At 42.0% G+C, this 922,746-nt stretch carries 764 protein-coding genes, 1 tRNA gene, 29 pseudogenes and 2 riboswitches (2 of these 796 running past the window's edge); of the genes and pseudogenes, 394 read left to right on the top strand and 400 right to left on the bottom strand.

The window, feature by feature from the left end; translation table 11 throughout:
- The 11 genes from FIV01_RS20035 to FIV01_RS19985 form a co-directional block, all read right to left on the bottom strand.
- Positions 1-749, bottom strand: the 5' portion of a protein-coding gene (locus tag FIV01_RS20035; RefSeq protein WP_152432701.1) for a cell division protein ZapB. Its footprint begins 673 nt before the window's first position; 749 of the gene's 1,422 nt are visible here — the first part of the coding sequence; it begins with the start codon at positions 747-749; its stop codon lies off the left edge, out of view.
- Between the two features lie 84 nt (positions 750-833).
- Entirely contained in the window at positions 834-2,450 is a 1,617-nt protein-coding gene (locus FIV01_RS20030) for a pyridoxal phosphate-dependent decarboxylase family protein (protein ID WP_152432700.1), read from the bottom strand.
- A 403-nt stretch (positions 2,451-2,853) separates the two neighbouring features.
- Positions 2,854-4,635, bottom strand: a complete 1,782-nt coding sequence (gene phaC, locus FIV01_RS20025) for a class I poly(R)-hydroxyalkanoic acid synthase (protein ID WP_152432699.1) — start codon at positions 4,633-4,635, stop codon at positions 2,854-2,856.
- Positions 4,636-4,709: 74 nt separating this feature from the next.
- On the bottom strand, positions 4,710-5,057 hold the full coding sequence (locus FIV01_RS20020) for a phasin family protein (RefSeq protein ID WP_114783670.1): 348 nt from the start codon (positions 5,055-5,057) through the stop codon (positions 4,710-4,712).
- Positions 5,058-5,112: 55 nt separating this feature from the next.
- Positions 5,113-6,321 carry an acetyl-CoA C-acetyltransferase gene (locus tag FIV01_RS20015; protein WP_152432698.1) on the bottom strand — a complete coding sequence of 403 codons (1,209 nt, stop codon included), beginning with the start codon at positions 6,319-6,321 and terminating at the stop codon, positions 5,113-5,115.
- 13 nt (positions 6,322-6,334) lie between these two features.
- The gene (locus FIV01_RS20010) at positions 6,335-7,075 is read right to left on the bottom strand and encodes an SDR family oxidoreductase (RefSeq protein WP_152432697.1); all 741 of its coding nucleotides are present in this window, start codon (positions 7,073-7,075) and stop codon (positions 6,335-6,337) included.
- Between the two features lie 714 nt (positions 7,076-7,789).
- Positions 7,790-8,581: a type IVB secretion system protein IcmH/DotU gene (gene icmH, locus FIV01_RS20005; RefSeq protein ID WP_160928258.1), complete on the bottom strand. Its 792-nt coding sequence runs from the start codon at positions 8,579-8,581 to the stop codon at positions 7,790-7,792.
- Positions 8,578-9,903 carry a type VI secretion system baseplate subunit TssK gene (gene tssK, locus FIV01_RS20000; protein ID WP_152432695.1) on the bottom strand — a complete coding sequence of 442 codons (1,326 nt, stop codon included), beginning with the start codon at positions 9,901-9,903 and terminating at the stop codon, positions 8,578-8,580. The genes icmH and tssK overlap by 4 nt, the downstream gene beginning before the upstream one ends.
- 10 nt (positions 9,904-9,913) lie before the next feature.
- The gene (gene tssJ / locus FIV01_RS19995; protein WP_152432694.1) at positions 9,914-10,414 is read right to left on the bottom strand and encodes a type VI secretion system lipoprotein TssJ; all 501 of its coding nucleotides are present in this window, start codon (positions 10,412-10,414) and stop codon (positions 9,914-9,916) included.
- On the bottom strand, positions 10,407-11,738 hold the full coding sequence (gene tagH, locus FIV01_RS19990) for a type VI secretion system-associated FHA domain protein TagH (protein WP_152432693.1): 1,332 nt from the start codon (positions 11,736-11,738) through the stop codon (positions 10,407-10,409). Before tagH ends, tssJ begins: the two co-directional genes overlap by 8 nt.
- A 12-nt stretch (positions 11,739-11,750) precedes the next feature.
- Positions 11,751-12,353: a hypothetical protein gene (locus tag FIV01_RS19985; protein ID WP_152432692.1), complete on the bottom strand. Its 603-nt coding sequence runs from the start codon at positions 12,351-12,353 to the stop codon at positions 11,751-11,753.
- Positions 12,354-12,837: 484 nt separating this feature from the next.
- Between FIV01_RS19985 and FIV01_RS19980 the strand changes: the two genes are divergently transcribed.
- Genes FIV01_RS19980 through FIV01_RS19970 form a run of 3 tightly spaced genes read left to right on the top strand, consistent with a single transcriptional unit; the run spans position 12,838 to position 18,056 of the window.
- Positions 12,838-14,172, top strand: a complete 1,335-nt coding sequence (locus tag FIV01_RS19980) for a type VI secretion system ImpA family N-terminal domain-containing protein (RefSeq protein WP_152432691.1) — start codon at positions 12,838-12,840, stop codon at positions 14,170-14,172.
- Positions 14,173-14,174: 2 nt separating this feature from the next.
- On the top strand, positions 14,175-17,570 hold the full coding sequence (tssM, locus tag FIV01_RS19975; RefSeq protein ID WP_152432690.1) for a type VI secretion system membrane subunit TssM: 3,396 nt from the start codon (positions 14,175-14,177) through the stop codon (positions 17,568-17,570).
- A gap of 36 nt (positions 17,571-17,606) precedes the next feature.
- Complete coding sequence (locus tag FIV01_RS19970) at positions 17,607-18,056, top strand: Lrp/AsnC family transcriptional regulator (RefSeq protein WP_202408543.1); 450 nt, start codon at positions 17,607-17,609, stop codon at positions 18,054-18,056.
- A gap of 103 nt (positions 18,057-18,159) precedes the next feature.
- On the opposite strand, the gene FIV01_RS19965 is transcribed toward FIV01_RS19970, so the two are convergent.
- The gene (locus tag FIV01_RS19965; RefSeq protein WP_152432689.1) at positions 18,160-18,672 is read right to left on the bottom strand and encodes a GNAT family N-acetyltransferase; all 513 of its coding nucleotides are present in this window, start codon (positions 18,670-18,672) and stop codon (positions 18,160-18,162) included.
- 153 nt (positions 18,673-18,825) lie between these two features.
- Between FIV01_RS19965 and FIV01_RS19960 the strand changes: the two genes are divergently transcribed.
- Complete coding sequence (locus FIV01_RS19960; RefSeq protein ID WP_152432688.1) at positions 18,826-19,308, top strand: GNAT family N-acetyltransferase; 483 nt, start codon at positions 18,826-18,828, stop codon at positions 19,306-19,308.
- 8 nt (positions 19,309-19,316) lie between these two features.
- On the opposite strand, the gene tssG is transcribed toward FIV01_RS19960, so the two are convergent.
- From tssG to FIV01_RS19895, 13 genes are all read right to left on the bottom strand, one after another.
- A complete protein-coding gene (gene tssG / locus FIV01_RS19955; RefSeq protein ID WP_152432687.1) occupies positions 19,317-20,315 on the bottom strand; it encodes a type VI secretion system baseplate subunit TssG in 999 nt (332 codons plus the stop codon).
- Positions 20,312-22,060, bottom strand: coding sequence for a type VI secretion system baseplate subunit TssF (gene tssF, locus FIV01_RS19950; protein WP_152432686.1), 1,749 nt, complete (start codon positions 22,058-22,060; stop codon positions 20,312-20,314). Before tssF ends, tssG begins: the two co-directional genes overlap by 4 nt.
- 18 nt (positions 22,061-22,078) lie before the next feature.
- Positions 22,079-22,489, bottom strand: coding sequence for a type VI secretion system baseplate subunit TssE (tssE, locus tag FIV01_RS19945; RefSeq protein WP_152432685.1), 411 nt, complete (start codon positions 22,487-22,489; stop codon positions 22,079-22,081).
- Between the two features lie 61 nt (positions 22,490-22,550).
- Complete coding sequence (gene tssC, locus FIV01_RS19940) at positions 22,551-24,026, bottom strand: type VI secretion system contractile sheath large subunit (RefSeq protein ID WP_152432684.1); 1,476 nt, start codon at positions 24,024-24,026, stop codon at positions 22,551-22,553.
- A gap of 9 nt (positions 24,027-24,035) precedes the next feature.
- A complete protein-coding gene (gene tssB / locus FIV01_RS19935; protein WP_152432683.1) occupies positions 24,036-24,545 on the bottom strand; it encodes a type VI secretion system contractile sheath small subunit in 510 nt (169 codons plus the stop codon).
- Positions 24,546-24,571: 26 nt separating this feature from the next.
- Positions 24,572-26,137: a type VI secretion system protein TssA gene (gene tssA, locus FIV01_RS19930; RefSeq protein WP_152432682.1), complete on the bottom strand. Its 1,566-nt coding sequence runs from the start codon at positions 26,135-26,137 to the stop codon at positions 24,572-24,574.
- Between the two features lie 2 nt (positions 26,138-26,139).
- Complete coding sequence (locus tag FIV01_RS19925; RefSeq protein ID WP_152432681.1) at positions 26,140-28,134, bottom strand: serine/threonine protein kinase; 1,995 nt, start codon at positions 28,132-28,134, stop codon at positions 26,140-26,142.
- A gap of 176 nt (positions 28,135-28,310) precedes the next feature.
- Entirely contained in the window at positions 28,311-29,285 is a 975-nt protein-coding gene (locus FIV01_RS19920; protein ID WP_152432680.1) for a hypothetical protein, read from the bottom strand.
- Positions 29,282-30,265 (bottom strand): DUF2169 family type VI secretion system accessory protein, encoded by a 984-nt coding sequence (locus FIV01_RS19915; protein WP_152432679.1) that lies wholly within the window; start codon positions 30,263-30,265, stop codon positions 29,282-29,284. The genes FIV01_RS19920 and FIV01_RS19915 overlap by 4 nt, the downstream gene beginning before the upstream one ends.
- Positions 30,246-31,568 carry a hypothetical protein gene (locus FIV01_RS19910; protein WP_152432678.1) on the bottom strand — a complete coding sequence of 441 codons (1,323 nt, stop codon included), beginning with the start codon at positions 31,566-31,568 and terminating at the stop codon, positions 30,246-30,248. The genes FIV01_RS19915 and FIV01_RS19910 overlap by 20 nt, the downstream gene beginning before the upstream one ends.
- A 19-nt stretch (positions 31,569-31,587) precedes the next feature.
- The gene (locus FIV01_RS19905) at positions 31,588-32,073 is read right to left on the bottom strand and encodes a hypothetical protein (protein WP_152432677.1); all 486 of its coding nucleotides are present in this window, start codon (positions 32,071-32,073) and stop codon (positions 31,588-31,590) included.
- A gap of 58 nt (positions 32,074-32,131) precedes the next feature.
- A complete protein-coding gene (locus FIV01_RS19900) occupies positions 32,132-34,210 on the bottom strand; it encodes a type VI secretion system Vgr family protein (RefSeq protein WP_152432676.1) in 2,079 nt (692 codons plus the stop codon).
- Positions 34,211-34,281: 71 nt separating this feature from the next.
- A complete protein-coding gene (locus FIV01_RS19895; RefSeq protein WP_152432675.1) occupies positions 34,282-34,800 on the bottom strand; it encodes an Hcp family type VI secretion system effector in 519 nt (172 codons plus the stop codon).
- A gap of 457 nt (positions 34,801-35,257) precedes the next feature.
- Here FIV01_RS19895 and tssH point away from each other — a divergent pair, with 457 nt between their 5' ends.
- The 3 genes from tssH (at position 35,258) to FIV01_RS19880 (ending at position 40,509) form a co-directional block, all read left to right on the top strand.
- Positions 35,258-37,912, top strand: a complete 2,655-nt coding sequence (gene tssH / locus FIV01_RS19890) for a type VI secretion system ATPase TssH (RefSeq protein ID WP_152432674.1) — start codon at positions 35,258-35,260, stop codon at positions 37,910-37,912.
- A complete protein-coding gene (locus tag FIV01_RS19885) occupies positions 37,899-39,557 on the top strand; it encodes a sigma-54-dependent Fis family transcriptional regulator (RefSeq protein ID WP_152432673.1) in 1,659 nt (552 codons plus the stop codon). Before tssH ends, FIV01_RS19885 begins: the two co-directional genes overlap by 14 nt.
- A gap of 190 nt (positions 39,558-39,747) precedes the next feature.
- Positions 39,748-40,509: a rhodanese-like domain-containing protein gene (locus FIV01_RS19880; RefSeq protein ID WP_152432672.1), complete on the top strand. Its 762-nt coding sequence runs from the start codon at positions 39,748-39,750 to the stop codon at positions 40,507-40,509.
- Between the two features lie 65 nt (positions 40,510-40,574).
- Here FIV01_RS19880 and FIV01_RS19875 read toward each other — a convergent pair whose 3' ends face one another.
- The 4 genes from FIV01_RS19875 to FIV01_RS19860 all read right to left on the bottom strand — a co-directional run bounded on the left by FIV01_RS19875 (position 40,575) and on the right by FIV01_RS19860 (position 49,953).
- The gene (locus FIV01_RS19875) at positions 40,575-41,795 is read right to left on the bottom strand and encodes a methyltransferase domain-containing protein (RefSeq protein ID WP_152432671.1); all 1,221 of its coding nucleotides are present in this window, start codon (positions 41,793-41,795) and stop codon (positions 40,575-40,577) included.
- A 443-nt stretch (positions 41,796-42,238) separates the two neighbouring features.
- Positions 42,239-46,999 (bottom strand): OmpA family protein, encoded by a 4,761-nt coding sequence (locus FIV01_RS19870; protein ID WP_152432670.1) that lies wholly within the window; start codon positions 46,997-46,999, stop codon positions 42,239-42,241.
- A complete protein-coding gene (locus FIV01_RS19865) occupies positions 46,996-48,135 on the bottom strand; it encodes a beta-propeller domain-containing protein (protein WP_152432669.1) in 1,140 nt (379 codons plus the stop codon). The genes FIV01_RS19870 and FIV01_RS19865 overlap by 4 nt, the downstream gene beginning before the upstream one ends.
- A gap of 69 nt (positions 48,136-48,204) precedes the next feature.
- Entirely contained in the window at positions 48,205-49,953 is a 1,749-nt protein-coding gene (locus FIV01_RS19860) for a hypothetical protein (RefSeq protein ID WP_152432668.1), read from the bottom strand.
- Positions 49,954-50,803: 850 nt separating this feature from the next.
- Here FIV01_RS19860 and FIV01_RS19855 point away from each other — a divergent pair.
- Both FIV01_RS19855 and FIV01_RS19850 read left to right on the top strand, forming a co-directional pair.
- Positions 50,804-51,769 carry a peptidoglycan DD-metalloendopeptidase family protein gene (locus tag FIV01_RS19855; RefSeq protein ID WP_152432667.1) on the top strand — a complete coding sequence of 322 codons (966 nt, stop codon included), beginning with the start codon at positions 50,804-50,806 and terminating at the stop codon, positions 51,767-51,769.
- 287 nt (positions 51,770-52,056) lie between these two features.
- On the top strand, positions 52,057-53,874 hold the full coding sequence (locus FIV01_RS19850) for an immunoglobulin-like domain-containing protein (RefSeq protein ID WP_152432666.1): 1,818 nt from the start codon (positions 52,057-52,059) through the stop codon (positions 53,872-53,874).
- A 140-nt stretch (positions 53,875-54,014) separates the two neighbouring features.
- Here the strand turns inward: FIV01_RS19850 and FIV01_RS19845 are convergent, their stop codons facing one another.
- Positions 54,015-54,365: a hypothetical protein gene (locus FIV01_RS19845; RefSeq protein ID WP_152432665.1), complete on the bottom strand. Its 351-nt coding sequence runs from the start codon at positions 54,363-54,365 to the stop codon at positions 54,015-54,017.
- 487 nt (positions 54,366-54,852) lie between these two features.
- Between FIV01_RS19845 and FIV01_RS20655 the strand changes: the two genes are divergently transcribed.
- On the top strand, positions 54,853-54,999 hold the full coding sequence (locus FIV01_RS20655) for a hypothetical protein (protein WP_172971885.1): 147 nt from the start codon (positions 54,853-54,855) through the stop codon (positions 54,997-54,999).
- A gap of 8 nt (positions 55,000-55,007) precedes the next feature.
- On the opposite strand, the gene FIV01_RS19840 is transcribed toward FIV01_RS20655, so the two are convergent.
- Positions 55,008-56,003: a sigma-54-dependent Fis family transcriptional regulator gene (locus FIV01_RS19840; protein ID WP_246210499.1), complete on the bottom strand. Its 996-nt coding sequence runs from the start codon at positions 56,001-56,003 to the stop codon at positions 55,008-55,010.
- A gap of 229 nt (positions 56,004-56,232) precedes the next feature.
- Here FIV01_RS19840 and exaC point away from each other — a divergent pair, with 229 nt between their 5' ends.
- Complete coding sequence (gene exaC / locus FIV01_RS19835; RefSeq protein ID WP_152432663.1) at positions 56,233-57,753, top strand: acetaldehyde dehydrogenase ExaC; 1,521 nt, start codon at positions 56,233-56,235, stop codon at positions 57,751-57,753.
- A gap of 28 nt (positions 57,754-57,781) precedes the next feature.
- On the opposite strand, the gene FIV01_RS19830 is transcribed toward exaC, so the two are convergent.
- From FIV01_RS19830 to FIV01_RS19795, 8 genes are all read right to left on the bottom strand, one after another.
- Entirely contained in the window at positions 57,782-58,612 is an 831-nt protein-coding gene (locus FIV01_RS19830) for a DUF6279 family lipoprotein (RefSeq protein ID WP_152432662.1), read from the bottom strand.
- Between the two features lie 81 nt (positions 58,613-58,693).
- On the bottom strand, positions 58,694-59,908 hold the full coding sequence (gene lhgO, locus FIV01_RS19825; RefSeq protein ID WP_152432661.1) for an L-2-hydroxyglutarate oxidase: 1,215 nt from the start codon (positions 59,906-59,908) through the stop codon (positions 58,694-58,696).
- A 209-nt stretch (positions 59,909-60,117) separates the two neighbouring features.
- Positions 60,118-60,471: a 50S ribosomal protein L20 gene (gene rplT / locus FIV01_RS19820; RefSeq protein WP_114783752.1), complete on the bottom strand. Its 354-nt coding sequence runs from the start codon at positions 60,469-60,471 to the stop codon at positions 60,118-60,120.
- A 41-nt stretch (positions 60,472-60,512) separates the two neighbouring features.
- Entirely contained in the window at positions 60,513-60,707 is a 195-nt protein-coding gene (rpmI, locus tag FIV01_RS19815; RefSeq protein WP_004401085.1) for a 50S ribosomal protein L35, read from the bottom strand.
- A 115-nt stretch (positions 60,708-60,822) separates the two neighbouring features.
- Positions 60,823-61,374 carry a translation initiation factor IF-3 gene (gene infC, locus FIV01_RS19810; RefSeq protein WP_114783754.1) on the bottom strand — a complete coding sequence of 184 codons (552 nt, stop codon included), beginning with the start codon at positions 61,372-61,374 and terminating at the stop codon, positions 60,823-60,825.
- Between the two features lie 3 nt (positions 61,375-61,377).
- A complete protein-coding gene (thrS, locus tag FIV01_RS19805; RefSeq protein ID WP_114783756.1) occupies positions 61,378-63,306 on the bottom strand; it encodes a threonine--tRNA ligase in 1,929 nt (642 codons plus the stop codon).
- 276 nt (positions 63,307-63,582) lie between these two features.
- Entirely contained in the window at positions 63,583-67,461 is a 3,879-nt protein-coding gene (locus FIV01_RS19800) for a hypothetical protein (RefSeq protein ID WP_152432660.1), read from the bottom strand.
- A gap of 311 nt (positions 67,462-67,772) precedes the next feature.
- Positions 67,773-68,897 carry a DUF481 domain-containing protein gene (locus FIV01_RS19795; protein ID WP_152432659.1) on the bottom strand — a complete coding sequence of 375 codons (1,125 nt, stop codon included), beginning with the start codon at positions 68,895-68,897 and terminating at the stop codon, positions 67,773-67,775.
- Positions 68,898-69,279: 382 nt separating this feature from the next.
- Between FIV01_RS19795 and FIV01_RS19790 the strand changes: the two genes are divergently transcribed.
- The 9 genes from FIV01_RS19790 to FIV01_RS19750 all read left to right on the top strand — a co-directional run bounded on the left by FIV01_RS19790 (position 69,280) and on the right by FIV01_RS19750 (position 78,524).
- On the top strand, positions 69,280-71,118 hold the full coding sequence (locus tag FIV01_RS19790) for an MFS transporter (protein WP_152432658.1): 1,839 nt from the start codon (positions 69,280-69,282) through the stop codon (positions 71,116-71,118).
- A gap of 155 nt (positions 71,119-71,273) precedes the next feature.
- Complete coding sequence (locus tag FIV01_RS19785) at positions 71,274-72,422, top strand: S-(hydroxymethyl)glutathione dehydrogenase/class III alcohol dehydrogenase (protein WP_152432657.1); 1,149 nt, start codon at positions 71,274-71,276, stop codon at positions 72,420-72,422.
- A 65-nt stretch (positions 72,423-72,487) separates the two neighbouring features.
- Entirely contained in the window at positions 72,488-73,327 is an 840-nt protein-coding gene (fghA, locus tag FIV01_RS19780; RefSeq protein ID WP_152432656.1) for an S-formylglutathione hydrolase, read from the top strand.
- Between the two features lie 14 nt (positions 73,328-73,341).
- On the top strand, positions 73,342-73,875 hold the full coding sequence (locus FIV01_RS19775; RefSeq protein WP_152432655.1) for a GNAT family N-acetyltransferase: 534 nt from the start codon (positions 73,342-73,344) through the stop codon (positions 73,873-73,875).
- The gene (locus FIV01_RS19770; protein WP_152432654.1) at positions 73,866-74,324 is read left to right on the top strand and encodes a GNAT family N-acetyltransferase; all 459 of its coding nucleotides are present in this window, start codon (positions 73,866-73,868) and stop codon (positions 74,322-74,324) included. Before FIV01_RS19775 ends, FIV01_RS19770 begins: the two co-directional genes overlap by 10 nt.
- A gap of 295 nt (positions 74,325-74,619) precedes the next feature.
- Entirely contained in the window at positions 74,620-75,843 is a 1,224-nt protein-coding gene (locus tag FIV01_RS19765) for a multidrug effflux MFS transporter (protein ID WP_152432653.1), read from the top strand.
- A 110-nt stretch (positions 75,844-75,953) separates the two neighbouring features.
- Positions 75,954-77,624, top strand: a complete 1,671-nt coding sequence (locus FIV01_RS19760; RefSeq protein ID WP_152432652.1) for an RluA family pseudouridine synthase — start codon at positions 75,954-75,956, stop codon at positions 77,622-77,624.
- A gap of 80 nt (positions 77,625-77,704) precedes the next feature.
- The gene (locus FIV01_RS19755) at positions 77,705-77,917 is read left to right on the top strand and encodes a DUF3955 domain-containing protein (RefSeq protein ID WP_152432651.1); all 213 of its coding nucleotides are present in this window, start codon (positions 77,705-77,707) and stop codon (positions 77,915-77,917) included.
- 73 nt (positions 77,918-77,990) lie between these two features.
- Positions 77,991-78,524, top strand: coding sequence for a lipocalin family protein (locus tag FIV01_RS19750; protein WP_152432650.1), 534 nt, complete (start codon positions 77,991-77,993; stop codon positions 78,522-78,524).
- Positions 78,525-78,558: 34 nt separating this feature from the next.
- Here the strand turns inward: FIV01_RS19750 and FIV01_RS19745 are convergent, their stop codons facing one another.
- A complete protein-coding gene (locus FIV01_RS19745) occupies positions 78,559-79,245 on the bottom strand; it encodes a type 2 periplasmic-binding domain-containing protein (RefSeq protein WP_152432649.1) in 687 nt (228 codons plus the stop codon).
- Between the two features lie 355 nt (positions 79,246-79,600).
- Between FIV01_RS19745 and FIV01_RS19740 the strand changes: the two genes are divergently transcribed.
- From FIV01_RS19740 to FIV01_RS19710, 7 genes and pseudogenes are all read left to right on the top strand, one after another.
- Positions 79,601-80,077 (top strand): hypothetical protein, encoded by a 477-nt coding sequence (locus FIV01_RS19740; protein WP_152432648.1) that lies wholly within the window; start codon positions 79,601-79,603, stop codon positions 80,075-80,077.
- Positions 80,078-80,097: 20 nt separating this feature from the next.
- Positions 80,098-80,847 (top strand): hypothetical protein, encoded by a 750-nt coding sequence (locus FIV01_RS19735; RefSeq protein ID WP_152432647.1) that lies wholly within the window; start codon positions 80,098-80,100, stop codon positions 80,845-80,847.
- 295 nt (positions 80,848-81,142) lie between these two features.
- A complete protein-coding gene (locus tag FIV01_RS19730; RefSeq protein WP_152432646.1) occupies positions 81,143-82,051 on the top strand; it encodes an aldo/keto reductase in 909 nt (302 codons plus the stop codon).
- A 248-nt stretch (positions 82,052-82,299) separates the two neighbouring features.
- Positions 82,300-82,644, top strand: a pseudogene (locus tag FIV01_RS19725) (lipocalin family protein); the annotation flags it as partial.
- 88 nt (positions 82,645-82,732) lie between these two features.
- A complete protein-coding gene (locus tag FIV01_RS19720) occupies positions 82,733-84,550 on the top strand; it encodes an FG-GAP repeat protein (RefSeq protein WP_152432645.1) in 1,818 nt (605 codons plus the stop codon).
- Positions 84,551-84,736: 186 nt separating this feature from the next.
- Positions 84,737-85,645 (top strand): annotated as a pseudogene (locus FIV01_RS19715) (aldo/keto reductase).
- Between the two features lie 247 nt (positions 85,646-85,892).
- Entirely contained in the window at positions 85,893-87,920 is a 2,028-nt protein-coding gene (locus tag FIV01_RS19710; protein ID WP_152432644.1) for a methyl-accepting chemotaxis protein, read from the top strand.
- Between the two features lie 41 nt (positions 87,921-87,961).
- On the opposite strand, the gene FIV01_RS19705 is transcribed toward FIV01_RS19710, so the two are convergent.
- Positions 87,962-88,162 (bottom strand): restriction endonuclease subunit S, encoded by a 201-nt coding sequence (locus FIV01_RS19705; protein ID WP_152432643.1) that lies wholly within the window; start codon positions 88,160-88,162, stop codon positions 87,962-87,964.
- 314 nt (positions 88,163-88,476) lie between these two features.
- Here FIV01_RS19705 and FIV01_RS19700 point away from each other — a divergent pair, with 314 nt between their 5' ends.
- From FIV01_RS19700 to FIV01_RS19670, 8 genes are all read left to right on the top strand, one after another.
- Complete coding sequence (locus tag FIV01_RS19700) at positions 88,477-89,433, top strand: AAA family ATPase (protein ID WP_152432642.1); 957 nt, start codon at positions 88,477-88,479, stop codon at positions 89,431-89,433.
- 9 nt (positions 89,434-89,442) lie between these two features.
- Positions 89,443-90,369, top strand: coding sequence for a DUF58 domain-containing protein (locus tag FIV01_RS19695; RefSeq protein WP_152432641.1), 927 nt, complete (start codon positions 89,443-89,445; stop codon positions 90,367-90,369).
- Complete coding sequence (locus FIV01_RS19690; RefSeq protein WP_152432640.1) at positions 90,366-90,839, top strand: DUF4381 domain-containing protein; 474 nt, start codon at positions 90,366-90,368, stop codon at positions 90,837-90,839. The genes FIV01_RS19695 and FIV01_RS19690 overlap by 4 nt, the downstream gene beginning before the upstream one ends.
- A complete protein-coding gene (locus tag FIV01_RS19685) occupies positions 90,832-91,800 on the top strand; it encodes a vWA domain-containing protein (protein ID WP_152432639.1) in 969 nt (322 codons plus the stop codon). Before FIV01_RS19690 ends, FIV01_RS19685 begins: the two co-directional genes overlap by 8 nt.
- A complete protein-coding gene (locus FIV01_RS19680) occupies positions 91,793-93,565 on the top strand; it encodes a VWA domain-containing protein (protein WP_152432638.1) in 1,773 nt (590 codons plus the stop codon). The genes FIV01_RS19685 and FIV01_RS19680 overlap by 8 nt, the downstream gene beginning before the upstream one ends.
- A gap of 2 nt (positions 93,566-93,567) precedes the next feature.
- Positions 93,568-95,202 (top strand): BatD family protein, encoded by a 1,635-nt coding sequence (locus FIV01_RS19675; protein WP_152432637.1) that lies wholly within the window; start codon positions 93,568-93,570, stop codon positions 95,200-95,202.
- A gap of 69 nt (positions 95,203-95,271) precedes the next feature.
- Complete coding sequence (locus tag FIV01_RS20650; RefSeq protein WP_172971884.1) at positions 95,272-95,442, top strand: RuvA C-terminal domain-containing protein; 171 nt, start codon at positions 95,272-95,274, stop codon at positions 95,440-95,442.
- A 61-nt stretch (positions 95,443-95,503) separates the two neighbouring features.
- The gene (locus FIV01_RS19670; RefSeq protein WP_152432636.1) at positions 95,504-95,995 is read left to right on the top strand and encodes a L,D-transpeptidase family protein; all 492 of its coding nucleotides are present in this window, start codon (positions 95,504-95,506) and stop codon (positions 95,993-95,995) included.
- A 1-nt stretch (position 95,996) separates the two neighbouring features.
- On the opposite strand, the gene yddG is transcribed toward FIV01_RS19670, so the two are convergent.
- The 7 genes from yddG to pdxR (FIV01_RS19635) form a co-directional block, all read right to left on the bottom strand.
- Positions 95,997-96,923 carry an aromatic amino acid DMT transporter YddG gene (gene yddG / locus FIV01_RS19665; RefSeq protein WP_415846759.1) on the bottom strand — a complete coding sequence of 309 codons (927 nt, stop codon included), beginning with the start codon at positions 96,921-96,923 and terminating at the stop codon, positions 95,997-95,999.
- A 60-nt stretch (positions 96,924-96,983) separates the two neighbouring features.
- The gene (locus FIV01_RS19660; protein ID WP_152432634.1) at positions 96,984-97,382 is read right to left on the bottom strand and encodes an OsmC family protein; all 399 of its coding nucleotides are present in this window, start codon (positions 97,380-97,382) and stop codon (positions 96,984-96,986) included.
- A gap of 4 nt (positions 97,383-97,386) precedes the next feature.
- Positions 97,387-98,367 (bottom strand): Gfo/Idh/MocA family protein, encoded by a 981-nt coding sequence (locus FIV01_RS19655; RefSeq protein WP_152432633.1) that lies wholly within the window; start codon positions 98,365-98,367, stop codon positions 97,387-97,389.
- 69 nt (positions 98,368-98,436) lie between these two features.
- Positions 98,437-99,051, bottom strand: a complete 615-nt coding sequence (locus tag FIV01_RS19650) for a LysE family translocator (RefSeq protein ID WP_152432632.1) — start codon at positions 99,049-99,051, stop codon at positions 98,437-98,439.
- Between the two features lie 86 nt (positions 99,052-99,137).
- Positions 99,138-100,061, bottom strand: coding sequence for a LysR family transcriptional regulator (locus tag FIV01_RS19645; RefSeq protein WP_152432631.1), 924 nt, complete (start codon positions 100,059-100,061; stop codon positions 99,138-99,140).
- Between the two features lie 15 nt (positions 100,062-100,076).
- The gene (locus FIV01_RS19640; RefSeq protein WP_152432630.1) at positions 100,077-100,835 is read right to left on the bottom strand and encodes a class II glutamine amidotransferase; all 759 of its coding nucleotides are present in this window, start codon (positions 100,833-100,835) and stop codon (positions 100,077-100,079) included.
- A gap of 39 nt (positions 100,836-100,874) precedes the next feature.
- The gene (gene pdxR, locus FIV01_RS19635) at positions 100,875-102,308 is read right to left on the bottom strand and encodes a MocR-like pyridoxine biosynthesis transcription factor PdxR (RefSeq protein WP_172971883.1); all 1,434 of its coding nucleotides are present in this window, start codon (positions 102,306-102,308) and stop codon (positions 100,875-100,877) included.
- An 81-nt stretch (positions 102,309-102,389) separates the two neighbouring features.
- On the opposite strand from pdxR (FIV01_RS19635), the gene FIV01_RS19630 reads away from it, so the two are divergent.
- The gene (locus FIV01_RS19630) at positions 102,390-103,049 is read left to right on the top strand and encodes a pyridoxamine 5'-phosphate oxidase family protein (RefSeq protein WP_152432628.1); all 660 of its coding nucleotides are present in this window, start codon (positions 102,390-102,392) and stop codon (positions 103,047-103,049) included.
- Between the two features lie 25 nt (positions 103,050-103,074).
- On the opposite strand, the gene FIV01_RS19625 is transcribed toward FIV01_RS19630, so the two are convergent.
- Positions 103,075-104,076 (bottom strand): AraC family transcriptional regulator, encoded by a 1,002-nt coding sequence (locus FIV01_RS19625; protein ID WP_246210498.1) that lies wholly within the window; start codon positions 104,074-104,076, stop codon positions 103,075-103,077.
- A 106-nt stretch (positions 104,077-104,182) separates the two neighbouring features.
- Between FIV01_RS19625 and FIV01_RS19620 the strand changes: the two genes are divergently transcribed.
- The 3 genes from FIV01_RS19620 (at position 104,183) to FIV01_RS19610 (ending at position 107,371) form a co-directional block, all read left to right on the top strand.
- Positions 104,183-104,506, top strand: coding sequence for an MFS transporter (locus FIV01_RS19620; RefSeq protein WP_152432627.1), 324 nt, complete (start codon positions 104,183-104,185; stop codon positions 104,504-104,506).
- A complete protein-coding gene (locus tag FIV01_RS19615) occupies positions 104,506-105,729 on the top strand; it encodes an HlyD family secretion protein (protein WP_152432626.1) in 1,224 nt (407 codons plus the stop codon). Before FIV01_RS19620 ends, FIV01_RS19615 begins: the two co-directional genes overlap by 1 nt.
- Before the next feature lie 1,189 nt (positions 105,730-106,918).
- Positions 106,919-107,371: a dCMP deaminase family protein gene (locus FIV01_RS19610; RefSeq protein WP_114783812.1), complete on the top strand. Its 453-nt coding sequence runs from the start codon at positions 106,919-106,921 to the stop codon at positions 107,369-107,371.
- Here the strand turns inward: FIV01_RS19610 and FIV01_RS19605 are convergent.
- The gene (locus tag FIV01_RS19605; RefSeq protein WP_152432625.1) at positions 107,354-110,008 is read right to left on the bottom strand and encodes a hybrid sensor histidine kinase/response regulator; all 2,655 of its coding nucleotides are present in this window, start codon (positions 110,006-110,008) and stop codon (positions 107,354-107,356) included. The two genes, FIV01_RS19610 and FIV01_RS19605, sit on opposite strands and share 18 nt — an antisense overlap.
- Positions 110,009-110,561: 553 nt before the next feature.
- On the opposite strand from FIV01_RS19605, the gene FIV01_RS19600 reads away from it, so the two are divergent.
- The 3 genes from FIV01_RS19600 (at position 110,562) to FIV01_RS19585 (ending at position 113,512) form a co-directional block, all read left to right on the top strand.
- On the top strand, positions 110,562-111,998 hold the full coding sequence (locus FIV01_RS19600) for a glyceraldehyde-3-phosphate dehydrogenase (RefSeq protein WP_152432624.1): 1,437 nt from the start codon (positions 110,562-110,564) through the stop codon (positions 111,996-111,998).
- A 684-nt stretch (positions 111,999-112,682) separates the two neighbouring features.
- Entirely contained in the window at positions 112,683-113,168 is a 486-nt protein-coding gene (locus FIV01_RS19590; RefSeq protein ID WP_152432622.1) for an acyl-CoA thioesterase, read from the top strand.
- 98 nt (positions 113,169-113,266) lie between these two features.
- Positions 113,267-113,512, top strand: coding sequence for a hypothetical protein (locus FIV01_RS19585; RefSeq protein ID WP_152432621.1), 246 nt, complete (start codon positions 113,267-113,269; stop codon positions 113,510-113,512).
- Positions 113,513-113,762: 250 nt separating this feature from the next.
- Here the strand turns inward: FIV01_RS19585 and malG are convergent, their stop codons facing one another.
- The 3 genes from malG to malE form a co-directional block, all read right to left on the bottom strand.
- On the bottom strand, positions 113,763-114,653 hold the full coding sequence (gene malG / locus FIV01_RS19580; RefSeq protein WP_152432620.1) for a maltose ABC transporter permease MalG: 891 nt from the start codon (positions 114,651-114,653) through the stop codon (positions 113,763-113,765).
- A gap of 11 nt (positions 114,654-114,664) precedes the next feature.
- The gene (gene malF, locus FIV01_RS19575; RefSeq protein ID WP_152432619.1) at positions 114,665-116,236 is read right to left on the bottom strand and encodes a maltose ABC transporter permease MalF; all 1,572 of its coding nucleotides are present in this window, start codon (positions 116,234-116,236) and stop codon (positions 114,665-114,667) included.
- A 68-nt stretch (positions 116,237-116,304) separates the two neighbouring features.
- A complete protein-coding gene (gene malE / locus FIV01_RS19570; protein ID WP_152432618.1) occupies positions 116,305-117,489 on the bottom strand; it encodes a maltose/maltodextrin ABC transporter substrate-binding protein MalE in 1,185 nt (394 codons plus the stop codon).
- A gap of 592 nt (positions 117,490-118,081) precedes the next feature.
- Between malE and malK the strand changes: the two genes are divergently transcribed.
- Positions 118,082-119,203: a maltose/maltodextrin ABC transporter ATP-binding protein MalK gene (gene malK / locus FIV01_RS19565; RefSeq protein ID WP_152432617.1), complete on the top strand. Its 1,122-nt coding sequence runs from the start codon at positions 118,082-118,084 to the stop codon at positions 119,201-119,203.
- Between the two features lie 77 nt (positions 119,204-119,280).
- On the opposite strand, the gene hutZ is transcribed toward malK, so the two are convergent.
- Together hutZ and hutX are read right to left on the bottom strand one after the other, a co-directional pair.
- The gene (gene hutZ / locus FIV01_RS19560; protein WP_152432616.1) at positions 119,281-119,811 is read right to left on the bottom strand and encodes a heme utilization protein HutZ; all 531 of its coding nucleotides are present in this window, start codon (positions 119,809-119,811) and stop codon (positions 119,281-119,283) included.
- Between the two features lie 62 nt (positions 119,812-119,873).
- Entirely contained in the window at positions 119,874-120,374 is a 501-nt protein-coding gene (gene hutX / locus FIV01_RS19555) for a heme utilization cystosolic carrier protein HutX (protein WP_152432615.1), read from the bottom strand.
- A 131-nt stretch (positions 120,375-120,505) separates the two neighbouring features.
- On the opposite strand from hutX, the gene FIV01_RS19550 reads away from it, so the two are divergent.
- The 7 genes from FIV01_RS19550 (at position 120,506) to FIV01_RS19520 (ending at position 126,177) form a co-directional block, all read left to right on the top strand.
- Complete coding sequence (locus FIV01_RS19550) at positions 120,506-121,282, top strand: energy transducer TonB (RefSeq protein WP_246210497.1); 777 nt, start codon at positions 120,506-120,508, stop codon at positions 121,280-121,282.
- 2 nt (positions 121,283-121,284) lie between these two features.
- A complete protein-coding gene (locus FIV01_RS19545) occupies positions 121,285-121,962 on the top strand; it encodes a MotA/TolQ/ExbB proton channel family protein (protein WP_152432614.1) in 678 nt (225 codons plus the stop codon).
- On the top strand, positions 121,959-122,375 hold the full coding sequence (locus FIV01_RS19540; protein ID WP_152432613.1) for an ExbD/TolR family protein: 417 nt from the start codon (positions 121,959-121,961) through the stop codon (positions 122,373-122,375). The genes FIV01_RS19545 and FIV01_RS19540 overlap by 4 nt, the downstream gene beginning before the upstream one ends.
- 9 nt (positions 122,376-122,384) lie before the next feature.
- Positions 122,385-123,239 (top strand): heme/hemin ABC transporter substrate-binding protein, encoded by an 855-nt coding sequence (locus FIV01_RS19535; RefSeq protein WP_152432612.1) that lies wholly within the window; start codon positions 122,385-122,387, stop codon positions 123,237-123,239.
- Positions 123,240-123,250: 11 nt separating this feature from the next.
- Complete coding sequence (locus FIV01_RS19530) at positions 123,251-124,285, top strand: FecCD family ABC transporter permease (protein WP_152432611.1); 1,035 nt, start codon at positions 123,251-123,253, stop codon at positions 124,283-124,285.
- Positions 124,285-125,067: a heme ABC transporter ATP-binding protein gene (locus FIV01_RS19525; protein ID WP_152432610.1), complete on the top strand. Its 783-nt coding sequence runs from the start codon at positions 124,285-124,287 to the stop codon at positions 125,065-125,067. The genes FIV01_RS19530 and FIV01_RS19525 overlap by 1 nt, the downstream gene beginning before the upstream one ends.
- Positions 125,068-125,481: 414 nt before the next feature.
- Entirely contained in the window at positions 125,482-126,177 is a 696-nt protein-coding gene (locus FIV01_RS19520) for a MaoC family dehydratase (protein ID WP_152432609.1), read from the top strand.
- 33 nt (positions 126,178-126,210) lie between these two features.
- Here FIV01_RS19520 and FIV01_RS19515 read toward each other — a convergent pair whose 3' ends face one another.
- Positions 126,211-127,029 carry a phosphate ABC transporter substrate-binding protein gene (locus FIV01_RS19515; protein WP_152432608.1) on the bottom strand — a complete coding sequence of 273 codons (819 nt, stop codon included), beginning with the start codon at positions 127,027-127,029 and terminating at the stop codon, positions 126,211-126,213.
- Positions 127,030-127,223: 194 nt separating this feature from the next.
- Complete coding sequence (gene rnb, locus FIV01_RS19510) at positions 127,224-129,209, bottom strand: exoribonuclease II (RefSeq protein WP_152432607.1); 1,986 nt, start codon at positions 129,207-129,209, stop codon at positions 127,224-127,226.
- 497 nt (positions 129,210-129,706) lie between these two features.
- Here rnb and FIV01_RS19505 point away from each other — a divergent pair, with 497 nt between their 5' ends.
- On the top strand, positions 129,707-131,602 hold the full coding sequence (locus FIV01_RS19505) for a DEAD/DEAH box helicase (protein ID WP_152432606.1): 1,896 nt from the start codon (positions 129,707-129,709) through the stop codon (positions 131,600-131,602).
- A gap of 168 nt (positions 131,603-131,770) precedes the next feature.
- On the opposite strand, the gene FIV01_RS19500 is transcribed toward FIV01_RS19505, so the two are convergent.
- Positions 131,771-133,243 carry an aerolysin family beta-barrel pore-forming toxin gene (locus FIV01_RS19500; protein WP_152432605.1) on the bottom strand — a complete coding sequence of 491 codons (1,473 nt, stop codon included), beginning with the start codon at positions 133,241-133,243 and terminating at the stop codon, positions 131,771-131,773.
- Between the two features lie 460 nt (positions 133,244-133,703).
- On the opposite strand from FIV01_RS19500, the gene FIV01_RS19495 reads away from it, so the two are divergent.
- Positions 133,704-134,648 (top strand): hypothetical protein, encoded by a 945-nt coding sequence (locus tag FIV01_RS19495; RefSeq protein WP_152432604.1) that lies wholly within the window; start codon positions 133,704-133,706, stop codon positions 134,646-134,648.
- 149 nt (positions 134,649-134,797) lie between these two features.
- Positions 134,798-135,814 (top strand): alpha/beta hydrolase family protein, encoded by a 1,017-nt coding sequence (locus FIV01_RS19490; RefSeq protein WP_152432603.1) that lies wholly within the window; start codon positions 134,798-134,800, stop codon positions 135,812-135,814.
- Positions 135,815-135,832: 18 nt separating this feature from the next.
- Here FIV01_RS19490 and FIV01_RS19485 read toward each other — a convergent pair whose 3' ends face one another.
- From FIV01_RS19485 to FIV01_RS19410, 17 genes and pseudogenes are all read right to left on the bottom strand, one after another.
- Positions 135,833-136,906, bottom strand: coding sequence for a helix-turn-helix domain-containing protein (locus FIV01_RS19485; protein WP_152432602.1), 1,074 nt, complete (start codon positions 136,904-136,906; stop codon positions 135,833-135,835).
- A 95-nt stretch (positions 136,907-137,001) separates the two neighbouring features.
- Positions 137,002-137,436: a pyridoxamine 5'-phosphate oxidase family protein gene (locus tag FIV01_RS19480; protein ID WP_152432601.1), complete on the bottom strand. Its 435-nt coding sequence runs from the start codon at positions 137,434-137,436 to the stop codon at positions 137,002-137,004.
- A 144-nt stretch (positions 137,437-137,580) separates the two neighbouring features.
- Positions 137,581-138,312, bottom strand: a pseudogene (locus FIV01_RS20850) (GNAT family N-acetyltransferase).
- A gap of 26 nt (positions 138,313-138,338) precedes the next feature.
- Complete coding sequence (yegD, locus tag FIV01_RS19470; protein ID WP_152432600.1) at positions 138,339-139,691, bottom strand: molecular chaperone; 1,353 nt, start codon at positions 139,689-139,691, stop codon at positions 138,339-138,341.
- A gap of 128 nt (positions 139,692-139,819) precedes the next feature.
- Complete coding sequence (locus FIV01_RS19465; RefSeq protein WP_152432599.1) at positions 139,820-141,283, bottom strand: ATP-binding protein; 1,464 nt, start codon at positions 141,281-141,283, stop codon at positions 139,820-139,822.
- A 4-nt stretch (positions 141,284-141,287) separates the two neighbouring features.
- Positions 141,288-141,941, bottom strand: coding sequence for a response regulator (locus tag FIV01_RS19460; protein WP_152432598.1), 654 nt, complete (start codon positions 141,939-141,941; stop codon positions 141,288-141,290).
- Between the two features lie 94 nt (positions 141,942-142,035).
- On the bottom strand, positions 142,036-142,650 hold the full coding sequence (locus FIV01_RS19455; RefSeq protein ID WP_152432597.1) for a class I SAM-dependent methyltransferase: 615 nt from the start codon (positions 142,648-142,650) through the stop codon (positions 142,036-142,038).
- A gap of 134 nt (positions 142,651-142,784) precedes the next feature.
- The gene (locus tag FIV01_RS19450) at positions 142,785-143,786 is read right to left on the bottom strand and encodes an HlyD family secretion protein (protein ID WP_152432596.1); all 1,002 of its coding nucleotides are present in this window, start codon (positions 143,784-143,786) and stop codon (positions 142,785-142,787) included.
- Positions 143,787-143,819: 33 nt separating this feature from the next.
- A complete protein-coding gene (locus FIV01_RS19445; RefSeq protein ID WP_152432595.1) occupies positions 143,820-144,836 on the bottom strand; it encodes an NADP-dependent oxidoreductase in 1,017 nt (338 codons plus the stop codon).
- A gap of 64 nt (positions 144,837-144,900) precedes the next feature.
- Positions 144,901-145,545, bottom strand: coding sequence for a hypothetical protein (locus FIV01_RS19440; RefSeq protein WP_152432594.1), 645 nt, complete (start codon positions 145,543-145,545; stop codon positions 144,901-144,903).
- Entirely contained in the window at positions 145,542-147,131 is a 1,590-nt protein-coding gene (locus FIV01_RS19435; RefSeq protein ID WP_152432593.1) for an MDR family MFS transporter, read from the bottom strand. The genes FIV01_RS19440 and FIV01_RS19435 overlap by 4 nt, the downstream gene beginning before the upstream one ends.
- The gene (locus tag FIV01_RS20845) at positions 147,128-149,680 is read right to left on the bottom strand and encodes an amino acid adenylation domain-containing protein (protein ID WP_246210546.1); all 2,553 of its coding nucleotides are present in this window, start codon (positions 149,678-149,680) and stop codon (positions 147,128-147,130) included. Before FIV01_RS20845 ends, FIV01_RS19435 begins: the two co-directional genes overlap by 4 nt.
- Positions 149,641-151,224, bottom strand: coding sequence for a condensation domain-containing protein (locus FIV01_RS20840; RefSeq protein WP_246210495.1), 1,584 nt, complete (start codon positions 151,222-151,224; stop codon positions 149,641-149,643). Before FIV01_RS20840 ends, FIV01_RS20845 begins: the two co-directional genes overlap by 40 nt.
- A gap of 91 nt (positions 151,225-151,315) precedes the next feature.
- The gene (locus FIV01_RS19425) at positions 151,316-156,841 is read right to left on the bottom strand and encodes a type I polyketide synthase (protein WP_152432592.1); all 5,526 of its coding nucleotides are present in this window, start codon (positions 156,839-156,841) and stop codon (positions 151,316-151,318) included.
- Positions 156,842-156,978: 137 nt separating this feature from the next.
- Positions 156,979-157,254: a phosphopantetheine-binding protein gene (locus FIV01_RS19420; RefSeq protein WP_152432591.1), complete on the bottom strand. Its 276-nt coding sequence runs from the start codon at positions 157,252-157,254 to the stop codon at positions 156,979-156,981.
- 16 nt (positions 157,255-157,270) lie between these two features.
- On the bottom strand, positions 157,271-158,767 hold the full coding sequence (locus tag FIV01_RS19415) for a non-ribosomal peptide synthetase (RefSeq protein ID WP_152432590.1): 1,497 nt from the start codon (positions 158,765-158,767) through the stop codon (positions 157,271-157,273).
- 53 nt (positions 158,768-158,820) lie between these two features.
- Entirely contained in the window at positions 158,821-161,874 is a 3,054-nt protein-coding gene (locus tag FIV01_RS19410; protein ID WP_152432589.1) for a non-ribosomal peptide synthetase, read from the bottom strand.
- Between the two features lie 356 nt (positions 161,875-162,230).
- Between FIV01_RS19410 and FIV01_RS19405 the strand changes: the two genes are divergently transcribed.
- The 10 genes from FIV01_RS19405 (at position 162,231) to FIV01_RS19360 (ending at position 170,412) form a co-directional block, all read left to right on the top strand.
- A complete protein-coding gene (locus FIV01_RS19405; RefSeq protein WP_152432588.1) occupies positions 162,231-163,244 on the top strand; it encodes a methyltransferase in 1,014 nt (337 codons plus the stop codon).
- Between the two features lie 304 nt (positions 163,245-163,548).
- Positions 163,549-165,336, top strand: coding sequence for a M28 family peptidase (locus FIV01_RS19400; RefSeq protein ID WP_152432587.1), 1,788 nt, complete (start codon positions 163,549-163,551; stop codon positions 165,334-165,336).
- 103 nt (positions 165,337-165,439) lie between these two features.
- Positions 165,440-165,616, top strand: a complete 177-nt coding sequence (locus tag FIV01_RS19395) for a DUF6435 family protein (RefSeq protein WP_114783897.1) — start codon at positions 165,440-165,442, stop codon at positions 165,614-165,616.
- Positions 165,617-165,721: 105 nt separating this feature from the next.
- A complete protein-coding gene (locus FIV01_RS19390) occupies positions 165,722-166,174 on the top strand; it encodes a hypothetical protein (RefSeq protein ID WP_152432586.1) in 453 nt (150 codons plus the stop codon).
- Between the two features lie 49 nt (positions 166,175-166,223).
- Positions 166,224-166,556 (top strand): DUF4286 family protein, encoded by a 333-nt coding sequence (locus tag FIV01_RS19385; protein WP_152432585.1) that lies wholly within the window; start codon positions 166,224-166,226, stop codon positions 166,554-166,556.
- Between the two features lie 97 nt (positions 166,557-166,653).
- A complete protein-coding gene (locus FIV01_RS19380; protein WP_152432584.1) occupies positions 166,654-167,391 on the top strand; it encodes a transporter substrate-binding domain-containing protein in 738 nt (245 codons plus the stop codon).
- A gap of 373 nt (positions 167,392-167,764) precedes the next feature.
- Positions 167,765-168,394 carry a hypothetical protein gene (locus tag FIV01_RS19375; RefSeq protein ID WP_152432583.1) on the top strand — a complete coding sequence of 210 codons (630 nt, stop codon included), beginning with the start codon at positions 167,765-167,767 and terminating at the stop codon, positions 168,392-168,394.
- A gap of 312 nt (positions 168,395-168,706) precedes the next feature.
- Positions 168,707-169,015: a hypothetical protein gene (locus FIV01_RS19370; RefSeq protein WP_152432582.1), complete on the top strand. Its 309-nt coding sequence runs from the start codon at positions 168,707-168,709 to the stop codon at positions 169,013-169,015.
- Positions 169,016-169,324: 309 nt separating this feature from the next.
- Entirely contained in the window at positions 169,325-169,777 is a 453-nt protein-coding gene (locus FIV01_RS20835; RefSeq protein WP_246210493.1) for a RebB family R body protein, read from the top strand.
- Positions 169,778-170,055: 278 nt separating this feature from the next.
- The gene (locus FIV01_RS19360) at positions 170,056-170,412 is read left to right on the top strand and encodes a hypothetical protein (RefSeq protein WP_152432581.1); all 357 of its coding nucleotides are present in this window, start codon (positions 170,056-170,058) and stop codon (positions 170,410-170,412) included.
- A 116-nt stretch (positions 170,413-170,528) separates the two neighbouring features.
- On the opposite strand, the pseudogene FIV01_RS19355 reads toward FIV01_RS19360, so the two are convergent.
- A pseudogene (locus tag FIV01_RS19355) lies at positions 170,529-170,913 on the bottom strand (DoxX family protein); the annotation flags it as partial.
- A gap of 253 nt (positions 170,914-171,166) precedes the next feature.
- Between FIV01_RS19355 and FIV01_RS19350 the strand changes: the two are divergent.
- Entirely contained in the window at positions 171,167-172,078 is a 912-nt protein-coding gene (locus FIV01_RS19350) for a substrate-binding domain-containing protein (protein ID WP_172971882.1), read from the top strand.
- Between the two features lie 72 nt (positions 172,079-172,150).
- Here the strand turns inward: FIV01_RS19350 and FIV01_RS19345 are convergent, their stop codons facing one another.
- The 3 genes from FIV01_RS19345 to FIV01_RS19335 all read right to left on the bottom strand — a co-directional run bounded on the left by FIV01_RS19345 (position 172,151) and on the right by FIV01_RS19335 (position 174,058).
- On the bottom strand, positions 172,151-172,642 hold the full coding sequence (locus FIV01_RS19345) for a GNAT family N-acetyltransferase (protein ID WP_152432579.1): 492 nt from the start codon (positions 172,640-172,642) through the stop codon (positions 172,151-172,153).
- A 386-nt stretch (positions 172,643-173,028) separates the two neighbouring features.
- Entirely contained in the window at positions 173,029-173,361 is a 333-nt protein-coding gene (locus tag FIV01_RS19340; RefSeq protein WP_152432578.1) for an AzlD domain-containing protein, read from the bottom strand.
- On the bottom strand, positions 173,351-174,058 hold the full coding sequence (locus FIV01_RS19335) for an AzlC family ABC transporter permease (protein WP_246210491.1): 708 nt from the start codon (positions 174,056-174,058) through the stop codon (positions 173,351-173,353). The genes FIV01_RS19340 and FIV01_RS19335 overlap by 11 nt, the downstream gene beginning before the upstream one ends.
- Positions 174,059-174,370: 312 nt before the next feature.
- Between FIV01_RS19335 and FIV01_RS19330 the strand changes: the two are divergent.
- The 3 genes and pseudogenes from FIV01_RS19330 to FIV01_RS19320 form a co-directional block, all read left to right on the top strand.
- Positions 174,371-174,740: pseudogene (locus FIV01_RS19330) on the top strand (transposase); the annotation flags it as partial.
- Positions 174,741-174,913: 173 nt separating this feature from the next.
- On the top strand, positions 174,914-175,156 hold the full coding sequence (locus FIV01_RS19325) for a type II toxin-antitoxin system Phd/YefM family antitoxin (RefSeq protein ID WP_000557295.1): 243 nt from the start codon (positions 174,914-174,916) through the stop codon (positions 175,154-175,156).
- 6 nt (positions 175,157-175,162) lie between these two features.
- Positions 175,163-175,459 (top strand): type II toxin-antitoxin system RelE/ParE family toxin, encoded by a 297-nt coding sequence (locus FIV01_RS19320; protein WP_152432577.1) that lies wholly within the window; start codon positions 175,163-175,165, stop codon positions 175,457-175,459.
- Positions 175,460-176,182: 723 nt separating this feature from the next.
- Here the strand turns inward: FIV01_RS19320 and FIV01_RS19315 are convergent.
- The 5 genes from FIV01_RS19315 to FIV01_RS19295 all read right to left on the bottom strand — a co-directional run bounded on the left by FIV01_RS19315 (position 176,183) and on the right by FIV01_RS19295 (position 179,147).
- Positions 176,183-176,443 carry a DUF5062 family protein gene (locus tag FIV01_RS19315; RefSeq protein WP_152432576.1) on the bottom strand — a complete coding sequence of 87 codons (261 nt, stop codon included), beginning with the start codon at positions 176,441-176,443 and terminating at the stop codon, positions 176,183-176,185.
- Between the two features lie 637 nt (positions 176,444-177,080).
- Positions 177,081-177,347, bottom strand: a complete 267-nt coding sequence (locus tag FIV01_RS19310) for a 2Fe-2S iron-sulfur cluster-binding protein (RefSeq protein ID WP_246210489.1) — start codon at positions 177,345-177,347, stop codon at positions 177,081-177,083.
- Positions 177,340-178,017 (bottom strand): iron-containing redox enzyme family protein, encoded by a 678-nt coding sequence (locus tag FIV01_RS19305; RefSeq protein ID WP_152432574.1) that lies wholly within the window; start codon positions 178,015-178,017, stop codon positions 177,340-177,342. Before FIV01_RS19305 ends, FIV01_RS19310 begins: the two co-directional genes overlap by 8 nt.
- A 10-nt stretch (positions 178,018-178,027) precedes the next feature.
- A complete protein-coding gene (locus tag FIV01_RS19300) occupies positions 178,028-178,420 on the bottom strand; it encodes a nuclear transport factor 2 family protein (protein WP_172971881.1) in 393 nt (130 codons plus the stop codon).
- A 4-nt stretch (positions 178,421-178,424) separates the two neighbouring features.
- A complete protein-coding gene (locus FIV01_RS19295; protein WP_152432572.1) occupies positions 178,425-179,147 on the bottom strand; it encodes a hypothetical protein in 723 nt (240 codons plus the stop codon).
- Positions 179,148-179,609: 462 nt separating this feature from the next.
- Here FIV01_RS19295 and FIV01_RS19290 point away from each other — a divergent pair, with 462 nt between their 5' ends.
- Positions 179,610-182,000 (top strand): hypothetical protein, encoded by a 2,391-nt coding sequence (locus FIV01_RS19290; protein WP_152432571.1) that lies wholly within the window; start codon positions 179,610-179,612, stop codon positions 181,998-182,000.
- Positions 182,001-182,085: 85 nt separating this feature from the next.
- Here FIV01_RS19290 and FIV01_RS19285 read toward each other — a convergent pair whose 3' ends face one another.
- Together FIV01_RS19285 and FIV01_RS19280 are read right to left on the bottom strand one after the other, a co-directional pair.
- Positions 182,086-184,203 (bottom strand): hypothetical protein, encoded by a 2,118-nt coding sequence (locus FIV01_RS19285; protein ID WP_152432570.1) that lies wholly within the window; start codon positions 184,201-184,203, stop codon positions 182,086-182,088.
- On the bottom strand, positions 184,203-185,798 hold the full coding sequence (locus tag FIV01_RS19280; protein WP_152432569.1) for a M91 family zinc metallopeptidase: 1,596 nt from the start codon (positions 185,796-185,798) through the stop codon (positions 184,203-184,205). Before FIV01_RS19280 ends, FIV01_RS19285 begins: the two co-directional genes overlap by 1 nt.
- A 432-nt stretch (positions 185,799-186,230) precedes the next feature.
- Between FIV01_RS19280 and FIV01_RS19275 the strand changes: the two genes are divergently transcribed.
- Entirely contained in the window at positions 186,231-186,992 is a 762-nt protein-coding gene (locus FIV01_RS19275) for a YdcF family protein (protein ID WP_152432568.1), read from the top strand.
- Positions 186,993-187,051: 59 nt separating this feature from the next.
- On the opposite strand, the gene FIV01_RS19270 is transcribed toward FIV01_RS19275, so the two are convergent.
- The 4 genes from FIV01_RS19270 to FIV01_RS19255 all read right to left on the bottom strand — a co-directional run bounded on the left by FIV01_RS19270 (position 187,052) and on the right by FIV01_RS19255 (position 191,144).
- Positions 187,052-188,815 carry an ABC transporter transmembrane domain-containing protein gene (locus tag FIV01_RS19270; protein WP_246210545.1) on the bottom strand — a complete coding sequence of 588 codons (1,764 nt, stop codon included), beginning with the start codon at positions 188,813-188,815 and terminating at the stop codon, positions 187,052-187,054.
- 209 nt (positions 188,816-189,024) lie between these two features.
- A complete protein-coding gene (locus FIV01_RS19265) occupies positions 189,025-189,918 on the bottom strand; it encodes a hypothetical protein (protein WP_152432566.1) in 894 nt (297 codons plus the stop codon).
- The gene (locus FIV01_RS19260; RefSeq protein ID WP_152432565.1) at positions 189,860-190,051 is read right to left on the bottom strand and encodes a hypothetical protein; all 192 of its coding nucleotides are present in this window, start codon (positions 190,049-190,051) and stop codon (positions 189,860-189,862) included. Before FIV01_RS19260 ends, FIV01_RS19265 begins: the two co-directional genes overlap by 59 nt.
- A gap of 43 nt (positions 190,052-190,094) precedes the next feature.
- Entirely contained in the window at positions 190,095-191,144 is a 1,050-nt protein-coding gene (locus FIV01_RS19255; RefSeq protein WP_152432564.1) for a hypothetical protein, read from the bottom strand.
- Positions 191,145-191,571: 427 nt separating this feature from the next.
- Between FIV01_RS19255 and FIV01_RS19250 the strand changes: the two genes are divergently transcribed.
- Entirely contained in the window at positions 191,572-192,576 is a 1,005-nt protein-coding gene (locus FIV01_RS19250; protein WP_152432563.1) for a Gfo/Idh/MocA family protein, read from the top strand.
- Positions 192,577-192,631: 55 nt separating this feature from the next.
- On the opposite strand, the gene FIV01_RS19245 is transcribed toward FIV01_RS19250, so the two are convergent.
- The 3 genes from FIV01_RS19245 to FIV01_RS19235 all read right to left on the bottom strand — a co-directional run bounded on the left by FIV01_RS19245 (position 192,632) and on the right by FIV01_RS19235 (position 195,157).
- Positions 192,632-193,207: a cysteine dioxygenase gene (locus FIV01_RS19245; protein WP_152432788.1), complete on the bottom strand. Its 576-nt coding sequence runs from the start codon at positions 193,205-193,207 to the stop codon at positions 192,632-192,634.
- Positions 193,208-193,412: 205 nt separating this feature from the next.
- Positions 193,413-194,363: a LysR family transcriptional regulator gene (locus FIV01_RS19240; RefSeq protein ID WP_343040076.1), complete on the bottom strand. Its 951-nt coding sequence runs from the start codon at positions 194,361-194,363 to the stop codon at positions 193,413-193,415.
- Positions 194,364-194,554: 191 nt separating this feature from the next.
- Complete coding sequence (locus FIV01_RS19235; protein ID WP_152432562.1) at positions 194,555-195,157, bottom strand: nitroreductase family protein; 603 nt, start codon at positions 195,155-195,157, stop codon at positions 194,555-194,557.
- A gap of 910 nt (positions 195,158-196,067) precedes the next feature.
- On the opposite strand from FIV01_RS19235, the gene FIV01_RS19230 reads away from it, so the two are divergent.
- Positions 196,068-196,778 (top strand): SDR family NAD(P)-dependent oxidoreductase, encoded by a 711-nt coding sequence (locus tag FIV01_RS19230; protein ID WP_152432561.1) that lies wholly within the window; start codon positions 196,068-196,070, stop codon positions 196,776-196,778.
- A 50-nt stretch (positions 196,779-196,828) separates the two neighbouring features.
- On the opposite strand, the gene FIV01_RS19225 is transcribed toward FIV01_RS19230, so the two are convergent.
- The gene (locus tag FIV01_RS19225) at positions 196,829-198,526 is read right to left on the bottom strand and encodes a S8 family peptidase (protein WP_152432560.1); all 1,698 of its coding nucleotides are present in this window, start codon (positions 198,524-198,526) and stop codon (positions 196,829-196,831) included.
- A gap of 374 nt (positions 198,527-198,900) precedes the next feature.
- Here FIV01_RS19225 and FIV01_RS19220 point away from each other — a divergent pair, with 374 nt between their 5' ends.
- Positions 198,901-199,380, top strand: a complete 480-nt coding sequence (locus tag FIV01_RS19220; protein WP_152432559.1) for a PaaI family thioesterase — start codon at positions 198,901-198,903, stop codon at positions 199,378-199,380.
- Between the two features lie 83 nt (positions 199,381-199,463).
- On the opposite strand, the gene ompW is transcribed toward FIV01_RS19220, so the two are convergent.
- From ompW to FIV01_RS20970, 16 genes and pseudogenes are all read right to left on the bottom strand, one after another.
- Complete coding sequence (ompW, locus tag FIV01_RS19215) at positions 199,464-200,111, bottom strand: outer membrane protein OmpW (protein WP_152432558.1); 648 nt, start codon at positions 200,109-200,111, stop codon at positions 199,464-199,466.
- 151 nt (positions 200,112-200,262) lie between these two features.
- Entirely contained in the window at positions 200,263-201,891 is a 1,629-nt protein-coding gene (locus FIV01_RS19210; protein WP_152432557.1) for a methyl-accepting chemotaxis protein, read from the bottom strand.
- Between the two features lie 290 nt (positions 201,892-202,181).
- Positions 202,182-203,492 carry a peptidoglycan DD-endopeptidase ShyA gene (shyA, locus tag FIV01_RS19205; RefSeq protein WP_484600473.1) on the bottom strand — a complete coding sequence of 437 codons (1,311 nt, stop codon included), beginning with the start codon at positions 203,490-203,492 and terminating at the stop codon, positions 202,182-202,184.
- Between the two features lie 145 nt (positions 203,493-203,637).
- Positions 203,638-203,952 (bottom strand): isoamylase early set domain-containing protein, encoded by a 315-nt coding sequence (locus FIV01_RS19200; RefSeq protein WP_152432555.1) that lies wholly within the window; start codon positions 203,950-203,952, stop codon positions 203,638-203,640.
- Positions 203,953-204,234: 282 nt separating this feature from the next.
- Positions 204,235-205,335, bottom strand: a complete 1,101-nt coding sequence (locus FIV01_RS19195; RefSeq protein ID WP_152432554.1) for an NAD(P)/FAD-dependent oxidoreductase — start codon at positions 205,333-205,335, stop codon at positions 204,235-204,237.
- Positions 205,314-205,763: an FAD-dependent oxidoreductase gene (locus FIV01_RS19190; protein WP_152432553.1), complete on the bottom strand. Its 450-nt coding sequence runs from the start codon at positions 205,761-205,763 to the stop codon at positions 205,314-205,316. Before FIV01_RS19190 ends, FIV01_RS19195 begins: the two co-directional genes overlap by 22 nt.
- Positions 205,756-206,079: pseudogene (locus FIV01_RS19185) on the bottom strand ((2Fe-2S)-binding protein). The gene FIV01_RS19190 and the pseudogene FIV01_RS19185 overlap by 8 nt, the downstream one beginning before the upstream one ends.
- Before the next feature lie 214 nt (positions 206,080-206,293).
- Positions 206,294-206,473, bottom strand: a complete 180-nt coding sequence (locus tag FIV01_RS19180) for a DUF1289 domain-containing protein (RefSeq protein ID WP_152432552.1) — start codon at positions 206,471-206,473, stop codon at positions 206,294-206,296.
- A gap of 36 nt (positions 206,474-206,509) precedes the next feature.
- Complete coding sequence (locus FIV01_RS19175; RefSeq protein WP_152432551.1) at positions 206,510-206,947, bottom strand: hypothetical protein; 438 nt, start codon at positions 206,945-206,947, stop codon at positions 206,510-206,512.
- Between the two features lie 20 nt (positions 206,948-206,967).
- Entirely contained in the window at positions 206,968-207,921 is a 954-nt protein-coding gene (locus FIV01_RS19170; RefSeq protein ID WP_246210544.1) for a FecCD family ABC transporter permease, read from the bottom strand.
- Positions 207,922-207,981: 60 nt separating this feature from the next.
- Positions 207,982-208,956 (bottom strand): ABC transporter substrate-binding protein, encoded by a 975-nt coding sequence (locus FIV01_RS19165; protein ID WP_152432550.1) that lies wholly within the window; start codon positions 208,954-208,956, stop codon positions 207,982-207,984.
- Positions 208,953-209,771: an ABC transporter ATP-binding protein gene (locus tag FIV01_RS19160; RefSeq protein ID WP_152432549.1), complete on the bottom strand. Its 819-nt coding sequence runs from the start codon at positions 209,769-209,771 to the stop codon at positions 208,953-208,955. The genes FIV01_RS19165 and FIV01_RS19160 overlap by 4 nt, the downstream gene beginning before the upstream one ends.
- Before the next feature lie 140 nt (positions 209,772-209,911).
- Complete coding sequence (locus FIV01_RS19155) at positions 209,912-210,229, bottom strand: DUF4144 family protein (RefSeq protein ID WP_152432548.1); 318 nt, start codon at positions 210,227-210,229, stop codon at positions 209,912-209,914.
- Positions 210,230-210,287: 58 nt separating this feature from the next.
- Positions 210,288-210,503: a TIGR02450 family Trp-rich protein gene (locus tag FIV01_RS19150; protein WP_152432785.1), complete on the bottom strand. Its 216-nt coding sequence runs from the start codon at positions 210,501-210,503 to the stop codon at positions 210,288-210,290.
- A 69-nt stretch (positions 210,504-210,572) separates the two neighbouring features.
- Complete coding sequence (locus FIV01_RS20975) at positions 210,573-210,893, bottom strand: CZB domain-containing protein (RefSeq protein WP_246210543.1); 321 nt, start codon at positions 210,891-210,893, stop codon at positions 210,573-210,575.
- Between the two features lie 102 nt (positions 210,894-210,995).
- Positions 210,996-211,664: pseudogene (locus FIV01_RS20970) on the bottom strand (methyl-accepting chemotaxis protein); the annotation flags it as partial.
- Positions 211,665-212,038: 374 nt separating this feature from the next.
- On the opposite strand from FIV01_RS20970, the gene FIV01_RS19140 reads away from it, so the two are divergent.
- Positions 212,039-213,682, top strand: a complete 1,644-nt coding sequence (locus FIV01_RS19140; RefSeq protein ID WP_246210488.1) for a protein adenylyltransferase SelO — start codon at positions 212,039-212,041, stop codon at positions 213,680-213,682.
- Between the two features lie 72 nt (positions 213,683-213,754).
- Here the strand turns inward: FIV01_RS19140 and FIV01_RS19135 are convergent, their stop codons facing one another.
- From FIV01_RS19135 to FIV01_RS19080, 12 genes are all read right to left on the bottom strand, one after another.
- Entirely contained in the window at positions 213,755-215,095 is a 1,341-nt protein-coding gene (locus FIV01_RS19135) for a TldD/PmbA family protein (protein ID WP_152432546.1), read from the bottom strand.
- Positions 215,095-216,480, bottom strand: coding sequence for a TldD/PmbA family protein (locus FIV01_RS19130; RefSeq protein ID WP_152432545.1), 1,386 nt, complete (start codon positions 216,478-216,480; stop codon positions 215,095-215,097). The genes FIV01_RS19135 and FIV01_RS19130 overlap by 1 nt, the downstream gene beginning before the upstream one ends.
- 96 nt (positions 216,481-216,576) lie before the next feature.
- Complete coding sequence (locus FIV01_RS19125; RefSeq protein WP_152432783.1) at positions 216,577-218,112, bottom strand: BCCT family transporter; 1,536 nt, start codon at positions 218,110-218,112, stop codon at positions 216,577-216,579.
- Positions 218,099-219,001 carry a homocysteine S-methyltransferase family protein gene (locus FIV01_RS19120; RefSeq protein WP_152432544.1) on the bottom strand — a complete coding sequence of 301 codons (903 nt, stop codon included), beginning with the start codon at positions 218,999-219,001 and terminating at the stop codon, positions 218,099-218,101. The genes FIV01_RS19125 and FIV01_RS19120 overlap by 14 nt, the downstream gene beginning before the upstream one ends.
- Before the next feature lie 112 nt (positions 219,002-219,113).
- On the bottom strand, positions 219,114-220,832 hold the full coding sequence (locus tag FIV01_RS19115; RefSeq protein ID WP_152432543.1) for an LVIVD repeat-containing protein: 1,719 nt from the start codon (positions 220,830-220,832) through the stop codon (positions 219,114-219,116).
- 104 nt (positions 220,833-220,936) lie between these two features.
- Complete coding sequence (locus tag FIV01_RS19110; protein ID WP_152432542.1) at positions 220,937-221,824, bottom strand: hypothetical protein; 888 nt, start codon at positions 221,822-221,824, stop codon at positions 220,937-220,939.
- Between the two features lie 56 nt (positions 221,825-221,880).
- The gene (locus tag FIV01_RS19105) at positions 221,881-222,090 is read right to left on the bottom strand and encodes a helix-turn-helix domain-containing protein (RefSeq protein ID WP_114784013.1); all 210 of its coding nucleotides are present in this window, start codon (positions 222,088-222,090) and stop codon (positions 221,881-221,883) included.
- 9 nt (positions 222,091-222,099) lie between these two features.
- Positions 222,100-222,648: a DUF2975 domain-containing protein gene (locus FIV01_RS19100; RefSeq protein ID WP_152432541.1), complete on the bottom strand. Its 549-nt coding sequence runs from the start codon at positions 222,646-222,648 to the stop codon at positions 222,100-222,102.
- 171 nt (positions 222,649-222,819) lie between these two features.
- Complete coding sequence (locus FIV01_RS19095) at positions 222,820-223,914, bottom strand: putative adhesin (RefSeq protein ID WP_152432540.1); 1,095 nt, start codon at positions 223,912-223,914, stop codon at positions 222,820-222,822.
- Positions 223,915-224,109: 195 nt separating this feature from the next.
- Positions 224,110-225,291: a kynureninase/PvdN C-terminal domain-containing protein gene (locus FIV01_RS19090; protein WP_152432539.1), complete on the bottom strand. Its 1,182-nt coding sequence runs from the start codon at positions 225,289-225,291 to the stop codon at positions 224,110-224,112.
- A gap of 17 nt (positions 225,292-225,308) precedes the next feature.
- Positions 225,309-226,154 (bottom strand): tryptophan 2,3-dioxygenase, encoded by an 846-nt coding sequence (gene kynA / locus FIV01_RS19085; RefSeq protein WP_152432538.1) that lies wholly within the window; start codon positions 226,152-226,154, stop codon positions 225,309-225,311.
- 176 nt (positions 226,155-226,330) lie between these two features.
- Positions 226,331-228,250: a leukocidin family pore-forming toxin gene (locus tag FIV01_RS19080; protein ID WP_152432537.1), complete on the bottom strand. Its 1,920-nt coding sequence runs from the start codon at positions 228,248-228,250 to the stop codon at positions 226,331-226,333.
- Positions 228,251-228,944: 694 nt separating this feature from the next.
- On the opposite strand from FIV01_RS19080, the gene FIV01_RS19075 reads away from it, so the two are divergent.
- Positions 228,945-229,772 carry a 5'-nucleotidase, lipoprotein e(P4) family gene (locus FIV01_RS19075; RefSeq protein ID WP_246210486.1) on the top strand — a complete coding sequence of 276 codons (828 nt, stop codon included), beginning with the start codon at positions 228,945-228,947 and terminating at the stop codon, positions 229,770-229,772.
- 72 nt (positions 229,773-229,844) lie between these two features.
- Here the strand turns inward: FIV01_RS19075 and FIV01_RS19070 are convergent, their stop codons facing one another.
- From FIV01_RS19070 to FIV01_RS19035, 8 genes are all read right to left on the bottom strand, one after another.
- Positions 229,845-231,395: a M28 family metallopeptidase gene (locus FIV01_RS19070; protein WP_152432536.1), complete on the bottom strand. Its 1,551-nt coding sequence runs from the start codon at positions 231,393-231,395 to the stop codon at positions 229,845-229,847.
- Between the two features lie 81 nt (positions 231,396-231,476).
- The gene (locus tag FIV01_RS19065; protein WP_152432535.1) at positions 231,477-233,816 is read right to left on the bottom strand and encodes a M4 family metallopeptidase; all 2,340 of its coding nucleotides are present in this window, start codon (positions 233,814-233,816) and stop codon (positions 231,477-231,479) included.
- Between the two features lie 663 nt (positions 233,817-234,479).
- Positions 234,480-234,908 carry a YccF domain-containing protein gene (locus tag FIV01_RS19060; RefSeq protein ID WP_152432534.1) on the bottom strand — a complete coding sequence of 143 codons (429 nt, stop codon included), beginning with the start codon at positions 234,906-234,908 and terminating at the stop codon, positions 234,480-234,482.
- A gap of 84 nt (positions 234,909-234,992) precedes the next feature.
- Positions 234,993-235,721: a sulfite exporter TauE/SafE family protein gene (locus tag FIV01_RS19055; protein WP_152432533.1), complete on the bottom strand. Its 729-nt coding sequence runs from the start codon at positions 235,719-235,721 to the stop codon at positions 234,993-234,995.
- 104 nt (positions 235,722-235,825) lie between these two features.
- On the bottom strand, positions 235,826-237,370 hold the full coding sequence (locus FIV01_RS19050) for a cryptochrome/photolyase family protein (protein WP_152432532.1): 1,545 nt from the start codon (positions 237,368-237,370) through the stop codon (positions 235,826-235,828).
- Position 237,371: 1 nt separating this feature from the next.
- A complete protein-coding gene (locus FIV01_RS19045) occupies positions 237,372-238,694 on the bottom strand; it encodes a DASH family cryptochrome (protein WP_152432531.1) in 1,323 nt (440 codons plus the stop codon).
- Between the two features lie 50 nt (positions 238,695-238,744).
- Complete coding sequence (locus FIV01_RS19040; RefSeq protein WP_152432530.1) at positions 238,745-239,251, bottom strand: chorismate--pyruvate lyase family protein; 507 nt, start codon at positions 239,249-239,251, stop codon at positions 238,745-238,747.
- Positions 239,248-240,414, bottom strand: a complete 1,167-nt coding sequence (locus FIV01_RS19035; protein WP_152432529.1) for an MFS transporter — start codon at positions 240,412-240,414, stop codon at positions 239,248-239,250. Before FIV01_RS19035 ends, FIV01_RS19040 begins: the two co-directional genes overlap by 4 nt.
- Before the next feature lie 149 nt (positions 240,415-240,563).
- On the opposite strand from FIV01_RS19035, the gene FIV01_RS19030 reads away from it, so the two are divergent.
- The gene (locus FIV01_RS19030) at positions 240,564-241,466 is read left to right on the top strand and encodes a LysR family transcriptional regulator (protein ID WP_152432528.1); all 903 of its coding nucleotides are present in this window, start codon (positions 240,564-240,566) and stop codon (positions 241,464-241,466) included.
- A gap of 15 nt (positions 241,467-241,481) precedes the next feature.
- Here FIV01_RS19030 and FIV01_RS19025 read toward each other — a convergent pair whose 3' ends face one another.
- The 3 genes from FIV01_RS19025 to FIV01_RS19015 form a co-directional block, all read right to left on the bottom strand.
- Positions 241,482-242,480, bottom strand: a complete 999-nt coding sequence (locus tag FIV01_RS19025; RefSeq protein WP_152432527.1) for a succinylglutamate desuccinylase/aspartoacylase family protein — start codon at positions 242,478-242,480, stop codon at positions 241,482-241,484.
- A 29-nt stretch (positions 242,481-242,509) separates the two neighbouring features.
- A complete protein-coding gene (locus FIV01_RS19020) occupies positions 242,510-243,256 on the bottom strand; it encodes an RNA methyltransferase (protein WP_152432526.1) in 747 nt (248 codons plus the stop codon).
- A gap of 98 nt (positions 243,257-243,354) precedes the next feature.
- Complete coding sequence (locus FIV01_RS19015) at positions 243,355-244,533, bottom strand: MFS transporter (protein WP_152432525.1); 1,179 nt, start codon at positions 244,531-244,533, stop codon at positions 243,355-243,357.
- Between the two features lie 256 nt (positions 244,534-244,789).
- On the opposite strand from FIV01_RS19015, the gene FIV01_RS19010 reads away from it, so the two are divergent.
- Positions 244,790-245,524 (top strand): PilZ domain-containing protein, encoded by a 735-nt coding sequence (locus FIV01_RS19010; RefSeq protein ID WP_152432524.1) that lies wholly within the window; start codon positions 244,790-244,792, stop codon positions 245,522-245,524.
- Positions 245,525-245,550: 26 nt separating this feature from the next.
- Here the strand turns inward: FIV01_RS19010 and FIV01_RS20965 are convergent, their stop codons facing one another.
- Both FIV01_RS20965 and FIV01_RS20960 read right to left on the bottom strand, forming a co-directional pair.
- Positions 245,551-246,255 (bottom strand): methyl-accepting chemotaxis protein, encoded by a 705-nt coding sequence (locus FIV01_RS20965; RefSeq protein ID WP_425510246.1) that lies wholly within the window; start codon positions 246,253-246,255, stop codon positions 245,551-245,553.
- Between the two features lie 153 nt (positions 246,256-246,408).
- Positions 246,409-246,936, bottom strand: a pseudogene (locus FIV01_RS20960) (HAMP domain-containing protein); the annotation flags it as partial.
- 324 nt (positions 246,937-247,260) lie between these two features.
- Between FIV01_RS20960 and FIV01_RS19000 the strand changes: the two are divergent.
- Positions 247,261-247,722: a GNAT family N-acetyltransferase gene (locus FIV01_RS19000; protein WP_152432522.1), complete on the top strand. Its 462-nt coding sequence runs from the start codon at positions 247,261-247,263 to the stop codon at positions 247,720-247,722.
- A 22-nt stretch (positions 247,723-247,744) separates the two neighbouring features.
- Here FIV01_RS19000 and FIV01_RS18995 read toward each other — a convergent pair whose 3' ends face one another.
- Together FIV01_RS18995 and FIV01_RS18990 are read right to left on the bottom strand one after the other, a co-directional pair.
- On the bottom strand, positions 247,745-248,641 hold the full coding sequence (locus tag FIV01_RS18995) for a DMT family transporter (protein WP_152432521.1): 897 nt from the start codon (positions 248,639-248,641) through the stop codon (positions 247,745-247,747).
- Between the two features lie 156 nt (positions 248,642-248,797).
- Complete coding sequence (locus tag FIV01_RS18990) at positions 248,798-249,952, bottom strand: tetratricopeptide repeat protein (RefSeq protein WP_152432520.1); 1,155 nt, start codon at positions 249,950-249,952, stop codon at positions 248,798-248,800.
- A gap of 334 nt (positions 249,953-250,286) precedes the next feature.
- Here FIV01_RS18990 and nagB point away from each other — a divergent pair, with 334 nt between their 5' ends.
- Positions 250,287-251,087: a glucosamine-6-phosphate deaminase gene (gene nagB / locus FIV01_RS18985; protein ID WP_152432519.1), complete on the top strand. Its 801-nt coding sequence runs from the start codon at positions 250,287-250,289 to the stop codon at positions 251,085-251,087.
- Between the two features lie 92 nt (positions 251,088-251,179).
- Here nagB and FIV01_RS18980 read toward each other — a convergent pair whose 3' ends face one another.
- Positions 251,180-251,983: a PilZ domain-containing protein gene (locus FIV01_RS18980; RefSeq protein WP_246210485.1), complete on the bottom strand. Its 804-nt coding sequence runs from the start codon at positions 251,981-251,983 to the stop codon at positions 251,180-251,182.
- 174 nt (positions 251,984-252,157) lie between these two features.
- Between FIV01_RS18980 and FIV01_RS18975 the strand changes: the two genes are divergently transcribed.
- Together FIV01_RS18975 and FIV01_RS18970 are read left to right on the top strand one after the other, a co-directional pair.
- Positions 252,158-253,042, top strand: a complete 885-nt coding sequence (locus FIV01_RS18975; protein ID WP_152432517.1) for an N-acetylmuramidase family protein — start codon at positions 252,158-252,160, stop codon at positions 253,040-253,042.
- An 11-nt stretch (positions 253,043-253,053) separates the two neighbouring features.
- Entirely contained in the window at positions 253,054-254,163 is a 1,110-nt protein-coding gene (locus FIV01_RS18970) for a hypothetical protein (protein ID WP_152432516.1), read from the top strand.
- 76 nt (positions 254,164-254,239) lie between these two features.
- On the opposite strand, the gene FIV01_RS18965 is transcribed toward FIV01_RS18970, so the two are convergent.
- Complete coding sequence (locus FIV01_RS18965) at positions 254,240-255,568, bottom strand: ATP-binding protein (protein ID WP_152432515.1); 1,329 nt, start codon at positions 255,566-255,568, stop codon at positions 254,240-254,242.
- 127 nt (positions 255,569-255,695) lie between these two features.
- Positions 255,696-256,037 (bottom strand): eCIS core domain-containing protein, encoded by a 342-nt coding sequence (locus FIV01_RS18960; RefSeq protein WP_152432514.1) that lies wholly within the window; start codon positions 256,035-256,037, stop codon positions 255,696-255,698.
- A 217-nt stretch (positions 256,038-256,254) separates the two neighbouring features.
- Here FIV01_RS18960 and FIV01_RS18955 point away from each other — a divergent pair, with 217 nt between their 5' ends.
- Positions 256,255-257,265 carry a cyanobactin maturation protease PatG family protein gene (locus tag FIV01_RS18955; protein WP_152432513.1) on the top strand — a complete coding sequence of 337 codons (1,011 nt, stop codon included), beginning with the start codon at positions 256,255-256,257 and terminating at the stop codon, positions 257,263-257,265.
- A 10-nt stretch (positions 257,266-257,275) separates the two neighbouring features.
- Positions 257,276-258,205, top strand: a complete 930-nt coding sequence (locus tag FIV01_RS18950) for a cyanobactin maturation protease PatG family protein (protein ID WP_152432512.1) — start codon at positions 257,276-257,278, stop codon at positions 258,203-258,205.
- A 62-nt stretch (positions 258,206-258,267) separates the two neighbouring features.
- On the opposite strand, the gene FIV01_RS18945 is transcribed toward FIV01_RS18950, so the two are convergent.
- Positions 258,268-258,879 (bottom strand): RebB family R body protein, encoded by a 612-nt coding sequence (locus FIV01_RS18945; protein WP_152432511.1) that lies wholly within the window; start codon positions 258,877-258,879, stop codon positions 258,268-258,270.
- Between the two features lie 167 nt (positions 258,880-259,046).
- On the opposite strand from FIV01_RS18945, the gene FIV01_RS18940 reads away from it, so the two are divergent.
- From FIV01_RS18940 to FIV01_RS18930, 3 genes are read left to right on the top strand one after another with little or no spacing between them, the layout of a single operon-like run.
- Positions 259,047-259,529, top strand: a complete 483-nt coding sequence (locus FIV01_RS18940) for a DUF2589 domain-containing protein (protein ID WP_152432510.1) — start codon at positions 259,047-259,049, stop codon at positions 259,527-259,529.
- 11 nt (positions 259,530-259,540) lie between these two features.
- On the top strand, positions 259,541-260,122 hold the full coding sequence (locus FIV01_RS18935) for a DUF2589 domain-containing protein (RefSeq protein ID WP_152432509.1): 582 nt from the start codon (positions 259,541-259,543) through the stop codon (positions 260,120-260,122).
- A gap of 54 nt (positions 260,123-260,176) precedes the next feature.
- Complete coding sequence (locus FIV01_RS18930; protein WP_246210481.1) at positions 260,177-260,533, top strand: hypothetical protein; 357 nt, start codon at positions 260,177-260,179, stop codon at positions 260,531-260,533.
- Between the two features lie 97 nt (positions 260,534-260,630).
- Here FIV01_RS18930 and FIV01_RS18925 read toward each other — a convergent pair whose 3' ends face one another.
- From FIV01_RS18925 to FIV01_RS18895, 7 genes are all read right to left on the bottom strand, one after another.
- On the bottom strand, positions 260,631-260,885 hold the full coding sequence (locus FIV01_RS18925; RefSeq protein ID WP_152432508.1) for a hypothetical protein: 255 nt from the start codon (positions 260,883-260,885) through the stop codon (positions 260,631-260,633).
- 10 nt (positions 260,886-260,895) lie between these two features.
- Positions 260,896-261,279, bottom strand: a complete 384-nt coding sequence (locus FIV01_RS18920; RefSeq protein ID WP_172971880.1) for a RebB family R body protein — start codon at positions 261,277-261,279, stop codon at positions 260,896-260,898.
- Positions 261,280-261,294: 15 nt separating this feature from the next.
- Positions 261,295-261,567, bottom strand: coding sequence for a hypothetical protein (locus FIV01_RS18915; protein WP_152432506.1), 273 nt, complete (start codon positions 261,565-261,567; stop codon positions 261,295-261,297).
- A 54-nt stretch (positions 261,568-261,621) separates the two neighbouring features.
- Positions 261,622-261,900: a RebB family R body protein gene (locus FIV01_RS18910; RefSeq protein ID WP_152432505.1), complete on the bottom strand. Its 279-nt coding sequence runs from the start codon at positions 261,898-261,900 to the stop codon at positions 261,622-261,624.
- A gap of 44 nt (positions 261,901-261,944) precedes the next feature.
- Positions 261,945-262,211: a RebB family R body protein gene (locus FIV01_RS18905; RefSeq protein ID WP_152432504.1), complete on the bottom strand. Its 267-nt coding sequence runs from the start codon at positions 262,209-262,211 to the stop codon at positions 261,945-261,947.
- A gap of 67 nt (positions 262,212-262,278) precedes the next feature.
- Positions 262,279-262,524 (bottom strand): RebB family R body protein, encoded by a 246-nt coding sequence (locus FIV01_RS18900; protein WP_152432503.1) that lies wholly within the window; start codon positions 262,522-262,524, stop codon positions 262,279-262,281.
- Positions 262,525-262,719: 195 nt separating this feature from the next.
- Entirely contained in the window at positions 262,720-263,901 is a 1,182-nt protein-coding gene (locus tag FIV01_RS18895) for an AraC family transcriptional regulator (RefSeq protein WP_152432502.1), read from the bottom strand.
- A gap of 539 nt (positions 263,902-264,440) precedes the next feature.
- On the opposite strand from FIV01_RS18895, the gene sstT reads away from it, so the two are divergent.
- Together sstT and FIV01_RS18885 are read left to right on the top strand one after the other, a co-directional pair.
- Entirely contained in the window at positions 264,441-265,658 is a 1,218-nt protein-coding gene (sstT, locus tag FIV01_RS18890) for a serine/threonine transporter SstT (RefSeq protein WP_114784059.1), read from the top strand.
- Between the two features lie 209 nt (positions 265,659-265,867).
- Positions 265,868-267,016 carry an anthrax toxin-like adenylyl cyclase domain-containing protein gene (locus FIV01_RS18885; RefSeq protein ID WP_152432501.1) on the top strand — a complete coding sequence of 383 codons (1,149 nt, stop codon included), beginning with the start codon at positions 265,868-265,870 and terminating at the stop codon, positions 267,014-267,016.
- Between the two features lie 56 nt (positions 267,017-267,072).
- Here the strand turns inward: FIV01_RS18885 and pstB are convergent, their stop codons facing one another.
- From pstB to FIV01_RS18770, 23 genes are all read right to left on the bottom strand, one after another.
- Positions 267,073-267,822, bottom strand: coding sequence for a phosphate ABC transporter ATP-binding protein PstB (gene pstB / locus FIV01_RS18880; protein WP_152432500.1), 750 nt, complete (start codon positions 267,820-267,822; stop codon positions 267,073-267,075).
- 46 nt (positions 267,823-267,868) lie between these two features.
- Entirely contained in the window at positions 267,869-268,732 is an 864-nt protein-coding gene (gene pstA / locus FIV01_RS18875; protein ID WP_152432499.1) for a phosphate ABC transporter permease PstA, read from the bottom strand.
- A gap of 21 nt (positions 268,733-268,753) precedes the next feature.
- Positions 268,754-269,686, bottom strand: coding sequence for a phosphate ABC transporter permease subunit PstC (gene pstC / locus FIV01_RS18870; RefSeq protein ID WP_152432498.1), 933 nt, complete (start codon positions 269,684-269,686; stop codon positions 268,754-268,756).
- 91 nt (positions 269,687-269,777) lie between these two features.
- Complete coding sequence (locus FIV01_RS18865; RefSeq protein WP_152432497.1) at positions 269,778-270,599, bottom strand: phosphate ABC transporter substrate-binding protein; 822 nt, start codon at positions 270,597-270,599, stop codon at positions 269,778-269,780.
- A gap of 196 nt (positions 270,600-270,795) precedes the next feature.
- Positions 270,796-272,232, bottom strand: a complete 1,437-nt coding sequence (locus tag FIV01_RS18860; protein ID WP_152432496.1) for a coniferyl aldehyde dehydrogenase — start codon at positions 272,230-272,232, stop codon at positions 270,796-270,798.
- A 120-nt stretch (positions 272,233-272,352) separates the two neighbouring features.
- Complete coding sequence (dsbD, locus tag FIV01_RS18855) at positions 272,353-274,095, bottom strand: protein-disulfide reductase DsbD (protein ID WP_152432495.1); 1,743 nt, start codon at positions 274,093-274,095, stop codon at positions 272,353-272,355.
- Positions 274,089-274,973 (bottom strand): FAD:protein FMN transferase, encoded by an 885-nt coding sequence (locus tag FIV01_RS18850; RefSeq protein ID WP_152432494.1) that lies wholly within the window; start codon positions 274,971-274,973, stop codon positions 274,089-274,091. The genes dsbD and FIV01_RS18850 overlap by 7 nt, the downstream gene beginning before the upstream one ends.
- Positions 274,963-276,186 carry a DUF3570 domain-containing protein gene (locus FIV01_RS18845; RefSeq protein ID WP_152432493.1) on the bottom strand — a complete coding sequence of 408 codons (1,224 nt, stop codon included), beginning with the start codon at positions 276,184-276,186 and terminating at the stop codon, positions 274,963-274,965. Before FIV01_RS18845 ends, FIV01_RS18850 begins: the two co-directional genes overlap by 11 nt.
- A gap of 19 nt (positions 276,187-276,205) precedes the next feature.
- Positions 276,206-276,679: a DUF4266 domain-containing protein gene (locus tag FIV01_RS18840; protein WP_152432492.1), complete on the bottom strand. Its 474-nt coding sequence runs from the start codon at positions 276,677-276,679 to the stop codon at positions 276,206-276,208.
- Positions 276,676-277,140 carry a TlpA family protein disulfide reductase gene (locus FIV01_RS18835; RefSeq protein ID WP_152432491.1) on the bottom strand — a complete coding sequence of 155 codons (465 nt, stop codon included), beginning with the start codon at positions 277,138-277,140 and terminating at the stop codon, positions 276,676-276,678. Before FIV01_RS18835 ends, FIV01_RS18840 begins: the two co-directional genes overlap by 4 nt.
- Positions 277,141-277,165: 25 nt before the next feature.
- Positions 277,166-278,359: a vWA domain-containing protein gene (locus FIV01_RS18830; protein ID WP_152432490.1), complete on the bottom strand. Its 1,194-nt coding sequence runs from the start codon at positions 278,357-278,359 to the stop codon at positions 277,166-277,168.
- Positions 278,352-278,921 carry a tight adherence pilus pseudopilin TadF gene (tadF, locus tag FIV01_RS18825; protein WP_152432489.1) on the bottom strand — a complete coding sequence of 190 codons (570 nt, stop codon included), beginning with the start codon at positions 278,919-278,921 and terminating at the stop codon, positions 278,352-278,354. The genes FIV01_RS18830 and tadF overlap by 8 nt, the downstream gene beginning before the upstream one ends.
- Positions 278,908-279,345 (bottom strand): TadE/TadG family type IV pilus assembly protein, encoded by a 438-nt coding sequence (locus tag FIV01_RS18820; protein ID WP_152432488.1) that lies wholly within the window; start codon positions 279,343-279,345, stop codon positions 278,908-278,910. The genes tadF and FIV01_RS18820 overlap by 14 nt, the downstream gene beginning before the upstream one ends.
- The gene (locus tag FIV01_RS18815) at positions 279,345-280,073 is read right to left on the bottom strand and encodes a tetratricopeptide repeat protein (protein WP_152432487.1); all 729 of its coding nucleotides are present in this window, start codon (positions 280,071-280,073) and stop codon (positions 279,345-279,347) included. Before FIV01_RS18815 ends, FIV01_RS18820 begins: the two co-directional genes overlap by 1 nt.
- Positions 280,070-280,924: a type II secretion system F family protein gene (locus FIV01_RS18810; RefSeq protein WP_152432486.1), complete on the bottom strand. Its 855-nt coding sequence runs from the start codon at positions 280,922-280,924 to the stop codon at positions 280,070-280,072. Before FIV01_RS18810 ends, FIV01_RS18815 begins: the two co-directional genes overlap by 4 nt.
- Positions 280,921-281,826 (bottom strand): type II secretion system F family protein, encoded by a 906-nt coding sequence (locus tag FIV01_RS18805; protein WP_152432781.1) that lies wholly within the window; start codon positions 281,824-281,826, stop codon positions 280,921-280,923. The genes FIV01_RS18810 and FIV01_RS18805 overlap by 4 nt, the downstream gene beginning before the upstream one ends.
- Complete coding sequence (locus tag FIV01_RS18800; RefSeq protein ID WP_152432485.1) at positions 281,826-283,151, bottom strand: TadA family conjugal transfer-associated ATPase; 1,326 nt, start codon at positions 283,149-283,151, stop codon at positions 281,826-281,828. Before FIV01_RS18800 ends, FIV01_RS18805 begins: the two co-directional genes overlap by 1 nt.
- Positions 283,151-284,314, bottom strand: a complete 1,164-nt coding sequence (locus tag FIV01_RS18795; protein WP_152432484.1) for a CpaE/TadZ family protein — start codon at positions 284,312-284,314, stop codon at positions 283,151-283,153. Before FIV01_RS18795 ends, FIV01_RS18800 begins: the two co-directional genes overlap by 1 nt.
- A complete protein-coding gene (locus tag FIV01_RS18790) occupies positions 284,314-284,940 on the bottom strand; it encodes a CpaD family pilus assembly lipoprotein (protein ID WP_152432483.1) in 627 nt (208 codons plus the stop codon). The genes FIV01_RS18795 and FIV01_RS18790 overlap by 1 nt, the downstream gene beginning before the upstream one ends.
- A gap of 7 nt (positions 284,941-284,947) precedes the next feature.
- A complete protein-coding gene (locus FIV01_RS18785) occupies positions 284,948-286,342 on the bottom strand; it encodes a type II and III secretion system protein family protein (protein ID WP_152432482.1) in 1,395 nt (464 codons plus the stop codon).
- Between the two features lie 18 nt (positions 286,343-286,360).
- Positions 286,361-287,200 (bottom strand): Flp pilus assembly protein CpaB, encoded by an 840-nt coding sequence (gene cpaB, locus FIV01_RS18780; RefSeq protein ID WP_152432481.1) that lies wholly within the window; start codon positions 287,198-287,200, stop codon positions 286,361-286,363.
- 21 nt (positions 287,201-287,221) lie between these two features.
- Positions 287,222-287,404 carry a Flp family type IVb pilin gene (locus FIV01_RS18775; RefSeq protein WP_114784101.1) on the bottom strand — a complete coding sequence of 61 codons (183 nt, stop codon included), beginning with the start codon at positions 287,402-287,404 and terminating at the stop codon, positions 287,222-287,224.
- 39 nt (positions 287,405-287,443) lie between these two features.
- Positions 287,444-290,026, bottom strand: a complete 2,583-nt coding sequence (locus FIV01_RS18770; protein WP_152432480.1) for an Lcl C-terminal domain-containing protein — start codon at positions 290,024-290,026, stop codon at positions 287,444-287,446.
- A gap of 162 nt (positions 290,027-290,188) precedes the next feature.
- Here FIV01_RS18770 and FIV01_RS18765 point away from each other — a divergent pair, with 162 nt between their 5' ends.
- The 4 genes from FIV01_RS18765 to FIV01_RS18750 all read left to right on the top strand — a co-directional run bounded on the left by FIV01_RS18765 (position 290,189) and on the right by FIV01_RS18750 (position 296,492).
- On the top strand, positions 290,189-292,297 hold the full coding sequence (locus FIV01_RS18765; RefSeq protein ID WP_152432479.1) for a hypothetical protein: 2,109 nt from the start codon (positions 290,189-290,191) through the stop codon (positions 292,295-292,297).
- A 165-nt stretch (positions 292,298-292,462) separates the two neighbouring features.
- Entirely contained in the window at positions 292,463-293,185 is a 723-nt protein-coding gene (gene nfsA / locus FIV01_RS18760) for an oxygen-insensitive NADPH nitroreductase (protein WP_152432478.1), read from the top strand.
- A gap of 431 nt (positions 293,186-293,616) precedes the next feature.
- A complete protein-coding gene (locus FIV01_RS18755) occupies positions 293,617-295,368 on the top strand; it encodes an SgrR family transcriptional regulator (protein WP_152432477.1) in 1,752 nt (583 codons plus the stop codon).
- Between the two features lie 176 nt (positions 295,369-295,544).
- Positions 295,545-296,492 carry a hypothetical protein gene (locus FIV01_RS18750; RefSeq protein ID WP_152432476.1) on the top strand — a complete coding sequence of 316 codons (948 nt, stop codon included), beginning with the start codon at positions 295,545-295,547 and terminating at the stop codon, positions 296,490-296,492.
- Between the two features lie 12 nt (positions 296,493-296,504).
- On the opposite strand, the gene FIV01_RS18745 is transcribed toward FIV01_RS18750, so the two are convergent.
- The 7 genes from FIV01_RS18745 to FIV01_RS18715 all read right to left on the bottom strand — a co-directional run bounded on the left by FIV01_RS18745 (position 296,505) and on the right by FIV01_RS18715 (position 303,785).
- On the bottom strand, positions 296,505-296,882 hold the full coding sequence (locus FIV01_RS18745) for a VOC family protein (RefSeq protein ID WP_152432475.1): 378 nt from the start codon (positions 296,880-296,882) through the stop codon (positions 296,505-296,507).
- A gap of 171 nt (positions 296,883-297,053) precedes the next feature.
- On the bottom strand, positions 297,054-298,055 hold the full coding sequence (locus FIV01_RS18740; RefSeq protein ID WP_152432474.1) for a response regulator: 1,002 nt from the start codon (positions 298,053-298,055) through the stop codon (positions 297,054-297,056).
- A gap of 21 nt (positions 298,056-298,076) precedes the next feature.
- Entirely contained in the window at positions 298,077-300,797 is a 2,721-nt protein-coding gene (locus FIV01_RS18735; protein ID WP_152432473.1) for a response regulator, read from the bottom strand.
- Between the two features lie 17 nt (positions 300,798-300,814).
- The gene (locus FIV01_RS18730; protein WP_172971879.1) at positions 300,815-301,393 is read right to left on the bottom strand and encodes a SpoIIE family protein phosphatase; all 579 of its coding nucleotides are present in this window, start codon (positions 301,391-301,393) and stop codon (positions 300,815-300,817) included.
- Positions 301,393-301,794 carry an anti-sigma regulatory factor gene (locus FIV01_RS18725; RefSeq protein ID WP_152432471.1) on the bottom strand — a complete coding sequence of 134 codons (402 nt, stop codon included), beginning with the start codon at positions 301,792-301,794 and terminating at the stop codon, positions 301,393-301,395. Before FIV01_RS18725 ends, FIV01_RS18730 begins: the two co-directional genes overlap by 1 nt.
- Before the next feature lie 55 nt (positions 301,795-301,849).
- Complete coding sequence (locus FIV01_RS18720) at positions 301,850-302,221, bottom strand: STAS domain-containing protein (RefSeq protein ID WP_172971878.1); 372 nt, start codon at positions 302,219-302,221, stop codon at positions 301,850-301,852.
- On the bottom strand, positions 302,214-303,785 hold the full coding sequence (locus tag FIV01_RS18715) for a PAS domain S-box protein (RefSeq protein ID WP_152432469.1): 1,572 nt from the start codon (positions 303,783-303,785) through the stop codon (positions 302,214-302,216). Before FIV01_RS18715 ends, FIV01_RS18720 begins: the two co-directional genes overlap by 8 nt.
- Positions 303,786-304,060: 275 nt before the next feature.
- Here FIV01_RS18715 and FIV01_RS18710 point away from each other — a divergent pair, with 275 nt between their 5' ends.
- Genes FIV01_RS18710 through FIV01_RS18695 form a run of 4 tightly spaced genes read left to right on the top strand, consistent with a single transcriptional unit; the run spans position 304,061 to position 310,208 of the window.
- On the top strand, positions 304,061-305,452 hold the full coding sequence (locus FIV01_RS18710) for an HlyD family type I secretion periplasmic adaptor subunit (protein WP_152432468.1): 1,392 nt from the start codon (positions 304,061-304,063) through the stop codon (positions 305,450-305,452).
- Between the two features lie 45 nt (positions 305,453-305,497).
- Positions 305,498-306,160 (top strand): transglutaminase-like cysteine peptidase, encoded by a 663-nt coding sequence (locus tag FIV01_RS18705; protein ID WP_152432467.1) that lies wholly within the window; start codon positions 305,498-305,500, stop codon positions 306,158-306,160.
- A gap of 5 nt (positions 306,161-306,165) precedes the next feature.
- Positions 306,166-308,076, top strand: coding sequence for a bifunctional diguanylate cyclase/phosphodiesterase (locus FIV01_RS18700; protein WP_152432466.1), 1,911 nt, complete (start codon positions 306,166-306,168; stop codon positions 308,074-308,076).
- Positions 308,077-308,093: 17 nt separating this feature from the next.
- Positions 308,094-310,208 carry a type I secretion system permease/ATPase gene (locus FIV01_RS18695; protein WP_152432465.1) on the top strand — a complete coding sequence of 705 codons (2,115 nt, stop codon included), beginning with the start codon at positions 308,094-308,096 and terminating at the stop codon, positions 310,206-310,208.
- A 68-nt stretch (positions 310,209-310,276) separates the two neighbouring features.
- Here FIV01_RS18695 and ribA read toward each other — a convergent pair whose 3' ends face one another.
- Positions 310,277-310,873, bottom strand: coding sequence for a GTP cyclohydrolase II (gene ribA, locus FIV01_RS18690; RefSeq protein ID WP_152432464.1), 597 nt, complete (start codon positions 310,871-310,873; stop codon positions 310,277-310,279).
- 517 nt (positions 310,874-311,390) lie between these two features.
- On the opposite strand from ribA, the gene FIV01_RS18685 reads away from it, so the two are divergent.
- The gene (locus tag FIV01_RS18685) at positions 311,391-311,594 is read left to right on the top strand and encodes a hypothetical protein (protein ID WP_152432463.1); all 204 of its coding nucleotides are present in this window, start codon (positions 311,391-311,393) and stop codon (positions 311,592-311,594) included.
- 50 nt (positions 311,595-311,644) lie between these two features.
- Here the strand turns inward: FIV01_RS18685 and FIV01_RS18680 are convergent, their stop codons facing one another.
- Positions 311,645-314,182: a glycosyl hydrolase family 18 protein gene (locus FIV01_RS18680; protein ID WP_152432462.1), complete on the bottom strand. Its 2,538-nt coding sequence runs from the start codon at positions 314,180-314,182 to the stop codon at positions 311,645-311,647.
- 398 nt (positions 314,183-314,580) lie between these two features.
- On the opposite strand from FIV01_RS18680, the gene FIV01_RS18675 reads away from it, so the two are divergent.
- The gene (locus tag FIV01_RS18675) at positions 314,581-315,231 is read left to right on the top strand and encodes a DUF2057 family protein (RefSeq protein ID WP_152432461.1); all 651 of its coding nucleotides are present in this window, start codon (positions 314,581-314,583) and stop codon (positions 315,229-315,231) included.
- A gap of 19 nt (positions 315,232-315,250) precedes the next feature.
- On the opposite strand, the pseudogene FIV01_RS18670 reads toward FIV01_RS18675, so the two are convergent.
- Positions 315,251-316,116, bottom strand: a pseudogene (locus tag FIV01_RS18670) (HD-GYP domain-containing protein).
- 421 nt (positions 316,117-316,537) lie between these two features.
- Here FIV01_RS18670 and FIV01_RS18665 point away from each other — a divergent pair.
- From FIV01_RS18665 to FIV01_RS18655, 3 genes are read left to right on the top strand one after another with little or no spacing between them, the layout of a single operon-like run.
- Complete coding sequence (locus tag FIV01_RS18665; protein ID WP_152432460.1) at positions 316,538-316,966, top strand: hypothetical protein; 429 nt, start codon at positions 316,538-316,540, stop codon at positions 316,964-316,966.
- Positions 316,963-317,562: an SCO family protein gene (locus tag FIV01_RS18660; protein WP_152432459.1), complete on the top strand. Its 600-nt coding sequence runs from the start codon at positions 316,963-316,965 to the stop codon at positions 317,560-317,562. Before FIV01_RS18665 ends, FIV01_RS18660 begins: the two co-directional genes overlap by 4 nt.
- A complete protein-coding gene (locus FIV01_RS18655) occupies positions 317,562-318,008 on the top strand; it encodes a copper chaperone PCu(A)C (RefSeq protein WP_152432458.1) in 447 nt (148 codons plus the stop codon). Before FIV01_RS18660 ends, FIV01_RS18655 begins: the two co-directional genes overlap by 1 nt.
- A gap of 442 nt (positions 318,009-318,450) precedes the next feature.
- On the opposite strand, the gene FIV01_RS18650 is transcribed toward FIV01_RS18655, so the two are convergent.
- On the bottom strand, positions 318,451-318,702 hold the full coding sequence (locus FIV01_RS18650) for a hypothetical protein (protein WP_152432457.1): 252 nt from the start codon (positions 318,700-318,702) through the stop codon (positions 318,451-318,453).
- A gap of 241 nt (positions 318,703-318,943) precedes the next feature.
- Here FIV01_RS18650 and FIV01_RS18645 point away from each other — a divergent pair, with 241 nt between their 5' ends.
- Positions 318,944-319,489 (top strand): GNAT family N-acetyltransferase, encoded by a 546-nt coding sequence (locus FIV01_RS18645; RefSeq protein WP_152432456.1) that lies wholly within the window; start codon positions 318,944-318,946, stop codon positions 319,487-319,489.
- A 227-nt stretch (positions 319,490-319,716) separates the two neighbouring features.
- On the top strand, positions 319,717-320,277 hold the full coding sequence (locus FIV01_RS18640) for an OspG family effector kinase (protein ID WP_152432455.1): 561 nt from the start codon (positions 319,717-319,719) through the stop codon (positions 320,275-320,277).
- A gap of 134 nt (positions 320,278-320,411) precedes the next feature.
- Here the strand turns inward: FIV01_RS18640 and FIV01_RS18635 are convergent, their stop codons facing one another.
- Complete coding sequence (locus tag FIV01_RS18635) at positions 320,412-320,879, bottom strand: YaiI/YqxD family protein (RefSeq protein WP_152432454.1); 468 nt, start codon at positions 320,877-320,879, stop codon at positions 320,412-320,414.
- A gap of 670 nt (positions 320,880-321,549) precedes the next feature.
- Here FIV01_RS18635 and FIV01_RS18630 point away from each other — a divergent pair.
- Both FIV01_RS18630 and FIV01_RS18625 read left to right on the top strand, forming a co-directional pair.
- Entirely contained in the window at positions 321,550-322,854 is a 1,305-nt protein-coding gene (locus FIV01_RS18630) for a dicarboxylate/amino acid:cation symporter (protein ID WP_152432453.1), read from the top strand.
- Between the two features lie 338 nt (positions 322,855-323,192).
- The gene (locus FIV01_RS18625) at positions 323,193-326,303 is read left to right on the top strand and encodes an HD domain-containing phosphohydrolase (protein ID WP_152432452.1); all 3,111 of its coding nucleotides are present in this window, start codon (positions 323,193-323,195) and stop codon (positions 326,301-326,303) included.
- Between the two features lie 41 nt (positions 326,304-326,344).
- Here the strand turns inward: FIV01_RS18625 and FIV01_RS18620 are convergent, their stop codons facing one another.
- Positions 326,345-326,995: a tail fiber domain-containing protein gene (locus FIV01_RS18620; protein ID WP_152432451.1), complete on the bottom strand. Its 651-nt coding sequence runs from the start codon at positions 326,993-326,995 to the stop codon at positions 326,345-326,347.
- A 273-nt stretch (positions 326,996-327,268) separates the two neighbouring features.
- Between FIV01_RS18620 and nhaD the strand changes: the two genes are divergently transcribed.
- The gene (nhaD, locus tag FIV01_RS18615) at positions 327,269-328,702 is read left to right on the top strand and encodes a sodium:proton antiporter NhaD (RefSeq protein WP_152432450.1); all 1,434 of its coding nucleotides are present in this window, start codon (positions 327,269-327,271) and stop codon (positions 328,700-328,702) included.
- A gap of 57 nt (positions 328,703-328,759) precedes the next feature.
- On the opposite strand, the gene FIV01_RS18610 is transcribed toward nhaD, so the two are convergent.
- From FIV01_RS18610 to FIV01_RS18600, 3 genes are read right to left on the bottom strand one after another with little or no spacing between them, the layout of a single operon-like run.
- On the bottom strand, positions 328,760-329,125 hold the full coding sequence (locus FIV01_RS18610) for a hypothetical protein (protein WP_152432449.1): 366 nt from the start codon (positions 329,123-329,125) through the stop codon (positions 328,760-328,762).
- Positions 329,125-329,607: a methylated-DNA--[protein]-cysteine S-methyltransferase gene (locus FIV01_RS18605; RefSeq protein WP_152432448.1), complete on the bottom strand. Its 483-nt coding sequence runs from the start codon at positions 329,605-329,607 to the stop codon at positions 329,125-329,127. Before FIV01_RS18605 ends, FIV01_RS18610 begins: the two co-directional genes overlap by 1 nt.
- Positions 329,604-330,968: a DNA-3-methyladenine glycosylase 2 family protein gene (locus FIV01_RS18600; RefSeq protein ID WP_152432447.1), complete on the bottom strand. Its 1,365-nt coding sequence runs from the start codon at positions 330,966-330,968 to the stop codon at positions 329,604-329,606. Before FIV01_RS18600 ends, FIV01_RS18605 begins: the two co-directional genes overlap by 4 nt.
- 150 nt (positions 330,969-331,118) lie before the next feature.
- On the opposite strand from FIV01_RS18600, the gene FIV01_RS18595 reads away from it, so the two are divergent.
- Entirely contained in the window at positions 331,119-331,322 is a 204-nt protein-coding gene (locus FIV01_RS18595; protein WP_114784175.1) for a hypothetical protein, read from the top strand.
- A gap of 78 nt (positions 331,323-331,400) precedes the next feature.
- On the opposite strand, the gene FIV01_RS18590 is transcribed toward FIV01_RS18595, so the two are convergent.
- Positions 331,401-331,892 carry a GNAT family N-acetyltransferase gene (locus FIV01_RS18590; RefSeq protein ID WP_152432446.1) on the bottom strand — a complete coding sequence of 164 codons (492 nt, stop codon included), beginning with the start codon at positions 331,890-331,892 and terminating at the stop codon, positions 331,401-331,403.
- Between the two features lie 148 nt (positions 331,893-332,040).
- Entirely contained in the window at positions 332,041-332,397 is a 357-nt protein-coding gene (locus tag FIV01_RS18585; RefSeq protein ID WP_152432445.1) for a YibL family ribosome-associated protein, read from the bottom strand.
- Positions 332,398-332,871: 474 nt separating this feature from the next.
- Here FIV01_RS18585 and FIV01_RS18580 point away from each other — a divergent pair, with 474 nt between their 5' ends.
- The 7 genes from FIV01_RS18580 to FIV01_RS18550 all read left to right on the top strand — a co-directional run bounded on the left by FIV01_RS18580 (position 332,872) and on the right by FIV01_RS18550 (position 343,300).
- On the top strand, positions 332,872-334,533 hold the full coding sequence (locus FIV01_RS18580) for a methyl-accepting chemotaxis protein (RefSeq protein ID WP_152432444.1): 1,662 nt from the start codon (positions 332,872-332,874) through the stop codon (positions 334,531-334,533).
- Positions 334,534-334,869: 336 nt separating this feature from the next.
- Positions 334,870-336,456 carry a S8 family peptidase gene (locus FIV01_RS18575; RefSeq protein ID WP_152432443.1) on the top strand — a complete coding sequence of 529 codons (1,587 nt, stop codon included), beginning with the start codon at positions 334,870-334,872 and terminating at the stop codon, positions 336,454-336,456.
- A gap of 287 nt (positions 336,457-336,743) precedes the next feature.
- A complete protein-coding gene (gene xdhA / locus FIV01_RS18570) occupies positions 336,744-338,177 on the top strand; it encodes a xanthine dehydrogenase small subunit (RefSeq protein WP_172971893.1) in 1,434 nt (477 codons plus the stop codon).
- Positions 338,170-340,491: a xanthine dehydrogenase molybdopterin binding subunit gene (gene xdhB / locus FIV01_RS18565; RefSeq protein WP_152432441.1), complete on the top strand. Its 2,322-nt coding sequence runs from the start codon at positions 338,170-338,172 to the stop codon at positions 340,489-340,491. Before xdhA ends, xdhB begins: the two co-directional genes overlap by 8 nt.
- A gap of 34 nt (positions 340,492-340,525) precedes the next feature.
- A complete protein-coding gene (gene xdhC, locus FIV01_RS18560) occupies positions 340,526-341,365 on the top strand; it encodes a xanthine dehydrogenase accessory protein XdhC (RefSeq protein WP_152432440.1) in 840 nt (279 codons plus the stop codon).
- Between the two features lie 31 nt (positions 341,366-341,396).
- Positions 341,397-342,716: a guanine deaminase gene (gene guaD, locus FIV01_RS18555; RefSeq protein WP_152432439.1), complete on the top strand. Its 1,320-nt coding sequence runs from the start codon at positions 341,397-341,399 to the stop codon at positions 342,714-342,716.
- Between the two features lie 143 nt (positions 342,717-342,859).
- Complete coding sequence (locus FIV01_RS18550) at positions 342,860-343,300, top strand: hypothetical protein (protein WP_152432438.1); 441 nt, start codon at positions 342,860-342,862, stop codon at positions 343,298-343,300.
- Positions 343,301-343,402: 102 nt separating this feature from the next.
- Here the strand turns inward: FIV01_RS18550 and FIV01_RS18545 are convergent, their stop codons facing one another.
- The 7 genes from FIV01_RS18545 to puuE form a co-directional block, all read right to left on the bottom strand.
- The gene (locus tag FIV01_RS18545; protein WP_152432437.1) at positions 343,403-345,541 is read right to left on the bottom strand and encodes an ATP-binding protein; all 2,139 of its coding nucleotides are present in this window, start codon (positions 345,539-345,541) and stop codon (positions 343,403-343,405) included.
- A gap of 5 nt (positions 345,542-345,546) precedes the next feature.
- Positions 345,547-346,047: a putative pterin-binding protein gene (locus tag FIV01_RS18540; RefSeq protein WP_152432436.1), complete on the bottom strand. Its 501-nt coding sequence runs from the start codon at positions 346,045-346,047 to the stop codon at positions 345,547-345,549.
- A 159-nt stretch (positions 346,048-346,206) separates the two neighbouring features.
- Positions 346,207-347,436 (bottom strand): urate hydroxylase PuuD, encoded by a 1,230-nt coding sequence (locus FIV01_RS18535; RefSeq protein WP_152432435.1) that lies wholly within the window; start codon positions 347,434-347,436, stop codon positions 346,207-346,209.
- A 13-nt stretch (positions 347,437-347,449) separates the two neighbouring features.
- Positions 347,450-347,998 carry an ureidoglycolate lyase gene (locus FIV01_RS18530; protein WP_152432434.1) on the bottom strand — a complete coding sequence of 183 codons (549 nt, stop codon included), beginning with the start codon at positions 347,996-347,998 and terminating at the stop codon, positions 347,450-347,452.
- 13 nt (positions 347,999-348,011) lie between these two features.
- The gene (gene alc, locus FIV01_RS18525) at positions 348,012-348,995 is read right to left on the bottom strand and encodes an allantoicase (protein ID WP_152432433.1); all 984 of its coding nucleotides are present in this window, start codon (positions 348,993-348,995) and stop codon (positions 348,012-348,014) included.
- 66 nt (positions 348,996-349,061) lie between these two features.
- Positions 349,062-349,577 (bottom strand): 2-oxo-4-hydroxy-4-carboxy-5-ureidoimidazoline decarboxylase, encoded by a 516-nt coding sequence (uraD, locus tag FIV01_RS18520; RefSeq protein WP_152432432.1) that lies wholly within the window; start codon positions 349,575-349,577, stop codon positions 349,062-349,064.
- Position 349,578: 1 nt separating this feature from the next.
- Positions 349,579-350,499: an allantoinase PuuE gene (puuE, locus tag FIV01_RS18515; RefSeq protein ID WP_152432431.1), complete on the bottom strand. Its 921-nt coding sequence runs from the start codon at positions 350,497-350,499 to the stop codon at positions 349,579-349,581.
- A 267-nt stretch (positions 350,500-350,766) separates the two neighbouring features.
- Between puuE and FIV01_RS18510 the strand changes: the two genes are divergently transcribed.
- Positions 350,767-351,447 carry an N-acetylmuramoyl-L-alanine amidase-like domain-containing protein gene (locus tag FIV01_RS18510; protein WP_152432430.1) on the top strand — a complete coding sequence of 227 codons (681 nt, stop codon included), beginning with the start codon at positions 350,767-350,769 and terminating at the stop codon, positions 351,445-351,447.
- Positions 351,448-351,464: 17 nt separating this feature from the next.
- Here the strand turns inward: FIV01_RS18510 and FIV01_RS18505 are convergent, their stop codons facing one another.
- From FIV01_RS18505 to FIV01_RS18480, 6 genes are all read right to left on the bottom strand, one after another.
- Positions 351,465-352,853: an amino acid kinase family protein gene (locus tag FIV01_RS18505; RefSeq protein WP_152432429.1), complete on the bottom strand. Its 1,389-nt coding sequence runs from the start codon at positions 352,851-352,853 to the stop codon at positions 351,465-351,467.
- A 312-nt stretch (positions 352,854-353,165) separates the two neighbouring features.
- Positions 353,166-353,561, bottom strand: a complete 396-nt coding sequence (locus FIV01_RS18500; RefSeq protein WP_152432428.1) for a DUF2391 family protein — start codon at positions 353,559-353,561, stop codon at positions 353,166-353,168.
- Between the two features lie 255 nt (positions 353,562-353,816).
- The gene (locus FIV01_RS18495; RefSeq protein WP_152432427.1) at positions 353,817-354,017 is read right to left on the bottom strand and encodes a hypothetical protein; all 201 of its coding nucleotides are present in this window, start codon (positions 354,015-354,017) and stop codon (positions 353,817-353,819) included.
- 7 nt (positions 354,018-354,024) lie between these two features.
- The gene (locus FIV01_RS20645; protein WP_172971877.1) at positions 354,025-354,171 is read right to left on the bottom strand and encodes a hypothetical protein; all 147 of its coding nucleotides are present in this window, start codon (positions 354,169-354,171) and stop codon (positions 354,025-354,027) included.
- A 370-nt stretch (positions 354,172-354,541) separates the two neighbouring features.
- Positions 354,542-354,754: a transcription antiterminator/RNA stability regulator CspE gene (gene cspE / locus FIV01_RS18485; RefSeq protein WP_114784217.1), complete on the bottom strand. Its 213-nt coding sequence runs from the start codon at positions 354,752-354,754 to the stop codon at positions 354,542-354,544.
- Between the two features lie 408 nt (positions 354,755-355,162).
- A complete protein-coding gene (locus FIV01_RS18480) occupies positions 355,163-356,077 on the bottom strand; it encodes a protein-glutamine glutaminase family protein (RefSeq protein WP_152432426.1) in 915 nt (304 codons plus the stop codon).
- Between the two features lie 322 nt (positions 356,078-356,399).
- Here FIV01_RS18480 and FIV01_RS18475 point away from each other — a divergent pair, with 322 nt between their 5' ends.
- Positions 356,400-356,795: a hypothetical protein gene (locus FIV01_RS18475; protein WP_152432425.1), complete on the top strand. Its 396-nt coding sequence runs from the start codon at positions 356,400-356,402 to the stop codon at positions 356,793-356,795.
- 118 nt (positions 356,796-356,913) lie between these two features.
- Here FIV01_RS18475 and FIV01_RS18470 read toward each other — a convergent pair whose 3' ends face one another.
- From FIV01_RS18470 to FIV01_RS18450, 5 genes are all read right to left on the bottom strand, one after another.
- Positions 356,914-357,939 carry a hypothetical protein gene (locus tag FIV01_RS18470; RefSeq protein WP_152432424.1) on the bottom strand — a complete coding sequence of 342 codons (1,026 nt, stop codon included), beginning with the start codon at positions 357,937-357,939 and terminating at the stop codon, positions 356,914-356,916.
- A gap of 349 nt (positions 357,940-358,288) precedes the next feature.
- A complete protein-coding gene (locus FIV01_RS18465; RefSeq protein ID WP_152432423.1) occupies positions 358,289-358,819 on the bottom strand; it encodes a hypothetical protein in 531 nt (176 codons plus the stop codon).
- 196 nt (positions 358,820-359,015) lie between these two features.
- Positions 359,016-359,471: a hypothetical protein gene (locus tag FIV01_RS18460; protein WP_152432422.1), complete on the bottom strand. Its 456-nt coding sequence runs from the start codon at positions 359,469-359,471 to the stop codon at positions 359,016-359,018.
- Complete coding sequence (locus FIV01_RS18455; RefSeq protein WP_152432421.1) at positions 359,452-359,790, bottom strand: hypothetical protein; 339 nt, start codon at positions 359,788-359,790, stop codon at positions 359,452-359,454. The genes FIV01_RS18460 and FIV01_RS18455 overlap by 20 nt, the downstream gene beginning before the upstream one ends.
- A gap of 116 nt (positions 359,791-359,906) precedes the next feature.
- Positions 359,907-360,836, bottom strand: coding sequence for a LysR family transcriptional regulator (locus FIV01_RS18450; RefSeq protein WP_152432420.1), 930 nt, complete (start codon positions 360,834-360,836; stop codon positions 359,907-359,909).
- 60 nt (positions 360,837-360,896) lie between these two features.
- On the opposite strand from FIV01_RS18450, the gene FIV01_RS18445 reads away from it, so the two are divergent.
- Complete coding sequence (locus FIV01_RS18445; protein ID WP_152432419.1) at positions 360,897-361,880, top strand: aldo/keto reductase; 984 nt, start codon at positions 360,897-360,899, stop codon at positions 361,878-361,880.
- A gap of 103 nt (positions 361,881-361,983) precedes the next feature.
- Here the strand turns inward: FIV01_RS18445 and FIV01_RS18440 are convergent, their stop codons facing one another.
- The 4 genes from FIV01_RS18440 to FIV01_RS18430 form a co-directional block, all read right to left on the bottom strand.
- Positions 361,984-363,456 carry a hypothetical protein gene (locus FIV01_RS18440; RefSeq protein ID WP_152432418.1) on the bottom strand — a complete coding sequence of 491 codons (1,473 nt, stop codon included), beginning with the start codon at positions 363,454-363,456 and terminating at the stop codon, positions 361,984-361,986.
- Between the two features lie 262 nt (positions 363,457-363,718).
- A complete protein-coding gene (locus FIV01_RS20905) occupies positions 363,719-363,850 on the bottom strand; it encodes a hypothetical protein (RefSeq protein WP_281361417.1) in 132 nt (43 codons plus the stop codon).
- Positions 363,851-364,077: 227 nt separating this feature from the next.
- Positions 364,078-364,764, bottom strand: a complete 687-nt coding sequence (locus FIV01_RS18435; RefSeq protein ID WP_152432417.1) for a flavin reductase family protein — start codon at positions 364,762-364,764, stop codon at positions 364,078-364,080.
- Between the two features lie 12 nt (positions 364,765-364,776).
- A complete protein-coding gene (locus tag FIV01_RS18430; RefSeq protein WP_152432416.1) occupies positions 364,777-365,184 on the bottom strand; it encodes a thiol-disulfide oxidoreductase DCC family protein in 408 nt (135 codons plus the stop codon).
- A gap of 166 nt (positions 365,185-365,350) precedes the next feature.
- On the opposite strand from FIV01_RS18430, the gene uraH reads away from it, so the two are divergent.
- Both uraH and FIV01_RS18420 read left to right on the top strand, forming a co-directional pair.
- A complete protein-coding gene (gene uraH, locus FIV01_RS18425) occupies positions 365,351-365,692 on the top strand; it encodes a hydroxyisourate hydrolase (protein ID WP_152432415.1) in 342 nt (113 codons plus the stop codon).
- A 280-nt stretch (positions 365,693-365,972) separates the two neighbouring features.
- Positions 365,973-366,236, top strand: a complete 264-nt coding sequence (locus FIV01_RS18420; RefSeq protein ID WP_152432414.1) for an alpha/beta fold hydrolase — start codon at positions 365,973-365,975, stop codon at positions 366,234-366,236.
- A 127-nt stretch (positions 366,237-366,363) separates the two neighbouring features.
- Here the strand turns inward: FIV01_RS18420 and FIV01_RS18415 are convergent, their stop codons facing one another.
- The 5 genes from FIV01_RS18415 to FIV01_RS18390 all read right to left on the bottom strand — a co-directional run bounded on the left by FIV01_RS18415 (position 366,364) and on the right by FIV01_RS18390 (position 371,467).
- Positions 366,364-367,605 (bottom strand): ATP-grasp domain-containing protein, encoded by a 1,242-nt coding sequence (locus FIV01_RS18415; protein ID WP_152432413.1) that lies wholly within the window; start codon positions 367,603-367,605, stop codon positions 366,364-366,366.
- Between the two features lie 935 nt (positions 367,606-368,540).
- Positions 368,541-369,191: a YggS family pyridoxal phosphate-dependent enzyme gene (locus tag FIV01_RS18405; protein ID WP_152432412.1), complete on the bottom strand. Its 651-nt coding sequence runs from the start codon at positions 369,189-369,191 to the stop codon at positions 368,541-368,543.
- On the bottom strand, positions 369,191-369,754 hold the full coding sequence (locus FIV01_RS18400; RefSeq protein WP_152432411.1) for a phosphoribosyltransferase family protein: 564 nt from the start codon (positions 369,752-369,754) through the stop codon (positions 369,191-369,193). The genes FIV01_RS18405 and FIV01_RS18400 overlap by 1 nt, the downstream gene beginning before the upstream one ends.
- A gap of 47 nt (positions 369,755-369,801) precedes the next feature.
- On the bottom strand, positions 369,802-370,740 hold the full coding sequence (locus tag FIV01_RS18395) for a cysteine synthase family protein (protein ID WP_152432410.1): 939 nt from the start codon (positions 370,738-370,740) through the stop codon (positions 369,802-369,804).
- 430 nt (positions 370,741-371,170) lie between these two features.
- Complete coding sequence (locus FIV01_RS18390; RefSeq protein ID WP_152432409.1) at positions 371,171-371,467, bottom strand: hypothetical protein; 297 nt, start codon at positions 371,465-371,467, stop codon at positions 371,171-371,173.
- A gap of 59 nt (positions 371,468-371,526) precedes the next feature.
- Between FIV01_RS18390 and tnpA the strand changes: the two genes are divergently transcribed.
- Both tnpA and tnpC read left to right on the top strand, forming a co-directional pair.
- Entirely contained in the window at positions 371,527-371,871 is a 345-nt protein-coding gene (gene tnpA / locus FIV01_RS18385) for an IS66 family insertion sequence element accessory protein TnpA (protein ID WP_152432408.1), read from the top strand.
- Positions 371,872-371,942: 71 nt separating this feature from the next.
- Complete coding sequence (gene tnpC / locus FIV01_RS18380; RefSeq protein WP_415846763.1) at positions 371,943-373,493, top strand: IS66 family transposase; 1,551 nt, start codon at positions 371,943-371,945, stop codon at positions 373,491-373,493.
- Between the two features lie 246 nt (positions 373,494-373,739).
- Here the strand turns inward: tnpC and FIV01_RS18375 are convergent, their stop codons facing one another.
- The 15 genes from FIV01_RS18375 to FIV01_RS18305 form a co-directional block, all read right to left on the bottom strand.
- Entirely contained in the window at positions 373,740-374,465 is a 726-nt protein-coding gene (locus FIV01_RS18375) for a substrate-binding periplasmic protein (protein WP_152432406.1), read from the bottom strand.
- A gap of 97 nt (positions 374,466-374,562) precedes the next feature.
- Complete coding sequence (locus FIV01_RS18370; protein ID WP_246210480.1) at positions 374,563-375,045, bottom strand: MBL fold metallo-hydrolase; 483 nt, start codon at positions 375,043-375,045, stop codon at positions 374,563-374,565.
- Between the two features lie 167 nt (positions 375,046-375,212).
- Positions 375,213-375,674, bottom strand: a complete 462-nt coding sequence (locus FIV01_RS18365) for a GNAT family N-acetyltransferase (protein WP_152432404.1) — start codon at positions 375,672-375,674, stop codon at positions 375,213-375,215.
- A 67-nt stretch (positions 375,675-375,741) separates the two neighbouring features.
- Complete coding sequence (locus FIV01_RS18360) at positions 375,742-376,149, bottom strand: GNAT family N-acetyltransferase (RefSeq protein WP_152432403.1); 408 nt, start codon at positions 376,147-376,149, stop codon at positions 375,742-375,744.
- Positions 376,150-376,297: 148 nt separating this feature from the next.
- The gene (locus tag FIV01_RS18355; protein WP_152432402.1) at positions 376,298-378,229 is read right to left on the bottom strand and encodes a HAMP domain-containing methyl-accepting chemotaxis protein; all 1,932 of its coding nucleotides are present in this window, start codon (positions 378,227-378,229) and stop codon (positions 376,298-376,300) included.
- Positions 378,230-378,448: 219 nt separating this feature from the next.
- Positions 378,449-379,114, bottom strand: a complete 666-nt coding sequence (locus FIV01_RS18350) for a DJ-1/PfpI family protein (protein WP_152432401.1) — start codon at positions 379,112-379,114, stop codon at positions 378,449-378,451.
- A gap of 137 nt (positions 379,115-379,251) precedes the next feature.
- Entirely contained in the window at positions 379,252-380,118 is an 867-nt protein-coding gene (gene cyoE, locus FIV01_RS18345; RefSeq protein ID WP_152432400.1) for a heme o synthase, read from the bottom strand.
- A gap of 8 nt (positions 380,119-380,126) precedes the next feature.
- Positions 380,127-380,438 carry a cytochrome o ubiquinol oxidase subunit IV gene (gene cyoD / locus FIV01_RS18340; protein ID WP_114785271.1) on the bottom strand — a complete coding sequence of 104 codons (312 nt, stop codon included), beginning with the start codon at positions 380,436-380,438 and terminating at the stop codon, positions 380,127-380,129.
- Entirely contained in the window at positions 380,438-381,040 is a 603-nt protein-coding gene (gene cyoC, locus FIV01_RS18335; RefSeq protein ID WP_152432399.1) for a cytochrome o ubiquinol oxidase subunit III, read from the bottom strand. The genes cyoD and cyoC overlap by 1 nt, the downstream gene beginning before the upstream one ends.
- Positions 381,030-383,063, bottom strand: coding sequence for a cytochrome o ubiquinol oxidase subunit I (cyoB, locus tag FIV01_RS18330; protein WP_152432398.1), 2,034 nt, complete (start codon positions 383,061-383,063; stop codon positions 381,030-381,032). Before cyoB ends, cyoC begins: the two co-directional genes overlap by 11 nt.
- Before the next feature lie 5 nt (positions 383,064-383,068).
- Positions 383,069-383,950 carry a ubiquinol oxidase subunit II gene (gene cyoA / locus FIV01_RS18325; protein ID WP_152432397.1) on the bottom strand — a complete coding sequence of 294 codons (882 nt, stop codon included), beginning with the start codon at positions 383,948-383,950 and terminating at the stop codon, positions 383,069-383,071.
- Positions 383,951-384,564: 614 nt separating this feature from the next.
- Positions 384,565-385,293: a transporter substrate-binding domain-containing protein gene (locus FIV01_RS18320; protein ID WP_152432396.1), complete on the bottom strand. Its 729-nt coding sequence runs from the start codon at positions 385,291-385,293 to the stop codon at positions 384,565-384,567.
- A gap of 25 nt (positions 385,294-385,318) precedes the next feature.
- Positions 385,319-386,854 (bottom strand): methyl-accepting chemotaxis protein, encoded by a 1,536-nt coding sequence (locus FIV01_RS18315; protein WP_152432395.1) that lies wholly within the window; start codon positions 386,852-386,854, stop codon positions 385,319-385,321.
- A gap of 255 nt (positions 386,855-387,109) precedes the next feature.
- On the bottom strand, positions 387,110-387,628 hold the full coding sequence (locus tag FIV01_RS18310) for a GNAT family N-acetyltransferase (RefSeq protein WP_152432394.1): 519 nt from the start codon (positions 387,626-387,628) through the stop codon (positions 387,110-387,112).
- A gap of 116 nt (positions 387,629-387,744) precedes the next feature.
- Positions 387,745-388,233: a MarR family winged helix-turn-helix transcriptional regulator gene (locus FIV01_RS18305; protein ID WP_152432393.1), complete on the bottom strand. Its 489-nt coding sequence runs from the start codon at positions 388,231-388,233 to the stop codon at positions 387,745-387,747.
- Positions 388,234-388,345: 112 nt separating this feature from the next.
- On the opposite strand from FIV01_RS18305, the gene FIV01_RS18300 reads away from it, so the two are divergent.
- Positions 388,346-389,236: a DMT family transporter gene (locus FIV01_RS18300; protein ID WP_152432392.1), complete on the top strand. Its 891-nt coding sequence runs from the start codon at positions 388,346-388,348 to the stop codon at positions 389,234-389,236.
- A 133-nt stretch (positions 389,237-389,369) separates the two neighbouring features.
- Here the strand turns inward: FIV01_RS18300 and FIV01_RS18295 are convergent, their stop codons facing one another.
- From FIV01_RS18295 to FIV01_RS18285, 3 genes are all read right to left on the bottom strand, one after another.
- Complete coding sequence (locus FIV01_RS18295; protein ID WP_152432391.1) at positions 389,370-390,086, bottom strand: YebC/PmpR family DNA-binding transcriptional regulator; 717 nt, start codon at positions 390,084-390,086, stop codon at positions 389,370-389,372.
- A gap of 88 nt (positions 390,087-390,174) precedes the next feature.
- Positions 390,175-390,384, bottom strand: coding sequence for a DUF3283 family protein (locus FIV01_RS18290; protein ID WP_152432390.1), 210 nt, complete (start codon positions 390,382-390,384; stop codon positions 390,175-390,177).
- A gap of 120 nt (positions 390,385-390,504) precedes the next feature.
- Positions 390,505-390,702: a PA3496 family putative envelope integrity protein gene (locus FIV01_RS18285; RefSeq protein WP_152432389.1), complete on the bottom strand. Its 198-nt coding sequence runs from the start codon at positions 390,700-390,702 to the stop codon at positions 390,505-390,507.
- Between the two features lie 403 nt (positions 390,703-391,105).
- Between FIV01_RS18285 and FIV01_RS18280 the strand changes: the two genes are divergently transcribed.
- Positions 391,106-395,029 (top strand): hypothetical protein, encoded by a 3,924-nt coding sequence (locus tag FIV01_RS18280; RefSeq protein WP_152432388.1) that lies wholly within the window; start codon positions 391,106-391,108, stop codon positions 395,027-395,029.
- A 366-nt stretch (positions 395,030-395,395) separates the two neighbouring features.
- Here FIV01_RS18280 and FIV01_RS18275 read toward each other — a convergent pair whose 3' ends face one another.
- A complete protein-coding gene (locus FIV01_RS18275; protein ID WP_152432387.1) occupies positions 395,396-397,369 on the bottom strand; it encodes a replication initiator protein RctB domain-containing protein in 1,974 nt (657 codons plus the stop codon).
- A gap of 1,310 nt (positions 397,370-398,679) precedes the next feature.
- Between FIV01_RS18275 and FIV01_RS18270 the strand changes: the two genes are divergently transcribed.
- The 16 genes from FIV01_RS18270 to FIV01_RS18195 all read left to right on the top strand — a co-directional run bounded on the left by FIV01_RS18270 (position 398,680) and on the right by FIV01_RS18195 (position 417,179).
- On the top strand, positions 398,680-399,897 hold the full coding sequence (locus FIV01_RS18270) for an AAA family ATPase (RefSeq protein ID WP_152432386.1): 1,218 nt from the start codon (positions 398,680-398,682) through the stop codon (positions 399,895-399,897).
- Between the two features lie 7 nt (positions 399,898-399,904).
- Positions 399,905-400,879, top strand: coding sequence for a ParB/RepB/Spo0J family partition protein (locus tag FIV01_RS18265; RefSeq protein ID WP_152432385.1), 975 nt, complete (start codon positions 399,905-399,907; stop codon positions 400,877-400,879).
- Between the two features lie 143 nt (positions 400,880-401,022).
- Complete coding sequence (locus FIV01_RS18260; protein WP_172971874.1) at positions 401,023-403,017, top strand: tRNA(Met) cytidine acetyltransferase TmcA; 1,995 nt, start codon at positions 401,023-401,025, stop codon at positions 403,015-403,017.
- A gap of 338 nt (positions 403,018-403,355) precedes the next feature.
- Complete coding sequence (locus FIV01_RS18255; protein WP_152432383.1) at positions 403,356-403,637, top strand: STAS domain-containing protein; 282 nt, start codon at positions 403,356-403,358, stop codon at positions 403,635-403,637.
- Positions 403,638-403,642: 5 nt separating this feature from the next.
- Positions 403,643-404,002 (top strand): response regulator, encoded by a 360-nt coding sequence (locus FIV01_RS18250; protein ID WP_114785288.1) that lies wholly within the window; start codon positions 403,643-403,645, stop codon positions 404,000-404,002.
- Between the two features lie 46 nt (positions 404,003-404,048).
- Positions 404,049-406,121 carry a chemotaxis protein CheA gene (locus tag FIV01_RS18245; protein ID WP_152432382.1) on the top strand — a complete coding sequence of 691 codons (2,073 nt, stop codon included), beginning with the start codon at positions 404,049-404,051 and terminating at the stop codon, positions 406,119-406,121.
- 60 nt (positions 406,122-406,181) lie between these two features.
- Positions 406,182-406,679 (top strand): chemotaxis protein CheW, encoded by a 498-nt coding sequence (locus tag FIV01_RS18240; RefSeq protein ID WP_239171786.1) that lies wholly within the window; start codon positions 406,182-406,184, stop codon positions 406,677-406,679.
- The gene (locus FIV01_RS18235) at positions 406,676-407,146 is read left to right on the top strand and encodes a chemotaxis protein CheW (protein WP_152432380.1); all 471 of its coding nucleotides are present in this window, start codon (positions 406,676-406,678) and stop codon (positions 407,144-407,146) included. The genes FIV01_RS18240 and FIV01_RS18235 overlap by 4 nt, the downstream gene beginning before the upstream one ends.
- 34 nt (positions 407,147-407,180) lie before the next feature.
- On the top strand, positions 407,181-409,586 hold the full coding sequence (gene aer2 / locus FIV01_RS18230) for an aerotaxis transducer Aer2 (protein ID WP_152432379.1): 2,406 nt from the start codon (positions 407,181-407,183) through the stop codon (positions 409,584-409,586).
- Positions 409,571-410,425: a CheR family methyltransferase gene (locus FIV01_RS18225; RefSeq protein ID WP_152432378.1), complete on the top strand. Its 855-nt coding sequence runs from the start codon at positions 409,571-409,573 to the stop codon at positions 410,423-410,425. The genes aer2 and FIV01_RS18225 overlap by 16 nt, the downstream gene beginning before the upstream one ends.
- 8 nt (positions 410,426-410,433) lie before the next feature.
- Positions 410,434-411,084 (top strand): chemotaxis protein CheD, encoded by a 651-nt coding sequence (locus tag FIV01_RS18220; protein ID WP_152432377.1) that lies wholly within the window; start codon positions 410,434-410,436, stop codon positions 411,082-411,084.
- Positions 411,081-412,121 carry a protein-glutamate methylesterase/protein-glutamine glutaminase gene (locus FIV01_RS18215; RefSeq protein WP_152432376.1) on the top strand — a complete coding sequence of 347 codons (1,041 nt, stop codon included), beginning with the start codon at positions 411,081-411,083 and terminating at the stop codon, positions 412,119-412,121. Before FIV01_RS18220 ends, FIV01_RS18215 begins: the two co-directional genes overlap by 4 nt.
- A gap of 27 nt (positions 412,122-412,148) precedes the next feature.
- Positions 412,149-413,309: a methyl-accepting chemotaxis protein gene (locus FIV01_RS18210; protein ID WP_152432375.1), complete on the top strand. Its 1,161-nt coding sequence runs from the start codon at positions 412,149-412,151 to the stop codon at positions 413,307-413,309.
- A 60-nt stretch (positions 413,310-413,369) separates the two neighbouring features.
- Positions 413,370-413,669: an STAS domain-containing protein gene (locus tag FIV01_RS18205; protein ID WP_152432374.1), complete on the top strand. Its 300-nt coding sequence runs from the start codon at positions 413,370-413,372 to the stop codon at positions 413,667-413,669.
- 17 nt (positions 413,670-413,686) lie between these two features.
- The gene (locus FIV01_RS18200) at positions 413,687-415,381 is read left to right on the top strand and encodes an ATP-binding SpoIIE family protein phosphatase (RefSeq protein WP_152432373.1); all 1,695 of its coding nucleotides are present in this window, start codon (positions 413,687-413,689) and stop codon (positions 415,379-415,381) included.
- A gap of 124 nt (positions 415,382-415,505) precedes the next feature.
- Positions 415,506-417,179, top strand: coding sequence for a flagellar assembly protein A (locus FIV01_RS18195; protein WP_152432372.1), 1,674 nt, complete (start codon positions 415,506-415,508; stop codon positions 417,177-417,179).
- A gap of 71 nt (positions 417,180-417,250) precedes the next feature.
- On the opposite strand, the gene FIV01_RS18190 is transcribed toward FIV01_RS18195, so the two are convergent.
- On the bottom strand, positions 417,251-417,685 hold the full coding sequence (locus FIV01_RS18190; protein WP_152432371.1) for a universal stress protein: 435 nt from the start codon (positions 417,683-417,685) through the stop codon (positions 417,251-417,253).
- 254 nt (positions 417,686-417,939) lie between these two features.
- Between FIV01_RS18190 and mrdA the strand changes: the two genes are divergently transcribed.
- The 3 genes from mrdA (at position 417,940) to FIV01_RS18175 (ending at position 423,906) form a co-directional block, all read left to right on the top strand.
- Entirely contained in the window at positions 417,940-419,820 is a 1,881-nt protein-coding gene (mrdA, locus tag FIV01_RS18185) for a penicillin-binding protein 2 (RefSeq protein ID WP_152432370.1), read from the top strand.
- Positions 419,821-419,904: 84 nt separating this feature from the next.
- Positions 419,905-421,542: a methyl-accepting chemotaxis protein gene (locus FIV01_RS18180; protein ID WP_152432369.1), complete on the top strand. Its 1,638-nt coding sequence runs from the start codon at positions 419,905-419,907 to the stop codon at positions 421,540-421,542.
- 486 nt (positions 421,543-422,028) lie between these two features.
- Positions 422,029-423,906 carry a PhoX family protein gene (locus FIV01_RS18175; RefSeq protein WP_152432368.1) on the top strand — a complete coding sequence of 626 codons (1,878 nt, stop codon included), beginning with the start codon at positions 422,029-422,031 and terminating at the stop codon, positions 423,904-423,906.
- Positions 423,907-424,000: 94 nt separating this feature from the next.
- Here FIV01_RS18175 and FIV01_RS18170 read toward each other — a convergent pair whose 3' ends face one another.
- Complete coding sequence (locus FIV01_RS18170; RefSeq protein ID WP_152432367.1) at positions 424,001-425,104, bottom strand: DSD1 family PLP-dependent enzyme; 1,104 nt, start codon at positions 425,102-425,104, stop codon at positions 424,001-424,003.
- A 280-nt stretch (positions 425,105-425,384) separates the two neighbouring features.
- Between FIV01_RS18170 and FIV01_RS18165 the strand changes: the two genes are divergently transcribed.
- Positions 425,385-425,846, top strand: a complete 462-nt coding sequence (locus tag FIV01_RS18165; protein WP_172971873.1) for a VCBS domain-containing protein — start codon at positions 425,385-425,387, stop codon at positions 425,844-425,846.
- 7 nt (positions 425,847-425,853) lie between these two features.
- Here FIV01_RS18165 and FIV01_RS18160 read toward each other — a convergent pair whose 3' ends face one another.
- Positions 425,854-426,684 (bottom strand): HDOD domain-containing protein, encoded by an 831-nt coding sequence (locus tag FIV01_RS18160; RefSeq protein ID WP_152432365.1) that lies wholly within the window; start codon positions 426,682-426,684, stop codon positions 425,854-425,856.
- A 125-nt stretch (positions 426,685-426,809) separates the two neighbouring features.
- Positions 426,810-426,924, top strand: a riboswitch (TPP riboswitch).
- 94 nt (positions 426,925-427,018) lie between these two features.
- Between FIV01_RS18160 and thiD the strand changes: the two genes are divergently transcribed.
- Positions 427,019-427,849, top strand: coding sequence for a bifunctional hydroxymethylpyrimidine kinase/phosphomethylpyrimidine kinase (gene thiD / locus FIV01_RS18155; RefSeq protein WP_152432364.1), 831 nt, complete (start codon positions 427,019-427,021; stop codon positions 427,847-427,849).
- Between the two features lie 207 nt (positions 427,850-428,056).
- Positions 428,057-428,803: a phosphatase PAP2 family protein gene (locus FIV01_RS18150; RefSeq protein WP_152432363.1), complete on the top strand. Its 747-nt coding sequence runs from the start codon at positions 428,057-428,059 to the stop codon at positions 428,801-428,803.
- 61 nt (positions 428,804-428,864) lie between these two features.
- On the opposite strand, the gene FIV01_RS18145 is transcribed toward FIV01_RS18150, so the two are convergent.
- A complete protein-coding gene (locus tag FIV01_RS18145) occupies positions 428,865-429,155 on the bottom strand; it encodes a hypothetical protein (RefSeq protein ID WP_152432362.1) in 291 nt (96 codons plus the stop codon).
- A gap of 437 nt (positions 429,156-429,592) precedes the next feature.
- On the opposite strand from FIV01_RS18145, the gene FIV01_RS18140 reads away from it, so the two are divergent.
- A complete protein-coding gene (locus FIV01_RS18140; RefSeq protein WP_152432361.1) occupies positions 429,593-430,333 on the top strand; it encodes a substrate-binding periplasmic protein in 741 nt (246 codons plus the stop codon).
- 211 nt (positions 430,334-430,544) lie between these two features.
- Here FIV01_RS18140 and FIV01_RS18135 read toward each other — a convergent pair.
- Positions 430,545-432,138 (bottom strand): annotated as a pseudogene (locus FIV01_RS18135) (IS1634 family transposase).
- Positions 432,139-432,533: 395 nt separating this feature from the next.
- Positions 432,534-432,665, bottom strand: coding sequence for an entericidin EcnAB (locus FIV01_RS18130; protein ID WP_114785310.1), 132 nt, complete (start codon positions 432,663-432,665; stop codon positions 432,534-432,536).
- A 187-nt stretch (positions 432,666-432,852) separates the two neighbouring features.
- On the opposite strand from FIV01_RS18130, the gene FIV01_RS18125 reads away from it, so the two are divergent.
- The 4 genes and pseudogenes from FIV01_RS18125 to FIV01_RS18110 all read left to right on the top strand — a co-directional run bounded on the left by FIV01_RS18125 (position 432,853) and on the right by FIV01_RS18110 (position 436,112).
- The gene (locus FIV01_RS18125; RefSeq protein ID WP_114785311.1) at positions 432,853-433,146 is read left to right on the top strand and encodes an ArsR/SmtB family transcription factor; all 294 of its coding nucleotides are present in this window, start codon (positions 432,853-432,855) and stop codon (positions 433,144-433,146) included.
- 27 nt (positions 433,147-433,173) lie between these two features.
- Positions 433,174-433,560: an MAPEG family protein gene (locus FIV01_RS18120; RefSeq protein WP_152432360.1), complete on the top strand. Its 387-nt coding sequence runs from the start codon at positions 433,174-433,176 to the stop codon at positions 433,558-433,560.
- Positions 433,561-433,737: 177 nt separating this feature from the next.
- On the top strand, positions 433,738-435,126 hold the full coding sequence (locus FIV01_RS18115) for an SLC13 family permease (RefSeq protein WP_152432359.1): 1,389 nt from the start codon (positions 433,738-433,740) through the stop codon (positions 435,124-435,126).
- 137 nt (positions 435,127-435,263) lie between these two features.
- Positions 435,264-436,112, top strand: a pseudogene (locus tag FIV01_RS18110) (helix-turn-helix domain-containing protein).
- Positions 436,113-436,174: 62 nt separating this feature from the next.
- On the opposite strand, the gene FIV01_RS20640 reads toward FIV01_RS18110, so the two are convergent.
- From FIV01_RS20640 to FIV01_RS18085, 6 genes are all read right to left on the bottom strand, one after another.
- The gene (locus FIV01_RS20640) at positions 436,175-436,312 is read right to left on the bottom strand and encodes a hypothetical protein (RefSeq protein ID WP_172971852.1); all 138 of its coding nucleotides are present in this window, start codon (positions 436,310-436,312) and stop codon (positions 436,175-436,177) included.
- 103 nt (positions 436,313-436,415) lie between these two features.
- The gene (locus FIV01_RS18105; RefSeq protein WP_152432358.1) at positions 436,416-437,006 is read right to left on the bottom strand and encodes a hypothetical protein; all 591 of its coding nucleotides are present in this window, start codon (positions 437,004-437,006) and stop codon (positions 436,416-436,418) included.
- 1 nt (position 437,007) lies between these two features.
- Positions 437,008-438,261, bottom strand: a complete 1,254-nt coding sequence (locus FIV01_RS18100; RefSeq protein ID WP_152432357.1) for a molybdopterin-dependent oxidoreductase — start codon at positions 438,259-438,261, stop codon at positions 437,008-437,010.
- A gap of 32 nt (positions 438,262-438,293) precedes the next feature.
- Positions 438,294-439,760, bottom strand: a complete 1,467-nt coding sequence (locus FIV01_RS18095) for a c-type cytochrome (protein WP_152432356.1) — start codon at positions 439,758-439,760, stop codon at positions 438,294-438,296.
- Positions 439,760-440,377, bottom strand: a complete 618-nt coding sequence (locus FIV01_RS18090; RefSeq protein WP_152432355.1) for a cbb3-type cytochrome c oxidase subunit II — start codon at positions 440,375-440,377, stop codon at positions 439,760-439,762. Before FIV01_RS18090 ends, FIV01_RS18095 begins: the two co-directional genes overlap by 1 nt.
- Before the next feature lie 4 nt (positions 440,378-440,381).
- Positions 440,382-441,779 carry a cbb3-type cytochrome c oxidase subunit I gene (locus FIV01_RS18085; RefSeq protein ID WP_152432354.1) on the bottom strand — a complete coding sequence of 466 codons (1,398 nt, stop codon included), beginning with the start codon at positions 441,777-441,779 and terminating at the stop codon, positions 440,382-440,384.
- 432 nt (positions 441,780-442,211) lie between these two features.
- On the opposite strand from FIV01_RS18085, the gene FIV01_RS18080 reads away from it, so the two are divergent.
- The 4 genes and pseudogenes from FIV01_RS18080 to FIV01_RS18070 all read left to right on the top strand — a co-directional run.
- Positions 442,212-444,170 (top strand): PAS domain-containing sensor histidine kinase, encoded by a 1,959-nt coding sequence (locus tag FIV01_RS18080; RefSeq protein WP_152432353.1) that lies wholly within the window; start codon positions 442,212-442,214, stop codon positions 444,168-444,170.
- Positions 444,171-444,297: 127 nt separating this feature from the next.
- Positions 444,298-444,411 (top strand): annotated as a pseudogene (locus tag FIV01_RS20810) (IS6 family transposase); the annotation flags it as partial.
- A 13-nt stretch (positions 444,412-444,424) separates the two neighbouring features.
- Positions 444,425-444,649: pseudogene (locus FIV01_RS20805) on the top strand (DDE-type integrase/transposase/recombinase); the annotation flags it as partial.
- A 60-nt stretch (positions 444,650-444,709) separates the two neighbouring features.
- A pseudogene (locus tag FIV01_RS18070) lies at positions 444,710-444,802 on the top strand (DUF3081 family protein); the annotation flags it as partial.
- Positions 444,803-444,840: 38 nt separating this feature from the next.
- Here FIV01_RS18070 and FIV01_RS18065 read toward each other — a convergent pair.
- Positions 444,841-445,197, bottom strand: a complete 357-nt coding sequence (locus FIV01_RS18065) for a MaoP family protein (protein ID WP_152432352.1) — start codon at positions 445,195-445,197, stop codon at positions 444,841-444,843.
- A gap of 184 nt (positions 445,198-445,381) precedes the next feature.
- Between FIV01_RS18065 and FIV01_RS18060 the strand changes: the two genes are divergently transcribed.
- Positions 445,382-446,275: a LysR family transcriptional regulator gene (locus FIV01_RS18060; protein ID WP_152432351.1), complete on the top strand. Its 894-nt coding sequence runs from the start codon at positions 445,382-445,384 to the stop codon at positions 446,273-446,275.
- Positions 446,276-446,357: 82 nt separating this feature from the next.
- On the opposite strand, the gene malT is transcribed toward FIV01_RS18060, so the two are convergent.
- Complete coding sequence (gene malT, locus FIV01_RS18055) at positions 446,358-449,066, bottom strand: HTH-type transcriptional regulator MalT (RefSeq protein WP_152432350.1); 2,709 nt, start codon at positions 449,064-449,066, stop codon at positions 446,358-446,360.
- 534 nt (positions 449,067-449,600) lie between these two features.
- Between malT and FIV01_RS18050 the strand changes: the two genes are divergently transcribed.
- From FIV01_RS18050 to glgB, 3 genes are all read left to right on the top strand, one after another.
- Positions 449,601-452,054, top strand: a complete 2,454-nt coding sequence (locus FIV01_RS18050; RefSeq protein WP_152432349.1) for a glycogen/starch/alpha-glucan phosphorylase — start codon at positions 449,601-449,603, stop codon at positions 452,052-452,054.
- 90 nt (positions 452,055-452,144) lie between these two features.
- Complete coding sequence (malQ, locus tag FIV01_RS18045) at positions 452,145-454,322, top strand: 4-alpha-glucanotransferase (protein WP_152432348.1); 2,178 nt, start codon at positions 452,145-452,147, stop codon at positions 454,320-454,322.
- Between the two features lie 213 nt (positions 454,323-454,535).
- Positions 454,536-456,680: a 1,4-alpha-glucan branching protein GlgB gene (glgB, locus tag FIV01_RS18040; protein ID WP_152432779.1), complete on the top strand. Its 2,145-nt coding sequence runs from the start codon at positions 454,536-454,538 to the stop codon at positions 456,678-456,680.
- A gap of 76 nt (positions 456,681-456,756) precedes the next feature.
- Here glgB and FIV01_RS18035 read toward each other — a convergent pair whose 3' ends face one another.
- The gene (locus FIV01_RS18035) at positions 456,757-458,031 is read right to left on the bottom strand and encodes a dicarboxylate/amino acid:cation symporter (protein WP_152432347.1); all 1,275 of its coding nucleotides are present in this window, start codon (positions 458,029-458,031) and stop codon (positions 456,757-456,759) included.
- Between the two features lie 557 nt (positions 458,032-458,588).
- On the opposite strand from FIV01_RS18035, the gene FIV01_RS20635 reads away from it, so the two are divergent.
- The 8 genes from FIV01_RS20635 (at position 458,589) to FIV01_RS17995 (ending at position 466,341) form a co-directional block, all read left to right on the top strand.
- Positions 458,589-460,442, top strand: coding sequence for a carbohydrate-binding protein (locus tag FIV01_RS20635; RefSeq protein ID WP_172971872.1), 1,854 nt, complete (start codon positions 458,589-458,591; stop codon positions 460,440-460,442).
- 206 nt (positions 460,443-460,648) lie between these two features.
- Positions 460,649-461,248 (top strand): DedA family protein, encoded by a 600-nt coding sequence (locus FIV01_RS18025; RefSeq protein WP_152432346.1) that lies wholly within the window; start codon positions 460,649-460,651, stop codon positions 461,246-461,248.
- A complete protein-coding gene (locus FIV01_RS18020) occupies positions 461,232-462,362 on the top strand; it encodes an ATP-grasp domain-containing protein (RefSeq protein WP_152432345.1) in 1,131 nt (376 codons plus the stop codon). The genes FIV01_RS18025 and FIV01_RS18020 overlap by 17 nt, the downstream gene beginning before the upstream one ends.
- 23 nt (positions 462,363-462,385) lie before the next feature.
- Positions 462,386-462,934 (top strand): DinB family protein, encoded by a 549-nt coding sequence (locus tag FIV01_RS18015; protein WP_152432344.1) that lies wholly within the window; start codon positions 462,386-462,388, stop codon positions 462,932-462,934.
- Between the two features lie 3 nt (positions 462,935-462,937).
- Positions 462,938-463,681 (top strand): NRDE family protein, encoded by a 744-nt coding sequence (locus FIV01_RS18010; protein WP_152432343.1) that lies wholly within the window; start codon positions 462,938-462,940, stop codon positions 463,679-463,681.
- On the top strand, positions 463,678-464,115 hold the full coding sequence (locus tag FIV01_RS18005) for a YHS domain-containing (seleno)protein (protein WP_152432342.1): 438 nt from the start codon (positions 463,678-463,680) through the stop codon (positions 464,113-464,115). Before FIV01_RS18010 ends, FIV01_RS18005 begins: the two co-directional genes overlap by 4 nt.
- Positions 464,116-464,129: 14 nt before the next feature.
- Positions 464,130-464,582 (top strand): hypothetical protein, encoded by a 453-nt coding sequence (locus tag FIV01_RS18000; protein WP_152432777.1) that lies wholly within the window; start codon positions 464,130-464,132, stop codon positions 464,580-464,582.
- Between the two features lies 1 nt (position 464,583).
- Positions 464,584-466,341 (top strand): bifunctional lysophospholipid acyltransferase family protein/GNAT family N-acetyltransferase, encoded by a 1,758-nt coding sequence (locus FIV01_RS17995; RefSeq protein ID WP_152432341.1) that lies wholly within the window; start codon positions 464,584-464,586, stop codon positions 466,339-466,341.
- Between the two features lie 21 nt (positions 466,342-466,362).
- On the opposite strand, the gene FIV01_RS17990 is transcribed toward FIV01_RS17995, so the two are convergent.
- The 10 genes from FIV01_RS17990 to FIV01_RS17945 all read right to left on the bottom strand — a co-directional run bounded on the left by FIV01_RS17990 (position 466,363) and on the right by FIV01_RS17945 (position 471,678).
- Positions 466,363-467,157: a Cof-type HAD-IIB family hydrolase gene (locus tag FIV01_RS17990; RefSeq protein WP_152432340.1), complete on the bottom strand. Its 795-nt coding sequence runs from the start codon at positions 467,155-467,157 to the stop codon at positions 466,363-466,365.
- Positions 467,158-467,341: 184 nt separating this feature from the next.
- The gene (fos, locus tag FIV01_RS17985) at positions 467,342-467,740 is read right to left on the bottom strand and encodes a fosfomycin resistance glutathione transferase (RefSeq protein ID WP_152432339.1); all 399 of its coding nucleotides are present in this window, start codon (positions 467,738-467,740) and stop codon (positions 467,342-467,344) included.
- Positions 467,741-467,762: 22 nt separating this feature from the next.
- The gene (locus FIV01_RS17980; RefSeq protein WP_152432338.1) at positions 467,763-468,464 is read right to left on the bottom strand and encodes a class I SAM-dependent DNA methyltransferase; all 702 of its coding nucleotides are present in this window, start codon (positions 468,462-468,464) and stop codon (positions 467,763-467,765) included.
- A gap of 124 nt (positions 468,465-468,588) precedes the next feature.
- Positions 468,589-468,864 carry a RebB family R body protein gene (locus tag FIV01_RS17975; protein WP_114785332.1) on the bottom strand — a complete coding sequence of 92 codons (276 nt, stop codon included), beginning with the start codon at positions 468,862-468,864 and terminating at the stop codon, positions 468,589-468,591.
- 89 nt (positions 468,865-468,953) lie between these two features.
- Complete coding sequence (locus tag FIV01_RS17970) at positions 468,954-469,229, bottom strand: RebB family R body protein (protein ID WP_114785333.1); 276 nt, start codon at positions 469,227-469,229, stop codon at positions 468,954-468,956.
- 87 nt (positions 469,230-469,316) lie between these two features.
- A complete protein-coding gene (locus tag FIV01_RS17965) occupies positions 469,317-469,595 on the bottom strand; it encodes a RebB family R body protein (RefSeq protein ID WP_152432337.1) in 279 nt (92 codons plus the stop codon).
- Between the two features lie 47 nt (positions 469,596-469,642).
- Complete coding sequence (locus FIV01_RS17960) at positions 469,643-469,915, bottom strand: hypothetical protein (RefSeq protein WP_152432336.1); 273 nt, start codon at positions 469,913-469,915, stop codon at positions 469,643-469,645.
- Positions 469,916-469,941: 26 nt separating this feature from the next.
- Positions 469,942-470,205 carry a RebB family R body protein gene (locus FIV01_RS17955; protein ID WP_114785336.1) on the bottom strand — a complete coding sequence of 88 codons (264 nt, stop codon included), beginning with the start codon at positions 470,203-470,205 and terminating at the stop codon, positions 469,942-469,944.
- 27 nt (positions 470,206-470,232) lie between these two features.
- Positions 470,233-470,787: a GNAT family N-acetyltransferase gene (locus FIV01_RS17950; protein ID WP_152432335.1), complete on the bottom strand. Its 555-nt coding sequence runs from the start codon at positions 470,785-470,787 to the stop codon at positions 470,233-470,235.
- Positions 470,788-470,796: 9 nt separating this feature from the next.
- Positions 470,797-471,678 (bottom strand): helix-turn-helix domain-containing protein, encoded by an 882-nt coding sequence (locus tag FIV01_RS17945; protein WP_152432334.1) that lies wholly within the window; start codon positions 471,676-471,678, stop codon positions 470,797-470,799.
- A 787-nt stretch (positions 471,679-472,465) separates the two neighbouring features.
- On the opposite strand from FIV01_RS17945, the gene FIV01_RS17940 reads away from it, so the two are divergent.
- The 10 genes from FIV01_RS17940 (at position 472,466) to FIV01_RS17895 (ending at position 477,419) form a co-directional block, all read left to right on the top strand.
- Positions 472,466-473,176 carry a hypothetical protein gene (locus tag FIV01_RS17940; RefSeq protein WP_152432333.1) on the top strand — a complete coding sequence of 237 codons (711 nt, stop codon included), beginning with the start codon at positions 472,466-472,468 and terminating at the stop codon, positions 473,174-473,176.
- A 398-nt stretch (positions 473,177-473,574) separates the two neighbouring features.
- Positions 473,575-474,144 carry a structural protein P5 gene (locus tag FIV01_RS17935; RefSeq protein ID WP_246210478.1) on the top strand — a complete coding sequence of 190 codons (570 nt, stop codon included), beginning with the start codon at positions 473,575-473,577 and terminating at the stop codon, positions 474,142-474,144.
- Positions 474,145-474,217: 73 nt separating this feature from the next.
- Entirely contained in the window at positions 474,218-474,493 is a 276-nt protein-coding gene (locus FIV01_RS17930; protein ID WP_152432332.1) for a RebB family R body protein, read from the top strand.
- Positions 474,494-474,541: 48 nt separating this feature from the next.
- Positions 474,542-474,814, top strand: a complete 273-nt coding sequence (locus tag FIV01_RS17925; protein WP_152432331.1) for a RebB family R body protein — start codon at positions 474,542-474,544, stop codon at positions 474,812-474,814.
- A 54-nt stretch (positions 474,815-474,868) separates the two neighbouring features.
- Positions 474,869-475,144, top strand: coding sequence for a RebB family R body protein (locus tag FIV01_RS17920; protein WP_114785344.1), 276 nt, complete (start codon positions 474,869-474,871; stop codon positions 475,142-475,144).
- Between the two features lie 57 nt (positions 475,145-475,201).
- Positions 475,202-475,477 carry a RebB family R body protein gene (locus tag FIV01_RS17915; protein ID WP_114785345.1) on the top strand — a complete coding sequence of 92 codons (276 nt, stop codon included), beginning with the start codon at positions 475,202-475,204 and terminating at the stop codon, positions 475,475-475,477.
- Positions 475,478-475,526: 49 nt separating this feature from the next.
- Positions 475,527-475,802: a RebB family R body protein gene (locus FIV01_RS17910; RefSeq protein ID WP_114785346.1), complete on the top strand. Its 276-nt coding sequence runs from the start codon at positions 475,527-475,529 to the stop codon at positions 475,800-475,802.
- A gap of 88 nt (positions 475,803-475,890) precedes the next feature.
- Entirely contained in the window at positions 475,891-476,166 is a 276-nt protein-coding gene (locus FIV01_RS17905; RefSeq protein WP_152432330.1) for a RebB family R body protein, read from the top strand.
- A 49-nt stretch (positions 476,167-476,215) separates the two neighbouring features.
- Positions 476,216-476,491, top strand: coding sequence for a RebB family R body protein (locus FIV01_RS17900; RefSeq protein WP_114785348.1), 276 nt, complete (start codon positions 476,216-476,218; stop codon positions 476,489-476,491).
- A gap of 199 nt (positions 476,492-476,690) precedes the next feature.
- The gene (locus tag FIV01_RS17895) at positions 476,691-477,419 is read left to right on the top strand and encodes a hypothetical protein (RefSeq protein WP_172971871.1); all 729 of its coding nucleotides are present in this window, start codon (positions 476,691-476,693) and stop codon (positions 477,417-477,419) included.
- A 191-nt stretch (positions 477,420-477,610) separates the two neighbouring features.
- Here FIV01_RS17895 and rimJ read toward each other — a convergent pair whose 3' ends face one another.
- The 3 genes from rimJ to FIV01_RS17880 all read right to left on the bottom strand — a co-directional run bounded on the left by rimJ (position 477,611) and on the right by FIV01_RS17880 (position 479,986).
- Positions 477,611-478,198, bottom strand: a complete 588-nt coding sequence (gene rimJ, locus FIV01_RS17890) for a ribosomal protein S5-alanine N-acetyltransferase (protein WP_152432328.1) — start codon at positions 478,196-478,198, stop codon at positions 477,611-477,613.
- Between the two features lie 1,160 nt (positions 478,199-479,358).
- The gene (locus FIV01_RS17885) at positions 479,359-479,658 is read right to left on the bottom strand and encodes a hypothetical protein (protein ID WP_152432327.1); all 300 of its coding nucleotides are present in this window, start codon (positions 479,656-479,658) and stop codon (positions 479,359-479,361) included.
- Positions 479,659-479,692: 34 nt separating this feature from the next.
- The gene (locus FIV01_RS17880) at positions 479,693-479,986 is read right to left on the bottom strand and encodes a RebB family R body protein (RefSeq protein WP_114785353.1); all 294 of its coding nucleotides are present in this window, start codon (positions 479,984-479,986) and stop codon (positions 479,693-479,695) included.
- 394 nt (positions 479,987-480,380) lie between these two features.
- Here FIV01_RS17880 and FIV01_RS17875 point away from each other — a divergent pair, with 394 nt between their 5' ends.
- The 5 genes from FIV01_RS17875 (at position 480,381) to pdxH (ending at position 488,828) form a co-directional block, all read left to right on the top strand.
- Positions 480,381-480,569, top strand: a complete 189-nt coding sequence (locus tag FIV01_RS17875; RefSeq protein ID WP_152432326.1) for a hypothetical protein — start codon at positions 480,381-480,383, stop codon at positions 480,567-480,569.
- A 263-nt stretch (positions 480,570-480,832) separates the two neighbouring features.
- Positions 480,833-482,254: a glycosyl transferase family protein gene (locus FIV01_RS17870; protein WP_152432325.1), complete on the top strand. Its 1,422-nt coding sequence runs from the start codon at positions 480,833-480,835 to the stop codon at positions 482,252-482,254.
- Positions 482,255-482,273: 19 nt separating this feature from the next.
- Positions 482,274-485,309 (top strand): CDC27 family protein, encoded by a 3,036-nt coding sequence (locus tag FIV01_RS17865; RefSeq protein ID WP_152432324.1) that lies wholly within the window; start codon positions 482,274-482,276, stop codon positions 485,307-485,309.
- 682 nt (positions 485,310-485,991) lie between these two features.
- A complete protein-coding gene (locus tag FIV01_RS17860; RefSeq protein WP_246210477.1) occupies positions 485,992-487,974 on the top strand; it encodes a hypothetical protein in 1,983 nt (660 codons plus the stop codon).
- A 218-nt stretch (positions 487,975-488,192) separates the two neighbouring features.
- The gene (gene pdxH / locus FIV01_RS17855; protein ID WP_152432323.1) at positions 488,193-488,828 is read left to right on the top strand and encodes a pyridoxamine 5'-phosphate oxidase; all 636 of its coding nucleotides are present in this window, start codon (positions 488,193-488,195) and stop codon (positions 488,826-488,828) included.
- A 59-nt stretch (positions 488,829-488,887) separates the two neighbouring features.
- Here pdxH and FIV01_RS17850 read toward each other — a convergent pair whose 3' ends face one another.
- The gene (locus FIV01_RS17850) at positions 488,888-490,717 is read right to left on the bottom strand and encodes an SUMF1/EgtB/PvdO family nonheme iron enzyme (protein WP_152432322.1); all 1,830 of its coding nucleotides are present in this window, start codon (positions 490,715-490,717) and stop codon (positions 488,888-488,890) included.
- Positions 490,718-490,864: 147 nt separating this feature from the next.
- Entirely contained in the window at positions 490,865-491,974 is a 1,110-nt protein-coding gene (locus tag FIV01_RS17845) for a PEGA domain-containing protein (protein ID WP_152432321.1), read from the bottom strand.
- Positions 491,975-492,403: 429 nt separating this feature from the next.
- On the opposite strand from FIV01_RS17845, the gene FIV01_RS17840 reads away from it, so the two are divergent.
- From FIV01_RS17840 to putP, 4 genes are all read left to right on the top strand, one after another.
- A complete protein-coding gene (locus FIV01_RS17840) occupies positions 492,404-493,219 on the top strand; it encodes an AraC family transcriptional regulator (protein ID WP_152432320.1) in 816 nt (271 codons plus the stop codon).
- 187 nt (positions 493,220-493,406) lie between these two features.
- Entirely contained in the window at positions 493,407-496,526 is a 3,120-nt protein-coding gene (putA, locus tag FIV01_RS17835; RefSeq protein ID WP_152432319.1) for a bifunctional proline dehydrogenase/L-glutamate gamma-semialdehyde dehydrogenase PutA, read from the top strand.
- Positions 496,527-496,548: 22 nt separating this feature from the next.
- Entirely contained in the window at positions 496,549-497,247 is a 699-nt protein-coding gene (locus FIV01_RS17830) for a 1-pyrroline-5-carboxylate dehydrogenase (RefSeq protein ID WP_152432318.1), read from the top strand.
- A gap of 75 nt (positions 497,248-497,322) precedes the next feature.
- The gene (gene putP, locus FIV01_RS17825; RefSeq protein ID WP_152432317.1) at positions 497,323-498,810 is read left to right on the top strand and encodes a sodium/proline symporter PutP; all 1,488 of its coding nucleotides are present in this window, start codon (positions 497,323-497,325) and stop codon (positions 498,808-498,810) included.
- Between the two features lie 76 nt (positions 498,811-498,886).
- Here putP and FIV01_RS17820 read toward each other — a convergent pair whose 3' ends face one another.
- Both FIV01_RS17820 and bla read right to left on the bottom strand, forming a co-directional pair.
- Complete coding sequence (locus FIV01_RS17820; RefSeq protein WP_152432316.1) at positions 498,887-499,729, bottom strand: MBL fold metallo-hydrolase; 843 nt, start codon at positions 499,727-499,729, stop codon at positions 498,887-498,889.
- A gap of 35 nt (positions 499,730-499,764) precedes the next feature.
- Complete coding sequence (gene bla, locus FIV01_RS17815) at positions 499,765-500,781, bottom strand: class A beta-lactamase (protein ID WP_343040071.1); 1,017 nt, start codon at positions 500,779-500,781, stop codon at positions 499,765-499,767.
- A 15-nt stretch (positions 500,782-500,796) separates the two neighbouring features.
- Between bla and FIV01_RS17810 the strand changes: the two genes are divergently transcribed.
- A complete protein-coding gene (locus FIV01_RS17810) occupies positions 500,797-501,684 on the top strand; it encodes a LysR family transcriptional regulator (protein WP_152432315.1) in 888 nt (295 codons plus the stop codon).
- Positions 501,685-501,792: 108 nt separating this feature from the next.
- Positions 501,793-501,975 (top strand): annotated as a pseudogene (locus tag FIV01_RS17805) (VOC family protein); the annotation flags it as partial.
- On the opposite strand, the gene FIV01_RS20800 reads toward FIV01_RS17805, so the two are convergent.
- Together FIV01_RS20800 and FIV01_RS20795 are read right to left on the bottom strand one after the other, a co-directional pair.
- Positions 501,965-502,309 (bottom strand): substrate-binding domain-containing protein, encoded by a 345-nt coding sequence (locus FIV01_RS20800; protein WP_246210474.1) that lies wholly within the window; start codon positions 502,307-502,309, stop codon positions 501,965-501,967. The pseudogene FIV01_RS17805 and the gene FIV01_RS20800 sit on opposite strands and share 11 nt — an antisense overlap.
- A gap of 125 nt (positions 502,310-502,434) precedes the next feature.
- Entirely contained in the window at positions 502,435-502,557 is a 123-nt protein-coding gene (locus FIV01_RS20795) for a LysR family transcriptional regulator (protein ID WP_246210472.1), read from the bottom strand.
- A 556-nt stretch (positions 502,558-503,113) separates the two neighbouring features.
- Here FIV01_RS20795 and proV point away from each other — a divergent pair.
- The 4 genes from proV to FIV01_RS17780 all read left to right on the top strand — a co-directional run bounded on the left by proV (position 503,114) and on the right by FIV01_RS17780 (position 507,053).
- The gene (gene proV, locus FIV01_RS17795) at positions 503,114-504,301 is read left to right on the top strand and encodes a glycine betaine/L-proline ABC transporter ATP-binding protein ProV (RefSeq protein ID WP_152432314.1); all 1,188 of its coding nucleotides are present in this window, start codon (positions 503,114-503,116) and stop codon (positions 504,299-504,301) included.
- Positions 504,302-504,305: 4 nt separating this feature from the next.
- Positions 504,306-505,352, top strand: coding sequence for a glycine betaine/L-proline ABC transporter permease ProW (gene proW, locus FIV01_RS17790; protein ID WP_152432313.1), 1,047 nt, complete (start codon positions 504,306-504,308; stop codon positions 505,350-505,352).
- Positions 505,349-506,356: a glycine betaine/L-proline ABC transporter substrate-binding protein ProX gene (gene proX, locus FIV01_RS17785; RefSeq protein WP_152432312.1), complete on the top strand. Its 1,008-nt coding sequence runs from the start codon at positions 505,349-505,351 to the stop codon at positions 506,354-506,356. The genes proW and proX overlap by 4 nt, the downstream gene beginning before the upstream one ends.
- Before the next feature lie 220 nt (positions 506,357-506,576).
- Positions 506,577-507,053, top strand: a complete 477-nt coding sequence (locus tag FIV01_RS17780) for an Lrp/AsnC family transcriptional regulator (protein ID WP_114785371.1) — start codon at positions 506,577-506,579, stop codon at positions 507,051-507,053.
- Between the two features lie 37 nt (positions 507,054-507,090).
- Here FIV01_RS17780 and FIV01_RS17775 read toward each other — a convergent pair whose 3' ends face one another.
- Positions 507,091-507,795, bottom strand: coding sequence for a DUF445 domain-containing protein (locus tag FIV01_RS17775; RefSeq protein WP_152432311.1), 705 nt, complete (start codon positions 507,793-507,795; stop codon positions 507,091-507,093).
- A gap of 335 nt (positions 507,796-508,130) precedes the next feature.
- Between FIV01_RS17775 and FIV01_RS17770 the strand changes: the two genes are divergently transcribed.
- Both FIV01_RS17770 and FIV01_RS17765 read left to right on the top strand, forming a co-directional pair.
- Positions 508,131-508,874, top strand: coding sequence for a tRNA-dependent cyclodipeptide synthase (locus FIV01_RS17770; protein WP_152432310.1), 744 nt, complete (start codon positions 508,131-508,133; stop codon positions 508,872-508,874).
- Between the two features lie 157 nt (positions 508,875-509,031).
- Positions 509,032-513,060 (top strand): hypothetical protein, encoded by a 4,029-nt coding sequence (locus FIV01_RS17765; RefSeq protein WP_152432309.1) that lies wholly within the window; start codon positions 509,032-509,034, stop codon positions 513,058-513,060.
- An 80-nt stretch (positions 513,061-513,140) separates the two neighbouring features.
- On the opposite strand, the gene FIV01_RS17760 is transcribed toward FIV01_RS17765, so the two are convergent.
- The 6 genes from FIV01_RS17760 to FIV01_RS17735 form a co-directional block, all read right to left on the bottom strand.
- Positions 513,141-514,277: a glycerate kinase gene (locus FIV01_RS17760; protein ID WP_152432308.1), complete on the bottom strand. Its 1,137-nt coding sequence runs from the start codon at positions 514,275-514,277 to the stop codon at positions 513,141-513,143.
- 48 nt (positions 514,278-514,325) lie between these two features.
- Positions 514,326-515,591: a GntP family permease gene (locus FIV01_RS17755; RefSeq protein ID WP_152432307.1), complete on the bottom strand. Its 1,266-nt coding sequence runs from the start codon at positions 515,589-515,591 to the stop codon at positions 514,326-514,328.
- Between the two features lie 137 nt (positions 515,592-515,728).
- Positions 515,729-516,868, bottom strand: coding sequence for a sugar diacid recognition domain-containing protein (locus FIV01_RS17750; RefSeq protein WP_152432306.1), 1,140 nt, complete (start codon positions 516,866-516,868; stop codon positions 515,729-515,731).
- Positions 516,869-516,954: 86 nt separating this feature from the next.
- Positions 516,955-517,836, bottom strand: coding sequence for a 2OG-Fe dioxygenase family protein (locus FIV01_RS17745; protein WP_152432305.1), 882 nt, complete (start codon positions 517,834-517,836; stop codon positions 516,955-516,957).
- A 221-nt stretch (positions 517,837-518,057) separates the two neighbouring features.
- On the bottom strand, positions 518,058-518,783 hold the full coding sequence (locus FIV01_RS17740; protein WP_152432304.1) for a substrate-binding periplasmic protein: 726 nt from the start codon (positions 518,781-518,783) through the stop codon (positions 518,058-518,060).
- A gap of 328 nt (positions 518,784-519,111) precedes the next feature.
- A complete protein-coding gene (locus FIV01_RS17735) occupies positions 519,112-521,169 on the bottom strand; it encodes an amidohydrolase (protein ID WP_246210471.1) in 2,058 nt (685 codons plus the stop codon).
- A gap of 200 nt (positions 521,170-521,369) precedes the next feature.
- Between FIV01_RS17735 and FIV01_RS17730 the strand changes: the two genes are divergently transcribed.
- From FIV01_RS17730 to FIV01_RS17720, 3 genes are all read left to right on the top strand, one after another.
- Positions 521,370-522,077, top strand: coding sequence for a substrate-binding periplasmic protein (locus FIV01_RS17730; protein ID WP_152432303.1), 708 nt, complete (start codon positions 521,370-521,372; stop codon positions 522,075-522,077).
- 59 nt (positions 522,078-522,136) lie between these two features.
- Positions 522,137-522,535: an ACT domain-containing protein gene (locus FIV01_RS17725; protein ID WP_152432302.1), complete on the top strand. Its 399-nt coding sequence runs from the start codon at positions 522,137-522,139 to the stop codon at positions 522,533-522,535.
- Positions 522,536-522,727: 192 nt separating this feature from the next.
- Positions 522,728-523,018, top strand: coding sequence for a hypothetical protein (locus FIV01_RS17720; RefSeq protein ID WP_152432301.1), 291 nt, complete (start codon positions 522,728-522,730; stop codon positions 523,016-523,018).
- Positions 523,019-523,085: 67 nt separating this feature from the next.
- Here the strand turns inward: FIV01_RS17720 and FIV01_RS17715 are convergent, their stop codons facing one another.
- The 3 genes from FIV01_RS17715 to FIV01_RS17705 all read right to left on the bottom strand — a co-directional run bounded on the left by FIV01_RS17715 (position 523,086) and on the right by FIV01_RS17705 (position 524,311).
- A complete protein-coding gene (locus tag FIV01_RS17715) occupies positions 523,086-523,403 on the bottom strand; it encodes a heavy metal-binding domain-containing protein (RefSeq protein ID WP_152432300.1) in 318 nt (105 codons plus the stop codon).
- Between the two features lie 63 nt (positions 523,404-523,466).
- Positions 523,467-523,802, bottom strand: a complete 336-nt coding sequence (locus FIV01_RS17710; RefSeq protein WP_152432299.1) for a DUF5992 family protein — start codon at positions 523,800-523,802, stop codon at positions 523,467-523,469.
- A gap of 194 nt (positions 523,803-523,996) precedes the next feature.
- Positions 523,997-524,311 (bottom strand): DUF535 family protein, encoded by a 315-nt coding sequence (locus FIV01_RS17705; protein WP_281361456.1) that lies wholly within the window; start codon positions 524,309-524,311, stop codon positions 523,997-523,999.
- A 255-nt stretch (positions 524,312-524,566) separates the two neighbouring features.
- On the opposite strand from FIV01_RS17705, the gene FIV01_RS17700 reads away from it, so the two are divergent.
- The 10 genes from FIV01_RS17700 (at position 524,567) to FIV01_RS17655 (ending at position 536,145) form a co-directional block, all read left to right on the top strand.
- Entirely contained in the window at positions 524,567-525,610 is a 1,044-nt protein-coding gene (locus FIV01_RS17700) for an ABC transporter substrate-binding protein (RefSeq protein WP_343040094.1), read from the top strand.
- Positions 525,611-525,652: 42 nt separating this feature from the next.
- Positions 525,653-526,690, top strand: coding sequence for a FecCD family ABC transporter permease (locus FIV01_RS17695; RefSeq protein WP_152432772.1), 1,038 nt, complete (start codon positions 525,653-525,655; stop codon positions 526,688-526,690).
- A complete protein-coding gene (locus FIV01_RS17690; protein WP_152432296.1) occupies positions 526,687-527,442 on the top strand; it encodes an ABC transporter ATP-binding protein in 756 nt (251 codons plus the stop codon). The genes FIV01_RS17695 and FIV01_RS17690 overlap by 4 nt, the downstream gene beginning before the upstream one ends.
- A 37-nt stretch (positions 527,443-527,479) precedes the next feature.
- The gene (locus FIV01_RS17685) at positions 527,480-528,265 is read left to right on the top strand and encodes a nicotianamine synthase family protein (protein WP_152432295.1); all 786 of its coding nucleotides are present in this window, start codon (positions 527,480-527,482) and stop codon (positions 528,263-528,265) included.
- Position 528,266: 1 nt separating this feature from the next.
- On the top strand, positions 528,267-529,544 hold the full coding sequence (locus FIV01_RS17680) for an opine metallophore biosynthesis dehydrogenase (RefSeq protein WP_152432294.1): 1,278 nt from the start codon (positions 528,267-528,269) through the stop codon (positions 529,542-529,544).
- Entirely contained in the window at positions 529,537-530,424 is an 888-nt protein-coding gene (locus tag FIV01_RS17675; RefSeq protein ID WP_152432293.1) for a DMT family transporter, read from the top strand. Before FIV01_RS17680 ends, FIV01_RS17675 begins: the two co-directional genes overlap by 8 nt.
- A 67-nt stretch (positions 530,425-530,491) precedes the next feature.
- Positions 530,492-531,214, top strand: coding sequence for a DUF1007 family protein (locus FIV01_RS17670; protein ID WP_415846757.1), 723 nt, complete (start codon positions 530,492-530,494; stop codon positions 531,212-531,214).
- Between the two features lie 68 nt (positions 531,215-531,282).
- Positions 531,283-532,323: a nickel/cobalt transporter gene (locus FIV01_RS17665; protein ID WP_152432292.1), complete on the top strand. Its 1,041-nt coding sequence runs from the start codon at positions 531,283-531,285 to the stop codon at positions 532,321-532,323.
- 432 nt (positions 532,324-532,755) lie between these two features.
- Entirely contained in the window at positions 532,756-533,517 is a 762-nt protein-coding gene (locus FIV01_RS17660) for an ADP-ribosyltransferase (protein ID WP_246210470.1), read from the top strand.
- 60 nt (positions 533,518-533,577) lie between these two features.
- Positions 533,578-536,145, top strand: a complete 2,568-nt coding sequence (locus FIV01_RS17655) for a hypothetical protein (protein WP_152432291.1) — start codon at positions 533,578-533,580, stop codon at positions 536,143-536,145.
- A 156-nt stretch (positions 536,146-536,301) separates the two neighbouring features.
- Here FIV01_RS17655 and pdxR (FIV01_RS17650) read toward each other — a convergent pair whose 3' ends face one another.
- Positions 536,302-537,774: a MocR-like pyridoxine biosynthesis transcription factor PdxR gene (gene pdxR / locus FIV01_RS17650; RefSeq protein WP_152432290.1), complete on the bottom strand. Its 1,473-nt coding sequence runs from the start codon at positions 537,772-537,774 to the stop codon at positions 536,302-536,304.
- A gap of 115 nt (positions 537,775-537,889) precedes the next feature.
- On the opposite strand from pdxR (FIV01_RS17650), the gene FIV01_RS17645 reads away from it, so the two are divergent.
- The 3 genes from FIV01_RS17645 to FIV01_RS17635 all read left to right on the top strand — a co-directional run bounded on the left by FIV01_RS17645 (position 537,890) and on the right by FIV01_RS17635 (position 541,013).
- Positions 537,890-538,666, top strand: coding sequence for an aldolase (locus FIV01_RS17645; protein ID WP_152432289.1), 777 nt, complete (start codon positions 537,890-537,892; stop codon positions 538,664-538,666).
- A gap of 10 nt (positions 538,667-538,676) precedes the next feature.
- Positions 538,677-539,597: a dihydrodipicolinate synthase family protein gene (locus tag FIV01_RS17640; protein WP_152432288.1), complete on the top strand. Its 921-nt coding sequence runs from the start codon at positions 538,677-538,679 to the stop codon at positions 539,595-539,597.
- A gap of 237 nt (positions 539,598-539,834) precedes the next feature.
- Positions 539,835-541,013: a MerR family transcriptional regulator gene (locus FIV01_RS17635; protein ID WP_152432287.1), complete on the top strand. Its 1,179-nt coding sequence runs from the start codon at positions 539,835-539,837 to the stop codon at positions 541,011-541,013.
- Between the two features lie 300 nt (positions 541,014-541,313).
- Here FIV01_RS17635 and FIV01_RS17630 read toward each other — a convergent pair whose 3' ends face one another.
- Both FIV01_RS17630 and FIV01_RS17625 read right to left on the bottom strand, forming a co-directional pair.
- The gene (locus FIV01_RS17630) at positions 541,314-543,029 is read right to left on the bottom strand and encodes a DUF262 domain-containing protein (protein ID WP_152432286.1); all 1,716 of its coding nucleotides are present in this window, start codon (positions 543,027-543,029) and stop codon (positions 541,314-541,316) included.
- Between the two features lie 469 nt (positions 543,030-543,498).
- A complete protein-coding gene (locus FIV01_RS17625; RefSeq protein ID WP_152432285.1) occupies positions 543,499-544,392 on the bottom strand; it encodes a LysR family transcriptional regulator in 894 nt (297 codons plus the stop codon).
- A gap of 111 nt (positions 544,393-544,503) precedes the next feature.
- Between FIV01_RS17625 and FIV01_RS17620 the strand changes: the two genes are divergently transcribed.
- Positions 544,504-544,905, top strand: a complete 402-nt coding sequence (locus FIV01_RS17620) for a nuclear transport factor 2 family protein (RefSeq protein ID WP_152432284.1) — start codon at positions 544,504-544,506, stop codon at positions 544,903-544,905.
- A gap of 22 nt (positions 544,906-544,927) precedes the next feature.
- A pseudogene (locus FIV01_RS17615) lies at positions 544,928-545,041 on the top strand (SDR family NAD(P)-dependent oxidoreductase); the annotation flags it as partial.
- Between the two features lie 352 nt (positions 545,042-545,393).
- On the opposite strand, the gene FIV01_RS17610 reads toward FIV01_RS17615, so the two are convergent.
- Together FIV01_RS17610 and FIV01_RS20900 are read right to left on the bottom strand one after the other, a co-directional pair.
- Complete coding sequence (locus tag FIV01_RS17610) at positions 545,394-545,762, bottom strand: MotA/TolQ/ExbB proton channel family protein (protein WP_152432282.1); 369 nt, start codon at positions 545,760-545,762, stop codon at positions 545,394-545,396.
- A 2-nt stretch (positions 545,763-545,764) separates the two neighbouring features.
- Entirely contained in the window at positions 545,765-545,899 is a 135-nt protein-coding gene (locus FIV01_RS20900) for a hypothetical protein (RefSeq protein WP_281361403.1), read from the bottom strand.
- 696 nt (positions 545,900-546,595) lie between these two features.
- Between FIV01_RS20900 and FIV01_RS17605 the strand changes: the two genes are divergently transcribed.
- Complete coding sequence (locus FIV01_RS17605; protein ID WP_152432281.1) at positions 546,596-548,941, top strand: metallophosphoesterase family protein; 2,346 nt, start codon at positions 546,596-546,598, stop codon at positions 548,939-548,941.
- 222 nt (positions 548,942-549,163) lie between these two features.
- Here FIV01_RS17605 and FIV01_RS17600 read toward each other — a convergent pair whose 3' ends face one another.
- Both FIV01_RS17600 and FIV01_RS17595 read right to left on the bottom strand, forming a co-directional pair.
- Positions 549,164-549,301, bottom strand: coding sequence for a transposase (locus FIV01_RS17600; RefSeq protein WP_172971869.1), 138 nt, complete (start codon positions 549,299-549,301; stop codon positions 549,164-549,166).
- Positions 549,302-550,103: 802 nt separating this feature from the next.
- The gene (locus tag FIV01_RS17595) at positions 550,104-551,957 is read right to left on the bottom strand and encodes an ABC transporter ATP-binding protein (protein WP_152432279.1); all 1,854 of its coding nucleotides are present in this window, start codon (positions 551,955-551,957) and stop codon (positions 550,104-550,106) included.
- A gap of 300 nt (positions 551,958-552,257) precedes the next feature.
- Here FIV01_RS17595 and FIV01_RS17590 point away from each other — a divergent pair, with 300 nt between their 5' ends.
- Positions 552,258-553,223, top strand: coding sequence for an arginine deiminase-related protein (locus FIV01_RS17590; protein WP_152432278.1), 966 nt, complete (start codon positions 552,258-552,260; stop codon positions 553,221-553,223).
- Positions 553,224-553,378: 155 nt separating this feature from the next.
- On the opposite strand, the gene FIV01_RS17585 is transcribed toward FIV01_RS17590, so the two are convergent.
- The 4 genes from FIV01_RS17585 to FIV01_RS17570 form a co-directional block, all read right to left on the bottom strand.
- On the bottom strand, positions 553,379-554,353 hold the full coding sequence (locus tag FIV01_RS17585; protein WP_152432277.1) for a TAXI family TRAP transporter solute-binding subunit: 975 nt from the start codon (positions 554,351-554,353) through the stop codon (positions 553,379-553,381).
- Between the two features lie 40 nt (positions 554,354-554,393).
- Positions 554,394-555,245: a beta-keto acid cleavage family enzyme gene (locus tag FIV01_RS17580; protein ID WP_415846755.1), complete on the bottom strand. Its 852-nt coding sequence runs from the start codon at positions 555,243-555,245 to the stop codon at positions 554,394-554,396.
- Complete coding sequence (locus tag FIV01_RS17575) at positions 555,236-556,567, bottom strand: aspartate aminotransferase family protein (RefSeq protein ID WP_152432275.1); 1,332 nt, start codon at positions 556,565-556,567, stop codon at positions 555,236-555,238. Before FIV01_RS17575 ends, FIV01_RS17580 begins: the two co-directional genes overlap by 10 nt.
- 160 nt (positions 556,568-556,727) lie before the next feature.
- Entirely contained in the window at positions 556,728-557,651 is a 924-nt protein-coding gene (locus FIV01_RS17570; RefSeq protein ID WP_152432274.1) for a polyprenyl-phosphate transporter, read from the bottom strand.
- A gap of 621 nt (positions 557,652-558,272) precedes the next feature.
- Between FIV01_RS17570 and gltS the strand changes: the two genes are divergently transcribed.
- Positions 558,273-559,499, top strand: a complete 1,227-nt coding sequence (gene gltS / locus FIV01_RS17565; RefSeq protein ID WP_152432273.1) for a sodium/glutamate symporter — start codon at positions 558,273-558,275, stop codon at positions 559,497-559,499.
- A 53-nt stretch (positions 559,500-559,552) separates the two neighbouring features.
- On the opposite strand, the gene FIV01_RS17560 is transcribed toward gltS, so the two are convergent.
- From FIV01_RS17560 to deoD, 4 genes are all read right to left on the bottom strand, one after another.
- Positions 559,553-560,683 carry an HlyD family secretion protein gene (locus FIV01_RS17560; RefSeq protein ID WP_152432272.1) on the bottom strand — a complete coding sequence of 377 codons (1,131 nt, stop codon included), beginning with the start codon at positions 560,681-560,683 and terminating at the stop codon, positions 559,553-559,555.
- Positions 560,683-561,066, bottom strand: a complete 384-nt coding sequence (locus tag FIV01_RS17555) for a DUF3302 domain-containing protein (RefSeq protein WP_152432271.1) — start codon at positions 561,064-561,066, stop codon at positions 560,683-560,685. Before FIV01_RS17555 ends, FIV01_RS17560 begins: the two co-directional genes overlap by 1 nt.
- Positions 561,067-561,457: 391 nt before the next feature.
- Positions 561,458-562,927 (bottom strand): lactate dehydrogenase, encoded by a 1,470-nt coding sequence (locus tag FIV01_RS17550; RefSeq protein WP_152432270.1) that lies wholly within the window; start codon positions 562,925-562,927, stop codon positions 561,458-561,460.
- Positions 562,928-562,988: 61 nt separating this feature from the next.
- A complete protein-coding gene (gene deoD / locus FIV01_RS17545; RefSeq protein WP_152432269.1) occupies positions 562,989-563,699 on the bottom strand; it encodes a purine-nucleoside phosphorylase in 711 nt (236 codons plus the stop codon).
- 341 nt (positions 563,700-564,040) lie between these two features.
- On the opposite strand from deoD, the gene FIV01_RS17540 reads away from it, so the two are divergent.
- The 4 genes from FIV01_RS17540 to FIV01_RS17525 are packed head-to-tail and all read left to right on the top strand — an operon-like array spanning position 564,041 to position 568,103.
- On the top strand, positions 564,041-564,991 hold the full coding sequence (locus tag FIV01_RS17540; protein ID WP_152432268.1) for a YbgA family protein: 951 nt from the start codon (positions 564,041-564,043) through the stop codon (positions 564,989-564,991).
- A gap of 1 nt (position 564,992) precedes the next feature.
- A complete protein-coding gene (locus FIV01_RS17535) occupies positions 564,993-565,784 on the top strand; it encodes a MerR family transcriptional regulator (protein WP_152432267.1) in 792 nt (263 codons plus the stop codon).
- Positions 565,781-567,196 (top strand): deoxyribodipyrimidine photo-lyase, encoded by a 1,416-nt coding sequence (phrB, locus tag FIV01_RS17530; RefSeq protein ID WP_152432266.1) that lies wholly within the window; start codon positions 565,781-565,783, stop codon positions 567,194-567,196. Before FIV01_RS17535 ends, phrB begins: the two co-directional genes overlap by 4 nt.
- Position 567,197: 1 nt before the next feature.
- Positions 567,198-568,103, top strand: coding sequence for a L,D-transpeptidase family protein (locus FIV01_RS17525; RefSeq protein ID WP_152432265.1), 906 nt, complete (start codon positions 567,198-567,200; stop codon positions 568,101-568,103).
- A 184-nt stretch (positions 568,104-568,287) separates the two neighbouring features.
- On the opposite strand, the gene FIV01_RS17520 is transcribed toward FIV01_RS17525, so the two are convergent.
- On the bottom strand, positions 568,288-571,404 hold the full coding sequence (locus tag FIV01_RS17520) for a P-loop NTPase (RefSeq protein ID WP_152432264.1): 3,117 nt from the start codon (positions 571,402-571,404) through the stop codon (positions 568,288-568,290).
- A gap of 358 nt (positions 571,405-571,762) precedes the next feature.
- A complete protein-coding gene (locus tag FIV01_RS17515) occupies positions 571,763-571,990 on the bottom strand; it encodes an Lpp/OprI family alanine-zipper lipoprotein (protein WP_152432263.1) in 228 nt (75 codons plus the stop codon).
- 341 nt (positions 571,991-572,331) lie between these two features.
- Between FIV01_RS17515 and FIV01_RS17510 the strand changes: the two genes are divergently transcribed.
- Positions 572,332-573,672 (top strand): DEAD/DEAH box helicase, encoded by a 1,341-nt coding sequence (locus tag FIV01_RS17510; protein ID WP_152432262.1) that lies wholly within the window; start codon positions 572,332-572,334, stop codon positions 573,670-573,672.
- 85 nt (positions 573,673-573,757) lie between these two features.
- Here FIV01_RS17510 and FIV01_RS17505 read toward each other — a convergent pair whose 3' ends face one another.
- Positions 573,758-574,609, bottom strand: coding sequence for a TPR end-of-group domain-containing protein (locus FIV01_RS17505; RefSeq protein ID WP_152432261.1), 852 nt, complete (start codon positions 574,607-574,609; stop codon positions 573,758-573,760).
- Between the two features lie 443 nt (positions 574,610-575,052).
- Here FIV01_RS17505 and FIV01_RS17500 point away from each other — a divergent pair, with 443 nt between their 5' ends.
- The 5 genes from FIV01_RS17500 to FIV01_RS17480 all read left to right on the top strand — a co-directional run bounded on the left by FIV01_RS17500 (position 575,053) and on the right by FIV01_RS17480 (position 592,523).
- Positions 575,053-576,378: a sphingomyelin phosphodiesterase gene (locus tag FIV01_RS17500; protein WP_152432260.1), complete on the top strand. Its 1,326-nt coding sequence runs from the start codon at positions 575,053-575,055 to the stop codon at positions 576,376-576,378.
- Positions 576,378-577,316, top strand: a complete 939-nt coding sequence (locus FIV01_RS17495; protein ID WP_152432259.1) for a hypothetical protein — start codon at positions 576,378-576,380, stop codon at positions 577,314-577,316. Before FIV01_RS17500 ends, FIV01_RS17495 begins: the two co-directional genes overlap by 1 nt.
- A gap of 398 nt (positions 577,317-577,714) precedes the next feature.
- Positions 577,715-578,899 (top strand): DUF3103 domain-containing protein, encoded by a 1,185-nt coding sequence (locus FIV01_RS17490; protein ID WP_152432258.1) that lies wholly within the window; start codon positions 577,715-577,717, stop codon positions 578,897-578,899.
- Positions 578,900-579,413: 514 nt separating this feature from the next.
- Positions 579,414-591,179, top strand: a complete 11,766-nt coding sequence (locus FIV01_RS17485; protein ID WP_152432257.1) for a tandem large repeat — start codon at positions 579,414-579,416, stop codon at positions 591,177-591,179.
- Positions 591,180-591,425: 246 nt separating this feature from the next.
- Positions 591,426-592,523 (top strand): YdcF family protein, encoded by a 1,098-nt coding sequence (locus FIV01_RS17480; RefSeq protein ID WP_152432256.1) that lies wholly within the window; start codon positions 591,426-591,428, stop codon positions 592,521-592,523.
- 19 nt (positions 592,524-592,542) lie between these two features.
- Here FIV01_RS17480 and arfB read toward each other — a convergent pair.
- The 4 genes and pseudogenes from arfB to FIV01_RS17460 form a co-directional block, all read right to left on the bottom strand.
- Positions 592,543-592,863: pseudogene (gene arfB, locus FIV01_RS17475) on the bottom strand (alternative ribosome rescue aminoacyl-tRNA hydrolase ArfB); the annotation flags it as partial.
- A 156-nt stretch (positions 592,864-593,019) separates the two neighbouring features.
- Positions 593,020-594,234 (bottom strand): annotated as a pseudogene (locus FIV01_RS17470) (IS91 family transposase).
- 304 nt (positions 594,235-594,538) lie between these two features.
- Positions 594,539-595,912, bottom strand: coding sequence for an Ig-like domain-containing protein (locus tag FIV01_RS17465; RefSeq protein WP_152432254.1), 1,374 nt, complete (start codon positions 595,910-595,912; stop codon positions 594,539-594,541).
- A gap of 6 nt (positions 595,913-595,918) precedes the next feature.
- The gene (locus tag FIV01_RS17460) at positions 595,919-596,947 is read right to left on the bottom strand and encodes an OmpA family protein (RefSeq protein ID WP_152432253.1); all 1,029 of its coding nucleotides are present in this window, start codon (positions 596,945-596,947) and stop codon (positions 595,919-595,921) included.
- A 303-nt stretch (positions 596,948-597,250) separates the two neighbouring features.
- On the opposite strand from FIV01_RS17460, the pseudogene FIV01_RS20790 reads away from it, so the two are divergent.
- The 4 genes and pseudogenes from FIV01_RS20790 to FIV01_RS17430 form a co-directional block, all read left to right on the top strand.
- Positions 597,251-597,385: pseudogene (locus FIV01_RS20790) on the top strand (recombinase family protein); the annotation flags it as partial.
- 240 nt (positions 597,386-597,625) lie between these two features.
- Positions 597,626-598,516 (top strand): acyltransferase family protein, encoded by an 891-nt coding sequence (locus FIV01_RS17440; protein ID WP_415846773.1) that lies wholly within the window; start codon positions 597,626-597,628, stop codon positions 598,514-598,516.
- A 205-nt stretch (positions 598,517-598,721) separates the two neighbouring features.
- Positions 598,722-599,705, top strand: coding sequence for a hypothetical protein (locus FIV01_RS17435; protein ID WP_152432250.1), 984 nt, complete (start codon positions 598,722-598,724; stop codon positions 599,703-599,705).
- A gap of 337 nt (positions 599,706-600,042) precedes the next feature.
- Positions 600,043-601,212 carry a histidine decarboxylase gene (locus FIV01_RS17430; RefSeq protein ID WP_152432249.1) on the top strand — a complete coding sequence of 390 codons (1,170 nt, stop codon included), beginning with the start codon at positions 600,043-600,045 and terminating at the stop codon, positions 601,210-601,212.
- 32 nt (positions 601,213-601,244) lie between these two features.
- Here the strand turns inward: FIV01_RS17430 and FIV01_RS17425 are convergent, their stop codons facing one another.
- From FIV01_RS17425 to FIV01_RS17415, 3 genes are read right to left on the bottom strand one after another with little or no spacing between them, the layout of a single operon-like run.
- On the bottom strand, positions 601,245-601,913 hold the full coding sequence (locus FIV01_RS17425; RefSeq protein ID WP_152432248.1) for a hypothetical protein: 669 nt from the start codon (positions 601,911-601,913) through the stop codon (positions 601,245-601,247).
- Complete coding sequence (locus FIV01_RS17420) at positions 601,900-602,823, bottom strand: hypothetical protein (protein ID WP_152432247.1); 924 nt, start codon at positions 602,821-602,823, stop codon at positions 601,900-601,902. The genes FIV01_RS17425 and FIV01_RS17420 overlap by 14 nt, the downstream gene beginning before the upstream one ends.
- A gap of 7 nt (positions 602,824-602,830) precedes the next feature.
- Positions 602,831-603,655 (bottom strand): hypothetical protein, encoded by an 825-nt coding sequence (locus FIV01_RS17415; protein WP_246210468.1) that lies wholly within the window; start codon positions 603,653-603,655, stop codon positions 602,831-602,833.
- A gap of 99 nt (positions 603,656-603,754) precedes the next feature.
- Here FIV01_RS17415 and FIV01_RS17410 point away from each other — a divergent pair, with 99 nt between their 5' ends.
- On the top strand, positions 603,755-604,603 hold the full coding sequence (locus FIV01_RS17410; RefSeq protein ID WP_152432246.1) for a pirin family protein: 849 nt from the start codon (positions 603,755-603,757) through the stop codon (positions 604,601-604,603).
- Between the two features lie 171 nt (positions 604,604-604,774).
- Here FIV01_RS17410 and FIV01_RS17405 read toward each other — a convergent pair whose 3' ends face one another.
- On the bottom strand, positions 604,775-605,521 hold the full coding sequence (locus FIV01_RS17405) for a substrate-binding periplasmic protein (RefSeq protein WP_172971868.1): 747 nt from the start codon (positions 605,519-605,521) through the stop codon (positions 604,775-604,777).
- 263 nt (positions 605,522-605,784) lie between these two features.
- Between FIV01_RS17405 and FIV01_RS17400 the strand changes: the two genes are divergently transcribed.
- From FIV01_RS17400 to FIV01_RS17245, 32 genes are all read left to right on the top strand, one after another.
- Positions 605,785-606,033, top strand: a complete 249-nt coding sequence (locus FIV01_RS17400) for an EscI/YscI/HrpB family type III secretion system inner rod protein (RefSeq protein ID WP_152432244.1) — start codon at positions 605,785-605,787, stop codon at positions 606,031-606,033.
- The gene (locus tag FIV01_RS17395) at positions 606,033-606,578 is read left to right on the top strand and encodes a type III secretion protein (protein ID WP_152432243.1); all 546 of its coding nucleotides are present in this window, start codon (positions 606,033-606,035) and stop codon (positions 606,576-606,578) included. Before FIV01_RS17400 ends, FIV01_RS17395 begins: the two co-directional genes overlap by 1 nt.
- Positions 606,565-607,047 (top strand): hypothetical protein, encoded by a 483-nt coding sequence (locus FIV01_RS17390; protein WP_152432242.1) that lies wholly within the window; start codon positions 606,565-606,567, stop codon positions 607,045-607,047. Before FIV01_RS17395 ends, FIV01_RS17390 begins: the two co-directional genes overlap by 14 nt.
- Positions 607,048-607,072: 25 nt before the next feature.
- On the top strand, positions 607,073-607,561 hold the full coding sequence (locus tag FIV01_RS17385) for a tetratricopeptide repeat protein (RefSeq protein WP_152432241.1): 489 nt from the start codon (positions 607,073-607,075) through the stop codon (positions 607,559-607,561).
- A 29-nt stretch (positions 607,562-607,590) separates the two neighbouring features.
- Positions 607,591-608,778 (top strand): hypothetical protein, encoded by a 1,188-nt coding sequence (locus FIV01_RS17380; RefSeq protein ID WP_216649464.1) that lies wholly within the window; start codon positions 607,591-607,593, stop codon positions 608,776-608,778.
- 121 nt (positions 608,779-608,899) lie between these two features.
- Positions 608,900-610,069 (top strand): type III secretion system translocon subunit SseC family protein, encoded by a 1,170-nt coding sequence (gene sctE, locus FIV01_RS17375; protein ID WP_152432240.1) that lies wholly within the window; start codon positions 608,900-608,902, stop codon positions 610,067-610,069.
- A 16-nt stretch (positions 610,070-610,085) separates the two neighbouring features.
- Positions 610,086-611,078, top strand: coding sequence for a hypothetical protein (locus FIV01_RS17370; protein WP_152432239.1), 993 nt, complete (start codon positions 610,086-610,088; stop codon positions 611,076-611,078).
- 35 nt (positions 611,079-611,113) lie between these two features.
- Positions 611,114-611,704 carry a hypothetical protein gene (locus FIV01_RS17365; RefSeq protein ID WP_152432238.1) on the top strand — a complete coding sequence of 197 codons (591 nt, stop codon included), beginning with the start codon at positions 611,114-611,116 and terminating at the stop codon, positions 611,702-611,704.
- Complete coding sequence (locus tag FIV01_RS17360; protein ID WP_152432237.1) at positions 611,673-612,083, top strand: hypothetical protein; 411 nt, start codon at positions 611,673-611,675, stop codon at positions 612,081-612,083. Before FIV01_RS17365 ends, FIV01_RS17360 begins: the two co-directional genes overlap by 32 nt.
- Before the next feature lie 5 nt (positions 612,084-612,088).
- Positions 612,089-612,661, top strand: coding sequence for a hypothetical protein (locus FIV01_RS17355; protein ID WP_152432236.1), 573 nt, complete (start codon positions 612,089-612,091; stop codon positions 612,659-612,661).
- A gap of 1 nt (position 612,662) precedes the next feature.
- A complete protein-coding gene (locus FIV01_RS17350; protein WP_152432235.1) occupies positions 612,663-612,959 on the top strand; it encodes a hypothetical protein in 297 nt (98 codons plus the stop codon).
- 2 nt (positions 612,960-612,961) lie between these two features.
- A complete protein-coding gene (locus FIV01_RS17345) occupies positions 612,962-618,649 on the top strand; it encodes a hypothetical protein (RefSeq protein ID WP_152432234.1) in 5,688 nt (1,895 codons plus the stop codon).
- A gap of 123 nt (positions 618,650-618,772) precedes the next feature.
- The gene (locus FIV01_RS17340; RefSeq protein WP_152432233.1) at positions 618,773-619,369 is read left to right on the top strand and encodes a hypothetical protein; all 597 of its coding nucleotides are present in this window, start codon (positions 618,773-618,775) and stop codon (positions 619,367-619,369) included.
- Positions 619,366-621,255: an FHIPEP family type III secretion protein gene (locus FIV01_RS17335; RefSeq protein WP_152432232.1), complete on the top strand. Its 1,890-nt coding sequence runs from the start codon at positions 619,366-619,368 to the stop codon at positions 621,253-621,255. The genes FIV01_RS17340 and FIV01_RS17335 overlap by 4 nt, the downstream gene beginning before the upstream one ends.
- Positions 621,256-621,266: 11 nt before the next feature.
- A complete protein-coding gene (locus FIV01_RS17330) occupies positions 621,267-622,298 on the top strand; it encodes an EscU/YscU/HrcU family type III secretion system export apparatus switch protein (protein WP_152432231.1) in 1,032 nt (343 codons plus the stop codon).
- A complete protein-coding gene (locus FIV01_RS17325) occupies positions 622,295-623,053 on the top strand; it encodes an OmpA family protein (RefSeq protein WP_415846772.1) in 759 nt (252 codons plus the stop codon). The genes FIV01_RS17330 and FIV01_RS17325 overlap by 4 nt, the downstream gene beginning before the upstream one ends.
- Entirely contained in the window at positions 623,043-623,435 is a 393-nt protein-coding gene (locus tag FIV01_RS17320) for a hypothetical protein (protein WP_152432229.1), read from the top strand. The genes FIV01_RS17325 and FIV01_RS17320 overlap by 11 nt, the downstream gene beginning before the upstream one ends.
- Positions 623,422-624,426 (top strand): hypothetical protein, encoded by a 1,005-nt coding sequence (locus FIV01_RS17315; protein ID WP_152432228.1) that lies wholly within the window; start codon positions 623,422-623,424, stop codon positions 624,424-624,426. Before FIV01_RS17320 ends, FIV01_RS17315 begins: the two co-directional genes overlap by 14 nt.
- Positions 624,427-624,439: 13 nt before the next feature.
- A complete protein-coding gene (locus FIV01_RS17310) occupies positions 624,440-625,156 on the top strand; it encodes a hypothetical protein (protein ID WP_152432227.1) in 717 nt (238 codons plus the stop codon).
- A gap of 5 nt (positions 625,157-625,161) precedes the next feature.
- Entirely contained in the window at positions 625,162-625,377 is a 216-nt protein-coding gene (locus tag FIV01_RS17305; protein ID WP_114783444.1) for a FliM/FliN family flagellar motor switch protein, read from the top strand.
- 312 nt (positions 625,378-625,689) lie between these two features.
- Entirely contained in the window at positions 625,690-626,217 is a 528-nt protein-coding gene (locus FIV01_RS17300) for a winged helix-turn-helix domain-containing protein (RefSeq protein ID WP_152432226.1), read from the top strand.
- 233 nt (positions 626,218-626,450) lie between these two features.
- Positions 626,451-629,927, top strand: coding sequence for a hypothetical protein (locus tag FIV01_RS17295; protein ID WP_152432225.1), 3,477 nt, complete (start codon positions 626,451-626,453; stop codon positions 629,925-629,927).
- 144 nt (positions 629,928-630,071) lie between these two features.
- Positions 630,072-630,347 (top strand): hypothetical protein, encoded by a 276-nt coding sequence (locus FIV01_RS17290; protein WP_152432224.1) that lies wholly within the window; start codon positions 630,072-630,074, stop codon positions 630,345-630,347.
- A gap of 50 nt (positions 630,348-630,397) precedes the next feature.
- Complete coding sequence (locus tag FIV01_RS17285) at positions 630,398-631,087, top strand: flagellar type III secretion system pore protein FliP (RefSeq protein WP_152432223.1); 690 nt, start codon at positions 630,398-630,400, stop codon at positions 631,085-631,087.
- Position 631,088: 1 nt separating this feature from the next.
- Entirely contained in the window at positions 631,089-631,772 is a 684-nt protein-coding gene (locus tag FIV01_RS17280; RefSeq protein ID WP_152432222.1) for a type III secretion system apparatus protein VscT2, read from the top strand.
- Positions 631,765-632,022 carry a hypothetical protein gene (locus tag FIV01_RS17275; RefSeq protein ID WP_152432221.1) on the top strand — a complete coding sequence of 86 codons (258 nt, stop codon included), beginning with the start codon at positions 631,765-631,767 and terminating at the stop codon, positions 632,020-632,022. Before FIV01_RS17280 ends, FIV01_RS17275 begins: the two co-directional genes overlap by 8 nt.
- Entirely contained in the window at positions 632,009-633,475 is a 1,467-nt protein-coding gene (locus FIV01_RS17270) for a secretin N-terminal domain-containing protein (protein ID WP_152432220.1), read from the top strand. The genes FIV01_RS17275 and FIV01_RS17270 overlap by 14 nt, the downstream gene beginning before the upstream one ends.
- Entirely contained in the window at positions 633,475-634,737 is a 1,263-nt protein-coding gene (gene vscN2, locus FIV01_RS17265; protein ID WP_152432219.1) for a type III secretion system ATPase VscN2, read from the top strand. Before FIV01_RS17270 ends, vscN2 begins: the two co-directional genes overlap by 1 nt.
- Entirely contained in the window at positions 634,691-635,092 is a 402-nt protein-coding gene (locus tag FIV01_RS17260) for a hypothetical protein (RefSeq protein ID WP_152432218.1), read from the top strand. Before vscN2 ends, FIV01_RS17260 begins: the two co-directional genes overlap by 47 nt.
- On the top strand, positions 635,089-636,075 hold the full coding sequence (locus FIV01_RS17255) for a hypothetical protein (protein WP_152432217.1): 987 nt from the start codon (positions 635,089-635,091) through the stop codon (positions 636,073-636,075). Before FIV01_RS17260 ends, FIV01_RS17255 begins: the two co-directional genes overlap by 4 nt.
- Positions 636,062-636,295 carry a flagellar biosynthetic protein FliQ gene (locus FIV01_RS17250; RefSeq protein ID WP_114783466.1) on the top strand — a complete coding sequence of 78 codons (234 nt, stop codon included), beginning with the start codon at positions 636,062-636,064 and terminating at the stop codon, positions 636,293-636,295. Before FIV01_RS17255 ends, FIV01_RS17250 begins: the two co-directional genes overlap by 14 nt.
- A 36-nt stretch (positions 636,296-636,331) precedes the next feature.
- Positions 636,332-636,706, top strand: a complete 375-nt coding sequence (locus tag FIV01_RS17245) for a hypothetical protein (protein ID WP_152432216.1) — start codon at positions 636,332-636,334, stop codon at positions 636,704-636,706.
- A gap of 48 nt (positions 636,707-636,754) precedes the next feature.
- Here FIV01_RS17245 and FIV01_RS17240 read toward each other — a convergent pair whose 3' ends face one another.
- Together FIV01_RS17240 and FIV01_RS17235 are read right to left on the bottom strand one after the other, a co-directional pair.
- Complete coding sequence (locus FIV01_RS17240; protein ID WP_152432215.1) at positions 636,755-637,231, bottom strand: hypothetical protein; 477 nt, start codon at positions 637,229-637,231, stop codon at positions 636,755-636,757.
- On the bottom strand, positions 637,218-637,922 hold the full coding sequence (locus tag FIV01_RS17235) for a winged helix-turn-helix domain-containing protein (RefSeq protein WP_246210522.1): 705 nt from the start codon (positions 637,920-637,922) through the stop codon (positions 637,218-637,220). The genes FIV01_RS17240 and FIV01_RS17235 overlap by 14 nt, the downstream gene beginning before the upstream one ends.
- Positions 637,923-639,396: 1,474 nt before the next feature.
- Between FIV01_RS17235 and FIV01_RS17230 the strand changes: the two genes are divergently transcribed.
- The 6 genes from FIV01_RS17230 to FIV01_RS17205 all read left to right on the top strand — a co-directional run bounded on the left by FIV01_RS17230 (position 639,397) and on the right by FIV01_RS17205 (position 646,682).
- Positions 639,397-639,933, top strand: coding sequence for a fimbrial protein (locus FIV01_RS17230; RefSeq protein WP_152432214.1), 537 nt, complete (start codon positions 639,397-639,399; stop codon positions 639,931-639,933).
- A gap of 64 nt (positions 639,934-639,997) precedes the next feature.
- Positions 639,998-642,463 (top strand): fimbria/pilus outer membrane usher protein, encoded by a 2,466-nt coding sequence (locus tag FIV01_RS17225; RefSeq protein WP_152432213.1) that lies wholly within the window; start codon positions 639,998-640,000, stop codon positions 642,461-642,463.
- 18 nt (positions 642,464-642,481) lie between these two features.
- Positions 642,482-643,231 (top strand): fimbrial biogenesis chaperone, encoded by a 750-nt coding sequence (locus FIV01_RS17220; RefSeq protein WP_152432212.1) that lies wholly within the window; start codon positions 642,482-642,484, stop codon positions 643,229-643,231.
- An 8-nt stretch (positions 643,232-643,239) separates the two neighbouring features.
- A complete protein-coding gene (locus FIV01_RS17215) occupies positions 643,240-644,277 on the top strand; it encodes an adhesin (protein WP_152432211.1) in 1,038 nt (345 codons plus the stop codon).
- Between the two features lie 10 nt (positions 644,278-644,287).
- Positions 644,288-645,280 (top strand): OmpA family protein, encoded by a 993-nt coding sequence (locus FIV01_RS17210; protein ID WP_152432210.1) that lies wholly within the window; start codon positions 644,288-644,290, stop codon positions 645,278-645,280.
- A 505-nt stretch (positions 645,281-645,785) separates the two neighbouring features.
- On the top strand, positions 645,786-646,682 hold the full coding sequence (locus FIV01_RS17205; protein WP_152432209.1) for a LysR family transcriptional regulator: 897 nt from the start codon (positions 645,786-645,788) through the stop codon (positions 646,680-646,682).
- A gap of 114 nt (positions 646,683-646,796) precedes the next feature.
- Here FIV01_RS17205 and FIV01_RS17200 read toward each other — a convergent pair whose 3' ends face one another.
- The gene (locus tag FIV01_RS17200) at positions 646,797-647,225 is read right to left on the bottom strand and encodes an acyl-CoA thioesterase (RefSeq protein ID WP_152432208.1); all 429 of its coding nucleotides are present in this window, start codon (positions 647,223-647,225) and stop codon (positions 646,797-646,799) included.
- Between the two features lie 168 nt (positions 647,226-647,393).
- Between FIV01_RS17200 and FIV01_RS17195 the strand changes: the two genes are divergently transcribed.
- Positions 647,394-648,158, top strand: coding sequence for a ferredoxin--NADP reductase (locus FIV01_RS17195; protein ID WP_152432207.1), 765 nt, complete (start codon positions 647,394-647,396; stop codon positions 648,156-648,158).
- Positions 648,159-648,222: 64 nt separating this feature from the next.
- On the opposite strand, the gene FIV01_RS17190 is transcribed toward FIV01_RS17195, so the two are convergent.
- Together FIV01_RS17190 and ppsA are read right to left on the bottom strand one after the other, a co-directional pair.
- Positions 648,223-649,593 (bottom strand): YjiH family protein, encoded by a 1,371-nt coding sequence (locus FIV01_RS17190; protein ID WP_152432206.1) that lies wholly within the window; start codon positions 649,591-649,593, stop codon positions 648,223-648,225.
- Positions 649,594-649,939: 346 nt separating this feature from the next.
- Positions 649,940-652,312, bottom strand: a complete 2,373-nt coding sequence (ppsA, locus tag FIV01_RS17185; protein ID WP_172971867.1) for a phosphoenolpyruvate synthase — start codon at positions 652,310-652,312, stop codon at positions 649,940-649,942.
- Positions 652,313-652,487: 175 nt separating this feature from the next.
- On the opposite strand from ppsA, the gene ppsR reads away from it, so the two are divergent.
- Positions 652,488-653,321, top strand: a complete 834-nt coding sequence (ppsR, locus tag FIV01_RS17180; RefSeq protein WP_152432204.1) for a posphoenolpyruvate synthetase regulatory kinase/phosphorylase PpsR — start codon at positions 652,488-652,490, stop codon at positions 653,319-653,321.
- A 1-nt stretch (position 653,322) separates the two neighbouring features.
- On the opposite strand, the gene FIV01_RS17175 is transcribed toward ppsR, so the two are convergent.
- Both FIV01_RS17175 and FIV01_RS17170 read right to left on the bottom strand, forming a co-directional pair.
- Positions 653,323-654,108 (bottom strand): substrate-binding periplasmic protein, encoded by a 786-nt coding sequence (locus FIV01_RS17175; protein WP_246210520.1) that lies wholly within the window; start codon positions 654,106-654,108, stop codon positions 653,323-653,325.
- Positions 654,109-654,212: 104 nt separating this feature from the next.
- Positions 654,213-655,922: a phospho-sugar mutase gene (locus FIV01_RS17170; protein ID WP_152432203.1), complete on the bottom strand. Its 1,710-nt coding sequence runs from the start codon at positions 655,920-655,922 to the stop codon at positions 654,213-654,215.
- A gap of 354 nt (positions 655,923-656,276) precedes the next feature.
- Here FIV01_RS17170 and coxB point away from each other — a divergent pair, with 354 nt between their 5' ends.
- From coxB to FIV01_RS17150, 4 genes are read left to right on the top strand one after another with little or no spacing between them, the layout of a single operon-like run.
- Entirely contained in the window at positions 656,277-657,431 is a 1,155-nt protein-coding gene (coxB, locus tag FIV01_RS17165) for a cytochrome c oxidase subunit II (RefSeq protein WP_152432202.1), read from the top strand.
- Positions 657,428-659,074: a cytochrome c oxidase subunit I gene (ctaD, locus tag FIV01_RS17160; protein ID WP_152432201.1), complete on the top strand. Its 1,647-nt coding sequence runs from the start codon at positions 657,428-657,430 to the stop codon at positions 659,072-659,074. Before coxB ends, ctaD begins: the two co-directional genes overlap by 4 nt.
- A gap of 8 nt (positions 659,075-659,082) precedes the next feature.
- Complete coding sequence (locus tag FIV01_RS17155) at positions 659,083-659,685, top strand: cytochrome c oxidase assembly protein (protein WP_152432200.1); 603 nt, start codon at positions 659,083-659,085, stop codon at positions 659,683-659,685.
- Entirely contained in the window at positions 659,682-660,566 is an 885-nt protein-coding gene (locus FIV01_RS17150; protein WP_152432199.1) for a cytochrome c oxidase subunit 3, read from the top strand. The genes FIV01_RS17155 and FIV01_RS17150 overlap by 4 nt, the downstream gene beginning before the upstream one ends.
- A 5-nt stretch (positions 660,567-660,571) precedes the next feature.
- On the opposite strand, the gene FIV01_RS17145 is transcribed toward FIV01_RS17150, so the two are convergent.
- Positions 660,572-660,811, bottom strand: coding sequence for a DUF2909 domain-containing protein (locus tag FIV01_RS17145; RefSeq protein WP_152432198.1), 240 nt, complete (start codon positions 660,809-660,811; stop codon positions 660,572-660,574).
- Between FIV01_RS17145 and FIV01_RS17140 the strand changes: the two genes are divergently transcribed.
- From FIV01_RS17140 to cyoE (FIV01_RS17125), 4 genes are all read left to right on the top strand, one after another.
- Complete coding sequence (locus FIV01_RS17140; RefSeq protein ID WP_172971866.1) at positions 660,810-661,556, top strand: SURF1 family protein; 747 nt, start codon at positions 660,810-660,812, stop codon at positions 661,554-661,556. The two genes, FIV01_RS17145 and FIV01_RS17140, sit on opposite strands and share 2 nt — an antisense overlap.
- Complete coding sequence (locus tag FIV01_RS17135; protein ID WP_152432197.1) at positions 661,546-662,094, top strand: hypothetical protein; 549 nt, start codon at positions 661,546-661,548, stop codon at positions 662,092-662,094. Before FIV01_RS17140 ends, FIV01_RS17135 begins: the two co-directional genes overlap by 11 nt.
- 79 nt (positions 662,095-662,173) lie before the next feature.
- The gene (locus FIV01_RS17130; protein ID WP_152432196.1) at positions 662,174-663,214 is read left to right on the top strand and encodes a COX15/CtaA family protein; all 1,041 of its coding nucleotides are present in this window, start codon (positions 662,174-662,176) and stop codon (positions 663,212-663,214) included.
- A complete protein-coding gene (cyoE, locus tag FIV01_RS17125; protein ID WP_152432195.1) occupies positions 663,211-664,107 on the top strand; it encodes a heme o synthase in 897 nt (298 codons plus the stop codon). Before FIV01_RS17130 ends, cyoE (FIV01_RS17125) begins: the two co-directional genes overlap by 4 nt.
- Before the next feature lie 19 nt (positions 664,108-664,126).
- Here the strand turns inward: cyoE (FIV01_RS17125) and FIV01_RS17120 are convergent, their stop codons facing one another.
- From FIV01_RS17120 to FIV01_RS17105, 4 genes and pseudogenes are all read right to left on the bottom strand, one after another.
- Positions 664,127-665,038, bottom strand: coding sequence for an amino acid ABC transporter permease (locus FIV01_RS17120; protein WP_415846744.1), 912 nt, complete (start codon positions 665,036-665,038; stop codon positions 664,127-664,129).
- 74 nt (positions 665,039-665,112) lie between these two features.
- Positions 665,113-665,847 (bottom strand): annotated as a pseudogene (locus FIV01_RS17115) (transporter substrate-binding domain-containing protein); the annotation flags it as partial.
- 95 nt (positions 665,848-665,942) lie between these two features.
- Complete coding sequence (locus FIV01_RS17110; protein ID WP_152432192.1) at positions 665,943-666,743, bottom strand: amino acid ABC transporter permease; 801 nt, start codon at positions 666,741-666,743, stop codon at positions 665,943-665,945.
- A complete protein-coding gene (locus FIV01_RS17105) occupies positions 666,740-667,459 on the bottom strand; it encodes an amino acid ABC transporter ATP-binding protein (RefSeq protein WP_152432191.1) in 720 nt (239 codons plus the stop codon). Before FIV01_RS17105 ends, FIV01_RS17110 begins: the two co-directional genes overlap by 4 nt.
- Before the next feature lie 307 nt (positions 667,460-667,766).
- Here FIV01_RS17105 and aroG point away from each other — a divergent pair, with 307 nt between their 5' ends.
- The 3 genes from aroG to FIV01_RS17090 all read left to right on the top strand — a co-directional run bounded on the left by aroG (position 667,767) and on the right by FIV01_RS17090 (position 671,296).
- Complete coding sequence (gene aroG / locus FIV01_RS17100) at positions 667,767-668,819, top strand: 3-deoxy-7-phosphoheptulonate synthase AroG (protein WP_152432190.1); 1,053 nt, start codon at positions 667,767-667,769, stop codon at positions 668,817-668,819.
- A gap of 688 nt (positions 668,820-669,507) precedes the next feature.
- On the top strand, positions 669,508-670,512 hold the full coding sequence (locus FIV01_RS17095; protein ID WP_152432189.1) for a porin: 1,005 nt from the start codon (positions 669,508-669,510) through the stop codon (positions 670,510-670,512).
- Between the two features lie 169 nt (positions 670,513-670,681).
- A complete protein-coding gene (locus tag FIV01_RS17090) occupies positions 670,682-671,296 on the top strand; it encodes a fumarylacetoacetate hydrolase family protein (protein ID WP_152432188.1) in 615 nt (204 codons plus the stop codon).
- A 66-nt stretch (positions 671,297-671,362) separates the two neighbouring features.
- Here FIV01_RS17090 and FIV01_RS17085 read toward each other — a convergent pair whose 3' ends face one another.
- Positions 671,363-672,454, bottom strand: coding sequence for a mechanosensitive ion channel family protein (locus FIV01_RS17085; RefSeq protein WP_152432187.1), 1,092 nt, complete (start codon positions 672,452-672,454; stop codon positions 671,363-671,365).
- 171 nt (positions 672,455-672,625) lie between these two features.
- Positions 672,626-672,837 (bottom strand): annotated as a pseudogene (locus tag FIV01_RS17080) (transposase); the annotation flags it as partial.
- 110 nt (positions 672,838-672,947) lie between these two features.
- Here FIV01_RS17080 and FIV01_RS20955 point away from each other — a divergent pair.
- From FIV01_RS20955 to FIV01_RS17070, 3 genes and pseudogenes are all read left to right on the top strand, one after another.
- Positions 672,948-673,715 (top strand): annotated as a pseudogene (locus FIV01_RS20955) (PAS domain-containing protein); the annotation flags it as partial.
- 123 nt (positions 673,716-673,838) lie between these two features.
- Positions 673,839-674,258, top strand: a complete 420-nt coding sequence (locus FIV01_RS20950; RefSeq protein WP_425510245.1) for a methyl-accepting chemotaxis protein — start codon at positions 673,839-673,841, stop codon at positions 674,256-674,258.
- A 160-nt stretch (positions 674,259-674,418) separates the two neighbouring features.
- Positions 674,419-674,670, top strand: a complete 252-nt coding sequence (locus FIV01_RS17070; RefSeq protein ID WP_152432185.1) for a DUF2999 family protein — start codon at positions 674,419-674,421, stop codon at positions 674,668-674,670.
- Positions 674,671-674,716: 46 nt separating this feature from the next.
- Here the strand turns inward: FIV01_RS17070 and FIV01_RS17065 are convergent, their stop codons facing one another.
- Positions 674,717-676,540 carry a M4 family metallopeptidase gene (locus FIV01_RS17065; RefSeq protein ID WP_152432184.1) on the bottom strand — a complete coding sequence of 608 codons (1,824 nt, stop codon included), beginning with the start codon at positions 676,538-676,540 and terminating at the stop codon, positions 674,717-674,719.
- 382 nt (positions 676,541-676,922) lie between these two features.
- The gene (locus tag FIV01_RS17060; RefSeq protein WP_152432183.1) at positions 676,923-677,504 is read right to left on the bottom strand and encodes an aldolase/citrate lyase/malate synthase family protein; all 582 of its coding nucleotides are present in this window, start codon (positions 677,502-677,504) and stop codon (positions 676,923-676,925) included.
- Between the two features lie 159 nt (positions 677,505-677,663).
- Here FIV01_RS17060 and FIV01_RS17055 point away from each other — a divergent pair, with 159 nt between their 5' ends.
- Positions 677,664-679,175: a DUF3612 domain-containing protein gene (locus FIV01_RS17055; protein WP_152432182.1), complete on the top strand. Its 1,512-nt coding sequence runs from the start codon at positions 677,664-677,666 to the stop codon at positions 679,173-679,175.
- A gap of 342 nt (positions 679,176-679,517) precedes the next feature.
- Here FIV01_RS17055 and FIV01_RS17050 read toward each other — a convergent pair whose 3' ends face one another.
- The 3 genes from FIV01_RS17050 to FIV01_RS17040 form a co-directional block, all read right to left on the bottom strand.
- Positions 679,518-679,952, bottom strand: coding sequence for an Mpo1 family 2-hydroxy fatty acid dioxygenase (locus FIV01_RS17050; protein WP_152432181.1), 435 nt, complete (start codon positions 679,950-679,952; stop codon positions 679,518-679,520).
- Between the two features lie 79 nt (positions 679,953-680,031).
- Positions 680,032-681,390, bottom strand: coding sequence for a diguanylate cyclase (locus FIV01_RS17045; RefSeq protein ID WP_152432180.1), 1,359 nt, complete (start codon positions 681,388-681,390; stop codon positions 680,032-680,034).
- Between the two features lie 306 nt (positions 681,391-681,696).
- Complete coding sequence (locus FIV01_RS17040) at positions 681,697-682,611, bottom strand: DMT family transporter (protein ID WP_152432179.1); 915 nt, start codon at positions 682,609-682,611, stop codon at positions 681,697-681,699.
- Positions 682,612-682,702: 91 nt separating this feature from the next.
- Here FIV01_RS17040 and FIV01_RS17035 point away from each other — a divergent pair, with 91 nt between their 5' ends.
- Both FIV01_RS17035 and FIV01_RS17030 read left to right on the top strand, forming a co-directional pair.
- Entirely contained in the window at positions 682,703-683,590 is an 888-nt protein-coding gene (locus tag FIV01_RS17035; RefSeq protein WP_152432178.1) for a LysR substrate-binding domain-containing protein, read from the top strand.
- Positions 683,591-683,900: 310 nt separating this feature from the next.
- On the top strand, positions 683,901-685,073 hold the full coding sequence (locus tag FIV01_RS17030) for a GGDEF domain-containing protein (RefSeq protein WP_152432177.1): 1,173 nt from the start codon (positions 683,901-683,903) through the stop codon (positions 685,071-685,073).
- On the opposite strand, the gene FIV01_RS17025 is transcribed toward FIV01_RS17030, so the two are convergent.
- Positions 685,060-685,347, bottom strand: a complete 288-nt coding sequence (locus FIV01_RS17025) for a hypothetical protein (RefSeq protein WP_152432176.1) — start codon at positions 685,345-685,347, stop codon at positions 685,060-685,062. The genes FIV01_RS17030 and FIV01_RS17025 overlap by 14 nt on opposite strands.
- Positions 685,348-685,769: 422 nt before the next feature.
- Here FIV01_RS17025 and FIV01_RS17020 point away from each other — a divergent pair, with 422 nt between their 5' ends.
- From FIV01_RS17020 to FIV01_RS17010, 3 genes and pseudogenes are all read left to right on the top strand, one after another.
- On the top strand, positions 685,770-686,177 hold the full coding sequence (locus tag FIV01_RS17020; RefSeq protein WP_415846745.1) for a DUF2850 domain-containing protein: 408 nt from the start codon (positions 685,770-685,772) through the stop codon (positions 686,175-686,177).
- Positions 686,178-686,299: 122 nt separating this feature from the next.
- Positions 686,300-686,557, top strand: a pseudogene (locus FIV01_RS17015) (transposase); the annotation flags it as partial.
- Positions 686,558-686,789: 232 nt separating this feature from the next.
- Entirely contained in the window at positions 686,790-687,572 is a 783-nt protein-coding gene (locus tag FIV01_RS17010; RefSeq protein WP_152432175.1) for a substrate-binding periplasmic protein, read from the top strand.
- A gap of 29 nt (positions 687,573-687,601) precedes the next feature.
- Here FIV01_RS17010 and FIV01_RS17005 read toward each other — a convergent pair whose 3' ends face one another.
- Positions 687,602-688,150 (bottom strand): MSHA operon transcriptional regulator, encoded by a 549-nt coding sequence (locus tag FIV01_RS17005; RefSeq protein ID WP_152432174.1) that lies wholly within the window; start codon positions 688,148-688,150, stop codon positions 687,602-687,604.
- Between the two features lie 277 nt (positions 688,151-688,427).
- Positions 688,428-688,892, bottom strand: coding sequence for an RDD family protein (locus FIV01_RS17000; RefSeq protein WP_152432173.1), 465 nt, complete (start codon positions 688,890-688,892; stop codon positions 688,428-688,430).
- A 449-nt stretch (positions 688,893-689,341) separates the two neighbouring features.
- On the opposite strand from FIV01_RS17000, the gene FIV01_RS16995 reads away from it, so the two are divergent.
- A complete protein-coding gene (locus tag FIV01_RS16995; protein ID WP_152432172.1) occupies positions 689,342-690,892 on the top strand; it encodes a DUF3369 domain-containing protein in 1,551 nt (516 codons plus the stop codon).
- A 307-nt stretch (positions 690,893-691,199) separates the two neighbouring features.
- On the opposite strand, the gene FIV01_RS16985 is transcribed toward FIV01_RS16995, so the two are convergent.
- On the bottom strand, positions 691,200-693,134 hold the full coding sequence (locus tag FIV01_RS16985) for a sensor histidine kinase (RefSeq protein ID WP_152432171.1): 1,935 nt from the start codon (positions 693,132-693,134) through the stop codon (positions 691,200-691,202).
- A 128-nt stretch (positions 693,135-693,262) separates the two neighbouring features.
- On the opposite strand from FIV01_RS16985, the gene FIV01_RS16980 reads away from it, so the two are divergent.
- The gene (locus tag FIV01_RS16980; RefSeq protein WP_152432170.1) at positions 693,263-694,231 is read left to right on the top strand and encodes an ABC transporter substrate-binding protein; all 969 of its coding nucleotides are present in this window, start codon (positions 693,263-693,265) and stop codon (positions 694,229-694,231) included.
- 106 nt (positions 694,232-694,337) lie between these two features.
- On the opposite strand, the gene gcvP is transcribed toward FIV01_RS16980, so the two are convergent.
- From gcvP to FIV01_RS16965, 3 genes are all read right to left on the bottom strand, one after another.
- A complete protein-coding gene (gcvP, locus tag FIV01_RS16975; RefSeq protein WP_152432169.1) occupies positions 694,338-697,202 on the bottom strand; it encodes an aminomethyl-transferring glycine dehydrogenase in 2,865 nt (954 codons plus the stop codon).
- A 119-nt stretch (positions 697,203-697,321) separates the two neighbouring features.
- Positions 697,322-697,702, bottom strand: a complete 381-nt coding sequence (gene gcvH / locus FIV01_RS16970; protein WP_152432168.1) for a glycine cleavage system protein GcvH — start codon at positions 697,700-697,702, stop codon at positions 697,322-697,324.
- Between the two features lie 37 nt (positions 697,703-697,739).
- Complete coding sequence (locus FIV01_RS16965) at positions 697,740-699,035, bottom strand: serine hydroxymethyltransferase (protein WP_152432167.1); 1,296 nt, start codon at positions 699,033-699,035, stop codon at positions 697,740-697,742.
- Positions 699,036-699,413: 378 nt separating this feature from the next.
- Between FIV01_RS16965 and FIV01_RS16960 the strand changes: the two genes are divergently transcribed.
- The 4 genes from FIV01_RS16960 (at position 699,414) to FIV01_RS16945 (ending at position 703,468) form a co-directional block, all read left to right on the top strand.
- Positions 699,414-700,034, top strand: coding sequence for a helix-turn-helix domain-containing protein (locus FIV01_RS16960; protein WP_152432166.1), 621 nt, complete (start codon positions 699,414-699,416; stop codon positions 700,032-700,034).
- 247 nt (positions 700,035-700,281) lie between these two features.
- A complete protein-coding gene (gcvT, locus tag FIV01_RS16955) occupies positions 700,282-701,400 on the top strand; it encodes a glycine cleavage system aminomethyltransferase GcvT (RefSeq protein WP_152432165.1) in 1,119 nt (372 codons plus the stop codon).
- 172 nt (positions 701,401-701,572) lie between these two features.
- Positions 701,573-702,601, top strand: coding sequence for a S1 family peptidase (locus FIV01_RS16950; protein ID WP_152432164.1), 1,029 nt, complete (start codon positions 701,573-701,575; stop codon positions 702,599-702,601).
- 198 nt (positions 702,602-702,799) lie between these two features.
- On the top strand, positions 702,800-703,468 hold the full coding sequence (locus tag FIV01_RS16945; protein WP_152432163.1) for a LuxR C-terminal-related transcriptional regulator: 669 nt from the start codon (positions 702,800-702,802) through the stop codon (positions 703,466-703,468).
- Between the two features lie 290 nt (positions 703,469-703,758).
- Here FIV01_RS16945 and nadE read toward each other — a convergent pair whose 3' ends face one another.
- Positions 703,759-704,586, bottom strand: coding sequence for an ammonia-dependent NAD(+) synthetase (gene nadE, locus FIV01_RS16940; RefSeq protein ID WP_152432162.1), 828 nt, complete (start codon positions 704,584-704,586; stop codon positions 703,759-703,761).
- Between the two features lie 107 nt (positions 704,587-704,693).
- Here nadE and FIV01_RS16935 point away from each other — a divergent pair, with 107 nt between their 5' ends.
- Positions 704,694-705,206, top strand: coding sequence for a nicotinate-nicotinamide nucleotide adenylyltransferase (locus tag FIV01_RS16935; protein ID WP_152432161.1), 513 nt, complete (start codon positions 704,694-704,696; stop codon positions 705,204-705,206).
- A 33-nt stretch (positions 705,207-705,239) separates the two neighbouring features.
- Here the strand turns inward: FIV01_RS16935 and FIV01_RS16930 are convergent, their stop codons facing one another.
- A complete protein-coding gene (locus FIV01_RS16930) occupies positions 705,240-707,090 on the bottom strand; it encodes a putative bifunctional diguanylate cyclase/phosphodiesterase (protein ID WP_152432160.1) in 1,851 nt (616 codons plus the stop codon).
- Positions 707,091-707,213: 123 nt separating this feature from the next.
- Positions 707,214-708,092, bottom strand: coding sequence for a LysR family transcriptional regulator (locus FIV01_RS16925; RefSeq protein WP_152432159.1), 879 nt, complete (start codon positions 708,090-708,092; stop codon positions 707,214-707,216).
- A 112-nt stretch (positions 708,093-708,204) separates the two neighbouring features.
- Between FIV01_RS16925 and FIV01_RS16920 the strand changes: the two genes are divergently transcribed.
- Positions 708,205-709,383: a multidrug effflux MFS transporter gene (locus FIV01_RS16920; RefSeq protein ID WP_152432158.1), complete on the top strand. Its 1,179-nt coding sequence runs from the start codon at positions 708,205-708,207 to the stop codon at positions 709,381-709,383.
- Between the two features lie 58 nt (positions 709,384-709,441).
- On the top strand, positions 709,442-709,789 hold the full coding sequence (locus FIV01_RS16915; RefSeq protein ID WP_152432157.1) for a hypothetical protein: 348 nt from the start codon (positions 709,442-709,444) through the stop codon (positions 709,787-709,789).
- A gap of 42 nt (positions 709,790-709,831) precedes the next feature.
- Here FIV01_RS16915 and FIV01_RS16910 read toward each other — a convergent pair whose 3' ends face one another.
- From FIV01_RS16910 to norR, 5 genes are all read right to left on the bottom strand, one after another.
- A complete protein-coding gene (locus tag FIV01_RS16910) occupies positions 709,832-710,455 on the bottom strand; it encodes a glutaredoxin domain-containing protein (RefSeq protein ID WP_152432156.1) in 624 nt (207 codons plus the stop codon).
- Positions 710,456-710,512: 57 nt separating this feature from the next.
- A complete protein-coding gene (locus FIV01_RS16905) occupies positions 710,513-711,397 on the bottom strand; it encodes a DMT family transporter (protein ID WP_152432155.1) in 885 nt (294 codons plus the stop codon).
- 92 nt (positions 711,398-711,489) lie between these two features.
- The gene (locus FIV01_RS16900; protein ID WP_152432154.1) at positions 711,490-712,119 is read right to left on the bottom strand and encodes an HAD family hydrolase; all 630 of its coding nucleotides are present in this window, start codon (positions 712,117-712,119) and stop codon (positions 711,490-711,492) included.
- A gap of 18 nt (positions 712,120-712,137) precedes the next feature.
- Positions 712,138-712,497, bottom strand: a complete 360-nt coding sequence (locus tag FIV01_RS16895; RefSeq protein WP_152432153.1) for a glutaredoxin family protein — start codon at positions 712,495-712,497, stop codon at positions 712,138-712,140.
- Between the two features lie 51 nt (positions 712,498-712,548).
- Positions 712,549-714,138, bottom strand: coding sequence for a nitric oxide reductase transcriptional regulator NorR (norR, locus tag FIV01_RS16890; protein WP_152432152.1), 1,590 nt, complete (start codon positions 714,136-714,138; stop codon positions 712,549-712,551).
- Positions 714,139-714,362: 224 nt separating this feature from the next.
- Between norR and hmpA the strand changes: the two genes are divergently transcribed.
- Positions 714,363-715,535: an NO-inducible flavohemoprotein gene (gene hmpA / locus FIV01_RS16885; protein WP_152432151.1), complete on the top strand. Its 1,173-nt coding sequence runs from the start codon at positions 714,363-714,365 to the stop codon at positions 715,533-715,535.
- A 35-nt stretch (positions 715,536-715,570) separates the two neighbouring features.
- Here the strand turns inward: hmpA and FIV01_RS16880 are convergent, their stop codons facing one another.
- The 3 genes from FIV01_RS16880 to FIV01_RS16870 form a co-directional block, all read right to left on the bottom strand.
- Positions 715,571-716,107 (bottom strand): hypothetical protein, encoded by a 537-nt coding sequence (locus FIV01_RS16880; protein WP_246210516.1) that lies wholly within the window; start codon positions 716,105-716,107, stop codon positions 715,571-715,573.
- Positions 716,100-716,639, bottom strand: coding sequence for a YaeQ family protein (locus tag FIV01_RS16875; RefSeq protein ID WP_152432150.1), 540 nt, complete (start codon positions 716,637-716,639; stop codon positions 716,100-716,102). The genes FIV01_RS16880 and FIV01_RS16875 overlap by 8 nt, the downstream gene beginning before the upstream one ends.
- 69 nt (positions 716,640-716,708) lie before the next feature.
- The gene (locus FIV01_RS16870) at positions 716,709-716,918 is read right to left on the bottom strand and encodes a cold-shock protein (protein WP_038204438.1); all 210 of its coding nucleotides are present in this window, start codon (positions 716,916-716,918) and stop codon (positions 716,709-716,711) included.
- A 381-nt stretch (positions 716,919-717,299) separates the two neighbouring features.
- Between FIV01_RS16870 and arfA the strand changes: the two genes are divergently transcribed.
- The 10 genes from arfA (at position 717,300) to folM (ending at position 724,822) form a co-directional block, all read left to right on the top strand.
- Positions 717,300-717,539: a ribosome alternative rescue factor ArfA gene (gene arfA, locus FIV01_RS16865; RefSeq protein WP_152432149.1), complete on the top strand. Its 240-nt coding sequence runs from the start codon at positions 717,300-717,302 to the stop codon at positions 717,537-717,539.
- A 322-nt stretch (positions 717,540-717,861) separates the two neighbouring features.
- Positions 717,862-718,218 carry an NADH:ubiquinone oxidoreductase gene (locus FIV01_RS16860; RefSeq protein WP_152432148.1) on the top strand — a complete coding sequence of 119 codons (357 nt, stop codon included), beginning with the start codon at positions 717,862-717,864 and terminating at the stop codon, positions 718,216-718,218.
- 242 nt (positions 718,219-718,460) lie between these two features.
- Positions 718,461-719,627: a D-alanyl-D-alanine carboxypeptidase family protein gene (locus tag FIV01_RS16855; RefSeq protein ID WP_152432147.1), complete on the top strand. Its 1,167-nt coding sequence runs from the start codon at positions 718,461-718,463 to the stop codon at positions 719,625-719,627.
- A 109-nt stretch (positions 719,628-719,736) separates the two neighbouring features.
- On the top strand, positions 719,737-720,090 hold the full coding sequence (locus FIV01_RS16850; RefSeq protein WP_152432146.1) for a helix-turn-helix domain-containing protein: 354 nt from the start codon (positions 719,737-719,739) through the stop codon (positions 720,088-720,090).
- Positions 720,091-720,172: 82 nt separating this feature from the next.
- The gene (locus FIV01_RS16845) at positions 720,173-720,391 is read left to right on the top strand and encodes a DUF3820 family protein (RefSeq protein ID WP_152432145.1); all 219 of its coding nucleotides are present in this window, start codon (positions 720,173-720,175) and stop codon (positions 720,389-720,391) included.
- Between the two features lie 348 nt (positions 720,392-720,739).
- Positions 720,740-722,584 (top strand): hypothetical protein, encoded by a 1,845-nt coding sequence (locus FIV01_RS16840; RefSeq protein ID WP_152432144.1) that lies wholly within the window; start codon positions 720,740-720,742, stop codon positions 722,582-722,584.
- Complete coding sequence (locus FIV01_RS16835; RefSeq protein WP_152432143.1) at positions 722,562-722,744, top strand: hypothetical protein; 183 nt, start codon at positions 722,562-722,564, stop codon at positions 722,742-722,744. Before FIV01_RS16840 ends, FIV01_RS16835 begins: the two co-directional genes overlap by 23 nt.
- 357 nt (positions 722,745-723,101) lie before the next feature.
- Positions 723,102-723,479, top strand: a complete 378-nt coding sequence (gene folX / locus FIV01_RS16830) for a dihydroneopterin triphosphate 2'-epimerase (protein ID WP_152432142.1) — start codon at positions 723,102-723,104, stop codon at positions 723,477-723,479.
- Complete coding sequence (gene folE, locus FIV01_RS16825) at positions 723,480-724,118, top strand: GTP cyclohydrolase I FolE (RefSeq protein ID WP_152432141.1); 639 nt, start codon at positions 723,480-723,482, stop codon at positions 724,116-724,118.
- Positions 724,115-724,822 carry a dihydromonapterin reductase gene (gene folM, locus FIV01_RS16820; protein ID WP_152432140.1) on the top strand — a complete coding sequence of 236 codons (708 nt, stop codon included), beginning with the start codon at positions 724,115-724,117 and terminating at the stop codon, positions 724,820-724,822. The genes folE and folM overlap by 4 nt, the downstream gene beginning before the upstream one ends.
- 155 nt (positions 724,823-724,977) lie before the next feature.
- Here the strand turns inward: folM and FIV01_RS16815 are convergent, their stop codons facing one another.
- Positions 724,978-725,226 carry a hypothetical protein gene (locus tag FIV01_RS16815; RefSeq protein WP_152432762.1) on the bottom strand — a complete coding sequence of 83 codons (249 nt, stop codon included), beginning with the start codon at positions 725,224-725,226 and terminating at the stop codon, positions 724,978-724,980.
- Between the two features lie 210 nt (positions 725,227-725,436).
- A complete protein-coding gene (gene glgX, locus FIV01_RS16810) occupies positions 725,437-727,386 on the bottom strand; it encodes a glycogen debranching protein GlgX (protein WP_152432139.1) in 1,950 nt (649 codons plus the stop codon).
- A 444-nt stretch (positions 727,387-727,830) separates the two neighbouring features.
- Here glgX and lamB point away from each other — a divergent pair, with 444 nt between their 5' ends.
- Both lamB and FIV01_RS16800 read left to right on the top strand, forming a co-directional pair.
- Positions 727,831-729,057, top strand: a complete 1,227-nt coding sequence (lamB, locus tag FIV01_RS16805; protein ID WP_152432138.1) for a maltoporin LamB — start codon at positions 727,831-727,833, stop codon at positions 729,055-729,057.
- 116 nt (positions 729,058-729,173) lie between these two features.
- The gene (locus FIV01_RS16800) at positions 729,174-730,022 is read left to right on the top strand and encodes a MalM family protein (RefSeq protein ID WP_152432137.1); all 849 of its coding nucleotides are present in this window, start codon (positions 729,174-729,176) and stop codon (positions 730,020-730,022) included.
- Positions 730,023-730,278: 256 nt separating this feature from the next.
- Here FIV01_RS16800 and FIV01_RS20895 read toward each other — a convergent pair whose 3' ends face one another.
- The gene (locus FIV01_RS20895; RefSeq protein ID WP_152432136.1) at positions 730,279-731,937 is read right to left on the bottom strand and encodes a methyl-accepting chemotaxis protein; all 1,659 of its coding nucleotides are present in this window, start codon (positions 731,935-731,937) and stop codon (positions 730,279-730,281) included.
- Between the two features lie 269 nt (positions 731,938-732,206).
- Between FIV01_RS20895 and FIV01_RS16790 the strand changes: the two genes are divergently transcribed.
- Positions 732,207-734,117, top strand: coding sequence for a methyl-accepting chemotaxis protein (locus FIV01_RS16790; protein ID WP_152432135.1), 1,911 nt, complete (start codon positions 732,207-732,209; stop codon positions 734,115-734,117).
- A 17-nt stretch (positions 734,118-734,134) separates the two neighbouring features.
- Here FIV01_RS16790 and FIV01_RS16785 read toward each other — a convergent pair whose 3' ends face one another.
- Positions 734,135-734,860 (bottom strand): UTRA domain-containing protein, encoded by a 726-nt coding sequence (locus FIV01_RS16785; RefSeq protein ID WP_152432134.1) that lies wholly within the window; start codon positions 734,858-734,860, stop codon positions 734,135-734,137.
- Between the two features lie 214 nt (positions 734,861-735,074).
- Here FIV01_RS16785 and FIV01_RS16780 point away from each other — a divergent pair, with 214 nt between their 5' ends.
- The 6 genes from FIV01_RS16780 to FIV01_RS16755 are packed head-to-tail and all read left to right on the top strand — an operon-like array spanning position 735,075 to position 740,333.
- Complete coding sequence (locus FIV01_RS16780) at positions 735,075-736,142, top strand: ABC transporter substrate-binding protein (protein WP_152432133.1); 1,068 nt, start codon at positions 735,075-735,077, stop codon at positions 736,140-736,142.
- Positions 736,143-736,153: 11 nt separating this feature from the next.
- Positions 736,154-736,960 carry an alkaline phosphatase family protein gene (locus FIV01_RS16775; protein ID WP_152432132.1) on the top strand — a complete coding sequence of 269 codons (807 nt, stop codon included), beginning with the start codon at positions 736,154-736,156 and terminating at the stop codon, positions 736,958-736,960.
- 50 nt (positions 736,961-737,010) lie between these two features.
- Entirely contained in the window at positions 737,011-737,862 is an 852-nt protein-coding gene (locus FIV01_RS16770) for an ABC transporter permease (protein WP_246210528.1), read from the top strand.
- Between the two features lie 4 nt (positions 737,863-737,866).
- Positions 737,867-738,652: an ABC transporter permease gene (locus FIV01_RS16765; RefSeq protein WP_152432130.1), complete on the top strand. Its 786-nt coding sequence runs from the start codon at positions 737,867-737,869 to the stop codon at positions 738,650-738,652.
- A complete protein-coding gene (locus FIV01_RS16760; RefSeq protein ID WP_152432129.1) occupies positions 738,652-739,671 on the top strand; it encodes an ABC transporter ATP-binding protein in 1,020 nt (339 codons plus the stop codon). The genes FIV01_RS16765 and FIV01_RS16760 overlap by 1 nt, the downstream gene beginning before the upstream one ends.
- Before the next feature lie 2 nt (positions 739,672-739,673).
- Entirely contained in the window at positions 739,674-740,333 is a 660-nt protein-coding gene (locus tag FIV01_RS16755) for an HAD family hydrolase (RefSeq protein WP_152432128.1), read from the top strand.
- Between the two features lie 83 nt (positions 740,334-740,416).
- Here the strand turns inward: FIV01_RS16755 and FIV01_RS16750 are convergent, their stop codons facing one another.
- Positions 740,417-742,009 (bottom strand): bacteriohemerythrin, encoded by a 1,593-nt coding sequence (locus FIV01_RS16750; protein ID WP_152432127.1) that lies wholly within the window; start codon positions 742,007-742,009, stop codon positions 740,417-740,419.
- A 204-nt stretch (positions 742,010-742,213) separates the two neighbouring features.
- On the opposite strand from FIV01_RS16750, the gene soxR reads away from it, so the two are divergent.
- The 4 genes from soxR to FIV01_RS16730 all read left to right on the top strand — a co-directional run bounded on the left by soxR (position 742,214) and on the right by FIV01_RS16730 (position 750,161).
- A complete protein-coding gene (soxR, locus tag FIV01_RS16745) occupies positions 742,214-742,663 on the top strand; it encodes a redox-sensitive transcriptional activator SoxR (protein WP_152432126.1) in 450 nt (149 codons plus the stop codon).
- A 348-nt stretch (positions 742,664-743,011) separates the two neighbouring features.
- Entirely contained in the window at positions 743,012-747,667 is a 4,656-nt protein-coding gene (pulA, locus tag FIV01_RS16740; protein WP_152432125.1) for a pullulanase-type alpha-1,6-glucosidase, read from the top strand.
- Between the two features lie 366 nt (positions 747,668-748,033).
- The gene (locus FIV01_RS16735) at positions 748,034-748,459 is read left to right on the top strand and encodes a BLUF domain-containing protein (protein WP_152432124.1); all 426 of its coding nucleotides are present in this window, start codon (positions 748,034-748,036) and stop codon (positions 748,457-748,459) included.
- Between the two features lie 10 nt (positions 748,460-748,469).
- Positions 748,470-750,161, top strand: coding sequence for a methyl-accepting chemotaxis protein (locus FIV01_RS16730; RefSeq protein ID WP_152432123.1), 1,692 nt, complete (start codon positions 748,470-748,472; stop codon positions 750,159-750,161).
- A gap of 20 nt (positions 750,162-750,181) precedes the next feature.
- Here FIV01_RS16730 and FIV01_RS16725 read toward each other — a convergent pair whose 3' ends face one another.
- Entirely contained in the window at positions 750,182-750,676 is a 495-nt protein-coding gene (locus FIV01_RS16725) for a peptide-methionine (S)-S-oxide reductase (protein WP_152432122.1), read from the bottom strand.
- A 256-nt stretch (positions 750,677-750,932) separates the two neighbouring features.
- Here FIV01_RS16725 and FIV01_RS16720 point away from each other — a divergent pair, with 256 nt between their 5' ends.
- Positions 750,933-751,586 (top strand): Qnr family pentapeptide repeat protein, encoded by a 654-nt coding sequence (locus FIV01_RS16720; RefSeq protein ID WP_152432121.1) that lies wholly within the window; start codon positions 750,933-750,935, stop codon positions 751,584-751,586.
- Positions 751,587-751,835: 249 nt separating this feature from the next.
- The gene (locus FIV01_RS16715; RefSeq protein ID WP_152432120.1) at positions 751,836-753,083 is read left to right on the top strand and encodes an NADH:ubiquinone reductase (Na(+)-transporting) subunit B; all 1,248 of its coding nucleotides are present in this window, start codon (positions 751,836-751,838) and stop codon (positions 753,081-753,083) included.
- Positions 753,084-753,095: 12 nt separating this feature from the next.
- Here the strand turns inward: FIV01_RS16715 and FIV01_RS16710 are convergent, their stop codons facing one another.
- Positions 753,096-753,803 (bottom strand): SDR family oxidoreductase, encoded by a 708-nt coding sequence (locus FIV01_RS16710; RefSeq protein WP_152432119.1) that lies wholly within the window; start codon positions 753,801-753,803, stop codon positions 753,096-753,098.
- A 231-nt stretch (positions 753,804-754,034) separates the two neighbouring features.
- Between FIV01_RS16710 and FIV01_RS16705 the strand changes: the two genes are divergently transcribed.
- Both FIV01_RS16705 and FIV01_RS16700 read left to right on the top strand, forming a co-directional pair.
- Positions 754,035-755,006, top strand: coding sequence for an ABC transporter substrate-binding protein (locus FIV01_RS16705; protein WP_246210515.1), 972 nt, complete (start codon positions 754,035-754,037; stop codon positions 755,004-755,006).
- Positions 755,007-755,009: 3 nt separating this feature from the next.
- Positions 755,010-756,353 carry a diguanylate cyclase domain-containing protein gene (locus FIV01_RS16700; protein WP_152432117.1) on the top strand — a complete coding sequence of 448 codons (1,344 nt, stop codon included), beginning with the start codon at positions 755,010-755,012 and terminating at the stop codon, positions 756,351-756,353.
- On the opposite strand, the gene FIV01_RS16695 is transcribed toward FIV01_RS16700, so the two are convergent.
- A complete protein-coding gene (locus FIV01_RS16695) occupies positions 756,350-756,877 on the bottom strand; it encodes a flavodoxin family protein (RefSeq protein ID WP_152432116.1) in 528 nt (175 codons plus the stop codon). The genes FIV01_RS16700 and FIV01_RS16695 overlap by 4 nt on opposite strands.
- 295 nt (positions 756,878-757,172) lie before the next feature.
- Between FIV01_RS16695 and FIV01_RS16690 the strand changes: the two genes are divergently transcribed.
- The 7 genes from FIV01_RS16690 to FIV01_RS16660 all read left to right on the top strand — a co-directional run bounded on the left by FIV01_RS16690 (position 757,173) and on the right by FIV01_RS16660 (position 765,959).
- On the top strand, positions 757,173-758,318 hold the full coding sequence (locus FIV01_RS16690) for an efflux RND transporter periplasmic adaptor subunit (protein ID WP_152432115.1): 1,146 nt from the start codon (positions 757,173-757,175) through the stop codon (positions 758,316-758,318).
- Positions 758,319-758,329: 11 nt separating this feature from the next.
- On the top strand, positions 758,330-761,452 hold the full coding sequence (locus FIV01_RS16685; protein WP_152432114.1) for an efflux RND transporter permease subunit: 3,123 nt from the start codon (positions 758,330-758,332) through the stop codon (positions 761,450-761,452).
- A 663-nt stretch (positions 761,453-762,115) separates the two neighbouring features.
- Positions 762,116-762,916: a winged helix-turn-helix domain-containing protein gene (locus FIV01_RS16680; protein ID WP_152432113.1), complete on the top strand. Its 801-nt coding sequence runs from the start codon at positions 762,116-762,118 to the stop codon at positions 762,914-762,916.
- Entirely contained in the window at positions 762,903-763,385 is a 483-nt protein-coding gene (locus tag FIV01_RS16675) for a hypothetical protein (protein WP_152432112.1), read from the top strand. Before FIV01_RS16680 ends, FIV01_RS16675 begins: the two co-directional genes overlap by 14 nt.
- A gap of 489 nt (positions 763,386-763,874) precedes the next feature.
- Positions 763,875-764,384 (top strand): thiol peroxidase, encoded by a 510-nt coding sequence (gene tpx / locus FIV01_RS16670; protein WP_152432111.1) that lies wholly within the window; start codon positions 763,875-763,877, stop codon positions 764,382-764,384.
- Positions 764,381-764,989: a redoxin family protein gene (locus FIV01_RS16665; protein WP_246210514.1), complete on the top strand. Its 609-nt coding sequence runs from the start codon at positions 764,381-764,383 to the stop codon at positions 764,987-764,989. The genes tpx and FIV01_RS16665 overlap by 4 nt, the downstream gene beginning before the upstream one ends.
- Positions 764,990-765,584: 595 nt before the next feature.
- Positions 765,585-765,959: an SgrR family transcriptional regulator gene (locus FIV01_RS16660; protein ID WP_152432110.1), complete on the top strand. Its 375-nt coding sequence runs from the start codon at positions 765,585-765,587 to the stop codon at positions 765,957-765,959.
- A gap of 134 nt (positions 765,960-766,093) precedes the next feature.
- Here FIV01_RS16660 and FIV01_RS16655 read toward each other — a convergent pair whose 3' ends face one another.
- Together FIV01_RS16655 and FIV01_RS16650 are read right to left on the bottom strand one after the other, a co-directional pair.
- On the bottom strand, positions 766,094-766,369 hold the full coding sequence (locus tag FIV01_RS16655; protein ID WP_246210513.1) for a hypothetical protein: 276 nt from the start codon (positions 766,367-766,369) through the stop codon (positions 766,094-766,096).
- A gap of 252 nt (positions 766,370-766,621) precedes the next feature.
- Positions 766,622-767,515, bottom strand: a complete 894-nt coding sequence (locus FIV01_RS16650; protein WP_152432109.1) for a LysR family transcriptional regulator — start codon at positions 767,513-767,515, stop codon at positions 766,622-766,624.
- Positions 767,516-767,656: 141 nt separating this feature from the next.
- Here FIV01_RS16650 and FIV01_RS16645 point away from each other — a divergent pair, with 141 nt between their 5' ends.
- Entirely contained in the window at positions 767,657-768,139 is a 483-nt protein-coding gene (locus tag FIV01_RS16645) for a GNAT family N-acetyltransferase (RefSeq protein WP_152432108.1), read from the top strand.
- A 31-nt stretch (positions 768,140-768,170) separates the two neighbouring features.
- Here FIV01_RS16645 and FIV01_RS16640 read toward each other — a convergent pair whose 3' ends face one another.
- Positions 768,171-769,103, bottom strand: a complete 933-nt coding sequence (locus tag FIV01_RS16640; RefSeq protein ID WP_152432107.1) for a LysR substrate-binding domain-containing protein — start codon at positions 769,101-769,103, stop codon at positions 768,171-768,173.
- 114 nt (positions 769,104-769,217) lie between these two features.
- On the opposite strand from FIV01_RS16640, the gene FIV01_RS16635 reads away from it, so the two are divergent.
- Positions 769,218-770,531, top strand: coding sequence for a 6-phospho-beta-glucosidase (locus FIV01_RS16635; RefSeq protein WP_152432106.1), 1,314 nt, complete (start codon positions 769,218-769,220; stop codon positions 770,529-770,531).
- 82 nt (positions 770,532-770,613) lie between these two features.
- Here the strand turns inward: FIV01_RS16635 and FIV01_RS16630 are convergent, their stop codons facing one another.
- Entirely contained in the window at positions 770,614-770,841 is a 228-nt protein-coding gene (locus FIV01_RS16630) for a hypothetical protein (protein ID WP_152432105.1), read from the bottom strand.
- Positions 770,842-771,021: 180 nt separating this feature from the next.
- Entirely contained in the window at positions 771,022-772,062 is a 1,041-nt protein-coding gene (locus tag FIV01_RS16625) for a protein-tyrosine phosphatase family protein (RefSeq protein ID WP_246210512.1), read from the bottom strand.
- A 315-nt stretch (positions 772,063-772,377) separates the two neighbouring features.
- Here FIV01_RS16625 and FIV01_RS16620 point away from each other — a divergent pair, with 315 nt between their 5' ends.
- Positions 772,378-772,902, top strand: a complete 525-nt coding sequence (locus FIV01_RS16620) for a cupin domain-containing protein (RefSeq protein WP_152432104.1) — start codon at positions 772,378-772,380, stop codon at positions 772,900-772,902.
- Between the two features lie 257 nt (positions 772,903-773,159).
- Here FIV01_RS16620 and FIV01_RS16615 read toward each other — a convergent pair whose 3' ends face one another.
- The 5 genes from FIV01_RS16615 to FIV01_RS16595 form a co-directional block, all read right to left on the bottom strand.
- Positions 773,160-775,433, bottom strand: a complete 2,274-nt coding sequence (locus FIV01_RS16615) for a glycoside hydrolase (RefSeq protein WP_152432103.1) — start codon at positions 775,431-775,433, stop codon at positions 773,160-773,162.
- Positions 775,434-775,528: 95 nt separating this feature from the next.
- The gene (locus tag FIV01_RS16610; RefSeq protein WP_152432102.1) at positions 775,529-776,341 is read right to left on the bottom strand and encodes a DUF2861 family protein; all 813 of its coding nucleotides are present in this window, start codon (positions 776,339-776,341) and stop codon (positions 775,529-775,531) included.
- A complete protein-coding gene (locus FIV01_RS16605; RefSeq protein WP_152432101.1) occupies positions 776,338-776,985 on the bottom strand; it encodes a response regulator transcription factor in 648 nt (215 codons plus the stop codon). The genes FIV01_RS16610 and FIV01_RS16605 overlap by 4 nt, the downstream gene beginning before the upstream one ends.
- Positions 776,982-778,370 carry an ATP-binding protein gene (locus FIV01_RS16600; RefSeq protein ID WP_152432100.1) on the bottom strand — a complete coding sequence of 463 codons (1,389 nt, stop codon included), beginning with the start codon at positions 778,368-778,370 and terminating at the stop codon, positions 776,982-776,984. Before FIV01_RS16600 ends, FIV01_RS16605 begins: the two co-directional genes overlap by 4 nt.
- A gap of 240 nt (positions 778,371-778,610) precedes the next feature.
- Entirely contained in the window at positions 778,611-779,339 is a 729-nt protein-coding gene (locus tag FIV01_RS16595) for a substrate-binding periplasmic protein (RefSeq protein WP_152432099.1), read from the bottom strand.
- A gap of 315 nt (positions 779,340-779,654) precedes the next feature.
- Between FIV01_RS16595 and FIV01_RS16590 the strand changes: the two genes are divergently transcribed.
- A complete protein-coding gene (locus tag FIV01_RS16590) occupies positions 779,655-780,587 on the top strand; it encodes an endonuclease/exonuclease/phosphatase family protein (RefSeq protein ID WP_152432098.1) in 933 nt (310 codons plus the stop codon).
- Positions 780,588-780,699: 112 nt separating this feature from the next.
- On the opposite strand, the gene FIV01_RS16585 is transcribed toward FIV01_RS16590, so the two are convergent.
- Positions 780,700-782,100 (bottom strand): class II fumarate hydratase, encoded by a 1,401-nt coding sequence (locus FIV01_RS16585; protein WP_152432097.1) that lies wholly within the window; start codon positions 782,098-782,100, stop codon positions 780,700-780,702.
- 16 nt (positions 782,101-782,116) lie between these two features.
- Positions 782,117-782,497: a hypothetical protein gene (locus FIV01_RS16580; RefSeq protein ID WP_152432096.1), complete on the bottom strand. Its 381-nt coding sequence runs from the start codon at positions 782,495-782,497 to the stop codon at positions 782,117-782,119.
- A 398-nt stretch (positions 782,498-782,895) separates the two neighbouring features.
- Between FIV01_RS16580 and FIV01_RS16575 the strand changes: the two genes are divergently transcribed.
- Positions 782,896-783,846 (top strand): endonuclease/exonuclease/phosphatase family protein, encoded by a 951-nt coding sequence (locus FIV01_RS16575; RefSeq protein ID WP_152432095.1) that lies wholly within the window; start codon positions 782,896-782,898, stop codon positions 783,844-783,846.
- 55 nt (positions 783,847-783,901) lie between these two features.
- Here FIV01_RS16575 and eat read toward each other — a convergent pair whose 3' ends face one another.
- The 4 genes from eat to FIV01_RS16555 form a co-directional block, all read right to left on the bottom strand.
- Positions 783,902-785,308, bottom strand: coding sequence for an ethanolamine permease (eat, locus tag FIV01_RS16570; RefSeq protein WP_152432094.1), 1,407 nt, complete (start codon positions 785,306-785,308; stop codon positions 783,902-783,904).
- Positions 785,309-785,322: 14 nt separating this feature from the next.
- Entirely contained in the window at positions 785,323-786,198 is an 876-nt protein-coding gene (gene eutC / locus FIV01_RS16565) for an ethanolamine ammonia-lyase subunit EutC (protein ID WP_152432093.1), read from the bottom strand.
- Positions 786,191-787,603, bottom strand: coding sequence for an ethanolamine ammonia-lyase subunit EutB (locus tag FIV01_RS16560; RefSeq protein WP_152432092.1), 1,413 nt, complete (start codon positions 787,601-787,603; stop codon positions 786,191-786,193). Before FIV01_RS16560 ends, eutC begins: the two co-directional genes overlap by 8 nt.
- A gap of 302 nt (positions 787,604-787,905) precedes the next feature.
- Positions 787,906-788,502 carry a hypothetical protein gene (locus FIV01_RS16555; protein WP_152432091.1) on the bottom strand — a complete coding sequence of 199 codons (597 nt, stop codon included), beginning with the start codon at positions 788,500-788,502 and terminating at the stop codon, positions 787,906-787,908.
- A 532-nt stretch (positions 788,503-789,034) separates the two neighbouring features.
- Between FIV01_RS16555 and FIV01_RS16550 the strand changes: the two genes are divergently transcribed.
- The 5 genes from FIV01_RS16550 to FIV01_RS16530 all read left to right on the top strand — a co-directional run bounded on the left by FIV01_RS16550 (position 789,035) and on the right by FIV01_RS16530 (position 792,605).
- Positions 789,035-789,631, top strand: a complete 597-nt coding sequence (locus tag FIV01_RS16550) for a helix-turn-helix domain-containing protein (RefSeq protein WP_152432090.1) — start codon at positions 789,035-789,037, stop codon at positions 789,629-789,631.
- On the top strand, positions 789,624-790,487 hold the full coding sequence (locus FIV01_RS16545; RefSeq protein ID WP_152432089.1) for a queuosine precursor transporter: 864 nt from the start codon (positions 789,624-789,626) through the stop codon (positions 790,485-790,487). The genes FIV01_RS16550 and FIV01_RS16545 overlap by 8 nt, the downstream gene beginning before the upstream one ends.
- A gap of 3 nt (positions 790,488-790,490) precedes the next feature.
- Positions 790,491-791,309: an NADPH-dependent 7-cyano-7-deazaguanine reductase QueF gene (queF, locus tag FIV01_RS16540; RefSeq protein WP_152432088.1), complete on the top strand. Its 819-nt coding sequence runs from the start codon at positions 790,491-790,493 to the stop codon at positions 791,307-791,309.
- Positions 791,310-791,511: 202 nt separating this feature from the next.
- Positions 791,512-791,589, top strand: a riboswitch (cyclic di-GMP riboswitch).
- Between the two features lie 19 nt (positions 791,590-791,608).
- Positions 791,609-791,905, top strand: coding sequence for a hypothetical protein (locus FIV01_RS16535; protein ID WP_114786035.1), 297 nt, complete (start codon positions 791,609-791,611; stop codon positions 791,903-791,905).
- 328 nt (positions 791,906-792,233) lie between these two features.
- The gene (locus tag FIV01_RS16530) at positions 792,234-792,605 is read left to right on the top strand and encodes a hypothetical protein (RefSeq protein ID WP_152432087.1); all 372 of its coding nucleotides are present in this window, start codon (positions 792,234-792,236) and stop codon (positions 792,603-792,605) included.
- Between the two features lie 268 nt (positions 792,606-792,873).
- Here FIV01_RS16530 and trhO read toward each other — a convergent pair whose 3' ends face one another.
- From trhO to katG, 4 genes are all read right to left on the bottom strand, one after another.
- Entirely contained in the window at positions 792,874-793,854 is a 981-nt protein-coding gene (gene trhO / locus FIV01_RS16525) for an oxygen-dependent tRNA uridine(34) hydroxylase TrhO (RefSeq protein ID WP_152432086.1), read from the bottom strand.
- Positions 793,855-794,022: 168 nt separating this feature from the next.
- The gene (gene yghU, locus FIV01_RS16520) at positions 794,023-794,880 is read right to left on the bottom strand and encodes a glutathione-dependent disulfide-bond oxidoreductase (protein WP_152432085.1); all 858 of its coding nucleotides are present in this window, start codon (positions 794,878-794,880) and stop codon (positions 794,023-794,025) included.
- Between the two features lie 145 nt (positions 794,881-795,025).
- On the bottom strand, positions 795,026-795,676 hold the full coding sequence (locus FIV01_RS16515; RefSeq protein ID WP_152432084.1) for an HAD family hydrolase: 651 nt from the start codon (positions 795,674-795,676) through the stop codon (positions 795,026-795,028).
- A gap of 552 nt (positions 795,677-796,228) precedes the next feature.
- Complete coding sequence (katG, locus tag FIV01_RS16510) at positions 796,229-798,406, bottom strand: catalase/peroxidase HPI (RefSeq protein WP_152432083.1); 2,178 nt, start codon at positions 798,404-798,406, stop codon at positions 796,229-796,231.
- A gap of 406 nt (positions 798,407-798,812) precedes the next feature.
- Between katG and FIV01_RS16505 the strand changes: the two genes are divergently transcribed.
- Positions 798,813-799,595, top strand: coding sequence for a substrate-binding periplasmic protein (locus FIV01_RS16505; RefSeq protein WP_152432082.1), 783 nt, complete (start codon positions 798,813-798,815; stop codon positions 799,593-799,595).
- A 34-nt stretch (positions 799,596-799,629) separates the two neighbouring features.
- Here FIV01_RS16505 and yqfB read toward each other — a convergent pair whose 3' ends face one another.
- Complete coding sequence (yqfB, locus tag FIV01_RS16500) at positions 799,630-799,935, bottom strand: N(4)-acetylcytidine aminohydrolase (protein WP_152432758.1); 306 nt, start codon at positions 799,933-799,935, stop codon at positions 799,630-799,632.
- A gap of 17 nt (positions 799,936-799,952) precedes the next feature.
- Positions 799,953-801,149, bottom strand: coding sequence for a DEAD/DEAH box helicase (locus FIV01_RS16495; RefSeq protein ID WP_152432081.1), 1,197 nt, complete (start codon positions 801,147-801,149; stop codon positions 799,953-799,955).
- 207 nt (positions 801,150-801,356) lie between these two features.
- On the opposite strand from FIV01_RS16495, the pseudogene FIV01_RS16490 reads away from it, so the two are divergent.
- From FIV01_RS16490 to FIV01_RS16460, 7 genes and pseudogenes are all read left to right on the top strand, one after another.
- Positions 801,357-801,923: pseudogene (locus tag FIV01_RS16490) on the top strand (amidohydrolase family protein); the annotation flags it as partial.
- Between the two features lie 239 nt (positions 801,924-802,162).
- Positions 802,163-802,924 carry a PhzF family phenazine biosynthesis protein gene (locus FIV01_RS16485; protein ID WP_152432079.1) on the top strand — a complete coding sequence of 254 codons (762 nt, stop codon included), beginning with the start codon at positions 802,163-802,165 and terminating at the stop codon, positions 802,922-802,924.
- 447 nt (positions 802,925-803,371) lie between these two features.
- Positions 803,372-831,061: a non-ribosomal peptide synthase/polyketide synthase gene (locus FIV01_RS16480; RefSeq protein ID WP_172971865.1), complete on the top strand. Its 27,690-nt coding sequence runs from the start codon at positions 803,372-803,374 to the stop codon at positions 831,059-831,061.
- Positions 831,062-831,171: 110 nt separating this feature from the next.
- On the top strand, positions 831,172-841,671 hold the full coding sequence (locus FIV01_RS16475) for a non-ribosomal peptide synthetase (RefSeq protein ID WP_152432077.1): 10,500 nt from the start codon (positions 831,172-831,174) through the stop codon (positions 841,669-841,671).
- A gap of 61 nt (positions 841,672-841,732) precedes the next feature.
- Positions 841,733-843,052 (top strand): MFS transporter, encoded by a 1,320-nt coding sequence (locus FIV01_RS16470; RefSeq protein ID WP_152432076.1) that lies wholly within the window; start codon positions 841,733-841,735, stop codon positions 843,050-843,052.
- A gap of 146 nt (positions 843,053-843,198) precedes the next feature.
- Complete coding sequence (locus tag FIV01_RS16465; RefSeq protein WP_172971864.1) at positions 843,199-843,864, top strand: aminotransferase class III-fold pyridoxal phosphate-dependent enzyme; 666 nt, start codon at positions 843,199-843,201, stop codon at positions 843,862-843,864.
- 84 nt (positions 843,865-843,948) lie between these two features.
- Entirely contained in the window at positions 843,949-844,650 is a 702-nt protein-coding gene (locus FIV01_RS16460; RefSeq protein WP_152432074.1) for a 4'-phosphopantetheinyl transferase family protein, read from the top strand.
- 13 nt (positions 844,651-844,663) lie between these two features.
- Here the strand turns inward: FIV01_RS16460 and FIV01_RS16455 are convergent, their stop codons facing one another.
- Complete coding sequence (locus FIV01_RS16455; RefSeq protein WP_152432073.1) at positions 844,664-846,004, bottom strand: magnesium transporter; 1,341 nt, start codon at positions 846,002-846,004, stop codon at positions 844,664-844,666.
- A gap of 146 nt (positions 846,005-846,150) precedes the next feature.
- The gene (locus tag FIV01_RS16450; RefSeq protein WP_152432072.1) at positions 846,151-847,587 is read right to left on the bottom strand and encodes a GGDEF domain-containing protein; all 1,437 of its coding nucleotides are present in this window, start codon (positions 847,585-847,587) and stop codon (positions 846,151-846,153) included.
- Positions 847,588-847,855: 268 nt separating this feature from the next.
- Here FIV01_RS16450 and FIV01_RS16445 point away from each other — a divergent pair, with 268 nt between their 5' ends.
- From FIV01_RS16445 to FIV01_RS16430, 4 genes and pseudogenes are all read left to right on the top strand, one after another.
- A complete protein-coding gene (locus tag FIV01_RS16445; RefSeq protein ID WP_152432071.1) occupies positions 847,856-848,269 on the top strand; it encodes a GNAT family N-acetyltransferase in 414 nt (137 codons plus the stop codon).
- A 1-nt stretch (position 848,270) separates the two neighbouring features.
- Positions 848,271-848,660 (top strand): RidA family protein, encoded by a 390-nt coding sequence (locus FIV01_RS16440; protein ID WP_152432070.1) that lies wholly within the window; start codon positions 848,271-848,273, stop codon positions 848,658-848,660.
- A 39-nt stretch (positions 848,661-848,699) separates the two neighbouring features.
- Complete coding sequence (locus FIV01_RS16435) at positions 848,700-849,620, top strand: hypothetical protein (protein ID WP_152432069.1); 921 nt, start codon at positions 848,700-848,702, stop codon at positions 849,618-849,620.
- A gap of 272 nt (positions 849,621-849,892) precedes the next feature.
- Positions 849,893-851,026 (top strand): annotated as a pseudogene (locus FIV01_RS16430) (HNH endonuclease signature motif containing protein); the annotation flags it as partial.
- Positions 851,027-851,095: 69 nt separating this feature from the next.
- Here FIV01_RS16430 and FIV01_RS16425 read toward each other — a convergent pair.
- From FIV01_RS16425 to FIV01_RS20890, 3 genes are read right to left on the bottom strand one after another with little or no spacing between them, the layout of a single operon-like run.
- Positions 851,096-851,524, bottom strand: coding sequence for a hypothetical protein (locus tag FIV01_RS16425; RefSeq protein ID WP_152432068.1), 429 nt, complete (start codon positions 851,522-851,524; stop codon positions 851,096-851,098).
- Complete coding sequence (locus FIV01_RS16420; protein ID WP_152432067.1) at positions 851,517-852,491, bottom strand: leucyl aminopeptidase; 975 nt, start codon at positions 852,489-852,491, stop codon at positions 851,517-851,519. Before FIV01_RS16420 ends, FIV01_RS16425 begins: the two co-directional genes overlap by 8 nt.
- A gap of 31 nt (positions 852,492-852,522) precedes the next feature.
- Positions 852,523-852,645 carry a hypothetical protein gene (locus tag FIV01_RS20890; protein ID WP_281361450.1) on the bottom strand — a complete coding sequence of 41 codons (123 nt, stop codon included), beginning with the start codon at positions 852,643-852,645 and terminating at the stop codon, positions 852,523-852,525.
- A 728-nt stretch (positions 852,646-853,373) separates the two neighbouring features.
- Here FIV01_RS20890 and betI point away from each other — a divergent pair.
- Genes betI through choV form a run of 6 tightly spaced genes read left to right on the top strand, consistent with a single transcriptional unit; the run spans position 853,374 to position 860,225 of the window.
- Positions 853,374-853,973, top strand: a complete 600-nt coding sequence (gene betI / locus FIV01_RS16415; protein WP_152432066.1) for a transcriptional regulator BetI — start codon at positions 853,374-853,376, stop codon at positions 853,971-853,973.
- Positions 853,974-853,988: 15 nt separating this feature from the next.
- On the top strand, positions 853,989-855,449 hold the full coding sequence (betB, locus tag FIV01_RS16410) for a betaine-aldehyde dehydrogenase (RefSeq protein WP_152432065.1): 1,461 nt from the start codon (positions 853,989-853,991) through the stop codon (positions 855,447-855,449).
- Between the two features lie 39 nt (positions 855,450-855,488).
- Positions 855,489-857,189, top strand: coding sequence for a choline dehydrogenase (gene betA / locus FIV01_RS16405; RefSeq protein WP_152432064.1), 1,701 nt, complete (start codon positions 855,489-855,491; stop codon positions 857,187-857,189).
- Between the two features lie 28 nt (positions 857,190-857,217).
- A complete protein-coding gene (locus FIV01_RS16400; RefSeq protein WP_152432063.1) occupies positions 857,218-858,156 on the top strand; it encodes a choline ABC transporter substrate-binding protein in 939 nt (312 codons plus the stop codon).
- 45 nt (positions 858,157-858,201) lie between these two features.
- Complete coding sequence (gene choW, locus FIV01_RS16395; protein WP_152432062.1) at positions 858,202-859,044, top strand: choline ABC transporter permease subunit; 843 nt, start codon at positions 858,202-858,204, stop codon at positions 859,042-859,044.
- 2 nt (positions 859,045-859,046) lie between these two features.
- Positions 859,047-860,225, top strand: coding sequence for a choline ABC transporter ATP-binding protein (gene choV / locus FIV01_RS16390; RefSeq protein WP_152432061.1), 1,179 nt, complete (start codon positions 859,047-859,049; stop codon positions 860,223-860,225).
- A gap of 50 nt (positions 860,226-860,275) precedes the next feature.
- Here the strand turns inward: choV and FIV01_RS16385 are convergent, their stop codons facing one another.
- The 3 genes from FIV01_RS16385 to FIV01_RS16375 form a co-directional block, all read right to left on the bottom strand.
- Positions 860,276-860,902, bottom strand: a complete 627-nt coding sequence (locus FIV01_RS16385; protein WP_152432060.1) for an esterase/lipase family protein — start codon at positions 860,900-860,902, stop codon at positions 860,276-860,278.
- A gap of 79 nt (positions 860,903-860,981) precedes the next feature.
- Positions 860,982-861,740, bottom strand: a complete 759-nt coding sequence (locus FIV01_RS16380; protein WP_152432059.1) for an isocitrate lyase/PEP mutase family protein — start codon at positions 861,738-861,740, stop codon at positions 860,982-860,984.
- 145 nt (positions 861,741-861,885) lie between these two features.
- Positions 861,886-862,740, bottom strand: a complete 855-nt coding sequence (locus tag FIV01_RS16375) for a DMT family transporter (RefSeq protein WP_152432058.1) — start codon at positions 862,738-862,740, stop codon at positions 861,886-861,888.
- A gap of 106 nt (positions 862,741-862,846) precedes the next feature.
- On the opposite strand from FIV01_RS16375, the gene FIV01_RS16370 reads away from it, so the two are divergent.
- Positions 862,847-863,761, top strand: coding sequence for a LysR family transcriptional regulator (locus FIV01_RS16370; RefSeq protein WP_152432057.1), 915 nt, complete (start codon positions 862,847-862,849; stop codon positions 863,759-863,761).
- 77 nt (positions 863,762-863,838) lie between these two features.
- On the opposite strand, the pseudogene FIV01_RS16365 reads toward FIV01_RS16370, so the two are convergent.
- The 4 genes and pseudogenes from FIV01_RS16365 to FIV01_RS16350 all read right to left on the bottom strand — a co-directional run.
- Positions 863,839-864,485 (bottom strand): annotated as a pseudogene (locus tag FIV01_RS16365) (isocitrate lyase/PEP mutase family protein); the annotation flags it as partial.
- A 349-nt stretch (positions 864,486-864,834) separates the two neighbouring features.
- Complete coding sequence (locus tag FIV01_RS16360; RefSeq protein WP_152432056.1) at positions 864,835-865,791, bottom strand: hypothetical protein; 957 nt, start codon at positions 865,789-865,791, stop codon at positions 864,835-864,837.
- 269 nt (positions 865,792-866,060) lie between these two features.
- Positions 866,061-866,624, bottom strand: coding sequence for a hypothetical protein (locus FIV01_RS16355; RefSeq protein WP_152432055.1), 564 nt, complete (start codon positions 866,622-866,624; stop codon positions 866,061-866,063).
- Positions 866,625-866,665: 41 nt separating this feature from the next.
- Complete coding sequence (locus FIV01_RS16350; protein WP_152432054.1) at positions 866,666-867,151, bottom strand: GNAT family N-acetyltransferase; 486 nt, start codon at positions 867,149-867,151, stop codon at positions 866,666-866,668.
- Positions 867,152-867,503: 352 nt separating this feature from the next.
- Between FIV01_RS16350 and FIV01_RS16340 the strand changes: the two are divergent.
- Positions 867,504-868,004, top strand: a pseudogene (locus FIV01_RS16340) (IS110 family transposase); the annotation flags it as partial.
- A 179-nt stretch (positions 868,005-868,183) separates the two neighbouring features.
- On the opposite strand, the gene FIV01_RS16335 reads toward FIV01_RS16340, so the two are convergent.
- The gene (locus FIV01_RS16335; RefSeq protein ID WP_152432053.1) at positions 868,184-869,101 is read right to left on the bottom strand and encodes a hypothetical protein; all 918 of its coding nucleotides are present in this window, start codon (positions 869,099-869,101) and stop codon (positions 868,184-868,186) included.
- A gap of 383 nt (positions 869,102-869,484) precedes the next feature.
- Here FIV01_RS16335 and FIV01_RS16330 point away from each other — a divergent pair.
- Positions 869,485-869,634: pseudogene (locus tag FIV01_RS16330) on the top strand (tyrosine-type recombinase/integrase); the annotation flags it as partial.
- 376 nt (positions 869,635-870,010) lie between these two features.
- A complete protein-coding gene (locus FIV01_RS16325) occupies positions 870,011-871,111 on the top strand; it encodes a hypothetical protein (RefSeq protein WP_152432052.1) in 1,101 nt (366 codons plus the stop codon).
- 410 nt (positions 871,112-871,521) lie between these two features.
- On the opposite strand, the gene FIV01_RS16320 is transcribed toward FIV01_RS16325, so the two are convergent.
- Positions 871,522-873,930: a hypothetical protein gene (locus FIV01_RS16320; protein WP_152432051.1), complete on the bottom strand. Its 2,409-nt coding sequence runs from the start codon at positions 873,928-873,930 to the stop codon at positions 871,522-871,524.
- A 591-nt stretch (positions 873,931-874,521) separates the two neighbouring features.
- Here FIV01_RS16320 and FIV01_RS16315 point away from each other — a divergent pair.
- Positions 874,522-874,713, top strand: a complete 192-nt coding sequence (locus FIV01_RS16315) for a hypothetical protein (protein ID WP_152432050.1) — start codon at positions 874,522-874,524, stop codon at positions 874,711-874,713.
- A 92-nt stretch (positions 874,714-874,805) separates the two neighbouring features.
- Here the strand turns inward: FIV01_RS16315 and FIV01_RS16310 are convergent, their stop codons facing one another.
- From FIV01_RS16310 to FIV01_RS16300, 3 genes are all read right to left on the bottom strand, one after another.
- Positions 874,806-875,594, bottom strand: coding sequence for a PhzF family phenazine biosynthesis protein (locus FIV01_RS16310; RefSeq protein ID WP_152432049.1), 789 nt, complete (start codon positions 875,592-875,594; stop codon positions 874,806-874,808).
- A gap of 185 nt (positions 875,595-875,779) precedes the next feature.
- Complete coding sequence (lldD, locus tag FIV01_RS16305) at positions 875,780-876,916, bottom strand: FMN-dependent L-lactate dehydrogenase LldD (RefSeq protein WP_152432048.1); 1,137 nt, start codon at positions 876,914-876,916, stop codon at positions 875,780-875,782.
- A gap of 56 nt (positions 876,917-876,972) precedes the next feature.
- The gene (locus FIV01_RS16300) at positions 876,973-878,664 is read right to left on the bottom strand and encodes an L-lactate permease (RefSeq protein ID WP_152432047.1); all 1,692 of its coding nucleotides are present in this window, start codon (positions 878,662-878,664) and stop codon (positions 876,973-876,975) included.
- A gap of 157 nt (positions 878,665-878,821) precedes the next feature.
- On the opposite strand from FIV01_RS16300, the gene FIV01_RS16295 reads away from it, so the two are divergent.
- Positions 878,822-879,724, top strand: a complete 903-nt coding sequence (locus FIV01_RS16295) for a LysR family transcriptional regulator (protein ID WP_152432046.1) — start codon at positions 878,822-878,824, stop codon at positions 879,722-879,724.
- 54 nt (positions 879,725-879,778) lie between these two features.
- Here the strand turns inward: FIV01_RS16295 and FIV01_RS16290 are convergent, their stop codons facing one another.
- The gene (locus FIV01_RS16290; RefSeq protein WP_152432045.1) at positions 879,779-881,404 is read right to left on the bottom strand and encodes an ABC transporter ATP-binding protein; all 1,626 of its coding nucleotides are present in this window, start codon (positions 881,402-881,404) and stop codon (positions 879,779-879,781) included.
- 24 nt (positions 881,405-881,428) lie between these two features.
- Positions 881,429-881,914 carry a hypothetical protein gene (locus tag FIV01_RS16285; protein WP_152432044.1) on the bottom strand — a complete coding sequence of 162 codons (486 nt, stop codon included), beginning with the start codon at positions 881,912-881,914 and terminating at the stop codon, positions 881,429-881,431.
- Between the two features lie 212 nt (positions 881,915-882,126).
- Between FIV01_RS16285 and FIV01_RS16280 the strand changes: the two genes are divergently transcribed.
- Positions 882,127-884,487 (top strand): Lon protease family protein, encoded by a 2,361-nt coding sequence (locus tag FIV01_RS16280; protein ID WP_152432043.1) that lies wholly within the window; start codon positions 882,127-882,129, stop codon positions 884,485-884,487.
- A gap of 47 nt (positions 884,488-884,534) precedes the next feature.
- On the opposite strand, the gene FIV01_RS16275 is transcribed toward FIV01_RS16280, so the two are convergent.
- A complete protein-coding gene (locus tag FIV01_RS16275; protein ID WP_152432042.1) occupies positions 884,535-885,530 on the bottom strand; it encodes a 2-hydroxyacid dehydrogenase in 996 nt (331 codons plus the stop codon).
- Between the two features lie 317 nt (positions 885,531-885,847).
- On the opposite strand from FIV01_RS16275, the gene FIV01_RS16270 reads away from it, so the two are divergent.
- From FIV01_RS16270 to FIV01_RS16245, 6 genes and pseudogenes are all read left to right on the top strand, one after another.
- On the top strand, positions 885,848-887,485 hold the full coding sequence (locus FIV01_RS16270; protein ID WP_152432041.1) for a methyl-accepting chemotaxis protein: 1,638 nt from the start codon (positions 885,848-885,850) through the stop codon (positions 887,483-887,485).
- Positions 887,486-887,545: 60 nt separating this feature from the next.
- Positions 887,546-888,028 (top strand): annotated as a pseudogene (locus FIV01_RS16265) (NUDIX hydrolase).
- Between the two features lie 147 nt (positions 888,029-888,175).
- Positions 888,176-889,993 (top strand): extracellular solute-binding protein, encoded by a 1,818-nt coding sequence (locus FIV01_RS16260; protein ID WP_152432040.1) that lies wholly within the window; start codon positions 888,176-888,178, stop codon positions 889,991-889,993.
- Positions 889,994-890,008: 15 nt separating this feature from the next.
- On the top strand, positions 890,009-891,097 hold the full coding sequence (locus tag FIV01_RS16255) for a microcin C ABC transporter permease YejB (protein WP_152432039.1): 1,089 nt from the start codon (positions 890,009-890,011) through the stop codon (positions 891,095-891,097).
- The gene (locus tag FIV01_RS16250) at positions 891,098-892,135 is read left to right on the top strand and encodes an ABC transporter permease (protein WP_152432038.1); all 1,038 of its coding nucleotides are present in this window, start codon (positions 891,098-891,100) and stop codon (positions 892,133-892,135) included. It abuts the gene before it with no gap.
- A gap of 2 nt (positions 892,136-892,137) precedes the next feature.
- Positions 892,138-893,730, top strand: coding sequence for an ABC transporter ATP-binding protein (locus FIV01_RS16245; protein WP_152432037.1), 1,593 nt, complete (start codon positions 892,138-892,140; stop codon positions 893,728-893,730).
- A gap of 39 nt (positions 893,731-893,769) precedes the next feature.
- Here FIV01_RS16245 and FIV01_RS16240 read toward each other — a convergent pair whose 3' ends face one another.
- Entirely contained in the window at positions 893,770-894,567 is a 798-nt protein-coding gene (locus FIV01_RS16240; protein ID WP_152432036.1) for a substrate-binding periplasmic protein, read from the bottom strand.
- A 101-nt stretch (positions 894,568-894,668) separates the two neighbouring features.
- Here FIV01_RS16240 and FIV01_RS16235 point away from each other — a divergent pair, with 101 nt between their 5' ends.
- Complete coding sequence (locus FIV01_RS16235) at positions 894,669-895,085, top strand: RNA-binding S4 domain-containing protein (protein ID WP_152432035.1); 417 nt, start codon at positions 894,669-894,671, stop codon at positions 895,083-895,085.
- An 81-nt stretch (positions 895,086-895,166) separates the two neighbouring features.
- On the opposite strand, the gene FIV01_RS16230 is transcribed toward FIV01_RS16235, so the two are convergent.
- The 3 genes from FIV01_RS16230 to FIV01_RS16220 all read right to left on the bottom strand — a co-directional run bounded on the left by FIV01_RS16230 (position 895,167) and on the right by FIV01_RS16220 (position 899,172).
- Positions 895,167-895,355, bottom strand: a complete 189-nt coding sequence (locus tag FIV01_RS16230) for a hypothetical protein (RefSeq protein WP_114786331.1) — start codon at positions 895,353-895,355, stop codon at positions 895,167-895,169.
- Positions 895,356-895,394: 39 nt separating this feature from the next.
- Positions 895,395-897,752 (bottom strand): fatty acid cis/trans isomerase, encoded by a 2,358-nt coding sequence (locus FIV01_RS16225; protein WP_152432756.1) that lies wholly within the window; start codon positions 897,750-897,752, stop codon positions 895,395-895,397.
- A 187-nt stretch (positions 897,753-897,939) separates the two neighbouring features.
- The gene (locus FIV01_RS16220) at positions 897,940-899,172 is read right to left on the bottom strand and encodes an L-lactate MFS transporter (protein WP_152432034.1); all 1,233 of its coding nucleotides are present in this window, start codon (positions 899,170-899,172) and stop codon (positions 897,940-897,942) included.
- A 283-nt stretch (positions 899,173-899,455) separates the two neighbouring features.
- On the opposite strand from FIV01_RS16220, the gene FIV01_RS16215 reads away from it, so the two are divergent.
- Positions 899,456-900,901, top strand: coding sequence for a transporter substrate-binding domain-containing diguanylate cyclase (locus FIV01_RS16215; RefSeq protein WP_246210511.1), 1,446 nt, complete (start codon positions 899,456-899,458; stop codon positions 900,899-900,901).
- 122 nt (positions 900,902-901,023) lie between these two features.
- Positions 901,024-901,098, top strand: a tRNA-Gly gene (locus tag FIV01_RS16210).
- Positions 901,099-901,302: 204 nt separating this feature from the next.
- Here the strand turns inward: FIV01_RS16210 and FIV01_RS16205 are convergent.
- Positions 901,303-902,142, bottom strand: a complete 840-nt coding sequence (locus tag FIV01_RS16205; protein ID WP_152432033.1) for a hypothetical protein — start codon at positions 902,140-902,142, stop codon at positions 901,303-901,305.
- A 101-nt stretch (positions 902,143-902,243) separates the two neighbouring features.
- On the opposite strand from FIV01_RS16205, the gene FIV01_RS16200 reads away from it, so the two are divergent.
- The 10 genes from FIV01_RS16200 (at position 902,244) to FIV01_RS16155 (ending at position 914,106) form a co-directional block, all read left to right on the top strand.
- A complete protein-coding gene (locus FIV01_RS16200; protein ID WP_152432032.1) occupies positions 902,244-904,139 on the top strand; it encodes a PAS domain-containing sensor histidine kinase in 1,896 nt (631 codons plus the stop codon).
- A 67-nt stretch (positions 904,140-904,206) separates the two neighbouring features.
- Complete coding sequence (locus tag FIV01_RS16195; protein ID WP_152432031.1) at positions 904,207-905,061, top strand: hypothetical protein; 855 nt, start codon at positions 904,207-904,209, stop codon at positions 905,059-905,061.
- Between the two features lie 710 nt (positions 905,062-905,771).
- On the top strand, positions 905,772-906,791 hold the full coding sequence (locus tag FIV01_RS16190) for a BspA family leucine-rich repeat surface protein (RefSeq protein WP_152432030.1): 1,020 nt from the start codon (positions 905,772-905,774) through the stop codon (positions 906,789-906,791).
- A 246-nt stretch (positions 906,792-907,037) separates the two neighbouring features.
- Positions 907,038-908,156, top strand: a complete 1,119-nt coding sequence (locus tag FIV01_RS16185; RefSeq protein ID WP_152432029.1) for a BspA family leucine-rich repeat surface protein — start codon at positions 907,038-907,040, stop codon at positions 908,154-908,156.
- Positions 908,157-908,457: 301 nt separating this feature from the next.
- Complete coding sequence (locus FIV01_RS16180) at positions 908,458-909,573, top strand: BspA family leucine-rich repeat surface protein (protein WP_152432028.1); 1,116 nt, start codon at positions 908,458-908,460, stop codon at positions 909,571-909,573.
- Between the two features lie 288 nt (positions 909,574-909,861).
- Positions 909,862-910,299, top strand: a complete 438-nt coding sequence (locus FIV01_RS16175) for a BspA family leucine-rich repeat surface protein (protein WP_152432027.1) — start codon at positions 909,862-909,864, stop codon at positions 910,297-910,299.
- 38 nt (positions 910,300-910,337) lie between these two features.
- Positions 910,338-911,378 (top strand): BspA family leucine-rich repeat surface protein, encoded by a 1,041-nt coding sequence (locus tag FIV01_RS16170; RefSeq protein WP_152432026.1) that lies wholly within the window; start codon positions 910,338-910,340, stop codon positions 911,376-911,378.
- Between the two features lie 222 nt (positions 911,379-911,600).
- A complete protein-coding gene (locus FIV01_RS16165; RefSeq protein WP_152432025.1) occupies positions 911,601-912,782 on the top strand; it encodes an amino acid aminotransferase in 1,182 nt (393 codons plus the stop codon).
- 71 nt (positions 912,783-912,853) lie between these two features.
- Complete coding sequence (locus FIV01_RS16160) at positions 912,854-913,474, top strand: ATP-dependent zinc protease family protein (protein ID WP_152432024.1); 621 nt, start codon at positions 912,854-912,856, stop codon at positions 913,472-913,474.
- Between the two features lie 221 nt (positions 913,475-913,695).
- Positions 913,696-914,106, top strand: a complete 411-nt coding sequence (locus FIV01_RS16155; RefSeq protein ID WP_152432023.1) for an NUDIX hydrolase — start codon at positions 913,696-913,698, stop codon at positions 914,104-914,106.
- Positions 914,107-914,168: 62 nt separating this feature from the next.
- Here the strand turns inward: FIV01_RS16155 and bamJ are convergent, their stop codons facing one another.
- Positions 914,169-914,642, bottom strand: a complete 474-nt coding sequence (gene bamJ / locus FIV01_RS16150) for a BamJ family beta-barrel-assembly machinery protein (RefSeq protein WP_152432022.1) — start codon at positions 914,640-914,642, stop codon at positions 914,169-914,171.
- Positions 914,643-914,660: 18 nt separating this feature from the next.
- Positions 914,661-915,278 (bottom strand): thiol:disulfide interchange protein DsbA/DsbL, encoded by a 618-nt coding sequence (locus FIV01_RS16145; protein WP_152432021.1) that lies wholly within the window; start codon positions 915,276-915,278, stop codon positions 914,661-914,663.
- A gap of 184 nt (positions 915,279-915,462) precedes the next feature.
- On the opposite strand from FIV01_RS16145, the gene FIV01_RS16140 reads away from it, so the two are divergent.
- The 3 genes from FIV01_RS16140 to glpK all read left to right on the top strand — a co-directional run bounded on the left by FIV01_RS16140 (position 915,463) and on the right by glpK (position 919,055).
- Positions 915,463-916,080 carry an OmpA family protein gene (locus tag FIV01_RS16140; protein ID WP_114786344.1) on the top strand — a complete coding sequence of 206 codons (618 nt, stop codon included), beginning with the start codon at positions 915,463-915,465 and terminating at the stop codon, positions 916,078-916,080.
- Positions 916,081-916,641: 561 nt separating this feature from the next.
- Entirely contained in the window at positions 916,642-917,493 is an 852-nt protein-coding gene (locus tag FIV01_RS16135) for an MIP/aquaporin family protein (RefSeq protein WP_152432020.1), read from the top strand.
- 44 nt (positions 917,494-917,537) lie between these two features.
- Positions 917,538-919,055: a glycerol kinase GlpK gene (gene glpK, locus FIV01_RS16130; RefSeq protein ID WP_152432019.1), complete on the top strand. Its 1,518-nt coding sequence runs from the start codon at positions 917,538-917,540 to the stop codon at positions 919,053-919,055.
- A gap of 67 nt (positions 919,056-919,122) precedes the next feature.
- Here the strand turns inward: glpK and FIV01_RS16125 are convergent, their stop codons facing one another.
- A complete protein-coding gene (locus FIV01_RS16125; RefSeq protein WP_114786348.1) occupies positions 919,123-919,443 on the bottom strand; it encodes a DUF496 family protein in 321 nt (106 codons plus the stop codon).
- Positions 919,444-919,634: 191 nt separating this feature from the next.
- Here FIV01_RS16125 and FIV01_RS16120 point away from each other — a divergent pair, with 191 nt between their 5' ends.
- The 5 genes from FIV01_RS16120 to FIV01_RS16100 form a co-directional block, all read left to right on the top strand.
- Positions 919,635-919,829, top strand: coding sequence for a hypothetical protein (locus FIV01_RS16120; RefSeq protein ID WP_152432018.1), 195 nt, complete (start codon positions 919,635-919,637; stop codon positions 919,827-919,829).
- Between the two features lie 30 nt (positions 919,830-919,859).
- Positions 919,860-920,516 (top strand): YceH family protein, encoded by a 657-nt coding sequence (locus FIV01_RS16115; RefSeq protein WP_152432017.1) that lies wholly within the window; start codon positions 919,860-919,862, stop codon positions 920,514-920,516.
- Complete coding sequence (locus FIV01_RS16110) at positions 920,517-920,831, top strand: GIY-YIG nuclease family protein (protein WP_152432016.1); 315 nt, start codon at positions 920,517-920,519, stop codon at positions 920,829-920,831. It begins immediately after the preceding gene.
- A gap of 173 nt (positions 920,832-921,004) precedes the next feature.
- Positions 921,005-922,144, top strand: coding sequence for a conjugal transfer protein TraF (locus tag FIV01_RS16105; RefSeq protein WP_152432015.1), 1,140 nt, complete (start codon positions 921,005-921,007; stop codon positions 922,142-922,144).
- Positions 922,145-922,330: 186 nt separating this feature from the next.
- A protein-coding gene (locus tag FIV01_RS16100; RefSeq protein WP_152432014.1) for a substrate-binding domain-containing protein crosses the window boundary here: on the top strand, positions 922,331-922,746 show its 5' portion. It continues 682 nt past the right edge of the window; the window shows 416 of its 1,098 coding nt (coding positions 1-416); its start codon is at positions 922,331-922,333; the stop codon falls past the right edge of the window.

Raw genomic sequence — 922,746 nt, 5'->3', positions numbered from 1 at the left:
AATATTGACATCCAAGTTCCCCCATAAGTACCTGCTAACAAATTGGTAAACTTTGCTATTTCTTCTTTAACTTCGATAGGATGAGTGCCCGAATCAAGATTGGTGATAAATTTATCTATTTCAATAGGGTCAAGCTTTCTACCAATTAGTGCTGGAGATTCTGGAAAATCAAAATACTCAGATGCTAGTGGACGTCCTCTTTTATCTGGATTGTGATAGGCTGGGTCATCATCAACACCTATCCTTTCCCTTCCTTCATTAACGAAAGCATCTTCTCGAACATACCAAGACTCTTTTGACGGTTCATCATTTATGGTTTTAACAGGATACCAGTTGTACATAGGAGACTTTCTAAGATCAATTTGTTCAAACACTTCTTGGTTAGGACCTCTGCGCGAAGTGACTGCGGTTGAGACATCAATTGTTAAAGAATCTTTCTCACTAATTTCTTGTTTTTCCGTCCCTTTAATCAGTGAATTTTTCTCCAATTGAACAAGATGGGTCTTACCTATCACTTGTACATTTAAAAATTGTCCCTTCGGGCTAACCAAAGGTTTATCGCTACTATTCTGGCGTTGAACCTTCACCCTTCGCACGGGTTCTGAAGGTTTATCGGCGATAAAACTTTTTTCTCTCTTCAGCGTATGTCCTACCTTCTCTACCGGTAAGATATTGCTAGATTCATCAGTTTTATTCTCCGATCTAGAGGACTCAGTAATAGATGCAGGGCTTGCTGAAACCTTTACCATTGTTTTCTCCTGTGGTATCAAAACCCACTCAACGGGCGGGTTACTGGGTTGAAGTGTTATGTTATGGAAAGAAGTGGTTAGAAATTAGCGAATAGGTTCATTAATCTTTAACCGATTGAGATCAGTAATACCGCGACTAATACTTTGTGAATAATCACTCCAGCATTGAAGAATATCGTTTTTCATCACTTCACACTGCCCCTCAGAAAGGTAGGGGTTCATGTTATATATGATCAATCCATGGGAAGCACTGGTCTCTTGGTTCTGCCGAAACGACTTGATAATGCTGACATTAGGAACGTTTTTACCAGAAAGCACCAACTGTTGCATATAGTCATAAAAACCCTCAAGTAATAAATTAGTGCTGTAATCTTTATTTAGTAAAGCCGTAGGCTTAATACTAAATATGACCTCCCAACCACACGAGGAATCATTCAAAACTGAAATCTGCTCATCAGCCAATACCAACTTTAACCTCTCGGCTGAAGACAGCAAACTACCCAAGTAAGTTCTCAGCCCAGTAATACCAAAGCGTTGCAACGAAACCCAAGCACTCGCTATTCCTGATGAAGAGCGAGAGTTTTCAAAAGTTTCAGTAAAGGCTGACAAATCGCCGTAGACTAATGGGTTATAACTATGTCGTTCTTCTTCCAAAGCCTTTTTACGAACAAAGAAACTACTCGAGTATGGACATAAGGCATTTTTATGAAAGTCGACACCGAATGAATCAAACTTTTCAAGGGCAGAAAACCGACTAGTCACTGATTTAATTTTTTCGACCACTGTTTGTGAAAGCTCTAACTGGAGCAACTCGAACTCTGAAGCAGAAACGAAACTAAACCAAAGCCAGCCGATAACGCTATCAAGATGTAAATATGGCTCGTAACTCAGATGCATACGCTGACATACTTTTTGACTCGCTTTAAAAATAGTCGCTGTATCGTCGCACAAAAAATCCAATGTTGTACCACCACAAGCTATAATTCCAGCAACACGTTTACCTAGTCTGACCTGTTGTTCAAATACTTTTTCAAGTGCCTCGGAGTCGATACCATGTGATGATGAAACAGGAATACGGATACAAGCATCTTGCCCAAGCCCTGCAAGCTCACACACATGTTCAATTGAATAGTGCGCTCCTTCTGCGGTAAGGATTACAAGATCATCAGGAACACCTTGATACTTAGCTTCCGGAGCCACTCTATCAATAGCCGATTTGATGGCATAAAGGAGGGTCTGCTTTCCACCGCTACAAGAAATACCAGATGCATTATCCCAGCCAACTAGACGCCCAACAGAGCGAGAGACTTGCTGTTCAAAGAGAAGAGATTTTCCCCCGTAACTATCCATAATTGCATTAATATTATACAGTTGCATAAGCGATGCAGCGGCGACGGTTTCTGGGATAGGCTGGGGCACCATATTATATACTTCATTTGTTGATTGGGGCCTAAGCCCTCCTTCAACAATTTCACTGAGTGCAATAATAGCTTCTTCAGCAGAACAACCCCGTTTGGGAATTTCACATCTAGTCAGTTCGTCGCAATAGACAAAAGGTTCTACAGAAAACTTAGGGCCGGTTGACTGCTTTGCCTCTATTTTTTCAATACCCAAATTGAGTAAATGAAATAACTCTTGAACTTGGTTTTCAAACTTTATATTTCCCGTATTTTTGGTCGCGCCTTTTACAATTTCCAACATTGTTTTTTACCTAATTTAAGGGGTAACGACATGCGATTCATCAACGTAAAAAAGAGAGTCGAAATGTCATTCACAAGAACTTGTGTTGATATATTTTCTTCTTGTGTAAGGGGAAACAAACAACTGATTGAAGAATCACTCGAATAGTCAATATTGCATATTGTCAGTTACTAATTCAGTGAAAAAACATGAATGGAAATAAATTTTATGAAATAATCAACACGTTTAATTTTATTATAAAAAAAATAACATATATGTAATTAATATGCATTTTAAATTTGATATGAATCACAATTTTATATTATAACGATAAGCTAAACACTCTAATTAAAAATTGTTGCCCAGTGCTAAAAAAAAAGCCCCAAGTTATTAACTCAGGGCTTAGAGACAAGCATATTCGCTTCTAGTCGGAATTTTCTTCGATTGGAAGAACTTGCTTCACATAATTTCCTGGAGCAGAACCTATGACAGGGAACTGTTCACTGCCAACATCAAACGGTTTACGCTGTTCTCCGGAGCTAACGTTCAAGAGCCATTGATGCCAATGTGTCCACCAAGAGCCCTCAGTATGGTTTGCATTCGCTAGCCATTCATCTGCATTCTCATCTAAGCTCTCATTAGTCCAAAAGCCATATTTGTTTTTATCGGGATGGTTGATGATACCGGCAATATGCCCAGATTCACCTAAAACAAAGGTCTTATTCCCACCCACATTAAGCGCACCACGATAAGTACCTTGCCACAAAGCAATATGATCTTCTTTTGTAGACACAAAGTAGCTCGGTATTTTAATTTTATTAAGATCTATCCACACTCCGCCTACTTTTACGCCCTTTTGCTTGACCAATTTATTGTTAAGGTACAACTCACGCAGCATAAAATTGTGACATGAAGCGCTCACATTTGTACTGTCACTATTCCAGTAGAGTAAATCAAAGTCGACCGGACTTTGTCCCTTGAGATAGTTGTCTACATAATAGTTCCAGTAAAGACTATTCTCTCTGAGCAAGCTAAAAGTTACACTTAATGAGCGTCCATCCATATAGCCTTTTGCATTGTTCTGCGCTTCAATAGCATTAATGATGGTATCATTAATGTAAGCCCCAACTTCTCCTGGTTGAGAGAAATCAAGTAACGTAGTGAAAAAGGTCGCGCTCTTAATGCGTTTTTTCATTCTCTTGGCTGCATAATAGGCAATGGTACTTGCGAGTACCGTCCCACCGATACAATATCCAGCAGCGTTTATTTGCTCTTGACCCGTAATATCTTCAATCGCCGCTACCGCTTTAGCAACGCCTTCTGTAACATAATCACCAAATTCAACTTCACGTTGCTTCTCACCTGGATTGCGCCAAGACATCATAAATACTGAGTGCCCTTGTTCAAGTAGCCAGCGAACGAGTGAGTTCTTCTCACGCAAGTCTAGAATGTAGTATTTATTGATAAAAGGAGGCACAAATAGCAAAGGTGTAGAGTGAACATTTTCAGTCAATGGTCGATACTGAATAAGCTCAAATAACTCATTACGATAAACGATATCACCAGCTGTATTCGCAACATCATCACCAAGTCTAAATGAGTTGTTGTTCGTCATTCTGATCTTTAGGATGTCAGCACTTGATTCTGCATCTTCTTTCAATTGCTCAAGTCCTGACAACAAGTTTTGACCATTTTTCTCTAGTGTCAATTTTAGCAATTCTGGGTTCGTTGCAATAAAGTTACTCGGCGAAACCGCATTGATGGCTTGGCGAGAGAAAAAGCTGATACGCTCCTTTGCCTTCTCATCTAGACCTTCGATACTATCTATTGTCTTCAAATAAGTCTGGCTAAACAGCAAATAGGATTGCTTAATAAAGTTATAGAAAACATCATTTTTCCATTCTTCATCAGAGAATCTTTTATCGCCCTTTTCTGCCTCAACTACAGTTTCACCATTTTGTGCTAACGCAACGTTTTGCCATATTTGTAATTGTTGTTGCCACCATTCAGCTTGGATCTGTAGTAACACTGCTGGTTGATTGGCCGCGCTTTCAAAAAGTTTAGAGGTATCTTCAAAGTTAACTTCTTGCATTGCTTTGTTGAGAGGGGAGTTAACGGCTGCCCTGCTTAGTTCCAGATCTTCCCACCATTTTTGATTGGTTTCTTGAAGCTTCACAAGGTAGTCCGAGAAGAAGTGTTGATACATGTTGCTACTCCTATGATCGGAAAAAGTGCCGCGAGTCAGGCGGCACCATAGTCAATATTATACTGGAGTCAGTGTTATGCTGGAGTCACTGTCTTGAGGTTTTCCGTTGTCAAATGGTCAACATCATCTTTGAATTCTTTCGCAATGGATTGTAGCTTGTTGCTATCATCCATCATTTGTTGAGACAGCTTAGAAAGAACCGATAATTGTTGGCTATTGAAGGCTGTAAGTGAAGTCACATCTTTAATTTCACTGGCCGCTTTCATTTGGGTTAGGCCCATTTCACTGTAGGTACGAATTGCGTTTAATTGAAGTTCAGTTAACACTTCAACATTTTTAGTCACAAGCTTATTGAACTTTAGGTATGGTTCTAAGCTTTTCTCTGTTTGGTCTGTAAAAGATTTGAAAAAATCGGTATACATAATAATGCTCCTAGGTTAATTCCATTATTTTCGGCTTATTTTCACTACGTTGAATTTAAGCAATTGACTTGATGACTACTGCCGTTCCCATACCACCACCAACACACAAGGAAGCGACACCATAGCTTCCAGTTCGTCTGTTAAGTTCATGAACTAGAGAAACGAGAATTCGGTTGCCTGACGCGCCAAGTGGATGGCCAAGTGCTATCGCACCACCATTTACGTTCGCTTTTTCCAATATGGAGCCAACGGGAACATTATGGACATCAGCAAGTTGGTGTATTACTCCAAGAGCCTGAGCGGCAAAAGCTTCATTAAGCTCATAGAGATCAACTTCGTTTGCTGAAATATCGGCTTTACTTAAAGCCTGTGTCACAGCTTCTACAGGCCCTAGCCCCATGACTTCAGGTTCTAAGCCTGACTGTGCATAGCTGATAATTTCCGCTATCGGCTCAAGACCATATTCTTTGACCGCTCTTTGGCTAGCAACCACAATCGCACTTGCACCATCATTAATACCCGATGCGTTACCGGCCGTAACTGTGCCACCTTTTTCAAACGCAGGGCGAAGTTTCGATAGCCCATCGATAGAGGCATCCACTTTAGGATATTCATCTGTGACGAAATTGATGATTTGTTTGCGTTGCTTAACCTCAACTGGAGTTATTTCATTTTCAAAGCGACCCGCTTCAATGGCAGCAGCGGCTTTCATTTGACTTGAAAGAGCATACTCGTCCTGCTGCTCTCTGGTGATGTCTAACTTTCTTGCAATATTTTCTGCAGTTGTACCCATGTGGTATTGATTAAATACATCGGTCAAACCGTCACTGATGAGCAAATCCATCACACTCATATGGCCCATTTTATGGCCATCACGAACTTGACTAGGAACAACAAATGGAATTTGCGACATAACTTCAACACCTGCAGCCACAACCACTGAAGCATCACCGCTACGGATATGGCTCACTGCATCCATCACAGTTTTCATACCACTTCCACAAACCATATTCACAGTGTAGGCTGGCACATTCACTGGTATGCCAGCATGAACAGCCGCCTGACGGCCAACCCCCATACCTTGACCAGCACCAACCACATTGCCAACGATAACTTCATCAACAAGATTGGGCTTTATATTCCCAGACACCAGAGCCGCTTTGATTGCTGTAGCTCCTAAATCCCCTGCTGATATATCTTTGAGAGTGCCTCCAAAGCTACCAATAGGTGTGCGCTTTGCTGCAACAATATACACTTTTTCCATAAACAACCTCAGATTAATGCATGTATAAGCCGCCATTTACAGATAAAGTTTCACCTGTAATGTAAGCGCCAGCATCACTAATTAAAAACGATACAGACTGAGCAACTTCTTCTGGTGTTGCTAAGCGTTTCATCGGAATTTGAGCTTTAATCGACTCCAGCACTTCTGGCTTCATTTGCTCGACCATAGGCGTACCAGTGTAGCCTGGTGCAACAACATTCACCGTAACACCGCTGCGAGCACCTTCAGCAGCAAGCGCTTTTGAAAAGCCAATCATTCCTGCTTTAGCCGCTGAGTAGTTGGCTTGACCAAATTGGCCCTTCAAGCCATTTACTGATGATATGTTAATGATTCGGCCATTACCCTTCTCACACATGGCATCAAATAAAGGCTGAGTGACATTGAATACACTGTTGAGATTGGTATCGATAACTTCCTTCCAAGCAGAAGCGCTCATCTTTTTAAACATTGAATCTCGAGTAATACCCGCGTTGTTCACCACGACATCCAATGTTCCCTCTTCTTGCATTAGCTGTATAAGGCGCTCAGCGCACTGCTCAGTATTAGTGACATCAAGCTCAAATAAGCGGACCTGATCCTGACTAAACTCTTTGTCATTAAACCAATCCAGAGCACTCTGATGATTGCCCGTAGAGTATGTTGCGATAACACGGTAACCTTCCTTAACTAGCTGCGAAGAGATTGCAGAACCTATTCCACCTTTTGATCCTGTGACCAAAGCAAGTTTTTTCATTGATGAGACTCCATTAGTAATAACTCGATAATTTGTTTATCTGCTATTAACCGATGCTACAAATAAAAGCCAAGTGACGTTATTAGTTATATATAAATCAGGAAACAGCTGTACCCGTTCTATTATTTTAAAGTAAAGACTTAATATTTCAGTTCAAATACTTTTTGATTTTAGTTGCATAATGTTGAAGGAGATCCCATATAGTATGAAATGTTACTCTAGTGTTAAATCACTTCATCTTTCTGTTTTAAAAGGAATTTATTTAAATGATAGGAATAATTTTAATTTATAAATCTATGTTTTTTATGCGGTTTTTATTTTTATTCGTTATTACATAGATCTTATCTTTGAACTCACTCTGTTATATCTAATAGTAAGATGTTTTAATTTTATCATTAAACTTCATATCAAAAATGAAATCGATTTCAAATTATAATTATATAATTAGAAAGTAATTAACATTGTGGCTTAAGTGCATTTATAATTAATAATATATTTCAATCAAAATGCTGAGAGAAAAGATAAAGCGGATTTTTTGATGTACTTAATATCGAAAAAATACGAAAATGTTAGTCTGTGACTGGCATTTAAATAATACCTAACTAAATAGATAGTCACCCTGATTAGGGATCATGACAAGCTGTTAAACCTAAGAATCGGTAATATCGATGTCAATGAAAAGACTTAAAAGGAAAAGTCTGCACTTTGCAGACTTTATTGAAAGCTGTTCAGAAGACTCTGATAGTTAGTGTCAATAATCACATAGGTAATAAGATACATTATTGAAAACAGTAATGCAGATATGCCTAGTGTCACTTTAGGTGGAATAACCCGTTTTAAAGGCTGTTTGAGGTACTTTGCTTTCAAATTAACTAGAGAAACTTTCTCGTTTTCCACCATTCGCTCGTCTTTTATTAAACGATAGATGGTATTAGCGATGTCAGAAAGCTTTTCCTGTCCACGTTCTTCTATACCATACTTACCTTGAAAGCCTAACTGTATTAGCAAATAGAGCAATTCAATCACATACCGATAGCGTCTAGGATCAGCCTTAAGCCGTTCTAGAATGGTAAAAAACTTATCGCCACCTGAGGTCTCGTTATGGAACTCAGCAAGCAAACTATTTTGGCTCCAATTGCTGTTAGCTCCCCATTCTTGGCGACAAACTGCTTCGTCAATAGCTGCACAGAGACAATACCGAATAACCAATACCGATGCTCGGTCAACCTCCATCTCATTCAACTTTCGTTCCCCCTTGCGAATCTCGCGAGCAATCTGTTCCCTAAATGGCTGAGGGTCCTCGAGCCAAGGAATAGAAGACATGCAAGACAGGCTAGCAATTAGCCATGAAAATTGATCCACCAGTGGATTGACGCCCATTTTTTCTATACTGGGATCTTTAAGTGCTATATTGCGGGATAAATCAGGAGCGGGCATGACCTCCATAGGCTTGCCCAAATCGGGTTGGAATAAAACAACCGTTACATCATTATCTACGTAACTCATACTCTTACAGCCCATAATTGTAGAGATAAATTAGCAAAATCACCGGAAACATGAACCGCAATGGCCGACGCCTGCTCCAATGCTGCCCACTCTTCACTGGCTCTCTCCAATTCAAAATAGGTATAACCTGCGTGATAAGGCAATGCTCTTGGTACGACAGGCATAGGTTTAATTCCTATTCCAGGTAGCTGAAGATTAATAAGATCTCGTATGTTATCAATTGAACCGATTTTGGTTTGGCTGACAAACTGAGTATGAAGTATATCCAGCGTAACATCGGCTTTAACTGCAAGAATAAAGGTGGCGGACTCAACCACTTTCTTGTCAGGAATGACCGCAGTACGAATACCAAAGTTTTGTTCCTGCAGTGTCAATGGTATTGCTCTTTGCTCAGACATTACGCTCAAAGTACGTTTGGTATGCTCTAATATTTTTGACATGCAAACCGTTAAATCGCTGTGATTGTATTCAACAAATTCTGGTGGTCGGCGTGAAGTGGAGCATAGAGTCGAGAGTTCACCTTCTACTTGCAGAAGGATCCGATATAAGGACTCTGGGTGCACACCCTCGACACTGGAAAAGTGCCAAAATAAAGGTTCGTAACGATTAAGTGCTTGTAAAAGCATAAAATCAGACACCGTAGAGACTCCCTGCTGATCGACCGTACCAAGGCGCTCAACAATAGAGTCTGCTCTGTGTTTTAACATAGAAGCAAATTCATTGGTAAACTTGGATAGTAGATCTGATGCCTTAATATCGATACAAGTAGGAATGTAGCGATCATCGAGAACAATACTGCCATCCGTCTTCACTTCTGATATTTTCAAAATAGGGATACCAGTGTAGGCACTACGGTCCTCATCTTCATACATCAGACAAAACTTTAGCTTACCTATGGCAATATTTGCGGTATCTTCACTATCGTAACATGAGTCAACTGCGTCTTGGTAACTCACTATATAACGTGCATCATTTCTATCGGAACCGAACAGCTCTTCGCGTTCCGAGGGAAGTGGGCAACACAAGTAAATCACTTTATCTGTTATCGATGGGTCAACTTCTTTAACATCGGGCACATCGGCGAGAGCTGGCAAATCAAAAGGCGTTTTATCTTGAAGTACGCCCGCCGCACTTGTTACCGCAATCTTTCCTTGAGTCAAAAGCTCAGTATTAATCTTGATTCGATTAACTCCCCACATTAGTGGAGAACTATTCGAGAACAGCATACTACTCCGCTTAGACTGAGAGCGGTCTAGCTGTTGGAAGTGTTGTGGCTTCATGAACATGCCATCTTGCCACACAACTGGATTATATAGCGACATCTCGTGCCCCTTAAAAATAGGTTTGCTCAATTCCACGCGTCGAATCGAACGATAACTCGTTTTCATCTAGCTTCAGTTTTAGGAAATACTCTGATTTTTCTTCAATTAGCTCGATTTTTCTCCATGATGAACCATTGATGTCACGAAAAGCTGCCGAAAAACCTAGCGCTCTTGTTGCAGGGTCAAGTTCCAATACTTGATGAATTTGCTCACCAGGTTTTAGTTGGTACTCATAGCGCTTAATATATTCATCGCCAAGGGATGCTTTATCGTTGTCAAATAATGCAAAAAAATCTAAGTTACGAAACAATACAGGAGATGAAAGCTCGTGAATGCGCAAAATAACAGGTGAAGGCTGACCCATTTTACGTACATTAAGCTGGGGAGATGCCTCAATAACGAGTTCAATGGAAGAGGTTTCTGGTGTAATACCACTTGATTCTTTAAATTGCTCCCACATTGAGCAACCTGACAAGAATAGTAGGATTAGCAGGTAGGTAAGTTTACGCATGCTTTTCTTTTAACAACCTATTGTAGTTTTCTTGTACGAGTTTCTTTGTGCCAACACCATGTACACCCTTTAAGCTCTCTAGATAGTGTAACTTGTATGAATCCCACAACTTCTGTTTGATCAAAAAACCCTTATTATCATTTTTTTGTTCGAACACTATGGGATCATATTGACTAATACTTTGCTGAACATAACTATTGAGAGCTTGTTCATAGAGTGATTTATGTTCACTGATTTCATCAAGCATTTGTTCCACTAGTTCATTCGGCGAAAGCATGCTCTGTTTGTTGAGATCCAACATTAAACTTATTAAGTCAGTATCTGTCGCTGCGTGGGATTGTTTCAACTCTTCAATTTCAACTAACTCATGCTGCAATTTAGTCATACACAAACGTAGACACATGCCCATTTGCTCGAAAAGACGCGGATCCTCTTTCAACAGTGAATCATCTGATATGCCCAACCCTTTTCTAAAAGCATCGATAATATTTACTGTATCTGAAGGAGCTGCGGCTTCTATTTCTGTTGTTTGTTGGCTAGGAGCGACTTCTTCCCATTCTTGAGCCGACAGCTTAGTGGAAGCGGACTGAGCAATCGTGCGGTCGTTTGACTCTTTTAAAATCGTCTCTCTGGCTATTGATTTCTCAACAGTCCTAGTTTCATCACCTGACATCCAATCTTCTGGAATTAAACTAGGTGCATCAAATTCTGAATACACATTTAAGCTATCATCTACAAGCTGGCGCGCAGACTTTCCGATTGAAGGGGCTTTTTCAATCTCACCTGTTTCAGACCTAATTAGATGATCATCATCTTTGTCTAACGAGAATTCAAGATGTGCCATAGGATCAGACATGTCAGAGTCTTCTAACTGAGTTTCTAGGAAAATTTCCTCTAAAGGCCCCTCTTGCTCCAACTCAAACTCTATCTCATCTAAATTGGCTAATGGATCTTTATTATCCCTATCTGGAGTAATATCGCAGGCAATATCTAAACGGCTTGATTCTCGTTCCACACTTACCGATAGTTCATACTGACCAAGCGAAATACAATCCCCTTCGTGAATGGGAACAGGCTGGTTTTTTAGTAGCTTATTACCATTTACAATTAGTCCATTAGTACTAACATCGCTAATATAGTACGCATCGCCATAAATACTAACAAGGCAATGTGTACTCGATATATAACGATTGTGATCAATCAAAGGTACTGAGCAGCCTGGATTACGGCCAATGGAGCCGCCATTTTCTGGCAGCTCAATAAATTTAGCCCCCGTGTACTCTTCAGGGTGCTTTGATATAACTATTACTAATCGCTCCAACAAAGCTACTACCCTCTAAAACAGAAGTGACACGGTAAGTTCAAGCCCACCTAAACCATCGTTGTAGACAGGTAAAATATATGAAGCTTGAGGGATGATCTGAATATGCGCATCTGGGTCACTTCCTAACTTAATGACCGTACCTATAGTCGCCACAGCTCCTGCTTCAAACTGATCAATATCATCAAGCTGTGAACCATACTTAACCCCTTCACCATCGACAGGCCAACGATTCGAATATTGACTATAAGCAGCAGAAATGCCAGCACCAATATAAGGGGTGAAGATAGACCAGTTTCCTAATGCATATTGCGGAACAACCCTTATTTCATAGTTGGTCACTTCCTGATATATACCGCTTGACGGAGCATCAACAGCCTCACTTAAATAGTTAAAACCTAACCACCATCGCCAACGATTATTGTCTTCATCGATCGGCCGAGTATGCACTAAGCCATAACGGATAGCATCTGCGGTACCACTCTCTCCCTGCTCATATTCTATGTTATCGATACTCAACATACTGACAGAGCCACCGTAGCGCTCTCCTTTCGCATTGGCCACTGCGGATACGGTAAATGCTAGAGCCAATAAGCTCCACTGACTTAACTTACTCATCCTTTTATCCTCAAAAGGTCTAAAGTAAAAATACAAATGAAAGAGAGAGCAAAATAACAGGGTAGGTAACAAATTCAATAGCGAAAAAAAAAAACCACATAAATATTTCCTTTTTCCTAGTACTACCTTCTTTTTCCCTATGAAAATGAACATTTCGACTGGTCGATTAAATTTCAAACAGGATGTTTAGATAGCACACTATCATGTGTAAATATTTTTATAATCAACCAGATTTATAATATGGTGTATATTTAACCATATTACCTATGTCACTCGCTTTTTAATTTATAGTTATATCAATTAAACCATAGTTGCAGCTGGCAGCGCTCACATTTAATAACTTTTAATCAAGTTTAATTAATATTCTATCTACAAATTACTTTTCTCCCACGTAAAATCCTCCCTTGATAATGAAACGTCTTAATTAAGAATTTTTATAAAATTGATTGAGTCTTTATAACTAGCGTCACTTGGGTAGGATTTCATGTACTTTTCAGACTTTGCTCGACGACCAATAAGCGAGCAGACTCCTTGCGGTGTCAACCCGAATAACCTCGAAGATTTTGAGGAGATAAAGCGACAGATAAACAATATCAATAAGGTAACAGGGCGCGTCTCATGGAAAAAAGTACAACAACTCTCTAAAGACATACTAAAAAATGAAAGTAAAGACTTACGCTGTGGCTGCTACTATGCTGTAGCGTCTGCTCATAACGATGGTCTTAGCGGGTTTGTAGACGCATTAAATGTTATTTTAGATTTATGTGTGGTTTATTGGTCATCATGTTACCCAGAAGTGTCCAAATCCAGTGCTCGCATGGGCGCGTTAGAGTGGCTAGTCGAACATGGCGAAAAGAGAGTCAAGCTATTCAATGTCACCGTCGATGACATGGCTGTTCTAGAAGCAGGACACAGAGTGTGTCTAAGAATAGAGGAAGAACTGAGACTCCACTATGGACATAAAGCACCCTCTCTTGGAGGGATAAGACGTATCTTGAGTCAGTTCATTGACGATGTAAAAGAGTTAGAAGATAAGCGAGAACAAGCACACAAAAGGGCCCTACAGCAAAAAGAAAAGGCCAAAGCAAATAATGAGAAAGTGGCAGGGGCAATCACAGTAAAAGTAAATCCCCCAACCAAACAAACGCAACCTGCAGCCGATGTTGAACCTGAAAAAAGTCACTCTGCCGTATGGGCTGTTTCTATTGCTGTAAGCGTATTTATCTTAGCTTTAAGTGCTTTTTATCTGAAGAAAAGCCTACTACTTACAGAGTACGAACAAAAAATAGCATCAAACAACGTCTCCATATTGTTGCAAGTCACTCATGATCTTAGTACTGAAAATAGGGATACTATCGAGAGGTTAAAACAACCTCTCATTGGGGTGATTGATACCATGGTATTCGATTTGAATAAATCCCCAGAAAAAGTAACCAATCTTAAAACATTAAAAGAAATCATTGAAAATCTTGCAACAATTTATTCAGATTCCTCTTCAGTGCAAGTTTTATCAGCAGAACTGGAACGCTATGACGAGCAAATGCAAAGGGATTTTAGAGAAATAAGTCGTCGCTTTGCACGTGCTCGTACCGCGATAGCGAACTTAAAGCTTGATACCAACGATTCCAATACCGAACTCGCATATCAATATAGCAACTCTTTATTCCCTTTATTGGGCAGAATTGAATATGCAGAAAAAACCAATGATCCAGAAGAACTCGATCGCTCGTTGAATTTAATCAACGTCTATTTACATAAAATCGCTCAACTCAAAGCGACACAAACCCAAACATCACTCGATAAAGTCGTGGCTGAATAATCATGTTAAAAAATATAATACGTCATCCTATATTTCTATCCACTGTACTCGCTATAGTGTTTATTGGTGGACTCTCAGCAGCACACTTTTGGGCGCCCGATACTGTAACAAAGACTATTTGGTTTATCGGCATTGGTCTTATAGCACTCATTTTTCTAGCCTATCAAGCCGTTCTTTTTGTTAGAAAAAGAAAGCAGAATAAAGACCAACAGCTTGAAACAGAAGAGGAGGCATTAAGCCTAGTCATTAGACCTCTGCTTAATAACTCTAAAGCTAAACCGATATATTTGATGTTGGGCAACCGAGCGGCTGGCAAAAAGCAATTCCTGTTTAGTTCAAATGCTATCAAAGCCTTGGACAATTCAAAGACGAAGAAAAATGACTTCTTTGAGTGGTATGAATCTGATGATGCTATCTATTTAAAACCTGATCAACGTTTAGTCTTTCAAGAAGTGTCCGCTTCCGACTCGTCACTATGGACAACACTGATTACAGAAATACTAAAAAGTCGACCACGTAAACCATTTGCTGGTTGCCTGTTTTTCACCGATCTCGAGTTTTTGATTATTTCTGAAGAAGAGCAGATCGATTATACTCTTACCGCGCTTATCGAACGTATTTCATCTATTTGTGATAGAACAAGTACAGCGCTTCCCATTTATATGGTGATCTCTAAATTAGACAAGCTTCAAGGCTTTAAAGAATATGTTCAGCAGAGTCCTCTTAAACACAACATCGAGTACCTATCAATTGCTCTAAAAGACTCTAAAGGTGTTCTTGTCGATTACTATCGCGATAGTTTTAAAAACCTTATAAGGGTGATCGAAAGTAATGCACTAGACTCTACCTCTGCCTCAAACGACACAAAAGAAAAACAAGCTATTCTAGCTTTTCCTAAACAGCTAGAGATATGCCAAAAGGAAATAGAGTATGTCGTACAACGTTTATGCGACGTCAATCGTGGAGCCTATTATCTCGACCTTCGAGAACTATTTTTCGCTTCATGCCTGCAGGGTGGACGCAAGTACAACTTACTTGCTAAAAGTTGCAGCAGTTACTTTAATTTACCGATCATTGCTTCGGAGCATACTCAACTCTCTGAAACATCGTATTTTACTCGTTTCTTAGTCGAATCTCAGATACTGCCTGAGGCCGATTTTGCAGGCGAAAACAAGAATTACCTTAAGCGTATACTTAGGCAAAGCCGATTAGCCATGGCTGCCTCTATTCTGTTTCTTTCCGGAGGTGCTTACCTTTTAGGAACAACTCTTGATAGCAACTTAAAGGTGATATACCAATTACTAGATATTGAAACAGAAACTGTTCAGCTGAGCTCAAGTCGACAATTAGACGAAAGCTTGGCAAATGCAATTAAGAAGATTAACCCCATCTATGATGCTTGGTTAGAAGGCAGTAAGGCCATGGACGAAGAGATGCTTTCTCTTCATATAAGCCGATTAGAGCCGACCACTAAGATGGCTTATCAGGCCCTCATTGACTCAATACAAAAAGAGTTAGTACCGGTTATCGAGCAAACATATCGTGTGCAGTTAACCAAATATCAGGATCAACCGCTTAAAGCCCTACCCGTTTTGAAAGGCTACCTGATGTTAAAAGAGCCAAATAAGCGTGATTTGGCTTATATGACTGCACAAACCAACTCAACCTTATCTAAGGTAATTGGCGAGTCAGAGCAAGTCAGCACAACCATGAAATACCTGAATGCATATTTCAGAACTGACTTCCCTCCCGTCGATATTAATATGGGAATTGTACGAGCTACACGCCGAACATTGCTCGCACAATCGAATATCGATCTTGTCTATGCTCAGTTAATTCATCAGGCTGAAGCTATTGATCTTGGGACTCTTAATTTAGAGCGTGCCGTGGGCTTTGACTTCAATAATGTCTTCAACGACAAAGTTGATCAGCAATTAATTGATATCAGTAAAGTCTACACTGCGACTGGGTTCAGCACTTTTTATCGTCCACGAGTTGATCTTATGTCTAAAGATGTAATCGCCAATAACTGGGTGTTAGGACTGTCTAAGAATGTGATTCCAAGTAAAAAGGAGCTCTCTGTCTTTAAAGACAAAATCCGCAAGCGATACGCTGATGATTATGTTACTTATTGGCGCAACGCACTGAGTGAGTTAAAAGTTAAAAAGTATGACTCCATTGGTGACCTTACTAACGCGATTGATCTGGTATCAGGACCATCATCACCCCTTACTACTGTGTTGAAGCAGGTCTACTCGAACACGCATTTCTCACCAACAGGTAATAAAGAGCTTTTCGCTAATAAACTGCCTAAACTGGCAACAGAAGCCATCGATAAGGCTGCCAATTCAGCGGAAGAATTTGTACAACCAGACTACTTACTCATGCGGCGAGTAGAACAAGCTTTCTATCAACTGAATCAATTGCAAATTAATGAAACGCCAAACTCCCCTACTCCATGGGATGAAATCGTCACAGCATTGAGTCAGCTACGCACATATATGAAGGACATTGCCGACTCACCAGACCCGAAAATGGCCTCATTGCTTGCTGCGCGAAAACGTATGCAAAGCTCTGAAGCCGATCCCATCATACGCCTCAAGCAAATTGCTCAGAAGTCACCTGAACCTGTACGCAGTTGGCTATCAGGCTTGGTTCAACAGAGTTGGTCTGTCATGATCGCAGAGTCAGCAAAAGGTATTCAAGACCAATGGTATAGCGAGGTATATACCAAATATACAGAGTTAGCGCTTAACAAGTATCCATTCGACTTAAACGCTGAGGAAGAAATCACGTTAGAAGACTTTGAGCTACTGTTTGCAAAAGGTGGGATCATAGATACTTTTGTCCAACAAAATCTAGCTTCGTTTTACGATACTAACCTTTGGTCTCCAAAGCGTGTTGAAGGTGAAACTATGCCTCTTACACCGCAGCTTTTGGTACAACTTAAAAATTATAATGTAATACGAGACACCTTAATTAATAAGAGTACCAACCGTGTGTCTATCCCATTTACGACCAAAGTGCTTGACTTAGACTCAAGTGCAATACGCGCGACCGTGTCAGTCGCAGATTCACAAATGAGCTATTACCATGGGCCGAGTCGAATTCAAGAATTGGAATGGCCACCCAAAAGTGGTGAGTTCAACGTAAGTATAACAATTCAAGACGTTACCGATGAAGGTAAACAATATGTATTGAGCAAGGATGGTCAGTGGGCAATCTACCGACTGTTGGGCCAATCAACACTAACAAATCAGCATGATGGTAGCTTTGTTAGTGATATAACTGTTTCAGGTCGAGACTTGAAACTGAGAATAAAGCCGCTCGCGCAAAAGAACCCGTTTACTTTAGCTGAGCTGTATAACTTCTCACTACCCGAAACCATCAATTTATAAAAGCAGACTAATAAAAACAACGTAAGGCAGGATATAATGTCAACTACTAACCTTCAAGGATTAGACAAATTAGATAGGAAAATACTTTCAAGTCTTTTGTCAAATGGCCGAGAGTCAATAGCGAATCTTTCGCGAAATATTGGCTTATCACGTACCGCCGTCGCTGAGCGAATCAGTCGACTGGAAAAAACCGGTATCATAAAAGGCTATACCGCTCAAATCCGAGTAGAGAAAGATGATAGGCCGGCGTCTAGCTACCTACTGATTTCTTGTGAAAAAGGTAAGAAGAATAATGTCACGGAAGCGCTAAAAGAGCTTCCAGAGGTAAGAGTAACCAGTATTGTCGGTGGCGCGTACGATATTATTGTTCTCATTGAAGCACCCGATCTTCAGTCGATACATACCCTGTGCAATGAAATAGAGTCATTTAATGGTATTGAGTCCTTAAATAACACTGTGGTATTGCACGAACCGATTCGACGATAAGGCCCATACACACAATTACGACACTTTCTAACCTTGGGCCTAGATATAAATTTAAAGCCACATATCTTTATGTGGCTTTTTGCTTTTTTCAAGCGAATATTGTTTAGGTATTACAAATACCATACCAATGGTCGGCATACACACGATCGCCAATTTGATATGCATTAGGTATTATTTTTTGAAGAGTAAAACCACACTTTTCTAACACACGCTCCGAGCCTATGTTGCCCTCAGTGACGACAGCACTAAACTCGGTAATACCGCAGTTCATTCTGGCCCAATTGAGCAATGCTTTTAATGATTCAGTGCCAAAACCCACACCATGAAAACTCGGTAGCAACAAATACCCAACCTCTGCCACACTATTTTTTATTTTGAATCCTGTAATACCAACCTTTTCATTCGTCTCCAAAATTGAGATTGTCAAGCAAAGCCAGTGTCCAGACTCTCTATTCCAAGCAGGTAAGCAAGATTCAAATTTTGCATCTAGCTCGTCACTTGATGGCTCATCAAAACATAATGCGATAATCTCAGGATCGGAATGTAAACCATAATACAGATCACGATCACACACTTTCAACTGCGTCATAACCAGACGCTCGGTTCTAATTTCCATTGTTTCTCCATGCTCAAACAGATGTTATAGGGCTTGACCTCACGGCAATAGCAATGCGATTAACTGTATAAATCCACGAAGTTTTTCTTTATTTAAATGCTATGATTGCTTATATTTTCTGTCTATGCAATCCGTAACACAATCCAATAAATCATGAAGTTTATCAGCGAAAAACATGGCGAAGTTTCTGCGATTAATTTAATCCATTATCCAGAATATTTCTCTCTTTTTGCTCAATGGGCAGAGAGCGAATGGGGCTATGTAAGAAATAAAGGCGTCGAGTTTCGCACAGAGTTATTTAAGCAATACATAGAGTCTGATGGTATCCCTGAAATGTACGGTTTATTCATACAGGACTCCCCTGTTGGTATGTTTGCAATTGAACATTGTGAGTCGCAAGACAATACGCTATTTTTGAATTATCTGTATATTACACCCAAATATCGCTCAGCAAACATAGGCACCAAAACAGTAGAACTAGCGAAACAAATTTGCCGCACCTATCAGGCTGATTTTATGCAGTTGACAACGTTAGAAACCTCAATGAATGCATACTACGAAAATCTTGGTGGACATATAATTGGCAAGGAGTATTTTTACACTTATCCAGCAACCAGAATGGAAATCCAGTTATAACTACATCATCACAACTGACCAATTTGTTTTATCGACACATCTTTTCTCGCGGGAGCGCCCAGCCACAATGTTTGACCAAGTAAATTCCCCTCTCCCTTCCCTAAGGTATTTTTCGGAATAGTTTCAAGCCTTACTTTCATGATCATGTCCCAAGCTAAAGGGTCACGTAAAATAAACTGCATTAAGCCCACCAGCGTTTTATAGTTGCTTCTGCCAGGTAAGAATGTTTGATAGGTTGAAAAGTCTATATCTTCTATACGTAAATTAAACTTGCCCACTAAATCTGGCAGGGATTTACCCAAATGAAGATCATGACCTAGTACACAGTTACTATGGTTCAACTGATTTCTCTGGGAGTGATGTATTTCAACTCGCCGATAAACCCACTCATCGACAAACACACTTTCTAAATTGAAATAATGCGCAACAATGCCAGATATCAGTTTAGGGGAGCGTGTCCTTGTGGAAAGTTGACTCACATAAGATAGCAGTTTAGCTCTATCTAGTTCGCTGACTTTCGCATCTTGCATAACTGACGACAAACCAAGAAGATGCAGCATACGAGCAGAAAATGGGTCTTTCGCTTCACTTTGATATTGAATATGGTATCGGTACTTTTTCCAAACACGATAAATTAAAGACAAATATCGATTGTGGAAAAAGTCAAAGAACTGTTTTACTGGGTTGTCTTCATCTTCACGACCGGTCAGCTTCTCTGTATACGATGATGGAAGAGGAGAACTTGAACCATGTAACCCAAGAAAGCTAACCTCCACTCGAGTATAAGTGTTTCCCTCCATCTCAAAATGAGCAACGTAATCAATATCACTTTTCGGAAACGCGAGACTTGGCGAAACACTAAAACGTATATGTTCATCAGAAATATATTTATTCTGGCCAATCCCTTGATAACTAAAGTCCGTTTCAGCCTGATAATATTTCTCCAGCAGTGACACTGCTTGGAAAAATCCAAACTCATGCGTCCGTTTCTCAATCTGCTCAATCATAATACTGTCTGCTGCCCTATAAGACTTGGCCAGTGATAGTTTTCACCCGTTTTTTCATCAAAAACTTCAAGCTCGGTGAAAGAGTTCAAACTCGAATATAAACGTATAAACTCATTCAACACACTAACTAATAAAAACATATCACCCTCATTAACAAAGTAGGAGGAGTCTACGGTGAGATTAAACTGAGTACCCCTGACCGCTGTACCACGAAATACTCTATCGGCGGGCTGCATTTCACTTTTCTTGATCCCATCTAACCTATGTATCGAAGCTCGATGGGCTTGGCGATCAACGCGGGAATGGAAGTCATAAGTCGAGAGGAGTACTTTAAGCACATCAATGTTTGCCAGCGATAAATAGTTCAGTGACATGTTGGCAATCAATTGCCATTGCAATTCACCATTAACTTGCGGGCTAACAGACTGGGTTGGCTTGGTAATATTAGTAAAATTAGCGTACGTCGGTGAATTACTCGATGTGTATGCAATGTCGCCTACTGATAACCTTTCAGCCAAGTCACCATTGCTGCAGGTGAGCTTCATTAATACCGTTTCAGAACCAAGTTCAGCAATGTCACTGTTGTGGGTATGAAACGAAATGTAGCGCTCAAGGCCTCTCCCGCTGATACGACTTGACACTTTTGTTTTAAAAAATTCTCGTTTATCACGCTGGTTAATTTGATGCTCGAAAGACTCAAACTCAATCAGCCTCTTTCGGCTACGCTCATTTTTGCTCCACGTTTCTACTTTGCCGATCGAATACACTTCATAGTGAGCTTGGTTACTACTCTGGGGCCTCACTTTGTATTCACTTCGACGATGCTCTAAACGAATAGGGTCTGAGTCTTTACTAAACAAATTAACGGCTGGTGTACAGTGTAATCTCAAGTGTTTATCTTTAAGGATAACTTCCGAAGGCAGAGCACGCTTAAACACAAAAGATATTTTCATTGTTGAGCGCTGCGACACCCCAGACAACCAACCTAGCTCTGTGACATCAAAAAACATAAACTTCTCTGGCAGAGAGAAATATTCCTGTAATAAACGGTAGCCAGCAAAAGAGTTACTGCTGTATGGAAGGATGGCCTCGTCGTCACTAAAACCAACAGGTTTAATACAAGAAGCGGGTAGCCTATGTGTAAAACCGCCTCCAAGATCAAGTTCGACGTAGTCTAGATAGCGAAACAACCACAGATAAACACTACGAGTAATATGCAGTTCTCCATGAAGGTGGAAACGTAGTGAATCCATCTTCAACCTTGATAAATCTTGACCAAACTCAGCCGCAATCGATACATCGACACTAGAGCTGGTTCGGCTATTAGACTGTTCAACTTTAGTAATATTGATAGGATATAAAGCGACATCATAACAACTTCTAAATAGGCATTGGGTCCCTTCTACCTGTTCACTCGCCATTTCAATGCCACGTTCGACTATGGTTTTTTCTGTCAGGCTTCCTATATGTGGCGTGAGCTCAGAGATGCACATAGAAGGTATCGAACGCATATAATGAGGCCAAAGCAAGGTCATGAGTGACTGAGTCAGCTCTGGCAATTCGTCATCGATTTTCTCTCGAATTCTACCTGTTAGAAATGCAAACCCTTCAAGCAAGCGCTCTACGTCAGGATCATGAACCCCTTCACCTAGGAAGTTTGTCAATTTAGGATGATATTTAGCAAACTCACTTCCGGCTTCTCGAAGGTAAGAAAGTTCATCTTGAAAATATTTACTGCAGCTCACTAAGTATTACTCCTGACTTTAGACGTTGAATTGACCATCAACGCCCATAAACACATTGATAGACATTGGAACCTGACCACCGTTATGGTTTACTTCACCTGTAATACCAAAACTCAGTTGTAAGGGATTATGAAAGTCCTGACGATAAGTCACTTCAATATTGCCAAGCCTAGGTTCAAACTTGTTTATTGTCGTGCGTATATTCTGCTGAATATGGCGTATCAAGTTTGATTGACTGGCCAGTACATCATTAAAATCAGGAAGGCCATAATCATTGTCTATCATTGCATTCCCCGCATGGGTATTGAGCAGATCTGCAAGATGAATATGAATTGAGTCGACCAAGTGTTTATGAGATATCACTTTTTCATAACAACTCTTGGGTTCACCTAGTTCGATACGTTCAAGTAAGCGATAACCTTTTTCCATGTTTTACCTCAAAAAGAACGGCCAGAAAAACTGGCCGTTCGCTATTAGTAACCTACTTAGATTACTGGTCTAGTTTACCAACCAAAGAAAGATCGAAGCTCGCACCCATATACTTGAAGTGAGGACGCACAGACATTGATACTTTATACCAGCCTGGATCACCCTCAACATCCGATACTTCAACCTTAGCAGCACGTAGAGGACGACGACCACGTACTTCTGCTGGTGGATTCTCTTGATCAGAAACATATTGACGAATCCATTTGTTCAGCTCAATTTCAAGGTCGGTGCGCTCTTTCCATGAACCAATTTGCTCACGTTGCAACACCTTGATGTAGTGGGCTAAACGGTTGATGATGAACATATAAGGCAGTTGAGTCCCTAACTTGTAGTTCATCTCCGCGTTCTTCCCTTCCGGCGTGTTCGGGAAAACCTTAGGCTTTTGGATTGAGTTTGCGGAAAAGAAGGCCGCATTGTCAGACCCTTTACGCATGGTTAGAGCAATGAAGCCCTCTTCAGCAAGTTCAAACTCGCGACGGTCAGAAACCAAAATTTCAGTTGGAATTTTAGTTTCGATCTGTCCCATAGACTCAAAGTTGTAGACAGGTAGATCGAAAACTGCACCACCACTTTGAGGACCTATAATGTTTGGACACCAACGATACTTAGCGAACGACTCACTGATCTTTGACGCCATTGCATACGCTGAGTTACCCCACAAAAAGTTGTTGTGGTCATCAGCAACTGACTCATCATAATCAAAGGCCTTGATCGGATTATCTTCAACAGAATAAGGATTGCGAAGCATAAAACGAGAGGTACATAAGCCAAGGTAGCGAGAATCTTCATGTTCACGCAAACTACGCCACTTAGTATATTGAGGACCTTCAAATACAGACTTAAGGTCTTTCATGTTAGGTAGCTCTTCGTAGCTATCTAAGCCAAAGAACTGAGAAGATGCTGAGGTAATAAATGGCGCATGAGACATAGCACCAACATTAGCCATATATTCCATCAGTTTGATGTCTGGGCTAGAAGACGTTAGCTGATAGTCACACACTACAGCGGCAACAGGTTTACCACCGAATTGACCGTATTCACGAGTGTAAATCTGCTTGTAAAGACCAGACTTGACCACTTCAGGCGCGTCTTCAAAGTCGTCGAGAACCTCATCTTTTTTCGCCGAAATCAATTCAATCAGAATATTTTCACGGAAATCAGTATGATCAACAAGATATTTCAATCCACGCCATGTTGATTCAATCGCTTGAACTTCTTCGTTATGAAGGATGGCATCAACTTGTTTGGAAAGCTTTTGATCAATCTCACTGATCATAAGATCGACTAATGACTGATCAACTTTTTCAGTCGTGCTGCTGCTCAGTAGCTCACCGATAAATGCTTCAACGCCACGTTTGGCAACGTCAAAACCTTCATCGCTTGGCTTTAATCTTGTCTCAGTTAGAATACTGTCCAGAAGGGAGCCAGAGTCAGCTAAGGCCGCTTCTTGTTCCGGAGCTTGTGCTTCTGCTGTCATATTATCCTCTTATTCAGCCTTTTCAGCGTCTTGATCTTCACCAATGCTGAGTTCTTCGAGTAGTTTCTTACGAGCTTCTTCGTCCTGAAGAACCGCAGCGATCTTCTTGCGGAAAGCAGGTACATTGCCTAACGGACCTTTTAACGCAACCAGAGCTTCTCTCAGTTCAAGAAGGCTGTTTAATTCAGGGACACTTTTAGCGATGGACTCTGGTGAAAAGTCCTTCATGTCCTTGAACGTTAGGTCAACGGCAAGCTGTGCGCCTTCTTCATCAGTCAGACGGTTTTCAACGTTAACTTTAAGGTTAGGAGCATAACCTTCGAGAACTTCGTTAAAATTGTCTTTATCAATGTTGATCGGCGTACGTTCTTCAATTGGCGTGTCGTCAGAGCGAGCGGTGAAATCACCGACAACCATCATATTCAGCGGCAGTTCAACGTCTTCTTGCGCATCACCTGTCGCTGGAACATAACGGATATTAATTCGCTCTTTAGGAGCTACCGAGCCATCGCGTGACATAATTAGTTCCTTATCTAATTGTATTGTTAGTTGTAGATTGACTCCCACGCCTCAAACTTTTCTGGCAGCTGCTCCCTGGATGGATAAAGCTGCTTAAGAATCTTTTGGGAAAAATCATCTAATTGCAAAGAGAGGTGTGGTTCCCAGCTGAACAGGTTCATTTCATCTCTAACTGACCATAACTTTTCAAGATAAGGTAAACATAGAGCGTAAAGACCAACAGCTTGGTAAGCTTTTACGATTTGTAAATGCAGCATAAATTGCCCTCTCCCAGAGCTATCTAGCGCTAGGTTTTGAGCCACTTCTGCTACGCGCTCTCCCAAATTTTCGAGAGTTACATCGTCCATCGATACGAGGTCATCTTCAGCAATCACAACCTGAGGCATGGTTTGCTGATCTGAACCTTTATTGGAGCGACCAAATTTACTGAGCCACTCCACCGTCGCTTCATTAGCAAACGGTATCGAATTTTTAAATGAAAGCTGTTCTATACCCGGCAGCGCCTGAACAAACTGATTCACTTCTTCATGAACCGCTTGCGCTGCCTCTTCTAAGTTGAGGTTTTTCAACATTTGATAAACATAGAAATGCCCAGTAAGCCAAAAAGGGGCATCGGTTAAGGTACGCTCAAGGCGCTTTATTGTGTCTATATCACTTTCTTGCTTGGCCTTATCACTATATTCAGCCTGTTTATCTTGCGATACAGCAAGAATTAACGGTGTTTCTTGATTCTGATGACTTGGCAATTCTGTAATATCAGACCAAGTAAGGTGGCGATGAATACGATATGACAAAGGCAGCTCTGGTTCGGCACTAAGAATAGCTTCAGCGACTTTTTTCAACGTCCTTTTCGATGCTGTCGGGGACGAAAAATCGGTGTCAATATCAAGTTCTTTCTTCTGAGTGACAATTGCTTCAGACACTTCTAGATCCAACGGTTCTACTTTCGTCATTGCAGAGGCATTAGTAACCTGATTTTTATCCTCTGCCTGAGAGCTTTGATTGTCGCTTGGCGGCTCATGCCCACCAGAGTTTACCGAATGTTTTTCGTCCGAAGAAAAAGTTTGTGATAAACGAGTTAATTCATTTTTGAGTTCGAAAAAGTCAGCCTCTGAATCTTGAAATATTTCGTCGAAATGACGTTGTATATTCTCAACACTATCGATGCAACCGGAAATACTTTCCCATGTTAACTGTTTGGCTTCTAACTTGGGCAGCACAAGTTTCATTTGGTGATTTAGCCACTCAACAGCACCATCTCTGCCTCGTTTACGACGTGGGTATAAATCAGAGCCAAAACAAATAAGCGATTGACCAATTAGGTTAAGCCCTTTGTCTAACCCCTCTAGACCACAGGCTTCAACCATAGCGCGAGTCAGGTAACACATGGCTTTGAAATCTTTACTATGCCCAGTTAAAACTTGAGTCGCATGATCTTCCACAACTTTCCAATCGACAGTTTCGCCAAACAATGAACCGAACTTTTTCACTTCAGATTCCATCATTTCATAGCTAAACTCATAGCGCGCATCTTCTCCAACAGGAGACGTGGCGTTGATAGGCTTGAGAAGTACTTGAATATCTTGGACCAAAGTTAGCTCCTTACATCAGGATGATAATCACTGATTGCCCTCTGAACAGCCAGCGCACCTCGGGCAGGTTTGGATTGTTGATGACTTTTACGAATGGCATCCTTGGCCATACTGTTGAGCAACTCTGTGACTTCACCGAACTTTTTCGGTGCGTTCTTTTCGAGTTCCAGCAGCGAAGCATTCAACTTTGCATTGCCAAATATGGATTGTTCCGTCACTGTACTAAATAGGATGTATTCACTTCTCGCGACTTTAAGCGCTCTAATTTTAGCGGCCAGTTCAGGCGTATTTCCGTAAAACTGCTTCGCCACTTGCGCTTGTTCAATAGCACGCGAATAGTAATGTTGCTCAGCATTGGTATCGATCGCCGCATACACTTTGTCCAGTAAAGCACCGGGAAGAACTTGGCTATAGTAGTAAGACTCAGCCTGATGATTAGCCCATGCTGCTTTCATGTAGTCATCAACAGCTCTCGCTTGCCCGCTCAGGATCAGATCCACTAATTCGTTGTCCTGACGCCCCATAAAATTAGCCATTTGTTGCGCTTGAACGTTAAGACGGTTGAGGTTCGCCATCACTTTATTCAGTGAACGCTGAGCTTTCGCAAATAAAACGCCGTCATTATTTAAATTGGCTTGTAAGGTAACCAAGTCGGAACGAATTTCCTGTAAGTTTTGAGGCAAGGCAGAAGCAACATTTCTTCTTTCAATCAGATTGTCTTGGTTATCTTGGTATACATCGAGCAACTTACCCTGCTGAACCTGATAGGCTTCTTGATATGGTGCCATCAACACAAGATCATCTGACATATCGTCTAACGCATATTCAATTTTCCATGGTGGCTGAGCAAGAAACGAGGCCGTTTGAGCGGGTTTAATCGTCTTCGCTACTGTCACTGATTCGGTAAAGCCCGATTTGGGAGAAGGTTTCCACTCGGGCTGCAAATAATCATAGGTATAGGTTCCGCTCACCAAAAGCACCGACGCGACTAGTGCCGCCTCTAAATATTTAAAACGGCCAAGTGAAAACTTGTCGGCAGCACTATGCTTTGTAAGAACAAGATCAGCATTCCTCAGGTTAGAAAACAAAGGAGCACTATTGTCTGTTTTGAGCGCTTGTGTATCGATTCTCGCCAGTGCCTGAGCAAATGAAATTGCGGTATAGCCATGCGAGCGAGGCTTGTTAAGTACACTTTTGATTAACAGCCAGACATGCTTGGGAATCAAACGACAGCGCTTTTTCTGCCCCAAAAGGTGACGCCAAACGTCGCCAAAAGTAGAACCTAAAAATAAGTGTCCCGTTAGCAATGCTAAAGAGTAAACGTCATCTTGAGGTTTGGCGATGCCGCTTTCTACATACATTGGAGACGCATAATTCATGCTAACTTCAGTAGGGCTCTGCTCCTCATCTGAATAGCGAGCAGCACCAAAATCGATCAACTTTATACTATCGTCTTCGGCCACCAGAATATTTGCAGGCTTAATATCAAGGTGGCAAACTCCGCGAGTATGCATATATTCAAGCGCGCCAGCTAATTGGTAGATGAGCCAAGCAATGTGATCGTGTCGAAAACCCTTTTTATTGTGTCTTTCAATTTTTTCCGCTAGCGATTCGCCATCTATCCACTCATACATGATATATGGACGATCAAATTCATTACCGACTTTAATAAAGTCGGCAACGCTAGGGTGCTGAGATATCTCCAGTTTACTTGCTTCACCAATCAAGAGTGACTGTTCGTGACTAGACGTCCCTTCATTCGCCACCTTACAGCAAACCTGCTTCTCCGGTTCACCCTGTTTTGCTAGATGATAAAGCGTTGTATTGCCGTTCTTTGATGGAAATGATTCCAGAACATCAAACTGGGAGAATAAAACATACTCTAACTTAGGCTTATTCCGCTGTGCTTCCTGATGCTCTAAGTGTTTTTTTCTCTCAATCGCTTTGTGCACTAGTTGATTGATATAGCTATCACTTGACCCATTTTGATCAGACACGTTCTACTCTTTAGCCAGCTGATAATATTTACTAGATAGGCATATTAATTATTTTGAATATTACTTTTCAACTAGGTAAAAATAAAAAGCCCACTATATCTAGTAATTTAGTCAGAATGACGGTGAACTAGGTAAAATACATGATTCTTTTGACGCTTTTTTTATAGATATAGTTATTATTTAAAGTTTAAAGAATCAACTTTATTGTCTGTACACAGGGAGAGTGTTAATAGACCTCGGTCACCATTATTACCAAACATCAGCAAAGAAGCGCTGTCAGCACTTGAATGGACCTGAGTGAAAGCAGCAAGTAAGGCCAAAGATGATGCTTGTCCCAAAGTACCCCAGAGGTCATTAATTAAAAACGGTTGCTGAGGGTTATCAAATTTCTCTGCTTTTGCGCCCAGAGCAAAACCATAATCTTCAGTGTGGTCTCGAGAGTTCTGCATATCCGTATAAACACGGCCTAAATGTTGGTAGGTGCGCGCTGCATTTCGCACTAACTTCATCATACCTCGCCTATCATTGCAGTCCTTTTCAGAAATAAAGTATTCGAGCATAGCGAGAGGTTGGAGTTTAAGTGTCTCAATGATGTTTTTTCTAGTTAAAATGACACCCGCACCACCTTCGCTGGGAATCATTCCCCAAGGGCTTTTATCTCCCATTACTTTAGATTGAGAAATAAAGGCTTCAAGCTGGTCAAACAATGAATCGGCAGCAATGCTAATGATAGCGTCATGGTGCTCGAGCAGTTGTAAAGATTGCTCAATAAACCTAGGTCCACTAGAGTGTACTATTTCAAATTTTGACAACCACTTAGAGTGTTCACATTCTTCTAGCCAAACCATCACTTTCTTGCCGTCGACCGATTCGGGTACCGACACTATGACAGGGATAGGTTTGAGCATTTTTGGAAGTTTGTTCAGCAGTGAATTGATCAATAAATCAATCATTTCTATGAAGCGCTCAAATCTATCGTCTGCATCCAGAAAATCTATCTTAGAAAAGATATATTTCTCTCCAGTATCAGTTTGATGCTGATTGAATCGTGACAAATCGGCCTTAGCGATAGCCAATGACAGCTCAAGATTCATTCCCATGGGAGTGACTACTTCTGTATCTAGTACATACCGACCAAACAACTGACTCATGCTTTCTCCTTTGACTGGGACACCTTGGAAGAGACTAGTAAGTGCTCTTTCCCTTGGCATGGAAACGAAGCGCCGTAGCTCACTGTCAGTGTCATTTGCTCAGTATCAACATACAAAGTGTATATATGCATTGGAGCTATGAGGCTATCCTCTCCTATAAGCACTTGCGCGACATATTTTTCTGTCGGTAGACGAAATGTAATCACATCATCGTGATTGAAACCACTCATCATTAGTCGTTCAGAGCCTTCTAGGAAGCCACAACACTGCTGATCAGAAGGGGCAGATTGATAAAACTTCTGGTCAAAATCTTCGGGTAATAGAGGACGGCGATGCTCAAGCCAATGCTCATCAAACGTGCCTGCATACTGAGCCCTTTCAGCAAAAAAAGGCGCGATCGGCCCAAGTCCTGCCACTCGAACATTTTTGCTGTTTGGTGCCCAATTTTCCCTCGGAAAAAATACGCTAGGAACCGGTTTTTCCAATAACTGTTCGGTGCTTGAAGCAATGCCGCATCCAACACGGTTGCGTTTATCCCCTCCTAACGCATGACCATAGTGGATATCTGCTTCAATAAAAGGCTTAGGGTTTGAAACGGTTATCGCACCACCGTGGCGAATCCATTGGCGCTCTCCGTGAACTGAGATAGTTTTATCAATGTGACCATCAATAAGAACACGGCATTCATGATAGATCACTGGACGTTTCGCGTAGCTTCGCGCTTTACCGTAGACCAGCACATCGGTATTTTGTTTAGTAACGGCAAACTCATGATCTATTTTCATTACTGAAGAATTAGGCTCGGCAAGCTGTACAGGATCGTCATAAATTTCCTCCGCCTCTACTTCTTGCCATTGGTTGTCAACAAAGTTCCATTGACGCTTTGCCGTTAGGACCCATACCTCATGTCCATTTTCATCTCGTTGAAATCGCCCTTTGACAAGCACACCTTCAGTCTGCTCAATATCCCACAGTTGCATTCTGATCCCTTAAGTCAAATCTTTCTGAAGCAGCCGTCTGCTGCTGCATTTTGTCAAACACCCAATCTTGCTGGTAACAAGGCATAATCCAATGCCAAGGCATATAGACTCGACCATTAATGCAAAGCTGACGCCATATCCACTCTCGATAGTCTTTGGGAACTAAGGGATCTTGCATCGCTCGTATGCTCGTTTGATAACTCATGACCTCACCACATCGTAATTGCTTGTTCGGTAGGTGACTTTGCGTTTCATACCAATCTTGTATGATTCTTTTTGCCTCTTCCAAGTCATACTCGATGTCCAGTTCGTTCGGTTTTAAAGGAAAAGCATCACCATAGATGGTGTAGAGTGAAAACAACCACTCTGTCGCTTCATCTTCATCGTCTAAACAAATTAAATGGTTGATCGTGATATCTATCCATTTAGGATGAGCTGACAAAAACAATTGAATTGGCGCCTTATGGCTGGTGGGGTCGAACTGATCGAACTCCTTAAGATCGAGTAATTTTGCGTAAATGATCAGCTTACTGCTGGAGAGAGCAGATTCTTGCGTGCCAAAACGTTTTCTAAACCAAGAACCTCTATTATGCTTGGCTAGTAACAACTCAAACAGATAATCTTCATCTCTGTTTTGTTGGCTCAACCACTCCGTACTTTCCGAAACATCAAATCTAGTCAAGGTTTCGTGTAACGTCGATTCATTGAGGGTATTGTTTTTTAGCCAATACTTGGTAAGACCAATGCTCAATGTTTGGCGCCATTTTAGTAGCTCAAAGCACCATTGCTTATTATCCACTCCGCCTTCTATGTACTGAGCGACCACTTTATCTAAATTGGCTACTTTTGCTTGCACAAACATTAGCATGGCGATATCTGAGTGCATATCTTGCACTGAAGATAAAGCCGCATCAAGGTGAAACGGATCATCGGAAAACTCAGGCTCAAGCATCAGCCATACAAAAAGCTCTGGTGAAGCGTCTCTTTGCTCGTAAATCAATCCTGGATGGAGGTTAAACAAAGCAATATAGACTTGCTTTAGCTCCATCATTTGACGTTCAACTAATCTCAAGTAGTCTTGTTTAACGCTTGGATAACCGTTACGGTGCAGGCGCACCCATTGCTTAAATAGAAATGAAAAAGAGTCGCTAGCAAGCTGTGATTTTTCGCGACAAAATGACAGCCAACTAGGTTTGATATGCTCTAAATCTGCAATACTTTTACTTAAGGATTCAATCGTTTTATCAACATCTTTTTGACTGAACTCCTGTTCGAGTTGTTCTGGGGTTATTCTTTGTCTCATGGTTAAACATCTACCATCACTAATTTATCGCGATCGTGCCACCCAAAATTTTCTGAGCCACACTGGCTTTTGAAGTTACATGCTCAGCATCGGTCGTGACACTCCCTTCCTTGCCCCGATAATGAGTCTCAGCATTGCCACTGATAATGGCTAGTTCATTCGACGTTTCTACCGTCAACTTATCAACACTGAGTATCAATTCTTTACCGTCACCAGATACTCCAAAATAGATTTCTGTAACAACGGGCAAGGTTAGGTCTTGGTTAACAAACTCTACCCAGCAGCGTGCTTGATTGTCGACGGACAATTTAAGTTCCGAAGCTTCAAAGTGACGTTCTAATCTTGCCCAGATAGGTTGTTCAAGCGGATTGTCGGCAAAGTTAATTCTTACACTATTGGTTGCTTTGTTAAAATCCACCACTCGACCAAAACGGGAAAAGCAAGCCGGTTGGTCGACTTGCTGTGTTTCATGCTCAAATAACTCTATATAAGTTTGTTGCTTCATAGGGCCTGCGAACTATGGTTATACATTAATTGCGTTTGGGGTAATAGGTAAACAGGCCTTAGTTAATCGCCACATTACCACCTTTGATAATGACTTTGTCACTCCCTTCAACCGTAATCGAGGTCCCTGAGAGTTTAATCGTCCCATCGCTGTTCATGACTAAAGATGAGCCTCCAGTCTTCAACACTATTTTATCCCCGCTGATGACCTGAGTTGCCGCATCGGCTTTGTAGGAAGTGTTCCCCTTAACCGCGACGGTTAAATTACCGCCAACACTGAGGTTATCATCAGCACCAACATCGGCCGAGCGAGAAGCGCCTACTGTAAGGTTGCTATTTTCACCCACATCGAGATCGTCATTTAAACCAATTTTAGTGGTACGATTATCATTGATCGAAAGCGTAGAATCGTTCTTAACCGTTTGAGTTTCATTGGCATTGTATGTCACGGTTACATCTTGCTCGACGGTTTCCGTGAAGGTACTATTGACCTGCGTGGTTTTGTGACCGTCAATCGTTTCTTGATGATCGCCGTGAACTTCATTGGTTTGATGACGACCTACTTTCAAAAATTCGTCTTGGCCAATATCTCGGAAACGATCATTGAGAACTTTGGTCGACATATCCTTCTGCGCATGGATATAAATTTCTTCCTGATTGGCTTCATCTTCAAAACTAAGCTCGTTGTACCCAGTGCCTTTGTGGGTTTGAGTACGAAAAGTGGTTCGAGTTTTATTCTCCGGTAAAGCATAAGGAGGGTAATGCAAGCCATTATATACAGCGCCGGTAACCAGTGGACGATCAGGGTCTCCTTCTAAAAAGGTCACCACAACTTCATGCCCGATACGAGGCAGATACACTGCTCCCCATGTGGGTGCTGCCATCGATTGGCTAACTCGGATCCAACAGCTCGCATGCTCGTCATTATTACCGTAGCGGTCCCAATGAAACTGAACCTTAATTCTACCTAACGCATCCGTGTATATTTCTTCCCCATCAGGACCGACAACAACCGCGGTTTGTGGGCCATCAACCATGGGTGCAGACAGCTTAGGCGCCTTATAAGTCACATCACGTGGAATACAAACAAACTGATTCTCATAGGTCGTAGGCAGACCATTGGTTTCATCTTCATGGACTTGAGGATTATGGCCACTATGAACCACAGATAGCATGGTATAGTCACGATTGATCGCTCTGCGTGGGTGTTCACTAATACTAAAGCTATAACCAGGGATGATGCGCATAATGCTTGAGCTGGCTTCTATCTGCTGGTTATCAACCTGATGGTCAGCTATCCACTCAGACGCTCTGATTTGTCCCATAGCAGGGTCAACATAGCGTCCTGGGTAGTCGAACTGTTTAAGATCTTGGTCAAGTGGGCCATCGCTTCCCATCTCTTGCGGAATTTTCGGCTGCTCGTAATTGTAATCACTGTATGTGGTGCTGCCTGTTCTCACCCGATTAATCGCCGCGAGATCGAAGATATGTTCACGATCAGCAACACCACCCGCTTCCGAGTGGTACACAAGAGGCCCAAGATGAGAGGAATTGAGCGGTGTACTCAGCAGTTCAGGTATCGCATCATTACTGTCTACTATCACCATGGTATGGCTTGCGTCAGTATGTTCAAAGTAATACCACATACCATGCTCAGCAAGCATACGTTGGACAAAGTTACTGTCACTTTCTCGGTACTGAAGTACATACTCTTTTTCTGGGTAATTACCGGTAATATCGAGTCTATAATCGGTAACAGAAGCGTCATCTAGTACTTGAGAAATAATGTCAGGAGCCGAAAGGTTCTGAAATATTCGACAATCTTGCCTTTGAGTCATAAACCAAGTTTGCGGCACCAACACTAATTGATATCGAGCAAAACGTCGTCCCTGACCAGCAAAGCGTACTTCATTCACCATGCCATGAAACACACGCGCCGATCCCATTCCCTGTCCATAAAGGGTGAGCAAGGCTGGTTTGCGAATCAGTTCATCAAATGTAATATCAGCATCAAGTGAAAGTAATGAAAGGCTAACTTGGAATGGTTTAGACAGTTCTTCTGTTACTTGAAAGCTTTCAACGCGAAACTCATGACCAGTGCCCTGAATTTCAAATTTAAATTCTACGTCAGTTGTCATACCTTTTACCTGATACAAATAATAAAGTTAGGGCCAACATAAGCTGGCCCATAACGCTAACGTGTTGACGATTACGCTTCGCGTGGAGCACGCCAGTCGTCGTTACCGCCTTTGCCCATAACTTCGTGAGTCACTTCGATTGCACGGTAAGTGAAGCTAAGAACTTCTTCAGTTACACGGTCAGATGTGTGTGCATCTTGGCAGTGAGCCATACGAGTTTGTATATCAACTAATAGAGCATCAATAAGCTTGATTGTGTAGTAGTGCTCTTGCTTGCCTTGAACGGAAGTACGGTAAAAGTTGATTTTACACTCAGGTAGTTTCTCGCCTGAAACAAGAGCGTTAAACAGTAGTGGTGAACAACAATCTTGCGCTTTAGTTACCACAACTGGCTTGTGTACACGTTGACCTGTTGGCTGACCACTTTGTGGATCACGTGGAATAGTCAATACGTGATCAAGTTCCTGTACTAGAAACTCATCTTCATGACCTTCTTGCCATGTGTTACCTACTGATTCAGCTGTGAACGCGCTTTCTGTGATATTGCCTTGTGTTTCACCTGTGATAGACATATACGCTGGAGTTGGCATCTTATATTCCTTCTAAACTTTTTTATTTAAATTCACCAAATCGCTTATTACCGCGACCCAAACTACTAATACAAACACCATGCCAACTTTTAAAAGCCAATAATAACAATAACTTAATTGAATGCTACCTGTTATTTACAATTAAGACATTTCAATAAATTGAAAAATTAAACAAGTTTTTGTTGAGCAACTACAATTAATTGTTACTCATATTAATTGATAAAACAATGGCTCACATATATGCAAAAAAAGCGTTATTAACGGGCATTGAAGTCAAATTAACTAAAATAATAATCATACTGTCTAACAAGCACAGTAAATATGGTTTCAATACAGTCATTATCACCATCAAAATAACTACAAAAGACCAATAAAAATAGCTGGTAAAAAAAACGTCTCGATAATATTTAGTATAATTCTGGCCAATTCAAAACAACTGATAAGCTCGATAAAGACAATGATAAACATCAATCTATCTTCCTTAATTCAGCGTCTGCATCCTATCGCCAAGGTCGCGCTAGAAGACGCAGCAGCTCTGGCTGTTTCCGAAAAGGCCAATGAAGTACAAATTGAGCACTATTTGCTTAGCTTACTTGAAAGACCAAATAGTGACTTTGATGTTCTTCTCGCACATTTTGACTGCTCGGAAAACATTCTACGCCAATCAATTCGCTCAACATTAGACACCAGCCCCAAAGGCAATGGTGGGAAGCCTGTTTTCTCTGCACTGCTAATCGAATGGCTACAGGAAAGTTGGTTAGTCTCATCACTGGATCTTTCCCAATCTCAAATTCGCTCAGGAGCTCTATTATTGACGCTTGTGAGTAATCCCCTGAGATATGGTCAGCACGCTTACGCTGCGTTACTAGAGAGTGTCAATCAAGATAGCCTAAAACGAAATTTTGCCGACCTCACCAGTCAGTCTCTTGAAGCTCAAGTGGCAAACTCTGAAAAGACGCAGGCGCGTGAAGAAGGTTCAGCCCTGAGTAAATTCACCACTGACTTTACGGGGAAAGCGCGTAAAGGAGAGATTGATCCTGTATTTTGCCGCGATCAAGAAATCCGTCAGATTGTTGATATTTTAGCAAGAAGGCGTAAAAACAACCCTATCGCAGTCGGTGAGCCAGGTGTAGGTAAAACTGCTGTTGTTGAAGGACTTGCGCTTAAAATCGTTCAAGGTGAAGTGCCCGATAACTTAAAAGGTGTCGAGCTGTATGGTTTAGATATGGGACTGCTTCAAGCCGGAGCAAGTGTCAAAGGAGAATTTGAAAAACGCCTTAATGCGGTATTGGACGAAGTAAAGAACTCTCCTACCCCTATCATTTTATTTATTGATGAAGCACATACGCTCGTTGGAGGAGGTAATCAAGCTGGTGGTAGTGATGCGGCAAACTTGCTCAAGCCAGCGCTTGCTCGCGGCGAAGTGAAAACCATTGCCGCAACCACATGGTCAGAGTACAAAAAGTACTTTGAGAAAGATCCAGCGCTTGCGCGTCGCTTCCAACTCGTCAAACTTGATGAGCCTTCTCCAGAGCAAGCTGCACTTATTATTCGTGGTCTTCGTCCAGCTTATGAGAAGTCTCATAATGTTTACGTGCGCGATGATGCCATTACCGCCGCAGCGGCGCTTTCCGCTCGCTATATTTCAGGCCGACAACTGCCCGACAAAGCCATTGATGTGCTCGACACCGCTTGTGCACGAGTTAACATTAGCTTGAACGCCATTCCTGCATCGGTTGAAACACTTCAGCAGCAACTTGCCGCGCAGACCCGCGAGCTTGAAGCACTTGAGCGCGATGCACTGCAACAAACTGGCGATAAACACAGCCTTGCATCCATTCCTGATCTCAAGTTGCGAATGGAGCAAACCCAAGCAGAACTTGAAGTGCAAGAAGGTCAATGGCAACAAGAGCAGCAGCAAATTGAAGAAATGATCGCCCTTCGTAGCAGGCTGCATCAATTAGTCAGTCATGAAGAAGAGGAGCAAGAGGACGAACAAGCCGAATCACCTTATTTTGAAATGGATGAACAAGCGGTACGTATCGCCATTTCTGCCTGTCAGGAGCAATTAGAGGCTATTCGCGATAATAACCCATTGGTTCATTTTGAAGTAGGCCCTGATGAAATAAGCCATGTCATTTCCGATTGGACAGGCATTCCCATGGGTAAAATGCTACAAGATGAAGCAGAAACAACACTTAACCTAAAAGACAGCTTAACCAGCAACATCAAAGGTCAAGAGTATGCCATTGACGCACTGGCAGAAGGTATTCAAACCGCCAAAGCAGGTTTAGGTAATCCAGATGCTCCAACGGGGGTTTTCCTGCTCGTTGGGCCAAGCGGTGTCGGTAAAACCGAGACGGCGCGTGCTATTGCTGATCAGCTGTTTGGCGGCGAACGCTTTATGACCACAATAAACATGTCAGAGTTTCAAGAGAAACATACCGTGTCTCGGCTTATCGGTTCGCCTCCGGGTTATGTTGGTTATGGTGAAGGCGGAATGCTCACAGAGGCCGTTCGCCAACGTCCTTACTCTGTCGTCTTACTTGATGAAGTCGAAAAAGCTGACCCTGAAGTACTCAACCTCTTCTATCAAGTTTTTGATAAAGGGACACTCAATGATGGGGAAGGTCGTGCCATCGACTTTAAGAACACACTCATCATTATGACCAGCAACTTAGCGACACACGAAATTGAGTCTTTGGTACAACAATCTAAAGATATTGATGCCAGCACCATTGCTGAGGCCATTCGTCCGACATTAAATCAGCATTTCAAACCTGCCCTACTGGCGCGGATGTCGGTGCTGCCCTTTATTCCGCTGTCTGATGAAGCAATGACAGAGATCATTCATCATAAACTTGGCAAAGTGTCAGAGCGCCTACAAAGTCATCATAAACTGACATTAAGCTACGATGACAATCTGGTCGAATTTGTTCTAGGTAACTGCCGCTTAGCCGAAACCGGCGCACGTAACATTGATGCGGTGATTAACCGTCAATTACTGCCGCAGCTTTCGACTCAGCTATTGGTTCATGACAAGGATGAGTCGCATAGCCAAATCACTGTTTGCGTCGATGAGCAAGGAACGCTGTCTTATGCGTTCAGCTAGCTCCAGTGATTTGAGTAATGCTTTGCTTGCGATCAGCCAGTCTTTGGCTGATCGCTCTCAAATGGCACAAACTCTCGACGCGGTGCTCACAGCAGCGCGTCAAATGACCTTCTCTAAACACGGCATTATCTATGTGCTAGACCAAACAGGGCAAGCGCTGATACCCAGTATCGTGCATCACAATGAGAAGCCACTTTCGTCACATCCATGGTCTGCATTAGCCTTTGATCACACCAGTCCGACCGACCCATTTAACTATGCCATCCAAAATGGCGAGGTCGTACTACTGAATGAGCTATATCAATACAACGGTTACGATTGTGAAGCCATTTATGAAACAGAGCTTGTGCTGGGCAGTAAAAGTGCAAACCTTCTCGCTTGGCCTTTAGTTGACGACAGCAGTAAAACCATTGGCTTGCTCGCGCTGTTCGACCTCAGTGTGATCGACAATGAATCTGCCCTGACCGCTTTTTGCCAAATGGCAGCAAACAGCATTCGTCAAGCCGTATGGCTAGAAGAATATGGTCATATGATCAAAGACCTCAGCGCAGATAATGCGGCGTTGGTTCGAGAAAACCAGCACCTTAAACGGCGCAAGCAAAGCCACTATCAAGGCCCCATTGCAGAAAGTGAACAAATGCTTGAGGTACTGAGGCGTTTAGACAAAGTGTTGGCTCTGCCAGTCGATGTGCTATTGCGAGGCGAAACTGGCGCAGGTAAAGAGGTGATCGCCAAGTACATTCACCAAAATTCAAACCGTGCAGACCAGCCCCTGATAGTACAAAACTGTGCCGCTATTCCCGAGCAGCTGTTAGAGTCTGAGTTGTTTGGTCATAAAAAAGGCGCTTTCACTGGTGCAGATAAAGACAAAATCGGCCTTTTTGAAGCGGCTCACGGCGGTACTTTGTTTCTTGACGAAATCGGCGATATGCCACTTTTGCTTCAAGCTAAATTACTGCGCGTTTTGCAAGAGCGTAAAGTACGCCCAGTCGGAGCCAGTAAAGAGATAGAAGTCGATGTGCGCGTCGTCGCCGCTACGCATTGCCATTTGATGGAGAAGATCAAAAACGGTGAATTTCGTGCCGATTTGTACTATCGCCTGAATGTGTTCCCCATCACCCTACCACCGCTTAGAGAACGACAAGCGGATATTCTTCCGCTGGCTGAGCACTTCGTCAAACACAGCGCTGCAAACCTCGGGCTTGCTCAAGCACCAGGACTAAGTGCGAATGTACAAAAACAATTAAGCTTATATTCCTACCCAGGTAATGTACGCGAGCTAAAAAATATCGTGGAACGCGCCTTATTGCTGTCAGATTTTGAAACCATCACTCACATTGAACTTGGTGAAACCAGTCTGCTCAATGAACCAGTACTATCAGAATCAAAGCCCGTGCAGATGGCACAACCCAACGTACACAATCAGCAGCCCAGCCAAGAAACGACTGACTATTCAAAAGGGCTGAAAGAGGCGGTGAGTGAGTATGAAAAGACCGTTATTCTCGATTGCCTGTACGCCGCCAATTGGCAAATTAAACGTGTCGCAGAGCAGCTTTCTCTGCCTGTGAGTACGCTCAGCCACAAAATGAAAAAATACGATATTTCCGCCGCAGGTGAATCAAGTAAGCTCAGTCAAAATGCTTAATGAGTTTAACCCTTTATCAAGCAAGTTATTTAAAGCAAAGACTACCAACTATCGGCAAATAAACAGTTTGTCTTTGCTTTAAATCATTATATAAGAATTCAATAATATTCTTATATAACAAATACTATAAGCAATATTACCAATAGGAGCTAGACTTCTATTTACATGAGAATGAACAAGGATAAGTACCATGTTACCTAGACTCTCTGCATTATTGCTTTTTTGCGTCTCTTTTTCGGCTTTCAGTATCGATTTCCCCTATCGAGGCGACTATTCCGATGTGAAGACCATAGAACTCGCTGACTTAAAACAATCGATGGACACACTCAACATTGTTGATGTCCGCTCAAAACTTGAATTTGATGTACTGCATATAGATGGTGCCAAACATATTACCCTTGCCAACAAAGGCTTTGAGAATAAAGTTAAAGATTTGTCTAAAGATGGCAAAACCATCGCGTTTTACTGTAACGGCATCACATGCAAAAAGTCGTACAAAGCGGCACAGCGAGCAATGAAAGCAGGCGTCAGTAATGTCGTTGCCTATGATGCCGGTATTTTTCTTTGGGCATCAGACTACCCCGCAAACAGTGTGTTGTTGGGTAAGGTTATGCAAGACAGCTCACAGTTGATCAGTAAAGAAGACTTCAACGCGCGCGTTTTGGCTCCAAAAGAGTTTGAAGCCATGTTAGGCGATGCCAATGTGGTGATTGTCGATGTGCGAGACCCAAACCAGAGGGAAAAACAACTTTTCAAAGGTAAGCCTGTGCGTAACGTTCCCGTCGAGCGGTTTGAGACCTTTTTAAAACAGCAGAAACCTTCCACCAAGATCATGGTATTTGATGCGGTGGGAAAACAAGTACAGTGGCTTCAATATATCCTCGATGGACAAAATTACACCAACTATCAGTTTTTGAAAGGCGGTGTCGAAGGGTACATGAAGAGTCAGTAACTGTGATTAATTCAAATCAATAAGGGACCACTGCCTTAGCGGTCCCTTCTCACTCTGTGTAAGTATTAAACGTTATTTGAGCTGAGCGTTCTTTTCAGCACCATTGCCCTAGAGTCAGTCTCAAATTTATCCCTACTTGGCATTAGCGTCTTTCTATCCGTCAGGCTATCTACCACGGATTGATGACCAAGGCTCTTCTCCCCTTTAGTTAAAGTAATAGAGTACACATGATCAGGCGTGGCACTTGCTTTTGTTACGCTCGCAGCTTCAAAACCAGCTTTTGTAGCCATGTCGAGCAGTTTTTCTTTTGAGAAGTACTCAGACGGAGTTTGCTCGTTCATATAGGTGTTGTAACAATCAAGTAGCTTCTCTTTGGATATATTTGGATCGTTATCCATTTCCGAATAGAGTTCAGTGACCGCATGCATTAGATCAATCTCATGTTCGCTGAGCGCGCTATTGTGCTCTGAAATCGTAACCACACCACTGTTATCAAGCATATCAGATAACTGTTTTAAGCTGTTTTGCTGGGCAACCGAATTAGGAAAATGATGCAAGGAATGCTGATACATAGCGACATCAAAAGAGGTGCCATCCGTTAGAGGGTTTTTAGATTTTTCTCCCGAGACCGAACCCGTATTTATGTCTGTACCATTGTAATAAATCGTTTTAACGGGCGCGTTTTTCCCGGCATCGGGAAGCGCTACAGATCGACTGTTTTGATCCCAAGATGTCTCCGTTTGAACTTCTAGAACATAAGGTTCAACTGACTTGCCCGTTAAATCACCTAAGTGCTTAGCAACAAAATGGGTCAGCTTACCGTCATTGCCACCAATATCGACCATTCTAAGCGATGCTTTGTCACCACCAAGATTAGGATTGGCTGCGATTATCATCTTGGCGATATCCATCCCTTTATTACTCAGGTGTTGATTTGGATCGCCACCAGATGATACCCGTGACTCATTCGGAATCCTTAGATACCAATCATGAATGCAGTCAATAAATTTTTTATTTGTTATCTTTCCCTGATGATTAGAGCAAATGTTCTCTAGTCGCGTCATTAAGTCGGCCTTATCGGCTTGGCGAATCGCCCCGAACTCATTATCTGAGTGATAAGTCATCGCATACATAAAGTCCTTATTCCGACCTATATTAGTGACATGCTGTTTTAACAGGTCGCCGATAAAAGTAGGGCTTCTTGTCTCAATTTTGGTTGAAGAAGAGTTAACAGATGATTGAGCCTGAGCAGACGAGTGTGCAGTATTTAAATTTACAGTATTCATATCCAAACCATATGGGGTAAACGGGATATACAGAAGAGCATCTATCAAAATTAATTTCTATTGCAAAACGGCTTAACTATATAAATTTCAAAAGGATTCCAAAAAGAGCGCAGTGACGAAAATACGCGAAGTAGCCTGAGAAAAAATAGTATGGCTTATCACGGTATTATTATGCTCCAGATTAAGAAACTCACTTCTTTTCAACAAATTACAAGTTAATTAATAATTTGATATAAAAGGGTTTCGGTCATAAAGTGAGGAGTTAAACAAATAGAGAAGAAACAACTTAAAGGAGATTAATCATATGAATCATATCGTCAATAACTGCCATTTATTGGATGATTTTTCGACATTAGTGCTGTACTTCGACGCGTAGTAAAAAGGTCAACGAACCTAAAATGGGGTTAGAAAAGGGGCCGAAGCCCCTAAAATTAGTTGGATGGTTAGTTTGGATTATCGAGCGATTTTTCCAGTGGATAAGGCGCGAGTACTTTAGTTGGCTGGTTCTCAATCCAATCTTTGAGCCATTTTTTGCGTTTGGCTTTGTCGTACTTCTTCCATGTTTCAGCCGCCGATTTATCTACACCTTCCTCAGATGACTCTTTTTCAACCAGCCAAGGCATGTTCTCAAAGTAGTTACCAGCCAAGGCTGTATCGCCACGTAAAGAAGGAATAGATATCACCAAATCTCGGTTTTTATCGTAGTCTTCTCCGCCTGCTAACCCTACTTGTTTAAGGTGCGCTACCGACAGCTCAAGATTGTATTTTCCACCAATCACTTTACCAAAAGGTCTAAGGCCTTTGAGGTTAACCCCCGTTGGGGAGATATAGCCAAGCTCAAAGCGCATACAATACACCGCATACTCCTTAGCGCGAGATAGGTCATTGTCTGTCTTGAGGTTTTTCACCGCTTGGTCCAAAAATCCTCGCATTAGGCTCATATCGCTGAGTGTATCGGCGCGCTCTGCCTCATTAAAGGCCCAATGACCAGCATCCCGTTTGAACTCACCAACATGATGCATTTGGGTATAATAAATTGGCCCTTTAGCCATATCGCCTTCATTACCATCTAGCCCTAACTGCATACACATATTGACCGATTGCCAATCCAGCTTTGGAATGTCTTTGGCTATGTTTTCACCCAACAACAGCATATAAATCGCCGCTGGGTCTTGTTTACCCCTATTTCCCCAGCTAAACCCATCGCGATGAATATTATCAGCCGAGTCATACCATTTACGTTGATTAAAAAAGTTCAATCCAGAGGCTTTGGTCTCAATCGCCACTACCTGCTGCTTAATACCACTCAGAACAGGAACGGTATTCTTATTGCCTTCTTCGCTGCGCAAGGTAAAGCTCTCTATTAAGACGTCTTTTTCACGCAGTTGTAAATAGTGCTCACCCACACTGGTTTTGAGCAGCACTGATTTGGTCTCGGTTAGCACACCGACCTGAAGTTCATCTTCATCACGGCTCTCTTGGCCTTCGACAAACTCAATAGGGAGATGAAACCCACTCTTGCCATCTTTTTGCCTGACTGCCAGAGAATAACGCATATTTCTAAAACCACCGGACTCAACATAACGGGTAAAAGAATCGGTTTGACCATAATTATAGTTGGCGTTGTAGCCACGAGCATCAGCAGAAGCTACCATACCAATTAGCGTATCGGTTAAGAGCAATCTCGCTTTTGAGGTAATGGGTTTTAACCCGTCGATCATCACTTCACCAAAGCGATACGAAGGAATATGTTCGATGGCAATCAGTGTGCCATCATCATCCAACCCCTGCTTGGCATAATAGGCTTTGATGTCACCATTTAGGTCATGCTTAAACTCACTGACTTTCATCGGTAGCATCCAATCGCTAAACGCTGGGCCTTGGATATTGTACCCATCCACTCTGTCACAACCAATTGTCACTGTGCGCGGCGAGTCATACTGTTTTTTCAGTATTATCTGCACTTTGACTTTATCATATGGGCCAACATATTCGTTGTCAGCTTGGCTAATCCAGTCTTGGTAAGCCAGCCACTTGGGTTTATCTTGTGGCGTTTTGCGCGCCGATTGAATCAAAATCCGGCAGAAACCAATCGCTTCTTGTTTAAGCTCATACACCTGCGGGTTAAACGACTTAGCAAAGTTATCAAACATGGATTCTTGCGGATGATCGTAAAGCGAGGTTTGCACAGGAAACACGCGGTTAAAGGCGCCTGTTGCTTCGGGCACGGTTTGCTTGGGGATATAACTGTAAGGGTAATAACCGACTGCCGACTCTCTTCGCCTTGGCAGTGGCGCATACATGCTGCCTTCGGGCATATTCTTTTCTATGTCCGCGTAGTATTCATCATCACAGCGGTTTTTCCAGTCCGCGGCTAAGGTCGTGCCTTTAATGGTGTTTACAGACCAGTGGTCACTGAGTATGTATTGCTCAATGTACTGCTTGACTTTGTATCGCTCGACCAAGTGTTTAAAATTGCCATCTGAGCGATGTTTGGCCCGCATACCTAAATCTGCTAGTAATAAGATCAAACCGTTCATGGCGAGCGCTCGAAGCTGGTAACGCTTGAGCAACTCTTTTTGCGCCTCTTCGCTGTCTAAAAAGTCGACGAGGTCTTTATAGCTGTGGAAGGTTTGCTCTAGTTTTGTATTGGTGTTACGAAGCTCCGCCAACAGCTCAAGATGAATCTTAGATAAGCGCTCTAACTCACGCACCAGATCATGCTTTTGGTTGAGTTCGGTTAAAAAAGAGTCCAGAAAGGCATTATCAATACATTTAACCGCCGAAATAAGCGCTTTACCGCTCTCCTTGGCAAGTAATACCCCGCGCGCGACTGGAGCAATCACAGGAATGTACGACGCCACATCGACAATGCCTTCGAAAATAGCCATTCGCAGCTCCACTTCGGCTTTGTCTTCATTGGTCATGGTTGTTTCAAGAGCTAGACGCGAGCGTTCCATAGCCTGCGAGCCATAACGACTGGGGTGAAATAACACATCCAGCGACGGCAAATACATTCGTATCTCCACTCGGCGGTTTTGGCGCAGATTGGGGTTATTACGATCGACAGTTTCGCCTTTTTTCGGTATGTAGAGGGGTTTACTTTCACCAAATACCGCCAAAGAAATCTTGTCTTTAAATACCTCTGAACATTCGAGGAGCAATTGCTTGGCGTAGTTAGCCCGCTCCGCTGCGACCTTCATATTGATTTCTTCGGTATCCACCTGACAGGCATGGCCTTCAATTTCGACTCGTAAGTTGGTTTCGCTTTTTAGCACCTCAGCCAGCGCAGTGGCTAACTGGCGAAAGACCGGTTCGTTCTGCTCAAGCTCACTCTCACGTGAATTAAAGCTAAACTCAATTTTAATCCCTGCACCGCGCTCGTTATTGACCATGGTCGCGGTGATCTCATCGCCCGCGTCGGCTCTGGCTTTTTCTAGCGCTTGTTCAATACCTTGTTGCTGACTTTCTCGGCTGGTGTTCCAAACTGGAATTTTGTCCAGATAGTCATAAGCAACCTCACCTATGCTCTGTTTGGCTTTTTGCGCTTTTTTGGCCATTGCCAAAACGGCTTTCCCTTTGGTGTACAGATCGATGCCGCTACTGATGGTGCCTACCCCAGTTAAACCCAGCGTTGCTCCGCCGCTAAACCAAGCTTGTGCCACGCGCCCTGCCACTACCCTATGATTACCAAGCCTTGCTTCCATGGCGGTCGATACAGCGGTGGCGAGCGCGGTTTGGCGATCAAACACCTTAGCGGTAAACAGCGCTTTCCAGCCAAGATTCGCCAGCGTTGGGTTATGCAAATTCTTCAATTGCTGATACGCGTCTGCCGTGCTGTATAGTCCATAATACAGCTCACCAGCCGCTTTCATTACTTCTGGCATATCCGATTTCACCGCGTCCCAATACAGTTTGGAAATATTATTAAATACCGCTTGTCTGCCGTCTGTGTTTAGGGTTTGTTGCAAACTGCCACTCATTAGCCCTGCACCAAGCTGCGCTGAGGCGTCGCGAATGTTTTTCAGTAGTACTAAGCTTCTGGCCGCTGGGGTGGTGGCCGCGTTACCTTCAGGGTTGCCGGTCAGGTAGTGCTTCATCTCACTAAAGTACTGCGGGTATTGATACATCAGCGACTCTTCGAGCGAAATCATATCCCCGCTGACAATAGCAAACTGGCCCAATGGCGTTTGTGGCGAAAAGGTGATTTTTTCACGCAGTTCGTAGGTGAAGATGGTATCGGCACCATCTTCATAACTTTCAATATTTGCTTGTTGAATAAAATCCGGTACTTCAGCTTTCATATTGCTAGGAATAAACTCTACACGAATACTGTATAAGCCTTGTTCAAATTCAGCCGGATCAAGATGAAATAACGCACATGGGTATTGCTGGGCATCCTCTTGATCTATATTTTTAGGCAGAGCGGCTTGTACGCTATCACCAACTTGTACATAGTCGCCGACCTCAGTGCCGTCTTGCTCTGTGACCTGAAACTTATATAAACTCACTGTTGCATCTACATACCCTTTGTCAGAAAACACTACAGCACAGCTGGCCACCACAGGTACAACAAAGCCTTGAATCGGCTTTTTGGCCTCGCTGACCTTTTGATGCCAGTCATTATAGGTTTGCTGGTCCGGCGTTAGTTGGCCGCTGGCATCAGGCTGATAAGGCGGGGCAAGCTGAGCGGGACTAATGTCCGTTAAGGTCAGCTCAGCTTGGCTATTTTCCAGTTTGCCACTAAGCTGAGCAATTTTATCACTGAGTTCTTTTTCGCTTAAATCGGCCAATGACGCCATCAGTGGCAAAGGCGGAAAGCGAAAGGTGTATTTTTGGATGTGACTTTTATCATCGTGAGAAAGGGCAATGCTCGAACCAAGGGTATGAATTGGGGATTCTGGCTTTAGCGCCTCAAACACGCCGCCTTCAGCGGGCTGACCACTGTTGAGTTTGCTCAGAGTAAAATCCTGTCCAGCCGCCCAAAGCTGAGGCTTATCACTATCGGTAATATTAATCAATGGCACCCGAGCCAAAGGGCGCACATTGGTAATCTCTTGATTATCGATTAAGCTCGTTTGCGCGTGCCAGTTTGGAAAAGTCTTTTCATTGGTTTCACTATCTACTTCTGCTGTGAAGTAAACGCCAAATAAATAATACTCAGCATCTAGTGGAATAGCATTGGTTAAGGAAGCTTGACTCATAACGTTTCTCCCTTAACAAAGTCGCCATTATTGGCAAAGGCATTATAAAGCGATGATCCCGTCGCACTATGCCCTGTACCAATTTGCTTCCATTTCTGATAGGTAATCAGTTCCTTATCTTGTGATAGCTTACTCATCAGCGCCCTAGCCGCACCTTCACGGATGTAGTTAGCATCTTTACCGAGAATCTCAAAATAGCGTAGCTTACCCATAGCTCGCGGAATAATTTCTTCTGATTGAAACGTTTTATTTTCTACATCAATTAAATAACGGCGTTTACGGGTTTCAGCCCATACATATCGACCTGCAGGGCTAATGCTTCTTTTACGAAATTCGTAATCTTGAAGATTATCTTTATCAGGATCAACTCCAACCCCAAATAGAAACTTATCTTTGGCTTCATCATATACCGCCACACCAAACTCATTGGCCACCACACGCTTGCCATTATAGATGGTTGAATATTCATTAAACTTGGTCTCGACTTGCTGCTTTTCGCCGCTGCTTAGGGTGTATTTCCAGTCTTTAAATTTATCCACATAGTAGAGATAGCTGCTGTCTTCGGCCCATAAAAACTCGGGGTAACCACGCGAGCGGCCAAGCTCGATATACTCACCAGTTTTAAGATCTTTTATTACCTTAAACATGCCTTCTTCGGCGGAATAGGCCAGCGCTAAATAGCGATTATTGGGTGACATACGCATTAAAGTCACTCGACCAACAAACTCATCGGCCACCAAGCGAAGGTCGGTGCCATCGGTTTTAATGCTCCACACTTTATCGCGCTGGTCATAGTGATCTTCTGCTTCATTACGGGCATTATCCCAGCGAAACACCACACGCGGCAAATCGTACGAGTCTTTATTATTGAGATCTTCTCGCGGCCATTCTTTGGCTTTAAACACAAAATGGCGCGGCTTACCTGTGTCTTTATCGTAAATCACATAGTTATGCTCTGTGATGTACACGCGGCCATCTTCCCATTGCTGGGCATTTTTTGCCGCAGTCTTCTCTTCAACCGTAAGCGGCTTTTGCTCTTTGACCACTTCGGCCTGCTCGCTAGGCTCTGTGTCTTGACCATTGCACCCTGCCAGCAAAGCCAACGCAAGCAAGGTTAAGATTGAATGCTTTTTCATAGTCTTCTCTTTATTGTTTTTCACGCGCGCAGCTCGCTGCCCACAGGTAATTTATCGACAAGTCGCCGCTTATTGGGGTTGATAGGCCAATAACTCACGCAACTTTTTATCGCGGAAAATAACGGTTTGATTGTCGCGTTGATGACGGCTATGACCGAGATAGCCTCTAACTAAGTCGACATTTTTCACCTCAGCAGGCCAGCCGGAAAACTGAATATATCGAACCGCTTGTTCATTGCGTGGGCAGTCTCTTAAATAGGTACGCTGACACCAATCCCCTTCGGTCTCTCGCAGCTCAAAATAATCGTCCGACTCATCCAACGTAGGATGACTAGGATAGGCAAAGTTTAATGCGCTCACTGGTCCATTGATATACACGCCAGCGATATTTTTCTCTAGCTGGCTAGCGATCACAGCATAGTCAAGTACTTGATCTTGTGAGATATCGGGCAGCGCTAATGCACGCGCAACGCCTTGCTTGGTTTTAAAGCTTTGCGCATTAGAATAGTTATCCCAGTCTGTAATTTCTGTCGCTTGACTTGGGTCTGATTCCAATGCGGAGAGTTGCTGATTACTAAGCTGGCTGGCGCTGTAATAAACAAAAACACTTTGCACCTCACCCAAGATTTTATAAGGTAGCCAAATATGCGGCATAGGCCTTCCTGAAGCCTCACGAAGTGTTGAATTCGCGCCTTTAAAGGGACTGAGTTTTGTTGCAACTGTCACCACCACCTGTGGGTCAAAATCAGTTATAATAACGTCAACTTCTTCTTCAATGAGGTTAAAGACCCGAGCTTCACCAACATCGTTTAACATCCCCTCACATACCACTTTTCCATTTTGAACAATCTGATAAGGCTCATAGGAATATAGGCTGCCTGTTTCTGGATCGGTGATGCAAATATCGGCGTGACGTGTAGGCTTAGTACTTTGCGGCTCTGTGGCACGGTAGTACTCAACATCGATATCAGCATAATAACCTTTCTCTGTTATCTGCAATTCTCGCCATACTTTTTGCTGCCAAAGCACATAAATATAACCGTGCATATGTCTTGCTGCGGCCTGCTCGGATTTTTCGGCATTGTTAAAATACATTGGCACCACGGGTACTAATACATTGTCCCACTCTGGCATCTCTTGCTTTTCGTCCACCGGCATCAGGTTTTCTGCCAGCAAGAGATTCATCGGCTGCGATTGGTTTAACAGCGGAATCGACAAATACAGATTTTTCGCTTCATCTTCCAGCCCCTTAAAAGTGACAAGGCCACGGTGTTTGGCATTAACATCTGGCTTTGGATAACTAATTTTTTCTTTCTGGGCTTCTGTTTTCGTCAGTAGCAAGCTGGCCGAATTTCTGGGCCATTGGCCAGCAAACTCGACCACGATTTTTTTGTCTGGCGCAGGTTCAACTGGGTTAAAAACCAGATTTCGTGCCAAGGGTACATCGTCGGTTACCATGGAATAATTGGCTTTCACCACTTTCTTTTCTGGCTGAGCGGAAAGTTTATCCATTCGCGCCTTTAACGCAGGGTAGGCCTGAAGCTGGGTAGTTGAAAGTGGACTCTTGCGAGGAAACGACGACACGGCAACCCAATCAGCACGAACAAGACGCTGTTTAATGGCTGCAAGTAATCGGTGGATGTCTTTTTTCGCCGACTGAGGAAGACTTTCAGACAGAGGCTTGGGAAGCTGTCTGACCACGTCTTGAAGATTGCGCGTACGCGAAAGTTGCCCGATGCATTCATCCGGCGACAGGATATAGTCTAACACGTCCCTAGAAAGTGTATTTCCCGGAACAAATTTGCAAGTTAATTGCATTTTAGTTCTCCGCAACCATTAATGTTTTTTGATTACGGTAACAAGTTACCCCAAAGGGGTTAATTACGATTTGGCGACAGCTATTGTACGTATAATTGAGATATTTGCAACCTAATCAAGCTAACATAATTACCACTAAACTCTGAAAAATATACCGTACAGCGAGATAAAAAAAGACGCGATGAAATATCGCGTCAAAGTATCAACTACATTTTCAGATACTAAAAACAGATAGTCATGACCACCTGTGCAGGATAGCACCCTCGGGTGCAGCGCTACTATACAAACTGGCGCCAATAATGCAACGTGGCGAAATTTATGCTTCAGACTTCACTTTGACAGGTATATTTCACTGTCTTACTAGGTATTTGATCTTGTTGGTAAGTAAACAGCACGTTTTAATATTCATTTCGCTCATTAATCAATATCGGTATAAAGAAAATATCAATAAGTTTTGTTGTCTTAGTTCAAATAATTGAATGCAAGAAAAGACAAAACAAACATTATCTTGAGGTTCTTACTGTAATGCTTGAAAGTAGCACCCGCGCATTCACTTCATAGTCACTGTTTCACAGATGCAACAAGATACGCTTTTATATATGTGCATTCATTGGAGGCTCACCACAAAATACAGTTTTCATCGCCAGGCACTTTCACTATAAGAAAATACTTTTTTACTATGAAGTTATTCATTTTGAAACATGACTGAATAAAAAGTTAGAGTTTTAATCGGAAAACCAATCAAAACTCACTAATCTAGATAACCCTACCTAATACACCAAGCCTAAATTTTCTCTAGATTTCCCAATTTAAAGCTCTATGATTGACAAAAAATTAAAATAGCATTCCTATGTATCCAACGTCTATTCAGCAAAAAAGCTATAAAGACTTTCTGTCTTTTTGGCATTTAACCCTTATTCCTTTGGCACTATGTGCCATCATCGAAGTCATACCATTTGGAGAAAACGATACCGATCATTTTGAATCTAAGGAAATGGCAGTAGAAACCGTTCCGTCTCCTAAGGAAGCTTTAGCTCCTTTACCTGCACCTATAAAACCTGACATCTTTAGCGGCTCTGTTGAATATTCTTTTTATGGTTCTGCTCTGGCATCCGGCGCCTCACCGGATACCATAGGTTATTTAACTTCTTTGGCATCAGGTAAGTTTGATTTTATCCGTTCAGTTTCTCGCTCAGGTAAGTTTGCATTTAAGATCGACGATCAAAATCAGTTAGAAGCTTTTTTGTATCAAGACAATCAGCATATGTTTTATGTTTACAGCGACGACAAAGGGGCTCTTTTTAGCTCTGATGGAGAGCACTTTTATAAAGACAAGCTGCTGCTTTCCCCCGTGTCACGTCGGTTTAGAGTAAGTTCGCCGTTTAACCCTGCTCGTCGACATCCCATTACTCATAAGGTCACGTCTCATCTGGGTACGGATTATGCCGTCCCTGTTGGCACGCCTGTAGTCAGTATTTCATCTGGACGCGTGGTGGTTTCACGCTACCATCCACTAGCCGGTAACTATGTTGTCATACTCCACCCAGATGGTTTAAGAACTCGCTACCTTCATTTATCCAAACGTTTCGTTCAGCGAGGAGACAATGTGAATCAAGGACAAAAGATAGGAACTAGCGGTAATACAGGACGCACCACAGGTGCACATCTGCATTTTGAGCTTTGGAAAGACGGTCGGCCGATAGATTTTGAGAAAAAAAGGACCTTCGCAGAAAAAATAGCCGTAGAACAGATATCCGCTCAAACTGCCGACGCAAAAATGGCCTTACAGCGACTGGCTCTTCAGATCGCGAAATAATCACCTAACCTCATAAATTCATACTTTAGTGGCAAGACTGAACTTTTTGAACATTCTTGCCTCTTTAATATGTAGACAACAAAAATAAACATTCATAAAATGCCTAATTAAAGGCTTTTAAATTGAATTAAACTATATACTTAAGCATATAATTTGCATTTGTATCAAATTACTTGGAGCGGTACCAAATATTCTGTCATCTAATTTTACTCTCCTCTCAAGATTATGTAGCGTCAACCCGAGCACTTAATTAGCTTTGAAAAATAAGCATATTGGAGGTTAAAGGAATGAACAGGAAAACAGCTTTAGCGTTAAGTATTCTCTCTGCATTTTCATTAGGCAGTAGTCAAGCCATCGCTAGTGATGGTCAACAGCTGGTCGATCAAGATGGCAATGTGTTAGTTGGATATTGGCATAACTGGTGTGAGGGTGATGGTTATAAAGGTGGTAACGCACCTTGTGTAGAACTCGCCGACGTAGATCCGCAATACAATGTGGTTAATGTATCTTTTATGAAGGTCTATGATACGGCCGCAGGTCACATTCCAACTTTTCATCTAGACCCCGATATAGGTTTGTCTGAGGAAGAGTTCAAGGCTCAGATTGCCGAGCTCAATGCTCAAGGAAGAAGTGTTCAGCTTGCGCTTGGCGGCGCCGACGCACATATTGAGCTTCACAGCGGAGACGAGCAGGCGCTTGCTGATGAAATAATTCGCCTAGTGGATACCTACGGATTTGATGGGCTGGACATTGACCTAGAGCAAGCTGCAATTAGCGCAGCGGATAACCAAACTGTCATTCCAGCAGCCCTTCGCCAGGTGAAAGATCACTACAGGGACCAAGGACATAACTTTATGATCACCATGGCTCCTGAGTTTCCATATTTACAACTGGCAAGGGGAGATTACATCCCTTATTTGAACGGTTTGGATGGTTATTATGATTTTATTAACCCTCAATTCTATAACCAAGCTGGTGATGGCGTTTGGGTCCCTGAAGTAGGCGATTCAGGCACTTGGGTGCCACAAAATTATAAAGATCAAGACGTATTCATCTACTACATTGCCGATAGTATTATTAATGGTACTCGTGGCTATACCAAGATCCCACATGAAAAGCTGGTATTTGGCATTCCAGCCAACCCAGATGCGGCCGGAAGTGGCTTCGTTAGTAACCCTAATGATATATACAAGTCCTTAGACAGTTTAAGAGAGCAAGGGCAACCATTGCGCGGCATTATGACTTGGTCAATCAACTGGGATATGGGAACCAATAGCGGCGGCCAGCAATACGATGAGCAGTTTGTCAAAGACTATGGTCCTTATGTTCATGGTCAAACCCCTCCTCCAACGGATGGCAAACCTTCTATCAGTGGTATTGGTGATGATCGTACTCCATTTGGTAGTAGCTACGACAAAATGGCAGGCGTGAGCGCAACAGATGCAGAAGATGGTGATTTAACCGGAGATATTGTCGTCAGTGGCGAGGTAAATACTAACAGAGTCGGTGCGTATCCTCTCACCTACTCGGTGACTGATTCAGACAGCAACACCACGGAAGAGGTCAGACAAGTTACGGTATACAACACTGCTCCAGTGATAAACGGCATAAACAATGAAACCATCTTGGTCAACTCAGACTTTGACCCAATGGAAGGCGTGAGTGCGACAGATGCAGAAGATGGCGACATCAGTAATTCTGCCATTCAGGTATCAGGACAGGTTAACACTGAGATTGTTGGGCAATACACCCTCACTTATCAGGTCACCGATGCGGCGGGAGAAACGACAACCAATGATCGCATCATCACTGTCACTGATGAAGAAACTGGAAGTGGGACATGGGATCCAGAAGCCATTTATAATACTGGGGATCAAGTGTTATACAATGGCGTAAATTACACCGCCCAATGGTGGACACAAGGCGACGAGCCAGGAACGAGTGCGGTATGGCAAGCTGAAGATGATGGTCAAATTCACGAATGGAGCTCAACACAGACCTACACGACCGACGATCTTGTAACTTATCATGGGCAGACTTATCGTGCTAAATGGTGGTCACAAGGCAATGTGCCTACTGATGGCGATCCTTGGACACTAAACTAATTAGGGTTGGACGCTAAACCAGTCTAGTAACTGAAATAAAAGAAGCGATATTTTACGGGGAATAAAATCATCGCTTCTTTGATTAATTACGATTAATTACTTCTCATTAAAATGGAAGATAAGGGTTAAAAAATAGAAGACTACTCTTGTTCAAAAGTAATTTTGTTTACGACGCTTAGCTCGCTTTGGTGATAACCATACTGTTGAAGTAGTGGTTTAAGGTCGATGCTAAACTCTTGAACCCAAGGGATCATGTGGCAATCAATAAGCATATCTTTAATCGCTAATTGAACACTATTATCAGCGCTCATAGAAAACTCAACATCCGTTGGTGCGGCACAGGCAAAGCTCGCTTTAGAAGTCAATACACCGTCGGCACTAATACTAACACCACCATAAAGAAGCTCATTTGGGCTATATCTATCTTCTGCTAATGCGCTATTAGACGCGAATAATGTTAAAGCTAACGTTGATAATATTAATTTTTTCATACTACTACCTATAATTATGTTGTTTAAAAAGCCATCAGGCATATTCAAAGTATTTAATTAGGCAATACATTACAAGCGCAAATAATTAAGTAGTTGACATTTCCTCCAAAAATAAACACCACTAAAAATATATATAACATTAAATAAATTAATCATTTAAAAACAATTACTTAGATTAAACATTTTAATAAATATAACCATTTATTAAAATACATATCATTTTCAATGAACCAATATCTAATTTTTATATAAAAAGTATAAATAATGGATAATAAATAGTTTTGCTAATTAAATTTATAATGTACTAATGTTAGTTATTGACTAATAATAGATATAATTATTTATTAGCAATATTATTAAAAAATGAAAATAGACTAAGCTTTGATTATTGGAACAGTTATCCACTCATCATAGCAAATTATCTAAAGCAGCAAACTAAAGATAATAGGTAGCTTCCAACATAAAATGATGGTTAGAGGGACAGGATATGATGACAAACAAGTACTTTGCGTTAGTCACCCACCCAAAGAAAGACAAAAATATAGATACACTAAGAGCATCAAAGCGCGAAGAAAAGCGTCAAGCTCTAGTAAAAGAAGCACAGCAAAGAGGGGGCTTTCAAACACCATTTTGATAGTGAAGTTATAACACTTTCTGAGCTTTTAATCTTCGATATACCGTATTACGGCTTACTCCTAATTCACGAGCCACCTTGCTGATGTTACCTTCATTAGCAACGTACACATCTTCGATCGTTTTATTGAGGGTTGCTTTCAACTGCGTACTAATACGTTCCCTATCATTCGTTTTGCTAAAACGGCGTTTCCACTGCATCGGCAAATGAGTGATATCAACAACATGGTTTCCATCTGCCATAACGGTTACCACTCTAATAAAATTATCCAGCTCACGTAAGTTACCCGGCCAAGAGTAATGGATTAGATGCTTAAATAAATCTGGCGAGATGGTTTGAGAGTGATTGCGATACTTTTCATGAATAGATTTTATTAACTCGGCTTTGTCTTTACGGTTTCTAAGCACCGGAAGCTCAACGGCCATGCCATTGAGGCGATAATAGAGATCTTGGCGAAAACGCCCTTTAGCTACTAACCGCTCTAAGTCTTGATGAGTGGCCGCTATCACTTCAATGTCCACTTTGTACGAGCGTACAGAGCCAAGTGGAGTGATGGTTTTATCCTGCAGTACTGAAAGTAATCGGCACTGAGCCTGCATGGACATCTCACCGATTTCATCAAGGAATAATATACCCTTCTCAGCGAGTCTTATCCGGCCACAATACCCTCTTGGATGCGCACCTGTAAACGAGCCTGGTGCATAACCAAATAATTCAGATTCGATTAAATCATTGGGTAATGCCGCGCAATTGACTGCCACTAAAGGTTTATGACGACGAGAACTATACTGATGAAGCGCTTTGACAAACTCTCCCTTACCGACTCCCGTCTCTCCCAACACCAGTAAATGAATACCAGAATCCATGACTTTAGACGCATGCTGCCAGGCTAGCTCAACCTCAGGATCGCCATAGTGAAGGACAAGTGAAGCGTTTAGAATATCGAGTTTTTTAGCTGGCGGTGAGGCTAGCCAAGAGTCCATCTGTAATATTTGTTGTTCCATAACTGTTCCATAATTGAACATTGTACCTGCTCCAAATTGGCACAGTTAACAATGAAATCATCCTTGCTTACACTCAGGTTTTTCTTTGTCTAGATTCCTGAGAGCCCAGCTACTCTAGCTTCACACGAGATTGACAACAAGCTTGCAGCATTTGGCCTGTGATTTGCGTTGTGTTGCATCGCAAATAATGAGTTAACACTCCATTTGAATAATAAATAAGGACATTTTTATGATTTATTCACAACCCAGTAGCGCTGATTCTGTTGTTAAATTCAAAACTCACTATGATAATTTTATCGGTGGTGAGTGGGTTAGCCCCCAATCCGGAGAGTACTTCGACAATATCTCCCCTGTTAATGGTCAAACATATTGTCAGGTCGCCCGTTCAAATGAGCTTGATGTTGAGCTAGCACTAGACGCCGCTCATAAAGCTAAAGCACCTTGGGCAGCGACCAGTGTCAGTGAACGTGCCAATGTGCTACTCAAGATTGCTGATCGAATAGAAAACAATTTAGAAATGCTTGCAGTGGCTGAAACATGGGAAAATGGTAAGCCCATCCGCGAGACCTTAGCTGCAGACCTACCACTGGTTGTTGATCATTTTCGTTATTTTGCCGGCTGCATCCGCGCTCAGGAAGGTAGCGCAGCTGAACTTGACGTTAATACCGCAAGCTACCACTTCCCTGAGCCAGTTGGCGTGGTAGGGCAAATCATTCCGTGGAATTTTCCTATGCTGATGGCCGCTTGGAAACTGGCGCCGGCTCTAGCCGCTGGTTGCTGCGTGGTTCTCAAACCTGCCGAACAGACCCCAACATCAATTCTAGTTTTAATGGAAGTGATAGGCGATCTTATTCCAGCAGGTGTAGTCAACGTAGTAAACGGATACGGTAGAGAAGCAGGCCAAGCATTAGCAACCAGTCATCGTATCGCTAAACTCGCCTTTACTGGTTCAACTGATGTCGGACAACACATCCTAAAATGTGCGGCAGACAGCTTGATCCCTTCAACCGTGGAACTCGGTGGTAAATCACCCAATATCTATTTCCCTGATATCTTTGACCATGAAGATGAATACTTGGAAAAGTGTATTGAGGGAACATTGCTGGCCTTCTTCAACCAAGGTGAAGTCTGTACTTGCCCCTCTCGTGTGCTAGTGCATGAGTCTATATACGACCGGTTTGTTGAAAAAGTGGCTGAGCGAGCGAAGAGCATAGTTCAAGGTAATCCTCTAGATACTAACACCCAAGTTGGCGCTCAAGCTTCCCAAGAGCAATTCGACAAAATATTGAGCTATCTCGATATTGGTCGCCAAGAAGGCGCTGAGGTTGTGTTTGGCGGTGAAGTCGCTCAACAATCAGGTGACATTGGTTCAGGCTACTACATCCAGCCGACTTTGCTTGCAGGCCACAACAAAATGCGTGTCTTCCAAGAAGAGATTTTTGGTCCAGTCATTGCTATCACCAAATTTAAAGATGAAGAAGATGCCTTAGCGATTGCCAACGATACTGAATATGGACTCGGCGCGGGTGTGTGGACTCGTGATACCAATCTTGCTTATCGCATGGGCAGAAAAATTGAGGCTGGTCGTATCTGGATCAATTGCTATCACGCCTACCCTGCGCATGCCGCATTTGGCGGGTACAAAAAGTCAGGCATTGGTCGCGAAACTCACAAGATGATGCTTGATCATTATCAGAACACTAAGAATCTGCTAGTAAGTTATGATGTAAGTCCCATGGGCTTTTTCTAAACTCTTCTAAGCGCCTGCGGGCGCTTTTTTACTTTTGTATTTCAAGCGCGATATCTCGCCAATCCTTCAGCTCTTCGCGATAATGAGCCGTTTGCTTGTCTGAAATTGAATTGATGATTTTTACCAAATATTGATGAGCAGTAGCCCTATTATGAGCTATTTTCTGCTGCAGCTCTTTGCTGTAGAAACTGGTTGGATTAAACATCAATTGCTCAAAATGAGGATCAAAATAACTATCGTCTGAGCGGTTGCTTAGTAACTGGTTTATCTCGATACGCATTTTGGTCTGGTGGTCTATCCAATCATAAGAGGTGACATAAAGCTCAGAGGTCCAGTCTGCTATCCATTGTTTTTGCTCTGAAGTTAATGGCCCTAACCAGTCCTGTATGTTATCGGTGAGCCTTTCTTGATAGTTTCCTCTAATTTCCGATTCTGACAGCTTCTGATATTTGCGTTTGTAGCGAGTGTGGCGGACTCTGATACTGTCCATGAGTTCTTCTACTTGTTGATCTGAAAGCTTTTTAGCCAATATGGAAATATCTGGTGCAATGTGACGAAGTAACCTTTGTGTATGTGCCTTAAGTTCGGTTTCTTGCCGCTGTATGTTAGCCAAGGTTACTTTTTTGGGGTCAAGTGCTATCAGCTGATTTAAATGTTGGATATAGCGCGGAAGCTCTTGCTGTTTATGCCACTCGGTCACGCTGTCGAGTTTATCACTGATCAAAGCTTCTTGTTCTGTGGTTAACCCAACAAAATCATCAAGATATTCTATCAATAGCCAGTCGAGATTGTTGTAAACAAACTTAGTACCACAGCCTGTTAGAAGTAAGCTCAGTACAACTAATCCCCACTTTTTCATCGCCCATCCCTCTCTCTACGTCATACGGTATTATAGCCGCCTCGTTGCCGCTATTAATGTCCTCTTTCAGATACGAGCAAATTAAGTGCCAGGCTCAAACTTATCAGCAACTTTTTGACAGATATAGCTTCCAATAGGGATTGAGGAAGTTGCCGCTGGACTGGGCGCATTGCACACGTGTAAGCTGCGAATACTCTCAGCAAACAAAAAGTCATGGACTAAGGTGCCATCTGTCAACACAGCTTGAGCGCGAATTCCTACTGGATACGGTTTTAAATCCTTAAGCGATAATGAGGGGCAATATTTCTGGACTTGTTTAAGGTAAGCAGGCTTCCACCAAGAGTTATAGAGTTCGACTAAGCCAGTTTTATAGTGTTTACGGGACACTCGCCAGAAGCCCTTGTAACTAAGCATTTGCATCGTGTCACGCACACTAAAGTTCACTCTAGAGTAACCTTCTCGTTTCCAACCTTGAACCGCATTAGGTCCGACAGTGACGCTGCCATTAATCATCTTGGTCAAGTGAACGCCTAAAAAGGGTAAGTCTGGATCAGGCACCGGATAGATAAGGTGATTGACAATCTGGTTATGCGCTGCATCCAGTTGATAGTATTCACCACGATAAGGGATGATCTGAAAATTGGTTTCTATGCCAAGCATGGCTGTCAATCTGTCCGCCATTAGGCCAGAGCAAGTAATCAAATACCGAGTATTCAATTGCATGCTCTGACCTTGGCGCATGCAAGTCAGCTGGATCTCATGCTCAAACTCCTGCCCAGATAATACTTCAGTCAATAAGCTAATTTCCCCGCCTAGGTCAGTAAAGTCTTTAACCATGGCGCGAGTCACCTTAGTGTAATCAACAATACTGGTTTGCTTAACATGAAGAGCGCCAAGGCCTGTGATATTAGGTTCTGCGAGTTTAAGTTGGTACTGATCAAGCCGCTCAACATCAATGCCATTTTGTTGGCAGCGTTCAAAAAGTGCCTGCATTCTTTCAAGCTCGATCTGGGAGGTCGCGACAATCAACTTGCCGCAATTTTCGACAGGAATATTGTGTTGATCACAAAACGCGATAGTGTCTGCTGCACCTTGCTTACAAAACTTTGCCTTTAGGCTATTTGGTGGATAATAAACTCCTGCATGTATAACACCACTATTGTGCCCCGTCTGATGCTGTGCAAAGTCTTGTTCTTTTTCGAGCAACAAAATGCGTTTATTGGGGTATTTCTTTTTGAGTTGCCACGCTGTTGATGCACCGATAATACCGCCACCAACGATAATGTAATCATGCATGATGCCCGTTTCCCACTACCACTATCAGAGTAGTTATTTTATGAGGAAACTGTATTCAATTCGTGTATCGGGAACACACTCAGTGCAAGGTTTTATGACAAGCTGATATTAAATGATGGAATTGTGACTTAAAGCATTACAAAAAATGACAAAAACAAAAAAGAGGAGCGAATGCTCCTCTTTCTCTTAATCCTAATCACTGTCTCTGATTAAAGAGCAGCTTTCGCTTTTTCAACAAGTACTGTGAAAGCAGATTTGTCGAATACCGCGATATCAGCAAGGATCTTACGGTCGATCTCGATAGATGCTTTCTTAAGGCCGTTGATGAAACGGCTGTAAGATAGACCATTTTGACGAGATGCCGCATTGATACGTGCAATCCATAGTTGACGGAATTGACGCTTCTTGTTGCGACGGTCACGGTATGCGTATTGACCAGCTTTAGTAACTGCTTGGAAAGCTACGCGGTAAACACGTGAACGTGCACCGTAGTAACCTTTAGCTTGTTTTAGAACTTTCTTATGACGTGCACGAGCTTGTACACCACGTTTTACGCGAGGCATTATGCTTCTCCTAAACTAAACGATAAATAAACTAAAAAGAATTAAGCGTATGGCATCATACGAACAACTGCAGCCACTTCACATTTAGGAAGGATTGCGTTTGGACGTAGTTGACGCTTGTTCTTAGTAGTACGCTTAGTCAGGATGTGACGTTTAGTAGCGTGCTTGTACTTAATACCACCAGCAGTTTTCTTGAAACGCTTAGCAGCACCTTTGTTGGTTTTCATCTTAGGCATGATGAATAACTCCGCATTGTAGTAGTTTAAACAACATGTAATCAGGGCGAATAAAACCCTGTCACTAAAATCTAATCAGAGAAAGTGACAGGGTTTATTACTTGTAAGCCGCTAATTACTTCTTCTTAGGGGCAAGCACCATGATCATCTGACGGCCTTCAATCTTCTTAGGGAAAGATTCAACAACAGCCAATTCGACTGTATCTTCCTTAAGACGATTTAGAACATCAACACCGATGTCTTGGTGTGCCATTTCTCGGCCACGGAAGCGAATAGTTACTTTCACTTTGTTGCCTTCTTCAAGGAAACGCGTCAGGTTGCGTAGTTTTACCTGATAGTCTCCAATATCAGTTCCAGGACGGAATTTCACTTCCTTAATCTGGATCTGCTTTTGCTTCTTCTTCTGCTCTTTTGCAGCTTTGCTCTTCTCAAAGAGGAATTTACCATAGTCCATCACACGACAGACAGGTGGCTCAGCATTTGGACTGATTTCTACAAGGTCCATACCAGCTTCTTCAGCTGCAGCAACCGCTTCTTGGATCGATACGATACCAACTGATTCGCCGTCAGCGCCTGTGAGTCGAACCTCACGTACGCCTCGGATTTCACCGTTTAAACGATGAGCATTTTGTTTGGCCGGTTGTTGGCCGCGTCTTCCGCCTTTAATAGCTTATTCCTCCAGATTGAGCTTACGGCTTGAGATCTCTTCTTGGATGTAGGAAACAAAGTCATCCACTTTAAATTTACCGAGATCTTTACCTTTACGAGTACGTACTGCGATTTCTCCGGCTTCCATTTCTTGGTCACCACAAACCAGCATATACGGCACACGCTTCAAAGTATGTTCGCGGATTTTAAAGCCAATCTTCTCATTTCTCAAGTCTGCTTTGGCTCTAATTCCACATTTTTGTAGTTTTTGGGCAACTTCCTGAGCATAATTCGACTGTTTGTCCGTAATATTCATAATTACGGCTTGCTCTGGAGATAGCCAAGTTGGGAAGAATCCGAAGTATTCTTCAATCAAAATTCCGATGAATCTTTCCAATGAGCCCAATATCGCACGGTGAATCATCACTGGCACTTGTCGCTCATTATTCTCATCGACATAAGTGGCACCTAAACGACTTGGAAGATTGAAATCAAGTTGAACCGTACCACATTGCCAAGCACGATCTAGGCAATCATGCAAAGTAAATTCAATTTTAGGTCCGTAGAATGCGCCTTCACCTTCTTGAATTTCATATGGAATGTCCATAGCTTCAAGCGATTTTTGCAGCGCTCTCTCAGATTCATCCCAAATTTCATCTGAACCTACTCGTTTTTCTGGTCGAGTCGATAGTTTAACTACAATATTATCAAATCCAAACGTTTGATAAGTATCGTATACCATTTTAATACAAGACGTGACTTCTTCTTGAATCTGACTTTCAGTACAGAAGATGTGTGCATCGTCCTGAGTAAAGCCTCGTACACGCATGATGCCATGTAGAGCACCAGATGGTTCGTTACGATGACAAGAGCCAAACTCGGCCATTCTTAATGGCAGATCGCGGTATGACTTAAGGCCTTGATTAAAGATTTGTACATGACCTGGGCAGTTCATTGGCTTAAGCGCATAATCACGGTTCTCTGACGCAGTCGTGAACATAGCTTCAGCATACTTGTCCCAGTGACCAGAGCGTTCCCAAAGCACGCGGTCCATAATAAGAGGACCTTTTACTTCTTGGTAACCGTATTCTGTTAATTTTTCACGTACAAATACTTCCAAGTCACGGAAAATAGACCAGCCGTTGTGATGCCAGAACACCATTCCAGGTGCTTCTTGCTGCATGTGGAACAAATCGAGCTGCTTGCCAATTTTACGGTGATCACGTTTCGCCGCTTCTTCAAGGCGAGTTAAGTGCGCTTTTAATGCTTTTTTGTCGTGGAAGGCCGTGCCATAAATACGCTGTAACATCTTGTTGTCACTGTTACCACGCCAGTATGCACCGGCAACATTCAAGAGCGTAAAGTGTTGGCAAAAACCCATATGGGGTACGTGAGGACCACGACACATATCGATGTATTCTTCGTGATGGTATAATCCAGGACGATCGTCACGCGCGACGTTTTCATCCAAAATTTCCATCTTATAAGTTTCGCGGCGCGTTTCAAACGCATCGCGAGCTTCCTGCCAGCTGACTTTTTTCTTGATAACTTGATACTTAGTTTTGGCTAGCTCTTTCATTCGCTTTTCGATCTTCTCTAGATCTTCTTGCGTCAAAGAGTGTTCCAAATCAATGTCATAGTAGAAACCATTATCAATAGTTGGTCCAATCGCCATTTTCGCTTCAGGGTAAAGCTGCTTGATCGCGTGTCCCAAAAGGTGCGCACACGAGTGACGAACGATTTCAAGACCATCAACTTCGTCTTTTACCGTAATAATTTCAAGGCTTGCATCTTGCTCAATAAGATCACAAGCATCGACGCGATTGCCATCGACACGACCAGCAATGGTTGCTTTCGCAAGACCTGGACCGATAGATTGAGCAACATCGAGAGTAGAGACTGGGTTGTCAAATTGACGCTGACTGCCGTCAGGAAGAGTAATAATAGGCATTTAACTGTCCTTACAGTGGTGTTGCACACCAAGCAACACTTGATTGATTTATTTTTCTTTATATAACAGTTAGTTAATTTAAGAAAAGTAAGATTAAAAAACGTTGGAGCACTTTTAGGAACAAATACCGATGAACCTCTCAATGATCCAAGCTCGAATTCTAATGGATTCCGGCTCAAAAATACACTGATAAAAAACCTACATTTGAGTAAAATATAGCGATAGAGAATGTTTATGAATTAAAGGCCAATATTAACTACCATGAGTTAGCGGGGTTTACTCGGTGATAGCTGGCTTAGCACCAGATACTGATCTTCGATTGATATATTTTGACAGCCTCAAGTACAAGGGGTCAAAGCTTATTCGACGCGACATCTTCGAAAACCTATCAAGCTTGAGGAGCCGCCGTGATTTCATTTCTTTTGGTGAAGCACCTGCTGGCATATCATCAAACTTATCCAAAGCCTGCACAAAGTCTGTTTCATTGGTTATGTCTTTATCAAAAAAACCACGCCGCGCGCTAGCTTGGTTGAAAAGTAGTATGTTTTCTTCCGACACACCCATTTTTTCCAAACACACTTTAGTTTCTATTTCGAGCATTTCTGAGCTTCTTTGCATGCTGGATACCGTCGTTGCTCCTGCTGCGATACCATAGAGTAAAATTAATTTTAAGACTTGGTAAAACTCATTGTCTTTCACCGTATCTGATAGACACTCTTCAATTAAAACAATTATTTCTCCAGTCAAAGTTAAAATCAGAATCCCTTCTACAGTTTCCATCACCGTTGTGGTTTTATCATGGCTGTTGTAGAAGTTCTTAAGCCGTTTAAATAGATTAATCTCGTTATCCACCGCTACGCCGTTTCGGTTCAAAACATACTGCATATCGACACTTTGGCGGTTAATACTTGGTAACCCGTCTCCTTTTTTAGCCAAAAGCTTAGTCAGAGCTGGCATCTCTGGACGAGTTCTCATAGATTGCGCCATCTCTTCAATAGCATCATCAGAGTAATCCTCTATCGTTTGCCTCGCCTTAATTAACTCTCCACCTCTGAGTTGCATCGAAGCACGTTTGAGGAGCAAGCGCTTGACTGCTTTTGCCGTTAGCTGAGCTCCTGCTCCCCCCAAGGCTTCACCACCAATTGAGATGAAAGTCTTAACAATAATCCCATCCATAATTTTTTGTTTTTGAGGAGGATTATCTTCAACTCCCAATAACCCAATATCGAGTGCAGTGTCGGTGATAAATGTCGTTGCTATTCCCGCTATAATTCCTGCCGACAAACCTGGGAACATAACCGCTAATACAGAAGCAATGGTGTAACCTGCAATTCTTAGAGGCGTACGCCACCACTCGATGGTATCTTTCCACCACTCCTCACTATAAGAAACCACTTCATCGTCCCACTGAGTGAGGTAATAAGATTTAATGTCATCAAAGATCTTATTTGCAAAAGCATTATCGCCATCTGGTCGAAAATGCCTTTCTTCAGACTCTTCGCTTGAACTTCTCCAAGTAAAACCTTTGTGTAGCCTAAGAAGAGAGACAAAGTCATTCATTCCTGCCTTGAAGTTCACCGCACGTATGTACTGGTTCACCAGAGAGTCATCCAAGACATGAGTATTGAAAAAGGCACTATATGACTCATGCAAGTTTCTCAGGAGAAATATCTCATTAAGTTTTACCATTTCCGCTTCGGTCGGACTTTCAAAACCAAACGCTGTTCTCATACAATATTGAGATACTCGTCGAAGTGCCTCATCCAGCTCAGGCATTGAAATATTGCTACCGCGAGATGCTAACCGCTGCGCATAACCCTCTATGTCTCTCATCGCGGCCACCCACCCTGAATCTGTAATGGGGATATTTCTTATTTCCTCACGATTTTTCGAATAAAAACCCAGAGAGAAAGCAAGCCTAAAATCATTAGAAGTGTATAGTTTTAATTTGTCGATAAAGTGTCTAGGAATGGGGATGACGATAGATAACCTCAAATTAACTAACAGCCCCTCCGTCACAGTCGATTCATCTTGTGTGACAGGAATATATATGAGGTCTGGATTTGATACTGCCTCTTTTCCTATATAATTGGCCGCTCCAAAGCTGGCCTTTCTTTCACCACGAGAAAACTCATCCAGCCACCCTCTAATCTCGCTCTTTTGACCTTCATCAACCTCACCTCCGCCAGTTGAGATATTCATTAATGCTAATAATTTCAGGTGAGCATTGGTTTTATCAAGAATAAAATCTTTATTATCAGTGAGTTCTTTCTCTATTTTTTCAGTATACTTATCATCCAGACCTAAACTCAAAATTTGGTCAATCCTAGCCTGTTGCTCATGCCTATATGGAAAAAACACTCCGTTATAATGCCTACGCGCCAGATCGCCTGCTGACAGGCGCTTCTTTTTCGGTAAAATCACACCTGTCGTTGCTTGCTCAGAGTACACTCTCATCACTTGCTGTCCGTCGGGACAAACAAATAGGCTTTGCAGCAGAGCATCAACTTCTGGAGAGTCCCCTTTTTGAAGAGTGACTGTGTCTGCCGAGAATTGGTATATTCGCTCACCTTGTCTGGTGTAAACAATGACTTTATCTTCTATACCACGATAACAGTATGCCCTGATGACTCTGGTTGTATCATCTGTGTTAACCGAGGTTCCGACGATATACATAAATAGCTCATCAAAATCACGCTCAGCCGTTGAAGCCTCTGGATAGAGAGAAATCAGCATAGTTCTAAAATGGCCTATATCTTCTGACCAAGTGGAGTTCCTGTTGAGTGATGCTGCCATATCTGCTGTTCTGTGAAAGTATGGTGTGATTTCTTGGTAGCCTTCAAAGCTCACGTCAGGTTTCACTGGGGGAGTCAACTTCGATAAAGCGGAAGTAATAAAATGAGACCGACTCAGTCCTTTACCTAAATACCTTGGGCTTGAGTGTTCAACAATAGTCGCGAGAGGCACGGTCGGATAATCTATTTGTGAGTACAGTTTTTCAAAAGGCCCTCGCTCAAACGCTCCCGCACGAATAAGAACGGCGTAGGCACTTTTTAAATCATAACAGGCTTCTATCTGATTGTTGTTCATGGACACGATATCTTGGGTCCATATATCGCCACTGCTCAATCGAGTCATAGTATCCAAGACATCATCAAACATATTACCCACCTTTGTGAGTCTGTCTTTTGCTGTAGAACTTTGCCTACCGAGTTCTTGATCAAGTTCAGTAAAAAACCGAACCATCACATCCTCTTCTCCAGAATTGATACTGGGTATAGAAACAGTGGGTAAAAGCGATGAATGCAAAATCGCATAGTCAACAAATGTTGCCCACTTACTGTGTTGAATTTTTGCTTTTTCGCTGAAAAGCCTATCAGAACCCCAAGATAACCTACTATCAATCGATGCGATAACACTTTGCGTAAATGAAGCAATATCTTGATCTTTAGGCATCTTATATAGTTGCCTGAACCTACCTCTTAACGCCAATTCTTCCGCATTATCAAGCTTGAATTCTTCCTTTTCTGTAAGCATTATCGCTTTTCTTTCTTCCAATTTAGCTAACGCTGCTTGGTACCGATCTGGCTCACGCGAGGTAAGCGTTAACAATCTAGTCTGGATTGCCGTTATTTTTTTGTTTGTTACTTCTATTTGAGAGTCGAGTAAATCTTCGATGGCATCAAGAAATATCTTTCTCTTAAACTGCTCTTCTACTTCAATTTCCGACGTATTGAGCGATAAATACCCAAGCTCTTGTTTAAGTTGGTTAGCTGAGAAATTTAAGCTTGGCGAAGCGTTAATAATCTCATTATTGATTTTTTCTTCCTGAAGTAAAATAAGCTCACTCCTTAATATATTGCGAGCTTGGATGGCCTCTTGCCGTTTTTTCCATTCATTATTTTGTGCTTCTGTATCTCCGAGGCTCTCATAACGTTCAAAGTCATCATCTTTATCCGCGATTCTGAGATTTAGTTGATGGATTAATACCTGTTTTTCTAAAATCCTCTCGTCTAATAATTGGGCTTGCGGCGAAGAACTTGAAGATATTGCCTGCTCACGGCCTTTATTAACAGAGTTAATATTAATTGATTGCGTTTTTTGTTCAACTTCATCAATAAGGCCATCCCAAGATGAAACAAGCGGTGTTGGCATGCTTATTTCATTGGATTCTAACGGAAACGAAACACTTTGAGGATCTGTAAAAGGATTTGGACTTTGTAAGGGAGTGGAGATTATTTCCTTCGCCATAAATTTGAAATTATTATAATTTACATTTAGTAGCATTCTACCGTAAAGGAAAAAGGATTATATTGCAATTTTATATGAAATTATTTCTATATTTTAAAAATAGAAGCGACTATCTAAGGTAAAAATTACCTGACTGTAAAATAAGCGCTATGAGTAAAAATAACGCATACCAACAATAAGCTTATATGCGTTATTTTACCTAAAACTTCATTACTCTAGATTTCGTAACTTAGGCCGACAAACATTTTATAGTCATCTTTTTCAGGTACCTTGCCATCTGAGTCAGCGGCTGGATCAGAGACATGCTCCCATATACCGTCAATGCTAAGATCGAGATCACCTACAAGATCAATATCAAACCCTATCTCATTGATATGTTGAACGCCTCCTGATTCTTCACTTTCCCAAGTCATACTGTAGTCATAGTTAAAATCGATATTTTTGGTCAGTTCATACTCAAAACTTGAATCAAGTTTGAATGCACCACTGTTTGCTGTTGATGAACTGCCTTCTTCTACCGTAATGAATTTCGTATGAGTGTATGCAGGACCAATAGTTACATCCCATTCTGTCGTTTCATTGGCGATAAAGAAGTAACCCACACCCATTGACGCTGTCACTTTGTAATCTAAGTTTTTGAATTCATCGCTTTCAGCCTCAAGATCTAATGGCCTAAAGAAAAGTTTGTTATCAATATAAATATCATAAGAACCTTTGACTTTAGAATTATTGGCGGTCTTTTCATCATTGGATTCTTTGTTTTCATGGCTGGCATTAAGTTTGGTCCTTGACTCTACAGTATTACGTTCTGCGTCAATACCTCCCTTTAAGGTAAGCTCATCAGTGTTACCACTGCTCATATCCATGCTAAACGTAAATTCTGCATCCCACTGTTCAGAGTCTTTCTCTTTCCCACGATATATGGACACAACCTCTGTGACAGGAAAAGATATCTCGTTATCCGCACTGGTTAAGTAGAGCTGATCATCACGAATAGAAAGATAGCCATCGTAGATAGCGCCATCAGATACGCGAATAGTGAAATACCCCGCAGTCTGAAGTTCTTGGATATCTCCTAGCTCGATTTCTTGATCACCAAGATCATCACTGTCAAACTCAATTTCCTGCTTGTAGGAATTAGAATCTTTTTTAATCGTGCCGTTGAGTTCTCCTTTGATCACTTCTCCTGATTTGAGTTTTACCCAATCATCATTTTTCTCAAAGTAAACGGTTTGGCTGTTAGGTTCATCTAATACTTGTTCCTCAACTTGCTTTTTGGCAAAAGCACTGGACGGAACAGAACAGATAGCAATAAATAATGCTGTAGCGTGTAATTTCATATCAACTCAATCTGTATAGTTTTGCACCATCAAACCCGCTTAAGATAAAGATGTCGTCATTTCCCATTGTCATAAGTAAGAAAAACCAATGTCAATCTTATCCGGCGACTTTTGTGAAACTGGCTACCAGAGCAAAGTAAAAACCTAACGACTCACTACTCATATCAAACGATTAAACCGATGAGGTAATACGAACGAAATATTTTCCATCTCACAAAATTTGCCCCTATGATGAGATAATAATCTATAAATTATTTTATCTTTAAGGTTTGGCGAAAAATTTTAAGAGTTCTAGACCACTAAGGCACAAAAGCTATTTATTGTTAATGTCTTAAGCCGCGGTGCTCAAGTAAATGCATCCACATTGTAGAAGGGATTAATCATGCCGATTTATCCAGCAGCGCTTTTGTTGATCAGTTCGTTTCTTTTGATGGGCAGTCACGGATTGAGCGGACTCTTATTGCCAGTGTCGCTTGCAGAAACCAACAGTAGTGTCGAAACTATCGGCTTTATCCTTTCCATGTATTCCGTCGGCTTTTTATTGGGTGCCATTCTGGGTAAGCGAATTTTACGCCGAATTGGATTAGTACGAACCTTTGCCATGTGCGGGAGCTTGGGAGCCACCGCTATCCTGACCATGGGACTCAATGCGGATATGTGGATTTGGGTATTAATGCGCACTGTCATGGGCTTTTGCATCGCGTGTGCCACGGCAACCTTAGATGTGTGGTTTAACAGCGTATCAACCCAGTCTACCAGAGGAAAGCTCCTAGCCATCAATCAGATCATTATACTGGGTGCCATTACAATTGGTCAGTTCGGTCTTGTCATAGCACCGCCGAGTGAAATCACCCTGTTTTTGATCTGCGGCGTACTATTTAGTATCTCCATCACACCTATCATATTTATCGCACACTCTGAGCCAAGCATTGAATCGACACCGACCATACCACTTAAGACTATCTTCACGATTTCTCCACTAGGTTTCGTCGCATGCTTTGTTTGCGGTGTTTTGTATTCCACATTGGTAAACCTGCTACCAATCTATGCCGGCGGTATGGGGTTTCGTGGGCTCGAACTGTCCCTATTTATGGGGGCGGCAGCCGCAGGAGGCATTTTTCTCCAAATACCAATTGGATATCTGTCTGATCGTTTCGAGCGCCGTAAGGTTATTTTAGGCAGCAGCTTTGTGCTTGCCATTGTCTGCTTCGCATTACCCGTTTCAATCCACTGGCAGTCGCCGTTTGCCCCCTTTTTCTTGGCAGCGGTAACCATGGGGTTAATTGCTTGTCTCTACCCCCTTAGTATCGCAGAAGCCTTTGACCATACATCAAGCATGCAGCTTGTCCCCGTCGTGTCAGGGTTACTATGTATTTATGCTATTGGCGCAATCATTGGACCCTACACCGCTTCAGTATTAATGGGCAGCCTTGACCAAAACGCTCTTTTTACTTTCGTGATCATGGTGGATCTTGGTTTGATGATTTACACCATTTATCGCATGTCTGAACGTGAGGCGCTGCCAGTAGAAGCGCAAGAAACCTTTGTTATGCACACTCCAAACTCGATACATGGAGAACTCGACCCTAGAGCCGAACATCAAAATGAGCAAAATGAGCAAAATGAGCAAAATGAGCAAAATGAGCAAAATGAGCAAAATGAGCAGAATGATTTTGCAGTAACCTTGTCTCAAGTCGAACAACTTGCCAAATCAAGCCCGATAAATTCAATCACTTTTATTAGAAATGTAATTAACAAGCAATCACCATGGGCAATCACTTTAATTGAGCGGTTTGCTGAAATAGATAATATTGATACTATTTTCTTATTCCGTTCACTCGCACACACTCATCCGGAGTTATCAATAGATATCGTCAAACGACTTTCCACATCGGATAATCACCAAATTGAGGAACTGGTCACTTGGCTTGCTGAGCAACAGCCTGAAAATATTGCCGCCATTTTGACAGCAATGACAGAGTCGATACATCCACCACACCCTGCCAATCTTGAGTCTGTGACTCACCAAGATATTGAAACATTCACTGATGATCAGACTATCCTTCATGATAACACTCTCTTTGAAAAACAAAGTCTTCATCAATCCATCGAACAACTAGAGCTCTTTTTACCCGACGCTTCCCAACACGATGCAACCTTCAGCGACATTGCTGAAGCGCCCAGATTACAGCAAAACGACCTAAGTTCTGGTCCTCGTTAACCACAACTAACTTACAACCAGTTCTCAAAATAGTGAGACACCAAACAAAGCGAACATAAGTGTTGATTTAAAGCTGGGAACAGGCTGTGATTCGTGATTAAATCAGAGAAGAAAGTTTATAAAACACATATACTTAAAGCTAAAAGGAAGTTTGAATGGCACTCGATATCAAACCAGGTCAAGAGTTTATTAAGTCTAAGGCAGCAGTCGCATGGGCGGCAGGCGAGCCACTTAAGATGGAAGAAGTTGAGGTCCAGTTGCCCAAAAAAGGCGAGGTGCTAGTCCGCATTGTTGCAACAGGTGTGTGCCACACTGATGCCTTTACTCTATCTGGCGAAGATCCAGAAGGTATTTTCCCCGCCATTCTTGGTCATGAAGGGGGTGGAATTGTTGAAATGGTCGGCGAAGGTGTCACCAGTGTACAAGTTGGTGATCATGTCATCCCTTTGTATACCGCTGAATGTCGTGAGTGTAAGTTTTGTACTTCAGGAAAAACAAACCTTTGCCAAGCGGTTCGTGAAACACAAGGTAAAGGCTTAATGCCTGATGGAACAACGCGTTTCTCAATCAACGGACAACCTATTTTTCACTATATGGGTTGCTCAACATTCTCGGAATACACAGTACTTCCTGAAATTTCATTAGCCAAAGTCAATCCAGAAGCTCCTCTAGAGGAAGTGTGTTTATTGGGTTGTGGCGTTACCACTGGCATGGGCGCTGTACTCAATACCGCCAAAGTGGAAAAAGGTGACACTGTCGCTATATTTGGCCTCGGTGGAATCGGCCTTTCAGCTATTATTGGCGCTAGAATGGCAGGCGCTAGTCGTATCATAGGTATCGATATTAACGAAAGTAAGTTTGATCTCGCCAAACAACTCGGCGCAACAGACGTTATCAACCCTCAGTCTATTGATGCTCCTATCCAAGAGTTTATTGTCGAAATGACTGATGGTGGTGTCGACTACTCGTTTGAGTGCATCGGCAACGTTAATGTTATGCGCCAAGCTCTTGAGTGTTGTCACAAAGGATGGGGAGAGTCAGTCATTATTGGGGTGGCAGGCGCTGGACAAGAAATTTCCACCAGACCTTTCCAATTAGTGACAGGTCGCGTATGGCGCGGAAGTGCTTTTGGCGGCGTGAAGGGCCGCTCTGAATTGCCTGACATTGTAGAACGATACATGGCAGGGGAATTTGGCCTTGAGGAATTTATTACCCATACAATGAGTCTAGATGAAGTGAACCACGCCTTCGACCTCATGCATGAAGGAAAAAGCATTCGCTCTGTTATCCATATGGACAGATAAGCCCTCCTTTTTGAATACTCATAGCCATCATAAAAACGTTATGGTGGCTGTTTAGAGATGGCACTATGAATTTAACCAATATCAGTCAAAACAAAGTTGCTGGCGGCTGGCACAAACAAGTCACTCACGAGTCAACTGCCTTAAACTGCACAATGCGCTTTGCCTTATTTCTTCCACCAAATGCAAGCAAGGAATCTCCTGTTCCTGTCATGTATTGGCTTTCTGGATTAACCTGCACCGATGAAAACTTTATGCAAAAAGCTGGGGCATTTAATACCGCAGCCAAGCTTGGTATCGCGATTGTCGCCCCTGATACTAGCCCGCGCGGTGATGAGGTAGCGGACGATGATGCATACGATTTAGGCAAAGGCGCTGGATTCTACCTAAATGCGACCCAAGAGCCTTGGTCTAAGCATTACCGCATGTACGACTACATAGTAAAAGAGCTACCCTTGTTAATAGAAGCTAACTTTCCCGTATCAAACATCAACGCGATTTCAGGTCACAGTATGGGAGGACACGGAGCCTTGACCATTGGATTGAGCAACCCCAATAGCTTCACATCCATCTCAGCCTTTAGCCCGATTTGTAACCCAACACACTGCCCATGGGGACAAAAAGCGTTTGGCGCTTACCTAGGACAGGATCAGGAGTCCTGGAAAGCTTACGACGCTACAGAGCTACTCAAACAAAATCCATCACCTCTGCCTATTTTGGTCGACCAAGGTGATGCCGATAATTTTTTACACGAACAATTGAAGCCAGAGTCTTTGGTCAATGCTGCAAAAACACACAACTCAAACCTTGAGCTGCGTATTCAAGAAGGTTACGACCATAGCTACTATTTCATCTCAAGCTTTATTGAAGATCACCTGGTGTTCCACGCGAAACATATGTTTAAATAAATGCGAGGAAGGAAATGAGACTGGTATCACCATCACTTGAGTATCGAGCTGCGTTTTTCGCTCTTTATCAAGATCTTGAGACCAATGACAGTATCAATGCTGAATACTATCGTGAAGGCATCGATGACTTTGATGCCTATATTCAGCGATTAGCTGACGAAGCGAATGGTATAAATCTGCGTAAAGACTATGTCCCTTGCAGTCATTTTTGGATGGTAGACACAAAGGAAAATATCCTTGGCGTGATCAGAATTCGTCACACCATTGATAACCCATTTCTTTGCTTTGAGGGTGGCCATATCGGATACGATGTCGCACCTTCTTACCGCGCACTAGGGCACGGAAAGACCATGCTAAAGCTCGCTCTACCGATTGCAAAATCGCTCGGTATATCGAAGGCTTTGATCACTGCCGATGAGAAGAATCACGCCTCCCGTGGGGTGATTGAAGCAAACGGGGGAGAGTTTATTGATATCGTGATGGGGAAAGTTTTCCCCTACCCAGTTGCACGCTATTGGGTTATTTGCGAGGCAGACACATGCAGTTAAGAAAAGCCAGAGCCAGTGAAATCGATACTATTTACGAAATGGGGTTTGACGCATGGGGAAGTGGTCTATTTTATGAGGAATATCTGTCCTTGTGTCGTCAAAGCAAAAAATATCAATCAGGTATTTGGTATGTGCTGATAGATAAAGAAACCCTTGTTTCATCTGCAATTGTTTACCGAGATGGATTCGGGCTTAAAACTGGTTGTTTTGGAATCGGCTCTTTGTCTACCCCTCCCAAACATAGGCAAAAAGGTTATGCGTCAAAACTAGTAACATTACTAAAGGATGAGCTATTCGAGCAGCAAAGCTGCCAAGCTTTGTATTTGCATAGCGATATTAACCATCAGTTCTACACGAAATTGGGCTTTAAGCGCATTCTGGATACTGATTGCTTATTGTACTCAAAAAACGAGCAGCCATTGCCAACCGCTCCCCCCAGCTATTTTTAGTTAATACCTAATTATTGCAGTGGATGAGTAACAACTCTCGGTTACTCATCTCAAAATTGTGACATTATGCAATTGTTTTTTTATTTGCTTACAATGTTACTTGTCAAATAAAAATAAAATGTTAAATTAGGTCATCACTTATTCACAACTGAGTGATGGGTATGCACTACCTTATGGCACACATCCTCTCTAGCCAGCCGCATCCCTAAAATAACAATGTCTCTCAAGCATATAGCTTTACTTTTTAGTACAGCCAGCTTGTAGTATCTAAAAATATGATTCAGTTGGATTAACTATGTTCCCTATATCTCATCAAGGAAAGTGGTTTCGTTTTTTAATGGTGTTTATCTTTCTAGCGGCATCCATGGAGACCGATATCTACCTACCTACTTTTCCAGACATACTAAAAGATTTAAATACTAACGCTGTTATGGTTCAGCGCATCCTAAGTTATAATTTTATCGGCATCTGTATTGGTTCGCTTATCTATGGGCCTCTGTCAGACCATTTTGGACGTCGTCCGATCATGATGTTCGGTTTTTCTGTATTCCTTGGGGCGAGTATTGGTTGTGTGTTTGCACAGACCATAGAGCAATTGCTTGCTTTTCGTTTGCTACAAGGGTTTGGCAGTTCGGCCTGTTTAATCGTCGGCACAACCATGATCTTTGATTTTTTCGAGGAAGACTCCGCGGCTAAATTGGTTGCTGACCTCAACACGTTGACCGTAAGCATCATGGCTTTTGCGCCTCTTATTGGCGGTTGGATCAGTATTCACATGGGATACCATGCAAACTTTGAGTTTATTGCCATCTTGGTGTTTATCTCAGCAGTTAAATGCTTTTTGTTTGTTCCTGAGTCTTTACCAAGCAAAAAACGTAAAAAGTTGATTCCCAAGCGAGTAATGGCTGATTATAAATGCGTACTTTCATCCTACTCATTCTGGCATAGCACGCTGATAACCAGTTTAATTCTCGCAGGCTACATGGTATTTGTCTCAAATATGTCGCTTTTGTATGTTGATAACCTTGAGGTCCCGCCTGAGTATTTTCCGTTTCACCAAATGGCCACACTAGGCACCTTTGCTCTGTTTAGCTTGAGTAATGGGCGCCTTATTGACCGCTTCGGTGTAGAAAAGTTAAAAGGCTCTGGGCTCTGCCTGATGTTTCTTTCCATCGCCTCGTTTTGGCTGGTACCTAATAAGATGCTAAGTTCGCCGGACTTTCTGACCTTTATTGTGTGCGTATTTTCAGTGGGAGCCGCACTTTCTATCGGACTTTTCTTTGCAGACTCCATGCAGGTATTTCCAGAGATGACAGGCATTGCTGCATCTTTGGTAACCTCTATTAGACTTGTTTTGGTGGCGATTGCTATTGATGTAGCTAGCGGATTTTACGATGGCTCTTCGCAGTCTGTAGTCAATGCAATGACAACCATTGTTATGGGTATTGCGGTCTTGGTGTTGTTTCGTAATATCAAACGATTCAAGCAGCTAAAGTTAGGGAGCAATCTAGGAGCCTAAGATAAGGTTTAACCCCAAAGAAGCTTGAGACTAATCCAAGTAGGAGCCACTGGAAATTCATCGATAAATGAGTAAAATCTGGCTCCTATTTGGTCACTTTGGCAAATCATATGCATCACAGCCTCTCTCTTTTTACCCTTTTCAATGCTTGTATTGATGAATATAGCTTGCCTGAGAAATTCACTTTCCCGTTTTTCTATGAGCCACATCCATTGTGTAAGCTTGCTGCCAGAGAGCTTCAGCAATACCTGCTCACCCAAAACGAATGGGTTCACAATTTTGGGCTGGATAATCACTCTGATGGAGTGGGAAAAATGTTCGGCGTGCTTATCGTCAAGTCCCCACAAGGCGAAATTGGTTATCTATCGGCTTTTTCAGGAAAATTGGCTGGGCAAAGCAAACTAACAGGTTTTGTCCCTCCTGTGTTTGATATATTTGCTAAGCAAAGCTTTTTCCATACTGAGAATGAAGAGATCATGTCAATCAACGACCAGATAGATACTCTTAATAGCGGTACTCAACTAACAGAGCTTGCCAGTCAGGTTGAAAAACTCGAATCAAACTATAAAAAAGAAGAAAGCACTCATCGAGCAAAAATGATCGCCAATCGGGCTGAAAGAAAATTGCAGCGCCAAGATGCTCAATCGCACCTCAACGGAGCCGAGCTTGAGCGTGTACTGGACAGCCTCGCAAAGCAAAGTGTCGATGATAAAAACACGCTTAAATACCTAAAATTAGAGTGGCAAGACAAGATTGATCAAGTGAAAAACGAGTGGCAGAAGCTTAATCATGAGCTAAACCAGCTAAAAGATAAGCGCAAAACGCTATCGAATGCACTGCAGCACAAATTGTTTGAGCAGTACCGCTTTTTAAATATTCTCGCGGAAGAAAAATCACTAAACTCGATATTTGAAGGTATCACTCCCCCAGCGGGCGCAGGGGAATGCGCGGCGCCAAAACTTCTTCACTACGCATTTAAACATGGCTTTAAACCTCTGGCTATGGCTGAGTTTTGGTGGGGTAAGTCCCCTACATCAGAAATCCGCCAGCATAAAACGTTCTACCCTTCTTGTCACAGTAAATGTCAGCCTATACTCGGCCACATGCTCCAAGGTATGGATGTGGATGACAACCCTCTTGAGAAAGCGTGGGCAGAACATAATCCGATGGGCATTGTATTTGAAGATGAAGCGCTCGTTGTCATTAATAAACCTACCGGCCTTCTCTCTATTCCTGGTAAAACCATACAAGACTCAGCCATTACTCGACTGCAAAAACTCTACCCTAACGCGGAAGGTCCATTTGTTATACACAGGCTGGATATGGCGACATCAGGCCTACTGGTGTTCGCCTTAACCAAACGGGCGAACAAAAGTTTACAAAAACAGTTTATTACTAGAACCGTAGAAAAACGCTACGTAGCCATTGTACAAGGAGAAGTGCAGGACCAAAGCGGCCAAATTAATTTACCCATGCGAGGCGATCCCGATGACAGGCCCCGTCAACTTGTCTGTTTTGAACATGGTAAACCGGCCGAGACCTACTGGGAGCGCGTCGAAGTCAAAGAAGGACAAAGCAGGTTATACCTCTACCCCAAAACTGGCAGAACCCATCAACTAAGGGTTCATTGTGCTCATCATCTTGGGCTCAACATGCCCATGCATGGAGATGGCCTCTATGGACAAAGATCAAAGCGATTACACCTTCACGCACAACGCCTTGTGATAGAACACCCATACACCAAAGAGCGCATGACATTCGAGGCTGAAAGTCCATTCTAAAAAGCTTGCACGAAGAAGCATTCATTCATAGATTGACCCAACGGCTAAGTGCGTTGCTAAAACAACCTCAAAGGTGCAATATGAAAAAACTTATTCCTAACCGAACTAGCATGACACTGTGTATTATCGGCTTACTGTGCTTGTTAACGTATGCTTCAATTGGGTCTCACATCGATGAAGACGGGATTTTAATTGAGCCGTTTGGTCTAATCCCTCTGTTTTGGGTATTTGAAATACTTGCCATCACTGCTTATGTAGTACAACTTATTAAGGGGTTTAACGAGCGATACTAAGTAACACTTTATCCCTTGCAGTGATCCTCTCGAGATACATGACGCATCATCTAGCTTGACTGCGGAGATACCAATGAAAAATATACTACTTGCGACCATGCTATTTGCTTTATCCGGCTGCTTAGGCATGCCTAAATCCGTTGAGCCTGTTGATAACTTCGAGCTATCCAAATACCTTGGTACTTGGTACGAGATAGCGCGACTAGATCATTCCTTTGAACGTGGGTTATCCGACGTCACTGCGCAATACTCACTAAGAGATGATGGCGGAGTGTCCGTTCTCAATCGAGGATACGATACAAAGAACGATAAATGGAGAGAAGCACAAGGCAAAGCCTTTTTTGTTAACAGTGCTGATGAGGGGTATCTGAAAGTCTCCTTTTTCGGGCCTTTTTACGGCTCTTATATCGTATTTGAACTAGACAAAGATAATTACAGCTATGCCTTCATTTCTGGGCCAAATCACGACTATTTATGGCTACTTTCTCGAACTCCAACCGTCAGTCATGAGGTCATAGAGAAGTTTAAACAAATGTCTACAGAACGTGGTTTTAATACTGATGGACTGATTTACGTCGATTTTACTCACTCTACAGGGATACAGTGATCTAGGTGGCTGTAATAAATCAGGTCAACTACCTCTAATAAATAAGTTTGTCCTTCATCACAACCTCAGCCGAAGCCTCTAAAGGCTTTAATAAATGCTGATGACTTTTGTGCAAATAATGATATAGGTACTCTCTTGAGACTGGCGAACTTGAAAAATGAATAGCAGGATACTTTTCTTTTACTGGCTCATACGACTGCGTCGCTGCAACCCAAACATCAGCTTCTCCATTACTTAACATTAACGCCGCTTCCTCTGCTGTGACCAAGCTAAGCGTTTTGTAATGTTTAATTATGTTCGTATAAACCGCTCCTCGCACGGAAACAACGTTTTTGTCATGAAGATCTTTTAGGCTCAATTCTGATTTTTCACCAACTGATAAAATGTATATATCAATATTGCCCAAAGGCACATTAACTTTAACAAGTGACTGACTATAATCGTATTCTAACTCACCAATCCTCATATCCAATGCATCATATTGTCCTGTTACAACAGCTTGGATAGCATGCTTATCCGTCATATAAGTTGTCGTGTAATTGATTCTTGCTTCATCATAGACAGCGTCAAGTATTTCTATTGCTGTCATGCCGTAACCTAAATCGACACTGCCTTTGTAGAGTTCCCCTATTGCCACTTTCACTAAAGTGCTTTGCGCTACCAAAACCGAGGAAAAAGTCATCATCATTGCTATCAGAGATACAGCTATAAATTTCTTCATTCATTTATCTCCTTTGCCCATTTTTATAATGTTGTTAACTGAAATTGGAGTCATAAAACATTATAGACAAAAATATCAGTACCAATGCCGTTTAACTCAATAAGATCAGTTTTTAAGTGCCTTCATTACAGTGGCTGCGCTCCATAATCTCTGATTTTGAGACCCTCATTACTCTGTTTTCGCAGATCTCTATCTATCATTGAGACTAACTTCAAGAATATTGACAAATAAACCACTTATATCTAGTTTTTAAATGGACTGTATTGATTTTTTAAAAAAACAGCGCACTCCAGAATAGAAATAAATTTATTTTTCAGTGATTTATATTCCAAACATACTCACTTAAGGAACTGAAATGGATAATATAAAGGTCGTCGCGACTTCACTTTTATACATCGCTATTCTAGCTGGTTGCGGGGGGGGATCTGATGGAGGTGGAACCAGTAGTCAAAATTCAGGCTCAGGCTCAGGCTCAGGCTCAGGCACAACAGATGGTAGCGGACCACAAGAAGGAACTGATCCAACCGCAATTAAGATTGTAGACAGCGCAACTCAGCAAGAAGTTTCCGTTATATACAGTGGAGACAGTCTTTCAGCTTTAGTCATGCAGCGGAGTAGCCCAGATGTCGAGTGGCGGGTGGATTCTCAAGCTGTAAGTACTGCCTCATCTTACACTGTTACCAATAGAGATTGGTTGAAAAGCATTCAGGTCTGCGCGAATAGCGAAGGAAATGAAGAGGTTTGCTCTAATACATACCCAGTATTAGCGAGAATGCCTTTAACAATTGAAGACCCAGATAATTACATCGTATTGCCTTACGATACACCTTAGAACATAGAAGGGACTGTATAATGAAATCATTAAGCGTATGTCTTGGCACACTATTAATATTAGTTTCCACCCACATAAATGCTGCCGGATGGCAAACTTTTTATAACCCCGACGGAACTAAGTGGACACAAGCTCAATATCAAGGGATCAATGGGACGACTTTCCCCGTTGTGGGACAAGAATTAACCGCAACAGCCAGAGTAAATTCAACACGTGATGCGGTGTGGTTTGATATCCCCCTTTCCTCCAATACAGACCCCTCTAAAGTCGAAATAACCATCAATGACATCGCCGTGACCACTTGGACAGGGGTGATGCCAACGTTTGACAGTAGTGCTGATGGAAACGTGACCAAAGCGGTTAACACTAAGACGGGAATGATTTTAAGCTTCGATAGTGGGTACATGAGTTTAATAAATATACCGGGGAGTTTGGGGGACGAAGCAAAATTCTACCCTTGGTTATTGGCCGGTGTAAACCAAGTACCCTCCCTTAATGAGTCAACGTATGAAAATTCACCAATCGGTGGCGCCAACCCACCTTTTACTATTACAGCTGGGCGAATAAACGCCAACTTCTACAACCGCCTAGTTGTCGGCTACAGCAACGATGCAACCAATCGTACTACCTTTGTCATGAGCAACACTTTAATCGCTAATAATGGCGAACTTATTGCCTTTGCTCCAGCTACAACTATAGATAGTTCAGCAATCACTCGCATCAACCCAGCCGATTTTGAAATCGATAATGTATGGGCTGTCGTTTATTAGTAGATCAGGGCCCTGCATTTGGTGTAGGGTCCAAAGTTACAGGGAGATAGGAGACATCAACTCAATAACCTATTGATTTAATATCATTGAACTCTCTAAATTATCTCGCCAGACTATCTAAAAATCAGCATTTAAATCCGCATTGCAACCCACTGAAAAAATTTATTCTCCTGAAAAAACCACGCTTTGCATGGCTAAAAAATCGCTATCAGCACATAACTCAATTTGATGACTTGAGGCATTAGACAAAAAATCATACTGTAAAACCAAATCTAGTCAAAAGAGAAACAAAATTATGGTATCGAAGATGACAATTGCCCCCCAAGGGCCAGAACTCTCTGAGCTGGTCCAAGGTTATTGGCGCCTTGCTGAATGGGGCATGACAGCGAAAAATAGATTATCTTTTCTTAAGCAGCACATAGATTTGGGCATCACAACGGTCGATCATGCTGATATTTATGGGGGTTATCAGTGTGAATCCTTATTTGGAGAAGCACTCAAACTAGAGCCTTCGATCAGAGAACAGATTGAGATAGTGACTAAGTGCGACATTATGCTGTGTGACGCACAATATCCTACACGTAGAATTAACTATTACGATACAAGTGCCAAGCATATTCATCAGTCCGTCGACAACTCACTGAAAAGGCTCAGCATAGAACAGATTGATCTTTTGCTTATCCATAGACCAGACTTGTTAATGGATGCTGATGAAGTTGCTGATGCGTTCAGTGAGCTCTACAAAGTAGGAAAAGTTAAACACTTCGGCGTTTCAAACTTTACCCCAAGTCAGTTCAACTTACTCCAATCTCGATTATCCAAGCCTCTGGTCACTAACCAAGTTGAAATAAACCCTATCAATTTTGATGTTGCCCATGATGGAACTTTGGATTTACTCCAGATGAATCGCATCAAACCAATGGCTTGGTCATGCTTAGGTGGAGGCAGTATTTTTACTGGTTCAAGCGAGCAAGCCAAAAGGGTTAGAGACGAACTAGAAGCGATTCGATGTGAAGTGGGGGCAGAGAGTATAGAGCAAGTTATATACGCTTGGGTAAGAATGCTCCCATCGAAGCCAATACCAATCATAGGTTCAGGCAAAATAGAGAGAGTTAAAATAGCCGCAGACTCCCTCAAATTAGAGTTAACTCGTGAGCAATGGTATCGAGTATGGGTAGCATCTAAAGGTCATAATGTGCCTTAAGTCCCACACTATTTTACAAGTTATAAGCGCTCATTCAGGGCGCTTTTTTATTTTATAATTTCTTACTAGCAACACTCTTTGGGCTTTACGTACGGCTAAGGCAAAGCGAGTCAATACCCAAAACATCCCCCCCACTTTTAGACCATAGATTGAAAAATGATCAGCCTTCCCAACTTGATGATAGTAAAGTATGGATATAACTTTTAAGTTGTGATTAAAAATCAACTCGAGAAAGGTTTAAGGAAAACGTTCTCAATCGAGGATACGATGCGAAGAAAGATGAATGGAGCGAGGCCCAAGGCAAAGCCTTTTTTGTTAACAGTGCCGATGAGGGGTATCTGAAAGTCTCCTTTTTCGGGCCTTTTTACGGCTCTTATGTCGTATTTGAACTAGACAAAGATAATTACAGCTATGCCTTCATTTCTGGGCCAAATCACGACTATTTATGGCTACTTTCTCGAACTTCAACCGTCAGCCCTGAAATCATAGAGAAATTTGAAAAAATGTCTAAACAGCGTGGTTTTAATACTGACAATCTGATTTACGTTGAACAATCCAAGAGCTCCCAACAATCATCTACTCACAACATATGAGCTAAATTAAGTAGTTCAGCCCGATTTTGTATATTTTACACTAGTAGCTAATATTAATGTTATCATTAACACTAATGAGCTTGATACAATGTCTTTACACAAAAATAGCATTTTAATAATTCTATCGGCTGCTCTCACTTTACACGGATGCGGTGATAGCGGAGGCGGTAATGGAGCTACTAGTAATGGAGCTACTAGCAATGCTACCACGTATCCAGGGGCTAAAGGTTCAATACCAGAAGATTTCAATCTAAGTGACATTGTTGTCACAAAAGATGAAACTACTTTCAATTGGAGCCAATCTAACGGTGCAACTAATTATGTTTTGTGTAGAAAGGATACTGAAAAAGATAATAATTGTGACGAAATAGGTACAACATCAACACTACAGATTGCACTAACGAGTACTGGCGTATTAGAATTATTGTTAGATCAATTTTTTGTGATTGCCCAGAATGATTACGGGCAACGCCTTTCAAATGAAAAATCTACTGCACCACAAGACCTTTCTGTTTTAATTCAGTATATAAAGGCTTTTAACTCTGGCTATCATGATGAGTTTGGTTTTAGTGTATCGCTATCCAGAAATGGAGAGCTACTAGTAGTAGGAGCTCCTTTCGAACAATCAAATGCTACGGGTATTAATAGCTCAGGATCAAGTGACAATTCACTAGTCCAACCTGGAGCCGCATATATTTTTCGCTTTGAAAATAACAGGTGGAACCAAGAGGCGTATGTTAAAGCCTCTAACACAGGCGAGGGCCATTATTTTGGAATGAACGTTTCTATGTCGTCTGACGGCAATACTCTTGCTGTGGCGGCACCCGGTGAACGTACTAACGGCATTAACGCAGGTGCTGTATATGTTTATCGTTTTAATGCGGGGGCTTGGGGCGAAGAAGCCATTTTGAGAGGCTCTAATACCGAAACTAGTGATTTCTTTGGTAATTCTTTAGCTCTATCTGGCGATGGCAATACCCTAGTTGTAGGCGCCACCGAGGAAGCCTCACTCTCAACGGGTATTAATGGCGACCAAGGGAATGACCCTATGCTAACAGAGGATGCTGGTGCCGCTTATCTGTTCCGTTTTCAAGGAGGAAGTTGGATTCAAGAAGCCTATATTAAAGCTTCTAATACCAATGCAGGTGACCGTTTTGGGTCCTCGGTAGCGTTATCAAACGATGGCAACGTCTTAGCAGTAGGTGCTACTAATGAACAGTCCGACTCAACTGAGGTTAACATCGGGCAACTCAACAACGATTTGACAGAAGCTGGAGCTGTGTATATTTATAAGTTCACGACTAGCTGGGCGCAAGAGGCATATCTTAAACCACTAAATACTGGATCTGGTGATTTATTTGGTAGCTCTGTTTCTTTATCATCAGATGGCAACATTTTAGCAGTAGGCGCAAGTGGAGAAAGCTCAAATTCCAAGGAAATAAATATTGGCTCAGGCGATAACAGCGCCTCACAATCTGGCGCTGCGTATATCTTTCGTTTCAGCGATACCGCGTGGTCTCAACGAGCTTATATTAAGGCTTCTAACAGCGGAACAGAAGATTATTTCGGTGTATCAGTATCTCTGTCAGAGGATGGCAATACCCTCGCAGTGGGAGCATCATCGGAGGACTCTAACTCACAAGGTGTTAATGGTGAAGATAATAACAACACCGCCAACTCTGGAGCAGCTTATACATTCTTCTTTGACGGTTCAAGTTGGATCGAACAAACATACATAAAAGCATCTAACACAGGGGCAGACGACTTATTTGGCATCAGTGTATCTCTATCTGGCGATGGAAACAGGTTAGCGATTGGAGCCAGAGAAGAAGACTCTAGTTCAACAGGAGTTAATAGCCAAGAAAACAATAGTAATGAGGACTCTGGAGCGGCATACATTTTCTAGTCATAGATACCTGTGAATGCATAGAGTATCTAGTGTTACAACGCTAAAGTGTTGACCAGAATAAAAACCCTTCGGCACTGACATGTTTTTTTATCATCGAACTCTAATTTGTTGCCTGAATAAGTTGATGATAATCACAGAAAATCATACTGTAACGCCAAATTTAGGCGAGAGAGAAACAAAGTTATGGTATCGAAGATGACAATTGCTCCCCAAGGGCCAGAACTCTCTGAGCTGGTCCAAGGTTATTGGCGCCTTGCTGAATGGGGAATGACAGCGAAAAATAGATTATCTTTTCTTAAGCAGCACATAGATTTGGGCATCACAACGGTCGATCATGCTGATATTTATGGGGGTTATCAGTGTGAATCCTTATTTGGAGAAGCACTCAAACTAGAGCCTTCGATCAGAGAACAGATTGAGATAGTGACTAAGTGCAACATTATGCGGTGTGACGCACAATATCCTACACGTAGAATTAACCATTAGGATACAAGTGCCAAGCATATTCATCAGTCCGTCGACAACTCACTGAAAAAGCTCAGCATAGAACAGATTGATCTTTTGCTTATCCATAGACCAGACTTGTTAATGGATGCTGATGAAGTTGCTGATGCGTTCAGTGAGCTCTACAAAGTAGGAAAAGTTAAACACTTCGGCGTTTCAAACTTTACCCCAAGTCAGTTCAACTTACTCCAATCTCGACTATCTAAGCCTCTGGTCACTAACCAAGTTGAAATAAACCCTATCAATTTTGATGTTGCCCATGATGGAACTTTGGATTTACTCCAGATGAATCGCATCAAACCAATGGCTTGGTCATGCTTAGGTGGAGGCAGTATTTTTACTGGTTCAAGCGAGCAAGCCAAAAGGGTTAGAGACGAACTAGAAGCGATTCGATGTGAAGTGGGGGCAGAGAGTATAGAGCAAGTTATATACGCTTGGGTAAGAATGCTCCCATCGAAGCCAATACCAATCATAGGTTCAGGCAAAATAGAGAGAGTTAAAATAGCCGCAGACTCCCTCAAATTAGAGTTAACTCGTGAGCAATGGTATCGAGTATGGGTAGCATCTAAAGGTCATAATGTGCCTTAAGTCCCACACTATTTTACAAGTTATAAGCGCTCATTCAGGGCGCTTTTTTATTTTATAATTTCTTACTAGCAACACTCTTTGGGCTTAATTTACTGCTTGGAAAGAGCGAGGCAATACCAAAAACATCCCCCCTTTACACCACAGATTGAAAAATGATCAGCCTTCCCAACTTGATGATTGTGAAGTATGGATATAACTTTTAAGTTGTGATTAAAAAATCAACTCGAGAAAGGTTTAAGGAAAATCGATGTCAATGCAAAAACATGTTTTGCTCAACTTTGCCAGTTTAAGCCTCAAGGCAAAACTCAGACTCCTAACCGTACTTTTTACTTTGATTCTAACCACTATCATTGGCTATACCATCACCTCTCTCGATAAACAAAAAAGTGACGGCTTGGTTATTAATATTGCGGGTAGGCAGCGAATGCTGACTCAGAAATTCACCAAGGAATTTTTGCTTGCAATGGATATTGCTCACCAAAAGAAGAGTAAGCCTGATATCTCTGCCAGCCGAAAAACACAGCAGTTGTTTGACATTTCTCTCGAAGCGCTCACCCGTGGAGGAAAAACCTACAAGGACTTAGGCATGACCAAGCCTGTCGATATTCCGCCCGCGCCTCCCCACATCCAGAAGCAGCTAAAGATAGTCAAACAAATGTGGGAGCAACAAAAGAAAAATGTCGCCAGCATCTTAGAAGATGGTGATAACCCTGAAAACCTCGCAGCACTCAGTGAATACAGTGTTAAAGTGCTGGCAAATATGAATAAAGCTGTACTCATGTTTAATGATGAATCCTTCGAGAAGATTCTTAAAATGGAGCGCAATCAGATCATCATCGCAGTTTTCTCGGTGTTACTAACATTCATTCTCGCCGAACTAACATTGCGAAATGTACTCGGGCCTATTAGCCGAGCAATAAAAACCACCCAGCGCATAACCACAGGTGATCTTAAAGATTACAACGAGAAAGAGCACTTTAATAATGAGATGGGCAACCTAACCCAAAACATTGAGCAGATGCGTGTGTCTCTGCATGACGTGATTAATGTCGTCCAACAAAATAGCCGCCAAATGGCGCATTCTGCACACCAAGTTTCAGCGGTTTCTTCTGAAATATCATCAAGCAGTCAGTTAGAGCAAGAAAACTCATCTCAGGTGCTCGAAGCCATTACATCGCTACTGGAGATTTCAGATGTGGTCAGCGAGCACATCAAAAGCACCGAGAGCACATCTAAAACGACTATGGAAACCGCACAATCAGGCATTGTTGTTGTCAATAACAGTATTCAAGAGCTTAACACGGCCGTGGACTCTGTTAATCATACCGCCGAACAAATCGAGGAGTTGAAAAACTTCACCCTTCAAATCAACGAAATTACAGAGTCTATTCACAATATTGCCGAGCAAACAAACTTACTCGCACTTAACGCTGCAATAGAAGCGGCGCGCGCTGGCGATCAAGGCAGAGGCTTTGCCGTTGTGGCAGATGAGGTAAGAAATCTAGCTGCAAGAACATCTAGTTCAAGCCAAGAAATATCAGATCTTATCACTCAACTAATGGAAAAAGTCGAAAACTCGGTCAACTCAATGCAAGCCGTGGTTGGCGCTGTACACCAAACTCAAAAAACTTCTGCTGACACGGTCGAGTCTTTTACCACCATGTCTGATGGAATTAGTCAAACCACAGAGAGTGCTGAAGTGATTGCTAATTTCAACCGAGAGCAAGCTGATAACCTGCAATATCTAGACACCAAGTTGAAAGAGCTGTTTAAAGTGCTCTCAGAAAGTAGCAGTAAAGCCAAGACAACCTCGCTGGTTGCCAGTGACCTACATGAAATATCCGAGACACTCGACAGACAGTTAAGAGGCTTTGAGACTAACATCAACGAGTCGATGGCAATGCCAGAAGATGAGCAACGTGCCGAGCCAAGAGCAGATAACAAAATTCGAGTTAAAATGTCACAGGGAAGTACCCGCGCTGAAGGTCTAACAAGTGACATTAGTATGGAAGGCGCCAAAGTCCGCTCCAATACCGAATTTAAGGGTGATAGTCTTGTCGATATAGAAGTTAAACTACCACAAGAAGTCGCAACACATGGTAGAACGAGCATAACGATTAAAGCCACCATTATGCACGTCGTCCCTGTCGAAGATTATTTTAGTTATGGCTTAAAATTTGATGGCGCATCCGTCACAGATAAAACCATATTGAAGGCGCTGTTCAACTACTTTAAAAAGTCTCACCGTTACGATCCACCATCTTCGATAAGCTAAATCTTGGCTGTCATCGGTAGAAGTGACGAGAAACGTTACGCTTAGTGAACTGGCTTGTCCGTTTTCGAGTAGAACTTGCCAAAGTAACGTTCCAATACTTCAAGGGTTAACTCCCCTGCTTCCTCAAGCTTTTTCAGCTCGGCTGCGATCGCTTTTTGCTCTTCAAGTGACGGCAGAGAAACTTCTGGCTCATCGTTAATCTCGTTGGCCATCTGCTCTAATTCATGTTCAATGTTACTCATATTTGGGTCTCAATTAAATTCATCACAATGACTTATTTTAACCTAACTGCTTAAGCTGAGCTAACCATGTATTATCTCTCGAATACTGTCATGAATAAACCTTGGTGTTTGCAAGTTTGTAAAACCCATTTTTCAATATTGATGACTTGTAAGATGAGTATTAATCCCCATATTGTAAGCAATTGAAATAATGATATTTATATCTGGTATCTGATTTGATTAACAATCATTCAATCACTAGATCATAGAAGCAGACTAGATGAACTTTTTCGTCAATAAAACCACTAAGAGAAAAAGTTAGGAGATAAGTATTGATGAATTCTCAACCATTTAACGAGTTACAGCAGTATTTAAGCACACAAATCATTGGTCAGACTGAGTTAGTCAAACAGCTTTTAGTCGCACTGCTTGCTGATGGGCACATATTAGTCGAAGGGCCGCCAGGCCTTGCGAAAACCCGAGCGGTTAAGTCACTTGCCGATTGTATAGAAGGCGACTTTCACCGCATACAATTTACTCCTGACTTATTACCCGCGGATCTGACAGGAACCGATATTTTCCGCCCAGAAACGGGGGAGTTTACCTTTCAAGCTGGACCTATATTTAACTCTTTAATCCTAGCCGATGAAATCAACCGAGCGCCAGCAAAAGTACAAGCTGCAATGCTAGAAGCTATGGCTGAGAAGCAAATTACCGCCGGCAGAAAAACCTATCCTTTGCCTGAGTTGTTCCTAGTCATGGCAACACAGAATCCTATTGAGCAAGAAGGGACGTATCCTCTGCCCGAAGCGCAGCTCGACCGGTTTCTTCTGCACCTTAATGTTGACTACCCCGATGCACACAGCGAACTCGAGATACTACGCCTCAATAGAGGAGAGGCCAAAGGTGAGCAAAACATTACGGCTCCTAAGATTAGTCAGCAAGACATATTTTCCGCACGACAAGAAGTATTGAACATTCACATGGCGGAAACTGTCGAGAGCTATATTATCCGACTTGTCATGGCGACCCGCCATCCGACTCAATACGACGATACACTGAATAATTGGATAGAAATGGGAGTCAGCCCACGTGCAACGATTGCACTCGATAGATGCGCACGCGCGCACGCTTGGTTATCAGGGCGTGACTATGTTACCGCCGAAGATGTTCAAGTGATGGCTTTCCCTGTCCTTAGACATCGTATCCTACTTAGCTATCAAGCTCAGGCAGAAGGGATTAGCGCCAACCAAGTCGTCAATCGACTGCTGTCGCTCGTAGGCAGCGCGTAGGGTTTACCAATGGATAAACAGCTATCTCCATATTCTGATGGCGTAAATCTTTGTCTTGATGAACTGTTGTATTTTAAACAACACGCTATTCACTGGTTACCACCAGCAAAGAGTTTATGGTCTCAGGTACTTGGTCAACACCAAAGTAAGCGGCTAGGCAGAGGGATGGACTTTGCAGAAGTCAGGCAATACCAAGCCGGCGATGACGTGCGCAGCATAGACTGGCGAGTTACAGCTCGCACCGGCAAGCCTCATACAAAGTTATTCACGGAAGAGCGCGAAAAGCCGATTGTTCTTTACATTGACTTGAGTGCCAGCATGCGCTTTGGCTCAAAACTCATGTTTAAGTCAGTCCTCGCAGCCCATATGGCGAGCTTAATTGCTTGGCTCTCTGTGGCACAAAAAGACCGTGTGGGCGCCATTATCGATACTGGAAACCAGCTTACCGAGCTTAAGCCAAGCAGCCGTAACCAAGGTCCGTTGGCGATGATCCAAAATTTGGTAAAGCTGCATCAAAGCATATTGGTTGATCCCGCTGATATCCATTCAAACGATATGGATGAGGGGTTTCATGCATTAAACCGTCTTTGCCCTAAAGGCAGCGAAGTTGTGATAATCAGCGACTTTTTACGCTTTTCCGAGCAAAATCAGTTGTTAATTTCTCGCCTGCGATCCCACAATCAAGTGAGATTAGTTCAAATATCCGACCCATTGGAGTCTGGTATTACGGACTATCGGGGAGTTGAGCAGGTGTCTGATAAGCGCAGTACCATGTGGGTAGACTTTTCTTCTCGCAAAGTACGTAATCAGATTGCTGCAGCGTTTGAAAGAAAGCAGCATCAGCTAAAAAGCTTATCTCACAGTCATGGTTTGAGCTTTACTTGTCTCTCGACTCAAAAATCACTACTACAACAATTATCAGGACGTGATCAATGAGCACATTAAACAAGGATTCTCTGTTACCACTCAATCCGATGCATTTGCCTGAGCTCCCCTCTTGGTTTCCTATCGCTTGGGGTTGGTGGGCAAGCGCTGGTGCCACTCTTCTATCTATTTTGGCCATATGGCTCATTTATCGCTGGAATAAGAAAAGGCTGGCGCCAAAGAAAACCGCTTTAAGGTTGATTCAAGCCGGTGAAAAGCCAGCAGAAGCGTTTGAATTGCTTCGCCAAGCCGCGTTGTGTTACTACCCAAGAGAAGAAGTCGCCAAGCTAACGGGAAAAGAATGGTATGCTTTTCTCGATACGCAAGTAAAAGCCCCCTTATTTTTAGATAATTACGACGTCTGGCAAGTTGCTCTTTATTCAAAAGAACCCCTAGGCAATGCGTCAGAACTCGTCTCTCATTGTTCACAATGGGTCAATGAAGCACTTCCCCCCAAACGAAGGAGGACAAAAGTTGGCTAATATAGAGTTTGTATGGTGGTGGAACTTCCTTCTGCTGCCTTTGCCACTACTAATTTATTTTTTATTGCCCCCAGCTCAAACATCATCTCCTGTTTATATGCCCTACCTGCCCGAATCGCCGGCGGGTAACTCATCGTGGAGTTTAATGGCTAAAGGTTTAACCGCAGTGATCTGGATTACTCTGGTTACTGCATCTGCAAGACCAGTTTGGTACGGCGATCCTGTCATCACACAACCTAAGCACAGAGATATGATGCTAGTGGTCGATCTCTCGTACTCAATGAGCCAAGAAGACATGCAGTTAAATGGCGATTACATTGATCGCCTAACGGCGGTAAAACAAGTATTAGGCGACTTTATTAGTCAGCGTCAAGGGGATCGTTTGGGCTTAGTTCTATTCGCCGATCATGCTTATTTGCAAACCCCACTAACGCTAGACAGGAAAACAGTCAGCCAGCAACTCAACCAGACTGTTCTTCGCTTGATTGGCGATAAGACGGCCATAGGTGAAGGGATAGGTTTAGCGACCAAAACTTTCGTCGACGGAGACGCCCCACAGCGCGTGATGATATTACTCAGTGATGGCACCAATACAGCGGGAGTTATTGACCCGATTGAGGCTGCCAATATTGCTAAGAAATACAATGTCACTATTTACACTGTCGGTATCGGAGCGGGTGAGATGCTGGTAAAAGAGTTCTTTATGACTCGAAAGGTCAATACAGCAAAAGATTTAGATGAGAAATCCCTAAAGGAAATTGCCTCAATGACTGGCGGTAAATACTTCAGGGCCAGAGATAGCCAAGAGCTCTCCAACATCTACGATACCATCAATGATCTTGAGCCGATTAGTCAAACAACGCAAACTTGGCGACCCCAACAAGATTGGTTCACTATCCCCTTAGCTATCGCACTTGTCAGCTTCTTTTCATTGTTGATTATCAGGAGAAACCATGTCTGATTTTCGCTTTCTTTACCCAGAGTGGTTAGCAATGATGCTACCACTTGCTATCATGGTTATTTGGCTGATTAAGCGCAGTCGAAGTAAAACCTTGATTGCTCCTCACTTAGCAAAGGCAATGGGCTTTAGTCACAACTCCTCTCGTAACTTGAGCATCAGCATAGCAGCTGTCACAGGGTTTATTGCCATTGTTGCTTTAGCTGGTCCAAGCTTCACTGCATCAGAAAGACCAAGCTTTTCCAACCAAAGTGGTCGAGTGCTTATCATGGATATGTCTATGTCCATGTATGCAACTGATATTAAACCCAATCGACTAACTCAAGCTAAGTATAAAGCTCGTGACTTACTAAAGCAGTGGAATGAAGGGAGTACAGGTCTTATCGTCTATGCCGGAGATGCTTATACCGTCAGTCCAATGACGTCCGATACCCACACCATTTTAAACTTAATCCCAAATCTCAGCCCAGATCTCATGCCATTTCAAGGTGCTAATGCTGCAATTGCTGTAGAGCAAGCTATTAGTATGATGAGAAATATTGGCTTGTCTCAAGGTGACTTAGTGCTCTTTACAGACGACATCGATAACCAAGAAGCGGATAACATTGAAACTCTGCTCAAGGGCACAAAGTGGCGACTGACGATTTTAGGAGTGGGCAGCCAAGCAGGGGCTCCTATCCAGCTCTTAGATGGCACATTACTTAAATCTGAGTCTGGACACACTGTGGTGGCAAAATCAAATTTCGCCAACATGGCTAAACTTGCTCGCACATCTAAAAGCTTATTCACTCCTATCCAGCTTAACAACAGTGATATTGAAGCAATTAGTCGATTAACCAATAACGTAGAAGCAACCAGTAAGCTCAATCAAGCCAAACAAATCATGGACCGAGTAAACAACGGCATCTGGTTAGTACCATTATTACTCATACCGGCACTAATGATGTTTCGTCGTGGTGTGGTCTTCGCTCTATTAGTTGTCACTCTACCTGCCATGAACATCAATAGTGTCGAGGCTTCACCTTGGCTTAATGACGATCAGCAAGCAAAAAGGCTGTTTGATTCTAAGGAATATAAACAAGCAGCAGAGCTATTTAAAAATAAAGAATGGCAAGGCATGGCACAATATGAAGCAGGTGATTTTGCCGCTGCTATTGAGTCATTAAAGGGCGTACAAACACCGAGAGGAAAGTATAACCTTGCCAATGCGTATGCTCAAAACAAAGATTTTGACCAAGCGATTAGCCTTTATGAACAAGTACTAGAGCAGCAGCCTGATAACTCAGATGCCAAACATAACCTAGAAATTGTTCGACGACAGCAACAGCAACAGCAACAGCAACAGCAACAGCAACAGCAACAAGAGTCTGATGAGAATTCTTCATCAGAGCAACAACAAGGCTCTCAATCAGAGGAAAATTCTTCAGCAGAGGAAAAGTCCCAAGAGCAAGAGTCCAAGCAGAACCAGTCTAACGAACAAAAAATGGCAAACGATGAACAAAAGCCACAATCAAAAGACAAAGATGAAACGGGCCAAGCCTCTTCTGAGCAGGAATCAACGCCAAAGGAAATAAAGAAGCCCGATAAACCCTTAGAACAAGAATCACAGCAACTCTCTCAACAGGAAAGGGCTGAACCTATCGATCCAGCGCTGCGAAAACTTGAACAAGTAGAAAGCGCTCGAGATCCCAGTCGCCTTCTCAAAGCACAACTGATATTACAAGCAAAATCAAAGCAACCACCAGAGAACACAGGTAAGAAGTGGTAATTATGAATCAAAGAGCATTTAAATTGATGAGCTTAGTCGCTCTAACAATGGCCTTTTTTAGCCCTGTTTCTATCGCTGCTAATATATGGGCAACCGTAAGCAAGAATAAAGTCGTCAAAAATGAAGTTTTCCAATTGCGTGTTGTGGTCGACGAAAAAGCGTCCTCTGATGACCTAGATTTCAGTGCACTTGAAAAAGATTTCTACGTCAGCAGGCCGAGCTTTGGCTCATCAATAAATATTGTCAATGGCAATCGGACCGTCAGAAGTGAATGGAATATCACCTTGGCAGCACAAAAGCTGGGGCTTGCCAAAATCCCTGCTTTTACCATTGACGGCAATAGCTCTAAACCCATAGCGATACAAGTAACACAAGACTCTGACGAGCCAAAAGTATCGGATTTGGTCGAGCTTAGGACTTCTTTAGATAAAACCCAACTCTACCCAAATGAAAGTGCTTCGCTAAAAACGCGATTGATCATTAAAGCGGATCCAAGACGCTTACAAAATCCCCAAGTTGTGCCACCAAAAGTCAAGGGGCTTACCCTCACACAAATTGGTGAGCCTAATCAGTATCAAAGTGTACTTGATGGCGTTGAAGTCACCGTACTTGACCAAAATTATCGAGTGACAGCCGACAACTCTGGAGACTATACCTTGCACAGCGCTGCATTCAAAGGTTCAGTGATTTACGGGAACGATAGAGTGGGAACAACAAAGCTTGTCTCGGTCGATATCCCCGCGGAAGTCTTTAATATCAATGTTGAGCCAAAGCCTGAGGGATATTCTGGCGTATGGTTACCCACTTCGATGCTGTCTCTGAAACAGACATGGACAGCAGCCAATGGAGAGAAAATCACACCGAGCACCGAGCTTGCGACCAAAGTGGGCGATTCGATTACTCGTGAGATAACCTTGGATGTAGAAGGACTACCTCAAGAGCGCCTTCCTAAGCTCAATATCAACTACCCAGAAAATATTCGCGTTTATGCAGAAAAGCCCCAGTTTTCGCAGCTTGAAAGTGGCGTTACGCGTATGACGCTTAAACAAGTATTGATCCCTAAACAGGCTGGCAGTATCGAGCTACCAAGCCTTGACCTCAACTGGTGGGATAGTCAAAACAAAAGACAAAATACAGCACACATTGAAGGGTTATCTCTCGCTGTTGAGCCAGGAGAGAATCTCAATAATTCAGTTCCAGCGCCGCAGTATTCCGCGCCTGTTGAGACTAAAACCATTACCGTGCATGACGCGGGGTTTTGGCCATATCTCACCGCCCTATTTGCACTACTTTGGCTCATCACCAGTGGACTGTTAGTGCGAAGTAAAGCTAAGAGCTCAGAGCCAAAAATCAACCGAGAATTGGAGCCAAATTCAAGTTCAGCTCTTATCGATGCTCTCGAGTCCGAAGACTATTTTAAGGCTCAGCACTGCGCCTCACAGTGGCTAAATCAGGTGAGTATTGACGACAAAAACTTGATTGAGGAAGTAAAAAACGAGTTAGATCTGATGCAGAAATCCTATTTTTCTTCGCAAGAAACTGGCTGGAATGCAACAAACCTGCTTAAACTTATTGGAAAGGTGGACAAGATGCCTCGTTCAAATAATAGGCCTGAGGAGGAACTGGCTCAGCTGTAACCGAGATGAAGGCAAGAAAAAAGAGGCATTATTCAAGTCCTAGTACATTGAGAAATGGTAACTGGAGGAATGATGTCGGCAATTGAAAAGCCAGATCCCAGTACTCATTATGTCATCGTTTATTTTGACGGTTCCCATATGACTTCCCTTGAAGTTGATGCCAAGAGTCGCGCGGAAGCAATTGAAGCATTAAAGAATCTGGGATTTACAGAGCGTGATATGTTTTCTATTTCGCCCTGATGAAATAATTTGTCACGAAAGGTAGCTCAAGCGCTACCTTTTTATTTTAAGTGGGAGGGAAATGAAGCTTAAGATCGCTCAAATTGCTATCACAGCGTGCTGTCTTATTTTTACGTCTATCTCGGTGGCACAAGTTGATTTAGTCAAAGTCGATAAGTCTAAACGCCGAATGTATTTGATTGATGACCATCAGATCATACGTGAGTTTCGCATTGCGTTAGGGAAGTCACCAAGAGGCCACAAAAGACAAGAAGGTGATCAACGCACGCCAGAAGGGCGTTACTACTTAGACTTTATTATCGATGAATCAGAGTTTTATCGTTCAATCCACATCAGCTACCCTAACCAAAGTGATATCAATTATGCAACCACACGGAGAATAAAGCCTGGCGGAAATATTAAAATCCATGGCCTACGAAATGGCGAAACTCGCCCAGCTAACTTTGTTCAAAGCTTTGACTGGACCAATGGCTGTATTGCTATCACCAATGAAGAGATGGATGAGTTACTCACTCTAGTCCAACCAGGCACCCCGATTGACATTCGATGGTAAATCAGTTGTCAAACATTTTCCCTTCCTCATTCTCAGTCCCAACCTTTTTCGACTCGCGTGTAGCCCACCAGCAAAGCAAAGAACCTAGTGTCACTAAAACGACACCCTGTAAAAACGTATCGGTAAGTACTAACCCCAATATGAAAGATGAGATAACCGTCGAGAGTACAGGAGTAAAGTATGATAAGGTCGCTAGAAACACCATGTTGCCACCTATGATTGCATAATTCCACAGCGCATAACCGCTTCCCATCGCCACCCCAGCTAGAATAAGCCAGATAGCGGATTCGAGATCCAAACTCATGTCTTGGTCTGCAGTAATCGCATAGTTGGCCCATAACGCGATAGCCGTCATGATAAAAAATAGGGTAATTGCATTTTGCCCACCAGCCAAGCGTTTCGTCAGGTTACAGTAAATTGCCCACAAAAATGCTCCAACGAATGCCATGGAATAAGTAATTGGGTTCGTCTTCACATTAGCAACTATCTGATTGATAGATAAGCCTTGTTCACCAGAAATGCTCCACGCGACTCCAAAAAACGCTAGTGCAATGGCAGGATAAATGAGTAAATTGGTCTTTCTAGGGCTTGCCAGTACTGCCAATAAAACGGTGAGCGCTGGCCAGAGATAATTGATCACCAACATTTCAATAGCTTGCTGGCGTGAGTGTGCTAATCCTATAGAAAGGACCAAACAAACTTCGTAAGCAACGAACAACCCACCCCCTACTAAAACATACCTTAGAGGGTAGCGTTTTAGTTTAGGAAGCCCCATCACAAGTACCAGAAAACAAGCAGCGACTGTATAAATTGCTGCAGCGCCGCCCTCAGGCCCTAGTAATTCTGTGACCGCTCGCGCCATCCCAGTTACACTGCTCCAAAGCAAAATGGCTAAAATGCCACAGCAAGTAAATCTATGCCTATTCAAATCCAACCCTTAATAACAACTTTATAGGACGCGTAAAACAGCGATAGGTTCATTGGAGGACTAAATCACTTCCCAACTGTGGGTCATTTCGACACCAGCCCCCAGCATTAAGCACACTGAGCAATATTTTTGTAGTGAGTCTGCCGTGACCTTGTCAACAATGTCAGTGTCCAAGCCGTCTCCGGATATTTCAAAGTGAATATTTACCTTAGTGAATAGTCGAGGGGCAGTATCACGACGCTCAGTGTTCAACTTGGCTCTGCACGCCGAAACTCGTTGACCATGCCGCGTCAACCCATCAACGACATCAACAGAGCTGCAGCCACCTGCTGCCATAAGTACCATCTCCATTGGGCTGGGTGCCGACTCACCACCGCTACCGTCCATAACCATCGAGTGTCCAGATTCAGAAAGACCTAAAAATTTGAGTCCTTCCACCCATTTCACTTCTGCTTTCATACTTTTACTCTCCATCAGTTGGAAACTTCACACCCGTTTGCCTGCGAATTTCTGTCAATAATTTAGCCACTATCAATGAGCGCTTCATGCACGCTTCATCAATTTGATTCTGAGCATATTGGTCAGCAAACGCCAGTGCTTCATAATACATGGGGTTAGGGTCTTGTTTGACCGTTAAATCAATGCCTACACTGCCCTGGGTAATCTTGGTTAACTTTTTTCCGGTAGCAATCATTTCCATTAGCAGAGCGCCTTCTTCACCTTGAATCTCGCTCGGTAGATAAGAATCACTGGTTTTTGAGTGCTGAAGAACCACTTCAAATCCGTCATAACCCAAAATAATGCTACCGCTACCATCGACCCCTGAATCTAAAAGCTGGGCATGTGCTTTAACAGACAGCGGCTCGCCAAATAGTTCCACCGCCGAGCCTACACAATAGTAGCCAATATCCATCACTGAGCCATTGGCAAATTTGGGGTTAAAAGTATTAGGCATCTCCCCAGCAAGATATCTAGGATAACGAGAAGAGTACTGGCAATAAGTGATAAAAGCTTTGCGAAGCTTACCAAGCTTGCTGCTATGCTGTTTAAGCAGCTTAAAGTTTGGAGTGTGAGGGGACATAAAAGCTTCAAATAAGACAACTTCATTATCCAAGGCCGTTCGATACATTTTTTTTGCTAACGTATCGTTGGCTGCCAAGGGCTTTTCACAGATGACATGTTTACCCGATTCGAGTAATTTTGTTGCTTGAGGTGCATGAAGTGAGTTAGGACTGGCAATATAAACAGCGTCAATCGACGAGCACTTTGCAAACGCATCAAAATCATCGTACAAAGCCAAAGAACCATACTTCTCAGCAAACTCTCTCGCTTTGTCAAGTGAACGAGAATACACACCAACGAGTTGGTACTTTTGGGTTTTCAACGCCGCTTCAATAAACTGGTCAGTAATCCAGTTAGTCCCCACTATGGCAAGTCTTATCATCACTTTTCTCCAACCATAACAAAAGGAGCAAACTGCTCCTTTTGTTAACTTACGCAAAAATTTGTTGTGCTATACAGTCATAACAACCCTTAATGCTAAAAGTATCAAAACAATACCTGACAAGCGATCAATTAATTGCGCTTTGGAACGAATTTTATCTAACAGGCGCGGGCTTGATAGTAAAAAAGTAATGGTGGTGTACCACAAACCGTCTATTACTAGAGGAGTCAAAACAATCACTAACTTTGCAGTTAGGCTGTCTCCAACCGCAACGAATTGACTAAACAAAGCAATAAAGAATAACGCGATCTTAGGGCTGAGAATCGAAATTAGAAAACCTTCCTTTGCGGATTGCCACAGCGAGGTCTCTTCACCAGATTCCAGCTTTGCTGCCACGCCTCCTTTAGAGCGCAATGCATTATAACCAAGATAGGCTAGATACCCCGCACCACAATAGCTAATCGCTTTGAAGATCAGAGGTGACTGCTGAAGGACCACAGCCAAACCAATCAAAGTCACGAACGCATAAACACCAATACCCAAAGCATGGGCCCAAGCTGTCGCTAACCCATTTCCACGACCACCAGTTAAACTATGCTTCGCGACCATAGCAAGGCTAGGCCCAGGAGACATGGCTCCTAAAATACAGATTGTAAAAAGTGATAACCAAATTGTGATTGTCATACTATTTCTCTAACAGATCCCATGCTTTTAGATTATCGAATCAGAGAGATGATTTGAAATCAAAGCTAGCGATAGCCGATATGATTTTAAATCATAGCAACTGAGTGTTTGGATGTACGAATGCAACCAAGTATCAAGTCACGTATCCAAGAATGTGCCTTGTCTTGATCGTATTTTGGATGCCACATCAGCCAATATCGGTGAGGTTCAGGATCAAATGGCAGAGAAGAAAACATCAGTGGATGCTCTTGAGACAGATTTGCCGCTATATGCTCAGGAACTATCATAAGATAGTCACTTGAGAGTAGTGCATTCACTGCTGCCGAGAAAAATGGAATTTGTAATGCGATACGACGATCCACGCCCATGACTCGCAATGCTTCGTCTGCTATTGAGTCTTTGTCTCCCCCACCCGTTACTTTAACGTGCGGGTAATAAGCTAAATCATTAACCCTTATGTCTTCATTTTTTGATGCAGGGTGCCCTCTGCGCATTAGGCACACAGACGTATCTTCGCCAATCTTTATACTGATCATATTTTTGGGCTTGTGAGGCTGCATAGTAGAAGCCAAATGTATACCCATTTCAGAAAAATTCTGCATATAGCCTGGCCTCCATAAGCGATAAGCGAGATTCACATTAGGCGCCTGTTTTACCATCTCAGAAACCACATCAGGGACGATATACTGAGCCACATAGTCGCTGGAAGAAAACACGAACTCCTGTTGCCACGTTTTAGGGTCAAATGGCTTGTCTTGCAGCAGTTGTTCAAACTCTTCCAAAAGATACGTGAGCTGCTCTTGCATACCCACGGCTTTTGAAGTCGGCACTAAAGCGTTTCCCTGCCTTACTAGCAAGGGATCACTGCACAATTCTCTCAATTGAGCAAGTTGACGACTCATTGCTGATTGCGTGATATTAAGTCTAAATGCAGCTCTGCTTACATGACATTCTTCGAGTAATACTTGTAACGAGCGCAGCAAGTTAAGATTGATGTGGTTTAACGACATTGAATTGCCAAACTTCTAAATGGTATGCGAGGTTACAGTATCACCTTCAATGACTAGGATACTCTGCGCAGTAATTTTCTTCCAATCACGATTTCGCTCCAAAGGCTCAGATGCCAACGAAATATTAGATCCTTTCTTACGTATGAATACGGTCGGCGCCTCATTGACAGAGCTGTAGCGAGCCGCCCAAAGCTTCACACCATCGGAAATACATATTGATGCTTTTAGGGGTTCTTTGATGTTGCGGTTCTCCATTAACTGAGTAATATCCAGAAGGGTTTGTCTTATCGCGTCAACGGGCTGTTCTCGTAAGCCATTTTTGAGCATAAGCAGAAAGATAAGCTCACTGTCTGTGGTTCCCATTCTCTTTAAGAACAGATCTTCAGGTAACTGCTGATGCAAGTCATATTTCACCTGCTCAAACTCACCTATCTGCCCATTGTGAAGAAACATCCAATTATCAATAATAAATGGGTGGCAGTTGGAGCGAGACACTTGAGTTCCTGTAGAAGAGCGCACATGCGCCATAAATCGGTGAGAGCGGATATGATGGGTGAGAGAGCGAAGGTTTTCATCCCCCCACGCTGGCAATACTTCGTGAAATTGACCTGGAGTCTCTCTTTCTGTATACCAACCAAGGCCAAAACCATCTGCATTTACTCGCGTAACCGCTTTTCTGGCATCGATACTCTGCTGCACTAATGAGTGCTCAGGCTCGTATACCAACTCATCGAGATAAATTGATTCACCCTGATAAGCTAACCAACGGCACATAAAAACTCCTTAAAACTATTGATAAGATTAGGCATAGAATCATGATTTAAACAACCTAGCAAGTAATTCTATGTTAGGCCTTATCTCTTCTAGCGGCATGTTGCCAAAACCCAGCACTACCGCTTGCCATGAGCGATTTACTGCCCTGCTATGTTCATAGTAGCTCAATGACTGTATGTTAATATGGTAACTCGCTGCCCTTTCTACCCATTCTTGCTCGCTTATCCCACCTTCCCACTTGACGGTGACATGCAGACCAGCCGCTTGACTAATAACCGTCACGTCTTTTCCTAAATGGAGTTCAAAACTATCAATAAGGATTTGATACTTGAGTTTATACAGACGGCGCATCTTTCGAATGTGGCGTAACAAGTGCCCCTCAGAGATAAAGTCTGCCAGCGCCGCCTGCGTATGGGAGGGAGAATCGCCGCTCAATGCATCTTTTATCTCAAGGCACCGTTGAACATGAAACGGCGGAACAACTAGGTAACCTAACCTTAAGCCGTTAAACATCACTTTGCTCATTGAACCAGTGTACATGACATGCTTTGATAGGCCTATTTGAGCAGCTAACCCCTGTAAACATGAATAAGGCCGATGGGCAAACTGAAATTCGCTGTCATAGTCATCCTCAATTATCCAGCTTTGCCGTTTTTGGGCCCACTTAACAAGCTGCAGGCGGGCTTCCGTATCGAGTGTAGTCCCCATGGGGTACTGATTACTGGGTGTTATGTATAATGCGTGCGCATGACTTTTAAATACATCTTGTAAGTCAAACCCTATTGACTCTTTCACTTGCAAGGGTTCCAATTGGTAGTGATTGAGTTCGATAATCTTAGCCATTTGCGTGTAACCAGGTTGCTCCATAAGGATAGTGTCATGGCTAGATAGAACACTCATGGTTGCGATCATTAGTGCTTGCTGAGCGCCAGCAGTGATAATGATATTTTCGGCAGAACAACTCACAGAGCGGCTTGCTGAAAGATATTCGGATAACGCCAATCTAAGTGCCATGCAACCTTGAATATCTTGACTCCCCAGTAAACTAACGCGCAAAGCATGCCTTTGTATTAGCCGATGCCAAGTTTTCATGGGAAATTGCTTTAATTCTGGAACGCCGCGATCAAATGAAGTATTGCGGCTGACCGAAACTAAGGGTTGAACAATCGGGCAATCTGTATCCATTTCTGGTAAAAAGTTACCCGGTAGCTCCAACGAAACATAAAACCCTGAACCGGGCTTGCTTTCCACATAACCTTCCGCCACAAGCTGCTCATAGGCACCATTAACCGTATTGCGACTGATACCCAGTTCAATCGAAAGTTTTCGACTGGAAGGCAGCCTCCCTTGCAACGGCCATAAACCGCCAACAATTTTAGCTTTCACTGCATTAAATAGCTGCTGCTGAAGTGTTTCCTTACCACCGGTGAGAGTCAAGTCTCCGACATCAATCAAAGCCAAAATTGGTTCCATGAATATAATAAAACTGGTGCTTAATAGAATACCAGTTCGAGTCTAGATTAGTAATGCAAAGTCAAGTTTTAAGGAAAACCTATGCTATCTAGCACACCACGTACTCAAATTAAAAAAGGCGCTCATAAAGCCGTGTTCGATAGAAACCAATTGGACAAAATCATTGATGAGAGCCTTATCGCTCACATCGCAATCGATGATGGACAAGGTCCGATTGTCATACCCATGCTTGCATGGAGGGTAGACAATTACGTCTATATTCATGGAGCAAACAACAGCCGCTTGATGCGCTACTTGGGTAAGTCATATCAAACCTGTTTAACCTTTACTCTATTTGATGGCTGGGTGCTAGCAAAGTCTGCATTTCATCATAGTGCTCATTACCGTTCAGCAGCCGTGCTAGGAAAATTTGAACTTGTCGGAGATAACGTTGAGAAAGACCGACTACTTAATCACTTCTTAGAACAGATAGCACCCGGTAGAAGCCATGATGTGCGACCCAGCAGTCAGCGAGAGCTTGCTGCAACCACGTTACTTAAAATGCCTTTAACAGAAGCGTCCGTTAAAATCAGTTGTCATGGAGTAAGAGATGATGAGTATGACTTGGACCGGCCAGTATGGGCTGGAGTACTGCCTTATAAAACGGTTGTCGGGCCTCTGCAATCCGCAGACTCTTCGAGCAATATAACAGAGCCAGATTACAGCGCTGCGTATAGAGAGCGTTGGTTCAGTAATCAATAACAACCAAGGTAAGGTTTAAACAGCGTTAAGTGAAATAACGCTGTTTATATTGACTTGGTGTTAAGCCTCTCTGTTTCTTAAACATGCGTGCAAAACTACCTTGGTTTTGATACCCCAATTTAAAGCAAATATCCTCAGGAGGTAGTCCACGGCGCATCATTTCTACTGCAATATTACTCATGACATAACCACTAACAGTAGTGAAATTCATTCCTAAGCTTCTCAAACGGCGCTGAAATTGCTGTATGGATAGCCCGAGTAAGCTAGAAACCCGTCCTATTGTTGGCAAGCCATGATGCCGACTGTAGCTTAGGATTTCATAAATCACTTTTATTTCATCTTCTGCATCTGGCATGTTCAATAGCTCATCAAGATCAGAATAATTCATTGCTAGCGGACCAATTTGTACTCTTGTTTTTTGCATCGTTGCCAAGCGCAGATCAGCATGAAACCATACTTGAGTCGTCGAGTGATTCCACTCAATGTCACAACCAAAGTAATTTTGATAACTCGCACTGTTCTTGCGGCTACCCTGCAGCTGTACCCGTAAGGGCGAAAAATCACTGCCAAGATATAAACGCAATACCTTGGTCAACACCAATGCAATACGAATACTATCATGAACTTTAGATTGAGAAGCGACAAACGGGTTTTGATAGGTCCATTTAATCAGTGGACCACTAATAGACGCAGATAGAAACGCTCCGTTTTGAAGGCTTGTGAAACCATAATTGACCCTTCTAATCGTAGAAGCCAAATCACTACCAGAGAGTAACCAACGGGACATTGCCCCAATATGGCTCAGATCAGCATCAAAGCTAATATCAAGGATCACATCTGGGTTCCTCGTCTCTTGCTCTAGTCTGTCGTACCAAACGTTGATTTCTGACATGGGGATTAATGTCATGGAGTTTTGAAAGACAGACTCTGGAATACCCAAACCATTATCTGGAATGCCGTATCTAAGCTTTGCTACTCGGTGGATATGTTCAATACCCAAAGCTCGCATAAATCTAATCCCATTCATGTACAAATTACGTCATTTAAATACCTACTTTAAATTAATCTGTCACATTATAACTAGAATTTCAAATCTCGATCACAATGCTTTTTCTATTTATTTGGGAGTGATTATGAGTTTATTCAGTGTTCCTTTTGTCGACACAGGTGTAGATACTGTTTTGCATGTCATCGCAACGCTTCTCTTGGTTGTTACCATTAGCGCGACTTTGTACGGTATATGGAGATTTCACGAGCTACCAATCAACAAAGCACATAGCAAAGAGCATCATCAGATTGGGCTGATAACGGCATTAACATGGATAGGCTTTATCTGGCATTGGGTTTGGGTTGTTGCTGTGATGTTTGCATTTATTGACATGGAAAAAGCGATTGTGCACTTGAGAGATACATGGAAGCATGCCCCGCAATCACATGATAAACGTGAGGAAGCATAATGTTAGAAGGTCTTGCTGTCTGGTCACTACTCATTTATCTTCTCAGACTGATCGGAATGCCGTGGAATAAGTTTACCCAGTCATTTTCCTATTTAGGCGGTGTCTCTTGGTTACTGTTTGTTTGGGTTGGACTACTCAATTATGCTCCGATGGACTTATCCGGCGGCTCACTTGTTCAATCACCACATATCCAACTTAGACCAGATTCACCAAATGTCGCGGGAAAAGTCGAACAAATCCATATTTCCCCCAATCAGAAAATTCACAAAGGGCAATTAGTATACCAAATAGACCCAACTCAATATGAAATTACCTATACTCAAGCAAAGGAAAAGCAAGCTTCAACAAAGGCAGAATTAGATGTCGCTTATCAAGATATTGCCATTTCTAAGAGCGCCTACCAGTCTGTTCTGCAAGAGTTAGATACCATCAAAAGTCAATTGAGCGCTGCAAAAGCAGACTATCGCTTGCAGCTTAAAATGCTACGCCGTTATAAGAAACAAAATCAGCTCGTGAGTAATACGATAACCGCAAGTGATATCGACAAACAGCAAACATCGACAACGTTAGCCAAACAAAACATGACAACTCTTGAATCACAGCTAAAGACTAAGCAAGTAGACGTTGAAAAAGCACAACTGGCCATCGAAAAAGCGCAATTAAACACTCAAACGAAAAAGGCTCAGCTAAAAACAGCGGAGCAACAACTCGCCAAGGCTAAATGGGACCTAGACAGTACCGATGTTTATGCTCCAGCTGATGGGTTTGTGACCAACTTTATACTTCGACAGGGTCAACTTGTATCTCGGCTACCCAGATTGCAGATGTACACCAATGAAAAGTATGTGTTAATGCGTGTGAATCACCAAGCAATACGTAATGTAAAACCAGGACAAGTTGCGGAGTTCTCTTCATCCGTTTATCCGGGAAAAATATTTTCCGCACATGTTGAAGGTATAGTTGAAGCCACAGGCGAATCACAAGGAAATTTACTTGGTTGGGATGACTCTGTTCGAATGACTACTGGTAACAATCTTCAAAATAAGCATCATTTTGTGCGCTTAAAAATCGACGAGCCTGAGGGGTACGATATTCCTGTTGGCTCTGTCGGTCTAGCATGGATTAGTGGCGAAAAACCAATCAGTTTCATGGCTTTTCTTGATGTGCTCAGAGGAATAATTATCCGGATGAAATCACAGCTTTACTACTTTTATTCCATTTAGAGGCGCTGAGTAACCACGATTGGTTCAAATGCTTGGTAGACAGTTACCTTACAAAACGAGCTAACGACACAAGTAGGATAGTGATTTTCAAGTGACACTAAAGCATTACACTTACCATTAGCAATATGAACACATGTGCATTTTGCAATTGCAAAATGCACATAAAACCCGAAATTCAGCATTTAATGGGCGAAAACAATGCATTTACACGATATAAAACATGGCACATAAAATGCTTATCTAAGTATGACCCTCTAGAATCAGAGAGTCACCTAGCCAACTGACGTTGTTAGTGAATGATGAATTGTTCACAGTTTCATAGCCAATCTCACCTATTGAGATTGGTTTTTTTCATTTCTCGTAATCCTTCTTAGAGGATTAAAAAATTATCTAAACATAAAAGAAAACCCCACTAAGCTTTCGCTTAGTGGGGTTTATTCTTACTCGCAGCATTCCGGCTACTTGCAGTGCTCCATGCATCTAATCCGTGATAGTACGCTGATTCCTTCAGCACTTTCCTTAACGTCGCCTTCCTAGCGGTGTCCTCGGCAATCCAGCCCGTTAACTATCCTAGTTAACTCTCTTCGCTTCGTCCTAAAGCGGTGTCCTTTGTGCTGTCTTCCTAACAGCTAATCCTCTGTCCCTTGAGTGTCCATTAACTTTCCTTGTTGTAACCATCCTAGTTACCAGCGTCCAGCTAATGTCCTAATGCTATCCATGCTAATTATTCATCCTAAATAATCAAATCTTCTTCCTGAAGATGACCTTTCCTTGGGTCTTTCCTGTTCCATGTCTGCTTCCTGCTGACAACTTAAGATTAAGATAACCAAGAAATTTAGCAATAGTGGTTTCGATCGCGTTTTCAGCCTAAGCTTAAAGAAATATCAAAAAAAGCCTTATATACAGAGGTTTGAAAACAAAAATCAGTGATAATGATATCCATAATTGTCACTAAACTCACGACCCTGTAAGACATATCTTACAAACAAAAGGGCAAATCACTTGTTTTCCATATTGTTTGGCAAATATTAGAATGTGGCACAAGTCACAAAAATCATACTATGGGGCCATAGTCATAATTGCTGAATGAATTTTTCTAGACTAAATCAGAACGAAACAGGATATTATCTTTGATATTTGCCACTCCACTTTCCCTGTTTAGGGTTTTCTTTCATAGAGGAATAACAACATGATATCTAAATGGGCACAGCGATTTTATCAGATGGCAGTCCTAGTAGGCTCTTGGAGCAAAGATCCTTCAACTCAAGTCGGCGCTGTTATTACGAAACAAAATCGTATCGTCTCAGTAGGATTTAATGGTTATCCGCACGGAATTTCTGATAGTGCAATGACAGACGACAGAGAAATGAAATACCTTAAAACCCTCCACGCAGAAGAAAATGCTATTCTCTTCGCTAAACGCGATCTCGATGGTTGCGAGATATGGGTTACCCATTTCCCCTGCCCTAACTGCGCTGCAAAAATCATCCAAACGGGAATTTCTTCGGTACACTGCCCTGAACAAACTCAAGATTTTTTATCTCGCTGGGGAGAGAAGATTAAAATTAGCCAAGAAATGTTTCTTCAAGCCGGTGTTAAAGTCAATTGGCTGCCAATTGACGACCTAGACAGCGACATTTAGTTGTTCGAGTGCATCAAAGAGCTGCTGAGATTTGTAGGGTTTGGATAAGTAAGCGTCCATTCCAGCATCAAAGCAGCGATCTATTTCTTCAGGCAAAACACTTGCTGTCAATGCCACGATCGGTGTTCGCTCTTTGCCTAGTTCTGCTTCCCAAGCTCTAATATTTTTGGTAGCCGTAAGTCCATCCATCACAGGCATCATACAATCCATAAGAATGGCCATGAATGATTGACCAGATTGAACCATAGCCACTGCTTCTGCACCATTGCTAGCAATCTGGTGCTCAATACCTATTTTATCAAGAAAGAAACTAGCGATTTTCTGGTTCATTAAGTTGTCTTCAACAATCAAAATACACCCTATGTCACCACCAGCAACACTTGGAACTCTTTCTTTACTTGTATCAATCACATCAAGCTTAGTTGCACTTATTGCTTTTGAAATCGCAGACTCAAATCGGCGACCGAGAAATGGTAATGTCAGATTAGAAGACACGAATGCGGCATAGTCAGGCAACATATATAAATGATGCTGAAGCCCTATAATTTCAGAAAAGTTAAAGTGCGCCTTTAACGCTGCAATATCTTTTCGCGAACTGCATTGGGGATGATAGTTGTAGAGTATTACATTAAATTGGTCATTTATAAGTACAGCCTGATGGGTATTAAGCACTGTAGTAAGCTCTAGCCCAAAACGTTTGGCTTCACTTTGAATTAAAGCTCGATAATGACTGTCATTGGCAACCAGAAGTGCCTGACCTTTTATTTGGTTGTGACTTGATGTACCTATATGTTTTTCTTGTACTAGTACTTTAAAACTAAAGCAGCTGCCAACGCCGAGAGTAGAGCTTACTGACACTTCCCCGCCCATAAGTTCAGCAATTTGGCGGCAAATAGTTAAGCCTAATCCCGTACCACCATATCGGCGGGTGATGCTATCATCTTGTTGAATAAAAGGTAGGAAAATTTCCTCTAACTTTTCACCTTGTATGCCAACTCCTGTATCTAAAATTCGGCAATTCAAAACCGTGTTTTCGCCATCCTCACAAAGCTCAACAACCACGGAAACGCTACCATCCTGTGTAAATTTAACCGCATTACTGAGGAAGTTCATGAGAATTTGCTTAAAACGAAACTCATCCAAATACAGGCTATCGGGTATATTTGAAGAAAAATGTGCGTTCAATTCTACTTGCTGTTTTAGTGCTTTGGTACTGACCATACTCATAGCCTCGAACGTCGCTTCACGAATATCGGTATGAATGGGTGACAATTCGAAGCTTCCAGACTCAATTTTAGACAAATCGAGAATATCGTTAATCAGTACAAGTAAAGCTTGGGAAGACACATCGATATCAGATAACAACTCTCTCTGAGATGAATTGAGGTGACTTTCGGATAAAATCTCCGTCATCCCTATAATGCCATTCAAGGGTGTTCTTATTTCATGAGACATGTTAGCCAAAAATACACTTTTAGCCTGATTTGCAGATTCCGCCTTGTCTTTGGCTAGCAGCAAAGCTTTTTCATAGTCTTTTTGTATTTGGATAACGTAGTTCACTCCTTGAGCAAACTTAGTAAACTCATCCTTACCATCAACCTGGATCAGGTCAATTTTTTTGCTGCCGCGCAGACTGCCAAGAGCAGACAGAATACTGGCCAGTTTAGAATTAATTCGATACAAAGTACTGGCTCCCCAGAAAAACATCATTGCCAAAACAACTATGCCGATTACGGCAAAGGCATCGAGTACGCGTTTATGGTATTTAATGTTTGCCAATAACTCGCTGCGTAGTCCTTCCGCTAATACTTCTAAATGGCTCGCCACCAACTGATTACGGTTTTCAACCCACAAAGAAAACTTTTTAGAGTCATAGGTTTCTATCTGGCTTAACGAAATGATTTGCTCTGAATATTGGCTTCGCTGCAAGTTTATTTCTGACAACATTTCTATTAAAGGTTTAAATTGATGGAGGTGATGGCCTCTAGTGATAATTCTATCTAGATAGATTTGTTGTCGTCCATTTATCTTAAAGTACTCTTCCACAAACTGAATATAAGATAATTGATTGGCTTCTACTTCCTGAGCAAGCCATACTTCTTGTTCCATCCAAAAATACATCCATTTGAGGTCGGTCAGTGCTACATCAAGTTGCTGAGTCCTCATATCTAAACCTTGCACGTCCATTGAAAGTACCACGTTATAAAGAGTTAACAACGCACTGTATATCTCTCTACCTTTATCTAGTCTTTCTCTACCATCAAGTTCAACGATTCCTGATATAAGTTCATCAAGATTCTTAATATGCGAAAGTGTGTCATTAGAATACGAAATGCCTTGGTGTGTGTGTGCTTGCGTATGGGCGGCTTCATAGATAGTGTTAATGGAATTTTTCGCAAGAAGTTCCCCGTTAGCTCTAGTATGCATGTCATTACTTTGATCAAGAGCTTGATGCAAATGACTGGTCAACTGGGTTAAGTATTTCAGTGATTCAACTTTTTCACTAACCACTAAATTACTGTAAAGCTTCACTTGCACCTGCCTGACCAGATGCACAGAGAGCGCGACAATCACTAACGTAGGGATTAGGCACAAGATCAATAATCTACTTTTAATCGAGATATTGGAGAGTAGCATCGAGACTCGTTCCTTCGAATCATTTCACAACCACTAGAGACTTTATATTAGACCATAACTCAACAAAATCTTGTCTAAAACACGGAATTTATGAGATTTTTGACAACGCCATAGGGCTTTTCACTAAGATTTCGCTTTAGTATTTATGGACTCATGTAATATCCATAAATTTCTTCCATATTGACGTCATGCGTGTCCAGAATTCTTCCTCAATCTACAGATACTAATTTATTTTTAGATAACACCACAAAAATGTGATTTAAAACACAATAAAAACATATTTACACCTTTATTTATGAGAATAATGTGATCATGGTATTTTTCGTCAAAAAATAAGTTCTAGTAACTTCAAACATCAACAAGCGTAATATGTTGAAAAATGTGTTTTTAGCCAATAAGAAATCATCCAAACCACGAATTATTTTTTCTAGCAGAAAAAGACACTAGGTATTACAATCCGCGCCGTAAAAATAAAATAATATTTCCTCTACACCAGCTACCCTACATAGTAGTGTAGAGCCAGTCCAAAAAACGTGAAAGGTCCAAAAACACCATGAGTCCAGAGAAACATCTCTTAGAGTGGCAAATAAGCCAAACGATTGCGGAAACAATCTCTCCCCTACTTGGTCAACTTTACCGTGATAAAGGCGTTGAAGTTCTCCTGTTTGGTAAAACTTTGGTCAATGCCGCTACTATCGATATTATCAAGGCACATAAGCTTGCTCGAAGATACACTGGAACGCCATTATCTACCGAACAAACGCTCCCGCTTATTAAAGCCTTATCTGAGATGGAACTATCACCATGTCGAGTCGATATTGGGCAACTCGCTCATCAGTTTTGGAAAGGCAGAGATGATGACCATGGGGTGAAAGATTTTCTGCATACTTCTTTGCTTGGCGCAATGAATGGAGAGACAGTTACTGAGCCTCGTGATGTCGTTTTGTATGGATTTGGCCGTATTGGTCGACTTCTCACTCGCCTTCTCGTAGAGAAAAGTGGGCCGGGTTACCCTCTGCGTTTACGCGCTGTCGTCGTACGTGGCGGCAAAGAAGGTGATTTGGAAAAACGCGCAAGTTTACTGCGAAGAGACTCTGTCCACGGTCAATTCAACGGCAGCATCATAGTTGATGAGGAACGCAAGGCCATCATTGCCAATGGTAACTATATCCAATTCATTTATGCCAATAAGCCTCAAGACGTCAATTACACCGCTTATGGAATCAATAATGCTCTAGTGGTTGATAACACTGGGGTATGGAGAGATAGCGAAGGTCTCGCTCAACACCTTGACTGTGAAGGCGCAGAAAAAGTGCTTCTGACCGCACCTGGAAAAGGTGATATCAAAAACATAGTCTTTGGCGTCAATGATAATACGATCCTTCCTCAAGACACCATAATCTCTGCGGCCAGTTGTACAACGAATGCCATTACACCTGTTCTGAAAGCGGTCAATGATAAGTATGGTGTCACTTCTGGTCATATAGAAACGGTTCATTCATTTACCAATGACCAAAACCTCATTGACAACTTCCATTCAGGAGAGCGAAGAGGCCGTAGCGCTTCCCTGAATATGGTCTTAACATCAACAGGCGCAGCAAAAGCAGTCGCAAAAGCACTGCCAGAACTCGCAGGTAAACTAACAGGCAACGCGATCAGAGTTCCGACTCCAAACGTTTCTATGGCTGTGGCCAACCTTAACCTTGGTGCAGAAACAAATAAAGATGAACTCAATGCCTACCTGCGTGAAATGGCCCTTAAATCGGATCTCTCTACTCAGATTGATTACACAGAGTCCACCGAAGTGGTATCAACTGACTTAGTAGGATCGCGTTTTGCGGGTGTTGTAGACGGAGCAGCAACCATTGCACAAGACAGCCGATGTGTTCTTTACATTTGGTATGACAATGAGTTTGGATATAGCTGCCAAGTTGTGCACTGCATGGAACAAATGATGGGGGTTCGTTACAAAACCTACCCCTGTGTATAAACGTACAACCTTCTCTTAATGCAAATTAGGAGCATACTCCACAACTACAATAACAATATCCCATATATTTGCCGCTTTCCTAGAAAGCGGCTTTTTTATTTCTTACTTTCTATTCATCTTTGGTTCATTTATGGCGCGTTATTATGTAAACATCAAACAAGAGGTTTAATTGATATGAATAAAATAGTAGCCAGTATATTAGCCCTGATTATAGGTTTATTTACCTTACTTTTCAGTATCATAATGTTGGTTCCACTAGCCATTTTCGCTCTTCTAACAGGAAGAAAAATAGAAAAATCTTTACGCCAGAACAGAATGCGCTTTCAACAGTCATCTCGTGGCTCTGTCTTGGAGGGGGAATATGAAGACATCTCAAAGTAGCATCGAAGACATTAAATACCATACTCAAAAAACTACTGCGTTTACTTTCTATCTGGCCGCTGTCGCCACTGCGGCTATTGTAAGTTCTATTCCATACTAATTCAGTTACCAATCCGCTCTCTTATACTAATACTCATTGAACAAAACCTTACACTTAGCCCCACTGTTTTAAATACACCCTATCAATGTCTCATCCCTCAATTCTGGGGCATATTGTGTTTTTAGACTAAGCTGGAATTAATGATTGCATTTAATTAACATTATTATTAAATAAGATAATGGGAATGATTAAGGAATTGACGAATGAGTAATGGCCAACGAGAAATAACACTCCGTTTTTTAGCCGAACCTGCAGATGTGAATTTTGGTGGGAAAGTCCATGGCGGAGCCGTAATGAAGTGGATTGATTTGGCTGCGTACGCGAATGCGGCTGCTTGGAGTGGTAAATATTGCATTACAGCTTACGCTGGCGGTATTCGCTTCGTTGCTCCGATACATGTCGGCAACCTTGTTGAAGTAAGCGCAAAAGTTATTTATACAGGGAGAACATCCATGCATATTGCTATTGATGTACAAGCCAGTGACCCTAAAGTACTGGAAAACCGGCTTACAACTCACTGTATTGTAATCATGGTGGCTGTAGATGAAGAAGGAAAACCCTCTAGCGTCCCAGAGTGGGTACCAGAAACAGAGGATGATATACAGTTAAGAGATTCCGCCATAAGATTGATGAACATGCGGACACAAATTGGGGAAGAGATGGAGGCCCATGTTAAATATCTCAAATAGTGACGCGATATAAACTAGTGAAAGTCACTGCCTTGTCATTTTTTCTTCACCTTAGTCTGGTTTAATTAGCAAAGATTAATTTAGGCTAAGGAATCAGGTTGAAGTTGAACCAGATCACTCTCAGTGAAACAACCTTACTCAACAAGCAAGCTCTCGAATATCAGTGGGTAAGATGCTTATACGCAGAGGGATATACCAGTAACGACATTAATCATTATATCCAAACTTGTTTCGGCGGAGACGATATCTTTGCCGATTTGTTTCGCAAAGTTGCTTTATCGCAAGAAAGTATTTACGTTCTGCTGAAATATCTAGGCTGCGCCCCTTCTAATCGAGAGTTGTAAAGCTTCTCTTCATCCAGCAAGAGTGACAAAGAGCCCATGCGCTTACCACCTAAATAAAAACCCGATTTTACTCGGGTTATGGTTACAAAAACTGTTAGTAGTAACATCGTAAGGAATCTAAGCTAACAGCCAGCTATGCGTAACGCCAGAGCTGCTCTCTCCTCAACTGATCGGCGGCCAAACCAAAGTAGGTAGAGTCGAGAAGCAATGGGATAACCTCGCAGGCACCCTAGTTATTAGAATATTAGAATTAGCCCTTCACACCGCCAGCAGTAAGTCCTCCTACCAACCAACGCTGCGCCAATAAAAATACCACCGTTATTGGTAGTGCGGATAAAACCGCTGCTGCTGCAAAGTCTCCCCACAAATAATTTTGTGGGTATAAATACTGCTGCATTCCAACAGCCAACGTATATGAGTCTACATCAGAAAGCAACACCGACGCCACTGGAACTTCACCAATCACCATGATAAATGATAAAATGAACACAACCGCTAGAATCGGTACCGACAAAGGCAAAAGAACTAATCTAAACGCTTGCCACGGTGTAGCACCGTCAAGAGCTGCTGCTTCTTCAAGTGAGTTATCTATGGTTTCGAAATACCCTTTAATCGTCCATACATGTAAAGCTATCCCGCCAAGATAAGCGAAAATTAGGCCGCCATGAGTGTTTAAACCCAAAAATGGAATGTACTGACCGAGCTTATCAAACAAGGCATAAATAGCCACCAATGCAAGTACCGGCGGAAACATTTGAAAGATCATCATCGCCTTAAGAATGGTATTTTTCCCCTTAAACTTCATTCGAGCGAAAGCATACGCAGATGTTGTTGAAAGTACGACAATCATAATTGATGAGATACTGGCAACTTTAATCGAGTTCCACAGCCAAGTCAGAACTGGAAACGGTGGAGAAGTGATAGAACCGTCGTCATTTGTCACCGAAAATCCCAACGCCAATTTCCAGTGTTCCAGAGAAGGGTTGTCAGGAATAATATTCCCAATCGCAAAATTACCTTCACGCAAGGAAATTGCAATAACCATCAATAAAGGAAATAGAATCAAAGCGAGAAAACACCATAACAAAATGTGTGTCGCCCAAACTCGGTATTTCAGTGACTGACCTTGTACCATTGCCATTACAACTCTCCTTATTCCTGGGCGACTTTGGTTACACGAAGGTTAAGCAATGCTAATGCCCCAACGAGAAGAAATATCAAAGTCGCGATTGCACTTGCCAAGCCAAAGTTTTGTCCACCTGCACCTTCAAACGCAATTCGATAGGTATAATTTACCAATAAATCCGTATGACCGGCTCGCTCTGTCGTGCCTATCATGTTAGGGCCACCTTGAGTAAGAAGTTGAATCAATACGAAATTATTGAAGTTAAATGCGAAGCTGGCAATAAGAAGAGGTGTTAACGGCTTAATCATTAACGGCAAAGTAATTCGACGAAAGTTATCAATGAAATTTGCTCCGTCAATCGCTGATGCTTCATAGAGGTCATCAGGAATGGCTTTTAAGAGCCCCATACATAAGATCATGATGTAAGGAAAACCAAGCCAAGTATTAACGATAATGATCATGACCTTAGCCATCAAAGGATCGGAAAACCAGCTAGGGCTAATTCCAAAAAGAGCCTCTAATACCATATTGATCTCGCCAAAACTTTGGTTAAATAAGCCCTTAAAGATCAATATTGAAATAAATGCAGGGACGGCATAAGGCAGAATCAAAAGGACTCGATAAATGGCGCGACCTTTTAACGCTTCCCACTGAACGATATTCGCTAGAACCAAGCCTAGGATGAGAGTGAGCCCAACACTCAAAGCGGAAAAAACTACAGTCCAGACGAAAATATTGACAAATGGCTGTTTAATACCATCTTCTTTCCAAACGCGTTCAAAGTTGTATGTCCCAACCGTCACTATGTAGCCAGGTGAGACCGGAGAACCTATAAACTGTCCCTCGTCATTGATTGGTTGGTAGAAGCCAATTTTATTATTGGGACGCAGATACTGCTGGGTCTCATTGTTATATAAAGTTTCACCATCAGCTTGCAGTGTATAAAGTGGTCCCACGGAAGCAAACTTACGCAGTCCGCTCATTCTTACCACTTCACCTGACGGTAAGTGAAGTGCAAGACCACCGAGCAAAGACTTGTTTTTTATGATGGTTTTTATTGCTTCTTTTTTCCCCTCAACTTGTCTTGCAGACGATAAATACAGCTCGGAGTTCAAAGCCTCCAAATCTAACTCATCGGTTACAAACAAACTGTCCGCTTTAGTGATTGCAATACGATACCCTGTCGATGTACGAAATAGCGAGAACGGATAGCTTTCACCACTTTGGTAGGTGCGTTCCAGTAAAACAGATTGAGCACGCTCAAAAGACAGTTGATTTTTAGCACTGTAGTTAGTGAAAGAAAGGCTTACCGTATAGGCTAGAGGAAAAATAATAAATAGTATCATTCCGGCGATACCCGGATAGATATAACGATGTGCATAGGTTTTAGCACTGCCAAAAATGAACAAGGCTAGTGCAGTGAGGGTAAGGGTAAGTAGCGCAAACGCGAACTCACCTCTTGAGTACATCAATATACTAGCGTAGCCGTTGATAATGCCTAACACGCCCAAGAAGGCCCATTTGAACAACACTTTTTTGTTAGAAAGCGAGCTGACTCTTGACGATGGCATGGTAACCGTGCCTTGAACTGACTGCATATAATATCCTGCTCACGATGATAGAAAAACGAAGGAGGGCTCATCCCCCCTTCTCGATACCAAGTTAGTTATTGCGTCATTCTTTTTTCAGCTGTTTTCAATGCTTCAGTTACGCTTTGACGTCCATCAACCACATTATCTAATGCATCTTTCATGCTATACCAAAAGGTCGTAAACTGGGGGATGTTTGGCATTATCTCTCCATTCATCGCATTATCCATTGTTGCGGCAATACGAGAATCAGTGTCAACCAACTTCTGGAATGATTTTAAAGCCACTGCCCCCAGTGGTTTATCATCATTAAGACTCTTAAGCCCCTGATCAGTGAGCAAATAGTTCTCAAGAAACTCAACGGCCAGCTCTTTATTTGGAGAAACCGAGCTTATTCCTCCAACCCAAACTCCGACAAACGGCTTTGAAGCATGCCCATTGAATTTAGGCAGTGTCGTTACTCCATAGTCAATTCCTGCTTTATCTATATTCGCCCAACCCCAAGGGCCATTGATGGTCATAGCGACCTTGCCAGCCGCAAACTCTGACTCAGAAACGGAGTAGTTCATATCAGCAGAAATTACCTTATTTTTAATCATATCATTGATAAAGGTCAAAGAGGCTTGGACTCCATCTTTAGCCACTCCTACATCGTTAATATCGTAGCCATCTTTGACTTGCTTAAACGCATACCCACCATCGGCTGATAAAAGCGGCCAAGTGAAATAAGCACCATCTCGCAGTGGCCACATAATGGCTTTTTTACCTGACTTTTGAAGTTTTGCATTTAAGGCTGGGATCTCTTCCCACGTTTTTGGTGGTGTCGGTAATAGCGCTTTGTTATAGATTAAAGAGACCGATTCAATAGCAACAGGATAGGCTATTTTTTTACCTTTATACGTAGCGGCATCCCACGCAAAATCAACAATTCCTTGCTCGATTTCTTTCGAGGGTTTGACTTCGGCAAGTAATCCACCTTCTGCATAACCACCAAAGCGATCATGAGCAAAAAATATAATATCAGGTCCTTCTCCCGAAGCGGCAACTTTAGGGAATTTTTCCTCTAATTTTTCAGGGAAAGCCACCGTGACTTTAATACCTGTATCTTCTTCGAAACGCTGACCTATTTGAGCCATTCCTTCATAAGCTTTATCCCCTCCTACCCAGATGGTCAATTGCCCCTCTTCGATAGCCGCATTCACACTTATGGAAGTAAACACCGACAGTGCGGCTAGGGTTACTTTAGTCAGGGAATTTCTCATCTTCACATCCTTTTTTGTCTTTGAATTATGAGCTCAAGCTGTTTCAGGGGTTATTGCCCACTGGGACAACTCATTCTCGCCAAATTATCAATTAGCTCATCATCCCATCTTCTACGCCTCGCCTATTATGGCGTATTTTCGTGATATGCATCGATGAACAAAAACGACATAAATCACATAAAATACGCATGCCGTGATCAAATTCACCAATAAGCTCTGTGTTTCTTTGAATTTGATCTAGACACACCATCAAACAATAGATGCATCTACTCCCTCACTGCTCCCCCCAGATAGATAAGGACTAGGAGGATGTATAACAATCGTCAAAAAAGCAAACTAGCTTGGTCCCAGAGCGGATAAGTAGGAACCTTTCCAGTTTTTATCAGACTTTTCTAGCTAAGTTTAAAAACTGGATTACATGGCCAAGAGTCGCCGCAATAGGCAATAATCGTGTAACATCCAGACACAAAATTGCGATTTCGTTAGCGGGTCTGATGTGGTGATTTCCATCGCTGCAGCTTAATATAACCACACACAGATAATTGATATGCAACCCAATAAAAAGATAGAATTTTGATCAAGGACAAGCGAGATGGCAAGTGTCACATTAAAGAATGTATCAAAGGCTTATGGCGACGTATTAATCTCAAAGAATGTTGACCTAGACATAAAAGAAGGCGAGTTTGTTGTTTTTGTTGGTCCTTCAGGATGCGGTAAGTCAACGTTACTGCGCTGTATTGCTGGCCTCGAAGACATTACATCAGGAGAGCTTTATATTGACTCTAAACTGATGAATCATATTGAGCCATCTAAACGTGGCGTCGGTATGGTTTTTCAATCCTATGCTCTATATCCGCATTTAAATCTGTATGAAAATATGTCATTTGGTCTCAAGCTCAGTAAAGCAGATAAGAGTGAAATTGATAAACGTGTAGAACACGCAGCCGATGTACTCCAACTCAGTCATCTGCTCGACCGACAACCCAAAGCTTTATCTGGCGGGCAAAGGCAAAGAGTTGCTATCGGGCGAACTCTGGTGTCACAACCTAAAGTATTTCTACTCGATGAACCTTTATCCAACTTAGATGCTGCCTTGCGGGTACAAATGCGTTCAGAAATCACCAAGCTGCAACGAAAGCTAAGGTGTACCATGATCTATGTAACACATGATCAAGTGGAAGCGATGACAATGGCGGATAAAATTGTCGTTCTTGATGCCGGTTATGTTGCCCAAGTTGGCAAGCCATTAGAGCTTTATCATTATCCAAGTAATCGTTTCGTGGCTGGTTTTATTGGTTCACCTAAGATGAACTTTATTAGTGTTTTCATTGAAGCAGTAGAAGACAATAGAGTCATGGTTCAGCTTGCCAATGGCACCGCATTTTGGATCCCAGTTGACGGAACAAGCATCACACGAGGTTCACGTATGTCACTGGGAGTTAGACCCGAGCATTTGCTGCCATGTGGTCAAGGCGATGCTTCAATTGAGGGACAAGTTAACATCGTCGAAAAACTCGGAAATGAAACTCAAGTTTACCTACATATTGGCGCAGCCGACGCAGATGTTATATATCGCGAACCAGATACATTAGCCATAGAGGTAGGTAATAATTTCATTGTTGATATACCCGCCAATCGCTGTCATCTATTCCACAGTGATGGAAAAGCGTGCCAGAGACTGTTTAGGGAAGCTGGTGTCAACTTTCCAGAGTAATCTCGATCATTGAAAACGAGAACATATCGATATAAAACGCAGAAGCAAAAAAAAGGAGCCTCATGTGCTCCTTTGGGCTAAGACTGCTGAACTTTTTTATGCCCCTGTTCCAAATGAACAAAGTCAACAAGATCATCACAAGACACTTGATAAGCCTGACCAAAGCCCTTCACAAACAATCCCTTTTCAGGTTGCATTTTAAATAGAATAAAGTCCTGTAATTGACTTAAGTTATCAATAATGTCGCCAAATCGCTCGTTCATTTGCGTAATAACATCATTCCATAAAGGTGTGTCTCTTTCTACTACCACTGCAGTAGCATCAAACGTCAGGCGTTTACGAGCAAAAAGTTGCTTGGAATGTCCTTCATCTTCGATCATCATAATCGAAACATTAGGGCTCACAAGAAGGTTACGAGCGTGACGGGCAATGTCAGATATCAATACAAAATACCCATATTCATTTTGTACAAACGGCGCATAACTGGCATTAGGCCGACCTTGTTCGTCAACAGTAGCAAGTTGAAGAGTAAGACAATTTTGACGAAACTCTTGGATCTCAGGCCCTAAGCGTCCTTGTAAACGCTCTTGCTTAACATGATCATCCATATATTATCTCCTTGTTATTATGATGATTAATTTGTCGGATTTTTATTTTTCTACGATCGATACTACTTTAAGTCTTGTTGCCACTGCCTAAACGCGATTACCTGTTCAGGAATTAACTCTCTTTGATCATTTCTACCTAGATACACTTTGAATATGTTGTTCCCCTTTTCACAGAAGAAACCAAAGTAGTGACTCTCGCGACCTCTGAAAGGTTTGCTAACCAAAGCTATATTAACTACATTACTTAGCTTTAAGTGGCCATGTAACTCTCCACTTTTTCCCATCAAGTTATAATAACCTCTTGCGATTTTACCTTTTGGGAAAGGTGCCTTTACTTCAAAAATTGAACCAAAGGAATGCACAATAGTCGTCACAGGGCCAAATCCAACCAGTTTTTCAAGATAGAATTGGGCTTGCTCCCCACCAGCAAGACCAACCATGTCATCCGGTAAAGCGCTCACAACCTCAAATTCAGAAACATTTAATACATCAGCAATTTCTGCGGGTAATAACGCTGGCTCTTCAAAGACCAATTCGGCCACTTTTTCCTTCAATGTCTGCATATATTCCTCATAGCACCAAGCCGCTAACAACAGTAAAACACATTCCTCGAACATCGATGAGAAAGCCTTTTTACCGCAGTAACAGACTAGCGTGACAAAATTCACGCAATCATAGAATTACAGAAATGATAATGCAATTGATAATTGATATTATTTGCATCTTGTTAGATAATTTACCTCTTGATGATTTTTGTCATAACACTGATATGCATTTAAACAGGTATGTGATTGCGGGTAGTCTATCCATTGCTATCCATAGTATGATTTTTGGAGTGGAATTTGAGCCTAAAGCCTATGTCATACCTGTAGGCAATACACCTTCTTCAGTCTCTATTCATTTCACATCTCCTTCTGTTGACAGCCAAAAGAGCGAGAAGGCTAGGCCCAAAACAGAGCAAAACTCATCATCAACCTCACAAGTCACTGATGATGTCAAAAGTCAGTTAGCTGCGGTCACTTCTGTTAATAAAAAAGAGAGCGCTATGCTTGCAGCTAAAAAAAAGGTCAGCGAACAATCAGACAAACCGCAAAAACAACAAGAGCCAGACAAGACAGTTCATAAGCCTATCGAAGAAAAAATGACCCAACCTCAACTTGCAAGTTCTCATCAGGGCGCGACCACAAAACCCGTGTTGGTGAACAAACCAAGTTTTATATCCAAGCCAGTCCAACCCATATACCCTAGGTTAGCGAGAAAGAGAGGATTAACAGGCGTGGTCACTTATGAAGTTTGGTTAGACGAAGATGGCCAACAAGTGTCTCAACAACTCATATCCTCTTCAGGCCAAACTATTTTAGACAAATCCGCACTAAAGGCGATAAAGAAGTGGAAGTTTTCTCCACACAGTATCAACGGCCAGAAAATCGCTCATAGAGTAAGAATTCCCGTACGTTTCAATATGGATTAACAATGGAACACATAAATTACCTCCAGCAACAACTGGGCCTAATGACATGGCCACTGATCTTATGCTCATTCGCAACAGTAATGATTGTACTCGAACGCCTCATGCAGCTTTGTATCTGCTCTGGTAGAGGAAGAAAAGGCATTCATGCCGAGCTTAAGCAAATCTCCCCTTCAAATGTTCAACAGATTACTGGCCTTGCTGAAAAGTTTTCTCACCGCCGACCACCTCTCTATCAGGGCGTTTCCATCTTGCTCCAACATCATTGTTATCCGAAAATTTTACGCGAAGATACCGCTGGTATGTGGTTGGAAGAAAAACGTCTGCAACTCAACTCAGGCCTTCGTCTTCTTGGCTTAATTGGCGTGATAAGCCCTCTAATTGGGCTGCTCGGAACTGTACTTGGTCTGATAGAGATGTTTAAAGGTGTTGCAACATCATCAGGTAACATTACTCCAAATGACTTAGCCGATGGCCTAGGTATCGCAATGCGAACAACGGCGGCAGGCCTATTCATTGCCTTGCCAGCGATCGCGAGTGCTCAGCTACTTGGTCTTTGGGCAGACAAGGTCATGGCTAAGCTAGAGCATACTCTCAATTTTACTAACCTCTGGCTAGAGGGGGTCGAATTTCAACAAGCAAAAACTCAACCATCCCCAGTCTCTCATGAGGCGATACCATGATCAAAGTGAATCGACAATCGAATCCCGTGAGCTTAACACCGGATTTAACACCTTTATTAGACATTATTTTTATTGTTATGGTTTTTTTGATGCTAACCGCAGCGGTCAAGCTTGACTCTCTGGAGGTCAGCTTACCAACTACAGACTCACCAATGACATCGAGTATAGAAAACCAAGTAATCACACTGAACATTTTACCAACAGAGCCTTACTGGGCACTAAATAGTCAAGAGTATTCAGACTGGGAGTCCTTCTCTCATGCAGTGAAGCAGGCATATCAATCTAATCAAAAGTCTATCGTTATAGGAGCGGAAAAAACGGCAGATGTGCAGCATCTAGTAAAGTTACTTGCCTTTCTGCAAGAAAATAATATTCAAGCCACCCAGTTACTTACCCAAGAAACAAAACACTAAGGTCAAGCTATGCTAAAATCTATCATTGCTAAAGGCGTCACTACGCTTTCCCTATTTCTTATTACAGCATCAACATCAGCAAGTGACAGAATAATTAGTACCGGTAGTGCTGTCACCGAATTACTGATCGCACTTGATAAACAAGACCAAATCGTAGCAGTAGATATCACTAGCGAAGTGCCATCAGAAAATCAACTGCCCAAAATCGGCTATCACAGAAACCTTTCCGCAGAGGGCCTACTTGCTCTTAATCCAACCCTTGTTATTGGCTCTAATGAAATGGGTCCCCAAAATGTGTTAGACCAAATATCCAATGCAGGAGTCAGTGTTGATGTGATCAATTCATCGCCCACACCTGAAGGCTTATTAGAACGCATCGATGACATTGCCTCGATCACTCACAGTGAAAAGAAAGCACAAGCCCTAAAAACCAACATACAAAAAACCATTCAAGCGCTAGAGACAAATCGCTCAACATTGCAACGAAAGCAAAAAGTGTTGTTTCTTCTCGTACATGAGGGTCGGCCTGCAAATGTTGCAGGCGCAAACACGGTGCCAGACGCAATCATTCAATTAGCTGGTGGTTTAAACCCAGCAGCGCAAAAAATTGATTCGTATAAGCCGCTCTCTACAGAATCAATGTTAGAGATGCAGCCTGACATCATATTAGTCAGTGGCCGAAGCCTGGATAAGATCGGCGGGATAGAGACAATTTTTGACAAAATGCCTCTCCTTGCTGCGACACCAGCCGGAAAAGCCAAAAACATTATTCCAATCGATGGACACGCAATCGTTGGTGGTTTGGGTTTAAAAAGCCTTTCAGAGGCCGAGCGCTTAAACAAAATACTTAATACAATGAAGTAGAGCTCTTTACTATGCTACGTCATACCTCCCTTTCTTCAATACTCATTGTTTTAAGCTCATTTATTTTACTTACCGCTGTCGGGTCGATTAGTGTCGGTCCCATGAATATCAGCTTCATGGATAGTCTAATGAGTGTCGCAACACATTCAAATCAGCTTCCAGATCATATTCATATGGTCATCCATGAAATTCGTCTACCACGAACCTTGCTGTGTATTCTTGTCGGCGCGATATTGGCAATTTGTGGCACAATAACCCAAGGGTTGTTTCGCAACCCTCTCGCTGAACCAGGCATTATAGGGGTTTCTGCAGGCGCATCTCTGGGCGGGGCCATCGCGATCGTCCTGTTTTCTGAATACAACACTGACTACCCGAATGTTATTAATATCATTGCTGTACCCTTATTCGCATTTTTGGGGGCCATAGTGGCCACTGGTTTTGTATATCGATTAGGGACTAACAAATTAGGTACGTCTGTGACCATCATGCTATTAGCGGGTGTAGCAATAACTACTCTATCTTTTGCGGGCCTTGGGTACATGAATTTTATTGCCAACGACCAGATGCTGCGAGACATTTCATTGTGGCAGATGGGCTCGCTAGCCGGTGCCAGTTGGACCAGTGTTTTACTTTGCGCCGCCACTCTTTTCCTATTGCTAGTCTGCTTCACACGCAATGCAATGCCTTTAAACGCTTTACTCTTGGGTGAAGCGGAAGCTGCTCATCTGGGGATCCCAGTACAAAAGCTCAAGCGTTTGTTGATGTTATTAACTGCGATCGGGGTTGGCGTGGCCGTTAGTGTGTCTGGCATGATAGGTTTTATCGGTTTAATCATTCCTCATTTAGGCCGCATGTTATGTGGCCCCGATCATCGCTCCTTGGTACCAATATCAGCCTGCCTAGGCGCGTTGCTTCTTACGGTAACCGATATGATTTCACGTACAGTGCTTGCGCCGGCCGAACTTCCGGTTGGAATCGTCACCGCAATGATTGGCGCTCCATTTTTTATTTACCTCCTATTCCAGCAAAGAGGAAAGATTTTTTAATGAATAGTCATGCACTTTGCGCAAACAATGTCTCCATACGCGTAGACTCACGTCTGATCCTCAACAATGTAAGTCTCGAAATACGTTCTGGCGAAGTTACCGCCCTGTTAGGGCCAAATGGTGCAGGTAAAAGCACGCTACTAAAAGTACTTTGTGGTGAGAGACAATCCAACGCCGACATAGCCTATTTTGGTAAAGAAAAAAATCTCTGGAATGCTAAGGAATTAGCCAAACATTTAGGTATGTTACCACAGCATAATACGCTCACTTTTCCTTTCTCTGTGCAAGAGGTCGTCGAGCTAGGCGCAATTCCCTTAACATTAGTCAGTAGTGAAGTGCGAGATCTTGCCCAACACTATATGAGGGTGACTGACGTCCTCCATCTTGCCGAACGGCTCTACCCATCTTTGTCAGGAGGAGAGAAACAGCGAGTGCACTTAGCTCGCGTTCTCGTGCAATTGGCGCAATCGGGGGAGCGTAAAATATTAATGCTTGATGAACCGACTTCAGCCCTGGATCTCACACATCAGCACAATACGTTGTCCAAAATGAAACAACTGGCAGATGAGCAAAATACGGCAGTAGTGGTGGTGTTACACGACTTAAATCTCGCGGCACAATATTCTGATCGTCTTGTCATACTCAACGAAGGTATCATAGCCTGCGATGCGTCCCCCGAAGACGCTTTATCCGCAGAGATGATTATGTCGGTGTATGGTTATCGCTGCATGATAGGAAAACACCCTATGCTAGACTTCCCTATGGTTTATCCAGCTCCTTAACATTGCGTTAGCCTACGGGGAACAAATATTGCCGCCTTAGCCAAACCATTCCTTTCCGCATTGACAATGCAATGAAAAAGGAAAAGAGCTTAAGGTATGATAAATAAAGCGAATAGCTTGGTTCAACCTATCTTGGCACGAGTTTTGTTTGGTAGTCTAGGCCATGGATTGTCGAAGTACTCAGCGGGCGACGGAGCAATGAGTAGCTTTCGCTCTCACACAAGATGATTATATAGGGTATATACTCTAGTGATAATTATCTAATAAAATAATGTATTATTGCTAAGCGACTGATAAGTAAACACAATTCAACAGTGAGAAAACATGTGTACGCCCGAAAGTCGTTGCGCACAATTGTGAAGTGATTCAAACTTAACAAGTTGACGTATATTAATATCAGATTTCTGAGGTTTTATGAAAGTCGCAGACCTATTCAAACATCGTGGTGAAAAGTCGCAATCCGAATTTATGCAGTGGATGTCTCCTGCCGTGCGTGAATATTGGGATGAGTTTATACAAAAGACGAATAACCACCGCTATTTATTTGCACGCTTTTGGGATATGCAAAAACCAGCGGTCAATGATGAGGTCCAGACACCCAACGCATCAAATGATGTTGAGAATAAGCCCGTTGAATTAAAACCTGAAGCACAGGTACTTTTCGATCAGCTTAAAGAGAAACTTGGCCAAGTGATTCATACAGGCGAGTGGCTGGAGATCTCGCAGCAACGTATTAATCAATTTGGTGAAGTCACTGAAGATATGCAGTGGATACATACCAATCCAGAGCGTGCCGAACTTGAGTCACCTTTCAAGACAACGATTGCACATGGCTTTTTAACTCTGGCTATGCTTCCAAAGCTCACAGACAGTGTCAACCCAGATCATTCCCTTTTCCCAACAGCCAAAATGGTGGTCAACATTGGTCTGAACCAAGTACGTTTTCCATATCCAGTCAAAGCCAATAGCCGCGTTCGCGCTGTCAGCAAGCTATCTAAAGTGACACCTATCAAAAAAGGTTTGGAGATAGAACGTGAAATCAAGGTTGAGATCGAAGGGGTCAGACGCCCTGGAGCCGTTGTTGTCTCAGTAATACAGCTTCATTTTTAAAGACGGACCAGCGTTCCCTCTCCCGTAACTTATCTACTTGCTAATGGGTGTATATCCGTATTCGCGGATTAGGCCCTTAGCTTGCTTTCCTTGCAAATATTCAACAAACGATTTCGCTTGTTCGCCTAATTCAGAGCGTTTATACAGCACCAAAAAAGGTCGAGATAGGCCATATTTATTTGTCGCTATAGTTTGAGTACTCGCTTCTATTCCATCGAACTTAATCGCTTTTACCGAGCTATCTACAGAACCAGTTGAGATAAAGCCTATCGCTTGTTTGTTATGGCTAACTAAGGTTTTCACCATACTATTACTGTTAACGACCAAATTATTTTGACTGATTGAGGAAACTTGTCGACCATTGACTATCTTAGTTAGCCCAAGAAGATTCTCGAAGCTGTACCTAGAACCAGATGAAGCCTCACGAGTCACCACTGCAATTTTTTGATCAAGACCACCGACTGAGCTCCAATTGACTATCTTGCCCTTATATATGTCAAAAAGCTGCTCTCGGCTGATATTACTGATCGGATTGGATTTATTCACAACAACAGCAAGGCCGTCATAAGCCAAAGGAGTGACAGTGAGAGATTCATCTTGTTCGCTCTCTGTCAAGTAACGAGAGCTCATACCTATGTCGGCGACTCCTTTTTTCAATAAGGTAATACCTGCTGTTGAACCAATCCCCTGCACTGCGATATAGGTTTCAGGGTGGCTTTGATGAAAGTCTTCAGCCAACACATCCATTACGCGCGCTACTGAGGTCGATCCTGACACATTGACCTCACTGGCTACCGCTAGGTTAAAACTAAAACATGCGCTTAATAAAACAGTGAAAATGGTGCGAATCATAACTATCTCCGATTCAAATAAAGGATATACACTGGTGGCATAATATGTAGGTAAGGTTACATTTTTGTGAAAAGCATTGATTTAACGGTGATTAAGCGAGAAATTGGTAAAGGTCCGAAACCAGTGTTTGGGTAGACTCAGTGATGCGGAGAAGTGGATAAGTAAGTCATGAACCCTTACTTATCCGTCTCTTTTTAATCGGCTTCTTTTGCCTCAGCAAATACTTCGACAGGTTTAGCAACAATGCTACGAGTTTCTTGATTTACCTCATTTAGCACAAGCTTAATGACATCACCCGCTCGGTAAACAATCTCATCGTCAATAGACACTAATCCAAGCTCTGAATTACATTTTAAACGCTCTTTATTGGCCAATATTAGAGCACCAGGTATAAATGCAACCGCACCATTTTCGAGTAAACGAACGCGTAACCCTGCTCGAGAGACATCAAAAATTTCACCATAAAATTGGGTACCTTCTGCTGGTTCTTCCGCTAAAGTGCGCACATATAGCCAATCAGCGACATTACGCTCCGCCGTTTTATGGTGTTTACGGTGCTGGGCTAATTCATCGCCAAGATCACCATCAGCAGTTTGAACCGGTGCTTTGCCCATAATATGAGCTTTCAGCATTCTATGGTTGACCATGTCACCATATTTACGAATCGGTGAGGTCCAAGTCGCATACAATTCAAGCCCCATTGCATAATGAGGTAGAGCTTGATTACCAATTTCACTATACGCTTGATACTTGCGAATACGGTGTTCGAGATAACTGGTATCTTGCTTAGCTAACCAACGGCGAAGCTCAGAGAAGCCAGACAATGTAGAAATACTCTCAATGGTAAAGGTCTGCTCGCTGTTTTCGCTGTTGATAAGATCGATAACATCACTCAGCTTATCCTGTTTAAAACCAGAATGGGTATTGAACACGCCTGAATCGAAACTAGACTGAAGAACTTTACCTGCGCAAATATTTGCAGTAATCATGCATTCTTCTACTATTTTGTTTGCACTACGACGAATGTCTGCGTGAATAGCAAGAACGTCGTTATCTTCGCTAAGTTCAAAACGGTAGTCTGGGCGATCTGGGAAAACAACGGCATTTTTCTCGCGCCACTGAATTCGAGCCTGCGAACACTCATAAAGGGCGTTTATCACTGAAGCTGTGCTGCTATCAGGTTGCCATGACTGTGACTCGCTGTTTTCCAGCCAATCTGAAACATGATCATAAACTAGACGCGCGTGGGATTTCACAGTGGCTGCAAAAAACTTAACGTCATCGCCTAGTTCACCGTCAGCTCCAATGTGAACAGAACAGCAAAGCGCAGGTCTTAACTCGTTTTCTACCAAAGAGCATAGGTCATCAGCTAACTCTCTTGGCAGCATAGGAATATTGCGCCCTGGCAAATAGATAGTAAATCCACGTTGACGTGCAGTTCTATCCATTTCAGAGCTTGGCGTAATATAGGCAGTAGGATCGGCAATCGCGATCGTTAGCTCATAGCTTCCATCATCTAACTTCTGAGCATACAGAGCATCGTCCATATCCCGAGTCGACGCACCATCAATAGTGACAAAAGGCAAGTGCGTCATGTCTAGACGCTCTAGATCAGCGTCATCCTCAATCTGCCAGTTTTCTATGCCCGGAGGCTCGGTATTGGGTAATTCATTTTGTGCTAGTGTCACCCACCAAGGCGCTATTTTGTCATCGGCATCCGTAATCTTTTCTGATATTTCGACCAAAAAACCATTATCGTCAGCCAATGGGTGTTGGATTAGATGGGCAACAACCCAGTCCCCTTCCTTCAAATCGTCCCGCTTTAAGCCCTTTGTGACCTTAGCTTTAAGCGATAATTTTTTAAGTTGTGGATGATCAGGATTAACGTTTAACTTGCCTTTAAACCACTTAACTCGACCGATAAAACGGTTAATGCCCTGTTCCAATAGGGCTTCTGGCTCTGCAACTTCGCGCTCTTTTTCGGTACGAATAATGGCTCTTACCTTATCTCCATGCATACATTTTTTCATGTATGGTGGCGGAATAAAGACACTCGTTTTGTTATCGACCTCCAAAAAGCCATAGCCTTTCTCGGTCGCTTTAATCGTACCTTCTTTCTTGGGAAGGTTTTCTTGTATCTGCTGCTTAAGTTGAGCCAGTAGGGGATTATCTTGGAACATGCAAACTTCTTAACTAATTCGTTTTATTTTCTGGATGTATGGCATCAACCAGTACATTTACAGCTGATTAAACCAATTGCAGGGATCAACCCATCACAACCACATCCAGTCGAGCCAATTTGTGTATAGCATTTTACTAGGTAATGCCCTTAATGTATATCGCAGAAATTGACCACCTAATTCATATGAACTTTATTAAATTATTATGTATATCAATAACAAACACCAAGTAGCCCGGTATCTATCTATTGAACAAAGCGCTGGAGTCTTCTGTTCTTAATCACTTAAAGCTAGGAAAAAATTGTGATGTATTTCAATTTTTTCTGGATTTTTTTGTGGTTTTAAGGAATAATTCGCCCCCCTTAGATATGTCCCTAGCGGCTTGATGCGATTTACGACTTATCCGCATCTGAACGGATTCAGCACTCACTGGATTGGTAATGGAATTGGTAGAGCTCGTGGGACCTTTTGTTGACATTTATTTTAGTAGGATCCCAATGACAGATTCTGTAATTCAGTTTAGCGATTTAGCGCTAAATGACGCTATTCTTTCTTCTCTAGACGGAATGGGCTTTGTATCACCAACCCCAATTCAAGCTGCTGCTATCCCTCACCTAATGGAAGGCACCGATGCACTAGGTAAAGCTCAGACTGGTACTGGCAAAACCGCAGCATTTTCACTTCCACTATTGAACAAGCTAGATCTGGCTCAACGTAAACCTCAGGCGATTGTTCTTGCACCAACTCGCGAACTAGCGATTCAAGTTGCTGCAGAAATGAAAAACCTAGGCCAAAATATATCCGGTCTAAAAGTTCTTGAGATCTACGGTGGCGCATCCATCGTTGATCAAATGCGAGCGCTTAAGAATGGTGCTCACATTGTTGTTGGTACTCCAGGTCGTGTTCAAGACTTGATCAACCGCGAACGCTTGCATCTAGACGAAGTACATACATTTGTTCTCGACGAAGCAGACGAAATGCTAAACATGGGCTTCGTCGACGACGTTACAGAAATCATGGAGCATGCTCCTGAGTCTGCTCAGCGTGTTTTGTTCTCTGCAACTATGCCTCCAATGCTAAAAAACATTGTTGAGCGCTTTTTGCGTGAGCCAGTGACAATTGATGTCGCAGGTAAAAATCACACTGTAGATAAAGTTGAGCAGCAATTCTGGGTTGTAAAAGGTGTCGAGAAAGATGAAGCAATGTCTCGCCTTTTAGAAACTGAAGAAACTGACGCGTCTATTGTATTCGTTCGCACTCGTCAAGATACAGAGCGCCTAGCAGACTGGCTATGTGCTCGCGGCTTTAAAGCTTCAGCGCTGCATGGTGATATTCCACAGTCTCTACGTGAGCGTACTGTTGATCATATCAAACAGGGTGTGATCGATATTCTTGTTGCAACAGATGTTGTTGCTCGTGGCCTAGACGTTCCAAGAATCACTCACGTATTTAACTACGATATTCCTTTTGATGTAGAGTCTTACATTCACAGGATTGGCCGTACAGGTCGTGCAGGACGTAAAGGTAAAGCGATCCTTTTAGTTCGCACCAATCAGATCCGCATGCTTCGTACTATCGAACGTGTGACTAAATCATCGATGGAAGAGATCCAACTTCCACTGCGCGATAAAGTAGCAGAAGCTCGCTTAGTTAAGCTAGGTGCTGAACTTGAGCAAGATAAAGAGCATAAATCTCTAGAAAAATTCACTGAGCTAGTAGAAAAGCTTCAAGAGACGTTAGAGCTAGACGCAACCACACTGGCTTCAATCTTACTTAAACGTCAACAAGGTAAGCGTCCATTGTTTTACATTGGCGAAGATCCTATGATCCAAGCAATCGAACGCGACAAACAGCGCCGTAAAGAGCGTCGCGAAGGCGGTAGAGATGGTCGTGGTAGAGACCGTAGCTCTAGCAATCAAGATTGGGATACCTACCAACTTCAAGTTGGCCGTGAGCAAGGCGTTCAGGTTAAAGATATTGTTGGTGCATTAGCCAATGAGCTTGGTCTGACCAAAGGCTCAATCGGCGCTATCAAACTTGCACAAGGTGAAACTTACGTCCAGCTACCTAAAGCAATGCCTTCTGAAACTGCAGGTAAACTGCGTAAACTACGTATCCGCCAAAAGCAGGTCGATGCTGTGGTGTGTGACTTTGACGATTTCCGTGAGCCTCGTGGACGTCGTGACTCAGGTCGCGGTCGTGATGGCGGACGTCGCGATGGTGGTTTCCGTGGTAATCGCGAAGGTGGCCGTCGTGAAGGCAACTTCCGTGGTAACCGTGAAGGTGGACGCCGTGACGGAGAACGCCGATTCGATCGCAACCGTGGTGGCGATAATCGCGGAAACTATCGCGGTGAGCGTGGTCATAATCGCGACCGCCGTGCAGAAGCATAAGATATTCAATATATCGCAATCTATAGTTGCTTAAATCTAAGGTGAACCAATTGGTTCACCTTTTTGCTTTTATTAAGCCCAAATCAAATAAACAGAGCAGCTAAGCTGCTCTGTTAGTACTGACATCTGCCAATGAAGCTGGAGTTCAGGTTTAGTGCGGTAGCCAGATTATTCGGCAGGTGTAATGCTTAGATGAGCGTCACTAAAGCCAAGTTCTTCTAGTTCTTGTGCATCAAAGTTAGTTGTGATTTCGACATCACCAACTTGCTCACTGACCAGAGGTTCCGCTGAGCGCTTAACGCGATTACTTATCGGTGTGGCTTGACCAATTTCTATCGTGCCAGCAAATTGTGATTCCGCATTAAAGTCACCAGAAACACGAGAGTAAAATGGACGTAGGCTTTCTCCTACCACAGTTTGCATATTTTCTAAGCCATTTTCAGTGATAGCCCAGCTCCAATCCCACCATTTGACTTCACCCGGAATATAACGGTGGTCCCATTGATAACGAATATCTGCTGATTTGTCGCTACCACGTCCCATAGTAAAAGTGTGTTTTACGTTAGGACGGTCATCTGGGCGAGAATGCCAAGCATTACCACTCCAACGTAAAAATCCATCAAATTCAACATCATAGCTTATATTTGCGCCAAAACTGTATGGATAAGAGATGCTCGACCGATAAAGTTCGACACGAATTGGGATCTCAGAATTAGCAGGCACAGTTGGTCTTGCTTGAAGCGTCACTTGTTCGCTAGTCGAGCCGCCATTAGTTTTGGCGAAACTCTGATTAGCTTCAATTGAAATCGACAGCTTAGTCTTTCCAACCAAAGGCCAGTCAAATTCATTTTCTGTCGATACCGACTGAGCAAACCCATAAGTGTCAGTTTTAGACCAATTGGTTGACTCGTTCAATGACAGATCCACCACCACCTGCTGTTCAATGTCACTTCTATTGCGAGCAATCGCCGTCACCGTTTTTACTAGCTCGCGATCAGATTCGGTTATGTCACCGTGGGAGAAGTCGCTATCGTTGAGAGTGTACGCAAAGTTATTGATTGTGATTTTGCTTTTCTCATCACAGCGGTAGCCGTCGCATGAGCCATCCTTATTGCCTTGAATCACCCAACCGTCGCCTTCACGTCTGACATCCATATCTTCGCCGACAAATTGGCTATGGTTGCCACTAACCCAAGCATAACCAAGGTAATGAGCGAGATAACTCAATGGACGCACAAAGTTAGCGTGATCAGTTACCAACGCATACTGAATATCTACCTCATCACCCTCAGGAATGGAGGCCTTTGGCATAGTAGTAATTTCAGACACCGCATCAATAGGGTAACACCAAGTGGTACTATTGGGAGTATCCTGCTTGATTCGACCGTGATAGCCAGGCCCCATAATTACCCAGTTATCTTTTAAGCCAGTGATTTGCCACTGACCCATGCGAGAAACAATGTAGCCTTTTTGTGCATTTGCTTCGAAGCGATCTATCGGGCGGTAACCAGTACGACAGACATCTTCACCTAGTTGGTCAGTGACCAACTGGTCAGGATAAATCTTAGCTTGCGCACCGGCAGACAGAACGGAAATAAGCACGGATGGAATCAAAACTTTAAAAGTATTGGATGTTCTCATAGCTCACACTCCTACTGTTAATTCAGTCAATAGTGATCACATAAGTCAAATCTATAGTAAACAAATAAATTAACAATTTTAACAATAGTGTGGCATGGGCATCAGTTTTGTCTATATATTCACTATAAATAGATAAATAGTCATTTATCTTGTGTCAAGTGGTGAAGTTAAAGCAGTGTTCTATGGCTTTTTTGAAGTGCTCAAGCCTTTTACAGCCTGAAATACATAGTCCTAGAAGAGGTGTTTTGCGGATAATGTTAGGAGATTGTTTCAAGATAAAACATGAACATACATCCCATATAGAGTTTTACTCCATACCAATACATGCTAAATTTTTATTGATTATTAACTCAATTAATGTAGTTTGGAATATTGTCAATAAATCGTTATTGAGTGTTTCGCAAAGCATTGAACATTAGTTTAGTGGCAAAAAGTCGGCGAATTAGGTAGGTGGTAAACTATGAAAATCAGTCAATTTCTTACTTTGCTATGGGCACCTTTGATGCTCGCCCCGTCTATCGCAATTGCCAGTGAAAATGAATCACAGAGCCCTGAAGAACAAGCATCGGAAGCTTTTCAACCGTCTACACGTCTTTCGTGCAATTCATGGAGTACGCCGGGCAATTTTACCTGTGACTTCTTGGATAAAAAGCCAGAAATTGGCTGCGACGATTGCTATATGGGCACTTTCTCTAAAGGCTGGACGATTAAAGGAAGTTGGAGCGGTGATTTTAATTGGTTTGGAAAATGCTCTGGCGTAGATAACTCGACAACTACGCATATCAAACAGATCAGTGTCGCTGGATTACCCATGCCACATGTCGAAGTTACCCATACTGTTAACAAAGCCTGTACCGACGAAACCGGCAAGTCATGGGCTCAAGGTGACAAAATTGGCTCCATGATAGATTATGATGCCTATATCCCGCCATCGGATTACTTTTCGGAAACATGGTCCACTAACTCATATTCTAATGTGAAGAAGAAGCAATGCTCGCAAATCAATTCTCATGGTTCTTTAGTATGGGTATGTAGCGAGTACTTTCTCCTAAATGGAGCCTACGAGTATTACGTAGATTGGGAGGATTTTTCTAAAGCATCTGGGCGCTGTGCCAATAGCGGTTGGGAGCTTCCACCCTATCAAATAATCATTGATTATCTTAATGACAAAAACACCAAGCCTTCAAATCAAGAGCCCATGCATGAACGATATGTATGGAGCGCAGAAAGCAACGAGCCTGGAAGTCGATATGCTGTATACAATAATTGGTCTTATGATTGGGTAAAAGGCACTCGTGCAGAAACAGATGGCGCTTATACCTTCTGCGTACCTCATGATCCTTATATGGAATCTTGTCCTATTGAGAATACCGCGAATTCGGAAAGTTGTTTTTATAAAGATTAATAGAAAAGTCTGGGAGACAAACAACCAAAACTTAGACGATAAATTCGGTAGTCAAACACGATCTAGGGCGTCCTCGATCGTGTTTTAGGTCTCGTGATACCTAGCTTTAGTCCATATTAGCTCCAATCAATTCAATTGGAGCTAAAGTTATGAAATGGACATATTTACTGCTTGCATCCTTATATTTTCTTTGTGCTTCCGTCAGCGCTTCTGGTGTTGGATTCAAGCAAATCACCTTAACCGATGACTCTGAGCGGCCGCTAAACATCGCCATTTGGTATCCTACACAAGATGTTTCAGCGACAACCTTAATTGGTGACAACCCAGCTTTCGTTGGAACACAAGTTATAAAGGGTGCCCATATCCAATCAGGCATATTTCCTGTGGTGTTGTTATCACACGGCTACCGAGGAAACTGGCGAAACCAAAACTGGTTGGCAACCAAGCTTGCTCAGCGCGGCTACATAGTAGCAGCCGCTGATCATCCGGGCACTACCTCTTTTGACCAATCATCCATCCAAGCGGCGAAATGGTGGGAAAGGCCACGAGATGTGTCACGCGTTCTGGATTACTTATTAACCTCAACCAAATGGAAACCCTCTACTAACCCTAGCGATGTTACTGCGATCGGACATTCATTGGGCGGCTGGACAGTGATGCTATTAGCTGGAGCGAAATTAGATAAGGCAAGGTTTGAGGCTGATTGCCTACTATACCCTAACCCAAGAACCTGTGGACTGTCTCAAGAGCTTGGGTTATTAAAGCTCCAAACTTCAGAACCACACAATAAAGCGCTGCGAGATCCACGAATCAAGCGTATCGTGAGTCTGGATTTAGGTCTCGCTCGAAGCTTTTCTATTAAGAGTCTAAGAGACATCAATGTACCAAGCTTAATACTGGCGGCTGGCGTCGATATCGGCGATCTGCCTCAGGCATTAGAGTCTGGCTATATTGCTGAGCACATGCCTCTGAATTCAAGACGCTATAAAGTCTATGAAAAAGCGGCCCATTTCAGTTTTATGCAAGACTGTAAACTCGGAGCAGAGGCTATGCTCGAAAACGAGGTATCAGGCGATGGCATTATTTGCAAAGATGGCTTGGGTGCATCGCGCAGCGAGCTACATCAATTGATATTAAATGACATCCTTAACTTTCTAAACCGATAAACAGCAAGCAAACCCTAATCAATCTAATCCTTGTGGCGAGCTTCGATACTCACTCGGAGTTTGCCCAGTTATCCTTGAAAATTCCCGATTAAAATTGGATTTGGTTTGAAAGCCCGAGCTAAGAAAGATATCCGTTATTGACTCATCACTTTGCTTAAGCAGAGTCTTCGCATGTTCAATTCGATAAGCATTGATGACCTTCGAGATGTTTTGCTTGTGAGTTTGATTAACCGCTGCCGATATTTTTCGGGCCGGAATACCTAACTTTCGCGCTAACCGATTAAGAGACAGATCTGGGTCTTTAAATACTTGTTGCTCTCTCATCAATGCATCAAACCTAGTCATGATCTGCGTAGTTTCTTCAGCTTTGTCTTCATCCAAGCCTTTCACTGAATTGGCTGGCATATCCGCTTGCTCAGGAAAACCGTATAACATGGAAGGCTCAGCTTGAGGCTGCTTGTATTCGCTCGTGGAGGTTGTACTTAGACTAACAACCACCACTGCCGCAACAATAGCTGGAATAAGCACAAGATAACCAGCCGAGAGTATCCAACTCGTGTGCTGCGCATTTAGTAGCAAGATATCATAAGAGAGCACGCCATCAACCAAAGCAGAAAACAGCAGAAGTCCACCCGCAACCCACTGGGCAACGACCACTTTCGATATGTCAGTTAGCCGAACATTTTCCGGCACACTAAACGACGACTTTAGCAACACACTACCATAGCCGAGATAGAGTAAGATCAGCAAAACATCGACGGTACCAACCCAGATATGGTGATAAAAAAATGAGCCAATAAAAACCGCAAACGGACCTAACCAATGTAACTGAGTATTAGATATACTCCGATGAGCTCCTGCAAAACAGAGCCAAGCCGCGACTGGCACATTTGCGCTAAGAACAGGTTGTAGGAAGCGAACCAAGGTAATATCTAGCGTCCATCTCAGCCCTACTACCATCATCATTAATACACACAGCATGATAAACCGGAATGGTTTTTGACTCGTTTGTGGGTAACGGCATCGAAGCACCACACCGGCTATAAATAACAGCAAGGATGCGACAAATGGTAAGGGAATAGCGAGCATCAATAGTCCGTTTAAATTCGAGAAAAGATCATTGAAATGTTTTTAACACTCATACCAAGTCCAAAGGCGCAGCTTAGGGGTGTTTACAAGGCTTTACTTTAATAAGATTGGTCACGCAATACGACTTTTTCAGGTTCAAAGCATACAAAGACATTCTCAGAATTAGACTGAAAGTCGATAAAACGTGCATTCCATTTTGATTTGTCGTTACCAAGATACTTATTCAACAAACGTTCAGCACGCGAAGAGTCAAACTCGTGAACATTTGCAATGCCTCTCAAACCCGCATGGATAGATTTACCCGATGCCCTATCCCAATCAACAATACTGATGGCGCTTTTGGGCTGCTGCGCCACTCTTTTAGAGAAGGAGTCACCTTTTACAGAGATGATCCAAATTTTCCCATCTTCCCACAAGAACCAGACCGGTGAACAACAAGGTCCATCCTGTGACTCACTTGCTAAAAAAGCATATAAGGGCTGAGATAAAAACTCATCCAAATCTAGGTTTCTACTTTTCTCGATAATTTGCATTTAGTATCCATTAATACACTGGCGCTCTGTTCATAGCAGAATATAATTGGCTAGACTAAACAGCGAAGGAGAAAGGCCCAACTGTATTTTGTCTGTTCTTGAGCCCTACACTAACCTTGTAGCTCTAACCAATCTTGTTCTGCTTTAATCTTTACACCAAACACTTCGTGTGCCAGAGCTGGTAAAGCCCACAGATTTACAATTTTTGCTACTAATACTGTTTGGCATAACATCGGTCAGAATTACCTTAACACCGAAACCTATTGCCTCTTCAATTCGAGCTCTCAATAAAGCGGTTTGACAGCCATTCGAGCGATAAGCCTCTTGCGTATAGGCATTGGCTAATATTGCATACTCGTTGTCAATAAAGCTTGTTGCCCAAGCACAAGGCTTACCGTTTATTGTTGCTACATATCAACGAAACGTCTCCGTACAATACAGCGAGCGTTTCTTTGCCCATATGTCATCGCTACACTCTAAACCTGACGTTTTAAGCAAAGCTAAGAATTCATCGACATGATTATGGTCCCAGCGCTCAACGGATACATGCTCTGACATCACAGCAGGCTTGGTATATTTGGATACCTCTAATTCGAGAAATTCATGTTCATAATCGAGTTAAAATTCATGACTGGACAACCATGTTTTCAGATCGTGTGTCATTGCCTGCGGCTCAACAGAAATCTCCGGCGAAAAACCACCTTCAAACAGATTGAGTTGGGCGTCTAAACTTTCATGACTGCAAATATCATGAATAATTATTTGATTGTCATACTTGCGCGTTATATCTACAAAAACAGAGTATCCTTGCGTCTTAGAAGTAAATAATTCACTCGCCAAATCGGTTGAAAGAGAGTGCGCATTTATCTTGTTGATTCAGTCAAAACGCGCAAAACTCTTCACTATTTAAAAATTAACGCAGCCCAGCGAGCTAGCCCTGCTGTCACAGAACCAAAATAGTCTTTTCCAACCACTGGAGTATTCGGAACCATGGATTCGATCGCTTTGGTAATAATTGGCGAGCGCGCCGAGCCTCCGGTCAAATATATAACATCCGGATTTGTGCTGCCTTGTTTAATCGCTTCGGTAACTAAAGCCGTCATCTTTTCGATTGGGGTTGATAAAGCTTGCTCGACTTGTCCGCGTGTAATATCACAACAAAGCATTTCTTTAATTAACTGTATTTCGGCGCGGCAGGACGTCTGATTCGATAAAGATATCTTTGCTTGCTCAGCTTCACGCACAATGGCGTAGCCAAGTGTTCCTTGATGAACCTCTAACAAACGTAGCAAGTTGTGATTCTCAGATACTTGCTTTGACAGCAACTTAAGCTGTTTGTAATTCTCTTGAGAATAAAACTGCCTTTGAGCTTGAACGTCATTAATGGCGATAGGGTTCCAAAATTGGGTGATAGGCACATCCAAACCCATAGTATTGGGCGATCCCATACCAAATTCATGCATAAAACATTTAAACGCAGTGTAGATGTCAAGATCATTGCCCCCTACTCTCTGCCCTGTGTGAGCAATGAGTGAGTCACTTCTGTCATGTTTGTCACGCCAACTCGGCCCCATTTGAACAAAAGAGCAGTCTGTTGTCCCGCCCCCAATATCGACTACCAGTACGTTCTTGTCACTGGTTAAGTTTGCTTCGTAATCAATTCCCGCCGCAAGTGGCTCAAATTGAAATTCAACCTCTTTAAACCCAGCACGACCAGCGGCTCTACGCAAAATACCTTCAGCTTGCTTGTTGGAATCCTGCCCACCTCGGCCAAGGAAGTTCACAGGTCGGCCAATGACCGCTTGAGTGACACTTTTTTGCAAGTAATTCTCTGTCTGAATTTTGATGTTAACCATCATGGCGCACACCAAGTCTTCAAAAAAAGTCAGCTGGCCATCACGCAGGCCCATGACGCCTAGAAAGGATTTGGGTGATTTTACAAAGTAGGTATCTCTTGGATCGGCAAGATATGAATCGAAGGCTTGATCTCCAAATTGAACATCCTCTGGATGAATAACTAAACCCTCTTCTTTATTGTGCTTAATTGCTCTTCTGAGCAGCGCTTCTCCTACTTCACCTTCGGGCTTAATGCCTTTGCATTTAAAAAGGTATTCAGATACCGACTCAGTATTGGGTGCCGATAAGGTTGAAGGAAGATAGCACCCTTCCTTTGTGAGAGGGACTTGAATAATTTCTGTATTGATAAACTCTGACACTGAGCAGTTTGCTGTTCCATAATCAAATCCTACCGCCATACACAAGCTCCAAAGCATCAAATAAAATGGGGCACGTATTAAACACTATGCGTAGTGGATGTTCAAGCTAAGTGAAGCGCTATTTGTATTAATGACTCAGGAGTAAAACATTAACTTATTGGGCTTTTCTAGGTTTCGGTTGTTAATGTTTGAGTTTCACTGCGCTGAAAGGGCAAAGTAATGATAAAAGCCAGACCCGGGTGCTGCGCTTGTATTATGATAGTGCCATTGTGCAAGGTAATAACCCGCTCTACAATCGCCATACCTAATCCGGCGCCTTGTACCTTATTTTGCGTTTCTCTGGCTCGGTAAAAACGATCAAAAATACGTTCTATATCTTGTTCACTCATCCCGCGGCCGCTATCAGATATGATGATTTGCACGCTATCATGGCTTGGAACAATTTCTGCCCATATGCTAGTGCCATCTCCTGAATAGCGAATCGCGTTATCAATCAAGTTTCGAAAAAGGCAATTTAAAAAGATATCATTTCCTTGTATGACACAAGATTCGAACTCAGCATCCAGCATCATCTCCTGATTTTGTTTAAGTGCCAGCGGCACCAGCTCGGCGATAACACTGCGTAACAAAGCGACCACATCAACGGGCTTGTCGAGATCTACCGTCAACCCACTTTCTACCTTGGCTAAAGTGAGAAGCTGTTCAATTGTCCTTTCTGAACGAACAATACTTTCTTCTATTTGGGCGAGATCGTGGTTTTTTTCTACTGCATTGTCTGTTTTAAGGGCATTCTGGGCGTTGAGTTTTATTACTGCCAGTGGCGTGCGAAGTTCATGCGCAGCATCTTGATTGAAACGTTTTTCTCTTTGCCAAGCCGCATCGACCTGATCAAATAAGAAATTTAAACGCTTTACTAAGCCGTCAATCTCGGTAGGGACATCAGAGATGTTGACGTGAGACAGATTGTCTATCGACTTCTCAGATATTTCCTTTTCAAGACGACTGATAGGAGCAAACAAATGGTAGGTAAACAGCACTAATAGCACACATAAAAGTGGAGTGGTCACCAGCAAGGGAACAATGGCTGGCATTGCGATTTTGTTTTCAATCTTACCGCGTAGCTGTTTGTCCTCTCCGAGCCATAACCAGAGTAATTCGCCGCTTTTGGGTTGGGTTAACACCATAGTAACCCCGCGCCATGTATTGCCCTTTTGATGGTCTTTTATGTCGTTGAGACCGGGTCGACGCATCAAGTCTAAATCGACAGGTGGCGCGTTAGCCGAATTAGCCAATACGCTACCCTGTCGGTTTAGCAACAAATATGCAAAATCATCTTTAAGCAGCTTTTCTGATGACCACTGCTCAAGCTTGTCCTCTGGTGACGTTTTACTTGTGATTTGAGCTAACATGTCTTCTGGCGCCATGTCTTGATTCTCGCCCAAAACCGAAGGGTCAGTCATGACCAGCACCTTCAAAAAACTCTCGCTCAAATCTTCAAGGCGCGCGTCATTAACATCATTGATTGCTTTTGAGGTGTCAAAGTAAACCCAGATGATGGAGACAGTGATCACCGCCAAGCACAGCTCAACACTAACGGTTGCAACGCGGCGCTTTATTGATTTTAACTTCATGCTTTTACTGAACAATATAACCAACGCCACGAATATTTTTTATCGTATCTTTAGGCATTTTTTTTCTTAAATTGTGAATATGAACTTCGATAGAATTGAGCCCTGCACTTTCGTCCCAGCCATGCATGTTCTGTAATATTTGGGTTTTACTCAGCACCCGACCTGCATTAGTGATGAGATACAGCAGTATTTTAAACTCATTAGGTGTTAGATTGATCCCCTTCCCCGCCACCGCAACCTTGTGAGAATTGACAGACACAGATACGTCTCCCACCACAATAGTATCATCTGCAATCCCTGCGGAACGTCTGATCAGAGCGCCCATTCTTGCCAGTAACTCTTCAAGCTGAAAGGGTTTGACCAAATAGTCATCTGCACCATGATTGAGTCCATAAACACGATCATTTAACTCATCTCGGGCACTGAGAATCAAAACCGGCGTCTTATCCCCTTTGTCTCTGAGCTCTTTTAGTACCTGTAATCCACTGATACCTGGTAGACCAATATCAAGAATGATCAGAAGAAAATCATCGGCTTTGAGTGCATGCAAAGCACTTTCTCCAGAAGTGACCCAATCGGCGGTGTAATGATGCCTAGCAAGGGAGGCCGTAATTGCGTTACCCAGCATAGGATCATCTTCAACAAGTAATATACGCATTTCATCTCCCTACTTATCTAGAATCACAGTCAACACAAAAGGCCGACACATGCCACCAACTTAATCTACCAGACTTAAAAAAGGTTTAAATTTTCTATGATTGTTTTTGTTTCGTTGCAACCACAGAAAACAGGTGCCAATTATGTGGTTCACCCTCGGAGGTTTGTCCTGAAACCCTGTGTTCTTGCCACTTTTCAACGTTAAAGCCTGCAAATATTGCTTTTAGCTTTTCTTCAGTAAAAACATTAACTTCTGGCCAAAATGCCTCTTTGTCGTATTGTGCGCTCGCCATAGTATCCTCAGGCCCCAAGAAGGAACCACAAAATACGCCTTGATTTGGATTGAGCGAGCAACAAATATCAGACCACACTTTTTCAAACTGGCTAGGAGGACAAAAAAACAAACTTGCATCGGCAACCACCAAAGAAGCTTCAGGGTAAATGTAAGAGCTAAAGTCACTACATGATAAAAAGACTTTATCATCACTGCCATAACGCTTTGCACAGCGTTTTATGGACTCTTCTTCTACATCAAAGCCATAAACAGTGAAGCCTTTTGACCGCAGAAACGCAATATCTGAACCCGCACCACAGCCGCAATCGATAGCGATGCGCTCTCCATGTACAAGGTCAACAGCATAGCGTAGATCTTCTCTGACCTTACTGTTTTCTGTGGCATCATAATATGCTGATATTTCTTTACTGCTCACGGCCTACTCCCTACAAATCAAAGCTATAGCATTTCTTACCTTGTTTGTGAGAAATTAGTCAAGACATGAATTATCTTCCACCTATTGTCATAAGTAGTAGAAAACGAGAAGCCAACTAAAGCGATTGATTAGGTTCAGCGAGTATCAACGGTCACAACCGCCGATAAACCGTTATCGATCTCAACTGGATGGTCAAAGATTATCTTAACAGGCACTCGTTGAACCACCTTGGTGAAGTTGCCTGTGGCATTATCTGGTGGCAACAGAGCAAAGGTCGCACCTGTAGCCGGAGCAAGACTATCAATGGTTGCTGCAAATGTCTTTCCGGGGTAGGCATCAATAGTGACATTGACTGGTTGCCCTTTATGCATGCGCGCTTTCTGAGTTTCTTTGAAATTGGCTAACACCCATGGAATGCGATCAGACACTATGCTGACCATGGACTGCCCTTGTTGAACCATCATACCGACTTGTAAATTTCGATTGCTAATGACGCCATCAATGGGGGCAAGGATACGTGTATAGCCAAGCTCTAACTTGGCTTGAGATAGACTCGCTTCAGCTTGAATCACCATCGCATTGGCTTGTTCAATTTCACTTTTTAGCACAGAAAGTTTGTCTTGCTGCGTTTTTAAACTGGCTTGCGCTTCATAGTAAGCCGCTTCGTCCACTTTGTAAGCAGAAGCGCTATTATCTCGCTCCCCTTTAGAGATGTAATTTTGTTTTTCTAACGCTTGGAAACGTTTATATTGTTCCAGTGAGTATTGGTATTTCGCTTTGGCAGAAATGACCTTGCTCTGATATTCTTCAATGGTACTTTTCTGCATTTGGAAAGCGGCATCCGCATTAGATTGCTCTGCCCGACTTTGAGCTAAATTGGCCTCTGCTAACTGTTTTTTTATGATTAATTCTCTGTCGTCAAGGAGTGCCAATACGTCGCCTTTTTTAACTCGTTGGTTATCATGAATAAAGATTTTTACTACCTCAGCATCAATCCGCGAGCTAACGTGAGTAATATCGGTTTGTACATAGGCGTTATCTGTGGTTTGAAAAAAACGCCCATAGTAATACCAATAAGCGCTACCAATCATCACTAACGTCATTAGCGGAATAACTATCTTGAGTATTTTTTTCATAACATGACCAACTCATTAAAAAAGGCGAAAGAATTAAATCCTAACTAATGGTTTGCCGAAATGATTCCCTTCCAGCAAATCAACAAAGGCTTGGGGCGTATTTTCCAGTCCATCGGTTATGGTTTCACGAAACTTAATTTGACCAGCTTCAGCCGCATCGGTTAACCAACGAACCGCGCTAGCAGCGTCATTCATCCACTCTGTCACAAGGAAAAAACGATTTTCTGGGGCTGTGGGTAACGACGAATAAAAACGCGATAATGTGTTTGAGTCCACATCTTTACCTTTGTTGTATAAAGCAGCACTTCCACAAATAGGAACACGTGACCCTTCATTGAGGTGCCTAGCGACAATTGAAGACGTTCGGCCGCCCACATTTTCAAAATAAACATCCACCCCATCAGGGCAAGCCTTGGCAATCGCGTCACTAAAGTTGTCATCTTTGTAGTTTACGCACTCATCAAATCCAAGCTCATCGACAACATAACGACACTTTTCTTCACTCCCCGCAATGCCAACCACTCGACAGCCAAGCATTTTTCCTATTTGCCCAGCAACAGAACCGACCGCGCCTGATGCCGCAGAGACGACCATGGTTTCACCTGCTTTTGGTTTGCCGATTTTAAACAGACCAAAATAGGCCGCGCGGCCAGGTGTGCCCGATACGCCAAGAAAGAGAGTGGGTGATAAGTGTGTATCAGGAAGGCGGTTAACCATGAGCTCGTCTTCGTGAGCGATATAATATTTCTGCCAACCTGAAAAAGTCCCTACTAGGTCTCCTACCAGATACTCTGAACTTTTGCTTTCAACTACCTTACCAATCGTCTCACCCTGAATGACATTGCCTAAACCAATGGGTTCAACATAAGCCGTGGTTTTATTCAGACGAGGACGAGTGTATGGATCCAAGGATAACCATAAATTTTCAACCAAAAATTCACCTTCCTGTAGCTCTCCGAGTGGATTGTTTGATAAACGAAAGTTATCCGTAGCAATAGCACCTTGTGGATAGCTATCAAGAACAATTGCCGGATTGACTAATTTATTCATATTGTTTCCCTTTGAGTTTTTGGTTAGCAATGATGTGTAAAGTCTGCCCATAACGATCAATCTTCTACGGTGATGAGTCGCCTGTTGAAGATTTGATTGACTTTTCTGACGCCAAGCGAAAGCTAGGCCAATAAAAACTAAAACAAATCATGGCGATGGTCAGAGGCCACGCGCCAACAAAAACAAAATAGTCCGCATAATTTGGTAGATCACTTGCAAACATAACCACAAGCAGTGCTTTAACTGCGTAAGCAAACATCCAAGCAAGAGACACCTCTTGCCATACCCGAGCGTATTTAGGCGTGCCGTATACAGACATCTGAGTCAAACGAGGAAGCGCATTTTCCGCTTGCGTTCGCACCACAGGGCGGCCAATAAAGGAGTAGAAACCAAACACAAGAATAACCGAGAGAGAACCACCCACAGACAGTAAAACGCTCTCTTCGCCAATTCCCAAAAACCGGTAGCCATGCAAATATAAATAGTGAACGCAACCTGACGTTAAAATAAGCGCAATAATAGCCAAGGAGCCAGTGCGTCGACTAAACATCTCTAGCGCCGCTGAATAGCATGCCGTGATGATTAAAGCTAAACCAGCACCCAACACCCAAAAAGCAATATTGTATATAAGGATAGGGATAATAATCGTCATGCGAGCTTCACGAGATAACAAATAGCTGCTGATCCCCATGGACTTTTTATCACTCATATTGCTTCCTCCTGCTTAAGTTGAAGCCGAAAATCACGGTTTGAACACAACACCATAATTGCCGTTGCCAGCATCATGACACCCATGATCATAAATAGATCGTTAAATGCCATGATTTGTGACTGCACAGCCATTCTTTCTCCAAGAATGTTGACGGCCGTTTGCTGCAGGTGTTCGTTATCTGTCGGTAGCCCCTGATTTAAAAGAACATTTTTTACATCGCCCAGATAGTGGTAAAACTCTTGGCTACCAATTGAGACTCTGGATTTAACCGCATCGAGGTGAAAATCAATCCGAGTGATGAAATACGTCGACAATATTGCGGTGCCCATCGAGCCGCCAATACTGCGAAATACGTTAATCAAAACCGCAGAGGATGCAGCATCTTCTGCTTTGATGTTTTGCGTCGCGAGCATAGAAAGAGGCACCATGATAAAGGGTTGACCCAATGCTCTTACCAACATGGAAGCAATCATCTGCGGCCCTGCAAAATCGGCGCTCATGAAACAATCCATAAATGAGCTGATGGCTAATCCCATAAAGCCGATGAAGATAAGATACTTAGGATTGTATCGACGAATCAGATAGGGAATGAATGGTAAAATCACCAGCTGCGGTAGCCCCATCCAAATCACCACATGACCTATTTCTGTTGCGTTGTAATCATGAATCATGGTGAGGTAATAAGGCACCAGAAATAAGGTGCCGTAAATCGCCGACCCCAACATGGCAAAAATCAATAAGGCATGAGTATATTGCTGATCCCTAAACAAACGAATATTGATTAGTGGATGACGACATACTATCTGATCGTACACAAAGACAATAAAACTGATGGCCGAAATAAAGGTTAAAATGCAAATCATCCTTGAATCGAACCAGTTTTCATCTCCACCTTTTTCCAAGATAACTTCTAAGGTGCCAAGAAAAACCATCACAGTCACGACGCCCAAATAGTCACCTTGGCGAATAATTTTCCAATCAATGATGGGGTGTTTCATAGAGCGCTGAATCAACACCCAAGCCAATACTGAGGGGAAGACATTGACGTAAAAAATCGCATGCCATGAGAAGTGCTCGGTAAGCCAGCCACCGACGGCAGGTCCAATCGCTGGCGCAAACGTCGCAATAATACTAAATAGCGACATCCCCATCGGCCTTTTCTCTTGTGGCAGAATTTCAATAATGAGCCGAAACGATAAAGGAATAAGCGCCCCGCCGCAAAAACCTTGCATAGCCCGAAATACAATCATGGATTCAAGATTCCACGCCATAGAGCAAAGTAGCGAGGAGAAAAGAAACCCACCAATACACCATAGAGAGTATCGCCCTGTCCCCAAAGCTTGAGATAACCACCCACACAGTGGAATCGCTACGATTTCGGCCGTAAAGTATGAAGTCATCAACCAAGAAGCATCATCCAAGGAGGCAGACAACGCCCCTTGTATGACTTTCATCGATGAGTTGGTGATCTGAATATCCAATATGGCCATAAAGCCACCGATAAGACCGCCAACTATCGCCCACCATTCCTTGTTTGAAACAACGACTTCATTCTCCTGCGTCGCCGTAGCAATACTGGTCAAATTTGGGTCTCCTGCAGGCCATGTGCCAATTGAGTCACGAATGGAGCATTCATCATAGAGATATGATCGCCCAATGCTGGAATGACACTCACAGGCTGCTGGCTAAAGGCTTGCCAGCCCAGTCCCTTTTCACTCAAGCGGATACGGCCGGGTAATATCTCTTGCGCCTCTGCAACAATCACTTGTCCACCATACACACGTCCTTGATATTGATCGGTTGCTGTCATGTGCGCTTGTAAGATAGTCAGAAAATATTGAAAGTCTTCCGCGCTGATATTGTCTGGTACCATTTGGGCACGGCGAAAGCCATCGAGAAACACATGGCTTCTCGCAATATCGGACATGGCAGCCAATTGGGGACCTGAAGTATTAAATGATACTCCAGTAAACCGCTCTACTTTGTGCGCAAAATAGGCCAGCCTTTCATGCTCTTGCATTATTGCACTATCATCAACAGTCACTTGAGGCGCTGGCTGATCAAACACCAAAACTTTGGGTTGATTACCCGTAAGCTGCTCAATCTGACAAGCCATTTCAAACGCTATCGTTGCACCTAAAGACCATCCACCAATAATAAGATCAGAATGCTGAGACAGCGTGCCCAATTGCTCTACGTAATGTTCAGCCAAACGAGACAATTCATGATTGTATTCAGCCACAGTGCTAAAGTCTGACACTTGAATACCATAAACAGGATAACGCTCATCTAAGCCGCGAGTAAACTCGTCATAGCACAGTACATTTCCACCAGCCGGATGGACTAAAACCAAGCTCGGATGGGTCTCTGAACTGCCTTTGTTTAAAAGCACTAAAGATTGACGCCCGCCAGTACTTTCCGAATATTGCTCGATGTACATGGCTAGCTCGACTATGCTGCTGTGTGCAAAAAACTCGCCTAAGGTCATTGCCATGGAAAATGCTTTATTCACTTCAATCAGAAGTTTCAAAGCACTGATCGAGTTGCCGCCAAGATCAAGAAACTTGGTTTCCGTGCTCACAATATCGCGGCTTAACACCCTGTGGTAAATGGCCCGTAAACGCACCTCCATATCATTTTTGGGCTCTACTGCATTGTTACCTTTATTATTTATCGACTCTTCAGGCAACTGTCGGTAGTTTATCTTTCCACTGGCTGTCATGGGCATAGACTCAAGCCAAACCCAGCTCTCAGGATGCATATAAGCAGGCAAACTTTTTTCAACTTGCTGCTTAATGATTGATTGAGTTTCGCTATTGGTTTGCTGTGGAGAACAGCTCACATAGGCGATCAATTGACTTAGCTGATCTTGATGCTTTTGAATCACGGCCGCACTCTCAACACAATCTTGCTCACTAATGGTTTTTTCAATTTCGCCGAGTTCGACCCTAAAGCCTCTGACCTTTACTTGCCTATCCAACCGGCCAAGATACTCAAGATCGCCATGGCTGTTGAATCGACCTTTATCTCCTGTGCGGTACAAGCGCTCTCCCGCTAGATATGGGTGGTCGATAAACTGACGTTGACTGATGTTAGATTCACCTATGTACCCGCTTGCAATTTGTCGGCCCCCAATACAAATTTCACCCACCAAACCCGAGGGCACAAGCTGCTGGTTCGCATCCAAAATCAATACATGATTGCCGTTTAAAGGCTGACCGATTGGAACAAACTTAGCGTCTAATTGGGTTAACTCATTTGGTAATAAATATGTGGTCACCCCAACAGTACATTCTGTTGGCCCGTAGTGGTTCACAAGGCGGCAGTCCGGCCTTAAGGTTTTGACTTTTTTCACCAAGGAAGCAGGTAAGGCTTCTCCTCCAAGAACTAGAGTGCTTTTGGGTAACAGATCCCTTGCATTGGCAACATTCAACAAGGCAGAAAGATGCGTAGGGGTTATTTTAGCGCAATCAATCGGATGGTCTTTTAGGTGAGCTACCAGTGTTTCAGGGCTTTCTAACATCTCTTTGGTGATAATAACCAGCTCTCCTCGCCCAACAAGAGCAGGAAATAGCATGGTATGAGCGAGATCAGTTGAGAATGAAGAAAACATTCCATAGCGAGCTTGTTCAGATTGCGCCAATACTGGTGCAACCGATTGACAATAGGCACTGATCTGCGAGTGGTAAACGCACACACCTTTTGGCTTGCCCGTGCTGCCTGATGTGTAAATAATATAAGCTGGACGCTCACTGTTAGGGTTGGTAAACAGGTTTTCCTTTGATAATTCATCGCCTTCTCGTACATCCAGTAGATCGATCCAGCTTACTGATGTTCGCTGCGCAAGGTCTTGTAAGTGTTGTGGGATCTTTCCTGCGTATACAAGGTTGTTAACTTTTGCATCGTTTAAGATGTACTCAACTTTTGACTCCGGCAAATTGATATCGATAGGAAGATAACAGCCACCCGCTTTGAGAATTGCCAAAATAGCAACCACGCTGAGTTCACTTTTATCCATCGCGATAGCAACAGGTTCACCTAGGCTGACCCCCTCTAACAGTAGCCTTTGCGCTAGCTGGTTAGCTGAATGATTTAATTCTTGGTAACTAAGCGTGCGATTAGCGCAGCGCAGCGCAGCGCAATATCATCGGGGAAATTTTCTGCATTATGCTCAAAGTTAAGGTGGATCGGCTGTAGTGACGTCTGCTCTTTAGCAGCGCAGTTTTCAAGTAGTTGCTGCTCTTCACTCTGAGTCAGCAAAGACAAATCAGCAATTGTCTTATCTGGCGTTTCTACAATAGCAGCAAGAATTGTATTTAGACCATCGAGCATTTTTTCTATTGTCGCGCGTTCAAATAGAGCCGTATCATAATTAATGGTGCAAACTAAACCTTCTCCGTCTTCCTCTAACCATAGATTTAGATCCAATTTGGCGACACCATAATCGACCTTTAATGGCGTATAGCTAAATCCTTTTTGTCCACGTGAATGTGGGTAGACTTGGTAACTTAACACGGCTTGATACAGTGGGTTGATTGCTAATTCACGTGGATGATCAATAGCCTCAAGGATACGATTAAAGGGCACATCCTGATGTGTCATTGCCTGCGAGCTTTCTTTTTTCGCAGCTTCAACAACAGATGCTAAGCTCGTGTGACTATCTAATTGAAAACGCAGTGGCAGGGTATTCATGAAAAGCCCCAACATATCTTGCGTTTTAGCATCCAGACGATTAGCGAAAGGAACACCAACAATGATGTCTTGTTGACCACTGTATTTGTGTAAGAGCAGTTGGTAGGCTGCCAGCATTACATGAAAAGTGGTCGCACCTTGCTTGGCAGCAACCGATTGAAGCTTTTGGCAAACGTCTCCACTAAGAAACTTGCTGACATAACTGCCTGCAAAGCTCATGATATCGGGGCGAGGATGATCCGTGGCAATATCAAGAATCCCTTCTGCTCCGCTTAGCTTATCACTCCAGTATTCAATACCCTTTTGGTATTTTCCTTGCTCAAAATAGAGGCTTTGGTCTAGCGCATATTCCGTAAATTGAGGCGCTTGTTCATTACCATGCCCAAAATAGGTTTTCATGAACTCCAAAAAGCATAAACTGACCGTCCAGCCATCGGAAATAATGTGATGAAAGGTCAGCATGACGACGTATTCACCAGGCTGTGTCTTCACCATTCTCCAGCGAAATAATGGCCCATTTTCTAGGTCAAAAGATTTACATCCTTCTTCTTTTGCCACCTGCATGATCCAATAGTGTTTTTCCTCTTCAGGCATAGACGAAATATCATCAAAGCCAGCATCCATCGTCACTTTGTCATCAATATATTGGCACGGCTCGTTGTCAACAATTCGGATCTTAGTTCGAAATATATTATGGCGATCGGCCATTTTGTTTAATGTGTCTTGAAGACGATCGGGGCTAAATTCATGGTCAATGTGACAAGTAACCGCAAGCGGATTGTTGTAAGCTTTGTTACCTTTTTGGTACTGCTCTAACGCCCAAATACTCTTTTGTGCATCAGTCAAAGGAAAGATCTTTCGATTGTTATCCGATGTTGGATTCGCTTTTGTGAGCTGTGCTTTGCTATTTTTTTTCTCTCTAGCAAGTCTTTTGAGCTCTTCAATCCCCATTGATTGCAAAATTTTATGTGTTTTAGTCGTCACAGCCATGCCCCTATCGTATTTGGTCGATTAGGCTGCTCACGAAAGCAGCCAAAAATTCATGTGATGCCCAAGCTTTGCTCGGGCATCATTTTTACTCACTTTCTAATAGTGACTCGAAAGCTTGAATGACTAATCCAGCAAGCCCTCTTACGGTTTGGTCTTGATAGAAAAGATCCACTCGGATATCGACTTCGAACTTGGCCGATACTTTGGAGACAATTTGCACCGCAAGCAGAGAGTTGCCTCCAAGTTCAACAAAGTTGTCATCGATTCCTATCCCTGAAATTCCCAAAACAGACTGCCACACAGCAATGACTTCTTTCTCAATGTCATTTTCCGGCGCTACATACTCAACGGAAAGTTCAGGGCGAGCATGACCTTGGTTTGCCTCTGAGTCGGTCGCGATGGTTTCTACCTCTTCTCGCTCTGGAATCGCTTCGTGAATAAGCTGGCCCAAGTCGCTCGTCACTACCACCATTTGCTCAAACTCTAAGTGAGCTAACTGACGCTTGAGTGCATCCAGTCCTTCGTAGAACATGATGTCTTTGTCAGACACATTGACATCAAACCTTGCCTTACTTGACGTTGAGACTGAGTCTTGCACTTGGTTATCTGCTTTCATGCGAACCAAGGTGTAATTCTCTATCACCATTAATGGCTGACTCTCTGCGCCCAAGAAAGTGATATCCATGATGATGGTGTTATCTTCTTCTTTGTAGGCTTGCTTTAGCTTGATATGGGCATAGCAATCCCCGTCAAGCGGCGCTAAGTAGCTGACCTTACCGTAACTAATCGGCAAGAAGTTTTCTTTTGAGATCAGGTTGATACAACGAATCGACACAGAATCTATTACCGCTGGGTGATAGGGGTACTGCTCGAAATCACCCTGATACTGAGCATCAAGTTCTTTGTGAATCAGCCACTCATTATCCCCTTGCCATGCTGTCTTAGTGGTACTCCAGCGGTCACTAAGAGAGAGGAAAACCTCGCCAGTTATCGCATTGATGTACTCTTTGCCAACATCCTCTTCGTCTAAACGCTCACTGCAACGCGTTTGAATGGCTTCGAGTGGCTCAATATAAGCGGCAAGACTTTCTGTAGTCTCAACTCCAGAACCAAGATTACCGATGGCATGCTCTTCCCAATCAATCTCTCGAATACCTCGGCTACGCAGGCTAAAGCTATAGCCAGTGCCTTCTGCGCGAACAAATAAGCGCATTTCACGTGGCCAAGCGTTGTGATAAATAGCCGGTTTGGTCAACAGCAGATTTTTCACCTGCAGCGGCTCTTGCGGTTTGAAGTAATTGACGAAGTTATGCAGCATAGACAGTATGGTGGTTCCGACCATGGTTGGCTGCTCAGACAAACAATGCTCGTTCAATACCCAGTCTTTTTGGACATCGAGATTCACTCGATACACTTCTTCTAGACCTTTACGATCAACCAGTGTCAATAGCTCCGAATCTTCAGGTTGAGCCAGCTGCGCTTTTTTCTCATCCAATTCACGGCCATATTGAACCGCCATGCCGACATCGCCCCATTTACCCCAGTTTATTGAAATAGTGCGGCCATTACGGTTCTGGTTACGATAGCTGGCGTAGGTATCTAAAAAGGCATTACCCGCGCAGTAATCAATACGTGCTTCATCTGCTTGTATCGATGTGATGGAAGAGAACAGCACCATAAAATCAGGTTGATTGTCTTTGGTTAATTCATCGAGGATAAGGCTTCCCGTCAATTTGGGATCAATAACGCTCGCGCAATCTTGATCAGATTTTAGTGGAATAATTCCTCCACCCGCAATACCCGCAGTATGGAAAATGCCGTCAAATCTTGGGTAGCGCTGACACATTTTCTCCATTTCGGCGTAGTCACAAACATCGACTTGAACCAAGTCTATGGTGTTACCCATTTCCTCAAGACGAAGAATGCTCACCAGCTTCTCACTCATGGCATCATCGACAGGATGTTGCTCGATCCAAGCTTGCCACTCTTCCCTTGCAGGTAAACTACTGCGGTAAGTTAATACCAGTGTCGCATTACACAATTCACTGATATGGCCTGCGACTAACATACCAAGGCCACCGAGCCCTCCGGTAATGAGATACACGCCCTCATCTTTGAACTCTGCGCTAATACCTGACACTTGCTCGTGCAAACGAACCGCTTGATATTCCTCTTCCCAGCGGCAACCGCTTCGATACGCCACTAGTTTACCGTCTGTCGCAAGGTCAGTTTCAGCAATTAAGTAATTGGCTACTTGCTGGTTGTATTGGTCAATCTCACCCTGTTCATTAAGTGGGAGATCGATATCAACCAAATGACACTGTACATCTGGATATTCGTGATAGAAGACTCTAGCAGGACCAACAAGCAAGGCTTTCTCTGGGCAAATAACCTTTTCACCTGACACACTAAATGTGTTGTTGGTAACGAATAATAAGCGCACCCTATCTAACACATTTTCACTCACCAAGGCTTGCTGTAGATACAATGGCGCATAGAAAGAAGCGTATTGACCATTCTGGCACTGCTCTAGATCCAACCCTTTATGCTGAGGTGACAAGTTCCACATATCGGCAATACGCACTGGCGCCATACCCTGTGCTTTGATTGCCTGAAGTAACTGAATGTAATCTTCACGCTCACGAGGGTTAATGATGAAGTTGAAGGTATGATCTTCAGGTACTGAATTATCAACATAACTGTCCCCTTGAAGCACGCTCACAATACGTGCACCAGTCTCACGTAGCTGAGTTTGCATTTGGGCAGCAACACCGTATTCATCGGCAAATAGGACCCAGCAGTCCGTCTCGTTTTCAGCCTTCTCGTTTGGCATAAAAGCCGCGGGAACAGTACGTTTCCATGCTGGCATGTAAAACCAATCTGCAATATCTTGTTTTTTGCGTTTTAGAGAAGATTCATCAACCGCTAGGGATGGACTATCCGCATTACCGCCTTGAATGCTCGGCAGCTTAAACTCGTTTCGCTCGAACGGATAACCAGGTAAAGATACACGGCAACGACGCTCACCTGTGTACAATAGCGACCAATCCACTTTCAGGCCGTGCGCCCACATAGAGCCGAGTGCTGAGACGAGATATTGACCTGATAGCGCCACTTCTTTTGCCGTGGGGAGCGAAGAGAATATATCCGCTTCAACGTCTGTTTCTTCTTTAAAGTGCTGTTTTGCTGCTGATTCTAATGAGCGACCTGGCCCCACTTCCAAAGCAATAAAGCCGTCTTGGTGCTCTTCCATCAAGGTCTTAAACGCATGCGAGAATAAAACCGGATTTCTTACATGGCGCACCCAATAATCACTGTCTTTGGCTAATGCCTCAGAGATCCACTCACCTGTCACCGAAGAGACAAATGGAATTTGCGGAGTGTGAAGCTCGATACCATCTATCACCTGTTTAAACTCAGGCAACATAGGATCCATCATGCTGGAATGGAAACCATGTGAGGTATCTAAGTGTTTGCAGAATATACCTTCTTCTTCCAACTCATATTGGAAGGCTTTCACCGCTTCTAACTCACCTGCAACGACAGACAGCTCTGGGTAGTTAACAGCAGCGATGTCCAAATCCAGATTAGCGATTCTTTCACTTAATTCCGCTTCTTCCATCAATACCGCTAACATAGCGCCTGGCGGCAGAGCTTGAACCAACTTGCCACGAATTGCGACTGCTTTTAACGCCTCTTCTAGAGAGAAAACACCCGATAAACAAGCAGCCACATATTCACCGACACTGTGGCCGATCATCACATCTGGCTGAATGCCCCACGACATCCACAATTTGGCCAAGCTGTATTCGACGACAAACAGTGCCGGCTGAGTGAATTTTGTTTGGTTAATAAGTGCCGCAACTTCTTCGTCCTGTGGAAAGATAATCTCTCTCAGATCTTGTTCAAGGATCGCAGTGAGATAGTCGCAGCACTGATCCATTGCTTGCTTGAAGACGGGATATGTCTGGTAAAGGTCCAACGACATGTTTGCGTATTGGTTGCCTTGCCCTGGAAACATAAAGACCACAGGACGCTTAGACTTGTTTTTAACCGCGACTGGGGATGCCTTGCCCAAAGATTCCAGAAGGGATTCACGGTCTTGGCCAACGACACTGGTTGAAAACTCAAACTGCTTGCGTCCAGTTTGCAGAGTGTACGCAACGTCAGCAAGATTTGCATCTGGGTTCGTTTCTAGATGCGCCGCCATTCGACGTTTCATTTCGCCAAGCGCATTGCGGCTTCTGGCTGAAAATGTCATCAATACCGGGGCTTGGTGCTCATAGCCAGAGGAAAGTTCCGGCGCCGCTTCCAAAATAACGCAGGCGTTAGTACCGCCTACCCCAAACGAATTGACGAGCGCATTATTAGGCTTATCTGACTGCTTAAACGAGGTAAGCTCAGTATTCATCACAAACGGACTGCTTTCAAAGTCGATGTTTGGATTCGGCTTAGAATAATGTAAAGACGCTGGAAGCTGACCAGATTTGAGTGCTAACGAGGCTTTGATTAAACTCGCGACCCCAGATGCTGCATCTGTGTGACCAATATTGGTCTTAACCGAACCTAAACGGCAGAACTGCTTTTTGTCTGTGTACTGCTGAAAGGTCTGCGACAGAGAAGAAAACTCAATCGGATCGCCAAGCGCTGTCGCCGTGCCGTGCGCTTCAACAAAGCGAATATTCTCTACATCAATATCGGCATTCGCAATAGCTTGCTTGGCAACTTCTACCTGCCCTTCAATGCCCGGAGCGGTAAAGCCTGCTTTTAAGCCGCCGTCATTGTTGATTGCACCGCCCTTAATAATTGCGTAGATATGATCGCCATCTTTTATGGCATCTTTGGCTCGTTTCAGTAATACCGAACCCACTCCGCGGCTAAAGACAGTACCATTGGCTCGAGAGTCAAACGCATAGCAACGCCCATCTGCTGAATCCATGCCACCTTGCATATACGGATAGCCACGACGCTCAGGAGTATCTATGGACACACCGCCCGCCACCACAAGATCACTCTCACCGCTTAACAGGCTGTTAATGCCCATTACGACCGCCACCATAGCAGTAGAACAGGCAGTTTGTACGTTGACGCTTGGCCCTTTTAGGTCCAACTTATAGGACACTCGAGTGGTGACATAGTCTTTATCATTGTTGGTAACAATCGATGCACCACTAGCAAACTGAGTCACGCTTGGATGCGAGTGGACTTTGTTCAAATGCCATGCTGCGCCGGTTCCGCCAAAGACCCCAACCTTGCCTGGATAACTTGCCGGAACATAGCCCGCATCTTCAAACGCATGCCAGCTACATTCTAGAAACGCACGGTGTTGAGGATCCATAATTTCCGCATCACGAGGCGTGATATCAAAGAAATGCGCATCAAAATGCTCGGCATTGCCTAAAATACCTCGACGAGGGATATAGTGAGGTGAAGCAATCAGTTCTTCATCAACGCCCGACTCCCTCAGCTCTTGCTCACTGAAAGTGGTAATGGTTTCTAGCCCCTCAGCAAGATTACTCCAAAACGTTGAGAGATCTTCGGCTCCAGGGAATCGGCCTGACATGCCAATAATAGCTATGTCTTTATCGCGCAATGTTGCTTGGTCTTTCATATGCTACCTCATGGTTCTATATCGTGATTTGGTAATAGGGTTTATTGGGTTTCTAAAATCAGGGCAAACGCGTCCCTGCCTCAAGACGAGGGATCGGTATTTCCTAATGACTAAGGTTTAACTAAAGGTATTGATGTTTAAACTTCATCTGATGTTTCACGTAAAACATTCGGATACTTTTTCAATATATTTTTGCTTAGAGACTCAACAGTAGGACATTGAAATAAATCAATAATATTAATCGGAATATCAAGTTGTTTTTTGATTTGGCGATGTACTTTACTCATCAGTAATGAGTTTCCACCGGCATCAAAAAAGTTTTCATCTACCGCTATTTTCTTAACGTTTAATACTGATTTCCAAATAGCAATGATCTGCTTTTCGACTTCAGAGTCCTGTCTGTTGTTTAGCATGTTGTCGCGCCTTCTCTTACTTAGCACTAAGTGCTGATTTACTGATTTTTCCATTGGGGAGTGTGGGTAAACTGTCTACGGCATAGTAGCGCGAGGGTTGCATGTAATAAGGCAGCACTTGTGCCATTTCTCGCTTAATCGCCTGTATATCGGTATCCGTGTCTTGATAAGGGACATAAAACGCCGTTAGGTATTGGTTTTTTCCATCATCACTGTCATCGACTATAACTGCAGCATTTGATATCCATGGCAATGCTTGCAACTGCGCTTCGATCTCCGCCAGCTCAATCCGATGGCCTCTTAGCTTTATTTGTGAGTCGATTCGACCATGAAAAAGCAGTACGCCATCATCTCTAACACTGACAAGATCGCCAGTACGATACATTTTCGATGTCTTGCTGGATGCATAAGGATTTATTAAGAAACGTTCATCGGTAAGGTCTTCACGCTTTAAATACCCCAAAGCCAATATATCTCCGGCCAAGTAAAGTTCACCATTGTGATTGGGCGGCACCAGCTCTAAATTCTCATCCAATACCAGAACTTTCGCATGTGGAATGGGGCGGCCTATCGGCACTATGGTGTCGGCTGAATCAGGCTGACATAACCAATGGCAAGCAAAGATAGTCGCTTCTGTTGGGCCATATAAATTGTGAATTTGACCCTCAAATTGCTTCGATAAATCATTTACCAAGCACTGAGGTAGCGCTTCTCCACCAGAAAAAATGTGTTCAAGTGACTGGCATTGATCTAGGACTCTTTCATCGACAATGATTCTAAGCGCGGTTGGGACAAATTGTGCAACCGTTACTTGATGATGCTTGATAAACTCCGCCAACAATGCCGGATCGTACTTAACTTCTTCACAGATGAGCGCAGTACTCGCGCCCGTGATCAGTGGCCAAAACATCTCCCAAACTGAGATATCAAAACTAAAAGTGGTTTGGCTTAAAACACAGCTATCTTGCTCAAGCTTAAAAGCGTTTTGCATCCAATTGAGATAGTTGATAACGGTATCGTGTTTGACCATGACGCCTTTCGGTGTGCCGGTCGACCCCGAAGTGTACATAATGTAGCAAAGCTGACTATCATCATTGCTAGGCTCAACTGGTAATACTGGTTGAGAGAAATCAGCGGCTGCAATATCTATGATCTGGCAATCTTCTGGCAACCATTCCAATTCGTCCACTCGGTCAGTAACAACCAGCTTGGTTTCAGAGTGCTCAACCATATAAGTTAATCGATTGTGCGGGTAATAAGGATCTAGCGGAAGATAACAAGCTCCAACTTTCATGATACCCAATAGTGTTGAAACAAGATTTTGGCTGCGCTCCATATAAACGCCTACAACATCACCAGAGCTAATCCCCCGCGAGAGCAATTGCTGTGCGATAACATCTGAGCAATGTTCAAGTTGACGGTAAGTGAGATTTCCACCACGACTGCGCAGAGCAATATTATCTGGTGTTAACTGGCATTGTTTAGCAAACTGAAGATGAACTAATGTCGACATATTTCCAAACTCCCACAATTGGATGATCTTTCATTGGTCAAACAAACTCAGAATCACAAAGATAGTGTCTCGGATATCATGGCTAAATATTGCTCAGCAAAGAGCATGATTTGCTGCTTGGTGAAGGCAGAGGCTTCAAAGTCAAAGCTCAAACGTAATCTCTCACCATCATCGACAGTCAGTGCTAAATCGCATCGTGCAGATGGTTCTACTATGTGCTGGACCGTCATTTGACATTGCGCCACATTTTGTGTCGTAGGCATTGAAGATAAATAGTTAAATGTAATTGGAAAACGCAGCTTATCTAACCAAGCGTGACGTCGCATTTCATCCACAAGCAATTGATAAGAAACAGATTGATTGTCCAAAAGCGAATACACTGCCTTGCTGCTTGACTGTATTAGCGCCAGCCTGTTGTCAGCATCAGAGACGGGCTGAAAATAAGTCACCATATTAACGAAGCAGCCAATTTGATCATCATTTTGAAGTAATGACCGACTCGATGTAGGCAGGCCTATCGTCACATTCCTATATCTAGTTTCTCGGTTTAACGTAAGATTAAACAGCGTGAGAAGTAACACATATGTGGTGGTGTTATGTTTGCGGGCAAACGCTTTAATTTGCTGAGTAAATATGTCAGACAATTCTATCTGGTAACCATCTGGAGTCGGGTAATCTTTCACTGCGTGTAAAGAAGCGTCCGCGCCCTGATGTAAATATCGCTGCAAAGTTGAAAGCCAAAAGTGAATCTGACTTTCTTGCTCAACCACAGCGCCTTTATGGCGAGCCAAGTTGAGATTGTGAGCACTCTTACTTGAGAAGCTCAGATCGCCAACCGAATAAGCTTGATAGGCTTGTTTGAACTGGTTAAAAAACAGCGCAATTGACTCATGATCAAACACAGCATGATGGACCCGAACCAGCACCACATATTGACTATCTTGGTGACTAAGCAAGGTCACATTGATAGCAGGAGTGGTATCAATATCAATCACAGACATATCGGCCATTGCCAACCATTCTTGCTGAGAATAATCCACCAAAGGTTTATCTATGTTCGCTAGCTTGTGATGTTGAATATTAAATTTTTCAAGCGCATAGCCACCTTGCTTAGCAGTAAAATCATCAAGATTGAAACGAGATCGCAGTACTGGGTTGTTATCCAAAACCTTATTTATTGACCATAGGATAGCGTCTTCATTGACTTGACCTTCAAGCAAAACACTAAATGCAGGCTGATAAGCGACAGGGTTAGCACTGGTTTGCTCCAAAGTAACAAAGTACGCTTGTGATGGAGAAAGTACGCTAAATGTATCTTGTGAATCCTCCGCTTTGGGTTGAGAAATCGAGTCTGATTCTATGCCGTCTGTGAGGTAATAGGGAATAATTGCAGCAAGCTGACTTGGCGTGGCATTGTGCATCACAAGATCAAAATCAAGGTCACTGTACAAACGACGGCGGATCATGTTTCTGGCTCTCATCGCCTGCAATGAATTCCCCCCTAAGGCGAAAAAGTCATCATCCACACCAAGTCCCTTGAGACCTAATACCTCTTGCCAGATATCGACCAAATCTTGTTCTAGATCGTTTGAGGGAGCACGGTAGTCACGCTTAAGATCAGGCCGAGACGAGGCAGGCTTTGGCAATCGCGCATTATCAAGCTTTCCATTCGGTAGCTTTGGAAAACTGTCTAGGTAGACAAATTGGGCTGGAGTCATCACTGGCGAAAAATAGTCACTAACATAAGCTCTGAGATCCCAAGCAGTAGGCTTAGCACTGGTAACCAAATAGGCGATAAGCTCTTCGTCTACCATTTTAACCATCGCATCTTGAACACTGGGATGAGAACGTAAACAGACCTCAATATCACCTAGCTCAATTCTTACGCCGCACAACTTGACCTGACGGTCCTTTCGGCCAAGGTAGACCATGTTACCCTCGGCATCGAATTGACCTAAGTCACCGGTTTTATGGGCCGACAAGCCCTGATGGATAAAGAATCGATCTTCGCTTAGCTGTGGAAGGTTCGCATAGCAACGAGCAACGCCAGGTCCTGCAATACAAATCTCTCCAATTGCCTCACCCTCAATTTGCATACCATTGTCATCGAGTAGAATAAATTCACTGCCCGACATCGCCTTACCTATTGTGATGGGCGACTCTGGCTGTAATTCAATAAAGGAGCAATTGGCGACGGTTTCGGTTGGTCCATAGAGGTTGAATACTCTGATATTGTCTATTTCAGCAAAAGTGCGCTGCTTGAGATCTTCTGCCACTGCTTCACCTGATAAAAAGACCGTATCAGGAAAGCTCACCGTAGGATCGATCAAGTGTTTGTAGTTAAGTAACTCCTTCCAAAGAGTCGGTACACAGTAAATCGCCGTGTTTGCATGAGCTGCAAACCACTCAAATAGGAATTTTGGGTTATTCAGTGAACCTTCTGGCAAGATATGCAGCGTATCACCACGCGCGAGTGGCGAGAATAATTGGGTCACAGCGGCAGCGAAGCTTAGTGATGACGTCAAAGGCAGTTGCGCCTTAGTCTGTGACCATACATGGGTGTTAAACCAGTCAATGTAATAAGCTAAATGGCGATGCTCAACTTCTACGCCTTTGGGCCTGCCCGTCGAGCCTGAAGTATACAAGGTGTAAGCAAGCTGTGACCCATCTATCTCTGGATACTCAGTATTGACAGCGTGTGCACTCCAATCGATATCGTCCATATCAAGAACTATCGATTGGTTTAACTGAAGTTTGGATTTTTGATAAGAGGTTTTATTGGTTAGAACAAGAAAGGATTGCGAGTCATCAATTATCTGCGCGATCCTCTGAACTGGCTGAAACGAGGAAAGTGGCACATAGCTATGGCCCGCTTTCATAATACCTAATATCGCAATAGGTAAATCAAGACTGGGCTCTATATAAAGCGCAATTTTACCTGCTTTTTGATGGTGATATCGTTCACGTAAATAGCCAGCTAATTGATCCGATTTTTCTTCTAGCTCAGCAAAAGTTAAATAGCTGTCTTTATATATAACGGCAACCTTATCAGGAATAAGTGATGAATAATCTGAGATGGTTTTAAATATTGAATTTAGATTTATCATGCTACTCACCTCTCATAAAATACAGTTATAACTTTATACAAGCCACAATATTTGCATTGGGAATACTTAGAAAGATAATCTTTGAAACTTAGGATTTATTTAAGGAAATCAATTGATGTTTGTTTAATAATTGGAGTTGGTTATTTATAGAAAATAAATATCATTGCTTTCATGATATTGAATTAACATAAAAAACATTAAGACATTTCTCTGATAGTAATTTTACTGTTTTCTTACAAAGAAAATAATTGAGTTATCTATATATCGATTATCGACAAGAGATTACACATCTTAATTAAATATTAAGAAAGGTTAACTAGCTTGCTGCATAACAACTGACAAATAATGGTGGTGTTATGAATAATGCAGAATCAGCAAAAAAGTTATCAGAAATAATGATGATGCCTCTCGCAGCCAAGACGCTCTCTACTCTCGCTGAGTTAGGTGTCGCCGACTTGCTTAAAGAGGTACCTTTAGAAATCGATGCACTGGCACAAGCCTGCAATGCTGACCAAACCATCTTGCTCAATATGTTTAAAGTGGTTGAGCTATTGGGTTTTTTCTCGATAGACCAAGGAAACATTGTCAAAAATAGTCCAAGCTCAGAGCTACTCATATCCGATCATCCTCAATCAATGCGCCATTTTTGCATGCTATTTGGTGACGAATATTATCGCGGCTATGAAGGTTTGCATCACACATGCAAAACTGGTCAGTCTGGGTTTAAGCATGTTTTTGATAAAACCTTGTACCAATATTTGGATGAAACGCCAACCAGAGCTTCAGTATATGATTTAGCAATGCGCGACTTCTCAAGACCCGTTGGCACTTTGTTAGCAAATGTCTGCGCCGAACTATTTGACCAAGCGAAACGTGTTATTGATATCGGTGGAGGAAGTGGCGTCATCTCAATGGAGCTGGTTAAACACCATCAACACCTGACCGCATGCATCTTTGACAGACAAGATGTCTGCCAGCGAAGCTCTGAGTCTCTGCCAGAGAACATCAAAGATCGCATCCAAACTTGCACAGGTGATTTCTTTGCTGATATTCCAGAAGACTATGATGTGTATGTATTGAAAAACGTATTGCACAATTGGAACCCACGGTCGTGTCAAAAAATTCTTAATAACATTAGTCAATCGCTAAAAAACAGCAGGCTATTAGTAATAGAACCTCTGGTTGAGCCAGAAGAAAACTCACCTCGATTGCTTTTTAATGCCTTGTTTCAATCTGTCATCTGCGAAGATGGTACCTATCAAAGATGCTTTACCGATCTTGAAGAGTTATTTAGCGAAAGTAAATTAAAAGTGGTTAAGACTCAAAAGCTACCAACAGGTCATACCGTTATAGAATTAATAAAGACTTAGTAATTAAATATTTCATAGGGGGTACATCCCCCTTGATAAATTAATATCAAATCACATTTAAATGTAATAAATAGATTTATCCCTTTCTTAATATTATTATTCCTGCCATCCTTAAAAACATAAACATCAAGATAAATATGTGACGTAAAGCGCATAAAAATATTAGTCTTCGTCTCTCTTTTCATTTTTATGACCATTATTTATTGATACGCATTCACATTCATAAATATTTACAAGTATTAGTCTTCTTACTATCTGAATTTTTGATTAAAGATAAAACGGATTGTTTAAAAAGGAGTCAAAAATGCAGGTAAGCATAACAAGCAAAAGATCCATTCTCGCAACAGTGATCAGTACAAGCATGCTGACAGGGTGTTTCTGGGATGATCCTCGTCGCGGCGCGAATTACGTCAGTGATAGTGTGGATAAAGAGCAGTTAATTGGCCACCTAGTCACTCTTGAAGGCTTGGCATCCAAAACCACTGACGGAAAATCCATTACCAGAGCGGCTGGTACTATGGGGTATCAGAACTCGACTGAGTTTATCGTCGCAACAATGAAAGAGCGTGGCTTTATTGTCACCATCCAAGAATTCGATTTCAGGGCATGGGAAGAGCTTGCTGGAACCACAGCCACAGTAGACGGTAAAGACTTAATCAGCAAAAAAGAAGCGCCCGATGACGTGGAACCTGACTTTGCTTTGATGTCATATTCAGGAAAAACGGACGGTGAGCTTAATGGCGAGCTTGCCTTTGTCACCCCTGACTTTAGGTTCAATGAACCCGATTATGACAGCACAGACGGTTGTGAGGCTTCTGACTTTGAAGGTAAAGATCTCAACGGAAAAATCGCGGTTATTCAACGTGGTGGATGTGCCTTTGATACCAAAGCCTTTAATGCCCAAAACGCAGGCGCAAAGGCGCTAATCGTGTTTAACCAAGGCAATAATGAAGGACGAAAATCCGTGGTGAGCGGCACCTTGGGCAGCACAACCCAAGTTGTTATTCCAGCCATAGGTGCACGCTTTGAACTTGGATACGACTGGTACGTTAAGAGCCAATCTGAGACAGTATTGGCAAACCTAACGGTCAATACTCAAGATGAAGATGTGGTCACACAAAACATTTTGGCCGAAACCCCGATTGGTAACCCAGAGCAGGTCGTTATGCTCGGCGCCCACCTTGATTCGGTTCCTGAAGGCCCGGGGATCAACGACAACGGCTCAGGCAGCGCGGGATTACTTGAATATGCGGTTACTTTATCTGAGCTAGAAGTGCCTGTGAAAAACAAGGTTCGCTTTGCTTGGTGGGCCGCTGAAGAAGCGGGGCTTGTGGGGTCTGAATATTACACAGAAAACTTGTTTGCACCGATTTATGACAAGGCCCAGCAGCAAATCCTTGATGAACTTGGCCTAAAAGATCCAAGCGAGTTAACCCCAGAACAAGTGGATTTAGTCGAAGCCAGATACACGCAAATCAACCGGGTTAAAATGTACCTAAACTTCGATATGATAGGCTCGCCTAACTATATCTATGGAGTGATGGATGGCGACTTATCCGATACCAAAGACAGCCCAGATAACGCCTATAAGGGAGATTTTAAACCTCCTTATGGCACCTCAGATATCGAGTCTATCTTCAATGAATTTTTCACTGAAAGGGAAGAATCAACCATACCTCAAGCTTTGTCAAAGCGTTCAGACTATGCTGGTTTTGCCGATTGGGGGATTGCATTTGGCGGCCTATTTACCGGCGCTGAAAAAGTAAAAACCGCTGAAGAAGTCGAAAAGTATGGTGGTGAAGCGGGTGTTTCTTACGATAAATGCTATCACCAAGCCTGTGATGATGTTAATAACATCAACCAATCGGCGATTTACAAAAATACTCAAGCCATGGCTTATGCCACCACCTATTACGCGTTAAGCGAGCAGCTGTTCCCTGATAAAGAGAATCAAACTCAGCCACAAGCAATGGTAAGCTCACTCACATCGCAACCTACGGAAAAACTGCGCATTGGCGAGAAGCTCAAAGCGGCCGAAAGCGTGTCTGATCATGATCACTTCCATGGTGATTTTGATCAAGACAGCCAATAGCGCGGATATAAAACCGACAAAAAGCTCCCGATTGGGAGCTTTTCTTTGAGCTCTTTTCCCTCCTTGAACGTACACATAAGTTCATACCTCAAAGGAGCTATCCATGTTTTCTTTTTTTAAGAACAGACCCGCGCAAAAACTCAAAAAACGTCACTCAATGTTGCTAGAGCAAGCGATGCACGCGCAAAGAAATGGTGACATAAGAACCTACTCTAGACTTACCGCCGAGGCTGAAGAAGTGTTCAATCAAATTCAGGAATTAAGTACCTCAAAAACATAGCCTTTCCAACTCATAGAGAAACGTTTCTGGACAACCGTCTTTTATTGACTCGAAGGCGGCCAACCATTATTTTCTTCTTGTAAGAGACTGAATATCGGATGATTTATGAGTATCACTACAGAAATTAACCATAGGATAAAGTTGGATGAAGTATACCTTTCTTTGAAACTCACCAGTGGAGAACAAAGTCAGATCATCTCCAATATGCCTTGCGCTTACAAAGACATCTATTACCAAAATCAGTATCATAAAATCGATGATACTTTTGATTTTACGGAGCAAAACGCTGGCCGAGTGTGTTATCCAAATCAATTAGGGGAATATAACTCAAACTACATTCAAATAATGGCAAACCACGGTTACTACAACCTATTTTCATTTTCGTTGAGTCATGAAAACCAATCTATATCATGTATCGTCACCGCTCCATGGAAACCATACGACAATCCACTTCACTTTAATCAACTGAAAGACAAGGTGATGAACTCAGCGAAAACGATAATTCGAGAATTTAGCGATTATCCAGAGTTAGCTGATATAGATTTAACCCTTACTTAAGGTCACCAATACATAACCTTTATTAACCGTAAACGAAAAGGAATTCAACATGATTTTATACGAGGTTAACCTTTCTATTTCTAATGAGATTGCCGATGACTATATGGCATGGCTCAAACCACATATCCAAGCGATGTTAAAATTCGAAGGGTTTATCAAGGCCGAACTATACCAAAATACCGAGCAGGAAGACGACAAGACAAATATCGTTGCTTCCTACTATGTCGACAATGAAGATAACCTTCAAGCCTACATCAATGAGATGTCTGCCGATATGAGAGCAGACGGAATAAAAAGGTTTGGCGATAAATGCGTTGCCACAAGGCGAATATTAAAACTCACTAACACTTATACCAGTGGCGATAACTCTGCCCATATCTAGTCGGTACTCAAATGCTAACCCAGCAGATATAAGCTATCCTCCAAAGAGAAGGTGAATAACTATTGTAAGATGAAAACGTGGTGAGAGGACTGTGGTAATGAGGATAACGCTATCTTATTTAGGCTCTGTGCTATTGCTTATCTGGAGCCAGTTTACTTGGTCAGCCACCTTAAAACTCTCACAAGATTTATGGCCCCCTTACATTATGAATTCAGTGCAAGGCAGCGGTATTGCCCATGATATTGTTGCCGATGCTCTTATCTCTGCTGGTTACGATCTCAAATACTCAGTCAAACCATGGACACGAGTACTAAAAGAAACCAAATCTGGCCAAAGTGACGTGATTATTTCACTGTGGAAAACCGAAGAAAGACAGCAATTTCTCTTATACACCGAACCTTTTATGCGCAATAACATGGTGTTTATTTCACTTAGCGGGAGCAAATTTGAATACGAATCACTCGATAGCTTAAAGGGGAAGAAGGTAGCACTAATTAACGATTACGCCTACGCCAACAACTTGCGCGATTACCCAGACATGACAATCGTCAAAACCTTAGATTTACCCAACAGCTTTCGCTATTTGCTGGCCAAAAAAGCCGATGTGCTTGTCGCCGATGAAGCCGTGGCAAAGTGGACCGCCTATGGGATGAAAATCCCCAAAGGCACCCTTCACTACAGTAAAACCTATTTTGACTCCACTCCATTACATTCTGCCGTGCGCAAAGACCACCCAGAGGCCGAAAAAATCGTCTCGATTCTCAACAACTATTTTAAAAACCACGCTAAGGGCAAATTAGAAGCGCTGCATGTGCTTTATGGGTTAAAGGAATAGCTAAAAATAATAGTTCTGGAGTTTATAGACTTTATTGCTGTAGATAAAATATTGGCAGTGCATGAGTATCTGAGTCTATAACCAACGACATTCATTCGCGAGTTGCTTGATACCTCTTCGTTATTTTGCCTCAATTATGTCTAATTTAAACGGAGTAAGGTTAGTCAGCACAGGTAGAACCAATTTTTTGAAAAAAAAATAGTTATCTAGCCCGCTACTGCCAGATTTTCTCTCAATGTAAAATACCTAAAACCTCACATATTCTCTTATATCAAGATCTTATTCTCTACCAATTCACCTTGATTTCATCTCAGCTTAACCGTAAATTCAATCACTTAGACTCATATGGCCAAGTAACGTAGCGACTAAAATAATGAACCTCTTTCTAGACGCCATTTCCGAAGGCAAATACTGGATAGCGATGACGATTGCCTTCATCTCTATTTTGCTCAACATCCAGAAAGTGACTGAGTATTACTTTTATTTGCGTAAAAATAGGCAGGCCCAAATTTTAGCCGCGCTGCAAGAGCCTTTAGTGTCATCCGAGTTAAAGACTCACTTAAGAAATGAGCTCGATATTGAATATTTTAAGAGCGTGCATGGTGTGCGTTTAAGTACACCTAGGCTAAACGCGCTCTTTGTGCTCAACCAGAGACTAGGCGATAGTGTCGCCTTTCGGCATGTTTTGCGGGCATTTAAGAATACACCCGATATCTCGGGGATAGAGCAATACTCATTTCGTATCAAGGTTAGCTTGTTTGAAACCCTAATGAAGTTGTACAACCTTATCGCTGGCATTGTTATTACTGCTTTAGGCTTTTTGGGCTTTATGTTGTCTATCCATATACTAATAACTGGTGGCGAGCTAAGCACTTATATGACGGGTATCCTACTTATTCCAATAGGCGCTTTTATATTTGATGATGGTGTGGCTTTTGTCTCGGTTCGCCACATTAACCAAGCACTAGAGGATTACGAGCAACAACGCCTTCAGGTTGATTGAATAATGGTTTGAATACGCATATAAGCGTATGAAATAGTGACTAATTTCTCCTTTACATCGCCAAAGTTTTTGATGATATAAATCCAAGTAAATCCCCTTCATCGCTGGGCGTATCACAAATCACGCCGCTTACAATCTTGATGGTTGCTTCTCACCGCATCATCACTCACAGCTTTCGCATAATTTCTCATCCTTTGTTTGTCGAAGATTCTGATTTGTAGCTATGCTGAATTCGAATTTAAATTCATACAAATCAACAATTTATTTGTTGTTTTATCAACTCTACCTAACAAAATAACAAGGTTTAACACTATGAAAATGACAACAACGCTGCTGGCTACACTTCTTTTCGCTTCAACTGGTGCGGTTGCTAACACAGCCCCATTAACAGAAAAAGAAAACCAGTTGATCGAAGCAGCAGCGACTTTGGATATGCGTGGTTGTGCGGTGGCTTCACTTGAAGAGCTGCGTAATCCAGAAAGAAGAGGCGCACTAAATGCGTTATTCCAAAGCATGAATATGGAACTTCAAGGCATCGGCTATGAGTCAATGGGCGCAGACCTACCTAGCTCAGAGCAAATGGCTACGGCTATTTTAGCAATGTGCAAAGCTAAGTATTAATCGCTTAGCCGAATACTTTTCACCAAAAGAGTGGGAATTCTCCCACTCTTTTTTGTTTAGGTATATTTTCCCTGTTTATATGATCAGCTTTTCACCAACCATGAATCACCTAACGTGTCTAAAATTACTCTTCACCCACGAACATACACAGACTCAATTTAATATAACCCTATGGGTTATAAGACACATTGTAATAATGCTCATTTCTTACCGAGCTTTAATAGTTTGTTCCCTCTTGTTTCAATTAACTTTTCTTTACTATGAATAAATCATTACGTAAGTTCTGCACATTACGGATATAGAAAGACTATGAATTGGTTCCTAAAACAAGCAGCGAAGCGCGCAGCCAAACAGGCAGCAAAGAAAGCCGCAAATCAGGTGGCGAAGCAAGCCGCTATGCAAGCAGAGCAAGCAGCGAAAAGGGCAGGACAAGCCGCGCAAGAAGCTGCCATGCAAGCCATTGAGGCCCCAAACATGAATGAATTTACCGAACAGGCTTCGAATGAGTCTTCTTCACCATTTTCTAAACAAGGCACCAAACTCACAGACAGTACCTTTGCCGATACCATTGGCTTGGCAATGCACAATGCGATAAATAATCAGCAGCAATCTCAAGTGACGACGGCCGCCACTGTCGCTAGCACCTGCGCAAGAATTCTCGCCACATCGGTGGGATCAAGCGTTCCGGCACCCAAGGCTAATTCGATGATGGGCAAAGTAAAACCCGATGGACTTGTTCTTCATAATCCCAAAACGCAGTAAGGGTATCTAAACCAATTAATTCGTGCCAGTTATAAACATTCAATAGAGTGATATGTTTATTATCTTGTTGTTAATTTATAAAAAAAAAGTGATGGCAGTTAAACATTAAGGTATTTCATTTATCAGTAATGAAATAGACCTTTTCAGTATAATAATCAAACACTATCATCCGCCTTGCTCCTCAATCAAAAATCTTATTAATCAAAGATTTATTGACCATGCGCGAGCTGAACTTCAAACAAGAAATAACGAATTGAATAATATAAGGTTGGCTGATTATGCAGTTAAAATCTCTATCCCTTGCATCAATATTACTTGTTGCATCAACAAGTGCATCCGCTTCTTTCATTAAATTGCTTAATGATGATGAACAATCTACATACCATCTTTCTAAATATTGTGTGAACGAGCTGTATGAGCTAAAAACAGAATCGCAAGACGCATGGATTGGCCAGTCAGAATATGTTGAATACCACGATGGACTCTATGGATTCAACTACCGTGTATACCACGCGCCAAACTACTTTGAAACAGAAGAGCTTGCTGTTATCAGACTAAACGCTATCCCTGTGCCACCACCAGTACCAGCAGATGCTCCGAGCCACAACTTCACCTGTAGTATCGATAGACGATAGAAACCGATATTCACCTTATCTGACGCACTGGGTATAGACTAAGCGCGTCGGCTGAGTTTAAAAAATCCGCGCAGGATATGGCGCGGATACTTTATTATCCATAAACTAGACGGCTGGCTTAGACGCCTTACGATAGGGTTATCTAACGCCATGTTACCTGCGCCACTGACGGCTAATGAAGCCGAGGCAGCAAGTAACACCAAACCAAACTCGTAGCCATTGTTAGACATAAATAATCCATTTTCGATATGAACACTAAAGATGGCCACCACCATAGTAAAAGCGGTCAGTATTGCCGCTGGACGGGATAAAAGCCCAAGCAGAATAAAAAGCCCATCAAAAAATTCAGCACTGCCCTGTGCCTGCTAAGCCATAACCACCAAACCAACCAAATAATTTCTGTGCTCCGTGCGCCATAAAAATAATGCCGACTGGAATACGCAAAATAAGTGTTTCAAATCCCGAATTTGAAACTGATAACGACTGAAACAGTACTTTCAAAGTTCATTCCTCAACATTTTCAAATAACAACAAACTTATCATTATGACCACTATTGTTGACTTTACTTCAACACTAGTCGCCCATCAGTAAGAATTTAACTCTATATCGATGACTATATTGTTCGAAAAAGCTGAATAAATAACATATACCAACAATAGAAATCATGATGGTGAAGCGTAACTTTTAAAAATTGTTATATAAGACAACTCGACTAATCTTAGAAAGTGTATGTTTTTCAGTTCTAGGACAATAATGATGATGAAGCTATTAACAGTTCTCCCCGTTATACTGGCATTGGCAAGCTTTAGTGTAAAAGCAGAAACTATTGTCGTTGCTGGCTCAACAACAATCAAGCCTATTTTTGATCACCTTAATTACGTACTAAGGCAAGGAAAAATCAGCTTACCCGCTGAAGAAGTGAAATCCATTGATGCAATTAACCAAACTCTGGGGCCAGATCAAATCGCTCAAATCAAGCAACACTTTAATAGCTATGTGTTCAATGTTCGCCCAGGAGGATCTTCAAAAGGGGTAAAAAGTGCCTTCGACAATCAAGTTGACATAGGTATGGCTTCAAGAGCACTAAAAGAGAAAGAGTCCCCCCTAAAGAGCTCGCTCGATGTAGTTAGTATTGGTTCTGACGCACTAGTATTTATGGTTTCTACTACAAATTCCGTTGATAATATTCCTCTTAACTCATTATCCCAAGCCTTCTCTGGGCAGATAAAAACATGTGAAGAATTAGGTACAACAGGTGGAAAAATAAGGCTACTAGGCAAAGGCTCACACCATGGTACTCATGATGTTTTTCTTGCCAAGCTCAACTTGAAAGGAAAAAAACTTGCGCCTATTACCTATTTCGAAGATGAACTAACCATTACAAAATCGATTGCTCAACGTTTTAAAAATGGACTCGCGTTTGGTTCTTTAGGGGCCATACCAAACAACGCACTTGGACAGACTGTCAAACTGGTCTCCGTAGATGGGGTTGCGCCTATGGTTGATGGACAATTTAACTCTCAATACGGTTATGTCAGACCGCTAAACCTAGTGGTCAACAAGTCATCGTCAAACAAGCCGGGGGTTAAAGTTGTTTTGGAGTTTTTCAAGACTGAATCTGGTAAAGCGCTGGTCAAAGCTTATGGTTTTGTCCCCACACCTTAAGTGAGTAAACAATTAGTTTAGCGTGCAATAAGGCATAAGCACAGTGTCTGCTAGAGCAGACACTCCCTGCGTTCAGCTCTTAAATCTCGCCATATGATAAGCAGACGCATATTCGCCATTTCTGTATGCATAAGCGGCAGATTCACCTTCAATAACAAAGCCAAACTTTTTATACAAGCCAATCGCGGCTTGGTTGTCTGTGTATACGGTAAGTTCGATGCGAGATAGGTTTAGCCAGTTGTCTGCCAGATCTATGATGGTTGAGAGCAACTTACTACCCACCCCAAGGCCAGAATAGTCATGTTTGACGCTCATTCCAAATAAGGCAACATGCCTTCGGCGAGGATTGGCGCTGACATGCAGCACTATATGACCAATGATTTCACCGTCTATTAGAGCAACAAATGGATAACAGTTATCGTCAACATTAGTGACTCTCTTTTGCCAAAAATCAGCCGATGGAAAAGGCAGTTGTAGCGTATTACTGTATACATTGGTACATGCGTAAACATCTCTAATTTGCATAGCATCTGAGGCTTGTGAGCGCCTTATTTCAATATCCATACTTCTCCTCAATAAAGATAGGGTCGATTTGGCATCCTTATGAGAAAAATCTAATCTTGATTATTGAGTACTCAGTATCACGCCTAGTTTCTTTAACTCGCTTGAGGCTTCTGCCATTGCTTGACGAAACTCTGGCTTAGCATGCATACCGCAGAGCCCATTAGTCTGCCCGCATCAACATCACTTTGCCAGTGTACAGGAATGGGTATCAAAATAAACAAATGGGCGAGTTCGCATATATTCGAGTTTAGCGGAACGCACAGCCAGCCACAGCCTACCCTAATGAAATAACACATGACATCAGGTGAAAACCTGAGGTGATCGACAGATATATATTCTCTAAACGACCTTATTTATAAAAGTAGAAGTCATCGCTTTTTATCTATCTACAGTGAAGCAAACAACCAGTTGAGAACAGAAAATACCACCATACCACCTGCAACAATCAGTAATGTATTTTTGTATTTTAAGCTCAACAAAACGGTAATAGCGCCAGCATAAAAAAATGGGCTGGTATGCAATGTATCAAGAGAATAACCATGACCTAAAAATACGATTGGTACCCACATGGCAGTCAGTACAGAAGGCGCCGTATACCTAAGAAGCTGCTTGGTTTTACTACCAAGAGAAATCGGCATTGATTTCATAAAAAACAGATATCGACATGAAAATGTGATCAGAGCCATTAAGAAAATAACCCACTCGGTATTAAGCGTCATTTTTTTCTCCATTCGATGTGTAAAAGCCAGTAATCATCCCAAGTATCGTTGCGCCAATAAGAGAATACTCAAATCCTACCATGTCAAAAGCCAGTACAGAAAAGCCACTGACAAGCACCGCAAAAAGAGTCGAACGATCTTTTATGGATGGGATAACAATAGCAATGAATGTGGCAGCGATTGCAAATTCAAGTCCGAGTTCCTCGATATTATCAATACTTGAACCTGCGATTATTCCGCCGAGCGTCGCAAGGTTCCAAACCAAATAAAAGCCCACTCCTGCTGTCATCGCATACACGTAACTGAACGAGCGCGTTTTATCGATATGACTTGTTGAAACAGCAAACATTTCATCGGTAAGAAAAAAAGCGAAAGCCATACGTTTAAACCAAGATAGCTTCATGATATCTGTTTGAAAAACAGCTGAATAAAGTAGATGACGAGAGCCGATAACAAAAGTTGAAGATAGTATGGGCAATGTAGGGCTCATTACACCAAATAGAGAAATACCCGCCAACTGAGCGGCGCCAGCAAACACAAACAGTGACATTGCCTGTGCCTGTATCGGAGAAAGGCCTGCTTGAATCGCCAACGAACCACAAAGTATTCCCCAAGGGATTACTGCTAAACACAATGGGAAAATTGCAACACTGGCTTGATAAATTAACCTAGCTTCACTAGGTAGTTTAAAGTTCAAAATCGATGGCCTCTTTTCTACAAATTATTATGAGAACATATTTATCATACTTATCATTAATATATCTAGGCCAGATAATATAATTAACTACAATATTTCTTATAGACTAAGAGTTAAGACAAAATATCCTTTTCATATTGAACTCAGAGATTGATAGTTTTTTATTTATTCATTCTGGCGTTGTTGCCTAAATCAGTTGAACCTTTTTCGAGTCCTGCGATCTGACCCTTTATGATGGTTCGAGCGGTGACAACATGGGTAAGGCGAAAAAGAAGATAACTAACTGGGCGGAGTACAATAAGGCTTTGTGCAAAAGGGGCTATTCGTCATATAGCCATTGACTCGACTGGCCTCAAAGTCTTTGGTGAGGGTGAGTGGAAGGTGAAGAAACACGGTACCGACAAACGTAGAACATGGCGCAAGTTGCACTTAGCCGTTGATGTAGATACCCATGAAGCCATTAGTGCCGAGGTCAGTCTGGTAAATATTGGTGATAGCGGAGTGGAAATCCGAGACTGGTTATCACTATCGCTCAATATCTGAGACCGCAATGTCTCGATATAAAGGACTAACTAGCGGTAAATTGAGCTTGAGATGTTATAATGCTCAACTGGGTGAAATCATGGCGAATGTCAAAGCGATAAACAAAGTCATAGGGCTAGGCATGCCTGTTCGACGCTAACGATTAACCACATATGGCGTCGTTGACCTTCAAGCTGATTTGATCAACAACGCCATCACTCTTAAATTGTTTAGTTTAGTTTACACTTCACACAAATCGCACGATTTAATCATATTGACCATTTCATGCGAATGACTATAATCTTACTGTGATTCCAGATTTGGAGAGTAATCATGCACACATTAACAGCAAATGATGCCAAACGTAATTTTGGTGAGTTACTTCTGAGCGCTCAACGTGAGCCAGTGAAAATTAGCAAAAATAGCAAAGATGCCGTAGTTGTTATGTCGATTAAGGACTATGAAGAGCTGGAGGCAATGAAAACTGATTACCTGAGACATTGTTTCGAGTCAGCTAAGCAAGACTTAGCTCAAGGCAATGTGGTTGATGGTGAAGACTTTTTAAACGCCTTATAACCCATTATGCAAAAGAATAAATATAAGCTAAGTAAATTAGCACAGACTCATTTACAAAAAATCAAAAACTATACCGTCAACAATTTCTCTGAGATGCAATGGAGAAGCTACAAAGATACCTTACTAACAGGGTTTCAAATGCTTGCTGATAACCCAGCTGTTGGTCGCAATTGCGATGAGATATACCCAAGTGGTTTTTATTTCCCAGTGGGCAAGCATACCGCTTACTTTACAAAAGAAGATGGCTTCATTTTAGTTGTTGCTGTACTCGGTCAATCACAGCTTCCGCAGAACCACCTGTAATTAAGATTTCACCCTAGGATTGGATTTAGGGTGATAATCTTCACTGATAAACTAACGCTTATTAGACGACAAATTGTCGTTTTTCATCCTTCGGTAATGCAGCCGTTTTTATATCAACTCAACTAATAATCAATAATTTATAACACATGAAGGGAAATTAGACTGCAAGATGTCCCCTAATGACGGGAGTGAACAGTTATCAAATTAATCGAATAAGTTTTAGTAGGGTAAATACACGTCCTCTGAATTGAGTAGAGTATTTAATAGTGGACACTTCAAGGTTGTGTCTCACCTTTGTCTATCAACAAAAAGCGGACGCAAGGCATTACGTTTTCCTGTGGTTGTTGAATGTAAAACCCTCAGTAACGCCTTGCTGAATATGAAGTAAGGCTTATTTTAGCTTGGACGAAAATAGTTCTGGGAGTTTTCAAGCACAACCCATTACTGCCAACCATCAGTAAAAGTAATGCGACTTCAGTGGTACGCTCTGCCACTGAAGTAACTAGCTAAATGGTTTTGGGACACATACGTATTTGCCGAGATCGTCGCTAGGACTTCCTTGAACAAAATTGAGCCAGTGACTTTGCGAATTTATTAGATTCAGGAATTGCTGCAGCTATTGAAACATGTCTTACAACTTTTAACGGCCCTCGGTAGCGGGAGCAAGTATTCAAACTCCATCTCCCCTTACTCAATTTATCTTGTATGCAAGTGCTAACGCCTCTATTTTAAAGGATCATCGTCCGGTAAGGCGTTATGAATCCAGAGTGCTAATCTATGTTTGATACTGGCGCCATCAAGTTTGCTCTCTGGCAAGGGGGTAATTTGCTTCGCATCAACCAAAAACAGATAGATGGCTTTTACTTTCAAAGGCTGAGGAGACTGAGGTAAGTCAAAACCTTGCATTTTGGCCATTTTACCACCAATTTCTAACGCTTTTTTGACTAGTTTGTCTTCGTTATGAAGTTTTGATTTTTTTGACATGAAGAAAACCTTTTTTAACAATTGGACTTAGATTACACCAAACCAACAAAAGTGCCTGTTAACAGACTCTCAGATCAAGCGCCAACCCAGCAAGATTTTCCACCGTGAGCCAAATAATAGGTGGATTAACCACATAAATACGTGCACCATCTCATATGCGAAGCAGCTATAGTGATAAAATACATAAAATTTATTGTAACCTTATGTTTAACATAAAAATACGACCCGCTATCATCGAGTCGTATTCATAAAGACAACATCAACCATTAAGAGAGAATACATTGAGAGAAATCGTATTAAAAAATATCCGACAACGGTTTACTCGTCCACTTACTTGAGCATGAAACCATGCATGAAGGCCGTTAATTAGGCACATGTATGCACTAAAACAACAACTACCCGATTCTATAAAGTGGGCGTAAATGCTCACAAGCCGAGCCTCAAATTCCATTTAGCAATCTCAATCAAGCAACTATAAATCATCTTAATTACTATTACTGCGACTTCTGAATTGGGAATAAGCAAAGAATGACAACGGGGTGATGAAATGCTGGGGGAGACAGCGTTCTCGGGCAGTTAGGCATTGGCAACAACATGTCAACCACGTTACCACAAACGGTATATTAATAGATGGCGGCTAGACAAGAATCTCTATATCCTCGGTAGGATAAGAGCAGCAGGGCAATATATAGCCCTGCTCAATATCTTGGTCTGATATGCCACCTTTGTGATCCATAACCACTTGACCTTTGCTAAGTCTGAGCTTGCACACGCCACAACAACCAATACCACAACCTCTTGGTATACGATAGCCAACCTGCTCTAATTGGCCTAGCAAAGAAAGGTCTTGGTTATAAGCACAATCAATCAACTCACCATTCACTTTAATGGTATGTTTAGGCATTATCATTCGACTGCCGTTCAAGATACTGCTCGGCAACATCCTCAAGTATTTTACCCGTAAGATTTAATGTCACTCTCGCCACCTGCTTAATGTTTTCCCTATCGATATCTGATGTCACCCACTTAGTGATCGCCATCTCCACCTCTTTGGCATGTTGGGCATCAATTTCCGCATGGGCAATAAAGAAGGTCATTTGGTCATCTCTCAAGCCCAGCCTGCTTTTGCATACTTCTAACAGCGGCTGCAGATGTTCATAACTATCTTCAGCCCAAAAACTATAGCCAAGGCGAGCTGCGACACCCAATTTCATTGCAACACTATCTAGATATCCACTGAGTGCTGCCGTTGCAGGCAATGGCGGCGACTTGAGAACATCTTCATTGATCCCAAGTGATTTCAAGTCATGAGCCGCCATATTTTCGTGACCTAGTTCCTCCATTGCATGTTTCAAGGCAAAATGGATCAAGCCAATATTCTTATAGCTTTCTGGAAATACCGCCGAAGCTTGATTTAGCGAATTATACTTGGTGTAGTGATACACTTGTACCATAGCAAGAACATAGAGATCTGGACTATCCATTTCCATTGCTAGCTTAAAGAATTGCCCTCGCTTTATTTTACTCCATTCATAATCACATATTTCTTTCAACTCATTTATTAAGTTAGACATTATTCAACCCTTATAGCCCAAATATACGTTTAATCATAAATATGAATATCGATATTCCATTTATTCCTTCAACAGAGTCCCAATGCTCTTTTATTTTATTATTTTTTATTTCATAAATATCTATCGCTTTGTACTTTAGTGTTATACCTAATATTTTAGTCCAATGATTTGCATAGACAAATACATGATCATCGCTTGAAAGTATCTTTTCTATAGAAGCTGAACCATTAGGAAACTTCTTACTATAATTACTAAAGTAATCTATAAATCCATCTCTTCCATTATCAACAAAGTTGCTATTGTTAATATAATTTTCATCCATATATTCTTCACATCTAGAAAAATCTCTATTTATAAAAACATCGGTGTAAAAGTCTTGTACCAAAGCAATATTTTCTTTCATAAAATTAGATACTCTGCTTGTTTTTAACTCTTTCATCCAGAATGTAGATCGCTTCTTCTTCGCTATCAACATCCAAATTCAGACGTTTTATCATGTCTTGAAACATATCTACTTTAAATAGTAAGTAGTTATGATCTCTTTCCTTGATATAGAACTCTAACGTGTCGTTACTAAAGCTAATATTCTTACGGGACATTCTAGGCTTAGTGTACGTAATAGCATTTCGAATACCTGTCGAGAGTATGATGGACGTCGAGGAAACAAGCGCCAAGCAATGCGCGACCATACGACTTCTTATCCCAGGAGTGTTATCAACGACTAATCTAGAATACTCAATATAATCATTTTCCAAACCTTCGCCTAAAAAGGCTGTTATATCATTGTTATTAACATAGTGACCTACTTCAAAAGGATAAAAACGTACTCTTTGACTTGCTGTCATTTTTCCTTCTGAGAAGAAAGAAAATATATACGAGTCTATATCATATTCATCCAAAAATAATTTTTCTTTATATCCATGAAAAACAGATTCATTTTTCTCTGAATAAACTTTCTTTCTTAAATCTGATAATTCCTCCAGATCTAGATTATTCTTTAACAATCTTATTTCTACATCCTTATCTTCAAAAGTACTTTTGACAAAGTAATCTAATCTTTGACACTGATTATTAATTTCATTAAACATAGAATTTTTTAATGAAAAGTCTAACTCAATTTCTGCTCCCATTTAAAATCCTCGTTTCATAGTACTTAATAAATTAATACTAGTTCTTGTTACTTTCATGTCAAACTATAGATCTTAATATTATTTACATTTATTTTTATTTATGATCTTCGCCAAATAAAACAACATATAAAATAATAGATTTATAATGTAATGGTAGATTAATAGCCTGTTTAATTAAATATTTCAAACAATAGCACCAATGAATACTGGTGATCAGAAATAGAGATAGGCAGTACTTTTAAAGCTAAAGGCAATAACAAGCACAGATACTCATATTTTTCATAAGTTATGATATAGAGACGGCAATTATAAATTTTATTAATGAGAGTCTTGTGATCTTCTGCCAACATTTGAATGACTAATGTTTGCACTAAGTAAATCTATAACGTACAAAAAATAAACATACTATAATGTATTCATAAAAACGAAATATTCGGGGTTTAGATTACATGCAAACAACTTATGACAACAGTTTTACAAATGCAGAACATTGATACTCATCTTCCTACTCTTCGCTCGATTAGCGAACATGTGCAATCATACAAGCTGCCAAGCCTAGCCCAGTGTATTGCTCATATCAAAAATAGAAAAATTGACGCTAACAATGTCAAGCTGGCACGGCTGAAGAAAGATATATCGCATCAAGTGAAGACGTTAAAGCTTCATCAAGTTGGCAAAGATAGCGTTATAAGCGATAACATCGATTTAAAAGAGGCTCGATTATTAAATAAAGAGCTCGGGCGATTAAGTACAATTGATAAGTTAGTAGAAGATCAAAAATCACGAGCTGAAAAGTACGGTAAAGAAACGGCGTTTTTAGGCAAAGTGGGCGCTAGGCAGCAAACCTCCACGGGTATTAATATCACTGGTAGTGTTGATGCAAGCGGCGCGAAAGTATTGAGTAAAACATTAGGCTTCGAGTCTGGCTGTCGCCTAGATAATAATGATGAAGGCTCAGTGAGAGTCAACAAAGTTCAACGTGTTATGGCTAAGCTGTGGACTGGCCTCTCTTTTAAAATAGGTGATAATGTTGAGCTAGGTGCAGGCGCTCAAACTCAGTTCTCAACAACTCAAACTAAATACAAAAAATTTACCAATCACACAGAGCTTGCTCAGTATCTAGCAAAAAAATCCTCATCTAAACTGATACAGCAGCAGCAAAAAGCCCTGAACGCTAAAGACACTGTGGCCCCTCTACTCTCTGAACATCTGACCAACTTAGATGACAAGAAGTTTGACCACCTATATCAGTCAATTCGACCAGAGCAGAAGAAAACATATAAGCATGGTATCAAAAATAGGCGCACCTCAGAGGGCGAGGTAAATGCAACAGCAAAGTTTGCTATTAGTCCTCGCTATACACTAGGAGCTCAAGCTGCAGTGCAAGCTTCGAAAAGCAAAGAAAGCACCGTTGAGACAGTGTATGAAGACCTTACCCAGCATCTAACAAAGCCAGAAAAAATCACTCAAGTTGCGCCTTTTCTGAACGCCTTTTTGCCCGATACCAAACAGCCTAAGGAATGGATCGCCTTTTCAGAGCAATTAGAAAAAGACATCATCGATTACTCCAGTAGCGTCAAGAAACATGATTATCTCAAGTCATCTACTCGATGGAATGCATCGCATGAATGCAATAAGCACAGATTAGAAGATAAATATGGCAATATTGGTCGCCATCAACAATTGCAATTTTTCCATTTGTGCCATGCATGGCTGAATGCTTCTGCTCGCGAGTTATCCCCGTCTTCAACACATTCAGAAAACGATTTTTCTCGCCTTGCAGACCGCGTAAAACAAGCGCTACAAAACGTTGACTTTAACTACTCTCAAACTCGACTTAATCGACTTACCAAAGTCAGACAACATGTTATGGAGACCAAAAAAGACATCAACCAAACCGCAAAAATACAAGTTGGTCCAATTGCTCTTACCATTCATGAACGCGAGCGACACTTTATCCATCCAAGTCGAGTTCGATGCGGAGATTACAGAGATGTCAACATTACACTGTCAGCAAACACTAATTTAACAGAGCTACTGCAGGTTCCTAAGCTGCAACAGCAGCTTTCTGAAGCACTGGCCAGTCATCAGCTTGACTCTATTATTAGCATGAAAACCATACTACAACTCGACCTGACAGGGTTAGTTACCATACAGAAGCGTTGGTTTAAGCCTGATGCTAAACAGCTCGCGTTTAATGACCAAGTGCAGCGTCAGTTCACTCGCTACTATGTGGGGAGCGATATAGTAACAAGTACAACCGGTAGCCTTCAAACAGGCGCTGGCTATTCACTCGATGGCAACTTACGCTATCAACAAAGGCAGCAAAAAGTGGTCGGGGAAGATATCGATCCTAACGATCTTATATACAGCCTAGTCAGATTTAATAAACTGTATAAAGATGCGGGCAAAGATCTTACCTCAAAAGAAAACCCTTGGAATGAATTTGTACAATTACACAAAGCCAGTTTCCAACAAATGTTTGTTAAAATGAGCGATACCGATAGTGCCGTGAACCATCAAGCACATACGCTACTGCAGGAGGCGCAAAAAGAAGGCCGCCCTCTAATAACAGAAACCGAATTTTTTGACCATATGCGGGCCTATAAGAAAGCGTTAGAAGAAGCGGAAGACAGACAATATGAAGACATTTTCGCTAACACTCTTGAGGCTTTGAACCTATTGCTGATTAGCCAATTTGTAAAAACAGAAAAGCTACATAAAGCGACCTGGACGAAAAAGCCATTCAAAGCTGAGCGTTCAAAAGCGCTCAGCAACAAAAGCAAAATTGCTAAGGCATTACATTTACAGAGAAAAGTGCCTCAAAACAAGCAAACAGACTCTTCAAAATAGTAGTAAACATAGGTTCACATTCAGTTTCAGTAATCTATTAACAAGCTCCGCTTATGATCACGGAGCTTTAAAGCTTAAAACAAGGTTAACTTTGACTCGCCGCAATCAGTGCCTCATTCTCTATCACTTGAGACCATATATCCATCAAGACTAAATGCTCAAAAGGTCTCCAGCGCATTGCTGGAATATTTAACACCGCATAAAGCTGAGCGCTAACATCATGCCAATACTTGTCGCTAAGATAGGTTTCTCTATTAACCGATTCAGTGAGATAGGTTCGATGCCCTTGCCCCATTTGTAAAAACCAGTCTACGGGGAAACGTTCGTTGAAGTGAGGCAAAGACTGCGCCCAAGGCTGAGAAGATAGGTACCAGTATGGCTTACTTAGATAGGCGTTAAACATGGGGCCATAAAGACTACTGGGCCAAATGCGTTGCTGCCATGATACAGGTAGGAAGTGTAGCTTTTGTTGTTGCCGCAGTTCATACTGAAAGCGAAAAACAAAATCCCCAAGCATAACCCAAGCTTTATGCGTATCCATACTAGAAATAATTTCTCTTATAGAGCGGTACATATAAGGTAATGCTTGCTGAGCAGTCAAGTTCTCAGGGATCCCTTCAAGCACATCAATGAGCAATGGCATATCCTTTTCAATGATCTGTAGAGATGGGTTGCCTAAATAGGGTAACGCATAATAGCGATCTTCATTTCTATGCTTCCATTGTGTCCATAAGTTTATGTAAGGTTCATCCAGTTCATCCTCCGACCAAGCATGCCTGTTATGCTGAGAGAGGTAAGCTTGAGTATCAACTGTCACTAAAGGTTGATTTAATCTTTTTAGCAGAGGGTCTTTAGTTTCATCAAATAACACTTCTCGACCTTGGTAAACATTGCAGCTATAAAGACCACACACTAACTCCCCCTCATCCACCATAAAGCGACCTGTAGTCAATTCCTGACCTGTTGCAGGGCACTGCATGATTTGTAGTGAAAAGTTGTTGATTGCTATGCTTCTTGCTCTTTGATAAAGGCTCTGCTGATAAAGGATAAGATCATCACTGGCGATAACTGACTGAATAGCTTCATCAATTGCGGTTTTCTGCTGCTCCAGTATAATCCTCCGCCAGCTTGAGATATGAGCCATAGCCTGATCGACCATTTTTGTTTTATAAGCAAAAAAATCGCTTCTCGCTTGCTCATTTAAGCGGCTTCTTCCTACACCAATAACCATTAGATTCTCAATCAAAGATTGGTAAGTGCATTCTCTTAGTTGTTGTGTTTCGGTTAAGCTCGCAATCTCGTCTGATTGTAAGTTGTTTTCGAGCAATTGGCGTTCATTGATACACGCTCGCTCTCCAAAATCATGAGTTAAGTGCTCAGTCGAGTTATAGCGATTGAGCATAAGATGCATGTACTCGGAATCCATTTGGGCGAAGGTGTCATCTAACACTTTTTCAATTTCAAGTACCTTTGCACTGAAAGTCGCATCGTAATGCAGCATATGTACACTGATAATCCTTTTCGCAAGCTCGTTAGTATGGTTCTTCAGCTGCTGATACTGCTGGTATACATGAGTTGCTGTCGCTCTATTAGTAAGGGTTTCAGGGCTATCGTTAGCATACGTATAGTGGCCTAGGTTGGCGAACTGCTCAAGACGCTTTTGAGGGCTGTCCATATGAGAGAGAGTATCGTAATAGCTAACAGCAAAGCCAATAAAAGGGATCGGCTCTAAGGTCACCGCCAGCCTGTCTAGTGCTGTTGCTGAATCATCCCACATAGTTCTGACTAATCTGTCATACCAAGGGATCAAAGTAATTACATCAAAACCTGCAGATAAACCTTCCGCCACGCCGTGTAACAATTGTCGACTCAAAGTACGCTGAGCAAGACGTTGAAACTGACTCTTCCTTGTATTGGATGCAGTGCCGACTGCTTGAGTATTCTCACTAATAGCAGCAGCTAAACCTGACCATGCCCGATTTCCTGACAGAGTGTTGCCCTCTGGAAAAACCAAACTCGGGATTTGTTCAATCGCAGAAAGCGACTGAGCATTTTGTAAACTCGATGAAAACTCGGTATCAAGTCTAGACAGCCAAGTTTCCTCCTGCTCTATTTGGCTACTCAATAGATCACATCTTTGGGCAGCTTGAACCTGAAATAACAAAAATGATAATAGAGCCGTTAAGTAGTATTGGTATCTCATCACAAACTCCAGCATTTTTTCAACTGAGGAAGCGGCTTTTCTGATAAAAGAGTCACATCCTGCTGCAAAGCAAGATCTGCCCATGCTTGTTTTAATTGAAAAGGATGTATTCTGGCATGTGACGCAAGCTCACCGGTATGATTAACCATAAGTGAAGTGCCTTGCTTTGAAATATGCTCAGCCAGCCTAATCGCATTAATTTCGTTATTCGGAGCAAATAAGGCAATATTGCTCGCTTGACTGAGCTTTGTGAGCCCTTCTCCTATAACTTCACTTGTACCAATCGATACAAACTTTACCTCAATATTAGGGTTGTTCGCCGCACTGGCAATCGCCTTTTCCTGAAGTTCGCGCACAAATCTTTTTTTACCGTAGGAGAGACTTCTAAACTCATCACCTTCAAGAATTACAATATCACTGTCTGTCGCTTGGGCGATATCAAGGACATTCTTTGCGTCTCGGTTGAGCCTAGGGCTAGTGTTGTGGTCTCCAAACACACTCGAGCTCATTACCACTAACGGGTTATCAGAGTTATCTAAATATGATGTGGTTGTATGAGTACGTTCGGCCAACGCACTGACTTTTCCGGGGCGTCGACTAAGTATAGACGTACTGCGACTACCTAGGCTAGGCGAATCAACATGCTGGTAAGGAAGCATACTACTCGGCCAGTACATATCTCGAGTAGGCACTCCTAATTCCTTGGCCAAATGATATTCTGTTACAGGTTTTTCCTTTTTCAGTAGAGCAAGGTTCGTTTTTACCTCTTTGTAATCAGCTTGTGAGACTTGTCCTTGCTTCTTGGCTTGATACCAAAGGTCACCATAACTTTCTCGGCGCTCTATTGAACGTTGACGTGTAATAGTAGGCTTTTTTATTTCTGCGGCTGCTTCCTTATTTCGATAAGCAATGCCTGTCGCTTCAAATTCTTTACGTGCGAGCTGAAATTCAACACGTTCACCCTGCCTAAAACTCACCCCTTGTTCATCTACACCATCGATAGGCGCAACATGTGACACAGCACGTACTCCAGTGGGTAAACCGCCGGAAAGGTAATCTCGAGCATGTACCAGCTCATGGCCTAACGCGACAGAAGGCCTGATTGTTTCTGTCGAACCAGGAATAACAACTTCTACATTAGGATTAAAGTAAATACGCGCTGGCACTCCAAGCCCATTTGATTGATTAGCCATATAAGAAGCATCCGCGATAAGAGGCTCAGTAACAAAGCTTTTACTTTCGGTTCCCTCCGTTATCACGACATGGATATTCTTCAGCACACTTTCAGGAGCCGCTTCCCTAGAGTATGGCAGGGCTCTTAGCTGGTTTGGTAAAGGTAACGGATGGTAATGTGAGACCTGGTTTAGTAAAGACCTGCCCGTGGAAGTGCTTTTAATCTGCTCAAGCAAGCTTGCTATATTAGCAATATAGTCCTGTGATGAACTTTGTACATAGATACCCTTTTCAATTTTAAATAGATAGCCATTAGAGTCACCAATATCGATTATATTTTTCCCATCTGGCGGACCGTAGTATAATGTAGCTAATGAATTAAGCGAATAAAAAAATAATAACGCGGTAAGTAACACTCGCATCTTACATGCCTCTTTGTTTTATTATCTATAGAGATTACAAGGTTGTTAGTAATTATAAAGTTACAATTTATTCAGACAGACAATAGAATATCTATAGTATAAATAACCATATTTCAGACAATGATTTTGATTTTATATAATCCTCTTTTTGACCTGTCTAATAGACATAGTAAACATTGTATTTATTTTGCTTTAAAAATAGTCATAAAAATTTGACCGTGATCATTTAAAAAGCAAAAAACGTAATAAACACTCAAAAATCAAGGCTTTTAGCACACTATTTGCTCTAATAAAACACTGATATTTAAAGATACAAATATCAATAATAAATTATAGTACTATTAGAATTTATACATACACCAAAGGCTAATTTCAGATATACTTATGAGTATTAGCTTCATTGGGTAGGCAATTTTTAACTAAAGGGCATGTATGAGTTTTTTTATTCTTTCTTTACTGCTAATATTTGCGTTTACAGCCAAAGCGTTAAAATGGAGAAAAATATTTTTTGTTTCATTACTGATGTTTTCTTCTCTATTTTTACTTACGGGAATAGGTATTATTCCTAGCTATTTACTGTCCACATTACAAGAACAGTATCAAGTAAAACATAAAGTGAAATGGTCAGACAATAATGCCATTGTTTTACTCGGTGCTGGTACACAATTTATTGATAGAAGCAATAACTTTGAGCCAACCTTCTTTTCCTTTGGACGAATACATGAAACGGTAGCACAATACTACGACTGCGCCGAACAAGATTCGATATGTAAGATCATCATTAGTGGTGGGGATGCACAAGGAAACGGTGTTACCGAAGCTGATATCTATAAAAAGGAACTATTAAGACTCGACATCCCTGTACAAGACATCATTTTGGAAGCGGACAGCGTCAACACTTGGAAAAATGCTCAGTTCACTTCAGTACTTCTTAACCAACAACAAACAGAAACTGTGGTGTTAGTCTCTTCTGGCTTACACATTAAACGAAGTCAGCTCTACTTTAAGCACTTCGGGATTAATACGTTGCCTATGAGGGCTGATTATATGGACGCAAGGGTTTCCACCATACCACTGTGGTACAACTTCGCGGTTACTGATTTTGCGCTACATGAATATACCGGTATAGCTCGTTACCATTGGTACAATTTCACGGGATGGAACGTCACTCAAGAGCAGCCAGGTGATGTATAGCGTATGTCCGTCACTTGCCTATAATACGCTAGCAAATGAAGCTCGCTTTTTTAAACACTCTACGCCGACTCATTGACTGAATTAAACTGTAGGGCGACCAGCCGCTGATACAACTCACAGCGATTTAGTAGTTGCTTATGGTCGGCAATATCGACTAATTTACCCTGCTCTAAAACCGCTATCTGGTCAGCATGTTGAATAGTCGATAGTCGATGAGCAATAATGACCGTTGTTCTATTTTGCATCAAAGCATCAAGCGCCTGTTGAATATGGTGTTCACTCTCACTATCTAGTGCACTTGTTGCTTCATCAAGTAGTAGTATCTCTGGATCCTTAAGAATAGCTCGTGCTATTGCGAGACGCTGACGTTGCCCACCAGAAAGACGAACGCCTCGCTCACCAAGGAAGCTGTTATAGCCATCAGGTAATTTAAGGATAAAATTATGCGCATGCGCTTTTTTCGCTGCATTAATCACTTCTTCATCCGAAGCATCCGGCTTACCATACCGAATGTTATAAAATACATCTTGACTAAACAAAGCGGGCTGTTGAGGAACAATCGCCATTTTTTGACGTAAAGCGTTAAGATCCAAATCACGAATATCGGTACCGCCAAGTGTTATTGAACCATACTGCGGATCATAGAACCTCTGTAATAATTCAAATAATGTTGTCTTTCCTGCCCCTGAATGCCCTACTAGCGCAACTACTTGACCTTTTTTTACCGTTAGCGTCAGCTTTTCAATAGCAGGTTGTTCCGGTCTCGATGGATAAGAAAAAGTCACATCATCAAATCTAAGCTCGGTAGATAAGCAAGCTACATCCGTTGAAGGTTTACTCGGGAAGGTAATTTGGCTCTCAACTTGAAGAAGTTCAATCAATCTCTCCGTTGCTCCGACGGCTCTTTGCAGCTCGCCCATCACTTCAGATATATTTGCCAACGATGATGCGACCATAACCGAATAGAAAACAAACGCTGCTAGGTCTCCACCTGAAATAGTTCCATTGATCACATCATTGCCACCCACCCATAACATACCTGCAATAGCACTGAATACAATTAAGATAACACCTGAGATAAGAATGGCCCTTTGTTTCACTCTGCGGCGACCGATATCATAGGCTTGTTCTACTTCGATAGCGAAAGCATGACTTTCTAAATTCTGCCTTCCATAACTTTGAACTGTTTTAATCTGCTCTATTGCTTCACCTGCATAGCTTCCGACATCAGCAATAGAATCCTGACTTTGTCGAGAAAGTTTTCTAACTCGCTTACCGTACACAAGAATAGGTAGAATGATAACTGGGACAGAAATCAGAACAATCAGAGTTAACTTAATATTGGTCGCAAACAACATAATAATGGCACCTAAGCACATCAGAGCACTACGCATAGCCATTGAAAGTGATGACCCAATGATACTTTGCAGCAATGTGGTATCTGTTGTTATTCTGGCCATTATGTCGCCGCTTCCGTGAGTTTCAAAGTAACTAGGATGCAGTGTTATAACATGATTAAATACCGCGAGACGTATGTCTGCACTCACTCTCTCCCCTACACTAGACACTAGGTAAAAACGAAAGAATGTGCCGAGTGAAATCAATGATGTGACCAATAGAATAAAACCGATGGCCACATTGAGTGCTTCTCCAGATTGCTGGGCAAAACCTTGATCGATAAGTAGTCGAATTCCTTGGCCAACAGATAATGTTAGGCATGCGGTCATGACTAAAGCCAGCAACGCAGCCGAAACTTTCCAGCGGTATGGACGAATAAATTGTATTAACTCGACCAATATATGCAGAGATCGCCGTTCAGTCATGGTTGAACGGCTTGATGAAAGATGAGAAGTTGACTGATTAAAGTCTGGCTGATGAGCGCCACGCATAATACCGCCTAATAAATTGGGAGTTTGGTTAAAAGCTCAGATTTGTCTTTTGCTCGGCTTGTAGCAAAAGATTAACACTGCTCAGTACCGCCAGCCAATCAATTTGAAGCAAAGGTTTGTACAGTTAGCACAACAGAATAGAGTTAGTTGCCAGCCAATTGATTTAAGAACCTGAGCTGCTGGCGCTCATGGTCTGTCATTTGATAAGCTTCATCGGTAAGGGAGTCCGTGTCAAAGCTCCCTAGTAGGAAACGTTCAGGGCTAGCATTACCATACATAGCCTTCTCTCCTGGGAAGCCCGACATACGTTCTATGATGATATCGCCCAATTCAAAACTGGATCTTCCACTTGGCAACACCCGTTTATATGCTTTAAGCTCTATTGCCCGTAACCCTTCCAACAAGTGCTCTTTTTCAACTAAGGACGCCAAAGCAGTACCATCCGTTTTATACAAGGTAGCCCTAAGACGAAATATGCCTGCTTTCTTGATGTACAAAGCCACGGGGATCACTAAATCTGGACCTTTTGCGAAACTCGGAGATACCGAATCGATACTCGCCACAGAATGATACAAACGCACATCAGCACTAATAACATCATAGCCTCTACTAAAATCGATTCTGGCCACCAACCTCAACTCTTGGGGCCAAGTTTTAGAGGGTGTAATGTGCCACTTTCCATCATCAATATCAAAAGAGGCCAAGGACATCTGAGTATTTGTATCAACTACATCTAGTGTGGCTGTTTGAACCACTTCATTGCTCACTAACTCCACCTGAATCGCTTCAGGATAAAAGTAGCGAAACTTCTCAGCCACTAGCGCTGCCGTCGTTTGTCCATTCAAAACAGGAACCTCAACGGGTATAAACTGATTCCAGTTTTGATAGGCACTATTTTTAATCGGTTGGGAATAGGACGGAAAACTGAGTTCACCTTCATGACGCAATGCGACATTGTGCCAGTTGGGTTGCACATTTTTAACTGCTATAGCTGGATAAGGTAGCTGAGCCAATATCTGATGGTAGCTGACTAACATCAGTCTTAGCCGTCACTCTACTAGATTGAGCGATATCGGCTTCATCAACCAAGTCAATGTCAAGCCACAGCAATACACCGCCCAAAGTAACAACAGCAGAGAGCACACCAATTTTTCTTACCAAAGCAGTCATGTCATATGTCCAACAAATAGGTACACGTTTTCCACCCTAAAAATCAGTGAAGGTTGGAAACGATTTCAGACATAGTTCTGCTATCTGAACCCTCAACGTAGAGATACTTACTTCGCCACCATTTGCTTTCTTGATAGGTTTCGACTCCCACAGTTTGTCCATTAGCAAGAGAGATATCATTGATACTCGACGTCAATTTACCCTTGTACTCAGCTTCAACCACATCGCTATGGCTATAACCATCTCCCATCAGCACAGGATAATGAGCTGGCATAAACTCTGAGACTCCATTGGACTGTCGTTCGACTTTGCCATTCATCGCTAAACTGGACGAACAACTGTTAAAACTACCGACCCTGAGAGCTCCACATGCAGAATGTGCAGCAACAACTCCATCATCATTACCCGGCAAAAATACTGACGTTGCTTTGTAGTATTCTGTACCATTACCTATAAAGCGAATCCTAGGAATCCGATTGTCTGACAAGCTCGCTATACTTCGTGCATTAGACACCCTCAAATCATTGAGCACGCCAGTATTAGTTCGATTGGGCATCTCACCAAGCCATAACGAAATAGCGTAACGCATAGCACGATTGGCTAGGCCACCTCCTTCGACAACATTCATAATAATATCGGCAAGCTCGGAGCCTCCTCCCGCACCAGCAAAATCATAGGTTGCAACAATATTAATAGGCTCAAGCCCCGCATTTAACAGCCAGTTCTCTTGATTGTCGAGTATGTAGCGCGCAATAAGGTCGCCTGCAGAGTGGGTGACTAAGATACATCCAGACTGGCAAATTCCATTACGCGACAGCTCTTGTAACTTGGGCCATACATATTGACTGGAAATTTTTCCTTCAATGCGCTCATGAGAAGGCCAATCTATACGAGCATCGGCATATTGAAGCCAATATTCTTTCCAAGAATCTTCTCCATCTCTCTCGACCTGAGCTCTATCGGGTTTTGACTGTAATTGATCTGACTGAAAACCATGAATGAGTATTACAGGGTAATTTCCTATCGCTGCATACCCAATAGTAGAAAATACTACTGATAATACCAATATGATGATACTTGCCGCTATCTTCATAATAAAGCGCACCTTTTATGTCCTGAATATGATGTAGATTGCTATTTAGTTACGAGCAAAATTCACAACATCGAAACGCCTTTGCTGTTCTTTTAGTGTTAGTTGTCAGTTGGTTTTTATGCAACAGATTCGATATTCGCTTTTGTACTGAGTTAAAAAAACAGTATTAATATTTCCTCTTTATTCATTTAAGACCACAAAATACACGCCATTAAAATTTACTATTATCAGCTAAGGTCGAAATGTCATGTTTTAATGCTAAGAGAATCGACTTTTTATCAACTAACTATCCCCATAAAGTGCACCATTATGTGTTATTCGCACCTAACTCAGTCTTGTTATCGGTTTGAAACTTTCACTATTGACTCAAAACCCATTAGAACCCTAGTATTGTCCATAACCGAAATAGGCGATTTAAGGAATAAATATGTCAGGACATAGAGTTAGCTGGGCGATTGCTGGACTGGGTAAAATAGCCCACAGATTTGCCGAGGATCTAACCAAGCATGTTGCAAATGGGTACTTATACGCGGTTGCTTCTCGATCAGAAAAACGATCGCAAATGTTTGCTGAACACTACGACGCAAAAAAAGCCTACGCCTCTTATCAAGATCTGGCAAACGATCCGAATGTTGACGCCGTTTACATAGCAACCATCCATCCATTTCATTATGACATGGCCAAGTTATTTTTAAGTGCTGGCAAACACGTCTTGGTGGAAAAGCCCGCTTTTACAACAGTAAAAGATTGGGATGAAATGCAGAGCCTAGCCTCTGAAAAGGAAGTGCTCTTAATAGAAGCTATGAAGTCAGTTACTTTCCCTGCGTATCAGAGTCTGCGTCAGTTTATCAAGCAAAACCACGTTGAAATCGCGTCGATTGAGGCAGCTTTCGGCAACTGGCACGAGTTTGATACCAAGCAACAAATATTCAATCCCGACTTGTGCGGCGGAGCCACTCTAGATGTAGGAGTATACCCATTGTGGTTATATGTTGACATATGTCACCTGACTGGTTCAGATGTTTTCCCTCCCAAAGTCAACTATTGGCAGGACAACACAGAATCTGAAGTCGATGAAACTATCGAGTTCAACTTTACACAAGGCATAAAGGGTAATATTAAAGCTTCAATTACTCGAAATTTAGAGCGCCGTGCCATTATACTAGGCCCAGACATAAAGATTATCATCCACGAAAAGTGGTGGAATCCAACCAAAATTGATGTGTTCTACAAAGAGGAGCACACAGTGATATCCCCTGCCATCACGGGAGGAGGTTTTGAACATGAAGCAACTCATATCTCAGAATTAATTATCAACAATGAAACTAGCTCGCCACTAATTACAGCTAAGACAAGCCGAAAAGTTATCGATATTATGGAACAAACTCTAAGAAGCCAAGGATTGGGAAAACTCTTAGCAAGAGCAGATTAAAAACTTTAGAGAGGCTATAACGCCTCTCTGTATTAGAGATAAGCGAACTTGCAAGTTAGATCTCGTAAAACCACGTGTCTTGCTGCAATTCAAGTAGCTCAGGTTGGCCTTTTTCAAGTTGATATAAATGAAACTGACTTAGCGGAGGTGAATAAACATGTAGTGTGACCAAAGGTTTATCATCTGCCTGTAAGTTGGAAATTTGATGAATGTCATTATCCATACTCACTGTCACACTTCCCTCTCGGTGATGTGTTGATTGAGCCGCATAAATGTAACCATTCTCAGCCGTTTCAAATAGGGTTTCTGTAGCCTCCCCCTTGAGCACACGAACACCACAAGCTGTATTGAGATGATCATGAATCTTACTTCTTTGACCATTGAGCCAGCTCAAGATCAACACTTCACAGTGCTGATTCTTAAATAAACGCTTGCGACAATAATTATCTTCATCAAAACTTGCTAATGATTTTACTTCATCATCTTGCAAATCGACATTCTCTAATATGAAACGAATTGTTGCTAGCGACAACGGTTTGTTCACTAACTGAATCTGTTCGATAAAAGACGCAAAACTGAGCCTAAAGTCACTATCAAGCAATGCAGCCAGTGCTAGAGCTGGTAAGGTCATTGTTTGTGGATTTAGCAAGATTCCCTCCCCATCGAAGTCTTAATCTTGTTTTATTGTTACTAAATGATGACATTATAGACATATCGATGTATCAAAAGTGCAAAAAATAGTCCAATTTAGTGATTTTAATCGGAAAATTATAGTAATAAACAGAAAAAACATTTACCTAAAAAGTTCATAGGAATATTGGCCGAAAATAATACCTTCACACACACACTGAATTAGGCGTAACCTTTACCGTCAGCGAATGATAAATCATTTTTCTAAGCCAAATATGACTCGGGTCCGTTGCCTTTCTTTTGTGCCAAATCGCATCAAAATTAAACGAATCAATGTGAAATGGCGGCCTAAACAGAGTCAATTCAGATTGCTTTTCCAGTGTTCCTAATGTCCTCTTAGCTGCCGTTAGTATCAAGTCCGTACCTCTCACTAACTCGCCGGCGATACTAGAATGAGGAAGGATCACACTTATATTGCGTTTATGCCCTATTTTATTTAGGGAATTATCAATTTCATTATCAACACCCTCTTTAAGAGCGATAAGAAGGTGAAAACGAGACAACCAAGCTGATAAGCTTAAATAGCCACAATCAGGAAGTGTTGACTTATCAGCAACACAAACAAACTCATCTTCAAACAGTGTTTCTTTTTGAAGTTCCTTATCTATATCTGGAAAGACCCCAAAGGCGATATCGCACTCACCGTCCACAACACTGGCTATCATCGCCTCTCTACTGCCCTGCTTTATTATAAATTTGATGTTGGGAGCAATTGCCCGTATTTGAGACAATAAGTTGGGTAAAAGCACCCTAACACCATAGTCTGACATCGCAATACGGAAAGTTCGATTGGCTAGCATTGGCGAAAACTCTGGTGGTTCAAACAAAGTGGTCAATTGAGCCAGAGCTTCTTCTAAAGGCTGGAGAAGCTCTTCGGCTTTCGACGTTAATTCCAGTTTCCCCGCTCGACGGATTAAAAGAGGGTCATCAAAGGTTTTTCTTAAATAGGCCAAAGAGTGACTAACCGCAGGCTGACTTTTGCTGAGCCGAATTGCAGCACGAGAAATATGCTTTTCAGACAGCAGTGCCTGTAAGGTTACTAAGTGATTGAGGTCAACTCGTCTTAGGTAATTCATATTTGGGCTTGTAAACGGCATTATTACTTAACTCATTGTACAGTATAAAAAAACAGACTTACTTTCAATTCACCTATCGCCATATGATCTGTAGTTTGGGCGCACTCCAAGTTTTTATAGCGTGGGTATGCTTGTCTCCGTTATCCTCCAAAATTAGGCTAGACACCGGGCATAAGCAGGTGCTTAAAACGCACTGTCGGCGTCGTTCCAAACTACTCATAAATAATGCAACGCTCTTCGTCACTGATAATGGATTTCGCTTCAGGGCACTTTTCTATGGTGCCAAAAGGCAGTTGAGCTATCATTTTCCAAGTACTAGGAATGTTCCACTCTTGTGCTACACCCTGATCAATAATTGGGTTGTAATGTTGGATAGAAGCTCCTATATTCTCGGCGGCTAAAGCTGCCCAAACGGATAGCTGCGCCATACCATTAGCCTGTTCAGACCAACTTTCCATGCTATCAGAGTCGTCAGGGTAGCTTTGCTGTAGCTGGTTAATCACTTCAATATCTTCAAAAAAGAGAACCGTACCAAAGCCAGACGCAAAACATGCATCAATTTTTGACAGGCTTATATCTAATGCGTCAGACGTCTGGACCTTACTTAACTCATGTTTAACCAGAGCCCAAAGTTTGCAGTGGTGATTACCGAATAGAACGACAACACGTGTACTTTGAGAATTAAATGCCGACGGCGACAACTTAATCGCTCTATCAACCAGATCGGAGATATAATGCTTAGGGAGAGTGACGCAGTTGCCCAAGTAGTATACAGAGCGTCTCCTTTCGAGCTGGAGCAGAAATGAATTTTTCATTAGCATTCCCATGTTAATATTCTTTTAATGATAATTGTTCTTCTTTCTCTATCAGGGAGCAATATTGCCTTTATTCATCTAACCTAGGAAAGTCATTCTTATCACAATAGCCATAGCTAAATCATGGAGTTTGATTCAACTCACCAGCAAGCTTACATAATAAATGAATCTGAATTTTTAATACAAACAGTATGCATCAACTTCAAGCAACTAAGTATCACAATAGAAATTCTCGGCTTTAATAAAGATTCTTCATTTACTAACTCATGCCATATGACCATAACCATCAGCATAAGAATTGAAGTGCTTAAAGAATTTTGATGCATATTATTTACTGTAATCATTTCTCCATGATCATTCTCACACAATTCTTCGCTCAATTGAAATTCGTATGACGAATGAAATTAAGAAAAAACTTCTTCCTTATTCACATAATGAATATTTATCCAAAAAAATCAACAAGTTTTGTACAGGCTAACTCCTTTGCCCGTAGTAAGTCAACTTATTGGATACCATAACAATTGCATATTTTAATCCATCATAAGTCAATTAAAACATTATAATTAAGACTTAATTACAAGGTATTAAAGAGTAATAATAATTAAACACAAGCATGTGAGTAATTTTAATATTAAATAAAGATTAATATTAAAATTAATTAACAAATATTATATTCTTTATATGAAATAAATATTATAATTTATCTATTCTATGTGTATTATAGGTGATCATTGTCATATAAATATCGTAAGTCAGATTATACATTGAGATATATCATATAATTTTCACAAGTTAGACTTAGTGAAAACGTGCAAATAAGGAAAAGAATAAACTAACTATTACTTTATGTAGAAATATTTAGTAGTCTATCCATAGATATTAAAGACATATGATCCAAAGAGTACAGACTATGACCAAAACAGCAGTCATCACAGGTGCTAGCCGTGGTATTGGGAACGCCATATCTCACTACCTTGCTGAGCAAGGCCATAATTTAGTGCTGCTCGCCCATAACACTGACAACCTGAAGAAACTCAGTTCTGAGCTCAGTATAAAGTTTCCCGTTCTCTCTATACGAACATTTAGCATAGATTTTTCTCAACCAGAAAAAGTAGACGCATCAATTCAAGCCATTTTAGCCAACCTGAATTCCATCGACATACTTGTCAGTAGTGCTGGTGTATTAGAAGCGGGTCACATTGATATTTCTACGTCTCAACTCATCAATCTAGTTAATGTTAATCTCACTTCGACCATGATTGTTTGTAATGCAGTGGCACAAAAAATGTGCAATCAAAAATATGGAGAAATATACAATCTTGGCTCAACAGCAGGTTTATCACCTGTATCGAAAATTGCGGCTTACTCAGCCACTAAGTCTGCAATAGTAAGCTATAGCCAATCTCTATATCAGGAACTTTTGCCCTATAATATAAAGGTATGTTGCTTGTGTCCGAGTGTCGTCGATACAGACATGACTAATGATGGGCGCATTGATAATGCGCTTAAAGTTGAAACAGAAGATATTACCAAAGCAATGGACTTTATTCGTCAGCTGTCTTCAGGAGCCGCAATGTCAGTTTTGCCTATACGGTGTAAAGTGATTGATTTGGAGAGATAGAGACAAAAAAGGGCTACTCAAAGTAGCCCTTTAAAATGGGATATGTAAAATTAGCGACTTTGAAGCTCATCAAAAATCGCTTCTGCGTCAACAACCCCCCCAGAGATAGACAAAGTGCTAAATGGCACTAAATCTTCAGGGGTTGTTGGGTTTTTAACTAAAAGTTCCGGATAAGTACGAGCCTTGCTCATCAATAGCTCTTTCAGCTCAACTGCAGATAAATCAGGGTAATGGGACCATACCATAGCAGCAACTCCTGAGACCACAGGCGTTGCCATACTAGTACCACTATATGTGGAATAAGTATTGTCAGGCGTTGATGAAAGCACTCGATGACCAGGAGCAAATACATCTACCGTTTCCTGACCATAGTTACTGAAGCTCGCTACAAGAGCGTCATCGGCATATTTTGCTGAAGCTCCGATATCCATCCAGGTTGAGATAGGTTTAGACCACTGGTGTTTTGCAAACCGATTTGGAAATCTTGGTTTGGCATCGTTGTCATTGCGGCTGTTACCGGCAGCATGAACAATTAGAACCCCTTTGCGTGCAGCATAGCGGAACGCGTGATCAACAACAAACTTACGCGGAGAGTAGCTCTTACCAAAGCTCATATTGATGATCTTTGCACCGTTATCGACCGCATAACGAACAGCATTAGCTATGTCTTTATCCCTTTCATCACCATTTGGCACCATACGAACTGCCATTATCTGAGCATGTTGGGCTATACCATCAATACCGGTTCCATTTCGACGTTCAGCAGCAATAATTCCAGCGACATGCGTACCATGCGAGCCTACTGGCCCTTTAACATCATTGTTGCCGTAGCCTTTTTCCCACACATTATCGATATCATCCAAAACAATATCTTTTCGTGTATCGAACTCTAAATTGTAGTGATAATCAAGCGCTGTCTGGTAGCGTGTTTTACGCGAGTCTAAATAGTCAAATGAATACCATGATTCAAAAACAGCCAACAAGCCTTTTGCCGCTTCTACCACTTCTGGGTTTGAATTCGTAAGTAGTATTTGCAAACCATCGACAGTGAAATCTTTATGTTCAACTAACTCGAGAATAGCGGCTTTAAAACCATTAGCCTCATCAGTGGCTTTAATCACTTTCTCAAGTAAATTTTGGTTATTAGATACAGAGCTTTGATAGTCCGCTTCTACACCCTTGTAATATTCGAGCGCCTTAGGTGGAATCCACTCTTGTTCTGCGACCATTTCAAGATACTTCTTGTATTCTCTTGTAACTTCCAAAGTATCTTGGTCAACGTTTACACCTAGAGAGTTACCCAAAAAGTTCCAGCCATGGATATCATCAATGTAACCATTACCATCATCATCGATACCATTACCTGGTATCTCATCTTTGTTTGTCCACAGCTTGTTTTTTAAATCCTCATGCTCAATATCAACACCAGAATCAAGTACCGCAACAATCACCGGTTGCGGTTGAAGTGGTGGAAGCATGGATTCATACACGTAGTCAGCACCCACACCCTGAAGGTTTGAGTAATTCGCTGACATATTGAACCAGTCGCCTCGTTGCTCTGAAGGCGGAATCATCATACTCATCGGTGAGAAAGCAGCAGGCTTTATCGATTTCTGAGAATGATCTTCAACAATATTTCCCTTCACATCTGTGACAAAAGGACTGGGTTCAACAGTGATACCCGCAGAGACCGACGCCGACGCCATGATAGCGATGGCAAGCGTAGAAAGTTTATATCCATTTTTCATTTTAATTACATCCTATTTAATTAAACGCTTAAAAAGCGAACAAAACGATAAGATGCAAAGCGCATAAAATCATTCATATCATCAATTAAATGATATTAAGATCTCACTATTATCGGCATTTATCTCTTAAAGTTTGAGATAAATTCTATTGATATATATGTTTTTACAATTACTGATAGAAATCCATAAAGAGACTATTCCATAATACTGTATAACATATGGATAAATATCCTTTGTTTCTAACTCTATGCAGTTCGAAATAATCGTAAAGCATCACATAATTGTATTATTAACTTGAAGAATGTATGGAACGTGCTTAACTAAGGTCGACTTAAATGATTGAATTTTATAATACTGAAATCTGAGGAGCAGGCATGGAGCTTAGACGATCGTTTCAAGAACAAATCCCAAATAACCATTGTTTTGGTTGTGGACCTCAGAATCACCAAGGATTGAAAATTCAAAGCTACTGGAATGGTGAAAATCAATCTGTATGTGATTTTACTCCATTACCACACCATAGTGCTGGACCTTTACATTTTCTCAATGGTGGCATCATTTCAACCATAATCGATTGCCACTGCGTGTGTACAGCGATTGCCAAAGGTTACTTGATGCGTGATAGAGAGATAGGACAAGGTGAGTTAGTATGGTTTGCAACTGGGAACCTAGAGGTCAAATTCGCAAAACCCGTTCCGATTGACAGCCACGTTCAATTAGTTGCTTCAATTTCGGAAGCGAAAGAGAGCAAAATTGTACTCTCCTGCGATTTACTTGCCGATGACACGCTGTGCTGCCTAAGTACCATTGTTGCTGTAAAAGTCCCAAACCAATGGTTTGAGCCTAAACAGTAATTCAAAGCAGAAGCCAGAACTTCAGAAGTTACTGGCTTTTTCTTTTAGTAAAAACTCTTATCTTGTATGAGCGTTAGCCATAGTTAAAATTTGTAGCCGCCGCCAATCATAAATACCCATGGATCTATCTCTACGTCAGTAGAGTATTCGGTTGCACCTGCTTTATACTTCGCTGTTGTATCAATATCAGCGTACCAAACCGAAGCGTTAAGAAACCACTCTTCGTTTATCATGTAGTCGACACCGACATTGGCTGCTAGTCCCCATGAATCATCAAGAGACAAATCACTTAAGCTCGCGTCTTTACCCCTGCCGTTTAACTCTTCATCAAAAAACACAGTGTAGTTTATACCAGCACCTATATAAGGACGGATCTCACTGTCTGCATTACCAAAATAGTATTCAAGCATAAAAGTGGGTGGTAAATGTTTGGTTTCGGCGATTTCACCAAGATTACCGTAATTAGTCGAAATTTTATGAGAAAATGGTGTCGCTGCAAGTACTTCAAAACTGATATTGTCGGTAAACATATACCCAAAAGTTAAACCAAGCTGAGTGTTGGAGTCCACGGAAAAATGGCTACCCGACGAGTTGAGTACATCACCACTGCTATCATTAGGTGAAACTGTAGCAATCCCCGCGCGAACGATAAAGTCTCCTTCTTGATGAGCCATGACATTACCAGATACGAGAGCTGTGAGAACAGCAAGACCACATAGTGCTTTTTTCATTATGATATCCCTTAAGGCTTCTTTTGTTGAACCAGAAATTCATACCTTTGGGGACAAGCTACCATAGATAAAATTAACCACTTTGATAAAAATCAAAAGACGCCGACTAAAGGCTTAGGCAGCGTCTTTTTTTAGAGCTTGAACGCCAGCTTTACTCAATCTTAAAGAAGGATAACTCATTATTTTGTTTGTCTGCTAATAGCGCTAAGTCTGACGAAGAACTCTTCGCTTGTTCAACAGCACCAACGTTCTCATTAACCAAATCAAACATGGTTACTGTGCTCTGAGATATCTCTTCAGTCACACTGTATTGTTCCTGAGAAGCGGTAGCAACAAGGGTATTGATACCTGAAATGGCTTCGACAGAATTTGCTATGTCATCAAACGACGACTTCACGTCATCAGATAAGTCCACAGACTCCTGTATCGAGGCTACGTTCGCGATCATATTGTTATTGGCTTTCTCCGATTGCTCTTGGAGCTTGGTAATAATCTCTTGAATATTCTGCGTAGACTCTTGTGTCTTACCCGCTAGCTGCCTAACTTCATCGGCCACCACAGCGAAACCGCGTCCCTGCTCACCAGCACGCGCAGCTTCGATCGCGGCGTTTAATGCCAGCAAATTGGTTTGCTCTGAAATAGAACTTATAACATTGGTCACTTCACCGATATTGACCGCGCTATTTTTCAGCTCCTCAATCATACTGGCTGTTTCTTGGACGGATTTGTTGATGTTTTGGGTCAACACAATTGATTTATCTAACGCTGTGTTACCATTCTTCACATTGCTAATCGCTTTCTTGGTTTCATCTTCAGCTTGTACCGCGTTAGATGACACCTCTTTTGAGGTGCTCGATAGCTCATTTATCGCCGTGGAGATACTCTCGACTCGATTAAGCACATCCTGAGTATTATCCGCTGTATTTTGCATCAGCTGAGTTAGGTGACTAGACGCGGAATTGGTATTATTCGACGATTCTGTTAGCTCTCTAATCAGCTGAGAAAGCTGATCAATTGACTGATTATAAGTCTGCTTGATTTTGAAAAACTCATTTTTTGATGGGACAAGCTGCAGAGGTTTCAACACCCCTTGGGCAAGCTGCTTTATCGCGTGTGACATTTCGTCGATATTTTTTGTTAACGAGTGGTTGATAAACATCAGGAACAAACCTGATACAAGGCAGGAGATTACCGACAATAAAATAACATTGAACACCGAAGAGGACAGAGAAGATTTAAGGGCCTTGTAACGAGTTTGCAAAAACGCTTCTTCCGCACCATCAATCTGCTGGAAAATAACTCGCATATCATCTACATACTTGCGACGACCTTGCTGAATAAAATCAAGTATCTCAGCATCACTGGCCGAACCTCTTAGCTGAATTCCCTTATCAATCTCAACGCTTCTCCATTCTTCATACAATCGTCTGATCTCATTCAAGCGCTTGGTTTGATCATCAGTAGGATTGTTTATGAAGATATCCGCTAAATACTTCATATCTTTCTCAATATTTTCAACACCTAGATTGTATGGCATGAGAGAACCTTGAGACTTCGTCAGCATATAACCGCGAAACCCAGTTTCGATATTGAGGATTTGTTCCAGCAAACTGTCTAGCTTGCCCTTTATTGTATAAGTCTTGGAAACCTGACTTTGGCTCAGCATTACATTCTGATTTGACTGACTGGCCAACATAGCAACAGACACAAACCCGATAATGACAACAATGAGAGCACTGTATATGAGTACTTTCGTCGGCAGTTTTTGCAACATTTTCATAAAACAAATCCTAATTGACGATTCAATCAATAATTCTAGTCGATAAATAGCTACCTGTAATACTGAGACTACAAAATGAACATCATTTATATCAAATTATGAACAATTTACGCTCACTATCAGACTATAAATAGCGGCACTACCTTTTAGTTTATTAAAGACAACAAAAAACGCACACATTGCTTGGCATTGTGTGCGCTTCTATTTAAACTACTGAAACAGTCATCCACTGATTGTTTCAGTTATTCTTACTCAATGGCAATCTTAGCGTAACAACTACATTTCGAGTGTTAACCTGCCGTCGGTTCAGATGCAGCATGGCCAGCAAGCTGAATTTCTTGCTGCCTCAACATAATGTCTAACTCATCACGGCGTGCTTTAAATGCTAACATTTCACTTTTCGGAACCGAGCTTGCCATAGGTATATTAGCCGTCATAGCATTAACAGCACGGCCTCGGTCAATCAACTCATAATGAATATGCGGACCGGTTACACGACCTGTAGAACCTGACAAACCAATCCGCTGACCGCGAGACACTTTTTGACCTTTGCTGACCAAAATTTTGCTTAAATGCAGGTAGCGAGTTTTATAACGGCTTCCATGTTGAATCACTACATAATTCCCCGCATAAGGGTGTTTGCGAGTCATGATAACTACGCCATCTCCCGTAGCTTGAATCGGCGTTCCAGTCGGAGTCGCCCAGTCAGTGCCATTGTGAGGGGCAATTCGACCCGTTACAGGGTGCTTTCTGGTTGGATTAAAGCCTGAACTAAGGCGATAGTTTCCACTAACAGGCATGCGCTGAAAAGCTCTTTGTAAACTGTTGCCATTTTTATCGTAATACTGGCCATCTGAGTGCAAATAGGCAGTAATTTCACGGCCACGGTTATAAATTTTTATCGCTTGCAGTTCTTTATTTCCTGTATCTATATCTCCAACATACTGCTTCGATAGAACAACTTCAAACACGTCTCCAGCACGGAGGTCTCTGGAAAAATTTAGTTTATCTTTCAACAAAGTAACGATTTGCTCATTTTCGCTACTGCCTAAGCCGACACGATGTAAGGACTGAGAAAAGCTGCCCGCAATTTCTCCTACTAATGCATGCTCTTTCCATACCCCTGGAATCTTCACTTCGTTAAATGCGTAGCTACCATCATCGAGTAATTTATAGACGGCTCTGTCAACAATACTGAATTCCAATTCCATTTTAGCAAGACGCTTTGTATCAGCATCGCGCCAAAACCTCAGAGTGTTACCGGGCCTCAAGGTATCTAATGCCAAGTAGTTTAGGTCCGTTTCCATGATTTTCATCAGTTCACTATAACCAAAGCCGAGCTGATCAAAAATAGCACTAAGGTTATCTCCTCTCTTTATGATGTACTCATAATCTGGTACGTCACGAACTATCTCTGCCTGATTATTTTGGTCACTTACAAGGCTCGATTCTTGTACAGAAAGGTGAATTGTACGCCTACTTTGACTGGTATTATTTGTTGCAGACATAACCAATGCAGCAACAATAGGAAGACTCAAAAGTATCATCTTTCTCGATTTAGAAAGCTCTCTAAAACGGGATCTCAAACTATTGGGTTGCACACTTTGACCTATACATGGTTAAAACAAAAGACTAAGATTACGTATTTATGGAAGGCTTGTCACCTTCTGATTGTCATTATTAAATCAAAAAGAGACGAGCCAACCTATGTTCCTAATACCTATTTTTGATAAAAATGTCATTTTGTCAATTTAATTCAAGGTTATGAAAAGTTGAAACTAAACCGTTATCGGACCCAAACCCATTAGATTGGTATTTATCTGCATTCGGGTCATTCACCCAAAGGTGGCCATCAATTAAGTAACGAAATTCAAAATGATTGTCCTTAGGTAACCGCGTTTTAAACTTATAGGAATTTGATTTATTGACTTTTTTCATCGCCATAGGCTGCCAACCTGAGAAGTCAGCCACAATCGAAACAGACTCACGCACTTGAGTAGTCGAGAGCTCGAAAGTCACTTCTACCTCATCTTTAGTCTTAAAAAAACGCTTATTAATCATGATCTACTCCATTATGGGGACTGTTGTTTCCTCGACAAACTCGAAAAGTATAGTGCCTGACACTTTCGCTGCTTGTCTCATTGCTTGACCAGATTCACGTTGTTTGAATGTTTGTGGATTAATAACGCCCATAATGATCAATAGCATAGGCTGTGTGTCACGCTGTTTGAGGTAATCAGAAAAAGACTGGATACGATAAAATTAACACTCTAAGTTTAACGTTTTCATTCGATTGGCGTAAGAGCCAGACTTAACTGACTCTTGAGCCAAAGCTGAGAATAGCTATAGAGCATGGTCTAGGTGATACTTGCCCACCATTTCTCCCTTTTTGTTGAGAAAACGCTGGTACGAGAATGCCGATATGTCGACACACGTTGGCCGCTCTCTGACAAGTTCATTCAAAATTTTCCCTGTAATTGCTGAAGTCAACATACCGGTGCGAAAGTGTCCGCAAGCATTAAAATACCCTTCAGTACCCAGTACAGAGCCAATAATTGGTAGTTCATCGGGTGAGCCGGGCCTAAGCCCTGCCCAGCAACGCTTGATGTTCATGTCTTTGAGAGCAGGTATCGACTTCATAGCGCCCAACCCAAGTTGCTTGATGTATTTTATATCATTGGTTGTATCAAAACCCCGCTCCTCGGTTGTCGAACCAATCAATATCTCACCATTGTTTTTTTGAGCAATATAACAATCGCTGGTAGTCAAACAACCATTAAGCAATTTGGGAAGTTTTTCAGTGATGATAACTTGGCCTTTGACAGGAAAAACCGGCAGATCGTAACCGGTTGCCCAGCGGCTGATATTCTCAGCCCAAGCTCCAGCGGCGTTAATCATGACTTTGCAGGGCAATTTTCCGTGCTCCGTTTCAACCGCTGTTATACAACTTTGATGCTTTTCAATTCCTGTAACTTTGGTGTTTAGATAAAGTTCAACGCCATTTTGTCTTGCAGCTTCAAGATACGCTTCATTAAGGCGGTAAGGATTTATTTGATGGTCGCAATCAAACTCCATCGCGCCAATTGCCTGTGTAGATACATTAGGCTCTTCTGAGTGCAGCTCACTTTGACTCAACCATCGAACATGCTGATGTCTATCTGGAACTGCGGCGGCTATTTGTTCAGCATACATACGATCATACTGGTCAAACATAAGAAACTTAAGCCCGGTTTGCTCAAACTTAAAGTCAACACCATGATTCTCTATCAGCTCGTTATATAATTTGGGATACATAGTATTTGACATCATTGCCATATCAAAAAATGATTTAGGCAGGATATGAGGCTGCATTTTAGGCGCGATATCAGATCCCGATTCTTGCATCTGTTTAGATAAGGTTTTGAATAAAATCACCCCGCAACCTAGCCCAGTTGCTTCGCCCATTGCCCATAAACCACTAGCTGACGCTCGTGAAGCATTACCCCGGGTAGTTGCCACCCAGGAAAAGGAATACTGCGTTCTTGACAACCTGTAGCCAACAACAAATAGTCATAATCAACCTGTGATAACTTACCATCGTGGCTAACGAGTAAGGTTCTATCAGCTAAAGGCCCCAAGACTTTCGTTTGAGTTTTAAGGTCAATATATGAAGCGTTACTACGATAATCCTCCTGCAATTTATCCATAGCTTTTTTGAGCTTAGTGTCTAAGTGGGGCAAATCATGGGTTTTTCGCAAAGGACCACGATAGATTACACCACCTACTTTTGGCGCTTCATCAATCACAGTGGTGTGCACACCAAATTTTGCAAGTTCAGTGGCCGCTGATATTCCAGCAGGTCCAGCTCCAACAATAACGACTTTCTTACCCATGGTTCTTCCCCTTCTCTAATACCTGATTGCGGTTGGTTTCTATCTCCATATCAGGTTTCACTAGAGTTTGGCAGGCTCGTTGCTTAAAACGGCCATTAACATGCAATAGGCAACAATGGCACACGCCCATTCCACAATAGGGGCCAGAGCTAGTGCCATAATCGTTAGTCATAAACTAACGTATATTTGATGCAAGTAAAGCACTGAGGACACTTTCGCCTTCAACGGCTGGGATAGGTTTCCCATCCACCCGAATGGTGAATGGCTTATCGAGCACTTCGGTAATGTCTTGATGTCGTTTCGTAGTCGGTTTCATCAATGTCTCCAAAGCAAAAGGCAACAAAGCTTGTACTATAATACCCATGCAAAATGTAAGTTAAATACTCAAATACCATTGAGTTTTGATTAGCAAAATTTCATTACAAATCGAATGGTTATTTGTTGTGTGAAAAATCAACATAGGGAGAAATAAAGGCGTGAGAAAGGTGGGATAGCAGGTGCAGACGATGGGGAAATCTCTGCACTCCAATCTAATTTTGCTTTATTTGTGCCATTCTCCTATCGAGTTCCTTGCATAAAATATTCAAAGCATAGGGTTTGAGTGTTTTCCATTTTTGACATTCATCTCTGGTGCGACCGCAACCGATACACCATCCTTTAGGTCCAGAAAACTCACAAATATCAATACATGGACTTTTATTCTTTTTCATCATTACACCTATGTTTATATGTTCATCACTCTGAGGCTACACATTTGAGAGTACCTGATCGATACTCGCTTCTAGTGTGCGCAGTCGGTTAAACTCCTCAAAGATACGTTGTTCCAAATTTTTAAAATTAAGTGGTAAAGTGCGCTGACAGATTCCATAACTGCTTGTCAAAACTTTATATCCTTTCCAACTGACAATACGCTCTTGTTCAAACTCTAGAAATTGACGGATAAATTCAGACTGAGATGGGCAGTCTTCCTCTGCGTGCATACAAACAGGAAAAGATTTCTGCTTAATTTGTGGTCCTTCAATAAAAGTTTCAAAATGAATACCACCTTGGTTGTGGTTACACCAATTCTCTTTGTAGAGCTGGAGGTAGCTTCCACGATTATAGATCTCCCAACCATGATCAAACCAACTGGCTTGTTCCAGCATTTTCTCTAAGTTTCTAAATACGCCTTTTACATCTTTCATAATATTCATCCATAACACATTTATGATTTTTGGTACCCCACACGGTAAAGTACGAACAAACCACCTAAAGCCGCGGTAACTATACCAACAGGTAATTCTTGTGGTGCGAGAACAGTTCTACTGATCAAATCACCAAAAAGTAAAATGACCGCCCCCCATAGCGCGATCAAAGGAATGGACTGCTTATGTGTCACACTTGAAAACGGGCGCACAAGATGAGGAACCATAAGCCCGATAAAGCCAATCACACCAGTCAGTGACACAATTGAAGCAGTGCAAAGTGCGCAACAGAAAAAAATTTCGCTCTTAAGACGATGTACGTTAATACCTAAAGAACGAGTGGTTTGTTCACTGACCAACAAGGTATCAAGTTGTCGACAACGTTTAAAAACTAATACCAAGATCACAAGTACACCACAAGCTGCAAAGCCGATATTCTCCCAACGGGCAAGGCCTAATCCCCCCATAGTCCAAAATAGAATCGAGCTGGCTGCACGTTGGTCACCTGAATAAATTAAAAAGCTCGTCAAAGCGCCAAATAAGAAAGAGATGGCCAAACCGCACAATATGAGGTCATTTCCCCCTTTCCTCTTTTGTATCGTAAAAAGAGAAATAACAGCAGCAGCCGATACTATCCCACCTGTGAAAGCAGCAATCGGCAGTGACCATATACCCAATGCATCGCCAAACTGAGTAAGGATTAAGACGGCGCCAACTGATGCACCTGACGACAACCCAAACAAGAAAGGATCAGCTAAGTCATTTTGAGTCGATGTTTGGAGTAAACCACCAACCATAGCTAGACCAGCTCCAGCGATAACTGCGAGTATCGCTCTTGGCAATCGAATGTCGACCAAAATACGACTGGTAATACTCAGTTCATCTCGGCTAAGCTCAGCCAACGCCGATGCTAAGTCTGAGAATGATAACGTTACTGAGCCAAACTTAATGCTGAGCATAAAAGCGGTCACCAGTGCAAAAACTCCAACAAGCCATGCGAGTAGATATTTAACCACGACTAAAACCAAACAGACTTAGAAATATTTAGGACGGATAGCTTCTGCAATTTTTTCAATAGCTTCAATATTGGCAGGGCCAGGGGTAAGCTGCTCATATCTCAGTCGAACATAGCGAGCTGACTTAACCGCGTTGGTATACTTCATTAATGGATGAGCTTCCAAAAAACGTTGCAGTGAATCGGCTCCATTCGCACCTTGATAATCAAGTAATATGATCACATCTGGATTCATTTGAGCAACACTTTCCCATGACGTTGTCGCCCAGCCAGCAGACATCTTACTTGTCACGTTGATACCACCAGCAGCTTCAATAAGAGCATTTGGCATAGCATATTTGCCAGCCGTAAAAGGTTTATCCTGTCCGGAATCATATAAGAATACTTTTACGGGAGAATCGCTTTTCAACGGGTTACTCTCACTGACTTTCTCAATACGTGCTTTCCAGGACGCAATCAAATGATCGGCTTTGTCTTGTGCATCAAATATGACACCTAGTTTTTTAACATCATCATACAAAAGGTCCATGCTCGCAGCTTGCTGAGAACTTATCGTATGGCTACAGCTTTCACTAAGAATCAGTGTATCTATCTTGTATGGCTTGAGCGTTTCTGGAGTAACATCGCCGCCAACTTTCATCCCATAATTCCATCCGGCAAAAAAGAAATCCGCTTTTGAAGCGATAAGGGTTTCAAGTGATGGGTATTTGGGAGCAAGCTCTGGAATCTTTCCTAACCGCTGTTTAAAAGAAGGTGACATTTTATACCAGCCAGTGATGCCTGTGACACCAACTATATCCTTTTGCAGACCAAGGGAGAACGCCATTTCTGACATATTGATATCGTGGATGACAGCGCGTGAGGGGCGCTGTTCAATGATCAATGGGTTTCCGCAATTATCGATTGTGACAGGGTAAACGGTGCTTTTCGCAAACGCGACAGACAATGGCAGAAAAAGTAGCAAAGAGAGGGCAAAACCGAAAAGCCGCTTCATAGCTGAGCTCCTATTGAGGGTGAACAATGGTTAGATGACGCGGCTTCAAAATGATGAATGGTGCAATCGATGTTGGGGTGCTTAAATGGAATCACACGTAAACCAAAAACAGGCGTCATAAACTCATCTTGTAATAAGATATCTGGCGCCCCATATGCCGACATTTTTTGCTCTGACATAAGTAGCACTTTGTCAGCAAAAGGAGTGACCAAAGGCAAATCATGCAACACCGCAACTGACGCGACGTTTTTTTTCTTTATAAGCGCTAACAATTCAAGGCGGGCCAATGGATCAAGATGATTAGTAGGCTCATCAAGAAGTAGAATTCTAGGTTCTTGAGCGAAAGCACGAGCAATGCTGGCTTTTTGCTGCTCTCCTCCGGACAGCTGTCCAAAATACATTTGACTTTTATGAGCGAGGCCAACATCTTCTATGGCTTGTGTTATGGCCCTATCATGCTCTTTATTCGTGCAACAAAAGCGATGTGGTAACCGCCCCAAACCCACGTACTCAGTCACTCTCATTCGTGGATCAACATGTTCATGCTGAGCAACCAAAGCAATACGTTTGGCCATATCTTGCCGATGCAAGCACTCAATACGCTGACCTGAGACTTCAATAGAGCCAGAAACACTTCGATATTCTTGCATAATAGCTTTAAGCAGACTTGACTTTCCGCTACCATTCGGACCAATAATAGCCACACATTCACCTGAATAAACATCGAAGGTAACATCTGAAACAGCTCGCCAGTGATCAGGACCGTCAACGCAAAGATGCTTGATTGATAGAATGGGTGAATTCAGGTTTTCCATTACATCACAACTTCAACCACTTTGGATATGTTATAACATAACACAAATTAGTTAAGTGATTCTATTATTAGTTACAAATAAAGCCAAACCATCCTATCGAAGTGTGGGCGTAAGGTGAGACCAGCATTGGCAACTTCTCGCTACAACACCACTATAGAGTTGATAGCCTCAGCAATCGAAGTGAACTGGATTTTCGTCAGACACACTTCGGCGTGAGCAAACTGGTGCTCCTGAATAAGCTCAGTAACACAGTCAAGTGAGAGCATTCGATCCCGTGATTCAAGCGTATAGCCAGGTCGGCAGGATTTGACTTGATAGGTTTGACCAAGGCCGTCAATCAGACAATCGGACGAGCTAAAAATCAGACCGTCGAGTTCGCTGGATAAAGCTTGTTCGCTGGCGAGAAAAATCAGCTCAGAGTCTCCTTCAAGTTTAAGTATACAGGGCCATTGCACCATAATAATGTCTTGCTTGCTGTTGTTAGAGATTGAATCTATTACTTAACGGCTATCAAGACTACTTCCACCCATATTGCCACTGGCTTGCGTCTTTTAAATCATGCCAATCGATAAGATAGTCATTTTTTGAAAGAATGGCTTGCAGGGTGCAAGAAACAACCCTTCCTTCCACATCATATTCGGCGTCAGTCACTAAAAAGTGCTTTTCTCGTTTTAAAGGGGAAACAGCTGTCCATTTACTATTCGCAAGCTTAGCGGGGTTAATTTTATTCATTGTATAGTTATCAATATTTAATTCGACCAGCTGTTTATACTTTTTGAGTGTGACCATAGATCAAAACACTTACCTTTTACTCTCATTAATATCATCAATCAACCGTTCTAATAGAGCGACAACTTCTTCACTCGCCGCTTCCATAGTGTTTAGATGTTTGAACATAGCTTGTGTATCACCTGCTTTTCCTGACTCAAGTGCTAATCTGCCTGACTCATGAACTTGCTTATGGGGAGCGTCAAGTGACTTGAAATTATTCAGATGGCTATACAACTGCTTTCCCTTACCTTCAAAATACCACTTTCCAAGACGGCATTCAGTATGCTTGTTAACTTGAGTATTAAAATCTTCATTTACAACGTGTTTGTATACCGCATTTTTCCACACCATATGGTCCATTTTTACAGTATCCAAAAATGCTCTCGAAGCCTTATCATAAATAACTCGCTTCATATTTTCTGAGCTTTCAAGAACGTCATTGAGCGATGAACGTATTGCATCAGAAGATATTACGACTTGTTCTACACTCCGAGCATCATTCTGAATTGATTGCTTAATTTCAGAAGACTGTGCCAAAATAGCTTTTACCAGTGCTTCAATTTCTTCACTTGATTTGTTTGCCTTTTCCGCTAGGGTTCTTACTTCATCAGCAACAACTGCAAACCCACGTCCTGCTTCTCCTGCCCTCGCTGCCTCAATGGCGGCATTTAGTGCTAAAAGGTTCGTTTGTTCGGATATTTCTTGGATTGCTCCTACAAGGTGACTAATATTAGAAGCTGTATCAGAGAGTGTTTCTGCAGATGTCATACTATTTGATGACTGTTCTCGAATATGAAGGGCACTCTCAGACAATTTGGCCAATGCTCTTTCTGCTTCAGTAAATGTATCACCAATGTCTTCCAATACCCTTGTTTCGTGCTCAAGTTCAGTTGCAGAATCTGCCAAACCGTTTCTTATTCTATCTATTAGAGTATTGCTCCCAACTATTAGGGGCAGTACTTGAGACGATAAACCTCTTTGTTGCTGTGATGTGCTTTTCTCTTCCAAATCAGCTTTTAATGCCTGAATATCTTCCAAAGACGCTTGATATTTCAACTCAAGTTCGTCGATTTTATCTTGAAGTTCTTGATTTTTTTGCTTTAGTTTTGATGTCCAAATCATAGTGTTTAAATCCGTGGCTTTAAAAATAAAAGAAAGTGTTGTCGCATAACCGAAGCGATAAATGACCAATGTACACAATTAATGATAGTTAAGTAATTAGCGTATGCAGTAAAACCAGAGTATCTTTATCTGATTATGGCATTCCCTACAATTTCATTCAGATGTACAGCAAATCTTAAGGTGCTGACAGAATAGAAAAAGAAGGTCGCCAATCACACAACCTGCACCAATTTTGATATCAATCATTGATGCGTTTTTTTTTAAAGAACGTATTATGACTCATCAATAAGACTATTGACTGGAGCATAAAAGTTGTGACTAAACCAAATGGCACTGAAGCACCGCATTTCATAAAAAATATGGAGGACTTTGCTATGAACGCAGACTACTCTTTGCTCAACACTCTACACTCAGATCCAGATGCAACAAGCAGTGGTGAGGATCATCTGCCAAGACAAGTGCTCTCTGGGCACTATGTTCCAGTCAAACCTTCTCCAATTGCTGATCCTGTTTACATCAGTCACAGTGAGACGTTTTTTAAAGAATTAGGCCTCTGTGGCAAACTAGCAAGATCAGAAGAGTTCCAACGCCTTTTTTCCGGCGACATGAACCATGTGCCAGAGGAGATGAAAAATATAGGCTGGGCAACGGGTTATGCACTCTCAATCTTTGGTACCGAATACATACAACAGTGCCCATTTGGAACCGGTAATGGTTACGGTGACGGGCGAGCCATTTCAGTATTTGAAGGTGTGCTGAATAATAAACGCTGGGAAATGCAACTGAAAGGCGGTGGTCCAACGCCTTATTGCCGAGGAGCCGATGGCAGAGCGGTGCTTCGCTCAAGCGTGCGAGAATATCTTGCTCAAGAATACATGCATGCTTTAGGGATCCCCTCATCTCGATCACTATGCCTTTTTGTATCTCAATCAGAGACTGTCGACAGGCCATGGTATAGTGAAGGTACTCGCTCAGAGAACCCCGACATCATGGTGTCTAACCCCGTTGCGATTACCACACGAGTCGCACCTTCTTTCTTACGAGTCGGTCAGCTTGAGCTCTTTAGTCGTCGTGCTCGCAGCCTTACTGATGCTGATGCCATGAAAGAACTCGAGATGATAGTGCTGCATATCATAGAGCGAGAATATCGAGACGAGATTGAGCACTCACTGCCACTCACACAGAAAGTCGTTATTCTTGCCGATAAATTTCGAGAGAGATTAACCTCTCTTGTCACTAATTGGATTCGTGTCGGCTACTGCCAAGGTAACTTCAACAGTGACAACTGCGCTGCAGGAGGCTTCACGCTAGATTACGGACCATTCGGTTTTTGTGAATACTTTGAGCCTTATTTCCAACCATGGACAGGCGGTGGAAACCATTTCGCCTTTCTAAATCAGCCCTTGGCTGCAGAAAAAAATTTTGAAACCTTCTGCGCCGCACTCAAGCCACTGTTGCACTCTTCACCAGAGCATAAAGAACAATTGGAGGATATTTGTCAAGGCTTTTCGCCTATGATACAGAGTAAAGTCAGTCAGATGTGGGCAGACAAACTTGGCTGGGAAACATTCGACAATGCTCTTTTCAATCAACTTATTACTCTGATGATGAAAACCCATGTCGACTACACCATCTTGTTCCGCGAGCTTTGTCATATTCCAGATGACCTGTCAGGTATTGAGACGAGCTTCTACGCCAAGCCAAGTGAAGAAATCCTTAATGATTGGCAGCAATGGTTGTCTTCATGGCGAAACAAGGTTCTTTCCACTTCAAGTCCTGAATCTGCGTCGAATCAGATGAAAAAAGTGAATCCCAAGTATACATGGCGAGAATGGCTGGTTGTGCCTGCCTATCAGCAAGCAGAGCAAGGGGATTATTCACTTATTCATGAGTTAGAAGAAGTACTTCAAGATCCTTATGGTGAACAATCATCACAAGTAGAGGAAAAATACTATCGTTTAAGACCGCTAGAGTTTTTTGCCTCTGGCGGCGTTTCTCACTACAGTTGCTCATCTTAAAACTTGGTATAGTTTTCCAATTTATAGGCAAACAAAAGAGGACTCAACGAGTCCTCTCTTAGACTTTTGGGTTTATTTACCGCCGATACTTAATCGAGCAAATCGAATGTCTGGTGCAAAGAAGGTATGACTGTCATTGACTATTTGTGTGTCCCCTACAGCATCCACTTCAGCTAACATCTTGTAGAAATTACCAGCCACGGTTATTCCGCGCACCGGTTGAATACGCAGCCCATCACGACACAAAAAACCACTAGCACCAAACGAAAAATCGCCACTGACAACATCAGCGCCAGAATGAACACCTTGCAGCTCTACAAGTTCAAGATATTCACCAGACTGGACTTCAGCAAGGCTACTACTACCAAGTGCAATCACTTTGTGGTTAGCCGAAACATCCAAGCTAGATTTTGCCCCTCGCGCAGCGCTTGCTGTCGATTTAACCCCCGAATAACTTGCGCTATGGCTATTATGCAGTAAGGTTTTCAGCTCTCCATTTGCAATCAAGATGTTGTCTTGGGTAGCAAAACCTTCACTATCAAAGCCCGAAATCGCCATACCGCTCGGCATATAGGCCACATCTGACAGAGAAATCAGTTCGCTGGCAACCTTATGTCCAACTTTGTCGGCAAGCGGCGTCACTCCTTTCATTGCACTCACACCAGAAAAAGCACTACCAAAAACGCCAAATAAACTGCTGAGGGCATTAATAGTGAACACAACAGAGTAATTTCCGGTTGCCACTGGAGCACCATCCAGTAGCTCTTGAGCTAGATGATAACCTTCGTCAACACATAAGTTCGGATTTAAATCAGTGAAACGTCGACCGACCGACATTTTACCCGCCATGGCTTGTTTACCATTTTGCTCAAGTAAGGCGTACACATAACAGCTAAACGAGCGTTCAAAGTGCTGACACAAGCTGCCTTTAGTATTCGCTACAATAAGCTCGACTTCACCATCGCTATAGCCATTGTAAGGTGAACTGACGCCTTCCGACTTATCGACAAGGTTTTGCTCTAACCCAAGGGCTAGTTCAATTTTCTCATCGACTGATGCTGTGTCTTGCTGTGCCAGCTCAGCTACGTCAGTTTCAATCTGACTATCGATACAAGCGATAGTTTGATGCTCATCTTGCTTGGCAAATCGTGCGCTTTCTAACGCATTAGCCAACATCGAATCTAAACTGGATGGCTCCAATGACTCGGAATAACTGGTCGCTACACGTGCTTGTTTGATAACGCGGACACCCATAACTTGACTTGAGCTTACCTTATATTCATCAAGCTGGCCTTGGTTCGCTTTTAGAGAAAAACTGCTGTTGCGACTGACAATCACATCCGCTTCAACGCCATGTTGTTTGGCTTTAGATAACACGTAATCCACGGATTTTAAAAGTTGTTCTTGGCTCATCAGTTGCCACCTCCAACCAAAATATTGTCTACTTTAAGCGAAGGCTGACCAACTGTGGTAGGAACAGAGCCACTGACCGAACCGCACATTCCCGGTGCCAAAGCCATATCTTGGCCAACCATACTGATTTCTTTAAGCACTTTCGGTCCCGTACTGATTAGGGTCGCCGTTTTGAGTGGTTTGGTCACTTTGCCATTTTCAATCAAGTAAGCTTCTCTCACCGCAAAGTTGAACTCTCCAGTACCGGGTTGAACTGAGCCTCCTCCCATTTTTTTGGCGTAAATACCTCGCTCTATACCAGCAAACATATCATCAAGAGAATGACTGCCCGCTTCGATAAAGGTATTTCTCATCCGTGAAGCTGGGGCAAACTTGTAGTTTTGACGACGACCAGAACCCGTTGGTTGATAACCTGTTTTTAGACTTCCCATTTTATCAACCATAAAACTGGTCAATCGACCATCTTTAATTAGTTGAGTACGCTGCGTCGGCATGCCTTCGTCATCAATATGAATTGATCCCCATTCGTTGGTCATAGTGCCATCGTCTACCGCGCTTACCGTAGAGTGTGCAATCATCTCACCCATTTTGTCATGAAATACAGAAGCTTTCTTAGCAACGGCTGTCGTTTCAAGCAAGTGACCACAGGCCTCATGGAAAATCACACCACCGAAACCATTACCGATCACGACTGGCATTTCACCTGACGGGCACGCATCTGCACCTAATTTCACCAAAGCTTGCCTTGCAATAGTTTGCCCAAGATCTTTCGCATCCAAGTGCTGACTTAACTCCCAACCTGACAGAGCGCCGGGACCTTCAGAGCCAGATGTTTGCTCGCAACCTTTTTGCGCAACAGTATTACCTGCAACGCGAATATAATGACGAGTATCATCCACTTGTAATCCATCGGAATTGAAGATAGCGACTTTCTGCTCACGTTGAAGGACGCTGCCGATAAACTGACTAATACATTCACTTTCTTCACGCGCTGCTCGATCTGCATCCAGCAAAAAGGCAATTTTCGCATCGAGATTTGCATCTTGGCTAAGAGGCATTGTGCAGCCGTGTTGAACTGAGTAAGGGTTTAAATTCAACTCTCCTGCTGAGGCAATTTGCTCACGTTTATCTTTGGCTGCAAGCAAAGACGTAACGCGTTTTAATTCAGTTTCATCCGTACTATTGGTGTAGCCATACAGGACTTTTGGGCCATAAAAAAGCCGGATACCGATACCAAAATCGATACCCGAATTAACTTTATCTACCTCACTTGAAGCAATTTGAACCGTATTCGTCTGGTGATGTTCAACGAATAGTTCGGCAAAATCAGCACCTAAGAATAGGGCATGATCAATGACGGCTTTGGCTGTGACAGAGTTAAGCATGAAATCTCCTAGGCGACTGCACTGATACATTTCATCTTAACAAGAACCGCCCGTCACTGCCTCTACTCTTGGTCTGCTTTTTGATATTTCTTACCGCTAGGCGATCAACTTTTTAGATACTAATGGCTGCGTGAGAGGCTCCCTTAGCTCGCTTTTACCCTTAAGCTCCATCATGATTTGTTTTATCAAAATGCCATAAATAAACATCATAGGAAGCCCAGCGACCACACAAAGCGATTTTATGGTATTGATGCCTCCTCCGGTTAGAAACACGCTAAAGCTAATCAAGGCAATGGCTGCTGCCCAAAGAAGCTTAACCTTAATATCTGGGTCTCCATTTAAGGACAACTGGTTAGTCGTCAGCATAGAGGTAGCAACACTCGCACTCGACATCGTCGTCAGCATTAAAAAGAATTGGATAATCAAAAACAGAGCAAGAACCAAGTTCTTAGCGGGTAGTGTTTGAATTAAAGATACTACAGCAAAAGTAAGTCCGCCTTCACTCATCCAATCTTGGATTGGATACCCCCCCAATAACTGAGCCCAAACCGCATAACCACCAAAAATAGAGATAAAGAACGCACAACCCAAAGAGCCCATCGAAATGGAATAAAGAATAACTTCGCGTATCGTACGACCTCGGGATATACGGGTAATGAATAAACCCATCATGATCAGATAAGCGTAATACCAGAACCAATAATACTGGGTCCAAGCTTGCGGAAAACCACTTTGCTGCACCGGATCTGTCCAAAGTGACATGCGGAAAAAACTATCAAGCATGACCCCAACAGAGTCGGTGAAGTTATTCAAAATAAATTGTACATTGGACGAGAACAGAACAAAGAGAGCGAAAATAATCGCCGATATCACAGTATAGTCAGATACCTTATTGATTCCTTTGTTAAAGCCCACCAAGGTGACAGCAAAAAGAACCAGCACGAACAGCAATATGATACTGCCTTGCAAAACGAGGTTATTCTCGACGCCTAATAACTGAGCAGTGCCCGCGCTAAGAAGAGTAACCGTCAATGCCAATGAGCTAGCGAAAGCCGATAAGGTGCCAAAAATCGCCAGCAAGTCGATACATTTCGCAATGAATTTATTGCGACCTAGTACTGGCTCACACAAGGTAGAAAGCTTCAAAGTTCGTTGCTTTTTGACGTAAAAGGCATAAGCAAACGGAATCGCAGGGAAACAATAAATCGCCCAGCCAGTGATCCCCCAGTGAAAAATAGAATAAGTAACAGACCAGGCTGCGGCGCTGTAACTATTAGCTTCTGCGAAAAGAGGAGGCGATTGCAGATAATACATGGGTTCGCCAATTCCCCAATAAATTAAAGAGGCCCCAACACCTGCAGTAAAGATCATTCCTCCATAAGAGAAATTGGAGTATTCAGGCTTATCGTCACCCAAACGAATATTTCCGTATTTTGAAAACGCCAACCACAGCAAAAAACCAACCAGCGCAAGGCTGCTCAGTTGTACCAACCAGCCAAACCAATCAGTAACAAAAGTCATCGCATTACCCGCTAAGCCTTGAGCTTGCTCTGGGTAAAGCGATGAAACCAACAATATAAATAAAACCGTTACAATCGCAGGGATAGCCAGTCCTAAGTTAAGATTTTTCAAGGCTATCTCTCCAGTTCGATAATGCTTGGATGTGGCTTGGCTCGATACCACAACAACCCCCAATGACACTCGTGCCCAGTTGATACCATTTTTGCGCATATTCAAGGTATTCCGAAGGTGAGAAGTGTCTCATCTCTTGTAAAGATTCGTTGGCTTGATGATCAGATTTAATCGGCGCAAAGCTGTTGGCATACACGCCAATAATAAGCGCCTTACCGGTTTGCTCTGTTACTTGATTCACTTCTTGGATCGCATGTTCGATCACTTCAGGTATTGAGCAGTTAAAGAAGATACCTGCCACATTTTTCTCCAGCAGCTCGGAAACTGCGTCAGAAACTGGCTCTCCAGAACGAAGGCATGGTGACTGGCCAGTCTCATCTTGCAGGGTAAAAGAGATATATACTGGCTTATCAGTATCAGACAAAACCTGCGTAATCACCCTCATTTCGCCAAGGCTTGCAACCGTTTCTGCCAACCAGACATCCACATATTGCTGCTGAGCATCGACTAAATGGGATGTGATTTCCTGTGCTCTTTGCGCATCAAATAAGTCTGGACGATAAGACCCAAAAGCCGGAGGGATCGAACCAGCAACTAGCACTTCTTTATCTGTCTCTTGTTCCACTTCTCGGGCAAGCTGCGCGGCTTGCTGAGCCAACGCATATCCTTTTTCCGCATAAAGAGTTTCACCTAAATGGAAAGGTACACAAGCATAACTATTGACGGTTATGATTTGTGCGCCTGCATCGATAAAGCCGTGATGAGCTTGTTTGACATGCTTTGGTGATTCGATCAGTGCTTGCGCACTCCACAAAGGCTGAGAAAAGGGCGCGCCAATGCGTTGTAACTCGCGCCCCATTCCACCATCTAATATTGTAAGCCCAACCATTTAGACATCCATACGTCTTAACATCCAAGTAGTCATTAAACCACAATAGCAAGCAAGTTAAAGTTAGTATTCTTCATACTCAACATGAAGAATTTTCATGTTGAGTATGCCGTTATTCTCCTTTAATAGGCCATGATTTCTTCGGTGCTTGGAAGCTAGGCTCTCCTAGCACTGGGCTCGACAAGACATAGAAACCATGGTTAGTGAAAAGCCAAAATAAGTTTCGGTCGTACTCAACATAGACAGAATGAGATAAGTTACCCATGGCATAGTCAACCACTTTGTCTGGTGAAAAAGGTGGAACAAAATAAGCTACGACAGACGGTTCATTTGGCTTGGAAACATCAAACACTTGTAGACCAGCATTGTAGAAGTTGTAGGGCAGCAAACCTGATTTGGACGTGCCTGGCTGATGGTAGGCTCCTGTTCGTTTGGGACCAAAGCTACCTCGGCGCTGACAATAGTCTTTAAAGTCTGCCTGTTTTGGCGGCATAGGACGAGGCAAGACTCCTTTTACTGCCGGGCTACTGAGCTCTGACACATCGATGATATAAACGTCCTTATAGGGTTCATAACAGTCTTCATTGAGTGGATAGCCGCTGTAGTAAACTAGACCCGTCTCTTGGACTTGAGACACATCAATAAAATCCCCCTCTGTGCCTGCTACGCTCGGTGGAAAGTTCAGATGTCCTACAACCTTCATCTGACTAGGATCACGGATATCGACCACATAAAAACCTAATCCACCCATCGCTGCATAGGCATAGTCCGCATCTTTATCACTCAAAAATAATGACATACGAGCGCCCATCCAAGACGTGCGATTACCTGCTCTCGGATTATCTTGATACACCTTTTCATGCTCAGCGTCACCGACAATTTGGCCCGGAACCGACAGCATATCAAGCAAACGAGGGTTGCGAGGGTCCGACATATCCCACGCCTGATAGCCCGCGCTATAAAGATCGTTGGCATATTCAGTTAGGGCATATCGTTTATCTGGGGCAGCAGCAAGATACATAACGCCGTCACCATAATACACTGGGATATCGCGTACACCGGAGCCTTGCTGTTGACCAACTGGCGCATCTGGGTGAAGAATATCTGTGGTGCGCTCAGCAAGCAAAGTCCAATCTTCTGGCATGGGCCCTTTCATGCTGTAAACTTTAAAGCCTTTTAAGTGCTGACTTTGCCGAATGGCTTTAACTTGCTCTGGACTACGATATTTATCCTTAAGTAAGCCAAAGCGCCTAACTTCATAGGCTTGCACCATCACATAACTTTGCTCAGACTCACTCCATTGAATCGAGGCTGCACCCATCATTTCTCCGTCTTTGAAAGGTGATTGCGGCTCTCCAGGGCCAGACTTTCCCCAAGTATGACCTTTAGTTAATAGCAAGCGCACATCTTTTGGATTAGTCACATCAAAGATTTTTAAGTCACCTCTGACGTACTGATATAAGTAGCGCTTGCCATCAAAATCCACCATATTTTGCCAAGTATGAAAAGGCTCAACCGTAATCGGATAATAGGCTTCAACCGTCATATTATGCTGATAGCTTTGTGTATCCCAATAGTCCAACTGGCCTTCAAACGGCTGTGCCTGATGCGAGCTTGGCGCTTCCTTTGGGTGATAAAAACGCCCATCCGGACCAAACCCATAATCAGATGGACTGGGAGCTTTAGGCTCCTTATTGGGAGATAAAGCCACTTGCCTTTTTACCATCTCATCATCAATCACATATGGCGTGTCAGCACTCGCTGCACACGCCATATTACTGGCGATTAATGAAACCAAAACAAGTGAACGTATCGGAATCGAATCAAACATAAACAGCCTTATTATCAATCAAGTAGACGAAAACAAGACTATATCCTAGCCAGAATTCAGAAAACTGAACCTTGTTTGCTTTATCTCAATAGGATACCAGGAGTTTAGTCAGTAGCATTGGTGAGAGAGACTGCCCTACTTTTCCTTGATTGAAAGTACCCAGCAGCAACACTGACCGCCACGCCAATAAACACCCACTCGAGGGTAAATTGACTGATACTCAGCAAACGGTCCATCAAATCATCGATCGTTGAAATCCACATATAAAATACAAATTTTGCGCCGCTTTTAGTCAGTATTAATAGAGCAGCGATGGTTTTTAGCAGAACGTATAAGTTTCTAGTACCATTTTGACCAATCAAGTAACACACAAAATAGGCGGCAATCATAGGTTCAATAAAGGTCACCGATGCGATAATGTCGACTATCTTAGGATATGGGAATGACAGCACACCCGAATCGGATGGCGGAGTAAGATACTGAGCCAGTGGGTCCACCATTTCTTGTAAAAATGGGGTTAGCCAGAGATGTACCCCAACGCTATAAAAAGTGACTACTATTGCTGTGACAAGGAGATTATAACGCCTTGTTAAGTATCGATGAAAGCTAATAACGCCAAGCGTTGTCGCAAAGGTGACTAAAAGTTCGGGAAGATAACTTAAAACCCAGACAAATAGATACTTCTGGTCCACCGTATAGCCAGCAGTAAGTGGTAAACGGATAAAAAGCTCTTGGATTGCAGCCATAGTGACAAAAGCGATGCCAAATTGTTGAGCAAAGCTGATTGATGACTTCCAACGCACCAATTGCAAACTCAGCCATAATACCCCTAAGCTTTGAATAACAAACATAACGGTATTTATCCATTGTGTCGGTTTCCATTGAGGGTACAACACCCCCAAATGCATCATTTGTATATGGATATTCACAGCAATAATACCCATGACAAACAAATACAGCCCAAGCCATAGTCTTGATGGTTTAGTGGACATAGATTTCTCCTCAGTCACTGGCGGCGAATAACAGCGCCTAGTTAACATTGTCTTGATTAAGCACTTGGCTGATATTCCAAAATATCACCGGGTTGGCACTCTAAAACCTGACAGATTTTTTCTAATGTACTGAAGCGAATGGCTTTAGCCTTACCATTTTTTAAGATTGACAGGTTTTGCTCACTGACACCCACTCGCTCAGATAACTCCTTTAAGCGCATCTTGCGTTTGGCCATCATCACATCCAGATTGATTATAATATCCACCGCAAACTCCTAAATTGTGTGTTTTTGCTCATCGGCAATTTGCTGGGCTTGGTGCATAACATGTGAGATAACCAATACAATACAACCGCAGAATATGGCCATCACATCCAAACCTGAAAAACTTAGCGACAAAACACGCTCACCTGGCGGATTATTAAAGCTTAACGCCACTGAAATAAGACCTGAGTATATGAAACCACCAATCGCCCAGTAAAAAAATACCAAACCAAGCTGTCGATAATACTTAACCGTCTGAAGAGTAAATATTTCAGCATTTTCGTAACTTCTAAATAATTTCTTTAATAAAAAAAGGGCATAAAACAAAATCCCACAAGGCAGAGCGCTAGCCAGCAAGGCCCAGAGGCGAGTTTGAAGTGTTAAAGGCTGCTGTATAAAAGCGTCAATATCATAAGATAGCTGGATGATGCCAGTCTCGTTTAAAACATCACTCGAAGTTTGCACCGTGAGCCAAAAATAAACCGTCGCCAAAGGTAATAACACCAACAAAATGTTAAGAATGAATCCAATTTTTCGGCTGTACGTTTGAATCTGTTGCATAAAAGTCTCCTATTAATTTATGGAGGCATCATAGCATCAAAAACCAACAAAACAACAAAAATTTATCGAAAGTCATTAATTTTTTATCATTAAAAAACCACGACTTTTAGAAAAAGCAGTGGCTTGACATCTTGATAATAATTGGAAGGAATTTAAAAACCAATCCTTCTACTAATTCTTGTAGTTTTTCTTCACGTCAAACTTACCTGCGCTCTCATCTTTTGGTCGACAAAAATGGCAAACCAGCTGATTTGGCGCCTGAGGGCCACTTGAATCTTTAAGAGCTTGTATCAAATCAGAAAAATGGATACCTTTTGCTTCTCTATTTAATAAGACAAAGTCAAAGCTTTGCTCTTTTTTAAAATGAATAGTCTTATCAATAAACCTAGCGACATCTTCTGGCTTAGTTGCGATTCCACCAGTTAAACGATAATCAGTAGCCTCACAATGAGAGGAATTATAGATTTGGGAGTCTTCTTCAAATGCAACCTTTCCCTGATTTAATTTTTTTGCAAAAGCTAAGGTGTTGGAAACCAAAATATTGTTCGTTGTAGAAGCAAAGTCTAGTTCCAGATTATCAGGCTTCTCAAATATTATTTGCTCTCCTCTAGCGCTTCCATGAGCTGAAATCAATACCTTTTGATTCGGTTTAGTTTGATGATCTGCGGTGCGAAATAGGTACGCAATTTCCTTTCCTTTAATACGTATAGGTAACACACTCACCTTATATAAAGTCTCTAACCTTTTGATTTCTTTTGGCGGAAGGTTAGTACCATTCACCCTAATACCATCACCATTGGAAATGCGACTATCGATACCATATTTGGCAAATACAGTGCGAACATCTTGAAGGCTGGAAGCACGATATTTTCCTTTGTTTGGTATGTGGACACCAAACGTATCCTTTTGTTTACTACTCTCCCATATCGCGGCTTTACCGGCAATGCACTCTGTGCTTGAATTCACAACTTGCACTTCTCCTCCCCAATACTTATATACAAATGAGTTAATTTTTTGCCTTTTATTTTCCGCTATTTCTGCATTTTTTTTCTTGGTTAATGTTGTTTCGATGCGCTGCAATTTCTGCTTATTATTCCCTTTATAGGCAGACATGGCTTCAAAAATATTTTCGTACTCCTTAGCCTCTTTGGGCAAAAGGTTGCGTGCTCGTTTTATATCGCTGAGACGGTCAAATTTATCAATTTGAGCACTAGTCACTTTCATATTAAACTTGGTTCTAATAGTGGTTGAATTTATGAGTGTCATAAAGGTAAGACTCCTTAACAAGTAACGATACGAGTACTCAATATCCCAACTACTTAATCTAAAAGCACAATACTACTCCTGAAAAATATTGAAAATAGATATAATAATCACCTTAAAAATCATTTATGCAACATATCATGTGCAACAGAATAAGATACACAACCTATATACATCCTAAACCACTCTGTTTGATTGTTACGAAAACTGCTTAGCCACAAGCTCTATCTCATTAAGCGCATTATCGATTTGCTCATTGGATACATAGGGCGCAGGGCCGAGTCTCAATTGATTACCTCGACTGTCGGCTTGTACGCCTCTGCTTTTAAGCTTTTGTACCCACTCCTCGGCTTGTGGTGTGGTTAAGGACAAAAAGCCAGCGTTATCTGCAATATCATGACAAGGCAGTGCTAACACCTCATGCGCAAGATGCAAGTTTTCTATGCCTCGCCAAAGTCTAGATACCTGCTGCCGATTTATTTGGCTAAGTAGCGCGACAGACAGGTTCAGCCGATCAAAGAAATCAAATACCGCTGCTGCACGATAATGGCTAGTAGGATCATAAGTTGAGCCAGCAAATGCAGCTTGCCCTTGTCCATAGCTCACTTGATCAGGCGCTTGACTGAGCGTCTCAAACTCAGCAAACCAGCCTGTAATAATGGGGGAGCCATGGTAGTTAGGAGGAATACGCATAAAACAATTGCCCTCGCCTGCTTGGCAATATTTATACCCACCACCAATAACAAAAGCACCTTGTAACTGCCACTTGGCAAGATCAAACTCAAGCACGTTAATCGTATGATAGGCATCAACAACACATGGAATGTTGAGTGATTTTGCAGCCTGTGCAACTTCACCGACTTGCTTAAATATTTGGCTGGTTGCGAAGAAGACCGCTGACAACATGACTGCGTCTGTCGATCGATCCAATTTTTCGATAATCCGATTGGATAAGGTCTCAAGTGGTAGAGTTGGGACGACCTCGACATTAATGCCCAGTGTTTTTAGCCTATTTAACTGACGGCGCATTGAATGAAACTCGCCATCCGTCGTGACTATTTTTATCTGTGTGCTTTTCTTAGCTTTGAAGCAATTGAGATCTGATAAAAACATCAAGATAAGCTCGTGTGTTGATTCTCCAAGTGCCATTTGTCCACTAGGGTCGCACATAGCACGTCGATAAAAATTCCTGACTTTTTCTGCTTTTTCAAACGCAAGCTCCCACTTGTCATCAATGTGCTTGGCTGCATCATTAAAACAATCTACCATGCCCTGTTTGGCCACATCAGGCCATGCTTGATGAGAATGCCCAGATAATAAAATGCGCTCACTCACATCAAAGCCCTGATAATGCGTTTGCAGGTCTTTGGTCATATCCATATTAAATCTCACCTCGTCTAAAGTTGTGTACGTACTTCAAACAGCTCTGGAAAAAAGCTTATATCAAGCGCTTTTTTTAAAAATGCCACACCCGATGAACCACCAGTCCCTTTTTTGTGGCCTATGATACGCTGCACTGTATACATATGTTTAAATCGCCATTGCTGGAAACTGTCCTCTATATCCACCAGTTTTTCTGCTAACTCATACAGCTCAAAATATCGGTCAGCATCTCGATAAACCTTCAGCCACGCGTTGAGCACGGACGCATTTCTCTCATAAGGTAAGCTCACATCTCTCGACAAGTGCTTTTGATCTAGCTCCAGCCCTTGGTCAACAAGCAGAGATAGTGTTACGTCATATAAACTAGGCGCTTCTAATGCTTCTTTAAGCTCGTGATAAACTTTAGCATCGTTTTCATGCACTTTAAGAAATGCTTTATTTTTATTGCCAAGCAAAAATTCAAGCTTTCGATAGCCATAAGATTGAAAACCTGAAGAATGGCCCAAAGCATCTCGAAATTTTAAGTAATCGACAGGTGTTAACGTCGAAAGAATGGTCCAAGAATGAGTAAGTTGATTAAAGATTTGTTTGACACGAGAAATTACTTTAAATGCGTGGCCAAAGTCTCTTTGTTTAAGGTTTTCTATTGCCTCAGACAACTCGTGGCCAGCAAGCTTTAACCATAACTCACTGGATTGATGAATAACGATAAACAACATTTCATCATGTTGTGCAGATAAAGGGGTTTGAGCGGAAAGAATTTTATCCAATTTAAGGTAATCACCATAAGACATATCATCTTTAAAATCAGTATGAATGTCTTTTTCCATCTCTCGAAAGCTGTTATGCGGACAACTCATCAGCAAAATTCCTTCTTATTTTACAAATAAGACATCATGCGCACATGATAGTGCGAAATTCAAGCTGATAACAAAAATAAAAAAGACACACTTAATGTAAGTGTGTCCTTGAGATAAAGATAAAAAATATAATGGTCTTAGCTTATACGCTGTCGACGTCCAATACACTAAGTAAACTACTGAGCGTCAGCAGTAAAGACATCGGCATAAGTCGTGATTGTGCGCAGGCTGACTTCAGCACTGTCTGTTTCTTGCGAATACAAGCCTAACTGACCCGTTGACTTATCATGGCCTAAATTCTGGTTATTAAGACCATTGACCAAGTGATTGCTGTTATCTTTCCAGCTCCAACGCTGGCTCAGGTTTTGGTTGCATGTTTGAAGCTTGTCTAATGACTCGCCATCTAGGCACATGCTCACATCGTTTGCACTCATGTATCGCCCTGATTTATCAAAGATGAAAGATTGCGTATCTTTGGTAGAATCGCATGTCTCAGGCACAATAGTTCCATCCTTGCTCACACCAATACAGCGGTTGTTGAACCCACCTAGTTGCAGGTTAACAGGCCTGCCACCAGTAAATACAGGGTGATTCCAATCCACTTCAAACGAGACACTCTTATTAACTCGGCGACGGCCATCGTTTTCAAAGCCATGATATGAATGGTTTGTTATAATATGTTTATAGGTCCCATTATAGATAGGACGGATGTTAACTGAAGAATCAATAGTAAATTCAGTTTTACCCGTCACACTCGGGTCAGCCGTATAAATGACTTCCATTTTCGGAACAAAACCTGTGTAGCTGATCGGACTTATCTTGCTAATGTCCAATGGATACACATTGGCCCAGAGAGCGTCTGTCGAACGGTTCATCATTGACTCAGCGGTATCATATTGCTCACGCGCCCATTTAAACCGAATATTCTGAGCATCGGTGCCTATTCTTTCAACACGGTAATCCTGTGTGTCGAACGTGAATCTAAGCTGCTGACTATAACTAGCACTTGCACCCAAAGATGCTTTAGGACCATCAGGGCCAAGGTCTCCCCCTGCGCTCACCCCAAGCTCAAACCCAGATACCTCTGTAGAACTATATTTGGCATTAAGATTTGTTCTTGGGAGGGTTCTCAAAATCGCCGCTTTATCATTTGAAGCACTAAAAGCAAATTCATAATCTTGGGCTATGGCATCCGTTGCCCAATCGGTTACATACCCGTCATAACTATTGTAGTCGGTACCTGATGCACTAAGAGCACCAACAGAACTGGCACCGATAAGCGGGCTAAAGATACTCGATGCAACCGCTCCTATAAATGCAGCATTATCGGCTTCGAGATCGATATGGGAAAACACATGATCAAGATTTTCATTAAGATGGATACCAACGCCTGATGTATCGTCATCTAAACTAATACGAACAATTTTTGCATCAGGAGTTGCAGATCCAGACTTACCATAGGGTAGAGAACGCTCCAAAATAACACGGTAAATAAGAGAAATATTGGCGTTATCACAAAAAACTCTTTGCCCCTTATTTTCAAAGTTGAGTGACTTATCAAAGGTACATTCTTGGTCAGTAATCGGACGATTTACCCTTAAATAGAATGCTACATGAGGAATAGTGCTTGCATCAGAGTTAACACTTTCACTGCCGTCTCGAAGTTCGGAGATTAGAGGGGTCTCTAGTTCAAACTTGTTGGGATCGTTTTCATCGACTAGCGGAGTATAGAGTAACTCTCCTTTGTGTGGTGTAATAACCAAAAAATCGCTAGTAAATGATAGTCCAGTTTTATTACTGAGAAGCTTTTTTGCTTCTTCTTTTTGAGATGGGTCCTCAATTGCAGTGAAGTCAATTAGATAACGTCGTTCTAACTTTAAAACATTATCTCTGATGGTGGTCATCGATGGTGGTTCAACTTCTCCATTCAGCCAATAGCTCGCATTAATATAGGCTACTTTACTACTATTCTGTAAGCTACTTAATATTTCAACTGATACACCTTGGGGCTCATTTATCGTCGCAGTTGCTGTATTCCATGCCATACATGATGCAATAGCAATAGCGATAAGTGTCCTTTTTTTGTTTAATACCATAAAAACCTCTACAAATTTATCATTTAGGTCCTACCTTTTAATAGATCTCATTCGCTTTCATATAAAAATATATTATTATATTCAGAAATGACTGTAATTGAGCGTTATATCAAACTAGAAATCAACTGCATAAGCAATTGTTTTATAAGCATAATATTGCCCTTTCATCCATGGATGTCTAGAACGAACTTTAATTAAACAAGTAGTCTCGACACAAATATAAATATAATTATCAATATAAGTTGAGAAGTGGAATTATTTTCATTTTAACCATGGATCGCAAAAACAAAAATAAGCCTAAATACATATTGATGTTAGTGGTAATTAAATGATAGAGTAAAAACGTTAATGTGGCATTAAATTATAAAAATAATTAATATTTAAATTATTATTTTTAATTTGTTAAGAAATTAAAATGAAAAATAATAGTATAATTAAATTTTATATGAATTTAATTATAGATCAACCCGCTACTATTTAAAAATTATTAAATAATTTATTTTCTGTTTTTAATGTGAAGTTAAATGCATATTTAATTAACTAAGTATCAAACTAATTAATGAAACAAATTTGAGTAAATTTTGGATCAATAACCTGCATTATTGCTTAAAAAGCATTTTTGAAGTGACTATCGGAAGGTTTTACGCTATACATCAAAATCCTAAAAGGATTGACTAACGGATTGGACCGAACATTGAAAAACAGCAAAATAAAAATGGTAGCTTGGGGCTTGGCGACGCTGGCATCTATCCTCCCTCATACGAGCTCTGCCTCTGATAACAACCACAATTTACTCGGTTACTCCGTTGCTTGGAAACAGACCGCAGCAGAGTATAGAGCACTCTATTATCAGGGCTTTAATCTTGCCAAAATGCATCTTGATAACGCCCTAGCGAAACATAAAAAGGGAGATAAGCCTCTCGCTATAGTGACAGATCTTGATGATACTTTAGTGCTGCCACTTGAATACTGGGGAAAATTGATACAAAACAACAAGGATTTCTTTGAAGATCCATTATGGGATGAATGGATCCCAACAAACGGTATGGTTGCAAGCCCTGGTTCTAATGATTTTCTTGAATACGCAACTCGCAATAATGTAGACATCTTCTACGTCACCTCTCGTGATCAAGGAGAGCCAACATGGAAGTTAGCCAAGCAAAATATCTTAGCTATGGGCTTCCCGCTAAAAGACGATGCTCACCTCACAGTGTTGACAGACACATCTAACAAAGAAACACGCCAAAATGAAATATTGAGGGATTATAACGTGGTTGTCTTTCTTGGTGACAACCTCAATGACTTCAGGCGTAAGTATTACATCAAAGATGATGTGGAAGGGCGCATAGCTAAAATGGAAGAAGATAAAGATCTTTTTGGCAGTAAGTATATCCTTTTCCCGAACCCAACAGATGGCCACTGGCTAGCCGCTATATTTGGTCAATCAGAACCCGAAGCTACACCAGAAAATCGAGAAAAACTCATTCAAGCCGCAACGAAATCAGCTTGGTTGGGTAAGTAACCCCTGTATCACAACATCACACATAAATAGCCGTTCATATTCAATGAACGGCATTATTTTACACTCTAGGCGTTAATTAATAGAGCTATCTAACTTGAAGCTTGCCACAATACTGACATCGTCAAAATTCCGATAACCACGGACCATAACATTGAACCTTCCTGCTGGCTTATTGAACACACACTGCTCGTTGCTACCATTTTGGAATGGACGACAATCAAACTCAGTCTTCGATACTGGGCCTTCGTAGGTCACATATAAGTCCGCATCACCACCTTGTGGGCCAGAAATCGAAATGGTCACTTCTCCAGCTTCAGAAGTATTGAAGGTAAAGAATTGCTCATCGAAGTACCCTGAAGAGAGGCCTTCAACAGGCACACCATCTTCTAGTTCTTTGATCGGAGATTCGACATCATCAAGGCTTGTTTCAACCAAATAAGCAATGGCCAATTTGGCAAACTTCATTGCATGGCTGCCGGTAGGATCAGAATTTTCTAACGTATCTTCCGCAGTATGAATATTGGAGTTATATTCATGGAACATGGTTTCAAAAGGCATTGCAGCTGGATAGCCGGCATTGTGCCAAGAAGCATGGTCTGAACACGCATAACCACAGCGATCAAAGCCGTAAGTGATTTCGCTGGTGTAAGTATCGATAAGCTCTTTCAGAAAAGCGGTTAGATTTGAATCTGTGTAATCAGTGATAAAGGTAATATCATGCGCAGAACCGTTATAGTTGGTCATATCAAGTTGCAGCGCTGATACCACATTAGCGCCATCCGCCTTCATGGTTTCAGCAATATCTTGTGACCCACGCAGACCCACCTCTTCAGCAGCATAGCCATAAAACTTGATCGTACGATCAGGCTGAATACCACTGGCTATCATAAGGCGAAGCGCTTCAGTGACCGTGGCAATTCCCGAAGCATCATCATCGGCTCCCGGAGAAATTGTACCTTCCGTTGTCCATGACCCAACAGTCGAATCTAAGTGACCACCGACAACCACGATTTCCTCAGGATGTTTGGCACCCAATAGTGTCACCTCAACTGATTTTTGAGGGTAATCGCTGTGAGATATTTGACGTGCCGATGCAAAAGGAACATCCTTAATTTCCTCACTCCATCGTTCAAGCAACCAATCTGACGCCGCTATACCCGTAGAGGTAGTATAAAAACGGTTGGTAAAGCTCATCAGATTTTCAATTGTTTCAACCAAATTATTCGGTTCTACCTGAGCAATCAGAGACTCCACAGTATCATTATGGCTAATGACTGGTTTTTCGAAATCGCTCATAGAAAGAGGCATAGATGCCGCTTTTATTGCACTTTCTTTATCAGCATGCACCATGTAACCACCGCATCTATGTTTATCTTTGTGCATGTGGCTTGATACCGCAGCAAGCTGACTTTCTTTAACTTTCGCGACAACCGCATTTGGATAAGCCGCAAAGCCTTTATGGGCAAAACTTTTCAATACAGTAGCCCCGTGCTGAGTGACCAGCTCCTTTGCATCTGCATCTGTAGTAATCCAAACTTCACCCTCTTTTAATATGCTATTATCGATTGAGGCAAAAGCAGATGTGCTGCTTATTAAAGCAATAGCTAATAGTGTTTTTTTCATGATGAGACTCAATTCCTTGTAACTTCTTTAGACGAATTGCAAATTAGGGCTCCAAATGGAGCCCTGAAGGTTTAGGGTTGGTTATTGAACTTTAATAAAGCGATAGCGCTTAGTTTCAGAACAGATACCACCGGAAGTACAGACTTGGTATTCAACATTGATGCTGCCGTTATGGCGGAACTTATCAACGTAAGAGGTGAACTCAGTCGCCCCTACCACTTTACCGTCACGCTTCACTACGTAGTAATCATCCGTCGCGTATTCCCATGCTAACTTAACGCGCGCTTTACCATTTGGCTGCTTATCGCCAAATTGTAGTCTTAGTGGGAATGCATCGGTTTGACCACCTTCAATAGTGACCGTCTTATTGGTCGAAGTCGCTAAACCAGCGTCGTCAGTTACTGTTAGTGTTACCACGTAATCACCTGCTGCTGCATAAGTATGGCTAACAACAGCACCAGACTTCGAGGTGCCGTCACCAAGATCCCATTGGTAAGACACAATTTGGCCGTCGCTATCAGTACTTGTGCTGGTCAAGTCGACTTTTTCACCTGTGACAACATAGTCAAACGACGCTACTGGTGGCACATTAGTACTATCAGAACCATACGAAGCCGTTAGACTTGCATCTGCATATTCTGAGTAACCGAATACATTGATTGTGTAACGCCCAGCTTCAGGATTTTCAATCACACAAATTTCATCAGATACAGAATCACTCTTACAGATGTTCTGTTGCTGATTCGGTGCATAATCCAAACCAATATAGATATCTGGGTCACCACTTGGACCAGTCAGCTCTACAGTGAATTTGTCTTGGCCTTCAGGTACCTCTATATCAAAGTAGGTCTTAGATCCTGTTTCGCCTGCAACCCTAACTGATTCGCCATTCTCTAGGCGTTGGTATTCTGGCTCTGGTGGTAGTGGTGGCTCAGCACAAGGTTCAACACCAACGATATCGAATGCTGCAACGACATCATCTGTACTGTAACCTAGGTCATTAGCTGCGTTTTTAACACCACAAGCGCCTTGCCAATAGTTGCTGTCTTCCGCCCAGTAGATCTGGTTTGCTAGTACAAACAATTCAAAGGCTTTTTTGGTATCCCAACCTTCTGTCGTAGCAATATGGTAGAAGGCTTTATTGAATACCCCAGAGCTGTAGTGAACATTCAGCCCATCGTAGTATTCAGATGCATGATTAATAGACACGCCATCACGAGATGGATCGTCCATGTAGCGCAGTGCACCTTCCTCTTTGAAAATGTCACGCCCTACCATCCAGTCATTGGTTCCTTTCATGAAGTACTCAGCAGCCTCACCAGCAATATCCGAGAAAGCTTCGTTCATGCCACCTGACTGATTAGCATAAATTAGACCCGAGTTTTGCTCTGTAAATCCATGGCTGACTTCATGAGCTGATACATCCAGACTGACAAGAGGATAGAAACGGCTTCCACCATCTCCAAATGTCATCGCTTGACCATCCCAGAAAGCGTTTTCATAACTGCTTCCGTAGTGAACGCGCATCATCAACTTAAATGTCAAAGGCGCAGTGTCAAACCAGTTTTTGTACATATCGAACACAACATTACCAAAGTAATGTGCGTCGTTTAGCGGTGAGTGTGCGCCGTTAATTGATTTGTGCTCGTTACGTGGACACTCATATTTGTATGGTGTTGTGCCGTCAGTTGCCCCATCTAAATCAACGGTAACAACGTTTTCCGACTCCATGATGCAGTCAGTACCATCTTCTTGAACATCAAGATAGTGGTAGTCCGTGCCATACTCATACATACCCGTTTTTTCATTACCACCTGGGCCTGTACCAATCTCTGCGTGCGCGATACCTTCCCAACGTTTAATGATTTCACCACTATGAGCATCAAGCATAGTGAAAGGTCGGGATGGGTGTCCTTGACCTTCAACTAAGTAAGAAACCACATAAATCAAGCGAGTTTTGTCGCCATCTTGGTAAACATAAAGCTTATCTTGCGTGTTGGATAACGACTTATCACCTGTTAGGCCAGTTTTAATGTCCTTACTTGCTAGCTCTAAGGCTCGAGCGCGATTGAAAGAAGGCTTGACAAACTTACGATCAACGCCTGTCATCTTGATATAGTTACCCTGAACCGACTTAAGCGCACCACCTCGGAAACTTTGCGTTGCATTCAGGTAGTGCCCCCAAACAGGTACACCCCAAATGTTTTGTTGAACCTTAACTTTGTGAATACCACGCTTCTCTATGTTGACCTGCTTTACCATTTTGAAGCTAGAGGAATTATCCACACCAAGCTGAGAATTCAGCCCAGAAAAAGAAGTAAAGTTGATGGGTTTGCTCAGATAGACTGACTCACCGGCATGTGCTGACATAGAAAGAGCACTGGCTACGGCTACAGCCAATAGACGGTTGTCTAATTTCATTATGATTCTCCTTATCATGGCATTGATAAATGCCACTAGAACCATAACACTAATGATTAAAAAAAATACTACCCTATTTTAACATCAATTTAATAAATCAAACACGTGTACAATAAATTTAACTTATAATTTATAAAATCATACAGTAAAAATACAAATATCTTGTTGTATCAATTTAATTACACAAAACGCAAAGGGATATTTGTATATAATATTAACTTATACAAATAAATGCTTCACCATAAGAGCAAAAAAACACCAAACACAGAATAATCAACTAGTTATATGGACATTCAGATAGATTATATTGGGATATAAACAAATAATATAGTGACTCATTAACGATGATAAACTCCCTTTTAATAATATAATAAAAATTATATTAACTTAATTTTATGACATAAAGCATAAATAAAACTGGATGAGTGAATGATATTATTCCATTTTTTTAAAATAAAAGAATTTAAATAAAACATGCCTCTTTATCGTCTGTGTCTCTATAAAGAATAAATGACTTTTCGAAGTTTGAATTAGGTCATGCTAAACAAAAAGTAGTTCTAAAGTGCCAGGGCGAGAATTATCGTGTTCGTATCAAGAGGTAAGCCTCAGCAGAGTTTAAATGCTGCTGAGGTAGAGTATAAATTAGTTGAGAGCAATGACTAATTAGCGCCCATATTTTGCCATTGCCGCTTGTTCTTTGGGTACAATGGTTTTTCCGATCGGGGCTAAAGAGATATAGGCTAATTTCAAGTGTTGGAGAGCAAATGGAATCCCTATTATGGTTATAAAACAAGCGACCGCAGACATGATATGCCCAATGGCTAGCCACACTCCTGCAAATATAAACCAAATAACATTACCAATGAGCCCTAAAGTTCCAGTACCTATATCTTTTTGCTTGGTCAGTTCATCACGAGCAACAGCCTCGTGACCAAAAGGGAAAAAGGAAAATTTTCCTATAACAAAGCAGGCTCGCCCCCAAGGTATTCCCACTATACTGATAAACGCAAGTAGACCAAAGAACCACCACATTAGTCCCATCATGACTCCGCCCAGTATAAACCACAGAATATTACCTATCGTTCTTAACACCTAACCTTTCTCCTCATCAAAAACCTAGCATCGATTCTATTATTATTATTTATTCTGAATACAGAATGAACATCAGCACAAAAATTATGATAACCCCTGCCATACCGCTGTCACACCACTAATAGTGCAAAGTAGTAGGGCTGCGAGACGAATTTTTTCCTTGGGTAAACTCTGAGTGGTTGCCAGTGCTAACTTGTATCCAAGCCAGCTTGCAGGAAGTAAGGGCACAGTTATCCATAAATGATGGAATGTCAAAAAGCCAACTGGAACCTGAACAATTAAAGACATCATTGAGCTAAAGACAAAAAACGCCGAGAGGTTTCCTCTCAGTTGATTCGCTTCTTGGTGTTGTAGTAATAATGCCATTGGGGGACCACCAATCCCTGAACTGGTGCCAAAAAAACCAGAGAAAAAACCCGCGATGCCCATCCTCGGTGAAGTAGGTTCGATACGAAATGGCAGTAGACTCACTCCGACAGCTAACAATACCAATAAGCCCAACCATAAAGCTAAAATGTCAGTCGATACCATCACAAGTAGTAAACCACCAGCAACCGAACCCGGGACACGGCCGATTAACGCCATTTTAAGCCCTCCTATTTCGACACTCTCTCTATGTTTGAGGGCATTGAGAATCGAAATATATAAGGCAACTAAACATATAGGTGCTGGCACGTAATCTGGTGATATCAAAAAAAGCAAAGGGGCAGCAACGATAGCCAAACCAAAGCCTATTGCTGTTTGAACGAATGAGCCCAAAAAAATCAAAAACGCCGCAATTAATGCTTCGCTGGTTATCCATTCACTGTACATATCGGTTAAGACTTTGTTAAATAGGAGTCTTTATCATACTCTAATTTTGCCGTTTAGCTCCCTCTCAAAAGTGAGTTTCTGACATTTATTTGACTTAATCATGATTAGAGTTCATCCAAATGTTGCAGATAGTATTCCGCTTTTTGCAAAATTTTTCCTTGAGCATCATCGTCAAGATTGTCCCACGAGCGATAAATCATGCCCACGCGAGGGTTTTGGGTGAGAAGCTCCCTGTGTTTATGCATAAAACGCCAGTACAAACTATTCAGTGGACAAGCATTAGGCTCTGACTTGCCTTTCACATCGTAGTGGCAGCTTTTACAGTAGTCACTCATTCTATTGATGTAAGATCCACTCGCTGCGTAAGGTTTTGTTCCAACGATTCCACCATCGGCAAATAAAGCCATACCCCGTGTATTCGGCATTTCAACCCACTCGATTGCATCGACATAGATCCCTAAATACCAGTCATCGACTTGATCTGGTTCTATCTCAGTGAGAAGGCAGAAGTTTCCAGTTACCATTAAACGTTGGATGTGATGGGCATAAGCAAACTCTAGAGACTGACCAATCGCCTCTTTTACGCATAACATTTTGGTGTCACCTGACCAAAAATAGTCTGGTAGATCGCGACGAAACTTAAAGTAATTACGCTCAGCATAATCGGGCATATTGGCCCAATACACACCTCGAATGTACTCTCTCCAACCCAAAATTTGGCGAATAAACCCCTCTACCTGAGCAATATCCACCTCAGAGTTCGCTTCATAGGCTGATAGTGCACTATCTATCACCTCTAATGGGTCTAACATCTTAGTGTTTAGCGCAAAAGAAAGTCGGCTGTGATACAGCGACCATTTCGCTTTGTGTTCTTTGGTCATTGCATCTTGAAAGCGGCCAAAGTTTGGCAAACATATTGAGCAGAAGTGAGCTAAAAGCGTCAGGCTTTGATTGCGATTTATCGGCCATAAAAGCGGCCCAGACATGTGCCCTATGGTTTGAATTTTGTGTTCATCTATAGATTTCAATACCTCAGAAACATCGGTGCTAAAAAGTAAAGGCGAAGGTAAGGTCACTATATCTGACGTTTTGAGCTTACTTCTGTTACTGGCGTCGTAATTCCATTTCCCACCAACAGGTTTGTTCCCATCCATCAAAATGCCAAATTTCTTGCGCATCTTACGATAGAAGTGTTCCATCATGATGTGTTTCCCTGTAGGAAAATACTCTTCAATCTCATCATATGGCAACAGAAAGTGCTCAGTCTCGACACATTCGATGTGACATTCCAAGAGAGTAAGTCCCTTCAGAGTACTCAATAGACGATACTCATCAGGCCTTTGATACTCAAATCTTGTCGCATTGGCTTTTTGCACGACAAATTGTATAAGATCAGTGATATCCTCAAAGTCTCTGGTTTGGTTAAGCCTTAAGTGCTCGACTTGATGTCCCATCTCTCGTAGTTCATTGGCAAAGGCCTCCATAGCGCAAAAAAATGCACAAACTTTTTGGACATGATGCTTAACATAGGTTGCTTCTGTATGAAGCTCAGCAATCACATACAAAACAGAGCTATCTGCTTTTTTAAACCATGAATGACGAGCGTTAAGTTGATCTCCCAGAATGAGACGAACGGTATGATACGTCATATTAGTTGTCTCCTTTAGCGGGTTCTATCGGCCAGTCCACCATATCTACTTGATCTAATTGTCTCGTCACCGCTTTACCTTGCCATTTATTGATAAAGGTTTCATCTGGGTCGTACATCTGGGTTTGCTTATCTAAATTAAACTGGCGAGATCCCCGAGGGTCAGCCCCAACACCTGCCAGATATTGCCAGTTTCCCCAGTTTGAAGCGACATCATAATCAATGAGCTGAGTTTCAAAATACGCCGCGCCATAACGCCAGTCGAGCTCAAGTTCGTGAATCAAACAACTCGCTACCAACTGCCTACCACGATTGGACATATATCCGGTCGCCTTCATCTGCTTCATACAGGCGTTAACAATAGGAAACTGTGTTTCGCCTTGTTTCCATTGCTGAAACCGATAACTGTAAAAGCTCGTTAACGGCGTCTGTCGATTTATACCAGAGAAATGAAACAAGCGCGCTCGCCACTTCCTCGCGTACCATCGAAAATACTCTCTCCAGAGTAGTTCAAAAAAAATCCAATAGGTTGAATCATTGGCACCCTGCTTACTCTCAAATTCTTTGAGTAAAGTAAAAATTCTCTTCGGGCTCACACATCCCAAAGCCAACCATGGGGAGAATTTTGTCGAAAATTCAACACCATCTAGCCCATTACGAGTCTGCTTATATTGCTTGGCCAAGTGACCTGAAAAATAATATTCGCAGTGAGTGAGTCCTTCTTGTTCTCCACCAGGAAATTGCTCGCAAGGTATTGATTCAAATGCGTTTGAATCCATGTAGCCTGCCACGATTGGTGGTAAGTCCGAAAGCTTCGGCGTCAATCCGATGGGAAGATGCTCAACTTTCTTTCTGAATTGAGTGAAAGTATTGGGCAGCTCTTCCAATGGAAAAGGTAATAATGCTTCACTAAATAAGTTATTTACCGGTAGCTGAGTACAAATGAGTCGAGAGTATAGGCGGGATAATGATTCAACCGTACTCTGTTCGTTAGACCCAGAGAACAAATCACAGTAGAAGTGGGTAACCCTATATTGTTTGATAAAATCCGAGAGTATATCGAAAGCTTCACCATGTTGAACAATGAGCTTCTGACCCAAACTGCCAAGTGTTTGGGATAAGGATGCGACACTCTGAGACAAGAACGCTTGTCTCTGTTCACCCAATTGTCGCTCTTGTGAATATTGGCATAGATACTGGTCCACACTAGGAAAACAATAAAAACAAATCAACCGATCCACTTCCCGAGAAGCTTTGAAAAGTAGATCATTGTCCTGAACTCTTAAATCACAATGAAACCAATATAGTCCAATCTTTTCACTCACTCTTGACTCTCCCATTTTGTCTTTAATGAGTATTACGAAAAAATTCGTATTCAGGACTTATAGGTGGTGAAATTTCTATGAATTTCTTCTTCTCTCGATTCAAGTAATGCTAGCGCATTCTCGTTAAAGATCTCCGATAACAATAATGTAGTCGAATGATTATGCCATGAGAACTTGGACAGACGTGCTATACCTTTTTCAAACTTATACCCTAAATCGAACTGTTCAATTCCTCGGCTACACACTCCAAATTGATAGGGTCCTCGACTCACTGAGTCGCCAGTAAATAGTAGTTGTTCACCAAGAGACCGCCCATCTAAGTCCAAAAACGCATTGACTGTCGACCTATCCGCAGAAAACAGATAGGACTTAGCCCACACCAGTGGAGTATCCCCATCACACAACAATACTTCACGCCTATAGAGTGGGCTCTGCTTACTTTGACTGAGGGGCTGAATATTAAAATTACTACATACGGACTTCAGCGTACGGGTCAACGACCCCCTATACTTCAATACCTCAGGAACCAAAGCTTCATTAATACTACTCATTTTCATACTACTACCTTTGAAGCCGTTTCGCGTAAATCAGGGACAAATTTCAGGGATAAAATACTCGCAAGACACAGCAATACCGCAATGACGTGGTAAAAATATTCTCCCCCCAAAATATTGCGAAAATCGAGCACAAACGAGCTCATCGCTTGACCTAAAAAATAAAACATCACAAAGCCACTGAGCATCTGAGTTCTGTGTCTGGCAGTACTTATGCAAATGACAAGGTGCGTAAGTACTGGCAGTAGACAACCAAATCCTATCCCAGTAAAAACGATAGCAGGATAGGCTCGCCAGTCGACCTGATTTTGGGATAAACACAGAAAGGCGAAAGCAAAGGAGACCAAACACAGCATCATTATATTTCGCTCGCCGTAGAGATGAACTCCAAACCTAGTGTAGTAGGCAACAATTGCAGACAATATGCTCATCACTCCCATAGCAATACCTACCTCAGTAGTCGTTAAACCTTGCGATTGAGTCAGTAAATAAGGCAAACAAAGTAGGATTAAGTAGTAGCAAAGCATACCGAGCCAACCGATCAAGTAAAAAGCTAAGACCGGCTTGATATCAGAAAAACGAATTGAATGAGTCGATGAATCGGCTGATTTATCCGTCGATACGATGCCTTTTATTGATATTGCCAGTGTAAACAAAGCAATTAAGTAGATCGCGAAAGGCAAACGCCAGTGTATAGACGACAACCATCCACTGAACATAACGAAGACAATTCCCCCAAGGTTAACCGCGATAGCTTGTTGGGAGATGAAATGGAGCCGTTCTTTCCCAGTGAAATAGTGAGCAATCAGATGATTAATCACCGTCATACACATAACAATACTTATGCCGAAAACAAATCTGCCAATCAATAAGGCTTGCAAAGAGTCTACCCATAAACCCGTGCTACCCAATAAGCCATATATAGCTAGCCCCAATAGTAAGCTCGTTTTATCTCCTAAAAGATGGATTAAACGGGAAACAAAAGGAGCACATACAATCACCGCAATAGCTGGCAAAGTCATAATTAGTGACACCCCAAATGGATCATCAAAAACTCGATTTAACTCAGTGAGTGATGGTGCTATGGCAGCATTGGCCATCACTAATAAGCTACTCCCCAGCAGCAAACACATTCGACACAAGTAGGATATTGAAGAATTACTCATCAGTAGTTTCCTAAGTAACAGTAGTTGCAGAAGAGAATAGGGATTTATGCCTATGTAAAACAGAGCAAAATAAGCAACACAACGTTGCTTGAATTGAAACCGAAAGTATATTATTGGTTGGATATATTATTTAAGGAAAATGGCAAACAATGGATTGGAACTTAAATGATCTTCCGATATTTATTACCGTTGCAGACACAAGGGGAATGTCAAAAGCAGCGAGAAGACTTGGTATACAGAAATCTAGTGTCAGTCGCGCGATGTCTCGCCTGGAAGATTCGTTAAACATGAAATTAATGGAGAGAAACAGTCGTCACCTTAAACTGACCTCAGATGGTGAGAAATTGTACCAGCAGGTACAACCGTTGGTGCAAAGCTTGTTACATGTAAAACAGCAAATGCCCTCACAAAGCCTAAAAGGCTCTCTAAATTTAGCAACCACCTTAGCCTTTTCACGAGAGATATTGTCGCCTAATCTAACAACCTTTACTGAGCGTTATCCGGAGATAAGACTATCTATCCGAAGTATGTCAAACAAAGCGAGTCTGCTTGAAGATAGCTTTGATCTGGTTATTCAACTCGGAGATTTGGCACCTTCAGGCTTTTACGCTAAGACTCTAGCCGTAGTCACTCCACTCTGGTTCTGTGCGCCCTACTATCTGCGCGCTCACCCAGAGCTCAAGCAAGCAACACCAGACACAATTATACCTCATGTTAACTTCTACCATGATCAAGAAAATAATCAATCTGAGCTGTATATGAATGGTCTAGATGGCATCAAACAGAAAGTTGTGTTTCCACACGCAAATCAACTTGACGATGTACTGATGGTAAGAGATATGGTCGCTTCTGGACATGGGGTCTCTCTATTACCTGATATCTATTGTCGTCAGATGTGCCGTGAGGGCAAGCTAATACAAATTGCGCCAGAAATTAATGTTTTCCCTAAAGTGGCAATCTCAGCAGTTTATGCCAGTAAAATGACTCAATCCCCGCGCTTAAAGGTCATGATTCAATTTATGGAGGAAATCAGCCAAGAATATATAAGGTAATAGCCTAAAATAGAATTAGTCAATCAAGCGCACCACAAGAGAGCCCGGCGCCCGCACAGATTCAACATTATGACTAATCACCGTGCCTTTAGTCGGAGCACGGTAGGTATGAATTTCATCACCAAAACTGTTGTATTGTGTGGCTAACACCTGCCCTGTTTCGACAGCCTCAAGCAAAGAAACATGACAAATAACAAAGCCTCCTTGCTCTGCTCTTATACTTGTTATACAACTACCTTCAACACATGGTTTTGCCTGTATATCAACTTGACCATCAATAATTTTATAGTGCTTACAAATGTTTAAGATGCCATGAGCAGCACGCTCTATCATATTAATATCCGTATATCGACCAATGCCCACTTCAATCGTGATCGAGGGAATGCCCGCTTGGTTATACACGGTTTCCAAAATGCCCGGATCCCCGGGATCATTTAAGATAACATCTGGGCAAACGAGCCTTGCCATCTTAATCGCATCATCCAGTCTGTAGTCTGCAAAGGCGTACAGAGGATACGCTGAACCACTGGTTTGTGAATGAAGATCGATAGCCAGATCCGCATTGGGCTGAAGTAGGTTTTGCCAAAGGCTGTTGGCGTAACGATTAGCATCATCTCCGTCAGGACTGCCAGGGAAGATACGATTGAGGTTTGCCGATGAACTATCAGGAGCGGCAGAATGAAAGTCTCGACTGTGCCGCGCTATACCTGACAGGTTCACGGTCGGCACTATGGTAATACAACCTGTGATCGTTTGGTTTTCCAGCACTCTTGCCAATTTCTGAGCGGTCAAAATCCCGTTTTGTTCATCACCATGAATACCTGCGGTAATGACGATACGTTTACCAAGTTTACTACCTTTAAAAACTCTCACAGGCAAAGTTTGAGGGTGACCAATTGCATCAGTTGCAACAGCGAACCAAAACTTGTGTTCTCCCGGCTCTAAAGTATCAACATCTAATGCCTGTATAGTCGGATACATAGGCACTATGCATTCATTCAATGTTCTACTCATTCGATCACTACCTCATACATCCTGAGTACTCAAGCTTCACTATATGCTTGCTGGCGACGCATATTATCCAAAATAATCCCTGTAGCCATAGCCACATTAAGTGATTCAGCCCCACCAAATAAGGGAATAGTAATTTTGTCAGTCACAAACTGCGCTGCGGCTTCACGAATACCGTGAGATTCACTCCCCATCAGTAAAATACCCTGGCCTGAAAAGCTTGTTTTGTGCACGCTAGCACCTTGCAGAAATGCTCCATAAATAGGAAGCTCAGACTGCTCAAGATATTCAGGCAAATCAAGCTGCGTCACTGTCACTCGGCCAAAACTGCCCATAGTAGCGCTAATGGTTTTCGGGTTGTACGGATCCGCGCAATCTCTACTCGCAACGATGTGCTTTATACCATACCAATCGGCAACACGGATTATGGTCCCCAAATTTCCTGGATCACAAACACCATCTAATCCAATAATAACTCCCTCAGCTTTAGGGACCTTGGTATCCGGTATCTCAACAACTGCAATCGCAGCATTATTGCTCACGAGAGTACTGACTTTGGTAAGTTCATCTTCCGTAGCTTGCAAACACTCAAAACGATTAAGCTCATCGTGATAAGCGGCCAGAAAATCTGCTGTTGCAAAAATATGCTTGGTTTTTAAGTCACTGTTTGCTAATTCGAGTACGTTTTTTTCTCCTTGGACTAAAAACAGTCCCTGAGCTTTACGCTGTTTTTTCTGGCCTAAAGCACGCAAAAGTTTGAGCTGATTTTTCGAAATCATAATAAATCCAAGGTAAAAGGGTACAAACGCCCTTATTAAAAACGTGCGAGATTATAGAGTAAAGCTCTAGTTAGCTAAAGTGCTTAGCAAATATTCGCTCAGTTCCAGCGAAGAATCCGCACTTCATTCCCCTCTTTTGGTTTAGCTGGAATATTCAAAGATAGAATCAGAGATACGCCTGCCATTATTGCCCCAATGTAGAAAACAGCCGCAGGAGACACAAGCCAAATAAAACCAAAAGATACGGGAATGAATACCGCGGCTATATGATTAATAGTAAAAGAGACACCTGCGGTAGAGGCCATGTCCGCGGGATCGGCTATTTTTTGCAAGTACGTTTTTATAGCCAATGCCAAGGCAAAAAACAAATGATCGATTACATACAAAGCAGCTGCCCACTGCGCGCTCTGCACTAGGGCATAACCCATAAAGACACCAATGAGACCAATGTATTCAAACATCAAGGCCTTGCGCTCACCTACTTTTCCAATATAGCGACCAATCTTTTTAGCAAATAAGAAGTTAAACAAATAATTAATTAAAAACAGTAGGGTAATATCTGCAGCCGTATAACCAAATCGTTCAACCATCAAAAATCCCGCAAATACAGTAAATATTTGTCTACGGGCGCCACTCATAAAGGTTAAGGCGTAATACAACCAATATCGTTTTCTCAATACTAGTTTTTTGTTTTGCTGAACTTCGGTTTGAAACTGGGGAAATGCCAAGGCCATCCACGCCACAAGTGCAAAACCTATCCCCCCGAAAATAAGATAAACCCATTGGTAATCCAGACTGAAAACTTCCAAACAGACCCAAAGCGCGCCATAGGTAAATAAAGATGCAAGGGCACCAATTGAAATAAACTTACCCAGCATTTCTGGCGCTTCATCTTTTGACAACCATTGCAGAGACAAAGACTGCTTCAGCGTTTCAAGGTAATGAAAACCTGTCGACATGAGAAGTGTGGTGAAAAGTAACCCAAATAGAGACGGAAAGAACCCGGTAATTGCAGTTCCTAGGGTCAAGGCGCCAAGTGCAAGCAAAATGAACTTCTGCTCTCGAATGAACACCAGAACAAAGACAGCAGTGAACGCCAAAAAGCCAGGAATCTCACGCACACTTTGCAGCAATCCAATATCTGAACCATCAAAATTCGCACGCTCAATAACAAAGTTGTTGAGCAGCGCCATCCAACTAGAAAACGCAATCGGCACAACAATAGAGATAATAATTAAAAAATTCTGAGGGGTTTTCCAGCTAGAGTGATGAGTCATGATTAAGTCCTTTTACACCTGTAGGCTTAGCTTAAATCCGTCCAAATCAATAGACAAATTTATTTACAATTAATTCACCAAGAAAAATTAAATTGCATAACCCTCAGTTGCATAAACTCACAAAAACATTAAGGTCTCCCAATCCTTAGGTAAAATTCAGCACATGTCTGTACGATAAATGAGCATTCTAAACTTTGACTAGGTCGATTTATAATTATAATATCATCAATAAGAGCATCATTTTGTTGGAGGCTAGATGGAACTAAAGGAAGAGGATCATTCAGAGCGTCTCTCGAATCCTTCTTCGGAGAAAGGCTTTACATCGATCAACAGTACTGATGCCCTTGCGATGCTCGAACATGGCGGCGAGCTAACCGTCACTATAACGACACCTGTTGGCCGCGCGTTTAGTTGTAAAACACTATTCATTGGCGCTCACTCACACAACCTGATCCTAGCCGAACTGCCAAATTTGTCTCTCGAAGATACAGGGTTTTTCTTCCAGTCAGGGTTTTGGGCAACAATCAGGGCGATTTCACCACGTGGTGAAGGCGCCTTAGTGTCATTCAAAACACAACTAGAATATGTTTTACACAGCCCCATCCCAATCGTGGCATTTAACATTCCAAATATTATGCAGGTAAATCAACTGCGTAGGGAGCCAAGATATAACCTCGACCTTCCCGCAAGTGTGAAATGTCAGGGAATAAAAATGGAATGTCAAATGCGAGACTTGTCTGTCCACGGCTGTCGTTTTGTCACATCACCTTTAAGCAAAGCTTTTCAAGCCAGCGATGAAATTACAGTCTGCATTCACGAAGCATTGGCGAAAAAACATAAATTCCAATCAATGACAGGTCATGTTCGTAATTCACAAAGTTCAATTCACTATGCTAGTTATGGCGTAGAATTTGATGAAAAAGGCATTGAAGGCTCCAAGCTTCTGCTATCCAAGCTCAAATTTAGCGGCAACAAGCTTATCCTCAGATAGGCTTGTCGCTCTGTACTAAACATTAACTAGGTGCGATATTGAATAAGTGTGTCTGACAGGGACTCTGACGCCTTAGTTAGATTACTGATACCAATTGATGATTGTTCAGCCACTTCACGGATCGTATTCGCCGTAGAGCGGATATCACTTAACTCGGACGCAATATCATTCACTACCGTGCTTTGCTGATCAGCAGACGTTGAGATTTGAATGTTCATATCCATGAGTGATTGTGCAGAATTAAAAATCGAGCGTATATCATCACCAACCTCTTGGGTCATTTGACTGCTTGTCCATGCTTGTTCAACCGTTTTCTGAGTGATATGAGCAATATTACCGCTTTCAGATTGTAGCTTTTCGATCATTGATTGAATTTCAATGGTTGCTGATTGTGTACTGCCAGCAAGTGCACGGACCTCATCTGCGACTACAGCAAAGCCACGACCTTGCTCTCCCGCTCTTGCCGCTTCAATCGCTGCGTTTAACGCCAATAAATTGGTCTGCTCAGACACCCTATTAATCGTAGTAATGACTTCATGAATCTCGGCTGTCTTTTTATTCAGAGCTTCTACCGATTGAGAGGATTGCTCAATATAACCCAAAAGCTGGTCTATCTGATCAATGGTAAGTTGAACACGCTTTTGGCTTTGGTCAATGTGCTGCATGTCACTTTCCGTTCTATGCATTGCTTGCTGGGCTATGCTAGAGACTTCTTTCGCAGACGCCGACATTTCTTCCATCGCCGTAGCAACCGAATCTAAAGAAGTATATTGATAATGAATCTGATCCTCACTGAGCTTGGCTTCTTGCTCAAAACATGCTGACGTTTCACTTAAAGTATCGGTATTGGCCTTAACCTTGTTCACGAGATCAGTTAGCGTATCCATAGCATCATCTAACGCACAACCAATAGTTCCAAACTCATCGCGCCCAGGGTGGAAACCCAAACGTGAGGTTAGATCTCCAGCCGCTATTTTTTGTGTTGTAGTATGCAAAACCCATAGCGCACCGCCAATAAAAGTCGCGGTCCAATAGGAAAAAAGAGCAAAAGGTACCAGCCAAATACTCGCCCAAACTAAATCATATATAGCTCGCGAGCGCGCTTGACGATCCTGTGCTTGATTATCAAATGTGAGTTGGTAAATCGAACCATCAGAGGTTTTTTTAGATACGGTTGCGACGCCATTTTTATATCTAGGCTCACTAACACGTTCAACCTTACTAATATCGACTTGGTTCTCTATCGAATTGACAGGTACTGCATGAATGAGGGCATCCAATCGCTGATGTGCAATCTCAATCGCCCGAGATTCTATTTGCTGCAATTGCGAATAAAACCCTTTCCCTGCAATGCTTCCTATGGCAACTAAAAAAAGAACGAACAGTATCCATACTTTGTCGTTGATAGACATTTTTATGAACAATTTATCTATCGTTCTAAATTTGACTTCTTTCATCTTAATTCACTCGTCCTATTATTGGTCATTTCAATATGAGATATCGATTTTTTGAGCTACCGATCTATAAGATTGATTTATGAGATTAGAATCAAGCATCAATTGAAAGATGAACCTATTTAATTGTTATTTATGAGATCTAAGGCTTTGTTATACAAATCATCGTACTGCAATCAGTAGTTTGATGTAACTCACACATACAACTAGAAGAGTATTTGTCTTCAAAAAGAGTATGATGCAGAATGAGTGACGTTTTTTAACCGTCTACAAGGGCAAGGAATGCAAATTAAAGTAGATAAATTAAATCACCCCAAAGTGATAAAACTCCTTGAAGAGCACATGGAAGATATGAATGCCACATCACCACCAGAGAGCGTTCATGCATTAGATCAAAAAGAATTGCAGCAGCAAGACATCATATTATGGACAAGTTGGAAAGAAGATGAGTTACTAGGGTGTGCCGCGATCAGTCCCATCTCTGACTCACATGTCGAATTAAAATCAATGCGCACTGCTGAAAAGGCGCGTAATCAGGGGGTCGCATCCGCATTATTGTCACATATCATCGATCAAATGAAGAATGATGGATACCAGCGTATTAGCCTAGAAACTGGATCCATGTCATTTTTCAAACCAGCAAGAGAGCTGTACAAAAAATTCGGCTTTAAGTACTGCTCTCCCTTTGCAAACTATCAACCCGACCCTAACAGTAACTTTATGACCTTAGAGCTAAACTGTTAACCGTAAAGCTAAGTGATGATAACTATACCTGCTCAATCTTTTGTCTTTTCCGAATAAGTTGAGCAGGTGAAAACCCAGTCACTAACACAGTCCCCGATAGAACTAGAAATGTACCGACAAAAGTATTCAATCCTATAGGTTCATCAAGAATAAGCGCACCCCACAGAATACCGAATACAGGGACCAAAAATGTCACTGACAGCGCGGAAGAGGCCCCTTCATCAACAACTAATCTGAAGTAAAGTAAATAGGCGACACCTGTACACAGAACTCCTAACACCAATACTGACCACATTTCTTTGATGGAGGGCTCTCCTTGCATAGGTACAAAAGGAAGCAAAGGCAAAATCCAAAGCACCGCAGCCCACATGTTGCCATGCGCATTTTCAAAGGAATCAATACTTGGCGCTGTTTTGGTATAGTTGGTTGCTAAACCATAACTGCAAGCAGCCATCACACCTGCAGCAATTGGCAAAGTCGCATCTATACCTATATTTACCGCATCTAGCCCAACCAGTACAGCGACACCAATGACTCCAAAACCCATACCAATGAAGGCTTTTAGTGTCAAAATAGTCTTGTGCCAAAACACACCTATTAAAGCTCCCCAGATCGCCGCCGTAGAGTTAAGCACTGCAAGAGTTGAGGCGTTAAGAGTTTGAGCTGCATAGGCGAACAATAAAAATGGTAGCGCTGAATTAAATAAGCCTATTATCATGAAATGCTTAAAGTTATCCAAAAACGCTAGCTTTTTACGCAAATAAATAGAAACCAGAAACAAACTAAGCCCGGCAAAACCAACTCTAAACTCAATAAGAAATGCTGGGCCAAAGGTAAAAGTCGAAATCTTCATGAAGAGAAAAGAACTGCCCCAAATGGCAGCAAGACAAATTAAGCGTACAAAGCTCGCTGTAGACATTGGTTACCTCGCTATTGTTTTCGCCTAATGTGAGCGAATTAGCGATAATAATCAATCAAAAGTTACCATTTATTAATAAATGTAAATCAAGAAGGTAGGTTTGTAATACTGTAAATGTTTGGTCATAAAAAACACCAATGTCGGAGTAATAAACCGCTAAGCTTTATCTATATTTGACTGAGTAAAATCAAGGTTCTGATCAGAAGACGGCGCATTAGCTGAAGCTTCATCACTCGCCGGTTCTGTAGATACAGTATCTTGAAGCGCTTCAGTATCGGTATCAAGATCTAGTTCCTGCAAAGCTTCTTGATCTTCTAGGATAATACCCCGCTTATAGAGCTTATTTAAGGCTTTAATTACCGAGTGCTTACCCACCTTATTCTCACGAATTTTCTTCAAGATCGGCTTAGCAAGAGATTGCAAACCCACAACGGTATCAACACCAATAGTCAGAGCGATTTGATCACGAAGCCCTGCCGCTTGTTTATGGCCAAGATGAGCAGCAACAAACAACCAGATATAAGCCACACATTCTCCATCAGGTGGCCTTTTCATCCATGCCTCAGCGACTTGATACATGGATTCAGTATGCCCTTTTTCAGCAGCCCGCTCCATCCAGTAACAGCCTTTGAGGAAATTAGGTGCAACACCAATCCCATTCAGATAGTTTTGACCAAGCTTTAAACGCCCTTCATTGCTTCTCATCGCAGCTGCTTTTTGGTAGTACTGAGTCGACAGGCTTGGATTAGGCTCTGGGTTTCTGGGTGATACGAACCATTCACCTAAAAATAGCTGAGCTTCGACATAGTTACTATCTGCAGCATTTCGCATGACCTGAACGGCCTTCTCCACATTTTGCTCTGTACCCAAACCATTAAAGAGTGCAGTCGCCATCTCAAATTTATGAGGCATACTACCTTCTTGAGCTTGGATACACACTTGCCAAAATTTTGCTTGTTCTTTTAAAACTACATCGTTGAGTTTCTCACTAAGACGAACAATTCCGAACATACCTGTGGTGTTATCAAGTTGAGCCGCTTTAGTATACCAGTAAACTGCATCTTTCTGGTTCATCCGCTCAGCTTCTTTAGCGAGGAACAAAATCGTTGGTATATCTCCACCTTCGGCTTTTTTGACGCGATCTTTCTCTTCTTGCTGGCGATTTTTTTCCAGTGCTTTGCGCTTGGCAATGCCACGCTCTACGCGCTCTTGCTCTATTCTCTTTTTACGCATTTGTAATACAAGCATCCATATGAAGGTGCCCAGTAATAACAAACCCGTTGCGCCAATCGCGATCCCTATCAAATTCATCAGCTTACTTTCTTCACATATAATTCAAAACGGTTTTATTTGTATAAGCCCAGATTATCCTGAGGCTTGGTGCATTTACCTTTGTTATCTAAGTGTACAGTACTCTTAGGATTAGTTGATGAATAAAGTGAAAAATCGCCCTCAAGATCAAATATTAGCTCTTATTTCTCGATGGAAAGTTTTACCAGTAAAACCGTTCATAAAGATGTATTTAAAATTCAATAAAATCAAAATATGAGCAATATTGATGGAAAACGATAGCCTAGAACTAGATCTTATTTTATAATGAAAAATAACAAATCAAAGTGCTAGTATTTTTCATCAGAGGTTATCAATGAGACTCATCCCATTACGCAATGCAGCTCAAGTCGGTCAGTGGGCTGCAGCACATATTGCCAAGCGCATTCATCAATTTAACCCATCAGAAACACGCCCTTTTGTGCTTGGACTTCCAACGGGCGGTACGCCGCTAGCAACTTATAATGCATTGATAGATCTGTATAAAGCAGGAAAGATAAGTTTCAAAAACGTAGTTACCTTTAACATGGATGAGTACATAGGTATACCCGCCGATCATCCAGAGTCATACCGCTCATTTATGTACAACAACTTTTTTAAACATATTGATATTCAAGAGAAAAATATCAACCTCTTGGATGGAAACGCCGTCAATCACGAAGAGGAATGTCAGCGCTACGAAGATAAAATAAAATCTTATGGCCACATCAACTTATTCATGGGTGGCGTCGGCAATGACGGACATATCGCCTTTAATGAGCCTGCTTCCTCGTTATCTTCTAGAACCCGAATAAAAACGCTGACTGAAGATACTCGTCTTGCTAACTCTCGTTTCTTTGGCGGTGATATCAATCAGGTTCCGAAATACGCGCTAACCATAGGTGTAGGCACACTACTCGACGCTGAAGAAATCATGATATTAGTGACTGGGCATAACAAAGCACTTGCACTAGAAGCCGCTGTTGAAGGATGCGTTAATCATCTTTGGACAGTGTCTGCGCTGCAGCTTCACCCTAAATCTGTGATTGTGTGTGACGAGCCTTCGACTCAAGAATTGAAAGTCAAAACCGTGAAATATTTTGCTGAATTAGAGGCGGAAAATATTAAGGGTTTTTAGTAAAATAGTACTATAGTTCGCTATCGGCTAGCCGTCATCAAGCTTGATTCATCTTGAGTCGGGCTTGATAGCTATGCTTTAACAATCCATGGCTATAATGTGAACTTTTGGCTCATTCGACAAAAGTGTAAGTTATCAATCAAGTTTGCCACCGGCTCAAGGCTAGTTTCCTCAAACTTTACCCCAATCTTATTATAACGACCTGTTGTTTTAACATTACGAACCACAGCTTCAAGTACTTCTGAAGACACCAATTCTTCACCGCTTTTATCTTCAATACGCAAAGAAATAACGTCACCGACTCTGTGTTTAGCTAAATCACGTTCCAAAACCACAAGACAGCCATGGCTCGAAATATCTCGTACCTGACAGCTAAAGTTATGGCTGGTAGGAGCCAGTATACCATCTAGAGCTAGCTCCAGACGGGCACTTTCTCTCAAACCAGAAGTAACTTGAGTTGCCAAAGGAAGAGAGATCAGAAAAAGGCTGTTTTCTCCGGCAGCAATAACATCTTCAACCTTACTTTTGAAATAAATTCGAGCACCACCTCCTGATTCAGAAATCACACAGGCTTTGATAGGAAATCCACGCTGGAAATACACAGCGAGTTCTTTTGGCGACGCATTAGGAGTTTCAAGCAACATAAAATTATTGGAATGAAGGCCCACATATTTGGTTTTACCTTTAAATATTTTCCCTGTTGGGGTCATGATAAAGAAGACAACTTCGCTCAGTGGTTTAACATCACTGAAAACGTCTTCACCATATTGAACACTTTCCGGAGTGGGTGATTGTACCTCTTGCTCCTCTTGAGCGGGTTTAAGATCCGCTATATCTTCCGGTTCTTGGGGCTGTTGTTTTGCCATAACATCAATCCAAGCCGTAAATTTAGTCATGTTTTAAGTGTATACCCAATTCGCTCATACCCACAAAATTAAGCGCTCGCAATTGGTAATTTCATCCAATAACACGTCCACTCAAAACCACCAATTAAACATAGATAAGCCCAAGGTTCACAACAGTCGACTAAGTACAATCTTACTGAAAGTAAATAATAAAGGGACATACCTATGACATCTGTATCTATTCAAAACTCGGTTGGAAACAAAGCTTACAACAGTCCTGAGGACGTCAAAAAGATCCAAACTATGCTTAATAGCCTCGCGAATAAAATTCACCTAAAACCACTTCTTGCCATTGACGGCAAGATTAAGGACAACCTTGAACTTTCCCCCACTTGCCAGGCTATCGGACTTTTTCAAACATCCGTACTTTGCTTTAAAAAACCGGACTATCGTGTCGATGTAAATGGAAAGACTCATAAGCAACTCAACTGCATGTGTACGGACAAAGTTTCCAGTCTATTTCTGCCTTCCATTGAGCCAGCTTTAGGCTTGAGCCAGCAAGATTATCTGCTTGCTTCTAAAGCGCTTGACTGCGATATCGCAGCCATCAAAGCCGTCTCCGAAGTCGAATCAAACGGTAGTGGCTTTTTGAGATCACTCAGACCTAAAATTTTATTTGAAGCTCATCAGTTTTCAAAATACACCCAGCGAGTATTTGATGATTCGTATCCAAACTTGTCTAGCAAAGCTTGGAATCCATCTTTATACAATGGGGGGGAGAGTGAATATCTGCGATTGCAACAAGCCATGGAGCTAGATAGATACGCTGCACTGATGTCGACCTCTTTTGGCCGCTACCAAATCATGGGGTTTAACCATCAAGCGGCAGGCTATGATAATATCGAGGCTTATGTTCGTGACGTATTCTTGTCCGAAGCAAATCACCTCAGAGCCTTCACGAATTTTATTAAGTCAAATGTGACACTACTTGATGCAATACAAACCCACAACTGGTCTCAATTCGCTCTACACTACAATGGCTCAGGCTTTGCTCAGAATCACTACGATGAAAAGCTCGCTGCCGCTTACAATAAGTATTGTGCTGAATAGGATTCAAACATATGAGTCTTGAAAACATCAAACAAAGACTGCGCTCCCATATCAAACCGATTGGTGTCGCGGTCATCGGCTTTTTGTCCGCAGCAGCCATTCCAATCTGGCAAATTTATTTCGTAGAAACTTCGGACATTGAGATTGAAATAGGTGAAATTCGCCGTATTCATTCAGATGATTACCGCGTAGCACTATCGACAGAAGAGCTCCAGCTACTCAAACCCTACATTGATGAAGCACTTTTTTACGAAGTTGAAGCCAATGGCGAACGCGGCGATAAAATTCGTTACCCAACATTCGATGTAGATACGCTCATCCAAGCGTACAAAAAAGCAAAAATTGATCTTAAAAATATCGCAGAAACAAAACGTCAACTTTCACATTATATTGAAACTATTGACGCCTATCTGACCACCGATAACCTTGAGTTTCAATTAATAGAGTTTCGTGTGGGTGAGATGAAAAGCTGGGGGCTGAGCTCCTACATCGATGATGACGAAGCTGCCTACTATGAACATGAGGTGCTTTCTATCACTAGAAATTACTCCGATATGACGTTCAAATCAGGTAAAGCACCTAAACTTAATGTCCCTGCGTTGGAGTTTCTGCTGTCCGATTTGAAAGAAGATCTGTTAGAGGTTATCGCAGCCAATGATGTTAGGCTTGATAAGCTGCGTGATAACATGCGTGGCATTGATGTTCAGCTCAACAAAATCCAGAGTGAACAGCGAGATCTTTATAGTTATTTTGAAGTTGACGCTGTCGCGACCAATAATGGTCGGGTGGGAGCAGCACTTCGCCCTATTGGTTTGATACGCGCTACAATTAATGGCAATAACTATGTTGATATAAAACTTGAGATGCTTGATTTTCAAACATCCTCAGAGCTTCCCCCTTCGTCTACACGCTTGGTTCGTTATCGCTCTTTTGAACTGCATCAAATGCCTGTAGAAGATCGCAACTTAGTCAATGCCTTTTGGGGAACGACCGGTCAAGCAAGGCTGCTTAACCTTGACACCAAGCGTCAAGTCTATACATCAAAAGCTACTGCCTTTGCCGATAAAAGTAATCGGAAGATACTGTATGACCAACTCAAAAAATCCGCTGCATCACTATAACCATCATCAATTCATTATCAACACAGCGCGGCCTAAACCTGATATCTCAGGTTTAGGCGCTTTAGCATAGTCCAGTTCAGAAAAATGAGTGACGAGCGAGGTTACTGTCTAAACCATTTTGCAAACGCTTAACACGCGCTATACCCGCTTCAATATCACTCTTTAGCAACCATCTAGAGCCTTTACTGCATGCCTTAAGCGCTGCATAACGGACCACATTAATGATCTCTGCTCCGGTTAACTCATAATCACGAGCCAAGTTCAAAAGTGATATCTCAGGATCGACACGATCACTGTCAGGTAGCGCATTTTCCCAGAGTGCTAGACGCACTTTTTCGTCTGGTTTAACAAAATAAACTGTAGTTTCAAAACGACGAAAAAAAGCATCATCAAGATTATCCTGTAAGTTGGTAGCCAAAATAATAATGCCAGAAAAGGATTCAATTCGTTGCAGTAGGTAGGCAACGTTCTGGTTAGCAAACTGGTCGTTCGCACCGCTGGTTTGTACCCGCTTACCATATAATGCATCCGCTTCATCAAAAAAAAGCAACCAGTTGTGCTTCTCTGCCATGGAAAAAACCTGCTCGAGATTCTTTTCAGTTTCACCAATATATTTGGATGTTACAGCGCCAATATCAACCCGATATACTGGCCGTTCAGTACGTTTACCTAGTAAGGTCGCCGTCAACGTTTTTCCTGTGCCTGGGGGGCCATAAAACAAGGCTCGAAATCCAGGCCTTAACTTCCCTTCCAATTGCCACTCTTTTCCCAAGTTAGAACCGTGTTCTAACCAAAGGTCAATTTCATCCAGCTCTGCATAGACAGACTCTGGCAATATCAAAGCATTCCACTCTAGTGGTGTAGTCAATAAACTGGCAAGGTTGTTGACCACTATCGGTGGCTTTGCATTGTCTCCCAACAAATATCGGTTTAGCACGTCAGGTCTTAAGATCAGTGCTTGCCACATCAGTGGGCAAGCTTCTGAAATCAAGTCCAAATCGAACAGATCGTGTGCTTGAGATTCGTTGATACCTGACAGCCATTGAAACACTTGCTGCCGATGCTCAACTCTATTCTCACCAAGCAAAAATGCTAACGTTTGACCTGTTGCCCACACTATGCCTTCAATTTCCACTAGCCCAAATTCCATATATAAACGATGGGTATGTTCATTTGGCTGCATCAGAATTTCAAAAGCATCAGGTTGAAGATAGGGAATAAGCGCCAAGCAAGTGGCGATTTTACGAACACTAAGATATTGGCTAGAACAAGGCCGATCTTGGCAAAGCTCCGAAAACTCATCAAAAGAAAAATTTCTATTATCTTGATCGTCATATTGGAAACCTTGTTCCAATCTAAGATGAATTAAAGAACAGCATTGCATTAATGCAATATGGATATTCATATTCTCACTCCAAATATACTAAATATAATAAAATGTTGAATGGTATAAATATTATTAGTTTAAAGTAATATGAAATCCTGTTATTTTATAAATGAACGTCATATAAAAGATTAGAAAAGTTAATAAGTTAGAATCTATTGGATGCTATATTCCCTAATTCAGTTGCATGTTCCTCCAGCCAGGGGTCATCATTAATTTCCAAACCATTAATATTGACTGTCGGTTTTACCATTCCCTTAGCTTGTTGCACTATATGGCCGAGTTCATGTGGTAAGTGCTGTTCTTGACCTGGTGCAATATAAATACTTTGCCCTTGGGCATAAGCATGAGCTTGAACTTGCTCCGGTTTATCAGAGTTATAATACACTCTGACATTTTTTAAGTTTACTCCCGTTAGCTTTTCCATATTTCGCCTTAGTTTACTTGGTAATGGTTTAATACTCTCTATATAAGTTTTTTTTCTTTCCATAGCAAAAGCATTTTTATTAAGTCAATATGTTAACTATATAAAAGGAGTCTATGATTACTCAGGGTAAAAAACCAAAAAACAAGGATATATTATTACTTAGTAAGAATTGAACATGGTTAATTTATTTCCATGAATACTTCATTTATTAACCCGAATAAAGTTTACCAATTGTCTTTATTCTTATCCGATGATGCAACTCATAAATAAGGAAGGACTTATGTCATCATCACCACAAAACTCTAGCAGTCATTCAGACCAAATCAGCACTACGCTGATTGAACCAGCCCCTGACAATACGGTTGTTCAGCGTGAAGCCACGCCAAGTGAAACTGTCGCTCCTGATGAAGAAATGCCGTTAGCGCCCATTGCTATATATGTGGCAGGTAAACTGCGGGTGGAATTTGCTAACAAAGGTCTCGAAAAAGAGTGTGAAGCGGCAGCACAAGAGCTATCAGCCATAACCAATCAATCTATCTCACCCCACGACTACGGTACTATTTTTGGTTATGAAGCTGGCAAAGAAAGTGACGATAGCGCTTATTTAAGCCGTAAGACTCGTCCATATCGCTACTTAGCAGAAAATGCTAAATGGGTACTATCAGTTGATGAACAAGACACCTATGTCATTGAACCACATAGTGTGGTGGAGCTTAATGAGTTCATTCACTTTTTGAAGCAAAATGAAAGTCAAAGCAATAGTCACAACTTGTGTGTGATTATTGGTGAACAATTCGGTTATACCGAAAGCGGCAATGAAGAAGCGTCTGTACTGCCCAAGGTTCACTGCAAACATATGTTTTCTTTCAATGCGGACAACGAGGCGGTTGAGAAAAAACTGACAGGAGCGGGAATTAACACCACAAGCAGAGCGATCAACGATTTATTGCGTCTACTTAATGTGAAACAAAATCGTGGTAATACTGAATCAGAAAGGGCGAAGAACTTTTTGGCCTTTCGCTACCCAGATATTTACGCGATACGCAATAGTGAAGTCACAGAAAAGTCTTCTGAACGCACAACAGCCGGTCAGACGGAACATGAGTTTTTGCGTCGCATTGACACCCGGATCGCCCAAAGTGCACCTGAACACACCTTAGTTGATGTTATCTTTCACTACCAACGCAGTGTCAGTGGCAGACAATTTAGCTATTACGCCACTGTCGACGTGAGTCAGCTTTTTCCTTACCTACACTCACCATTGAGTGATTATATTCCCCACAGCCAATAGGAGCGAGAGCATGATCATTCCCTACCATTTATCCAATTCAAATCATGTTATTCAAAAACACGCTACTACTTCTACCTTTGGTTTACAGGATTTGGCTGGTGATGTATACGTCCTTGGTTGTGTGGGCACAGATTGGCCCGACAAAAGCGTCGAAAATGAGTTTCGAGCCAACGCCAAATGGATCGATGCCTACGGTGTTGGTATTAGCCAAAGTGACTATTGCCAAAAAGTTGAGCCTTGCGCGACCACTCTTCTCAAAGCAGGCTGCGCTACTCGCAATAAAGACAAAGACCAAGCTTTAATCCGACAAGTTCTAAAAACACGTCGATGCCGATACCTCGCTAGAGAGTTGGATTGGTATTTAGAAGATATTTACCACAACCGACTTTATAAATTGTTGCCAAGTGAGTATAACATGCAGCAGCTTATCAATACGTTAATCGATACCAAATCGACTCAGCAAAGAGCCATCAATGCGTTGGTTGTCGGGAAATCAAACGGACATATTAGTGGTTTAGATAATCTGACTATCACAAAATTTCGTTCAATGACGGCTCATGACATCGCGAAACATATTCCCAAGCTACACAATCCCCAATCATGTCGAGATCTGACCCATGTGATCGAGCTTTATTTATCGCTGGCAAACAATAATGGAGCAACGGATGAAGAACGAGCACTCAATTACTTACTTAGTTACGGATATGACTTTTATGAGAAAATGTATCGACAGCGCAGTGAAGGCAATCAAAAGTCAATTCATCTGGTAAGCATTGATGCTCGTGTCCATTATGCAGGTGAGAGAACGCTGGTCTATGTGGTGTTTAATTTCCAAGACAGCAAAACCAGTGCATTAGAATCTTGGTATTCAACCGTGGATGTCACGAATCGTTTTCCGTTCCTAGTTAGTACGTTTGAGCCATACATCAATGTACTCTAGTACTATCAGTTGGCCTCGTTAATCACGCCACCATGAAAAGGTGGCGTTTATTTCAATGAACTCTAAGCGCTACCACCAACAAGTCCTCCAGCAACCGTCCCACCAACACCAGTTCCAATTGACATTATGGTTTGAACACCCAAGGTATTGGATGAAAACTGAAGGCTCATGGTTTGCTGTTGACTCAAACTGGCAGTTTGAGCACAAGTCGACAGTGCATGACCTATCGACACCATCTGATTGGCACTCGCCGCCGCTGGAGTGAGCATTTCTACTAGCTCTCCTCCATCGATTGAAACTTCAAAACCACTTAACGATAAGGTGATATTTGCAGCCCATGCATAGCTCCAAAGTTTATTCACATAGCGCGTGGGCATAAATTCCAATGTGATCGCTCTAGAATTCAACACCCATTGTGAAATATCGCATTTAAATACAGTTTGATAGGTTTTGTCATGATTATGAGTGGTTAAGCTTTCTGCTTTATTACCATTGACATAAAGATCGATGAACTCATTGTTGTGACCCAAGTCTCCCTTCATCTCAATCGTCAAAATCGCAGAATCAAACCGGCGGGTGGGGATAAAGGTCACAACCGCAGGCTCTTGCTCTCCTGCGATAACTTCAATCCTCTTAGTTTCATTTTCAAGATAAGTGCTTCCTCGAACTGTCATAAGCTCCTCCTTTGGTTAGCTCAAATAGAGTAAAGAGCAATACTGCAAGGGACTTGGGGAAACATGCGCCATAATCCTACCATTGCCGCAAAATGCCATTGCTTCCCCCAATCAACAGACTCTCTAAGGCTTGACAATAATGATGCATGCAATAATAGGAGGAACTTATGCACATGAAAAAGCAAGTCACACTTCAAGCTCTAGTAGAAGCCATTCTAGGCTCAGCATCCGAAGCCCAAAAGCAAATAGATAATGCCCAAGTCGCTTCTTTTCAGCAGTGGTTTAATCCTGATGGGACACCAAAGCAAATCGAAGCCAAAATCCCTGATATGGATAACCCCTCGACCTCTGAAGGCATCACGTACAAAACCATCTCCATTCCAACCATTACTTTATTCCAACCTTCGCCACTCAAAATCAAACAAATGAACACTAAGTTTGAAATAGGATTAGATGACTTGGTTGAAGTTACGCCAGTAGAGACAAGAACCAAAACTGACAACATGGTGATAGAAGCGGAAAAGCACATTCTGGCGAGCCTATACAACGACAACAGTTCGCGCATGGCCAGTATTGAAGTCGAGTTCGAAAATGGAGAACCCTCTGAAGGGTATCTGCGTTTGATGAACGAGCTATATAAACTCATCTAAGGAGACAAACTATGCCAGACTCAAAACTACTTAACATCGCCGATCAATTCCGCGGTCTACCAATGGAAGACCTTATTGGGGCGCCCCTGACTGCGGCCTGTAACGCTCAGGAAATGTTGGCAAGTACTACTATCAACTTTATTGAACGTGTTTGTTTTCAACAGAACGGTAATAGTACCCCAAAGTATGAAATACGTACCGTTCCCTTTTCATTTAAACAACAAGAAGGAAACGAGCAAAAAACTTATAAGGTTGAAGTGCCTTTAATGTCGATCATTAATATTCCCTCTCTACAGATCACTGATGTTGATATCAATTTCTCAATGGAAGTAAAGTCATCATTTTCTGAGTCGAGTAAAGACGAAATGGAAGCCAGCACCCAGGTTGAAACTGAGCTAAATGCTGGATTGTTTAAAATGAAAGCCAAGATGAGCGGTTCAATTTCATCGAGCAAAGAGTCAACCCGAAAAAGTGATAACTCAGCCAAATATGATGTCAATGTGATGGCTAAACAGCTCCCTCCACCTGAAGGCTTGTCACGCGTTTTGGATATGCTTGATCAATGCATAATGCCGATTCCTGCGGAAACCTAATCTCAGGCCTAAATTTATGGCACAACTAGGTTGTGCCTTCTAAAGGAGACAAATATGTTTAAGTCAGATCGAGTCACCTCCTGTTATGATATTACTGATATTGGTCACGTTGAACGGATAATTGTCGGTTCAACGCAACCAGACGCTATTCCAACTCCAGAAGAAAACCAACTGAAAATTGATAAGCTCAACACCTATTTGCAAACCTCACCACGAGGAAGAATTATAGGCACAGAGCGTAGTTTTTCACTGGTCAGAATCGGTGAACATCAAGTGGTATTGGAGGCCGTTGCCTATCATATTGGCTTTAAAAGAAAGCCTTCTTGGATTAAACCAAGTGCTCAAGAAAAAGAATTCAAGCCAGAGGTTGACCTGTGCGAAGTTGAAAAAATCATAGAACAAAACAGATAAGGCATGGAGCCAGTCGGCTCCATATTTTAAGATTGAAATTGCGAACCATAAAAAGCCTGACAGACATTTATGCTCTGCCAGGAAGGCTAGTGGATACTCACACGTTATGATTTGATTCTTGGCTCATCTTTTCTGTAAGAAACGTCATATTGTCACTCAGTGCTTGTGCCAAATCTTTATGCATGGTTTCTAGCTGTGTACTCAATTGCTCAAAGTTTTGGTTAAGCTGAGTATTTAAACGTACAAAATCGAACTGCGGCGCCTCAAATTGATCTGTAGGCCTTGGTGTATAGCGGCCTTTTTCAGTGTTTAAATCATCTTTGGCGATGTTTTCATTTTGCTTTTCTGTCATATTCTTCACCTTATATCACTATGTATTGCCATACTGTGCCTGCAATAAACAAAGATAAAAGAATCACACCAACGACAGGCAGTACAAGTTTAGAACTTGGTCTAGCCTTTTTTGTTAGATCAGATTGAACATCAATACTTTGTTCCAGCATAGGCTGCTTCTTTTCTCCCGAGTTTATTTCGATTGCTGCTTCAGGTTTTGATTGAGCCTGCAAAATTCTTGCACAAGCATGAGTGACGGAGCTCGATGATGCCATTTGAGCATTTTGCTGCGACACTATCGCGTTTTGCATACCACGCGATAAGGTATCAGCAAATATGGTATCGACCACATCAAGTGAATAGTTATCTTGTGCATTCTCATCAACAGAATTTGTGTTAGTTTTTTCATCCATTATCATGCTCTCTAGTCAGATGTTCTTTCGTGCCTGATTGACATGCGAGTAGAGTTCAACAAAGTTCTCTTTAGACGCTTTTGCTTGTTCGTTAATTTTATCTAGCGCCTGCAAATAGGAAGCATCACCAGATTCAATAAAATTAGCCAATGCAACACCACTTGCAGTTGTCAGTAGCGTACTCATATCTCTAAAAGAGTTTGCTGCATCTTGTACGGCTAACGCCCCTGACTGAGCTAGTGATTTATCTGTGATATGGAAAGTTTGCTTAGTTTCATCTTTAAGCATGATACGCCCTCCTCAATAGAAACAATGTAGGGGGCGTCCCCCCTACTGCTTGAATTAGCGTCGAGTGTCACCACGATCAATAATCTGACCGGAAACGGTACCTGTCACTGCATTACCCGTGTTCATTAATGCATTGATCCCTTGTACAGTTGCAGCTTGCCACATTACATTAGCTTGCTGCTGACCAGTGGTTAAGTTTTGCGCCGCAATCCCTAAAGCCTGGCTTGTGGTCATCATTAAGTTGCCCATCGCGGTAGCGGGCACATCCCCAATAACTTTGGTATTCACTTGAGTCACTGAGTCTGTAATAGCTTCATTTACGTAGTTTGGCATTGGTTTTTCCTTTCTATCTGTGGGTTAAAATGTAGTTATCGAGATTATCCTCGGTCGATAATGTTGCCAGTAACCGTACCGGTTACTGCATTACCTGTGTTCATCAGCGCGTTGATTCCTTGTACAGTCGCGGCTTGGTGCATCACATTCGCTTGCTGCTGACCTGTGGCCGCATTCTGACCAGACACACTCAAGCTTTGGCTAGTTGTCAACATCAAATTTCCCATTGCTGATGCTGGCGTATCACCCAAAACTTTAGTGTTCACTTGCGTGACAGAGTCGGTCACTGAACTATCGACAGTGTTTGGCATAGTTGTCTCCTTTGCTTTGTAGAGGTAGTTCACGGTGTGCCACACCGCATGTAATAGGCTTTGGCATTTATAAAATCTTTTCCACGACGGCACTTTGAACCGCACTGCCAGTGCTCATAATTCCCGTATTTGCCTGAATCGCCGAGGTTTGACGAGTCATATTTCCTGCTTGCTGATTCGCGACAGCATTCATTAGCGAGAGACAAAGCGCAGTGTTGGCCGTGTTAATTAAATTGGCAGCAGCGTTCGCTGATGACATACCAACCGTGAGCAAAGTAGCTTCTGATACAGATTGTGATACTGGGTCTGACATAGTGGTTTCCTTTGATTGTGACAATCCTGAACGCGGTCACCTCGCTGCTTTTATAAATCCAGTATGTAACAGCCAAAATAAATAAACTCAGGTGAATCAACCCACTATTCGGCGTGAATTAGGCAAAGTGTTTCTCAGTGATTAATCATAAAAAACGGCCCTATAAAGGACCGTTTTGGTGATTGTTTAAGGGAATTAAGAAATCATTTTTGCATGAGCTTGTCGCTGAGACTCACGGAATTTCCTCGGCGTAGAGCCAAAATGACGTTTGAACATTTTTTCAAAGTGACTCAGATCGCCAAAACCAGATTGCAGACAGACATCGGTAATTTTGATGGTCGGACAATTCGCAATTAATTCTTTCGCATGCTGCATTCTCAATTGAACCAATATGCTTTTAAATGGGCGATTTAAATGCTCTCTAAATAAAAATGACAGATGCGATGGGCTGGTATAGCAGGCATTAGAAAGATCATGCAAAGAAACATCATCCAAAAAATGCCTACTCAAATATTCTAAGGCCTTATACAAACCAATGTGAATATGGCGATAGACTTCCAGATCTTTGGTAAGGAGAGCGTCAATTAGGTCAGGACATGCTTTTATCGACTCAGGTATACCTAAGTTTACAATATCTTCCTCACTAATTTGATAGGTACAAGAAGAAACCAGAAATACCATAACCCTCTGCAACTGATAAACATTTTGAGGCCAAGAAAGTTGGCAGAGTCTCTCTTTGGCTGGGGGTGTGATTTTAGCAGGGTTCCCACAGCCAAATTTTTCCATGAAGTAATCGATGTATTGAGAGATGTCTTGTGCTCGCTCGCGAAGTGGATCTAAGCTGAGTTCTAAAAATGGTGCATGACTGGAGAAAGTTTTAGAAAGGAAATGCTTTTGTTCTGTCAATAGATGTTCACTGGAAATAATCAACTGAGTATTAGCTTTGGCAAGCTGATTGTATATCTCTCGATTGGAAAAAATGTAAGTTAAATAGTCTTTATTTTTATCACTTAGCTTGTCAACCTCTGCAAGAAATAGGGTTCCGTTCTCCGCTTTCTTGATACTCTCACTAAAAAGGAATTGAAACTCATCAAACCCTGCAATTTGCTCAGGCACGCACACAAATCGACCAAATGTCAAACACCTATTTTTGTGAATTGCTTGTGCCACTGCACGTTTTTCTGTTCCAGTTTCTCCATATATGAAAATCGGAAGGCTAGCCTGTGAAGCATATAGTATTTGCTGCTTTGTCCTCACTATATTCTCACTATTTCCCATGATAGGTGGACAATCAATTAAGGTCTCAAGTTGTTTAGGGTCGTATTTCTCACGGGCCTGATTCCTTTGGGGTGACGAAATGATAGCTGTCTTATGCATAGAACTGTCCTTATATCTCGCTAATGGTGACGTTGCGTCTTTATGCTATTCGGGACAATTCAATATGAATCGGAGTGAATAATTAATTTTACAGATTAAACCTTTAACATTCATGAGTTTAATAAAATAGAGATACAAAAAAAGGTAAACAGCCCTAGCCATATCAAAAGTTTCAGCATATTTGGAGCTATTAAAAATACATCAGGCTTGTGTCTATTGGGAGGCTATCTAGGTAATCAAGGTGTATACGTCAATGAAGGAAAATATAGAGATATAAGAGGAAGAAATGTGTGCTAGAAGCTAGCCTAACATAATAAATCTAATCGGAAACTTTGATTTATCTATTAAAATAAATTTAACGAATTATCAATACATTAAACGATAAACCTAGGGTAACCAAGTATGCATATGCCCAAATTTTCATTCTAATCGCCAATTAACCCTAGACACATTATTTCAAATCGCTAGTATTAGCGCTGTCAGTTAGCGAAAACTGAAATCACGTGAAATTTATATAACAATTCATTGCAGGGAAAACTATGCAACACAACTCAATTTTTGCCCGTTTTGCGCGTGGAAATTTGGTGTTACAGATCTTAGCCGGTATTGTTCTCGGTGTGGGTCTTGCCACCATATCTCCTGAATACGCACAAAGTGTTGGCTTACTTGGAAGTCTATTTGTCGGTGCTTTAAAAGCTGTCGCCCCCATTCTTGTTTTTATCCTTGTTGCCGCTTCAATCGCCAACCAGAAGAAGAACCAACACACTTACATGCGCCCAATTGTCGTATTGTACCTATTTGGTACCTTTACCGCAGCACTGACAGCTGTCGCATTAAGCTTTATGTTCCCAACGACGTTAACTCTCGTGTCTGGTGCTGAGGGAGCGACGCCGCCTCAAGGTATTGGCGAAGTCATGAATACGCTGCTATTTAAGATCGTAGATAACCCAGTTAATGCGCTAATGGATGCAAACTACATTGGCATTTTGGCTTGGGCGATTGGTTTAGGTTTGGCTTTGCACCACGCGTCTTCAACAACCAAAGCCGTGTTTGAAGATCTTAGCCATGGCGTTTCCCAAATCGTACGCTTTATCATTCGTCTCGCGCCATTTGGTATCTTCGGTCTCGTGTCATCGACTTTAGCCACAACAGGCTTTGATGCATTAGCAGGCTATGCACAACTATTGGCTGTTTTACTTGGCGCTATGCTTATCATCGCTTTAGTTGTGAACCCAATTATTGTGTTGGTTAAAACTGGCGAAAACCCATACCCACTAGTGTTCCAATGTCTGCGCGAAAGTGGCGTTACGGCTTTCTTCACTCGCTCAAGCGCGGCAAATATTCCAGTGAATATGGCCTTATGTGAGAAACTACAGCTTGATGAAGATACCTATTCTGTCTCTATCCCGCTTGGTGCAACGATAAACATGGCGGGTGCTGCAATCACCATTACCACATTAACGCTAGCTGCTGTACACACTATGGGTATCGAAATCGACATCCTTACCGCTTTGCTTCTTAGCATTGTTGCTGCAGTATCAGCATGCGGAGCATCTGGCGTTGCGGGTGGCTCACTACTATTGATTCCACTGGCATGTGGTTTATTTGGTATTCCAAATGAGATCGCAATGCAGGTTGTCGCGGTAGGCTTCATTATTGGTGTTGTACAAGACTCTGCTGAAACAGCACTAAACAGCTCAACAGACGTAGTATTTACTGCCGCTGTGTGTAAAGCCAAGCACAAACAAAACGCCTAATCCCCTCTCAATTGAGTACTTAGCCCCGAATATCGGGGCTTTTTTGTATCTGCAGAAACAAAGGCAGCATTGACCTGCTTCACTCGAGTGACAAAACCTAATTTTTCTTCATTGGTTTAAAATTACATGAGTATTGGGCGAAATTGCCAAGCTCATAGCCATCTCGTTGGATACATTAACCTGTATCATCCATCACTATTTTAACGATTATGTATTTCGGTGACTCTGCGGTTCAACTATCGGGAATCGTTCCTGCCCACAAAAATATTATTATAAACACAGCAACGCGACACGACTGTATTATCATGATTCGCCCTGTGAACTCGCTCTCTACCGCTCTTATTGAAGAAGGTTACGCAACCAAAGATTTGCATGTAAAAGGCAAGTCCTCGGATTGGGGCCCACAAGCTGGCTTTATATGCTGCGATCAATCCTACAGTAAGTTAGTTCACAAAGGCCAAGAAGAAATAGAGAAATTCAACCTTAAAGTTACTGAGTCTATACGTGACAGCTATGCAAAAGCAGTACCTTTACTGATCTCTGGTGAAAGATTGCAGTCCCTCATCAAACAACAAATGCTGCATGTGATATCGAAAAGTGAGGGGGTCATTGAGGTCACCAGTCATGGAAAGCCTCACCAAGATTTTATTCTTTATCCGGATGAACGTATGCCTGTTAGCGAGTATGCACGTTTCTATCGTCGGTATCACGCAGATATTCTACCCATGTTTAAAGTGATGCCACACCTTAAAAAAGGCTATTGGGTAATGACTAAAGGACAAAAAATAGAACCACTCTTGGTATTGGCAGAGCCGTCAAATAGTGTCCCCTTAACTGCAGACTATGATCTCTTTTGTGTTGCACCACACCTAAGCCAATTTAGTTCTGACAAACCAACGCGGCTTAAGCCCATGGTAAAAATAGTACAAAACGCACTTGCCCAAAAAGAGCGTAGGATCATCGATGCTGACCTAGGCAAAATTTCACATCTTACTCAAGAGGTGAAACAGGAAATCAATCAGAAGGCCGGCGCTAGTCATGTGATTCATCATGGCTGTGAAGTTGATAATCCTGTGACCGAGCTGGATTATCCCATTACCGCTTTTACCCCGTGGGAACAAGTGGTTGGCGCGAACAACCAGCAAGAGTTACAAACGCTAGCCAAGGACATGCTCAAACTTGGCTATGTCTTCTATCCCAATCGACTCTGGAGCCAAACTGGTCAAGTTAATAGCAGCAGTGCCTCACCACTAAGAAATTATCAGTGGGACACCAATATTCAAGAAACTGAGTTATCTAAGCCAGAAGTACTCTCTCCTCCTAAAAACTATAGTCACCCACAAAAAAGCCCCTCGTAATGAGGGGCAAGAGACCATCGCTTTTTTGTTATAGTGATAATCTTATTACTCTGCACTTAGCCAAAGTCACCATTCACGTAGCCCTTAGTGCGATCATCTTTAGGCTGGCTGAAAATAACCTGAGTCGAGTCATGCTCCACCAGCTCACCCATCAAGAAGAAAGCCGTGCGATCTGAAATTCGGCGCGCCTGCTGCATTGAATGGGTCACAATCACTATGGTGTAGTTCTTTTTCAACTCTTCCATCAGCTCTTCGATCTTGTGGGTCGCAATAGGGTCAAGCGCCGAAGTTGGCTCGTCCATCAAAATAACATCTGGCTCCATTGCAATGGTACGAGCAATACATAAGCGCTGCTGCTGGCCACCGGATAAACCAAACGCATGCGACTTTAGCCGACCTTTTACCTCATCCCACAAAGCGGCGCCGCGCAATGAGCGCTCAACTACCTGATCAATGTGTTTTTTGTCCTTGATACCCTGCGCTCTAAGGCCATAAGCCACATTCTCATAGATACTCATTGGGAATGGGTTTGGCTTTTGGAATACCATGCCGACTTTTATCCTCAGATCTGCCACATCGATATTGCCGTAAATATCATCGCCATCCATATCCAGCTTACCTGTGATTTTCACACCTTCGATCAGGTCGTTCATGCGGTTGAGACAACGAAGTAAGGTTGACTTCCCACAGCCAGATGGTCCAATTAATGCGGTTACTTGGCGAACAGGAATCGGTAAATTAATCGACTTGAGTGCCTGATTGTCACCATAAAACAGGTCTAAATTTTCGATATCAAATTTGTTCATGATCTTTATCTCTTAAATCTAAAATGGGTCTTTAACGCTCTGTTGCCTAATAGTTCGCCGTGTTAAATCGGCGCGCAATGAGCTTAGTGATCATGTTGATCACAAGAACCACCACAATCAGCACTGTCGCTGTACCGTATGCTTGATTCCACTCTTCAATAGTAAATAATTCCGTAGTGAGCTTATATAAGTGAACAGTAAGCGTTCGACCTGAATCAAGAAGCGAGTCAGGTATGCGAGCTACCATGCCTGCGGTCAAAAATACCGGTGCAGATTCACCAATCACTCGGCCAATACTCAAAATAACAGAAGTAATGATCCCCGGCATAGCGCTTGGCAGAATAAGTCGCCAAATGGTATAAATCTTGGAAGCGCCTAGGCCGTACGAGCCTTCTCGATAAGTCTGAGGCACCGCCATCAAGGCTTCTTCTGTAGTACGAATAATCACCGGCAATATCAAAATGCTTAAGGTCAAAGCACCGGAAAGAATTGAAAAGCCCAGTCCGAGAATAGCGACAAAGAAAGTCATACCAAACAAACCAAAGATAATAGAAGGTATGCCTGCGAGAGACTCGGTACAAAAACGAATCACTTTAACGAGCTTACTACCTACCTTGGCGTATTCGGTAAGGTAAATCGCCGTCATGATCCCAATGGGAGCGGCAACCGCAATCGAAGCGATAACCATATAAAGCGTGGAGACAATCATAGGGAAGATGCCATGCTCTTCACCTGTACGAGTGTAGTTGTCGGTAATAAAGTTCCAATCTACGTGTTGGAGTCCGTTGGATAATATGTACCAGATGATCCAGAATAAAAATCCAACGGTCAATGCCGCAGCAGTCCAGATTAAAGCGTTTAGAATATTATCTTTAAACTGGCGATGTTGTTTTAATGCGATGCGATCCATAATGATTACTTCCTCGTCCGCTTATTTGGCTTTTTCACGATTGAGATAAAGCAGTGCAGCATTTAGCATCATGATAAATACCAGAAGCACTACGCCAGTCGCATATAAAGCGTTGGCATGCACACCGCTCGCATATGACATTTCAATCGCGATATTTGCGGTTAAAGTACGCGCTGAATCTAAAATACCTTGCGGCATAGCAGGCGCATTACCCATCACCATAATGATGGCCATTGTCTCGCCAAGCGCACGGCCAATTCCTAAAATAACACCCGTCATGATCCCTGAACGCGCTGCGGGAACAAGCAATTTAAAAATCGTGAATATTTTGGAAGCGCCAAGTGCCAACGAGCCTTCTTTATAGGTGTGAGGCACAGCGCGAATTGATGTTTCAGAAACAGTAATAACGGTCGGAAGAATCATCACGCCAAGAACAATTATCCCTGCCAAAATGGTATTCCCAGCTGGCACCTCAAAAATATCTTGAATTAAAGGTACTATGATGACAAGGCCAAAGAATCCGTACACAACCGATGGGATCCCTGCCAATAGTTCTACCGCAGGACGGATAACATCTGCAAGGCGTTTTGGGGCAATTTCAGCGATAAAAATAGCGGTCAAAACACCCACAGGGACGCCGACTAAAACAGCGCCAAACGTTGAAACTACAGAGGCGACAATCATAGTCGCCACACCATAAAGTGCTGGGGGCAACCAGTTTTGTCCAAGAACAATGCCAGAGACACCAGCTTCCTCAAAGGCAGGAATGGATTCTTGAACAATGAAGTAGGCAATAACCGCCAGAGATACAATGCCAATCACGGCACTAGTGAGAAATAAGCCATGAAAGATACGCTCTTTCACATCAACGCGACGTTTAGTGCGCAAACGTGGCTTGGGTAACTGAGTCGCTTGAGTATTCATAAGCTCGTCACTATTTGTTGCAATGGTCATAATCGTCATACCCTTCTTACAAACTAAGTTTGCTCGAAGTAAAGCAAAAGCTCAGCCCAAAGCAGGCTGAGCAATAAAAGTATCAATATAATTAGTGAACTGAGATGTAGCCATTACTCTCAACCAGAGATTGAGCTTCAGGAGAGTGCATCCAGTCTAGGAATTGCTGAGTTTCAGCTGAAGGCTTACCATCTTTGTACAATACCAAGAATGGACGAGCTACTTTGTAAGAGCCATTTTTCACATTATCGACATTAGCTTCTACACCATCAATTGGCAAAGCATGGACTGAGTTGTCAACAGTGCCCAGAGAGATGTAACCAATAGCGTAAGGGTTTGAAGCAACCATAGTTTTCAGTGCGCCATTGCCATTCGCCACTTGCGCGCGCTGTGAAATGGCCGACACCTTGGTACCAGAGATTTTTTTGGTAAGCTTCATGATGTCTTCAAACGCGCCGCGTGTACCAGAAGCCGTGTCTCGAGTAATAGTAACGATAGGCTTGTCTTCACCACCAACCTGTTTCCAGTTAGTTACTTCGCCTTTGTAAATAGCGCTAACTTGATCAGCAGTTAAAGCTTGCAGCTTGTTTTTAGGGTTAACTACAACCGCTATCCCATCAATGGCAACTTTCATCTCTTTAAGCTCAGGTTCCTTTTCTGATGCTTTTAAGTTGCGAGATGACATGCCAAGATCTGCCGAGCCATTTTTTGCTGCTTTGACACCAGCGGATGAACCTGGGCCTTGCACTTCAATAAACACGTTCGAGTGTGTTTTCATGTATGTTTCTGAGAAAACTTCCATCAGTGGCGTTACGCTACTAGAGCCTACCGCAGAGATCGTTTCCTTAGCAGAAACGGAAGTCACTGCCATTGCACCTAGAAGTGCTATTGCACCGATAACTGTCTTTTTCATCACAATTTCCTTAGTTGGCATCATTGCCACTTTGTTTCACATGATCGATGCTAACTTTAGGACTCAATTGTGACATTTGTGTTTCACTTCGTTGAAGCCTCTATGACAAGATAAGTTTATTTTGAGTTTTATATTGATAGTCAAAAACACTATGCAACAGATGAAAATCATTGAAATATATATAAATTATAAATTTCTAGCGAATAAACAGCCAACTGAGGAGCTTTTCAGCCGTGTTTCTAAACCGAAGAAATGTGGCGCTTCTTGGCAACCAAGCTGGTGTATACAGAACCGTTTTTGCTTTGGAAAAGGTCAAAAAGCCCTCTTTCCCATGGTATTGACCAATACCTGATGCTCCAATGCCACCAAAAGGAGCATCTTCAATGGCAACCTGCAGCAAGGAATCATTGATTGCAACACCGCCACTGTGTGTTTGCTCTATGACTTGGCGCTGCAAAACTCTATCAGTTGACATCAAATACAGAGCGAGAGGTCTGGGGTTGAAATTAATGTAGCTCAATGCTTCATAGAGGTGGTTATAGCCAATCACAGGTAAAATAGGGCCGAAGATCTCTTGCTGCATTACCTGCATATGTTCTGTGACACCCGTAACAAGGTGAGGTAGCATCTGGCCCTCTTGCAAGGCAACATTTTCAATTGTGTGTACATCAGCGCCTCGATCGCGAGCATCCTCTAACATGCGGCTAAGCCGCTGATATTGAGCTGAGTTGATGATATGTGTGATCTGAGTCGTATCCTTGTTTTGCAAATACAGCTCGTGGTAGCGTTTAAGATACAGATCAACAAATGTCTGTTCTTTTCCTTTAGGCAGGAGTACGTAATCTGGTGAGACGCAAATTTGCCCTGAATTAATCGATTTACCAAGTAATACCGCATCCACGGCAGATCTTAGATCGATGTCATTATCTATGATGACTGGTGACTTTCCCCCCAGCTCTAAGGTAACCGGAGTCAGGTTATGCGCCGCAGCTTGAGCAACCAATTTCCCGACCTGAGTTGAGCCAGTGAAAATAAGATGATCGAAAGGCAGCTTAGAAAAATAGCTTGAGATATCAGCTTCACCCTCAACTGGATAAATATGCCCCTCCACACTGGTAAAGATATTACTTAATACAAGGTTGGTGTGAGGAGTATGCTCGCTTAACTTAACCATGACGCGATTACCCGCTGCAATGGCGGTAACAATTGGGGCAATGCTCAAAACAATTGGAAAATTCCATGGGACGATCACCCCCACCACACCAAGAGGCTGATACTCGACTCTTACCGAAGATGGAAATAGCAACAAACCAGACTTTCTCCGACTCGATCTCATCCACTTTTTGAGATGTTTAATGGTGTAATTGATGTGCATTATTGCTGGGAGTAAATCACAAACTAGGCTGTCGAAACGAGTTCTTGAACCATAATCTAGATTTAATGCATCGATAAGAGCATCTTGGTTTTCAACCAACGCCCGTTTAAGAGACTTGAGTCTATCTATACGGGCACTATGGGTCGAAAAAGGCTCGTTTTGATAATATGTTTTTACTTCCGCATAGAGTTGGTAAAGCTCTTCTTGAGTGCGGACATGCTCTTTTTGCCAGCGACTAAAATCAACAACGCCTTCCATCTGGTTATATTACCCAATTGCCCCTTATGTCCGATAACTATAGTATGCCCACATTGCATGGCGCAGTGACCAAAAACACAATTCTAATCAAGCCATCGGAATCTATGTACTTTAACGGCATTACAGCTTAGCCATGACCGACTTAAAATGCTCAAGTCCAATAGTGCCGACCACTCTCTGCGGAGCGATTTCTGATCCACTGGCATCATAAAAGAAGACTGCCGGAGGGCCAAATACGTTTCGATCTGCTAACCAAGCTATCTGTTCAGGAGTACTCTCAGTGACGTCAAACTTTATTGTCTTCCAGTCAGAAAACTTAGAAAGTACCATTCGATCAGTAAACACTTCGCTTTCAATGACCTTACACGACACGCACCAGTCCGCGTACAGATCCAACATTACTCGCTGGTTTTGCTGCTTCGCTAAAGCTAGGCTTTGATCTAATGCGCGTACAGAATCCACTTTTACAAAAGGCAATAAAGACGTTTGTCCTTGTTTGGTTGGTGCAGAGACAAGGCTCAAAGGTTTAAGAGGATCGTGTGAGCCAAGTAACATACCCACAAAAACTATCAGGCCGTAAAACAAAGACATAAATGCGGCTAGCTTTCTCGTTCTCGCCCAACCAGGCTTGGCAGAGTCCAAAGCCCCAAAATGAATACCACTACCAATGGCAAGTAGTGCCCATAACAGCATAACAAGCCATGACGGCGCAAATCGACTGACCAAAACAATCGCCACAGCAAGTAACAAAATACCAAATAGTTGTTTGATGGCGACCATCCAAGGCCCGGATTTAGGCAACAACTTACCCCCACTCATCCCAATTAAAATCAGTGGTACCCCCATGCCTAATGCCATAACAAATAAGGTCACACCACCTAGCACCCAGTCTTGTGTGGTCGACACGTACAACAAAGCGCCTGCTAGTGGCGCACTGACACAAGGTGACACGACCAAAGCAGATAAAGCGCCCATGGCAAAAACACCAGCAATTTTTCCTCCACCTATGTTACCTGAGCGAGACGTCAGTTTTTGCTGCAATGTCGATGGCAGCTGTAGCTCATAAAAACCAAACATGGCTAATGCGAGGAGAACAAATACGATAGCGAACAGAGACAATAACCATGGCTGCTGCATGGCCACTTGAAGGTTGACCCCTTTGGCTAAGGTGGTCACCAAAATACCTGTCAACGCATAGCTTGAAGCCATACCAAACACATAGGAAGTTGACAGCAACAGCCCTTTCTTGCCAGTCATCTTAGCATCACCGCCGATAATACTCGAAAGGATTGGCACCATAGGTAAAACGCAGGGGGTAAGGGAAAGGCCAAGACCGAGTAAAAAGAAAATCAGCAAGGCTTGTGCTTTGGGCATGTGGACCAACAGCTCAGATAATCCTGTGGTATTTTCTGCTAAACCACTGATATTTTTCCAACTCAAATCAGGTGGAGAACTAGACAAGCGAGACGGCAAATCCAAGGTTATTGTTTGGGGTAAATAACATAAACCTTGTTCAGAGCAACCTTGATAGCGGACTTTAATTTGCCCTTCACCACTGTATGGAATAAGTACCGTAACAGGTTGATTGAAGACAACCACATCACCAAAATACTTATCTTGCTTAGGTTTGCCCGCATACGAAAACTGAGGTTCGCTGAGCAACACTTTGCTATTGGAAGAGAACTTAAATCTACCTTTATAGAGATAATATTGCGGCTGGATAGCAAAATGGATCTGTACCCCTTGCTCTGTCACAGACCATTGATAAGGAAAGGCTTCATCAACAGGAAGAAACTCTTGTTCCTGCGCCAAAGAGATCCAAGGAAAGTAGATGAAAAGAGCAAGAATAAACGTCCTTAGCATGCGACAAACCCCGTGTCCTGATGGATGGATAATTGATCGTCAATAAATACGACCCCAACGTCGCTTGGTACTTCTAGTTTGGGATCGATAGTGAGTGCAGTACTCAATGCCCCGGCCTCAAGGGCTGTCGGAGCCAATACACTGACTGAGAGTACGTTAGGGTGTGTTCCGTATCGAGATAAAATATGCGAGCTTTGCTGATCGGCAAATTGGAAGCTCCGCTCATAATGAGCCGAAGTGGTTAGCGCCGCATTGACTAATGGCAAAGAGAACCACGGCTCACTTTTATTGTTTGGGTTTCTCACCGCCACATTAAACGCAGAGCCATCTGGCTTTTGACCCAAGGCTCTAATGTCTCCGCCAAAATTAACCAATGCTGATGATACACCCAGTGACTGAGCGATATTAATTGCTTGATCAACGGCAAATTCCTTAATCACCCCACCAAGATCAAACTGAGTCTCGAATGCTGGGGCAGTGAGCGTATGTTCTGCTAAAGACCAAGCTTGAGGCCCCATAAAGTGTTTAACACTTTCATAAGCCGTAGATTTATCCAGTTCGGGAGTTTTATTGATTAGCGACTTAACTGTCCCAACCGTTGGATCAAAGATCCCTTTGGTTCCATCGACTAAACGTCTAACGACTTCAAACACTGTGTAGCTTTCATCATCCAAGGTTACGGTAGAGGTTTTACGCTGATTAACAACTTGGTTAAGCCATGATGACTGTGAATAAAAGTTATATTTTTCCTCTAATCGTCGGGTATTGGATTCGATCATCGCCGCGACACTTTTCGCATCAGCAGTGCCATATATCTGGACTTCACACACCACTGTCATGGCTTGAAACCTATGTATAAAAGGAAGATTAGAATTCATAAGTTGCTCCAACCGCCCACCACTCGGCTTCAAAGCCATTGGATTGCTCATAATAAGCACCCAAAAGATTCAAGCGTAGCGTTTTATGCAGCTTTACGCTCGCACCAAGTTCATACGAGTTAGCGGTAAAATCTCCCAAACGCAAATCCGATGTCGCATATCCTGTTGATGCAAAAGTTGGATCACTTCCATCAGTGTCACGGTAAAAGTCAGCCGCCGATTGTGTGTACCAAAAATATCCAGGTGCTAATGTTAACCAACTATTTAGCTGCCAAGAAAATTTACCCCCAAGCTGGTGCGAGCTAACGCCCCAGTCGTCGTTGAAAAACTTGTAACGCGGACGCAGCACAATCGACTCAGACAGGGACCAGAAAGCTTGAATATTTACACCACCAGACACGCGTTTATCTGGACGCGAGTCTTGCCCCAGAAAGACTTCATCAGAGCCTATACTACCATTGCCATCAATATCTACTTCCCTTAGGACGGTCAAGTAATGGTTACTCAAATATCCGGAGCGATATCCCGCATAAGCCGTTAAAATCATATAGTAATTAGGCGTAAAAGTTTGTGATAATCCAGCTTCTAAGTTGGCAGTAAATATATCTTCCCAAGCTTGCGAGTTTCCCGTAGTTTCATACTTACCAAATGCCATGGTCTCATCGAACAAAGCTGACATACCCAAACTGTATGAGCGGTTCTTTTGGGAGTCAGCATATATTAACCCTTTGGCATTCACACCAAGACTTCGATAGTCTTCTTCGGTGGAATAGTTACCACCAAAAGTCCATTCATTGCGCAGCTCATCTCGATAAGTGACGATACCATTTATTGATTGACGAGTGTCTTCTAGTTCGTACTTTTGCACTTTGTAGTTACTGCTGTTTGGATCATAACCTGCACGTATAACTTGGTCTGTCATCCCCTGTGCTTGCTGAGTTTTGAGTGCTCGATTATTTGCATCCGCCACACTCGCAATCGGTGTTGTTGGCCCCCATGATGGCGATGCCCCAGAGACAGTGTCATAACCCAGTTCAAGGTTCATTGTCCAATCCAAACCAATGCTTTTTTCAATCGAAACAATACTGTCACCGGCTTTCACTTTGTCATCGTATTCTTGGTAATTCAGGTAGTGTACTGAAATATGATCTTCAGCCATTACATTATTGGCCACAGCCGCTGCACCAAGCAGAGTAATAGGTAATTTCTTCATTGTTATTTAGTTTGATAATCTAGTTACAACCGCAACCGCCGCCACCGACGCCACTGCCACCCACTGAGCCTTGTTTGTACGAAAAGACTTTTTCAGAAAACAAGTCGAATTCAGGTACCGGCCCACCGGGCTTCATTTCTTTTTTAGCAAGTGTCCCTTTTTGCCAGGGTTTGACCGCCTCAATACCAAGCGCTTCATCGACAAAAGCCAAGGCGGAGGTGTCATTGGTCTCTGCCTTGGGTGTCAATTTGGGTAAATTTAAATTCTCTGCCTTTGGTTTCACCAATTCAATATTGCGCCGAACCCCAACTTCAGAACGGCCACTGGTATATACCTGACTTGAGATAATCTCTTCTTCAACCGTCTTTTGCTGCACTGAAGGCTCATTCTCCACAGCGCTTTTTTTACCCAAATGACTCAAATCGAGTTTGGGCGCTGCGCCAAACACAGCTGGAGTAAGCAAAAGAGTTGAGATCACTATGCTTAGCCTCATAACTTGACTCCCATTTGGGCCAAGTCATCTAAAATAACGCTACGAATATCCGTGATCGCGCCAAAACGAACTTTCACCACTTGTCCTTGGTATACGTAATACAGAGCGGGCATCCCTACAGGTTTAAATAGTGCGATTAGCTGCTGCTTTGGATCGTTGACCACAGGAAAATTAAGCCCTAGAGACTTTTGAAATTCGAGTCCGACTTCAATATCCTCATCAACGTCGACGCCCACAAAAGTAACGCCTGTCCCAGATAGCTCTCCATATAACTGATTAACGACTGGTAATTCATGGCGACAAGACACACACCATTCGGCAAAGAAATCGACAATAGTCAGTCGATTAGGATCCAGCTTTAATTCATTCGAAGCACTCTCTGTCAGTGTCTCCCCTTCTTGAAATGCAAATGTGGTAAAAGGTGTGCATATAACGAGCACCATAGCCAATAGCTTAACCATTTTTATTTCCTTATGTTTTCTGAACTTATTTCTGCCCAAAGTTAAGAGTCGTGTCATAGTCGACATACAAGACTTTTGAAAAATACTCATCCAGTTCCTGAGTATTGGTTGCCGACAAAACTTGACCTTTCAATTCGATGTTGAGTGCAGCATCAACGCAGCGACTAAACTGCTCCAGTCGATAATCAGGAATATTAAAGCCTATAAAGTTCAACTGAATACCGAACTCATTTGCCAAGCGATCACAAATTCCTGCGGAGATGAGCTCATCCAACGCTGAACTGCCGTCGACACCATCTGTCATCAAAATTAACCTTTGTGTTGGATGAGTAGAGTACGGACGATAATTCCACTCTTGACGCCACTTGGGTATCAGCTGTCTAGCCCCCCAAATCAATCCTTGAAATGAACTTGTTCCACCTGTAGTTTGCAAATTTTCAATGGCATGTTTAACCTCCCTCATATTGTCAGTCAGTGGCATTACGGGTGAAGAGCCGCTGCAATCAAGAAGAAAATCATTTTGTTCCTTCAGCTCCACTGTCTTTTCTGAGTGAATTTTATCTAAGTTAGATACTGTCTTTTCGGCAGAAAACCTATCGTTTTCATCCTTGCTTATCCCATTGGCACATTGCACTCCCGTGACATTTGCCCATGCGGGATTAACAATCGACACACCGTCAGAAAAAGGGACAATTGAGATACTCACCGCTCTGCGCCCAGCAAGCTCAACATTGTTATTTTCAATGCGATTAACCGCTCGGCTAAGGATGTTTTTCAGGGTTTGAATGGAGTCGACCATGGAACTAGAAATATCCAGTACTAGCGCCATTTCTGTAGGCGTCACTTTTGCTACATGATGAATGTAGGTATGCTCCATTGCCCGAGACTCGGCGGCGCTAGAGCCCTGACCTATGCCCAATAGAGAAAAGGGACTATCAAGATGATAATTGATGCTGATTTCGCAGTCTGTACCAGACAGATACTCACCACTCACCCCAGATATTTTAGGTTGGTAATAGTCTAAGTAAGCCTGGGAAAGACCTGCTTCAGAGGTAGCACCAAATGTACAAGCTAATGCCAGAGTATCGGCTGCTTGCATTGCACGATGGCGGAGCTGAATATTAAACCCAACCATAATGGTAGTCAGTGCTAATGCTAACAAAGGTACTAGCAAAGCAAGAAAAGACAAAGAAACAGAACCAAACACCCGATTACGCACTGTACTTTCTCCCAATCATCACGGCTTGACTTTGAAGCTTTGTAGGCAACGGCAAATCTAACCACTCAAAAATCGAGTTCACAGACTCTAAAGGTTGCGACACACACAAAGTGACTTGGTAAAGGTCAGCCGTCTTTCCTTGAAGAGACGCAATCATTCTCTGACTTTTGGGAGCAAGAGCGGCAAGTGATTCAATCTGCTTTTCACCCTGACAATCGTTGCCTGAGCGTTGGGTGATGATTTGGGTCTCATTCCCTGAAGAAAAGCGCATTTCCAATATCAAACCTACATGGCTTAAATCCAAATCAGCCGGTAAGGAGGGTTTCGCCAAAACCATTAAGTGCTCTGCACTCTCTGGGCTGTAAGGTGTGAGCTGCCCATTTGGCACTAGCGCTCGCGATGCAGCGCTGACCAGAGAATACACCGTGCTGTCTATACGAGTTTGTAGATACAAGATTTTGTATACTCCAAACAAGCCCAGTACGATCACCAGAAACCCCACAACCATTGCAGGAAACTCGATAACAGCTGAGCCGCGTTGCCTGTATTCATTGCGCGTCATAACTCACCAAGACTGTGCGGCTTAAGCTGGTCACCGATGGCAAAGACTCTGAAAATTTGGGAGCCAATAAATACTGGAATTGATAGTTAATACGATATTGGGCAAGCATAGCCTGAGGCGAGCTGACCAACTGACCTGACGCTAAAGACGCCACACTATCGGCATAGCTAGGAGCATCAACTTGGATATTATCCAAACTCAATAAAGGAAACTGAGCAATATGCTCGCGCATTTTTTCTGCGACGGTAGGCGAAGGTATCATGGTTCGGGCATCACGAATCGCTGACGATACCGCAGATTCGAAAACCATAGTCACCCACATAAGCCGAATCAGCTCAAAGCCGACTAACACAAGCATCATCAGCGGCAATATTATCAACGCAAACTCTATTGTCTGACTACCTTTGTCGCGACGAAACATCATTAACGAATTCCTTGTTTCGCAAGAGTCTGGTAATAAAAGAGCGTACTCTCGAGTTCAGACCGGCTGAGCTCAGCGGAGGCAATAGTTTTGGCCGCGTCAAGCTTACCGTTAGACGCATAAGATAAAGCGAGATTCAGCCTCATCTTACTTGTTGCTTCCCCTCGGCTGTAAATAGGATATAAGATTTGAATACTTTGTTCTGGGCGACCATCTAAGAGCCAGCCTAACGCTAGGTTGTTTCGATACTCCATGCTATCGGGCCGGATGTTTATCGCGCTTTTAAACGCATCACGGGCCTTGGAATAGTCTTTTTGTAGTGAGTACGCCACGCCCAAACTATTTAACGCTACGTCGTCCATTTTATTCACCTCAACAGCATCAAACAGTTTACTTTCAGCGAGTTGGACATTACCAATAGCAAGATGCGCTCGACCTAATTCCCGATCAAATTCTGATGATGGTGTCAGTGCACTGCCTTTTGTCAGATAATGCAGCGCTTCATCGTATCGAGCAGCTTGATTACAAGCATTACCAGCCCAAAAGAGCAGCTGAGCATCATTGGGGTTTTGCTTAAGCTTTTGCTTATATATTTCTAAAGCATTATCTGGATGGCCATTAGTTAATGCGGTTTGTGCAAGCTGTAAATCTTGGTCGCTAGGTTGATTTTTTGTCGACTGACAACCCATAACAAAGATTCCAGCCCATAAGAGGATCAACAACCGGCTCATAATCTCTCCAAGGTATCAAATAGGCTTAGGACAACTGGGGCAACGATCATGACTACCACAGGAAGCATGATCAAAACGACAAGAGGGAAGGACATTTTTGCTGGGATCTTACCTGCCCATTCTTCGAGTTCAAGCAACTGATAATGGCGGCTATCTGCTGCTATTAAGCTCAAAGCCTGCGAAAGTGGTGTACCAAACTTCAGTGCTTGACACATGGTTAACACCATATTGTTGATATCGGAAAGTTCCAGCCTTTGATCTAGATTAGTGAGTGCCTGTATGGGCGAATCAAGTACAGCCATTTCTGTCGCCGTCTGACACCATTGACGAGAAAGCGCCGAAGAAACGTCTGTCATTTCTTCGCCTACAACTCGAAATGCTCTCTCAAGCGTCAAGCCAGACGCAACACACACAACCATAAGATCGAGTGCATCTGGAACCACCTTGGCTACTTGGCAACGAATCCTGTCCACCCATAGTGTTAATAAGCGATCGACCAGAATGCCGAGTAATATAGAAATGGCGACACACTGAGCAATATCTACCACAGACGCTGTTAGATCTCTCAGAGCAAACCACAGCAATGCGCCCACGACCATGATAGAAAGCCGAAATAATACAAACAGTGTTTCAGCTAAGTCGTGATTAAACCCGATTAACGCCAACGCTTTACGACGCTCAGGATTGGACTTCCAACGCCATTTAATCCTTTGTGAACTAGCGGCAAGAGACACACAGCTCACCTGATTAAGGCGGCGTTGTACCAAGTCTTGCTGACGCGCGAGCCTAAAACACACCAAGGAACTAAAGACACCCGTAATAATCAAAACAGTCGCTATCATGGTGATCATGAGAACTTCCTATTTTTTGTGAGCGAATGCAGCGTCAAACCGCCTAGCGCTATGCTGAGGCCACAATAAATGAGCACCCACTGGCCACTTTCGCTGTAGATGAGCAATTCGAACAAAGATGGATCAATCCAAGCAACCGCCAAAATGAGAAAAACTGGAAGAAACGACAAAAACTTCGCCGTCATCCTAGGCTCTGAGGTCATGCTGGCAACCTTCTTTCGCATCGCACGATTGTCATGCAGCGTTCTGCTCAGATTGTGCAAGATATCCCTCAATTGTCCGCCATTACTTTGATTGAGTACTAACGCGACAGTAAAGTATCGAAAAGTGTTATAGGGCAAACAAGTACATGCCTCATCCAAAGCTTGGCGCAGCGGAATACCAAGAGATAAGTTATCGTTAATGCGAGAAAACTCTCTGCCTAATATCCCCTCTTGAGTTTTCGCTACCTGCTCTAACGCCTGCTGAACAGACAACCCAGCAGAAACCGCTCGGCTCACTAAACCCAAGACCTGTACAATAGCTTTCTCAAACTCTTCGACCTGCTGCCTGCGGCGCAAGGCAAACAAAACGCCAAACAGCCCAATCACACAAGATATAACTAGCAAAGCTTGCCAGTACCAATGTTGCGGTGGTAGCCACCAAGAAACCAAAAACGGCAATATGCAAGAAGCTAAAGCCAGAAAAAGCTTATCTTGACGTCGCAATAGTGCTTGCGTTCGGCGCCAAAAGCCTCCAACTTGCCCTGCTGAGTATCGCGGCTTAACAATAGCTTTTTCTATAGGCTTGGGCTGAGTAATATATCGGACTAACCGCAGTTTGACGTACCGACGACGCTGCCAATAGTGTTTCAAAGCCAGTAGACTGCCTAAGCACCAAATCGTGAACAAGATTATGCTCATCATGCAAGCCTCATTGCAGCGCGCAGCTGAGAATCAAGTTGATAGTGCTGTGCTTTAGCAACAAAGGAAGGAAGGCGCCGAGCACTGACATATTCACCTAGAACTTTACCTTGGTGATCTTCACCATGAGTATCAAAATGGTACAAATCTTGAGTGATATATTGATCGCTTTCGATGCCAACCACTTCGGTTATTGCAACAATGCGCCGCTTTCCATCACGCATCCTATCAACCTGTATAACGATGTCTATCGTATCGGCAATTTGACGACGCAGGGCAGATAAGGGTAAGGTCGATTGCGCCATCATAAGCATATTTTCAACTCTAACTAGTGCATCGGCAGGTGAATTGGCGTGCAAAGTAGACAAAGAGCCGTCATGACCCGTATTCATCGCCTGCATCATTTCAAAGGCTTCTTCACCCCTGACTTCTCCAAGTATGATGCGGTCAGGACGCATTCTTAATGCATTCCTAACCAGTTCTCTTTGAGTGATAGCAGCCAATCCTTCGGCATTTTCAGAGCGCGTTTCTGCACGCACCACATGAGGTTGCTGGAGTTTAAGCTCCGCCGCATCTTCAATAGTAATAATACGTTCATGAGGAGGTATGCTAAATGACATCGCATTAAGCAATGTAGTTTTACCCGCACCCGTCCCTCCAGCAATGAGCACATTCAATCGGCAACGAACAATGACATCAAGCAAATGCATCATCCCTTCATTCAAAGCATCATTTTGTACCATTTGGCTTAAGGACAATTTTTCATGATTAAACTTACGAATAGAAATGCACGTGCCATCGAGTGCTAGCGGAGGGATCATCACATTGACACGGCTACCATCTTCCAAGCGAGCATCAACCAAAGGAGAACTTTCATCAATGCGACGTCCAACTTTACTGACAATTCTCCTCGCCATATTAAGCAATTGTTCTTCAGAGCGAAATTCAATAGCGGTTTTATGCAATCTGCCCAGCTTCTCAATATACACCTCATTGGGTCCATTAACCATGATGTCACTTACGCTGGGATCGTCGATCAAAGGTTGAAGAGGTCCTAAACCCAGTAACTCATCGACCAATTGCTGAACAACCTTAATAACTTCACGATGACCGAGCGGCAGTTGGTGAGTGGCCACCACATCGGTAACCAATGCAAGAATTCTTGCCTCCAACTCATTCGAGCTCAGTTTTACAACCGCACTCGCTTCTATCGTATTCACCACCTTAGAGTGGATAAGCTGGTAATGATCACGAATGGGATCGGAGTGAGACGTACCTAGCTGAGTATGACTAGGGGTGTCAATGAGTCGAGAAGACTTAAACATTAAGCGCCCCTCTTCCAAAACTGAAATGATCTCGGGCTTTCAACGCTCATCACTTTATCAGCTAACAAACAAAACGCTCGGCTGACTTTCCGGTGGCCTTTTACAGCAGACTGACCAAGCGCGCTTTTGTTTAAAAAATGTAAAGGAGCAAAAGGGATCGAGACATCAATTTCAGCGCCCAAAGCACGATGAATATCGTTTAATGTTAATAATGACGCTTTATCAGATTTAGTATGATTGAGGACCAATAAGTTCTTTCTGTTGAAAGCCGCTTGCTCCCCGGAAGATAAAATACTTAATATCTGTCCAGCATTACGAATCGCTGCCAAACTTGGTTCTATGACTAAAATACGCACATCAGAGCTCTTTAATGCGCTCATGCCTACTTGATCTCTGAGAGAAAATGCTGGTATGTCAAAAATTAGACTGTCTGTGTGCTGTAAACAAAACTTATTAAAATGCTCAAGCGCTTGTTTTTCAGGCCAAAATGGATCGCTATCTAACGGCAGGTAACCTGTTAGGAGCGAGAGATTTGTATCTACATTTATGCTGCTTCGCTCAAATACCACGGGTTCGAGACGTTCGGGATATTGCAGCATTTCAACCAATGCCGCATTGCCTTTTACGTCAAAATGTAAATCCAGATCGCCTGCTGAAAAATCAAGGTCAGCGACCATCACTGACTGCCGCCTCTCGCTCAAGATTCGAGCTAAATTGGCGACAATTGTCGAAGTCCCGACCCCACCTTTGCAACCAACCACAGAAATACGACTGCCCATTGACTGAGTTTGCTGCTGGTCATGAAAATCTACTGCCACTAAGCCATGCTCAAGCACAGGGTTAACCAGATATTCAATCGCCCCTGCTTCACAAATAGCTCGATAGTAAGGGATAGTCTGATCATCACCGATGGCAATCACTTTGCAGCCCGTACGACGATTCATATCACTCACCCAAACACGCGCCCCTTCTATGGGCATACCCATTACATCTAGGGCTATCACATCATGGCTGTCCAATAAAGCTTGCTTGATGATGTGCTCTCTGTCCAAAGCAACTTGAGTTAGTTGGGTTATCCCACGCTCAGCAAACGCCAAACTTAAGTGATAAGTATCAAGGGAGGGAGAGGCGGCGACTAATACGGAAAAGTTATCGACTTTCATTATTGGTCACCTGCTGTAATACTCACACTAGAATCTGAGTTTTGGCTGCTACTATTGTTCGCCGAAGGGCTGACATAAGCATCGATAGCGGCAACTGCTTTTTCGCCATTGGCTGGCCCCAAACGCTCTCCCACAATCAATTCTTTCGGATTGGCAACCATTTGAGCAAGAGCAGCCGCATTAGTGCAGCCATAAGCCTGATGTGATTGATATTGGTTAAATACTACTGGCTGCATTTTGCTGGCTCCGCAATTTGCCACCTTGGCGCGAAATGATTCAACAATAAGCTGAATATCACCTTGCTGAGATGGGCTTGCATCCTCGCTAATTATTTTGCTTTTACTAATGCCTCGATTAAGTAAAACTTGGTGTAGTTTTTCTAATTGATCACGTCCCTGAGCTGAACCACTAACCAATTTGACTCGCAAACCATAGGGATTACCGCGTTTAGCGATAAAGTCTTCAACTTTCAGGATCTGCTCGGTAGATAGCTCATTGTTATCAAGCGTAAGAGTCAGCTTATTGGTTACAGCCACAACATCAATGTCAGGTTGCTTAGCAATACGGTCATGCACGCAGCCACCCAATACCAATAAAACCAGCAAAACAAACAGATTTAGTCTCATCTTCACCTCAGTAGTAAAATCCATTATCACCTAACAAACGCGGTTTGCGGTTGTCGGTATAAGTTGCATCACCGCCGGCTGCGGCATTCTTTTTACTCGGCAGTGCTAATAACCTTTCTAAGTCACTCTGGGGGATCAAAGTATCCGTCGGTAAAGCAAAGTTATTAGAGCGGGTAGGCTCAACCAGATAAGCCGTCGCAATGATGATCAGCTCTGTCTCTCGACGCTGATATTGGTTAGAGCGAAACAGCGCACCCAAAATTGGAATATCCCCTATTCCTGGTATTTTTTGTAACTGTTCGATTTCACTGCTTTGCAACAGACCACCAAGAGCAAAGCTCTGTCCGCTCGCCAGCTCTATCGTGGTTGAAGCCCTACGTGAAGTGAAAGAAGGCAGCACATTGCCATTAAATACGGCTTGGTTGTCCACAGAAACGCTGCTCACTTCCGGCTCAACTTTTAGACTGATTCGGTCAGGGCCAAGTACTATAGGTTTGAAGTTAAGATTAACGCCAAAAGGACGGTATTCAACCTTTGCAGTATCGCCTTGAATCAAAGGAATTGGCACTTCTCCTCCGACAAGAAAACTCGCTTCTTCACCCGAAATCGCCGATAGGTTGGGCTCTGCTAGAATCGACATATCACCAGTCGATGCCAAGGCATCAACTAAGGCACTAAAGTCAGGTTTAGTCCAACTGCTGGCTCCAGATGGCTTGTTGTACATAAAACTGCCAATCACATTCTCCCCTGCCATCAGTGATCCCCATTTAATGCCTAATGTATTTGAGACATTACGAGAAACCTCTGCAATTCGAACACGTATATTGACTTGGGTCGGCATGGTGACAAGTAGCTGATTGATCAGTTCATCATTGTTCTCTGAGCTTGGCTCGGCTTGTTGCCTTGATGAGCTATCAGATTGAGAAGAATCATTATCATTTGTGTCTTGAGACGCGATGATCGGAGAAAGATAACCTTTCGCCACATTCACTATGCTGTGTGCCATGGCCGGACTTGGTACTGAGCCTTTAAGCCATAACTTTCCACCCAAAGATTCAGTCATGACTGAAGCTTCAGGAAACTGAGTTTTAATCAGGCTATCTAACTCTTGAGTATCATGAACAACACGAATCTTATTGCTGTATATTACCTGCTCTTTATCGTTCAAAATGGTCATTGTCGCCGTGCCAGCCTGCTTACCAAACACCATTAATTTGGTATTTGTCATTGGCTGATAGTCAGCGATATGCGTGTTAGAGATAAAAATCGATTTTGCCTTTTGGGGCAAACGCACCATTTGCGCTTCATTGATGTTTACTTCAAGCACCGACGCCCAAGAAGTGCATGTGAAAAACAAGCTAGGAAGCAATAACAAGCCCCACCAGCGCAGTAATGTAGTCATTGGTTGTTCCTGAAATTGTTAGTTATTTTTGTTATTTGGACGAAGCTCAATCAAATCCACATCTGGCGCGATTATTTTGCTTTGTGGGTTAAGCTGCGTCGAAGTAATCATGGAATTAACCGGTTTGGTCAAGTTCGGCTCTCCAGCACCGCGCAAAGACAAAGTAAGCCGACCAAGTTGATTGGCTAGAACAATTTGTGTTGCTTGCTCTGGCGTAACTTCAAGTGAGACTGAACTGTTATCGGGTATTTTGGCGCCGTAGTCTCGGCGCTGCTCTTGAAACCCTTCTGATGATGACAGGTTGTTAAAAGCAAGGATACGCACATTATGCGCAATAGTGCTGACATATAAGCCTTCAACTTGATTATCATACTTTTTCAGCTCACTAAGCTTTGATGCCAAGAGTAAAACATCTACTTTATCACCCGGTTGAACAAAGCCTGAGTTAGCCGTGACTTGGTCAACAGGCACAGATATAGCTCGATAACCTGACCTGACTTTTAGTGCCAGTGATACACCGCCTCTAGGTGGCGTTAAATCCGCAGAACTTATCACCTGGCCTTTCTCAATCGCAATATGCGCAATCCCAGCAGAAAGGTGAGCAGACTCAAGCTCATCTTCTGTAATGTAATCTAAATAATCATCCAACTCATTTTGGGGCACTGCCTGCCAACGAAACATGGTGGTGCTATACACATCGCCTGCTTCAATATTTTGATTTGAAATCAGAACTCGCTTAAACACCGCTGCAGCTTGGTTAGCCTCAGGTGACTGTGGCTTGGGTGAGTTTAAAAGCAGCAATCCTATCCCTATCCCTGACAATAAGATAGACACCAACATCAATCGCTTCGCTGTCATGACTTGTCCTTGTTTGTCTTTTTAATTGCCTGAGTCTTGAGTCTGTTCGAGTGACTCAATCACAGTGTCATAGGCGCCTACAATTGCTCTTGTTAGCTTGCCATCACTGCCACCCACAAATGAGAGTAGAACCACAGACATGGCCGCGGCTAAAATAGCGTATTCAATCGCTGCTGCCCCACGTTGCTTTGTATTACGTAACATTAATAAACTCCTGAAAATGCTGTTCAGTCTCATTTAGACTTAAGGTGTTGCGATAAAACGGTATAGGTATTTATCATGGGCTAAAATTTCTGACTGACGCTCATAAAAAGTATTTTCATCAATAAAATCGAGGTAGGTATACTCATTTTCCGATGTGAAAGCAGTGAAATATTGTTCGCGGATAGGAGAGCCAAATGGATATTTTACATCGTTGTAAATCAATACATTCCGCTCAACAGGAATTAGATTACCTAACTCACTAACGCTGGGAAGACGCCAATTCGACAAGCCACAAACTTGCTCTGATGTTTGAGCGTCTAGATTTTCTGTGAGGTCCTCATAATCAACCCATCGTGTGTCTCCGCGCTTATCAAACAGTTGCCAAACATGGCCAGTCATTAGATTTTTTGCGCAGCTTGCCTCTGCGCGGTTTTCCACCACCCCACCACTTACATCCAAATATTGCCATTGATTAGGTAAAGTGTTTTCACTCACAAGACGCACTAGAGCCGCCATGTTGTTAGCAGGAAAGGACTTAGATTCCTCGCTGTTACTTGTTGATGCATAAACATACGCTGTTTGTTTACCCTCTTTGCCTGGCTTAGCAGACCAATAATAAACTGGCTGATTGTGCGGATGATTAACAAATACATCAGTGTCGATGCTAAGACCTTTATCACTAGAATATTCTGAGTATTTAACATAGCTAGAGGCCAAGCTTTGTAACTGAAGTATCGTGGGCACTCTCCAATCACTGACTCCGCAAAGTGCCTCTTGGTTGACATTTGAAATATACCCTTGGGCGCCTAACACATTTTTGCTTTCATCACTGCTGCCTTGATACGCGAAATACTCAAGTTCGTTTGCTTCAACCTTGGGCAGTAACATCCAAATTCGTCTTCTATCGCCCGAACCAAGCTCTAATACGCAGCGCCAACCTTGCTCGTAGGTGGCACCTTTGGCCAAATACAGCCCTGCTTTGTCCAACTTGGCATACTTTTTACCAGCTGCATCAACAATCATGGCTTGAGATTGCGAGACAAGTTCCCCTGAGTTTTGTGCTCTTTCTCGTGCCGCTACAATAAGTTGCTCTATATTTTCCTTGTCGTAGTGACTTAACAAATCGTATTTATCTATCAGCGCCAAGGCACCACTACTTTTTAGGTTTGGTAAACTCTCCAGCCAAGCGTCTAACTCAACCTGAATTTGTTGGTAGGTAACAAAGTCCTTGTGAAGACGATTAGCGCCAATCTGCTGTTTTTTACCGTCCTGTGTCGCATCCAGTGCAGCTATGCTACTGGCAATAATAGAGTTTTGCTGATGGAGCTTAGCTAGACTATCAACCGCTTGTAGCTCTTTGAGTAAAGCTGTTGCGACTAAAAAATTCTTCTCATATTCACGCCAGTCACTAACATAGTTGTTCACCTTTAACACAAACTCTTGGTTTTCGCTGTCGAGACGATTTTTAGCTAAAACCGCTTGCTGAACAAAAAAAGTGCTCGCGGGTTGGTGCCCAGAATAGATATCTTGCCATGATGCCAAGGCGCTGCTTAATAGAGTTTGATACTGGGCGTTGTCAGCACTGAGTCTGGTGTAATCAACTTCGGTATCATCTAACAAGCTTAGAAGGTTCACCACGGCATCACGAGCTTGTTGTAAACGATCAGCTTGCTCACTTAATCGAACTTTCTGAGTAATCTGGGCACCATCAATCTCATCGACTAACTGAGCACCAGCAGGCAAAGACCATACAGCAAACCATTGGTGAGAGAGATCGGGACTAATATCGCCTTCACCTGATTCTTTGATAGAAACAAGAGTACCATTTCGCTTGGCGACTAGAGGGCCTGAAAAGCTATTGATTACAAAGCTTCTGACTTTTTCATCAACCGTGCGACTGCGTAACCTTTTCGCTGCATCAGCCTCGATAAGTCGCGACCCCTCAATATTACAAGCATTCATTGCAGACACTTTATCACTCAGCTCATCGAACGTTTGCCGGTTGTAACTTTGGCTCTTGGCCCAAAAAATAGGCTCACCAGATCCATCTGGATTATATTCTGCAACGCAGTTCGCTCGCGTGTAGTCCCAGCCCTTATCTCCAAAGGTCATCACTTTGTTTATATTGTCCATAGGAACAAATTGCAGTGCTACAAACTCACCTCGACTGGTGTTAGTGGCAAAAAGAGTCTCGCTAGCCGGAGCTGGCATGCCTTCAAGAGCATTTTGTTTTACGCGTATACCAACCTTATTTTTTGCGTATGCTTGTGGGCCAATAAACTGAGGTTTGGAAATCACTGTCTGCCAAGTACTTCCACCATCAGTGGTATATTCATAGTGCTCAGGTTGATCGAATGTTACTTGAGAGTTCCAAATACTCACACTGAGGTCATCCCACGAAATCATATTCCCGTAGATGGGGTTATCATCTGACGTCGATAGAATATCCATTTTCTCTGGTGCTGGGAATTTTGGGTTATTGTTAGAAGAGACATTATCTGTCGTCGTGTTAGTGGCAAGGTTAGTGGCGTCGAGCTTAGGATCCGACTCATTGCCTCCTCCACATCCAGCAATAAAAGCCGCACAGGCCATAATACCAAAGGTTTGAGCGACTATTTTCACGACCAATTACTCCTAAAACTTTGTGTTCCCTACAAAATCAGGCCGAAATAGTAATGCAAATGATACTTGCTATCAATATCATTTGATCTTTTATTTGCATAAGTGATTAAATAAGCGCACACGATAACACTTTAAACCAAAATTGGTAAACAATTGATCAAAATGAATAAACTACCATCACCTCGCGCAGTTGCCATCGCTGTTTCAGCAGCAATCTCGCTTTATGGATGTGGCGGCAGTGATAGCTCAGACAGTACTTCGCCAACAGCGAGCTATGCTCACTACAATCAAAAAACATGCGCTGATACAAACTTTGATGGCCAATGCAGTCAATATGAACAAAAATTATTACTGGCCAGTGGTTACCCTAAGATGCTCAATGTTGGTGGCGCTATTCTGACCGCTCCCGGCGAACTTGATATTATTTCTCCCTTTACAACCTTAATACACAGCGAAATGCTTTATAATCCCTTGGTTCAAGGTCAAGTCGTCGATGCCAAAGCTTACTTACAAGCCAAATTAGGCAATTATGTTGGTGTTAATTTCGACACACTCGATATCAATTACGGGCCTAAAAATGAGAGCCAAGTCTTGACTGAATCGCTTATTCAAGCACAACAAAGCGGTCCAAGTGGCGCTTCTCCTTTGGTCAAAATCGCTCACGCCCTCGATATGATGATAAAGTACAAAACGCTGGATCTGAGCTCAATAAACTTAGACAAAGAGAGTTCACAGCAGCTAAACCTTGATGGAGCGGTTCTTATACATGGGTCTCAGGAGGAAAAGGGACTCAAGTCACTTAAATCGATTGCACTAAACCCAGCCAATAATAAACTCCTCTACCTCGACGACTTAGATACGGTTAAAGAACTGAGTACTTCAGTCAAAAGAGCCGCTGGCTTAGCGACTTACCAGCAAGCAGCCTCAGAACGAACGAGAAACCCAAGTCCAATAACAAGAGTAAGTTTAAGAAGTGATGACCATCACGAATCAGACCATGATAAGGAACACGACGATTTTGGTGGTAACGCAAATGACCTGCCATATTTTGAAAAGGATGCTTCTCGAGAGTTAAAGCAAGTATTACCGACATTAAATGGCGTACAATCCTATAAGCTTTATAACCCTCAAAGCCACGCTATCCAAGTCGATGCATGTGAAGCAAGCGGCGGCAATGGTATTTTACTGACCAGTCTGCAAGATAACACTGGCCACGACAGCTCTTCAGTCGCTCCTGACATAATCACAATTCAACCTTCTGCAGCTATTGATACTCTCGGCGGGGCATCTGGCAGCGAGTTACCGACCTTACCACCAGCGCCAGTGGCGATTGAGCCCTCTTCTGCCGCCTGTTATAACGATAACTTTGAATGGATGAAGCCTCTATATAGTCAGAGTAGTATTCTAGCCCGATGGGATAATGGTTTAGATACAACAAAGGACCAACTCTGGCTTTTAGATGAAATAAACCTAAATAGACTATCACTACTGGATCAAGTTTCTGAAAAAAATATCCTTGTATCTAAAGATGAGCAAGACATCCTGCTCATTACGGATAGTGACAGCCAAACAATTGGCACATTAGAAGCTAAGTTGATTCCACTGACTAATCGAAGTTTTGGCTCTCCATCAATGATCAAACTTCAAAAAGACGACAGTTACCCCATTATTACTACCGCCAGTTTCGCTGCTAACCAACAGATTGTATTTGCCTTACAGGACGAAAATACAACAAAGCACAAAATCATTTGGATAAATAAAAGCGCACCGAGTAAACCCTTATCTGATATCCAAGGCCAAGGGGTTATAAAGTATTTAGAATCATCACCCGATGGTAAGTTTACCGTTGCAGTTACGAAAAAAAATATCTACTTGCTTGATAATCAAACGCAGCGGATTTCCAAAACAATCGACTTTGATGCAAGCAGCATGACAAACTTATTTGTCCAGAATGATAAAGCGATTGCAATAGGAGCAGGCAAAATTGATTATTTCCAGTTTGCTAATATTTCGGGGCCAATTTTAATCGTCGCGACTCACCTTGTTACCAAAGAGTTAGTTCAAGACTGGGGCAAAGCACAACAAGGCCCTGTAACTTTATATGATCTGCTAGCTCAGACTCCCCAATACACCAATTTGTCCACCCACCATACCCTCACTCCCTTCGAAAACATCGACTTGGAATGGAATATATTAGATGGTCGGATAAGGAGCGTGAACATCAGTGGCAATTACCGAGGAGAAAATATCACGATTACTAAGCCATTGTAAGCCAACTGTGCATTGGCCTACTTTAGCGTGGTAGGCCAACACCATTTGATTCATCGCTGACTCATCTCTTTCTTAACAGTCTCAAACTTTCTGTCATCCATAACTCGACATTCAGACTCTGTGTCGATATGTTTTTCAATCTTATTATCGCAAAAGGACCCGCCCATGACCCCAACTATAGAGACCATTTTATCTCATCGTTCTATTCGTAAGTTTACTGAACAAGCCATTGAGCCCCCGCATCTCGATACCATCATTCAAGCTGGGCTTGCTGCTTCTTCATCGAGTATGCTTCAAGTCGTGTCTATTATTCGAGTGACAAACCAAGATAAACGAGAACGTTTAGCAGAACTGGCTGGAAACCAATCCTATGTAGCAAGTGCAGCGGAGTTTTTGGTATTTTGCGTCGATTATCACAGGCATTTTACTATCAACCCTAAGGTCAATACTGAGTATACAGAACTCACTATCATTGGAGCGGTAGACTGTGGAATCATGGCTCAAAACTGCCTTTTGTCTGCTGAATCACTAGGATTAGGAGGCGTTTATATTGGGGGACTCAGAAATTCAGCATCTGAGGTCGATGAACTTCTCGAATTACCGCATCATTGCGCCGTTTTATTTGGATTGTGCCTTGGCCACCCTGCTCAAGATCCACAAATCAAGCCTCGATTACCAGCGAAAGTGCTCATGCATGAAAACAGCTATCAAGCTTTAAATTTATCCGACATTGATAGCTACGATAGAAAGATGCAACACTACTACGCAAGTCGTAGCGCCAATCAAAAACAAAGTATTTGGTCTCAAGAAGTGACTAACAAGCTTGCTGGTGAGTCCCGCCCACACATCAAAGGTTACCTAAATAATAAAGGGTTAACAAAACGCTGAGTTTATGATGAGAAAAAGCAGCACTAACCGCACGTTCTTGGGGGTATTAGGAGCATGTTTCTATGGTAGTGCTGCATAAGTTATTTATGTTTTGCTTTCAGGTTGTCTTAAAGCCGTACAACCAAATCAGGATGACCATTGACATAGGTTAATTAAGTTCAAAATCGCACGCCGCTCCCATTTAGACTGAGCAAGCTCTAGCCTGGCATAATAATAGGTGGCCATTTGGTTATGCTTGTTCGTATTCATCATTTTGTCCTCTCTGATTACCTCAGCCATTATTGCGCTATATAGGGAAACTTAAAACTGAGACATTTTAAAAATACCTTTCCTAATTTTGATAAAAACAACCATAATCCCACTAAAACCTACGGTATTCTGATAAAATAGGGAAAATAATACGTCAATAAAATGCTTATTTTGGAGCCCAAATGTCAGATCTCAATTTGCTGCGCTATTACGCACGCCTTGAACCATTAGGTGTTGGGGAGGACATTAAAACAGCGCTACCGGATATCGCTGAACGGCTATTTACTAGCCATCGCCATGCAAGAAACTTACTCAATCAAATGCAACAACTAGAGTGGCTATCATGGACTCCCAAAGTAGGAAGGCATCAAAGGTCAACGCTTGTGCTCAACTTAACACTGACAGACCTCAAATCTCAGTTGGCAAGCAAACGTATACGACAAGGTCAATACGAACAGGCCTTAAGCATTCTCGATGATGATCAAAAAGCGTTTGGGCGTCTGCTACAAAGCACGTCAGGGGCCACAATACGTGAGGGACTACTGCATATACAGCTGACTTATAAACGCTCTTTTGAACGCATAGTGCCACACCAATTACAGCGCTCGAGCGAACGTTATCTACTCAGGCAAATATACTGCTGCCTAGTGAGTAGTGACCTAGAAGGCCACTTGAAGCCTCAACTTGCTCACCACTGGCAATGCGAAAAAAATGGTCATCAATGGACTTTCTACCTTAGGCCTGCACTGACATTCCATAATGGCGCCGCTATTGATGCCGATAGTATTGTGAGTCTTTTCGCTAAACTATCGACATTGCCAAACTACCGAGACGAGCTGGCTCATTTAGAAAGCGTCACTTCACCACAGCCTAATAAGGTCATATTCGAATTTTCAAAACCCGATCTTGGGTTTGGCGGTTTGGTTTCAGGGGTAAAGTACGCCATCCAACCTACCAGCCAAGTCAACAATGCAAACCATTATGGTGTCATCGGCTCTGGACCATTTGAAGTACGAGAACACAGAGAAGATCGGCTTTGTCTGCAAGCATTCGAGCGCTATTACGGCTGCCGTGCTTTAACTGACCAAGTCACTATCTGGAAATTGGACGAAAAAGAACTGACGAATAGACAAATTCAAACCAACCAACCTGGGGTACAAGACAATAACGAGTGTGAATACCACCTTTCTCATACAGATGACGCACAACTTCACAACAATAGCCACAAATCACGACTCGAAGATGGGTGCATGCTGGTTTTATTCAATCAATCGTCTCCTTCTGCGCTTGATGACAACCAAAAACGCTATTTATCATGCATATTCAATCCACAGCGTGTTTATGACCAACTCAAACTTAACCAAACACTGTTTGGTTGCAGCAAAGCATACAACATACTTCCTGCATGGCCACCAGTGCTAAGGCCACAAGAGCCAGAGGCTGACCTTCCCCCTCACATAGACATTGCAGTCTATGACTACAGAGCGCTGATAGACTGTGCTCTCGCCATTAAAAGCATATTAAATAAGCTGGGTATTGAAGCTAAGGTCAGCACCTACTCTTACCGTAAGCTCTATGAAATGTCGCAAACTGACCAATTAACAGAAACGCTAGTCGTGACCAATATCAATTTGGATGATAATCGACATTCTTCAACCTTTTATAACTTATACACTAATCCAGTCCTTCATACCTGTATTGGTCACAAGGCCAAACAGTGGCTCATACACTCGCTAGAACAAATTCGTGAAACGACACCTCTCGAACGGTATCTCGATGCAATAGAGCCCATTGCTTCAACCTTTATTCATCAGTACTGGGTAACACCTTTATTTCACCACCGACAGACACTGCGCTTTCATGGCGTACTTAAAAATGTTGAGCTAACCAACTGGGGTTGGCCCGATATCAAAAATGTCTGGTCAACAGACTAAGCCGTTGGAGAATAGAACAAATATTGTTATAGAGCTCATCACTTAAACGGCGATTCGAGTCATTTATCACGTAACGAAGACCAACTCTTTATCCTAGATTTGAAATTTGAGCCCTGTCACAAGGCATCCCTTGAATTTCATACTTGATTACCTATCATTTCACACAAAGACACTGTATGGATAAACAGTTGAAAGAGAGAAAGCTTCAGTTTCACTATTATTTTAATAATGAATCTCATTCTATGGATGCCTTAGTTCGCAACCAATGTGAGACAGAGATCATTTCAATACTGTATGAAATAGCCAATATTCTTGATGTGTCAGTTACAATAGAGAGCGAAGCTCGCCAAGAAGGTGGACTGCGTGATATTTGGAGGTTAGCCAATTCAAATGCCGGCATTCTATCTGTCATCGTTGGTATTGCTTCGATCGCGATACCTTTGCTTCCCAAATCAGATTCAGAGTTAGAACGGCTCCAAAAAGAAGAATTACGCCTAAGTATTGAAGAGAAGAGTCTTAGAATACAAGCATTAAAACAGCAGGCGAACAAGGATAAAATCGAACCTAAAACCATCAAACAAGTGGCAGAAGTTGTCAACGAAAGTCATAAAGTGATCACTCGCCGCTCAAACCTATTTAAACATCTTTGTGCCTATTCAAAAGTCACCCAGGTTGGAGTCAGCGAACTAGATTGTCATGGTAAGCCATTAGTCCCAGAGTCATTGATCAAACGATCTAAATTCAAAAAATTTGTATTGCCCTCCCATCGATTACCAATACAAACCTTTGATGATGCCACTATTGAAATCATTGCACCTGTACTTGGAGAGGGTAAATATAAATGGAAAGGAATATGGCAAGGTCAACATATCAACTTTGCCATGTGTGATAAAGACTTTAAACAAAGCGTTCTAAGTCAGAAAATGAGCTTTCAAAGCGGCTCTACTATACGCTGCATACTAAAGCTGAATTCGAAGTTAGATCAGCTAGGAGATATTGTTATTACTGGTTACTCAGTCACTAGCGTACTCTCATTCGGAGTCGATGAAACGCCGAAAGGCAAAATGTACCACCAGCAGAAAAAATTCGAGCAAGCGCAGCTCGAGTTGTTTGAAAGCGCATAGACCAAGTCCAATTTAGGCAGATAAACCCATGGCAATGGTGACACGAATACGATGCTCATCTGGGTCAAGCGCAACAAAGCTAACCCCGTACGACAGTTCTTTAGGCTCTTGAGCAAAATCAACCGATTGATTTTTCCAGTTTTGGTACAGAGACTCAAGCTTTGTTTGGTCTTCAACCAATATGGACAACTCGGTTCCACCACCTGTTATACAACTTGTTGGTACTAAATTTGAGTTCTGTTTTAGTAACAATGTTGTATCGTTTGCAAACTTAATTTCCATACAGGTCGGTGAGAGAGTTCTCGACTCACAACCAAGCACCTTGGTATAAAAACCTTGACTAACTTGAATGTCCTCTACATAAAGAACATAGGTATCAATAGTGAACATATTATTTCCTCAACGGATAAAGTAAGTGAACAGTGGAATAACTATAATCCACCTCACTGTCAGAACCTGTCAGGAGACTTGAGTAACGTTGGAGATATAATCGACACTAGAAGTCTGTTGGACATCTATTCAGAAGTAGAAATGGTGCTAGCGCTTGATTAGGCAATAACGCTACTCAATCGAATTTTCGTCTTTAAGACTCCATTTAGAATAAATTTCTTTAATCTCACTTTCTAAGCCTAGAAAGGTATCCACCAAATGTGGGTCAAAATGTGAGCCTGCATTATTTTTTATTTCACTTAACGCATCTTCAATTGACCACGCCTCTTTATAAGGACGTTCCATAGTCAAAGCATCGAATACATCGCAGATAGCGACGATCCTAGCGCATTGTGGTATGTCCTCCCCAGCTAAGCCTTCTGGGTATCCTGTTCCATCCCAGCGCTCATGATGAGATTTGGCCACCTCAGCACCCAACTGAAATACAGGGTTAGAAGACATAGATAATATTTCATGACCAATTTCAGAGTGTTTTTTCATCACTACCCATTCGTCCTCAGCTAAAGGTCTGGGCGCTTTAAGTACCGCATCAGGTATGCCAATTTTCCCCGTGTCATGCAAAGGGGCTGCAAGTTCTAATAAGTTGTAATTCTCATACTCCCAGCCCACTGCTTTGGCTAATAACTTGCAGTACTCGGCCATACGCCAAATGTGGCTGCCTGTATCAGTATCATTATAATGGCCCGCAACACCCAGCATTCGAATCGCCGATAGAGCCAAAGAATCAACTTCAGCTAAACGAGTTAGAGACAGGTGAGTGGCAACACGACGAAGAACAATAGCCGGTGAGAAAGGTTTGGTAATATAATCAACGGCGCCTAGATCAAACCCCTTGGATTGATCATCTGTGTCGTCTTTAGCTGAGATAAAAATAACCGGAATATGAGCCGTTTCTGGCTCACACTTAAGCCTTCGACAGACTTCAAATCCATCCATCTCTGGCATCATGATGTCGAGTAAAATAATATTAGGCTGAGGCGATGTGTTTGCGAGCTTTAGCGCTTTTTCACCACTTGTTGCTGCCCTTACTGAGTAATTGCCTTTCTCCAATACACTTTTCAGAATTCGGATATTGTCTGGAACATCGTCAACCACTAAGATTGTTTTATCCATTCTAGCCTCTAACCTCAACTCTTATATGCTAGATAGTATTTTATCTAGACATTCTAGCGCTTCGTCACTGTCGTATATTTCAATCGCTTCATTCAAGCGCTCTATCTCACCAGCTGCAACTTGTCCTTGTAACATGGCAACTAAGCTTGCAATGCTTTCCTCTTCAAATTCGCCTAGCTCTAACTGCTCCCTGATTTCCTCGCTCAGAGCTTTCACTTGTTCAAGGTCAAATTCCTGAGACACAATGGGCGAAGCATCAGTTTGAGTGTCAATAAGCGCAATAGATTCGAGGACCTGCTGCAAGGCGGATGAAAGTTCATTCCATTCTTCTGGCAGAATGTCTTTAGCTTGCTGTTTAAACGCTTGCTCAAAGGTAAAAGCAACCTGTGATAAGCGGTGTGCCCCTAGCGATGCTGAGGCCCCTTTCAAGGTATGTGCAGTAATCTCACCCTGTGCACAATCTTTGTCTTGCCACGATGTTTTTAAATCAGAGAAAGTCGTTTGATTATTTTTCGAAAAGCTAATGAGGAGTTTGGTGTACAAAGCTCTATCTTCATTGACTCTAGATAAACCTTCTTCAGTATTAATACCGTGTAGTTCTGGTAGTGCTGACTCTTTGTCAACCTCATCACTCTGTTGAGTCGGTGAACATTCAAAATTATCGTCTTTAAAGCTAGGATCAATCCACTTGAGCAACTTACTATACAACTCACTGGTATCTATCGGTTTAGCGATATGGTCATTCATGCCCGCTTCGGCACACCGTTCTCTGTCCTGCTGCATTGCATTAGCTGTCATTGCAATAATGGGGATGTCTTGGTGAGTCGGTTGTTCTCTCAGCACCCTTGCAGCTTCTAAACCATCCATCACCGGCATCTGTAAGTCCATTAGAATCAGCGCATACTCACCATCAAGAGCCTTGTCTACCCCTTCTTTACCATTGTTCGCCACTTCCACATTCAGGCCAACACTTTCCAGTAACTCTACGGCAATAATTTGGTTGACTTCATTATCTTCAACCAAAAGTACCGGTGCCCCACGAACCAACGCAAAGCTTTCGAATAAGAGTTCAGTTTCATTTTTTTGCCCTGCACTATCAACAACCACTGCTTTACCCATGACTTCCATAACAGTGTCCAACAAAGCCGATGCGCCAACAGGCTTAACCAGAAAACCATCGATTTTAGCCTCTGCAGCTTGAACAACCACTTCCTCTCTTCCGTACGCTGTCATTAAAATAATTTTTGGAGAACAGTCGAGCGTTTTAATGATTTCCGATGCCTTAATACCGTTCATTTCAGGCATTTGCCAATCCATTAAAACAAGTTCGTAGGGTCGATCCTCAGCTATGGCTTTTTTAACTTTATCAATCGCATCAAAGCCATCTATCGCAGTGGATATATCAAGAGTATAAGAGTGGAGAAGTTCCTTGTTGATATCACGAGCGCTCTTGTTATCATCCACAATCAGAGCTTTCATACCTTTGAGCTTTTTCCAGTTGTAAATACGCTCTTGCTGATTCTCTATCTCATTATCAAGTACTCCAAATTCAGCGGTAAAGATAAAGCTACTTCCTTGCTGATACACACTCTCTACCCAGATATCACCATTCATTAAGTGCACCAGATTTTGACAAATACTAAGCCCTAACCCCGTTCCGCCATATTTTCGAGTGGTTGAGGTGTCTGCCTGACTAAATGCACTGAACAGCTTCTGTATTTGATCGGGTTTCAAACCAATACCTGTATCTTTAACCTCAAACTTTAACTTAACTTTGTCATTTAATTGTTCACAGTGAGTGATCTTAACGATAATTTCGCCTTGTTCAGTGAATTTAATCGCGTTGTTACATAGATTGGTCAGTATCTGGCCAAGGCGTAAGGGATCTCCAACGAGTGACTTAGGCAATTCAGGTGGGGTTGAAAAAATCACCTCGATACCTTTTTCCTGTGCTTTTAGCGTAATGATGGTGCACAGATCATCAAAAACTCTATCAAGCTGGAACGGAATATTTTCCATTTCCATTTTTCCAGCCTCTATCTTTGAGATATCGAGAATATCGTTGATGATACCCAGTAGGGCACGCCCCGCTGAGTTAATCTTACCGATATAATCATGCTGCTTTGACGTTAATTGCGTTTTGAGAACCAGCTCACTCAAGCCAATAATAGCATTCATCGGGGTACGTATCTCGTGACTCATGTTGGCCAGAAAATCCCCTTTTGCCACATCGGCCTCTTTGGTTCTCTCCAGCGATAGTTGTAGCTCACGCATCAACTCTTGTTGCGAAAGCTGATTGAGTTTATTGCGTTGAAACTCTGTATTATCTTGTGGATTAAAAGAAAGATCAGGAAAGTGCTTAAAGGCCATCACGGTGTGAGAATGATTACTCGCAGTCTCGATACTGAAAGAATCAAAGATGTAGTCGTAATTCATTGATGGAAGCGCCCCAACAGCGCTATGAAACTCAAGTTTTATCCCCCAATTTTCAGTAATCCGTGAAAAAGAAAGTGACGCATTGAAGCTATCGCATGTCGATATCATTTTGTGACAAATTTCAGAGGCAGCAGTGGCCACACGAACAGCGTTGACCCTAGAAAAATGGCAATCAAGAGCAAGCCTTTTCACTTTATTTCTGAAGTCAACAACCGATGGGCTGTCTTTTATGCTATGGTCGGCAAGCTTGATATTGTCTTCGTTAGACGCTTGCTCCATTTCTTTTAGTACAGTATCGAGATTCATAATGCATTTCCAACCTCTCAATTAACTCGGATTACTAGACACGTGGCATCATCAGACGCTTTCGCGAACTTCCGAGTAATATTCTGGGCAATAGTTTCAGCATTATCAGTATAGATGTTTGGGTAATCTTTTGGATCAAAATTACTCATGATTCCATCAGAATAAAGTATTAATATTTCTCCGGGTACCATCTGCACCCTGTTTTTTTTCGGAGTACGAATCTGATAGCCGAGTACACCCTGTTGACAGATAAATCTTTGTACTTCTTTACCGACCTTACACATGAAGATGTTACCAATACCAACATACTCTAGGCACAGCGACTCCATATCCAGATTGGCAATAATGGCAACGCCACCATTTGTACTTCGTAAGTTGTTATGTAACTGCTCCATTAATTCTGCCAGATCTGTCTGATAAAACTGTTTCAAAAAGCGCCGAGTCGTACTAGCGATGCTGTGCGCGCTTCTACCGTGTCCAGCCCCATCAAATAAACTAATAAAATAACCACTACCATTTTGCTGATAAAAAGCATCGTCGCCATTCACGTCTTCGAGCGGCTTTTCACCAATCGCGATCTCGATTCTTTCTGTCATTACTTTAGCCATTTCCTTACCGTGACAGCAGTGCCAACACCTAGTTCTGTCTCTATATGAAACGAATCCATCAGTCGTTTAGTGCCAGGTAAACCCACCCCCATGGTCCCGCCTGTACTGTAGTTATCACTCAGAGCTTTTTCGAGGTCTCGTATACCTCCACCGTTGTCTTTAGCGATGATTTCAACCCCTATTTTTTCTCCTTCTTGGACAGACTTAAGATACAAAAACCCACGCCCTGCATGATTAAGGATGTTTCGGGTTAACTCACTGACCGCAATTGAAATCATATATTGGTCCACAGTAGAAAAGCCGAGCTGCTGCGCAAAAAGTTTCGCATCTAAACTGGCATAGCCGACATCTGAGTCAGTCACAATGTCTAGTTTGGCGTTTTCTTTCACCCAGCCCCCCCAAGAATAGTAGGTTCAAGCACTTGGACTTTTTCCATCATGTTCTTTAATGAGAGCGTAAATATTCCAGTGCTTCTTCCATATTTCGTTTGGTCGTCAAACCTCCAATGTCCATATTGGAATCAATCATCGATGCTATGATTCCGGGGCTTAATCCCGTTATCGCAGCACGAGAGCCCATAACTTTGACCATATTGACTAGCTTAATAAATACATTCCACAGTGAACTATCGACAATATCAACACCCGAAAAGTCAATGACAACACCTTTAACATGTCGTGCTCCTAGCTTGTCCAGCAGCACCTCTTGTACTCGCTTTGCATCATCAACCGACAGCTCTTCTTGTATTGGTACAATCAAGCAGCGACTCATATCATGAACCACCACTTTAATCATATCTGCTGGAGTATTACTCATGCCATTTGTCCTGATCATCTTGGCTTTCGCTTAGTGTGTACCCTGCGATTTTAAAGGAATTATTCACACCTTCTTTGAGCGTAGACTGAGTCACTATATCGTTAAGTTCGATACCAAGATTGACGATAGCTTGAGCAACCACGGGAGAGATACCTGTCACAATACATACACACCCCATCAGCCTTGTAGCCTTAGCAACCTTCAAAAGATGGTTAGCAACAGCGCTGTCTACAGTCGGAACTCCCTGAATATCAATAACAATCACGCGCGCTTCATAATCGATCACTTTTTGCAGCACCGCTTCCATGATCATCTGGATTCGATTTGAATCAATCAGGCCGATCACTGGTAACATAAGTACTTTATCCCAAAGCTGCATCACGGGCGTCGACATTTCCATAATCATCGAGGCTTGTTTTGCTCGTTCCTCAGACATTTTCTTACGATCAGTGATATCCGAGGCAACCTTAAGTACTTTGTATGGTTCACCTTTGAGGTCTAAAACTGGGTTATAGGTTGCTTGGATATAAACTTCTCGACCATTTTTGGCAATGCGCTTAAATTCTCCCGAACTAAACTGTCCAGTACCGAGCTCACGCCAAAACTCTCTGTACTGCTCAGTTTCACTATATTCTTTTTCACAGAACAACCTGTGATGCTTACCTTGAACCTCTGCCAAGCTATAACCCATAAGATCCAAAAAATTCTTGTTAGCGGTAATGACTGTTCCATCAAGATTAAACTCTATTGTTCCCAATGATTTATCAATCGCATCGGCTTTGGCCTGAGCTTCATTACTGATCGTTTTGAATTCGGTAATATCTGAGGCAACTTTTAGCACCTTGACCAATTTACCTTGCTCATTGAACACAGGATTATAGGTCGCTTGTATGAAAACGGTTTGTCCATCCTTAGTCACACGAACAAACTCACCCGAACTGTATTCCCCTTTACCCAAATTATCCCAAAACTGGCTGTATTCCACGCTTTGGCGAAATTCATCTTCGCAAAATATTCTGTGGTGCTTACCTTTAATTTCGTTGAGAGAGTAATGCATAAGGTCAAGAAAATTCTGATTCGCTGTAATGATGGTGCCATCTAGCTCGAATTCTATTGTCGCTAGTGATCGGTCAATAGCTTGTGTATGTGCTTTTGCCCTGATGCTGGCACGTTTGCTATCTGTAATATCACTCGCAACTTTAACAACTCGTATAGCCTTACCATTACTATCAAATACCGGGTTATAGGTTGCCTGAAGGTAGATTTCTTTCCCTCCTTTCGCAACACGGTTATATTCACCAGAATCGTACTCACCCTTGCCTAACTTAGCCCAAAAATCCTTATAAGCTTTGCTTCTAGCGTGTGCAGGCTTGACAAACATTCGATGATGTTTGCCCTTAATTTCATCCAGCGAATACCCAACAACATCGAGAAAGTTTTGATTCGCATTATAAATAGTACCGTCAAGCTCAAACTCTATTACACCTTGAGAACGGTTAATCGCGTTGTACATACTTTCATATAATGCTGCTTCTGTTTCAAAACCTTTGTTTGTTTTTTTCATTGCCACTCCTTGAAATTATTGCGCCCAATAAAAACTTCGATTAACCCGATAAACTTAGTCACTAAACTATAGATTAATGCGAGAAAAACAGCCTAGATCAAACCCCGACAAAAACACGCTATTTTTCGTATCAGTTCATACCACTCAGCGCACAAATTATCACTTTCCTACCATTTAAGTGCTTGATACTGCTGTAACTTACTACTGTATCTTAATAAAATTGGCTATTCTTAATACATAACTAAACGACATGTAAAATCAACAGGAATCAACTCATGACTCAGGGTACCTACAACAAGCTTTCTGACAGCGAACTTGAGTACGTGGATGATAAAACCGCCGCCTTGTTACTCAACACCCCCAGTAGTGCCCGTATTATGCTGTGGGTAATGTTGCTATTTTTAATTTTAGCGGGAATTTGGGCGTCTTGGGCGCAGATTGACAAGGTAACCGTAGGAGAAGGAAAAGTAGTCCCCTCTTCTCAAGTTCAAATCGTTCAAAACCTTGAAGGTGGACTTGTTAAAGAAATTTTAGTACGCGAGGGGCAAACGGTTCAAAAAGGCCAGCAGCTGCTGCTAATAGATGACACACGTTTTCGGTCCGACTTTCGCGAACGTGAGCAGCAAATTGCCAATCTAACAGCGAGTGTACTGCAATTGTCTGCCTCAATTACGAGCGTAACCGTCAATGAAAAATTCACCCCGAGCTCTTGGCAAAAAAGCGTCGAGATTAATTTTAATAAGCTCGCTTTTCCTCCTTCTCTGGTTGAACGACAACCACGTCTTGTTGCAAGACAGAGAGCTGAATATCAGCAAGACCTCAACAACCTGAATAACCAAATTTCACTCATCGACCAACAAGTGAAACAAAAACAACAAGATCTAGTAGAAATACAAGCTAGAGTAAAAAATTTACGTGAAAGTTATAATTTTGCTCTAAAAGAGCTAGAAATCACCAAGCCATTGGCTGATGAGGGTGTGGTACCACAAATAGAACTATTGAAGCTGCAACGGCAAGTCAATGATACGCGCAGAGAAATGACTTCCAGCGAGCTTAAAGTGCCAGTGCTCCGATCTGCTATTCAAGAGTCAATGCTAAACCGGATTGATGCTGCGCAAAAGTTTCGTTCCGAACAACAAGAAAAGCTCAACCAAACGCAGGACAAACTTTCTGCACTAACAGAATCGAGTGTCGGTTTAGAGGATAGAGTCAACAGGACTGTCATCATATCTCCTGTCGTTGGGACGGTAAAAACTCTCAATGTGAATACGGTCGGTGGTGTTATACAACCAGGCATGGACATTGTGGAAATTGTGCCCAGTGAAGACACATTACTAGTGGAAGCTAAGATCGCTCCTCAAGATATTGCCTTCTTAAGGCCAAACTTAAGTGCCATTGTTAAATTTAGCGCTTATGATTTTACTAAGTATGGCGGACTTGAAGGAAGCCTTGAGCATATTAGTGCTGACACCACAACGGATGAAGAAGGAAACAGCTTTTACCTTGTAAGGGTTAGAACCAAAGAAACAAGCCTAAATAATGATGCTTCATTGCCCATTATACCTGGCATGACAGCATCAGTTGATATAATTACAGGAAAGCGCACAGTGATGGAATACTTGCTAAAGCCCATTATCGGAGCCAAAAACAACGCACTTAAGGAATAACAATGCCAGAAACTCTACTTACTTATTTGCATAGACAGTGACGAAATGAAACTTCTGTTCTCGCTTCTATTATTCATTATGGTCTCAACCACTTCACAGGCACTCAATACCCAAGAACAACGCTGGGTTGATGCGGTTAGGAAGACATATGGAGAGCGAGCAGGAAAAAGAGTCGAAACTTGGCGTCGTGAAATGGTCCAATTCAAAGGGCTGCCGGAGAAAGAAAAGCTGGTCAAAGTAAATCGCTTTTTCAATCAACTTAATTTCATCAATGATAATAGGCTTTGGGGCAAGAAAGACTATTGGGCAACTCCACTTGAATTTTTGGGCAGTAATGGCGGCGATTGTGAGGATTTTACTATCGCGAAGTATTTTTCACTGCTTGAGCTTGGGGTCTCAGATAAAAAACTCAGGCTAGTCTACGTTAAAGCAATAACGCTAAATCAATTCCATATGGTACTGGCCTATTATTCGAAGCCAAGCGCAGAACCTATTTTGCTCGATAACATTGATCCACAGATTAAAAGAGCATCCAAACGTCGAGATTTATTACCTGTATACAGCTTTAACGGTAAAAATCTGTGGCTAATGAAATCGAAGAAAGGGCAACTGGCCGGAAAATCATCAAGACTAAGCTTATGGAATGATCTCAGGGCCAGAGAGAAATCACTCAAATTGAATAAACCAATTTTGAAATACGATGAGTAGGCAATATGACTTTATATAAACAACTTGTCGCGGGAATGATAGCGGTATTTTTGATGCTGATGGTTTCGGTTTTCATCATCGAATTTAACACAACGCGAAACAGCCTGATCCAGCAGCAACGGTCAGAAATGAACAATACCATCAACACTGTCGGCCTTGCTTTGGCCCCCTACTTAGAAAGCAAAGATCAAGTAGCGGTTGAGTCGGTCGTAAATGCTCTATTTGATGGCAGTAGCTATTCCATCGTGCGTCTCATTTTCCTCGATAATGGGGAAGAAATTATCCGCTCCTACCCCGTCAAACCACTCGAGGTTCCCGACTGGTTTACGGGCCTGCATTTATTCGATCGTATTCATGATCGCCGGGTCGTGACCAGCGGCTGGATGCAACTCGCTGAGGTTGAAATTGTAAGCCATACTGGGGATGCCTACACCCAGCTTTGGAATGCATTTGTTCGCCTCGCCATAGCTTTTAGTCTTATCTTCTCCATTGGTTTAATGTCGATTGCTTTTATCCTCAAACGCGCACTGCGTCCTTTACACCTCATCGTTACCAAAATGGAGCAAGTAGCGCGCAATCAATTTGGAGACCCATTACCCAGACCTTCGACTAAAGACCTTATCTATGTTGTCGACGGCATCAATAGTATGTCTTCCCAATTGGAGCAATCATTTAAAGCCCAAGCACAAGAAGCCCAAAAACTCAGAGAACGCGCCTACATTGATCCCGTATCAAAACTGGGTAATCGTGCCTACTATATGAATCAGCTCAATGCTTGGTTAGGCGAAGGTGGAGTTGGTGGGGTTGCCATGCTCGAGGCAAGCTTTATTCATGATCTCTATGAAGAGAAAGGCTATAAAGCCGGCGACAGTATGGTCAGGGAATTATCTGACCACCTCACTGTTTCATTAACCTTCCCAGATATCACCATAGCGCGAATTTCTCCCGAAGAGTTTGCATTTATCATCCCCAACATGAGTGAAAGTGAACTAAAAAATATCTCTGAGAGCATCATTAATTATGTCCAAGGAATTAACCCTGATCCAACTGGGATGGCGAAATCAAATGTGGCGCTAGGTGTTGTGTACAATGAGGTGCCTAAAGACACATCCAGCATACTGACTATGCTGGATAACGCATTAGCGACAGCAAAATCGGACCCAGAAATTACTTACGGTTACGTCACCAGTGACAACTCTGATAATCTGATGGGTAAACAACAGTGGAAAGCGCTCGTTGAAGAAGCCATGAGTAACGACTGGTTCAAATTCCGCTATCAGGTCGCAAACGATGGTTCAGGGAAAACCTACCATAGAGAAGTTTTCTCTGCGATTGAAAGAGATGGCGAAAGATTCAGTGCCAATCAATATATGTTTGCTTTGGAACAGCTTCACGCCAGCCATCTATTCGATGAGTACGTGATTCAAACTATGGTTACTCAACTTGAACAGGGCGCTTTCTCTGATCCTGTAGCGATTAACATCTCACAAAGCAGCATTGCTGAGCCAAGCTTTATTCGCTGGGTTACTCAGATCTTAAGCCGACACAAGTCAACAGCCCCGCTACTGCATTTTGAAATTCCCGAAAACTGCTTTGTCAATACACCTCATCATACGGCGCTCTTTTGTAATGCGATTCGTAATGCAGGCGCTGATTTTGGTGTCGATAACTACGGAAGAAATTTCCAATCTTTGGATTACATCAACGAATTCAGACCCGCTTATGTTAAAGTTGACTATCTTTATACTCACCACTTAGACGAAGAAAAACAGCAATTTACCTTAACTTCAATTTCGCGCACAGCACATAACCTTGGGATTAAGACGATTGCATCTCGTGTAGAAACTCAGGCGCAACTCGACTTTTTAGCGGAGCATTTTATCGATGTATTCCAAGGTTTCATTGTAGATAAGTAAGAAGGTTACAGCCGTAAATGCAAGATCCTTTACTCAATTCACTCATATACATTAGCCGCTACTTTGGGTTAGCGAATTCACCAGAAGCTCTGATCAACGGCTTGCCATTATCGTCTGGAAAATTAACCCCGTTTCTATTCCCTCGTGCAGCTGAACGCGCTGGGCTAGTCGCTAAAGAAAATCGCTCACAATTAACCGAAATATCAGAGCTAGTGCTCCCAGTTGTATTGCTTCTCAAAGGTGGGGATGCTTGTGTACTCAATACGATTAACCCAGAAAAGCAAGAGGCTGAGGTGGTCACTGGCGAATCAGGACTGGTGCCCATTTCGATATCGATTGAGGATCTTAATGAGCTATATATTGGCCGCTATTTTCTGGTGAAAAAGCAGTTTCGTTATGATGAACGCTCACCAGAAATTTTAAAAACTCGTCAAGGTCACTGGTTCTGGTCAACATTGTGGCAGTCAAAAAATATCTATCGAGACGTTTTTATCGCTTCGATAATGATAAATTTATTTGCAATAGCCGCTCCTATGTTTACACGTTTGGTCTATGACAAGGTTGTCCCCAATTTAGCCTTTGAAACACTATGGGTTTTGGCTAGTGGTATCTTTGTCATTTTTCTTTTTGAACTCACACTGAAAATCCTTCGCAGCTATTTTATCGATGTGGCAGGAAAGAAATCTGACGTACTCATATCGTCAAAACTCTTCAGTAAAGTTCTTGGGATTCGAATGGAAGCCAAACCTCCTTCAGTCGGCGCTTTCGCAAGACACTTGCAGGAGTTTGAATCAATTCGAGAATTTTTTACCTCAGCAACGATTAGCTCTCTTATCGACCTTCCTTTTGCACTGTTGTTTTTGTTATTAATATGGCTGATGGCAGGAAACCTAGTCTGGATTCCTATCTTAGGCGTTGTGATCCTCATCATCTATTCCGCCATCATACAAGGGCCACTCAAGCAATCGATTGAAGAAGGGTCTCGTTTGGCATCACAAAAGTATGCCAACCTCATCGAAAGTTTATCTGGATTAGAGACGCTCAAACTGTTTGGGGCTCAAAGTCAATTTCAGTTCAAATGGGAAGAAGCTGTTGCCCACATGTCGAACTGGAGTATTAAAAGCAGGCGAATAACAGACGGTATTCACAACACGGCGGGCTTTGTTCAACAAGCCTCAAACGTAGGCATGATCATTCTTGGGGTGTATTTGATCGCCGATGGCGAACTTACTATGGGCGGCCTTATTGCTGCTACTATGCTCAGTAACAGAGCTATAGGTCCTATGGTTCAGCTATCACTCCTTTCCACTCGATATAATCAAGCTAAGTCTTCATTGTCTATCATAGAGCAAATAATGGCCATGCCCGATGAACAAGAAGAGGGAAAACGCTATATTCATAGGCCAATAGTGAAAGGTAAAATCGAGTTGGATAAGGTCACTTTCCACTATCCAGACTCTCCTGTCGCTTCAATTCGCGATCTCAATCTCACCATAACCCCAGGTGAGAAAGTCGCTATTATAGGCCGAATAGGTTCAGGAAAAACCACGCTTGAGCGGCTAATCCTAGGACTTTATCAGCCAACAGAAGGCCATGTCCGTATTGACGAAACAGATATACAACAACTTCACCACATTGACATCAGACGCAACATTGGGTGCGTTCCCCAAGATAGTCAGCTGTTTTATGGTTCGATACGTGACAATATCACCCTTGGTCGCCCGCTCGCCGATGACCGAGATGTCATGGACGCCGCCAATCGCGCTGGAGTGACCGTTTTTACTCAGCAAGATCCGGCAGGTCTTGAACGCCAAGTCGGTGAAGGCGGGCTGCTGCTTTCTGGAGGGCAACGACAAGCGGTTGCGATTGCAAGAGCATTCTTACATAGGCCACCAGTCCTTCTAATGGATGAGCCAACCAGTGCCATGGATAATCGCTCTGAAATGCATATTAAACAGCAGCTTGCTCAGCTTAAAGCGTCAGAAACGCTGGTTTTGATCACTCATAAAACGTCCATGTTGGATGTAGTCGATAGAATCATAGTGATGGAAAAAGGCACTATCATAACCGACGGCCCAAAAGCTGAGGTTCTCAATAATTTGAGACAAGGCAATATACGCGCGGTAAATTAATAGTTTTACATACTGAATATGGATAGAAACAATCAGCCCAATACACGCAAGTACATTGGGCTGTTCTTTTATACGGTTAATAGGTGGTTGCCGTGGGAAACTTTGGCTTTTAAATAGTGTTCATTGCCGTCTTTGATGTGTGCTGAAGTATTGACGACTTCGACAATTTCAATGCCATAAGCTGAAAGCTCGTTAATTTTTTTAGGGTTGTTCGTAACTAGCCTCACCTTGGTAACACCTAACGCTTTAAGCATTTGTGCCGCTTCTGTGAAATCACGAAGATCATCATCAAATCCTAAATGATTATTTGCTTCATAGGTGTTCATACCTTGACTCTGAAGCCGATACGCATCAATTTTGTTGTATAAACCAATACCACGCCCTTCCTGTCGCAGATACAAGATAATGCCCCCAGACTCCCCCATTCGATTTATCGTTTCTTCAAGCTGTTCTCCACAATCACAACGCGAAGAATGGAACACATCGCCAGTTAAACATTCAGAATGCATGCGCACCAAAGGCACGTCTGACATTTTATCCGCTTGTTTAAATATGACGGCTACATGTTCTTTTTCTGTCTTAAGACCATGAAAAGATACTATTTCCGCATCGATATTACTTTTAAGCCCAACTTTAAAGTCTACTCGTGTACGTACATCTGACATATCTATACTCACCTTAATTATTAACTATACCTAGCTTCCACATCCAAGAATTAAAGATTAACGACAGTGATGTGATAACATGATTAATTACAATTTACTCTATTAGACTAGATAAATATCAAACCTGTATCAAATTTGTTTCATACATAGTTTATACTATTTTGTTTTGAATCAATATAATGCTGAAAAGTAATATATTTTTCTAATTGGTCATAATTAAGCAACTAAACTTAACGTTTAAACTGCTGCGAATGGTTACTCTACCCACCACATGAATAAAATATGTGATCACATCCTTAAGCTCTCTTTAAGTTCAGTTCTGACATAAAAGCATGGAGGACACGGTTTAATGCCGTTAAGTCGTCTGACCTGAAACGAATAGGAGTTATGTTATAACATAACAAGTTGTTAGTAAAAACGTATCTTAATAAACCATCAATAACAAAAGCACATCCATGCTTTTTGAACGACATTGATCATTAAAATACGTTCCACATCATGGCGGTACAAGGCAAAAATGAAAGTAATCACAACGGAAATATTAGATTTGTTCCAACGCTGGAACGATGCGCTGCAAACTGGTGACCCTAAGCTTGTCTCCATACTCTATGCCCGAGAAATCAGAGGTATGACAAGTCCACATTTCATCAATGAAAGTGCGTATGCCAAGGACAACATCACCATGGCAATCGCATTAAAAAGAAAGGTTTATTTAGATTAGATGATACCGCGTAGCGCACACAATCAAGCGTATGCGCTACAACAATCGACTTAATTCGTAGAACAGTTGGCAGGTCCTAACTCTTCCCACACGCCCCATGGCCCAGATTGCGAAGGATTATCTCCTCGCGTCCACCATTTGGCTTGCCACTCTCTTTGGTCCCAAGTCACTTTGTCGCCTCCATTATAGGTGGTATTTTCATCCCAGAGATTGTCACATTGACCTCCACCTGTCCCTTTTTGTGCTACAACGACTGTCGCTGATGCAACCGAATTAGCTTTTGAATCGCTGACATTGACAGTAAACAATAGTGAGGTGTCTAGATCGTATTCAGCAGCGATGAAACTGACTCGCGCTCCATCAATATCAGCTTTCAATTGAGAGGGAACTTCCCAACGATAGGTTAAAGGATCATTATCTGCATCGGTTGAACCCGAAGCATCAACTACCACTAAGTCTCCAGCTTTAACTCTAGCGGGGGCAGATACTTTAGCAATAGGCGGTGTATTGCCTGGCCCAGTATCTTTGGGCTCCACTTTGACAACCAGACTATCTGTCCCTGTTGCTCCTTGGTTATCACGGACTACTAGCCTGAACACCAGAGTTTCCACTTGCGTCACTTCTGAAACATCAAAGCTTGCCTTAGCCGTATCATTTCCGATTAAGGTTACTGGCGTTCCGGCTGTCTGCTCCCATAGGTAGCTTTCAATACGCCCATCAGGATCCGTTGATGCAGAGCCATCAATAACAACCTTTGTTGGACCGACAACATTGAGATCCGGTCCTGCATTGGCAATAGGAGCTCTATTCACCGGTGGACCACCCGCTAAGCCTTCATGCATAGCGTTAAGAATATCGCCATTATCAGCATCAATCTCCCATGAGAATAAACCAGCTAAACCTAGGCTTCTAACATAAGCGCCTTTGGCTTTTACAGAGCGATCATCATCAAAAGTAATAAGCTGACCTGTTTTAGAGTTCCAAACCCAAGGTGCTTCAGCTTGGCTATCATAACCATACTCAAAACCATTAACACCTTGTTTGTTGGCCCCAAGCATATAGGTTTTGATACCTTTATAATCGATCACACCATCTTCCCAAACCCCTTGCTGTGTCGAACCTTTAAGCTTCCCTGTTGCGGTGCCTGTCATAGGATCATTTGGGTCGGTTAAAGTATCAGGCTTAACCCCTTCCCAGCCTCTTCCATACATGGCGGTCCCCAGCACTAATTTGTTGGCTGGCACCCCCTGATCAAGGATGAGTTTAATACCATTGTCACCCGTATAAGCTGGACCTTTGTATGGCACACCATCTGCGTCTACACCAGAGCCATCACATTGACCAGGACGCATGAAAGTACCACAATAGAGGGCTGTCTGGTGACCGGGCACATTATTCCAACCACCATAAAAGTCATAAGTCATCGCAAATATGTAGTCCATATACTGAACCGCATCGGCGTAGTTGACATCTTCAATCTTGTCATAGCCTACACCAATCGCAGAGGTCAGCTCATATGTTCGGCCGGTATCTCGCTCGAGTTGATCCAACATAGCACGTAGTTCTTGCATTAAAGCCACATAAGCAGGGCCATCATTGACGGGGTCACCCAAGTCAGGCGCAGCGCCACCGCCACCAGGAAACTCCCAATCAATATCAACTCCATCATAGAATTTCCACGTGGTTAAGAATCGTTTAACCGAAGCGATAAACGTATCTCTATTGGTCTTACTGGTAAAATCATAAAAGGGATCGGAAAGGGTCCAGCCTCCAATAGATGGAATAATTTTAAGCTCTGGATAACGCTGTTTGAGTGCCATCAACATGGCATAGTTGCCTTTAATAGGTGAATTAAAGGTATGTCCGGCTTGAGAAAAGCTCTTTTGGTATGCCGCCCATGGATCATGAATAACCACCTCATAGTCAGGTACTCCCGTACAGGCCGTTTTGAGTGCCTGATAACTGTTACCACCGACTGATTTAAGCGATTCATTAGGACCACAGATGGGAATAAAACCATAAAGGATATGGGTGAGGTTATGAGCAGGAATATTATCCACGGTAAAATCCCGCCCATAAATACCCCATTCGACAAAATATGCTCCCATAACCGTGTTAGCATCGATATTATAGTTTTTGTTATTAGGATCCACATTCATCGGTAAAGGTTCTAGGTGTGCACCGTCAGTATCAGCCACCACAATTTGTGCTGGAGAGCTAGCACTGCAGCCCGATGAATCACAGGCTTCGACCGTTAACTGATAACGCCCGCCTCGCGCATACTTGAAATTAGCGGTTGTTTGGCTCCCTGAAATATTACCGCTGGCGACTTCAACTCCATCAAAGTAAACCTTGTATGCATCTCCTGTTGTGCCACTCCATTGGTTAAACTTGATAGTGATATTAGCTTCATCAAAATACTTAACCATCTGGTTGTATCCAGAGGTGGTATCCATCGCGAGTTCAATCTTAGAAAATTGAAGGTTGTTTGATCCATATACATCAATGGTTGGTGTTGCAGGTAAAGCCATTACTGAGGTCGATGATGCCAAAGCGATACTCGCAGCATACAAAGTTATCCTATTCATAATTGTCTCTCTTATTTCTTGTCTATCTCCCTGAACTGGGGATCTCATTCCTGCCCTTATCAGAAAAAACACCAAAAAAAGGGAGCGTGATAAGCTAACTCAACCTCTTGTCACATTCCGATGGACATAGTTTGAGTATTTAAGAGACTTTTTTTTTAAAGAAAAAAATAAACATTGTTTTCGAGTCAAGCTTAAAAATTCGCGAAGCAAATTTACTGTGTTACATATTAAAGTAGATTTCGACCGAAACTTTATAAAGATTATCCCTAGTTAGTGATCCAATTATTAACTAGGAAAGTTAACTTTCCGTGAAATCTTATCACTTTGACATTCCTTTAATTGAAATATCGGGTAGCACTAGGCAAAGTGTACGCTTTCCAAACAAAGTGGATCGAGTCATGAACATCAAAACAACACTTCTGGCTGCGGCAGCTCTAACGATAAGTAATCTAGCTATGGCTGATGTGACTATTACAGTACCAGACACTATCGATGTCTTGGTGGTAAACGATAGTAAGCCAGAGCTTTCTGGCAGTTTCTTCTCTTCAACAAAAAGCCTCACTCTGCCCGATGGAGAAAACCAAATACTATTTCGTTACCAGCCGTACTTCACTCAAGGTAGCGATCGTATCATCCTAGAAAGCGATCCAATTATTGCTAAGTTCAATACCAGCGATGCCGAACTAAACTTTGATCTGCCTAAGTACAAAGATCGCTATGAAGGTGAAAAGGAAATCAAAAACCTTAAGTGGCAGCTGACCACAGCAAGTGGCGCAGCTTTAACAATCAAAGAAGATAAACTCATTAAAGATGGGATGCAGGTTGGTCGAAATTTCAAATTAGAGCTAGCCGACTATAACCGTCGAGGTGGCGTGGCAGCAGTTGGAACCACGACTTCCTCTACAATACCATCGTCAGCAAACAAAGTGGCAAGTGAAAATCTAGAGACTGATTCAACAGCTGAAGAAATGTTGCATTTTTGGTACAACAAAGCCGATGCAGAAACTCAATCTCGCTTTAAACAGTTCTTGTTAAGTAACGGCTCGTAAGACGCAATTGCCAGCGTGTTTAAACGCTGGCTTCTTCGACATAATCAGTTGAAATTTTAAAGCAATGCTGTCCATGTGCTCGTAAACACTCAAACACTGCTTTGTCTAATTTACCCGCTTCAACCAAAGCGCGTATTATTGGCATAGCTTCACTCATTTTTAAACCATCACGATACGGCCGAGACTGAGTCAAAGCTTGAAAAACATCCGCAACAGCAATTATTCTGCTGGGTAAATCAATATCTTTCGCCGTCTTTCCGAGAGGATATCCGCTACCATCAAGCCTCTCACATAGAAAACCAAAAATCATCACTGTTTATAAGCTCTGACATACAAGTCACTAGACTAGGCTCAAATAAGGAACCTGAATGTTCAGCGAGTTCATCAATGATTAGGTTCTTATCGTTTTTTGTAAGATTACCAAATTGGTCAAGAGTGCTTCCGAGATAGAGAAAATCCACCCTATCACATATGAAAATCAAACTGGCGAGTTTTTTGTCATTTGGCGAATGCCGAGTTTCTTGAGCCAGCGTTCGCCACTCGGTATGGTGATACAACAAGGGCAAAGCAAGCCCTGAAAGAGGTGGACAAACACTTAACAGTTGGTAGCCTTTATCGCAGTGGGCTTGAACATTCTCGGGCTGCATTGCTGCGAATAATGATGCGCGCTCTTTAGCGCTGAGATACACCGCAATCATGAAGCAACCCAAGCGCAAAAGAAACTTGAGAAAACTCCTCTTCCCAGCCCATTTTCTTAGCACATTGGTAGGCCATATGCGCAACACGATAGTCATGTTGGATATCATCAACCCCAACAGCATCAAGGGCAATATCAATCTCAAACAGCAAGTTACGCAAGTTACGCAAGTTACGCAAGTTACGCAAGTTACGCAAGTTACGCAAGTTACGCAAGTTACGCAAGTTACGCAAGTTACGCAAGTTACGCAAGTTACGCAAGTTACGCAAGTCTATACTGACATTATCAAGCAGTACATCCATCTCTTATCACTCAACTTTATCTGGCTTAAACAGGCTAAACCAAACCTTTTATGCAAGACTACACATAAATAATCAGCACTCATATAAATGTGATGGTTATTGAATATCCGGGAGAATGGCGTGCTACATTTAAGGTTTGGCTTTTTAAGCACTTAGTCACATTGTTACATTGTTACATGCTTTTAGATTGGGTCGTTCTTTATCAATAAATAACTCATTGACGGCCCGCACAAATTTCTTTTTCGGCTTGGCCATTTATCTGTGTCTAGTGATAAGATCAACGCTTACTTTAAACTGAGAATGTCCTGTGTCTTCGATACTCAAACTCTTTTTGGTGGTCTGTACCCTTGGTGTAGGATTCTTTGCAAATGATCTCTATCGCTGGGTGAGCACACGCTCGCAAGTCAAACCTTTGTCAGAATATTGCCCTCTGACGACTCAAGCTTGTGAACTTGGTAATATTCGTGTAGAAGCTGATCGCGATATTAGCCAACCTTTAGTCCCAACCAAACTCATCGTTGATTGGCCAAGTACTGAGGAACAAAGTCTGCTTGTAGTATTGCAGGGCTATGAAATGGAGATGGGGACCCTGATGTTTAAACTCAACAAAAGCGGTGCTCATCAATATAGCGGATCAGTGACACTCCCAGTCTGCACCAGTACCACTATGACTTGGGTTGGCGAGATCACCGATGGTCAGCAAAGTATAAGCACATCAATTAGGATGGAACAATGAGTAAAAAATGGTCGTTAATCTTAGTCGCAGCATTTGCACTCGGATTTAGCGTTAACTCTTATCTAGATTCGAAGCCCGACGAAGAGGCTCCCATTGCCTCAAGCAAAGAAGTTATTCTGTTTGGCAAAGATGACAAGCCTGTTTCTATTTTTGATCAACAGGACTCAAGAATTCGTATCGTGTATTTTGGTTTTACGCGCTGTCCGGACGTCTGCCCTACATCGCTTGCCATGCTGGCAGGTGCGTTAAACCAAATTGATGATTCAACCAAATCGAAATTTAGACCTGTATTTATTTCCCTCGATCCCGAGCGAGATGCAGCAGCAGATTCATACAAATATGCACAATATTTTCATCCTATGATAGAGGGGTTGTCAGCACCGCTTGATGTCACGACGCCTTTAGCTCATAAATACGGTGTCATTTTCCGTAAAACTCAGTTAAAAAATTCAGAGCTCAAATACACCCTAGATCATAGCTCTTATTTTTATTTCCTAAAACCAGACGGCAAATTAATCACTAAAGTGCCGCACACGCTAACACCAGCACCTCTGGTCCAAGCAATGAAAACACTTACTTCACAAGGAAATTCGTAATGAAGTTTAAAGCCCTACTTCTCGCTTCTCTCGCTCTTAGCCCACTTGCTAATGCTTGCGACGACATTATGTTTTCACATACCTATGCACGCGCAACTCCGCCTAATGCTGCAACCAGCGCAGTGTTCAGTGAAATCATGAACCATAGCGATAAAGATCGTGTGATTGTCTCAGCAACAACAGAAGCGGCTGGCAAAGTAGAATTGCATGACGTAATAAATGAAGGCGACATAATGAAGATGCGTCAAGTCGATAAGCTCACCATCCCAGCGAACAGCATGATCGAATTAAAGCCTGGTAGCTTGCACATTATGTTGTTCAACCTGAAAAAACCTCTAGTTGAAGGTGAAAATATTGATGTTACCCTCACCTTTGCTAACGGCGACAAGAAAGTCGTCTCTGCACCTATCAAAAAGGTGATGAGCGGCATGAAGCATCAGCACTAATTAGTTTGCCACTTAAAATAGATCACCCAGTTGGGTGATCTATTTCTTTTTCAATGACAATAGATTAATAAGCACGATAGTAAACGTTGCCCCTATCCCAGAGATAAACAGCGTGTGCATCAATAGGATTCCAAACTCAGGGCAAAGGCGAGGTTTTAGTAAGTGGGTCGGAAATCCACACCAGGTCTCATAGCGACATTGGTGAAAAATAAGCGATCATGCCGATTTCGGGGGACGGAAAAGAAAGCATCGGCGTCATTCGTGCATGTCTTTCCCAGCAAAATGATGGATCGAAAGACCACTGTAGAACAAAACGAAATCAAGGCTTAGAGGTAGAGAAAATATCTGGGAGCTTAATACTTCGATTTTATCAGTTAAGCCATTTCGTAGTGTAAGTAAATTATTAGCAATTAATAATGACTTAAAGTAGTAATAAACTCTTCTAGTAGAGAATCCTATCAGTCAAATAAATAACGACAAGGATTAAAAGGCTAAGAAAAAAGGGGATACTCAATTTCATGACCAACTTTTTCATCAAACTTGGGTTATTATCAAAAACCATACCTTCTGCTTGCCTTACCCTTCTCTCTTCATCAAAATGCCACTTAATCGCTAAAAAGGCTCCAATCCCTAATATGATAAGCTTAAAAGCTCCAGCAAAGTACGGAAAAAAGTTCGCCCAACTCTCGTGCATTATCCATCTCCATTAAAACTAAATCGAAATTTTTTAGTATAAGAATCAAAGTTTTTGGTTACATCCAAAAGAACAAGTTTACTCCTCTTACTAACGGCCTACAAGCCAACTTAAATATTAACTTCACCACTTGTTATTTTCATGTCAAATCGGTATAAGTATTTATACCGCAATAAGTTATTGAAGAATGGTCAAATAGATTTTCACCAAATACAAGATAATTCTCGAGGAAATAAAATACATGGAAATAGTTGAGGCTAGCTTGTCAGATCTCGAATCCTTCTTTGAATATATAGGGGCGCAGCTTCTTGAAAATGCTGATGATGACTCCCCACTTTTTCAACCAATATCTAAAGAAAGTTGCCATATTTCTGATGAGTTTAAAGCTAAGTTTCAAGATAGTTTTAAGTACAGTGTAGGACAACACGGCTGGAGAAAACTATGGGTTATCAAAGACTCTAACGAGAAGGTTGTTGGTCATATTGACTTGCGCCATCACAAGGATGCATATAAATTTCATCGCGTTCTTTTGGGTATGGGTGTTGACTCTCGTATACGAAAACAAGGTTTAGGTATAAAACTCATTGAGTGCGTCACTCAGTTTTGTAGTCAGAATCCAGCTATCGATTGGTTAGATCTTAATGTTCTTTCTGATAATCTTCCTGCGAAAAATCTGTATTTAAAGTCTGGGTTCAAAATCATAGGTGAAATGACCGATTGCTACCGTATAGAAGGAAAGAACGTCTCAGAAACTCTGATGACACTCTGTACTAAAAATCATGCTTAACTCACCTCTTTAAAGTCTTCTAACGTAACTAATTGATGACCTTATTCAAACTCCAATACAAAGTTTTACACTTATTATCATGATTAAAACTTGAATTAATATATGCCACATCAATAATATATGGCATTAATTGAATATTTTGAGTGGAAACATGTATCTAAACACAGTCAGCAATATCATCAATCAGCAAGATAGGGGGCAATAGAGAACAAACTGATGAGCTTAGTTTGGCAAACAAGGTACGCTCTGTATCCAATAAAAAGCGTCCTAAAAAGCTCGGCTTATCTTTAACTATGCCCCAAACAACAAAGGGAGCGATGCTAGGCAGTGGTTTATGCGGAGAGGTTAGAAGAGATCTCTCTCATGAAGGGTTTGTGTTAAAAAGCTTTAACCGATTTGCCAACGAGATCGCGCAAAAAGAATGTAGCCTATTCACTCGTATCTATGGAGAAGGAAGCGCTGAAGTGATAGAAGAAGCGGATGGGCTTTATTTACGCATGTTAGAAGTGCCAGGGGTATCTTTAGATAAGTGCGATCCATCTGAATTACCAGATAATGCGCGTGAGTTGTTTTTCCAAATGATATCTGATCTAAATGATGTAGGTATGATTCATGGAGATCTGCATTCTGGTAACATTATGTTCGATAAAGATTCAAACAGGTTTTGGCCAATTGATTTATCTAATGCCTATGATTCGTACTATGAGAGTTCATCTTATGGCAGAGCAGTGATGGACATAGACAACGAAAAAAGATTTAGACAAATAATGAGAAAATTGGGTGCCTAACATCTGTGTGATGTCGGTGTAGGTTTCACCTTCTACTCAACACAAAAGTAAACCTTTGAAGATTAAATATCCGCGAGCTACAAAGAGCTCGCCACTAAAGATATTAATAGTGTGTATAGCGGAAAGTCAGTGCCTTATTTATGCGATTTTAAATTTCTTTGTCTTTGTACTAACCATTTATCCAAATGATTGGCGAATTGCTGCCTATCAGCTTGACTTAAAGGAGCTGGTCCACCTGTTTGTACACCGCTACTACGCATGGTTTCCATAAAATCGCGAATATTGAGCCGGGACTTTATATTTTCTTTGGTAAATAGCTCACCACGAGAACTCAATGCGTGACCACCTTTGGTTATAATTTCATCGGCTAAAGGAATATCACTGGTGATCACTAAATCATCTTTCTCGCAGCGCTTCACTATTTCATTATCTGCTACATCAAAGCCAGACTGAACTTGCAGCATGATCACTTTTGGTGATGCTGGAGTGCGAATAAACTGGTTTGCCACCAAAGTCACTTCAACGCCTGTTCGCTCAGATGCGCGAAATAATACATCACGAATCACAACTGGACACGCGTCAGCATCTACCCATATTTTCATTACTTATTCTTCCCAATACTATGATACCCTCATTAAACCGCAAAAGTCATGTTCTTGGTAGGGCTACCTCTATTAATAGAGGTATAAAGCAATCCATAAACACGATGAATGAATTTGAGGTAACAAAACGCCAAGTTCGCTGTTTAAACGAAAAATCGTAATTCACTATCCACTAACTATGCACTTATTACCATGGTAATATACAGACGTGTTAATCTAAGACAAAAAGTTATTAGCTGACAGAGCTCAACAAAATTGACATTTAAATCAATAGAAAGAGTGATCCACATTCGAAACTGGGATCCAGAGTCATACTTACGGTAACAATTCATTAAGCTAATTCTACATACCTCCTGTATTAAAATTAAACATTCATGAATTATTATTCAATAAAAGTCATTTAAAGAAAAAATATACACAAAGTGAATAATATGAAGATAATGTCGTTATTTTGAGCTAAAACGCCTTTTTATGTAAATTAAAGATTAAATTTAGCAATAAAATCAGCAAAAAATGTTGCCCAAAGGTTAATTGAAGGTATTTTTTAGTGACATGGATCACATCTATATATCTAACAATACATTTTACGTTCGTATTTTTCTCTTCGCCTGATACCCTCCTGAACACCTTGAAGTGAACTCAAGGTGAATAACTATAAGGAGTGTTCACGATGAATACCAAGAAACCTATGTCGCTCACCAGCCGTGTTATCTTAGGCATGGTAGCGGGTATCTTGACAGGATTTGCCATTCGCAGCCTTTTCGCCGACAACGGATTTGTCGACACATACATAGTCAATGGATTGTTTGACGTTGGTGGACAAATTTTTGTCGCCAGCTTAAAAATGCTTGTTGTACCGCTAGTCTTTGTTTCACTAGTCTGTGGTACAAGCTCACTTAAAGATCTTTCGACCTTGGGCCGAATGGGTGGTAAAACGCTCGCTTTTTATATTGCGACGACAACTATTGCTATCACTTTTGCTCTTGTTATGGGAAGTGTTTTCCAGCCAGGAGCTGGAGCTGATCTCACTGCTGCCAGCTCGTTTAAATCAGCCGAAGCACCTTCTTTGGGACAAGTGATTATCAACATGTTCCCGACTAACCCTATTAGCTCTATGGCTGAAGGTAAAACTCTGCAGGTGATCGTATTTGCAGTACTGTTTGGTATTGCAATAAGTGCCGCAGGAAAACCTGGTGAAAGAATCGCATCTGTATTTGCAGATTTAAACGAAGTCATAATGAAGCTTGTCGCATTACTGATGAATCTTGCTCCATACGGTGTCTTCTTCCTAATGGCTAAACTGTTTACTGGTTTGGGGTTAAGCGCCATAACAAACCTTGCTGAATATTTCTTGGTTCTTGCCGGCACCCTAGTTCTTCATGGCCTAGTTACCTACAGCTTGATGCTAAAAGGCTTTACTGGCCTAAGCCCTATGACCTTCTTGAAGAAAATGGAAGATGCGATTATGTTTGCCTTTTCTACTGCTTCTTCAAATGCAACCATCCCTGTGTCAATGGAAACAGCGAAAAATCGTATGGGCGTGGATAACCGCATTTCCTCTTTCACTATCCCTCTTGGAGCGACAGTGAACATGGACGGTACGGCAATCATGCAGGGTGTAGCGACAGCATTTATTGCTCAAGCGTTTAATATTGACCTCACCATGGGTGATTACCTAATGGTTATTCTAACCGCTACTCTCGCTTCTATTGGTACCGCGGGTGTACCTGGAGTCGGCCTAGTTATGCTTGCTATGGTACTTAACCAAGTTGGCCTGCCTTTAGAGGGTATAGCGTTAATTATGGGTGTTGATAGATTACTTGATATGATCAGAACTGCCGTTAATATCACAGGTGATAACGCAGTTACCGTCATCGTTGCTAAGTCGGAAGGCGCACTCGATGAAGAGCGCTTTAACAACCCACTAGCAGGTGAAAAAGAAGAGCAAGTGAGTCTAAAGCATTCAAAAGCATAGAAAAGTCATCCTCATGACCATTAACATTAAATAAGGTCATAGGTTTCCTAAATAAAGTATCAAGCCCCGAAACACATGTTTCGGGGCTTTTTTGATCACAAAATCCAAAACCAAGCAACACATACTTTGCAAATAACCCCAAACATGTCTTTAATTTTATGAGGTTAGCAACACTGATTGAGTGACTAACATCACCTCGTAGAATTGGTAATCAAAGAGTAATTTCAAGCGGATCGATACTTTTTCTGGTGGCTTACGATACGTTTTTTCCAGTTAACTGACACGCTTTTAGTCCGTATTTATTTGCGGTAAGACATTATCAGATTTGGAACACATTCATGACTCAGCCTAAAACCAAGAAGCAAACCTTTTCGATCCGCGTAACCATTGGATCTCTACTATTGCTGGTCACCACTCTTACCGCAACACTAGCACTGTCCATTCATTACCACTTTATCTATCAAACGTTAGAAGAGCATCAACTCGAAGAATCTTCCACCGTTGCCGAGAATGTCAGTGACACCATGAAAGAAACTGACAGCCGTATGCGAAACATTGCGTTCACACTTGCACAAGTTATAAATCCGCTCGACAAGAATCAGCAGTGGTTACCTGCTTTTCTTGCAACACTAGAGGCAACCCCTGAACTTTATAGTGTCTTTTTTGGTACAAAAAATGATGACTTTTACCAAATCATCAATCTTGATGTCGAACAGACATTACGAAAAAGTATGGATGCACAACCTGACGACAGATGGGTAATGGTTAATGTTAAACAAACAGAAGGCGGGCAACGAAAGAAAACGGTTTCTTTCGTCAGTCAGGACCTTAAGGTACGCAAAACCGAAGAAACGTTAAGTGGCTATTTCCCTTCACTGAGGCCTTGGTATAGAAAAGCTCATGCCCAAGCGGACAAAGTCATTAAGACCGAGCCCTACATTTTTAGCCAAGTGTCGGTGTCTGGGCAAACTTACGCCACTCAAAATGCCTCAGGCACAGCGGTAATAGGAATCGATGTATTACTCTCAACTCTTGCAACCATACTTAACCAAACATTTGAAGAGCAGCTAAGCGAAGCCTATGTTTTTCGTCAGACAGGTGAACTTCTCGCCGATACTCACCCGACTCCTCAAGAGAAACCTTTACCTACTTTGCCTCTTTTATCAATGACTGAACAAGAAAAGGCTCTAATTGAACGTTTAGGTCCTTTACGTGTTTCCAATCAAAGAAATTGGGCGCCCATTGACTATAGCGTGCTCGGAGAGCCAAGAGGCTATGCCATTGATATGGTCAAAATGATAGGCCAGATGACAGGTATACAATGGGCATTTAGTAACGGGCTCGATTGGAGTGAACTAGTCAAACAATTCAACGACGAAAAGCTCGATGCCTTACACTCTCTTCAATACCATAAAGACGGCTATGCCCGAGGCGCATTTAGTGACCCCATATTCTCTTTACCTTTTGGAGTTTTGGTTCCAACGTCACTTTCTGGGGTACGAGACCTTGCTGAATTCAATGGTGAGAGCGTTGCCATCTTATCGGGATGGTCTATTATACCCAAACTAAAGAAGGCCTATCCCAACATTGATGTCATAGAAGTCAGTGACTCATTCGAAGGACTAACGCTACTCAAGGCGGGTAAAATTAGTGGATTCATCGACAGTAGCGCCATTCTTCAACACGCTGTTCATCAGTACTTTACCGATGGTGTCACCGTCATTGAAGACATAGCTCCATTTAATCGTGAGTTTGAGACTAAATTTCATATCGCGCTCAACCAGCGCTACACAGCCTTACTGCCGATAATAAATCGAGCAATAGAAAAAATTAATGACACCCAAAAGGATTTCCTTCTAGCCAAATGGTTTGGTGACTCGGCGGCAACAAAGCATAGAGTCATACCTCATGCTGCATTTTACGACATGATGGCCTCACCTTCGCAGCAAGGTAAATTAGTCAACGCAACAACAAAATCAGGTGACAGCTATATCTATTTGCAGCCTGTCGGCTCTTCTTCTCCAAGTGAGTTCTTGGCTATCACCTTACCCGTCTCCATCCTTCATAACCAAGTTGTACGTCAGGTTTTATACGCCACGGTAATATCTGCATTAATCATGCTGCCTATGCTATGGCTCGCATGGCTATCTGGTACCCCAATTATTCAAGCAATTCGCTCACTTAGAAAAGAAACTCGAAAAATTCAAGCGCGTAACTACAATGAACTGCAACCTGTTAAAAGCCGAATACGAGAAATATCTCAACTTTCAACCTCTGTCGAAGAAATGGCTAATCAATTACAAGCCCATGAAAAACAACAAGAAGCCTTACTTGACTCCATTGTTCAGCTTATCGCAAGAGCTATTGATGATAAGTCTCCCTACACCGCAGGCCATTGTAACCGAGTTCCTATCATTGCGATGATGCTGGCTGAAGCCGCAGAAGCCTCAACAGAGCCACCCTTTAGCGATTTTCGTTTTAACAATGAGCGCGAAAAACGAGAGTTTCAAATGGCGGCATGGCTGCATGATTGCGGTAAGATAACCGTACCAGAATATATTGTCGATAAAGGCACAAAACTTGAGGCCAACTACAACCGTTTACATGAAATACGTATGCGCTTTGAGGTTTTGTGGCGAGATATTACCATTAAGGGCTATATGAAAAGAGATAATGGTGAAGATGAAAACCAAGTTCTATCATGGGTTAAGGAACAACAAGCAAGGCTTCAAGAGGAGTTTATTTTTGTCGCATCATTGAATACGGGTGATTGCCCTGTTTCTGATGACGATATCACCAAACTCAAAACAATCGGTGCCCAAACTTGGTGTCGTAAGTTTGATGATACTATCGGCCTCTCTCCTGTCGAGAAAGACCGCTTATCTGAATCCTCAATCACCCAAACACTGCTCAAAGATTTACCAGAGCACAAAATACCGCGCTTCCACCCCCCTTGTTACGACCACGGAATCACTATGCAGGCGCCTGAATATTTAAGTGATCATGGCGAAATCTATAATTTATCAATTCCAAGAGGAACGTTAACCAAAGAAGATCGCTACCGAATCAATGAACATATGGTAAGCGGAATTAAAATGCTAGAAAGTCTGCCTTTCCCTGATGACCTAAAACAAGTACCCAGACTTGCAACAACACATCATGAAACACTGGCAGGAAAAGGCTATCCCCGCCAGCTGGATGAGCGTGAACTCTCGGTAAAAGAACGAATTCTTGCTATTGCCGACATATTTGAAGCCTTAACAGCTGCCGATCGTCCCTACAAAAAAGCATTCAAACTAAGTAAGGCCATTGCCATCATGGAAGACATGGTCGTGAACAAACACATTGATGGTGATCTTTTCACTCTATTTCTCAATAGTGGATTGCATATTTCTTACGCCAAGCAATTCTTAAGTCCGGATCAAATTGATGTGGAACATGATATATAAAGCCAATAAACTAAATAAGAATCCAAGTGCATATAATATAACTAAGGTTGCTTATTTTCTATATTTGTCAGCCTTTCGTCCATCTGTTTTATTGACTCCAATAGCACCGCAATCATTCCTTTATAATCAACTTGCAAATAGCCGGACTCTGAATGTTCGCTCACTAGTTCAGGATATACATGCTGCACTTCTTGAGCAATAAAACCCATTTCCCTTTTCCCTCCCTCAATGTAACTATAGCGATAACCATTGATAGCCTTAACTGATTCTAGAGTATGGGAAATTCTCTCAATGTCTTCTTTTAAAAGGACATCGCTAAAGCGAAGAAAAACATGGTCAATCAGGTTATGGTAGGAACGCTTTCCCGGTGCAAAATATGAGCGCTGAGCATCAGTAACATAAAAAACTTTCCATGTAGAAAAGTGTCCTTCAGCAGGCTGAGCCACACTACCTTGAGGGCAAAAACCATCAAGAGATTTGTAAGTACTCTCTGAAATGGGTACAAATTTGAAATAGCTGTTTTCCCAAGGTTGCTCTTGGGTCATCACTGGCCAGTCAAATACCTGTTTATTCTCCGACCATTCCCACTCATCTTCTTGTTGATCATAACAAAAGATACTAAATTCTTGTGCCGTGCTCATTATAGGGAAAAAAGCCAGACTTAAGGACAGAAAAACACCACTTTGCTTCATTTTATGTCACTCTTTTTGTGTAAAAATTGGCCAGAGTATCTTTTAGTAATAATTATGAAACAAGATTAGTATATAAAACTTCTGCTTTGGCTCAAACATTAAACAGATTTTATGCTCTAAAATAAATTAAACAAAACAAGCCAAGAGCTTGGTAACCACGTTCTTGGCTTGTTTACAATTCAGTCAGATCGAACCTAACTCACATACCCACCTTAAAAAGCGCTCTAGAATAACGGCACTGTTATTAGTAACGTCTTTCAAGGAGTGAAAATAATGATAATGCGATGGCCAGCCTTAATCGCCCTTTTGTTATTTCCTATAAACTCTTTTGCAGTCATCAATACCCAAGAAACGCTACCGTTGACTCAGTCATTTATTGGCTACGCTGCCTTGGCGATTTTTGTTGGAGCTTATACTTTGGTTATGCTCGAAGAGCACCTTTCTTTAAGAAAATCCAAACCGGTTTTACTCGCCGCTGGTCTTATATGGGCACTGATTGGCTATGTCTATTCGCAGCAAGGCCAAATACATATTGCTCAGGCTGCACTCGAACATAACCTTTTAGAATATGCAGAATTACTGCTATTTTTGCTCGTAGCAATGACCTATATAAGTGCGATGGAAGAAAGACGACTATTCGATTCACTGCAAGCATGGATGGTTGGTAAAGGCTTTAACTATAAGTCACTTTTTTGGCTGACTGGGATATTGGCTTTCTTTATTTCTCCGATTGCCGACAACTTAACTACCGCATTACTTATGTGTGCTGTAGTGATGAAAGTAGGAGCAGGGAATAGCAAGTTCATTAACATCGCCTGTATCAATATCGTTGCAGCGGCAAATGCTGGAGGAGCCTTTAGTCCATTTGGTGACATAACAACTTTAATGGTCTGGCAAGCTGGCTATGTCTCATTTTCTGAGTTTATGCCGCTCTTTCTTCCCTCGGTTGCCAATTATCTGGTACCGGCGGCAATAATGTCACTGTTTGTGCCCAAAACAAAGCCAGATATCATCCATCAACATGTTGAACTTAAACGCGGCGCTCGCCGGATTGTCGTGTTATTCATCATTACGATTGCCACTGCCGTTGCGTTTCATGCTGCTCTGCACTTCCCTCCTGTCATAGGTATGATGATGGGCCTCGCCTACTTGCAGTTTTTCGGTTTTTTCCTGCGTAAAACACTCAAATCATCACTGCAAAGAAAGGCTGCTATCGCTATTGCTAACCGTGACGATAATGCGTTAAAGCGTCTTGGCTCAGTCGTTCCATTCGATGTATTCCGGCGAGTCTCTCATGCAGAGTGGGATACGCTTTTATTTTTTTATGGGGTGGTAATGTGTGTCGGCGGCTTGAGTCTTTTAGGTTACTTAGGGCTCGTCTCCGAGATCATGTATTCTCAATGGAATGCTACTTCAGCCAATATTATGGTCGGAATACTGTCAGCAATCGTCGATAATATTCCCGTTATGTTCGCGGTCCTTACCATGGAGCCTTCCATGTCAATGGGAAATTGGTTGTTGGTCACGTTGACCGCAGGTGTGGGAGGAAGTTTACTGTCAATCGGATCAGCGGCTGGTGTAGCTCTCATGGGCGCCGCGCATGGTAAATATACCTTTTTCGGCCACCTAAAATGGACGCCTGTCATTGCTATGGGGTACGCCGCTAGTATCGGGCTTCACCTCATACTTAATGCTTCTTTGTTCTAACCTCTCAATAAAAAGCTCCTAGGGCAGACATCAGCTGCTCTGGGAGATACTGGTTTGTTATTCAAGTCTGCGTTGCCAAACACTCGATAACTGATATTTCGCGCAAATACTGCAAGTTAGAGCTTCATTGCCCCCGTGGATACGCATCACTATATCTTCTCTTTTCTCTAAAGAGCTGTTTCTCATTGTGATAATTAAATAATTATCCTCAACTTTGAATGACTTGATGACATCTGGAGCACCAACTTTGCTGATGGTAACTTTTGCATCTTTAAACAAAAGTAAATCTTGGGTATATAAGTTTTCATAGACCCCTTCAAAGTCATAAGTTGGCTTATTTATCATTCTATTTAAATTATCTTCAAAGCACCCCTGTAACATCAAGGTGAATATTACAAAAATACCCCTATATTTTAACCGCATTAATCAGGTTCCCAATGCTCTAGTTTTAGTAATGCTGCTTTTCTATCTAACCCACCCGCATATCCTGTAAGCTTACCCTTTTTACCAATAACTCTATGGCAAGGTACTATCACTGAAATAGGGTTTTTTCCATTTGCCAATCCAACCGCTCTCACTGCTTTCGGATTCCCTATGGCTTCTGCTAGCTGCTGATAACTCCATGTTTCTCCGTAAGGAATTGTCTTTAATGCTTGCCATACTTGTTGCTGGAACTCAGTACCTTTAGCAGCCAGTGGCAATTGAAACATTTCTCTACGATGTGAAAAATACTCCTGTAACTGTTTGATTGTTAAAATAAGTATAGGATGCTTTGGATCTTTTTTACCTAAGTCTTGCGGTTGTGTGGTCTGCGTCTCAAACCAGGCTCCCATTAAGCCGTCGTCATTCGCTTGAATGGTTATCTTACCTAATGGCGAAATAAAGGTGGTATAACAGATGCTCATACATGGCTCCAACAATGAAAAGTGGCATAACTCCCCCATGGAGAAACACTTTCAGAATTCAGTTCAGGAAACTGCATCAGGACTTTTTTCACAACTAAATCTCCTTGCAGAAAACAGTTAGCCTCAGATGTACCTCTCAATTTTGCATAATTGACAGTCCATGGGCCGATACCTTTAATATCCAACCATTTGTCACACTGCCCTTCTGGGTATTCTTGCATATATTCGGCAAAACTGAGTAACGTTTGCTTTCGGCTTTCTGGCATACGTAAAAAAGAGAGATCGGCTTGACTAACCTCTTGTGGTGTTGGAAATTGAGTTACTTTTTCGCTTCGCAATTCATGTACCAATAAATTAAGCTGTGTGATGGCGGCTTTTACCGACACTTGCTGACCTAATATGGCTCGCAACCCCGCTTCCCAAGTATCCCAAACGCCAGGGATGCGTATACCGCTTCGTTTGATTAACTTGGGGGTCAGTCTTTGTAAAGCATTTTCAATTGTTAAGATGTCACTATCCAGATCGAACATCCTGCGAAGTTGATTAACCAAAGCTCTTAGCTGAAAATGATCAGAGAGTTCAAACTCTACTCGTAATACTCCAGCTCGAATAGGGTAAATAATAAACGTGCCTGATGCGCCATTAATCACAAAGTTTCGTTGATAGATTTTATCACTGACGTATTCCAGCCCCTCAATCGATCTTAAACGGTAAAACTGCAACATATATTCCCAGTCCAACGGCCCTTTGAATGCAAGATCAATGTAATTTTTATTGTTCCTGATTACATACTCCTGCTTGCGCACTTGCGTCGGGGTCAACCTCATAACCTGCTTAAATGCATCATTAAAGCGGCGAACGCTGGTAAAGCCACTTGCAAAAGCAATGTCGGTAACAGACATCGAGCTAGAGTGTAGTAATTGTTTGGCAAACATCAGCTGATGGTACAAAGCATACTGTTTGGGTGGCATACCGAGGTAGCGTTGAAATAGATGACGTAGGTATCTGTCACTTATACCCAATCGTTGAGATAGGTCATTGAGACTATATAATTGAAGCTCCCCTTGCTCTATGAGTTTAACCGCACGTAAAAATGTCGTTTCAACACCTTTCCATGCCCATGAGTTAGGTGCGCTATCAGGTCGACACCGCAAGCATGGTCTGTATCCGGCTTTTAAAGCCTGAGCCTTATCAAAGAAATAGGTCACATTCTCTTCTTTGGGCAAATTTGCCGGACAAATCGGGCGGCAGAAGACACCTGTTGTTTTCACCGCAATATAAAAGCGTCCATCAAAACGCGCATCTCTAGCTTGGCGAGCTTTTTGACACTCATGTAACGGGATTGTCGGAACTCTTTCCATGGCATTTTTATCTTTTGAATTCTTGAGTAAAGTCTATCTTTGCGGAAGCGAAATACTAGCCATTTTCGGAAACGAATCGAATTTGCTATCAGTTGAAACTCATCTAGAGTTACAATGAAGAATAAAATATATAAAAAAAGGAAGTTGGCTATGAACTTACATACATGCACTATTGTGCTCACTAATAATCACAAACTCACGTATCACAATGTTGAAAAAAGCCTAGAGATGATCGAAGAACACGGCACCTCCGGAATTAGCAACATATTGATTGATGCTGTTGATGGAAAAACGATACGTTCGTACTATCACCTATCGGTAGAAGAGTCGATCGAGAGTTTGATGGATTTATAGTAAATCTAGAAATTAAATTAGGCCTGCTTTGCTGGGCCTAATTTTAGTTTTTTCTGGACTAAATACTAAATAAAGGTGTTAGAAGTGCTTAAGCATCCATACATCACAACCACCATGTATAGTACCCACTAGTGGGGAGGAAAGGTGCTTGAAACCAAGATTCTCATATAACTTAATGGCCTGCGACATACTCGACAGAGTATCTAAGTAGCATTGTTCAAATCCTTTCTGCTCAGCAAAATCAAGACATTGTTGAGTTAGCTGCTTTCCAAGCCCTAGTCCTCGGCCTTCCTTTAGCAAGAAAAGCTTTTTGAGTTCACATACTCTTCCATCACCCGAAAATGGAGAGATACCACATCCGCCGACGATTTTGCCATTAAGTAGAGCAACCAAATACAAAGAATTCTGCCCAGACAGATAATACTGACTCATATTCTCTACTTCAGCGTCCGATGGGCCAAACCCCTCTCCCACCGCGCCATATTCTTCACCAACCCGTTTAATGATCTCGCATATTGCTGCGTCATAGGCTGGGATTATTGGAACAATTTCAAGTCTTCGCTCACTCATCATACTTCCTAGCATAACCACTATGGAGATATAAAATAATATAAATATCTTTTTATATCAATAAAATAGAACCAAACGGATAACAAGAAACTATACTGTCGACAAAGACAATGATTAGTCAAACGACAGAATATAAGATGGGCAAAGACTAAAAAGGACTCGACGCAAAGCCTGTCATTACACTGAGCTCCATCGACTTACCCAGTTTTGTCATCGGATGTACCAGTACTATACCTTTGACTGATTTTTTTAATTTTCCAATATCCGCTTGCTCTGACTTGGTGATTTCACGAGAAAAGCCCATGGCTTTCAGCTTCTTGCGCTCTTTATTCAAGTCATAAGATTGCTTACTTTTGATAGTGTGAACTTTCTTTGCGAGTTTATCGACTTCATCAGTAAATTTTGTGATTATTTCTTGATCGCCACGAGCTTTAGCAGCATCTAGCTTACGATTATACTTGTCGAGGCGATTGTTAAGGTTTTGCAGCTCTTGCTTAGTGCACATTAGGTCATGCTCTGAGAATCAAAAAGATCCGGCACTCTACCATAAATAAGAACTTTTGTATTGCCGAAAAACCTAGACCTAAACTATGGAGACCACTGTCAGCATTCGATAGATATAAGTTTGACAGAATACTCATGGCTTTTTTCAGTACAGCTCAACTCATCAGTCCAGTGAAAAATACTAGAAGTATCGATAAACTTCCCATAGCTCTTATCTGGTTAACAGATTGATAAAAAATTAAAAATTTCTCTTCATCTGTAAAAATTTGTTCTCAAGTATTCTGCCTACTTAAACCTTAAAGAACTATTTTATCAATAAAGCATGCCGACTCTTGCATATTGTCTAATCTTAAAGGAGTAAATAGTTGAACCTTTTCTCGTCTGTGAAACGCTGAGGTCATGGAACTGCGTTCGGCAAATTATAACTTGGCACTGACACTGGCGCCCTATGAACCTTTGAAAACAGGATGTTTGTATGAGCCTTACAATTCGAAGCCGCCTTTATATATTGGCACTGGTCCCATTGCTTGTAATAGCATTGGGCATGCTTGGCTTTACTTATATAAAAACTAACGAGCTCAATGCTCAACAAATCGAAGTCACCAGAAGCAACATGATGTATATGAAGAAGGAAGAGCTTAAGAACTATCTTCAAGTGGCACAGTCCGCTGTTCAACCTTTGCTTGATAAAGGAGCCAGATTTGAAGAGGCCACGCCTATTTTAAAAGCACTCAGGTATGGTAAAACTGGCTATTTTTTTGGATACAACTCTACAGGGATAAAACGTTTTGTAGGTGATAATACAGATGGAATAGGCCAAAACTACTGGGATTTACAGGATAAGAAAGGTAACTATTTGGTTCGCGATCTGATTCGCAATTCAAAAACGGGGGACTTCACTACCTATTACTTTCCTAAACCCGGCGAAACAGTAGCACTTCCGAAATTGGCATACTCTATCTACATACCCGAATGGGATCTTATGCTAGGCACGGGTTTTTATACCGATGACATCGACGCAATCGTCGCCGAGATGGAAAACACCACCAATGAAGCCTTACAAGAAACCTTATCTGCAATCATAATGTTCTGTATCATTATCGCAGTCATAGTTGCTGTCTTTTCCGTTGGGATCAATCGTACCATCCTCAAACCGCTCGAACTTTTTGACGCATCAATCAGCTCATTCGCCAGCGGAGATGCTGACCTTACAGCGCGGATGGAAGACTTCAAAGCACCAGAATTTTCGCAGCTGAGCAAAAATTTCAATGCGTTTGTTGAAAGCCTCCAAACCATCATTAGAAGTGTAAGTGAAGTCGGTCAACAAGTAGTATCCGAAACCACAAATATGTCTGGGCGCGCCGGTAAAGTGGATGAACTTGCTTCAGGGCAACGCTCAGAGACCGAACAAGTCGCTACAGCAATGACCCAAATGACAACCACAGCCTCAGAAATATCGAACAACGCCAGCCAAGCAGCTGACTCAGCTAAAGAAGCAGACGACAATGCTAAAGATGCGCAAAATATCGTCAACTCGGCGGCCAAATCAGTTGAAGCACTTGCAGAAGAAGTATCTCAAGCCAATGGCGTCATCTCTCGATTAGAAGGTGATGTTCAGAATATCTCCTCATCTTTGGAAGTAATCCAAGATATTGCTGAGCAAACAAACCTACTGGCACTAAACGCGGCAATAGAAGCAGCTCGGGCTGGGGAACAAGGTCGCGGCTTCGCCGTGGTTGCTGACGAAGTTCGTAAATTGGCCAGCCGCACACAAGACAGTACAGGTGAAATTCATGAAATGATAGAGCAGCTCAAATCCGCTTCCGATGACGCAGTTAAGGCAATGGAATCAAGCCAAAAACGCGGTGCGAGCACGGTAGAAGAAGCAAACGCAGCTGCCAAAGCTCTAGTCCAAATTCAAGAATCGATTGGCACCATTATGGATATGAACTCGCTTATTGCTACGGCAACAGAAGAACAAAGCATAGTCGGTCAAGAGATCTCTGAACGCATTGTGGTTATCTCAGACCAAAGCTCTCAATCGGCAGATCTAGCCAATGAAAATAAAGCAGGTAGCCAAGCACTTAACCATAGAGCCAATGAGCTTTACGACTTGGTCGGCCGATTTAAAGTCTAGACACAGCCAAGGCCTGTGAAAGCAGGCCTTACATTTTCTCCCTTTTCCATGATTCATTCTCTCCTAGCACGTCCACATCAGTTCATTGAGTAAAGGCTCTGATTATTGAAGTGCGTCTCAATAAAAAAGTGACCTCATATTTAGATTTCACACATTTCCATAAATCACACGCAAACTTATTGACAAAATATCACAATTAAAAGTCCCAATTTTTCTATGTGTGTAATTTGTGCGTAACTTGTAGATAGGTTCTTTAAGAGCCGAAAAATGTCAAACGCTTGATGTTTGTAGTAGGCAATGTTCAACAATATTTTTTATTATCCAAAGGAAAGTAACATGTATAAGAATATTATAAGTTGTTGTATCGCCTCAGCTCTTTCAGTTATGTCTGGCTTGGCGCTTGCACAACAAGGCGAGGTGAAATCGGTCTTAGCTGAAGGTCAAAATCTTGCACCTTTACTCACAGTCGAAGATGAGAAGGGCATAAAAAATAAATATATCGTAGTGCTCAAGAAACCAGAAATGTTGCTTGAGGGCTCACAAGCTTTTGTCGAGTTTACTCAGCAAACTGTAACTGGATTGGCTAGTCAACACTCACTTAAAACAGAGAGAATATACGATCATGTTTTAAGTGGATTTTCTGCCACTCTAACGAAGGAACAACTCAAAGCACTTCGTGAAGATCCACAAGTGGCTTATATCGAGCAGGACAGAATCGTAACTATTGATCCTGTCTTCTCCGAAGAAGGCACCCAAACCAATGCTATTTGGGGCTTGGATCGGATTGACCAACGAAACTTACCGCTAAGCGGCAGTTATACATACAACTATGACGGTACAGGTGTTACTGCTTACGTTATCGATACTGGTGTAGAAAACAATCATAGCGAGTTTGGTGGCCGTTCAACTTCAGGCTACGACTTTGTTGATAATGATAATGATAGTTCCGACTGTCACGGACATGGTACTCATGTAGCAGGCACTATTGCTGGTAGCCAATATGGTGTAGCAAAGAATGCCAATATTGTTGGTGTCAGAGTACTCAGCTGTCGCGGTTCTGGTTCTAACTCAGGGGTAATTGGAGGTGTAAACTGGGTTGCAGCCAATGCATCTGGACCTTCGGTGGCCAACATGAGCTTAGGCGGTGGAGTATCCAGCTCACTAGATAGTGCAGTAGCGAGTGCTGTCCAATCTGGAATCACTTTTGTATTGGCAGCAGGGAATTCAAACGCTGATGCTTGTAACTCTTCACCAGCTCGTGAACAGAGTGCAGTAACTGTCGGCTCAACCACAAGCAGTGATAGCCGGTCAAGCTTCTCAAATTGGGGAAGCTGTGTAGATGTTTTTGCTCCGGGCTCAAGCATTAAGTCAGCATGGATAGGTGGTGGCTACAGGACAATAAGTGGTACTTCTATGGCAGCGCCTCATATGGCAGGTGTAACCGCTCTCTATCTTCATGAAAACAATGCATTATCACCTTCACAGGTATCTAACCTTATCAGCACACGTGCGACATCAGGTAAAATATCTGACACTCGCGGCACAGTTAATAAGCTCGCTTACAGCCTCAGTGGCAGCGGCTGTGAACCAGATTGTGATAATCCAACGCCAACTCCTGATGGTGAACTGAACAATGGAACCCCTGTCAGCAATATCAGCGCGAGCCGTGGAGCACAGAAACAGTACTATATTGATGTGCCTGCTGGCCGTTCGCTCAGCGTAACAACGACGGGTGGCGCTGGTGATGCAGATCTATATGTACGCTTTGGCGCACAACCAACAACTGGCACTTGGGACTGTCGCCCTTATCGCTCAGGTAATAATGAGGTTTGCACCATTTCAAATACACAAAATGGTCGCTATCACATAATGCTTAATGCCTACAGCACATACAGTGGAGTTACTCTGAAAGCGAGTTATTAACTCATAACATCTAGTCAAAGCATAATACCAGTCGACGTTAGTTGACTGGTATTTTATCTTATAAATAGCATACCTGATTAATACTGAGATTAAACGCCCTCACCTCTACCTTTCATTAAGCTGTCTCCGTCACTTTCAGCAAAACAAGTTAATTACTTTTATTCGATGTTAGAAAATATCGACCATCATTCATATACTTAAAATTGACAATAGATTTCTTGGCATTATCTCACCCGCCAAGGAAAAGCTCGTAACAGTGCTAAATTGGAGGTCTCTTGATTACTTTCATGCTCAATCAAGAAGTCAAACAAGAACATCAAATTTCACCCAATATGACGGTGTTGCAATACTTAAGATCGCATATCTATAAAACGGGAACTAAAGAAGGGTGCGCATCTGGAGACTGTGGTGCTTGCACCGCAGTTTTGGCTGAAGTCAAACACGGTCAACTCCAATATCGTTCAATTAACACTTGTATTACATTCGTATCTTCATTACACGGAAAACAGCTCATTACTGTTGAAGATTTGCGTCAAGGCGATCTGTTACACCCTGTTCAGCAAGCCATGATTGAGAATCACGGCTCTCAGTGTGGATATTGCACCCCTGGTTTTATCATGTCGATGTTTGCACTTGTCAAAAACAAACCCAGCGCTAACAAACAAGAAATCATAGAATCTCTGGCAGGAAACTTGTGTCGCTGCACAGGCTACAGAAGCATACTAGATTCAGCGCTTTCTCTTAGGTCTAACCAACCCTTAGTCGATCATTTTTCTGTCAATGAAAAGAGAACCATTTTGCAACTCAAGAGACTAAACCAAGAATCCGCATCACTAACATATGGTGAACTCAAAGCCTACCTGCCACGCACCATTAAAGAACTTGCCAAAGTTTACAGTGTAAACCCCTCTGCCAAGTTGGTTGCAGGAGGTACGGACCTCGCTCTCGAAGTTACTCAACAACATAAAGAAATTGAAACTCTAATTTGCTTACACCTGGTCGAAGATATGAAAGTATGCTTTGAAAAAGAAGGGATGCTTCACATTGGTGCCAACACCAATATCACTGATGCAGCGCAAGCACTAGTATGGCTGTTTCCTGACTTTAACGAACTGTTACATCGATTCGCCTCTTCGCAAATACGCAACTTGGGTACATTGGGTGGTAACATTGCTAATGCCTCACCTATTGGTGATATTGCCCCGCCCTTCATCGCGCTAAATGCCAAGCTAAAGCTGCGTTGTGGTAATAAAACTCGGACTTTACCTCTCGAAGACTTCTTTGTCCGTTATAAAATAACAGCACTACAAAAAAGCGAGTTCATTGAGCAGATCCAAATCCCCAAACTTAGAAAGCAGGATTTTTTCCGCGCCTACAAACTTTCCAAACGTCTAGATGATGACATCTCTGCAGTCTGTGGTGCTTTCAATATTGAAGTAAACGATAGCAAAGTCGTCAGTGCTCGAGTCGCTTTTGGTGGAATGGCTGAAATTCCCAAACGGGCCATTCAATGCGAAAGAGCCCTAATAGGTAATATATGGAGTCAGGAGACGATTGACTCTGCGATGGCTTCATTGAGCAAAGATTTCAGGCCAATGAGCGATTTTCGAGCCAGTAAGGAATATCGTTCAATAACTGCGGCAAACATGCTTCAACGGCTATTTATCGAATATAACTATCTCAGCAGTCAAATTGAAACCCGAGTGACCACCTATGTCTAAATTATACAAAAAAATGCTCAAAACTGGCGTGGGTAAAAGCGTCGAACACGACAGTGCTACCAAACAGGTAACGGGCGAGGCCACTTATGTTGATGACCGACTTGAATATCCCAATCAGCTGCATGTGTATATAGGGACAAGCACACAAGCCCACGCAAAAATAACAAAACTAGATACTTCTTCTTGCTATGGTTTTGCAGGCGTCGCATGCGTCATTACACAGCAAAATATTCTAGGAGACATAGACATAGGCGCAATTTTACCCGGAGACCCTTTACTTGCAGACGGTGAAGTCCAATATTATGGCCAACCCATTTTTGCAATCGCCGCCAATTCAATCGATACAGCGAGAGAAGCAGCACAAGCTGTTACTATTGAGTATCAACCTCTTCCACCTCAATTGGACGTTAAACAGGCACTAAAACAAAAGCAGTTTGTCAGCGAAAGTCATCAGCAGGCACGAGGAAACCTACAACGCGCCTTTAAGCGTGCCAAACACATCATCGAAGGTGAGCTTGAAATTGGTGGTCAAGAGCATTTTTATCTTGAAACACAAGTAAGCAGCGCGATACCTACAGAAGATGGCGGAATGCAAGTCTTCTCATCAACCCAAAATCCAACAGAAGTGCAGCATAAAGTCGCTCAGGTTCTCAATTTACCAATCAACAAGGTGGTGATTGAAATACGCAGGATGGGCGGCGGCTTTGGTGGAAAAGAAACACAAGCGGCGATACCTGCGTGCATTGCCGCTGTAATTGCCAATCTCACTCAACGGCCAACCAAACTGCGTCTTCCGCGCATGGAAGATATGATAATCACTGGAAAAAGGCACCCTTTCTATAATCAGTATAAGGTGGGATTTAATGATGAGGGTGTAATAGAAGGTATCGACCTTGTTGTTTCCGGTGATTGTGGGTTCTCGCCAGATTTATCCAGTTCAATTGTCGACCGCGCGATGTTTCACTCAGATAACGCTTATTATCTCGGTGCTGCAAGTGTTACTGGCCACAGATGTATGACGAACAAGGCCTCCAATACCGCCTTTCGAGGCTTTGGTGGGCCCCAAGGAATGATGACAATAGAACACATCATGGATGAAATCGCCCATTACCTGAAAAAAGATCCCCTAGACATCCGCAAAGCTAATTATTACGGTGGCCAAGGTCGAAACATCACCCATTACCATCAAAAAGTTGAAGATAATTGCCTAGCAAGTATTACCAATAAGCTAGTTAAAGATTGTAAATATCAAGCTCGCCGCAAGTCTATTAATCAATACAACAAACAAAGCCCGATTCTTAAAAAAGGCCTAGCCATTACACCAGTGAAGTTTGGCATTTCCTTTACAGCTAAATTTTTAAATCAAGCTGGTGCTCTTATCCATATATACACTGACGGCAGTATTCATCTTAACCATGGTGGTACTGAAATGGGACAAGGCCTCAATACAAAAATAGCGCAGATTGTCGCAGAAGAGTTTCAGGTTGAAATAAAACGCATTCAAATTACAGCCACAAATACCGACAAGGTTCCAAATACCTCCCCTACTGCGGCATCTTCAGGTACTGATCTCAACGGAAAAGCCGCGCAAAATGCCGCTAAGACAATAAAGCAGCGGCTGATTAAGTTTGCCTCAAAGCACTTTAAGGTAATGCCGAAAGAGGTGGCATTTAAAAACGGTCATGTCATGGCTGGTAAAAAGCAGATGACATTTGATGCCTTAGTTCAATTAGCCTATTTCAACCAGATCTCGCTGTCGAGCACAGGCTTTTATCGCACACCAAAAATCCACTATGACCATGACAGAGCGCGTGGTCGTCCTTTCTATTATTATGCCTATGGCGCAGCATGCTCGGAAGTAATTATTGATACCTTGACTGGCGAATACAAACTACTGCGAGTGGACATTCTGCATGATGTTGGAGCGTCACTGAATCCAGCAATAGACATAGGACAAATTGAAGGTGGCTTTATTCAAGGCGTTGGATGGCTTACTACCGAAGAATTATGCTGGGATGGGCAAGGACGTTTAACAACAAACGGACCTGCAAGTTACAAAATTCCTGCTATCTCCGATATGCCATTGGAGTTTAATACGCAATTACTTCAAAACCACGCCAACTCAGAAGACACCGTCTATCATTCAAAAGCGGTCGGCGAGCCTCCTTTTATGCTTGCTATTTCTGTATGGAGCGCATTAAGAAATGCCATTACTTATGCTGTACCTAAAGGGCCAGCGCCACAATTAAATACCCCGGCAACGCCTGAGCGGGTGTTAATGGCGATTCATAGGGCAAAAAATGCCAGTGCCTGAGGCCTTAAATAGGTAATCAGCTAAGGAGAAAACCATGTACAGCGACAATTGGATTCACGAATTAGCCAAACTAGAACAAAATCAACAACCTTGTGTAATGGTAACTGTACTGGAAACAACAGGTTCTGTACCAAGAAATGCGGGAACCAAAATGCTGATTACCGAAGATAGATTGATCGCAACCATTGGAGGTGGCCACCTTGAACACTTGGCAACACAGATCGCGCGCGACATGCTCTCTGTTGGCCAAACATCCCCAAAAATAGAGCGGTTTAATCTTGGTGCCAAATTAGGCCAATGCTGTGGAGGCGTTGCAACCTTAAGTTTTGAACCGATCGGTTTTCACTCAAAAGCTTTGGTCATTTTTGGTGCTGGACACGTCTCCCAAGCTCTTATACATGTTGTGTCGACGCTCCCATTCCATATCACTTGGATTGACCAGCGTAGTGACATCTTTCCTGACTTAGTCCCAAGTAATGTGACAAAGGTTGTCTCTGATGACCCTGTTTTTGAAGTCCGAGAGCAAGCTGCCCAAAGCTACTACCTAGTCATGACACACAACCATCAGCTCGATTTCGATCTGACAAAAGCCATATTGGACCGAGCTGACAGCCTATACCTTGGCGTCATCGGTTCAAAATCGAAACGAAAACGATTCCATATGCGCTTAGCTCAGCGAGGGTACTCAAAGCAACAAATCCATTCTCTTACCTGCCCGATTGGCATAAGTGAAATCAGCGGTAAGCACCCTGCCGAAATAGCTGTGTCTGTTGCTGGAGAGCTGATAACGCACTACCAAGGTAGTGCTAAACATCTGCAATTCGCTGAAAAAAATGAGAAAAGTGGCAGTTCAGCACCAGAAAAAATCGCCTAATTACCGACTGCAGCCAAGAAAGGAAGTCTATATGGCAAGTCAACGCAAAGCATATCGCGCGAGCATCCTGCATTGTATCGCCGATCCCAAAGACGTCGGTCTCGACAACTGTTATGAGTTTTTTGAAGATGGTCTTATCGTCATTGAAGATGGATACATAGTCGATATTGGCGAGTCAAATAAACTAATGAAAATGCTGTCAACAAGAATTCCCATCCAAGAGTATGAGAATAAACTCATTACCTCAGGCTTTATCGACACTCATATTCATTATCCTCAAATTGGGATTATCGCTTCCTATGGTGAACAGTTACTCGATTGGTTAGAAAACTACACTTTTCCAGAAGAAATGCGTTTTAGCGATCCTCAATACGCTAGAGATAAGGCCAACTTATTTTTCCAACAGCTGATGAATAACGGAACCACGACAGCCTTAGTTTTTGGTACCATACATAAACAATCTGTAGATATTTTTTTCGAAGAGGCACATAAGCGACGCTTACGAATGATCGCGGGAAAAGTGCTCATGGACCAAAATGCTCCCCCAGAACTAACCGATACTCCAGAGTCTGCTTATCAAGACTCAAAAGCATTAATTGAAAAATGGCACAACAAAGACAGGCTTCTCTATGCAGTTACACCTCGTTTTGCCCCCACCAGCAGTCCACAACAACTTAAAATGGCGGGTAAACTGTTAAAAGAATTCCCAGATGTTTATATGCATACGCACCTATCTGAAAACCTTAAAGAGATTGATTGGGTAAAAGCGCTTTTCCCTGAACGCGCTGGCTATCTTGATGTCTATGATCATTATGGTCTTTTGCATAAGCGTTCCGTCTTTGCTCATGGAGTTCACCTATCGGAGCATGAATGCCAGCGCCTCGCACAAACTCATTCATCGGTTGCGTTTTGCCCAACTTCAAACCTTTTTCTCGGTTCAGGCTTATTCAACCTTTCCAAGCTAGAAAGTCATCAAGTCCGAGTCGGTATGGGGACCGACGTAGGCGCAGGCACCAGCTTCTCTCTATTACAAACCATGAATGAAGCATACAAAATCATGCAGCTTCAGCAAGAGAAACTACATCCACTAAAGTCGCTCTATTTGGCAACGCTAGGAGGAGCAAAAGCGCTGCACCTAGAAGATAAAATAGGCAACCTCAAAGTCGGTAAAGAAGCGGACTTTGTTGTGCTCGATCTACACGCAACGTCGCTGTTTACGATGAGAATGAAGCAAGCCAAAACGCTAGAAGAGCGATTGTTTGTACTTATGATGCTTGGAGATGAACGCAACATACATCAAACCTACATTATGGGAGAAAAAGCCTTTCAAACAGGCTCGATAGGCGATTAATAAATTTAGACGAAAACTCCAAAATAAGAACTCGGTCAGTATCAGTATTTTTTATTCTTATAAGTATCTATAAAACATTAACTTATCTTTTGGCGATGGTCGGCATAAAATTTGCCAATTACTTGATACTGGCGGTATTTATTATGTCTGAAAAGATTAGATTACTGAATCCTCAACAAGCTCACTTTCTCGACACAGGGGGAGGAAATAGTGTCTATCAGGAGTTCACGGGACTGCAAGATTACGATATGATCCAGTTTAACTGGGTACTGCACCACTTTATTGCTCATTCCTATGCAGAAACCCACGCTCTAGAGCTAGAAGGACTGAGATCAGCCTACAATATGCTTGGATCTGAGGGCATAGTGATCATCTTTGAAAACTTCTATGAAGGGAAAGAGCATACCAATTCACCAGGAAAGCTAATTTACCAGTTAACCTCATCTAAGCTACTCAAGCCTGTTACTTCTGCGCTCGGTGCTAACACAGCAGGAGTGGGTGTCTGCTTCAACTCTGAGTTACACTGGCGAGAGGCAATTGATAAAAGCAGGTTTCAACAGCATCTTCTCAGCACACTGCTATGATTTGGGCACCCTCATTTAAGAAACGGATACTTGGCATCGAAAACCAGCGTGTCGGTATGTTAGTGGGTATAAAGACTCGCTAAACGAATGGTCGAAAGAAGCTTACCCTCGATGATGGGCATGCTTATCGAGTATGCCCTTTAACCATTCCAATTTAAAAGGCTTACCAAGAACATTACTGAACCCTTGTTCCAAGTATTGCTCCACATCATTATCAAACGTGTTAGCAGTTAGGGCAATAATTGGTGTATTTGGCGCAAGGCCTTCAGACTTGATTCGCTTTACAGCTTCTAGGCCATCCATTACAGGCATCTGTATATCCATAAAGATGATGTCGAAGCTTTGCTGACGCAATACATCGAGACATTCTTGCCCATTGTTGACCGTTGTTGTTTCTGCGCTCAATGTCGACAACATTTTTTCCGCCACTATTTGATTCATGCGAATATCTTCCACCAGCATGACTGAGATCTTTCTTTGCTCAGGCTGTGCTTCAGCATTGTTATTGTTACTGTCAGAAGTGGACACTGATAACATCACTTCCTCTTGTAAATGATCGATCAAATTTAACAAATTATAAGGCTTACTTAGCAATCTCGTGTTATCTAACAAAGGCATAGTAGTGTTCAGATGACCATAGACCAATATAGAATCAGGCTTGGTCTCAGCGAATTGATTAAGTTGATCACCCAATTGCTCTCCATTGCTAAGGTAATACAATAATGTCGAGCCTTGCGGATCATAAAGGCCCAAAGCGTCTAATTCTCGAATTATCAATGAGCGTACACCTTGGTGACTGGCAATAACTTGTACCGATTTCTTTTCCCATAACGGGTTCAGCAAAGGCTTTTCTTCAATTATCTGTGTAGGTATGTTGACGACGAACTCGCTGCCTTGCCCGAGTTCACTGCTTACTTGTATTCTACCGCCAAACATAGAGACTAAAGATTGACAGATGGATAGCCCAAGTCCCGTTCCTCCATACTTTCGTGTGATCGATTCATCAGCTTGAGTAAATTCTTGAAACACTTTGTCAAGCTGCTCCTGGGTCATCCCTATACCACTATCTTTCACACAAATGTTGAGTTGAGTTTGGTCCTCTTGCTTCACAATAGAGATGGATAAGTCAACAAATCCCTTCTCGGTGAACTTAAGGGCGTTATAACCTAAATTATTGATAATTTGTACAAGCTTGGTTTTATCTGAACGAATTTTATAATTGCTTGTTAGGCCTGTACTATAAAAAACCTCTACATCACGCTGCTTATCAAAATTCACAAATACGGTTTTGGACACATCAATAAGCTCGCTGATATAAAAGTCACCGTAAGATATCGCCGAACGACCTTTTTCTATTTTGCTCAAATCCAAAACATTGTTGATAAGCTTTAGAAGATGTTCACCCGAGCTATTGATCATAGCGATAAAATGGCGTGTCTGCTCATCTAATGATCGATAATACTCCTTTTGACTCAAGCCAATAATCGCATTAAGAGGCGTGCGCATTTCATGCGACATATTGGCCAAGAAGCGAGCTTTAGCACTTGCGCTTTGCTCAGCATTTTTTTTAGCTTCCTCCATGATTTTTGTTTTATTTTCTAGAGCTTTCCCCAAACGTATTTGGTTCAAGTACATCCAGGAAATCACACCAATCATTAACATTGAACACAAAAGGATAATGCCCAAATAAACGTACTGCTTGTTGTAAAATGACTCTTTAAAATCAAGGAATTCCGCCTGCCTGTGCTGAACGCTGTTCACAAATCCCGCCAGATAGGCGTTCAGTCGCTTGTAGGATCTATCAAACAAAACGATGACACTTTGAGCGCTTTGTATATCACCCAAAGTGAGCTTGTCTATACCGTCAAAAGCTTGAGCGATTTGGTCATTGATCTGCTTGAGTTCATTGACATCACCATAATCAGAGTGCAAGTCAAGCGTTCTTTCTGCGAGTAAATCATGATAGATGCTCGCTCGAAACACTTTAGATTTGAACTTGAGCTGTGCTAGATGTTTTTTGTCCCTATGAGAAGTATAGGTAAGGATGGCTGCCTTTACAGTTAGCAACTTAGTTTTTGCGGTGATATTATTGTTAATGATGGTGACATAGGGCTCTGGTGTCACCTCTTTTATTTTCGATACTGAGAAAAAAACGTAAACAATAACCGCCACTAAAACAAGACAAAGTGCCGAGATAATAGCAACGAAGTGTCGACCTCTTTCCCAGAAACTCTCGCTCATGTAAGTTACTCGACGATCAAATCGCGCACCTGCCAAACTGACAATGCATAGTACATGTCTTTATCTAACTCTGGGTATTCTGCAAACGGAAAAATGATGAAGAAAGGCCCTTTTCCATCAATGGTCATTTTAATACCGTCTTCATGAGTGGCAAGTAATACGCCGTACTTTCTGATATCTGCTATTGGGATAGTAGCCACATAGTCATCCCAAGCAACCACTTTAAGTGACGACCCTTTGGCTCCGACATAATCCAGCAAAGCACTCAGTTTGGGCCCTTTATATTCGAGCGCTTTTGCAACAACATGGTTGTGAGTTGTGATGCTTCCCTGCTCTAGCTGTTTGATCATCTTACTGTCAAATTCAACGCCATCCGGGCTATTAGACTCAGTGATCTTGCCAGATACCCAGAGTATTGGCTCTCCTTCTGGAGCAGGCAGGGCTGCAACCACATTGGCAAACAGCAATCCCATACTCATCAAACTGACAAAAACGGCTTGGCGCATAGTAACCTCTCAGAAATGATACAGGTTTCATTTTCAAGACTTATGACTTTGTCTTTCAGTATAGACGAATATTAGGCCATACTTAGCGAGTCTGCTTGATTCAACTGATTGATGCCAAATACAAAACATCAACATACCACGACAACATCTAAAACGAATTTACTCCTTCTCCGGCCTCTCTTGCACCGCCCATACTCCAATAAGAGTACGTTCTTCATCTGTCATTTGAGTAGTATTCCCTGGTGGCATCACCTTGCTCTGAACCGACTGGCTGACGATAGAGGGGATGTGATGCAAAATGTCTTGTGGCGAATCAAACACCACACCAGCAGGCGCGGTTGAAAATAAAGGGTGGGAAGGTTCGGCAGAATGACAAACTGCGCAGCGCAGCTGAATAACATCATTGACCTCCTCAAAGTTAATAAGCCCCATTTCCACATCATCCACGCTCGCCATAGCGATACCATGAGTTTTCTGCTTTGCGTTGCCTGTGTATTTATATGGCGAGGAAACGAAGGCCAATATAATCATTCCCAGTGCAGCTGCAGGGATAAGCCAAACAAACTTCTGACTGAGATGACGAGTATTAAAATAATGGCGCAGCATAATACCCACAACAGATAAACCGGCCAAAATAGCCCAGTTAAAGCTTGAGCCATAAGTACTAGAAAAGTGATTACTGATCATAATAAATAGGACAGGAAGCGTCATGTAATTGTTGTGCCTAGAACGAAGTAATGCTTTTGCAGGCAATGCGGGATCAGGTGGGCGCTGCTCTTGTATCGCCTTAACCAAATCACGCTGAGCTGGCATGATAACCCTAAAGACGTTACCAACCATAATAGTGCCTATCATAGCGCCAATATGAATATAAGCTCCACGCCCGCTAAACACCTGAACCATGCCATAACTGGTAGCAACAAAGAAAGCAAACAGGACCAATGCCAACATTATCGGTGTGCGCCTAAGTGCAGAGTCACACACTGCATCATAAACAAACCATCCCACAACAAGAGATAGGATACCGACCGCCACCGAGCTGGATGCCGAAAGCTTCGAGTCGGGGGCCATAAGATAAAGCTCTGCATTAAAATAGTAGATAACACACATGAGCAGCATGCCCGTTATCCACGTAAAATAGGCCTCCCATTTAAACCAATGCAAACGCTCTGGCATGTTGTTCGGGGCGAGCTGATATTTTTCAAGATGGTAGATACCACCACCATGAATAGCCCACAAATCGCCCGCTAATCCTTGTTTTGGATTAACGCGATTAAGATTATTTTCCAACCAAACAAAATAGAAAGAGGCACCAATCCAAGCAATACCCACCACCATATGAGCCCAACGAATTGCTAAATTTAGCCACTCTGTGATGTGAGGATCCATAGTGAGCTCCTGTTTAACGCCAGCTTAATCCTAATAAAGTGGAAGAAGGGATCGATTCTTTGTGCAACTCAACCGCACCGCCATCACATGCTTTAGTCTCACAATTATCCCCGGCCCCATCTCGATCAATAACCAGTAATTGATCCCGTTCCACCAATGCGAGTAAAGGGAAGTGCCAAACGCCTTTGAAATAGTTCACCCCTTGATGGCCATTGGTGACAAATGCCCTAATTTTAGAAGACTTTGGGCTATCACCTTTTGGTGCAACAAGGATTAAAAACGGGTTTCCTAGAAGTGGGATAAAAGCCTGCGATCCAAGTGGATGACGCTCCAGTGAATCAATGATTAGTGGAAAGCTTGGGATACGTGCTTTGAAGATACTGATAATGGCCTCCCCACCTTCATCCAGCACATCCGCTGTCGCAAGCTTATGGTAGCGGTGCGCAAGGCCATTATTGATACTGGTGTACTGGCGGTTATCGATCTCAATCACGTCACCAAAGGTAGCAAACTCTTGGGATGTGAGCGTCTCAACAATTAACCGTCTTGATTTAATCACCATCGCTTTACCACCTTTACGCCTTGGTACCAAATAAACGTAAGCGGCTGATGCCTCCATCCGGAAAAATATTTAATCGTACGTGAGTCACAGGCCCCAAACCCACCACTTCTGCGGTAAATTCATGAATATCATCGGCGTTGAGTTTTTGAGGAGGTAATAACTCAGACCAAAGCGCGCTTTGGCTTATCAATGCCTCGCCTGTCTCATCTTCAACATAAGCAGCTTGAATCGAGCAATAGTCGGGAAAATTACCTTTAAAATGTCCTGTATCCACCACGACACACTCGATATTTCCGGCGTGTCCCAACTCGACAAGTACCCAATCGTTACCCGGCGTTCTTCTGCGAGCCGTTTCCCAACCATCTCCCATATTTTCGCCTCGCCCAACTCCCAAAATATTGGATTTATTGCCGTAATGTTGGTCACTGCATGCCAATGCGCGGCCACCATTTTCAACCGCTGCAAGATCAACCCTTTGCCTTTGATCCAAGCCTTGCCAATCGACGCTGGGGCGGCCATAAACTCGTAAACGAGCGACACCACCATCAGGATAAATGTTGAGACGTAAGTGAGTATATACTTCGTCACTATCGATTTTCTCTATGTGGTGACTATTACCATATAACGTCATTTTAGGTAGGATTTCTCGCCATTGAGTTAGCGCACACGGATCGCCATCAGGCCAATAGCAGGCATCAATTGATGCTGCAGGCGGAAAGTTTCCGGTAAAAAAGGAGGTATCGATATCTACGCCTGCAACCACTCCAATTAAGCCAAGGCGCACAATACAAAAATCATGGCCTTCTTCACGTTTACGGCGACTTTCCCAGCCATCCATCCATTTTCCATTTTCATCGTAAACGCCTTCTCGCCATTTGGGATCAGCCCGCTGTATTAAACGACTTTTATCCGCAAAGAAGTCATCCGTGGCATAAATCACCTGAGCACCAAGCTTCTCATCAGCAAGATTAATATAATGTTCAACGTCTAATGACATGGCGGTACCCTCACCAATCTACTTGCACATCAGTGCTTGTTTACCAGAGTTCAGAAAGTGGCTCATTTACATATCTCGTAAACGAAATAGCGCAATCTTATTCACTTCTTCAAGAGCTAGAGCAAATTCAAACTCAGGTTCATTATCAATTCTGGTTTTAAAGCCATCGATAATTTGTGCTTTATTCGCCCCCCTCACAGCCATAATGAAGGGAAAATTAAAGCGGCTTTTGTATCTATCATTTAACTCAGTAAATAACTTAAACTCCTCCAAAGTACATTGGCTAAGTCCAGCCCCTGCTTGCTCTTTGTGAGAAGAATGACTCAATTGCTTCTCTATTGCAGCCCGTCCTGCTAAATCTGGATGGGCGCAAATAACACCAAGCTGCTTGTTTCTATCAGCTTGTATTAGTACTTGGGCCATACGTTGGTGTAAGAACTCAATGTCATCGTCTTTTTCGCTTAGCCCTTGTTGGTAAGAAGACTTCGCAATCCAAGGGCTGTGCTCATACACCTCACCAAACTGATCAACAAATTCATTCAAGGACATGCTTGAAGGCGTGCATGAACTAAAGTGGGTCATCTTAGTTCTCTCCCACGCAATATGGATGGTGCTGATGCCAATGCCGAGCAATATCAATGCGCCGACATACCCATACTTTTTCCTTTGCTTGGACATAATCCAAAAAGCGTTTTAGCGCTGCAATTCGCCCAGGACGACCAATCAAACGACAGTGCAAACCAACAGACATCATTTTTGGCGCCAACGCTCCTTCTTCGTATAAAACATCGAAACTGTCTTTTAAATACTGGAAGAACTGCTCACCACTATTAAAACCTTGTGTGGTAGCAAAACGCATGTCGTTGGCATCCAAGGTATAAGGAACAACTAACTGGGGACGCCCTGCCTTTGTGTGCCAATAAGGCAAATCATCATCATAAGCATCAGAGTCGTATAAAAAACCGCCTTCTTCTGCAACCAAGCGGCGAGTATTGGGGCTCGTCCTGCCAGTATACCAACCTAGCGGACGAGTGCCCGTCACTTGTTCGATAACACGTATCGCTTTGGCCATATGCTCACGTTCGAGCGCTTCTTCCATATGCTGGTAGTCAATCCAGCGATATCCATGACTACATATTTCATGTCCTGCTTTTACCATTGCTTTTGCCACATTCGGGTGACGCTCAATCGCCATGGCAACCGCAAAAACTGTCAAGGGAAATGAATATTGCTCAAACAAACGCAAAACACGCCATACGCCAGCGCGACTACCATATTCGTAGATAGACTCCATACTGATATGCCGAGCACTTGGAATGGGCATAGCAGCGGGAATTTCAGATAAGAAGGATTCGGATTCATCATCGCCATGCAAGAGGCAACGTTCTCCTCCTTCTTCATAATTGAGCACAAATGACAGTGCAACACGTGCACCATCCGGCCACTTGGGGTGAGGCGGACTAGCACCATAGCCAATCAAGTTTCTGTCGTAGGCCTCATCCATACCGGCTCCTTGGCATTAGGTTATCGAAACACTCAGTAACTCTATAAATTTAGCCTATACAAAAAAATATGAGATAGAAGAGCACCTTGTGACTTTGTAGTAACAAGCGATCGGCTTCTCATAAAATAATTCGGTATTGTCTCAAATTCAAAACAGACTAATGATGGCATTAACATTAAAATGCCAGATCTTTATGGATAAATAGCGAGACTGATGCGAGCGCTTATTTATCCCCTAAACACCTAGAACTCGAAGTAGGTCATTGTTATGAAGCAGTTAACAACCCTATTGGTGCTTTGCGTTAGCGCGCTCTCTCATTCAGCATCTGCTTGGAACACAGAGTCATCTTCCAGAGATGCAAACAACAGTGAAACAAGGTTGTTTTCTGATTATGCTTCGTTTTATACCCTAGCTCAGGCACGCTTAGAAGCCATCATTGATACGGAACAACTTCCTATCTCAGACAAAATTCGCCAGCTTTCTTCTGTATTTATCGATGTTCCCTATGCTGCAAATCGGATGATTGGCAGTCAAAATACCGATGAACAGTTAGTGATCAAGCTAGGTGAGCTCGATTGCTTTACTTACCTTGATTACGTCGAAGCCTTGCGAAAATCAGAGCAGCTAGATGACTTCAAAGATAATCTTATCCAAACCCGATACATTAACGGTAAAGTAGACTTTAAAACCCGACGTCACTTTTTCTCAGACTGGGTAAGTGAAGAAGCCTATAACGCAATTGATATCACTGCTGAGTTATCTAACTTTTTTATCAAGGTCACAAAAAATCTCAACCAAAAAGAAAATGGGGACCTGTTTCTAGTTGGCTTACCCATAAAAAGGCGCGACATCACCTATATACCGAGTGACAAGGTGGATGAAGACGTCATAAAAAACATGCGAGATGGAGATTATGTTGGCACCTACTCTAATGTCGAAGGTGTTTAGTTAGATTATACGAAATCTCAGAAGCTCTCTAAAAAATCACTATGTAATGCACACAATGCCGCCCTAAATTGAGCACTGGCCACAATGAATATCACGCTATGACCATCAGCAGACAAATGGATGTTAACCGGATTTATTCCATGTTGTTTCAAAGCACTGCATCCAACTGAAAGCACCTCTTTAAAATCTATCTTGGTTCCAATCGCTGAAAGTAAAGCGACTCGCTGAACGGTTAAGTCACCATCTGGCAAAAGTTTTTTTGCCTTTGTTAGTATTTTTCCAAAGTGAGACATTGTACAGTCAAAGTAGTAATAAGCTATTTTCCCGATTACATCATGATGCAGTAAACTGATATCCGGCAATGATAGAAAATGTGAGTTCAGTTTATCCAAATTATTATCCGTTAAAGTCACTGTTAAAACGCACACCCCCTCTTTACCAGAAATCACTTCAACCCTCGACTTTTTCGGGCAATGACGACGACTAATAAAAGCCCCTGGATTATCAGGTTCGAAGGTACATTTAACCCGCAGGTCGATATTCTTTTGAGATAACTCCTCGATAGCTACAGGGTGTACGACTTCTTCCGACAATTCTGATAATTGGTTCGCAACTTCATAGCTCAATTGGCCGAGAGGGTTTACCTGGTCAGCACCAATTAATGATGGGTCTCCTGAGCTAAGGAAATGGGACTTATGTATAATTGCCTGCTCGGCTTCAGTAAAGGCTGCAATCTTACTCAGTGTGGTATCTCCATAGCGTCGATCATTCTGATAATAGTCTTCAGAATCACAAGAGGTATACGCCGCAACAACCGGAAGCTCATTACTCAAATCGAGATCCCCTAAGTTACTACGAACCTGGATATCCAGCGATTTGTGTGGATCACTCGGTGAACCTGCCAAATCTATAAACTTGGTTTTAACACCGTAACACTCTGCCTTCAATGCCGTATTAAAAGCACTGTGAGCTTCGCCTATAGATGCTAGTCGACCTCGAATATGCCCCATATACCGGTGAGTAGGTAAGTTCTGTTCTCTGTCATTCATTGATAGATGATGTCGAATCCACTGACGTGTGCGAGACACACGCTCTAATATGAAATCATCAGCTTCTCTGCGAAGCATAGGGTCAGCAAATAGACTGTCATTCACGAATAACAGTCTCTGAATAACGCTATCAAGCTTGCCTTCCCATTCACTTCCCTCACATAAGGTATATTGGTACACCCCTGCTTCATTTGTGCTCTTATTTTCCAGAAGAGCATCTGTTATGCCCTTATATGCTGGCACCACTAGAATTCTGTTGTATCTATCTTTTGGTTCAGGCTTAAGAATGACGTTGTCCAAGACATCATCAAAAGCAGACATTGATGAACCACTCACTTTTTCCACAGTATGAGGCATACTCCCATCCTTTGTCTTTGTGGCAATCTAATCAACTCTAACAACATTTAAATTATTTAGACAACTAAACATTATACATACAAGGATACACTATAAAGAGTAGACAATTAAGCAGATTAAGAAGTAATTTTAGATATTCATCATTTCTAATTGTTTTGATGTCTAATTTTTTATCTAACAAACTAACGGAGACGAAGAGGACTTAGGGCTCATACGACAAATCGACACCACCAAAAACAACAAAAAGTGAGTCAACATTAAATAACTAAGGTAGCCATATATGCATTGTGTCGTGACGCAGAAGAAAGATAGCTACTCCTTATCAAAGCTATCTACAACGATTGCTCCCATCGAGGCAGGCATAGAGATAATAATGACGCGTTTAATCGCAACGAATGGGTCGGAGAGCAGAGGGAATTTATTGATGCACAGTAAGACCAAGATAACCACTAAAGCAGTGATCAGATAAGCGACAATTATACGGAGTACAAATACAAATTTACGATGGGCAATATTACGCTCAAAGACACTTTCAAAGGTATATAAAGTGAGAAATATTAGTGACAGAAAGAACAGCATTACTAAATTTAGCAATGGTAGAGTTTCACCCAAACGCCAAGCTTCTTCTGAAAAAGAGATTGGGACGGCTAATGCAAACGCACCAACAAATATTTGACTTGCATCTTGAAAGTTAAAGCTATATTTCATGGCAGTCCTTATACTCAATTGAGTCCAGATGTCCAACTGAACGCTGTTACTAATCAATAAACTAGAGCAGTAAGCACAAGATAGTAAACTTCACAGACACATGCCACACGAGCCCAAAAAGATAACGAGCCAAAATTAGCTGACACAGATTTTTGAACGCCCTCAACTACAAGGAGGCAGAATTAAACTGACTTATTGAGAGGTCCCTACCGAATGAGAGACCTAGTATGGTTACCTAAGCAGCAGTTGACCGTTTTATTTGGCGTTGATAAATTTTTCAGCATTTGCAAATAACCTGTCACACACCTTTTTTTGTTTGGCATATTCTGGAGTTCCTTCACTCATGGTATCCAGAAGGTTTTTCGCCTTGTTATATTCCGCCACCATAGCGGAAAATCGTTCTTCGAAGTTATTTTTCCGTATTCTTGTATTTGATTTTTTCATTGGTTTTCGCATGTTTACCTCACAGATCCCACAACTTTTTCTGTTCACGTTCCAGTAGGATGTCTTCGATTTTTTTTCTTATTTTATGAATACTTTCTTTGCGATCATCGTTGATGTTATCTTCAACATTGATGGTTTTTAATTTACGACCTGTTGGTTTTTTCAACGTCTAGTCTCCTTTGCACGATGAAATAGTAAAATTTCCCAAGACCATACCCTGTGAATTTTTTATTTCACCCGTATTTTCGGACTCACAAAATGAAAAATTCAGATTAAAGAAGTTCGCATTTGCTTTGGGGAGAATATGACGTTGCAACACGTCGCTGTTGAGCTGATTTATGGTCGATGACCATGATTCTTTATTGTGATAAAGATAATATCTGATTTGGTACAATTAATTTCTTCTCTTTTGGTATTTTTTGCTCACGCAAAACATAATACCAATACACTTTTCTTCGATTCATTCTACTCCTTATTCAACATACAAAGGGAGATCTCACCATCACTAGGAAAAGAGCAAGATCTCGCTTAGGCTCTTAGAGAACAGTAACGTCAGCAGCTTGTGGGCCTTTACCGCCCTGCTCTACGTTGAAAGAGACTTTTTGGCCTTCTGCAAGCGTTTTAAAGCCATCAGTGGCAATTGATCTAAAGTGAACAAATAGGTCGGCACCGCCGTTGTCTGGAGTGATAAACCCAAAACCTTTAGTTTCATTAAACCATTTTACTGAGCCAGTTGTTTTATTTGACATGAATATCTCGATAGATTGTTTAAATAAATAAGCGAGCTACTAAATAAGGAATGAAGAAAAAGGTATCGCAGAAAAGAGATGACGAATCAAATCGGAATAAAACTGAGAGTCTTGAACTAAATAAGCTATTAATAGCTCACCGTATGAGCTAAAGAACACTATACACTATATCGAAGCAATAGATATCTTTTTCTTAAAAAAATTTACCGTTGTGTAGCTGCGTACTAAGTACTGTCATCAAATGATTTTATTCTTAGGGCTAGTTGCGCTAATAGTAGTCTAAGTAAACACTTCACTCCGAGCAGATTATCACCACCTTCAAATCGATTTATTAGTCACCAATTTAACACTCTGGCGGGTTAGCTCAAAGCTGACCGTAGTTCATGTAGCCAGCTTGGAACGGTTCCATTACTCATTAAGGTCCCATGGAGGGTTGTTTCCTAATACTTCATAGGGATCATTCTGACGCACTTGAACACTGCGCCATTCTTCATTGAGGTAGCCTGAATATCCATCTTCTAATCCCTCTAAACGTTCGAGTGCATCACCATAAGCACTTTCATCCGTACTTTCACAATCGTCGGACTGACTCAAAGTTTCCAAATTACACACGCTTCCGGTAAATGATCTTTGATCTTCTTGGTCAAAGTTAATTGCTGTATACCAATCATCGAGTAATGTAGGCGCATCTGGATTGATAGCTGGATCTAAAACATAAATATTTTCATCATTGCCCACTTTGGCCAAGACAGCATTATGCATACCCCACCTTACAATATCTTCGCTAGGGTTAGGGGAGAACTGACCCGCATCAGCCGATAAATTACCAAAAACAAACAGTTTTTTAAGTTTTATTCCATATTTTTCTTCAATAACTTTTCCGCCTAATGTTGCTCTTGTTTCGCAACCAGTATGCATAGCAAGCCAACTTAATCTTCTTGGAAAGTGCTCATCCAAATCAGGAGAATCTTGGTACCAGTCGCCTTCAAATGGTGAATCACCAGTTGCAATAAATGGTATTTTTTGCTCAAAGCTATCATAATCTCTCATATATTTGAAAGATTCTACTAAAGCCTCATAAGTATCAAAGCTTGCAACATCATCAAAATTTAATTCATCTAAACTTACTTGTTGATTTTCAGCTGAGTCTTTGGGTGTCGCAGAACCATAATAAGAACGATACAAATTATTATACTCATCTATATTTATCTTTTTTGAAACAAATAGATTATCAATATTCGTATTAAATTCATTATCATCAGCAAACACTGAAATGGAACAAAAACATAAAACTGTTATAAGAGATTTCTTTAGAATTGGCATCCTTACCTTCCTGTGATCAATATGATGAGTTACTTGTATACCAAAATACTCAAGCCTTCTGACAGTGTTGAAACAAAAGCTTTCAAGAAAATAAATCCTATAACGATAAAGATACTTTTGATATTACAACCACTTAAATTTATGGATCCAGACCATAACAAATCATTCATAAATAACCATCAATATTATATTTATTGATAGATCCTAATTTTTGTGTATTAGATGAAACACTTGATAGACAAAATTAATATTTTTATGTAGGTTATTATTTTTAAAGTTTAAAAAATAAATTAAGTCTTTATTATATCAATAGGAGCATTAGATGAATAGATATTTATTATATATTTTTATTTTATTTTCATGTAACAGCTTTTCTAGTGAAAATGATTCCTTTGCCATAAATCAGTTAAAAATATCTGGAGTTGACGGTAAATTAGTGGCTAACTCAAAAATCAATATTTACTTTGACTACAATGTCAACAAAGAATCACTGATTTTTATTCGTCCTACATGTGGCTATTCATTTGAGATTTGCAAGGGTGGAGGAGGTCAAGGATCGGCAACCTATCTAGGAAAAGGAACTGACCAGACTTTTATCTATTTAACCAAACCAACAACAGTGACTGGATTGCAATACAAAATAGTTGATAAGAATACAAAAGATATTATTTATTCTGGTCAGTTACCCGTTAGTCTCCCCGTAAAGGGTGATAATTAAGCTTGTCTTTCTATACTCTGCAGAGAACACTTGCCCTAAAATGATGTTCCATATCATTTTTCATAAGGCAAGCGTTCAAGCCCCCGCTTCCTGTTAGTAAGGCAGCGGAGGCATAGACTTAAATGTCTTTAAGGCACTTACTGATGCCTTCTTTGATCTCTCCTTCCAAATGACCGAGAAAGTGGCCGATTTTTTCCTTCTCTAGCTCTTTAATAAGATCGAAATTAGGTTTAAATGGACTGCCATCAAAGTATTTAGCTTCGCTTCCATCCCCATCTGGAGAGCAATGGTCCACATCGATAGATTCACGCCACCTTTGGGCATGGGTTCTCCATTCTTCAGTATTAACGAGCTCGGGCTCAGTAAACCAGACGTTCCAAGTCAGCACATTACCCATTTGCAGCATATTGCCTGAGCCTAAATTAAACACATCCATGATCAGCTTGTTAAACTCATCAACCACTGGGTAGCCCGTCCTTAAAGGCGCTCCGATTTCTACGCCTAAATGCCCGACACTCCATGCTTGTGGGTGTTTGGCAAAATTAGGGATATCAAAATCGGTACTTTCGCCTTTAAGTAGCGGGAATATCGGTTGATCCGCTTGCCCCACTTTGTGGGTATAAACAACAATCGCACTCGATTTTCGAAAAGGAAAAGGTTGTTTACTCTTTTCAAAGTGAGACCATAACAACTTCACAATAGGTTTTTGCAGTGCACTTGGGCTAAACCAAATTTTGCCAACCACGCTCATATCAGCTGCTAGGTCACGATCGGTTTCATTCACCCAACCTCGCTGACCTGTCACGGTGACTTCAATATTCATGGTCCCTAGAGAGGGCGAGTAGACCCCTTGCTGAGGACAGATAATCGAATACACTCTCCCTTCATCTGTGTATCCGAGCCTTGAAATATCGGGGGCAAACATCTGAAAGCAGCGTTTTGGGTTTTCGCTGCCTTTTTCCGTTTCCCAACTGAACTCTGGCCACTTCACCGCTTGCTGACGTTGAAGCAAGTCAATATTCGCCATATTGTCTAGCATTGGCAGTGAGGTTAGGTTTGGATTAGGGTATGCAAATTCAGGGTTTGACTGTTCAAAGCCCCCCTGCCAACCAGGTACAACACCAATATCTTTTTGAATGCCCATAAGCACTATCTTCCTTTTCAGTTAATTCAGCTCTAGCTTCAACAACCAAGAAAAACTTTGACTTCATCAAATAAAGATTCATTAACCTGAGCTGCGGATCAAATTAGGACTCAAGCCTCAATCGTGATCAGAAGGCTTGATAAGCACGGCCCCATATTAAGGGCCTTGGAATAGTTAACTTAGAAGCGGTCTGGACTGGTGTCGATGCACGCCGATTGCTTTTTACTCAAAACAACTCGTACTTCACTGAATTAGGACTTGAGGAGCGTGTAAATTATCAGTGATAGAACTGGCGGCAGCTATTGCATTAGCTATCAAGACGGCAGAAGTTGCCTAATTCATATTTTGTCTAACTTTTGTACAGGTTATGCTTTGTATCAAGTGGAGAAAACGAACGAATGCGCCCACTTTCCTCAAATCCATACTTTGCAAATGGTACGCTAACTTTATGGCTACACGCCTGACAATCAACCCAGTCAACGTCAATAGTAAATTCAAATTCGTAAATACTTTCAGTTAATCCATCAAGCAACTTACCACTCGTTACAAATGAGTTTGTAAAACTTGAAGCAGGAAAATTAATCTTACATTGCGTAGCAGTACCTGCTTTTATTAACATTGATGGCCCTTCGCCAATTTCCACTCTCTGTGCAGGAGAGAAGCGAGCTTGGTCACTTTGCACGAACCAGCCGGAAATCGAAGTTACCAAAATATCTTTTGAGCCGCTATTAACTATGGCAAAGCGCGGGCTATTGAATTCTCCAGTATTATTAATTCTAACAAGATGGAGGGCGTGGTTAACCCTCAAGTGAACCCAATAAAACGTAAATGAGCTTAAACCAAACGCTAGTGCAGAAAAAATGAGTGACACATATTCCATTTTGAGTCCTAAAGTTTTATTAGACGTTTATTTCTCTGGCTGTCATACCAACTAGAAACGTCTAATTCTCTTAGTATTCATAGAAAACCATTCACTAGTCACCGCAATAGTTGCTGAAAACAAGCCTTATCGACTCGAAGTACTATGTTCCATGATCGCAGTTGTGCAGAAACAAAAAAGCCGTAAAAGTACACGGCTAATGATTGGCTTGTTTTTTAAATTCTTCGTACGCTTGCAAAGTATCGAAGTTAACTGAAAATACGCGCAATTGGGCTAATCTGTCAGCATTTTCTAGAAACTCAGCGTCTATGACCTGTTTTTGACTCTTCAATAGGTCATTTTCTCGTAAAGACAGGTAAATATCCAACGGTTCTCTATTTCCGGTGTTGATATAAACGAGAAAAGATTGATACAAATACTCCTTGTCAGCGTCTGCTATGCACTGCTGAAAAGCTCGGTGTTTTAGCGTTAGCAGCATCGTTTTAACAACCAGTTCAGACTGACTTTCCAGCCACTTGTCACGCATATCACCACTTATTGGCTGAATGGCTGAACACTCTGAAAACTTGGCGTTTAGGGCGTCGTAAGAAGTTTGCACATCGGCAAACGCGCTGGTAGACAATAAAAGTAAACTAGTAGCGAGTCGCATCATATACACACTTCCAAAAGTCTTGCTCTTTGCCTCTTGAGGTTAATCTCGCTTTGTCAGCGATACGATTAACGAGTTCTTTTGTTACAAAGTGGCTACTTGCCATCGCTTGCCCGAACTTTTCCCAATCATGCTCATAAATGGTTTGCAGTCTTTTACCCGCACTCATTCGTCCAGAGAAAATTTGTATAAATTGCGATGATGCAACCGATGTCGCCAACAAATTACCGAGTGCTACTTTTGATTCGATTTCATTCAAATGATTCTGCATATTGCGAGTGATAACCATGTCATCAATTTTGCAATAAGATAAAACACCCATTGTCATATCTCCTGTTCAAAAGGATTTATTGTATATAAAAATTAATCACTTAGAATTTTAGTTTTAATTTTTAGGATGAAAGTCATATTATAAAACTCTCTTAGTTACATCTTTATTTATGAAAGGCCAGTTAATTCTTGGTTCTTGGTCTGAATAAGCGCGGTTAAAAATTCAGTCACAGCTCTTATTCTTGTGGAATGAATAAGGTCGGAATGCACTGCTGACCAAATAGGTTGGTCGCAGCCAACGTCTTTTTGTACGCAGACTAAGCCTTTTTGTTGGCCAATAAAGTGAGGAATAATCGCCATACCTAGCCCAGCTTGAACAGCGCTGACTTGCGCAGACATATTGGTTGTCGTCAGTCGGCAAGGTTTGCCACGCAACGTTCTAGCCAGCCACTGCGCGGCCGGAAGCTGCTGATTGTCTTCAGACCAACCAATAAAGTCATCTTGATCAAATAGACCAGAGCTTTCACACCTTGGCCTACTCTGCAAATAGCGCTCTGAGGCATACAGGCCAAACCCAAGATGACCGATTCGGCGAATACTGACATTGCCATTGTCGGGCCGGACCATTCGTATCGCGAGATCGGCGTCGCGTTTGTGCAAATTCACCACAGAGACACTGGTAACTATTTCAAGGGTTAAATTAGGGTGAGCGTCAATAAAATCAGGCAATGCCGGAATAATAAGCTCGTCGGCAAGGCCCTGCGCCGTTGCCAGCCTAACATGCCCGCTCACCCTAGTCTCTTTGCCTTTCGCTGCCGCACTGAAGGCAAATCCCGCCTGCTCTAACATTTCTGCCTGCGAGATCAGATCGGCGCCATCATCGGTTAAACGATAGCCAAGTTGTGAGCGAGTAAATAGCCGCACCTGCAAGGCATTTTCCAGCCTTTCCAATCGGCGGGATGTGGTGGCAATGCCAGTGCCAAGCAGCTTTGACGCTCCGCTCAATGTACCTGTTCGGGCGATAGCCAAAAACACTCTTGCGTCGTCCCAATGTAACTGATTTCCGATATCGGAAATCTGATTGCCACTTTTAAGCATATTCATCTCCATTTTTGGAAATCATACTAGAAAGACTTTCACCAACAAAGCAGGATAGAAATGAAAACACGTAAGTTAGGCAAAGCGTTAGAAGTATCCGCCATAGGTTTAGGCTGCATGGGCATGAGTGAGTTTTACGGGCCTCGCGATGACAAAGAATCGATGCAAGTCCTACACAAAGCCGTGGAATTAGGCTGTACCTTACTTGATACCGCAGATACTTATGGTAACCATCATAACGAAGAACTGATTGGCCTGTTTCTCAAACAAACGGAAGCGCCAATTAAGATCGCGACCAAATGCGGAATTGTTAGACGCCCGGGCGAGTACCAAAGAAGCATAGATAATAGCCCAAGCTATATTCGAACCTCATGTGAGCACTCACTTCGGCGTCTTGGCATTGAATGTATCGACTTATATTACATTCACCGTCTTGATCCAAACGCCTGTATAGAAACAACCATGCAAACTCTCTCTGAACTTGTAAAAGAAGGTAAGATCGCAAACATAGGTTTATCGGAAGTCAGCGCTGCCACGTTAAAAAAAGCGCACGCAGTGCATCCTGTAAGCGCAGTGCAAACCGAATATTCTTTGTGGACTCGGGATGTCGAAAAAGACGTTCTGCCAACATGTAAAGAATTAGGTATTGGCTTTGTGCCTTATTCTCCACTCGGACGCGGCTTTTTAACTGGGCGCTTTGATAAAGAGGTCAACTTTGATAAAAACGATGCTCGCCAAGGTCTGCCCAGATTTTCTGCCGATAACCTAGAAGCAAACCGTCCTTTATCATCTGCTGTCGAGCAAATTGCGCGTCGTCAATCCTGCTCTCCTGCTCAAGTGGCATTGGCATGGCTTCTCGCGCAAGGCGACCATATTGTCCCCATTCCAGGCACCAAAAAAACGCATCACCTTGTCGATAACTTCGGCGCGGCATCAATAAACTTACCTGCTGAGGAATTGGTCTGTTTGGAAACCATACTTAAGGAATTTGAACCTGTTGGCGAGCGTTACACCGCTGAGGGAATGAAAGGGGTGAATGCGTAACTGGACACATTCAATGTTAGTTATACCTAATTTAAATAAGAAAAAGCGGCTTAAAGCCGCTTTTTCTATGGTATTTTGAAGTGAGTTTTCACACTTTTGAAGATCAATGACTCAACGAAGCGAATCCAACCGGAGATATATAACCATGATTTACTTTTTCGGCAACAGTCTTCGCTATTGGGTCTATGTAAAACTCTACAACCTCATCACTGTTGATTCGATTCATATATAACATGACACTTTGATCAGATTGAACCACGACACCATCCTCAGCTTTTAACCCGCCTTCTGGATCTGAGCTGTGAAAATCATTATAAAGCTCGATTCCTGTATCAAATTCATAAAATGTTTGAGTAGTAGTATCAAAAGCTGACACTTTAACTGTTACCCCTTCTTCTTGCCATGATTGGATGTAATCGACACAAAACAAGGTGTGTTGCGACGCTCTTAACGCATCAAATGATGCATAAGGGCGATCTATTGATATAAGACTACTTTGACCGACGTAATCGTAACGACTGTCATTTAATCGATTGACGATACAACTCATATTCATATCGAAGCCATCAATTTGTGGACTACGCTTGTTGTACCATACTCGACTATTTTCAGAGTCTGTAATTAGGTATGGGCTAAGTGTAGATTCTAGCTTATTTCCAGCAGGCTCAACGAAAGAAAAATAGTCACTGTTTGCCGTGTCAATTCCGGCGAGTTTGCCATCAATGACTCTAAGACCGTCATAACGTTGAAGAGTGTCTTGGTAGTCTATCTCCTGAAATTCATCTGACTTTGAAATATAAGCATAATGATTAGATTCCTCGATTTCATATTCTGGAGGATCCTGATAAAAAGCAAGAATGTTACCCTCTTCGTCTATCTGTATATCTCGCTCATCAGCGTAAACATCACTTTTTAACGTTTTAAATACAAAGGCATTGTTTTTTAGCTCAGCTTTGTAAATACCTCGCGTATGCCAGTGAGTTCTATCGGTAATATCAAAGCTATACAACATATTATTTGGGGTTATATCACCCTGTTTCTGCTGACTAAGAAATGGACTTTCGTTATGCAGTTCGTAGTCAAACTCTGATACTTTGCCATCAATAACAATGGGATAAAGTCGGCCAGTTTGCTTGTCCATAATGACTGGGTAATCACCGTGATAAACAATGCCATTCCATGCTACCGTTGAATTGTTCATATTGAACATAATGTACTTTTGGTTGATATCAAAAACACGGGTAACGGTGGGCATGACAGGGGCATCACACTCCTCACATGCTTGAAAATCTACCTCGAACATTCGTTTAGCACCTGCTTGGCTATTGTAGGCCATCGCATCTAATGAAACATCATTGGAGTCAACCAACTCTAAATCAGAAGGCTGAATAGTCTGAAAATCGACTTCAGGAACGCTGAGAGATTTTAGTGCCGGAAGGTTTGCAGGTTCAGGACTACTCCCTCCTCCCGTATTGGTAGAGCTATCATCCCCACCCGAGGAACCGCCACCACATCCAAACAGGAGTGATGTGACCATCATAGGCAAAATAATCTTTGTAAACTTTAAACGCTTCATACCTCAGTACCCAGTTATTGCTAACAGAATTTGCAGCACGGTAACGAGATGAAGAATAAAACAACAGAGAAACACTCAGAAACGCTCGGAAAAAATATAAAAACAGCTCATATTAAATATCAATAAAGATAAAAACCATTAAGCCACTGAAATTAATCCTCTTTAAATCAATAGCTTTCAGCACGAATATTCACTCTGTTGAAAAGACAGGGTCAGAAACAACGACCAAACTGCCTTTAAGCCAGATTCTTAATTGACTAACTTAGAAACAGCTCACTGGATTAAAGTAACACTTCCAATAAAAGCCACCGTCATCATTATCAGCCAGCGCGCTGGGAGAAGAAAAGGCCAATAGTGCTAGTCCTGTTAGCACTAGTAATCTGATTTTTGTCATATCAAAACCTCAAAATTTAATAAAAATTAACAAAAACGAAACAATTCGTTCGGATTTTATGCATTATTTTAATGAAATCAAGTGCATTAGGTTAGTTCTAGAACGAATCTCTATATCCAAACCTTTACGGTCGCAAAATATGAAGGAAGGCTTACGGTGACAGTGAAGCTAAGGTGATACCCCACGCCAGTACATTCTGGCTAAACGCTCAAGAGGTGGCCATATGATCATTGGTTAAAGTTACTCAATCCAAATGCATCCCAAGAAGAAGGATCACCTTCTTTGGTCAATGGATGCAGCTTTTGATCTGGCTTGGCGTAGCTCAAACGCCCTATTCTCTGGGTAATATGATAGCTATCCAAACCTGATACGGTGACCAGATCGAGCGCTTCTATATCAACATAACCATCTGGCATTACCGCATTATCTGACACGAGAACATCTTGTATCTCACCAATCACCATCTCTGTTCCATTAACCGCCAGAGTTTGATGGTCAACCAGCTTCATCGCTAATTTCAGCGGGCTTTCCATCACAAATGGCGCATTAAAGTCATTAATGTAGTAGGGAGTGAGGTTTGCTTTTTCAAATTCAGATTCAAGCTTACTGTATCGCGCTGATGTTTGATGAGCCGCTGCAAGAAATTCGTGTGTCACCGCGTTGATGGTATAACACTCGGTGGCCAAAATATTTTCTAATGTATGACGCTCAACGCTACTTGGCCTGATAATGAGCCCCATCAAAGGAGGTGTCGCGCCAAGGTGAAACGCAGAGCTGACAATAGCGAGGTTCTCATTGCCATCACTATCGCGTGTACCAATTAAATTCGCACTTTTAAATCCAGATAAGCTATTGATAAAACGAGCTCGATTCCTAGGTTCCATCATGGCAATGCTATGTGCATCGTAGTTCATTAAGTACTTCCTTTACTGTTTGTCCCCTTGGCTGGGATTAATGACGCATTGACTATCACAGCGTGATGTACCAGTAAACAGATACGAAATGCGATAACGGTTATTAGCGAAATACAAATAAAGCCTATCAGCTACTGGTTTGATCAAGCGCCACCTTAAAGGAGCATACATCCAGCCTCGGCCCAGAATATCCCATGCTCGATAAGCGGCATCCAAACCGAGCCAGAGCCGCCCACTATCATCTACCGCATGGAGTATTTTATTGGCAGCCACAGGGTCAATGTCTGGGTATTTGCTAAAAGCCTCACTATAAATATCGATAGTCGTTATCTCGCCATGACTATCTTTAGCTCGAATAGCACGCATTTCTTTAGCGCAAAGCGGGCACGTCCCGTCGTAAAATAGTGTTAATTTGCTCATGATTCTAATTTTCCTATTGTCCGACTACCTTTACGCAGACGAAAACATCTCGATCAATACACTACCCCACAGATAGCCAAATAATGGCTCTTTTTCTAACACTAGCCTATGTCCACCTATACTGTAAATACAAACAAAATAAGCCTGATAGTGAAGACAATTCCCAATGACAAAGCTCACCACACATGTACTTGATACTATGAAAGGCCGCCCCGCAGCGGGGATTAGGATCGAGATATACCGTCAAGAGGACCAATGCTGGACAAAGATTGATACTGTGGTAACCAATCAAGATGGCCGAACGGACGAAGCCTTGCTGCAAGGAAATGAATACAAGACTGGGAAATATCAGCTAATTTTTTATGTTGGGGAATATTTTGCGCAAAACGAAGATCCGAACTTTCTTGACGATATCGTTATTCGATTTGGGCTAAGTGATCCAACATCACATATGCACGTTCCCCTGCTGGTCTCCCCTTATAGTTTTTCTTCTTATCGAGGGAGTTAAATTAGGTTTTGTTTATTAATTGTTAGATTTATTTTGCTAATACATTGATCTATAAGATACTCTATGCATTAATTTATGGCCACTAGCAGAACTGTTTGATGAAACGAATCCACTGACACACCTCACTTTACATCGACTATCAATCTTTTTACCATTGTGCTAAGGAGCAAACAAGCAGGTTCATTTTGTCGATCGTGACGGTTTTAGATTAAAAATCATCGAACAGGGGCAAGGTCTAAATTTACTCATCATAGGCAGCGCAGACTATTACCAGCGCACTATGCCCGATATGATTTACGACCATTTTCGCTGCATTTTCATTTATCACAGAGGGTTCGCCGAGTGTAATCGGGATGTTGCCCATGGTGATGCATCACTTGAGAAGATATCATCAGATACCGAAGCAATTTTGCAAAATCTGGGCGTCGAAACAAGCTGGGTGCTGGGTCATTCCGGTCACACCTATATGGCATTGGATTTTTGTCATCGTTACCCTAACAAAGTACTGGGCTGTGCTATCGTAGGCACGGCGCTCTGGGTATGAAGCGCCACCCAGAGACCTAGGCTACTAACAAAGTAAAACAATGAAAGCATTCTAACCATCAACATTATAGATAGGTAATACCAATAAACCACACACATAATAAAACGTCTGGAATACTATGAAATTACTATACATCAAGGTAGCCACCAACTAGCTCGAAGTTTCTTATCTTGTTGTGGTCCTCCCAGAGCTGAGCTTTACATTGATGAACCAAATATATGGTCGCTGGCTGAGAAAACACATCGGTTGTCTGACTTACATGATCACCATCAGCTACGTAATACTCAACACTGTGAAAAGATGTTAGAGATTCTAGAAGTAAATCAAATGGTTTTCTGCGCAACTTTCCATCACAAGGGGCTATCAAGCAAACATTGAAAGAATGTTTCTTTAAATGATAAAATCCTTCTTCCAACTTCATAGCAAATGTATGCGGTTGAGTAATGGATAAAGCAGTACAAGCTAATTGGCCTAATCCTGTTGTTTTCTTTGCGACACTTGGCCTTAAGATTCCATCACTCCTAGCAGCAATTTCTACTAGACAAGGCCCATCGGGTGTCAACATTACCTCAGCATGTGAGGGGCCATTTTCTATTTCAAGACTAAGACAAACTTTTTCGGTGTACTCAACCAGAGCAGTAAATTCAGGACTAGTCACATCTAATATTTCATCAATATCATAAACTATATTTCCCGAATTTAGCTGGCGCTTATGATACTTAACAATTTCTGTCACTATGAACTTTTTTTTCAACGAGACAAAGTTTACAACATACTCATAACCAACCAAAAATTCCTGAAAAAGAACAGCCTCATTTCTCAGGTTTAACTTATTAGTTTTATCGTAAATTTTGGAGAATGCGACCTCTGCATCCTCTATTGTGTTACAAATAAAAACACTGTCTGAGCCAGCGCTATTTAGTGGCTTTGCAACGACAGGATAATTTTGAGTATTTAGCCATTCATTTATTTCATGCCAACAATTAGATTTTATTTGTTTTGTGGCTCGAATACCTGATTGTCTTAATGACTCAATCATCTCGAACTTATTCCTGCGAGCCTTAGATCTATTGCTGCCATTGCTGTAGGGAAAGTTAAACAGTCTATTTAATTCATCAGCCAACTCCACACCTGTCTCAGTTCCAGCCAGTACACACTCAATTTCATTATTTTTGATGTAGTTTGATGTAATTTCTAAGTCAGTATGGGTAATGTTATCAACGTAAATTGAACAATCAAACGCCTTAAGATAGTAGTCATCAAGATTATCACTAGATATTACATGAAACAGTTCACACCCTTCTTCATATAAAATATTGGCAATATATTTACCTGATGAAAAACCATCAATTATTGCAATTTTTTTCACTTTTCACTAGCTCCTTGCTATCAAAAAAAATCAATTTATTAAGACTTTGTATCAATAGTAATACTATAATCCCAATAACAGTGTAAATGCTATACCAAGATAGTTCTATACGTGTATCAAAATATTGAAGAGTCAACGTAAATATTGGTAGGAAAAGTAACACCATTGAAGTGTGAATGGGAGTCAATTTGCTAATTGTTTTCTGTATTAAAAAAATAGGGATAATATGCCCAAATATAACTAAAAGTGTCATTATAATTGAACCCGAAAAGCCAAGAAAAATACCAATATTATTATAAATACAATACAGACCTGAAAAAATAACAATTATGATATTTCGTACACCCAGTATTTCATATGATTTCCAATCGTCATTATTCAGTCCCTTAGATAGTAAAGTATATGCCACAGTACCAAAAGCACTGATGGATACACAGACGATACCTATTATCCGATCGAATGTGTTAGTTCCCGTAACTCCACTGTTGCCCATATAGGAATTAGCAAGCATAATAATCACGAGTGCTAATATACACCAAGATATCATGGACTCCATACTTGTTGGCCGAGTTGAAGCTCTAAAAAACCTAGAACATACAATTGTAATAGCTGGGCCACATGCTACTGTTGCGATACCAACGACAGCAGGCTCTAGGTACTTGAGCGATACAATCAAACCACCCCAATTGCAAACTACAGATGTATTAATAAAAATTATAAGCCTGAAGTTAGACTTTACCTTATGGTAATAGTTTCTCGGGCCCGTTTTACTGACACTGACGCACAAGAACAGAAGTGTTGATGACACAAAGCAGTATAATATAATAATTGCTGGGCTTAATTTTTGACTTATATTGCCAACATATACATCAAATATGGCGCTGATCAAACAGAATACTATGCCAAAAATAATACCAATATTTGTGACGGAAAACCTATTTAGCATTTCTTTCTCCAAAAATGCCTCTTCCTACACGAATCATCGTTGATCCACAGTTTATAGCTTCGATATAGTCTTGACTCATTCCCATACTAATGGATTCAAGTTGGTACTCTGTAGCAATTTCTTTCATAGACTCGAAATAACACCTGACCTGATCAGTATTTGGTGGAATACACATAATACCATCAAGGTGAACAGCCTTTAGCTCTATTGCTCTTTCGTACAGTTGGTGAAAATCATCGATCGAAACACCACTTTTTTGAGGTTCATTACCAATATTTATCTGAATCATCACCTTTTGTAATTTGGCGTACTTTTCCGCATTCATCGCAACTTTTTCAAGGCTAGAAATACTCTCTACTGTTTGTATTACGTCAAATAATTGAACAATTTTTCCTATTTTACGTGATTGCAGCTTGCCTATGTAATGCAATTGAATATCACCATACGTTGACTTTATAGGAGCCCACTTCTCAAACGCTTCTTCGACACGACTTTCACCAAACAGCCGGTGTCCTTGTCTCAGCACTGGCTCAATAACCTCAAATGGCTGTGACTTCGATACCGCTAGGAGTTTTGTCAATGGATTCAAATCTGAACGAATACGCTCAAAGTTTATACAGGCGTTTGTCATATTATCCATCAACTAACTACCTTCACATTTTCTTCTGTAACATGGATCTTAATTATACTTTCAACATTGTGTCCTGTTTTATCCTTTACTTTATAAATCCCCTCATTTTGTACTTTTTCTACAGCACAAATGACTTTCATTATTATACCCCCTGCAGTCTCTATAGAGTTAATCAGTGATATAACAGCCCCGCCAGTACTGATGGTATCATCAATTATGAGTACACGATCACCTTTCTCAATACCATTAAGGAACATTTTGCCCTCAAAGTACTCTGACTTGATATCAACAACATTACCATTCAACTCACTAAGGCTATAAGGGTACCAACGAGCCATCGCTAATGGTTTTCCTGTCAATAATGATATTGTAGTCGCTAAGGGTGCCCCTTTATCTTCTTCAGTTACAATTTTGTCATACTCAAAATTAACATGCTTTAGAATTTCGTAAGCAACCTCTACTAGGGCTTGTGGCCTAAGTGCTGGGAGCTGATCTGTAAATTCATTAACGGTCGTAAGGGAAGTTCCTGAGTTTACTACGCGGGCATTTTTATATATTTCTTTTATTAACATACAATATATTCCTTATATTTTATATTTTATATTTTATATTTTATATTTTATATTTTATATTTTGGATAGTTTCCATGCCAAAGGCTCTTGTATTTCCAAGAACTATCAAAAAATAGAGTAACAATAATTTTATCTTCAACATTTAGGCAAATATCTTTTGTGACAATTAAGTTAGCGCCACAAGTGGGGCCGATACCTAATTGCTCTTGATCAATGAACTCTTTCATCTGTGACCATGATTTCCTACCATCAACTAACTTAAGTTCATCGATAAGGTCCATTTCAGTATTTTTAGAAATGATGCCAGCACCTAACCCCATTAAATTATGATTTTTGTGGGTGAACTCAATACCTTTTCGACATGCGTAGATTGGTGCAGATTTATCTACTTCAATACCGATAGTCTGTATCTTCGGGTAGTGCAATTTAAGTACTTCTGTAATACCAGAAAAAGTCCCCCCCGTTCCTATAGAGCATACAAAGTAGTCTGGCTCTAGATCTAAAGACTTCATACTTTGTACAATTTCTTCACCGCAGGTATGCCAAGCTTCTTTGTTTAGAAGAGAACCCGCTTGGTTGAGATAGTATGTGTTATCATTAAGTTCCGCATAGCTGATTGCTGCTTCAACGGAACCATTTAAAAACTTTTCTTTTGGGGTTTCTATTATATCACCACCGAAGGATCTTATTTGTTCGTGGCGTTCTTTTGTCATACCTTCTGGCATGAAAACTATGACTTTATAGCCCTTTGTTGATGCTATCCAAGATAGGGCTGCTCCACCATTACCCGTAGAGCAATCAATTAGGGTCATACCTTTTTTAATTTGGCCCTGCTTTTCCAACGACTCAATGATGTTAAGATACGTGCGATCTTTGTGGCTTCCTGTCGGGTTTTCAAACTCGCACTTAGCAAAAACCCTGTTGCCATTCGAGTTTAATCTAGATAGCTCTAGCAGTCTTGTGTTACCTATGTCCTTAATTTCCATTATGCTCTCATGTTTTATTTAGGCGATATATAAATACAATAATATTTTTCAATAGATTAACATATGCATCTGGTTTAATCTTGTATGCACGTTAACGCATTATGAATTAAATTACATTTTTTTGTGATTTTAATCATAAATTAAAGAACAAGAACAAAGCATAACAACAGGTGCTCGGCACCAACTCAACACTTCGCCATATTGAAATCTCTGGTGACGGCTGCACTTTTCCGTTTTCCATACACAGACCGAGCGACAACACCGCGTCAATGGACGTTAAGTAGACGTGGCGAAACCGCCACATAGAGGAGAACTAGCTAGCGTGTTGGCTATTACCAAAATTAATGATCAATAGATGCATCATCAGAAAACGCGGTCCGGAATATGATGTAATCGTCTCTAGGTAAACACGCAATCGTATTAGCCACGCCTAATGGTGTGGCTTACCTGCGATCAGATTGTATTCCAGTGCGAAAGAGAGCAGTTTTGGCTTGGACAGCTGATGATCTCGGCTTTCTCTGAGAGTGACAAAATCTTGTTGTTCCGTGTGCTCACTCATCATAACATTTTCGTGTTTTTCTTCGCCGATTGTTGTCTTGTAAACTAGCTCGCTTTCTTTATTAGGATAGTTATGACAAAGATACACAGCAGTCGAATCTTTTAGTTCATAGAGTTTGGAGAGGGATTCATACATTTGCTCTGTAAGCTGGCGGTAAACCCCATCCAATCATTTCCTTTTAAATTCGGTATTGTCTTACCTCCTACCTAAACAACTTAAAGGATGTGATGATGCCAAAACCCATAGGTATCCGAACCGACGAAGACTGGGACGAGCTGATTCAAACTCAACGCAGCAGCAAATTGTCCGTCGCGGCTTTTTGTCGACAACACGCTATCAACCAGCAAGCTTTTCTTCGTCATCGAGATAAGTGGCAAATTAAATGCCTACAAGACGCCGTGGAAGATTTCGTCCAAATTTCACCTTCAGACCAACCCATCAAAGGAGCAACGACAGCAGTCAGAGAAGAGAAACCAACAATTTCTTTGAATGTGGGTCAGGTCAATGTGTGTTTTTGTGAGAAAACATCACCACAGTGGGTCGCGCAGCTGATCAGAGAGGTGGTCGTTTGAAAGCGTTTTCTGAGTTTGACCAGCTTTACCTTTATCCTAAACCTGTGGATTTTCGAAAGTCGATTGACGGGTTGGCCTACCTTGTCGAAACGACGTATCCGACTGCCCATCACCCAGATTATTTTCAAGAGCTTGAAGCTCTAAATGCTCAGCTTACTTTGGAAAGAGATGACGCAGTTACTGAGCGAGATGAGTTTAAGCAGCGTTATTATCAAGTGCTTGAGGCGTTGCGGTTAGCTCGTCATCAACGTTTTGGAAAAAGCTCAGAGATTGATACCGGACAAGGTGAGTTGTTTGATATTGAAGAAGACAGTATAGAGCTTGATAGCGCTGCTCCACAGACCTCTGAGACGTCGAAAACTCGCCGAAAACCTAAACGCCAGCGCTTACCCAAAGATCTTCCAAGGGTGGTCATTCGTCATGAAGCCAAAACACATTGTCCTGATTGCGGGGACACACTGCATTGCATTGGTGAGGACCGCTCTGAAAAGCTGATTTTTATTCCAGCTAAGGTCGAGGTTGAGCAGCACGTTAGACCTAAGTGTGTTTGTCGTCATTGTGAGCAGCAAGGAAAACCAACGGTTATTCACCAAGCCCCAATACCTGCCACCGTGTTCCCAAAGAGCATCGCCACACCCAGCTTAGTGGCTCACATGATTGTCATGAAGTTTCAACACGGTTTACCGCTAACTCGCGTTTCATCCTTACTCGACAGCTGGCACATTACCCTCACGATTGCCGATTGGATGATGCAAGCGTCTAAGGTGCTAGAGCCTGTGTGGGCTCATCTTCGCCAAACCATGCTTCAGTCTTCTTGGCTGTATGCGGATGAAACACCCGTCAACGTCATCGACAGTGAGAAAAGTAAGACCTATATGTGGGTCTATTGCTCTGGAAACGATGGACCCGCGCCACCTTCTTATGATGCCGATATCAATAATATCGTGTTGTATCACCACCAATTAGGGCGGTCAGGCCGTCATGCGGTCGACTTTTTAGATGGGTACTCAGGCTATTTACAGGTTGATGGGTATCGAGGGTATCTCGACACAAAAGCCATCTTGGTTGGGTGCTGGGATCACGTACGCCGTAAGTTTATTGACGCTCAAAAAGTCCAAGGTAGCGATGAAGGCGGCGTTCGAGTAGCGCTTAACTACATCAAGCATCTGTATCGAACAGAAGGTTTGCTAAAAGAAAGCAAAGCGATAGCAAAGGAGCGGTATGCTCAGAGGCAATTAACCTCTAAAGGCACGCTTGACGCTTTCAAAATATGGTTAGATAAAACAGCGATGCGCGTCCCGAAACAAAGTGCCCTAGGCAAAGCCATTCACTATACGCTTGGTCAGTGGCCAAAACTGGAGCGATACCTTGATGATGGTCGTCTAGACATCGATAATAACCGAGCGGAAAGAGCAATTCGCCCTTTTGTGGTCGGGCGTAAAGCATGGCTATTTACCAAAAGTGAGCGGGGCGCGCGCAGTAGCTGTGTATTATACAGTTTGGTTGAGACGGCGAAGGCCAATAGCTTGCAACCTTCGGACTACCTGACCCACTGTTTTGAGCGTTTAGCTGTTGCCCCCGATGATTTAGACTCTCTTATGCCGTGGAACATGGCATTGTAATTTATGGTGCAGGTACAAACCCATATGCTTGAATCAGTGTTTTCTATGATACCTTTTGACTGATTGCACATTACTTCCAGAGTTTTTCTCCAAGCTCTTTTAAATAGGAGAATTTTGGTTCCTCAGAGACTTAGCCCCTTTAGACACTGAATATAGACTGATGGGGAGTAGTGTTAGGCCTATTAAGCTCTCCACTATTTATACCTGATAGTTGGTGCAAAATTGAGCTAGAATATCGATAATATGCTAATTTACTCCATACTTTTCTTTTAATTTTTGAACGTACGACGTGTTTTTTTTCAAAAACTCATCGAATTGTTTAATTATATCTGTGTGTTTTATTGAAGATAAAAAATAATCACTTTCGATGTGCGGGATAGAAGGGTCATAAACAAGGATGTTTCCTTCTACCTCTAAGTTTTTTAAGACATACTTCATTACGGCAACATTAAAATATATACCTTCTACTTCATTTCTGTTAACAAAAAAGTTAACCATATTTTCAGTATTACTAAACTCTTTAACTTTTATTTTCCCTTGGTCAATTTCATCCACTAATGCATATGGAGTGAAACCTCTCACTATGCCCAAAGTTTTGGGTATAGATTTCCCAAGCTTATTGGGAGAAACCATAACACCATCGATATAGTTAAGGGCTGATTGGCTGTATGATATCTTGGTTCCTTTCTTTATATCGCTTCCCCAGTATGGATTGTCAGGAAACTTTAAATCCACTTTACCTTCAACAAGCTCGTGAAAAAGTCTAACTACTGGTAGTGGTCTGTATGTTAAGGTGTGGTTGTATTCTTGCGCAAAGCGGTCAAGGAGTTCCCTAGAATACCCACTATACTGACCTGATTCAACAGAATAAATAGGATAGTAATCAATGTTTTCCACACCAACCACTAGATTTTTTCCTTGAGATATTTGACTGTATACCAAAATGAACAAGCTTATAAACAGTGTTTTCATTTTATACCTTTACTACGCTTAGAAATAGTGTATTGACATAACAAACACTATAGGCGATCAGGCTCGGATTTCCATAAGTCGGCACAAAATTGAGTTCTTAAGGGTTTACCGCCAGCTTACTTTGCTCTGCACTGCCTCCAGGGAAATCAGTACGCCCCGTGCCGTGGTGAAACAGTGAGTCACCTACAAAAATAGCATCACCAATTATAAATGTCAGATCAGACGCAGTATCCCTCGGAGTTTCAATCACTTCCAAATGTGAATGGCCAAAGTCTAAGTGCTCATCTTCCATCAGAAAATGTTCGAAATGATAAAGCTCGGATAAATAAAACTCATCTTTCCAACTCGCATAAACCTCTTTGACATGATCAGATATATAGATGGGAGCTTTGAAGACTTTACTGAGATGAAAACAACCAGACAAATGGTCAGCATGAATGTGCGTTTCTAAAATTGCTGTTACATGAAGATGATGCTGCTCTATGTATTCAACGATATTCTGTGCAGCTTCGCCATGGTCTTCATCGTAATCGGCTACAGAGTCAATAATAATTGATTCGTTGGTATCAGAATCGGCCACAACATAACTGATACTACCTGAATCAGAATGGAAAAATTCTGGATAACCTGACTGGTCATTAATGCCTCCTTTGCGTTCAAATTTTGAACAAAATAATTATTATTTTAGTCAACAAGACATTCTCATAATCGAGACGGACTGTGATATTGTATTTTTTTGAGTATTAATTATTGTGGTAACAACAGCTTGAACCCCTCGTGGGTTGCTTTAAAACCTAGCTTTTCATAAAACCTCAGTGCATCAGGTCTTAGTTTATCGCTAGTCAGTTGCACCATACTGCAACCTTTTAGTTTTGCCTGCTTAATAGCGTGTTCAAACATTTTCTCTCCAAGGCCCTGGCCGCGAAATGCTTTATCAATCCTGACCCCCTCAATCAAACAACGCCAACTCCCTATATGCGTCAAATAAGGTATATAAGTCATCTGCATCATACCAATCAGAGCCCCATCACTTTCAACAATGAGAAGTTGATTATTTGGATCAGCAGAAATTGCATTAAATGCTGATGTGTAGGACTCATTGAGAGGCATACTTGCATCTTCTCTTTGACTCCCTAGTTCATCATCAGCAAGAAGGGATACCAAACTGGCTAAATCATCTAAGTTGGCACTGCGATAGATAAGGTTCATTGGAACTTCCTTGTAAACATCCATAAAAACATATAAAAATAATGGCTTTCCTTATATTGCATGGAATTTAATGATCGTCTCCAGCATAAATCCACATGGGCTCAGTTTTCCCGGCTCGTTCAAAACCAAGAGCCTTGTAAAACTCAACCGCTTCAATATCTGAGGTTAACATTTGCTGGTGAAAACTCTGATACTTAGTTTGCATAACTTGCATTATCTTTCGCCCAATACCTCGGCCCTGATATTTCGGATGAACAAGTAAATGTGGAAAATACACAACAAGAGAACCATCGGATATTGCGTTACCAAGTCCAACTAACTCATTATTTACCCTTGCGGTAACTAAAGTGTCTGAATTCAATAATGCCGGTATCAACTTGTCGGGGCATTGCGCCGAAGACCACCCATTCTCTCGATACAAATTCACGACTTCTGACTCTTGTATTTCTTTACTGATTTGAACGCAAACTTCCATATGTCCTCTATCTAAAACCTTACATAAATAATGTTTTTATTATAATTATCATAGTATTAGCGTTTAATATAGAAATAACTTGATATGGATAGCCAAGAAAGGCAGTGTCATCTGAAATTAAACTGCCTTAGACCAGAAGATATCTTACTCACATTTTAAAGAAGCTACTCAAGCGTTTGAGCTCTTCACCAACTCTGGCAAGGTTGCGACTGGATTCGGAAGTTTGATCAGAGGCGCTAGAAGTTTGGTCTGCAACATCACTAATCGTATTCATACGTTGGCTGACATCTTCCGCGACTTCCCCCTGCTCATTAACCGCCTGAGCAATTTGAGCATTCATTTCAGTAATCGTACTGACTTCGTTTGAGATAGAAGACAATGACTCTTTGACCTGCTCTGTTTCCTCTACCATACCATCGACCTGTTTCTTACTTTTCACCATTTCTGCAACCGCAGATTCGGCGCCAGATTTGAGCACCTCTATCATTTTCTCGATTTCGACCGTAGACTCTTGGGTTTTTTGGGCAAGAGAGCGCACTTCATCAGCAACCACCGCAAAACCTCGACCATGCTCGCCAGCACGAGCCGCTTCAATCGCCGCGTTTAAGGCCAACAAATTGGTCTGATCGGAAATATTTTTAATCACGTCCAAAATAGTCGCTATATTTTCGCTGTCCCCTTTCACTCGCTGAATTACCTCTTGAGACTGCCCTATGGCTACAGCAAGTTGATTCATTCCGTCAACGGTTGTACTGATCAGCTCATTACCTTTTACGGTTTGAGAATTTGCCAAATTGGCTGCGTCTGACGTGGTATTGGCTTTTTGCGCGACTTCATGAGCTGACGAGCTCATCTGAGTCATTGCAGTAGCAACTTGATCAATATCTTGCTTCTGCTGCCCGACACCTTCACTCGTTTTAGTTGTCAGAGACGATAGATCCTCTGATGAGTTGGCAATACTTTCAATATTGGTCGACAAGTTGCCAATCATATCGCGAAGCTGCTCTGTCATGGTCGCGATCGCACGCAGTAGCTCACCAATCTCATCGTTTCGATTGACTTCAATGACAACGCCAAGATCGCCAGAGGCAATGCGCTGACTGGCTTCTACAGCACTTTTAAGCGGTGGTACGGTTAATCTCGTCATTAGCATAGAAACCCCCACCCCAAGAAGAATGGCGCCCAATGCAATCAATAGGTTGGTCACACCCAAATTCTCTTCGAAGTCTTCGAGCATCGCCTTGCCAATCTTACGAGCTTCAGAGGTCAAGTTTTCGACATCTCTAGCTTCAGTTAACATAAGTTTATTGGTTTCAACACTTTGCTTGTTAACGGAAAGATAGTTATCAAAAGCCTGTTGATACAGCAGTATTGCACTTTCTAAATCTTTAAGCTTTGGGGTATCCTCAGGGAAACTTTTCATCAGTAAATACATATCTGATAAGGTGTTACGAACGTTCTTTATTGATTTCTCATCACCGGACAAAATGAAATTTTTCTCGGCCCGCCTTGCCTCTAACATCCATTTGATCATTCGATTTGCATCATCAGCGATTTTAATTGAGGTCAAAATTTCTTCAGATGGCGCATTAAATTCAAAAAGTTGTTCGACTTCCTGCTTTTCGATAATACGAATGTTGGCCACGATTTCATCGACCTGTCTTGCGTACTTACGCATGTCTTCACCGGCTTTGGCTTGCTGCCTTCTCTGAGATACATATTGATCCAAAGCAGTTTGGTATGCATTTAATGAGTCAACCACCTCATTAAGCAAATCTTTAATCTTGGCTTCACTAACTCTGCCTTGCAGATCACCGGCTAGAGCATTGCTCTTGGAAATAAGATCTTTAATTTCTTCAGCGTAAGCTTCATCATTACGCAAGGCGAGATTTTTTTCAGCAATGCGAATTTCGCCCGTATATTTGACGATTCGATTAAAGTCATCGGCGATCTCTACTTCACTATTGAAGCGAGACATTCCCATCATGCCATTTAAGGTCACAACGGCTGTCATAATAACCAGCAAGCCAAAGGCACCAGATAGCTTAAAACCCATTTTTAGATTATATAAAAACTGCATTTGCACTCACCGATTGGATTGAAATGATAGTTATAGAGCAATACTTAGTAAGCCTAGGATCTACACACGACAATTCAAATGATTTTATTTACATAAGCTGTGAAAGTACGTCGACAGTAATGACAAAAAACGGATGTGATATAGACGGTTCAATGGGTAGCGGAAGAGACAGCTAGCTGCCTCACTAATGATGAAAGTGACAGGACAAGGGAGTGGTAGTTAGATGGCAAAGCCATCATTGTCTGGGTCATGATTCCAGACGTATTCCGTCAGATGCGCGACTTTCTCTGCATGCTCTCGACCATACAAGTGCTCTAATATAGCAAGAGACATATCGGTTCCAGCGGATACACCGGAGGAAGTATAAATATTGTCTGATTTAACCCAGCGTGCTTTCTTATGCCAATTTGTTGAAGCACTGAAACCTTGTACCCAGTCAAAGGCAATTTTGTTTGTCGTCGCGCAATGATTGGTTAAAACATCGGCTTGAGCCAGTATCGCGGCACCTGTGCAAACTGATACAACATAAGTTGCTCGTTCACTCTGAGCTTGGACCCAATCAATCAGTTCCTTGTTATTCACTTCCTGCCTTGAGCCTAACCCGCCAGGAACCATCAAAATATCACACGTTTCAAAGTCACTAAAACTGTAATCACAAACGCTCTTAGGCCCTGCGCTACTTGCGACAACATCACCAGTCTGAGAGACGAATTTGAGATCTAGACCTTGATTAATGAAACGAGACATACCAAACATTTCCAAAGGACCAAAAACATCCATTAGTTCAAAATCAGGATATAGAAGCGTTGCAACGATAAGCTTTTTTGAAGTACTCGTTACATCTTTGCCTGAAGTTTGCTTACTTGCTGATATCTGATTACTCATTGCAGTAATCTCCTTGATATGAGGGTTCTAAGAGGAAAAAGCGCCCCTTTCTATTTTACTTACACAAACATGCCTGAACAACTATCGGGCTTTTATAGCCAATACGTAGGCTTAGTAAAACAAAAAGGGGCTGCTGTTTAGATAGGTAGTGAGATCAGTTCAACGCCCAGAACGCCGCTGACTCCCATCACGACTAATAAGGACACTTTAAATACGGTTTTTGACCAAGGAATATAGTTATCCTCATCAACTTTTTTAAAGGTTACCTTCATCCACGAAAAGCAAGCGATCGCAGTAACTGCCAAGTACTCATAACCAGCTTCACCTAACACAAATAACGCGAATGAAGTCGCAGCAAAAGCCACTACATAAGCTTTCATGTGACGATGAGCTTTGCTAATTCCTTCTTTAACTGGCAAGACCGGAATACCAGCATCTCGGTAGTCTTGCATGCGGAACATAGCAATAGCATAAGAGTGAGGCATTTGCCACAAGCAAAACATAACAAAGAGTAGAACGGCCTCCGTGCTTATGTAATTGGTCACCGCTAAGTAGCCTACAAGTGGTGGGACAGCACCAGAGATACTGCCAACCAAGGTACCGTATACAGAAGTGCGCTTGTACCACATAGTGTAGAAGAAAACGTAAAATACGTAGCCAAGCAAAACCACTACTGCAGAGAGAGGGTTCGCCATCTGAAATAAAATGGCCGTTCCAACGAGTAATAAAACGAGAGAATATATAAAAGCAACATCAATATTAATGTTTCCTTTGGCAAGCTCCCGATTTTGTGTGCGCTTCATTTTCTGATCGATATCTCGATCGAAAATGTTGTTTACCACACAACCCGATGCAATCACTAGCCCTACCCCAGCAAGGGTTGCCAATAATAAAGCTACACTGACGTTCTCTGTTTTTGCGGCAAGGAAGAACCCTGCCGCAACAGATATCAGGTTGCCGAAAATGATGCCTGGTTTAGTAATAGACAAATAACTTTTCAGCATGCTCCGACCTACAACTTCATGTTCACAGTCATGTTGTAGATGATCCACACAGAACCTGCGATTAAGATCAGTACAACAATGGCGGTAAACATTAGCGATACAAAGTTCCATTGCCCATCTTCAGTTTTCACTTCCATATGCAGGAAGTATTTAAAGTGGACGAAAATCTGTACAATCGCGCAACCAAACAATAAGACATAAGTTGCCGTGTCAGGAAGCGATTGAGACCAGACAAAATAGAAAGGTATTACAGTCAAGATTAAAGACGCAATAAAGCCTTTAACATAATCTGAGGCACCTGTTTCCAAATGTTGAGCCATTACATTACCCCCAGCAAGTAAACGATAGTGAAGACACAAATCCATACAATATCAAGGAAGTGCCAGAACAGGCTTAAGCAGTTAAAGCGCATTGCCATGTTATCGTTAAGTCCCTTAGTTGAAAGCTGGTGATAGCATACTGCTAGCCAGATAAGACCAAAGGTTACGTGAAGACCGTGAGTACCTACCAGAGTGAAGAAAGCGGACAAGAAAGCGCTCTTCTCTGGACCATGGCCTGCGGCGATCAGATGATGAAATTCGTAAACTTCCATGCCAATAAAGCCAAGGCCAAGTAGGAAGGTTACTTTCAACCAACGCTTAAGACCTGCGACATCTTGGCGTTTCATTGCGATCATGCCAAAACCAAAGGTAATACTACTAAACAGCAGTAGCATGGTTTCAACGAACACGAACGGTAGCTCAAAGATGTCTTTACCTGTAGGGCCACTAATTGAGCCTGTTTCAAGTACTGCGTATGTTGCAAATAGAGTTGCAAACAGTACACAGTCACTCATCAAGTAAACCCAAAAGCCGAACAATTTATTACCGTTCGTATCATGATGGTGATCATGATGACCGTGAGATACCGAATTAGCTTGCATACGTTACCTCCAGATCATCTTTCTTATCGCCTTGTGGAGATTGCTTCTTCGCTTCTTCAAGCTGAGCACGGCGCTCTGCTTCAATCGCTTTGATTTCTTCTACTTCCACGTAGTAGTCCACATCGTCATTGTAACTGTGTTGGATACAAGCGACGACAATGCCCACAAAACTTGCAGCAGCTAGCCACCAGATGTACCAAATCATTGCAAAGCCAAAAACTAAAGCCCATGCAGAAACATAGATTCCTGTTGGTGTGTTCTTCGGCATATGAATACGCTCGTATTCAACCTCTTTGGTTGGATCAAACTCACCACTTTGCTTTTGATACCAGAATGCATCTAGCTCATCACCTTTTGGCAGGTGAGCAAAGTTGTAGAATGGCGGTGGTGACGAGGTCGCCCACTCAAAAGTACGTCCACCCCATGGGTCGCCAGTAAGATCGCGATTCTGATCTCGGTCACGAATGCTCACATAAATCTGAATAAACTGACAAGCAACACCCATAGCGATAACCGCAGTACCCGCAGCAGCGATGGCAAGTAGAGGGAAGAATTCAGGGTTAATATCTTGACTCAAGCGGCGAGTCATACCCATAAAGCCAAGCGCGTATAGAGGTAAGAAGGCCATCAAGAAGCCGATGATCCACAAATAGAAAGCGCGTTTACCCCAAGTTTCATTCATCATGAAACCGGTTGCTTTCGGGAACCAATAGGTGATCGCGGCAAAACAGCCAAATACAACACCACCAATAATAACATTATGGAAGTGGGCAATTAGGAATACTGAGTTGTGAAGTACAAAATCAGCACCAGGAACCGCCATCAATACACCTGTCATGCCACCGACACTGAAGGTGATAAGGAAGCCAACTGTCCACATCATTGGTGTAGTGAAGCGAATACGGCCTTTGTACATAGTAAACAGCCAGTTGAAAATCTTCACCCCGGTTGGGATGGAAATGATCATAGTGGCGATACCAAAGAAGGCGTTGACATTCGCACCTGAGCCCATGGTAAAGAAGTGATGTAGCCAAACCACAAACGCCAAGATGGTAATGACGACTGTCGCCCATACCAAAGAGGTGTAACCAAACAATTTCTTACGTGAGAACGTTGCCGTTACTTCAGAGAACACTCCGAAAATAGGCAGAACTAAGATATATACTTCTGGGTGACCCCAAGCCCAAATCAAGTTGACGTACATCATAACGTTGCCGCCAAGATCATTGGTAAAGAAGTGGAAGCCTAAGTATCTATCCAGCGTTAGAAGCGCAATCGTAACCGTTAAGATTGGGAACGAGATGATGATAAGGATGTTGGCACACAAAGAAGCCCAAGTGAATACTGGCATCTTCATGATCGGCATAGAAGGCGTACGCATACGTAAAATAGTCACAAAGAAGTTTACGCCAGTTAACGTTGTGCCCACCCCAGATATCTGCAGCGCCCATATCCAATAATCGACCCCGACCCCTGGACTGGCCTCAATACCAGACAGTGGAGGGTAAGCTAGCCAACCTGTTTGACCAAATTCACCTAATCCAAGCGACATATTGGTGAGAATAACACCCACAATAAATAGCCAGAAGCTCAGGTTGTTCAAATAAGGGAAAGCAACATCACGAGCACCAATTTGCAATGGTACGATAATGTTCATCAAACCGATGACTAATGGCATAGCAACGAAGAAAATCATTATCACGCCGTGAGCAGTAAAGATCTGATCATAGTGATGCGGCGGTAAGTAGCCCGCTTCCCCAGCAGAAGAAAGCAATTGCTGGCTACGCATCATGACGGCATCAGCGAAGCCACGAATAAGCATTACCATAGCCACAGCTATGTACATGAAGCCAAGCTTCTTGTGGTCTACTGACGTAAACCATTCGTTCCACAGGTACTGCCATTTCCCTGCTTTTGTTATCGCGACCATTACCGCTAAACCAACCAAAGCAACAACGGCTAAGGTGATAACAATAATGGGCTCATGATAAGGAATTGAGTCTAGAGTTAATCTTCCAAACATTTCGATTATCCTTGGTTTTCAGGTAAACAGTTCATTGAACCAGGATGCTGTGTCACGACATCAGTAAACAAAAATGGCGGAACACTTGAGAATAGAGTGACGGGTTCTGCAATACTTGGCTCAGCCAAAGTTCTGAACTGTTCCCAGTCTTCGATTCGATCTGGACTAGACTTCACTTCTTGAACCCAGTTAAGGAAAGCAGCTCGGTCAGTCAGTGCTGACGCAGTAAATTTCATCTGAGAGAAACCTTCACCGCTATAGTTAGAAGCAAAACCTTTAAAGTTACCTTCATGATTAGCAATCAAATTCAGCTTGGTTACCATACCTGGCATAGCATAAATCTGAGAGCCTAAACGTGGGATAAAGAATGCGTTCATAATGTTGTCAGAGGTGAGTCTAAACGTCACTGGTACATCTTTAGGAAAAGCGACATAGTTGACAGTAGCAATGTTCTCTTCCGGATAGATAAACAACCATTTCCAGTCAAGCGACACTACTTCAATCGTCATAGGTTTAACGTCACTTTCAAGAGGCTTAGAAGGCTCAAGCTCGTGTGTTGAACGCCATGTTATAACGGCAAGAATAGCGATGATAATGATAGGAATCGTCCATACGACCAATTCTATCTTAGTCGAATGTGACCAGTCAGGCGCATACTCTTGATCAGTATTCGTATCTCGGTATCGGTATGCGAAATACACTGTCATTAGAATCACGGGTATGACAACAATTAGCATCAACAAAAGGGCCGTAATTATGAGCTCTTTTGTTTGAACGCCAATAGCGCCTTTAGGGTCAAGTAAAGCAGAATTACACCCAGATAAAAAAAGAATGGCCGTCGCCAGACTTCCTCTAGACAAGATGCGTTTATATCTTGAGGCTTCCATTAACTTTCTCGATGTTTGTCCGAGTCCAGCTTAATTAAACTGAAGCTCAGTTGTTATATTCATTAGAATGTTTATGTGTTGAGCGTGTAACACTGATACAAAGAACAAAGTAAACAAATCAGCAAAATAGTTAATAACCATGCTATTTATGCGGATTATTCTTTACACTTTGAAGGAGAATGTTACAAGGGGCGCATTATGCTTAGATCAAGATCGAAGCTCACCCCTCGTATGCGTAAACTAACATTTCATTAATGAAAATATAAAGAAAAGAGTTAATAAAAGATAAGTGGGTATATAGATAAAATAATTAAATAACAATAACTAAACAAAAAACAACCAAACCGAAAGCGTTCAACATTTAATCAAAAAAGACATAAACCACCACCAAATTAAGATGGTGACAAAAATCACAAATATAAGATCACATAGTATTAATAAGGTATTTAGATGCTTTATTTAAGCGCTTAACTCATTCAAGAATAGGGCAATTAATAAAGTTCAGAGAGAGCGAATGCCCCAAGGCAAGAACTGGGAAACTTGGCTTATATTTTTGGGGCTGATAACACACACTCTGTGTTATCAGTCCCAAACTATTATCGACTCTATATCAATTACTTGATGCCATATTTGGCCAAAATTTTATCAAAGGTTCCGTTTGACTTGATTTCCGCTAGTCCTTTGTTGAAAGCATCAATGTATTTGCCATTGTTGGAGTTCGCCAAACCAGAAGTGACATGTAGTGGATTAACCGACAAAGCGTTTTTAGTAAACTCGAAATCAGCCAGATTCATCCCAGCGCCGGATAAGGTCGATTTGGCCACTAATTCATCTTCTAACGTTAGATCAATCCGTTTGGCAACCAGCTTCTTCGCATTGGAGACTAAATCGTTAGCTTCAGGTTTCTTAAAGTTGCTTGCACCAAGAAAATCATCGCCGTACCCGTAATTGCGAATGATACCTACCGTTTTTCCCGATAAACTGTCCATGCCATTGTATTCAAAAGCGTCACCTTTACGTTTGATAAACTTAAGTGAATTTTCAAGATAGGGTTCGCTGTAGTTGAGAAAAGCCGTTCTTTCGTTGGTAAACCATGTGGCGACCAGTATATCAATTCTTCCATCTTTAACTTCGTTTAACGCTCGGGTCCAGGGCATTATTTTAAAATCTACGTCATAGCCCTGTGATTTCATTGCTTCGGTTAAAATTTCAACTGAAACGCCAGGATTACTGGAATCTTTTTGGACAAAGGGAGCCCATGGATCTTGAGCTGCTGTTACGGTTGCAGCAAAACTCTGCACCGAAAAAAGGGCCGCAACAGCCAGTAATAAAAGGTTTTTCATAGCAGGTCCTCGATAATTATCTAACTTAAGTTCGGAATTTAGACATATGGCTTGCAATACTCTGGCTTAAGCTAAGCACTTCCTCTGTTGTTTGTGCATTTTGATCAGCACCTGACGCCACTTCATTCGTTGCTTCAGACGCTTCGACAATCGCTCTACTTATTTCTTCAACCGCCATTCTTTGTTCATCCGTCGCTTGTGAGATTTGACCACTGCGATCAGATATTATGGTGATTAGGCTCTGAACTTCCCCGACAGAGTCTTGAGATTCACTTACTCTTTCAGCTGTCTCTTCTAAAAGCGTGGCAATACGAGTCAATTCATCTTCGACTGATTTAGTCGCCGACCCCAAGGCGGTAATATTTTTCTGAATCTGTTCTGTTGACTCACTGGTTTTTACCGCGAGGTTACGAACTTCATCGGCAACTACAGCAAACCCTCGTCCTTGCTCTCCAGCTCGAGCTGCCTCGATCGCTGCGTTGAGAGCAAGTAAGTTGGTTTGTTCAGAAATGTCATTAATAACGTTAAGGACGGTAGTGATCTTCTCGCCTTCTTCTATCAAGATGTGCATTTCAGCATTAACATGATTCATCTCTTCGCGCATGTTAATTATGTCTGTCGCTGAGCTTTCTATTGCATCGTTAACACTAGAGGCAAGCCCTGTTGCCGTCTGTGCCTGATCTGCTGTTTCAGAGGCAGTGTCAGCAACAATAGCGACTGACTGGTTAAGCTCTGTCGCGGCCGCTGCAACGGTCGTCAACTGGTGTTTCTGTGAGTCTAAGCTGTCAGCATTTTTTCGCGCGGTTGCACCGTTTGCTTGTGCTTTCTCTCCGAGCGCTTCCGAAGACTCATTGACATCTTTTACGATGACACGCAGCGATTCAGTGAATGTATTGATGCCATTAGTGATTGCATCAAATTCACGGTACTTTGCAGGGGCCAATTTGTTGGTTAGATCCCCATCACCAGATGCGAGATCCTTTATAACGTCGGTTAGTTGAGATATCGGCCTTAATACGGTAATGGAGAGGGCCAGAATAATTACAATCGAAATAATCAGGTCCAACACAACAAGCTCGATGATGCTTGTACGAAGCGAATCGGCAAGCTTAGCATCCAATGCATGAGTATCGAAGAATACAACGACCTTACCAACGTTATTTTCTTCTCCATAGTCAACAAAGGTAAGTTCGGTAGTCTGGCTTAATTCTTCGGGAAAAGCCTCCTTATCCGTTACGTCTACAAGCTGTTTCTCTTCGCCCTCTCCTTCCTTTGTTAAAAATAGCAATTCGCTTCCTTGAGCATCAATAAGTTGAATTGCAGAAATCTCGGGTAAATCAAGTTCAGCAGACATTGCAACTTTGGCAGTATCCAAGTCAAAATCCCACACGGCTTTAGGAAGACTTATTGACATGCGTTGACTAGTGTTTTGCACATTGATTTCTAACTCTTGGTGTAAGTTTCCTTTGAAAGTCTGATATTTAATAAACGCAGAAACAAGCAGCACCAACGTCAGTGCTACAATCACTTGAACAATAAATACTACCTTTAACCTTTTCAAAACTTACCCCTCATGATTTTCGGCAGTTACTAAAAAAGTAGTAACTGATTAATCAATTATCAAATAGTATAATAAATGAGATTTAAATCACATTATATGATATTGATAGCATTGTGTTTTATGTAGGGGCTAAGTGTGGAGTATTTTGCCTATTTGTTAGATCGTGCCTAAACTCACGTGTCAGCGTAAGAGTCAATGCAGATGAAATTCTCAAATGGAGTAAAAGAGTAATAAGGACATATTTAAAAAATCAAGTTAGGCTATCGAGCTACGATAAACGCATACCTCTCGCGGTTTTCCCCTAATTTGGACAAAGCGATTTTCTTTATACTGCATTCCAAGTTTTCTGATCACAGAGCTAGACTGATGATTGTTAGCAAGATGCTGGGCTTCAACTTCAGAAACCTTGAGCTCACGCTTTGCGTAGCCTATCAGAGCTTGCGAAGCTTCTAGAGCAATTCCCTTTCCCCAATAGTCGGTCCCTAACCAGTATCCTAAAATAGCCACCCCACTCTTTAGGGAAGGAAAACTTACCGCACCAACAATGCTATCACTTCCTTTGAGGGTAATAGCAAAAATAACCGCGCTTTTATGCTCAAATTTCTCTGAATGAGTCCCTATCCACTCATTTGCCATTTCCTCGGTGTAGGGATAAGGGATATTTGCTGTCATATCTGAAATAATTTTTTGGCCAGCCAGTAACGCAACTCTCTGACTATCTGATAGGCGAAAGGGTCTTAAAAGTAGTCTCGGCGTCTCAATACTTGGTTGCATTATTTCTCCATTTTATGTTTACAGTGTAAAAGCCAAAAAGGATGTGGAAATGAGAATGACAGCTCTATAGTAATAGATCTATCAAAATATAAAAGAGTAAATCATTTCGTCTTCCCCTAGCTACTCTCTAACTCATGCATCAAACATTTCAGATTTTGGTTTATTTGCTTTTTTTGCTCTTGGCTCAACCCCTTTACTAACTGACCTTGCATTTGCACATGCTCTTCTAAGATTCTATCAATCAGTCCAATACCTTGTTTTGTCAGTTGGACGGGCAAACTACGACGATCAGATTGGTTGCTTTGTCTTGTTATCAAACCTTTGGACGTTAGTTTATCCAAGCGGTTTGTCATTGCTCCTGAGGTCAACATCATAGAGTCAATAAGCTCAGAGGGGGTCAGTTGAAATGGTTCACCACTACGACGCAGTGTTGCTAACACATCAAACTCGCCCAATGTTAAATCGTACTGTTTATGAAGCTGCGCTACTTCATTTTCCATATATTTGGCAACTCTTAGAAGCCTTCCCATGATTGCCATAGGTTCAGTATCTAATTCAGGTTTCTCTCTCGCCCATTGCGCTACCAATCTATCAACTGCATCCATAAACTTTTCTCTCAAATCAGTTCTATTGAGGTATCTTTATATTAAGATACTTTACATGGGCACACTAAACGCGTACATTTCAGAAAATATCTTAACATGAAGATACATTTGCATGAATATACTACTGGCAATGATTCCCGCTTTTTTCTGGGGTACAACGTATGCGGTTACCCAATATACCTTGACTGATTGGCCTCCTCTTTTGCTCGGAGCACTCAGAGCATTGCCTGCTGGACTACTGTTATTAGCCTTAAAACCTTCACTACCTAAAGGTGGGGATTTGCCGAGCCTACTAAAGCTTGGACTAATTAATATCGCGGCTTTCTTTTGTTTAATCTTCATTATGGCGCAGTCATTACCCTCAGCAATATCAGGAGTCGGGATGGTCTCGGTACCTGTATTTGCTATGCTGTACCACTGGCTTGTGCATAAACACCGGCCCACATTCATTCAAGCTTTATCTGGTGCCATTTTGGTTATGCTGGCTTGGCTACTATTTTCGCCAAGCCAAATATCACTTGATCCACTCGGACTGTTGGCCATGCTTTGCGCTATTATGTGCATCGTTGTTGGTAGTACGATTACTAAATCCTTAGGAAATAGAATCCATTGGTGGACGGTATTAACTTGGCAAATGATTCTTGGAGGCTGCTTACTATCAGTAATAGCAATCGTTGATGCCAGTGCTTCTCCGGAGCGATACTCTGCTGTTATAAATCATTTTTCGATACGAAATGGAGCTGGCTTACTATGGGTAATTGGTTTAAATACAGCTCTTGGTTATGGTATGTATGTCTGGCTACTGCAACGCATGACTGTAGTGGACTTCACATTTGGCGGTATTGCAAATCCGGTAGCTGGAATTATATCAGGATTGATATTACTTGGTGAGTCTTTTACCTCCTTCCAGTACAGCCTTATGGCAGGAATGATAGCTATGTCTCTTCTACCTCAAATTGTACTCGCTATCAGGCAAAATAAGCCTTTACCTAATACCGACTAGGCTATCAAGTTTGTAGTACTTCATTAACGAGAAAGTATCGCGTTTACAGTGTAAACCGATTTAAAGTTATTCTGGTAAATAAAACATAAAAAAACCGAGTATCAAAAACTCGGTTTTTTTCAATGCTACTAACTCAAAGTTCAGCGTTATGATAAACCTGCTGAACATCATCACATTCATCCAGAAGATCCAAAAACTTTTGGAACTTTTCAGCATCTTCGCCAGTAACAGGAGTATGGTTCTGAGGCACAAAAGTAATCTCCTCAACCTCCAAGGTTAACTCAGGGTATTCTGCGTTGAGTGCCGTCTTTGCTTTAAAGAACTCAGTATGAGGAGCAAATACAGTGATGACTCCTTCTTCAAGCTCAATGTCTGTTACATCTACATCAGCCATCATAAGTGCTTCAAGCACCGCTTCTTCATCCTCACCTTTAAACTGGAATACCGCTTGGTGGTCAAACATATGAGCAGTTGTACCGGGAGAGCCAATTTTTGCACCTGTCTTAACAAAGCATTGACGAACATCTTGAAAAGTACGGTTTCCATTGTCTGTGAGACAGTCAACAATGACGCTAGCGCCACCAGGAGCAAAACCTTCATAGCGCGCTGGTTGATAGTCTTCACCACCACCACCACAGGCTTTATCAATAGCTTTATCGATCACGTGTGCCGGAACCTGATCTTTTTTTGCTTTAGTAATAAGGTGTTTTAGCGAAAGGTTCATGTCCGGATCGGAACCGCCATTCTTAGCACACATGTAAATTTCTTTACCGTACTTGGAATAAACCTTAATTTTTGCGCCTTGAGTTTTAGCCATGGAGGCTTTACGCACTTCAAAACTTCTTCCCATCGGGATATTCTCTCTAAATCAAATGAACGCGGAGGATTTTAGCAAAAAACACAACCATTTCAATTTATCAATATAAAGCAAGAATGCCTCAACCAAGTCCCATGATCCGCTTATATTTAGCGATGGAGTCAAGGAACATATTTCTCTCGTCAGGATCTTGAATTTTATCAGCACTACGCGTTATTTCTTCCGGGCTGGCTTTTGCTTCTCTCAGTTTCCAAACGAGAAACGATGCCTGCTTATCAAGCTCTATTTTGTTTTTGTCTTTTGCTGGGAGTGTGGACAGATTTATCGACATTTCAACACAAAGTCAGTTTACCAGTGTGGAGGCACTATAACACAATATCCTACCCATTTGGCATACAAAACTAAGGGTGGCTTAATTGCCACCCTTCTTAGATTGTTTGAAAAGTGGAAGTCAGTGCCATATGCCGAGCTCTTTCGCTTCTTCAAGCGTCAATCCACTTTCACGGATTTCCTTTAAGGCTTCGATGCGTCTGCGAGCTTGTGCTGATTTAACACTTTTGTTTGGCTTTTGTGACTCGACTTCATCATTGATATCCCACTTGTCAGTGATCTCAGTCATTTCATCATGGTCAATAGAATTAATGGACATTATAACCTCCGAAAAAACCATGCAGTGACAGCTAACGTATAGCAAAACCGTACTGCCCTTGTTAATAATTTTAGACTCAGAATGTGATTAAGCTAATAATTTGACATAGATTAATATCAATTTGATTAATAAACTCAAAAGCAGCGTAAAATCAGAAGCATTGAATCAGTATCATCTATTCGGTCTTTCTAAGCGAAGAAATCGATATTGATCAAGTATATAGCCAAGAAACTTCCTCAATTATATCTCTGGTGAATGACACCATTGATACATCAGATATCAGCAATTCCTCGATCGCGTTTATTTAAACTAGATGACGGTTCAAACCTACTATTAAGCAAACTGTTAGTAATGTTAGCCTTCTGTAGCTTTATTATCCAAGACTCTACGGGAGAGAGAATGTATGACTTCACAAGTGGCAAACACTAATCTGACCAGCCAAATCTATGAAATAGAAAGTTTGGAGGGGCTGCTTGCAAGGGACTCTGAAAGTTTAGCTATAGATTCTGGCCAATTATCAATTCGTCCTGCACTTATGGTACTTGAACCAGCGAAAGGTCCTCTGAGACTCTATTGGGAAATATCTCTCACTATCACAGCCCTCTCACAACTTCTAAGTAGCAACACTTCCAGTTCAGAGAAGCACACCATGCTGGAAACATGTCTTGCTTCCTTATTAGATCAAAGGGCACAGCTAAAAGATATTTTGAATCAACATAGCTCATCCCAACGAATCAAAAATAGCTTAAAGATCAACAGACTTAATCGACAGCTTTGCAATCATGTCATCGACTATCTCAAGGACCCAAATCATCCTTCAGAAAGTGTCCAAAAAATTCTCCTTCTGGGACAGCCCGAAGAATTTAGACTTATATCTAAGCCAAAATATAGCGAATTACCCCAATCTTTAAATTATCAAGGCCACCCTCTCCTTCCTGACATCACCGCGAGCGAGAATTATGTTCATTTTGGTGATGAATTAACACCGGAACAACAGCGATCAATTCGTCTACAATCTCGCATTCTCGATTTGGAACTTGGGGACCGACTCAATATCACTAATCATGATGATGAAATAAGTAACACCCTACAACAAGCTATTGAACATGCTGGTTCAATCAAAGATGGATTATGGGAAAGCTTCTGCTTGGGCAGAGTTAAAGACGAAACGAGGTTTCACAAGAAATACCGAATACTCTGTTCCACACACTTCATGTTATATGCAGGAAGAATGCACCATATTGCCAAATGGCAGCACCCTCAAATAGTAAAAGACTATCTAGAACGCAAAGGAGAGAGCCTCCCTTGTAAGGTACTATGTAGATTCAGCGATGATGGAAACCGTTCAGTTAACTACTATTCGATACATACGCGCGATATGTTGAAGAGTATTTTCCCCAAGCATGTCAGCACGGGTAATATCACCCTTTTTCTTGATGACAATAGTAAGATTACGGCTGACAACTTGAAATGGATTTTCAACATCTATACATCAGGTCAACGTGATTCACTACCAGCATTACCAAGCTTCAACTTTGCCCAGCTGAAAAAATGGAGTGAATGTGTCGATCAACATGAATATTACCAGCAATTTTCAGACTATAAAAACGATAAACTCCCCGAAGCCCTTCTGCTAAACGACTCACAAACCTTTGCATCTTCTACATTTGTGCAATCTTCTATCAACCCCATAGACACTCTAGAGAGGGCCGAAGTTCTTGGTCGTTTTGAGCTTATCAGGCCCTTTTATAAATATGACGAAATAGCGAAAGTGTGGCAGCGGTTTGCCACCTTAGACAGTGATGACAAGAAAGCCGTTGCCATTTCTAATTTTTTTGCCCAGAGTGACGAGCCACTCTTAGTCCTTTTCGGCTTCTTCTTTAGGGGAAAAGTCGCAGTGAAAAAGACGGGGGAAACCATTTCCAATATTTTTACTACGGTTAAAAATCTGTTCAAGGAATACCATACTATTTCTGGAAGGATCACCATAGTCAAATTAAACACTGACCAGATCATGGTAATCTCAACACTCATGCATGATACTGCTATTGCCTACATTGACCTTACGCAAGACAATCAAGTCACTCAACTAGTCAGTGAGTTAATCAACGCTGGAAATCAATCTATTAATTGGCTCAGCAAAACCAAAGACAATGCCAAGGTGCTGCTGTCTCATCTCGGTTATAATCCGGACACTATCCTACCGACACCACAAGCTGACTCTGATAGTAACCACGTTATGTTCAGAAACTGTGCATTTGACAATGAAGCATGGGAGGTCAAAAATGAAAGCGTTTTAGTTAATCTTAGTCACATTGCAGCTGTCACACTTAACTCACTTCCGGGTATTCCAATCAAAGGGATATCCACCTCGTATGATACCCTATACGACTGCGTCGAAGATGAAGCGCGCGAAGTCATGCTATATAACGCCAATATTTACAAAGCGTTTCTCAAAGACAGTGAATGGTGGGAAAAGCTGCCTTCATTCGTGCCTTTCTTCGACTTATTCAACTCTCTAGTAAACGATCCCAGTTATGAATTTGATCTTTCCTCTGAAATAGATGGCATCCTCTTTGACGTATTTGATCTCATAATTACCGCTGTATGTATTGGCATTCCTATCACAAAGCTTGCCACAGCAGGAAAAGTGGCATTTAGATCATCGGTAAAACTTCATATCACAAAAGGGCTGAAAGGAAATGCTCTTAAACGGGCAGTCACAAGAGATATGTTAAAGCTTGCGATGCCAGTGGTTAAAAATACCACTCGAGAATTGTTTGAGTTTCTCGTCGTGCCGCTTCCTTCACTAAACAGCGCTCCAAAACGTATGAGGACATCTAACCTCTACACAGATCCTAGCCGTGCTCGGTATGCGAGTAGCACTCGATATGAGCTCGATTCGGGTCCTAGTAGAGATCCTTCATTTGACACTCTCGAACAAAAGCACACATTGAAAAGTCACTTTATTCAACGAGAATTACGTGATGAACTGATATCAACTGGTTCCAGTGTCCCCAATAGAGGTGCTTGCCAGCAAATTTCAGCGCTGTGGGTAAATGAAAAGCTAACCAAAAAGATTTTTGGTCGAACAGAATTTCCAGCCCTTAAACACAAACCAGTTCAAGAGAGTAAACGGGCAAAAAAATTATTCGAAAGAGCTTCTAAACTGCAAGAAGCTGAACGTAAAAATAATCTTTATAAGCCTGAGGATAGTTTAGACTCACTGAAGCTAGAGTACGATCCTTCGATATCAATTATTCCCAAAAACCCATCAAAGCCAAATATCACTGATCAACAAAGATGTGTTAACAGTTTAGTGGGAGGGATTTCCCGAAGAGCAACGCAAGGTGACCTTCCCGTGGGTTTTACTCTCAGCTATGATCTCACCGGCTCAGAAGTCGGTCATAGCGTCGGTTTTTTATTGGATAAAAAAAGAGGCCTTAGTTTTTTTGATCCAAACAGTGGTGAATATCTACTTAAAGTATCTGATGGCTCCAAGGGCATAGATTCAGACAAACTAACAGAGTTCTTCAATGACTATTTCGAGTGCTTGGAAAAGAAATGGCCCAACTATATGCCAATAGAGTACAATAAAGTCATTATGATCCCCGTAAGGAAAGCGGGTAGCCAAGCCAGAAGCTCTAATCCCCTACTCCGATATTCAAATTCAAGTAACCGGTATGAACTGGACACACCTTTATCACGCCCACATGCAAATATGCATCAGGAAGGGGGGATAATAACAGAAAGATCGAGAACATCAGTCGTAGAGCAGGGAAGCTTGGGGGGCGTGCGTCAACGTAATCAACCCGTTCCAGCAGTAAAAAGTAGCAGAGGGGATTATATCTTCTCGAATACTCAGATGGGTTCCAAAGACATCATAATCTCCGGCAATAGTCGCAGCAGTATATTAGATCACTTAAATAGTAACAGCACACAACGAATTACCAATAAAATCGATAGCGGTGAAATCTATGTAGGTTGGACAAGAGCTCCTAGCTCTACCAATAAGATATTAAACCCTGTAGGGGATTCAGCCAAAGCAACAATCAATGGTACAACAAATTTTGCAGTGAGGGTCGGAGGAATACCATCACCAGATATCCCAGGCACTAACTTGAGTAGTGGAGGGCTTGCAAAGCCGGCAGCAGGTGCTGGGGCTCGACTCAAAATGATCAAAAAATGGAGAGAAGGACAAGCCGCTGGGCATTCGAATTCACGCGCAGCACTTGGGATTTCTTACATGCCCCAAGACGGATTTGTTGAGGCAGGAAGAGGCTCTGTCACTTATGCTGAGATAGCAGCTAGGGTGAATCAACTTTAAGCATCGTATGGAAGCATGATCAAGTAAAAACCTTGATCATGCTTTCTATAGAGTGGGATGAGCAAAAAAAAAAGCGAGTTCTAAGAACTCGCAAAATATTCAGAATGAATGTAACAATATGAGCCAATCTACAAGGGATAATCCAGATCCCTCATTCATTAGAAAGGACAAAAGGTTGTCTATTCGCGGTAGATAATAGACAAAAGATAAAAAGCAAATGTCATATAATTGTCAGCAAAATGTAGGAGATATGTCTGATATTCAACAACTAATCATCCTTAACCAAGCATAAAGTTCCAATCTAAGACAATAGTTTTTGGACACCTTGGGCAAACTTGGTGTCATTCAAGCAACCAACAAATTGTTTTATACCGCAACTTCATCAAGTGCTCGAAACACATTCTCGTCCAAATGTCCTTCATAGATTTGCTTACATACCTTTCTTCTCACAGCGAGCCCTGCTATCAAGCGTTCAATCGAAAGGTGCTTAACTTCATTTTGACTGTTATAAAGCTCAATAATCTTACTAAGTACCTCGTAGGATATTATCTCCTGACCTACACGCAGAAAATCAAGCTTCTCCATAAGCTCCTTACACTCCTCAAGGATAGAACTATAAGAATGTCCAGTCATAGCAGCTAAAGCTGTTACAGAGCGTTCTAGAGCTTCTGATGAGGTATATTTCGATAAAGTAATCGTTATCTCATCAGCATTAATCTCAACTAAGTGTTTACGTACCTTAACCCGACGGCCAAGTTTCCCTTTCGGTGAACGCTCTTTTCTTTGAATAGGCTCAAACTCACCATCAATAATTTGTGACATTTCGTCTAGCTGCTGTTTCGTCACCATCTCATTGCGCAGCGGATTTGGTAATGTTGGTGCCATATTGCGCTTACCTGCATTGGTGGTACGAGCTCTTGCATAGCGCAATACTTCCTCTGCATCACATTTTATGTCGACTTGGTAGTCTTTATTTTTAGAGCCTTGAACAACTGCAGAAATAGTTAAATGGTAGCCCCAAAGGTTGACGTTAAATGTCTCATCATCACTTGGTTGATCCTCTGATAGTTTTTTTAGCTCGCGGATCAGATCCATTGAAAAACGACGCCACTCTATGTTGCGAGCCAGTTTCTGGTTTAATGTGCTTAGCAACATCACATCGGTATGACGCCGTGACATGCGGCTACGGAAATAGCTATACAGTTGGAATACAAGTGTATGCTGTCTCAGGATTTCTGGGGGGAAGAGGAAAAAGTAGTCACGTGTTAACAATTCCTCATAAAATGAAGGTTCCCAAACTAGAATATACAAATTAGGTTTTATTCGGATTTCTCCATCTTCACCTTCTGTTGGAGCCTCTTCTGACGCGGTTATGGTTCTGGCCAAGAAACGAAAACGATCACTTTTAAAACCCTCAGGCATGTTCTCACTCAGCCATCTACCTGTTAATTCATGGAGTTGAAAATCTGTAAACTCGATTCTATCTATACTATCTCTTATTGAATCACGGGCAGGTCCACTGTCTTTTTTACCACGTAACGACAGAATATCAGTAATGTATAAAGGCGTTTTGTTTGGTGCATGTTTAGCATCAATATGATAGTCATGTTGATGATGTTCATGGTACTGAACCGTTAGAGTAAACAAAGCGAATAGCGTCATAAGATCATCAACCGTCATGATACTCTTGGATGATCGTGTCTCGATGACTGCTTTAGTGCCTGATATGGAAACTAAGCTTTTCTGATATTGCTTTCGAGTGCGTGGAGGAGCTAGAGCTTGATCAATGATCCCTGCCCAATTTGTCGGTGAAACAACAAATTGATCTGCTTCATCTTTCATCGCTGGTGGATTATTTAGCCCATGCTCATTAAGTAGCCTTTTGTTGACATGGGTTTGTGCTAACGCTTTAGAGCGTTTCTGTTTTTCGTTTTGCTTAACCGATTCTGTGACTAGGCTGGTCGCACCTAATACCGAAATTAATTGGTTAGGATTGACAAAACGATGCAACATGGTTTTTCCTGCCAACCCATGTTCAAACCGAACCGGAATTTGCTGGAATAAGCCAATATTTACAGCAGCTCGTAATCGTTGTTGTATTGCAGCTCTAGTAAGTTGCCCATCAGTTGCATCAATGAGTTCGGTAGTTGATACCAAGCCATCTTTACTCGTAAAGCCTTGAAGTGAAATTAGATTTAGTAACTCAACAATGCTTTTTGTGACACCTTTAAAGTGCTGATATTGTTCAATCCAACTAACAGCAGCTTCAGAAACTTCAAACATGTGGCCATCTTTATGGCTTCTGGGTGCTTTAATAAGGACTTTATCTTTTGAGGTCATGAATAGCTACCCGTATAACTTAGGCCGTAATTTAATTATTAATCCGGAAAGGATAGGGAAAAACACTTCATAAAGAAAGTAAAAGTTTGCTGAATGTTTTAGTTTGTTGCCAAGATCGAACAACTAGAAGGTAATTGGTTCAAGTTTCAGTTATGTAAACATCGAAATCAAATAAAATCAGTAGGGAAGCTTTTTGCCTGATCTTTATGGTTATAATGATCTAATATGATTATATGATCAATGATCCGGCCAGATAAATAAAAACAACTCATTGTTATATATGGATTATTTTTCTCAATCGTTTGAAAAGATGATCAAGTAAATCTAGAAAGCATGATCAATTAAAAATGGAAACATGATCAATCTTTCACGAAACCATGATCACTGCAGCTTCGTATTGATGATCAATAATTTAATGAAAGCATGATCATTGTCTATTCACCTGTTATCCACATCGATACCGATGTGAATACGTCTCTTTTTTATCATTATAACCGCATGTAGGCAAAATTTTCAGAACTATGATCATGGCTGGTTGCAGTAGTTTTGTTTTGGGATGCTGTTTTTAGGCGAAGCAAGCTTTGATTTTGCATTCGTATCCATAAAACCGTTTATACTCCATTTTCTGTATACTCGGAAACATGATCAAGAAAATAGCTGGTTTTAGCTATGATGTGTTCTTCGTTGTTCGAATTGATGCCATATCTTACTTTGTCGTATAAATCACTTGGTGAATCTACGTTTTTCCGTAATCTAGTAAGATATACTCATGCTTCCGTGGTTTGAATTTACTTGATCATCGATCCGTATAATGATCTAAATCAGAGGGGTATATAAGATTATTTTACAGGGAGATATTATCTCTTGATCATCGTTCCTAAGCTCTAGTTTGCTATAGGAAGCATGATCAAGATATTCCTCTTGATCACTGTTCCATTCATTTACGAGTAAGCCTCATTACAGGTGTATGCTGATGGTTTTTTCCTAAATGGCTTAAATTTCCTGTCCCTAATAAGTCAAAATTACAGAGGCCGTAAAGTATGGTTAAGTATCAATCGTTCCGAACACATTGTGATTTTATTTACATTGTAAATAAGTGACGTTGTAATATTTTAAATTAAATAAAATTCGTATGTTAGTTATCACTATATTTTCCGCTTCCATGACAGGTTTTTTACTTAAATCTATCTTGTTTCTAAAAATCATCCTATTAATGTGATTCTAATTCATAAATGTATGTTCAGCTTTTTGTTGTTATAGGTTTTTTTTGCTGTACAATTAATATCAGTGACTTAAAACGGAATGTGGCAATGAAAAGAGACCAAACAATTGAAAGTCTTGTTCAACTCGCAGAGCAAACGGCTCAGGTGCAAGCCGATCGAATTGAGATTGTTTTAGAGGAACGCAGCGATGAGTATTTTCCCCCAATGTCAAAAGCCCTTATGGAGACCCGCTCTGGACTGACTCGCAGAAAGTTAGACGAGGCTATTAGCAAGCTGGAAGCATCTGGACATCAGTTTACTAAGAATAATGCCAATCATTATTCTATTTCGTTGCAGGAAGCCCATATGTTGATGGATGCAGCTGGAGTTCCCAAATTTCATCAACAAAAGAATAATAATGACAACAAACCTTGGATTATAAATGTTCAAAATCAAAAAGGTGGCACTGGTAAGTCAATGACTGCCGTGCATCTTGCTGCTTGCTTAGCTTTAAATCTTGATAAACGTTATCGGATTTGTCTCATTGATTTAGATCCTCAAGGTTCGTTACGTTTGTTTCTCAATCCACAGATTAGTTTAACCGATCATGATAATATTTATTCGGCTGTGGATGTGATGCTAGATAATGTTCCAGAAGGCGTAAATATTGATAAAGAATTCCTACATAAAAATGTCTTGTTACCAACTCAGTATCCAAACCTCAAGACGGTGTCCGCCTTTCCTGAAGACGCTATGTTTAATGCTGAGGCTTGGCAGAACCTATCTAAAAATCAGTCTCTTGATATTGTTAAGCTGTTAAAAGAAAAATTAATCGATCAAATTTCTGACGATTTTGACATCATAATGATAGATACTGGTCCTCATGTTGATCCATTGGTTTGGAATGCCATGTATGCCTCTAACGGATTATTGATCCCTTGTGCGGCCAAGCGCCTAGATTGGGCATCTACGGTAAACTTCTTTCAGCATTTACCAACCGTGTATGAGATGTTTCCCCAAGATTGGCAAGGATTAGAGTTTGTTCGTTTAATGCCAACAATGTTTGAGGACGATAATAAAAAGCAGGTTGCAGTATTAACAGAGATGAATTATCTACTCGGAGATCAAGTGACTATGGCGACGATTCCTCGCAGTCGTGCATTTGAAACTTGTGCTGATACCTATAGTACGGTGTTTGATTTAACTACTGGGGACTTTGAGGGTGGCAAAAAGACCCTTGCCACAGCACAAGATGCGGTACAAAAGAGTGCTTTGGAGCTTGAACGAGTTCTTCACAGTAATTGGTCATCACTTAATCAGGGATAAGTAAACAATGGCAATAAAAACTTCAGACTTAAATGCAAGGTTATTTGGCAAAGCAGATAAGCGCCATGTTGCAACTACTCAAGAGGCCCAAAAAGCAGCTAAGGACCAAGTTCAGGTAATAGAATTAGCGGTTGCGGGTGAAGATCTTGTTACCTTTGAATTGCTGAAGGTTCCAGCTGACAAAATCGAACATGAAACATCAGTGTTTACTGATAACGCACGGGAACAGGCATTTCTTAATGAGCATGCGTTATCAGATATTCTGAGCACTCTTAAAGAGCGAGGCCAGCAATACCCAGCGGTTGGCCGAAAGAGTGCAGATGGAAAAATAGAAGTGTTGGATGGCAGTCGTCGACGTATGTCCTGTATCCTAGCCAACAAAGATTTTCTTATCTATGTTGCAGAAGACATTAACGGTGAGCATGCTAAGTTCTTGTCTGACGTTGCTAATGCTCATAAACCCTTATCTTTGTATGAAAAAGGGAAAGAAATGCGGGCTAAGCTCACTAGCGGTGAAGCAGATGATCAAAAAGCACTCGCAAAAATGTTTCAATGCAGTGAAGCTCTGGTTAGTGGTGCGTTGAAAGCAGCGGATCTACCTCTATCTTTACTTCAAGCGTATCCAAATGTCGCTGATCTTGGCCGTCCGACAATAGTCAAGCTGCATAAGCAGTTTAATGAGCTCAGTGAAGCTAACCGAACCCAACTGTTAGAAAGATGCCAGTCTTCAGAAGGCTACGTATGGCAGAGAAGTCAAGCGCAAGGAGTTGCTCGAATCACCAAGGAAGTTTCAGAAACCATAGAGCAGTGGATTAATGAACTAGCGCCTAAGAAAAATGCCGGTCATAGTAAAATTGAACTGATTAAAGGCAGAGCAAGCTATAATCGCAAAGGATCTGACTTGGCATTGAACCTCAAGAAGATAGATGATCACTTGATGCAAGAAATTCTTAACTTTCTCACTAATAAGTTAGATGGGTAACGTGTTTGCCAGTTTTGCATGTATACAAATTCTTTAACGAAAATACTTTAGTTTACCAAGCCGCCATGAGCGGCTTTTTTATCACTCTCATTTATTGAGTCAAGTTGTTATAATTCTTTTATTCTCAATGACTGATCTCTACCATGTTTGATTACTTTACCCGTCTTATTGAACTCGCTCGTCAAACTAATCATAGATATGGGTTAGTAATGTACGGGGACCATGAATGGACCTGCTCTACTGTAGATACTCTCAAAAGTTTCGTCTCCGATTCCGACATCGTTCAGCTAGGAGGGCCAGTAAGCGATGACCGAATTCGTCATATCTCTTATAAGCAAGGGAATACTTTGCTAGGGCAAGAATGTGAGTTATTGATTTGCGATCTTTCGGGGGGATTTGACGCAAATTCATTCTGTGCCGCTTTGGGGAGTGTGCGAGGAGGCGGTTTAGTCGTTATATTACCATGGTTAACTAACACTTCATCATTAGCACAGCAATGGCTACAAGATGCTTTTAAAAGGTTGATTCAACTCGAGCAATCTAAGCCCTTACCTAAGGTAAAAGAGACTAAGGTTCCATCATCGGCTCTGCTCGGTGATCAAGTAATAGCAATAGAGAAAATAAAAAAAGTTTCTACTGGGCATCGCAAGCGTCCACTCGTGATGACCGCTGATAGAGGCAGAGGAAAAAGCAGCGCATTAGGTATCGCATCGGCAGAGCTGATGAAGCAACGCCAGATGAAGATTCTTGTTACAGCCCCCAGTTTATCAACAGTACGGCCTGTTTTTGAACATGCCCAAAAGCGATTGTTAGACGCCCAAACAAAGAAAGGTAAGATTTGTTATTCGCATTCGTCTATTGAATTTATTGCTCCGGATGAGTTGCTTACTAGTCAACCTGAGTGCGATTTATTGCTTGTCGACGAAGCGTCAGCTATTCCTATTCCGATGCTGCAGAAAGTTGTGACTTTTTATCACCGTTGTGTTTTCTCTACCACAGTTCATGGTTATGAAGGCTGTGGAAGGGGCTTTACTGTGAAGTTTCAAGATTGGCTTGAGGATAAGAGGCCAAACACGTCTTTTTTCCATCTAAATCAACCTATTCGTTGGGCGAAGGATGACCCATTAGAAAACTGGTTATTTGATACTTTTTTGCTAGATGCTGAGCTTGCACCACTGAAATTAAACCGAGGTTCCGACATTAGGTTAGAAAAAGTTCTTAAGCAAAACTTGATCAAACAACCCTCTTTATTGCGAGCCAGTTTTGCACTTTTGGTGAATGCTCATTATCAAACAGCACCAAGTGATCTTATGTTATTGTTAGAAGAAGAGGCAATACAGTTATATATAGCCTTTTCTGAGGGAGCGTGTATTGGTTGTGTGATGACCATTGATGAAGGTGGGTTAGAGGACAGCTTGATTAAATCAATTCAACATGGCAAGCGACGTCCAAGAGGTCACTTGGTGCCAGTGACTTTGGCTAACCAACTTGGTATTTGTTACGCAGCACGTCAACATAGCACCCGTATAATGCGTATCGCAATACACCCAGATGCTCAAAGAATGGGGATTGGTACTGAGATACTTTCTCAGCTCACCAAACAATCAACCGCTGATTTTATGTCAACTAGCTTCGGTGCCACTGATGAACTGATTCGATTTTGGACTAAAGCGGGTTTTTCTCCTGTTAAACTGGGTACACAGAGAGATCAAGCAAGTGGTTGTCACTCTATTATCATGATCAAGGGAGAGGTTGATTGGTTAGAGAATGCCGTAAGTTGTCATCGACACACAATGATTTATTTATTGAGCAGCGTTTTTTCCGATATTGAAGTAGACATTATTCGTAGATTACTAGTGACGAACAACATTTCTACAGATAAAGCTGAACTTCCCGCAGTCGTTGATAACTACTCTATGGGAGGGGCAAGCTACGAAAGTGTTGTGCCATTTCTATCTGATTGGATATTGTCATCACCAATTCTCATCAAGGAATCATCGAATCTACTGGTACGTAAGGTTTTGCAGCAGCGAACGTGGAGACAATGCTGTGAAGAGTTTGTAGTATCAGGAAGGAAGCAGTTGGAGCAAAAAATCAGAGATGAGCTTAGAGCATTAATAAAATCCAATCAAGAGTAACAATGGTGTTTACAGTGTAAATATCCTCTTTATAAGCGGGCTCACTTTTTCTCGCACCTGTAAAACACTGTTGTATTTACATTGTAAACTCGCCATCGACTATTTTAACAACCATATTTTCTATTCCATTAGAAAAATATGGTTTTTTTTTGATAAAGACAATTCGTATAACGTATTGAAAATAAGATCATTCTATTAATCCTCTTATAATTTATGTGTGTTTATATTCATAATGGGGTTGAGTTTGGTTGGCTAATCCGCAATTCCTTTCTACACTCAGATTGAGGCGTATGCTTCAACCAACGGCTAGGAAATATTAAAAAATAAAAGGTAGAAACATGTATTGTTTACTTCCTGAGTCACTAGACATCTCGACAGTATTGGATGTGACGACTCAATATCAAACATGGTTTGCACAACAAGGCGCAGTAGAAGTGAGCGCTGAGAATGTGGTGCGCGTCGATGCTGCTGGCATCCAACTCCTTTCTTGTCTTTTTATTTCCGCAAAAAAAAATCGCCGAGAGATTTATCTTATTAAGCCGACACAGCTTCTAACCGAAAGTATACAAACCTTGGGACTGTGTGAGGTGTTTGATGGAATAGCGAAAGTCGGGGAGTAATCAATATGACTAAGATACTTGCAGTAGATGACTCTGTGTCAATACGTCAAATGGTTAGCCATACATTGCGTGATGCTGGCTACGAAGTTGAAACCGCTAATGATGGTCGAGATGCACTTACCAAGGTAGCCAGTCACAAGTTTGATGTCGTTATCTCTGATGTCAACATGCCCATAATGGGGGGCTTTGAGTTAGTTAAAGCACTGAGAGATAAGCCCCAATATAAATTCATACCCATTTTAATGCTCACTACCGAAACAAGTACTGAAAAAAAACAGCAGGGTAAGACTGCAGGTGCAACAGGCTGGTTGGTTAAGCCATTCAATCCTGAAACGCTATTAAAAACACTAAAACGCGTTATTTGATCACAAGATCTGCACTGAAAAACGTCATCAGGCAAAGGAAAAACTTATGGCTTTAGATATGGAACAACTACGCAAGATGTTTTACGAAGAGTGTCGTGAAAATCTTGAAGTATTAGAAGATGTGCTCCTCAATCTAGATGTAAGTTGTGTCGAAGATGAGTCAATTAATACTATATTTCGAGCAGCTCATTCGATTAAAGGTGGAGCGGCAACGTTTAATTTGCTCGATATTAGTGAATTTACGCATTCAGTCGAGGCCTATCTCGACTTAGTTCGTAACCACCAGAAAGAACTCACAGCGACCACTGTAGACTTGTTGCTTAAAAGTGGTGATTGTATTCATGCACTGCTCGAAGGTCATGAGCAAGGAAGTGATGTTGATACTGAGCTTAAAGATCATGTTAGTTCTCAACTCAGTGCTTTATTAGGTGAGTCACTTACTGAGGATACAGATTCCCCGTCGTCATTGGCACCAAATGATACAACATCGGGTGCTTGTGAACAATCCGATTGGCGGGTGAAGTTTGAGCCTCATGCTGAAATGTTTTTTAGTGGCAATGACCCGCTGAGAATATTGAGAGAGCTGAAAGAATTGCATGCATCCTGTGTGATTAGTGCCGATGCTAGCCAGTTACCCGATATCGAAGATATTGAAGCTGAACTTTGTTACTTAAAGTGGACAGCGCACCTTCCAGCTGAAGTGGCAGAGGATGATATTCGTGAGATTTTTGAGTGGGTTGAAGATGAATGTGACCTTGCTATTGAGAGAGTCTCTCCAACCCAGCATGAGAATAAGGAAGACGTTGAGCAATCCAATGATACTGATTCTGCAAGCATAGACGTGAACCCCTCGGCTCCTAGCCTAGTAAAATCAGACCCTAAAGCGTCTAAAGTCGCAAAGTCTGAATCCAGCGTGAGTTCGATACGAGTAGATATCGATAAGGTCGATAGCCTAATCAATCTCGTTGGAGAGCTGGTGATTACTCAGTCAATGCTTACAGAAATTGGTAACGATTTTGCCATCGATAAACTCGGGAAACTTAAAGCTGGATTAGCCCAACTACTTCAGAATAGTAAAGATCTACAAGAAAATGTCCTTAACATTCGCATGTTACCGATGAGCTTTGCATTTAGCAGATTTCCTCGATTAGTACGCGACTTATCCAGTCGACTCGATAAGCAGGTGGATTTACAAATCCAAGGAGAACAGACAGAGCTCGATAAAACAGTACTTGAACGTATTGTTGACCCGTTAGTTCACTTGGTTAGAAATGGGATTGATCATGGCATTGAACAGCCAGACGTTCGTTTAGAGCGAGGTAAACCCGCTCAAGGAGTGATCAAGTTAAACGCTTTTCATCAAGGAGGTTCCATTGTGATCGAGATTAAAGATGATGGTGCTGGGCTTGACTGTGAAAAGCTTTGGAATAAGGCGACTGAAAAAGGTGTGCTTGCGGCGGAGGCTCGCCGTGAAGATATGGCTGATAAGCAAATAATGAATTTAATCTTTGCGCCAGGCTTTTCAACCGCAGAGGAAGTTTCTGACATTTCTGGAAGAGGTGTGGGAATGGATGTTGTAAAGCGAAACATCGAAGAACTCGGCGGACATATTGAAGTTGAATCAGAAATTGACATAGGTAGCTGCTTTACCATTAGTTTGCCGCTTACTCTTGCAATACTTGATGGACAGCTGGTCAAAGTGGGGGGGGAAGTATATATCATCCCACTTTTGACAATCGTGGAATCAATTCAGATAGATACAACTTGTATTAAGTCGGCTTCTGGAGGAGTGGAGCTCTATCGATTACGTGAGGAAAACATCCCTATTTTGCGACTTCAAGAAGAGTTAGAAATGGGACAAAGTGGGTCTCTAGACGCGAGAATCCTTTGTTTTGTTGAAGCGGCAGGTAATCGAGTGGGACTATTGATTGATGAGCTCCTTGATCAACAGCAAGTGGTTATCAAGAGTTTAGAATCAAATTACAGCAAGGTTGCAGGTATTTCTGGCGCGACTATTTTGGGAGACGGTTCTGTTTCTTTAATTTTAGATATTCAAGGTTTAATTACACGTTTTCTCAACAGAGCTTCTGACTCTGCAAGCAAGGGCATTGCAGCTTAAGGAGGGAAAATGGAAACGGCTTTAACGGAACATGATGTCGCGTCAAAAACAGCACTGCCAATGCAAGGACAAGTCTCATCTGAGAGTGCTGAAGAACAGGGCGTCTCAGAAAGTGCGGACTTTTTAAGCTTTAAGCTAGATAGTGAATTATATGGTGTAGAAATCAATGATGTTGAAGAGATTCGTGTCTGGGAAAGACCAACCCCCATTCCGCATGCTCCTGAGTTTGTAAAAGGTGTGATCAATTTGCGTGGTATGATCGTTCCTGTCGTTGATTTAAGGTGTCGCTTTGGCGTAGGACGTAGTGAATACCTACCAAGCACAGTTGTTATCGTGCTTCGTCTTAAACTTGATGAAAGTGAACGTCTGATGGGCTTGGTCGTTGATGCAGTGAGTGATGTGGTTAGTCAAGGGCAAAACGAGTTGTATCCCAGTGTAGGGGAGTCGTTAGTGACGCCCTACTTACAAGGTTTATTGAATGTTGGTGATCAGGTGATGTCTCTACTCAATACCGAGGAGTTGCTAAATATTGAGCGTGTTCTGGGGAGGGAATCATGACGATGCCACAGGAATTTCTCAGCTTTATTTTGGGCGAAGATGAATATGGTGTCCCTATCCTTGATGTACGAGAAGTGAGAGGATGGGGAGCGGTCAGAGAGGTGCCTAATTCCCCCACTTATATGCTAGGAGTGTTGGAAATCCGAGGAGAATATGTCCCCATTGTTGATTTGCGGGCACGGTTTGGCTTACCACCAGCTGAAATTAGTGCAACAACAGTTGTGATCGTTCTCAATGATGCTCAGATGCATCCTTTAGGCATTATTGTTGATGGAGTCTCAGAAGTTTACCCATTAACAGATGAACAAATAAAACCAGCACCACATGTATCACGTTCGGTTGACCATAGCTATATCCGAGGTCTTGCTTCGGTAGAGAATGGTCATCTGATATTAATAAAACTAGAGGCTCTGTTCGATGTGGCAGAGTTGGCCGAACTCGAGCACAGAGATAAGAGTTTGGCTTAACAAGTCATACGAAACAATCAGGGAGAGGTGACTCATGGCATTTTGGAATCGTGAACCTAAATCAAACGCAGTTGAGCAATTTGAAATGGTTGCGTCAGATAGCTTAATGGAAATGGATACGCACGAACCTGAAGAACAAGGGCTATCTAAAGAACAGCTCTCTTCAGCACTTAACGCTGCGCAAACGGCGTTAATGATGATTGATAGAGATTTCAACATTACCTACGTAAACCAGAAATCCATTGATTTACTAAAAACTCATGAAGGTTTATTTCAGTCTATTTGGCCTAATTTTAGAGCCGATGAAGAGTTTCTGTTGGGGTACTGTATTGATGGCTTTCATGCTAACCCTGCCCACCAGCGTCAATTACTCTCCAATCCATCTAACCTCCCCTATACCACAACAATTACTGTGAAAGATGTACAGATTGAATTAAATGTCGGTGCGATTCTTGACAAGAATGGAAACTATGAAGGTAACACTTTGGAATGGTCTGATGTGACAGATGCGCTCAAACAGAAAGACGATATTGCCCGTTTGCGCGCCGCAGTAGATCAAGCTCAAACTGCAATGGTGATGATAGATAGAGATTTTAGCATTACCTATGTCAACCAATCGACCATAGAGTTATTTGGTAAACATGAAGCGGCACTGCGAACGGTTTGGTCAGGCTTTACAGCAACAGAGGAATGGTTAATGGGGCGCTGTATTGATGAGTTTCATAAAAATCCTGCTCACCAGAGGCAGATGCTATCAACCCCGAACAATCTCCCATATAAAACCGATATAGATATCGCAGATATAAAAATTGAGCTTAATGTTGCCGCTATTATGGATGCTAAAGGTAACTATATCGGCAACACACTAGAGTGGGAAGACGTGACAGAAAAACGAGCTAAAGACCAAGAAGTCGGTCGCTTGGCTTCTGCGGTAAAAGGCATGACAACCAATTTAATGATGGCAGATAAAGAAGGAATTATTCAATACCTTAACCCATCTTTGTCTAATTTACTTAAGTCTCGAGAAAGTGATTTACAAAAAGTCTTGCCAGGTTTTGATGCGAGCAATTTAGTCGGTAAGAGCATTGATGTATTCCATAAAAATCCGAGCCATCAAAGAAATATAATCAATAATCCAGAACGACTACCTTTCTCTTCAAATATTGCCGTTGGTGGGTTGGAATTTAACTTAACTTGTATTGCGATGCACGATACTCAGGGTAACTACATTGGACCAGCTCTCCAGTGGGAAGATATTACTGAGCAGCAGGATGGGCAGAGGCAGGTTGAGTCTTTAATTCAAAGAGCGATATCCGGAGAGTTAAATGAACGTATAGACACCACTGTATACAGTGGTTTTATGAAAGAATTGGGTGATGGCATCAATAGTTTGCTTGATACAATGGTGGAGCCAATCGGCCAATGTATTGACGTAATGAGTCGAGTGGCAGATGGTGACTTGAATACTAATATGTCTGAAAACAAGGGAGAGTTTGGCAGGCTGTCAGATGCGGTCAATACATCCATTGTTAACCTGCGGAATATGGTAGAAAAAATCACTCAATCATCTGCTCGTGTAGCAACCGCTTCTACAGAAATAGCTGAAGGAAATAACGACTTAAGTCAGCGTGTTGAAGCTCAGGCGTCGAATTTGGAAGAAACCGCGGCAAGTATGGAGGAAATGACGGCAACGGTTAGGCAAAATGCCGATAACGCCAAGGGCGCTAATACTCTCGCGGAAGATGCCACCAAAAAAGCCAGCAAAGGTGGAGATGTGGTTGGTCAAGCAGTATCGGCTATGTCTGAGATTAACAATGCGAGTAAGAAAATTGCCGACATCATTGGTGTTATTGATGAAATTGCTTTCCAGACAAACCTGTTGGCACTTAATGCTGCCGTTGAAGCTGCTCGAGCAGGAGAACAAGGACGTGGCTTTGCCGTTGTGGCTGGAGAGGTTCGTAATCTGGCGCAACGAAGTGCAGCGGCGGCCAAAGAGATTAAAGGTTTAATAAAAGACAGTGTTGAGAAAGTTGATGAGGGATCTAGGTTAGTTGATGAATCTGGAGATACACTTAATGAAATCGTCGAAGCTGTAGAAAAAGTAACTGAACTCATTGCTCAAATTGCTTCTTCTAGCCTAGAGCAATCGACCGGTATAGACGAAATCAATCGTGCTATCGCTACAATGGATGAAATGACCCAGCAAAATGCGTCCTTGGTTGAAGAGACATCAGCGGCTAGCCAATCACTTAAAGACGAAGGTAAACAGTTACTTCATCTAATGAACTTTTTCGCTACCGATGACAATGTAGCCACGTTTGAAACCAAAAGGCCCATTCCATCGGCTGCGAAGAATAATGTAAGAGAGATACGAACCCCAAAAGTTGCTAACTCCGGTTTTCAAGCCAGTGAGGAAGGGGACGAATGGGAAGAGTTTTAAGCCGTGAAGAAGGGGGTGTAGGTGGGACCGAGTTTGAACTGACAGATACTGATTTTAGGTTCATTCAATGGTTTATGCACAAGCATGCGGGCATTTATTTCTCTGATCGAAAGCGTACCATGGTCTATGGCCGAATTAGCCGCCAGCTTAGGCGGCTAGGGCTTCGTCGTTTCGCTGATTATAAGCTTCTCATTGAGCAAGATAGTGAAGAGCGGGTTGGTTTCATCAACTGCCTGACAACCAACAAAACACAATTTTTTCGTGAATATCATCATTTTGAGTTTCTCGAAAATGTCATGTTAAAAGAGTGGTCCAAGCAAGGCGTCAGTAACCTGAACTTCTGGTCGGCAGGGTGTTCTACAGGCGAGGAGCCGTATAGCTTTGTCGCATCGCTGTACTCTAAAGGAGCTTTTAGTACTTTCGAACAGATTCAGATCTACGCCACGGATCTGGATACCAAGGTTCTCTCACATGCTACCCATGGAATCTACAGCGATGATGCGATTTCTTCTATTCCTCCAAAATACTTGCAACCATGCTTTTTTAAAGGAAAAGGCAGTCAACTTGGCAACATAAAGGTTGCAAAAGGGCTACAGCAAAGTATCAACTTTCAACAGCTTAACTTGTTAGATGAATGGAACTGGCAGGAGCCCTTTGATCTTATTTCATGCAGAAATGTCATGATCTACTTCGATAAGCCAACTCAAGAAAAGCTAATAAAGCGTTTTTGCCAACAACTCAAACCTCATGGAATTCTGTTGCTCGGGCACTCTGAAAGTATTGGATCTTGTAGCGACCTCTTTAAACACCTTGGGAAAACTATTTACATAAAACAGTAGGTATGACTATGGTAGGAAAAAAAAACCTGAAGCCAGTGCACGACGATAGTCATTTCAATCGTTTTTATCATCCTCAGAAAGAAATGCACATAGTTAAGGTTTTCCCTGGTGGTCTTTACTGGAGTCAGCAAGACGATGAGTTGATCGCAACAGGACTGGGATCTTGTGTTGCTGTATGCATGTGGGATGAATTAATTGGCATTGGAGGAATGAATCACTTTTTACTCCCATTTTGTAGCCACTCTGAGATAAGTGCTTGGCGGCCAGGCGAGATTGTTTCCACGGCTTCTCGCTATGGTAGTCACGCGATGGAAATGTTGATTAATGCCATGATTTCTCATGGCGCTCGAAGGTCAGAGCTTAACATTAAACTTTTTGGTGGTGCGCAAATGATGGGTAAGCACTCGATGATAGGGGAAAAAAATATTGCCTTTATTTTGGATTATGTTCAGCGGGAAGGCCTTAAGGTCGTTGCTCAAGATCTCGGAGGATCAGAACCGAGAAGAATTATATTCAACCCTGTAAGTGGGAAAGTATGGCTAAAGCGATTACCTTACACTGAAGTACATCAGCTTCAGCTTCAAGAGGACAAATATGCCAGTAAGTTAGGTAGAGAAAGCCACCGCTTTCATGACGATGATGTGGAGCTATTCGGATGAAAAAAATTAAAGTTTTGATTATCGATGACTCACCTGTATTTAGAGCATTACTTGAGCAGTTGATTAGCTCTGACCCTATCCTTGAAGTGGTTGCATTGGCCGAAGACCCCTATCAGGCTCGAGATCTGATTAAACAACATAACCCTGATGTCATCACATTAGATATAGAAATGCCGAAAATGAACGGCGTCCAGTTTCTAAAGAATCTAATGCGATTGAGGCCTACGCCTGTGATCATGATCTCAACCTTAACCCAGCATGGTGCACAGCCTACCCTTATGGCCTTGGAACTAGGAGCGGTCGATTATTTTCCTAAACCGTCGGTTGACAACACGGCTGACATGCTGAATTACAAAGATCTGGTCAACGACAAAATAAAAATGGCGGCAGGGGCTAATGTAAAGCATGAGTATAGCCAAAATTCTTCACAGAAATCTTTAGCGTGTAAAGGCAAAACATCTATCGAGCTTATTGCTATTGGGGCTTCTACTGGTGGGACAGAAGCGGTCAGGCAAGTATTGTCTGCTTTACCTGCGGGGCTTCCACCTATCGTCATCACCCAACATATTAGTGCGATGTTTAGTGCCTCCTTTGCTCAAAGGCTGAATGAAAGCTGTGCGCTACAAGTTAAGGAATTGTCGACGAATAAAGCACCTTTGATTAATGGGTGTGCTTATGTTGCTCCAGGAGATAAACATCTTGTAGTGGTGAAGCAGGGAAGCCATTTATATTGCCAACTTGATGACAGACCTAGTGTGAATCGACACAAACCATCCGTTGATGTGATGTTTGATGCTGTGGCAGAAACGGTAGGAAAGAATGCTATTGGTGTGATACTTACCGGAATGGGACAGGATGGTGCACAAGGCATGCTTCGAATGAGGCAACAAGGTGCAAGGACTATTGCGCAAGATCAAGCATCTTCGGTGGTATGGGGAATGCCTAGAGTAGCTGTTGAAATAAATGCTGCCGAGGAAGTGAAGAGTCTTAAGCAAATCCCACAACAAATTTGTGATTGTTTAGACAGTCATCATTGAGCCAAAACGGCTAAGGCTAGGGATAGAATGAATAAAATAATTAAGGTTAATAAGAACCGCTATGGTATCGCAATAGGAATTCAACTCCTGCTATTGTCGATTGGTATGATGCTATCCTCTTCGTTAGCTCATGTTGCTGTTATGATTTTAGCAGCGGCAGTACCTTGGTTTGTTATCCCGCGAAAACAGGAATCTCAACCAGCGCAGCAGCCAAGTACTAAACCAGTCAAGGATGTACAAGCTGCGGCCAGAGATGTCAGTAAGCTCATTGAACAGATTTCACAACAGCTAAATGAGCCACTTGCTTTACAAAATAGTATTGTCTCTGAGTCCGTTGAAACCTTGAATGCGAGTTTTTTTGAACTGCAGAATTTAGCTGAGAGTCAAAATAATATTGCAGAGTCGCTCGTGCTAAAAACATTGGCAAATAAAAATGATGCGTACGACATCACTCAAGTTTTGCCGGAAACAGAAGCTATCGTTCGTCAGTTTGTCGATACACTCATCACTGTATCAGAGAAAAGTATCTCTGCTGTACACAGCATTCACGATATGTCAGATAAACTAAATACAGTCTTTAAGCTTCTTGCACAAGTTCGAGGGCTTTCTGAACAGACAAATTTACTGGCTTTGAACGCTGCGATTGAAGCAGCTAGAGCAGGAGATGCTGGCCGTGGCTTTGCCGTTGTAGCGCAGGAAGTCAGGAATCTATCTGTCAAAGCGGAAGAATTAAATAGTCAGATAGAGAAAGAGATTAATGTTGCGCAAAATACGGTCAGAGAAGCCAACAAAACGGTCGGTGAAATGGCATCTATTGATATGACTGAAGCGATAGAGTCTAAAGATAAAGTAGATGAGATGTTGCATGGTGTACAAAAAATGAATGCCATGGTCGAACAAGAAGTACGGAAAATCAAATCTATCGGTGTCACGCTACACAGTAAAGTAGGAGATGGCATCCGGGCGTTACAGTTTACCGACATCATCGTTCAGCAGGGTGATTACGCGAAGGGCAGCACAGCGTTTCTTGTCGAGCTAAAGAACACTTTCGAAGATTATGCAAGTGATAGAATTGATGGTGACGGTTTTAATAGAGCGATAAATGATCTTAAAGATAATGTTTGTCAGAGGAGTACGCCAGCTGCTTCACAAGCAAGTATAGAAGAAGGCGAAGTCGAATTTTTCTGAGTTTTGGTTGGATGAATAAGGCAAGGCGTCTAAGCCTTGCTGGCTTAATAAGGAGATACTATGTCTGTAGAGTCACAAATTGATCAGGGTGCAAAACATATCACGATTGTCATAGAAGGTGCTTTTGGCTTTAGTCTTGTTCAGGAGTTTCGTCGTTGCTATTCAGACAAAAAAGATTATCGCTATACCATTGATTTACGCAAGGTCGATTATATCGACAGTGCAGGTTTGGGTATGTTGCTGAATATGCACAACTATCTAGAGCAAGATGATGGAATGATCCGCATCACTAACACGCTTCCTCAAGTAAGAAAAATACTGTCTATTTCTCGTTTTGATAAAAAATTTGCCATCGAGTAGATGCTGAGGAGAGTGGTATGCATGTCATGATAGTGGATGATCACGCGACGAATAGAGAGTTGTGTCGGTTTATGTTGGGTGACATCACGGAAAAAGTAACGACTTTCGAGAACGGAGAAGGTGTCGTCAATGCAATGCGACAAATGCCACTCTTGCCTGATGTTATTCTTCTTGATGTTATGATGCCAATCAAAGATGGTTTTGTTACAGCAAAAGAAATTCGGGATGCGTTTCCTGGAAGGCATATGCCGATTATCTTCCTTACTGTTTTGGACGATCACGACTCATTTGAGCGGTGCTTGACTGTAGGTGATGATTTCATTCTCAAGCCAGTAGAACGAAGTGTACTGATTGCCAAAGTACAAGCCCACTATCGTATCGTGAAAATACATAACCAAGTAAGAGAGCAAAGAGATGAGCTGAGTCATTTCCATGAACAAGTACGTTATGATTATGCGATTGCAGAATCGATATTTTCTAATTTGATGGATGAAATGAGTTCCCAGCTTAAGAATATCTATGGGATAGATTATAAGTCTACGCCATCAACTGTTTTTAATGGAGATATGATTGTTGTTGCCAATCGCCCTCATGGTGGTGTCTATGTGATGATAGCAGATGCAACAGGCCATGGTCTTCCTGCTGCGATATCAGCCATACCTGCGACACGCGCTTTCTTTTCTATGGCTGCGAAAGGTTTGTCTCTTGGTGAAATTGTTCGCGAGCTAAATGATGTGCTAGTTAGATTCCTGCCCATGGGAATGATGCTAGCCGCCAGTGTGTTTGAAGTTAGAGCCAATGGTTTTGAGGTATCCTGGTGGGGCGGGGGATTGCCCGATGGCTATTTACTCGGCAAAGACGGTACTATTGTGCGCAAATTAGTATCAACCCATATGCCTCTTGGTGTCCTGAAAGAGCATGAGTTCGAAGCCGAACTATTGCATTACAAGCTGGAACCTGAGCAGCGGATTGTATGTTATACCGATGGTGTGGTTGAGGCTGAAAACAATGTGGGTGAGCAATTTGGCCAAGATAGACTGGAAGAAGCACTCAAATCGGGGCGGGCTATCATTCCTACTGTTTTTGAAGCGGTCAATAAATTCTCTTGTCGAAATGTGGGTGACGATCTCTCAATACTGTCGATGACTTTTCCGATTTCAAATGGTAACGATAGAGTTACCCAACAGAACAAGTGCGACCTTAGCCGGACCCAATCTCAGTCCACAATCAATTTTCCAGCGTCTGTCCTAAAGTCGGTATCCGTAATGAATGAAGTTCGACGTTTTATTACAGGAGTGATAGCAGGGCCACATCTGGATCTCATTTGCTCAGTCTTGTCTGAGCTATTTGCTAATGCGATTGAGCATGGCTTATTGAATATGGATTCTAAAATCAAAGAACAACCGGACGGCTTTTTTACGTTTTATCAACTGCGGGAACAAAAGCTTCAAGAATTGCCAGAGCAATACTGGGTGTCTCTATCTATCGATTATCAACCCGACGATACCAAAGTAGTAATGGCGCTTGAGCATAATGGCGAGGGCTTTGATCATTCTGTGCTAAAAAAGGACGACGATCAGTCTCTCACGCACGGTCGTGGCATTGTACTTGCCTCAGAATTATGTGATTCATTGGAATACTCAAAGCAAGGTAAATGTGTGACGGCTGTCTATCGTTTGGACTCTAAACATCACTTCCCGAGCTCTAATTAGTGATATTTACACTGTAAAAGCAGGTGGGTAGTGACCCAACCCTGACTTTGCTACAAATTAAATATTGTATTCCTTCCGGATTATATAAACTAAACTTAAAGGGATTAAAGCAAGCAGGCTGTAAATGTGGGAAAAGTTAGTCAGCTTATCTGAGGATAATCAACACATTATCGCTAAGTTACCGCAAGACATGGCTCTTGACGGGAAACTGAGTGATAAAGGTGTTGACGAAGCATTGAACGATATTGGCGCCAACGACTTTTGTTTGCTGACAGATGAAGTGAATCGTTTTGTCAATTGTGCGAATGAAGGGAAGAGCGAAGCGCTGATAGGGTTTCCTATTGCTGAAGTTAGGGATGCTGAGGTCGAGGTAGTGTTATCGGATCATGACATGCTCGCCAGTATGGTTGTGACTGGTGCATATCGTGGTGCTCCACTTAAAGGGCCTCAAATTGTACATGCCTTGGCTCGTGCTCATGTCACTAAGGGTATAAATAAGCTTGCACTAAAGAAAGTTTTAGTTATGAGTCACCAGCTAAAGCCCGGAGAAACCTTTACCCAGCCAGTTGCTAAAGGGAAAAATCCGGTACAAGGCCAAGATGCTAAGTTCATTCCTTTAGTCAAGGACGTTACCAAACAAGTGCTAGCGCCGACAAAAGATGAAAGTGGCAAAGTAGACATGTTAAACCTTGGTGAAACTGTTACGGTTGAAGCCGGGGCTCGTTTAATGAAACGTATCCCTGCAACTAAAGGTGTCCCGGGTATCACTGTCCAAGGAAAGTCTATTCCACCTAAGCCTGGTACTGATACTACCCTGAAAGTTTCAAAAGGTTCTGCAATTTCTCCAGATGACCCCAATCTACTTATTGCTGAAGTTTCTGGAATGCCTATCATCAAAGAGCGTTCTGTAGAGGTTGAAGACGCACTCTGCCTTCCTTCAATTGGGGTCGCTACTGGCCATATAAAATTCAAAGGTAACGTGATTATTACGGGAAATATTGAATCGGATATGGTGGTGCGTACAACAGGAAACCTTACTGTTGGTGGCTTTATTGAGTCAGCCGACGTGCAGGCGCAGGGGGATATTGAAGTTGCGAAAGGTATCATAGGGCACAATGTTTCAGAAGGTGAAGAGAAAAGCTGTAAGGTAAAATCTGGTGGATCAATTACAGCAAACTATGCGCAGTTTTCAGAGCTACAAGCTGGGGAAAATATCAACCTTTCTATTCATTGTATGAGTAATGAGCTTCGGTGTGGTAAGGACCTTACGGTTTCAGATGAAGCTGGAAAACAAGGTACACTTAGCGGTGGTAGTGCAAAAGTGGGTGGTAAAGTTATCTGCGTTAATTTAGGAGTTGAGGGCGATACTGCTACTCATGTTAATGCTTTTGCTCGTTATGCAAATTTTAAAGAGCGCCAACAAAAGTACAAAGATGAATACACCGCAGCTCAAGAAGCGACCATGAAAGTGGTTCGTAAAGAGCTTGAATTCAAGAAAACCCCCAAAGCTGAACGTACCGAAGAAGACGAAGCCAATCTTGCTAAAATGAAACAAGAGTCTAACGAAAGGTTAGAAAAAGCGAAAATGGCAAGAGATCGGCTAGAGATGGAACTAGAGGAAGCGCTAGAAGAAAATACTATAGAAGTTAAGAATAAAGTCTATACGCATGTTACGGTGCAATTTGGTGAAGAAAAAGTGATCACAAAACGCGTTCATGGTACCAGTACTTTTAGCTTTACTCAGTATGAGATTAAGTGCGCTTCTGCGATGGATGAAGAAGCGCTAGAACAAGAGTAAGTAAAACGCTATTAAGCTTGCCATCATAGCTATACCCAGGAGGCAAGTTTATTTTTTCATGCGCTATTATGCTAAAAGTCGTCGCCTGAGATAGGAACGACGAGGATGTCTACAGGGGAGCGATTGATAAGCTGTCGAGAGTAGGAAAGAATCTTACTCCAAAAATCTTGATGGTGTCCGCAAAGTAACAAATCAACACGATAGTTTTCTATTGTCTCCGAAAGTTTATTGGCTAAGTTACCAGTTCCGACCAGAAAATGTCGAATGGGAAAGTCTACCTTAGCTTCGAAGGACCTTAACTTTTTCATAGCAAGCTCATTTACAGGTCGCACATTGGTATCGGAATGGATATCAATAAGCTCTGGATAGATCTCTCCATGAGAGCCATCAAGGTGAATAAAAGAGATATCAGCGTTATGTTGCTTAGCCATAAAGATAGCCCTCTCTATCAGAATATTACTGTCATCAGATAGTTCTAAAGCAACCATAATGTGTTGATATTGCATAGCTATTTCCTTCTATTGTCTTTGACCTTGGTATCATAAAGCTGATTGAAGAAGAATATTGCTTGCCAGATCTCTAATGTGAAAGTTATTGGTTTATGCTCTCATCATTGTGACATAGTTAAATACTCCTTACCCTTAATTGTTGACACATTAGACACACAACTTTTACTCAGATTTGTTAAAGTTGGAGCAACGATAATGATGCCTTCCCGTTCTTGGGTGGCCGAGTGTTTACCCCTGTTTCTAAAAATTCTATGAAGTTAAATCGATGTACCAATCGTCTGCGCAACTACGATTTTGAACTGACTTTGTTCAAAAGACGAGCTGCAGTCGCTTTTATTGCCATGGTATCTTTATGTTTTGTACTTGTTGCCAATCTATATAAGCTAGAAGTTGACAATTTTTCTTACTACCAAACGAGAGCAAACGACAATAGGATTCAAGTGTTGCCTATTTCGCCTCCTCGAGGCGTAATCTATGACAGAAACGGAAAACCTGTTGCCCAAAACATACCTATTTATGTATTGGAGGTTGTACCGAGTAAAGTTGCGTCTATGAAAGATTCTGCTTATCGCTTGTCGAACTATATCGAGTTCTCACCAGAGCAACGGCAGAAATTAACTCAATTACATCGCTCAAGCCATAAAGTACAGACAATTAAAACCGGTTTAAGTGAAATAGAAATAGCTCAATTCTCTGCCCATCAACATGAATTTCCAGGTTTTAGGGTCAATGCTGAAATGAAACGCTACTATCCCTATGGTGAGTCACTAACCCATATTGTTGGGTACGTAGCGCACATTAATGACCGTGATTTAGAACGCTTAAAAGAAGAGGGGGAGTTGGCTAACTATAGAGCGACAAAAATTATCGGTAAGTTAGGAGTTGAACGGTATTACGAAAATATTTTGCACGGAAAGCAGGGCTACGAAGAAGTTGAGGTAAATAACCGAGGTCGAGTAATAAGAACGCTTAAATATGTTCCTCCAATAGCGGGCAAAGATCTTGTCCTTAATATTGATGTCAATTTGCAACAGCATGTTTATCAACTCTTGGGTGACAGGCAGGGTAGTGCTGTGGTCCTCGATCCTACTGATAATAGTGTTCTGGCTATGGCTTCCAGTCCTAGTTATGATCCCAATCCATTTGTTGATGGGATATCCGGAGTGGAATATCGTAAGTTATTGCAAGACCCCCATCATCCTTTACTCAATCGAGCAACCTTAGGTGTATACCCACCTGCATCCACGGTAAAACCCTTTATCGCGATAGCTGGTTTAAGTGAAAAGGTAGTAAGTCCCGATACTGTCCGAAACGATCATGGTCGCTGGCAGATCCCTGGCTCTAAACGTGGTTCCAAGGCTTGGCGAGATTGGAGGCGCTGGGGCCATGGTGATGTCGATGTGACCTTGGCGATTGAAGAATCGGTGGATTCGTTTTTTTATCAAATGGCGTATGACTTAGGCATAGACAGAATATCGGACTGGATGGGGATGTTTGGTTTTGGTCAGAGAACTGGCATTGATATCTTCGAAGAAACTGCGGCGAATATGCCAACTAGAGAGTGGAAGCAACGCAGGCATCATCAGCCATGGTACAAAGGTGATACGGTTCCAATTGGTATTGGGCAAGGATATTGGACGGCGACACCGCTCCAATTGGCGAAAGCGACTTCTGTGTTGGTTAATCATGGGGCTGTGACCCCTCCACACCTAGTCAAAGCGGTGATTGAACATGGGCAGGAGTTTAATCAAGCTCAGACTGTCGAATACGCAAAAACAAAGGAAATGAATCAAGTTAATGATGCATACTGGGATATTTCTCTCAACGCAATGCGCTTGGTTAATCAAGGATCCAGAGGCTCAGGGCGCCGTTCATTTAGAGGAGCTAAATACTGTAGTGGAGGTAAATCTGGTACCGCACAAGTGTTTGGTTTAAAAAAAGACGAAGTGTATAACTCCAAAGAGTTGAGTAAAAATCTACTCGATCATGGCCTATTTACAGGATTTGCACCATGTGAAAACCCGAAATATGTTGCTACGGTAGTCATTGAACATGGAAATGGTGGTTCTAAGGTGGGGGCACCATTTATTAGAAACGTCTTTGATTATTTGCTGGTAGAAGAGAAAACATAGTAGTTTGAAGTCATTTGATTTTTGAGATCCTCCATATATTAAACTAGATTCATACTATCTGTTCATTTTCTAGAGAATCATCAAATGAAAAACATTCTATCAAATGTTTCAGTAACCAATCGCTTGTTGGCCATATCCATCATTTTTGTTGTCACTGTCGTTATTATCGCGATGGATGTGATTTCGACGCTTGAAAAAAATAAACAAGATGGAACGGTAATCAATGTTGCGGGTCGACAAAGAATGTTGACTAAAAAATTTGCCAGTGAAGTCATGCTTACTTTACAAAAACAAAGCCAAGTTACTGCGCCTCAACTGAACTACGAAAATACCATTAAACTCTATGAAACCTCATTGCGTGCATTAAAATCTGGCGGGCAAACCTTCTCTGATTTGTCGATGCAGTCACCCATTATTCTAAAAGAGAGCTCCGCCGTTGATTTTAAAACAAAACTCAGCGCAGTTGAGCGGCTCTGGTTCAGGCAAAAAACGTTAGCTTTAGATTTGTTGCAGAGCGAAATACGCCCTTCTGATGAGAAAATAGATGCCTTTATGATGGCAAATCACAAAACATTGGCAGCAATGCATCAAGCCGTTCTGAGCTACAACAAATATTCTGATCGAAACATTAGCTCTTTAAAAGCGGATATAGTGTTCATTTCTTTGGTCAGTTTAACACTCACTATGGTACTCCTTTACCTAATCGGCAAAAGCTTGACTCAGCCAATTCACCAGCTGGTGAAGATCACGAGAGAAATCAGCAAAGGTGATTTAAGTGATAACCACTCTTCTGGGTTGGTCAATAAGAGTGAACTTGGCTTTTTGGCGACCAATATTTTTTCTATGAGGCATGCTTTATCCTCAGTGGTTAAAGGCCTAAAAACCAGCGCAGACAGTATTTCATGTTTATCCAATCGGGTTGAGACCTTAGCCCAAGAAGTGGACAGTAGTTATGACGACGAAAAGCGAAAGTATGATGAGATCGCTAAAATCTCCGATGACTTGGTGATGTCATTTGAGCGTGTTTCTCAAGTGGTTGAAAAAACTTTATTGTCGGCGTCTGAAAGTCAAAAGAGTGCTCAGCTTGGCTTGGAGACAATACATAACAATATTAGAGCCGTTGAACTTGCTTCTGCTGAGTCAGAAAAAGTATCGGCTAATGTACAAGAGCTGAGTGTAGTCGCTGAAAAGGTTTATAGCATTATTGATGTCATTCAAGTCATTGCTGAACAAACCAACCTACTTGCTTTGAATGCGGCGATTGAAGCGGCCAGAGCTGGAGAGCAAGGGCGAGGGTTTGCGGTTGTGTCTGACGAAGTACGCATGTTAGCCAGTAAAACAAACCATTCTACAGGTGAAATTAGTCACCTACTTAATGACTTAACTGACAGGGTGAAAGCCTCTGTAGAATCTGTGGCTCAGTTGCAAAAAGAAGTCGAGAACAGTAAGAAGTGCAGTAACTATACTGCTGAAAACATAGACCGAATTTCTAACTCTATCTCACTGACCGTTGGTCAGCAGCATGAAATTGCGGCTTTGATTGATGAGCAGTCAAAAAGTATCCATGAACTTAGAGAAGCACAGGGTTACCTATCTAATTTGTTAAAAAATACCAATAAAAAAATTAAAGATAGCTCATTTATCGCGGTGGATATGAATGATATGGCGAAGGGAATTTCCTCTACATTAGATGATTTTTCTTTATCCGCCAGTAGCCAGTAGTCAGGCTTACTATATGGGCGTGATCTTCTAGATTTCAGTACTATTTGAAAAGAAAAGCGGGTATGAATACCCGCTTTTGGTAATTTTCTTGATGGTAGCCTCAGGAGTTACTTTTGGGTGCACTTTTGTTTACCTCTTTCCAAAATTGAACGCGAATACGGTGCAGTCGGGCTCTTCTCATTTTTTTCATTAAATTTCCTCACTATGAGTATTTTCAGATTATGACAATTGTAAATCAGTTACTTAGTGAACAAATTTAATGTAGTAACCGATAGAAAAGATCGCCAGAATTCCAGGTTTAGTTTGTCCTTAAATACTAAGTTTTATTTAATGAAAGTGAAGTTAAACTCATTTTCATGGAACTGTAATGTAAAGCTCACCTCGCCTGATTGCGTATTCCTTACAGAAGAAACAATAGTTTAACTTTGTTGTCATTTTTGCGGTCTATCCTCTCCCAATATTAAAAAAACACACAAGGAGTCAGCAATGAAAAACCAAGAAGAGCAAGAGTCTCAATTCAGTCAAATGGTAGATGCGAGATTATCTCGTCGGCGTTTTTTAACTGGAACGGCTGCTGTTGGAGCAGGCGCTTTTTTATCCCTTAACCCAATTGCTAAAGTGTTTGCAGATAACAAGAAAAGCGTATTACTGAACTTTGATGCTGTTCCTGCCTCTACAAGCGACACTTTCATTGTCCCCAAAGGTTACAAAGCAACACCTTTGGTTTCCTGGGGGGACCCTCTTTTCGCCGACTCCCCTGCGTTTGATCCAAGTGGAAAGCAAAGGTCTAAAGCACAATTAAAGCAGTTTGGTGACAATAATGATGGTATGAGCTTATTTCCTATCAGCAAAGATAGGGCAGTCATTGCGGTTAATAATGAGTATACCAACTATGAATACTTATTTGATCATGGCGGTCAGTCAATGACGGCTGATGATGTGGTTAAGGCTCAAGCGGCACATGGAGTGACGGTATTTGAGATTACATCATCAGGTGGTAAATGGCAGCTAGACAAAAATGGCACGCGCAACCGCCGAATTACCGCAAATACTGAAATGAGATTAACCGGACCTGCGGCCGGACACCGTTTGATGAAGACTAAAATGGATCCCTCTGGCACTAAGCCGCTTGGAACGTTTGCAAATTGCGCCAACGGACAAACCCCGTGGGGGACTTACCTTACTTGTGAAGAGAACTTTGACGGTTACTTTGGCAGCGTTAAAAAAGTGGAATTATCTGATGATCATAAACGCTATGGCATTTCGGCACAGCAGAGTGAATGGCAGTGGCACAATACCGACGAGCGTTTTGATGTTTCATTGAACCCTAATGAGCCACATCGTTTTGGCTGGATAGTCGAAATCGATCCCCATGATCCGACATCGACTCCTCTAAAGAGAACGGCTCTTGGTCGTTTCAAGCATGAGAATGCAGTAGTCGTGGTCAATGATGATGGTCATGTCGTTGTATATATGGGAGATGATGAGCGTGGAGAGCATCTTTATAAATTTGTGTCCAAGAATAAATATCAGCAAGGCAATAACAAACACAACAGAAATTTATTGGAAGAAGGAACTTTGTATGTTGCTAAGTTCGGTATGGATGATGACGAACTAAAAGGTCATGGACAATGGTTAGAGTTGACCTTTGGGAAAAATGGTTTGGATAAAACCAATGGTTTCGGTGACCAAGCGGAAGTGGTTACATTTGCTCGCCGAGCGGCCACCCATGTCGGAGCAACAACCATGGATCGCCCTGAATGGGTTGCCGTTCACCCTGATAAGAAATTTGTCTTTTGTACCCTGACCAATAATAAACATCGAGGTGTCAAAGAAGGACAGCCTGTCGGAGGACCTAACCCGCGTAAAAAGAACCACTATGGACAGATTGTTCGCTGGGCACCATCAAACGGCGATCATACAGCTAAGACATTTACCTGGGATCTTTATCTCATCGCTGGTAATCCAAGTGTGCATAAAGGTAATTTGTATGCAGGAAGTGACAATATTAACACAGGTAATATGTTCAATAGTCCTGATGGTATCGGTTTTGATAAGGCAGGCCGCTTGTGGATTCAAACTGATGGCGACTATTCGAACAAAGGGGATTTTGCTGGGCAGGGCAATAACCAAATGCTTTGTGGTGACCCTATGACAGGTGAAGTACGTCGCTTTTTAACAGGACCTATAGCGTGTGAAATCACAGGTTTGACCTTCTCTGAAGATTATAAAACCATGTTCGTAGGCGTACAGCATCCGGGAGACAGCGGAGCTCCGTCTCATTTCCCTGCTGGTGGCAACAGTAAACCGAGGTCAACTATCATGGCGATTACCCGTAATGATGGCGGTGTGATTGGGGCGTAATCACGCTCGCGTATTTTGGCAAACCAAGAAAACAAGGAGCAGTGATGCTCCTTTTTTTCTTGGTTGTAAAACAACTAAAAACCTTAGGTTCGCGCTAATCTGAGCGTCCTCGACCAGAAATTTTCCATGTATCCACTACTTGTCCATTTTTGACAACATGCAAATAGTCAAAGTTGTTTAAAGTGGTGTCACAATGGCTAGGGGTTAGCGTTAAAGTTTGACCTATATTGAGTGTTTGGTGTGAGTCGATATGCAGTATGCCATGTTCGTCACCACCACACTGATAGGTGATATCCTGCCTAGTATCGACAGTCGGCATCCCTAGATCGATTGAAAGTGATTTCATTCCAGCGTCAATGACGGCGCGGTTTGGTGTTGGGTGGCTTATCACTGTGCTAAGTACTTTTAGAGCTGGGACAAACTGCCGGTTAGCATCCTGATTTTGCTCGTCTCCGATCTTGGTATATGAAGCATCCATAAACAGATACGATCCAGCTTGTATCTCAGTGTAATGCAAACCTTGATAGGCCTGATAAGTACCAGTACCACCCCCGCTGATAATTTGGGGTGTTAGGTTACGTGGTTTGAGTTCAGTTTCTATGTAGTCAAATAGATCGGTAACGGCTGTTCGTGCTTGTTTTTGTCTTTCTTCGAAACCTTTAATAAGTTGCAAGTGACCACTGTATGCTTGTATGCCCGAGTAATTTACTCCTTGAGTGTCGACGATTTTCTCAATCAGAGCTAATAAGTCTTGACCAACCACGACACCACATCGTTGTTGGCCACTTTCGACCTCGATTAAAAGGTTGACTTCTACTTGCGACTGCTTGGCTAATTTAGCAATACTCTCAACGTGCAAAGGGTGGTCGATAACTTGATATAGCTTTGCTTTAGGGTATTGAGTATGGAGCTTAATTAGACGCTGTACTTTGTTATCCCCTGCAATAGGCGTGGTGATAAGAATGTCTTCAATACCCCCTTCGAGCATGATTTCAGCTTCACCGAGTTTAGAAGTACATATTCCTTTTGCACCGAAATCAATCTGTTTTCGTGCTAGCTGAGGGATTTTATGTGCCTTAGTATGAGGTCTGAGTGTTAAGCCAAGATGATCAATTCTACGTTGCATTTCTGTCAGGTTGTTCTCGACAGTGTCTATGTCAATGAACAAGGCTGGTGTATCAAGGTTTTCTAGTTTCATAGTCTGATATTTCTTATTTTATCGCATTTTGGGGAACATAGGATTTGTTGTTATGGCATGGTTTTGCCTAATATTAAACTATCGCCCTTTATTACCGTTAACATATTAATAACCTTATTTTGTTTTGCGACTCATTTTGAAAGCGAGATTGTGTTAATAATGCCATATTAGCTATCTATTTGAACAGTAATAGCTTTTCCGAAATTATGATGGATTGATTTATGGCACACCGCTTGCGTTATTGAGACTATTCATGCATTTTGAATCACAGGAGGCGGTTATGGCTCATTCCCTTAATTCTCAGGCTGGCCACCGTAGTGTCAACATCTTTAGCCTACGTATGTTTGCTGACAACAGGTCACATCACCCTGAAGCAGAGAAATATGACGCAAAGCATGATGATCATGATCGTTCCCAAAGTAACGGCTTTCCATTGCTGGTTGATTCAGGCGTGTTTGAGCTTCCGGACCAAGTCTGTCCTTATACCAAGTTTGATACGGACAGTGTGATTGCAGAGAAAGATACATTAGGCTCTCTGACCGTAGATTGTCATGGCCGCTGGTGCTACTCAGTGTATAACATCAAGATGCAATTTCTAAAACCTGGTGAGAAGAAAATGGAGCAGTTTTCTGTTTGCACCGAGCAAGGCCAGCAATTCACAGTTTTTTTGACTCTGATTGGGAGTCAAGGCGGCGCTATGGTTGATAAAGTAACAACGGAAACCTCTGCGTTCTCGCTTTGAGATCTGATTAGGCGGCATTGAGTTGTGCCGCCAACTCACGGCCACTTCCACGAAACTTGTCTATTGTCGCTGCAAAGTCAGCAGGTATTTGTAGAAGCCTAGAATCTGGATGTTCATTGATGTATCTCATTTTAGACTCATCGGTTATGAGTTCATCCCAATCTCTATTTATAGTGCGCGCCAAGTGAATGGTTGTGGCCATTTGAGGAGATAATTCAGCGTCTCTTGGTTCATGGAAGTTTGCGATAGCATCTACCATAGGCGCAGGGAAGTGCCATGATTTAGCTAATTTCGCACCTAATGCTGGGGCGCTGATATTTAGCAATTCTTCTTGGACAGATATGGCGTCTTCTCCATTTTGTGCTCGGGTTGCTATTTGTACAGCGGCCTCAGGTACTAATGTGTGAATCATGAGCTCGCCGATATTATGCAGGATGCCCGTAGTAAAAACTTCGTGAGGGTCCGCTTTCATTTGCTCAGCAATTTTACTCGCGATGACAGACACTTCAAAAGTATCTATCCAGTATTGGTTGAGATCTAATGTTTCCACTTTAGGAAAGGCACTCGATAGTACAGAGGCAACGACTAATGTTCTTATCGGTCCTGTTCCCACACGTAATAGTGCTTGATGAACGGAAGAGACGGGCGTATTCCCACCAAAGTGTGCAGAGTTAGCCATACGCAAAAGCCTTGCGCTAAGCACCTGATCAGTTGATATTTTTTTTGAGAGTTGCTCGAAATCCACTTCATCTTCATTCACCATGTTAAGCAAATCTTGAAGTACTTTTTGAATGCGAGGCAGTTCGTTGATCCGAGATAAAAGAGCTTCTTGCGCCATGTATAAAACCTCTGAGCCTATGAGAGCCATTACTATAGGATAGCATGTTGGTGTGATGCCTGAAGCGTACGTTGGCACAATAAAGTTTGGGGTGTTAGAGAACTCGATTTCTTGCTAGCATTGGATTTAAATAGTCGGGGAGCTTATATGGACTGGTGCATTATAAGCTGAGATCGCATTGCGGGACCCGTCGAACCTGATTCAGTTAATACTGGCGTAGGGAACTATTTGCACGGGTGCGTAAGCGGCACCTGTTCTCACTTTGCTCGCTTATATTGTGTTGAGTGGCAGTGATTGGCAAAGCGTTTCTTTACTTCCAGTACAAGGAGCTATTATGCCAAACCAAGACCTCATCCCTCCAGTCGTATTAACCATTGCGGGTTCTGATAGTAGTGGAGGCGCTGGTATTCAGGCTGATATTAAAGCCATTTCCGCAACTGGTAGTTATGCTTGTTCTGTTATTACGGCGATTACTGCTCAAAATACACTTGGTGTTTCTGCTATTCATCCGACACCACTTCAGCTCATTGAACGTCAGCTAGATGCGGTATTTAGTGATCTTGATGTTGCCGCTGTTAAAGTAGGAATGCTTGTGGACTCAAGCGTAATCAAGTTAGTTGTGGATAAACTTAAGCAACATCAACCCCAATACTTAGTCGTTGATCCTGTGATGGTTTCGACCAGCGGACAATTACTTACAGAAGATTCTTCAATTAGTACATTAAGAGAGGAATTGCTGCCGATGGCCGATTTAGTTACCCCTAACTTGCCAGAGGGAGCAGTGCTTATTGGAAAAGGTGAGCCTAAGGATACACACCAGGTAGAGAGTATGATCGAGCCATTGCGCCAACTTGAGTGTGAGGCTGTGCTTTTAAAAGGCGGACATATGGAATCTTCACCAAATAGTTCCGATTTACTGATCCTACCTAATCGTACGGAGTGGTTGCATTCGCGACGTCATTCAACCCGAAATACACATGGTACAGGGTGTACACTATCTTCTGCTATTGCGTCTTATTTGGCTCAGGGTTATCGATTACATAAAGCTATATATTTGGCAAAACAGTATATCACGCAAGCCATTGCTCATGCCGAATTGCTTAATGTTGGGCAGGGAAGAGGGCCTGTTCATCACTTTTTTGATGGTCATACCAATGTTCGTTGATATGCGGTTACCCTTAGTGTTCATCTAGGAACTGGCTCAGCAGCAACAGGCTATTGGTTCTAAGTTATTGAGTAATATAATGCTACTGTGTGATGGCTTTAACATGTTAGCGCGAACTTTCACTGATTTGACATTGATCTGATAAATTGTCCCTAGTGCATCGATTAATATTTTGCCTCTTCAAGATTTCGATGCGGAGTATAGGTGGTGAAGCATTCTTTATCTAGCAATCAATATTATGTGACACTTCTGATCTTATTTTTTCTTGGAATAATGGCGCTAAGTGTCTTTGTTAATGATATTGATTTACTCAGCTCTGTGTCAGTCCCTGTAGGTTTTAGCGCAACTGTCCTAACGTTTTCTGCGGGCCCCAAAGGGTTTGTTATTTCACTTATCGTTATGTTAGCTATTTCTTGGAAACTCATTCCAACACGTTCCGAGCGGGTAAAAAAAATAGTGCACCTAGGGTTGATACTTGTTCTAGGCTTTGGTTGTAAGTCGGCCCTTAAACAGCTGACTGAAATTCCTAGGCCATACACTGAAGTTTTGACTCAAAATCTTTTGATCCCCCAGCCTTCACATTTCTATAACCTGAGCTCGTTGCAGAAAAATGAGGTGATAGCAGAGATGGGGGGGATAGTGAGTGGTTGGAGAACGTCTCAATGGCAGGGAGAGAGAGACTACTCATTTCCATCAGGACACACTATTTTCGCTGCTGTTTGTTTGGCATTTTTTGGTAATATATTTCTCCGAAATGGTCGTTACTTGCTCACTCTGGCAATAAGTGCTTGGGCCATGGGAGTTGCATACAGTCGATTATGGTTTGGAATGCACAGGCCGATAGATCTTTTAGGCTCTGTGGTTTTTGTTTTGTTGATCTACCTGTTTGCTGACAAGTTGGAACGCTTGAGTGATAAAATTCTGAGCTGGTGCCTTAAAGCGAAATTGGGATAGAGGTCTGGGAGAAAGAAACTGTCAGGAAAAATACAACGCTTCCCAACAGTTACACTTTACGTTATAGATCTCGCATTAGTGTCTCGTACTCTTCATTAGCTTTCGATATGAGGAGGTACAGCTCTATCGCGTCCTTGTCATCAAGATCGAGTTGCCACTGGTTTTGTGCTTCCTTGCCTTTTAAGCGTGTCTTGCCTGCTAGTTTTTCAAAGCTTACGTTGCAAAGCTCTGTTTGGTGATGTTCTTTGTTCTCAATAATATCAACATCTAGTAGCCCAGTCGGGTTTACCTCTATATGTGCATGAAAGTGATTTTTATCTTGTAGTTCGTAGTCTCTGAATGTTGAAATCATCGTTAATTCCCCCTAGCAATTTATTGATGAGTTTTTCAATTGTAGGACAGTGTTTCGTGTGTGGTCACAAATAATCTCGAAGCTTGATCTTGGTTAAACAGGTGTTCAAAATTCCGTCACGGATTTCAGTCTTTTTTCGATTGCATTGATCGCATGAACGACAGGTGCGGTTACCGATACTTTCCCTTGCGGTTGATGTTGGAGTTGGTGTATGTCCTCCCATGCTCGCGACATCACATCATTTAATAGTAGGCTGCGGTAAACCCCATCTAATCATTTTAATGTCGCGCAGTTTTGAACCGGATGCGAGCACCTGTTGGAGTTATGAATTCCTTACTGTATTCTCATAATCTATATTAATGACAATTAACATTGATTTTTTTTGCTTTTATAACGAAATATCATTGTAGTTTTATAAAAATTTGGGGGAAATATTAGTGAAAAATCTACTATTAATTATGATATATAGTGTGACTTTTGTTCCTTTCTATGCAAAGGCAGAATCCCTTAAAATAGGTTATGGGCAAAAGAGGCCTCCATTCGTTAATAATTCATGTAGTGATGGAGTCGAGATACGCTTAGCTAGAGAACTCTTTTCTCGCGCAGGCTTCCAAGATATGAGTGAAAGATGCATGAACAACAAGAGGTTAATAGTGGCTTACCAAAATAACAGTGTTGATGCAGCTATTACTGTTCCAAAAACCAATAACCCTAGTTTATATTACACATCGGTGTTTAGTGGTTACCAGAACATCGCAATTTCGATGTCAAAAGATAACCTTACTATTAACTCTGTCTCTGACCTGTTGGATAAAAGTGTGGCTGCTTGGCACAACGCAGGAAATGTTTTAGGGCTTCAATCTCTTATGTCAGATAACAGAAAATATAAGGAATACTCTCGTTCGATAAGGCAGGTACTATTATTTTTACATGGTAGAGTACAAGTTATCATTATCGATAAGTCTATATTCAGATACCTAACCAAAAAAGCAATCAAAGATAATGACGACTTATCAAATGTAGACTTTCAATTTACTTATCATCCTATTTTTCCAGGAACATCGGATTATTATATAGGTTTCACTAATAAATCTTATAGGGACAGGGCTGAGGCGGCGTTAAAAAGTATGCGTAACGATGGCTCATATAAAAAAATTGTCGATAATTTTTTGAATTAACAGTAACTTAAATTACCTGATAAGTTGATAAACTAGCTTTGGATAGATTCTCCCGACGTGAAGGTTTTGCGATTCCTAAATAACTTCCTTATTGACTAGGAGTGGTCGCACGGAAAACTACCATGCTACTGCCAGCAAACGTGTGGTATATTCAATGATTTCAGTGTTGCGAACAAGAGAGCTAGATTATATCCGAGATTCCGCAGTCAATTTAGGAATAAACCGCTTCATACAGTACACCAAGAAGCTTAAGCAGCCGCCGTTGTGAAGCTTTGACCGCCAAATTCGAGTGTGTCGATACCTTCGAATTTTAAGAATACCCAACGTGCTGTCGGTTTAGTTGTCGTCTTGTTCTTTACCATGTTAGGAAAGAATTCCTCGGTCGTAGTGAGACTCTCTCGGATTTTGTGCTCTAAGCTTGCGTAAACGAGTAGACTAAGCGTCATGATCATCAGTAGTGCCTCGATTCGCTGAGGTTTCTTCAGGAAAATTGATGATGTTAAGAACTCAGGGCTTTTCAAAAAGCGAAATCCGCGCTCAACCTTTTGCTGAGACTTGTAATGCTCAAGCAATGCAGCCATTGTGAGATCGACGCCGTCAGTATCGTTAGTGGCGAGAATAAACACCCCCACTTTAAGCTTGGCCAGTTTTACTTTTTCTAGATCGGTATAAGGCGTAGCATCTATCAAATAGTGGTATCCCGTTGGCTTTTCGTCTTTCTTCGGCCGACCACGACCTGAATAGATTGGCTCTTTAACGATGGTTGATTGTGCAAAGCCAAGCAGATGACACTGGCTGGCGAAGTCGCCCATTGCTTTCTCGGCATCCACTGCGCAAGCAAACTTCTTTTTCATTAGTTGGCTCAGCGCTCTCTTCTCTTTGATGATATTTTTGTCTAAGTTCTTATAGAACGTTACTTTTTCTCGCTTGGTTGCTTATTCACTATGAATCAACAGCCACTTCTGAGATACCGAGCCATAATCAGCGTCAACCCAGCAACCCGAGTAGCCATTGCCGATAGGGCTCAACTGCTCTGACTCAAGATTCATTAAGGCTTCTTTGGCTGACTTAATGGTCATTGGAACACGCGTAATAAACTTCTGTTGTTGCTCATCCAGTGAACGAATGCTTTCTTCGGTGTATAGAGCGGCATCGGCGGTGAAGTAGCGACTGTTTTGAGCTGCCTTTAGGCAATGAATATGTCGTTTAGTGACCTCTGAGAATGCCTTAGCATCGTTGGTGTTGCCACTAAGCGCTTGCATGTAAACAGGTAGGCCTGCTTGGTTTTCACAAATCAGCTCAAGGACCACTTGATTTAGCTCTGGACGGTGGTATCGGCTGTAGCCTTTTACCAGTTTAATGGCATTAAGATCTTCGTCTTGGGCGTATTCACCATCGACATGGAAGCTAGTGATATCAAGGTGGACAGAGTCTGTTTTAAGTCCTAGCTTATCAACGACATGCTCTGCAATCGCTTGATAAAGTGCGGAGACATCTGCTTCATATAAAGCATCTAAAGTACGTCCGAGTACATCGTCAGTTAAATGGTGTGCTTCAATGTCTTTAGCGAACAACTTGGCAACAGGCTTTGTCTCGAAGAAGTCAGAGAACATATGCAGCGTTCTACTGTGAAAGCCAAGGCCATTGAGAATCATCGCCAAGACTGCATCGCCATGTGAAACGTTGTGATCCGAGTACTTAGGAATGATGCGATCAATAATGCTAGGTAAACCAATTTCATGACAGAAAGCAGCGATGAGCCCTAAGTGGTCTAGGCGTTTAATGACAGGTTGAGCTGCAGACATAATAAAGTGACCGTTAAATAACAGTAATAGATCAAAACTGGGGATCGCGGTCAAGAGGTCTGCGGCACTAATATTTGTAAACGTTCACTGGTTCACATTGTGTTAATTCTGAAATTGGCTGCGGAATGAAGGATAAAGCCCTGTAAATAACTAATAGGGCTTTAAACATTGCGTCAACACAAACTGAAGCTAGTAGCAATGGAATGCCAATGCCCAACATTGAGCTATAGTTTAGCGTTGGGGGACCATTCTTATAGGCTGATCCCAGTACCCCTGAGATCAGCCTATAAGAATGGTCAAAAGCCTCTCAGCTAAGCAAGGCTACACACTAACAGTCTAAAAATTATGAAAAAGAGGTCATAGACAACCATGAGATGAAGGTAATATGGCCGAGGTTAGTCTTCTGTCGCTTCATGGATCGCTTGCTTGGTGTCTTCCCATACTTTAGATGAGTCATCTTTTACTCCTTGCCACGTATTGGAGCAGCCAGCAATTAGTAATATCAGAGCGATAAATGCAATTCTCATGTTTTGTCCTCAGTTAGATTGATTGTTGTTAACTGTATCAAAAATAATGTGGCTAAACAGGTTTTTGCTCTTGCTTTGTGCTCCAGTGTGAGTCATATGCATCAAGAAAGTGAATAATCTAGCTGTGTTAACTGAAATCGGTTTATACTTCGACTGTTGTAGAAATGCTTGTGTTTAGGAGCAATGAATGAAACTTGAGGAAGTGGCAAAGGCGCTTAAAGAGCTTGGACACCCTACTCGCTTATCGATTTATAAATGTGTTGTCAAAGCGGGTAAGAAAGGCGTATCTGTCGGTACTATCCAAGATATGCTAGAAATTCCCGGCTCGACTCTTTCTCATCATATTTCGAGCCTAGCCTCGGCAAAGTTGATTACCCAGCGACGAGAGGGGCGAATACTCTATTGTGTGGCCGAGTACCAAAATCTCTCTGAGGTAATTTGTTTTCTTCAGGCTGAATGCTGCATCAATGAATCTTGTTAACAACCCCCGTTCATATAGGAGAAATGCATGATTTCAGCTTTTTATGCTTCGATATTAGCTGGATTAATGATCTGGCTTTCGTTTCAAGTTATCAAACAGCGTCGTAGCGCTAAAGTCGCTTATGCAGATGGTGGTGTCAGTGCGCTGCAAGTGGCTCGGAGCGCGCACGGTAATGCAGTTGATTACATTCCAATCACTTTAATTTTATTAATTTTGGTTGAGTATAATGGTGCTAGTTCGTGGATGATTCATGCCATCGGTATTTTGTTTTTTGTGGGCCGGATAATACACGCTAGGGCTATTTTGGCAGAACATTTAAAAGGTCGAATTCAAGGTATGAAACTTACTTTTCTGTCTATGGTGCTACTGATGGTGCTCAATATGGTGTACTTGCCATACAGTCAGTTATGGTAGAGGTGCTGAGCGAACGCAGTTTGTAGTTTGCTTTGGTTTTTCTAAACCTCCCATTATTGTTCTTTACTGGTTTTATGTTTTGAGACAGTTAACGTTTTTATAACAAAAAAACTCTTTTCCTCACTTTATATGGGATCATTTGGTGTACTGCCTGATCCTGATGAGGAAATATTATAAATGAATCGAAACGATGACGTCCCTTTGCCTACCAATACCAGTGAGTGGTTGTTTAATCGTAACAGCCTTATTGTTCTTGCTAATGTTGCCTTGTTTATCACTCTATACTTCACTTTACCTTTTGAGCCTCAAGTCGTATTAGGCCTGAGTATGCTCACGTTTATTGGTATTCTTTGGTTAACCGAAGCGCTACATGTCACTGTTACCGCAATTCTCGTTCCAATTTTGGCTGTCTTATTTGGTATTTTTGATACCCAGACTGCACTAAATAATTTCTCAAATTCGATTATCTTTTTGTTTCTAGGGGGCTTTGCACTTGCAGCGGCAATGCATCGCCAGGGATTAGATAAGGTCATTGCAGATAAAGTGTTAGTCATCGCTAGGGGTAAGCTGAGCACAGCTGTTTTTATGCTTTTTGGGGTTACGGCAGGGCTGTCTATGTGGATCAGTAACACAGCGACAACGGCCATGATGTTGCCGCTAGTTTTAGGCGTGCTGAGTAAGGTGAATTCTCAAAGCGGTCATAAAACCTATGTGTTTGTTTTGTTGGGTACGGCGTATAGCGCGAGTATTGGCGGAATTGCGACTGTTGTAGGTAGCCCACCAAACGCCATAGCAGCGGCAGAAGTCGGTCTGAGTTTTACCGATTGGATGAGTTTTGGTTTACCAACTTCGTTGTTACTTTTACCGATTGCTATCGCAGTATTGTTTTATGTATTAAAGCCTAATTTGTCAGGTGAGTTCGAATTGGACCATGCGCCTGTCGAGTGGGATAAAGGAAAGGTGGTCACCTTGGCAATTTTCGCATTGACAGTGTGTCTATGGATTTTTAGTAAGCCAATTAACGCTATGGTGGGTGGTTATGCTAAGTTCGATACTATTGTGGCTTTAGGTGCGGTTATTGCGGTTAACTTTGCTCGTGTTGTCCATTGGAAAGATATCGAGAGAACAGCGGATTGGGGGGTATTACTACTGTTTGGTGGTGGTATTTGCTTGAGTAACGTGCTCAAAGCTACCGGAACCAGTGTTTTTCTTGCCAATGAACTGAGCGAGCTGATTTCACAGATGGGTATTGTTGTTGTTGTCGCTATCATTGCAGCTTTTGTCGTGTTTCTTACTGAATTTGCGAGTAATACTGCTAGTGCTGCTTTGCTTATCCCAATTTTTGCCAGTGTTGCTGAAGCGTTCGGGTTATCACCGATTGTACTATCCGTATTGATAGCGGTTGCGGCTTCTTGTGCATTTATGCTTCCAGTGGCGACACCACCTAATGCAATTGTGTTTGGCTCTGGTCATATCAAACAGAGTGAGATGATGCGGGTTGGTTTTATTCTTAATCTGGTTTGTGTACTTCTACTTACACTGATAGCAACCATTTTATGGGTCTGATACACAGAATCATTTTTCCATCCTGATCGGATTTCTTAGTGTCATAGTATGAAGTTGGTTCTGTCGCAAACTTTAGAGTTACCCGTTTTGATAAAGGTGCTGAATCTTAAATCAAAACCAACAAAGAGGTAACTCTCATGCTTCATACTAACAATCCAATTATCAAACACAAAGCAGGTTTACTCAATTTAGCAGAAGAACTGGGTAACGTTTCTAGAGCTTGTAAAGTCATGGGTGTATCACGAGATACGTTTTATCGTTATCAAGAGCTAGCTGAAGAAGGCGGGATTGATGCACTAATCGATAAGTCTCGTCGAGTTCCAAATCTTAAGAATCGAGTCGATGAGCAAACCGAAAAAGCAGTAATGGCTTACGCTATTGAATACCCAGCCCACGGGCAAGTCAGAACAAGCAACGAACTTCGCAAGCAAGGTGTGTTTGTGTCAGCCAGTGGAGTTCGTTCCATCTAGCTACGTCACAACTTAGAAAACTTCAAAAAACGACTCAAAGCGTTAGAAGATAAAGTGGCTAGCGAGGGCATTATTCTCACTGATGCTCAGGTAGCTGCACTTGAAAAGAAAAAGAATGATGAGGTCCTGCCTTACTTTGAGCAGCATGAACTACCAATGTTACGTATTCTAACTGACCGTGGTACCGAGTATTGCGGTAAAGTAGAACACCATGATTATCAACTATATCTTGCAATAAACGATATCGATCATACAAAAACAAAAGCGATGTCACCGCAAACAAATGGCATCTGCGAGCGCTTCCATAAGACGATATTACAGGAGTTCTATCAGATTACGTTCCGTAAGAGATTGTATGGCTCGCTAGAGGAATTACAAAAAGATCTGGACGAATGGATAATTTATTACAACAATGACCGAACTCATCAGGGGAAAATGTGCTGCGGTAGAACACCACTTGAAACATTGCTTGATGGAAAATCGATTTGGGCAGAAAAGAATTTAGCTCAAATCTAAACTGACAGTCACCGATAGAAAAGCGGGTAACTGTCAGATCAGGTCTGAATTAGTACACCTAATTATACCCTTAAATCTATCACGTGCCCAATTGTAGCGTAGCTGCTTTGTTCTGCAATCAAATCTCTAGCCTCTTGGCGTATCAGTTCTGTAAGCAGGTCTTGTGGTGTATTTAGTGAAACAACAGTATTATCAGTCATGCGGTGTACCTTTCTGTTAATCGTTCTGGGGAGCAACAGATTACACCGCAACATACACCAGAAATCAGCATAGATCCCCGCTTTACCAATGCCTGCCTAATCTTTATTCAAGGTTAAGAATATAATCGGCAATGGCCTCTGACTCGTTTCGATTAAACGGTGGCGCATGGCCATTAACCTTACCAGTCTTAATAGCATGACCGAGTCTATCAACGGCGTCAGGTTTTCCTTCGTACTTGTGCTTAATATCTAACAACGTTTTGTCATCAACATCGCAAACAATACACTCGTTCGAATCCATAAGTTCTTTCACATCTAAGTTTTGATACTTATAGACCTTCTTACGATTATATGACTTCGTCAGCTCAGCAATTTCAGGGTCGTCTTCTTTTGCAGAACCATAAGCTACAGCAAGATAAGCAGCGATATATTTCGCTTCCTCTAAGCTAATCGGAGCTCCGTAGGCATTTCTCATCTTAATCATCTCTTTGGTCCATTCATCAAAGCCCTGACGTGGAGGTTGATAAAATACATAGTCCATAGAGTGACAAAGGTGACATTTTGATCTCGCTAACTCATACCCAGGTAAATCTGACGGTTTCAGCTTAGTCGTATCCGCAGGTAACGTGATGGAGTTAAATTCAGCATGAGCAAATGCACTAAACAATACGCAAAGGCCAATCAGAACTTTCATACTAAACCACCTTAATATCTGTTCGTTCAATGACATTCCGGTTGTAGCCACCATGGTTCCATGTCGCTTTTGTAGGCTGTTTTTCACCACTATTCGCTACCGCTCTAACCATAAGTAACGTTCTTCCTTTTTCATTGAAAGTATGTCTTAGCGACCATCCGCGGTAAGAAAAGCGGCCTAAGTCCTGCCCCAATGTGGTACCGATCCACTTTCGACCACCGTCAAAAGAGACTTCGACTTTCTTGATGCCACTGCCGCTGTCGAATGCGATCCCCTTCAAGGTAATCTCTTTTCCTGCTTGTACAGAATCACCATTCAGTACACTCGTTATGAAACTTCGAATAGGGAACGTGGTTACAGGCTTAGTTTTAGTCGCGCGATTATCAGGTGTTTCACATTTACAGTCGTTGTCAGGCAATCGATAGCCTTCTGACATGAAGAACGAATCGAACGTATCAAATTCACCTTCAATAAGTTCCAAATGATTGACATGCTTAACCCAGTATGTAGCGAACCACCCCGGAACAATCAACTTCACAGGGAACCCGTTCAAAAATGGTAACGGCTCGCCATTCATTTCCCAAACCAGCATTGGCTCACCAGTGTCTACATGCTGTAACGGTAGTGATTTCAAAAAGTCTGGTGTTGTTGAGCGTACAGGCTTGTCGATACCATCAATAACAACACTCATTGCTTCTGGCTTAATGCTTGCTTTTGCTAAAACATTTTTCAGAGGGACGCCTTTAAACTTCGCATTGCCCATTGCACCATTCCCCAACTGAGCACCGAATACTCTAGGTGAAGAATAACCGCGGCTATTACCAGTACACTGCTGAACCGCGATGATTTCTTGCTGACCCTCAATAGACTTGAGTTCCGCTAGGCTCAAGTTAATTTCCTTATCAACCAAACCAGAGATTTTGATTGTGTAAGTATCCGTATCAATAAACGTTGGTAAATCCGCTAAGTGATATCGAACGAAGAATCTATCATTAGGCGTCAGTAATCCATCATTAAAAACTTCAAACGGGGTTTCTAAGTGTGGTGGTCTTGTATGAACAATCACCATATCTTTTTTTTGTGGAAAAGAACTTAATATCGGTTTCGGTCCCGCGGCAAAAGTGACGCCTTCACCATCAGAATACTGAACACCATTTTCCACAAATGTCTTTGCTATCGATGTAAATGAAGTCGAGGTTAGTGATAGTAACCCACAGGCTTTTACAACCTCTCTCCGCAGTTTATTCATTTTCATGCTAATTCATCTCCTACGCTAATTCACGGTTGCTATTTAAGCTTTGATAGATACTTCGAGAGGTCTTCAATTTCTTTAGATGACAGTTTTTTCGCGACGTTATACATCATCTCACCCTGATCGCCTTTTCTCGCTCCTGAGCGCCAGTTGTTGAACTGCTCAACCAGATACTCTGAAGACTGCCCTGCTAATCTAGGGAATGAAGCACTACCTTCTAGTTTCTCACCGTGACAAGTCGTACAAGCTGGAATGGCTCGTTTCCAGTCCCCCTGATAGACCATTCGCTCAGTCGGATCCTTTATCACACCATTTTCTGGAACCTCAGGGCGTTGGTTCTCTAGCTCTGGCAGAGTTAACGATGCATAGTACTTAGCAACCAACACTCTATCTTGAGCACTAAGATGCGTAACCATCCCTTTCATGGTCGCATTGTCTCTGTTTCCGTTATCAAACAGATGGATTTGATTATAAATGTACTCAAACTTCAGACCGGCTAAGTTAGGAGCACCTGGGACAACACTGTTACCGTCTTTACCATGACAACTGGTACACACTGACACGCTTGACGGTAGAGGCTGCTCGTTTCTAGACAGTAGATAACTATCGTCATCGTTGCTTGCGATCAGTATGTCTGCATCCGTCTGTAGCGACATAATGTAAGTAGTAAGAGACATAATCTGGTTGCGAGTCAATCTTTCACCAAAGTCTGGCATTTGGTTATCAATACCCTGAGCAATGTTCTTTCTAATGTCTTCTTTACTGCCGCCATGCAGCCATATGTCATCAGTTAGATTTGGAGCACCGACACCTTGATTTCCCTTCGCACCTTTACCATGACAAGAACTACAGTTGTTATCGAAGCTCTCGTTGACCACAAACTCGCTACTATTCAAGTTAAATACATAATCGGTAAGGGAATCGATTTCATCTTCCGTAAGCACATCATGCCATGCTGGCATACGCCCCTCTCGGCCACTATGAATCGTTGTATAGATATCCATCGGTGAGCCACCATACAACCAGTCATCATCTGATAGAACTGGGAAGTTATGTTGACCATCTCCCGATTGGCCATGACACGCACCACAGTTTTCGCCGAATAGCGCTTTACCGTTGCTCACGATATCTTCTTCAGCAATCAATGCTTCGAACACTTGCTTATCTGTTTTGCCAACGACCAAGCTATCTACTTTTGCATCCAGATTGACGGGAGAACCGACATACGCATCGTCTTTAGGTTGCCAGTTTAGAAAGCCTCCCCAAGTCGCAAGACCCGGAAATAGTAATACATAAACAATGGCACCAGCAAAGCCAAGAAAGTAGCCGATAAACAGAATTCTTGGTATCGGCGCATCTTTCTCGATAATTCCATCGAACTCTTCTAGCGTTTTGTCTTTATCTGCACTTTTACGTTTACGAAATTGCGCGTAAATAACCGCAATCATGATAAAGAAGAAGATAATCGACAAAATTGTTGATAACGTTTGACTCCATTCCATTACTGTAGCCCTCCAACGTCATTGTGCGTATCTACCCCTAAACTCATCAGATATGACACTAAAGCCTCTCCTTCCGTTTTACCTTTCACTTCATCTTTGGCCTTAGCTATCTGATTGTCGGTGTATGGTACACCCAGTTTTTTCATTGCTTCCATCGCCGCGACAACATGATCTGAATTCAACGGCTTCTCAAACAACCAAGGGTATTGCGGCATAATTGAGTTCGGTACTACTGACTGTGGGTTAATTAAGTGCTGCTTATGCCAGTCAGGTGTATACTTTAACCCAATATTGGTTAAGTCAGGTCCGGTGCGCTGAGAACTCCAAAGGAAAGTGAACTCATACACATCATCTTCCATTTTGTTTGGTCGACCATAACGCTTTCTTTCAGCTTCAATATTTCGAACCATTTGCGTATGACACGACACACACCCTTGAGCCATATATACATCACGTCCCGCGAGTTGCAGTGCCGCGTATGGTTGCGCTGTTGTTTTCTTAGCTAGTTCGTTGTTATAGAAGAAGCTCGGAAAAACCCATACAAAAAAGGAAAACATAACGACGATCGTTGTAATCGTAATGAACGCGAATAAAGATTTAGATATTGAATTTTCCATATCACTAAGCCTTTTGCTCTGTCAGTTCGATTTGAGGTCTTGATGTCATATATAGGTTGTACACCATTACCAACATCCCCAGAACATACAGTCCTCCACCGATTGTGCGGCCTAGCATGTAAGGCTTAATGAAATCCAACACTTGAGAGAACGTGTAAGCAAGCGAACCATAATCCGTAAGTGCTAACCACATACTTCCCTGACCAATTCCGCCAATCCACAAAGAGACGATGTAGAACAATACACCAAGGTGAGCTAATACAAAGTGAACTTTCACAAGACGGTAAGAAAACAGCTGTTTATTCAGTAGTTTTGGAATCATGTAGTACAAAGTGGCAATCACTGTCATACCAACCCAACCTAATGCACCAGAATGCACGTGGCCGATTACCCAACTCGTACTGTGCGCAATTTGGTTAAACCAACGAATTGCCATTAGTGGGCCTTCGAAAGTAGCCAATGCGTAGTAAATAATTGAAGACATGAAGAACCACACAATTGGGTTCGTTTTCCACGCTTCTTTATTCGATGTTGCAGTCATCCAAGCATTAAATGCGCCCGCCCATGATGGCAGCCACAGTAGCAACGACATGACAACCCCAACATTTTGAATCCATGACGGTACTGAGGTGTAGACAAGATGGTGAGTACCAGCCCAAGTATAAAAACCAATCAAACCCCAAAACGTAATTAGGGATAATCGGTAAGAGTAAATTGGTCTGTCTACGACTTTAGGAATGAAATAGTAATTGGTACCTACAAATACAGCTGTTAGAAGAAAACCTACCGCATTATGACCCCACCACCATTGAACAAGGGAGTCACTGACACCGGAGAATATAGAATAGGACTTAAATGCATATAAAGGCATTGCAAGGTTATTCATTACGAATATCAATGCAATAACGATAATAACTGCGCCACTAAACCAGTTTGATACAAATATGTGCTTACTCTTTCTTTGACCTAAAGTCGTAAAGAAAACTAGCGCAAAAATAAGCCAGAGAATGACTATCGCTATATCTAGCGGCCATTCCATTTCGGCATATTCTTTAGTAGAAGTATAACCCATTGATAGTGTTACAACACCAATAAGTAGAACTAGCTGCCATCCCCAAAATAAAACCCAAGTCAGCCCCTTATAGGCCAAATTAGCTGATGAAGACTTACAGAGAATGTAAAGAGATAACCCCATTAAGAAGTTACATACCATACCAAATATGACCACATTGGTATGAATAGGACGAATTTTACCAAAATTTAAGTACTCATTCGCGAAGTTGAGCTCCGGCGCGTATAGTTGAGCTGCCGCGACTAGGCCAACGAGCATACCAATGATCGCCCACCCCAAAGCAGCAAAAACAAAGAACCGAGTTATTTTTTCTTCTTCTTTGAAGTTCATAATATTTTCCCGAGAATCACTGTATCCGACATAATTTATAGATTGGTTTTAAAATGACTTTCCGATATCTTTACCCCATAAAATAGCTACAATTTAGTATAGAACAATTAGCCATTGGGCTTATCTCTTAATAGGTCATACCGTGATTTTACGTCAGCGAAGTCGACAGCCTTCGAAACATCACTAATTTTAACGTCGAGAAGAGCAGCGTTGTTGAAGGTTAGGTGTTTAGGCTTTGTTGTACTCAAGGAGAAAACTAAGCAGTCTGGTGAATAGTTTATGCTGATGGAAATGTGAGTGACCATAGTCAGTAAAGGTACTCAGGAATGTGAATGGTGAGCTGGATTATTCACCCAACCCCTATCACGAGTATCATTGCAGCTTCACTGCTCTGTTCTTATACTTATTGTAGTTTGTTTGCGAGTATACCTCATGACTTTAAAGAGTGCGCTAGAACGTGGGATGGTCAATCCCCTGTCGAGTACTATTGGTCGGCATATCATTTTATCTATGGTTATCTTGAGTGGTATTTTTACTCTTATTATTACATCGGTGCAAACGATCGGTGAGTATCGTTCGCAAGTTGACCATATCACTGAACGTCACAATGAGATTGGTGAAGTTCACACGGATTCTATCGCTTCTTCTATGTGGGCGTTCGACTTTATTTTGCTCCAAAAAAGGTTAGATAGCCTGACTAAACTCTCTAAGCTCGATTATATTGAAGTGCATTATGGTGATGATATTTTTACTGCCGGAAAACACTTAAATAGCAATGCAGTAGCGTCGGAATTTCCCATTATCTATAGAGATGTCGGGATTGGTGAGCAGATGATTGGCAAAGTACTTGTAAAGTCAGATATTGGGAAAGTGCAGGGTTATGTTGTTAACCAATTTATTTTAATAATGATAGCTAATGGAATTAAAACCTTGTTAGTTTGTTTTTTTGTTTTGATTTTATTCCACTACAACGTTAATCGACGATTAGTACAGATCACACATTATTTGAGGCAATTTAATCCGCGTCATCCTGGAAAACCACTTAAATTAGTGAAAAAGCGCTGGGTATTCGCTAAAAATAAAGACGAACTCGATTTGTTAGGTCAAGGCGTAAACAAGGTCCGAGATGACATTACATTACTGTATAACAATGTCAAACATGAAAAAGAACGTCTTTCAGATTTTTCTGTGGTTGCTTCCGATTGGCTCTGGGAAACGGATAACAGCGGAAATATTGTTTATTGCTCAGAATCGATGAAAGAAAATATGCAGCTCGACACGCTATCGAATAGTGAGTTGCCAACTTTTTCCCAACTTGTCGAATCCAAGTCTTTGCGTCAGTCCCTAGAAAGCGAACGTGACTTCCATCAATGTGAGGTGAGCTTAGAAATCAATGACAACACTTCATACTTGATGATGCAAGCTATTGCGAAATATGAAGGTGATAAATTTGTTGGCTATCGGGGGACAGCAATTGATATTTCTGCCCTCAAAATAGCACAAATCGAATTGGAGCAATTGAATCATAACTTGGAGAAGAAAGTTACCGATAGAACGAAGGCACTAGAAAAAAACATGGTGGAGCTTAAAGCAACACAAGATCAGCTGATAGAATCGGAAAAATTGGCTTCTTTGGGTGGATTGGTTGCAGGTGTTGCACATGAAGTCAACACACCATTGGGGATTGCGGTGACATCCGCATCAATTATCCAAGAGGCGATTCATTCACTTCAATTGGCATTTTCTGACCAGACGCTAACAAGTCAGCAGTTGTCTGAAATCATAGATAAGGTGCTAAATGGAGGCGAACTGCTACAAAGCAACTTAAACCGTGCATCTCAATTAGTTAAAGACTTTCGTCGTACCGCTGTTGATCAGACTACAGAGATTAAGACCAATTTTAATATAGCCGATATTCTTCGGTCTCTACTTTTAAATCTTGATTCAGAAATCAACAAACTTTCCGTAAAAGTGGAGGTCTATGTCGATGAAGATATTGTTATGAATAGCTACCCAGATTGCGTAACTCAAATTATTTCGAATTTAATATTAAATAGTTTAGCTCATGCATTTACGTCGCAACCAGTCCCAGAAATTTCTATAAATGTTTACGAACTGGAAGAATCAGTTGTGCTTGATTATAAAGATAACGGTTGTGGTGTTGATAAGGAAAGCCATAAGAAAATCTTTGAGCCGTTTTATACAAGTAACAGAGGTCAGGGAAACTCGGGGTTAGGGCTAAACTTTGTATTTAACATGATTAAGCAAAAACTAAAAGGGCAACTTGAGTTTAAGTCTAAGTTAGGTGAAGGAGTAAGCTTTACAGTGACCTTACCAAAGGTAACTCCTGACGCTGGAGATAAGGCGGCTGGAATTGAATATCATATCTAACATAGATATTTCGTAAGTTGAAGAGATTAGCTACAGGATGTCCAATGGGGATAACATTGGTTCTGTCGCAAACTTTAGAGTTTTAGGTTAAGGTCTGCTCAATTTCGATTTAACATTCTGGATCCTAATGTTTAAAGGTTGTCACTTTCCTTCTGAGATTATTCTCGAAACCGTTCGTTACTATCTTGCTTATAAGCTCAGCTATCGCGATATTGAAGAGATACAACTTGAGCGTGGAGTAGCCCGGTTACTTCATGCTGTGTTTGATAGAGATTTGCAATATCAAATACCTCAATAATATAGTGGAGCAGAGTCACCGTTGGGTGAAGCAGAAAACTCGGCAAGCCTTGGGTTGGAAATCCGTCGAGGGAGCGAAAGCTTCACTTCATGGCGGAGAGGTGTGGACCATGTTAAAACGGGGGCAGATCGAGGTGGAGGGCGAGAGCGCGGTAGAGCGATTTTACGCTCTCGCAAGATAGTTGCGTCTGGAGATTATTGCCTGCACGTCATGAATAAACTTTGCGACAGAACCGCTTAAAAAAGTGGGCTTTCATAACACATATTATCTTGATTACGATCAAGAACATTTGCGCGACAGCTTTCTTAAGAAAGTCTCCATGTTGGCCAAGTAGTAGAAGCCCCCTTATGTAAAGGGGCTTTTAATATCCACTTAATCTTCTTCTACTAAGGTTCCGTCATTTGAGTAATCTTCCACAGTTTCAGGTTTGCTCCGACCATTTAATGTGTGGAAACGTTTTCTACCTCGAGCAAGCTGAATATACTTAAGCCATACACGTTCGAGTTTAGACTTGGCTTTGGAGGGATTCTCTAACACTTTGATAAAGTGTTTTTCCTCTGCATTATCAGGCTCTATTAACCCTGTCTCTAACCCCTGCATAGTATCGCCATAAAGGGTTAGGATTTCTTCCTCAGCCAGCGTAAAATCGCCAGATTTGGCGAAACCACGTGGAAACTTTTCATTGTCAAAAAAACGTTTTTTGCCATGACGAAATAGAGTGTCAGACATATCAGGTCGCCTCTGTTACCATATTTAGTTGAACTAAAACGAAAAGTAGGCCTAAATTTCATAAAAGAAAAACAAAACCTTTTTATCGTATCCATTAAACACTTTTATTAAAGGTGTGAATCGGTTTATCTTGTAGAAATTATGTTGAACCCGTAAAGATGGTTGATTCCAATCGAGGTCTTTCATGGATGTTAAAGTTTTTAAGACATTTTTAGAATTGGCTAATGTGCGTCACTTTGGGCGTGCTGCAGAGAATTTGTACATTACTCAGGCAGCTGTTAGTGCACGTATCAAGCAACTTGAAAATTACTTTGATACACAGCTTTTCATTCGAAACAGAAACAATATCAAGTTAACGTCCTCTGGTGAACGTTTGGTAAGTTATGCTGAGGTTATGGTTGCGACGCTTCAGCAGGCTAAATTGGAGCTATCTCTTGAAAGCGGCAAAGCGCTTCAGTTAACTATGGGCGGGACGCCTAATGTGTGGGATGCATATTTGCAAAACTGTTTAAGTGTAGTGACTGATTCATTCGGTGGTTATGGCTTTATGGCTGAAGTGATGGGACGAGAGTCTCTTAATCGTAGCTTGCAAGAGCGAACCTTGGACATGGCCTTTGCATTCGATCAAATTAAGGCCGATGAACTTTACTGTAAGCGAGTGGCAGACATAGTCTTGGTGCTGGTGTCTACCGATGAACATCACATTGGTAGTGTTTTTGAAGACAAATACGTGTACGTCGACTGGGGAACCAAATTTGCTTCAGAACATGCGGGAAGACACCCTAAGATCCCAGCGCCGTACCTAAGAACATCGACGGCTCGTATTGCACTTGACTTTATCCTGGAAAAAGGGGGGAGTGCTTATTTACCCACTTCCCTCGTCGAGCCTTTTATTACCAGCGGACAGCTTTTTAAAGTTACTGGCGTTGACGATTGGAATCGGCCCATTTACCTGAGTTATCGCAAAGCAAGCTCGTCGATTGAAGCTATTGAGCAGGTCGAAGAGCTGGTGAGAGATATAGACCCCACGACGGCTTATTCATTGCAACAAATGGCAGATTTTCCTATGGATGAGTAAGCTGGCTCACATAGCTCATTTCTAGGGAGAGTTTGCTTTAAAACAGACTCTCCCTACTTCATTGAGATAAAATTTTAAAAACTCAATAGCCCATTAACTGCAATAGGTTTTCGGCCGTAGTAATGGCTTCTTTACGGTTAGCAATGGCAAGCTTTTGATATAGGTTACGGATATGAGTTTTGATCGTTGTTCCTGCAACATCGAGCTCATGGGCAATTTGCTCATTGCTAAATCCTGAATAGATTAACCCAAGCACCTGCCATTCGCGCTGAGTCAGTGGGCTGGTGCGTACTAGTTCAGGTACACTAGGATGATGGATTAACTTATCAACAAAATCTTCATCGAAATGCACAGAACGACTTCGTTGACTACTTGCTATCTCCTTGAGTAACTGTTTAGCACGGTGACACTCAAGATCGCTGAGCTCATTATTATTGATCAAATCATCTAAAACCGATCCAACTCGGGTTCCTTCAATAAGGAAGTTACCAAGAATTCCTGTCTGGTTAGTCAGCTCTAATGCTTGTTTTAGCAATAATTGTGCTCTTGTGTCATCGTTTTGAGCGGTTGCAAGGACAGTTTCAATAATTAAGTTACGATTGTTATCTGTCACCAAATGATAGGCATTTGCTTCCTGTTGTAAAAAGTTTAGGGTTTCTGAAGCTTGATCGAGCATACCTAAGTTTATTTGGGCTCGGGCAATGTTTCTCCATTGAAGCTGAGTGAAATGATTGCAAGCCTGTTCAGGCTGTGAGGTATTATCCAGCCAGCGCTGCATAGATGACATATCATCTCTCGCTTGCCAAAACAGAATCAGTGATAACGAGGCGTTAGCCATCCAGTCGACATGATAAGTAGATTGTTGGAGTAAATGTAGGATGTTATCGATGAACTTGTTGGCTTTATCGAGCTCGCCTCTAGCTATTGAGATGCGGGCAAGCATTGAATAGCAATGCAGATGCTTACTTGGGCTTGCGTCGCCAAGAACCCTAAGACCTTTGTAGGAGCACTCTTCGGCTTCATCGAGTCGATTCCAGCACCAGAATACTTGTGCTCGAAGGCGTAGGAGAAATTCGTGCATTGGTACCTGTTGTAATTGGTGTTCTTCTACCAATCTAAACGCATTCTCTTGTACTTCGAATGCGGCTTGCACATACCCCTGAGCAATGAGTATTTCGCTTTGTTGAAGCATCGCCCAAAGTGCTTGATGGTAAACTTGATACTGCCGAGCCAGTTTCTCTGTTTGTTGCATCATAGGCAGTGCTCGGCTTAGATGCCCTAACACATGGTTAACTTCACCTATTACAGAAGTAGCGACGATTCGGCTGCGATATTCATTGTTATCGAGTTGTCCAAGAGACAGTTCAGCGAGCTCTAACGCTTTCTCAGGTTCATTTTGATTAATGGCTACTTGGGCACGTAGGGCATTCAACTCTCCCAGTTGTTGAGTATTTAGAGATACATTGAGCGCTTTCATTTGTTCATCAGCTAGGGATAGCAAATGACCGACATCATTATATCTGTGTTGGCTTTGGGCGAGCCAAGCTTGAAGCATACATAACTTAGGTTGGCTGTATAGCTGTGTTTGAGACAGAGTATTCATTGCTTCTTCTAGTGTTTGAAGCTCTCCAGAGTTAAACATTTCCCAGCCATATTTGCACAGGATCTCTGCAGTGAGGTCTAGATTACCTGCCTTTTGAATGTGTTGGAGCGCTTGATGAGGTGATGACAGTTTTAACCATGCCTGCGCTGCGGTTTGATGTAGATCTTCAACTTGGTGAGGTATACGCGCTGCGCGTTCATGGGCAAGAAATTCAGCGAATAAATTGTGAAAGCGAAACCAGTTTTGTTCTCCTTCTAGTGGATGTATAAACAAACCATAACGATTGAGAGACTCGATAATATGTAAGGCATCTTTTCTTTGCGTAAGCTCGCTTGCTAAGACATCATTAAAATGGTCGAGAACCGAGCATTGTAACAAAAATTGGCGTGTGTCTGTATCAAGTTGCTCAAAGACTTCCTCAACCAAATAATCCCATAGATGGCTATGATTAAATTGTGAGTAGGACTCAAGTGACTGAGCTAGACTCTTGTGTTGACTCAGTGTTTGAAGTGCAATTAGCTGCATTGCTGATGGCCAACCTTCTACGTAGTCACGTATGTTACTCACGACAACATTATCGACATTCCCTGATATTCGAGCACTGAAAAAGCGGTTGGTTTCCTCATAGTCAAAAGCGAGAAACTCATGACCAATTTCTATCATCAAATCGCGAACTCTTAGATTTGCCGTGCCAATAGGTGGTGTCGATCGGCTGGTAACAACCAAAGTAAGGTTGTCGGGCATGTGTTTGATCAAAAATCGCAATGCTGCGTGGATTTCAGTGTTAGAAATGAGATGAAAATCATCAAGAACGAAATAACACTCTTGGTTACAATGGACAAGTTCAGAACAGACTTGGCTAAATAGCGAATCAAGAGAAGAGAACTGCCTCTTCTCGGCGAGTTTTTGTGAAACAGAGCAGGTGTTATGAGTTGCTTTATTTAACGCTTTTAGTAAATAGTTGACGAAGCGAAAGGCGTCGTTGTCGCTTTCATCAATGTTGTACCAGCCGACATGTGGCTTATCGATTAACCACTGTGAGGCCATTGTCGTCTTTCCGTATCCTGCGGGAGAGCGAAAAAGTATCAACTTGTAGCAGTGTGCGTTATGCAGCAAATCGAGAACTCGCGGTCGAGTAATCGCATGGTGTAAACGACCTGGGCGAGTTAGCTTAGAAGGAATCCACATCTTTTTTCCCCTGTGCTCTGATAATCATAACAAGGATGTATCTTTGGAGTTCGTCTGATAATGACATCGATGTTACTTGAGAACTTCGGAAGCCGTTATTGATCAGCAACCATACTTTTGCACATTTCACACTTTGAATTCATCTACGCCCTAAAATTGGGAGGTGAATCACCTATAAGAGGCTCTGTAGCTGTACCGAATGCCAAGAATTGCACCTATCTTGATGAAAGTTGCGCGGTCAAAGGAGATGTTTTGTGATCAGGTATGCATATAAATTAATTTGTTAAAATTTTGTCCCTTGGCGGCATTAAACAAAGATTATGGTTAAACACGTTGTGCGATGTGATCTTTATCACCGCCAGTTACTGTGGGCCTAGTGTATTTGGGAGTTAGATCACTGAGGTTAAGCGTAGTAAGACTCTACGCCCTACCTCCTCCTCCTAAAAGGCTTTGGAGTTAGGAGGATGTTGCCGTTATTGCGTCATTGCACGATATCGCTGAAATGGATTAACCCCGATAGATGAGAATTCTCCAATGAAACCTACTCAACAGAAAAGTTTTGATACGGCAGCATTTAAGCAAAGCGTTAAGAAACATTTAACGTCAACTTATGCTACGACAGAAGAAAGGGCCAGTAGCCGTTCTTGGTATTTAGCTATGGGAAGTGCGCTGGCTGAACTGACAACGTTTGATATGCTTCAAACTGAGCAAGATAGCAAGATTAACAACGCGAAAAGTGTTAATTATTTATCTCTTGAGTTTCTAATTGGTCGTTTGACGGGTAATAACTTAATTAGCCTTGGACTGTATGAGCAGGTGAGTCAGGCAATGACAGATCTGGGACAAAGCTTGACCGATCTTCTGGAAGAAGAGCGAGATCCATCATTGGGAAATGGAGGATTGGGCCGGTTGGCAGCTTGCTTTATGGATTCTTTGGCAGCGCAAGAATTTCCAACTGTTGGGTATGGCCTCCATTATGAATATGGCTTATTTAAGCAATCTTTTGTTGATGGACATCAACAGGAATCGCCTGATGCTTGGCGATGTGTTGAAGGTTACCCGTGGGAGATTGCTCGTCCTGAGCTTGCTCAAGAAATTGGTTTTTACGGTCACGTTGAGGTTTATCAAGAAGAGGGCAAAGAAAAGCGGCGCTGGATACCTGGTATGTCTGTAAAAGCTATGCCTTGGGACTTGCCAATTGTCGGTTACCAATCGGATACCGTTTATCCTTTGCGCTTGTGGGAATGTCGAGCAATTGCGCCTTTCTCACTGGCGAGCTTTAACAATGGTGATTATTTTGAAGCTCAGCATGCCCTGATTGATGCTGGGAATATTACCAAAGTCTTATATCCAAATGATAATCACGAGAAGGGAAAGACCTTACGCTTAATGCAGCAGTACTTCCACTCTGCGGCATCTGTGAGAGATATTTTACGTCGTCATGAAGAGGCAGGGCATACGCTAGCTTCTTTGCCCAAGTACGAAACCATTCAATTAAACGATACACACCCAACCATTGCTATTCCAGAATTGATGCGTATTCTCATTGACGAGAAAGGTCTAGGCTGGGATGAGGCTTGGGCCATAAGCTCTGAGACATTTGCTTATACTAACCACACCTTGCTGCCAGAAGCTTTGGAAACTTGGAGTGAGTCATTAATTGAGCGATTGCTTCCACGCCATATGGAAATTATTTACCACATTAACCATCTATTTTTGCAAGAGGTACGCCGAAAATGGCCCGGTGATGTAGCGAAGCAACAAAAGCTATCCATCATTGAAGAAGGCTTTCATCGTATGGTGAGAATGGCTAACTTAAGTGTTATTGGTTCTTATGCCGTAAATGGAGTAGCGGCCCTTCATTCCCAGTTGGTTAAGCGCGATTTGTTTCCTGAATTTGATGACTTGTACCCATCTAAGCTACAGAATGTGACTAATGGTATTACTCCACGTCGCTGGTTGAAGTTTTGTAACCCAGACTTGTCTGAACTTATCTCAAGTAGAATTGGCAATGAATGGCCAGCACACTTAGAGCAGCTTGAGCAAATCGCTCAGTATGCCGATGATGCTGAGTTCCAGCAGCAATTTATGGCGGTTAAGAAGCGCAATAAGCAGCGTCTTGCTGATTGGGTTAAAGAGCACCTGGATGTGGAACTCGACACCAAGGCTATTTTTGATGTGCAGATAAAGCGTTTACATGAGTACAAGCGTCAGCATTTAAACATGCTGCATATTTTGTCGCTATATCATAGATTACTCAATGATCCTGAGTTTGATATGGTCCCTCGTGTTGTCTTCTTTGCGGCCAAAGCGGCGCCTGGATATCATCTGGCCAAGGACATCATATTCGCTATTAATAAGATTGCCGCGAAGATAAATCATGATCCGAGAATTGGTAACAAGCTAAAGGTTGTATTTATTCCTGACTATCGAGTGAGTATTGCTGAGATCATCATCCCAGCAGCTGACGTATCGGAACAAATATCAACAGCAGGTAAGGAAGCGTCCGGCACTGGCAATATGAAGATGGCACTTAACGGTGCATTGACGATTGGCACTATGGATGGCGCGAACGTCGAGATTCGTGAAGAAGTAGGCGATGACAACATCTATATTTTTGGTCTCGATGTGAATGAAGTCGTCTCATTGAGAAGCAACGGATACAACCCATTCGATTATTACCATGCTGATCCCTTACTCAAAGCATCGTTGGATCTTCTTCTAGGAGACGAGTTTACATCAGGTGAACCGGACAGATTGCGCGCGACTTACGACAGTTTACTTGATGGCGGTGACCCCTACTTGTGTCTTGCTGATTTTGCGTCTTATGTGCAGGCGCATCAGGACATGGATAGGCAGTATAGAGACCAAAGCAGTTGGGCGAAAAAAGCGATACTCAATACGGCATTAGTCGGTAAGTTCAGCTCAGATCGCTCAATTCGAGATTACGTTAATAATATCTGGAAATTGGAAGCTATTGAGCGCTAGTAATACTCATCAAGCCAAGTCATTTATGGGCTTGGCTTTTACTTATCAACACTCAATACATGGAAGGTAGAGAGTTTTTCGGAGTTAGCGATGACACAAAAAAACGCATTAGAACAAGTCGCTGAAATGGCTAATATTGCCACTAGCTACGTCAGTGCATGGGGTCAAGAAACACAAGTTGAAGATCAGACTATTCGCGATTTATTGGCCTCTTTAGGTTACGACATAACCTCAGAGGAAAAGTTAATTCATTCGGCGGATAAAAAGCACAAACAAGAGGTTTTAAACCCAGTACTAGTTGTTCGTGATGGCGATCCTGTATATGTAAGCATGAATTTGGGAAGGAGTGCTCGTGAAAGTGAGTTTAGCTGGCGCCTTGAAACCGAGCAAGGCGCTGTATTAGAGGGGTATCTACAATCACAGATTGTGCGTGATGAGCGAAGTTCAGGAGGCCCTCTGGTCTTTGCATTACCCAGTGACCTAGAATGGGGCTATCACAAACTCACTATGACTCGTAAACGCCGTAAATCACCTTATACCATGACCTTGATTATTGCGCCTAGATCTTGTTACAAGCAAGAAGCTCTCAACAGCGGCAAAAAAATGTGGGGGCCAAGCGTACAGCTTTATACGCTTCGCTCTCAGCATAACTGGGGTATAGGTGACTTTGGGGACTTAAAACAGTTGGTATCTGATATTGGTTCAAGGGGAGGAGATTTTGTCGGTTTGAACCCTATTCATGCTCTGTTTCCTGCCAATCCAGAAGCCGCGAGTCCGTACAGTCCGTCTTCACGCCGCTGGCTAAACATCATGTATATAGACGTCAGCTCGGTGGCTGAGTTTTCGCTCTGTGTTGAGGCTCAGCAAAAAGTGGGTAGCGCAGACTTTCAACAGCGCTTGCACAAAGTACGAGATGCGCATTGGGTAAACTACACAGAAGTTGCGAATCTAAAGCTGAGTGTGCTTCCTTTACTTTACCGAGAGTTTAAAAAACGCCATCTAAATAAATGCACCAATAGAGCGGAGGCCTTTTTAGCATTTGCAGAGCAGGGTGGGGAAAGTTTGTTACACCAAGCTGCTTTTGATGCATTACATGCTGCTCTGCAAAGTGAAAATCAAACAATTTGGGGCTGGCCAGCCTTTTCGCAAGATCTTCAACATTTTGATAGCAAGGCAGTTGAAAATTTTATTGCTGACAATATCGACCAAGTACATATGTATATGTATCTACAGTGGGTTGCAGATATCCAAATTCAAGAGGCTCAGGCATTAGCCGAAGAAAAAGGGATGTCTATTGGTTTGTATCGAGATTTGGCTGTCGGGGTTGCAAATTCTGGAGCTGAAACTTGGGCTGACAATGGCAACTTGGTTATGGATGTCAGTATCGGCGCTCCGCCAGATGTATTAGGGCCTTTGGGACAAAACTGGGGATTGCCTCCCCTTAACCCACAGACTCTGCAAGCTACTGGCTATGATGCTTACATTAAGCTTTTACAAGCTAACATGAAGCATTGCGGCGCATTACGTATTGACCATGTGCTTGGCTTGCTGCGTTTGTGGTGGATCCCAACTGGAAAAAATGCCACTCAAGGCGCCTATATGTATTATCCCGTTGAGGATATGTTATCTATTCTTGCGCTTGAATCGCACCGTCATCAATGCAGTGTTATTGGTGAGGACTTAGGAACCGTTCCGAAAGGGATTGATAAACTCTTAAGTGAAGCTGGTGTTCATTCTTACAAAGTCTTTTTCTTTGAAACATCAGAGGAAGATGGTGGCTATATTTCACCCAAACACTATACGCAGCAGTCAATGGCTACACTATGTACCCATGATATGCCAACCCTACGGGGCTTCTGGCATTGCGATGATCTCAAAATGGGCCAAGAGCTGGGTTTATACCCCGATAAGAATCAGTTGGAGCGCTTATTTACCAACCGATTAAAAAGCAAGCAAGGAATTCTTGACTCTGTAGCATGGCATGGTTATTTACCTGAAGGGGTGGGCCGTGACGCTCAATATGTTCCTATGGACTCTTATCTCGCAGAAGGTCTTCAGCAACATGTCGCGGCGGGGTCTTCAGCACTGTTTAGTGTGCAACTTGAAGACTGGTTAGAAATGGATAAGCCAGTCAATATTCCAGGGACCACTGATGAGTACCCTAACTGGCGGCGCAAGCTCTCTATGAATCTTGATGAAATATTTGCCAAAGAAGGGGTGAATCGTATAGCCAGTAAGCTAACTAAAGAGCGCAGTAAAGCAGGTTAGTCTATCTAGGATCAAGTTTTATATAACAAGCTATTGGTGATAAAAGAGCCCGCATTTTAGAGCGGGCTTACGTGCATCTAATAAGGCATAGAGCCCGTTAAGTGCGTATTCATATAGGATGCTCTTGGCCAGAATAACTTGAGTTAATTGCCGACTAATTTAGGCTAGGGAGAGAATCGTTTGAAAACGATAATACAAGACAAAAATAACGCAATGCATGATCAGCTATCGAGTGCATCTTGCGCCGATCCATTTTCATTTTTGGGACCCTATCAAGCATCAAAACGTTGTGCGCTAAGAGTTTGGATGCCAGGTGCAGATAAAGTTGAATTAATTATTGAGGGCGAAAAACGTTTGGCCCTAGAACGAGAAGTGGACTCAGGGTTTGTGCTGCGTGAGAGCTGCGATTTAAGTCAAACTCATTATAAACTTGCTGTGACTTGGCAAGATGATGAATACATCTTTGATGACCCCTACCAATATCATGAGATATACGCTGACTATGAGGACTTACATACACCCAAACGTATGTATCATCACATGGGGGCTCAATTTGTTACTCTACAACGTGCTGGTAGGCGTATCCAAGGTGTACGGTTTCTTGTTTATGCACCTCATGCATCAGCGTGCAGTTTAGTCGGAGAGTTTAATCAATGGGATGGTCGCCGCACCCCAATGCAAAGGTTAGACTATGGTATGTGGGGCATTTTTATTCCTGGCTTACAAGAAAACGAAAAATACAAATTTGAACTTAAAGGTCCAGATGGTAGAGGTTTACCGCACAAAGCTGACCCTTGGGGGGCTTATGCGGAGCAATACCCATCCTTTGCCTCATTAACATACGATCACAGCCGATATAATTGGCAAGATTCACAGTGGCAGAGCCGCCCCGTTACTGCAAAAACCAAACAAGCTCTGTCTTTTTATGAGCTTCACTTGGGATCTTGGCGTCGAAAAGAAAACGGTGACTTTCTTACCTATCGTGAACTCGCCGAGCAGCTTATTCCTTACGTAAAAGATATGGGTTACAGCCATATAGAGTTAATGCCCGTATCTGAGCATCCATTTTATGGTTCTTGGGGCTATCAACCTGTGGGCTTGTTTGCGCCCACCAGCAGATTTGGTTCGCCAGATGACTTTAAGCATTTTGTCGATCAATGTCATTTAGCGGGAATTGGTGTTGTGATTGATTGGGTTCCCGCGCATTTTCCCTCCGATGACCATGGGTTGGCAAACTTTGATGGCACTCCTCTGTTTCATGATCCTGATCCTCGTCGTGGTTGGCACCAAGACTGGAATTCTTACATTTATGATTTAGGTCGTGAACATGTACGCCGTTTTCTTGTTGCTAACGCTTTGTATTGGTTTGAACAATTTCATATTGATGGAATTAGAGTTGATGCTGTAGCGTCAATGTTGTATTTGGATTACTCCCGCAGCCACGATGAGTGGATTCCCAACGTCGATGGAGGAAATGAAAACTACGACGCTATTGCAACGTTAAAGTGGATGAATGAAGAGGTTTATCTTCATTTTCCCAATGCAATGACGATCGCTGAAGAGTCAACGGCTTTCCCTGGAGTATCGACCCCAACGTTTCTTGGTGGGCTGGGTTTTGGGTTTAAGTGGAATATGGGGTGGATGCATGATTCGCTAACCTATATCAAAGAGGATCCTGTCCATCGTAAATACCATCATGACACTATTACTTTTCCTATGGTGTATGCACACAGTGAGAACTATGTACTGTCTTTATCTCATGATGAAGTTGTATATGGTAAAGGGGCAATTCATAGCAAAATGCCGGGAGATGAATGGCAGCAGACAGCAAATCTGAGAGCTTATTTAGGTTATATGTACGCGCAGCCGGGTAAAAAGCTTAATTTTATGGGCACAGAAATTGGCCAGACAGCGGAGTGGAACCATGAAGATCAATTGCAGTGGTTTTTACTTAAGTTTGAGCGTCATCAGGGTGTGCAATCTTTAGTCCGCGACTTAAATCAACTATACTCCTCTCAGCCCGCTCTGTATGAGCTTGATTGCGAACCTCGTGGTTTTGAATGGCGTTTACAAGATGCAGCACAAGCTTCTATTTTGGCGCATGAAAGGTTGAACTCTCATGAGCGTATTTTAGTGGTCACCAACTTTACGCCAGTGCCGCATGAAAACTTTCGACTTGGTGTCCCATTAGCTGGTGAATATCAATTGTTACTCAGTACAGACGATACTCGTTATGCAGGGAGTGGCTATTCAGTTCCTGACTCTATATTGACAGAGCCAGTTGAAAGCGAAGGCCATTCTCAGTCATTAAGAATGAAAATTCCGCCACTGGCGAGTGTGTTTTATAAGCTACAGTAGATTACTTTATCTAAGAAAAGTAAACGCCCACTAACTTTTGAGTTAGTGGGCGTTTTATATTGTGGTTAATTAAGCTTTAGTTTGTCACTTGGGTGTGTTTGGGAGTTTCTGCTGAATGCTTTCGACTCCAGCGATCGACGACCATAGAACCGATTAAATCACCCTGTACGTTAACGGCAGTTCTAAAGGTATCAAGCGGTCTTTCAATGATAAGAAGAATCGCGATTGCCTCAAGAGGAATCCCTGCGGCCAATAGGACTAACTGCATGCCAGACATCGACCCTGAGGGCATTCCCGGTGCCCCAACTGATGAAACCATCGCCATTAGGAAAATCATCACAATAGCGCCTGTTGAAAGATCAATACCAAAGAGCTGTGCTAGGAAAACGGCAGCAACACCTTCAAATAGGGCGGTGCCATCCATGTTCATTACTGCTCCCATAGGCAAGACTAGGCTGCTTGTGGAGTCAGATACTCCAAGCTTTTCTTTTGCGGTTTGTAAGCTAAGAGGCAGAGTTGCTGAACTTGAAGAGGTAGCGAGAGCCATGGACATAGGCGCTGAAATCGCTTTGAACAGCGGAATTGGCGATGTGCCTGTGGCCAGTTTTGCAATCACAGGCAGCACGATCAAACTGTGAATCATGGTCAGTCCAAAGACGAGCAAGCCAAACTCGAATAATTGGCTAAACAAGGTACTGTTAGACTCAATTGTTAGCTCGAAAACGATAGCAAAGACCGCAAATGGCGCTAAGCGAATAATACCTCTAACTAGGGTAGAAATGCTCTGATTGACACCTTTGACAACCTCAAAAACAGGATGAGAATTATCTAAAGTTGCCAGCAGTGCTATCGCAATAAGAATAGAAAAGGTGACGATGGCAAGTAGATTACCACCTGACAAGGCGGCAATTGGGTTCATGAGTGCCATAGAAAACAGCTTGTTTAAAATGCTTACCCCTTGAGCGGATGAATCATCAATTAGGGTTAAACTATCCGCGGCAGGAGGCGCAGAAGTCAGGGGAGTCCATTCAGGCATCATAAGCGCAGCGCCTAGGCCTATGCATATTGCAATGGTTGTCGTGATTAAGTAGTAGACAACAGCAACGGAGCCAACTTGTTTCAGTCTGACAAGGCTTCCGATATTGCTAATACCTTCGATTAAACTGAACATCACCATGATGCCGACAATGGCTTTTAGAAGACCCAAATAAACTAGCTTGATGAGGGATAGAGGTTCACTTAGTGCTAGCAAAGTTTGTTTTTCAAAGGGTAGTAACTGAGTTGTAGCCCAAGCAACGAATGCAGCAATAACAATTTGGGTAGTTAATGATTGTTTTAAAAAGGCTCCCATGCCTTGTTCCTTGTATCTATTTGAAAGAACGCCTTATGAAGAGACGAAGTCGAATAAGAGACGAAGGGTAAAATAAAATCCCTAGATTGGATAGTAGACTTTGGTTACATAACCAAAGATAAAGTTATAAGAAGTCGATAGATATTGTTTTGAAAAGACTCTTTAAGAGAACTATTTTTCATCTCGGCATTTTTCCCTATGGTTCACCATGATTTTTCTCAATTTCCCACCTTTATCCCTAATGCTAATGTCATATAGTAGGCTTAAAAGAAGAGGTGGCTTTTCCCATGTAACCTAGGGTTTTTAAGCACTTATCATTGTGTTCAAACTTATAGATTTTAACAAAAACAACATTATTAACGATGAAAAATAAAGTCGTTTCTATTAATTGTGAATTGTTGTTAATTGGTTGATTGGTTGCCGATCAACAATGTTTTTATAAAATTTAATTATGCCTATCGATCATGTTTTGTTAGTTTTATGGGTGTTATTTTGTGGTGTGAAATAACTCATTATTATATGTGATTGTATGGACATAAAACATAGATAGGTTATATATGAAATTCAATAAATTGAGTGTATTAGTCGGGGTCGCTTTGCTTCCATCATGGAACGTACTAGCGGATACAATAGAGCAAACATTAACTTTCTCTCCTGATAATTGTGCGCCAGGCTGGTATTGCCAGTATAAGGCCAGCCCTAGTGATCAAGGCGGTTTAGATACAAGTCAACTCAGCAGTTATGCAATGGAATTTAAGTCTATTCCACAAGTACCAGGCGTTAACGTCGGTGAATCTATATGGAGTAATGGGGCTTTCGTTGTATCTGGTGGGAATGCAGCTGGCCAAGAAATGCAGCAATGGCCAGAGTTTTCTGCCGATGTGGTTTTTGATGGAACGCCGAGCGGTGGAAGTGGCGGCGGAACTGAGGGTGGCACAGATGCCTTGCCCACTGAAAATGCCATTATCCATCACGTTACTTTCCCTTATGATGATGCACAGACAACCATTGATGTTTTTAACTTAAATACACCGTATGCAACTGATGTGGTTATTTCTAACTTGATTGCCGGTACTTTGTATTCTTACCTTGTTGAGAAAAAATACCCTGAAGTTAATTTCAATAAGGAGTACTTAGTCGGTTCAATTTTGTCACAATTATTACAAGAAGCGGGTCTATCGGATTCTAGAATCAATCCTGATTATTCTGCGGAGGCCAAAAAACAACCTATTCATGAGCCAAACTATGCGAGTTCACTATTGGCCGTAGGTCAAGGCGGTCCATACCAAATTAATGACTACAATAAGCGTCTACCAGATACGACAACCGCAGGCTCTTTAGGGCTAATAAACTATGACGCACTATATCAAGGTTTGGGTTATACCATTGATGATCAGGACAGTGGTGTGCAAGGTGAGAGAGTTGGCCCTGATTCCCTAGAAGATATTTATTTTGGCCCAATCGCTGCGACGTATTTCCAATTTAACGATATTAACCGCTTAGAAGTTTTGGCTGGTCAAAGCTGGTACCAGAACCAAGAAGCATGGAACACTTGTTTTAATACAGCACTTAAGGATGAGAGATTTACTAGCGATCCTAATGCCCTTCGTTTGACCGATTTCTTAATAAATGTCATTTACAATGCTGGCAGCTATAGTGTTGCATTTGGTGATTACCTTGATGTTTGTGTCGATGCTTATGGAGACGGAACAACTTTCGACTTTACTTCAGAGTTACCATATTTAAACAGCTATGATTTAGGCCCAGAAGAGTATAAACAAAAGATATCTGCTTCAGGAGAAGAGTGGTGGTACCGTTATCCTCGTCAAGTATCCTTCTATGCAGATCAGTTGTTTGGAGAGGACTTAGTTGCATCTGGCCTCAATATGACAAACAACCAGCAGTTCACAGTGGCTGATCTCGAGCCTGTGTTTGTCAAAGTATTTGCTCAACTATCCTATAAAACCCAGCAAGATCAGTTGCCAACTCTAATTGATGAAGCTACAGCACAGCAAGCATTTGCTCAAGCGGTAGAAACTGCTGGAGTCACTCTTGAGACTAGATACTCTTTGTCCGATGAATCTCAGCGCAGTGCTTTATTTGATTTCCTCTATCAAGCATTTGGACAGCTAGAGTCTCGTACAGCAGATCTCGGTGCGGTTAGTGGAGAGATCACAGGTGACGGTAATGGCGGTGACAATGGTAATGGTGGAATCACGCCTCCTCCTGTTGATGGCGCAGAGTGGAATGCATCAACAGAATACAGTGTTGAATGTACCACGGTTACATACCAAGGTCAGGAATATCAGAATCAATGGTGGACGCAAGGAGATACACCGGATCCTGCTGAAGGTGATACGTATAATAAAGTGTGGCGTTTCCCCGGCGCTGCCAGCAACATGTGTCCGTAAATGATACTTTTGCATCGCTTCTAAGCGAATCAAGATCGATGATAAACGCCATGAATTCCTATTCATGGCGTTTTTTTTTCAACTAAATTGTATTTAGGTGAAATTTTATTGGGTGTATTTCTATCTAGTTAACTAAGACGCTCATTGAAGACTTTGCTTTAGTCGGTATGTAGTGTGGTGGTTTTGGCAGGAAAGTCGAGGTTGAAATGGAGCTAGCAAATCAGATACAGGCTTGGTTATACGCTGGAAGCTCGTCTGTTTTCGCACTATTTATTGGCATCATTCTACTTTCTTATTTACTTGAAGATTTAGCTATCATTACAGCGGCTACCCTTGCAGTGCAAGAGGTAATGCCAATGGGCACCGCACTGTTTGCTATTTTTGTCGGTATCGCGACTGGCGATCTGGGTTTGTATTTTATGGGTAAAAGCGCTCAGCGAATTCGGTGGTTGCGTTATCGGATGTTTCAGTATCAGCGAGTTCGACTGATCAACAGGAAATTGCATCAGAATGCATTTGCAACCTTATTTATTGTTCGGTTTATTCCAGGACTACGTACCGTCGGCTTCACCCTAAGTGGTTTTATCGATATTCCTATTTTGCGCTTTTTAGTTGCGGTTATCAGTGCAACCTCACTTTGGACAATTCTGATTTTTGGCTCATTTTATCAGCTGGGGAATGTGGCTTGGCTCAAAGATAGTCACATTATCTGGGCACTGATACCAGTGGGGCTATGCTTAATGTGGATGCTAAACAAAATTATTACAACGACCTTATTAAGAGGCATGTATGACAACGTTCGATAATATTCAAATAATTCCACAAGGCAAAGTTAATGGTGGTATGCCAATACTTCCTGCCCCTAAACGGACTATTTCGCCCTTTGAGTTTCTGCCAGCCTGGTTTGTCTACGCACCTGTTGTGGCACAAAGTGCCATCTTAAGTCTTTATCACAGAGACTGGGCGCTGCCTCTGATTGTCAATCCAGCCATCAAACTGAGTGGTATGGTTGGAGAGTCGAAACATGACATTTTTGGTGCCGCTGGGGAGCTAACACGCCAATGGATTTTGCCCTTTATTACGATAGAGAAAACACAAGCTGATGCTGCGAAACAATTTATTACTATCAAAGATAAAATGCAGCAGCATGCATTGTGCTATCCACTGGTCGCTAAGCCCGATCTTGGTTGTCGAGGGGTAGGAGTGAAGTTAGTCAAAAATGACCAACAGCTGCGAGACTACATTGATCTTTTCCCCCAACAAGGGCGCTTTTTACTCCAAGAAAAATCTGGCTATCGGGCGGAAGCGGGGATTTTCTACGTACGTCAGCCTGAAGAAAAGCGCGGAAAAGTTATTTCGATTACTTTGAAATATTCTCCTTCTGTTTTGGGAGACGGTCAATCGACGCTCAAACGGTTGATTGAAAGCTGTCCAAGAGCAGGACAATTAAAGCATTTGTACCTCCCGCGTCATAAGGAACATCTGGGGCTTGTTATACCAAAAGGAGACGAATTTCAGTTGGCATTTGCTGGTAGTCACTCAAGAGGATGCATTTTCCGTAATGGCAATCAATTTATTACGCCAGAGCTTGAGCAGAAATTAGATCAGATATTGGGAGAGTTCACCGGTTTTAACTATGGTCGATTGGATGTGAAATTTAGAGATATTCATAAGCTAATGTCTGGAGAAGATTTCGATATCTTAGAAATTAATGGGGCCAGCAGTGAAGCTGCCCACATCTGGGATAGCGACACCTCCCTATCACACATTTTTGGCACTTTGCTTCAGCAGTATCGTTTGTTGTACCAAATTGGTTCGAAGCACAAAAAACAAGGTCATAAGACCCCTACCCTAGGCGCATTATTGCAGGCCTGGCGTGAGGAAAAACTGCTAACTCAACTCTACCCAATGACTGATTAATCGCACTGCTTGTAGGACATATTATGAAAAATATACCGACTGGCTCAGAAGAATTGAGTCAATCTATGCCTTCTCAAACCGTTATTGGGTGCCTTGAAACTCTCAATCAGGGGCTGGAGTTCTTAGAGAGACTTTCTCCAGAAGACTACACGTTTGTCGCTGCCCCACATATGACCAGCTCTATTGGAGAGCATTATCGCCATTGGCTCGATCTCTTCCATGCGATCCGTTTGGACTGCGATAAGATTGATTACAACGTCAGGCGACGTGGTCATCACGTTGAAAGAGAAATCAATACAGCTAAGCAGGAAATCAAACAGCTAATTGAATGGTTATTTGAGTTGCCTGCCAATCGCCTAGAACAGATCGTTATTGTCGAGACTGAAGTACTGTTATCTCAAACTTGTGCGCAAGAAGTTCAATCTTCTCTGGCCCGTGAATTGACCTTTGCTGCGCTCCATGCGACTCATCATTTTGCGATGATTAAAGTCATGGCCTCTTTAAAAGGCATCGCATCCGAGACTGATTTTGGGCTTGCCCCAGCGACAGTAACCTATCAGAGGGCACAGTAGATTATGTGTACACTATCTTGGATCTATCACAACCGTGATCATTATGAAGTGTATTTTAATCGCGATGAACAGCGGACTCGTCTTGCTGCAATTGAACCTCAGGATTTAATTCTTGATGATACTCATTGTTTGATGCCTATTGATTCTGTTGGCGGTGGAAGCTGGATATCCACCAATCAATATGGAGTGACTATTTGTTTACTCAATTACTATCAAGGGCAATCACCGCAGGGGATCCTTACAAGTAGAGGCTTGGTCGTCAAAGCTCTGGCAGGCAGTGACTCCAGTTTAGCGGTTAATGTACGACTATCAGAGATTGACTTATCTTCTTGTGCTCCTTTTACATTAGTTTCGTTTGATCTCAGCGGATCTAAGCAAGCGAATGGATGGACATGGGACGGTAAAGAGTTGCAACAATCTGTTGTGAATACTCCAGTGATATCTGCGTCTAAGCATTTCCGGGCTGCTCGTCGTTACAGAATCGAGTTATATGAAAGATTACGCCAGTCCAATGATAAACAACATCTCGGGGTTCTTTTTCACCTTAATCGCGATAAAGATTGCCCTCATCTCTCTCCTTTGATGTCGCGAGATGATGCCAGAACGGTCAGTTTTACTTCAGTATCGGTTTGTGCTGGCAAACAGGAAATGCACTACCAATCGATTGATGATACCGGCTGTATAGATTTTGAAATAATAAAGAAATGTTTAATGACTAATATGACAGAGCAAGGAGTTTTTAAATGAAGAAGTTATTGGCCCTTTTAGTGTTATTGATCAGTTGGCCTTCTTGGTCTGCGGACCAAATATCCACCGGTATCTTTAGTAATAAAGCGGTAAGTGGATACGACAGCGTAGCCTATTTTACTGAAGGAAAACCGGTTGAAGGAGACAGTAAATGGCAAGTCGAATATCAAGGTGCTGATTGGTACTTTTCTTCTCAGGAGAATTTAGACAAATTCAAAGCAGATCCTGAAGCTTACGCACCACAATATGGTGGTTACTGCGCTTGGGCGGTTTCGGCTAAGAATGATTTTGCTTCTTCAGACCCTGAGCAATGGGCGATTGTTGATGGCAAACTGTATCTTAATTACAACGAAGATGTAAAAAAACTTTGGGATAATGACCGCGCTGGTCATATTAAAAAAGCTGATGTTAACTGGCCAAATCTGATCAAATAAAAAGGATTTTGATGATGAAAATTTCTCCGGTAAAACATATTCCTTCTGCCTTTATCGCGTTTGTATTTATTCAATCGCTGTTCTTTAAATTTTCAGGCTCTTATGAGACTGACCATATCTTTGGTACCTTAGGTGAATGGTCAGGTATTGAGTGGTTTGGCGTTTATGGGGGATATCTAATTGGTTTTGCTGAATTGATTGCTTCAGTGCTGCTTTTTACCCGATTTCATGGTGTGGGAGGCGCAATGAGTGCAGGAATTATGACCGGAGCAATTTTCTTCCATCTCTTTACCCCTCTAGGAGTGGTAATGCCTGAATTTAATGCTACGGGTGAGATTGTCGGAGACGATGGTGGTTTGCTGTTCGGTATGGCCTGTATTGTATGGGCATGTGGTGTTTTCTTGTTTATCCGAGATGTTAAGACGGAAGGTTCATTCACTCGAAGTCTTCTAGTTAAAGGAGAGTAGTATGCAGAAAAGTCCTTTTCGATTGCCTCGTAAAACGCCTTTTGGCATTGGAGAAAGCGTGCTGGAGTGGGCGACTGGTTTGTCGACTTTAGATGCTTTGTATATGCAAGATGAGCTGCCTGAAGATAGTTTTGATTTCATGCATGAAGCACTCAATCGTATTGGAACGCAATATCGAATGGATTACGGCAGCTTGGACAGCATCCCTGAAGAGGGGCCATTGCTGATTGTTGCTAATCATCCATTTGGGGGCATTGAAGGGATTATTCTTGCGTCACTGATTTCAAAAGTACGTAAAGACGTTAAAGTATTGGCCAACGAGCTTCTAAAGCGAATTCCAGAATTGGATGACCTATTTATTGGCGTGGATGTGTTTGGTGGTAAGCAAGCACGGCTTACAAATAGCAAAGCGATTAAATCTGCGAATAAGCATTTGCAGAAAGGTGGAGTGCTCATTCTATTCCCCGCCGGTGAAGTGTCAGCTTGGCAGGCTCATGATAATAAGGTGACAGATAAAGCTTGGAGCAAATCGGTGGCCAAGTTTGTTAAGCATGCTCAAGCCACCACAGTTCCTATTTTTATTAACGGGAGAAACAGTAAGCTCTTTTATCAAGCGGGACGGATTCATCCACTATTGAGAACGGCTTTGCTAGGACGTGAGCTGCTAAATAAAGCAGGTCAAACCATTTCTGTGTCAGTGGGTAATCCTATTCCATTTTCAGAAATAAAGGGATTTGAAAAAGAGAGTGATATTACCCAATATCTGCGTCTCAATACCTACTTAATGGGTAGTATGGGCGGTAAATCAAACGCTACTGAATCGGTGTTGGATAGTGGCTTACCCATAGTAAACCCAGTGGAAACCGATGACTTACAAACAGAACTGAGTCAGATTGAGGAATACAAGCTTTTAGAGCAAGGTGACTTTGACGTTTATTGCGCTCCGACACCTTCTATTCCACATATGATGAAAGAGATAGGACGAGTGAGAGAGCTGAGTTTTCGTGAAGTAGGCGAGGGTAGTGGCTTAGCGTGTGATATCGACAATTACGATCCTAATTATCACCAACTGTTTGTTTGGCATAGAAAAAACAAGGATTTGGTGGGGGCTTATCGACTTGGGCTCGTTGATGAGTTAATGGCAAATGGTGGATTAGAACAGCTCTACTCAACGAGCTTATTTAACTATGATCTCGCTTTTTTACAAACATTGGGTCAATCGATTGAAGTTGGTCGCTCTGTTGTGGCGAAGCAATATCAGCGCAATATACATTCTCTACTGTTATTGTGGAAAGGCATTGCTAAGTTTGTTCAGCGTCACCCTAAATATACCCATTTGTTCGGCCCTGTGAGTATTAGTAATGATTATAGTCCGGTGGCTCGTCAGCTTATTGCTTCTGTGATGTCAGTGCATTATTACGATGAAGAAAAAGCTAAGTTAGTTTCTCCCACCACACCGCTTAGAGAAAGCGGGCAAGAATTCTGGCGTCCAGATATGTTGACTTCGCTAGCAGATTTACCTTTACTCTCTAAAGTAATAGAGCGCTTGGATCAAGGCATGGGAGTCCCCGTATTACTGAGACAATATCTTGGTTTACACGGTAAGTTAGTGTGCTTCAATGTTGATCCAGCCTTTAACTATGCCTTAGATGGCTTGATTGTAGTAGATCTCACTGCTGTACCAACCAACACATTAGGAAAATATATGGGGAGAGAAGAGGCAAAAGCCTATCACGCTCAGCATTTCGATACTGAATAGTGAGCAATTGCCATCTTTTAACTATATCAACTGTTTGAGCACTTTGATAACCCCATCTTCATGGTTACTGGGTGCTCTGAACTTGGCGGTCTTTTTGATGGTTTCGTGCGCATTATCCATCGCATAAGAGTAATAGCTTTCTTCCAGCATTTCTAAATCATTTAAATAGTCACCGAAACTCATCGTTTGTTGATGATTGAAACCTAACGTTTTTTGAAGGTGCTTGATGGCTGCACCTTTTGAAGCATCAATATTCATCACATCAAGCCATATCTTGGCGCTAACGACCACCTGATGAGAGTGGCCAAATTGTGTGTTCATTTTCGGAAAAACGTGTTCCTGCGTTCCGTTGAAATGACATATCGCGACTTTAATAAACTCATCTTCGACACTCAGTAGGTCATCAACGGTTTGACAGCGGTGATAATAATGAGAAATTTCCTCAAGTGCTTGGGGATCTTGAGTTTCAATATAGGCTGAGCGCTTACCACATAACACAATGTGCGCGTCTGCGATCTCTCGTGCCTGCGATATAATCGCTTTAATGGATTCGCTAGCAATGGTGCAGCAGTATAGTTCCTTATCTTGATACATTACCAGAGTGCCATTTTCTGCGATAAATATCATGCGATCTTTAATCGGTTCAAATGTATCTCTTAAGCTGTAGTATTGACGGCCAGAAGCAGCGGCAAATCTAATGTTTCTCTGCTCAAGTTGCTCAAAAACAGCAAAAAATTCTGGGTTAAGCTGACCGTTTTCGTCCAAGAGAGTCCCATCCATGTCGGAGGCAATAAATTTAATATCCGTGAGCGACATACAGTGTTTACCTAAAGTTTAAAAATCACCAAGCCTAAAGGGGAATCGGCTAAAGATAGGAAATAAACTACAGCAACCAGAGATAATCGCAAGTCTGTTAATAAAAGTGGGGTGTTTTTAGAGTTATTTAAATACGAAAGCGGATAAAATGCATTTCTAGATCAACATGGTGAAACATGATTATTTACAGCCACTCTAAGCCTTCATAAGGTGCAAGCTGTAAACTGATTAAGCGTGTATTTAGATTTCCACAATGGATCTCCAACTTATGATCATCGGGGTCTAGCAGGTAAACTGACTGTCCTTCGCTGTGATTGGTTTTCCATTGCCTGACATTGTGTTGTTCAAGTTTGTGGCAAAGTGTTGAAAAATTCTCGTCCTCGACGCTAAATGCGATGTGGCTATAATCTTGGCTTGGGCTGGGAGTATCACAAGACAAGCATAACCATAAGTCGCCAGCGCAAAGGTATGCACCCTTTGCCCACTTTACCCTACCTTGTAAACCAAGGACTTCAATATAAAACGCGAGAGATGTTTCTAAGTTGCTCACTGCGAGTGTGATATGATTAAGGCCTGAAATCATAGCCATTTCCTTAATATTAATTTTACTTTAGTTTTTCACAGCGAAAGAAAATAAAGTTTGGATGGCTAGTCAACCGTCGATAAGTGGACTCACACTTGGTTTGGATGCTCTCATCAGCACACCCCTCTGTGATTCTTGAAATGATCAATCCAGAGCGACTAATCGCTTCAGTAATTTCCATCAATGAGCGGCGATAAAACTTCACTTTTACTGGCATGCCTATGGTGTCCCAAGTCTCTTCAATCAATTCGCGCCTAAAGTAATTAGAAGAAGGGCTGGCCGAAAAGTCATTGAAAGGGTGGTGGGTAGAGAACACCATATAGCCACCAGGTTTTAACACTCGGTACACTTCTGAAAAAAGAGGTACTAGGTCCTCAACATAGTGAAGCACGAGAGGGCTTATGATGACATCGGCACTGCTGGAGGCTTCAATGGGCAAGCCTTGATTCAGATTTTGCACATAGGCGTTAACTTGAGGGCCAAATTTGTTCTTAACCAGATTGATCATATCTGACGAGGCATCAACACAGGTAAGTTTTTTAACTGACTGGCTGAGTATCCAGTTTGCATAAACACCCGAGCCGCAGCCCATGTCTAAAACGTCGGCTCCTTTTAAGTGGCTCAGTAATTCAATGGTGGAAGGACGCTCAAACATTGCATTGTAAATATTGTTTTGAATTGCTGCGTCGTACTGGTGAGCATGTTTGGTGTACATGTCGGACATGAAAAAACTCCTAATCCATCAAGAAGGGATTGATAATAAATGAAAAATAGGAGTTTCACTAGAGGCGCAGATTATCACATGTAATCCTGCGCCTAATCGATAGTTATATTATTTGTTGAGCGAATTAGCCTTTCTCAACAATACCTTCACCAGTGCGCCCGATAACGGCAGAGCCGATACCCATGATAGCGTTAACGCCTTGGACTGTTGCTGCCTGCATAGTTATTTGTCCTTGCTGCTGCGCTGTTGTAGCGTTGTGCGCTGCGTTAGATAAGGCATGCGAGGTAGACATCAGCAAGTTACCCATGGCCATTGCTGGGGTTTCTCCAACAACTTTTGTATTCACTTGGGTAACTGAATCAGTGATCTGTGGATTTACGATTGTTGCTGTTTCTGACATCGGTTAGGTCCTCTTAAATTAATAAATGACAGTTTGGAATTGGGCCAACTTGAGTAGAGTGTTGACCCTATGTTTTGGCTTGTTAATGATTAGCCTTTTTCAATGATCTCTTCGCTCGTGCGGCCTATAACTGCAGAGCCAACACTCATAAGAGAGTTTATGCCTTGAACTGTTGCTGCTTGCATGGTTATTTGACCTTGCTGCTGGGCTGTCGTTGCGTTGTGAGCTGAATTAGACAGAGCGTGTGATGTAGACATCAGCAAGTTGCCCATAGCCATTGCTGGTGTTTCCCCAACCACTTTCGTGTTTACTTGCGTGACGGAGTCTGTGATTTGTGCGTTTACTGTTGTTGCTGCTTCTGACATAAGATGTTTCCTTTATACAAATTTTGGTTTGTTGTGTTTGAAAGATGAAATTTACTGAATAGGCAATTAGCTTTGCTATACTGACAACTAACCCTTTTCAATGATGCCTTCGCTGGTGCGGCCAACAACTGCTGAGCCTACACTGATCATTGAATTTACGGCCTTGACCGTGGCAGCTTGCATCGTAACTTGTCCTTGCTGAAGTGCCGCTGTTGAGTTATACCCTGCATTACCGAGTGAATGAGATGAAGACATGAGAAGATTTCCCATCGCCATTGCTGGAGTATCTCCGACCACCTTAGTATTCACTTGAGTAACTGAATCGGTAATTTGTGCATTAACTTGGGTTGCTTCAGTTTCTGACATGATTTTGCTCCATTAACGAAATAAACAAGTTGAGATAAATGTGAGATCTAGTTGATATTTTCTTTTGCTCTCGTACCTAGCTCGGAGAAGTTGCTAATCGCTTGGTTCACTACTTCTCCTGCTTTATCAATACCTTCCAGATATTTTGGGTCTCCTGTCTCTATAAACTGTCCTAGTGCAACACCTATAGCTGTTGTGCCAATAGATGATAAATTTCTTAGGTTGTCAGTTGCATCAGATAGAGCCATTGCAGATGACTGTGCGATTGATTGTGTCGCTGTATTCTTTGCGCTTTCAATAGGCTTCGGTGGTTCATTCATGGTTACGGACCTTTAAAGTTAGGAAGTTACTTTTCTAAAATGGCTTCTGCTGCTTTTGAAATCGACGCTGACCCAATCGCATTAATGGCGTTAATGCCCTGTGTTGTGGCTGCTTGCATTAGCATTTGGCCTTGTTGTTGGGCTGCTGTGGCATTTTGATTGCTGTTACTAACTGCAGTGTTGGTTGCCATGATGAAGTTGCTCATGGCCATTGCCGGTGTCTCAGCAACCGTTTTTGTATTCGTTTGGGTAACAGAGTCGGTAATTTGTTCACATACTGAATCTGGCATAATCTTGCTCCACTTATTGATGAAAAATTAAAATATTTGAGTTAATTCTTTTTTGAGTAGATAGAAATCTTTCCACTCGTTATTGACAATCGCATAGTCTTTAAATAAGCCTATTCTTTGAAAGTTAAGTGAATTCAAAAGCTTCAATGACTTTTTATTATTGGTCATACAATATGCAGTAACATATTTAATCTTTTGATACTTAGCCATCCATTCTAAAATAATATCTATCGATGACTTTATTATTCCTCTACCTTGGTATGCCAAATCACTGGAATAGCTTATGTTGCAAGAATAATGTGGTTTTTTCTTTACATCATTGATATTAATTATTCCAACTATTTTACTGTCCACTTTTACTACGAATGAAAAGAACCTTGCTAAGTTATACTCTCTTATGATGGAAGAAATATACTTTTGCCAGTTTGATTGCATTTCAAGGTTATCATTACTCCTTGGTTCCCATTGAGTAAGATGCTTATTGTTTCTTTTGTAATAATCAGTGATGGGCTTGCTATCCGATACCGATAGTAGCGATATCGAATAGCTTTTGCCGTCAATGTTAAAAAAATCTTTAAACATAGTCCTAGCCTAATTTTGCTTTCGGATTGAATCTCTGAAATCACCTATGTTTGAACCTTCATACTTACGATATATTTTCCCAAAATGACTTAAATCATAAAACCCAACTTGAATAGCAACATTTGTTAATGTCACCCTTGGGTTATGAGTAATAATCTCTCTTGCCTTGTTAAGTCTAAGAATAAATAAAACTTTCTTAAACTTAGTGTTTAACTTAGTCCTAAATAGATAAGACAAATGAGAGGGGCTAACATATGCGGACTTTGCAACTTCTTCTAACGTTATATCATTTGATAAATTCTTGTATATATATGAGACTGCTAAATATAAGGAAGTATGATATTTCTTGAGATGTTCGATATCTTCCTCGCTACTCAATATATTTTTAAGTTGCTGTTCATCATCACAAGTCTCATCATACCCAATTGAATGAGTATTTTGTTCGATAGGAATATAAATATTGAAGAAGTCATCACTTAAGAATATATCAACTAAACCTTTCTTTACAGAGGTGTCATTGAAAGGAAAAATAAACTTTATCGACTTATCTTCTTTAATATTTCTAATGAATTTTAGTAGTTTGTCATAGTCCTCTTCGTCAAAGATCTCCAGACCATTTATGAATACAGTAATGTTTTCTTTTTTCTTTAGTAATGGTCTAATTTTATCAATAGTAGTTTTAACATTAGGGTCTCCATCAATTACAGAAAATTTACCGTAATCGTTATCACTATTGAGATGGAAATTTTCAACATGAAGCTTGATCAGATGCGCATTTCTACAATAGATACTTATCAACTTGTTTTTAGATTGTTGAGCCATATGAATATGTTTATTCAATATAGAGTTAGGGCAATTTTTCATTTCATTTATGATTCCGTTGTTTATCATGATCAACTCCGATGAAGTAACTTTGATAAAATTTTCACATTAATATTCACTAACTTATTGTCATTTTTGACTAACTTTAGGTAAATATTAGCTAATTATCCGTTTATTTGTTTTTTACTTATTAAACTAGATTGAAATAAATCCTTGGTCCCGGCCCACAAAACGTTGCATTTAATAAATGCCTATATCAAAGGCATAAATGAAGTCGTAGTTACTTAATTTTTGGGTTAAGACCACACTATTTGATTGTCATTTGGCTAATGAATAGTAAGGTTTTGATTTATATATATTTTAAAAGCCCATTTAATGAATGTAAAATAGGATCTAATAATAGGTTTAATGGGGATTTAACGTACTTTGTGTGGTAATTTGCTATAAGTATTTACCTTGTTTTAATAATCAAAGTCATTATGGTATATATATCCACTATCATCGAATAGAGTATCAATATTTTCGTAGACATTTAGGTAGTCATTGTCTATCGACCAATCTAGATCCTCTTTATCGCTAAATATTTTATTTTCTTCATTACTGAAATTATCACTCTCATGGTTACTTATTTTACATTCAGTATTTTCAGTATTTTTATGTATAAAATCATTCATTATAAATTACTCCAAATAGTTCTTTATTTATTCTACATTTTATTCTTTTTATTTATAGTAAAAATAATTCAATTTTATATTAAATATCAAGTATATCGTAATTATAAATCAGTAATTAATTACAAGATTGATTTTTTTAGCTGTGATTTAATTATCAAAACATCTATAAAGGAGTTTACTTCGTGAATAATAATATAAAGTTGACACAAATCGAGCTGTTGGGAGTTCCAGACCAAACGCAAGGAGTGGATGAAGGCTTAACCTTATCCATCCTTACTCAATGTGAGAGGTTTGAAGCGGAAACATTATGTAGAAACCTGCGAACAAATGGGTACCCTAAAGCTGAAGTTATTTATGACATCAAGAGAACAGGTTTTGAGTCGATGAATGCAGAGAGTTATGATAGTGATTACAAGCCCCATAAGATAAAAACTTGTATTGATAACTTAACTCGTGGCGTTGAGATTTTTGTTGTTGATCGAAATCTCGGTTTTGACCAGGATCTACCTGTTTTCGATAGTGAAGATGATAGTAAGCTAAACTTTACCAAACTCGGTAAAGAAACTAGCTGGATTTTATCGTCCGATGAGCTTGTAATTGGAGAGGGCTACAGAACTTGTCCTGAAACTATTACGTATAAAAAAATGTGTCCAAATGATCATCGTGTAAGGACATTGAGTTACTGTAAGAACGACAACAACGCTATCATTACTTCTATTCTAACAGCTGCATATATTACTAGGTTTAATCCCCCAGCCTTAAGAGATGCAATGTATGAGGAACCTCTTCCTGAAGAACATGCAAAAACAGAACTCGCAAACCTAGTTCTTCACTTCAAAGCTAAATCTCAAAATTCGATCACTCGCGATATACAAGATTTTGACTTTAGCTGATAGCTTCCTCGAAGCCTGAATGGCTACACAATATAAGTCAGACAGGCTTCTCTCATCAAACTAATCTCATCTTCTATAACCTAGGTTTCCATGAGTTTATGCTCTATGAACATCTAATTGGTAACCTTGGTTATAAACTAAATCTGTTTATATATTAGTACTTAAGCATATCCTATTAATTTTACAAACAACTAATACTATCCGCAATCATACGTAATAATTGTATTTAAACTTGCTACTATTTTCCCCTAATAATTATAAAAAATATATCTTTAAACTTAGGACTTTAATTTTATTGTTTTGTATATGTTTTTGATTGATTTTGACTATCCGGACTGAACTAAAAAGAACTAATATTACTGCAACAAGGAGAGAGAAAGAATATAGTTTGATTTACAATGGAAAATGATAAAGGTATTTATATAGGAAAAAATATACTACTCTTAATTTCTTTATCTTTAAACTTTTTTCTCATGGCTATGATCTACCTAATCGATGATGAAAAAAATATTAATAACTTAGATTGGTTTCATTTTTCAATTTTAGATAAAGATGAAAGTATTTCTAATGTTGAAGGTATGAGTCGAGGGATCAGAAACAATAATCCTTTAAATATAAGATACTCACCAAGTAATAAATGGTTGGGTGAGGTAGAAAAGAAGCATGACTATGATTTTGAAGAGTTTATTAGTATTGAATATGGCTTTAGAGCAGCCTATAAAACACTTATGACTTATAGGGATAAACATAATATAAAAACTATAGAAAGAATAATATTTAGGTTCTCACCGCCTAACGAAAATGATACCGAAAATATAATTAAAAAATTATCAATCATGAGTGGGATACCTAGAGATAAAATTATTGAAAACGATGAGTATCCAATAATTATTAAGAACATGGCAATTATAGAGTCTGGGAATTCTTTTCCCATGAAGATAATTAAAAAAAGTATTTCAATTAAATGATTTTAATTTCTACCGAGATTAATTATTCATTAAATAATCTCCACTAAGGTGGTAGCCAAATGAGGGTATGACAATGTCAGGCAATGTTTCAGCTGTAAATGCTCTAACTACAGACTCTGTTACACAAGTAAATACGAAAGTAGTTGGTGAGACACCAGCTATGGCGATGAGTAACTTACTAATGTCAACGTCGCATGCGTTGAGTAATACAGCGCATAACGCGACCTCTTCTCAGCATCAAAGCCGAATAGTGATGCAAGGTACGACAGTCCAAGGGGTAAATACCTTGGCAAATGTTGGGTCACTACTTTTAGGTCGAGTTAGAGAGGCGAGTATTAGAAAGAGATAAAGCATAGAGCAAGCGAATAATCATCTTAATCAAAGGAGGTAGCACACAATGTCTGAGGCAATAGCAGCTGTTAATGCTCAGATGACGGACTCTGTCACACAGGTAAATACACAAGTGATTGGAGATGCGCCAGCTATGGCTATGGGAAACCTTTTAGTATCAACGTCACATGCGTTAAGTACTGGATCTCATAACGCCACCGCGTCGCAGCAGCAGGGTCAAATGACAATGCATGCGGCAACAGTTCAGGGAGTGAATGCTCTGATAAGTGTTGGCTCTTCTGTTATTGGAAGAACTGGCGAAGAAATTATCGAAAAGTAATTAACAACTTTATCGAAATAACACAACACCATTAAATCAAATAGGAAACAGACTATGTCAGAAGTAGCAACTACGGTAAATCCACAAATCACTGATTCAGTTACTCAGGTAAATACTAAAGTCGTTGGCGAAACTCCAGCGATGGCAATGGGTAACTTGCTCATTTCTACTTCACACGCTCTCAGCACAGGGGCGCATAATGCGACTTCTGCTCAGCAGCAAGGCCAAATCACTATGCACGCAGCGACGGTACAAGGTATTAACTCTCTAATGAGCGTTGGCTCTGCCGTTATTGGTCGTACTAGTGAAGAGATCATCGAGAAGAAGTAATAGCCAATTCACAACAGATAACTATCTAATTAATTAAGTTAAAAAAGGAAATAAATCATGTCAGAAGCAGCAACCACTGTAAACCCACAAATCACTGATTCAGTTACTCAAGTTAACACTAAAGTAGTTGGTGAAACTCCAGCAATGGCTATGGGTAACCTTCTTGTCTCAACTTCTCACGCTCTAAGTACTGGCGCACACAATGCGACATCAGCACAGCAGCAAGGTCAAATCACTATGCATGCAGCAACAGTACAAGGTGTTAACTCTCTAATGAGCGTAGGCTCTGCAGTTATTGGCCGTACAAGCGAAGAAATCATCGAGAAGAAATAATCGTCATTTATCTTAGTAAAAACAACTTAACTAATTAAGGAGACTACTTATGTCAGAAGCAGCAGCTGCGGTAAACGCACAAATTACAGACTCTGTAACTCAAGTAAACACTAAAGTTGTCGGTGAGACTCCAGCAATGGCTATGGGTAACTTGCTGATGTCTACTTCGCACGCACTGTCTAATGCAGCACACAATGCAACGTCAGCACAGCAGCAAGGACAAATAACTATGCAGGCAGCAACAGTACAAGGTGTTAACTCACTGATGAGTGTCGGTTCTGCAGTTATTGGTCGCTCGAGCGAAGAAGTTATTGAAAGAGGCTAAATTCTACAGAATAGCCGCATTTGGTTGACGTTTTAGCAACGTCAACCGAATCCAAATTGTCATTCATTAATTTAAGAGGAACTAACCGATGTCAGAGACAGCAACAACCGTAAATCCACAAATCACTGATTCAGTCACTCAAGTGAATACCAAAGTAGTTGGTGAAACACCAGCAATGGCAATGGGTAACCTATTGGTTTCTACTTCCCACGCTTTAAGCACTGGTGCTCACAATGCGACTTCTGCTCAGCAGCAAGGCCAAGTCACTATGCAGGCAGCGACGGTCCAAGGTATTAACTCACTAATGAGTGTTTGCTCTGCTGCGATTGGTCGTACAGGCGAAGAAATCATCGAGAAAGGCTAATAATTAGCATACTAAAAAATTAAATACTTAATAAGAGAGGAAAAATATTATGTCAGAAACAGCAACCCAAGTGAATGGACAAGTAACAGACTCAGTAACTCAGGTGAACACTAAAGTGGTTGGTGAAACACCAGCAATGGCGATGGGTAACTTACTAATCTCGACTTCTCATGCTCTAAGTACTGGTGCTCATAATGTAACGTCAGCTCAGCAGCAAGGTCAAATCACTATGCATGCTGCGACTATACAAGGGTTTAATGCACTAATGTCTGTAGGTGGTTCAATTGTAGGTCGTACTGCTGAAGGAATCATTGAGAAAGGTTAATTAAGCGGAGTAAATAAACAGAGTATCTGTTTATTAATTAAAAATATAGCCATTATAAATAATGGCTATATTATTATGATGAAATAAGGTAGTAACATGTATATTAGATGGTTGGACTTAATAATTTTGTGTTGGCTTTTACTTTTAACCGTCCCTCATATATCTAGAATGGTAGGGTAAATTTATGTAAGTGAGGAATATGGATATAAGAGAATTAATAATATCTGATATAAGAAAGCTACTCTGGTTTGTATTTGATAGCGAAATTCTTACTCTAGAAAAAAAAGAAGATCTAAATATTGATCTTGCAGAAATAGAGAATATCGATAACTTAGAAGTGGATGACCTTTTTTCATTGAGAGATAAGCTACTAGCGCTTACAAAAGATCATTCAATGGAGCAAATATCTGATAAGTATTATATGGCTTCCGTAGAGTCTCATAAGTTATTGAGTTTGTTCTTGAGAGTGTTCCTTATATTGTTAATGTCATTCATATTAACATTGGTTTATTTACATCATAAAGATATTATTTCCGTTACAATTGATGAAGAAAATATTATTAGTTTTACCTATACTAAAGGTTACTACTTATTTAAAGAGTATATAAATCCTTATATATTTGCATTGATGTCAGTACTGTTGCGTATAGTCTTTCTTTTAAACGGATGTATCATGACTTATAACAGTGCAAAAATAAAGAGAAATAAATATATAATTTACTCTGTTGTATGGCCACCTATTGTTGTTCTAATGTCTAAATCTATAAGTCTAGAAAGTGTTCCAGTTCAATTCTTGTGTATAATATTAGGCTGGGGAGTAGAAACATTTATTAAAACAATAGAAAAGTCAGCAGTAATTTTTGAAAAGCAGGTATCAAAAAAAATACTAAGCATATTAAATATAATTAATGGATTTTCTGGGAAATGATGCAGAGTTGTAGCTCAAGGAAATGAGCTACTATATTGTACTAAAAAGGGCTTTATCTTAATGCAAGCCTACAATGTAGTGCGATAAGACTATAGTTGTATTCATGTAGTGTTACACTATCCAACTAGAGTCATTGGCAGTTGAGTACTCTAGTCGGATTGACATCTAGGGGAAAAATGCGAACATCTATATTAGCGAGTCTGGGGTTTTATCCAGTTTGGATTCAATAAAGAGACTAGTTCATGATCTTCCCATTGTTTGTTGATGAGTAAGTAGTCTTTGGCAAAGCCTTCAAATTTGAACCCTAATCGTTCGAGTACTGCTTTACTTTTGTTATTCTTTGGCATGAAGTAAGCTGATATCCGATGTAAGTTCTGAACTTTAAACATATAGTTAATAGCAGCAGTTAATGCTTTGGTCATGATCCCTTTTCCTTGAGCTTTCTCACTTAGTGAGTAACCTAAGCTGCAAGAATGAAAAGGAAAACGAAAAATATTACTGAAAGATATACTACCAATCATCTCAGAGGATTGGCGATCTATAATTATGAAATAGACTAATGATCCATTTCGGTTCAGCTCATCAAACTTACACAGGATTTGATACCAACCTTGTACAGTGAAAAAATTATTATCACGCTCTGGCTCCCATTTTTCTAAATGGTCTTTATTATTTTTATAATAATTAGTTATAGTTTCAACATCTGAAATCTGTGCAGTTCTTATTATAATATCATCTTCAGTTAAGCTGACATTATGAAGAAAGTTTAGTTGTGTCATTGCTACCTACCTTAAAAATAGTAAATTAGAATGCTTCTATATATTTAATATCAATGGTGAATGTTTAATGCTATATGACTAGCCGTATAATTTTTATCTCACTTCCTTATGGCTAAATTTGGTAACCATCATATTAAGTAGCAACATCACTCTATAACAGAGACAAATAACTTAACTTTTAGTAAATAATGATTATTAAATTGATTAAGCATATAGTGATATAATAAATCTGACTTGCATGATAACTACTTATAAACGCTGTTTATGCATTTATAGACGGATGTGTGTGGTGACTGAAGGCATGAATAAAAATGAAAAAACTATGACTCTCTAGTCTGTTTAGATTTATTCATTTTTGGATCAGCCTTTATGCTACAAGGGGAGAAGCCTATTTATCTCTTTGAAAAATATTGTTTATTGTCGCACATAGCAAATTATTCAATGCGGAAAATCTTTGGAAGATATTTTTATATATTTTTGAAATTTTATAAGCCTTCTATTCTTTTTACCTAAAAAATAAATTAGGTTAATTATAATTATTATAAGAAAATCAGTGAGTAAGGATAATGAGTAGAAAGCTAAAGGCTTGTTTCAGGGCATATCGTTGCTTTCATAAAGCAATAGAGAAAACAGGGTATTTATCACTATCGTCTATTGTAGAAAGTCAATACTATTACCCAAGAGATTACCCACTGCAACCCAAAAGGAATGATGTGTTGTTGGAGACGGATATGAACAATTATGTACCCATGGGAAAAAGGGAGAAAGGTATTTTGGTCTCACGGTTCAAGAAAACTTAGCTAGATATTTTTAGCAGTAGGTTAGTCGAGTTGAGCCATATCTGATAGATTAGCTAGAACCTAGAAAATCCTTTTTAGCTTTTGTCAATGGAGTTTGAGGCGTGTTATCAAGCATTTCGAGCCTGGATAGCATCCGTGACAAGGACTCTAGCTGTCGAGATTTACTCATCTGTTTATAGGTATCTATGACTTTCTCGAGTAGAAGGAAAACGTCTTTTTCCAGCTGTATGTCTGTTTTAGGAGCCGATTTATACTTGTATATTATCTTTTTTGTTCTTCCGTTGGGGTATCTATACTTACGGCTATGAACTCTATATGTACCATTTTTACTCTCTTCCATTTTTAACCTTTATTGATAAATTAGAAAATAAGGAATCGCTTCTTTGGCTTATTTACTCGTGATGTTTCAGCGTTTTTCTGACGACATTCGATAGATAAAGACACTATTTTTTCATAATTTTCAATCGCATTTGCTATCAATTGATTCGATTCTGCGATAGTCGTTAAGCATGTGACTTTGTCGCCTCCCTCCAGCAGTTTTGCCATAGCGACGCCAGAAGCAGTGTTACATATATCGGTGACATTACGAATATTGTCGACAGCATCTTGAATAGCTATCGATGTTGCTTGATCGATGTAGTTATTCTGTTCATCGGCCATCAGGCTTATGCGCTATTCAAGATGCCCAGTAGTGCTATGAACGTGAAAAGAATCCAGCTAATCCACTTTTTTTCTTTTTCTCTCTTTCACGTTGTGCGCTAATACCGAACTCTTCACTAGAACCAGCCTTTTGAGAAGAAGCTTGAGGGATGGCAAGTAATCGTGCACATGCATTGGTTACTGATGCAGAAGTCGTCACTTGAGATTGCTGCTGGTTTGCCACTAAGTTATGCATAGTCAAGCCAATAGTTTCAGATAAGGTTGTTTCTGCTATCGATGTAGGTTGGTCAGAGAACTTCTGTAATGTAGTGTAATCTTGATCAGACATATGCTTTCCTTTACTGATACAAATGTGTATGAATAGAGAGATATGTTAACCAATTTGATAATATTAGTTTATTATAAAATAGCCATCATTAGGTAATATCTGGTTAACATCCTATCTTTTAAATCTAGACTAATTATCTTTTTTATATATTTATAATGCCTTTCCTATTCATTTATTTAATGATGAATTAACTTTTACATGCAAATTGAAAAAAACTTATGTTTATTTCATCACTTAATGATATTGTAACTAATCTATAGAGTATTATACGGACTATGAATAGTGCAAGGAAACCTGTACTACTCTTTATAAAATAGGTTTCATTGTTAGAGATTGCTGGGCAAAGTTTTATGGTTAACGCTAGTTTTTATTGGATAAGTAGCAGCAGAGTTCTATGACGAAGTATAAGTATTTACAAAGAGTATATGAAAGAAGAATTATTAATGCTAGTTCAATATCTGAACTTATTGTTAGAAGAAGATATTATGGTGGATTTAATAGTAATTCTCTATCCATTCGGGTAGATAATGGTTATTTAACTTTGAGAAAATACAATATTCCTGATGGAGATAAGAGAAAATAGAACACTTTAAAATATTTATTAACTATCATTTTTACCACAATTTATAATAATGCCTGTTTTTTATTTATAGTTGGCATTTTTAAACTATCCATTATTTCATGGCTTTTGATATTGTTATATAAATCCTAAGTGAATAATACATCTTATACATGTGGATGAAAATATAGTATGAAAATAGCATGAAATAGCCCCTCTTGTGTGAAACGTAATAATTTATCATATAAAAAACTATATTTTCATCTTCATGTATATGAGGAGCCTAAATGTCTGTTTTTGATTTTTTTCTATCTTATCTTTATTTCCTAAAGTATATAGCTATATTTTTAATTATATTTATTTTTTTATTTGGAGTTGATGATCTATTCATCGATTTAATGTATTGGAAAAAGGTATTATTAGGAATTAATTCAAAAAAAAATAGAGAAAAAAATGTAAAGACCGACATAGAACAAAGTTATATGGCAATAATGATACCTGCTTGGCAGGAGGATGGTGTGATTGAGAAAATGGTATCTCTTCTAGCATCTTCCTGTAAGTACGATAATTTTCATATCTTTGTTGGTACATATCCAAATGATCTGGCGACTACGGCTTGTATAAAAAAAGTATGCACTGAATATAAAAATGTGCACAATGTTATCTGTGAAAAACCGGGACCTACAAGTAAAGCAGATTGCTTGAATAATATATTTAACTACATCTTGTTCGAAGAAAGTAGAAAAGGAATAAAATTTTCAGGCTTTATTTTGCATGACTCCGAAGATGTTACTCACTCTTATGAACTTTCCTTGTTTAATGCTTATCTGCCAGAATATGACTTAATACAAATTCCTGTCTATCCATACGTAAGAAAGTGGTATCAATTTACGTCTTCACATTATATAGATGAATTCTCTGAATTACATGAAAAAGATCTCTTAGTTCGAATGTCTATGACGGGTCACGTTCCTAGCGCTGGAGTGGGCACTTGCTTGAGTCGAAGAGCATTGTTGAGGCTGGCTCGTTCAGGCGGAGGAAAGCCTTTTGATTGTCGATCGTTAACCGAAGATTACGATATTAGTGTGAGGTTAAAACAGTGGGGGATGAACGAAATATTCGTCCGTTCTGTGGCCCAAAATATCAGCTTTAAAAGCTCTGATGATAGTGATAACCCGAGTCTTGTTTGTGTTAGAGAGTTCTTCCCTAGCTCTTTTAATGCCGCAGTTAGACAGAAAAGTCGCTGGATCATCGGCATAGTATTTCAAGGTTGGAAAAATATCGGGTGGACGAACAATTGGAAAATGAACTACTTTCTTTGGCGAGATAGACGTTGTGTTTTATCAAATACTGTTTCATTTTTGTCTATGGTAGTATTTCTTCAGATAGCATGTATATCCATTTATCAAGTTATTTTTAAAGATAGTTATTTCTTTTTGTCAATATTTGATGATTATTTTCTATTCGCATATATAAGTTATGCAAATATTTTGTTTTTTATAAACAGACTTATACACCGCTTTATATTTGTACGAAGGTTTTATGGATTACTAAGCGCGTTTATTTCTATTCCTAGGACAGTTTGGAGTAACATTATTAATTTCTTCTCAAATATTAGGGCATTATATCTTGTTGTTTCCAAAGATAACATAATGAAAATATCATGGGACAAAACTAAACATGACTTTCCTGATATTAAAAATTCATAAATAAAGAAGGAAAATAATCATGAGGAAAATACGCCTAATTAAAGTCATTATAATAGTTATCTCATTGTTTACTACTCCAGTTTTGGATGCAGTAAAGGACAGCACCACGTTTTTAGCTTCGTCTTTAAGTGAATCTACTCACTTTCGTACTTTTCCTTATTTGAACAGGGCTTTTTCTTTTGAGCGTAGCCAGAGATTTGTGGAAGCCATCACTGAAGTGAAAAGAGCTTTGAATATAGCTCCCAACTACCAACCTTTTTTACATTACCTATTTAAGTTGCAGCTAAAGGCAAAAGCGTACACAGAAGCAGAGGAAACATTAGAGGCATTGCCGGAGCAAGATACAGTAAAGTTGCTTACGAGCTTAAGAAGTGAAATGTCAGTTCAGCAGTTGCACCTAGCTAACGTTGAATTTGTTGCCTTACTGGGTGATTTACCGCCTCAAGCCAAGCGGCAGGTATACTTATATCGTCTTTACTGGTTAGCAGATAATTCTGAGTCAGTGGCACTGGATTGGAGTATCTCCCAAGCTTCTGATATTAAGCCAGATCAAGCTATTCTTTATGAGGCTGAAGTCTGGCTAAAGCGTGAAAACTACTCGAAAGTTATCGATACCATGTCTCAGATCAGACGTAGGAGAGTGCTGTCTGACAGAGAGCAATATATCCTCGGCCTTGCATTAATTAAAAGTAACAAGATCAAAGAGACGAGAGCGCTTCTGACGGGATCCGATCATGCGGAAACAAAGCTTCTGCTCACTCGGCAATTGATCCTCGATTTGATTGATGATCAAGAATATGAGCAAGCTTTGTACTGGTATAAATGGTTGGAACAATATTATGGCTTATCTTCAGATGACTATGAGCGTGCATTCCAACTTGCCATAAGTCTCGGCAACTGGCCGCTCGCCCGTACGTATCAAAAAAAGAGATCTAATGCTTCTTGCACTGAAAGCGCATTGATCAGTGCAAGACTAGGCAACCGTGAGTTAGCCAAGCAGCAATTGTCATCTTGTTCTTCATTTGAATCACCTAAGCTATGGCTGAGTTTAGCGGAAGAGTTAAACCTATCCTTCATGATTGAATCCGCATCTTTTAATGATTCGGGACTTCTTCACAGGCAAAAGATAGTGGTTGCATGGAATAGGTACCATCAGGGAGAATATCAAAAGGTAATAGATATCTTGTCGTCTACTGCTTACCTTTCTTTGAGCAGCATGAGGCTTCTGGCATTGGCATATGAAAAAAATGATCAATTCAATCATTCAATGCTTGAGTGGGAAGCAGTTTATCGTCGCTCTAACAGGCAGTCTGACCTTCAAAGCTTATTAGAAGCAATGAAAAAAGCGCTTACTGAGGTTGAGTTAATCAGACAATACGAGAAGTTGTTATCCGTCAGTTCTCTGCCTTCCAAAGTTAGGCTAGAAATTGCTGAGCAACTACTCACGCTGTATTCAAAGCACCCCAGAAAATTTGCCCCGGAGATTGCTCTGCAGTTGAAGAACCTAGATATCGCTTCATTTGATAACGCATTGCTTTGGCAGCAATATAATGGGTGTAACCTTGCCAAACAAGCGTTCTCAAACCCTCAAACCTCATTTGCTTGGCAAGTCCTCGGGTATTGCAGCTACCCTGCTAATGTTGATAGAGCGTTAGAATACACCGACAATGCCTTGTTGATGCAGAAGTCATTTTCAGCGCGCTTGGCTATTGTAGGGACGAAAGCTCAGATGCTTTATCAGCAGCAGCGTTACCAAGAGGTACTTAACGTATTGCTATCCGAATGGCAGCACATACAATCACCTTATGTTCGGCTTTTAGTTGCAAGCTCTTATTACCAATTAAAACAGTATGAAAAAGCCAGATTTTGGTGGGCTGAAAGTGATGACCAAGATATCTTAGACTGGTGGTTGCTCGGTATAGATATCTATTTAGCCAAAAAGGATTTCACTTCCGCCGAAAGCAACCTTGACATGGTAGAAAACAAATTCGAATCGGATCGTCAGATTGTTTCTCGATATATTGGGCTGTATAAATTACAAGGAAGCAAGCAAAAGCTGACTGATTACCTTTCCTACCAACATAAACTTTATCCTCAGGATGTTTATATCGCTACTGAACTGGCTTATGCCTACTTCTTAAATCGTCCTAAAGACTCAGTTCGATTGTTTGAATCTGTTATCCCGCAGTTAAATGGTCAAGATAAAATATCAGCGCGTCACCAATTAGCTCAAGCCTACAAAAATATTGGCTGTGGTGACAAAGCGCAATATGAATATAAAGCGCTTATTGACCAGCTCACTACTATGCCTGAAAAAGATACTCGACTTCTTGACCAGCTGCGTGCTGAGAATCGTGCCGTGACTTCAGCTTGGCAATTCTCTTTCAGTGGAGAGTCCGGAAACAGTAGTCCGTTTCAGGGGCTATTTGATGACCCCGATAGTGAGGGGTTTTATCAAGTCAGTGCGAGCTATGGTTTTGAAAGCCTTCCTTCGCTAGCCGGGCAAGTGAGTGTATTGAGCTCCGGATCTTGGGATTCTACTGGAGTTGATTTGGGACTGAAATGGAGGCCTCTGCAACGGTTTGACATGACATTTTCTTCCGGTGTTCGCCATTATTTAGGCGAAGATTCCTATACTAGCACTTACATTAGAGTGAACGGGGATGTATTTTCGGGCTTAGGTTGGGACAAAACTTGGCGAGGGGTTCAACAAGTAAGCTGGTCAAACAGTTTGTACTTTGATGCGTTTTATCAGTTTTACGATCAAAGGTCATTGTTGTACACCAGAGGTGAATCTGGGCCTGTATGGGGAGTAAGCCAGAATTACCACCAACGTTTACGTGTGTATGGATTGCTACAAGCGAGCGCTGACATTGTCGATGCACAAAGTGATAACCAAGTGAAAACCGGTGCCGGTGTGGGTTGGTTAGCTTCTTTTAACAATGATAAATATACTGGTTATTCTAATGAGACAGAAATTTCATTGGAGTGGCAAAAATACCTCAGCGATAGTGAAAAAAATGCAGTTATTTTACGATTTAACCTCTCATACTAAGGGTATCGTTCATCACCTTTACCTATCAATTTATTGAAATAAAAGCTTCAGTGTTCATTATCTGTTCTTATTGTAAGATATAAGCCATTGTAGGTTTTACATTTTTAATATACAAAAATAATAATTAAGTCTAGTATATTTGTGATGGTTATTAACTTTACTGGCTTCGTTCATTAATATTTACTGAATGTGAAAGTAAATATAAGAATTATTTTTCTTGCTTTAATTTATAAAAATATTTAAAGCTATGATTTAAAATGATTTTTTATTTTAAAAGTTGGATGGAAAAAGTCTTACAAAAATAATAGTGTTATGCGGATTGTTTGACAGCTTAAGAATGAGATATATTTCAAATGCGTTAATTTCATGTAAAATATTTGTTTAATTAAGGTTTGGTTATCTAATCATTTTCATTCTAATAAAGTGTTTAGGTACTTGTGCTAAACCTTAGTTCTAGACTCATTCTTAAGTTTTGCTTATATAGCGCTACTTATTTTTACAAGATGCGGATATCACATTTGGTGCTCATTTAAAAGCCGACAGGTTGTCTCGTTAATACCCATTAAGCGAGAAAATGATTTGCCGACTCTTGTAGTGCTTTGCCATTAGAGCAATGTGCTACGTCCAATATATTAAGTGTGGGTTGTCTATTTGACCTTCACTTTTCATTAGAACAAAAAATATGAAAAAAATATTATTATCTTCTATTCTCGCTGCTTCTTTTTCTACGGGAGCAACAGACGCAACATTTACCCAATACGATCATCATCAGACTATGCGTGACAAAGCGAGCCTGTGGGTTGATTGGGACGCACAAGAGCATGCATTAAGCGCTGTTGAAGCACTTAATGTTGCAAAGAGAAAGCATGGCACCGAATATATGTCTAGCTTGTTTATGACTCGTTTAGGAGAGGTTGCCAATCAATCGTTTAATACCGATGGACTTTCGAGTCTAGAAGTGGGGATCATTAGTGAAGCAGCAACTCTGTTTGTTATGTCCCAAGCTCCGGATATGCCGCACCACGAGCTATTCCCGTCTGAATATATGTTGCAAACGTTTTTAGCAAACTTGGCAACTGAACTTGAAGTACTCTACCCAATGGCTGAAGACGAAGCCATGTATCTGCAAAGATATTATGAGCATGATCCACTTGGGTTGTCACTGTTCTCGATCGCTTTAAACATAAGTTTAGAGCGTTATGGAGAAGCCGATCTCGTCAGAAGGTTAGCCGATAAAACCAATAGTCGATACTCTGACTCTCTTCGTCAATTTTTGATCGCTAACTTTTCAGCAGGAGGTCAATTTAGAGATAGATTAGAGTTGGTTTTACTCGAAGAATTAAAGCAGTTTTCGGCCAATTGGAAGCCATCATACGATGAGTTTTCTCAGCCACTAAACGGGCTTCACCCATATGCACGAGTTGGTGCTATGATGCAAAGCACGCTTTTGAGCCGATGGTCATCCCTACGACAAGATGAACGTGAAACATTAACAGATTGGCATGTGCAGGTCTCTAAATTGCCTAGCCATAAATACGGCTACTCTATGGTTGGAGAGGCAGTGGTGAACCACTTTCGTCAGCATAAGCAGCAAGAACATCATAGTCGCTGGAACTTTCCGACCTTCGCCGCTATCACTTTAGTTACACTCGTTGCACCCGAATTATTGGGTGAACTTGCACTTGGTGAAGCTGCTCAAACCTTACTTTTCTCCCGAACTATGTTTACTGGCGCAAGAGTAGCTGACGCTGTTTACACCGACGAGTTTGTTGAACTCGCGACGCTACAAACAGCAAGACCTGGTGCTGTATTGCCGCAAAGCCAAGCCTTGTCTATCAGTAAAATAAGTAGTTCAGCGTCAATAGGCTCGGAAGTGGAGCCAGGTCTTCATCACTACCTTGGGACCGATGCCATCGAGGGAACTGACTATGTGGCAAATGTTCAAGGTAGTTGGCAAAGGGTCAGGCGTTTTCCTTTCACTGATGATTACGCTTTATTCGGTGGAATGGGTTCGCTAGGTATACACAAAGTGACTCGTACAGGCGCTGCAGGTTGGTTGTTAAACCAAACTGCTAATAGTCTTAACAACTGGGTATCGTCCGGAGACTTTAGGCACGTACTGCTTCTTGGAAAAGGACAACCAGAATCTCTATTTCGACATTATGGTGAGAATGTGAAGAGTCGTTATGGCATCCCTTCAAGAAACATGGCCAGTGATGGTGATCTTGTATCCCACCTGCTAAATGGTATGTTTCCTCAGGCTAGCTCAAGTCAACTATCCTCATTAACGTTTAATCATCGTTTGGATGTGGTTGCTCATGGTAATCCTTACGGTCCCATTTGCAGTAATCAAAGCGGATTGGAGACATCGCTTTCACCAACTGAGCTTGCAAAGAAATTGTTTGATCTCGGTTTACGTGAAGTTGGGGTTTTAAAGGTTCAGTCTTGTAATGTAGGAGGGGGGTTCTATTTAACTAAGCTTGAACAAGCGTTGAAAAAAACAGGTATAAATGTTGGATTTCTCGCTGCGCCTAAAGGCTATTTAGTTCAGTTACCAAGACTACCCAGAGCGGTATTTTCACCTTTCCCAAACTTCAGGTCAGATCGTTATGAAGTAATTTCAACTGGCCTGCATCAGGGCTTCCCCGGTACTCGCTACCACTAAATAACGCTGCAATCGATGCAGGTATATCAAAGTGTTTTACTCACAACATGAGTAGAACACTTTCTCTATATTCCCAAGTGGCCGGTTTATATTATCCAAGAACACTTCATTTTTAAAATATTATCAGTATGCCGAAATTGTGATTAAGATGTGGTTTATCGCCTTGTCTTTCTGTATATATAACAGCACAATCGGCAAAAAATGTTTCGGGAGATAAGATGGAACTTGAAGATATCCGTCGTGAGTACAGTAAGGGCGGTTTGCGAAGAAAAGATTTAAAGCAAAACCCTATCGATCAATTTAATTTTTGGTTACAGCAAGCCATTGATGCGGGTTTAACGGACCCTACTGCCATGACAGTAGCGACGGTTGACGAACAGGGTCAACCATTTCAGCGCATTGTCTTACTAAAACATGTCGATGACGAGGGATTTGTTTTTTACACCAACTTAGGCAGTCGTAAGGCTCAGCAAATAGAAGGTAATTCTAGGGTAAGCTTACATTTTCCATGGCATACGCTAGAGCGTCAAGTGCATGTCACTGGCTGTGCTGAGAAACTGAGTATGAAAGACAATATAAAATACTTTTCTTCAAGACCGAAGGAAAGTCAGCTAGCGGCTATTGCCAGTAAACAAAGCAGCCGTATATCTACCCGAGGAGTACTCGAAGGCAAGTTCCTTGAGCTGAAGCAGAAGTTTGCTAATGGCGAAATACCAGTGCCGAGCTTTTGGGGTGGCTTTAGGGTAAAGGTTGAGTCTATTGAATTCTGGCAAGGAGGCGATCACCGTCTTCACGACAGGTTTTTATTCTCTAAACAAGAAAAAGCCTGGCAGATAGATAGACTTGCTCCTTAGTATATTATTAAAAAACGCCGCTAAATGCGGCGTTTTTTAATTCTAGATAAGTCTGTAGGTTAGTTTATTTCACGTAATACCCGAAAGCCCACATAATTTGCCGCAGATGAGTCAGATAGAGAAAGCTGCTCATGAGCAGCGGCCATTTCCGGAGAAAAGTTCCAAGCCCCACCTTTAAGGATACCGCGAGCGTCATTGGTCCATTGCCAAACGTTTCCGACGGTATCGTAAATACCTAGCTTGTTGGGCTTGAAAGCCATGACTGGAGAAGTACTCTTGTTTGACCATGGTGTGCCTCCCCAACCTGTATTAGCCTGACTTGGAGCAAAATGATCGCCCCACCAATAATTGGATTCAGATCCTGCTCTAGCCGCTATTTCCCATTCATCTTCACTTGGCAGCCTGTAGCTATGATTGGTTTTCCTACTTAGCCATTGCGCGTAAGCTTGTGCGTCGTTCTTACTTACGCAAACCACTGGAGAGTTAGCCGCTTGTTTGAAACCTGGGTTGCGCCAATATCCTTTTGAAATAGGCGTGACTTCGCCTTTTACGATAGCGGTACAGGTATTTTTCAGCTCAGCATCGGTTTGATAATTCGTTGAGTTAACAAAGGTTTCAAATTGCTTCACAGTGACAGGAGTGGTACCAAAACCGAAAGGTTGTTTGATTTTCAACTGCTTGGAGCCATGTTCACCAAGCATATACTGACCAGGCAGAATGGTAGAAACTTCTGGACCTTGATGACCCGAACCAAGAGAATCGGCAAACTTATCTCCTTCACGCAGCGGGTTTGCCGTTTCAACTAACACGGCGCGAAGGTTGTGATCTCTGTTAATGGACAATTCTTTGTTGAAGTCTTGGTAACCCTCTTTCCTAATTGAAATAGAGTGTTGTCCTACAGGCAACATAATTTCTACAGGAGTGCTGCCATAGTTAACCCCATCGATTGTGACTTTATCATCGTATAAGTTTGAGCGAACGTTCAAGGTCACCCAAGCGATTTCTTGGTTGGTGACAGAGCTACCCTTGTCATCAGTACTATCGGGTTCGAAACAGTATTTCTTGTTGATGCCAAGTAGGGTACATGCGGCGCTTTGTGTTGGCCTAGCTTGCATTTCGACATCCATGAGGCTTCGATAGCGTATACCATCATAAAAACCCGACTCTTTGGCTTTAGAGCGCAATACGTGAATATTAAAAGGGATTTTGTGAGCGTTGAGTTCAATTTCTTTTGATTCGCTAGTGTTAGCGATGAGCTCAGATTGAAACTGTTTTACTGCTTTTTGTAGAGCAAGATCTCGAGTTTGGCGGTCACACTCTGCAATGGTCATGTTCGCCTGACAGCGATTAGTGAAACTTACAGACAGAGAATGAGATTCTGTCAGCTCACTTTGCAGGCGTTTAGCTCGGGCGCGCAATTTGTTTTGTTCCAAGGAGTCAATACCTTGGGAAATCGCCTCTAATTCATTGCTGGCTAAACTGAGTTGATGTTCAAGTTCTTGCAGTATCTGTTCTTCAAACAAACGCTGTTGCTGATTTTGTTTAACGGCCGACCAAGCGTCCTGATAGGCTTTCTGACTTGCCGCAAGGTCCACGGTTGGGTCGTCAATCATGCGGGCATAATTCGCCTCAAGCTGTTCTTTGGCTTGCTTAAATTTGTCATCCAGAGCTTTAGCCGATTTGGTCAGCTGATCGACAGACTGTTTCTGACTGTCAAATTGCGCTTGTTTGTCATCACGGCGCTCTGTTGCCGATTTTAGTTCTTCATGTTTGTCGAATAGCTTCTGATCGATTTTTACGATAGGGTCGCGCGCTTCCTCAGCTGCAATACCAGCAGAGACAAAGTAAGGTGACAAAGCAAGAAGGAAGGTTGGTAAACCAGTTCGCATTATTATTTCTACAATTCTTTTTAATCTTATGGAGTTATTCTAAACGAAAACGCCACTTTTTCGTAAGTTATTCCCTTATAACTTACGACAAAATGGCGTTTTTGGTCAATGTTGTACTGCTTCCTTCTACTCAAAAAGAGAAGCGCGTTAAATATCTGAATTTGGGCGTAACTTAACCCAGACAGTATCATTGCCATTAATAGCAATCATACGGTTATATGTCTGGTAACCATCTTTAGAGACAGTAAACTGATGTTTTCCTTTGGGTAAAACCACTTCTATTGGTGTACTACCGTAATTGACGCCATTGATTGTTACTCGATCTTCGTACTGATCCGAGCGAACAGTAATGTTTGCCCAGCTTTGCTGTGTGGTTGTTTTTTCTTTTTTGGCAACACTGGCACTATTGAGACAATAACGTGAGGATACATTGAGTAGCTTACAGGCAGCCGAGGCTTCTGGCCGAGCCTGAAGCTGGGCTTGCATTTCAGTGTAATAACTATTGCTGCCTTCAAAACCTGAACGGATAATTTGGCTCTCTTGAACAAAGACATTCAGCTGGACGCCTTTGATGTTCTGTTTAGCGATATTGGCTTCGGTCAAGCTGTCGAGAAGTTTTGTCTTAAACGTATTAACAGCACGCTGTTTAGTGAGGTATTTACCTTGATTAGTACATTCACCTAGAGTCATGGTAGCCGAGCAGGTTGTTTTGAATGTGGTGTTCAACACATCACTTTCTCGCAGCTCTGCATCAAGACGTTTGACGCGCGCTTCAACTTTCTGCTCTTTGAGATAAGATAATTCAGAATTAATCCTAGAACGCTTTTGCTTGATCTGGGACAAGCGCATCTCTTGCTCAGTAATGTTTTGCTCTTGTTCAAGTATCTGCGTTTGATTCTTCTTTACCGAAGCCCAAGCCTCTTGGTACTCTTGTTGAAAAGAAAGTAAGTCTACGTCTGGATCATCTAAAAGGCGGTTATACTGTTTGTCCAGCGCTGATTTGGCGCGATTCCGTTTAGCGTTTAGCTCATTTTCTTCACGTTGAAACCTACTTAGCTCTGCCCTAAGGGTTTGCAACCGTGATGATTCAGCGTCGAATTCAGAACCAAGCTCCTGTAACTCACTTTGTTTGTTTTCCAATTTACTATCGATAGTTGCGACAGGATCGGCAGAGTCCACCATTTCCGCAAAAATCGAAGTTGATGCCCATAGTGGGCTTAGCGCAATTAAAAGCGCTGGGATGCGACGTATTATCATATTTCCCTGCAACAATTAACGTTTATTGACCAACGTAAAAATCCAAAAAAAGACAAACTCATGACAGTCCTTGTGTTCCTGCCTCTTCCAAGTTTACTTCAACCCTGCATCTTTCTCTTGTAAAAAGATTAACCGACTTTATGCAGATTACCCTAATTTAACGTATATAAAACTTGGATGCTATCTATCATTTTGAGTTGATTGGGGAAATATGCAAGTGAAGAATGGGTATCTGCAAAAAGAAAGTTGCTAGAAGTGACATAAACCGTAATTTATGTGCACTTGATCATTCTTCCGAAGCTAGTTACGCATCGCTTTTCGGCAGTCTTTTCTGATTGTAGTTGGTCCAAAATGGATCGATATATTTCGAATTAAGTCGGTTTTGTTATAACATGCCATCCTAATGCAATCTGAGGTCAAAACTGTCTCATGAGCTGTTTCAAATCTCGGCCTATTGTTGGCGAACTAAATAAATCTGTGTCTCCCAAACCAGCGGAGCTTGTTACCTTACCCTCACACATGGACTGCCATGATCATAGCTATACCCAAATTGTGATTGGGTTAAAAGGGCAAGCTGAGTTTGAGGTTAGCGGCTTTGGGAACATGGTTGGTCCAGGACAAGGCTGTGTGGTGACCTCTGGTTCAGGTCATGCTTTTGGTGGGGTTGTCGAGCAGTCCGATATTTTAGTGCTTAATATGCCATTTCCAAGCGCTGAAGACCCACTGATGTTGCAAAAACTCAATGAGCTGAATCGAGGTGAAACCTACTTTCAGCTCGATAGCCAAATTCAAAAGCTCATCTATATGTTGGTGAATGAAATGCAATCAAGGCCAGAGGACCTTCTCCTCAGCCGAGCTTGTAGTGACACTCTGATCGCCTTATTGCAAAGGCATATGTCAAAATTCTCAACACCTTACAAAGAATCTCGTTTCGACCTTGACGCCATTGATCGTTACATCGAACAACACTTAAGCCAGAAAATCTCAGTCGCTCAGCTAGCAGGTAGTGTTTTTTTAGGGGAGAGTCAGTTTCATAGTTTGTTCAAGGCGCAAATTGGAATAACACCTCATCAGTACGTATTAGGTAAACGAGTTGACATGGCAAAGTCTTTGATCAAAAGAGGCAACTTGACCTTAGGTCAGGTGGCCGACTTAACAGGTTTTTCTAATCAAAGCACATTTAGCCATACCTTTTTTCGTTTGCAAGGCGTATCGCCATCCCAATACAAGAAACAATTTAGTTAAATAAGCAACAGCAGACGTATATTATTTTGTCTATTTAGATGTGATTGTGTTTTCGTTTTGTTAATAGGCGGAGTTTTCAGCAAAAAACTCGGAGTTTTTGACAAGTAATCCTCTCCCGCTCAAAATACACTGCAAACCATTGTAATAACTCTGATGAATTTATCAGGCTTGAGATTGAGGAAAACGCATGTTTACTGCAACTGATGTGTTGAATGCCGAGTTTGTTGAGCAGCCGCTAAATAAACTTTGGTCGCTGATCTCGCCACTTTACATGGTGGACGAATCCCAATGGCTTGAACAACTGTTGCCGCTCGCGACTCCGACAGCGGACGAAAAAGCGCAGATGTCGACCAAAACGACAGAGCTCATTGAAGCTATCCGTGCAGATAAAAAATCGATTCAAATGATCGATGCTTTACTGCTGGAATACAGTTTGGATACCCAAGAAGGCATATTACTTATGTGTCTTGCCGAAGCTTTGATGCGCATTCCTGATGCAGCGACAGCGGATGCCTTGATCCGTGACAAACTCAGTGTCGCAGACTGGAAGTCCCATTTAAAAAGTTCAGATTCGGTTTTTGTCAATGCGTCGACATGGGGCCTTATGTTGACAGGCAAAGTTGTTGGTTTGTCTGAATCTGAAGCGCGCAGCCCAGTGTCGGCGGTGAATCGTCTTGTTAATAAAATGTCTGAGCCTGTTATTCGTAAAGCCATGCACCAAGCGATGAAGGTGATGGGGCATCAGTTTGTTCTTGGTCGCTCTATCGCTGAAGCGCAAAAGAATGGCCGTAGCATGCGTGATAAAGGGTTTACCTACTCTTATGACATGTTAGGTGAAGCCGCACTGACCACAGCGGATGCGGATAAATATTTTAATGATTACTTGATGGCAATTGAAGCGGTAGGTCGTGATAGATACGGTATAGAGACAAGCCCAGCTCCGTCTGTTTCGATTAAACTGTCTGCTTTGCATCCCCGCTATGAAGTGGCCAATGAAGAGCGAGTGCTGACTGAACTTGCCGATACACTCATGCAATTGCTGCGTAAGGCTGTTGAATTGGATGTGGCCATCACGATTGATGCTGAAGAAGCGGATCGCTTGGAACTATCGCTAAAGCTGTTCGAAAAAGTGTATCGAAGTGATGTTGTGAAAGGCTGGGGTAAATTTGGCCTTGTGATTCAAGCCTATTCTAAACGTGCTCTTCCAGTATTGGTCTGGATCAACGGTTTAGCTCGAGAGCAGGGCGATCTTATTCCACTGCGTCTTGTTAAGGGAGCGTATTGGGATAGTGAGATCAAATGGTCGCAACAGGCGGGTTATGATAACTACCCAGTCTACACACGAAAAGAAGCCACAGACGTTGCCTATTTAGCTTGTGCTCGTTTCTTATTGTCTGACAATGTACGAGGCAATATCTTCCCGCAGTTTGCCAGCCATAACGCTCAAACGGTTACTTCTATCGCAGTGATGGCAGAGCATAAAAACTATGAGTTCCAGCGTTTGCATGGGATGGGTGATTCTCTTTATCACCATGTTATGGAAACACACCAACAGCCAGTGCGCATATACGCACCTGTTGGCAGCCATAAGGATTTATTGCCATATTTGGTTCGTCGTCTGCTTGAGAATGGGGCAAACAGCTCGTTTGTCCATCGTTTAGTAGATGCGCGTTGTCCAGTTGAAACTCTTACTCAGCATCCGGTCGATATGCTGGAGGCATTTGAGACACTGAATAATACCAATATTCCATTGCCGCCGAAGATATTCTCAGAGCGTTCAAACTCTTACGGTGTAAATATTGATATTGACTCCGAGGCCAAGCCGTTTGAACAGCAAGTAGAGAGCTTTCTAGACAAACAATGGTTAGCCGGGCCGATAATTAACGGTCACGCATTCACTGAAAGCATGATCAAGGATGATGTTACTGTTGAGAAAGTGACAGCACCTTATGACAGGCGCATAGAAGTTGGTCAGGTGGCTTTCTCAACCCTTGATCATGTTTCCGCAGCAATTGAAAGCGCACAATCGGCCTTTAACGATTGGCAAGCAACTGCGCCAGCTCAAAGAGCGCAAGCGTTAGAAAAGTTAGCAGATTTGCTTGAAACGCACCTTGCTGAGTTGGTTGCTTTGTGTCATCAAGAAGCTGGTAAAACAATACATGACAGTATTGATGAAGTGCGTGAAGCGGTTGATTTCTGTCGTTACTACGCCAAACAAATAGATAACTTGGGCCAAGTTGAGATTCAAGGCTTTGATGCTAAGACGCGGAAAGCCGTGCGTGACGGACGCGGTGTCTTTGTGTGTATTAGTCCTTGGAATTTCCCGCTAGCGATATTCTTGGGTCAAATTACAGCAGCACTGGTTGCAGGTAATACGGTAGTAGCAAAACCTGCTGAGCAAACCAGCTTGATTGCAGCTCGCGCTGTCGAACTTATGATTGAAGCAGGCTTCCCTAACGGCACTATTCAGCTGTTACCGGGGCGCGGAGCTGATATTGGGGCAGCATTGACTTCTCACCTTGCGATTGCTGGTGTTGCCTTTACAGGTTCAACCTTAACGGCCCAGCGTATCAACCGCACACTTGCACAGCGTGATACTGCGCCAGTGCCATTTATTGCTGAAACAGGTGGCCAGAACGCCATGATCGTTGACAGTACAGCGCTTCCTGAGCAAGTGGTGCGGGATGTGATTCGTTCAGCGTTTGCTTCTGCTGGGCAGCGTTGTAGTGCACTTAGGGTGTTGTATGTTCAGGAAGACATTGCAGACAGAATCATTTCATTGATTCAAGGTGCGATGCAAGAGTTAAAAGTAGGCTTGCCTTTCGAGCATTCAACCGATGTTGGACCTGTGATTGATGCTAACGCCAAGAATAAACTGCTCAAGCACATCGAGCGTATGACGGCGACTCAGCAAAAAGTCGCTGGACTGGAGCTTAATGAATTACATCAACACGGCGATTTCGTTGCACCTTGCGCGTTTGAAATTGATGATATTGCTTGTCTCGATGAAGAGCAGTTCGGACCAATTTTGCATATTGTCCGTTTTAAAGCGAGTCAACTACACCAAGTGGTTGAGCGAATTAATGGCACTGGCTTTGGCCTCACTATGGGAATTCACAGCCGTAATGAGACCACGTATCGCTGGATTGAAAAGCATGCTCGAGTGGGGAACTGTTACATCAACCGTGATCAGGTTGGTGCTGTCGTTGGCGTTCAACCATTTGGTGGGCAAGGTCTGTCAGGTACAGGTCCTAAAGCCGGAGGGCCACACTATTTATTCCGATTCACTCAGACATCATTTTCTTAATCGGTAAGCAAGGAGAAAAATTATGGTTCATCAAGTTACTCGTTTTTCCGATGCTTATGCAGCATGGGAAAATTGGAATCTCACCAGCTTTGAGATAAGAAGTGAGTATGTACTTGGGTTTAAGCAAGCATTGCAGGGTGTTGAGCCTGCTTTGGCTGCCGTTATTGACTACCATTACCAACATTCAGCGCAGCTGTTGTCCAAAACCCATGAAATGCCTGGTCCAACGGGTGAGACGAATGAGTTGTATACCGCTGGCCGAGGTGTTGCTCTGATCATTCAGGATCACGTATCTCAATCAGCGCAGCAGGCAGCGATCGCTCAACTTACTTGTGCGCTTCTTGCTGGTAATAGTGTTATTGTGTGCAGTGATGATATTGATTTGATCAAAGCCCTAGAAACGACAGCAAAAAGTGCGTCTTTACCAATAAATCTATTACAATTCGCCTCTCTTGACGCTTACCATCAGTTACTTGAATCTGATGTGAGAAGCGTTGGGTATATAGGCAATCAAGAGGTTGAGCGAAATATCAACCGCCAATTAGCGAAACGCACAGGTGCTATTGTAGGCCTAGTTTCAGAAACGGATGTTGAGTTGATTCCAGTCGCTCACGATCCACATTTATCGCTGCGCTTTATCACAGAGCGTACGAGAACAATAAATATAACTGCTGTGGGTGGCAACGCAACCTTGTTGGAACTTGGGAGCGAAACCCACTAACCCTTTCTCCGAGAGCCCTCACTCAGTGTGCGTGAGGGCGTTCATGGAAGGCGATTTTTTTATGAGGACAAACACATGGAAAATAGCTTTGCTATTACGACCACGTTTATTGCGTATCTAATTTTGATGATGGCAATAGGCGTCATTGCATACCTACGAACGAAAAACTCAACGGATTACTTTTTAGGCGGTCGCTCTCTTGGGCCTTGGCCTGCTGCACTTTCTGCGGGTGCATCGGATATGAGTGGTTGGCTTTTGCTCGGTCTACCAGGTTACGCGTATGCCGCTGGTATTGAAGCATTATGGCTTGCTGGTGGTCTGCTTGCGGGTACTTGGCTAAACTGGCTTATCAGTGCTAAAAGACTGCGTACTTACAGCATCACGACAGATGCTTTAACCTTGCCAGAATTCCTTTCTCGTCGTTTTAACGATACATCTAAACTTATCCAAGTTATCTCTGCATTCTTTATCTTGCTATTCTTTCTTTTCTACACCAGCTCAGGCTTAGTGGCTGGAGGAAAACTGTTTGAAACCGTATTTGGGTTGAACTATAGCACCGCCGTTATTATTGGTACTGTATGTGTTGTGTCATATACACTGTTCGGTGGATTTTTAGCGGTATCTTGGACTGACTTAGTCCAAGGTCTTCTGATGTCTGCGGCACTGTTGATTGTGCCTATTGCGGCGATGGAAGGTGGTCTTGGTCAGCTAAATAGCGATTTGTCGAATATCAACCCTGAGCTGCTTACGCTGTGGAATGATACTAAAGGCGAGCCACTATCTGCTATTGCGATCATCTCTTTGGTTGCATGGGGCTTAGGCTACTTTGGCCAGCCGCACATTCTTGCTCGTTTTAAAGCCGCGCGCAGTAATAAGGATCTAACGACAGCACGTCGCATTGCGGTTGTGTGGACAGCGCTTTCTATGGTTGGTGCTATGTTAGTCGGTCTAGTTGGTCTTATCTATGTGACTAATTCTGGGGTATCGATAGATGATGGAGAGAAAATCTTCATGTTGTTGGTTAACTCCATCTTCCATCCTGTCGTTGCTGGTGTGCTGTTAGCGGCAATACTTGCAGCAATCATGAGTACAGCCGATTCGCAATTATTGGTGTCTTCTTCAGCATTAGCAGAGGACTTCTATAAGCAATTGATTAAGAAAGATGCAAGTTCAGAAGAGATTGTGATGGTAGGCCGTATTGCAGTGGTAGCAATCTCAATTGTTGCTCTTATTTTAGCTCTAACGCCAGACAGCTCAGTACTAGGTTTAGTATCTTATGCTTGGGCTGGTTTTGGTGCTGCTTTTGGTCCTGCGCTTATTCTTAGCCTTTACTGGCCGCGCATGAACCGCAATGGTGCACTGGCTGGTATCGTTATCGGCGGCGTGACTATTGTAGTGTGGAAACAACTATCAGGCGGTTGGTTTGATGTTTACGAGATTGTTCCTGGGATCATCTTATCAACGATTGCCATTGTTGTGGTCAGCTTAATGACGGCAGAGCCAGAAGAATCAGTGAAAGCTCAGCATGAGAAGTTCAAGCAACAACTGGTTGAGTTGGACTAATTAACTATATAAGCCCCGAAACTTCGGGGCTTTTTTCTATCTGGCTACCGGTATGAGCATCCTCGCTCCATATTCATTAGTGGGTTTGCTCTTGGGCTAGTTTTTTGCTTCCACGTTCTTCTAATACATCCAAAAAGGCTTGGAAGCCTTGTGGCTCGACAAAGGGATTACTTTGCCGTGATTCTTTAGCGTGGCGCTCAAAAATCTGTGCCAAATGCGGGTGACTGGCGAGGTTAACTTCCACTTGAGGTTCGGTTTTAGATAAAGATCGAATCCTTTTCACACTATCCACATACTGCTGCGCCAGTTCCAATCCGGTGAAATTGGTCCCATTACCGCCAACAATAAATGCCTTATGAGTCTCACCTTGATGAGTAACGTTAAATTCAATCGATAAAGCACCTCTAGTGTGTCCGGGCGTTGAATAGAATCTAAATTGTTTATTACCAACGACTAAGGTGTCGCCATCATTGGCAAATGTAGTTACTTTCGGTGCTAGGAAGCGATTGTCTCCTCTGGAGTTTTTGGCGGTGAATTTAGCTAAGCGAAAATCAATGCTCGACATAACAACCTGTGTATCAAAATGTCTTTGGATATATTCGGCGCCGCCGACATGATCTGAATGACCATGAGTAATTATGATGTAGCGAAGATGTTTGGGATTGAAGCCTAGCGTCTCTATATTGTTTGGGATCCAGCGCCCATAAGGACTGTCAAGCGTATCAATCAGAACAAGCCCCTCGGAAGTAGGGATAAGATAAGATGAAACCCACTTATCACCCACGTAGTATAAATCGTCAAACATTTTAAAGGGCTCAACATATCCGTTCTGGTCTGTTTTTTCCGGAATGGTTTCTGGTTGCTCGCTAGAAAATGCATTCAACGATAAAAATAGTAATAGAAGTGCGGTGGGTTTCATGGCCAGCCTTAAATCTTATTCCTGGTTAAGTGAGTCTATTCAATACCATATTGCGCAAAAATAAGCTGACTAATATCTGCGACAACTTGATTAATTTCTGGCAAGGTGGAGAGCGACGAGTTAGCAATAAAAATTCCGATAAACAACGGCTTTCGGTCTGACTTCCATACCATCGCGGTAAGAGCTCTTGAACCCTTAACCCCGCCACCTGATCTGTCCGCTATTAACCACCCTTGAGGTAATACAGAGCGTGCCAGTGAGTCAGAGATCATATTATTAGTCATCCAAAACTGTAATTGTGTTTTACTACCAGTGCTAAGGACATCACCTGTCAGTAATCGTTTGATGGTTTGAGTGATGGCGATAGGAGTGGTGGTATCATTTTCTGCTCCTTTTTCAACGTAATTTAACTCTGGTTCATAGCGATCCAAACGCGTTTTTTGATCGCCAATCTCCCTTAAAAACGCCGTTAAGCCACTCGGCCCACCAATTTGCTGAAGGGCTAGGTTAGCGGCGTAGTTATCACTCATCAACATGGTAGCGGCGCAAACGCTTTGCAAAGACATTTTACTACCAACAAAGTTTTCGGTAATCGGATTCCAGTTGACTAATCCAGACTCTGGCACATCAATCTTTTGGCTGAGTGTGAGCTTTTTCTGCTCCACATCATAGAGCAACTTTGCACAAGCTAATGTTTTAAACGAACTCATCATAGGAAATCTTTGGTTTCCGTTATAGCTCCATTGGTTATGCGATTGAGTGTCGATGACGGCAACACCGACTTGCCCTTTGATCTCTTGCTCTATTTTCGAGAGCGATTGTTCAAGACTGGCTGATACTGCATGGACTGATACTAGGGCTAGTAAGGAGCATAGAATATGTTTTTTCATTATTGTCTTTTCACTGTAATAGGAAGGAAGAATACTAAGCTTGTTACTCGAGAGCGACAACACACCAATTCTGAGCTTAGACCCAAGAAATTCTTGGCCTAAAATTGGAGTTTGCCCTTGAGCTGACAAAGCTAAACCCGTTAGAATCTTTGGCCTTTCCATTACCTTAAGACCGTTATGAACTTGAGTCAGCTACCGCTAAACTCGTTACGCGCCTTTTACGTATCGGCCAAGCATCAAAGCTTTACCAGAGCAGCCGATGAGTTGTGTGTGACACAAACGGCGGTGAGTCAGCAAGTTAAAGGGCTGGAGAGTCGGTTGGGAACCACGCTGTTCAATCGAATGCCAAGGGGAATAGCTCTCACAGTCGAGGGCCTGCGACTTTTTCCCGTGGTGGAGAAAGTATTTTCAGAGCTTACGGTTAGCCTAGAAAACCTATGCCTTGGCGTCAGTCGTGAGCCGCTAAATTTGGGGGTTGTAGGAACCTTTGCTCTTCATTGGTTACTGCCAAAGCTTGATAGCTTCTATTGCCAGCACCCTGAAATTGAGTTAAGGATTTCAACCAATAACAATGTTGCAGATGCGTTTTCTGAAGGTTTGGACTACATCGTACGATTTGGCCGAGGCCATTGGCATGGCAGTGTCGCCAAGCTTTTATTTGATACTCCCTTTACCGTTTTGTGTCATCCATCCATTGCTAGTCAGCTGAGAAATCCTCAAGATATTCTAAAGTATACCTTGCTTAGATCTTACGATATTCAAGAATGGGATCAATGGCTAGTTAAGGCTGGCGTAAAGGCTAAGGTTCATTATTCCAATAGTATTACCTTTGATTCTACCGCCCTTATGGTGGACGCCGCGGCGCAAGGTTTTGGTGTTGCGTTGGCTTCTCCTTTGATGTTTGCAAGCAAACTAAAAGAGAAGAAAATCATGCAGCCATTTGATGTCTTTCTTCACAAGGGAGGGTATTGGCTCACCCGTTTAGACTCTAAACCAGAAACATACTCTCAGCTGATGTTTAAATCTTGGCTTGAAGTGCAGATCGAGTCGCAGGATTTTAAATAAAAAATTATCAACATAATTAAAATTGATAATTTTAAATTATCATGGCAGGTTCTTATACTGCTCCTACTGAAACAAAATATTCACTTTATGAGCGATTAGGAGCTTGTTATGAAAATGAATCACCTTGGTATTATGGTTGGCGATATGACGAAAGCGGTGGGGTTTTATACTCAGGCGATGGGTCTTCGAGTTGTGATGAACAACACCAAAGTTATCGAAGAGCGAGAGTCTGCTATCGGGCGTATGTGCATCGCTGTGTTTGGTGAAGGGTTTGCAGGCTTTAATAATGCGCGAGATCAGGGTGTCGAATAACACCTAAATCCTTGAGCAGAGAGTTTAACGATGAATCTATCTTTGGACATGTGGGCACGACTAAAGCGAGATGCGCTTCGCCGATCTTTTGGCTAGAGAAATACTTAGGTTCAGGCTTTTTTGTCACTAAGCCAATGTCGATAGTGCCTTGCTTTACTTGCTCAAAAATGCGCTCGTTTGGCGTGGCTTCTAGTTCAATAGATAAACCCGGATAGCTCGCTTGCAAGTCCAGTAAAGGAGAATAGAGCAGCCAAGCTAATGTGCCTGAGCAACCTAGACTGCACCGTCCTTTAAAAGCCTCATCTTGACCCAAATTTTGTAAAAGTTTCGCTTCATTGGCAAAGTAATCAAGTGCTTAGTGGTAAACTTTTTGCCCGTGTAGGGTTATCTCAAACTGCTTATTAAAGCGCTTTATTAGCGGATATCCGCAGACATTTTCTAGCTTGTTGATATATGCTGAGTGACACCGGGCTGAGTCATATGAAGCGTTTCAGCCGTTCTGGTAAAATGCCCTACTTTAACTAGGGTTTTAAAGGTGTTTAGCCAAACGGGATTAAGCATAGATAGAAACCAAAAATTATCAACAAATTCGATTTTGATAAGTTCTCATTATACAGGTAAATCTGTATCTCATAAGAGCAAAATGTCAAACCCAAAGCCAAAACACTTCTTAGTTTGTACTCTAAATAAAACTTCCGCGTTGTTTTATTGAAAAATCATGCAATATTACAGGTTTCACTGAAAATTTTCTTATATTGAGACCTAAATATCATTTTCTTCTTTGTCACAATATTGAAATAAAGTTTGACATCTAATGTTTAGCGTATAAATGGTTAATCTAAATAGATATATCATTGCAGACGCATATCTAGCCATTTCTAGATATGCTATGTTGGATATGTCAATAATCTATATGTGTAATTATAATCTATATGTATATTTTTATCTTTTAATTCAATGCTTTGTGTTCTCATGATTTTTGTTTTTACGGAATGTAAACATGATGGCCTGATTTTCCAATTAACGATTATAACTACTTGAGATTTGAAAATACGTATTTATTTGTTTAGAGTACAAAGTGTTTGTGCGCTTGTGCACCTAGCAAAGGATAAATCATATGACTCCCATACTGGAAGTTAAGGGACTCTACAAAGTATTTGGAGATAATACTGAACGCGCATTTACCATGCTGAATGACGGTTTAGATAAGGAGCAAGTCTTTGAAAGGACGGGGCTCACGATTGGAGTAAATGACGTATCTCTGTCAATTAATCAAGGTGAGATCTTTGTAATTATGGGGCTTTCGGGCTCTGGCAAGTCTACCTTGGTTCGTTTACTAAACCGCCTGATTGAGCCGACGAAAGGAAGTGTGTATTTCAAAGGTGATGACATTTCACATATTTCTGAACAAGCGCTCAGAGCCGTACGCCGGAAAAATATCTCCATGGTTTTTCAAAGCTTTGCGCTTATGCCTCATATGACGACCCTTGAAAACGCGGCATTTGGTTTAGAGCTTGCTGGTGTTGGACTTGATGCTAGAAAGAAACTCGCGTTCGAGGCATTAGAAAGGGTTGGCTTGGAAGCCTATTGTGAGTCATTTCCTGATGAATTGTCCGGAGGTATGAAACAGCGTGTGGGATTAGCCCGTGCATTAGCCTGTGATCCGGATATTCTGCTGATGGATGAAGCCTTTTCTGCCCTTGATCCATTAATAAGATCTGAAATGCAAGATGAGCTGATACGTCTGCAAAATGATGATAAACGTACAGTCGTCTTCATTTCTCATGACCTTGATGAAGCGATGCGTATTGGCGATCGTATCGCCATTATGCAGGATGGAGGGGTTGTTCAAGTCGGAACACCGGATGAAATTCTGCAAAAACCCGCGAATGATTATGTAGCCGCGTTTTTTAGAGGTGTTAACTTAGCGTCTGCGCTAACCGCCAGAGATATTGCTAAAAAAGCACCTGCAGCGGTGTTCAAAAAATCAGAACATGATGGTCCAGCTTCAGCGTTGCAATTACTCGTTGATAGTGACAGGGAGTTTGGGATTATTGTTGATAAGGGAAATCACTATTCTGGTATTGTTTCATTAGATTCACTCCAATTGGCAAACAAAGAAAATCGCTCTCTGGTGAGTGCCGAACTTGATGATTCAGTTACCCTTAAACCAGAACAACCCATAAATAGTATTCTGGGGTCCGTTGCTGGCGTTCCTTACGCAGTCCCTGTCGTTGACGATAGAGGTAATTACTATGGTGTGATTAGTAAGTCTCGATTACTGCAAGTATTAGACAAGGAGTAGAACTATGTCATCCACGCAAAACACGACGGATCCATGGGGTGCAAGTCAATCTGAAAAGTCTATTGAATGGCTAAATACTGGCGTTGTTGAAGAGAAACATTTTGACCTATTGAATCCTTTTGAAGATTCTTTTTTACCCCTAGATAATTGGGTTGAGTCGGGTTTGGACTGGCTTGTAGCCCATGGCAGACCAGTATTTCAAGCTATCCGTGTGCCCATCGACTTTATTTTAACTTCATTCGAAGCCGCACTTGTTTCTACACCTGCGCCGATAATGTTATTAATTTTGTCATTGCTTGCTTGGCAGTTTTCTAATCTTCGACTTGGCATAATGACGTTTATCTCATTGATATTTATAGGCTTGATTGGTATTTGGTCTCAGTCGATGACAACGCTAGCCTTGGTTATGACCTCTGTATTTTTCTGTTTATTGATAGGTTTGCCTGTCGGTATCTGGCTCGCTAGGAGTGATACAGCGGCTAAATTTGTTAGGCCGATATTGGATGCTATGCAAACGACGCCAGCGTTTGTTTACCTTGTTCCTATTGTCATGCTATTTGGCATTGGTAACGTGCCTGGAGTCGTTGTGACGATCATTTTTGCCCTTCCTCCTGTGATTAGATTAACCATTTTGGGCATACAACAAGTGCCAGAAGAGCTCATTGAGGCTGGGCATTCATTTGGTGCGAGTAAAAAACAGATGTTGTATCGCATCCAATTACCTCTCGCCCTACCGACCATCATGGCTGGGGTAAATCAGACGCTAATGCTCTCACTTTCCATGGTAGTCATAGCTTCAATGATTGCAGTTGGCGGTTTGGGGCAAATGGTCTTAAGAGGAATTGGGCGATTGGATATGGGACTGGCTGCTGTTGGAGGGCTAGGTATTGTAATTCTTGCGATCTTATTAGACCGAATAACCCAAGAGTTAGGAAACAATGCGGGAGACACTAAAACGCGTTGGTACCAATCTGGCCCAATTTCTATTGTCTTACGCTTTGTTAAACAAACGAAAACTACCAGAGCATCTCTAGAGGAGAATTACAAATGAACCTTTCATGGACGAAGTTACTGAAAGTAAGTGCTTTATTTACATTGTTACATCCTGTTTATGTATCGGCAGATAGCCTTCCTGGTGAAGGCGTGACAGTTCAGCCATTGCAATCTACGGTGGCCGAAGAAACTTTCCAAACTTTAATTGTAAATCGTGCTCTTGAAGAGCTTGGGTACCAAGTCAAAGAAACTAAGGAAGTGGATTATAACGTTGGTTATACTTCTATCGCGAAGGGCGATGCGACGTTTCTTGCTGTTGGTTGGTTTCCACTTCATGCTGATAAATACACAATGGCAGGTGGTGACGAAAAGTTTTATCGACAAGGTAATTACATCAGTGGTGCAGCACAGGGGTATTTGATCGATAAAAAGACGGCAGAAAAATATGGCATAACTAATATTGGGCAACTGAAGGATCCTAAATTAGCCAGCCTTTTTGATGCTAACGGTGATGGTAAAGCTGATCTAACCGGTTGTAATCCTGGTTGGGGCTGTGAAATGGTTATTGAAAAGCAGATCACTGCATTCGGACTGAAAGATACGGTTACTCACAACCAAGGTAACTATGCGGCGATTATTGCCGACACTATATCCCGCTATAAAAAAGGCGATCCTGTTCTGTATTATACCTGGACTCCATACTGGGTGAGTGGGGTTCTTGTACCAAGAAAAGATGTTGTTTGGCTTGAAGTCCCGTTTTCTGCGTTGCCCGGTGAGCGTGAAAATGTTGATACCACGTTGCCGAATGGTAAAAACTATGGGTTTGAAATGAACTCGATGCGTATTGTGGCCAATAAGGCCTTCACAGATAAGAATCCTGCAGCCGCTAAGCTTTTTGAAATCATTAAGTTAGATATTAATGATGTCAGTGCTCAAAACATGATGATGAGTCAAGGGAAAAATAGTTCAGCCGATATTGAATCTCATGTTAATGGTTGGATAAAGGCCAATCGTTCACAATTTGATGCATGGATTTCAGAGGCCAAAAAAGCAGCGTTGTAATTCATAATAGAGTTGACTGCTTGGTGTGGACCATTTAGTTGGGGGCTCCAAGTAGTCTAGCTTTGTCCAGCCTATAACTCTGTTTATGGAACATAATGTGAATAGCTCATTTCATCAAAACATTTAGTGCCGCGTGTAACAATAATCGCCAATTTTCATAGGCTAGGTATAGTTATATAGATTATTATCTTTGCCATGATCTTTTACCTAAAGGCAGTAAATGAGCTTAGATAGAATCGATCGAGAGATCTTGCGTATCTTAAACCTCAAGGGTCGACTTCCTGTTGTGGAACTGGCTAAGTCGGTCAATTTGACGACCTCCCCTTGCTCAGACCGTGTAAAACGCCTAGAAAAAGAAGGCTATATAAAAGGCTATCACGCAGAGCTGAACCCAGAGAAACTTGGATTAGACGTTCAGGTGTTTATTCATATTCGCCTTGATCAGACGAGCTTTTCGATTTTTGATAAGTTTGCCAAAGCGGTTGAAGACATGCCAGAAATAGAGGAATGTTACTCTCTGTCTGGTGATTTCGACACCATGATTAAAGTTCGTGTCAAAGATATGAAAGCGTATCAGGATTTTATGTCGAGCAAGCTTGGTTCACTACCTGGTGTGATTCAAACCCGCAGCGAAGTGGTAATTGAAGAGCATAAAACCAGCTTCGGCATCAACGCCGATTTGATCATGACGTTATAAAAAAGGGAAGTATTGTTTCCCTTTTTAATGCTTGATATTAGGCAATAAACGAAGACGCGATGCCAATCAGGCCGCCAAACACACCGCCCCAAACTACAAGCCACCCTAGGTGCTGCTTAATCATTTTCTGCACGATTTCTTTAACCAGTTTTGGCGTTAATTCATTAAGTCTTTGATCAATGATATTTTCAATGTTGGCTTGAATTTCTTCCATCATTGCGGGCGATTCTAATTGATCTTTGAGCGCTTCTTTTACGGCATCACTTTGGCTGATCTCAACCACAGCTTGCTGCATTTTTTCGACAAATGGTGCTTTTAGTGGCTGGAGTGCTTCAGTGCCGCCGAACATGGCCAAGGCACCGCCAAACGAAGAGTTGGCAATCACGCTAACTAAAGAGTCAAAAGTTGGGTTAAAGTCGACTTTTTCCAGAATCGGCTCTAGTTTTAGGCTTTTACCTCCCGACATTTCTTTATTAAGAAAACGGTCGATGTTTTGCTCGGTAAAAAACTGCTCCATCATGAGGTTTTTGATTGCGGCTTTAAATTCCTCGAATCTGGCTGGAATAACGCCTGAACCGTACAGGCCTGGGACTTTTTCAAACAGCATGTGGATGGCTAGCCAGTTGGTAATAGCGCCGGAGAAAGCGAATAACCCTGCATAGTAAGCAATCGAATTGTCTGTTTGGTAGCCGGCCGCTAACAAAGCCAGTGCGAGTAGATTAGTCAGTAAGCTTTTGTTCATCTTCTATAAAATATTGATTGAATATCGATGTTGCGAGTATATACCAAGTCGCTGCTTAGATTGAATATGGGTATGGTGTAAAGTATCGTCTAGAGCATATTCCAACTGGTCGCTGTGTGAATATTTAGCGAGTAATTCATTATTTAAATGGGAAACTTATACTTAAATTAATCACAGTTTTAAACACAGCGTAAAGCATTTCATTGATACCTAGACCCACAAGTATATTATTCAACTCGCTTTATAGTATGGGGTCGTAAAATCATACTATTTAAATCGAATCAGCCATTTTTATGTGGTGAAGTGATTATTTTTCGTCAATTTGTGAGGTTGAAATGAATGAATTAGCAGTAGAAAAGAGCGATCACTTAACGAAGAGGAAGCGCTACAAAACAGAGGTTTCTCGCGTTTTTCCCTGTGAAAGGCGTAGTAATTTTCATCAATTAGAGAGCTGTTTTCTTGGTATTAGCCTAAGTAATCATCACTTCACCCCATTAAAGCTTGAAGCTGTCCTAAAGTGGATATCTAAACGATTTGACTCTTGCAGCTTATTGGTCGGTGACAGTATTCATCGCTTAAATCTTGCTCGTCAGTCCTCTGACTCTGAACAAGAGTGTTTAGAGCAAGCTTTGGCTATGGGGCGAGAGTATATTGAACAGGCAGAGGAAATCATTAGCAGGCTTAATTTGCCAACCAGCTTTCAGTTTGTTCGATGTTCAGAAGTCCAAAGAACGGATTTATATAAAGACTATTACCAGAGCTTAAAAGAACTTTACAATACAGATTTGGATTTTAGAAACTCAGTTATTTCATCTGCTATTCAGTTTCAGAAAGTCGAACCTAAATCGTTTGAGCAAGCAGAAGAATGTCCGCAGATACAAAGCTCTATTCAGTACTTTTTAGAGGAGTTTGCGATATTTGCATGCTTATATGATCAGAATTTACCCGTTATGTTATACCCAGGGGCATTTACTATTCTTGATGAAGTAGTCGGCGGTCAACACCCAGAAGCTCCCTCTGCTCTGCGTGAGCTAATAATAGTATCTCTAAGATTTAAAAGCCTTGGTTCTATGGTATAGATTGAAGCATTACTATTACTTGATTATTGAGGCATTTTAGCAGAGTTAATCACTCAATTGCCTATTTGCTTTGAATGTTTGTTTTGTACGCTCCATCGTAGGTTTGATTAGTTATCTTGTGTGTATCTAAATAATGATACTCATAAGGATAACTATAGTGCCCAATGACCCCCAAATCCTTCCGCCCCATCTACTCATAGGGGCGTCTTATGCTTCTGATCCGACTCCTCTGGTGTTTTCAGGTTTAGGTCTTTCTTCTGTTGAGGAAGGCCGTGAAGATAATGAGGTGGTGCAAGATCTTGAATCACTGTCTTTGTCTATATATTCGAACGGCGAAAGTAAAAATGACACTCTACTAGCTACTCACCGAGCACGCCGAGATACCAGCGAACTTTCAGGCCGTATAATGGGGCTTTCTGAGCAAGAGTTTTCTGCAGCAATTCATGCACCTGAGTTGAAGTTTGCATCTTCTATTCATAGCGAAAAATACACAATGCAAGAGGGAGAGTTTAGGGACAATTTTTATCGAAATGAACTTAGCTTAAATCAATATTATCAGAGAGTTGAGCAGGTTATTAGTTTTGAAGTTGCTCGAATGGAAAATGACAAGACATTTTCAAGCAGTGGCGAATATTTGTGTCAACTCTATGCCATATTAACTGCGCTTTGTTCCAGCAATCAAGAGTGTGAGGGTGATGAGCTTTGGCAACTGAAAAAAGTAAATGCAGTTGTTGCGGATAAGCTGGTTGAACTCACTGACTCTCAGGATTTAATTGCGAGTATCCAAGTGTCTCGCCCTAGCTTGACAAGTGATCTCATTCTACCTGCTAAAGATGCCTTTACATCGATCAACCAAACGGTCTTCAAATCAGCAATAGAGACGGATAGAGCAACACTGCGCAAGCAGTATGGGGATCAAGTAAGAGAATTTAAACGTAAACTTTCTCGCCAATTAAAGAAAATTAACAAGCTGAAAGCTAAACGCAGTGAAAAAGGCAGCTTATCGACACAGGAGCGAGCACGACTTGAGAAATTAAGAGACATAAGAAGATTGGTAAGCCAGCAGCTAAGAGAGAAACAAAAACACAAGACTCTCGCTTCCGTGTACATCAAGGCAATGCTTCGAATCCAAAGAGTCGTAAAGGAAAATGGATTTAGAAATACTTTTCGACGCCTAGCGGTTGAAGAGAGAAGAGTTGAACGCGGAGTGTCACCTAACATAGGAATGAATGCACTTCGTGTTCGCCAATATGCGTTGTATGAGTACTTTAAATGGATAGAGTCTAACCTCACACCACCTGTAGGAGTGTCTCAACGAGAGTTTGAGCAATTAACTAAGATTCGTCTTTTACCATTTAGCCGTAGTTTTGATGAAAAGCAGCTTGAATCAAAAGTGTTGGCTTGGCTAAAGTCGGATGAAGGCGCTAACCGCATCTCAACTTCTATTGGCAAGGCTACAAGGGAGTATGCAGGCCGCCTCTACATTGCAGACAATAAGGTATATCAAGACTACCTTCTATATGATGTTATCCATGTAGATGATTTGCCCAATAAAGTGGAGCGCTTGATTCAAGTCGAGGTAAATCGTCTAGGTAACGATCAAACGTTTCCCAGAGTTGCTGACTTTTTATGTCAAGTTAACATCATGCTATCAGTTTTGTGTAATAACAATACGGGTATTAATGCTGAACTTTATGAGGGATTAATTCAGGCCAAAACACGGGTAATGATTAGAGTTTTTGAGTTGTCAGTATCCGGAATTAATGATTTTCCAATACCTCTATCAGTTGATGGAATGGCAAACATCCAGAAAAAGTTAGACGAGTTAACAGTAGAGTGTTCTCCTTCTCTGTGGCCGAATGAAACAGAGCTCATTGGTTATGTGGAGCAAGACTATCACGATCTAGTTTCTTGCCTAAGACTGTTAAACTCATCAGAAACCATAAATCAGATAAAAGAGTACAAAACCACTAATAATTATAAAGATATTGTCTTTACTAGTAAGCTTGCTGAGACTTTATCTAGCAAAGATGAAGAGATTCGCCTTCTTGAGCCACTTATCTATCACCTATTGATAAATGAAGGTTTAACGCATTTTAATCTAGAGAAAATGTTTGATGTGTTTTACACAGATAGAGAAAGTCATAACCCTTTTAGAGATCTGGTAAATCAGCCAAAACCAGAATCATATAGAACATTTTCAGACTTTATAAAATACAGCCAGTCGACTAGTAGAGAAGAGTACAATAATCAGTTCTATGACTACCAAGAAAATGGCAGTAGTGAATTTGATGCGAGCCAAATATCAGCATTAGTATTAGCAAATAACGGTTTGAGCATTGAAGAAATAGTAGAACCGCCAAAGACGCTGAAGTCATTTGTTATTATGGGACGATCATTAGGTGAATATGGTGATGGTCGAGGCGGGACAATTCGACCAGAATCCAATCCTTGTCAATACATACCGGGAAGATGCCTTGTTATGCAGTTGTCTTCGGGAAGATATCTTTTATTCTCGAATTTTTTTGGTGAGCCTAAATCGAAAGTGGTAGAAGAAGAGGAGTTATCTCGATTTATGGGTTCGATAGAAAAATCGGGACTATCATCGTTTGAAAAAGCATGGTTGATGCCAGAAGAGGCACCAAGGCACTTCAAAAGATACACGGGGCTATTTTGTGATTGGGCGGCAAAAAACTTTGTTTCACTGCTTTATGATGGCGATACCAATCCATTTAAGCATGCAGTACATCCTTTTTATACACTGGTAAAAGATACACATGCTAAGCCAATAGAAATAGGTTCGATCGTGTCAGATACCTTGCCATGCGGTATAAAAGAAGCGCTCGATACATTAGCGATTGACTTTCAGGCAGCCTTTGATGATACCCATGGATTCCACAAATTTATCAAGGCGATAGTGCCTTTTTATGAAACCATTTATAACAGAACGACAGACAGAAGATACACGGCTGACAGCGGAACGATTTTACTCGATTTATTGTCCATCATGCCGTTATTTAGCGCCGCAGGTAAAGTTGGCCAATTGACCGCCACACTGAGTAAACAAGGTATGCGAGCACTTATATCTGGAATGGCAAAAGGTTTAACAGGCGGACGCTTGCTTAGATATGTGGCTCGAGGAATGAGCGCTAAAGTATTGGCGAGCTCTCAGAAAAGTGCGGTTATTATGGCCGCTGCTTTGTATGAAGCTTTGGTCCCTCTTCCTTTACCGACAAGGCCAGCCATTGCAAAAGTGTCTGCATTCTTTAAATTTAAGACTGGTGGAAAAACGGGCTGGGTGAACGGCAAGTTTGGCTATTTCTTAGGTAACCCCAATCCGCCGAGGTTACCTGATGGGATTATGCCTCCAGTAGGAGGCGCGCCTATACCGCCGCCTCCGCCTGTTGAGAGGTTACCTGCGCCGCCACTAGTACCTCGGCCACCTTCAATACCGAACCGACTGCCTCCATTACCGAGTCAAGGAGTACCGACAAGAACAAGATTTAGCTTAGCCACAACTTTTAATAAACCTATTGAAAATGATGCATGGTTTGCAGAAATGTATGCAAAAGGTGATAGAAACTGGGTACGATTGACAGATAGTATTCTGGAAAGGAGGCCCGCGAAAAGTACAGCGGGTACCTTCGAAACCCACTACAAAAATTTCGTTAAAGTAGATCAGAAATCAGAGCCACCGGTGAATGTGAAGGCGTTTATTGAAGGGGAGACAGAACACTTCAAAATAGGCGCTAAGCAGACACCCGAAGGAGAATTACCAAAAGCTGCTTATGATTTGTATGTATCCAAAGATGGAAAATCAATCACAACGTCATCATCTTATAAAAGTGATGATTATAGTAAAACACTTACTTATGCTGACATTATGTACAACGCGTACTTAGCAGCAAAAGTCGATCCTAAAAATTTAACAATGTCGATTCAAGCGAGCATCCAAAATGGTGGTACACAACAGGTGATTGACGCTATCGGAGGTAGGGTCGCGCGTGCGAACGGAATAAGAGTAACGCTTGAAAGTAATCCAGAGGCATTTAAAACACTTTTAGCGACAGATAATGTAAAAGCAACCGTGTTTATGTTGACAGACTATGGGGAAAGCTTTGGGTATAAAACAATAAAAAGTATTGATATTAAAGGCTCAGCCTATTTGGTCATTAATATTGAATAGCCACCTAGGTTACCTTTAGTTGAAGTTCCACAAGTATCATCGGCCGCAAAATAGCGGCCTTTACACTGTAAACTCAGTGGTTATTTCAGACGGAGCGCGAGCGCTGAAGCTATATTTCGTGCTGTTATTTCAATGTTTGATTTTGCTTCTTTTAACGCGGTGGAAAGGTCAGTCGCACCAAGGACAACACTATAAACCGCATCGATACCGTGTTTGTGCACCACATGACAGTCCTTAGACACGCTTCCGGCAATACCAATAACGGGTAGCTGATACTGTTTAGCAATCCTAGCTACGCCAATTGGTGTTTTACCATAAATGGTTTGGCTGTCGATACGCCCTTCACCTGTGATCACCAGAGTGGCGTCTTTGACTTCTTGTTCAAGCTTTACAAAGTCCGTCACAATATTGATTCCAGCGCGCAACTTTGCATTCAATAGACCAAGCAGCGCCGCACCTAGCCCACCTGCTGCACCAGCTCCCGCTTGGTTGATGACTTCTATACCAGTCGTTTGACGAATCACATCAGCGAAGTGGGCAAGGTTTATGTCAAGTTGCTCCGCCATTTCTGGTGTGGCGCCTTTTTGTGGGCCAAAAACATGGGATGCGCCTTTAGGGCCGCATAACGGATTGTCAACATCACAGGCAACTTCCAGTGTTACATCTGCTAAACGTTTGTCCAAGCCGGATAGATCGATTCTTGCTAGTTCAGATAGAGCATCACCTCCATATCCCAAGTCTGAGCCTGATTTATCATAGAAACGAGCGCCGAGTGCTTGTGCCATGCCCATGCCACCATCATTGGTTGCACTGCCACCAATACCGAGAATGATATGTGTGACACCTGAATCTAACGCTTGCTTAATTAGCTCACCAGTGCCAAATGTGGTGGTAAGCATAGGGTTACGTTTGGCTGGCTCCACGAGGTGAAGGCCAGATGCTGCAGCCATCTCAATTACAGCGGTAGAACCCTCACCTAATAATCCATAGAAACCTTCAACAATTTCGCCCAATGGACCTGTAACCTTAGCGGTTAAAATACTTCCATTCGTTGCATCCACTAGTGATTGCACTGTGCCTTCACCGCCATCAGCCATTGGTAACTTAATGTAATTTGCTTCTGGAATAACCTTTTTAAAGCCCAGTTCAATCGCAGTGGCAACTTCCATTGCGGTTAAACTTTCTTTGTAAGAATCAGGTGCGATGACAATTTTCATTTTCTATCCTCAAACTAAGGTTAACATGCATCTAAGCAGCGCTGGGTTTTAAACAAACCAACCAAACACACCAAATATCATTGTTGAGACAAAAGCGATCATGAGACCGACGACAGACTCGTAGGGAATGAGCTTTAGGCGTTCTTTAATATCCATATGAAGTGCGCCGCCAGTGGCATGGAAAAAACTGCCGTGAGGCATATGATCAAGTACAGTTGCACCTGAATGAATCATAGCCGCCCCAGCCAAAGCGGGTACACCTAGATGTAAAATGGTTTCACTAAATACAGAGGAGGCTACAGCTGTGCCAGCCGTGGTGGATGCGGTTGCTAATGACATCATCGCACCTGAAATTGGAGCAAGGAGAAAAGAAGGTAAACCTGAAGCCGTGAGCACTTCAATCAAACCATCTTTTAGTCCTGAGTGAGCGATAATGCCAGCTAAGGTGCCTGTGCCAAGCAGCATTACCGCGACAGGGGCCATTCGGCTAAGCCCTGAAATGGCGAAATGGTTGCTATCGGCAAAGCGTCCCATGACAAGCGCGCCAAGCAGTCCACCTAGAGGCAAGGCAATGAGTGGATCAATATTAATATTCGCAATAGGGCGTAGTGATAAAAGGACGATAGCAACCAAAGGGGCCACGATAGCAAGTTTAAAACTGGGGATGCGAGAATGGTCGATATCGATCACTTCAGTGGCTTCGACCTTTGAGCCTTTATTGACTAATTTTTTTGCAATCAGGTAGGCCAGCGCCAAGCCAAACAAACCAGGAATAATACCTGCCGCCATTACTGATGTAAGGGGGACGTCAAAGGCATCTGCTGCTGCAATGGCATTGGGATTAGGAGACATGACATTACCTGCTTTACCACCACCGACCATGGCCAATAAGATAGCGGTTTTTGATAGATCGGCGCGGCGAGCGATGGCAAGTGCAATCGGAGAGACGGTAATAACCGCTACATCGACAAACACTCCTACAGCAGTGAGAATCATGGTCGCGACTGCCAAAGCTAGTAGAGCGCGCGTTTCACCAACTTTTTTGACTATGGTTTCTGCAATTGAGGTTGCTGCGCCTGATTCAATCAGTACACCCGCGAGCACACCAGCTGCTAGTATGCGCAGTACTGCCGTAACAATGCCTTGCGCGCCGCCAATCATCAAACCGACAGTTTCTGTGAGAGAGACCCCACCAACAACACCACCGATGAGGGCACCGATGATCATTCCATATGCAGGCGGGACTTTCTTCAGTATAAGGGTAATGGCGACAACCAAAGCGGTCAATGCGCCAAGAGTAGTGACTTCTATCATATTATTTTTATTCTCGCTTATTGATGAAACTGAACGCAGACTAGTCGCTGAATGAGAATAAATCTTTAGGCAAAATGACAATATTTTCTGTTGTTAATGATATTTATTTGTGCAAATATACAATTAATGTGGAGGATTTACATACACTTTAAAGCCAAATAAAGTTGAGTTTTCTCATCTATGTTATTGATTTTAAGTCTAGTTATGTGTTCTATCTTATCTAATCTGTATCTTAATGTGTTACGGTGGATATGGAGTTCTGCACAAGTTTGAGCAAGATCGCAATTCTGTGCAAAAAATACAATCAAAGTTTTTATCAAGATGCCTTTAGCATCTTCTTGTTTTAATAGATGGATAGGTTGGCTGACTTGTGCTTTACGCCATTCATCTTGCATCAAACCATCAATAAGCACCGATAGTTTATGATCTTGATAAAAAAGGATAGCTTGCTTGTTACTACTACAAGATAAGGTAGCCTTCGCTGTTTCATAAGAGCGAGACAGACCAACCAAACCGGGAAAATAGTCTCCGATGGCAATTTGAATTGAAAAGTCGGTCTCTTGACTGATTCGTTTGAGCAGGCGTTTGACTCGCTTATTCTCTTCTGTTTTGCTCCATGATTGGTTCACGACAGTGATGGGTTTAAGTACCACCACTTCATTTTGCGATACTGAAACAATACCGACTATGTTATCTCGTTCAGGGTATTCCAGTAGATGGACCAGCTTTTGTAGCTGCTCTAGTGTTAAAGGTTGCCCTTGTTTTGGTATCACCTTGATAGCTGCAGCTACCCTTGGTTGAGACAGATCTAGGTCCAATCGTTCCGCTATCGATAGCAATTGCGTTTCATTTAATGTCGAGCCTTGAATAAGCTGCAATAGGAGTTCTTCTCGATGACGCTTATTCCACTGAATCTGAGCCATTAAATCTGCTTGCTCGACAATCAACTCTGCGGTCATTTTGACCATTTCTCCAAAGCGGCGCACCTCGTCAGGGTTGCCCGAAATGCCGACCACACCAATGACCTTGTCTTGATGTAAAATGGGCAAATTAATGCCTTGTTTTACCCCCATTAAAGTCTTTGCAGTCTCATCACTGATTTCGACAACACGATTATCATGGATTGCCAATAGAGCACCGTCATGGAGTTTGTTTAATCGGCTTGGATCGCTCGAGCCAATGATGTGTCCATGTTCATCCATGACGTTAACGGGGTACTGAATGATTTTGGTCGCACGCTCAACAATTTGTTTTGCGATTAAAGAATTTAACTGCATGTTCGAAGGATCTTTCGCTCAGGCTTATCAACAGGGCTAACATAGCATAACGACCATTAGGATTAATACGACCAAAGCTTATATTGTTAGGGATATAATTCCATAATATCGAGATCTAGACCCACGGAAGAACGCCAACCAAATGATGCGTCTCTAGCTACTTTGATCGGCTCAACATAATGCCATAAGCTGGTATGAAGGTCGGGCTGGAATATCCCATACCCTGCATCTAGCGTTGTGCGTAGTATTTCATTTGATTTATCTTCGCCAAAAATAACGCTAGCTCCACCTTCTATGTTACAGCGATCTAGGACATAAGCCGACACTAGGTAATCACTGCCATCTTGGTGTATACCTTCTGGAGAATTTGTTCCATCGCTGTTCTTGTCACAGACAATACAGGTGTGATGAACCGTGATGTTTAACATCTTTATTTTAGGGTTACTGTGCACCGCTCTTTTGATGTTGGACTCGATAAAGCGCACAAGGTCATCGTTAAAATACTGCTGAGGTAATTCTGTAAATACTCGTGGTAAGCTTCTGAAATCGATTTTTTCGCTATGTTCAATCTCTGCCAATGCTTGCCCAAATGGTTTGGTTTTAACCCTCTGTAAGCCAGTTATATTGCCGTCAACTATGGTTGCGATGGCACTGCTGATAAATCTTTTTCTGGAGGGTTTTATCATTTCTATGGAGTGTTTAACCTCCTCTAAGTCAACGCTAGAGCTTAACTTTTTAACAAGCTCATCGACGGACAAAATACCAAGGTAAAACTCGTGTTTGTCACCAACAGTGAGCATTGACGAGCCAAATAAATCTTCTTGGTTGGTTATCCACTCTAATTGGCATTGTCTGTGTAAGTATTTGTCCCAAGGAGCTTCTTGGAACACTTTTAAATAACTTTCTTTGAGTAAGCCTGAACACGATTTTTCTGAGAAGACCTCGATTGGACCGTTTGAAATAGTCAAAATGATTAATCCCTTTATCAAGTTTAAGTCTGTGGATGACAAATTTTTGCCATTGTATTCACCTAAAGGCTTAAGACTACTTTTCTTGTTATTTTTACTTGTTTAGGAGATGAAAGTGTGAATTTTTCTAGCAAAATTATGTGCATAGAGTGTAATTGAGCAATCACTTCCTATTTAGCCTAAGGGGAATTGTTATAGGGGATAAATCATCTAGAGTTCTTCTAATTTAGACCGTACTTCTCTTTCAATTTTTCAACAAATGAAGAATTTCTTTCCAAGAACTCATCAAACTCTTTGATGATATCTGTATGTTTCACCGTTGATAGAAAGTAATCACCATTGATGTGTGGGAGAGAGGAATCAAAGGCAATGATTTCATCATCGATCCCAAGTGATCTCATGGTATAGCTTGCTATGGCAACATTAAAATATACACCTTCAACATCGCCTCTATTGAGGAAAATACTGATGAGAGTTTTAATGTTATTGAACTCTTTGACCTTGATTGCTCCTTGGTTCACCTCATTAATGACCGCATAAGGAGTAAAGCCTCTTACTATGCCTAAAGTTTTGAGTTTGGTTTGACCAAGTTTGTCGGCGGAAACCATGATGCCATCGGTATAGCTCAATGCTGATTGACTGTATGTTATATCGGTGCCTTGTTTAAAATCGCTTGCCCAGTTAGGGTTGTCAGGAAATTTTAAATCTATTTCATCTTCAACAAGTTCATGAAAAAGACGAACAATGGGTAGTGGCCGATATGTTATGTTGTGATTGTATTCTTTTGCAAAATGGTCAAGCAGCTCTCTTGCATAGCCAGCATACTCACCAGACTTAATCGAAGAGATAGGATGATAATCAATATTTTCCACACCGATTATTAGATTCTTTCCATATGATACTTGACTGAATATCAAAATGAATACGCTGAGTATTAGTGCCTTCATTGCAAAGCCTGTTTTGTTGTCTGCGACAAAATTATTTTCTAGGTAATAGTTTAGGCAATAATTTGCGGTGTTATGTCGTTAAGGGCAAGTATATGAGTTTTATCAAAGATTTTTTAGCATCTCTATGAGGTTTTAGAAGTATGCAGAATAACTTTGTTTGATGTATAAATATACAGAACAGTAGGTTAGGGCTAGAGTTGCTATTCTAGAGGGTGTTAGTCAATTCGATACCACTAAATCAAGTTGTTGCATTTCTATACGGTCTAGCTTGCCTTATATATGCGAGCCAGTTGACTCGCATATTCGCTATCGTTTGTGAGCTATATGGTTAAGCTGGTAGTGTTGTTTCTTTATTCTTATCCTTTTCTAGAGAGTTCTCGGCCTTCGAGTCTTTATCGGAATACCTTTTGACTCCTCCCTTCCATGTTTCTAAAACACAGATATTTCGCATACCGGTAACACGAGACGCTTTCTCATCGAGTGGGTTTTTGGCGAGTAATACCAAGTCAGCACATTTCCCAACCTCGAGTGAGCCGACCCATTGTTCAGCATGACAATGCCAAGCAGCATCGATAGTTACAGATTTCAAAGCTTCAAGTCGTGAAATTCTTTCACTCACATTTAATATTTCTCTATTTGGATCAGCTTCCATTACGCGACCAATAGCCTGTTCCATCATACGTAATGGTCCAATTGGTGAGACACTATAATCGCTGTGAAGACTAATACGCATACCGTGCTTATGAATAGCTGAATGACAGCGATCCAAGTGTTCTGCTCTCGTTTGACCAAGGATCGTATTTTGGAATACTTCTCCCCAATAGCCAACATGTCCTATAAGAAAACTCGGCGATAAATTAAGGTTTTGCATGTCGGAGAGGTTTTTATCGCTTAATAGAGACGCATGTTCGATTCGATTTCTAGTGTTTTCATATTTTGATGCATGTTCTTTAGCGTATTCAAAAGCGGCAATGGTTCGTTCAATGGCATGAGTGCCATTAGCATGAATCATAAGTGACCAGTCGTTAACTATAGCTTCGGTTACTAGCCTGCTAAACTCCAGTGGATAGCCGTAGTTAAAAATACCAGTGTTGGTTTGTTCATTTAACTTTTTCTCTTTCAGTTGAGCGAATTCAACATAATTTTCATCGCACTGGTAAGGTGTAAATTGATAGCCAGTTAAACCTTGATTTGAGCCGTCGGATACGACCTTGATAAATGGCAGGTTAAAATTTTCGTTTCCACTTCCGGTAGCGCAATAGTACGGTTCAATCTTGTCTCTAAAATCTTTAAGTGATTCGGCAAGCAATGCGCCAGATATCCTCACAGGGCAATGCTCAGTTGCAATTGATTTTAAGTATTCTGGTTGGTTCGTTAACGAAGGGTGGCCTGCAGTCTCTGAACCGGTTGTATCTGAGCTAGGGACTGCGGGTAATACAGCCGCATCCAGCATATAAGTTACACCTCTGCTACTTGCCGTCTTGAAAAAATGTTCAATACTCTTGTGGAAATTACTTGCAAAGTACTTTTTCTGAGTAGGAGGCATCTTCTCCATTATAGCTACAATAACAGGTAGAATTTGGTCGCTTTCTTTAAGTATACCGTCAGCGCTAATATTAAATCCTAGTACTTTCTTATCGAGTTTATTGATAGCGGTTTGGTTGAGATAGGCAAGGTGCATGGAAGCATTCATGATAAAGATAGGGTAATCGTTACCACACTTCGCTTTTTCTAATATTTTGGCATTAAAGGCTTTGTTTTCATCAGTAAATAAAGAAGGATCTAAGTCTTTGCCCATTACCCACCAATTTTCAGTTTTTTGGTTTTTGTCAAGGAAGGGGAAGCCTTTTGGTTCGAGTGAATCTACAACAACTTTCTGCGTGTATTTTTGTTTGAGAACTTGGCCGTTAAATGGACCAAGATCAATCATTAAGTTGAATATTGCTGACGGAATTATGTGCAAATGTGGTTCAATAAGGCCTGGCATTAAAATATTTCCATCACGGACCCATTGCTCTTCGATGCTGGTTGAGGAAAAGAGCGTCCCCATTACCTTCTTAACCTCTTCATAGCTGCCTACAGCTTTAATTTTTGCTCCACTATCTTCATTCTCACACCCTATACCAATAGCTTCGACATAGTCTTCAATGCCATCTTTTAACGTAAGAATGCTTCCATCACGTATTTGAAGGTTTGGGTCCACTCTGAAAATTCTTGGTTTTGCTTTCAAGGGGTGGCTGTTCAAGAAGTGTTCTGAAGGAGTATCGTTGTCGGATGGTATTAGGTATTGCCATATAGGGTTGCAGCATGAGCAATTCAGGCCTTTTTCATGATGATGCATGGTACAATTGTGCGTTTGGCTAACTTGAGATTTTGGTGTCGACATAAATCCGATTCCTAATCGATAGGTTAAAGTATTTGGGCCAGTAATACAGTCGTTAATAGTAAAATTATTTTTACCAGCTTAGCAGTGAGTGCATTGATGCACCTGTATTAATCTAGGTTGCTTATTTCAGGCACGTGTCCTGAACCATCATTTATGTGATAGGTCTCCAATAATCTTATGGATGATTGATAAGGCCTGGTATGAAACCCATTTTATTCACGCTTTTTATTGCTTTGTTTGCTACCTCTGTAAATGGCAAGCTTATCATTAACACTGAAGAGTACGCGCCTCTTAGCTACACAGAAAATGGAATTTTGAAGGGAATTGCTACTGAGCAGGTTGAAGCAATATTCAGTCTTGCAGACATAGATTATGAAATGCGAGTCTTTCCATGGGCTAGGTCGTACAACAAAGCGTTAACTGAAGCCAATACCTGTGTATTCACTACATCACACACGCCTGAAAGGAGCCACCTTTTTAAGTGGGTTGAACCCCTGTCTTTAAATATGTCGATCCTAGTAAAATCGAAACAAAGCAGCGTGAGCGTTCGCACTATTGATGAGGCAATGAAATATCGAATTGGGATCCAAAATGAGGATGTGGCAGGTGCCTACCTGAAAGATAAAGGTTTTATTAGTCTAGATAGTGCGGCCAATGTAGACCAATCGATTCTTAAGTTACTTGCAGGAAGAGTTGATATGGTGGCTTTAGCTGAGTCCCGTTATCTGGCAATGGTTGATCAAGGTCAACCGATAGAGAAAGTGATTGATATTTTTGCACTTAAGATGGGTCTTGCCTGTAATCGACAAGTGGAGGACGCAACAATAGAGAAACTCCAAAAGGCTTTGGACAAACTTATCCAAGAAGGTATGCAGGACAAAATAAACACCAAATACAAAAATTCCTGACATCTATTGGCCTCTAATGTTTTAATCTGCATTTAAAGCCACAATCAAGGAAATGATAGATGTCAGGTATTACGGATCTAGACCAACTACTTTTATCAATGCAACCTAAGCTGAGCGATGGTGAATTTGTTTTTTGCACTGTAAAAGATGACCTTCAAAATTATACTAAGGTCAAGCCCCTCGCTAGTTTTATCGAAGCAGAAGGCTTAACACTTGTGCTTGAAAAAGACATGGCCGAAAAGTCGGGTATAGACTTTGAAGGTATTTATCGCCAAATAACATTAACCGTGCATTCGAGCTTAGAAGCGGTTGGCCTGACCGCAGCAGTGTCGACCAAGTTAGCATCAAAAGGCATCAGCGCAAATGTTATCGCTGCCTATTATCACGACCACATTTTTGTTCCAGCAAGTAAAGCAAATGCTGCCCTTGCGGCATTGATGGAGCTTAGTCAGAACTAGATATAAAACTGAGCCATACACTTAATGTTATAAATGATTAATTTATTATATTATCAACATATTAGGCATTGATTGTTTTATATTAAAACGCTTTACAATATTGTCATTTGAATATAATTTTCATCAGTGGATATGTTACATATTCTGTTCAGAGTGTAGCTGTATCATTTTTAATGGAAATTAAATTTTAATATGAAGTTTCAGTTTTATTATAATCAAGAGTTTGGTAGAGAAAACTTTACTTACCTAAACATGGAAGATGAAACATTTCTTGCCGAGAAGGATCAATTAATAAAGGCTGGATTTGAAGTTGATGGTGATGTGATACTTGCGCAATCGAGTGAAGAAGCCGTCGAAAAATACAAATCTAATTTTATTCATGTCATACAAGAGTACTCAAACTCACATCCTGAAAGTGCTATAGCTAACTTTTTCATCGAAGTGTATAAATCCATTTTTAAAAAAAAGAAGAAGTCCAATTAACCCATTAATACTTGGTTAAATATTAGGCCCAATAAGTATTTAAGGCTTGGGCCTATACTAACCTTGTTTAGGCTTTGAGCTTTACCGCAGTTCCAAACACCATAAGTTCTGATGCTCCGTCAGTAATCGCACTGGTTGTAAATCGAATCCCGACCACAGCATCTGCATTTAACTTAGCCGCGTCTTGAACGAGACGCTCAATAGCGATTTCACGCGCTTCAGTTAACATTTCGGTGTAGCCTTTCAGCTCACCACCGACAATGCCTTTAAGTCCGGCCATAATGTCTCGTCCAACGTGTTTGGATTGGACAATATTGCCATTCACAATGCCTAGCACGGTTTCAATCTCTCTGCCCGGAATCGTTTCTGTGGTTGTGTAGATCATTGACTAGCCTTTAATAATGTAGTGTTGTAATTCGCAGAGTGACGATTTTGAACAGCATTCAAACTATTCATTTATCATTCTTACACCAACTGCTTTTTGGCAAGAGTTATCAGCATAATTATATATGGATACTTTAGCCCCAGAAGTAAGGGCTGCCAATAGCATTGAGTAAGTACGATTATGTATGTCGGATGTGGCTGCCTCAGAGTGTGGGAAATAGATAAGATTGTCCCCCATTAATGATACACAAGCTCCACTGCCACCTCTCACTATGGCTGTGAATGTATCGGTATTTCCAGAAGTGCTTTCGACAGCGATAACTTTTGTTTGTTCAGCAATCCAACCTGCATACGCAGATGTCGATAACATAAAAATTAGTAGTGATAAATATTTGATCATTTATATAAGCCTAATCGAGTAAATGGTCTGAATATGCGAATAAATATAAAATTTTTATATTTTGAATTAAATATATAACCATTTTCCCTAATTCAGTACTAAAAAGGTGATAAGTGGCTATTTATTCGCTACGATCACCAACATCTTTGTCGCTCCTTTTGGGAATTGATAATTGACTTTCTCAAGCCAGACATTTACGCCGCAAGTGATGCCCTAATTTTTTCCTCGTAGAGGTCGAGCATTTCGTAGCGCTTGCGATACATTTTTCGCTTTGTCCGGTTTAGATCGTCTAAATCTCGGCGAATACTCTCTATCGGTAGTTTAAATTGATAGGGGCTTTGTTTGATGCCACTCATTTCGCTACAGAATGCGTCATAGTCAAACATCATTTTTTTGCGTTGTCTTCTACTTCTGTAATCAGACGCATTATAGACATGACCTTTGTTGGTGACACAATAGGCGTTCGATAAACCAAAGTGGCGAGCAAACATTATGGTCAGTTCAACAATAAGCGCTTTGGTTTGTCAGAGGCTTACGACAAAGTTATACATAAGCGATAAGTTTGCTTTGTATCACTAATATGCCCGCGAATGCATTTTGATAATCTATTTGAATGTTATGAACTATAAAACTTGTTTCAAATTATAATGTTATGATATAACATTTCATTCGATAGTAATTTTTGAATAGTATTAAAAATGAAAAAGGCAATATATAAGTGCATTCTGCTTGTTACTCTCTTGTTAGGCCTAAACCTACCAGCTATGGCCAAAATCGAGGTTGAAGATGTGCTGGGTCGGCATATCACTTTGGAAGCGCCTGCTGAGCGCATATTCTTAGGTTTTTATTTCGAAGACTATCTGGCTATTGCAGGTCCAGATGCATACAAGAAAGTGGCTATTTTCCCTCGTCATTCTTGGAAAGACTATCGTCAGTCACAGTGGCAAACGTATCGTGACATCATTCCTGAAATTGAAACCATTACTGATTCTGGATCCATTTACACCGGAACCTTCGATTTCGAGTCGCTCCTCACTACTAAACCAGATGTCGCCTTGCTGGCAGCATGGCAATACGATGCCTTGGGTGACAAGGTCGCTTTGCTTGAAAAAAGCGGTATTAAAGTCGTTGTCGTTGATTTTAATGCACAAACTTTAGAGCGACATTTAAAAAGTGCGAGAGTGATAGGCAAAGTCATGGGAACTGAAGGGCGGGCAGAAGCCATTGCTCAAGACTATGAACAAACCGTTAATGATGTGCAAAGACGAGTGGCTAAGTATCTGAGTCAACATCCACAAAGACGAGTTTATGTGGAAATTGGTACAGGTGGAGCTGCGGAGTATGGTAAGTCTTATGCGAATGCGATGTGGGGAAACTTGCTTAACATCGCAGGGGCCAACAACATTGCCAATGGTAAAATTGATGGTTCTGCACACCTGACCCCCGAATATGTGCTCAGCCAAGACCCTGAAGTTATCTTCATTTCCGGTGCGCATTGGGCTAAACATAATGGCAGTGCTTTGCTAGGTTTTGGTACCAAAGCAGAAGATGCGCAAGCTACCTATCATCCGTATCTTGAGAGAGCTGGCTGGGAGCACATCACCGCCGTCAAGCAAGGTCATGTATATGGTATGTATCACTCTGGTACTCGGACTATCTATGACCATATATTTCTTGAGTTTCTCGCTAAATCTATCTATCCAGAGGCGTTTAAGGACGTGGATCCTATGGCACATCACCGAGCTTTTTTTGAGCAATACATGCCGCAAAAACTCTCTGGAACATTCATGATCAAGGTGGATAGTTAAGTCATGCTAGGAAATGTGCAATCCAGTGCTCATTCTCATGAGATGAATTTAAATAAGGGCGGGGTTTACAGAAAAATCCAGCAAAGGCGATACCGCGCTTTGTTGATTACTTTTATCGCGCTTTGTATTTCTATTTTTTTGGATATTTGTACGGGAGCGTCTTGGATAAGTTTAGACAGTGTGGCTGATGCTTTACTTGGCGGCCCACAAGGGAATACGCTGTCGACCACTATAGTGTGGCATTTGCGCCTTCCCGTCACGCTTACCTGTTTGGTGGTAGGTGCTTCGCTGGGGCTGGCGGGAGGTTTAATGCAAACCTTGCTCGCCAATCCGCTGGCAAGCCCCTACACCTTGGGGATTTCTGCTGCTGCTGGCTTTGGTGCCGCGACGGCCTTGCTCACTGGGTTTTCTCTCTTTGGTCTTGCTTGGCTTGGGGTGCCTATCACTGCTTTTATTGCTTCAGCAATCGCAAGCTTAGTGATTTATTTTATCGGCCGCTCCCAGAATATGGACGCTAAAATCCTCATTCTAGCTGGGATTGTGGTGCTGTTTTTCTTTCAGGCTTTGCAGTCTTTAGTCCAATATCTAGCATCACCAGAAGTTCTTCAACAAATCGTGTTCTGGCTATTTGGGAGTTTGTTGAAAGCCTCTTGGTTATCGTTTGCAGTGGCTGGTGTGATCCTCATTATTGGTCTGCTGTTTTCTCTTCCCAGAGTATGGGCGTTGACGGCCTTATCTTCAGGAGAGGAACGTGCACAGGCGCTTGGTGTTAATACCCGAAAGCTCAGATTGGAAATGTTTTTACTCTGCTCGCTACTGACTGCCGGCGCTGTGTCTTTTGTTGGTACGATTGGTTTTGTTGGTTTGGTTGCTCCACATCTTGCGCGCCTTTTAGTCGGTGAAGACCAGCGCCTTTACTTGCCTTTGTCGACATTAATGGGTGCCTTATTGCTTTGTGTATCTTCCTTGGTCGGTAAAGTGCTCATTCCTGGCACAATTATTCCAATAGGTATTATCACCTCTTTAGTTGGAGTGCCGTTTCTTCTTTATTTGTTACTTAAACGTCGGGGTGGGCTATGAAGCGTCTGTCGCTCAAAGATGTTGCGGTTAAAATAGGTGGAAAATCAATACTGACACCGATAAACGCGACATTCAAATCAGGTGAGTTCTCTGCCATTCTTGGCCCTAATGGCGCAGGGAAAACCACTTTATTAAAGACAATGATGGGATTAATTCCCAGCCAAGGGAGTTTGGGTGCATTTCTAGACGATGGTCAAAGCATTCCACGCAATCGATATGCTTACTTGTGCCAACTCAATAAATCTTCCAGCCAGCTTACTGTGATTGAAGTGGTGTTGCTGGGCTTGGTTCATTCGCTAAATTGGCGCATTACTCCAGAGCAGGAACACACCGCCGAATCTATTTTGAGAGATCTTGGTTTGCTTCATCTTGCCGCTCGTACCTTTTCTCATTTAAGTGGTGGTCAGCAGCAATTGGTCTCAATGGCTCAGGCATTAGTTGGTCGTCCATCCGTTTTACTGTTAGACGAGCCGACCAGTGCGTTAGACCTAAAACACCAGGTACAAGTGCTGGCGCTAGCAAAAGATTACACGCATGAACATCAATGCATCACCATAGCGGTATTACATGATCTTTCTATGGCTGCACGCTATTGCGATCATTTGCTGTTGCTTGATCAAGGTAAAGTTCAAAAAGCAGGATCACCAAGCGATGTACTTGATCAGCAGCTGCTTAGCCACGTGTATCAAGTTGATGTGGATGTTGGTCAGTGTAATAAAGGGCATCTCCACATAACGCCGCATTGTCTCTAGCTCAACAATATAAGAAGAAAATACACAAGGACTACTTATGCCGATGACCTATCGCCATTATGAATTGTTAGTGGCTATCTCGACATTTGAATCTCAGATAGAAACACTGACCCAATACAGCGTAGAGAGCTGTGACTGCTTTGCATTACTGCAAAAAAAGCTTGATGAGCTTTGTGCTTGGATCATGACAGAATCGATACAAGACTTAAGTGATGAGCTTAAACGTCATCCTGAACACGATAGACAACTGAAACGCTTGCGTGAAACCTCGATTCGGGCCCTATGTGTGCTAGAAAAGCACCAGTCTAAATGCGCTAAGTCTCATCAATTGGATATCACCGATTACTTAAACCAGCTGTCCAACACTGTACACATTGAGCTCGATAGTGCCAGTGTGACACCAGACTCTAGAGTTTTGTTTATCGGTTCAGGATCATATCCATTGTCTGCGTTTACCATAGCAAAGCTGACTGGCGCGGCTGTACACGGCGTTGATATTGATGAGCACGCAGTGAGTATGGCTAACGACCTTGATCATGATGCACTGCCAACCAGCTTTGGCTGTCAGGACCTGCTCACTGAGTTTAATGATTTTAAGCCGACTCATATATTGGTTGCTTCGTTGGTCGAGCATAAATGGGAGATATTGAACCGCTTGAAGCCCTTTCTAACTCCTTCTCATCGCGTGTTGGTACGCTTTGGTAATGGAATTAAGTCTGCATTTAACTATCCCTTCAATCCAGAGTTGATGGAAGGGTGGGAGACGCGTCGTCTCGAGAACTTAACGGCCATTTACGATACTGTCATAATGGAGAGAGCCTAATATGACTCATCAAATAGGGCGATTATTAATTGTTGGAGCAGGCCCTGCGGCTATCCAAACCGCGACATTACTTCGACCACACTGCTCACATCTTGGTATGGTCAGCCGTCGATCCTCCCATTGGCAAGCTCGCGTTGACAGGTTAACCCATGGGGACTGCGTTCAAGTTGATGCAGCGAAAGAAAACTTGTCTTGCTTGGCAAAGTCAGCCTGCATTGACTCGGTATACCCAGATCTGGATCTTGTTGACGGTGATTGGGAGTGCATCGTTATTGCGACTCCCGCGTATGCTCTAGTTTCGGTGTTAAATGGGTTACCCATAGAAAGTCTGACACGAGTGAAGGAAGTCGTGCTGCTTTCATCCTGGTTTGGGGGTCATCAAATCACCCAAGGTTTCTTTGCCCAGCAAGGGATAACACCCAACGTAGTGGTCTTTTCTAATTACTTTGCAGCAACGAAATTTGAACCCAAAGAACACACGCTGCGAGTGATCACAAAAGCAGTCAAAAAACGTGTCTATGCCCATGTTAGCCAAAACGAACATGGTATATTCTCACTGTTTAAAGAAGCATTGAATTTAGTTAATACTCAAATTCAGACACTGAAAAGTGGATTCAGTGTTGAGGGGCGTAATATTACGCTTTACGTTCATTCTGCATTGTTTATTAACCCCTTTTCACTTGATCATATTTTTGCTGAGACGGGGGATAAGAAGTACATGTACAAATTATTCCCAGAAGGGCCGATCACGCCATTGGCAATGCAAACCATGGTGTCCTTGTGGCGAGATGTGTCTGCTCTGATTGAAAAGCTCGGTGGCCAATCATTTAACTTATTACAGTTTTTAAACGATGATAACTATCCCGTTCGTGAGCAAAGTTTGTCTCGTGATCAAATTGATACCTTTACGGACTGCACGCCTATAGAACAAGAATATCGCCTTTATGTTCGTTATAGCGCGATCTTAATTGATCCTTTTTCTACTCCAGATAAGGATGGACGGTATTTTGATTTCTCCGCGGTACCTTTTGCCAAAGGTGATCTTGAAAAAGCATACTGGCCTAGAATCCCAAGTGAAGACTTACAAGCACTGTATTGGCTGCAATCACTGTCGAGTTATTGCGGTATTGATTGTACGTCGATTAATCAAGTGCTGGGTGTTTTTGAGCAATGGTTACTTGAGCGAGGGCTCGAAAACCCATTTAACCAATCCAATCAAGACCAAGCGAGTCATGGTCTCGCATGGCTGCCTTCTGATCTAGGAGTGAATCATGAATAAAGGTGTGGCGCTTGCCATTTTCTCCGCTTTCGTTTTTAGCGTGATGAACGCGCTAATTAAAGCAGCCAGTTTAACCATCCCCAGTGCAGAAATTGTGTTTTTCCGCAGTGCTATTGGCAGTGTATTAGTGCTCGGTTTAATGTGGCAGGCCAAGGTGACTTTGTCGAGCACAGGTGTACCACTGTTGGTGCTGAGAGGTTTATTTGGCGCTTTCTATCTGTTGGCTTTTGTCTATACGATCGCCCATATTCCATTGGCTGATGCTGCCATTTTGGCGTATTTGTCGCCCTTTTTTGTGATTGTCTTATCGCACTTTGTATTAGGGGAGCGTTTACCCGCTAAAGCGAAATTCTTGCTTCCTGTGGTGCTTGCAGGGGTTGGGCTAGTCACGAACCCATTTGATTATCAGTCGTTTAACATTTATGCGCTTGCTGGGGTCGCCAGTGCTTTGTTTGCGGCAGGTGCATCGATCACAATTCGACACTTAAGCAAGCGACACCACACCTATGAGATTGTTTTTTATTTCTTGATGACCGCCATGTTGGTATCTGGTTATCTGATGAAAGATGATTTTGTCATGCCTCAGGGAGCGACTTGGCTCTACCTTATCGCCATTGGAGTTGTATCGCTTATCGGACAAATCTTTTTGACCAAGGCGTTTACTCATGAGAATGCTGCGGTAGTGGCAGGTACACGTTACATAGGGTTGGTATTTAATGTGTTGTGGGGCGTTATCTTTTGGCAGGAAATCCCAAGTTGGATGACAGTCTTGGGGGGATGCATGATAGTCGTCGCCTGTATTGCTTTGTCTTGGAAAAAGACCAAGGAGCCGAGTAACACGCCCGCAGATGCGGCTGATAAACCACTTCGTACCAGCTAATGAACATAGAGTGATACCTTGTTAAACAAGGCAGGAATGGGTTGTAGAAAAAGGAGTTGATATGTATATGAGTTTCACCGTTAGGATGAAAAAGTGGACCAAAGCTTTTAGATGGCTATCCATGCATACAAGGCGAAGGTTCTGCCGGCGTTTTATGCTAGGGAGTTTAGCGAGCTTATCGCTATTGAGTGTCTCTCTTCCTCTTCAGGCTCATCCTCATTCTTGGGTTAATATGAAAACTCATATCGAAGGTGAAAATGGTGTGGTCAGCGGCCTTAAAATGGAGTGGACGTTTGATTCAATGACGTCAGCCTATTTGCTTGATGGTGAAGATATGTCGCCTGAAAACGCGCAAAGCACTTTAGATAAGCTGGCCAAAACCGTGGTAAAGAATATGCTAAGCCAACACTACTTTACCTACTTTTATGATGGCGAGGAGCCAATCAAATATCACCCGGCCACTGACCAAAAATTTGAGCGCGATAAATCTAAGTTAAAACTCAGTTTCGCGCTACCACTGGCTAAGCCTCAACCGGTAACCAGAGATACGCTGCGCTTGCTGGTCTTTGATTCCAGTTATTATGTTGATATGGCTTGGCGCTCTAAATCTGATGTTGTTCTGTCTAAAGGGCTGGCGCAGCAATGCCAATTCGATCTGGTTGAACCTCATCCTACTTCTCAGCAAATGATGTATGCCATGTCGTTACCTGAAGATGCTGACCCGGATAATACCCTTGGTCAGCTATTTACCCAGATGGTCAAAATGCAATGTGCGGTTGTAGCTAGCTAATAGATCTATTGTCTCTTTCATTTCTCAAGGCGTGATTATTTACGTTGAAAATAATAAGGTTTAGTAGGATGAAACTAAGTCGAACCATGAAAACAAGTTGGTTAATTGCGGTTATTTCTTTATTGGTGCTTATTATCGGCGCTTATCAGGTGTGGCTTATTTGGCCTTCTCTAGTCTTGTCGGCCATTGAATGGCAAAGAGAAGTTAATGCTGAGCTGGCAGATTTACTTTATAGCGCGCAAAGCGAGCCATTGGTGTCAGGTGGGTATTTGGTCGGATTCAGTTTTCTTTATGGAATGCTTCATTCGCTTGGGCCTGGTCATGGTAAGGTGATTGTTTCTACCTATTTAGCCACGCATCCTGCGAAAGTAAGGGCGAGTTTGATGCTGACCATTATTTCAGCCATATGCCAAGCCTTGGTGGCCATCTTATTGGTGAGCGTCTTAATTTGGGGCTTTAATGCGTCAATGCGAGTGGTGAATGAAAAGGCCGCTACCTTTGTTGCGCTTAGCTTTGTTTTGGTTGTGGTGCTTGGTCTTCTGATTTGTTGGAAAGCGAGCAAGCAGATTTACCGAGCTATTCGAGTGCCTAAGCTGAAGGTGAAAACCTTGACGCCAATCACCGCCTCACCAATGATGTCGATGAATGCCCCTAGTTCGTTATTGATGCCCCAGAGTGCTGTGCATGCTGCAGACCACTCACACGATGAATGTGGCTGCGGACATCAGCACGTGGCAGGTGCTGATGAAATTAATCAGGCATCGACCTTGAGAGAATACGTTGGGATTGTTGCAAGCATAGGGATTAGACCATGTACCGGTGCTATCATGGCGCTGTTGTTTGCCAATATGGTAGGCACCTATTGGTTGGGCGTGATGAGTGCACTTGCCATGGCTGGTGGAACCGCTCTGACAACCTCAATTATTGCCATCTTAACCTTGACCAGTAAGAAAATAGTCAAACGTTACCTTGCTGCAACCAGCAGTGACAAAACGGCGCCATGGCAACTCGCTGGCTATTATGTGCAGCTTTTTGGTGGCTTACTCCTTATCGCCATTGGCTTATTATTGTTCAGCAGCCAAGATACAGGTATGTCACAGGTGTTCTAGCAAGCGAAGCATTAGAGCAACAAAGAACCAAACCTACCTTGAATTGTCGCCCCCAATTGGGGGCGATTGTCGTTAAGGGGTCATAGGAAGGCTTCGCGCCATTGTTTGTTATCTCTTGAGTTAATTAATTTCTTTTGGATGAAAGCTTCGTTTACCCGCAGTTATCGAGTGGGCGTTGTAAGCAGTTTAGGATAATATATCCGAGTCATATTTTTCCATATCTATACAGCGGTATTACCGCAGCGCTTGCTTCTATGCATTCCCCCAACTAGTACCCGGCTCCAAAGGAACCTTACTCGATACAAGGTCGATATCCTAAAGTTGGAATGCATGTATAAATAAGTCATTGTTATATAAGCATTATCATTATAAGTCAATACATATGCATGTATGATGTGTGCAAATAAATCAGCATGTTAAGGATATGTATAAGTGAAGTTGCTAAGTAAACTTATTTTTTCAACTGCCATTGTCACATTACTTGCTATTTCATCGGTGAGTTTTGCTGGGCTTAAATATAACAAAGGATATTACACCAAAGCTGAAATTAAGGACTTAATAGAAAAACTCGACAACCCTTTCACCAAAGAAAGTGTTGATGAGTATTACCAACTTATGTCAAAGCTTCAGCCTTCATCAATGCAGCAGCAATATGCTTTATCGTATGAATCTATTGATGCCCTTAATTATTATCAACAAAATGGCTATCAAGCTATTCGGCGAGCAATACTTAATGGAGAAAATACTGAAGAAATAACCCCCATTATTGAGCATATTGATTCAGCGTTTGAGCAAGGAATTAAATTTACCGGTGAAACCTATCGTGGTGAGTCGTTAATAAAAGCCTACAGTGACGGTTTAATTAAAGTGGGTGATGTTGTTAGTCCTAGCACTTTTCTCTCGACCTCTGTGTCTGCAAGATCAACTGAGGGCTTTTACGGAGGTCAGAGATCAATGTTTGAACTTCGCAATGGAGAAGCGTCGATCATTATGCCTGAGATGAGAACGGATGAATTGGAAGTCTTAATTAATCGAGACACATTCTTTGAAGTGACAGCCATCGATATCAACCCTGATATAGGAACGAATAATGTGATCTACAGAGAAATAGCGGCAAGTGAGGTAGGAGATAGGCCTATTAAAGATATGCACACCGGAGAAAATATATCAGCAGTTGAAGCTTGTGAATTCTAATCATTTTTCGAACAAAACCAAACTGTCACCTTTTCAGTAAATCTAAGAATAATCAACAATATGAAGTTAAAAAATATAATACTATTTTGTGCCATGCTATCAGCCAACGCATTGGCTGCCGGATTTTGTACTATTGGCGATGAGTTTAATATTCTCGATAAAGAGGCCTTTAATCGCTTGAGTGAGAAAAATTATACTTCATTTAGTGAAGGTATAACGCCGGAAGATTTATTTCCTAATGCACCAAACCATTTTTCAGCCGAACCAACTGACTTAAGCGAAGCAAAATACCTATATAACAATACCTCCTCTTTGCTTGAAGTTGGCCCAGAAAGCTCTGTTGCTCTAGAAGCTGAAGAAGCCTCACGTCTGTTATCTTCTATTGGTCGCACTGCCTCTAAAGTGGGTGGGGCTGCACTTGAGGTTTTAGGGCCAATAGGAGATGCAGTTGCTGTTGGCCTATGGGCTCGTAATGTTGCTGATGCTTTTGAGGATGAGTCAAGAACATCCTACGACCGTTTTGCTACTGTTATGGAACTGGTCGATTGGTTTGGTGTTCTTAAGCTGCCTCAGCGCAGTATTGACCGTCATATTATGGTTAATCGTTGGAATAATATGGCTGCGGGGGATCACTACAGCTTCAAAATCCATGACGATATCGTTACTCGACAAGATTTAAGAGACAAAAAACACTGGGCATCTTTAGCTGCTAATCAGCATAAAACCATAGAAACGATCGTCAAAAGTTATGCGTCTGATGTTGCTTTAAAATATCAAGCTTATTATCAAGAATCGGTAAAGGCTCAAACCCTTCTTTCAAATAAGTTGATCACCGCGGTCGATCAAGAGCTGAATAAAACCTTGTATTTTAAGTTAGGCATCAATAAAGACGGAAATCGGTTGTTTTCATCCGATATCAGAAGTGTTTGCCAGTCTGAAGTCAATGCGGTTTACGCGCTTTATTCTCAGCAAAGAAGTAATAGTCTTTCACCTTCCACTCGCCAAGCCATTAATGCCTTATCAGCGCTCAAGCACTGCCAAAATTCAGTGCTTGAACAAGCGATTACAAAACTTGACCGACTGCGCAGTAGTGATTTAAGTGGTTTGGATCGCAACGCGCTAAGAAAACTTTATTTACGGACACTAAACGCCAAGAAGAAAATTGCTGAAACGGCCGATAATCATGTTCGTATTATCAGCACTAAGCTGCAGAGTCTGATGAGAAGCGAAGGATTGCAGTTAATCGATAAATTATTTGATGCAGGGGCAATCACAAACACCAATGATTTTTTCAAAGAACAAGCAAGCCGATACGCTGTCGATGAAATGGCAAGAAGCCTGCTTTACCGACCTGCTACAGCGAGAGAACTCTCTTCTAAGGTTTTAGTGTTACAAGACAGCTATGAGTACTGTTCTCGTTTGGGCATTTTAGGGGGCGATCCTAACTTTCGTGGTTGTGTAGAATACACTCAAGTTCCAGCAGAAACTCGCCGTTTTGACCCATCACAAGACGAAGTTGTGCGTGAAATACAAGTGCCAGAGCGAGAGTACTATTACCAGCTATTCAATGAAACACTATACACACTAATACAAAATGGTTGGAATCCTGAAACTGAAGAGCAGTGGCTAGAGCAGCAGATATTGTCTTATTCTGAGCATCAGCGGAACATCAAACAAAATGAGACGAGCAAGGCCGAAGTATATCGTTGGTTGTTTGACTCACGCCAGCAGCTTGGTAGTGACTGTATTGGTGAGCAATCCTGTGCGGGATGGAGCGCATCGTACTTGGCCAAAGAAAATCTATCTCGATCCAGTTCCCTTGATGATATTGCGCGTTGGCTAGCCAGCTATTCAGGTCGTAGCCTATATGTTCACCGTAAACGAGTCGAAAAGCTTGATGAGTTGATTGAGCCTGCGTTAGAAAATGAGTGGAAAGCCACACAGGGCAGTCAATTATACAGTTATGTTTATCCGAACAGTTTTGATATAGAGAAATATGCCCCATTTATCGCATCAGCGTTAAAAAACTCAACTCTGGATGTGACGAATTTGTCAGGCAATACTCTTCCACTGGCGAAAGGCATAGTAAAATCTCATATGGCGGAGGCACTGGACTTAAGTAAACAAAACGGAGCAGATTGGCTGCATGCTCAATTAGGTGACTTCCAGCGTTATATGGCAATCCTTCACTCGCAACGCTCAAGTCTTGGCCGCCATGTTTCTGCAATGCAGGATAATACACCTGTGTTGTTTGCCGAAATGTTGCCTGCTCATATTTTAAGATATCTAGTGTCTGATTTGATCCCAGATAGCTATGATGCCAGATTGTTTGGCGCCATTGACGCACTTTATGACCCTTCTTCAGAGCTGGGGCAAAAAATTACAACACTTGTGAGTATGAGTCGAATGTTTAATGACGTGTCTAATAGCGGTTGTGAGTCCAATTTCATCGCATGGAAAGAGGCGTTACTGTCTATTTCCAAAGATCCTTCTTTATATTGGCTATCACCCATTTCAACTTGGTTAAATAATGTGACTTATCAAAAACTCACCAATCAGTCCATTGTTGAATGGGGAATCATGAAACAAAACGACTTAGGGCAGGATATCCATTGTAGCATGCTCTAAATAGGCTTTAAGTGTGAAATAATGTAACTAGAAGATATGGTGAGCTCACCATATCTTCTTTTTTTATCTTTTGCGGTCCGAGGATTGTGGCATATTTAAATACGCGAGGATCAAATTCGAATTTTCCATGCTGGCTTAAAATGTCGTTCATCGCCTTCACATCAGTTGTGCAGCAAATTGCTCTAGAGCAATGGTAATTTCACCTTCTGTTAGTGCCCCGAAGCCAAATCGTATGTGTGCTGGTGATATTGCCTCTGCATTGGGAAACAGTTTGCTGCCTGATAAAACGGGTAAGTTTGATAAAATATCTTCTGGTTTATCCTCACTAAAGGAGGTTAGTAGTTGTGAAATATCAATCCAGAGTGCCAACCCACCTTGCGGTAGGTGAAACGACACCTTATCGTTGAAAATGCGCTGCAATTCACTTGCGGCATGATCTCGACGAGCTTGGTATATTTTACGAACTTTACGAATGTGTTTTTTGACATCGCCTGATTGCATCAGGTCCGCGACTGCGAGCTCAGTTACTGTATTGCCCTGTCTATCGATCAGAGTCACCTCCTCAGCAACACGATTGATGAATGTTGGGCTCGACACCATGTATCCAAGCCTTAAGCCTGGGGCAAACACTTTAGATAAAGAACCAATATGAATTACGTTTTCACTGTTTGGAAGTGTGGCTAGCGGCGGAATGGGGCGACTATCATAGTGAAACTCGTGATCATAATCGTCTTCCAATATAGCAAATCCATGGCGTTTGGAGAGCTGCAAGAGTTTAAGGCGCCTATCCATGGATAAACTGACGGTTGTGGGATATTGGTGATGTGGCGTTGTATAAACGCCTACCACTTGATAAGACGATAAAATCTTTTCCAAGTCTTCAATATCAAGGCCTTGCTCATCTTGCCGACATCGAACAACGCTAAATCCATTGGATTCAAACGCAGTCACTGCCGGTGAGTAAGAAAGATGTTCGACTACCATTACACCTTTCTTAGGGTCCATAACCTTTGATGAGAGGTAAATCGCCATTTGGCTGCCACGGACAACGCAAATTTGGTCTGTGGTGACATTCATAAACCTGTCCATATTGAGCATATGTTGGAGTGACTGACGCAAAGCATCAGTGCCCCTAGGATCACCATAACCCAAATAAGGCTGTCTGCTCGTTTGTACTATTGCTCGGCGAAAAGCACGTGACAGCAGTTCATATGGGATCAGCCTAGTATCAGGCACTCCGTCATTAATAGAGCGGGTCTCTATCACATGATTGGGTAAACGCAGCTTCGATTCGAACGAGTTTCCAGTGGAACAAGCTTTTTGTGCCTGACTTACTAACTCTTGGTTTTCACACGACAAAGACAGCTCGGGCAGTATATCTGCCACATAGGTTCCACGACGTGGTTTGGAAACCAACCATCCTTGAGACTCCAGCTCCTCATAGACTTGTTGAACCGTTTTACGGTTGATCCCCAACTGAAGCGCTAAGGTTCTAGATCCCGGCATCATGTGACCAGAAGCCAAACGCCCAGAGCAAATGTCTTCTGCGATCTGATTGCTCAAGCTTGTGTGAATGGACTCCCCGCTTTTTCGTGAAAGCCAAATTTTAGTTTGCCAAGGACGTAACAAATACACCTCCATCTGGACCAGTAAGGAAATAAAAGCTGGCTGTTATTAAGGGTCCAGTAAGCCAGTATTATGAGAGTGAAGTTTAGGAGACGCAATAGCCTTGGGAGGTAAGATAATGAAAACTGACACATTCAGTAAAGAGACCCTAATGGAAATGGCCAAGAGCAGCATGAATGCCACTATTCCTGATCTCAATTTAACCGACAGGCAAAAGCTTGCATTAACCTGCCGGATTTTATTCACTAAGGGGCATGATTCAGGGCTTGCAGGGCAAATCACCTGCCGCTCAGATAAACCTGATACCTTCATTACCCAGAGGTTTGGTTTAGGGTTTGATGAAATCACCGCCGATAATCTTCTCGAAGTAGACCAAGATCTAGAGCCTCTGGATAAGCAAGGTATGGCCAATCCAGCTAATCGATTTCACACATGGGTATACAAAGAACACCCCGAAGTGAATTGCATCATTCACACCCACCCAACCTATGTCGCCGCGCTTTCCATGCTTAGAGTTCCGTTAACCATATCTCATATGGATACCTGTGGTCTGTACAATGATTGTGCCTTCCTTGGCGATTGGCCCGGGGTTCCAGTAGGTAATGAAGAAGGAATCCTTATTTCGAATGCGCTGGGAAACAACCGAGCCATTTTACTCTCTCATCATGGTCAGCTGGTGACAGGAAAAACCATTGAAGAAGCATGCAACCTCGCCATTTTGATTGAGCGAGCTGCAAAGCTGCAATTGCTCGCGATGGCAGCTGGACAGATCCAACCCATTCCCCCAGCACTCGCTAATGAAGCTCACGATTGGGTCTCCACGGATAAACGAAACAAAGTGAATTTTGCTTATTACGTAAGGCAAGTACTGAAAACCCACCCCGACTGTATATAAGGACAATAACGTGAAACTATCTGGTATTATTTCTTACCCAATTACCCCATTTAGCGCCGATGAACGTAGCATTAATTTTGATGTACTTGGTGAAACGCTGGAGCGTCTTCTTCAAAATGGCAGCGACGCTATCGCGCCACTGGGTAGCACTGGAGAAAGTGCTTATTTAAGCTTAGAAGAATGGCGTCAAGTTGCTGACTTTACGGTGAAAACTGTCTCAGGCCGAGTGCCAGTAATTGTGGGCATTTCAGAATTAACTACCCTACAGGCGATCAGCAAAGCAAGGTATGCGCAGTCAATCGGCGCCGATGCCGTGATGATCATCCCCGTTTCATATTGGAAGTTGACGCAAAAAGAAATTTTTAATTATTACCAAGAGATATCTGAATCTATCAGCCTTCCTATTATGGTATACAATAATCCCGCAACCAGCGGCATTGATATGTCTCCTGAATTGTTAGTTCAGATGTTTAATGAAATAGACAATGTCACCATGGTGAAAGAGAGCAGCGGAGATATTCAGCGGATGCACAAGTTGTATGCTCTGAGCTCTGGCAAGCTACCTTTCTTTAATGGCAGTAACCCTCTGGCCTTGGAGGCTCTTTGTGCAGGTGCATCAGGCTGGTGTACCGCTGCTCCTAACCTGATTGGTAAAAAGCCCAAAGCACTTTACCAAAGTGTTGCTGCAGGTCAGCTTGATGAGGCAAGAGAGATCTTTTATCAGCAGCTCCCCATGTTGAACTTTATTGTCTCTGGTGGCATACCTAAAGCCATAAAAGCAGGATTGGTGCTAAAAGGTATCGCTGCTGGCCTGCCTCGCCGTCCTTTGAGAGGTGCTACGGTTGAAGAAATCACCTTGTTGCAATCTCTTATGGATAGCCAAAGTCAGGGTGTTGAAGAGGCTTTAATCTCATCATATCAGACGATTTAGGGCAGGGTATCCACTGTAAACCTCCAAAGTTAAGCTCATATAGTCTTACTATACTGGACCAAATGAGCTTAACTTGTAATCAATGGATAGGGTTAAGTATTGACCTTATAGGAGAGGTCTTGTACTTCGTCGCCTTTACCTTAACCAACATCAAAAATTCCGCTAATCTACTTGACCTGTCTACCGCTTTACACTTCATACTCTCTCTAGATTAAACACAATTGGGTTGTATTTTACATGTATCTAATATCAGAACTGGCAGCAAAGGTGGGGGTATCTCGCACCACTTTGCTTTATTACGAAAGACTGGGGTTAGTGACGGGGCAGCGCCTTGATAATGGATACCGTTATTACAGTGAAGGTGATCTTCAGCGATTGATTCTTATTCAGCAGCTGCAAACTGCAGGCCTCTCACTCAAAGAGTGTCAAGAATGTTTGCAAGCGAAGTTGGATAAAAGCTTGTTGGAGAGTCGATTAAATCAGCTCAATGAGGAGATTGAGAAAAAGCAGCATGCTCGTGAGTTACTGATGGCATTGCTTGGTAAAGGTTCACAAAGAGAGTTACATCAATCTCTCGGTAAAAATGCGCCTAACGCTTATCTCAATTGGTTACATGTACAGGGCTACAGTGAGAAAGAAGCCCTCAGATTAAAATGGTTATCAAAAGATATGAACCAACACGATACTTATATGCAAGATTTTATGACGGTGTTTGAAACATTAGAGCGATGGGGCCCAGGTAGCACACAGGATTCTTTAAAAGCCCTGACTTTGATATCGCCAGAGTCAATATCCCAAGTGCTTGAAATAGGCTTTGGTAAGGGGCTATCGACCATACTTCTTGCCGAGAATAGTACAGCGCATATTACGGCCGTCGATAACGAACCTATGGCCATTGAACATCTTCATCAAAGAATACAAAGTTTAAATCTTGCGCAACGGATCTCTCCAGTTTGTGCATCAATGACGGAGTTGCCATTTAAAGAGAAAAGCTTTGATGCTATTTGGGCCGAAAGCTGCGTGTACATTATGGGTATGGAAAACGCTCTAAAGCAGTGGAAACCGTTACTAAAAGATAAAGGTATGTTGATGGTGAGTGATTTGGTGTGGCTGACAGATACCCCAGATGAAGACGCCATGAAATTTTGGCTGGCAGACTACCCTGATATTAGCTCGATACCTGAGCGGCTCAAGCTTTTTAAGCAGCAGGGCTATGAGGTGGTGGAGCATTTTTCACTAGATGTTGAAGCATGGAAAAACTACTGGCTGCCTCTCCAGCAAAGAATGGAAGGGTTGAAACCCAGTATGCCGGATTCTCAAGCCATCGCAGATATCGAGAAAGAGATTTCAATATATGAGCAAAGTGCTGCTAAAGACTTCACCTATCAATACTTTGTACTTAGGAAAAACGGCTAGCCCGTGCCGCTCGAATAAGTGAGTTATTGTGATTAATAAGGTATGCCCCATTAATTGGGGCAGCAATACCGCTAAGCTCAGAAATACAAATCGCTTGATAGTGCCGATCTAGAATGCTTTTGCCCCATTACTATTTAGTGCTTCTAATCATTCACATCCTGTGCCCTACTAAAAGTTATCCATTCTTCTAATAGTGTTCGTTGCTAATCCCTGTGTTGTATCACGGGAGGGGGAGGATAATTCGACCTTCCACTCAGCGTTCTACAAACATTCTATGTTTACGCCTAGGCGGTAAAGCTATTAGATACCTTGAATTTTCCAGATATTTTTAGCCTGTTTAGCTAAATAATTTTGTCTAGAGTCGATCGTGTTGGGGCCCCACTCATTGAAATGCTCTGGTATTGCTTTAGTCAGTGATACAGAGCTACCTTTAAAGGCCTCAGACTTCTCTTCAAAACATTTTGTTCCAATCTCTCGATTGATAGAAGCCTCTAATATAATCATATTTGCTAATCGATACGCATATTGAAGGTGTAAAGCATCGCTAAAATTGGGCCAATTCTCTTTTGGATTTTGCGGGAGTATATGCTCAATATTAAAAACTTTCGTTTCTAGATCAATAGACTGACCTGATACGCTTTCCTCTAATTTCTTAAGTATATACTGCACGACTTTTTGGTTTCTGCTGTTTGTCGTTTTAAGCTGCTTGTTCTTGAATGCAGAAACAAATTGCTGATCATCTGGGTAGATCTCTCTCAATTCACTGAAGATAGATTGCAAATCTGTCAGGTCTTTATTTTCAATTTTTATAGCAACAGAGCTATACAAACCTTCTTGATCTTGGGGAGGAAGGTTGCAGATAATATTGTATCTAAATGAAATCACAGATATAGCATTAAGTATTTTTGTAAAAGTGTCCCTTTCGGTTTTGTAAAATGCACGATATGCAGACATCAACATTGCCATAGGTTGTTTGACACTGTATAGATTAAGTTGCTTAAGCGAGTCCCTTTCACTTGAGTTCCATGTTGAACTCTGAGGGTCTCTTAGATCAGCATATATTTCTGCGTTGTATTCCAAATCATTCAACAGTGCAAATGCTTTGGTGTTCGAGTCAACTGACTTTTTAATAGTTTTGAAAAGATCCTTTTTACGTACAATTTTATTTTTACTATTCCAAAAGACTCTTAAAAGTTCGGGGAAGCTCTCACTATTTAGCAGTCCTGTGATTCGTTCCCATTTATCTTCTAAATCTTTGATTATTTCTAAATGTGTATCTTCTCCACTAATAACTGAAAAGATGTAGTTTTTTAAGAGATCAGTTGAAGAAAGTCTAACGCCACGTGCATTCAGTGTTTCAAACACTTTAAAAGCATTTAGTTCATTCGTAACGCTAATCACTGTAAAAAAAAGTTTATCCACAAGAGAGTCGATAAATGCAGTTACCTTCTCTCCACTATCTTGTTCGAATCCAAATCTAGCTTCAATTTTACTGACATACCAAAGATAAGCTTTTCTCAAAAGGTGTTCAGAGGGCTTTAAATTTCTAGCAGGTAAATGACTTGCATTAGTTGCTAGATAAGATTGGTAATAGTTGTTGTTCTGATTATTAAGAGTCAGTTTCGACCGAACTCTCAGACTAATTGGATCTTTATAGCCGATGTAACTACTGCGGAGTACTTTCTCACGTTCCCGATTGTTTTCAGCATCAATGTCTTTAGCTATCAATTTTTCTAGGTGTAACAAAGAAGAAAGCACAATTATGCTAATTGTAGTGATACGCTGTTGACCGTCGATCACTGAACTGATTTTTTGATCGTCTCCGCTTTGTAAGACGAGATAACCCATATAATGCTCATCTTCGCCATCATCACTATACATAGCGATAATATCTAACCAAAGCTCTTCCCAGTTCTCTTCCGTCCACGAATAGTCTCTCTGAAACGGAGGAATAGAGTATGTAACATTGTGTCCAACCAACTGCCTAAAGTTTTCATTTGCTGTGCTTAAATTCATCTTTAACCTTCAGATTTTCAATTGATGCATACGATCAATCACTTGGAATTGACATTGGTCTATTTATACCAGATTAAATCGAAAAAATGGTAAAGAAGTTACATATTCAATTTGCTTCATTTCTATGGCTCTGTCGTCTTGCTCCTTTGATATTGGACATAAAGTTAACTACTTTCCATACCCATAGTTATCCATTAGTTGCTAATTTAGGGGAGCCACTGACAAACTTTTGTCCATCTTAGAGTCAGTCAGACTTGCCTGACTCGCCATTGCCCCGAAATCATTCAGAGTAAATACTCATTCATATCTTGTTAACGAGACTTCTACCCTATGACAAGTTATCCGAAGTAAGCATTTGGTTATCGTGACTACATATTATGAGCTATATACCGTCTAGCTGTAGAGCAAGTTACACGACTATATTAGTGTCTTGAGGTACATTCGAATATGAATTAGCTCTGCCACTACACTATGGGTATTTACCCCGTAGCTTTTCTTGGATGAAATCTACAAAGCAACGTATTTTCAAGGGTATATGGCGGCTATGGGGATAAATCGCGTTAATTGGAACCGTGTCACTCGAAAAATCATTCAATACTTGAACCAGTTCGCCACTTTCCAAATAACGGTCCATCATCCATATAGGCAGTTGAGTAATACCTAGCCCAGCCAGTGCCATTTCTAAATTGGTTTCACCACTATTACTGCGGACAGAGCCATGAACTGGTATCGAAACCTCTTGGTTATCTTCGATAAAATGCCAATTGTTTAACGAGCGATTGAAAGTGTAAACGATACAGTTGTGAGATTTCAGATCGCTTGGCCTAGTTGGAGTATCATGCTTTGCCAGATAATCTGGTGAGGCAACCAATTGTAAGGGGTTACGAAATAAAGGCCTTGCGATTAGTGATGAATCTTCCAGTTTCTTAGCACGAATGGCGATATCAATGCCTTCCGCAACCAGATCGATATGGCGCTCATCAATGACCAAGTCCACCTCTATCTCAGGATACTCATTTAGAAATTCAGCAATAAGCGGAGCTAATAACATTCGCGCTATTGGGGCGGGTGCAGCAATGCGCAGTGTTCCCTTCGGTGTACTGACTTGTGAACGCACATTTGCTTCAACCTCATCGATTTCCTGCAAAATACTCACACAGTGCCCGAAATACTCATGACCTGCTTGCGTTAGAGACAACTCTCGGCTCGTTCGTGTTATCAACTTGACACCTAATTTATCCTCTAGAGCTGATATTTTTTTGCTGACAGTTGCCTGAGAAGTATTTTGTTCTCTTGCTGCTGCCGAGAAACTGCCTGTTTGTATTACGCGTAGAAACACACGCATCGCGCCAATTTGATCCATAATGCATTCGATTTAGGAATAGATGGTGTTCATTTTAGCTATCTTCTATAGCTAATCAAGCGGGAGTAATATTTGCTGCATCAACCAGACAAGCAATAGAAGAGATAAATAATGAAAGCTACTCATACTAAACAAGCAATTCGTGAAGCAATGGATCACCTAATTGACCGCGCAACTAACTTTGATATCGAAGCGCTAGATACTATCTATCACGAAGACTTTCATACCACGCTGATTATGCCTGACAGCACAGTACAAACGTTTAATAAAATTGAGTTTAAGGCGCACTTTGCTAAGCAAGCAGAAGAGGGAAAAACCCAGCTAAACACATGGGCTGAATGGCATGATTACCACATTTTAGGTGATTCAGCTGTGTGTGTATTAAGTCGCAAGCACAGTGGAATGAATGGCGAAGAAATGAAATTGCTTTGCAACATTGAACTGCGATTTGAAGATGGACGTTGGCAAGTTCTACGCGAGCAAATCTTCCTTCGTCCACTTACTGAAGCTTAATCACCGAAAATCGAAGATTATCATGAACAATAAAGTTGTCATCATTACAGGCGGAAGCAACGGAATAGGTAAAGCTGCCGCGTTAGAGCTTGCTCAATTAGGGGCGAATGTCTTGATTACAGGGCGCAGGGCAGAGTGATCTGCTCCAGCCAGACTGGAAACTTCATTAAGCGACATTTTGCTTAATGAAGTTAACTGTTCTTAGATACCCAAGAACAGTTACATGGACTCTCTCTATTATCGACAATAGCTCCCGCGAACAGCAGTGTAGTGACTGAGTCAATTTGGCCAATTGAATAGAAGTTTGCAATACCTGAAGTTATTCATGAATTGCTAATTTAGTAAAACCACTGGCATGTTCCTGTCCAGAACCGTTACAATCAGCACTTTCCACCTTGCAATCAATCGAGTCAGTTTGCTCTTTGCTAGTCAAAATATCCACCCAGAAAGAGGTGGCATTGTTGATACTAGCTTATATGGTGTAGCAGTTACTTTTTACAACTCAAGTGAAAAGGCAGAACTAATAACGCGATGACAAGGCCATAAAATAGAGGTAATAGTGCAACGCTCAAGCCTACAAATAATGCCTCTGAATCAGAATAAGCATTGCCTAAAGTTTGGATCACGCCAATAACCACACCCAAGATACTACTGACAATGGCCGTAAATAAAGCGCAACTCAGTGCTGTGGTACGTGACTTTTGATAACCTACAGCCGTAGCAAATAAAGTTGGTACCACGACAATAAGCAGACTGGTTAAATCGATAAATTGAACAGGGTCGCCTAAAGATGCTACCTCGTTAACAACCAGTACCGTCGCGATGACAAAACTAATATGTATTAGCCATTTGATCATGTTTACCACCAATAACCGAACATGATTGAATTTGGATCTCGCGGTAACTTAAGCATTGACTCTTTGTCTTGCATGTAACGTCGCACAAAGTTGCGCTGCTTTGCTCCAGCAGATGAAAGAAGAGAATTCGACGACATAAAACCTCAAAATATTTGTCGTTTTAAAAATGAAATAAATCTCAATATATCAGATGATTAAACTAGGAATAGAGGCTCACTTACATTAATTATAAGATTGTTTTCATAATTGAGGGGTTAAGCCCAACTTTCTATACTTAACGTTATGTTTATTATTTAGGTGCCAGTAGTAATAGAACTAGTTTTGTTTATTGCTTCTGGAACCAAGAAGAGAAAAAGACCTTCTCGTTTTTCTATCAGCGAAGTGATGACGATTGTTATCCCGCTTCATCACATCCGGTTATTAATATTTCAAATCTTAATCTCCACTCCTCTGTAGCAATATCTTGGCATAAAGCGATGTTTAGTACGTTTATACACGATTTAAGCTCAAATTTCCGCGCTTTTGGTAAGTGAAAGGTGCAAATATAGAAAGTGAACACCTGACAGAAGATCACACTCATATGCTCTTCAGTATCCCTACTTTGGGATTATAAAATACTGTTTGGTGCATGAAAGGAATTAGATGCTATATCGAAAGCCAGACACACCAAGCGGAAAAGAGCGAAGTTCAGGGACAAACGGCTACTTTTTCTGAATAGGTGGTAAATCAAGAGAACATACATTGCCCCGAGACTGTGTAGTGACACTGGATCTTTGTCGTATGAGCCTTGGACTTTCCCTAGGCTAATTTTCTATACGTTTTGAGGGAGAAATATGTATATTAATGAACAGAGCACACCCCTAGTTAGTCACAGAAGCTATCCGGATTATCACCCAAGGGTACGATTAGATAAAGCAAGCTTATTAGGCGTCGTTGAAGAGCACAGCGATCTTTATAGAGTGGCATTGGGCAGAATAAATCGTTTACAGCCAAGGCCGTTTCCCACTCATAGATTTAATGAAAAAGAACCACAGTCGGTTATACGTCAGCTCGCTGCAATCGCTAATACCCTTTATCTTGTTAGCGTTGAAGTAGATAAGTTTGATCATAAGGGCACTATGGCGCCCCCAAGCCCAAAAAACGATTATGTGTATTTTGTAGAGCTTAGGAACTTTATTGGTATCGCAATACAAAACTTGAATAGTCGCCTATACCAATACAGCAGTGAATATAGTGCATATGTGAGATATATTCTTAGAAATGATGGTAGAGATAAGATTTTATACAATATATATCTTTCGGCGCTGCGCTTTATTATTTATCAAGCATCACAAGATACGTCACTTTCTTTGCAGCAGAGAAGGGAAGCAACCAGCAGCCTGACATTTTTTTCAGGTGGACCTCAGGCTAGGTTAATGCAGGGTCGCCAAGTTAATACGTTTGCACTGCCCGAAGCAAGAGGGCGAAATTCTGGACTATGGTTCGACATTGAATCGGCGACGCCCTACAACTTTTACGAATACCGGCGGAGATTACCTACTACCAAAGGTGGGCCATATACCATAGATCTATTGGCTTCTAACATGCTCAATGCGCTGAGAGAGTCAGAGAGAAGGCGGCCTTCCAATGACTTAGATGCCTACATTCATTACCTGACCTATTTGGCAGAGCAGGGGAAAAAAGTTGACATCGGGGTTAAAGCAGAGCCTGTACCTTATAAGCTGCAAGTGACGTTTGCCGATAGTGATTTTGCACAGTACTTACGCAGTTTCAGTAATCCAATTGCAAAGCTTGCCTCTTTTTCGTCTTTGGTTCGCAGCAATCAACGTGGTGATTCAATCTTTGAAGCGGAGCAATCGGCGGCTCAGGCAAGTACTAAAGGAGCGGTTGCTGATCAAGTCATGACTGGGCTACTGCAGCTTTTACCCGGAGGTCAACGCCTCGCAGGTCTTCAGCAATTGGCGGGCCAGATTGCTGACAGCATTGAAAGCGGAGCGCCACCAGATATGCCGATTGATCCGAGAATATTTGCCGGTGGCCCATCACCATCGGCTACGGGTAGAGAAAGTGGAAGTACAGCTAGTGGAACAAGGCCCGCCTATCGCCCAACAGCGGGGAGTGAGAGTGGAGTAGGAAGCCGGCCCAACAACGAAAATATGGGGGATGGTGCGGTATCTCTGCCAGATACATTAACTGAAGGGAGAGCAGAGGAAGTAGTGTCAGAGCCGGAAACCTTTACTTTGAATGTGTTTGGCGAGGGTAATGGTGAAGAGACAATGGCTCCGGTAATTGAAGATGAAAGTCTGCAGGGAGGAGCGACATCTGAAGCAGAAGAATCGGGGTATGGTATTGATAGAGATGAGAGAGTCCCTCAAACGGTGGAGGAGTATCGTAGCGCAGTTAGAAATATTAACTTTAGGGAAAACTTTAACCAAAAGTTAATGAAATTTTCAGAGAAATTTGATCAATTTTATTCACACACAAAAGATAACGGCATATTGCAATTCGTTGATAAAGAAGAGCTTATTGATAAATTTTTTGAGGATAGTTTATTATCTTCAGAGCCTCCCTACCCAACAAGGGAAGCCGCTAAAACATATATAGAAACAACAAAGTCTCTCGGCTTTACTTCACAGAACCTCCCGGGGAATCCTATTTATGCCTTCGATGGTCCAGGTGGAGAACATTTTGCGCGCCATGAAGTCATGCATCTGCTATCTGCTGAAGGAGGTATGACAGCTATAGCCAATACCTCACCAAACTTAAATGAGGCACTAACCGAGGTAATGACGAGAATAGTTGAGGATGTCTTAGTACTCAATGATGAGGCAACCCTAAGTGCTAGAGAAAACGCTTATCCAGCCTTAGCTGAACTTGTTTTAGGTGTCGTTAACAGTGATGAGAATATCATGGTAGGATTGTTTGAGGGGTATATCAAAGATCGAGGTTTAGATGAGCTAGTGGAGCCGATGGTAACTCGATGGCGTGAGCGCTCAGAGCGTGATCAAATACAAAAAAGAACCCATAGATACCCAGCCAGAAATCAAAATCAGCTAATGACAAGGCTATTCACCGATTTGGCTGGAAATTTAGGAGGTGCCACTTCTTTAGAGCAAGCTTCTGAGGATCTTGGTACGAAAAGTCAGATTGATAAAATGAAAAGCTATCTTGGTTTCTAACCCGTTTTAGGGCTCTGTTGCAAAGTGAATGTTTCGCCAACTTTCACTTAACGCTCTGAACCTTAATGTTCAAAGGTTGGTGATTGATGGCTAGAAATTAAAACTTAAAAATTTCAGTAAAGAGGCAGGTAAATTCTCCATACCACCTTGAGAATTTTTGATTCTCCATCGATTTTGTCTTTGGGTGCCTGTCCTGAATCAGTTCTCAGCTTCAAATTTCGCTTACCAGTTGTAAAGAAGCTTGTCTGTGACACCCAAAGGTTCAGTCGCCTTTGAAACGTTGTAGCCTTGTTCAGGAATCAAGGCTACCGTTTCTCGACGAAACTCATCGGTATAACTTCTGTTTTTTCGTTTTGTCATAGTCACCTCCATAGTAGGACTATATTCCTTTATTAAAGTATCCTGTTGGATACAAGCAGATCAATATTTGGAGTTTCTAAATATCAGACAAATGTAGTAAAGCTTTGCGCATTTATGCTAGATGGTATGTTGGGTGAAAATCTGATAAGATATTATTTTTCAGATGGTTATTCGTGTGCACTTTCACTATTCTAAAGAGAACAACGCACATGCGTACGAGTAAAATGATATAAGTATAAAGTTTAATATAGGCAAAATATGAAATGTAAACTGTTCTTTTATTCAATATCGCTAAGCTCTTTGTGCTTAACATTCGGGGCTAATGCAGCTGTTACTTGTGAAGGGAAAGTAAACGAGATACAAACACTTAGCTCGGGAATCGTAAGGTTAGTGAGTGAGAGTGGGGTTCCAATGAGAGCGTATTTATGCAATATAAACGGAAATTGGGGGAACATTTCATCAGATACATGCAAGGCGTGGGTTAGTTCAGCTCATATTGCGTTAACTACAACAAAGCCAATAGCGATAACCTATTATGACACCATGTCGTCATGCGAAAGTCTACCAGTCAATTCAGATTCATTATTCCCTAGTTTGGTATCACTAAAGCAATAAAATTGTTATAGCTGGCGACTATCGCTAGTACTTAGCTGCATTTTCAGCAAGGAGTTGTGAGAGTCCCGAACTAATTCCTATCCAATTCCTTATCGACCTATCAATATGACTTGAAAATAAATGGCGACAGCAGCTGTCCAGTTTGTCGCCATTATTTTACTTGGTTAATAGGATTTAAAACCCATGATTATGCGATTTTTGCGTCTGCGGCCTCTTCACCAATAAAGCCACCGGTTTGATGCGCCCAGAGCTGAGCGTAAATGCCTTCGCTTTGGATTAGCTCACTGTGTGTGCCTTGTTCGATGACTTGACCTTTATCGAGCACGATCAGGCGATCCATGGCCGCGATGGTGGATAACCTATGTGCGATCGCGATAACGGTTTTACCTTGCATCAACTCATTTAGGCTTTCTTGAATCGCCGCTTCCACCTCTGAATCGAGCGCTGATGTCGCCTCATCTAGGATAAGAATAGGAGCATCTTTGAGTAATACTCGGGAAATCGCAATACGCTGCCTTTGTCCGCCCGACAGTTTGACTCCGCGCTCACCAACTTGAGCGTCATAGCCATCGTTGCCAAACGGGTCGTTAAGCGTTTCTATAAACTCATGGGCGTGAGCCTGCTTGGTGGCTTTGAGCAAATCCTCTTCCGTCGCATCTGGATTCCCATACAAAATGTTGTCACGAATTGAGCGATGAAGCAGTGAGGTATCTTGAGTCACCATGCCTATGTTGCTGCGCAGTGAATCTTGGGTTACATCAGAGATGATTTGATTATCGATTTTAATACAGCCACTCTCTACATCGTGAAAGCGTAGCAGCAAGTTAACTAAGGTCGACTTACCGGCACCTGAGCGGCCAACTAGTCCGACTTTTTCACCCGGTTTGATCTTGAGGTTGAGATCGCTGATCACGCCTTTGTTTTCATCTCCATAATGAAAACTAACGTTATCGAATTCAATCGATCCTTGATTGACCTGTAGCGGCTTAGCTTGCTCTTTATCTTTGATATCAATGGGCTTTGAGAGTGTTTTCATCCCATCAACTACAGTGCCCATGTTTTCAAATAAAGCACCGACTTCCCACATGATCCACATTGACATGCCGTTAATGCGCAGCGCCAGCGCAATCGCAATCGCGATGGCTCCTATGCTAATTGAGCTATCCATCCAAAGTACAATGGAAAGGGAGGCAACAGAAAAGACCAACAAATAGTTGGATATTTCTACTGCGACATCAAATCCTGTCACTAATCTCATTTGACGATACACAGTATCAAGAAAGCCTTGCATGCCTTTTTCTGCGTATTCGGTTTCGCGTTTACTGTGAGAGAAGAGTTTAACGGTTGCAATATTGGTGTAGCTGTCAACAATGCGACCTGTCATGGTGGATCGTGCATCGGCTTGCTCTGAGGCTACGCCTTTGAGTTTAGGTACAAAATGGATTTGGATACCGATATAACAAGCCAGCCAGACCAACATTGGGATCATCAAACGCCAATCGGCTTGAGCTAACAAGACCACGATAGCGGTAAAGTAAACCGAGACATAAACGAACACATTCATCGACTTCATCACGGTTTCACGAACGGCAAGCGATGTTTGCATCACTTTAGTTGCAACGCGTCCGGCAAAATCATCTTGATAGAAGTTGAGACTTTGCTTGAGTAGATAACGGTGAGCAAGCCAGCGAATCGACATTGGGTAATTGCCGAGCAGAGTTTGATGAATAATAAGAGAATAAGCGGTTACTAAAATAGGCATGACAATGAGTATAAGACCGCCATACAGTATTAGCTCAGTTTTATTGTCTTGCCAAAACGTATCAGGGCTGCTGTGCGTTAACCAATCAACCAAATTGCCCATAGCGCCAAAAAGGGAGACTTCTGCAATGGCGATGATCATAGCCATTAGAGACATGATAATCAGCGGGCGCTCAAAGCCTCGGGTATAATAGCGGCAAAATGCCCAAATCCCATAGGGTGGCTGCGTAGGTTCTTCGTTAGGAAAGGGCTTTGTGAAGCCTTCGAATTTTTTAAACATAACTAGCCTTCAAATACACGACGTTGAAAAGCCATCGATACCAATAGCGTATTGTATCAATGGTATACTGTTACTATTTGAAATGTAACCACCTAACAACTTTTTGTTATCGGAATGTTTGCATAATATCCATCCAAAAATCTTTAACTCCGTACTTTTCAGTAAACTTTATGGTATTTGATGAAATTTTCAGGAATATTTCTGGTTCTATAACATAAAGTGGAGTGATTTCAGTGATTGTTATTTTAACAATATGTCTACAATTCTCCCAAGTGAGTGAGAAACAATGAGTCTATTGCAATGTTAAAACAACAACCAAAACAACAAAAAGCCGTTTCTACAGTGCAAAACGCCAATTGTGTGGTAATGGTTCCGCCTAAAGAGTTTGCATTCAATGCCGAAACTGCACTTGATAATGAGTTCCAGCACCAAGTTAGTCAAACAACAGAACAAGTACGTGAGCTGGCCATGCGAGAGTTTCGTGTAATGGCCGATCAGCTTCGTGGTGCTGGCGTCCAAGTGATTGAATTTGACTATCCGTTAGGGCAAATTGAAACGCCTGATGCGGTATTCCCAAACAACTGGTTTAGCACGACCTCTGACGGCGCTCTGTACACTTTTCCTATGGCGTGTCAAAACCGCCAACAAGAAGTGAGACCGGACGCTTTATGTGCCGCTCTAGAAAACTCTGGTCGCAAAGTGAAGTCGCAAGACTCTTTAGTGGACTATCTAGATCAGGATGCTCATCTAGAGAGCACGGGCGTAATGGTGATTGATCATCTCAACAAAACCATTTATGCGGCGCTCTCACAGCGCTGCGATCGTGAAGTGTTAGAAGATTACGCTGAGCGCATTGGCTATGAGCGTGTTGTCTCTTTCCAAACTGCACTTCCATCAGGAAAGCCGATTTATCATACCAATGTAATGATGGCTATTGGTGAGCACTTCTGTGTGATTTGCGATGAAGTGATCCCTGAGTTTGAACGTCGCTTCGTAATTAAATCACTGGCCAAAGATAAGCAAGTCATTTCAATCAGCCTTGAGCAGATGAATCAATTTTGCGGCAATATTTTAGAATTGGAAACCGATGCCGGCGATAAAGTCATCGCTATGTCTCAGTCTGCTTATGATGCTTTTTCGCCTGCGCAGCGTGCTCAATTGTCTAGCCACGCTAAACTGATGCCATTTAATGTTAAGACAATAGAATCTATTGGTGGTGGCAGCGTGCGTTGCATGTTAGGTGAGGTTTTTCTACAAAAGTGCTAGTCCATTCCAATACTTATTAACTGTGGTGTGGAGAGGCATTGCGCCTCTCCAGTGTTTTTACATAAGTGTGCCTAGCTACCGACTGGCATCGCGAAAAGTTCAATTATTTCAGCAATGGTTAATCGAGCAGCTAGCTTAAAAATCCCAAGATAGGTTTATTGAATAAGTCCCGCTTCTTTATAGTACTTAAGAGCGCCAGGGTGAAGTGGGGCAGTTAAGCCGCTTTTTATCATTTCTTCTTTTTTTAGGTGAGCAAAGGCTGGATGCAGTTTTTTGAAGTTATTAAAATTTTCAAACACTGACTTGACGATGTGATAAATCACTTCTTCTGATACTGCAGTCGATGAGACAAATGTGGCACCAACGCCGAAAGTGTTTACATCATCCGGGTTACCTTTGTACGTCCCACCTGGCACAGTTGCGTTTCTATAGTAGCTTGCCTCGGCGATTAACTGATCAATTTCTGGGCCCGAGACTTCGATGATATCACTATCACATGAGGTAGTGGCCTCTTGAATCGCGGCACTAGGATGACCAACGACGTAGATCATTGCATCAAGCTTGCCATCACATAATGCTTTGGATTGTTCGGATGCTTTGAGTTCCGAGGCAAGCTTAAAGTCTTCAGTACTCCAATCGTATCGCTCCATTAATACATCCATAGTTCCGCGTTGACCTGAGCCAGGGTTACCGATGTTGACCCGTTTTCCTTTTAAGTCTTCAAAGGTTTTTATTCCCGAGTCTTTGCGTGCCACTACGGTAAAAGGTTCGGGGTGGGCAGAGAAAACAGAGCGAAGCTCTTTAAATGGCCCCGCATCAGCAAATTTACTGGTGCCGTTATAGCCATGGTATTGCCAGTCAGATTGAACAACACCCATTTCGAGCTCTCCTGCTCTTATGGTATTAACATTATAGATAGAGCCTCCTGTGGATACGACGGAGCATCGAATTCCGTGGGCTGCTTTAGTTTTATTGACGAGTCTGCAAATGGCACCACCAGTGGGATAATACACACCCGTTACACCACCTGTACCAATAGTGACATAGTTATCTTTTGCCAATACAGAAAAAGGGCTTGTGAAAAGAATGAGAGTAACAAGTGCTGAGAAGATGCCTTTAAGTGATGCCATAGTCATTCCTTTTGTCGCATGGTTGCTACTAAACTAAAGTCTAGCCATTTGTTAGCGCTCGTCGAAAACTATATGCATCATGGTAGTTAATATTCAATAAATTGTCCGATTCCTTGAGGTGTCTCACTTGCTGAGCATTATCAGCTGCTGGTTTTCCGTCTGGAGTAAGATGATTATTTTCAAAGCCTACCCGAACGTCTAGACCTTGTTTTAGTGCATGGGTTAAACACTGATGTTCATGTTTGCCAAAGGCGCATACTGCAATACGAATACCATATTGATGAAGAGCAGAAATGTGCAAATCGTCCAACTCTTTAGGGCTTGGGTTTCCCTGAGTTTGATATCGTCCTAGTACAACTAAGGCGTGTTGGTTTTGGCTCGGTAAAACATCATCGTTGAGCAGTTGTAGATACCTTGATATATCGGGTTGTTCATGCAAGATAATTTGGCTGATAATGCCTTGCTCTGCTACCCAGTGGAAAAAAGCTCGGCAGTCACTTAGGTTAGCAACCTCTGGGACTAACTCACGCAATGCGAATGAAGCGGCCTCTGGTTTAACGGCTCTTATTAGCTGTTTTTGTTGCTCAGGCGAATATAGGCCAACCGATTCAGTGGTTAATTGGATTATTATAGAATCCCCCACGGTGTGTTTGACATGCTCATAGAGGCGTTGATTGAGTGTGACATCAAGGCTATGGCGCCCGCTGTCGTCACGGCAATGGAGATGAACCATCGCAGCTCCAGCGTCTCGGCACGCGATCACTTCTCTAATGATTTCTGTTTCTGTTAGTGGAATATTCGGGTGATCCTGCTTGGTTTTGCGAGCGCCATTGGGTGCGACAATAATGGCGCGCTGAGTATGTTTATCATTATCTGAAGACATTAGATCCATCCTTTTGATACCTCATCGATAGTGGTTTTTAACTTACTAACTATTTCTTCGATATGCCCATCTTGAAGGATAAATGGAGGCGCAAGTAAAATATGGTGTCCGTTCTTGCCATCAATCGTGCCAGCCATTGGATAGCACATTAAACCATTTTGCATCGCATGCGCTTTTATCATGTTATGAGCTTGGGTGCTGCTAGGAAGGGGAGCTTTGGTTGTTTTGTCTTTGACCAACTCGATACCCAGAAACAATCCCTTACCACGTATGTCTCCTATGTTGGGCAAAGGGCCTAGTTGTTCCACAAAGGCTTGCTTTAGTTTACCTCCGAAGTGATTGACAGCATCGATCAGTTGTTCGTCTATTATTGTGTCAATGGTTGCTAGCGCGCATGCACAGGCAGTTGGATGCGCCATATAGGTATGGCCGTGTTGGAAAAAACCGCTGCCACTGGCGATTGAATGGTAGACTTTGTCATTGGCTACTGTGGCACCAATAGGTTGGTAACCTGCGCCTAATCCTTTTGCGATACAGACTAAATCTGGCTCAATGTCTTCAAGTTCAAAGGCGAATAGACTTCCGCTTCGACCAATGCCACACATGACTTCATCCAAAATGAGCAAAACATCATGAGTGTCACAAATCTCGCGTATACGTTTAAAATATCCTTTCGTTGCGGGCACTGCTCCTGATGTCGCGCCAACGACAGGCTCGGCAATAAATGCCATCACGTTTTCGGCTCCGAGTTCAAGGATCTTTTCTTCGAGCTGATTGGCTGCGCGTATCGAGTAATCATCTTCTGTTTCATCATTGTTTTGGTATCGATATGCGTAGCATGGGTCAATGTGATGAGCACTAGAGAGCAGAGGTTTAAATGGCTCACGTCGCCACTGATTGCCCCCAACGCTCAGTGCCCCTAGTGTATTTCCATGATAGCTTTGTCTGCGGGCAATAAACTCGGTTTTGCTCGGTTTTCCTTGTTCAACGAAATGCTGCCGAGCCATCTTTAAAGCGGCTTCTACGGCTTCGGAGCCTCCGCTGACAAAATAGGCTCGATTAAATTGCTTGGGCATTAATGAGCAAAGTCTGGTGGCCAGTTTCTCACTTGGCTGATTAGTGAAAAAGCCAGTGTGAGCATAGGCTATCTGATTGACTTGTTTGATAATCGCCTGCTTAATCGCAGCGTGATTGTGGCCAAGGTTTGATACTGCTGCGCCGCCACAAGCATCAAGGTAAGATTTCCCATTCTTGTCGAAAAGATACATACCTTCGCCGTGACTGATGGTCGGCAAAATCTGGTGGCAATGTCGATGAAATACGTTGGACATATCAGGACTCCGAAAGATTCGATACTTTAATCCTGTCCAACAATACGCAGTTACGCAACTGACAAAAAGTTGAGCTTTATGAGTTTTTGGAATAGTTGCAGATAAAATTGAAACAGCCAAACGGCTGCCTCTGGAATACTCACGAGTAGTTTAAAAGTGATTATTCGCTTTCTGAGTGAGCAGCGAACTTTTCTAGGGCCAAAACTAATACTATGGCGCTGAGCATGAGTATTACTGCAACGGTTAGTTGCGCAGGCTGCGATGTAATCGCTTCAAAATCAAATGGAGAAAGATTACGTTCAAGTAATGGTACTTGTTCACCGCTAGAGTTTGTTCTCCAACTGAGCGTTTCTTTCCAAGGCCATATCTTTGGTAATGTCCCCAACATTAAACCCGTTAAGAAAGTCAGAGTAAGATCTCGCACATGCTTGAGTAACCAAGTTAGGACATGTGACAGACTCAGTAGGCCGATAACACAACCACAGGCGAAGAGTGCTAGAGGTGTTATATCTATGGATTTGACGGCGCCCAATATAGGAGCGTACATCCCAATAAGAAGGAGGATAAAGCTTCCAGATATTCCCGGTAGTATCATGGCACTGATCGCAATAGCGCCTGCGAGCACGATGTTAGCGCTGGTTGGGTCAAGTTGTAGTGGCTGAAGTATGGTGATGCTATAAGCGAAAATAACACCGAGTAACAGTGCGATCATACGACTCAGACTTCTTTTTTCTATCTGCTTGAGCATATGAAAAACAGAAACCAGAATAAGGCCGAAAAAGAATGACCACAAGGGGATCGGATGTGTTTCCAGTAACCAAGAAATCAGCTTAGCAAGCGTCGCAATGCTCGTGAGAATGCCGGAAAAGAGTGCGATAAGAAAAAGACCGTTGATGTGCTCGAAAGCGTCTTTTATCCCATCATGTTTTATTACGCTGATGAGCTGTGGGTTAATACGTCTAATGCTTTCCAATAATGTGTCGTATATCCCTGTTATGAAAGCTATGGTTCCACCAGAGACTCCTGGGACCACATCAGCAGCCCCCATTGCTAATCCTTTTAAAAACGTTGATAGATATTTCATTGTTTAGAGCAAGTTAGTTTTGATTTCAAGATTATAACGACAATGGGAATTAAACAGTACCAAATTATACCTAGAGCATAAATTGATAAGATACTGGTTTACTATCAATTTGCACTTGTCTTGCAATTTGCAACTTGCAATTTGCAAAAAAGAGGCGTTTAATTGCTTAAAATCTGAACCAACATATCGTTTTTAAGGCTTTAAATGTTGGTACATAAAATGCATAATACTTAACGACCCTTATTAAGCCGAGGGTCACCTAGCCAACTGACGTTGTTAGTGAATAATATTGTTCACAAAATATAGATGCCAATCGCGATTATTGCGGTTGGCTTTTTTTTTTACTTTTTCTTTTCTGTCAGTTTACACCGCTAAAAGAGACAAATTTATAGCCACTCCTCGACAAGTATCTCCAGTTACATCCATAATGGCAGTTTCGTTTTTAGATTAAATTATCAATCATACGGTTTCTGAATATCACTACTTACATGGATAGATTTCAAGCTTGGCTTTCTAAACTACGACTTTGTGGTTTAATCTGAATATTAACCGCCAAATGAAAAGAAACACCATTACGTTGCCTAGTAAGGGAAGAGGGGTAACAGACAATAAAGAGGTTTTATGAATCAAGTCATTTCTGTTGGGCCACTAGAATCCTTTCTAATCGCTATATGTGTCTTATTTCTAGGTCATTTTATCAACTCAAAGCTTCCTATCTTGACTAGGTTTAATATCCCTGAACCTATTGTCGGTGGACTTGTGGTGGCATTTGTTATCACAATGATGCACTTTGAGGGTATAGACCTAGAGTTTTCATTGCCATTACAAAACACTTTTATGCTGATGTTCTTCAGTACTGTAGGGCTTGCGGCAAACTATACGCAGCTGATAAAAGGCGGCGCTAAGGTGTTTATTTTCCTCACGGTCGCGTCAGTCTACATTATCATTCAAAATGCTGTTGGTATCTCTTTGGCAACGGCGCTTGGTCTTGATCCTTTGATGGGCCTAATCGCAGGTTCAATCACCTTATCTGGTGGTCACGGTACTGGCGCTGCATGGTCACAAACGTTTACAGAGACATACGGGTTAAGTAATACATTGGAAATCGCCATGGCATCGGCAACCTTTGGTTTGATCGTTGGAGGTATTATAGGTAGCCCAGTTGCGCAAAAGTTGATTAACAAGAATGGGTTTGAGTCCGATTATGGCAAAGGGGGCAACACCCATGAAAAGTTTCCAGAGCTTGTGACTTACAACGAGTATGAAGAAGATAAAGTCACTTCAAAAAAGGTGATTGAGATCTTATTTGTTTTGCTGATTTGTGTGACTGGTGCTAAGTATCTTGAGCAATGGGTGACGAGCTTGGAAGTCAGTTGGCTTATGATCCCTGATTTTGTTTATGCCTTGTTTATCGGTGTGTTTATTACTAATGCAATGGAAATCACCAAAGTACACAGAGTGGATGCGGAAACAGTTGATATTCTCGGTACTGTGTCGCTTTCGTTATTCCTTGCAATGGCTCTCATGAGTTTGAAGCTGTGGAATATATTCGATCTCGCGATTCCATTTCTTGTCATCTTATCTGTTCAGTCAGTAGTTCTAGGCCTTTTTGCCTACTTTGTGACCTTTAAGGTCATGGGCTCTAACTATGATGCTGCCGTTATGTCAGGTGGTCATTGTGGGTTTGGCTTAGGTGCGACCCCTACGGCTGTGATGAATATGGGATCACTGGTCAATAAATATGGTCCTTCACCTCAAGCCTTTATGGTTGTCCCTATTGTCGGCGCTTTCTTTATTGATATTGTCAATCTGATCATTCTTCAGGGCTATATCTCTTTTATACGCTAATTTAAGCGGCAATAAGCCCAATCTACTGAGTAGTCTGGGCTTATTATACTGGGTTAGTGGTCTAAGTAGAGATAGTTTTGCCAGCTTTTCATTCTTATCAGAACTTTGCGCATAATGGATACATGAGTGAACTGATTTGAATACACTGCAACTTCGACAGCCGTTCCCATAGGGAGATGATAACTGGATAAATCATCGGTAATTTCTAGCGTAACAAAAACACGTCCATTGGTACGCAGTGCTTCAGTACCCAATAGAGATCCACGTGCTTGAAATTGGCTTTCGCCGATTGCGGGCAGTACATCAACAACTCGTCCCTTAAAAACCTTGCCAGGAATTGCTCTAAAGAGAAACTCTGCTTCATAGCCCGGTTGCAGACGCTGAAGCGAGTTTTGCCTGAATGCCGCAGCATATAGAGTTTCTTCTGTGTGTACGAATGTCATCACAGGAGCGAGAGGTAAAGGTACCGCCATCACGCCGGGACGAAGAGCGAGTTGAGTGGCGAAGCCATCGGTTGGTGCTTTCACGACGGTTTGCTCTAAATCGAACTCCGCTTGGCGCAATTCTGCAAGTGACTGAGCGACCCTAGTATTCTCACCACCTATTTCAGAATTAAGGGCTATTTTAGCTTGGCTCACTCGTGCTTGAGATACGTCGACCGCGGCCTCAGAGGCTTTGTAGGCTTGGCGACGACTGTCCAGATCTTGCTCAGTAAACGCGCCTTTGTCATAGCCACGTTGGTAACGAGAAAATTCTCGCTGCGCTTTGTCTCTATCTGCGATGGACTGAGTCAATGCTGCTTGAGCTTCGAGTACATCAGATTGAAGGCTAAGTGCGCTTTGGCTGGCTTCTTTTATTTTTGCCTTTAATCTATCAACTTCTGCTTCGAAAGGGGTGGGATCGATAACAAACAGTACATCCCCTTTTTTTAAAGGCTCATTGGCTTCTACAGGAACATCAATAACTCTCCCTCGCACCCCAGATACAATTGGGGTTGTAGAAAATACCTGATTTCCTATTTGGGTAAATGGATGGTTGTAGTTCATGAGTAAGATTAAAGTGCCAACCAGAGTGACACCGCCAAGGACAGCGGTTGGGACGGTCCATTTATTGAGCGGAATGTTAAAAATTTTAAAAATAGCAATACATAAAGCGGCATAGGTCAGAATAAGGAGTAAATCCATTATTGTTTCTCCTCGTTGTTGTCTGTGCTCGCAACGGATGATTGCTCAACTGGGGAGGTCATAGTATCAATTTGTTGTTGTAAGCGATTGAGCTGTTCACTGAGGAGATCCATCCTGTGATGTATATCGTGTTGTTCTTCTTCCAGCCTTTGGAAACCCCAACCTCGTTCTTTGCGCCATAAGGTTGCCCAAATCCAAAGAAATGGCCAGATAGCATGTAGGGTAAATAAACTCACCCAACCTGCGTAATGTATGGCGTCTTGATGAGGATGTTGCCTTTCCTTAGCGATTTCATAAGGTATATCGTGAATGATTATTATGGCGTAGAATATAACTAGCGCGACAAAGATCAGTAGACCTAGTGCGAAGTAATCCAAAAACATAAATATGCTCCCTTCTTAATGACGTGCAGCCACTATTAATTATGATTTAAACAGATATTTTTGTATGAATAATGAATGTGTAATTTTTAGGTTTACTTTCCCTTTTTTGAAAATTGAGAAGTTTGCGATTCCACTAAGATGGCATAATGGCGTTCCACAAAGGATATTTTTAACCATAAGCGTTTAGTCTAAAACGTTAAGAATAGTAAATAAGTACTAGGTTGGATTAGCAAGAGTATTTTTCTGATTTTCTATGGCTTGTTTGAACAACTTGTCGAAGTTTGTAAAACGTATCGTTTTAGAAGTTGAGATTTGATATTAAAGATTGCTCGCCACGCAGTCTCCGCTTAGATTGAGAAAAAGAATGCCAGTTAATCTTGAGGAGTGAGTTCTATGACAGTAGTTCTCTTAGTGTTAATGGGGATTGAGTTAGATTAAGGCTTTGTGCTGCCGTCATCCCATCTTTACCTTGGTAGCATAAGTTATGCCAGGCTCTGAATATATCCAGCAGGGGCAGTAGTCCCCCAGGTCTTAGCTTACGCCTAGGCTCGTCAATGAAATCCTCAAATAAGGTTTGAAACCTGTTTTGATAGAAAACAGTTTGGCGGATACTGGCTTTTTGTAACCAGTGTTGTGGATCACTATTGTCCCCAGCGAGATAACAGATACCTTTGGACGTTCCATTATCATTTGCAATCGCCCAGCGGTCACGCCACCACCCCATATGTAAAATATCAATCTTATCTACGTCGTTATTATTGTCCCAGCTACTGTCCTCTTCAACGTAGAGGAGATCAATACTTTGATTTTGAATCCTAGGTAAACCTATGCTCAAAGCTGCGGACCTCAAAACAGGGTCTTGAGGCAAATAAAGTGTGACTCGTCGTTCGTTATTGCATTGTGCAAAGACATGTAGGAAGTGTGCGTATGATGTGTAAGGCGGCCTTATGAGAGCACCTTTAGTCGGGTAATGGAAATGGCTGAGATTGCCCAAAGGGTCTTCGACATTACTACGCGCGAGTATCGCTTGATATTTATGATCAATTCTCTCTTTTAGTAGTGAAGCGTTCGAGAATGACGGGGTGTATTCCTCCAATGAATAGTCACGGCAAATAAGACGAGAGTTAGGTTGGTAGGGATCATGATAAGCTTTGCCTTGTGGGTCTTCATCGCCCGAGTAATTCACGTGTTGGCAGAGGATATAACCTGTTTTCGCATCCCCAGTAACAAACCAAAGTACCCCATTATTACTTTTGGGCTGCAATGGCAGGTAGGAAGAAGCCAGTTCGTATTGCGCAGCGTGATTGACCCACCGCGCGTCGAACATTGCCAGTTTACGTCGACATCGACTGGCAATATGATCTAGGTGATCGTAGAAAGTCTTAGGGTTAATCTCCAGCTTACGGCATATTTCGCGTACGGAGTATCCGGTAAATAGCAGTCCCAATAGAGTCTCTTGGAAAACCAGCTTATTATTTGTGCCAGACCATTTGTCCACAAAGGTTGATTGGCATAGTTTGCAGCGATAACGTTGGCGGTCGCCACTGTAGCCAAACGCATGGTATACGTGTTTGTTGGTGTGTACGGAAAGGCCAAAATTTTCGCAATGGTTATTTCGGCAAGCAGGTAAGCCGTCACTATGAAGAAGTCTTAAACGCTGAAGCTCGTTTAAGACTTCTTGATTGTTAAGTAAGGGGGGGAAAGCGCCACATTCCCGACAAACCATCGTAGGTCGCTTCGGGTTTGCATGTTGCACCATGTACCTATGCGCATCACTTTGCCCAAAATTTTCACACGCCAATGTTTTACAAAAGTTGAGTTGTAACCCTTCCGCTTCCTTCGGCAGTTTACCAGATTGCACTATCTCCCCCTCGGGATTATCAGGGCTACCAAAGCGGCCCTTGGTAGCAAAATATGGTTAATTAAATATTGATGGCGGTTTCCAGAGCAACTTTCATCATGTCGTTGAAAGAATCCTGGCGCTCTTCTGAGCTGAGCTTTTCACCACGGGTAATATGGTCAGAAACGGTCAGAATGGTGAGTGCTTTTGCTCCGTGGTCGGCAGCTACACCATAAATGCCAGCTGCTTCCATATCAACTCCCAAGATGCCAAGTTTTTCCATTTTTTCAAAAATATCAGACTCTGGAGTATAAAAAAGGTCAGAAGAGAAAACGTTACCAACTTTGACAGATACATTTTGCGCTCGAGCTTGTTTCACCGCTTCTTCTAACAGACCAAAATCGGCAATGGCAGCAAAATCATGATCATTGAATCGTATACGGTTTACCTTGGAGTCGGTTGATGCGCCCATACCAATGACTATGTCCATCAGATTGACATCATCTCTTACAGCGCCGCAGCTACCAATACGAATTATGTTCTTCACACCATACTCAGCAATAAGTTCATGTACATAGATGCTGCATGATGGGATCCCCATGCCGTGGCCCATAACAGAAATACGATGTCCTTTATATGAACCCGTGTAACCAAACATGTTGCGTACATCACAAACTTGTTTGGCATCCTCAAGGAAATTGTCTGCAATATATTTTGCACGCAATGGATCGCCTGGCATCAAAACGGTTTGTGCGAAATCACCTGGTTGAGCATTAATATGTGGGGTTGCCATAGTTGTCACTCCGAATGATTAATGATTCTAACTACTGATCACTAATTGTGTTGATTTAGAAAAATCGGTAGCCAGATACTAGCTAGATGTGAGGCCGATCCATGAGATGTGAATCACAAAAGTTGGTCTTGTTGTTATTGTTAATTGCATTGGTAACTTTTTGTGTTGAAAGAGTTAAAGCGATCGTTTTGCAAGAAAAGACAGCATTTCATCTGAACCAAATACTCCGCATTTACGTAATACAGACTACTTATACAAATTTAAATCTTGTACAAATAAATAAATCTATGCTATTTCTTATACAAGATATTTTTTTGTATACCTTGGTGAGGAATCAGAAGATGACAAATGCAATCAAAGTAGGTATCAGTTCATGTGTATTAGGAGAAAATGTTCGTTTCGACTCCGGACATAAGATCAGTAAGTTTGTGACCAAAGAACTCGCGCCATATTTCGAATTCGTCTCTGTATGCCCCGAGGTAGGAATGGGTATGCCTGTTCCGCGACCTACCATTCGCTTGGTTTCAAACGACGAACGCATTGCACTCGTAGAGACAAAAAATCCTGAGAATGAACACACAGCCAAAATGCTCGATTACTCTGAACAAAAAGTGGCTGAGCTTAAGACTCAGGATCTGTGCGGCTATATTGTATGCGCAAAATCGCCCACTTGCGGTATGGAGCGAGTCAAGATTTATCGTAAAGGCGGGTCTGAAAGCATTGGTGTGGGGTTGTTTACTCAGGAATTAATGAAGCAAATGCCTTGGTTGCCTGTAGAAGAAGACGGACGCTTAAATGATCCCGTTCTCAAAGAGAACTTCATTGCACGCATCTTCGTGCTAAGAGATTTTTATGATTCAATGGGAGATGAGCCTACGGCTGGAAAACTGGTTGCTTTTCACTCTCGTTACAAGCTCACTCTGATGGCACATCACCCTCAATCATATAAAGAACTTGGTCGTCTCGTTGCCAACATCAAAGATTATGATCCACAGACTTTTTACCAACTGTACCGAGAGGGTCTAATGAAAGCGGTCGCTAACAGAGCGAGCCGTAAAAACAACACTAACGTACTAATGCATTTACAGGGCTACTTCAAGCGATCATTAAATAAACAGCAAAAAGCTGAGTTGTGTGGAGTGATTGAGGAGTATCGTCAGGGCACTTTGCCTCTCTTAGCGCCGATAACCTTAATTAAGCATTATTTAACGACTTACCCAGATGAATACTTACTTGAGCAAAAATTTTTGCAACCCCATCCCCAAGAGATGAGGCTGAGATACGGATTGTAGAATGAAGAAATACGCGATAAGAGAAATTTCTGAAATGACAGGTGTAAAACCAGTCACCTTAAGGGCTTGGCAAAGAAGATATAGCTTGATTGAGCCAGAGAGAACGCCTAAAGGTCACAGACTGTACACACAAGAACACATTGACTTAATTGATAAAATTCAGAGCTGGCTCAATAAAGGCGTGTCAATTGGTAAGGTCAAAGCCCTGTTAGAAGCGAGGAACGGTGGACCTTATGACGCTGATGACAATGTGAGTCAATTGGATGATGTAGAGTCTGTACTGGAAGCTTTGGCAAGTCTAAACAAGGGTAAAGCTGAAACACTGATTAATTCGGTCGTTAAAGAGTACCCCCTAAATGTTGTCGACAAGCAATTTATTCAACCTGTTCAACAAGCCTTTGCCTCGATTCGTCCATCTTTGCGAGCCCTGCAATATGGTCTGTTTTACTCAATAATGGTCAATAAGTTAAACGCGATTATTGATTCGGAAAACAAAGCGAGTCGCTTTGGACGCGCATTGCTCATAAGCACTGTTGGCAATACAGACATAGGCTCACGCCTTATGGCACTAACACTGGTTGAGCAAGGGTACAATGTTACTCTGTTAGATGAAGTCGAAGATTTTTCGGGGCTCGCCATTCATCCTGCCATAGAAAGTTTTGCTGTTATCGGTATCTACAGTGCGAAAGCCATCAATGAGCCTCAGCTCACGGCCATAAACCAGCTGGAGGAACAATTTTCAGGCAAAGTGGTGGTCTCTGAACTGATACAACAATTGCGGTGCGAAAAATGAAACTAGTTTGGTTAAGGCGAGATTTACGAGTTGATGATAACACCGCATTGTGCGAAGCGCTTAGTCACGGCGAACCTGTGGCTTGCGTTTATCTTGCTACGCCAGAGACATGGGAAAACCATGGCCTAGCGCCTATGCAAGCGGATTTAATCTTTCGCAGGCTCGAGCAGCTTTATGAAGAACTGGCAGAGCTCAATATTCAACTTTTGTATGACGAAGTCGCTCAGTATTCTGACTGCGCGGAGCGAATAACTGAAGTGGCTACTAGCCTTGGCGCAAATACTGTCTTTGTAAATCGACAATACGAAGTGGATGAGTGTCAACGAGATGACCTACTTGCTAGTCAGCTGTCGGCAAACGGCATTGGCTTTCGCTTGTGTGACGACAAATGCATTTTCGCTCCCGGCAGTGTAGTCAACAAGCAAGGAAGTTACTTCAAAGTCTTTACTCCGTTCAAGAAAGCTTATCTTACTAAACTCGAATCACATTCTTTTGAGGTCAAAAAAGCCCCTAAAGCTGTTAAGGCTGATTTACCAGAGACAATCCAACATTTATGCTTTCACCCATCGGTTACCTTCAGTTATTCAAGGGAAGAGAGCAGTGTTTGGGTCGCTGATAGTCAGTCAATTATCGCGCAGCTAAGAGATTTTACCGCGACTCGAAGTGATCTTTATGACCGTCAGCGAGACTTTCCCTCTATGCAAGGGACGAGTAAATTATCACCCTACCTAGCCATTGGTGCTTTATCAGTTCGCCAATGTATGGCGAGGCTAATGTACGGTCAAACCTTACCGCTCAGTTCTGGACGTGAAGTGTGGCAAAGTGAATTGATCTGGCGAGAGTTCTATCAGCATCTGATTTATTTTGAAGCTAAACTCAGTAAGGGACGCAGCTTTCTTGATTGGGGTGACGGCTTAAAGTGGGACAACAACAGTCAATGGATTGAAGCGTGGAAAACAGGACAAACAGGTTATCCGATAGTAGATGCAGCGATGCGACAATTGAACCAAACAGGTTGGATGCATAATCGTCTGAGGATGATTGTAGCAAGTTTCTTGATCAAAGACCTTCACATTGATTGGCGCATCGGTGAGCGCTACTTTATGAAGCGTCTTATTGATGGTGATTACGCAGCCAACAACGGAGGTTGGCAATGGTGTGCCTCGACAGGCTGTGATGGCCAGCCTTATTTCAGAATCTTTAATCCCGTAACGCAGAGCGAACGCTTTGATCCATCAGGCGCTTTTATACGCCAGTGGGTACCTGAGCTTGTTGGAGTGCCAGACAAATATATTCACAAGCCCTGGGCGTGGTCAGATGTAAGAAACCTGTCATATCCTGATCCAATAGTTGATCATAAGGTCGAGAGAGAAGTAACCTTAGTCCTCTATAAGGAAGCTAAGGACGTTTAACATGCTGCGCATACTTCTCCCCATTTTATGTTGTTTCAGCTTATCAGTGCTTGCCGCCACGTATCAATTGCCGCAAGAGGGAAGCAACATTGTTGGGCGTACGCAGTACCATAAAGTGACGCAAGGCGAAAGCTTAGCTGATATTGCCAAGCGTTATGATGTCGGTTTTTTATCACTCATGGCAGCAAATAAGGGGGTGGACCCGTTCCTTCCTGCTGAAAACTATGTGTTAACCATCCCAACTCGTATCATACTGCCCGATGTGCCAAGAAAAGGCATTGTGATTAATCTCGCAGAACTCCGTTTGTACTACTTTCAACCTGATAAAAACTTGGTCCATATCTTCCCCGTCGGTATTGGCCGTATTGGCAGGGATACGCCAGAAATGGAAACCAGTATTAGTCAGAAAAAGCGCAATCCTACTTGGAAACCGCCAAAGTCGATTCGAAAAGAATACCGAGAGAAGGGTATCGATCTACCAACAATTGTACCTGCTGGCCCCGATAATCCACTTGGAAACTACGCAATGCGATTGGCTTATGGTATCGGAGAGTATCTGATACACGGTACAAACAAAGACTTCGGTATCGGGCTTAGGGTGAGCTCGGGTTGTATTCGTATGGACCCAAAGGATATTGATTGGTTATTCCCCAAGGTCAATCTAGGCGAAAAAGTGCGGGTAATCAATGAACCGATTAAAGTGGCATTGGAACCAGATCGGAGTGTGTTTGTTGAAGCGCATGAACCACTAACACGCAGTGATGGCAGTAAAAAAGCTCTGGTCTTGCCGGAAGAGCTGCGCTGGTGGTTGGATGAATTTGACCTATCAGATGCGAAGGCTAAAGCCGTTATCCTTGCCCAAAATGGTGTGCCTGTTGAAGTAGTATCGCCTGATTTTATGGATTGAGACTTAGTGTTGAAGCCATAACTTAGCCTTTAAAAAAACAGAAAGGGCCTATATTAGCAGGCCCTTTGTAATCGAATCGCTTACTTTTGGACAGAAACGAGCTAGATTCTTTGCTCTAGCTCGTATCACTTGGATTAGGAAAAGTATGGTCAGATTCAGTAGGAACTAAGAGTTGTTAGCAACTTTATAGAGCCTTAGCATTAATCACTATAGGACCAGCAAATGTAAAACCTAGGTTGAACGAAAGCCTATCACCCGTCAGTAAGGCATCCCATAGCAGCTCGGTATTATTATTTTTGTGCATGAATATTTCAGTGCCACATCTATCTAGTTTTACAAATCCAGAATCTCTTGAGATTCTTAAAATAATACCTTCAATTACACTATATTTCGAACGTTCAAGATCATATTCATAATCTCTTACTTCATGTTTTGAATCATAAGATACTTTAGCACCCCTGAGATTCATAAATGTTTTTTTTGCCTTTCTCTTTAACTCTTCATCCCCCGATGTGTACGCAAACCTAGCAAACCAAAACTTAGCAATATAGTTTCTGTCTTCAGGAGAAAATGCCCTTTGATAATAATATAGTAAATCCGACTCTTTATAGTCTGTATGATACCTAATTAACTCTGCATAGTTGAAATTAATGTCTTTATTATTTCGTCTTCTTTCTAGTGCTTTTTCAAGAACTATTTTTGCTTTGTCTATGACTTTGTTACGTATATGTAACTCTGAAAGTCTAATTGCAATAAATGGTTCTTTATCACTGTCTTCGAAGGCTTGCTCTAGATTCTTAATTACATTAGGGGTGTCGTTACATATATCCGCAAATTTTGACTCAAGCATCGAAATATGACTATCATTCGGAAACTTCTGTTTAACAACAGATATATATTTCTGAATATCCCTTATCGTGTCACGGAATGTTTTGTCATTAATATCATCATCACCTAGGCTATCAGTAAAATCATCTATCAGTAATTCCAATCGTGTTACAGATGTATGACTAGATTGCCCCCATGTTCTTTCTATTTCATCTAGATAGTGCCTAGATTCAGCTCTATATTTCCTTCGCTCATGCTCATCCTCAGTAGATTTTGCTTTATCTCTCCAAATAATCGATAAAGTATGAATAATTGAGCTGTCATAGTGTGCAATATCTTTGGCTATTTTAAGGTATTCAATAGCTTTTTCTAAGTTTCCGTTAGGCCTTAATCTTTCATAATTAGCCATCTGCTGAAGAATATATGGGTCATCTCCAAGGTTATCTTGTGCGTACTCATAGATTGCTCTGACATCTTCAAGAGTATTAAATAGTTCATCTAGAGACTTGGCTTTTACCATACCCCTGAAAATATATTTATCTGTCTGATAAGAGGTATTTAGCTTTCTTATTATTGATATGTATTCTTGATATCTATCTGAGCTGTCGATCAACGCTCTATTGAAAACGATCTCTGCAATTTCTGAATGTCTAGCTGTATAGAAGTAATCTCCATTTTTGTCTTGTCTAACTACAACTACTTTTTCCAAAGGTCTATGGAGGGTGTCATTAAACTTATCAAAACAAATGCCATGAATACGTGATATTAAGCCAGCTCTAACAGGTAGCCTTAATCTATTCATTGTGCAAATCGTTAGGTATATTTTTTTTGCTTCAATGGGGAAGATATTATTATATTCATTATGTATTATATCCTCAAAAGACTCACCCATTGTAGCCTCGTGAAGTGCCACTAAAAGCTGCCTTCCATGTATTTCTTTAAACTCTTCGCAGCGTTTTTCAAAAGTTTTATGAATTAAATTAGGACCTAGGCAATTGTTATCCTCCAAAGACTTGACAAGCTCCCTTATTTCAAACTCTGACAAGTACCTTATTTCATGGGTTTTCGTTACAATAGAATCTAAATCATCGCATTTCATATTCCATTCATTATATCTTTCGGCAGTTATAATGGTTATTGCAGCGTTGGTTTTTATAAGTTTATTGAATACTCTGTTTATTTCTATGGAGTTTAGTGCCGCATTATCCCAAAATATAAAAAGCCTTTCATTTGTATTCTCACATAATTCATGTAGAGCATCTATATCAATAAATGAAATGTCTCTGACCCAAAGCGTGATTCCTACACTAGAAAGCCTAGCTTCCCAAGCTAATTGTCTAAGCAATACGGTCTTTCCTGAACCTGCTTCACCTTTGATGCAAAACAATTCAGTATTATACTCCCTTTCTGAATCAGGACTCTCGAGGATTTCTCTAACTAACTCGTCAAAAACACTTCTCTTTATTGCAAGTCCTTCGGCAATAGGATACCAGCCTAAATCAACCCCAGAATAAAAGTCTTCTGCGTGTGAAAGTTCATAAGGTAACTCACTATATAGATAATCCACTTGTTCAGATAGAAGTTTTATTACTAAGCTACTAGGATTACTATCGTTTATATATTTTAACTTTATTGGGTGAGTAGTATTAGATTTTATATAACCCAAGACTTTTTGCTCGGCTGATATTTTTTCATCTAATTCACGTAGAAAACTCTCGAATGTAATATCAATGGCCGTAATTTTTTTTCTTGCCCAAAGGTCAATTTCAGCCTGTTTTACATTTGGCTTAAGAAGATAGTGCCTCATACCGTTGGATGCTTCTTTTTCCAAACTACTTAAGACACTTCTTATATTAGAGTCTTGCAAGCTATGCCCAACAAATACAATCGTATATTCGTATGCTAGTTCATACAAGTGGTTAAACAGTCTTTTTCTAGAGGATAAACTATCATTATATTGTTCAACTGTAAGTATTAGGGGTATGTTATTATCTCTAGTTCGACTTATACATCCATGTAGCTTAATCAATGGGATTAGCTCAGAGTCTTTTCTAGTTATATCTAAACTATCATCGTTAGATAGGATAGGGATTATTCTTTTGGGTGTTTTCTTCGAATCCTTGTAAACAGTCTCGACAAGGTGGTCATAATTGGTTGTGAAAATAGCACGCCAGTTAAAGTCACATATTAAAGAGTGGAATTCAGCTGGGATCAATTCACTAAAATATTCTTTGATATAATCTTGAAGTTCATGTAGAGAGTGGCTAGACTCAGCTAGGTCTGACACATGAGCTAAACTTTCGGATTTAAACTCACCATCCAAAAATTGATCGCAGATCAAGTCTCTCAAATCATTACCTAATGGTATATTTTTACAATCTGGTAGTTTTGCCCCGTATAAAGCTCCAGAACCCAAGAAAAGAACAACCTTTCCTTCTTTTATTCTCTCAATCAAAGTCTGATTTACTGGCATTTTAATGACTCAATTCCATTTATGTTTCATGTAGCATATTACTTTTGATATGCGCACTCATCAGATGATAGTGCGGACTGTGATCACATCACGATTATTCAACTCAAAGAGACGAAACGAGGTTAGCTTTTTCATTAGTACAGATATGGCAAACCTTGAGTTATCAGGCAGGAACGAGTTATGAATCTAACTTGTCTTGGGGCAAAATCTTGTTAGAGAAAAAGTATTGAAAAGTTCTTTAATGTTTACACTAAAAACAAAAGTGGCGACATTTATACTATCGCCACTTTATAGCCATTCGAACACAAGTTGTCATTCTTAATTATTGAAAAACAACAACTTATTTTATACTTCAGACTTATTTAGTATAAGACTGGGCAATGTTGTCGATGCGCTCGTTAGCACGTGCAGCTTCTTCACGAGCTGACATTGACTCAGATTTAAGAGCCTGTACATCCTGGCTTAGCTGGCTAACCTGATTGCTTAGCTCGTCAATTTTAGCTGAAGATGCATCGTCTGGGCCTGAAGCACAACCTGCGAGAAAAAGCACAGAAGAGGCCGCAGCTGCGATCAACATTTTGTTCATAGAAGAACTCCTTGCATGTAAAGTATCAAAAATACGTCCTATACTTTTACTCTCATATAGTGACGGTTACTAAAGTGTAGACTCTATTCTGCCTATCAAAAAGCAGGATAAAGTCAAAAAAACCCAAGATTTTAAGCAATTATCGAATTAATTGATACATGTCTCACGGCTAGTGAGTGTAAATGTCAATGTGCTAACTATATTGAGCGTCAAAACCAGAATCACAGGGATAATTTTCTGTGATCTCTATCCACTCCGGCGCTTTCAGGGTATCATGTCGCGTTTTTTAAAATTTCCGTGTTTGGTTTGAGAATAGAACAAGACGCAGACACACTTATAACTTGGAGAATACTTTGCACTTTAAAGAGTTAGGGCTAGACAACCGCTTATTAAAAAATCTTAAGCACTTTGACTTTAAGCAGGCGACAGACATTCAGCAGCAGGCGATTCCGGTATCGATTGCTGGCAAAGACTTACTGGCTTCCTCGAAAACGGGGTCAGGGAAGACGCTTGCTTTTGTGTTGCCTATGCTGCATAAATCTCTAAAGAACAAAGCATTTTCTGCCAAAGACCCTCGTGGAGTTATCTTAGCTCCGACCCGAGAATTGGCCAAACAAGTCTACGGCGAGCTACGCTCTATGTTGGGTGGTCTTTCTTATGAAGCTACCCTTATCGTTGGTGGTGAGAACTTCAACGATCAGGTGAAAGCCTTGCGTCGTTACCCTAAGTTTATTGTCGCGACTCCGGGACGCTTGGCTGACCATCTTGAGCACCGTTCCTTATATCTTGATGGACTGGAAACTTTGGTGTTGGATGAAGCGGACCGCATGTTGGATTTGGGTTTTGCACCTGAGCTGCGCCGTATTCACAATGCTGCCAAGCATCGCCGTCGTCAAACTTTGATGTTCTCTGCAACGCTCGATCACGCTGAAGTCAATGAAATCGCATTTGAAATGTTGAATGCACCAAAGCGAATAGCGATAGGTGTATCGAATGAGCAGCATAAGGATATCACTCAAACATTCTACCTCTGTGATCACCTTGATCATAAAGAAGCGATTTTAGAGCGTATTCTTGATGATGCCCAATATAAGCAGCTGATTATATTCACGGCAACTCGGGTGGATACAGAGCGTCTAACTGAAAAGCTTAATGCGAAAAAACTCAAAGCCATTGCTCTAAGCGGTAACCTCAATCAGACTCAACGCAACACCATCATGAGTCAGTTTGAACGGGCGGTGTTTAAAATTCTAGTGACGACCGATGTTGCTTCTCGCGGTCTAGATATTGCCAATGTTACCCACGTAGTCAACTTTGACATGCCAAAGCATACCGAAGAATATGTACACCGTGTGGGCCGCACAGGTAGAGCTGGCAATAAAGGTGATGCCTTGTCCTTAGTTGGCCCTAAGGATTGGGATAGCTTCAAACGTGTTGAGGCTTATTTGCAACAAGACATTACTTTTTCTGAGCTAGAAGGCTTAAAAGGCAAGTTTAAAGGTATAAAACCAAAGAAAGCGGATTACCGCGGTAAGAAAAAAGTGGTCAAGAAGTCCAAACCAGTAGCGAAAAAAGCCAGCAAGAAGCCAGCACAACGTGATAAAGGTTTCTACCAAAATGTTGCTGTGGGTGATTCAGTGTTTATTCCTAAAAAGAAAGTCGCACCAACAGACGATGATTAAAGTGAATCAACTGACTCAAACAGTTCTAGTATCCAGCTCTATTTTTTCCAGTGGTCATAACTAGAGTTGGTATTGAGTAAAACTATCAGTCAGTCGTGGCATGATGTATAAGTAAGTGCTCGAATTTCTCATTCCCTCTGAGTGGTTCAAGATCTTGTTCATCTGCTAGTAAATCACGAATAGACGGGCTTGCATCAATCGCTCGTTCCAAGTCTTCAATGGCAAGTTCTTCTATTCCTAAACGCGAATATGCACAAGCACGCTGATATAAAGCTGGCCCGTTTGTATTGTCAAGTTCCAATACTCTGTTGCACAAGCTCAGCGCCCAGTTGTATTCTTTGATTTCCATCGCTGCGTCAGCTTTGTATGTAAGAGCTTCTAAGTCTCCAGGACGAATCAAAAGTATTTCGTCATAAATATCGATACGTTGTTCTGGCGTTTGCGAGCTTTGGGCGCGTAGCCACAAATTATGAATTTCATTTATTTTTTCGATCTCTTTGTTATTCTCGCTGATGATCCGTGTTTTACGCTTGAGATCTCTCTCCAAGGCAAAAAATTTCTTCTCGTATTCTAACGCTATTTTTTCTAGTCGTTTGTCCGCCATTTCCTTTGTGTTGTGTTTGAAATCACGTAAAGATTGCCAACCCACAAATGCAATTAAGGAAGCGATACCAGCAATAATATAGAAGAAGTAAGTAACGGTTACGTTTGCGTAGTTGAGTGACTTATCTGCGACTTTAAGCTCTCTATCGGTAATTTCCACTATCATTCGTCGTTCCAAATCTTGTTGCTCTGTGCGCAGTGCTTTGAGTTCATTGAGAATATAGCGTTCCATCAATGGTCTATCTAACAGATCTGATTGTGAATACTTTTCTTCTGATGCCAAGCAGGGGAGAGCGAGAAATGTGGAGATGAGTAAACAGATCATTAAGCGCATGTAACATCCTTTGCGTGAGAATTAGAGGCAAATACTAACACCTTAGCAAATTCACATATGCTTTAGCAAAGTCTTGCAAGATTCCCTTTATTATTATCACTTAACCTTTTGTTTCATAGTGTTTTCTGCAATTAAATGCGAATGGGGTTTTAGGGTTTTCCAAGGCTAAATGTTTTAATCAATTGGATGTATTAAACTGATGAGATTTGTTAATCCTTATTATATTTGGTGTCAACTCATTTATTGATAATAATAATTATTTCATTTTTGTTTGTTAATGTTTTAAACATGCTCAAGTTTTGAAATTTTTATGCACTAAAAAGCGCCTTGTTATCACGTTTTATCGTTAAGTGTGTGAATTATTTTCCTTAATTTATTTATAACAAATATGAAACATTATTGGTTTAAATTTTAACCAGAAATTCAATTTTGAGGAAGATAACATGAGTTTTAAGCTGTGGAATATTTTGCTCGCTTCGTTTGTCGTTATGCCAGTGATGGCCGACACCGATGTATACCTAACCAATAACTCAGCCCAGCCATTGACTGTACAAGTCAGCCATGATGGTTCAGATTTACTTGAATATGGCGATGAATGGCAGCAGCATACGGAAACCTTGGGGCCATGGGAAACGAAAGCGGTGTTAAGCTTTAATCGCTGGGAGGGAGTTAAGTCAGGCCAAACATACAGATTTAACACAGTCATCTCGAACCCTTTGGGGGAAAGTGTCGAGCTAAACCAAGTAATGACTGGGCATTGGTATAATTCCTCAATCCAATATGGTTTATCTTCATCTGACGTAGATCTCTCCCTGCAAGATGATAGGGATCTGCACCGCTTCACTACGACTGCATTCGGTCAGCGCCCCACTGAGCTAAGCTTCAAATCAGCCAATACCGCTCGATATGACGACCTTTATTATACGATTACTCCAGCCAAAGTGGGTGAGACAGTTGAACCAGATGAGAATGTTCTTAAGCTCATGACCTACAACATATGGGCACTGCCTGTAATGGCCTCTCATATTGGCGATCGCTACGACATAATTCCCGAGCATGTTTCTGGCTATGATGTTTTGGCTTTGCAGGAAGTGTTTGCCAATGGCCGAGGAGCTTTTCTGCGCGAACTAGCAAAGGAATACCCTTATCATACTGAAATGTTGAATAAAAAAGGGGCCAACATACATGACGGCGGGGTGATTATTGTTAGTCGATATCCGATTGTGAATCAGGCGCAATATGTATTTCCTGACTGTGCTGGAACCGACTGTTTTGCCGACAAAGGTGTTAACTATGCCGAGATCATAAAAGGCGGTAGAGCTTATCATGTGTTTGCGACACACACGGCCTCTTCCGATACGGATAAAGCCAGAGATTATAGACAGCGCCAGTTTAAGCAGATGCGAGCATTGGCTCAGTCACTGGAAATACCCAGTCATGAAACTGTGGTGTACAGCGGTGACTTTAATGTCAACAAATTGAAATTCCCAGATGACTACCAGAGCATGATGACCAACCTAAGTGTGCAAGAACCAGATTACTCTGGATACACAGAGTCAACCTTTGATCCGCGTATCAACGACTTTTCTGGTAAAGCACTCTCAGGTGGTGAGCATGTAGAATACTTGGATTATGTCATGGTCAGTGATGAGTACGGAGAGAGCAGGCGTAATAACAATCGTGTTGACATCCCTCGTACCACAGACGAAAGGCTTTGGAAGCACTACAACCTTTCTGACCACTTTCCGGTGAGCGCAGTGATTGAGTAATGAACTATCGTGCTATTTTATTTGTGCTCGCTGTGGTGGCGAGCATCTACCTTTGGCCACAGGAAGAAAGGTTGGTTGATTCGACAGGTGACAAGCCATCGCAAGAGGTTGGTAAAACCTCTCAACGTGTAGCTAAGCCTTTAGCCAGTCACGAGTCCAAACTAGTGATCGCCCCAGTGAAGAAAATGGAAATTGATCGCTCAAGAGCGCAACTCAACCAAAGCCAAGGACGAGAACTGGTCAATGCGATAGAGCAATTTTGGTCAGATTGTCTCGGTAAAGGAGATTGCTTGTCTCAACTTGCCGCTCTCAAGTCGAAACTATCGAATTCGCGGTATCAATTGCTGGCCAACTATAACCATTTTAACAACGAGTGGCAGAGCGTTTGGCAAGAGTCTGAGTTGAACCATTTTGCTTTGCTTTCAGACAAAGTGGCAGAGTTTAAGCGGATAGCGACTATGGTTTGGGGAGAGCACGCCACATTAGTCTTTGCCGATGAATTTGCTCTCTACGATTTTAGCCTTGAACAAGATAGCCTGTCAGAGTCTTTAGCAGCAGACTTTCTAAACGCCTATCAAGCGTTATTGATAAAATGGCGAGAAAAAGAGGCGGTGTTAACTCTAGAGACCGATAGCGAAAAATACGAAAAAGGGGTCAGCCTGATCCCGAGTTCCTATCCACCAGATAAAGTGCGAGAGATAAAAAGTCAGCTCGCGAGGCAATATTTAACTGAGAAAGAGATTGCTTCGATCGCATCGAGAGAGCAGCAAGTCGTTCAGCAAAATGCCCATATTGGTCAATACCAAGATAAGCTTGCCGTTCTACACCAATCCTTAGAAACTCAAAGGCAGTCTACCAGTTTGTCAGACAGTGAATGGCAAACTTATGTTGAGAAAAGTGTCAGTAAATTTCGTAGAGATTATTTTTCATATCAATAGATTAAAATAAATTCACTACTGTTAATCACCTATTTTCGTTATGGATGCTCATCCATACTTATGAACTTTTGTAAAGTTAGAGTATTTACTCCTCATTCCTGTCACTAGGAAAAGTCGCTGTAAAGCATGTAATAGGTACTTTACATTCCGGTGACTTGAGTCACTAAGTTATTCTTTTAGTTGATAATACTATTCTTTGCATATTGATTGACTTATTAATTTTAAAATTCCAAGTGCTCTGAGACTGAATTTTGAACAATTTGTTCATTAAGTGATCTCTATCTGAAAAATAGAACAAAAATCGATCGTTTTTGTTCCACTTATTGATGGAGCTGATAGGTTGGACCGTGTAGGGCAACGCTCTATTAGGGATAAAAATTCAAATAAGGATCATTTTTATGAGACCAAACCTACCTATCAGCTTGATGCTTGCGACAACCATAGTTGGCTTTCCGTTGAACGCACAAACTGTAAACACAACAGATGCACAATCAATCTCAGAAGAAATTGCACAGCAAAAAAAAGCGCTTGCGATGCAAATCAGCGCTCGCTACTTTGATTTAGAAAAATCAATCAAGTCAAAAATTACAGAAGAGAATCTGGCCACGGATTTGGACTCTATTGAAGTTAGTAAAGACTTCAAACAGGACATGCAGCAGGCCGACTACCAATACCGCCAAACAAAAGGCATTGCTCAATATACTGATTCAGTGATGGAGCTTAGGATTGCTGATGCATCAATGGTCAAAGACTGGCAGGAAGGAGAAAGTCCACTGTTTGCATTTGAGCCATCAGGGGATGACTCAAACTGGCAGTATGTAGAAGCTTATGATGTATACGGACAAGTACATCAATTAGATGTTTACCAAATGCCAGATGTCCCTGTCCTCGTTGTTGACAGCAATAGCGCTAAAGAACTTCGTGCAGGTCTAATGGCAATGCGAGCAGAGATGAATCGCATGGGCCAAGATTCTAATTTGATCACCAATGACAGCCCTAAACTACCTTCAAAAACCAAACAAGGTATTAAGCGTTCGGCGCAGCTTAGTGATGTAGAGCCACTTAATACCACTCAGTTAACCAAAATTCGTCTTAGCGACGACGAAGAGCCATGGATTTCAGGCAAGGCCGAAGTATACGCCATTATCACTGGTGTTGATCCAAGCCGTGTAGAGCCTGAAATTGACCTAGTCGATATGCCTTATTTAGATTACGACGGCAAAGATTACTACCCAAGCCAAACCATGATTTTCTGGCCACGCTATCGTTGGGGTGCTGTTGATATGATTTTGATGGAGCAAGACGATGGAACTGACTACAAAGAGCTAGCGAAAATTTTGGTCAAAGCAGCGGAAGATATTTTGAAAATGATCCCTGACCCAGAAATTCAAGGCTACGCTATCATAGCTCAAATCACCAACAGAATACTCGATGTGATTCCAGATGGTGTGCTAACTAACGACGACGATTATCTCGACTCTTACTATACCATTATGCAAAATACCCCTTATGTCGAGCGTCCAGGAGCGGGAGGCAATGTTGTGGCAACCTTCAAACCAGTGACAATCTCTCCAACCGAATAACAGCAATAATCAAAAAAGCAGCACATAGGGTAATATGTGCTGCTTTTTTATTTTATGTAGTCGTATTACATTCGTATCGAGCAGAATCAAAAGAGCATAGCTCTTTTATCATGACCATCCATTAAGACTTCCTCTCTTTTTAAAACACTCTAAGCTCAATAATATGAAAAGTAGCATAAATCTATAGGGTTATGATTAAATTACTATTGATTGTTTACATTTTAAATGGCGTTTAATATCCGAGATAGCCCCTTAACGAAAAATCAGCGATCCTAGTTAAAATTAGATCTGTGTCTAATTTTTAAAATAAATGACTCAAATATTTCTCTATCAGGAAAATGTCAAAATCAAATTCACTACTCATATGGTGAATTTGATCGGTCAATACTTCTTTTTTTAGAATAACGGCTGAAATATCACTGCTCAGTATTGCTGTTATATGGTTATTTTACCTTGTTGTCATTATTCAAACTGAAAATATAATTTTTGAACTTTTGGTCAACGTCAAGTCGGTATGATGCTGAGTTTTAACCCTTTTAAAAAGTCTCTTTTTATAATACTTACTCTACTCCTAATAAGTTCATGTGGCGGCGGTGGTGGTGATTCTGCCCCTAGCACCAGAGCCCAAGGTACGATTACCGGTGTGGTTTTTGATGCGCCTGTGTCAGGAGCCACGGTGGAAATCTTTGAGTACAAAAATGGTTCTTTAGGGCGCAAGTTGGGTAGTGATATAACCTCAGCATCTGGCCATTATTCGATTGATATTGAATCAGCCTCTATGCCTCTCTATATATCAGCAAAGGGGGGAGGGTATGAGGATCCTTTCTCTCACAATGCTGTTTATGGCAGCAAAGGTAAACCTGTCTATTTGGCGAGCGTGACTAATTACAGTGAGGGCAGCACCCAACAGGTTATGGTGACGCCGCTGACGTATCTAGTGACAGGATTGACCGAATATAGAATTAAGCAAGGTCGAGCAGCTAACAGTACTATTACATCCTCTGTAAAAGATGTTAGCGAATTATACGGCTTTGATGTCAACACGACCCAGCCAGTAGATCTTACATTAAATGTGACATCTAATGTCACCAATGGGCATAAATATGGAGCAGTGCTGGCGGCATACTCGTCATACGCTTGGGAGTTTTTAAAGCCTAATTCTGATGAAGGCAAAGACACCTATACCTCTTTGCATCTTGCAGATCTCGGGTATCAAGATATTACTTTTGATGGAAAGCTCAATGGTCTAAAGCGCGACGAAGGTGGGCAGTTCTCAGATGATGTTGAGTTTGGTAGCAAAGCAACGCTTGATGCAGACTTCTACACACATATTATTGCCCAACACATTATGTCTGCGGTCAGTAACCCCGAAATTAATAGAACAACAGGGTATCAGGACTTTGCTGATTTTATTAAAAGTCCAAGTTTTGACCAATATAAAGCCTTGGCTGATGAGCTAAGCAAGGTAAATGGTTCAAATGAAAACCCAGATGAAATCTTTCCACAGCGTTATAACCCTGGTGAGCAGCCACCTAGTATTGATGATACGCCGCCAACGGTAGATTACCCGAAAGAGGGCGATGTTCTTGCTGGTCAGGATATTATTGCTTTAAACCTAGCGGATAATGTGGGATTAGCGTCAGCTAGGGTTGTGGTTGCATATAAAGAAGACAAGCTATTTGATTCATGGACGGAGTTAGGCTGTCCATTTGGACAAGAAAATGCTCAGCTAAACTGCTGGGTTGACGATAGCAACTTTACTGTGGGTAAACGTGAAGCAAGTCTTACTGTTCATCTCAATACTGAGGTGCTAGGGGATGGCAATACCAATAGTGACTCTGATGCCAAGCTATTGGTTTATGTCTCTGACATTATAAATCAGAGTGAAGAAGAGGTTAGCGTTGATATTAAATGGGATAACTCTGCCCCAGTTATTGTGGTTACGTCTGCAGAATCTGTAAACAGTCTGCCAACTGACTATTTACTTACTGGTTATGTTAAAAAAGATCCTCAATTACTCGAAGATAGGTCTGTATGGATTGCTTTATCGTCTGGCGAGTATAGTAAATATTCTTGTTCTAACTATCCAAGTGGCTCTGCAATATGGTGTGGATTTTCTTATACAGAATCGGGGCTTAACTTTGACCAAAGTGTTGCTTTTTCGATTCGCGCCAAAGATATATATGGAAACCAAGCTACTAAAGAGTTTATTTTGTATCAGGACGTAATGGCTCCAAAAGTAAGTTTAACTTACCCTGACGCTCAATTTAATTTCCAAAGACTTGAGGGAGAATCTTTCCCGAGTATATACGAATCGAGTACCTACACCAAAGAAAATGTTGAGGATGCAACTAAATACTTGCTGATTGACTATGACTATGCTTCGAAAGGTGCGAGACAAGTATTTTCTGATTTAGACTTAACCAAACTTGAGAACCCAGATGTTTTCCAGAGAAACTCATTACCTTATGTAACTTTGACAATTTCAGATGAAAATGGCACTTCTGCTGATAATTTAAAGGTGACCGTTGAGTATTACTCGAAAAGGAGAGGTGAAGCTGAATTTATTCTTCGTGGTACAAGGGTACAAACAGCAAGTGAAGTAACAGCCGATAATGTTTACTTTCCGTTTAATTTAAACAAAGGTAACGATTCGTTTTTACCCTCTATGACTCTTTACATCCCTTTTTCTAGAGATGCTTTTAAAGATGAATTTGCCAAAGCTTTGTCTAGTGATATCCAAAAGCTACGAATAACGGTAGAAGATGCTGCAGGCAATCTCAGTTACAACAAAGAAGCAACGGGCGGTAATCAAGGCACATTAATAGAGGCATTTTTTAGGTCGACCTTTGACAAACCAGTTGTAACCGTTGTGTCACCCTTTAGTAACGCAAGGGTAGTACTGGCAGGGTTAAATGCTTCTACAGGTGCCTTTAATTTAATAAAAACCTGTGATGCAGCCCTTGGTGATGAAGGTAAAGATATTGTTAAATGTCTCTTAACTCGTGAACAAGAGCGGGAGTTTTATAAAGTGTACTTGGATGACTTTTCAGCATCTGGTGAACCACACTATTTTCAGTGGAGCAAAGATATCAAAACCCTAGTTGATCTTAGCTATGAGGTTCTTGGTGATGATATTGATGGTGACAAAGTACCAGTACATAGTTTTAGTGCCTACTTTGTGCCAAACAAAGATACCACAATTTATATCACTGAGTTTGCCAGCTACCATGCAGGTTTGTTTGACAGTCAATGGGATGAATTAGAGGACGGTGATAAAACGGCCGCCAAGGCCAAAGAGATTCTTTCTCAAGTTAATAGTGCATTGGTCACTCAATCAGACTCTATGTTGGGGTTTGATCCTGTTCTTACACCATATGCTTCCACCAAGGAACTCGACGAAGAAGGAGTTCCGGCAAAATTAGCATCCAAGCACATCTACCGTTTTCTTTTGGAAGGTTTAACGGAACTAGCGAATGCGAACTACGCTACCAGTGTTGATTATGCGAAAGCCTTTTATCGCGATCTTTCTAAGGATGGTAAGGCCGACGGTCAGGGCAGTATTTATGATGACCAAGGGAATGAATCAACAGGCCAGATAATCCTCGGTGATTCAGGCAAGGCGTTAGGTCCAGATACCTACCGTAAAGATCTTGCAGAGGCTTATTATGGGGTTGCCACGTCTTATGATGTTGAACGCAAAGACGCGCTCAATCAGGCTGATCATTTCGCCAAAGCGAACCCCATATATGCCGATGACAATGTATTTAATCAAGAAGGTAGCAGTATAGATAACACCCCACCTAGTATTTCGGTTCAACCAAATGAACAGCAGTCAGACGGCGCGTTTTTTGGTGATGGTTCGACTTACACTATATCAGGAAAGATAGAGTCAAAGGTCACTATTACCGATGATAAAACAACAGTAAAAATAAATGAAGGGGACTTCACTGTCTTCTGGGTAGATCCACAAGGCACAGAACATGAAGCTACGGACACTAAATTTGAGCGTAGCGATGATTCGACGGAATATACGGAGACTTATAACTTTGTTATCAACTCCAAGAGTGATAAGTACCATGAAGCAAAACAATTTAATATTGTTGTTAAAGCACAAGATAGTATAGGGAATTTCGATTCCCAAACCTTTGTGTATTTGGTTGATAATCAAATACCAGTAATTAAACGTGTAACTGTCGATCCTGAATTTCCTGTGGTGGATACAGAAGCTGAATTTACTGTCGAGTTTGAGGAACCAGTGACGTTAGAGCCGGGTACTGTCAAAATCGGTGGAGCTGAGATAAGTTTTGAAAACCCCCAAGAATACAGAACTGTATGGCAATCTTCCGCTCGTGTATCGGTTGAAGCAAACAAAGAGTCCACGCAGTTGACTATCGACTCGTCATATTTCGACCGGGTTAGAAATCAAGGTACTGAGGGTTATGAGCAAACAATTTTTGTTGAGCCTTTGATCACTATAGATAATGTTACAGAAAATAATGAGGTAAACGCTGAAGAAGACGATGTGGAACATGTAGTGATCAGCGGCACAACCAAAGGTTTCAAACGAACAGCGCTGTTAACCGTTGATCTTGTCTCACATAAGGAAGGTCGTGAAGGTACTGATAAAGTGTCTGGTCTGAAGGTTAATCTTGATTCTAATGGGCGATGGGAAACCGATCCGATCAATATGTCTACATGGGAGTATTCTGAATTTACCGTCACTGTCAGCGGAAAGTACGCCGAAGGCGAGCGTAGTGTTGTAGCAACCAAAGAAGCTCTATATGACGACAAGATCAAACCAGAGGTGGTTGGTACCCTAATCTCATATGATGGGGAGGAATTTGAAAACGTCTTGGTTGATGATAAAAGTGCTAAGGTTACGCTGACATTCAATGAACGCGTGACGATACCTACGGCATATTTGAATGGGCAGGCTATTTCATTTGAAGAGACCGATTTTTCTAAAGTGTGGGTAGGTACAACAGAGCCGCTAATGCTGCCAAGTGGTCGTGCTACAGCCCCTCTCATAGTTGTTGAAAGAACTTACCAAGATACCCGTCCACAAGGCAATTTTGGTGAAGGATATACTACAGATATTCCATTAAAGCCTGTGATTACGCTGAACGACATGGGTGGTAGTATCAACGCCTCTGATGCGACGGAGTTTATCGTCTCAGGCACCTCCAAAGGGTTTCAGACCGGAGCAGAGCTGGAGGTGTTGGTCGAAAATGATGCCAATAATGGGCAGGATTACCATCAAACAATCCAAGTTAACCAGAATGGCGATTGGCAAACTAAACCACATGATATCTCGGACTGGTATCAAGGCACGATTACCATTACGGTGACGGGTAAAAATAGTGCAGGTCAGGAGACTGAACTGAGCAGAGATGTAGTTTTTCGAGACAACAAGAAACCCACGGTGACGGGGGTAACGGAAGTGACACCGAGTGCTCCTCAGGATGGTCAGCTGGTGAGTTTGAAGGTGCATTTTAGTGAGCCGGTGAAGGAGTTGGATGGAAGCTTTGCGGGCGTATCCATGAGGTTTAGTAAAGCTTCAACCGATGAGGCGGCGTCAGTGTGGCAAGGGGTGACAACCGGCCCCATCACGGTTGGAGCGGGTAATGCGATAGCCGAGCTTGTATTGAGCCAATTTAAGGATGTGTCGAACAACAATGTTGAGAGCGAATATCGTCAATCGTACACGGTGATGCCGGAGATAAGTATTTCTGACGTGAGTGGTGATAACCGAGTTGAGACTACCGAGCTTGCGGATGTGTTGATCGCGGGCGGCACAACAGGGTTTGCGTCGACAGGTGAGAGTGTGACTTTACAGGTGATGCGTGGGGCAACCGAGCTCATTAACGAGCGGGTAAGCGTCAACGGTGACGGCAGTTGGGGGTATCATGCGAATTTAAGCGGCGAAGAGATTGGTGATCTGACGATTAGAGTGAACGGCAGTAACCGAAGTGGCGATCCCTCGAGTGTGGCCGCAGAGGAAGCCACTTCATCTTTTACGATTATTGATTTGGTTCGTCCCACGGTGACGGGGGTAACGGAAGTGACACCGAGTGCTCCTCAGGATGGTCAGCTGGTGAGTTTGAAGGTGCATTTTAGTGAGCCGGTGAAGGAGTTGGATGGAAGCTTTGCGGGCGTATCCATGAGGTTCAGTAAAGCTTCAACCGATGAGGCGGCGTCAGTGTGGCAAGGGGTGACAACCGGCCCCATCACGGTTGGAGCGGGTAATGCGATAGCCGAGCTTGTATTGAGCCAATTTAAGGATGTGTCGAACAACAATGTTGAGAGCGAATATCGTCAATCGTACACGGTGATGCCGGAGATAAGTATTTCTGACGTGAGTGGTGATAACCGAGTTGAGACTACCGAGCTTGCGGATGTGTTGATCGCGGGCGGCACAACAGGGTTTGCGTCGACAGGTGAGAGTGTGACTTTACAGGTGATGCGTGGGGCAACCGAGCTCATTAACGAGCGGGTAAGCGTCAACGGTGACGGCAGTTGGGGGTATCATGCGAATTTAAGCGGCGAAGAGATTGGTGATCTGACGATTAGAGTGAACGGCAGTAACCGAAGTGGCGATCCCTCGAGTGTGGCCGCAGAGGAAGCCACTTCATCTTTTACGATTATTGATTTGGTTCGTCCCACGGTGACGGGGGTAACGGAAGTGACACCGAGTGCTCCTCAGGATGGTCAGCTGGTGAGTTTGAAGGTGCATTTTAGTGAGCCGGTGAAGGAGTTGGATGGAAGCTTTGCGGGCGTATCCATGAGGTTTAGTAAAGCTTCAACCGATGAGGCGGCGTCAGTGTGGCAAGGGGTGACAACCGGCCCCATCACGGTTGGAGCGGGTAATGCGATAGCCGAGCTTGTATTGAGCCAATTTAAGGATGTGTCGAACAACAATGTTGAGAGCGAATATCGTCAATCGTACACGGTGATGCCGGAGATAAGTATTTCTGACGTGAGTGGTGATAACCGAGTTGAGACTACCGAGCTTGCGGATGTGTTGATCGCGGGCGGCACAACAGGGTTTGCGTCGACAGGTGAGAGTGTGACTTTACAGGTGATGCGTGGGGCAACCGAGCTCATTAACGAGCGGGTAAGCGTCAACGGTGACGGCAGTTGGGGGTATCATGCGAATTTAAGCGGCGAAGAGATTGGTGATCTGACGATTAGAGTGAACGGCAGTAACCGAAGTGGCGATCCCTCGAGTGTGGCCGCAGAGGAAGCCACTTCATCTTTTACGATTATTGATTTGGTTCGTCCCACGGTGACGGGGGTAACGGAAGTGACACCGAGTGCTCCTCAGGATGGTCAGCTGGTGAGTTTGACGGTGCATTTTAGTGAGCCGGTGAAGGCGTTGGATGGAAGCTTTGCGGGCGTATCCATGACGTTCAGTAAAACGTCACCCGATGAGGCGGCGTCAGTGTGGCAAGGGGTGACAACCGGCCCCATCACGGTTGGAGCGGGTAATGCGATAGCCGAGCTTGTGTTGAGCCAATTTAAGGATGTGTCGAACAACAATGTTGAGAGCGAATATCGTCAATCGTACACGGTGATGCCGGAGATAAGTATTTCTGACGTGAGTGGTGATAACCGAGTTGAGACTACCGAGCTTGCGGATGTGTTGATCGCGGGCGGCACAACAGGGTTTGCGTCGACAGGTGAGAGCGTGACTTTACAGGTGATGCGTGGGGCAACCGAGCTCATTAACGAGCGGGTAAGCGTCAACGGTGACGGCAGTTGGGGGTATCATGCGAATTTAAGCGGCGAAGAGATTGGTGATCTGACGATTAGAGTGAACGGCAGTAACCGAAGTGGCGATCCCTCGAGTGTGGCCGCAGAGGAAGCCACTTCATCTTTTACGATTATTGATTTGGTTCGTCCCACGGTGACGGGGGTAACGGAAGTGACACCGAGTGCTCTTCAGGATGGTCAGCTGGTGAGTTTGACGGTGCATTTCAGTGAGCCGGTGAAGGCGTTGGTGGGAAGCTTTGCGGGCGTATCCATGACGTTCAGTAAAACGTCACCCGATGAGGCGGCGTCAGAGTGGCAAGGCGTAACAAATGGCCCCATCAGGGTCGGAGCGGGCAATGCGATAGCCGAGCTTGTGTTGAGCCAATTTAAGGATGTGTCGAACAACAATGTTGAGAGCGAATATCGTCAATCGTACACGGTGATGCCGGAGATAAGTATTTCTGACGTGAGTGGTGATAACCGAGTTGAGACTACCGAGCTTGCGGATGTGTTGATCGCGGGCGGCACAACAGGGTTTGCGTCGACAGGTGAGAGTGTGACTTTACAGGTGATGCGTGGGGCAACCGAGCTCATTAACGAGCGGGTAAGCGTCAACGGTGACGGCAGTTGGGGGTATCATGCGAATTTAAGCGGCGAAGAGATTGGTGATCTGACGATTAAAGTGAACGGCAGTAACCGAAGTGGCAATCCCTCGAGCGTGGCCGCAGAAGAAGCCACTTCATCTTTTACGATTATTGATTTGGTTCGTCCCACGGTGACGGGGGTAACGGAAGTGACACCGAGTGCTCTTCAGGATGGTCAGCTGGTGAGTTTGACGGTGCATTTTAGTGAGCCGGTGAAGGCGTTGGATGGAAGCTTTGCGGGCGTATCCATGACGTTCAGTAAAACGTCACCCGATGAGGCGGCGTCAGAGTGGCAAGGCGTAACAAATGGCCCCATCAGGGTCGGAGCGGGCAATGCGATAGCCGAGCTTGTGTTGAGCCAATTTAAGGATGTGTCGAACAACAATGTTGAGAGCGAATATCGTCAATCGTACACGGTGATGCCGGAGATAAGTATTTCTGACGTGAGTGGTGATAACCGAGTTGAGACTACCGAGCTTGCGGATGTGTTGATCGCGGGCGGCACAACAGGGTTTGCGTCGACAGGTGAGAGTGTGACTTTACAGGTGATGCGTGGGGCAACCGAGCTCATTAACGAGCGGGTAAGCGTCAACGGTGACGGCAGTTGGGGGTATCATGCGAATTTAAGCGGCGAAGAGATTGGTGATCTGACGATTAGAGTGAACGGCAGTAACCGAAGTGGCGATCCCTCGAGCGTGGCCGCAGAGGAAGCCACTTCATCTTTTACGATTATTGATTTGGTTCGTCCCACGGTGACGGGGGTAACGGAAGTGACACCGAGTGCTCCTCAGGATGGTCAGCTGGTGAGTTTGAAGGTGCATTTTAGTGAGCCGGTGAAGGCGTTGGTGGGAAGCTTTGCGGGCGTATCCATGAGGTTCAGTAAAACGTCACCCGATGAGGCGGCGTCAGTGTGGCAAGGGGTGACAACCGGCCCCATCACGGTTGGAGCGGGTAATGCGATAGCCGAGCTTGTATTGAGCCAATTTAAGGATGTGTCGAACAACAATGTTGAGAGCGAATATCGTCAATCGTACACGGTGATGCCGGAGATAAGTATTTCTGACGTGAGTGGTGATAACCGAGTTGAGACTACCGAGCTTGCGGATGTGTTGTTCGCGGGCGGCACAACAGGGTTTGCGTCGACAGGTGAGAGCGTGACTTTACAGGTGATGCGTGGGGCAACCGAGCTCATTAACGAGCGGGTAAGCGTCAACGGTGACGGCAGTTGGGGGTATCATGCGAATTTAAGCGGCGAAGAGATTGGTGATCTGACGATTAGAGTGAACGGCAGTAACCGAAGTGGCGATCCCTCGAGTGTGGCCGCAGAGGAAGCCACTTCATCTTTTACGATTATTGATTTGGTTCGTCCCACGGTGACGGGGGTAACGGAAGTGACACCGAGTGCTCTTCAGGATGGTCAGCTGGTGAGTTTGACGGTGCATTTCAGTGAGCCGGTGAAGGCGTTGGTGGGAAGCTTTGCGGGCGTATCCATGACGTTCAGTAAAACGTCACCCGATGAGGCGGCGTCAGAGTGGCAAGGCGTAACAAATGGCCCCATCAGGGTCGGAGCGGGCAATGCGATAGCCGAGCTTGTGTTGAGCCAATTTAAGGATGTGTCGAACAACAATGTTGAGAGCGAATATCGTCAATCGTACACGGTGATGCCGGAGATAAGTATTTCTGACGTGAGTGGTGATAACCGAGTTGAGACTACCGAGCTTGCGGATGTGTTGATCGCGGGCGGCACAACAGGGTTTGCGTCGACAGGTGAGAGTGTGACTTTACAGGTGATGCGTGGGGCAACCGAGCTCATTAACGAGCGGGTAAGCGTCAACGGTGACGGCAGTTGGGGGTATCATGCGAATTTAAGCGGCGAAGAGATTGGTGATCTGACGATTAAAGTGAACGGCAGTAACCGAAGTGGCAATCCCTCGAGCGTGGCCGCAGAAGAAGCCACTTCATCTTTTACGATTATTGATTTGGTTCGTCCCACGGTGACGGGGGTAACGGAAGTGACACCGAGTGCTCTTCAGGATGGTCAGCTGGTGAGTTTGACGGTGCATTTTAGTGAGCCGGTGAAGGCGTTGGATGGAAGCTTTGCGGGCGTATCCATGACGTTCAGTAAAACGTCACCCGATGAGGCGGCGTCAGAGTGGCAAGGCGTAACAAATGGCCCCATCAGGGTCGGAGCGGGCAATGCGATAGCCGAGCTTGTGTTGAGCCAATTTAAGGATGTGTCGAACAATGGTGTTGAGCATGAATATCGTCAATCGTACACGGTGATGCCGGAGATAAGTATTTCTGACGTGAGTGGTGATAACCGCGTTGAGACCACCGAGCTTGCGGATGTGTTGATCGCGGGGGGCACAACAGGGTTTGCGTCGACGGGTGAAAGCGTGACTTTACAGGTGATGCGTGGGGCAACCGAGCTGATTAACGAGCGGTTAAGCGTCAACGGTGACGGCAGTTGGGGGTATCATGCGAATTTAAGCGGCGAAGAGATTGGTGATCTGACGATTAGAGTGAACGGCAGTAACCGAAGTGGCGATCCCTCGAGTGTGGCCGCAGAGGAAGCCACTTCATCTTTTACGATTATTGATTTGGTTCGTCCCACGGTGACGGGGGTAACGGAAGTGACACCGAGTGCTCCTCAGGATGGTCAGCTGGTGAGTTTGAAGGTGCATTTTAGTGAGCCGGTGAAGGAGTTGGATGGAAGCTTTGCGGGCGTATCCATGACGTTCAGTAAAGCTTCAACCGATGAGGCGGCGTCAGTGTGGCAAGGGGTGACAACCGGCCCCATCACGGTTGGAGCGGGTAATGCGATAGCCGAGCTTGTATTGAGCCAATTTAAGGATGTGTCGAACAACAATGTTGAGAGCGAATATCGTCAATCGTACACGGTGATGCCGGAGATAAGTATTTCTGACGTGAGTGGTGATAACCGAGTTGAGACTACCGAGCTTGCGGATGTGTTGTTCGCGGGCGGCACAACAGGGTTTGCGTCGACAGGTGAGAGCGTGACTTTACAGGTGATGCGTGGGGCAACCGAGCTCATTAACGAGCGGGTAAGCGTCAACGGTGACGGCAGTTGGGGGTATCATGCGAATTTAAGCGGCGAAGAGATTGGTGATCTGACGATTAGAGTGAACGGCAGTAACCGAAGTGGCGATCCCTCGAGTGTGGCCGCAGAGGAAGCCACTTCATCTTTTACGATTATTGATTTGGTTCGTCCCACGGTGACGGGGGTAACGGAAGTGACACCGAGTGCTCTTCAGGATGGTCAGCTGGTGAGTTTGACGGTGCATTTCAGTGAGCCGGTGAAGGCGTTGGTGGGAAGCTTTGCGGGCGTATCCATGACGTTCAGTAAAACGTCACCCGATGAGGCGGCGTCAGAGTGGCAAGGCGTAACAAATGGCCCCATCAGGGTCGGAGCGGGCAATGCGATAGCCGAGCTTGTGTTGAGCCAATTTAAGGATGTGTCGAACAATGGTGTTGAGCATGAATATCGTCAATCGTACACGGTGATGCCGGAGATAAGTATTTCTGACGTGAGTGGTGATAACCGCGTTGAGACCACCGAGCTTGCGGATGTGTTGATCGCGGGGGGCACAACAGGGTTTGCGTCGACGGGTGAAAGCGTGACTTTACAGGTGATGCGTGGGGCAACCGAGCTGATTAACGAGCGGTTAAGCGTCAACGGTGACGGCAGTTGGGGGTATCATGCGAATTTAAGCGGCGAAGAGATTGGTGATCTGACGATTAAAGTGAACGGCAGTAACCGAAGTGGCAATCCCTCGAGCGTGGCCGCAGAAGAAGCCACTTCATCTTTTACAATTATTGATGTGGTGGCGCCCATAGTTAGTGAAGGAATGTCTCTTTAATCTCAATTCCTGACAAAAGGCAAAGTTAAACACCATCACCATTGAATAATTAGCAATGAATAAGGCTTGATGGAGATGCTAAGTATGTCCATCAAGCCCTAATACCCACTCTTTGTGACTTTACTTCTCGTTTTAGCACTCTATAGCTATGGAAGTGTAAAATATAACCTATGTCACGGTTTTTAAATTTTTATTTTATAAACTCCACACCTGGTATTGAGATAGATAAGATCCTTAGGACTTTGCATGAACAAAACATTGATTTCGCTGTTACTCACTGGTGCATTGGCATTCGGTGCGTCAGCACCTGCAACCGCAGATTTAGAGCACGCTGTACAGGCTTCTGCCCAATACACGGATCTGGTCACAAAACGTGAGGTCGTCGATAAGCTGTTAAATGATGCGGTAAGCGCATTTAAGTCGCCTGCACGAGTCTCTCATGCTGGTTTTACGGCAAAAATGCCAAGTAATATGGAAATAGTGACTGATCGCCTTTTGCAAGCATATCAACTTGAACCTTATCGAACGGATCTGCTGATTTCGGCTGCGAATGCGCAGATTTATAACAAGAACGTTGATCGAGCGATCGAATTGTTCGAACAAGCTTTATCTGTCGCACCTGATGATATTGATTTGCACGCGTATCTCGCCGTGTGGCAAAAATTTAACGGTAATGAAGCAGAGTCTCAAAAGCATAGGCAGGCTCTGGCCAAACTCAATGCTGGGAAAGCGCAAGATTTAACCCGCATATTCCAAACCATCGATCGCGTGGTTGCTACTCCGCTAAAAGAGAAAGCAGATAAGGGTGCTCTTGATAAAAATGGCGCGATTGTCACTCTGGGTTATGCGCTTAACCCTGATGGCTCTATGCACTCCATTTTAATTGAACGGCTTGAGACAACGTTAAAGCTTGCGCAAGCGAACCCGAAAGCACTGATCGTACTGACAGGAGGCGTGCCGCAAAACCACAAAACGGAAGGCAAACTGATGGCCGATTGGCTAATAGCCAAAGGAGTGAGTGCGGATCGCATTATTGAAGAGAACTACGCTACTAGTACGGTCGGTAATGCGTTGTTTAGTAGTTATGCTCTTGCAAGACACAAGATAAAACACGCGACAATCATCAGTTCTGCCAGCCATGTTCGTCGTGGGCAGGTACTGTTTGAAATTGCCAGTTGGCAAACGGGTCCTAGCGGCATTACCTTTGATACGCTTGCGTACCCAGACAAACCACTTAAAGAGTTAAAACAAATCAGTAAGGGTGAGCTGCTGGGTATTTATCGTGATGCGCTGCGTACCTATGGTATGTGGAGCTATCGATCTTACCCGCTTGAATCAAGATAAACACTATGGGTGAGCGTCATTAATGGCTCACCCTTGTTCGAAGAGACTTGGTTTGAGAACGAGCATTTTTGGACTTTAACCGCTTTTCATTTGCCGCCCTGCTTGGTTTTTTTGGGCGGCGTTTTTTCTGCACTTGGACTGCGCTACGGATTATCTGTGCCAGCCGCTCCAGAGCGTCCTCTCTGTTTTGCTCCTGAGTTCGAAATTGCTGCGCTTTTATCGTGAGAATGCCTTGTTTCGAAATTCGAGAGTCACTGAGTGCCATCAACCCCTGCTTGTAAATGTCTGGGAGTGAGGAGTGAATGATGTCGAACTGGAGATGTATTGCTGAGGAAACCTTGATGTTTAGCGATTTCAAAGTATGCCAGACGGTGTTTTCTGATGATGGGGATGCTTTATCGGTGGAGCATGTTGGTTGACCTATCCATAAAATTGATGGTTGGGATGAATGTTATTATTGATGTTGTCGATAAATCAGATTTTGGATAGATCTCCCCTACGTGATGGCTTCGCCACGCCTACTCAGTGCCTCATTGACGAGCGGCTGTCGGCCTATCCCAGCATGGAAAACGGCAACGTGCAGTCGGCAACCACACAGAATGCACTCAAAGGGATCCACTCTTAAAAAACGTTTGATCATCTGACCGTATCGAATAGGGGAAGCAGGCTCTGGGTGGCGCGCCATACCTAGAGCACTGCGTACTGTCGGTAACACCTCTCCCACGACACGATTGGCGAGAAAACCAAAATAGCGGATCATGCGAAAACCATGCTCAGGGATGTGTTGCAAAAACCGTCTTATAAGCTCTATTTGGCTCACATTCTCGGTTTCGTATCGACCTGTATGGTGATCAAGGTAGCGAAAGGACAGGGTTGATTCTCCACGATAATGCGCCAATCTGGCCCCTGATATGGGAGGACGTTTAAGATAGCGGCCGAGATAGTTAATGGTCGCTCTGGGATGTTGAGTTTTCTTAGCGAAATGGACATGCCAGAAGCGTTGTCTCTGGGTGTTGATAAAGCGTCTAAATTCATCGTAATCACGACAGGACTGCTCCGAATTTTCCATTTCAATCGTGTCATACTGTGATAACAGGAAGTCACAGAGTTGGTTTCTCCAACGCTTTTCTACCTTTTGATGACAATAGCTGAGCGCTTTCCAGTCTCCATCGGTGTTTATTCCGCCTAGCGTCACGGATGCATGAACATGAGGATGCCAGGTTAGGCGTCGACCAAAGGTATGAAGCGCACAGAAAATACCGATTTTTAACCCTTTCTGTTTTGCTGCATAAAGAAGGTTGTCCACCGCGAGTTGAGAGAGCTTATCGAGCCAATGTCGATTCAAAAGGAATAAGGGCCAAAAGACGTCAGGCATGGTGAACGTCATGTGCATCCAAGGGCAGTGAGGAAGTCGATTCACCTGCTGAGCTATCCAGTTGTCGGTGGATTTTTTACCACAACAGGAGCAAGCGCGACTCGAACACGTAAACCAAATATCTTTACCATGTGGGCAAGACTCATTCTCACACTCCACTCTTTTCCCGCCGAGCAGTGACATACCACAGGCTAACATTTTTGTGACTTCCGCGACTTCCACGTCTCGCAGGCTAGGGTCATTCTCGAACATTGTCGTTCAGGCTTTGTTGTACTCAAAAAGGAATTTGATAGGCCTAGGTTGATAAGGTTGGTTGACAGAAGTGCGAGTAGCCATGGGTAGTAAAGGTTATCGGAGCATCATCATAGCAAATGGAGAGCCTGATTATACGCCTAAACCTATCACGTACCCAATTACAGCGTAGCTGCTATGTTCGTGTCGGGTTAGGGTGGCTCATAAAGGCTCTACTATGTTGCGTGATATATCGTAAGCTGGCGGTAAACCCCGTTTAACTGAAAAGTGGCACCGACTAAAAATAGTGAGCGTTTTAGGGGTAATGACCAGGTAACTGCGATAACCGCCAACTTTTAAGCTAGATAATATCCTGTGTTTCTGGTGATGCAGGTGCATTGATAATTATTTACCTAAGGCCCACACTAACTGAATCGTATATTACATTATTACCATTGGCATCAATGTCAGCTTTGAAAATAATGCTATCATATTCACCAGCATCGTTATTAGCAGTCCAAGTATAAATAGTGCTGCATTCAGATGAGGTGCAATTAAGATCTACCACTATAGTAGCTCCCGTGATTTCATTGATAAAATTAACCTTAAGCAATGCATTACTAATTGAACCTGTATTGTTGTCTGTATCTATATTAGCTGACAGATAGATCCGATCCCCAGGGGTTAAACCATCCAAAGTTGAACCTAGATTATTCGCTCCGAAAAATTTGTTAAGCAATCCTATCGTAATACCTGTCGGGCTAGAAATCGATGGGTATGCAAGCTCTGTAGAGTTTGTCAGAGATGTATATCTTGCCCCCGTAGAATCACCAAACCATTTCAAATCTTCGGCCTCAATTGTGAAGTCCGAATTATTTACCAATACCAATGCTTCATCTCTAAAATTTCCGCTTACTCCTTCTGATTCTATGGTAGAGCTTCCCTGAGATAGTGCCGTGACCGTTCCATCATCGATGGTTGCAATTGCCATATTGCTACTCGACCAGAGTAGAGAAGAACTACCCGTTACATCTATGGTGGCACCATTAGAAAGAGTTACAACAGGTTTAAAAACAGCTTTGCTCCCAACGGGCAACTCAACAGTTTCGGGTAGTATTTGAAAGTTCGTTATGGTGGCATTGAGTACATTAATAGTTGAAGTATCAGAGATACTTACCCCATTGGCTGTGGCTGTAGCTGTGGCTGTGGCTAACCCGATACTAACACCTGTTACCTCAGCATTATTGTCAATGGAAGCAATTGAGTTATCAGAACTTTTCCAATGTACAGCTCGATGGTTTGTTACATTTAAATATTCCCCCCCTGAAAAAGTTGCAAACGCCTCAAGCTGTTGACTTAGACCTACGGGTAACTCAGTTGATTCTGGTTCAATGTCTAGACCAGTTACAGTTGAAGCGGTCACTGTAAGGACAGAGCTGTCAGAATAAACTTCACCCTTATATGTACCGCTGACCGTTATTTTTGACGTACCGACTTGAATACCTGATGCACGGCCATCATTATCGACAGTAGCAATACTTTCATTTTCGCTATTCCATTTTAATATCGATGTATCAGTTATTTCTACGATACTTCCATCCAATAATATAGCTTGAGTAGCAAAAAGCACATCAAATCCTACTGGGACAACCGCTGGTTTAGGTGTGATTCTAATTGAACTAAGGTTGGATGGAAGCTCATCCGAGTAAAGTAAGCCTTCATCTTCGCCACCACACCCAGCTAATACTGAAAAAAACAAAAAGGAAAAAAGTATTTTATTCATTATAATTCACTCTTTTTTGAGAAATAAGTACTCAATTTCTACCCTGCGATTCATAGCTCTACCTTGAGGTGTCTTGTTATCTGCAATTGGATTTTTTTCACCACGGCCAATAACTTTCAAACTTTCGGGTTCTATGCCCTGCTGAATTATATACTGTGAAACTGATTGCGCTCTTTTGAGTGAAAGTGCTTCATTATAGGATTCATTACCTGAGCTGTCTGCATGACCGATAATAGTTATTTTATAGGCAGCCAACGATTTTATATCGTTAATAGAACGTATTAGGTTTTCATCGTGAGTGACAGTGAATGAATCAGATGTGAAGTGGATAGTTTCTTTGCCAAAAGCTTCTCGTGTTACAGGTTCTACCTTATAAGATGGACCTGCTAGGTGGTTAGAATCTTGAAAATGGTACGCAATACCAATCGATGCGATATGCGAATCTGCATATAATGTTGTCGCACCTCCTATAGCATCCAAAAATTGATATTGTCCTCGTAGTGACCATTGTCGAGATAGTCTGTACTCCCATCCCATTGATATAACCGGCGTCAAATACTCATTTTTGGGATTAGAATTTGTCCACTCAATATTCTTATCTATACTTTGGAGCGCTACTCCCAACCCTGCATAAATACTCCAATGTTGGAACAGAGGGTAATGAAACTTTGTTGATAATTCTATACCGTAAATTTGGGCACTAATATTACCAAAACTGTAAGTAGCATTAGGTTCTCCATAATCTAAAATCTCAGATTCAACCGAAAGCCACGGGTTCAACATATAACCTGTATATATAGCCATACCCTTGCTAGTATCATTACACTCAAGATTGTTTTCACCGCAAGCACCTTGAAAGTTTGCTAGTAAAAATCGTCCTCCAATGAATATATTATTATCATCTAACTGTGTTTGAGACTGAGTTGATATTGGGAAAGCTGTTACAATAGTGGCTAGGAATAACCAAACTCTCATAAAACTATCTCTGATATACGAGTTGTTTTCCGAAATTAGCGCCCATTGATGATTGGTCATATGTATTCTTCTCTCGAAAGATTAGCAATTCCATTCTATGACACTTTGTTGTTCGAATGGCTCTCCATTACCTGAAATTCATGTTCTGTCAATAAATTTGAAGCGTTAAATTGCAAATAACCCAATAGCCCTACTGCAAATAAAGCACGATTAGTTAAATCTGATGTCCGTATTAGCACTATTTAGCTCTGAAATCACGACCCCGATCAAACTAGGTCAAAAATCGTGTTTCGTATCACATTTTAAAATGCCTGAATTAGGTGCGGAATCACGGATACAGATGAGTTTTGGTACATTTTAAGGATGAATTTCGTGTTAATTGGATACGCTCGAGTCTCCACCTAATCTCAAAACCTTGATTTGCAAGTCAGTGCACTTAAAAAAGCAGGTTGTGAAAAAATTTTTACTGATATTGCCAGTGGCGCTAAAACAACAAGGTATCGGTGATGAGAAAATGCGATTTCGGCCTCATCCAATTCGTGACTGTCTCGAATGTTCAGGCGGTTGATCAGTGTGTGAGATTGGGGGTAGCAGTAGTGGTCTTGGCTAGCGCCGTATTTATCCTGCATATTGACGTTTTAGTTCAGTCAATGTGCGACGCTTTTTACTGACGGCCAACCCTTCGTAAGACACGCTGATCTCAAAGTTTCTGGCTTTGGTCGTGAATTTTCGAGTCTTATTCGTACTGCTTGGCGTCGTTTCATGTGGCTGCGCATTGCGCGCATTTACCCGGTTCACCTTGTCACCACGCTTGCACTGGTGCCAATTTTTTTGCTCGCCAGTACTCTATTAAATTATCACTCCCCAGCCGATGCCTTCTCACTACCTAAGCTTTTGTTTAGTATGAGCCTAACCAATGGATTTGGTGTTGAGAATTCAGTCGGCTGGAACGCTCCTTCATGGTCAGTAAGTAGTGAGTTATTTGCCTATTTGTGTTTTCCATTTTTGGCGGCATTACTTTTTAGAGCCTCTCTGTCTACGTTGCAATGCTTTGCAATCATGGCAGCTGTATTTGCTTTAACGATAAGCTTGGGCTGGGGATTAACCGATAGGCAAAGTTATTTTGCGGGTTGGCAGTTTGTTCTGCTGCGAGTATTGAGTGAATTTCTGGTTGGCATGTTGATTTTTAGGCTATACCAAATTACCAAAGTCACGACTTTGCTACCAATGGCCGTCGTGGCACTGTCTATCATAGCGTTCATGGCTTTATTTAACACCCATAGCCGCTGGGATTGGGTAATGATTATGGCGTTTGGTTTGGTTTTATTTTCTTTAACCGATAACAGTCATTTTGCTAGCCGTTGGCTATCTGGTTCGGTAGCAGTTTACTTAGGCAAGATTTCATACTCGGTTTATTTATGCCATGGCGTCGTATTTATGGTGCTAAACAGTGCGTTTGGTCGACTTTTGCCTGATTGGTCAGGTGCCGCACTATTAGTTCCAATTGCCGCGTATGTTGGTGTATCGATACTTGCTGCTCATATCACCTATACATTCATTGAGGTGCCCGCGCAAGCTTGGCTCAAACAGAGAATTAAAAGGGAACATCGAGCCGATTTAAGAACATAATAAATTTAGAAATATATTTATTTTAATGTGGTTGGATTTATATTTTATTTATTACATTAAACTCTATATTGCCTTATTTGTATTTAAATTTTGATTCATTATAGACAATTATCACATAAAACTATTTTACTCTTATTTGTTTTAATTAATTCTTGAAACTAATAATCTAATAATTGATATTGCTGCTTGAAAAAAGGAGCAATCAATGAATAAAAATAACCTACTAGCAATATTATTTATTTCTGTGCCGTCTGTTGCTGATACACTATCTATTGTGCCAGAGATAAAAAGTGGCTTACCAGCTGTGATGAATGAGCCTGTTCTATACCAAGCACCTCAGTTTGATTATTTCAATTTGGCGGATGGCTATCTTGAGCAGCGAGCCGAAGCCATTGCTAAGTTGCCAATGGCTTTGTCGGATATCGAGCGGGTCTGTATCCAAACGTCATACAGTGGTATCGATCACAGTGGTATCGATCCTTCTTCTTCAGATCAATCCGGAATTTTGATTTATACCTATGCCGAAGATAATAGCGGCAATAAGATTCACAATACCACTATTGGTGATAGAGTTAATTTAGAAACAGTTTCAAAGCACTGTATCGATGAATCTAATTGGGTTTATGACAATTGGTTGGCCGACAAAAGCATGACGTTTACTCCATATAGCTCATCATCGGCGCTAATAACCGATGTGCGAGTTATTATTGATGGGGAATTATCGTTATCTCAGGTACCCACAGAGTTTACTGAGCAATATTATGATTTTATAACCAAAGTAGGCTTTGACCAATCTGCGAACTTTTATCATCCTGATGATATCAGTGGCTTAAAAGATGTTCTGGTATCAGGTCTTGAACATAATGATTCAAGTATAAAGTTTATAAAAAATATGGCATTTGGTAACACTGTGTCCAAGGAAGATATTGTGTTAATGTCAGGCCTTGATTTTATGAATCAGTTTCTTTCTATTTTAGGTCAGGCATCAGGCAGTAACACGGCTAACTTGGAATCTTTTAAAGTCATTAATGTGTTTGACCATAATGATAAGAAATACGTTAATGTTGAAAAACAGGAAAGACTATTTGGCAAGCGGATTACCAGAAATGAAGTCGTTATTTTAAAAAAATACAGCAGTCAATGGCTACTTGAATTGCCAGAAAGTTTGAAAAACATGTTAGATAATTAGACATATATGGTGATGGGCATAAGATCTGTCACCAGCATTTTTAGATGGCCTAGTTAATATTTTTTCGACCATGGGATAGTCATTGCACCAATTTATAAATTTCAATATTTGGAAAATGTTGAGTTATATAAATTTCGGTATGATATCAGAAAATAATTTTAAATTACTTGTGGTTATATTGAACTTATGGAGAGGTGGATATTAATTAATCCTTCAGTAATAAGCATGTATTCTCACCGTTCATTCACAGAATACAACATTAGGTTATAAAGACGGTTGTAATTTGAGCAATAAAACGGCATTAAAACAGTGTCCAAACAGATGTAAAGGAATACATATGTCGTTGTCCTATGATGATACTCAAAGACTCAGAGATTTATACAAAGTCTGCGTAGAGAGCCAGCACCAAATGCTTGGTTATCCTGTTGCTACAGATTACGACTATCGGGATTTATGGTCTTTTTTTCAGTTTTCCATAAATAACGTAGGTGACTGGGCAGAGCCTTCTAATTACCCGATGAATACCTTTGAATTCGAACAAGATGCGGTCGAATATTTTTGTCGCTTGTACCACACCACCTTGGATGAGGCGTGGGGTTACGTGACCAATGGTGGTACCGAAGGCAATATGTATGGTTGTTATCTTGCTAGAGAGAGATTTCCATCGGGAATGGTGTATTTTTCACAGGAAACTCATTACTCAGTAATGAAGATCGTTCGTTTTTTGAATATTGACTATCAGGTCGTGGCGTCAGACTCTCGGGGCGAAATGGATTACGATGCGTTGGAATGTTTACTCAAAGAAAACATAGATAAATCACCAATCATATTTGCCAACATAGGCACCACTATGCTGGGTGCCATTGATGACTTACAGCAAATTCAGCGTCGTTTGGAAAAAGTTGGCTTTGACCGCGAACAATACTACATCCATGCGGATGCCGCATGTCATGGCATGATAGTTCCTTACCTTGATAATCCTCCTATGTTCTCATTTAAACATGGCATTGATTCTATCTCAGTGTCAGGTCATAAAATGTTGGGTTCACCTATCCCTTGCGGTATGGTTTTAGCGCTAAAGAAACATACTGATAAACTGAGTCACCAGATAGAATATATTGCCGCGCCAGATAAAACCTTATCAGGCTCAAGAAATGGTTTAACGCCTCTGTTTCTATGGAAGTTTATTCGTAGCACTAGTGAGCAGAGCAAAAAGCAGCGAGTAGCGGATTGTTTGCAGCTGGCTCAAGAGGTAGTTATCAAGTTGAATCAACATGGGATTTCAGCGTGGCGTCATGACAACTCACCGATTGTTGTGTTTCCTAAACCTTCGGAACAATTATGGCGCAAGTACCATTTAGCGGTGGCCAAAAATACAGCACATATCATCATTGCAGGTCAAACCACAGCCAACCCTAATCGATTACATCAAGTGTTGGATGAACTGATTGAAGAGCATAGAACTTTAACGACAGAGAAGTGTGCTGGAGAACCAGTCATGGCCTAAAGACGATGCGGTGGGTTGGTTGGTAGAAAAACTTATTCCCAAGAGTAAGTTTTTCTTTTGTTAGGCTTACGCTTTTTTTCCATGTGAGTGATGCAAAGGTAATCTTCTCGAAAGCTACTGTCTTCTCGCATGAGTTTGGGGATAAATAAGCGAACTTTAGTCCCGGCAACAACAATAGTTTTAGTCCCCATCACCGCAATATCCCCACGATACAATTTCACACCTTTCACCGTTTTGTTCGAGTCGGTTGAGCTTATAGGGTAACCAAATATCGTAAAGGCTTTATCATTAACGGTGACGGTTTCATTGAACGTAATTTCAACGTACTCTTCTTCAGATTGAATAATATTTTCTAGCTCTCGTACTTTTTCCTCTACAGAGGTTGAGAACACCCACTGATTGAGAATCGGTTCCCACTTGCCACCTAGTTTAAGACACTTTTTGTAGATGAAATGATTTTTTCGCCCACTACTTAGCATACAAATATCGATGTTATCTTGCTCGCCTACGGGTAAGGTGAGTTTGAAAATTGCTTCGTTTGAATAGTACTTATACTTATTGGAGACCTCTTCGACATGCAGTGTTATTTCTCCAAGCGGCAGCTCACGGCTGTAGTCATCGTTAATGATTTTACAATGAGACTTGCCTATCGAGGCGAGAAAAAAGTCTTTTTCTTTCTTTAAAATATTAAACGTTCTCATTGCCGCCGTTGGTTTCCCTTAGAATTTGCTCCATTAAAGCTTGCTGTTCGCGATCAATCTTATTTTTGTCGATAGCATGTATTGGTTGGCTACTTTCTTGATTTGTGTTCCAACTCTGTTCGGTTTGAGAGCACTCACCATGGCGAAGTTTATCTATGCGCGAGAGAATATGACCTACATTCCCAGTCGGTTTGAGGCCTTGAGTCATGCGACGTTGTATTTCAAGATCGGTTTGAGTGGGTTCAACTTTTAGAACATTTTGTTCTACATTTTTTTCTTTTTGATCCAATGTAAGATCAAGATTATTCTGCACTTCTTGATAAGCGTTTATATAAAGTAGCTTGAATTCTTCAGCGAGATTTTTTTCAGATAGCGACCTTAGATAGCTCGTCTTACGGTTAAAAATGTACTTTTCTACTCGAGTAACAGGCTCTCTTTTGATCAAGATTCTATGCCTCGCCTCTAAAACCTCAGTATGGAGTGGTAAGTCTTTTAGCATGGAAAGTAAGGCAAGTGCAGGGGGCCACTCTTTACCAGCAAGTAATCGCTCACGTAAATGATGAACGATTCTTTCTACATCCTCTGTAGACAGTTGTGAAGCAAACGCAGCAAATTCATCATCAGGCTCAGAGCCATACATATGAGTAAACTGGGTGGAGAAGTTTTCCTGCATTTTGCCGAAAAACGCCATAATATGTTTGCGCTGTTCTACCGTATAAGGGCGCAGAACATCCTTAAGGCCTTGATTAAACTCTCCGGTTACCTGTGTCGACAATGGGCTGACAGGAGTTGCAGGGCTTGAAGGGAGCTTGGTTGAGCTGGTTTTTTTGATGCTAGTGTTTGAAGCCTGTGCGGGCTTACTATGACCTTGTTTCTGCCAATCAGAAGCGATCTCATTGATGTTTTTCATTGCTTACCTAATCGTCAAAGTCGAAGTTAAAATTCGCCATCTTTTTCTTGAAGGCCTGATTAGGAGACATTTTGCTTGTATTGGGTTTGTTTTTGAACCCTTTATTTTGCCCATAGCTTTTTTCTGAATGTAAATGAGCATGCAGGCGGCTGTTAATATCGTCTTGGCTCATTAATGGCTGGCCTAAAGCCTTAAGTTTATCAACGAAACTCGCCCATACGCTAGTTTGATTAGCAAAACCAGACCTAAACATGATCACTTCTGCCCAAGCTTCAATAACCTTGGGCGACAGATCCATGATGTTAATGGTTTTTGTGCCAGAATCTGAACCCTGTAATGGTTTAACTTGTGTTTTGTGGAATTGAGGGACTTTGGCAATCGGTTCTGAAGTCGCGTATACGGGAATCGAATGTTGGCTACCGACATTGATTTTACATTTGATGCTACCTTGTTTGCGAGTCTGGGCTTTGCTGAGTGAAATAATAGTTTGTTCAAGCGCTAATTTTCCAAGTACGTGATCAATACTGGATTCCGATCCATTCGTCATGGCTTGCAGTTCATCCATGGTAGTAATGACGGCACCACTGCGATCAGATAGCTCTGCCAGGGCGAGCAGAACAAGCTTTTCCTCCATGGTAACGCAGGAATGAGACCAAGCTCGTTCGATAAACTTTGAAGACATATGCACAATCCAGATACTACAGGCTAATAACCAAATTATACGATTTGCTATGGCGAACACCAACATTTGATCGCGATATTGACGATTATCTGCAGAGCAAGGTGATTCTTTAGCTAACTGGTACTCGTTGTTTGACCGCTTATTAGTCATTATAACTTCAAATTTTTTGAATAAGTAGGTAGACAATACAAGGTTAACTTTCTCACTAGTGGATATAAACTCTAATTATCACAAGGGAGGGACTTTGTTATGAATTATCGAAGAGAGATTGTGAAAATTATTCGCTTACGGCCAACTTCAGATGGTGATGGAGTCAAAATAAGTCGTGTTACAGGATTTGATAACCCACAGTTTTCCCCATTTTTAATGCTAGATGAGCTTAAATCCGATAACCGAAACGACTACATTGGCGGTTTTCCGCCTCACCCTCATCGTGGAATTGAAACCTTAACTTATATGCTTAAAGGTCACTTCCAGCATAAAGATCATATGGGTAACACTGGTGAGCTGCGTGCTGGAGGAGCCCAGTGGATGGCATCTGGCAAAGGAGTGATTCATAGTGAAATGCCAATTATGGAAGAAAGTGATCTTCATGGTTTTCAAATTTGGATCAATCAACCAGCGGCGGATAAAGTAAAACCAGCACAATATAGAGACTTTCAATCCGACACGATTACAGAATATGACAACAATGATTTGGGGCTTGTTCGAGTGCTTGCAGGTCAAGTGTCGGTAAACGATATTGCACTCAGTGGACCTCTGAACGAGACGGGTGTGCCTTTGTCTGTTACTGACTGGCAATCACAGCCAAATCAAAGTTTAAATATGACGACAACGAATACGTCCAATCTCGTTCTGTATGTTTATCGAGGTCAGATAAATGTGCATAATCAAGCCGTTCAGCAGGGTGAATTAGCGATATTCTCCCAAGGTCAGCTCATAGAATTATCTGCACAAACTGCGAGTGGCGTGTTAGTGCTTCAAGGCGAACCCATTGACGAACCTATAGTTCATTATGGTCCCTTTGTTATGAACAGTATGCAAGAAATTGAGCAAGCCATCTCGGATTACAACAGCGGCGAGTTTGAAACCTATTGAGTGTCCTAGCTAAGTGGGTCGGTTTGACCTAGTCTTTGTATATTGGCACTGCTGTTTGGTGCTTAAAACGCAAAAAGAGAATAATCCACTGTCATTCACTTTTTGTTTTGCCATGTGTGAAGACACATGGTTTTTTTTGCTTGGTTCCCCAATCTTAGCTCGACATTTTACTCAGAGGTCACTTTTGTCACTTTTGTTTGGCTGCTCAGCATTGGCCTGTGATTGACGTTTGGCGAGAAAGCGCTTGGCTGCATTTTCAAGTCGTTCAAGTTGGTGTGCTTGGGAAGCATGAATATAGTGGTAAACATTTTCTCTAGATACGATTGGGCTGGATATTTTGATTTCAGGATAGGTGTCTTTGACTAACTGATAGCTAGGTAGGGGGGCAAGCCACAGATCCGCTCTTCCTTTTGTTAACATAAGTGCTGCCTGTTCCTCCGAATGAATCAGATGCAGTTTTTTATAATGTTTTAAAGCATCAACGTAGCGAGCTCCGTGAAGCGCGACGACCGTTTCATCTTTTGCATCCTCTAAGCTATTAATATATCTATCACCTCTAGAAAGAAAATAAACATCAAATGAACCTAGCGGGACATCGACTTTTATAATATTGGGATTTTTATCAAGCCCAGAAATTCTTAGGCCTAGTGCGTCGTATTGTCCAGAAACCACAGATTGAATAGCGCGTTCGTTAGGTAGATAGATGAATTCAAAATCAATATTAGCTTCTTTATAAATTTCGGAAATGGGTAGTTCTGCTCTTAGCTTATAGTTTGGATTTTTAGCCAAGGCTTTATGACCTTCGCCTATCGCTATCCTAATAACTTTGTCAGTTCCACTAGAAGTGTTAATCCACATCATAGAGATAAGAATAAGCAGCGTTTTAGGCAATAGTGAAGCCAAGCTATTTCGTTTCATTAGACATACCATGAGAGATTTGCTCTCTATAGTTTAGCTGTGATTTCGGATGCTACTTAATCAAATTCATAAGTTTTCAGGGTAAGTTCAGCTTATGTCAGGGCTAGGGTTCTCGTGTTTTACTGGCTTTAAAGCTATGAAAATAAAACAAAAAAATACAGTGTTCTTTATTTCACAATGATTCATTAGCTCTAGGTGTGATCGGCACATAGCATATGCCCAAGGTTTAATTACCACCTATAAGTTGTTTAAGAGGAAGTATAATGCCGGATCTAATGATTGAACAGATTCAACCGTCTGTTCTGGAAGATACCTTCAATAATATAGGCGAAGGCTTTCAGGAGATTCTGGATAATCTTGATCAAATTAATGCAAGTCAAGAGGCCATTACGGTTCAGGATACGTTCGCATTACAGCAGTCTGTATTTCACTACAGTCTTTATCAAGAAACCGTAACCAAGATTGCGTCAAAATCGGCTAATGCAATCAATGAAGTGATGAAGGCGCAGTGATGAAGAAGTTTTACTTATTGATATTGCTTATTTTAGCTGGGTGTGGTGAGCAAGGTGCTAGCCAGATTGCCAGTTTTGAATCGGCTGATGTTGCCAACAAAGTGATAGTGCTTTTAGCCCAACATCAGGTGCCCGCTACTTTATCTTCCGAAAAAGAGAACTTTCATATTCACGTAGATAAGTCTGATGAGGCAAAAGCGAGAGAGCTATTGACCCAGTTTAATTTCTATTTTCAACGTGAAGATTTAAACGATTTGCTGGAATCTAAGTTCGCCAGTTTAAGCAAACTGGAAACGGTAAAGAGCAACTTGCTTGAAAGTAGAGAGATCTATAACAAATTAAGTGTCATACCCAATGTTCTGCGAGCTAGCGTGGTAGTGACTGGTGAAAAGAGTAAGCGTATTTCAGTGCTAATCATGAGTCTGAATGAGTTTGATAGTACCAAAAAGGGCAATATCGAACGCTTTTTGAAGGGGTTATCTGCTGAATCTGACACATTAACAGTAAGTTACTTTGTTCAATTGGCTGGCAATGAAAACGCATAAAAAACGACATCAAAAGCTACTCCATCACTGCTTAACTAAGCGAAAGTTAAGCCAAGACTCTTTTTTGGTACTGACCTCTCTTACTGATGAAGAAGTGTATTTGTGGCTATCAAGTAGTGTGGGACAAGTCAGGCAAATTGTGAGTACTCTGGGCTATTTAGTGGAGTACCAGCTTCATCGTAGTACACGAAATAGTAGAGCTATTTTGGAGCTAAGAGCACAGTTAGAAAAAAGACTGTGTCTTTGGTCCAATGCTGCAGGTCTTCAAAGCATTCCTGAAAATATGAATAGCCCGCAACTTGGGTTGTTGATGTTAGCGCAATACAACAAAAGACTAGCTACCTTGTGGTCTATTCGCTTGGGTTTAGATATCCCTTCCACGCCATTGATGACGTCGAGTCCATACCGATTATCTAATGTGGTTCATCAAGTATTGGCGCCAATACTCGTCAAATCTGATGCAATTTAATTGCAGTAATTAAAGGTGAAAGAATATGAAAAACCAAGCAATTAATTTTGGTAAGCCAGGAGATGAGTTCTTCTCTCTGCTTGATGGTGATGAAATTTTAAAGGAAATCGCTCAGCAACGTGATTCCAACAAAATCACAACAACTCACTTAAAATCCATCTTTGATCTTGGGGTTGAGTTTTATAATCAGTTTCAGTTTAAAGAAGCAGAAATCGTGTTTGTCGCCTATTCGTCCTTGAATCCATACGATCACAGAGGTCCTGGGTGTTTGGCATCGATATACCTCGAAAAGGGGCTGTTTCAAAAGGCTTTGGATATGTTAAATCTTGTAAAAAACTATCCGACAAATGATCTCAATGAAACCATGCTCAATATTTCGCTGTGTCATTACAAACTCAAGGATCACATGCAAGCTGCGGTTCATTGGCTGATTGTTAAGCCTGAAGACTTGGGTGAGTTTTATGTCAAACGTTACGAATTTCTAAAGCAGCAATTAGCACCTCATTTGTCTTAAGTAGAGAATGAGTTTGGGAGCAAAAAAAGATGATTAATAACATTAATGAGCTGATAGCGCGTGATGTTTCAAGTGATTACGAACCGATTGATTCACAAACGCTTAAAAAAGAAATTGACGCGACTAACAAAGCAGAATTAGAGCTGAAAAAAGCGGATAAAGCTATCGCGACGTTGCAAGGCCAACCTGCTGATGCAGAGGTTTTAGCTATGGTGGCTAATCACCAAAAACAAGTGGTGATGACGATGTCAGGTGCTAACCCTGAAGATGCGATTGCTATGGCTTTAGCTCAGGGAATCGAGGCATATGCCAAACAGTTAGAAATAATCAAAGGCTGGACTATTCCCGGCTTGCCCATGTTTGAAAGTGCTATGGCTGTGATGTTTGAAGGTATAAAAAGCAGTGGTGAAACTTCAGGTTATGCGCTTGAAGACTTATTTCAGCTTGCGATTATGGACTTTATGTCTCACGGCTATGGTGAAGGAAAGCAGGGGTATGCAAGCATTGAAGAACAAATGCGCCATTTTCTTGAAAGCACAGGCTCAGGTTCTCATGGTTACCATGAAGGTTGGGACGGTGCTAAATTTGCGCGTGCATGCGATGACATATTTGACTTTATGATGGCTAACTCGCCTCCAAATAGCTTATGCCACGAAATTCTCACTTATATGAATGAGGAGTGTGGTGGAGTCTCTGAGTTAGAAAAACAGTATCGAAACCACTTTAACGATCCGGGCGGTTTTGTGTGTGAGACGGGGTATTCGGGAGGATTGTCCCCCATGCTGCGTATGGCTCTAATGGCTGGATACTTGGCGATTGAACCTAAAGTTGAGCAATCTGTGATTGATATGTTTCTTACCGCACCCGTTAGTGAGTTAGATACATATATTAATGAGCACACCAGTAATCCACATTACGACTCCGCTATAGAGTTCGTGTTTGATAATGACGGAGAAACAGGCAGTAATGGTTGGAGAGAAGTTGATCAATACGACCCGAATGGTGACTCTCACCAAGTCATTGACTGGAATGGTGTTGGCTTGGGTGCTGAGTATTTCGAAAATATGTATAACAATTTCCCAGAGCGGGAACTCACCGACAAAGACATTGAAAAAATAAACAACATTGGTGACCAAGTTAAGATGCTTCAGCAAACCCTTAAGTATTGGTTATCTATATGTAGAGATGAGCAAATGGCCATCGCCCGTAACATATAGCATTGAAAAGTTAGCATAAATGGGCATGACGTCGCCGGGGACATGCCGCTCATCGACTGAGATTAGATAGCATGCCGGTTTGGCTGCTTATTCCCGGCCTAATACATGAAGGGAAAACGTAATGAGTACACTCATGAATAATCCTACCGTCTCAGCAACGACTTATGTCGCTCCTGCAGATTATAGTACCAGCGAGCAGGCTGGTACGGCTGAAAAAGCGGCAGCTGAACAAGCGTCGCCAAATCAGCCACTTCCGGGTAGCTCCGTTACGCTAAGTGCTTTGTGGCGCTTACTGGAAGAGAGTAACAAAAAAGTTGCAGAAGCGCTTTCACAAACAGGTGCAGCAAACTCTGAAGCTAAGAAGTCACTTATTGATATACAAAGAGACTCGACAGTCGCTTCGATCAGAAAGCAATCAGAAGAACTACAAGAGCAACAGAAGGCCAATAAGAAACGTGGCATATTTGCCAAAATTGGTATGGCGCTTGGTGTTCTTGCTGCTGTTGTTTCGGCTGTCGTTACTTTTGGTGCCACTGCAGCAGCAGTGGCGGTTGCAGTTGTTGCGGTAACTTTGGCTGTTCTACCTACTGTCGTTGACAAGGTTTTGGAAAAGTGTGGCGTTCCTGAAGAGAAACGCAGCAAGATAAGGATGGGACTAGAAATTGGTTGCGCTATTGCCGGGCTACTGATTGCTTTCAATCCTGCTAAATTACTGAGTGGGCTTGGTACAGCCGCTAGTAAGGTGTTACCTAATGCAGTAACAAAGGCAGCAACAAAGGCAGCAACCGAAGCAGCAGAACTTGCTTCGAAAGTAGCAAGTAAAGCCGCTTCGACTGCAGCAAATGCAGCAAACAAAGCTTCAAGTGTGATAAGTAAGCTAGAGTCTTTCAGCAGTAAAATGTCTGAAATGCTAACTATGTTGAAGTCATTCTCGAAAAACCCTCTGATTTCTAAAGCTAAGAACATGTTGGATGATGTACTTGAAAAAATCCAAGATCTTGCTAAGTCAGAAAAAATGGCGACCCGTGGTGCTCGTCTTGCTCAAGCGACAGAAGTAACGTCTACCGCATCTGATATTGTTGGTGCAGGATTTGGCATTAAGTCATCTAAAATTGCCGCTGATATGGAAAAGGCACAGGCAGAACAAGACGCACTGCAAACAGCTATACAGCAAATATTGCTTATGCTGTCTCAAGCTATGAGAGCAGTTACTCATGCGTTTGAAACCCTGTTTGATCTTAATAAAGCTCACCGTGATTTTAACGACAAAATGATTTCAATCCATATGTAAGGTTAAGAGTGATTTTATGACTATTGAAACTAATTTCGCATTATCGGCATCAAATGTTGAGGGTGCATCTAGTGCAGTATCAACTCAGGTGTCACCAGAAGCGGCAAAAGCGGCTACTTTGAAAATGGCCCCTCTGCTGAGCATGCTCACTGACGGTAAAGTGACTCAAGTATCTGATTCTTTGAATGAGGCGCTTGTTGCTCTATATCAGAACCCGAGTAAAGAGAACCAGAAGGCCGTTAATAACATTATCAACGAATATGTACCCGCATCGGTTAGCATTGAAAAGATGGCCGATATTGCTGCATCTTACGGTAAGTTGATGACAGATGGGTTGCTATCCGAAGTACCAGGCTTCAAAAGCTTTGAACCAGTCACTGGCGAAGTAACTTATACCAACTCTACTGGTGGTTCTTCGACTGTATCAATTTCAGATCTTCTTGCAATGTTACTAGCGATCATTGAACAAGAAGGAAGAACACGTAACAGTGTTATGGCAAGCAATATTGATGTTGGTGTAGCCAATATGGACAATGCGAAAGTGCTTGCGGAAAAGATCTGTGATGATGCTATGCTGAAGCTAGGTATCGCTATTGGAATTGCAGTGACCACTATGGTGTTCTCGACAGCTGTAATGGTGAATACGGCTAAGCCAAAAACCCTAAAAGACAAGCACTTAGAAAGTGGTTCTGTTGATAATCTGAAGAAAACGGAAGCTGGCCGTAAGCTGATTGATGAAAAGACAGCAGCATTGCAGCAGGCTAAAACGGCTAAGAGTAATTTCTTGCAACAAGCTAATCAGGCGACTGGACAAGCGAGCAATCAGGGCACAGAAATGATGGCTGCTCAAGATAAGCAGCAGCAAGATGAAATCAAAGCTGGTAACGATTTGCAAATGAAACTTGCAGAGGCATTACCTGAGTTTATTAAAAGCTTAGGTGATTCTCTTCGCAAATTGCTTGAGGTTCTCGAAGCTGCTGCTAAAGCAAGCTTGGCGACAAACCGTTAAGGAGCAGAGCGGGTTCGCCCGCTCTTTTTTAGCCTATGCGTAGTGTTTCATTTTCAATGCCACAAAGAACTGAACGGGTTCATGACGTAACGCCGACAAAGCAAACTCGTGAAGAGAGTCAGACCAAGCGGGTCAGAGATGTCAAACAAGCAGAAAAAAGGACCAAAAAGAATCCTCGCTTGTTTCGTATCCGCCGTAAACCTATGACGCCTCAACACCAAAGGCAGTTTGCGAAAATGCTGAATAGTTATCAGCTACGTGCACTACGTGATTGGCATGGTTTTACTGAAGCTCTACCTGATAAAAAGCAACTTAATGATGCACAGCTTTTTATCTTGCAGGCGGCCAACCACTGTCAGCATCTTTACCCTGCCTCATTACGTAAAAAAATGAAGCAGTATCTTGAGTCATTAGGTGAACTCGGTGAAGGAATGGAAGCGGATAGTGAAGCATTGCAACAACTTGTCGCTTATGAGCACTACCTTGAAGGTTTACTATCAATGTTGGTGCTTTGTCGAAAGTACGATAAACGTGAGCGTAAGTATAAAAAACGTCTATTAAATACGTCAGAAGATTCAAATGAAGGGGAAAACGATGAGCAGCCATACTCGTATCGCCCACTGTGATTTAAGAGATCGACCTCTTGATCCCTATGAGATGATCAAGAATAAATCACAACGCTTAAGTTGGAACCAAATGTCGGATGCTGATGTATATTTAGATAAGAAAGCTGTGATTGCTTGGTTTGAGCGTTTACGTGACTATTCGGAAGAGACTGTAAAATCGATTGTTATTGATGGAATAATTGAAAGTGAATTCCACAACATTACGTTTATCTTGCGCTTGGTTCAAGATGATGACTTTGAAGCGATGACTTCCAAAGAAACCTACCAACTAATTTATGACTTTGTCTGTGAAATCCCCCAAGGTATAAGAGACTGGGTCGATGAAAAAGATTATCTCATGAGCCGAGATGTGCTCGCATTGCTGTCTCGAAATCGGTGAATATTATGAAGTATGATGCGGTAAACCTTATCCCTCGTTGCACCATATCAAACAAAGTAGCAAAGAAAGTTAATTTTATTGCTGGGACGAGATTTGATAACCACGCAATTAAAATGGACTTTCACCGTTTAGAGTTAAACTCAGTGCAAAAACAAGATTTGATAGAAATCAATCTGGTGCATATGGGCATTGAAGCAAAAGGTTATTTGCAGGTTGTCGAAATTGAGCGTTTACTGGGCTTAGAGATTAAGCATCTTGATAAAGAATACGTTGCGTATCTAATTACCCAGAGTTTGGCCCCTCATGGTGTACATTATGTTGGCTTTATTGATCAAAAAGAGGGTCGAGATCTACCGCTGAGTATTACCACCGTTTTTGAATGTGAGCGTTTAGCAACTACTCTGTATCTTGATGTTGAGTCCATCCATATTGATACTGATTGCCTTGAGGCTAAGCCTCAAGCTTTGTCTGGTAATTTAAAGCTTACGGTAAGCTGGGCAGCCTTTGAAACCGCATTAACCACGCAAGAATTATCGGCTTTATCAACCGATGATGTGGTTTTAGTTTACCCGAAATAATATGCAGCCAGAGCTAGATAAAGTCGAAAGCTTTTTGCTTAAGATAGAGCAGAATGAAGAAACCGTATTTAGTCAACATCCCGACTATGTGCTTTATCCGGTTGTGCCTTTTTTTCAGCTTGTTCATATACACAATATTGAACAAGTGATTGAAAACTTGCTCCGATTTGAGTCCACATTAGGGGGTTTTCTTATTCGTGTTGATGGTTACATCACACTGGCATGCCCTGAATCGAGTGTTTTAGAAGACGATCTTCGACGCTTGACGATACAACTATTAGAAGTAATGAGGTTCTAAAAATGAAAACTCCATCTCTGCACAGAAGCGAGAGTATGCCTGAAATCTCACTCCGCACAGAGACTGACGGCACTAAACCTGAAGCGCTTCGATGTATTCCCTCTCTGCAGAGAAGCAAGAGTATGCCTGAAAGCTTATCTCGCAAAGTGGCTGAAGATAAGAAACCAGCCAAGCTTGAAAGTGCTGAATCCTTGCTAGAAGTAAGTCAAGTGGATGGTGAGCCTAGTGATATCGACACGAAAGGGAAAAGCTCGACAACAACAGATAAGGATGAACATACCAGAAGAACAAAGAAGTTGAGTGATACTAGCGGCAGACTTAGTCATAAGAAAAAAGCGAAACTTCATTTTGTGGGCGGACTCATTTTACTGGGTCTTGGTGGTGGTCTTTTTTTTGTCATCCCACCATTAGGCGCTCTTACTTTCTTTGGGGGCAATACTTTGCTTTGTTGGATGCATGGTGGCCGGAAATTTAGTGTACCTCTTCAAGAGGAGGAACAGCCTAAAGAGCCGCCAAAGGAAAGTGACAAAGAGTCCGAAGAAGCGAAAAAACCAGAAGAAAAGCCCCAGCCTTCTCAACTATTGAAGCCAGAAAGTATTTCTGAGGACGAACCTAGGCCTGACGATAGCACAGATGGTTGTCCGTTTGGACCTGGGGATAGGTTCATTATTAACGGTCTTCTCGTGATTGTTGGTGGTAAGCCAGCTGAAGCTAAAGAGAGCTCGACAGATCAAGAGACGCCTGAGTCAGAGGGAGTGAATGTTAACTCTCCTGGAGGCGATACCTATATCCCAAATAATTATTATGGTGACATATCCGAGCAAATTTCAACTGCAAGAGAGCACCTAACCGATGAACAGTTTGCAACGTTATGGGGCTCACAGAAAGCAATAGTAAACGCTATCCAAAGCGTAGTGGATACACCGTCAAATAGTAAGCCATCCATTGCAGCTGATAGTGCAGATGATGATGGTTTTATCGACGCGTCGACCTTGGTGGTTGAGGGTGAGGATGTTAGACAAGCGGAGCGAAGACCGAGACAGCCTAATGCGGGTACGCAGGCGACTTCCTCAGCAGCAGAACAATCTGAGGCCCCAAAGAATAAGGGTCCAGTACGCTTGACTGCGGGGGCTGTGAGTGGGTCTAACTATGAAGCAGGTCCGAGGCACAATGTGGTCCCATCGGACTTGAAGCCAGCCTCGACCTTGTTTGATCCGGTTTCTTCTAGTCAGGGTACGCAAGGTCATCAGGAGCCTCAACAAGCCAAGACTACAACGGATAGTAAGCCATCCATTGCAGCTGATAGTGCAGATGATGATGGTTTTATCGACGCGTCGACCTTGGTGGTTGAGGGTGAGGATGTTAGACAAGCGGAGCGAAGACCGAGACAGCCTAATGCGGGTACGCAGGCGACTTCCTCAGCAGCAGAACAATCTGAGGCCCCAAAGAATAAGGGTCCAGTACGCTTGACTGCGGGGGCTGTGAGTGGGTCTAACTATGAAGCAGGTCCGAGGCACAATGTGGTCCCATCGGACTTGAAGCCAGCCTCGACCTTGTTTGATCCGGTTTCTTCTAGTCAGGGTACGCAAGGTCATCAGGAGCCTCAACAAGCCAAGACTACAACGGATAGTAAGCCATCCATTGCAGCTGATAGTGCAGATGATGATGGTTTTATCGACGCGTCGACCTTGGTGGTTGAGGGTGAGGATGTTAGACAAGCGGAGCGAAGACCGAGACAGCCTAATGCGGGTACGCAGGCGACTTCCTCAGCAGCAGAACAATCTGAGGCCCCAAAGAATAAGGGTCCAGTACGCTTGACTGCGGGGGCTGTGAGTGGGTCTAACTATGAAGCAGGTCCGAGGCACAATGTGGCCTCATCGGACTTGAAGCCAGCCTCGACCTTGTTTGATCCGGTTTCTTCTAGTCAGGGTACGCAAGGTCATCAGGAGCCTCAACAAGCCAAGACTACAACGGATAGTAAGCCATCCATTGCAGCTGATAGTGCAGATGATGATGGTTTTATCGACGCGTCGACCTTGGTGGTTGAGGGTGAGGATGTTAGACAAGCGGAGCGAAGACCGAGACAGCCTAATGCGGGTACGCAGGCGACTTCCTCAGCAGCAGAACAATCTGAGGCCCCAAAGAATAAGGGTCCAGTACGCTTGACTGCGGGGGCTGTGAGTGGGTCTAACTATGAAGCAGGTCCGAGGCACAATGTGGTCTCATCGGGTTCGAATCCAACTTCACCTCAGGGGGAGCAACGCCCTCAAGTATCGGATGATAAAGAGAGTGGTCAGCCAGTTGTAGGCGCTGAAGCATCAAGTCAACCTGATGCATTGACCAATAAGGGTCCAGTACGCTTGACCGCGGGTGCAGTGAGTGGGTCTAACTATGAACCGGGTCCGAGGCACAATGTGGTCTCATCGGGTTCGAATCCTACTTCACCTCAGGGGGAGCAACGCCCTCAAGTATCGGATGATAAAGAGAGTGGTCAGCCAGTTGTAGGCGCTGAAGCATCAAGTCAACCTGATGCATCGACCAATAAGGGTCCAGTACGCTTGACCGCGGGGGCAGTAAGTGGGTCTAACTATGAATCGGGTCCGAGGTACAATGTGGTCTCATCGGGTTCGAATCCTGCTTCACCTCAGGGTGAGCAGCGCCCTCAAGGATCTAATGATAAAGAGGGTGGTCAGCCAGTTGTAAGCGCTGAAGCATCAAGCCAACCTGATGCATCGACCAATAAGGGTCCAGTACGCTTGACTGCGGGGGCAGTAAGTGGGTCTAACTATGAATCGGGTCCGAGGCACAATGTGGTCTCATCGGACTTGAAGCCAGCCTCGACCTTGTTTGATCCGGTTTCTTCTAGTCAGGGTACGCAAGGTCATCAGGAGCCTCAACAAGCCAAGACTACAACGGATAGTAAGCCATCCATTGCAGCTGATAGTGCAGATGATGATGGTTTTATCGACGCGTCGACCTTGGTGGTTGAGGGTGAGGATGTTAGACAAGCGGAGCGAAGACCGAGACAGCCTAATGCGGGTACGCAGGCGACTTCCTCAGCAGCAGAACAATCTGAGGCCCCAAAGAATAAGGGTCCAGTACGCTTGACTGCGGGGGCTGTGAGTGGGTCTAACTATGAAGCAGGTCCGAGGCACAATGTGGTTTCATCGGGTTCGAATCCAACTTCACCTCAGGGGGAGCAACGCCCTCAAGTATCGGATGATAAAGAGAGTGGTCAGCCAGTTGTAGGCGCTGAAGCATCAAGTCAACCTGATGCATCGACCAATAAGGGTCCAGTACGCTTGACTGCGGGGGCAGTAAGTGGGTCTAACTATGAATCGGGTCCGAGGCACAATGTGGTCTCATCGGGTTCGAATCCTGCTTCACCTCAGGGTGAGCAGCGCCCTCAAGGATCTGATGATAAAGAGGGTGGTCAGCCAGTTGTAAGCGCTGATGCATCAAGTCAACCTGATGCATCGACCAATAAGGGTCCAGTACGCTTGACTGCGGGGGCAGTAAGTGGGTCTAACTATGAATCGGGTCCGAGGCACAATGTGGTCTCATCGGGTTCGAATCCTGCTTCACCTCAGGGTGAGCCGCGCCCTCAAGGATCTGATGTTAAAGAGGGTGGTCAGCCAGTTGTAAGCGCTGATGCATCAAGCCAACCTGATGCATCGGCCAATAAGGTTCCAGTACGCTTGACCGCGGGGGCAGCAAGTGGGTCTAACTATGAATCGGGTCCGAGGCACAATGTGGTCTCATCGGGTTCGAATCCTGCTTCACCTCAGGGTGAGCAGCGCCCTCAAGGATCTGATGATAAAGAGGGTGGTCAGCCAGTTGTAAGCGCTGATGCATCAAGCCAACCTGATGCATCGACCAATAAGGGTCCAATACGCTTGACTGCGGGGGCAGTAAGTGGGTCTAACTATGAATCGGGTCCGAGGCACAATGTGGTCTCATCGGGTTCGAATCCTGCTTCACCTCAGGGTGAGCAGCGCCCTCAAGGATCTGATGATAAAGAGGGTGGTCAGCCAGTTGTAAGCGCTGATGCATCAAGCCAACCTGATGCATCGGCCAATAAGGGTCCAGTACGCTTGACCGCGGGGGCAGTAAGTGGGTCTAACTATGAATCGGGTCCGAGGCACAATGTGGTCTCATCGGGTTCGAATCCTGCTTCACCTCAGGGGCAGCCGCGCCCTCAAGGATCTGATGATAAAGAGGGTGGTCAGCCAGTTGTAAGCGCTGATGCATCAAGTCAACCTGATGCATCGACCAATAAGGGTCCAGTACGCTTGACTGCGGGGGCAGTAAGTGGGTCTAACTATGAATCGGGTCCGAGGCACAATGTGGTCTCATCGGGTTCGAATCCTGCTTCACCTCAGGGTGAGCCGCGCCCTCAAGGATCTGATGTTAAAGAGGGTGGTCAGCCAGTTGTAAGCGCTGATGCATCAAGCCAACCTGATGCATCGGCCAATAAGGGTCCAGTACGCTTGACCGCGGGGGCAGCAAGTGGGTCTAACTATGAATCGGGTCCGAGGCACAATGTGGTCTCATCGGGTTCGAATCCTGCTTCACCTCAGGGTGAGCAGCGCCCTCAAGGATCTGATGATAAAGAGGGTGGTCAGCCAGTTGTAAGCGCTGATGCATCAAGCCAACCTGATGCATCGACCAATAAGGGTCCAGTACGCTTGACTGCGGGGGCAGTAAGTGGGTCTAACTATGAACCAGGTCCGAGGCACAATGTGGTCCCATCGGACTCGAAGCCAGCCTCGACCTTGTTTGATCCGGTTTCTTCTAGTCAGGGTACGCAAGGTCATCAGGAGCCTCAACAAGCCAAGACTACAACGGATAGTAAGCCATCCATTGCAGCTGATAGTGCAGATGATGATGGTTTTATCGACGCGTCGACCTTGGTGGTTGAGGGTGAGGATGTTAGACAAGCGGAGCGAAGACCGAGACAGCCTAATGCGGGTACGCAGGCGACTTCCTCAGCAGCAGAACAATCTGAGGCCCCAAAGAATAAGGGTCCAGTACGCTTGACTGCGGGGGCAGTAAGTGGGTCTAACTATCAAGATACCGGGGAAATCTCTACCACAAAGTTAGAGTCTAAGGTTGACAATCACGTTGGCCAGTTCAGGGCAGAACTGAACATACCGGTCAACGCTAGTACCGACAATCACGTTGGCCAGTTCAGGACAGAACTGAACATACCGGTCAACGCTAGTACCGACAATCACGTTGGCCAGTTCAGGACAGAACTGAACATACCGGTCAACGCTAGTACCGACAATCACGTTGGCCAGTTCAGGACAGAATTGAACATACCGGTCAACTCTGGTGTCGACAATCACGCTGGTCGGTTCAGGACGGAACTGGTTATACCGATCGACTCTAGGAATGCGGTGCGTAAAGAAAGGGAAAATCAGAAAGTTTCAATCCTGAAAGAAGATAATGGCCAAAACACCCTGTCTTATGGTAACCATGACGATAAGGTGATATTAAGTGTCGGTTCTTGGTCTAATTCAAAAAATAGATTGCGTCAACCAACCATTCATTCCGTAAATATGCAAAATTTAGCTAGGCAAAAGATGCAAGGTAAACAGACGGAGGAAACCAGTGGATTGCATATTATCGGTGGGTACGCTTTCTATGTCGCTGATGAGACGAAGTATCACAGGCTTTATGAATAAAGCTTCCTAAATCCTACATAGCGTAAAAAAAGACTAAGTTCAGGTTTAGTCTTTTTTTTTCTTTTGAGCCATGAATACTTTGTCCAGTAAGCTTAGCGCCACTGATGAAATGAGGTGTTTCTTTTGTACATTGAACTTGAACCAGAGCAGCGAGTGATTCCGAAGATCACGTTTAAGCGCAATCATAATTCCAACGTTATAAAAAAGTCAGAAGTCCGTTGTTTCCAAGAAGCTCAGGCGCTTGTGATGGCAATGCAAGAGCGTGCTGATGAATGTCAATCCATTCTTGAGCAGCAAGTGATTCAGATGATTGAAGATAAGGAAAAAGCGCTTAACGAGTATGTTGAAGAGTCCTATAACAATGTGATTGAAAACTGGGTCGAGTGGCAAAATGACTGGTTTGATAATGCGGAATCAAAACTCGGTGATTTACTCAAGGCGCAGCAGAAACAGCTTGATGAACTTAAAGAAGAATTGAAGGAATCAGTAATCACAGCGGTGAAAGAGCGTTTGGTTAAGCTCAACCAAAGTGAACACCTGATCGGTCACTTGGTAGAAGTGCTTCACGCGGAAGTAGACGATGAAGCGAGAAATCTATCCGTTGAGAAAACGATTGAAGAAAATGGCGTAACGTTAACGATCGAGAATGAAGACAGTATCGTTAGCATCAACACGGCTAGTTTAATTACTGAGCTGAGATCAAGTCTGGATCAATTATGAAGCAATTGTTTAAAGGGCAGTCGTTACTGTTTAATCCGAGTAGTGTCATTATTGCATTGCTTTTGCCGACCATTATTTTGGTTACACTACCCGGTGGTGTCATTGACGCGTTTATCTTAGTCAGCTTTATTAGCTCAGCGCTATTGCTTGTCATCATGCTTGAAAATGATGAGCCATTAAAAGTGACTTTTTTGCCGACAGTTGTACTGCTTCTAACCACTTTTCGTCTGTTACTTTCTATTGCAACAACCCGAAATATCATCGCCAATGAAGATGTAGGAGATGTGATCGAGACGGTTGGTGAGTTTGTAATGGGTGGAAATCTTATTTCTGGTCTGTTGATCTTTGTCATCATCACTATTGTTCAATTTTTGGTGGTGACCAAAGGTGGTGAACGTGTTGCAGAAGTTGGCGCTCGTTTCTCTCTGGATGCATTACCCGGAAGACAGATGACCATAGATGGTGATTTAAAAAGTGGATTAATCACTGGTGAACAAGCTCAAAAATTGCGTGCAGACTTGAGCACGGAGAACAAACTTTTCGGCTCTCTTGATGGCGCGATGAAGTTTGTAAAAGGTGACTCTATTGCTGGTATTTTGATCAGCTTGGTCAACCTATTTGGTGGTATCTATGTTGGAATTAATCAGTTCGATCTCTCTCTATCAGAAAGTGTGAGCCGTTTTTCTGTTCTGACTATCGGTGACGGACTGGTCTCGCAAATACCAAGTTTACTTTTATCTATGGCATGTGGGGTATATCTCACACGTATTAAGGGTGCCGAAGAAGAATCTAGCCCTTTCATGGGGCAGCTGATGACGCAAATAGGCTCATTTTGGAAAAGCCTATTGATTATCGGTGGAGTGATTTTTGTCCTAGGTGCTTTAAATAGTAACTTACTGTACGTCTGTGTGCCGTTAGCTTTTGTTTGTGTGTTGATAGCGTTTTTTCTCTGGCGTAGACAGGGGCAGCCTGCTGGTACTATGAGCTTTGAGCCATCAGGTTCGGGTTTGTATGAGTCACTAAAATTTGTACTACGTGATAATAGTCATCAAACCTTAGTTCAGCGTCGAGTTGAAGATATTGAACGCGTTTTATGGGGGCAAGCACTTGGCACTCCTTCAATTGACTTTGATAGCCAAATGGAAAGTGACATCGAGGTGTATATCTCTGATATTTGTGTGTTCAAATTTAGCCAAAGTGATTCACAAGATATGATCGAAGTGTTGGGTGATGAAGTGTTTGTTCGTCAAGACGATGTACTTACCAATATTTCAAGCATTGCAAACTACTTTCTCAGAAAGCGTATGGTTGAAAAATATAACCTTCAATACACCAGTAATATCATTGAAGGTCTAGCTGCTCAGAGCGAGGTCATGAAAAATGAGATTGACTCCGCCATTGGACTAAACCGCGTTCATGATGTGATGAAGGAAATGATTCGTGCGCCGGAGTTTTACCTAGATCGAGTCAGTTTTTTTGAAGCCTTGATATATTGGTCACGAGTTGAAAGTGAGCCGAAAAACTGGCTGATTCGTATCCGAAGCCAAGCTCGATATGAGATTACATCAAGACTATTGGGTGAAGAGGAAGGTATTCACGTTGCTCTATTGACACCAGAAATTACTGAAGCAATTGAGTCCTATGTGATGGGTGAAGTTGAAGATGTTGACCGCCTTATACAGATACAACATGGCTTAAGAAAAGAAATACTCCGTTTAACAACCCAATATGGCCGTAAACCAGTTCTAGTTGTAAACGACAGTGAAATAAACCCAGTAAAAGCTTTCTTCCAACAGGTAATGTCGACCTTGTTAATATGTAGCCATGGCGATATTACCGATCAGGCATACGTAACAAGTTCAGAACCTCTTCAGGTTACATCTTAAAGAGGCATTAAATGGAGTCAACTGAACCTAAAAAATACCCGCCCACGGAGAAAAAACTGCGCGATCTTAAAAAGAAAGGGCAGTTTCCGAAAACGGAACTAGCTGAGCCGACATTAGAATTAATTGTCTTTGCTATTGTATTTATTGGTTTAATTTACTTCATGTTTGAAAATGCCAATTATTGGATGGAAGAGATTCTCTATGCCGATCTCCATGTTGGGTTTAGCTTGATGTATTCTTTGATTGCGGCGGTAATCGGAAGCTTAATGTTAGTAAAACTCATCATGGCAATTATCGATTGGGTGTTGATCAATAAAAATGTGATCAATACCGAATCTCTCGGATTGAAGATGGAGAAAATTCATCCGGTTACCGGGTTTAAGAACATTTTTGGCATTGAGGCGATGTCACGTTCATTGCGTAAAGTATTAGAGTTACTGTTTCTTCTTTTCTTGCTCAAGTATGTGTTCGATATTGCTGGAGAGGAGCTAAATACACTCAAGCAAGTCAATAATCGTAGCTTTTTTCTTTACAATTTCATTTTTTATATGTTGCTGGTTTCTTTGATGTTCTTCGTTTATGGCCTTTGTGTAGGTTGCGTAGATTTCTTAGTTGAGCAATATCACTTTCGGCAAAAAAACCGGATGACTTTCACCGAAATGAAAAATGAAATGAAGGAAACGGAAGGATCGCCTGAAATTAAATCTGAGCGTAAACGTAAGATGCGCGAGATTATGGATGCACCTGTAACCAAGGGAAGAAAGCCCACTTTTGCGTTAGCGAATCCGACTCACATACTTGTTCCTGTATGTTACGACAGAAATATAGACAAAGCGCCGGTGGTTCTTAAAATTTGTACAGATTCATTAGCGCAAGAAGAGAAAGCACGCCTAAAAGCGATGAATATACCGATTATTGAGCACAAGCCACTGGCTAGAGCTTTTTATCATAAGATGAAACATGGTGAAGACTTCATTCCTAAAGAGTTTTATCGGGATGTTGCCATGATACTTTCAGCTTTAAATAAGCAGAAGAAAAAATGAAGATGAACAAAAACATTTGCCTTACCTCAGCATTATTACTATTACTTGGTGGATGCAGTAACCAGATTCGCGACGACAATCTTGTACTCGACTATGACTGGAAACCCGATGTATATAACTTGGTGCTGGTTGAAGTTGCTGATGCGGATAACTTTCAGCTCTGGGTACGCAGAGCACCCGAGTACACTGAAGGTTCCGCTCATCATAAAGCATGTGTCGAAGTGGCGGAACCAACCGAGCCAAATCGCTTCTATATTGCTAACCTTAATACATATGGGTTAACTGAAGTAAAAAGTTGCGAGGGAGATTATACCGCAGCGAACAATATAGTTGCACCGAATCAAAATCGTGGCTTTGGAGGAGATGAGTGGAGAGATGTATACGGGGTATCGACCAGTTTACTCGATAACTCTAACTTATTGTTGAAGTTTGAAAGTCTGTTTCCTGTTAATGAGTATAAGCTGACTCGAGAAGGCCGTTCGACATTGCTTTCGACTATTGAAGAATTGCAAAAGTGGCCGCTAGATTCCCTTACTGTTTATGGCGTTGCTGACTCTTCAGGGACTTACGCAAACAACCGTGAATTAGCAGATAAGAGAGCGAGAGTAACACGTGACTTTTTGATCGAAGAAGGGTTGAGAAATGTACCTATCCAAGTGCGAGGTAGTGTTGAAAATGGTTTATCGACCTCGGAGCAGAGAGTGACTCAGAGACGTTTTATGATTGAGGTAAAACTAAAAAAGTATGAAAAATAGAAAATTCTCTCTGTTAATAAATGAATTTGTACATCTAAACCAGAGCAGTGAGCTCAAGATTGATGGCAATAATGTTCTGGTTTGTCACTATGGAGAGAGGCAAATTGTTATTGAAGATGGATCGCGAGTTGGACTTGAAGGACAGCTAATTTTGTTGTCGGAGTTGGAAAATAAGAATTTGACGCCAGAAATGGCGGTTAAGCTTAATGCTGATTTTCACGTAACCGCAAACGGGTATATCGGTCGAATATCAGATAAAGATTACTATATAAGAAATCTTTTACTTCCTGAACATCCTCAAAAACTTCAGCAACTTCTTAGTCAGTTTGCTGCTCAAGCTGACTTATTGCACATTGAGATCAAGAGTCATGTGGTTGATTGAATTTGTTGATGGCCATTTAAATGGTGTATGTCTACCTTTAGAGCAGAGCTTTGTTCTGACAGGCAATAAAGAAGCACGGGCTGAAAATTTATTATCAGTTCCAGAGTATTTTTCTAGTACCACCGAGTTAAAGTTTGAAGTAAAGGACAAGAAAATTCACGTTGTAGGTTTGTCGCGTGGAAACAAAGTTACCACTGTAAACGCAAATCGTATCTACAAATTTAAGGGACTGAGCTTTTTTGTTTTTCAAGAAGGTAGTAGGAGACCTGCATTACGACGACATCGTTTCAGGCAATATAAACCCCTAGTCGTTTTTACCTTTGTACTCAATGTCGCTACAGCAGCAGCCCTTTATTTAGGGGTGATTAACCACCAACAGTCCCAAGTTGCAAACTATTTAGATGCAATTGGATCTGGTTACATTAAGGATGGTGAATTATTTGCGTTCAATCAAAATGCTGTTACCAGCTTACCTGAATTTCTTCAGCGTAATATTACACTTGTTGAGTCTAATGACTATTTAAGAGTGAGTCGATTGGATATTGATTTAATTTCAACATATACAGGTAAGCCACTAGTTGGTCGGTTGGTATCAAAAGCCGATAGAGATGAAATTGTCATTGATACTCGCGAGCAAGACATTCAGATCATGGCATTATTTGGTGATTATGGCTTGGGCTTTGCTAAGCAAGATGATTATTGGCTGGTTTCTGATCGTACCAAAGCGAGTCAAATACTAAAATCAGCGGGCTTAAGCTCTGTCATTGCTCAGCTTAAATCTCGAAAAGATGAAACTCAGATTATTACAAGTAGTGAGTTTCCATATGCAATTTTTTACTCCACCAAATCAGGTGGTTATATATACGACCAGCAAGGACGTTATTGGGAAGGAAGCACAGTCCCACGTCTAGGGGTCATCCAATCCATCACCCGCGACAAAGTCGTATTTAAGGATGGACAAAAAACACGAGTTTACCTCATTCAACCTTAATTAGGAGAATTATATGTCAGAAGTTAACTTTAGAGTATCTCCGACTGTCGCCGCGTTAGAATCAAACAGCGATATGGAGGCTGTGATTGCAAAAAGTAGCCCTGTAGTACAGCGAGCCGCTGCTGCTAGTCCACAAGCTACCTCACCAACTTCACAGTCTCTATTTTCAGCGGGCTTTAGCGACCCTTTGGATTTGATCGATGACTTGTTGAGTATGTACATTACTACGCAAACTGAGGCAGCCGATAAACTGTCGAAAGAGATTGAAGCAAAGTCCAAAGCGATTGCTGATATTAACAGCCTTTGGGGTGAGATCATGGTAGATGCGTTGGCAAACGTCGATGACGCTGATAAGGAGAATGGTTTCGGGCCAGGGAAAAATGGTACTGAGACTCTTAGTTCGAGTACTCTGCTTAAGATTGAAGAGATCATCCAGGAAACGACGGGTGAGGACATCTCTGTTATTTTAGGCGGCTCCGGTTATTACAGATTAGATAGTAGTGGTCACGTCACTAATAGTATCGATAACACCGCTAGAATCGTTTGTAGTTGTACGTATGACCAACTCCAAGAAATGAACGCAAGAATGACGGCATATTGTGACAAGATCCAAGTTGATTTGGATACGGAGCAGCAAGAATTTAAAAATATGATGACTGAAATCTCTTCTGCACAAGAAGAGCTGCGTGATGTTAGACGTTCTGTTGTTTCCATGTCACAACAGGGATAAATGTGATGAAAATAGCTATAGATGTTGTGGTTGGCCATACCACAATGACGCTAGATGAGCTTAATCAGCTTCAGTCTGGACAAGTAAAACCGTTAACAGATTTTGTTCAATCGCAAGTAATGCTCAAAAGTGGCAATGAATTAATCGCAACGGGTACGTTAATTAAGGTTGATGAGCAATATTGTGTGTCAATTGACGAAATTAACGAGTCAAAAAATTAATTCTTATATATCAACAATTAAGGCAATCGAAAACGATTGCCTTTTTTGATATTTTTATTTTTATATATTTTTTATTGTCAGATCTAACAAAATCACGGTTTTTTTCATAATTTTTTCATCCTTTTTTTTGAAAACTAGTACATTCTCTGTCTGGCCGATGTCATGGTTCGCTAGTGCGCGAATCTTAATTACAAATTGAATCAGCAAAACCAAATATGATGTTGGCATTGAGGTTCCGAGTTATTAATTGTTGTCTGTTAATTGTTCGGATGAATAGCATAGGGTAAAAAGAACTGAGAGTAGGGTTGAATAATGGATAGAAATTACGTTCTGGGTAATCAGGTGATTTTTGACATTCTAAAGCGTGAAATAGTTGCAAGTGATCAAGCCGTGAGCTTGGGTGGACGTGAAGCTGCAATACTTAAGTTGTTGTGTGAACAAGGCAACAAAGTAATTAGTAAAGATGAAATCCATGAGGAAGTATGGGGTAAGGTATTGGTTAGTGAAACTTCATTGACTAAAGCAATTTCAAATCTTCGTAAATCACTTGGATTATTCGAGGGATTGGCCTGCGAAATTAAAACCGTACCAAAAGAAGGCTATATGCTGATTATTGACGAAGAAGCTGTGGCAGAGTTCTCTGCAGAGGAAATCCCTAGCTTATCGATTAAAAGTATTGCAAGTTCGGTGAAACCAGTGCCTTCTTCCCCTCAATTATTACTGGATACTGAACCTGCAGGAAACATCTCAACAGGGGGAGCATTCTGGCTTACCTTAGTTTTTTCTGCCTCTTTGCTTTCTTCAGCATTAACCACAGGAATTTTGCTGATGGTTCGCTGAAGATCACGTATTGACAAGGGCAGTATCCTTCAGGTAGCCCTTGTCTCTTGTGGTTTTAGTATTTGAAATCTTAGTTTGAGTGAAGGAGATGCTTTGTAACCCTCCGGCTAATATCATGGAAGTTGTCTCCCAGATAGAGTTTTTGTTCCAGTATTATCACAATTAATAATTTTGTAACTAATAACTGACGTGCGTATATAGTTCCTGTTGGTCAAAAAATAACAGGTGCCCTTATGCTAGCTTCTTGTATCCCATCGTTGAATAGCTCAACATCTTCAGAAGTAATACCATGCCCTTCAAACACGAGTAGTGGGTTTAAACCGATAAAGCGCGGAGATATTGAGGCAAAACAGTTTGTTGATCTCACTAGCATGGACAAGAACCATGGCTTGAAAATGATGGCATCGATCAAAAATGGGAACTTGGTACTTTTAACTGGGAGAAATAAGGGGTTGCTAAGAACGGTAAGTCATAAAATACGTTCCAAGAAAAAACTCTTCCAATTAGATCTTAAAACCCCCAGTGATGTAAAAGCATTTACTGAGCTTTGGATAGGGAGTGATGGTGACTTGCATGCTTGCTACACGACATCGGCTGGCGGGGATGAAGAGTATCACGCAACGATAAATATCAGCGGTCAGTTTATAGATAATTCTTTGCAGAAAAGATTTGAGGTAAAGATTAACAAAAAGCCTGAAGAGTCATTTGTTCCGACTATGATTTTGAAAGATGACAACAAAGTAACTGTGACCAGATCAGATGCAAAGCAAGAATATTATGTCTATGACAAGGATGGGAATCGCGCTTTATTAAATCTAAAAGGGCTAAACCTTTCTCAACATGAGTATATCCAACACATAAAGCCTTGCGGTGCTCACCTTCAAGTAACCATTAAAGATAATCAAAGCAGGGAGAAAATTAGATACTTAGACGGTCGGCACCTTACCCTTAGCGGTAATACTCAATTACTGTCTCCCATTGTATCTGATGAACCACCGATAGGATTTGCTCATTTTAGTGTCAATAACAGTGGACACTTTTCCAATGCTAATCCTTTTATTGGTCGAAAATATAAGCATATAGGTAATCAGTATATTCCTTTATCGGGATGGGTAGACGGTATAAAACACCGTTACACTAGTGGTCGACTCAAGTTACAGCAAGGACGTAAAACTGATGCCTACCTCTCTTTCCTAAAAATGGCCGACCCAGGTATACAAACAGCAGGTCTCTGGGTGAAAGATAGAGTGAGTAAGAATTTTAAACCCGATCAATCTTTGCTTTCTCTGAAATCCAATATATACAAAGAATTTGCAAGTCTTAGACGTTTTCAAACTGAATGGAATTGGGAGCTAGAGAACCAAAATAAAGCGACTAACAGTGCAAAAACAGACTTTCGTTTGTGTCGAACTTTAAAAAATGAGGTGTTGCTAAACAACGTTGATGCAAGATTTGGTATCGAGCAACTGGATGCTTGCCTTGAAGAAAGGTTAACAAAGCAGTTTGATGTCTGTGTTACTGTGCTATCGAGACTTGGGTCTGGCTTTGAAAGTGAACAAGGATCTTATGATGAAAAGTTAAAACAGCGTTTAATCACTATCCAAAAAAGAACCGCGAATATCAAAAGCCACCCTAGCTTTGAGAATTTGTCTTGTAAGAACAAAGTACTTGAGATAGAAACGTGGTTAAATACGCTCACTGATGCAAGTGCGACGCCCATAAAAGAGAAAGATTTAGATCTTTACTTACCTTTTATTGAAAGAACATTGGTTAACACTCGGCTATATTTGGCAATTTCTAGTAATCAAGTCACTGGGATTAAACATCAACACCTTACTAAATCTAGTGTCCAATATAAGATGAAACTTACCCAGAAGCTGGGCGTTGAGAATCAGGCACAATTATTCCAATCGGTAACACAGAACATTGCTTGTCTAAAATCTGCGAAAAAAGTCACCCAAGCACGAACTAGCCTAGGGAAATCTGCGAAGGATACAAAGTGTGGGATAGGAAAGATCTTGAATACATGTATGGGCAGCAATCATCCAGCAGAGCAAATTACCACTCAACTTGCTACACGAACAAGTGCTTTGCCAAAAGGCGACTCATTAACACTTACGGCTGAACACGGAATTAGTGGTTTTGCAGGCATTGCCCATTTCGGGCTTCCTTATCCATTGGGTAAAGGTTGGTTTGCGGGCGTAGTTGCAAACTATGAAAAGCACTACGACTGCAAGCTTGTTGCATTAGGTGATGGAAAAACTCAAGTCCAGTTTGTCCGAAAAAGAGAAAAAGGAGCCACTGTGATGGCAGGTACTGGTGCGGGACTTGAAGATTTAACTAAGTTGGTCAAATACCAGCAGGGATCATTGGTCACAATTATGCCTTTTGAAGCGACATTAGCGATGACAGCAATGAAAGACAGTGAGCAGAGTTTTTCTTTTGATGTTGATAATGAAAACTTAAAAGAAACATTGAGCTACATGTTCGGCACGCGAGACTGGAAACAAGGTTTTGAAGAGCAGTTAGGCAAAACTCAGTTTGTGAGTCGAGAAAAGCAAAAGGTTCAATTGGGTGTCTCGGCTAATAGCGAATTTAGGCTGCAATTAGGGATTGACGCTTCGCCGCACTTTTCATTAGTAGCGCCGAGAACTTATGCGAAGGCAGGAGTATCCATAGCTGTTAGTCGTGAGGATGTCAGGGAGGTGAAGTTAGGAGAAGAAAATAGCGTATTGCAGCAGCGAGATTACGAAAAAGGGATCGATGCTGAACTCAGCAGTGGTGCTAATGTGATGCTGTTTCCTTTACCAGCTCCCTATGCATTGCCAACTGCAATTGATGAAAAAACATTTATGTCCATAAAGCCACTTGGGGATGCACTCAAGTCCGTCCAAACCAAAAAATACCACTCAACTCAATCTGTGCAAGACAAAATGATGAGTGAGGAATGGAAAGCACAAGGTTATCAGGAAGAGGGCTTAGAAGAAGTAATACAAGGTTACAAAAAGTTCTTGGATAAGTCTTCATGGTTGCCTGAGGTAAGAAGTCTAGTAAGTAACCAACTTGAAATCTTGCTAAACGCGTTGGAAACGGGAGGCCATGATGTAGTAAAACCGATTGCCGCGGAAAATATCCCCTATCTCAAAGTTAATTATGATGAAAAAATTCAATGGCGCTCTCGCTGGGCAGACAATATGCGAAGAATGTTTCATATGACGCCCAAACATTCGATCTACTTAAAGAAGGTAATGGAGCCATATTCTGGCGGGGCTCAGTTGATGAAAGAGCTTCGCGCTTCAGCTCAAAGCCAGAGCCAAATGCTCAATGTTAACAAATCGTCATCGGTAACGGCATTAGCCAAATATCATATGCCAATGGGTACACTGTTACGGCTATATCAACAGACTTTAGAACGACTAGATACTGTCCAAGATAGAAAAAAGGTACTTAAGGAACTCCAGTCATTAGATCTACAACTGAAAAGGAAGGGAGAACGAGCGCGAAACTACTATCGACTGGATAAGATAGAATGTACTCGTGAGTCGGCACTCACTCGTCATCCCTCAGGTATTCTGCCCATGATTCAGGTCAAAAACAGGTGTCAGGTAACTTTAACCGAATCCTTAGGTGATATTGAGCTCATATATAAAGAGGATGGTATGGGCATTAAAAATAATATCGACGTATCGATATTGACTGTGCCTGAGTAGCAGCGCTTCATATATTCGGACATGATGAAAAATGACTTTTGCTGCACGCTTTGGCTTTGCGTGATTTGTCACCTTTTTTCACTTCATTCAGGTCGGTGAGATTGGTAAATTCTTAGTCCTCAAAACCAACAAGAGATAACGATTATGGCAGTAACAGCTCCTGGAACCAACGGCGACGAGCATCTTACGACTACTGAAGTTAGTGATAATTTCGAAACGTATATCCAAAATGCGGACCAAGCAATCTCAGATTTTCTTGATGATCCCGCTCACCAATCAGATGGTGCTCTGCAGCTCTCGGCATCTCAGTCTTTAGAACTCCAGCAGTTGATGGCTGATCAGAGTATTGCGGCGCAAACGGGTACCTCAACCCTAAAGGGTGTGAAAGATTCGATTATTGCTGCGGCGCGCAATATCTAACTATGCTGGGGCGTTTGCCCCGCTAGTATAGCTGTTTGTGAGAAGAAGTTATGGTGCAGTTACTCAGTCCAGATAATGCGTTTTCTGGTGCTAACCTTGTTTTATTACTTGTGTTAGCGCTGTTATCTACCGTGTTCTTTATTTGTTTTTCTGGCTTTGTAAAATATAACATTGTCCTGAATATCATAAAGAATGCAGTCGGCACACAGCAAATTCCTCCAACTATTGTTGTGAACTTGCTTGCTGCTTTGATGGCGCTAAATAGTTTATGGCCAGATATTAAGCCTGGTCTCGAGCGAATAAAGCCTTACTTTTCCGAACAACAGCAAGAAGAGCAGCTCAACTTGCCTGTAGATTTAGGTGTTGAAGAAGAAAAACCTCAGAATATTACTATGTATTATTTAGCCAGTAATATTTTTGACTTCTTTCCTGAAGTACTGAAAAGAGCAGAAGATAAGACTAATCAACTGACTTCAATGATTGACATACCACTTAATTTTGATGAGGAAAGTGACACTTTTAAATTCTTTTTAGGTAACTTAATTCTCGATTTATACCAAGGGTTCGAACTTGGTCTCAAGTTGTATATGGTGTTTGTCAGTATAGATTTTCTCATTGCAGTTGTGCTCAGTGGTGTCGGGATGACCATGTTATCCCCAACGGTGATTTCAACGCCAATAAAGCTGGCAGTGTTTTATTTCTCTGACAGCTGGACCTTGCTATTTAGAGCGCTTGGGTAACATGGGTGATCTCTTATTCCCCAGTTGGATGCTGTTTGCGGGTTTTTTCCTTTTTCTAAAAATCTATAACCCGACACGATTATATTTGGATAACATTACTTGTCTTGCGATAGCTATAGCGATGGCAATTTTTGTTGACGTAAGCCAGTTCGATCAATTGCCTACTTTTGGTTGGGTGATTGCAGTGTTTATGTTTGCTGTGTTTTCTTCTGTCCCGTACTGGATAAGTGGCACAGTTGGCAGTGTGATCCAGCAATTACTATTGCTTAATGAACAGTCTGTTCAGGATAAACGTTTTACAGATGAATCAGAGGCATTAGCAAAGCTTGGGAGCTTAACATTTTTAATTTATGCGCTGCAAAGTGGCACACTGTTTCGACCCATAGTCGAAGTCATTACCCAAGGTAAGACAGAAACAGGTGATTTAGACTTTGAAGCGCTATACTTTTTAGTTACAGATAGCCTAACCATGATGGCTATCGTGGCGGGTAAATACATCATTATCATGCTGACGATAACTGTGTGCTGTGGTTACGTTGACTTGTTTTTTAAAAAGGCGTCGCTATCACTTTTTGTCACGCCAAACATTAAAGCAATCGTGGTGATTGTGTTGTTAAATCTCTGGTTGTTACATGACCAGTTTTATGTGTTTAAACAAATGATGCACGAGGTAGGTTATGACTAGAGTTGAGATAGTAGATACAGCTTCAATTACAGCTGGAACTGACGTTCAATCTGAGTTTGATGCAATTGCTCGCGAAGTTGAGCAAACTGATAATGTAAATAATCAAGCTCGTTCTGACAGTGATGAGTCAATGCTCTCAGATGAAGAAATCGCAGATATGATAGTGTCTCAAGGCGTTGTAAATACCTGTATCCGTCAGATGAAAGAAAGCGAAGAACGAATGAAAGAGATCCTCGATGAAGAAGTATAAGAAACTAATACTACTTTGCTTGGCTGTACTCGCTCCTATAGCTCAAGCTGAAGTACTGATTAAACAGCAAGATATAAATTTACAAACTGCGTTAAAAGCAATTGCTAAAGATATGCAAGTTAAGCTAGTTGATGATATCGATAGCAAGACAGAACGTCAGTTAATTACACAAACCTTATCAGGAAGTGGGCCTGAGCTATTAGAGCAGCTTTCAGAAGTTTATGACTTTGATTGGTATGTGTACGGGGGCACCCTTACGGTACAATCTGGGCAAGCCTATATTAATTACTCATATAAGCCGCGTAATATCAAGCCCAAAGCTTTACTCAGAGAACTTAATAATACCTTTAATATTAGTGCTACGACTAAGGTAAAATTAGTCGAGCGTGGAAACTCCATTTTGTTCTCTGGTACTCGAAAGTTTGTCAATGATGCCGTAGGCTATGCCACTATGGTTGACCGTAACCAATTTCTGGAAAATGGTAACGATCTTCAGCTTGCGCGCATTAATTTTCACTATATATCGGTGGTTGATCGCCAAATCGATACGTTTGGTAATTCTGTCGTCTTTCCTGGTGCAATGAGTTTGATCTCTTCTGCCATCATCAATATCGGTCAGTTTCAGAATATAAGTGATGGTGATGCTATTGAAAAAGCCTATAAAGTGAAGCTTAAAAATAGCGAGAAGCAGGAACTGGAAGAAGAAGAAAAGACGTCTAAAGTACAAGCGTTACCGGGATCCAACGCATTATTAGTTCGTGGTACGCCAGAGGAAGTGAAATTGGCGAAGCGTATCGCGGCGCTAATCGATATCAAGCGCAAACAGTTGCTATTTTCACTCAAGGTTTATGATGTTTCAGTAACACGTGGTGAAGATCTTGGTGTCGATTTTAACAGCACTAGAGGCATCTACGATATTGTGGTTAACCCGTTTACTGAGACAAAAGAATTCCTGCAAAGTTTTCAAGCGCTCTCATCTAATGGTGTGGCTCGTGGAGTGTATGAAACGAATTTGTTGATTCTTGAAAATCAACAAGGAATATTTAACAAGAAAGAAACGGCTACGATCAAGCTCGTGTCTGTAGAGGAAGTTCAAACTCAAGAGATAGAAGCCGACAACGGCCTTTATGTTACTGGTCGACTGCTGCCTTCTGGAAGTGTTCAAGCAAAAATTCGCTATATTGAAGAGTCCTTAGATGATAGTGACGACGACGATTCTGCCAAGGCAGAGCCACCACGAGTTAGTTCACAATCATTAGAATCTGAAGTCTATATACACCCTGACCAAACCGTTGTTCTCGGTGGGTTTGACAATACAGAAACTCAGTCAACGGAGACGGGCGTTCCAGTGTTATCTAGTATTCCCCTTCTTGGTGAACTCTTTAAAAGCACAAATGAAATTAAGCGAAAGTACAAACGTTACGTATCTATTTCCTATGAGGTTGTTGAGTGATGTTGAACCATTACTTCAAGGTTAAAGAGTCTTATCAAGATACGGTTATTTGCCATGTCTCGGTAGATACTTTTGTCGGTCAGGAATGTTTTATCAGTACTGTTACTGGTGAGCGTATTCGTGGTGAAGTGATGAAAGTGGCTGGCCATAGAGTAGAAATTAAGTTGCTTCAACCCGGAGCGGTTCAACGAGGCGGTAGAGTTGAAATTACCCCAAGACGTTTTTGCTTCCCGCTCAATGAGGATGCATTGGTCGGTAAAGTGATCAACTGTTACGGTGAATCTATTTATGGCGATGACTATTTAAATCAGCCTGGTCAATTTGAGGATTTGCCGATAGCTGTTGAGCCTATTCCACTGAATATTCGGGCTCCCATTGAAACCGTTTTTCCCACTAAGTTAAAAATCATTGATGGTCTGTTCACAATTGGTGAAGGGCAGCGTCTTGGTCTGTTTGCCCCTGCTGGCGCAGGTAAGACGACGACAGTCTCCATAATGGCCAACAATATGGACGCTGATGTGGTGATATTTGCCATGATTGGAGAACGGGCTCGTGAAGTAGTCGAATTCCTTGAAGGAGAAATAGGCCCAGAGGTAATTCAAAAGTCAATCACCATAGTATCGACTTCTGAAGCGAATCCGTTGGAGAAGGTGCGTTCAGGACTAGTGGCGGTGTCTATCGCTAGACATTATATGGAGCAAGGCAAAAAGGTTGTCTTGTACTTTGATTCCCTAACGCGTTTTGCTCGTGCTCAAGCAATGCTCGATAATACGCCAATTAAAGGTGGAATCCCAATTGGTGTATCACTTGCTTTATCTCGCTTAGTTGAGAGTTGCGGTAATTCAATCCATGGTTCGGTGACAGGTATATTCACTGTTTTGATTGAAAAAGAAATTGATGATGACCCTATTGCGCATGAGGTGAAATCGCTAATCGATGGACACTTGGTGTATTCGACAACGATTGCCTCAACTGGACGATACCCTGCGATCGATGTTTTGAAAAGCAAAAGCCGTTTGCAGAATAAGGTTCAAAGCGAAGAATATGTTCGATTATCTGAACGCGTAAAAGACATGGTGTATCGATATTTCAACGTTGAACTCTTAATTCGGGTTGGTGAATATGAAAAGGGCAATGATTTGGAGACAGATGAGGCGATCGATAGATACCCTCATATAATGTCGTTTCTAAAGCAAGGATTCGATGGAGTTGAATATGAACAAACCCTCGAAGCAATGGAAGGAATTTGGTCAGCTTATTGATATCGTCGATATACGCATTGGTAAGCAGCAAAGGAAGTTAGTTAAGCTGAAAAAACACTATCAGGACCTTCTGAGTATTATTGAACAAAAGTGGCAACAAATAGAACAACAACAGGAAAATTTAAAAACGCTCAACGTTGAAGATGAACCCAATGCATTAAAGCTGCTTTTTATGAGACGAGAAAGTACTAAGTCAGCGATTGAGTCATTATTTTTCGATGCTTCGGTCAATCGTCAAGATGCGGAAGAGCTAGCACTGGAAATAGCAGAAGTAGAAGCCGAGAAACGAAGATTAGAAAAACGAAAAGATGCACTTGGGGAACTACGTGAAGAGTTAAGGTATGTGAAGTCATGATCAATGTGTTTGAAGGATTAGTTAGACAGGATGTAGTGGATGGTAAGGGTGGATTTGAAAAGATCCTTAGCCAAATAGAGCAAACCGCTGGCAAGCCTGATGATAGCAAGTCTTTCGTCAATCGGGATTGTGATGGAGAACTTGAGGTCGTTCCTTTTGAATCTCAAGTGCTTTTGGCTCACCATGCTTTGCCTGCTTTTGAAAGAGGGCCAGTTACGCCGAAAATGCCAGGGCTTGAGAATCTTTCTCCTTTGGTGGTGAAAGATGTTAGTAGACAGCCTTCTTCCGAATTGCTGGACTATCCTAAGATAAGGCTAAATAAAGTGACTTGGCAAAGCATTGTACCTGAAGTTCCCCAAGCAAATAAAGATAGGTTTCAAGGTAGAGTGGTTAAGGGTGAGAGTACTATCTCTAAAGTAAGCACTACTGATATAGGTGTTACGGTAAACAGTTTTAGAGATAATACTTATATGCAAAGTCCTCTTATGCCACCGGCTAGTAAAAAGCTCAGTGATGTACGTGAGCATAGGGTAGACAAAACTATATCGGGTGGAAAACTAGGCAGTAAATCAGACAACCAGGACCATTCTACAGCGCTTTTAGACACTAAGGCACAAAATAAAATTGGTATGGAGTTTCGACACCATAGTTTGGTAATAAATGGTGGTGTGGTATCTGCGTTGGTTCCCCAAAAACAAGACGAACCATTCGGTAAGCACGGTAGTGTAAAGGATAATAACTTTGCCCCTAGTGTTAGTGAGGGTACTGTTACTACCAACAGTGTTAGTTCAGTATCACCGGTAATAAAACCAATGCCGATACTAGGGATGGCGTTCCCTAACTACCATTTAGCACCGGAGCTGTTTTGGCAATACCCTAAGTTAAATAGTTATGTGGTTCTATACCGAAATAAATATTATTTGTTCGAGTTTAATGAACATAAAATAGTAAATTATCTGGAGTATTCAGATGACCGTAATTGATGTTACCGCAGCGTGCTTAGATATAGTTAAAGACGCAATAATAATTTTCTCTTTGAGCTTTGTTATTACAGGTGTGGTTGTGGGTTTGCTCCAGACAGTATTTAGTGTTCAAGATCCTGGCCTTCCCATGGCCGCAAAATTAGTCGTTTTTATTGTGCTTTTGACTCAGGTTGGCGGCAATATCTATGACCAGTTTCATCTGCTCTTCAGGCAGTTGTAATACATTAAACTATTAACGTCTTTGTAGGAGTTTACGTTGAAAAAGTTGCGAGAAATAGTCTTTAAGACTTTGGTAGATATTTTGGGTGTACCAGCTAATCTATTATCTAGAATTGAAGGTGATGAACCTATTGGTATTGAGTTGGTTGATGGTGAAGAGATATTCATTTCTTTACATGATAAGACCATTAGAGCGTTCGTTGAAATTCCAGTACGTGACCGAAGAGTATTATCAGTTAAAGCTCCAAAACTAATGGAATTGCTTGTATCTGATGAGCAAGTTTATATGAGTACCACAAATGATAAACTGATTATGGTGTCTGAATGGGAAGTCAGTGTGGCGAATGTTGAACGGAAACTCGCAGACAAGCTAATGTTATTTAATAAAGCAGTTCATTGCATCAAAGCTTAATCAATAATTGCCTTATCTTGCCTTCAAAGGCAGATAAGGCAGTAGTTGTTAATAACGTCTCATCCCCATAATCTGGCCACCGTTTAAGAAAGTGATGATGATGGTATAGTCATCACCTCTATGCTTGACCTCCACGGTATTACGAGTTGATAGGTAGCGTTCAGCGCTGTAAAAGTTGCGACTAATAGGGAGGTCTGGTAGCCGTTGGTTATCCAGAAAGTTTGAAGAGTGGTCTTCATAAGTAACCGTAAATAAGTCGCGGCTATACCTTTTGACGAAGCCAGTACTGTGACTTTCGAAGTATACAGGCTCATGATCTGCTCCAATTTCTTCAACCACCCATTTAGATTCAAATTCGTTGTCATTGCTGTATATTTGTATTTTGCTTTTACCGTGATAGTCATGTGACATGTGTTTGACTTCATACTCTATGTCGTAGGCAGCTCCAGGTTCCCCGCTAAACCCATAAACAACGAGCAGCAAGATATTAAAGCAGGCTATGACAATGAGACTAGCGTAAAACATTGTCTACCTCACTAAGGGCGAGTTCGGTAATTTGCCCTAATTCAGTGCCTTCATCCAAAATAATCAGGCGGTTAGTAATTTTACCGTTACCATCCACTATCGCTAATGAAAGATTTTGCTTATACAGTAGAATAGCTACTTTGTTTGGTTGAACTTGTTGCTGCTTAAGCCAGTTCACGACCTTCTCTCCTATCATAGCCGCTGCATATAGTCTGTCAGAATAAACTTCAGTGACACCTTTACTGTAACCGATCTTAGGGTATTCAGTTATGTTTTCTGGGCTGATAAAGTGATAGTAGATGTTATAAGATACATTGAATGTGGTAGCTAAAAGTACGACTAAGATAGCGATTTTGATTTTAGAATGGTGTTTGATATCACCAAACAATGAGTTCTTAGGTTGCGATGATTGTGGGGATGAGACATTAATTTCAAGTGCAGAGTCGTCTTGACTCAGCTCTCTAACTATCGACGCATCGAGCATATAACCGACTTTTGAGACCGTTTTTAACCAACGTTGATCCCTGCCATTATCACCGAGTAAGGTGCGTATGTTTCGGATAGATTGAGTTAGAGAGCTATCAGAAACGATTTTGCCCGGCCATCCTTTTTCGATCAGCGCTTCCTTTGAAACTACTTCACCAGCATGACAGCATAGCTCATACAGAGTGAGCAGATCATGGGTACCCATTCGAAGATCCTGGTTGGTTCGCAAATCGTTTTCAGACAAAGTGTTACCAACCAAAACGAAATCTAGTACTTGAAAGGTTCTTGTTATTTTGTTCTTCGCTTCAGTCATATAGTTAGAGAAACTTTTTATATTGTTGATTTTTTTAAGCTTTCCATGTTTTTTGGTAATCAGAATTCGGTGAAACACAGTGATACTTTATGTCCCTACATCTTTGTCATGGAGTCTCTTTTCATAATCAAGATATCATCTATATATATGATATGCCTGTCATCTAATTTGCGCAAAGACTTACAGCGAGACATGTGGCCCAGCCCTACACATATCATTAATGAGAATCATTTCTCATTAATGATTTTTAAAGCTGATAATATTATTACCTAATTTAAACCTCGGTTCCACAAATTAGTATCATTAGCCTGCTATATGATCTTTGAGCGTCTAGTTAGCGGTCAATGAATGAGCTGACTTAAGAGCTATCATGTTGCCCGTTAACCTCCAGTCTGCCGTTTGATTTGGTAGCTCTACCCACTTATCGTTCGGAATGCCATTGTAATTTCTTCAATTCACATTTTCATAAAGTATGAAAAGCTCCTGAAGGCTTTACTTATATTTAAATATACTTTCAATAATATAGGATGAGATTCAGTCCAGAGTGACCCAAATAGCTCAATCATTGATAAAATATCTTATTTATGCAAAGGTTTCGTTTTTTCGCATCTATAATATGCAACAGTTAGCTAATTATCGAAATGATCTCATATTTTTCAGGAGAAAAGGGTTTTAATAGCCAGTGATAGCCTCCCATATAATCTTGACATTACTATATTTCAATCATAGTCCTTTAACTTGCTAGCAAGTATTAGTTTTACGATACTTGAAACTTAGGTAATCATACGCATCATTTATGCTTAACCTTTGTAAAACTTTCACTTGAGAAATATTTCAACTATTTTCAGACTTTTTTTTCGTTTCCCCCCTTAGTTTTTATCTTCTGTTATTGATGGTTTTTTTATGTTTTTTTATTCATATAATAACAAATTTCTGAGATTTTATTCATTTTTATGTTTAGGCTGGCCTTTCTAGTTATGATTTTTTTTGGTTTTTTTCGTTGTGGAGGGGAGAATCCCCAGCTAGTGAGGTGATTATACTGATAATCATATCTATTATCCCATTCCAAGAAAGCACGCCGTATTAAATTTAGTGAAATGTAATGTATGTAATTGATTATGCATAAGTATCTATAGTCTTATTTAAGGTGAAGCAGCTGATTTACATTATTTTTTAATGTTTGATGTTTTAAGGAAGTAAAAGCTGCTAAGTGGTTGCTTCTTTTTATTTCTAAATTGACGAAGGCTTGATTAGTAAAAATATCAAGTTTGAGTTGATATTTTCCATAAAGGGAAATTGGTTAAATGTTGTTAGGAAATTATTTTTCTATATGCATTTTTATACATAAAATACATAGGATCAAAAAATGAAAGCTAATTTTATTCGTTCTTCAATTGCAGCATCGCTTCTTCTTGGCTTGATGTCAGCGACTCCTGCTTTGGCTGAGAATACAACCAATGTTTATTTCAAAGGTGAAATCGTAGAATCAGCATGTGGTCTGTCTCCAGACAGTATCGATCAGACAATTGAATTGGGCCAACAGCCTACTCATATTTTCAAAGCTAAAGGAGATCGTTCTACTCCAGTACCATTTCGCGTGAAATTGACTGATTGTGATACTAACGTGGCTTCTAATGCAGAATTCACTTTTGTTTCTAACCCTGATGCAACTGGTGATCTGTTCAGTGTTGATGGCGGCGCAACTGGCATTGGTGTACGTATCCTTCACAACGGTAATCCAGTGAATAATGGTGATGTAGCGGCAACTAACGTACTTGTTGATGGTACAAACATCGCTTCTTTCTCTGCGGCGTATGAAGCAAACATTGATATTGATGCCGTGAACAAGGTAACGGCTGGTAACGCAGAGTCATGGGCTTTACTACGTGTTACTTATAACTAGTGATCTAGGGTGCTCGGCTGTAAAGCCAAGCACCTATTTTCTATAAATTTATTGGTTGATAAAAATGCGTTGTTTGTTACTTAGCTCAATAGTTGTATTTTCCACTCCTAGTTTATCTTATGCGACAAACTTTAATAATTTCTTTATAAGAAGTGAAAATAGTATTGATTTAAGCAAGTTTTCAACTGCTAATTTTGTAGAAGACGGTAGTTATGATCTGGATGTGTACATTAACGGCGAATTTTTAACTACAGATAAAATATTATTTAGTAATAACGAACCTTGTATATCTGAGGTGTTGGTAGATAGCCTGCCTTTCAATGATCGCGGATATAAACTGTATAAAGAACAAATAGAATCAATTGAAGGTACAGTTTGTTATAAGATTGATAAGATTGAATATACCAAGGTCGTTTCTGATCTTGGTAAAGGCCGTATCGACATATCAACACCACAAGAATACATTGCTAACGAGTATAAATATGGATTTGTGCCTGACCGATTGTGGGATGATGGAATTTCAGCTTTATATCTTGACTACAACATAAACTACTTTTCAAGCCAGCAGGACGATGAAAACGGCTGGAATGATGATTTGTCGACATACGGTATTGTTGGAGCGAATGCTGGTGCGTTTCGCTTTAGAGCCAATTATCAGGCATCCAATAATTATTCAGGTGAGTTTACCTCATTGTATGGCTATACACCTGTGCGCAGTATCAAGTCCAAGCTGACATTTGGTAATACCCAGTTTGGCTCGGATGTGTATGACTCGTTCCAGATGACCGGTGTTCGCTTACAAAGTGATGACCAAATGTTACCGTCTAATTTGCGTGGGTATTCGCCGGTTGTTTCGGGAACTGTAAGTACAAATGCAGTGATTACCGTTAGGCAACAGGGAAATGTACTCAAAGTTGTCAACGTCAATGCTGGTCCATATTTGATCGATGATCTTGCACAAGCTTCTAAGGGCACACTCGATGTAGAAGTTAAACAAGCCGACGGAAAAATTCAACATTACCAAGTTAATGGTGCAGACGTTTTGTATTTGACTCGCCCAAATCACCTACGCTATAGCGTATCGGCTGGAGTTCCAGAGAGTGAGACTTATGAACATAGACCGGAGTTTTTCTCAGCTGAAGCATCTTACGGGATCAACAATTACATATCTGTTTTTTCGGCAACCTTATTATCTGAGGATTACCAGTCTTACACCGTTGGTACAGGGGTTAATCTAAATTACTTTGGTGCTGCATCTATTGATGTCTCTAATGCGAAGGCCAAACTGGGTGATACTAGTGACGTATCTGGTATATCTTACGGTGTTACTTACAATAATACCTTAACTGATTTTGGTTTAGGCTTACGTATTGCTGGATATCGTTTTTCAGAAGAGCAGTATTATGAATTTGATGAATATCTTAACTCTTATGATGATGTAACCTCATCGTTTGTTTATGCTGCAAACAACAATCGTAAAGATGAAAAGCAAATCGCGTTGACACAGAGTTTCGGTGTTACCAGCGCATATGTTTCCTATACCTCTAATAACTACTGGGATAACCGCCGCGATTCTTCTCGTTACGATGTCAACTTGTCACATCCCATAAATCTTAACGGGATCAACTTATATCTGACGCTTAATCTATATCAAGCTGATGATTCATATCTAACATATAACTATGAGTCGGGTATTAGAGAGTACTCACCAAGCAGTGGTGAAAAAGGTTGGTCGTTAGGGATCTCTATTCCTATTGGGGGCAGTAATTCCGTCTCTGTACAAACAAATTCACGTGACGGCGACTACTCTCAGACTCTATCGTACTCCGGATATGATAAAGGGGATGGGTCTAACTATCGAGTTGCTTACGATGTTTATGAAGGTGAATCGAATGGTGTCAGTGGTAACTACAGTCGCGATTTATCTTTTGTTTCAACTTCTTTTGGTGGGAGTTATAAAACCGACTCATTCAGTCAAGTGAACGCAAATGCTACGGGGACTGTATTGTTGTCCGAACATGGATTGGCATACAGTGCACTTAACTCAGGCACATCACGCATTCTTATTGATTCTAGTGTGTCAGACGTCACCATTAATGGTAGCCATCACGAGAAGACTAACGAATTCGGTTTAGCCCTGATCAATGGTGTCACGCCTTACCAAAAGAGCTACAACACTATCGACTTTAAGTCACTGCCTGACAATATTGAAGTGCTCGATAGTGTTAAGAGTATGGTCTTAACTGAGGGTGCGATTGGCTACCAAAAAATAAAAGCGCGAAAGGGTAGCAACTTCCTTGCGCATTTGGAAGGTGATAAAGAGGTTCCGTTTGGCGCTTTAGTCTTTGATGATGAACTTAATCAAGAGATTGGCATAGTTGGCCAAGATTCAACAGTCTATGTGGTTGGAGTCAACATCGATTCAAATATAAGTGTGAATTGGGGAGATAACGAAAGTTGTCACCTAGTCATCGATGAGTCGATTTTGGAAAGTCAAGAAGTCATTCGTTCAGTTAACTGTGAAAACTAAATTAGTAGTTGGGAAAATATGAAAAATTGTATTTTAGCAATCGTGTGCTGCTTGATGGTATCGACCACAGCAAACGCCGCATTAGCACTAGACAGGACTCGCGTTATTTACGATGGCGATTCTAAAGTCGAAACAGTGAAAATAAAAAATCCGGCTGAGACGCCATTTCTTGCTCAGTCTTGGTTGACAGATATGGCAGGGCAGGAAGTACAAGATAAGTTTATTGTGGTACCGCCTGTGCTGAGAATTGAAAGTAAAGATTACGCTATTTTGCGAATTAAATCTTTACCTACCGTTTCTCAGTTGCCTCAAGATAGGGAAACCGCCTATTTTTTACATGTTCGAGAAGTTCCCCCTTCAGTCGAACATAAAGGCCATAGTGCAAATGCCAAGGTAGCCAGTGGATCGATCCAAATTGCTATCGAATCTGTCATTAAATTTTTCTATAGGCCTGAAAGCCTTAAAAAAATCAATCGTATAGACAAGGTAATTGATAGTAGTACAAAAATTAGGCGTTTGAACGGTAACAAGGTTATTATCGAGAATGGTTCGCCATTTTACGTGACTTTCTCTGAACTAAAGTTAGCTGATGGAGAAAAATCCTCAAAGTTTAAACCTTTCATGTTGGCGCCTTTTTCCAGTAAGTCTCTGAAAATTGCGCAAAGTGAACGATATACGCTCAGTCATATCAACGACTATGGTGCTACCGTATCAAACACTTTCGTTTGTAATACACAAAATGTTTGCACAGTGCAAAATAAACAATAGGCCTGGCGATGAGAAAGCTAATTTTAACCCTGCTATTGTTCGCTATTGGGAATATATTCGCCCCGAGTGTATGGGCCCTAGCTTGTTATAGTGAAAGCGAAGGTGGGCATTTTGGTGGCAGTGGTCCAGGCGGCGTGACCAATTTTTATATCGATCCATCAGCATCTGTACCTGTGGATGAAACCAATGGTCAAATTGTATGGCGTGGGCCATCACAGACAGTAACCGTGACCTGCTACAAGGATGCTACACACTATCCTTCTTTTAGATATGAACGAGAACAAGTTTATTTTTGGCCAGGGAAAACAGGAGACACTTCTGTACCAAATATCCCAGGTATAAAAGTCGGCTTTCGCTATGAAGGAACTGACATCTATGGTGTTAAAGCTGCGGTCAACAACTTTGTTGTGCCTGCGTGTCGCAGTGGTGAAAGCTATTCAGATTGTGAAGAGCGAACCAAAACATCACTCACAATTACTTATCAACCAATTATTGTCACTGCGCCCGGTACTTTTACTGGCTATAGCCAAGCGATAAACATCTTCCAAGTTGATGGAGAACATGGGTATAACGGTCTATACGCAAATTATCGAAGCGTGATTGCTAATATGGACATTCTTCAGCCTTCTAAATGCTTAGTTGAGCTAGAAATCCAGAATAATGATATTGACTATGGCCGAATAAGTGCCGATGAGGTTGGTCAAGCTGCGCAGCTTCCTCTCACTATCATAGTCAGAAACTTAAAGTATGGTCCTGATTGCCCATCGGTTAAATTGCGTGGTTATTTTGATAACGTTCGCGATCTTACTAATAAGTCATATATTCCTGTTTTTGATGAAGATGGCAAAGAAATTGATTCTTTAGGTATCAAGTTATACACCCTCGGAGGTCAAGAGGTGGAATTAAACGAACCTGTTGGCGATGGCTATGAAGTTGCACAAGTCGGTTATGACCGTTACATCGCAAAACTAATTCCGCGTGGTTCTTCTGACATCAAAAAAGGTAAGTTTGAGGGAATGGTAGTGTATACCGTTTCTTACTTGTAAGAGAATACTTATGAATTATAAAAAAACTATGTTATTAGCTCTTTCTGTACTTATAGCTAACTCGGCTTTTGCTATTGAAGCTCAGCAGTCGGATGAAAATGAGAAAGGCGTTATTGAAACATTAATATCTAACGGGTTGTATTTTCAGGTAGGGGGAGGTCTTGCGCAATTTAAGGACGACCCTTACAAAAATGACAATGACATCACCAGCTTGAAATACAACATAGGTATTAGTACACAACCATTTAACTTCGAATTCGGTTACCTAAGTTTTTCCGATGGCGATGGTTTTAGTATTAAGGGCTTAGATGTACTGGCTAAACATAAATGGTCTCTGTCACGTGATGGAGGCTTATTTGCTGGTGCTGGTGGCTATTTTTATAATGCTGAAATGAACAAACAATTTCTGGACTCACCGCCAGAAACTAGTGGTGTATCACCATACCTTTCGGTTGGCGGTTACTATGCTTTGAGTGAATACATTGATGTTTCCTTACAGTTTGACAGCTTTTTCAATGTGAGTGTGATCGATCAATACTACGATAAAAAAGATAGTAAGCAGCTTAACCAAGTTAGCTTGTCTTTGATCCTTCACCCATGGTCAAACAGCCGCTACGACGCTCAACCTATAGAGTTTATTGAAGAACCAGTAAAACAAGAGGTGAAGTTAGGCCAAAATAGTGCAGAATATAGTTATGATGATGCTACGCTTAGCGCTGAGATGAAGGAGCAACTAACTCAGTTCGCAATTAAAGTTACTGAATTAGAAAGCTATGATGTGGTAGTAATTGGTGGAGCAGATAGTAAGCCTGGATTTGTAGAGTATAACACTCGACTAGCTCGAAAGAGAGCAAAGCGAGTAGCGGACTTTTTGATTTTACACGGTGTGGACGAGAGGAATATTCATCTTGAGACATCTGTTGTTGAGAAAGAAGAAAGTGATCAAGATGCTCGTAAAGTTGAAATAGCTGTCAAAGGTACAAAGGTCGTTAATACATATTAATGGTTAGCCTAGTACTCTGAACGTTAAATAAAGCCCCTGCAAATTAGTGAGGGGTTTTTACTTTTGGAATATATGGGATTTATATTTTTAGACTAGAGGTTACTTAGCCTATTTTAGTAGATAACTATACTATATTCACATTATTCTTGGACCAGCTATTAGGACAGGGTTTAAATACCCACATTACTATAAAAAAGCAGTTATCCATGCTAACGAACAAATTTATAGCTTGTAAACTTAACATTACATTTTCTTAGAGTGATGGTTTTACCCCCTCAAAGTGCTGTGATTCTTCCGCGATTAAAAATTAATATTTTCTACTTTATCAAGGTAAGTTGTGGTTTTAATTAATCTTTTTACAATTTGCCATTAAGGGGTTAAGAGATTAAAGGCTATGTGGAACCGATTCTTTTAACAGGTACATATATTAACTGATATCAAGTGAACCTTTGTTTACCTATACTTTTATCAATTAATGTGAGTAACTCTTCAAGTTGGAAATTTGATGATTCAATACACTTTAGATCAAATGTTATCTTTCGCTCTCACAGCAGAACATGGTTCATTTGCAAAAGCAGCTAGGGCAAGTGGTAAAGATAGGACCACTATTAGTGAACATGTTAATAACTTGGAAATTGCACTTAATGCGATTTTGTTTGAAAGAGGTAACAATAAGTTGGTGATTACGGAACAAGGTAAAGCTCTGCTACGATGGTCCCGAGGCCTCATAAGGCATGCTGAGGCCCTACAATCATTTGCTGACTCGCTGTCCTTTCCAGAGCAGCATCATTTCAAAATAGCAGTAGATATGCATCTACCTAGTGAGTTTATCTTAGATGTTGATATTGCGGCTAGAAAATTATGCCCCAATATTACCATAGATTGGATATACCGTAGCCGGGATGAGGCCGTGGAAGAGCTCAAAAGTAAAACTTTAGATGCCGCGATAATACTTAGAAATGATCAATCTTCGAAGCTAATACCACCAAGCGGCTTAATGGCATGTTACTTAGGTGAAGTCAAAGGAAGGTTGTATACTGCTGTAGATTCGCCACTTCAGGAATTTAGTCCTGTTAACTTCAGGGACTTAGCAGACAGTACGCGCTATGTACTTCAAAGTACATCGGATGCTGGCCTTGGTGAACGTGCTGCCTTTTCTGGTCGGCAAGTTGTTTTAAATGGCATAGAGCTAGTGGTAAAATTTATTGAAAAAGATGGCTGGGCTTATTTACCCTCAATCCCTATGCTAGACAACAACCCAAAAGTTAAAGTGTTAGATGCCAATTTTCTCAACGCTCATTGGTCTGTGGGGCATGTATTGATGAGCAGAAGTGATATTTCTGGAGAAATGTATCAATTATTATTAGATTCAATAAAAGACGTATATAAAGAATCATTCTAAATAAACGTTTCCGCTTCACACTTTTAAAAATATAAAATTGCGTTATAAATAACATCTCCACCTTTAGGTAAATAATACATAGCCAAATTATTTACCTATTGTATCTAATAATCATTAACAAGCCTCAAGATCTAAAATTCCTTGCGTTATTTTACTAGGTAGTTTTACCTTACAATGATTTATAAAATCAAACATCACACAGGTTGCCTGGCCTTGAGTGCAGACTTTATCTATTTTTTGACTGACAATTTGATATTCCATAGTGAATCTATCTTCCTGAATATCGATGACCTTAGCACCGATAAAAAGGGTATCAGGGTAGGTAATGGGCAGCTTATATTTGCAGTTTGTTTCTGCTAACACGGGTCCGATAGTAGTTTGAGAAGAATCGAGCGATAAGTTTATTTTTTGAAAGTAGGACAGGCGAGCAGATTCGAAATACCGAAAATACACGACATTATTGACATGCTGCAGTGCATCCATCTCGCCCCACGCCACTTTAACTTCACTGATAACTGGAAATGTCTGTAATAGTTCATGCATGAGGAGCCCCTTATGTCAGTAGGTCAGCCTACGATTGTAATCTAAAATTATGAAACTATTTAAAAATGTTGCTAAAATGTGATTTCTGATGGTTGCTATATGGCAGGGCTTTACATCAATAGAGTAGAGGAGTAATTTTAAAGTAATAAAACTGATTGAGGATCTGATATGACAGCACCTAACGGTTTTAATCTCGCTTATTTAGAGCAACGTACGGACTGGACTGATGAGCTATTCAGCTTGCGCTTGACTGGCGCTTCACTTGATTTTAAAGCGGGTCAATTCACCAAACTTGCACTGCATGATGACGCTGGCCGACTGGTTAGCCGCGCTTATTCGCTTGTTAATGCACCTCTTAATAACAGTGGCGCACTTGAATTCCTAGTGGTTGCGAATCCTCAAGGAAAACTAACGCCTGACTTACACAAGTTGAAAGAAGGCGATCAAGTTTATGTAGGTAACACAGCTCATGGGGATCTCATTTTCAGTTCAATTCCAAAATCTACTCAGGATCTATGGCTACTCTCGACAGGAACAGGCATTGGCCCTTTTTTATCATTGCTCGATGACGCCAACGTTAGATTAGGTCAGGATAAAATTGTATTGGTTCACGGAGTCAGACGTGAAAAAGACCTAGTGTATCGTTACTTGATTGATCAGTTGTTGGAACAATATCAAGGTCGCCTTTTATATTTACCTATTGTTTCAAGAGAGGAATCCTCTTTTGCATTAAGTGGGCGTATCCCTCAATTGCTGCAGGCTAATCAAATTCAGGACATAGCTAAAGTACAACTTACCAAAGAGAGCAGTTTTGCCATGTTGTGTGGTAATCCTGAAATGATTAAAGAAACGACCCAAACATTACAGTCTTTTGGTCTTGAGAAATATCGTAGAGCGACAGGTGGAAATGTTATTTTTGAACGTTATTGGTAACACTTGTGACCAAAAATAAAACAAAGCAAGGCCCAATAAGTAGGGCCTTGACTTTTTAAGCGAGCTAGAAAATCAGATGAGCGACGCCAGCAATGACTGGCAGAGTAATTAAAGTTCGCAGGATAAAAATAGTGAACAGCTCAAAGATATTAACAGGAATACGGCTGCCAAGAAGTAGTGCGCCCACCTCTGACATGTAAATCAGCTGAGTGACAGACATGGCTGCAATAACAAAGCGAGTCATTTCATTATCAATTGAGCTTGCTAAAATTGCTGGAATAAACATATCAGCAAAGCCTACAACAACAGTCTCTGAAGCGGCAACAGCTTCTGGAACTCCAAGTAACTCTAAAAATGGAATAAAGGGTTGACCAAGGAAACTAAATACAGAAGTGTATTCGGCAATCACTAAAGCGATAGTACCTAGCCCCATGACCACAGGTAGAACACCAAATACCATGTCAATAGCATTGCGAACACCTTCACCAAAAACAGAACCCAGTGATTTAACTTTACCTGCTTTTGCTAACGCTAGCTCCATACCCCAAGAAAAGTTGCTATGGCCTTCAGGAACTAGGTCAGCATCTTCAGCGGGTGTAGAACCGTCAATAAAGGTGTCCTTTTTCATACTCAATGGCGGAATACGTGGAATGACAATCGCGGCAACGATCCCGGCTAGACATATGGCACCATAAAAAGGCAAAAATAAATGTTCAAGTTCAACTTGTGCCAGTACAACCAAGCTAAAGGTGATGGACACGGCAGAGAAAGTAGTCCCGACAACGGCAGCTTCTCTTTGAGTATAAAATTTAGTTTCGTACTGTTTGCTAGTTAGAAGAATTCCAACAGAACCATCTCCAAGCCATGATGCCATACAGTCTATAGCACTTCTGCCGGGAAGGTTAAAGATTGGACGCATTACCTTGCTAAGCAAAGTGCCAAACAATTCCAATAATCCAAAATTAAGCAATAGAGGTAGTAGCAAACCAGCAAAGATAAATACCGAGAAGAGTGTTGGTAATAGGCCTTCGAGTACCAGCCCTCCGGTATTTTCTTCCCAGATTGCTTTGGGGCCTACCTGGAAGAATGTCATAGCAACGGCAAGGCCACCTATGACACGTACTAGTAACCAAAGGGGGCTGGGATTAAAAAGTCCGTTTAAGAATGGGCTACGAGATATGAATCCAGGGTTTTTTATCCGGCACAGGACTGAAGCTGAGGCCATAAAAATAATGATTGACGTAACGATGCCGACTAGATGGTCACCGAATAATGCTTGAATAGTTTTAGCTAGGACAGCAATAGGAATAGTGATGTCCCCTTCATAGTGAATGGGTGCCATGAAAAGGAACAAACCCAGTAACGAAGGGATCAAAAACATCCAAAGATTACCTTTGGTATTTGTCTGTTTAATAGTTTGAGCGTTATTCTGCATTGAAAATCTCGTGTTACTGCTAGTGAATCAATTCCGTATGCTTTTTGAGCATATCTATTCACTAAACATCTCTACTTAGTCATTCTTGGCGAAGAGTAATCCTTATTGAGTATTCTTGCAATACTATTCAATAAATTTCCCTAAATATGCACAATATAATATGACGTTTGTGTAAAATTACGGTTTATTGTTTCGGGGATGTTAAATTGATTGTCAGTATGTTGCAAGTTGGTTTTTGCTATTAAGAGACATGTGATATTAATAATTGTGAACTCACTCATTATATTTACCTATTACTCAAATAAAAAAACCGCCCATCGGGCGGTTGTCATCACTAAGTCTGTATTTACTTGTTTGCGACTTTTCCAAGCTTTAACCAAGTATCAATAACCGTGTCTGGATTAAGTGAGACAGAACTAATGCCTTGCTCCATTAACCATTCAGCCAAGTCATCGTGATCTGATGGGCCTTGACCACAGATGCCGACGTATTTACCCGCTTTACTTGCCGCATCGATCGCCATTTTAAGCATGGCTTTCACTGCCGGGTTGCGTTCATCGAATAGATGAGCCACATCACCGGAGTCTCTATCAAGACCAAGGGTAAGCTGGGTCATGTCGTTTGAGCCGATAGAGAAGCCGTCGAAGTATTTAAGGAAATCCTCTGCGAGAACGGCATTTGAAGGTAATTCACACATCATGATAACTTTCAGCCCTTGATCTCCGCGGCGCAGGCCATACTTAGCCAGAATATCGATAACCGATGCCGCTTCGCTTGGTGTACGAACAAAAGGAATCATAATTTCGACGTTCTTGAGCCCCATATCATCACGTACACGCTTAATTGCTAGGGTTTCTAGTTCAAAGCAGTCTTCAAATACTGGTGAAATATAACGTGATGCTCCTCTAAAGCCAAGCATTGGGTTTTCTTCATGTGGCTCATAGCCTTTACCGCCAACTAGGTTGCTGTACTCGTTAGATTTAAAATCAGACATGCGAACAATCACTCGCTTTGGCCAGAAAGCAGCAGCAATCGTCGCAATCCCTTCAGTCAGCTTGCTGACATAGAAATCGATCGGATCTTTATAGCCACGAATGCGTTCACTAATTTCTGCTTTAAGCTCATCGGTTTGTGTATCAAAGTTAAGTAGCGCTTTGGGGTGAATTCCGATCATTTTATTGATGATGAACTCTAAGCGAGCTAAGCCAACCCCTTCATTCGGGATCTGGGCAAAATCGAAGGCGCGATCTGGGTTGCCCACGTTCATCATGACCTTGGTCGGTAAAACGGGAAGCTCATCGACAGTGGAACGTTTGATGTCAAAGTCTAACTGGCCATTGTATACGTACCCTGTTTCGCCTTCAGAGCATGAAACCGTTACTAAACTTCCGTCTGTCAGACTAGATGTCGCATTGCCACAACCAACGATGGCAGGAATACCGAGTTCTCTAGCGATAATTGCGGCATGACAGGTTCGTCCACCACGGTTGGTGATGATCGCTGATGCTTTCTTCATCACAGGCTCCCAATCAGGATCTGTCATATCAGTGACTAATACATCTCCATCTTGAACTAAGGACATTTGATCTAGAGAGTCGACTAAACGAACAGGGCCTGAGCCGATACGCTGTCCTATCGCACGGCCTTCCACCAATACGTCTGCTTTGTTACTGAGTTCATAGCGCTCGATTACGTTTTGTTCGCTTTGAGAACATACAGTCTCTGGTCTTGCTTGGACAATATATAGTTTCCCGTCGATACCATCTTTAGCCCACTCTATGTCCATAGGGCGTTGGTAATGTTTTTCGATGATCATTGCTTGTTTAGCAAGCTCAGTAATTTCCTCATCGTTGAGGGAGAACTGATGTCTCTCTTTTTCTGTGGTATCTATGGTGTCGACTTGCTTGCCTATTTCAGGGTTATCTGAATAGATCATTTTGATAAGTTTTGAACCAAATGTTTTTTTAACAATGGCTTGCTCACCGGCCTCGAGCATTGGCTTATGAACATAGAATTCGTCAGGGTTTACCGCGCCTTGAACAACCATTTCACCTAAACCCCAAGAGGAGGTGATAAAGACCACTTTATCAAACCCAGATTCAGTATCTAAGGTAAACATGACCCCAGAAGACGCTTTGTCGGAGCGCACCATGCGTTGGATGCCTGCAGATAAGGAAATACCCCTGTGGTCAAACCCTTGGTGAACTCGATAAGAGATTGCCCTGTCGTTAAACAAAGAGGCGTAAACATGCTTAGTTGCTTCAAGCACAGCATCTATGCCGCTGACATTGAGAAATGTCTCTTGCTGACCCGCAAATGAAGCATCAGGTAAATCTTCTGCAGTAGCTGAGGAGCGCACAGCAACAGACAGCTCTGTATTGCCCTCAATAAGTTCTTGGTAATTATTCCGTATGTCCTGCTCAAGATCGGCAGGGAAGGGAGCCTCGAGCACCCATTGACGGATTGTAGCCCCTGTTTTTCTCAAGGCATCGACGTCTTCAACATCCAGCTTGTCAAGCAATCCATGAATACGTTCATCTAGACCCTCAAAATCTAGAAATTGGTTAAATGCGTATGAAGTAGTGGCAAAACCGTTGGGCACTGAAACACCGGCATTCGCCAGATTAGAAACCATTTCGCCAAGTGAGGCGTTTTTACCGCCGACTTTGTCGACGTCTGACATGGATAGGCTATCAAACCAGAGGGTGTTCTTTTGCATGTCTTTCTCCAGAAACATTGCAGTTTTGTAGGAATAGAGCAAACGATTACGCTTGTAAATAAAAAAGCTCAGCAATTTTCAAAGCTGTGCAGTCCGTAACTGTTCGCTATGCTTTATTATCGATATTATTGTGTTACCCATCCTACTCAAAATAATTTTAAAGCTTAAATAAAAAATGCAAATTGATATTCAAAGTCGTGATGTATTCTATGTTTCTGATGGAACTGCTATTACGTGCGAGACATTGGGGCATGTGGTGATTGGTCAGTTTCCACTCAACGCCCATGAAAAGACATTTCCTTTTGTGGAAAGTGAAGACAAACTTGACGACCTGCTTAGGGAAATTGAGCAGTCTTACCAAAGAACTGGTCGAAAGCCCTTGGTGTTTTTCTCGATTGTTATTCCACGTATCAAACACAGGCTTTTGCAAGCTCCTGCTCATAGCTACGATGTGCTCGCGGATATTGTCGAGCAGGTCAAAGGCGATATAGAGATGGAGCCTCAGCCTAAATTGCAGCGCTCACGGAGTGTTGGTAAAGATTCGGCCTCGTATTTTGATCGTATCGCAGCGATAGAATACACCCTAGCACATGATGATGGTATCACCCTCAAAGGTTTAGATGAGGCTGATATTATCTTGCTTGGTGTTTCACGTAGTGGAAAGACCCCAACCAGTTTGTATATGGCCATGCAATTCGGCTTGCGAGTGGTCAACTATCCTTTTATTGATGAAGATATTCGTCGTTTGAGGCTATTACCTGAGTTTGAAATACACAGGCATAAACTGTTTGGCTTAACCATTGATCCACAAAGATTAAATGAAATCAGGGAAAATAGGCTGGCAGGAAGCGATTATGCCAGTACAGAGCAATGTATTAGTGAATTAAAGAGTGTTGAGTCTCTGTTTCGACGCGAGGCCATTCCCTACATTAACACATCATCACTTTCCGTTGAGGAAATATCAACCCGTATTCTAGAAAAGGCCGGTCTGCGGCGTCGACTATTATGATCTAAAATGACTCGGTCTGGTATTTTTTAAGTCCCTGATCGAGTAGCTCTTTAAGCTGTTCTTTGTATTTATACTTTTTTGAAATCATCATATGGAACTTATGCTTTGGCATTTTAGGAATAACTTCTATCGCTAGGCTTTCACCTATATAGTCTATACCCCAAATGCTCTTTATCCCCGCTACAATCTCCTTCCATGCGAGTATGACATCACATTTTCCTTGGTTAAGCTCTGTGACGAGTTCGTGCATACTATGAGCGTTTTGATGGATTGTTTTCAAGCCAAAGTCGCTGTAGTTGTATCCATGGATACCGCACACCCTATAAGCGTTTAAATCTGAACCTTGGGTTATCTTTAGCCCGTTTTTAAACTTTGTCTTTCTATAAAGATAAGAAGGCGTCGTAGCATAGTACCAGGTAGTGTAAAGGAAATGCTTAGCCCGTTCGTCGGAGTAGGTAGCGCTAACTGCGACTTGAAAATCGCCCGCTCTTCCCCCTTTTAAACATCGAGACCAAGAAGACATGGTAAAATCAAACGTAATGCGACGTTTTGGCAATATCTCATTCAGTACATCAAGATCAAATCCCTTCACCTCTTCATCTTGAACATAGGTGTAGGGCTCCCAATCAATAGAGTCCCCACATATACTCAGATGAGTGTCCGACAACTCACTGGGTTTTGCGAGAGCGTTTGTGCTAAATAGCACTAGAATAAGCCAAGGGTAGATGAGTAATTTCATTTGCAAAGTAAGATGATAGCCGTTGTTAACAACAAGTATAGACAGCATCTAAATATTAGGTTGGTTTTGTCATCGCAAAATCGACTCGAAGTGGTTCGATAGTATGTCAGCTTACATAAAGTGTAATGCAAGCTGACATAAAATCATATGGCCTAGTGATCTAGGCTCGTTTGATGCTCGCTAATAAGCATATCGAGAGAGAGCTCTGCTCGAGCTTCTGCTGAAGCAAAACTGTCTTCTATGCTGAATTCTTCTACGACTTCGTAATAGCATTTCAGCTTAGGCTCAGTGCCAGAAGGGCGAACAATAACTCTAGCTCCTCCGTCCAAACGGTAGATAAGTACATCACTAGGAGGAAGATCTATCGGATTGCTTGTACCATCAGCATGATAACGAATCGAAAGCTGTAGATCGTCTATTTCAGTTACCTTCCTGCCTGCAATATGGCTTGGTTGCTCAGCTCGGAGCCTATCTCCAATTGGAGGAGCATTAGGATCTAGCGCCGTACTATGCTGAGCATTAATGTACATGCCGTGTTCACGATAGATATTCTCTAGCTGATCCCAAACGGTTTTACCTTGTTGCTTTAGTTCAGCAACTAATTGTGCGAATGCTACTAACGCTGATAAACCATCTTTATCCCAAACCTTATTACCTATGGTATAACCAAGTGCTTCCTCATATGCGAAAAGGAATTGTTTTTCAGGTGACTCTTTTGTCATTGCAACGTTAGTTAGCCATTTAAAGCCAGTCAGAGTTTGGTAGTACTCTGCATGATGAGAACGGGCTATTTTTTCCAGCAAGCTAGAAGAGACAACGGTATTACCGACTAATTGTTTTGAAGCTTGAGTCTGATTCAGCAAGTAATGACCAAAAAGCGCCCCGACTTGATCGCCGGTTAACATTTGATAACTTCCATCTGGTTTGACTGCCGCAACAGCGAATCGGTCGGCATCTGGGTCATTAGCACATGCAATATCTGCATTATGTTGTTTAGCCAAAGCGATCACCATATCCATCGCCCCTGCCTCTTCGGGGTTTGGGAAGTTTACGGTAGGAAATGTACCATCGGGTGTTTCTTGCTCTGCAACGCTATAAACAGATGTGAACCCCGCGTCAGTGAGTAAGGCTTTTGCCATAGGGGCACCAACGCCATGCATCGCGGTATAAGCAATAGAAACCTGCGCTGTATCTGGCCGGTATCCAAGTACAGAATTACTGTTAACGCTTTGGCGATAAGACTTATAGTATTCTTCTGTTAACCACACGAGTCGCGTTTCTTTTTCAGCCTGTTCTAGAGACATTAGAGGTATTGCTTGAACCGCTGCTTGCTCGATTTCTGAAGCAATCCCCGAATCATGGGGAGGAATGATCTGAGCACCATTTTCCCAGTAGACTTTAAAACCATTATACTCCGGTGGATTATGGCTTGCTGTCACGACTACCGCAGCCGCTGCATTTAATTGTTTAACACCAAAAGCAACGATAGGTGTTGCCGCAACATCGTGAGTCAGATATACCCTTATGCCCAGCGCTGTGAGAACGGAAGCTGTGCTGTGAGCGAATTGTTTAGAATCAATACGGCCATCATAGCCGATCACTACACCTCGTTGCTTGGCATCTTTAACATTGTTAATCAAATAGTGGCCTAAGCCCGCGGCTGTTTCTTGAATCACGAGCTGATTCATTCTGTTTGGTCCAGCACCGACTTTACCTCTCAGCCCTGCGGTTCCAAACTCTAATCGCTGACTAAATCGGTCTGCGATTTCTCGTTCGTCTTTATCATCGACTAACTTTGTCAGTTCTTCGCGCGTACGTGGATCTGGGTCTCTTTCTAACCAGTGAGTAACTTGTTGCTTCATAACTTATCTTACCCTGACACTTAGTGCTTTGAGTGAATGAAATTTGAAAATCAATCATGTGATATTAAGTGAAATTGGTCATTATTTGCGAGAGAGCAATCGTTAAATTAAATATTGTGATCCAGGTTGACCATAATCAGCAAAACTAGTCGACATTTCCGGTAGCACTTTCTTGCATATTCCCGAAACGCCAACTAGCTTTTGATAACATAAATATAACAAAACTAATAAAATTTGTTGTTTTTTACGTATTTCCTGAACCCATTTGCCCAATAGGACTTTTTTGCGTCAGCAAGTTGTAGGCGTATTGGTGAAATCGTCATAGATGATGCCTCAAGAAAGAGGAGAGATCTTTTGAAAAGATTACAGGTAATACTGTGGCAACTGATCAATGTGTTTTTACTCGGTTTTGCTACACAAGTGAGTGCTGAACAGTCCTCATTGAATATGACTCAAGGTGTAACCGAAATCAGCAGTCAGGTCTATGACTTGCACATGCTAATATTTTACATCTGTTGTGCTATCGCGGTTGTGGTTTTTGGGGCGATGTTCTACTCCATGTATCACCACAGAAAGTCTAAAGGCGCTGTAGCCGCAAACTTTCATGAAAGCACAAAAGTTGAGGTCATTTGGACTGTCATTCCCATCATTATTTTGGTCCTAATGGCGATTCCGGCCACTCGCACTCTCGTTGCGATGGAGGACACTTCTCAATCCGATTTGACGGTTAAAATCACTGGTTCGCAGTGGAAGTGGCACTATAGTTATTTTGGTGAAGAAGTAGACTTCTTCAGTTTGCTGGCGACCAGCCAAAAAGAGATAGAAGGTATTGAAGACAAAGGTGCTCACTATCTGCTCGAAGTCGATAACCCTCTTGTTTTACCCATTAATAGAAAAGTACGATTCTTGATGACGTCTGATGATGTGATTCATTCTTGGTGGGTTCCAGACTTTGCTGTGAAAAAGGATACCATTCCTGGCTTTATTAACGAAGCGTGGACCCGTATAGACAAACCGGGTATTTACAGAGGTCAATGTGCGGAATTGTGTGGTCGAGCTCATGGCTTTATGCCGATAGTTGTTCAAGCGATGGAAGAAGAAGACTATGACGCTTGGCTATTAGCAAAAAAAGCTGAAATAGAAAAAGCGAAGCAAGAAGCGGCGGCTTCTCTCACCGCATCATTATCTAAAGAAGATTTAATGTCGATTGGCGGAAAGATTTACATTGACCGATGTGCGGTTTGTCACCAAGCGAGTGGGGCTGGTATACCCGGTGCATTTCCGGCAATTACGGGCAGTAAGATTGCAACAGGGAAAGTCTCAAATCACATCGATATTATCGTTAACGGCCGCTCAGGTACAGCCATGCAGTCGTTCGCCAACCAATTGTCCGATAAAGAAATTGCTGCGGTTGTGACATATCAGAGAAATGGATTAGGAAACAGCATGGGTGATCTTGTACAGGCATCCGATGTGAATGCATTTAAAGCTGCCAAGGAGGGACAATGAAAACGTCCAAACCTACCGAAAGCGTAAAATCAGCACCAGCGACAGATGCGGAACTCGTTGGCGCCAACAGTACCATCGCTCTTGATGGTCATGACCATCATGATGCGCCTCAAGGGATAGCGCGATGGATATACTCGACTAACCATAAGGACATCGGGACACTTTACCTTTGGTTTAGCTTTATTATGTTTCTCACTGGCGGTGCTATGGCGATGATCATTCGTGCAGAGCTATTTCAGCCCGGATTACAGCTCGTGGAGCCACAGTTTTTCAATCAAATGACCACAGTGCATGGTCTGATCATGGTTTTTGGTGCTGTGATGCCTGCTTTCACCGGCTTAGCAAACTGGATGATTCCCCTTATGATTGGTGCGCCTGATATGGCCTTACCAAGAATGAACAACCTCAGTTTTTGGATTTTACCTTTTGCCTTCTTGATTTTGCTGGCTTCACTGTTTACTGAGGGTGGCGGCCCGGATTTTGGTTGGACTTTTTACGCACCGCTCTCTACAACTTATGGTCCAGACAGCACTGCTCTGTTTGTGTTTGCGGTTCATATTATGGGGATCAGTTCTATCATGGGAGCAATCAATGTCATAGTGACTATTGTAAACATGAGAGCTCCTGGTATGACTTGGTTTAAAATGCCAATGTTTGTTTGGACTTGGTTGATTACCGCTTTCTTACTTATTGCTGTGATGCCTGTATTGGCAGGGGCAGTGACCATGGTGCTAACGGATAAATACTTTGGGACATCGTTTTTTGATGCGGCTGGGGGAGGAGACCCAGTGATGTTCCAGCACATCTTCTGGTTCTTTGGTCATCCAGAAGTGTATATCATGATATTGCCGTCTTTTGGGATAGTCTCAGCCATTATTCCCGCGTTTAGTGGAAAAAAACTCTTTGGTTATCACTCGATGGTTTACGCTACCTGTAGCATTGCTTTATTGTCTTTCTTAGTGTGGGCACATCATATGTTTACAACGGGAATGCCGGTATTCGCAGAGCTTTTCTTCATGTATTGCACCATGTTAATTGCGGTGCCGACGGGGGTTAAAGTCTTTAACTGGGTTGCGACTATGTGGCGCGGCGCAATGACGTTCGAAACCCCCATGTTGTTTACCATTGCGTTTATTATACTGTTTACAATTGGTGGGTTTTCCGGCCTCATGCTAGCGATTGTTCCTGCCGATTTTCAGTATCATGATACTTATTTTGTCGTTGCACATTTTCATTACGTTCTGGTTTCTGGTGCTGTGTTCTCCATTATGGCGGCCGCTTACTATTGGCTACCTAAATGGACAGGCCATATGTACGATAACCGACTGAGCTTGTGGCATTTCTGGTGCTCTGTTATCTCGGTTAATGTCTTGTTTTTCCCGATGCATTTTGTTGGATTAGCCGGAATGCCGCGACGCATCCCCGATTATGCAATTCAGTTTGCCGACATCAATCAGATAGTGTCGATTGGTGGTTTTGCTTTTGGTTTGTCTCAGCTAATTTTCCTCTGGGTAGTGATTAAATGTATTCGAGGAGGAGAAAAAGCAGAGGCAAAAGTTTGGGATAGAGCGGAAGGCTTGGAATGGACAGTCCCAAGTCCTGCTCCTCATCATACCTTTTCAACACCGCCGAAAGTTGATTAGGGGGCCCGATGGATGAGCAAGCGCAATCAAATAACAAACTTACGCTAAAGTTATTAGTGGCTGTATTGGCTATGTTTGGTTTTGGATTTGCACTCGTGCCTCTTTACGATGTGATGTGTGATACCTTGGGGATTAACGGCAAGACAAACAGCGAAGCGTCGATACAACCACAAGGCATGGTGCCAGATACCAGTCGAGTCATCAGAGTCGAATTTATGGCACATCTTAATCAGGGTATCCCTTGGGAGTTTAAACCTGAGGAGCAATATTTAGATGTGCATCCAGGTCAGGTGATTCAGACAGCATTTGTCGCTAAAAACAATTCACCGACTGCGATAATTGGGCAAGCGGTTCCTTCCGTCTCTCCTGGGCTTGGGGCGTCGTACTTTAATAAAATTGAATGTTTTTGTTTTAACCATCAACCTCTGGAAAGTCTCGCTACGGCAGAAATGCCCCTGATTTTCTACATTGAGCCTGATATTCCAGATACGATACATACGCTAACACTGTCTTACACCCTTTATGATATTACAAATAAGGTTCCTCAGTCTGTAGAAGTGGCGCGAGTTGAACCTAGTGGCAATCTCATACAGCAAGGAGCGAAGCCGTGAGTTCAAAAAAGCAAGCTTATTATGTTCCGGCACAAAGTAGTTGGCCAATTGTTGGCGCCGTTTCACTATTTTTGATTGCCGTTGGTGCAGGGTTAACTGTACAGAATATGGCGGAAGGTGGTGGAGGTAGTATATTTGGTAAGTTTATACTGCTTTCTGGCTTCCTATTTCTTCTCTACATGTTTGCTGGCTGGTTTAGTAGTGTTATTACAGAGTCCATGGAAGGGAAATATTCAGATCAAATGTCACGGTCATTTAGGCAAGGCATGAGTTGGTTTATTTTCTCTGAAATCATGTTTTTTGGCGCCTTTTTCGGAGCACTGTTTTACGCTAGGATGATTTCTGTACCTTGGCTTGGCGGTGCAAGTAACAATGCGATGACTCATGAGGTGCTATGGCCGGCATTTGAAGCACTTTGGCCATTGACCACAACACCAGATGGAACAACGACACAAGCTATGGGTTGGCAAGGTATTCCCTTGGCAAACACCATAATATTGCTGCTCTCTTCAGTGACGTTGCACATGGCTCATATCAGTTTAGAGCAAAATAAGCGTATGGCTTTGATTGTTTGGCTTGAGCTGACAATCGTACTTGCTGGATTCTTCCTCTATTACCAAGGTGTTGAGTATGTTCATGCTTATCAAGATTTAGACCTCACGCTACAGTCAGGAGTGTATGGTAATACCTTCTTCTTACTTACTGGCTTTCACGGTATGCATGTATTGTTGGGAACGATTATTCTGACCATACTGTTGGCTCGTATAGCCAAAGACCACTTCACACCTAAAGATCATTTCGCATTTCAAGCAGGAAGTTGGTATTGGCATTTTGTCGATGTTGTTTGGCTAAGCTTGTTTGTGTTTGTTTATGTGCTTTAAGTTGACTAATAGGGGCGTGAATTAGGCTCAATAACTCCGGTTAAAAGAGCGGCTATGAGAAGGGTTACGGCCAGAGCGGAAAGAAGCACTCGTCGTCCAAGGTAATGACTCATGGGTTTGTTGTTATCAGTGTTGCCCTCTTCATCAGCTTGAGGACCTTTGACCATTTCGAACATCGCTTTTGCGAGATTTATAATGACAAAAAGCAGTAGCAATACCAATAGCGATTTAAAGATCAATACCATGACGTCTTCCCTATTTATGTCGTTGAAAAGTGGTTCAGTTTGGGTGGGGATGATCTTAACTTTGGTTGTATTTTCGATTTTGGTCAACCTAGGTTTTTGGCAATTTGGACGGTACAAAGAGAAAGCTGAAATTGAGCATGAGTTATTAAGGCGCGATCAATCTTCAGTTGCTTCATTAGACGAATTACATTCGGTAGGTGTTGAATACTGGACCGGGGTTAAAGTTATTGCAGAGTTAGCACCTATTGCAGACAAATATTTGCTACTTGATAACCAAGTTTTTAAGGGAGAAGTGGGCTATCTTGCCTACCAGCTTATGGAATCAGAGACCGGAATAGCTGTATTACTCGAAAGAGGGTTCATACCTGCTGGGAAGGAACGTTCCAAACTCCCCAAGGTTTCCTGGATATCTACGCCAATATCGCTTGTTGCGCGGTTATATCAACGCTCAGTGAATCCACTAAGTGACAGACTCTACTTAGAAACTGGCAGGCAAAATAGAATTCAAAATTTGAACATTGAAGAGCTTGGTGAACTTTGGGGAAAAGATATTGAACCTTATTTACTCCAACCCTTGGTAGACGGTTGGCCTTATCCTCAGCCTTGGCAGCCTCTGCCCCTCAGTTCAAGTAAACATCTGGGCTATGCCGTGCAGTGGTTTAGTATGGCAATAGCATTACTAATTTTAATATTTGGGGTCCTAGTTAGGTCGTTCAGGAGAAGGGAGAAGCAAAATGGTGAGTAAGGTTGTTCGGGGTAGGGTGATGCTCGTAGCTTTGTTGACTTTCTTTGCTCTGCCAGCGGTAGTCGCCAAATTTTTTTTGGTAAACCAATGGTATGAGTCCGGCGTGACCAACAAAGGACAACTTATTGACCCCAAACAAAGCTATGAAAACCTAGGGGTCAATAATCCCTATGCAGGTCGGCAATGGCAACTGGGATATGTAGTTCCAGCCAAGTGCAATGAGTTTTGTTACCAGCAGGTTCATTTGCTTGGTCAAAGTCATATTGCCTTAGGTAAATATCAAAGTCGTGTCACTCCAGTGCTTTTGTTGTCTGAGGTAAGCGATCGTGTGGCTATAGATAAGAGCTCATTTCAGCGTATTGAGATAAATGATGCATTTCATAATCTAATCTCGGATTTTGAGTTAGTTATTGTGGATCCTCTGGGGCAATTGGTAATGCGTTATCCGATGGTCGAACGTGAAGGCGATTTGGTGAATCAAAGCAAAGATATTTTAACCGATTTACGTAAGTTGCTGAAGTTATCCAGAGTAGGATAAACCAGTTTCCGATGTTTCTTGTCTTTTTGGTAGTGCAACTCTCACTGGTTGAGTGAGTCTTCATGGAAGGAGTTTGGTTATGGGATTGACCAATTTAGTTCGTGTCACCTTAGTCATGACATTTATTGTTATTTTATTGGGTGCTTATACTCGATTGGCGGATGCAGGGCTTGGGTGCCCAGATTGGCCAGGGTGTTATGGCCATTTGACAGTGCCTGATGAACAACATGAAATTGCACTAGCTAAGTCTCTCTATCCTGATTTAACTATTGAAGCCAACAAAGCTTGGCTTGAGATGATCCATCGATATTTTGCTGGAACTTTAGGTCTGCTGATTTTTGCTATTTCTGCAAAAGCTTTTAAGCATGATAAAGTATCGAATGTATTGCCTATTACCCTATCTGTTGTTGTAATTTTTCAGGCTTTGCTGGGTATGTGGACAGTTACGATGAAATTGATGCCGATTGTCGTTATGGGGCACCTTCTTGGCGGCTTTACGCTATTTTGTTTACTTTCACTTCTATATTGGCAGTTGTCGGATAAAGTTAGTTCGAAAAAAGAAGTGCTACCGCCTTATCTTAAGGGTATTAAGTGGCTTGCCTCAATAACACTATGCTTGGCCATTATTCAGATTGCGCTTGGTGGATGGACGTCTTCTAACTATGCGGCTTTGATGTGTAAAGATTTACCAATTTGTGAGGGTAACTGGCAAGAGTATCTTGATTTCGACGGTGCATTTACCTTTATTCAGCCAGAGCAGCCAAGTTATGAATTTGGTACGCTTGATTATGGCGCTCGGATGACTATTCATGTCACGCATAGATTTGGAGCTATGCTGATTACCCTTGTATCTTTGTGTTTGATAGTCTCTTTACTACTAACGAAAATTTCCAGCTTAAAATGGACGGCTTTGAGATTGTGTTGCTTCTTGACGTTACAGATAGGACTTGGCATCACCAATGTTGTGTATAGCCTTCCTATGGTTATTGCAGTTGCGCATAATTTAGTTGCGGTCTTATTACTTGTCTCTATTTTACACGCCAATGTTCAACTATGGCGCAAAGAAGTAGTTGATGATCTGACGACTTCCAACCTTATCGGCAAGGAGAGAGAGCTATGAATAACACTATCAGCCGAGTATCCGAACAAGAGCGCTCCTTATGGCGAGTTTATTTGACCTTGACCAAACCTAAAGTGGTTGCATTGATGCTACTGACGGCTTTAGTGGGTATGTGTTTAGCGGTTCCCGGCGCATTACCTATACGGGAAGCCATACTGGGTTTGGTCGGGATTGCCTTTATGGCGGGTTCAGCTGCAGCCTTTAACCATTTAATCGATAGGCGAATTGACGCCATAATGGCGAGGACATATAAACGGCCATTACCGTCAGGAGAGCTTCAGACGAGCAATGTGTTTGTATTCGCCAGTGGCTTGGGTTTAGTTGGGTTCTTGGTTTTATACGTGGGTGTTAATGGTCTTACGGCTTGGCTGACTTTTGCAAGCTTGCTTGGGTATGCAGCGATTTATACTATGTACTTAAAACGAGAAACGCCACAAAATATTGTCATTGCAGGTATGGCAGGGGCTATGCCTCCTTTGCTCGGGTGGACATCTGTGACGGGTGAACTACATGCCAATGCATGGCTGCTTGTCATGATTATTTTCATTTGGACACCACCTCATTTTTGGGCATTAGCAATCCATCGTAAAGAAGATTATGCCAAAGCTGAAATCCCTATGCTGCCAGTTACTCATGGGGAAGAATATACAAAAACCTCGATTTTACTGTATACGATCTTGCTGTTTGTTGTCTGTTTATTACCTGTGCTGGTAGGTATGGCTGGCGTGTTTTATCTAGTGAGCGCAACTATTCTGTCTGTTCTATTTATGTATCATGCGTGGAAGCTAAAATTTGAACCATCCAAGAATCAGGCAATCACCACGTTTAAGTTTTCAATATGGCATTTGATGCTGTTATTCTCAGCTCTATTAGTTGATCATTATTTTGTATGAGCGTAGCTGTTTTAAATTTTTAGCGAGATTTTTGGAATCTTAAACTCTTTTTTTCTAGCCTTTTGAACAAAGCAGAAAGCGTTGTACAAAATATCAAGTAAACAGCGCCAACGATAAGCCATATTTCAAAGATTAGGCCAGATGAGTTTGCCACTTCGGTGCCGACAAACGTCATTTCTTGAATAGAAATAAGAGACACAATAGACGTATCTTTTACCAAAGATATGGCTTGACCCGCCAATGCTGGCGTAATGGTTATGAGTAACTGTGGTGCGATAACAAATCGATATTTGGCCCACATTGACAGTCCGATAGCATCTGCCGCCTCCCATTGACCTCTTGGTATGTTTGCCAGACCTGAACGAACGATTTCAGCAATATAAGCCGAAGATAAAATACTGATACACAGGACACCCGAAAGTAAGTTTTCCCACAGAGGCTTGGGTCCAAACAACCAAATTTGCCAAATTTGAGTCGTTTCAGAACCATCTCGCAATACACTGTCTAGGCCTAATCCAGGGATGAGCTGATTAGAGATAAAAAAGTAAAATATAAATACGAAGACAAGCGGTGGAATATTGCGGATAAGCAATATGTACATATTGGCTACAGAGCGCAGTAAATAAATAGAGGAATGTCGTGATAAGCCAACCAGAACACCGATAGGGAGTGCTAAAAACCCCCCCCATAGACTTAACCTTAATGTCGCGATCACACCCTGAAAAAAATAGGGAATGCTGCCGTCAGCACGTGGAGTAAAAATGAGCATCACCGCTTCCTTCCAGCGCCAAATATACTCAATGCCAACCTCAGATCTGTGATATAGCCAAATTCCAGCGATGATGACGGCAAACAATATCGCTAAGTCCAGTCTATTCAATTTTAGGCAAGGCTTCTTTTCAGGCTCTTGCCGGCTTAAGGTTTTGGTTATATCCACATCATTGTCTCATTCTAACTATTATCTGCTCAGGTTTTGGGACAAATAGATAGGTGTCAATAGCTTATTTATTTTTGCCAATCTAATGTAGAAAACCAGTACTCGTAGCGCTGTTCTAGCCATCCATCTTCAATTCGATCATTGATCCAATGATCAAAGAAAGCTTGCTTATCCGTTTCGCCTAAACGAACCGCAAAAGCTTCATTGCCTTTTGATAGACGTTGGTTGAAGGGGATGAACAAGCTATTGGCATGTTTTACGGCTTCATGTTCGGGTTTTGGGCTAGAGGCAATAACTGCATGTGCGTTTCCATTTAGAACTTCCTGAAAGGCTTGAGCCTCGTCATCAAACTGAAGAATTTTTGCTTTCGGGAAAGCCTCACGGGCGACTTGAACGGTAAAGGCCCCTCGTCGTGCTGCAATTTTGATACGTCTTGAATTAAAGTCACTGATTTTCGAAAACCCTTCAGCTAGTTGTTTGTTAGCAGCAACTTGAACACCAGAATGTGAATAGGGTTGGGTAAAAAGCACACTTTTAGAACGCTCATCCGTTATGCTCATTCCGCCAATAATGACATCAAATTTCTTCGCCAAAAGAGCTGGAATAATGCCATCCCAAGCGGTAGGAACAAACTTAATTTTCCAACCTGAGTCTGCTGCTAAACGTTTCGCCACATCAATTTCAAATCCGATTAGTTCGCCCTGTTTGTCACGCATTGCCCAAGGAACAAATGTTGACATGCCGACACGTAAAGTACCTCTTTGATTGATCTCATCTAGGTTTGGGGTGTTACTAGCTTGAGCATACATTGGAGTTACTATAGAAATAATTGTTATTAATGATGCCCAGATTTTATGAACTGAGAGCTTTTGATATCTAAATATGTTCATTTTCTATCCTATTTTGACGCGCGCCAGCTAGTTCCCAGTTTGTATTCTAACCAGACTGAAAGACCAGAGAGCGATAGAGTGAGTGCTAAATATATTGCAGCAACAGTGAACCATATTTCAAATGGCATAGCCGTTTCTGACACTATGTTGCGCCCTTCTGTCGTCAAATCAAAAATAGCCATGACGCTGACAATAGAAGAGTTTTTAACCAAAGACACCACTTCATTGGTTAAAGGCGGCAACGTACGTTGTAACAACTGCGGGAATATGATTTTGTAAAAGGTCACAAACGGACCAAGGGCAAGGGAAGAGGCTGCCTCAAACTGACCTCGTGGTATACCATTCAAACCACCTCTTAGGATCTCAGCTGTGTATGCACCTTGGAAAAGAGACAGAGCAAGAATAGCGCTCGTTATTCTATCAATGCCTAGAACAGGACCAAAGACAAAATACAGCAGGTAGATTTGCACTAAGAGTGGGGTGTTACGAATCACTTCTATGTAAAGTGTTGCCAATAGTCGCCCGATGATAGAATCGGAAAGTTTGAGTAGAGCAGTGGCAACACCTATCAACAAGGTAAATACCAAGCTGAGAAATGAAATTTTTATGGTGACCATCAAACCTTCAATCAACTCGGCAGGCCACCACTGTCCCTGTTCATAAAAAGCAATAAAATCAGGTACTCTTTGCCACTGCCATTGGTAGCCCATTGCTTTTGCACCAGAATCAAGAACCCACCCCAAAATGATGACTAAGACAAGGATCTGCACTAGCGCAGAAGCAATAGGCCTAAACATTTTTAAAATCATTGGTGACTCATGAACTGATCTAAAAAGTGTTGAGCTCTCGGATGTTGCGGTTGATTGAAAAATTGTTCTGGTGGTGCAACTTCAATTATTTTTCCTTGCTCCATAAATACCACTCTGTCTGCTATTTTTTGCGCAAAACTTACGTCGTGGGTGATGCATATCATGGTCATGCCCGATTTGGCGATATCTGTAATGATATTCAAGACGTCATGTTTTGTCTGCGGGTCTAGCGCTGCGGTTGGTTCATCGAACAGAAGCACTTCGGGTTGCATACACAGCGATCGAGCAATAGCCACACGTTGTTTTTGGCCACTTGATAGCTGAACTGGAAATTGATCAGCCTGATCGGTCATACCAACTTGGTTGAGGAAATGCATGGCGTTTTTGAGTGCCTCTCGTCTTGAAAGATTCAATGTTCGGGTTGGTGCTAGTATCAGGTTGTCAAGAATACTAAGGTGCGGAAATAGATGGAAATGCTGGAAAACCATATCAACTTTATCGGATGGAGTAGTTGAAATTGGTTGCCCTAAGACTTTAATTACACCTTTCGAAATACTTTCTAGCCCGTTGACAGCTCTTATGAGCGTTGATTTTCCAGACCCTGAAGGGCCACAGATCACTAGTTTCTCACCTTTCTTTACTGACAATTGAATGTCTGTGAGGGCTTTTGACTCTCCATATTGCTTATTAACATCTATCAATTCGACTGAATTCATGCAAAAACCAAGTGCGCATATTATTGTATTTTTACCATACATAGATCATAACGATATTGCATCTAACTTTGAACAAAGTGAGTGATAAAAGCTTGTGTTGACTCATAATTTTCATGATGTAACCTTGAGTTTACGCATGGTGTATAAATCAAAGATAGAAACTATATTGCATTTTATTTTAAAAAATGGTTGCAAGGTTCGTTTTTGATAGATAAGTTACACCCTAGCCCAAGACGATATTTGAGTATTTAAGTGTGCCATGTATGAAGTGCACTACTCACGCTAAGAAAAATAGGAAGACGTAGCAATGTTCCAGACCGATGATGTACGAATTAGTAAAGTTAAAGAGTTATTACCACCAGTAGCGGTATTGGAAAAGTTTCCTGCTACTGAGACAGCGTCTTCTACAACCTTTCAATCTCGTCAAGATATCTCAAAAATTCTTCGTGGTGAAGATGATAGATTACTTGTGATTGTCGGCCCATGCTCGATCCATGATCCACAAGCGGCAATCGAATACGGAAAGCGGTTGAAAGTTTTGCGAGACGAGTTGGGTGATAGACTCGAAGTTGTGATGCGAGTGTATTTTGAAAAGCCGCGTACAACGGTAGGTTGGAAGGGTCTTATTAATGACCCTTACATGAATGACACATTTAAAATCAATGATGGTTTGCGCATTGGTCGTAAGCTTTTGCTTGATTTGACGGATCTTGGCCTACCAACCGCAAGTGAATTTCTTGATATGATAACGCCTCAGTATGTGGCAGATCTTATCAGCTGGGGTGCGATTGGTGCGCGCACAACCGAATCTCAGGTCCACCGTGAACTAGCATCAGGTCTTTCTTGCCCAGTCGGATTTAAGAACGGAACCGATGGTAATATTAAAATTGCTTCAGACGCGATTCGAAGTGCGAGTGCATCACACCACTTCTTATCAGTGACTAAGTATGGCCATTCTGCCATTGTAGAAACGGCAGGTAACTCGGATTGCCATATTATTCTGCGTGGCGGTAAAGAGCCTAACTATAGTGCAGCGCATGTGAGTGAGATTAAATCTCAGCTAGAAGCTTCGGGCTTGCCGCAAAAAGTGATGATTGACTTTAGTCATGCCAACAGCTCTAAACAATATCAGCGCCAGATGGTAGTTGCAGAGGATGTGGCTGGTCAAATCGCTTCTGGCGAAGATGCAGTCTTTGGTGTGATGATTGAGTCACACTTGGTTGAAGGCCGTCAAGACTTAGTTGATGGTAAGGCTGAGACCTACGGACAATCAATTACCGATGCGTGCATTGGCTGGCAAGATACCGAAAAAGTTCTTCGTCAACTAGCCGATGCAGTAGAAGCGCGTCGTCAGCGATAAACTCATACAATACAAAGAAACAGATAAAGGCAGAGTGATCTGCCTTTTTTATTTCTAGTTTTTGAACTGGTATCAGAACTTAGCAGTAACAAAGTCTTTAGCTTTTGGTTCGGTCTCACAATAAACAGTCGATTTAGGTTGACCTATCACAACAAGCTCCTCTCCCTATCATATATCGAAAATTTGCGATGACATTTTTTATAAGCTAAATCGATTTCACCAACATACATTCCAACACTTCACAGTTTTGTTCTCCATGATCCTCTTGTTATGGACCATATGAAAATGTCACTTTTTAACTATTGAAACAATAAATACAGCACCTTTTTAAGCTGTTATTTTGACTAATGATATTTAAATGAGAAGGGGCTTAAAGCGCCATAATTACCTATATTGATAGAGATATTTTCTACTTTTTCTAAAAAGTTCCAATTTAATTTCAAAAAATGTGAACTTGATCTTATTTTATTTCATAAGTATCAATAATGAGAAAAAGCCTTATCATTCAGATGGTTAAAACTTAATCACATTCTTGTTAGTTCAGTGATTACTAATTTACTCCTTTAATATGAAACCATACGCACTTCACTTTTGATTTTTTCGTACTACTTTATAAATGTTCATGAAAAAGCTTGGTTTTCTGAGTGTTATGTGAACAAAGGTTATAACCCTATATGGACGTTAAATTATGAAAATTAAATTATTAGCCGCCTTGGTTGCGGCAACAGCATGTGGTTCAAACGCTTTTGCAGCAGAAGTTTATAACAGTGAAGGCACAACTCTCTCTATTGGCGGCCACGTCTCTGTGGGTGTCGGTGAATACAAATCTGATGATGATGTATCGGTAGAACAAGTATCTCCGCGTATTAACATCGCAGGTACACAAGATGTCGGTAACGGTGTCGTTGTTGATATGAAAGGCGAATGGGCTGTTGATTATTTGGATGGTGGTGATACGACTTTTACAACTCGACTTGGTTATATTGGTGCGACGCATGAGGAAATGGGTCGTATGGTTGTAGGTACTCAATGGTCACCATACTATGATGTGGGTGGCGTTGCCGACTATCCAATTGCTTTCGCGAATGATTTCTTATACGAAAATCAAAATCGCATGGGTGGGGCCCGTGCCGAGCGTATGGTGAGTTATAGAAAATCATTTGCTCTTGCTGAAGATGGCATGGTGAATCTTGGCCTTGGTTGGCAGGGCGAACATACAGGAGTTCTTATAGATAATGACCCACGTTATCAAGTAGCGCTTAGTGCGAAAATGATGGGCTTTGGTGTGGGATATTCCTACTCAGGTGGAGAAAGAGAAGACAATGGGAATAATATAGTAGATGGAACTTCACATATCTTCTCTATGAACTATGGTTCATATGGAGCCGGTGTTTATGCTGCGTTAGTTTACGGTATGAATGAATACTTCTACGATCTTTTAGAAGAAACAGTTCAGCTCGAAGGGTTGCTCGCTTATGGTATGGACAACGGTCTCAATGTTAGCGTTAACTATGAAGCAGTAGAGAACGACAAAACCAGCAAGACTATCTTCAGCCAGTCTGCGATTCAGTTTGAGTACACAGTCGCGCCAAGCCTTGTAACTTTTGCTGGCTACCAGATGGATCTGGGAGACGATGACGATGATACTAAAGACGATGATAAGTGGATTGTCGGTGCTCGTTACTTCCTATAATTCAACTGCCTTAACACGCATTTGTGTCAACGCCTATTCAACTTTGAATAGGCGTTTTTGTGTCAACGGATAAACTTTGTGCATTATCTCAATCTTTATGGTGCTGTGTATCGACGGCATACAGATTTCTATTAACATCTAGCTGCGTGAATAATAACAGGGAGTGCACATGAACTCGGTTAAACTTGGCAGTAACCCAATTCAGCCTACCAAGATTTTGTGTATTGGTCGAAACTATCACGACCATATTAAAGAGCTGAATAACTCAGTTCCTGACGAAATGGTAGTGTTTAATAAACCACCTTCATCGATAGGTTCCCAGTTATGTTCTTACCATGGAGAAAGGATTCATTATGAGAGTGAGATTTGTTTTTTGGTTAAGAACGGGCAATATTGCGCGGTAGGGTTTGGGTTGGATTTAACTAAACGTGAATTGCAGTCAAAGCTCAAAAGTAAGGGGCTACCATGGGAGCGTGCGAAGGCGTTTGATGGATCGGCAGTGTTTAGCCGTTTTCTTCCAATTGAAGGCGTTCACATTGAGTCTTTGCAAGTTGAGTTATTTATTAACTGTGTTCGAGTACAAAAAGGTTTGGTTGCGGACATGATTTATTCGCCACAATCGATATTGGAAGAGCTGCAGACTTATACAAAATTAGAGGATGGCGATATCATAATGACGGGGACCCCGCAAGGTGTTGGTGAAGTGCATCAAGGTGATGTGTTTTTGGGAAGGATAAGCTGTCAAAATAACATTTTATTGGAAGTAGAATGGGTTGCACAATAAAGCACTATAATCTCGGTAACCAATTGCCCTGCAAGTGTTTTCTATTAGATTGCAGGGCACAAAAAATCATATAAGCTCTTGACCACTTTCGTTGGTCACAGAAGTTTCCAGTTTGAGTGTTTGAGTTGGGAAGGCAATATCGGCGCCATGTTGATGAATAATGTGCATGATTTGCAGCAGGACATCTTCTTTCACTTGGTGGTAGCGCACCCAATTCACCGTTTTGGTAAATGTGTACACCAGCATTTGAAGTGAAGATGGGCCGAAGGCATTGAAATTAACAATCAATGTTTGTTTGGTATCGATATCTGGGTGATTTTGGAGCATCGATTTGATGTCATTGACAATACTTTCGACTTTGTGGCCGTCACTATACCGTACTCCAATCGTTTCCTTGATCCTGCGATTTAGCATTCGTGAAGGGTTTTCCACCACGATATTGCTGAAAACAGAGTTGGGAATATAGAGAGGTCGCTTTTCGAATGTTCGAATAATTGTCATTCGCCAACCAATACGTTCAACCGTTCCTTCTATTTGGCGATCGGGAGAGCGAACCCAATCACCGACTTTAAACGGACGATCAAAATAAATCATCATACCGCCAAAAAAATTCGAGAGTAAGTCTTTTGCGGCAAGACCGACTATCAAACCACCCACACCACCAAAGGTTAACAAACCAGATAGGCTAAGCCCAAAAGCTTGCATTATGGTGAGTGCACCTATAATGACGAAGATAAGTCGTGAGACTTTAGCGATCGCATGAACTGTGGTTTCATCATGCGTCTTTTTCTGAAGAACAAAGCTCTCGACATTATTAATAAAGCGTATTGTTATCCAAGCCAGTATCGCGATAATAATTGGCAGCTTTAACGTACTGAGCCAATCAAGCTTGATGCCAAAGTGCTCTTGAATAAAAAAGTCGAGCGAGACGGTTGCTGGCCAACACCATATAAGTGCACTAATGGGTGTTTTTAGCGCATTTAATGTTAAGTCATCCCAATCAAAAGTGGTTTTTTTTGATAGGTATTCTAGTCGATTATATATAATTCTCCATGCTATCCAAGCAAGGAAACTTGCTAGGGTAATAAACAAAAAGTTAGTGTTCCAACTTTGCAAAAATGTAATCATGGACTGTGTTAGAGGAGGTGAAGGCTCCATAAGGTATTGGCTCTCATAGTTACAAACTCACACATCAGTATAAAGAGATGTTGTCCATCAAACTAGTTATGTTCTGCGCAAAACCTTTTATAAATGTACAATAACGAAAGAAAGTTTACGTTTAGCTATTACCGTTTCGCCGCCACGTTCCTTAAAAGGGCTCTTCTCCGCTTAGGTGAGCTTGATATTTGGGTAAAAGTTGAGTGAGTATCGGGAACCGATGTCTGTCTGAGCTTCAATTTGAAATAGTCTGTATCTCTCACCCCTCTTACCCTTCGCCTGAGTAAGCCAATCGAGACATTACCTGCTTCTACCCGAGCGTAAGTCAGCCTGTATTTTCCGTAGTTACAAATACCTACCTTTCTTTCCAATAATCCATGAGCAGGTCTACAAAGCAAGACAGCATTAAAAAATCTTATGTGTCTAGTTTGATTTACTCTAAACACAGATCATACTTACTAGTGACAAAAAAATCACCAAGGAGTATGGTGCTATGTGGCCCTTCAAGAAGCTTGCTGAAAGCGGACAAACAAACAGCGAAAAATGCGATGACTACCAACAAATCGTTGATTCAATGAATGACTCTCTAGTCACAATTCGTTTTGACCCTAATGGAAATATAAAGTCCGCTAGCAAACTATTCCTTGAAGCGATGGGCTACCAACTCGACCAAGTCCAAGGGAAGCACCATAGAATATTTTGCGATTCCAAATACACTGAGACGCAAGAATATCGCAGTTTTTGGCATGATCTAGCGAAAGGCAAGGTAAAGTCAGGCACGTTTGAGCGCTACAACAAAGATGGCAATTTAGTAATTATTGAGGCAACCTACTTTCCAATAAAAGACGCGAGTGGGCACATCGAGAGTGTAATAAAAATTGCCAACGACGTCACTGAAAAGATGGTTAAAGCCAGGTCCCAACAAGATCTCATTCAAGCTCTTCATCAGAATTTCGCCGTTATAGAATTCCAACCAGACGGGACAATCATAGAGGCTAACGATAACTTTCTTAGCGCTCTTGGCTATACATTGGATCAAATCCAAGGAAAACATCACAAAATGTTTTGCTTTGACGACTTTTATGAACAGAATCCTCACTTTTGGAAAGATTTATCGAACGGTCGAGCGTTTTCGGGGCGATTCCTGCGCAAAACAAACTACGGTGAAGAAATTTGGATCCAAGCATCTTATAGCCCAGTGTGTGATGATAAGGGTAAAGTATATAAAGTCGTCAAGTTTGCCTCTGACATTACGCATGATGTGACTCGAGAGTTAGCAGTATCAGATGCTGCAAATATTGCGTATAGTACTGCTGTAGAGACATCACAAGTTACCCAAGAAGGGAAAAGAGTTTTAGAAGACACAGTAAAAATTTCACAGACCATGATGCACAACCTGAATCAATCAATTGATCAAGTTCAGGAGCTTGCCTCTCTCTCCAATGATGTTTCAGAAATTGTCAAAACCATAGGTGGCATAGCAGATCAAACCAACCTACTCGCCTTAAACGCTGCAATAGAGGCTGCTAGGGCTGGTGAACAAGGTCGAGGCTTTGCCGTGGTAGCAGATGAAGTTAGGCAGCTGGCTTCTAGAACTTCTGAATCAACGGAAGAAATTACTCAAGTGGTCAACAAGAATATGTCACTAACTCAAGAAGTGACCAAAGCAATGAATGACGTGAACAGTGTGGCAGAGCAGACAAGCACGCGTATAGAAGAAGTCTCTCGTACCATGGATGAGATCTATAGCGGAGCTGAGAGTGTTGCCTCTGCAGTAAACAACTTTAAAGCAAATAATGCTTAACGGGAAAGAAAATACTGCTCCTTAATACAGCAGCTTGGCCAGTGATTATTGCTGTATTGGTTGTATTCGGCTTTGCTTTTTTAGCTAGAGTTAGACATTCAACAAAACCGAGGGGAGTGATACACTTTTACAATCTTTATACCGAATCTATAGGTGAAACATGAACCCAATAATTGAATTGCTAAAAACCCACGGCATTAGTAATGAGCAAATCAACGACCTGTTCGAAACACTAACACAAAACCCTCTCGCTGCGATGTCCAGCATAGGGGAACTTGGGCTGCCTCAAGATCAACTGCAAGTTTTAATGGGTCAAGTCATGCAAAACCCACAGTTAATAAAAGATGCAGTGGAAGAACTTGGGTTAGACTTTTCAAAAGTCGAGCAAGCAAAAAGTAAATTACACCAATAATGAAGAAGGGCTCCTAGTAAGGAGCCCTTCATTTACATCCCTCTTACTAGTCTAATCTGAGCGTCACACCAGAGTAACTGCTATAAGCACGAACCATAACATGGTAAGTCATACCTGGTGCTGCTGAAACAGTGCACTGCTCATTATTACCGTATTTGTATGGTCGACAATCAAAACTATTAGTTGACGGTTTGCTTCCCGCTTTTACATATAGGTCGGCGTCACCACTTCCACCAGACATAGAGACAACAGCATTTGAAGCCGACTCAACACTAAAGGTATAGAAGGTCTCAGAAAGTCGTGCACCCGACAAATTCGTTACAGGAGTACCCTTGACTAACACGTTATCAGTTGGAGGAGGGGTAGCCCCACAAGATGCATTCACACCTACTGTGTTAAATGCATCTTCTACATCGGCCACAGGATACCCCATATCTGATGCAGCCTTGGCTACGCCACAGCCACCTTCGTCAAAGGTACTATTTGCCGTCCAATACATTTGGTTTGCAAGAGTGAAGATTTCAAAACCTTTACGAACATCCCAGCCAGCTTTATTTGCTAATAGGTAGAAAGCACGATTAAAGACACCGCTAGAGTAATGAACATTTAAACCATTGTAATAATCTGATGCATGATCTATTGAACGTCCGTCCCTAGAAGGCTGATCAAAATAACGTAGTCCTCCTTGAGACTTAAAGATATCAGCTCCCACAATCCAATCAACAGAGCCTTTCATATAATATTCTGCTGCCTCGCCGGCAATATCAGAGAAGGCTTCATTCATACCGCCAGACATATTCGCATAAACCAAACCAGAGTTTTGTTCCGTAAACCCATGACTCACTTCGTGTGCACTAACATTTATGTCTACTAAGGGATAAAATCTATTTTTGCCGTCTCCGAATGTCATTGATGTGCCATTCCAAAAAGCATTCTCATAACTATTACCGTAGTGAACTCGCATGGTAAGTTGGAAAGTTAACGGGGCCGTGTTCATCCAGTCTTTGTACATATCAAAGACAACTTTACCAAAGTAGTGAGCATCATTGAGCGGTGAATAAGCGCCATTTACAAACTTATGGTCGTTAAAATTCGAGTCATCATTACATGAATAGCTATAGGCTGTACTGCCTGATGTACGACCATTGAGGTCCACGGTTTTAACTGCATCGTTATTCATGATACAAGTGTTACCAGATTTGCTTATTACAAAGCCAGGATAGTCAGAACCAAAGTTGTATTGACCCGTTTTTTCGTTCCCACCAGGCCCTGTCCCTGCAGCTTGTGCATGATTCAATCCACGCCAATGCTTGAGTACTTCGCCTGTGTTAGCATCAATAAAGTAAAACGGACGCTGTGGAACTTGAGCGGCAACAAAGAAATCTACCATGTAGACCACTTTTGCCGTATTTGACTCATCCAGCCAAACCATTAATTCAGATTTAGTATTTTCTATTGGTGCATCCGACTCGACTAAAGACTTTCTTTTAAAAGCATTCTTGGCGGCTGAAATCGCTTGTTTTGCATCTAGTGCAGGAGATGGTGTTGTGACATCACCACTGATCCCTTGCATCATTATGCCATGTACTTCACTTTGACTCGTTTTGTTCTGGGTGGCGACGACAGACGTGTTGAATACTGGAAGGCCCATGTAAGTCTGCTGGTAGCGGACTTTTACTTTTCCATTGGGCAAAACCACTCGCTTAACTTCAGAAAAGCCAGTCTCCATAGGTACAACACTGGTTGACTGGGCTTTGAGTGTCTCTTGCAGTAATGCATCGTTTTTAACGGTAATCATCTGTGCTGCCGTTGCTGGTAGGCTAACTCCTAATCCAGCGGCGATTAGCCAAAGTGTCTGATGTTGTTTCATTTTACTTTCCTGTTATTGGTATAGAGTTCTTCTCCCCAACGACTAAATAGGAAGTATCTTTGCGTGTGTTTGCTCCAATAACATGGTTGACGACAAACTAATCAATCAACTGAAAAATGAAATTACAAATCGTTTCATGGAAACAAAAAAAGACATCAAAATATCAGTAAAATGATTAATATTTGATTTTGATGCGTTAAGACATCGAAAAAACAATCATATAAAGACTAATTATACTTCTATGTATTTTTTTTTTAACAGCAGGACGTTTTCATTATTAATTGGTACAATATAACAATTTATATATTTGTTTCATTATTTTACAATACCTCAGATAGAATAAAGGCTCCTTTACAAGAAGCCCTTATTGATAGATTAAAATTTAACTATCTTTATTTAACTTATAGCAACATAGTAAGTCATAACCTTCACCAGATTTCGATGTATATTCTTTGGCCTCAGAATACGCACGAGGCTTGCCTTGTCCATCGGCCTTAATTAGGCTAATCCAATGACGTATAGCGGACATTTCATGTACCTCATGAGGGAACAAAGTACACGTTTCTAGCTGGATATCATCAATAGTTACCAGTTCAACACAACCTGTTCCTTTTTGAGTTCCCAGTGTTAGCTCCACATGGCTACCTTTACCATCTCGAAAGAGAATCGATTCTGGGTTTTCTTTATGACCACAGTAAGCCACGAAGTGTTTGGGGTATTTTAGACCGCTGTGGCTTCCGTCCCTGAAATAAGCCATCACATGACGGTAATCGATTAGATAAGCAGTAACGTTGCTATGAGAACCATGCTCTAGAGGGAAAAGACGATCAAGCAGTTGCTTGGCTTTGACTTGCTTCTCTACTCCCTTGTCTATATTCGCACTTTCCACTTCAAAAACAGCTTCCGCTATAAAAGTTTTATGCTTTGTGTGATTTTTCATTTTGTCGAATGTAAGCATGTTCATATTGTCTTCCCTCAAAGATTTTCCTATTTACGTTGCTAGAACAAGTATTTAGGACTTGTACATCGCAACATGTCGATTTGTGACTTTGCTTACTTGGTATACTAGTTTGTTTTTTACTACAATTTCACAACAAAAATTTTACAGTGTGAATTTTACAAAATGTTGCCAAAAAGCCTAATCCGTCAGTCTCATTTTTTGGGTACCAAAATAAGAAATCTTAGAAAAAGAAACCACTTAACAATGGAGGATCTCTCTGCTCGCTGTATTAGAATCAACCCAGAATCTGCTCCATCTGTCTCTTACCTCTCAATGATTGAACGAGGCAAACGAGTACCAAGTAGCGACATGTTAGAAGTGATTGCTGATGTATTTCAAAAAGAGCCTGCTTGGTTTTTAGACGACGAGCCAGAAAAAGTAGATATCACACCAGAGAAAGGGAATAGAGGTGGCATTCATGGCATGGCGCTAGAGCCTAGTTTTCTTTTTTCTAACGAAATATTACAGATTGCAATTCCAGAAATGTTATCTCAAACAGGGATCTCAGGACGACAATTTGCACACCTTCTCATCCGAGCGCACCAAGAAAGTAACCAAAATCATTTTCCAGATCTTGAACGAGCAGCTGAAGAAGTAGGCTTAAAGCGACTCAACTTATCAAAGCAGGATTTGATGGATATTACTCATAGAATGGGCCTCAGCGTACAATGGGTATCTCGCCCACCAAAGGACATGATTGATGAGTTAGGGGTAAGTACAACCCAAATTGTAACGTCTTTTTTCGAGCCTCCCAACACTATCTACTTAAATGATATTTTAAAGCAGTACCCAACTCGCCTAAAATATGACTTAGCTGTTTATATTGGTCATAGTGTTTTACATAATAAATCCAGTCTAAAAAGTGTACTATCTATTGGTCAGTCAACTAACTGGGAAGAAAATGACCAGTCAAATTCGTCCTCATGCCTTAAATCAAAAGACATTCTACAAGCGTGGCGCGATTTTGAATCAAGCTTCTTCGCAGGAGCCCTACTTTGCCCAAAAGTGCCTTTTCGTCAATTACTCGATCGTAATGGTTATGAAATAAATACTCATATTAAGGCCGGAGTATCACCTTCAGTTGCCATGAGACGCATGACGGTGGTTTCTCCATATCCTCACTGGCACTATTTCGATGCATACGGCCAACATAAACTCAAAGCAGTGTATCGAGGAAACGGAATTCCACTACCATGGGGAAATATGCGCCAGGTCAACGACCCCTGCCAACATTGGGCTGTCTTTCGTCGATTATCGCAACCCCAGCATTCGAGTTCTGCTCAGATATCTATATTGGATGTCAATGGAGAACCCAGAATCTATTGCTGTGAATCAGTCAACATAGCGGATCCTGCAGGAAATAACAGAGTGCTCTGCGCTGGTATCGATCTGAATCCAGCAATCGATGCCCAAGGAGGAGACTCTCAAGCAATCGCAGAATCTCTGAAATCATTATGTGTCGATGGTGGTGGCACCTCATCCATTCCAAATAACATTCGCAAAGAGTTCACAACGGTAGCAAAGATCTTAAATATCAATTGGGTTGAACGTGGAATACAGGCAGACGCGCGAGTCATTTGCTCTCGCGGTGCTGTTTGTCCTAGAAAGCCTAGTTGTTATGACTTGGATAGTTAGCTCATGCTTAAAAGCATACATAAAAAAAGCCAACCACAATAATTGTGATTGGCTATATAAAGTGTGAACAATGTGTATTCACTAACAACGTCAGTTGGCTAGGTGACCCTCGGCTTAATAAGGGTCACTTACACATAAGCACAAGGCGTGCCAACATTGAAAATCAATTTAAAGCCTATTTTTGTATGAATTGTGGCCAGTTGTATACCAACAATACGCATAATAAACTTGCATTATGAATATTTGATTGCAAAATGCAACGGAAGGGGTTTTAATTTGCAATTAATACTGAGATTCACCTATCTTCTATTAATTGCAGCGACCAGAATGATTAAAGGTGAGTTATTTGTGACGAAATACCCATATTGGGCCAATTAAAATAAACCCAATGTATTCTCTGAGCGAAGGCCGTTTACCTTCAATCTCATAACCAACGAACTGTATAATTCCGGATAGAGTCAATACAAGGATGGATACAAGAAATACTGGCAATTCAAGAATGTCGAGAGACCAGACTAGGGATACACAAGCTAAGAAAAAGCCTAACATCATTAAAGAGACACTAAGGGAAAGCTTGAAGTAAAAAATAGCTAGAGGTATAGCTGCTACCCATACCCAGTTTAGTGTAAGGCCCGAAAACGACAATGACGGCATGCTCCATATCAAGCCTACTAAAGATAAGAAAGTGCCAGGTATCGCCACTTTATTAATCTTCTGGTTTACCGGGTGTCGATGATTTTCCCCATAGTCATTTAGCCATTGTGTTAACTCTTGCATTTTCTGCCACTAAATCCTGTTTCCTGTGCCTTGATCATATTCACTAACTAGCTTTCAGAGATAGTCAAATATACTCGATTTAATCTTCCCGCCGCTTTTCATCATACATACTGTCATCAGCGGCTTTGAGCATCTCATCTACTTCTTTATACCGCTCGTCATAGATTGCTAGACCAACACTAACATAAACGCTGATGTCATTTTTTTCATAAATGACTGGATTACGGCAAATGGATTTTTGTAACTGGTTGTTAATAGCATCAACGTCTTCTTTTCGTTTAATTCGAGTTAAAAGTATTAGAAACTCATCGCCCCCAACCCGTGCGACAAGATCCGACAACCTCAATGCACTTTTTATCCTTCTCGCTACCTCGACAAGCACCTTGTCCCCAGCAGCATGACCGAACGTATCATTGATCCACTTAAATTTATCTAAATCAACGTTGAGAATAGCAAAAGACTCGCTTTTTCCAGAACCCGCTACAAGGGCAAAGTGCCGTTCTAGGGTGTACATGAAGTAGCGACGATTAGGCAGAGATGTCAATGAGTCATGTAGAGCTCGTTTATTCGCAGCGTGGTAGAGGTAGTAGATTGTGCCATAAGCCAGAAGGAGTAAAACGATAAGCGGGTAGCCAAGGAGTCTCACTGCATGAACTCGGTACCAATCACTGTATTCAAGCAAATCACTTTTTGTTGCGGCCGCGATAATCCAAGTCCCGTATGGAAACTTGACCGACTCTATAGCGAAAGCGTTATCAAAGGTACTCTGCGTACCATAAAAGATATCGCCTTCTTCTCCCGAGCTATCTGCACCTCGCATTGCAAGATAATATTTCTCGGTGTAAGACTTTACCCCTACATCTTCAAACAGTGACTCGAGAGAAATGACTAAACTACATACTCCCCAATAATCGCGATGGTATATAGGGTCTGAAAAAATTGGGACTTGAGCAATTAATACCCGCCCACCTTGGATCGAATTAAGCGGACCTGCTATTAGTATTTCATGAATGTCTCTCGCCTTGTTAACCGTCATCCATCGTTCTGGGAGAGTTCGATAATCAAGAGCAAGTAAGGCTTCATTACCCTCATATGGATAGACATACTTGACTACGTCATCTGGCGCTAATGTAATGAGTTCAACATGATGTGCTTTACGCATCACGCTGGATGCAAACAAGCCCCATCCTGAAAACTCAAAGTTTGGATTAGCCGCAATCAGAGCTGACAAACCGTTTGCAACAAAAATGTCGTTAAAAATAGCAATTTCTAACTCTGAACGGATAATGGATAATTCTTCTTTCGCTCGAACCAACATACTGTTGTGCATGAAGGTCTTTTGGCTACGATCGATGAACTCTACCAGTCCTACTCCAATAACACATAGAAGTAGTGCCACTAGTATAGCCGCCCATCGACTGCCCAAGCGTTCTCTCATTCGCCCCTCACATAAACCCAGTGCGAGCCCCAGCACTGGAAAACTGTACATCCTCTCAAATTGTCACGTCACTCTATTTTTCCTTGATTTCTGTGTACGACTATAGAATTCAATATCTATGCCCTTACTTAAAACCTATATGAACTTGAGTAAGTTTCCATTGATAATGATAGAAATATTATTTGTATTTATATACCCATTCCCACAAGCTAATAGCGTCATCGCAATGTTTAGGCCTATCATAAGACGCGCAAAAGCTTCTCAATAAGGGTTGAAGCTAGCGATAAGCTCTAAATTCCTTTCAGGCTAGCTTGTATGGCGGGAATGATTTTTGTCACCTAGGTAGGAGCAAGTAGCGCAAACTACATTGGTCAATATAATTAAGATTAGGCCATACACTTGAACATTACTGTATGTCTTTTGGAAGAACAAACACTGCCAAAGCGCAGTAAAAACCAAATTGGTATAAATAACTGGTGCTAACTCTGAACCAGAGCTGGCAAGCTGGTATGCCTTCGAACGAAACACTTGCGTATTAATGACCATCAAACCTAATAAACTAAGCGCAATAATAACAAGCCATGGTCCATCGTCTAGGGGCTGATACATAGTGCGATTATCGATAAAACTGAATGTGAGTATAGGGACAACTACAACAGCTGCATAAAGAAAACTCCAAAAGTTTATCTCGAATGCATTTAAACGGCTTTGACTGATCTTATACAAACTTAATTGAGACCCTGCATTAAATAACCCTGCACACAAACCAACAATCAGCTCAAGCCTAATACTGATCTGGCTTTCATCGCTCGATAGCATGGTTACCCCAACAAATGTCACCACTAGACCTATTGTATTTACAACTTTAATTGGAGTTGTAAATATAAGATTTTCTAATACGGGGATAAACAAAGGCCCTGTCGCGAAAAGTACAACGCTTTCCATCAAGGTTAAGTGTTGAAGTGAAAATATAAAACACACTTGACTTAAACCCAAACACAAAGCCCTGATCCAAAGAGACAGTTGCTCATTAGGGCTTGGCCACCTAACTTCTCGCCCAACGAACACAAGAACCAACATCATTGCTGGAACAATAAATCGCAGGAAGCTTAACAAACTCACTTCAAAGTGATCGGTTAAAAATTTGGAAACCAGTCCTGTTAACGACAAACTGAACGTAGACGCCATCATAAATAGTATGGGATACCAGCGAGTTACCATAAATCCTCCTCTATAATGGCCCAAGTTTATGCCCTTGTAAGTCAGATAAAAAGCGAGTTATATTTACAGTATTTGTAAGAGAAACTTACATATGAAAAGACCTATACCGTTAAAGTCAGTGTATGCTTTTGTTGCTGTGGCAGAAACTGGTAGCATGACTGATGCAGCCCAACTCCTTAGCGTTAGTCATTCAGCGATCAGTCAATCAATAAAAAATCTTGAATCACAGCTCGGGCAGAAGCTGTTTATCCGTCAGGGAAGGAGTGTTTCGCTAAATTCAACTGGACGGCACTATTACAAGCAAATCGCGCCTGCTCTGGAACAAATCGTATCGGCAACTGAAAAACTTATTGAACAACAACACAGTCAACGAATAACCCTCAACATGATCAATTCTCTGGTCATGCATTGGTGGATACCTCATGTTGACCGATTTAACCAATTTGCCCCAAACATCGATATTCGAATTTCAAATCTCACAGGACACTTCAAAATGGAATCCGAAGGCATAGATGTGGCTATTATCCATGGTAATACCCATGACTGGTCTGATTATTATTGTGAGTTGTTAGCGACAGATGAGCTAGTTCTGACAGCCAGCCCCGAATTAATTGATGTGTATACTACGCCAGAATCTATCCTAAAGCAGTATCCAGCAATCATAGTTACCAATGATAGACGAAAAGATGACTGGAAAATATGGTGCAAGAGTCACCAACTCCCAGAGCCCGCCTACACACAAAACCTTAAGTTCAGCGCCTCAATTCAGGCTGTTCAAGCCACAATCCGTAAACTCGGCATTTTTGTTTCACATCGACATTTTATCCGAGACGAAGTGAGTCAAGGCTCCCTAGTTGAAGTGGGATTGCCCATTTGTAACCCAAATCAGGATTTCTACTTCGCATGCCCACCAGAAAAACTTAAGAATGAGAATATTCTGTTACTGCGTAACTGGCTACGCCAGGAATTCAGCCAATGAATTCAATCTATCAATGTTAAGTTTTATAGAACTTTTGACTATATCAAAACACACTTGGATGTCACTCTAGCAATACATACGAAAAATAGTACATCATAGATTAGAGTGAATGCTTAGGTCTTTACACACAAATACATAGTCTTAGCTATACTTTCGGCTTGTATTTTAGCCAGAGTAACACTTGCTATATGCAATTGTATTAATATATGGCATTGAAAGTTATTAATTTATTTCTCAAGTTTTGCTCCAAACTCAGTTTTTTCTTCTAGACTTAAATAGCCGGATTGTAAATTTTGTAGGCAAGGACCATATGACAAACTTTGTGGGACAACATCTCGAAGAAATGGCAGATATGCGCTCTGCTAGAAAATGTAAAATAGTACTCCTGTGCTCTGTTATAGCCTTAATAATCATGGCCTATTACGGGCTCCTACATCTTTCAAATCAAAGCTATTTATTCGGCATCACTAACGGTCTTTGCGTCATAATTTTAGCTGGTAACCTTTTTTACCAGAGGCTAAACCCCTCCGTTAACGTTTCGGACATCGTATTGTCCGGTGTCTTGCTTTTTCAAGCCGCAATGCTCCTTTTTTACGGCGAACATATCACCGACAGATTACTCTGGCTTTTTCCGATCTTGGCTGCTGTCATATTAGCGTGCGAATTTAAGACAGGCCTGATGATCAGTGTATCGTCCTACCTGTTGATCTTTGTCGTCTGTGTGTTTACAGATTTGGTCGTAGTATCCGGCCAGTTTGCAGTAGATCGATTCTTGATTAGCTTACTGGCGCTTAGTGTTCTGTGTAATACCTCTGCTTATTTCTATGCAAAAGTGGCGAGCTACATACAGTCCCTTTACAAAGAAGGCATTGAAGATCTTGCGTACCGTGATCAACTCACAGGGCTAGCCAATCGATGGAGCTTTGAAAGCTGGGCATTGGGCAAACTTGAGCAAGTAAGGGACAATGAAACTTTAACTGCAATGGTCTTTTTAGACATAGACAACTTCAAAATGATCAATGATACCTATGGTCATGAAATAGGCGATCGTGTTCTCCAGCACTTTGCAAATCGTCTAAAAAACAATATCCGCACCAAGGACAGAAAAACCCAAAGAAATGATTACTCCATTGCTCGATTTGCCGGTGATGAGTTCGTACTCCTTCTTTATGGTGTAAACAGCGTTGAGGACCTTAACCGAATTTTGGAACGTATATGTCACCTGTTTGAAGATAGTTATCAAAGTACGGAAAGGATTAATAAACTCACTGTAAGCGCTGGTGTGGCTTTGTTTCCTGACGACGCAGATTCAATGTTAGAGCTGACACGTTGTGCAGATAAAGCTATGTATTCAGCTAAACACAGTGGTAAGAATCAATACAGGTACTACAATCCACATCAATGTGATTCTCTAGATAGTGAAGAAGAACTGGGGTTGGGTAAGGTAACACCCCTGAAGACAGCAAGACCTAACGACTCATAAACATCAACCACAAGCTCACAGACATAGCCACTAAAATCCAAGCAGCATACCTAACTGAATTTGGTTTATCTTTTTTTGGCGCGACCACCTGCTTCATCGCTTTGTCTTTAACAGTGTGAGCGGCTGACACCAACGTCCCTCTTTGCGCTCTCAACTCACGTCTTTTTTGCGCTTCATTAGCAACCTTGCCAAATCGATGTAATTGATCCGTGGTCAATTCCCGATTGGGATCATAACGATCGTGCGGGTCTTTGTGCTTTGGTACTACAGACATATATTACCTCCCCAAATACAACTTCGCCCTTTAATTGTAGTAGATATTTTTGTTAATTGTAAAAAAATAGCATTTTCTCCACTGACCCATTTCATACTTTTGATAGCAACAACAAGTTACGTAGCATTGCAGCTCTATTGATAACTAAAGATATTTAATAGAAATATTAATCCTTATTCTGCAACGTTCACCAGAGAATGGTTATTTGCAATTCGTTAACATCAGGTAGGAATACTCTTTCAATCTGGAGACACAGAAACTGCTAAACTAAATTTTTCACTAATGATGCTGGTTTAAAGGTATACTTATCTTTTGATACCATCAAAAAAGAGCGGTTTAACGTGGCATTAAATAAGAAAAGCAAAGAGTCGGAATCAGATGACTTCAATTTGACAAAAAACGCTTTTCTCAAGTTTTCTGGGATAACCTTACTTATCGCTCTCGGTGTTGCCTTTTCAGCTATTTTATACTTTAGCTACCAAGACTATATTCATCCTAAACACGTCTATGGAAGATGGATTGAAATTGGTACCCCAGAATATGACACTGAGATAATGACATTAAGTGAACGTGGTGTCTTTCGTAACGAGAGGCTTATCACTACAGACTTTGGTTATGATGGGACATTAATTACGGTAACAACAGGAAGTGGTCAGACTGTTTATCAAGTTGCAGGAACGCCAAAATCACCACAGCTTAAGCGTGTAACTCCAAGCAGCCCGGCTCAACGCTTTATAAAATCTGGCTATGAAGACACAGTGAAAAGCGGTGGGGGAGCCGCCAAAAGACGTCGCACCGCCTTATCAGAACACTTCAACAGTAAAAAGTAGTCGTATATTTTCTTACTCCTTACCAACATACCAGGGCGTGTTGATCTTTCATGAGTATTTTTTGAACAGCATAGTAAAGAGTTATAATTTGCTTCGCCAAAAGTAAAACCATAACCAATACCATGCCAAAAACTATGTTAACTGATATTCGCTGGGAACTGCTACTCCAACTTATGAAAAGTACAGGTCGTATTTACGATACAACTGAACATCGAATGACATTTGAAGGAATACTTTATCGAATGAGAACAGGTGTTCCTTGGCGAGATCTCCCCTCTGAGTTCGGAGAGTGGAGTACCGTTTACAGACGATTTGATCTTTGGTCGAAGAAAGGGATTTTAAACATGCTTTTCAGATGCTTATCTAGCATGGCTGATATTCGGTGAATCTTTTGATCGTACCGCAATATTGGGCTTTATTTTGTCAGCAACAGCTGTATTCCTGATTACTCGAACTAAAAACACAGACTGTCAAAAAATTTAAAATATTGATGTTAATATTATTAAAAATTTAGACAGTTACAGGTTATTGATACTTTGTTGGTTATTTTTCTTTAGAACTCTGGCCCAGTGGACTAAATTTAAATAGTAGATAATAGCTGGGAGTAGGATAATGAAGCGAATCAAATGCATTTTATCCTTAGTGATTTTATTAACCGCCCATCATAGCTTGGCAAATAGCGCGCAAGGTACGGGTGATTTACGAGAACTATCTTATTTTACAGAATCATACCCTCCTGGGAATTATCTAAAAGATGGCAAGATATCTGGTTATGCGGTCGATATTCTAAAAGCGGCCAGCAAATTGGTAGGTGAAGAGGTTTCTCTATCGCAAGTTACCTTGCAGCCATGGGCGCGGTCATATCGTACTGTTCTAACAGAAGACAATGCTGTTCTGTTTTCGACTACTCGGTCTGAACATCGTGAGAAATTGTTTACTTGGGTTGGACCTATTACAGACATAAAAATTGTTGTTATGGCGCGTAAAGACACCAACATAAAGATCAATAAAGCGATGGACATGGCAAAGTATCGTATCGGTGTGATTAGAGACGATATCGGTGAGCAAACTCTATTGGATATGGGGATTCCGAGAAATGCAATGCAGGAATCTAACTATGTTACCACACTAGCTGAACAACTCATGAAACGGCGCATCGATTTGTTAGTTTATGCTCACCGAGCAGCGATATGGTGGTCCAAAGAAGCTCAAGTTGACCCAGGCCTGTTTGAGTCCGTGTACACGGTTAAAGAAGGCTATGTCTACTATGCCTTTAATAATCAGGTTAATCCAGAAGCAACGACCAAGCTACAAAAGGGGATTGATATGTTAAAAAGTACGAAAGGGGAGTCGGGTGATTCGCTTTATCAAGAAATAATGTCGAAATACGAGTAGTGTAATCAACGCCGTCACTGCTCCAGACATCACACTTTGGACTTTTTAACAAAATACGGATTATCAAATTTCTTCTGTGGTCCCAACTCCGATACGACGAGCCTATTCCATAGACTTTTGTCAAACTCTCCTTTCGGGATAGATGGATATAGTGTTTCTTCCTCTTCACGGGCGTAACGCAAAAATTCTTTTTTCTTAATTTGATTGTACTTGCGTGCAACGTGATTGTGTTTTGCAATCCATTCCGATTTGAAACGCGCGAGTGCTGGCTCCGCTTCTTCCATAGGTAACCTAGACAGGTAGATGCGCTTGTAGGATACTTTTCGATCGAGCATAGTTCTCATGGCAGTTTGAATGTACTTGCCATGGTGAGTAATGGAAATGTCATTCTTATCAAAAAGGTTGACGCTCCAGCCAGTCAGAAAGAAGTTGGGCTTTCGGTACTGCTTATTACGTACTTCTATCGCTTTATGGATTATTAAATCTGAAGTGCCATTAAACGTCTGTTGCCATTTGGCAATACGTATCTGTGTTGCAGTTGGTAAACGATAGATGTGGGTAAACTTATCTTGGTTCATAAATGAATACACAGAGTGTTTAGTTTAAGAAAAGCCTATTTCAAAGGTAGTAGTTAGCGATCATAACTCTGAAACATATTAGGATCAGCACCTTGCTGACTCAGCGCCATATTGTAGAGAATTCTTTCGCTTACTGCTAGTACTTACCGGTCAAATCATAGTAAATACTAACGAATAGGATTGGTAAGATTTTAATTGAGCAGCAACTTACATTTGGACTTCTAATTTTTCATGTTGGTAGCCCTACTTATTGGTGTCTTTCGAGTATATTTATTATTTACTCTTGTGGAATAGTTTTATAAGCCTCTTTTATCTGCGTTTTTCTTACGACGATTGTACCTGCAATTAAATCATGCCATCCCTGCCTCTTACTATTTAAGCATATCCAAATAAAGCCCAAACACAGTGGAATAGCACTTAAATAGTATGAAAAATATCGAATTATAGATGTTGAAACTGTTAGCTTACTGCCGGTCTTTGCATCTAGCACCTCTAGACCGAAAACTATTTTCCCTGGTGTGGCTGAGCGGTATATCCAAAATGTAACCGTGGCGATCAATGGACATATCCAGTTGAGAATGACATCCCAACCGCCCAATATGAAATCATCGGAGTCCCAGTATAGCTCACCATATACCAAGAACATTACGGGCATAGTGAAAAGAAAGAGTATAACAGTATCGATTAGTGTTGCCGCTAGCCGTGGCCAGAATCCAGCATATTCAAATAGTTTATCATTCACGTTTTTCACCTCGTTGTGAGAATGTAATGGGTATTCTATAAAAATTATGACTCTTATTTATTAGATAAATAACCAACATATCAGAGATTAAATTACAATGAAGCTTTTAGCGTATAGTTTTAACCCAATCATGACATGATGTGGTTAAAACTCTCTGAGAGTTTTTTGGATTAGGCTACATCGTTGTTAGGCAATTATTAGCTGTTAAAATGTGTGCAGGACAAAAAACACATGTTATTCGAGATCTACAAAATCATTCTTTACACGCTACTAATATTAATTTTCTCTTATATAACTATAACCTTTTGTATCTAATCCTGAAATATTAATATTTTCCAGATATAACACATGTTCTAGCATAGTAACTGAGATAAGCATATTTTTCGTTTTTTTTGTCAGTTTGTGCTAAACCTAGAAGTAGAGAAGTGTGATTGGGGGTAACTGGATAGATGGAATTGTTTGCGGACCAACGACAGTCAGAGCAGCCAGAAGCGGATGATGCTAATAAACGAGCAGAACAAGCCGTGCTTCCTTGGAAGGTTCTTCTTATTGATGATGATGAACAAATGCATCAAGTAACGATACTTGCCTTGTCTGATTTTGAATTTGAGGGGCGCAAGCTTGAGGTGATTTCTGCCTATTCTGGTGAAGAGGCGAAAAAGTTGTTTACTCAGCACGACAATATTGCATTGGCTTTAGTCGATGTAGTGATGGAAACAGAACATGCTGGGCTAGATTTGGTTAAGTATGTTCGTGAATCCTTGGAAAATAGTTTAGTGAGGCTTGTGTTAAGAACAGGCCAGGCAGGGCAAGCTCCAGAAGACAGAGTCATCCGAGAATACGACATCGACGACTACAAAGAAAAGACAGAACTTACAACTCAAAAGCTCAAGACCTTGCTCTACTCAATGTTACGCTCTTATCGGGATTTATGTTTAATTGAGCAGCAAAAGAAAGGTCTGAGTAAAGTCATCGAAGCGTCAGCATGTGTTCAAAATACCACGACCCTACAAACCTATGCCACCTCAGTTCTGGAACAATTGACTTCACTACTAAAGCTGGATAACTCTGCGCTTTACTGTATTGTCCAGCCAAGGCCGGATGGAGAAGAGTCCCGTGCCATGACTCTGGCTGCGACAGGTTCTTTTGTCGACACGTACAGTGAGTGCACCTTTGAGAAGCTCCCCACCGAAGTGGCAATGCGATGTAAGCAAGTGTTTGAGTCACGAAAATCGGAGAACTTTGGTGATGCTTATGTTTTGTTTTCACATGATGAGCAAGGGGTCGACTGTATACTCTATGTAAATGTCAATCGCGAGCTGACAGAACTTGATATGCAGCTTCTTGAAATCTATATGCAGAATATAGGTTTAACATTCGAAAACTTGAGCCTGATGTTGGATATACGCGAGACCTCTAAGGAGCTTGTTTACAACCTTGCTAACGCGGTAGAAGCAAGAAGTAAAGAGACTGGTGCTCACGTCCAAAGAGTGTCTTTATTTAGCGAAAAACTTGCCTTGTTATATGGTCTTAGTGAATATGACGCCTCTATGATCAAACATGCCTCTCCCCTTCATGACGTTGGTAAGGTCGCTGTACCTGATTCCATCCTCCACAAACCCAGCAAGCTAGATGCAGAGGAGTGGGAGGTTATGAAAAAACATGTCGATCATGGTGTAGAGATTTTGAGTAAATCAAAACGCAGATTGATGACTGTTGCAAAAGAGATAGCTGGCTACCACCATGAAAAATGGGATGGAACTGGTTATCCCAATGGCCTATCTGGGCTAGACATTCCCGTTGCCGGACGCATTACGGCATTAGCCGATGTGTTTGACGCCCTAGGGTCTAAACGCAGTTACAAAGAACCATGGACAGATGAACAGATCATGCTGGAGCTCGTAGCCCAGAAGGGTAAACAGTTTGAACCTAAGTTGGTAGAACTCCTTATTAAGCATTGGGATGAGTTCTTAGAGATCAGGAAGTCTCTTCCTGATTAAGAGTTGTTCTTCGAATCAGCTCGTTACCTCTAGGGGCAAATTTAGGGGTATTCTTAGTTTAAAAATACTCTATTTCCCACTTCATAGCTGAATTTCAAACGGCATTAGCCAATGTGTTTGACGCCCTAGGGGCTAAACGCAGTTACAAAGAACCATGGACAGATGAACAGATGAACAGATCATGCTGGAGCTCGTAGTCCAGAAGGGTAAACAGTGTGAACCTAAGTTAGTAGAACTCCTTATTAAGCATTGGGATGAGTTCTTAGAGATCAGGAAGTCTCTTCCTGATTAAGAGTTGTTCTTCAAATCAGCTCGTTACCTCTAGGGGCAAATTTAGGGGTATTCTTAGTTTAAAAAACACTCCATTTCCCACTTCAGAGCTGAACTCCAGCTCTCCTTTGAGTTTTTGGTGAACTAGGTTAAACACTAGGTTCAACCCAAGCCCAGAGCCGCCCAACCCTCTTTTACTGGTATAGAAAGGTTCAAATATTTTCTGGTGTAGTGCTTCTTCTACACCGCCACCATTATCGCGATATTCGAAGATAATCATATCTTCTTCTTGGTAAAATCTGATAGAAATTTCTGCTTTAGGCTGGCTTTCGAAAGCATGATTAATGCTGTTCATTACTAGGTTTGAAATGATTTGTGTTAATACGCCGGGCAGGCTATTCATTACGATAGCCTTGTCTCCCTCTAGGGTTGGGCTTACAGGTACTTTCCGAGTCTCTGGATGAAGGCTTGCTAGCAGAGCTTCAATAACTTGTGAGACATTAAATTGAGAACGAGCTTCAGAAACCTGATCGACAGCTGTTTGTTTGAAATCTCTGACCAATTGGGCTGCTCGGTTTAAGTTGTGTTCAAGCATCTGGCTACTGTCTGACATACGTTTCATTAAAGATTCAAATTGGGTACTTGTTAAGGTTTGTGACGCAAATGCGGCATTCAGCTCACTAGTCACATCTCGAATAACAGAAGTGGCAGTTACCGCAATACCCAATGGGGTATTGACCTCATGTGCGACTCCTGCCACCAACCCACCTAAAGCCGCGAGCTTTTCTGACTCTACGAGTTTATCCTGAGCATCCTGCAATTGCTCCATACTTTGTTTGAGATCGAGTGTCCTTGAAGCAACCATGCGCTCCAAGTTTTGATTGAGCTCTTCTAGTTCAATTTGAGTAAGCTTTAGCTCTGTTATATTTATAGCAGTGCCTCGAAAGCCCAGAAACTTACTCTTTTCATATCGAGCAGTTGCTTGGAAGAGTAGGTGAAGAGTAATACTATTTAAGGTAATACTTTCTTCGATTTGGTTAAAGTCGTTGCGTCGCGCTATTGCTTGATGTAGTTGGTCAGCCCCTTTTAGGGCTTCTACGTCAGCTAAGCAGACTCCATGCACGGCAACAAGGGACAAAGCTTCTTTCATTGCATCTGAGCAGTAGGTGAGCTGTCCAAGCTCGTTTGTTTCCCATAGCCAGTCCGAAGATACATTGGTAAAGTCGGCGAGCCTATCCTGCTCTGCCTTAATATTGTTATAAAGCAGTGTAATGTTACTGCTGATCTTGTTTGCCCCTTCTCCCAGCCAGTCTAACTCATCATCTTTTTCTGATATCCAACGCTTTTTGGTTAAAACAAGCGGCTTGCTTGGGTGCCTAGGATTGAAAGCGCGAAGATACTGCGCGATTTGAAATATTCGTCTGTTCACACTTGCGTGAAAGATTAACAGCATAATTGAACAGACGAGAGTGGTTTTAAGGGCATTAAGTACTAGGGTTGATATAAATTGGTGAAGAAGGTAGTCGTATATTTCTTGTGCATTTGACTCGACATAGATAGTACCGATTTCTTCAGAATGCCCGTCTTCTGGGTCTTGATAGGTCAAGGAAAATGTCTCATGTACAACATTATCTGTTGCTTGTTTTCCTGAATCGAAGGTGTAGTTTCCCGAATTAACTTCCAAATAATCAATTTTGGGCAAATTAACAAGACCATCTAGCCTTTCCTGCAATACAGCTAAGTCGAATGACCATAATGACGATGCTAGCAGCCCAGCATGGACATCACGTATCTCTATGTGTCGTTGCTCGACATCATTAAATTCTTTTTTGTAGTCCCAAGAAAGCTGCAATATTGTGGTGAATAAAGTGACAAAACTACTAAGCGTCACCATCAACAAGATGATGCGCCGTCCTATGCGGCTTTGAAAGGGGTTGTTAATACTCTCATCAACTTTTTTGCTTCGGCTCATAATACTCAAAGATGGTGTTTTCAATTGAGTATAGCTTGCAGTTGTCGGTTTTTATCAAGAATATAATTCCACAAATGTAGACACCAACACTAAACTAACTATGTGTTCAACATTTTCCGGAGGCGGTCATGAGAGCATTTATACTTTGCTTGCTCTTGTTAACAGGTGGTGCACAAGCAGAAAAAGTTTTAGTAATAGAAAGCTATCATGCTGAATATCCATGGGATGTCAGTTACATAAAAGGCATCAAGGACACTATATCATCTTCTGCGCAGTTGCATAGGTTTCAGATGGATACAAAACGAATTCCTGTTGAGCAATTTGAGGCGAAAGCCAATGAAGCGTTCGAATATTATAAAGAACTAAAGCCAAATGTTGTCATTCTAGGTGATGATAATGCGCTGAAATACATGCTGCCGAAACTTTATCAAGAGCCGATTTCGATAGTATTCTTAGGCATCAACTCCAACCCTCGCGAACTGTTGAGAAAATATAAAGGCCAAGCCCAAGTGACAGGGGTACTGGAGACTCCGTTATTTGTAAAGAGTATTCGTGATATTAGTCAAATGCTGCCGAAGAAAAATCATAAGTTTAGAGTTATGTTTGACTCAGGAGCCACCTCTCAGGAAGCGACTAAGAATATTAAAAAGCAATATGAGCTAATAAAGAGAAACCTAAAAGTTGAGGCAGAACTACTTCTGATAGGAACCAAAGAAGAGTGGCAGAAGATGGTAAGCAGTGCAAAAGACGATGGCGTTTCGGTGATTATTGTCGGCCTGTACCACACTCTAGTTGATAAGGGTGGTAATAGTGTTCACGCTCCTGAAATATTAGCTTGGACGAATAAGAACTCCAAAATTCCACTGTTCGCATTCTGGGACTTTGCGGTTGGTGAGGGTAAAGCTAGTGGAGGCGTGGTTTTGTTCGGAGAAAGCCAAGGCAAGCAAGCTTCGGGTCTTGTGAATGAAATCTTAGCAGGGAAAGATGCCAATAGTCTTCCTATTGCAATAGGTGAAAAAGGTCGGGCGATTTACTCTGAGAAAGAGATGCAGCGCTGGGGCCTAACGCCACCATCACATTGGAGTGTAATGAACTAACAAAAGCTTGTGCTGCCCCGAAGAGTACAAAGGTCTAGCAGAAAGCTAGACCTTTTTTCTGAGTATGAGTCGAACCAATCGGTCCGATTTTGAGCTCTAGCGAAATCTACTCTTCGTAGCTATCGATACTAGGGCAAGAGCAGATTAGGTTACGGTCGCCGTAGACGTTGTCAACTCGGTTAACCGTTGGCCAGTATTTCCACTGCTTAGTTGCCTGTGATGGGAAACAGCCGAGTTCACGCGAGTATGGACGATCCCACTCAGTAGCAGCCAAGTCTGCTTGTGTGTGAGGTGCGTTGACTAGCGGGTTGTTCTCTAGTGGCCACTCACCCTTTTTCACCTTGGTCATTTCTTCACGGATGGCGATCATTGCCTCGCAGAAGCGATCGATCTCTTCTAAGTCTTCTGACTCAGTTGGCTCAACCATGAGTGTGCCAGCCACAGGAAACGACATGGTTGGTGCATGGAAACCGTAATCCATTAGACGTTTGGCGATGTCTTCCTCGCTGATACCTGTCTCTTCTTTTAATGGACGAATGTCGATAATACATTCGTGAGCCACACGACCATTAGTACCACGGTAAAGTACCGGATAATGAGGACGTAGGCGCTCCATCATATAGTTAGCATTTAAGATAGCGACTTTGGTAGCTTCTGTTAAGCCAGCTTCGCCCATCATAGCGATGTAAGCCCAAGAAATAGGCAAGATAGAAGCGCTGCCAAGATCGGCTGCGGCAACCGCTAGTTCGTCGCCTTCAACACCGTTTTCAATATGGCCCGGTAGGAAAGGCGCTAGGTGCGATTTAACACCAATTGGACCCATACCTGGACCACCACCACCGTGCGGAATACAGAAAGTTTTGTGCAGGTTCAAGTGAGAAACGTCAGAGCCGATAAAGCCTGGGGACGTCAAACCAACCTGAGCATTCATGTTTGCACCATCAAGGTAAACTTGACCACCGGCCGCATGAACCATCTCACACACTTCTTTCACTTGCTCTTCGTACACACCGTGTGTTGAAGGGTAGGTGATCATAATGCTAGACAGGTTATCTTTGTGCTTTTCGATCTTAGCCGCAAGATCGCTCACATCGATGTTACCGTCTTCATCACATTTTACGACCACAACCTTCATCGACACCATAGAAGCGGTCGCTGGGTTTGTACCGTGTGCTGAGCTTGGGATCAAACAAACGTTACGGTGTCCTTCACCGCGACTTTCGTGGTAGCGCTGAATAGCGATTAGGCCAGCGTATTCGCCCGAAGCACCTGAGTTTGGCTGCAAAGAGAAGGCATCATAACCTGTGATTTCGCACAATTTCTGCTTAAGATCTTCGGCAAGCGCTGTGTAACCTGCTGCTTGCTCTAGTGGTGCATAGGGGTGAATCGCACCAAATTCAGGCCAAGTCACAGGGATCATTTCTGCTGCTGCGTTGAGCTTCATGGTACAGCTACCAAGCGGGATCATGCCGTGAGTCAAAGAAAAATCTTTGTTCTCAAGCTGCTTAAGGTAGCGCATCATTTGCGTTTCGCTGTGATGCGTATTGAACACAGGGTGAGTAAGGTATTTAGATGTGCGGCGCAGCGCTTCAGGAATAGCAGCAAACTCGTTTGATGCAATCTCAGTGGATAGCGCATTGACATCTTCTTTAACGCCAAATACATCAAATAGAGCTTGGATATCTTCCGTTGTAGTGGTTTCATCCAAGCTTACCCCCAACTGGCCTTTTAGCAGGCGAAGGTTGATGTCTGCGGCTTGCGCTTTAGCATACACTTCATCTGTATTCGTGGCGGTATTGATGGTGATGGTATCGAAGAAGCTATTATGAGCTAGCTCGAAGCCAGATTTAGTCAGCCCCGCGGCTAAGATAGCCGTCATGTGATGCGTGCGACGGGCGATAGTGCGTAGACCTTCTGCACCATGATAAACTGCGTAGAAAGACGCCATGTTAGCCAGCAGTGCTTGTGCAGTACAGATGTTAGATGTCGCTTTTTCGCGGCGAATGTGCTGCTCACGAGTTTGCATCGCCATGCGCAGTGCTTGTTTACCAGTGCTGTCGATAGACACACCAATAACACGGCCAGGAATGGTACGCTTGTGCTTCTCACGTGTGGCCATAAAGGCAGCGTGTGGACCGCCGTAACCCATAGGTACGCCGAAACGTTGAGTTGAACCAATTACCACGTCAGCGCCCATTTCACCTGCTGGTTTTAAAAGCGCAGAAGCAAGAAGGTCAGTTGCCACGGCAACCAAAATTTTGTTAGCTTGAGCTTTGGCGATGATGTCTGTGATGTCACGAACTTCACCTGTCGTATTCGGGTACTGGACCAGCGCGCCGAAGACGTCTTGTTCTGCCAGTAAGTCTAGTGAACCGACCAACACGTCAAAACCAATGTATTTTGCACGGGTTTTGATCACTTCCAGCGTTTGTGGGTGAACATCGTCTGCAACAAAGAAGACGTTGCTTTTGCTCTTACCTGCTCGCTTACACAGTGTCATGGCCTCGGCTGCTGCGGTTGCTTCATCAAGCAGCGATGCATTGGCAATGTCCATGCCTGTTAGATCCATGACCATTTGCTGGAAGTTCAGCAGTGCTTCTAGACGGCCTTGAGAGATCTCTGGTTGGTATGGCGTGTATGCCGTGTACCAGCCTGGGTTTTCCAGTACGTTACGCAAGATGACATTAGGCGTGAACGTGTTGTAGTAACCTTGGCCAATAAAGGTACGCTTAACTTGGTTTTTGTTAGCGAATTCACGCATGGCACCAAGCATGTCTGCTTCGCTCATCGCTTCTGCTAGAGCCATTGGCTTCTCAACGCGGATTTGCGCAGGCACAGTTTCGTCGATTAAGGCATCAAGGCTAGCTGCTTTGATGACATCCAACATTTTTTGTTGGTCTTGTTTGTTAGGGCCGTTGTGGCGAGCAACGAACTCATTTTGGGTGCTAAGGCTTTGAAGTAATTCAGTCATTGTCCTTTACCTACTCCATCATTCGGGTATTGGATATCACTACTGATATAAGTAATTATACGCCCGAACTTTGAAAAAAAGCTGCCCCCTTAAGTGGGACAGCTTTACACATTTGCCTATTACTCGTCTTCGATTGAGTTTAGGTACTCTTCTGCATCTTTAAGATTGTCGAGCTCAGAAGCATCTGACATTTTCACTTTGACAATCCAGCCGCCTTCATAAGGCTCTTCGTTGATAAGCTCTGGGCTATCTTCGAGTTCTTCGTTTATTGCAACGACTTCGCCTGTAATTGGGGCGTAGATGTCTGAAGCTGCTTTCACAGATTCAACCAAAGAGAAACTATCACCTGCGTCGATTTCGACTTCTACCTCAGGAAGGTCAACGAAAACGACGTCACCTAGCATTTCTTGTGCATGCTCAGAAATACCGATAGTTGCTGTGCCGTCACCATTGTTACGTACCCATTCGTGGCTGTCTGCAAACTTCAGTGTTTTGTCCATTGCTTAGTCTCCAAAAAATAACTTTGTTTAAATTTGTTCACTGGTAAAGAGGGAAGCAGTTACACAATGCTTTCACTTCTTTGCGAACGCGTTGTTCCACTTCTGCGTCACCTTCAGGGTTTTCTACTAGCCCATCCAGTACGTCGCCAATCCAATTACCAATGAGTTTGAATTCTTCAGCGCCAAAGCCGCGGCTTGTCCCGGCAGGCGTACCTAAACGTATACCCGATGTAATCATAGGCTTCTCAGAATCGAATGGAATACCATTTTTATTACATGTGATCCCTGCACGCTCTAGCGCTTCTTCTGCTTTGTTGCCTTTCAATCCTTTAGGACGAAGATCAACCAGCATTAAATGTGTATCTGTTCCACCTGTGACAATGTCACAGCCGCGAGTTTGTAGTACTTCTGCCAATACCTTGGCGTTATTGATTACGGAATCAATGTAGCTTGAAAACTCAGGACCAAGTGCTTCACCAAATGCTACGGCTTTAGCCGCGATAACGTGCATTAGTGGGCCACCTTGAAGGCCAGGGAAGACAGCAGAATTGATCTTTTTGATGATGTCTTCGTGGTTAGTCAATATCATGCCGCCGCGTGGGCCACGCAGAGTTTTGTGTGTTGTGGTTGTCACTACGTGTGCATGTGGCAGCGGGCTAGGGTGTGCGCCTGTGGCAATTAGGCCTGCGATGTGCGCCATATCCACCATGAGAATGGCGTTGACTTCATCGGCAATGTCGCGGAATTTTGCAAAGTCGATAGTACGTGGAATCGCACTACCACCAGCGATGATCATTTTTGGTTTGTGCTCAAGTGCAAGCTCGCGTACGTCGTCATAGTTGATTTCGAGTGTTTCACGATCAACACCATATTGAACAGCATTAAACCATTTACCAGAAAGAGCAGGACGAGCACCGTGAGTTAAGTGGCCGCCCGCATCTAACGACATACCTAGTATGGTATCGCCAGGTTGTAGTAGAGCGAGCTTAACTGCGCCATTTGCTTGAGCGCCAGAGTGAGGTTGAACGTTTGCGTATTCACATTTAAAAAGCTGCTTCGCACGCTCAATTGCGATGGCTTCTACAGTATCAACATGCTCACAACCGCCATAGTAACGACGACCGGGGTAACCTTCTGCATATTTATTGGTTAAACATGTGCCCTGAGCTTGCATCACGGCTTTGGATACAATGTTTTCAGAGGCAATCAGCTCAATTTGTTCGTTCTGACGAGTATTTTCCGCTTGGATTCCAGCAAAAACTGCATCATCGGTAGCAGCAAGGTTGGTAGAGAAAAAATTCTCTAGGCTGTGATTTTGGTAACTGTTGTTCATGGTAGATGACCTTCCATTCGTGCTAACGAGATTATTAATAGGATTGTCGCTCTCGTTAGTCCTCTTTCTGTTTACTGTCTTCATTCCAAAGACAGGGTGAATTCCATACCCCAAATGATGTTTTCATCGCGGGGGAAAACCGAATCTCACTGTTAAATCACGTTATCAGTCAATTCGGAAAACGCATCTCTACAACTAACAAGTTGGTAACATAGCTCTTGTTGGGACTATAATCAACTAAAAATTTCCTATTGGAAACATGGTTTCTGAAAATGTTACAGAGAGCACGGTTTATTTGTCTCAGTTATCTTTTTTATCCGATAGGCTTAGTGCACAATAAAAACCAAGGTGAAATGGACATTCAATAAAGAGGGATACATGCCTGAAGATATCTATGACGAGTACCCATCTTTGACTCTGGCAAAAGAGGGTGATCAAAATATTGAGCCTCTAAAATTAGGCCAGAGAATTAAGGACATTCGAAGTAAGTTAGGGATCACTCTAGAAGAGGCAAGTCAGCGTACAGGGCTGGCTCGTTCAACCTTGAGTAAAATCGAAAATGAACAGATTTCTCCAACATTTCAAGCGATGCAAAAGCTGGCACTTGGTTTGCAAATAGACATGCCTCAACTCTTTGAGCCACCGAGAAAAAAGGTGGCAACGGCACGTAGAGACATTACTAAGACTGGGCTGGGTAAACCTCACCCGACGCCTACCTATGAGCACGAGCTATTGGCAACCCAGTTGTCGAACAAGAAAATGATGCCATTTAAAAGTCGCATTCATGCTCGAAATTTTGAAGAATATGGTGACTGGGTTCGTCATGATGGCGAGGAATTTTTGCTGATTTTGTCTGGGTCTGTACTCTTTTATTCCGAGTTTTATGAACCAGTAGAGTTGGGTGAAGGTGACAGTGTGTATTACGATGCCACCATGGGCCATATGCTGATTTCAACCAGTGAAGAAGACGCCATTATTTTGTGGGTGACCGCCAAATAATGATGCATTTATTATATTTCCTATAGTGAAAGCAAACGTTTGCTTTTTGGTTTTTTGTCGGTACAATAGCGCCATCTCGCCTGAGGTGGCGCTTTCTTTTGCCCTCAGAAAATGTGAAGATGATGTTAAATGTCACATTTTGAATGCTTGCTATCTCGTTAAGAGTGCAAAAAGGTCCAACTCGTGTTTATTATTGGAAACAAGGTTTCCTTGAATGGAAAACGGACCTGATTAAATGGAGACAACAATGACTCAAGATCTACTCAAAACACCCCTTCATTCCCTTCATGTTGAAGCGGGTGCGAAAATGGTTCCTTTCGCCGGCTATGATATGCCAGTTCAATACGCACTAGGTGTGAAAAAAGAACACCTGCATACTCGTGATGCGGCTGGGCTTTTTGATGTTTCTCATATGGGCCAGCTTAGACTGCACGGAGAGGGTGCAGCGGCTTTTCTTGAGTCTTTAGTTCCGGTTGATATTATCGACTTGCCGCAAGGTAATCAGCGTTACGCTTTTTTTACTAATGAGCAAGGCGGCATTATGGACGATCTTATGGTAGCAAACCTAGGCGATCACCTATTTGTTGTTGTCAATGCCGCTTGTAAAGAACAAGATATCGCGCATCTAAACGCTCATTTACCGACTGGTGTTGAGCTTGAAGTGATTGATGATCGTGCTCTATTGGCACTGCAAGGCCCGAAAGCGGTTGAGGTGCTAAAGTGTTTCAACTCTGAGGTTGCTGATATGCTGTTTATGGATGTCAAAAAGCTCGACATTCTTGGTGTTGAGTGCATCGTGAGTCGCAGTGGCTACACAGGTGAAGACGGCTATGAGATTTCTGTGCCGAATACTCATGCCCAAGAGCTGGCAACCAAGCTCACCGCAGAAGAAGAAGTAGAGTGGATTGGTCTTGGTGCGCGTGATTCATTGCGCCTTGAATGCGGTCTATGTCTGTATGGACATGATTTAGATACGACCACGACACCCATTGAAGCAAATCTTTTGTGGGGTATTCAGAAAGTTCGTCGAGCAGATGGTGAGCGCTCTGGTGGATTCCCGGGAGCGGATATTATTCTCAAGCAGATTGAAACCAAAGATATCTCACGCAAGCGTGTTGGCTTGGTTGGTCAAACTAAAGCCCCTGTTCGTGAAGGTGCGGAGTTATTTGATGCTGACGACAATAAAGTAGGTGTTGTAACCAGTGGTACAGCAGGTCCTAATGCTGGCAAGCCAGTGTCTATGGCTTATGTCCGCGCTGATCTGTCGGCTATTGGCACAGAATTGTTTGCCGATGTTCGTGGTAAGAAACTACCGATGACAATCGAAAAAATGCCATTTGTACCTCAGCGTTATTATCGCGGCTAAAAAAAGCTAGATACTATTTTCAAATCAAACCTCTCTTTTTTTCGAGAGGTTTTTGTTTTTGATATCAGAGTATTGATTGTATTATTTTTAATGGAATTAACGATTTATCCTAACCCCTCTCTCTTTTGTCAACTAAACTTAGGTTTAGCAGGCATAAAAGGGAGACGGAAAGATGAAGGCGTTACTTGGGTTTCTTGGTTTTATGCTGGTGTTATCTCGTGCTATGGCAAACGATGTATCAGCCTACATTGTTAATGGCACTAACGTTAGCAATGCTGCTACATATCCTTCTTTTGCTAGCATGTTTTTTATTAGTGGAGCTTCTTACAGTAACTATTGTGGGGCAACGATGCTCAATAGCCAATACGCGCTCACCGCTGCCCACTGCATCTATGAAAACCCCAGTACTATGCTCAACACTTATATCATTCCTCAGCTTTTGGATGAATCAACTTATGCCAGTGCTGAAAAAGCCAGAGCGTTGGAGTTTTATTTTCCTAGTGACTACATAGACTCAGGTTCGGTACTCTGGCCCAACGATATCGCAGTGATCAAGCTTGAATCGCCTCTATCTTCTGTTCCTGATTATACCTATTTGCTCAATATGACGATTAACAACAGTTTTTCTGCTTCAGATACTTATATTGCAATAGGGCATGGCCAAATTGCTGGTAATGTATCGGGTGGGACCATATTACAACAGACTAACCTTGACTATGTGTCATTGAATGATTGCCGGTCTCAATACGGCTTAGTGACCGACAAGCAAATATGTTTTGGTGGCGCTCAGTCTGGTGGGTATAAAAATTCGACGTGTAATGGCGATTCTGGAGGCCCTGTTTATATAGAAAGTGGCAGCCAATACATTCAGATTGGTATCACTAGTTTTGGTCCTGGGTCGTGTGGTGATGCATCTTTGACCGTTACCTCTGTCTTCACAGATGTTTATGACTACATTGGCTGGATTAATCAAGTAATAAATGGTCAGGAAGTACCCAAGTACTATGTTGCAACAGTTAACGGGCAGCGCACCCTTGTTAGTAATATTATTACTTCGAATTCGAATTCGAATTCGAATTCAGATTCAGGTGGAAGTATTAACCTGATTTGTTTAGTTGTGTTACTTGTAATGGGATTATTTAAAGAGCAAAGAAGTAATTCCCAAAGCCGACTTTTTAAAGGCTGCATAATGATAAAATAGTCAAATTAGACTTCGACTAAATTTACCTATTATTTTTAAGATGTAAAAATGTCTCATAACTGATAAGTGATGATTATAATATCGCCATCCTCATTAACGTATTGGGTAAATTGTTTTTTTTATCCAGGTTAGCTTGACAATTGTCACCCAATCAATATTGTTGCATCGATCAATAATAATGAGCCGGAGCATGTTAAGATGGCCAACCAACCAACCTATGAAGTAACTTTCCTCTCCGAAGTATCTTTGCAGTCTAGAGTGTTTAATGATTCGTTAAAAAAAGGCATTGAGCATAATGTTTGTATGGTCGATATCGAGCAATTACTTGAATCTGTATCCCTCGGTGTAAAACTCGGGGACTATGTTTTGTTCGATTATCACTATTTAGATGAAAGTAAGCTCGAGCAATATAACCAAGCAAGACTCGCCAGTGAAAATAATGCTCGAGAAATAATCATAAACTGCTCAAGAGAAACGTCATCAGAAGAGCTATTTAAATGGCGAAATTTAGTTGGAGTTTTTTATCTCGATGATGATATGTCGACACTTTTTAATGGCTTAGAAAAAATTTTTGAAGGAGAGATGTGGTTAACTCGACAGGTAGCGCAAGATCATATCGAGTATTTTCGGAGTATGACTACCGCAAAAACCTCACAAGCGTATGCGAATCTCACAAAGCGCGAAAAACAAATAATGTATTTACTCGGTCATGGGGCGTCTAATGTGCAAATTGCTGATGAGCTTGTTGTGACAGAAAATACGGTTAAAACACATTTGCATAACATCTTTAAGAAAATCAATGCTAAAAATCGACTTCAAGCACTTCTTTGGGCAAACAATAATATTGCATTAGAAGAAAGATATTAAGCCTAGTAATAACAATTCGGTTGCATAAGCCGGTCAGCATCTTCCAATGTATTAAATTTCAACTGCATGACACTAAAAAATATCTGCCTTGGCTAATTAACGACAATGTTATGGTTTCTATTTTTTCACTACTCAGTAAAGAGTGTAAACAACCAGATTGCGATTGGGATATAGTAGAGTCGCTGGTCATCATTTTTATGCGTCACTTAATTCGATATGGTAAACCATCGTAGGTCAGAGCTTATTTGAGTGCAAATAAGCTCTGTTTCTAGTTTGGGAGAAGACCCGAGTTAGTCGTAAATGGTTGGAATTGGCAGCCGTTTATGTTGTGTTGCTTTGTAAATGGAGATTAAGCGGTCGACCGTATCTTGTGAAACGGGTTTACCTTCAAGGAAATCATCAATTTGATCATAACTGAGGCGGAGTGCATCTTCGTCTGCTTTCTGAGGAGCGAGTTCTTCCAAATCTGCGGTGGGCGTTTTGTTTACTAGAATCTTAGGCGCTCCTAGCGTGTCTGCTAGTTCGCGAACTTGACGTTTACTTAGACCGAAAAGAGGTGCTAAGTCACATGCACCATCGCCAAATTTTGTATAGAAGCCTGTAATGTTTTCTGCAGAATGATCTGTGCCTAAAACTAAGCCACCAATATAGCCTGCTATTTCATATTGGGCGACCATTCTGGCTCTAGCTTTAACGTTACCTTTGACAAAGTCGACTTTAGCAGCTTGGGCTGGCATCAAGCCTATATTGGTCAAAGCTTGCTGAGAAGAAGCGTGTAAGCCATCTACGCCAGGTTTGATATTCACCGAGACTGAATGAGTAGGCTGAATAAACTCCAAGGCAATTTGAGCTTCATCTTCATCTTTTTGCTCGCCGTAAGGCAGGCGAACAGCGATGAACTGATAACCTGCATCGGTTTCGCTATTGAGTTCATCAACCGCTATTTGTGCCAAGCGGCCACAGGTGGTTGAGTCGACACCACCACTGATGCCTAGCACTAATACCTTGCATCGCGCATCTTTGAGCTTATTTTTGATAAATTCAACACGGCGTGAGATTTCAAATTGAGGATCAATTGACGGCAGTACACGCATTTCATCGCGGATTTGCTGTTCCATAGGTTTTCTTCCTGCAAGCATGATTTTACGAAATAATAGTAATATCATACCTCAATGAACAGTTTAGAAAACTATGAACACTAAATTTACGGTTATCAGGAAAGAAAATGAACAAAATTGCGGTATTTGGAAGTGCATTTAATCCACCGAGTATCGGTCACCGGAGTGTTATTGAATCATTAATACACTTTGATCGAGTTCTTTTAGTACCTAGTATCAGTCATGCTTGGGGTAAGGAGATGCTTGATTATGCCAAGCGGTGTGATTTAGTTAAGGCATTCATAAAGGACCTGTCTCTCAAAAATGTTGAGTTAAGCCGTATCGAGGAGCGTCTCTACAAACCGGAGCAGAGGGTCACCACTTATGCGGTATTAAAGGAGATTCAAAGCGAATACCCAGACGACAATCTTACTTTTGTGATAGGCCCCGACAATCTATTTAATTTTGGCAATTTTTATCAAGCGGACAAAATTCTCGAAGCTTGGTCCGTAATGGCTTGTCCTGAGACGGTCAAGGTAAGGAGTACAGATATTCGGGCAAGGATAGCGCGAAACCAAGACATTAGCTCGCTTACTACTCCGCGAGTATGTAAGTTGCTAGCCAATAGCCGCCATTACTAACATGTAATTTGGAGTTGAAGTTTGGAGTGACATTTAACAGGTTATAGCCCGCGTAGGTGGCTCACTTGGTCCAAGACTATTTTGTACTTTAATAATGGTCTCTGGCTTCTCTGGGCGAGAGTAATAATAGCCTTGGATTTGCGTGCAGCCCATTTGGTGTAACTTATCAACCACTTGCTGTGTTTCGACCCCTTCTGCGACTAAGTCAACTTTGAGTTGTTGGGAAAGTTGGATAATTAGCCAAACTAAGCGTTCTGAGGTTGAGTTACTCATCAAGTCGCGGATGAAACTTGCGTCAATCTTGATACAATCTATTGGATAACGATGGATATAGTTAAGGCTTGAATACCCAGTGCCAAAATCATCAAGAGCAATACAAAACCCAAGCTCTCGCATCTGATTTAATATAGTACCAATCTCAACTTCTTGTGACAATAACACGGTTTCGGTAAGTTCGATGGTGAACTCTGAAGGCTTAAAACCATATAAGCTAATAGTGGATGTTAAATGCGCAAGATAGCGCTGAGTGTCACTGAGCTCGTGCGCGCTGCAATTTATACCTAACCTGACTCGATAACCTAACCCATCTTCTAGTTGTTTTTTTGCTTGGCATGCGAGCTGAATGATTCTTTCCCCAAGTTCAACAATCAAGCCTGATTGTTCAGCGGCCTCTATAAACTCTGTCGGGGAAATAAATCCTAATGATTGACTCTCCCAGCGAGCGAGGATCTCATAGTAACTCCATTTCCTCTGGTCTTGTTTGACTATAGGCTGGGCGACAACGGAGATTTCGCTCGCTGCGCAGCGGTTGGCTGCAAGTTCTTGACGAAGCGCATCTATCACTCTTGTTCGGCGATAGTATAGGGTACTGAGTTCAGTATCGTAGCATCGAATTTGAGTATTTCTTTTTTGTTTGCAATCTTTGAGTGCAAGGCTGGCGTTGAGAATTAGCTGGTCAACAGTGATCCTAGGATCGGATTTAATCGCCACGCCCATGCTAACATTCACTTTTAAGTTATACTCTGGGTCTTGATAGCCTGGCTCAAGTTTTGCCAATATTGAATGGCATACTTCAACAGGATCACTAGCATAGGTCACAAAGGCAAATTCGTCTCCAGAGATCCGAAACGCAAGCTGTCGACTATGCAAAGAGGACTCGATGGCATGGGAGACAAATTTAAGTACTTGATCACCGATATATTGTCCATATAAATTGTTAATTGTCTTGAAGCTGTCAATATCGAGATAGACGAGGGTTAAATAGCCGGAGTGTGATGCAGACAATCGCTCGAGTTTGTCGGCTAGGTAACTTCTATTAAGCAGACCAGTTAGATTATCATGAGAAACTTCATAACTAAGTTGCCTAACTAAGCTATCGGATCGAGAGGCAAGCCATTTCACTCGAAGGCTGTGCACTACTATATTTGCGAAAAGCATATGGTAATAAATAAGTTCTTTCGGTGATTGGACGGGGTGCTTGAAGGTTGACAAGAGTACACCAAGTATTTCACCTGCGGCGGTCTTTAGCGGGATACCAATATAGGCTTCAATGTTATGTTCACATAGATATGGGTCATTAGGAAATTGTGACATGACTTTCTGAGTGTATAGTACGTAATCTAGTTCGGAATGGCTCACGCGAAATGAAGGTGTGTTGGTGAGCGAATATGAAATAGGAACATTACTTGAATCAAAGCACGCCTGCGCTAAGCAATAGCCGTTGGCATTAAACTTATCTATCTCGACGATGCATGTCGAGTACGTTGTGAAATGCTGATGCAATACACTGGTAACCCGATTAAGCAATTCAGTGCCATCGAGTTGTAACGTTAAGCTCAGAACATCTAAATCAATAGATGTTGCCTGTAATGATGCCCTAGCCATTTGAACTACCTGCTTAGCCGTGATTTAAATCACTTATTTATTGCTAATGTCACGCTTAAATATGGTACAGGTCTCATATTATTTCAAATTTCAGTTTGGATCTTTTTCTCTATTGAAGTAAATCTATTCATCAAGGAGGCGGTTTTTCAGGTAATCTAAAAATAATTTTGTTCGAGTATGTTGGTAATCCAGTTTTGGATAATAGGCGTAGACGGTGGTTTCATCGGTAGTCGTAGATGGTAAGATCCTTCGTAACGCGCCGGTATTTAATTCATCTTTAATCATCACATCATTGGATATGAGTATTCCGATAGCGTTTTTTGCTGCATAGAAAAGGGCTTCAGGGTTTGTTGTCGCGAGGTTGCCGGAAAGTACAATTTTTTTTCCGGTATTGAGTTTCACTTCTCGTTGCGGCCTTTCTCCCCAAATGAGAATGTTGTGCTCTGTAAGCTCCTCTATGGTCGTAGGCTCACCATACTTTTCAAGATAAGCAGGAGAGGCGTAAAACCCGGCTTTGTGTTCAAAAAGTGGGGAGGCTTTAAAACTCAATGAGTTTAGTTGTTCCAATTCACGGCTGATGAATAAATCTAAGCTTAGTTCTGGCAACTGCCCAGGAGTTGTGGTGATCAATTGGATTCGAATATCCGGGTATATCTGGAGAAAGTCATCGAGGTATTGCACCAAGAACTTAGATCCAACGGCGATGGTGGCTCCGATTTTTAAAAGTCCCGCAGGGGTTTGATTCACTGACCGGGTCTCGTCAACAACGGACTGCCACCCCTCCAATTGTACTTTTGCCCTTTGGTAAAACAGGGCACCAGCTTCGGTTTGAGTTACGCTGCGAGTGGTACGTTTTAAAAGTTGAACACCGATCCTTTCTTCAAGCCATTGTATACGCTTGCTAATTGCGGAGCTGGTGGTATTCATCTTACGAGCGGCTCCGTTAAAGCTGCCTTCATCGACTACGCGAATATAACTTTGAACACTTTGAATCCAATCCATTCTCTGCCTTATTCATTCTCATTGGGAATTAATTAGTTTCCAATTGAAGATATTATCATTATTTGGCGCTTAACTTAAACTTAGTTGTACATCAAAAGTATGAGGTATTGAAATGAAAAAAGCGCCGATATTGATGGCGATGCTCATTATTTCGACCGGGCAGGTAGGAGTGAGTATTTATCTTCCTTCTTTACCCATGATCAGCAAAGCGTTACAAATTAGTCAATCCGATGCGCAACTTTTAGTCACTCTATTTCTTGTCGGTTTTGGTGTTTCACAGCTTTTTTATGGTCCCTTATCCGACGCTATTGGTCGCAGACCGGTCTTTTTGCTCGGTCAAGGAATATATTTAATTGGCACTCTAATGTGCATTTTATTTACTCATAACATTTGGATTTTGGTCTTAGGTCGTCTTTTACAGGGCCTAGGCTCTGGTAGTGCCTCTGTGTTAGGACGCAGTGTCTTGCGAGATTGTTATGATGGTCGAGAGTTAACTAAGGCAATGTCTTACGTATCGGTAACTGCTTCGATAATGCCAGTACTTGCGCCCGTGCTTGGTGGTTGGATAGCCTTTTATTTTGGTTGGGAGGCTGTGTTTGTATTTGTGTTGAGTTATTTGGCTGCGACTTTTGTTTTAGGTTATTACATACTTCCTGAAACCATGACTTATGGTACAACCACATTTAGTCTAAATAAGGTGGTATCTAACTATGCTTACTTGATTAAGAGCAAGCAAGTACTTTGCAGTGCCAGTTATAATTGGATCACCTACCTAGCCTGTGTAGTATCTTTGTCTGTAATGCCATTTATTCTTCAACACGAACTGGGCTTAACGGCGGCTCAGTATGGAAGCGTAATGGTGATTCCCTCTGCTGGTTTGCTGGTAGGAACACTGGCATTAAATGTTCTTAACCGCCATGTGACCTCGCGAAAGATTCTAGCGCTAGCCATTTTTATCATTGTCGTTTCAGGAGTGTGGCTGACCGCGACTGAATTGACACTATTCAATATTATTTGGGCTTTTACTTGGATGGTGGTTGCTCAAGGCTTATCTTTTCCCATTTCTATTGCTATGTTGCTCGGGCCACATAAAAGGCAGGCAGGGGCGGTTTCAGCGTTAACGGGAGCAATCCAAATGTGCTTAGCTGGATTATTGGGGGGATATCTGGTTGAGACTTGGATACAAAACAGTGTGGCATTAGGCACATTTTATCTTATTTGTGCTGGAGCTATGGGTATTGTTTTATACATAGGTCGATTGACGGTAGTTACTCGTAGAGAGTTTGCTTGAAAGGCATAAACACCCTGATACAATGCGTTCACTAATGTCGACATGTTAAAGGTCTACGATGGAACATAAAGAATTTTCTGAGTTAGTCACAGCGCTTTGTAAACAAGAAGGTTTGCCCCAAGCGCTCGAAATACTCAAATCGAATCATAATGAGGATGTGGCGCAAGCTGCGCTCTCGTTGGTAGGCCAGTTTTCGCTCGCTGAAGTCGAAGGCGAACGCCGTATTTATCATGTGACGATTGAGCAAAACGATCAAGGTGAAGAGCAAGAGTACATTGAGCATATCATGAACGAAGGTGATGATGTTATTCGATTTGTTGCTTGGTTCTTTGAAGTAATGTTTGATGTAAAATGTAAAGATACTTACCAAGCGGCAGGTAAAACTTTTCAACAGTCGAAGCGATAAAAGAAACAGTTAAGCCCCCTTAACGCGAGGGGCTTAACTCATTTAATTTGCAGAACTTTGGTTATTTTCCATATTAACCACATTATCTGGCACTTTGTTTAGCCCTTTATCTTCAAGCCATGCCGGCAGGTTATCTGCCCCTCCAATGTATTGACCATCAAGCCAAATCTGTGGCACAGTAACTGGCGTTTTTTCACCTATGATTGCTTTGACTTCGGGAATCATTCTATATAGCGCTGCGCTATCTTTGACCACATCGTGGTACTGGTATTCAACACCAGCATCATCAAGTAATTTCTTGGCTTTTACACAGTATGGACAGGTTGCTTTTCCATAAACAATGTTGCCTTTAAGCGTGTCACGCATAGTCCACTCTTTTATGACAGATTGCACTAATATTCCGCGGTTTAATGCTTCGCCTTGGCTGACTACTTTTCCTTCCACCATTAGGATTGGCGCATGCCAAGCACCTACTTTTAGTGGTTCCCACCAATGAGATAGCCAGTCTTTAACCTCTAGCTCGACGGGAACATCGGCTAATTCATTCTCAAAGGTATCTTTGAGAATATCTTTAGTTAGCGTACATTCTCCGCATGGAATTTTAACGCTAAATGGTCCCCAGCTTCCACCCCAGCGATATAGTGTTAATTTGATTGGTTCTGTCATTGAGCACTCTCCCGAATATATGTCTAAATAATAGAACGGGATTGACCATTATTTATTTCACTTCGCGAGATTTTTTGATTCCCATTGAGTGATAAAAGCAACAGATGCAATAATAATAGCGGCTCCTAACCACAGCCTTCCAGGCGGAACCCAGCTAAACACGATCCAGCCTGCTAAGACATTTAGAGGCAACTTTGCATGGTCAAAAGGCTGAACAAACGAGGCATCGGCAACAGAATAGGCTTTGACTATTGCCCATTGAGCTAAAGCGGTTAGTGCCCCTGCGCCAATGAGTACTAGCCATATTAAACCACCTTCTGGTGTGTGCCACTCGGGGATTGCAAGCAGGAGGTTAAATGGTGTGATTAAAATAAGCAAATAAACCACCATAGTCGATGGCGAGTCATTGGAGGACAGTTTCTTTACCATCAAGGAGTAACACGCCCAGAAGAATGCTGCACCAATAGGGAGTAATGCAGCCAAGCTAAAGTCATCAGCCCAAGGCTCTAAGATTAACATAGCACCGATAAAGCCAGATAATGTTGCGCCCCATCTCGCTATCCCTACTTGTTCTTTTAGAAACAGGCCTGAGCCTATCGTTGCAAACAGCGGAGATGTCATCAGTAGAGCGATACCTTGCCAAATAGGTACCGGATAAGCCAAAGCCCATAGCCAGAGTTGGATACCAATGACGGAAAGAAAAACACGAAATATATGCCAGCCGAGGTGATTGGTTTGCAAAGACTCGCGTATGCCCAAGCTTAAAAGATAAGGAAGAATCACCACTAGCGCTATCGCATATTGAACAAAGGCGACAGTAGTCGAAGTTAGTCCAAACTTAATACTGGCAACTTGGGCAAGGCTATTGACCAAAGCAAATGCTAAACCTGCGGTGAGCATCCAGCTCGCGCCCTGTATAGGATGGTGGTTGTTTGAAGCCATAATTATCTTATTGAAAAAATAGTACGCAGAATCATACGATGTTATTGGATATGCGTCACCTATCTTATTGTTTAATTTGCGGTAGATATGATTTAGTCAAGAGGTGGCCGACTCACTTGGTGATCGAGCAATAGCGAAAGCAGCTCGTCTAACTCAGTGACCGTCACTGATGCTTGATGAGAGAATGTGTTGGCTTTGCCATGAGTAACCAGGCATGAGGGCATATTCGCATTGCTAGCTGCTTGCAAATCGTAAACATAATCGCCCACATAAAGAATCTGGTGTGAGTCTAAGCCCCATTCATCTGCTAGTGATAACAAGGAATCTGGGGCAGGTTTAGGAGGGAAGTGTTCTCGACTTATGATACGCGAAATATTTAAGTTATTATGCTCGGCTTTACGCAAGGATGCTTCGAAACAATTTCGCGTGATGATTGCAGTGTGCAGGCTGTGCTTTTCAATAAACCCAAGCAGGTCATGGCAACCTTGCATGGGTGTTGAATGGTTGGCATCATCAAGTTCATGCTTGAGTACTATTTGATTCGCAGCCGCTGCTGACTGAGAGCAATTGAGTTGTTCAATAAATGTCAGTAAATCAATCTCTTTTGGACAACCAATTTGTGCTCTTAGCCAGTTAAAATCAAGATTTGAGCTTACTAGTGTGTTATCTAAATCAAAAACGATCGCTTTGATTTGATGGATATTTAAAGCCACTACTTCCATGTAATCTCCTCTTGGACACTACGCGAATTCTTTTTCCAAATACGCGACGATATCGGACGACTCGTACATCCATTTTACTTTGCCATCTATTTCTATTCTTAGACAGGGAACTTTGACTCTTCCTCCTCCAAGTTCAAGTTCTTTCCTGTATTGTGAACTTGCTTTGGCATCACGTAGCTCAATATTGACCGATTGGCGTTTCATTGCTCTACGGACTTTGACACAAAAAGGGCAGGCTTCGAATTGATAAAGGGCCAATGTTTTGGCTTTTTCGTCGACTGCCTGTTGGTCTTGGTCAGAGCGTTTGAGTCCTTTGGGAGAAAAAATAAAATTAAATAGCAGGATAAGGCGGCCTAATAACCAGCGAACAAACTTCATATTATTCCTTACAGCATGATATTTGATGACGCATTGTACCCAAAATCACTTTCAATGAGTACTTATCTTATGCTGCTTTGTCACCGTCAAGCCGAGTCGTTTGGCAAGTCGAGTCAGGTTGGCTCTGTCTGTTTTGAGCTGTCGAGCTGCTTTAGCCCAATTAAATTCGGCCTCCGTAAGAGCATGAGTGATAAGTTGTCGTTGGAAATCTTCTGTCGATTCGCGCAGCCCTTTGGATACCAGTGACTCTGACATATTAAACAATTGCGACGTTTGTACGGCAGAAGACTCTATTGGCATAGCATGTAATTCGCCTATGTCTTCAATTGAAACTGAAATCAATTTAGCGTTATTCGCTCTTGCTCGAGCTTTCAATGCTGCGCGATTAATGACATGCTCTAACTCACGAACATTACCAGGCCAGTTGTAGCGAGACAGTAGATACTGAGCTTCTTTGTTGAGTTTGATTTGAACTATCCCAAGTTTTCGTCTTGCTTGCTCTAAGAAATAGCCAGCGAGTAGAGTGACATCCCCGTCTCGGTGGCGAAGTGCTGGAACACTAATTGGGTACACGCTGAGACGATGATATAGATCAGCTCTAAATCTTCCTTCCTTCACCTCTTCTGGAAGATCCCTGTTAGTCGCAGCTAAGACTCGAACGTCTATTGTTTCGACCTTATCTTGACCAACGGGCTGTATCTCATTGTTTTGCAATGCTCTTAGGATTTTACTTTGTGCGCTGAGTGGAAGTTCGCCGATTTCATCTAAAAAAAGAGTACCACGATCCGCAAGGGCAAATTTTCCTAATCTTGATTTATCTGCACCAGTAAAAGCTCCTTTGACATGGCCAAATAGCTCACTTTCTACGAGGTTTTCAGGAATAGCCGCACAGTTGACATATACCAAAGGCTGTTTACGTCGATTAGACTGGTGGTGAATGCTCCTAGCAACTAACTCTTTGCCCACACCAGTTTCACCATTGATAAGAATATTGAAATGAGAAGGGGCAACGACTTCTATATCGGATTTTAGTGATAGCATCTTTGGGCTAGCACCGATGATTTCCCCTCCTTCTCTTTCCCACGCATCTTCATTGAGTTCTTCAAATCTTTGTTGAGTTTGTTTTGCTTGTTGCTCAAGCTGATTCACAGTCATGGCAACTTTAAGAGTTGATGCAACGATAGCTGACAGCGCGTCTAGGCTGCGAGTCGGTATTTGGTCGAACACATTAGGCGTTAGGCTGTCTAGAGCCAGAACTCCGAGTAATTTATCAGCGTAGAGCAACGGCAGTCCCATACATGAGTGCATTGGAAGATCGCCCTCGTAATCCATAAGCAGATTATCGAAGGGATCGGGCAGGTTACAGCTTGCGTCAAAGCGGACGGCCACTTTAGATGCACATATTGCTTCAAGGCGAGGGTGTTCACTAACCACAAATCGGCGCCCAAGAGTGTCTCTTGTTAACCCTTGGATGGCCAGTGGCACAAGAGTATCTCCCTGAAGTGAGAGTAGTGCGACACTATCACATTGGATAGCTTTACGTATTGCGTCGAGCAATTTGTGGAATCGCTCTTGTTCATTATGGCCTGTTGCAAGGCCAATGGTCATATCGATTAGAGTAGAGACAGAAATGTCTTGCATGTTAGTGGTAGGCTCCAGAATGCTGTTCAGGGTGCTTAAAAAGCAATCACCCAAGATGTGTAATTAATTTATTATAGTGTCATATAGACACCTTTCAATGGGGTCCTTATGACTTTTTTCTTCTAATTAGTGAAGAAAATCCAAGTAATTAGGTGTTCTTCCTACTTGGCACTGATCGTGCAGAAAGGGTGGAGAGCTTTGAATTATACTAGGAGAATATACAGATGCTTAATAATCAGCATATTGAAGTTGTAAAAAGCACCATCCCTTTACTAGAAGGTGCAGGGCCAGCATTAACTCAGCATTTTTATCAGCGCATGTTTTCTCATAACCCAGAGTTAAAAGATATCTTCAATATGACGCATCAAAAAACAGGTCGTCAGAGTGTCGCTTTGTTTGAAGCCATAGCGGCATACGCAAAGAATATTGAAAACCTAGAAGCCTTAGCTTCAGCAGTAGAGCGGATTGCTCATAAGCACACCAGTTTCAACATCCAAGCTGAGCATTATCAGATTGTTGGCCATCATCTGATTGAAACCTTGCGTGAATTGGCACCAGAAGCTTTTACGAAGCAAGTTGAAGAGGCTTGGACAGCTGCCTATTTGTTCCTTGCGAAGATTTTCATTGACCGAGAGGGAGAGCTATACCTGCAAAGAAAGCATGCTATTGGTGGTTGGGAAAACTCACGTCAATTTGTGGTAAGGGAAAAAAGGCGCGAATCTGAGTTGGTGATGAGTTTTGTTTTAGCGCCAGTCGATGGTGGTATTGTATTGGACTATATTCCAGGACAATATGTGGGGGTTGAGGTTAAACCATCATCAGGAGAACACAACGAGATACGTCAATACTCCCTATCGCAAAAACCCAACGGTAGAGATTACCGTATTTCAGTTAAACGCGAGTTTGGTGAGCACAAAGGTTTGGTATCTAACTTCCTTCATGATGAGGTTAGTGAGGGTGATACTCTTCATCTATATGCCCCTGCGGGCGATTTTTATTACCAAGAAAAACAGGCGCCTGTTGTGCTTATTTCTGCTGGGGTTGGGGCTACACCTATGCAGTCTATGTTGCAGATGCTGGCGGAATCAGGTAAGCAAGATGTAGCCTATTTATATGCTTGTAACGGTCCACACCAGCATACATTTAAACAAGAAACTGAACACTTGACTAGCCAAAATGGTTGGAGCCAGTTTACTTGGTATTTGAATGATAAGGCTGATTTCACAGGTCAAATGGATCTATCCCATGTAGAGGACTCGCTGGCTTTCGGTCAGGCAGATTTTTATCTATGTGGTCCAGTTCCCTTTATGGAAGCATTAGTGAAACAACTGGAAGGGTTTGGTGTTGGAAGAGATCGTATTCATTACGAAGTGTTTGGACCGCACGCTTATCTTTAATATGAAGGCAGGGCTTTAGAAAAAGCCCTGCTTAATTATTTAAAGTAACGTTTTAGCCAATGCATGACAGTATGAGTCTTTGAGGTTTTGGGTGTATTTTCCAAGCCTAAGTAAAAACTGGCCATAAACTGAGTTCGAGTCTCATCAATGTTCAAGCTAGACAACTCGCTAAGAGTATTGGCTGTTGTTTGCGCATACTCATTGGCAAGGCTGAAGTCCATCTTTAAGTAGCCTTGAAGGTAGAGCCAAACGTGTGTGATCAGATAAAGCATAGTGTGCTCTTGGTACTTGAATCGTTTGGCATGCTGTTCGCCAAGATTTGTATTGAGAGCCTGCCACATAGCTGTAACAGATTCCTGGTTGATATTAACCCGTGAAGAGCTTTCGACGTGCGCCTTAGTTAAAACGCCAAGTAAGTGAGATTCGGGGTCTTTATTGGCTTTGGCTTGTTTAACATTTGTGAATAGTGGGGAATGTTGCTGCAAAAATTGTTGCCACAACATTGGGTGTTCTAAGATTGCTGGTAGTGAAGATGCCCCTATCTTGTTGAGCAAATTAGCAAAATCAGTCATTGGATTGCAGCGTTTCTATCTGAACTTCAAATGACCCAGAAACACAGTCAATGAAAATGCTTGTTCCACTTATCATTACAGATAGGTCCATACCTCTTTCAATTACACTTGATAGCGCTTGAATCCCCTCATAGCTAAGGCGAAAAATATATGCATCGTATTGATATGATTTATTTTTTGTTTGTTCCCACCAGACGTCAGACTTATTTGTAAAACTAAATATGTCCACTCGTTGTGCTAAACGAGTTGCTTTTTTTATTCTATCCAAAGATGGCTCACCAACCTCGATCCACACAGATGTTGAACCGTCGAGGGCTTTTAGCCAGAGGTCAGGCTCTTCTGTTGATGATAAACCTTTGGTAAAACTCAGGTCAGATTGATACTTGATGCAATAAGCCAGCACACGAGCCATCATACGCTCAATGTTCTCAGATGGATGCTGAGCAATGGTTAGCTGGGTTGAGTTATACAAGTCTCGATTTGTGTCTGAAATAGACAGACGGAATTTATATATAGTTGGTTTTAGTGCCATAATTATTTGCTACACATAAAAAAATAGCCAGCGTAATGCTGGCTATTGTAAATCTATAGTACAGTTCAATTAAAGTACTTTGATGTTCTCAGCTTGAGGGCCTTTTTGACCTTGAGAAACAACAAACTCTACTTTTTGACCTTCAACTAGAGTACGGAAGCCGTCACCAGTGATAGCAGAAAAGTGAGCGAAAACGTCAGGGCCGTTTTCTTGCTGAATGAAACCAAAACCTTTAGTTTCGTTGAACCATTTAACTGTACCAGTAACAGTGTTAGACATAATGTTTATCCTTGATAAATCTTTTAAAAGCCATGACGGCAACTATAGCGTGGAAAAGGAGATTGCTATTGCGCACGACGTTACGGAAGAAATACCAAGAAATCCAACGAAACGGCGGAATAAAAACAAGAACCGTTTTCTAGCTGCCTCATAGTCTAATGGTAAGTGGCACTAAGTCAATATAATTCATATGATAGTTTTCCATTATCAAGGTTTTTTCACTGGAAATTTGCGCTAGGTAGGGTTTCGAAAATATTACTGGTTTCGGTTTAACTAGTGTAACATTCGATATGTCGGTCGTTTTTTATATAAAACATCGTATAAATGATGTATCTATTACTATAGAGTGGTCGTTTATAAAATTAATGATAAGGAAATTTTATGGTCAAGAGTACCCGAAAAAAAGTTGAGAATGAAACTCAACTGGCAGATCTAGAAGTCGGTCGAGGTGAAGTCCACGATAATGCGCTCAAAGCGATAGTGACTAGCAGATTATTTAAGACCCGGACAGAAAGAGCAAAGAAAGGAAGAGGAAGTTTTAATCGTAAAATGAAACATAAGGGTAAAGAGCCCTATTCAAAAGAGGCACAATCTTGCTTTCTTTTGAATAGGGCTTTTTAATAATATCGATATTCCTATCCCACTGCTTGCTTATCTCCTTGGCAGTGGCTGAATTTATTTTTATCTATCAAGATGTGTCACTTGTTAACGAAGTGTAACTTTATGTGTTGTTTACACTGGTAGTTCAGCTATCTCCTCAACTGTCAAGAGATAAGAGAATACAAAGATTTAACCAATATTTTACATCTATGTTTTGTGAGATATTTCGATGTTTTTATCATAGATTTATCACTTGAATTCGTTAAAAAGGTGATGTAAATATATCGAAAATAAGTTTTCATTAATGAAAGTAAACAGCCACAAACTACAAAGAGAGTAAAAAATGAAGCTTTTTCTGATCATAGTTGCATCGATATCAGCAGGAGTGCTTTCTGCAGAACATCTTCATTCTTTCATGTTGGGACTATGTGTATCTGCTATTGCTGTTGGCAGTTGCTATTGGTTTGCTTTTCGTAGTACCCGTTTTCCTGAATTAGCGGTTTTACTCCTGATTGTCGGTTTGTTCTCTAAGCTCATCATTACTGTTACAGGTGTTGCTTGGGGAATTTCGCAGGAGCTTATCTCGTCGCCGTTTGTGTTTGCCTTGTCATATCTGTTCTTCTCTTTAGTCGTAACCTACTTGTGGTTCACATATAGAGATAGCATCACCCCGAATGCTAAAATAGCCAACAATTCATAAATAACCCAATAAATTAGCATTTTAGTCATGACTATTTCGTTGCTTAAGTTGATTGAAATCAGCGCTACTTGCGCTGATTTTTTGCAATTATTTACCTATAAATCGCGCTGAATTCTCATAAATTGACAAAAGCTACTATCTAAAAGTAACTATTGGTTACAAAGCAAACACATAGCTTAGTTGTTTGTATATACTGGTACAGATAAACTGTACGAGAATTGTGACTTGAGTGGTAATGTCCCATGATAAGAGATTTTGTTTACCGATCTGCCTTGTGGTGTACGTTGGCTATAACATTCAGCGCTCATTCCGCGCCGACCATTGTCCCTGATCCCCCTTCATTGCCAGCAAGGGGCTATGTTTTGATTGACTATAACACTGGTGAGATATTAGTAGAGAAGAATGCTCGCACTAAATTAAACCCTGCAAGTCTAACGAAACTTATGACGGCGTATGTCGCCGGCCAAGAGGTCAAAGCAGGTAATATTACTCTTGATGATGAGGTTTTAATTAGTAAAAAAGCATGGGCAAAAAACTTCCCTGACTCGTCAAAGATGTTTATTGAAGTTGGGACTAAAGTGCCTTTGATGGACTTGTATCGAGGCCTGATTGTCCAGTCGGGTAATGATGCCAGTGTTGCTATCGCGGAGTATGTCGCAGGGAGCGAAAGCGCATTCGTTAATATGATGAATTCATGGGCAGAGACACTCGGATTAGAAAATACCTCATATAGCAATCCCCATGGCTTGGATAGCAGAGGACTTTATTCGACCCCTCTTGATATTGCTAAGCTGGGTAGGGCGATTATACATGATTTACCCGACATCTACTCTTTGTATAGTGAAACATCGTACACCTACAATGGAATTACTCAGTACAATCGTAATGGCCTGTTACGTGATAGAAGCATCAACGTTGACGGTATGAAGACAGGCTATACAAGTGGTGCAGGATACAGCCTAGCGACGTCAGCGACTTATGGAGATATGAGATTGATTGCAGTTGTTATGGGAGCGAAAAGTGCAAAAAGCCGAGAGTCGGTGAGTAAGCAGCTTCTCAGTTATGGATTCCGTTTTTTTGATACTGTATCGCCAAACAAAGCTGATGATGTAGTGACTAATGTTAAAGTGTGGATGGGTGATAAAGACCAACTTCCTGTTGGGGTGCGTGATGATATTTACCTAACTCTTCCACGTGGGGATGCGGACAAGCTTGATGCCGAAGTAGAGTTTGACCGAGAATTAGTTGCGCCAATTACCAAGGGAGAGAAAGTCGGTAGCGTTATATATAAAGTTGAAGATGAACCTTTGGTGGTAAAGGATTTAGTGGCTAAATCTGACATAAAGCAGGGTAGTGTGATTAAACGCTTGGTTGATTGGTTTAAGCGTCTTCTTTCTGGATGGCTATGAGAGTTCAATCATAGTTCCGATTAATCTCGGCCAATGTTAACCATCATCTGACATTTTGGTTAGTAAAAAGTCCATAGTTTGGTTCATTCACTTGAATTAAGGGTCAACTATGGAATTTACGGAGAAAGACAGAGAGGTACTATACTCGACTTGGATGTCTAAGAAGTCAAAGATGCGCATTACTCAAATGGAGTTTGCGAAGAAGCTAGGCATTAGCCAGCTTAATTTTTCACAGCTTCTCAGAGGAGAGCAGCCCCTAACAATGTCGTTTGTCAGTCAATTTTCTCGATTGCTTCATCTTGATCCCAAGCTCACCTTTCCTTCTCTTAAACAAGCAAATGATTCGGGGCCAAAAGTTGTGTACCTGCAAAGTCGTATGAGTGTCGATGGTGAAATTCAAAACGCTTACATCGAGGGCAATCAGATTGTGGTTGAGTATGCACATACTATCGACCAAGGTTAACCGTATTACGCTGGTCGCTACCATGGCTCTTTTCTCAGTGGTATTCTATCTCCATCATACTTCCACATACTAAAAAGTGACCATGTTAGAAAAAGAGAACTTGATTAAACTGGCGAGCGTTCACATGCCATTTGGCAAATATTCTGGCCGAATATTAATTGACTTGCCTGAAGAATATTTGCTTTGGTTCAACAAAAAGGGCTTTCCGAGTGGTGAACTTGGGGAGTTGCTTAAACTCTGCTTGACACTAAAAATTGAGGGCTTGGATAGCTTAGTTAAACCTTTAAAACGTAAATTATAACAAGGGAAATGAAGGAGCACGTGCTGCTTAAATTTCTCCACCCCTGGTCTGACCAATATTCATAAGACATAGATAGCAAACTCGCGTTTTATACGCCGTTTTTAATGCCTGCGTGAGTTTATCTCTATGTACAAACAATTTCTAAAAAGTAGCTGGCTACGCAATCCAGTTCCTGCTTTTAAGTTGAACATCTCTTAACTCTCTATTCTCTGCGTTTTTTTTCTAACTGCGTATTTTGGTGATGCTAAAAATGAGCAAAAGACCGAACCACCCTTTCTAGATTCACCAAGTACTGAGGTCGTTATTGAGGGGCAAGTTGAGCAGAAAGATCCCCTTACGATCAATGACATGCCGTTAACGTCAGAAACTATTCTTGCTAAGAGGAAAGAATGGAAACAACGTCTGAAGAGTCTAAATGTGAGTGCGGGAGAGGACCCTGCAATCAGTAACTTTTCACATACGCAATTTGTAACTATGCCCAGTTATGATCATATGGGTCAGAACACGGTTATTAAGTCTTCAGACCTCTTTGAGCTTTACATGAATAATGTTCAAGAACAACTTGACCCCACAAAAGAGCAAGCATCGGACAGTATAGGATTAAAGAAGCTATTCGACTTTCTGGATGATTTAGGTAGAACGTATACTGGATTGCGTTTAGACAAGTCGGGGACCACAGTGAAGGTGGTGCACTACGGACCTGATGAATATCCTAAGTTTAGAACTCAAGATGAAAAGCGAGTAGAGCCTGCTATATTTGGTGCATTTTTACAGTTCAGCCTCGAGGAAAAAGCCGAGTTCTTACGTTTAGCATCCTATATAAAAACGGTGGAAAAAATAGGAATACCCGATGACGCTTCACCTGAAGCCATAAACCAAAAGTTAAAGAGCTATCAAAACATCGGAGCTCAATTCAACTACTCTGATATGCCCCAAAATATAAACCTTCTCCTTCGAGAAAAAGAGTCTGAATTATCAAAGAAAGAGAAAATACTTGTCACTCATAATGGTATCTCACTGGCATTGAGTACTGAAGAACCAGCGCCGATTAGCATGAACGCAGATGTTCGTTTTCTTACAGATAAATACAATATCAATAATTTTGATGTGATTCGTGATTCCCAATTACTTTCCGAGGAAAACAGGCATGAGGTCAGTGAATTTTTTAGTACCGTGCTTAACAGCGATAGTCGGATCCTGATGTCTGGATACGCGATAGCTGGATTTGGTGATCTTGTGAATTTTCAGATGCTGTATAAAGCCATTATTAAGAAACATCCTGAACTTAAAGATCGAATTGATGCTTATGCTCATTTTTATCGCTACTCAATCAGTAATGAAACATTAGATAAATTGTTAGATAAAGATATTAAAGTGATTACTCACCAAAATGCGAATCGTCAGTGGGACCCCAATTATAGTTATCAGCTAGTTCGTGAACTGGGCAAACGTCATAACCCTCAATTTGAAATTCAGTACAATGTTGGGTCAGTATACAGTGTCGTGGATAGGCCCAATGTACTTCGAGTTGGTGAGATTGGGGGTATGGCTGGAGTTAGTCAGGTCAAAGACGCGTATTTTACCGGTCTTTCTCGTGGTGCTATTGGCTTTGGTATTCCATGCGCCAACACCGATATTGAAAGTCCGAATGTCAAATCTACGCTAGTGGAGATTATGGGCCATGAACCCGATAGTCATGCTCCGTTATCTACGCTTATCCAAGATCACTTTGCCCTCATGATGGCTCGCGAAAACTCTCAAGTGATTAATCAAGGCCGGTTTTACAATGTAAATGATGTTCAAGATGGGCAAAACTTAAGCATAGGTAAGCGAGTTTTGGCCGAAATTTTAAAAGCTATGGCAGAGCATCTGGTGTCTGGCAGCACAATTATTCTCGCGACAGGCAGAATTGATGCACTCCAAGAGCAAGCACAAGCCGTGGGGGTTAGCTTAGAACAACAGTCTAGTTTTTCTGTACAAGGTAGTCGTTACAAGCTGTTCGAGTTGACGACTGAAAGCGGTAACAAGGCATTTGTTGTTCAGGGCTTTTTTGACAATGCTCTGGTCAATGCTGTTATGAAAGATGCCAGTATACCGACGGTTTATTCTGGGGAAGGTTCGATGAATGAAGGCCTATCTTTCCGTGGTAAAGGATTTATGATCCCTTTCTATGATTATCAAGCGACGATATAAGCTAGAGTCATGGGCTAAAGAGTGGCTAAAGTTGATTTACGATCGAGAGAGTTCACAGTTGAATTTAGACAAGCTCGGAGAGCAAACGGCATCGATGCTGAAAGAAGAAACGATTCAAAGGGCAAATTGGTTTGATTTGTTCGATCAACTCATTGACTAAATGCATCAATGATACCTTGTTTCTATGAGAGAAGGCTAGGGTTAATCTCTTCTCTCATAGCTATGGTATTACATGTTACCTAGTTAAGATCCTGCTTCAATATATCGCTGATACTGAATATGATAATCGTGAATTCGGAGGCCTTTCTTGATAAAAAAATAAACATAATGCCTTAGTTTGAGTAAGTAATGTCTGATTTACTATGCATCAAGTTGAGTTTTTTCTGTGGTGTGTACTAGTATGACTTAAGCGCATTTATAACTATATAGCTGACTTAAATAAGCTTTTTCTAGTTTAATGATCGGTTCTGTGGTGGAGAGCGTATTGATAAAATGCACCTACTAACGAGTAATTATCATGATTCATAATGCAATAATCAATATCACTAATCTGAGGCTTAGAACCTACATAGGTTTCAACGAAGAAGAAAAACAAAAGCAACAAGACATCATTATTAATGCAGAGATACATTATCCAGCCAATAACCTGTGCCTAAGAGATGATGTTGAGAATGCACTGAACTATAAAGTTATTTGTAAAAATATTATTCGACATGTAGAAAGTGGGCGCTTCTTGTTGTTGGAAAAACTAACCAGTGATGTACTTGGCTTATGCGTTGATAATCCGCAGGTAAGCTTTGCTAAAGTCACTATCGACAAACCCCATGCGCTAAGATTTGCTGATTCTGTGTCTTTGACTTTGAGTTACACAAAAGAAAACTTAAAGGGGGATTAAATGATAAGTGAAGAAGCGAAGCGAGTAAAAGAGGCACTTATTGAGCAAGGTTTAGAAACCCCTATAGTAGAAAGCGATATGACGCCCGCGCAAAAGTATCAGAGGATCAAAGGGCTTCTGACTGAAGTGATTTCGGTGATGGGGCTAGATCTAAACGATGACAGCTTAGCTGAAACGCCACATCGCATTGCAAAGATGTATGTCAACGAGATTTTTTCTGGGTTAGATTATATGAACTTCCCCAAAATCACCGTTATTGAAAATAAAATGAAGGTTGATGAAATGGTGAAAGTCTCCAATATCAATCTCACATCTACCTGTGAACACCATTTTGTTACCATAGATGGGTTGGCTAAAGTGGCTTATCTACCCAAGTCTAAAGTGATTGGTCTATCTAAGATCAATCGTATAGTGCGCTTTTTTGCTCAGCGACCTCAAGTTCAGGAACGTCTAACTCAGCAAATTCTTTTGGCTATTCAGACATTAACTGAGACAGATGATGTTGCAGTAACCATAGATGCAACACATTATTGCGTAAAATCCAGAGGAGTTATGGATGTGAATTCTAATACTACCACCACAGCACTCGGTGGCTGCTTTAAAACGAACCCTCAAACGCGTGCGGAGTTTCTTCAATGAGTAAAACTATCGTTATTACTGGTGTGGGCAAGCGGCTGGGGTATGAATTATCTAAGGCATTATTAAAGGATGGATATCAAATAGTCGGAACCTATCGCACGGAATATCCCTCTCTTGCTGATTTAAAAGAGCTTGGCGCTGAGCTCTATCCGGTTGATTTCTACCAGCAAACTCAAGTCGATGATTTCATCTCGCAACTATCAAATAAATATAATGTTATACGGGCGATTGTTCATAATGCTTCAGATTGGTCAGCCGACGATAGTGCGCATCATAACGCCGCCGAAATCATGCAACGCATGATGACGGTTCACGCCTCAGTTCCCTATCAAATGAATTTAGCGCTACAAGACAAACTCCGTGCCAGTGGTCATGCTGACGTCATTCATATCAGTGATTATGTTGCTGAAAAAGGAAGTAAAAAACATATTGCGTACGCTGCAAGCAAAGCCGCGATGAACAATATGACCTTGTCTTTTGCGTCTCTGCTGGCTCCTGAAATAAAAGTGAATACTATATCTCCGGCATTATTAAAATTTAATCCACATGATGGTGAGGCATATAAAGAAAAAGCAATGGCTAAAGCTCTTTTGCCCAGGGAAGCGGGTTTTGACGAAGTGATTGAAGGGGTAAAAATGCTGCTGGACAGTCGTTTTATGACAGGTAGGAACCTTCAGTTTGATGGTGGTCGTCATTTGCGTTAGACAGCTACACATTACTTACCATGTGCATTGGTATCATTTAGGCACTAGAATGATGTGATAGGTTTTAATGGATAGCCATTTGGTGGCTGTCCATTTTTGTTTTACTCGGTTTGTCAGTCGATAATCCTGATCTGCTTCAACGCAAGTATTCTTTATTAATGGCTTTTATTTGGGCCATTACGTACCAGTTCCTGTCCGTTTTGGAAAACTTCATCAGTGACCCATCTTGCCAATAGTAATTGATGATTATCATCCAATACAGCGACAAAGTGGCGTCCATCAGCGTTATTAGTTGCGAGAGCAATCCCCGCAATTCCTTCTAATCCAAAGCTGCCATTTTCTACAGCGATAAGAAAAGATTCTAGTTCTTCTATATTGTCAATAATACGATCATCGCAAAACATAAGGTTTATCTCTACAAGCTTCATTGAGAGTTCAATGTGAAAAGAACACACTCTAGCTATCATTATCGTGGATTTCCAGAGCTGGTGGCTTTTTCGAACACAACTTAGACTTAAAAGCTCAATGTACAGTATGCTTCGTTTAGTAAGCTGAGATACCGAATTCTTTTAGCTGAGCGATAGATACTAACACCAAAAAGAGCAGCCGCTAAGTTATTGTACAGCATGCATGATTACAATTGACCGAGGAGTAGCGAGGAACTGTCTACCCTCGACAATTTTTCCTATGTCATAACTATGGGTATCACAGATAGTGATCCAACATTGCATCCTGTCATCTGGCAAAGTAAAACGGGCGGGTGCATTGGTTTGATTAATGCAGTAAAACATTTCATTTCCTTCTTCACCCAATCCAAGGCGTAATGAGACAGCACTAAGAGTATTCCAATCATCATGTTCTATCGCCGTGCCATCAACACGACGCCATTCAATCTTGTTATTATGTCTTTGCTTGCCACTGAAAGCTTTAATCAGCGGCAACATAAAATGCTGCCGAGCTTCGACCATATGACTCATCCATTGTTTAAATCGATCTTTTTGTTGAGAAGGTTGCCAGTTCAGCCAGCTTAGTTCGTTATCTTGGCAATAAGCATTGTTGTTACCATTTTGGCTATGTGACAGTATATCTGCTGTCAATATGTGCGGAATCCCAAAAGAAAATAATAGACTGGCCATAAAATTACGTTTTTGTTTTTCGCGTTTTTCGATAATGGCAGGATTGTCTGTCTCACCCTCTATGCCATAGTTATCTGACCGGTTATCGCCATGTCCATCACGGTTTTCCTCACCATTAGCAAGATTGTGTTTTTGTCGGTAAGACACCAAGTCTTGCAAGGTGAATCCATCGTGATAAGTAATGTAATTAACGGTGAGATTATGTGGCCAGTTGGCAGCGCTGTACAAGTCTCTTGACCCCATTAAGCGTGTTGTGAATTCTTTAAGGTAACCTTGATCACCGCGCCAAAAGCTTCGTGTAATATCCCTTAGCCTATCATTACACTCGTTCCAGCCAACTGGAAACTGTCCAACTTGATAGCCATTAGGACCAATATCCCAAGGCTCAGCAATCAGCTTCACCTGTTTTAGTATAGGGTCTTGTGCTACGGCTTTGAAAAAGGCGGATTGTGAGTTGAAGGTATCGCCTTCGCGGCCTAAGGTTGCAGCCAAATCAAAGCGAAAGCCGTCAACCTGATATTCCACAGCCCAGTATCTCAAGCTATCCATCACAAGGTTGAGGGTAGGTTGATACGACAGATCTAGCGTATTACCACATCCTGTATAGTTGGCAAACCTATCGCCTTGTTTGAGGTAATAGTTGTCATCAAGAGCTTTAAGGTTAAATATAGCGCCCTCACTACCACCTTCAGCCGTATGGTTATAGACCACATCGAGGATGACCTCTATATCGTGACGATGTAGCTCTCTAATGGCGGTTTTTAGCTCATATACAGCATCCGTATCGGCAAAACGTGGGTCGGGGGCCATAAATACATAAGGGTTGTAACCCCAATAATTGGATAGATCGCTTTGTAAAAGATGAGGTTCATGCATGCATGCAGCAATGGGTAACAGTTGTAAGGTATTAATATTCTGTTGCTTGTAGAAGGTGATCATAGCTTCGCTGACTAAGCCGAGGTAGCAACCCTGTTGGCGACCTTCAACTTCTGGGTTCAATCTAGTTAGTCCTTTGACATGAGTTTCAAATAACACTATTTCTTCTTTGCCTCTGAGAGGCTTTTCGATTCCTTGCCAATCGAAATTGCTATCAATGACGACGGATTTAGCGATTTGAAAACTCTTGGAAGGGGTCAGCGGAGGCATATAGTGAAGGGGTTTTTCTATCGCCCTAGCATAGGGATCAGAAATGAGATAATCACCATCTGGATGCTCAACAATAAAACCATATTTTTGACCAGCACTCACCCCCTTAATATGAGTGTGTAATATGCCGGCATAATCATTATTTAGCGGATGTGTAGTGTATTGGTCATCTTCACCAAATAGCGCAAGAAGCAAATTATTGTGACTGGGAGCATAAATAGAGAAATTACATCCTTCACCACATAAAGTGGCACCAAGGGGATAAGGCTTAGAACAAGGCATAATTAACATTGCATTGATTGACGATGAATAACTGACCTAAGTAAATCTCTTTGTTGTAAGGACGTCAAGCGCCTTATAATTGAAAACAAAATTGTTATTAATGGTGTTTTTCTTCAGTCTTTTTATATTAATAAGTGATCCATATAGGATTATTTCCGGTTTTTAAATACACATCCAACACTTTCTCATCCCTATATTTGTGAGGCAAGCCAAAAAAAATTTTTCTGTTTATTTTTCTCATCCTTTCTCATCCCCCTAAGAAATTAATCAGGGTGGAGGAAGTCAATCTTGCCTCTTATAGTTAGTCTGTCAGTAGTTAGAGCATAAGGGTTAAGGCAGTGTTCTTGCCCCTTCTACCTCACTTATTAATGATTCTATTTCTGCCTTTATAGAAGCATGTAATGAGTTAGGTATAAAAATAATAAACCTTGATTGGAGTCAATAATGAAAAAAGTGAACTTAGTTGCGGTTGCAGTGGCTGCAGCACTTGCTGTTAGCCCTGCACTAGCCGTCGATTTTAATGGCTATTTTAGGGCGGGTACCGGGATTAGTGGTAACTCAGGTAGTGATGTAGCTGTTAACAAAGCTGGTATTGGTCGCTTGGGTAATGAAAACGACAACTATTATGAGTTCGGTTTTTCTGAAGAGCTAGAAACGGGTGAACAAACTTGGCGTGTTGAGTCCATGTTAAATAAAGGCGATACTGGCCAATCCGGTAGTGAAGACGGAGATATCAACGTTGCCCAATTTGCAGTCAAAGCCAAAGGTTTGATTGCCTCTGACAAAGAAGCCACCCTATGGGCTGGCAAAACCTATTATCAGCGTAAAGATATTCATATTACCGATTTTTACTTCCTCAATACGTCCGGAACAGGTGGCGGTATTGAAAACTTATCTGTAGGCAATCAGAAGTTATCCGTTGCGCTTATCCAGGATGGGGAAAATGAAAATGGAGCAGGCTATATTTTCGATACGCGATTAGCCAATATTGGTGTGTGGGAAGACGCATCCCTTGAACTTGCATTGGCCTATAACTTCTCTAACGAGAAAGATGGGAAAAATATTGATGCTGATGATGGCCTGTTGGCATCGGCAATCTTGCACCAAAATATGAAGGCTGGTTTTAACCAGACAGTACTCCAGTTCGGAACCAATGGTTATGGCTCTCAGGTCGCATCATTCGGCGCGGGTGCAGATTATAACCGCGCAAACAACGCTCAGAATGAGGCTTCTGGTTATCGCTTACTTAACTGGGGTGTTGTGAGTCTGGGGAGTGACTGGGAAATGGGCCATCAATTGGCCTTTATGGTGGGCAATGATATAGGTGGTACTGACGACTCAGGTAATAATGCGACGTCATTTAAGTCGGATACTGACCAATTCTCGGTAGTTGTCCGCCCTATGTATAAATGGGATGACACCATGCGTACCATTTTTGAAGCTGGCGTAAATATGGGCGAGCAAATCAATTCAGCGGGCACAGCCAAAGAAGACTTTGGTAATACTAAGTTTACCGTGGCGCAAGGCTGGGCAATGGGTAATGATTTTTGGGCTCGTCCTGAACTTAGAGTGTATGGCTCATATATAACTGATACCGAAAATGACAATGCGTTTGGTACTGGTGAGGACTCTGAGTACGTTGTTGGTATCCAAGTAGAAGCTTGGTGGTAATCTCTCAAATTCATTGTGCCTTATGGCTCGTCTAGTTATGATAGCCAGCAATAATAGCTGGCTATTTTTATTGGTATTGTCGGCCAATAATAAAAAATTCAAATAAGGAAGACATCATGTATTTTCGTATCTTTGCTCTTAGTAGTTGCATTGCCTTACTTGGATGCCAGTCCCCAGAGGTAGTTGAACAGATTAGTGTCGCGAATACAAAGCAGGTAACTGTGGTATCAGACCTTCAGTCTGTTCAAATGAAATTACCCAGCAATAAAAGCGTGAGTCTTACCCCAAAGTCTCAGACACTTAAATATCACGATATTGATAGCCCTGTAGCCTTGTTTGAGCTACCTGCAGATAGGGGAGAGTTTTCAATAAATATTACAAGTGAAATCGGTGAAACCGCCTTTGTGCCGAGAGCGATTATTTTGGATAAAAGTGGACGTGAGCTAGAACGCTATGGTGAAGAGGCGTTTGAATACCAACCGCCAAGGTTGGGTGCAGGAAATCGTTTAAGTGCCGAGGTCGATTTCTTTCCGCCAAGAGATGTTGAAAGTGTTTATTTGTTGATTTTCACAGATAAATCTGAACTTAGCAAAACGACCATGGTGACTCATCCTGCAAGATTATATGCTGAGGGAAGAGGAAACTATTTACCTGAAGTTAATGATATCGCTATCCCCAATTCCCAATACGGTTTGGTTAATGTCTCCATTGACAGGGTTGGCTTCTTGAAACAGTTAGGTACATCAAACTCATTTTCTAACTCAAACTCGCAGCCCATGATGGCAAAAACGGTTGACGCCGTTCAACCTGAAACACAGAAATACTATCACCAAGCAATAGCATCAGCGGTTGCTAAGGATGATCTTAATAAAGCGATTAGGCTATTAGAAGAGGCAAAAGCGCTAAACGTTGAGGGGGCTCAGCAAGTCTTTGTTAAAGCGGTAGAGGAGAGTAAGAGTCTGTAACGGTATTGTATTTTCGAATCATTCCAGACCTAGCGAGCAGCCGTTTAAGCAAGCTTTTTCATTAAATAGTACGCCATTTAATCATATTATTTTTAGGGCCTTATGGTGTCCTATCCGGAGGATGTTTGTTGGAGTGAGGGGTAGCAAAGCAGCCAATCAGTTTGACCATTTACATCAACACAAGTGAATCTCGGCTGGATAATGCCGCCCTTATTTGGGTTTTTTTATCATCAAGATAAGGGCTACTTTGCTATTGTTATACTTTGAATCTAGATACAATTGAACCGAGGTTGACAGCCAAACTGGCCACTTTTTTACCTTCCTTAGAGGTCTGTTCGGCTCCTTGAGAGGTCTTTTCTGAAGCATGATAAATATTTGCCATATTCGTATTTATTTCCTCGGATACATTACCTTGCTCTTCAACGGCAGTAGCTATTTGACTACTCATATCCGAAATTTTTGTGATTGACTCTGCTATTGATGTCAATGCATCTCCTGCTATCTTGGTGCTTTCTACACTATCGTTAACATGCATTTCACTTTTGTCCATAGCTACTACAGCATTGTCTGTTCCATTTTGAAGCTTTTCTATCATTTGCTGTATTTCTTCGGTAGATGCTTGTGTTCTGCTTGCTAGAGACCGAACCTCATCAGCCACTACAGCAAACCCTCTGCCTTGTTCACCCGCTCGCGCTGCTTCAATGGCAGCGTTCAATGCCAGCAAGTTTGTTTGTTCTGCAATGCTTTCAATGACATCCAAGATGTTGCCGATTTTATTGCTGTCGTCCTTGAGTTCCTTGATAATTACTGAGGCTGAATTAATTTCAGAGGCTAAGGTATTTATTGCATTGATAGCCGTTTTGACGACCTGTTGGCCTTTTTGTGCTTGTTTGTCTGAATCTTTAGCGTATGACTCAGCGTTGCTTGCGTATTCGGAAACTTCTTTATTTTTTCTAGTCATTTCGCTAATGGCTGTGGCGACGATGTTCAACTCTGATTGCTGTCCCGATACTGACTGGGCTGTTTTGAATGTAGTGCCAGCTACTTGTTCTGCTGTGTTAGCAAGCGAATTTGAGGTTTCGGACACGGTTTGAATACTGCTTTGAAATGTTGCTAACATAAGATTTAGTGACTCACTTAGGCTACCTAATTCGTCGTTGGATGTGATCTTTATCCTTTGCGCAAGATCTGAACTTTTCTCAATCGATTCAACTTTACTTTTGACCTTCTCTACGGAGGATATAATTCCCTTGCTTATAAACATGATAGCAGGAGCTGTAATTAATAGAAAAGCTACTCCTACTACCATGGTATTGGTAGTCATCTTTGCGATAGAATTCATTGCTGATTGCTTAAGATTGTCCCTGACAGTGCTTTGGTATGCCACTAATTCAGAGAAACTTTTCCTGGCGTTTATAGCAAATGGTGATGCACCTTTTTTGTAGCCGATCCATGCTTGGCTTAATACTGGGGTAGTTCTCTCGACAGTCGCTAAAGTTGCCATTCTATCATAACCGTCGTTGAGGAATGCCATAGTATCAGATTCGGATTTCTTTACCAAAATGGTTAAGTCTTCATACGTACTTTTGTTTGTTATGGACTTTATGGCACGATTTAAGTTTAAAAAATGCTCTTGGATATTCTTTTTTGTTGAAGCTAGTTTTTTAAAGTTGCTATCGAAATCGTCGCCAAGCATAATGCTTCTACTTAGCCTAGAAATATAATTCATATCTCTGTTTATCATCAGAATCAGCTTTTGGCTCTCCACTGCGGCTTTATCATACTCAGTGAAGTCTTTCTGAATAGCTTCAGCATTACTAATTATTATTGCAATGATCAAGACTATGGATACCATGATGAGTGAAGTTATAAAATGAAGCTTGGCCCTAATTTTAACTTTACTAAAGAACCCCATACGCTCTCCTTGCTTTTATTTCACAAGTATTCATCCATTACTAGAGCATAGTTTAGGAACTTATTTTTACTATGTTCGGTTTGCTTGGCAGGCTCATGCCTGAGCTTTGATACAGTAATATTCAATATCTATTTTCTTAAAATTTGGCGTTTGTTGGTATCGATACCACAATGTTATTGGCAAAATTATTAATAAACTCCAGATTGTCCCCCTGTTCAAATTCAAACATGAGGGGTGATGGTGTTCAGACAGAATAAGGACGGTATGAGATGAGAAACTTGGGATTTAAAAAGTTATTGCTCATTTCCATTAGTGCATTGGTTGTGGTTTCTGTATCTGTGTCAAAATACATTGCCTACATCAAGCAAGAAGCGAATCTTGTTGAGTTGATTACGGCCTCAAACCAAAGTTATGTTAAAGGTCAAGCTCTAAAGATTTCAGCTCAACTAGAAGAAAAAGTGGGCGGTTTGGATAAGCTGGGTCAGTACTTTTCTAATAAAGAGATAACAGGTACGCCAGAAGAGATTATCGAACTGACTCATACCATCGCCAATGCTGCCAACCTAAACAGCTCAGTCGTGGCCTTCACTAATGGTGATGCTTACTGGAATCAAACCGCTAAAACTTGGCCAAATCATAAGTTTGATGGTGATGTCACCACTCGTGGTTGGTACCAGCTGGCTCGAAAAAATGATTCTGCCGTATTAACAGAACCTTATATGGGAAGTGAAGGGGATGTCTACTGGATCTCGATAGTAAGAAAGACGCTCAGCGGTATGATATCTGTCGATATGCAGTTGAGCTTTTTAAATGAAATTGCCAAAAATGCCAATGAGATTCCAGGCGCTATTGCGGTCATATTGAATAGCGACACCACCATTTTGGCTTCGTCCGTTGATGACATTCAAGCGGGTAATAAAACGGCCAAATATCCTTGGCTGGACACTGTCGCAAAAAGAACGTTAGGCCAGGTGGAAGTTGTCTACGAGGGTAAAAAAGACGAGATAGAGGAGTTGGTCTTTTCGCATGAAATCAATATTGCGGGTAAAAAGTGGTACTTTGTTGTTGGTTTAGACAAAGATATTGTTTTTGCGGATCTCCATGCAGCAAAATATGAAGCCATTATTACCGCTCTTCTTGCGTCTATGATCAGTATTCTGGTTACGCTTGGCGTCATGCAAGTCTTATATCGCCCAATTTTGGTGCTTAAAGAGACGATTGCTGGTCTGAGTGATGGTAATGGAGATCTGACTCAACGAATTGAAGTCAAAACGCATGATGATTTAGGTATGATTTCTGAGGGTGTCAATAAATTCATCGCGAGCTTACAATCGATGATGCTTGAAATCAGCGAAGCGACAAGTCAGCTTAGTGGCAACGTTGAAAGAATGCGCGAACAGAGTCAGCACAGCTCATCCATATTACAAAATCATGTGCAAGAAACAGAGCAAGTCGTCACCGCGATTGAAGAGATGAACTCAACGGCAGAATCTATGGCCTCTGATGCTGCGAATACCGCTCAACTCACGCAAAAAGCAAACCAAGCGGGTAATACTTCCAAGGCTACTGTGACGCAAGCACAAACGAATGTTCAGGATTTGGTTGAAGATGTCAGTGTTGCTTCAGAAAACGTGAATAAGATGGCGTCGGAAACCGATGGGATTAATACAGTTTTAGGTGTTATCGGTGATATTGCAGAGCAAACCAACTTGTTGGCGTTGAATGCTGCGATTGAGGCTGCTCGAGCAGGTGAGCAAGGGCGCGGTTTTGCAGTGGTGGCTGATGAAGTTCGTAACTTAGCGAGTCGGACAAAAGAGAGTACCGAAGAAATTGAAACGGCGCTTGCCAGTCTTCTCAAAGGAAGTCAATCGGTGGTGGATTCTATGGAATCAACCAAAGACAAGTGTGGACAAACCGCTGAAGGTGCGGGGCAAGTTGCGGAGAGCCTAGATGTGATGACGGACTTTGTTACTGAAATTAACGACTTAAGCACACAAATCGCCGCAGCGGCTCAGGAGCAAAATAGCGTAACACAAGAGCTAAGTCGAAACATGACAGCAATTAATGACATTGTTGGTGAACTTGATAACAACGGTAAACAAGCGCTTGAAGATGCGCATAGTATTGCTGAAATAAACACTCGTTTGTCTGATATTGTTGGCCGTTTCAAGCTGTCATAACTTCGTTTGCCACCGATTTATTTACTCCCAACACGGATCATCACAGCATCTGGGCGCCAATATTCGAACTCGGCGTCCATGAGCTGGCCGTCTTGCTTATAATTGACGCGGAAAATCTTAAGAACAGATTGACCCGATGCAATGTTGAGTGCCTTAGCTACATGTGTTGGAGCGGAAGTTGTTAACACATCAAACTGCGAACGCTGAGTATGATATCCATATTTTTTGTGGTAAATGTCGGTAAGCGACAACGTAAGATTTTCAGATAAAATACCTTCGAATAGTGATGATTTCAGTACATTTTCAACAAACAGTACCGCTCTTCCGTCTATATAGCGAAGCCTTTCGATAATATGAATTTGAGTGATTTTATCAATATCTAGAGTTTGTGCGTATTCTCCAATGGCGACTTCGGTGCGAGTACTGACTAGCCTTGTTTCTGCGCTTCTATTTTGCTCTTTGACCATTTGATGAAAATGAGTTCGTGCTAGTGGGTTATAGCATAGGCGCTCAGGTGAAACATACCATCCACGGCGTTCTTCTCGATAGATAAGCCCTTCTGTTTCAAGTGATATTAAAGCGTCCTTAATAGTGATGCGTGTGGTTGAGAAGAGCAGGCTAAGCTCTCTTTCCGAAGGCAATTTCTCTCCTTTAGAAACCGTCCCCGATTGAATCCAGTGTTTTAGATAATGTTTGATACTACCTAGTTGTGTAGACGAGCGATAATCGATAGCTGAATTCATGGTTGACCTAGTCCAATGGTATAAACCGCTAGAGCATAAAGTACTGATATAACAGAAATATGACAGTGCAAACTTTAAGCTAATTTTTTGGATGAAACACAAATGACATTAAAAACCAGTCAAACTGTCAAATCAATAGCACGTAATTGTCATACTTTACTCCTAGCATTCGGGTTGAGTTTTTACTGACCTAGTCCAAAAAAGGATTGAGATAATGAAAGCATTATTAACTAGATCAAACACCATACCCTTGCTCTTTGCATCATTGGTACTTTCAACATCGACAAACGCACAAGATGCTGGTATCGAATCACTGGTTCAGGCCGCTCAAAAAGAAGGTCAAGTATACAGTGTAGGGATGCCGGATAGTTGGGCTAACTGGAAAGATACATGGTCTGATATGAGAGCGAATTTCCGTATTGAACACCAAGATACGGATATGAGTTCTGCCCAAGAAATTGCCAAATTTGCGGCGGAGAAAGATAATGCTACTGCTGATATAGGTGATGTAGGCTTTGCTTTTGCGCGTGTAGCGGTTAAAAAGGGAGTTACGCAGGCCTATAAGCCAACAACGTGGGACGATATCCCTGAATGGGCAAAAGATGAGGATGGTCACTGGGCTCTGGCCTACACAGGAACTATTTCATTTATTACCAATAATAACTTGGTGAAAGTTGCTCCTAAGACGTGGCAAGATTTACTAAAAGGTGACTATAAAGTAACGGTTGGTGATGTTGGTGTGGCTGCCCAAGCTAATAATGCTGTCCTTGCGGCTGCTTTTGCCAATGGTGGCGATGAATCTAACCTCGATCCCGCAATCAAGTTCTTTGCTCAACTTTCGAAACAGGGTCGTCTTTCGTTTACTGACCCTAGCATGGCAAACTTGGAAAAAGGTGAGGTTGAAGTTGCTATAATGTGGGATTTTAATGCCCTAAACTATCGAGACAAGATCGATAGTGATCGTTTTACTGTCACTATTCCACAAGACGGCTCAGTAATTTCTGGCTATACCACAATCATCAATAAGTACGCCAAAAATCCCAACGCAGCTAAGTTAGCGCGTGAATATATCTTTAGTGACCAGGGGCAGATCAATCTAGCAGAAGGCTACGCTCGACCTATTCGCACTAATGTGACTCTACCTAAGTCTGTTCAAGATAAGCTTATCGCTAATGACCAATACGGTAATGTTCAACCTGTCTCTAACTTCTCTGAGTGGGAAAAGTCAGCGCGTAGACTGCCACGTCAATGGCAAGAAAGCGTACTTATCTATCAACAATAAGAGTCTAAGAAATGAACAACAAGGTTATCCTCGTTGTTCTAGATGGACTTAATTTCCAAGTAGCCCGTGATTGTATGGGCTACCTCAGTGGTCTTCTGGAGCAACAACGAGCGTCTCTCTACACTGTGCAATGTGAATTGCCTTCCCTTTCACGCCCTTTGTATGAATGTATTTTGACGGGTGTGCGTCCTGTAGATAGTGGCATTGTTAATAACGATATTGTCCGGTTATCAAATCAAGAGTCGATATTTAGTCTTGCAAAATCAAACGCTAAAGTGACAGGTGCGGCAGCGTATCACTGGGTTAGTGAGCTTTATAATAAAGCCCCGTTTGAGCCTAAGAACGATCGTTACACCCATGATGAAACTTTAAATATTCAACATGGCTGCTTTTACTATTGGGACGATTATCCTGATGAAGCGGTATTCTTAGATGCAGAGCATATACGCGGTAACTATCAGCCAGATTTCTTGTTGATACATCCGATGAATATTGATGATACGGGTCACAAGCATGGTCTTGACTCTCAACAGTATCGAAATTGTGCGAGAAAAGCTGACATTATTTTATCTCACTATATCGAGTCATGGCTTGCTGATGGATATCAAATCATAGTCACGAGTGATCATGGAATGAATAACGATTGCTCTCATGGCGGTATGTTACCTGAAGAGCGTGAAGTCCCTTTATTTGTGATCGGAGATGCTTTTAGTCACTGTGATTGTCAGATTAAGCAAACTGAGATATGTGGAACAGTTTGCCAACTCCTCAATATAGAGCATACAAAATCATATAGACAGGAATTATTGGCACCATGAGACGTTCTGAATTTATGTCTGACCGGATAAATGTCGAGCCTCGTAGTGTGATGCTATTGCGGCGGCTTACATACTTAGCGCCGATAGTATGGATGGTGCCATTTGGTATTCTTTTTTACTTGTTCCAATTGGCTCCTATGCTCTGGGTTTTATTGAATAGCTTTGTCTACGAAGGCGAAATTGGACTCGAAAACTACATTGAGGTCTTGAGCTCCCCATTTATGATACAGGCTTTTGGTAACAGCCTTTGGCTGTCAATATGGTCGAGCCTATTTGGTCTGACTATTGCCACTTTGTTGGTTTCTTCTCTGCGTCGCGTGGATTGTAAAATCCGAGAAGGAGTTATTGCCTTTACAAATATGAGTAGCAATTTCTCAGGTGTACCTCTGGCTTTTGCTTTCATCATCATTTTGGGAACAAATGGGGCAATAACGCTTTTGCTGAAACAGCATGGATTACTAGGCGATTTCGACCTCTATGGTAAATGGGGCCTACTGGCGATGTATACCTATTTTCAGATTCCATTAGGTGTTTTACTTTTGTATCCTGCATTTGATGCATTAAACGATGATTGGCAAGAAGCTTCAGTTTTATTAGGTGCCAGTTCTTGTCAATATTGGCTCAAAGTCGCCCTACCTATACTCTTTCCAGCACTACTTGGCACTTTGGTTATACTAATCGCTAATGCGATTGGGGCTTATGCTAGCGTCTACGCCTTAACTTCTGGTAATTACAACTTAATCACCATACGCATTGCCAGTCTTGTATCGGGGGATTTGTTTCTCGAACCTAATCTTGCTGCAGCCATCTCTGTGTTATTAATGCTTTTGTTAACTTTTGTTGCGGTGATTAATCAGTGGCTCGTAGCGAAAAGTTACACTGTGGCTAAACCGAGGAAATAAACCGATGAGTAATATTAATACTCACTTTCATAAAGTGGTAGTGATGGGTATTATAGGTGCTATGTTGGTTCCCATTTTGGCGACCTTAATTTACTCGATCTCTTCACGTTGGGGGGCAACAGTCCTACCCGAAAGCTATACCTTTGACTGGTATATTAAATTATTTACTGAACCGAGATTTTTAAAAGCTTTTGGTCGTTCAATACTGATTTGTATCGCTTCATTAGTTTTGAGTATCGTTGTGATACTTCCGTCAATATTTGTTGTGTTCTACTATTTTCCTAAGATGAATAAGTACATGAATATGATGATATTACTTCCTTTTGCAGTACCACCTGTAGTTTCTTCAGTAGGTTTACTTCAGCTCTATGCGGGTAGTGGTATTTCTATCGTTGGTACTCCATGGATTTTGATTGGGACTTATTTCACGATCGCTTTACCTTTTATGTATCGAGCGATTGCCAATAATTTTGAAGCAATAAATCTGCATGATCTTATGGATGCTGCCCATTTGCTTGGTGCGAGCAGCACTAGAGCCTTTATTTCTATTGTATTGCCCAATTTGAGAAAAGGCCTGATGGTATCTTTGTTTCTCTGCTTCTCTTTCCTGTTTGGAGAGTTTGTTTTCGCCAATATATTGGTTGGAACACGCTACGAAACGCTACAAATTTATTTGTACAACATACGTCAGACAAGCGGGCATTTTACCTCAGCTTTGGTTATGACTTACTTTTTATTTATTTTCTTATTGACTTGGTTGGCAGGCCGTTTTAGCAGAGGTGCCCAATAATGAGCTATGTAACAGCAAATAATCTTACTAAGTGCTTTGGTGACAATACCGTCTTCGAAGATATAGGTTTTACGATTGAACAAGGCGAATTTGTTACTCTTCTCGGGCCAAGTGGTTGCGGGAAGTCGACTTTGCTCAGAAGTATTGCAGGCTTAAATTCAATCGATTCGGGCGAAATATGGGTTCAAGGAGAAAACATAACTCGCCATTCACCTCAGAAACGCGGTATTGGTATGGTGTTTCAATCTTATGCATTGTTCCCCAATATGACAGTCGAAGGTAACATTGCCTTTGGTTTGAAAATGAAAAAACTCTGTGGTGATGAGATAAAACGTGAAGTGAAAAGAGTGATTGAGCTTGTTGATCTAGAGGGTAAAGAAAAGCACTATCCACACCAATTATCCGGTGGTCAGCGTCAGCGTGTAGCACTTGCTCGTGCGTTGGTTGTAAAACCTCGAATCTTACTACTTGATGAGCCATTATCTGCTCTTGATGCAAAGATACGCAAGCACCTTCGTCAACAAATTCGTGATATTCAGAAAGAAATGAATTTAACGACAATCTTTGTTACGCACGACCAAGAAGAAGCTATGATCATGTCAGATCGTATTTTTTTGATGAATAGAGGTAAGATTATTCAAGCAGATACGCCTGAAGAAATTTATTTACATCCAGCTAATGAGTTTGTTGCGAGCTTTATGGGACATTATAATCTCATCGAATCTCAACTTGCCAAGCGACTGTTCAATATTGATACTCAGTGCACGCTGGCTATTCGTCCAGAATCTATTTACGTTAAAGAGCAAGGTAGAAAATATGGGCAAGGCATTTCAGCGCCGTACGGTGGGACTATTATCGGTCACCAACTTTTGGGTAATGTTATTCGCTACCAGGTAAGGATTGCGCAGTGCGAACTGGAAGTCGATTTATTGAACCGCACCTCAGAGCGTCTTCTCACTAATGGCAGTCAGCTAGAATTGCTGTTCAACCTCAATGAAATTCAACCCGTTAGAGCGTAATTATGTCGAAACCTTTATACGTCTTCGATATGGACGAAACACTGATTAATGGCGATTGCTCAATGATTTGGAACTCGTTTTTAGTTCAGAAGGGTGTTGTGAATCAGCCGGAGTTTCTAAGCGAAGACAAGCGTTTAATGGATTTATACATTCAAGGCAAAATGAATATGCAAGAGTATTTGGATTTTGCCATGGCACCTTTGTCAGAGCTTTCTACTAATGAGGTGGATAAGCTGGTTGAAGAGTGTGTAAAGAGCGAGATACTTGGTCGGCAATTTACTCAAGCAGCATCATTAATAGAATCATTGCTAAAAGACAATATTGATATGTTGATAATTTCCGCCAGTGTTACTTTTCTTGTTCAAGCTGTCGGTAAGCAAATTGGGATAACCAATGCACTTGGCATTGATTTGCAGATCAAAGACAACCGCTACACATCTCGTATTCAGGGCGTTCCGAGCTATCGAGAGGGTAAAGTGACTCGTTTGGAGCAATGGCTGGCTTCTATGGCTGAACAGTATACGGATATTCACTTTTATACCGACTCTATTAATGATCTTCCGCTTTGCGAGTTTGCCGACCAGGCTTATCTTGTTAATCCATGTCCACAATTAGCTGAGCACGGGGAACGTTATAATTGGCCGAAGCTGAGCTGGGATTAAACTTAGTATCACAGCCATTGAAGCTTCGTTTACTGAGGAAGTTACGGGACCAATAGCCAGCGATCACGTATTAAAAGCTAACACTACTCAATACCGTGTTGTTTAAAAGATTCAGCATAAGCTTTATCTTCAATCATGATGTGTTGGCCCAACCAATTTTTCAAAAATTGCATCAGCTCATCCCCGATGTCTTCGCCCTTTTCAACGCGTTTTTGAAAATCAAGAACGCGTTCAACCAGTTGGCTGTGTTTCTTCATATGTTCATCAGTTTGCTGGTAGCCAATTTGATCAAACAGTATTTCCTCATATTTAAAGTGATTGGCGGTGTAGTCAATAAGGCCTTGTACTACGCGTTTGATTGCTGAAAGGCCATAGTTATGTTTGAGTAGATGGTTTAAGTCATTAATGAGATGTAATAAGGTTTGATGTTGTCGATTAATTTCGTTAAGGCCAATATCAAGTTGATCGTTCCAAGTCATCAGTTTATCTCTTTGGCTATCTTCCAGCTCAACTTGGTTTTGGCTAGTTTCAAATCTGTGTAGCAATGAGTCTATTTCACCAGATAGGTTGCGTACCATAAAACTGACTCTCAGGGTTTCTCTGGTGGATTTTACGTTGCTTTCAGCCTCATCAGTTACTTGTTGAAGACAACTATTTAGATCTTCAGTTTGTTTAAGCTGCTCCTCTGATGAGCGAGTAATTTTTTGTCCGTATTCATACACTTCATCAATTTGTTGGCTCAACTCTTTAAATGTATTCTCGGCAGTAGTGGTCAGCTCTAATGATTTATCCATACTCGATTTATTTTCTTTCATTGTCTCTAAGACATCGTCCGTTTTAAGCTGTAAGTTACTAATCTTACTTCTGATTTCTTCCGTTGCTTCCTGAGTTCGCATGGCTAGAGTTCGGACTTCATCTGCCACAACAGCAAATCCGCGCCCTTGCTCTCCTGCGCGCGCACTCTCAATGGCTGCATTAAGTGCAAGGAGGTTGGTTTGTTCCGCAATACTACTGATGGTTTCCATGACTTGGCTGATTTGTGTGGTTTCTTCCATTAGAGACTGAAAATGTGCATTGGAACTGTCTATATGTTGGTGGGCATTGTCCAGTGCATTTTCCAGTGCAACCATATCCTTTGTGCCTTGGGCAGATTTACTTTTGGCATCTTTTGCGAGCAAAGCGGTCGATTCGCAGTACTCTGAAACTTGCTGGGTTATCTCAAAAAGCTGAGTGACATTGGATTGTGCTCTATCGACATCTTGTTTCTGCTCAATAGCACCGTTTTGAGAAAGCTCTGAGTCTTTCTGGACTGCTTCAGCAACTTCAAGCAATTTAGCGGTAGATTTTCTCAGAGCTTGAATGGTGCGAGAGATATCTTCTCCAATTCGATTTACGGTTTGGAAAAGTGATAGGCGTTTGTTGCTTTCAAGTGGTATCCGAGTGGTTAAATCACCCTCCGAAAGTTGCTTGGCTGCGCCTCTTACTTGAGCAAGTATTTGATTAAATGCGCTAAACAATACCATCACTAAGCAGTGGTATAAGACCAAAAATGCTAAACCTGTCCATGAATTGGCTTTTATGCAAAGCACTGCGCTTGGAATGATGAGTAAAGTTAACATAGTCATCCATTGCCAAGGCTGACATTGACTGAGTCTATCCGCAATATTGCCAAACATCTTGTCACTCCCAAGTGGTACTTTTGTTCCTATCTATAAATTTAGGCTAAAGTTTGTAATATCCCCCATTTAACCAGCATGATTTTTCATCCTTGAGAAACTCTATCGAACAGACTTTTTGCCGGAAGCTAAGGTATGATATATTTATATATTTCTTTTACTATTCAGATGATTAGCTGGGTAAATAACGATGGATGACACGGTATGGAAATGACAGTTGGTGAGGTTGCCAAAAGAGCAAGTGTAAAAGTGTCCACATTGCACTTTTATGAGCAAAAAGGGCTGATTACCAGCTGGCGAAATCAAGGTAACCAGCGTCGTTATCATCGTGAGGTTTTACGCAGGCTGGCTGTGATTAAGGCCGCGCAAGAAGTGGGGCTTACTTTAGAAGAAATCAATCAATCCCTGTCTTTCCTACCCAAACATCAGGCACCGTCAAGAGAGCAATGGAATCAAATGGCTTCAAATTGGCATGACTTGCTAGCACATCGTATTCGTCAGCTTGAAGCGCTTCAAGATGACTTGGGAAGTTGTATTGGCTGTGGCTGTTTATCGATGAAGTCATGCGCCATATATAACCCTAAAGACATCAGAGCAAAATCTTTCGAAGGCAAGACTATGCTAACGCATCCTGAGGAGTGGTCAGAGACTTAATGCAACGATGAATAGGCGCCAAAAAATTTACTAAACAGCAGGTTGAAGATCTAATTTTTAACATTCGGCGGATTGTTGTAATTCTACATTCCATACTATTTTTTCATCACCAATTGTCAGCTCTATCACTATTGGCAGCGCTATTTGGTAATTTTCTGACCAGTTCTAGAGGTTTATGTGTGAGGTAGATTGTCTTTTAATTTCTCATCCCCCCTTTCTACGCCTTTTTAACTTCTAGCTAAGGAGGAGAGTATTCACTTCATCAAAATTATAACGTGAGCTTGAAGGTATCTCATTGGGTCAACTGGGGTATCAAATCAATAACGGGAATAATCAGTGGAAAAGTGAATGAAAATAAAGCTAACCAAACTCAATGTATTGACAGCTGCATTTGGATTACTGGCCGGCTATGGCAGTGCATTAGAAGCTCAAACGATAGGAACACGTTTGGACACCAATATCATGCATGGAAGTCCATCACTTAACTATTCTTCAGACAATCAATTGTCGGTCAAACTCGATGGCGCCGCTGCTCATTGGCTCGACCTTAATTCTATTGCTTGGTTTGACCACAGCAAAGCGGTGAGTTATCAGATTTGGAGTAACGAATCTGGATTGAGTGATATTAGTCACCCACAAGATTTCACTAAGTACGACATGGTGGTTGCGGGACTTAGTGATAAACCGAAATTTCCCCACCTCAAGGGGCGCACTGGTTTTGAGCTTACTGTCAGTCCAGAAACCGCTAAAGCGCTACTCAAAACCCAATTAATTGCGGTTGCCCTTGATGAGCAAGGAAAAGTCATTGTTGCCACTCGGATACAGACTCCGGGCGTAATAGATGACTTATATACCTCGGGCGAAAATGATGCTGACGAGGCAAGATTGGGCAGCTGGATGGATGAAAATGGCGCCAACTTTGCTTTGTGGGCGCCAACGGCTCAGAAAGTCGAATTGCATCTATACGATAAAGCTAAGGTGCCGTTATCGGGCTCGCCCTATACTTTGCAACTTGATTCTTCGACTGGCATTTGGCATTTTCAAGGTGAAACTTCACTGAAAAACATGTTTTACCGCTACGAAGTAACCGCCATTCACCCTCAAACAGACCAGATTGAGTCTATGATGGTGACAGACCCATATTCACTGTCACTCAGCACTTCCAGCCGTTATTCCCAGCTTGTTGACTTAAGTGATGCAGAAACCAAGCCTGATGATTGGGACAGTCACAGTACGCCAGAGCTTGTCAACCCAGAAGACAATATCGTTTACGAACTTCATGTTCGTGATTTTAGTGCGAGCGATAAGCAAGGAGAAAAGCGCAATAATGGTAAATACCTCGCGTTTCTTGAAGATGAAAGAGACAGTGTTAAGCATCTGATGTCGCTAAAAAATGCAGGAATAACGACGGTTCACCTCTTGCCCACTTATGATCTTGCCTCAATACCTGAAGAGCCTGAAAAGACATTAAATCTGACCGATTCGGTTGAAAAGCTCTGTGGTATTAACCCTCAAGCAAACTTATGTGCCACAAACACTTCTCGTCATTTATCGATGTTGTCGTTACTGGAAAAAACTGATCCCAACAGTGGTGAAGCGCAGGCATTGCTAGCGGATATTCGCCCTTTAGATGGCTTTAACTGGGGCTATGATCCTTTTCATTACAATGTTCCAGAAGGCAGTTATGCGGTCGCGAGTGATGGTATTTCGCGTATTCGAGAGTATCGGCAAATGATACAAAAACTTCATCAGATGGGCTTTAGAGTCGTTCAAGATGTGGTGTATAACCACACTTATGCCTCTGGAGTGTCTGATCATTCGGTACTCGATAAGGTGGTGCCTGGATATTATCATCGCCTCAATCCGATTACCGGTGCGGTTGAGAATTCAACCTGTTGCGACAATACGGCCTCTGAGCACCGTATGTTTGAGAAGTTAGTTGCGGACAGTGTTGAAATGTGGGCGAAACACTACAAAGTAGATGGGTTTAGGTTTGACTTGATGGGACACTTGATGAAGTCGAGTATCTTGCATGTCTTCGAGCAAACCAAGCGGGTGGATCACGATACTTGGTTTTATGGAGAAGGGTGGAATTTTGGTGAAGTCGCCAATGGTCAACGGGGAGAAAATGCGACACAATGGTCAATGGCGGGCACAGGCATTGGCACCTACAATGATCGCTTGCGTGATGGTGTGCGTGGTGGAGGCCCTTTTGATAGCGGGGATGCGCTTCTTCAAACTCCGGGTTTTGCAAATGCAGGTAATCGATTTAGTGATGAATTAAAGTCGAAGACAGATTTGATTCGTTACGGCATGGCGGGTAATTTGCAAAATTATCCACTAGAAACATTTAGCGGTGCGATGGTGAATGGTCGGGATTTTCTATATGGCGGCCAAGGAGCAGCCTATACACTCGACCCTCAGGAGTCGATTAACTACGTCTCAAAGCACGATAACCAAACCTTGTGGGATTTCAATCAATACAAAGCCGATGCTTGGGTAGGTTCTGCGGAGCGAGCACGCATGCAAATTGTTGGCTTATCCACAGTTATGCTTGGGCAAGGTATTCCATTTATCCATATGGGCTCTGAATTGCTTCGCTCAAAGTCGATGGAGCGTGATAGCTACGACAGTGGGGATTGGTACAATAAAGTTGATTTTACTAAACAAACCAATAATTGGAATGTGGGCTTGCCTCGTGCTGATAAAGATATCGCCAATTGGGATGCCATCCGCTCTGTCATATCTAATCCCAATACCTTTGCTCAGCCACAAGATATCATTTGGACTGACCAAGTCTTTAAAGAATTGCTTCAGATCCGCTCAGCTTCACCCTTGCTGCGCTTAGTCAATGAAGAACAAGTTTTACAACGTGTACAATTTCACAATACTGGGCCTGACGCGCTTGCTGGCATGATTGTTATGTCGGTAAATGACGGGATAAGTGCAGGAGAAGATATAGATAGCAATGTCGATGCTTTGGTTGTTGCGATTAATGCCAATACTTCTGAGCAAACCATTTCGATTCAGGGTGCTAAAGACTTTCAACTTCATCCTGTTCTCGTCAATTCTTATGACTTATCGGTCAGACAAGCCAAGTTTGAGGGCAGCTCTTTCACCATTCCACCTCTTACCGCTGCGGTATTTGTTCAGGTACAAAAAGGTGCTCAAGGACTAGGTTTAGTCGTGGACCCAACTTCTGAACCTGCTCCTTTTGGTCACACCAAAGTGTTTTTGAGAGGTTCGATGAATGATTGGCAAGCCAATAGCCAGCTCATCTACCAAGGTGATGGCATTTATGATGTTGAAGCCTATCTAACACCGGGTGTCTACGAATTTAAGTTTGCTTCATCTGACTGGGAGCAAGTCGACCTCGGTTTTGATGAGCTAACGAACTTGCATGATTCTATTGGGTTTGTAAGAGGCGAAAATGGCAACATCAAAGTCATCATAAACAACCAAGGAGTGCATAAGTTTAGGCTTGATGCTTCTCGGCAAAATACACTTACAGCCTCTGTTCAGTACACTAACCTTGATTACGCATGCTATCAAGATGATAACCAAGCTTGTAATCTGAGGATCTATCAAGTCATGGTGGAGTCTTTTGTCGATGGTGATCCGCAAAAGGGCTATGGTGTTGGCTATGGCAACTCACATCACAATGGTGATCTGCAAGGTGTGATTGATAGCTTAGATTACATCGCCAATCTCAACGTGAATGCCTTATGGTTAACCCCTGTATTTGACTCTTGTGCTGGGCAAGCAGGGGACGATCGATTGGATGCAACGGGTTACTTTCCTTGTGACTATTTTAATGTCGATCCTAAATTTGGTACCAATGACAAACTAAGAGAACTGATCGACAAAGCGCATGCAAGAGGTTTATATGTTTTCTTGGATGGTGTCTTTGGTCATTCTAACCTATCGGGTGTGAAACCTTCTCCTACAGGAAAGTTACCGCATTTAAAACTCGAACAAGGTTACCCTGGCCACTATGTTATCTATCCAGATATGGCAAGTCAGGACTTTTTTACCGAAGTTGCAACGCACTGGATAAAAGAATACGGCATCGATGGCTGGAGGCTCGACCAATCCTATCAACTTCCGTTAGATACTTGGCGTGATATCCGCTTGGCAGTTGAGCAAGCGTCGAAGGAGAATCAACAAGCGGGTAAGCAATGGGGAACCTTAGGCTATATGGTGGGTGAAGTATGGAGCGGTGCCGATGATATCACGGCAACGACTTATGGCAGTGATGCCGATCCAGGACTGTCATCGGCGTTTAACTTCCCTTTGCGTTATGGACTTGTTCAAGCACTTGCGGTGGAAGAGTCGGGCCAAAAGGGCAGTGCAAGAGCCTTAGATGCGATATGGAATAGTCGAGCTAAGTCTCCCTATCATGCGATGCCCAATCTTATGCTAGGCAACCATGATTTAGTTCGCTTTGGCGATCTTATCCAGCGAGGAAATCTGGGAGATTATACTAAGAGGCACAAAGCGGCATTGAGTTTTCTTGCTGCGTATTCGGGGCCAATCACGATTTATTATGGTGACGAAATTGGTGATGAAATAACAGGCTTTGCCAAACAAATTATCCAGAATTGTGCTATTCAAGGCCTGTGTGATGACCATGTCTCACGCTCTAGTGCCAAGATTGAAGGTGTGACAGTCTTAGCGCTAGCACCTGAGCAACAAGAAATAAAACAGTATCTTACCGAGCTAATGCGCCTTCGCAGCCAGCACCCTGCCTTATATGCTGGAAAGCGCCGGAACCTTTGGCTAGATGATAATATTTATGCGGATCTTAAAGTCTATGGCGACGAGAAAATTCTGTACGTGCTGAATACCTCTACCTCTGACCAAATCTTGTTGTTAGACACCCGTTACCTAAAAGCCACCTATTGTCTTAGAGATCTTATTGATGATGAGTTATTCACTATAACAGAGGGTACTGTTCGAGTTGGGATTCCTGCATTAAGTGGTCGTTTTTTGATGCTAGAGTAGGGATTATTCAACGAATCTAAAACTAGATTTTCTCTATCTGACTTGGGATTTGTCGCATATTGCATTTGCACTATGCGATTTCTTTTTCGATTTGCAATGATTGATATGCATTCAATGGCATCTTTTGGACAAAGTTACTGATTTTGGTATCAACATGGGTGTATTTCTTTTGGCACGTATCTTGTAGATTGTCACTTGTGTTCTGGAATGGCTCTTACGAGAGCAAGTGGTATGTGATGCACTTCTCTCTTCCCAACCGCACAAACAAAATGGCTTAAAAGTGCGTACGACGGACCGAGCTAACAACATGTAGTAGAACAACAATAAGCCGAACATGTTTGTGATCATCCAAGGAGTGGAGGCGGCATGAATTTGATAGAGATCGTCTATGTCAGCAAAGCGGGAAAACGGTTCAACCAAGATGAATTGGAAGGCATACTTTCAAAAGCCCGTAAAAACAATACAGATACCGACATCACAGGCCTGCTACTTTACGATGGCTATGGCACTTTCATTCAAGTCTTAGAAGGCCCTGAGACAGCGGTTGAAAACCTGTTCGAACAGATAAAACTAGATACCCGCCATACCAATATCAACCGAATCGGTTTTCATCACATTAAGAAAAGAAGTTTTCCAGATTGGAAAATGGGTTTTCGCGTACTCGACCAAGATCTCGAATCATCACTCCCAGGCTACAGTGATTTTATGAAGCACAGAGGTGAGGTGCAGTACCTTGTCGAGCACTCAAGTTTCGCCATGCAGATGGTCCACTATTTTGTGAAAAAAGATTAGGAGAACTCCCATGCTTTCACATTTTAAAATTGCTCACAAAGTCTATCTACTAGGGTTCTTTCTTCTAGGGGCGATCCTTCTAATGGGTGGTTTTGCACTGAATCAAATGAACAAGATTGGTAATGAGCTTGTCGATATCGCTGAGCGAGATATACCGCTTACCAAGTCGCTCACAGTACTCACTGAGCATCAACTACAGCAAGCCATTTACTTTGAGCGTGCCTTGATCAAAGCGATCCGAGTAGAGCAAGGGCTCGCGCCGATGAATACATTTGAGGAGGCGAGAGGTAAGGTTGAAAAGTTTACTGTAAAAGTTAAAAAGGAAATTGTAGAGGTTGAAAACTTTATTGCCGACTCTATCCCCAAGCTCCATGAACCAAAGGCTAAAGCCAAGTTCGAGGCTAAGTTAGCAGAACTAAAAAAAGTGGAAGACTCGTATCACTCACTGGTCGATGAAGTGAAAAAGACTATGCTATTAGGCTCTCAAGGCAAGATTGTTGAAATGCTCGCGTTTTCAAAGAAAGTTGAGAAGCATGAGGATGAAATAGATACCTCCCTAATCAACATTCTTGATGATGTACAAAGCTTTACGTTGGCAAGTGCCTTGAAGGCGGAAGAAGATGAGAAATTTGCCATCAAATGGATGACAGTGATCGCTATTGTATCGATTGTGTTTGGGATTGTGATGCCAATTTGGATTGCGAGAGCGATAAGAAACCCGATCGTTGCCTTAATTGGAAGGTTGCAGCAAGTAGCCAATGGTGACGGCGACTTAACGATTAGGCTTGACTCAAGCGCTAAAGATGAGACAGGGACGGTGGCAAGCGCCTTTAATACATTTTTGGGTGTGCTGACAGGAACGATTAATGTCGTGACCTCAAAGGCAGAAGATTTAGGCAAATCGTCAGAGTCTGCATTAGGCGCGATGCAAAGAACTCTAGCCAATGTCGAAAAGCAGCACAGAGACATTGAGCAGGTTGCAACCGCAATCAACGAAATGAATGCGACAACACAAGAAGTGGCCAATAGCACGGCCAATGCTTCGGCGGTAACCGATGCGGTGAAAAAACATGTGTTGGAAGGTCGTAAAGAAGCTCAAGAAATTCAGAAGATCATAGAAGAACTGACCAATGAGGTGACGCAGTCATCTGGTGTTATTGAAAATCTCGTCTCGGAGACCAACAACATCGGGACGGTTCTAGAGTCTATTCAGGGCATCGCGGAGCAAACTAATTTACTGGCACTCAATGCGGCCATAGAAGCGGCGCGAGCAGGGGATACTGGTCGAGGGTTTGCTGTTGTTGCTGATGAAGTACGCTCATTAGCACAACGCACTCAAGATGCGACGGTTGATATTCAGCAGTTGGTTGAAACCTTGCAATCTGAGGCGAAAAACGCTGTTACCAGTATGCAAAAAGGAACCAGCACAGCTCAGCTTTGTCTAGAGAAAAGTACTCAATCAGCCAACACATTCCAGTTGGCGGCAGAGTCCGTTAACGAAATCGCTGGATTAAATGTTCAGATAGCAGCGGCTGCTGAAGAACAAGCGGTTGTGGTTAGAGACTTAGATGCCAACTTAACTAACATTAAATCTTTGTCTGAAGAAACGGCGGAAGACTCAAGAAGCACAGCGACGGCAAACGAATCCATTGCTAAAAACGTGATTGATCTCCACCAAAACTTGAATAAATTCCAAGTGTAGTTAACGACTTGGCAACAACCCTAGGGTTCGACTTTGTACTTATGAAGTAGTGACAAAGGAAGATGGCAGTAATCTTGGGGATAATTTGTGAGGCGGTCCTGATGTTCAGGATCGCTTTTTACGTAATTGGTCAAAGGTAGAACCTCAACGGCAATAGTGTGACTCTTGGGTTGCTGGTCAATAAAGAGTTTGGCTTTTTCTAGATGCTGATTGCTTTGGCTGTAGATACCTGTGCGGTATTTTAGTCCTATATCTTGCCCTTGCTGATTAATGCTGTATGGGTCAATGATCTCGAAAAACTGCGTCATAAGTCGTTCTATATTGGTTACCTCTGGATCAAATTGAGTCCTGACACATTCAGCGTAGCCATCATAATCTCCTTTAGTATCCTTGCGAATACCATTTGCTCGCCCAGCCTCAGTCGATATTACGCCGGGTAAATGGCGAATAAACTCCTGAACACCCCATAGGCAGCCGCCAGCAAAGTAAATTTCTTCTGTAGAGGGTTGTTTCATGATTATCGGTTTTAGGCTTGCTCAAGGGGGGGCTATTTATACCAGATTTATTTGGGCCTCTCAAAGGCGCATAGCCTTACAAAACTTTTTTCGTTATAGACGTGGAGGGTTTTAGTTTTTTGGTGGCCTTTAAATTGCGTATAGGCGCCTTATTTTGGTGATTTTGACGCATTTTAAGTTCATGTTTTTAATGGGTTTATTTTTATGGATTGATATGGGTCGACGATGATAGGCTAGCGCCAAAGAAGGAGATATTATGACAATTAAAAATAAAACCTACCGCCAGCAAGACTTTTCACATCAAGACCTTCAATACGCTATCTATGAAGATTGCGAGTTCATTCAATGCGAGTTTGATCGATCGGACTTACGTAATGCAAAATTTATTAACTGCCGCTTTATTGAAGCTAAAGCATTGGAAGGGTGTAGTTTCTCTTATGCCAAACTTAAGGATACAAGCTTTACCAACTGTATGTTGGCAATGAGTCAATTTGTCGGAGCTGATTGCTTTGGAATTGAATTTCGTAAGTGCGATTTAAAGGGAGCGAACTTTCAAAGAGCCAACTTTATTAATCGTATCAGCGACACAGTCTATTTTTGTTCTGCCTATATCACGGGATGCAATCTGAGTTATGTCAACCTCGAAAGGGCTCTACTTGAGAAGTGCGATTTATATGAAAACCGCTGGACTGAGGCGAACTTAGATTCGGCAAGCTTTTTGGGTTCTGATCTCTCAAGAGGAGAGTTTACCAAAGATCAATGGGGCTCATTTATTGTCGAAGGGGCTGACCTTACTCATGTTGATCTTGAAGGTGTTGATGTTTGTCGTGTCTCTCTTGATGGGGTGAAAATTTGTCGCTGGCAGCAAGATCAATTGCTCGATAAATTTGGTCTGATTGTTATTGATTGACTTTCCTATGCCATACTCAGCGCGACTCCGTTAGTGAATGCTGGGAATATGATGTGAAAGGAAACAGTGAAAGCGAACTGAAATCGGGCTAAGTCTATGGCTAGTGTGTCCATGATCATTTCCTGCTTATGATTCACTCACTAAAACGATGCTCTGATGGTGAATGGTCAACCCTGAGTAAAACTTTTATTGCTCTTATTACGCGTCCGATTCGTAACAGAATATATCTGGTTTGCAGGAAGTACGAATATGAGCTTGAAATCCAAAGTTGAGGCTGTGGCTCCGACGTTTGAACCAGGCGGGAGATATGAGAAGTTTTATCCGATATATGAGGCCGTTGCCACTATTCTATACACCCCCGGAATGGTGAATAAAGGTGCGACACATGTAAGAGACAGTATTGATCTCAAACGCATCATGATTTTTGTTTGGTTAGCGACTTTCCCCACCATGTTCTGGGGGATGTACAATATTGGCAACCAATCTATCTTGGCGATGATGAGCCAATATTCGTCTCAACAACTCGAATCCGTCGTCACAGAGAGCTGGCATCTAGCTACAGCGTTCGGCAGCTCTCAGGGGCTAATAGAAGCCGGTTGGGGCAGTAAAATGTTGCTGGGGGCCCTGTATTTCTTACCCATTTATGCGACTGTGTTTGTAGTAGGAGGGTTTTGGGAAATATTGTTCGCGGTTGTGCGTAAACATGAGATTAATGAAGGCTTTTTTGTTAGCTCAGTGCTGTTTGCGCTGATTCTCCCGCCTACCATTCCTCTTTGGCAGGCCGCTTTAGGGATTACTTTCGGTATTGTGGTTGCCAAAGAGATTTTTGGTGGCACAGGGCGTAACTTCTTGAATCCAGCGTTAGCAGGCCGTGCCTTTTTGTACTTTGCCTATCCTGCCAATATGTCTGGTGGAGGAGTTTGGGTTGCTGCCGATGGGTATTCTGGCGCAACACCATTAAGTCAGTGGTATGAAGGAGGTTCGAGTAATCTCATCAATAATATGACGGGTGAAGCCATTAGCTGGAACGATGCGTTTTTGGGGAATTTACCAGGTTCGATGGGGGAAGGATCCACGCTTCTTATCATGCTTGGGGGCCTACTTTTGATCGGGATGCGTATCGCGTCGTGGAGAATTGTCGGCGGTGTGATTATTGGACTTGCGGTCGGCTCCACCTTACTCAATGTGATAAGCTCTGACACAAACCCCATGTTTTCTATGCCGTTTTACTGGCATTTCGTCTTGGGTGGGGTAGCTTTCGGTACCTTCTTTATGGCAACGGACCCGGTCTCTGCTGCCTACACCAATTCAGGTAAATGGGCGTACGGAATTTTGATCGGGCTGATGGCAATAGCAATTCGTGTGTTGAACCCAGCCTATCCAGAAGGGATTATGCTTGCCATCTTATTTGCTAATTTGTTTGCTCCTTTGTTCGATTTTATCTCCAAAGAAGCGAATGCTAAGAGAAGACGTCAGAGGGTTGGTCGTCTCGGATAATTGGTCGTCTGATCACCAAGGCAGCCTTTGTCCATCGTAGGATAAAAAGCTGCCTGTAATTTCAGGGTTAGCCTTTTCTATAATGTGCAAAATATCCGATGCGACTTTGTCTGGCTCAAACAGTTTACCGTCAGGAACGTTGGCCTGAAAAGGCTTTGATAATGGCGTATCAGTAGTACCCGGGTGAATAGATAAAATGCAAGCTTTTGGTATACGTCTTGACCATTCGATACTGATATTTTTGATGAGCATATTGAGTGCTGCTTTTGATGAACGATAGCTGTACCATCCTCCTAATCTGTTGTCTTCTATACTTCCTACCTTAGCGGATATAGTGACGAAACGGGGGTGGCTACTCGCTTTTAAACATGCTGAAAAGTGTTTTGCGATTAATAGGGTTGGTAATGCATTGACTTTGATATTTTCTAAGAAAAATTCAGATTGGCAAGATTGAAGGTTTTTCTCTGGGCCGTTGCTCGGTGTATGCAAAAGACCAATGGCATTGATTATCCAGTCAAGCGATGAAAATTGAGCGGCGAGCTTGCTAATGTCATCCTCAGCGGTAATATCGATATTATGCCATGTGAGGCCACTGCCAAGATCATTCGGTTTATGACTATGGTAAGTGGCGTGAAGATCTATTTCTGGTTGATGGCTCAGTAGTTGCGTACACAGTGAATGGCCTATTCCTCCACTACCACCAAAAATAAGTACTTTCATGCGCTTTCTTATATTGTTGTATTTATTAGAGAACAGCACAGAATTATAGCTTCAGATGCTTTATTGTTTTTTTGTGTGACTTGATTCACGCAAACAATAAAGACTTATATTGAAATATGTAAAAAAACCTCTTATCACTAATTGTTACAGATCTTTACGCTACGTTTATATGAAATATCTCTCTTATTAATCTTGGGGTAATACACCATGTTATTGGTTCGGAGAAGTTTTGTGGCGGCGCTACTCTGTTTTTTTGCTCTCGGAGCCGCTAGTTGGCTTTTTACTCAGCACAATTGGCGAGCAAATTTTCACATCCCCGAGGTAAGGATAGGTGTATCTTTGACTCCTTTAGCCTCACCATTTTTGATAGCAGAGCATCTAGGTTTGTTTGAAAAACATGGCCTCAAAGTTTCACTTTTTCCATGTGCAAGTAGTATGGCATGTACTCAATTAATGCTAAGTCGTGATGTTGAATATGCAACGGCTTCCGACTCTGTTGTCATGTTCCAAAGCTTTGAGCAGAGCGGTTTAGCTTTACTAGTCAGTTTTGTTGAATCAGATAATGACTTAAAACTCTTGGCGCTTAGCCCTTCTAACATCAGCGAAGTTAGCCAGTTAGAGGGTAAGAGAGTTGGGGTAGTTAAAGGAAGTGCGAGTGAATTTTATTTCGACTCTGTGCTTATTGCCAATAACCACAAATCGTTAGATGTCGAGAAAGTATATTTTCAACCTCATGAACTTGTTCCCGCGCTCTTGTCGTTTCGTGTTGATGCCATCTCAGCCTGGGAGCCGATGGGATACAAAGCGGATCTACAGTCAACCTCAACCGTCAAGAACCTTGGTACACTAGGTATATACCAGCATTCGTTTAATTTACTCTCTACCACGCCTTACTTAGAGTTTGCAGGTCAAGAGCCCGTGTACCTACTCAAAGCTCTTGATGAGGCAGTGGAGTGGATCAATACGTATCCCGATGAAGCATCAAGGGTAATAGCAAAAAGACTTAATATTCCACTAAATCAGGTTAAGTGGTCTTGGGAAGACTATGTTTTTCGGTTGTCATTGGGGAATTCATTACTTTCAAACCTCCAGCTTCAGGCCAGATGGGCACAGGCAGAAGGTTTAGTAGGAGGCGCGCAGCCTGACTTTAGGAGACTCCTTTTTACACAACCGTACCAACAAATTGTTGCTCTGAGAGACTAAGCTATGTTGAATTCTCTGTTTAAAAAGCTGTTTGTTTTATCAACCACAACGTTAATACTGACCTTGTTTATTATTGTCTCTTTCATTAGAGTCTCAGCAGAGCAAAAAAAAACCAAAATAGAGTTGGATCAAATTATTGATCTGCAATTATCAGTCGATCTATTGCGAAGTCAGTTATGGTTTTTCCTGCAGTTCGGCGATGAATTAAGTTTAAATCAAGTCGAACTCGCACAAGCTGAGCTCTCAGTTAAGCTTGCTAAATACAAAAAAGAGAGTACTCAGTTAGGTAATATTCAGAGAATGAACCATAGTTTGAATGCTTTGCTGACAAAAGAGATACAACTTTATACTGAAGAAGGGATCGTATCAAATGGTAAAGCCCCAGAGAGCATCAATTCGATAGGCTTTCTTCACTCTAGATACAATATGATCGTTCAAAATATGACAGAAGAATTGGCGTATGTACATAAATCAGTACTCAACGACAATACCGATAATGTACACAATGTTATGACGTATGCAGCGGCTTGGTTAATTGTGTGCTCAGTTTTAGTGAGTGCTACCGCTTGGTTAATCTTGTTTCGTTTTAAAGCCGGCGTTGAAGCGATGAAAAAAGCAATTGGCGATCTTGCGGCTGGGAAGCTCGACTCAAAAGTAGAAGTCATCAGTATGGACGCTGAATTTAGGGAAATGGCTGTTTTTTTTAATGATATGACACATACTCTCAGAGACACCACTGTGACCAAGCAAGAGTTGGAAGATGAAGTAAAACGCCAGACCAAACAACTGATGCGTAAGCAAGAGCAATTGATTTTTCTTTCTGAACATGACCCTTTAACTAACCTAATGAACCGTCGAGCATTCGATAAAGCATTAGAAAGTGCTATCGTCAAAGCAAACCGAAGTAACTGCAAGCTGGCGCTGTTTTTCATCGATCTCGACGAATTTAAATCAGTAAATGATACTTACGGTCATGATGCAGGTGATGCTATTTTAGTCGAAGTGTCTAAGCGTATTCTTACCGCTGTTAGAGAGTCTGATTTTGCGTGCCGTCTTGGCGGAGACGAATTTGTTGTATGTTTAGACTTACTTCATGACTTTGATATTGTGTCAGAAAAGTCAAAGCAGTTGCTAGAAGCGATTAGTCTTCCGATTGAGTTTAACGGTCATAAATTAAAGGTTGGCGCGAGTATTGGAGTAAGCTACTTCCCTGATCATACAAGAAACAAGGAAGTATTAGTCAATCTGGCAGATGAGGCTATGTACTGTGCTAAGCAAATCGTTGGGTCTGCTTGTTATGATGGCCAAGAATCAGAGACTAAAAGGTTACCTCGCCAATACGGTTAACCTCTATGATGTAAGGGAGTGGCATTGTTTAATGCGTTATTAAACCGCTCTATTTCATTGTCATCTATGCTGTAGCCACTTCGGGTACAGGCATGAAGTGTTGCAACGTAACTGATTTTATTATATGCGAAAAATTCACTAAAAAATGCCCTAAATACCGGACACATTCTGCGATTTCCTGAGCTAGAAACCACAAACCCTCGCTTTGTTTTAAGCAGTTGATGATGATTCTTCAGCTTGGGTGAAGCACTGAGTTCTGTCATACGATCAATCAGGTTTTTCATTGGTGCAGTCACGGCATACCAATATACCGGGGAAGCAAAGACGATATTGTCAGCGTCACTGATTCTGTTAAGTAAGTTATAAAAATCGTCATTGGGGTACTGGTTATCATATCGGTAGGGGGTGATGTCTAATTCATCGATATGGATCACTTCGCATTGGTGGTCGGCATGAACCTTGTCGACAGTTTTCGCCGTATTGCCATTTTTGTTGGCGCTCGAGAATAGAATGATAGTCTTCATTTTTTGTCCTTGATATTTACCGAGGACAGTGACTTTAAAACCTCAACTAAACTTTAGGTCAATGCTTATTCGCAATTTTCTGGTAAATCGGATAACTCATCGCTCGCTTTGATGTTTTTTAACTCATTGCAACTCCTTATTTTATGGAGTTTTTTACATTTATGTCTCATATTTGTTACGTATGTCATTAAAAAATAAAGTAAATATCCATATGTAAAATTATTCATATACTATTGTTGTCGAATTTGTATTTTTCCGTATAAAAATTGTTCTCCATGTTCTAGAAGGGTTGTATATGAGAGTGAAGCTGTTGCGTTGGTATTTGCCTTTTGTCCTATTGGCGTTGGCATATGGAGGCTATATTGCAATCTCTTCTGGAAATGCAGAAGCGTTAAAAACAGAGCAGGTTGAAGTACCGCTAACAGTTAAGGTGTCTCATTTACGCTCCGGAGATCATAATGTCGTTATAACCAGCCATGGTGAAGTGGTTCCTGTTGAAATCACGCAGCTTTCTGCGCAAGTTTCAGGTGAAGTTATCAGTTGGCACCCAAGTTTTGTTCCTGGGGGAGTGGTAAAAGAGGGTGAGATCTTGTTTTCAATCGAGAGTGAAAACTACAACGCCGCTGTTTTGCAGGCAGAAGCGGACCTTGCCACGGCTCAAGCCTCTTTAATAGAAGAGAAAGCCAAAGCTGAAGTGGCAAAGCGTCAAGCGAAGAATGTCCCTTCTAATCAAGTCACCGACCTCTACTTGCGTAAACCCCAAGTATTGAGTGCACAAGCTCAGGTAAAGTCAGCGTTAGCTTCACTTAAAAGAGCAAAGAGAGATCTAGATAATTGCCGAGTGGTTGCCCCGTATGATGCGCTTGTTGTGGAGCGTGATATTGGTGTAGGTCAATATATTACAGCAGGGACTCATGTCGCTGTTTTAAATAACATCGAATCAGCAGAAATTCATGTTCCAATTGCTGGATTTGATAGTGTATTTCTACCTGAAGATTACTCAGGTGTTACTGCTAAAGTGACTCAGAAAGGGGTGGTCAATATCGAACGAGAGGGAATCATAAAAAGAGATTTAGGTGTGATTGATAGCGCGACGCGCATGACCAGTTTGGTCATTAACGTCGATGATCCTTACGCATTATCGTCAGACATGTCGCCTCTTAAATTTGGCTCTTATGTTGAAGTGAATTTCATAGGTAAAACCTTAAAACATATTTATCGTCTACCCCAAGAGTTAGTGAATAATCGTCAGGTATGGATTGTTAATGAGGACAACGAGCTTGAGCCTCGCACTGTCAATGTATTGCGCGCAGAACAAGAATTTATGCTCATTAATGAAGGTTTAAAAGATAACGATCGGCTGGTGTTGACCGTACCTGAATATCCGCAAAAGGGGACTCAAGTCCAACTTAGTACTTTTAATGACGAATCAAAACAGTAAGGCTCGCAGGCATGGATGATAGAAAACCTAGAGGTCTGATTGCATATTTTGCACATAACCCAGTGGCGGCGAATTTACTGATGATGTTCGTTCTCATTGTGGGTACGGTCAGCTTTCTTTTTATTCAAAGACAGATGTTTCCCAATCTTGAAGTCAACTACATTAATGTGCAAGTTCAGTATCCCGGAGCCTCCCCTCAGGAAATTGAAGAAAGTATCTTAATAAAAATAGAGGAATCTTTAAAAAATGTATCTGGCATTAAACAAGCGATAACTAACGTCTATCGTGGCGGTGGTACGATAGAGCTAGAGATCGATGTGGACCAAAAGATAGAGGATGTTCTTGATAAGGTGCAACAAAAAGTCGACTCTATATCTAATTTTCCAATTGGTATGGAGCCGATTCAAGTTTATCAATATGAATTTCAGCAGGATGTTATTCAAATTGTTCTAGCTGGTGATAGGCCCCTACTGGAGCTTAAGCCTATAGCCAAGCAAATTGAAGATGAATTATTGCAACTCAATAATGTTTCTTTGGTTGATTTGAGTGCACCAGAATATGAGATTGGTATCGAAGTCGAACCCGAGATGCTGCGCAAGTATGACTTGACACTAATGGATATCAGCACCGCAATCCAACAATACTCAGCGAATTATTCAGCAGGCGAAGTCAGAACTGATGGAGGATTCATTTCTGTTAGAATTGAGAACCAATATTATAGCGGCGATGAGTTTAGAGATATTCCTGTTAAGATAGGAAACAATGGTGGTAAGGTTTTACTTCAAGATGTTGCGACTATTAAAGATGGCTTTACCGAGGACGAACGTTACTTTAAGTATTCAGGTGAAAATGCAATTTATCTCTCTGTGAATGCCACAAAAGATCAAAATATGGTGACGGTTGCAGAAACAGTCAAAGCTTATATAGAACAGAAAAACCCACAACTTCCGGCCGATATCAAAATCAAGACATTAGTTGATATGACGTACTATCTTAACGCGCGTCTCGACATGATGTTAAAAAATCTACTTCAGGGTGCTGTACTCGTTGCTTTGATGCTGAGTGTGTTTTTGCGTGTCAAGCTCGCGATGTGGGTGATGATTGGTCTGCCTGTCTGCTTTTTGGGCGCGGTTATGCTGATGCCTTTGGTTGGCGTGAGTATCAACATTGTGTCATTGTTTGCCTTTATCATGGTACTCGGGATTGTGGTAGATGATGCCATTGTTATAGGTGAAAGTGCCTATACAGAAATAGAGACGCATGGAAGTGGTATTGATAGTGTTGTCCGTGGCACACTAAAAGTGGCAACTCCAGCAACATTTGGCGTCCTGACAACAATTGCTGTTTTTGCACCTTTTCTTATGTCGAAAGGCATTGAAAGTGCGTTCTTTTTTGGTATCGCTGCCATTGTTATCCTCTGCTTGGTTTTTAGTTTGATTGAATCAAAGCTAATTCTGCCAGCACATTTAGCTCACTCAACGTTTAAACCAATTGAAATAGGCAGTTGGCGCTATCGATTTAATCAAAACTTTTTTAATTTTGTCAATGGACCATATCGCCGCTTTGTTGTCTATTGTACGTATTGGCGCTGGAGTGTGCTAGCAAGCTTTATCGCTGTATTGGCGATAAGTATCGCTTTAGTGATGGGGAATTATGTCCGAATTATACCTTCACCTAAAGTTCCTCATGATTTTCCTACCATCAAACTCATCATGAATGACAATGTATCGAGTGAACAGACGATTCAAGCGCTAAAGATAATTGAAACTACGGTGCTTAACATTGATGAAGAAATAGATCAGCAAACTGGGCAGAAGATGATTCGGGATATCTTGACATTTAGTCAAGGGCGTAAAGAAGGTTTGATGGTGATCGCTTTGGTTGATGAGGAAAAGCGGCCGTTCAATACATTTGAGTTAGCGCGTCGCTGGCGAGAAGCAATACCCAACATACCAGGCAAGAAAACGCTGACGGTGTCTGATAATGTCAATGATAGTGATAAAGGAGATGAATTTGGATTTTTGCTGTATGGCTCTGATATAGAAACGCTAAATGCCGCTGGGCGAGACCTTATTTTGCAATTACAGCAGCAAGATGGGTTATTCGATATCTCGTCGTCAATGGACACAGGAAGTAAAGAAATACTGCTGTCACTTAAGCCTGTCGCTTATGATTTGGGTATCACCTTATCTGATATTGGTACTCAGGTAGGAGTCAGCTTCTATGGTGGAGAAGCACAGCGCATGATCAGAGAAGGTGAGGAAGTCAAAGTGATGGTTCGTTACCCTCAATTGACACGAGAGGCCTTCGCCTCTCTGCGCTATGCGCTAATCACGACGCCAGATGGACAAAAAGTGATGTTAGGTGATGTTGTTGATATCGTTCAGCAGCCTGGAGTGAGCAGTATTCGCCGTGAGGGTGGCTTTCGTAGTGTTTACGTATTTGGGTCGATTGATGAGGAGCAGGTTGAGCCTAATGAGGTGGTTGATAGAGTCAATGAATCCATTTTACCCGACATTTTGTCCCAATACAGAGGGGTGAAAAGCCAGCTCGGCGGCTCGATTGAAGAGCAGCAAGCACAGCAGGACGAGCAAATTATTTTCTTTGTTGCAGGTATGATTATTGTCTATATCCTGCTCGCTGTCCCACTAAAAAGTTATGCCCAGCCGTTAATTATTATGTCAGTTATTCCATTCAGCCTGACCGGAGCGATATGGGGGCATTATTGGTTTGGTCTTGATCTAAGTATGATGTCCACATTTGGTCTTATTGCCGCGGCGGGTGTTGTGGTTAACGACTCTTTAGTGATGACAGATCATGTCAATCAAGTTAGAAACAATGGATTGTCTGTCAAAGAAGCGGTTGTCGAAGCTGGCTGTGCGAGGTTTAGGGCAATTATCTTGACGTCTATTACGACGTTTGTTGGTGTTTTACCGATTATGTTTGAAACCAGTTTGCAAGCTAGGTTTGTTATTCCAATGGCTGTCGCTTTGGGCTTCGCTGTTTTGTTCGCAACTATGCTTACCTTGGTCTTAGTACCTTGCTTGTATTTGATTTTGGATGACCTAAAGCGTTTGGCTCATAAGTTGAAAGATCACTTTACTAAGAAAAAAACATTTAGCTCTAGTCACTAGAAAATACTCATTACGCCAAGGAAAACCATGCATTTGGTGGTATGGTTTTCTATTATTTAGTGGGCTCACGATAGTGCGCTGAAGACTTTTTTGAGTGGAGTGGCCCAATTTCTCCTTTAGTACAAAATGTTAAAAACTGGTCTTACCTCTTTGTGTTTTAGCGATCCCATAGACTTAATATGGGATCGGTTCCTAGAAGAAGTATGTCTCGTTAGTTTACTATTTTGACCATAAAGCTCAATTGCATTTGCTGTATCTATGTTATTTAATAGTAAAGATATTTCCTTGAAATGCTTTGTTGTTCTTTGCCCTGTATTTGGGCGTTTTAGTGGGTATTTTACTTAATCCACAGCATGTATAGTTCCTTGTTGTTTATAACAAACTGTAATATTTTGCTATTGTTTTTTATAATATTAATCAGTATTGTACGCTGAAAAGTGACAACAAGAATTGTTCTATCGAGACAGTCTATGCTAGGCATACTCGCCAGAGGAGAGTTCTTACCGACTATCGGTATATCTTATCTAACTACGTGGCTCCAAGGTGGAGTGATGTCATACTTCGAAATTCGGGGTATAAAGGCCAACAACGGCTAAGCTTAAGGAAAGCAGGGGCTTTAGGCATACAGCCTGAGATTTTGTTGAAATACCTAGTTAAGCATTTATGAATTATGAATCTTTATGGCAGTTGTACCCTCTAGCTAGAGAGCAGCTTGTTCATGTTAAAAATCGGAGTGCTAAAAAGCTCAAGGGTACAGAATGCCGTGTGCTGGAGATTTTGATTGCCCAGCAAGGACAGGTAGTGTCCAAGAAAGAGTTATTCGAGAAAGTATGGGGAGAACGCGTCGTCTCTGAAAATAGTTTGACTCAGTGTGTTGCTCAGCTTCGTATTGCACTGGGTGATAGTGGTAAAGAACAAAAATTTATTAAAACAGTACCGTCTCGCGGCTACATGCTGTTTGAAAATGTGGTGGAGCTGGTGGATACCGAGCAACAAGCAGCGAGTGACCATTCGGTAGTTCCTAGCCCTAACCCTACTATACAAACGGAGCCTAAAACAGAAGATGTTAATGAGTACAGCTATCGCCAACAATTTAAATTATTGCTTGCGCTTTTATTAGCAGCTGTATTACTTATCCAAGGTTCGGCTGCTATTCACCGCTTGACATTTTCGTGGAATGTTCCACTAGACACATGGGTGAAAACTGAGCATGGTGGACGAGATTATTTCTATTTTGATAATCAGGCAAGTGAGGCTATGTATCGGTACTTGAGCGAAAACAGTAGCCATTTAAATGATTCCCCAGTGACTGACCTATTAATTTCGACCGGCGTTAGCAACTATTATTTGTCTTGTGTCTACCGATCTGAATCCAGTGGTGATCAGCAAGTGAAGAATTTGAATTTCTCACTGCGTGAAAACTTCTATTTTATTGGAGAAACAGTGCGTGATGTCTGTAGATAAGGTTCTTAAAGCGCTGTTTTTTTTGGTTGTTATTGCAACAGTGTCTAACATAGGTTTAAAACTGCGCGATGTGCCAGAGGTAATGAATGGCAAGGAGAGCCTACTTTATTACAGTAACAACCTGAGTTTTAGTCTTGATGGAGATGTCCTATTTAGTGAGGATTATCATACGATTAACTATAGGTTGTTCTTAAATCAAAAATCTCACACAAGCAGGAAAATATATGGAGAGCCTAAAGGGTTATACTTTAGTTATTACACCCAATTTTATGATAAAGGCTTGATTCAGTTTACCGATTTTACCTTTCCTGACGGTGAGCTTTCTAGAAGCCACATAACGGAAATTGAGGCTCATAACTTACGGCGTATTAGCGAAGAGAAACTGCAAGTGATACACAAAGAAGGCAAAGTCGTATGTTTTACAAAACTTTTGGATGGGGGCGTTAAATGTCACGTCCGGCGCCAATAGTGATATAAAATAGACTCTTTTAGCATCTGGCACTCTATAGAAAATAGCAAATCCTCTTTAACTTTCAATATCCTAATTGAATATTATCTTGGCAGTCATAAGACTTATTGACGCCGAATCTTAATTGTTAATCCACGTGCTCGCCTTGGCTTTAGTGTTAAAACTAAAGCCTACACATCTCTATCTAAGTGGTTGATATTTTATAGCTAGTAATAGATTAAAATAGACAATAAATGAACATTTTTTACATGTTTTAGTATAAATACACTAGTGATTGAGATTGATTTGTAATTAAAAAACAAAGACTTAATGAATATAAGTGTGATTCACAAAGGTTGTTATAACTTCATTCAAGGTTTGACGAAACTAAGGGCATTATGGATAGGTCGTTGAAAAGAGCAGCGGGGCGCACGACGCCCGCCTTTGTATTAAGCTGCATTTTCAATCCAAGATAAACCAACAAATATAGTTAAAATAAAAGAGGTAACTATGTCAGTCACATTCTTAGGAAATCCAGTTGAGCTATCCGGTGAATTACCACAACAAGGTCAAGTCGCGCCTAGTTTTACTTTGTGTGATCATGCTTTAGCTGATATTAGCCCTGAACAGTTTGAAGGCAAGAAGCTAATACTTAACATTTTCCCAAGTGTTGACACGCCTACTTGTGCTAACAGCGTTCGTGCATTCAATGAATTAGCTGAAAATCTTGAGAACACGGTTGTACTGTGTGTATCAGCAGATTTACCGTTCGCGCTAACTCGCTTTGTTGAAAAACACGACCTAAAACATGTGTCTATCGGTTCATTTTTCCGCTCACCAACGTTTGCATTGGATCACGGTGTCGCTATTTCAGATACTGTTTTGCGTGGTCTGGCTGCAAGAGCTGTGATTGTATTAGATGAAGAGCGGACAGTATTGCATTCTCAACTTGTCGCAGAAATAGCGGATGAACCTCATTACCAACAGGCAGTAGCAGCGGTAAAGGGAGTATCATCGTGAAACGAGCTCTAACTCTGCTAACAATGATAACTTCTGCTTGGGCTTATGCAGGTTTTGAGGTAACGGATCAGTCTGCTGGTTTGGGTGAAACACAGAGTGTTACTTTGGAATACAGCACAACATTCAACCTTGGTGGTCAGACGTTGGAAAAAGGCGACCTTATTCCTTCGATGATGCTTTCAACGTCAAGTCTAGAGAAAGTTGAAACTCAAGGTAGTGGTAAGGTTCGAATCTATAATGTTTTGGTGTCTGTTGATACCCCCGTTTGTGTAGAGCAAGCCATAGCATTTGATCAAATAGCTCAAGATAACCCTCAATATGATGGAAAAATCGAGTTCATAAATGTCAGCGCTGATACGCCATTTGCTCAAGCTCGGTTCATAGCTGACAAAAAGTTGAGCCAGAAGGCATCATTCTTATCAGACTCTTTTAATCACGAGTTCGGTCAAAAGACTGGAGCCCACATAGAAGAGCTATGCCTATTGTCTCGAGCTGTTATTGTGGTTGGAAAGGATGATCGCATTCTATATATCCAGCGTGTTCCAGAACTAACACAATTGCCAGACTTAAATGCTGCTATTGATATAGCCAAGCGCAATATTTAACTAATGGCCAAGCCCTAAGTGTGTTTGTGAGCGCTTAGGGCTTTGGACAGAATTCTTATATAGATTTTTATGAAATTGCTTGTCCCGCTATGCCTGGCGCTGTTTGCTGCACTAGGTTTCTATGCGGTATTTTTTCTTGTTATTGATAGCTTTGATGGTTACTCGCTTTGCAAAGAAGCATTGCGTTATCAGCAATTTCAATATCATCCCCATAGAAACCCTTGTATGTAGCGAGTTAGGTTTCTGATATGAAATAAAAAAATCCTCAGATATGAAAACATATCTGAGGAAAAATACGCAGGCATAGACAGGTATAGCCCGCAAATAGCAAATACTTTAGCTATTAATGAGGATTCATACAGGCATAGGGCCATTAATCTGAATCAGCCCAACCATTATAAATGCTCAAACATCAGCTAAATAGGTAGAGTTTTCTGCATAGCTTGCTTGTTTTGCGCAAAGAACGCTCTTACTAGAGTGGACTAGGCAAAATGCCCAATAGTGGGGCGAAAGGATATTCCCTAAAACTCGAAAGGAGGTAGGCGCTCCTAAACATAGCGCTTTAACCACTAAATTGTATTTTAAGAGGAAAGTTATGGCAGAAAGTAATATTCGCCGTCTAAATCAGCTATTGAAGGCATATAAGTGCCACAATACTTACAATGTGCTCGTTGAAGACTTGGCAGTAGCACTAGCTTCATCAAGAAGGAATGTCGCTTTGATTATAAAGCGTTTAGTTGCTTTAGGTTGGATAGAGTGGCAGCCAGCGGTTGGTCGCGGCCAGACGAGTATATTGAAAATTCAGACATCGGTTGATGAAGCACTATACCAGACGATGGTAGAGCAACTTGAAGAAGACCGCTTTGACCTTATTTCCAAATTAATTGAGCAATATAGGGAAAAAGCGGTTAGAGCACTGACTCGTGCAATGGGGATTGAGTGTGAAGGTCTCTCGGTGATACAGAAGTAAATCGAAAAATCGTGTACCAGAAGGCTTAGAACCAACGCCTCGCATACTCACCGTTTAGTTGCATTACAGTATCAAAAACAGATGTGTGGCGGATAAATTGTATGTAAAGCTGTTCTCTGTACTCAAGTTGATCGTTAGCGTTGAGTGAGTTTTTCTAAAAGAGCATCTGAGACTTTAATATGTAACACTTGGTACTCTCTGGTTGTTTTTAGTGCTTGTATGAGTCCGCATGACTGATTAGCGTAAATCGCAGACAATATGGCACCTATATTATTTTCATGTCCAGGGCACATCACAGCGGCTACCATACAGGCGATTACATTGTCGTCGGTTACGTTAAATTCGAGTAACTTTGCACAGCGAATCACTTCTTCAATACGTGTAATCATACCCTCTAGCTCTCTCGTCATTCTTGGTTACCTACATAAATGATCTCAGGTCACAAGTTATGTAAATAACGAATTTGTAAATAATTGCAAACCATATGTTGTCAGATTATAAGAATTAATTACTTTAAATAATGAAATAAAGTCTTAGGTCAATTCATTATTTATTGTTTGACCAAGGTGCTTTCTGACCTATTCATGGTGCATTAAAGGTTTAAGTTGACCAGTACAGGTGAGGCTTGGTTATCACCAAGCCTTTTAAGTTTTGATCTTTGTCTAAGAATTGCTAATTCTCTCCACTAACCATTCTATTCTCGGATCATTATTCCGCGTTTTATGCCAATACAGTTTCACTTGATAGTTAGGTACTTCAAATGGGAGTGGGGATATTTTTATCGATAATTGTTGAGCAATATGGTCAGCGTATCTTTTGGGTATGGCTAGCAAATATTCACTATCAATCACAAACATCGGAGCGGATAATACGCTGGGTGTTTTGATTGCAACTTTTCTCTTCTTTCTGAGTTTAGATAACGTGATATCAAGGATCCCTTTTGCTTCGTTCCAAGGCGTAACCACAACGTGACAATAGCTGAGAAATTTTTCCAAACTCAGTTCGCTTTGATATGGGTGCTCTTGGTGATGTAAACACACATAGTGATCATCGAACCATACTTGATTACTGATACTCTCAAAACTTTCAATTTCATGCGCAAATCCGCACACTAAATCGAACTGACTTTCTCGTAAAGCAATCTCTGGCAGCCTTTCTTCAAGATTAAGAAATTCAATTTTGATGTTTGGATAATCATGACTGAGTTTTGCGATAAAATCGCGCATGCACCAACTGGTGTAGTCAGTAACTGCTATCCTAAATGTCTGCTCGGCATTTGGGTCAAAAGCCGAAGAGAAGGTAATGCCATCTTCTATCAGGCTTATTCCTTGTATGAGTCTGTTTGCTATCGTGTTGGCGTATTCGGTCGGTTGCATTGTATTTCCAATACGCACGAACAAATCATCGTTCAACCGTTCTCGCAGCCTTTGTAGCGCATGACTGCATGCAGATTGGCTCAAATTTAAGGTATCAGCGGTTTCTTTCACTGATTTTGTTTTGTACAAAACAGCAAAGAGGTGGATGAGGTTCAAGTCGATAGAGGATAGCGAAGTCATGTTTATTGTGCATCAGCTCTCTGTAAAAAGTGCATTTCTTTCATCTACAAACAGAGGTTACACTAGTTCTAATGCCTGTCAATGTAATCAAGATCGCAAAAGGCGGGCGTTATCTTGTTATATGTAAAAAAAAGGACGCGAATGAAAACTATCACAATTAGAGAAGCGTGTATTGAAGACGCGCCATTGATCCTGCAATTTATTATTGATTTGGCCATTTATGAAAAAGCTCAGCATGAGGTGAAAACATCGCTCGCAGAATTAAAAGAGGGCTTATTTTCAAAGCACTCTACAGCTCATGCGTTGATTTGTTTAGCCGATGATAAACCGATAGGTTTTGCTGTTTATTTCTACAGTTTTTCAACATGGCTAGGAAAAAATGGCCTTTATTTAGAGGATTTATATGTCTCACCGGATCATCGCAACTTGGGAGTTGGGAAGGCAATTTTAAAACATTTGGCAAATTTGGCTATAGAAAAAGGCTGTGAGCGATTTGAGTGGTCAGTCCTTGATTGGAATCAACCTGCTATCGATTTCTATCGCTCTGTTGGTGCGAAACCTCAAGATGAATGGATAAAATATCGACTCAGTGGAGAGCGGCTAAAAGAGCTTGCACTAAGTTAGGATCATTGACTTGTTAGCCCAAGCGTTTTTTTCATTTGCTCGGGCTATTTTGCAGCTGAGCCTCCAACCATTGAATAAAGGCGGCGTTTTTGGGCCTATTTTGCTGCCCATTTAAACAGATCAAATCATAACTTAGCTCAGCGTTAACTTGGTTAAAAGGTGTGACTAATTCTCCTTTGTCCAAACTAGACTTGATGAGAGATAACCGTCCCATACCCACCCCCATTCCATTCTTTGCGGCTATCATTGCCATGTCTGCATGGTTAAATAAGTAGGTTTTTTCCTTTGTATTGATTGAGCAGAGGCTTTCATCATTTTGATTCTTCAGCCAGAGATCCCATTCTTGACTGTAGTCTCCTGTCTCTATGGATTCATTGCAGTGTATAAAAGTGATGTTAGAGAGCTGACTGAATATGCCATTTTCATTTGAAAAGTGGGTTTTGAAGTAGTCAGGACTGCACACAGGAATAAGTTTTTCATCGAATAGCTTTTGGTGATAAAAACCAGGATGCTCGCCTGAACTGTAGTAAATCGCGATATCAACAGGTTCATGCTGAAAGTTGAGCCGGCTGGCTTTGACTCTGAGTTTAACGTTCAGGTTGGGGTACAAATGCTGAAATTCGGGTAGTCTTGGTAGTAACCAACTTTGAGCAAAGGTAGGAGCCGCACCAATATAGAGTTCACCACGTAATTCATTGAATTTAATGTCTTCTAGTTCAGAAAATATCACTTCTAACGACTGATTTAACGCCTGTAGAAGCCGCTCTCCTTCCTTCGTCAGCTCTAGGCGTCGAGTCATGCGCACAAATAGGTTAAACCCGAGCTGCGCTTCTAGTGATTTAATGCGCTGGCTGACCGCTCCTTGAGTAATAAATAGTTCCTCTGCGGTTTTAGTGAAACTGAGACATTTCCCAGCCACAGAGAAAGTGTACATATTTGATAGCATCTGCTGCTTTTGCGCCATTACTCATCCCTATGAATTAGTCGTGCTAATTCATGTTACGGGTTTTTTGGTTTGTTTTGTAGGTTTTGATGTTTTTAAATTAACAATACTTATCCACTGGCAGGAAATTTCCTGATGAAAGAACATCTCAAGATCACAATTATTGGTGCTGGCTCTAGCTATACACCAGAGCTTATTGAAGGGCTCATAAAACGGCATTATGAACTCCCCATTGGAGAGCTTTGGCTGGTGGATATTAAAGATGGTGAAAATAAGGTAAGCATTATAGGTAGCCTTACACGTCGTATGCTTGAGAAAAACAACTTGTCCCATATTGCGGTACATGTGACTTTTGATCGCAGACAGGCACTTAAAGGGGCGGATTTTGTTTGTTCTCAATTTCGAGCTGGTTGTCTTGAGGGGCGGATCCGTGATGAACGTATTTCATTGAAATATGGCATGATAGGTCAAGAGACTAATGGCCTTGGGGGGTTCGCGAATGCATGCAGAACTATTCCTGTTGCACTGGAAATTTGTCGGGAAATGGAAGCCTTATGCCCTGATGCATGGCTGCTTAATTTCACTAATCCTTCGGGTATGGTAACAGAAGCAATTCTAAAACATACCAAGGTTAAAGTCGTCGGTCTGTGCAATGTCCCTGTGATTATGCAAAAGGGGATTGCTAGTATTCTAGACGCCGATGAACAAGATTTTGTTCTGCAAGTTGCTGGACTCAATCACTTTATTTGGGCACGTCAAATACTTCATGAAGGACGTGACAAAATGCAGGATGTCATGGATGAAATTCTTGCTGGTAATGATCCACTGGTACCCAGCAATATTCCTCCATTTGAGTGGCCTGCAGAGTTGTTGTGCAACATGCGGATGATCCCTTGTGCTTATTTGCGTTACTACTACACCAGTGAAGATATTCTGAATCAGGAGATCAAAGAAGCCAGTGGTGAGGGTACGCGTGGGGAAGTGGTTAAAGCTATGGAACAACGCTTGTTTGAGATCTATCGAAATCCTAATCTAAGTGAGAAACCAAAAGAGCTGGAAAAACGCGGCGGACAATATTATTCAGAAGCGGCGTGTGAACTAATGAGCTCCATTTACAATGACAAACGTACTATTATGCATATTAATACTCGCAACAATGGGGCGATTAATGGACTACCAGATGACTGCGCTGTTGAAGTGAGTTGTATGATCACCAAGGCTGGGCCAGTGCCGCTTAATGTCGCGCCTTTTCCAGACGATACCTTAAGGCTTATCCAGTTGATTAAAGAATTTGAGTCACTGACGGTCGAAGCCGCTGTTAATGGCGATCGTCACGCTGCTCATCGCGCACTAATCCTAAACCCGTTGGTCACTACGGGCACAGTTTTGGAAAAAGCCTTAGATGAAACTATTGAAGCAAATCGAGACCACATGCCTCAGTTTCGCTAGATACGCATTATGAGAAAGGTCCTTTAATCAAGGACCTTTAACGCTTGGTATCACTGATTTCCGAGATATCGCTTGGCTTTTACTAAGGCACTTTGGGGTAAGAAAAAACACTATTTTTGTTTTTTGATTTTCCGGTTTGGGTTTCTACTACATCCCAGTGTTCGATAATCAGGCCATCATGATTAAAACGGAATATGTCAATATAGCCCGTGCCTATTTCTTCTCGCCAAATATTTACAATATTGGTGTCTCTTATCAAAGCGACAACGGCAGCAAAACTGTATGCACTGGTGACGATTTTTCTTTTCATACCCCATTCGTGAAGTAGGCTATCAATGTCAGTGTGGTGAACATGTTCATAGGTCCCGTTGAGCTGATGCTGTGTATTGTTTGTTTTGTTTATAACATGATTCTCTTAAGTAAGACAGGCACTTCAGGTAACGTCCTTTTGTATTTAAATCATGATTAGAAAATATTTAATAGCCTATGATTAAAGTAATTTGCTGATTAATTTTGGTATATTTAAATGCTTTTTCTTAGTGTCAGCAACACGTTGTATTTTCGCATTTGGGTTTTGGGTTATGTAAGGAGCTTTTGAGTCTTTTACTCCTTGTCGAGCGACCATTTTTTTGATGTTTGAGCGAGATGAAGCAAGAAGGGCGGATGCTGTTAGATGAGATAAACCAGATGCCCCCATATGTTGTGGATCGGCAGCAAAACCGTCATTCTCGTGAGATTTTTCCCAATGCCCTCCAGCATGATTGAAAAGAGAGGAATTAAGATCATAGGAAATAGGCCTACGGAGGTAATCGGAAAATCTTGCCAACGCATGATACTGTACTTTCATTTCAACTGAGTGGGTACTGTATTCTTTCCGAACAGTTTGAAAGGCAGAAGTGGCGTTGATACAGCACTTAGAATAAATTAAATAGGCAGCGAGAAAGCAACCTGTTCTGCCTGTCCCTCCCCAGCAATGCGTAACAACCCCCCCATATCTCATTCTAGAGTCTACCAGCTTGCAGTATTCTAATAAGTGTTCAACTGAGGGAGCGTGCCAGTCTTCGAGGAAACAGCTATACCACTCAACAGAAGGTAATGAACCTGCTGTTGCTAACTTGGTGTCTTCCGCGCCACTACTTTCAATAGAGATGATTGTCCGCACTCCCCTTTTATATAAATTAAGTGCACAGGCATACAAATCAGGGTTACTGGCAAAACGAGACATACCAGCAAAGCAACTTTGATTTAACCATTGCAAATTTTGAGGAGGCACATCGTTTGGTAATACTCTAAACAAATAATCAAGAGGTAGCGCGTATTTTTTTAAACCGTTTGGCCCAAGTTGTTGGGTAATTTCCATCACTTTACGGGGAGAAATTGTGCTTTTATTACTGTTTTCAAGGAAATGAATCAAAGAATGCATTATTTGTTGAGTCGGGTCGTATTTTTTTAGCATGCCAAAGCATTGTCGTGATCTGGATGGTTCGTCAACACTGTCAAAAAGTCGGATGAATTTGTTTATATCGTACATAACCGCCCTCATATCGCGCATCGATTTTGTGAGATTCTGTAGAGTTTTCTTTCTTATGCTATTTAAGCAGTATGGATTATTTTTGATTAAATGCTCAATAATAATTACAACACTTGCTTCGTAGCGAAAAGCTATTGGTGCACAGAGTGTTTCTGTGCAGCGTATTTAGGTGAAAAACTGAAGTAAGAACTAGTTTCCAATAAAAATACGTAAGTCCATGAACAATCATGTTTGTGGTTAGCTGTGTATGAGTATGATTGCTATTCCCAATATTAAGCCATACTATTGCTCCTTTGGTGCATCGGGCTCACGAGTATGCTTTTGGAAAAAGTCAAACATTTAATTAATAAGTTAGGTCTCAAACCTCATCCAGAAGGTGGGTATTTCAGTGAATTTTATCGCTCTGAGGAATTTATAAAATGCCAACCCGAGAGGTTTGTGGGTGAACATGTCTATACCACCTCGATATATTATCTTTTGCAGCAAGACAATGTGTCTATGTTTCATCGACTCAAGCAAGATGAACTTTGGCATCACTACGTAGGAAGTAGTGTTGTGATACATATTTTTCATCCAGAAGAGGGGTATCAGAGACGAATTCTTGGCTGTACTTTTGAAGACGAGTTAGCTGATTACCAAGTAGTAGTTCCGAAAAACACATGGTTTGCTGCAGAAGTGAAAGATAAAACGCACTTTTCTCTAGTCGGGTGTACGACAGCACCTGGTTTTGACTTTTCTGATTGGGAGTTGGCCAATCCAGAAGCATTGACTCAGCAATATCCACAACATCGCAGTTTAATAGAAAGGATGATGATCACTCATGAATGTTACCTTGCGTAATAGAAAAAACCCGCACAATGGGCAGACTGTACGGGTAAATAAGGGCAACAATTTTTATTTGCTTTTGTTCGTTTGGAGGTTGTTGGCTAAATATCCATATCCAAACTGTTATAAAGTATTCGTGACTATTTGGAATAACTTCGTACCAGTGTAACCAACGTTAACTAAAGTAACACTTCTGTTACTTTTGGTTAAATGATAAATATGAAATTATAAATTCCATTTATGTTGTGTTTGTAGCTTATTCCATGACTTTACTATCGGTTTGAATTTGCCGTCCATTTTACCGTTTGACCGTTACTTAGTTTTGCATGAATGGAATATGCAGGAAGCTTTCTACCAGCAAAGATAACCGTATTAGCAGTAAAATTTGCAGTTATCGAGCTGCTATCACTGAATGTTGTTTGTTGCACCTGACCAAACTTATCCAGCCATTTAAAGTCGATAAGCTGTTTATCCCATAACTGCTCATGAATTGGTTGATAGCCCTGTTGGTAGTGCTGTAATACTTTTAGCCTTCGGCTTGTTGGGGAGTTGGCTTCGTCACGAGTTAAATGAACCATAGGAGGGGTATTGTAAAGCATGGATATTAAGTCGCGTTCGGTCTGCACATCACTGAATTTAAGGCTATCGCTATGCCAATGATGGCTGTTAATTACTTCATCATGGAAAACGACTTGGTAAAGTGGGATGCGAAATTGAGGTGAAAACAATAGTGTTTTGTAGGGTTCTTTAACCTTGGCGCTTTTAAAGAAAAATTCGGGTTTTTGCTCGGGGTACCAGCGTCCTAAAAAATATGGTGATTGGTGGTTGTATTTCATATCCTTATCTGTCCATCCGAAACCAACGGTTTCTAATCCATGAGCGAAAGCGATTCCAGAGGTTGTTAGGCTATTGCCGTCTTCTGAACCAAGCACTATATCGTTTTGTGTTGCTATCCAGTTCATACGTTCATTGAATGCAGATAGCATGTCGTTTTCACTGCTGCCATCCCTATAATCTTCTCTAGCCATTGCCGTTGCATCTACATCTATAAAAAGGCTATTGAATCGACCGAACTTAATTATATCTTTAACCCTTTGCTTAACGTAATCAAGTTGACAATTAGGATTCAAGTAATAGCCATTATCTCTAAATCCCTTTTTCTTTTGTCCACTCATCAATTCAATCGCACATTGCTCACGTATTGGGGTGGGTAGTTGAGCCGTCAGCCAACCATCATTTAGGCCACGGGGAATTGCGGTATTATATGAGTCATAAGTTGCAACGAGATAGCCTTCTTGTTTCGCTCTATCGACGACTTGTGGTTGATAGAAGGCTGGCATCCAATTATCCAAACCAAGCCATAGGTTTTTAAGTCCAGCTTTCTTCAAATTTGTTATCATCTCGGTCGATAAAGCTTGCCCCCAATGCTCAGAAGCAATTAGGTATTTTGAAGCGTACTTGTTAAGCCATAGCTTCTGCTGTTGTGCTGATTGGTATTGAGCTGCTATGGTATTGTTGGCAAGAGATGGTATTGGTGTTGAGTACTTTCCAGACAATGAGTTATTTATTGAATCTACCAAAAGTTGCTTATGATATCGATAAAGCTGGTTTTTTCCCTTTCGGAGAGATTTAAGCTCTTTGACAGCATTACTGGGAATGACTAAATCTGTTTGTTCAAAATACCATTGTTTCAGTCCCCACCAGTCTGCGACATCTTCAATACTAATAAGGCCTTTACCAAATAAATAAACTTGGCTGGCACCGATAAGCTTTTCCACTTGAGGGTTAAGCTCTATTTGCTTGGATAGAGTTGTTGCTTGATTATTGTCAATTCGCCACTGTCTGTATTGCTTAGCTCCATCTATCCAGCTATCACCAAGGGTTATTCGAACTTTGAAAGGTTGAGCTTGGTTAAGCTCTGTGAATTGGTGTTCGGCGAACATGTCCACATGAGATTGGGCGTTAACAAAAGATAGAATATTGTTGGTGGGGTTGACTAGATGATAGCTGATCGTTTTTGCTTTTTGTTTAGTGACCCAAAAAGGCATTTTTAGATCTTGCGTCGTATTTGCCGTTGAGTAATTTTCTTCAAGGTAGTTTGCCCAATTGTTATTATTAGTAGGTATACGCATTCCCTCACTAAATGGTAAGTAAAGTGTTTCTGTCTCCTCTTGAGGCAAATCGAACCAACTTAGAGTCAAGGGGTGACCACGCTTGATGGCGGTTTTTTGGGGAACAGAGAACGTTATCTCCAAGGCTTGTTCTGATAATCTTGCCGTGACTTTAAGCTTACTTGGGAGCAGAGACCATTCAGCTTGATTGTTAGAGTTATTGATGATCTTTGTACTTGTCTGAGTTTTTCCATTCACAACTAAAGATGGGCTATTGACTGTAATGTCATTCCATCTGACGGCTAAATCATCTGGTGATATGATGATTTTATTAGTTTCATCACCTAATGTTAGATTTTGTGAATATACCGTTTGGGTAGCCATCAAAAGTGGTAAAGTGGTGATCAAGGTTAAAAGCTTGGACTGAAAAAACATAACAAATTCCTTATACACAATGAACAGCTATTAGAACGAATTTAATGTGAGGAAATGTCTCCCATATGTCTCAATTTTTCGAAGCAATACACTGTTCAAGGGGTAAGAGGAATAGCGATCCGCTGTATATACTCAATTTTTACATTTTGTTGATACTCGAAAATAGAAGCGGTAGCGCTAAGATTTTTGGCTCCTTGAGGTTTGTGCTTCGAAGTAGGAATAGGTGTTGTAGATTGGGTAATGGGGATACGGCGTCCAAGTAAATTATATTGACTATCAAACCATTGCCATGCAGCTATTGGATTAGTACATCCGGCTGTTTCAAGTGGCAAATTAACAGTTAACTGTTGAATGGTGTTATCTAGCTTAAGCCAGTTCTGATTGCTGGGTTGTGAGATTACTAAACGGTAAGTACTCTCTCCAGTCTTAAGTTGATAAATACCTGATCTTGGTTCAACAAGTATTTCTTTGCTCTCGATTTCTTGATAGCTTTTCTGGCGGGCTAGTAGACCTTCTAACAAGACACTCTTTGATGGTGATATTAGTTTAACATTAGAAGGAGCAGAGACACTCTCGGCCGATAATTTAATCTGAAATCCCTGAGATGATAGGCCTGAGCGTCGTATAAAGGTAACACTGATATCTGCTGGAAGAGACTCATCATGGTCAAAAAGCTCCTGACCACAAGACGTTTGTTTGAGGATCTCTTGCTTCGCCGGTAGCCAATATTGACTGTCAATATTGTTATTACTCATGGCTAAGATAAGTTCTTGCCACGCAAGTTGAGGTTGATGATTGACAAGCGCTTGATAGACAGGTTGAAGAGGCGTGTCAGCAAACCAGCTCGCCTGCACACTATGGATTTGGCTGAAAGTAGAAAGCGCAATTAATAGGGTTTTTCTCTTCATAATGCTTTATTAAGCCGATAGCCGACTCCACGGTGAGTTTCAATATTGAGTACAGGTAGTTTTTGTCTCAAGCGCAAAATATGATTATCTACTGTCCGAGTACTCGGGAATGCTTGATAGCCCCATACTTTGTTAAGTAATTCATCTCGATGGAACACTCGTCCTTGATTCTGGATAAGTAAGACCAATAGCTGAAATTCCTTTGGCTTGAGAGAAACGTCTTGATCCTCAAATACGGCTTGTCTTTTGGCGAGGTGTATTTCGATACTGTCATAATATATATAACTTTCCCCTAAAGGCCTGAGCTGGCTTGCAATTCGCGCCAAAAGCTCTTGGTTTGAAAAAGGCTTAGTGACATAGTCTTTTGCTCCTGTCATTAGCCCTTCTATCTTTTGTTGTGTTTCAACTTGAGCGGTGAGTATGATGACGGGTAGAGCTTTTAGCAATAACCAAGTAGGAAGATGCTTTAAGCTGTCTCCATCACTGAGCTGCCTGTCAAGGATAACGAGATCGGCTTTATACCAGTATTTCTCTACCTTACTCGATTCTTGAGCCCATAAGCACTGGTATCCATTAGACTCGAAAAAAGCCACCAGACCTTGGCCAAGTAAGATGTCATCTTCAATTAAAAGCAATGTTTTCATAGTGGTAGGACCAAAATACAACGAGTTGGGTGACGATAAATTTTTAGTTTACCGCCCATCATAGTTATTAAATGCCTTACAATACTTAGCCCCATTCCCATGTTATCTGAATTTGGTTTGTTTATAGCTCCGGTTATAAAGCGTGATATAGCGCTAGGAAAGTCTCCTTGGTCTGATACCTCTATTTTAAGCTTGTCAGTCAAAGTGACTGAAACCAAAATGTCTCCTTTACCATGTTGTTTAGCATTTCTCACTAAGTTATCAAGGCAAATTGAAAGCCAGTAATAGGGTAAACTTAGCTCTCTATCCTGATTAAGGTGATAAGCTACGCTGTGTTTCTCGCACATATGATCTAGCCAATCCCTGATATAGGCGCTTTGTTCTAACAATTGATGGGAGTTGTGTGTGCTTAAGTAGACTTTACTGCTTTCTGTAAGTTGGGCCAGTCTTTGGTGATCAGAGACTAGCCTCCATACAACTTGTTGAGTTTCTTCTGTTAACTGTTCAAATTGATCACGCAGCATTTCAACGGTCAGCCCTAAGCTGGTAATCGGTGTACGAAGTTCATGAGTGAGTAGTTGTAAAATAAAGCGTTTCTCTCGGTTTTGCTGTCTTTTAAAATACACGCCTCTACCAAATATAAACAGTAATATGACTGAAATACTGACGATTATAAAACGTTGTAGCAACAGGTTATTGTTTTGCTGACTGATGCAGAGGTTACTATATCTAAGCTCACAACTTGGACCTGTAAATTTGATATTTAATTCATGGGCAATAGGGCGCCATGTACTGCTTGAAATGGCTTTCCAACCTTGTTCTGCACTTAACCATAATGTGTCGTTTTCCATCCAAGCTTGATATCCATTAAACAATGCTTCCCTTCCTTCAATGGAGAGGGTAGAGAGAGGCTTATGTAAGGGATGTCTTGGGTCATAAAGGGTTAAATATTGCAGTAGATTATCACTTGGAGTGACGTTTGACTTCGTAGACAGGTAACGCTCTAAAAAGCTACCTCCAGCAGGATGTATAGGGTCATGTGTTAAGAACCATGTGTCATCGATAGGTTGGTTGTTACAAAGAGCAAGCTCAAACTCGGTTGCTGCTAACAGATGTGTTTGAACAGGGCTGATAGTTTGACAAGTTTTTGAAACGTCGTACAAAAACTGAATATCTTCCCAAGTGTAACGCGAAAAATTAGGATAACGGGCGTTTGCTCTGAGCAGTTTTGGCAAAAAAAGATTGAACTGCTCAGCAGTGACTATCAATGAACCAGTTTGCCAATTACGTTGATAAAAAGATTGCCACTGCTCTTGTATATTTGCAGCTAAACAAACACAAGGAAACAAAGCCGTGAACAAAATTTTCAGATGAAAAGCACGCATCCCTATACTCGATTGAGGAGAAGACACCAGATTTTATAGAATAAAAAATAAAAATTGTAACTTATGTGTCAACAATGTTTCTGGATCCTTTTTTATACCAACGGAGCTAAGTTGTTGTGAGACACGTCATAATGGATCGTTAGGCACTAAAACAGCCACCGACATGGGTGTCGGTAGCTGTGAAGAGCTTCAACACTGACACGCCAAGCAATTTATGCATGGTGATTATTACTCAGTTGATTATTGATACTGGCTCTTAATTTTATCTAATTCACCAGATTGTGAGATTTGATCAAGGCCTTTTTGTAGCTTATTGACGTACTCATCTGGTGTATCTGAACTCAGGCTGTAATAGAGCTGTCCTTCACTGAGAGTGTAAGCAACGTTAAATTTACTCGGATCAACGTTTGCAGCCTTCATTAGGTAAGTCGCTACGCTTTGTTCATAAGCCAACATGTCAATTCGACCTGCGGCAAGTTGTTTTATTAGCAGATCGGCACCCGGTGATACTTTCATTGCAGAAGCGGGAACGCCTACTTTTTTCAAAAGCGCTTCTCCTACATCGTCTCTAACCACGCCGATTTTGTATTTGCCGAGTTCTGATGGGTCGCTCACGGTGACATTTTTATTGGAAAAAACCACCACTTTTGTCGCGATAATCGGGCCTACCCATTTGAATTTCGGCTCTCTCTCTTCAGTTCGGGTTGTCGCGAAAAGTGCTACTTTTGGACCTTTCAGCGCAGCGTCATAACCCCGAGCCCAAGGCTGAAGTTTTACTTTACTGCGTGATACAGGTTCGCCTACGGCTTTAGTCGCCGCCTCTAAGACATCAATAGAAAGACCTTTCAACTCTTTGTTTTCATTGTAATTAAAAGGAGGGTAGGATTCAGTGATATAGTTAAGATCATTTAGGTTATTTGCAAAGATTGATGTAGAGAAAAACATACAAATAAACAGCAAGACTCTCATGGTTGAACCTCATTAAATGGTTAGTACACAATGCAGTATAGTTGTTTTTTACAAAACCAAGTGCGGCGATTAGGTAACAGGAACCAATTGCGTGTCTGTAAGGCCCTTATTTAAAGAAGAGTATTCTGGGTTGATTTGGTGTTTTTATTTAAAAAAACAATGATTTAAATATTTAACTATGATGTAGAGAATAAGGTAGGTCCTTGAATCAGCATGTGTTAATACTGTTACTGGTACAGTATTCACCACTAATTTAGGCTAATTACAAAGACTTGGTTCATAATTATAGAGTTTTTGACATATATAGGTCTGAGAGTGGGACGTTGGAGAATTTGGCTGGTAGTTTATGCTCCAGCATTAGCATGGGCATGTTTGTCACTTCTTGAGTCTACTTGGTGGGTAGAGAATATTGTTTCCTATCCAGGATTATTTTTGGTGATTTACTCCCTACTTACGTTGTTAATGATGTTAGGTCAAAGGTGGGCACCAAGTGCAATATGTATTGTTTTGGCTGGTGCGTTTGGATTAATGTCTCCCAAGCCACACGAGAACTTGGTTGGGCAATGTACAAATTCCGTTTCTATTATTCAGTACAACCTTTATTACGAAAATCCAAGCATCAATTCTTTCATTAACTATTTGTTGACTAAGCCTGCTGATTTAGTGGTAATGCAAGAAGTTGCTCCGGAAGTTGGGGAAAAATTGAAGTTATTAGATGATATTTATCCTTATTCTTATGGAGGACAGGAAGGTGTAGGCTATCCTTCGAGTCAAATGATTCTTAGTGTGTCACCGCTAAAAAATATGTCAGTGTTTAAGACACCCGACGCTCAGAGCATTATTCGCGGTACTTGGCACCCTAATCGCCAGGTTCCCATTTCTCTCATCGTTGCTCACCCTCCTTCACCTATGACAGAGGAGTTATGGTATCGGCGTAATGCTCTGATAAAAACCATTGAATCCCTGCTTTCAGTATATCCAAGTGATGAAGCTCTCGTGGTTGGTGATTTCAACTTGTCGGCGACAAGCTTACGGTTTGCGAGGATGTTTCCAACTTTTCAGAAAGCGCCAGTGGCGAGTTGGCCGAATTGGATTGCATCATTTCGAGCACCGACGGCTTCCATGATAGCGATTGATCACCTATGGTTGCAGTCGGTTAATGCTGGAAGAAAAATATGCCAACGATACAGTTTACCTATGCCAACCGGGTCTGATCACTTACTGGTGAAGACTGAGGTTGGCTATTGACATGTCCATCTATGGTTTGCGTGGCTTACCCTTGGTCATTCTGAGAGTTGGCTTTTGAAAAAACTCAACTGTTAAAGCCGTGTAATACTCAAAAGCCATCAATCGATATTTGTTACTCTGCAACACCACCTTGCGTGAGTTTACTTGGATCAAGTAAGCGCTCAAGAGTTGCTCTGTCGAGTTCGGTTTCTTGCTCCGCAACATCAATGATTGCTTGTCCATTTTTATATGCTTTTTTAGCGATCTCTGCTGCTTTTAGGTAGCCTATCACTGGGTTTAATGCGGTCACAAGGATAGGGTTTTTTGCCAAAGCAACTTGTAAATTGTCCTCACTTACCGTGAAAGAAGAAATGGCTTTGTCTGCCAATGCTAAAGCGCTGTTAGCAAGCAAGTGTATACTCTCTAATACATTATGTGCAATGACAGGTAGCATTACATTCAGTTGAAAATTGCCAGACTGGCCAGCGATGGTAATAGTTGTGTCATTACCTATTACCTGCGCTGCTGACATTGCGACGGCTTCTGGGATCACGGGGTTTACCTTGCCGGGCATAATGGAAGATCCTGGCTGAAGTCCTTGAAGTTCGATCTCACCTAAGCCCGCTAGTGGGCCTGAATTCATCCAGCGAAGATCATTGGAAATTTTCATCATCGACACTGCAGCGGTTTTAAGTTGTCCTGAAAGAGCGACTATCGCGTCTTGACTGCCGAGGTTGTAAAAAAAGTTTTCGCTGGATGTGAAATGTAGCCGGGTAGCTTGTGATAGGTTATCGGCGAATGCAGACGCAAACCTTGGGTCAGCGTTAATTCCTGTACCAACAGCGGTACCACCTTGCGCGAGAGCCTTTACGTTACCAAGGCTTTGCTCAATACCGACCTTTGCTTGCTCAAGTTGGTATTGCCAGCACCCAAGCTCTTGATCAAAAGTGACCGGCATTGCGTCCATTAGGTGAGTTCGGCCGGTTTTTACGAGATGTCCGATCTCATTACGCTTACTTTTTAAAACTGAAATGAGGTGATTTAACGCTGGCATAAGCTGATTTTCAACAGACAGTGTGCAGCTGAGTTGAATAGCGGTGGGGATAACATCATTACTGCTTTGTCCCATATTAACATGATCGTTTGGATTCACGTCCCCGCCAAGTGCTTTACTTGCTAGAGTTGCAATCACTTCATTGGCGTTCATGTTGGAACTGGTTCCTGAACCGGTTTGAAATACATCAATAGGAAACTGATCGTGATACTGACCATCAATGATATATTGAGCAGCGTCTGCAATTGCATTGGCAATATCGCCCTCCATTAAGCCAAGTTGTGCGTTAGTCAAAGCCGCAGACTGTTTGATATAGGCTAGTGACTGGATGAAAGTGCTTGGCATGGTGTGATTACTGAAATGAAAATTGTCTACAGCTCGCTGTGTTTGTGCTTGATAAAGTGCATCAGTGGGTACTTTGACTTCACCCATACTGTCTTGTTCGACGCGAAATTCTGGTTGAGAAGGAGTTTGTGTCATGAGAGATCCTATAAATTTAGTCAAGCGGCATGCGAATACGCTGCAAGTTTTGTTGTAGTTGTAGAAATTTTTTATCGCCGTTTTCCAATTGATGGTAATAACGTTTTAAACATAGAAGAGGGGTATGGATTGCATCTAGGCAAACTCGACGGAAGATTTTGCCCCTGCATGGATCTTGAATAGCATCAATCAGGTGGAAATAGACTTGGCGCAGATAAAATTCACAGAGCAAAGCATTTTCGTATTCAGTATCTTGCTCATACATGGATGATAAAGCCATTGCTGAATGTATATACTCATGAACAATATCGGGCTCAAACCCATATGGGGTGTAGCTATCTAAAAATCTGTCTTGAGCTTTAAAGAATGCATTGTAAAGCGGTGTTTGGGAATCCATACTGACCTCGACTTTTTCGGTAATGATAATTATTATCGTTTTAGTGATTGTAATCAACCTTGTTTGTTATATCTATACCATAAGAGTGTGATTGAGCGCATGTAACTGATACATAACTCTCTAATAAATCAGGACTTACTATACAGTTTGAGCGCTAGTTATAGACGTTATTATTGGTATCTAGGTTTGTTTCGAGTCATTGAAAAATCGAATTTTTGTCATGATTTATGGTAAGCGGGGGGGATTAACCGCTTAGGAATACTATCAATGGCAATCGGTTAGATTAGCTATGAATAGGTTAAACTATAAGATAGCTTAGAGTAGTGAATTAATGTGATAGAAGCTCGCTTATTAAGCAAAGATTTGTATGAGTATTAGTAAATGATTGAGGTAAGACTTTGCCTACGAATAAAAAACTGACATTTGCGACAGCAAATCTTTATAATTTTATTGAGCCCCCTGGTGCGTTTTATGATTTTGAGAACATTTATACAGCGCAAGAGTGGGAAAACAAATGCCACTGGACAATGGAGTCCATCAAAGCCTTAGATGCTGATATCATCGCCGTTCAAGAAGTGTTTAGTATAGATTGTGTCAGAGACATGTTGTTTAAGCTGGGGTTTAACCACTTTGTGAGTGTTGATAAGGCGCACGTTGAAAGCGAATACATCTATAGTCATCCAGTTGTTGCTTTGGCTTCAAAATACCCAATTACACACTATCATGCTGTGACTGTGCCACGTAGCCTGCTTGAAGGGTATGGTATTCAAGATTTGGCATTTAGCCGCCAGCCAGTTTGCGCAGTTATTGATGTTCCAAGCATTGGAGAGGTAGCGGTGTACGTTTGTCACTTAAAATCACAGCGAGAAACACAGGCAAAACCAGACGCAAAAACTCATGCTGTTTTGGGGCAATGGCTGTCGAGTCAACAGCGCGGTTGGGAGGCTTTGATGATTAGAATTGCTATGGAACTGGCCTATAGTAAAAAGCCTATGCCAACAGTGCTTATGGGAGATCTCAATCAGTCCATAAATAGTGAGGTGGTGGGTTTACTGACTAAACCAACAGAACATGAAAGCCATCATTTAATATTGCGAGACAGTTGGGACATTATCAACCCTGACCTTTCTAGTGCTGCTCGCCCAGCCACACACTATCATTTTTCTACTGGTAAGGTACTAGACTACGTACTGCTTTCTCAAGAATTTCAGACAAGTTCATACTGTTCAATGGCCGATCTCATCCAATATCGAACTCTAGATTCACACCTTATTAGCCCTTGTTTTGAAAAAGATAATCAAGCCAGTGACCACGCATTTGTTTCAGTTACTGCACAGTTTGTGTTGTGAGGACACTTTAAAGTTATGTAGGCAGAAGAAATCGTATCTCCTGCCTTTATAGTACTTAGTTAGTGAACTCAGTCTCCAATTCTTGCTCTGCTAATGCGAGCATCTCAAACTCTTCCGCTGCGGTTGAAGCAACAAGATTGTGCCTGCTATAAAGCAAGTAATAAGCTATGCCAATGATATATAGGCCTAGTGTCATGAAAAAAGCTGGCGGGGAAAAGGCATAGACACCCGTCATTGCGACCAAAGATAAAAACAGAGCAATACTTGGTGTCACTACGCCTCCTGGGGTTTTATATGGACGTGCTAGATTTGGCTGCTTGTAACGCAGGAGTATATGACTTAATGACATGAGGGCATACGACACTGTAGCGCCGACTACGGCCATCGCAAGGATAAGATCGCCTTTACCTGAAAGTGAGACGGCAAATCCTAAAATCCCCGGCAGTATTAATGCTTGTGCAGGCACTTTGTTTTTATTGGTCAAGGATAAGCCTTTGGGGAGGTAACCTGCTCTAGATAGGGCAAAGACTAAGCGGCTATAACCGTAGATAATAGAGAAGAAAGAAGCGATTAGTCCAGCAAGGCCGAGTAAGTTGACTAGGGTAGCAATAGATGAATACCCACTTATATTAAGCGTATCGACTAAAGGAACTGGACTATCACCTATCACTTTGGCACCGACTGCACCGGCAAGTAAAAACACAACGAGTGTTGCTGTGAAGAGCAAAAACACCATGGCGCCTATGATTCCTTTGGGAACATCCTTTGCTGGATTCTTAGCCTCTTCGGCAGCAAGCGGTACTCCTTCAACTGCCAAGAATAGCCACATTGCGAATGGAAGAGCTGCCCAGACTCCGTACCACCCCATAGGCAATAATCGTGTTGCTTCAAAAGTTGTTGGTGGAATGTCAAAAAGATTGTTGATGTCAAATTGTCCAATCAGAACGGCTGCGGTCAATAAAATTGCAATAACAGCAAGTGCGCTGATAACCATCATGACTTTAAGAGCTTGGCCAATACCAGAAAGGTGAATAGCAATAAAGATAGAGTAGAAACAAGCGTAGACAATGGGGCCATCGATAGCAATCAGTTCGTTGACTGCGGAGCCGATAAAAATCACTATTGCTGCTGGTGCTAATGCATATTCAATTAATACGGAGAGCCCGGTTATATACCCGCCAAGTGGCCCCATGGCTTGTCGTGCAAAACTATAGCCACCACCTGCTGTTGGTATTGCCGCTGACATTTCAGCGAGGGACAAGACAAGTGTGAAATACATCAAAGCCATAGCCAATGCAGCGATCAAGAAGCCTCCCCAGCCAGCCTGTGCAATGCCAAAGTTCCAACCGGCAAAGTCGCCAGAAATAACATATGAAACTCCTAAACCTGCAAGTAAGATCCATCCTGCAGAGCCTCGTTTAAGCTGCCTCTTGGCAAGATAATTCTGACGTTCATCAGACATGATAATTCCCTCTATCATTGTTTTTTGGGTGAAGTTAAAAAGTTGGTTGAAGAATGGTTTTCGAGCACTTGACCTTTATCAGAAACGCTTCGGTCTTTTAAATCGACACCCGATACTTGTCGTTTGAACGACTCCTTTAGCAGGTAATAGGCCTTCTGGCAGGCTTCTGCATAACCGAGACCCTCTGGCCTTATATTTGAGATACAGTTACGGCTTGAATCTTGTTTTCCTCTTACAGGTTGCCAAGTAATATAAAGGCCCATGCTGTCGGGAGAAGTTAAACCGGGGCGCTCACCAATTAGAATTAAGGTAATTCTTGCCTTAAAGCACTCTCCAACATCGTCTCCACACGCAACTCGGCCTTGGCTAACAATAGTTATTGGTGCGATAGTCCAATGGTGTTCAGTGTCTGTACAAAGAAGGGAGATTAATCGATCAATCACAGGCGCCGCATGGTTTTGTATTGCGATAGATGAGAGGCCGTCAGCGATTACAATTGATAAGTCGTAGTTAGCTTTATTTGTGTCGTGGTAGGTTTGGATTTTTTCCCATGACTCTTCATCGAGTTGGCGACCTAGGTCGGGCCGCTGCAAATACATGAATCGATTAGAAACCTTACTGCTTACAACCATGGGTAAATCAGGTGTATACTGCTTAATATTTTCTTTTGTGCCAAGTTGTTGGGCCAAGTCTTCTATATTCAGTGTCCTATGCACTGCGTCTTTTGCTCGTGCGTGATCAAGCTGAAATGCGAGCATTTCGTGAGTTGGTATGCTAGTTCCTGCTCGACCCAGTGCAATCCTAGCAGAAGTAAATTGGCGCAATGATTGCCAAGGGTTGTCTGTGACTTGTAGTGGTACTTTACCTTTTTGGATAGGGCTATTAGCCATTGGTCTTATCCTTACTTAACGTAGGAATTGAGGCGGAAAAAGGCTTTGCTATACCTTGGGTTAAAACAAAGTTATCTATGTCATCAAAAATGTGCATTTTGATGAGCCATCGCTCGAATTCAGGGGAGGGCTTGAGGCCTAGAACTTTCCTCGCGTATAATGCATCATGAAAAGACGTTGTCTGGTAGTTAAGCATGATGTCGTCAGAGCCTGGTATTCCCATGATAAAAGAGCAACCCGCGACACCAAGTAATGTCAGAAGGTTATCCATATCGTTCTGATCAGCGTAGGCATGATTGGTATAGCAAACATCGCACCCCATCGGAAGACCGAGCATCTTGGCACAAAAGTGATCCTCTAAACCTGCACGTATAATTTGTTTTCCATCGAATAAGTATTCGGGGCCAATAAAGCCGACAACGGTATTCACTAAAAGCGGATCAAAATGCCTTGCAACGGCGTATGCTCTCGCTTCACAAGTTTGCTGGTCCACACCAAAGTAGGCATTAGCGGATAAAGCTGTCCCTTGACCTGTTTCAAAGTACATGCAGTTACTGCCTACTGTGCCACGGTTTAGAGAAAGAGCGGCTTCATGAGCTTCCTTAAGGATGTCAAGGTTAATTCCAAATGCTTGATTGGTGCCTTCAGTTCCACCAATAGACTGGAATACAAGATCAACCGGGGCTCCTTTCTCTATCGCTTCTATAGTGTTCGTCACATGGGTAAGCACACATGATTGAGTCGGTATTTGATAGTGTTGAATTACTTCATCCAGCATCCCTAGCAACCTGATGGTCTGTGGAACATTATCTGTCGCTGGATTGATGCCTATTACCGCGTCACCATTGCCATACATCAAGCCATCAAAAATAGTAGCAGCTATACCATCTAGAGAGTCTGTTGGGTGGTTGGGCTGTAACCGAGTTGATAGTTTGCCGGGCAAACCTATCGTGTTGCGAAAGGCCGTTTTTACATGGCACTTTCGAGAGACAGCTATAAGATCTTGATTGCGCATTATTTTACTGACTGCAGCGACCATTTCTGGTGTTAATCCGAGACGGATTTTATAGAGTGTATCGCCATCGGCTTTTTCGCTTAGTAACCAGTTACGAAAATCTCCCACTGTCAAATGAGAGATGGGGTCAAAAGCTTCCATATCATGAGTATCAATAATGAGGCGTGTTACCTCATCGTCTTCATAGGGGATGACAGTTTGCTGTAGAAATGCTTTGAGTGGTAATTCTGCTAGTGTCATTTGCGCAGCAACACGCTCCGTTTCTGAGTCAGCACTCACACCCGCTAAAGTATCGCCTGACCGTTCTGGAGTGGCTTTAGCCATTAACTCAGCTAAAGAACGGAATTGGTATATCTGGTCTCCTTGCTGCCAGCGATACCTTGATGTCATTATGCTCTCCTTTTCCTCTGCGCGGTTGTGTCTTTGTACTTGATGCGAATGATTCGATCTGCTTAGTAAACAACTGGTGCAGTTAATGACCTGCTATAGGTTAGTTAGAGTTGTGATTAATTAATTATATCAATAACTTATATTGGTGTTGTGCAATGGTGGCAAGAATAAAAAAGTGGTGGTATAAAAACTGAGATAAGTCTCTTATTTTTCTTATCTCAGTTGTCATTGCATGCTGTTTGTTGCAAGAAGTGTATGATTGAATTGTCTTAGAGGGATTTATGACGGTTTATCAATTGTTCTTATTTTACGGCTAACAAATATTGGACTATCTCATTGCATCTTTTTCTGGATAGCCTAGTGCTATCGGTTAGATAGTAAGATTTTCGCTGTAATAGTTGGTCTGTAATAAGCTTTATCTCAACTGGAAGGTGTTGCGTTGTTCTAAAGTAGAGGGCATCTATAATCGCAGGTGTAGCATCAAAGTCCCTCAAGCAGTAGATCATTTTCTGATTGATGTCACTGCATTTTAAAAGCTGATTTTGCAGCTGTGTTTCAACTTTGTGGTCAAAACTTGAGACTGGCAAGTCAAACAAACGAGCAAGCCACTGTTTATTCACCGTCCCTTTGCTAGATGAAGATACATTTATATTAAGCCCTTGATGCCATGAGTGTAATACTTGATTTAACATGTAGTGCTTAACCCATATTTCACATTCCTCGGGGGATAGTTGGCGGATAAATTGCCACACAAAAGCTTTAATAACCCGCGGAGCTTTTTTGGTGTGCCAAATCTTTTCACTAAGGTATTGAGCACCATGCTGAATGATCAAGGTGTTATTGGGGGAGGGCCTTGATAACCAAGAACCGGGCCTTTGATAAGATTTTCTAGTATTCATGACAACTTTTATTGACTTGTCTAATGAAAGCGAAAAGTGAGAATGTCGCTCTAAAGAGTTGGACATTGCAGTAATTGAGATAATCTGCATCTTTGTATTATTTTGACATAGAGATGGCATCAGTAAAGCATGTAAAACATAGCTTTGGTAAATGAAAAGTCCTGAAGTATTGAAGAAATTTACGTTCAGTAAAAATATGTTATAAATGCAATTTTTATGTATGCGAGTGTTCGATAATTGAGCAAGCAGGCTAAATTATGGAGATCTATAAATTGATATGATTATTTTTCTACAGTCAGTGGGAAAAAAAAGATAACTTCATCATAATTTATGTTTTTTCTTGAAAATAAGTCGCTATTTTGAAACAAAGCTTATTTTCTGGTCATGATTTTTTGGGAGAAAGTTCCATAGTTTGATATGTGTAATGTATTTATGTGTGTATAGCAATACTACTTTCCATATGTTCCTGATATCATAAATGAAATGAAATGAAAGTGGGTTATGTTTTCCCAAGCTTTAATCAGGTTGTCATATGAAAAGCAATAGTGAGCAATTGGCTATATTAAGAGATAATATTCAGTTTGGATTACACCAAGGGAAAGAAACTAAAGCATCATTAAGTAGAAAAACGGGCATTACTCGCTCTACAATATATAAAATCTTGGATGGTAAAGTTGAACGTGTGCAAGCAGCTACAGTAGAAAAAATTGCAGATTTTTTTGGAACTACTTGCTACGTTATTCAGAATGAATCTCTTGAATCGCATTATATTGGCTCACCTCTAACGTCTATCGATGGAAATAAAAACCCTATCGCCGTTCCTATTTTGACAGAGCATGAGTTTGTACTGAAAGGAGATCACTATATTAGTGAAATGGTGACTGATTATCCATTGACTTACCATTTCTCTCAAAGCAAGAATGTTGTAGCTATACAAATCGGCACCTCATTGTCTCATTATTATACGAGAGGAAATTTACTTATTGTTGATCGCGCAAATCGTCATGTTGAACAGTCGAATAAGCTGATTGTTCGTAATGGCTATTTATGTGCATTAGCTTCTGATGAACCATTAGAGCACAATGATTACTTTTTTGGCAGTATTCTTGAGGAGCGCTACTGTGTATAACAATAAGTACAAGTTAATCGGTTTTAGTGAAACCCCTAGTATGACTGCAAGCATTATGATAAAAGGGACGGGTAAAGTTGTTGATATACCGCCCGCAGAACTATTAAAAAGCGATGTTGCAGATGATCTTAATCGTAATGAATTAGTAGAGGTGTGTAAGAAAGCGTACTCAAAATCGAGTTTTGAAGGTGCCTACGAATTAGAAGATCGCCATGAAAACTACTGGATGAGTTATTCATTTTTGGTCCTTTGTCTCTGTTCGCTTTTTACTCTATCAAACCTTACAGGTATTAAGCCGATAGAAATTTTCAACACGGGTTTAGTTGTACCGATAGCGATTTTTCTTTATCCGATATCATTCATTTTTGTTGATATTTTGAACGAGTTCTATGGCCTGAGATTAGCAAGAAGGGCGATTATTAAATCGACAACGGTCAATGCTGTCATACTAGCATTTATTTATTTATCGACGCTTGTTCCCAGCATTGAGCCGTGGAAAGTGATGGATGAACAATACTTAACATTGGTTGCTAGTATGATGTCCGTATTTGTTGCTTCACTTAGCTCATACTTTATTTCTGAAAATGTTAACGCTTACATTTTGAACAAAATTAAGCGGATAACAAATTCTCGTTGGTTAGCCATTCGAGTTATTACCAGTACGAGTATCGCTTCAGTAGTAGATAGTGCTTTGTTTATTGGTATTGCCTTTTATAATGTGATACCTAATGATGTGTTATTGGTTATGTTCTTTAGCCAAGTATCCATTAAGGTTCTTTATGCGTTAGTTAGTGTTGGGCCAATTTATTATGCCAGAAAGCTGTTTTCTCGGTTAATCAATGTCAAGGAGTCATAATCAATGGCAATCTATAATAAGAATCTAGGTAAAAAGACAGAGTATGTTTCTCAATATAAACCAGAACTGCTCGATCCAATTCCGAGAGTAAGAGGGCGGGCCGAGATCAAAGAGCGTATACAAGCAACTCATACTGGTTTCGATTTATGGACAGCTTTTGAGATTTCTTGGCTCAATAATAAAGGGAAACCAGTGGTTGCAATTGGAGAGTTCGTGATTCCCCACACCTCGGATAACTTGATTGAGTCTAAGTCTTTTAAATTGTACCTAAACAGCTATAACCAAACCCGATTCGATTCCCAAAATCTTGTTATTCAACAGATGAAACAAGACCTTAGTGAAGCGGCTGGAGCTGAAGTATTAGTATCATTTGTTGCTATTGATGAACCTCAACAAACGTCAGTCGATAAAAACGTACATTGTATTGATGGCTTGGATATTACAGTAGACTCATTTGATTATAATGAGGACTCTTTGATAGGGTGCACTGAAGATCAATATGTTACAGAATCTTTGTGCTCTCACCTTCTCAAGTCTAACTGCTTGGTCACCAACCAACCTGATTGGGGAAGTGTTTATATCCGTTATACAGGAGCCAAAATCGATCATGAGGCCTTATTGCGGTATTTAATATCATTCCGTGAACACAATGAATTTCATGAACAATGTGTAGAGCGCATCTACTCTGATATTAAACGCTGCTGCAAGCCGGAAAAACTGACCGTTTTCGCAAGGTATACAAGGCGGGGCGGTCTTGATATCAATCCTTACCGGAGTGATTTTGAAAGTGAGATCTGTTCAGCAAGAAACCCGAGACAATAAGCCGATTAATATAGTTTTATTGTCTTTACTTGGAAGTCAACCCTATTGACTTCCACGATACTTACAGAGTGAAGTATCGCTGTCACCGCATACGTTACTCTGTCTCAAGTAACTCAGAAATAAAAGCGAAGGCTCAGACTGGAGGACAGGCTTAAGCCAGCTCTTTTTCCGTTTATATCTGATGTTGCCTATACTTAACACAGGACAAACTGGGCAAACCTGTCGTGAGGCGGGGACGCAAAGTGACAGCACAGCTTAAGCTGTGGGCTGCATTGCATTAGCTTTAGGGGAACCTGACTATGCTTACACTACCCACTTCATTAACTAACCAATTCAAACAGTGCATCCTAACGACTCGTATCTTGAAGAAAGAGTCCGTGCCGTTTCATCAATTAATAAATGGTCTAAACGGTTATTCGGGCCTTCTAGCGATGACTAACGAACATCTTTTATGCTGCTGTGACAAAGCGACACTAAATGAGTTTCGTGAAACGGGTGTTCTATTTAGCGGACATTTGTTCAAACTCAATGAGCTTGACGCTCTTACTATTACTGAAGCTCCAGTGTTTGCTAATGCAACTAAAAGCATCAAATAGGGTATTTTATGAACTTCCTACCACTTTTAAACTTTTAGCTTCTTTGAGCTGAATTAGGGTGGTAGAGAAGGCGTAGCGAAATAGAGTATGTACTCTGAATATTTTGGGGTGAATTTTGAATTTATCACATAACAATCTGATTTATATGGATTAAAATATGAAAATTGATGAAATTATGTGATGCAATTAGGCATGATTTGGACTAGTCCAACAGAGTGACTGATACGTCAACACAGAAGCAATAAGAAAAACTTCACATGTATTCATGCCACAAGACTGCATCAAACGTTTATATTGGAGGAGTCTAATTCAGCTAGGAAAAATAAATATGATAACAATAGAGCGCAATGAGTCCCTGTTTCAGAACATGGTAAGCCACACTGATAAAGATGACTCGACAGTCGGTGTGACTATATTTATGGGCGAGAAAATTTTAACTGGAGAACTCATATCCGAACGCCGATACTTTGAGCTAGTTAATGAATACCTACATGATAGTACAGAAAATCTTGCTTTTGATTGCCAACTGGCTTTGAATTCAAGCAATTCCTGTGACAGCCAGTACTTCCATCTAAAGAATGCAATTTACATCGATTCAAATGGGCGTTCTATGCCTGCGGAGGGATGCCTTCTTCGAGGAAGAGTGTCAGGTGTTCAGGCTGTATCTATTGGTTCATGGTTATTGCCCAAGGGGCAATAGGAATATTGGAGTCATTGAGTCTCAGAGTTGTCTCATTACTAAATTCAAGCAGTCGTAATCTTTTTGGTGTTCAGTGCCATTAAAAACTATTATAAAAACCGACTATTGAATGTGATATTCTCAATCCCAAGAAACTACCTTAATTTAGGGCTTAAACCTGTGTGACTAATGGAAGTTCGATGGTTTGAGTAATAAATTGAAATAGGCAAGTAGCCTTCAAAAAGAAGGCTACTTTCGTGTATAAAAGCTGTCTGCAGTAGATCAGGAATCACTTAGTTTTTCTTTGTTGTTCCTTGCGTGCAATCTTCTCTTGTCTGCGCTTCATTATGATTTGATCGGCATCCCCACCAACGTGCGATTCACCACGCGTATTGGCTAACTGAACTTGTTTTTCACGCTCACGGAATCGTGCTTTTTGTTCGTCTGTATGTATATCCACACATTTAGGGCAGCTTACCCCTTTTTCATACGATGGTGACGCCATATCATGTTGAGTTATGGGTAGACGACAAGCATTACACATTTCGTAACCGCTTTTTTCTAACTCATGATTGACAGCAACACGGCCATCAAAAACGTAGCAATCACCTTGCCACATACTTTCCTCAACTGGGACCTCTTCTAAGTACTTTAGAATGCCCCCTTCGAGATGATAAACCTCTTCAAATCCTTGCTCTTTCATATAGGCCGTCGATTTCTCACAGCGAATGCCTCCTGTACAGAACATGGCGACTTTTTTGTGTTTTGATGGATCCATATTGGCCGCAACATAATCGGGGAATTCACGGAACGTGTCGGTGTTAGGATTAACCGCATTTTCAAACGTACCAATTTCTATTTCGTAGTTATTACGAGTGTCGACAACAAAGACTTCTGGATCTGATATTAACTTATTCCATTCAGTGGGTTTGACATAAGTTCCGACTACATGGCGAGGATCTATACCTTCAACACCAAGGGTGACAATTTCTTTCTTCAACTTGACTTTGGTACGATGAAAAGGCTGATGCTGGTCGTAAGATTCTTTGTAGACGATATCAGCCAGACGTGAGTCTCGCTTAAACCAAGCCAAAAGCGCATCAATACCGTCTCGATCTGAAGCGACTGTGCCATTAATCCCCTCGTTGGCAAGTAATAAGGTACCTCTGACGTTATGCTTTTCCATCAGCAGCTTTAGCGGTTCTTGGAGGTCTTTAAAATCTTCCAAGCGCACAAACTTATACAGTGCGCATACTACGTAGTTAGTCATGGTTTTCCCCATTTAGCGAGCTGGATCGTAAGTCCAGAGCCGTTGTTTAAATCTAATGAAGTATATCGAAGTGTTTGCTAAATAAATACGTATATTTATTAAGGGAAAAGAGGATTTGGGGATATAAAGGCAACCTGCCATACATTCCATATGACAGGTTTACAAAAACTATGGTCTCAGATTCAATACCTTATCAATGTCTTTAGCAGAGTGCCGCTCTGGAATCTGTTCCCAGTTTTCCCCCCAAGTACGGTTCACAATACGTCCTCGTTGAACTGCAGGACGACTCTCAATCTTTTCAGCCCAGCCCTTAAGGTGTTTGTAGCTACTTACATCCAAGAATTCAGCAGCGTCGTATAGTTTGCCTAGTACAAGGTTCCCGTACCAAGGCCAAATTGCTATGTCGGCTATGCTGTAGCTATCGCCAGCAATAAAATCATGCTTTGCAAGCTGTTTATCCAATACGTCGAGTTGGCGTTTTGCTTCCATAGAAAAGCGATTGATGGGATATTCGAATTTTTCTGGTGCATAGGAGTAGAAGTGTCCAAAGCCACCCCCAAGATAAGGCGCAGAGCCTTGAAGCCAAAACAGCCAGTTCATTACTTGAGTTTTTGCTTCGATTTGTTTAGGCAGAAAATGGTCAAACTTCTCCGCGAGATAGAGAAGAATATTTCCAGATTCGAAAACATTGATTTGGTTTTCATTTGAGTAATCAATTAGTGCAGGGATTTTTGAGTTAGGGTTAATGTCAACGAAGCCTGAGCCAAACTGGTCTCCCTCAGCAATTCTTATTAAATGAGCATCATATTCAGCGTCTTTTATGCCAATTGCGAGCAATTCTTCTAGCATAATCGTTACTTTTTGACCGTTTGGTGTTCCCATCGAATACAACTGCAGTGGGTGCTTGCCTTTAGGTAAGGTTTGTTGATGGCGGGAACCAGAATCAGGACGGTTTATACTTGACCATTGGCCGCCATCGCTATTTTCCATCTTCCATACGGCAGGTGGTACATATTTATCAGTCATTGTCATTCCTTGTGTAATATGATTATGCCAGTAATAGAAGAAGTTGGGGCTAATGGTCTGAATCCAAGTCCTCAGTGGAAATTTGTTATATCTATGAGTTATTGGTCTAAATATTTTAGGTATAAAGAACCCTATCTTCGTCCGCTTATCTATTTGACTCTAGATAATCCATGACATCTAGTAGTGATGGAAAAATACTATGTCCGAATGACCTAACTTCATCACAAGGCTTTACTAGGTCAGGGATCTGAAATGTGATCATTTGGGCTGTGACAGCACTGCGGACACCATTATTGGAGTCTTCAAATGCTAGACAATGTTGACTTTTAACCCCTAATCTTTCAGCGGCTAGCAGGTATATTTCTGGATCTGGTTTCCCTTTCGAGACCTCACAGCCACAAGTCAAACAATTGAAGAACTTGTCTAAGCCCGACAATTTAAGCTTGATTTCAGCTACATCCCGCTGTGTGGAGGTTGCGACAGAAGTTGGGATACCATTTTCTGTTAGCCATGCCAATAGCTCCACAACCCCTTTTTTAATCGGTATGGGTTGATGTTTGACAATCGCATCATAGTTGCGTCGCCATTCGTTATGGAGCCTATCTAGATCATCTCCGTAAGCTTGGCGAAGAATTTTTTCTATACCTACTGAATTTCTTCCGATAATAGATAGATAAATATCTTCATAAAAAGGTAGGTTGACCGTCGAGCATGCCTGTTTAAAAACGTGCATACTTACTTTTTCGGTGTCGAGTAGTAGTCCATCCATATCAAAGATGGCCGCTTGGAATTTCATTGATAAATCTTAATCAATTCGTTTGGTGGTTGATATTTTTACATACTACACAATATGAGTAGATTCATCGTCGATAATATGCATTATTTGAAACATCGAACTTTAGTGAACTCCTTTTTTGCAAGAGCAGAATCGATGGTGTTTACGTCATGTAGGTCTGATTAGAATGGGGCGTGTTGTTAGGCCGTACTTTTCACCTTAACATGGTGTATGGCTTAATGTTGGGTCTGTAGATGTAAAGGTGGGTAGTGTTGATTTTTGATTGGTTTGGGTATGCGTTGAATAATGTTGCTACTCAACGCCCCCTTTGTATGCTCGGTTAGTAAAATATAAACAACTCTTGTGTGTCAAACAGCCTAAAAAACTCGAATCCTTTCATCTTCAACTCTCCTTAATTAGCCAACTATGATGGACAGATTACTTGTATGAATTAAGTTTCTTAATGAGTACTACTTAACTAAACCTAGCCTATATTTGTGAAGCTGCCATAAAGTCAGGCCATTTAATCAAAGATACCCATGATCCTAGAGATGACCATGGGTAGTATTTTTTTTACTGAATAAGATCGAAACGGTCTGCATTCATGACTTTTGTCCAAGCTTTAACAAAGTCGTGAACAAACTTTTCTTTGTTATCATCTTGTGCGTACACCTCAGCATAGGCTCTTAATATTGAATTGGAGCCAAATACTAGATCGACTCTGGTTGCTGGCCATTTCTCATTACCACTGTTGCGGTCGACAATTGAATATGAATTGCGCCCAGTTGGCACCCATGAGTAGCGCATATCAGTTAAGTTAATGAAAAAGTCATTACTCAACACGCCAACCTTATCAGTAAACACGCCATATTGTGTGTTTGAATGGTTTGTTCCTAGTACGCGCATCCCTCCGATTAGCACCGTCATTTCAGGAGCCGTTAATCCCAATAATTGAGCGTGATTTAACATTAGCTCTTCAGGTCCCACAGCGTAGTGCTGTTTTTGCCAGTTACGAAATCCGTCTGCAATAGGTTCTAAAACACTAAAGGACTCAACATCAGTCTGTGCTAGCGTTGCATCGCCGCGACCAGGGGAAAAGGGTACAGTGATGTTTACACCGGCAGCTTTGGCCGCCTGCTCAATACCCACATTTCCGGCTAATACAATCGCATCGGCAACACTCATTTTGAATTCACTTGCGATAGTTTCTAGTACGCTCAGTACGTTAGATAACCTTTCTGGCTCGTTGCCTTGCCATTGATTTAGTGGAGCTAAGCGTATGCGAGCGCCATTTGCTCCACCGCGCTTATCGGAATTGCGGAAAGTACGCGCACTATCCCAAGCAGTAGCCACCATATCGCCGATGCTTAGGCCGCTATTGGCTATCTTGACTTTTACTGCAGCTACATCATAGTTTGTACTGCCTTTCGGTATCGGGTCTTGCCAGAGCAAATCTTCACTGGGGACATCTGGGCCAAAATAACGCGACTTGGGCCCCATATCACGGTGAGTAAGCTTAAACCAGGCCCTTGCAAAGGTCTCTGAGAAGTAGGCTTGATCCTTGTGGAAACGTTCTGAGATCTTGTGATACTCAGGGTCAATTCTCAGAGCCATATCTGCATCGGTCATGATTGGATTGACACGCATATTCGGGTCTTCCACATCGACAGGCTTATCTTCGTCGTCCATATCAGAAGGTTCCCACTGCCATGCGCCTGCTGGGCTCTTTTTTAAATCCCAGTCATATTCAAGCAGAAGACGGAAATAGCCGTTGTCCCACTGAGTCGGGTGTGTTGTCCATGCACCTTCAAGGCCACTTGTCATGGTATCTCGACCTATACCTCTAGAATTATGATTATTCCAGCCCAAGCCTTGCTCTTCTATATCTGCTCTTTCCGGCTCTGGTCCGATATTGGATTCACTACCATTACCATGAGCTTTACCCACGGTATGGCCCCCAGCTGTAAGCGCTACAGTTTCTTCATCATTCATACCCATACGTTCGAATGTCGTTCGCATGTCTTGCGCTGTTTTAAGTGGGTCGGGCTTTCCATCAACACCTTCAGGATTGACATAGATAAGTCCCATCATCACAGCGGCGAGTGGATTTTCCAAATCTCGCTTACCTGAGTAGCGACTGTTTTCTGAACCGCTGGGCGCAAGCCATTCTTGCTCTGCACCCCAATATATGTCCTTTTCAGGGTGCCAGATATCTTCACGACCAAAAGCAAAGCCGAAGGTCTTGAGCCCCATCGATTCATAAGCCATGTTACCCGCCAAGATCATAAGATCTGCCCAACTTATTTTGTTACCGTATTTTTGTTTGATTGGCCAGAGCAGGCGACGAGCCTTGTCTAAGTTTGCATTATCTGGCCAAGAATTAAGAGGAGCAAAACGCTGATTGCCAGTATCAGCACCGCCTCTACCATCACCTATCCGGTATGTCCCTGCGGAGTGCCATGCCATTCGAATCATCAGGCCACCATAGTGTCCCCAATCGGCTGGCCACCAATCTTGGCTGTCTGTCATGAGCGCTTTTAAATCATTTTTGAGGGATTGAACATCGAGTGTTTTGAGCTGCTCCCGATAATTAAAACCCTTTCCTAACGGATTCGATTTTTGATCGTGTTGGTGGAGAATATCCAGATTTAGGGCTTTTGGCCACCAAGCTATGTTCGATGCGTCGGAGGAGGTTGCACCGCCATGCATAACAGGGCATTGACCGCCGGATTTCGAGTGTTTATGTTCCATGACTTACTCCTTTGTGTCATGTCTTCTACTAGGCCATTTGGTATGGCTCAGACATTCAAAAAAATTAACGTTTATTAAGTCGTGCGATAATTTCGTACCTAGCATTGAGCATAGTTGGCATGTCGGTGTATAGAAAACAGTTTATGACTATATTATCGATAGATGGCGTCTATCTTTTGTACATTGGGTTTGGTATGACGATTTTTCTTAAGTGAGACCCGTTAGAGTTGGCGTTGTTTGTGCTCTCTTAATCACATCCGTAAATATACTTAAAAAAATCGGGCGATATTCTCTGAAAATATTACTATTAACATTAGGGGAAACATAAAATACCGTCCGTTGATGGGCAGTGACCCTTGTTAGCTCGCTCAATGTTCTAAGACGTTGGGCTTCAGGAGGAGTCTGAATGACGACGCTAAGAGTTTTTATACTCATCTGTGCACTGATTACGGTTAAACCTTTGGCTGCAGAGCCACTTGAATTGGTGACTTTGGAATATCCTCCCTACATTGAAACGCGAAACGGCCAAGTATCTGGTGTTGCAGTGTTGCTTGTCAGTTATATCTTTCATCAACTTGAAACACCGGTCAACATTACCGTATTACCGTGGGCGAGAGCATTAGCCCTAGTACAAAGAGGCAAAGCTGACGGTATTTTTACGGCCTTCAAGAATGCCGAGAGGGAAAAGTTTGCTGACTATAGTAGAAATGTTCTATTTGTGCAGAACATAAGCTTAATGGCACTACGAGGTAGCGGCTATCGCCCAGAAGAGATTTTGGTTGGTGATGTTTCGGACATAGCTCTATGCGTGGTAAATGGTGTTAGCTACGGTAAGAGAATGGATACAAAAATTGCTCAGGGTGGTTTTAGGGCGGTTTTCCAAAGAAATAGTGCTAAAGAGTGTGCTCACCTAATTCGCACCAAACGAGCCGATATTTGGGTTAACAATGAGTTTGGAGCGCGCAGTATACTCGTTCAAGAAAGTTTAGATAAAGCCATAGAAATATTATCACCTGCCATTGAAGCCACTCCAAGTTATATCGCATTCTCTAAAAAGCGTGATCGTAAAGCGCTTTTGAATCGTTTTGATGAGGTATTAGCTGAAATGAGACAAGACGGTCGGTATGAGACCATCATATACGGCTACTTTGAAAGTATGAGAATCAAGTGTGAATCTACTTTCGAGTAAGGGTAAAAACCGCTATTCGAATAGCGGTTTTCAATCAAGCTGAATGGATTAACTCGAAGGTTATGACATACAAGTTATCATCGTCAGGGTAAATGTCACGTATTAGCTGCTTTAGCTTTGGTAATGGAAGGTACTCCTGCTGCGCATGTTCTTGATTGATGTCGTCAAATTGAAGGGCTTCTACTGAGACAATCTTGATGTCGCACACTTTCTTGCCAGTTTCTAAGGTAAACACTTCAACTTGACTATTAGGTTCATAGTCGGATTCAGACTTATCACGAATTGTAATGGTCTTTTTGCCTGCGGCAATGAGTGGAGTTAACGACTCGAAAAAGGTCATCTTGGTTGGTGCTTTCACTACTTGTCCTTACCTTGGCGTTTCTTTTTTGGGACATAGTTAAGAATAGATATTGGGACGGGTTTGCGTGGTTCAAACCCTTCAATATCGCGACGTTCGAGCAGATGCCCGAGACGAGACTCAATCATGCACAAGTTCTTGAAATTATCTTTGGAGACAAACGAAATGGCTTCTCCTTGAGCATCTGCACGCCCAGTTCTGCCTATGCGGTGGATATATTCATCGGCAGGAAAAGGCAGATCATAATTGACAACGCGAGTCAGACCCTCAATGTCAATTCCTCTCGCTCCAACGCCTGTTGCAATCATGTATTTAACTTTTCCTGCCTTGAAATCTGCCAAGAGCTGAGTTCGAACCGCCTGACTTCGACCGCTATGGAAAGCTTCTGCTTCTATCCCTCGTTTCTCGAGCTGTTGGACCAGTTTAGCAGCGCCGTGTTTCGTCTCGATGAAGATCAACGCTTGTTCCCAATCATTGGTCTTAATTAAGTGGCTAAGAAGCGCCGACTTTTTATCTTTATCGACGGTAATTATCCATTGTTCTATGTTCTTCTTCGAGGCTTGATTGGCAGGGATAGAAATTTCAACAGGGTTATAGACAGCTGTCTTTGCAAGGTCACGTACTTTGTGAGATAGGGTCGCGGAAAACAGCAGGCTTTGAATATCATTTGGAAGACGGCTTAAAATCTTATTGATATCATCGATAAAGCCCATATCGAGCATACGATCGGCCTCATCGAGGACCAGGATTTCGATTTCTTCAAAATGTATTGCACGTTGGCTATACATATCAAGCAGTCGTCCAGGTGTTGCGACCAATATATCGACGCCTGTAATCAGTGCTTGCTTTTGACTTGTGCTATCAACACCACCGTACATCGCAAGTGATGTTAGTGAGAGGTTTTTACCGTAGGTTGTTACTTTATCGTCAATTTGAATCGCTAACTCTCGAGTAGGCGCCAGTATCAAACCGCGAATTCGTTTCTTCTTCTGTGTTACCCCTTTACTCAACCGTTCAAGCATAGGCAGTACAAAACTTGCGGTTTTGCCAGTGCCTGTTTGAGCTGCGGCAATCAGGTCTTCACCTCTTAGAATTGCTGGTATTGCTCTAGTTTGGATATGGGTAGGGTCACTGTAACCCAGTGTTTCTATAGCTTGGGTTATAGGTTGGCTTAAGCCGAGGTTTGCGAATGGCATTGATACACTCAAAAATGTTGTTAAGTACAGCTGGTCTGTGTCGGTATGGTAGCGAGTGTATCACGATACCGATGTGGGTAAATACAGTTGCGTTCGGTTTGGCGGGTATAAACTCGAACTCCTGACCCTGTAGGTGGAAAATTTCTCAGAAATGGCAAGACAGGTAGTTTGAATAGCATATTGCATTGATAATGCGGGTGATATATTGATGGAGCTATTCGAGAGTCCCTTGACGCTATTGAAACTTTGCGCGCTCAAGGAAGCCAAAACAACTACACTTTGACCCACGTTGAGATGGTTAATTCCAGAGACATTAAGCGTTTTTCAGAGCTTGAAGTCACGGCTGATTTTCAAGTTGGGTCAGATTATATTGCTTACAATGACTACAAGTGGGCTGAAGCTTTCGTGGGAGCAAAACGAGCACGCACAATGATGAATTTGAGATCTTTCTTTAACTTAGGCGTTAACGCATCTTTAAGCGGCAATTGGAATGTCCATGATATTAATCCCCTTGTGGGTATTGAAAATAGCCTGATGATGGAAAGCACTGGTTTGCCTACCGTTGAAGATGCAATAGACAGTTATACCATCAATGCAGCCAAGAGCCTTGGTATTAGTGATTTGACTGGCTCAATTGAGGTTGGAAAAGCAGCAGATTTCGTAGTCTTATCCCATGATATTACTCAGAGTGAGATAGAGAGTATTGCTCAAACAGAGGTTTGGATGACGTTAGTTGCTGGTCGTATCGTTTTTGATATTGATGTGTCTGACTAAAATCACTCTACTACCCCATATAAATTATTTTACATAGTGAATAATTAGATTAATTGGTCTTTTTATCACCCAATAATATTTGCATTTTTTTAAATTATCCAATTTTTTATAATGTAAATTAATTTTTTACTATCAAAAATAAAATGAAAAAGGAAATAATATTGATATATCTATTGCAATTATAATAATGTTAAGTTAATTTTCGTTTATATAAACGTTAAGCTGTTCAATCTTACTAAATGGAGTGTATTATCAAATCAGTAATATGTGATGTATTTGTCAGTAATTCTGCGTCTGGTAATCCTGCCTCGGTCGTTGAACTTGATGTATGGATAAGTGATAACGAATTATTAAGCATCACTAAAACGCTTAAGCAACCTATTACTGCTTTCGTTGTAAATGCTCTCGGTACTTATTATATTAGATGGTTCTCTCTGTCAGGGGAGATTAACCTTTGTGGCCATGGTAGTTTGGCTGCTGGTGCTGTCATGCTTGCTCGTTACTCAATGCAGGAAATTAATTTTCAAAGTCAATATGGACAAGTTTCCATTGCAAAAGTAAGTGATGACTACAGTATCGTTTTGCCAAGTTGGCCTGCTACTTTCCCAGCGAAATATGAGGAAGCAACTAAGTACATATCGGAATCTACAGATCTCTTTTCGACTCGCGACTTAGTGGTTGTTTTATCTTCTATTGAATCAGTAAAGAACTTTAAACCAGACTATGAGAAGGTTGCTCGTATGAAGGTTCACCATGCATTGGTGGTGACAGCTCAAGATGGGGATAGTGGCTATGTACTCAGGTATTTTGCCCCCAAAATTGGTATTGATGAAGACATAGCGACAGGCTCTGCGCAGTGTTCACTTGCTCCGTATTGGTTTGCTAGGCTTGTTAGAAAAAGGCTTCAAGTTAATCAGTTATCTCAAGCTGGTGGCTATTTTGAAGTAGAGAAGTTATCGGAGCATAGTATTAAGCTATTAGCCAAAGTAAACTTTCAATGATTTAATACTTTTAGATTATCCATTTTTAAATGAAGTTTAATTTTTATTTGTATATATCCAATCAGGTTCCATGTAACTTCATCAATCTACTTCTGCATAATACCTTAGCCTAAAATAAATCTAATATTTTCGATTAATTATTTTCCTTTCTAGAATACATACTCAAAATGTTTTTGAATATATATTGTAAAAAATGAAATATAAATTCATTTTAATTCTCATTAATATTTCTCATTATTTTTCTCAGTTTATTTAATATCACTAAGTAACAGTTTTGTTTTCAAGTTATTACAATTATATGTCATTCATACCATTTATAAAGTTTAAAATTCTATTTATAAAAAGTATTATCAACAGATATTTAAGGAAGATAATTGATTTAATTGTTAGGTAAGTTCTGTCTTTGTTTATGCGAGCGAGGCATTGATTACCTTCAGGAGAAATACTTTGGATAATAAGACTTTGCACTCAAATAATATTAATTCTAACACTAATGATTTCTTTGAAAAATCAGCAGATAAACTCGATAGAAAAGAAGTACTGCATAATTTACCAACTGATTTTTCTCGCAAAGCTTATAGCCAAGAAATGAGAGAAGAATACTCTAGTATCTTGTCTGATGAGGTTGTCTTGGAACTTGATAGACTATCTGCCACCTCGTGTACAAGCCAACGGACAATCTTACTCGCTGCATTTGCAAGCCTTGTTCACCGAAATAGTAATGACACCGAAGTGCGAATAGCAGCATCTGGCAGCGTCGAGGGCATAGAGCAGATTGAATCGACACAGTTTACTCCCATTTGCATTGATTTTTCTGACAATCCAAGTTTTGAACAAGTTTTAGAGAAAACTGAGCGAGATCTTAAGTCTGGTGGGTTGGAAAAAGAGTCCGTATTCCCTTTGCAGATAGGTTTTTCATATGATGCGGATATGTCATTTTTAGCCCACCAACCTCAGGAGTTGCACCTTGCTGCCAACCGTTTGGAAAAAGGTCTGAATTTAATTTGGTCTTACAATAGTTCTATTTTTAGTCAAAGGTCGATGGTTTCATTAAACCAACAACTTAATGTTCTACTAAAAGCCATTACAGCGAACCCTAAACAATCTATTTCAGCGCTACCTTTGTTAAATGAGAAGGACAGACAAAAAGTCTTGACTCAGTGGAATCAGACGCAAACAGACTTCCCAAGGGATATTTGTATCCATTCTTTATTTGAGAGGCAGGTAGAGAAGACGCCAGACTATATTGCCATTCGTTATGACAATGAAGCACTTACCTATGAACAACTGAATGTTCGTGCCAACCTGTTAGCACATCACCTGATTGAATTGGGTGTGGGACCGGAGCAATTAGTAGGAATTTGTTTACCACGCTCGATCGACATGATGGTTGCAATACTGGCGGTCAATAAAGCTGGCGGGGCATATGTGCCTCTTGACCCAAGCTATCCTAGTGAGCGACTAAGCTATATGCTTGAAAACAGTCAATCTCAAGTATTAATAACAGACAAGGAACTGAGCTCAAAGCATGATCTCCTCGTTACGCATAATGTACTTGTTGACAGTGTTGAGTTCTGGAAATGTCTCGAAAACACTCCGAAGTTTGGCAGAAACCCCGATGTTGATGGTTTGTCGCCAAGCAATCTGGTTTATGCCATCTATACATCAGGTTCGACAGGTAAGCCTAAAGGTGTCATGAATGAGCATACCGGTTTGGTGAATCGGATTTTGTGGGGAAGCAAAGCATATCCAATTTCTGCTGACGATAATGTGTTGCAGAAAACGCCCTTTGGTTTTGATGTTTCAGTGTGGGAATACTACTGGCCTTTGACCACAGGGGCGACTTTGGTCATGGCCAGACCTGACGGCCATAAAGATGTGGACTACCTCTTTGAGATCATCAATGAGGCGCAAATCACTGTGATACATTTTGTCCCTCCTATGCTGGCAAGCTTTATTGCAGATGGGCGTTTTGAGACCCAAACCCCCAGCTTGCGTCTCGTGGCATGTAGTGGCGAGGCGTTACCCGTAGATGTGCAAAACCGCTTTCTTGCTGGACATCAAGCTCAACTTCTTAACCTTTATGGTCCAACAGAAGCTTCTATCGAAGTCAGTTATCATTTTTGTACGCCAGATTTTGAGGGGAATTCTGTCCCTATTGGTAAGCCAATCGACAATATTAAATTGCACGTATTAGATAGCGATTTTAACCCGGTACCAATCGGTGTCGTTGGTGAGCTATATATTACAGGTGTTGGGGTCACGCGAGGCTACTACAACCGGGAAGACCTAACTCAAGAAAGCTTTCTTGCCAATCCGCATCAACAAGATGATACGGATGCAATCATGTATCGAACGGGAGATTTAGCTCGTTGGTTACCCCAAGGTGAAATTGAATACTTAGGTCGTATCGATCATCAGGTTAAAATCCGCGGATTTCGTATCGAATTAGGTGAGATTGAAACCTCTATTGGTGCGATTGAATCGGTCAGCCAGAATGTCGTGGTTGCTCATGACAATCGTTTAGGAGAGAAACAACTGGTTGCTTATCTTGTTTCTGTGTCAGAAATAGATGATCAAAATCTTTGGTTTACAGCCATTGCGGAGCAATTAGAAAAAACACTGCCTCAGCATATGATCCCAACAGCATGGGTATGTTTAGATGAATTGCCGCTTACGCCAAACGGTAAGGTAGATCGTAAAGCGTTACCAGAACCGGCTATGCCTGTCCAAGAGTCATATGTTGCCCCAGAAAATGATACCGAAAAGTGGTTAGCTCACTTATGGCAACATTTACTCCAACTTCCTAAACCTGTTGGTAGAAATGCAAATTTCTTTACTCTTGGCGGTCACTCATTACTTGCGATGAAGATGTTGTCTCAAGTTCGAGTAGAAAGAAAAATCAGCATTGGTATTGCTCAGGTTTTCGCTGCTTCTAGTTTATGTGAATTTGCCGCATTAGTAGATAAAGCGGTAGGTACTCAAGCTGAGTTTATACCGCAGCGTAACGATACAGATTTTGCGCCTTTGTCTTTTTCTCAGCAACAGATGTGGGTTCTTGATCAGCTTCAAGGCAGTATTCAATACAATATCCCCTTTATATTGAACCTAAAAGGTGACTTAAATTATGCTGCTTTGACTGATGCGATTACGCAAATCGTTAATCGGCACCAAGTGCTGCGTACTGTGTATCGGCTTGATGATACTGATGCGGCTCAGCAAATTGTTCTCAATTCGATCGGGGAGTTTGAGCTAGAGAAAGTCTGCATCAAAGGACTAACAGACACAGATAAGAAAGCGGCTATAGAAGATGTGCAAAATGAGTTGATTGATCGTGACTTTAACCTTGCTAAAGATCTCATGCTTCGGGCTTGCGTAATTGAACTTGATGACAATGATTATCAGCTAGTTATTGTATTTCATCATATTGCTGCTGATGGTTGGTCACTCAGCGTTTTTGAACAAGAGCTACGCCATTTTTATTTGGCAGCACAATCAAATGAACTAGTGCCTCTGGATGAATTAGCGATTCAATATACCGACTTTGCAACATGGCAACGTGCACAGCGGCAAAGTAACTTGGATGCTCAATTGTCATATTGGAAAAATAGGTTAGTCGGCATACCAGAAATCCACAGTCTACCATTGGATTTTGCAAGACCCACAGAATCCACTTTCGCAGGTGCGCGTTACAGTGTCACTATTGATTCTAACAAACTATCTAAATTCAAGGATGTTTGTCAGCAGCAGGGTGCCACTCTGTTTATGGGGCTGCAAGCGCTTGTATCTGCATTGATCAGTCGTTACAGCCAAGAAAAGGACATAGTGCTAGGTACGGTAAGTGCCAATCGTGAGCAAGCCGAATTGTCCGCTTTGATAGGCTTTTTCGTTAACACGCTGATTTGCCGAACGGACTTATCAGGCAATCCATCGTTTAATGAGTTGATAGTCCAGTGTAAAACAAGGTCTCTAGAGGCTCTGAGCAATCAAAACATGCCTTTTGAGCGCCTTGTTGAAGAGCTAGCTCCCAATCGTTCTCTTAGTCATCATCCATTGTTCCAAATTATGTTGGTGTTACAGAACAATGATCAGCCTAATTACGATTTGAATGGCTTGACGGTTACACCCGTGCAACCTAGCAATGTAAAAGCTAAATTTGACTTGACTATTAATGCTGTGGAGTTAGGTGATGAATTGGTTCTTGATTGGGAATACAGTTCGGATCTATTCCTTGCCGAATCCATTCAACGTCTGGCTTCTCACTTAGTCGCTTTGATTGATGCAGTGATAGTCGACCCAGAAATCAAAGTATTAAGCTGCTCAATGCTTAGCGACAGTGAAACGCAGCTTTTGACTCAAGATTGGGCAATGGGAGCAAGGCAGGAAAGCAAAGCTTGGTGTATTCATCATTTGTTTGAACAGCAAGCTGTAGATAATCCACAGGCCATCGCTTTGTCTTATCAAGGAAGTGAGCGCTCTAACACTATGACATATGAGCAGCTCAATACTCGTGCGAATCAGCTCGCCTATTTGCTAGCCAAGCAGGGGGTGAAGTGTGGAGATATTGTCGGTGTCTGTATCGAGCGCTCTGAGACTCTATTTGTTTCTTTACTAGCAATATTAAAAGCGGGCGGGGTGTACCTGCCACTGGATCCGAATTACACGGTTAAGCGCTTGCAGCATATGATCTCAGACAGTCAGTTAAAGATGGTTGTGACCGAACAAAGTGTCTCAAGCTGTCTTGAAGATTCAGAGATTGACCGTTTGGTTCTTGACTCTCCTGAAACGCAAAATGTTTGGCTGCAAGAGCCAACAGAAAATCCAGACTTCTTGGGTAATGTTGATCCTAGCACGCCTGCTTATACCATCTATACATCGGGTTCGACTGGTAAGCCTAAAGGAGTACTTTTATCACACCATGGCTTAGTCAATCTTGCTCAAGCTCAGCAGTCTTTACTTGATGTCGGTAGTGATAGTCGAGTACTTCAGTTCGCATCTATCAGTTTTGATGCGGCCACATGGGAGTGGGTAATGACGCTGTGCTCTGGTGCGCAACTCTTTATCTACGATGAGGAGTGCATCAAGTCTGGTCATGCGTTGTCCGACGCCGTGGAAAAAGCAAACATTACTCATGCTACTTTGCCACCAGCTCTGCTCCCCGCTTTGGAGGTAGAGAAATGGCGTAGCGTTAAAACCTTGGTTGTCGCAGGGGATTCATGTGCGCCGGACTTGGTCTCAGTCTGGGGAGAGAACCGTAAGTTCATTAACGCGTATGGCCCAACCGAGAGCACTATCTGTGCGACTTTAGGTCAACTAAGCCCAGATGAAGATAGTATCCATATCGGCCAAGTTATTCCTGGCGCTGAAGTATTGGTGTTAGATGAATTCATGCAACCAGTGCCTATTGGCGTTGTCGGAGAGCTCTATATCGGTGGGGAAGGCCTTGCGATTGGGTACTTGCATCAACCTGCTTTAACGCAAGAAAAGTTTGTTTCGCACCCATTTGATACCAATCGTAAGCTTTACCGAAGCGGCGATTTAGTTCGTAGGCGGGCAGATGGAAATATAGAGTTTATCACTCGAATAGACCATCAAGTGAAAGTGCGCGGCTTTAGGATTGAACTGGGAGAAGTAGAAAGTGCGTTACTTGAGCTGCCTAATATTCGGGAAGCGTTTGCGTGCGTGACAGAAGAAAGTAGTGGAGAAAAACGTTTAGTTGCTTATTATTCAGCTCTACCTGAACATGAATTGGACGAAACTCAGACAAGAGAGGCATTACAATCCTCACTGCCTGACTACATGATCCCAAGTGTGTTAGTGGCTATGACAAGTCTACCTTTGACGTCCAATGGTAAAATTGATCGTAGAGCACTACCCAAACCTGTTTATCAGTCAAGGTCGAGCTATCATGCGCCTGAGACTCCAACAGAGCAGCAACTGTGTGAAATCTGGCAACAGGTTCTTGGTCTAGAGTCTGTCGGTGTTCTGGATAACTTCTTTGCTATTGGTGGTGATTCCATTTTAGCAATACAAGTGGCTTCTCGGGCTCTCAAGGCGGGATTGTCCCTCTCAACCAAACAAATATTCCAGCATCAAACTATTGCTAAACTTGCGCCGCATGTCGAACACGTGGACTCAACCGAGATAAAGTTTGCAGCGGTGGAGGGTGAGCAAATTTTGCTCCCGATTCAACGTTGGTTACTGTCTGGCGATCCTGTCGATCAGCATCACTTTAACCAAGCGGTCGATTTTTCGCTTTCAAAACAAGTGAGCATAGAGAAGCTTAGGGAGGCGTTAAATGCTGTTTATCAGCACCATGATGTCTTCAGGTTATCTTTTATAGCTGATTCCAGCGCGGCTTATCAGCCACGAGAACAGCAGCAGGTCAACCTTTGTGTATGCGATACTCAAGAGGCCTTTGAAACTGCAATCAAAGCAGCGCACACCGAATTTGATTTGTCTCAGCCTGACTTAGCTCGATGCGTTGTTTTAAACCAAGAAGAGCAGGGCTACCAAGTCTCATGGATCATACATCATTTGATTGTCGATGGTGTCTCATGGCGTATTTTGCTCTCTGATCTTGAACTAGCACTCTCACAGCTTGAGTCTGAAAAACCGATTGATTTAGGTATTAAGTCGAACAGCTATCAGACTTGGGGTCAATGGCTTGAAACCTACTCACACAGTGAGATACTGGCGAAAGAAGCCTCATACTGGCATCAAGTGGTGAAGAGCGATGTGGCGCCGCTTAGAGTTGAGAATCACTTACCTCAGCAAGATTGCAATTCCTGGCATGTAAGCAAAAGGGTATCGCTGGCGGTTAATGAAGAAATGACCCAACTCCTGGTTGGTAAAGCAAACCAGTGTTACAACACGCAAGTTAATGACTTATTGCTGCTGACATTGGTTCGAACTCTCACCGAGTGGCAGCAATCGAGCCAAATTTGTGTTGAACTTGAAGGACATGGCCGTGAAGTATTGGATGACTCTTTTGATCTCAACCAAACAGTGGGTTGGTTCACGACCACTTATCCTGCTGTACTTTCTTTGAATGGCTCTGATCTAGGCTCACAAATAAAGTCAATCAAAGAACAACTTAGAGCGATTCCTAACAAAGGGTTAGGCTACGGTGTTCTAAAGCATCTTTGCCAAGATGAAACCCTCAATCAATACAAGTCTATCGATGTTTTATTTAACTATTTGGGTAAGTTTGACTCGATAGACATGACGGCTAATGGCCTTATTTCTGACGTCACCTTTGCCGATGATACTTTGTGTATAAGCCAAGAACGCAGTCGATTCGCCACCTTGAGTGTCGAAACCATAATACAAAACGAACAATTGAATGTCTGTTTTGAATTCAATCGGAACCAGTTCAGTCAAAACACGATACAAGGGCTTTTAGATCGCTTCAATCAACACCTTTATGACATCATCAGTCATTGTCATTCGGCTAAGAAACAATTTACCCCTAGTGACTTCCCTCTCGCTAACATTCGGGCTCATCAGCTCGAAAAGTTAGAGGAAAGCCATCAGATCGCTGACTTGTATTCGGCGACGTCAATGCAAGCAGGCATGCTGTTCCATTCTCAAATGTCACAGGGCTCGGGCTTGTATGTTACTCAAATGGTATTAGATCTGGGGCCGGTTTGTTCCACTACTTTGAAACAGGCTTGGCAAGCTTTGATAAATCGTCATGATGTTCTAAGAACAGCTTTCGTTCATACGGGTTTGGATAAACCTTTGCAGCTTGTTTCTGCACATGTTGAGGTGCCATGGAGAGAAGAATTTATTGGTGCTAACCAAAATGAAGCGTTGGAAAGCCTACTTCGTAGTGAAAAACGCCAGCCGCTTGATGTCGAACATGCTCCACTAATGCGATTGGTGTTAGTCGATGTTGAACAAGAGTCTTACAAATTGGTGTGGACCCATCATCATGCCTTGGTTGATGGTTGGTGTTTGCCGATTCTTCTTAAAGAACTCGCCGCATTATACGAATCTTTATCAAGTGGCGTGGAAGCGGTGCTACCAACCCCCGCGGCCTATAAGAGTTATATTCATTGGCTTTCTCTTCAGGATAATCAAGCCTGTGAAAGTTATTGGCAGCATTATCTAGCTGATTTTTCAGCGCCGACGCTTATCAGTGATTCAGTGATTCAAGGAAAAGAAGCGGATAAACAGGGTGTTGGCGAGATAAAATCACACCTTAGCCAAGTATTAACCGAAAAGATCTATCAAGGCGCGCGAGATATGAATGTAACGACGAGCGCTTTATTTCAGTCTGCATGGGCCATGATGTTAAGTCGTTACTGCCGATCTAACGATATCGTATTTGGTACCACTCGCTCTGGTCGTCCTGAATCCTTGTACGGTGTTGAGGATATGGTCGGGTTGTTTATTAATACTTTGCCGACACGGGTTCAATTTTTGGACCGAGCAGAAACATCGATTGATTTTGTTCAACGAGTTCATCAATCTCAACTTGATCATGACCAATATTCTCATGTGTCTTTAACCGATATCCAAGCTAATTCTGATATTGAAATGGATAGCTCGCTATTTGACTCTATCATGGTGTTTGAAAACTATCCTTTTGATACTAGAGAACTATCCTCTGAGGCAAGTCACCAACTTGATATACGTGGTTTAACGGCGATTGAACAGACCAACTTCCCGTTGTCGATTGTGATTATTCCGGGAAATTCTGTAGAGCTGAAGCTTCTATTTGATCAAGCTATTTTCTCTGACGCTATTGTAGCAGGCATGCTGGAGCAACTAGAGTATATCGTCTCATCACTTATTGATTTTACTGCCCGAGATGTTAGAGGCATCGCGCTGTCGGATCAGGTCAACCTATCGACTCAACCTGATCCCAAGTTACCATCAATGACAGAACTTTTTGCTCAAAGTGTAGAGTGTCATGCTGATAAAGTTGCAGTAGTTTATGGCAATCAAGCAATGACGTATCAGGAGCTTGATCAACGCTCTGATAATCTTGCTGCCTACTTATTAAATGGAGGAGTATCTGAAGGGGATAGAGTCGGCCTTTACTTAAATCGCTCGATTGATCTGATTGTTTCCATGCTTGCCATCATCAAAGCAGGTTGTGCTTATGTGCCTCTTGACCCTGAGCAAGGTCATGCTCGACTAGCGGTGATCATGGAAGACTGTCAGGCTACAGCTATATTGACCCATGGCGAGCTTGCTGGTGTGATTCAAACTCACAATGAGCGACTGGTTGATTTGTCCGATCCAACCACGATGGAAGAGATTGAGTCGTCCGTTACTGATAAAAACTGGTGTTCGGATATAAATGCTCTGGCCTACATTATTTATACGTCAGGCTCGACAGGTAAACCTAAGGGTGTGGCTGTAGAGCAGGGAAGTATCACTCACTTAGTACATAACAACCCCTATACAAAGATTGATCCTACTCAGATCTTTGGCCAGGCCTCCAACCATTCATTTGATGCGGCAACGTATGAAATCTGGGGTGCTTTGCTCAATGGAGCCAGTTTGGTTTATGTACCAAAAGAAACGCTTTTATCACCAGATAAATTCCAACAACATATCGAGCAGACCAAGATTAACAATATGTTCGTTACCACCTCACTGTTCAATATTATGGCGGAACAAAAGCCGATGGTGTTCGCTTCTTTTGAGCATTTGCTGGTTGGAGGAGAAGCGATTTCTCCGCCTCATATCAATAAAGTGATAACGGCTGGTGGCAAACCTAAGCATTTATGGAATGGTTACGGACCAACTGAAAATACCACCTTTAGTGCATGGTATGACATGCAAGATATCAGTGATGTGTACCCAATTGGCCAGCCTTTACCACACGCTGATGCATTTGTAATGGACCCATTTTTACAGCCTCTTCCTCAAGGCGTGATTGGTGAACTGTATCTCGGCGGGCCAGGCCTAGCACGAGGATATTGGCGCAGACCTGACTTGACTGATTCGAGCTTTATTCATCTTGAAGCTTGTCGCCGAAAACTCTATAAAACTGGCGATCTTGTCTATCGCAACAGGCAAAATCAAATTGTTTACGTGAGTCGCGCTGATAATCAAGTTAAATTACGTGGATTTAGGATTGAGCTGGGAGAAATTGCGTCCACAATTAACCACATACAAGGAGTGACTGGGTGTCACGTTATGGTTAGAAATGATCATGGCGATCGAAAGCTAGTTGCTTACTTAGTTCTCGATGATAAGTCACGAGAAAACACGGAGCAAAGCATTGTTGATATTCAATCTCAGCTTAAACATCAGCTTGCTCAGTACATGCTTCCTTCAGCGATTGTTGTTATGGATAGCTTGCCATTAAATGCCAATGGCAAGCTTGATACCAAATCACTTCCTGAGCCTCAGTCATACCTAGATGATGAACGCTTTGAACCATTGAGTAATCATGCTGAAGTGCAACTCGCTAAACTGTGGAGCGAGGTTCTATGCCATGAAATCAGTAATCGTTATGCCAGCTTCTTTGCTTCAGGCGGGCACTCTTTGCTGGCGATGCAATTGGTGGCCAAGATAAACCAAACTTACGCTACCGATGTTAATATCACTTTAGTGTTCGATAATCCTACGCTTACCGATCAAGCTGAGGCGCTTCAGGCGATGATTGGAACAAGTCTAGCGGGGCTTCCAGCGATCACTCACAACCATGATTCTAACCAGCCTAAACTGTCTTTTGCCCAGCAAAGGCTTTGGTTTATTGACCAAATGGAACGAGGCAGCAGTCATTACAATATGCCGATGGCGATTAAGCTAAATGGTATGCTTTGTGTCAACTCGTTACATTCGGCATTTATTGATGTGATTTCTAGGCACCACAGTTTGAGAACCTGCTTTATCAATCGGTCAGACTCACCGGAAACTAGGCTAGACCCTGTACCAGAAAGCTGGGTGATGCCAGTGTTTGATGTGTCCCAGTTAGATGGTGAAGATCAATTGGCAGAAGTAAGTCGTCTGCAAGGTGAGGAAGCGGTTAAACCATTTAATCTATCGTCAGATTTAATGCTGCGCACTTGTTTAATTAAAACCGCACAAGACGAACACATCTTGCTGCTTACCATGCATCATATCGCATCAGATGGTTGGTCATTGGGAATTCTGTTTAATGAGCTAAAAGCGTTTTATCAGGATGCTTTGCAGGGTAGGAAGCAAGACTATGAAGAGTTGGGCATTCAGTATCTTGATTATGCCAACTGGCAACATCAACCAGAGGTAATTCGTTCTCTTAACGAGCAAGTAACCTACTGGAAACAACACTTATCCGGTGCGCCAGCCGTGCACAATTTGCCTCTTGACTATGCTCGTCCTGCTGAGCAGAAGTATCAAGGCCAGTGGTACTCTACTCATCTTGATAAGAGTCGTAGCAATGCCTTTATCAAGCTATGTCGAGATAACGATACCACCTTATTTATGGGTCTTCATAGCGCATTTTCTGTTTTACTGTCGCGTTATAGCAATGAGACGGATATCCTGGTCGGCACACCTGTTGCCAACAGGAATCAAGCGGGCTTAGAGTCTATGATAGGCTTCTTAGTCAATACCCTAGTACTAAGGCTTAATCTCGATGAAGACCCTAGCTTTGTAGAACTACTTGAGCGAAGCAAACTCATAAATGTTGAGGCATACGCAAACCAAGAAGCTCCGTTTGAGCAAGTTGTCGAGGCGTTGCAGCCAGAACGAGATTTAAGTTATCACCCCTTGTTCCAAGTCATGTTGTCAGTCAATACCGAGCAAACAAAACTGGAATTGTCAGGTCTAGAGTCTGAGACATTGCCACTGGTCGAAAGCCACTCACAATTTGACCTTATGCTGGTAGTTAATGAGAGTGAGGAAGGATTGGAACTAACTTGGGAATACAATACCGATTTGTTTAAACCTGAAACTATCGAGCGGATGGCCAAGCAATTTGAGCTTTTAATCGATAGCATCTTGCTCTCTCCAGATACCAGTGTATTTGGACTATCCTTGGTGGATCAACCAGCCCTAGATCTGATGACACAGTGGAATAAAACCGAGTGTGAATATCCTAAGCAGGAATGTATTCATCAGTTATTTGAGCAGCAAGTATTAAAAACTCCCGATCAGGTTGCGTTGATTTTTGAAGATGAGTCGCTAACTTATAAGCAGCTCAACCAGCGTGCTAATTTACTTGCACACCACCTAATGGACGCAGGTGTAGAGCCAGAAAATTTGGTCGGCATTTGTTTGAATCGCTCACTTGAGATGGTCATTGCTATTCTTGCGGTAAGCAAGGCTGGAGGTGCGTATGTGCCTTTAGATCCAAGCTATCCTGTTGAGCGATTGAATTACATGCTCGAAAACAGTCAAGCCAGGGTGTTGATTACATCGCACTCACTTCAACAATCATTAGAGCTTGAAGCTGATAGATTAATTGTTGCGGACGATACTGCTCTATGGGACGAGCTGACTCAGAACTCTCTCTGGCAAGCAAATCCACAAATAGAGGAGCTATCGCCCAATAGCTTGGTTTATGTGATTTATACATCAGGTTCGACAGGCAAACCTAAGGGTGTGATGAATCAACATTCTGGATTGGTGAACCGCCTCAACTGGATGCAGAATACTTACCAATTGACATTAGAAGATAAGGTTTTACAGAAAACGCCGTTTGGTTTTGATGTCTCTGTATGGGAGTACTACTGGACGCTAACCACGGGGGCAACTGTGGTTATGGCGCGCCCTGAGGGGCACAAAGATGTTGATTATCTACTTGAGATAATCAACAAGGAGCAAATTAGTGTCATGCACTTTGTTCCTCCTATGCTTGCCAGCTTTATTGCTGATGGTCGCTACGCCAATCAGACTCCAAGCCTGCGTTTAGTCGTATGCAGTGGTGAGGCTTTATCGGTAGATGTACAAAATCGATTCTTAGCTAATCATCATGCACAGCTTGAGAATTTATATGGTCCAACAGAGGCCGCAATTGATGTTAGTGTTTGGCGCTGCTTACCTGACTTTACTGGACGCTCAGTGCCTATTGGTAAGCCGATAGACAATATTAAGCTCCATATCTTGGATCAACAGCTAAACCCTGTTCCAGTCGGTGTTGTTGGAGAGCTATTTATAGCGGGCGTTGGTGTTGCTCGTGGTTACTACAATCGTGATGACCTTACCCAAGAGCGTTTTATCGCTAACCCTCACGCTGAATCTGACAATGACGCACGTCTTTATCGTACGGGTGACCTTGCACGTTGGCTACCAGAGGGTGACATAGAATACCTTGGTCGTATTGACCATCAGGTGAAAATACGTGGATTTAGAATTGAGCTTGGCGAGATAGAGACTGCCATTGGACAACAACCTGAGGTTGAACAATGTGTCGTGGTTGCCAATGAGAGTAAGTTAGGTGACAAATTCCTAGCCGCTTACCTTGTTATTACTAACGAAGATAAAGACTCTGATGCCATTGTTGCTGATATTAAGCAGAGGGTTTCTGGTCATTTACCTGAACATATGTTGCCAGCAGCTTGGATGATGCTGGATGTAATGCCACTGACTCCCAATGGAAAGGTTGATCGTAAGGCTTTACCTGAGCCGCAGATGGTTATAGAGCAAGACTATGTAGCGCCAGAAACGGCTACTGAGATAAAGCTTGCCAACGTATGGCAGAAAGTTCTTCATAGCGAAGATCAGGTTAGTAAAACCGCAAATTTCTTTGCCTCGGGAGGTCATTCTTTATTAGCAATCAAACTGCTCGCGGAAATCCGCGCAGACTTTAACGTATCGTTAAGCGTCCGTAGCATCTTTACTCATCCTGTTCTGTGTCAATTGGCAAGCTTGCTTGATTCAAGTGAAAAGGGTGATGCGAATGGTTGTATCAAGCCTTTGGAGCGACCAGAGCGTATCCCTCTTTCTTACTCTCAGCAACGACTTTGGTTCCTAGAGCAACTTGAAGAGCGAAAAGATACCTACAATATGCCGATGGCACTTGAGCTAGATGGAGAGCTAGATTCTCAAGCATTGCAATCTGCGCTTAATGATTTGGTTGCTCGTCATGAAAGCTTACGTACTCGTATTGTCAATATCCAGGGAGAAGTTGAACAGCGTATTACGCAATCGCCATTAGTCGTACCTTTTAAATCAATGGATCTTTCGCATCTTAGTTTTGTGGAACAAGAACTTGAATTGGGTGTTGTTAGGCGAGAAGAGGCAACAACGCCGTTTGATTTAAGCCGAGATTTGATGATACGGGCAACCTTGATTAAGCACACTACTCAAAACCAACAGGTTCGTTCGGTATTACTTGTTACCTTGCATCATATCGCTGGTGACGGAGTTTCATTGGATGTTCTATTACGAGAGCTGGATGTCTTATACCGCAGTCACATTGGCGAAAACCAAGAAAAACTTGAAGCTCTGCCAATTCAGTATGCAGATTATGCATTATGGCAGCTTAACTTTTTACAAGGTCAGCAGTTAGATAATGAATTATCATACTGGCGACAACGGTTAGAAGGGTTACCTGACGTTCACGGTATGCCTCTTGATAAGCCTCGGCCGAACACTCAGTCTTATCAGGGAGCCTTGTATCAACAGACCTTACCAAGTCACCTTAGCGCGTCTTTACAAACCTACCTCAAGATGCAAGAAAGTAGCTTGTTCATGGCTATGCAAGCTGCCTTTAGCTTACTTTTAAATCGCTATAGTGGTGAGACAGATATTATTCTCGGCACGCCAGTCGCAAACAGGGAACAGAAGGAAGTAGAGTCTCTGATCGGTTTCTTTGTTAATACTTTAGTATTGAGAACAGAAATAGATACTACACAGACATTTAACGCATTGTTAACCAGCTGTCGAGATAATACATTTGATGCACTCTCTCATCAGCAGTTGCCATTTGAGCGGTTGGTTGAAGCAATGCAGCCCAATCGCGATCTGAGCCACCATCCATTGTTCCAAATTATGTTGGTGGTCGATACTATGGGCTCGGAGACGAAATCTTTGGGTGGATTGACGCTTTCACCCCTAGAAGCAGAAACAACGACATCTAAATTCGACCTCACGCTAAACGTTGTGGAAAGTGTCGATGCCACCGGATGTCCTCAAATTGATCTGGGCTGGGAATACAGCACTGATTTATATGAACCGGAGACGATTGAGAGGTTATCGGAAAACTTTATTCAACTGGTCGGAGATATTATCTCCAAGCCAAATCAAGCGATGGAAACTCTGTCTCTTGTAAGCCCTAAAGAATATCATCGTTTGCTTGAGAAAGGTCAAGCGAAGAAAACTTGGTCAATCACTGAATGTTTGTTCCAAGAAATAGAACGCCAAGTTGAACATAGCCCTGAAGCGACGGCTTTAGTCTTTTGCGGTCAGTCGATAACCTATGATGAGATGAACAAACGTGCCAATAAGCTTGCACATTATCTCATTAAGCAAGGGGTTGGACCTGATGTATTGGTTGGTATGTGTCTATCTCGTTCTGCTGAGATGATCATTACCATACTTGCCATTCACAAAGCGGGTGGCGCTTACGTTCCGCTTGATGTCAGTTATCCGGTCGAACGTCTTAGCTACATGATGGAAGACAGCCGATGTAAGCTTGTGATCAGTGAAACTGAGCACAAAGAGAAATTGCTTGGCTCACAAGTGCCCACCATGCTGCTAGATACCAAAGAAGTTCAAGATATGTTATCGGTATACAGCGAACAAAATCTGGCAAAGTATGAAATTAAAGTGACGCCGTCACACCTCGCTTATGTAATTTATACATCAGGCTCAACAGGTAAACCTAAGGGTGTGATGATTGAACATCAAGCACTCAGCAGCCATACCAAGAGCATCTGCCTTGAATATGGAATTACCGATCAAGACCATATTCTACAGTTCTCCAACATCGGTTTTGATGCCTCTGTTGAGCAAATTTTTGAAGCTTTGGTGAGTGGTGCCACTCTGTATATTCGTCCGGAAACCTTATGGACGTCTGCGGAGTTCGTTGATTGGCTAAGAGAAAATCCAATCACGATTACTGACTTTCCTCCACTCTATGCTAAAGCTCTTTTAGAACCTGTGTTAGAAGACGAGGCTTTTTGGCGTGACACATCTCTATCGAGATTGGCTGTGGGTGGGGATGTTCTTAATGCAGACTTTGCAAGAGCCTGGCAAACGGGGCCGGCACAGAAAGTCTGTCGATTAATTAATACCTATGGGCCAACAGAAACTACGATTTCTTCTACTCTACATTGGTTAGGCGATGAAGATATTAGTACCAGTGTACCAATTGGTCATGCTGTCATGGACAGAGATATTTATGTCGTTGATGATCAGATGAATCTGGTACCTGAAGGCGTTCCTGGTGAGTTATTGATTGGCGGGATGACAGTGGCGCGTGGCTACTTGAATCGTGAAGAACTGACAGCTGAAAAGTTCATTGCTGACCCGTTTAGTACGCAAGATGGGGCACGAGTATACCGTACAGGGGATAAGGTTCGTTGGCTTGCAAATGGTGAGTTGGAATTTTTTGGTAGGTTCGATACTCAGGTTAAACTGCGTGGCTATAGAATTGAGCTGGGAGAAATTGAAACCGCGCTGCGTGAAGACAATAGAGTATTAGATGCAGCGGTTATCGTCAGGGAAGATACACATGGCGATAAACAGTTGGTCGCTTACCTAGTAGCAGGCACTGATGACGAATCATTGTTGGTCAATGAGTTAAAGCATGCTCTGCAGCTTACTTTGCCTGGCTTTATGATCCCAAGTGCTTGGGCTATTTTGCAGACTATGCCAGTTAATGCAAATGGCAAATTAGATCGCAAAGCATTACCAGAGCCCAATTACACAACCCAAGCCGAATACATAGCGCCACGATCATCAGTCGAAACACAATTGGTGCAAATTTGGCAAAATGTATTGGGTGTTTCATCACCAATTAGTGTTGAAGCAAACTTCTTTAGCCTTGGTGGACATTCACTTCTTGCGGTGCGTTTGATCGCTAAAATCAGCGCACACTTTAGCCGTGAATTGACAGTAAAGCAGGTATTTCTTGCACCGACACTTGCAGAAATGGCAGCTGTGATTGAGTCTTTATCTTTCGCAGGCAAGAATTCAATTCCCCAAATCGACCGAGATCAACCTATACCGCTGTCATTTGCGCAAAAACGTATGTGGTTTATGCAGCAGCTGGAAAGTGGGCATACCTATAATATGGCAGGAGTATATGCATTACAGGGCTTAGTCGACTCTGAACTGATGCGTCAGTCACTCCAGCACCTAATTGAACGTCATGAAGCACTTCGTACTTGTGTTCGTAGCTATAATGAGCAGCTTTGCCAACATATTTTACCGCTACCGATAGACTTCATTCTGCCTATAACAGACTTATCAATGCTGCCTGAAGCTGAGCAGAATCCCAAGCTCAAGACGATGGTGAAGCTAGAGTCTGAACGAGTATTTGATCTGGAAAATGCTCTTATGCTGCGTGCTCAATTAGTGAAACTATCTGAGGATAACTGGACCTTGATGATAACTCAGCATCACATTGCCTCTGATGGTTGGTCTTCAGAACTTCTCATGAGAGAACTTACTGCAATCTATGATGCTTTATCTCGCAATGAGTCACCACAGCTCGCACCTCTCACCATACAGTATGTCGACTATACCGTTTGGCAACACAGTCAGTTGCAGGGTGAAGAGCTGGAAAGACAAACCAGCTATTGGCGCGCCCAATTACAAGATTTGCCTGACGTTCACTCAGTACCTCTTGATAGAAAGAGACCGATTGAGCAGAGTTATCAAGGCGATTTATACAGTCATAAATTATCTCTTGAGGTAAGTCGTCAGTTTAAGCAACTATGTCAAAATAGCGGTGCCAGTATCTTTATGGGAGTGCAAGCCGCATTCAGTTTATTGTTAAGCCGCTATAGTGGTGAAACGGACATAGTAATCGGTACCCCAGTGGCGAACCGAGAACGACTTGAGTTACAAAATGTGGTTGGCTTATTTGTTAACAGCTTAGTCATACGTACCGATTTGTCTGGTGATCCGAGCTTCAGTGAAGTCATTGAGCGTTCAAGAGAAACGGCTCTCGCGGCATATGAACATCAATCATTACCGTTTGAGCAACTCGTTGATTTGCTTAACCCAAGTCGAGATATGGGACACCATCCTTTATTTCAGATATTACTCAATGTTGATACTCAGGGGCTCAGCTCACGTGAGGTATTTGGTGGCTTAACCCTCACAGAAAACCAAACGACTAGCCATACAGCCAAGTTTGACATCAGCCTAAATCTGTTAGTCGAGGAAGATGGAGGTTTCAACTGTCATTGGGAATACAGCACAGATCTGTTTAACCGTGCCAGCATTGAGAACTTGGCAAACAGCTTTACGCTATTACTTGAAGCCATGACTGAAAATCCAGAGCGCTGCGCGTTCTCGGTACCATTGGTTGACTCAAAGACACGTGAGACAGAGCTTTACGCGCACAACCAGACCAAGCAAAATTACCCAAGGGATAAGTCAGTTGCAGACTTGTTTGAAGCACAAGCCTTGCTGACACCCGATGCGCCTGCGGCCACGTTTGATGGGGACACATTAAGCTATCGAGAGTTGGATAAGCGAGCCAATGCGTTAGCGCATGAGCTTCAATCTCGGGGTGTTGGCAGCGATGATTTGGTGGGCGTTCACCAAGAGCGCTCAATGTCGATGTTGGTGTCTTTACTTGCCATATTGAAATCAGGCGGGGCGTATGTACCTCTCGACCCTAACTATCCACAAGAGCGAATACAAGGAATGTTAGCGCACAGTCAACCGCGCTTGGTGCTGTGTGATAAGGACTCAGAGCAAGCGATGGCAGCTTACACGGAGGCGGTATTGGTGGTTGAGCATCATCAATGGGCGAACACCGAGAGCGAGCCAGTTGTGCGTCACAATGCGACTTCTCATGACTTGGCGTATGTTATTTACACCTCAGGCTCTACTGGTGAGCCTAAAGGCATTGCGGTTGAGCATCAATCAGTGGTGAACTTCTTGTGGTCGATGGCGAAAAAGCCAGGATTGAGCGCAGAAGATACGTTACTCGCGGTGACCTCGATGTCGTTTGATATCCATGTGTTGGAGTTGTATTTGCCCTTGATTATGGGTGGTCATGTGGTGGTGGCCTCGAGTGAGGCGGCGTTAAATCCTGCGCAACTAGCTGGCTTGATGCATGAGCATCAAGTGAGTGTGATGCAGGCGACGCCATCGACATGGCAAATGCTGGTCAATGATAACTGGCAGCCAGCGCGGCCTCTGCGAGTTATCTGTGGTGGTGAAGCCATGCCAGAGAGCTTGAAGTCATCGCTACTCACTCATGGTGCTATTGAGCTTTGGAACGTGTATGGGCCAACCGAGACAACGGTATGGTCATCGGTGAAACAGATAGAAAAAGCATCAGCCATCACCTTAGGTCACCCGATTGGAAATACTCAGTTCTATGTGCTCAATGAGCAGCATCAGCTAGTGCCAACCGGTGTTGCGGGTGAGTTGTATATTGCGGGTGAAGGGTTAGCGCGAGGCTACTTGCATCGTGATGATTTAACCGATGCGGCGTTTGTGGCTAACCCCTTTGTTCCAGGCGAGCGTATGTACCGAGCGGGAGACCGAGTACGCCGGCTAGCAGATGGTGAGCTGGAATATTTGGGTCGCACTGACCATCAAGTGAAAATTCGAGGATTTAGGGTTGAGCTTGGTGCCGTTGATGCGGCGGCGCAAAGCCATGAAAGCGTCAACCAAGTGGTGAGCGTGGTTCGCCAAGGCAGCGACAGTGGTGAAAGCCAACTGGTGACCTATGCGGTTTTGAACCCTGACTGGGTTGAGCGAATCGATGAAGCGCGAAGCGGTTTATATGAGCATCTGAAAGGGCAGTTGCCCCACTATATGGTGCCATCGATTATTCAAGCATTAGAGGCGATGCCACTGACACCGAATGGCAAGATAAACCGTAAGGGTCTGCCAGAGCCAACGGCGCTGAGTATGGGCGTGAGTTATCAGGCGCCGCAAGGAGAGGTAGAGACGCGTTTGTGTCAGCTTTGGTCAGAGGTGCTCAAACTCGATGCATCGACCATCAGTCGTGATGCGAATTTCTTTGAATCTGGTGGGCATTCACTGCTTGCGATTGAGCTTGTAAACAAAATAAAGCAAAACTTCTCGGTAAGCTTGCCACTGACAAGCGTCTTCCGATCACCTGTGCTTCATCAACAGGCCTTATCGTGTAAAGGCGACACTCAAATTGGGCTAGACTCGACAAGCGTCAAAAAACAAGTTAACAAACCAGCGCAGCTACCTTTGTCTTATGCGCAGCAACGTTTGTGGTTTATTGACCAAATGGAAGGACGTAGTAGTCAATACCATATGCCAGCGACGCTTTCATTGCAGGGTGAGGTGAATTATCAAGCGCTCCAAGGTGCATTCTCTGCTGTGATTGCCAAACATGAAGTGCTGAGAACCACCTATCATAATGATCAGAAAGGACACGCTTATCAGCATATTGAACCCGTTATTCAAACCTTTGATCTAGTTATGCATGATGTATCTTGTTTAGCTAAAGAGGATCAAGGAGAGAAGTTAGATAATCTGCAACACGAGTTTACTGAGCAAGAGTTTGACCTTAGTAACGATATTATGCTGCGTGCGGCCCTATACAAACTGGCGGAATATGAGTATCAGTTGACGATAGTCATGCACCACATCGCCAGTGATGGTTGGTCAGCCAATGTCTTTATTGGTGAGTTAAGTAATGCGTATAACCAGTTGGTTCGAGGTCAGCAGGCTGAGTTGTCGCCTCTGGATATTCAGTATAGTGATTATGCAATCTGGCAAAGACAGTGGCTACAGGGTGATAATCTCACCTCACAATTGAACTACTGGGCCAAGAAGCTTAGAGATATTCCGGAAGTACATAGTTTGCCTCTTGATAAACCTCGCCCTGCCAAGCAGTGTTATGCAGGGGACGTTGTGATAGAGCGTCTCGAAATTCAAGATCTGCGTTCACTTCTCGAGCTATGCAATGCTAACAACGCCTCGCTATTTATGGGATTGAATGCGGTTTTCTCCATGCTGCTCAGTCGATATAGCGGTGAGCAAGATATTGTTGTGGGTACTCCAATCGCTAACCGAGAACAGTCAGAGCTTGCTCATACAATAGGTTTCTTTGTGAACAACTTGGTTCTTCGTAGTCATGTGGATATGAGTCAGAGCTTCCAACAGTTGCTTGAACAATCTCGTGATACTGCGTTAGCCGCTTATGAACATCAGAATGTCTCCTTTGAGCACTTGGTTGAAGAGTTAAAGCCTGTACGTGATCTCAGCCATCATCCGATCTTCCAAGTGATGTTGGTGCTGCAAAATACGCCTGAAGATGGATTTGCTTTTGATGGTATGCAAACAAGCAGCGTCGATAAGAATACCTCAACCACATCCTTTGATCTGACGCTCAACATCGAGCAACAAGCGAATGGATTGGAGATGCAATGGGAGTTCAACACCAGTTTATTTGAAAAAGCAACGATTGCTCGTATGGCTAAACATCTAGTTGGGTTGCTACGAGGTGTAACTCTGTCTCCTGATGAGAAAATGAGTGAGATACATGGCCTGACAGATGCTGAGATAGACACGCTTTTAGCACTAGGGAGCGAGCCTTTGTCCTCTCAACACAATGAAGTGAAAGGGCTATGTATACATGAGCTATTTGAGCGCCAGGCATTTGCTTCACCAAACTCCATTGCTTTGATATTTGAAGATAGGCAAGTGACTTATCAGGAACTTAACTGTCGTTCAAACCAACTTGCTCATCATCTAGTGGAACTGGGTGTTGGACCAGACCAGTTAGTGGGTATTAGCTGTGAACGTTCAATCGAACTTATTGAAGTTATGTTTGCTGTCCTTAAAGCGGGTGGCGCGTATTTACCGCTTGATCCTACTTATCCAGAAGGACGTTTGGCGTACATGGTGCAAGACAGTCAACTCAGTTTGATCGTCGGCGATAGGAATGTTCAAAATAAGTTGCCTCAAGACGCCCATTTCATAGAGCTTACACAGCTGACAAAAGACGCAGAAGGACAAAGTGTCGAGAACCTCCCGGCTTACCATTTGGGTGTTAGTCCTAGTAATTTAGCTTATGTTATATATACATCGGGCTCGACAGGCAAACCTAAGGGAGTGATGTTGCAGCATGACGGTCTTGTCGATTTGGCAATTTCTGAGCAACAGCGCTTTATGGTCAGCGAATCTTCAAGGGTACTTCAGTTCGCATCCTTTAGCTTTGATGGTGCAGTAGCCGATTGGGTGGGTGTACTCAATGCTGGAGGTACTCTGGTTTTAATTAATCAAGAACAGGTTCATTCTGCTGAGTTACTTACTGAGGTGGTTAACCGTCATCGAGTGAATCATACCATTCTACCACCAGCCTTGTTACCTGCGCTAGATGTTCAAAAGTGGCAGGGAGTTAAGCATCTTATACTCGCAGGAGATTCCTGCCCGCTGCCGCTCGCGCAAAAGTGGGCGCAAGGTCGCCATCTGATGAATGGCTATGGTCCCTCGGAGTCAACAGTTTGTGCCACAATAGGGGACATCAAAGAACAAACTCAGACTATTGATATAGGGACGGGTATACCAGGTAAGCGTCTCTATGTGTTAGATACTGAACGCAACCTTGTTCCTATTGGGGTTGGTGGTGAGCTCTATATTGGTGGTACAGGAACAGCACGCGGTTATCTTCATAAACCTGACTTAACCGAAGAACGATTTATCCAAAACCCGTTTGTCGAAGGGGAATTGATGTATCGCACCGGCGATAAAGTGCGTTGGAATAACCAAGGTAAATTAGAATTCCTAGGTCGTGTTGACCATCAAGTTAAATTGCGCGGATTTAGGGTTGAACTGGGTGAGATTATGTCTGTGATTCTACAGCAGCCTCAGGTCAACGAAGCCTTTGTATTGGTGCGTGAGGAGCAAGGAGACAAGCGTTTGGTCGCCTATTGGTCGGCAAATGCTGGAGAGACTATCGAGTCAAATGAGTTAAGAGAAGGTATTAAGGACTTATTACCTGGATACATGTTACCTTCAGCTATCGTAAAAATGGACAAACTACCGATAAACGCCAATGGCAAAGTTGAGCGTAGGCAGTTGCCAGAACCCGACTATTCATTGCTTAGTTGCGCATTTGAGGCAGCTAGAAGCGATATTGAGCTTGTACTGTGCGAAGTATGGAAACAAGTCTTAGTCATTGATCAAGTCGGTATTAGTGACAATTTCTTCAGCTTAGGTGGCGATTCGATATTAGCGATGCAAGTGGTATCACAGGCTAAGTTAGCGGGTTATAAAATCTCAACGCGTGATTTATTTGAATATCAAACGGTAAAAGAATTAGCACAAGTTGCACAATTGATAGACACGAATCAACGCAGCCAAAAGATTATAGGTAGTCAAAAATTACTCCCTATTGATCACTATTTCTTTGCAGGAGATGAAACCGATCGCCATCACTTTAACCAGTCACAGTGGTGTACGTTATCAGAGTCAATCGATCTAGAGTCTCTTGGCGCTGTTTTCGCTTCCTTGTATCAGCGTCATGATGTGATGCGATTGAGCTTTACGCAGAACAATGCACTGTGGAACGCAGAGTATCTTGCCATAGATGAACGTAGTGCTGACAATGCGTTTGCGCAGAGCCTATGGATTGAAGACCTAACGGTTTTGGACGAAAGCCAATGGGCAGAGCATATGCTTGACGTGTCGAATAAGGCACAAGCAAGCTTAGTGATTGACCAAACGAAAGGATCTATGGTTCGGTGGGTCTGGTGTAAAACACCGTCAGGCCAAAGTGACAAGCTACTATGGATTATGCATCACCTAATTGTCGATGGCGTATCTTGGCGTATCCTTGTGCAAGATCTTCAACTAGCGCTAGAACAAGTGACACAAGGAGCGCCTGTCTTACTTGGGGCTAAATCCGATAGCTATCAAGCTTGGGCATCTGCCATGAGTGAGTTTGCGAGTTCTGAGTCAGTAAACCGCGAGAAAGCGCATTGGCTATCGGTACTCAATGCTCCAAGTGGCAGCTTAGCCTGTAGTGATTTGAAGGAACTTGATGCCTCAATGAATGGCAATAGAAGACGAGTGACGCTGAAATTCAGCGAAGTGGAGACCAAAGCACTAATTTCGAAGTCCAATGAATGTTATCACACTCAAATTAACGATCTCCTATTGGCGGCTTTAGCGGATAGTTATGGACTGATCTCTGGCCAAAATACTCTCAAAGTTGATTTAGAAGGCCATGGGCGTGAATCAGGAGTGATTGTGGATGCTTGCCCAATGATGGATGAGCTTGATTTGAGCCAAACTGTTGGCTGGTTTACTCACGTTTATCCTGTGTTATTAACTAATGCAGCAGGATCAGATCTCGCAATACTGATAAAGGGCATAAAAGAGCAACTAAGAGCAACGCCAAATAAAGGGCTTGGATTTGGCGCTCTTCGATACTTGGCGAAAGATGATGATATTGTCCAAGCAGAACGACCATCTGAAATAGTGTTTAACTATTTAGGCCAATTTAGTACTCATGGTGAAGATGTTGGAGCATTCATACAATTTGGCGATGAAATTAGCAAACGTAGACAGAGAACACATGGCATTGAAATTACCGGTATTATTGTCGATGGTTTGCTGGAATTTACGTTTGACTATGATGCTGAGACTTATCCGCAAGTATCTGCCATTGCGGAGCAATATCAGGTCAGTTTGATTAATATCATCGAGCATTGCGTCTCTAGTAAGGGGGGGCATACACCATCTGATTTCACTCTGGTGGATGTGACCGCTGATGATATTACTTTGTTTGAATCACAATACTGTGAAATTACCGATATCTATCCGAGTACCCCAATGCAACAAGGGTTACTTATGCATAGCCAAATGGCAGAAGGCACAGGCATGTATATGTGTCAGATGGATATGTTGTTTGAGGAATTAATTATTCCGACTTTCAAACTTGCGTGGCAAAGGGTTATCGAAAGGCATGATATATTCCGTACCGCGTTTGTGGAGTCAAGCAGTGGTGAACTGGTTCAAGTGGTCGACAAACAAGCACATATCGAATGGCAAGAGTTGGATTGGAGAAGTATTGCAAAAGAGCAACAGGAAGCTCGCTTTATCGATCTCTCCAACGAGGAAAGAGTTAAACCACTCGACTTAACTTGTGCGCCTTTAATGCGGTTCGCAATGGTAACATTGTCTGATAAACGACAACGCTTTATTTGGACTAATCACCATGCTTTATTAGATGGTTGGTGTTTACCCATTGTCTTTGACGAAGTGATGAAATTGTACCAAGCAGAGCTAGGTGTTGATCTCGGCCCGTTACCTGTTGTGAAACCTTATTCTAGCTATGTGAAATGGCTTCAGAAACAACCGAAATCAGAGGCGAAAGCTTACTGGCAAAGCTACTTGTCTGATGTGACTGAACCATGCAAATTAGACTTCAAGACTAAGCTAGGCAATAGCGAAGAGAGTGATGGAAGCATAGACAAACTGCTCGATGAGCAAACAACAGCTAGGTTGAATCATTTTGCTAAGCATAATCAGGTAACGATCAATACGGTTGTTCAAGGTGCTTGGGCTCTGCTTCTTCATCGATACAGTGGAGAAGAGACCATAGTATTTGGTTCGACTCGCTCTGGTCGAAACATACCTCTGTCCGGTGTGGAAACAATGGTTGGCTTATTTATTAATACCTTACCTGTGCGAGCAAATTTTGCTGATATGCAGTGTCATCTTGGGCAGTGGTTGCAGGAGCTAAACAAAGCACAAAGTGGTCATGATAGCTTTGCATATAGCCCTCTAAGCGATATTCAGGAATGGAGTGGTATACCCAGTGGAGAAAGCTTGTTTGACTCGTTAGTTGTGGTAGAAAATTACCCGATCAGTCAAAGTGAACAAGTCATGAATGATAAGTTACCACGCTTGATTGAATCTAAGGGTGAAGAACAAACTAACTTCCCTGTTACTTTAGTTGTCGTTCCCGATCATCGAACAGAAATAAAATGGTTGTATCAAGGCTCAAGTATATCATCGCAGCGAATGGAGCAAGTGGCCTCTGACTTTGATCGTATGCTTACTATGATGCTAAATGCCAGTAAGCAGCCATTAGAATCGCTAACCTTACTAAGTGAAGAAGATAAACACTTAACAATGGTTGAGTGGAACCAGACCCAGAGTGATTATAATCGCAGTTGGGATATAGCACAGTGGTTTGAGTCTTGTGTTGCTAGAACGCCGGATGGATTGGCTCTTGTTCATGGGGATCATAACGTCACCTACCAAGAGCTAAATGCCAGAGCAAATCGCTTGGCGCATTATTTGTCTTCTAAAGGCATAGAGGCTCAGCAACGTATTGGTGTTTGTTTACCATCTGGTGTTGAGTTGATTACCGCCTTGTTGTCAATTGTTAAGCTCAATGCAGTCTATGTGCCGATCGATTCGAGCTACCCTGCAGAGCGCCAAGCTCATATTTTACAAGATACTCAGACTGGCTATGTGCTGACGAAAAATAGTATGGCTATCGCTGTTTCCCAGACTATGTGTGTACGCATAGATATCGACAGCGAATCGTTGCGATCAACACTAGACACACTATCTTCAACCAATCCTGAGCGGATAAAAGTCAATACCAAAGATTTACCTGCTTATGTGATGTACACCTCTGGCTCTACGGGTATGCCAAAAGGCGTGGAAGTGACGCAGCAAGGTGTGATTCGCTTAGTAAAAAATAATTCCGCGCTGCCACTTACCCAAGATACGGTTATGCTGCAGTGTGCTTCTGTTACTTTTGATGCTGCAACCCTAGAAATCTGGGGACCTTTGCTCAATGGCGGGACTTTGGTTGTCTATCCTGAAACCTTGGTTGATGCCACACAGCTAGGCACGGTTATTGATCACTATCAAGTCAATATGCTTTGGCTAACATCGGGACTATTCGACCAGTTTGTTGCCATTAACGAGCATAATTTACCGAGCCTAAAACACCTTCTGACGGGTGGAGATGTGGTCAATCCGTATTCAGTGTCTCGTTTTTATCAGCAGCAAGCAGATGTGACCGTGATAAATGGTTATGGCCCAACAGAGAATACGACCTTTACGACGTGTTATCCAATACCAAGGGAGCTGGATGTTACCCAGCCTATTCCAATAGGAAAACCCATTTCAAATACCACAGTGTTTGTACTGGATCGCAATCAAAAGCCGGTGCCAGTTGGCGCTATTGGTGAGTTGTACACAGGCGGAGAAGGCGTCGCCAAAGGGTATATAAATCAGAGTACTCTTACCGCTGAGCGCTTTATTCCAAATCCTTTTGCAATCAATGAGGAAGAGGCTGGTTGTTTGTATCGCACAGGAGACTTAGTACGTTGGCAACAAGATGGCACCTTAATGTTTGTTGGGCGCGCTGATAGTCAAGTAAAGGTTCGTGGTTATCGTATAGAGCTTGGTGAGATAGAAGCACAGCTTATGTCAATTGACGAGGTTGACACTGCGCTCGTGGTGGTTAAAGAAAGGCAGATTGAGCAATCGGGAGACAAGCAGTTGCTCGCTTATGTAGTGGGAAATACTGAAATGGATGCTAGCCCAGAGCATATCAGGGCGATACTCTCTCAAAACCTGCCAAGTTTTATGCTGCCAGATCATATTGTGTTGATGGATCAATTCCCACTCAACGCCAATGGTAAGGTTGATCGCCGCGCGCTACCAGAACCTAAAATGTTAGCCGATAGTGACTTTGTTGCGTCAGAAACAGACACAGAACATAGAGTATCTGAGCTTTGGTGCGAATTACTGAAATCAAGCACAGCAATCAGTGCAGTAAGTAGTTTCCTAGAAGTAGGAGGAAACTCGTTGCTGTTGATGCGAATGAACGCACTAATCAAGGATAGGTTTGGTGTAGAACTTACCATTGAAGCGCTATTTGCGTCTCCAACAATCCAAGGTATCTCGAGCATGATTGAGCAACATAAAGATTTGGAAGAGTCGACTATGCTCGATGACATTCTCAAACAAGTTGAGGATCTTGATATTGAAGATTTGGAGTCTCTTGATATCGATGATTTGGAATCACTTATTGACTAAACACAGTGTCACAAAACATAACTAAATTGGCTTAACCCCGCTAAAAAGATGATGAGAAAGCTCGAAATGAGTAGGGCTTTCTCTACTCTAAAACAATGGAATGAAAGAGTATGGCTACTCAAAATAATAATAAACTTGATAACTTGTCTCCTGAAAAACGTGCGTTAGTAGAAAAACTTCTTGCCAAGAAAAAACAACAAAAGTTAGCTCAGATACAAGCCAGTAAAATTACTGTCCCAGATAGGATGAGGACCAAGGGGAGACTCTCCTTTTCTCAGCAGCGACTTTGGTTACTCGATCAGTTGGAAGGAGGAAGTGCTCATTACAATATCCCCTCTGCATTGCATATTCAGGGAAAACTCGATCTTGAAGCCCTGAAATCCGCGTTTATACAAATCATCGACCGACACAGTGTATTGCGAACTCAGTATGTAAAGCAGGGTGATGACGCTCAACAAGTTGTTATGCCTATGCCGGTAGAGTTTTGCTTTGAAGTGATCGATCGTAAGCAAAAGCTTGCCGAAGTTATCAAGGAATGCGGCATAGAAGCGGCTATGTTGACAGTAAGAGCAGAGCTTGAATTACGAACAGAATACGTTTTTGAACTCGAGCGAGATACGTCACTGCGTTGTCATTTGTGGCAGTTGGATGAAGACAATGCAGTACTTTTGATATTGGTTCACCATATTGCCGCAGATGGTTGGTCTATGGGGGTGCTTACTGACGAGCTGAACCAACTTTATCGGCAATCTGCAATAGGTGTTCAACACAGGCTAAAACCTATTGATGTTCAATATCTAGATTATGCACAGTGGCAGCATGAATACTTGAGAGGGGATGTTCTTGAACGCCAGCTTACCTATTGGCAAAAGCAGCTTGCCAACATGCCAAGTATACATAGTTTGCCGCTGGATAGAGCAAGGCCTAGTCTACCGAGTTATCAGGGAGACACAATAGCCACTCACATTCCGATGAACTTGGCATCGTCTTTTAAAACCTTATGCAATGAATATGATGTCACTCTTTTTATGGGGGTGTATGGCGCTTTGAGTGTCCTGCTTTCTCGTTATAGTGGTGAACAAGATATTGTGATTGGCACAACAGCCGCAAATCGCGACCAAACGCAAGTAGAAAACTTGATCGGCTTTTTTGTTAACATGCTAGTGCTTCGCCAGCAGCATGATGACCAAGCAAACTTTATCGATATTCTTACCCAGAGTAAGCGCATTGCGTTGGATGCATTTAATCACCAACAAACACCCTTTGAAAAAGTGGTTGAGAGAATCAATCCAGCTCGAGATATTAGCTACCATCCAATGTTCCAAATTATGCTGGCAGTGCAAAATAATCAATCTAGTGATCTAGATCTTGATGGGTTGAGCTTTAGTGATGTAGAGATAAAGTCGAATAATGCCAAGTTCGACTTATCACTCAATGTTGAAGAGAATGAATCCGGCCTTAGCTTAAGTTGGGAATACAGCACAGATCTGTTTAACCGTGCCAGCATTGAGAACTTGGCAAACAGCTTTACGCTCTTGCTTGAAGCCATGACTGAAAACCCAGAGCGCTGCGCGTTCTCGGTACCATTGGTTAACTCAAAGACACGTGAGACAGAGCTTTACGCGCACAACCAGACCAAGCAAAATTACCCAAGGGATAAGTCAGTTGCAGACTTGTTTGAAGCACAAGCCTTGCTGACACCCGATGCGCCTGCGGCCACGTTTGATGGGGAAACATTAAGCTATCGAGAGTTGGATAAGCGAGCCAATGCGTTAGCGCATGAGCTTCAATCTCGGGGTGTTGGCAGCGATAATTTGGTGGGCGTTCACCAAGAGCGTTCGATGTCGATGTTGGTATCTTTACTTGCCATATTGAAATCGGGCGGGGCGTATGTACCTCTCGACCCTAACTACCCACAAGAGCGAATACAAGGAATGTTAGCGCACAGTCAACCAAGCTTGGTGCTGTGTGATAAGGACTCAGAGCTTGCGATGGCAGCTTACACGGAGGCGGTATTGGTGGTTGAGCATCATCAATGGGCGAACACCGAGAGCGTGCCAGTTGTGCGTGACAATGCGACTTCTCATGACTTGGCGTATGTTATTTACACCTCAGGCTCTACTGGTGAGCCTAAAGGCATTGCGGTTGAGCATCAATCAGTGGTGAACTTCTTGTGGTCGATGGCGAAAAAGCCAGGACTGAGCGCAGAAGATACGTTACTCGCGGTGACCTCGATGTCGTTTGATATCCATGTGTTGGAGTTGTATTTGCCCTTGGTTATGGGTGGTCATGTGGTGGTGGCCTCGAGTGACGCGGCGTTAAATCCTGCGCAACTAGCAGGTTTGATGCACGAGCATCAGGTGAGTGTGATGCAGGCTACGCCATCGACTTGGCAAATGCTGGTCAATGATAATTGGCAGCCAGCACAGCCTCTGAGAGTAATCTGTGGTGGTGAAGCCATGCCAGAGAGCTTGAAGTCATCGCTACTCACTCATGGTGCTATTGAGCTTTGGAACGTGTATGGGCCAACCGAGACAACGGTATGGTCATCGGTGAAACAGATAGAAAAAGCATCAGCCATCACCTTAGGTCACCCGATTGGAAATACTCAGTTCTATGTGCTTAATGAGCAGCATCAGCTTGTACCAACCGGTGTAGCGGGAGAGTTGTATATTGCGGGTGAAGGGTTAGCGCGAGGCTACTTGCATCGTGATGATTTAACCGATGCGGCGTTTGTGGCTAACCCCTTTGTTCCAGGCGAGCGTATGTACCGCGCGGGAGACCGAGTACGCAGGCTAGCAGATGGTGAGCTGGAATATTTGGGTCGCACTGACCATCAAGTGAAAATTCGAGGATTTAGGGTTGAGCTTGGTGCCGTTGATGCGGCGGCGCAAAGCCATGAAAGCGTCAACCAAGTGGTGAGCGTGGTTCGCCAAGGCAGCGACAGTGGTGAAAGCCAACTGATGACCTATGCGGTTTTGAACCCTGACTGGGTTGAGCGAATCGATGAAGCGCGAAGCGGTTTATATGAGCATCTGAAAGGGCAGTTGCCCCACTATATGGTGCCATCGATTATTCAAGTATTAGAGGCGATGCCACTGACACCGAATGGCAAGATAAACCGTAAGGGTCTGCCAGAGCCAACGGCGCTGAGTATGGGCGTGAGTTATCAGGCGCCGCAAGGAGAGGTAGAGACGCGTTTGTGTCAGCTTTGGTCAGAGGTGCTCAAACTCGATGCATCGACCATCAGTCGTGATGCGAATTTCTTTGAAGTTGGAGGACAGTCTCTTAAAGCGATCCAGCTGTTGAACGGCATAAAAGCCGTATTCAATCTCGATATTTCAATGAAAGATGTTTTCATCTCCCCTCAGTTAAAAGACTTAGCAAAGTATATTGAGAATAAAGCGAACACACCGCTTCAGTCTATGCATCAATGTTTACCAGTTGACCGAAGCCAGCCTTTACCTCTGACTGATATGCAGCAAAGACTCTGGATTATCGACCAGCTGGAAGGTGATAGCAGTCATTATAATATGCCTCTGGCGTTTCGTTGGAATGAAGTGGTTGACCTTAATATTCTTCATAAAGCTCTCATCGAAATCGTCAATCGCCATGAAATTTTGCGCACTAGCTTTGAGTTATGCGAAGGGGAATCTGTTCAGAAGGTAAGGGAAGAAATCACTGCTTTTCCATTGGCTATTGATGATCTTCGTGGCCAAGATACCAAGTCCCAACAACAATTCATATCAGCGTTGTTTGTCAAAGAAGCGAAGACAGGTTTTGACTTGGGTGAAGACCTTATGATCAGGGCGCGGATTGTCATTGAACATGATCAAGCAAACATATTGTTGCTCACTTTGCATCATATTGCTGCTGATGGCTGGTCACTTGAAGTGTTGGTCAACGAACTCGACCTCATATATGGCGCTTTTGTGCAACGGAAACCGCATAGCTTGGCGCCTTTGCCAATACAATATGGAGACTATGCTGTTTGGCAAAGAACATGGCTTGCTGGTGAGAATATTGAAAAGCTCCGCTTGTACTGGCAACAGGAGCTGCAATCACTACCCATGGTTCATCGTCTGCCGCTTGACTTACCACGGCCTCCTGAGCAGAAGTTTGCTGGTGAATTATTGGTTGGAAAGCTACCGCCACAGATTTTCGGTCAGTTAACACAGCTTTGCCAAAATCAGGGAGTCACCCCTTTTATGGCCATTCATGCAGCATTTTCGACTTTGATCGGACGCCTAAGTAGTGAAAATGATATTGTCATTGGTACGCCGATAGCCAATCGTGAACATGTCGAGGTAGTAAATAATATCGGTTTTTTTGCTAATACATTGGTTTTGCGCAGTGACTTGAGCGAAAGCCCGACATATCTTGATTTGCTTGCTCAGTCAAAGCAAAAAGCATTAGCTGCATATGAACATCAGCAAATGCCTTTTGAGCAGCTTGTCGAGCTCATCCAGCCGGAGCGCAGCTTGGCACACTCACCTTTGTTTCAGATCATGCTGACTTATGCCAGTGATGATTCTGAGCATGATGGTAAGCAAAGATTTATCGCGTTGGACCAAACGCAGAACAACCATCACACGTCTAAGTTTGACCTCACTCTACACGTCGCAGAAGAGCAGGGCAGTGCAAGTCTTGGTTGGGAGTATGCGTCATCTTTGTTTACCTCAGAGACCATCAGCAGAATAAACGAGATCTTTGTGACCTTGGTGTCTAATTTGGTGCAATCGCCAAGTCAAAGTGTTATGTCACATGAAATTGCTCCTGATGAGGATAAGGCGCTATTGAAAGAGGAGTTTAATGACACTGCCAAGTCCTACCCTGAATTTGAAACCATTCACTCTCTATTCGAGCAACAAGTTGGTAGAAGCCCAAATCGCATTGCATTGACTTTTGAGGGTAACTCTCTGACATATTATGAGCTAAACAATAAAGCCAATGCGCTTGCTACTAGTCTTCAATCGGCCAACGTTGGGCCTGATACCTTAGTCGGTTTGTGTTGTTATCGTTCTCTAGAAATGGTGGTTGCTTTACTCGCAATTCTGAAGGCTGGAGGGGCTTATGTACCTTTGGACCCTGACTCTCCAACTGAGCGTATTAATAACATGCTCGATGATGCAAAGCCTCAACTTATCTTGACTAGCAATGCAACGGCAAGCAGGGTGTCAGCGGATTATTTACAAATAAATTTGGATATTTTTGATTTTTCTCATTCCAATCATCTTTCCAACCCAATCAGTGCAGGATTGACTTCAAACAATCTCGCTTATGTGATTTATACCTCCGGCTCGACGGGCAAGCCCAAAGGTGTGATGAACGAACACAAAGCTTTGGTTAACCGAATTCTATGGATGCAGCAAGAATTTGCTCTTGATGAAACGGATAAGGTCTTGCAAAAAACTCCGTTTAGCTTTGATGTTTCAGTATGGGAGTTTTTCTGGCCTCTAATGGTAGGCGCAGAACTTGTGATAGCTAGGCCCGAAGGTCATAAAGATGTTGATTACTTATTGAATGTCATTGAACAAAGCCAGATCACGACACTGCACTTCGTACCACCTATGTTGGCTATGTTTATGTTTGATGGTCGATACCAAACCCAATCTAGCTCGTTAAGGCGCGTGTTTGCCAGTGGAGAAACTCTACCTTCAGAGCTAGCTAAAGAGTGGACAAAAAACCATGATGCTGAGTTACACAATCTTTATGGGCCAACAGAAGCGGCCATTGATGTGTCATGGCACGCTTGTAAGGCTGAGAACGATTACATCACGGTTCCGATTGGAAAGCCCATTAATAACACTCAGCTTTACGTACTGAACCAAGAACTGCAGATAGCACCAATAGGCGTGGCTGGAGAACTTTATATCGCCGGAGATGGTGTGGCAAGAGGCTATCTGAACCGTCCTGAGTTAACTAAAGAGCGCTTTATCTCCAACCCATTCTCAACTGATAATCAATCTCGGTTGTATAAAACAGGAGATTTAGCCAAGTGGAATCACCAAGGCGAGATTGAGTATTTGGGGCGTCTTGATCATCAAGTTAAAATTCGCGGTTTTCGAATCGAGTTGGGTGAAATTGATGCCCAGTTGCAGAGACATCTCGGTGTGTCCGAATCCATTACCCTTGACGTAGCGGGGGCGAATAGTTGGGACAAACAACTCGTGAGCTATGTTGTTCCCAATCACGGGGAATATGAAGACAAGGATTATACAGAAGGCTTAATGGCATATTTGTCAGAAGTACTGCCTTCACATATGGTGCCCGCACAAATTATTCTCCTCCAATCGCTTCCTTTAACACCAAATGGAAAAGTCGATAGACGGGCTTTGCCAGTGGCTCGCTTTAAATTCAAATCAACAGAGTACTCGGCGCCAAAAAATAGGGTGGAACGCCAACTTGCAAGGATTTGGGGCCAAGTATTGCAAATTGAACCGTCGAGTATCAGCCGTGAAGCGAACTTCTTTGATATAGGCGGACAGTCTTTGCGAGCGATTCAAGTCTTGGCTCTGGTCAGACAAGAGTTTAATGTGTCTCTATCTGTGAAACAGCTGTTCATGACACCAGTACTTTTCGACTTTGCTGCCTTAATTAAACAAACCAATGTGGAGTCTGACAAACATACGATTATACCGAGTCAGCGCGATGGCTTGTTGCCTCTTTCACACATGCAACACAGATTATGGTTTATCGATAAAATGGAAGGGGCAAATGCGTACTACAACATTTGCTATACGATTGAAGCAAAGGAAAAGCTGGAAAAAAGTAGGTTAGAGAATGCGCTGCTAAGAGTGGTTGAGAGACATGAAATCTTGCGCACAAGCTATCTTGAACGCAGTGACCAAGTTTGGCAAAAAGTTAATGCTCATCCAAAGAGCTTGGGATTAGGCTACTCAGATTTAAGTGACCAAGATGCTGAATCTGTGCACGTTAAACTTAAAGCAATCGCGCAGCAAGAGGCAAATACGCCATTCGATCTCTCTCGAAATACCTTACTCAGAGGACATTTAGTCGATATCTCTGAGCACAGAAGTGTTGTCATATTAACCATGCATCATATTGCATCCGATGGCTGGTCTCTTGAGGTTTTACATTCTGAGCTTGAACGCCTTTATGTTGGAGCCGAAATTGAGCTATTACCTTTGCCTGTTCAATATGGTGACTATGCGAATTGGTTACAACAACCTCAAGCAAAGTCTGAACTTGATGAGCATTTAGCTTACTGGAATCGCCAGCTTGATGGCAGTCCTCAAGCGCACTCACTGCCTCTCGATAGACCAAGACCCAAATCTCAGTCTTACCATGGGGAATTATTTAAGTTTGAACTGGAGAATGAACTTGTCTCATCATTTAAGACGCTTTGTAAAACGCATGGTGTGACGACTTTCATGGGGTTGCATGCTGCGTTAAGTGTTTTAATCAGCCGACTAAGTAATCAGCAAGATATTGTTATCGCAACACCAGTCGCAAACCGTGGATACTCCGAGACGGCTTCTTTGATTGGCTTTTTTGCCAACACTTTGCCTCTCAGAAGCCAGCTTAGCGATGACATTACCTTTCACGACATGATTAAGCAGTCTAAGCGCATCGCATTGGAGGCTTATGAGCATCAACAGGTTCCGTTTGAACGCATTGTGGATACTTTGCAACCAGAGCGTAGTCTGAGTCATCATCCAATATTTCAGATCATGCTCTCGGTTACTGACTATGTGCAAAAAGGGCAAGAGACAGATCTGTTTAGGACCATTGATCTGACGGATGAGGAGAATGTGGTTGCAAAATTTGATCTTACTTTGCATGTGATAGAAAAAGAAAAAAACATTGAATTAGCGTGGGAATTTTGCAGAGATTTATTCAATGTTAGCACTATTGAAAAATTCAATAGTGCTCTAACTACCCTGCTTAGGGAAATGCTCGCATCGCCAGAGTCAAACGTTTATATGCTACCAATTACGAGTGACTCTGAGCGTCGCTCTCTATTAAATGAGTACAATCAGACTCAGGTTGAGCTTCCAGATGTAGGCAGTTATTTGTCTTTGTTTGAGCAACAAGTCAGATTACACCCTAGCGAAATTGCAGCCCGCTTTGGTGAGCAATGTCTGTCTTATGCTGAATTGAACCAAGCCTCCGAGCGCCTTGCAAGGCGCATTGTTGCGGCTGGTGTTTTGCCCAAGCAGCTGGTAGGCATCTATCTTGACCGCTCTTTGGATATGCTGATTTCTATGCTTGCAATCGGTAAAGCTGGCTGTGGTTACGTGCCACTCGATCCTCGTTATCCAAACGATCGTATCGAGTACATGTTGGAAGATTCACAGCCAAGCTTGGTTTTAACGCTTAAGAGTTTCTCTGAACAACTTGATGGTGCAGTAAGCAAGCTTTGCCTAGATAGCGAAATGTCGGAGATGATATCTACTGACACGTTACCAGAAGTGACTCGAACTGATCTGGCTTATGTCATCTATACATCCGGCTCTACGGGTAGACCAAAGGGAATTGCGATTGAACACGGTTCTTTGCTCAACTTTCTTTGTTCTATGGCAGTTAATCCTGGGCTTGAAAGGACGGATAATTTACTTGCCGTCACTTCAATGTCTTTTGATATTCACACGCTTGAGCTGTTTTTGCCCTTAACTCTTGGTGCGCAAGTTGTTATCGCAAGTACAGAAGCAACGATGGATGCTGAATTACTAGCTAGTCTAATTGATTACGAACGTATCACCGCCATGCAAGCCACGCCCGCAACATGGCAATTACTGCTCAATAACGGCTGGAAACCTGACGTGATGTTAAAAATGCTCTGTGGTGGTGAAGCCATGAATGCAGCGGTTAAGACAGGCTTGCTTATAAGTGATGGGCATCAGCTATTTGATATGTATGGTCCGACAGAAACAAGCGTTTGGTCGGCAGTAAAGCGTATACGTCGAACCGATGCGTTAGGTGTTATTGGTGGTCCAATTGCTAACACCCAGTTTTATGTTTTAAACCCATACCTTGAGCCTGTTCCGAATGGTGTTGGTGGTGAATTGTATATTGGTGGCTTAGGCGTTGCGCGTGAATATTTGAATCGCCCAGAACTGACTGAAAAGTCATTTGTTACGGTAAATATTGATGGTCAACTTCGCCGTTTGTACAGAACAGGCGATCAGGTCCGCTGGGTAGACAAACATTCTCTGGTTTACATGGGACGTTTAGACACCCAAGTAAAAGTTCGTGGCTTTAGAGTAGAATTAGGCGAAATAGAGTCTCAATTGTTGCAAAATCCATGGGTCAGCGAAGCGATTACCTGTGTCCAGTCTGCCGCGGGTGCAGAGCCTACTTTAGTAAGTTACGTTGTGATTGATGATTCAAATACCGACACATCTTGGCCTTCAATCAAGCAAGCTATTTATCGAGGTATTCGAGCCGAGCTTCCTCACTATATGGTGCCTTCTTCAATCGTCGCAATCAAAGTAATGCCACTCACGCCGAATGGCAAAATAGACCGCAAGGCTTTGTTGAATAAATCGTTTGATCTTGGTCAAGAAAGTTATGAGCAACCAATAGGAGACACAGAACTTCAATTGGCTGAGATTTGGCAACATCTAATTAAGCCTGATGCACCGATTAGCCGCAATGCTCAGTTCTTTGAGATTGGTGGACAGTCCTTGTTGATTATGTCAATGGTCAATAAGGTTCGATCTAGGTTTAACGTTGACTTGGCGGTAAAAGAAGTATTCTCGACGCCTATTTTGTCAGATTTAGCGGGTTACATTGAAGGTAAAATGGATGACGGAGACTCCAACCTCACATCTAATTGTCTGGTGTCGTTTAGTGAGGGTGCACAATCTGACATCTATTGTTTTCCGGGGTTAGGTGGTATGTCGATGGCCTATGCGCCTTTAGCAAATGCGCTGCGTGGGATAGTTAATATCCATGCGTTCGACGCTCCGGGTATGTTTGGACATACAGAGCCAACCGAGTGTTTTGATGATATGGTCGATAGATATGTTCAAGAACTCAAAGCGACTCAGTTTTGTGAACCTGTCATATTGATAGGCCATTCGTTTGGTGGAAGAGTGGCATTCGAAGTGATGCGTAGACTTGAAGCTGAGGCTATAAAAGTTAGCTTGATACTTCTGGATACTATTCTGACCGACGTAAGTTTTGAAGCTGTCAGTCGTGAGCCAAGTGAAACAGAAATCAAAACGGCTTTTCTCAATGGTATTTCGAACTGGCTAGACATAGATATGCCAGTGCTGGAACATTCTAGTGAGTTTGATTTCGACGCTGCATCATTCGCTATTGGTCAAAAACTGTCAGATCAAGGTTTTTGCGATAAAGACGGCTTTTCCCTTGATGGGTTCTGGCAGATTTATAAGCAACAGGAGCTGATGAATCGCAGCTATCACCCATCTGGCCAATGTGTTGGCAGTATACATCTTCTGTGTTGTGAAGAGAGTTCACCTTATTTACAGCAGGTGTTGGATGCTAACTCTCTTTATTCACTGGAACAGATACAAAGTGCGATAGTTACTGGAGAACATAACTCTATGCTTCATAAAAACCATGTTGCTGGTATAGCAGATTATCTGTTGTCACTTATCACCGTCATCAATCAAAAGTAACGGTATGGCTATTGCCCATTTGTAGAGCGGGTAATAGCCTTATCTAATATGGAATAAATTTATGTCTCAGCCAAACAATACGGTTATGGAAGGCCCTGACAGTGGGTTTAGCAATCTGGCTTATTTTATGATGCTTGCTGCGACGCTTATCTCCCTGTTGGGAACCCTAATGACAGATTTTGCATTAGGACAATGGGTATATAAGCAAACGAGCTCTGCAACAGCATATGGGATAATCGGTTTTGCAGCACTTGCTCCACAGTTAGGTTTTACACCTTTGGTCGGTACTTTTCTTGACCGTTTTCCTCGAGGGAGCATTATGATCGCAGGCCATGTTGGTGCGGGGCTTTGCTCACTGAGTATGATGTTTTTGTACTCAAAGGAAATGCTAAGTTTTGAATGGATACTTGTGTTTGTCAGTATAGGCTCAGTATTTAATAGCTTTATTAGTCAAAGTTTTATGGTTTTGGTTCCCGTGCTGGTCAAACAAGAAAAATTGATAAAGTATCAAGGGTTCTCACAGGGCGGTTTAGGGATCGTGGAATTATCCGTTCCTGCTCTCTCGGCATTCTTTCTCGTCACTATTGGTCTAAAAGGAGTCTTCATTTTTGATGTAGTGAGCTTTGTTAGTGCCATTTTTATTCTTTCTTTTATTGTGACCAAAATTAATCGCAATGATGGTAGAAGTGAGTCTCTTGATGGCGAAAAAGTGAGCGTTCTACAGCAAGTGAAATTTGGTTTTAAATATTTGATGGGGCATCAATATCTTTTATCTCTTTTGATATTTATGGGAGTCGTTAACTTTAGTATTGGTATTGTTCATGTATTGCTAACCCCCTTAGTGCTGAGTTTTTCAACTGTTGTTGAACTTGGTACTGTATTAACTGCAGCGGGGATAGGCACTCTTATGGGTTCATTTGTCCTAATGTTATTGAGCGATGTTAAAGATAAAAATGCGTTTTTATGTTGGATACTATTTTTTATAGGCATTATTTTGGTTAATGCATCGCTTATCTTTGTTAATCAGAGTATTACCATATGGGTATTAATGGTTATTGCATTGATGATGACCTTATTGTTTGTCATGGTTGAAAGCGTCAATCAAGTCATATGGCAAACTTCTGTGCCGAGTGAACTACAAGGGCGAGTGCTTAGCGTACAAACTTTGGTAACCCAAATGTCCTTACCTCTGGCTTTTTTAGTTGCAGGACCGATGGCTGATTTTGTTTTTGAACCCATGCTGAATGAGGGCGGTTTATTGGCAAGTAATGTAGGAGAAATTATTGGCATAGGCCCAGGGAGAGGTATTGCTTTTTTATATAGTGTATGTGGATTAATGATCCTACTTAGTGTGGCAATTTTCTATAAAAAATCAAAATAATAACTTAGTTGAAAGGGAAAACAATGAAGGTTTTTGAAAGCTTAGAATCAGAAGTAAGAAGTTATATACGTTCATTTCCTGCGGTATTTGATACGGCGGATAATGCTTCGTATCTAAAGTAACTCATTGAAGATGGTAGCAGTGGTGTGGCTCTGCCTGCCGCTATTATTTTAGAGACTGTCCAAGGAGAGGGGGGGATTTACCCAGCTTCTAAGCAATGGCTAAACCAAATTGCAGACATATGTCAGCAGCACGATATTCTACTCATCATCGATGATATTCAAGTTGGAAACGGACGAACAGGTAAGTTTTTTAGCTTTGAATTTGCCAATATTACGCCAGATATTGTCTGTATGTCTAAATCCATAGGTGGCGGGTTGCCATTAGCTTTAAATCTAATCAAGCCAAAATGGGATCAATGGTTACCCGGAGAGCATACCGGTACATTTCGTGGCAACAACCTAGCATTTGTCGCCGCAACTCAGCTGCTTGATTTCTGGAAAGACGCGGAGTTTTCTACAGAAGTTGAACGCAAAGGGCAGGTGATCGGCGGCCGCTTACATGAGTGGGTTAAGGCTTTCCCTGCTTTGAATATGTCTGCTCGTGGCCGAGGCATGGTATGGGGACTCGAAATTCCCGAAAATAATGTCGCTAAGCATGTATCTAAACAGTTATTTGATGAAAAGCTCTTGCTAGAGTGCTGCGGTGCCAAGGATAGTGTATTAAAGTTCCTTCCACCTCTCACCATTGAGCGAGACACTTTAGTGCGAGGGTTAGATAGAGTCGAAGCGGTGTTTAAACATATTTACTAAGATGTATACTTTGTAACTATAAGATTATAGGGCTTAGCCTATGGGTTTAGCCCTTTAAATGACTGATTATAAGATGTAAATAGTTTGGATAGACAAGAGTTTCTAATTTCATCCCCAGTAGGCTTACTTGATTTCCCCGACACAATTGAAGTTCAACATACTGGCTTTGATGTCAATAAATACCATCAAAGTTTGTTTGACCACTATCAAGTCGACTTCCCAGCCAGTTTAGGTAAGGCGGTTGATAAGCGATGCGCGGAATATCTTGCAGGACGTATTGTTGCTCGAAAGGCAATAGAACGAATTAACGGTACTACGCCGCAAATTGGTACACATAAAGACCGCTCTCCTATATGGCCACAAGGACTAATTGGTTCGATTACTCACTCTGATGGAGTGGTTATTGCTGTCGTGGCAGAGCCAAAGCATCATAGATTGCTTGGTATCGACTTTGAACATTGGATGAGCGCACAGCTCGCTGATGAGCTTTGCGACCAGCTGTTAGATCAATCGGAAAAACAGCTGCTTTTGCAAAGCGACTTGGCATTTGAGCGCGGCGTCACCTTGATTTTTTCGCTGAAAGAAAGCTTTTATAAGGCGCTCTATCCTCATGTGAACACTTTTTTTGGCTTTGACGAAGCGAGAGTTCGCAGCATAGATACCACCAATGGCACTTTTACCATTGAGCTTTTGACCAGCTTTGGTAAAGAATATCAACAAGGCTGGTCAATAAAAGGTTGTTTTTCAGTCTTCCGAGAAGGAGTAGTAACGTATGTATTTCAATAAAAATCAGTTTTCTTCACACAAGAAGTAAAGCCCCTAAGCCGAGAAATACAAAAAAGCCGACAATGTCCGTCACGGTTGTTAGCACTACAGAGCCAGCTATGGCTGGATCAATCTTTAGTTTTGTTAAAGTAAAGGGAATCAGCGTACCTGACAAAGCTGCCGCAATACTATTAATACTTATTGCAAAGAATATAATTAAGCCTAACAAAGCGACTTTAAACACTAAATAGACGATCAGTGCTATCACGGCGCCCATAACCAAGCCGTTTAGGGCTGCAATTTTAAGTTCCTTTTTAACCAATAGCTTGATGTTTCCAGTATGTAAATGGTTCAAAGCGATTCCGCGTAAGGAAACGGCAAGAGTTTGGCTACCGGCGATACCTCCCATGCTTGCTACCACTGGCATGAGTATGGCCAGAGCAACCACTTGCTCGACCGCTGTATCAAATATCCCAATTATGGCCGATGCTGCGAAAGCAGTCGCAAGGTTTATTATTAGCCAAATAGCCCTTAATCGGGCTGCGACATGAAGTGGTGTAAACAAGTCCTCTTCACTTTTTACATTTTCTGGGACTATGGCTTGTAGGCTTTGTTCGCGAAGGGCACTGATGATAGAGACCAATGACAATACCCCTAATATTTTTCCCTCAGCCATAACAGGAAACCATTGGCTTGACCCGTCGATAGGCAGCTGAATACCTATGTCGTAAATGTTGTCGTTGTCATTAACTATTGGGGTCTGGGTCATCATTTCCCGTAGGCGAAGATTGTCTTCCGATAACATTAATACACTTGGGCTTACTATTCCGATAACTTGTTTTTGATCATGGACAATGACCACTTGTATCTGGTTATCGCCTTTTTCAGATAACTTTTTCTTTATAAGCCCAGCACTATTTTGTATGTTTGCAACAATAAAACAAGGTTCGGTATAGCGGCCAACTTTGTTATCATCATACGATAGCACTTGTTGTAGGTGAGTCGCGGTACCGGCGCTTTGGGATAATAAAAACTCATCAACGAAGCTTTCTGATAAAAAACCCGCGTAATTTATAATGTCACTCTCTGTGACAAAAGACATTCTTTCATTGAGAACGCTTTCACTCAGTGATCGATGAAGGTGTTTGGCGGTATCATATTGTAATAGCCTCGCTATTGGCCAATAGCGTTCAGCGGGCAAAGCTTCAATAATGGAAATACGTTGGGTTAAATTGACTGACTCGATAAGGTTTGCAATTTCGGTATCTTGCAAATTATTTAAATAAGTGAGATCTTGACTGTTGGATAAAGCACTCAGTGCTTCCGTTACTAAGTTCTGTGGGTCGCTTACTAAGGCTTGAACGGGATCAGTCATATTTATTGTACCAATTTTTCTTTTTGTCTGAGGGAGACTTATCTTATATTCAGAGTAGGCTAAGAAGTCTATATTTGGATAATGTCGGATTAATTTTAAGTGACCACCTCTTCAATTCTTAACTAAGATGAGAGCTGCTAGTGAGTCTATAAGTTGACAGGCTTGCTTTTAACTTCACTTTGGTCCATGTCATTAATGTGAGTAGCCTGTCCTTTCCCTGCGCTTTTGGAGTGATATAGCGCTTGGTCTGCATGCCTAAATAGTGAGTCTGCATCGTAGGGGTTTTTGGGGGTATGAGTAGAGATTCCGATACTAAAATTCAGCAAGCCATCACTGGCAGGGGAATGCTGAAATGACTCAATGAGTCGATTAGCGTAATTTGCGACGTCTTTTTCTGACATACCAGGGGATACGATAACAAACTCGTCGCCACCCCAACGACATACTGAATCATAGTTGCGTGTGTGCTCTTGCAAAAATCTCGCGACCTGACTTAATGCTTGGTCGCCGGCATCATGACCTTTTTCATCGTTAATCTGTTTAAAGTTATCTAAGTCAATTAATATCAATGAAACGGATGACTTTTGCCGATCAGCGCGGGTAATTTCATTGAATACAATTTTATCGATGCTTCGCCTGTTATATAAATTGGTCAAATAATCTATTTCAGCGGTTTCTTTAAGTTCGTTATGTTCTCTCATGTCTCGAATAACACATATGGTGCGAGGTTTTCCATCGACGATGGTAGAAGAAATAGCAATTTGTACCTCGACATCAATTTGGCTTTTGGTTTTGCCTTGAATGCGCTGTTTTCGGTCGGTCATAACCCGTGATTGTTGCTGACTTTGAAATTGATGCCTTAACTGAATATGTTTGTCTTTTATGTTGGGGTCAATTAGATCTTCGACCTTTAACCGCTTTAGCTCCTTATTTGTATATTCAAAAATTTCACTGACCATTTTGTTTGCACCTAATATATTACCCTCATTATCAATATATAAAATACCATCAGGTGATAAGTTAAATATTTCCCCCAATTCTTCTGTGTATACATTGGTTTTTCGTACCACACGTAATATGAACCAAGTGCTAAAGAACACGATAGGAACGAGAACAATATTAAAGATCCACATAGAAGCTGTCAGTTTGCTGACTTGGTATTCGGTTACGTCTAATATTCGATTGACTTCGGGTAAAACTATGTGATGTGTTCTCAACATGGCGTTTAAAGCAGGAATATCATCTACCTTAACCAGTTTATCCAATTCCGCCGTGGATAAACGGGTTCCTTTTTCTTTTGCCATCAACAGCTTTTCATAATATTCATCTGCCGTTGACTCCACAATCGAGACATCATTCAAAAATGACACGTCGCTAACTAAAAAGTACAGTTTTTGTACATGTTGCTTCACATTCCGGTAGCTTTGTTTTGCTTCTTGGAAGTACTGATCATCTCGGCGAATGACGTAGTTTTTGAAATGATGAATAAAGCCTAAGTACCCCATGTCGGTTTGTAACATGGCAAGTGTTTGACTAATTTGAATTTGGTTTACGTAGTTTTCGCTGAGTTGCTGCTTGAGCACAGATAGGGTGTGAGTTTTAAAGAAAACGTACCCCCCAGCAATAAGTTGACAATGATAACCGTGAGTACAATATATGTATACGATTTATGTAGAGCTTGGACATTGTTGTACATGTCAGCCTCCAAATGGTGCCTGAATATGAGCATAGTTTAATATTTATGGGTTGGTGAAAGTTTTTCTCACCGAAAAGAAGAAAATAGTTGATATTGCCTATTTATAATTACAGTATATTTCAATGTGTTTTTTTTATATCGAAATATAAAACTGTATGACCCTGAATTATGTAGAAAATTTTCTATCACCGAGTGAATTTTGCGATTTGCGTGTCAAGGCTGGGCTGTCGGCCAAATCACTAAAAGCCGCTACTATCGCACTTCCCAATAGCTTGTATGCAATTTCAATTCGAGATGGTGAGCGACTTGTTGCTATGGGAAGAGTAGTCGGAGATGGGGCTTGTAATTTTGAAGTGGTGGATGTCGCGGTTGATCCTGAGTATCAAGGAAAGGGGCTAGGCAGAAAGGTAATGGAGTATATTGATGGGTATTTAGCATCAGTAGCGCTGGAAGGCTCTTATGTATCAATGATTGCTGATGAGCCTGAATTCTACCAAAAACTGGGTTATCGCTTGGTATCTCCAGCATGCCAAGGAATGACAAAAAAGTTTAAGCCAGCAGAACAATAATATGATTCAAAAATGTCGATATGATTTTTTGCCTGCCATCGCAGGCCCATACGTACACGCAGCAAAACACAACCAGACACTTTACATTTCCGGACTGACAGCACTTGGCACAAATGCTCAGTCAGGTGGACTGATTGAACAAACTGAGGAAATATTGTCCCAGATATCGCAAATACTCGAGGCTGAAGACTGTGCAATATCTGACTTAATCAAGTTAACCATATTTGTTACCGATATTAGTTTACTCTCATCGATAAGAGAGCAGCTATTTGACTTTTACCAAGGGCACTTACCTGCTTGCTCCTTGGTGGAGGTTTCAGCATTGATTCACCCTGATTTGCAGATAGAAATTGAGGCCATTGCTGGGCTTGAACATATCCACGGGGTGTAACACCCAAATCCAAACCCATTTATACAAGGATATTGGCTGATGGCCAAAAGGATTATTTTTGTGCACGGCCGCGCGCAAAAACCATCGAAAGATGATTTACAACAGCTATGGTATGAAGCAATCAACCACGGGTTATTAAGAGATGTTGGCTTGCAAGCCATGGAACGATTTCAGGAGATCAACAAAGATTTCATTTATTATGGTGATTTGTCGAATGACTTTTTGCAGCAGCCAACGGAAGATATAGGGTTACGTTATCAATCTCTGGAAAGACTTAAAAGCTACACCAAGCAGCAGTTTAATAAAGCGTCATATCACGCACTAACTCAAGCAGGTTTTCTTAAAGAGGCGCTGGCAGATATTTTTTCTGCTCCGCTCGGAAAGCTTGGTGTCGCCACTCCCTTAATCAAACTTGTTGCTCCAGACATGGCTCATTATTGGAATGGTGACTCCTATTTCGCCAGTGATGTGAGAAGTCGACTGACACCTGTGCTTAAGCAAGCGTTAGATAGAGGGGATGATATTATGCTTGTCGGCCACAGCTTAGGCTCTATGATTTGCTTTGATAATCTCTGGAAGCTCTCTCACTATGGTGAATATCGTCGGCTGTATGGCGCTGATAAAAAAGTAAATCTATTTGTAACCTTAGGCTCCCCCTTGGCAGATGAAAACGTCAAACAGCAGCTTAAGGGAAGTAGAAACCGGGGATTTAAAAAGTACCCAACCAATATTGAAAGATGGTGTAATTTTGCCGCAGAAGATGACTTTATTTCTCATGATACTCGGGTAAGCAATGATTACGATGAGATGTCTAAGTTAGGTCTGCTTAAAGCCCCTATTGAAGATTTTCACATCTACAACCTGACCGTTATGGAAGGGCGATCCAATCCTCATGCATCGATTGGGTATTTAATTCATCCAGACTTCATCTCTGTGGTTAATCATTGGATTAATAATTAGAGGATATAGAGTTCTGGTTGAGAAAAATCATCAATAGAGATAGAGAAAATGGCGATGAAATTGAGATGTATGTAAAAGTTTGTAATTAATAACTTGCTCTATCACTTATATCTATAAATCAGGTATTTATCATTGGGCTCTGATCATCTAATTTATGTTGCAAATTTGTTAGCAATGAAGGTATCTCAGTGATCTTACCGTTTAAACAATACGCTTATCTATCAGGTCTATTGACCTCATGTTTGCTTGCTCAAGCTAATGCCTCATCAGGTAATATACGGCCTAGAGATGAGGCCTTTGAACAAGCGATGGAGGCTTGCTCGGATTACAATGTCACCTTGAGTCTCAACACTGACGATTATGGCGCAGAGACAAGCTGGAAGATTAGAAATAACCAAGATAAGACTCTGTATACGGGATCGGGTTATGACAATAGTCAGAACTACCAAAAGTTAATGTGTCTAGAGGCCGGTCAATACACGCTTGAGTTTCTAGATTCAGAGGGGGATGGTATCTGCTGTCAATATGGCAACGGGACTTACAGTTTGAAGCTTAATGAGCAGCTGCTCGCCTCTGGGGGAAGATTTGATGACTCGATAGAGCACCACTTTGTTCTGGGTGAGAAGAGTGGTGAAGGCAAAGGTTATTATCAGTCAGCACAGGGGAAGTCAGGTTATGAGCTGAAAACCGCATTACACAATATTATCAAAAATCATCAGCGGCAAAGTTATTCGGCAGTATGGAGTTTGGTCAAATCAGCAGATATTGATCGCTACTATGAGAATGACGGCAGTATCCTTGATATTTACTCCGAAAATGTATCGGGGCCAGATTCAATCAACTATGTTGCTAGAGTTGACCAGTGCGGCAACTACCGCCGTGAGGGAGACTGCTATAATCGAGAGCACTCTTTTCCTAAGAGCTGGTTTGGCGGTAAAGTCGCGCCGATGAATACTGACGGCCACCATCTTTTTGCTTCAGATGGTTATGTGAATGCAAAGCGGGGTAATTGGCCGTTTGGAGAGGTCGGTGTGGCGACTTATCAATCATCAAATGGCTCCAAGCTTGGTTATGCGACGAGTGATTTAAACTACTCTGGAACCGTATTTGAGCCAGTTGATCAATTTAAAGGCGATCTTGCGCGTGTTTATTTCTATATGGCGACCCGCTACCAGCATGACATTGCTTACTGGGAAGGGAACACCAGTAGCTCTGATGCAGTTCTTAATGGAACCCCAGATCAAGTTTTTGAATCATGGGCACTTGAGATGTTCAAACGCTGGCACCTAAGCGATCCTGTTGACCAAAAAGAGCGAGATCGAAATGAAGCTGTGTTTCAATTTCAGAACAACCGCAATCCTTTTGTCGATCACCCTGAATTTGTTCTGCAAATTTGGGGTAACTAACGAACCCGGTTTTACAATGGGTTAGTTTATAGATGAAATTCTTTGCCTTGGTTTAAATTAGAATTTCATCTAATTGATAGTCTTTCTCATAATAATAAATCCTTCCTTATTTCCAACTTGTTCAAAATTTCTTGAGGCATAAACAGAAAATAAAGCTTGTGTTGTTTTTAAGTAAACGTTTTTTTGTTTGGTACCTAAAAAAGAAAAAGACAATATATCATCAATCGATGATTTCATCGGGGGGGAAGCGAAGTTTTTAGCTAGCCTTTCTATCCATATTTCATCGTTGAGTATTTTAATGAAAAATACTAAATTAATTTTATTACCTGTCCTATATATCCACACATGCTGTTTTTCAATCTCGGAATTAAAATCGAATGAATTTATTAGCTGGACAGGCCAGTAATGACGAGTGTCCAGCTTTTTTTGGTAGTGTGATGCTTGTAGGTAAATATCTTTAATTTCGGATATGTCAGATATTTCTGCTAAACTAATCATCGAGAATAAATTGACCTGAATTAAAGAAAAGAGAGTCTTCCATAAAAAGCTTGCCATTGGAAAATATGAGATCCATATGATGGCTGCCTTGTTGTCCTCCTCCTAAGCCAAGGTGCAAGCCTGGGTGTCTTTCTTCGAAACCAGCATTTCTACCATACAACTGTTTTATCCCCATATTTGTTCCGATTCCGAACTCCTCTATTATATTGTGATTCTTGTGGTGTAAAAGATACTGATTAAATTGCAATTTGAAGTGTTCGTTATCGCTTTCACAATCAACAATTTTGCTATTTTCTACTGTGATCCGACACAGTTTATTAGAAACACCAAAGCGAATAGCAAATGGGATCGTACTGAGGAATGTTCCAGAGAAAGTTATGCTACCATTCAAATCAAGTATGTGTGTTGCAATTTCTCCAGGAATAATGTCTGTATTACCATGCCCATCTATTGACGTCCATTTGTGATCTTTAGAAAGGCTACCTAAGAGTTGGCCTCCATATCCATCTTCAAACCTTATAGAACTACATGAAGAAAGTTGGCTAATTAATTTATTGTTCCTCTTTTTTATGTACTCTCTTTTTTCAGAAAACGCTTCAAAGAAATATTTTCCATAATCTTTAAAAAGTACAGATTTTTTCCAGTGGAGAGTCATATGCTGTTTCAATGGCCTTAAAAATCTAGGCCCTTGAGGAGATGGAGACTCTAAAGTCGAAGAAGCATAGAGAAAGATGAATATATCGCATTCCTCGATTAAACCTAATATTAATTTTGGTTCTTCTCTATCTAAAGCTATGTACTTAATTGTTGTATTTTTGAGTTTCGCATTTAATAAACCTCTAGCGATATATTGGTGTTCGATATCTGACCCTATCAGGATTGTAATAGACTGACCTTTCTCTCTTTTCTCCTTATAAACAGGATGAGAAGAGAGGCAGTCATACATATTTTTAGTACTGCTTTCCATGATGGCTGCCTTTTTCACTATATTCTTTTACTTATACAGCCCAAAGTGCTGTACCAAAAGGAACAACAGCAGACTCTGCCATCATTTCAACCGCATCTTCATGTGTCTCTGATTCAAACCATTCATTAAGTTCTATAGTATTTTTATTATCCATAATATAATTCCTCTTTAGTGATTATTAGTTAATTACTCACCTTGTTGATTGGTGAGTAACATCAATTTAACGTCATAAGGTGTTTTTATAAACTTGAAGTGAATTAGGTTTTGGTCCTATTCCAAGGTTTATTTTGTTTTTTCTCTTGTATATATTTTATTTTTCATAACGTATATTTTTAATATTGCATTCATTATAGATTCGTGTTTCGAAGTATGATTGAGTAGAATTAATGCACCTTGTTGCACCTTGTTGCACCTTGTTGCACCTTGTTGCACCTTCAGTTCAAAAACTCATTTTTTTTGATAGAAGCAGTATTCATACATCATTACTTCGTTTTATCGAGCATACTAAGCTTTGAAAGTGCTAAATCTCGATATAACCTTTATGGTTGAAATGTAAATACGAAGTGGTGAATCTATTGTTGTGCTTTTGACTTTGTAGCTTCAGAATGTATAAGAAAACAACATTGTCATTAGTGCTCTAATTATTTTTTGAGCCACAACTTTCGCGTAACAAGCAAAAGATATTAAGACCAAAACTAGGTATTGATGTTACTTTTAATTTATTCTCTTATTTATCAATGTGATATGTGATATTGCACATTTGTTCACTTATACTTCAGATGGGCATATGTATCATTTTTGTGATAATTGATTTGAACTCAAATTAATAATCAGGCATTTTATTTTTAATCGAACGTTCAATTAAAAAAAGGAAAAGGGCTAATGCCTAAGGTAGGGATGCCTGATATTAGAAAGCCTCAGTTGGTTCATGCGACTATGTCTGTGATAGACAGAGTGGGTTTGCACGGTGCAAGTGTTGCGTTAATTAGCAAAGAAGCGGGCGTATCGACGGGAATCATTAATCACTATTTCGGGGGTAAGCAGGGTTTATTGCAAGAGACAATGCGAGAAGTGCTTCGTCAGCTGTCTCATACGGTAAAATCACGTCTTAGTCAACTACCGAAGAATGAACACCACCAGAGGATAAACGCCATTATAGATGGTAACTTCGTGGGCTATCAGGCAGAAAATAAAGTGGCAAAAACATGGCTGGCATTTTGGTCGCATTCTATCCATGATCCACAGCTCAAAAGGCTTCAAAGAGTCAATGAAAAACGCCTTTTATCTCACCTGAAAACTGAACTTAAAGCCTTGTTTGATAGTGAGCAAGCTGAGATTGTTGCCCATGGAATCGCGGCATTAATCGACGGCATTTGGCTACGAGGAACACTCAACCCTGGTGGTATTGATGCCAGTAAAGCTCGATTGATTATTAATGACTATTTAGACAATCAACTGAACCAGTATTCAAAAAATAACTAGAGTGCTAAACATAAGATGAAAATGAAATCTCAGTATATCGATGGTTGTGCATGCTATGCCGCATCAAACGAAACTTTTATCACCTACAACCCTGCAAACGGCGAGCCACTGGCAGAGATAGGTCAATCAAGTGTTGACGATTTACACATGGCAATTGAGTCTGCCAAGAAAGGCTTTCAAATATGGTCTGCAATGACGCCTACTGAGCGTAGCCGCATTTTATTGAAGGCGGTCGAGATCCTTCGCCAGCGAAACGATGAGCTCGCCGCACTGGAAGTTGCAGATACTGGAAAGCCTTTGCAAGAAGCTATTTCAGACGATATTGCAACAGGCGCAGATGTCATAGAATATTACGCCGGACTTGCTGTTGGCTTGCAAGGCGAGCAGCAACCGCTAAACGAAAGTCAGTTTTTTTATACTCGACGTGAACCGCTTGGAATATGTGCTGGGATAGGGGCTTGGAATTATCCGGTCCAAATTGCGATGTGGAAATCTGCACCTGCTTTAGCAGCCGGTAATGTGATGATATTTAAACCCTCTGAAGAAACGCCGCTTTCCGTTTTAAAACTGGCGGAAATCTTTACACAAGCTGGTTTGCCAGATGGTGTGTTTAATGTGGTGCAAGGTGATTATCGAGTAGGACAAATGCTGACAGCGCATCCTGACATTGCCAAAGTGTCATTTACTGGTGAATCAAGTACGGGCAAGGCTGTTATGGCAGATAGCTCAGCAACGCTCAAACATGTAACTATGGAGCTTGGCGGTAAATCGCCTATGGTGGTGTTTGAGGATGCCAAACTCGATAATGCGGTATCAGCAGCCATGGTTGCAAATTTCTACACCCAGGGTGAAGTGTGCACTCATGGAACCAGAGTTTATGTGCATGAGTCTCTGTATGAGGCTTTTTTGAGCCAATTAAAACAAAGAACCGAAAAACTGATTGTTGGCGATCCTATGGATATGGATACCCAAATTGGCTCTCTAATTTCGCGTCAGCATCTTGATAAAGTATTAGAAGCGATTGAAACGGCTAAACAAAGTGGTGCCAAACTGCTGATTGGTGGTAATCAAGTGACTGACAATGGGCTGTCTAAAGGTAATTTTGTCGCTCCTACCGTCTTTTATGATTGCTCAGATGACATGCCTCATGTCAAAACTGAAATCTTTGGCCCTGTGATGTCTGTGCTTAAGTTCTCAAATGAACAAGAGGTGATTCGACGCGCCAATGATACTGACTATGGTTTAGCGGCTGGGGTGTTTACTCAAGATCTGGCTAAAGCTCATCGAGTGATTCACCAGTTAGAAGCAGGGATCTGCTGGGTGAATACTTGGGGTGACTCTCCCGCTCAAATGCCAGTTGGTGGCTACAAGCATTCAGGTCTTGGCCGAGAAAATGGTCCGGAAACTTTGCGTCACTATACTCAGACCAAAAGCATATTAGTTGAGCTGGGCCCTTACCAAAGCCCTTATGCCTAAGCCCTTATGCCTAAGCCATTGTGACTTAAGAGGTGAGGAATGAAACAGAGCTACGATTATATCATCGTTGGCGCGGGGTCTGCGGGTTGCGTGCTAGCCGATAGACTCACAGAAAGTGGTCAACATCAGGTGTTGCTGCTTGAAGCAGGCGGCAGTGATAAAAGCATCTTTATTCAAATGCCAACCGCATTGTCGTACCCGATGAATAGCGAAAAATACGCTTGGCAGTTTGAGACGGTCGCCGAACAAAGTTTAGATGGTCGCAAACTTCATTGCCCGAGAGGGAAAGTGTTGGGTGGCAGCTCTTCGATTAATGGCATGGTGTATGTCCGAGGCCATGCCTGTGATTTTGATGAATGGGAAGAGCAGGGCGCTAAAGGTTGGAATTACCAAGCTTGTTTACCTTACTTTCGGCGCGCAGAAGCATGGATTGGAGGCGAAGATGACTATCGTGGCGGCGCTGGTCCATTAGGTACATGCAGCGGCAATAACATGACGCTAAACCCATTATATCAAGCCTTTATAAAAGCAGGTGAGGAAGCCGGATATCCGACGACATCCGATTACAACGGCTATCAACAAGAAGGCTTTGGCACCATGCATATGACGGTTGATAAAGGGGTGAGAGCATCAACGTCTAACGCATACTTAAGGCGTGCTTTGAAGCGTTCAAATTTGACCTTATTGAAAGGTGTACAGGCTCATAAAGTACTGCTTGAGAATAGAAAAGCAACCGGTGTTGAATTTGAGCACAGAGGCAAGCTGGTACAATGCCTTGCCAACAAAGAGGTGCTGCTCAGCTCTGGCCCTATCGGGTCTGTGCAACTTTTGCAGCTTTCTGGTATCGGCCCCAAGGCGGTGCTTGAAAAAGCGGGGATAAAAGTTGAGCACGATTTATCGGGTGTTGGTGAAAACCTTCAAGATCATCTTGAGGTGTATTTTCAGTATCAGTGTCACAAGCCAATAACACTCAATAGTAAGCTTGGATTAGTCAGTAAAGGTATGATTGGCGCTGAATGGATTTTGACCCGTAAAGGTTTGGGTGCGACCAATCATTTTGAGTCATGCGCGTTTATCCGCTCTCGTAAAGGACTCAAATGGCCCAACATCCAGTACCACTTCTTGCCAGCGGCAATGCGCTATGACGGACAAGTCGCTTTTGATGGTCATGGATTTCAAGTACATGTGGGGCCAAATAAGCCGCAAAGTCGTGGCCGAGTGGCAATTAGGTCTAGCAATCCTAAAGATAAGCCAGAAATTCAGTTTAACTACATTTCAACAGAGCAAGATCGTCAAGATTGGCGCGATTGTATTCGTTTAACTCGTGAGATCTTGGGCCAGCCTGCGATGGACGAATATCGAGGCAATGAAATTCAGCCAGGTGAGCACATCACCAGTGACCGAGCGATTGATGAATGGGTTAAGCAAAACGTAGAAAGTGCCTACCACCCTTCATGTAGCTGCAAGATGGGCTCTGACGATGATCCTATGGCGGTCTTAGACTCTCAATGCCGAGTGCGAGGTGTAGAAGGCTTAAGAGTTGTCGACTCTTCTGTATTTCCCACCATTCCTAACGGCAATTTAAACGCCCCAACCATAATGGTGGCTGAGCGGGCTGCAGATTTAATTTTGGGCTTACCAGTGTTGGTTGCTAAGGAACTTCCAGTATGGATAGCGCCAGATTGGCAAGATAACCAAAGAATTAATACCCCTGTAAGAGAGGTTGAGCCTCAGGTTTAGGGGGACAAATAATGATAAGGAAACCATTATGTCTATGATAAAAAAGTCGCTGGCGATGATAGTGCTCAGCGCAACGACAATGAGTGCTTACGCCAATCAATGTTCAACGGTTCGTTTTGCTGATGTTGGCTGGACAGACATCACGGCCACTACTGCGGTTGCAAGTGAATTACTAAAGGGAATGGGATATAAAACCAGAACCGATTTACTCTCGGTCCCCGTCACTTACTCTTCGTTGGCCAATGGTGATATCGATGTCTTTTTAGGTAACTGGATGCCAACGATGGAAGCAGATATTGCTAAATATCGTGAGGCAGGAACGGTTGAAACGGTGCGAGCTAACCTTGAAGGGGCGAAATACACCTTAGCAGTACCCAAATATGTTTATGACTCTGGGATTAAGCGCTTTTCTGATCTAGTAAAAAACGCAGATAAGTTCAAAAACCGCATTTATGGTATTGAACCGGGTAACGATGGTAATCGACTTATTCAATCAATGATCGACCAAGATGCTTTCGGTCTTAAAGACTTTAATCTCGTAGAGTCGAGTGAGGCGGGCATGGTTTCCCAAGTTGCTCGCGCAGTTCGTCGTAATCAGTGGATTGTGTATCTAGGCTGGGCTCCCCATCCAATGAATCAAGCTGTTGAAATGGAGTATCTAGCGGAGGGAGACGAATTTTTCGGTCCTAATTATGGTGGGGCGAATATTTACACTAACGTAAGATCTAACTATTTGAATGAATGCAAAAATGTGGGTCAGTTGTTGAAAAATCTTGAGTTCAGTCTCGAGATGGAGAGTGCATTGATGGAAGACATACTTAATAAAAAAATTAAGCCATCCAAAGCTGCCCAGCAATGGCTTAAAAACAACCCTCAGCTTCTCAATAAATGGCTTAACGGCGTGCAAACTCTCTCTGGTGATGATGCCATTAAGGCGGTATCTGACTACGTCAATGCTAACGCATAAGGTAATTGGCGGGCTTAGGCCCGCTCCACAAAATAAGGCTGTATTGTGAACTTTATAACAAACAACAAAATCCCTTTTGGTCAATGGATGGAGCAGGGCGTTGATTGGTTAACCATAAACGCGGCTGGCTTCTTCGATGCCATTTCTATTTTTCTTGAAACTGTTATTTTGTCTGTCGTCGACCTGTTTAAATGGATGCCACCCGAGGTGCCAATTATCGTAACAGCGGCCATTGCTTGGTATTTGCATCGAAGTATTCCGCTCGTTGTGTTTGTGATTGCGGCTTTGTTAATGATATTGAACTTGGGTTATTGGCAGGAAATGTTAGAGACCTTTGTGTTAGTGTTTGCCGCCACGACTATGTCTGTGCTGATAGGTGTCCCTGTTGGAGTAATGGCTGCTCACCGGCCATGGCTATACACATTATTGCGGCCAATTCTGGATTTAATGCAGACAGTACCCACCTTTGTATACTTGATTCCGACTCTCGTTTTGTTCGGTCTTGGTATTGTTCCTGGGCTAATATCAACCGTCATTTTTGCCATCGCAGCACCAATTCGATTAACCTATCTTGGGATCACCAAAGTGCCTGAAGAGCTTATTGAGGCAGGGCAAGCTTTTGGCGCGAGCAAGAGAAAGCTGCTGTTTAAGGTAGAGTTGCCAGCAGCCATGCCAAGCATTATGGCGGGTGTTACTCAATGCATCATGCTGTCTTTGTCTATGGTCGTGATTGCGGCGCTTGTTGGCGCTGATGGGTTAGGCAAACCTGTGGTACGAGCACTGAACACTGTCAACATTTCTCAAGGATTTGAAGCTGGTCTTGCGATTGTGTTGGTGGCGATCATTTTAGATCGTTTATGTAAATCACCTAATCAAAAGGAGGCTTAATCATGGATGCAATTACGATTAAAAACCTTGATGTGGTGTTTGGTGATCAGCCGCAAAAGGCGCTGTCACTGTTAAATGAAGGAAAAACTCGTCAAGAGATCATTGAGCAAACAGGGTTAGTGGTCGGTGTGGATAACGTCACCATGAGTGTCAAAGAAGGCGAAATATGCGTTCTTATGGGTCTATCAGGCTCTGGTAAATCAAGTCTACTGCGTGCTGTGAATGGGCTAAATCCTGTTACTCGTGGCTCTTTACAAGTGAAAGATGGCGACAGCCAAGTTGAGCTATCTTCCTGTGATGCCAATACGCTTCGCCACCTTCGTACGCATCGAGTGTCTATGGTGTTTCAAAAGTTTGCCTTAATGCCTTGGCTTACTGTATTGGATAATGTTGCCTTTGGGCTTGAAATGCTTGGCATGCCCAAAACGCAAAGACGCGAAAAAGCGCGCGAGCAGCTTGCCATGGTTGAGCTTTCTGATTGGGAGAATAAATACCCACATGAACTTTCAGGTGGCATGCAACAGAGAGTAGGGCTAGCGAGAGCTTTTGCGATGGATACCGACATCTTGCTTATGGATGAGCCCTTTTCAGCGCTTGATCCCCTTATTAGAGCGCAGTTGCAAGACGAACTTATTTCCCTACAGAAAAAACTCAATAAAACCATTTTGTTTGTCAGCCATGATCTTGATGAAGCGCTCAAAATCGGTAATAACATCGCTATTATGGAATCGGGTAAACTTATTCAACATGGCAAACCTGAACAAATAGTCTTGGCGCCTGAAAATGATTATGTAAAAGACTTTGTCGCGCATACTAATCCACTCAATGTGCTTAAAGGGCGTTCACTCATGCAACCCGTGAGTCAATTAGAGCGCGAAGCCGCAAGATTGCAGATTTGCCCTGTGCAAAAAGTCTGGGTTGAAGAACGCGATAGCAAACTCTACCTTGATGATAAAACCTCATTAACACTCATCGATTGGCGAGATGACAAAGTGAATCTTGATGACATATCACATCAAAGTGTGGTGATAGCTAGCCCAGATATTGGCATGCGTGAAGCCATCAAGTTAAAACAGCTCAGCGGACAGCCTATTCTATTGGTCGAAAACGGGGAATTGGTTGGCGTGTTAGATGACAACGACTTTTATTCTGGCTTGCTAGGCAAACATAAGGCAGCATGATGATTTGACCAGTGCCTTAAGCCGATATTGCTTAGCGGCGCTGGTTTTCTTTATCGGCTACGGTGTATAAAGCCGTTTGTTTTAATGAAATGGTCGATTTGTTTTGGCACCGCAGAGTTATATATCATAGTGGTGTGGGCGCTGCGCATCTCGATATGGTCTGTCATGCCTTCGATTTTGGTTTCTTCGACCGTTACCGTGCCATCTGAGAGAGTGTTATCTTCCATCATTAGTAAGCTTCTTGCACCAATCGCTAGCGTACCCGCAATACTGCCCAGCTTTTGTGGGTGACTCCACTTATCTTCATGTTGCTCTAAACCAAATTTAGGCGCATTACCTAATACAGCTCCCATTCCCAAATCTTGGATCCGATTGACGATTGAAGCGCCTTGCAGTGGGGAGCCCACGGCGATTACATGAGATATTTGCTCAACAGTTGGAGCGCGAGAGGTTAGGTAATGCTTAATGATTAGGCCGCCAAGGCTATGCCCAACCAGCACGTTTGTTTGTGTTGTTGATAATGCATGATCAATGACGTTAAACACCTTGTTTTCGTCTATCGCTAGGCTATTGTAGCTAACCGTTTTTGTATCATAACCATATGAATGCAGCTTTTGACTTAGCGGCTTCATGACCAAGCCATGCATATATAGCCCATGGAGAATAACAATATTCATTGGTGGCCCTACTTATCAAAGAAAAGCCATTGTGCCAATTCTCACTGTATTTATCCAGCACAGGGGCGCACGGCTTTTATCAGCTAAACAAGGAGTTGAAACATTGGTCTTTTTGGATGGCCCTAAATTTACAACTCAAAGATGCAAGCATGGCTTGGTGTACAAAGTTGCCCATACTAATGCGTTTTACGCCGAGGCTTTTGAGCTCTGAAAAAGTAGGTAGGTCTGGAACACACATAACATTGATTGGTAGTGATGTACTTGCAACCACTGATTGTATATCGCTGGATGCTTCGATGCATGGTAGGAAGATGCCATCGGCGCCTGATTGTTGATATTTGTTTATTCTATTAATGCTCTCTTTGAGAGGATGTGTGACATTGAGTAGATAGGCATCACTTCTGACGTTAATAAAGACTTCAATATTTGCATCGCTAAGTTGTTTTCGTATTTTTGCCAGTCTTTTGGCAAATACCACTTGATCGCAGAGTTGTCTTTCGCCTTTAACAACAATGCTGTCTTCAATGTTTATCCCCACAACACCAAGGTTGGTAAGCTTAATAATATTACCTGCTATGGCCTCCGGCGTATGTCCGTAACCAGCCTCAATATCAACAGTTAAAGGTAAAATCGTTGATTTGCAGATGATATCGACAATCGACAGTAGGCTTTCAAAGCTAATATTTTCTCCATCTTCCTTGCCTAGATTTTTTGCTATCGCGGCGCTGGAAGTGCCAATCGCCGAAAACCCGCTGTTTTGGGCGATCATCGCACTTGCAGCATCCCAAACATTACAAATAACTAACGGATTTTCCATATTATGCATACTCTTAAACATTTTGTGCCTTCCTTATATTTAGTGAGATTTGATGACTTCAGGAGTATGCTAGCAATAAGGCAGTCGCAAAGTTCGCTACTTTCGGAACTGAATAATAGTTGGTAAAGCTACAGTATAAAAATCCTCTCTTAGCTTGTTTATTCTACTATGCTACATGCGATTTCTTATTTATGTTAGCCAAAAAGAATAAGGGAAGAATAATAAGGACAGAACCTATGATAGTCGGTACGTCAGGTATCTCGTTGAACATAAAGATACCAACAATAATTGCACTAACCAAACCGCTGTATTCCGCAGTAGCAATTTTATGGCTTTCAACTGCTCGATAGGCTAAGAGGCCGAAAGCAGCATATACAAGAATAAACGCTGTTGATGCTGCTGCTACCCCAATCAAGTCAACTTGCAACCTAGCGCCTTCCCATACTGTGGCGATGAGCGCAACAGGTATTCCAACCAAATTGGTCATAAATAACATTTGAATTACCGATTGTTCTTTAGGTAATTTTTGTATCAGCATATTATTGATGGCAAGATACAATGCTACAATCAGTGCTGATATGGCTGCCCAACTTAGCTCGGTCGGGCGTATTACGACGAGTACACCAACAAAGCCTACGATGACAGAAAGTATCGAGTGACGCGAGATGGTTTCTCGCAATAATAGTGACGAAAACAGCAGCATGAGTAAAGGTGCAGTATAAAAAATGGCGCTAGCAGTTGCCAGGGGTAAAGATGTCAGGGCAATTACGGTAAAAAACATACCGACTAGCCATACATGCCCCCTGATCAAATGCCATCGTATTCCAACTTGTAAACTCTTAGTTGATGATTGAATACACCAAGGAAGTAACATAACCACCGCGGTAATCTGTCGAAATAAAATAAACTGAAATATAGAAGAATCATCACTGATAGCTTTTACCATTGCCTCGGAGAAGACAGCACTTAAATTGCCAGCTACTAATAGTATTAGTGCTAATCCTGTTGAAATCATGCGCATTTATTTGTCCTGCATTTGAATTGCTTTATAGATTGGATTGGAGTTTATGGTGATCTAGATATGATGTATAATGATAAATATTTCATTAGTATGAGATTTTTAGATAGTGAAATTGCCACCAATGCGAGCTATTCAATACTTTGAATCTGTTGCTCGTTTAAATAGCTTTTCAAAAGCTGCTGAGAGCTTAAATGTCACCCAAAGTGCTGTAAGCCACCAGATCAAATTGTTGGAAGATTATCTTGATGAACCATTGTTTGAGCGGCAGGGCAGGAAACTGTCACTTACACAAAAAGGTCGCCGATATTATGATGAAGTCGGGGATGCTTTGATGAGTATTTCACGAGCTAGTCAATGGTTCCAAGAGGGTGACCGAGGGCAAATAAAACTAGCTATGTACAGTTCACTCGCCGTGAAATGGCTTATGCCAAATATTGGAGCATTCCGTCAATCGCACCCAAATATTGAACTGACGCTAGAAATGTTTTCTGATCACCCAAATTTATCCGATGATGTTGCCGATTGTTTTATTTTGGCCTATCCGGCAGGGGAGAATTATCACTCAGAAAAGCTCTACAATGAAGTTATCTATCCAGTGTGCTGCCATAACATATGGCAGGAGCTCGAAAGCCTACCACTACCGGAAGGTTTGTGGCAATTCCCCTTACTCTCAGTACAAAGCATGATGCCGAGCAGAAAAAAAGGGGATGATTGGAAACAATGGTGTGATCTGGGAGGTTTTTCTTTACCTAAGGAAGCTCGTGTGCACCACTTCAGTCATATGATTCTGGCATCGGAAGCGGCAAGGTATGAGCAAGGTATCACTTTCATAAACCCGTATTATATGAATGAAATTGATCGGCAGTTTTTAATTCGCATACCTATGCATGAGTTACCAACTGGGGACAGTATTTATTTTGTATGCAAAAAAAAGCGAGCGAGACAACCTGAAATATTGGCTCTTAGTCGCTGGTTAAAGAGATTGGTTGTGGATCATCTTGGGTTTGAACCTCCAGCCTGATGGTTCATCAAAACAAAATTCCAAGTGACATTGATAATCTATCTTTCTCTTTACAGGTGTGTGTCCGATATTACTGCACCGAGGTTTTTGAGCTCTGAAAAAGTAGGCAGGTTTGGAACGCACATAACATTGATTGGCAGTGTTGTACTTGCAACCACTGATTGTATATCGCTGGAGGTGTTGATACATGGTAGAAAGATACCATCGGCGCCTGATTGTTGATATTTGCTTATTCTATTAATGCTCTCTTCCAGAGGATGTGTGACATTGAGTAGATAGGTGTCACCTCTGACATTAATAAAGACTTCAATATTTGCATCGCTAAGTTGCTTTCGTATTTCTTCCAGTTTATTTGCAAATATCACTTGATCACACAGCTGTCTTTCGCCTTTAACAACAATGCTGTCTTCAATGTTTATCCCCACAACACCAAGGTTGGCAAGCTTAATAATATTACCTGCTATGGCCTCCGGCGTATGTCCGTAACCAGTCTCAATATCAACAGTTAAAGGTAAAGTCGTTGATTTGCGGATGATATCGACAATCGACGATAGGCTCTCAAAGCTAATATTTTCTCCATCTTCCTTGCCTAGATTTCTTGCTATCGCGGCGCTGGAAGTACCAATCGCCGAAAACCGCTGTTTTGGGCGATTACCGCACTTGCAGCATCCCAAACATTACAAATAACTAACGGATTTTCCATATTATGCATACTCTTAAACATTTTGTGCCTTCCTTACATTTAGTGGTATTTGATGACGTCAGGAGTATGCTAGCAATAAGGCAGTCGCAGAGTTCGCCACTTTCGGAATTGAACAATAGTGATATTTATAACCTAGTGGCTATTGCACTTATTCTGTGGGGGAGTGTGATGCACTGGTGTTAGTTATGAGAGATACTATCGTGGTTTTGGATAAAAGCTTGCCAGCTACATTACTCAATTAGAATACAACGGATTAGTTGAAGGTATCGAAACTTAACGCCGAATTAAGGTGTAAACTGCGTTTGGCTATACTTGAGAGAAGCGAAACTGGCGAGCGTTGCGAATCTCTCTCAAATGCTTTGTTATGCATTTAGTCAAATAGGTCACCGTTGGTTTGTTCGAGCGCTTCCAAGTGGGACACTATAAGTTTTGGTCGTTTAGCTGCAATTCGACCTTTTTCGTCTAAACGGCTAACGGTACCGACTAGCTTACAGCGCAAGAACAGAAGAGGTTTATATTTAACAACACTACCCACATCAGGGTAAGCAGTAAGAATGTGTCCTAAATATTTAAAACCTAGGGAGTTGGATGTTTTATTTTCCCTTGTAACTTCGCCTTCAATCATAACTGTTGTACCGTGCACTAGCTCAGGTAAAACTAAAACCTCATCATCATCTTCACTGTCATCCTTACAGAAGATTGCTTTGTCTCGTTTACCAATAGTAACTTCGTCCTTAACCCCGTCGTTGTATGTTCCAATTTTTAACGAGCGTCCTTCAGCGACATTACGAGCTAACTCTTCTAGCAACTTTGAATTGGAGTCTAGATAAAGATCTAACGCAGGTTTTGGAACATATATGTACTCCCCACTATTATTGGGAATACCGATAAGTTCGTTATTATTTTTAAACTTAAGGTTGGAAAGATCTTTTTTACCCGTTTCTCCTAGATGTTTGCTGATTCGTGCAAACCACTTTATCCCATCTAGTGCTTTCGAGAATATTGAGGTGAAGCCGAAGTTCTCAAAATCTTTCTCAGCCATTTTTGACGCTGCCTTACTAAAGTAAGCTGTCGCAACAACCCCAAGTCCAGCTTGCGCCCACCCAGCAACTGTTTCTGGAACTAAAGCTTCCCAAGAACCCTTTTGGACCCTCATTGGAATTTCAAAATCAATATGCTTCAAATCTGGTGCTTGTTTAGAAATAAGCTCTCTAATTGCTCCATCATATGCGAGTAGAGCTTTAGCTTGTCTTCTGGCATCCATTAGCCCGTCTTCTACCAACTCACCATCATACTTTATATAACCCAAGTACTTTTCTTGTTCCATTGTTAAACCTCAAAGTCATACTGATTTGAGACTGATATAGCAACAAACTAAAGTAGTAGCTATACATCAGTGTCATAGAGCAAAATCGCCCTTATGATACTACTTTTGTATAAAATTGAGCGCAATAATAGAAGCGTGATGTGCTCTGCGAATTGTGATAAGAGCGCTTAAAATGCATAACGCCCGCCTAACAGGCGTAAAAGGCTTGGCTAAAATTAGCGACGAAGGAGCGCAAGCCAAGCTTTTTACATCCTTTGTTGAGGCGCTTGTTAGTTGCCCCAGTTAAACAACTTTTTCAGACTAGTACCAACACCACTAATGTTTGGCTCTAAGATCAATGCGTCCGCGAAACGACGACCTTTACCTTTAGATAATGTTTTAGCCACCTCAAAGCCAGTAAGTTCTTTTTTCTCTTTTATATCATTGAAAATGGAATTTATAAGTTTAATTACATCATCCGTTGACTCGCAAACGGACTTTAAAGGTATGAGTAATAGCTTATCATCTATTTCGTTTGCCATTCTTCGTTCGTGATTATGCTCGTGGAAATAAGCAGGCGTTAAAGTTGAAATCATTACCGCCGGAAGTAACTTTTCGCCATCTTCACCGTTTATTGAGTGCCATGAAAAAACTTCATTTGCAAAATGAACTGGTTCTATTCCGGCGATTACCATAGACCTAGACTCTGAAGCTTTTCTAGCCATATTGGTAAAGTTTGCGATTAAAGTATCAGTTAAAGGTTCTTTCCAGCCGTAATCGAGAACGTAGATGAAATAGTCACGACCATCTACTGTATTTGGTAAATTTCCAAGATTGTGTACGTGAAGTTCCATTTCAAATTTTCTCCATAGTTCGAAGGGCAACTAACGCCCAATTATGTTCGTAGCCATTTGTACATGACGTAGCTATCAACTAACCCTAGATGAGCATGCTTATATGCCTTAGGAATTGTACCTATGATTTGAAACCCTAGCTTCTCCCAAAGCTTCACCGCAACTTCATTGGTAGAAACCACGCTGTTAAATTGCATGGCATCAAAGCCAAACCCTAGAGCAGTTTCCTGAGAATGTTCACACATAAGACGTGCAATGCCCTTACCTCTAGCTTCGCTTGATACCATGTATCCACAATTACATATATGGCTACTTGGCCCCATTGCATTTGGCTTGATGTAGTAAGAGCCCAGTACAACGTCATTTTCTACGAAAACAAAAGCTTTCAGGGGAGATTCACACCATAGAGCGAATGCTTGTTCTAGCGTCATATTTGGGTCAAAGGCATACGTTTCTTGGGCCTGAATTACCGCTGAAAATGTTGGCCAAAACGACTCAAAATCGGCTTTTGTGATTTCCCTAATCATGAATTTCCTCCTAAAACATAACGCCCAATTAAGGTGTGAAGCACGCAACCACGACACTTAATTTGACCACCGTAAACACTAAACTAAACCCAAAGTAAAAATGCCAAGCGTGCTGAATCACTCTTAAATTGTTTGTATGGAAAATTATACCTTTACATCGACCAGTTTCGGGTAATGTGAGACCCAGGCTTTAGCTGCAACTAAAGCTTTCCATGTAGTAGTTCGATTGAACGCTGGCTCCTCCGTTGAGAGACCGATAACAAACAAGAACACTACATAGGACTCCAAGCATAAACCTCGAATAGTCGACTGGGTCTCGAACCCGCATTACGCAAGCATGAGTTAGATTATTATGAATACGAAATTCAATCAAAGTATCAATGTCGGAGTTGATATAGGGAAAACACAATTAGACATTCACATTAGACCCCTAGAGATATTCTTCTCGGTAGAAAACACCGATAAGGGCATCAAAGAAGCGCTAAGGAAGCTCAAGAAATACGGCCCTGCACGAATCATTATTGAAGCGACTGGTCGATTAGAGATGCCATTTGTTTTAGCCTGTGTTGAAGCGAAATTACCTATCGTCCGAGCTAACCCAGTTCACATAAAACGATTCGCTGGCGCGATTGGCCGAAGAGCAAAAAATGACCGTTTAGACGCAGAGCTTATTGCTCATTATGGTGAGGCTATAAAACCTGAACTGACCGTCATTAAGGCAGAAAATATACGTTTAATGAGTGACTTAGTCATTAGACGAAATCAGCTTCTATCAATGCAAACGATGGAGAAAAACCGAATGCAAATACTGCCCAAGACGCTACATTCAACTATAAAACCAATGCTTACAGCAATGTAATCCAGTTTTTAAGGCGACTTATGCACGGCTTGTTGAAGCTGGGAAACCTAAGAAAGTGGCTATCATTGCATGTGTGCGAAAGATGGTAGTAATACTAAATTCGATGCTAAGAGATGGCGTCATGTGGGATGCGAACACAGCTAAAAATTAGCTATTGACGCCATAGTCGTTTGTTAGGGCTTTTTCGAATGAATGCCTCTTGCTCCTTGAATGAAAAACAACCAACCATTGTCATGAGCTAAGTCAATTTTGTTAGCTCCATCCTTCAAAGCGCTCATAATTCCATAAACAGGTATAGGGGTAGGCACATTGGATAGAATTGCATTCAATAGTGTTTTTCCAAGGTTGGGTTTTGCATATTCCGCGACAGACCAAAGTCCATCAATCGCTAGTTGATCCAGTGCGTCTACAGGATCGTTATCCTTAGATCTAAATGATGAATGCATTTTGGTTCGAAATGACTTTATGAAAGGGTCACTCCGTAATTCTATAATTTGCTCCCATGTAAAGTCACCAAAGTCTGGTATATATTGGCTGTTACCTGAGATGTCTTCAACCAGTATCCCCTCATTCTTGGAGTAATCAGAAAAAACTTTCCCGAGGTCGATAGAAAGGTTTCCAGCTATATTGGGGTCATACTTTTTAAAACTGCTATACAGCTGAAGTTCATGCCACATATCACCACATAACTGCTTAAAAGCAAGGTTATGTATAAACTCGCCTTCTTTCATTTCCTTTTTGTGAGCATAGTGAAGAATCCTACCTTTCATTTGTTCAGATATTGCAGAACTGAGTCCTAACTCGAAGTCTCTCTCGTCTTCTACAAAATCCCAACAATCTAAGAATATGGAAGTGAATTTTTTGTTTTTTTGTAATCTAACAGCTTCGTATTTATCTTTGGCAACAATATAGCTTAAGAATTCTGTTTGGCTTAATTTCCCCACACCTGGAAGTGGTAACCCTACAGGAGTCAATTGATTATTAAAAACTATGTATTCGAAATATATCGCTAAACGTTTGAATAGAGCATCGCGCTTAACTCCATTTCTTTCTGCACTAGTAACGGTTGACCAGCCAAGTAATGTTTTCATTAAGTTATCCGTTTTGTTTAAGTAAGCAGCCCTAACATTCTTAATAACAGGCAGTCTCGTTTTTCTGTCTGCCTGACTTCCCATTAAGCTATCATAACTCACTAAAAATTAAAGCAAATACATCGAGCTATGTATTCTGTGATCACATAAAAACGCGCCAGCGCGTTATCACTTTTTAACAGTGCCTGTTATCTAAGGCATGATCATCACAACTATCCACATAAACAATAACTTACTAAATATTGTATCGACAAAACGAGACTAAGCACTCAACAAAACAAGCCATTTTTCATACTCAAACCAGATTCAAACCTAATAAACTGTGCGGATACACAGCAAGGGAGAGTGGAGATGGCAAGTAAATTTTTAGAACAAAATGTTTTGGCCAAGATATCCGGGCAGTTCAAGAATTGCTAGGCCACTCAGATGTGGCGACGACACAAATCTATACACATGTAATTGGTGAGCACTTTGCTGGTACTGTAAGCCCACTAAATAAAATTTCAGTAGAAAACCACGAGGCAAACCGATAGCTCTTGTAATCAACCCAAGTTCACCAAGTTTTAGTCTGAATCCAATCATTATAAAAACTAAGTCGTATTTGGAATCGAGAGTTGAACAGCGAAAATAATCTAAATTATTTCGGGGCAGAAAATTGCTAGCCAGAATCGTGTTGAAACATACTTGGACAATTGTGAGTTATTCATTTTCCTACATTAGCATTTCATGGATTATTTATGGTATTGCAAATATCGCCACTGCTACACGTTCTAGATGGTATTCCACACTTTTCAATTATTTTCAGCATTAATCTCTGGCAGCTACTAAATCAAACCAAGATACTAACACCAAATATCTTACAGTCTAATCAAAAATTACAGTCTAATCAAAAATTACTGAGGTTAATTCATGCCAATTCAAATTGACGCCCCTATAAAAAATAACTTTTCAAGTGCAATGAAAACAATACCACCACTTTCTAGTATGGAAGAGGAAGAAAAAACTAAAAGCTTATCGAGATTTGATATTCAGGAGGCGATTGAAGAGTTTAATAGCCAAAATAAGAATAAATTCTCCTTGTCTTTTAGAGCATTTCCTTCTGGTAAGGAGCCTTTGCTAACCAAAGGTTTTTGGCGATTGGAAAATATAAAAACAGGTGGTTGTGAATTAACTTTCGTTTCAAATTCATTTAAAAAAGAATCAGAATTAGAGTTAAAAGATACAATAATAAGAATGATTGAATCAGACTTACCCCAAAAGGTAACAATTATCACGGATGACGAAGATTCATGCAATAAAATAAAAAGAACGTTGTTAGAAAAAGAGTTTAATATGTATATGTCTTTACATGTTTCTAATTTAGATAAAGATACAGGCTCTCCTAGAATAAACGTAAGAGATACTATTAAATCTTTAAAAGATGGATTTTTCGATGGTATAAAAACACAACATGGAAGTACTGAGCTTTTTAAGCATAAAAGTTCAGAAGTAACACTTAAGTATCCACCACTCGTAATTACTCAAGAAACAAAAGATACCCTTGCAAAAATGTCGAAAGGAGAAGTTGTTACAGCTGTTCTTAATTTAAGTGATGGTAAAGTTCACGTTGGAACTTTAGGGCAATTTAGGGTCGCATTTAAAAATGGAGTCTATCAAACAAGACAAAGTGGGTTTAATGGAGGTAAAACGTTTAATATTGCAGGTAAGCCATTTGAACAAATACACCATAAATCTCTTGCAGGTAACGCATCTAATCATATTAGGCCTGACACCACATCACATGGACAGCTAGCAAAAATTATTATGAATAATGATAAGTCGATAGAAAGATCAATGCTACGTGGGTTTGCAATTCGAATGGATGAAGATTGTTTTAGAATTGTAACAGCATCGAGAACATTGAATACTATTGATGGAAATAGAATATTACATCCTGAAATAAAAAGATTTTATATTGAACCACTTAAGCATCAACTCAATGAGACTTTACATCCCGCTACTCGAGACTAGTGCACATTCATAGATAGGATATTTAGATATAATATGCTCATTTGAATACAAAAAATGGCTTTATTTGTTATCTGATGTTCATCGGAAACCAAAACAAATAAAGCCGAGCACGATTACCCTCTTTACAAAAGTAATTTTAGCGGTGTTGTTGACTACATCATTTAGTGCATTTCTTTGGACTAGAAAATATTCCAAGTGATGGCATAGTAGCAAACTAATATAGGACATACGTTAAAAGGACTATGAATACACCTAATATACTAGACGCTACACAGATAAAAATAGGTTAAACCACTTCACGATGATTTGTGAGGTTAAGCATCACTGGCACGGAATGGGGCAAAAACATCTTACCATAACAAAACCGCCAGCTTTTGCGTGGCGGTTTAATGTTAATTATTACTCAATCACTACAACTCATCTTCTATTGTCGAAAGTCGTGAATTTCTGGTTGGGAAAGCGGTAATCACATAACCGTCACTGCCTACTACAATGGCGACATTGGTAAACAGATAATGATAACGACCATACACAAAAGTGACGGCTGCATAGTCTCTGCGTTGGCCGCCTTCGCCTGTTCTGGTTGTAATTCTGGGGTTACCATCAACACTGGTTAAGGCTGCCATAATCATGCGTGCTAGCATCTCTCGGTTGTGAAAACCATGCTGCATGAAGTCTCTTTGGTGACCACCATCTCTGTTGGTCCATATGTGCTCTAACCCGAAGCCAAATCTTCCGCTACGACCATTATTGGCTTCAGACAAAACCACAAATCTGCGATTATTACCCGGAGCGGCCCCATCGTAGGCAATTGCCCAAGTGTTGTTGGCGACTTCATTATAAGTCATACGTGAGCTTACCCCACTATTGGTAAATGCTCTTATCATGGTAGTAAAGTTTGCAGAATTTCTGGTGTAAAACTGTCCGCCAGTTTGCAAAAGAGGAGGTAAGCTAACGACAGTGTCTGTCGGCCTTCTATTCGCTCTCCTACGTATTTTTTGTACACATTGGAAACCATCGTCATCTTTGACTTCTGGATCACTGTTGGCGCAAGAGCCGCTCAGAATATTATCATTACGTTTCTTGCCTTTTTTATTCCTTCGTGAAACAAGCTTATCTGGCTTCACATTTGATGCATTGGCAATTAGCATGGCGCTATTTAATAGGTCTATCGCGACTTCAGGGTTGTGATTGATAAAGTCGTTGAGGTGTTCATTACCAGTATCAACTGATAGCGCAGGGCCTGCTCCTTGCGCTGCAAGATTAAGATGCTCTTGGACATCATTAATGACAGCGCCTAGCTGATCACGGGTAAGATCCCCCATAAGATTTATTGCTTCATTTTGTTCTGTGGTGCATATCCCTTCATCGGCGTCAGTATTCACATTGTCATCACAAGCTATTACATTCATCGCGGTGTTAAACGCATCGGGATTATCGCTGTGTGGCTGAGTCTCTATCACTTCATAAACCACATTATTGTTGTTACCCGTTGGTTGAGGTTCATCGACAATAAGGGGAGGGACGTTGGCGATCGGTTGATGGTTTTGCACTCCACAGATGCTAGGCTGTCCTAACAATCTAGCGAATGCCCAAGCCCCGAGACTTTGTAGCGATTGTATGAAATCTTCCACACACCTCTTTTGACGTCGATGCGCAGTGGGTAGCTCCAAAGGTATCGCAGTTTGCTGGGCTAAAACGAGGTTTTCTACATCGTTGGCGTATCTATCTCCTAGTGTCGAACTAGAAGCAGCAGTGATATGTTTTCCACTAAAAAACTGGTCCTCAACTGCTTTTGAGCTTGTGCTGTAAAGAAGGTGATATGAAGACCACTGATTTTGCGAGTAATCATCAGTTCTAAAGTGGATAGGGCTACTGAGAAGAGAGTTACCCACAACGGTAACACCAGTTTCTGGAAAATAGTCAGCATCATTGAGCTCTAAAGAGACATTGGTTTTTTCAATCAGCTGTTTTTGAGCTTTATCCGAAAAAATATTTAGGGTTGCAAGGACATACCCGTCTTCAATACTTTCTTCAAGATTGAGCTTAAATTCCCAGTATTTCATCAGAGGATTACCTGAGCCAGGCGTAAAAAGATAAGAATCTAGAAGAGATGGAGTAGGGCCCAGTGCTCGGTCTCCTGTACCGTTGTATCGCATTTGAAGAATATTGCCGTTGATCTTTCCAGTAAGGCCTACATATCCAAAATGCCCATCTCGGTCTTTGGAGACTCGTGAATCTGGCGTTGAGTCCTCACCTACCGCTCTGATCATAAAGCTTGCGCTATTATCCACATCGACTTTGACTAGCATTCTAATGCGGCTAATCAGGTTATCACCATACTTTGTTTCTGATACTTGATCTGTCGTTGCTGTATGTAATACGCCGTCTCTCAGCTCTTGATCAATAGCTAACTCATTGTAAATGATCTTTTGATATTTAGTTTCACTACTTGTATCAATGGCATAGAAATTTCCACTTTGCTTTGTACAAAGGCTTTGCCCGGTTAGAATATTTGGGTCGTTGTCTTCGATATTAGAGAGATACTCAAAAGCGTCATGGACAGTGTTAATGCTGTTATCTCGGGTGATCGCTAGTGTTTTTCCATTGTCTAGAAAGTACCTTCCCCACATATCGATCTTACCTTGGTTATAGAGTTCGGCAGATAGTTTTCTGGCTTCGGCTGGTTTGAGAAATCGATAACCACTCTCACACTGCTCACCTTGGACTTCAACATGACTCGGAGTGATATCAATCACGGCCAGTGAGCTAGTTGAATATAATGCAGATAGGCAAAGTATTATTTTCTTCTTATTCATTAAATTTACCTCTATTTGGCAGCAAATAAAATCTATATAAACGTGTTCAAGCTTTAAAATAAATAATAGATTGATTAAAAAATAAATTGTTATAGATATAAAACATGACTCAAGACTCAATTTATTAAAATAAATCATATGGATTTCTTTCTTTTTTCGATTTAAATTATTGATTATAAATATATTTTAATTTTAATATGATTAAATTATTAGGAACGATGTTCGTTTTACTCTATTTTTTAAAATCTAAATTTAATATTTTTTCATTTATTTGCAAATTTATTAATTTTATTTAAAATGTGGAGTGTTATTATTGTTTTTAGGCTTATTCTGTCTTGTAAAGTGTATTCTTTCTTAAGGGGTTTGATAAAAACCTTAATTTATTATAATGAATTAAGGTTTTTATTTAGTAATTGGAAAGTTCTTTGGTCATTTATATGTTGTCTAGTTTTGCTAGCCCTTGTTTTTAAAACCTTATAATTAGACGAATATTTACATGTGCACCTTGTTTATATGCAATTATAGTTTTCTAATAAAATACCCATTTAGGAGCTAAACTTTAAGTATGCTCAATGTGGTCTGGAGGTGCGTATGAATGTTCTTATCCAATTTGATGCATCAGGTGAGTACAAGGATGGTACTTGGAAGCAACCTATCTCTTTTAGCAAAGGAGAAATACACTCGGTCAGTCCGCTATCGGCGATAGTGCTTATAGAGCAGCGCAAGGCCCATATTTATCATCAGGCTGACGATGAGTACATGGATGGTTTGGATGATAGCTAGTGCATATTTGGTTTGGTGACGCTAGTGATAGAACCAGAGAGGATCTTCCCCTCTGGTAGCTTTTATACGATCTTCAACTGTAAAACCTGAAGTTAAATATAAATTTTGCTTCTTGAGTACAGCACGGCATGGCCTGATACGATTACATTATCGTCAGTTACATGGCAATAGACGATCCCCCCGCGTTTTGAAGCTTGGTAACCTTTTAAGTTATTTTTGTTTAGTTGAGATGCCCAATAAGGGGCAAGTGACGAATGAGCTGAGCCAGTAACTGGGTCCTCGCAGTCACCAACATCAGGCCAAAAGTAGCGTGATATAAAGTCGTGATCCTGACCTTTCGCTGTAACGATAAGCTCATAAGGAGCAAGTTTCTCCAAGTACTCTCGGCGCACTTTTACCTGTTTTACCTGCTCTTCATTATCAAAAACGGCAAAATAAGCTTGGGATGTTTTGAGTACTTTTGTCGGGCGAATAGAGAGTGATTCAAATACCTCCGCTGGGCATTCGGATTCAATTGGCAACCTATTAGGAAACGTCATTAGAATCCGTCCAGAGAGATCTTTCTCTACATTTAAGGTGCTGACATGAAGGGTATCAAATGAAATTTTCCCCTCTACATCATAGAACTGGTAAAGGCAGAAAGCAGCGGCGAGTGTTGCGTGGCCGCAGAAGTTGACTTCAGAGCTTGGTGAAAACCAACGGATAGCGTACTGGTTAGCTCCGGTTGGTTTGATAAAGGCGGTTTCAGACAGATTATTCTCAGAAGCAATACTCTGCATGATGTCGTCACACAGCCATTCGCATACAGGAACGACTGCTGCGGCATTGCCTTTAAAACGCTGAGTGGTGAATGCATCGCAGACGAACATTTCGAGTTCCATACCAAATTCCTTGTGTCTTGTCAGTTTGTCACAAGCATCATAGGTACCCTAGATAAGTTTGTAATGGATTACATCGTACTTTTGTGATCACTTTTGCCCAAAGTAGTACTTTGGTTACATTGTGATTATCGAGAGAAAGGCTGAGAGTCACCGTCTCAACCTAAGTTGTGTGTATTGGCTGGGCGCTAGATGTGCATTAATGAGTCGTGATTTAGCTGACTGATGTCGTTTGCGCCAGTTAAGGTCATGGCAACCCTCATTTCTTTCTCATAAAGGTCGAGCAGATTCTCAACTCCTGCTCTGCCATAAGCGGCGAGCGCATAAATATAGGAACGCCCCAACATTGCACAATCCGCACCTAAGGCAAGCATTCTCACTACATCAAGCCCAGATCGTATTCCTGAATCGACGAATATTTTTAAATCACCTTTAACAGCATCGGCAATGTAAGGCAGCGCTTTAACGGATGACATAACGCCATCAAGTTGGCGCCCGCCATGATTGGAAACGACAATACCATCAGCACCAAAACTAACCGCATCTTTTGCGTCTTGTTGGTCTAGGATACCTTTGATTATCATAGGACCATCCCAAAAGTCGCGAATCCATTCTAAGTCTTTCCAACTAATTGAAGGGTCGAAGTTTTCTCCTAGCCATCCGATGTAGTCTTCAAGTTTAGTTGGCTTGCCACGATAGGTAGAGATATTGCCGAGATCATGAGGTTTTCCTAACACGCCGACGTTCAACGCCCAGTCAGGGTGACGCATCGCTTGAAAAACTCGTCGCATTGCTGCGTTCGGTCCACTCATACCCGAATGTAGATCGCGATAGCGCGCTCCTGGAACTGGCATATCGACAGTAAAGACCAGTGTGCTCACCCCAGCTTCTTTGGCACGTTCAAGAACATTTCGCATAAAACCACGATCTTTTAATACATAGAGCTGAAACCACATGGGCCTTTTAAGCTTTGGAGCCACCTCTTCAATAGGGCATACTGAAACCGTTGACATGGTAAAAGGAATACCTTTTTGCTCTGCTGCCAATGCCGCTTGAACTTCACCGCGTTTAGAATACATGCCAGTTAAGCCAACAGGAGATAGGGCGATGGGTAGAGCAAAGCTTTCTCCAAACACTTTTGTGGTTATATCAATATCAGACATATTTTTTAGCACTCTCTGCTTGAGTGCTATCGATGATAAGTCCTCACAATTGCGCCTTAATGTATGTTCGTTGTATGAACCACCATCTATGTAATGAAACAAAAACGGTGGCAACTTGGCTTGTGCTGCTTTGCGATAGTCAGAGGTAGATGAAATGATCATTAGTAGCATTCCTAAGGTTAAGTATCAGGTAAAGAACATATCTGGTGAATTTGGTGTTACATCATGAGTGCGTCCGTCATACCAAATCCATATATTGCGATGAGACCAATGATGCCAGTGACAATGACATAATAGAGTGTTGGCAGAATAGTCTTGCGAAGTGTAGCACCTTCTCGCCCTAGTAAACCTACAGTTGCAGAAGCGGCAACCACATTATGTATCGCTATCATGTTGCCAGCCGCAGCTCCGACGGCTTGCAAAGCGACGACGACGACGCTTGATATGGATAATGTTCTCGCGACTTCAAACTGAAACTGACCAAACATCATATTAGAAACGGTATTTGAGCCTGCGATAAAAGCACCTAGAGCACCAATAGAAGCACTCAGTGCAGGAAAGGCTTCACCGACTAAGCCCGCGGTAAAGTTAGCCGTTGTAATCGGCATACTAGCTAAGTCTGCTCCATTGATACCTGAGTTAACAAAGATTCTTACCATGGGTATCGTGAACATCAAGACAAAACCAGCGCCGACTAATGCTTGGCCTGATTCGCCACAAGCTTTGACCAGCGGCTTAACGCTACCAGATTGTAATAATACCGCGACAAAGGCGACAAAAACTAAAATCCCACCCGGCAAATAGAGAGGCTGAATTGCCGCATTAATATCAGCGTAATTGAATATATTTTCAAAGGACAAGTTGATGCCTATCAGCACAGACTTTACATCGCTACTAACACGACTTGATACTAACGCGAGAGCGAGCAAGACATACGGAAACCATGCTAACCACATGCTCATTGGCTTACTTTGCGTTGTATTAAGCTCGATTCTTAACGAGCCTAACCACTCTTTTGGCCATTGAGACTCGTGATCAAAGTCCCATGTAGTTTGAGGAACTAAAAACCCTCTTTTTGCTGCAAAAACGACAACGGATAACCCGGTTAATCCACCAATGAGTGAAGGGAACTCTGGCCCGAGAAAGACACCAGTTAGAGCGTAGGGTAAAGTAAAAGACAAACCAGCAAATAAGGCGAAAGGAATAACATCTAGGCCTTCAGTCCAGCTTTTATTTTTACCAAAAAACCGCGTGAGCATGACCGCCATCAGTACAGGGATGAGTGTACCCACACAGGCGTGAATGATAGACACGCTTGCGGTTATCTGTTGAAGGTAGGCCTCCCAGTTGGAGCCATTACTTACCAATGTCTGACCTATATTGTGGCTATCTAGGCCTTTGTTGATGCCTACTATTATCGGGGTGCCTACAGCACCAAACGAAACCGGGGTTGATTGGATCATCATACCCATTAATACAGCGGCTAAAGCGGGAAAGCCAATCGCTACGAGAAGAGGAGCAGCAATCGCGGCTGGTGTCCCAAAGCCTGAAGCGCCCTCGATAAAGCAGCCAAAGCACCAAGCAATAATGATGGCTTGCACTCGTCGATCTGGAGAAATGTTCGTGAACCCGTAGCGAATAGTAGATATCGCACCTGTATGTTTGAGAGTATTGAGCAGAAATATTGCGCCAAAAACAATCCAAAGCACTGAAATTGTTATGATAACCCCCTGGATCGCAGATGCAAAAATGCGGGAAGTAGACATATCCCAAACTAAAAATGCAATGGCGACCGTGAGGGCGAAAGCGATTGGCATTGCTCGTTTTGCAGGCCAGTTTAGACCTACCAATAGGAAAGCTGCTACAGCTATCGGTGAAAAGGCCACCAAGGCCAGTATTGTTTCATTCATTAGTACATCCTCGTACAAACAGGCCTTGGGACTCCCTTGAATCACCCAAGTTCTTTAATTGTGGTTTTTGTGTTAATTTCTAGTGAAATTAATGCTTTATTTTCTATGGATACAGAGAAATAATGAAAAAAATTGATTCCAAAAATTGCATAATGATATGAAAGCAGATGATCTTATTCTTTTCTCTCAGGTGGCAGACTTAGGAAGTTTTAGTAAGGTTGCTGAAGTAAATAACCTTACAAATTCAGTAGTTAGCAAGAGAATTGCACGGTTAGAGCAAGACGTAGGTACTCAGCTTCTCTATCGAACCACTCGAAAATTAACGCTAACAGAAGCTGGTAAGGCACTGAATAATAGTGCGAAAAATGTGAAGCAAGCAGCTCAAGAGGCACTAGATTCAGTATCTGGTTTTGGAGAAAGTATTAGTGGAAGAATCAAAATGTCTGTCCCATGTATCTCTGGCGATCTAGTATTAGCGGATGCAGTGGCTGAATTCTGTACTTGGTATCCCGAGTTAAACATAGATATGTCGCTAGATAATCGTTTTGTTGATTTGGTCGATGGTGGCTTTGATTTGGTGATTCGAACTGGGTACCTAGAGGATTCGAGTTTGATTGCACGCCATATTCTTGATTCACAGTGGTTAGTGTGTGCGTCACCCTCGTACCTTTCCCGCAATGGCAGACCCCTCCAGCCTCAAGATCTTACAGGACATAATTGTTTACAATATGCCTATCAGACAACTGGCGCTTCGGACTGGGAATTTAAAGGCTTTTCGGGAAATTATATCGTCAAAGTATCGGGTAATTTTTCCACAGATAACGCAATAGCTCTGCGGAAAGCAGCGATTGGCGGGCACGGTATCGCTTATGTCCCACGATGTTTAGTTTACCACGACCTTGGAAATGGTCAGTTGATTGATATTTTCCCCGACTTAGTGGGAAAACGGTTAGGCATTTATGCTGTTTATCCCTTTACTCGCCAGCCTACAAAGAAGGTAAAGATGCTCATTGAGCATATTCGTACCCGCTATCTTGAAATCAAACATTACTTTAAATAACGAAAGTACTAAAAGCCGATGCAAACTAACATCGGCACTATAGTCATTGTGTCATTAGGCTGCTTCTACACCCTCTTCGTCTAAATCAAACGAAGCATCAATGAGCTTTTGGGTGTATGCATTTTGTGGAGAGTGGAAGATCTCATCAGCGGTTCCTTGCTCCATCACTTCTCCTTTTTGCATGACTAAAACACGATCAGATAATGCTTTTACCACGCTTAGATCATGGCTGATGAACAGAAAACCAATGTTGTGTTTTTTCTGGATATCTTTGAGTAAGTCAATAACAGTGAGCTGGACAGATCTGTCTAGCGCGGAGGTCGGCTCGTCCAACAAAATAAATGAAGGCTCTAAGATTAGTGCTCTCGCTATGGCGATACGCTGTCGTTGCCCCCCAGAAAACTCATGTGGATAGCGGTTAATGGAATGAGGATCTAACCGAACTTCTTCAAGAGCCTGACGCGCCCTCTGCATGCGCTGCGAATGACTGAGCTGAGGCTGGTGTACTGTTAAACCTTCAGTAATGATATCACCTACTGTCATACGAGGGGACAATGAACCATAGGGATCTTGAAAGACCATCTGGACGTCTTTTTTGAGGGCAAACCTTTTTTTATAAGAGAGTTCTGCCAAATTGTTGCCTTTGAAGGCAATATTACCCGTAGAAGGTAGAAGCCCAATAAGTGCTCGACCAAGAGTTGATTTCCCTGATCCTGATTCACCTACGATACCAAGCGTTTCCCCTTGTTTTAGCTCTAGAGATATACCTTTAACCGCCTCGAAGTATTGATTATAACTCGGAATAAAATGACTTTTAATGAGAAACTTAACTCGGATATCTTCAGCTTTAAGCAGTGGAGGAGCGCTGGGATCAATAGGATCTTTACTGCCTTTAGGTACCGAGTTAATCAGCATCTCGGTATATTCATGCTGTGGGTTGGCAAACAGTTCACTGCACTTACCTTCTTCCACAACATCACCTTTACACATGACAATGACTCTGTCTGCCAAATGTTTTACTACGCCAAGGTCATGGGTAATAAATAATATAGCCATACCCATCTTCGCTTGGATCTCTTTGATTAGATTAAGTACTTCGGCCTGAACTGTGACATCAAGTGCTGTGGTTGGTTCGTCAGCGATTAGAATTTCTGGTTCGTTGATAAGAGCCATGGCGATCATTATTCGTTGCAGCTGGCCACCGGAAAACTCATGAGGATATTTACTGTATGCTTGTTGTGGGTTGGGCAAGTGAACCAGATTAAATAGCTCCAATACTTTTTGTTTTGCTTGAGAGCGCGAGACAGGGCGATGGCACATAATGGCCTCGGCAACTTGAATGCCGACTCGCATAAAGGGGTTAAGTGATGTCATGGGTTCTTGAAAAATCATACCAATACGGTCGCCACGTATGGTTTGCATTGCTTTTTCTGGTAATGTTAATAATTGTTGGCCTTCAAACAAAATTTGCGACTTTTTATCGACAATCCCATTTTTAGGCAGTAGTTGCATTACAGCATTGGTTGAAACGGACTTTCCGCTTCCAGACTCACCGACAATTGCGAGAGTTTCTCCTTGGAATAACTCGAAATTGACATTCTTGACTGCATCAACAATACCATCATTGGTTGTAAAACTGACGGAGAGGTTTTTTACCTCGAGAATCGGTGTCTGTGACATTTAAATTCCTTTTTAATTCATCTTTTAATGAAAGCTTTCCAAATTATTTCCATAGCTTTTTAGGCTTGAAAAATGATGGTGCGCTTTTTGGACATGTTCAAACTCTAGCATCCACTGCGCATTTCTTTGAGCACTGCAAAATGCTCCCATATGGGACAAAAGATCGTTACAACTTTTGTCTAATATTGAATGAGTTGCTTCAATCAGTTCTGTGGGTTCGATAGATATAAACTGAAGCAATCCATAACTTTGGTTGAGTAAGTCAAATGCACTTTGGTATTGACCCATTTTGTTCAATATTTCTGACTGTGATATTGCTGAATCTCTCAAACTTCTGAGTAAGCAACCAAATTGACAGGGTTTGGTCTGTTCGTCTTTGACAGCGTTATGAATATGACTGGGCAAGTGAGTAAGAACCTGATCATATAAATTATGGGCTTCCGGCCAGTGGCCTTGTTCCAACAATTGCTCTGCTTTTAAATAATTAGTCCAGCACTGTTGTAAGTCCATATTCGATTTACTCCACCAAAGTTATCACAGATACTATTTAAATGTAATTCATTACCTATTGCAAATAATTATCATTTAGTTGTGTGCGGCAACTTGTTGGTTGATATTTGACCACTTAAACTCTGATCGTACCTAAGTCACTAAAATATAAATAAAACTGGCCTACACTTGGAACTTATAGAGCGAAAATATAACGATAAGGAAAAATAGAGATGGCAATTCAAAGGCTTGAATCAAGTCAGCTGTATCACGCTGCGCAGCTAGAAATGCTGCCATGCAAGTCGACGAAAGAGCTGGCTCCTATTGATGAAATTGTTGGCCAAGAACGCGCGCAGAAAGCGGTAGAGTTTGCGATGTCCATTAAAGAAAAGGGCTACAACATCTATGCTATTGGCCAAAACGGCTTGGGTAAGCGTACCATGATTTTGCGCTATTTAAACCGTCACCAACATGATGTAAAAGCGCTTTATGATTGGTGCTACGTTGCGAACTTTGAAGATACTCGAACGCCTAAAGTACTTGCATTACCGAGAGGTATTGGTAGCCAACTTAAGCAAGACATTGAGAAGCTAATGTCTAAGCTAGTCAATGCCATGCCTTTAGCTTTCGATAATGAGCTCTATTACAGTCGTGCTGACAAACTAAAAAATCAGTTAGCTCAAAAACAAGAAGCTGAATTAGCTGCCATCACTAAAGAAGCGAAAGCCAAAGGAATTAGCTTAACCATAACCACCCAAGGTGACTATCAATTCGTTGCTATGGATGGGGATGAAATGCATACCGAAGAGTCTTTTGAGGAGCTAACAAAAAAGGAACAAGAGTATTTTGGATCTACCATCGATGAACTTGAAATTAAGTTGCGGGATATGGTTCGCCAGCTTACAGAGTGGGAAGAAGCCTACAGTGAGAAAATAAAAAAACTTAATGATGATGTGACTCTTGATGTTATTACCCACTCTATAAAGCAGTTGAAGAAAGATTACTCAGGCTATCCGACAATTAAAACCTATTTAACTGAATTACAGCAGGATATTGTTGATAATGCCGATATTTTTCTTGAGCAGAGTGGCGAGCAGGCAGAAGTAGCAACCGCCTCATTAGATAAAAAACTTCCCAGACGCTACAAAGTTAACGTTCTTGTAAGCCGTAAAACAGATGACTTTCCGATTGTTGTTGAAGAAAACCCGAATTATCACAGTTTATTCGGTTATATCGAGACGGCGACGTTTAAAGGGACGGTATTTACGGACTTTTCACTGATCCGCCCAGGTAGCTTACATAAAGCGAACGGCGGTGTGTTGATGATGGATGCACAGAAAGTGTTGGAGCAGCCTTATGTTTGGGACGGGCTAAAACGAGCGTTGAGAGCGAGAAAACTAAGCTTTACGTCACTTGAAAAAGAAGTCACCTTGACCGGTACGGTGTCACTTGATCCCGAAGCTATACCGCTTGATGTGAAAATAATTTTATTTGGTGACTATCGTACTTATCAACTTTTACAACACTATGATCCAGAGTTTAGCGAGTTATTCCGTGTGACGGCCGACTTTGAAGACGAAATGGTTCGCAGTCCCGAATCTGAATTGCAATATGCTCGTTTTATCTCAAGTGTGGTTAACGATAACAATATGCTGCATTGTGATAGGAAGGCGATTGCGCGAATTATTGAACATAGTTGCCGATTATCTGGGGATCAGACTAAGTTATCTCTACATTCAGCCAATATCGCTAATCTTCTCAGGGAGTCAAATTATGTCGCTCGCCAAGCAAACTCGAATATGATTCGAGCGAGTCATGTTGAAGAAGCACTTGCAAATCAGGAGCTTAGAGTTAGCCGCTTAAAAGACAGCGTAATGGAGGGTTTTATCAATGGAACCACGCTACTTCAGACACACGGCCATTCAGTAGGGCAAGTCAACGCTCTTTCGGTGTTAAGCACCAGTGAATATATGTTTGGAGCGCCTAACCGAATCACTGCGACGACATGCTATGGAGACGGTGAGGTGATAGATATCGAACGCAGCGTTGACTTGGGAGGAAGCATCCACTCGAAAGGGGTTATGATACTGACAGCTTACCTCTCTTCGGTGTTTGGCAAAACCGCAAAAGTACCGCTTAAAACCACTATTACTTTCGAGCAATCATACGGTGGTGTGGATGGCGATAGTGCGAGTATGGCCGAATTTTGTGCGGTAGTATCTGCGTTCTCACGCCAACCTAATTGCCAGAGCATCGCTATTACAGGTTCTATGAATCAGTTTGGCCAAGCTCAGCCGATTGGAGGGGTGAATGAGAAAATAGAAGGCTTTTATGATGTATGTGGGATTAAAGGTCGCAACGATAATCAGGGGGTTATTATTCCTAGGGCGAACATGCATAATCTGATGCTAAGGCCAGATGTTGTTAAAGCTGTCGAACGTGGTGATTTTCATATATGGGCAATTGATCACGTAACAGAAGCCATTGAACTGTTCATGGGTAGACCGGCTGGAGAGCCTAGTGATGAAGGTAGCTACCCAATCGATACTATCTTTGGTATTGCCCAAGCGAAATTAAACGCTTTAAGAAAATAAATAGGTTAGCTTGTGGTGGGCCTTCAGTAACAAAGCCCACTACAAGATCAGTCTATCAATTCATTTCCCGATTTAAGTTTGTGGTGAAAAGCATCAATGTTGCCTAAAGTAGTATCTGCAATATTGCCGAGAGCCTCATTGGTGAGAAAGGCTTGATGGCCGGTAAATAGAACGTTATGACATGCTGAGAGGCGACGAAAAACATCATCAACAATGATGTCGTTGGATTTATCACGAAAAAACAAGTCTTTTTCATTCTCATACACATCCAAACCGAGTGCGCCTATTCTGCCCGTTTTTAGAGCTTCAATAGCGGCTGCGGCATCTAATAAGCCGCCTCGACTTGTATTAATGATCATCACGCCATCTTTCATTTTGTCGAAAGCTGTCTTATTCAAAAGGTGGTAGTTTTCATCCGACATAGGGCAATGAAGCGTGATGACGTCACTTTTTTCAAACACTTCATCTTTACTGCAATATGTCGCGCCTAGTTTCAGTGCCAATGGGTTTTTGAAAGGATCGTAACAGAGTATATTCATTCCCAGTCCCTTAAGAATGCGCATTGTAGCTATGCCTATTTTGCCAGTTCCAATAACCCCAACCGTTTTTTGGTGAAAGTTGAATCCAACGAGTCCTTCGAGTGAAAAATTGGCATCTCGAGTACGTTGATATGCTTTGTGGAAACGTCGGTTAAGGGACATCATTAAGCCAACGGTGTGTTCGGCCACCGACTCAGGAGAGTATGCCGGTACTCTGACTACTTGAATACCGAGGTTCTTAGCTGTTTCTAAGTCGACTCGATCAAAGCCAGCACATCGCATTGCGATGAGTTCGACACCATGTAATGACAACTCATTTAAGACTTGAGCAGACAAGTCGTCGTTAACAAAAGCACAAACGACTTTACATCCATGAGCTATTTTTGCGGTTTTTTTAGTGAGTGGAAAATCATGAAAATGCAGTTCAAAGCCAAATGGCTTGTTGGCTTTGTTGAAAGACATTTCGTCATACGACTTAGCGCTGAATAGGGCGACATCTAGCATATGGACCTCTAAAGTTTTCAATGAGGAAAAATCTAGTCATATTGAAGCGCGAAAATGTCAAAAGTTAAAGTAATTATTATTGATAAAAGGTTAACCTTATCTAAATAAAAGCCTTGTTTATACTTATAGTTGCAGTGTTTTTTTTATTATTAAACCTAAACATGTATAAATTCCGACCAAATTCTCCATCAACATCATAATTTACTGCTAAATTATTAGAGACAAAATAAATAGCTCTTGGCTTAATTATCATTAGTTTAGGTGGGTGTTGTAGCTAGGCGCTGAAAGTATCTATTTTCTGGCTAGGGTATATAAACATGATCACACAGAAGCTATCCGAGGTGTCTATTGCGACACGGGCATGGTCCATATTAGGTCTATTTGCCATTGGGCTGCTGGCTAACACAGTTCTTAATATTGATAAATCTCGTGAACACATGCGAGAAAACTACGAACGTGGAGTATCGACACTGGTTGAGGCAGCTTCTGGTGTTGCAAAGCACAATTACCAACAATATAAATCTGGCCTAATTTCAGAAAGTGAGGCGCAATCTCGCACTTTAAAGACAATATCGGCGATGAGATTTGACGGCAACAACTATGTTTTTGTCGTTAGTCGAGAAGGTTTACAACTTGCTTCTGGCGTTGAGTCGTTAATCGGTAAGAACATCATCGGGCTTCAAGATAGCACAGGACGCTACTTTGTTCAGGACCTGTATACGCTTGCTCAAAATGGCGGTGGTTTTGTTGATTACTTCTGGAAAAATCCTGATTCTACCACTGCAGATCTCAAAACAAGCTATGCGCTCATTTTTCAACCATGGGGTTGGATGATTGGCTCTGGAATGAATATGCTCGCTTTAAAAGAGGATACACGGAGTTCTGAGGTAGCCTCAATAAGTTACGCTATAGGTATTTTAATTTTATTGTCCGTGGTGATAGGTTTCTTTATTAAAACCATTACTACACCACTCAATCGTACTGTAGATGCAATGAAAAATTTATCTAAAGGTGAAGGTGACTTAACTCAGCGTTTAGAAGAAGAAGGCAGTCGAGAACTGGTAGATTTGGCTCGTTACTTCAACCAATTTGTTGAATCGGTTCAGAATATTATGCTCAATATCAGTGATGCGGGTAGTGAAGTATCTAGTGCTGCAGGTCAGCTATCTAGATCGGCACTACATATTGATCACAGTCTTAATCAGCAGCAAAGCGATGTTGAAACATTAGCGAGCGCAATGACTGAAATGCTGGCAACCGTTGAGGAAGTAGCGGCGCGAACAGTAGAAGCCAATGATGCAAGTCGTATGGCAGCAAAAGAGGCGAATCATAGTCATGAGATCATCAATAAAAATGTTGGTGGTGCTAATGAACTTGCTGGTGAAATACAGTCTGCCAGTCAAGTTGTACAGCAGTTGGCGTCCGATGCTCGCAATGTTGATACGGTTTTAGAAGTGATTCGTGGTGTCGCTGAGCAAACCAATCTATTGGCTCTTAATGCAGCCATTGAAGCTGCGAGGGCAGGGGAACAAGGTCGTGGTTTTGCTGTAGTCGCAGATGAAGTGAGAAGTTTGTCGCTAAGAACACACGAATCAACGCTTGAAATTCAGAACATTGTAGAGAAGCTTCAATTGGGCGCCGAGAATGTTGTCAAAGTGATGGATCATGGGACAGAGAAAGCAACCAATGCTTCTGAGTTGTCGAGTCAAGCAGGAGTGGCAATTAGCAAGATTAATCAAGAAGTTCACACCATAGAGGAAATGAACCAACACATCGCTACTGCCGCTGAAGAACAGACACTTACTGTTAATGAGATGAACCGAAATATGGTAAGCCTGAATGATATGGCATCTTCTGTATCAGCAGAATCGGCTCAGATGGCAAGTGCCAGTACAGAACTTGATCGTGTGTCTGATAATTTAATCTCTATGATTCATCGCTTTAAGCTTGCTTAGATTGAGGCCCTAAGCTGATGTGGTAGAATCGACTTAGTTCGAACCTAGCTTAATTTATTGATGAGACACTTAAAAACATCTATACATCCCGATATTAACCACTTGGATCACAAAGTTATCATTCAAAGGAAAGCGGCGCGAGCCATAGTGGTTAATGGAGAGGAAATTCTACTGTTATATACACAGCGTTATCATGATTACTCCATTCCCGGTGGTGGAATTGATGATGGAGAAGACATCATTGCGGGTTTGGTGAGAGAGTTAACAGAAGAAACCGGTGCTCGAAATATTCATAGCATCAAGCCTTTTGGTATTTATGAAGAATTTTGACCATGGTACAAGCCAGAAGCTGATGTTATTCACATGCATTCCTATTGTTATACCTGCAAGGTAGACCTTGAGTTTGGAAAACCTTCCTAGTGGGTCAATATTCATGAGGCGATTGCGCATAACGAAAAAACCATGACTAGCAGCCCTAAAAAAGGTATGAGCATTGAGCGTGAAACCTACCTTTTACACCTCATTGCCAAGGAAATGATGTAGTACGCATGTTTTTTTTGACATGATTTATAGTTGGCGTTGCGGCACATTTTTGTTGCGAACATTTCTCCGGCTGTTGTATAAGTGCCTATACTTATCTAAGTAACTGAATTAATAATAGTATACTTAATGTTGGGAAGAATACTGTCTATGATGCCAATACGCCGCATTTTCTTAGGAGCTCTACTTGTTAGCGTAAGCTCTATCGCACAAGCTAAAGTCATTGAATCAACCAACTTAGTAGGATTCGGTAAAGCTAAGTACCCTGATGGCTTTACTCATTTTGATTATGTTAATCCTAATGCGCCTAAATATGGCAAGGTTACCTACGGCCAGGTAGGAACTTACGATAACTTCAATCGCTATGCATCAAGAGGTGTTGCTGCTGCCGCAACAGGCGAACTCTATGATTCCTTGATGTACTCTCCCAGTGATGAAATCGATGCTTATTATCCCCTAATCGCTCAAAGAGTCCGATATTCAGATGATTACACTTGGCTTGAGCTAGACATTAACCCCAAAGCCCGTTTTCATGATGGAGAACCGATTACCGCCGACGATGTCGCTTTTACTTTTGATAAATTTATGAAAGAGGGAGTCCCTCAGTATCGAGCTTACTATAAAGATATCAAGTCTGTTAAGGCAAAGAATAAACAAATAGTTCGGATAGAAATGGCAACGCCAAACAGGGAGAAACTTTTTAGTTTTGCCCAATCTACCCCAGTACTGCCAGAACATTTTTGGAAAGATAAGTCTTTTTCAGAGCCCATATCCACGCCGCCAGTGGGCAGCTCAGCCTATAAAATCATCGATTATAAAATTGGGCAGAGTGTCACTTATGGATTAGTGGAAGATTATTGGGCGAAGGATCTTCCTGTCAATATTGGGCGACACAACTTTAAGCAGATTCAGTACGATTATTATCGAGATGATACTGTCATGCTAGAAGCATTTAAAGCGGGTGAGTTTGATTTTCGTCTTGAGACATCGGCAAAGTACTGGGCTAACTCCTACACAGGAAAAAACTTTGATAAAGGTTTTATTACTAAAGAGGAAATTCCCCATCAAAAGCCCGAAGGTACGGCTGGGTTTGTTTTTAATACTCAAAGGGAAATATTTAAAGATCCGCTAGTGCGAGAAGCTCTTAGTTATGCAATGGACTTCGAGTGGATGAACAAGAACATGTTCTATGGTCAATACTCTAGAACTCGCAGCTATTTTCAAAATACAGATTACGAGGCAAAGGGGTTACCCAGTGAGCAAGAGCGTAAAGTCTTAGAGCGGTTTAAAAATCAAATCCCTCCACGGGCACTAACACAAGAATTTGAACCGCCTAAGACAGATGGCTCTGGACGAATTCGAGCTCAGATGAGAGTCGCTTTCAAACTATTGAAAGAGGCCGGCTGGGAGCTAAAAGATAAAGTTCTTACTAACACTAAGACCGGTGAACCGTTTCGTTTCGAGTTAATGATTTACAGCCCGACTGATGAACGAATTGCGATACCCGTTCAAAAGAACATGAAGCGAATGGGTATTGAGATGAAAATTCGTACTATTGACACTACGCAATACACAAAGCGATTAAGAGACAGAGACTTTGACATGATTTCCAGAGGGTATTCGGCTAACCCATACCCGAGCCCAAATCTGATGATTATATGGAACTCTAACTATATTGACTCAAGTTATAATTTTGCAGGGGTGATGGATCCTGTTGTGGATAGCTTGACAATGGAAATTGCTCAAAAGCAGCAAGATCCGGATGCTTTGCTTACATTAGGTCGTGCATTAGATCGAGTCCTACAGTGGAATTTTTACATTATTCCACAATGGTATGTAAGTAAGTACAGAGTGGCTATGTGGGATAAGTTTGATCGCCCGGCCACTTTGCCTAAGTACGACCTAGGCATTGATACTTGGTGGATATCTAAAGAGAAAGCTGCGAAATTGCCGGAAAAGCGTCGTTAAAAAAGAGGGTTAAGCATGACCGCGTATATTTTTCGCCGATTACTGTTAGTGATACCCACTTTGTGGGCGATAATCACGATTAATTTTTTTATTATCCAGATCGCTCCAGGTGGTCCTGTTGAACAGGCTATTGCTCAACTTGAAGGATTTGACTCAGGGATAATGGAGCGTTTCTCTGGTGGTGGCAGCGAAGTTTCTCTGGATATTGGTAGCGATACTAGTCCAAGTGGTTACAAGGGTTCAAGAGGGTTAGACCCAGAAGTCGTCGAGGAAATCAAAAAGCAGTTTGGTTTTGACAAGCCGATTCTAGAGCGTTACTTCACTATGTTAAAAGATTACGCCACCTTTAATTTTGGAGATAGTCTCTTCAAGGGTGGTAATGTCATCGACTTAATCGTTGAGCGCCTTCCTGTATCTATTTCCCTTGGGTTGTGGAGTACATTGATTATTTATTTCATCTCAATACCATTAGGTGTAATGAAAGCGATACATCACGGTTCAAGATTCGATATTTGGTCGAGTGCAGTGGTTATAGTGGGTTATGCAATTCCGGGGTTTTTGTTTGCCATCATACTGATTATATTATTTGCTAGTGGTAATTATTTTAGCTGGTTCCCACTACGTGGCCTTGTTTCAAGCAACTTTGATCAAATGCTTTGGTATGAGCAAATTATTGATTACTTTTGGCACTTGACCTTGCCGATACTGGCTATGGTGATAGGTGGATTCGCTACGTTAAGTATGTTGACTAAAAATTCATTTTTGGATGAAATCAACAAACAATACGTTGTGACAGCAAGAGCCAAAGGCTTGGATGAAAGCAGCATTCTTTACAAGCATGTTTTTCGTAACGCTATGCTGATCATTATCGCTGGTTTTCCCGCAGCGTTTATCAGTATTTTCTTCACAGGTTCAATGTTGATTGAAGTTATGTTTTCGCTTGAAGGTATAGGTTTACTTGGCTTTGAATCAACCATTCAGCGAGACTATCCGGTGGTCTTTAGTTCTCTCTACATTATGACATTACTGGGTTTGATTTTGAGCATTATATCAGACTTAACATACACTTGGGTCGACCCCAGAATAGACTTCGAGGCCCGTTAAATGCAAAACAGCAAAACGGCTAATCCGTTAAATCAAGCTCGCTGGCAAAGGTTTAAAGCGAATAAGCGTGGCTTCTGGTCGCTGTGTATCTTTATGGTTTTGTTCACACTCAGTCTGTTTGCGGAGCTAATTGCCAATGATAAGCCTATATTAGTAGACTATGACGGCGTTTGGTACTTCCCTATTGTAACCCAATATTCTGAAACTATATTTGGAGGTGAGTTTGAGACCGAAGCCGATTATACCGATCCCTATGTTGCGGGGCTGATAGAAAACAAAGGTTATATGGTATGGCCCCTGATTCGTTTTAGCTATAGTACGATCAATTACGATATTGCTGGCTCAGTTCCTTCTGCACCGGATAACGTTAATTGGCTTGGTACCGATGATAAAGGTCGTGATGTACTGGCGCGTGTTATTTATGGCTTTCGCATATCAGTACTATTCGGGCTTATTCTTACTTTAGTATCAAGTGTCATTGGCGTTATTGTTGGTGCGACTCAGGGGTATTATGGTGGCTGGTTAGACTTATTCGGTCAACGTTTCATCGAAGTATGGTCTGGGATGCCAACTTTGTTTTTACTTATCATCTTATCCAGTTTTGTTGAACCTAATTTCTGGTGGTTATTGGGCATTATGGTGCTATTTAGCTGGATGAGTCTAGTTGGTGTTGTGAGGGCTGAGTTTTTACGTTGTCGAAATTTTGATTATGTAAAAGCAGCACTGTCAATGGGCGTCAGCGATAGTCGAATTATGAGAAGGCACATGTTGCCAAATGCGATGGTAGCTTCTCTAACAATGATGCCATTTATCCTCTCAGGGTCGGTCACAACACTCACATCTCTCGATTTTCTTGGTTTTGGTTTGCCTGTTGGTTCGCCATCTTTAGGAGAGTTATTGGCTCAGGGCAAAGCCAACTTACAAGCCCCTTGGCTTGGTTTCTCTGCTTTCTTGGTATTGTCAATCATGCTCACCTTACTGGTTTTTATCGGTGAAGCAGTGCGAGATGCCTTTGACCCTCATCATCAAGGTAGATAGTCATGGCGAAAGACATACTCACGTTGAACAATTTGTCGGTAGGATTTGGTGTTGGCAACGAGATAAATAAAGTCACAAATAAAGTGTCTTTTACTATTTCTAAAGGGGAAACCCTTGCGTTAGTTGGTGAAAGCGGATCTGGAAAATCAGTGACGGCCAATTCAATACTTAAGCTTCTTCCCAAAGGCTCTTCTCATTATCTTGAAGGCACTATCAACTTTGATGATATTGAGATACTGAACTGCTCTGAACGGGAACTGAGAGGGATCCGCGGTAATCGTATAGGGATGATTTTCCAGGAGCCGATGGTATCTCTTAACCCTTTGCATAAAGTGGGGAGACAGTTGGTAGAGACACTGGCGATACATAGTGGTGTTCGTCAGACTCAAGCAGAAAAATTAGCCGTTGAATGGCTACAAAAAGTGGATATCCGTTATCCTGAAGTGAAGATTAATGCTTATCCTCATGAATTATCTGGTGGGGAAAGACAAAGAGTCATGATAGCAATGGCCTTGATAAACAAACCAGAGCTATTAATTGCTGATGAACCAACCACTGCGCTTGATGTGTCTGTGCAAGCGCAAATATTGGAATTATTGAGAGATTTGCAAAAAGAACTTGGAATGGCGATGCTGTTTATTACCCATGACCTGAGCATAGTTCGCCGAATTGCAGACAAAGTTGCGGTAATGCAAGATGGGCAGATAGTTGAACAGGCTGATTGTTATTCGCTATTTTCCGCGCCTAAGCACCCTTACACACAAACACTGATTCACTCGGATCCTCGAGGACTGCCCGTCGAAGTCGCGGAAGATTCAGAGAGTCTTATCAAAGTAGACAAATTAAAGGTTTGGTTTCCTGTAACTGGGGGTCTATTTAAAAGAGTGGTCTCTCATATTAAAGCGGTGACAGATATGGACTTTGACCTGAAACGAGGTCATTCAATGGGCATAGTAGGTGAAAGTGGGTCTGGTAAATCTACTACTGGTATGGCTATTTTGCGTTTAGTGAACTCTGAAGGCTCCATCTGTTATGAACGACATGAGTTACAGGGGTTGAACCGGAAGGAGATGTTACCTTACCGCAGTAAAATGCAGGTGGTTTTTCAAGACCCATTTTCCGCGCTTAATCCTAGAATGTCTGTTGCACAAGTGATAGGTGAAGGACTATACGTTCATCATGACTTTGATGAATTAACCGTCGATAAAATGATTTGTGAGGCAATGGAAGATGTTGATTTAGACCCTGAAACTCGCCACAGATACCCCAATGAGTTTTCAGGCGGGCAGCGTCAAAGGATCGCAATAGCAAGAGCTTTGGTACTTAAACCTGAATTCATTCTACTCGATGAACCCACATCATCACTTGATCGAACGGTTCAACTTCAGGTGCTTGATCTTCTGAAATCTCTTCAGCAGAAATACGCTTTAACCTACTTGTTTATAAGTCATGACCTTAATGTTGTTAAATCCCTTTGCCACCATACGATTGTAATGAAGCAAGGACTTATCGTTGAGAGTGGAAGAACAGATCAGCTTTTTGAAGGTCCTAAACGTTCATACACACGTAAACTGGTTGAGCTTTCAAGCTTCTAGGCGCTGATAGCATAGGGGGCGAGGGGGAAATGAAGTGTGTTACAGATCTTTTTCTAAGTAAGCTTTGACGATAACTTCAATTTCTCCCTTTTCTTTCAACTGCGTGAGAATAGAGTTAAATGTTTCTACGAAGTCGTCTTTGTAAGGGTATTTCTCAGGTTGGATCGTGGTAAAGCCTAAATACCCTTGCTCTGCACTCACGACGGCTCCTAATGTGAGTTTCCAATCCTCTGGCAGTAGGCCTTCGGTTGTCATACGTTTTATTTCCCAAAGAATAGACAGTCGGTCATTCATATAACAATCAATTTTCTTCTCATATAATTTTAGCAAGCTTGGCCTACTCCCTTTGGCTTCAGAAATGGTTATTTTGCCTGCTTTCACTGCATTCCAAAACTCGTTTCCACCGAGCGCGAAAGCCTCGTTTACGCCTATAGTCAAACCGAGATAGTCCGATGGCCAGTTATTTAGTGGGCGATCTTGTACGCTGTCATTGTTGCAAAATACCACAACCTCTTCGTTCAAAATGGGCTTCGAATACGGGGATATGTAAAGGCGTTTATCAGCATAGTAATAGGGAGGGAATAAAGCGAAGCCACGCCCGGACTTGAGCATTTTTAGCCCACGCTTCCAAGGGATGGGTACAATTTTTATCTTATAGCCTGGCATGTCTTCAAACACTCGACGAAGAATGTCGCTGTATATCCCTCTCGCGATGCCATTTTCTACATAGCTGTATGGTGGATAAGCGTCGTCACCATATACCAAAACTTTCACTGGTGGCTCGAAAGCAGCGGCTCGCCACGAGAGTAAAAGTAGAATGAGTGTCCATTTGAGCAAAGTTCGTCCCTTTAATGTGCTCTTTCTATGTTTAACTTTAGTTTATTTATTGAAGATTAGGCATTAGACTTTGCGTTTTCGCCATTTAATTAAAGCAAAACATGACAGAAGACGACAAAAGTACTCAAGAAATTGAGATCGAAGCAATCGGAGTAGAGGTATCAAGTGAGCCTATTGAGCTGTATAAGGTGTTTAAATTAGCTAATTTAGTCGGTGGAGGAGGTGAAGCAAAATACATCATCTCTGAGGGTTATGTTGCTGTCAATGGTGAACTTGAAACTCGTAAACGTCGCAAAATGTATCATGGAGATGTTTTTGAGTTTAACCAAGAGTTCTATGTGGTTATCTGTGATGCTGATAACTCGGAGTATGAAAGAACAGTTAATGACTCCGTGACAGAGGAAGTTCGTCATGAGGTCGCAAAGCGACAAGTGAAGCCAGAAAAGGCTGACAGCAAGAAAGCAAACTCGAGCAACAAGAAGAATAAGATTGGTCGCTCAGATATCGATTTTTTCTAGCGGTCGGTTTTGCAAGATAGAGTAAGCGCAACCAATTTGGCGAACATAGAAAAAGCCCCGTTTAGTACGGGGCTTTAATCGTTAATACCAAAGGTCTTCTGGGGGGATCTTACTTTCAGGTGCATAGGAATCATCATCGAGTGGATGCTCGGCCTTGCCTCGCAAACTCTCTAGCTGATGCTCAAGCATTTGGACAGTGTCGTAATCACCCTCTGAGCAAGCGATGTATATTTGCTGCTCGATAGCTCGAATACTATCTCGAATACTCATGCCCTACCTCCTGCGCTGTTAAACGCTTGGCCGAATAGTTTACCTATTCTCAAAACGATTATAGTCAAGGAGACCAAATTCGACAGGCTGATCTTTCTTATACCATTGGTGAATTTTGTCACTGAAAGACCAAAATTCAGTTGAACTTCTTCGGATCGCAAATTTATCCAATAACTTAACGTAATCTTGCTCCTGTTTGACCTGTGCAATCATGTTTACAAATAATGGGATTTCTTTTTCACTGAGTGATAAGAAGGCAGCAGGGTAGCTACCTAGAATGCCGCGAACCAATGTGAAGTCATCGTTATCAAAATCTCTGTTTCTTTGCTCATCAAATAGACTGGAGATATTGGTATGGGCATTATTGTGTAAGAGAGTAAAGACCTGACTTTGGCCTGCTTCCGATTCTATGTGCAGTATTATAATCTGAGGGAAGTAACGGATACCTCCTCCTTTTAAGTCATCAATGGTTGCGAGTGCTTGTTCACTTTCAGGAGATAGTCCGGTTTGCTCAATATCATAACGATTATGGAGTACTGGAGAAAGCTGTGTTTGTAAAATGTTATATAGCTCTTTTTTTGGATTATCGGTCTGATAGGGAACCTGACTGGGTTGATTAAAAGGTTTAACGTTACGTTGTAAGAAGTCACTTAATTGAGAACTTTGGTCCTCATACCAGCTTGACTGTTCGACATGGCGAATATCTTTGGGCAACAGAGTAATAAAATTACTTTCCCCTTCTAAGCGAAGAAAATCCATAAACATACGGGTCATAAGTTGATGACCAAAGTTGCCATACACGTCAAACCCAGCGACGAGGAGATAGTGGATACGTTCAATCAGCGCATAGTCAAGGACCCACGCAGTTTTGGGAGGTTTACCTACTAAACCTTGAACGACGGATGCACTATCAAAGTGCCTAAAGACAGTGAGTGCAGCATTTGGGTTGGTTCCGTTGCCTGTCCAAATCACATCGGTTGTGAGATTTTGGCCGTCTTTAAACCACTTATTAATAAATTCAGACTTTGCTTCTAAGTAACGGGCTTGTTGCCGAGAATAAGAGACCCAGTTGGTAATAGGCACGGTATTACTTTCCAGCTCTCCGGGAAGCTTCAAATTATCGGCTTGTGAGCGATAAAACTCGTTGACTTCGGGTATATCCGACTTGTCAGGATCCAAGAAGAATACCCAGAAACGGTCATTAATAACATTTAATGCCAATTGTCCACGACATACAGGGCCTTTTATGTAGGCGTTTATTGTATTTTGTGCATTGTCCAGCATGAACTTAAAACGAGCTTTAACGGGGAGGTCGATAAAAGCTGTCATGGGATTGGCTGCAACTTCGACTGAGTAGTCAGGTAATTTTGCCACATCATACTTAGAGTCGATAAACCATTTTTTCCAGTTAGCCAAGCGTTGTTTATTGAGTGCAAAGGGCATATGGGTCTTATCAACAATGGTGGATTCGACAGGAATCAACCGGTAATAAACGCGCTCGGTTTTAGGGTCATCATATGGACGACGAGTCGTAATGCGCTTGATGGCCTGTCCTGGTGGTGTTGTTGAACGGACCAGTGTAAAGAAACGAGGGGATGACTCTTTAAGATCAGAGAAATACAAATGTGACAGGAAAAGGTGTTCGTATATGTACCTAGCCATTAACTGTACTTTACGCGGACTGGCGTTCAAGAATTGCTCATATTTATTAACCAGAGCACCTTGCTCTGAGGTCAAGGGCAAAGGAGCATTCATGAGCGCTCCATCTTGTAGCCAAGACATTAATGTTGAATATTCTGCTGATGTTAGATTAGGCATGCCATAAGGCATTCCCCAATCGGGATATTTGCTTTCATATTCCGCATATTCCTCGATAGTAGGGCACTGCTGTTCACGATTAATAGAAAAATCGAACCCCTCTAATTGAGTTTGCATAGGTAAAGGGTGCGTTTGTTTTTGCATCAACATTTTTGCCATCAGCCCAGCTTCTATATTGGCAGTAGGCGATTGTGTTCGCTCATTCAAGACAGGGTTAAAATCAAAGTCTCTCCATTGAGAGGTGTTTTGAGCATCTTCAAATAATCGAGTGGGTGTTGCAGCGGTTAGTCGTGTACCTTGATAAATGAGGGCTTTGCTCGCACCGCGATCAATACCAGCTGTGGAGGATAGTTTCAGTTGACAAGGAGCGTCATAACATGCGTGACATACTACACAGCGGTTATCAATAATAGGCTTTACTTGGTTGATAAAGAAGTCACTAGATGGACTAGATGTCTCTACAAGCCTTTCCCTCGGTTGCGCATAACCAAAGAGCTTGTCGTAATTGAGACCCGCATAGGTTGCACAGCCTGCAAAGAGTGTAATAAGAGATAAAATAAAGAGTTTACGCACATTCATGTGAAAAATAGCAGTCCAAATCAGTTCAATCATTGCAATTAAAGGATACTTAATTAGCCAGCAAATGACCAACCAAAGTCGTTGAACTCTATAATTTTGATGAGATTTTACAAGGCGTTCACAGAGACTAGAAAGGCTTAACAATGAAGTTAAGCCTTTTGGAATTTAGAGCGACATCAAAGGTGCGTTAGGCTTTTTTCAGTCGTCCGAGTTTTGCCATAGAGATTGGTTTAGTAAACAGTGCTAAAGCAATACAGGTTGCCATCATGAAGGCCGAAATTGTGTACGCAAGGCTATAGTTTTCAACATTAGACATTGAGAGACCAACAACCGCCGCACCTATAGCACCGCCAATCCCCCACGCTGTATACAGCACACCATAGTTAGTACCGTAGTTTCTAAGACCATAGAATTCTGCTGTTATTGTTGGGAATACCGCTAACAATGTACCATAGCCTACCGCAGCAACTGCTGTTCCTAGGATTAATGTGAACTCGCTATTAAACGTAGCGAACATAACCATGTTAATGCCCTGCAGTATGAACGCTAGAAGCAGTGTTCTTATTCCGCCAATCTTATCGGCGAGTAACCCTGCGATGACTCGTCCACCGGAGTTAAATATCGCGAGAATTGAGGCTAGATAAACAGCGTTGGGTAAATCCGCCTGTATGCTTGCGATAGTCGTGATGTTACCAATGATCATTAGACCAACTGATGCTGCAAAGGCGTACATAATCCAAAGGGAGTAAAATTGAGGCGTTTTTAGCATGGACTTCCAAGTTAAGTCACTATCATGAGCACTTGGATTTGTAGACTTGCTGGCCTTATTATGTGGTGAAGCGGGGGCATAATCTGCTGGAGGATTACTGATTGTGGCTGCAAGAGGAACGGTGATCACCAATATGCCAATGCCAAGAACAATAAAGCTTGTTTGAATCCCCATGCTTTCTATTAGAGATGAGGTAAGCGGAGCGAGATAAATAGCAGCAAGGCCAAAACCAGCAGCAATTAATCCATTAACCATGCCTTTTTTCGATGAGTGAAACCATTTCATCGCTGAGGGTGAAAGACAAGCATAGCCAAAGCCAATTCCAGCCCCCGTCATTACACCGAAAGTGATATTTAACATCAGTGGTGAATTTGCAAAGCCAGATGCAATCATACCTAAGCCAGTTAGGATGGTCCCAAGAATCAAGATCTTACGTGGTCCCATTTTATCTTGTAGGATCCCCGCGATAAGAAGACAAATTGAAAAGGCAATGGTTGCAATAGCGTAGGGGGATGAGGCTTCTGCTGCACTCCATCCAGATTCTGTCACTAACGCTTTGTTGAAGACACTCCAAGCATATAGGATGCCAAGACAAAGGTTGATACAGAACCCTGCTAGTAGTATTCGTGTCGCTTTATCAATCTTGCTCATTTTACTTCTCATTTTACCTCTGTCTGTGAGAGGTTTGTTTTATGGGGTTTTTCAAATTTATTTAGTGTTTATCAACACAAAACATAATGGGCGCGGATTATACCCAATATTGAGGTGATTTAAATCTATTTTTTGTGTGGATTAATATCGGTACGAAAAGAGTTAAACCTTGCGTTAAATAAAGTTCTTATCAAGCGTGCGTGGTAGGCAGCAAACTGGCAGACAGGTCATTAGTGTCTAATATTATAATTATCATTATCGGTCTGAGCTAGTGGACGCAAACTTGAGTAAACATGCTGAAATACTACATCACTCACAAATCAAACAATTTCTGTACAAGGGGGCCTTATTAGCTCAGCTTAGCTTACTGAGTATCACCTTGTTGTTTTCCCCTGTATCAGTAGCAAATCAAGAGAATGCCGAGTCACGAACTTTGATCGTGACCAACTCAAAAGCGTGGAAGCCCTTTTCTTATCTGGACGATGATCAGCAACCCGCTGGGATATTGATTGACTACTGGCAACAGTTTGCCAAGCATAATAATGTCGAGATTGAATTTCTTTTATTAGATTGGAATGACTCACTTGAGGCAGTACGCACAGGAAAAGCAGATGTGCATGCAGGGCTACTGTGGTCTGAAGGAAGAGAAGCCTATCTTGATTACACCCCAGAGATCATCACTATTGATACTCAGATGTACATAAATCGAGATTTAATAGGTCTTGACCTCAATGACTTTATGTTGGGAAAGCACAACTATAAAGTGGGAGTAGTTACGGGCGGATATGAAGAAGAATTTACTCGCAACAATTACCCTAATCTTCAACTTGTGTCATTCAACAACAACCAGAAAATGATTGATGCGGCGTTTAAGGGAGAGATCTCCGCTTTTGTTGCGGATTTACAAGTGGGAAATTTCTATCTTTTGACAAGCAACCAGCCCAACGCTTTCATTGGTGTGAGAAATCTTTACTCAGGAGACTTGAGAGCTGCTGTTAAAGAGGGTAATAAAGCGTTACAAGATAGAATAATAAAGGGGCAGGAAACAATTACAACAAGTGAGAAGCAGCGCATTTTGAGTCGTTGGATGCACATCAATACTGTCTACCCGGCTTATTTGGCACCGATTCTCATTGTGATTGCTGTAGGTGGTGCGATCCTCTATATATTTGCATTGAGGTATTCGGTGCGCATGAAAACTCGTGAGTTAGCGTTGGCCAATGAAGAGCTAAAGAAGCTCTCTGAGACGGATTCATTGACAGGGCTGAGTAATCGTCGACATTTCGTTTCTGAGTTTCAACAGCGTATCGAGATGCAGGGTGACGTATGTGTGATTGTATTTGATATTGATGATTTCAAATCGATAAATGATAACTACGGGCACCAAGTTGGTGATCACGTGATTAAAACGGTTGCAGAGGCAGTACGTGAAAAAATCGGATCTGACCAACTTTTGGGCCGTATCGGTGGTGAAGAGTTTGCCCTTGTGATGAACAACCAAGATGAGCTGCGAGTAAAAGAAGTCTCCCACGTTATCTGTGACTTAATTCGAAATCTAGACTTTAGTGACAAGCTTCCCTATCAGGTTACCGTTAGTTTAGGATGCGCGTATTACCCAACGGCACATCAGGATATACAGCTTTCAGATGCTGACCAACTAATGTATCAAGCTAAAGCACAAGGGAAGGACCAAGCGGTTGTGAAAAACATGGAAAATTCACATTCGTGAACGTCCGTAGAGGTTAAATTTTTACCACTTTGCGCACAAAGAAAGCAAACAAAACCGTTTTGCGAAGAAAAACCTTTTCTTTTCAAATTGCTGTGGCATATTAGACCTGTTTCCACGATGATGCGTGCATCGTATAATGGCTATTACCTCAGCCTTCCAAGCTGATGATGCGGGTTCGATTCCCGCTGCACGCTCCAATCAAAACCTAGTTCAAGCCATTCTTTCCTATCATTTAAACTTCGTATCTAACACTCTGATTCTACAGATTTTTCTCTTTCGCGTTGAAATTAAGCGCTATTGATTGAGTTTCCACTTACCCCCAATTAGTCTTTTTTCCAAAGTAGATTCATAGGTCATGCATTTGTCGTCGATGAATCGATGTTTTTAGTGATGGAACTGGCTTACGGCACGTACCACCATTTGTTGTCGATGGCCTTGAAACCTTCCGTTAGCGTTGGGCTTGGTATACGAATATGAGTTCGCTCTGCTAAGTTGGCTTTGGTAAAAGCATCGCTTGAAAAAGGATGGTTGATCAATAACTCTTGCAAGCTCCCGTCCTCAAATGCGGCCTCTAGGCCTTTGTGCATCACGTCAGATAACTCTTTATCGTTATTACGGATATAGAAAAATCGACCATAGGGGTAAATTAGAACCAATTGGTTCTCGACCATCAGCTGCTTTTGGTTTCCACGATAGGTTTCAAGGAACTGGTGCACTTCTGTTGCACCCAATGGAAATAAGTCGAACCGTTTTCCTCCAACCATTTTGATTAAGATTTCAATGCGTGGTGCAGTAGTCACTTTCAGTCCTGAAGCTTCTAAGATTCGAATATCTCCCCATCCTTGTCCTTGCCCCATTACAAATGGACTCAGTTGGGACACATTTTTAACATTCTCAACTTTTGCCTGTGTATCTTGATGAATAATAAACAACCGCCATCCCGTCAAACCTAAATCTATGGGTAGGTAGATAGGTTTAAAGCGCCCATCCAAGGTTTCGTCAAAGCCAGTATCAAAAATATCGAGCTGACCATTTTCAACAAGCTGTCGCGCCCGATTTTGATTAACTTCATTAGAGTCGACAATTGCTGTCATGTCAGAGCCCGATTTTTCAATCGCCAGTTTCAGCATGGCGAGCCCTATCGATTGTTGACCTATGCCATCAAGGTTGGGATAACGAATTTCTCTTGCCGAAACGGAACTAAAGAGGACAGATAATAGCAATAGAGTGATTATCTTCATGTTGAGCTTCCAAACTTTTTCACTGAGTTTTAGTATAGTTATTTGTCAGTAACCCTCCAGTTCACACTATAATTGATAGACGTCTGTCTAGAGATTATTTAATGAGTAAAAGGTACGTCAGCAGGATTGGGCGTCGTGTGTTGCTAATTTTAGTCGTCATTAGCAGTGTGATAACCCTGACCACTACAGGGTTACAGCTGTACTTGGACTATGATAGAGAATTTAGTGACGTTGAGGCGACGCATCAAGAAATCAAGCAGGTTTACTCTGGGCTGCTTGCCACCTCATTGTGGTTCTATGATATCCCGTCATTACAAAAAAGGCTTAAGGAGCTGACGACTCTGCCCAAAGTTGATTATCTCGAAGTCGGTCTTGATGGAGAGGTAATATCGTCTGGAATAAAGCCAGAGGGAAGCCATGTTACAAGTCGGTTTGAAATAAAGTACTTTGACCAAAATACGGACTTAGAAGCAACGGTAGGAGAGCTTTATGTGACCTCCAATTCGGAAAAAATTTATCACTTTCTACTTCAACAGTTTTTCATCAGCCTCTTACTCAATGCGGTGAAAACCTTTCTGGTGTGCAGTATTTTGTTTTGGGTATTCCATAAGAGTATAAATGCGAGAGTCATCAGTATTGTCAAATACCTACGGCATTATTCGCCACGCTATGCAACCTCTAATTTACAGATGAACAATAAACATTGGACAATTGAGGATATGGACGAACTCAGTTGGGTTGCTGATGAAATTAATAAGCTTACTTGTACTTTTACTAAGCTGTATCAAAGTATTAAAGCTGAGCAAGAAAAGCTGCAAGATTTTACCTATGTGTCTTCTGACTGGCTATGGGAAACGGATAATACTCATAGGTTAACTTTTTGTTCTGATCCGATGAGAGCTGCGTTGGGTATCAGCGAAGACAAGATGCCTGTTGTTCATAAAATTCAAGGGTTAAATAGATCGGTAAAACTACAAGAAAAGCTTGAACAAAAGAAAAGCTTTTCAATGTGCCAAGATGAAATTGAATTTGATGGTAAGGCTTATTACTTCGTTTTCCAAGCCATTGCTAAATACAGCGGTGATGTTTTTGTTGGTTTTCGAGGCACAGCAATAAATGTGAGTGAGCTGAAACAAGCGCAGCTTGAGTTAGAAAAGCTTAATCATTCACTTGAAGCGACTATTGCTATGCGAACGCAAGCTTTGCAAGAAAGTTTAAGAGAACTTGAAAGTACTCAAGAGAAGCTTGTTGAATCTGAGAAAATGGCGGCTTTAGGTGGCTTAGTCGCTGGTGTTGCCCATGAAGTAAATACACCGCTTGGCATTGCAGTAACGGCTACTTCATTGGTTGAAGACAGTTTGAATAAGCTCAGTGATAGCTTTGACAATCAGACACTGACCAGTACTGAGTTTACTAGTGAAAGCCAGATCATGGATAAAGGGCTCTCAATGCTTAAAGCGAATTTAGAGCGTGCTTCTATCTTGATTAAAGACTTCAAAAATACGGCGGTAGATCATATATCAGAAAATCAGTCTGAGTTTAATATTCGTCAGATGTTAGACGCAGTGTTAGTGAGCCTTGAAAGTGAGACAAAAAAAGTGCCGGTAAGCATCGAGTTGATAGGTGAAGAAGGCATTACAATTAATAGTCTACTAGGTGTTCTAACTCAAGTGATGAGTAACTTGATCCTGAACAGTGTTTACCATGCGTTTGAACAAACCAGTAAACCTGCCAATATTTTGATTAGCTACCAGCAGTCCGAGCACGGCATCACTTTTGTGTATCAAGATAATGGGCAGGGTATAGCTTTAGAAGACCAGCAAAAAGTCTTTGAGCCTTTTTATACGACTAAACGAGGGAGTGGGGGCTCTGGGCTAGGTCTTACGTTGGTATATAATTTAGTCACTCAAAAACTAAAAGGAGAGATCCTGCTGGAATCGAGTATTGGTAATGGTGTGCGCTATAAAATAACTTTGCCCAAATCCTTGTCGAAATAAACCACTCAGTAAACCATTATCTACAAGCTAAACTATATAATTGATAGTATGAAGAAGGGAAGCGAAAATGATGAAGGATATAGGTAAGCTAGGCATAGTGATTGCTCTTTTTATCTCCAGCACTTTTGCCTCGGCTCAAGAGGTTAAGTACCCAAATATTGATGGAATTGGTAAAGAATCTATAGGCTTGGCTGTATTGGAGTTAGCGCTCAGTAAGTCTGGTGCTGACTATACTGTGACTGTAGATAAACGCAGCGTCAATCAAAACAGAGCACGAAGTATGGTTGAATCTCGGGACTTAGATGTGTTTGACACAGGGTTTCAAAAAGACTTAGAGCAGAGGTTTTTACCTATCTATCTGCCACTAGAAATGGGTTTACTGGGCTGGAGGGTACCTATCGTTCATCGTGATACAGAGGCACAGCTTGGTAACGTTAAAAATTTAGAACAGCTCACTAAATTCAGTGTTGGTCAGGGGCAAGGCTGGGGAGATATTCCAATATTAAAGAACGCTGGTTTTAAAGTTGTTACGGCGTCTAAAATTGAAAAGTTGATTAAAATGGTTGATGGACAACGTTTCGATCTATTTCCTCTGGGTGCAACAGAAGTCTATCAATTTTTAGATAAATTTGGATCAGGTAGCAATAATTTAGTTGTAGACTCAAATGTTACTATTGTTTACCCCTATGGCCGATTTTTCTACGTTACTAAAGATAATCTTAAACTTGCAGATGCCATTACCACTGGGATGGAAAATGCTCTTGCCGATGGTAGCTTGCTTAATTTGTTAAAACAACATCCGTTTTCTAAGGACGCGTTTGACAAGGCAAATTTAACCAATCGTGTCAGAGTTGATATTGACAGCCCAGATACCAAAGAAAGCTTCAGTCAAATTGATAGTCGCTGGTGGTATACCCCCTAGTGGTTCTAGTGAACAGGAATGTTATAGCTAAGGGCTCATTATTTATGCTTTATCGCGGTTTTGACAGAGCAAAATGCCCTTAGCTATTTCTTTAAACCAAGCCCATTTTATCGCACTATTTCGTTATATAGAACATTTTAATAAAGTAAAAACGTCAACCAAATCTAACAAATAGTGTGATTGAAACCTACCTTTTTAGTCTTAGATACGTTCAACCTGAAATATCACTTTCTTTTACATGCGGTATAAATATAACTGATGGGTTTGTTTATAAAAATACGAATTTAACAATAATGAAACAAAAATCGTTGTATTTACATTGTTGCCACTTTTTCATGTGTTCTAATAGGAGCATAAAAGAAAAAAGTGGTGCGCTATTTCAAACGGCTTTGTACGGCTTAACTAGGACATTGCTAGTTTGACTTAGTGGGGATATGGTTGTCGAACCGCCCCGAGAATAGTAATCACAACGTCACTCAATTGTGTAGGACTCAGACCAGATACATAAATGGTTTGTGTACCAAGGACAGGTTTTTAGTCAGAGCATTTCTCGTCAAATGACCAATTATGGAAAGTATGTTTTTCAGGGTGACCTGCGTAAGCAGAATTTACCACGTGCATAGCCTAGCGACAGGTACATTTGATGAGGGATTGCCTGCACCACATCTTCGTACTTTCTCAACAACGTCGATTCGTACTAGGAAAAAATAATGATAAATACAATAACGTCAGTGTTCTTTGGCGCGGCTGCGCTTGTTAGTCATAATGTTTACTCGCTTGATATAGCCATAAAATGTCCGGACGAACCCATTAACACTATGAAGATAGTGGACGATCAGGTATATGTTGTGGTTGACAATAATCTCATCCGCAGTAAAGCCCTACTTGATAACCTAGAGCAAGGCAACATCCGTTTTTGTACGACCCAAGTGACCAATATGTCCTCTTTATTTAAAGGTAGAAAAAGCTTTAATGCCAAGATAGGAGACTGGGATACATCAAACGTTACCGATATGTCTTCAATGTTTTATTGGGCAGAGATTTTTAACCAAGATATTAGCCGCTGGGATACGTCAAGCGTGACTACAATGCGAGAAATGTTTTTTGGTGCGAAAACATTTAATAAAACGATTGGTCATTGGGATACTTCAAGTGTTGAAGATATGGACTCAATGTTTTCTTGGGCTAGTGCATTTAATCAAGACATCGGCTATTGGGATACTTCTAAAGTGGTTAGTATGGCTTGGATGTTTTTTAGAGCCAAAAAGTTTAATCAAGACATCGGCTACTGGAATACATCTCACGTGAAATGGATGCATTCGATGTTTGGTGGAGCAGAGAACTTTAATCAAGACATTGGCCGTTGGAATACCTCAAATGTGACTAATATGTATGAAATGTTTTATAAAGCAAAGAATTTTAACAAAGATATTAGTAGATGGGATACGTCTAGAGTATTATCCATGTATCGGATGTTTTTTGGTGCTGTGTCTTTTAATCAAAATATTGGTTATTGGGATACTTCAAATGTGACTCATATGAAGCAGATGTTTGATCATGCAATTAAATTTTCTCAAGACTTAAGTGATTGGAATGTGTCTAACGTAAGTAATTATAGCGAGTTTTCAATAGGTAGTGGTCTTGCTGCCGTTCAGAAACCTAGTTTTAGTGATTCGCCTTGGTTAAACCAAAATAAATCTGTGGCCGAATATTATACTATCAATCAATAACCTTGGCGATCCCTTACTGATGCCTTGTTAACGCAAGGCATTTTTTCTAGTTGCTTTTTGATTATTAAATTAATGATTTATATAAAAATATTCAATGTCATTAATGTTTACTTTGTCTTTGTAACGATAAAAATATCGAACTGATATCTTACTATAAGAATTTTTCCGACAAATTCTCCTTGATTTACTTATAAACCTGCCTTTACTAAAATATACTTATATTTTTGTTTGTATAAGGAAATAAAAATGAAAAATACATATGCTTTATTAGCTTTAGGGTCATTTTTAGTCCTAGGCCATCAGGCCCATGCTTCAGAAATTTCAGTTAAATGCTCAAATGACGCGGTGAACTCTATCATCATAAAAGGTGGTATTGAATACTTAGTGGTAGATAATGAACTTATTAAAAATCGATACAGATTATATGATTTAGAACAAGGAAAAATTCGATTTTGTACAACACACGTCACGAGCATGTATAGCGTATTTTCTTCATCAAAAAAATTTAACGCTGATATAAGTGATTGGGACACATCAAATGTTACAGATATGGGGATGATGTTTTCTCAAGCGCTTGCGTTTAATCAAGATATCGGCAATTGGGATACATCAAAAGTAACTAGCATGGCTGGAATGTTTGCTAGCGCTGAATCCTTTAATCAGAATATTAGCCACTGGAATACATCCAGTGTAAGCGATATGTCTATGATGTTTTCAAATGCTAAGTCCTTTAACCAAAACCTTGGTCGCTGGGATACTTCCAATGTGACAGACATGTCCGATATGTTTAACTGGGCTGAGTCATTTGATCAAGATATTGGGGATTGGGATACCTCTAATGTAGAGCTTATGTCAGGAATGTTTTCATCTGCTCGCAGTTTTAATCAAGAGATTGGTTCATGGGATACGTCAAAAGTGGTGTCGATGTCTTCCATGTTTGGTGATACTAGGGCGTTTAACCAAAACATTGGCGATTGGAATACGTCTAATGTAACCAACATGATGGCGATGTTTAGCGGTGCTACAGCATTTAACCAAGATATTGGTAACTGGAATACCTCCAAGGTAACAGACGTACAATTTATGTTCTCGGGGGCTCAAGCCTTTAACCAATATATTGGCCTATGGGATATGTCCAATGCTACTAATATGATTGGTATGTTTATGGACGCTATAGAATTTAATCAAAATATCAGCCCATGGGATACATCAAATGTTAAATATATGGCCCATATTTTTGAAGGTGCTTCAAGTTTTTCACAAAATTTGACAAACTGGAACGTTAATAATGTTGAGTGGCACGAAAACTATAGAAAAGGGAGTCGCTTATACAATAATAAAGTGCCGTACTCATTCAGGTATTAACTTTGTACTCCATTCTAATAAAAAACCTCGCAATAGTGAGGTTTTATATTAAAACTATATAAATGAATTATATAGTTTATATTAATATTTTTTAGTTCTTATTCGTATCAATATTAAAATACCAACATTGTGACCCTAGTCTATTGTTTTGATTAAAAATGCATTAAGAATAAAATTAATTTATTTTTCACAAGCAATTCAAATATAATCATGCAAAACAACAAATTGCTGTTCTCTGTATCTAGGGTAAGTTCTAGTTATTGACTTATCTAACCGCGTCTATTCAAACTAGGAAATAATAATGATAAAGAAGATTACTTCCATACTTGCTGGATCCTTCGTGCTTGCTAGCCAATGCGTATTTGCCATCGATATTTCAGTGAAATGTCCGGATCAGCCAATTAATTCGGTGCTAATTGAAAAAGGACAAGTGTATGTTGTCGTAGATAACGCGCTTATTCGCAACCAAACCATGCTGGATAAACTCGAGAAAGGGCATATAGGTTTTTGTACTACCCAAGTGACTAATATGGACATGGTGTTCTTTGAGAAGGCGAGCTTTAATGCAGATATTAGCGACTGGGATACTTCTAATGTTACCAGCATGCACTCGATGTTTTTATATGCAGAGGCTTTTAACCAAGATATTGGTTTTTGGGACACGTCGAATGTTGCCACTATGCTGCAAATGTTTTCTTTCGCCAAAGCCTTCAATCAAGATATCGGCCACTGGGATACCGCCAGTGTCACTGAGATGCAGTCTATGTTTCATAAAGCCCAAGCTTTCAATCAAGATATTGGTCATTGGGATACATCCAAAGTGACTAATATGTTTGGCATGTTTTATCAAGCTGATGCTTTTAATAAAAATATCAGCCATTGGGACACCGCCAATGTAACGAACATGAATAACATGTTTCAAGGCGCTGACGTATTCAACGCGAATATTGGCAGTTGGGATACCTCCAAAGTCACGACTATGGACTACATGTTTAATGGCGCAGAAGCGTTTAACCAAGATATAGGCCACTGGAACACCTCCCAAGTCACCAGTATGCAAGGAATGTTTATGGTCGCTTATCGCTTTAACCAAGATATTGGCCATTGGGACATGTCGAAGGTGACGAATATAAACCGAATGTTTCTGGGCGGCTATGCGTTTAATCAAGATATCGGTCACTGGGATACCTCCAAGGTGACCGATATGTCAGGTACCTTCAACGCGGCGCTTTTATTTAACCAAGATATAGGCCATTGGGATACCTCCAATGTGGTCAATATGAAAGAGATGTTCTCTCAAGCCACTCGCTTTTCACAAGACTTAAGCAATTGGAATGTTAGCCAAGTGACAGAGCATAACGATTTTGCCAAAGACAGTATATTAACTGAGCAGCAGCTGCCGATATTTACCCAGTAGCGGTTGATCCTTTTAGATTTACAACTTATCTCTAAGCCTCGCACAAGCGGGGCTTTATTATATTTCACGTATTAAGCGGCTTATTTTCTCATTTTTAATATTTTTATTATGTAGTTTCAAATAAATGATGGATTTAAATTTAAAACTATCATTATAAATCGCACATATGTGTGATTTTTCTCGATATATTTTTGTTTTATATATTGTTTCCTTGATTAATTATTACTTTAAGACCGGGTTTTAGTATTATTTCCTCTCATTAAAATAAAAATATAGAAATAATACGTCATGAAATTAACGTCTGTTATTTTAGCCTGCATGGCTTTGGGTAGTGCGGCTAGCTTTGCCGAAGAAGATCATATCATTCGTTGTGATGCCAATCCTCCGGGCAGTGTGGTGATTATCAATGAGCGTTTATATGTGGTGGTCGATAACGCGCTATTACGCCAAGAAGATTACTGGCAAAACTTTATCCACGGCAAGATAGAGCTGTGCACAAGTCATGTCACTGATATGAGCGATTTATTTGCGCAGTCACCTTATTTTAATTACGACATCAGCCAGTGGGATACGCGCCGCGTGACCAATATGGATCGTATGTTTAAAGGGGCAAAACGCTTTAATCAAGATTTATCTAATTGGTCGGTGGAAAAGGTTACTCGCCACCAAGACTTCGCCCTGCAAAGTGGCTTACCTGATTATTACCTGCCGCAATTTCAACACTAATTTCTGTTTATCATGTCTATTCAACCTAGGAACTAACCATGAAAAAAAACCTTCTGTCACTGCTTGTCGGGGCGGCAGCGCTTGCCAGCCAGCAGGCGTATGCCATCGATATTTCAGTCAAATGCCCAGATCAGCCCGTCAATTCCGTGCTAATGGAAAATGGCAAGGTGTATATTGTGGTCGACAACGATTTGATTAGAAACCAAACCCTGCTCGATAACCTAGAGCAAGGCCATATTGGCTTTTGTACCACCCAAGTCACCAATATGGATGGCGTGTTCTCTAAAAGAAGCACCTTTAATGTCGATATTAGTGATTGGGATACCTCAAATGTTACTTCTATGCACGAGATGTTTACACATGCTAAAGCTTTTAATCAGGATATCGGTCATTGGGATACGTCCAAAGTGACCACTATGCAGAGAATGTTTGCTGGGGCATATGCTTTTAACCAAGGTATTGGCCATTGGGATACCTCTAATGTTACTTCTATGAATTTTATGTTCAATGGTGCAGATGCTTTTAATCAAGATATCGGTCACTGGGATACCTCTAATGTGACTAATATGTGGGGCATGTTTTATGGGGCGGACGCCTTTAATCAAGATATCGGTTATTGGGATACCTCTAATGTGACTTATATGGGGGCCATGTTTTATGGTACAGATACTTTTAATCAAGGTATTGGTCAATGGGATACCTCTAATGTCACTGATATGAGGGACATGTTTTATTTGGCAAAGGCTTTCAATCAAGATATCGGTCAGTGGGATACCTTTAATGTGATTAATATGGGCCGCATGTTTTCTTATGCTGTGGCATTTAACCAAGCTATCGGTCATTGGGATACGTCTAATGTGACTGATATGAGGAGCATGTTTTATTTGGCAAAGGCTTTTAATCAAGATATAGGCTTCTGGGATACGTCGAATGTCACCAATATGAAAGAGATGTTTAAAGGCAATGCCACTTTTTCACAAGACCTAAGCAACTGGAATGTTAGCCAAGTGACTGAGCATACGGATTTTGCTAAAGACAGCGTATTGACTGAGGAGCAGTTGCCGATATTTATCCAGTAGCGGTTGATCTATAGATTTACTACTTATCTCTAAGCCTCGCACAAGCGGGGCTTCATACTTATAGCAGGAGAAAGAGTGCTGCTTAATTGATAATCCACATTGTACTTTGAAGATAATTTTTGCTCGGTAATGTGAGTCGAGGTTAAAATTTTATTTCGACATTTTTAGGTTCAATGCTAAGTTGAGCGTTGCAATCAACATAGCAAAGGATTATTTCGTCACATGTTTTCTCATCTACCCACGCCAGTTCTTGATCCTATTCTTTCGTTATCCGTCGCCTACCGTAATGACCCTAGACCCGATAAAGTGGACTTAGGCATAGGTGTTTATAAAAACAGTGCGGGTGAAACCCCTGTTATGAAGGCCATTTCTCAGGCGCAAGATATTGTTGTGGCAAGCCAAAAAACAAAATCTTATGTGGGTCTAGCCGGCTGCGAGGAGTTTAATCAGAGTATGGTTGAACTGCTTTTATCAGGGACCTCTGCGATGGAAAGAGTTGCTGCGATTCAGACGCCGGGGGCCAGTGGTGCGTTAAGAATGCTAGGCGATTTAATCAAGGTTGCCCAGCCTGATACTTGCGTTTGGCTGTCCAACCCAAGCTATGTCAACCACAGACCGGTAATGGAAGCGGCAGGTTTAAAAGTTAAGCAATACACCTACTTTAGCCCGCAAACCAAGCAAGTCGATACGAGTCGTATGTTGGAAGAGTTGGTTCACGCTGGTCCCAATGATGTGGTTTTACTGCATGGCTGCTGTCATAACCCAACGGGCGCAGACATTGATTTTACGACATGGCAAGCCATCACAGAACTTGCACAAAAAAATGGGTTTGTGCCGTTTGTCGATGTGGCTTATCAAGGTTTTGGCGATGGCTTAGAGCAAGATGTTCAAGGCTTACGCTTTATGGCTGACAATGTCGAAGAGATGATGATCACTACCTCATGCTCGAAAAACTTTGGTCTTTATCGTGAGAGAACTGGTGCTGCTATTGTAGTGGGCAAATCTTTGCAAGAGGTTACGAATGCAAAAGGTAGAGCGCTGACCCTTGCTCGCTCTACTTACACTATGCCACCTGATCATGGCGCAGCTTTAGTGAAAACCATCTTGCAAAGCCATGAACTGACAGGGATATGGAAACAAGAGCTGAGCGAAATGCAGCAAAGATTGGTTAGCTTGAGAAAGAGTTTATGCCAAGAGTTTCAAAATACTCATAACACGTCACAGTTTGATTTTATCGAAAACCACAAAGGCATGTTTACTATGCTAGGATTTAGCCAAGAGCAAATGGCGCAACTTCGTGAGACATATGGTATTTATGGTGTGGGCGACGGGCGAATTAATATCGCTGGTTTGACTGAAAAAGACATGGCATATGTTGCCGATGCGATAGTGAAAGTTTGTTAGGTTTTGTATTAAGGCCCACATAAAGTGGGTCTTTCTGTCAAAGACACGTTGTTAGAAAGTTAGGTGATCAAATGGATAGAACGTCAAAGGCTTTGATAGCTATGCTACTTAGTGGAGGATTGATGGCTTGTTCCACTACAAGCCAGAAGCCTGAGGAGCCCCAACCTAAGCCCGCAATTGAAGAGCCCAAAGATAATCCTGAAAGTCCAGAGGCTGAAAAAGATAAGCAAACTGCTGAAAAGCCCAAACCTCAACCGAAGAAAACTGCGGATGGCAAGTTGATTTTAGGTCAGCAGGAATGGGTTTATGTTCCGGGGCTTGAAGAGAACTTTAAAGCGCGCATTGATACTGGCGCAACGACCTCTTCGATAAGTGCAACAGATGTGGTCGAATTCGAGCGTGATGGACAAGATTGGGTCAAGTTTACCATTGAACATGACGGTAAAAAGAGTAAGCAGATGGCACTGCCTGTGGTGCGATGGGTTAAAGTTCGCCAGTCCAGCTCTGAAGAATCTCAGCGCCGCGCCGTGGTGGAGTCTTGGGTTCAACTGGGCGATCTAAAAGAAAAAACCGAGTTTACTCTGGCCGACCGTACCCATCTTAACTACCCGTTACTTTTGGGTAGAAGTTTTGTCACCGACGTGGCGATTGTGGATGTGAGTAAAGAGTTTGTGCAGAAAAAGTACAAGTAGGTAGTTTGAAAGTAAAACTCATCATTTAACGGCACCTTAAAGTGCCGTTTTTGTTATGGATATCGTGTTTTTTGAACACAGTATCAGAACTCAGCAACATATTTCGCTAATCTTGCGCTTTGGATGAAGATGTAACATCGCAAGGGAAGCGTACTTCTAGTCGTTTGTCCCTATTTTTGTCGTTCAGCCGATAATGTCTGCTTATTCTCAAGGAGTCTTTAATGAAGTATTTATCGATGGCGGTGGTCATCAAACACGGTAAGGTTTTGATCCAAGAACGTTATCGCTCGAACCAAGGTATGGTGTTTGAGTTTCCCGGTGGTGAAGTAGAAACCAATGAGTCGGGCACTGACGCTGCTATCCGCGAGCTATACGAAGAAACGAACATGAGCGGCTTATCTCACGTTGCAACTTATAGCGATATTAATGAATACGGTGGTCGTATCTACTACGTGGTGTTACATGCCAGTCATCATGATGAGCCAAGAGCAAACGACTCAAGCCGCCAGCAGACTTTTCATTGGCTTTGCTTGGATAATTTACCCATTGATGAATTTTACAAAGCCGATGTGAGTTTCATTCGCCAACATTTAGCTAAGCATTTACAAAGAGAAGTAGGAGAGATGGCCTAATAGGCGCACTATTGAGCTTTGGTGTGACCCTTCCACTTTGCCATGAAAGGGTCATAAGCCAGTTATTGGATCTCGAGTAGTTCTACATCAAAGATCAAAGTCGATGCTGGCGGGATAGGGCCTGTGCCTTTTTTTCCATAAGCTAGGGTGCTAGGAATAAATAGGCGGAATTTATCGCCTTCAACCATATAAGTTAAGCCTTCTTGCCAGCCTTTGATCACTTGATTTAAACCAAATGAAATCGGCTCACCTCGCTCCACTGAACTATCAAAGACTGTGCCGTCGATAAGTGTGCCATGGTAATGCACTTTTACCTTACTTTTGGGACTAGGATTGGTTGTACCTTCGCCTTTCGAAAGCACTTTATATTGCAGGCCGCTTTCGGTGGTAATAACACCTTCTTGTTTGCCATTTTCGAGCAAAAAGGCTTGACCCGCCGCGAAGTTCTCTTCTCCCGCTTTGCTTGTCACTAATGTGCGGTAAATCATAAAGCCCGCCAGAACCAAGATGACGATAGGAATAATAATTTTAGACATAAGGTCTTTCCATAATTGTTAGGGTTGTTGGATAAGATAGTTGATAGTGTTTGCGATACCATCGAGATCTTTGTGCCCGGCAAGGAGTACCATATATTTGCCGTTAACAATAAAGGTAGGGACAGCATTTATCTGGCCTTTTTGAGATATTTCAGCAGCTTGTTGCATGGCGGCGAATAAGGTTCTTCGCTGATCCTCGGTTAATTTATCAGGGCTGGATAGATCTTGGTCTGTAAATGCTTTGTTGATGGCCTGCTTTTGTTGCTGCGCAGTCGCGCCTTCCATTTGCACCGCATTAAACATGGCATTCATCAAGTCGTGGCTTGGGGTTGTTCCTAGTTGGGTTTGCGCGCTGTAATAGATCATGGCACTGACTTGGGCACTTTGATTAAAAATCACATGGACCTTACCAAATGTCTGATTGGTCGCGGCTTCAAGCTGGGGGATCGCAGACTCCATATTTGCGCAGTGACCACAATTGAGAGAGAAAACCTCAGTGACCACGGGAAGTTGATAAGCGGACAAATCGGTAGGTAAGCGTTCAAATTGTTTGCCTTCTTGTGGGTGTTCGCTTTTGCTGCAACCTGCCAGCAAAGCCACGAGGATAAGACCTGCAAAGGCTAGTATTTTTCTCATACTTGGTACTCTTTACCATTAAGGTGATGTATCAATCTTAGGTATTGATTCTACCTTGTCATGGCCCTGAAAAAAACACTTTGAAGCTAGCATTTCAACGACAAAAAAGTCTTCATTTATAATTAAAGTATTTCCTAGTTCGCCGATATAAATCATGTATCGCAACAAAAAGTATGGTGGAACGATGAAATATCTTGCTTTACCGCTTCTTCTGCTACTGACTGGGTGTGGCAACCTTGCAAAAGAAATGCGCTATATGACAGACGATATGTTAGAAACTGCGCCTAAAACAGATATGGACGTTCGTTATCCATCTTGGGGTAATGCGCCGAGAGTTGCATCTAGGTCAGGAGTGATGGGGCCGATGGGACGTGAAGCCAGTTACAGCGATTTACAAAGCTTTTTGATGAAAAATGGTGTTGAGCATGAGGTTTTGCCTGGCGATCATCTGATGGTAAAGCTGACTGACACCATTAAATTTAACACGGGGTCTTCAATGGTTGAGCCGAGCTCAGCTTATTGGCTCAATAAAATGGGCAGTTATTTAGCCACCCAGCCGGGCATTGATATCGTCATTGATGGGCACACAGATAATACAGGACCACCTTCGCGTAATGATGTGCTATCGATGAAACGCGCAAAAGCAGTAAAACAACAATTGATACGCAATAATGTGGCGATGGACGCTATTTTCACCCGTGGCTATGGTGAGTATGTGCCAGCATGTACCAATAGTACAAGGGCAGGTAAAGCTTGCAATCGACGTGTTGAGGTTCTTTTTATCGTCGCTAACCAGAGATAAAATTCGCACTTGCTAATGCCAAAATCTAGTCCCCAAAGCCAATCCAATATGGCACTATTTAACCAAGGGCTTAAGGTGATTAAATCAAATGGTGCGATGCAGTCAATCCTTAATGATCACCTCAACTATCGCTAATCAATACCATTCAAAGTTCTAAGTATTTCATTTTCGATATTCTTCGTTTTTGCTCGTTTATATCTTGCTCTAAAAGTCTAACCAACAATACCAGCTTAGAAACTCTCTTGATTGAAACTGAGTCATTCGCTTTGGTTTATTAGTGACAACCTTATTGAGCAATTCAATCATTTCAACTGAAGTACAGCTGATGCTGTCAATTCTTTAGCTTTATCGTTTCAACTTTGTTTACTCGTACTCAATTGTTAAAGAAGAGTATAAAAAGTAGAGTTAATTAACAAAATAGAGAACATAAATGAAACAAAATGTGTTCGAACGCTCATTAATGGCCTAGGAACGTTTCATCTGTTAGTCAGGTATGCAGAATACAATTCGCAATTATAACAAAACCAATCATACCCAATAATGTAAACAAGGACTCTTACTATGATGACGAGAAAACCCACTTTACTCGGTGAATGTATTGCCGAGTTCATAGGGACTGGATTACTGATTTTCTTTGGTGTTGGCTGTGTCGCTGCCCTAGTGTTAACAGGGGCCCAGTTTGGCCAGTGGGAAATTAGTGTGGTATGGGGCTTTGGGGTAGCAATTGCCATTTATTGTACTGCTGGTGTATCGGGGGCGCATATTAATCCTGCAGTGACTATTGCATTGGCAGCGTTTCATGGTTTTGATAAAGCTAAGGTTGTGCCTTACATTGTCGCTCAAATGTTAGGGGCATTTTGTAGTGCTGCATTAGTGTATAGCTTGTACAGCAATCTATTTATCGATTACGAAATTACCCATGGTTTTGTGCGATCTAGTCAAGAAGCTCTTGCAACAGCAGGTATATTCTCAACTTATTCTCATGCGTCTTTGTCATTTTCTGGGGCGTTGGCGGTCGAGTTTGTGATAACGGCCGTACTTATGTTTGCGATTTTGGCGCTGGGCGATGAGAATAACGGCGCCGCTCGCGGCCCTATGAACCCGCTTTTGATTGGTGTGTTGATTGCTGTGATTGGCAGCTCTCTAGGCCCGCTAACTGGGTTTGCAATGAACCCTGCGCGTGACTTCGGACCAAAACTTTTCGCCTACTTCGCGGGTTGGGACTTTGCGCTGACAGGTGCTAAAGACATTCCTTATTTTATTGTTCCCATTCTTGGTCCTATTGCGGGCGCATGTTTTGGCGCTTGGGCTTACCCTAAGGTGATAGCGCAATATCTACCGAATACGGGCACGGGCTGCACGATTCCTAATCAGTGTGATGACGCCGAAGAGAGTCAAGAGGCTCACGTTTAATACTAAAACTATTGCTATAAATATCGAATTAAAAGGAAATTATTATGACGGAGCCAAAATATATTGTCGCGCTCGATCAAGGAACAACCAGTTCCCGCGCAGTTGTACTGGACCATGATGCCAACATTGTCAGTGTGTCTCAGCGAGAGTTTACGCAAATTTATCCTCAGGCTGGCTGGGTTGAGCATGATCCTATGGAAATTTATGCTACGCAAAGTTCGGTATTGGTGGAAGCTTTGGGCAAGTCTGGCATCCGAAGCGATGAAGTGGCGGGTATTGGTATTACTAACCAACGTGAGACCACTATAGTCTGGAATAAAGACACAGGAAAGCCCGTTTATAATGCGATTGTTTGGCAGTGCCGCCGCACAGCAGCCATTTGTGAAGAACTGAAAAGTCGAGGTCTGGAAGAGTACGTCCAAGAGAATACAGGCTTGGTACTGGATCCGTATTTCTCAGGCACAAAAATTAAGTGGATTCTTGATAATGTAGAAGGTGCGCGCGAAGACGCTAACGCAGGAAAATTGTTATTCGGTACTGTCGATACTTGGCTGCTATGGAAAATGACTCAGGGCCGAGTGCATGTGACTGACTATACCAATGCCTCTAGAACCATGTTGTTTAACATCAACACACTTCAATGGGATGAAAAACTGCTCCAAGAAATGGATATTCCTTTGTCCATGATGCCAGAAGTGAAGAAGTCGTCAGAAGTTTACGGACAAACGAATATTGGTGGCAAAGGGGGGACGAGAATCCCTATTGCAGGTATCGCCGGAGATCAGCAAGCGGCACTTTATGGTCAAATGTGTGTTAATGCAGGGCAGGCGAAAAATACTTACGGGACAGGCTGCTTTTTGCTGATGAACACGGGACAAGAAAAAGTGATGTCAAAGAATGGTCTCCTAACCACATTGGCATGTGGCCCATCTGGTGAACCTGCTTACGCCCTTGAAGGTGCGGTGTTTATGGGGGGCGCCTCTATTCAGTGGCTTCGAGATGAAATGAAGCTTCTGGCCGATGCAAAGGATTCAGAGTACTTTGCCACTAAGGTCGACTCATCCAATGGTGTCTATGTGGTTCCAGCATTTACTGGCCTTGGCGCGCCATACTGGGACGCCTATGCAAGAGGAACTATTGTTGGCTTAACCCGCGGCGTTAACTCCAACCATATTATACGGGCAACTCTAGAGGGCATTGCGTACCAGACACGTGATGTGTTGGATGCTATGCAAGCGGATTCTGGGATAAAGCTTGAGGCACTTCGAGTTGATGGTGGCGCAGTTGCCAACAACTTTTTGATGCAGTTCCAATCTGATGTATTGGATACGCAAGTGCTTCGCCCTCAAGTGACCGAGGTAACTGCTTTGGGAGCGGCTTATCTTGCCGGATTGGCGGTAGGGTTCTGGCAAAGTATTGATGAAGTTGCAGGTAAAGCCACCATAGATAAGACCTTTGTTCCTCATCATGATGAAGAAAAACGCAGCCGTCGTTATAAGGGATGGAAGCGTGCAGTAAAATGCGCTCAAGTTTGGGCACAAATGCATGACGAGGATGAATAAATAACTCAAGGGTGCTATAAAAATGCCCGCTTGAGTACAAGCGGGCACACTTCAAGAAAAACTGGGGTTATTTCTTTTTACCTTGCACCACTTGTTTATCTTCTTCAGTCAGCTCACGAATACGTCGGCTGATATCACGGCGCTCTTTGGAGATCTCCGCACTTTTTATGATATGGTCGTCTACACGATCTTCGTAATCGGCTTTCATATTTTTGATGATGGCAACGATCTCATCGGGCGTCATGTCTGGTTTGATATAGTCCATCAAGTTATCCAGAAGATCGACTCTTTTACGGTTATCGCGAACTTTTTTTTCATTGTCGAGCAGTTCACGCTTCAGCTTATTCTTTCTGCGTGCTTGAGCTACGATTTCAAATACTCCACTCATAAGTGTTTTTCCTGCTTTTACTTACCTTAAAACTACAGAGATTAAACCACAACATTTCTGTCGATAACAGGTTTAAGATCAACAACTCTCTAATGATGACTAGTTTATCACCAAAAAGCCAATCCCGTCGTTGAGTGCAGGCAGCAGTCAGGATATGATTTCGTTATTAATAGAATAAAAAGATAAAGTTTATGCGAGCGTCTGACATTGTAATTCCAAAGGTTGAAAAGGCAGAGTTGTCTCAGCAGTCGAGCAAAATTGTTGAGGCTTACCGTAAAGAATGTCGCAGTCAAGAATTGACAGAAGTTGAATTAAATCGTAGAAAAATCATTATGATTGACGAGTATGGTAATATAAAAAAGCCATCGATTCTTTCTGAGCACTAAGCTAGAAAGGTATGACTTAAGGAAACGATAATGAATATAGAATTAAGCGATATTGAAGCGCGCGTCATTGGCTGCTTGATAGAAAAGGAAGTCACCACTCCAGATTATTACCCTTTGACCCTCAATAGCTTGACCAGTGCTTGTAATCAGAAGAGTAATCGTGAACCTGTTATGACCTTGTCTGAAACCGATGTTCAACAAGCAGTAGATGGATTAATTGCTCGAAGATTAGTAAGTGACGAGAGTGGATTTAATAGCCGAGCCAGTAAGTTTCAGCATCGTTTCTGCAATACAGAATTTGGCGATTTAAAGTTAACATCTCAGCAAAAAGCCATCGTCTGCTGTTTATTGCTTCGTGGCGCACAAACTCCGGGTGAACTTAGAACTCGCACTAATCGCCTAGCAGATTTTTCAGATGTTAAAGAAGTAGAATCAATTCTAGAAAATATGGTTTCTGGTGATGAGTCCCCCTTAGTCGTAAAGTTGCCAAGAGAGATGGGTAAACGAGAGTCCCGTTATATGCATCTATTTAGCGGTGAAGTCGATGTTGATGCTATTGCGACATTTTCTCCCGCTGTAAATATCAGCTCTGATAGTAAAAGAATCGAATTGCTTGAGACCGAGGTGGCTGAATTGAAAGCTCAGATTGAAGTACTTCGCCTACAAATAGAAAGCCTCACTTCTTAAATGACATCTGAACAGTTAAAATCATCGTGTTCGATATGGTATGTCTATTTGATTCGGACACGCTTCGATTCCCTTTATTGCGGTATAACAACGGATGTATCACACCGGTATTTGCAACACTGCCAAGGCTTAGGTGCCAAATCTCTTAAAGGTAAAGGTCCATTAACGCTCGAGTGGTTTGAAGCGGTTGGGAAAAGCCGCTCCACGGCCTCCAAATATGAATACCGCATAAAAAACTTGTCCAAGGCATTAAAAGAAAAGCTGATACAGAAAGCTGTTGTCTTAGATGAACTTATCGATATTGAAGAGACTTAAGTGAATTGGATGTTTTTAACATCTGGGAGTTATGCTTTTCTGTAAGCAGCGAGGTAATATTGAATCTTCCCCACAAAAATCACTTCGCAATTCGTTGCTTATCTGATTGACCATCGCATGATCAAATTTTGTATTAACCTTAAGTTTGTAACTCTAATAAGGTTGGTATGGATATGAAATTGTTAATAAAAACCACGATAATCTGGTCTATTGCATGGATGGCTATAGTGGTTAATGCAGCAACCGTGGTCCCGGATGGGCGTGGCAACGGTATGGGGAATACGGGGGTAACGTCGGCCGATTACCTTTTGGCTCCTTTTTACAATCCCGCATTAGTTGCGCTTCACAGAGACTCAGATAAGTTTGGTGTATTGTTTCCTGGTGTCGGTGTCAGGCTTAGAGACACAGATGACACTCTTGATACTGTTGATAAACTTCAGGACGAGATTAAAGCGTTCAAAGCTAACTCCTCAGATTCTGGCGCAGAGGCGAGGCTGAATAGTTATTTAGATCAACTTTCTGATGATAAGCCACTTGGAGTAAATGGAGGCGTGGTTGCTGCGATAGCACTTCCGGTTGATGTTTTATCGACGAATATATTCACTCGTGGCTACGCTGAAATAATCGCCAAGAGTGACATTTCTAGTTCAACAGATACTCAAACACGCTATGAAAATTCAAGTGTTGATGTAATTGCATTTGGTTACGGTGAGATTGGTGTAGCGATTGCAAAACGAGTGAATTTTCTAGGGCAAGATGTTTCCATTGGTATTTCTCCAAAGTTTCAAACCATGAGAACTTACAAGCAAGCCATCACGGTCGAAGATTTTGATATTAGTGATTACGACAAAAGTGAAACCAAAAAGAATGCATTCAACGTAGATCTAGGAGCGGTATGGCTATACGAGCAGTTTCGAGCAGGTGTCGCGGTCAAAGACCTCTTCTCTCAAGAGCTTAATACCTTAGACATTGGTGGTGTCAGTAGATATAAATTAAATACCCAGATTACGGTATCAGGAAGCTATGTACTTGAATATTTTACCGCTTCTACTGACTTTGATTTAACCAAACAAAAAAGGTTTACGGATCAAAATGATGATACGCAATTTTTACGCTTTGGTGTGGAAGGAAATGCGATGGGTTGGGCGCAACTGAGGCTTGGGTACGAAATTGATCTAGAAGATACGCTCGATAATTCCTTCACATTCGGTGTTGGTATAAGCCCTGCTGATTTAGTGAGTTTTGACTTAGCGGCCAGCTATGCTGGTGACAATCAATATGGACTATCCGGAAATTTAGCGTTTACTTTTTAGACTCTTATTTTGAACTGTAAATGGCTATGAGTGCAAAGTTTGTATCTATTGGTTTTTAAATCTAGATACCATACAAACTGTGCTTAAAACAAAAACTTTCAAACATTTGATAATTCGGCTCGAAAGGCGGGCAAACCCTATGTAATATATGCAGCAATATAAATATCTTTATTCAAAGGGTAAATAATGTTCAAAGTAGCGCTCATAACAGTCGCCATAGTTGTCCCTGTAGTAGTATATGCGCATACGACTCAAGTCTTAAATGGGTACTGGCAGTATGAGGAATACTTAGAAGCAAACCCAGAACAGAAAGGGCTAAGTCAAGAGTTAACGGAAGCTGTAAGAAACGCTCCAATCCCAATCTCAACCAAACAAACTAAGCCTCTATCCATCTCGGTTGTCTATCCCGGACAGCAAGTCTCAGATTACTGGGTGAGAAACATTAAATCGTTTGAGGCACGGCTTAAAGAGTTGGGTGTTAAATACGAGATTAAACAGGTGTTTACTCGCCCCAACTTAGACGTAAGACAGCAAAGCCTATCGCTGCTAGAAGCAGTGCAAAATAAAGCGGATTATTTAATTTTCACCTTGGACACTACCCG

The sequence above is a fragment of the Vibrio aquimaris genome, assembly GCF_009363415.1.
Classification (GTDB): Bacteria; Pseudomonadota; Gammaproteobacteria; order Enterobacterales; family Vibrionaceae; genus Vibrio; species Vibrio aquimaris.
This window is presented reverse-complemented; position numbering and strand designations above follow the sequence as displayed.

Bases quoted from the DNA above. Each gene is read 5' to 3' on its own strand.
- FIV01_RS19240 (WP_343040076.1), bottom strand. From the start codon at position 194,363: ATGCCGTTTACAAGCCCAAATATGAATTACCTAAGACGAGTTGACCTC.
- FIV01_RS18715 (WP_152432469.1), bottom strand. From the start codon at position 303,785: ATGAAAAAAACAAACAAAGGTTTTGAAACAGAAGCAGCATTATATGAA.
- FIV01_RS19870 (WP_152432670.1), bottom strand. From the start codon at position 46,999: ATGAGTCAAGCTTCCTTAACCAATGCTATTCCACTAGATGCTGAGTAT.
- FIV01_RS18285 (WP_152432389.1), bottom strand. From the start codon at position 390,702: ATGTCCATTAATTCTATTGACCATGATGAAATGACTGAGATCACTGAC.
- FIV01_RS19765 (WP_152432653.1), top strand. From the start codon at position 74,620: ATGTTCCCTATATCTCATCAAGGAAAGTGGTTTCGTTTTTTAATGGTG.
- FIV01_RS17025 (WP_152432176.1), bottom strand. From the start codon at position 685,347: ATGTCTGTAGTACCAAAGCACAAAGACCCGCACGATCGTTATGATCCC.
- tpx (WP_152432111.1), top strand. From the start codon at position 763,875: ATGTCAGTCACATTCTTAGGAAATCCAGTTGAGCTATCCGGTGAATTA.
- FIV01_RS18020 (WP_152432345.1), top strand. From the start codon at position 461,232: ATGACAACGTTCGATAATATTCAAATAATTCCACAAGGCAAAGTTAAT.
- FIV01_RS19130 (WP_152432545.1), bottom strand. From the start codon at position 216,480: ATGCTTAACTCTGTCACAGCCAAAGCCGTCATTGATCATGCCCTATTC.
- FIV01_RS16960 (WP_152432166.1), top strand. From the start codon at position 699,414: ATGCCTGAAGATATCTATGACGAGTACCCATCTTTGACTCTGGCAAAA.
- FIV01_RS17850 (WP_152432322.1), bottom strand. From the start codon at position 490,717: ATGCGAACTGGTTTACCAACCTTCCTTCTTGCTTTGTCACCTTACTTT.
- FIV01_RS19490 (WP_152432603.1), top strand. From the start codon at position 134,798: ATGAAATGGACATATTTACTGCTTGCATCCTTATATTTTCTTTGTGCT.
- FIV01_RS16945 (WP_152432163.1), top strand. From the start codon at position 702,800: ATGGCCAACCAACCAACCTATGAAGTAACTTTCCTCTCCGAAGTATCT.
- FIV01_RS18695 (WP_152432465.1), top strand. From the start codon at position 308,094: ATGCAAGATCCTTTACTCAATTCACTCATATACATTAGCCGCTACTTT.
- FIV01_RS19615 (WP_152432626.1), top strand. From the start codon at position 104,506: ATGTTAGAAGGTCTTGCTGTCTGGTCACTACTCATTTATCTTCTCAGA.
- FIV01_RS20795 (WP_246210472.1), bottom strand. From the start codon at position 502,557: ATGCTTAATCCCGTTTGGCTAAACACCTTTAAAACCCTAGTTAAAGTA.
- cyoA (WP_152432397.1), bottom strand. From the start codon at position 383,950: ATGGAAGCCTCAAGATATAAACGCATCTTGTCTAGAGGAAGTCTGGCG.
- FIV01_RS17370 (WP_152432239.1), top strand. From the start codon at position 610,086: ATGACTATTGAAACTAATTTCGCATTATCGGCATCAAATGTTGAGGGT.
- FIV01_RS16640 (WP_152432107.1), bottom strand. From the start codon at position 769,103: ATGGCGCAAAAGCAGCAGATGCTATCAAATATGTACACTTTCTCTGTG.
- FIV01_RS17595 (WP_152432279.1), bottom strand. From the start codon at position 551,957: ATGTTTAAAAAATTCGAAGGCTTCACAAAGCCCTTTCCTAACGAAGAA.
- FIV01_RS16725 (WP_152432122.1), bottom strand. From the start codon at position 750,676: ATGAAACAACCCTCTACAGAAGAAATTTACTTTGCTGGCGGCTGCCTA.
- FIV01_RS19345 (WP_152432579.1), bottom strand. From the start codon at position 172,642: ATGGATATTGAAATAAGGCGCTCACAAGCCTCAGATGCTATGCAAATT.
- FIV01_RS16555 (WP_152432091.1), bottom strand. From the start codon at position 788,502: ATGAATACTAGAAAATCTTATCAAAGGCCCGGTTCTTGGTTATCAAGG.
- gltS (WP_152432273.1), top strand. From the start codon at position 558,273: ATGAATCAAGTCATTTCTGTTGGGCCACTAGAATCCTTTCTAATCGCT.
- pstA (WP_152432499.1), bottom strand. From the start codon at position 268,732: ATGGATCGCATCGCATTAAAACAACATCGCCAGTTTAAAGATAATATT.
- kynA (WP_152432538.1), bottom strand. From the start codon at position 226,154: ATGAGTTGTCCGCATAACAGCTTTCGAGAGATGGAAAAAGACATTCAT.
- FIV01_RS16850 (WP_152432146.1), top strand. From the start codon at position 719,737: ATGGAATTTACGGAGAAAGACAGAGAGGTACTATACTCGACTTGGATG.
- FIV01_RS16625 (WP_246210512.1), bottom strand. From the start codon at position 772,062: ATGTACGATATAAACAAATTCATCCGACTTTTTGACAGTGTTGACGAA.
- FIV01_RS18010 (WP_152432343.1), top strand. From the start codon at position 462,938: ATGTGTACACTATCTTGGATCTATCACAACCGTGATCATTATGAAGTG.
- FIV01_RS19385 (WP_152432585.1), top strand. From the start codon at position 166,224: ATGATTTTATACGAGGTTAACCTTTCTATTTCTAATGAGATTGCCGAT.
- FIV01_RS17325 (WP_415846772.1), top strand. From the start codon at position 622,295: ATGAAGATGAACAAAAACATTTGCCTTACCTCAGCATTATTACTATTA.
- malG (WP_152432620.1), bottom strand. From the start codon at position 114,653: ATGGCAATGGTACAAGGTCAGTCACTGAAATACCGAGTTTGGGCGACA.
- aroG (WP_152432190.1), top strand. From the start codon at position 667,767: ATGTTCCAGACCGATGATGTACGAATTAGTAAAGTTAAAGAGTTATTA.
- FIV01_RS18105 (WP_152432358.1), bottom strand. From the start codon at position 437,006: ATGAAAGTTCTGATTGGCCTTTGCGTATTGTTTAGTGCATTTGCTCAT.
- FIV01_RS17535 (WP_152432267.1), top strand. From the start codon at position 564,993: ATGAAGAAATACGCGATAAGAGAAATTTCTGAAATGACAGGTGTAAAA.
- FIV01_RS18320 (WP_152432396.1), bottom strand. From the start codon at position 385,293: ATGAAAAACCTTTTATTACTGGCTGTTGCGGCCCTTTTTTCGGTGCAG.
- FIV01_RS17590 (WP_152432278.1), top strand. From the start codon at position 552,258: ATGTTAAAACAACAACCAAAACAACAAAAAGCCGTTTCTACAGTGCAA.
- FIV01_RS19080 (WP_152432537.1), bottom strand. From the start codon at position 228,250: ATGGTATTAAACAAAAAAAGGACACTTATCGCTATTGCTATTGCATCA.
- FIV01_RS19630 (WP_152432628.1), top strand. From the start codon at position 102,390: ATGCTATCTAGCACACCACGTACTCAAATTAAAAAAGGCGCTCATAAA.
- FIV01_RS17700 (WP_343040094.1), top strand. From the start codon at position 524,567: ATGGCCAAAATCGAGGTTGAAGATGTGCTGGGTCGGCATATCACTTTG.
- FIV01_RS16270 (WP_152432041.1), top strand. From the start codon at position 885,848: ATGATCACACAGAAGCTATCCGAGGTGTCTATTGCGACACGGGCATGG.
- FIV01_RS19195 (WP_152432554.1), bottom strand. From the start codon at position 205,335: ATGGGCGAAGCAACTGGGCTAGGTTGCGGGGTGATTTTATTCAAAACC.
- FIV01_RS17130 (WP_152432196.1), top strand. From the start codon at position 662,174: ATGGGATTGACCAATTTAGTTCGTGTCACCTTAGTCATGACATTTATT.
- thrS (WP_114783756.1), bottom strand. From the start codon at position 63,306: ATGCCTATTATTACTCTTCCTGACGGCAGTCAGCGTCAATTTGACAAC.
- FIV01_RS18920 (WP_172971880.1), bottom strand. From the start codon at position 261,279: ATGGATGAAAAAACTAACACAAATTCTGTTGATGAGAATGCACAAGAT.
- FIV01_RS17965 (WP_152432337.1), bottom strand. From the start codon at position 469,595: ATGTCAGAAACTGAAGCAACCCAAGTTAATGCACAAATTACCGATTCA.
- FIV01_RS17720 (WP_152432301.1), top strand. From the start codon at position 522,728: ATGAAGTTTCAGTTTTATTATAATCAAGAGTTTGGTAGAGAAAACTTT.
- tadF (WP_152432489.1), bottom strand. From the start codon at position 278,921: ATGACGCGCAATGAATACAGGCAACGCGGCTCAGCTGTTATCGAGTTT.
- thiD (WP_152432364.1), top strand. From the start codon at position 427,019: ATGCCAAACCAAGACCTCATCCCTCCAGTCGTATTAACCATTGCGGGT.
- FIV01_RS17280 (WP_152432222.1), top strand. From the start codon at position 631,089: ATGGGTGATCTCTTATTCCCCAGTTGGATGCTGTTTGCGGGTTTTTTC.
- FIV01_RS17760 (WP_152432308.1), bottom strand. From the start codon at position 514,277: ATGAAAATTGTCATCGCACCTGATTCTTACAAAGAAAGTTTAACCGCA.
- FIV01_RS16180 (WP_152432028.1), top strand. From the start codon at position 908,458: ATGATAAAGAAGATTACTTCCATACTTGCTGGATCCTTCGTGCTTGCT.
- FIV01_RS16120 (WP_152432018.1), top strand. From the start codon at position 919,635: ATGCGAGCGTCTGACATTGTAATTCCAAAGGTTGAAAAGGCAGAGTTG.
- FIV01_RS18225 (WP_152432378.1), top strand. From the start codon at position 409,571: ATGGGAAGAGTTTTAAGCCGTGAAGAAGGGGGTGTAGGTGGGACCGAG.
- FIV01_RS18195 (WP_152432372.1), top strand. From the start codon at position 415,506: ATGTGGGAAAAGTTAGTCAGCTTATCTGAGGATAATCAACACATTATC.
- FIV01_RS19290 (WP_152432571.1), top strand. From the start codon at position 179,610: ATGACAACAGTTTTACAAATGCAGAACATTGATACTCATCTTCCTACT.
- glgX (WP_152432139.1), bottom strand. From the start codon at position 727,386: ATGCCTTGTTCTAAGCCTTATCCCCTTGGTGCCACTTTATGTGGTGAA.
- FIV01_RS16235 (WP_152432035.1), top strand. From the start codon at position 894,669: ATGACAGAAGACGACAAAAGTACTCAAGAAATTGAGATCGAAGCAATC.
- FIV01_RS16155 (WP_152432023.1), top strand. From the start codon at position 913,696: ATGAAGTATTTATCGATGGCGGTGGTCATCAAACACGGTAAGGTTTTG.
- FIV01_RS20890 (WP_281361450.1), bottom strand. From the start codon at position 852,645: ATGGATAATAAAAATACTATAGAACTTAATGAATGGTTTGAATCAGAG.
- tssC (WP_152432684.1), bottom strand. From the start codon at position 24,026: ATGACAGCAGAAGCACAAGCTCCGGAACAAGAAGCGGCCTTAGCTGAC.
- FIV01_RS18800 (WP_152432485.1), bottom strand. From the start codon at position 283,151: ATGTTTAAGTCTTCTCGACTCATTGACACCCCTAGTCATACTCAGCTA.
- FIV01_RS19600 (WP_152432624.1), top strand. From the start codon at position 110,562: ATGAGTCCAGAGAAACATCTCTTAGAGTGGCAAATAAGCCAAACGATT.
- FIV01_RS16800 (WP_152432137.1), top strand. From the start codon at position 729,174: ATGTATTTTCGTATCTTTGCTCTTAGTAGTTGCATTGCCTTACTTGGA.
- FIV01_RS18305 (WP_152432393.1), bottom strand. From the start codon at position 388,233: ATGGATGCAGTTGATAGATTGGTAGCGCAATGGGCGAGAGAGAAACCT.
- FIV01_RS18580 (WP_152432444.1), top strand. From the start codon at position 332,872: ATGAGCCTTACAATTCGAAGCCGCCTTTATATATTGGCACTGGTCCCA.
- cyoC (WP_152432399.1), bottom strand. From the start codon at position 381,040: ATGCAAGCTAATTCGGTATCTCACGGTCATCATGATCACCATCATGAT.
- FIV01_RS18255 (WP_152432383.1), top strand. From the start codon at position 403,356: ATGTATTGTTTACTTCCTGAGTCACTAGACATCTCGACAGTATTGGAT.
- FIV01_RS18090 (WP_152432355.1), bottom strand. From the start codon at position 440,377: ATGGAAAATTCAATATCTAAATCTTTATTCGCGTTCATTACGATTACA.
- FIV01_RS19515 (WP_152432608.1), bottom strand. From the start codon at position 127,029: ATGATTCGCACCATTTTCACTGTTTTATTAAGCGCATGTTTTAGTTTT.
- pdxR (WP_172971883.1), bottom strand. From the start codon at position 102,308: ATGGAACCAATTTTGGCTTTGATTGATGTCGGAGACTTGACTCTCACC.
- FIV01_RS16935 (WP_152432161.1), top strand. From the start codon at position 704,694: ATGAACAAAATTGCGGTATTTGGAAGTGCATTTAATCCACCGAGTATC.
- FIV01_RS18545 (WP_152432437.1), bottom strand. From the start codon at position 345,541: ATGAGCGAGAGTTTCTGGGAAAGAGGTCGACACTTCGTTGCTATTATC.
- cspE (WP_114784217.1), bottom strand. From the start codon at position 354,754: ATGTCAAATAAAACAACTGGCTCAGTAAAATGGTTTAATGAAACTAAA.
- FIV01_RS16765 (WP_152432130.1), top strand. From the start codon at position 737,867: ATGAGTAATATTAATACTCACTTTCATAAAGTGGTAGTGATGGGTATT.
- FIV01_RS16425 (WP_152432068.1), bottom strand. From the start codon at position 851,524: ATGATTAGTTTAGCAGAAATATCTGACATATCCGAAATTAAAGATATT.
- FIV01_RS18505 (WP_152432429.1), bottom strand. From the start codon at position 352,853: ATGCCTCATACTGTGGAAAAAGTGAGTGGTTCATCAATGTCTGCTTTT.
- FIV01_RS19980 (WP_152432691.1), top strand. From the start codon at position 12,838: ATGTACTTTTCAGACTTTGCTCGACGACCAATAAGCGAGCAGACTCCT.
- FIV01_RS18025 (WP_152432346.1), top strand. From the start codon at position 460,649: ATGGAGCTAGCAAATCAGATACAGGCTTGGTTATACGCTGGAAGCTCG.
- FIV01_RS19520 (WP_152432609.1), top strand. From the start codon at position 125,482: ATGAAAGTCGCAGACCTATTCAAACATCGTGGTGAAAAGTCGCAATCC.
- FIV01_RS16310 (WP_152432049.1), bottom strand. From the start codon at position 875,594: ATGGAACTCGAAATGTTCGTCTGCGATGCATTCACCACTCAGCGTTTT.
- ompW (WP_152432558.1), bottom strand. From the start codon at position 200,111: ATGAAAAAAGCACTATGTGGTCTTGCTGTTCTCACAGCTCTCGTATCT.
- FIV01_RS18160 (WP_152432365.1), bottom strand. From the start codon at position 426,684: ATGGCGCAAGAAGCTCTTTTATCTCGGATCAACGAACTGCCTCGCATT.
- FIV01_RS16695 (WP_152432116.1), bottom strand. From the start codon at position 756,877: ATGAAGACTATCATTCTATTCTCGAGCGCCAACAAAAATGGCAATACG.
- FIV01_RS19090 (WP_152432539.1), bottom strand. From the start codon at position 225,291: ATGGATATGACCAAAGACCTGCAAACGCATTATCAGGGCTTTGATGTG.
- FIV01_RS17260 (WP_152432218.1), top strand. From the start codon at position 634,691: ATGAACAAACCCTCGAAGCAATGGAAGGAATTTGGTCAGCTTATTGAT.
- pulA (WP_152432125.1), top strand. From the start codon at position 743,012: ATGAAAATAAAGCTAACCAAACTCAATGTATTGACAGCTGCATTTGGA.
- FIV01_RS17305 (WP_114783444.1), top strand. From the start codon at position 625,162: ATGAAAATAGCTATAGATGTTGTGGTTGGCCATACCACAATGACGCTA.
- FIV01_RS16815 (WP_152432762.1), bottom strand. From the start codon at position 725,226: ATGTTTTGCGATGATCGTATTATTGACAATATAGAAGAACTAGAATCT.
- FIV01_RS18130 (WP_114785310.1), bottom strand. From the start codon at position 432,665: ATGAGAATTGCATTTATCGCTCTGATATTACTAATTGCTGGCTGCTCC.
- FIV01_RS19450 (WP_152432596.1), bottom strand. From the start codon at position 143,786: ATGAAAAAAATACTCAAGATAGTTATTCCGCTAATGACGTTAGTGATG.
- phaC (WP_152432699.1), bottom strand. From the start codon at position 4,635: ATGTATCAACACTTCTTCTCGGACTACCTTGTGAAGCTTCAAGAAACC.
- FIV01_RS16760 (WP_152432129.1), top strand. From the start codon at position 738,652: ATGAGCTATGTAACAGCAAATAATCTTACTAAGTGCTTTGGTGACAAT.
- proV (WP_152432314.1), top strand. From the start codon at position 503,114: ATGACTCCCATACTGGAAGTTAAGGGACTCTACAAAGTATTTGGAGAT.
- FIV01_RS17055 (WP_152432182.1), top strand. From the start codon at position 677,664: ATGTTGCCAAAAAGCCTAATCCGTCAGTCTCATTTTTTGGGTACCAAA.
- FIV01_RS18100 (WP_152432357.1), bottom strand. From the start codon at position 438,261: ATGAAAATGAATAAACTGCGGAGAGAGGTTGTAAAAGCCTGTGGGTTA.
- FIV01_RS18450 (WP_152432420.1), bottom strand. From the start codon at position 360,836: ATGCTTAAAAGTGGCAATCAGATTTCCGATATCGGAAATCAGTTACAT.
- FIV01_RS17770 (WP_152432310.1), top strand. From the start codon at position 508,131: ATGAATGAATTAGCAGTAGAAAAGAGCGATCACTTAACGAAGAGGAAG.
- FIV01_RS17195 (WP_152432207.1), top strand. From the start codon at position 647,394: ATGACAGCACCTAACGGTTTTAATCTCGCTTATTTAGAGCAACGTACG.
- FIV01_RS17205 (WP_152432209.1), top strand. From the start codon at position 645,786: ATGATTCAATACACTTTAGATCAAATGTTATCTTTCGCTCTCACAGCA.
- FIV01_RS17675 (WP_152432293.1), top strand. From the start codon at position 529,537: ATGAATAAAGGTGTGGCGCTTGCCATTTTCTCCGCTTTCGTTTTTAGC.
- FIV01_RS19525 (WP_152432610.1), top strand. From the start codon at position 124,285: ATGAATAGTCATGCACTTTGCGCAAACAATGTCTCCATACGCGTAGAC.
- FIV01_RS17330 (WP_152432231.1), top strand. From the start codon at position 621,267: ATGGAGTCAACTGAACCTAAAAAATACCCGCCCACGGAGAAAAAACTG.
- choV (WP_152432061.1), top strand. From the start codon at position 859,047: ATGGATGCAATTACGATTAAAAACCTTGATGTGGTGTTTGGTGATCAG.
- FIV01_RS18495 (WP_152432427.1), bottom strand. From the start codon at position 354,017: ATGCGAAAACCAATGAAAAAATCAAATACAAGAATACGGAAAAATAAC.
- xdhB (WP_152432441.1), top strand. From the start codon at position 338,170: ATGTCTAAATTATACAAAAAAATGCTCAAAACTGGCGTGGGTAAAAGC.
- FIV01_RS16550 (WP_152432090.1), top strand. From the start codon at position 789,035: ATGAAAAGCAATAGTGAGCAATTGGCTATATTAAGAGATAATATTCAG.
- yghU (WP_152432085.1), bottom strand. From the start codon at position 794,880: ATGACTGATAAATATGTACCACCTGCCGTATGGAAGATGGAAAATAGC.
- FIV01_RS17210 (WP_152432210.1), top strand. From the start codon at position 644,288: ATGAATTATAAAAAAACTATGTTATTAGCTCTTTCTGTACTTATAGCT.
- FIV01_RS18965 (WP_152432515.1), bottom strand. From the start codon at position 255,568: ATGAATATCCATATTGCATTAATGCAATGCTGTTCTTTAATTCATCTT.
- FIV01_RS18975 (WP_152432517.1), top strand. From the start codon at position 252,158: ATGACATCTGTATCTATTCAAAACTCGGTTGGAAACAAAGCTTACAAC.
- FIV01_RS18840 (WP_152432492.1), bottom strand. From the start codon at position 276,679: ATGAGGCTAAGCATAGTGATCTCAACTCTTTTGCTTACTCCAGCTGTG.
- FIV01_RS17735 (WP_246210471.1), bottom strand. From the start codon at position 521,169: ATGTCGACACCAAAATCTCAAGTTAGCCAAACGCACAATTGTACCATG.
- FIV01_RS17755 (WP_152432307.1), bottom strand. From the start codon at position 515,591: ATGATAGAAGTCACTACTCTTGGCGCATTGACCGCTTTGGTTGTCGCC.
- nadE (WP_152432162.1), bottom strand. From the start codon at position 704,586: ATGGAACAGCAAATCCGCGATGAAATGCGTGTACTGCCGTCAATTGAT.
- FIV01_RS17810 (WP_152432315.1), top strand. From the start codon at position 500,797: ATGAACTTGAGTCAGCTACCGCTAAACTCGTTACGCGCCTTTTACGTA.
- FIV01_RS16770 (WP_246210528.1), top strand. From the start codon at position 737,011: ATGCTATTGCGGCGGCTTACATACTTAGCGCCGATAGTATGGATGGTG.
- FIV01_RS19175 (WP_152432551.1), bottom strand. From the start codon at position 206,947: ATGAAAGATGTAAAAGGCGTATTTAGAAACTTAGAGAAAATGCTGGAA.
- tssH (WP_152432674.1), top strand. From the start codon at position 35,258: ATGATAAACATCAATCTATCTTCCTTAATTCAGCGTCTGCATCCTATC.
- FIV01_RS17235 (WP_246210522.1), bottom strand. From the start codon at position 637,922: ATGGGTACCCATGATCTGCTCACTCTGTATGAGCTATGCTGTCATGCT.
- FIV01_RS19190 (WP_152432553.1), bottom strand. From the start codon at position 205,763: ATGGGTAAGAAAGTCGTTATTGTTGGAGCTGGACCTGCTGGAATATCA.
- FIV01_RS18810 (WP_152432486.1), bottom strand. From the start codon at position 280,924: ATGATCACCATGATAGCGACTGTTTTGATTATTACGGGTGTCTTTAGT.
- FIV01_RS16840 (WP_152432144.1), top strand. From the start codon at position 720,740: ATGCCGTTAACGTCAGAAACTATTCTTGCTAAGAGGAAAGAATGGAAA.
- FIV01_RS18115 (WP_152432359.1), top strand. From the start codon at position 433,738: ATGAATCGAAACGATGACGTCCCTTTGCCTACCAATACCAGTGAGTGG.
- glpK (WP_152432019.1), top strand. From the start codon at position 917,538: ATGACGGAGCCAAAATATATTGTCGCGCTCGATCAAGGAACAACCAGT.
- FIV01_RS19010 (WP_152432524.1), top strand. From the start codon at position 244,790: ATGGAACTAAAGGAAGAGGATCATTCAGAGCGTCTCTCGAATCCTTCT.
- FIV01_RS20655 (WP_172971885.1), top strand. From the start codon at position 54,853: ATGATGACAAACAAGTACTTTGCGTTAGTCACCCACCCAAAGAAAGAC.
- folM (WP_152432140.1), top strand. From the start codon at position 724,115: ATGAGTAAAACTATCGTTATTACTGGTGTGGGCAAGCGGCTGGGGTAT.
- FIV01_RS17840 (WP_152432320.1), top strand. From the start codon at position 492,404: ATGAGCTGTTTCAAATCTCGGCCTATTGTTGGCGAACTAAATAAATCT.
- FIV01_RS18050 (WP_152432349.1), top strand. From the start codon at position 449,601: ATGAAACCTACTCAACAGAAAAGTTTTGATACGGCAGCATTTAAGCAA.
- FIV01_RS19180 (WP_152432552.1), bottom strand. From the start codon at position 206,473: ATGAAAAAGAATAAAAGTCCATGTATTGATATTTGTGAGTTTTCTGGA.
- FIV01_RS19960 (WP_152432688.1), top strand. From the start codon at position 18,826: ATGAAGTTTATCAGCGAAAAACATGGCGAAGTTTCTGCGATTAATTTA.
- FIV01_RS18600 (WP_152432447.1), bottom strand. From the start codon at position 330,968: ATGGAAAGAGTTCCGACAATCCCGTTACATGAGTGTCAAAAAGCTCGC.
- FIV01_RS16400 (WP_152432063.1), top strand. From the start codon at position 857,218: ATGTCTATGATAAAAAAGTCGCTGGCGATGATAGTGCTCAGCGCAACG.
- FIV01_RS18510 (WP_152432430.1), top strand. From the start codon at position 350,767: ATGAAGCAGTTAACAACCCTATTGGTGCTTTGCGTTAGCGCGCTCTCT.
- FIV01_RS17775 (WP_152432311.1), bottom strand. From the start codon at position 507,795: ATGAACAAAAGCTTACTGACTAATCTACTCGCACTGGCTTTGTTAGCG.
- FIV01_RS16915 (WP_152432157.1), top strand. From the start codon at position 709,442: ATGGAACATAAAGAATTTTCTGAGTTAGTCACAGCGCTTTGTAAACAA.
- FIV01_RS18850 (WP_152432494.1), bottom strand. From the start codon at position 274,973: ATGAATTCTAATCTTCCTTTTATACATAGGTTTCAAGCCATGACAGTG.
- FIV01_RS19370 (WP_152432582.1), top strand. From the start codon at position 168,707: ATGAAAATGACAACAACGCTGCTGGCTACACTTCTTTTCGCTTCAACT.
- FIV01_RS17990 (WP_152432340.1), bottom strand. From the start codon at position 467,157: ATGTCGCTCACGGATATTAAATTTATTGCCTCCGACATGGATGGGACT.
- FIV01_RS18960 (WP_152432514.1), bottom strand. From the start codon at position 256,037: ATGGAAAGAAAAAAAACTTATATAGAGAGTATTAAACCATTACCAAGT.
- FIV01_RS16455 (WP_152432073.1), bottom strand. From the start codon at position 846,004: ATGACTGATCCCGTTCAAGCCTTAGTAAGCGACCCACAGAACTTAGTA.
- FIV01_RS18035 (WP_152432347.1), bottom strand. From the start codon at position 458,031: ATGGGAGCCTTTTTAAAACAATCATTAACTACCCAAATTGTTATTGCT.
- FIV01_RS17670 (WP_415846757.1), top strand. From the start codon at position 530,492: ATGAGTTTCACCGTTAGGATGAAAAAGTGGACCAAAGCTTTTAGATGG.
- FIV01_RS16965 (WP_152432167.1), bottom strand. From the start codon at position 699,035: ATGAACAACAGTTACCAAAATCACAGCCTAGAGAATTTTTTCTCTACC.
- FIV01_RS16205 (WP_152432033.1), bottom strand. From the start codon at position 902,142: ATGAAGATAATCACTCTATTGCTATTATCTGTCCTCTTTAGTTCCGTT.
- FIV01_RS17830 (WP_152432318.1), top strand. From the start codon at position 496,549: ATGGTTCATCAAGTTACTCGTTTTTCCGATGCTTATGCAGCATGGGAA.
- FIV01_RS19855 (WP_152432667.1), top strand. From the start codon at position 50,804: ATGTATCCAACGTCTATTCAGCAAAAAAGCTATAAAGACTTTCTGTCT.
- FIV01_RS16780 (WP_152432133.1), top strand. From the start codon at position 735,075: ATGAAAGCATTATTAACTAGATCAAACACCATACCCTTGCTCTTTGCA.
- FIV01_RS17695 (WP_152432772.1), top strand. From the start codon at position 525,653: ATGAATTTAAATAAGGGCGGGGTTTACAGAAAAATCCAGCAAAGGCGA.
- sctE (WP_152432240.1), top strand. From the start codon at position 608,900: ATGAGTACACTCATGAATAATCCTACCGTCTCAGCAACGACTTATGTC.
- FIV01_RS19380 (WP_152432584.1), top strand. From the start codon at position 166,654: ATGAGGATAACGCTATCTTATTTAGGCTCTGTGCTATTGCTTATCTGG.
- FIV01_RS18660 (WP_152432459.1), top strand. From the start codon at position 316,963: ATGAGTAAAAAATGGTCGTTAATCTTAGTCGCAGCATTTGCACTCGGA.
- FIV01_RS19120 (WP_152432544.1), bottom strand. From the start codon at position 219,001: ATGGTTGGGCTTACAATATTAGATGGTGGAATGGGGCGCGAGTTACAA.
- FIV01_RS17950 (WP_152432335.1), bottom strand. From the start codon at position 470,787: ATGTTTAAAGATTTTTTTAACATTGACGGCAAAAGCTATTCGATATCG.
- FIV01_RS17750 (WP_152432306.1), bottom strand. From the start codon at position 516,868: ATGCAGTTAAATTCTTTAATCGCAAAACAAATTGTTGAGCGTGCGACC.
- pstB (WP_152432500.1), bottom strand. From the start codon at position 267,822: ATGAACAAATTTGATATCGAAAATTTAGACCTGTTTTATGGTGACAAT.
- FIV01_RS18530 (WP_152432434.1), bottom strand. From the start codon at position 347,998: ATGGTGATTAAATCAAGACGGTTAATTGTTGAGACGCTCACATCCCAA.
- FIV01_RS18730 (WP_172971879.1), bottom strand. From the start codon at position 301,393: ATGACAGAAAGAATCGAGATCGCGATTGGTGAAAAGCCGCTCGAAGAC.
- FIV01_RS19135 (WP_152432546.1), bottom strand. From the start codon at position 215,095: ATGAGCCAAGAACAACTTTTAAAATCCGTGGATTACGTGTTATCTAAA.
- FIV01_RS18455 (WP_152432421.1), bottom strand. From the start codon at position 359,790: ATGGGTGTTTTATCTTATTGCAAAATTGATGACATGGTTATCACTCGC.
- cyoD (WP_114785271.1), bottom strand. From the start codon at position 380,438: ATGGCTCAACATTTGGAAACAGGTGCCTCAGATTATGTTAAAGGCTTT.
- FIV01_RS19095 (WP_152432540.1), bottom strand. From the start codon at position 223,914: ATGACACTCATAAATTCAACCACTATTAGAACCAAGTTTAATATGAAA.
- FIV01_RS18400 (WP_152432411.1), bottom strand. From the start codon at position 369,754: ATGTTAATAAAAGAAATATATAAAAATGCCCGCGTAGTAAACTCAGGA.
- FIV01_RS19965 (WP_152432689.1), bottom strand. From the start codon at position 18,672: ATGGAAATTAGAACCGAGCGTCTGGTTATGACGCAGTTGAAAGTGTGT.
- FIV01_RS17395 (WP_152432243.1), top strand. From the start codon at position 606,033: ATGAAGAAGTTTTACTTATTGATATTGCTTATTTTAGCTGGGTGTGGT.
- FIV01_RS19760 (WP_152432652.1), top strand. From the start codon at position 75,954: ATGCATCACAGCCTCTCTCTTTTTACCCTTTTCAATGCTTGTATTGAT.
- FIV01_RS18955 (WP_152432513.1), top strand. From the start codon at position 256,255: ATGTCATCATCACCACAAAACTCTAGCAGTCATTCAGACCAAATCAGC.
- FIV01_RS18065 (WP_152432352.1), bottom strand. From the start codon at position 445,197: ATGTCTGACACTCTATTTCGTCATGGCAAAAAACGTTTTTTTGACAAT.
- FIV01_RS17620 (WP_152432284.1), top strand. From the start codon at position 544,504: ATGAAAGCTACTCATACTAAACAAGCAATTCGTGAAGCAATGGATCAC.
- FIV01_RS19340 (WP_152432578.1), bottom strand. From the start codon at position 173,361: ATGACGCTTAATACCGAGTGGGTTATTTTCTTAATGGCTCTGATCACA.
- FIV01_RS19100 (WP_152432541.1), bottom strand. From the start codon at position 222,648: ATGCAACAGATTCAAACGTACAGCCGAAAAATTGGATTCATTCTTAAC.
- FIV01_RS16950 (WP_152432164.1), top strand. From the start codon at position 701,573: ATGAAGGCGTTACTTGGGTTTCTTGGTTTTATGCTGGTGTTATCTCGT.
- malE (WP_152432618.1), bottom strand. From the start codon at position 117,489: ATGAGAAATTCCCTGACTAAAGTAACCCTAGCCGCACTGTCGGTGTTT.
- FIV01_RS18175 (WP_152432368.1), top strand. From the start codon at position 422,029: ATGAAAAACCAAGAAGAGCAAGAGTCTCAATTCAGTCAAATGGTAGAT.
- FIV01_RS17215 (WP_152432211.1), top strand. From the start codon at position 643,240: ATGAGAAAGCTAATTTTAACCCTGCTATTGTTCGCTATTGGGAATATA.
- FIV01_RS17610 (WP_152432282.1), bottom strand. From the start codon at position 545,762: ATGATCAAATGGCTAATACATATTAGTTTTGTCATCGCGACGGTACTG.
- FIV01_RS18085 (WP_152432354.1), bottom strand. From the start codon at position 441,779: ATGAACTTCAAAGAAGAAGAAAAAATAACTCGGTTCTTTGTTTTTGCT.
- FIV01_RS17975 (WP_114785332.1), bottom strand. From the start codon at position 468,864: ATGTCAGAAACAGCAACAATCGTAAATCCACAGATCACTGATTCAGTT.
- FIV01_RS19740 (WP_152432648.1), top strand. From the start codon at position 79,601: ATGGATAATATAAAGGTCGTCGCGACTTCACTTTTATACATCGCTATT.
- FIV01_RS19280 (WP_152432569.1), bottom strand. From the start codon at position 185,798: ATGCGAGTGTTACTTACCGCGTTATTATTTTTTTATTCGCTTAATTCA.
- betI (WP_152432066.1), top strand. From the start codon at position 853,374: ATGCCTAAGGTAGGGATGCCTGATATTAGAAAGCCTCAGTTGGTTCAT.
- FIV01_RS16140 (WP_114786344.1), top strand. From the start codon at position 915,463: ATGAAATATCTTGCTTTACCGCTTCTTCTGCTACTGACTGGGTGTGGC.
- FIV01_RS20895 (WP_152432136.1), bottom strand. From the start codon at position 731,937: ATGGGGTTCTTTAGTAAAGTTAAAATTAGGGCCAAGCTTCATTTTATA.
- FIV01_RS17490 (WP_152432258.1), top strand. From the start codon at position 577,715: ATGAGACCAAACCTACCTATCAGCTTGATGCTTGCGACAACCATAGTT.
- FIV01_RS18980 (WP_246210485.1), bottom strand. From the start codon at position 251,983: ATGACTAAATTTACGGCTTGGATTGATGTTATGGCAAAACAACAGCCC.
- betA (WP_152432064.1), top strand. From the start codon at position 855,489: ATGAAACAGAGCTACGATTATATCATCGTTGGCGCGGGGTCTGCGGGT.
- FIV01_RS19225 (WP_152432560.1), bottom strand. From the start codon at position 198,526: ATGAAAAATGGATATAAACTTTCTACGCTTGCCATCGCTATCATGGCG.
- FIV01_RS17255 (WP_152432217.1), top strand. From the start codon at position 635,089: ATGATCAATGTGTTTGAAGGATTAGTTAGACAGGATGTAGTGGATGGT.
- FIV01_RS17645 (WP_152432289.1), top strand. From the start codon at position 537,890: ATGAAAACTGACACATTCAGTAAAGAGACCCTAATGGAAATGGCCAAG.
- FIV01_RS20640 (WP_172971852.1), bottom strand. From the start codon at position 436,312: ATGACTGATAATACTGTTGTTTCACTAAATACACCACAAGACCTGCTT.
- FIV01_RS19425 (WP_152432592.1), bottom strand. From the start codon at position 156,841: ATGAAAGACCAAGCAACATTGCGCGATAAAGACATAGCTATTATTGGC.
- FIV01_RS18190 (WP_152432371.1), bottom strand. From the start codon at position 417,685: ATGCAATATCAACACATTATGGTTGCTTTAGAACTATCTGATGACAGT.
- FIV01_RS20010 (WP_152432697.1), bottom strand. From the start codon at position 7,075: ATGAAAAAACTTGCTTTGGTCACAGGATCAAAAGGTGGAATAGGTTCT.
- FIV01_RS19320 (WP_152432577.1), top strand. From the start codon at position 175,163: ATGCAAAAGAATAAATATAAGCTAAGTAAATTAGCACAGACTCATTTA.
- FIV01_RS19755 (WP_152432651.1), top strand. From the start codon at position 77,705: ATGAAAAAACTTATTCCTAACCGAACTAGCATGACACTGTGTATTATC.
- pstC (WP_152432498.1), bottom strand. From the start codon at position 269,686: ATGACCATTGCAACAAATAGTGACGAGCTTATGAATACTCAAGCGACT.
- FIV01_RS18095 (WP_152432356.1), bottom strand. From the start codon at position 439,760: ATGGAATGGAGTCAAACGTTATCAACAATTTTGTCGATTATCTTCTTC.
- FIV01_RS18465 (WP_152432423.1), bottom strand. From the start codon at position 358,819: ATGGAATATGTGTCACTCATTTTTTCTGCACTAGCGTTTGGTTTAAGC.
- FIV01_RS19900 (WP_152432676.1), bottom strand. From the start codon at position 34,210: ATGACAACTGACGTAGAATTTAAATTTGAAATTCAGGGCACTGGTCAT.
- FIV01_RS17665 (WP_152432292.1), top strand. From the start codon at position 531,283: ATGAAACTAAGTCGAACCATGAAAACAAGTTGGTTAATTGCGGTTATT.
- FIV01_RS19650 (WP_152432632.1), bottom strand. From the start codon at position 99,051: ATGACAATCACAATTTGGTTATCACTTTTTACAATCTGTATTTTAGGA.
- FIV01_RS19460 (WP_152432598.1), bottom strand. From the start codon at position 141,941: ATGCGTATATTACTTGTTGAAGATGATCCTATGCTGGGTAACGCAATT.
- FIV01_RS16580 (WP_152432096.1), bottom strand. From the start codon at position 782,497: ATGGATTCCCAAACACCGCTTTACAATGCATTCTTTAAAGCTCAAGAC.
- FIV01_RS17010 (WP_152432175.1), top strand. From the start codon at position 686,790: ATGAAGCGAATCAAATGCATTTTATCCTTAGTGATTTTATTAACCGCC.
- uraD (WP_152432432.1), bottom strand. From the start codon at position 349,577: ATGACCCACTTTAGTTCATGCACGCCTTCAAGCATGTCCTTGAATGAA.
- FIV01_RS18910 (WP_152432505.1), bottom strand. From the start codon at position 261,900: ATGCCAAACTACGTAAATGAAGCTATTACAGACTCAGTGACTCAAGTG.
- FIV01_RS18420 (WP_152432414.1), top strand. From the start codon at position 365,973: ATGCCCGATATGATTTACGACCATTTTCGCTGCATTTTCATTTATCAC.
- FIV01_RS18700 (WP_152432466.1), top strand. From the start codon at position 306,166: ATGACTTTATATAAACAACTTGTCGCGGGAATGATAGCGGTATTTTTG.
- FIV01_RS17270 (WP_152432220.1), top strand. From the start codon at position 632,009: ATGAAGAAGTATAAGAAACTAATACTACTTTGCTTGGCTGTACTCGCT.
- FIV01_RS18630 (WP_152432453.1), top strand. From the start codon at position 321,550: ATGAATACCAAGAAACCTATGTCGCTCACCAGCCGTGTTATCTTAGGC.
- FIV01_RS16325 (WP_152432052.1), top strand. From the start codon at position 870,011: ATGCCAATTCAAATTGACGCCCCTATAAAAAATAACTTTTCAAGTGCA.
- FIV01_RS19000 (WP_152432522.1), top strand. From the start codon at position 247,261: ATGCAAATTAAAGTAGATAAATTAAATCACCCCAAAGTGATAAAACTC.
- tssB (WP_152432683.1), bottom strand. From the start codon at position 24,545: ATGTCACGCGATGGCTCGGTAGCTCCTAAAGAGCGAATTAATATCCGT.
- FIV01_RS17175 (WP_246210520.1), bottom strand. From the start codon at position 654,108: ATGCTGTCTATACTTGTTGTTAACAACGGCTATCATCTTACTTTGCAA.
- FIV01_RS17365 (WP_152432238.1), top strand. From the start codon at position 611,114: ATGCGTAGTGTTTCATTTTCAATGCCACAAAGAACTGAACGGGTTCAT.
- FIV01_RS18005 (WP_152432342.1), top strand. From the start codon at position 463,678: ATGAAGAAGTTATTGGCCCTTTTAGTGTTATTGATCAGTTGGCCTTCT.
- FIV01_RS18585 (WP_152432445.1), bottom strand. From the start codon at position 332,397: ATGTGCACTAAGCAAGAGCTGCAAAACCTTAACAATCGCCTCGACAAG.
- proW (WP_152432313.1), top strand. From the start codon at position 504,306: ATGTCATCCACGCAAAACACGACGGATCCATGGGGTGCAAGTCAATCT.
- FIV01_RS17685 (WP_152432295.1), top strand. From the start codon at position 527,480: ATGCCGATGACCTATCGCCATTATGAATTGTTAGTGGCTATCTCGACA.
- FIV01_RS18735 (WP_152432473.1), bottom strand. From the start codon at position 300,797: ATGAATCTCGATACTGTACTAAAAGAAATGGAGCAAGCGTCTAACGAA.
- FIV01_RS19025 (WP_152432527.1), bottom strand. From the start codon at position 242,480: ATGAGTAGAACATTGAATGAATGCATAGTGCCTATGTATCCGACTATA.
- FIV01_RS19730 (WP_152432646.1), top strand. From the start codon at position 81,143: ATGGTATCGAAGATGACAATTGCCCCCCAAGGGCCAGAACTCTCTGAG.
- FIV01_RS17310 (WP_152432227.1), top strand. From the start codon at position 624,440: ATGTCAGAAGTTAACTTTAGAGTATCTCCGACTGTCGCCGCGTTAGAA.
- FIV01_RS17350 (WP_152432235.1), top strand. From the start codon at position 612,663: ATGCAGCCAGAGCTAGATAAAGTCGAAAGCTTTTTGCTTAAGATAGAG.
- FIV01_RS16195 (WP_152432031.1), top strand. From the start codon at position 904,207: ATGATGAAGGATATAGGTAAGCTAGGCATAGTGATTGCTCTTTTTATC.
- FIV01_RS19230 (WP_152432561.1), top strand. From the start codon at position 196,068: ATGACCAAAACAGCAGTCATCACAGGTGCTAGCCGTGGTATTGGGAAC.
- FIV01_RS18350 (WP_152432401.1), bottom strand. From the start codon at position 379,114: ATGAGTAATCAGATATCAGCAAGTAAGCAAACTTCAGGCAAAGATGTA.
- FIV01_RS18950 (WP_152432512.1), top strand. From the start codon at position 257,276: ATGATCATTCCCTACCATTTATCCAATTCAAATCATGTTATTCAAAAA.
- FIV01_RS18905 (WP_152432504.1), bottom strand. From the start codon at position 262,211: ATGCCAAACACTGTCGATAGTTCAGTGACCGACTCTGTCACGCAAGTG.
- FIV01_RS18860 (WP_152432496.1), bottom strand. From the start codon at position 272,232: ATGGAAGGCGTTGTTGATTTTAGTCGCTGGCAAAAAGAGCATGTCCGC.
- FIV01_RS16360 (WP_152432056.1), bottom strand. From the start codon at position 865,791: ATGGAACAAGAAAAGTACTTGGGTTATATAAAGTATGATGGTGAGTTG.
- FIV01_RS17520 (WP_152432264.1), bottom strand. From the start codon at position 571,404: ATGCCAGTAAATCAGACTTTGATTGAGAGAATAAAAGAAGGAAAGGTT.
- FIV01_RS18705 (WP_152432467.1), top strand. From the start codon at position 305,498: ATGAAACTTCTGTTCTCGCTTCTATTATTCATTATGGTCTCAACCACT.
- FIV01_RS17345 (WP_152432234.1), top strand. From the start codon at position 612,962: ATGAAAACTCCATCTCTGCACAGAAGCGAGAGTATGCCTGAAATCTCA.
- FIV01_RS17425 (WP_152432248.1), bottom strand. From the start codon at position 601,913: ATGAGAACGTTTAATATTTTAAAGAAAGAAAAAGACTTTTTTCTCGCC.
- FIV01_RS19415 (WP_152432590.1), bottom strand. From the start codon at position 158,767: ATGTCGACATTAGTTCATCTTCAGTTTGCTAAACAATGCCAGTTAACA.
- FIV01_RS16485 (WP_152432079.1), top strand. From the start codon at position 802,163: ATGGAGTGTATTATCAAATCAGTAATATGTGATGTATTTGTCAGTAAT.
- FIV01_RS19690 (WP_152432640.1), top strand. From the start codon at position 90,366: ATGAGCACATTAAACAAGGATTCTCTGTTACCACTCAATCCGATGCAT.
- FIV01_RS19535 (WP_152432612.1), top strand. From the start codon at position 122,385: ATGCTAAAATCTATCATTGCTAAAGGCGTCACTACGCTTTCCCTATTT.
- tssM (WP_152432690.1), top strand. From the start codon at position 14,175: ATGTTAAAAAATATAATACGTCATCCTATATTTCTATCCACTGTACTC.
- FIV01_RS18460 (WP_152432422.1), bottom strand. From the start codon at position 359,471: ATGATGCGACTCGCTACTAGTTTACTTTTATTGTCTACCAGCGCGTTT.
- FIV01_RS16315 (WP_152432050.1), top strand. From the start codon at position 874,522: ATGAATGTTCTTATCCAATTTGATGCATCAGGTGAGTACAAGGATGGT.
- FIV01_RS19065 (WP_152432535.1), bottom strand. From the start codon at position 233,816: ATGAAATTAGACAACCGTCTATTGGCTGTAGCCGTAGCCAGTGCTCTT.
- FIV01_RS16200 (WP_152432032.1), top strand. From the start codon at position 902,244: ATGAGTAAAAGGTACGTCAGCAGGATTGGGCGTCGTGTGTTGCTAATT.
- FIV01_RS19115 (WP_152432543.1), bottom strand. From the start codon at position 220,832: ATGTTTGATTCGATTCCGATACGTTCACTTGTTTTGGTTTCATTAATC.
- FIV01_RS20975 (WP_246210543.1), bottom strand. From the start codon at position 210,893: ATGGTGTGGAAAAATGCGGTATACAAACACGTTGTAAATGAAGATTTT.
- cyoE (WP_152432195.1), top strand. From the start codon at position 663,211: ATGAATAACACTATCAGCCGAGTATCCGAACAAGAGCGCTCCTTATGG.
- mrdA (WP_152432370.1), top strand. From the start codon at position 417,940: ATGAAGTTAAATCGATGTACCAATCGTCTGCGCAACTACGATTTTGAA.
- FIV01_RS19020 (WP_152432526.1), bottom strand. From the start codon at position 243,256: ATGATTTCGAAAAATCAGCTCAAACTTTTGCGTGCTTTAGGCCAGAAA.
- FIV01_RS17290 (WP_152432224.1), top strand. From the start codon at position 630,072: ATGGCAGTAACAGCTCCTGGAACCAACGGCGACGAGCATCTTACGACT.
- FIV01_RS19235 (WP_152432562.1), bottom strand. From the start codon at position 195,157: ATGAAAAATTCATTTCTGCTCCAGCTCGAAAGGAGACGCTCTGTATAC.
- FIV01_RS20905 (WP_281361417.1), bottom strand. From the start codon at position 363,850: ATGACAAAAATCAGATTACTAGTGCTAACAGGACTAGCACTATTGGCC.
- FIV01_RS19420 (WP_152432591.1), bottom strand. From the start codon at position 157,254: ATGCTAAACAACAGACAGGACTCTGAAGTCGAAAAGCAGATCATTGCT.
- FIV01_RS16710 (WP_152432119.1), bottom strand. From the start codon at position 753,803: ATGAAAGTACTTATTTTTGGTGGTAGTGGAGGAATAGGCCATTCACTG.
- FIV01_RS16320 (WP_152432051.1), bottom strand. From the start codon at position 873,930: ATGAATAAGAAGAAAATAATACTTTGCCTATCTGCATTATATTCAACT.
- nfsA (WP_152432478.1), top strand. From the start codon at position 292,463: ATGACCCCAACTATAGAGACCATTTTATCTCATCGTTCTATTCGTAAG.
- FIV01_RS18120 (WP_152432360.1), top strand. From the start codon at position 433,174: ATGATTTCAGCTTTTTATGCTTCGATATTAGCTGGATTAATGATCTGG.
- FIV01_RS19795 (WP_152432659.1), bottom strand. From the start codon at position 68,897: ATGAAATTACACGCTACAGCATTATTTATTGCTATCTGTTCTGTTCCG.
- yegD (WP_152432600.1), bottom strand. From the start codon at position 139,691: ATGGCGGTAGGATTTGATTATGGAACAGCAAACTGCTCAGTGTCAGAG.
- FIV01_RS18865 (WP_152432497.1), bottom strand. From the start codon at position 270,599: ATGAAAAAGACAGTTATCGGTGCAATAGCACTTCTAGGTGCAATGGCA.
- FIV01_RS19875 (WP_152432671.1), bottom strand. From the start codon at position 41,795: ATGAATACTGTAAATTTAAATACTGCACACTCGTCTGCTCAGGCTCAA.
- FIV01_RS18300 (WP_152432392.1), top strand. From the start codon at position 388,346: ATGAATATACTACTGGCAATGATTCCCGCTTTTTTCTGGGGTACAACG.
- FIV01_RS16285 (WP_152432044.1), bottom strand. From the start codon at position 881,914: ATGGACTTACAACAGTGCTGGACTAATTATTTAAAAGCAGAGCAATTG.
- FIV01_RS19745 (WP_152432649.1), bottom strand. From the start codon at position 79,245: ATGAAGAAATTTATAGCTGTATCTCTGATAGCAATGATGATGACTTTT.
- FIV01_RS19720 (WP_152432645.1), top strand. From the start codon at position 82,733: ATGTCTTTACACAAAAATAGCATTTTAATAATTCTATCGGCTGCTCTC.
- FIV01_RS19350 (WP_172971882.1), top strand. From the start codon at position 171,167: ATGATGATGAAGCTATTAACAGTTCTCCCCGTTATACTGGCATTGGCA.
- FIV01_RS18750 (WP_152432476.1), top strand. From the start codon at position 295,545: ATGGATAAACAGTTGAAAGAGAGAAAGCTTCAGTTTCACTATTATTTT.
- FIV01_RS19155 (WP_152432548.1), bottom strand. From the start codon at position 210,229: ATGGTGCAATGGCCCTGTATACTTAAACTTGAAGGAGACTCTGAGCTG.
- FIV01_RS18355 (WP_152432402.1), bottom strand. From the start codon at position 378,229: ATGCAGTTTTTATATAATCTAAAAATGGGTTTTAAGCTATCTGGTGCC.
- FIV01_RS16660 (WP_152432110.1), top strand. From the start codon at position 765,585: ATGGCAGAAAGTAATATTCGCCGTCTAAATCAGCTATTGAAGGCATAT.
- FIV01_RS16535 (WP_114786035.1), top strand. From the start codon at position 791,609: ATGCTTACACTACCCACTTCATTAACTAACCAATTCAAACAGTGCATC.
- FIV01_RS16185 (WP_152432029.1), top strand. From the start codon at position 907,038: ATGAAAAATACATATGCTTTATTAGCTTTAGGGTCATTTTTAGTCCTA.
- FIV01_RS18470 (WP_152432424.1), bottom strand. From the start codon at position 357,939: ATGGGCATTCAAAAAGATATTGGTGTTGTACCTGGTTGGCAGGGGGGC.
- FIV01_RS17880 (WP_114785353.1), bottom strand. From the start codon at position 479,986: ATGTCTGATCAAGATTACACTACATTACAGAAGTTCTCTGACCAACCT.
- FIV01_RS17885 (WP_152432327.1), bottom strand. From the start codon at position 479,658: ATGGCCGATGAACAGAATAACTACATCGATCAAGCAACATCGATAGCT.
- FIV01_RS18620 (WP_152432451.1), bottom strand. From the start codon at position 326,995: ATGAAGCAAAGTGGTGTTTTTCTGTCCTTAAGTCTGGCTTTTTTCCCT.
- eat (WP_152432094.1), bottom strand. From the start codon at position 785,308: ATGTCTGATGAACGTCAGAATTATCTTGCCAAGAGGCAGCTTAAACGA.
- FIV01_RS17060 (WP_152432183.1), bottom strand. From the start codon at position 677,504: ATGAACATGCTTACATTCGACAAAATGAAAAATCACACAAAGCATAAA.
- FIV01_RS18595 (WP_114784175.1), top strand. From the start codon at position 331,119: ATGAACTTACATACATGCACTATTGTGCTCACTAATAATCACAAACTC.
- FIV01_RS19540 (WP_152432613.1), top strand. From the start codon at position 121,959: ATGATCAAAGTGAATCGACAATCGAATCCCGTGAGCTTAACACCGGAT.
- FIV01_RS17380 (WP_216649464.1), top strand. From the start codon at position 607,591: ATGATTAATAACATTAATGAGCTGATAGCGCGTGATGTTTCAAGTGAT.
- FIV01_RS17300 (WP_152432226.1), top strand. From the start codon at position 625,690: ATGGATAGAAATTACGTTCTGGGTAATCAGGTGATTTTTGACATTCTA.
- FIV01_RS17415 (WP_246210468.1), bottom strand. From the start codon at position 603,655: ATGACTAATAAGCGGTCAAACAACGAGTACCAGTTAGCTAAAGAATCA.
- FIV01_RS17860 (WP_246210477.1), top strand. From the start codon at position 485,992: ATGAAAAAAATATTATTATCTTCTATTCTCGCTGCTTCTTTTTCTACG.
- FIV01_RS18475 (WP_152432425.1), top strand. From the start codon at position 356,400: ATGAATAGATATTTATTATATATTTTTATTTTATTTTCATGTAACAGC.
- FIV01_RS19640 (WP_152432630.1), bottom strand. From the start codon at position 100,835: ATGTGCCGTTGGTTAGCTTATCAGGGTGAATCAATTTATCTCGATGAG.
- FIV01_RS16190 (WP_152432030.1), top strand. From the start codon at position 905,772: ATGATAAATACAATAACGTCAGTGTTCTTTGGCGCGGCTGCGCTTGTT.
- FIV01_RS18215 (WP_152432376.1), top strand. From the start codon at position 411,081: ATGAAAAAAATTAAAGTTTTGATTATCGATGACTCACCTGTATTTAGA.
- FIV01_RS17110 (WP_152432192.1), bottom strand. From the start codon at position 666,743: ATGATTTTAAAAATGTTTAGGCCTATTGCTTCTGCGCTAGTGCAGATC.
- FIV01_RS16895 (WP_152432153.1), bottom strand. From the start codon at position 712,497: ATGAAGTTTGTTCGCTGGTTATTAGGCCGCCTTATCCTGCTATTTAAT.
- aer2 (WP_152432379.1), top strand. From the start codon at position 407,181: ATGGCATTTTGGAATCGTGAACCTAAATCAAACGCAGTTGAGCAATTT.
- FIV01_RS19860 (WP_152432668.1), bottom strand. From the start codon at position 49,953: ATGCAATTAACTTGCAAATTTGTTCCGGGAAATACACTTTCTAGGGAC.
- FIV01_RS18680 (WP_152432462.1), bottom strand. From the start codon at position 314,182: ATGAATAGGATAACTTTGTATGCTGCGAGTATCGCTTTGGCATCATCG.
- FIV01_RS18675 (WP_152432461.1), top strand. From the start codon at position 314,581: ATGAACATCAAAACAACACTTCTGGCTGCGGCAGCTCTAACGATAAGT.
- FIV01_RS19300 (WP_172971881.1), bottom strand. From the start codon at position 178,420: ATGAAAGAAAATATTGCTTTGGTACAAGACTTTTACACCGATGTTTTT.
- FIV01_RS18635 (WP_152432454.1), bottom strand. From the start codon at position 320,879: ATGAAAATATGGGTAGATGCTGACGCGTGTCCAGTTGTGATTCGTGAT.
- FIV01_RS16230 (WP_114786331.1), bottom strand. From the start codon at position 895,355: ATGAGTATTCGAGATAGTATTCGAGCTATCGAGCAGCAAATATACATC.
- FIV01_RS16280 (WP_152432043.1), top strand. From the start codon at position 882,127: ATGGCAATTCAAAGGCTTGAATCAAGTCAGCTGTATCACGCTGCGCAG.
- FIV01_RS16735 (WP_152432124.1), top strand. From the start codon at position 748,034: ATGAATTTGATAGAGATCGTCTATGTCAGCAAAGCGGGAAAACGGTTC.
- nagB (WP_152432519.1), top strand. From the start codon at position 250,287: ATGAGACTCATCCCATTACGCAATGCAGCTCAAGTCGGTCAGTGGGCT.
- FIV01_RS18755 (WP_152432477.1), top strand. From the start codon at position 293,617: ATGTCAGATCTCAATTTGCTGCGCTATTACGCACGCCTTGAACCATTA.
- soxR (WP_152432126.1), top strand. From the start codon at position 742,214: ATGGAAATGACAGTTGGTGAGGTTGCCAAAAGAGCAAGTGTAAAAGTG.
- FIV01_RS18820 (WP_152432488.1), bottom strand. From the start codon at position 279,345: ATGATGTTTCGTCGCGACAAAGGTAGTCAGACAATAGAGTTTGCGTTG.
- FIV01_RS16380 (WP_152432059.1), bottom strand. From the start codon at position 861,740: ATGTTTAAGAGTATGCATAATATGGAAAATCCGTTAGTTATTTGTAAT.
- FIV01_RS17085 (WP_152432187.1), bottom strand. From the start codon at position 672,454: ATGGAGCCTTCACCTCCTCTAACACAGTCCATGATTACATTTTTGCAA.
- FIV01_RS18235 (WP_152432380.1), top strand. From the start codon at position 406,676: ATGACGATGCCACAGGAATTTCTCAGCTTTATTTTGGGCGAAGATGAA.
- proX (WP_152432312.1), top strand. From the start codon at position 505,349: ATGAACCTTTCATGGACGAAGTTACTGAAAGTAAGTGCTTTATTTACA.
- arfA (WP_152432149.1), top strand. From the start codon at position 717,300: ATGGTCAAGAGTACCCGAAAAAAAGTTGAGAATGAAACTCAACTGGCA.
- FIV01_RS16260 (WP_152432040.1), top strand. From the start codon at position 888,176: ATGATGCCAATACGCCGCATTTTCTTAGGAGCTCTACTTGTTAGCGTA.
- FIV01_RS18935 (WP_152432509.1), top strand. From the start codon at position 259,541: ATGCCAGACTCAAAACTACTTAACATCGCCGATCAATTCCGCGGTCTA.
- tssJ (WP_152432694.1), bottom strand. From the start codon at position 10,414: ATGCGTAAACTTACCTACCTGCTAATCCTACTATTCTTGTCAGGTTGC.
- FIV01_RS18795 (WP_152432484.1), bottom strand. From the start codon at position 284,314: ATGAAAGTCGATAACTTTTCCGTATTAGTCGCCGCCTCTCCCTCCCTT.
- FIV01_RS16835 (WP_152432143.1), top strand. From the start codon at position 722,562: ATGATTATCAAGCGACGATATAAGCTAGAGTCATGGGCTAAAGAGTGG.
- FIV01_RS17495 (WP_152432259.1), top strand. From the start codon at position 576,378: ATGAACTATCGTGCTATTTTATTTGTGCTCGCTGTGGTGGCGAGCATC.
- FIV01_RS17220 (WP_152432212.1), top strand. From the start codon at position 642,482: ATGAAAAATTGTATTTTAGCAATCGTGTGCTGCTTGATGGTATCGACC.
- FIV01_RS18165 (WP_172971873.1), top strand. From the start codon at position 425,385: ATGGCTCATTCCCTTAATTCTCAGGCTGGCCACCGTAGTGTCAACATC.
- FIV01_RS18945 (WP_152432511.1), bottom strand. From the start codon at position 258,879: ATGACAGTTCGAGGAAGCACTTATCTTGAAAATGAAACTAAGAGGATT.
- FIV01_RS18990 (WP_152432520.1), bottom strand. From the start codon at position 249,952: ATGAATTTGATAGGGATCGCGATTGGCGCAACGGGTTTGTTATTACTG.
- FIV01_RS16175 (WP_152432027.1), top strand. From the start codon at position 909,862: ATGAAATTAACGTCTGTTATTTTAGCCTGCATGGCTTTGGGTAGTGCG.
- FIV01_RS19270 (WP_246210545.1), bottom strand. From the start codon at position 188,815: ATGACTGAACGGCGATCTCTGCATATATTGGTCGAGTTAATACAATTT.
- FIV01_RS18290 (WP_152432390.1), bottom strand. From the start codon at position 390,384: ATGTCGATAAATCTGTCCACACTCCCAGCAAAAGACAAAAACAAAATA.
- FIV01_RS16475 (WP_152432077.1), top strand. From the start codon at position 831,172: ATGGCTACTCAAAATAATAATAAACTTGATAACTTGTCTCCTGAAAAA.
- FIV01_RS17385 (WP_152432241.1), top strand. From the start codon at position 607,073: ATGAAAAACCAAGCAATTAATTTTGGTAAGCCAGGAGATGAGTTCTTC.
- FIV01_RS19220 (WP_152432559.1), top strand. From the start codon at position 198,901: ATGGAGCTTAGACGATCGTTTCAAGAACAAATCCCAAATAACCATTGT.
- FIV01_RS17480 (WP_152432256.1), top strand. From the start codon at position 591,426: ATGAACAAAACATTGATTTCGCTGTTACTCACTGGTGCATTGGCATTC.
- FIV01_RS17145 (WP_152432198.1), bottom strand. From the start codon at position 660,811: ATGGTATTGATCTTTAAATCGCTATTGGTATTGCTACTGCTTTTTGTC.
- FIV01_RS16685 (WP_152432114.1), top strand. From the start codon at position 758,330: ATGGATGATAGAAAACCTAGAGGTCTGATTGCATATTTTGCACATAAC.
- FIV01_RS16920 (WP_152432158.1), top strand. From the start codon at position 708,205: ATGAAAAAAGCGCCGATATTGATGGCGATGCTCATTATTTCGACCGGG.
- FIV01_RS17430 (WP_152432249.1), top strand. From the start codon at position 600,043: ATGTCGTTGTCCTATGATGATACTCAAAGACTCAGAGATTTATACAAA.
- FIV01_RS19865 (WP_152432669.1), bottom strand. From the start codon at position 48,135: ATGAAAAAGCATTCAATCTTAACCTTGCTTGCGTTGGCTTTGCTGGCA.
- FIV01_RS19845 (WP_152432665.1), bottom strand. From the start codon at position 54,365: ATGAAAAAATTAATATTATCAACGTTAGCTTTAACATTATTCGCGTCT.
- puuE (WP_152432431.1), bottom strand. From the start codon at position 350,499: ATGGATGAGGCCTACGACAGAAACTTGATTGGCTATGGTGCTAGTCCG.
- putA (WP_152432319.1), top strand. From the start codon at position 493,407: ATGTTTACTGCAACTGATGTGTTGAATGCCGAGTTTGTTGAGCAGCCG.
- FIV01_RS16930 (WP_152432160.1), bottom strand. From the start codon at position 707,090: ATGGCTAGGGCATCATTACAGGCAACATCTATTGATTTAGATGTTCTG.
- exaC (WP_152432663.1), top strand. From the start codon at position 56,233: ATGATTTATTCACAACCCAGTAGCGCTGATTCTGTTGTTAAATTCAAA.
- FIV01_RS16615 (WP_152432103.1), bottom strand. From the start codon at position 775,433: ATGTTTTTTCAGTCCAAGCTTTTAACCTTGATCACCACTTTACCACTT.
- FIV01_RS19140 (WP_246210488.1), top strand. From the start codon at position 212,039: ATGAACGCAGACTACTCTTTGCTCAACACTCTACACTCAGATCCAGAT.
- FIV01_RS16505 (WP_152432082.1), top strand. From the start codon at position 798,813: ATGACGACGCTAAGAGTTTTTATACTCATCTGTGCACTGATTACGGTT.
- FIV01_RS19285 (WP_152432570.1), bottom strand. From the start codon at position 184,203: ATGAGATACCAATACTACTTAACGGCTCTATTATCATTTTTGTTATTT.
- FIV01_RS17050 (WP_152432181.1), bottom strand. From the start codon at position 679,952: ATGCAAGAGTTAACACAATGGCTAAATGACTATGGGGAAAATCATCGA.
- malF (WP_152432619.1), bottom strand. From the start codon at position 116,236: ATGCAGTCAGTTCAAGGCACGGTTACCATGCCATCGTCAAGAGTCAGC.
- FIV01_RS19495 (WP_152432604.1), top strand. From the start codon at position 133,704: ATGAAAATCAGTCAATTTCTTACTTTGCTATGGGCACCTTTGATGCTC.
- FIV01_RS17820 (WP_152432316.1), bottom strand. From the start codon at position 499,729: ATGAAACCCACCGCACTTCTATTACTATTTTTATCGTTGAATGCATTT.
- FIV01_RS17435 (WP_152432250.1), top strand. From the start codon at position 598,722: ATGAATAAAAATAACCTACTAGCAATATTATTTATTTCTGTGCCGTCT.
- deoD (WP_152432269.1), bottom strand. From the start codon at position 563,699: ATGGCAACCCCACATATTAATGCTCAACCAGGTGATTTCGCACAAACC.
- FIV01_RS19660 (WP_152432634.1), bottom strand. From the start codon at position 97,382: ATGAAAGCAGAAGTGAAATGGGTGGAAGGACTCAAATTTTTAGGTCTT.
- ppsR (WP_152432204.1), top strand. From the start codon at position 652,488: ATGCAAATTGATATTCAAAGTCGTGATGTATTCTATGTTTCTGATGGA.
- FIV01_RS19680 (WP_152432638.1), top strand. From the start codon at position 91,793: ATGTCTGATTTTCGCTTTCTTTACCCAGAGTGGTTAGCAATGATGCTA.
- yqfB (WP_152432758.1), bottom strand. From the start codon at position 799,935: ATGACCTTTTTCGAGTCGTTAACTCCACTCATTGCCGCAGGCAAAAAG.
- FIV01_RS16595 (WP_152432099.1), bottom strand. From the start codon at position 779,339: ATGAGAGTCTTGCTGTTTATTTGTATGTTTTTCTCTACATCAATCTTT.
- FIV01_RS18790 (WP_152432483.1), bottom strand. From the start codon at position 284,940: ATGAGACTAAATCTGTTTGTTTTGCTGGTTTTATTGGTATTGGGTGGC.
- FIV01_RS16145 (WP_152432021.1), bottom strand. From the start codon at position 915,278: ATGAGAAAAATACTAGCCTTTGCAGGTCTTATCCTCGTGGCTTTGCTG.
- FIV01_RS17035 (WP_152432178.1), top strand. From the start codon at position 682,703: ATGAAAAGACCTATACCGTTAAAGTCAGTGTATGCTTTTGTTGCTGTG.
- queF (WP_152432088.1), top strand. From the start codon at position 790,491: ATGGCAATCTATAATAAGAATCTAGGTAAAAAGACAGAGTATGTTTCT.
- FIV01_RS16855 (WP_152432147.1), top strand. From the start codon at position 718,461: ATGATAAGAGATTTTGTTTACCGATCTGCCTTGTGGTGTACGTTGGCT.
- FIV01_RS19255 (WP_152432564.1), bottom strand. From the start codon at position 191,144: ATGAAGATAGCGGCAAGTATCATCATATTGGTATTATCAGTAGTATTT.
- FIV01_RS19700 (WP_152432642.1), top strand. From the start codon at position 88,477: ATGAATTCTCAACCATTTAACGAGTTACAGCAGTATTTAAGCACACAA.
- rplT (WP_114783752.1), bottom strand. From the start codon at position 60,471: ATGCCTCGCGTAAAACGTGGTGTACAAGCTCGTGCACGTCATAAGAAA.
- bla (WP_343040071.1), bottom strand. From the start codon at position 500,781: ATGGAAAGGCCAAAGATTCTAACGGGTTTAGCTTTGTCAGCTCAAGGG.
- FIV01_RS18080 (WP_152432353.1), top strand. From the start codon at position 442,212: ATGACTTTAAAGAGTGCGCTAGAACGTGGGATGGTCAATCCCCTGTCG.
- FIV01_RS17920 (WP_114785344.1), top strand. From the start codon at position 474,869: ATGTCAGAAGTAGCAACTACGGTAAATCCACAAATCACTGATTCAGTT.
- FIV01_RS19885 (WP_152432673.1), top strand. From the start codon at position 37,899: ATGCGTTCAGCTAGCTCCAGTGATTTGAGTAATGCTTTGCTTGCGATC.
- FIV01_RS18395 (WP_152432410.1), bottom strand. From the start codon at position 370,740: ATGGAAATTAAGGACATAGGTAACACAAGACTGCTAGAGCTATCTAGA.
- FIV01_RS17555 (WP_152432271.1), bottom strand. From the start codon at position 561,066: ATGTTTTTGGATTACTTCGCACTAGGTCTACTGATCTTTGTCGCGCTA.
- FIV01_RS19305 (WP_152432574.1), bottom strand. From the start codon at position 178,017: ATGTCTAACTTAATAAATGAGTTGAAAGAAATATGTGATTATGAATGG.
- FIV01_RS17845 (WP_152432321.1), bottom strand. From the start codon at position 491,974: ATGATAATACGTCGCATCCCAGCGCTTTTAATTGCGCTAAGCCCACTA.
- FIV01_RS19625 (WP_246210498.1), bottom strand. From the start codon at position 104,076: ATGAATGGGATTAGATTTATGCGAGCTTTGGGTATTGAACATATCCAC.
- FIV01_RS19050 (WP_152432532.1), bottom strand. From the start codon at position 237,370: ATGACGTATCATACCGTTCGTCTCATTCTGGGAGATCAACTTAACGCT.
- FIV01_RS19655 (WP_152432633.1), bottom strand. From the start codon at position 98,367: ATGATAAGACTTGCCATAGTGGGGACTAACTGGATTACTGACCAGTTT.
- FIV01_RS16620 (WP_152432104.1), top strand. From the start codon at position 772,378: ATGCTTTTGGAAAAAGTCAAACATTTAATTAATAAGTTAGGTCTCAAA.
- FIV01_RS18745 (WP_152432475.1), bottom strand. From the start codon at position 296,882: ATGTTCACTATTGATACCTATGTTCTTTATGTAGAGGACATTCAAGTT.
- FIV01_RS18970 (WP_152432516.1), top strand. From the start codon at position 253,054: ATGAGTCTTGAAAACATCAAACAAAGACTGCGCTCCCATATCAAACCG.
- FIV01_RS16420 (WP_152432067.1), bottom strand. From the start codon at position 852,491: ATGGAAAGCAGTACTAAAAATATGTATGACTGCCTCTCTTCTCATCCT.
- alc (WP_152432433.1), bottom strand. From the start codon at position 348,995: ATGTCATTAGACGTTGAACATTATATTAATCTTGCTGATGAGAAGCTT.
- gcvT (WP_152432165.1), top strand. From the start codon at position 700,282: ATGACTCAAGATCTACTCAAAACACCCCTTCATTCCCTTCATGTTGAA.
- FIV01_RS18205 (WP_152432374.1), top strand. From the start codon at position 413,370: ATGTCTGTAGAGTCACAAATTGATCAGGGTGCAAAACATATCACGATT.
- FIV01_RS18280 (WP_152432388.1), top strand. From the start codon at position 391,106: ATGACTTCACAAGTGGCAAACACTAATCTGACCAGCCAAATCTATGAA.
- FIV01_RS18625 (WP_152432452.1), top strand. From the start codon at position 323,193: ATGACTCAGCCTAAAACCAAGAAGCAAACCTTTTCGATCCGCGTAACC.
- FIV01_RS17295 (WP_152432225.1), top strand. From the start codon at position 626,451: ATGCTAGCTTCTTGTATCCCATCGTTGAATAGCTCAACATCTTCAGAA.
- FIV01_RS19985 (WP_152432692.1), bottom strand. From the start codon at position 12,353: ATGAGTAAGTTAAGTCAGTGGAGCTTATTGGCTCTAGCATTTACCGTA.
- cyoB (WP_152432398.1), bottom strand. From the start codon at position 383,063: ATGTTTGGAAGATTAACTCTAGACTCAATTCCTTATCATGAGCCCATT.
- FIV01_RS17540 (WP_152432268.1), top strand. From the start codon at position 564,041: ATGACAAATGCAATCAAAGTAGGTATCAGTTCATGTGTATTAGGAGAA.
- FIV01_RS18200 (WP_152432373.1), top strand. From the start codon at position 413,687: ATGCATGTCATGATAGTGGATGATCACGCGACGAATAGAGAGTTGTGT.
- FIV01_RS18720 (WP_172971878.1), bottom strand. From the start codon at position 302,221: ATGAGTAATACTCCAGCAGATATGATTAAAGTGGTGGTTCATGATATG.
- FIV01_RS19390 (WP_152432586.1), top strand. From the start codon at position 165,722: ATGAGTATCACTACAGAAATTAACCATAGGATAAAGTTGGATGAAGTA.
- FIV01_RS17515 (WP_152432263.1), bottom strand. From the start codon at position 571,990: ATGAACAAAATGTTGATCGCAGCTGCGGCCTCTTCTGTGCTTTTTCTC.
- FIV01_RS19315 (WP_152432576.1), bottom strand. From the start codon at position 176,443: ATGTCAAAAAAATCAAAACTTCATAACGAAGACAAACTAGTCAAAAAA.
- FIV01_RS17400 (WP_152432244.1), top strand. From the start codon at position 605,785: ATGCCGGATCTAATGATTGAACAGATTCAACCGTCTGTTCTGGAAGAT.
- FIV01_RS17870 (WP_152432325.1), top strand. From the start codon at position 480,833: ATGTCTGTTTTTGATTTTTTTCTATCTTATCTTTATTTCCTAAAGTAT.
- FIV01_RS19445 (WP_152432595.1), bottom strand. From the start codon at position 144,836: ATGAATAAATTAGTCAATCCGGCAATTGTTCTTGATAGCTATCCACAA.
- FIV01_RS18655 (WP_152432458.1), top strand. From the start codon at position 317,562: ATGAAGTTTAAAGCCCTACTTCTCGCTTCTCTCGCTCTTAGCCCACTT.
- FIV01_RS19895 (WP_152432675.1), bottom strand. From the start codon at position 34,800: ATGCCAACTCCAGCGTATATGTCTATCACAGGTGAAACACAAGGCAAT.
- FIV01_RS16495 (WP_152432081.1), bottom strand. From the start codon at position 801,149: ATGCCATTCGCAAACCTCGGCTTAAGCCAACCTATAACCCAAGCTATA.
- FIV01_RS17915 (WP_114785345.1), top strand. From the start codon at position 475,202: ATGTCAGAAGCAGCAACCACTGTAAACCCACAAATCACTGATTCAGTT.
- FIV01_RS16720 (WP_152432121.1), top strand. From the start codon at position 750,933: ATGACAATTAAAAATAAAACCTACCGCCAGCAAGACTTTTCACATCAA.
- FIV01_RS18240 (WP_239171786.1), top strand. From the start codon at position 406,182: ATGCAAGGACAAGTCTCATCTGAGAGTGCTGAAGAACAGGGCGTCTCA.
- FIV01_RS20650 (WP_172971884.1), top strand. From the start codon at position 95,272: ATGATGTCGGCAATTGAAAAGCCAGATCCCAGTACTCATTATGTCATC.
- FIV01_RS17135 (WP_152432197.1), top strand. From the start codon at position 661,546: ATGGTGAGTAAGGTTGTTCGGGGTAGGGTGATGCTCGTAGCTTTGTTG.
- FIV01_RS19275 (WP_152432568.1), top strand. From the start codon at position 186,231: ATGAGTTTTTTTATTCTTTCTTTACTGCTAATATTTGCGTTTACAGCC.
- ppsA (WP_172971867.1), bottom strand. From the start codon at position 652,312: ATGCAAAAGAACACCCTCTGGTTTGATAGCCTATCCATGTCAGACGTC.
- FIV01_RS18895 (WP_152432502.1), bottom strand. From the start codon at position 263,901: ATGCATAAGACAGCTATCATTTCGTCACCCCAAAGGAATCAGGCCCGT.
- FIV01_RS19850 (WP_152432666.1), top strand. From the start codon at position 52,057: ATGAACAGGAAAACAGCTTTAGCGTTAAGTATTCTCTCTGCATTTTCA.
- FIV01_RS19915 (WP_152432679.1), bottom strand. From the start codon at position 30,265: ATGCAACTGTGGGATATTGAGCAGACTGAAGGTGTGCTTGTCAAAGGG.
- FIV01_RS17040 (WP_152432179.1), bottom strand. From the start codon at position 682,611: ATGGTAACTCGCTGGTATCCCATACTATTTATGATGGCGTCTACGTTC.
- FIV01_RS19030 (WP_152432528.1), top strand. From the start codon at position 240,564: ATGGATTGGAACTTAAATGATCTTCCGATATTTATTACCGTTGCAGAC.
- dsbD (WP_152432495.1), bottom strand. From the start codon at position 274,095: ATGCTAAGGACGTTTATTCTTGCTCTTTTCATCTACTTTCCTTGGATC.
- FIV01_RS19910 (WP_152432678.1), bottom strand. From the start codon at position 31,568: ATGAGACAAAGAATAACCCCAGAACAACTCGAACAGGAGTTCAGTCAA.
- FIV01_RS19165 (WP_152432550.1), bottom strand. From the start codon at position 208,956: ATGAAGCGGCTTTTCGGTTTTGCCCTCTCTTTGCTACTTTTTCTGCCA.
- FIV01_RS17960 (WP_152432336.1), bottom strand. From the start codon at position 469,915: ATGAATGAACCACCGAAGCCTATTGAAAGCGCAAAGAATACAGCGACA.
- FIV01_RS16790 (WP_152432135.1), top strand. From the start codon at position 732,207: ATGAGAAACTTGGGATTTAAAAAGTTATTGCTCATTTCCATTAGTGCA.
- FIV01_RS17335 (WP_152432232.1), top strand. From the start codon at position 619,366: ATGAAGCAATTGTTTAAAGGGCAGTCGTTACTGTTTAATCCGAGTAGT.
- FIV01_RS17910 (WP_114785346.1), top strand. From the start codon at position 475,527: ATGTCAGAAGCAGCAGCTGCGGTAAACGCACAAATTACAGACTCTGTA.
- FIV01_RS18805 (WP_152432781.1), bottom strand. From the start codon at position 281,826: ATGAGCATAATCTTGTTCACGATTTGGTGCTTAGGCAGTCTACTGGCT.
- FIV01_RS16985 (WP_152432171.1), bottom strand. From the start codon at position 693,134: ATGAGCCGAAGCAAAAAAGTTGATGAGAGTATTAACAACCCCTTTCAA.
- FIV01_RS19110 (WP_152432542.1), bottom strand. From the start codon at position 221,824: ATGTCCACTAAACCATCAAGACTATGGCTTGGGCTGTATTTGTTTGTC.
- FIV01_RS19530 (WP_152432611.1), top strand. From the start codon at position 123,251: ATGCTACGTCATACCTCCCTTTCTTCAATACTCATTGTTTTAAGCTCA.
- FIV01_RS17460 (WP_152432253.1), bottom strand. From the start codon at position 596,947: ATGACCAATCATCAATGGGCGCTAATTTCGGAAAACAACTCGTATATC.
- FIV01_RS16250 (WP_152432038.1), top strand. From the start codon at position 891,098: ATGCAAAACAGCAAAACGGCTAATCCGTTAAATCAAGCTCGCTGGCAA.
- FIV01_RS19325 (WP_000557295.1), top strand. From the start codon at position 174,914: ATGCACACATTAACAGCAAATGATGCCAAACGTAATTTTGGTGAGTTA.
- FIV01_RS17655 (WP_152432291.1), top strand. From the start codon at position 533,578: ATGAAGTTAAAAAATATAATACTATTTTGTGCCATGCTATCAGCCAAC.
- FIV01_RS16160 (WP_152432024.1), top strand. From the start codon at position 912,854: ATGGATAGAACGTCAAAGGCTTTGATAGCTATGCTACTTAGTGGAGGA.
- FIV01_RS16900 (WP_152432154.1), bottom strand. From the start codon at position 712,119: ATGGAAGTAGTGGCTTTAAATATCCATCAAATCAAAGCGATCGTTTTT.
- FIV01_RS16445 (WP_152432071.1), top strand. From the start codon at position 847,856: ATGACCCTGAATTATGTAGAAAATTTTCTATCACCGAGTGAATTTTGC.
- FIV01_RS19055 (WP_152432533.1), bottom strand. From the start codon at position 235,721: ATGTACAGTGAATGGATAACCAGCGAAGCATTAATTGCGGCGTTTTTG.
- FIV01_RS17560 (WP_152432272.1), bottom strand. From the start codon at position 560,683: ATGGATTTACTCCTTATTCTGACCTATGCCGCTTTATGTATTGCTATT.
- FIV01_RS18310 (WP_152432394.1), bottom strand. From the start codon at position 387,628: ATGCAACCAAGTATTGAGACGCCGAGACTACTTTTAAGACCCTTTCGC.
- FIV01_RS16905 (WP_152432155.1), bottom strand. From the start codon at position 711,397: ATGGCTTCAAACAACCACCATCCTATACAGGGCGCGAGCTGGATGCTC.
- guaD (WP_152432439.1), top strand. From the start codon at position 341,397: ATGGCAAGTCAACGCAAAGCATATCGCGCGAGCATCCTGCATTGTATC.
- FIV01_RS19830 (WP_152432662.1), bottom strand. From the start codon at position 58,612: ATGAAAAAGTGGGGATTAGTTGTACTGAGCTTACTTCTAACAGGCTGT.
- FIV01_RS16630 (WP_152432105.1), bottom strand. From the start codon at position 770,841: ATGAAAAGAAAAATCGTCACCAGTGCATACAGTTTTGCTGCCGTTGTC.
- FIV01_RS18430 (WP_152432416.1), bottom strand. From the start codon at position 365,184: ATGAGCAAATTAACACTATTTTACGACGGGACGTGCCCGCTTTGCGCT.
- sstT (WP_114784059.1), top strand. From the start codon at position 264,441: ATGCAACACAACTCAATTTTTGCCCGTTTTGCGCGTGGAAATTTGGTG.
- FIV01_RS19260 (WP_152432565.1), bottom strand. From the start codon at position 190,051: ATGACTGCTTTGGTAAGAAAAATTGGTGTGCTCTCTGCTGTTGTTACT.
- FIV01_RS18210 (WP_152432375.1), top strand. From the start codon at position 412,149: ATGAATAAAATAATTAAGGTTAATAAGAACCGCTATGGTATCGCAATA.
- FIV01_RS16700 (WP_152432117.1), top strand. From the start codon at position 755,010: ATGTTGAATTCTCTGTTTAAAAAGCTGTTTGTTTTATCAACCACAACG.
- FIV01_RS17405 (WP_172971868.1), bottom strand. From the start codon at position 605,521: ATGAAACGAAATAGCTTGGCTTCACTATTGCCTAAAACGCTGCTTATT.
- FIV01_RS18575 (WP_152432443.1), top strand. From the start codon at position 334,870: ATGTATAAGAATATTATAAGTTGTTGTATCGCCTCAGCTCTTTCAGTT.
- FIV01_RS16110 (WP_152432016.1), top strand. From the start codon at position 920,517: ATGACATCTGAACAGTTAAAATCATCGTGTTCGATATGGTATGTCTAT.
- ctaD (WP_152432201.1), top strand. From the start codon at position 657,428: ATGAAAACGTCCAAACCTACCGAAAGCGTAAAATCAGCACCAGCGACA.
- FIV01_RS17980 (WP_152432338.1), bottom strand. From the start codon at position 468,464: ATGTCCGACATGTACACCAAACATGCTCACCAGTACGACGCAGCAATT.
- xdhC (WP_152432440.1), top strand. From the start codon at position 340,526: ATGTACAGCGACAATTGGATTCACGAATTAGCCAAACTAGAACAAAAT.
- FIV01_RS19040 (WP_152432530.1), bottom strand. From the start codon at position 239,251: ATGAAAATGAGTAGTATTAATGAAGCTTTGGTTCCTGAGGTATTGAAG.
- tssE (WP_152432685.1), bottom strand. From the start codon at position 22,489: ATGGAAAAAGGTTATCGCTTACTTGAACGTATCGAACTAGGTGAACCC.
- FIV01_RS18550 (WP_152432438.1), top strand. From the start codon at position 342,860: ATGTCTGAAAAGATTAGATTACTGAATCCTCAACAAGCTCACTTTCTC.
- FIV01_RS20965 (WP_425510246.1), bottom strand. From the start codon at position 246,255: ATGTCGGCGTCTGCGAAAGAAGTCTCTAGCATAGCCCAGCAAGCAATG.
- gcvH (WP_152432168.1), bottom strand. From the start codon at position 697,702: ATGGACAAAACACTGAAGTTTGCAGACAGCCACGAATGGGTACGTAAC.
- FIV01_RS20635 (WP_172971872.1), top strand. From the start codon at position 458,589: ATGAAATTCAATAAATTGAGTGTATTAGTCGGGGTCGCTTTGCTTCCA.
- FIV01_RS16115 (WP_152432017.1), top strand. From the start codon at position 919,860: ATGAATATAGAATTAAGCGATATTGAAGCGCGCGTCATTGGCTGCTTG.
- FIV01_RS17105 (WP_152432191.1), bottom strand. From the start codon at position 667,459: ATGAATTCAGTCGAATTGATAGATGTTAATAAGCAATATGGAGAGTCA.
- FIV01_RS16605 (WP_152432101.1), bottom strand. From the start codon at position 776,985: ATGAAAACATTGCTTTTAATTGAAGATGACATCTTACTTGGCCAAGGT.
- FIV01_RS19610 (WP_114783812.1), top strand. From the start codon at position 106,919: ATGATATCTAAATGGGCACAGCGATTTTATCAGATGGCAGTCCTAGTA.
- folE (WP_152432141.1), top strand. From the start codon at position 723,480: ATGATAAGTGAAGAAGCGAAGCGAGTAAAAGAGGCACTTATTGAGCAA.
- FIV01_RS19150 (WP_152432785.1), bottom strand. From the start codon at position 210,503: ATGAATAAAATTAACCCCGCTAAGCTTGCGAATAGTAAATGGACAGCT.
- FIV01_RS17065 (WP_152432184.1), bottom strand. From the start codon at position 676,540: ATGAAACAACATCAGACACTTTGGCTAATCGCCGCTGGATTAGGAGTT.
- FIV01_RS16515 (WP_152432084.1), bottom strand. From the start codon at position 795,676: ATGAAATTCCAAGCGGCCATCTTTGATATGGATGGACTACTACTCGAC.
- FIV01_RS16675 (WP_152432112.1), top strand. From the start codon at position 762,903: ATGTCTGTAGATAAGGTTCTTAAAGCGCTGTTTTTTTTGGTTGTTATT.
- FIV01_RS17230 (WP_152432214.1), top strand. From the start codon at position 639,397: ATGAAAGCTAATTTTATTCGTTCTTCAATTGCAGCATCGCTTCTTCTT.
- katG (WP_152432083.1), bottom strand. From the start codon at position 798,406: ATGGAACATAAACACTCGAAATCCGGCGGTCAATGCCCTGTTATGCAT.
- FIV01_RS18930 (WP_246210481.1), top strand. From the start codon at position 260,177: ATGTTTAAGTCAGATCGAGTCACCTCCTGTTATGATATTACTGATATT.
- FIV01_RS16600 (WP_152432100.1), bottom strand. From the start codon at position 778,370: ATGCGTGCTTTTCATCTGAAAATTTTGTTCACGGCTTTGTTTCCTTGT.
- FIV01_RS18925 (WP_152432508.1), bottom strand. From the start codon at position 260,885: ATGACAGAAAAGCAAAATGAAAACATCGCCAAAGATGATTTAAACACT.
- tssG (WP_152432687.1), bottom strand. From the start codon at position 20,315: ATGATTGAGCAGATTGAGAAACGGACGCATGAGTTTGGATTTTTCCAA.
- FIV01_RS17725 (WP_152432302.1), top strand. From the start codon at position 522,137: ATGTCAGGTATTACGGATCTAGACCAACTACTTTTATCAATGCAACCT.
- FIV01_RS19840 (WP_246210499.1), bottom strand. From the start codon at position 56,003: ATGGAACAACAAATATTACAGATGGACTCTTGGCTAGCCTCACCGCCA.
- FIV01_RS16730 (WP_152432123.1), top strand. From the start codon at position 748,470: ATGCTTTCACATTTTAAAATTGCTCACAAAGTCTATCTACTAGGGTTC.
- FIV01_RS18445 (WP_152432419.1), top strand. From the start codon at position 360,897: ATGAAAACACGTAAGTTAGGCAAAGCGTTAGAAGTATCCGCCATAGGT.
- FIV01_RS19785 (WP_152432657.1), top strand. From the start codon at position 71,274: ATGGCACTCGATATCAAACCAGGTCAAGAGTTTATTAAGTCTAAGGCA.
- cpaB (WP_152432481.1), bottom strand. From the start codon at position 287,200: ATGACAGCGAAGCGATTGATGTTGGTGTCTATCTTATTGTCAGGGATA.
- FIV01_RS19250 (WP_152432563.1), top strand. From the start codon at position 191,572: ATGTCAGGACATAGAGTTAGCTGGGCGATTGCTGGACTGGGTAAAATA.
- lamB (WP_152432138.1), top strand. From the start codon at position 727,831: ATGAAAAAAGTGAACTTAGTTGCGGTTGCAGTGGCTGCAGCACTTGCT.
- FIV01_RS19245 (WP_152432788.1), bottom strand. From the start codon at position 193,207: ATGACCTTACCAGCTCTAGCACTGGCTGCATTGCTTGATAGTGACTTT.
- FIV01_RS16530 (WP_152432087.1), top strand. From the start codon at position 792,234: ATGATAACAATAGAGCGCAATGAGTCCCTGTTTCAGAACATGGTAAGC.
- FIV01_RS17005 (WP_152432174.1), bottom strand. From the start codon at position 688,150: ATGAACCAAGATAAGTTTACCCACATCTATCGTTTACCAACTGCAACA.
- FIV01_RS17740 (WP_152432304.1), bottom strand. From the start codon at position 518,783: ATGAAGGCACTAATACTCAGCGTATTCATTTTGATATTCAGTCAAGTA.
- FIV01_RS18245 (WP_152432382.1), top strand. From the start codon at position 404,049: ATGGCTTTAGATATGGAACAACTACGCAAGATGTTTTACGAAGAGTGT.
- FIV01_RS17285 (WP_152432223.1), top strand. From the start codon at position 630,398: ATGGTGCAGTTACTCAGTCCAGATAATGCGTTTTCTGGTGCTAACCTT.
- FIV01_RS17930 (WP_152432332.1), top strand. From the start codon at position 474,218: ATGTCAGGCAATGTTTCAGCTGTAAATGCTCTAACTACAGACTCTGTT.
- FIV01_RS20950 (WP_425510245.1), top strand. From the start codon at position 673,839: ATGATGCACAACCTGAATCAATCAATTGATCAAGTTCAGGAGCTTGCC.
- FIV01_RS16980 (WP_152432170.1), top strand. From the start codon at position 693,263: ATGAGAGCATTTATACTTTGCTTGCTCTTGTTAACAGGTGGTGCACAA.
- FIV01_RS17995 (WP_152432341.1), top strand. From the start codon at position 464,584: ATGCAGAAAAGTCCTTTTCGATTGCCTCGTAAAACGCCTTTTGGCATT.
- FIV01_RS17485 (WP_152432257.1), top strand. From the start codon at position 579,414: ATGATGCTGAGTTTTAACCCTTTTAAAAAGTCTCTTTTTATAATACTT.
- FIV01_RS16925 (WP_152432159.1), bottom strand. From the start codon at position 708,092: ATGGATTGGATTCAAAGTGTTCAAAGTTATATTCGCGTAGTCGATGAA.
- FIV01_RS16170 (WP_152432026.1), top strand. From the start codon at position 910,338: ATGAAAAAAAACCTTCTGTCACTGCTTGTCGGGGCGGCAGCGCTTGCC.
- xdhA (WP_172971893.1), top strand. From the start codon at position 336,744: ATGCTCAATCAAGAAGTCAAACAAGAACATCAAATTTCACCCAATATG.
- FIV01_RS19800 (WP_152432660.1), bottom strand. From the start codon at position 67,461: ATGCCAACACCGCTTGTTTCATCTTGGGATGGCCTTATTGATGAAGTT.
- FIV01_RS18885 (WP_152432501.1), top strand. From the start codon at position 265,868: ATGTATTTCGGTGACTCTGCGGTTCAACTATCGGGAATCGTTCCTGCC.
- FIV01_RS18170 (WP_152432367.1), bottom strand. From the start codon at position 425,104: ATGAAACTAGAAAACCTTGATACACCAGCCTTGTTCATTGACATAGAC.
- FIV01_RS17690 (WP_152432296.1), top strand. From the start codon at position 526,687: ATGAAGCGTCTGTCGCTCAAAGATGTTGCGGTTAAAATAGGTGGAAAA.
- fos (WP_152432339.1), bottom strand. From the start codon at position 467,740: ATGATTTCAGGCCTTAATCATATCACACTCGCAGTGAGCAACTTAGAA.
- FIV01_RS16470 (WP_152432076.1), top strand. From the start codon at position 841,733: ATGTCTCAGCCAAACAATACGGTTATGGAAGGCCCTGACAGTGGGTTT.
- FIV01_RS19295 (WP_152432572.1), bottom strand. From the start codon at position 179,147: ATGGGAGCAGAAATTGAGTTAGACTTTTCATTAAAAAATTCTATGTTT.
- FIV01_RS16645 (WP_152432108.1), top strand. From the start codon at position 767,657: ATGAAAACTATCACAATTAGAGAAGCGTGTATTGAAGACGCGCCATTG.
- hmpA (WP_152432151.1), top strand. From the start codon at position 714,363: ATGCTTAATAATCAGCATATTGAAGTTGTAAAAAGCACCATCCCTTTA.
- FIV01_RS17730 (WP_152432303.1), top strand. From the start codon at position 521,370: ATGAAACCCATTTTATTCACGCTTTTTATTGCTTTGTTTGCTACCTCT.
- FIV01_RS17275 (WP_152432221.1), top strand. From the start codon at position 631,765: ATGACTAGAGTTGAGATAGTAGATACAGCTTCAATTACAGCTGGAACT.
- FIV01_RS19265 (WP_152432566.1), bottom strand. From the start codon at position 189,918: ATGTTAGTCAGCTACCATCAGATATTGGCTCAGCTACCTTATCCAGCT.
- FIV01_RS18845 (WP_152432493.1), bottom strand. From the start codon at position 276,186: ATGAAGAAATTACCTATTACTCTGCTTGGTGCAGCGGCTGTGGCCAAT.
- FIV01_RS18250 (WP_114785288.1), top strand. From the start codon at position 403,643: ATGACTAAGATACTTGCAGTAGATGACTCTGTGTCAATACGTCAAATG.
- FIV01_RS16275 (WP_152432042.1), bottom strand. From the start codon at position 885,530: ATGCTAGATGTCGCCCTATTCAGCGCTAAGTCGTATGACGAAATGTCT.
- FIV01_RS17320 (WP_152432229.1), top strand. From the start codon at position 623,043: ATGAAAAATAGAAAATTCTCTCTGTTAATAAATGAATTTGTACATCTA.
- FIV01_RS16655 (WP_246210513.1), bottom strand. From the start codon at position 766,369: ATGACGAGAGAGCTAGAGGGTATGATTACACGTATTGAAGAAGTGATT.
- FIV01_RS19465 (WP_152432599.1), bottom strand. From the start codon at position 141,283: ATGAAGTTAAAATCAATAAAGCGCCGCGTTGCAACCGTTAGTGTTGAG.
- FIV01_RS16125 (WP_114786348.1), bottom strand. From the start codon at position 919,443: ATGAGTGGAGTATTTGAAATCGTAGCTCAAGCACGCAGAAAGAATAAG.
- FIV01_RS18360 (WP_152432403.1), bottom strand. From the start codon at position 376,149: ATGGAAGTTTGCGTTCAAATCAGTAAAGAAATACAAGAGTCAGAAGTC.
- FIV01_RS19400 (WP_152432587.1), top strand. From the start codon at position 163,549: ATGCAGGTAAGCATAACAAGCAAAAGATCCATTCTCGCAACAGTGATC.
- FIV01_RS17090 (WP_152432188.1), top strand. From the start codon at position 670,682: ATGAACTCGGTTAAACTTGGCAGTAACCCAATTCAGCCTACCAAGATT.
- FIV01_RS18940 (WP_152432510.1), top strand. From the start codon at position 259,047: ATGCACATGAAAAAGCAAGTCACACTTCAAGCTCTAGTAGAAGCCATT.
- FIV01_RS18540 (WP_152432436.1), bottom strand. From the start codon at position 346,047: ATGCGCCAAGCCGTTTTTGTCAGTTTGATGAGTATGGGATTGCTGTTT.
- FIV01_RS17140 (WP_172971866.1), top strand. From the start codon at position 660,810: ATGACGTCTTCCCTATTTATGTCGTTGAAAAGTGGTTCAGTTTGGGTG.
- FIV01_RS16350 (WP_152432054.1), bottom strand. From the start codon at position 867,151: ATGATTAGGGAAATCACAAAAGCCGATTTTGAGTCGTTTTGGCCAACA.
- FIV01_RS19395 (WP_114783897.1), top strand. From the start codon at position 165,440: ATGTTTTCTTTTTTTAAGAACAGACCCGCGCAAAAACTCAAAAAACGT.
- nhaD (WP_152432450.1), top strand. From the start codon at position 327,269: ATGATAATGCGATGGCCAGCCTTAATCGCCCTTTTGTTATTTCCTATA.
- FIV01_RS17045 (WP_152432180.1), bottom strand. From the start codon at position 681,390: ATGAGAGAACGCTTGGGCAGTCGATGGGCGGCTATACTAGTGGCACTA.
- FIV01_RS18435 (WP_152432417.1), bottom strand. From the start codon at position 364,764: ATGAACTACGATGCACATAGCATTGCCATGATGGAACCTAGGAATCGA.
- FIV01_RS16750 (WP_152432127.1), bottom strand. From the start codon at position 742,009: ATGTTTGGCAATATTGCGGATAGACTCAGTCAATGTCAGCCTTGGCAA.
- FIV01_RS16870 (WP_038204438.1), bottom strand. From the start codon at position 716,918: ATGTCTAACACTGTTACTGGTACAGTTAAATGGTTCAACGAAACTAAA.
- FIV01_RS17925 (WP_152432331.1), top strand. From the start codon at position 474,542: ATGTCTGAGGCAATAGCAGCTGTTAATGCTCAGATGACGGACTCTGTC.
- hutZ (WP_152432616.1), bottom strand. From the start codon at position 119,811: ATGGATGATCATGTTAAGCAAGAGCGTTTACAAGGACGCTTAGGGCCT.
- rnb (WP_152432607.1), bottom strand. From the start codon at position 129,209: ATGTTCCAAGATAATCCCCTACTGGCTCAACTTAAGCAGCAGATACAA.
- bamJ (WP_152432022.1), bottom strand. From the start codon at position 914,642: ATGTCTAAAATTATTATTCCTATCGTCATCTTGGTTCTGGCGGGCTTT.
- FIV01_RS19735 (WP_152432647.1), top strand. From the start codon at position 80,098: ATGAAATCATTAAGCGTATGTCTTGGCACACTATTAATATTAGTTTCC.
- FIV01_RS20030 (WP_152432700.1), bottom strand. From the start codon at position 2,450: ATGTTGGAAATTGTAAAAGGCGCGACCAAAAATACGGGAAATATAAAG.
- FIV01_RS16220 (WP_152432034.1), bottom strand. From the start codon at position 899,172: ATGAGCAAGATTGATAAAGCGACACGAATACTACTAGCAGGGTTCTGT.
- FIV01_RS17505 (WP_152432261.1), bottom strand. From the start codon at position 574,609: ATGCGCTTAATGATCTGTTTACTCATCTCCACATTTCTCGCTCTCCCC.
- FIV01_RS19605 (WP_152432625.1), bottom strand. From the start codon at position 110,008: ATGCTACTCTCCAATATCTCGATTAAAAGTAGATTATTGATCTTGTGC.
- FIV01_RS20900 (WP_281361403.1), bottom strand. From the start codon at position 545,899: ATGTCGTCGAATTCTCTTCTTTCATCTGCTGGAGCAAAGCAGCGCAAC.
- FIV01_RS19440 (WP_152432594.1), bottom strand. From the start codon at position 145,545: ATGAGTGATAAAAAGTCCATGGGGATCAGCAGCTATTTGTTATCTCGT.
- FIV01_RS19480 (WP_152432601.1), bottom strand. From the start codon at position 137,436: ATGCAAATTATCGAGAAAAGTAGAAACCTAGATTTGGATGAGTTTTTA.
- FIV01_RS19920 (WP_152432680.1), bottom strand. From the start codon at position 29,285: ATGAGTCAGTTGTTTGGTCGGTATGTACTAGATACAGAAGTAGTCACT.
- FIV01_RS16440 (WP_152432070.1), top strand. From the start codon at position 848,271: ATGATTCAAAAATGTCGATATGATTTTTTGCCTGCCATCGCAGGCCCA.
- betB (WP_152432065.1), top strand. From the start codon at position 853,989: ATGAAAATGAAATCTCAGTATATCGATGGTTGTGCATGCTATGCCGCA.
- malT (WP_152432350.1), bottom strand. From the start codon at position 449,066: ATGTGGATTCCTTCTAAGCTAACTCGCCCAGGTCGTTTACACCATGCG.
- lhgO (WP_152432661.1), bottom strand. From the start codon at position 59,908: ATGCATGATTACATTATCGTTGGTGGCGGTATTATCGGTGCATCAACA.
- FIV01_RS17635 (WP_152432287.1), top strand. From the start codon at position 539,835: ATGTATCTAATATCAGAACTGGCAGCAAAGGTGGGGGTATCTCGCACC.
- FIV01_RS16650 (WP_152432109.1), bottom strand. From the start codon at position 767,515: ATGACTTCGCTATCCTCTATCGACTTGAACCTCATCCACCTCTTTGCT.
- FIV01_RS17170 (WP_152432203.1), bottom strand. From the start codon at position 655,922: ATGAAGCAACAAGTTACTCACTGGTTAGAAAGAGACCCAGATCCACGT.
- FIV01_RS16255 (WP_152432039.1), top strand. From the start codon at position 890,009: ATGACCGCGTATATTTTTCGCCGATTACTGTTAGTGATACCCACTTTG.
- FIV01_RS20015 (WP_152432698.1), bottom strand. From the start codon at position 6,321: ATGGAAAAAGTGTATATTGTTGCAGCAAAGCGCACACCTATTGGTAGC.
- FIV01_RS18220 (WP_152432377.1), top strand. From the start codon at position 410,434: ATGGTAGGAAAAAAAAACCTGAAGCCAGTGCACGACGATAGTCATTTC.
- FIV01_RS17240 (WP_152432215.1), bottom strand. From the start codon at position 637,231: ATGTTTTACGCTAGTCTCATTGTCATAGCCTGCTTTAATATCTTGCTG.
- FIV01_RS17570 (WP_152432274.1), bottom strand. From the start codon at position 557,651: ATGAAATATCTATCAACGTTTTTAAAAGGATTAGCAATGGGGGCTGCT.
- FIV01_RS17355 (WP_152432236.1), top strand. From the start codon at position 612,089: ATGAAGTATGATGCGGTAAACCTTATCCCTCGTTGCACCATATCAAAC.
- phrB (WP_152432266.1), top strand. From the start codon at position 565,781: ATGAAACTAGTTTGGTTAAGGCGAGATTTACGAGTTGATGATAACACC.
- FIV01_RS17070 (WP_152432185.1), top strand. From the start codon at position 674,419: ATGAACCCAATAATTGAATTGCTAAAAACCCACGGCATTAGTAATGAG.
- rimJ (WP_152432328.1), bottom strand. From the start codon at position 478,198: ATGACACAACTAAACTTTCTTCATAATGTCAGCTTAACTGAAGATGAT.
- norR (WP_152432152.1), bottom strand. From the start codon at position 714,138: ATGCAAGACATTTCTGTCTCTACTCTAATCGATATGACCATTGGCCTT.
- FIV01_RS17600 (WP_172971869.1), bottom strand. From the start codon at position 549,301: ATGACAAAACGAAAAAACAGAAGTTATACCGATGAGTTTCGTCGAGAA.
- FIV01_RS17680 (WP_152432294.1), top strand. From the start codon at position 528,267: ATGACTCATCAAATAGGGCGATTATTAATTGTTGGAGCAGGCCCTGCG.
- FIV01_RS17955 (WP_114785336.1), bottom strand. From the start codon at position 470,205: ATGCCAGATTCAGTATGTGAACAAATTACCGACTCTGTTACCCAAACG.
- FIV01_RS17095 (WP_152432189.1), top strand. From the start codon at position 669,508: ATGAAAATTAAATTATTAGCCGCCTTGGTTGCGGCAACAGCATGTGGT.
- FIV01_RS19905 (WP_152432677.1), bottom strand. From the start codon at position 32,073: ATGAAGCAACAAACTTATATAGAGTTATTTGAGCATGAAACACAGCAA.
- FIV01_RS16785 (WP_152432134.1), bottom strand. From the start codon at position 734,860: ATGAATTCAGCTATCGATTATCGCTCGTCTACACAACTAGGTAGTATC.
- FIV01_RS19200 (WP_152432555.1), bottom strand. From the start codon at position 203,952: ATGATTAATAAGCGTTTTTTTAAGACTAAAGATGAGGTAGAAGTGACT.
- FIV01_RS17225 (WP_152432213.1), top strand. From the start codon at position 639,998: ATGCGTTGTTTGTTACTTAGCTCAATAGTTGTATTTTCCACTCCTAGT.
- FIV01_RS18405 (WP_152432412.1), bottom strand. From the start codon at position 369,191: ATGGATAATATGACAAACGCCTGTATAAACTTTGAGCGTATTCGTTCA.
- FIV01_RS16860 (WP_152432148.1), top strand. From the start codon at position 717,862: ATGAAGCTTTTTCTGATCATAGTTGCATCGATATCAGCAGGAGTGCTT.
- FIV01_RS17895 (WP_172971871.1), top strand. From the start codon at position 476,691: ATGGATATAAGAGAATTAATAATATCTGATATAAGAAAGCTACTCTGG.
- FIV01_RS18295 (WP_152432391.1), bottom strand. From the start codon at position 390,086: ATGGGAAGAAGTTTTGAAGTGCGTAAAGCCTCCATGGCTAAAACTCAA.
- FIV01_RS18765 (WP_152432479.1), top strand. From the start codon at position 290,189: ATGAATAAACTACCATCACCTCGCGCAGTTGCCATCGCTGTTTCAGCA.
- FIV01_RS17030 (WP_152432177.1), top strand. From the start codon at position 683,901: ATGACAAACTTTGTGGGACAACATCTCGAAGAAATGGCAGATATGCGC.
- FIV01_RS19375 (WP_152432583.1), top strand. From the start codon at position 167,765: ATGAACCTCTTTCTAGACGCCATTTCCGAAGGCAAATACTGGATAGCG.
- FIV01_RS17500 (WP_152432260.1), top strand. From the start codon at position 575,053: ATGAGTTTTAAGCTGTGGAATATTTTGCTCGCTTCGTTTGTCGTTATG.
- FIV01_RS19705 (WP_152432643.1), bottom strand. From the start codon at position 88,162: ATGAGTAACATTGAACATGAATTAGAGCAGATGGCCAACGAGATTAAC.
- FIV01_RS17390 (WP_152432242.1), top strand. From the start codon at position 606,565: ATGAAAACGCATAAAAAACGACATCAAAAGCTACTCCATCACTGCTTA.
- FIV01_RS16880 (WP_246210516.1), bottom strand. From the start codon at position 716,107: ATGACTGATTTTGCTAATTTGCTCAACAAGATAGGGGCATCTTCACTA.
- FIV01_RS18685 (WP_152432463.1), top strand. From the start codon at position 311,391: ATGAAAGTAATCACAACGGAAATATTAGATTTGTTCCAACGCTGGAAC.
- FIV01_RS18900 (WP_152432503.1), bottom strand. From the start codon at position 262,524: ATGTCAGACCCAGTATCACAATCTGTATCAGAAGCTACTTTGCTCACG.
- FIV01_RS18610 (WP_152432449.1), bottom strand. From the start codon at position 329,125: ATGCGGTTAAAATATAGGGGTATTTTTGTAATATTCACCTTGATGTTA.
- pdxH (WP_152432323.1), top strand. From the start codon at position 488,193: ATGGAACTTGAAGATATCCGTCGTGAGTACAGTAAGGGCGGTTTGCGA.
- FIV01_RS18785 (WP_152432482.1), bottom strand. From the start codon at position 286,342: ATGACTACATTACTGCGCTGGTGGGGCTTGTTATTGCTTCCTAGCTTG.
- FIV01_RS18710 (WP_152432468.1), top strand. From the start codon at position 304,061: ATGACTCAGGGTACCTACAACAAGCTTTCTGACAGCGAACTTGAGTAC.
- cyoE (WP_152432400.1), bottom strand. From the start codon at position 380,118: ATGCTGAAAAGTTATTTGTCTATTACTAAACCAGGCATCATTTTCGGC.
- FIV01_RS19670 (WP_152432636.1), top strand. From the start codon at position 95,504: ATGAAGCTTAAGATCGCTCAAATTGCTATCACAGCGTGCTGTCTTATT.
- FIV01_RS19620 (WP_152432627.1), top strand. From the start codon at position 104,183: ATGAGTTTATTCAGTGTTCCTTTTGTCGACACAGGTGTAGATACTGTT.
- FIV01_RS17190 (WP_152432206.1), bottom strand. From the start codon at position 649,593: ATGCAGAATAACGCTCAAACTATTAAACAGACAAATACCAAAGGTAAT.
- FIV01_RS17465 (WP_152432254.1), bottom strand. From the start codon at position 595,912: ATGAATAAAATACTTTTTTCCTTTTTGTTTTTTTCAGTATTAGCTGGG.
- FIV01_RS16875 (WP_152432150.1), bottom strand. From the start codon at position 716,639: ATGGCACTAAAACCAACTATATATAAATTCCGTCTGTCTATTTCAGAC.
- FIV01_RS18060 (WP_152432351.1), top strand. From the start codon at position 445,382: ATGGATGTTAAAGTTTTTAAGACATTTTTAGAATTGGCTAATGTGCGT.
- FIV01_RS18605 (WP_152432448.1), bottom strand. From the start codon at position 329,607: ATGAGCATCTGTTATACCACCTTTATTTCGCCATTAGGTAAGATAACC.
- FIV01_RS19695 (WP_152432641.1), top strand. From the start codon at position 89,443: ATGGATAAACAGCTATCTCCATATTCTGATGGCGTAAATCTTTGTCTT.
- FIV01_RS17410 (WP_152432246.1), top strand. From the start codon at position 603,755: ATGAATTATCGAAGAGAGATTGTGAAAATTATTCGCTTACGGCCAACT.
- FIV01_RS16995 (WP_152432172.1), top strand. From the start codon at position 689,342: ATGGAATTGTTTGCGGACCAACGACAGTCAGAGCAGCCAGAAGCGGAT.
- FIV01_RS18995 (WP_152432521.1), bottom strand. From the start codon at position 248,641: ATGTCTACAGCGAGCTTTGTACGCTTAATTTGTCTTGCTGCCATTTGG.
- FIV01_RS17585 (WP_152432277.1), bottom strand. From the start codon at position 554,353: ATGGCATCACTTAAAGGCATCTTCTCAGCACTTGTTACTCTCATTCTT.
- FIV01_RS17580 (WP_415846755.1), bottom strand. From the start codon at position 555,245: ATGGATCTAATGTCTTCAGATAATGATAAACATACTCAGCGCGCCATT.
- FIV01_RS19750 (WP_152432650.1), top strand. From the start codon at position 77,991: ATGAAAAATATACTACTTGCGACCATGCTATTTGCTTTATCCGGCTGC.
- rpmI (WP_004401085.1), bottom strand. From the start codon at position 60,707: ATGCCTAAGATGAAAACCAACAAAGGTGCTGCTAAGCGTTTCAAGAAA.
- FIV01_RS17200 (WP_152432208.1), bottom strand. From the start codon at position 647,225: ATGCATGAACTATTACAGACATTTCCAGTTATCAGTGAAGTTAAAGTG.
- FIV01_RS17315 (WP_152432228.1), top strand. From the start codon at position 623,422: ATGTGGTTGATTGAATTTGTTGATGGCCATTTAAATGGTGTATGTCTA.
- FIV01_RS17155 (WP_152432200.1), top strand. From the start codon at position 659,083: ATGGATGAGCAAGCGCAATCAAATAACAAACTTACGCTAAAGTTATTA.
- FIV01_RS16375 (WP_152432058.1), bottom strand. From the start codon at position 862,740: ATGCGCATGATTTCAACAGGATTAGCACTAATACTATTAGTAGCTGGC.
- FIV01_RS16105 (WP_152432015.1), top strand. From the start codon at position 921,005: ATGAAATTGTTAATAAAAACCACGATAATCTGGTCTATTGCATGGATG.
- FIV01_RS19970 (WP_202408543.1), top strand. From the start codon at position 17,607: ATGTCAACTACTAACCTTCAAGGATTAGACAAATTAGATAGGAAAATA.
- FIV01_RS16910 (WP_152432156.1), bottom strand. From the start codon at position 710,455: ATGACAGAACCAATCAAATTAACACTATATCGCTGGGGTGGAAGCTGG.
- FIV01_RS18180 (WP_152432369.1), top strand. From the start codon at position 419,905: ATGAAAAACATTCTATCAAATGTTTCAGTAACCAATCGCTTGTTGGCC.
- FIV01_RS16715 (WP_152432120.1), top strand. From the start codon at position 751,836: ATGAGCTTGAAATCCAAAGTTGAGGCTGTGGCTCCGACGTTTGAACCA.
- FIV01_RS17865 (WP_152432324.1), top strand. From the start codon at position 482,274: ATGAGGAAAATACGCCTAATTAAAGTCATTATAATAGTTATCTCATTG.
- FIV01_RS18535 (WP_152432435.1), bottom strand. From the start codon at position 347,436: ATGGATCCTCACATCACAGAGTGGCTAAATTTAGCAATTCGTTGGGCT.
- FIV01_RS17900 (WP_114785348.1), top strand. From the start codon at position 476,216: ATGTCAGAAACAGCAACCCAAGTGAATGGACAAGTAACAGACTCAGTA.
- FIV01_RS18125 (WP_114785311.1), top strand. From the start codon at position 432,853: ATGAAACTTGAGGAAGTGGCAAAGGCGCTTAAAGAGCTTGGACACCCT.
- FIV01_RS20835 (WP_246210493.1), top strand. From the start codon at position 169,325: ATGAATTGGTTCCTAAAACAAGCAGCGAAGCGCGCAGCCAAACAGGCA.
- FIV01_RS16435 (WP_152432069.1), top strand. From the start codon at position 848,700: ATGGCCAAAAGGATTATTTTTGTGCACGGCCGCGCGCAAAAACCATCG.
- FIV01_RS19550 (WP_246210497.1), top strand. From the start codon at position 120,506: ATGCAATTGATAATTGATATTATTTGCATCTTGTTAGATAATTTACCT.
- FIV01_RS16635 (WP_152432106.1), top strand. From the start codon at position 769,218: ATGAAAGAACATCTCAAGATCACAATTATTGGTGCTGGCTCTAGCTAT.
- FIV01_RS16845 (WP_152432145.1), top strand. From the start codon at position 720,173: ATGTTAGAAAAAGAGAACTTGATTAAACTGGCGAGCGTTCACATGCCA.
- FIV01_RS17630 (WP_152432286.1), bottom strand. From the start codon at position 543,029: ATGAATTTAAGCACAGCAAATGAAAACTTTAGGCAGTTGGTTGGACAC.
- FIV01_RS17945 (WP_152432334.1), bottom strand. From the start codon at position 471,678: ATGATAAACAACGGAATCATAAATGAAATGAAAAATTGCCCTAACTCT.
- FIV01_RS19770 (WP_152432654.1), top strand. From the start codon at position 73,866: ATGCAGTTAAGAAAAGCCAGAGCCAGTGAAATCGATACTATTTACGAA.
- FIV01_RS16585 (WP_152432097.1), bottom strand. From the start codon at position 782,100: ATGACACAAACTCCTTCTCAACCAGAATTTCGCGTCGAACAAGACAGT.
- FIV01_RS16690 (WP_152432115.1), top strand. From the start codon at position 757,173: ATGAGAGTGAAGCTGTTGCGTTGGTATTTGCCTTTTGTCCTATTGGCG.
- FIV01_RS18645 (WP_152432456.1), top strand. From the start codon at position 318,944: ATGGAAATAGTTGAGGCTAGCTTGTCAGATCTCGAATCCTTCTTTGAA.
- FIV01_RS18815 (WP_152432487.1), bottom strand. From the start codon at position 280,073: ATGAGCCGGTTGTTGATCCTCTTATGGGCTGGAATCTTTGTTATGGGT.
- FIV01_RS18915 (WP_152432506.1), bottom strand. From the start codon at position 261,567: ATGCTTAAAGATGAAACTAAGCAAACTTTCCATATCACAGATAAATCA.
- FIV01_RS16135 (WP_152432020.1), top strand. From the start codon at position 916,642: ATGATGACGAGAAAACCCACTTTACTCGGTGAATGTATTGCCGAGTTC.
- gcvP (WP_152432169.1), bottom strand. From the start codon at position 697,202: ATGACTGAATTACTTCAAAGCCTTAGCACCCAAAATGAGTTCGTTGCT.
- FIV01_RS18265 (WP_152432385.1), top strand. From the start codon at position 399,905: ATGGCAATAAAAACTTCAGACTTAAATGCAAGGTTATTTGGCAAAGCA.
- FIV01_RS18500 (WP_152432428.1), bottom strand. From the start codon at position 353,561: ATGAAATATAGCTTTAACTTTCAAGATGCAAGTCAAATATTTGTTGGT.
- FIV01_RS18260 (WP_172971874.1), top strand. From the start codon at position 401,023: ATGTTTGATTACTTTACCCGTCTTATTGAACTCGCTCGTCAAACTAAT.
- FIV01_RS18740 (WP_152432474.1), bottom strand. From the start codon at position 298,055: ATGGATAAAACAATCTTAGTGGTTGACGATGTTCCAGACAATATCCGA.
- glgB (WP_152432779.1), top strand. From the start codon at position 454,536: ATGCATGATCAGCTATCGAGTGCATCTTGCGCCGATCCATTTTCATTT.
- FIV01_RS19070 (WP_152432536.1), bottom strand. From the start codon at position 231,395: ATGAAAAAAACACTATTAGCTATTGCTTTAATAAGCAGCACATCTGCT.
- FIV01_RS18775 (WP_114784101.1), bottom strand. From the start codon at position 287,404: ATGTTACGTAATACAAAGCAACGTGGGGCAGCAGCGATTGAATACGCT.
- FIV01_RS18270 (WP_152432386.1), top strand. From the start codon at position 398,680: ATGAAAAGAGACCAAACAATTGAAAGTCTTGTTCAACTCGCAGAGCAA.
- FIV01_RS16560 (WP_152432092.1), bottom strand. From the start codon at position 787,603: ATGACATCAAGGTATCGCTGGCAGCAAGGAGACCAGATATACCAATTC.
- FIV01_RS17250 (WP_114783466.1), top strand. From the start codon at position 636,062: ATGACCGTAATTGATGTTACCGCAGCGTGCTTAGATATAGTTAAAGAC.
- FIV01_RS19035 (WP_152432529.1), bottom strand. From the start codon at position 240,414: ATGAGTAATTCTTCAATATCCTACTTGTGTCGAATGTGTTTGCTGCTG.
- FIV01_RS18440 (WP_152432418.1), bottom strand. From the start codon at position 363,456: ATGAAGCGTTTAAAGTTTACAAAGATTATTTTGCCTATGATGGTCACA.
- FIV01_RS17935 (WP_246210478.1), top strand. From the start codon at position 473,575: ATGGAAAATGATAAAGGTATTTATATAGGAAAAAATATACTACTCTTA.
- FIV01_RS17525 (WP_152432265.1), top strand. From the start codon at position 567,198: ATGCTGCGCATACTTCTCCCCATTTTATGTTGTTTCAGCTTATCAGTG.
- FIV01_RS18375 (WP_152432406.1), bottom strand. From the start codon at position 374,465: ATGAAAACACTGTTTATAAGCTTGTTCATTTTGGTATACAGTCAAATA.
- FIV01_RS16355 (WP_152432055.1), bottom strand. From the start codon at position 866,624: ATGGAACTTCACGTACACAATCTTGGAAATTTACCAAATACAGTAGAT.
- vscN2 (WP_152432219.1), top strand. From the start codon at position 633,475: ATGTTGAACCATTACTTCAAGGTTAAAGAGTCTTATCAAGATACGGTT.
- FIV01_RS17715 (WP_152432300.1), bottom strand. From the start codon at position 523,403: ATGATCTACACAACCACAGAAACGATTCCGGGCAGAGAGATTGAAACC.
- lldD (WP_152432048.1), bottom strand. From the start codon at position 876,916: ATGATCATTTCATCTACCTCTGACTATCGCAAAGCAGCACAAGCCAAG.
- folX (WP_152432142.1), top strand. From the start codon at position 723,102: ATGATTCATAATGCAATAATCAATATCACTAATCTGAGGCTTAGAACC.
- FIV01_RS19790 (WP_152432658.1), top strand. From the start codon at position 69,280: ATGCCGATTTATCCAGCAGCGCTTTTGTTGATCAGTTCGTTTCTTTTG.
- FIV01_RS16775 (WP_152432132.1), top strand. From the start codon at position 736,154: ATGAACAACAAGGTTATCCTCGTTGTTCTAGATGGACTTAATTTCCAA.
- FIV01_RS16245 (WP_152432037.1), top strand. From the start codon at position 892,138: ATGGCGAAAGACATACTCACGTTGAACAATTTGTCGGTAGGATTTGGT.
- FIV01_RS19675 (WP_152432637.1), top strand. From the start codon at position 93,568: ATGAATCAAAGAGCATTTAAATTGATGAGCTTAGTCGCTCTAACAATG.
- malQ (WP_152432348.1), top strand. From the start codon at position 452,145: ATGACACAAAAAAACGCATTAGAACAAGTCGCTGAAATGGCTAATATT.
- FIV01_RS17875 (WP_152432326.1), top strand. From the start codon at position 480,381: ATGACGAAGTATAAGTATTTACAAAGAGTATATGAAAGAAGAATTATT.
- FIV01_RS18480 (WP_152432426.1), bottom strand. From the start codon at position 356,077: ATGCCAATTCTAAAGAAATCTCTTATAACAGTTTTATGTTTTTGTTCC.
- FIV01_RS17605 (WP_152432281.1), top strand. From the start codon at position 546,596: ATGTATATTAATGAACAGAGCACACCCCTAGTTAGTCACAGAAGCTAT.
- FIV01_RS18835 (WP_152432491.1), bottom strand. From the start codon at position 277,140: ATGGTTAAGCTATTGGCTATGGTGCTCGTTATATGCACACCTTTTACC.
- putP (WP_152432317.1), top strand. From the start codon at position 497,323: ATGGAAAATAGCTTTGCTATTACGACCACGTTTATTGCGTATCTAATT.
- FIV01_RS17710 (WP_152432299.1), bottom strand. From the start codon at position 523,802: ATGATCAAATATTTATCACTACTAATTTTTATGTTATCGACATCTGCG.
- FIV01_RS19590 (WP_152432622.1), top strand. From the start codon at position 112,683: ATGAGTAATGGCCAACGAGAAATAACACTCCGTTTTTTAGCCGAACCT.
- FIV01_RS19775 (WP_152432655.1), top strand. From the start codon at position 73,342: ATGAGACTGGTATCACCATCACTTGAGTATCGAGCTGCGTTTTTCGCT.
- FIV01_RS16225 (WP_152432756.1), bottom strand. From the start codon at position 897,752: ATGAATGTGCGTAAACTCTTTATTTTATCTCTTATTACACTCTTTGCA.
- FIV01_RS17905 (WP_152432330.1), top strand. From the start codon at position 475,891: ATGTCAGAGACAGCAACAACCGTAAATCCACAAATCACTGATTCAGTC.
- FIV01_RS19645 (WP_152432631.1), bottom strand. From the start codon at position 100,061: ATGTCGTTAAACCACATCAATCTTAACTTGCTGCGCTCGTTACAAGTA.
- FIV01_RS18145 (WP_152432362.1), bottom strand. From the start codon at position 429,155: ATGATTTCAACATTCAGAGACTACGAACTACAAGATAAAAATCACTTT.
- eutC (WP_152432093.1), bottom strand. From the start codon at position 786,198: ATGGCTAATAGCCCTATCCAAAAAGGTAAAGTACCACTACAAGTCACA.
- FIV01_RS16165 (WP_152432025.1), top strand. From the start codon at position 911,601: ATGTTTTCTCATCTACCCACGCCAGTTCTTGATCCTATTCTTTCGTTA.
- FIV01_RS18275 (WP_152432387.1), bottom strand. From the start codon at position 397,369: ATGACCTCAAAAGATAAAGTCCTTATTAAAGCACCCAGAAGCCATAAA.
- uraH (WP_152432415.1), top strand. From the start codon at position 365,351: ATGACAAAGCTCACCACACATGTACTTGATACTATGAAAGGCCGCCCC.
- FIV01_RS19545 (WP_152432614.1), top strand. From the start codon at position 121,285: ATGGAACACATAAATTACCTCCAGCAACAACTGGGCCTAATGACATGG.
- FIV01_RS16295 (WP_152432046.1), top strand. From the start codon at position 878,822: ATGAAAGCAGATGATCTTATTCTTTTCTCTCAGGTGGCAGACTTAGGA.
- FIV01_RS18000 (WP_152432777.1), top strand. From the start codon at position 464,130: ATGAAAATTTCTCCGGTAAAACATATTCCTTCTGCCTTTATCGCGTTT.
- FIV01_RS19505 (WP_152432606.1), top strand. From the start codon at position 129,707: ATGACAGATTCTGTAATTCAGTTTAGCGATTTAGCGCTAAATGACGCT.
- FIV01_RS17970 (WP_114785333.1), bottom strand. From the start codon at position 469,229: ATGTCAGAAGCAGCAACAACAGTAAACGCACAAATCACAGACTCCGTC.
- FIV01_RS16755 (WP_152432128.1), top strand. From the start codon at position 739,674: ATGTCGAAACCTTTATACGTCTTCGATATGGACGAAACACTGATTAAT.
- FIV01_RS19710 (WP_152432644.1), top strand. From the start codon at position 85,893: ATGTCAATGCAAAAACATGTTTTGCTCAACTTTGCCAGTTTAAGCCTC.
- FIV01_RS18590 (WP_152432446.1), bottom strand. From the start codon at position 331,892: ATGAGTGAGCGAAGACTTGAAATTGTTCCAATAATCCCAGCCTATGAC.
- FIV01_RS17625 (WP_152432285.1), bottom strand. From the start codon at position 544,392: ATGGATCAAATTGGCGCGATGCGTGTGTTTCTACGCGTAATACAAACA.
- FIV01_RS16680 (WP_152432113.1), top strand. From the start codon at position 762,116: ATGAATTATGAATCTTTATGGCAGTTGTACCCTCTAGCTAGAGAGCAG.
- FIV01_RS17360 (WP_152432237.1), top strand. From the start codon at position 611,673: ATGAGCAGCCATACTCGTATCGCCCACTGTGATTTAAGAGATCGACCT.
- icmH (WP_160928258.1), bottom strand. From the start codon at position 8,581: ATGAGTTACGTAGATAATGATGTAACGGTTGTTTTATTCCAACCCGAT.
- FIV01_RS18015 (WP_152432344.1), top strand. From the start codon at position 462,386: ATGAAAAATATACCGACTGGCTCAGAAGAATTGAGTCAATCTATGCCT.
- FIV01_RS17575 (WP_152432275.1), bottom strand. From the start codon at position 556,567: ATGTCCAACGTATTTCATCGACATTGCCACCAGATTTTGCCGACCATC.
- FIV01_RS18650 (WP_152432457.1), bottom strand. From the start codon at position 318,702: ATGCACGAGAGTTGGGCGAACTTTTTTCCGTACTTTGCTGGAGCTTTT.
- FIV01_RS19210 (WP_152432557.1), bottom strand. From the start codon at position 201,891: ATGAAAATGTTGCAAAAACTGCCGACGAAAGTACTCATATACAGTGCT.
- FIV01_RS19880 (WP_152432672.1), top strand. From the start codon at position 39,748: ATGTTACCTAGACTCTCTGCATTATTGCTTTTTTGCGTCTCTTTTTCG.
- FIV01_RS17420 (WP_152432247.1), bottom strand. From the start codon at position 602,823: ATGAAAAACATCAATGAGATCGCTTCTGATTGGCAGAAACAAGGTCAT.
- ribA (WP_152432464.1), bottom strand. From the start codon at position 310,873: ATGTCAGATGTACGTACACGAGTAGACTTTAAAGTTGGGCTTAAAAGT.
- FIV01_RS19360 (WP_152432581.1), top strand. From the start codon at position 170,056: ATGCAGTTAAAATCTCTATCCCTTGCATCAATATTACTTGTTGCATCA.
- tnpA (WP_152432408.1), top strand. From the start codon at position 371,527: ATGATGCCAAAACCCATAGGTATCCGAACCGACGAAGACTGGGACGAG.
- FIV01_RS19310 (WP_246210489.1), bottom strand. From the start codon at position 177,347: ATGCCTAAACATACCATTAAAGTGAATGGTGAGTTGATTGATTGTGCT.
- FIV01_RS16300 (WP_152432047.1), bottom strand. From the start codon at position 878,664: ATGAATGAAACAATACTGGCCTTGGTGGCCTTTTCACCGATAGCTGTA.
- trhO (WP_152432086.1), bottom strand. From the start codon at position 793,854: ATGACTAACTACGTAGTATGCGCACTGTATAAGTTTGTGCGCTTGGAA.
- FIV01_RS16385 (WP_152432060.1), bottom strand. From the start codon at position 860,902: ATGAATATTGTTATTCTCCATGGGCTATATATGCATGGCTTGGTCATG.
- FIV01_RS19015 (WP_152432525.1), bottom strand. From the start codon at position 244,533: ATGACTCATCACTCTAGCTGGAAAACCCCTCAGAATTTTTTAATTATT.
- FIV01_RS19410 (WP_152432589.1), bottom strand. From the start codon at position 161,874: ATGATAAATCTAAATTCAATATTTAAAACCATCTCAGATTATTCATCA.
- fghA (WP_152432656.1), top strand. From the start codon at position 72,488: ATGAATTTAACCAATATCAGTCAAAACAAAGTTGCTGGCGGCTGGCAC.
- FIV01_RS19500 (WP_152432605.1), bottom strand. From the start codon at position 133,243: ATGAGAACATCCAATACTTTTAAAGTTTTGATTCCATCCGTGCTTATT.
- FIV01_RS17780 (WP_114785371.1), top strand. From the start codon at position 506,577: ATGAGCTTAGATAGAATCGATCGAGAGATCTTGCGTATCTTAAACCTC.
- FIV01_RS20020 (WP_114783670.1), bottom strand. From the start codon at position 5,057: ATGTATACCGATTTTTTCAAATCTTTTACAGACCAAACAGAGAAAAGC.
- malK (WP_152432617.1), top strand. From the start codon at position 118,082: ATGGCAAGTGTCACATTAAAGAATGTATCAAAGGCTTATGGCGACGTA.
- hutX (WP_152432615.1), bottom strand. From the start codon at position 120,374: ATGCAGACATTGAAGGAAAAAGTGGCCGAATTGGTCTTTGAAGAGCCA.
- FIV01_RS18365 (WP_152432404.1), bottom strand. From the start codon at position 375,674: ATGAACCTTATCTATCGCAGTGCCAACTTAGATGATTTAGCCAGTTTG.
- FIV01_RS16290 (WP_152432045.1), bottom strand. From the start codon at position 881,404: ATGTCACAGACACCGATTCTCGAGGTAAAAAACCTCTCCGTCAGTTTT.
- tssK (WP_152432695.1), bottom strand. From the start codon at position 9,903: ATGTCGCTATATAATCCAGTTGTGTGGCAAGATGGCATGTTCATGAAG.
- FIV01_RS19160 (WP_152432549.1), bottom strand. From the start codon at position 209,771: ATGGAAAACCTGAATTCACCCATTCTATCAATCAAGCATCTTTGCGTT.
- FIV01_RS16335 (WP_152432053.1), bottom strand. From the start codon at position 869,101: ATGAAAACATTACTTGGCTGGTCAACCGTTACTAGTGCAGAAAGAAAT.
- FIV01_RS19405 (WP_152432588.1), top strand. From the start codon at position 162,231: ATGAATAATGCAGAATCAGCAAAAAAGTTATCAGAAATAATGATGATG.
- FIV01_RS16610 (WP_152432102.1), bottom strand. From the start codon at position 776,341: ATGAAGAGAAAAACCCTATTAATTGCGCTTTCTACTTTCAGCCAAATC.